Source organism: Streptomyces sp. 184 (genome assembly GCF_045781775.1).
Taxonomy (GTDB): Bacteria; Actinomycetota; Actinomycetes; order Streptomycetales; family Streptomycetaceae; genus Streptomyces.
Genome location: NZ_CP123230.1, coordinates 3,783,817 through 4,704,692, shown reverse-complemented (window position 1 = coordinate 4,704,692; position 920,876 = coordinate 3,783,817). Strand labels below are relative to the sequence as shown.

General features: G+C 73.7%; 775 protein-coding genes, 16 pseudogenes and 3 riboswitches (2 of these 794 only partly in view). Of the genes and pseudogenes, 449 read left to right on the top strand and 342 right to left on the bottom strand.

Going from position 1 to position 920,876, the window contains the following annotated elements; translation table 11 throughout:
- On the bottom strand, window positions 1-554 hold the start of the coding sequence (rhaI, locus tag QBL21_RS19765; protein WP_407563551.1) for an L-rhamnose isomerase. Its footprint begins 604 nt before the window's first position; 554 of the gene's 1,158 nt are visible here — the first part of the coding sequence; the start codon lies at window positions 552-554; the stop codon falls past the left edge of the window.
- 44 nt (window positions 555-598) lie between these two features.
- On the bottom strand, window positions 599-3,793 hold the full coding sequence (locus tag QBL21_RS19760; protein ID WP_407563550.1) for an alpha-L-rhamnosidase: 3,195 nt from the start codon (window positions 3,791-3,793) through the stop codon (window positions 599-601).
- A 207-nt stretch (window positions 3,794-4,000) separates the two neighbouring features.
- Between QBL21_RS19760 and QBL21_RS19755 the strand changes: the two genes are divergently transcribed.
- The 8 genes from QBL21_RS19755 (at window position 4,001) to QBL21_RS19720 (ending at window position 13,036) form a co-directional block, all read left to right on the top strand.
- Window positions 4,001-5,509 (top strand): sugar ABC transporter ATP-binding protein, encoded by a 1,509-nt coding sequence (locus tag QBL21_RS19755; protein WP_407563549.1) that lies wholly within the window; start codon window positions 4,001-4,003, stop codon window positions 5,507-5,509.
- Entirely contained in the window at window positions 5,506-6,546 is a 1,041-nt protein-coding gene (locus QBL21_RS19750; protein ID WP_407563548.1) for an ABC transporter permease, read from the top strand. The genes QBL21_RS19755 and QBL21_RS19750 overlap by 4 nt, the downstream gene beginning before the upstream one ends.
- The gene (locus QBL21_RS19745) at window positions 6,543-7,526 is read left to right on the top strand and encodes an ABC transporter permease (RefSeq protein WP_407563547.1); all 984 of its coding nucleotides are present in this window, start codon (window positions 6,543-6,545) and stop codon (window positions 7,524-7,526) included. Before QBL21_RS19750 ends, QBL21_RS19745 begins: the two co-directional genes overlap by 4 nt.
- A gap of 69 nt (window positions 7,527-7,595) precedes the next feature.
- Window positions 7,596-8,669: a rhamnose ABC transporter substrate-binding protein gene (gene rhaS / locus QBL21_RS19740; RefSeq protein WP_407563546.1), complete on the top strand. Its 1,074-nt coding sequence runs from the start codon at window positions 7,596-7,598 to the stop codon at window positions 8,667-8,669.
- Between the two features lie 14 nt (window positions 8,670-8,683).
- Complete coding sequence (locus tag QBL21_RS19735) at window positions 8,684-9,004, top strand: L-rhamnose mutarotase (protein WP_407566480.1); 321 nt, start codon at window positions 8,684-8,686, stop codon at window positions 9,002-9,004.
- Between the two features lie 10 nt (window positions 9,005-9,014).
- On the top strand, window positions 9,015-10,478 hold the full coding sequence (locus QBL21_RS19730) for a BNR repeat-containing protein (protein ID WP_407563545.1): 1,464 nt from the start codon (window positions 9,015-9,017) through the stop codon (window positions 10,476-10,478).
- Between the two features lie 22 nt (window positions 10,479-10,500).
- Complete coding sequence (locus QBL21_RS19725) at window positions 10,501-11,946, top strand: arabinose isomerase (RefSeq protein WP_407563544.1); 1,446 nt, start codon at window positions 10,501-10,503, stop codon at window positions 11,944-11,946.
- A 76-nt stretch (window positions 11,947-12,022) separates the two neighbouring features.
- Window positions 12,023-13,036, top strand: coding sequence for a LacI family DNA-binding transcriptional regulator (locus QBL21_RS19720; protein ID WP_407566479.1), 1,014 nt, complete (start codon window positions 12,023-12,025; stop codon window positions 13,034-13,036).
- Here QBL21_RS19720 and QBL21_RS19715 read toward each other — a convergent pair.
- Window positions 13,020-14,162: an FAD-dependent oxidoreductase gene (locus QBL21_RS19715; protein ID WP_407563543.1), complete on the bottom strand. Its 1,143-nt coding sequence runs from the start codon at window positions 14,160-14,162 to the stop codon at window positions 13,020-13,022. The genes QBL21_RS19720 and QBL21_RS19715 overlap by 17 nt on opposite strands.
- A gap of 55 nt (window positions 14,163-14,217) precedes the next feature.
- On the opposite strand from QBL21_RS19715, the gene QBL21_RS19710 reads away from it, so the two are divergent.
- Both QBL21_RS19710 and QBL21_RS19705 read left to right on the top strand, forming a co-directional pair.
- Window positions 14,218-14,640 carry a secondary thiamine-phosphate synthase enzyme YjbQ gene (locus QBL21_RS19710; protein ID WP_407563542.1) on the top strand — a complete coding sequence of 141 codons (423 nt, stop codon included), beginning with the start codon at window positions 14,218-14,220 and terminating at the stop codon, window positions 14,638-14,640.
- Between the two features lie 286 nt (window positions 14,641-14,926).
- A pseudogene (locus QBL21_RS19705) lies at window positions 14,927-15,217 on the top strand (DUF6851 domain-containing protein); the annotation flags it as partial.
- Between the two features lie 5 nt (window positions 15,218-15,222).
- On the opposite strand, the gene QBL21_RS19700 reads toward QBL21_RS19705, so the two are convergent.
- The gene (locus QBL21_RS19700) at window positions 15,223-15,354 is read right to left on the bottom strand and encodes a hypothetical protein (protein WP_407563541.1); all 132 of its coding nucleotides are present in this window, start codon (window positions 15,352-15,354) and stop codon (window positions 15,223-15,225) included.
- Between the two features lie 320 nt (window positions 15,355-15,674).
- On the opposite strand from QBL21_RS19700, the gene QBL21_RS19695 reads away from it, so the two are divergent.
- Complete coding sequence (locus QBL21_RS19695; RefSeq protein ID WP_407563540.1) at window positions 15,675-16,142, top strand: hypothetical protein; 468 nt, start codon at window positions 15,675-15,677, stop codon at window positions 16,140-16,142.
- Window positions 16,143-16,283: 141 nt separating this feature from the next.
- On the opposite strand, the gene QBL21_RS19690 is transcribed toward QBL21_RS19695, so the two are convergent.
- Both QBL21_RS19690 and QBL21_RS19685 read right to left on the bottom strand, forming a co-directional pair.
- A complete protein-coding gene (locus tag QBL21_RS19690) occupies window positions 16,284-16,979 on the bottom strand; it encodes an HAD family hydrolase (protein ID WP_407563539.1) in 696 nt (231 codons plus the stop codon).
- A 66-nt stretch (window positions 16,980-17,045) separates the two neighbouring features.
- On the bottom strand, window positions 17,046-18,029 hold the full coding sequence (locus QBL21_RS19685; protein WP_407563538.1) for a right-handed parallel beta-helix repeat-containing protein: 984 nt from the start codon (window positions 18,027-18,029) through the stop codon (window positions 17,046-17,048).
- Window positions 18,030-18,247: 218 nt separating this feature from the next.
- Between QBL21_RS19685 and QBL21_RS19680 the strand changes: the two genes are divergently transcribed.
- Window positions 18,248-19,288 carry a lactonase family protein gene (locus QBL21_RS19680; RefSeq protein ID WP_407563537.1) on the top strand — a complete coding sequence of 347 codons (1,041 nt, stop codon included), beginning with the start codon at window positions 18,248-18,250 and terminating at the stop codon, window positions 19,286-19,288.
- Window positions 19,289-19,402: 114 nt separating this feature from the next.
- On the opposite strand, the gene QBL21_RS19675 is transcribed toward QBL21_RS19680, so the two are convergent.
- The 5 genes from QBL21_RS19675 to QBL21_RS19655 form a co-directional block, all read right to left on the bottom strand.
- Complete coding sequence (locus QBL21_RS19675) at window positions 19,403-20,308, bottom strand: hypothetical protein (RefSeq protein WP_407563536.1); 906 nt, start codon at window positions 20,306-20,308, stop codon at window positions 19,403-19,405.
- Window positions 20,309-20,486: 178 nt separating this feature from the next.
- Entirely contained in the window at window positions 20,487-21,479 is a 993-nt protein-coding gene (locus QBL21_RS19670) for an N-acetylglucosamine kinase (RefSeq protein ID WP_407563535.1), read from the bottom strand.
- A 5-nt stretch (window positions 21,480-21,484) separates the two neighbouring features.
- Complete coding sequence (locus QBL21_RS19665) at window positions 21,485-22,171, bottom strand: uracil-DNA glycosylase (RefSeq protein WP_407563534.1); 687 nt, start codon at window positions 22,169-22,171, stop codon at window positions 21,485-21,487.
- A gap of 113 nt (window positions 22,172-22,284) precedes the next feature.
- A complete protein-coding gene (locus tag QBL21_RS19660) occupies window positions 22,285-23,367 on the bottom strand; it encodes a WD40/YVTN/BNR-like repeat-containing protein (RefSeq protein ID WP_407563533.1) in 1,083 nt (360 codons plus the stop codon).
- Window positions 23,368-23,474: 107 nt separating this feature from the next.
- Window positions 23,475-24,134 (bottom strand): DUF305 domain-containing protein, encoded by a 660-nt coding sequence (locus QBL21_RS19655; protein ID WP_407563532.1) that lies wholly within the window; start codon window positions 24,132-24,134, stop codon window positions 23,475-23,477.
- A 174-nt stretch (window positions 24,135-24,308) separates the two neighbouring features.
- Between QBL21_RS19655 and QBL21_RS19650 the strand changes: the two genes are divergently transcribed.
- Entirely contained in the window at window positions 24,309-25,787 is a 1,479-nt protein-coding gene (locus QBL21_RS19650; RefSeq protein WP_407563531.1) for an LVIVD repeat-containing protein, read from the top strand.
- A gap of 62 nt (window positions 25,788-25,849) precedes the next feature.
- Here the strand turns inward: QBL21_RS19650 and QBL21_RS19645 are convergent, their stop codons facing one another.
- On the bottom strand, window positions 25,850-26,491 hold the full coding sequence (locus QBL21_RS19645) for a TetR/AcrR family transcriptional regulator (RefSeq protein WP_407563530.1): 642 nt from the start codon (window positions 26,489-26,491) through the stop codon (window positions 25,850-25,852).
- Between the two features lie 293 nt (window positions 26,492-26,784).
- Here QBL21_RS19645 and QBL21_RS19640 point away from each other — a divergent pair, with 293 nt between their 5' ends.
- Genes QBL21_RS19640 through QBL21_RS19630 form a run of 3 tightly spaced genes read left to right on the top strand, consistent with a single transcriptional unit; the run spans window position 26,785 to window position 28,608 of the window.
- Window positions 26,785-27,273 carry a DUF402 domain-containing protein gene (locus tag QBL21_RS19640; RefSeq protein WP_407563529.1) on the top strand — a complete coding sequence of 163 codons (489 nt, stop codon included), beginning with the start codon at window positions 26,785-26,787 and terminating at the stop codon, window positions 27,271-27,273.
- 1 nt (window position 27,274) lies between these two features.
- Window positions 27,275-28,051, top strand: coding sequence for a nucleotidyltransferase domain-containing protein (locus QBL21_RS19635; protein ID WP_407563528.1), 777 nt, complete (start codon window positions 27,275-27,277; stop codon window positions 28,049-28,051).
- Between the two features lie 59 nt (window positions 28,052-28,110).
- Window positions 28,111-28,608 (top strand): hypothetical protein, encoded by a 498-nt coding sequence (locus QBL21_RS19630; RefSeq protein ID WP_407563527.1) that lies wholly within the window; start codon window positions 28,111-28,113, stop codon window positions 28,606-28,608.
- A gap of 66 nt (window positions 28,609-28,674) precedes the next feature.
- On the opposite strand, the gene QBL21_RS19625 is transcribed toward QBL21_RS19630, so the two are convergent.
- The 5 genes from QBL21_RS19625 to QBL21_RS19605 form a co-directional block, all read right to left on the bottom strand.
- Window positions 28,675-29,373 (bottom strand): HAD family hydrolase, encoded by a 699-nt coding sequence (locus tag QBL21_RS19625; RefSeq protein WP_407563526.1) that lies wholly within the window; start codon window positions 29,371-29,373, stop codon window positions 28,675-28,677.
- On the bottom strand, window positions 29,370-30,059 hold the full coding sequence (locus tag QBL21_RS19620; protein WP_407563525.1) for a phosphatase PAP2 family protein: 690 nt from the start codon (window positions 30,057-30,059) through the stop codon (window positions 29,370-29,372). The genes QBL21_RS19625 and QBL21_RS19620 overlap by 4 nt, the downstream gene beginning before the upstream one ends.
- A gap of 10 nt (window positions 30,060-30,069) precedes the next feature.
- The gene (locus QBL21_RS19615) at window positions 30,070-31,014 is read right to left on the bottom strand and encodes a M56 family metallopeptidase (RefSeq protein ID WP_407563524.1); all 945 of its coding nucleotides are present in this window, start codon (window positions 31,012-31,014) and stop codon (window positions 30,070-30,072) included.
- A 72-nt stretch (window positions 31,015-31,086) separates the two neighbouring features.
- On the bottom strand, window positions 31,087-31,674 hold the full coding sequence (locus QBL21_RS19610; protein ID WP_407563523.1) for a DUF5134 domain-containing protein: 588 nt from the start codon (window positions 31,672-31,674) through the stop codon (window positions 31,087-31,089).
- A 172-nt stretch (window positions 31,675-31,846) separates the two neighbouring features.
- The gene (locus tag QBL21_RS19605; protein WP_407563522.1) at window positions 31,847-32,530 is read right to left on the bottom strand and encodes a glycerophosphodiester phosphodiesterase; all 684 of its coding nucleotides are present in this window, start codon (window positions 32,528-32,530) and stop codon (window positions 31,847-31,849) included.
- Window positions 32,531-32,864: 334 nt separating this feature from the next.
- On the opposite strand from QBL21_RS19605, the gene QBL21_RS19600 reads away from it, so the two are divergent.
- From QBL21_RS19600 to QBL21_RS19580, 5 genes are read left to right on the top strand one after another with little or no spacing between them, the layout of a single operon-like run.
- Window positions 32,865-34,274: a DUF6421 family protein gene (locus tag QBL21_RS19600; RefSeq protein ID WP_407563521.1), complete on the top strand. Its 1,410-nt coding sequence runs from the start codon at window positions 32,865-32,867 to the stop codon at window positions 34,272-34,274.
- A 41-nt stretch (window positions 34,275-34,315) separates the two neighbouring features.
- Window positions 34,316-35,098, top strand: coding sequence for an SDR family NAD(P)-dependent oxidoreductase (locus QBL21_RS19595; protein ID WP_407563520.1), 783 nt, complete (start codon window positions 34,316-34,318; stop codon window positions 35,096-35,098).
- Entirely contained in the window at window positions 35,095-36,195 is a 1,101-nt protein-coding gene (locus QBL21_RS19590) for a threonine aldolase family protein (protein ID WP_407563519.1), read from the top strand. The genes QBL21_RS19595 and QBL21_RS19590 overlap by 4 nt, the downstream gene beginning before the upstream one ends.
- Before the next feature lie 27 nt (window positions 36,196-36,222).
- Window positions 36,223-36,798 carry a transglutaminase family protein gene (locus QBL21_RS19585; protein ID WP_407563518.1) on the top strand — a complete coding sequence of 192 codons (576 nt, stop codon included), beginning with the start codon at window positions 36,223-36,225 and terminating at the stop codon, window positions 36,796-36,798.
- Between the two features lie 40 nt (window positions 36,799-36,838).
- Window positions 36,839-37,507: a B3/4 domain-containing protein gene (locus QBL21_RS19580; protein WP_407563517.1), complete on the top strand. Its 669-nt coding sequence runs from the start codon at window positions 36,839-36,841 to the stop codon at window positions 37,505-37,507.
- 115 nt (window positions 37,508-37,622) lie between these two features.
- Here the strand turns inward: QBL21_RS19580 and QBL21_RS19575 are convergent, their stop codons facing one another.
- Window positions 37,623-38,360, bottom strand: a complete 738-nt coding sequence (locus QBL21_RS19575; protein ID WP_407563516.1) for a lysophospholipid acyltransferase family protein — start codon at window positions 38,358-38,360, stop codon at window positions 37,623-37,625.
- A 175-nt stretch (window positions 38,361-38,535) separates the two neighbouring features.
- On the opposite strand from QBL21_RS19575, the gene QBL21_RS19570 reads away from it, so the two are divergent.
- The 4 genes from QBL21_RS19570 (at window position 38,536) to QBL21_RS19555 (ending at window position 42,019) form a co-directional block, all read left to right on the top strand.
- The gene (locus tag QBL21_RS19570) at window positions 38,536-38,943 is read left to right on the top strand and encodes a thioredoxin family protein (protein WP_407563515.1); all 408 of its coding nucleotides are present in this window, start codon (window positions 38,536-38,538) and stop codon (window positions 38,941-38,943) included.
- 163 nt (window positions 38,944-39,106) lie between these two features.
- The gene (locus QBL21_RS19565) at window positions 39,107-39,892 is read left to right on the top strand and encodes an electron transfer flavoprotein subunit beta/FixA family protein (RefSeq protein ID WP_407563514.1); all 786 of its coding nucleotides are present in this window, start codon (window positions 39,107-39,109) and stop codon (window positions 39,890-39,892) included.
- A 60-nt stretch (window positions 39,893-39,952) separates the two neighbouring features.
- On the top strand, window positions 39,953-40,945 hold the full coding sequence (locus QBL21_RS19560; RefSeq protein WP_407563513.1) for an electron transfer flavoprotein subunit alpha/FixB family protein: 993 nt from the start codon (window positions 39,953-39,955) through the stop codon (window positions 40,943-40,945).
- Between the two features lie 162 nt (window positions 40,946-41,107).
- On the top strand, window positions 41,108-42,019 hold the full coding sequence (locus QBL21_RS19555; protein WP_407563512.1) for a hypothetical protein: 912 nt from the start codon (window positions 41,108-41,110) through the stop codon (window positions 42,017-42,019).
- Between the two features lie 22 nt (window positions 42,020-42,041).
- Here QBL21_RS19555 and QBL21_RS19550 read toward each other — a convergent pair whose 3' ends face one another.
- Window positions 42,042-42,494 (bottom strand): winged helix-turn-helix transcriptional regulator, encoded by a 453-nt coding sequence (locus tag QBL21_RS19550; RefSeq protein WP_407563511.1) that lies wholly within the window; start codon window positions 42,492-42,494, stop codon window positions 42,042-42,044.
- Between the two features lie 94 nt (window positions 42,495-42,588).
- On the opposite strand from QBL21_RS19550, the gene QBL21_RS19545 reads away from it, so the two are divergent.
- Window positions 42,589-43,845, top strand: coding sequence for an MFS transporter (locus QBL21_RS19545; RefSeq protein WP_407563510.1), 1,257 nt, complete (start codon window positions 42,589-42,591; stop codon window positions 43,843-43,845).
- 78 nt (window positions 43,846-43,923) lie between these two features.
- On the top strand, window positions 43,924-45,255 hold the full coding sequence (locus QBL21_RS19540; protein WP_407563509.1) for a DUF6986 family protein: 1,332 nt from the start codon (window positions 43,924-43,926) through the stop codon (window positions 45,253-45,255).
- A 289-nt stretch (window positions 45,256-45,544) separates the two neighbouring features.
- On the opposite strand, the gene QBL21_RS19535 is transcribed toward QBL21_RS19540, so the two are convergent.
- Together QBL21_RS19535 and QBL21_RS19530 are read right to left on the bottom strand one after the other, a co-directional pair.
- Entirely contained in the window at window positions 45,545-46,738 is a 1,194-nt protein-coding gene (locus tag QBL21_RS19535; RefSeq protein WP_407563508.1) for a fumarylacetoacetate hydrolase family protein, read from the bottom strand.
- A gap of 208 nt (window positions 46,739-46,946) precedes the next feature.
- Window positions 46,947-47,933: a LacI family DNA-binding transcriptional regulator gene (locus QBL21_RS19530; protein WP_407566478.1), complete on the bottom strand. Its 987-nt coding sequence runs from the start codon at window positions 47,931-47,933 to the stop codon at window positions 46,947-46,949.
- 152 nt (window positions 47,934-48,085) lie between these two features.
- On the opposite strand from QBL21_RS19530, the gene QBL21_RS19525 reads away from it, so the two are divergent.
- Window positions 48,086-49,060, top strand: a complete 975-nt coding sequence (locus QBL21_RS19525) for an ROK family protein (RefSeq protein ID WP_407563507.1) — start codon at window positions 48,086-48,088, stop codon at window positions 49,058-49,060.
- A 142-nt stretch (window positions 49,061-49,202) separates the two neighbouring features.
- Here the strand turns inward: QBL21_RS19525 and QBL21_RS19520 are convergent, their stop codons facing one another.
- Window positions 49,203-51,287 carry an NPCBM/NEW2 domain-containing protein gene (locus QBL21_RS19520; RefSeq protein ID WP_407563506.1) on the bottom strand — a complete coding sequence of 695 codons (2,085 nt, stop codon included), beginning with the start codon at window positions 51,285-51,287 and terminating at the stop codon, window positions 49,203-49,205.
- A gap of 273 nt (window positions 51,288-51,560) precedes the next feature.
- Between QBL21_RS19520 and QBL21_RS19515 the strand changes: the two genes are divergently transcribed.
- The 6 genes from QBL21_RS19515 (at window position 51,561) to QBL21_RS19490 (ending at window position 57,863) form a co-directional block, all read left to right on the top strand.
- Window positions 51,561-52,835: an ABC transporter substrate-binding protein gene (locus QBL21_RS19515; RefSeq protein WP_407563505.1), complete on the top strand. Its 1,275-nt coding sequence runs from the start codon at window positions 51,561-51,563 to the stop codon at window positions 52,833-52,835.
- A 6-nt stretch (window positions 52,836-52,841) separates the two neighbouring features.
- The gene (locus QBL21_RS19510) at window positions 52,842-53,762 is read left to right on the top strand and encodes a carbohydrate ABC transporter permease (RefSeq protein WP_407563504.1); all 921 of its coding nucleotides are present in this window, start codon (window positions 52,842-52,844) and stop codon (window positions 53,760-53,762) included.
- The gene (locus QBL21_RS19505) at window positions 53,759-54,697 is read left to right on the top strand and encodes a carbohydrate ABC transporter permease (protein WP_407563503.1); all 939 of its coding nucleotides are present in this window, start codon (window positions 53,759-53,761) and stop codon (window positions 54,695-54,697) included. Before QBL21_RS19510 ends, QBL21_RS19505 begins: the two co-directional genes overlap by 4 nt.
- A 398-nt stretch (window positions 54,698-55,095) precedes the next feature.
- Window positions 55,096-56,052 (top strand): NUDIX domain-containing protein, encoded by a 957-nt coding sequence (locus QBL21_RS19500; RefSeq protein WP_407563502.1) that lies wholly within the window; start codon window positions 55,096-55,098, stop codon window positions 56,050-56,052.
- A 168-nt stretch (window positions 56,053-56,220) separates the two neighbouring features.
- A complete protein-coding gene (locus QBL21_RS19495; protein ID WP_407563501.1) occupies window positions 56,221-56,904 on the top strand; it encodes a hypothetical protein in 684 nt (227 codons plus the stop codon).
- Between the two features lie 158 nt (window positions 56,905-57,062).
- On the top strand, window positions 57,063-57,863 hold the full coding sequence (locus tag QBL21_RS19490) for a class F sortase (protein ID WP_407563500.1): 801 nt from the start codon (window positions 57,063-57,065) through the stop codon (window positions 57,861-57,863).
- 41 nt (window positions 57,864-57,904) lie between these two features.
- On the opposite strand, the gene QBL21_RS19485 is transcribed toward QBL21_RS19490, so the two are convergent.
- Window positions 57,905-59,275, bottom strand: coding sequence for a dipeptidase (locus QBL21_RS19485; RefSeq protein ID WP_407563499.1), 1,371 nt, complete (start codon window positions 59,273-59,275; stop codon window positions 57,905-57,907).
- A 158-nt stretch (window positions 59,276-59,433) separates the two neighbouring features.
- Here QBL21_RS19485 and QBL21_RS19480 point away from each other — a divergent pair, with 158 nt between their 5' ends.
- On the top strand, window positions 59,434-60,771 hold the full coding sequence (locus QBL21_RS19480) for a geranylgeranyl reductase family protein (RefSeq protein WP_407563498.1): 1,338 nt from the start codon (window positions 59,434-59,436) through the stop codon (window positions 60,769-60,771).
- Here QBL21_RS19480 and QBL21_RS19475 read toward each other — a convergent pair.
- On the bottom strand, window positions 60,755-61,207 hold the full coding sequence (locus QBL21_RS19475; protein WP_407563497.1) for a nitroreductase family deazaflavin-dependent oxidoreductase: 453 nt from the start codon (window positions 61,205-61,207) through the stop codon (window positions 60,755-60,757). The genes QBL21_RS19480 and QBL21_RS19475 overlap by 17 nt on opposite strands.
- Window positions 61,208-61,346: 139 nt before the next feature.
- Between QBL21_RS19475 and QBL21_RS19470 the strand changes: the two genes are divergently transcribed.
- The 3 genes from QBL21_RS19470 (at window position 61,347) to QBL21_RS19460 (ending at window position 64,222) form a co-directional block, all read left to right on the top strand.
- A complete protein-coding gene (locus QBL21_RS19470) occupies window positions 61,347-62,045 on the top strand; it encodes a TetR/AcrR family transcriptional regulator (protein WP_407563496.1) in 699 nt (232 codons plus the stop codon).
- A 162-nt stretch (window positions 62,046-62,207) separates the two neighbouring features.
- Window positions 62,208-63,560, top strand: coding sequence for a sensor histidine kinase (locus tag QBL21_RS19465; protein WP_407563495.1), 1,353 nt, complete (start codon window positions 62,208-62,210; stop codon window positions 63,558-63,560).
- Entirely contained in the window at window positions 63,557-64,222 is a 666-nt protein-coding gene (locus tag QBL21_RS19460; RefSeq protein WP_407563494.1) for a response regulator, read from the top strand. The genes QBL21_RS19465 and QBL21_RS19460 overlap by 4 nt, the downstream gene beginning before the upstream one ends.
- Before the next feature lie 78 nt (window positions 64,223-64,300).
- On the opposite strand, the gene QBL21_RS19455 is transcribed toward QBL21_RS19460, so the two are convergent.
- The gene (locus QBL21_RS19455) at window positions 64,301-66,532 is read right to left on the bottom strand and encodes a terpene synthase family protein (RefSeq protein ID WP_407563493.1); all 2,232 of its coding nucleotides are present in this window, start codon (window positions 66,530-66,532) and stop codon (window positions 64,301-64,303) included.
- A gap of 194 nt (window positions 66,533-66,726) precedes the next feature.
- Complete coding sequence (locus QBL21_RS19450) at window positions 66,727-67,407, bottom strand: response regulator (protein ID WP_407563492.1); 681 nt, start codon at window positions 67,405-67,407, stop codon at window positions 66,727-66,729.
- Window positions 67,408-67,588: 181 nt separating this feature from the next.
- Here QBL21_RS19450 and QBL21_RS19445 point away from each other — a divergent pair, with 181 nt between their 5' ends.
- The 3 genes from QBL21_RS19445 to QBL21_RS19435 are packed head-to-tail and all read left to right on the top strand — an operon-like array spanning window position 67,589 to window position 70,675.
- A complete protein-coding gene (locus QBL21_RS19445; protein WP_407566477.1) occupies window positions 67,589-68,584 on the top strand; it encodes a Bug family tripartite tricarboxylate transporter substrate binding protein in 996 nt (331 codons plus the stop codon).
- Window positions 68,581-69,159 (top strand): tripartite tricarboxylate transporter TctB family protein, encoded by a 579-nt coding sequence (locus QBL21_RS19440; protein ID WP_407563491.1) that lies wholly within the window; start codon window positions 68,581-68,583, stop codon window positions 69,157-69,159. Before QBL21_RS19445 ends, QBL21_RS19440 begins: the two co-directional genes overlap by 4 nt.
- 1 nt (window position 69,160) lies before the next feature.
- The gene (locus QBL21_RS19435) at window positions 69,161-70,675 is read left to right on the top strand and encodes a tripartite tricarboxylate transporter permease (protein ID WP_407563490.1); all 1,515 of its coding nucleotides are present in this window, start codon (window positions 69,161-69,163) and stop codon (window positions 70,673-70,675) included.
- Here QBL21_RS19435 and QBL21_RS19430 read toward each other — a convergent pair.
- Window positions 70,629-70,859: a DUF6332 family protein gene (locus QBL21_RS19430; protein ID WP_407563489.1), complete on the bottom strand. Its 231-nt coding sequence runs from the start codon at window positions 70,857-70,859 to the stop codon at window positions 70,629-70,631. The two genes, QBL21_RS19435 and QBL21_RS19430, sit on opposite strands and share 47 nt — an antisense overlap.
- 104 nt (window positions 70,860-70,963) lie before the next feature.
- Here QBL21_RS19430 and QBL21_RS19425 point away from each other — a divergent pair, with 104 nt between their 5' ends.
- Window positions 70,964-71,359: a MarR family winged helix-turn-helix transcriptional regulator gene (locus QBL21_RS19425; RefSeq protein WP_407563488.1), complete on the top strand. Its 396-nt coding sequence runs from the start codon at window positions 70,964-70,966 to the stop codon at window positions 71,357-71,359.
- 21 nt (window positions 71,360-71,380) lie between these two features.
- Here the strand turns inward: QBL21_RS19425 and QBL21_RS19420 are convergent, their stop codons facing one another.
- The gene (locus QBL21_RS19420; RefSeq protein WP_407563487.1) at window positions 71,381-72,685 is read right to left on the bottom strand and encodes an MFS transporter; all 1,305 of its coding nucleotides are present in this window, start codon (window positions 72,683-72,685) and stop codon (window positions 71,381-71,383) included.
- Window positions 72,686-72,753: 68 nt separating this feature from the next.
- On the opposite strand from QBL21_RS19420, the gene QBL21_RS19415 reads away from it, so the two are divergent.
- From QBL21_RS19415 to QBL21_RS19400, 4 genes are all read left to right on the top strand, one after another.
- Window positions 72,754-73,929, top strand: a complete 1,176-nt coding sequence (locus QBL21_RS19415; protein ID WP_407566476.1) for an ROK family protein — start codon at window positions 72,754-72,756, stop codon at window positions 73,927-73,929.
- A gap of 115 nt (window positions 73,930-74,044) precedes the next feature.
- Window positions 74,045-74,587, top strand: coding sequence for a dihydrofolate reductase family protein (locus QBL21_RS19410; protein WP_407563486.1), 543 nt, complete (start codon window positions 74,045-74,047; stop codon window positions 74,585-74,587).
- Between the two features lie 314 nt (window positions 74,588-74,901).
- Complete coding sequence (locus QBL21_RS19405) at window positions 74,902-76,239, top strand: transcriptional regulator (protein WP_407563485.1); 1,338 nt, start codon at window positions 74,902-74,904, stop codon at window positions 76,237-76,239.
- Between the two features lie 45 nt (window positions 76,240-76,284).
- On the top strand, window positions 76,285-76,818 hold the full coding sequence (locus tag QBL21_RS19400; RefSeq protein WP_407563484.1) for an NUDIX hydrolase: 534 nt from the start codon (window positions 76,285-76,287) through the stop codon (window positions 76,816-76,818).
- A 165-nt stretch (window positions 76,819-76,983) separates the two neighbouring features.
- Here the strand turns inward: QBL21_RS19400 and QBL21_RS19395 are convergent, their stop codons facing one another.
- Window positions 76,984-77,241, bottom strand: coding sequence for a hypothetical protein (locus tag QBL21_RS19395; protein WP_018836354.1), 258 nt, complete (start codon window positions 77,239-77,241; stop codon window positions 76,984-76,986).
- A gap of 319 nt (window positions 77,242-77,560) precedes the next feature.
- Between QBL21_RS19395 and QBL21_RS19390 the strand changes: the two genes are divergently transcribed.
- Genes QBL21_RS19390 through QBL21_RS19380 form a run of 3 tightly spaced genes read left to right on the top strand, consistent with a single transcriptional unit; the run spans window position 77,561 to window position 81,278 of the window.
- On the top strand, window positions 77,561-77,869 hold the full coding sequence (locus tag QBL21_RS19390) for an SHOCT domain-containing protein (RefSeq protein WP_407563483.1): 309 nt from the start codon (window positions 77,561-77,563) through the stop codon (window positions 77,867-77,869).
- Complete coding sequence (locus tag QBL21_RS19385; protein WP_407563482.1) at window positions 77,866-78,681, top strand: ABC transporter ATP-binding protein; 816 nt, start codon at window positions 77,866-77,868, stop codon at window positions 78,679-78,681. Before QBL21_RS19390 ends, QBL21_RS19385 begins: the two co-directional genes overlap by 4 nt.
- Complete coding sequence (locus tag QBL21_RS19380) at window positions 78,678-81,278, top strand: ABC transporter permease (protein WP_407563481.1); 2,601 nt, start codon at window positions 78,678-78,680, stop codon at window positions 81,276-81,278. Before QBL21_RS19385 ends, QBL21_RS19380 begins: the two co-directional genes overlap by 4 nt.
- 169 nt (window positions 81,279-81,447) lie before the next feature.
- On the opposite strand, the gene QBL21_RS19375 is transcribed toward QBL21_RS19380, so the two are convergent.
- On the bottom strand, window positions 81,448-81,789 hold the full coding sequence (locus QBL21_RS19375) for a hypothetical protein (RefSeq protein WP_407563480.1): 342 nt from the start codon (window positions 81,787-81,789) through the stop codon (window positions 81,448-81,450).
- Between the two features lie 151 nt (window positions 81,790-81,940).
- Between QBL21_RS19375 and QBL21_RS19370 the strand changes: the two genes are divergently transcribed.
- Window positions 81,941-83,092 carry a PLP-dependent cysteine synthase family protein gene (locus QBL21_RS19370; RefSeq protein WP_407563479.1) on the top strand — a complete coding sequence of 384 codons (1,152 nt, stop codon included), beginning with the start codon at window positions 81,941-81,943 and terminating at the stop codon, window positions 83,090-83,092.
- Window positions 83,093-83,103: 11 nt separating this feature from the next.
- Here QBL21_RS19370 and QBL21_RS19365 read toward each other — a convergent pair whose 3' ends face one another.
- On the bottom strand, window positions 83,104-83,925 hold the full coding sequence (locus QBL21_RS19365) for a DeoR/GlpR family DNA-binding transcription regulator (protein ID WP_407563478.1): 822 nt from the start codon (window positions 83,923-83,925) through the stop codon (window positions 83,104-83,106).
- Between the two features lie 203 nt (window positions 83,926-84,128).
- Between QBL21_RS19365 and QBL21_RS19360 the strand changes: the two genes are divergently transcribed.
- Window positions 84,129-86,612, top strand: a complete 2,484-nt coding sequence (locus tag QBL21_RS19360) for a hypothetical protein (protein WP_407563477.1) — start codon at window positions 84,129-84,131, stop codon at window positions 86,610-86,612.
- Here QBL21_RS19360 and QBL21_RS19355 read toward each other — a convergent pair.
- The 3 genes from QBL21_RS19355 to QBL21_RS19345 form a co-directional block, all read right to left on the bottom strand.
- A complete protein-coding gene (locus QBL21_RS19355; protein ID WP_407563476.1) occupies window positions 86,582-89,035 on the bottom strand; it encodes a right-handed parallel beta-helix repeat-containing protein in 2,454 nt (817 codons plus the stop codon). The genes QBL21_RS19360 and QBL21_RS19355 overlap by 31 nt on opposite strands.
- Before the next feature lie 98 nt (window positions 89,036-89,133).
- Window positions 89,134-89,670: a DUF6643 family protein gene (locus QBL21_RS19350; RefSeq protein ID WP_407563475.1), complete on the bottom strand. Its 537-nt coding sequence runs from the start codon at window positions 89,668-89,670 to the stop codon at window positions 89,134-89,136.
- Window positions 89,671-89,849: 179 nt separating this feature from the next.
- Entirely contained in the window at window positions 89,850-91,004 is a 1,155-nt protein-coding gene (locus QBL21_RS19345) for a glycosyltransferase (protein ID WP_407563474.1), read from the bottom strand.
- Between the two features lie 196 nt (window positions 91,005-91,200).
- On the opposite strand from QBL21_RS19345, the gene QBL21_RS19340 reads away from it, so the two are divergent.
- From QBL21_RS19340 to QBL21_RS19330, 3 genes are read left to right on the top strand one after another with little or no spacing between them, the layout of a single operon-like run.
- A complete protein-coding gene (locus tag QBL21_RS19340; RefSeq protein ID WP_407563473.1) occupies window positions 91,201-92,013 on the top strand; it encodes a glutamate racemase in 813 nt (270 codons plus the stop codon).
- Window positions 92,014-92,060: 47 nt separating this feature from the next.
- Window positions 92,061-92,591, top strand: coding sequence for a hypothetical protein (locus QBL21_RS19335; RefSeq protein WP_407563472.1), 531 nt, complete (start codon window positions 92,061-92,063; stop codon window positions 92,589-92,591).
- A gap of 57 nt (window positions 92,592-92,648) precedes the next feature.
- Complete coding sequence (locus QBL21_RS19330) at window positions 92,649-93,134, top strand: NUDIX hydrolase (RefSeq protein ID WP_407563471.1); 486 nt, start codon at window positions 92,649-92,651, stop codon at window positions 93,132-93,134.
- A gap of 160 nt (window positions 93,135-93,294) precedes the next feature.
- On the opposite strand, the gene QBL21_RS19325 is transcribed toward QBL21_RS19330, so the two are convergent.
- From QBL21_RS19325 to dhaK, 4 genes are all read right to left on the bottom strand, one after another.
- Window positions 93,295-94,335: a 2-dehydropantoate 2-reductase gene (locus QBL21_RS19325; protein WP_407563470.1), complete on the bottom strand. Its 1,041-nt coding sequence runs from the start codon at window positions 94,333-94,335 to the stop codon at window positions 93,295-93,297.
- A 235-nt stretch (window positions 94,336-94,570) separates the two neighbouring features.
- Window positions 94,571-94,975 (bottom strand): PTS-dependent dihydroxyacetone kinase phosphotransferase subunit DhaM, encoded by a 405-nt coding sequence (locus QBL21_RS19320; RefSeq protein WP_407563469.1) that lies wholly within the window; start codon window positions 94,973-94,975, stop codon window positions 94,571-94,573.
- A complete protein-coding gene (gene dhaL, locus QBL21_RS19315; RefSeq protein WP_407566475.1) occupies window positions 94,968-95,579 on the bottom strand; it encodes a dihydroxyacetone kinase subunit DhaL in 612 nt (203 codons plus the stop codon). Before dhaL ends, QBL21_RS19320 begins: the two co-directional genes overlap by 8 nt.
- Window positions 95,580-95,703: 124 nt before the next feature.
- The gene (dhaK, locus tag QBL21_RS19310; protein WP_407563468.1) at window positions 95,704-96,696 is read right to left on the bottom strand and encodes a dihydroxyacetone kinase subunit DhaK; all 993 of its coding nucleotides are present in this window, start codon (window positions 96,694-96,696) and stop codon (window positions 95,704-95,706) included.
- A gap of 240 nt (window positions 96,697-96,936) precedes the next feature.
- Between dhaK and QBL21_RS19305 the strand changes: the two genes are divergently transcribed.
- The 4 genes from QBL21_RS19305 to QBL21_RS19290 all read left to right on the top strand — a co-directional run bounded on the left by QBL21_RS19305 (window position 96,937) and on the right by QBL21_RS19290 (window position 103,375).
- A complete protein-coding gene (locus tag QBL21_RS19305) occupies window positions 96,937-97,722 on the top strand; it encodes a class I SAM-dependent methyltransferase (protein WP_407563467.1) in 786 nt (261 codons plus the stop codon).
- A gap of 125 nt (window positions 97,723-97,847) precedes the next feature.
- Window positions 97,848-98,798 (top strand): oxygenase MpaB family protein, encoded by a 951-nt coding sequence (locus QBL21_RS19300; RefSeq protein WP_407563466.1) that lies wholly within the window; start codon window positions 97,848-97,850, stop codon window positions 98,796-98,798.
- A 36-nt stretch (window positions 98,799-98,834) separates the two neighbouring features.
- Window positions 98,835-101,609, top strand: coding sequence for a protein kinase domain-containing protein (locus QBL21_RS19295; protein WP_407563465.1), 2,775 nt, complete (start codon window positions 98,835-98,837; stop codon window positions 101,607-101,609).
- 209 nt (window positions 101,610-101,818) lie between these two features.
- A complete protein-coding gene (locus QBL21_RS19290) occupies window positions 101,819-103,375 on the top strand; it encodes a phytoene desaturase family protein (RefSeq protein WP_407563464.1) in 1,557 nt (518 codons plus the stop codon).
- A 151-nt stretch (window positions 103,376-103,526) separates the two neighbouring features.
- On the opposite strand, the gene QBL21_RS19285 is transcribed toward QBL21_RS19290, so the two are convergent.
- The 3 genes from QBL21_RS19285 to QBL21_RS19275 form a co-directional block, all read right to left on the bottom strand.
- A complete protein-coding gene (locus tag QBL21_RS19285) occupies window positions 103,527-105,347 on the bottom strand; it encodes a serine hydrolase (RefSeq protein ID WP_407563463.1) in 1,821 nt (606 codons plus the stop codon).
- Window positions 105,348-105,624: 277 nt separating this feature from the next.
- Window positions 105,625-105,993: a VOC family protein gene (locus tag QBL21_RS19280; protein WP_407563462.1), complete on the bottom strand. Its 369-nt coding sequence runs from the start codon at window positions 105,991-105,993 to the stop codon at window positions 105,625-105,627.
- Window positions 105,994-106,097: 104 nt separating this feature from the next.
- Window positions 106,098-106,742, bottom strand: a complete 645-nt coding sequence (locus QBL21_RS19275) for a phosphotransferase (protein WP_407563461.1) — start codon at window positions 106,740-106,742, stop codon at window positions 106,098-106,100.
- A gap of 85 nt (window positions 106,743-106,827) precedes the next feature.
- Between QBL21_RS19275 and QBL21_RS19270 the strand changes: the two genes are divergently transcribed.
- Window positions 106,828-107,670 carry an endonuclease/exonuclease/phosphatase family protein gene (locus QBL21_RS19270; RefSeq protein WP_407563460.1) on the top strand — a complete coding sequence of 281 codons (843 nt, stop codon included), beginning with the start codon at window positions 106,828-106,830 and terminating at the stop codon, window positions 107,668-107,670.
- A gap of 116 nt (window positions 107,671-107,786) precedes the next feature.
- Window positions 107,787-108,026: a DUF397 domain-containing protein gene (locus QBL21_RS19265; RefSeq protein ID WP_027757485.1), complete on the top strand. Its 240-nt coding sequence runs from the start codon at window positions 107,787-107,789 to the stop codon at window positions 108,024-108,026.
- A gap of 32 nt (window positions 108,027-108,058) precedes the next feature.
- Here the strand turns inward: QBL21_RS19265 and QBL21_RS19260 are convergent, their stop codons facing one another.
- Together QBL21_RS19260 and QBL21_RS19255 are read right to left on the bottom strand one after the other, a co-directional pair.
- A complete protein-coding gene (locus QBL21_RS19260; protein WP_407566474.1) occupies window positions 108,059-108,766 on the bottom strand; it encodes a leucine-rich repeat domain-containing protein in 708 nt (235 codons plus the stop codon).
- A gap of 8 nt (window positions 108,767-108,774) precedes the next feature.
- A complete protein-coding gene (locus tag QBL21_RS19255) occupies window positions 108,775-109,497 on the bottom strand; it encodes a maleylpyruvate isomerase family mycothiol-dependent enzyme (RefSeq protein ID WP_407563459.1) in 723 nt (240 codons plus the stop codon).
- A gap of 140 nt (window positions 109,498-109,637) precedes the next feature.
- On the opposite strand from QBL21_RS19255, the gene QBL21_RS19250 reads away from it, so the two are divergent.
- Both QBL21_RS19250 and QBL21_RS19245 read left to right on the top strand, forming a co-directional pair.
- On the top strand, window positions 109,638-110,141 hold the full coding sequence (locus QBL21_RS19250; protein WP_407563458.1) for a hypothetical protein: 504 nt from the start codon (window positions 109,638-109,640) through the stop codon (window positions 110,139-110,141).
- A gap of 173 nt (window positions 110,142-110,314) precedes the next feature.
- A complete protein-coding gene (locus QBL21_RS19245; protein ID WP_407563457.1) occupies window positions 110,315-112,597 on the top strand; it encodes a glycosyl hydrolase family 95 catalytic domain-containing protein in 2,283 nt (760 codons plus the stop codon).
- Here QBL21_RS19245 and QBL21_RS19240 read toward each other — a convergent pair.
- Window positions 112,582-114,483, bottom strand: coding sequence for an N-acetylmuramoyl-L-alanine amidase (locus QBL21_RS19240; protein ID WP_407563456.1), 1,902 nt, complete (start codon window positions 114,481-114,483; stop codon window positions 112,582-112,584). The genes QBL21_RS19245 and QBL21_RS19240 overlap by 16 nt on opposite strands.
- 163 nt (window positions 114,484-114,646) lie before the next feature.
- Window positions 114,647-115,768: an aminoglycoside phosphotransferase family protein gene (locus tag QBL21_RS19235; RefSeq protein WP_407563455.1), complete on the bottom strand. Its 1,122-nt coding sequence runs from the start codon at window positions 115,766-115,768 to the stop codon at window positions 114,647-114,649.
- Between the two features lie 312 nt (window positions 115,769-116,080).
- Here QBL21_RS19235 and QBL21_RS19230 point away from each other — a divergent pair, with 312 nt between their 5' ends.
- The gene (locus tag QBL21_RS19230) at window positions 116,081-117,553 is read left to right on the top strand and encodes a hypothetical protein (RefSeq protein WP_407563454.1); all 1,473 of its coding nucleotides are present in this window, start codon (window positions 116,081-116,083) and stop codon (window positions 117,551-117,553) included.
- A gap of 91 nt (window positions 117,554-117,644) precedes the next feature.
- Here QBL21_RS19230 and QBL21_RS19225 read toward each other — a convergent pair whose 3' ends face one another.
- Window positions 117,645-119,111 (bottom strand): PP2C family protein-serine/threonine phosphatase, encoded by a 1,467-nt coding sequence (locus QBL21_RS19225; RefSeq protein ID WP_407563453.1) that lies wholly within the window; start codon window positions 119,109-119,111, stop codon window positions 117,645-117,647.
- A gap of 287 nt (window positions 119,112-119,398) precedes the next feature.
- Between QBL21_RS19225 and QBL21_RS19220 the strand changes: the two genes are divergently transcribed.
- From QBL21_RS19220 to QBL21_RS19200, 5 genes are all read left to right on the top strand, one after another.
- Window positions 119,399-120,817 (top strand): HEAT repeat domain-containing protein, encoded by a 1,419-nt coding sequence (locus QBL21_RS19220; RefSeq protein ID WP_407563452.1) that lies wholly within the window; start codon window positions 119,399-119,401, stop codon window positions 120,815-120,817.
- Between the two features lie 50 nt (window positions 120,818-120,867).
- On the top strand, window positions 120,868-124,494 hold the full coding sequence (locus QBL21_RS19215) for a hydantoinase B/oxoprolinase family protein (protein WP_407563451.1): 3,627 nt from the start codon (window positions 120,868-120,870) through the stop codon (window positions 124,492-124,494).
- A gap of 62 nt (window positions 124,495-124,556) precedes the next feature.
- Window positions 124,557-126,104 (top strand): hypothetical protein, encoded by a 1,548-nt coding sequence (locus tag QBL21_RS19210; protein WP_407563450.1) that lies wholly within the window; start codon window positions 124,557-124,559, stop codon window positions 126,102-126,104.
- Window positions 126,101-127,006 (top strand): hypothetical protein, encoded by a 906-nt coding sequence (locus QBL21_RS19205; RefSeq protein WP_407563449.1) that lies wholly within the window; start codon window positions 126,101-126,103, stop codon window positions 127,004-127,006. Before QBL21_RS19210 ends, QBL21_RS19205 begins: the two co-directional genes overlap by 4 nt.
- Before the next feature lie 38 nt (window positions 127,007-127,044).
- Window positions 127,045-131,856, top strand: coding sequence for a hypothetical protein (locus QBL21_RS19200; RefSeq protein WP_407563448.1), 4,812 nt, complete (start codon window positions 127,045-127,047; stop codon window positions 131,854-131,856).
- Window positions 131,857-131,917: 61 nt separating this feature from the next.
- Here QBL21_RS19200 and QBL21_RS19195 read toward each other — a convergent pair whose 3' ends face one another.
- Window positions 131,918-132,307, bottom strand: a complete 390-nt coding sequence (locus QBL21_RS19195; RefSeq protein WP_407563447.1) for a hypothetical protein — start codon at window positions 132,305-132,307, stop codon at window positions 131,918-131,920.
- A gap of 173 nt (window positions 132,308-132,480) precedes the next feature.
- Here QBL21_RS19195 and QBL21_RS19190 point away from each other — a divergent pair, with 173 nt between their 5' ends.
- Window positions 132,481-132,903: a roadblock/LC7 domain-containing protein gene (locus QBL21_RS19190; RefSeq protein WP_407563446.1), complete on the top strand. Its 423-nt coding sequence runs from the start codon at window positions 132,481-132,483 to the stop codon at window positions 132,901-132,903.
- Window positions 132,904-132,934: 31 nt separating this feature from the next.
- On the opposite strand, the gene glpK is transcribed toward QBL21_RS19190, so the two are convergent.
- The 7 genes from glpK to QBL21_RS19155 all read right to left on the bottom strand — a co-directional run bounded on the left by glpK (window position 132,935) and on the right by QBL21_RS19155 (window position 141,633).
- Complete coding sequence (glpK, locus tag QBL21_RS19185; RefSeq protein WP_407563445.1) at window positions 132,935-134,446, bottom strand: glycerol kinase GlpK; 1,512 nt, start codon at window positions 134,444-134,446, stop codon at window positions 132,935-132,937.
- Between the two features lie 15 nt (window positions 134,447-134,461).
- The gene (locus tag QBL21_RS19180; protein WP_407563444.1) at window positions 134,462-135,196 is read right to left on the bottom strand and encodes an MIP/aquaporin family protein; all 735 of its coding nucleotides are present in this window, start codon (window positions 135,194-135,196) and stop codon (window positions 134,462-134,464) included.
- Between the two features lie 306 nt (window positions 135,197-135,502).
- On the bottom strand, window positions 135,503-136,300 hold the full coding sequence (locus tag QBL21_RS19175) for an RluA family pseudouridine synthase (protein WP_407563443.1): 798 nt from the start codon (window positions 136,298-136,300) through the stop codon (window positions 135,503-135,505).
- Between the two features lie 30 nt (window positions 136,301-136,330).
- Window positions 136,331-136,825, bottom strand: a complete 495-nt coding sequence (locus tag QBL21_RS19170; RefSeq protein WP_407563442.1) for a TrmH family RNA methyltransferase — start codon at window positions 136,823-136,825, stop codon at window positions 136,331-136,333.
- 60 nt (window positions 136,826-136,885) lie between these two features.
- Window positions 136,886-137,713, bottom strand: a complete 828-nt coding sequence (locus QBL21_RS19165) for a M15 family metallopeptidase (RefSeq protein ID WP_407563441.1) — start codon at window positions 137,711-137,713, stop codon at window positions 136,886-136,888.
- 95 nt (window positions 137,714-137,808) lie between these two features.
- On the bottom strand, window positions 137,809-139,053 hold the full coding sequence (locus QBL21_RS19160) for a PP2C family protein-serine/threonine phosphatase (RefSeq protein WP_407563440.1): 1,245 nt from the start codon (window positions 139,051-139,053) through the stop codon (window positions 137,809-137,811).
- A 222-nt stretch (window positions 139,054-139,275) separates the two neighbouring features.
- A complete protein-coding gene (locus QBL21_RS19155; RefSeq protein WP_407563439.1) occupies window positions 139,276-141,633 on the bottom strand; it encodes a TIM-barrel domain-containing protein in 2,358 nt (785 codons plus the stop codon).
- Between the two features lie 258 nt (window positions 141,634-141,891).
- Between QBL21_RS19155 and QBL21_RS19150 the strand changes: the two genes are divergently transcribed.
- Both QBL21_RS19150 and QBL21_RS19145 read left to right on the top strand, forming a co-directional pair.
- Entirely contained in the window at window positions 141,892-144,018 is a 2,127-nt protein-coding gene (locus QBL21_RS19150) for an acetoacetate--CoA ligase (RefSeq protein ID WP_407566473.1), read from the top strand.
- Window positions 144,019-144,090: 72 nt separating this feature from the next.
- Window positions 144,091-144,969 carry a hypothetical protein gene (locus tag QBL21_RS19145; RefSeq protein ID WP_407563438.1) on the top strand — a complete coding sequence of 293 codons (879 nt, stop codon included), beginning with the start codon at window positions 144,091-144,093 and terminating at the stop codon, window positions 144,967-144,969.
- Between the two features lie 218 nt (window positions 144,970-145,187).
- On the opposite strand, the gene ptsP is transcribed toward QBL21_RS19145, so the two are convergent.
- Entirely contained in the window at window positions 145,188-146,858 is a 1,671-nt protein-coding gene (gene ptsP / locus QBL21_RS19140; protein ID WP_407563437.1) for a phosphoenolpyruvate--protein phosphotransferase, read from the bottom strand.
- A gap of 101 nt (window positions 146,859-146,959) precedes the next feature.
- Window positions 146,960-147,409, bottom strand: coding sequence for a PTS glucose transporter subunit IIA (locus tag QBL21_RS19135; protein WP_407563436.1), 450 nt, complete (start codon window positions 147,407-147,409; stop codon window positions 146,960-146,962).
- Window positions 147,410-147,686: 277 nt separating this feature from the next.
- On the opposite strand from QBL21_RS19135, the gene QBL21_RS19130 reads away from it, so the two are divergent.
- From QBL21_RS19130 to QBL21_RS19085, 10 genes are all read left to right on the top strand, one after another.
- The gene (locus QBL21_RS19130) at window positions 147,687-148,307 is read left to right on the top strand and encodes a CDP-alcohol phosphatidyltransferase family protein (protein ID WP_407563435.1); all 621 of its coding nucleotides are present in this window, start codon (window positions 147,687-147,689) and stop codon (window positions 148,305-148,307) included.
- A 47-nt stretch (window positions 148,308-148,354) separates the two neighbouring features.
- On the top strand, window positions 148,355-150,862 hold the full coding sequence (locus tag QBL21_RS19125; protein ID WP_407563434.1) for a sugar phosphate nucleotidyltransferase: 2,508 nt from the start codon (window positions 148,355-148,357) through the stop codon (window positions 150,860-150,862).
- An 81-nt stretch (window positions 150,863-150,943) separates the two neighbouring features.
- On the top strand, window positions 150,944-151,837 hold the full coding sequence (locus tag QBL21_RS19120) for a DUF881 domain-containing protein (protein WP_407563433.1): 894 nt from the start codon (window positions 150,944-150,946) through the stop codon (window positions 151,835-151,837).
- Window positions 151,834-152,166: a small basic family protein gene (locus QBL21_RS19115; RefSeq protein WP_027744874.1), complete on the top strand. Its 333-nt coding sequence runs from the start codon at window positions 151,834-151,836 to the stop codon at window positions 152,164-152,166. Before QBL21_RS19120 ends, QBL21_RS19115 begins: the two co-directional genes overlap by 4 nt.
- A gap of 392 nt (window positions 152,167-152,558) precedes the next feature.
- Window positions 152,559-153,392 carry a DUF881 domain-containing protein gene (locus tag QBL21_RS19110; protein WP_407563432.1) on the top strand — a complete coding sequence of 278 codons (834 nt, stop codon included), beginning with the start codon at window positions 152,559-152,561 and terminating at the stop codon, window positions 153,390-153,392.
- Window positions 153,393-153,548: 156 nt separating this feature from the next.
- Window positions 153,549-154,373: an FHA domain-containing protein gene (locus QBL21_RS19105; RefSeq protein WP_407563431.1), complete on the top strand. Its 825-nt coding sequence runs from the start codon at window positions 153,549-153,551 to the stop codon at window positions 154,371-154,373.
- Window positions 154,374-154,405: 32 nt separating this feature from the next.
- Window positions 154,406-155,131, top strand: coding sequence for a MerR family transcriptional regulator (locus QBL21_RS19100; RefSeq protein ID WP_407563430.1), 726 nt, complete (start codon window positions 154,406-154,408; stop codon window positions 155,129-155,131).
- A 53-nt stretch (window positions 155,132-155,184) separates the two neighbouring features.
- Window positions 155,185-155,658, top strand: a complete 474-nt coding sequence (locus QBL21_RS19095) for a bifunctional nuclease family protein (protein WP_407563429.1) — start codon at window positions 155,185-155,187, stop codon at window positions 155,656-155,658.
- A gap of 209 nt (window positions 155,659-155,867) precedes the next feature.
- Complete coding sequence (locus tag QBL21_RS19090; RefSeq protein ID WP_407566472.1) at window positions 155,868-156,416, top strand: MerR family transcriptional regulator; 549 nt, start codon at window positions 155,868-155,870, stop codon at window positions 156,414-156,416.
- Window positions 156,417-156,508: 92 nt separating this feature from the next.
- On the top strand, window positions 156,509-157,879 hold the full coding sequence (locus QBL21_RS19085; protein WP_407563428.1) for a DNA polymerase IV: 1,371 nt from the start codon (window positions 156,509-156,511) through the stop codon (window positions 157,877-157,879).
- Here the strand turns inward: QBL21_RS19085 and QBL21_RS19080 are convergent, their stop codons facing one another.
- Window positions 157,880-158,290 carry a PRC-barrel domain-containing protein gene (locus QBL21_RS19080; RefSeq protein WP_407563427.1) on the bottom strand — a complete coding sequence of 137 codons (411 nt, stop codon included), beginning with the start codon at window positions 158,288-158,290 and terminating at the stop codon, window positions 157,880-157,882. It abuts the gene before it with no gap.
- A 140-nt stretch (window positions 158,291-158,430) separates the two neighbouring features.
- Window positions 158,431-158,527, top strand: a riboswitch (glycine riboswitch).
- Between the two features lie 177 nt (window positions 158,528-158,704).
- Between QBL21_RS19080 and gcvP the strand changes: the two genes are divergently transcribed.
- On the top strand, window positions 158,705-161,602 hold the full coding sequence (gene gcvP, locus QBL21_RS19075) for an aminomethyl-transferring glycine dehydrogenase (protein WP_407563426.1): 2,898 nt from the start codon (window positions 158,705-158,707) through the stop codon (window positions 161,600-161,602).
- A gap of 124 nt (window positions 161,603-161,726) precedes the next feature.
- Here the strand turns inward: gcvP and QBL21_RS19070 are convergent, their stop codons facing one another.
- Window positions 161,727-161,933: a DUF5999 family protein gene (locus QBL21_RS19070; protein ID WP_347579145.1), complete on the bottom strand. Its 207-nt coding sequence runs from the start codon at window positions 161,931-161,933 to the stop codon at window positions 161,727-161,729.
- 256 nt (window positions 161,934-162,189) lie between these two features.
- Window positions 162,190-162,777, bottom strand: coding sequence for a hypothetical protein (locus QBL21_RS19065; protein ID WP_407563425.1), 588 nt, complete (start codon window positions 162,775-162,777; stop codon window positions 162,190-162,192).
- Window positions 162,778-163,230: 453 nt separating this feature from the next.
- On the opposite strand from QBL21_RS19065, the gene QBL21_RS19060 reads away from it, so the two are divergent.
- Window positions 163,231-164,724 carry a glutamate--cysteine ligase gene (locus QBL21_RS19060; RefSeq protein ID WP_407563424.1) on the top strand — a complete coding sequence of 498 codons (1,494 nt, stop codon included), beginning with the start codon at window positions 163,231-163,233 and terminating at the stop codon, window positions 164,722-164,724.
- A 78-nt stretch (window positions 164,725-164,802) separates the two neighbouring features.
- On the opposite strand, the gene QBL21_RS19055 is transcribed toward QBL21_RS19060, so the two are convergent.
- The gene (locus tag QBL21_RS19055) at window positions 164,803-166,569 is read right to left on the bottom strand and encodes a substrate-binding and VWA domain-containing protein (RefSeq protein WP_407563423.1); all 1,767 of its coding nucleotides are present in this window, start codon (window positions 166,567-166,569) and stop codon (window positions 164,803-164,805) included.
- Window positions 166,570-166,670: 101 nt separating this feature from the next.
- On the opposite strand from QBL21_RS19055, the gene QBL21_RS19050 reads away from it, so the two are divergent.
- The 3 genes from QBL21_RS19050 to QBL21_RS19040 all read left to right on the top strand — a co-directional run bounded on the left by QBL21_RS19050 (window position 166,671) and on the right by QBL21_RS19040 (window position 168,784).
- Window positions 166,671-167,435 carry a CPBP family intramembrane glutamic endopeptidase gene (locus QBL21_RS19050; RefSeq protein WP_407566471.1) on the top strand — a complete coding sequence of 255 codons (765 nt, stop codon included), beginning with the start codon at window positions 166,671-166,673 and terminating at the stop codon, window positions 167,433-167,435.
- Window positions 167,436-167,541: 106 nt separating this feature from the next.
- On the top strand, window positions 167,542-168,057 hold the full coding sequence (locus QBL21_RS19045; RefSeq protein WP_407563422.1) for a lytic polysaccharide monooxygenase auxiliary activity family 9 protein: 516 nt from the start codon (window positions 167,542-167,544) through the stop codon (window positions 168,055-168,057).
- 172 nt (window positions 168,058-168,229) lie between these two features.
- Window positions 168,230-168,784: a PadR family transcriptional regulator gene (locus tag QBL21_RS19040; RefSeq protein ID WP_407563421.1), complete on the top strand. Its 555-nt coding sequence runs from the start codon at window positions 168,230-168,232 to the stop codon at window positions 168,782-168,784.
- 52 nt (window positions 168,785-168,836) lie between these two features.
- Here QBL21_RS19040 and QBL21_RS19035 read toward each other — a convergent pair whose 3' ends face one another.
- Complete coding sequence (locus tag QBL21_RS19035) at window positions 168,837-169,604, bottom strand: DUF4232 domain-containing protein (protein ID WP_407563420.1); 768 nt, start codon at window positions 169,602-169,604, stop codon at window positions 168,837-168,839.
- Between the two features lie 188 nt (window positions 169,605-169,792).
- On the opposite strand from QBL21_RS19035, the gene QBL21_RS19030 reads away from it, so the two are divergent.
- On the top strand, window positions 169,793-170,797 hold the full coding sequence (locus tag QBL21_RS19030; protein ID WP_407563419.1) for an EamA family transporter: 1,005 nt from the start codon (window positions 169,793-169,795) through the stop codon (window positions 170,795-170,797).
- 31 nt (window positions 170,798-170,828) lie between these two features.
- Here the strand turns inward: QBL21_RS19030 and QBL21_RS19025 are convergent, their stop codons facing one another.
- Window positions 170,829-171,500 (bottom strand): pyridoxamine 5'-phosphate oxidase family protein, encoded by a 672-nt coding sequence (locus tag QBL21_RS19025; RefSeq protein WP_407563418.1) that lies wholly within the window; start codon window positions 171,498-171,500, stop codon window positions 170,829-170,831.
- A gap of 88 nt (window positions 171,501-171,588) precedes the next feature.
- On the opposite strand from QBL21_RS19025, the gene QBL21_RS19020 reads away from it, so the two are divergent.
- Window positions 171,589-172,920, top strand: coding sequence for an aminotransferase class I/II-fold pyridoxal phosphate-dependent enzyme (locus QBL21_RS19020; RefSeq protein WP_407563417.1), 1,332 nt, complete (start codon window positions 171,589-171,591; stop codon window positions 172,918-172,920).
- Window positions 172,921-172,926: 6 nt separating this feature from the next.
- Here the strand turns inward: QBL21_RS19020 and QBL21_RS19015 are convergent, their stop codons facing one another.
- Window positions 172,927-173,925 (bottom strand): DMT family transporter, encoded by a 999-nt coding sequence (locus tag QBL21_RS19015; protein WP_407563416.1) that lies wholly within the window; start codon window positions 173,923-173,925, stop codon window positions 172,927-172,929.
- Window positions 173,926-173,999: 74 nt separating this feature from the next.
- Here QBL21_RS19015 and QBL21_RS19010 point away from each other — a divergent pair, with 74 nt between their 5' ends.
- The gene (locus tag QBL21_RS19010; RefSeq protein WP_407563415.1) at window positions 174,000-174,899 is read left to right on the top strand and encodes a LysR family transcriptional regulator; all 900 of its coding nucleotides are present in this window, start codon (window positions 174,000-174,002) and stop codon (window positions 174,897-174,899) included.
- Between the two features lie 187 nt (window positions 174,900-175,086).
- Here QBL21_RS19010 and QBL21_RS19005 read toward each other — a convergent pair whose 3' ends face one another.
- The 6 genes from QBL21_RS19005 to QBL21_RS18980 all read right to left on the bottom strand — a co-directional run bounded on the left by QBL21_RS19005 (window position 175,087) and on the right by QBL21_RS18980 (window position 182,504).
- A complete protein-coding gene (locus QBL21_RS19005; RefSeq protein ID WP_407563414.1) occupies window positions 175,087-175,563 on the bottom strand; it encodes a Rieske (2Fe-2S) protein in 477 nt (158 codons plus the stop codon).
- A 79-nt stretch (window positions 175,564-175,642) separates the two neighbouring features.
- Window positions 175,643-177,736 (bottom strand): prolyl oligopeptidase family serine peptidase, encoded by a 2,094-nt coding sequence (locus tag QBL21_RS19000; RefSeq protein ID WP_407563413.1) that lies wholly within the window; start codon window positions 177,734-177,736, stop codon window positions 175,643-175,645.
- Window positions 177,737-177,888: 152 nt separating this feature from the next.
- Window positions 177,889-178,899, bottom strand: a complete 1,011-nt coding sequence (locus QBL21_RS18995; protein ID WP_407563412.1) for a DUF5954 family protein — start codon at window positions 178,897-178,899, stop codon at window positions 177,889-177,891.
- Window positions 178,900-179,082: 183 nt separating this feature from the next.
- Window positions 179,083-179,898: an ATP-binding cassette domain-containing protein gene (locus QBL21_RS18990; protein WP_407563411.1), complete on the bottom strand. Its 816-nt coding sequence runs from the start codon at window positions 179,896-179,898 to the stop codon at window positions 179,083-179,085.
- A 390-nt stretch (window positions 179,899-180,288) separates the two neighbouring features.
- The gene (locus QBL21_RS18985) at window positions 180,289-180,687 is read right to left on the bottom strand and encodes a hypothetical protein (protein WP_407563410.1); all 399 of its coding nucleotides are present in this window, start codon (window positions 180,685-180,687) and stop codon (window positions 180,289-180,291) included.
- Window positions 180,688-181,493: 806 nt separating this feature from the next.
- On the bottom strand, window positions 181,494-182,504 hold the full coding sequence (locus QBL21_RS18980) for a hypothetical protein (RefSeq protein ID WP_407566470.1): 1,011 nt from the start codon (window positions 182,502-182,504) through the stop codon (window positions 181,494-181,496).
- A 116-nt stretch (window positions 182,505-182,620) separates the two neighbouring features.
- On the opposite strand from QBL21_RS18980, the gene QBL21_RS18975 reads away from it, so the two are divergent.
- From QBL21_RS18975 to QBL21_RS18950, 6 genes are all read left to right on the top strand, one after another.
- Entirely contained in the window at window positions 182,621-183,304 is a 684-nt protein-coding gene (locus QBL21_RS18975) for a TetR/AcrR family transcriptional regulator (RefSeq protein ID WP_407563409.1), read from the top strand.
- Window positions 183,305-183,446: 142 nt separating this feature from the next.
- Window positions 183,447-184,214, top strand: a complete 768-nt coding sequence (locus QBL21_RS18970; protein ID WP_407563408.1) for an SDR family oxidoreductase — start codon at window positions 183,447-183,449, stop codon at window positions 184,212-184,214.
- Between the two features lie 43 nt (window positions 184,215-184,257).
- Window positions 184,258-185,181 carry an RNA polymerase sigma-70 factor gene (locus tag QBL21_RS18965; RefSeq protein ID WP_407563407.1) on the top strand — a complete coding sequence of 308 codons (924 nt, stop codon included), beginning with the start codon at window positions 184,258-184,260 and terminating at the stop codon, window positions 185,179-185,181.
- 80 nt (window positions 185,182-185,261) lie between these two features.
- Window positions 185,262-185,822, top strand: a complete 561-nt coding sequence (locus QBL21_RS18960; protein ID WP_407563406.1) for an AAA family ATPase — start codon at window positions 185,262-185,264, stop codon at window positions 185,820-185,822.
- A gap of 236 nt (window positions 185,823-186,058) precedes the next feature.
- Window positions 186,059-186,289, top strand: a complete 231-nt coding sequence (locus QBL21_RS18955; RefSeq protein WP_407563405.1) for a hypothetical protein — start codon at window positions 186,059-186,061, stop codon at window positions 186,287-186,289.
- Window positions 186,286-187,032 carry an N-acetylmuramoyl-L-alanine amidase gene (locus QBL21_RS18950; protein ID WP_407563404.1) on the top strand — a complete coding sequence of 249 codons (747 nt, stop codon included), beginning with the start codon at window positions 186,286-186,288 and terminating at the stop codon, window positions 187,030-187,032. Before QBL21_RS18955 ends, QBL21_RS18950 begins: the two co-directional genes overlap by 4 nt.
- A 166-nt stretch (window positions 187,033-187,198) precedes the next feature.
- Here the strand turns inward: QBL21_RS18950 and QBL21_RS18945 are convergent, their stop codons facing one another.
- The 3 genes from QBL21_RS18945 to uppS form a co-directional block, all read right to left on the bottom strand.
- Window positions 187,199-188,254, bottom strand: a complete 1,056-nt coding sequence (locus QBL21_RS18945) for an LLM class flavin-dependent oxidoreductase (protein ID WP_407563403.1) — start codon at window positions 188,252-188,254, stop codon at window positions 187,199-187,201.
- 156 nt (window positions 188,255-188,410) lie between these two features.
- A complete protein-coding gene (locus QBL21_RS18940; RefSeq protein WP_407563402.1) occupies window positions 188,411-189,874 on the bottom strand; it encodes an oxygenase MpaB family protein in 1,464 nt (487 codons plus the stop codon).
- A complete protein-coding gene (gene uppS / locus QBL21_RS18935; RefSeq protein ID WP_407566469.1) occupies window positions 189,871-190,557 on the bottom strand; it encodes a polyprenyl diphosphate synthase in 687 nt (228 codons plus the stop codon). The genes QBL21_RS18940 and uppS overlap by 4 nt, the downstream gene beginning before the upstream one ends.
- A 713-nt stretch (window positions 190,558-191,270) precedes the next feature.
- Between uppS and QBL21_RS18930 the strand changes: the two genes are divergently transcribed.
- On the top strand, window positions 191,271-191,723 hold the full coding sequence (locus QBL21_RS18930; RefSeq protein WP_407563401.1) for an SRPBCC family protein: 453 nt from the start codon (window positions 191,271-191,273) through the stop codon (window positions 191,721-191,723).
- A gap of 511 nt (window positions 191,724-192,234) precedes the next feature.
- On the opposite strand, the gene QBL21_RS18925 is transcribed toward QBL21_RS18930, so the two are convergent.
- Window positions 192,235-192,555 (bottom strand): helix-turn-helix transcriptional regulator, encoded by a 321-nt coding sequence (locus tag QBL21_RS18925; protein WP_407563400.1) that lies wholly within the window; start codon window positions 192,553-192,555, stop codon window positions 192,235-192,237.
- Window positions 192,556-192,658: 103 nt separating this feature from the next.
- On the opposite strand from QBL21_RS18925, the gene QBL21_RS18920 reads away from it, so the two are divergent.
- The 8 genes from QBL21_RS18920 to ung all read left to right on the top strand — a co-directional run bounded on the left by QBL21_RS18920 (window position 192,659) and on the right by ung (window position 199,167).
- Window positions 192,659-193,105 (top strand): ANTAR domain-containing protein, encoded by a 447-nt coding sequence (locus QBL21_RS18920; RefSeq protein WP_407563399.1) that lies wholly within the window; start codon window positions 192,659-192,661, stop codon window positions 193,103-193,105.
- Window positions 193,068-193,421, top strand: coding sequence for a hypothetical protein (locus QBL21_RS18915; RefSeq protein WP_407563398.1), 354 nt, complete (start codon window positions 193,068-193,070; stop codon window positions 193,419-193,421). Before QBL21_RS18920 ends, QBL21_RS18915 begins: the two co-directional genes overlap by 38 nt.
- Before the next feature lie 244 nt (window positions 193,422-193,665).
- The gene (locus QBL21_RS18910; protein ID WP_407566468.1) at window positions 193,666-194,490 is read left to right on the top strand and encodes a HipA family kinase; all 825 of its coding nucleotides are present in this window, start codon (window positions 193,666-193,668) and stop codon (window positions 194,488-194,490) included.
- Window positions 194,487-194,879: a DUF3037 domain-containing protein gene (locus QBL21_RS18905; protein WP_407563397.1), complete on the top strand. Its 393-nt coding sequence runs from the start codon at window positions 194,487-194,489 to the stop codon at window positions 194,877-194,879. Before QBL21_RS18910 ends, QBL21_RS18905 begins: the two co-directional genes overlap by 4 nt.
- Before the next feature lie 235 nt (window positions 194,880-195,114).
- Window positions 195,115-195,873: a 3-oxoacyl-ACP reductase FabG gene (gene fabG / locus QBL21_RS18900; protein ID WP_407563396.1), complete on the top strand. Its 759-nt coding sequence runs from the start codon at window positions 195,115-195,117 to the stop codon at window positions 195,871-195,873.
- Between the two features lie 17 nt (window positions 195,874-195,890).
- On the top strand, window positions 195,891-196,682 hold the full coding sequence (locus QBL21_RS18895; RefSeq protein WP_407563395.1) for an SDR family oxidoreductase: 792 nt from the start codon (window positions 195,891-195,893) through the stop codon (window positions 196,680-196,682).
- Between the two features lie 127 nt (window positions 196,683-196,809).
- Window positions 196,810-198,393, top strand: a complete 1,584-nt coding sequence (locus QBL21_RS18890; protein ID WP_407563394.1) for an ABC transporter substrate-binding protein — start codon at window positions 196,810-196,812, stop codon at window positions 198,391-198,393.
- Between the two features lie 93 nt (window positions 198,394-198,486).
- Entirely contained in the window at window positions 198,487-199,167 is a 681-nt protein-coding gene (gene ung, locus QBL21_RS18885) for a uracil-DNA glycosylase (RefSeq protein ID WP_407566467.1), read from the top strand.
- Between the two features lie 57 nt (window positions 199,168-199,224).
- Here ung and QBL21_RS18880 read toward each other — a convergent pair whose 3' ends face one another.
- Window positions 199,225-199,698, bottom strand: coding sequence for a hypothetical protein (locus tag QBL21_RS18880; RefSeq protein WP_407563393.1), 474 nt, complete (start codon window positions 199,696-199,698; stop codon window positions 199,225-199,227).
- A gap of 87 nt (window positions 199,699-199,785) precedes the next feature.
- Window positions 199,786-200,478 (bottom strand): TetR/AcrR family transcriptional regulator, encoded by a 693-nt coding sequence (locus tag QBL21_RS18875; RefSeq protein WP_407563392.1) that lies wholly within the window; start codon window positions 200,476-200,478, stop codon window positions 199,786-199,788.
- Window positions 200,479-200,574: 96 nt separating this feature from the next.
- On the opposite strand from QBL21_RS18875, the gene QBL21_RS18870 reads away from it, so the two are divergent.
- The 3 genes from QBL21_RS18870 to QBL21_RS18860 all read left to right on the top strand — a co-directional run bounded on the left by QBL21_RS18870 (window position 200,575) and on the right by QBL21_RS18860 (window position 204,036).
- Window positions 200,575-201,792, top strand: a complete 1,218-nt coding sequence (locus QBL21_RS18870) for an FAD-dependent monooxygenase (RefSeq protein WP_407563391.1) — start codon at window positions 200,575-200,577, stop codon at window positions 201,790-201,792.
- A gap of 98 nt (window positions 201,793-201,890) precedes the next feature.
- A complete protein-coding gene (locus QBL21_RS18865; protein ID WP_407566466.1) occupies window positions 201,891-202,793 on the top strand; it encodes a Gfo/Idh/MocA family protein in 903 nt (300 codons plus the stop codon).
- Between the two features lie 106 nt (window positions 202,794-202,899).
- Window positions 202,900-204,036 (top strand): CapA family protein, encoded by a 1,137-nt coding sequence (locus tag QBL21_RS18860; RefSeq protein WP_407563390.1) that lies wholly within the window; start codon window positions 202,900-202,902, stop codon window positions 204,034-204,036.
- Window positions 204,037-204,101: 65 nt separating this feature from the next.
- Here QBL21_RS18860 and QBL21_RS18855 read toward each other — a convergent pair.
- The 4 genes and pseudogenes from QBL21_RS18855 to QBL21_RS18840 all read right to left on the bottom strand — a co-directional run.
- Window positions 204,102-204,251, bottom strand: a pseudogene (locus QBL21_RS18855) (undecaprenyl-diphosphatase); the annotation flags it as partial.
- Window positions 204,239-205,585, bottom strand: a complete 1,347-nt coding sequence (locus tag QBL21_RS18850) for an integrase (protein WP_407563389.1) — start codon at window positions 205,583-205,585, stop codon at window positions 204,239-204,241. The pseudogene QBL21_RS18855 and the gene QBL21_RS18850, both read right to left, overlap by 13 nt.
- Before the next feature lie 79 nt (window positions 205,586-205,664).
- Entirely contained in the window at window positions 205,665-205,883 is a 219-nt protein-coding gene (locus tag QBL21_RS18845) for a hypothetical protein (RefSeq protein WP_407563388.1), read from the bottom strand.
- 148 nt (window positions 205,884-206,031) lie between these two features.
- On the bottom strand, window positions 206,032-206,484 hold the full coding sequence (locus QBL21_RS18840) for a helix-turn-helix domain-containing protein (RefSeq protein ID WP_407563387.1): 453 nt from the start codon (window positions 206,482-206,484) through the stop codon (window positions 206,032-206,034).
- 164 nt (window positions 206,485-206,648) lie between these two features.
- Here QBL21_RS18840 and QBL21_RS18835 point away from each other — a divergent pair, with 164 nt between their 5' ends.
- The 45 genes and pseudogenes from QBL21_RS18835 to QBL21_RS18615 all read left to right on the top strand — a co-directional run bounded on the left by QBL21_RS18835 (window position 206,649) and on the right by QBL21_RS18615 (window position 230,934).
- The gene (locus tag QBL21_RS18835) at window positions 206,649-206,921 is read left to right on the top strand and encodes a helix-turn-helix domain-containing protein (RefSeq protein WP_407563386.1); all 273 of its coding nucleotides are present in this window, start codon (window positions 206,649-206,651) and stop codon (window positions 206,919-206,921) included.
- Window positions 206,893-207,204, top strand: a complete 312-nt coding sequence (locus QBL21_RS18830) for a hypothetical protein (protein ID WP_407563385.1) — start codon at window positions 206,893-206,895, stop codon at window positions 207,202-207,204. Before QBL21_RS18835 ends, QBL21_RS18830 begins: the two co-directional genes overlap by 29 nt.
- Before the next feature lie 108 nt (window positions 207,205-207,312).
- On the top strand, window positions 207,313-207,804 hold the full coding sequence (locus QBL21_RS18825; protein ID WP_407563384.1) for a hypothetical protein: 492 nt from the start codon (window positions 207,313-207,315) through the stop codon (window positions 207,802-207,804).
- The gene (locus QBL21_RS18820; RefSeq protein WP_407563383.1) at window positions 207,801-208,241 is read left to right on the top strand and encodes a hypothetical protein; all 441 of its coding nucleotides are present in this window, start codon (window positions 207,801-207,803) and stop codon (window positions 208,239-208,241) included. Before QBL21_RS18825 ends, QBL21_RS18820 begins: the two co-directional genes overlap by 4 nt.
- A 1-nt stretch (window position 208,242) precedes the next feature.
- Window positions 208,243-208,536: a hypothetical protein gene (locus QBL21_RS18815; protein ID WP_407563382.1), complete on the top strand. Its 294-nt coding sequence runs from the start codon at window positions 208,243-208,245 to the stop codon at window positions 208,534-208,536.
- Window positions 208,529-208,987: a hypothetical protein gene (locus QBL21_RS18810; protein ID WP_407563381.1), complete on the top strand. Its 459-nt coding sequence runs from the start codon at window positions 208,529-208,531 to the stop codon at window positions 208,985-208,987. Before QBL21_RS18815 ends, QBL21_RS18810 begins: the two co-directional genes overlap by 8 nt.
- Entirely contained in the window at window positions 208,977-209,219 is a 243-nt protein-coding gene (locus tag QBL21_RS18805) for a hypothetical protein (RefSeq protein WP_407563380.1), read from the top strand. The genes QBL21_RS18810 and QBL21_RS18805 overlap by 11 nt, the downstream gene beginning before the upstream one ends.
- Window positions 209,219-209,356: a hypothetical protein gene (locus tag QBL21_RS18800; RefSeq protein WP_407563379.1), complete on the top strand. Its 138-nt coding sequence runs from the start codon at window positions 209,219-209,221 to the stop codon at window positions 209,354-209,356. The genes QBL21_RS18805 and QBL21_RS18800 overlap by 1 nt, the downstream gene beginning before the upstream one ends.
- Window positions 209,353-209,643, top strand: a complete 291-nt coding sequence (locus tag QBL21_RS18795; RefSeq protein ID WP_407563378.1) for a hypothetical protein — start codon at window positions 209,353-209,355, stop codon at window positions 209,641-209,643. The genes QBL21_RS18800 and QBL21_RS18795 overlap by 4 nt, the downstream gene beginning before the upstream one ends.
- Window positions 209,636-209,872, top strand: a complete 237-nt coding sequence (locus QBL21_RS18790; protein ID WP_407563377.1) for a hypothetical protein — start codon at window positions 209,636-209,638, stop codon at window positions 209,870-209,872. Before QBL21_RS18795 ends, QBL21_RS18790 begins: the two co-directional genes overlap by 8 nt.
- Complete coding sequence (locus QBL21_RS18785; RefSeq protein WP_407563376.1) at window positions 209,872-210,093, top strand: hypothetical protein; 222 nt, start codon at window positions 209,872-209,874, stop codon at window positions 210,091-210,093. The genes QBL21_RS18790 and QBL21_RS18785 overlap by 1 nt, the downstream gene beginning before the upstream one ends.
- Complete coding sequence (locus QBL21_RS18780) at window positions 210,090-210,908, top strand: hypothetical protein (protein WP_407563375.1); 819 nt, start codon at window positions 210,090-210,092, stop codon at window positions 210,906-210,908. Before QBL21_RS18785 ends, QBL21_RS18780 begins: the two co-directional genes overlap by 4 nt.
- Entirely contained in the window at window positions 210,905-211,126 is a 222-nt protein-coding gene (locus QBL21_RS18775; protein ID WP_407563374.1) for a hypothetical protein, read from the top strand. The genes QBL21_RS18780 and QBL21_RS18775 overlap by 4 nt, the downstream gene beginning before the upstream one ends.
- A gap of 44 nt (window positions 211,127-211,170) precedes the next feature.
- Window positions 211,171-211,743 carry a DNA cytosine methyltransferase gene (locus tag QBL21_RS18770; RefSeq protein WP_407566465.1) on the top strand — a complete coding sequence of 191 codons (573 nt, stop codon included), beginning with the start codon at window positions 211,171-211,173 and terminating at the stop codon, window positions 211,741-211,743.
- Between the two features lie 109 nt (window positions 211,744-211,852).
- The gene (locus QBL21_RS18765) at window positions 211,853-212,506 is read left to right on the top strand and encodes a hypothetical protein (protein ID WP_407563373.1); all 654 of its coding nucleotides are present in this window, start codon (window positions 211,853-211,855) and stop codon (window positions 212,504-212,506) included.
- The gene (locus tag QBL21_RS18760) at window positions 212,503-212,961 is read left to right on the top strand and encodes a hypothetical protein (RefSeq protein WP_407563372.1); all 459 of its coding nucleotides are present in this window, start codon (window positions 212,503-212,505) and stop codon (window positions 212,959-212,961) included. The genes QBL21_RS18765 and QBL21_RS18760 overlap by 4 nt, the downstream gene beginning before the upstream one ends.
- A complete protein-coding gene (locus QBL21_RS18755) occupies window positions 212,961-213,698 on the top strand; it encodes a DNA-methyltransferase (RefSeq protein ID WP_407563371.1) in 738 nt (245 codons plus the stop codon). The genes QBL21_RS18760 and QBL21_RS18755 overlap by 1 nt, the downstream gene beginning before the upstream one ends.
- Window positions 213,699-213,794: 96 nt before the next feature.
- Window positions 213,795-214,427, top strand: a complete 633-nt coding sequence (locus QBL21_RS18750) for a hypothetical protein (protein ID WP_407563370.1) — start codon at window positions 213,795-213,797, stop codon at window positions 214,425-214,427.
- Window positions 214,424-215,248, top strand: coding sequence for a PD-(D/E)XK nuclease-like domain-containing protein (locus QBL21_RS18745; protein ID WP_407563369.1), 825 nt, complete (start codon window positions 214,424-214,426; stop codon window positions 215,246-215,248). The genes QBL21_RS18750 and QBL21_RS18745 overlap by 4 nt, the downstream gene beginning before the upstream one ends.
- 12 nt (window positions 215,249-215,260) lie before the next feature.
- On the top strand, window positions 215,261-216,235 hold the full coding sequence (locus QBL21_RS18740; protein ID WP_407563368.1) for an ATP-binding protein: 975 nt from the start codon (window positions 215,261-215,263) through the stop codon (window positions 216,233-216,235).
- A 72-nt stretch (window positions 216,236-216,307) separates the two neighbouring features.
- Complete coding sequence (locus QBL21_RS18735; protein ID WP_407563367.1) at window positions 216,308-216,691, top strand: hypothetical protein; 384 nt, start codon at window positions 216,308-216,310, stop codon at window positions 216,689-216,691.
- Window positions 216,688-217,029 carry a hypothetical protein gene (locus QBL21_RS18730; RefSeq protein WP_407563366.1) on the top strand — a complete coding sequence of 114 codons (342 nt, stop codon included), beginning with the start codon at window positions 216,688-216,690 and terminating at the stop codon, window positions 217,027-217,029. The genes QBL21_RS18735 and QBL21_RS18730 overlap by 4 nt, the downstream gene beginning before the upstream one ends.
- The gene (locus tag QBL21_RS18725) at window positions 217,029-217,433 is read left to right on the top strand and encodes a helix-turn-helix domain-containing protein (protein WP_407563365.1); all 405 of its coding nucleotides are present in this window, start codon (window positions 217,029-217,031) and stop codon (window positions 217,431-217,433) included. The genes QBL21_RS18730 and QBL21_RS18725 overlap by 1 nt, the downstream gene beginning before the upstream one ends.
- Window positions 217,430-217,741, top strand: coding sequence for a hypothetical protein (locus QBL21_RS18720; RefSeq protein ID WP_407563364.1), 312 nt, complete (start codon window positions 217,430-217,432; stop codon window positions 217,739-217,741). The genes QBL21_RS18725 and QBL21_RS18720 overlap by 4 nt, the downstream gene beginning before the upstream one ends.
- The gene (locus QBL21_RS18715; protein ID WP_407563363.1) at window positions 217,738-218,478 is read left to right on the top strand and encodes a hypothetical protein; all 741 of its coding nucleotides are present in this window, start codon (window positions 217,738-217,740) and stop codon (window positions 218,476-218,478) included. Before QBL21_RS18720 ends, QBL21_RS18715 begins: the two co-directional genes overlap by 4 nt.
- Window positions 218,475-218,867: a hypothetical protein gene (locus tag QBL21_RS18710; RefSeq protein ID WP_407563362.1), complete on the top strand. Its 393-nt coding sequence runs from the start codon at window positions 218,475-218,477 to the stop codon at window positions 218,865-218,867. Before QBL21_RS18715 ends, QBL21_RS18710 begins: the two co-directional genes overlap by 4 nt.
- Before the next feature lie 110 nt (window positions 218,868-218,977).
- Entirely contained in the window at window positions 218,978-219,841 is an 864-nt protein-coding gene (locus QBL21_RS18705; RefSeq protein WP_407563361.1) for a helix-turn-helix domain-containing protein, read from the top strand.
- Window positions 219,841-221,163, top strand: a complete 1,323-nt coding sequence (locus tag QBL21_RS18700) for a DnaB-like helicase N-terminal domain-containing protein (RefSeq protein ID WP_407563360.1) — start codon at window positions 219,841-219,843, stop codon at window positions 221,161-221,163. The genes QBL21_RS18705 and QBL21_RS18700 overlap by 1 nt, the downstream gene beginning before the upstream one ends.
- The gene (locus QBL21_RS18695) at window positions 221,160-221,462 is read left to right on the top strand and encodes a hypothetical protein (RefSeq protein WP_407563359.1); all 303 of its coding nucleotides are present in this window, start codon (window positions 221,160-221,162) and stop codon (window positions 221,460-221,462) included. Before QBL21_RS18700 ends, QBL21_RS18695 begins: the two co-directional genes overlap by 4 nt.
- Window positions 221,463-221,476: 14 nt before the next feature.
- A complete protein-coding gene (locus QBL21_RS18690) occupies window positions 221,477-221,950 on the top strand; it encodes a hypothetical protein (protein WP_407563358.1) in 474 nt (157 codons plus the stop codon).
- 88 nt (window positions 221,951-222,038) lie between these two features.
- The gene (locus tag QBL21_RS18685; RefSeq protein WP_407563357.1) at window positions 222,039-222,410 is read left to right on the top strand and encodes a DUF4326 domain-containing protein; all 372 of its coding nucleotides are present in this window, start codon (window positions 222,039-222,041) and stop codon (window positions 222,408-222,410) included.
- Window positions 222,411-222,475: 65 nt separating this feature from the next.
- Window positions 222,476-222,649, top strand: coding sequence for a hypothetical protein (locus QBL21_RS18680; protein WP_407563356.1), 174 nt, complete (start codon window positions 222,476-222,478; stop codon window positions 222,647-222,649).
- Window position 222,650: 1 nt separating this feature from the next.
- A pseudogene (locus QBL21_RS18675) lies at window positions 222,651-223,037 on the top strand (hypothetical protein); the annotation flags it as partial.
- A gap of 281 nt (window positions 223,038-223,318) precedes the next feature.
- Entirely contained in the window at window positions 223,319-223,672 is a 354-nt protein-coding gene (locus tag QBL21_RS18670; RefSeq protein ID WP_407563355.1) for a hypothetical protein, read from the top strand.
- A complete protein-coding gene (locus tag QBL21_RS18665) occupies window positions 223,669-224,187 on the top strand; it encodes a hypothetical protein (protein WP_407563354.1) in 519 nt (172 codons plus the stop codon). The genes QBL21_RS18670 and QBL21_RS18665 overlap by 4 nt, the downstream gene beginning before the upstream one ends.
- Window positions 224,188-224,266: 79 nt before the next feature.
- The gene (locus QBL21_RS18660) at window positions 224,267-224,521 is read left to right on the top strand and encodes a hypothetical protein (protein ID WP_407563353.1); all 255 of its coding nucleotides are present in this window, start codon (window positions 224,267-224,269) and stop codon (window positions 224,519-224,521) included.
- Window positions 224,518-225,177: a hypothetical protein gene (locus tag QBL21_RS18655; RefSeq protein ID WP_407563352.1), complete on the top strand. Its 660-nt coding sequence runs from the start codon at window positions 224,518-224,520 to the stop codon at window positions 225,175-225,177. Before QBL21_RS18660 ends, QBL21_RS18655 begins: the two co-directional genes overlap by 4 nt.
- Window positions 225,174-225,572 (top strand): hypothetical protein, encoded by a 399-nt coding sequence (locus tag QBL21_RS18650; protein WP_407563351.1) that lies wholly within the window; start codon window positions 225,174-225,176, stop codon window positions 225,570-225,572. Before QBL21_RS18655 ends, QBL21_RS18650 begins: the two co-directional genes overlap by 4 nt.
- Window positions 225,569-226,615, top strand: a complete 1,047-nt coding sequence (locus QBL21_RS18645) for a hypothetical protein (RefSeq protein ID WP_407563350.1) — start codon at window positions 225,569-225,571, stop codon at window positions 226,613-226,615. Before QBL21_RS18650 ends, QBL21_RS18645 begins: the two co-directional genes overlap by 4 nt.
- Window positions 226,608-227,081, top strand: a complete 474-nt coding sequence (locus QBL21_RS18640) for a hypothetical protein (protein ID WP_407563349.1) — start codon at window positions 226,608-226,610, stop codon at window positions 227,079-227,081. Before QBL21_RS18645 ends, QBL21_RS18640 begins: the two co-directional genes overlap by 8 nt.
- Window positions 227,078-227,338 (top strand): hypothetical protein, encoded by a 261-nt coding sequence (locus QBL21_RS18635; protein WP_407563348.1) that lies wholly within the window; start codon window positions 227,078-227,080, stop codon window positions 227,336-227,338. Before QBL21_RS18640 ends, QBL21_RS18635 begins: the two co-directional genes overlap by 4 nt.
- Window positions 227,339-227,359: 21 nt before the next feature.
- Entirely contained in the window at window positions 227,360-227,686 is a 327-nt protein-coding gene (locus QBL21_RS18630) for a hypothetical protein (protein WP_407563347.1), read from the top strand.
- A gap of 26 nt (window positions 227,687-227,712) precedes the next feature.
- Window positions 227,713-228,342: a hypothetical protein gene (locus QBL21_RS18625; RefSeq protein WP_407563346.1), complete on the top strand. Its 630-nt coding sequence runs from the start codon at window positions 227,713-227,715 to the stop codon at window positions 228,340-228,342.
- A 121-nt stretch (window positions 228,343-228,463) separates the two neighbouring features.
- Window positions 228,464-230,350 carry a DEAD/DEAH box helicase family protein gene (locus QBL21_RS18620; RefSeq protein WP_407563345.1) on the top strand — a complete coding sequence of 629 codons (1,887 nt, stop codon included), beginning with the start codon at window positions 228,464-228,466 and terminating at the stop codon, window positions 230,348-230,350.
- Entirely contained in the window at window positions 230,347-230,934 is a 588-nt protein-coding gene (locus QBL21_RS18615) for a hypothetical protein (protein WP_407563344.1), read from the top strand. Before QBL21_RS18620 ends, QBL21_RS18615 begins: the two co-directional genes overlap by 4 nt.
- 55 nt (window positions 230,935-230,989) lie before the next feature.
- Here QBL21_RS18615 and QBL21_RS18610 read toward each other — a convergent pair whose 3' ends face one another.
- From QBL21_RS18610 to QBL21_RS18590, 5 genes are all read right to left on the bottom strand, one after another.
- Window positions 230,990-231,325, bottom strand: coding sequence for a DUF6907 domain-containing protein (locus QBL21_RS18610; RefSeq protein ID WP_407563343.1), 336 nt, complete (start codon window positions 231,323-231,325; stop codon window positions 230,990-230,992).
- Window positions 231,322-231,504, bottom strand: a complete 183-nt coding sequence (locus QBL21_RS18605) for a hypothetical protein (RefSeq protein ID WP_407563342.1) — start codon at window positions 231,502-231,504, stop codon at window positions 231,322-231,324. The genes QBL21_RS18610 and QBL21_RS18605 overlap by 4 nt, the downstream gene beginning before the upstream one ends.
- A gap of 220 nt (window positions 231,505-231,724) precedes the next feature.
- The gene (locus QBL21_RS18600) at window positions 231,725-232,135 is read right to left on the bottom strand and encodes an NUDIX hydrolase (RefSeq protein ID WP_407563341.1); all 411 of its coding nucleotides are present in this window, start codon (window positions 232,133-232,135) and stop codon (window positions 231,725-231,727) included.
- Window positions 232,132-232,767, bottom strand: coding sequence for an NUDIX hydrolase (locus QBL21_RS18595; RefSeq protein WP_407563340.1), 636 nt, complete (start codon window positions 232,765-232,767; stop codon window positions 232,132-232,134). Before QBL21_RS18595 ends, QBL21_RS18600 begins: the two co-directional genes overlap by 4 nt.
- A 144-nt stretch (window positions 232,768-232,911) precedes the next feature.
- Entirely contained in the window at window positions 232,912-233,184 is a 273-nt protein-coding gene (locus QBL21_RS18590; RefSeq protein ID WP_407563339.1) for a hypothetical protein, read from the bottom strand.
- A 428-nt stretch (window positions 233,185-233,612) separates the two neighbouring features.
- Here QBL21_RS18590 and QBL21_RS18585 point away from each other — a divergent pair, with 428 nt between their 5' ends.
- The 43 genes from QBL21_RS18585 (at window position 233,613) to QBL21_RS18375 (ending at window position 266,993) form a co-directional block, all read left to right on the top strand.
- Window positions 233,613-234,059 carry a hypothetical protein gene (locus QBL21_RS18585; protein WP_407563338.1) on the top strand — a complete coding sequence of 149 codons (447 nt, stop codon included), beginning with the start codon at window positions 233,613-233,615 and terminating at the stop codon, window positions 234,057-234,059.
- A 1-nt stretch (window position 234,060) separates the two neighbouring features.
- Entirely contained in the window at window positions 234,061-234,285 is a 225-nt protein-coding gene (locus QBL21_RS18580) for a hypothetical protein (RefSeq protein ID WP_407563337.1), read from the top strand.
- A complete protein-coding gene (locus QBL21_RS18575; RefSeq protein ID WP_407563336.1) occupies window positions 234,282-234,464 on the top strand; it encodes a hypothetical protein in 183 nt (60 codons plus the stop codon). Before QBL21_RS18580 ends, QBL21_RS18575 begins: the two co-directional genes overlap by 4 nt.
- Window positions 234,465-234,510: 46 nt before the next feature.
- Window positions 234,511-235,977 carry a hypothetical protein gene (locus QBL21_RS18570; RefSeq protein ID WP_407563335.1) on the top strand — a complete coding sequence of 489 codons (1,467 nt, stop codon included), beginning with the start codon at window positions 234,511-234,513 and terminating at the stop codon, window positions 235,975-235,977.
- Between the two features lie 19 nt (window positions 235,978-235,996).
- Entirely contained in the window at window positions 235,997-236,545 is a 549-nt protein-coding gene (gene traA / locus QBL21_RS18565) for a plasmid transfer protein TraA (protein WP_407563334.1), read from the top strand.
- Window positions 236,545-236,694, top strand: a complete 150-nt coding sequence (locus tag QBL21_RS18560) for a hypothetical protein (RefSeq protein ID WP_407563333.1) — start codon at window positions 236,545-236,547, stop codon at window positions 236,692-236,694. Before traA ends, QBL21_RS18560 begins: the two co-directional genes overlap by 1 nt.
- Before the next feature lie 48 nt (window positions 236,695-236,742).
- Window positions 236,743-238,770: a plasmid transfer protein TraB gene (traB, locus tag QBL21_RS18555; RefSeq protein ID WP_407563332.1), complete on the top strand. Its 2,028-nt coding sequence runs from the start codon at window positions 236,743-236,745 to the stop codon at window positions 238,768-238,770.
- Window positions 238,771-238,964: 194 nt separating this feature from the next.
- Window positions 238,965-239,141, top strand: coding sequence for a hypothetical protein (locus tag QBL21_RS18550; RefSeq protein WP_407563331.1), 177 nt, complete (start codon window positions 238,965-238,967; stop codon window positions 239,139-239,141).
- Window positions 239,142-239,220: 79 nt separating this feature from the next.
- Window positions 239,221-239,397 carry a hypothetical protein gene (locus QBL21_RS18545; protein ID WP_407563330.1) on the top strand — a complete coding sequence of 59 codons (177 nt, stop codon included), beginning with the start codon at window positions 239,221-239,223 and terminating at the stop codon, window positions 239,395-239,397.
- 27 nt (window positions 239,398-239,424) lie between these two features.
- A complete protein-coding gene (locus QBL21_RS18540) occupies window positions 239,425-239,895 on the top strand; it encodes a hypothetical protein (RefSeq protein WP_407563329.1) in 471 nt (156 codons plus the stop codon).
- Between the two features lie 78 nt (window positions 239,896-239,973).
- Entirely contained in the window at window positions 239,974-240,663 is a 690-nt protein-coding gene (locus QBL21_RS18535) for a hypothetical protein (protein WP_407563328.1), read from the top strand.
- A gap of 119 nt (window positions 240,664-240,782) precedes the next feature.
- Window positions 240,783-241,010, top strand: a complete 228-nt coding sequence (locus QBL21_RS18530; RefSeq protein WP_407563327.1) for a helix-turn-helix domain-containing protein — start codon at window positions 240,783-240,785, stop codon at window positions 241,008-241,010.
- A gap of 202 nt (window positions 241,011-241,212) precedes the next feature.
- On the top strand, window positions 241,213-241,884 hold the full coding sequence (locus QBL21_RS18525) for a hypothetical protein (protein WP_407563326.1): 672 nt from the start codon (window positions 241,213-241,215) through the stop codon (window positions 241,882-241,884).
- Window positions 241,881-242,462: a class I SAM-dependent methyltransferase gene (locus tag QBL21_RS18520; RefSeq protein WP_407563325.1), complete on the top strand. Its 582-nt coding sequence runs from the start codon at window positions 241,881-241,883 to the stop codon at window positions 242,460-242,462. Before QBL21_RS18525 ends, QBL21_RS18520 begins: the two co-directional genes overlap by 4 nt.
- 386 nt (window positions 242,463-242,848) lie before the next feature.
- Window positions 242,849-243,142 carry an HNH endonuclease signature motif containing protein gene (locus tag QBL21_RS18515; RefSeq protein ID WP_407563324.1) on the top strand — a complete coding sequence of 98 codons (294 nt, stop codon included), beginning with the start codon at window positions 242,849-242,851 and terminating at the stop codon, window positions 243,140-243,142.
- Between the two features lie 4 nt (window positions 243,143-243,146).
- Window positions 243,147-243,347 (top strand): hypothetical protein, encoded by a 201-nt coding sequence (locus QBL21_RS18510; RefSeq protein ID WP_407563323.1) that lies wholly within the window; start codon window positions 243,147-243,149, stop codon window positions 243,345-243,347.
- A gap of 238 nt (window positions 243,348-243,585) precedes the next feature.
- Window positions 243,586-243,774, top strand: a complete 189-nt coding sequence (locus tag QBL21_RS18505; protein ID WP_407563322.1) for a hypothetical protein — start codon at window positions 243,586-243,588, stop codon at window positions 243,772-243,774.
- A 305-nt stretch (window positions 243,775-244,079) separates the two neighbouring features.
- Window positions 244,080-244,409: a hypothetical protein gene (locus QBL21_RS18500; RefSeq protein WP_407563321.1), complete on the top strand. Its 330-nt coding sequence runs from the start codon at window positions 244,080-244,082 to the stop codon at window positions 244,407-244,409.
- Window positions 244,390-246,129 carry a terminase gene (locus QBL21_RS18495; protein ID WP_407563320.1) on the top strand — a complete coding sequence of 580 codons (1,740 nt, stop codon included), beginning with the start codon at window positions 244,390-244,392 and terminating at the stop codon, window positions 246,127-246,129. Before QBL21_RS18500 ends, QBL21_RS18495 begins: the two co-directional genes overlap by 20 nt.
- A gap of 17 nt (window positions 246,130-246,146) precedes the next feature.
- On the top strand, window positions 246,147-247,580 hold the full coding sequence (locus QBL21_RS18490) for a phage portal protein (RefSeq protein ID WP_407563319.1): 1,434 nt from the start codon (window positions 246,147-246,149) through the stop codon (window positions 247,578-247,580).
- Window positions 247,561-248,325 carry a hypothetical protein gene (locus QBL21_RS18485; protein WP_407563318.1) on the top strand — a complete coding sequence of 255 codons (765 nt, stop codon included), beginning with the start codon at window positions 247,561-247,563 and terminating at the stop codon, window positions 248,323-248,325. The genes QBL21_RS18490 and QBL21_RS18485 overlap by 20 nt, the downstream gene beginning before the upstream one ends.
- 55 nt (window positions 248,326-248,380) lie before the next feature.
- Window positions 248,381-248,986: a hypothetical protein gene (locus tag QBL21_RS18480; RefSeq protein ID WP_407563317.1), complete on the top strand. Its 606-nt coding sequence runs from the start codon at window positions 248,381-248,383 to the stop codon at window positions 248,984-248,986.
- A 15-nt stretch (window positions 248,987-249,001) separates the two neighbouring features.
- Window positions 249,002-249,961: a phage major capsid protein gene (locus QBL21_RS18475; RefSeq protein WP_407563316.1), complete on the top strand. Its 960-nt coding sequence runs from the start codon at window positions 249,002-249,004 to the stop codon at window positions 249,959-249,961.
- A 1-nt stretch (window position 249,962) separates the two neighbouring features.
- Window positions 249,963-250,988: a glycosyltransferase family 4 protein gene (locus QBL21_RS18470; RefSeq protein ID WP_407563315.1), complete on the top strand. Its 1,026-nt coding sequence runs from the start codon at window positions 249,963-249,965 to the stop codon at window positions 250,986-250,988.
- Window positions 250,989-250,998: 10 nt separating this feature from the next.
- Window positions 250,999-251,409: a hypothetical protein gene (locus QBL21_RS18465; protein ID WP_407563314.1), complete on the top strand. Its 411-nt coding sequence runs from the start codon at window positions 250,999-251,001 to the stop codon at window positions 251,407-251,409.
- The gene (locus QBL21_RS18460; protein ID WP_407563313.1) at window positions 251,409-251,768 is read left to right on the top strand and encodes a hypothetical protein; all 360 of its coding nucleotides are present in this window, start codon (window positions 251,409-251,411) and stop codon (window positions 251,766-251,768) included. Before QBL21_RS18465 ends, QBL21_RS18460 begins: the two co-directional genes overlap by 1 nt.
- Before the next feature lie 9 nt (window positions 251,769-251,777).
- Window positions 251,778-252,107 (top strand): HK97 gp10 family phage protein, encoded by a 330-nt coding sequence (locus QBL21_RS18455; RefSeq protein ID WP_407563312.1) that lies wholly within the window; start codon window positions 251,778-251,780, stop codon window positions 252,105-252,107.
- On the top strand, window positions 252,107-252,505 hold the full coding sequence (locus QBL21_RS18450) for a hypothetical protein (protein ID WP_407563311.1): 399 nt from the start codon (window positions 252,107-252,109) through the stop codon (window positions 252,503-252,505). Before QBL21_RS18455 ends, QBL21_RS18450 begins: the two co-directional genes overlap by 1 nt.
- Before the next feature lie 73 nt (window positions 252,506-252,578).
- Window positions 252,579-253,163 carry a phage tail protein gene (locus QBL21_RS18445; protein ID WP_407563310.1) on the top strand — a complete coding sequence of 195 codons (585 nt, stop codon included), beginning with the start codon at window positions 252,579-252,581 and terminating at the stop codon, window positions 253,161-253,163.
- Between the two features lie 90 nt (window positions 253,164-253,253).
- On the top strand, window positions 253,254-253,610 hold the full coding sequence (locus tag QBL21_RS18440) for a hypothetical protein (protein WP_407563309.1): 357 nt from the start codon (window positions 253,254-253,256) through the stop codon (window positions 253,608-253,610).
- Between the two features lie 15 nt (window positions 253,611-253,625).
- Window positions 253,626-254,036 carry a hypothetical protein gene (locus QBL21_RS18435; protein ID WP_407563308.1) on the top strand — a complete coding sequence of 137 codons (411 nt, stop codon included), beginning with the start codon at window positions 253,626-253,628 and terminating at the stop codon, window positions 254,034-254,036.
- Window positions 254,037-254,095: 59 nt separating this feature from the next.
- The gene (locus QBL21_RS18430) at window positions 254,096-254,455 is read left to right on the top strand and encodes a hypothetical protein (protein ID WP_407563307.1); all 360 of its coding nucleotides are present in this window, start codon (window positions 254,096-254,098) and stop codon (window positions 254,453-254,455) included.
- Between the two features lie 21 nt (window positions 254,456-254,476).
- Window positions 254,477-259,132 (top strand): hypothetical protein, encoded by a 4,656-nt coding sequence (locus QBL21_RS18425; protein ID WP_407563306.1) that lies wholly within the window; start codon window positions 254,477-254,479, stop codon window positions 259,130-259,132.
- A 3-nt stretch (window positions 259,133-259,135) separates the two neighbouring features.
- On the top strand, window positions 259,136-261,373 hold the full coding sequence (locus QBL21_RS18420; protein WP_407563305.1) for a hypothetical protein: 2,238 nt from the start codon (window positions 259,136-259,138) through the stop codon (window positions 261,371-261,373).
- Window positions 261,374-261,500: 127 nt separating this feature from the next.
- Window positions 261,501-262,478 carry a DUF5047 domain-containing protein gene (locus QBL21_RS18415; protein ID WP_407563304.1) on the top strand — a complete coding sequence of 326 codons (978 nt, stop codon included), beginning with the start codon at window positions 261,501-261,503 and terminating at the stop codon, window positions 262,476-262,478.
- The gene (locus tag QBL21_RS18410; protein WP_407563303.1) at window positions 262,475-263,179 is read left to right on the top strand and encodes a hypothetical protein; all 705 of its coding nucleotides are present in this window, start codon (window positions 262,475-262,477) and stop codon (window positions 263,177-263,179) included. Before QBL21_RS18415 ends, QBL21_RS18410 begins: the two co-directional genes overlap by 4 nt.
- A gap of 9 nt (window positions 263,180-263,188) precedes the next feature.
- Window positions 263,189-263,800 carry a hypothetical protein gene (locus tag QBL21_RS18405; protein WP_407563302.1) on the top strand — a complete coding sequence of 204 codons (612 nt, stop codon included), beginning with the start codon at window positions 263,189-263,191 and terminating at the stop codon, window positions 263,798-263,800.
- Window positions 263,801-263,816: 16 nt separating this feature from the next.
- Complete coding sequence (locus tag QBL21_RS18400; RefSeq protein WP_407563301.1) at window positions 263,817-263,957, top strand: hypothetical protein; 141 nt, start codon at window positions 263,817-263,819, stop codon at window positions 263,955-263,957.
- Window positions 263,958-263,987: 30 nt separating this feature from the next.
- Entirely contained in the window at window positions 263,988-264,725 is a 738-nt protein-coding gene (locus tag QBL21_RS18395) for a hypothetical protein (protein ID WP_407563300.1), read from the top strand.
- Window positions 264,725-265,585, top strand: a complete 861-nt coding sequence (locus QBL21_RS18390; protein WP_407563299.1) for a hypothetical protein — start codon at window positions 264,725-264,727, stop codon at window positions 265,583-265,585. The genes QBL21_RS18395 and QBL21_RS18390 overlap by 1 nt, the downstream gene beginning before the upstream one ends.
- A gap of 3 nt (window positions 265,586-265,588) precedes the next feature.
- A complete protein-coding gene (locus QBL21_RS18385; RefSeq protein WP_407563298.1) occupies window positions 265,589-265,939 on the top strand; it encodes a hypothetical protein in 351 nt (116 codons plus the stop codon).
- A gap of 17 nt (window positions 265,940-265,956) precedes the next feature.
- The gene (locus QBL21_RS18380) at window positions 265,957-266,304 is read left to right on the top strand and encodes a hypothetical protein (RefSeq protein ID WP_407563297.1); all 348 of its coding nucleotides are present in this window, start codon (window positions 265,957-265,959) and stop codon (window positions 266,302-266,304) included.
- The gene (locus tag QBL21_RS18375) at window positions 266,301-266,993 is read left to right on the top strand and encodes a collagen-like protein (RefSeq protein ID WP_407563296.1); all 693 of its coding nucleotides are present in this window, start codon (window positions 266,301-266,303) and stop codon (window positions 266,991-266,993) included. Before QBL21_RS18380 ends, QBL21_RS18375 begins: the two co-directional genes overlap by 4 nt.
- 371 nt (window positions 266,994-267,364) lie before the next feature.
- Here the strand turns inward: QBL21_RS18375 and QBL21_RS18370 are convergent, their stop codons facing one another.
- Genes QBL21_RS18370 through QBL21_RS18360 form a run of 3 tightly spaced genes read right to left on the bottom strand, consistent with a single transcriptional unit; the run spans window position 267,365 to window position 268,461 of the window.
- Window positions 267,365-268,000 (bottom strand): hypothetical protein, encoded by a 636-nt coding sequence (locus QBL21_RS18370; protein ID WP_407563295.1) that lies wholly within the window; start codon window positions 267,998-268,000, stop codon window positions 267,365-267,367.
- Between the two features lie 26 nt (window positions 268,001-268,026).
- On the bottom strand, window positions 268,027-268,203 hold the full coding sequence (locus QBL21_RS18365) for a hypothetical protein (protein ID WP_407563294.1): 177 nt from the start codon (window positions 268,201-268,203) through the stop codon (window positions 268,027-268,029).
- Between the two features lie 9 nt (window positions 268,204-268,212).
- The gene (locus QBL21_RS18360) at window positions 268,213-268,461 is read right to left on the bottom strand and encodes a GntR family transcriptional regulator (protein WP_407563293.1); all 249 of its coding nucleotides are present in this window, start codon (window positions 268,459-268,461) and stop codon (window positions 268,213-268,215) included.
- Between the two features lie 172 nt (window positions 268,462-268,633).
- Between QBL21_RS18360 and QBL21_RS18355 the strand changes: the two genes are divergently transcribed.
- Window positions 268,634-268,861, top strand: coding sequence for a hypothetical protein (locus tag QBL21_RS18355; RefSeq protein WP_407563292.1), 228 nt, complete (start codon window positions 268,634-268,636; stop codon window positions 268,859-268,861).
- Between the two features lie 78 nt (window positions 268,862-268,939).
- Here the strand turns inward: QBL21_RS18355 and QBL21_RS18350 are convergent, their stop codons facing one another.
- The 3 genes from QBL21_RS18350 to QBL21_RS18340 all read right to left on the bottom strand — a co-directional run bounded on the left by QBL21_RS18350 (window position 268,940) and on the right by QBL21_RS18340 (window position 271,289).
- Window positions 268,940-269,173 carry a helix-turn-helix transcriptional regulator gene (locus QBL21_RS18350; RefSeq protein WP_407563291.1) on the bottom strand — a complete coding sequence of 78 codons (234 nt, stop codon included), beginning with the start codon at window positions 269,171-269,173 and terminating at the stop codon, window positions 268,940-268,942.
- A 383-nt stretch (window positions 269,174-269,556) separates the two neighbouring features.
- A complete protein-coding gene (locus tag QBL21_RS18345) occupies window positions 269,557-270,426 on the bottom strand; it encodes an undecaprenyl-diphosphate phosphatase (RefSeq protein WP_407563290.1) in 870 nt (289 codons plus the stop codon).
- Between the two features lie 47 nt (window positions 270,427-270,473).
- Window positions 270,474-271,289: a TVP38/TMEM64 family protein gene (locus QBL21_RS18340; RefSeq protein ID WP_407563289.1), complete on the bottom strand. Its 816-nt coding sequence runs from the start codon at window positions 271,287-271,289 to the stop codon at window positions 270,474-270,476.
- A 75-nt stretch (window positions 271,290-271,364) separates the two neighbouring features.
- Between QBL21_RS18340 and QBL21_RS18335 the strand changes: the two genes are divergently transcribed.
- From QBL21_RS18335 to QBL21_RS18325, 3 genes are all read left to right on the top strand, one after another.
- On the top strand, window positions 271,365-272,135 hold the full coding sequence (locus QBL21_RS18335; RefSeq protein WP_407563288.1) for a DNA alkylation repair protein: 771 nt from the start codon (window positions 271,365-271,367) through the stop codon (window positions 272,133-272,135).
- Window positions 272,136-272,406: 271 nt separating this feature from the next.
- Window positions 272,407-273,576 (top strand): elongation factor Tu, encoded by a 1,170-nt coding sequence (gene tuf, locus QBL21_RS18330; protein WP_407563287.1) that lies wholly within the window; start codon window positions 272,407-272,409, stop codon window positions 273,574-273,576.
- Window positions 273,577-273,664: 88 nt separating this feature from the next.
- Window positions 273,665-274,528: a spermidine synthase gene (locus QBL21_RS18325; RefSeq protein ID WP_407563286.1), complete on the top strand. Its 864-nt coding sequence runs from the start codon at window positions 273,665-273,667 to the stop codon at window positions 274,526-274,528.
- Here the strand turns inward: QBL21_RS18325 and QBL21_RS18320 are convergent.
- Window positions 274,459-275,910, bottom strand: coding sequence for an MFS transporter (locus QBL21_RS18320; RefSeq protein ID WP_407563285.1), 1,452 nt, complete (start codon window positions 275,908-275,910; stop codon window positions 274,459-274,461). The two genes, QBL21_RS18325 and QBL21_RS18320, sit on opposite strands and share 70 nt — an antisense overlap.
- A gap of 57 nt (window positions 275,911-275,967) precedes the next feature.
- Entirely contained in the window at window positions 275,968-276,918 is a 951-nt protein-coding gene (locus QBL21_RS18315; protein ID WP_407563284.1) for a hypothetical protein, read from the bottom strand.
- 63 nt (window positions 276,919-276,981) lie between these two features.
- Between QBL21_RS18315 and QBL21_RS18310 the strand changes: the two genes are divergently transcribed.
- Window positions 276,982-277,434 carry a DUF4442 domain-containing protein gene (locus QBL21_RS18310; RefSeq protein WP_407563283.1) on the top strand — a complete coding sequence of 151 codons (453 nt, stop codon included), beginning with the start codon at window positions 276,982-276,984 and terminating at the stop codon, window positions 277,432-277,434.
- A 115-nt stretch (window positions 277,435-277,549) separates the two neighbouring features.
- On the opposite strand, the gene QBL21_RS18305 is transcribed toward QBL21_RS18310, so the two are convergent.
- The gene (locus QBL21_RS18305) at window positions 277,550-278,095 is read right to left on the bottom strand and encodes a gamma carbonic anhydrase family protein (RefSeq protein ID WP_407563282.1); all 546 of its coding nucleotides are present in this window, start codon (window positions 278,093-278,095) and stop codon (window positions 277,550-277,552) included.
- Window positions 278,096-278,238: 143 nt separating this feature from the next.
- Here QBL21_RS18305 and QBL21_RS18300 point away from each other — a divergent pair, with 143 nt between their 5' ends.
- Window positions 278,239-278,919, top strand: a complete 681-nt coding sequence (locus QBL21_RS18300) for an acyltransferase (RefSeq protein ID WP_407563281.1) — start codon at window positions 278,239-278,241, stop codon at window positions 278,917-278,919.
- A gap of 146 nt (window positions 278,920-279,065) precedes the next feature.
- On the opposite strand, the gene QBL21_RS18295 is transcribed toward QBL21_RS18300, so the two are convergent.
- Entirely contained in the window at window positions 279,066-279,929 is an 864-nt protein-coding gene (locus QBL21_RS18295; protein ID WP_407563280.1) for an EamA family transporter, read from the bottom strand.
- A gap of 106 nt (window positions 279,930-280,035) precedes the next feature.
- On the opposite strand from QBL21_RS18295, the gene QBL21_RS18290 reads away from it, so the two are divergent.
- The gene (locus tag QBL21_RS18290) at window positions 280,036-280,608 is read left to right on the top strand and encodes a helix-turn-helix domain-containing protein (protein ID WP_407563279.1); all 573 of its coding nucleotides are present in this window, start codon (window positions 280,036-280,038) and stop codon (window positions 280,606-280,608) included.
- A 20-nt stretch (window positions 280,609-280,628) separates the two neighbouring features.
- Complete coding sequence (locus QBL21_RS18285) at window positions 280,629-281,183, top strand: YbaK/EbsC family protein (RefSeq protein WP_407563278.1); 555 nt, start codon at window positions 280,629-280,631, stop codon at window positions 281,181-281,183.
- An 18-nt stretch (window positions 281,184-281,201) separates the two neighbouring features.
- Here QBL21_RS18285 and QBL21_RS18280 read toward each other — a convergent pair whose 3' ends face one another.
- The gene (locus QBL21_RS18280) at window positions 281,202-281,609 is read right to left on the bottom strand and encodes a CoA-binding protein (RefSeq protein WP_407563277.1); all 408 of its coding nucleotides are present in this window, start codon (window positions 281,607-281,609) and stop codon (window positions 281,202-281,204) included.
- A 97-nt stretch (window positions 281,610-281,706) separates the two neighbouring features.
- Here QBL21_RS18280 and QBL21_RS18275 point away from each other — a divergent pair, with 97 nt between their 5' ends.
- From QBL21_RS18275 to QBL21_RS18265, 3 genes are read left to right on the top strand one after another with little or no spacing between them, the layout of a single operon-like run.
- Window positions 281,707-282,333 carry a YigZ family protein gene (locus QBL21_RS18275; protein WP_407563276.1) on the top strand — a complete coding sequence of 209 codons (627 nt, stop codon included), beginning with the start codon at window positions 281,707-281,709 and terminating at the stop codon, window positions 282,331-282,333.
- 51 nt (window positions 282,334-282,384) lie between these two features.
- Window positions 282,385-283,557: an exonuclease SbcCD subunit D gene (locus QBL21_RS18270; protein ID WP_407563275.1), complete on the top strand. Its 1,173-nt coding sequence runs from the start codon at window positions 282,385-282,387 to the stop codon at window positions 283,555-283,557.
- Window positions 283,554-286,565 (top strand): AAA family ATPase, encoded by a 3,012-nt coding sequence (locus tag QBL21_RS18265; RefSeq protein WP_407563274.1) that lies wholly within the window; start codon window positions 283,554-283,556, stop codon window positions 286,563-286,565. The genes QBL21_RS18270 and QBL21_RS18265 overlap by 4 nt, the downstream gene beginning before the upstream one ends.
- Window positions 286,566-286,694: 129 nt before the next feature.
- Here the strand turns inward: QBL21_RS18265 and QBL21_RS18260 are convergent, their stop codons facing one another.
- Complete coding sequence (locus tag QBL21_RS18260; RefSeq protein ID WP_407563273.1) at window positions 286,695-288,380, bottom strand: DUF885 domain-containing protein; 1,686 nt, start codon at window positions 288,378-288,380, stop codon at window positions 286,695-286,697.
- Window positions 288,381-288,430: 50 nt separating this feature from the next.
- Window positions 288,431-288,907, bottom strand: a complete 477-nt coding sequence (locus QBL21_RS18255; protein WP_407563272.1) for an Lrp/AsnC family transcriptional regulator — start codon at window positions 288,905-288,907, stop codon at window positions 288,431-288,433.
- Window positions 288,908-288,966: 59 nt separating this feature from the next.
- Here QBL21_RS18255 and QBL21_RS18250 point away from each other — a divergent pair, with 59 nt between their 5' ends.
- Entirely contained in the window at window positions 288,967-290,169 is a 1,203-nt protein-coding gene (locus QBL21_RS18250; protein WP_407563271.1) for a trans-sulfuration enzyme family protein, read from the top strand.
- Here QBL21_RS18250 and QBL21_RS18245 read toward each other — a convergent pair.
- The 3 genes from QBL21_RS18245 to QBL21_RS18235 form a co-directional block, all read right to left on the bottom strand.
- On the bottom strand, window positions 290,135-290,800 hold the full coding sequence (locus tag QBL21_RS18245) for a GNAT family N-acetyltransferase (RefSeq protein ID WP_407563270.1): 666 nt from the start codon (window positions 290,798-290,800) through the stop codon (window positions 290,135-290,137). The genes QBL21_RS18250 and QBL21_RS18245 overlap by 35 nt on opposite strands.
- A gap of 89 nt (window positions 290,801-290,889) precedes the next feature.
- On the bottom strand, window positions 290,890-291,399 hold the full coding sequence (locus QBL21_RS18240) for a DUF1990 family protein (protein WP_407563269.1): 510 nt from the start codon (window positions 291,397-291,399) through the stop codon (window positions 290,890-290,892).
- Window positions 291,400-291,460: 61 nt separating this feature from the next.
- Window positions 291,461-292,993 (bottom strand): alkaline phosphatase D family protein, encoded by a 1,533-nt coding sequence (locus tag QBL21_RS18235; protein WP_407566464.1) that lies wholly within the window; start codon window positions 292,991-292,993, stop codon window positions 291,461-291,463.
- A 236-nt stretch (window positions 292,994-293,229) separates the two neighbouring features.
- On the opposite strand from QBL21_RS18235, the gene sigJ reads away from it, so the two are divergent.
- Window positions 293,230-294,120, top strand: coding sequence for an RNA polymerase sigma factor SigJ (gene sigJ / locus QBL21_RS18230; protein WP_407563268.1), 891 nt, complete (start codon window positions 293,230-293,232; stop codon window positions 294,118-294,120).
- A 6-nt stretch (window positions 294,121-294,126) separates the two neighbouring features.
- On the opposite strand, the gene QBL21_RS18225 is transcribed toward sigJ, so the two are convergent.
- Complete coding sequence (locus QBL21_RS18225; protein ID WP_407563267.1) at window positions 294,127-294,873, bottom strand: SDR family oxidoreductase; 747 nt, start codon at window positions 294,871-294,873, stop codon at window positions 294,127-294,129.
- A 167-nt stretch (window positions 294,874-295,040) separates the two neighbouring features.
- On the opposite strand from QBL21_RS18225, the gene QBL21_RS18220 reads away from it, so the two are divergent.
- A complete protein-coding gene (locus QBL21_RS18220; RefSeq protein WP_407563266.1) occupies window positions 295,041-295,778 on the top strand; it encodes a GntR family transcriptional regulator in 738 nt (245 codons plus the stop codon).
- 123 nt (window positions 295,779-295,901) lie between these two features.
- On the opposite strand, the gene QBL21_RS18215 is transcribed toward QBL21_RS18220, so the two are convergent.
- From QBL21_RS18215 to QBL21_RS18205, 3 genes are read right to left on the bottom strand one after another with little or no spacing between them, the layout of a single operon-like run.
- Window positions 295,902-297,059: an ROK family protein gene (locus QBL21_RS18215; protein ID WP_407563265.1), complete on the bottom strand. Its 1,158-nt coding sequence runs from the start codon at window positions 297,057-297,059 to the stop codon at window positions 295,902-295,904.
- A gap of 44 nt (window positions 297,060-297,103) precedes the next feature.
- Window positions 297,104-297,763 (bottom strand): response regulator, encoded by a 660-nt coding sequence (locus QBL21_RS18210; RefSeq protein WP_407563264.1) that lies wholly within the window; start codon window positions 297,761-297,763, stop codon window positions 297,104-297,106.
- 4 nt (window positions 297,764-297,767) lie between these two features.
- Window positions 297,768-298,991, bottom strand: coding sequence for a sensor histidine kinase (locus QBL21_RS18205; RefSeq protein WP_407566463.1), 1,224 nt, complete (start codon window positions 298,989-298,991; stop codon window positions 297,768-297,770).
- Between the two features lie 187 nt (window positions 298,992-299,178).
- Here QBL21_RS18205 and QBL21_RS18200 point away from each other — a divergent pair.
- Window positions 299,179-299,847, top strand: a pseudogene (locus QBL21_RS18200) (ABC transporter ATP-binding protein); the annotation flags it as partial.
- A 78-nt stretch (window positions 299,848-299,925) separates the two neighbouring features.
- Window positions 299,926-300,666, top strand: a complete 741-nt coding sequence (locus QBL21_RS18195) for an ABC transporter permease (RefSeq protein WP_407563263.1) — start codon at window positions 299,926-299,928, stop codon at window positions 300,664-300,666.
- Between the two features lie 67 nt (window positions 300,667-300,733).
- Here the strand turns inward: QBL21_RS18195 and purB are convergent, their stop codons facing one another.
- The 11 genes from purB to bioB all read right to left on the bottom strand — a co-directional run bounded on the left by purB (window position 300,734) and on the right by bioB (window position 313,536).
- Complete coding sequence (purB, locus tag QBL21_RS18190; protein ID WP_407563262.1) at window positions 300,734-302,173, bottom strand: adenylosuccinate lyase; 1,440 nt, start codon at window positions 302,171-302,173, stop codon at window positions 300,734-300,736.
- Between the two features lie 82 nt (window positions 302,174-302,255).
- The gene (locus QBL21_RS18185) at window positions 302,256-303,029 is read right to left on the bottom strand and encodes an SGNH/GDSL hydrolase family protein (RefSeq protein WP_407563261.1); all 774 of its coding nucleotides are present in this window, start codon (window positions 303,027-303,029) and stop codon (window positions 302,256-302,258) included.
- 57 nt (window positions 303,030-303,086) lie between these two features.
- Window positions 303,087-304,100: a hemolysin family protein gene (locus QBL21_RS18180; RefSeq protein ID WP_407563260.1), complete on the bottom strand. Its 1,014-nt coding sequence runs from the start codon at window positions 304,098-304,100 to the stop codon at window positions 303,087-303,089.
- The gene (locus tag QBL21_RS18175) at window positions 304,097-305,488 is read right to left on the bottom strand and encodes a hemolysin family protein (protein WP_407563259.1); all 1,392 of its coding nucleotides are present in this window, start codon (window positions 305,486-305,488) and stop codon (window positions 304,097-304,099) included. Before QBL21_RS18175 ends, QBL21_RS18180 begins: the two co-directional genes overlap by 4 nt.
- Window positions 305,489-305,545: 57 nt before the next feature.
- Window positions 305,546-305,974, bottom strand: a complete 429-nt coding sequence (locus tag QBL21_RS18170) for a GNAT family N-acetyltransferase (RefSeq protein WP_407563258.1) — start codon at window positions 305,972-305,974, stop codon at window positions 305,546-305,548.
- Between the two features lie 81 nt (window positions 305,975-306,055).
- Window positions 306,056-308,626 (bottom strand): FtsX-like permease family protein, encoded by a 2,571-nt coding sequence (locus QBL21_RS18165; RefSeq protein ID WP_407563257.1) that lies wholly within the window; start codon window positions 308,624-308,626, stop codon window positions 306,056-306,058.
- A gap of 6 nt (window positions 308,627-308,632) precedes the next feature.
- Complete coding sequence (locus QBL21_RS18160; protein WP_407563256.1) at window positions 308,633-309,415, bottom strand: ABC transporter ATP-binding protein; 783 nt, start codon at window positions 309,413-309,415, stop codon at window positions 308,633-308,635.
- Window positions 309,416-309,652: 237 nt separating this feature from the next.
- Window positions 309,653-310,315: a class I SAM-dependent methyltransferase gene (locus QBL21_RS18155; RefSeq protein ID WP_407563255.1), complete on the bottom strand. Its 663-nt coding sequence runs from the start codon at window positions 310,313-310,315 to the stop codon at window positions 309,653-309,655.
- A 22-nt stretch (window positions 310,316-310,337) separates the two neighbouring features.
- Entirely contained in the window at window positions 310,338-311,084 is a 747-nt protein-coding gene (bioD, locus tag QBL21_RS18150) for a dethiobiotin synthase (RefSeq protein WP_407563254.1), read from the bottom strand.
- A gap of 21 nt (window positions 311,085-311,105) precedes the next feature.
- Window positions 311,106-312,410: an adenosylmethionine--8-amino-7-oxononanoate transaminase gene (locus QBL21_RS18145; RefSeq protein WP_407563253.1), complete on the bottom strand. Its 1,305-nt coding sequence runs from the start codon at window positions 312,408-312,410 to the stop codon at window positions 311,106-311,108.
- Window positions 312,403-313,536 (bottom strand): biotin synthase BioB, encoded by a 1,134-nt coding sequence (bioB, locus tag QBL21_RS18140; RefSeq protein ID WP_407563252.1) that lies wholly within the window; start codon window positions 313,534-313,536, stop codon window positions 312,403-312,405. Before bioB ends, QBL21_RS18145 begins: the two co-directional genes overlap by 8 nt.
- A gap of 145 nt (window positions 313,537-313,681) precedes the next feature.
- Between bioB and QBL21_RS18135 the strand changes: the two genes are divergently transcribed.
- On the top strand, window positions 313,682-314,827 hold the full coding sequence (locus tag QBL21_RS18135; RefSeq protein ID WP_407563251.1) for an 8-amino-7-oxononanoate synthase: 1,146 nt from the start codon (window positions 313,682-313,684) through the stop codon (window positions 314,825-314,827).
- Between the two features lie 23 nt (window positions 314,828-314,850).
- Here QBL21_RS18135 and QBL21_RS18130 read toward each other — a convergent pair whose 3' ends face one another.
- Together QBL21_RS18130 and QBL21_RS18125 are read right to left on the bottom strand one after the other, a co-directional pair.
- Window positions 314,851-315,114 (bottom strand): DUF397 domain-containing protein, encoded by a 264-nt coding sequence (locus tag QBL21_RS18130; protein WP_407563250.1) that lies wholly within the window; start codon window positions 315,112-315,114, stop codon window positions 314,851-314,853.
- On the bottom strand, window positions 315,111-315,983 hold the full coding sequence (locus QBL21_RS18125; protein ID WP_407563249.1) for a helix-turn-helix domain-containing protein: 873 nt from the start codon (window positions 315,981-315,983) through the stop codon (window positions 315,111-315,113). Before QBL21_RS18125 ends, QBL21_RS18130 begins: the two co-directional genes overlap by 4 nt.
- 239 nt (window positions 315,984-316,222) lie before the next feature.
- On the opposite strand from QBL21_RS18125, the gene QBL21_RS18120 reads away from it, so the two are divergent.
- Both QBL21_RS18120 and QBL21_RS18115 read left to right on the top strand, forming a co-directional pair.
- Window positions 316,223-316,651, top strand: a complete 429-nt coding sequence (locus QBL21_RS18120; RefSeq protein WP_407563248.1) for an ATP-binding protein — start codon at window positions 316,223-316,225, stop codon at window positions 316,649-316,651.
- Window positions 316,652-316,702: 51 nt separating this feature from the next.
- Window positions 316,703-317,653 carry a serine/threonine dehydratase gene (locus QBL21_RS18115; protein WP_407563247.1) on the top strand — a complete coding sequence of 317 codons (951 nt, stop codon included), beginning with the start codon at window positions 316,703-316,705 and terminating at the stop codon, window positions 317,651-317,653.
- A gap of 43 nt (window positions 317,654-317,696) precedes the next feature.
- On the opposite strand, the gene QBL21_RS18110 is transcribed toward QBL21_RS18115, so the two are convergent.
- The 4 genes from QBL21_RS18110 to QBL21_RS18095 all read right to left on the bottom strand — a co-directional run bounded on the left by QBL21_RS18110 (window position 317,697) and on the right by QBL21_RS18095 (window position 320,044).
- Window positions 317,697-318,269 (bottom strand): DUF6328 family protein, encoded by a 573-nt coding sequence (locus QBL21_RS18110; RefSeq protein WP_407563246.1) that lies wholly within the window; start codon window positions 318,267-318,269, stop codon window positions 317,697-317,699.
- A gap of 29 nt (window positions 318,270-318,298) precedes the next feature.
- The gene (locus QBL21_RS18105; RefSeq protein WP_407563245.1) at window positions 318,299-319,000 is read right to left on the bottom strand and encodes a GNAT family N-acetyltransferase; all 702 of its coding nucleotides are present in this window, start codon (window positions 318,998-319,000) and stop codon (window positions 318,299-318,301) included.
- Between the two features lie 78 nt (window positions 319,001-319,078).
- Window positions 319,079-319,402 (bottom strand): hypothetical protein, encoded by a 324-nt coding sequence (locus QBL21_RS18100; protein ID WP_407563244.1) that lies wholly within the window; start codon window positions 319,400-319,402, stop codon window positions 319,079-319,081.
- 6 nt (window positions 319,403-319,408) lie between these two features.
- Window positions 319,409-320,044, bottom strand: coding sequence for an ATP-dependent Clp protease proteolytic subunit (locus QBL21_RS18095; RefSeq protein WP_407563243.1), 636 nt, complete (start codon window positions 320,042-320,044; stop codon window positions 319,409-319,411).
- 80 nt (window positions 320,045-320,124) lie between these two features.
- Here QBL21_RS18095 and QBL21_RS18090 point away from each other — a divergent pair, with 80 nt between their 5' ends.
- The 5 genes from QBL21_RS18090 (at window position 320,125) to QBL21_RS18070 (ending at window position 325,543) form a co-directional block, all read left to right on the top strand.
- Window positions 320,125-320,433: a type II toxin-antitoxin system Phd/YefM family antitoxin gene (locus QBL21_RS18090; RefSeq protein WP_407563242.1), complete on the top strand. Its 309-nt coding sequence runs from the start codon at window positions 320,125-320,127 to the stop codon at window positions 320,431-320,433.
- A 139-nt stretch (window positions 320,434-320,572) separates the two neighbouring features.
- Window positions 320,573-321,103 carry a cupin domain-containing protein gene (locus tag QBL21_RS18085; protein ID WP_407563241.1) on the top strand — a complete coding sequence of 177 codons (531 nt, stop codon included), beginning with the start codon at window positions 320,573-320,575 and terminating at the stop codon, window positions 321,101-321,103.
- A 180-nt stretch (window positions 321,104-321,283) separates the two neighbouring features.
- Window positions 321,284-323,527 (top strand): MMPL family transporter, encoded by a 2,244-nt coding sequence (locus QBL21_RS18080; protein WP_407563240.1) that lies wholly within the window; start codon window positions 321,284-321,286, stop codon window positions 323,525-323,527.
- Between the two features lie 7 nt (window positions 323,528-323,534).
- Entirely contained in the window at window positions 323,535-324,848 is a 1,314-nt protein-coding gene (locus QBL21_RS18075) for a sensor histidine kinase (protein ID WP_407563239.1), read from the top strand.
- Window positions 324,845-325,543, top strand: a complete 699-nt coding sequence (locus tag QBL21_RS18070) for a response regulator (protein WP_407563238.1) — start codon at window positions 324,845-324,847, stop codon at window positions 325,541-325,543. The genes QBL21_RS18075 and QBL21_RS18070 overlap by 4 nt, the downstream gene beginning before the upstream one ends.
- A gap of 3 nt (window positions 325,544-325,546) precedes the next feature.
- On the opposite strand, the gene QBL21_RS18065 is transcribed toward QBL21_RS18070, so the two are convergent.
- The 5 genes from QBL21_RS18065 to QBL21_RS18045 form a co-directional block, all read right to left on the bottom strand.
- Window positions 325,547-326,743 (bottom strand): FAD-dependent monooxygenase, encoded by a 1,197-nt coding sequence (locus QBL21_RS18065; RefSeq protein ID WP_407563237.1) that lies wholly within the window; start codon window positions 326,741-326,743, stop codon window positions 325,547-325,549.
- A complete protein-coding gene (locus QBL21_RS18060; RefSeq protein ID WP_407563236.1) occupies window positions 326,740-328,122 on the bottom strand; it encodes an MFS transporter in 1,383 nt (460 codons plus the stop codon). The genes QBL21_RS18065 and QBL21_RS18060 overlap by 4 nt, the downstream gene beginning before the upstream one ends.
- Window positions 328,123-328,343: 221 nt before the next feature.
- Window positions 328,344-329,300 carry a TIGR02452 family protein gene (locus QBL21_RS18055; protein ID WP_407566462.1) on the bottom strand — a complete coding sequence of 319 codons (957 nt, stop codon included), beginning with the start codon at window positions 329,298-329,300 and terminating at the stop codon, window positions 328,344-328,346.
- 28 nt (window positions 329,301-329,328) lie between these two features.
- Window positions 329,329-330,036 carry a lysophospholipid acyltransferase family protein gene (locus QBL21_RS18050; protein ID WP_407563235.1) on the bottom strand — a complete coding sequence of 236 codons (708 nt, stop codon included), beginning with the start codon at window positions 330,034-330,036 and terminating at the stop codon, window positions 329,329-329,331.
- Between the two features lie 84 nt (window positions 330,037-330,120).
- Window positions 330,121-331,347 carry an acyl-CoA dehydrogenase family protein gene (locus tag QBL21_RS18045; protein ID WP_407563234.1) on the bottom strand — a complete coding sequence of 409 codons (1,227 nt, stop codon included), beginning with the start codon at window positions 331,345-331,347 and terminating at the stop codon, window positions 330,121-330,123.
- Window positions 331,348-331,504: 157 nt separating this feature from the next.
- Between QBL21_RS18045 and QBL21_RS18040 the strand changes: the two genes are divergently transcribed.
- The 5 genes from QBL21_RS18040 (at window position 331,505) to QBL21_RS18020 (ending at window position 335,677) form a co-directional block, all read left to right on the top strand.
- A complete protein-coding gene (locus tag QBL21_RS18040; protein ID WP_407563233.1) occupies window positions 331,505-332,170 on the top strand; it encodes a TetR family transcriptional regulator in 666 nt (221 codons plus the stop codon).
- Between the two features lie 178 nt (window positions 332,171-332,348).
- The gene (locus QBL21_RS18035) at window positions 332,349-333,587 is read left to right on the top strand and encodes a MurT ligase domain-containing protein (protein ID WP_407563232.1); all 1,239 of its coding nucleotides are present in this window, start codon (window positions 332,349-332,351) and stop codon (window positions 333,585-333,587) included.
- Between the two features lie 27 nt (window positions 333,588-333,614).
- Window positions 333,615-334,343: a type 1 glutamine amidotransferase gene (locus QBL21_RS18030; RefSeq protein ID WP_407563231.1), complete on the top strand. Its 729-nt coding sequence runs from the start codon at window positions 333,615-333,617 to the stop codon at window positions 334,341-334,343.
- A 108-nt stretch (window positions 334,344-334,451) separates the two neighbouring features.
- A complete protein-coding gene (locus tag QBL21_RS18025) occupies window positions 334,452-335,387 on the top strand; it encodes a cytochrome c oxidase assembly protein (protein ID WP_407563230.1) in 936 nt (311 codons plus the stop codon).
- Between the two features lie 119 nt (window positions 335,388-335,506).
- On the top strand, window positions 335,507-335,677 hold the full coding sequence (locus tag QBL21_RS18020; RefSeq protein WP_407563229.1) for a hypothetical protein: 171 nt from the start codon (window positions 335,507-335,509) through the stop codon (window positions 335,675-335,677).
- A gap of 24 nt (window positions 335,678-335,701) precedes the next feature.
- On the opposite strand, the gene QBL21_RS18015 is transcribed toward QBL21_RS18020, so the two are convergent.
- Window positions 335,702-335,884: a hypothetical protein gene (locus QBL21_RS18015; RefSeq protein WP_407563228.1), complete on the bottom strand. Its 183-nt coding sequence runs from the start codon at window positions 335,882-335,884 to the stop codon at window positions 335,702-335,704.
- A gap of 259 nt (window positions 335,885-336,143) precedes the next feature.
- Between QBL21_RS18015 and QBL21_RS18010 the strand changes: the two genes are divergently transcribed.
- Window positions 336,144-337,019 (top strand): hypothetical protein, encoded by an 876-nt coding sequence (locus QBL21_RS18010; RefSeq protein ID WP_407563227.1) that lies wholly within the window; start codon window positions 336,144-336,146, stop codon window positions 337,017-337,019.
- Window positions 337,020-337,076: 57 nt separating this feature from the next.
- Here QBL21_RS18010 and QBL21_RS18005 read toward each other — a convergent pair whose 3' ends face one another.
- Entirely contained in the window at window positions 337,077-338,138 is a 1,062-nt protein-coding gene (locus QBL21_RS18005; protein ID WP_407563226.1) for a LacI family DNA-binding transcriptional regulator, read from the bottom strand.
- A 133-nt stretch (window positions 338,139-338,271) separates the two neighbouring features.
- On the opposite strand from QBL21_RS18005, the gene QBL21_RS18000 reads away from it, so the two are divergent.
- Entirely contained in the window at window positions 338,272-341,526 is a 3,255-nt protein-coding gene (locus tag QBL21_RS18000; protein WP_407563225.1) for a glycosyl hydrolase 115 family protein, read from the top strand.
- Between the two features lies 1 nt (window position 341,527).
- Here the strand turns inward: QBL21_RS18000 and QBL21_RS17995 are convergent, their stop codons facing one another.
- Complete coding sequence (locus QBL21_RS17995; protein ID WP_407563224.1) at window positions 341,528-342,256, bottom strand: response regulator; 729 nt, start codon at window positions 342,254-342,256, stop codon at window positions 341,528-341,530.
- Between the two features lie 363 nt (window positions 342,257-342,619).
- On the opposite strand from QBL21_RS17995, the gene QBL21_RS17990 reads away from it, so the two are divergent.
- On the top strand, window positions 342,620-343,189 hold the full coding sequence (locus QBL21_RS17990) for a snapalysin family zinc-dependent metalloprotease (RefSeq protein ID WP_407563223.1): 570 nt from the start codon (window positions 342,620-342,622) through the stop codon (window positions 343,187-343,189).
- A gap of 210 nt (window positions 343,190-343,399) precedes the next feature.
- Window positions 343,400-344,254, top strand: a complete 855-nt coding sequence (locus QBL21_RS17985) for an alpha/beta hydrolase (protein WP_407563222.1) — start codon at window positions 343,400-343,402, stop codon at window positions 344,252-344,254.
- Between the two features lie 21 nt (window positions 344,255-344,275).
- On the opposite strand, the gene QBL21_RS17980 is transcribed toward QBL21_RS17985, so the two are convergent.
- A complete protein-coding gene (locus QBL21_RS17980) occupies window positions 344,276-345,277 on the bottom strand; it encodes a glycoside hydrolase family 64 protein (RefSeq protein WP_407563221.1) in 1,002 nt (333 codons plus the stop codon).
- Window positions 345,278-345,536: 259 nt separating this feature from the next.
- Here QBL21_RS17980 and QBL21_RS17975 point away from each other — a divergent pair, with 259 nt between their 5' ends.
- On the top strand, window positions 345,537-346,820 hold the full coding sequence (locus QBL21_RS17975; protein ID WP_407563220.1) for a ricin-type beta-trefoil lectin domain protein: 1,284 nt from the start codon (window positions 345,537-345,539) through the stop codon (window positions 346,818-346,820).
- A 237-nt stretch (window positions 346,821-347,057) separates the two neighbouring features.
- A complete protein-coding gene (locus tag QBL21_RS17970) occupies window positions 347,058-348,089 on the top strand; it encodes a chitinase (RefSeq protein WP_407563219.1) in 1,032 nt (343 codons plus the stop codon).
- Between the two features lie 76 nt (window positions 348,090-348,165).
- On the opposite strand, the gene QBL21_RS17965 is transcribed toward QBL21_RS17970, so the two are convergent.
- The 5 genes and pseudogenes from QBL21_RS17965 to QBL21_RS17945 all read right to left on the bottom strand — a co-directional run.
- Window positions 348,166-348,873 carry a hypothetical protein gene (locus QBL21_RS17965; protein WP_407563218.1) on the bottom strand — a complete coding sequence of 236 codons (708 nt, stop codon included), beginning with the start codon at window positions 348,871-348,873 and terminating at the stop codon, window positions 348,166-348,168.
- Between the two features lie 92 nt (window positions 348,874-348,965).
- Window positions 348,966-349,985: a hypothetical protein gene (locus QBL21_RS17960; RefSeq protein ID WP_407563217.1), complete on the bottom strand. Its 1,020-nt coding sequence runs from the start codon at window positions 349,983-349,985 to the stop codon at window positions 348,966-348,968.
- Between the two features lie 1,103 nt (window positions 349,986-351,088).
- Window positions 351,089-352,423: an acetyl-CoA carboxylase biotin carboxylase subunit family protein gene (locus QBL21_RS17955; RefSeq protein ID WP_407563216.1), complete on the bottom strand. Its 1,335-nt coding sequence runs from the start codon at window positions 352,421-352,423 to the stop codon at window positions 351,089-351,091.
- A gap of 26 nt (window positions 352,424-352,449) precedes the next feature.
- Window positions 352,450-353,118 carry a 4'-phosphopantetheinyl transferase gene (locus QBL21_RS17950; protein ID WP_407566461.1) on the bottom strand — a complete coding sequence of 223 codons (669 nt, stop codon included), beginning with the start codon at window positions 353,116-353,118 and terminating at the stop codon, window positions 352,450-352,452.
- A gap of 57 nt (window positions 353,119-353,175) precedes the next feature.
- Window positions 353,176-354,033: pseudogene (locus QBL21_RS17945) on the bottom strand (metallophosphoesterase family protein); the annotation flags it as partial.
- A 257-nt stretch (window positions 354,034-354,290) separates the two neighbouring features.
- Here QBL21_RS17945 and QBL21_RS17940 point away from each other — a divergent pair.
- Entirely contained in the window at window positions 354,291-355,397 is a 1,107-nt protein-coding gene (locus tag QBL21_RS17940; protein WP_407563215.1) for a hypothetical protein, read from the top strand.
- The gene (locus QBL21_RS17935) at window positions 355,397-356,095 is read left to right on the top strand and encodes a TetR family transcriptional regulator (protein ID WP_407563214.1); all 699 of its coding nucleotides are present in this window, start codon (window positions 355,397-355,399) and stop codon (window positions 356,093-356,095) included. The genes QBL21_RS17940 and QBL21_RS17935 overlap by 1 nt, the downstream gene beginning before the upstream one ends.
- A 68-nt stretch (window positions 356,096-356,163) precedes the next feature.
- On the opposite strand, the gene QBL21_RS17930 is transcribed toward QBL21_RS17935, so the two are convergent.
- Window positions 356,164-357,918, bottom strand: coding sequence for a fatty acyl-AMP ligase (locus QBL21_RS17930; protein ID WP_407563213.1), 1,755 nt, complete (start codon window positions 357,916-357,918; stop codon window positions 356,164-356,166).
- Between the two features lie 259 nt (window positions 357,919-358,177).
- On the opposite strand from QBL21_RS17930, the gene fabD reads away from it, so the two are divergent.
- Together fabD and QBL21_RS17920 are read left to right on the top strand one after the other, a co-directional pair.
- Complete coding sequence (fabD, locus tag QBL21_RS17925) at window positions 358,178-365,689, top strand: ACP S-malonyltransferase (RefSeq protein WP_407563212.1); 7,512 nt, start codon at window positions 358,178-358,180, stop codon at window positions 365,687-365,689.
- Window positions 365,690-365,719: 30 nt separating this feature from the next.
- Entirely contained in the window at window positions 365,720-370,303 is a 4,584-nt protein-coding gene (locus QBL21_RS17920; protein WP_407563211.1) for a beta-ketoacyl synthase N-terminal-like domain-containing protein, read from the top strand.
- A 166-nt stretch (window positions 370,304-370,469) separates the two neighbouring features.
- Here the strand turns inward: QBL21_RS17920 and QBL21_RS17915 are convergent, their stop codons facing one another.
- A complete protein-coding gene (locus QBL21_RS17915) occupies window positions 370,470-371,240 on the bottom strand; it encodes a BTAD domain-containing putative transcriptional regulator (RefSeq protein ID WP_407563210.1) in 771 nt (256 codons plus the stop codon).
- Window positions 371,241-371,799: 559 nt separating this feature from the next.
- Here QBL21_RS17915 and QBL21_RS17910 point away from each other — a divergent pair.
- Window positions 371,800-386,703: an SDR family NAD(P)-dependent oxidoreductase gene (locus QBL21_RS17910; protein WP_407563209.1), complete on the top strand. Its 14,904-nt coding sequence runs from the start codon at window positions 371,800-371,802 to the stop codon at window positions 386,701-386,703.
- A 193-nt stretch (window positions 386,704-386,896) separates the two neighbouring features.
- Here the strand turns inward: QBL21_RS17910 and QBL21_RS17905 are convergent, their stop codons facing one another.
- Window positions 386,897-387,511: an allene oxide cyclase barrel-like domain-containing protein gene (locus QBL21_RS17905; protein WP_407563208.1), complete on the bottom strand. Its 615-nt coding sequence runs from the start codon at window positions 387,509-387,511 to the stop codon at window positions 386,897-386,899.
- Window positions 387,512-387,551: 40 nt separating this feature from the next.
- A complete protein-coding gene (locus QBL21_RS17900; RefSeq protein ID WP_407563207.1) occupies window positions 387,552-388,595 on the bottom strand; it encodes a 3-oxoacyl-ACP synthase III family protein in 1,044 nt (347 codons plus the stop codon).
- Between the two features lie 290 nt (window positions 388,596-388,885).
- Between QBL21_RS17900 and QBL21_RS17895 the strand changes: the two genes are divergently transcribed.
- The 3 genes and pseudogenes from QBL21_RS17895 to QBL21_RS17885 all read left to right on the top strand — a co-directional run bounded on the left by QBL21_RS17895 (window position 388,886) and on the right by QBL21_RS17885 (window position 396,443).
- A complete protein-coding gene (locus tag QBL21_RS17895; protein ID WP_407563206.1) occupies window positions 388,886-390,070 on the top strand; it encodes a cytochrome P450 in 1,185 nt (394 codons plus the stop codon).
- Between the two features lie 234 nt (window positions 390,071-390,304).
- Window positions 390,305-394,921 (top strand): annotated as a pseudogene (locus QBL21_RS17890) (type I polyketide synthase); the annotation flags it as partial.
- Window positions 394,922-394,964: 43 nt separating this feature from the next.
- Window positions 394,965-396,443, top strand: a complete 1,479-nt coding sequence (locus tag QBL21_RS17885) for an FAD-dependent monooxygenase (RefSeq protein WP_407563205.1) — start codon at window positions 394,965-394,967, stop codon at window positions 396,441-396,443.
- A 100-nt stretch (window positions 396,444-396,543) separates the two neighbouring features.
- On the opposite strand, the gene QBL21_RS17880 is transcribed toward QBL21_RS17885, so the two are convergent.
- Window positions 396,544-397,995: an FAD-dependent monooxygenase gene (locus QBL21_RS17880; protein ID WP_407563204.1), complete on the bottom strand. Its 1,452-nt coding sequence runs from the start codon at window positions 397,993-397,995 to the stop codon at window positions 396,544-396,546.
- Entirely contained in the window at window positions 397,992-399,014 is a 1,023-nt protein-coding gene (locus QBL21_RS17875) for a 3-oxoacyl-ACP synthase III family protein (protein ID WP_407563203.1), read from the bottom strand. The genes QBL21_RS17880 and QBL21_RS17875 overlap by 4 nt, the downstream gene beginning before the upstream one ends.
- Window positions 399,015-399,301: 287 nt before the next feature.
- Here QBL21_RS17875 and QBL21_RS17870 point away from each other — a divergent pair, with 287 nt between their 5' ends.
- On the top strand, window positions 399,302-400,216 hold the full coding sequence (locus QBL21_RS17870; protein WP_407563202.1) for a methyltransferase domain-containing protein: 915 nt from the start codon (window positions 399,302-399,304) through the stop codon (window positions 400,214-400,216).
- 76 nt (window positions 400,217-400,292) lie between these two features.
- Here QBL21_RS17870 and QBL21_RS17865 read toward each other — a convergent pair whose 3' ends face one another.
- From QBL21_RS17865 to QBL21_RS17845, 5 genes are all read right to left on the bottom strand, one after another.
- Window positions 400,293-401,555 carry an MFS transporter gene (locus tag QBL21_RS17865; protein ID WP_407563201.1) on the bottom strand — a complete coding sequence of 421 codons (1,263 nt, stop codon included), beginning with the start codon at window positions 401,553-401,555 and terminating at the stop codon, window positions 400,293-400,295.
- Window positions 401,552-401,971, bottom strand: a complete 420-nt coding sequence (locus QBL21_RS17860) for a nuclear transport factor 2 family protein (RefSeq protein WP_407563200.1) — start codon at window positions 401,969-401,971, stop codon at window positions 401,552-401,554. Before QBL21_RS17860 ends, QBL21_RS17865 begins: the two co-directional genes overlap by 4 nt.
- Window positions 401,964-419,777 carry an SDR family NAD(P)-dependent oxidoreductase gene (locus QBL21_RS17855; RefSeq protein WP_407563199.1) on the bottom strand — a complete coding sequence of 5,938 codons (17,814 nt, stop codon included), beginning with the start codon at window positions 419,775-419,777 and terminating at the stop codon, window positions 401,964-401,966. Before QBL21_RS17855 ends, QBL21_RS17860 begins: the two co-directional genes overlap by 8 nt.
- Window positions 419,778-419,858: 81 nt before the next feature.
- Window positions 419,859-436,634, bottom strand: coding sequence for an SDR family NAD(P)-dependent oxidoreductase (locus QBL21_RS17850; RefSeq protein WP_407563198.1), 16,776 nt, complete (start codon window positions 436,632-436,634; stop codon window positions 419,859-419,861).
- A gap of 64 nt (window positions 436,635-436,698) precedes the next feature.
- Window positions 436,699-451,971, bottom strand: coding sequence for a type I polyketide synthase (locus QBL21_RS17845; protein WP_407563197.1), 15,273 nt, complete (start codon window positions 451,969-451,971; stop codon window positions 436,699-436,701).
- Window positions 451,972-452,320: 349 nt separating this feature from the next.
- On the opposite strand from QBL21_RS17845, the gene QBL21_RS17840 reads away from it, so the two are divergent.
- Genes QBL21_RS17840 through QBL21_RS17825 form a run of 4 tightly spaced genes read left to right on the top strand, consistent with a single transcriptional unit; the run spans window position 452,321 to window position 455,712 of the window.
- The gene (locus QBL21_RS17840; protein WP_407563196.1) at window positions 452,321-452,596 is read left to right on the top strand and encodes a phosphopantetheine-binding protein; all 276 of its coding nucleotides are present in this window, start codon (window positions 452,321-452,323) and stop codon (window positions 452,594-452,596) included.
- The gene (locus QBL21_RS17835) at window positions 452,593-453,543 is read left to right on the top strand and encodes a thiamine pyrophosphate-dependent dehydrogenase E1 component subunit alpha (RefSeq protein WP_407563195.1); all 951 of its coding nucleotides are present in this window, start codon (window positions 452,593-452,595) and stop codon (window positions 453,541-453,543) included. Before QBL21_RS17840 ends, QBL21_RS17835 begins: the two co-directional genes overlap by 4 nt.
- Window positions 453,534-454,538 carry an alpha-ketoacid dehydrogenase subunit beta gene (locus tag QBL21_RS17830; RefSeq protein ID WP_407563194.1) on the top strand — a complete coding sequence of 335 codons (1,005 nt, stop codon included), beginning with the start codon at window positions 453,534-453,536 and terminating at the stop codon, window positions 454,536-454,538. The genes QBL21_RS17835 and QBL21_RS17830 overlap by 10 nt, the downstream gene beginning before the upstream one ends.
- The gene (locus QBL21_RS17825; RefSeq protein WP_407563193.1) at window positions 454,531-455,712 is read left to right on the top strand and encodes a 2-oxo acid dehydrogenase subunit E2; all 1,182 of its coding nucleotides are present in this window, start codon (window positions 454,531-454,533) and stop codon (window positions 455,710-455,712) included. The genes QBL21_RS17830 and QBL21_RS17825 overlap by 8 nt, the downstream gene beginning before the upstream one ends.
- 100 nt (window positions 455,713-455,812) lie before the next feature.
- On the opposite strand, the gene QBL21_RS17820 is transcribed toward QBL21_RS17825, so the two are convergent.
- Together QBL21_RS17820 and QBL21_RS17815 are read right to left on the bottom strand one after the other, a co-directional pair.
- Entirely contained in the window at window positions 455,813-456,604 is a 792-nt protein-coding gene (locus QBL21_RS17820; protein WP_407566460.1) for a thioesterase II family protein, read from the bottom strand.
- A 187-nt stretch (window positions 456,605-456,791) separates the two neighbouring features.
- The gene (locus tag QBL21_RS17815; protein WP_407563192.1) at window positions 456,792-459,503 is read right to left on the bottom strand and encodes a LuxR C-terminal-related transcriptional regulator; all 2,712 of its coding nucleotides are present in this window, start codon (window positions 459,501-459,503) and stop codon (window positions 456,792-456,794) included.
- Between the two features lie 423 nt (window positions 459,504-459,926).
- On the opposite strand from QBL21_RS17815, the gene QBL21_RS17810 reads away from it, so the two are divergent.
- Window positions 459,927-460,184 carry a DUF6059 family protein gene (locus QBL21_RS17810; protein WP_407563191.1) on the top strand — a complete coding sequence of 86 codons (258 nt, stop codon included), beginning with the start codon at window positions 459,927-459,929 and terminating at the stop codon, window positions 460,182-460,184.
- Between the two features lie 21 nt (window positions 460,185-460,205).
- Here QBL21_RS17810 and QBL21_RS17805 read toward each other — a convergent pair whose 3' ends face one another.
- The gene (locus tag QBL21_RS17805; protein ID WP_407563190.1) at window positions 460,206-460,988 is read right to left on the bottom strand and encodes a class I SAM-dependent methyltransferase; all 783 of its coding nucleotides are present in this window, start codon (window positions 460,986-460,988) and stop codon (window positions 460,206-460,208) included.
- Window positions 460,989-461,276: 288 nt separating this feature from the next.
- Window positions 461,277-461,777, bottom strand: a complete 501-nt coding sequence (locus tag QBL21_RS17800; protein ID WP_407563189.1) for a pyridoxamine 5'-phosphate oxidase family protein — start codon at window positions 461,775-461,777, stop codon at window positions 461,277-461,279.
- Between the two features lie 144 nt (window positions 461,778-461,921).
- Between QBL21_RS17800 and QBL21_RS17795 the strand changes: the two genes are divergently transcribed.
- Entirely contained in the window at window positions 461,922-464,783 is a 2,862-nt protein-coding gene (locus QBL21_RS17795; RefSeq protein WP_407563188.1) for an ATP-binding protein, read from the top strand.
- Window positions 464,784-464,817: 34 nt separating this feature from the next.
- Here QBL21_RS17795 and QBL21_RS17790 read toward each other — a convergent pair whose 3' ends face one another.
- Window positions 464,818-465,270 carry an iron chaperone gene (locus tag QBL21_RS17790; RefSeq protein WP_407563187.1) on the bottom strand — a complete coding sequence of 151 codons (453 nt, stop codon included), beginning with the start codon at window positions 465,268-465,270 and terminating at the stop codon, window positions 464,818-464,820.
- A 279-nt stretch (window positions 465,271-465,549) separates the two neighbouring features.
- Here QBL21_RS17790 and QBL21_RS17785 point away from each other — a divergent pair, with 279 nt between their 5' ends.
- Entirely contained in the window at window positions 465,550-465,933 is a 384-nt protein-coding gene (locus QBL21_RS17785; protein ID WP_407563186.1) for an SH3 domain-containing protein, read from the top strand.
- A 73-nt stretch (window positions 465,934-466,006) separates the two neighbouring features.
- On the opposite strand, the gene QBL21_RS17780 is transcribed toward QBL21_RS17785, so the two are convergent.
- The gene (locus QBL21_RS17780; RefSeq protein WP_407563185.1) at window positions 466,007-467,035 is read right to left on the bottom strand and encodes a squalene/phytoene synthase family protein; all 1,029 of its coding nucleotides are present in this window, start codon (window positions 467,033-467,035) and stop codon (window positions 466,007-466,009) included.
- A 274-nt stretch (window positions 467,036-467,309) separates the two neighbouring features.
- A complete protein-coding gene (locus QBL21_RS17775) occupies window positions 467,310-468,329 on the bottom strand; it encodes a glycoside hydrolase family 6 protein (protein WP_407563184.1) in 1,020 nt (339 codons plus the stop codon).
- A 616-nt stretch (window positions 468,330-468,945) separates the two neighbouring features.
- Between QBL21_RS17775 and QBL21_RS17770 the strand changes: the two genes are divergently transcribed.
- From QBL21_RS17770 to QBL21_RS17760, 3 genes are all read left to right on the top strand, one after another.
- Window positions 468,946-469,545, top strand: coding sequence for a hypothetical protein (locus QBL21_RS17770; RefSeq protein ID WP_407563183.1), 600 nt, complete (start codon window positions 468,946-468,948; stop codon window positions 469,543-469,545).
- A 140-nt stretch (window positions 469,546-469,685) separates the two neighbouring features.
- A complete protein-coding gene (locus tag QBL21_RS17765; RefSeq protein WP_407566459.1) occupies window positions 469,686-470,315 on the top strand; it encodes a superoxide dismutase family protein in 630 nt (209 codons plus the stop codon).
- Between the two features lie 17 nt (window positions 470,316-470,332).
- Window positions 470,333-471,217 carry a DUF3152 domain-containing protein gene (locus QBL21_RS17760; protein ID WP_407563182.1) on the top strand — a complete coding sequence of 295 codons (885 nt, stop codon included), beginning with the start codon at window positions 470,333-470,335 and terminating at the stop codon, window positions 471,215-471,217.
- Window positions 471,218-471,232: 15 nt separating this feature from the next.
- Here QBL21_RS17760 and QBL21_RS17755 read toward each other — a convergent pair whose 3' ends face one another.
- Entirely contained in the window at window positions 471,233-472,501 is a 1,269-nt protein-coding gene (locus QBL21_RS17755) for an MFS transporter (protein ID WP_407563181.1), read from the bottom strand.
- Window positions 472,502-472,914: 413 nt separating this feature from the next.
- Between QBL21_RS17755 and QBL21_RS17750 the strand changes: the two genes are divergently transcribed.
- The 11 genes from QBL21_RS17750 to QBL21_RS17700 all read left to right on the top strand — a co-directional run bounded on the left by QBL21_RS17750 (window position 472,915) and on the right by QBL21_RS17700 (window position 483,420).
- A complete protein-coding gene (locus QBL21_RS17750; protein ID WP_407563180.1) occupies window positions 472,915-474,393 on the top strand; it encodes an AMP-binding protein in 1,479 nt (492 codons plus the stop codon).
- A gap of 49 nt (window positions 474,394-474,442) precedes the next feature.
- Complete coding sequence (locus tag QBL21_RS17745; protein ID WP_407563179.1) at window positions 474,443-474,703, top strand: phosphopantetheine-binding protein; 261 nt, start codon at window positions 474,443-474,445, stop codon at window positions 474,701-474,703.
- Window positions 474,704-474,705: 2 nt separating this feature from the next.
- Entirely contained in the window at window positions 474,706-475,764 is a 1,059-nt protein-coding gene (locus QBL21_RS17740) for a hypothetical protein (protein ID WP_407563178.1), read from the top strand.
- A complete protein-coding gene (trpA, locus tag QBL21_RS17735) occupies window positions 475,751-476,641 on the top strand; it encodes a tryptophan synthase subunit alpha (RefSeq protein WP_407563177.1) in 891 nt (296 codons plus the stop codon). Before QBL21_RS17740 ends, trpA begins: the two co-directional genes overlap by 14 nt.
- Window positions 476,638-477,012 carry an ectoine synthase gene (locus QBL21_RS17730; protein ID WP_407563176.1) on the top strand — a complete coding sequence of 125 codons (375 nt, stop codon included), beginning with the start codon at window positions 476,638-476,640 and terminating at the stop codon, window positions 477,010-477,012. The genes trpA and QBL21_RS17730 overlap by 4 nt, the downstream gene beginning before the upstream one ends.
- A gap of 33 nt (window positions 477,013-477,045) precedes the next feature.
- Window positions 477,046-478,197, top strand: a complete 1,152-nt coding sequence (locus tag QBL21_RS17725) for an acyl-CoA dehydrogenase family protein (protein ID WP_407563175.1) — start codon at window positions 477,046-477,048, stop codon at window positions 478,195-478,197.
- Window positions 478,198-478,212: 15 nt separating this feature from the next.
- On the top strand, window positions 478,213-478,902 hold the full coding sequence (locus tag QBL21_RS17720) for a transglutaminase family protein (protein ID WP_407563174.1): 690 nt from the start codon (window positions 478,213-478,215) through the stop codon (window positions 478,900-478,902).
- Window positions 478,903-478,907: 5 nt separating this feature from the next.
- On the top strand, window positions 478,908-479,612 hold the full coding sequence (locus QBL21_RS17715; protein ID WP_407563173.1) for a phosphoribosylanthranilate isomerase: 705 nt from the start codon (window positions 478,908-478,910) through the stop codon (window positions 479,610-479,612).
- Window positions 479,596-480,411, top strand: coding sequence for an indole-3-glycerol-phosphate synthase (locus QBL21_RS17710; RefSeq protein ID WP_407563172.1), 816 nt, complete (start codon window positions 479,596-479,598; stop codon window positions 480,409-480,411). The genes QBL21_RS17715 and QBL21_RS17710 overlap by 17 nt, the downstream gene beginning before the upstream one ends.
- 221 nt (window positions 480,412-480,632) lie before the next feature.
- The gene (locus QBL21_RS17705; RefSeq protein WP_407563171.1) at window positions 480,633-482,927 is read left to right on the top strand and encodes a molybdopterin cofactor-binding domain-containing protein; all 2,295 of its coding nucleotides are present in this window, start codon (window positions 480,633-480,635) and stop codon (window positions 482,925-482,927) included.
- Window positions 482,928-482,943: 16 nt separating this feature from the next.
- Window positions 482,944-483,420, top strand: a complete 477-nt coding sequence (locus QBL21_RS17700; protein ID WP_407563170.1) for a (2Fe-2S)-binding protein — start codon at window positions 482,944-482,946, stop codon at window positions 483,418-483,420.
- 10 nt (window positions 483,421-483,430) lie between these two features.
- Here QBL21_RS17700 and QBL21_RS17695 read toward each other — a convergent pair whose 3' ends face one another.
- On the bottom strand, window positions 483,431-483,832 hold the full coding sequence (locus tag QBL21_RS17695) for a RidA family protein (protein ID WP_407563169.1): 402 nt from the start codon (window positions 483,830-483,832) through the stop codon (window positions 483,431-483,433).
- 100 nt (window positions 483,833-483,932) lie between these two features.
- On the opposite strand from QBL21_RS17695, the gene QBL21_RS17690 reads away from it, so the two are divergent.
- Window positions 483,933-484,316, top strand: coding sequence for a winged helix-turn-helix transcriptional regulator (locus QBL21_RS17690; RefSeq protein ID WP_407563168.1), 384 nt, complete (start codon window positions 483,933-483,935; stop codon window positions 484,314-484,316).
- Window positions 484,317-484,334: 18 nt separating this feature from the next.
- Here QBL21_RS17690 and QBL21_RS17685 read toward each other — a convergent pair whose 3' ends face one another.
- Window positions 484,335-484,718, bottom strand: a complete 384-nt coding sequence (locus QBL21_RS17685) for a VOC family protein (protein ID WP_407563167.1) — start codon at window positions 484,716-484,718, stop codon at window positions 484,335-484,337.
- Between the two features lie 80 nt (window positions 484,719-484,798).
- On the opposite strand from QBL21_RS17685, the gene QBL21_RS17680 reads away from it, so the two are divergent.
- The gene (locus QBL21_RS17680; RefSeq protein WP_407563166.1) at window positions 484,799-485,074 is read left to right on the top strand and encodes a hypothetical protein; all 276 of its coding nucleotides are present in this window, start codon (window positions 484,799-484,801) and stop codon (window positions 485,072-485,074) included.
- Between the two features lie 77 nt (window positions 485,075-485,151).
- Window positions 485,152-485,463 carry a hypothetical protein gene (locus QBL21_RS17675; protein ID WP_407563165.1) on the top strand — a complete coding sequence of 104 codons (312 nt, stop codon included), beginning with the start codon at window positions 485,152-485,154 and terminating at the stop codon, window positions 485,461-485,463.
- Between the two features lie 24 nt (window positions 485,464-485,487).
- On the opposite strand, the gene QBL21_RS17670 is transcribed toward QBL21_RS17675, so the two are convergent.
- On the bottom strand, window positions 485,488-487,305 hold the full coding sequence (locus QBL21_RS17670; protein ID WP_407563164.1) for an alkyl/aryl-sulfatase: 1,818 nt from the start codon (window positions 487,303-487,305) through the stop codon (window positions 485,488-485,490).
- Between the two features lie 237 nt (window positions 487,306-487,542).
- On the opposite strand from QBL21_RS17670, the gene QBL21_RS17665 reads away from it, so the two are divergent.
- From QBL21_RS17665 to QBL21_RS17655, 3 genes and pseudogenes are all read left to right on the top strand, one after another.
- Window positions 487,543-487,821, top strand: a complete 279-nt coding sequence (locus QBL21_RS17665) for a hypothetical protein (RefSeq protein WP_407563163.1) — start codon at window positions 487,543-487,545, stop codon at window positions 487,819-487,821.
- A gap of 159 nt (window positions 487,822-487,980) precedes the next feature.
- On the top strand, window positions 487,981-488,529 hold the full coding sequence (locus tag QBL21_RS17660) for a phospholipase A2 (protein WP_407563162.1): 549 nt from the start codon (window positions 487,981-487,983) through the stop codon (window positions 488,527-488,529).
- A gap of 100 nt (window positions 488,530-488,629) precedes the next feature.
- Window positions 488,630-488,722: pseudogene (locus QBL21_RS17655) on the top strand (DUF6000 family protein); the annotation flags it as partial.
- A 69-nt stretch (window positions 488,723-488,791) separates the two neighbouring features.
- On the opposite strand, the gene QBL21_RS17650 reads toward QBL21_RS17655, so the two are convergent.
- Together QBL21_RS17650 and QBL21_RS17645 are read right to left on the bottom strand one after the other, a co-directional pair.
- The gene (locus QBL21_RS17650) at window positions 488,792-490,420 is read right to left on the bottom strand and encodes a thiamine pyrophosphate-binding protein (protein ID WP_407563161.1); all 1,629 of its coding nucleotides are present in this window, start codon (window positions 490,418-490,420) and stop codon (window positions 488,792-488,794) included.
- 7 nt (window positions 490,421-490,427) lie between these two features.
- Window positions 490,428-491,201: a cyclase family protein gene (locus QBL21_RS17645; RefSeq protein WP_407563160.1), complete on the bottom strand. Its 774-nt coding sequence runs from the start codon at window positions 491,199-491,201 to the stop codon at window positions 490,428-490,430.
- Window positions 491,202-491,402: 201 nt separating this feature from the next.
- On the opposite strand from QBL21_RS17645, the gene QBL21_RS17640 reads away from it, so the two are divergent.
- Both QBL21_RS17640 and QBL21_RS17635 read left to right on the top strand, forming a co-directional pair.
- Window positions 491,403-492,155 carry a YqjF family protein gene (locus tag QBL21_RS17640; RefSeq protein ID WP_407563159.1) on the top strand — a complete coding sequence of 251 codons (753 nt, stop codon included), beginning with the start codon at window positions 491,403-491,405 and terminating at the stop codon, window positions 492,153-492,155.
- A 183-nt stretch (window positions 492,156-492,338) separates the two neighbouring features.
- Window positions 492,339-492,593, top strand: a complete 255-nt coding sequence (locus QBL21_RS17635; RefSeq protein WP_407563158.1) for a hypothetical protein — start codon at window positions 492,339-492,341, stop codon at window positions 492,591-492,593.
- A gap of 166 nt (window positions 492,594-492,759) precedes the next feature.
- Here the strand turns inward: QBL21_RS17635 and QBL21_RS17630 are convergent, their stop codons facing one another.
- Window positions 492,760-493,356, bottom strand: a complete 597-nt coding sequence (locus tag QBL21_RS17630) for a TetR family transcriptional regulator (RefSeq protein ID WP_407563157.1) — start codon at window positions 493,354-493,356, stop codon at window positions 492,760-492,762.
- Between the two features lie 95 nt (window positions 493,357-493,451).
- Between QBL21_RS17630 and QBL21_RS17625 the strand changes: the two genes are divergently transcribed.
- From QBL21_RS17625 to QBL21_RS17615, 3 genes and pseudogenes are all read left to right on the top strand, one after another.
- Window positions 493,452-494,495: an NAD(P)-dependent alcohol dehydrogenase gene (locus tag QBL21_RS17625; RefSeq protein ID WP_407563156.1), complete on the top strand. Its 1,044-nt coding sequence runs from the start codon at window positions 493,452-493,454 to the stop codon at window positions 494,493-494,495.
- A gap of 30 nt (window positions 494,496-494,525) precedes the next feature.
- A pseudogene (locus QBL21_RS17620) lies at window positions 494,526-494,692 on the top strand (DUF5713 family protein); the annotation flags it as partial.
- Window positions 494,693-495,020: 328 nt separating this feature from the next.
- Window positions 495,021-495,620: a methyltransferase family protein gene (locus QBL21_RS17615; RefSeq protein WP_407563155.1), complete on the top strand. Its 600-nt coding sequence runs from the start codon at window positions 495,021-495,023 to the stop codon at window positions 495,618-495,620.
- A gap of 194 nt (window positions 495,621-495,814) precedes the next feature.
- On the opposite strand, the gene QBL21_RS17610 is transcribed toward QBL21_RS17615, so the two are convergent.
- Complete coding sequence (locus tag QBL21_RS17610) at window positions 495,815-496,657, bottom strand: alpha/beta fold hydrolase (protein WP_407563154.1); 843 nt, start codon at window positions 496,655-496,657, stop codon at window positions 495,815-495,817.
- A 163-nt stretch (window positions 496,658-496,820) separates the two neighbouring features.
- A complete protein-coding gene (locus QBL21_RS17605) occupies window positions 496,821-497,675 on the bottom strand; it encodes a helix-turn-helix domain-containing protein (protein ID WP_407563153.1) in 855 nt (284 codons plus the stop codon).
- A 122-nt stretch (window positions 497,676-497,797) separates the two neighbouring features.
- On the opposite strand from QBL21_RS17605, the gene QBL21_RS17600 reads away from it, so the two are divergent.
- Complete coding sequence (locus QBL21_RS17600; protein WP_407563152.1) at window positions 497,798-498,118, top strand: hypothetical protein; 321 nt, start codon at window positions 497,798-497,800, stop codon at window positions 498,116-498,118.
- A 142-nt stretch (window positions 498,119-498,260) separates the two neighbouring features.
- Here QBL21_RS17600 and QBL21_RS17595 read toward each other — a convergent pair whose 3' ends face one another.
- The 3 genes from QBL21_RS17595 to QBL21_RS17585 form a co-directional block, all read right to left on the bottom strand.
- Window positions 498,261-498,827 (bottom strand): TetR family transcriptional regulator, encoded by a 567-nt coding sequence (locus QBL21_RS17595; RefSeq protein WP_407563151.1) that lies wholly within the window; start codon window positions 498,825-498,827, stop codon window positions 498,261-498,263.
- Window positions 498,828-498,831: 4 nt separating this feature from the next.
- Complete coding sequence (locus tag QBL21_RS17590) at window positions 498,832-500,301, bottom strand: MFS transporter (RefSeq protein ID WP_407563150.1); 1,470 nt, start codon at window positions 500,299-500,301, stop codon at window positions 498,832-498,834.
- Window positions 500,302-500,473: 172 nt separating this feature from the next.
- Window positions 500,474-501,442 carry an EamA family transporter gene (locus QBL21_RS17585; protein WP_407563149.1) on the bottom strand — a complete coding sequence of 323 codons (969 nt, stop codon included), beginning with the start codon at window positions 501,440-501,442 and terminating at the stop codon, window positions 500,474-500,476.
- Between the two features lie 39 nt (window positions 501,443-501,481).
- Between QBL21_RS17585 and QBL21_RS17580 the strand changes: the two genes are divergently transcribed.
- From QBL21_RS17580 to QBL21_RS17550, 7 genes are all read left to right on the top strand, one after another.
- Window positions 501,482-502,012: a MarR family winged helix-turn-helix transcriptional regulator gene (locus tag QBL21_RS17580; protein WP_407563148.1), complete on the top strand. Its 531-nt coding sequence runs from the start codon at window positions 501,482-501,484 to the stop codon at window positions 502,010-502,012.
- Window positions 502,013-502,171: 159 nt separating this feature from the next.
- Window positions 502,172-504,292 (top strand): telomere-associated protein Tap, encoded by a 2,121-nt coding sequence (gene tap / locus QBL21_RS17575; RefSeq protein ID WP_407563147.1) that lies wholly within the window; start codon window positions 502,172-502,174, stop codon window positions 504,290-504,292.
- Window positions 504,293-504,295: 3 nt separating this feature from the next.
- The gene (gene tpg / locus QBL21_RS17570) at window positions 504,296-504,853 is read left to right on the top strand and encodes a telomere-protecting terminal protein Tpg (RefSeq protein ID WP_407563146.1); all 558 of its coding nucleotides are present in this window, start codon (window positions 504,296-504,298) and stop codon (window positions 504,851-504,853) included.
- A 246-nt stretch (window positions 504,854-505,099) separates the two neighbouring features.
- Entirely contained in the window at window positions 505,100-505,855 is a 756-nt protein-coding gene (locus QBL21_RS17565) for a (5-formylfuran-3-yl)methyl phosphate synthase (protein WP_407563145.1), read from the top strand.
- A gap of 8 nt (window positions 505,856-505,863) precedes the next feature.
- Window positions 505,864-507,267: an aldehyde dehydrogenase family protein gene (locus QBL21_RS17560; protein WP_407563144.1), complete on the top strand. Its 1,404-nt coding sequence runs from the start codon at window positions 505,864-505,866 to the stop codon at window positions 507,265-507,267.
- Between the two features lie 2 nt (window positions 507,268-507,269).
- The gene (locus QBL21_RS17555) at window positions 507,270-508,376 is read left to right on the top strand and encodes an NAD(P)-dependent alcohol dehydrogenase (protein WP_407566458.1); all 1,107 of its coding nucleotides are present in this window, start codon (window positions 507,270-507,272) and stop codon (window positions 508,374-508,376) included.
- A 52-nt stretch (window positions 508,377-508,428) separates the two neighbouring features.
- Window positions 508,429-509,334: a class I SAM-dependent methyltransferase gene (locus tag QBL21_RS17550; RefSeq protein WP_407563143.1), complete on the top strand. Its 906-nt coding sequence runs from the start codon at window positions 508,429-508,431 to the stop codon at window positions 509,332-509,334.
- A gap of 111 nt (window positions 509,335-509,445) precedes the next feature.
- Here the strand turns inward: QBL21_RS17550 and QBL21_RS17545 are convergent, their stop codons facing one another.
- Window positions 509,446-509,979, bottom strand: coding sequence for an EF-hand domain-containing protein (locus QBL21_RS17545; RefSeq protein WP_407563142.1), 534 nt, complete (start codon window positions 509,977-509,979; stop codon window positions 509,446-509,448).
- 456 nt (window positions 509,980-510,435) lie between these two features.
- On the opposite strand from QBL21_RS17545, the gene QBL21_RS17540 reads away from it, so the two are divergent.
- Window positions 510,436-511,380 (top strand): S1 family peptidase, encoded by a 945-nt coding sequence (locus tag QBL21_RS17540; protein ID WP_407563141.1) that lies wholly within the window; start codon window positions 510,436-510,438, stop codon window positions 511,378-511,380.
- A 158-nt stretch (window positions 511,381-511,538) separates the two neighbouring features.
- Here the strand turns inward: QBL21_RS17540 and QBL21_RS17535 are convergent, their stop codons facing one another.
- Complete coding sequence (locus tag QBL21_RS17535; RefSeq protein ID WP_407563140.1) at window positions 511,539-514,628, bottom strand: NACHT domain-containing protein; 3,090 nt, start codon at window positions 514,626-514,628, stop codon at window positions 511,539-511,541.
- 298 nt (window positions 514,629-514,926) lie between these two features.
- Here QBL21_RS17535 and QBL21_RS17530 point away from each other — a divergent pair, with 298 nt between their 5' ends.
- Window positions 514,927-517,701, top strand: coding sequence for an ATP-binding protein (locus QBL21_RS17530; protein ID WP_407563139.1), 2,775 nt, complete (start codon window positions 514,927-514,929; stop codon window positions 517,699-517,701).
- A 76-nt stretch (window positions 517,702-517,777) separates the two neighbouring features.
- Window positions 517,778-518,146: a YciI family protein gene (locus QBL21_RS17525; protein WP_407563138.1), complete on the top strand. Its 369-nt coding sequence runs from the start codon at window positions 517,778-517,780 to the stop codon at window positions 518,144-518,146.
- 244 nt (window positions 518,147-518,390) lie between these two features.
- On the opposite strand, the gene QBL21_RS17520 is transcribed toward QBL21_RS17525, so the two are convergent.
- From QBL21_RS17520 to QBL21_RS17505, 4 genes are all read right to left on the bottom strand, one after another.
- The gene (locus QBL21_RS17520) at window positions 518,391-519,272 is read right to left on the bottom strand and encodes a carbohydrate ABC transporter permease (RefSeq protein WP_407563137.1); all 882 of its coding nucleotides are present in this window, start codon (window positions 519,270-519,272) and stop codon (window positions 518,391-518,393) included.
- On the bottom strand, window positions 519,269-520,234 hold the full coding sequence (locus QBL21_RS17515) for a carbohydrate ABC transporter permease (protein ID WP_407563136.1): 966 nt from the start codon (window positions 520,232-520,234) through the stop codon (window positions 519,269-519,271). The genes QBL21_RS17520 and QBL21_RS17515 overlap by 4 nt, the downstream gene beginning before the upstream one ends.
- Complete coding sequence (locus QBL21_RS17510) at window positions 520,224-521,549, bottom strand: ABC transporter substrate-binding protein (protein ID WP_407563135.1); 1,326 nt, start codon at window positions 521,547-521,549, stop codon at window positions 520,224-520,226. Before QBL21_RS17510 ends, QBL21_RS17515 begins: the two co-directional genes overlap by 11 nt.
- A gap of 103 nt (window positions 521,550-521,652) precedes the next feature.
- Window positions 521,653-522,918: an ROK family protein gene (locus tag QBL21_RS17505; protein ID WP_407563134.1), complete on the bottom strand. Its 1,266-nt coding sequence runs from the start codon at window positions 522,916-522,918 to the stop codon at window positions 521,653-521,655.
- 110 nt (window positions 522,919-523,028) lie between these two features.
- On the opposite strand from QBL21_RS17505, the gene QBL21_RS17500 reads away from it, so the two are divergent.
- The 4 genes from QBL21_RS17500 to QBL21_RS17485 all read left to right on the top strand — a co-directional run bounded on the left by QBL21_RS17500 (window position 523,029) and on the right by QBL21_RS17485 (window position 528,382).
- Window positions 523,029-525,257, top strand: coding sequence for an alpha-N-acetylglucosaminidase TIM-barrel domain-containing protein (locus tag QBL21_RS17500; protein WP_407563133.1), 2,229 nt, complete (start codon window positions 523,029-523,031; stop codon window positions 525,255-525,257).
- Window positions 525,254-526,156, top strand: coding sequence for an N-acetylmuramic acid 6-phosphate etherase (locus QBL21_RS17495; RefSeq protein WP_407563132.1), 903 nt, complete (start codon window positions 525,254-525,256; stop codon window positions 526,154-526,156). The genes QBL21_RS17500 and QBL21_RS17495 overlap by 4 nt, the downstream gene beginning before the upstream one ends.
- Window positions 526,153-527,127: an N-acetylglucosamine kinase gene (locus tag QBL21_RS17490; protein ID WP_407563131.1), complete on the top strand. Its 975-nt coding sequence runs from the start codon at window positions 526,153-526,155 to the stop codon at window positions 527,125-527,127. Before QBL21_RS17495 ends, QBL21_RS17490 begins: the two co-directional genes overlap by 4 nt.
- Window positions 527,128-527,374: 247 nt before the next feature.
- Window positions 527,375-528,382, top strand: a complete 1,008-nt coding sequence (locus tag QBL21_RS17485) for an ADP-ribosylglycohydrolase family protein (protein ID WP_407563130.1) — start codon at window positions 527,375-527,377, stop codon at window positions 528,380-528,382.
- Between the two features lie 297 nt (window positions 528,383-528,679).
- On the opposite strand, the gene QBL21_RS17480 is transcribed toward QBL21_RS17485, so the two are convergent.
- The gene (locus QBL21_RS17480) at window positions 528,680-529,204 is read right to left on the bottom strand and encodes a CGNR zinc finger domain-containing protein (protein ID WP_407563129.1); all 525 of its coding nucleotides are present in this window, start codon (window positions 529,202-529,204) and stop codon (window positions 528,680-528,682) included.
- Between the two features lie 26 nt (window positions 529,205-529,230).
- Here QBL21_RS17480 and QBL21_RS17475 point away from each other — a divergent pair, with 26 nt between their 5' ends.
- Together QBL21_RS17475 and QBL21_RS17470 are read left to right on the top strand one after the other, a co-directional pair.
- Complete coding sequence (locus QBL21_RS17475; RefSeq protein WP_407563128.1) at window positions 529,231-530,469, top strand: MFS transporter; 1,239 nt, start codon at window positions 529,231-529,233, stop codon at window positions 530,467-530,469.
- A 108-nt stretch (window positions 530,470-530,577) separates the two neighbouring features.
- Window positions 530,578-531,330: a hypothetical protein gene (locus QBL21_RS17470; RefSeq protein ID WP_407563127.1), complete on the top strand. Its 753-nt coding sequence runs from the start codon at window positions 530,578-530,580 to the stop codon at window positions 531,328-531,330.
- A 978-nt stretch (window positions 531,331-532,308) separates the two neighbouring features.
- On the opposite strand, the gene QBL21_RS17465 is transcribed toward QBL21_RS17470, so the two are convergent.
- Window positions 532,309-533,553, bottom strand: a complete 1,245-nt coding sequence (locus tag QBL21_RS17465; protein ID WP_407563126.1) for an MFS transporter — start codon at window positions 533,551-533,553, stop codon at window positions 532,309-532,311.
- Window positions 533,554-533,643: 90 nt separating this feature from the next.
- On the opposite strand from QBL21_RS17465, the gene QBL21_RS17460 reads away from it, so the two are divergent.
- Window positions 533,644-534,177: a TetR/AcrR family transcriptional regulator gene (locus QBL21_RS17460; protein WP_407563125.1), complete on the top strand. Its 534-nt coding sequence runs from the start codon at window positions 533,644-533,646 to the stop codon at window positions 534,175-534,177.
- A gap of 15 nt (window positions 534,178-534,192) precedes the next feature.
- Here QBL21_RS17460 and QBL21_RS17455 read toward each other — a convergent pair whose 3' ends face one another.
- The gene (locus QBL21_RS17455; protein ID WP_407563124.1) at window positions 534,193-534,564 is read right to left on the bottom strand and encodes a hypothetical protein; all 372 of its coding nucleotides are present in this window, start codon (window positions 534,562-534,564) and stop codon (window positions 534,193-534,195) included.
- Window positions 534,565-534,649: 85 nt separating this feature from the next.
- Here QBL21_RS17455 and QBL21_RS17450 point away from each other — a divergent pair, with 85 nt between their 5' ends.
- Window positions 534,650-535,117, top strand: coding sequence for a DnaB-like helicase N-terminal domain-containing protein (locus tag QBL21_RS17450; RefSeq protein WP_407563123.1), 468 nt, complete (start codon window positions 534,650-534,652; stop codon window positions 535,115-535,117).
- On the opposite strand, the gene QBL21_RS17445 is transcribed toward QBL21_RS17450, so the two are convergent.
- From QBL21_RS17445 to QBL21_RS17435, 3 genes are all read right to left on the bottom strand, one after another.
- Window positions 534,998-535,573: a DUF4238 domain-containing protein gene (locus QBL21_RS17445; RefSeq protein ID WP_407563122.1), complete on the bottom strand. Its 576-nt coding sequence runs from the start codon at window positions 535,571-535,573 to the stop codon at window positions 534,998-535,000. The genes QBL21_RS17450 and QBL21_RS17445 overlap by 120 nt on opposite strands.
- A gap of 146 nt (window positions 535,574-535,719) precedes the next feature.
- Window positions 535,720-537,057, bottom strand: a complete 1,338-nt coding sequence (locus tag QBL21_RS17440; RefSeq protein WP_407563121.1) for a Helicase associated domain protein — start codon at window positions 537,055-537,057, stop codon at window positions 535,720-535,722.
- Between the two features lie 38 nt (window positions 537,058-537,095).
- A complete protein-coding gene (locus tag QBL21_RS17435) occupies window positions 537,096-539,462 on the bottom strand; it encodes a hypothetical protein (RefSeq protein WP_407563120.1) in 2,367 nt (788 codons plus the stop codon).
- Between the two features lie 224 nt (window positions 539,463-539,686).
- Between QBL21_RS17435 and QBL21_RS17430 the strand changes: the two genes are divergently transcribed.
- From QBL21_RS17430 to QBL21_RS17420, 3 genes are read left to right on the top strand one after another with little or no spacing between them, the layout of a single operon-like run.
- Complete coding sequence (locus QBL21_RS17430) at window positions 539,687-540,844, top strand: tyrosine-type recombinase/integrase (RefSeq protein ID WP_407563112.1); 1,158 nt, start codon at window positions 539,687-539,689, stop codon at window positions 540,842-540,844.
- A complete protein-coding gene (locus QBL21_RS17425) occupies window positions 540,841-543,357 on the top strand; it encodes a tyrosine-type recombinase/integrase (protein ID WP_407563119.1) in 2,517 nt (838 codons plus the stop codon). The genes QBL21_RS17430 and QBL21_RS17425 overlap by 4 nt, the downstream gene beginning before the upstream one ends.
- Window positions 543,354-543,920, top strand: coding sequence for a DUF6262 family protein (locus QBL21_RS17420; protein ID WP_407563114.1), 567 nt, complete (start codon window positions 543,354-543,356; stop codon window positions 543,918-543,920). Before QBL21_RS17425 ends, QBL21_RS17420 begins: the two co-directional genes overlap by 4 nt.
- Window positions 543,921-543,985: 65 nt before the next feature.
- Here QBL21_RS17420 and QBL21_RS17415 read toward each other — a convergent pair whose 3' ends face one another.
- The 4 genes and pseudogenes from QBL21_RS17415 to QBL21_RS17400 form a co-directional block, all read right to left on the bottom strand.
- A complete protein-coding gene (locus QBL21_RS17415; RefSeq protein ID WP_407563115.1) occupies window positions 543,986-544,192 on the bottom strand; it encodes a hypothetical protein in 207 nt (68 codons plus the stop codon).
- On the bottom strand, window positions 544,189-545,034 hold the full coding sequence (locus tag QBL21_RS17410) for a hypothetical protein (RefSeq protein ID WP_407563116.1): 846 nt from the start codon (window positions 545,032-545,034) through the stop codon (window positions 544,189-544,191). Before QBL21_RS17410 ends, QBL21_RS17415 begins: the two co-directional genes overlap by 4 nt.
- 166 nt (window positions 545,035-545,200) lie before the next feature.
- Window positions 545,201-545,551 carry a GNAT family N-acetyltransferase gene (locus tag QBL21_RS17405; protein WP_407563117.1) on the bottom strand — a complete coding sequence of 117 codons (351 nt, stop codon included), beginning with the start codon at window positions 545,549-545,551 and terminating at the stop codon, window positions 545,201-545,203.
- Window positions 545,552-545,702: 151 nt separating this feature from the next.
- Window positions 545,703-546,617 (bottom strand): annotated as a pseudogene (locus QBL21_RS17400) (helicase associated domain-containing protein); the annotation flags it as partial.
- A gap of 55 nt (window positions 546,618-546,672) precedes the next feature.
- On the opposite strand from QBL21_RS17400, the gene QBL21_RS17395 reads away from it, so the two are divergent.
- The 4 genes from QBL21_RS17395 to QBL21_RS17380 all read left to right on the top strand — a co-directional run bounded on the left by QBL21_RS17395 (window position 546,673) and on the right by QBL21_RS17380 (window position 548,785).
- Window positions 546,673-547,068: a helicase associated domain-containing protein gene (locus QBL21_RS17395; RefSeq protein WP_407563118.1), complete on the top strand. Its 396-nt coding sequence runs from the start codon at window positions 546,673-546,675 to the stop codon at window positions 547,066-547,068.
- 151 nt (window positions 547,069-547,219) lie between these two features.
- Window positions 547,220-547,570, top strand: a complete 351-nt coding sequence (locus QBL21_RS17390; protein WP_407563117.1) for a GNAT family N-acetyltransferase — start codon at window positions 547,220-547,222, stop codon at window positions 547,568-547,570.
- A 166-nt stretch (window positions 547,571-547,736) separates the two neighbouring features.
- The gene (locus QBL21_RS17385; RefSeq protein ID WP_407563116.1) at window positions 547,737-548,582 is read left to right on the top strand and encodes a hypothetical protein; all 846 of its coding nucleotides are present in this window, start codon (window positions 547,737-547,739) and stop codon (window positions 548,580-548,582) included.
- Complete coding sequence (locus tag QBL21_RS17380) at window positions 548,579-548,785, top strand: hypothetical protein (RefSeq protein ID WP_407563115.1); 207 nt, start codon at window positions 548,579-548,581, stop codon at window positions 548,783-548,785. Before QBL21_RS17385 ends, QBL21_RS17380 begins: the two co-directional genes overlap by 4 nt.
- A 65-nt stretch (window positions 548,786-548,850) precedes the next feature.
- On the opposite strand, the gene QBL21_RS17375 is transcribed toward QBL21_RS17380, so the two are convergent.
- The 4 genes from QBL21_RS17375 to QBL21_RS17360 form a co-directional block, all read right to left on the bottom strand.
- Window positions 548,851-549,417 carry a DUF6262 family protein gene (locus QBL21_RS17375; RefSeq protein ID WP_407563114.1) on the bottom strand — a complete coding sequence of 189 codons (567 nt, stop codon included), beginning with the start codon at window positions 549,415-549,417 and terminating at the stop codon, window positions 548,851-548,853.
- Window positions 549,414-551,792 carry a tyrosine-type recombinase/integrase gene (locus QBL21_RS17370; RefSeq protein ID WP_407563113.1) on the bottom strand — a complete coding sequence of 793 codons (2,379 nt, stop codon included), beginning with the start codon at window positions 551,790-551,792 and terminating at the stop codon, window positions 549,414-549,416. Before QBL21_RS17370 ends, QBL21_RS17375 begins: the two co-directional genes overlap by 4 nt.
- Before the next feature lie 133 nt (window positions 551,793-551,925).
- Window positions 551,926-553,083, bottom strand: a complete 1,158-nt coding sequence (locus QBL21_RS17365; RefSeq protein WP_407563112.1) for a tyrosine-type recombinase/integrase — start codon at window positions 553,081-553,083, stop codon at window positions 551,926-551,928.
- Window positions 553,084-553,190: 107 nt separating this feature from the next.
- Complete coding sequence (locus tag QBL21_RS17360) at window positions 553,191-554,366, bottom strand: DEAD/DEAH box helicase family protein (protein ID WP_407563111.1); 1,176 nt, start codon at window positions 554,364-554,366, stop codon at window positions 553,191-553,193.
- A gap of 280 nt (window positions 554,367-554,646) precedes the next feature.
- Here QBL21_RS17360 and QBL21_RS17355 point away from each other — a divergent pair, with 280 nt between their 5' ends.
- Together QBL21_RS17355 and QBL21_RS17350 are read left to right on the top strand one after the other, a co-directional pair.
- Window positions 554,647-555,588: a hypothetical protein gene (locus tag QBL21_RS17355; RefSeq protein WP_407563110.1), complete on the top strand. Its 942-nt coding sequence runs from the start codon at window positions 554,647-554,649 to the stop codon at window positions 555,586-555,588.
- A 77-nt stretch (window positions 555,589-555,665) separates the two neighbouring features.
- Window positions 555,666-556,157, top strand: coding sequence for a hypothetical protein (locus tag QBL21_RS17350; protein WP_407563109.1), 492 nt, complete (start codon window positions 555,666-555,668; stop codon window positions 556,155-556,157).
- 57 nt (window positions 556,158-556,214) lie between these two features.
- On the opposite strand, the gene QBL21_RS17345 is transcribed toward QBL21_RS17350, so the two are convergent.
- From QBL21_RS17345 to QBL21_RS17325, 5 genes are all read right to left on the bottom strand, one after another.
- Window positions 556,215-557,426: a hypothetical protein gene (locus tag QBL21_RS17345; protein ID WP_407563108.1), complete on the bottom strand. Its 1,212-nt coding sequence runs from the start codon at window positions 557,424-557,426 to the stop codon at window positions 556,215-556,217.
- A 2-nt stretch (window positions 557,427-557,428) separates the two neighbouring features.
- Window positions 557,429-558,211: an AAA family ATPase gene (locus QBL21_RS17340; protein WP_407563107.1), complete on the bottom strand. Its 783-nt coding sequence runs from the start codon at window positions 558,209-558,211 to the stop codon at window positions 557,429-557,431.
- A gap of 6 nt (window positions 558,212-558,217) precedes the next feature.
- A complete protein-coding gene (locus tag QBL21_RS17335) occupies window positions 558,218-559,498 on the bottom strand; it encodes a Mu transposase C-terminal domain-containing protein (protein ID WP_407563106.1) in 1,281 nt (426 codons plus the stop codon).
- Between the two features lie 1,386 nt (window positions 559,499-560,884).
- Complete coding sequence (locus tag QBL21_RS17330; protein WP_407563105.1) at window positions 560,885-561,058, bottom strand: hypothetical protein; 174 nt, start codon at window positions 561,056-561,058, stop codon at window positions 560,885-560,887.
- A gap of 1,042 nt (window positions 561,059-562,100) precedes the next feature.
- The gene (locus QBL21_RS17325; protein ID WP_407563104.1) at window positions 562,101-562,796 is read right to left on the bottom strand and encodes a DUF6292 family protein; all 696 of its coding nucleotides are present in this window, start codon (window positions 562,794-562,796) and stop codon (window positions 562,101-562,103) included.
- A 25-nt stretch (window positions 562,797-562,821) separates the two neighbouring features.
- On the opposite strand from QBL21_RS17325, the gene QBL21_RS17320 reads away from it, so the two are divergent.
- The 4 genes from QBL21_RS17320 to QBL21_RS17305 all read left to right on the top strand — a co-directional run bounded on the left by QBL21_RS17320 (window position 562,822) and on the right by QBL21_RS17305 (window position 566,371).
- Window positions 562,822-563,370: a DUF6578 domain-containing protein gene (locus tag QBL21_RS17320; RefSeq protein WP_407563103.1), complete on the top strand. Its 549-nt coding sequence runs from the start codon at window positions 562,822-562,824 to the stop codon at window positions 563,368-563,370.
- A 297-nt stretch (window positions 563,371-563,667) separates the two neighbouring features.
- A complete protein-coding gene (locus QBL21_RS17315; RefSeq protein WP_407563102.1) occupies window positions 563,668-564,486 on the top strand; it encodes a transposase family protein in 819 nt (272 codons plus the stop codon).
- 455 nt (window positions 564,487-564,941) lie between these two features.
- The gene (locus QBL21_RS17310; RefSeq protein ID WP_407563101.1) at window positions 564,942-565,508 is read left to right on the top strand and encodes a SigE family RNA polymerase sigma factor; all 567 of its coding nucleotides are present in this window, start codon (window positions 564,942-564,944) and stop codon (window positions 565,506-565,508) included.
- Complete coding sequence (locus QBL21_RS17305) at window positions 565,508-566,371, top strand: hypothetical protein (protein ID WP_407563100.1); 864 nt, start codon at window positions 565,508-565,510, stop codon at window positions 566,369-566,371. The genes QBL21_RS17310 and QBL21_RS17305 overlap by 1 nt, the downstream gene beginning before the upstream one ends.
- 52 nt (window positions 566,372-566,423) lie before the next feature.
- Here QBL21_RS17305 and QBL21_RS17300 read toward each other — a convergent pair whose 3' ends face one another.
- Window positions 566,424-566,717 carry a hypothetical protein gene (locus tag QBL21_RS17300; protein WP_407566680.1) on the bottom strand — a complete coding sequence of 98 codons (294 nt, stop codon included), beginning with the start codon at window positions 566,715-566,717 and terminating at the stop codon, window positions 566,424-566,426.
- Between QBL21_RS17300 and QBL21_RS17295 the strand changes: the two genes are divergently transcribed.
- Window positions 566,654-567,358 carry a CHAT domain-containing protein gene (locus tag QBL21_RS17295; RefSeq protein ID WP_407563099.1) on the top strand — a complete coding sequence of 235 codons (705 nt, stop codon included), beginning with the start codon at window positions 566,654-566,656 and terminating at the stop codon, window positions 567,356-567,358. The two genes, QBL21_RS17300 and QBL21_RS17295, sit on opposite strands and share 64 nt — an antisense overlap.
- A gap of 451 nt (window positions 567,359-567,809) precedes the next feature.
- Here the strand turns inward: QBL21_RS17295 and QBL21_RS17290 are convergent, their stop codons facing one another.
- On the bottom strand, window positions 567,810-568,322 hold the full coding sequence (locus QBL21_RS17290) for a hypothetical protein (RefSeq protein ID WP_407563098.1): 513 nt from the start codon (window positions 568,320-568,322) through the stop codon (window positions 567,810-567,812).
- 205 nt (window positions 568,323-568,527) lie between these two features.
- On the opposite strand from QBL21_RS17290, the pseudogene QBL21_RS17285 reads away from it, so the two are divergent.
- A pseudogene (locus tag QBL21_RS17285) lies at window positions 568,528-569,563 on the top strand (NAD(P)/FAD-dependent oxidoreductase).
- Window positions 569,564-569,947: 384 nt separating this feature from the next.
- Window positions 569,948-571,192, top strand: coding sequence for a PP2C family protein-serine/threonine phosphatase (locus QBL21_RS17280; RefSeq protein ID WP_407563097.1), 1,245 nt, complete (start codon window positions 569,948-569,950; stop codon window positions 571,190-571,192).
- A 181-nt stretch (window positions 571,193-571,373) separates the two neighbouring features.
- On the opposite strand, the gene QBL21_RS17275 is transcribed toward QBL21_RS17280, so the two are convergent.
- The 3 genes and pseudogenes from QBL21_RS17275 to QBL21_RS17265 form a co-directional block, all read right to left on the bottom strand.
- Window positions 571,374-571,739 (bottom strand): hypothetical protein, encoded by a 366-nt coding sequence (locus tag QBL21_RS17275; protein ID WP_407563096.1) that lies wholly within the window; start codon window positions 571,737-571,739, stop codon window positions 571,374-571,376.
- A gap of 103 nt (window positions 571,740-571,842) precedes the next feature.
- A pseudogene (locus tag QBL21_RS17270) lies at window positions 571,843-573,119 on the bottom strand (IS256 family transposase).
- Between the two features lie 168 nt (window positions 573,120-573,287).
- On the bottom strand, window positions 573,288-574,307 hold the full coding sequence (locus tag QBL21_RS17265) for a DUF4331 family protein (protein ID WP_407563095.1): 1,020 nt from the start codon (window positions 574,305-574,307) through the stop codon (window positions 573,288-573,290).
- 333 nt (window positions 574,308-574,640) lie between these two features.
- Between QBL21_RS17265 and QBL21_RS17260 the strand changes: the two genes are divergently transcribed.
- The 7 genes from QBL21_RS17260 (at window position 574,641) to QBL21_RS17230 (ending at window position 581,944) form a co-directional block, all read left to right on the top strand.
- Window positions 574,641-575,378, top strand: coding sequence for a response regulator transcription factor (locus QBL21_RS17260; RefSeq protein WP_407563094.1), 738 nt, complete (start codon window positions 574,641-574,643; stop codon window positions 575,376-575,378).
- Window positions 575,375-576,919 (top strand): sensor histidine kinase, encoded by a 1,545-nt coding sequence (locus QBL21_RS17255; protein WP_407563093.1) that lies wholly within the window; start codon window positions 575,375-575,377, stop codon window positions 576,917-576,919. Before QBL21_RS17260 ends, QBL21_RS17255 begins: the two co-directional genes overlap by 4 nt.
- 147 nt (window positions 576,920-577,066) lie before the next feature.
- Complete coding sequence (locus QBL21_RS17250) at window positions 577,067-577,651, top strand: hypothetical protein (RefSeq protein WP_407563092.1); 585 nt, start codon at window positions 577,067-577,069, stop codon at window positions 577,649-577,651.
- A complete protein-coding gene (locus QBL21_RS17245) occupies window positions 577,648-578,922 on the top strand; it encodes a peptidoglycan-binding protein (protein ID WP_407563091.1) in 1,275 nt (424 codons plus the stop codon). Before QBL21_RS17250 ends, QBL21_RS17245 begins: the two co-directional genes overlap by 4 nt.
- The gene (locus QBL21_RS17240) at window positions 578,919-579,731 is read left to right on the top strand and encodes an ABC transporter ATP-binding protein (RefSeq protein ID WP_407563090.1); all 813 of its coding nucleotides are present in this window, start codon (window positions 578,919-578,921) and stop codon (window positions 579,729-579,731) included. The genes QBL21_RS17245 and QBL21_RS17240 overlap by 4 nt, the downstream gene beginning before the upstream one ends.
- Window positions 579,728-580,954, top strand: coding sequence for an ABC transporter permease (locus QBL21_RS17235; RefSeq protein ID WP_407563089.1), 1,227 nt, complete (start codon window positions 579,728-579,730; stop codon window positions 580,952-580,954). The genes QBL21_RS17240 and QBL21_RS17235 overlap by 4 nt, the downstream gene beginning before the upstream one ends.
- Before the next feature lie 165 nt (window positions 580,955-581,119).
- Window positions 581,120-581,944 (top strand): TrmH family RNA methyltransferase, encoded by an 825-nt coding sequence (locus QBL21_RS17230; RefSeq protein ID WP_407563088.1) that lies wholly within the window; start codon window positions 581,120-581,122, stop codon window positions 581,942-581,944.
- 794 nt (window positions 581,945-582,738) lie between these two features.
- On the opposite strand, the pseudogene QBL21_RS17225 reads toward QBL21_RS17230, so the two are convergent.
- Window positions 582,739-584,335 (bottom strand): annotated as a pseudogene (locus QBL21_RS17225) (APC family permease); the annotation flags it as partial.
- A gap of 144 nt (window positions 584,336-584,479) precedes the next feature.
- Window positions 584,480-585,040, bottom strand: coding sequence for a hypothetical protein (locus QBL21_RS17220; RefSeq protein ID WP_407563087.1), 561 nt, complete (start codon window positions 585,038-585,040; stop codon window positions 584,480-584,482).
- Window positions 585,041-585,313: 273 nt separating this feature from the next.
- Between QBL21_RS17220 and QBL21_RS17215 the strand changes: the two genes are divergently transcribed.
- Complete coding sequence (locus QBL21_RS17215) at window positions 585,314-586,870, top strand: carboxylesterase/lipase family protein (RefSeq protein ID WP_407563086.1); 1,557 nt, start codon at window positions 585,314-585,316, stop codon at window positions 586,868-586,870.
- A gap of 17 nt (window positions 586,871-586,887) precedes the next feature.
- On the opposite strand, the gene QBL21_RS17210 is transcribed toward QBL21_RS17215, so the two are convergent.
- Together QBL21_RS17210 and QBL21_RS17205 are read right to left on the bottom strand one after the other, a co-directional pair.
- Window positions 586,888-587,133: a hypothetical protein gene (locus QBL21_RS17210; RefSeq protein WP_407563085.1), complete on the bottom strand. Its 246-nt coding sequence runs from the start codon at window positions 587,131-587,133 to the stop codon at window positions 586,888-586,890.
- Window positions 587,134-587,268: 135 nt separating this feature from the next.
- Window positions 587,269-587,676, bottom strand: a complete 408-nt coding sequence (locus tag QBL21_RS17205) for a hypothetical protein (RefSeq protein ID WP_407563084.1) — start codon at window positions 587,674-587,676, stop codon at window positions 587,269-587,271.
- Window positions 587,677-587,877: 201 nt separating this feature from the next.
- Between QBL21_RS17205 and QBL21_RS17200 the strand changes: the two genes are divergently transcribed.
- On the top strand, window positions 587,878-588,606 hold the full coding sequence (locus QBL21_RS17200; protein WP_407563083.1) for a carbonic anhydrase family protein: 729 nt from the start codon (window positions 587,878-587,880) through the stop codon (window positions 588,604-588,606).
- Window positions 588,607-588,609: 3 nt separating this feature from the next.
- Here QBL21_RS17200 and QBL21_RS17195 read toward each other — a convergent pair whose 3' ends face one another.
- Complete coding sequence (locus QBL21_RS17195; protein WP_407563082.1) at window positions 588,610-589,407, bottom strand: SDR family oxidoreductase; 798 nt, start codon at window positions 589,405-589,407, stop codon at window positions 588,610-588,612.
- Between the two features lie 97 nt (window positions 589,408-589,504).
- Between QBL21_RS17195 and QBL21_RS17190 the strand changes: the two genes are divergently transcribed.
- Window positions 589,505-590,332, top strand: a complete 828-nt coding sequence (locus tag QBL21_RS17190; RefSeq protein ID WP_407563081.1) for a helix-turn-helix domain-containing protein — start codon at window positions 589,505-589,507, stop codon at window positions 590,330-590,332.
- A 31-nt stretch (window positions 590,333-590,363) separates the two neighbouring features.
- Here the strand turns inward: QBL21_RS17190 and QBL21_RS17185 are convergent, their stop codons facing one another.
- The gene (locus tag QBL21_RS17185; RefSeq protein WP_407563080.1) at window positions 590,364-591,389 is read right to left on the bottom strand and encodes a GNAT family N-acetyltransferase; all 1,026 of its coding nucleotides are present in this window, start codon (window positions 591,387-591,389) and stop codon (window positions 590,364-590,366) included.
- 212 nt (window positions 591,390-591,601) lie between these two features.
- On the opposite strand from QBL21_RS17185, the gene QBL21_RS17180 reads away from it, so the two are divergent.
- Both QBL21_RS17180 and QBL21_RS17175 read left to right on the top strand, forming a co-directional pair.
- Entirely contained in the window at window positions 591,602-592,351 is a 750-nt protein-coding gene (locus QBL21_RS17180; RefSeq protein WP_407563079.1) for an SDR family NAD(P)-dependent oxidoreductase, read from the top strand.
- An 83-nt stretch (window positions 592,352-592,434) separates the two neighbouring features.
- Window positions 592,435-593,409: a LysR family transcriptional regulator gene (locus tag QBL21_RS17175; protein ID WP_407563078.1), complete on the top strand. Its 975-nt coding sequence runs from the start codon at window positions 592,435-592,437 to the stop codon at window positions 593,407-593,409.
- Between the two features lie 28 nt (window positions 593,410-593,437).
- On the opposite strand, the gene QBL21_RS17170 is transcribed toward QBL21_RS17175, so the two are convergent.
- Window positions 593,438-594,325, bottom strand: coding sequence for a hypothetical protein (locus tag QBL21_RS17170; protein WP_407563077.1), 888 nt, complete (start codon window positions 594,323-594,325; stop codon window positions 593,438-593,440).
- Window positions 594,322-594,708 carry a hypothetical protein gene (locus QBL21_RS17165; protein ID WP_407563076.1) on the bottom strand — a complete coding sequence of 129 codons (387 nt, stop codon included), beginning with the start codon at window positions 594,706-594,708 and terminating at the stop codon, window positions 594,322-594,324. The genes QBL21_RS17170 and QBL21_RS17165 overlap by 4 nt, the downstream gene beginning before the upstream one ends.
- Here QBL21_RS17165 and QBL21_RS17160 point away from each other — a divergent pair.
- Window positions 594,707-595,170: pseudogene (locus tag QBL21_RS17160) on the top strand (LuxR C-terminal-related transcriptional regulator). The gene QBL21_RS17165 and the pseudogene QBL21_RS17160 overlap by 2 nt on opposite strands.
- Window positions 595,171-595,182: 12 nt before the next feature.
- On the opposite strand, the gene QBL21_RS17155 reads toward QBL21_RS17160, so the two are convergent.
- Together QBL21_RS17155 and QBL21_RS17150 are read right to left on the bottom strand one after the other, a co-directional pair.
- Entirely contained in the window at window positions 595,183-595,983 is an 801-nt protein-coding gene (locus QBL21_RS17155) for a DJ-1/PfpI family protein (protein WP_407563075.1), read from the bottom strand.
- Window positions 595,980-596,966 (bottom strand): GlxA family transcriptional regulator, encoded by a 987-nt coding sequence (locus tag QBL21_RS17150; RefSeq protein WP_407566457.1) that lies wholly within the window; start codon window positions 596,964-596,966, stop codon window positions 595,980-595,982. The genes QBL21_RS17155 and QBL21_RS17150 overlap by 4 nt, the downstream gene beginning before the upstream one ends.
- Window positions 596,967-597,068: 102 nt before the next feature.
- Between QBL21_RS17150 and QBL21_RS17145 the strand changes: the two genes are divergently transcribed.
- Window positions 597,069-597,569: an SRPBCC family protein gene (locus tag QBL21_RS17145; protein WP_407563074.1), complete on the top strand. Its 501-nt coding sequence runs from the start codon at window positions 597,069-597,071 to the stop codon at window positions 597,567-597,569.
- Between the two features lie 52 nt (window positions 597,570-597,621).
- Here the strand turns inward: QBL21_RS17145 and QBL21_RS17140 are convergent, their stop codons facing one another.
- Entirely contained in the window at window positions 597,622-597,834 is a 213-nt protein-coding gene (locus tag QBL21_RS17140) for a hypothetical protein (protein ID WP_407563073.1), read from the bottom strand.
- Window positions 597,835-597,898: 64 nt separating this feature from the next.
- Between QBL21_RS17140 and QBL21_RS17135 the strand changes: the two genes are divergently transcribed.
- The 3 genes from QBL21_RS17135 to meaB are packed head-to-tail and all read left to right on the top strand — an operon-like array spanning window position 597,899 to window position 602,877.
- On the top strand, window positions 597,899-599,713 hold the full coding sequence (locus QBL21_RS17135; protein WP_407563072.1) for a methylmalonyl-CoA mutase family protein: 1,815 nt from the start codon (window positions 597,899-597,901) through the stop codon (window positions 599,711-599,713).
- Entirely contained in the window at window positions 599,710-601,887 is a 2,178-nt protein-coding gene (gene scpA, locus QBL21_RS17130; RefSeq protein WP_407563071.1) for a methylmalonyl-CoA mutase, read from the top strand. Before QBL21_RS17135 ends, scpA begins: the two co-directional genes overlap by 4 nt.
- Before the next feature lie 12 nt (window positions 601,888-601,899).
- Window positions 601,900-602,877, top strand: coding sequence for a methylmalonyl Co-A mutase-associated GTPase MeaB (gene meaB, locus QBL21_RS17125; protein WP_407563070.1), 978 nt, complete (start codon window positions 601,900-601,902; stop codon window positions 602,875-602,877).
- A gap of 25 nt (window positions 602,878-602,902) precedes the next feature.
- On the opposite strand, the gene QBL21_RS17120 is transcribed toward meaB, so the two are convergent.
- The 3 genes from QBL21_RS17120 to QBL21_RS17110 form a co-directional block, all read right to left on the bottom strand.
- Window positions 602,903-604,537 carry an MFS transporter gene (locus QBL21_RS17120; protein WP_407563069.1) on the bottom strand — a complete coding sequence of 545 codons (1,635 nt, stop codon included), beginning with the start codon at window positions 604,535-604,537 and terminating at the stop codon, window positions 602,903-602,905.
- 77 nt (window positions 604,538-604,614) lie between these two features.
- Window positions 604,615-604,977, bottom strand: a complete 363-nt coding sequence (locus QBL21_RS17115) for a hypothetical protein (RefSeq protein WP_407563068.1) — start codon at window positions 604,975-604,977, stop codon at window positions 604,615-604,617.
- A 77-nt stretch (window positions 604,978-605,054) separates the two neighbouring features.
- Window positions 605,055-605,888, bottom strand: a complete 834-nt coding sequence (locus QBL21_RS17110; protein WP_407563067.1) for a DUF1206 domain-containing protein — start codon at window positions 605,886-605,888, stop codon at window positions 605,055-605,057.
- A gap of 242 nt (window positions 605,889-606,130) precedes the next feature.
- Between QBL21_RS17110 and QBL21_RS17105 the strand changes: the two genes are divergently transcribed.
- The 3 genes from QBL21_RS17105 to QBL21_RS17095 all read left to right on the top strand — a co-directional run bounded on the left by QBL21_RS17105 (window position 606,131) and on the right by QBL21_RS17095 (window position 611,792).
- The gene (locus QBL21_RS17105; protein WP_407563066.1) at window positions 606,131-609,412 is read left to right on the top strand and encodes a family 78 glycoside hydrolase catalytic domain; all 3,282 of its coding nucleotides are present in this window, start codon (window positions 606,131-606,133) and stop codon (window positions 609,410-609,412) included.
- Between the two features lie 216 nt (window positions 609,413-609,628).
- Window positions 609,629-610,993: a family 43 glycosylhydrolase gene (locus QBL21_RS17100; RefSeq protein WP_407563065.1), complete on the top strand. Its 1,365-nt coding sequence runs from the start codon at window positions 609,629-609,631 to the stop codon at window positions 610,991-610,993.
- 37 nt (window positions 610,994-611,030) lie between these two features.
- A complete protein-coding gene (locus QBL21_RS17095) occupies window positions 611,031-611,792 on the top strand; it encodes an aminoglycoside adenylyltransferase family protein (RefSeq protein WP_407563064.1) in 762 nt (253 codons plus the stop codon).
- Window positions 611,793-611,810: 18 nt separating this feature from the next.
- Here QBL21_RS17095 and QBL21_RS17090 read toward each other — a convergent pair whose 3' ends face one another.
- Window positions 611,811-612,578 (bottom strand): AraC family transcriptional regulator, encoded by a 768-nt coding sequence (locus tag QBL21_RS17090; protein WP_407563063.1) that lies wholly within the window; start codon window positions 612,576-612,578, stop codon window positions 611,811-611,813.
- Between the two features lie 54 nt (window positions 612,579-612,632).
- Between QBL21_RS17090 and QBL21_RS17085 the strand changes: the two genes are divergently transcribed.
- The 4 genes from QBL21_RS17085 to QBL21_RS17070 all read left to right on the top strand — a co-directional run bounded on the left by QBL21_RS17085 (window position 612,633) and on the right by QBL21_RS17070 (window position 616,266).
- Window positions 612,633-613,814, top strand: coding sequence for an MFS transporter (locus tag QBL21_RS17085; protein WP_407563062.1), 1,182 nt, complete (start codon window positions 612,633-612,635; stop codon window positions 613,812-613,814).
- Between the two features lie 127 nt (window positions 613,815-613,941).
- On the top strand, window positions 613,942-614,997 hold the full coding sequence (locus QBL21_RS17080; RefSeq protein ID WP_407563061.1) for an ABC transporter substrate-binding protein: 1,056 nt from the start codon (window positions 613,942-613,944) through the stop codon (window positions 614,995-614,997).
- Window positions 614,994-615,818, top strand: a complete 825-nt coding sequence (locus tag QBL21_RS17075; RefSeq protein WP_407563060.1) for a siderophore-interacting protein — start codon at window positions 614,994-614,996, stop codon at window positions 615,816-615,818. Before QBL21_RS17080 ends, QBL21_RS17075 begins: the two co-directional genes overlap by 4 nt.
- Window positions 615,819-615,882: 64 nt before the next feature.
- Window positions 615,883-616,266: a VOC family protein gene (locus QBL21_RS17070; protein ID WP_407563059.1), complete on the top strand. Its 384-nt coding sequence runs from the start codon at window positions 615,883-615,885 to the stop codon at window positions 616,264-616,266.
- 16 nt (window positions 616,267-616,282) lie between these two features.
- Here QBL21_RS17070 and QBL21_RS17065 read toward each other — a convergent pair whose 3' ends face one another.
- The gene (locus QBL21_RS17065; protein WP_407563058.1) at window positions 616,283-617,809 is read right to left on the bottom strand and encodes an MFS transporter; all 1,527 of its coding nucleotides are present in this window, start codon (window positions 617,807-617,809) and stop codon (window positions 616,283-616,285) included.
- A 47-nt stretch (window positions 617,810-617,856) separates the two neighbouring features.
- On the opposite strand from QBL21_RS17065, the gene QBL21_RS17060 reads away from it, so the two are divergent.
- Window positions 617,857-619,884: a BTAD domain-containing putative transcriptional regulator gene (locus QBL21_RS17060; RefSeq protein WP_407563057.1), complete on the top strand. Its 2,028-nt coding sequence runs from the start codon at window positions 617,857-617,859 to the stop codon at window positions 619,882-619,884.
- A gap of 265 nt (window positions 619,885-620,149) precedes the next feature.
- On the opposite strand, the gene QBL21_RS17055 is transcribed toward QBL21_RS17060, so the two are convergent.
- The 4 genes from QBL21_RS17055 to QBL21_RS17040 form a co-directional block, all read right to left on the bottom strand.
- Window positions 620,150-621,055, bottom strand: coding sequence for a hypothetical protein (locus QBL21_RS17055; RefSeq protein WP_407563056.1), 906 nt, complete (start codon window positions 621,053-621,055; stop codon window positions 620,150-620,152).
- Entirely contained in the window at window positions 621,052-621,606 is a 555-nt protein-coding gene (locus QBL21_RS17050; protein WP_407563055.1) for an RNA polymerase sigma factor, read from the bottom strand. Before QBL21_RS17050 ends, QBL21_RS17055 begins: the two co-directional genes overlap by 4 nt.
- Window positions 621,603-621,770 (bottom strand): hypothetical protein, encoded by a 168-nt coding sequence (locus tag QBL21_RS17045; RefSeq protein WP_407563054.1) that lies wholly within the window; start codon window positions 621,768-621,770, stop codon window positions 621,603-621,605. Before QBL21_RS17045 ends, QBL21_RS17050 begins: the two co-directional genes overlap by 4 nt.
- A 170-nt stretch (window positions 621,771-621,940) precedes the next feature.
- Window positions 621,941-622,330: a MerR family transcriptional regulator gene (locus QBL21_RS17040; RefSeq protein ID WP_407566456.1), complete on the bottom strand. Its 390-nt coding sequence runs from the start codon at window positions 622,328-622,330 to the stop codon at window positions 621,941-621,943.
- Between the two features lie 94 nt (window positions 622,331-622,424).
- Between QBL21_RS17040 and QBL21_RS17035 the strand changes: the two genes are divergently transcribed.
- The gene (locus QBL21_RS17035) at window positions 622,425-623,114 is read left to right on the top strand and encodes an SDR family NAD(P)-dependent oxidoreductase (RefSeq protein ID WP_407563053.1); all 690 of its coding nucleotides are present in this window, start codon (window positions 622,425-622,427) and stop codon (window positions 623,112-623,114) included.
- 15 nt (window positions 623,115-623,129) lie between these two features.
- Here QBL21_RS17035 and dnaE read toward each other — a convergent pair whose 3' ends face one another.
- The gene (gene dnaE / locus QBL21_RS17030; protein WP_407563052.1) at window positions 623,130-626,672 is read right to left on the bottom strand and encodes a DNA polymerase III subunit alpha; all 3,543 of its coding nucleotides are present in this window, start codon (window positions 626,670-626,672) and stop codon (window positions 623,130-623,132) included.
- Between the two features lie 187 nt (window positions 626,673-626,859).
- Window positions 626,860-627,231: an FAD-dependent oxidoreductase gene (locus QBL21_RS17025; RefSeq protein WP_407563051.1), complete on the bottom strand. Its 372-nt coding sequence runs from the start codon at window positions 627,229-627,231 to the stop codon at window positions 626,860-626,862.
- A gap of 287 nt (window positions 627,232-627,518) precedes the next feature.
- Between QBL21_RS17025 and QBL21_RS17020 the strand changes: the two genes are divergently transcribed.
- Window positions 627,519-628,577 carry a PP2C family protein-serine/threonine phosphatase gene (locus QBL21_RS17020; protein WP_407563050.1) on the top strand — a complete coding sequence of 353 codons (1,059 nt, stop codon included), beginning with the start codon at window positions 627,519-627,521 and terminating at the stop codon, window positions 628,575-628,577.
- Window positions 628,578-628,584: 7 nt separating this feature from the next.
- On the opposite strand, the gene QBL21_RS17015 is transcribed toward QBL21_RS17020, so the two are convergent.
- The gene (locus QBL21_RS17015) at window positions 628,585-629,388 is read right to left on the bottom strand and encodes a class I SAM-dependent methyltransferase (protein ID WP_407563049.1); all 804 of its coding nucleotides are present in this window, start codon (window positions 629,386-629,388) and stop codon (window positions 628,585-628,587) included.
- Between the two features lie 76 nt (window positions 629,389-629,464).
- On the opposite strand from QBL21_RS17015, the gene QBL21_RS17010 reads away from it, so the two are divergent.
- Window positions 629,465-629,752, top strand: a complete 288-nt coding sequence (locus QBL21_RS17010; protein ID WP_407563048.1) for a hypothetical protein — start codon at window positions 629,465-629,467, stop codon at window positions 629,750-629,752.
- Between the two features lie 103 nt (window positions 629,753-629,855).
- On the opposite strand, the gene QBL21_RS17005 is transcribed toward QBL21_RS17010, so the two are convergent.
- The 3 genes from QBL21_RS17005 to QBL21_RS16995 form a co-directional block, all read right to left on the bottom strand.
- Window positions 629,856-630,869: a hypothetical protein gene (locus QBL21_RS17005; protein WP_407563047.1), complete on the bottom strand. Its 1,014-nt coding sequence runs from the start codon at window positions 630,867-630,869 to the stop codon at window positions 629,856-629,858.
- On the bottom strand, window positions 630,869-631,480 hold the full coding sequence (locus QBL21_RS17000; RefSeq protein ID WP_407563046.1) for an RNA polymerase sigma factor: 612 nt from the start codon (window positions 631,478-631,480) through the stop codon (window positions 630,869-630,871). The genes QBL21_RS17005 and QBL21_RS17000 overlap by 1 nt, the downstream gene beginning before the upstream one ends.
- A gap of 245 nt (window positions 631,481-631,725) precedes the next feature.
- Entirely contained in the window at window positions 631,726-632,352 is a 627-nt protein-coding gene (locus QBL21_RS16995; RefSeq protein ID WP_407563045.1) for a TetR-like C-terminal domain-containing protein, read from the bottom strand.
- A gap of 60 nt (window positions 632,353-632,412) precedes the next feature.
- Here QBL21_RS16995 and QBL21_RS16990 point away from each other — a divergent pair, with 60 nt between their 5' ends.
- Window positions 632,413-633,243 carry an aldo/keto reductase gene (locus QBL21_RS16990; RefSeq protein WP_407563044.1) on the top strand — a complete coding sequence of 277 codons (831 nt, stop codon included), beginning with the start codon at window positions 632,413-632,415 and terminating at the stop codon, window positions 633,241-633,243.
- Complete coding sequence (locus QBL21_RS16985; protein WP_407566455.1) at window positions 633,218-634,165, top strand: NAD(P)-dependent oxidoreductase; 948 nt, start codon at window positions 633,218-633,220, stop codon at window positions 634,163-634,165. The genes QBL21_RS16990 and QBL21_RS16985 overlap by 26 nt, the downstream gene beginning before the upstream one ends.
- Window positions 634,166-634,311: 146 nt before the next feature.
- Here the strand turns inward: QBL21_RS16985 and QBL21_RS16980 are convergent, their stop codons facing one another.
- A complete protein-coding gene (locus tag QBL21_RS16980; protein ID WP_407563043.1) occupies window positions 634,312-635,985 on the bottom strand; it encodes a cellulase family glycosylhydrolase in 1,674 nt (557 codons plus the stop codon).
- Window positions 635,986-636,181: 196 nt separating this feature from the next.
- Between QBL21_RS16980 and QBL21_RS16975 the strand changes: the two genes are divergently transcribed.
- Complete coding sequence (locus tag QBL21_RS16975) at window positions 636,182-637,585, top strand: amidohydrolase (RefSeq protein WP_407563042.1); 1,404 nt, start codon at window positions 636,182-636,184, stop codon at window positions 637,583-637,585.
- Between the two features lie 13 nt (window positions 637,586-637,598).
- Here the strand turns inward: QBL21_RS16975 and QBL21_RS16970 are convergent, their stop codons facing one another.
- A complete protein-coding gene (locus QBL21_RS16970) occupies window positions 637,599-638,465 on the bottom strand; it encodes a family 16 glycosylhydrolase (protein WP_407563041.1) in 867 nt (288 codons plus the stop codon).
- Between the two features lie 494 nt (window positions 638,466-638,959).
- Between QBL21_RS16970 and QBL21_RS16965 the strand changes: the two genes are divergently transcribed.
- From QBL21_RS16965 to QBL21_RS16920, 10 genes are all read left to right on the top strand, one after another.
- The gene (locus QBL21_RS16965) at window positions 638,960-639,721 is read left to right on the top strand and encodes a DeoR/GlpR family DNA-binding transcription regulator (RefSeq protein ID WP_407563040.1); all 762 of its coding nucleotides are present in this window, start codon (window positions 638,960-638,962) and stop codon (window positions 639,719-639,721) included.
- Window positions 639,722-639,866: 145 nt separating this feature from the next.
- Window positions 639,867-641,234, top strand: coding sequence for an ABC transporter substrate-binding protein (locus QBL21_RS16960; protein WP_407563039.1), 1,368 nt, complete (start codon window positions 639,867-639,869; stop codon window positions 641,232-641,234).
- On the top strand, window positions 641,231-642,202 hold the full coding sequence (locus tag QBL21_RS16955) for a carbohydrate ABC transporter permease (protein WP_407563038.1): 972 nt from the start codon (window positions 641,231-641,233) through the stop codon (window positions 642,200-642,202). Before QBL21_RS16960 ends, QBL21_RS16955 begins: the two co-directional genes overlap by 4 nt.
- The gene (locus tag QBL21_RS16950) at window positions 642,199-643,089 is read left to right on the top strand and encodes a carbohydrate ABC transporter permease (RefSeq protein ID WP_407563037.1); all 891 of its coding nucleotides are present in this window, start codon (window positions 642,199-642,201) and stop codon (window positions 643,087-643,089) included. The genes QBL21_RS16955 and QBL21_RS16950 overlap by 4 nt, the downstream gene beginning before the upstream one ends.
- A complete protein-coding gene (locus QBL21_RS16945) occupies window positions 643,086-644,075 on the top strand; it encodes a zinc-dependent alcohol dehydrogenase family protein (RefSeq protein WP_407563036.1) in 990 nt (329 codons plus the stop codon). Before QBL21_RS16950 ends, QBL21_RS16945 begins: the two co-directional genes overlap by 4 nt.
- A gap of 174 nt (window positions 644,076-644,249) precedes the next feature.
- Window positions 644,250-645,038 carry a hypothetical protein gene (locus tag QBL21_RS16940; protein ID WP_407566454.1) on the top strand — a complete coding sequence of 263 codons (789 nt, stop codon included), beginning with the start codon at window positions 644,250-644,252 and terminating at the stop codon, window positions 645,036-645,038.
- A gap of 93 nt (window positions 645,039-645,131) precedes the next feature.
- Window positions 645,132-647,309, top strand: coding sequence for a SpoIIE family protein phosphatase (locus QBL21_RS16935; protein ID WP_407563035.1), 2,178 nt, complete (start codon window positions 645,132-645,134; stop codon window positions 647,307-647,309).
- A 101-nt stretch (window positions 647,310-647,410) separates the two neighbouring features.
- Entirely contained in the window at window positions 647,411-649,144 is a 1,734-nt protein-coding gene (locus tag QBL21_RS16930) for a cytochrome bc complex cytochrome b subunit (RefSeq protein ID WP_407563034.1), read from the top strand.
- Window positions 649,145-649,282: 138 nt separating this feature from the next.
- Entirely contained in the window at window positions 649,283-651,424 is a 2,142-nt protein-coding gene (locus QBL21_RS16925) for a penicillin acylase family protein (protein WP_407563033.1), read from the top strand.
- Entirely contained in the window at window positions 651,411-652,013 is a 603-nt protein-coding gene (locus tag QBL21_RS16920; protein ID WP_407563032.1) for a GNAT family N-acetyltransferase, read from the top strand. Before QBL21_RS16925 ends, QBL21_RS16920 begins: the two co-directional genes overlap by 14 nt.
- Window positions 652,014-652,022: 9 nt before the next feature.
- Here QBL21_RS16920 and QBL21_RS16915 read toward each other — a convergent pair whose 3' ends face one another.
- The 4 genes from QBL21_RS16915 to QBL21_RS16900 are packed head-to-tail and all read right to left on the bottom strand — an operon-like array spanning window position 652,023 to window position 656,369.
- A complete protein-coding gene (locus QBL21_RS16915; protein ID WP_407563031.1) occupies window positions 652,023-652,919 on the bottom strand; it encodes an SDR family NAD(P)-dependent oxidoreductase in 897 nt (298 codons plus the stop codon).
- Window positions 652,916-653,758, bottom strand: a complete 843-nt coding sequence (locus QBL21_RS16910) for an amidohydrolase family protein (RefSeq protein ID WP_407563030.1) — start codon at window positions 653,756-653,758, stop codon at window positions 652,916-652,918. Before QBL21_RS16910 ends, QBL21_RS16915 begins: the two co-directional genes overlap by 4 nt.
- Window positions 653,755-654,951, bottom strand: a complete 1,197-nt coding sequence (locus tag QBL21_RS16905) for a mandelate racemase/muconate lactonizing enzyme family protein (RefSeq protein WP_407563029.1) — start codon at window positions 654,949-654,951, stop codon at window positions 653,755-653,757. Before QBL21_RS16905 ends, QBL21_RS16910 begins: the two co-directional genes overlap by 4 nt.
- A complete protein-coding gene (locus QBL21_RS16900) occupies window positions 654,951-656,369 on the bottom strand; it encodes an aspartate aminotransferase family protein (RefSeq protein WP_407563028.1) in 1,419 nt (472 codons plus the stop codon). The genes QBL21_RS16905 and QBL21_RS16900 overlap by 1 nt, the downstream gene beginning before the upstream one ends.
- A gap of 244 nt (window positions 656,370-656,613) precedes the next feature.
- On the opposite strand from QBL21_RS16900, the gene QBL21_RS16895 reads away from it, so the two are divergent.
- The 16 genes from QBL21_RS16895 to QBL21_RS16820 all read left to right on the top strand — a co-directional run bounded on the left by QBL21_RS16895 (window position 656,614) and on the right by QBL21_RS16820 (window position 675,646).
- Window positions 656,614-657,471: an IclR family transcriptional regulator gene (locus QBL21_RS16895; RefSeq protein ID WP_407563027.1), complete on the top strand. Its 858-nt coding sequence runs from the start codon at window positions 656,614-656,616 to the stop codon at window positions 657,469-657,471.
- A 307-nt stretch (window positions 657,472-657,778) separates the two neighbouring features.
- Complete coding sequence (locus tag QBL21_RS16890) at window positions 657,779-659,698, top strand: peptidase C14 (protein WP_407566453.1); 1,920 nt, start codon at window positions 657,779-657,781, stop codon at window positions 659,696-659,698.
- 48 nt (window positions 659,699-659,746) lie between these two features.
- Complete coding sequence (locus QBL21_RS16885) at window positions 659,747-661,015, top strand: Gfo/Idh/MocA family protein (RefSeq protein WP_407563026.1); 1,269 nt, start codon at window positions 659,747-659,749, stop codon at window positions 661,013-661,015.
- Window positions 661,016-661,068: 53 nt separating this feature from the next.
- Entirely contained in the window at window positions 661,069-662,334 is a 1,266-nt protein-coding gene (locus QBL21_RS16880) for an extracellular solute-binding protein (protein WP_407563025.1), read from the top strand.
- 180 nt (window positions 662,335-662,514) lie between these two features.
- Window positions 662,515-663,426: a carbohydrate ABC transporter permease gene (locus QBL21_RS16875; RefSeq protein WP_407563024.1), complete on the top strand. Its 912-nt coding sequence runs from the start codon at window positions 662,515-662,517 to the stop codon at window positions 663,424-663,426.
- A gap of 2 nt (window positions 663,427-663,428) precedes the next feature.
- A complete protein-coding gene (locus QBL21_RS16870; RefSeq protein WP_407563023.1) occupies window positions 663,429-664,394 on the top strand; it encodes a carbohydrate ABC transporter permease in 966 nt (321 codons plus the stop codon).
- A gap of 9 nt (window positions 664,395-664,403) precedes the next feature.
- A complete protein-coding gene (locus QBL21_RS16865) occupies window positions 664,404-665,432 on the top strand; it encodes an NAD-dependent epimerase/dehydratase family protein (RefSeq protein ID WP_407563022.1) in 1,029 nt (342 codons plus the stop codon).
- A gap of 8 nt (window positions 665,433-665,440) precedes the next feature.
- Window positions 665,441-666,493: a dihydrodipicolinate synthase family protein gene (locus QBL21_RS16860; RefSeq protein WP_407563021.1), complete on the top strand. Its 1,053-nt coding sequence runs from the start codon at window positions 665,441-665,443 to the stop codon at window positions 666,491-666,493.
- On the top strand, window positions 666,477-667,502 hold the full coding sequence (locus tag QBL21_RS16855) for a hydroxyacid dehydrogenase (RefSeq protein WP_407563020.1): 1,026 nt from the start codon (window positions 666,477-666,479) through the stop codon (window positions 667,500-667,502). The genes QBL21_RS16860 and QBL21_RS16855 overlap by 17 nt, the downstream gene beginning before the upstream one ends.
- Before the next feature lie 99 nt (window positions 667,503-667,601).
- Window positions 667,602-668,483 (top strand): maleylpyruvate isomerase family mycothiol-dependent enzyme, encoded by an 882-nt coding sequence (locus QBL21_RS16850; RefSeq protein WP_407563019.1) that lies wholly within the window; start codon window positions 667,602-667,604, stop codon window positions 668,481-668,483.
- A 118-nt stretch (window positions 668,484-668,601) separates the two neighbouring features.
- Window positions 668,602-669,567: a serine hydrolase gene (locus QBL21_RS16845; protein ID WP_407563018.1), complete on the top strand. Its 966-nt coding sequence runs from the start codon at window positions 668,602-668,604 to the stop codon at window positions 669,565-669,567.
- A 189-nt stretch (window positions 669,568-669,756) separates the two neighbouring features.
- Window positions 669,757-670,338: an ATP-binding protein gene (locus QBL21_RS16840; protein ID WP_407563017.1), complete on the top strand. Its 582-nt coding sequence runs from the start codon at window positions 669,757-669,759 to the stop codon at window positions 670,336-670,338.
- A gap of 158 nt (window positions 670,339-670,496) precedes the next feature.
- Window positions 670,497-672,164: an alkaline phosphatase D family protein gene (locus tag QBL21_RS16835; protein WP_407563016.1), complete on the top strand. Its 1,668-nt coding sequence runs from the start codon at window positions 670,497-670,499 to the stop codon at window positions 672,162-672,164.
- Between the two features lie 148 nt (window positions 672,165-672,312).
- The gene (locus QBL21_RS16830; RefSeq protein WP_407563015.1) at window positions 672,313-673,686 is read left to right on the top strand and encodes an ABC transporter ATP-binding protein; all 1,374 of its coding nucleotides are present in this window, start codon (window positions 672,313-672,315) and stop codon (window positions 673,684-673,686) included.
- 178 nt (window positions 673,687-673,864) lie between these two features.
- Window positions 673,865-674,059 carry a hypothetical protein gene (locus tag QBL21_RS16825; protein WP_027751678.1) on the top strand — a complete coding sequence of 65 codons (195 nt, stop codon included), beginning with the start codon at window positions 673,865-673,867 and terminating at the stop codon, window positions 674,057-674,059.
- Window positions 674,060-674,110: 51 nt separating this feature from the next.
- Window positions 674,111-675,646 carry a hypothetical protein gene (locus QBL21_RS16820; RefSeq protein ID WP_407563014.1) on the top strand — a complete coding sequence of 512 codons (1,536 nt, stop codon included), beginning with the start codon at window positions 674,111-674,113 and terminating at the stop codon, window positions 675,644-675,646.
- A 43-nt stretch (window positions 675,647-675,689) separates the two neighbouring features.
- Here the strand turns inward: QBL21_RS16820 and QBL21_RS16815 are convergent, their stop codons facing one another.
- Window positions 675,690-677,201: a PLP-dependent aminotransferase family protein gene (locus QBL21_RS16815; RefSeq protein WP_407563013.1), complete on the bottom strand. Its 1,512-nt coding sequence runs from the start codon at window positions 677,199-677,201 to the stop codon at window positions 675,690-675,692.
- On the opposite strand from QBL21_RS16815, the gene QBL21_RS16810 reads away from it, so the two are divergent.
- Window positions 677,200-677,961 (top strand): YczE/YyaS/YitT family protein, encoded by a 762-nt coding sequence (locus tag QBL21_RS16810; RefSeq protein WP_407563012.1) that lies wholly within the window; start codon window positions 677,200-677,202, stop codon window positions 677,959-677,961. The genes QBL21_RS16815 and QBL21_RS16810 overlap by 2 nt on opposite strands.
- A 262-nt stretch (window positions 677,962-678,223) precedes the next feature.
- Window positions 678,224-678,598 (top strand): RNA polymerase-binding protein RbpA, encoded by a 375-nt coding sequence (locus QBL21_RS16805; RefSeq protein WP_026276152.1) that lies wholly within the window; start codon window positions 678,224-678,226, stop codon window positions 678,596-678,598.
- A 189-nt stretch (window positions 678,599-678,787) separates the two neighbouring features.
- Here QBL21_RS16805 and fxsA read toward each other — a convergent pair whose 3' ends face one another.
- The 4 genes from fxsA to QBL21_RS16785 all read right to left on the bottom strand — a co-directional run bounded on the left by fxsA (window position 678,788) and on the right by QBL21_RS16785 (window position 683,038).
- Window positions 678,788-679,426, bottom strand: coding sequence for an FxsA family membrane protein (gene fxsA, locus QBL21_RS16800; RefSeq protein WP_407563011.1), 639 nt, complete (start codon window positions 679,424-679,426; stop codon window positions 678,788-678,790).
- Between the two features lie 3 nt (window positions 679,427-679,429).
- On the bottom strand, window positions 679,430-680,197 hold the full coding sequence (locus QBL21_RS16795) for a polyprenol monophosphomannose synthase (RefSeq protein WP_407563010.1): 768 nt from the start codon (window positions 680,195-680,197) through the stop codon (window positions 679,430-679,432).
- A 644-nt stretch (window positions 680,198-680,841) separates the two neighbouring features.
- Entirely contained in the window at window positions 680,842-682,557 is a 1,716-nt protein-coding gene (locus QBL21_RS16790) for an amidohydrolase (RefSeq protein WP_407563009.1), read from the bottom strand.
- A 40-nt stretch (window positions 682,558-682,597) separates the two neighbouring features.
- The gene (locus QBL21_RS16785; protein WP_018835479.1) at window positions 682,598-683,038 is read right to left on the bottom strand and encodes an Lrp/AsnC family transcriptional regulator; all 441 of its coding nucleotides are present in this window, start codon (window positions 683,036-683,038) and stop codon (window positions 682,598-682,600) included.
- A gap of 237 nt (window positions 683,039-683,275) precedes the next feature.
- Here QBL21_RS16785 and QBL21_RS16780 point away from each other — a divergent pair, with 237 nt between their 5' ends.
- The gene (locus QBL21_RS16780) at window positions 683,276-683,668 is read left to right on the top strand and encodes a hypothetical protein (RefSeq protein ID WP_407563008.1); all 393 of its coding nucleotides are present in this window, start codon (window positions 683,276-683,278) and stop codon (window positions 683,666-683,668) included.
- Window positions 683,669-683,753: 85 nt separating this feature from the next.
- Here QBL21_RS16780 and QBL21_RS16775 read toward each other — a convergent pair whose 3' ends face one another.
- A complete protein-coding gene (locus QBL21_RS16775) occupies window positions 683,754-684,932 on the bottom strand; it encodes an acyl-CoA dehydrogenase family protein (RefSeq protein ID WP_407563007.1) in 1,179 nt (392 codons plus the stop codon).
- A gap of 266 nt (window positions 684,933-685,198) precedes the next feature.
- A complete protein-coding gene (locus QBL21_RS16770; protein ID WP_407563006.1) occupies window positions 685,199-685,852 on the bottom strand; it encodes a TetR/AcrR family transcriptional regulator in 654 nt (217 codons plus the stop codon).
- 127 nt (window positions 685,853-685,979) lie between these two features.
- Here QBL21_RS16770 and QBL21_RS16765 point away from each other — a divergent pair, with 127 nt between their 5' ends.
- From QBL21_RS16765 to QBL21_RS16755, 3 genes are all read left to right on the top strand, one after another.
- Window positions 685,980-686,720, top strand: a complete 741-nt coding sequence (locus QBL21_RS16765) for an SDR family NAD(P)-dependent oxidoreductase (RefSeq protein ID WP_407563005.1) — start codon at window positions 685,980-685,982, stop codon at window positions 686,718-686,720.
- 61 nt (window positions 686,721-686,781) lie between these two features.
- Window positions 686,782-687,099, top strand: a complete 318-nt coding sequence (locus QBL21_RS16760; protein WP_407563004.1) for a DMT family transporter — start codon at window positions 686,782-686,784, stop codon at window positions 687,097-687,099.
- A gap of 392 nt (window positions 687,100-687,491) precedes the next feature.
- Window positions 687,492-688,124 (top strand): GNAT family N-acetyltransferase, encoded by a 633-nt coding sequence (locus tag QBL21_RS16755; RefSeq protein ID WP_407563003.1) that lies wholly within the window; start codon window positions 687,492-687,494, stop codon window positions 688,122-688,124.
- A 94-nt stretch (window positions 688,125-688,218) separates the two neighbouring features.
- Here QBL21_RS16755 and QBL21_RS16750 read toward each other — a convergent pair whose 3' ends face one another.
- Window positions 688,219-689,592 (bottom strand): peptidase C39 family protein, encoded by a 1,374-nt coding sequence (locus QBL21_RS16750; RefSeq protein WP_407563002.1) that lies wholly within the window; start codon window positions 689,590-689,592, stop codon window positions 688,219-688,221.
- A gap of 176 nt (window positions 689,593-689,768) precedes the next feature.
- Between QBL21_RS16750 and QBL21_RS16745 the strand changes: the two genes are divergently transcribed.
- Both QBL21_RS16745 and QBL21_RS16740 read left to right on the top strand, forming a co-directional pair.
- A complete protein-coding gene (locus tag QBL21_RS16745; protein WP_407563001.1) occupies window positions 689,769-690,377 on the top strand; it encodes a uridine kinase in 609 nt (202 codons plus the stop codon).
- A gap of 424 nt (window positions 690,378-690,801) precedes the next feature.
- Window positions 690,802-692,667, top strand: a complete 1,866-nt coding sequence (locus QBL21_RS16740; protein ID WP_407563000.1) for an AAA family ATPase — start codon at window positions 690,802-690,804, stop codon at window positions 692,665-692,667.
- Between the two features lie 15 nt (window positions 692,668-692,682).
- Here QBL21_RS16740 and QBL21_RS16735 read toward each other — a convergent pair whose 3' ends face one another.
- From QBL21_RS16735 to ribD, 10 genes are all read right to left on the bottom strand, one after another.
- Complete coding sequence (locus tag QBL21_RS16735; RefSeq protein WP_407562999.1) at window positions 692,683-693,789, bottom strand: CNNM domain-containing protein; 1,107 nt, start codon at window positions 693,787-693,789, stop codon at window positions 692,683-692,685.
- Window positions 693,786-695,165 (bottom strand): hemolysin family protein, encoded by a 1,380-nt coding sequence (locus tag QBL21_RS16730; protein ID WP_407562998.1) that lies wholly within the window; start codon window positions 695,163-695,165, stop codon window positions 693,786-693,788. Before QBL21_RS16730 ends, QBL21_RS16735 begins: the two co-directional genes overlap by 4 nt.
- Window positions 695,166-695,334: 169 nt before the next feature.
- Window positions 695,335-695,775: a PH domain-containing protein gene (locus tag QBL21_RS16725; RefSeq protein ID WP_407562997.1), complete on the bottom strand. Its 441-nt coding sequence runs from the start codon at window positions 695,773-695,775 to the stop codon at window positions 695,335-695,337.
- Window positions 695,772-696,620: an ATP phosphoribosyltransferase gene (gene hisG / locus QBL21_RS16720; RefSeq protein ID WP_407562996.1), complete on the bottom strand. Its 849-nt coding sequence runs from the start codon at window positions 696,618-696,620 to the stop codon at window positions 695,772-695,774. The genes QBL21_RS16725 and hisG overlap by 4 nt, the downstream gene beginning before the upstream one ends.
- A 51-nt stretch (window positions 696,621-696,671) precedes the next feature.
- The gene (locus tag QBL21_RS16715) at window positions 696,672-696,944 is read right to left on the bottom strand and encodes a phosphoribosyl-ATP diphosphatase (RefSeq protein WP_407562995.1); all 273 of its coding nucleotides are present in this window, start codon (window positions 696,942-696,944) and stop codon (window positions 696,672-696,674) included.
- A gap of 34 nt (window positions 696,945-696,978) precedes the next feature.
- On the bottom strand, window positions 696,979-697,464 hold the full coding sequence (gene ribH / locus QBL21_RS16710; RefSeq protein WP_407562994.1) for a 6,7-dimethyl-8-ribityllumazine synthase: 486 nt from the start codon (window positions 697,462-697,464) through the stop codon (window positions 696,979-696,981).
- Between the two features lie 92 nt (window positions 697,465-697,556).
- On the bottom strand, window positions 697,557-698,909 hold the full coding sequence (locus QBL21_RS16705) for a bifunctional 3,4-dihydroxy-2-butanone-4-phosphate synthase/GTP cyclohydrolase II (protein ID WP_407562993.1): 1,353 nt from the start codon (window positions 698,907-698,909) through the stop codon (window positions 697,557-697,559).
- Complete coding sequence (locus QBL21_RS16700) at window positions 698,906-699,571, bottom strand: nicotinamide riboside transporter PnuC (RefSeq protein ID WP_407562992.1); 666 nt, start codon at window positions 699,569-699,571, stop codon at window positions 698,906-698,908. Before QBL21_RS16700 ends, QBL21_RS16705 begins: the two co-directional genes overlap by 4 nt.
- The gene (locus QBL21_RS16695) at window positions 699,568-700,185 is read right to left on the bottom strand and encodes a riboflavin synthase (RefSeq protein WP_407562991.1); all 618 of its coding nucleotides are present in this window, start codon (window positions 700,183-700,185) and stop codon (window positions 699,568-699,570) included. Before QBL21_RS16695 ends, QBL21_RS16700 begins: the two co-directional genes overlap by 4 nt.
- 2 nt (window positions 700,186-700,187) lie before the next feature.
- Window positions 700,188-701,330: a bifunctional diaminohydroxyphosphoribosylaminopyrimidine deaminase/5-amino-6-(5-phosphoribosylamino)uracil reductase RibD gene (gene ribD / locus QBL21_RS16690; protein ID WP_407566452.1), complete on the bottom strand. Its 1,143-nt coding sequence runs from the start codon at window positions 701,328-701,330 to the stop codon at window positions 700,188-700,190.
- Between the two features lie 177 nt (window positions 701,331-701,507).
- Window positions 701,508-701,638, bottom strand: a riboswitch (FMN riboswitch).
- A gap of 193 nt (window positions 701,639-701,831) precedes the next feature.
- Here ribD and QBL21_RS16685 point away from each other — a divergent pair.
- A complete protein-coding gene (locus tag QBL21_RS16685) occupies window positions 701,832-702,536 on the top strand; it encodes a DUF5995 family protein (protein WP_407562990.1) in 705 nt (234 codons plus the stop codon).
- Between the two features lie 78 nt (window positions 702,537-702,614).
- Here the strand turns inward: QBL21_RS16685 and QBL21_RS16680 are convergent, their stop codons facing one another.
- The 4 genes from QBL21_RS16680 to QBL21_RS16665 all read right to left on the bottom strand — a co-directional run bounded on the left by QBL21_RS16680 (window position 702,615) and on the right by QBL21_RS16665 (window position 707,372).
- Complete coding sequence (locus QBL21_RS16680; RefSeq protein ID WP_407562989.1) at window positions 702,615-704,318, bottom strand: flavin monoamine oxidase family protein; 1,704 nt, start codon at window positions 704,316-704,318, stop codon at window positions 702,615-702,617.
- A 153-nt stretch (window positions 704,319-704,471) separates the two neighbouring features.
- Window positions 704,472-705,260 carry a carbon-nitrogen hydrolase family protein gene (locus QBL21_RS16675; protein WP_407562988.1) on the bottom strand — a complete coding sequence of 263 codons (789 nt, stop codon included), beginning with the start codon at window positions 705,258-705,260 and terminating at the stop codon, window positions 704,472-704,474.
- A 156-nt stretch (window positions 705,261-705,416) separates the two neighbouring features.
- On the bottom strand, window positions 705,417-705,872 hold the full coding sequence (locus QBL21_RS16670; RefSeq protein ID WP_407562987.1) for an Lrp/AsnC family transcriptional regulator: 456 nt from the start codon (window positions 705,870-705,872) through the stop codon (window positions 705,417-705,419).
- Between the two features lie 60 nt (window positions 705,873-705,932).
- Complete coding sequence (locus tag QBL21_RS16665) at window positions 705,933-707,372, bottom strand: GuaB1 family IMP dehydrogenase-related protein (RefSeq protein ID WP_407562986.1); 1,440 nt, start codon at window positions 707,370-707,372, stop codon at window positions 705,933-705,935.
- A 144-nt stretch (window positions 707,373-707,516) separates the two neighbouring features.
- Between QBL21_RS16665 and QBL21_RS16660 the strand changes: the two genes are divergently transcribed.
- Window positions 707,517-707,858, top strand: a complete 342-nt coding sequence (locus QBL21_RS16660; RefSeq protein WP_407562985.1) for a DUF6479 family protein — start codon at window positions 707,517-707,519, stop codon at window positions 707,856-707,858.
- Between the two features lie 422 nt (window positions 707,859-708,280).
- Entirely contained in the window at window positions 708,281-708,658 is a 378-nt protein-coding gene (locus tag QBL21_RS16655; protein ID WP_407562984.1) for a hypothetical protein, read from the top strand.
- Between the two features lie 31 nt (window positions 708,659-708,689).
- Here the strand turns inward: QBL21_RS16655 and QBL21_RS16650 are convergent, their stop codons facing one another.
- Complete coding sequence (locus QBL21_RS16650) at window positions 708,690-709,394, bottom strand: DUF2993 domain-containing protein (protein ID WP_407562983.1); 705 nt, start codon at window positions 709,392-709,394, stop codon at window positions 708,690-708,692.
- A 191-nt stretch (window positions 709,395-709,585) separates the two neighbouring features.
- Between QBL21_RS16650 and QBL21_RS16645 the strand changes: the two genes are divergently transcribed.
- Window positions 709,586-711,811: an NADP-dependent isocitrate dehydrogenase gene (locus QBL21_RS16645; RefSeq protein WP_407562982.1), complete on the top strand. Its 2,226-nt coding sequence runs from the start codon at window positions 709,586-709,588 to the stop codon at window positions 711,809-711,811.
- A gap of 107 nt (window positions 711,812-711,918) precedes the next feature.
- Here QBL21_RS16645 and QBL21_RS16640 read toward each other — a convergent pair whose 3' ends face one another.
- The 11 genes from QBL21_RS16640 to QBL21_RS16590 all read right to left on the bottom strand — a co-directional run bounded on the left by QBL21_RS16640 (window position 711,919) and on the right by QBL21_RS16590 (window position 724,663).
- Window positions 711,919-712,845, bottom strand: a complete 927-nt coding sequence (locus tag QBL21_RS16640) for an HpcH/HpaI aldolase/citrate lyase family protein (RefSeq protein ID WP_407562981.1) — start codon at window positions 712,843-712,845, stop codon at window positions 711,919-711,921.
- Window positions 712,842-714,140 (bottom strand): CaiB/BaiF CoA transferase family protein, encoded by a 1,299-nt coding sequence (locus QBL21_RS16635; protein WP_407562980.1) that lies wholly within the window; start codon window positions 714,138-714,140, stop codon window positions 712,842-712,844. The genes QBL21_RS16640 and QBL21_RS16635 overlap by 4 nt, the downstream gene beginning before the upstream one ends.
- A gap of 89 nt (window positions 714,141-714,229) precedes the next feature.
- Window positions 714,230-715,144 (bottom strand): ribokinase, encoded by a 915-nt coding sequence (locus QBL21_RS16630; protein ID WP_407562979.1) that lies wholly within the window; start codon window positions 715,142-715,144, stop codon window positions 714,230-714,232.
- Window positions 715,141-716,643, bottom strand: coding sequence for an ADP-ribosylglycohydrolase family protein (locus QBL21_RS16625; RefSeq protein WP_407562978.1), 1,503 nt, complete (start codon window positions 716,641-716,643; stop codon window positions 715,141-715,143). The genes QBL21_RS16630 and QBL21_RS16625 overlap by 4 nt, the downstream gene beginning before the upstream one ends.
- Window positions 716,640-717,827, bottom strand: a complete 1,188-nt coding sequence (locus QBL21_RS16620) for an ADP-ribosylglycohydrolase family protein (protein WP_407562977.1) — start codon at window positions 717,825-717,827, stop codon at window positions 716,640-716,642. The genes QBL21_RS16625 and QBL21_RS16620 overlap by 4 nt, the downstream gene beginning before the upstream one ends.
- The gene (locus tag QBL21_RS16615) at window positions 717,824-719,254 is read right to left on the bottom strand and encodes an ADP-ribosylglycohydrolase family protein (RefSeq protein ID WP_407562976.1); all 1,431 of its coding nucleotides are present in this window, start codon (window positions 719,252-719,254) and stop codon (window positions 717,824-717,826) included. The genes QBL21_RS16620 and QBL21_RS16615 overlap by 4 nt, the downstream gene beginning before the upstream one ends.
- Window positions 719,251-720,360 carry an ADP-ribosylglycohydrolase family protein gene (locus QBL21_RS16610; protein ID WP_407562975.1) on the bottom strand — a complete coding sequence of 370 codons (1,110 nt, stop codon included), beginning with the start codon at window positions 720,358-720,360 and terminating at the stop codon, window positions 719,251-719,253. Before QBL21_RS16610 ends, QBL21_RS16615 begins: the two co-directional genes overlap by 4 nt.
- Window positions 720,361-720,454: 94 nt before the next feature.
- Window positions 720,455-721,798 (bottom strand): ABC transporter substrate-binding protein, encoded by a 1,344-nt coding sequence (locus tag QBL21_RS16605; RefSeq protein WP_407562974.1) that lies wholly within the window; start codon window positions 721,796-721,798, stop codon window positions 720,455-720,457.
- Window positions 721,795-722,649, bottom strand: coding sequence for a carbohydrate ABC transporter permease (locus QBL21_RS16600; protein WP_407562973.1), 855 nt, complete (start codon window positions 722,647-722,649; stop codon window positions 721,795-721,797). Before QBL21_RS16600 ends, QBL21_RS16605 begins: the two co-directional genes overlap by 4 nt.
- The gene (locus QBL21_RS16595) at window positions 722,649-723,602 is read right to left on the bottom strand and encodes a carbohydrate ABC transporter permease (protein ID WP_407562972.1); all 954 of its coding nucleotides are present in this window, start codon (window positions 723,600-723,602) and stop codon (window positions 722,649-722,651) included. Before QBL21_RS16595 ends, QBL21_RS16600 begins: the two co-directional genes overlap by 1 nt.
- On the bottom strand, window positions 723,599-724,663 hold the full coding sequence (locus tag QBL21_RS16590) for a LacI family DNA-binding transcriptional regulator (protein WP_407562971.1): 1,065 nt from the start codon (window positions 724,661-724,663) through the stop codon (window positions 723,599-723,601). The genes QBL21_RS16595 and QBL21_RS16590 overlap by 4 nt, the downstream gene beginning before the upstream one ends.
- Before the next feature lie 364 nt (window positions 724,664-725,027).
- Between QBL21_RS16590 and QBL21_RS16585 the strand changes: the two genes are divergently transcribed.
- From QBL21_RS16585 to QBL21_RS16575, 3 genes are all read left to right on the top strand, one after another.
- Window positions 725,028-726,593, top strand: coding sequence for an aminotransferase class V-fold PLP-dependent enzyme (locus tag QBL21_RS16585; RefSeq protein ID WP_407562970.1), 1,566 nt, complete (start codon window positions 725,028-725,030; stop codon window positions 726,591-726,593).
- A gap of 94 nt (window positions 726,594-726,687) precedes the next feature.
- Window positions 726,688-727,194, top strand: coding sequence for a RidA family protein (locus QBL21_RS16580; protein WP_407562969.1), 507 nt, complete (start codon window positions 726,688-726,690; stop codon window positions 727,192-727,194).
- A gap of 59 nt (window positions 727,195-727,253) precedes the next feature.
- Entirely contained in the window at window positions 727,254-728,585 is a 1,332-nt protein-coding gene (locus QBL21_RS16575; RefSeq protein WP_407562968.1) for an amidohydrolase/deacetylase family metallohydrolase, read from the top strand.
- 372 nt (window positions 728,586-728,957) lie between these two features.
- On the opposite strand, the gene QBL21_RS16570 is transcribed toward QBL21_RS16575, so the two are convergent.
- Window positions 728,958-730,307, bottom strand: a complete 1,350-nt coding sequence (locus QBL21_RS16570) for a carbohydrate-binding protein (protein WP_407562967.1) — start codon at window positions 730,305-730,307, stop codon at window positions 728,958-728,960.
- Window positions 730,308-730,468: 161 nt separating this feature from the next.
- Window positions 730,469-731,443, bottom strand: coding sequence for a LysR substrate-binding domain-containing protein (locus tag QBL21_RS16565; RefSeq protein ID WP_407562966.1), 975 nt, complete (start codon window positions 731,441-731,443; stop codon window positions 730,469-730,471).
- Between the two features lie 96 nt (window positions 731,444-731,539).
- On the opposite strand from QBL21_RS16565, the gene QBL21_RS16560 reads away from it, so the two are divergent.
- The 4 genes from QBL21_RS16560 to QBL21_RS16545 all read left to right on the top strand — a co-directional run bounded on the left by QBL21_RS16560 (window position 731,540) and on the right by QBL21_RS16545 (window position 736,269).
- Complete coding sequence (locus QBL21_RS16560; protein WP_407566451.1) at window positions 731,540-732,454, top strand: AraC family transcriptional regulator; 915 nt, start codon at window positions 731,540-731,542, stop codon at window positions 732,452-732,454.
- Window positions 732,455-732,544: 90 nt separating this feature from the next.
- A complete protein-coding gene (locus QBL21_RS16555; protein ID WP_407562965.1) occupies window positions 732,545-733,384 on the top strand; it encodes a carbohydrate-binding protein in 840 nt (279 codons plus the stop codon).
- A gap of 259 nt (window positions 733,385-733,643) precedes the next feature.
- The gene (locus tag QBL21_RS16550) at window positions 733,644-735,707 is read left to right on the top strand and encodes a discoidin domain-containing protein (protein ID WP_407562964.1); all 2,064 of its coding nucleotides are present in this window, start codon (window positions 733,644-733,646) and stop codon (window positions 735,705-735,707) included.
- A gap of 22 nt (window positions 735,708-735,729) precedes the next feature.
- Complete coding sequence (locus QBL21_RS16545; RefSeq protein WP_407562963.1) at window positions 735,730-736,269, top strand: NUDIX hydrolase family protein; 540 nt, start codon at window positions 735,730-735,732, stop codon at window positions 736,267-736,269.
- Window positions 736,270-736,290: 21 nt separating this feature from the next.
- Here the strand turns inward: QBL21_RS16545 and QBL21_RS16540 are convergent, their stop codons facing one another.
- The gene (locus tag QBL21_RS16540; RefSeq protein ID WP_407562962.1) at window positions 736,291-739,050 is read right to left on the bottom strand and encodes an ATP-binding protein; all 2,760 of its coding nucleotides are present in this window, start codon (window positions 739,048-739,050) and stop codon (window positions 736,291-736,293) included.
- 185 nt (window positions 739,051-739,235) lie between these two features.
- Between QBL21_RS16540 and QBL21_RS16535 the strand changes: the two genes are divergently transcribed.
- Entirely contained in the window at window positions 739,236-740,714 is a 1,479-nt protein-coding gene (locus tag QBL21_RS16535) for an MFS transporter (protein ID WP_407562961.1), read from the top strand.
- Window positions 740,715-740,757: 43 nt separating this feature from the next.
- Here the strand turns inward: QBL21_RS16535 and QBL21_RS16530 are convergent, their stop codons facing one another.
- From QBL21_RS16530 to QBL21_RS16520, 3 genes are all read right to left on the bottom strand, one after another.
- Entirely contained in the window at window positions 740,758-743,700 is a 2,943-nt protein-coding gene (locus tag QBL21_RS16530; RefSeq protein ID WP_407562960.1) for a hypothetical protein, read from the bottom strand.
- 158 nt (window positions 743,701-743,858) lie between these two features.
- A complete protein-coding gene (locus QBL21_RS16525) occupies window positions 743,859-744,893 on the bottom strand; it encodes a glutathione S-transferase family protein (RefSeq protein WP_407562959.1) in 1,035 nt (344 codons plus the stop codon).
- 110 nt (window positions 744,894-745,003) lie between these two features.
- Window positions 745,004-745,804, bottom strand: a complete 801-nt coding sequence (locus tag QBL21_RS16520; RefSeq protein ID WP_407562958.1) for a GNAT family N-acetyltransferase — start codon at window positions 745,802-745,804, stop codon at window positions 745,004-745,006.
- A 78-nt stretch (window positions 745,805-745,882) separates the two neighbouring features.
- Here QBL21_RS16520 and QBL21_RS16515 point away from each other — a divergent pair, with 78 nt between their 5' ends.
- On the top strand, window positions 745,883-746,956 hold the full coding sequence (locus tag QBL21_RS16515) for a DUF4037 domain-containing protein (RefSeq protein WP_407562957.1): 1,074 nt from the start codon (window positions 745,883-745,885) through the stop codon (window positions 746,954-746,956).
- Here QBL21_RS16515 and QBL21_RS16510 read toward each other — a convergent pair.
- Window positions 746,949-747,221 carry a hypothetical protein gene (locus tag QBL21_RS16510; protein WP_407562956.1) on the bottom strand — a complete coding sequence of 91 codons (273 nt, stop codon included), beginning with the start codon at window positions 747,219-747,221 and terminating at the stop codon, window positions 746,949-746,951. The two genes, QBL21_RS16515 and QBL21_RS16510, sit on opposite strands and share 8 nt — an antisense overlap.
- A gap of 3 nt (window positions 747,222-747,224) precedes the next feature.
- On the bottom strand, window positions 747,225-747,701 hold the full coding sequence (locus tag QBL21_RS16505) for a DUF2269 family protein (protein ID WP_407562955.1): 477 nt from the start codon (window positions 747,699-747,701) through the stop codon (window positions 747,225-747,227).
- 77 nt (window positions 747,702-747,778) lie between these two features.
- On the opposite strand from QBL21_RS16505, the gene QBL21_RS16500 reads away from it, so the two are divergent.
- Complete coding sequence (locus tag QBL21_RS16500; protein WP_407562954.1) at window positions 747,779-748,120, top strand: PadR family transcriptional regulator; 342 nt, start codon at window positions 747,779-747,781, stop codon at window positions 748,118-748,120.
- Entirely contained in the window at window positions 748,117-748,860 is a 744-nt protein-coding gene (locus QBL21_RS16495; RefSeq protein ID WP_407562953.1) for a permease prefix domain 1-containing protein, read from the top strand. Before QBL21_RS16500 ends, QBL21_RS16495 begins: the two co-directional genes overlap by 4 nt.
- 195 nt (window positions 748,861-749,055) lie before the next feature.
- Here the strand turns inward: QBL21_RS16495 and QBL21_RS16490 are convergent, their stop codons facing one another.
- The 4 genes from QBL21_RS16490 to QBL21_RS16475 form a co-directional block, all read right to left on the bottom strand.
- Window positions 749,056-751,371 carry a glycosyl hydrolase family 18 protein gene (locus tag QBL21_RS16490; RefSeq protein WP_407562952.1) on the bottom strand — a complete coding sequence of 772 codons (2,316 nt, stop codon included), beginning with the start codon at window positions 751,369-751,371 and terminating at the stop codon, window positions 749,056-749,058.
- A 294-nt stretch (window positions 751,372-751,665) separates the two neighbouring features.
- Window positions 751,666-752,268: a DNA-binding response regulator gene (locus QBL21_RS16485; RefSeq protein WP_407562951.1), complete on the bottom strand. Its 603-nt coding sequence runs from the start codon at window positions 752,266-752,268 to the stop codon at window positions 751,666-751,668.
- A complete protein-coding gene (locus QBL21_RS16480) occupies window positions 752,265-752,666 on the bottom strand; it encodes a hypothetical protein (protein WP_407562950.1) in 402 nt (133 codons plus the stop codon). Before QBL21_RS16480 ends, QBL21_RS16485 begins: the two co-directional genes overlap by 4 nt.
- Window positions 752,663-753,538, bottom strand: coding sequence for a sensor histidine kinase (locus QBL21_RS16475; RefSeq protein WP_407562949.1), 876 nt, complete (start codon window positions 753,536-753,538; stop codon window positions 752,663-752,665). Before QBL21_RS16475 ends, QBL21_RS16480 begins: the two co-directional genes overlap by 4 nt.
- Before the next feature lie 191 nt (window positions 753,539-753,729).
- Here QBL21_RS16475 and QBL21_RS16470 point away from each other — a divergent pair, with 191 nt between their 5' ends.
- The 4 genes from QBL21_RS16470 (at window position 753,730) to QBL21_RS16455 (ending at window position 757,056) form a co-directional block, all read left to right on the top strand.
- Entirely contained in the window at window positions 753,730-754,185 is a 456-nt protein-coding gene (locus QBL21_RS16470; RefSeq protein WP_407562948.1) for a hypothetical protein, read from the top strand.
- A gap of 37 nt (window positions 754,186-754,222) precedes the next feature.
- The gene (locus tag QBL21_RS16465) at window positions 754,223-754,846 is read left to right on the top strand and encodes a hypothetical protein (RefSeq protein ID WP_407562947.1); all 624 of its coding nucleotides are present in this window, start codon (window positions 754,223-754,225) and stop codon (window positions 754,844-754,846) included.
- Between the two features lie 192 nt (window positions 754,847-755,038).
- Window positions 755,039-756,004, top strand: coding sequence for a WD40 repeat domain-containing protein (locus QBL21_RS16460; RefSeq protein ID WP_407562946.1), 966 nt, complete (start codon window positions 755,039-755,041; stop codon window positions 756,002-756,004).
- Window positions 756,005-756,015: 11 nt separating this feature from the next.
- On the top strand, window positions 756,016-757,056 hold the full coding sequence (locus tag QBL21_RS16455) for a P1 family peptidase (protein WP_407562945.1): 1,041 nt from the start codon (window positions 756,016-756,018) through the stop codon (window positions 757,054-757,056).
- A gap of 24 nt (window positions 757,057-757,080) precedes the next feature.
- Here QBL21_RS16455 and QBL21_RS16450 read toward each other — a convergent pair whose 3' ends face one another.
- Entirely contained in the window at window positions 757,081-758,358 is a 1,278-nt protein-coding gene (locus QBL21_RS16450) for an MFS transporter (RefSeq protein WP_407562944.1), read from the bottom strand.
- A 300-nt stretch (window positions 758,359-758,658) separates the two neighbouring features.
- Between QBL21_RS16450 and QBL21_RS16445 the strand changes: the two genes are divergently transcribed.
- Genes QBL21_RS16445 through QBL21_RS16430 form a run of 4 tightly spaced genes read left to right on the top strand, consistent with a single transcriptional unit; the run spans window position 758,659 to window position 764,730 of the window.
- The gene (locus tag QBL21_RS16445; RefSeq protein WP_407562943.1) at window positions 758,659-759,849 is read left to right on the top strand and encodes an acetyl-CoA carboxylase biotin carboxylase subunit family protein; all 1,191 of its coding nucleotides are present in this window, start codon (window positions 758,659-758,661) and stop codon (window positions 759,847-759,849) included.
- Window positions 759,846-761,768: an IucA/IucC family protein gene (locus QBL21_RS16440; RefSeq protein ID WP_407562942.1), complete on the top strand. Its 1,923-nt coding sequence runs from the start codon at window positions 759,846-759,848 to the stop codon at window positions 761,766-761,768. The genes QBL21_RS16445 and QBL21_RS16440 overlap by 4 nt, the downstream gene beginning before the upstream one ends.
- The gene (locus QBL21_RS16435; RefSeq protein ID WP_407562941.1) at window positions 761,768-763,513 is read left to right on the top strand and encodes an IucA/IucC family protein; all 1,746 of its coding nucleotides are present in this window, start codon (window positions 761,768-761,770) and stop codon (window positions 763,511-763,513) included. The genes QBL21_RS16440 and QBL21_RS16435 overlap by 1 nt, the downstream gene beginning before the upstream one ends.
- Window positions 763,510-764,730 carry a type III PLP-dependent enzyme gene (locus QBL21_RS16430; protein WP_407562940.1) on the top strand — a complete coding sequence of 407 codons (1,221 nt, stop codon included), beginning with the start codon at window positions 763,510-763,512 and terminating at the stop codon, window positions 764,728-764,730. Before QBL21_RS16435 ends, QBL21_RS16430 begins: the two co-directional genes overlap by 4 nt.
- Window positions 764,731-764,743: 13 nt before the next feature.
- Here QBL21_RS16430 and QBL21_RS16425 read toward each other — a convergent pair whose 3' ends face one another.
- Window positions 764,744-765,727, bottom strand: coding sequence for an ArsR/SmtB family transcription factor (locus QBL21_RS16425; protein WP_407562939.1), 984 nt, complete (start codon window positions 765,725-765,727; stop codon window positions 764,744-764,746).
- A gap of 181 nt (window positions 765,728-765,908) precedes the next feature.
- On the opposite strand from QBL21_RS16425, the gene QBL21_RS16420 reads away from it, so the two are divergent.
- Together QBL21_RS16420 and QBL21_RS16415 are read left to right on the top strand one after the other, a co-directional pair.
- Entirely contained in the window at window positions 765,909-766,898 is a 990-nt protein-coding gene (locus QBL21_RS16420) for an alpha/beta hydrolase (RefSeq protein ID WP_407562938.1), read from the top strand.
- 85 nt (window positions 766,899-766,983) lie between these two features.
- Window positions 766,984-767,748 (top strand): C39 family peptidase, encoded by a 765-nt coding sequence (locus QBL21_RS16415; protein ID WP_407562937.1) that lies wholly within the window; start codon window positions 766,984-766,986, stop codon window positions 767,746-767,748.
- A gap of 52 nt (window positions 767,749-767,800) precedes the next feature.
- Here the strand turns inward: QBL21_RS16415 and QBL21_RS16410 are convergent, their stop codons facing one another.
- The gene (locus tag QBL21_RS16410) at window positions 767,801-769,264 is read right to left on the bottom strand and encodes a glycoside hydrolase family 47 protein (RefSeq protein ID WP_407562936.1); all 1,464 of its coding nucleotides are present in this window, start codon (window positions 769,262-769,264) and stop codon (window positions 767,801-767,803) included.
- Between the two features lie 185 nt (window positions 769,265-769,449).
- Window positions 769,450-769,737, bottom strand: a pseudogene (locus QBL21_RS16405) (MFS transporter); the annotation flags it as partial.
- A gap of 232 nt (window positions 769,738-769,969) precedes the next feature.
- Here QBL21_RS16405 and QBL21_RS16400 point away from each other — a divergent pair.
- Window positions 769,970-771,265: a low temperature requirement protein A gene (locus tag QBL21_RS16400; protein WP_407562935.1), complete on the top strand. Its 1,296-nt coding sequence runs from the start codon at window positions 769,970-769,972 to the stop codon at window positions 771,263-771,265.
- On the opposite strand, the gene QBL21_RS16395 is transcribed toward QBL21_RS16400, so the two are convergent.
- On the bottom strand, window positions 771,240-771,458 hold the full coding sequence (locus tag QBL21_RS16395; protein ID WP_407562934.1) for a hypothetical protein: 219 nt from the start codon (window positions 771,456-771,458) through the stop codon (window positions 771,240-771,242). The two genes, QBL21_RS16400 and QBL21_RS16395, sit on opposite strands and share 26 nt — an antisense overlap.
- 57 nt (window positions 771,459-771,515) lie before the next feature.
- Window positions 771,516-772,823 (bottom strand): UDP-N-acetylglucosamine 1-carboxyvinyltransferase, encoded by a 1,308-nt coding sequence (gene murA / locus QBL21_RS16390; protein WP_407562933.1) that lies wholly within the window; start codon window positions 772,821-772,823, stop codon window positions 771,516-771,518.
- A gap of 200 nt (window positions 772,824-773,023) precedes the next feature.
- Here murA and QBL21_RS16385 point away from each other — a divergent pair, with 200 nt between their 5' ends.
- The 3 genes from QBL21_RS16385 to QBL21_RS16375 all read left to right on the top strand — a co-directional run bounded on the left by QBL21_RS16385 (window position 773,024) and on the right by QBL21_RS16375 (window position 776,783).
- Window positions 773,024-775,363, top strand: a complete 2,340-nt coding sequence (locus tag QBL21_RS16385; RefSeq protein WP_407566450.1) for a LuxR C-terminal-related transcriptional regulator — start codon at window positions 773,024-773,026, stop codon at window positions 775,361-775,363.
- Window positions 775,364-775,423: 60 nt separating this feature from the next.
- Window positions 775,424-775,825, top strand: a complete 402-nt coding sequence (locus QBL21_RS16380) for a GNAT family N-acetyltransferase (protein ID WP_407562932.1) — start codon at window positions 775,424-775,426, stop codon at window positions 775,823-775,825.
- A 181-nt stretch (window positions 775,826-776,006) separates the two neighbouring features.
- Complete coding sequence (locus QBL21_RS16375) at window positions 776,007-776,783, top strand: NPP1 family protein (RefSeq protein ID WP_407562931.1); 777 nt, start codon at window positions 776,007-776,009, stop codon at window positions 776,781-776,783.
- A gap of 21 nt (window positions 776,784-776,804) precedes the next feature.
- On the opposite strand, the gene QBL21_RS16370 is transcribed toward QBL21_RS16375, so the two are convergent.
- The 3 genes from QBL21_RS16370 to QBL21_RS16360 form a co-directional block, all read right to left on the bottom strand.
- Window positions 776,805-777,572, bottom strand: a complete 768-nt coding sequence (locus tag QBL21_RS16370; protein WP_407562930.1) for a hypothetical protein — start codon at window positions 777,570-777,572, stop codon at window positions 776,805-776,807.
- Between the two features lie 98 nt (window positions 777,573-777,670).
- Window positions 777,671-779,077, bottom strand: coding sequence for a serine/threonine-protein kinase (locus QBL21_RS16365; protein WP_407562929.1), 1,407 nt, complete (start codon window positions 779,075-779,077; stop codon window positions 777,671-777,673).
- A complete protein-coding gene (locus QBL21_RS16360) occupies window positions 779,064-781,283 on the bottom strand; it encodes a serine/threonine-protein kinase (RefSeq protein WP_407562928.1) in 2,220 nt (739 codons plus the stop codon). The genes QBL21_RS16365 and QBL21_RS16360 overlap by 14 nt, the downstream gene beginning before the upstream one ends.
- Before the next feature lie 207 nt (window positions 781,284-781,490).
- Here QBL21_RS16360 and QBL21_RS16355 point away from each other — a divergent pair, with 207 nt between their 5' ends.
- Both QBL21_RS16355 and QBL21_RS16350 read left to right on the top strand, forming a co-directional pair.
- Window positions 781,491-781,979, top strand: coding sequence for a glutathione peroxidase (locus QBL21_RS16355; RefSeq protein ID WP_407562927.1), 489 nt, complete (start codon window positions 781,491-781,493; stop codon window positions 781,977-781,979).
- A 98-nt stretch (window positions 781,980-782,077) separates the two neighbouring features.
- Entirely contained in the window at window positions 782,078-783,508 is a 1,431-nt protein-coding gene (locus QBL21_RS16350; RefSeq protein ID WP_407562926.1) for an FG-GAP repeat domain-containing protein, read from the top strand.
- On the opposite strand, the gene QBL21_RS16345 is transcribed toward QBL21_RS16350, so the two are convergent.
- Together QBL21_RS16345 and QBL21_RS16340 are read right to left on the bottom strand one after the other, a co-directional pair.
- Window positions 783,474-784,748, bottom strand: coding sequence for an MFS transporter (locus tag QBL21_RS16345; RefSeq protein WP_407562925.1), 1,275 nt, complete (start codon window positions 784,746-784,748; stop codon window positions 783,474-783,476). The genes QBL21_RS16350 and QBL21_RS16345 overlap by 35 nt on opposite strands.
- Window positions 784,745-786,004: an ATP-grasp domain-containing protein gene (locus QBL21_RS16340; RefSeq protein ID WP_407562924.1), complete on the bottom strand. Its 1,260-nt coding sequence runs from the start codon at window positions 786,002-786,004 to the stop codon at window positions 784,745-784,747. The genes QBL21_RS16345 and QBL21_RS16340 overlap by 4 nt, the downstream gene beginning before the upstream one ends.
- A 142-nt stretch (window positions 786,005-786,146) precedes the next feature.
- Between QBL21_RS16340 and QBL21_RS16335 the strand changes: the two genes are divergently transcribed.
- Entirely contained in the window at window positions 786,147-787,052 is a 906-nt protein-coding gene (locus QBL21_RS16335) for a helix-turn-helix transcriptional regulator (RefSeq protein ID WP_407566449.1), read from the top strand.
- Between the two features lie 9 nt (window positions 787,053-787,061).
- Here the strand turns inward: QBL21_RS16335 and QBL21_RS16330 are convergent, their stop codons facing one another.
- Entirely contained in the window at window positions 787,062-787,274 is a 213-nt protein-coding gene (locus QBL21_RS16330) for a hypothetical protein (RefSeq protein WP_407562923.1), read from the bottom strand.
- Window positions 787,275-787,397: 123 nt separating this feature from the next.
- Here QBL21_RS16330 and QBL21_RS16325 point away from each other — a divergent pair, with 123 nt between their 5' ends.
- A complete protein-coding gene (locus QBL21_RS16325; RefSeq protein WP_407562922.1) occupies window positions 787,398-790,313 on the top strand; it encodes an NACHT domain-containing protein in 2,916 nt (971 codons plus the stop codon).
- 1 nt (window position 790,314) lies between these two features.
- On the opposite strand, the gene QBL21_RS16320 is transcribed toward QBL21_RS16325, so the two are convergent.
- The 5 genes from QBL21_RS16320 to QBL21_RS16300 form a co-directional block, all read right to left on the bottom strand.
- Window positions 790,315-791,394: a serine hydrolase domain-containing protein gene (locus tag QBL21_RS16320; protein WP_407562921.1), complete on the bottom strand. Its 1,080-nt coding sequence runs from the start codon at window positions 791,392-791,394 to the stop codon at window positions 790,315-790,317.
- 15 nt (window positions 791,395-791,409) lie between these two features.
- The gene (locus tag QBL21_RS16315) at window positions 791,410-792,330 is read right to left on the bottom strand and encodes a DUF6895 family protein (protein ID WP_407562920.1); all 921 of its coding nucleotides are present in this window, start codon (window positions 792,328-792,330) and stop codon (window positions 791,410-791,412) included.
- Window positions 792,327-793,088, bottom strand: coding sequence for a hypothetical protein (locus QBL21_RS16310; protein WP_407562919.1), 762 nt, complete (start codon window positions 793,086-793,088; stop codon window positions 792,327-792,329). The genes QBL21_RS16315 and QBL21_RS16310 overlap by 4 nt, the downstream gene beginning before the upstream one ends.
- A 62-nt stretch (window positions 793,089-793,150) precedes the next feature.
- Window positions 793,151-793,345: a hypothetical protein gene (locus tag QBL21_RS16305; RefSeq protein ID WP_407562918.1), complete on the bottom strand. Its 195-nt coding sequence runs from the start codon at window positions 793,343-793,345 to the stop codon at window positions 793,151-793,153.
- Between the two features lie 232 nt (window positions 793,346-793,577).
- Window positions 793,578-794,231 carry a class I SAM-dependent methyltransferase gene (locus tag QBL21_RS16300; protein WP_407562917.1) on the bottom strand — a complete coding sequence of 218 codons (654 nt, stop codon included), beginning with the start codon at window positions 794,229-794,231 and terminating at the stop codon, window positions 793,578-793,580.
- A gap of 328 nt (window positions 794,232-794,559) precedes the next feature.
- Here QBL21_RS16300 and QBL21_RS16295 point away from each other — a divergent pair, with 328 nt between their 5' ends.
- From QBL21_RS16295 to QBL21_RS16280, 4 genes are all read left to right on the top strand, one after another.
- A complete protein-coding gene (locus tag QBL21_RS16295) occupies window positions 794,560-801,642 on the top strand; it encodes a SpvB/TcaC N-terminal domain-containing protein (RefSeq protein ID WP_407562916.1) in 7,083 nt (2,360 codons plus the stop codon).
- A gap of 65 nt (window positions 801,643-801,707) precedes the next feature.
- Window positions 801,708-811,049: a neuraminidase-like domain-containing protein gene (locus QBL21_RS16290; RefSeq protein ID WP_407562915.1), complete on the top strand. Its 9,342-nt coding sequence runs from the start codon at window positions 801,708-801,710 to the stop codon at window positions 811,047-811,049.
- Entirely contained in the window at window positions 811,046-812,245 is a 1,200-nt protein-coding gene (locus tag QBL21_RS16285; RefSeq protein WP_407562914.1) for a kelch repeat-containing protein, read from the top strand. The genes QBL21_RS16290 and QBL21_RS16285 overlap by 4 nt, the downstream gene beginning before the upstream one ends.
- A gap of 85 nt (window positions 812,246-812,330) precedes the next feature.
- The gene (locus tag QBL21_RS16280) at window positions 812,331-813,545 is read left to right on the top strand and encodes a Kelch repeat-containing protein (protein WP_407562913.1); all 1,215 of its coding nucleotides are present in this window, start codon (window positions 812,331-812,333) and stop codon (window positions 813,543-813,545) included.
- Between the two features lie 118 nt (window positions 813,546-813,663).
- On the opposite strand, the gene QBL21_RS16275 is transcribed toward QBL21_RS16280, so the two are convergent.
- The 6 genes from QBL21_RS16275 to QBL21_RS16250 all read right to left on the bottom strand — a co-directional run bounded on the left by QBL21_RS16275 (window position 813,664) and on the right by QBL21_RS16250 (window position 821,166).
- The gene (locus QBL21_RS16275; protein WP_407562912.1) at window positions 813,664-814,752 is read right to left on the bottom strand and encodes an acyl-CoA dehydrogenase family protein; all 1,089 of its coding nucleotides are present in this window, start codon (window positions 814,750-814,752) and stop codon (window positions 813,664-813,666) included.
- Window positions 814,752-815,687: a VOC family protein gene (locus QBL21_RS16270; protein WP_407562911.1), complete on the bottom strand. Its 936-nt coding sequence runs from the start codon at window positions 815,685-815,687 to the stop codon at window positions 814,752-814,754. The genes QBL21_RS16275 and QBL21_RS16270 overlap by 1 nt, the downstream gene beginning before the upstream one ends.
- Before the next feature lie 66 nt (window positions 815,688-815,753).
- Complete coding sequence (locus tag QBL21_RS16265; protein ID WP_407562910.1) at window positions 815,754-816,497, bottom strand: enoyl-CoA hydratase/isomerase family protein; 744 nt, start codon at window positions 816,495-816,497, stop codon at window positions 815,754-815,756.
- A 22-nt stretch (window positions 816,498-816,519) separates the two neighbouring features.
- Entirely contained in the window at window positions 816,520-817,773 is a 1,254-nt protein-coding gene (locus QBL21_RS16260; protein ID WP_407562909.1) for an acyl-CoA dehydrogenase family protein, read from the bottom strand.
- Window positions 817,770-819,359 carry an AMP-binding protein gene (locus tag QBL21_RS16255; RefSeq protein ID WP_407562908.1) on the bottom strand — a complete coding sequence of 530 codons (1,590 nt, stop codon included), beginning with the start codon at window positions 819,357-819,359 and terminating at the stop codon, window positions 817,770-817,772. Before QBL21_RS16255 ends, QBL21_RS16260 begins: the two co-directional genes overlap by 4 nt.
- Before the next feature lie 331 nt (window positions 819,360-819,690).
- The gene (locus QBL21_RS16250; protein WP_407562907.1) at window positions 819,691-821,166 is read right to left on the bottom strand and encodes a prenyltransferase/squalene oxidase repeat-containing protein; all 1,476 of its coding nucleotides are present in this window, start codon (window positions 821,164-821,166) and stop codon (window positions 819,691-819,693) included.
- Window positions 821,167-821,334: 168 nt separating this feature from the next.
- A riboswitch (cobalamin riboswitch) is annotated at window positions 821,335-821,447 on the bottom strand.
- A gap of 76 nt (window positions 821,448-821,523) precedes the next feature.
- Between QBL21_RS16250 and QBL21_RS16245 the strand changes: the two genes are divergently transcribed.
- Complete coding sequence (locus tag QBL21_RS16245; protein WP_407562906.1) at window positions 821,524-822,459, top strand: cobalamin-binding protein; 936 nt, start codon at window positions 821,524-821,526, stop codon at window positions 822,457-822,459.
- 35 nt (window positions 822,460-822,494) lie between these two features.
- Here the strand turns inward: QBL21_RS16245 and QBL21_RS16240 are convergent, their stop codons facing one another.
- The 6 genes from QBL21_RS16240 to QBL21_RS16215 form a co-directional block, all read right to left on the bottom strand.
- Window positions 822,495-823,067, bottom strand: coding sequence for a GNAT family N-acetyltransferase (locus tag QBL21_RS16240; RefSeq protein ID WP_407566448.1), 573 nt, complete (start codon window positions 823,065-823,067; stop codon window positions 822,495-822,497).
- Between the two features lie 149 nt (window positions 823,068-823,216).
- Window positions 823,217-824,437: an ABC transporter substrate-binding protein gene (locus QBL21_RS16235; protein WP_407562905.1), complete on the bottom strand. Its 1,221-nt coding sequence runs from the start codon at window positions 824,435-824,437 to the stop codon at window positions 823,217-823,219.
- Complete coding sequence (locus tag QBL21_RS16230; RefSeq protein WP_407562904.1) at window positions 824,434-825,516, bottom strand: ABC transporter ATP-binding protein; 1,083 nt, start codon at window positions 825,514-825,516, stop codon at window positions 824,434-824,436. Before QBL21_RS16230 ends, QBL21_RS16235 begins: the two co-directional genes overlap by 4 nt.
- Complete coding sequence (locus tag QBL21_RS16225) at window positions 825,513-826,634, bottom strand: FecCD family ABC transporter permease (RefSeq protein WP_407562903.1); 1,122 nt, start codon at window positions 826,632-826,634, stop codon at window positions 825,513-825,515. The genes QBL21_RS16230 and QBL21_RS16225 overlap by 4 nt, the downstream gene beginning before the upstream one ends.
- A 199-nt stretch (window positions 826,635-826,833) precedes the next feature.
- Window positions 826,834-827,427 carry a sigma-70 family RNA polymerase sigma factor gene (locus QBL21_RS16220; protein WP_407562902.1) on the bottom strand — a complete coding sequence of 198 codons (594 nt, stop codon included), beginning with the start codon at window positions 827,425-827,427 and terminating at the stop codon, window positions 826,834-826,836.
- A gap of 158 nt (window positions 827,428-827,585) precedes the next feature.
- The gene (locus QBL21_RS16215; protein WP_407562901.1) at window positions 827,586-828,368 is read right to left on the bottom strand and encodes a hypothetical protein; all 783 of its coding nucleotides are present in this window, start codon (window positions 828,366-828,368) and stop codon (window positions 827,586-827,588) included.
- A gap of 248 nt (window positions 828,369-828,616) precedes the next feature.
- Here QBL21_RS16215 and QBL21_RS16210 point away from each other — a divergent pair, with 248 nt between their 5' ends.
- On the top strand, window positions 828,617-829,759 hold the full coding sequence (locus QBL21_RS16210; RefSeq protein WP_407562900.1) for an MFS transporter: 1,143 nt from the start codon (window positions 828,617-828,619) through the stop codon (window positions 829,757-829,759).
- Window positions 829,743-830,858 (top strand): sugar ABC transporter permease, encoded by a 1,116-nt coding sequence (locus QBL21_RS16205; RefSeq protein ID WP_407562899.1) that lies wholly within the window; start codon window positions 829,743-829,745, stop codon window positions 830,856-830,858. Before QBL21_RS16210 ends, QBL21_RS16205 begins: the two co-directional genes overlap by 17 nt.
- On the opposite strand, the gene QBL21_RS16200 is transcribed toward QBL21_RS16205, so the two are convergent.
- Window positions 830,797-831,993, bottom strand: a complete 1,197-nt coding sequence (locus QBL21_RS16200) for an acyl-CoA dehydrogenase family protein (protein WP_407562898.1) — start codon at window positions 831,991-831,993, stop codon at window positions 830,797-830,799. The genes QBL21_RS16205 and QBL21_RS16200 overlap by 62 nt on opposite strands.
- A gap of 138 nt (window positions 831,994-832,131) precedes the next feature.
- Between QBL21_RS16200 and QBL21_RS16195 the strand changes: the two genes are divergently transcribed.
- Both QBL21_RS16195 and QBL21_RS16190 read left to right on the top strand, forming a co-directional pair.
- Window positions 832,132-833,916, top strand: coding sequence for a CoA transferase (locus tag QBL21_RS16195; protein ID WP_407562897.1), 1,785 nt, complete (start codon window positions 832,132-832,134; stop codon window positions 833,914-833,916).
- A complete protein-coding gene (locus QBL21_RS16190) occupies window positions 833,913-835,565 on the top strand; it encodes a class I adenylate-forming enzyme family protein (protein WP_407562896.1) in 1,653 nt (550 codons plus the stop codon). The genes QBL21_RS16195 and QBL21_RS16190 overlap by 4 nt, the downstream gene beginning before the upstream one ends.
- On the opposite strand, the gene QBL21_RS16185 is transcribed toward QBL21_RS16190, so the two are convergent.
- Window positions 835,549-836,562, bottom strand: a complete 1,014-nt coding sequence (locus QBL21_RS16185; RefSeq protein ID WP_407562895.1) for a GlxA family transcriptional regulator — start codon at window positions 836,560-836,562, stop codon at window positions 835,549-835,551. The genes QBL21_RS16190 and QBL21_RS16185 overlap by 17 nt on opposite strands.
- A 70-nt stretch (window positions 836,563-836,632) precedes the next feature.
- Here QBL21_RS16185 and QBL21_RS16180 point away from each other — a divergent pair, with 70 nt between their 5' ends.
- On the top strand, window positions 836,633-837,418 hold the full coding sequence (locus QBL21_RS16180; RefSeq protein WP_407562894.1) for a DJ-1/PfpI family protein: 786 nt from the start codon (window positions 836,633-836,635) through the stop codon (window positions 837,416-837,418).
- A 20-nt stretch (window positions 837,419-837,438) separates the two neighbouring features.
- Here the strand turns inward: QBL21_RS16180 and QBL21_RS16175 are convergent, their stop codons facing one another.
- The 7 genes from QBL21_RS16175 to QBL21_RS16145 all read right to left on the bottom strand — a co-directional run bounded on the left by QBL21_RS16175 (window position 837,439) and on the right by QBL21_RS16145 (window position 843,753).
- Window positions 837,439-838,236, bottom strand: a complete 798-nt coding sequence (locus tag QBL21_RS16175) for an ABC transporter substrate-binding protein (RefSeq protein WP_407562893.1) — start codon at window positions 838,234-838,236, stop codon at window positions 837,439-837,441.
- Window positions 838,197-839,060 (bottom strand): metal ABC transporter permease, encoded by an 864-nt coding sequence (locus tag QBL21_RS16170; RefSeq protein ID WP_407562892.1) that lies wholly within the window; start codon window positions 839,058-839,060, stop codon window positions 838,197-838,199. The genes QBL21_RS16175 and QBL21_RS16170 overlap by 40 nt, the downstream gene beginning before the upstream one ends.
- The gene (locus QBL21_RS16165) at window positions 839,057-839,692 is read right to left on the bottom strand and encodes an ATP-binding cassette domain-containing protein (RefSeq protein ID WP_407562891.1); all 636 of its coding nucleotides are present in this window, start codon (window positions 839,690-839,692) and stop codon (window positions 839,057-839,059) included. The genes QBL21_RS16170 and QBL21_RS16165 overlap by 4 nt, the downstream gene beginning before the upstream one ends.
- A 139-nt stretch (window positions 839,693-839,831) precedes the next feature.
- Window positions 839,832-840,341 carry a copper chaperone PCu(A)C gene (locus tag QBL21_RS16160; protein WP_407562890.1) on the bottom strand — a complete coding sequence of 170 codons (510 nt, stop codon included), beginning with the start codon at window positions 840,339-840,341 and terminating at the stop codon, window positions 839,832-839,834.
- Window positions 840,338-842,641, bottom strand: coding sequence for a heavy metal translocating P-type ATPase (locus QBL21_RS16155; protein ID WP_407562889.1), 2,304 nt, complete (start codon window positions 842,639-842,641; stop codon window positions 840,338-840,340). Before QBL21_RS16155 ends, QBL21_RS16160 begins: the two co-directional genes overlap by 4 nt.
- Window positions 842,638-842,874, bottom strand: coding sequence for a hypothetical protein (locus QBL21_RS16150; protein ID WP_407562888.1), 237 nt, complete (start codon window positions 842,872-842,874; stop codon window positions 842,638-842,640). Before QBL21_RS16150 ends, QBL21_RS16155 begins: the two co-directional genes overlap by 4 nt.
- 132 nt (window positions 842,875-843,006) lie before the next feature.
- The gene (locus tag QBL21_RS16145) at window positions 843,007-843,753 is read right to left on the bottom strand and encodes a phosphotransferase family protein (RefSeq protein WP_407562887.1); all 747 of its coding nucleotides are present in this window, start codon (window positions 843,751-843,753) and stop codon (window positions 843,007-843,009) included.
- A gap of 225 nt (window positions 843,754-843,978) precedes the next feature.
- Between QBL21_RS16145 and QBL21_RS16140 the strand changes: the two genes are divergently transcribed.
- The 4 genes from QBL21_RS16140 (at window position 843,979) to QBL21_RS16125 (ending at window position 846,702) form a co-directional block, all read left to right on the top strand.
- Entirely contained in the window at window positions 843,979-844,383 is a 405-nt protein-coding gene (locus tag QBL21_RS16140; RefSeq protein WP_407562886.1) for a methyltransferase domain-containing protein, read from the top strand.
- A 68-nt stretch (window positions 844,384-844,451) separates the two neighbouring features.
- On the top strand, window positions 844,452-845,036 hold the full coding sequence (locus tag QBL21_RS16135) for a dihydrofolate reductase family protein (protein ID WP_407562885.1): 585 nt from the start codon (window positions 844,452-844,454) through the stop codon (window positions 845,034-845,036).
- Entirely contained in the window at window positions 845,033-845,461 is a 429-nt protein-coding gene (locus QBL21_RS16130) for a VOC family protein (RefSeq protein ID WP_407562884.1), read from the top strand. The genes QBL21_RS16135 and QBL21_RS16130 overlap by 4 nt, the downstream gene beginning before the upstream one ends.
- A 263-nt stretch (window positions 845,462-845,724) precedes the next feature.
- Complete coding sequence (locus tag QBL21_RS16125) at window positions 845,725-846,702, top strand: sigma-70 family RNA polymerase sigma factor (protein WP_407562883.1); 978 nt, start codon at window positions 845,725-845,727, stop codon at window positions 846,700-846,702.
- Between the two features lie 224 nt (window positions 846,703-846,926).
- Here the strand turns inward: QBL21_RS16125 and QBL21_RS16120 are convergent, their stop codons facing one another.
- Window positions 846,927-847,694 (bottom strand): SDR family oxidoreductase, encoded by a 768-nt coding sequence (locus tag QBL21_RS16120; RefSeq protein WP_407562882.1) that lies wholly within the window; start codon window positions 847,692-847,694, stop codon window positions 846,927-846,929.
- 448 nt (window positions 847,695-848,142) lie between these two features.
- Here QBL21_RS16120 and QBL21_RS16115 point away from each other — a divergent pair, with 448 nt between their 5' ends.
- The 9 genes and pseudogenes from QBL21_RS16115 to QBL21_RS16075 all read left to right on the top strand — a co-directional run bounded on the left by QBL21_RS16115 (window position 848,143) and on the right by QBL21_RS16075 (window position 861,788).
- On the top strand, window positions 848,143-849,069 hold the full coding sequence (locus QBL21_RS16115; protein WP_407562881.1) for an NAD-dependent epimerase/dehydratase family protein: 927 nt from the start codon (window positions 848,143-848,145) through the stop codon (window positions 849,067-849,069).
- 99 nt (window positions 849,070-849,168) lie between these two features.
- On the top strand, window positions 849,169-849,771 hold the full coding sequence (locus QBL21_RS16110) for a nitroreductase family protein (RefSeq protein WP_407562880.1): 603 nt from the start codon (window positions 849,169-849,171) through the stop codon (window positions 849,769-849,771).
- A 77-nt stretch (window positions 849,772-849,848) separates the two neighbouring features.
- A pseudogene (locus QBL21_RS16105) lies at window positions 849,849-850,408 on the top strand (SAM-dependent methyltransferase); the annotation flags it as partial.
- A 226-nt stretch (window positions 850,409-850,634) separates the two neighbouring features.
- On the top strand, window positions 850,635-851,072 hold the full coding sequence (locus QBL21_RS16100) for a hypothetical protein (protein WP_407562879.1): 438 nt from the start codon (window positions 850,635-850,637) through the stop codon (window positions 851,070-851,072).
- Between the two features lie 109 nt (window positions 851,073-851,181).
- Window positions 851,182-852,381, top strand: coding sequence for an MFS transporter (locus QBL21_RS16095; RefSeq protein ID WP_407562878.1), 1,200 nt, complete (start codon window positions 851,182-851,184; stop codon window positions 852,379-852,381).
- A gap of 439 nt (window positions 852,382-852,820) precedes the next feature.
- Window positions 852,821-855,637, top strand: coding sequence for a glycosyl hydrolase family 95 catalytic domain-containing protein (locus QBL21_RS16090; protein ID WP_407562877.1), 2,817 nt, complete (start codon window positions 852,821-852,823; stop codon window positions 855,635-855,637).
- A 222-nt stretch (window positions 855,638-855,859) separates the two neighbouring features.
- Window positions 855,860-858,703 (top strand): PQQ-dependent sugar dehydrogenase, encoded by a 2,844-nt coding sequence (locus QBL21_RS16085; protein ID WP_407562876.1) that lies wholly within the window; start codon window positions 855,860-855,862, stop codon window positions 858,701-858,703.
- Entirely contained in the window at window positions 858,700-859,896 is a 1,197-nt protein-coding gene (locus QBL21_RS16080) for a ThuA domain-containing protein (RefSeq protein WP_407562875.1), read from the top strand. The genes QBL21_RS16085 and QBL21_RS16080 overlap by 4 nt, the downstream gene beginning before the upstream one ends.
- 71 nt (window positions 859,897-859,967) lie before the next feature.
- Window positions 859,968-861,788, top strand: a complete 1,821-nt coding sequence (locus tag QBL21_RS16075) for a glycoside hydrolase family 71/99-like protein (protein ID WP_407562874.1) — start codon at window positions 859,968-859,970, stop codon at window positions 861,786-861,788.
- 49 nt (window positions 861,789-861,837) lie between these two features.
- Here the strand turns inward: QBL21_RS16075 and QBL21_RS16070 are convergent, their stop codons facing one another.
- From QBL21_RS16070 to QBL21_RS16060, 3 genes are all read right to left on the bottom strand, one after another.
- A complete protein-coding gene (locus tag QBL21_RS16070; RefSeq protein WP_407562873.1) occupies window positions 861,838-863,031 on the bottom strand; it encodes an ROK family transcriptional regulator in 1,194 nt (397 codons plus the stop codon).
- 162 nt (window positions 863,032-863,193) lie between these two features.
- Window positions 863,194-864,024, bottom strand: a complete 831-nt coding sequence (locus QBL21_RS16065; RefSeq protein ID WP_407562872.1) for an alpha/beta hydrolase — start codon at window positions 864,022-864,024, stop codon at window positions 863,194-863,196.
- A gap of 121 nt (window positions 864,025-864,145) precedes the next feature.
- Window positions 864,146-864,514, bottom strand: coding sequence for a low affinity iron permease family protein (locus tag QBL21_RS16060; protein ID WP_407562871.1), 369 nt, complete (start codon window positions 864,512-864,514; stop codon window positions 864,146-864,148).
- 394 nt (window positions 864,515-864,908) lie between these two features.
- Here QBL21_RS16060 and QBL21_RS16055 point away from each other — a divergent pair, with 394 nt between their 5' ends.
- The gene (locus QBL21_RS16055; protein ID WP_407562870.1) at window positions 864,909-865,262 is read left to right on the top strand and encodes a PRC-barrel domain-containing protein; all 354 of its coding nucleotides are present in this window, start codon (window positions 864,909-864,911) and stop codon (window positions 865,260-865,262) included.
- Between the two features lie 108 nt (window positions 865,263-865,370).
- Window positions 865,371-866,909, top strand: a complete 1,539-nt coding sequence (locus QBL21_RS16050; protein WP_407562869.1) for a CHAD domain-containing protein — start codon at window positions 865,371-865,373, stop codon at window positions 866,907-866,909.
- Between the two features lie 66 nt (window positions 866,910-866,975).
- On the opposite strand, the pseudogene QBL21_RS16045 reads toward QBL21_RS16050, so the two are convergent.
- Window positions 866,976-867,113: pseudogene (locus QBL21_RS16045) on the bottom strand (NUDIX hydrolase); the annotation flags it as partial.
- Window positions 867,114-867,233: 120 nt separating this feature from the next.
- Here QBL21_RS16045 and QBL21_RS16040 point away from each other — a divergent pair.
- The 5 genes from QBL21_RS16040 (at window position 867,234) to QBL21_RS16020 (ending at window position 871,172) form a co-directional block, all read left to right on the top strand.
- A complete protein-coding gene (locus QBL21_RS16040) occupies window positions 867,234-867,758 on the top strand; it encodes a hypothetical protein (RefSeq protein ID WP_407562868.1) in 525 nt (174 codons plus the stop codon).
- A 119-nt stretch (window positions 867,759-867,877) separates the two neighbouring features.
- Window positions 867,878-868,186, top strand: coding sequence for a hypothetical protein (locus tag QBL21_RS16035; RefSeq protein WP_407562867.1), 309 nt, complete (start codon window positions 867,878-867,880; stop codon window positions 868,184-868,186).
- Window positions 868,187-868,390: 204 nt separating this feature from the next.
- Window positions 868,391-868,936, top strand: a complete 546-nt coding sequence (locus QBL21_RS16030) for a PH domain-containing protein (protein WP_407562866.1) — start codon at window positions 868,391-868,393, stop codon at window positions 868,934-868,936.
- Window positions 868,933-870,543: a PH domain-containing protein gene (locus QBL21_RS16025; RefSeq protein ID WP_407562865.1), complete on the top strand. Its 1,611-nt coding sequence runs from the start codon at window positions 868,933-868,935 to the stop codon at window positions 870,541-870,543. Before QBL21_RS16030 ends, QBL21_RS16025 begins: the two co-directional genes overlap by 4 nt.
- Window positions 870,544-870,545: 2 nt before the next feature.
- Window positions 870,546-871,172, top strand: coding sequence for a TetR/AcrR family transcriptional regulator (locus QBL21_RS16020; RefSeq protein WP_407562864.1), 627 nt, complete (start codon window positions 870,546-870,548; stop codon window positions 871,170-871,172).
- A 142-nt stretch (window positions 871,173-871,314) separates the two neighbouring features.
- On the opposite strand, the gene QBL21_RS16015 is transcribed toward QBL21_RS16020, so the two are convergent.
- Genes QBL21_RS16015 through QBL21_RS15995 form a run of 5 tightly spaced genes read right to left on the bottom strand, consistent with a single transcriptional unit; the run spans window position 871,315 to window position 874,514 of the window.
- Window positions 871,315-871,995: a polysaccharide deacetylase family protein gene (locus QBL21_RS16015; RefSeq protein WP_407562863.1), complete on the bottom strand. Its 681-nt coding sequence runs from the start codon at window positions 871,993-871,995 to the stop codon at window positions 871,315-871,317.
- Window positions 871,992-872,285, bottom strand: a complete 294-nt coding sequence (locus QBL21_RS16010) for a hypothetical protein (RefSeq protein WP_407562862.1) — start codon at window positions 872,283-872,285, stop codon at window positions 871,992-871,994. Before QBL21_RS16010 ends, QBL21_RS16015 begins: the two co-directional genes overlap by 4 nt.
- Entirely contained in the window at window positions 872,282-872,638 is a 357-nt protein-coding gene (locus tag QBL21_RS16005) for a hypothetical protein (RefSeq protein ID WP_407562861.1), read from the bottom strand. Before QBL21_RS16005 ends, QBL21_RS16010 begins: the two co-directional genes overlap by 4 nt.
- 2 nt (window positions 872,639-872,640) lie before the next feature.
- Window positions 872,641-873,546 (bottom strand): SIS domain-containing protein, encoded by a 906-nt coding sequence (locus tag QBL21_RS16000; RefSeq protein WP_407562860.1) that lies wholly within the window; start codon window positions 873,544-873,546, stop codon window positions 872,641-872,643.
- The gene (locus tag QBL21_RS15995) at window positions 873,543-874,514 is read right to left on the bottom strand and encodes a carbohydrate kinase family protein (RefSeq protein ID WP_407562859.1); all 972 of its coding nucleotides are present in this window, start codon (window positions 874,512-874,514) and stop codon (window positions 873,543-873,545) included. The genes QBL21_RS16000 and QBL21_RS15995 overlap by 4 nt, the downstream gene beginning before the upstream one ends.
- Between QBL21_RS15995 and QBL21_RS15990 the strand changes: the two genes are divergently transcribed.
- The 9 genes from QBL21_RS15990 to QBL21_RS15950 all read left to right on the top strand — a co-directional run bounded on the left by QBL21_RS15990 (window position 874,513) and on the right by QBL21_RS15950 (window position 884,343).
- Window positions 874,513-875,046 carry a hypothetical protein gene (locus tag QBL21_RS15990; protein WP_407562858.1) on the top strand — a complete coding sequence of 178 codons (534 nt, stop codon included), beginning with the start codon at window positions 874,513-874,515 and terminating at the stop codon, window positions 875,044-875,046. The two genes, QBL21_RS15995 and QBL21_RS15990, sit on opposite strands and share 2 nt — an antisense overlap.
- Window positions 875,047-875,286: 240 nt before the next feature.
- On the top strand, window positions 875,287-876,582 hold the full coding sequence (locus QBL21_RS15985; RefSeq protein WP_407562857.1) for an extracellular solute-binding protein: 1,296 nt from the start codon (window positions 875,287-875,289) through the stop codon (window positions 876,580-876,582).
- 17 nt (window positions 876,583-876,599) lie between these two features.
- The gene (locus QBL21_RS15980) at window positions 876,600-877,559 is read left to right on the top strand and encodes a carbohydrate ABC transporter permease (protein ID WP_407562856.1); all 960 of its coding nucleotides are present in this window, start codon (window positions 876,600-876,602) and stop codon (window positions 877,557-877,559) included.
- Complete coding sequence (locus QBL21_RS15975) at window positions 877,556-878,404, top strand: carbohydrate ABC transporter permease (protein ID WP_407562855.1); 849 nt, start codon at window positions 877,556-877,558, stop codon at window positions 878,402-878,404. Before QBL21_RS15980 ends, QBL21_RS15975 begins: the two co-directional genes overlap by 4 nt.
- Window positions 878,404-879,411 carry a D-2-hydroxyacid dehydrogenase gene (locus QBL21_RS15970; protein ID WP_407562854.1) on the top strand — a complete coding sequence of 336 codons (1,008 nt, stop codon included), beginning with the start codon at window positions 878,404-878,406 and terminating at the stop codon, window positions 879,409-879,411. Before QBL21_RS15975 ends, QBL21_RS15970 begins: the two co-directional genes overlap by 1 nt.
- A complete protein-coding gene (locus tag QBL21_RS15965; RefSeq protein ID WP_407562853.1) occupies window positions 879,411-880,178 on the top strand; it encodes a DeoR/GlpR family DNA-binding transcription regulator in 768 nt (255 codons plus the stop codon). The genes QBL21_RS15970 and QBL21_RS15965 overlap by 1 nt, the downstream gene beginning before the upstream one ends.
- Before the next feature lie 46 nt (window positions 880,179-880,224).
- Entirely contained in the window at window positions 880,225-881,586 is a 1,362-nt protein-coding gene (locus QBL21_RS15960) for a hypothetical protein (protein WP_407562852.1), read from the top strand.
- Between the two features lie 46 nt (window positions 881,587-881,632).
- Window positions 881,633-883,279, top strand: coding sequence for a dihydroxy-acid dehydratase (ilvD, locus tag QBL21_RS15955; protein ID WP_407562851.1), 1,647 nt, complete (start codon window positions 881,633-881,635; stop codon window positions 883,277-883,279).
- 53 nt (window positions 883,280-883,332) lie between these two features.
- Window positions 883,333-884,343, top strand: a complete 1,011-nt coding sequence (locus tag QBL21_RS15950) for a hypothetical protein (protein WP_407562850.1) — start codon at window positions 883,333-883,335, stop codon at window positions 884,341-884,343.
- 164 nt (window positions 884,344-884,507) lie between these two features.
- On the opposite strand, the gene QBL21_RS15945 is transcribed toward QBL21_RS15950, so the two are convergent.
- From QBL21_RS15945 to QBL21_RS15905, 9 genes are all read right to left on the bottom strand, one after another.
- Window positions 884,508-888,446: a glycosyl hydrolase family 28-related protein gene (locus QBL21_RS15945; protein WP_407562849.1), complete on the bottom strand. Its 3,939-nt coding sequence runs from the start codon at window positions 888,444-888,446 to the stop codon at window positions 884,508-884,510.
- 236 nt (window positions 888,447-888,682) lie between these two features.
- Complete coding sequence (locus tag QBL21_RS15940) at window positions 888,683-889,831, bottom strand: ROK family transcriptional regulator (RefSeq protein WP_407566447.1); 1,149 nt, start codon at window positions 889,829-889,831, stop codon at window positions 888,683-888,685.
- A 345-nt stretch (window positions 889,832-890,176) separates the two neighbouring features.
- Complete coding sequence (locus tag QBL21_RS15935; RefSeq protein WP_407562848.1) at window positions 890,177-893,209, bottom strand: alpha-mannosidase; 3,033 nt, start codon at window positions 893,207-893,209, stop codon at window positions 890,177-890,179.
- Window positions 893,210-893,232: 23 nt separating this feature from the next.
- Window positions 893,233-894,330, bottom strand: a complete 1,098-nt coding sequence (locus tag QBL21_RS15930; protein WP_407562847.1) for a Gfo/Idh/MocA family protein — start codon at window positions 894,328-894,330, stop codon at window positions 893,233-893,235.
- Entirely contained in the window at window positions 894,315-894,971 is a 657-nt protein-coding gene (locus QBL21_RS15925) for a ThuA domain-containing protein (RefSeq protein ID WP_407562846.1), read from the bottom strand. The genes QBL21_RS15930 and QBL21_RS15925 overlap by 16 nt, the downstream gene beginning before the upstream one ends.
- Before the next feature lie 215 nt (window positions 894,972-895,186).
- A complete protein-coding gene (locus QBL21_RS15920; RefSeq protein WP_407562845.1) occupies window positions 895,187-896,023 on the bottom strand; it encodes an NAD-dependent epimerase/dehydratase family protein in 837 nt (278 codons plus the stop codon).
- The gene (locus tag QBL21_RS15915; protein WP_407562844.1) at window positions 896,023-896,922 is read right to left on the bottom strand and encodes a carbohydrate ABC transporter permease; all 900 of its coding nucleotides are present in this window, start codon (window positions 896,920-896,922) and stop codon (window positions 896,023-896,025) included. Before QBL21_RS15915 ends, QBL21_RS15920 begins: the two co-directional genes overlap by 1 nt.
- Window positions 896,919-897,914 carry a carbohydrate ABC transporter permease gene (locus QBL21_RS15910; RefSeq protein WP_407562843.1) on the bottom strand — a complete coding sequence of 332 codons (996 nt, stop codon included), beginning with the start codon at window positions 897,912-897,914 and terminating at the stop codon, window positions 896,919-896,921. The genes QBL21_RS15915 and QBL21_RS15910 overlap by 4 nt, the downstream gene beginning before the upstream one ends.
- Window positions 897,911-899,296: an ABC transporter substrate-binding protein gene (locus QBL21_RS15905; protein WP_407562842.1), complete on the bottom strand. Its 1,386-nt coding sequence runs from the start codon at window positions 899,294-899,296 to the stop codon at window positions 897,911-897,913. Before QBL21_RS15905 ends, QBL21_RS15910 begins: the two co-directional genes overlap by 4 nt.
- Window positions 899,297-899,452: 156 nt before the next feature.
- Here QBL21_RS15905 and QBL21_RS15900 point away from each other — a divergent pair, with 156 nt between their 5' ends.
- The 4 genes from QBL21_RS15900 to QBL21_RS15885 all read left to right on the top strand — a co-directional run bounded on the left by QBL21_RS15900 (window position 899,453) and on the right by QBL21_RS15885 (window position 907,182).
- Entirely contained in the window at window positions 899,453-900,238 is a 786-nt protein-coding gene (locus QBL21_RS15900; RefSeq protein WP_407562841.1) for an IclR family transcriptional regulator, read from the top strand.
- Between the two features lie 94 nt (window positions 900,239-900,332).
- A complete protein-coding gene (locus QBL21_RS15895) occupies window positions 900,333-901,631 on the top strand; it encodes an enolase C-terminal domain-like protein (protein ID WP_407562840.1) in 1,299 nt (432 codons plus the stop codon).
- Window positions 901,632-901,802: 171 nt separating this feature from the next.
- On the top strand, window positions 901,803-904,934 hold the full coding sequence (locus QBL21_RS15890) for an alpha-mannosidase (RefSeq protein ID WP_407562839.1): 3,132 nt from the start codon (window positions 901,803-901,805) through the stop codon (window positions 904,932-904,934).
- The gene (locus QBL21_RS15885) at window positions 904,927-907,182 is read left to right on the top strand and encodes an ROK family protein (protein WP_407562838.1); all 2,256 of its coding nucleotides are present in this window, start codon (window positions 904,927-904,929) and stop codon (window positions 907,180-907,182) included. The genes QBL21_RS15890 and QBL21_RS15885 overlap by 8 nt, the downstream gene beginning before the upstream one ends.
- A 134-nt stretch (window positions 907,183-907,316) precedes the next feature.
- Here the strand turns inward: QBL21_RS15885 and QBL21_RS15880 are convergent, their stop codons facing one another.
- The 4 genes from QBL21_RS15880 to QBL21_RS15865 are packed head-to-tail and all read right to left on the bottom strand — an operon-like array spanning window position 907,317 to window position 911,354.
- Window positions 907,317-908,384: an ABC transporter ATP-binding protein gene (locus QBL21_RS15880; RefSeq protein ID WP_407562837.1), complete on the bottom strand. Its 1,068-nt coding sequence runs from the start codon at window positions 908,382-908,384 to the stop codon at window positions 907,317-907,319.
- Window positions 908,381-909,229: an ABC transporter permease gene (locus tag QBL21_RS15875; protein ID WP_407562836.1), complete on the bottom strand. Its 849-nt coding sequence runs from the start codon at window positions 909,227-909,229 to the stop codon at window positions 908,381-908,383. The genes QBL21_RS15880 and QBL21_RS15875 overlap by 4 nt, the downstream gene beginning before the upstream one ends.
- Window positions 909,226-910,119: an ABC transporter permease subunit gene (locus QBL21_RS15870; RefSeq protein WP_407562835.1), complete on the bottom strand. Its 894-nt coding sequence runs from the start codon at window positions 910,117-910,119 to the stop codon at window positions 909,226-909,228. Before QBL21_RS15870 ends, QBL21_RS15875 begins: the two co-directional genes overlap by 4 nt.
- Entirely contained in the window at window positions 910,089-911,354 is a 1,266-nt protein-coding gene (locus QBL21_RS15865; protein WP_407562834.1) for an ABC transporter substrate-binding protein, read from the bottom strand. Before QBL21_RS15865 ends, QBL21_RS15870 begins: the two co-directional genes overlap by 31 nt.
- Before the next feature lie 168 nt (window positions 911,355-911,522).
- Between QBL21_RS15865 and QBL21_RS15860 the strand changes: the two genes are divergently transcribed.
- Window positions 911,523-912,140: a CDP-alcohol phosphatidyltransferase family protein gene (locus QBL21_RS15860; RefSeq protein WP_407562833.1), complete on the top strand. Its 618-nt coding sequence runs from the start codon at window positions 911,523-911,525 to the stop codon at window positions 912,138-912,140.
- On the opposite strand, the gene QBL21_RS15855 is transcribed toward QBL21_RS15860, so the two are convergent.
- On the bottom strand, window positions 912,115-912,843 hold the full coding sequence (locus QBL21_RS15855) for a TVP38/TMEM64 family protein (protein ID WP_407562832.1): 729 nt from the start codon (window positions 912,841-912,843) through the stop codon (window positions 912,115-912,117). The two genes, QBL21_RS15860 and QBL21_RS15855, sit on opposite strands and share 26 nt — an antisense overlap.
- Window positions 912,840-913,619, bottom strand: a complete 780-nt coding sequence (locus tag QBL21_RS15850; RefSeq protein ID WP_407562831.1) for a class I SAM-dependent methyltransferase — start codon at window positions 913,617-913,619, stop codon at window positions 912,840-912,842. Before QBL21_RS15850 ends, QBL21_RS15855 begins: the two co-directional genes overlap by 4 nt.
- 112 nt (window positions 913,620-913,731) lie before the next feature.
- On the opposite strand from QBL21_RS15850, the gene QBL21_RS15845 reads away from it, so the two are divergent.
- Window positions 913,732-915,141, top strand: coding sequence for a dihydrolipoyl dehydrogenase family protein (locus QBL21_RS15845; protein ID WP_407562830.1), 1,410 nt, complete (start codon window positions 913,732-913,734; stop codon window positions 915,139-915,141).
- Window positions 915,142-915,241: 100 nt separating this feature from the next.
- On the opposite strand, the gene QBL21_RS15840 is transcribed toward QBL21_RS15845, so the two are convergent.
- The 6 genes in view from QBL21_RS15840 to QBL21_RS15815 are tightly spaced (at most 29 nt apart) and all read right to left on the bottom strand, a layout consistent with a single transcriptional unit that may run on beyond the window.
- Window positions 915,242-916,459 carry an NAD(P)-binding protein gene (locus QBL21_RS15840; protein WP_407562829.1) on the bottom strand — a complete coding sequence of 406 codons (1,218 nt, stop codon included), beginning with the start codon at window positions 916,457-916,459 and terminating at the stop codon, window positions 915,242-915,244.
- Window positions 916,460-916,488: 29 nt separating this feature from the next.
- A complete protein-coding gene (locus QBL21_RS15835; protein WP_407562828.1) occupies window positions 916,489-918,177 on the bottom strand; it encodes a radical SAM protein in 1,689 nt (562 codons plus the stop codon).
- A gap of 22 nt (window positions 918,178-918,199) precedes the next feature.
- Window positions 918,200-918,919, bottom strand: coding sequence for a TIGR04283 family arsenosugar biosynthesis glycosyltransferase (locus QBL21_RS15830; protein WP_407562827.1), 720 nt, complete (start codon window positions 918,917-918,919; stop codon window positions 918,200-918,202).
- On the bottom strand, window positions 918,916-919,575 hold the full coding sequence (locus tag QBL21_RS15825; RefSeq protein WP_407562826.1) for a TIGR04282 family arsenosugar biosynthesis glycosyltransferase: 660 nt from the start codon (window positions 919,573-919,575) through the stop codon (window positions 918,916-918,918). Before QBL21_RS15825 ends, QBL21_RS15830 begins: the two co-directional genes overlap by 4 nt.
- The gene (locus QBL21_RS15820; protein ID WP_407562825.1) at window positions 919,572-920,360 is read right to left on the bottom strand and encodes an MTAP family purine nucleoside phosphorylase; all 789 of its coding nucleotides are present in this window, start codon (window positions 920,358-920,360) and stop codon (window positions 919,572-919,574) included. Before QBL21_RS15820 ends, QBL21_RS15825 begins: the two co-directional genes overlap by 4 nt.
- A protein-coding gene (locus QBL21_RS15815) for a radical SAM protein (protein WP_407562824.1) crosses the window boundary here: on the bottom strand, window positions 920,345-920,876 show its final stretch. It continues 902 nt past the right edge of the window; 532 of the gene's 1,434 nt are visible here — the last part of the coding sequence; its start codon lies beyond the right edge, outside the window — the gene reads right to left on this strand; the stop codon is at window positions 920,345-920,347. Before QBL21_RS15815 ends, QBL21_RS15820 begins: the two co-directional genes overlap by 16 nt.

Sequence of the window (920,876 nt, the reverse complement as noted above, 5' to 3'; positions counted from 1 at the left end):
GCCGGCTCGAAGAGCTTGTACTCCAGCAGCATCCGCTGCCCCTCGCCCAGCCGCTCGTACACCGCGCCCAGCGCCTCGGCCAGCCGGTCCTGGCGCTCGCGGATGTCGTCCTGGCCGGGGTAGTTGGTGCCGTCGGAGAACCAGAGCTTCAGGTCCCGCGAGCCGGTGGCGTCCATGATGTCGACGCACTCCATCAGGTGCGCCAGCGCCTTGCGCCGCACCGCCGGGTCCGGGTGGGTGACCGAGCCCAGCTTGTAGTCGTCGTCCTGGAAGACGTTGGCGTTGATCGCGCCGAGCCGCAGCCCCCGCTCCTTCGCGTACGCCGCCAGCGCCGCGTAGCCCTCGGCGCCCTCCACCCGGTCCCAGGGGATGTGCAGCGCCACGGACGGCGCCACGCCGGTGTGCTCGTGCACCCGGGCGGCGTCGTCCAGCTTCTCCTGGGGTGTGCGCGGCACCCCCGGCTGCGCGAAGACCTTGAAGCGTGTGCCGGAATTGCCGTACGCCCAGGAGGGTGTCTCGACTGCCTGGGACTTGAGTGCCGCTTTCACGGTCATCGCGAAGCCTTTCCGCGCGGGGTGTCGCCGTCGTGTGGGGTGGGCTAGTTGGTGAAGCGGTGCGTGCCCGCGTCCGCGGCGAAGACGGCGCAGCCGTCCTCCGTCCGCAGGAAGCGGGCGCGGCCGTGGGAGACGTCCGCCGCTGACCGGGCCGGGACCCAGACCTCGGCGGTGGTGTTGAACGGGAGCGTCACGTCCAGCCGCAGCCGGCCGTCGCGCTCCCGCCAGTCGGTGGTGACCGGGCCGTAGAGCGTCGCGAGCCGGCCGGTGGCCCGGTCGACCTCGCCGCCGGGGCGAGGGCGGATCAGCAGCTTGCGGAAGCCGGGCTCGGCGGGTGCGATGCCCGTGATGTGGCGGTACATCCACTCCCCGACGCAGCCGTAGGCGTAGTGGTTGAAGGAGTTCATGCCCGCGTCCTGGAAGGAGCCGTCGGGCTTGATGGAGTCCCAGCGCTCCCACATCGTGGTGGCGCCGTTGGCGATCTGGTAGCCCCAGCCGGGGAACGTGTCCTGGTGCAGCAGCCGGTAGGCGACGTCGTGGTGGCCGGTGGCGGTCAGCACGGGCAGCAGGCGGGGGGTGCCGAGGAAGCCGGTGGACAGGTGCCAGTCGCGGGCCGCGACGAGCGCGACGAGGCGGTCGGCGGCGGGCCCCCGGGCGTCCTCGGGCAGCAGGTCCATGGACAGGGCCAGGACGTACGCGGTCTGCGTGTCGCCCTTGATGCGGGCGCCGCCCTGGGACACGTACGCGGCCGTGAACGCCTCGCGTACGGCGCCGAAGAGCGTGTCGTACGGGGCCGGGTCGCGGCCCAGGACGCGGGCGATGCGGGCGACGAGGTCGGCGCTGTGCGCGAAGTAGGCGGTGCCGATGACGTCCTTGGGGGTCTCGTCCTGGGTGTTGAGCCAGTCGCCGTAGCCCTCGGCGGGGCGCAGATGGCCGCTGCTGTTGCGCTTGAGGTACTCCAGCCACTCCAGCATCGAGGACCACGACTGCTCCAGCACCCGGGTGTCGCCGTACGCCTGGTACAGCGCCCACGGCACCGTGGTGCCCGCGTCGCCCCACCCGGCGACGCCCTTGCCGACCGGCCCGACCCACGGGGCGACGTCGGGGTACGCGCCGTCGTCGTCCTGGTCGTCGCGCAGGTCGTACAGCCACTTGGTGAGGAAGCGCGCGGACTCCATCGTGTACGCCGCGGTGGGCGCGAAGACGTTGATGTCGCCGGTCCAGCCGAGGCGTTCGTCGCGGGCGGGGGTGTCGGTGGGCACGGACAGGAAGTTGCCGCGCTGCCCCCAGGTGATGTTGGAGTGCAGCTTGTTGAGCGTCGCCACGTTGGTCTCGAAGTCCATGGTGAACGGCGCGGCGGTGTGCATCACCCGGCCGGTGACCGCGTTCTTCGGCGGCCTGCCGGGGTAGCCGGTGACCTCGACGTAGCGGAAGCCGTGGAAGGTGAACCTCGGCTCGTAGACCTCGCCGTCGCTCGCGCCGCGCAGGGTGTACGTGTCGGTGGCGCGGGCGGTGCGCAGGTTGGCGGTGTACAGGGTGCCGTCGGGGTTGAGCACCTCGGCGTGGCGCAGGGTGACGACGGTGCCGGCCTTGCCCTTCACCCGCAGCCGGACGGCGCCGACCATGTTCTGGCCGAGGTCGAAGACGAACACCCCGGGCGCGGGCTCGGTGACCTTCCGCGCGGGCAGTTCGCTGACCACCCGGGTGGGCCCGTCGACCTGCGCGACGACCGCGGTGCCGCCGGCGTCCGCGGCCTCGGCCGGCCGCCAGCCGGAGTCGTCGAAGCCGGGTGCGGTCCAGCCGGGGGTCTCCAGCCGGGCGTCGTGGTCCTCGCCGGCCATCAGGTCCGCGGCGGTCACGGGGCCGCCGCTGCCGCGCCAGCCGGTGTCCGACAGCACCCGCTCGACGCTGCCGTCGGCGTACGTGACCTCCAACTGCGCGAGCAGCGCGGGGCGTTCGCCGTAGTGGTGCGGGCCGAACCAGCCGAGGTTGCCCGCGTACCAGCCGGCGGCCAGGTCGACGCCGATGGCGTTGGCGCCGGGGCGCAGCAGACCGGTGACGTCGTACGTCTGGTACTGCACCCGCTTGTGGTAGTCGGTCCAGCCGGGCGCGAGGACGTCCTCGCCGACGCGGCGGCCGTTGAGGTGCGCCTCGTACAGCCCGAGGGCCGTGGCGTACAGCCGCGCGCGGGCGATCTTCCGCTTCGGCAGCCGGAACTCGTGCCGCAACTGCGCGGCGGGCAGCGAGACGGGCACGGCGACCTCGCCCCACGGCCCGCCGCCCCAGGGGGCGAGGACCTTGGCGGCGGCCCAGCCGGAGTCGTCGAAGTCCGGCGCGGTCCAGCCGGCGGCGGGCTCGGCGTCGGCGGACTTCCAGGCGCCGTCGGTGACGAGGGTCGTCACGCCGTCGGCGGTGGTGAGTTCGAGGGCGCCGAGCAGCCCGGCGGGGCCGACGGCGCCGTTGGTGGCGGAGACGGCGACCACGGCGGTGCCGGCGGTGCCGGCGGTGAGCAGTCCGGTGACGTCCACGACGTCGGGGCGGTTCCAGGCGGTGCCGGCGGCGACCTCGGTGCCGTCGACGTACGTGGTGTGGTTGTCGTCGGCGGCCACCGCCAGCCGGGCCCGGGTGACGCCCGCGGGGATGTCGAGGCGGGCGCGGAACCACCTGGTCTCCGCGGGGGCGCTGGAGGCCGGGTCGCCCTCGGGGAACCAGATCCACGAGGCGCCGGTGATGTCGGGTGCGTCGGTCGGCAGGTCGGGCGCGGCGATCCAGCTCGCGGCCCACTCCTCGCCGCGCAGCCCCGTCTCCCACCAGGAGGGCTCGCTCCAGCCGGAGGCCGTGCCGTCCTGGTCCCAGACGCGCACGCTGAAGTGGTAGCGGGTACGCGGCCGCAGCTCAGGTCCGCCGTACGGCACGAGGACGGAGTCGGCGGAGTCGACCTTGCCGCTGTCCCACACGTCGGGGTCGTCCAGCCGGTCCGGGGCGGTGGCCACGCGGACCTGGTACGCGCTCTGCATCCCGCCCGGCACGTCCGTCTCCACCGGCCAGCTCAGCCGGGGCCGGTCGGTGTCGAGACCGAGCGGGCGGCCGACGTACTCCACGGTCGGCCGGGTCACCTCGGCCTCCCGGACCGCATCGCTCCCGGCGACCGTGGCAGCGCGGGCGGCGGGTGCGGCGCCGGTGGCGGCGGCGGTACCCAGGGCGGTGGCGGTGCCGAGGAGTGAACGTCTGCTGATCACGGGGTCCTCCGGGGGACGGCGCGAGCATGAATCGTTTCAGATCACGAAGTTAGGTAGGTGTCGAGGGGGTGTCAAGAGGCCGCGGAGAACTTGAAAATGCCCGGAAACTTTCCATGTCCGAACCATTGACGGGCCTGTTGGGGGAGGTCTAGCTTCCGTGAAAACTCATTGAAACCTTTCATGATGCCGACCGCAACGGTGCTGACCATGACAGAAGTGCCCGTCCTGGCCGCGCGCGGCCTGAGCAAGTCCTTCGGGGCCGTACGCGCCCTTCGGGACGTCTCCCTCACGCTGCACGCCGGCGAGGCGCACGCCCTCGCCGGCGAGAACGGCGCGGGGAAGTCCACCCTCATCAAGATCCTCGCCGGAGTCCACCGCCCCGACGCCGGCCAACTGCTCCTCGACGACGCCCCGGTGGCCTTCCACGGCCCGGCCGACGCCCGCGACGCGGGCATCGCCGTGATCTACCAGGAACCCACGCTCTTCCCCGACCTGTCCATCGCCGAGAACATCTTCATGGGCCGCCAGCCCCGCCGCACGCTGCGCCGCATCGACCGCGCCTCGGTCGACGACGCCACCGCCGCGCTGATGCGCCGCCTCGGCGTCGACCTCGATCCCGACCGCCCGGCGCGCGGGCTGTCCATCGCCGACCAGCAGATCGTGGAGATCGCCAAGGCGCTGTCGTTCGACGCCCGCGTCCTGATCATGGACGAGCCCACGGCCGCGCTCACCGGCAGCGAGACCGCCCGCCTCTTCGCCGTCGTCGAGGCGCTGCGCGCCGAGGGCGCCGCCGTGCTGTTCATCTCCCACCGGCTGGAGGAGATCTTCCGGCTCTGCCGGCGCGTCACCACGCTGCGCGACGGCCGCTGGATCGCCACCGACGACACCGCGGCCCTCGGCGAGGACGACCTCGTCCGCCGCATGGTCGGCCGCGACCTGGACGAGCTGTACCCCAAGCAGGACGCGGAGCTGGGCGAGACCGCGCTGTCGGTCCGGCGTCTCACCCGCGAAGGCGTCTTCCACGACGTCTCCTTCGACGTCCGCCGCGGCGAGATCGTCGCGCTCGCCGGCCTCGTCGGCGCCGGCCGCAGCGAGGTCGTCCAGGCCGTCTTCGGCGTCGACACCCCCGACGCCGGCGAGGTGCACGTGGCCGGCCGTCCGCTGCGCCGCGGCTCGCCGACCGCCGCGATGGACGCGGGCGTCGCCCTCGTCCCCGAGGACCGGCGCCAGCGCGGCCTGGTCATGGAGATGTCCATCGAACGAAACATCGGCCTCACCGGTCTCGGCCGCCTCGGCTCCGCCGGCCTCGTCAAGCGGGCGCTGGAGCGCGGCCGGGCCGCCGACTGGGCCGCGCGGCTGCGGCTGAAGTACGGGCGGCTCACCGACGACGTCGGCGTGCTCTCCGGCGGCAACCAGCAGAAGGTCGTCCTCGCCAAGTGGCTGGCCACCGAACCCTCGGTGCTCATCGTGGACGAGCCGACCCGCGGCATCGACGTCGGCACCAAGGCCGAGGTGCACCGGCTGCTCTCCGAACTGGCCGCCGGGGGCCTGGCCGTCCTCATGGTCTCCTCCGACCTGCCCGAGGTCCTCGGCATGGCCGACCGCGTGCTCGTCATGCACGAGGGCCGCCTCGTCGCCGAGATCCCCCGGGCCGAGGCCACCGAGGAGTCGGTGATGACGGCCGCGACCGGCCGCGGCGCCAAGGAGGCGGCATGAGCGCGACCGCACAGAAGACCGGGCCCGCCCCCGCCGACGGCGCCGAGCGCTCCGCCCGCTCGCTGGTCGACACCGTCTTCCGCGCCCGCGAACTGTCCATCGGCGGCGCGCTCGTCCTGCTGATCCTGTGCACCTGGATCGCCAACCCGAGCTTCCTGGACGACCAGGGCGTCGAGGACCTGCTCCTCAACTCCTCGATCCTGGTGCTGCTCGCCGTCGGCCAGTCCGTCGTCGTCATCACCCGCAACATCGACCTGTCCGTCGGCTCCGTCGTCGGCCTGACCGCCTTCGCCTGCGGCGACTTCGTCTCCGGCACCGACCACAGCGCGTTCGTCGTCGTCGTGCTCGGCATCGCGCTGGGCACCGCCTGCGGCCTGGTCAGCGGGCTGCTGGTGAGCTTCGGCAAGGTGCCCGCGCTGGTCGTGACCCTCGGCATGCTCTACGTCATCCAGGGGCTGGACTACTGGTGGGCCGGCGGCGAGCAGATCAACGCCGCCAACCTCCCCGACGACGTCCTCTCCCTCGGCACCGGCAGCGTCCTGGGCATCCCGTACCTGCCGCTCATCACCGCGGCCGTCCTCGCCAGCACCGCGTACTACCTGCGCGCCTACACCGGTGGCCGGGAGCTGTACGCCATCGGCTCCAACCCCGAGGCCGCCAGGCTCGCCGGCATCCCCATCCGCCGCCGCGTGCTCGGCGCCTACGCCTTCTCCGGCGCGATCGCCGGCTTCGCCGGCGCGCTGTGGCTGGCCCGCTTCGGCACCGTCGTCGCGGACGCCGCCAACGGCTGGGAGCTGACCGTCGTCAGCGCCGTCGTCGTCGGCGGCGTCGCCATCACCGGCGGGGTCGGCTCGGTGTGGGGCGCCGCGCTCGGCGCCGCGCTGCTCACCACCATCGGCAGCGCGCTGGTCGTGCTCAAGGTCAGCTCCTTCTGGCAGCAGGCCATCACGGGCGTGCTGCTGCTCGCCGCCATCACCACCGACCGCATCGTGCAGCGGCGCACCACCAGCGCGCTGCGGAAGAGGAGGCGGCAGTGAAGTCGCTCGGCACCTACCTGCGGTGGGACACCGCCGTCGGCATCCTGCTGATCGCGGTGTTCCTGGCCGGCACCTCCTCCACCGACGGCTTCGCCGCCACCGGCAACATGTCCGCCGCGCTCAACGACACCGCCGAGATCGCCCTCATCGCGCTGCCGATGACCCTGCTCGTCGTCGCCGGCCAGGTCGACCTGTCCGTCGCCTCCATGCTCGGCCTGTCCAGCGCGCTCGCCGGCGCCCTGTGGGACGCCGGGTACGCCTTCGAGCTGATCGTGCCCGTGTGCCTGCTCGCCGGCGCGGCCGGCGGGCTGCTCAACGGCTGGCTCGTCACCCGCGTCGGGCTGCCGCCGCTGGCCGTCACCATCGGCACCCTCACCCTCTACCGCGGCCTGGCCTCGGTGGTCCTCGGCGACAAGGCCGTCGCGGGCTTCCCCGACACCTACTCGAAGTGGGCCTCCTCCACCGAGACCGTGCCGGGCACCTTCGTGCCGTACCCCATCGCGCTCTTCGCGGTGCTCGCCGTGCTCGCCGCCGTGCTGCTGCACATGACCGGCTTCGGCCGCTCGCTGTACGCCATCGGCGCCCAGGAGGACGCCGCGTGGTTCGCCGGCATCCGCGTCAAACGCATCAAGCTCGCGCTGTTCGTCGTCTCCGGCCTGATGGCGTCCTTCGCCGGCATCGTCTACACGCTGCGCTACGGCAGCGCCCGCGCCGACAACGGCCTCGGCCTCGAACTCGTCGTCATCGCCTCCGTCCTCCTCGGCGGCGTCGACTTCAACGGCGGCAAGGGCACCCTCGGCGGCGCCGTCGCCGGCGTGCTCCTCATCGGCCTGCTCAACAACCTGCTCACCCTCAACGACGTGGCGAACGAGATCCGCGTGATCGTCACCGGGCTGCTGCTCATCGCCTCCGTCCTCGCCCCGCGCGCCCTCGCCGCGCACGCGGAGCGCCGCAACCGCCGCCTCGCGGCGGCCCCGTGACCCATGGCACCGACCCCGTCCGACCCAGCTCCGCGGACTCGCGGAACGGAACGCGAAAGGTTCACCCGCATGCGTAACAAGAGCCGCACCCTCGCCGCGACGGCCGCGCTGTGCGCCCTCACCCTGGCGGTCGGCGCCTGCTCCGGCACCACCAAGGACGACGCGGAGAACGACGCCAAGGAGCAGGCGTCGGACGCCACCGCGAACCCGGACGCGCCGCTGAAGAAGGGCCTGAAGATCGCCTTCCTGCCCAAGCAGATCAACAACCCGTACGAGCAGATCGTCGACGAGGCGGGCATCGAGGCGAGCGCGGAGTTCGACGCCGAGGCCAAGGAGGTCGGGCCCTCCGACGCCAAGGCGTCCTCGCAGGTCTCGTACATCAACACCCTCGTCCAGCAGCGCCAGGACGCCATCCTCATCGCCGCCAACGACCCCAACGCGGTCTGCGGCCCGCTGAAGACGGCCATGCAGCAGGACATCAAGGTCGTCGCCTACGACTCCGACACCGCCAAGGACTGCCGCCAGCTCTTCATCAACCAGGCCAGCTCCGAGGAGATCGGCCGCAGCCAGGTGCGGCGCATCGCCGAACAGCTCGACCACAAGGGCCAGATCGCCATCCTGTCGGCGACGCAGAACGCCACGAACCAGAACACCTGGATCGACTTCATGAAGGACGAGCTGAAGAAGCCCGAGTACAAGGACATGGAGCTGGTCAAGGTCGCCTACGGCGACGACGACGACCAGAAGTCCTTCCAGGAGACCCAGGGCCTGCTCAAGGCGTACCCCGACCTGAAGGGCATCATCTCGCCCACCACCGTCGGCATCGCCGCCGCCGCCCGCTACATCAGCGCCTCCGACTACAAGGGCGACGTCGTCCTCAACGGCCTCGGCACGCCGAACCAGATGCGCAAGTTCATCAAGGACGGCACCGTCGAGGAGTTCTCCCTCTGGGACCCCAAGGACCTCGGCTACCTCGGCGCCTACGCCGCCGCCGCGCTGGCCTCCGGCCAGATCACCGGCAAGGAGGGCGAGACGTTCGAGGCCGGCCGGCTCGGCGAGTACACCGTCGGCAAGGACGGCGAGGTCATCCTCGGCCCGCCGACCGTCTTCGACGAGAAGAACATCGACGAGTACGACTTCTGATGGCCGCCGCCGCGCTGCGCCGCGTCTGCTTCCTGCTGAAGGTACGCGCCGACCGGCTGGCGGAGTACCGCGAGCGGCACGCGGCCGTCTGGCCGGACATGCTCGCCGCGCTCTCCGCCGCCGGCTGGCACAACTACTCGCTCTTCCTGCGCGACGACGGCCTCCTCGTCGGCTATCTGGAGACGGAGGACTTCGCCGCCGCGCAGGCCGCGATGGCCGCGAGCGACGTCAACGCGCGCTGGCAGGCCGAGATGGCCCCGTTCTTCGAGGCGCTCGACGGCGCCGCGCCGGATGAGGCCGTACGCCCCCTGACAGAGGTCTTCCACCTCGACTGAGGACCCCCACATGACACTGTTCGCCCGCACCCTCGTGAAGCCCGCGCTGCTCGCCGCCGCCCTGCTGCTGACGGTGCCCGCGCTCCCGGCCGCCGCGGGCCCCGGCCCCGCCGCGGCGCCGGGTCCGCGGCCGGCTCCGGGCCCGTCGCTGACCCGGATCGCCGACACCGAACTCGACCCCAGGGCGGTCTTCTTCGTCTCGTTCGACGGCCTGGTCAACAACAGCTCCTTCACGAAGAACGGCATCCTCACCCACCGGGGCCACCAGTACGCGGCCTGGTACACCGCCGACCGCAGCGCCGTCGTCGCCCGCCGCGCGCCCGGCGAACGGCAGTGGCGGACCGTCACGCTGGACCACCGCCTGAAGTACGACGACTCCCACAACGTCATCTCCCTCGGCGTCTCCGCCGCCGACGGCAGGCTGCATGTCAACATGGACTCGCACTCCGACGGCTTCTTCTACCTCAAGTCCGAGCCGGGCCTGATGAGCCGGCCCGAGGCGCACGACTGGAGCGCGGACGCCTTCGGGCCCGTACAGACCTCGCTGGACGGGCTCGCGCTCACCGACCGCTTCACCTACCCGCAGTTCGTCGCCACCCCCGCCGGCGGCCTGCTGCTCAGCTACCGCGACGGCGTCTCCGGCAACGGCCGCAACGCGCTGGCCGCGTACGACGGGAAGCGCTGGCGGGAACTCGGCCGGTGGTCCGGCTCCACCGGCACGTACACCACCGCCCACGGCAGCAGCACCGCCCGCAACATGTACCTGCACGGCATCGACTACGGTCCCGACGGCACCCTGCACGCCTTCTACACCTGGCGCGAGCAGAACCCCGCCGTCATGTGCGCCCCGGGCGGCCTCAGCAACCACGACACCGGCTACGCCCGCTCCACCGACGACGGCCGCACCTGGACCAACGCCGCCGGGCAGGTCGTCGGCACCACCGGCGGGTCCGACCTCGTCGCGTTCGACGACCCCGGCACCGTCGCCGACCCGCTGAACGCCGACCACGCGCTGATGAACCAGGAGCACCAGGCCACCGACTCCGCCGGCCGCCCGCACGCGCTCGTCAGCTACGTCCCCGGCCGCTTCGGCCAGTGCTCCACGGACTACGTCGCCGACCGCAAGGCGAACGCCCGCGCCTTCCACATCCACCGCGACGACGCCGGCCGCTGGCACAAGACCGAGATCCCCGTCCCCCTGGAGTCCACCCAGCGCTCCAAGCTGGCCTTCGACCGGCACGACAACGCCTACGCCGTGCTGCCCTACGGCCGGATCGTCGCCGCCTCCGCCGCCTCCGGCTGGACCGACTGGAAGGTCCTCTTCGACGGCGCGGACCTCGACGCCTTCGGCGAGGTGATCCTCGACGAGACCCGGCTCGCCCAGGACGGCGTCCTCTCCTTCATGTACCAGCAGAAGTCCACCGGCACCACGCCCTCGCCGCTGCGCACCGTGGACTTCGCCCTGCCCCGCTAGGCGCGACCGCTAGGAGCCACCCATGACGACCGCACGCACCCCCGCGACCGCCCGCCGGCCCCGCATCGGCCTGGTCGCCGGCGGACTCGGCGCGTACTGGCCGCAGTTCCCCGACCTGCTGCCGCAGCTCAGGCGCTCCGCCGCCCGGGTCGCCGAGCGGATGGCGGGCTTCGACGCCGAGGTGGTCGACGTCGGCTTCATCTCCGACGCGCCCGAGGGCGCCGCCGCCGCGGAGAAGCTGCGCGCCGCGGACTGCGACCTGATCGTCGGCTTCCTCACCACGTACATGACCGCGACGATGCTCGTCCCCGTCGCGCAGCGCAGCGGCGCGCCCGTCCTGCTGATCAACCTCCAGCCCACCGAGGCGATGGACCACGCGAGCTTCGACACCGGGCAGTGGCTCGCCTACTGCGGCGCCTGCCCGCTGCCCGAGATGGCCAACGCCTTCGAGCGCTGCGGCGTCCCCTTCCGCTCCGTCTCCGGCCATCTGGAGGACGAGCGGGCCTGGACGCGGATCGGACGGTGGGTCCGGGCGGCGGGGGTGCGAGCCGTACTGCGCAACGGGCGGCACGGGCTGATGGGCCACCTCTACCCGGGCATGTACGACGTCTCCACCGACCTCACCATGGTCACCGCCAACCTGGGCGGCCACGTCGAGGTGCTGGAGTTCGACGACCTGCGGGTACGGGCCGAGAAGGCCGGAGACGCCGAGGTGGCCGCGAAGCTCGCCGAGACCCGCGAGGTCTTCGACCTCGACGCCACCGTGGACCCCGACGACCTCGCCTGGGCGGCGCGGGTGTCGGTGGGTCTCGACCGCCTCGCCGCCGACTTCGACCTCGACTCGCTCGCGTACTACCACCGCGGGCTCGACGGCGAGACGCACGAGCGGCTGGGCGCCGGCATGATCCTCGGCGCCTCGCTGCTCACGGCCCGCGGCATCCCCGCCGCCGGCGAGTACGAGCTGCGCACCTCGCTGGCCATGCTCGTCGCCGACCGGTTCGGCGCCGGCGGCTCCTTCACCGAGATGCAGGCGCTCAACTTCCGCGACGGCGTGGTGGAGATGGGCCACGACGGGCCCGGGCACCTGGCGATCAGCGAGGGCCGGCCGCTGCTGCGCGGCCTCGGCGTCTACCACGGCAAGCGCGGCTGGGGCGTGTCCGTGGAGTTCGACGTACGGCACGGGCCCGTCACCGCCGTCGGCCTCGGCCAGGCCCGCGACGGCCGCTACCGGCTCATCGCCTCCGCCGGCACCGTCACCCCGGGACCGCTGCTGGCCATCGGCAACACCACCTCCCGCGTCGACTTCGGCCGCGACCCCGGCGAGTGGTGCGACGAGTGGAGCGCGAGCGGCGTCGGCCACCACTGGGCGCTGGCCACCGGCCACCTCCTGCCGGAGCTGCGGGCCCTCGCGGACCTCGCCGGTCTCGACCTGGTGGAGGTCGCTGGGGCAGGCGGACGCCATGCGTAGCATGAGCGACGGGCCGCGGCCGGGGCGCGCCGCGTACGACCGGCTGGACGGCTGAAGGGGAACGCGCGTGGGGCGCATGGTGGGCATCAAGGACGTCGCGCGGCACGCGGGCGTCTCCGTCGGCACCGTGTCGAACGTCATCAACCGGCCCGACAGCGTGGCCGCCGCCACCCGCGAGCGGGTGCAGGCGGCCATCGACCGGCTCGGCTACGTACGCAGCGAGTCGGCGCGGCAACTGCGCGCGGGCCGCAGCCGCATCATCGCGCTGCTCGTGCTCGACATGACGAACCCGTTCTTCGTCGACGTGGCCACCGGCGCCGAGCGCGCCGCGCGGGAGGCGGGCCTCGGCGTGATGCTCTGCAACAGCGCGCAGAGCCCCGCCGAGGAGGCCGAGTACCTGGGCCTCTTCGCCGAGCAGCGGGTGCGCGGCGTGCTCGTCACGCCCGCCGACACCAGCGGGCGCACCCTGGAGTCCTTCGGCCGGCACGGCATCCCGTACGTCTTCGTGGACCGCACCGTCGCCAGCGCCGACGCCTGCTCGGTCTCGCTGGACGACGTCCAGGGCGGCGTGCTCGCCGCCCGCCACCTGATCGGCGCAGGCCACGGCTCCCTGGTCTACGTCAGCGGCCCCATGCAGCTCCCGCAGTGCCAGGACCGCCACACCGGCGCGCTGGCCGCCCTGGCCGAGGAGGGCCTGGGGCCCGAGTCGCTGCTGCACGTCGAGACCGGGCAGATGGACGTCGCCGCCGGCCGCGACGCCGGCGCCCGGCTACTGGGCATGTCGCCGCGCCCGTCGGCGGTGTTCTGCGCCAACGACCTCCTGGCGCTCGGGGTGCTCCAGACGCTCTTCGCGGCCGGCGTCTCGGTGCCGGGCGACATCGCGCTCGTCGGCTACGACGACATCGAGTTCGCCGCCGCGGCGGCCGTGCCGCTGACGTCGGTGCGGCAGCCGGCGCACCGGATGGGCCGGGAGGCGGCGGAACTGCTCATCGAGGAGACGGGGGAGGGCACCGAGCACCACGAGCACCAGCGGATCGTGCTCCAGCCGGAGCTGGTCGTACGCAGCTCCAGCCTCAGGCAGCAGCGCTGACCGCGCCCCGCTCCCCGGGTACGGGCGCGGGGGCAGGCCCGGGGCCGGGGCCGGGCTCGGCGCTCTCGGCGAGCAGCCGGGCCAGCTCGCGGACCGCCGCGCGGCCGGCGCGGTTGGCGCCGATCGTGCTCGCCGACGGGCCGTAGCCGACGAGGTGGATCCGCGGGTCGCGGGCCGCGCGCGTGCCCTCCACGCGGATGCCGCCGCCCGGCTCGCGGAGCTTCAGCGGCGCCAGGTGGTCGACGGCCGCGCGGAACCCCGTGGCCCACAGAATCGCGTCCGCGGCGAAGACCTGACCGTCCGCCCAGGCCACGCCCTCCGGCGTGATCCGCTCGAACATCGGCCGCCGCACCAGCACGCCCTCCGCCCGCGCCGCCCGCATCTCGTCCGTCAGCGGCAGCCCCGTCTCGCCGACCACGCTCTGCGGCGGCAGCCCGGCCCGTACCCGCTCCTCGACCCTGGCGACCACGGCCCGGCCCCAGTCCTCGTCGAACGGGCCCTCCCGCCACACCGGCGGCCTGCGCGTCACCCAGACGGTCTCCGCCGCCGTCCCCGCCAGCTCCAGCAGGTGCTGCGTGCCGGAGGCGCCGCCGCCGACGACCACCACCCGCTGCCCGGCGAACTCCCGCGGACCCCGGTACTGCGCGGTGTGGAGCTGCCGGCCGCGGAACGTCTCCTGGCCCGGGTAGCGCGGCCAGAACGGCCGGTCCCAGGTGCCGGTGGCGTTGACCAGCGCGCGCGCCGACCACGTGCCCGCGTCCGAGTCGACCAGCAGCCGCCCGGCCTCGGGCCCCGAGCCCTCGCGCACCCCGGTCACGTTCACCGGCCGGCGCACCGGCAGCTCGAAGGCGCGCTCGTACGCGGCGAAGTACTCGGCGACGACCTCGGCCGCCGGCCGGGTGTCGTCCGCGGCGTCGGCGGCCAGCGGCATGCCGGGCAGGTCGTGCACGCGGTGCGCCTTGCCGTACGTCAGCGTCGGCCACCGGAACTGCCACGCGCCGCCCGGCCCGGGGGAGTGGTCCAGGACGACGGAGTCCAGGCCCGCGCGGCGCAGGAAGTACGCCGCCGACAGCCCGGCCTGGCCGGCGCCGATCACCACCACCTGCGTCCTCGCGATGCCGCTCATGTGTGCGCCAACGTCCGTGGCGGCGCGGATCTTCCCCATGCGCGATGCTGGCCCCATGACCGACGTCTTCACGACCCACTCGCTCCGGATCACCACCGGCGCCGGAGAGACGGTGCACGACCTCACCGCCGACTGCGACTCCTTCCTGAGGGAGGCGGCCGACGGCCGCGACGGGCTGCTCAACGTCTTCGTCCCGCACGCCACCGCGGGCGTCGCGATCATCGAGACGGGCGCGGGCAGCGACGACGACCTGCTGGCCGCGCTGCACGACCTGCTGCCCGCCGACGACCGCTGGAACCACCGGCACGGCAGCCCCGGCCACGGCCGCGACCACGTGCTGCCCGCGCTGGTGCCGCCGCACGCCACGCTGCCGGTGATCGGCGGCCGGCTGGAGCTGGGCACCTGGCAGTCGGTGGTGCTGGTCGACACCAACAGGGACAACCCGCAGCGCAGCGTGCGGCTGTCGTTCCTCGGCTGAGCGCGGGCCGGCCCGCCGGGGCGTAGCGCGGGGCGGTCAGGGACGTGATCTGGTGCTGATCCACTTCCGGTGGCACCATGCCATCCGTTCACCTGCGCTTCATCTCCCCCCACTGCCGCGTGGCGCACGCCTGTACGCGGCCGTGAAGGAAGGACGCTCCCATGCTGCGACGCAGGGCCTAACGCCGCCGACGCACCGGTCAGGTTCCTGACGTACAACATCTGCGGCAACAGCCCGAACACCGAGGAGTGCTCGGCGACCCGCGAGGTGTGGCGTTTACTCCCGTATCCGCCGCCGCCCCTCAAGCGAGTCCGCCACCAACCGGAACAAGAACATCGCCGCGCTGTACGCCAATTACCGGGTGATCAGGGGCGTCGAGCCGGGCCGGGGGACGGCCTTCCGCGACCTCCTGGTCACCATCGGCCTGGACCCCGACGACGCGTCGGAGAACCCGACCAGCCCCATCGGCATCGGCAACCTGGCGGGCAAGGCGGTCCTGGCCCGTACGGCGCACGACGGCATGAACCAGCTCGGCGACGAGGGCCGCACCTACAACGGCCGCCCGTACGAGGACTACACCGGCTACCGCCCGGTCAACTCCGCGTACGAGCTGACGAACCCGTCGCGCTGGCAGCCGAAGCTCGGCACCCACAACCGCCGCCTCGCCGGGAACGCGGGCGACAAGGGGATCTTCACCGTCCAGTCGTTCGTCACCCCGCAGCAGCGCCTGGTCCGGGCCCACACCTTCCGGGACCCGGGCCGCTTCGGGCTCGCGCCGCCCGAGTTCAGCGACCACACCCGGCCGCGGGACTACAAGCGCTCGGTGGACGAGATCCTCCGGGCGTCGGCCGCGCTGACCGACGAGCAGAAGGTGAAGGCCGAGATCTTCGACAACAAGTTCCTCGGCGTCGGTATCTCCGTGGGCGCCGCGGCGCAGGCCCACGGCGACCTGGACCTGGACGACCTGGTCCACCTGCTCTTCGGCAGCACCGTCGCGATCTACGACTCGCCCGTCGCGATCTGGCTACAAGGCCGTGTACGACGCCGTCCGGCCGTTCAGCGCCGTCCGGCACGTCTACGGCAGCCGCCGCGTCACCGCCTGGGGCGGCGCGGGCAAGGGCACGGTGCACGACATGCCGGGCGACGAGTGGACGGGCTACCTCAACGTGGGCGACCACCCCGAGTACCCCTCCGGATCCGGGTGCGTCTGCGCCGCCCAGGCGCAGGCGACGCGGCGCTTCTTCGACGACGACGTGCTGGACTGGACGTTCCGGGCCCCGGCCGGCTCGACGGTGGTCGAACCGGGACTCACCCCCGGCACCGACCTCGCGCTGCACTGGGACACCTGGACGGACTTCGTCAGGGACTGCGCGTACAGCCGGACGTGGGGCGGCGTGCACTTCGCGAAGACGGCGGAGAGGTCCATCCCGTTCGGCGAGCAGTTCGGGGACCTGGCGTACGAGTTCGTGCAGCGGCACGTCAGGGGTGAGGTACGGGACTGACGCGGGGAGCGCGGGGCGGTGCGGATCCACGCACCGCCCCGCGTACGCCTGCCGCCAGCGCGGCGGGGCGCGCGGCCCGGCCGGTCACGCCCGCCCGTCACGCCCCGCCCTGTCCGTCGCGGCCCGGTGGACGGCCGCCCGTCACGCCGCGCCCGTCACCCACGCGAACGCCCGCTCCGCCGAGAACTCCCGCTGCCCGCCCCGGAACACCAGCCCCGCGCCCGCGCCGACCGCCGCCTCGGCCTCGTCCGCCTGCTCCGGCAGATACGGCACCGCCACACACCGCATGCCCGCCCGGCGCGCGGCCTCCCACCCCGGCGGCGCATCCTCCACCACCGCGCAGTCTTCGGGACGTACGCCCAGCCGCCGGGCCGCCTCCAGGAACACGTCCGGCTCCGGCTTGCCCCGCGCGACCTCCTCCGCCGAGACCAGGGTGGTGAACAGCCCGTCGAGACCCGCCGCCGGCAGCACCGCCTCGATGGCCGCGCGCGAGGAGCCGGAGGCGACCGCGACCGGGCACCCGGCCGCGGCCAGCAGCTCGGCGAACTCCCGCATCCGCGGGTACGCCTCCGTCGACGCCTTCGCCAGCCGCAGGTACTCGTCGTTCTTCTCCGCCAGCAGCTCCGCCACCGGCGCGGCCAGCCCGTACCGCTCGCGCAGCGTGTGCAGCGTCTCCCGGGTGCCCACGCCCAGGAACCCGGCGTGCTCCTCCCAGGTGAAGCCGGTGACGCCGTGCCGCTGGAGGACACGGCGCCCGGCCTCGTAGTAGTTCGGTTCACTGTCGACGAGGGTGCCGTCGAGGTCGAAGACGACGGCGGTGGGACCGGTGGCGCTCATGCCGCCAAGCATGCCAAGCGCGGGCCGAAGCGGACCGGCGGGGTTCGCGGGGCGGGCGGGGCGGGGTCAGCCGGTGACCGGGATCCCGGGGTTCACCAGCCCGCGCCCGCCGGTGACGGTGTTGCTGCCGGAGACGGTCACGGGGCAGCTCTGCGCGTCGTGGTTGGTGACGTGGATGGCGTACCGGTCGGGGCCCGTCGCGCCGCCGAGGTCGGACCTGTTGCCGCGGAAGACGGCGTTGCAGCCCCAGCCTTCCTGCACCTCGTGGGTCTGGTAGCCGTCGTTGGTCGTGCCGCGGCCGGTGTTCTTCTCCACCAGCACGTCGTTGCCCTTGATGTCGACCCACGAGTCGTCGTAGTTCGCGCCGGTCAGGCCGCTGCCGTCGAAGGTGTTGCCGATGATCCGGGCGCCGGTGGTGCCTTCCTTGATGTCGATGTTCTCGCCGCCGACGCCGGGGCCGATCGTGTTGCCCTCGATCAGGATGCGGTCGCTGCGGTCGCCGGTGCCGCCCGCGCTGCCGACGTAGACGCCCTCGCCCATGCCGCGGCCGTCGTGCCCGGTGTCGTGGATGCGGGAGTCGGTGATCGAGCCGTCGGAGCTGGAGTTGCGGAAGTGCACGCCCTCCATGTCCAGGTCGTGCACGGTCACCGAGGCGATGTGCACGTGGTCGGCGTCGTCGAGCATGATGCCCTTCTGCCCGCCGGTGACGGTGAACCCGTTCAGGTTCCAGTACGAGGCGCCGTCCAGGTGCAGCCCGTAGCCGCCGCCGGTGACCAGCACGGCGGCGGCGGACCCCGTGAGGGTGGCGGGTGCGGAGCCGCTGCCGGAGGCGGTGATGTCGAAGTTGCCGCGGTACGTGCCGTCGGCCAGGCGGACCGTGTCGCCGGGGCCGGCGGCGGCGAGCGCCGCCTCCAGTTCGTCGGCGGTGGCCACGTCGATCACGTCGGCGGCGTCCGCGGGCCGGGCGGCGGCCGCGGTCTGGAGGCCGCCCAGGAGGGCGGCGGCGGACAGCAGGGTGCCGGCGATCCGGGTGCCGTGCGCTCCGTGCATGGTCTGTCTCCTCACGTCCGGTGGTCTTCACGGTGCGCGGCCCCTGCGCGGACAGCATTGTCCTGCACCCGGGCCGTCCGCGGTACGTGGCCTTCGCGCCGCCGCCGCGCGGGCCGTTACGGGCGGCGGTGCCGGCGTGCGGAGTTGGCCGGACGGGCGGGAGATCGTCGGGTAGGGTCGCCCGGACCGGCTCCGGACCTGCTGGAAGGGGAAAGCGCATGGGTGAATCGGTTCTGCGGGCCTGCGTCGGCTCGTTCTCCAGCGGCGGCGGCGCCGGGATCACCGTCGCGGACGTCGACCCCGGCACGGGCGCCCTCACCCCGCGGCACTCGGCCGACGCCGTACGCGACCCCTCCTTCCTCGCCGTCGCCGAGGGCGGCGGCCTGCTGTACGCGGTGAGCGAGACCGAGGGCGGCACGGTGGCCGCGTTCCGGCTCACCGACGACAAGCCCGAGCCCGCCGGCGACCCCGTACCGGTCAGCGGCGACCACCCCACCCACCTCGCGCTCGCCGGCGGCCACGTCGTCACCGCCAACTACGCCTCCGGCAGCTTCAGCACCGTGCCCATCACCCCCGACGGCACCCCCGCGGGACCCGCCGCCCTCCTCCAGCACGAGGGCAGCGGTCCGGTGGCCGAGCGCCAGGAGGGGCCCCACGCCCACCAGGTGGTCCCCGACCCGACCGGTCGCTGGATCCTCGGCGTCGACCTCGGCACCGACTCCGTCCTCGTCTGCGCCCTCGACGCCGACCGCGGCGCCCTGCGGCTGAACCACGAGGTCCCGCTGCGCCCCGGCACCGGCCCGCGCCACCTGGCCTTCCACCCCGAGGGCCACCGCGTCTACGTCGCCTGCGAGCTGGAGCCCGTCGTCACCGTCTGCTCCTGGGACGCCGCCACCGGCACCCTCGAACCGCTCGCCGAGGCCCCCCTGCTGACCGGCGAGCCGGACGAGACGCCGTACGCCTCCGGCATCGCCGTCTCCCCGGACGGCCGCTTCTGCTACACCGCCGTCCGCGGCCCCGACATCGTCGCCACCCTCGCCCTCGACAAGGACGGCGGCGTCCGCGAACTCGTCTCGAACGTCCCCTGCGGCGGCACCTGGCCGCGGGACCTCGCGATCGGCCCGCGCGGCCGGCACCTCTACGTGGCCAACGAGCGCTCCGGTGACGTCACCTGGTTCGAGATCGACGCGGAGGCCGGCACCCCGCGCCGCACCGGCTCGGCCGCGGTGCCGGCGGCGTCGTGCGTCGTGTTCGCCTGAGCCGGGCCCACTCGCGGGCCCGTACCCCCGGCCCGTGACGCGTCGGAGCCGCCGGCGCGCGCCGGCGGCTCCGGAAGCTCCGCGTGGGGCGTACGCCCCGCTGCCGCGTTCACGTCAGCGCATCGGCGACCCGGCGGGCTGCGGCGCGATGCCCAGCGTCGTCGTGTACTGCGTCAGCGCCAGTTGCCCCACGGACGGGTACGGGCCCAGCGGCTCCGCCGCCTCGCACGCCGCCTCCCGCGCCGCGTCGGCCAGCATCTCCGCCGGCAGTTCCGGGCCCAGCGCGAACGGCGCGAGCGCGAGCCGCGAGGAACCCGAGGTCCGCAGCGACTCCGCGACCTTGGCCACCGCGCCCGGCCGGTCCAGCGGCGCCGCCATCACCGGCACCGCCAGCCGCGCCGAGAGCAGCATGCCCGTCACACCCGCCGCCTGCACGGCCTCCTCGCCGCCCACGGCGCCGAGGATGATGCCGTCCGCCGCCGTCGCGACGGTGAACAGCCGCGCGCGGTCCGCGCGGGCGAGACCCGCCTCCGACAGCCGCACGTGCAGCGCCTCGGCGAGCAGCGGATGCGGCCCGAGTACGGCGGTGAGCTCGACCGCCGACCCGCTCGTCGCGATCGCGTCGCGCAGCCGGTCCAGCAGCACCGCGTCGGGGCCCGCCAGCAGCGGCACCACGACGGCCACCGGCACGTCCTCCGCCACCTCCAGCGTCCCGGCCTCGACAAGCGCGGCGCGCTGCGCCGCGGCCTGCGCCAGCACCGCCGTCAGCGGCGGGAACTCCTCGTTCTCGCCCTCGGCGTAGGCGACGCGGCCGTCGAGCCCCGGCAGGTCGGAGCGGGCGATGCTGAGCACCTCCTCCGCCATGCTGCGGATGGCCGCGGAAGGCGGCCCGGGCACGGCCAGGACCAGCGCCGGCGCGCCCTCGGGCGCGCTCGGCCGCTCCGGCTTGCGGTGCCGCCCCGGCTGTCGGCGGGGCATACGTACGGGCAGACCGGCTGCGTGTCCATCGGCAGAGCTCATGGCGCCGCATGTTAACGCGTTGCCGCGATCCGCCACATGCCCGGGGTCGCCATTCGCCCGCGGGCGTGACCAGCGGAGCACACCGGCGGACAGGGGGTGACCGGCCTCCCACCCACCGTCCCCGCCCCGCTACCCGCGGTCGCCGCACCGGCCGGGCCGCCGCCCGGCGGAGTCCCGCCTACCAGACGTCGAGCATGCCCCGTTCCACGGGCAGCACCAGCTCGTCCGCGGCCAGCGCGGCGGCGATCCGCAGCGCCCCCGCCAGCGGCGTCGCCCCCGCGGTGACCAGCCGGGCACGCGGCAGGCGCACCGCCAGCTCCGCGCGCAGCGGGGCGAGCAGCGGCTCCCCGATGCCGAAGAGCCCGCCGGTGAGCGCGACCGCGCTGCCCGGGTCGGCGGGGCAGACCGCGACGGCGGCGGCGGCGATGTGCTCGCCCGCCTCGGTGAGGATCCCGGCGGCGACCGGGTCGTGCGGGGCGCAGCGGGCGACCTCCGGCGCGAACGACGCCAGCACCGCGGGGCGGTCCGGCCGCGGGTACAGCAGCCCGGGCATCTGCGCACCGGTGCCGAACACCGTCTCCATCCGGGCCAGCAGCGCCGCGGACCCGCCGCGGCGGCCGTCGAACGCCCGCATCGCAGCCTCCAGCCCGGCCCGCCCGATCCACGCGCCGCCCCCGCAGTCGCCGAGCAGGTGCCCCCAGCCGTCGGCCCGCCGCCACCCGGCGGCGTCGAGCGCGGTGCCCACGGCGATCATGCCGGTGCCGGCGGCGACCACGGCGCCGGGGTGCTGCCCGATCGCGCCCGCGTACGCGGTGACCCCGTCGGCGGCCAGCGCCAGGCGCCGTACCCCGAGGGCGTCCTCCAGGGCGTGGGGCAGCCGGGCGCGCAGATCGGCGCCGAGGCTGGCCATGCCGGCGGCGCCGACGCACACCGCGTCGAACGACTCGGCGCCGGCGTCGCGCAGCAGCCCGTGCGCGACGGGCAGCACCTTGCCGAGGAGGTCGTCCGCGTCGAGCCCGTTGTCCCCGGTGCCGACGGGGCCGGCGGTCGCCGCGGCGGCGTCGTCCGCCACCGGCTCGCCGCCCGCCGCGGGGACGGGCGCCGCGGCGATGCGCAGCCCCGAACCGCCGGAGTCGATGCCGAGCACCCATCGGGCCGTGTCGCTGGTCATGGCGGCTATCCGTTCGTGGGCAGCGTCCAGTCCACCGGCTCCGCGCCCTGCTTCTGGAGCAGCTCGTTGGCCCGGCTGAAGGGGCGGGAGCCGAAGAAGCCGCGGTCGGCGGACATGGGGGAGGGGTGGGAGGACTCGATGGCGGGGTAGTCGCTGAGCATGGGGCGCAGGTTGCGCGCGTCGCGGCCCCAGAGGATCGCCACCAGCGGCCGGCCGCGGGCGGCGAGCGCGCGGATGGCCTGCTCGGTGACCTGTTCCCAGCCCTTGCCGCGGTGCGCGGCGGGGCGCCTCGGCGCGGTGGTCAGCGCCCTGTTGAGCAGCAGCACGCCCTGCGCGGTCCAGGGGGTGAGGTCGCCGTCGGCGGGGCGGGGGTGGCCGAGGTCCTGGTGCAGCTCGCGGAAGATGTTCTCCAGGCTGCCGGGCAGCGGGCGCACGTCCGGGGCGACGGAGAAGCTGAGGCCCACGGCGTGGCCGGGGGTGGGGTACGGGTCCTGGCCGACGACGAGCACCCGCACGTCGTCGAAGGGCTGCTGGAAGGCGCGTAGCACGTTCGGCCCGGCGGGCAGGTATGTTCGCCCCGCCGCGATCTCCGCGCGCAGGAAGTCGCCCATGGCGGCGATCTGTTGGGCGACCGGTTCGAGGGCCTTGGCCCAGCCGGCTTCGACGATGTCGGGGAGTGGACGTCCAGCCATGGCCGGTCACTCTACTGGCTCCGCGGACCCCCGCCCGCCACCTCCCGGACGCCTGCCGCGCCCTGGCGAACGACCGCGCCCAGGAGCACGCTCCGGACGCCGCCCGCGGGGCGTCAGAGCGCCGCCGCCCGCACGCAGAGCACGTCCGGCAGGTGCGAGGCGAGCTGGGTCCAGCTCTCCCCTTCGTCGGCGCTGGCGAAGACCTCCCCGTTGCGGTTGCCGAAGTACACGCCCGCCGGGTCGGCGTCGTCGGTGCACAGCGCGTCCCGCAGCACCGTGCCGTAGTGGTCCTCCCGCGGCAGCCCCGCCGACAGCGGCTCCCAGGTCGCCCCCGCGTCCGACGTGCGGTAGACCCGGCAGCGGTTCCCGGCGGGCACCCGGTCGGAGTCGGCGGTGATGGGGAAGAGGTACGCGGTGTCGCCGCGCGAGGGGTGCGCGGCGACGGCGAAGCCGAAGTCCGACGGCAGACCCGCGCCGATGTCGGTCCAGGTCGCCCCGGCGTCGTCGCTGCGGTAGACGCCCCAGTGGTTCTGGAGGTAGAGCCGGTCCGGGTCCACGGCGTCCCGCGCGACCTTGTGCACGCACTGGCCGAACTCCGGGAACCTGTCCGGCTGGAAGACCACCTGCACCCCGGCGTTCGACGGCGCCCAGCTCGCGCCGCCGTCCGCGGTGCGGTACACCCCGCCGGCGGAGACGGCGACCGTCACGGACTCCGCGGCCCGCGGGTCGGTGACCACCGTGTGCACCGCGAGCCCGCCGCCGCCCGGCTCCCACTTCTCCCGCGTCGGGTGGTCCCACAGCGACCGCACCAGCGCGAACGTCTCGCCGCCGTCCTCGGAGCGGAACAGGCCGCCGGGCTCTGTGCCCGCGTACACCACACCGGGGGCCTCCGCGCCGGCGGGCTGCAACTGCCACACGCGCTCCAGCGACGCGCCGGTGTCCTTCGGGTACTTCACCGGCTGCTGCCGGGGCTCCGCCCAGGTGGCGCCGAGGTCGTCGGAGTGGAAGACCGACGGGCCCCAGTGCGCGCTGTCGCCGCCGGCGAGCACCCGGGGCGCCGTCCCGCGGGTGTCGATGCCCACCGAGTAGACGGCCTGGGCCCTGAAGTGCGGCCCGTCCAGCTCCCACGCGCCGTCCCGGCGCCGTCCCAGGAACAGTCCCTTGCGCGTTCCCACCGCCAGCAGTACGTCCTGCATCGGATCCACCTCCGTGCGACCTCCGTGCGACCTCGTCGCCGGCTACGCGCCAGTCTGCACCCGGCCACTGACAACGCCCACGGAGCGCGCGGAACCGCGGGCCGGCGCTACCCCAGCTTCTCCATGCGCCCGATCTCGCTCACCTGCTGGGCGATCACCCCGGTCGCCAGCTGCTCGACGTACTCGTTGTTGCCCTTGCCGAGGACCTCCTCGGCCATCGTCACCGCGCCCTGGTGGTGGGCGATCATCAGCTCCAGGAACAGCTCGTCGAACTCCGCGCCGCGCGCCGCCCGCAGCCGGTCGAGGTCCGCCTCGCTCGCCATCCCGGGCATCGCGCCGTGGTCACCTTCGTGCCCGCCGGCGTGCCCGTCCCCGTCGCCGCCGTCGCCCGGGTTCTCCTCCAGCCACGCCTCCATCACCGTGATCTCCGGCTGCTGCCCGGCCGCGATCCGCTCGGCGATCCGGCGCACGTCCTTGGACCCCGCGTGCTTCTCCGCGAGACCGGTCATCACGATCGCCTGGCCGTGGTGTTCCACCATGTCGCGCATGTACGACACGTCGGCCGAGTTGGGCCGGTCCTCGCCGCGGGCCTCGTCCACCTCGTCCGCGGGGATCGTGGCGGCCTCCTCGCCCGGCTTCCCGGGCGCGATCACGGATGCCTCGCCGCCGCCCTCGGCGCCGTCGGAGGTGTCGCTCCCGGTGCAGCCGGCGAGCAGCAGCGCGGCGGTGAGCGGAACGACTGAGGCGAGTGCTCGGCGGTGCCGCAAGGTGACCTCCGTACAGGTGGTTCCGACCAGGTGCCAGATACGTCCTAGCACGAGCGTGCGCCGACAGGACCAAAACTTTCCATTACGGCTGTGTTTCCGTCTGTTGTTCTGTACATGCATGGCGGGATACTGCCTTGATTTCAACTGCCAGGCGCCACCACAGGAGGAACTCACGTGACGTCGTTGCACAGACCGCGCGCACGGCGCAGAGGTCTGGCCGCGGCCGCAGCCCTGATCGGGCTCGTCGGCTCGCTGCTGACCGCCGGTTCTGCCGCGGCCATTCCGGACCCGGGCGACGAGCCGCTCGCCCCCAAGAAGCTGAGCAGCAGCGAACGTTCGCAGGCACGGTCCGCCATCGAGCGGGGTGACGTGCCGGGCGTGGACGAGATCGACAAGAGCGACAACATCGACCACGTCGCCCACCTGGACAAGCGCGGCCTCCAGGGCACCAGCTCCGACATCGCCTTCCAGGGCCGCTACGCCTTCGCCGGCAACTACGACGGCTTCGTCGTCTACGACATCGGCAACCCCAGGAACCCGAAGATCGTCAGCGAGGTGCTCTGCCCCGGCTCGCAGAACGACGTGTCGGTCTCCGGCGACCTGCTGTTCCTGTCCACGGACTCGTCGCGCAGCGACGAGTCCTGCAACAGCACCACCCAGCCCGCCACGGAGAAGGACTCCTGGGAGGGCATGAAGGTCTTCGACATCAGCGACAAGCGCAACCCCGAGTACGTCGCCGCCGTCGAGACCGCGTGCGGCTCGCACACCCACACGCTGGTGCCCGAGCGCAGGAACGTTTACCTCTACGTCTCCTCGTACTCGCCCAGCGCCACCTTCCCCGACTGCCAGCCGCCGCACGACGGCATCTCGATCGTCAAGGTGCCGCGGTCCGCGCCGGAGCGCTCGGAGGTCATCGACTTCCCGGTGCTGTTCCCCGACGGCGGCAACCCGGGGAGCACCGGCAAGTCGGCCACGACCGGCTGCCACGACATCACCGCCTACCCCAAGCTGCGCCTCGCGGCCGGCGCCTGCATGGGCGACGGCATCCTGCTGGACATCTCCGACCCGGAAGAGCCGGAAGTCATCGACCAGGTGCGTGACTCCGAGAACTTCGCCTTCTGGCACTCGGCGACGTTCAGCAAGGACGGCGGGAAGGTCGTCTTCACCGACGAGCTGGGCGGCGGTGGCGCCGCGACCTGCAACGAGGAGATCGGCCCGAACCAGGGCGCCAACGGTATCTACGACCTGAAGCGCCGCGGCAAGCACTCCGAGCTGGTCTTCCGCAGCTACTACAAGATCCCGCGGCACCAGGCGGACACCGAGAACTGCGTCGCGCACAACGGCTCGCTGGTCCCCGTGGCCGGCGGTCGCGACATCATGGTGCAGGCGTGGTACCAGGGTGGCGTCTCGGTCTGGGACTTCACCGACTCCCGCCGGCCGAAGGAGATCGGCTACTTCGAGCGCGGTCCGCTCTCGGACACCGACCTCGTCGGCGGCGGCTCCTGGTCCGCGTACTACTACAACGGCTATGTCTACTCGAACGACATGGTCAAGGGCCTGGACGTGCTGAAGATCGACGACCGGCGCACCGACAGCGCGCGCTGGGTGCGGCTGCCCGAGCTGAACACGCAGACGCAGCCCGACTACCGCTGATCCGCGCGCACCGCTGACCCGCACCGTCCCACCGCGCACCCGGCGGTGGCCGCGCCCCGCGGCTACCGCTGGTGCGCGGCCTGCACCGGTGTCCCGTCGGAGGGCAGCACGCCCTCCGGCGGGACGCCGAGGTGCCAGTCCAGCCCGTAGCGCCGGAACAGCTCGCCGCGCAGCCGGTCCAGCGGCATCGGCACCCCCGGCAGCAGCAGCGCGAAGACGGCGCCCATGAGCTGCGCGCGCAGCATCGGGTACTCCGTGTCCGGGTGGGGCGAGCCCCAGCTCGCGACGGTCTCGCGCAGCAGCAGCGCGAGCTGCTGCTGCTCGACGCACTGGATGAAGCCGTCCGCCTGAAGAATTCCGGCCATATGGTGGCGCATCAGCACCGGGTGGTCCTGTGAGAGGCCGAGCACCGCGTCGATGGCGCGGGCCATCCGCTCCTGGCCGTCGTCCGTGTGCGACGGGCGCTCCAGGGCCGCGGCGAGCGTAAGATGCATCAGCCTGTGCACGGCCGACTGTACGAGCTGGCGTTTGCCGGGGAAGTAGTACGACACCAGACCGCGTGCGGAACCCGCGCGTTCCGCGATGTCTCCCAAGGTCGTGCCCTCGAAGCCCCGTTCGTCGACCAGTTCCACCGTGGCTTGCAGCAGACGCTCCCGAGAACGCCTTCGGAGTTCTTCATTGACTGCGGGCCTGCGGGGGGACATCCTGTAACTCCTGCCTTCACTGGCTGCGAGCCAGTATACTCGGCAAAGGCTTCCGGCACCGAAGCGAGCATGTCCGGTGCCGGGGGAGCGGTGGGCTCGGGCGATGCGGGGGATCGCCTGAGCCCACCATGCCTTGGGGCGGAGAAAATCTCGTGCTGCCGGGAACCCGGAGCCCACGTGCGCCGTTTGACGGTGTGAGGCCCCGCGCTCCCCCGTCGCGGGGCCTCACCAATTGCCTGCGGCGCCGGCTCGGCGCCGCCGCCGTGCCGGGGGACGCGTACGGGAGGAACGGGATGCTGACACCGGGCCGCGAGGTCGAGGTCACGCTGGTCAAGCAGCTCCGGCCGGGCCTGAGCTACCCGGCCGTCGTCGTCCGCGACGACGGCAACCACGCCGTCGTACGCGCCCCGTGGGCCGGCCCGCGCGAGCGCGACGCCGGCTATGTGCGCTTCGAGCGGGGCGACGTGTGGACCGAGCACTTCTGGCGCGACCGCTGGTATTCGGTCAAGGAGATCCACGACGCCGAAGGCGGCCTCAAGGGCTGGTACTGCGACGTGGCCCGGCCCGCCCGCGTCGACGAGGACCGGGTCACCGTGCACGACCTGGAGCTGGACCTCTGGCTCTCCGGCGACCGGCAGACCCTCCTCCGGCTCGACGAGGACGAGTTCGTCGCCAGCGGTCTGCCCGAGCGCGACCCCGGCACGGCCGCCCGCGCCCGCGCCGCGCTCGACGAGCTGGAGGAACTGGCCCGCGCCGGACTCGACGAACTGCTGGCCGCCTGAGGTGGCCGCCGCACCCGACGCCGCCCGGCCGCTGCTCGACCGCTTCCTCGCCGCCCTGCGCGACGCCGTGCCGCTGGAGGCGCTGTGGGCCCACGGCTCGCTCGCCCTCGGCGACTACCGCCCGTACCGCAGCGACCTCGACCTCATCGCCGTCGTCCGGGAGGACGCCGGCGCCGACCCGGCCGCCCGCGCACGGCTGAAGGCCCTGCACCGCAGGCTCCACCGCGAGGTGCCGCTCGCCGCCAAGCTGCACTGCTCGTACATGGCCGCCGACCGGCTCGCGGGCGCCGGCCTCGACCACCTCACCTGGGCCCACGCCGAGCTGTACAGCCGTCCCGTCACCCCGGTCACCCGCCGGGAGCTGCACACCGGCGCGCTGGTGCTGCACGGCCCCGGGCCCGGCGGGCTGCTCCCGCCGCTGCCGGACGCGGAGTTGACGGAGTTCATCCGCAAGGACCTCGCGGAGTACTGGCTGCCGGCGGCTGCCGCGAGGCGGCGGTGGCTGCGCGACGTCTGGGTCGACCTCGGCCCGATCACCGTCGCCCGCGCCGGCGTCACCCTGCGCGAGGGCCGGCTGATCACCAAGGGCGAGGCGCTCGACGTGCTCGCCGCGAGCGGGGCCCCCGCCCGCCTGGTCGCCGACATCCGCGACCGGCGCTACGCCGAGCACCCGGCCCGTACCGCGCCGCACTGGCGGCTGCGCCGGGCCGCGCTGGCGCGGGAGTTCGTCCGCTCCCGTATCCCCGTCACCCTCGCGGAGTCCGGCCCCGGCGCTTGACACCCGCGGTTTGCAAAGTCCACTGTTCCGTGCAGTTCCCCGGCCGGAACGGGAGTCGCATGGCTGTCCACGTCTGCTCGCTCATCGTCAGCGCACCGCAGGTCATACCCGGTGACGGCGAGTACCACATCGTCCGCTTCCCCTACGGTGCGAAGGAGTCCTTCGACGCCCACGGCATGCACCAGGCCGCCCAGCCGGACGGGAAACGCTCGTCCTACCCCGACCGCCGCTCCGGGCTGATCTGGCCGAGCCGGGAGGGCTGGGGGTCGCTGACGGCGATGGTGTACTGGGAGAAGGGCGCCTACACCGAGGTGCGGGACCGGTTCGTCCGCGACCCGCTGGACCTGGCCGACGGCTACGACGCCACCGCCACCGAGGACTACGCCGGTACCCCCGGCGGCGAGTACCGCCACAAGCACCACGAGATCTTCGTCCGGCCGCGCACGTCGCTGGCGTTCCTCGTCCGGCACAACGGCAGCAAGAGCGCACGGATCACCCACGCCCAGTTCAAGCTGGCCATCCACCCCGCCGCCGAGATGCCGCCCGCCGGCAGTTGACGCCGCGCGTCGGAAGCCGGCGTCCCGCGGCGAAGTCCCGCGCGGGCGGCGGGCGTACGCCCCGGCTCAGCCGACGAGCCCGAGCACCGGCCGCAGCCCGTCCGGCCGTTCCCCGGCCGGAAGGTGCTCCACCGGGAAGTAGCCGCACCCCAGCGCGGCGGCCCCGCCGTCTGCGCGCCGGTCGTCGCCGACCATCAGCACGTCCTGCGGCGCCCGTCCCAGCGCCTCGCACGCGGCCCGGAACAGCCGCGCGTCCGGCTTCTGCACCCCGTGCTCGTACGACAGCGTGTACGCGTCCACGTAGGCGTCGAGGCCGTGCGCGCGGAACACCGGCCGCAGGTCCCAGCCGATGTTGCTGACCACCCCCACCCGCACGTCCCGGGCCCGCAGCCCGCGCAGCACGTCCAGCGCGTCGGGGTACGGCTGCCAGGCCGCCGGCGTCATGTGCCGCTCGTACAGCGCGTCGTAGAGCCCGTCCGGCCACGGCAGCGGGACGAGCCGGGCCAGGCCCGTGTACGCGGCCCGGTGCAGCTCCGCGCTGCGGTCCCGGGTCCGCCACGCCTCCTGAAGGAACTCCGGTACGTGCTCGGGGAACCCGCCGCCCGGCAGCGCGCCCGCGCGCTCCAGCGCGGCGGCGTGGCGCGCGCACTCGGCGTCGTCGGCGGCCACGCCCGCGGCGTCGAGCACGGCGCGCAGCCAGCGCACCGCGGGCTCGATGCGGCACAGCGTTCCGGAGAAGTCGAAGAGCACGGCCTCGGGGCTCATCCGCGGACCTCCGCCCGCTCGTCGCGCGCGGCCGGTTCCACCGCGCCGTACGCCACCGCCGCGATCGCCGCGACCGCGGCGCCCATCAGGGTGCCGCCCACCACGTCGCTCAACCAGTGCACCCCGAGCCACACCCGGGTGAAGCACACACCCGCCACCGATACGGCCGCCGCCGTCCACGCGGCGTACTTCAGGCCCGCGGGCACGCCGTCCGCGCGGCTCAGCAGCCACAGCAGCAGCCCGCAGACCAGCGCGACGGTCATGGCGTGCCCGGAGGGGAAGGCGGCGTGCGAGGCGGAGTCCACCGGGTCCTGCCACTTCGGCCGGTCGCGGCCGACGGCCGCCTTCATGCCGTACTGGAGCACCCAGCCCACCGACACCGCGCCGGCCAGCCACAGCGGCAGCAGCCGTGCGCCGCGCCACAGGAGCCACAGGATCACGGCCAGGATCAGCAGGCGCATCGTCGCCGGGTCCCAGATCCAGTCGGTCAGCACCCGGTTCGCCTTCGTCCAGCCGGGTTCGGACACGGCGGCGGAGTGCAGCTCCCGGGCGACGTCGCCGTCGGCGTCCGTCAGCGGCTGCCAGGCCGCGGCCACCGGCACGGTGAGCAGGACGCTTGCGAGCGTGAGGGCGGCGGCGGTGGTGCGCAGGACGGGGGACGGGTGGCGCGGCGCGGCGGCAGTCACGCGGCCGACCCTACGCGAGCGCGCTGAGACCGGGACCGAATGCGACGAGCAGCGGTACGGCGGGCGCCAGCAGCGCGGCGACGGTCAGCCGCAGCCGGCGCGCCGGGGTGAACCGCGGCGCCGCCGCGAGCAACCGGTCGACGCGCTGCGGGAGGTGGGCGTGGTGGCCGTGGTGGCCGGGGCCGGGGCCGAACACGCCGCGGTCCTCGTTGAGTTCGACCAGGGCGGTGGCGAACGTCATCCGCCCGAAGCGGCGCGAGGCGACGTCGTCGGCGGCCAGTTCGCACAGCCGGTGCACCTCGTCGCGAAACGCCCGGAAGACCGGCATGCGCGGTACGCCCGCGAGCGCGCCCGCGCAGTGCTGGAGCCAGTGGTGGCGGGCCCGGCTGTGCCCCATCTCGTGCGCGAGCACCGCGTCGAGCTGGCGCTTCTTCAGCCGGCGCAGCGCGGCCGTGGTGATGATGAGCTGGGCGGCCTGCCCGCCGGGCAGCCACCAGGCGTCCGGCCGCTCGCCCTCCAGCACCACCAGACGCTCGGCGCCGGACTCCTCGCCGGGCAGCAGCGGCGCCCGGCGGCGCAGTTCCTCGCGGCGCCGGCGGCGCTGCACGCGGGCCGTGCGGACCTCGCGTACGAACATCACGGCCGTCCACAGCCCGCCGGCCGCCAGCGCCAGGGCCAGCGCCGCGGCCCACGGGGCGCCGGTGGTGTCGCCGTACGCGTCCCGCACCGCGGCCGGCGCCGGGGCGAAGACCCCGCTGTGCACCTGCGCCCAGGCCACGGCGGCGCTCAGCGACATGGCGAGCCCGCAGCACAGCAGCACGGCGGCGACCACGCACTGCCACACCCACAGCGCGAGCACCGGCTCGCGGTCCGCCCATGCGGCGCGGGTCAGCAGCCGGGGCGCGACCGCGGCGACGAGGGCGGCGAAGGCCAGCAGCGTGAGCGGGATCACCATGTGATCAGCGTACGGAGCGGGGGCGCCGGCCGGTACGTGTGCGCCTCCGAAGTGACGGACGACACCGGGGAGTCAGAGGGCGAGGAGCATGGCGACCATCCCGGCGCCCATGCAGACCCGGCACGCGCCGGCCAGCTCCGGGCGCACCGCCCAGCCGCCGCCGCTGCCCGCACCGGCCCGGCCCGCCACCGGTGCCGGAACACCCGCCCGGGGCCCGCCCCCGGTCCCCGCGGCGACCGGCCGCAGCCCGCCGTACAGCACGTACAGCACGAAGTACGCCAGCAGCCCCGCCGTGACGAGCGGCAGGCCGGCGGCGGCGCCGTGCCCGCCGCCGTCCGCCGCGCCCATGGCCACCGCCATGTACACCATCGCCAGCGCGCCGATCGCGTGGTGCAGGTGGTGTCCCGCGGTGCGCAGCGGCAGCAGGGCCCGTACGAACGCGGCGCCGAACACCGCCGCGAACGCGCCCGCCGTCCACGCCCCCGGCCCCGGCAGCCCCGCGGGCAGCGCCATCGCCGCCATCCCCAGCCCCATGAGCGCGTCCCCGGCGGCGCCGCGCCGCTCCTCGGCGGCGACGGCCCGCATCCGTAGCAGGCACACCCCGCCGACGGCCGCGCACAGCGCGGTCAGCAGCAGGGCGGCGAGCGGCGGTCCGTGCATCCGCGGGCCCCCTCGGACGACGACGGCATCGGCCCTGCGCCAGGCATGCGGGGGCCGGCCGGCGCCGGCCCGGGGCGCAGGGCGCTTCCGGTGGAAGGCTGCCCACGCCCGTGCGCCCGCACGCGAGCGCACGGGCGCAGGGAGCGGGCGCAGGGGAGCGCGCGGTGGTGGCTCAGGCGGTGAAGCGCACCGAGTGCTTCATCCCGGGGAAGTCCGTCACGACGCCCTGGAGCCCGAGCCCGCGGGCGAGCTTCAGCTCCTCGGGGGTGTTGACGGTCCAGGCGATGACCTTGAGCCCCGCCTCGTGCGCGAGGTCGGCCAGCTCCAGTGTCAGCCGGCGGATGTTCAGCGACAGCATCACCGCGCCGACCTCGCGGGCGCGGTCGACCACCCCGAGCCCGTAGTGGCTGGCGACCAGCACCCGGGGCACGTCGGGCAGCAGCCGCCGCATCTCCGCCAGCGCCTCGTCGTGGAACGACAGCACCTCGACGCGGCCCACGAGGTCGTGCGCGGTCATGGCGTCGGCGAGGGACTGGGCCGCCGCGACGTCCTTGATCTCGACCTGGAGCCGCCCCTTCACCGCCTCGACCACCTCGTCGAAGGTCGGGATGCGCTCGCCCTCGCCGGCGTCCAGCTCGCGCAGCTCGGCGAGCGTGAAGTCGGCGATGGGGCCCTGGCCGTCCGTCGTGCGGTCCACGTCGGGGTCGTGCATGACGACCAGATGGCCGTCCTTGCTCAGGTGCAGGTCGAGCTCGATGGCGTCCATGCCCTCGCGATCCGCGCGGACAAAGGAGCGGAGGGTGTTCTCCGGCTCGACGCCCATCAACCCGCGATGACCGATGGTCAGAAATGACACTGCGCTCTCGCCCTCCGTCGGCGGTCCGTCACAGACTGGCGCAAAGCCTAGGCCAATTCGGGGAGATCGACACCGGTCGTGCGGCGTCCTCGCGGCGGGTCGGCGCAAAGCCGCGGGCGGTCTCACCCGGACGTGGGTGCCTGCGCGCGCGGGGGCGCTCCCACCCCCGTACGTCGGGAATGACGGGAAGGGCCAGGGGTTAAACCTTGCTTCGCCGGAAGATTTACGTTCCATGCCCGCCAGTCACGCAAGGTTTCCCGGAGGCCCGCTTGAGGGGGACCCGCCTCCAGGGATACGGTGGTGTGACAGGAAGTTCTTGACGTAGGAGTGGTCCATGACGGAAATTCTTGCTTCCGCAACCGCGGAAGGTGACGTTCTGTCCGCCGCGGACGCCCCGCGCGTAGTCGAGCACCCCGCCTGGGCGCGGCTGAAGGCCGCCGTCGAGGAAATCCGCCCCTGGCAGGCGAAGGACGGCTCCGTCGACTTCGACGCCGAGGGCGCTCCGGCGCGCCCCGCCGCCGAGGACGCCGTCGAGCGGGTCGCCGCCGCCATCCGCGAGCTGTCCCCGCTGGTGCCGCACGACGCCGCCTACCACGACGCCGTCGTCGCCGACCTGCGCCGGTGGGCCGCCGGCGGCTTCGGCGTACCGGACTTCCTGGACTCGGTGCTCGCCTTCCACCCCGCGGACCACCGCGCCGACGGGCTCCAGCACCTCGTCGTCTTCCCCATGTACACCCAGAACGGCAACCCGGACCGCAACGTCGAGGCCGTCGTCATCCGCGTCGTCTGGCCCGGCTGGCTCGCCGAGCTGGAGCGCACCCGCTACGACAACCCGATGTTCCTCGGCATCACCTTCGAGGACTTCACCTCCGGCTACGACACGAACTCCGCCGTGCTCTTCCCCGAGACCATCGCCATGCGCGAGGTCCCCCCGCGCTTCACCTGGGGCGCCATCTTCTGCGACCGCGAGGCCGCCCGCTTCCGCCGCGTCAGCGCCGCCGCCGTCGAGGCCACCGGCCTGGAGCTGCCCGAGGAGGCCCGCGGCCTGCTCACCGACCAGGAGCGCGCCCAGCAGACCTTCGTGCTGTGGGACATGGTCCACGACCGCACGCACAGCCACGGCGACCTGCCGTTCGACCCGTTCATGATCAAGCAGCGGCAGCCGTTCTGGATGTACGGCATAGAGGAGCTGCGCTGCGACCTCACCGCCTTCCACGAGGCCGGCAAGCTCGCCGCCGACGGCTTCCCGCAGGGCCGCGACGTGCAGTACACGGTGCTGATGGACCGGCTGTTCCGCTTCCCCGTCACCGGTGAGCGCAACCGCAACTACGACGGCCTCGGCGGCCAGCTCCTCTTCGCCTACCTCCACAGGCACGACGCGCTGCGCTGGACCGACAACCGGCTCTCCGTCGACTGGGACCGGGCCCGCGAGGTCACCGGCCGGCTGCGCAACGAGATCGAGACGCTGTACCGCGAGGGCATCGACCGCCCCAAGCTGGTCCACTGGTTCAAGGCGTACGAGCTGGTCTCCGCCTACCTCGCCCCGCACCCCGGCTCCACCTGGGCCAAGGGCCCCGACGCCCTCGACCTGGACAAGCCGCCGCGGAAGCTCGTGGACGACGTGCTGCCCGACGAGTTTCCCCTCAGCATGTTCTATGAGGCCCTTGCCAAGAAGCTGCGCAAGGTGATCGAGTCGACGCGGGGCATCACGGCCGAGAGCGCCGAACTGGCGGAGGCCGCGTGACGGACCCCGCCGTCGGTAGGGCAGCCGAGGAGGAGATCGTCATGAGCCCCGGGGCAAACGGCAGGAACGGAGGCGGCGGCCCGCTGGACGGAGCCGTCGTGGCCGTGGCGGGCGCGGGCGGCCCGGCGGGCCGGGCGGCACTGTGCCGCCTCGCGCGGGCCGGCGCCACCGTCGTCGGCTGCGACGCGGACGCCGAGCGCCTGGCCGAGGCCGTCGCCGCGGCCCGCGAGACGGGCGGCGGCGCGCCGGTCACCGGCGACACCGTCGACCTGCTCGACCCGGCCGCGGCACGGGCCTGGGCCGAGCGCATCGAGAAGGACTACGGGCGCATCGACGGCCTGGTCCACCTCGTCGGCGGCTGGCGCGGCTCGCGGTCCTTCGCCGACACCGACCTGGACGACTGGACCGTGCTGCACGACCTGCTCCTGCGCACCGTCCAGCACACCTCCCTCGCCTTCGACGAGGCGCTGCGGCGCAGCGACCGCGGGCGCTACGTCCTGGTCAGCGCCGCGGGGGCCAGCCGGCCCACCGCAGGGAACGCCGCGTACGCCGCCGCCAAGGCCGGCGCCGAGGCGTGGACGCTGGCCCTGGCCGACGGCTTCCGCAAGGCCGGCAAGGCCGAAGGGCTGGACCGCCCCGCCGCGGCGGCCGTGATCCTCGTGGTGAAGGCGCTGGTGAACGACGCGATGCGGGAGGCGAAGCCGGACGCGAAGTTCGCGGGCTTCACCGACGTCGACGACCTTGCCGGAAACATCGCGGAGGTCTGGGACAGGCCCGCGCAGGAACTGAACGGGACCCGCCTGTGGCTCACCCCCCAGCCGTGACCGCGACGACCACGCCGGCCGGGGGCCACCCGCGGCGCACCGATGCCAAGCGCCGCCACGACCCGGCGGCGCGCGGCTTCGCCAGCGACAACTACGCCGGCGCGCACCCGGAGATCCTCGCCGCGCTCGCCCTCGCCAACGGCGGCCACCAGGTCAGCTACGGCGAGGACGACTACACCGACCACCTCCAGCACGTCTTCCGCGGCCACTTCGGCATGGACGCCGAGGTCTACCCGGTCTTCAACGGCACCGGGGCCAACGTCGTCGCGCTCCAGGCCGTCACCGACCGCTGGGGCGCGGTGATCTGCGCGGACACCGCGCACATCCACGTCGACGAGTGCGGCGCCCCCGAGCGCGTCGGCGGGCTGAAGCTGCTGACCGTACCGACGCCGGACGGCAAGCTCACGCCCGAGCTGATCGACCGCGAGGCGCGCGGCTGGGACGACGAGCACCGCGCCATGCCGCAGGTCGTCTCGATCACCCAGGCCACCGAGTACGGCACGGTCTACACCCCGGACGAGATCCGCGCCATCTGCGAGCACGCGCACCACCGCGGCATGCGCGTCCACCTCGACGGCGCCCGGATAGCCAACGCGGCGGCGGCGCTGGACGTGCCGATGCGCGCGTTCACCAACGTCGTCGGCGTCGACATCCTCTCCTTCGGCGGTACGAAGAACGGCATGCTCCTCGGCGAGGCCGTCGTCGTGCTCGACCCGGACGCCGTCCGCGCGATGAAGCACCTGCGCAAGCTCTCGATGCAACTGGCCTCCAAGATGCGCTTCGTCTCGGCCCAGTTCGAGGCGCTGCTCGCCAAGGACCTGTGGCTGCGCAACGCCCGCCACGCCAACGCGATGGCCCGCCGCCTCGCCGACGGCGTACGGAACGTCGACGGCGTGGACGTGCTGCACCCCGTGCAGGCCAACGGCGTCTTCGCGCGGCTGCCGCACGACGTGTCCCTGGCGCTCCAGAAGGACTTCCGCTTCTACTTCTGGGACGAGGCGGACGGCGTGGTGCGCTGGATGTGCTCCTTCGACACCACGGAGGAGGACGTCGACACCTTCGTCGCCGCCGTCGCGGAGGAAATGCGGAGGACGTAGCCGCCGCATGCCTATACGCTCCCCTGCATGGAACTCCAGCAGGAGCGGCCCGAGCTGTCCGCATACCTCGCCGCCGACGCGGTCGTCGACCACGACCACCCGCTCGTGGTCGAGACCGCGTTCCGGCTGCGCGAGGTCGCGGAGGAGCCGGAGGCGTACGCCAAGGGCGCCTACGAGTTCGTACGCGACTCGATCCCGCACTCCAACGACGCCGGGGACCTGCGCGTCACCTGCCGCGCCTCGGACGTGCTGAAGGCCCGCACCGGCATCTGCTACGCCAAGGCCCACGCCCTCGTCGCCCTGCTGCGCGCCCAGGGGATACCCGCCGGCTTCTGCTACCAGCACCTCGGCGTGCTGCACGGCCTGGTCGCGCTACGGCTGCCCGGGCGCGACTGGCTCCGCCAGGACCCCCGCGGCAACAAGCCGGGCGTGGACGCGCGGTTCCGCCTCGACCGAGAGCAACTGGCCTTCGTCCCCGACCCGGCCGCCGGCGAGTACGACGACCCCCTGGTCCGCGCGGCGCCCCACCCGGCTACCCTCGAAGCGCTCCGCACGGCCGCCGACCGCCGCCACCTGGACCGCATCCTGCCCACCGCACTGTGACGCGCCGCAGGCCCGCACGCCCGACCCGCAGAAGGACCGCATGACCCTCCGCACCCACGTCGCCGACGACGTACGCGCCCTCGCCCCCGGCTTCGCCCACGTCACCGTCGTCGCCCGCGGCCTCGTCGGCGGCCCCAGCGACGCCGCCGGCGCCGCGCTCCTCGACGACGCCGCCCGCCGGCTCGCCGAGCGCCTCGGCGACACCCCGCCGCAGCAGCACCCGCACATGCAGGCGTGGCGGGCCGCGTACGCCGCCTTCGGCGCCAAGCCGTCCAAGTTCCGCAACTCCGCCGAGGCGCTCGCCCGCCGCGCCCTCGCCGACGCCGGCCTGCCGCGCATCAACCGGCTTGTCGACATCTACAACGCCGTCAGCGTCGCCCACCTCGTCCCCGTCGGCGGCGAGGACACCGACCGCATCGACGGCGACATGCGGCTCGTCCGCGCCACCGGCGAGGAGCGCTTCGACGAGGAGCACCCCGAGCCGGGCGAGGTCGTCTGGCGCGACGGCACGGGCGCGACCTGCCGCCGCTGGAACTGGCGCCAGGGCGTGCGCACCCGGCTCACCGAGGAGTCCACGAACGCGCTGTTCCTGCTGGAGCGGCAGGAGCCCATGACGTACGGGGAACTGACCGCGGCGGCGCAGGAGTTGGCCGAGGCGCTCCAGAAATGCTCGCCCGGCGCGGAGATCGAGATCCGCGACCCGGCCTGAGCCGCACCGTCGACCCTGGGCCTCACCCCCGACCTGAAGCCGAGACCGAGGGTGAGGGTGCGACCGCTCGATGCGCGGGGCCGGATTCGCGTACGGACCGGGCCCCGCCCGCGGCTCAGACGCCCGGGGCCGGTGCGCCGCCGCCCAGGTGGGCGGGCTGCCACCAGTCGTCCTCCGGCCCGCGCGGGCGGTCGGGGTACGCGCCCTGCGCCGCCTCCAGCAGCTCCTGTATCCGCACCTTGAGCCGCTCCGTCAGCTTCTCCGCGTCCTCCTGCGCGCCCTCGGCCGGCGCCTTCGCGATCCCGTCCCCGGTCGGCACCGGCGCGCCCAGGCGCATCGTGACCGGCAGGTGGTTCCGCCCGAAGTCGCGCGGCCGGCCCTTGGTCCATATCCGCTGCGTCCCCCACACCGCCATCGGCAGCAGCGGCACCCCCGCCTGCTGCGCCAGCCGTGCGGCGCCCGACTTGAACGACTTCAGCGTGAACGACTGCGAGATCGTCGCCTCCGGGAAGACCCCGACGACCTCTCCCGAGCGCAGCGCCCGCAGCGCGTGCGAAAACGCCTGCGCCCCCTGCGCGCGGTCGACCGGAATGTGCTTCATCGCGCGCATCAGCGGGCCGGAGAGGCGGTTGCGGAAGACCGACTCCTTGGCCATGAAGCGCACGAGCCGCTTCGCCGGAAGGGTCGCGTAGCCGCAGAAGACGAAGTCCAGATAGCTGATGTGGTTGCTCACCAGGACCGCGCCGCCGCGGCGCGGCACATGCTCCTGGCCCTTCAGGTCTATGCGCAGGTCCATCGCCTTGAAGGCGGTCGTGCACAGGCGGACGACGGGCGGGTAGACGAGGTCTGCCATGCCGGGCTGGTCCCTTCTCCGGCCCGGAGGGTCAGGAGCTCCCGGCGGAAGTTACGCGTGCGTAGGTATCTGGTCCCCGCATCGTGCACGACGGGCGCGCCCGGCGCCAGACCCACCCCTTCGGCGTGACGGGATCTTGTCATCGCCCGCGCGGCGGTGCTGCATCCTGGAGGGCATGGCGGACGGCACGGCGGAGCGACCGGCGGCGGAGCGGGCGGGGGAGCTGCTGACGGCGGCGGACCTGGACGCGGCGGCTCCGGATGCGGCGGGGCTGGGGGAGCGGGCGACCCTCGTCCAGTTCTCCAGCGCCTTCTGCCGCCCCTGCACGGCGACGCGGCGGATCCTCGCGGACGTCGCGGGCATGGTCGCGGGCGTGACGTACGTGGACGTGGACGCCGAGAGCCACCTCGGCCTCGTCCGCAGGCTGAAGGTGGAGCGGACGCCGACCGTGCTGGTGCTGGACGCGGACGGCCGGGTGGTCCGCCGCGCCACGGGCCTGCCGCGCAAGGCGGACGTGATCGCCGCGCTGGGCGCCGCGGTGCCGGGCGAGCCGGCCGGGCGCGGAGGGGCGGAGGTCGCGTAGGAAATGTCACAGCCGAGCGGCCTTGAACGAGGGGTGCACACAAGGGTGTACTGGCGAGTAATAAACTGGACGGCGACCACCGGATCCGCCCGGTGGCAGCCGTCGATGACGCCTATGCTGCCAGCACGGCAGTGTCTCGATACGAAGCGGTAGGAGAGCCGGCGTGAGCTTGAGGATCGTTGTCTGTGTGAAGTACGTGCCCGACGCCACCGGCGACCGGCACTTCTCCGATGACCTGACCACCGACCGCGAGGCCGTGGACGGCCTGTTGTCGGAGCTGGACGAGTACGCGGTCGAACAGGCCCTCCAGATCTCCGAGGCCGCGGACGACGCGGAGATCACCGTGCTGACCGTGGGCCCCGAGGACGCGCGCGACGCGCTGCGCAAGGGCCTGTCCATGGGTGCCGACAAGGCCGTGCACGTCGAGGACGACGACCTGCACGGCACCGACGTGATGGGCACCTCGCTGGTGCTGGCCAAGGCCGTCGAGCACGTCGGCTACGACCTCGTCGTCTGCGGCATGGCCTCGACCGACGGCACCATGGGCGTGCTGCCGGCGATCCTCGCCGAGCGCCTGGGCGTGCCCCAGGTGACCCAGCTCTCCAGCGTCGCCGTGGCCGACGGCAAGGTCACCGGCCGCCGCGACGGCGACGCCGCCAGCGAGCAGTTGGAGGCGGCGCTGCCGGCCGTGGTGTCCGTGACCGACCAGTCGGGCGAGGCCCGTTACCCCTCGTTCAAGGGCATCATGGCGGCGAAGAAGAAGCCGGTGGAGACCCTGGACCTGGACGACCTGGGCATCGACGCAGAAGAGGTCGGCCTGGCGGGCGCGTGGACGAAGGTCGAGGACGCCACGAAGCGCCCGCCGCGCACCGCCGGCACGATCGTCAAGGACGAGGGCGAGGGCGGCAGGCAGCTCGCCGAGTTCCTCGCGGGCCAGAAGTTCATCTGAGCCCCCGCCTCCCCTTCGCCGTTCCGCCTTCCGCCCTCGTACCGCAGGAGAACGAGATCCATGACTGAAGTCCTCGTCTACGTCGACCACGTCGACGGCGCCGTGCGCAAGCCGACGCTGGAACTGCTGACCCTCGCCCGCCGCATCGGCGACCCGGTCGCCGTCCACCTGGGCCCCGGCGTCGACGCCGCGGCGCCCGTGCTCGCGGAGCACGGCGCGGTGCGCGTGCTGACCTCCGACGCCTCCGAGTTCGCCGACTACCTCGTCGTACCGAAGGTCGACGCGCTGAAGGCCGCGTACGACGCCGTGCAGCCGGCCGCCGTGCTGCTGCCGTCGTCGGTGGAGGGCAAGGAGATCGGCGCCCGCCTCGCGGTGCGCATCGGCTCCGGCATCATCACCGACGCCGTGGACGTCGAGGCCGGCGATGGGGGCACCGCCCAGGGCGAAGCCTCTGGGGGAGGCCCGGTCACCACCCAGGCCGTGTTCGCCGCCGCGTTCACCACCAGGTCGCGCGTCTCGCGCGGCACCCCGGTCATCACCGTCAAGCCCAACTCCGCCGCCCCCGAGGCCGCCCCGGTCGAGAGCGCCGTGGAGCAGTTGACGGTCGGCTTCGGCGAGTCCGCGGTCGGTACGAAGATCGTGGGGCGGACCCCGCGCGAGTCGACGGGCCGCCCCGAGCTGACCGAGGCGGCGATCGTCGTCTCCGGCGGCCGCGGCGTCAACGGCGCCGAGAACTTCGGCCTCATCGAGGCGCTGGCCGACTCCCTCGGCGCGGCCGTGGGCGCCTCCCGCGCGGCCGTGGACGCCGGCTGGTACCCGCACTCGCACCAGGTCGGCCAGACCGGCAAGACGGTCTCGCCGCAGCTCTACATCGCGGCCGGCATCTCCGGCGCCATCCAGCACCGGGCGGGCATGCAGACGTCGAAGACGATCGTCGCCGTGAACAAGGACAACGAGGCGCCGATCTTCGACCTCGTGGACTACGGCGTGGTGGGCGACCTCTTCGCGGTCGTCCCGCAGCTCACCGAGGAGGTCAAGGCCCGCAAGGGCTGACCGGCGCGGGGCGGCCCGCGGGGCCGCCCCGACCGCCGGACCGCTGCCGTCCGGAAGGGCCCGTGGCGCCGTGTGTGCGGTGCCGCGGGCCCTTCTCGTGCCGCGGACGTGCCCTTGCGGTGCCGTGGTCGGTGCCGCGCAGCGCGTGGGAGGATGCGGCGCATGAGCGGGAGCGGGAGCGCGGGCCCGTACGCCTGGCTGCCGCCGGGCGCCCGGGAGTGGAGCCCGCCGTACGGCGGCGTGCCGGGCACCTGGCCGCGGTTCACGGTCGCGTACGCGCTGCTGGTGCTGCTGCGGATCACCGGGGACGTGCCGGTGCCGTGGCTGCTCGGGGCGGCGGCGGTCGTGGGGGCGGCGAGCGCGGCGGGGTACCTGCTGCGCCGGCGCGGCGTCCGGCCGCGGGGCGGCAGTTGGGTGGTCACCGAGCCGGGTGCGGCGTCGCTGGTGGTGCCCGCCGGTACGGCGGGGGCGGCGGTGCGTACGACGGTCGCGGACGGCGGCCGGGTCCTCGGCGGGGCGGAGGCGGCGGGCGCGCTGCGCGGGGCGGAGGCGCTGCTGCGGTCGGCGGACCGGGATCCGGCGGCGCTGGCGGCGGTCGCGTCGGGGCCGGAGCGCGACGGCGGGGTGCTGTACGTCGTGTACGACGAGCGGTCGGCGTTCGCGCTACGGGCGGATGCCCCCGGTGCCGCGGGCGGAGGCGCGGGCGCGGACCGGCCGGGCGGGAGGCCGGAGCGGGGCACCGGCGCCCGGCGGTGGAAGCTGCTCGCCGAGGTGGCGGGGGAGTTGGGCGCCGAGGTGCCGCCGGCGGGCGGCGCGGGCGGCGTGGAGGGCGCGGGCGGCCCCGGTGGCGTACCGGACGCGCTGACTCCGGCCGGGCGCGGCGCTGCCTCGCTTGCGGCCACGGCCGCGGCTGCCGCCGGGACACCGCTGCCGGGGACGGATCCCGGCGTACGCGCCCTGCCCTGGCCGCCGCATCGCGCCGCCGCCGCGGCGGCGGACAGCGCCCTGCGCCTGCTGACGTTCGCGGTGCCGGTCGCGCTGTGGGCCGCCTGGCTCGCCGGCGCCTGGTCCTGAGCCCGGGGACGTCACACCCGGATCACTCCGTGGAGACCTTGTGGACGGCGGTGTCGTCCGGGCCCAGCCGCCGCCCGTCGGCCGCCAGCACCTCCAGACCGCGCAGGCGCCGCCCCTCCCGCCGGTCGACCAGCTCCGAGTGCGGTTCGCCGGGGGCGAAGAAGTTCTGCTCGCCCCACTGCCGCAGCGCCACGATGACGGGGAAGAGCGCCTCGCCCTTCGGCGTCAGTACGTACTCGCGGTAGGCGCTGCCGTCCGAGGCGGGGACGGAGTCGAGGACGCCGCCGTCGACCAGGGTGCGCAGCCGTGCGGTGAGGATGTTCTTCGCCACGCCCAGGCTGCGCTGGAACTCCCCGAAGCGCCGGCTCCCGTCGAAGGCGTCCCGCACGATCAGCAGCGACCACCAGTCGCCGATCGCGTCGACCGACCGGGCGACGGGGCATTCGCTGCCGTCGAAGCGCGTCCTGGCCACCATGGCGTTCCTTCCGTAAGGCGGTTGCAACATGCTACCAAAAAGGCTTACCGTCATCGCTGGTAGCAAGATGAAACCAGACTGGAGGGGAATGCTCATGCCCGGCAGCGGTGAGGTAGCGACGGAACGGGCCGGCGTCCGGAGCGGGGAGGTCTCCGCGTACGTCCTGCCCCGCGGCGTCGTCATGCTCTTCGCCGTCGCCTGCGGGACCGCGGTCGCCAACGTCTACTTCGCCCAGCCGCTCCTGGTGGCCATGGGCGACGACCTCGCGATGAGCCCGGCACTCGTCGGCGGCATCGTCACCCTCACCCACGTCGGATACGGGCTGGGACTCTTCCTCCTGGTGCCGTTGGGCGACACGGCCGACCGCAGGCGGCTCGTCGTGGCCCAGATGCTGCTGCTGGTGGTGGCGCTGGCCGTGGTGGCCGCCGCTCCCACGGCCGCGGTGCTGCTCGCGGGCATGGCCGCGATGGGGCTGCTGGCGGTCGTCACGCAGACGCTGGTGGCCTTCGCCGCGTCGCTGGCCGCTCCCGCCGAGCGCGGCCGGGTCGTGGGGCTGGTCACGGGCGGCGTGGTCATCGGCATCCTCCTCGCCCGCACCGCGTCGGGCGTCCTGGCCGACCTCGCTGGCTGGCGCTCCGTCTACCTCGCCTCGGCGTCGCTCACCGCCCTCCTCGCCCTGGTCCTGCACCGCGTGCTGCCGCGGCACGGCGGCGCGCCGCCGGCGACCCTGCGCTACGGGCAACTGCTGCGCTCCACGGTCACCCTGTTCGCACGGGAACGGCTGCTGAGGGTCCGGGCGTTGCTCGCCCTCCTGGTCTTCGCCGCGTTCAGCACGCTGTGGAGCAGCGTCGCGCTGCCGCTCAGCGCGGCCCCGTACGACCTGTCGCCCAGCGCGATCGGGATGCTGGGGCTGATCGGTGTCGTGGGTGCGCTGGCCGCGTCCGCGGCGGGGCGGCTGAACGACCGCGGGCTCTCCCGGCGGACCACGGGCACGGCCCTGGCGCTGCTCGCCGCCTCCTGGCTGCCGCTGGCCTTCACCCGCGAGTCGCTCTGGGCGCTGGTCGCGGGAGTGATCCTTCTCGACCTCGCCGTGCAGGCGGTCCACGTCACCAACCAGACCCTGATCTACGCGCTGCACCCCGACGCGGGCAGCCGCCTCATCGGCGGTTACATGGTCTTCTACTCGACCGGCAGCGCCACCGGCGCCATCGCCGCCACCTCCCTCTACGCGGCGGCCGGGTGGGGCGCCGTGTGCGCGCTGGGGGCGGCGTTCAGCGGCCTGGGGTTCCTGCTGTGGCTGTGCACGCGGCACGAGGCCCCGCGCGGGCTGCCGGAACCTCGCCGTGCGTGACCTGCTGCCCCGTCGTTGACGTGCCGGGGACGCCCGGATACGTTCACTTCAACGTTTTGTTGAACATCGGGAGGGTGCATGGTGGCGCAGGACGACCCGGCCGCGACGTCGATCGGCGCCCCCGTGCGGGCCCGGATCGCCGCCGCCCTCGCCCCCGTCGACGCCGAACTGGCCCGCCGCTACCCCGGCGACCCCGGCACCCGCCAGCCCGTGCACACCGTCTACGTCCCCGCCGACGCCTTCGGCGCCCGTACCGTACGGGACTGGGGCCGGCAGGCACTCGACGCGCTCGACGCGCACGCGCCCGACGCCGGTGCGCTGGCCGCCGCGCTCGGGCTGCCCGACGCGGCGGCGGAGGTGTACGACCGGGTGCGCGCCAAGCTCGCGCGCGAGCCGGTCGAGGACCTGCGCGTCGACTTCGAGGACGGCTACGGCCCGCGCCCCGACGACGAGGAGGACGCCGCGGCCGTGGCCGCCGCCCGGCTGGTCGCGGACGCCGTCGCCGGCCCGAGCGCGCCGCCGTACGTCGGCATCCGCGCCAAGTGCCTGGAGGCCGCCGTCCGCGACCGCGGCATCCGCACGCTCGACCTCTTCCTCACCGCGCTGCTGCGGGCGGGTGGCGGCGCGCTGCCGGACGGGCTGGTGCTGACGCTGCCGAAGGTCACGTACCCGGAGCAGGTGAGCGCGATGGCCGCGCTGCTGGGGGAGTTCGAGAGGGCGCACGGCCTGACCGCCGGGCGGCTCGGCTTCGAGATCCAGATCGAGACGACGCAGGCGGTTCTCGGCGCGGACGGCCGCGCCACGGTCGCGCGGATGATCGACGGGGCCGGCGGGCGGGCGACCGGGCTGCACTACGGGACGTTCGACTACAGCGCGGCGTGCGGGGTGAGCGCGGCGTACCAGTCGATGGACCACCCGGTGGCGGACCACGCGAAGGCCGTGATGCAGGTGGCCGCGGCGGGCACGGGCGTACGGCTGTCGGACGGGTCGACGAACGTGCTGCCGGTGGGGGACACGACGGCGGTGCACGCGGCCTGGCGGCTGCACTACGGGCTGGTGCGGCGGTCGTTGGCGCGCGGGTACTACCAGGGGTGGGACATGCATCCGGGGCACCTGCCGACGCGGTACGCGGCGGTGTACGCGTTCTACCGGGAAGGGCTCGACGCGGCGTGCGCCCGGCTGACGGCGTACGCGGGGCGCGGGGGTGTCGGGGGCGGCAGGGTCGGCGGAGGCGTCGGGAGCGGCGGGGCCGGGGCCGTGCTGGACGAGCCCGCGACGGCGCGGGCGCTCAGCGGCTACCTGCTGCGGGGCCTGGACTGCGGGGCGGTGGACACGGCGGAGGTCACCGCGCGGACGGGGCTGGGGCGCGCCGAACTGGACGCGCTGGCGGGGCGTTTGCCGCGGGGGTGAGGGCGGGGCGCGACCGGCCGGCGGGGAGGCGGGTCCGTAGGCCCGTACTTCCGTGGGGTCGTACGTCCGCAGGCCCGCAGGATCGTACGCCGGTGGGCCCGTGGGGCCGTACGTCCGCAGGTCCGTGGGGCCGGCCCTGCTGCCGGTGGCGCGTGCTTGTCGGAGGGGCGGCCTACCCTGGGGCGGGTGTGTGGGGGAAGCGGTTCGGCGGGCCTGCGGTTCGGCGGGCCTGCGGTTCGGCCGGTTCGCGCACGGCAGGCTTGGCAGTTGACTGCGGTGTGCGCGGGGGTCAGTTCGCCGGCTCCCCGAGCAGGCCGCGGCGGGCGAGGCCGGTGTAGAGGGCGCGTATGCCCGACTCCCACGGGGGCGCCTGCTCGCTGGTGGTGACCTTGTTGCGCAGGGTGCCGAGGAGCGGGGTGGAGATCTCCACCACATCGCCCTCGCGATGGGTGAAGCCGCTGCCGGGGGCGCCCCGGTCGGCGGTGGGCGCAAAGAGCGTGCCGGTGAAGAGCACGACACCGTCGGGGTACTGGTGGCGGCGGTTCACGGCCTGGGCGACCAGGGTCTCCAGCGGGCGGCTGATACGCGCCATGTCGGAGGAGTCCCGCAGCGCGAAGCCGTCCTCGCCGTGTACCGCCAGGCCGATCGTCGCCCCGCGTACGGAGTCGACGGTGAAGGCGTCGTCGGTGAGGCGGACGAACGGGCCGAGGGCGGTGGAGGCGTTGTTGTCCTTCGCCTGGGGCAGCAGCAGGGCGCTGCGGCCCTCCACGTCGCGGAGGTTCACGTCGTTGCCGAGGGTCACGCCCGCGATGCGGCCGTCCGAGGCGACGACGAGGACCAACTCGGGCTCGGGGTTGTTCCATTCGGAGACCTCGGCCACGCCGATCCGCGCCCCGTACCCCACGGCCGACAGCACCGGCCCCTTGGTGAAGATCTCCGCGTCCGGCCCGAGGCCGACCTCCAGGTACTGCGACCACAGGCCCTGCTCGCGCAGCCACGCCAGCAGTTCGACGGCCTCCGGGCTGCCGGCCCGTACCGTCTCCAGCCGGGTGCCGAGCCGGGCGCCGATCAGTGCCCGGATCTCGTCCGCCGCGGCGGCGACGCCGCCGGCGCGCTCCTCGATGACCCGCTCCATCATGCTGTCCGCGAACGTCACCCCGGCCGCCTTGAGGACCTGGAGGTCCACCGGCGCCAGCAGCCGCGGCCGGTCCGCGTCCCCGGCGGCCGTGGCGGCCAGCACCTCGGCGAGCGGCCAGGTGCGCCCGGCCGCGGCGGCGCGGACGCGGGCGGCGGCGCCGGGGTGCTCCAGCAGGTCGGAGACGGTCGGCCCGAGGGCGGTGACGTCGACGAGGGCGTCGCCGCGGACGGTGACCACGCTGGGGCTCCCGTCGGCGGGGTCGGTCAGGCGGCCGACCAGCAGGGCGGCGTCCGCGTCGGCGGGCAGGACGTCCGCGGGGGAGGAGGGGATCTCGCGGGAGGCCATGGGGATCCGGCCTTTCTGTGCGCGTGGCGGGGTGCTCGTACTGACTTCGCATGATGATCGGAAGAGGCCGCCGGGGAAAGGGGGGCGCCCGTGCCGATGGATGTGTGCCGGGCGCCGGAGCGGAGTTCCGCGCCGCGAGCGGCCCGGGTGACGCACCGCCGCGTGCCTTCCCGTGTGGCGTACCGCCCCTGTGACGTACCGCCCCGCGTCAGCCCGCCGGCGGCAGTTCGCCCGAGCCGCGCGCGATCAGCCGCGTGGGCAGAACCAGCCGCTCCGGGTCGCCGGCCGCGCCCTCGAGCCGGTCGAAGAGCCGGGCCGCCGCGCGCCGGCCCAGCTCCGCCGAGTCCTGCGCGACGACGGTGATCCCGGGCGAGAGCATGTCGGCCATCTCGAAGTCGTCGAAGCCGACGAGCGCCGCCGTCCGCCCGCCGGCCGTGAGCGTCCGCACGGCGGTGACGGTGACCCGGTTGTTGCCGGTGAACAGGGCCGTCACCGGGTCCGGTGCCGAGGTCATCCGTACGCACTCCGCCGCCACCCGCGCCGGCTCCGTGCTGCCCAGCGACGTCCACGTGCCGGCGACCGGCAGTCCGGCGTCCGCCATCGCCGCCCGGTAGCCGCGCAGCCGTTCGGCGGCGGTGTGGATGCGGGGGTGGTCGCCGATGAAGCCGATACGGCGGTGCCCGTGGCCGACGAGGTGCTCGACGGCCCGGCGCGCGCCGCCGTAGTTGTCGGACAGCACGGTGTCGGCGCTGATCCGCCCCGGCGGCCGGTCGACGAAGACGGCGGCCACGCCGGCGGCCAGTTCCGGTTCGAGATAGCGGTGGTCGGTGCTCGCGGGCACGACGACCAGACCGTCCACGCGGCGCGCGCACAGCGCGAGCACCAACTCCTCCTCGCGCGCGGGGTCCTCGCCGCTGGAGCCGTGGATGAGCAGCGAGCCGTGCGCGCGGGCGATGTCCTCGACGGCCCCGCTGAGGGGCGCGTAGAACGGGTCGGCCAGGTCCTCCAGCACCAGCCCGACGGTGGCGGTGCGCCCTTTGCGCAGGATGCGGGCGCTGTCGTTGCGGCGGAAGCCGAGCGCGTCGATGGCGTCCCTGACCCGCCGCTCGGTCTCCTGCGTGACGCCGGGCTCTTCGTTGACCACCCGCGAGACGGTCTTCAGGCCGACGCCCGCGCGGGCGGCGACGTCCTTCATCGTCGGACGGCTGCCGTAGCGGGGCCGCTGAGGGCCGGGGAGATGATCGGGCACGCGCCAGATGATAAGGGCTAGACAACGTTGTCACCATGGGGGCAGACTGACCGCGCACCGCATCCGCCCGCCCGACCGCCCCTCCAGGAGACGTCACGATGGTCGCCGCCCAGCCCACCGAGCTGGTCGCCGCGCTCGACATCGGCGGTACGAAGACCGCCGCGGCCCTGGTCGACGGCGGCGGCCGGCTGCTCGCCCGGGCCCAGCGGCCCACGCCCGCCGCCGCGGACGGCGAGACGATCATGGCCGCCGTGACCGGCGCGCTGCGCGAGCTGGCCGCCGCCGACCCCGCCGGCTGGGCCCGCGCGAGCGCCGTGGGCATCGGCAGCGCCGGCCCCGTGGACGCCTCGGTGGGCACCGTCAGCCCCGTCAACATCCCCGGCTGGCGCGACTACCGCCTCGTGGCCGCCGTGCGCGAGGCCACCGGCGGACTGCCGGTCGTGCTCGTCGGCGACGGCGTCGCCATGGCCGCAGCCGAGCACTGGCAGGGTGCGGCCCGCGGCCGGTCCGCCGCGCTGTGCATGGTCGTCTCCACCGGCGTCGGCGGCGGGCTCGTCCTCGACGGCCGGCCGTATCCCGGCCCCACCGGCAACTCCGGGCACATCGGCCACATCAGCGTCGACCTCGACGGCGACCCGTGCCCATGCGGCGGGCGCGGCTGCGTGGAGCGCATCGCCTCGGGGCCCAACATCGCGCGCCGCGCCCTCGCCGAGGGCTGGACCCCGGGCCCGGACGGCGACGACACCGCAGCAGGTGTCGCCGCGGCGGCCCGCGCGGGCGACCCCGTGGCGCTCGCCTCCTTCGACCGGGCCGCCAAGGCGCTGGCCGCCGGGATCGCCGCCACCGCGACGCTGGTCGAGATCGAGGTGGCGGTGATCGGCGGCGGCGTGGCGGCGGCGGGGGAACTGCTGTTCGCGCCGGTACGGCAGCACCTGAAGGCGTACGCCGCGCTGTCGTACGCCGCGGAGGTGGCGGTGGTCCCGGCGCATCTCGGTACGGACGCGGGCCTGATCGGCGCCGCCGCGGCGGCGGCGCAGAAGCTGGGCCTGCGGCGGTTCACCGCACCCGGCTGACGGCCGGGTGCGGTGCGGGGCAGCGGCCCGGCGCGTACGGCAGCGGGTGCTGCCGGGCCGGTGCCCCCCGCGGGCGGGTGCGGCGCCGCGTGCGTCAGGCGCGGCGGCGCACCCGCCCACTCCATCGGTGCGCTATGGGGCGTCAGCAGGTGAACTGCGCGTCCGCCCAGTCGGCGTGGTCGTAGTTCACGCCGTCGCCGCCGTCGGTGACGACCAGCCGTACGGTCTGCGCGTCGCCGATGTCCGCGGACAGCGGCTGCGCCGCCTTGTCGTGCGTGAGCACGCCGGAGTCCGCGACCTTGGCGCCGTCCGCCCAGACCTCGAAGGCCACCGCGCCGTTGTTCCCGGACTCGTCGTCCAGCCCGACCCGGGCGCTGAACGTCTCGCACTCCGCACCGGTGTAGAACCCGATGTCGCTGGCGGCGTGGACGCCCAGGCCCTTCGCGAACGTCTCGCCGCCGATGGTCAGCGGCCCGCCGTCGCCCGCCTGCTGCTCGCCGACGCTGGCGTCCCGTTCCACCGGACCCCAGCCGTTGCCGGCCTCCAGCCACTCCCAGTCGCTCGCGTACGTGGTCCCCGCGGGCGGGCTCGTGACCACGTACGCCGCGCCCGCCGAGGTCAGCGAGACGGCCTTGCCGGACGGCGAGGCGTAGCCCGCGGACAGTGGGAACTCCTGCCGGCCGGTCGTGGCGTCGTCGGGGGCGGTGAGCTGCCACGTGGTGGTCAGCGTGCCGCCCGGCCCGACCTTCTTCGCGGTGGTGGGCGAGCCGGTCTCCACCTGCCAGCCGGCGGGCGCGTCGAGCCCGACGGTGACGTTCTTCGCCGGGGTGACGCCGGTGTTGCGGAACGTCGTCGTCACCTCGGCCTCGCCGCCCGCCTCGACGTACGGCGCGGCGTCGGCGCCGAACTCGGCGGCCGGCGGGTACGACCCGGCGCCGTCACCGGGCCAGAGGCGGTAGAGCACGGTGCCGTGCGCGGGCACGGTCGCGGAGATCTCGCCGCCGGTGTTGTAGTCCTGGTGCTGCCACAGGTCGCGCATCCGGTAGCCGTCCGCGGCCGGCAGGCCCACGGCGTCGGCGGTGGTGGAGATGCGCTGCGGCGTGTTCGACTCGTTGAACAGCGCCACCGCGCGGCTGCCGTCGGCCATCTCCTTGGCGACGACCCAGCGGCCGTCCTCGGAGGTGACCACGGCGCCCTGCTTGCCCAGCGGGTCCTGGTCGACGGCGATGACGTCCCTGTTCTCCAGGATCTCGAACGTCGCCTCGTCGGCGGTGCGCAGGTCGGAGCCGATGAGCAGCGGCGCCGCCATGATCGACCACATCGAGAAGTGCGTGCGGTACTCGGTGTCGGTCATGCCGCCGTTGCCGACCTCCAGCATGTCCGGGTCGTTCCAGTGCCCCGGACCCGCGTACTCGGCGAGCGGCAGGTTCTGCTTCATGATGCCGAGCATGCTCGACCAGTTGTCGCTGATGTCACCGGTCGTACGCCACAGGTGGCCGACGTCCTCCGCCCACTCCCACGGCTTGTTCTGGCCCCACTCGCAGATGCTGTAGACGATGGGCCTGCCGGTGGTCTCGGAGGCGGCCTTCAGCGCGTCGCGCATCTTGGTGTAGCGCTCGACGGCATCGACGCCCTGGTTGTTGCAGTTGTCGTACTTGAGGTAGTCGATGCCCCACTCGGCGAACTGCATCGCGTCGCTCTCCTCGTGCCCGAGGGCACCGGGGAAGCCGGCCGAGTTGCAGGTCTTGGTGCCGGCGCTGGTGTAGATGCCGATCTTCAGACCCTTGGAGTGGACGTAGTCGGCCACCGCCTTGATCCCGTCGGGGAAGCGCACGGGGTCGGGGACGAGCTTGCCGTTCGCGTCGCGCTCGGGCAGCGCCCAGCAGTCGTCGAGGTTCACGTACTCGTAGCCGGCGTCCTTCAGGCCGCGCTCGACGAAGATGTCGGCGATGCCCTTGACCATGTCCTGGTCGAACTCCGCCCGGCAGTGCGTGGAGTTCCAGTTGTTGAAGCCCATGGGCGGGGTCTTGGCCAGCCCGTCGGGCAGCCGGAGGTCCGGCTGCGCCGCCGGCTTCGCGGCGCCGGTCGCGCTCTGCGCCCGGGCTCCCGTGGGCGCCGCCACGGCCGGCGCGGTGAGGACCGCGCACAGGGCGACCGCTCCGGCGGCGCCGATCACCGCGCGCACGTACGACCTCGCGGCTCTTCGTGCGGATGGCTCTTTCCGCATCGGATCCACTCCTCTGGGTGGGGGTGCTTCGAACGTGTTGGGTCATGGACGCGTCACACGAGCGTTTACGGTAGAGCTTGTTCGACTCTGTCGGAAGAGATGCGGTAACAGTTGGCTGAGACACGGTCAAAACCCTTGACAGTGACCCTGGGTGGAGGTGTGATCCCACAATCTTCGTTCGGTTGTGTTTGGTTAACACTCCACGGAAGGGTTGCGATGAGCGCCTCATCTTCTGCCGGCAGGACTGTAGGCCGCCCCACCACCGCACCGCCGATGACGCGCCGGAGTCTGCTGCGAGGAGCCGCTGTCGGCGCCGGCGCGGTCACTCTCCCGGCGCTGCTCGCGGCCTGCGGAAGCGGGCCGGGCGGGGACGGCAAGACCGTGACGCTGGGGTCCAACGCCTCCGACGAGGTGCCCCGCAAGGCGTTCCAGGACGTGTTCGACGCGTTCGGGAAGAAGTCGAAGAAAGAGGTCGAGGTCAACACCGTCGACCACAACACGTTCCAGGAGAACATCAACCGGTACCTACAGGGCCGGCCGGACGACGTGTTCATGTGGTTCGCCGGCTACCGGATGCAGTTCTTCGCCGAGCGCGGGCTGCTCACGGAGATCAGCGACCTGTGGAAGGGCTTCGACGGCTTCTCCGGCGCGCTGAAGGACCAGTCCACCGGCGCCGACGGCAAGCAGTACTTCGTGCCGTTCTACTACTACCCGTGGGCGGTCTTCTACCGGAAGAGCGTCTTCGAGCAGGGCGGCTACGAGATACCGACGACGTTCGACCAGTACACGGCCCTGGCCAAGCAGATGCAGAAGGACGGCCTGGTCCCGTTCGCCTTCGGCGACAAGGACGGCTGGCCGGCCATGGGCACGTTCGACTACCTCGACATGCGCGCCAACGGCTACGAGTTCCACAAGTCGCTGATGGCCGGCGAGGAGTCCTGGACCGACCCCCGGGTGCGCGAGGTCTTCGACCTGTGGCGCGGCCTCATGCCGTACCACGACCAGGGCGCCAACGGCCGCACCTGGCAGGAGGCCGCCCAGTCGCTGGCCCAGAAGAAGACCGGCATGGCCGTGCTCGGCCTGCCGCACCCCGGCCAGCAGTTCCCCGAGGCCGACCGCGAGGACCTCGACTTCTTCCCCTTCCCCGAGATATCGCCCGAGCACGGCCAGGACGCCGTCGAGGCGCCCATCGACGGCTTCCTGATGTCCGCCAAGGTCAAGAACGAGGAAGGCGCGCAGGAACTGCTGAAGTACCTCGCCACCCCGGTCGCCGAGGAGACGTACCTGAAGTCCGACCCCAACAACGTCGCGGTGCACGCCGACGCCGACACCGCCTCCTACAGCACGCTCCAGAAGAAGGCCGCGGAGCTGGTCTCGAACGCCAAGCAGATATCCCAGTTCCTCGACCGGGACACCCGCCCGGACTTCGCCTCGACGGTCATGATCAAGGCGCTCCAGGACTTCATCGACGACCCCGACGACATCGACGGCCTGCTCAAGGGCATCGAGGGCCAGAAGAAGACCATTTTCGCCGAAGGCCAGGAGTAGCCCGCCGTGCCGCTCGTCACCCGCGTGCGGCGCACCGGACGGCGGGGGCCGCGGCGGTTCTCCCTCCGCGACCTCGCCGTCATCGGCGTGCTGCTCGGCTTCGCCATCCTGCTGGACCTGTTCATCATCTGGGGGCCGACGGTCGCCTCCATCACCCTGTCCTTCTCCTCCTGGGACGGCCTGTCCGACCTGAGCTGGGTCGGCGGCGACAACTACGACACGCTCGCCGGCGGCGACTACCCGCCGTTCTGGCCCGCGGTGCGCAACAACCTGCTGTGGATCGCGTTCCTGGGACTGGTGGCCACGCCCTTCGGGCTGCTGCTCGCGGTCGTCATCGACCGCGGCGTGCGCTTCTCGCGCTTCTACCAGTCCACGATCTACCTGCCGGTGGTGCTCTCCCTCGCCGTCGTCGGCTTCATCGCCCAACTGGTCTTCTCCCGCGACCAGGGCGCGCTGAACGCCATCCTCGGCAACGAGAACAACCCCACCGACTGGCTCGGCGACCGCGACCTCAACATCTGGATGGTGCTGCTGGCCGCCGGCTGGCGGCACACCGGCTACGTGATGATCCTCTACCTGGCCGGGCTGAAGGCCGTGGCGCCGGAGCTGAAGGAAGCCGCCGCCATCGACGGCGCGAACGAACGCCAGACCTTCCTGCGCGTGGTCTTCCCCACGATGCGGCCGGTCAACGTCGTCGTCCTGGTCATCACCGTCATCGAGGCGCTACGCGCCTTCGACATCGTCTACGCCATCAACAAGGGCAGAAACGGCCTGGAACTGCTGTCCGTGCTCGTCACCGACAACATCATCGGCGAGGCCAGCCGCATCGGCTTCGGCTCCGCCATCGCCGTCGTGCTGCTGACCGTCTCCCTGGGATTCATCGTGACCTATCTGGTGCAGGAGATGCGCGGGGAGGAGCACCGATGACCGCCGACACACCCGCCGTGGCTCCCTCGCGCCCCGCCGCCGCGGCGCCGGCCAAGGCGCCCGGCCGCCCGGCCGCACGCCGGCCGCGCCGCGGCCGGTTCGGCGTGCACATCTTCCTCGGCGGGGTCTCGCTCGCCTTCATGGCCCCGCTGCTGCTCGCCGTGTACGCCTCGCTGCGCCCGTACGAGGAGACGGCCAAGCACGGCTACTTCTCGTTCCCCCGCAAGCTGTCCTTCGACTACTACCGGCAGGCGTTCTCCGACTCGGAGATGAGCAAGTACTTCGTCAACTCGCTCATCATCGCCGTGCCCGGCGTGCTGATCGTGCTCTTCCTGGCGTCGTTCGCCGCCTTCGTGCTGGCCCGGCTGCGCATCCGCGGCGGGTTCTTCCTGCTCATCCTCTTCACCGCGGGCAACCTGCTGCCGCAGCAGGTCATCGTCACGCCGCTGTACGTGATGTTCAACCGCATCGAGCTGCCGTACTGGATGTCCGAGTCGATGATGATGTACGACTCGTACTGGGCCGTCATCTCCGCCAACGTCGGCTTCCAGCTCGGCTTCTGCGTCTTCGTGCTGGCGAACTTCATGCGCACGCTGCCCACCGAGATCCTGGAGGCCGCGGTCGTCGACGGCGCCGGGGTGTGGACCCAGTACTGGCGGATCACCCTGCCCCTGTGCCGGCCGGCGCTGGCGGCGCTGGGCACGCTCCAGTTCACCTGGATGTACAACGACTTCCTGTGGGCGCTGGTCTTCATCTCCGACGGCGACAAGCTCCCGATCACCTCGGCGCTGAACAACCTGCGCGGGCAGTTCTTCACCGACTACAACCTGCTCGCCGCGGGATCCGTACTCGTCGCACTGCCCACGGTCATCGTCTTCCTGCTCCTCCAGCGCCACTTCATCGCCGGGCTGACGCTCGGCTCCACGAAGGGGTGAGGAGGCGGCGGCGGGCGAGGCCGCCGGTCAGGCGAAGGCGGCCCGCCGGAGAGCGGAGAGGGCGACGGCGGCCCGGGGGGAGCCGTCGACCAGCCCTTCTGATCTCCGGACCGGGCCGCCGTAACCGGCCCGCGTGCGGCGGGCAGGTGAGCGACACCCTGCCTGGTCGGGGGCGTGCGGTGGATGGGCCGAACGGTCCCCTGCCGGACCCCGTACGGCCCGGTTGGGCCGTAGGCCGCGGCGTACGGGCAGGGGGAGCGCCGGCTTCGTCCGCGACCCGGCGCAATTGCGCCGGGTCGCGTCGGTGTGACGTAGCCCGGCGGCCAAACTCTTCGCTCGGAGTTTCCCCGGGAGCAGGTAGCGGGCAACTCTCTGGGGGCGGCTGAGAGGGGGAACATGTGATCGTCTGGTTGAACGGTGCATGGGATACGGGTCTGCTCCGCGTCGCGCACGAACTGGTGGAGCTGACGCCGGGGAGCATCCTGTACGACCCGGAGCTGACGGGCGGACAACTGCGGCGGCTGCTGCCGCAGAAGCGGCTGGAGGAGGTCGACGACGAGCAGGAGCTGCCGTCGTGGCGGCGGCTGGTGGTGGAGACGGCGGCGGCGCTGCTGGCGGAGGCGGACGGTCCGCTGGTGGTGCCGGCGGCGCTGTGGCGCCAGGAGCACCGCGACGAGATCTTCGGCAGGCTGGCCTCTCGCCGCTTCGAAGTGCGGCATTTGCTGGTCTCGTTTGACGAAACGATCCTGCACACCGGCTCTTTCCCGCACTGGCTCACAAGCGACGCCCACCTCGTCGAAGCCGCGGGTCTGACCCCCCGCCGGGCCGCCGAGGAGATCGCCTCCTGCCTGCGCGCCGGGGCCGGGCACTGCGACATCGTGCAGAACTCCGAACCCACCCGCGAGACGCTCGCCGCGGGCGTGCTGCTCTTCGACGAGGACGACCGGGTGCTCCTGGTCGACCCTACGTACAAGCCGGGCTGGGAGTTCCCCGGCGGCGTCGTCGAGGCCGGCGAGGCGCCGGCGCGCGGCGGCGTCCGGGAGGTGGCGGAGGAGCTGGGGCTGACGCTGCGCCGGCCGCCCCGGCTGCTGGTAGTGGACTGGGAGCCGCCCCGCCCGCCCGAGTTCGGCGGGCTGCGGCTGCTCTACGACGGCGGCCGGCTGCGCCCCGCCGAGGCGGCCGGCGTCCTGCTGCCGGGTCCCGAGCTGCGCGCCTGGCGGTTCGTCACGGAGGAGGAGGCGGGCGCGCTGCTGCCGGCGGTGCGGTTCAGCCGGCTGCGCTGGGCGCTGCGGGCCCGGCAGCGCGGCGCCGCGGTCTACCTGGAGGGCGGCGCGCCGACCGTGGAGGGGGCGTAGCGCGAGGGGGACGCGAGGAGCGCGCTGGGGTGACCGGAGCAACCCTATTGGGCCTGCTATTGCCCCATTCGGCAGTTTTTGAGTGCGTGTCAATGGCTCTGGCTGCATAGCGTCTCTGCTAGCGGCGGCCCACGTCGTCGCGTCCCCCACTTCAGGAGCTAACGAGCGATGCGGATCATATCCACGGCGCTGGCCGCCGCGGCGGTCGGCGCCCTCGCCGCCGGCCTCACGGCCACGGTGGCGACGGCGCAGGGCAACGACAGCAACATCACCTCCTTCGGCTTCACCGTCACCCCCAAGACCGTCAAACCCGGCGGCAAGGTCGATCTGACCGTGACGGAGTGCGACAAGGAGGCCACGGCCTCGTCGGGGGTCTTCGACAAGACGACCCTCGGCATGGGCGGCGGCACCCAGAGCGCACAGGTGAAGGTCGACCTGGACGCCAAGCCGGGCGCCGAGTACGACGTGACCTTCACCTGCGGCGCCGAGTCCGGCACCACGCCCCTGACCATCGCCGACGACGGCGGGTCGGAGGTCGGAGCCACGTCGCGGCCACGGCAGGACCCCGGCGGGGAGGCGACACGGTCCGCCCGGCCGGCGCAACCCGCCCAGCCCGGAAAGGAAGCCGCCCGGCCGGCGCAACCCGCCCAGCCGGGCAAGGAGGCCGTGCGGCCGGCGCAACCCGCCGAGCCGGCCCAGCCGGTGAAGCCCACCCGGCCGGCCCGCGGCGGGCTGGGCGGCTCCCAGGAGGGCAGCACCGCGATGCTCGCCGGCGGCGCCGGACTCACGGCCGCCGGTGCGTTCGGCGGGGTCCTGCTCCTGCGGCGCCGGGAGGCGCCCGGGCGCGGCTGACCCCGCGGCGCAGGCACCCGTCCGCATCGCGCGCGGCGCCCCGCGGCCCGAGGGCCGCGGGGCGCACGACGCAGGCCGTACCCGACCCCCGCCCAGCTCCCCGCCCCTTTCCCCGCGCAGTTCCCCGCGCGGCTCCCTGCGCAGAAACGGTCCGCACCATGCACGAGCACCGCACCATCGACCCGTACGCCGCGATGCCCTACGGCATGACCCCGCACGGCACGCTGCCCCACGACACGACCGGGCACGGGGCCGCCCCGAACGGCACGGCGCCCGGCGGACCGCCCCCGGACCCCCGCGGCGACGGCGACGGTGAGGGCGGCGGGAGCGTGGCCGGGGCGCTGCGCAACAGGTTCGCCGCGGGCGTCGTCATCTGCGTGATGCTCCTGGGCATCGGCATGATCCACACCGCGCTCACCGGCGGGTTCGGCCCGCCCCAGCCCTCCGCCGGGAGCGGCCTCGCCGACGACGGCCCGCCCGCGCACCCCGCGCTGCCCACCTCACCGCCCGCCGCGATCCGCATCCCCGCCATCGGAGTCGACGCACCCCTGACCGACGTCGGGCTGGACCCCGACGGCTGGCTCGCGGCGCCGCCCCCGGGTGTGCGCAACCTCGCCGGCTGGTACCGGGACGCCGCCACCCCCGGCGCCGCCGGCACCGCCGTCGTCACCGGGCACGTCGACGACGCGGCCGGGCCCGCCGTCTTCTACCGCCTCGGCGGCCTGAAGCGCGGCGAAGTCGTCAAGGTGGACCGGAAGGACGGCCGCACCGCGGTGTTCACCGTGTACGCCGTCGAGGTCTTCGACGCCGACGACTTCCCCAGCGGACGCGTCTACGGCGACACCGACCGCGCCGAACTGCGCGTGCTCACCTGCGGCGGCGACTACCGCGAGGACGCAGGCAACCCCGGCTACGAGGGCAACGTCGTCGTCTTCGCCCGGCTCACGGATGTCGTCTGACCACCCGGTCCGGGCCCGGCCGCCCGCGCCGTCCCGCCGCGTCAGCCCGCGCGACCCGCCGCGTACCCGTGCAGGAACAGCGCCTCCGTGAACGACAGCCGCTCCAGCTCCTCCGGCGACACGCTCTCGTTCACCGCGTGGATCTGCGCCTGCGGCTCGGAGAGCCCGATCAGCAGGATCTCCGCCCGCGGGTACAGCTCGGCGAGGGTGTTGCACAGCGGGATCGTGCCGCCCTGCCCGGCCACCTGCATCTCCTCGCCCGGGTACGCCGCGCGCATCGCCTCCGCCATCGCGCGGTACGCGGGGCTGGTGACGTCGGCGCGGAACGGCTCGCCCGAGCCGTACGGCTCGGTGGTCACCCGTACGCCCCAGGGCGCGTGCGTCTCGAAGTGCGCGGTCAGCCGCTTCGTCGCCTCGGCCGAGTCGTGGCCGGGCGGCAGCCGCAGGCTCACCAGCGCCGCGGCGGTGGCCTGCACCGACGGCGTGGCCTCGGCCACCGAGGGGACGTCCATGCCGACCACCGTCACCGCCGGGCCGGACCAGATGCGGTCCGCGACGCTGCCGGAGCCGATCAGCTCCACCCCGTCGAGCACCTTCGCGTCCCGGCGGAAGTCCTCCTCCGGGTACGTCAGGCCCTCCCACCGGGAGCCGGGCGCCAGGCCGTCCACCGTGGTCGAGCCGTCGGGGGCGCGCAGCGAGTCGAGGATCCGGATGAGCGCGGCGAGGGCGTCGGGGGCGGCGCCGCCGAACTGGCCCGAGTGCAGGTTCCCCGCCAGCGCGTCCACCTGCACGCGCAGCATCGTCATGCCGCGCAGCGTGGCCGTGACGGTGGGCAGCCCGACGCGGAAGTTGCCGACGTCGCCGATGACGATCGTGTCGGCCGCCAGCAACTCCGGGTACTGCACCGCGTACTGCTGGAGGCCGCCGGTGCCCTGCTCCTCCGAGCCCTCCACGATGATCTTGACCGAGACCGGCACGCCGCCGTTCTCGCGCAGCGCGCGCAGCGCGGTCAGGTGCATGATGACGCCGCCCTTGCAGTCGGCGGCGCCGCGCCCGTACCACCGGCCGTCGCGCTCGGTCAGCTCGAACGGCGGGCTGAGCCACGCCGATTCGTCGAGCGGCGGCTGTACGTCGTAGTGGGCGTAGAGCAGCACCGTGGGGGCGCCGGCCGGGCCGGGCAGATACCCGTACACCGAACGAGTCCCGTCCGGGGTGTCGAGCAACTGCACGTCCGTGAAGCCCTCGGTGGCCAGCGACTCCTCGATCCACCGGGCGGCGGCGTCGGACTCGCTCGCCGGGAAGCGCTCCGGGTCGATGAGCGCCACCGAGCGGAAGGAGACCAGCTCGGCCAGCTCGGTACGGGCGCGCGGCAGCAGGCCGGCGACGGTGCCGGCAAGCCGATCGGTGTCCATGGGAACGCTCCTCGGGCGAACTGCGTTGTGTCCTGCGGTGTCGGGTCCCGGTATCGGGGCGAGCGGTGACGATCATCGCACAGCGGTGCGTCGTTCTAGGATGCGGCAGGTGGGCGCCCCCGGGTGGGGGTTGCCGGAAACAGGAGCAGAGAGCCAACGTGACCAGCGAGAACGAGGCGGGCAACGAAGCGGGCGAAGCGGCGGACGGCCGCTCGCCGGGCGACGCGCAGGACGGGACGCCGGACGCGGCGCCGGACGCGGGGCACGACCCCGCGCCGGGGGACCGGGCCGGCGAGGACCCGGGCGTCTGGGACGTCGTCGTGATCGGCGCCGGTCCCGCCGGCGCCTCGGCGGCGTGCGCCGCCGCCGGCCAGGGCCGCCGCGTCCTGCTCCTGGAACGCTCCGAGCTGCCCCGCTACAAGACCTGCGGCGGCGGCATCATCGGGCTGTCCCGCGAGGCGCTCCCCGAGGGCGTCGAACTGCCGCTGCGCGACCGCGTCAACGCCGTGACGTTCACCATGCGCGGCCGGCTGGGCCGCACCCGGCGCTCCCGCCGTACCCTGTTCGGGCTCGTCAACCGCGCCGAGCTGGACGCCCGGCTGGCCGAGGCCGCGCAGCGCGCGGGTGCGCGGTTGCGCACCGGCGTCACCGTCGCCCGCGTCGAACAGCACGGGCCCGACGTGCCCGACCGGCGCACGGTGGCCGTGCATCTGGCGGGCGGCGAGAAGGTGCTCGCCCGCGCCGTCGTCGGCGCGGACGGCAGCGCGGGGCGGACCAGCAGCCACGTCGGGGTGGAGCTGGAGCAGGTGGACCTGGGGCTGGAGGCGGAGATCCCGGTGCCGCCGGAGGTCGCCGACGACTGGCGCGGCCGGGTACTCATCGACTGGGGCCCGCTGCCCGGGAGTTACGGGTGGGTCTTCCCCAAGGGCGACACGCTGACGGTCGGCGTGATCTCCGCCCGCGGCGACGGTGCCGCGACCAAGCGCTATCTGGAGGAGTTCACCGCCCGGCTGGGCCTGGCGGGCTTCGAGCCGAGCCTGTCCTCCGGGCACCTCACGCGCTGCCGCGCGCACAACTCGCCGCTGTCCCGCGGCCGGGTCGTGGTCTGCGGCGACGCCGCCGGGCTGCTGGAGCCGTGGACCCGGGAGGGCATCTCGTACGCGCTGCGCTCCGGCCGGCTCGCGGGGGAGTGGGCGGTGCGGATCGCGGAGGCGCAGGACGCGGTGGACGCCCGGCGCCAGGCGCTCAACTACGCCTTCGCCGTCAAGGCCGGCCTCGGCGTGGAGATGGCGGTCGGGCGGCGGATGCTGGCGGCGTTCGAGCGGCACCCCGCGGTGTTCCACGCGGCGCTGACCGGGTTCCGGCCGGCGTGGCACATGTTCACCAAGATCACGCAGGGGTCGACGACGCTCGGCGAGATCGTCCGCACCCACCCGGTGGCGCACCGGGCGCTGTCGATGCTGGACCGGAAGGGCGCGCTCAGCGGGTCTCGGTGAGACGGAAGACGGGGTGGTCGGGGGCGGCGGCGAGCAGCTCCTCGTCGGAGGAGTCGGCCGTCACGCCCTGGAAGTACTGGTTGACCTCCCAGCCCCAGCGCTTGAGGTAGCTGCGCAGCACGGGCACGGCGGTGGCGGGCGGCAGCTCCTCGACGGTGAAGGCGCGCACCCTGCGCCCGACGCGCAGCTCGCCGCCGCCGGCCGCGCGCATGTTCCGTACCCACTGGGAGTGGCCGCGGGCGGAGACGAGGTACTGCTCGCCGTCGTGGCGGTGGGGGTTGACGGGCAGGCGCAGCATCTTACCGGACTTGCGGCCGCGTACGGACAGCTCGGCGGTGCCCATGATGCTCACCCCGCGGCGGGCGAGCCAGCCCACCACCTTGTTGAGCCGCGAGGCGACGGGGCCGGCCTTGAGGTAGTGGGGCTGTGCGGACATCGCGGCCTCCTGGCGTGAGCGGTGATCTGATTCGAGAGCAGTGCTCTCGATGTAGAGCAGTGTGCATCAGATCGGTGCTCCAGAGCAAGAGCACTGCTCTCGTTTGTGTGCACCGCTCTCGCGGTGGCAGACTGGCCCCATGACGAGGGTCACCGGAGCCAGGGAGCGCGCCCGTACCGAGATCGCGGAGAGCATCAGGGCGGAGGCCAGACGGCAGCTCGCCGACGCGGGCGCCGCCCGCCTCTCGCTGCGCGCCGTCGCCCGCGAGCTGGGCATGGTCTCCTCCGCGCTCTACCGCTACTACCCCAGCCGCGACGACCTCCTCACCGCGCTCATCATCGACGCCTACGACGCCGTCGGCGCCGCCGCGGAACGCGCCGCCGCCGCACCCGCCGCCGACCCCGTCGCCCGCTGGACCGCCGCCTGCCACGCCGTGCGCCGCTGGGCGCTGGCCCACCCGCACGAGTACGCCCTCCTCTACGGCTCCCCGGTCCCCGGCTACGCCGCCCCCGAGGCCACCAACGCCCCCGGTTCCCGCGTCGCCCGCGCCCTCATCGCCGTCGCCGAGGACGCCGCCGACGCTGGGCTGCTCGACCCCGCGCCCGTCGAGTCCGCCGCCGTGCTCCGCGACGCCGAGCAGTTGGTGCGCCGCCTCGGCGTGCGACTGCACCCGGCGGCGATGGCCCGGCTGACCGCCGCCTGGTCCCAGCTCTTCGGCCTCGTCGGCTTCGAGGTGTTCGGCCAGTTCGACAACGTCGTCCACGCCCGCGAGGAGTTCTTCGACCGGGCCGCGGCCGACCTGGCCCGCGGCATCGGCCTGCGCACCCCCGCCCCGTAACCGCGCCCCGCAGCCCGGCCGCCCGCACCGCCCGCCCGTTCCGGCGGGGAGCCTGCAACCACCGGCCTCACCCCCCGCTGAGCAGGTACTCCACCGGGAGTACGCCGGGTGTCCGCGTACGGCTGACGCCCGGGGCCACCGCCGCCGGTTAGCGTTTCAGCCATGCGACGCGGACGACCCCCGTGGCGGGGGCGGGACGACGAGGCCGGCGGCCGGCGGTGGCCGGGGCCGCCGTTCGGCGCGCCCTACGCCCCCGGCGGCCCCGGCGACGGCCCGGACGACCCCGACCGCCGGCCGCTGCCCGGCCCCGGCCTGCTGCGCCGGCAACCCAGCCGCGACCGGCTGCCCTGGCGCTCCACCCTCTTCCTGACCGTCTTCATGGTCGTCGGCACCCGCGGCGCCGCCCAGGCCGCCGACCGCGTCGACCCCGTCCCCGGCGCCCTCGGCTTCCTCTTCGCCACGGCCGCCTTCCTGCTGCTGCGGCACCGCTACCCGCGCACCGCCGCCTTCGGCACCGTCGCCGTCTGCCTCGGCTATCTGGCCACGGGCTTCCCGTACGGGCCGATCTTCCTCAGCGCCGCCGTCGCCTGTTTCGCCGCGATCTCGATGGGGGAGCGGCACGCCGTCTGGGGGGCGCTCGCGCTGCTCTTCGCCGGCCACGTCGTGTACACCTCCGTCCTCTACCGCTGGCTCCCGCCCGGCGACGACAACGGCGCCCAGTGGGGCCAGGTGCTGTTCGTCGTCGCCTGGGTGCTGGCGGTGGCCGCGGGCGGCGAGTTGATGCGTACGCGCCGCGAGCAGTGGGCCGCCGTACGGGCCGAGCGCGAGCAGGCCAAGCGCCGCCGCGCCGACGAGGAGCGGCTGCGCATCGCCCGCGAACTCCACGACGTGCTGGCGCACAGCATCTCCGTGATCAACATCCAGGCCGGCGTCGGCCTCGCGCTCCTCGACCAGCAGCCCGAGAAGGCCCGCGAGGCGCTGACCACCATCAAGTCCGCCAGCAAGGAGGCGCTCGGCGAGGTGCGCCAGGTGCTCGACGCGCTGCGCACCCCCGGCGGCGCCCCGCGCTCGCCCGCCCCCGGCCTCGACCGGCTCAGCGAGCTGAAGGAGCAGGCCGCCGCGGCGGGCCTCACGGTGGACGTCGCCGTCGAGGGCGAGCGCGCCCCGCTGCCCCCGGGCACCGAACTGGCCGCGTTCCGCATCGTGCAGGAGGCGCTGACCAACGTCGTGCGCCACTCCGGCTCGCGCACCGCCCGCGTCCTGGTCCGCCACACGCCGGGCGAGCTGGAGCTGCGCATCGACGACGACGGCCCCGCCACCGCCGGCGGCCTCACCGGCGGCGGCAACGGCCTGGTCGGCATGCGCGAGCGCGCCTCCGCGCTCGGCGGCACCGTCGAGGCCGCCACCCGCCCCGACGGGGGCTTCAGGGTGCGGGCCCGGATCCCGCTCCCGGCGGATACCGTGAACGCCGGCCGCGAGACCCGCGGCCGCGACACCCCAGAGGAGCGCAAGTGATCCGCGTGATGCTCGCCGACGACCAGGTGCTGGTACGGGCCGGCTTCAGCGCCCTCCTCGGCGCCCAGGCGGAGGTGGAGGTGTGCGGTGAGGCGGCCGACGGCGAACAGGCCGTGGCCCTCGTACGCGAACTGCGGCCGGACGTCGTCCTCATGGACATTCGCATGCCGGTCCTGGACGGCCTGGAGGCCACCCGCCGGATCACCGGCGACCCGGACCTGGCGGGCGTCAAGGTCGTCATGCTCACCACCTTCGAGCTGGACGAGTACGTCTTCGAGGCGATCCGCTCCGGCGCCTCGGGCTTCCTGGTCAAGGACACCGAGCCGGAGGAACTGGTGCGCGCGGTACGGGCCGTGGTCGAGGGCGACGCGCTGCTGTCCCCGGGCGTCACCCGCCGGCTGATCTCCGAGTTCGCCGCCCGCTCCAAGGAGCCCGCGGCGGCGGCTGCCCTGGACGAGCTGACGGACCGGGAGCGGGAGGTCATGGCGCTGGTGGGCATGGGCCTGTCGAACGAGGAGATCGCCCGCCGGCTGGTGGTCAGCCCGCTGACGGCCAAGACGCACGTCAGCCGGACCATGGTCAAGCTCGGGGTACGCGACCGGGCGCAACTGGTGGTGCAGGCGTACGAGTCGGGGCTGGTCCGCCCCGGCTGGCTCGGCTGACCCAGGCCGTCACCTCCCGGCCCTCACCTCCCGGCCGTCCCCCCGCCCCGTCACCCGCCACCCGTCACCCGCCGACCGTCACCCCCCGGTCCACGCCGCCGGCCGGGCCGCCGCCGTGCCGAGCCCCGCCGGCGCCCCGCCCGGCAGCCCGGGACCGCCCGCGTCCTCCGCCAGCTCCGCGGCCCCGTACCGCCGTACCCGCAGGTGCCAGTTGAGGATCCCGGCCATCCAGTTCTGGAGGTCGCGCACGTAGCCGTCCAGCGCCTCGCGGGCCGCCTGCGACAGCCCGAGGTCCTGGTACAGCACCGGCAGCCCGGTCTCCAGCACGTGCTCGAACTGCCGCATCCGCCCCGTCGTGAGATCGTGCACGATCCGCACCGCGTCGGGGTATCCGATGCCGAAGAAGTTCTGCACCACCAGCACGCCGTTGTGGATCTCGCCCTCGTACTCGATCTCCTTCTGGTACGAGAAGAGGTCGTTGAGCAGGCAGGCGTAGTCCATGGCGGAGTTCTCCAGCGCCTGCACCGGCCCGCTGTCGTAGACCTCCGGCGGCACGCCGTCCCCGCGGCGCAGCCGGCACAGGTACTTCGTCATGTCGGAGCCGAAGGTCGCCCGGCGCATCTCGACGTAGTCGACGGGGTCCGGGATGCGGTGCTGTGCCTGGTTGGACAGCTCCCACAGCCAGGCGTCGAGCATGACGTCCACCGTCGCCCGGAAGCGCGCCCGCTGCTCCGGCGCCATCGGTCCCGCCGTCCGCCGCCACAGGTCGGCCAGCCCGCGCTCCAGGGCGTTCGCGGGCGGCGGCGCCGGCGTCCCGTCGGTGAGCGGCATGCACCGCTTGAGGCGGTCGTTCGAGGCCCGCGCCCCGGCCAGGTCGCGGACGCGGCCGAAGGCGGCCGGGTAGTAGTCGTCCCCGTACGTGCCCCAGGCCAGCCACAGCGACGCCAGGACCAGTTCCTCCTCGTCGGCGTCCGGGTGCAGCCCCGCGGCGCAGAGCGGGAGGTCGTAGCCGTGCAGGCGCCGGGCGTCCCACACGTGCGAGCCGGGCACGCCGGGCTGGGGCCCGAGGACGCCCGTCTCGCGGCACCAGGCGGCGGTCCGGGACCGGGCCGCGTCGAGGTGCCGCGAGAGCCGCAGCCGGTACGGCATGAGCATCTCGGGCACGAGCGACGGGCCGACCCGCTGATGCGGCACGTGCGTGTACGAGCGCAGCCGCGTCGCCCCGGTGGAGGTCAGCAGCCCGCGCAGGCCCGCCTCCGCGGTGCCGGGCCCGGTGGGCGCGTACGGCAGGGCGGGCGGGCCGGACGCGGCGCCCTGGTTCATGTAGCGGCTGGAGCGCATGTGCCACTCGTGGCCGCCCGACTGCCAGTCCTGCATCCCCTTCGCGTACGCCGCCACCCGCGCGCACTCGGCCGGCGTCAGCTCCTCCTCGGCGAAGAGCGCGGGCAGTTCGGTCAGCGCCGTGTGCTCGAACTGCTGCACCCGGGACGTCAGCAGGTCGTTGACGCGCTCGGCGGCCTCCTGCGTGCCGCAGCCGAGGAACGTCTCCAGCACCAGCACGCCGTTGCTCAGCTCGCCCTCGTCCTCGACCTCGCGCTGGTACGAGAACAGGTCGTTGCGCAGGTGCACGGCGTCGGCGAAGGTGTCGCGCAGTACCAGCAGCGGCCGGGACGCGGCGACCCGGTCCGGCACCTCGGCCGCGGCGGCGTACTCCACCAGCCCCGCGGACCACGGCGCCCCGCCGACCTTGCGGCGCATCTCGACGTACTCGACGGGGTTGGCGACCCGCCCCTCGTCGATGTTGGCCAGCTCCCAGAGCGACTCGTCGAGCAGGTTCACCGTGCTGCGCGCGAAGCGCCGCCGCCACCCGGCCGACATCGCCGGCACGGTACGCGCCCACAGGTCGGCGAGCCCCGCCTCGACCGGGTTGCGCGGCTCCGGCACGTCCGCGCCGGCCGGCTCCAGCGGCATGAACGCGGGCAGCCGGTCCAGGTACGCCTTGGCGCCGGCCCGGTCGCGGTCGCGCTTGAACGCCTCCAGGAAGTGGTCGTCGAAGAAGAACACCCACACGTACCAGTCGGTGACCAGCGAGAGCACGTCCGCGGAGCACTCGGGGTGGGTGTACGCGCACAGCAGCGCGTAGTCGTGCGCGTCGAGGTCGGCGGTGTCCCAGATGCCCGAGCCCTCCAGCATCGCCATCTCGCGCGCCCACGCCCGCGAGTGCACCCGCGCCTGCTCGACGTGCGGGTTGAGCCGCGCGGGCCACGGCAGGTAGAAGGTCGGCAGTTCGAACGGCTGCTTAGGCGGCATCCGCCCCTCCCCGGGTGTCGTTCGCGTCCAGCGCCGGGGGCAGCACTACCCCCGGTGGCGCCCCGGCACCCCGCCAAGCACTCGTACAGGTGACGTCCGGGGCGGGTGTGCGGTCTCGTACGGGCGGCGCCCGCGGGCGTACGGGCTCGCGCGGGCGTACGCCGCACCGGCGGGGGCGCCCCGCGCCCGGAGGCTCAGCCGGCCCAGCGGTAGCGGTGCTCGGGGCGGCCCGTGCCGCCGTACTTCAGCGACAGCTCGGCCCGGCCGGAGTCGGCGAAGTGCTCCAGGTAACGCCGCGCGGCGACCCGGGAGATGGCCGCCGCCTCCGCGCACTCGCTGGCCGAAAGACCCCCGGGGTGCTCGCGCAGCACCCCCTCCACCAGCTCGGCGGTGCGCGCGTTGAGCCCCTTGGGCAGCGCCCCCGAGACGGTGGGGCGGGCGCCGAAGAGCCGGTCGACGTGCGCCTGCTGGACGCCGTCGGCGTCGTCGAGGGCGTCGAGCCGCGCGCGGGTGGCGGCGATGTGGCGCAACTGCTCCTGGAGCGCGGCCTGGCTGAACGGCTTGATGACGTAGTGCAGCGCCCCGCCGTGCAGCGCGCCGCGGATGGTTTCGGCGTCCCGGGACGCGGTGATCATGAGTACGTCGGTGTCCGCGTGCTCCCCGGCGCGCAGCAGCCGCAGCACCCCGATGCCGTCCATGTCCGGCAGGTAGACGTCCAGGAGCACGAGGTCGGGGCGCAGCCGCGCCACGGCGCGCAGCGCCTCGGCACCGCTGTGCGCGACGCCGGCCACCTCGAAGCCGTCGGTCGCCGCGACGTAGCGGCTGTGCAGCTTGGCCACCATGAAGTCGTCGTCGACCACCAGTACCCGGATCACGGCGGTCAGGCTAGCGCCCCGCGGCGGCCCGCGCCGGGACCAGAACGACCAGAAGTTTCCTTGCGTTCACAAGCGCGACACCCGGCGGTCCCGGCGGGAGCATGTGGCGACATCGGGACCCCGGTGATCATCCACGGCTCCGCGGAGCCGGCTCCCCGACGAAGAGGCGGTGACCCGAACCGTGCGTCTGCCGACCACTCTACGCACCCCGTTCGCGCTCGCGGCAGCGGCGCTGCTGGTGCTCCTCGGCCCTCCGCTCATCACGGAGGGGGACGGCGCGGCGGAGGGCAGCCGGATCCCCGGCCTGGAGCTGATGGTGCCCAACACCCCCGGCGGCGGCTACGACATCACCGCCCGCACCATCGCCCGCAACATCGAGGAGGCCGACCTCGGCAACAACGTCGAGGTCTTCAACCTCCCCGGCGCGGGCGGCACCGTGGGCCTGTCCCGGCTGGTCAACGCGCACGGCAACGGAAAGCTCGCCATGTCCATGGGCCTCGGGGTCAGCGGCGCGGTACGTGCCAACACCACCGACCACACGCTCGCCGACACCACCCCCGTCGCGCGGGTGACCGAGGAGCCCGACATCGTCGTGGTCCCCGCGGACTCCCCGTACGAGACGTTCGGGGATCTGCTCGCCGACTGGAAAGCCTCCCCGGGCAAGACCCCGGTCGGCGGCGGCTCGTCCCCCGGCGGCCCTGACCACCTGGCGCCGATGCTGATGGCCCGGGCCGCCGGGATCGTGCCGAAAGAGGTCAACTACGTGCCGTACGACGGCGGCGGCGAACTGCTCGCGTCGATCCTCGGCGGCAAGGTCGCCTTCGGCGTCTCGGGCGTCGGCGAGTACCTCGACCAGATCGAGGCGGGCGACCTGCGGGTGCTCGCCGTCACCGGCGGCAAGCGGCACCCGGGGCTCGACGCGCCCACGCTGCGCGAGTCGGGCATCGACGTGGCGTTCACCAACTGGCGCGGCTTCGTCGCCCCGCCGGGGCTGTCCGGCACCGAACGCAAGAACCTCATCCACCTCTTCGAGAAGCTGCACGACACCGACGAGTGGCGGCAGTCGCTGAAGACGAACGGCTGGACGGACGCCTTCCTGACCGGCGAGAAGTTCGGCGACTACCTCGACGCGCAGGACCGGCGCGTGGTCTCGGTGCTGAAGGAGCTGGGCCTGTGACGAACGAGCCGACGACGGACGGGGCCCGGACCCCCGCGGAACCCCCGGACGACGAGATCGCCCCGCCCGGCGCCGGCGGCCCGCTCGCCCTGCTGCGCGGCAGGTCCGAACTCGGCGTCTGCGTCCTGCTGCTGGCCCTCGGTGTGCTGGTGCTGATCGACGCACTGACCATGGACACCGACTTCGCCCAGCGCGGCCCCGTCGGACCAGAGGCCGCCCCCACCGTCGTCGGCATCGCCCTGTGCGTCGTCGCGGCCCTCCTCGCCGTCGACGTGCTGCGCGGCGGCAGGGGCGAGGCCGAGGGCGGCGAGGACGTCGACCTCGACGCGCCCTCCGAGTGGCGCACCGTGCTGCTGCTCGCCGGGGTCTTCCTCGCCGCCGCCTTCCTCATCGGCGAGGTCGGCTTCCCCGTCGCCGGCGCCCTGCTGTTCTGGGGCGCGGCCTACGCGCTGGGCAGCCGCGCGTTCAGCACCGACCCGCTCGTGGCCGCCGTGCTGTCGGTGGTCACGTACACCGTCTTCAACAACCTGCTGGGCGTCCCGCTGCCCGGCGGGCCGCTCATGGAGGTGCTGTGAGATGGACTCCTTCACCTCGCTCATCGACGGCTTCGGCACCGCACTGACGCCCGCGCACCTCTTCTGGGCCGCCGTCGGCGTCCTCCTCGGCACCGCCATCGGCGTGCTGCCCGGCATCGGCCCCGCGATGGCCGTCGCGCTGCTGCTCCCCGTGACGTACGGGCTGGAGCCCACCGCCGCGCTCATCATGTTCGCCGGCATCTACTACGGCGGCATGTTCGGCGGCTCCACCACCTCCATCCTGCTCAACACCCCCGGTGAGAGCGCCGCGGTGGTCGCGGCCATCGAAGGCAATCCGATGGCCAAGTCCGGTCGCGGCCCGCAGGCCCTGGCCGCGGCGGCGATCGGGCACTTCGCCGGCGGCATGATCGGCACGATCCTGCTCGTCGCGCTGGCCCCGCTGATCGCGGACCTGGCCGTCGACATCGGCGCGCCGGACTACTTCGCCCTGATGGTCCTCGCGTTCATCGCGGTCACCTCCGTGCTGGGCCGCTCCCGCATCCGCGGCTTCGCCTCGCTGCTGATCGGGCTGACCATCGGCCTGGTCGGGCTCGACCAGATGACCGGCCAGGAGCGGCTGACGTTCGGCTCGCTCCAACTCGCCGACGGCATCGACGTCATCATCGTCGCGGTCGGCCTCTTCGCGGTCGGCGAGGCGCTGTGGGTGGCAGCCCGGCTGCGCTCCGGCAACCAGGGCCCCATCCCCGTCGGCCGGCCCTGGCTGGCCCGCTCCGACGTGCGGCGCACCTGGAAGCCGTGGCTGCGCGGCCCCGCGATCGGCTTCCCGTTCGGCGCGATCCCGGCGGGCGGCGCGGAGATCCCGACGTTTCTGTCGTACGTGACCGAGAAGCGGCTGTCGAAGCACAAGTACGAGTTCGGCAGGGGCGCCATCGAGGGCGTCGCCGGGCCGGAGTCGGCGGCGTCCGCGTCCGCGGCGGGCACGCTGGTCTCGATGCTCACGCTCGGGTTGCCGACCACCGCCACCGCCGCCGTGATGCTGGCCGCGTTCCAGCAGTACGGCATCCAGCCGGGGCCGCTGCTCTTCGACCGGGAGCCTGACCTGGTGTGGGGCCTGATCGCGTCGCTGTTCGTCGGGATGTTCCTGCTGCTGCTCATCAACCTGCCGCTGGCGCCGGTGTGGGCGAAGCTGCTGCGCATCCCGCGGCCGTACCTGTACGCGGGCATCCTGTTCTTCGCGGCCGTCGGCGCGTACGCCGTCAGCGGGGAGGCGGTCGACCTGGTCATCCTGCTGGTGATCGGGCTGATCGGGCTCGGCATGCGGCGCTACGGGCTGCCGGTGCTGCCCGCGATCATCGGCGTCATCCTCGGCCCCGCGGCCGAGCAGCAGATGCGCCGGGCGCTCCAGCTCAGCGACGGCAGCCTGAGCGGCCTGGTCAACACCCCGTTCGCGGTCACCGTCTACGCGGTCATCGCGCTGATCCTGCTCTGGCCGCTGGTCCGGCGGCTGGTCACCAGCGACGCAGTACGAGACCGACGCGCATCACGAACGCCGTAGCCCCCGCCGCCTTCGCGGTCAGGAGCAGCCCCGCCCGCGTGTCGCCGTGCACCGCGTCGAAGAACAGCGCGGGCGCGGCGACGGCGAGGAACACAGCGCCCGCCAGCAGCGCCGCCGTGACCGCCGCGTACACGATCTCGACGGTCGCGGCGTCCCGCTGGCTCTGGGTCCTCGTTCCCCGCATTTATCCGCCCCCTCCTCCACCAGAGCTTATCCGTGCACCCCCGTGTTCAATCCGTTGCACACCGGCCGTCACATCGCGCTCACGGGCTGGTACGGTGCCATGCCATGGCAACGGGGAGCGCCGAAGGCGCGGTCGTTTCTACGTGGCGGGAGATCCGCGCGGTGCACGCGCGGGCTGTGGGCGAGTTGGACCGTGAGCTGCATCGATACGGCATCGGCGCCAGCGACTTCGAGGTGCTGGACGTGCTGCTCGGCATGACCGAGTCCGGCGACAAGGCGAGCCTGAGAGTCCAGGAGCTGGCGGACCGGGTGCACCTGAGCCAGAGCGCGCTTTCCCGCCTCGTCGGCAGGCTGGAGAAACACGGTCTCGTGACCCGCGGCATGTGTCCCGAGGACCGCAGAGGCGTGCAGGTGTGCGTCACCGACGCGGGCCGTAGGCTGCACGCCGAGGCGCTGCCCGTGCAGCGGGCGGTGCTCGCCCGCACCGTCGGCGTCAAGTGACGCGCTGACCCGCCCCGTTTCTCAACCCCGGCGCGGACGACCGCCGTGCTGCACGGCCTGCATGGCGTACGCGATGACCGACGCGGCCCCGGCGAGCAGCGCGACCGTGCTCAGCGCGGCGCGCAGCGAGAACCAGTCGGCGAGGAAGCCGATCGCCGGCGGGCCGAGGAGCATGCCGCCGTAGCCGAGGGTGGACGCGGCGGCGACGCCGTTCGGCCCGGCCAGCTCGCCGGCGCGGCCGATGGCGATGGGGAAGATGTTGGCCAGGCCGAGCCCGGTGAGGGCGAAGCCGGCCAGCGCGCCCCAGACGGACGGGGAGAAGGAGCCGAGCAGCATGCCCACGCAGGCGGTCGCGCCGCCGGCCACCAGGGCGCGGTTCTGGCCGAGCCGCAGCAGCAGCGCGGTGCCGGAGAGCCGGCCGGCGGTCATGGCCAGGGCGAAGACGGAGTAGCCGGCGGCGGCCAGGCCCGGGCCGGCGTCCAGTGACTCCTTCAGGTGCAGCGCGCTCCAGTCGGCCATGGCGCCTTCGCCGTACGCGGTGCACAGGGCGACCAGCCCCAGCACGGCGACGAGCAGGCGGACGCGCCCGGCGGGCAGCTCCGCCGCGGTCGGCTCCGTGCCCGGCTCGATCCCCGGCTCCACACCCGGCTTCGCCCGCGGCCGGTCCGCGGCGCCGGGCCCGGGCGGCGGCTTCGGCACCGGGAGGGCGAGGAGCGCGCGCCCGGCGAAGACGGTGACGGCCAGCCCGAGCAGCGCGAGGAGCAGCAGGTGCCGGGTGGGGGAGAGGTGGCCCGCGACGAGCGCCCCGAGCCCGGCGCCGAGCATCCCGCCGAGGCTGAACGCCGCGTGGAAGCTGGGCAGTATGGGCCGCCGCATGGCGGCCACCAGGTCGACGGCCGCGCTGTTCATGGCGACGTTGATGGAGCCGAACGCGGCGCCGAAGACCAGCAGGACCAGGCCGAGCGCGAGGGCGGAGCGGGTCAGCGGCGGCAGCACCACGCCGGCCGAGAGCAGCACCGCCGTGCCCACGGTGACGGCGTGGGCGCCGTAGCGGCGGATGAGCCCGCCGGTGAGCACCATGGTCGCCACCCCGCCCGCGGACACGCCCAGCAGGGCCAGGCCCAGCGCGCTGGGCGAGGCGCCGGTCTGGTCCTTGATGTCGGGGATACGGACGACCCAGCCGGCGAAGACGAAGCCGTCGAGGGCGAAGAAGATGGTCAGGACGGTACGGAGGCGGGCGAGCTGGGCTCCCGCGGGGCTGCCGGGCGTGCGCGTGCCGCGGAGTGACCGGGGGAGCGCCGCCCGTATTTTGTTTAGCGTCGGCACAAAGACAGAATAGGAGCGTGACGCCGACTCGTACAAGGCCCGCGCGACCCGAGAGGGGCCGCAGCGCGCTGGGGCCCGCGCTGGAACTCGTCCACACCGGCCGGGCACCCACCCGCGCCGTGCTCACCGCCGAGCTGGGTGTGACCCGTGCCACCGCGGGCGCGGTCGCCGCGGAACTGGCGGCGCTCGGCCTGATCACCGTCGACTCCCGCCCCGCCGCCGCCGGGCACCAGGGCCGGCCCTCGCACGGCCTGTCCGTGAACCCCGACGGCCCCGTGGTGCTCGCCGCGCAGGTGCACGCCGACGGCTTCCGGGCCGCGCTCGTCGGGCTCGGCGGGCGCATCGTCGCCACCGCCCCCGGCTGCGGGACCGTACCGGCCGACCCCGCGCAGGTACTGGCCGCCGTCGTCGAGGAGGGCGCCAAGCTGCTGCGCGCCACCGGGCGGACGTGCGTGGGCGCGGGCCTGGCCGTGCCGTCCGCGGTCGCCGAACCCGACGGCGAAGCCCTCAACCCGCTGCACCTCGCCTGGCCCGCGGGCGCGCCCGTACGCCGCATCTTCCACGAGTGCCTGACCGGCTCCGGCATCGAGTTCACCGTCGCCCCGCGGGCCTTCACCGGCAACGACGTCAACCTCGCCGCGCTCGCCGAGCACCGCCACGGCGCCGGCCGCGGCTCCGCTCACCTGCTGTGCGTCGCCACCGGCCACCGCGGCGTCGGCGGCGCGCTCGTCCTGGACGGGCGGCTGCACACCGGCAGCGCCGGGCTCGCGCTGGAGGTCGGCCACCTGACCGTCAACCCCGACGAGGGCCTGCCCTGCCACTGCGGCAGCCGCGGCTGCCTGGACGTCGAGACCGACCCGCTGGCGCTGCTCACGGCCGCGGGCCGCGCCCCGGGCCCCGAGGTCTCGCTGCTCCAGCAGGCCCGCGAGCTGGTACGCGACGAGCACGCGGACCCCGCCGTCGCCACCGCCGTCGCGCTGGTCGTCGACCGCCTCGGCCTCGGCCTCGCCGGCCTGGTCAACATCCTCAACCCGGACCGCATCATCCTCGGCGGCCTGCACCAGGTCCTGCTCGCCGCCGCCCCCGAGCGGCTGCGCGCGGTGGTGGCGGACCGCAGCCTGTGGGGGCGCAGCGGGGGCGTGCCGGTGCTGGAGTGCACCTTGGACTACAACAGCCTGGTCGGCGCGGCCGAACTCGCCTGGCAGCCGGTGCTCGACGACCCCCTCGGCGTACTGGTGGGGTGAGCGCGCGGGCGCGTTCGGGTGGCCCCCGCGGCGCGCACCGATGACTTCCGGGCCCGCCGCCGGTCACACCCGGCAGGCTCGACGGTCCGCGGACCACCCAAGGAAAGGCGCACCCATGGCGAAGCTGCTGTACTCGGCCACCATGTCGCTTGACGGATTCATCGCGGGACCGGGCGGCGACATGTCCTGGCTCGCCGACCACCTCGGGGACAACCCCACGGTCGCCGGGCTGATCCCGCAGGTCGGCTCGATCCTCTCGGGAGCCCGCAGCTTCCGCGGCGACGACCCGCACCGCGGCACGGAGAACGAGGGCGAGGCGTTCGGCGGCGGCTGGGAGGGGCGGCAGTTCGTGCTCACCCACCACCCGCCGGCCGAGCCCGTGCCCGGCGTCACCTTCGTCGGCGACCTCGACACCGCGGTCACCGCCGCCAAGGCCGCCGCGGGCGACGGCTACGTGAACGTCATCGGCGCCGACGTCGCACGCCAGTGCGTCGAGGCGGGTCTCATGGACGAGGTGCTGGTGTTCACCGCGCCGGTGCTCCTCGGCGACGGCGTCCGGCTCTTCGACCGCCCCGGCGGCGCCCGCGTCCTGCTGGAGCAGGTGCAGGTCTCCGCCATGCCGCACTGCACGGGGATCTGGCTGCGCGTCGCCGGCTGAGCGGGGCGTACGCCCCCTTCGCCCCGGTCGCGGACGTCCGCGGACCGGACCGCCGTCCGGCCCGCGGCGCCCGCGCCGGTGGGGGGGTTGCCACTCGCCCGGCCGGCCAGGTGCCGGGTCCGGCACGGCCGGGCGGAGCGGCTACGGAACCGCCGCCAGGCTGCGGGGAAGCGAGCGGACCCGATGCCGCACAGTCAACTCGCCACCCGTGCCCACCGGGAGGGCGCACGGGCCACGACTGCGGGCGCGCGGTTCACACCCCGTGTGAAAGGCCCTCGGTTACGCTGGCGAACACCCTGCTCGCAGGAGGGCATATGGAGCCCAACACCCTGCTCGACGCGGCACTCGACGAAGCCGGGATCTCCCACGCCGGGCTCGCCGCGCACGTCAACCGGGCCGGCGCCGCCCGCGGACTGCGGCTGCGCTACGAGCACACCGCCGTCGCCCGCTGGCTCAAGGGCCAGCGACCACGCGGCCAGGTGCCCGACCTCATCTGCGAGGTGCTGGCCGAACGGCTCGACCGCCCGGTCACGTTGGACGACATCGGCTTCGGCTCCGCCGGCGGCGCCTCGTCGGCCGCCGCGCCGCTCGCCCGCTTCGTCGAGCGCGCCACCGCCCTGTGGCGCTCCGACGAGCAGCAGCACCCGAACGTCGTCGGCGCCCGCGCGCTCACCGGCACCCCGGCGGTGATCCCGGTGTGGGAGTGGGAGAACCCGCCGGAGGACGGGGACGTCTCCCGTACCGGCCCCGTGCACGTCAGCGAGGCCGACGTCACCACCCTCAAGGCCGCCCGCGCCCACTACGAGCAGATGTACCGCAAGGCCGGCGGCATGGCGACGCGCGCCCGCGTCGTGCGCTTCCTCAACTCCGAGGCGGCGCCGCTGCTCCGCGGGTCGTACGGGGACGATCTCGGCCGCCGGCTGCACCGGGCCACCGGCGGCCTCGTCGCCGTCGCGGGCATCTGCGCCTACGACTCGGACGCCCTCGGCCTGTCGCAGCGCTACTTCCACCAGGCGCTGCGGCTGGCCAAGGCCAGCGGGGACCGCGGCTTCGGCGCGTACGTGATCGCCATGCTCGTCAACCAGTCGCTGTTCCTGGAGGAGTACCGCCAGGCGGTGGCGTTCGCGGAGGCCGCGCTGCGGGCCGCGGACCAGGACGTCAGCCCCGCGCTGGCGGCCGATCTCTACGCGATGCAGGCCAAGGCGTACGCCTTCCTCGGCGACCGCTCGGGCACCCTGGGCTGCATCCGCCGCGCCGAGTCCGCCGCCGGGCGGATCAGCGCACGCCAGGAGCCGGACGAGACGGACTACGTCCAGCCGGGTCTGGTCAACGTGCAGGTGGCCGAGGCGCTCTTACGCATCGGCGACCTGCGCGCCGCCCGCGAACAGGCGGCGACCGCCGTGCACCGGCCCGCGCACGACCGGGGGCGGGTGCACCGGCTGGCGATTCTGAGCCACGTCGAACTGCGTCAGGGAGATGCCGAGGAGGCGGCGCAGGCGGCGCTGGAAATGGCAAGGGCGGCCAGAGGGATGGAGTCGCAGCGGCTGCGGGACAGGTTGCGCGCGGTCCGTCGCCATCTGACCGAGACCGGCGGAGGGGGGACCGCCGAGGCGGCAGAGCTGATCGACGCAGCGTTGCGCGTTCCGCTCTGAGGGGGGCCGTCACCCGCCACTGGACGGCGACAAGGGGGATGGTACGTGCGATGGAGGAATCTCAGGGAGCACACCGTGTACGAAAACCGATGGTTCCGCGTCAACCTGGCCGACGTGGAACTCCCGGACGGGCGCCACCTTGATCACTATCTGATCCGCCTGCGACCCGTCGCCGTGGCGACCGCGGTCAACGAGGCGAACGAGGTGCTGCTGCTGTGGCGGCACCGGTTCATCACCGACGTCTACGGATGGGAACTGGCCGCCGGGGTGGTGGAGGACGGGGAGGATCCCGAGACCGCCGCCGCCCGCGAGATGGAGGAGGAGACCGGCTGGCGGCCCGGCCCGCTCACGCACCTGATGACCGTCGAGCCGTCCAACGGCCTGACGGATGCCCGGCACATCATGTACTACGCCACCGAGGCGGTGCAGATCGGCGACCCCGAGGACGACTTCGAGTCCGACCGGCGCGAGTGGGTGCCCCTGAAGGGGGTGCCCGACATGGTCGGCCGCGGGGAGGTGCCCGCCGCGAACATGGCGGCGGCGCTGCTGATGCTCCACCACCTGCGCCTCGGCGCCTGACCCGGGCCGGCCGGCGGCTCCGGCCGCTCGGTCCGCACCGGTCGCGCCGGCCGCCCCGGTCACGCAGGTCACACAGGTCACATCGGTCATGCAGGCCACGCAGGTCGCGCCGGTCCGCCGGTCCCGCCTCGGCGGGACCGGCGGCCGGTGGCCGTGCGCCGCCGCTCAGCGGCCCAGGGCCTGCCATAACGCCAGTACCATCGCCGCCGCGCCGGTCAGCGCGGCGATCGACGGCAGTGGCCAGCGCGAGTGCTCCAGCGAGGTGACGCGTGCCGTCAGCTCGTCGATCTCACGCTCCATCTGCTGACTACGCTGCGACAGCAGTGCGAGCCGCCCGTCGATGCGGGCCTGGCCCACATCGAGCGAGCGCCGGATCTCGGCGAGCTCGGACACGACCGCACTCGTGTCGGGTTCGGTGGCCACGGTCTGCTCCTTTGTCCCGTCCGTGCCCCGTGTCCAATGTCCATCCAAGTCCAATGCGCCGGCGCGCGGGAGCGTGTGGAGGGTGCATATGCACGTGCACCGCACGCGCCCCGTGTGAATACGTCACGCACGGTGACGGCGGCGGGCGTACGGGCCGGGGCGTACCCCCGGCGCGCGGCGGCGGGAAGCAGCCGGAGACCGCCCGGGTACTCCGCCGGGAGCAGGCCAGGTGCCGCTGGCCGTACGACGACCCGGACCCCCTGTGAGCGGGAGTCTCGATGGTGTCAGCAGCACAGACCCCATCGAGGAGTTGAGGCCGATGCAAACCCTGGCGCACTGGAACGACGGCGGACCCGGACCCTGGATCCTGCTCTTCCCGCTCATGTGGGCGCTGGTCATCGGCGGGCTGTTCTTCTTCGTCCGCCGCGTGGTCTGGCGTGGCCGCGGCGCCCCCTGGCAGCGGTTCCGCGGACCCGGCGGCACGGGCTACGCCGAGCAGTCGCCGATCGCCGTGCTGGGCCGGCGCTTCGCGGCGGGCGAGATCGACGAGGACGAGTACTGGCGCCGGCTGTCCGTGCTGAACGAGGAGTTCGGCCACCGGACCGCGGGCAAGGGCGGTGCGGCATGACGCACGCGACCGGCACCGCACCCGTGCTCACCGGCGCGGCCGCCCGCGTCGTCGACGCGGTCAAGGTCTACGGCAGTGGCGACACCGAGGTCCGGGCGCTCGACGGCGTCGGCGTCGCCTTCCCGGCCGGGAAGTTCACGGCCATCATGGGCCCCTCGGGGTCCGGGAAGTCCACGCTGATGCACTGCGCCGCGGGCCTCGACACGCTCACCGCCGGCGCCGCCTTCATCGGCGACACCGAACTGGGCACGCTGGACGACAAGCGGCTGACGATGCTGCGCCGCGACCGGATCGGCTTCGTCTTCCAGGCGTTCAACCTGCTGCCGACGCTGACCGTCGCGGAGAACATCACCCTGCCCATGGACCTCGCCGGCCGCCGCGGCGACCCCGCCTGGATCGACTCGCTCATCGACGTGGTCGGCCTGCGCGACCGGCTGCACCACCGGCCCGCCGAGCTGTCCGGCGGCCAGCAGCAGCGCGTCGCCGTGGCCCGCGCCTTCGCGAGCCGCCCCGACGTGGTCTTCGCCGACGAGCCGACCGGCAACCTCGACTCGCGCTCCGGCGCCGAGGTCCTGGGCCTGCTCGCCGGCACCGTGCGCGAACTGGGCCGCACCGTGGTCATGGTCACCCACGACCCGGTCGCGGCGGCCTACGCCGACGAGGTCGTCTTCCTCGCCGACGGCCGGCTCGTCGACCGCATGGCCTCGCCCACCGCGGACCGCGTGCTGGACCGCATGCAGCGCTTCGTGGGCGAGACCCCCCGTACGGCCCGTTCCCTGGACACCACCGTGGAGAGGAAGAGTTCGTCATGAGCGGCACCCGCGCGTCGCTGCGGCTGAGCATGGCCGGGCTGCGCACGCACAAGCGGCGGTTCGCCGGCACGTTCTTCGCCGTGCTCCTCGGCGTCGCGTTCCTCGGGGGCACCCTCGTCATGGGGGACACCCTCAGGTCCAGCTTCGACGCCCTGTTCGGCCGCGCCACCAGCGGTACGGACGCGGTGGTGCGCGGCGACGACATGATCACCACCCCGGGCGAGTCGTTCGGCACCCGCCGGACCGTCCCCACGGAACTGGCGGACGAGATCGCGCAGATGCCGGGCGTCGCCGCGGCCGAGCCCCGTATCGAGGGCCCCGGGCAACTCCTGGACAAGGACGGCGAGCCGGTGGGCGGCGGGGGCCCTCCGACCCTGGCCGGCAACTGGATCGCCGACAAGGAGCTGAACTCGTACCAGATCGACGAGGGCCGTACGCCCGAGCGGTCCGGTGAGGCGGTGATCAACCGGGGCGCCGCGAAGGACGCCGGCCTGGCGGTCGGCGACACCACCACCGTGCGCACCCCCGACCCGCTGAAGGTGACGATCGTGGGCATCTCCACGTTCGGCGGCGAGGACGGCATGGGCCAGACCAGCTTCACGGCGCTGACCCGGGCCGACGCGGAGAAGTACCTGACGGCCGAGCCCGGCCGGGCCACCAGCATCCAGGTGCGCGCCGGCCCGGGGGAGAGCCAGGGCGAGCTGGTGAAGTCCCTGTCCCCGGTGCTGCCCGACGGCATCGAGGCCGTCACCGGTCAGGAGGTCACCGAGGAGAACCAGGACCAGATCGCCGGCCAGTTCCTCAGCGGCTTCACCGCCGGCCTGCTCGGCTTCGCGGGCGTGGCCATGCTGGTCGCGACGTTCAGCATCTACAACACCTTCGCGATCGTCGTCGCCCAGCGCACCCGCGACAACGCCCTGCTGCGCGCCATCGGCGCCACCCGGCGCCAGGTCGTGGGCCAGACCATGGCCGAGGCGCTGGTCGTCGCCGTGCTCGCCTCGCTCGCCGGCCTCGCCGGCGGCGTGGGGATCGCGGCCGGGCTGGGCGCGCTGTTCCCGGCGGTCGGCTTCCCGTTCCCCGAGGGCGACATGGTGATCAGCGGGCTGTCGCTCGCCCTGCCCTTCGCCACCGGCGTCCTGGTGTGTCTGGCCTCCGCGCTGGCGCCCGCCGTCCGCGCCGGCCGCACCTCGCCGCTGGCGGCGCTGCGCGAGACCACCGTGGACGACTCGGGCTCCTCCCGGGTACGCGCCCTCGTCGGCGGCGTGCTCATCGCCGCGGGCGCCGCGCTGACGGTGTACGGCGCTGTGCCCGGCGGAGCCTCCTCCGACCCGTCGGTGATGCTCACGGTCGCCGGCGCGGTGGTCACGCTCGCCGCGTTCGTGGTGCTGGGCCCGGTGGCGTCCGCGTACGCCGTACGGATCCTCGGCGCCCCGCTGCGCCGCATGAACGGCCGCCTGGCCCGCCGCAACGCGCTGCGCAGCCCCAAGCGCACCGCGGCCACCGCGACCGCGCTGATGATCGGCGTCGCCGTGGTGTCGCTCTTCACCGTCTTCGGCGCCTCGCTGAAGTCCACGATGGACCAGACCGTCTCGCGCGCCTTCGCCGGCGACGTGGCGGTGCGGGTGCCGGCCTTCGGGCCGGAGAGCGGCGCGCTGAGCCCCAAGGTCGCCCCGGCGGTCGCGAAGCTGCCGGAGGTGGAGCACGCGCTCGGCCTCGGCACCGGCGTGGCCCGGGTCGACGACGGGGGTAGCGCCCAGGGCGAAGGCCAGGGGGGCGGGCGGGCGCTGACCGTCACCGATCCCGGGCGGATGGGCGACGTGCTGGACCTGGGTACGGTCCGGGGCAGCCTGACGGGCCTGGGCGCGGACGGGGTCGCGGTCTCCAGGAGCGAGGCCGACGACCACGGCTGGAAGGTCGGCAGCACCGCGAACTTCACCTTCACCGACGGCGAGAAGCGGCCCTTCACCGTACGGGCCGTCTACGACCAGGCGGACCTGGCCGGGGACTACGTCCTCACCCGCGAGGCGTGGGAGCCGCACCGGATACAGGACTCCGACTCGCTGGTCGCGGTCGCCTTCAAGGACGGCGTGTCCGAGGCGGACGGCAAGGCGGCGGTCGAGACCGTCGCCGGGCGCTACGGCAACCCGGAGGTGCAGACGCGGGACGAGTTCGCCGAGTCCTCGGCGGCGGGCGTCGACATGATGCTGACGCTGGTGTACGCGCTGCTGGCGCTCGCCGTGCTCATCGCGCTGCTGGGCATCGCCAACACCCTGACCCTCGCCGTGCACGAGCGGACCCGCGAGCTGGGCCTGCTGCGCGCGGTCGGCCAGACCCGGGCGCAGCTTCGCGCCATGGTCCGCTGGGAGTCGGTGCTCGTCGCCGCCTTCGGCACGGCGGGCGGGCTGACGCTCGGCGCGTTCCTCGGCTGGGCCATGACGAAGGCCACGGACTCCTCCGGCGACGGGGTCTTCACCGTGCCGCCGGTGCAACTGGCGATCGTGGCCCTGGTCGGCCTCACGGCGGGTGCCCTGGCGGCCTGGCGCCCGTCCCGCCGGGCGGCGAAGCTGGACGTCCTGGGCGCGATCGCCACGGAGTGACCCGCGGTCCGCGCCCGTCGGTGGCCCGCCCGCTCCCGGGGGAGCGGACGGGCCACCGCGCGCTCCGGCCGCGGGCGGGCACGCCGAGGCCCGCCGTGGTGCGGAACGCGACGAGGTCACCCGACCCGCCGCACATCCCCCGTATCCGGCGCCTTGCAGGGCGTGAGCGTCAGCCGAAGTCCGCCGCGCCGCCCGCGCGGACGCGCGCGGCGTGGACCGCTTCGAGGAAGCGGCCGGCCGCCTTCGTGCCGGACTCCTTGCCCGCGTCCCGTTCGCCGGCCAGCGTCAGGACGTACTGCCTGCCGTTGACCGACGCCAGTGCCCGGTCGCCCCGGCCGAACCACGGCCGGCCCGCACGCACCTCCTGCACCGGGGCGCTGTCGATCTGGGTGCCGTAGCTGGTGAGCAACTCCAGCCGCCCGTCCTTGATATGCACCTGCCCCGCCCGGGTCAGTGAGCGCAACCAGCGCCCGATCCGTACCCCGCGAGCCGTGTACTCCGTCTCCGCCACGCCGACCCTCCTCGGCTCCCCCACAGCGCTCCCCCTGGAGCGATGAAGCGCGCATGGGCGGTACGACCCGCGTGCGCGGGTGGTACCAGCACTCCTGCCAGTGTGCCCACGACCGGCCGGGGTGGCCAGAGCCCCCGCATATGATCAGGGTGTGACCGCCAGCGCACAGCCCCCGCCCGCCGCGCCCGGCGGCGCCCTCCCCACCAGCCCCACCCTTGACGTCGACCGGAGCGACCCCGCAGCGCGCGCCTGGCTGAAGGAGGCCGTCCGCAAGGTGCAGGCGGACGCCAACCGCACCGCGGACACCCACCTGCTCCGTTTCCCGCTGCCCGAGCGCTGGGGCATCGACCTGTACCTCAAGGACGAGTCCACCCACCCCACCGGCAGCCTCAAGCACCGCCTCGCGCGCTCGCTGTTCCTCTACGGGCTGTGCAACGGCTGGATCCGCCGCGGGAAGCCCGTCATCGAGGCGTCCTCCGGCTCCACCGCCGTCTCCGAGGCGTACTTCGCCGACCTGATCGGCGTGCCCTTCATCGCCGTGATGCCGCGCACCACCAGCCGGGAGAAGACCCGCCTCATCGAGTTCCACGGCGGCACCTGCCACCTGGTGGACGACCCGCGGACGGTGTACGAGGTGTCCGCCCGGCTCGCCGGGGAGACCGGCGGCCACTACATGGACCAGTTCACCTACGCCGAGCGGGCGACGGACTGGCGCGGCAACAACAACATCGCCGAGTCGATCTACCACCAGCTCCGCCTGGAGCGCTTCCCCGAACCCGCCTGGATCGTCGCCACCGCGGGCACCGGCGGCACCTCGGCCACCATCGCCCGCTACGTGCGCTACCTCCAGTACGACACCCGCGTCTGCGTCGCCGACCCGGAGAACTCCTGCTTCTTCGCCGGCTGGGAGAGCGGCGACACCGGCGTCACCGTCGACAGCGGCTCACGTATCGAGGGCATCGGCCGGCCCCGCATGGAGCCCAGCTTCCTGCCCGCGGCCATCGACCGGATGATGAAGGTCCCCGACGCGGCCACCATCGCTGCGGTACGCGCCCTGGAGCGGGCCATCGGGCGCCGCGCGGGCGGCTCGACCGGCACCGGGCTGTGGAGCGCGCTGCGGCTCGTCGGGGAGATGCTCGCCGCGGGCCGGGAAGGCAGCGTCGTCACGCTGATCTGCGACCCGGGCGACCGCTACCTCGACAAGTACTACTCCGACGACTGGCTCGCCGGGCAGGGCCTCGACATCGGCCCGTACGCCGCACACCTCGACGCCTTCCTCGCCACCGGCCGCTGGACCTGCTGAGAACGGGCGGCTCAGCCCTCCGCCGCCTCCTGCGGCTCGCCCGCGACGACGACCTCCGGCAGGTGCTCCGCCATCTCCGCGCGCGTCTCCGGGCGCACCCCCGGGTCCGTGACCAGCGCGTCGACCGCGTCCAGCGAGGCGAAAGAACTCAGGCCCACCGTGCCCCACTTGGTGTGGTCGGCGACCACCACGACCCGCCGCGCCGCCCGCACCAGATGCCGGTTGGTCTCCGCCTCCGCCAGGTTCGGCGTGGAGAGGCCCGCCTGCACCGATATGCCGTGCACACCGATGAACAGCACGTCGAAGTGGAGCGTGCGGATCGCCTGGTCCGTCACCGGGCCGACCAGCGAGTCCGACGGCGTCCGCACCCCGCCGGTCAGCACCACCGTCGCGCCGCGCGCCCCCGGCTGCTGCGCCGCGTAGAACACGTCGGCGACGCGCACCGAGTTGGTGACGACCGTCAGGTCGGGCACCTCCACCAGATGCCGCGCCAGCGCGAACGTCGTCGTCCCGCCGGAGAGCGCGATGGCCGCGCCCGGCGCCACCATCTGCGCCGCCGCGCGGGCGATCTCCTCCTTCGCGCCCGTCTCCCGGGAGGACTTGGCCTCGAAGCCCGGCTCGTGCGTGCTCGCCTCGGCCAGCGGCACCGCGCCGCCGTGCACCTTCTCCACGACCCCCTGGCGCGCGAGCGCGTCGAGATCGCGCCTGATGGTCATGTCCGAGACGTTCAGCCGGCGCGTCAGCTCGTTCACCCGCACCCCGCCGCGGCGCCGGACCTCGTCCAGGATGAGGGCCCGGCGCTGCTCCGCGAGCAGGTTCTGGTTGTCGCTCACGCCGTCCGCCCTCTCGTCCCGGGGTCGCTTGTCCGGCTCATCTTCCCATGCGGGTACGACACGTGGCCGCGGGTGTTCACCCACAGAGGGGACTCCCGCGTCACGATTCTGCTTCGCCTCGCGCGGGGGACGCTGCACCGGGCTGCCGATCCCGGGATGCTGGTGCACGGCACTGACGCGGGACGGCACGGGGGGCGAGGGTCATGCAGCCGGAAGGGCTGAGCGCCAAGGGGCGCACACCGCCGGGCAGGACGGGCGGATCGGCCGGCGGGGGCGACGTGGAGAGCACGGCACCGCAGCCGGCGCTGGAACTGCTCGTCCACGGCGTGGGCGGGGCCACCCCGCAGGAGATGCTGGGGGACCCGCGCACGGAGCTGGTCACCGGCGACGGCACGGCCGGCATCCACCGCCGCACGGACGACGTGCGGGCCGAGGAGGCGGCGGGGGAGCGGCGCGGCGAAGGCGGCGGATCCCGTACGGAGCCGGTGCAGGAGGCGTACTGCTGGTCGAACCTGACCTCCGGCAACGGCGCCCGCGCGCTGTGGCTGGTGCTGCTCCCGTTCATGATCGCCAACCTCGTGCACTGGATGCGCCCCGCCGCCCCGGCGCGGCACCGCGCGCACCGGGCGTACGACGTGCTGGTGCGGATCTTCGCGCTCACGCTCACCGTGCAGCTCGTGCTGGCCGCCGGGGAGGTGACGCTCGACCTGCTGGCCTGGCAGTGCGCGGGCAGCGCCCACTGCGTCGCCGACAAGTCGTGGCTCGGCTTCATGTCCGCCGACTCCGGCGGCTGGTTCGGCGCCCCCGGCCGGCGGCTCGCGCTGGGCGCGCTGGTGCCCGTACTCCTGACGGCGCTGCTGTGGTGGCTCTCGCGGCGCACCTGGAGCATCTACGAGTCGGCCAAGCCCTCGCCGCGCGCCACCGCGCCCGGCTCCGCCGAAGAGCAGCCCGCGCTGTCCCTGCCCGGCTTCTGGTACGGGCGCCGGCTGGTGGCCCGGCTGCGGGCGGCGCACACCGCCACCGGGCTGCTCGCCGTCGCCTCCGCGCTCGTCGCCGTCACCGCCGCGGCCGACGACGACACCGGCGGCGGGCTGCGGGCCGCCGGCTGGGCGCTGGCCGCCCTGATCGCCGCCGGCTGGGCCGCCGTCCTCGCCCTCGTGTGGCGCTCGGGCCGTACGGAGGCGGAGCCGGACATGGGCGAGGACCGCCGCGCCGTACGGGCCCTGCCCCTCGCCGCGCTCGCGCTGCTGGCGGCCGTGCTCGTGCACACCTCCTGGTCCCGGCCCGACTGGGTCTCCACCGGCCGGCTGCCCGGCACGTCGGTCTTCGGCGGCCTGGCCGTGGCCCAGGGGGTGCTCGCCGCCGGGCTCGCGGTCACCGGCCGGCTCCTCCAGCGGCGCGCCACCGGCGAGCCGCCCGCCCTGCGCGGCCTGGGCGGCGCGTGCGTGGCGATGCTGGCCGCCGCCGTGGCCGGGGTCTTCTCCGGCGGCGTCGCCCAGCGCGTCGCCGACTGGCTGGACCGCGGCGCCACCCCCGGCGAGAACGGCCCGCTCGCCGGGCCGCCCGTGGTGCTGTCCTGGCAGGCCACGGTGATACCGCTGGTCGCGCTGCTCGTGCTGCTGCTGGCGCTGGCCGGCGCCTGGCGGATGTGGGTGCTGCGCCGCCGGCTGGCCACCGAGGTCGCCGGGCTCTACCCGACCGAGCACCGCTACACCGACGACAACGACCCGCGCACCGGCCGTATCGCCGGCGCCATCGCCCGCGCCCGGCTCACCGACGACGCCCCGCCCGCGATCGGAGCCGCCGCGCTGGCCACCCTGGTCCTCGGCGCGGGCGCCGTACTCGGCGCCTGGCTGACCGGCGAGGTCCCCGGCAAGGCCGCCGACGGCGCCCCCGGCCCGCTGCCCGGGCTGGCGCAGACCGGGCAGGCGCTCGGCTCCTGGATGATGGGCGCCGGGGTCATCCTGCTGCTGGCCATGGGCCGGCAGGCGTACCGGGACCCCAAGTCGCGCCGTACGGTCGGAATCCTGTGGGACGTCGGCACCTTCTGGCCGCGCGCCGCCCACCCCTTCGCGCCGCCCTGCTACGCCGAGCGCGCCGTGCCCGACCTCGCCTGGCGGACCAGCACCTGGACCACGCGCACCGGCGGCTGCCTGGTCATCTCCGGGCACTCCCAGGGCAGCGTGCTCGCCGCCGCCGCGGTCTGGCAGCTCGACCCGGACATCCGCGGCCGGGTCGCGCTGCTGACGTACGGATCACCGCTGCGCCGGCTCTACGGGCGCTGGTTCCCGGCGTACTTCGGCGACCGGGCGCTGGCCGGACTCGACGACCAGACGCACGCCTGGAAGAACCTGTGGCGGCTGACCGACCCCATCGGCGGACCCGTGCGGCCCACGGCTCCCGACGGGCGGCCCAGCGACGTCGACCGCAGGCCGCTGAAGGACCCGCTGGCCTTCGAGCGCACGCCCGAACACCCGCTGCCCGCCGCGATCAACGCGCACTCCGACTACCAGGCCGACCCGGCGTTCGCCGACGAACGCGCCGACCTGCTCGCCCGTATCTCCGTCGCGCCCGCGGCGCCCGCGGAGGAGTGGCCGCGGCAGGTGCCGCGGCCCGCGGGGGAGCCGGACGCGGAGAGCGCGGACGGCGCGGCGGCTCAGGGCAGTACCGGGATGTCGTCCGCGTAGAGCAGCGTCAGCTCGTCGGTCGTGGGGTCCGGAAGCTGGGCGACACGGCCGGCGTGCCGCTCCACCATCGCCTCGAACGTCTGCCGCGCGGTGCGGCCGTTGCCGAAGCCGGCGCCCTTGGGGATCACGGTGAAGTACTTCAGCAGCGCCTCGTCCGTGCCGTCGCCGAGCCGGTACTCGTGCTCCTCGGCCTGCTGCGTGACTATGCGCAGCAGTTCCTCCGCGGTGTAGTCGCCGAAGGTGATGGTGCGCGAGAAGCGCGACGCCACGCCGGGGTTGACGGCGAGGAACCGCTCCATCTCCGTGGTGTAGCCGGCGGCGATCACCACCACCGACTCGCGGTGGTCCTCCATCAGCTTCACCAGCGTGTCGATGGCCTCGCGGCCGAAGTCGCGGCCGGAGTCCTCGGGCGCCAGCGCGTACGCCTCGTCGATGAACAGCACGCCGCCGTGGGCCCGTTCGAACGCCTGCTGGGTGCGGATCGCCGTCGAGCCGATGTGCTCGCCGACCAGGTCCACCCGCGAGACCTCCACCAGGTGCCCGCGCTCCAGCACCCCCAGCGAGGACAGGATCTCGCCGTACATCCGCGCCACCGTCGTCTTGCCGGTGCCCGGGGAGCCGGTGAAGACCAGGTGGCGGCGGACCGAGGCGGCCTTCAGGCCCGCCTGCCGGCGCCGCCGGCCGACCTCGATCATGTCGGTCAGCGCCCGCACCTCGCGCTTGACGTTCTCCAGCCCGACCAGCGCGTCCAGCTCCGCCAGCACCTCCCGGGCGGGCCGGGCCTCGGCCTGCGCCTCCGCCGCCGGCCGCGCGCCGCCCGCCGCACCCGCCTGCTGCGCGGCGAACGCGCCGAGCAGGCCGTCCGGTTCGGGCTCGGAGCGCGCCGCGGGCACGGTGGGACGGGCGCTCGCCGTCTCCGCGCTCTCGTCGCTCGTGCAGTCCTCCACCACGGGGCCGCCGCCGGAGCCCTCGGGGGCGGCCGGGCCCGCGTCCGCGAACTCGTAGCCGCCGCGCGCGCAGCGCTCCGTACGGCAGCGGGTCAGGGCCGTACGGCAGCCGTCGATGACGTGGAAGCCGTAGCCGAGACTGCCGGTGACGCGGCAGCCGGTGAACGAGCCGCGCCCGGCGGCCGAGACGAACACCCCGGCCTCGGTGGGCGAGGTGATCGTGCAGCCCTCCACCGCGGGGTCGGCGCCCTTGGTGACGATGATCCCCGAGGCGACGGAGTCGACGGTGGTGTCCCGCACCGTGCCGCCGCTGCCGTGGTCGCGGAACCACGCGCCGGTCGCCGCGTCCCGGATCCGGCACTGCTCCAGCGCGACCGTGGCGCCGTCGCTCACCGACACCGCCGTGCCGCGCACCTGCGCGAGGTCGGTGTCGCTCGCCTCGACCACCGAGCCGCGGTCGAGGACGACGAGCGCGTCGGGCACGTCGTGCACCCGGCAGGAGGTGAACGCCGCGGCGGCGCCGTCGCTCACCCACACCGCGGGATAGTCGCCGGTGCTGTCGTGGATCTCGCACTGCGCCGCCTCGGCGCGCGTGCCCGCGTCCCACACCGAGAGGCCGTTGCGCCCGAACCGGCGCACGGTCACCCGCGCCAGCCGCGCCTGCGCGCGCGAGCGCAGGTCCACGGCGTTCTCCGGGACGTCGTGGACCTCGCAGTCCGTCAGCTTGAGGACGGCCTCGGTGTCGAGCGAGATGCCGTCGCCCGAGGTGCGGTGGACCGTGCAGTCCGTCAGCTCCCCGGAGGCGCGGGACGTCAACTGCACGCCGGCGCCCTTGATCTCGTAGACCTCGCAGCCCACCGCCTCGACCGTGCTGCCCTCGCCGGTCAGCAGCAGCCCGGCACCCCCCGCGTGGTGGATGCGGCACTGCGACAGGTGCGCGCTCGAACCGCCGCGCACCGCGACGCCGCTGCGCCCGGCGGCCAGCACCTCGCAGCCCTCCAGCGCGCCGCCGGACCCGTCGGCGAACGTGACCCCCGTACCCGCCGGGTTGTCCACGGCGCAGCGGCGGACCGTCGGCCGGGCGTCGCCGCGGACCTCTATGCCCGCCGCGGAGCGGGTGACCACCCGCAGCCCGGTCAGCTCCGGCCGGCCCGCCTCCACGAGCACGGCCGGGACCGCCGCGTCTTCCCCCTCGACGTGCAGTCCCTCGACCACCGCGGACGCCCGGACCGTCAGCGCCACGCCGTCGGCCGGCGCGATGCGCACGGAGCCGACCGCGCCGCCCGGGCCGCGCAGCGTCACCGCCCGCTCCAGCACGACGTTTTCCCGGTACGTGCCCGGGGCCAGCGACAGCACGTCGCCGTCGGCCGCCGCCTCAAGAGCCGCGGCGAGCGACCCGTACTCCCCGGTGCGCCGGCGCCATCGCCCGGCTCGCGCGGAGCCGGTGTGCGTGACCTGGACGGAGCCCTGTGCCATGTCCTGCTCTGCCCCCACCTCGTGCGTCGGCTTGGCTGAGGCACCACCGTAGCGCGCGCGGAGAGGTCGGCCGGCCACTGTTCAGGACCGGCCCGTGCTCAGTAGCGCTGTCCGTCCTGGTAGTACGGGCGGGCGTACTGATCCGCGTACGTCTGCGGGGACGCCGGCCGGGCGGGCTGCGCCTGCTGCGGCGGCGCGGGCCGCGGGGCGACGGGGCGCATGGCCTCGTACCCCGGCGGGGGCGCGGACTGCGGCTGCGGGCGCGGCGGTTGCGGCTGGGGCCGCTGCTGCTCGTACCCCTGGTCCCAGCGCGGCGGTTGCGCCTGCTGCGGGACGAAGGTCTGCGGCGGAGCCGGCTGCGGGGTGTGCTGGTGGCCGTACACCGGCGGCTGTGCGCTGTGCATGGTGTGCGGGTACGGCGCCGGGGCCGGGGCCGGGGCCGGTACCGGGGCGGGCGGCAGGGCGGCGCGGGGCGCGGGCAGGGCCGGCAGGTGGTGGCCGGCGTCGTACGAGGGGACCCGGATCGGGGCGATCTGGGGGGTACCCCGCTCTTCGACCAAACTGTCGTAGATCGGGGTGTCCGGGAAGGCCGGCGCGGCATAGTAGCCGCCGCCGTACGGGCGGGGGGAGGTCATACCGCATAAGTTAAGCCCACGATGTGGTCGTTGGGGAGACCGATAAGAGGGTTGTTTTGCGGGTTCGAAGTGACCGACCCTTATCAATGCGCGTCAATAAGGGTAATTCGGGCTTCTTGACGTGTTGAGATTCTGTAAAGACCAGGTGGACGGGGGGAGTTGACCTACTCGCGCGTAGGTCACGCGTACGTTCGGCCCTTCCAGGCGGCGCCCTTCCCGCGGTGGTGCCGTACGGCCGAATCCACCGTCATGAGCAGATACAGCCCGGCGGTGAACGGCAGCAACGCGGCTGTCCACGGCGGCTGTCCGTAATACCGCAGCACGGGCAGATACGTCCCCGCCATCACCGCCCACGCGAGCGTCCCCGCGACGGCCGCCCCGGCTGAGCCGCCGACGAGCCCGGCGGCGAGCGCCAGCGGCGGCACCAGGTACACGAGCGCGAGGCCGACCACCGTGGCGGCCAGCAGCAGCGGGCTGTGGCGCAGTTGGGCGTACGCGCTGCGCGAGACCATCCGCCACAGCTCCGCCAGCCGCGGGTACGGACGCACGCTGTCGACCCGCTCGGCGAGCCCCAGCCAGATCCGCCCCCCGGTGCGCTTGACCTCCCGCGCCACGGACACGTCGTCGATGAGCGCCCCGCGCACCGACTCGGGGATCCGCGCCCGGTGGGCGGCGTCCGACTTGAGCAGCACGCAGCCGCCGGCCGCGGCGGCGGTCCTGCCGCCGGCGCGGTTGACCCAGCGGAACGGGTAGAGCTGGGCGAAGAAGTAGACGAACGCCGGCACGACGAGCCGCTCCCAGCCGGTGGCGGTACGCAGCCGGGCCATCTGCGAGACGAGGTCGTACCCCCCGGCCTCGGCGGCGGCGACCAACTCGCGCAGGCTCTCGGGCCGGTGGGCGATGTCGGCGTCGGTGAGCAGCAGATACTCGGCGCCCGCGGCCTGCGCCTGCTCGATCCCGTGCCCCAGCGCCCAGAGCTTCCCGGTCCACCCGGGCGGGGGCTCACCGGGGGAGGAGACGGTGAGGGGCAGAGCGCCGTCCCCGGCCTCTTCGGCGAGCCTACGGGCGGTCTCGGCGGTGCCGTCGGTGCTGCCGTCGTCGACGAGGAACACCTGCGCCTGCCCCGGATACGCCTGAGCCAGCAGGGAAGGCAGGCTCGCGGGCAACACCGCGGCCTCGTCCCGCGCCGGCACCACCACCCCCACGACGGGCCACCGCCCGGGCGGAATCCGCGCGGGCAACCGCACGTCGGTCCGCCAGAAAAGCCCCTGCCCGAGCAGCAGCCAGCCCCAGGCGAGAAGGGACAACACGGCGATCCACGACAGGAGAGTCACCCCCCGAGTCTCCCGCGCGACCCCCGCCGGGGCGAGTACCACGGGGGCGGGTCGGCGGAGAACGGAGGCGGGGAGTCCCGTAGGTCCGCGCCCGCCCGGATCCGTACGCCACCGTCCCGCCTCGCTTGCCCCCACTCCGCTCCCCGCCCCCGGACGCCGCGCATCCCGCCCCCGGGCCGCGGGTAAAGTGGCCGGCGTGAAGATCGCGCTTGTGGATTCCGGGCTCGGGCTTCTGCCCGCCGCCGCCGCCGTGCGGCGGTTGCGGCCCGATGCCGAGCTGGTGCTGTCCTCCGACCCCGACGGCATGCCCTGGGGGCCGCGGGAGCCCGCGGATCTGGGCGCGCGGGTGCTCGCCTGTGCGCGGGCGGCCGTCGCGTACGAGCCGGACGCGCTCATCGTCGCCTGCAACACCGCCTCCGTACACGCCCTGCCCGCGCTGCGCGCGGAGCTGGAGCCCGCGGTGCCCGTCGTCGGCACCGTGCCCGCCGTGAAGCCCGCCGCGGCCGGCGGCGGGGCGCTGGCCGTCTGGGCGACGCCCGCCACCACCGGCAGCGACTACCAGCGCCGGCTGATCCGCGACTTCGCCGGCGGCGTCGCGGCCACCGAGGTGCCCTGTCCCGGCCTCGCCGACGCCGTCGAGCACGGCGACGAGGCCGCCGTCGATGCCGCCATCGCCGTGGCCGCCGCCCGCACCCCCCGCGACGTCACCGCTGTCGTCCTCGGCTGCACCCACTACGAGCTGGTCGGCGAGCGCATCCGCGCCGCCGTCCGGCGGCCCGGCGCCCCGCCGCCCGCGCTGTACGGCTCCGCCGGTGCCGTCGCCGGGCAGGCCCTGCGCCGCATCGGCGCCGCCGCCGCTCCCGCCCCTGACCCCGCCGCGGCCCCTCCCGGCGGCCTCACCGTTCTCCTGAGCGGCCGCCCCGGCGCCCTGCCCCCCGCCGCCCTGGGCTACGCGGAGGGGAATCTGCTGGTCAGCGCCCCGGCCCGCTCCGGGGCCGTACCCGGATAGCCGCCGGGGGACTGCCGCCTCCGCCCGGCTGGCGTACTCTCGGTGACATGAAGGACGACCGCCCCCGTGTGTGGACCGGGCGGGCCACGAACCGTGTGCAGTGGCTGCTCGCCCTGATCGGCGCTGCCTGCATGGCCCTCGGCATCGAGCTGGCCGTAGCCGCCCCGTGGACCGGTGGGCTCGCCCCGCTGGTCATGTCCGTCGTCGGCTGCATCGCCGCCGGCCTGCTCGTGCTCGCCGGCACCCTGGCCTTCGTGCACGTGGCCGTGAGCGTCGACGACCACGCCCTGGAGATCCGCTGCGGCCACTTCGGGCTGCCGCGCCGCCGCATCCTCCTGACCCAGGTGCTCGCCGCCGACTTCGAACCCCGCGTCACCCCCCGTCACTGGGGCGGCTGGGGCTACCGCTGGCGCCCCGGCAAGGGCACCGCGGTGGTGGTCCGCCGCGGCGAGGGCGTGGTGCTGCGGCTCGTGAACGACCACGACTTCACGATCACCGTCGACAACGCCGAAGAGGCGGTACGCGCCATCCGCGACCGCCTGCGCCACCCCCTCGGCAACGGCACCGCCGAGGCGTAGCCCGCCAGTCACACCGCGTTCTCCGGCGGCCCGCCGCCCCCGTTTACGCTTACGGCCATGGCGACACCCGACTTCATCCGCGAGCTGCGCGCGACCGCCGGCCAGCAACTGCTCTTCCTCCCCGGCATCAGCGCCGTCGTGGTCGACGACGGCCGGGTGCTGCTCCACCGGCGCGCCGACACCGGGCGCTGGTCGATCATCGGCGGCATCCCGGAGCCCGGCGAGCAGCCCGCGCAGACCGCGGTCCGCGAGGTGTACGAGGAGGCCGGGGTCGTCTGCACGGCCGAGCGGGTCGTGATGGTCGAGGGGCTGGACCCGGTCCGGTACCCGAACGGGGACAGGTGCCAGTTCATGGACATCACGCTGCGCTGCCGGGCGACGGGCGGCGAGGCGCGGGTCAACGACGACGAAGGGCTGGAGGTCGGCTGGTTCGAGCCGGACGACCTGCCGGATGAGCTGGAGGAGTTCGCGCGGCACCGGATCCGGCTGGCGCTGTCGGACGGCCCGACGTGGTTCGCCGAGGCGGCGGCGCCGGTCGGGTAGCGCGGGCGCGCGGAGCGCGGCCGGGGCCCGCACGCCGGGCGTCGGTGCGCCCCGTACGAGCCCATGAGCCGCGCCGCGCGCCCGCACCACCGGGCATGCGTCCCCGCGCCCCGCGGGGAACCGCCCGACGCGCCCCCGCCGCCCCCTTTGCCGCGTCCCCTCAGCCGCGTCCCGCGCCGCCCGCGCCCTCCGACGCCGCCGTCAGCTCCGCCAGCAGCTCCGCGCCGCTCCAGCGCCGCGCCTCGCCCGCGCCCCGGGACTCCGCCTCCACGACCAGCTCCGCCAGCCGCGCGTTCGCCGGTGCCCGCAGCCCGTGGCGCGCCGCCAGCACCGTCACCTCGCCCTGGAGCGTGTCGATCTCCGTCTGCCGGCCGCGCTGGAGGTCGTCCCACATCGAGGAGCGGGCCTGCGCGTCCACGCGCAGCGTCGCCGCCGCCAGGCGGCGGAAGAGCCGGTCGGGCAGCCGCAGGACCAGCGGCGTGATGCCGGGCGGCACCGGGCCGAGGCGCGCGGGGGCCAGGTTCGCCGCGCGGAAGGCGGCCAGCGCCTCGCGCTGGCACAGCGCCAGGCACGCGCGGTAGGCGCGCTGGCCGAGCTGCTCCCGCAGCGGCAGCCCGGACAGTGCGTTGATCGCGTTGTTGAGGTTCATCAGCAGCTTCGCGTGCTGCACCTCGGGCATGTCGTCGCGCTGTTCGACCTCTAGCCCGGCCTGCGCCATCGCCGCCACCAGCGGGGCCGAGCGCTCGCCCCCGTCGACCATCAGCACGCCCGCGGTGCCCTGGTGGTACACCCCGGGCGCGGCCTGCACCACGTTGTACGGGACCATCCCCGCGAGCACCGTCCGCCCCGGCAGCTCCTCGCGCAGCAGCGCGGGGTTGCGCAGCCCGTTCTGGAAGCTGACGACGGCCGCGCCGGGGGCCAGGTGCCCGGCCAGCTCGCGGGCGGCCTGCGCGGTGGCCGCGGACTTCACGGTGACCAGGACGTAGTCGGCCCCGGCGGCGGCCTGCGCCCCGGTCGCCAGGCGTACGTCGGCCGGCGCGACCCGGCGCTCCGCCCGGCCGCCGCCGGTCAGCAGCAGGCCGCGGGAGCGCAGTGCGTCCATCGCCGCCGGCCGGCCGACTAAGGTCACGTCGGCCACCTCCGCCAGCATGCCGCCCAGATGGCAGCCGATGCTGCCCGCGCCGAACACGGCTATCTTCACGGTCGTCCCGCCCCTTCGTGTCCGGCGGCGCCTGCGCGCGCCGCCGCCCGTATCCCCGACTGTTTCCCCGCCGAACACACCTGCACCCGGAACGCGGCCGCCGAGATCGCCCCCGGATCCGCTCCCGCCCCGGACACCGCGGACACCCCGGGCATCCCGCCCGCCCCAGGCGTCCCAGGAAGCACCCCGGAAGCCCCAGAACCCCCGGAGACCCCGAGCGCCCCCGCCGCCCCGCTCACCGCTTGCGGTAGCCGTACGCCTCCTGCGCCGCCGCCTCCACCGCGTCCAGATCGGCCCCCGTCGACGCCGTGACGACCGCCGCCACCGCGCCCTCCACGAACGGCGCGTCCAGCAGCCGCGCCCCCGCCGGCAGCTCCTCGTCCTCCACCAGCGACTTGACCGTCAGCACCGCGCTGCCCAGGTCCACCAGCAGCCCCACGCCCGCGCCCCGGTCCGCCGTGCGCGCCGCCGCCGCGATGCGGTCCGCGTCCGTGCCGAAGCCGCCGTCCGCCGTGCCGCCCGCGTGCTCGACGGCCACCGTGTCCACGCCCGCCAGCGCGACCGCCATCCGGGCCACGGACTCGGCGACGGCGGAGCTGTGCGAGACCAGCACGACGCCGACCAGCGGGCCGTCAGCCACCGGACACCGCCTCCGCCGTCTCGGCCAGCGCGCCGACCAGCAGCGCCGACGACGTGGCGCCCGGGTCCTGGTGCCCGACGCTGCGCTCGCCGAGGTAGGAGGCCCGGCCCTTGCGGGCCCGCAGCGGAACGGTGTCCTCGGCGCCCTTGTCCGCCGCCGCACGCGCCGCGGCATAGCCGTCGCCGAGCGCCGCCACGGCGGGCACCAGCGCGTCGAGCATCGTCTTGTCGCCGGGCGCCGCGCCGCCGAGCTTGGCGACCGCGCCCACGCCCTCGTCCAGCGCCGCGTGCAGCGCCGCGTCGGTGACCTCGGCGTCGTCGCCGAGTGCCTTGCCGGTGCCGCGCAGCAGCGTGCCGTACAGCGGTCCCGAGGCGCCGCCGACCTTCGAGATCAACTGCCGCCCGGCGAGCACCAGAACCGCGCCCGGCGTCTGCGGCGGCCCGTCCTCCAGGGCCGCGCGCACGGCGGTGAAGCCGCGCTTGAGGTTGGCGCCGTGGTCGGCGTCGCCGATCGCCGAGTCCAGCTCAGTGAGGCGGTCGGCCTCCCGGTCGACGGCCGCCGCGGTGGTGAGCATCCAGCGGCGGAAGAATTCCGCGTCGAGCACGTGCCCCATCCCTTCTCGAACCTTCATCTACGGACCTTGCTTCCACGGATCCTTCCGGACCCGTATCCGCGCCCGTACTGCGCCCTGCTCCTCGCGGGACCGCGACACCGCGGGCCCGCCGCGCTCAGAGGCCCCAGCGCAGCCCCGGGGTGCGCACCGGCGCGTCCCACAGCCGCAGCATCTCCTCGTCCGCCTGGCACAGCGTGACCGAGCAGCCCGCCATGTCCAGCGAGGTCACGTAGTTCCCGACGAGCGTACGGGCCACCGACACCCCCCGCTCCGTCAGCACCCGCTGCACCTCGGCGTTGAAGCCGTACAGCTCGATCAGCGGGGTGGCGCCCATGCCGTTGACGAGTGCCAGCACCGGGCCCGTCGGCCGCAGGTCCTCCAGCACCGCGTCCACCGACACGTCGGCGATCTCGTGTGACGTCATCATCGGCCGCCGCTCGCGTCCCGGTTCGCCGTGGATGCCGATGCCCAGCTCCAGTTCGCCGTCCGGCAGGTCGAACGTGGGGCTGCCCTTGGCCGGCGTCGTACAGGCGCTCAGCGCGACGCCGAAGCTGCGCGAGGACTCCACGACCTTGCGGGCCAGCGCCTCCACCCGCTCCAGCGGCGCGCCCTCCTCGGCGGCGGCCCCGGCGATCTTCTCGACGAAGAGCGTCGCGCCGACGCCGCGGCGGCCCGCGGTGTAGAGGCTGTCGGTCACGGCCACGTCGTCGTCCACGAGCACCTTGGCGACCTGGATGCCCTCGTCCTGGGCGAGGTCGGCGGCCATGTCGAAGTTCAGCACGTCGCCGGTGTAGTTCTTGACGATGAACAGCACGCCCCGGCCGGCGTCCACGGCCGCCGCGGCGCGCGTCATCTGGTCCGGCACGGGCGAGGTGAAGATCTCGCCGGCGCACGCGGCGTCCAGCATCCCGCGGCCGACGAAGCCGCCGTGCAGCGGCTCGTGCCCCGAGCCGCCGCCGGAGACGAGGCCGACCTTGTCGGTGACGGGCGCGTCGCGCCGTACCACCACCCGGTTCTCGACGTCCACGGACAGGTCGGGGTGGGCGGCGGCCATGCCGCGCAGGGCGTCCGGCACCACGGTCTCCGGCACGTTGATGAGCATTCGCATGGGGTACCTCCGGTGGCGTTCGCGCCCGGTGACGATCGGTTCTGGCTTGCCCAGTATCACGGCAGGGGCGGTCCCGGTCACTCCCTGAGCAGGCGTCGGAGGTACACCCGTACGGGAGGTTTCGCGTACGTCGCCCGAACAGCCCCACGTCGGTGCGGCCCGCTTGCGGATGCCTGTTCGGCACCTAGACTCTGCGCCCACCGTCCGGTCCGTTCCACCCGAATTCACCTGGGGTGCACCTTGCCGAGGAAGAACCTGACAGCAAACCGGACGACCCTGACACACCGCGTCCGCTACGCCGCCCGCCACCCGGACCGGGTCCCCCGCTACCTCGCCCGCGCCGGCCGCGACGCCTGGCTGCGGCTGCGCCACCGCCGCGACCACGTCGCGTACTACCGGGCCGTGATGCGCTCCGACTCCGCCGCCGACCCGGAGGCGGCCGTGGGCAGCAAGTCGCACGACCGGTGGCTGGCACTGGGCAAGATGCAGTTCGACTACCTCGTGGAGCACGGGCTGCGGCCCGGGGACCGCATGCTGGAGATCGGCTGCGGCAACCTGCGGGCCGGCTGGCGCTTCATCGACTACCTGGAGCGCGGTCGCTACTACGGCCTCGACATCTCCCCGGACATCCTCTTCGCCGCCCAGGACACCATCGTGCGGCAGAAGCTCCAGGACAAGCTGCCGCGCCTGACGCCCGTACGGGACCTGACCTTCGCCTTCCTCCCGGACCGGCACTTCCGCGTCGTCCACGCGCACAGCGTCTTCTCCCACTCCCCGCCGCACGTCATCGACGAATGCCTCGCGCACGTCGGCAGGGTGCTGCGCCCCGACGGCTGGTTCGACTTCACCTTCGACCGTACGGAGACCGAGGAACACCACGTGCTGCGCGAGGACTTCTACTACCGCACCGAGACCCTGGTGGCGCTCGCGGAGAAGCACGGCCTGCGGGCGGAGTTCATGGCGGACTGGGAGAAGCTGCCGCACGGCCAGTCCAAGATCCGCGTACGCCCCCCTGCCGACGCCTGACCCCGAAGCTCCCTCCCCCCGCTCGTACGAACCGGACCGCAACCCGGACGCCGGCGCGCACGCCCGGCGGGTGACAATGGACCCGGCGTACGGCGGGCGCCCGCGCGCCGTGGGGAGGGGTCCGCATGGCCGTGCCCGACAGGCTCGAAGAGCCCGCAGTCCTCGCCGGCCCCGAAGGGGAGCCGGATCCGGGGCTGTTCGGGCCCGCGTCCGTGACCTGGCAGTTGCACAGCGACCCGGTGATGTGGATAGCCGGAGTCCGCGCCCTCTACCTCCAGGCCCTGCACCCGCGCGCCGTCCGCGGCGTCATGCAGAACTCCGACTTCCGCGCCGACGCCTGGGGCCGGCTCATGCGCACCGCCGCCTTCGTCGGCACCGTCACCTACGCCCCCGCCCCCGCCGCCGAACGCGCCGGCGCGCGCGTCCGCGGCATCCACCGCCGCCTGCGCGCCGTCGACCCCGCCACCGGCGACCGCTACCGCGTGGACGAGCCCGCGCTGCTGCTCTGGGTGCACTGCGCCGAGATCGACTCCTACCTCCACGTCGCCCGCCGCTCCGGCCTCACGATCCCCGACGCGTACGCCGACGCCTACCTACGCGAACAGCGCACCGCCGCCCGCCTCGTCGGCCTCGACCCGCAGGCGGTGCCCGGCAACACCGCGGCGCTGGCCGCCTACTTCGAACGGGTGGCCTCCGAGCTGGCCGCCACCCCCGAGTCCGCCGACGTCGGCGACTTCCTGCGCCGCCCGCCCGTCCCCCCGCTCCTCCTGCCCGCCCGCGCCCTGCTCTGGCGCCGGATCGCCGGGCTCGCGTACGCCACCCTGCCGGAGAGCGCCCACCGGCTCTACGGCCACCCCGCGCCCCCGCCCGCCGCCGTCGACCGCAGGCTGCGCGCGACGGCCGCCCTGCTGCGCGCCGTACCCGACCGGCTGCGCTGGCGGCTGCCGCCGCGAAACATACTGAAAGCCATGGACCGCCTCGGTCCCACATCGCGGCCCTCACCTTCCACGCTCGTACGGACGGCAGCCATACTGGACGAGTCGGGGGATAAGGCCACGGGTAACGATCACGGGTGACGGCGAAGGCGGCGACGGCGGGGGCGGCAGGGGGAGATGGCGGAGACCAGACTGATCCAGGGCCGCTACCGGCTGCTCGAACTCCTCGGCCGCGGCGGCATGGGCGAGGTCTGGCAGGCCCGGGACGAGTCCCTGGGCCGCCGCGTCGCCGTCAAGTGCCTCAAGCCCGCGGGCCCGCACCGCCAGGGACACCCGGTCTCGACCGCGATACAGGAGCGCTTCCGGCGCGAGGCGCGCGTCGCGGCGCTGCTCCAGCACCGCGGCGTCACCGTCGTGCACGACTTCGGCGAGGACGAGGGCGTGCTGTACCTCGTCATGGAGCTGCTCCAGGGCCGCAACCTCAGCCAGTTGCTGGAGGCGGCCGGGCACCGGCCGCTGCCCGTCGGGGAGGTCATCGACATCGCCGAGCAGGTGGCGGCGGCCCTCGCGTACACCCATGACCAGGGCGTCGTACACCGGGACCTGAAGCCCGCCAACATCATGCGGCTCGGCGACGGCACGGTGAAGATCCTCGACTTCGGCATCGCCCGCCTCGCCCACGACATCGGCTTCACCTCCCGGCTCACCGGCGCGGGCGGCATGGCCATGGGCACCCCGCACTACATGTCGCCGGAGCAGATCTCCGGCGGCGGGGGCATCGACCACCGCAGCGACCTGTACTCGCTCGGCTGTGTCCTGTACGAACTCGCCACCGGCGTCCCGCCGTTCGACATGGACGACGCCTGGGCCGTCCTCGTCGGCCACCGCGACACCCCGCCGGAACCGCTGCGCACGCACCGCCCGGAGATCCCGGAGCCGCTGGAACGGGTCGTACTGGACCTGCTCGCGAAGGCCCCCGAGGACCGCCCGACGGACGCGGCGGACCTGTCGGTGCGGCTGCGCGGAAGCCGCGCGGCGGCGGAGGCGGCGGGGCCGGGGCGGGGGAACGGGTCGGGAGGGCGCGGGGAGGGCTGGGGGAGCGGGTCGAGCGGCGGGTTCGGCGAGAACGGGAACGGCCGCGAGAGCGGGGCGAACTGGGAGGCCCGGGGAAGCGGAGAGAGCCGCGACAGCAGGGACAGCAGGGACAGCCGGGGGAGTGGTGAGGCCGGGCTGCCGTCGTGGACGGCGGGCATGACGACGGGCGCCCGCTCCGTACGCGCGACCGGCGGTGCCCGCGCCACCCCGACGCCCCCGCGCCCGGAGGACGCGCTGCTACGCACCTGGCCCCCGACGAACGCCACGCCCCCGGGCCCGACGGCGGCACCGGTCCTGTGGCCGGAACGCGGCACCGGCCCGACCCCCGCCTCCCCCTACGGCTTGACCCCCGCCGGGCCGAGCCCCGGCCCTCCTCCGCAGTACAGACCGGGTACGGCGGAGCAGGGCGGCGGCTCCGCCGGGCCCTACGGCCCGGGGAGCGCGGCCGGCTCCGCCGGGGTGCACGGGCCCGGTGGCACACCCGCCTCCGGTGCCGGTGCCGGTCCAGGTGCCGACCCCGGCCACGGCTCCGCCGCGCTCTACGGCCCGGGCGGTTCGCACGCGTCCGGTGCCGGCGCCGCGCCCGGCGGGCCCCGTACCGGGCACCACCCCTTCTCGCACGCGCCGCCTTCCGCACACACCCCTCCCCACTCCACCCACCCGCCGCACCCCTACGCCCCCGCGCTCCCCGGCGCAGCCCCGCCACCCGCGCTGCCCGCCGCGCCGCAGCACGTGCTCGACGCCTTCGCCGGGCGGCACGACGCCGCCGTCAGCCTCGCCCGCCTCGGCCGGTGGGAGGAGGCCGCCGCCGCCCACCGCGCGCTCGCCGCGGAACGCGGCGCCGCGCTCGGCGGCGACCACCCCGACGCCCTCGCCTCCCGCCACCAGACCGGCCTCTGCCTCGCCCGCCTCGGCCGCATGACGGAGGCCCTGGAGGAGTTCCGCACCGCCGCCGCGGGCAGGGAGCGGCGCCTCGGCCGCGAGCACGTCGACACCCTCGCCGTCCGGCAGGAGACCGCGTACGCCCTCGGCCAGCTCAACCGGCACGCCGAGGCGCTGGAGGTCTACAGCGGCGTGCTCGCGGACCGCGAACGCACCATGGGCTACGAGCACCCCGACACCCTGCGCTGCCGCCACAACCTCGCGTACACGCTCAGCCGCCTCGGCCGCTTCGAGGAGTCCTACCGCGTCGCCAGCGAGGTCACCGCCGTCCGCACCCGCGTGCTCGGCGCCGACCACCCCGACACCCTCGTCACCCGCTACGAGGTCGGCCACGCGCTCGGCAGCCTCGGCCACTGGGAGCAGGCCCTCGCGACGTACCGCGAGGTCGCCACCGCCCGCGCCGCCACCCTCGGCCGCGAGCACCCCGACACCCAGGCCGCCCGCTACGAGGCGGGCATCTGCCTGGGGCGCCTCGGCCGGCACGAGGAGGCCCTCGGGCACTACGAGGCGCTGATCGCCGACCGCACGCAGACCCTCGGCACCCGGCACCCCGAGACGCTGCGCGCCCGCCATATAAGGTGCGTCACCCTCGGCCGCCTCGGCCGCTGGCACGAGGCGCTGACCGAGGCCCGCGAGGTCACGGCGGTACGTGAACGGGTCCTCGGCCCGGACCACGCGGACACCCTCGCGGGCCGCCGCGAGATCGCCGTCGCGCTGGGCTGGCTGAGCCGCTGGGCGGAGGCACTGACGGTGCACCGCGAGGTGGCCCGCGCCCGCGAACGCACGCTGGGCGACGCCCATTCGGAGACCCTGTCGAGCCGCCACGACGAGGCGCACTGCCTGGAGCAACTGGGCCGTACGGCGGAAGCGGCGGAGGTCTACCGCCTCGCGGCCTCCCGCCGCACCTCGGGCTGAGCCGAGGGCCGGCAATCCGGCGGGGGTGCTCTGCCGCGGCGGCCGCCCCTGCCTCCTCCCCCGACGCCGCGCGCGGGCGCCCTGGAGTCCGGCCCTCCGTATCCCCCAGCCCGCACGGCTCCGGTACGAACCCGCCCCGCCCCACATTCCCGGGCGGAGCCCGAGTCGCGTCCTCTGGCCCGCCGCGATCTTCCGTGTTACGAAGAGCCATGCCCCTCCGCAGCAGCTACGACGCCGTCGTCGTCGGCGGCGGTCACAACGGTCTCGTCGCCGCCGCCTACCTCGCCCGCGCCGGGCGCTCCGTGCTCGTGCTGGAGCGTCTGGACCACACCGGCGGTGCCGCCGTCTCCGCCCGCACGTTCCCCGGTGTCGACGCCCGGCTGTCCCGCTACTCGTACCTCGTCAGCCTGCTGCCCCGCGCCATCGTGAACGACCTCGGGCTGACCTTCGCCGTCCGCAAGCGCGCCGTCTCCTCCTACACCCCCGCCGTCCGCGCCGGCCGCCCCACCGGCCTCCTCGTCGAGACCGACCCCGGCTCCGCCACCCGCGAGTCCTTCGCCGCCCTGACCGGCGGCGACCGGGAGTTCGACGCCTGGCGGCGGTTCTACGGCATGACGCAGCACGTCGCCGAGCGCGTCTTCCCCACCCTCACCGAGCCCCTGCCCACCCGCGGCGAGCTGCGGGCCCGGATCGGCGACGACGACGCCTGGCGGGAGCTGTTCGAGGAGCCGCTCGGCGTGGCCGTCGAGGCGGCGTTCGCCGACGACCTCGTGCGCGGCGTCGTGCTCACCGACGGGCTCATCGGCACGTTCGCCTCCGCCCACGACCCGTCCCTCGCCCAGAACCGCTGCTTCCTTTACCACGTCATCGGCGGCGGCACCGGCGACTGGGACGTACCGCTCGGCGGCATGGGTGCGTTCACCGACGCCCTTGCCGACGCCGCCCGCGCCGCGGGTGCGGTGATCGTCACCGGCCATGAGGCCGTCGCCCTGCACACGGACGGCGAGCGCGCGGAGGTGACGTACCGGACGGCGGACGGCGAAGGCACCGTCGCCGCGCGCACCGTGCTCGTCGGCGCGTCACCCGTCGCCCTCGCCGAGCTGCTGGGGGAGGAGCCGGCGCACCCGGGCCCCGAGGGCGCGCAGCTCAAGGTCAACATGCTGCTGCGGCGGCTACCGCGGCTGCGCGACGAGCGCGTCGACCCCCGGCAGGCGTTCGCGGGTACGTTCCATGTCGCCGAGGGCTACGCCGACCTGGAGAGCGCCTATCGCGAGGCCGCCGCCGGCGGGCTCCCGCAGGCGCCGCCGGCCGAGATCTACTGCCACTCGCTGACCGACCCGTCGATCCTCGCCGACGACCTGGCCCGCGACGGCTACCAGACCCTCACCCTCTTCGGCCTGCACGCCCCCGCCCGCCTGTTCTCCGACGACAACGACGCCGCACGGGAGGCCCTGCTACGCGCCACCCTCACCCAGCTCGACGCGCACCTCGCGGAACCGCTCACAGACTGCCTCGCCACCGACGCCGAGGGCCGCCCCTGCATCGAGGCGAAGTCCCCGCTCGACCTGGAGCACGACCTGCGGCTCCCCGGCGGCAACATCTTCCACCGCGAGCTGTCGTTTCCGTACGCGACGGAGGAGACGGGGCGGTGGGGCGTGGAGACGCGGCACGCGAACGTGCTGCTGTGCGGGGCGGGCGCGGTGCGCGGCGGGGGCGTGAGCGGAATCCCGGGCCACAACGCGGCGATGGCGGCGCTGGGCCGGTAGGGCGCCGGGGGCGCGGGGCGCGCCGGACGCGGTACGAGCCGGGCAGGCCCGTGCCGTACGCCCCGGGCACACCGGTCCCGTAACGCCCCGGGCGCGGACCCCGCCGCGAAGCGGCGCCCGCGCCCCCGGCCGGGCCCCCGACCGTCCGCGCTCAGTCCGCCGACACCGTCCAGCCGTCCAGTTCCACCCGCTCCGCGTCCCCGCGGCGCCCGTCGTCGAACAGCACCCGGTGCCCGTCCTTGACCCGTACGTCGTCCACGTACACCCCGCGCCCCACGTACTGCCGGTCCGTCACATACCGCCACCGCAGCCGCACCGGCCGCCCGCGCCAGGCGCCCAGAGGGGCGACCGCCCGGTGCCACACCCGGCCGGACCACCCGTCCGCCGTACCCTCCGCGTGCTCCCGTACGTCCCCGCCCCCGCCCCCGCCGCGCCGCGGGCGGCTGGTGAACGGCACCGGCTCCCACGTCCCGCCGTCGTCCGCCGACGCCTCCAGATGCACCTTGTCCCACTGCGGCTCGGTGTCCCACCACAGCGCGAACTCCAGCGCCCCCCGCTCGCCGCGCAGCGTGACCTCGGGCAGCGTCAGCGTCGACGTCTTCTGATTCGCCGTCCCGCCGAACCACGCCGTACGCCCGTCTTCCGGCCGCACCGCCACCGCACGCGCCAGGTTCGTTCCCGCCGCAACGCGCGGAGCGCTGCCGGTACGCCAGTTGCGTACCGGGTGGACGGAATTGCCCAGGAGGACGAGGAAGGTGTCGGTCGTCGGGTCGATGACGATGGCGGTGCCGGTGAAGCCCGTGTGACCGGCGGATCCCGGGGTGGCCATGGCGCCCATGAACCAGTGCTGGTACAGCTCGAAGCCGAGCCCGTGCTCGTCACCGGGGAAGTCCGTGTTGAAGTCGGTGAACATCAACTCCAACGACTCCCGCTTCAGGATCCGCGTCCGCCCGTACGCGCCGCCGTTCAGCAGGGTGCGGCACAGAATGGCCAGGTCCCAGGCGGTGGAGAACAACCCGGCGTGCCCGGCGACCCCGCCGAAGGAGTACGCGTTCTCGTCGTGCACCTCACCGCGCACCATCCCGCGGTCGAGCCCCGACCAAGGCTTGCGCGCGTCCTCGGTGGCGGCGACGCGGGGAAGCCATTCGGCGGGAGGGTTGTAGCGGGTGTGGCGAAGGCCGAGGGGTTCGGTGATGTCGTCGGCGAGGAGGCGGTCCAGAGACTTGCCGGTGATCTTCTCCAGTACGAGCTGGAGGCTGATCAGATTGAGGTCGGAGTAGAGGTACTTGGTGCCCGGCGGGTTGACCGGTGCCTCCCGCCACAGCCGGGCGAGCTTGGCCTCCCACGTCGGCTCGGCGTACAGCGGGATCCAGGAGGTGAACCCGGAGGTGTGCGTCAGTAGTTGAAGGATGGTGATGTCCTGCTTGCCCGCGGCGCCGAACTCGGGGAGGTAGGAGGCCACGGCGGCGTGCAGATCGAGCGCACCGCGCTCGATCTGCTGGACGGCGAGAAGAGAGGTGAAGAGCTTGGAGACGGAGGCGAGGTCGAAGACGGTGTCCATCGACATGTCGACCTGCTGCTCCACCGGCAGCTCGACACCGGTGTCGGTGGCCTCGTCGTACGCCTCGTAGCGCACGGCCTTCCCGATCGCCCGCTCCAACGCCACCGTCCGCCCCCGCCCGGCGAGAATGACGGCACCGGCGTACCAGGGGTACTTCGGCGACGGCCCGAGGAACTTCTCGGCGTCGGTGACCAGTTGCCGCAGATGCGGCTCCAGCAGCCCGGCCCGCGCGGCACTGCCGCGTCGCAGCACGGGTGCGCCACCGCCGGCGGCGGTGGCCTCTGCGGCGTGGGCGGGGAGGCCGGTGGAACCGGGGACCACGAAGAGCGCACCTCCAGTAGCGAGTACACCGGCGGCGAAGCGCCGTCGGCCCAACTGACCCCATCCTCTGTCAGACGGTGCGTTCGACATGATTCCGACCCCTTCTGAAAGAATCTTCCGAGCGCCGCACGAACGGTGAAACTTTCTTCCAGGGCGTTCCTGGTGTCAAGGCCACCGGACAACGCCGCCTGCAAGTGCGGCAAATGGCCTATCGGAGGTAGGGCGCCATCTGTCATGACTACCTTCTGTTGTTCACCGATGACACAGGAGGTGCAGGCGGTGGGCGAACTCAGCCGTCAGGACCGGCGAGTTCGGCGACGTCCGAGACCGAGACGGGTGGCCCCCGGGCCGCCCGTCCGGCGTGTTCTCACTCCGGTACGAGGCAGAACGGATGGCCCGCCGGGTCCTCGTAGACGCCCCAGTCCTCCTCGTACCGCAGGAGCTTCGCCCCGTGCGCCAGCGCGTCGCGCTCGGCCGCCTTCACGTCGTCCACCGCGATGTCGAGGTGGAACTGCTGCGGGTGGTCCGGGTCGGGCCACCGCGGTGCCTTGAGGCCGGGCGCCCGCTGGAAGCCGAGGACCGCGCCGTCCGGCAGGTGCAGGGTGGACCAGTCGTCATCCAGGGACCAGCGAGGGTCCGGGCGGTCGACCTCTCCGCCGAGCAACGCCTGGTAGAACGCGGCCAGCTCCCGGGGCCGCGGGCAGTCGAGCACGGTGCACTGCAATGTGCGCGTCATGCGCAGACCCTACGCCCGTCCCTCAGCCCGGAGCTTCGATCGCCTTGAGGACGCGCTGGGCAGACACCGGGACCGCCCGTGCGGGCCGAAACAGGCCCTCCTGCTCATCCGCCCAGCGCCCGGCGCAGCCGCCGTGCCTCCTCCGGGGTGAGGTTGGGGTCGGACAGTCGCGCGGGGAGGGCGTGGGTGTAGCCGGGAGTGGCGTCGGTGTGGGTGGTGCGGAGCAGGGCGCGGAGCAGGATGCGTGTGCCGAGGGCTTCCGGTGGGCTGAGTTCGACGCCGCGCAGGATGCAGACCGTCATCGCCACGTCGCAGGCCGGGTCGCCCGCGGCGGCGTTGCGCCAGTCGATGAGGTACGGGCCGCGGGGGGTGAGCACGACGTTGTCCGGGTGCAGGTCGAGGTGGAGTACGCGATCGCCGCTGCCCGACGCGGGGGAGGGCGGCAGGAACTCCGGGGCGGGCACGGCGTGCAGCCTGTCGTGGAGCCGGGCGAGTACGCGCCCGTACGCGGCGACGCGCCACGGACGGCGGCGCAGCGCGGTGAGCATGGTCGGTCCTTCGAGGCGTTCCAGCACCTGGTCGGTGTCGTTCGCGTCGTACACGTGCGGGACGGGGAAGCCCGTGCCGGCGAGGTACGCCATCAGCCGCGCCTCGGCTTCCGCCGGGCCCCCGGACCGGTATCGCCGCAGCACCCGGCCGGCCGTCAGGGCGTACACGTCCGCGTCTCGTCCCCGCCCGATCAGCTCCATCCGCCCGACTCTCGCACATCATTCCGGGCCCGTAGGGATAGCCTCTGATCGGAAAGCTGGCGGCCCGTGGTTGGGATACGAACGCATGATCCGCGTCATGACCTGGAATCTCTGGTGGCGCTTCGGGCCGTGGCAGGAGCGGAGCAAGGCCATTCTCAGGACCCTCCGCGACGTGCGGCCCGACGTCGTCGGGCTCCAGGAGGTCTGGGGCCGGGAGAAGGAAAACCTCGCCGGGTGGCTCGCCAACGAGCTGGGCATGCACTGGACCTGGACGCCCTCGCCCCAGCCCGCACGCTGGCAGCGGCGCATCGACGATCCCACGGTCGACGTCGGCAACGCGGTGCTCAGCCGCTGGCCGATCGCCGAGCGGGCGAGCATCGTGCTGCCGCCGGGCGAGGAGGAACCGGACGGGCAGCAGGCGCTGTACGCGCGGGTGACCGCGCCCGGGGGTGTGGAGGTGCCGTTCTTCACCACGCACCTGATCTCGTACCCGTACGCCTCCGCCACCCGCTGCGCGCAGGTCTCGGCGCTGGCCCGGTTCGTCCACGAGCGCACCGGCGACGGGGACTTCCCGCCCGTCGTCACCGGCGACTTCAACGCCGAGCCCGACTCCGACGAGATGCGGCTGCTGTCCGGTACGAAGACCGCGCCCGCCGTGCGCGGGCAGGTGCTCTACGACGCCTGGCGCTACGCCCGCCCCGGGACGGACGGGACGACGTGGGACCTGTCCAACCCGCACGCCGCGCGGATCCTGGAGTGGGACGCGCGGATCGACTACCTCCTGGTGGGGCCGCCCGGTCCGGTGGGGGAGGGGCACGTACGGGACGTGCGGCGGGCGGGGGTCACGCCGGTCGGCGGGGTGTGGGCGTCGGACCACTGCGCGGTGGTCGCGGACCTCGCCACGACCGCGGAGGAAGTCGGCGCCTGAGCGGGTGCGCTTCGCTGCTCTTTACCACGTCCGCGGTCCCACTATCGTGGCCTGTTCCCTCGCCCGCCGACGTGGATACCCTGGCTGCGGACGACGCTCACTGGGAGGAGCAGGACGTGGCCAACAGCACCACTCAGCAGCCGGCGGCGGGCAGCGGGAAACCGCAGCTCGATCTGACAGGCGCCACGTGGCAGTCGAGCAGCCAGGGGGTGGGAGACGTCGAGATCGCGTTCGTGGAGGGCTATATCGCCATGCGCGACGGGCGCAACCCGGAGGGACCCGCGCTGATCTTCACCCCGGGGGAGTGGCGTGCCTTCGTCCTCGGCGCTCGTGACGGGGAGTTCGACCTGACCTGACCCGTCACGCCGCGGTCGTGGTCCGGCCCGGGTCACGCCAGCACGGCGCAGCCCCGCTCGCGCAGCGCGACGAGCGGGGCTTCGGTGCCTTCGACGTCGTTCCAGCGCAGATCCAGCTTTTCGAGCGCGGGCAGCTCCGCCAGCCAGGGCGGGACGTCGCGGAGCGCGTTGGCCCGTAGATCGAGACGGCGCAGCAGGGGGAGCCCGGCCAGTGCGGCGGGCACGGACCGCAGCGCGTTCTCGCGCAACTCCAGCTCGCGCAGCTCGTGGAGCTGCGCCGCCGAGTCGGGCAGGGCCGTGAGCGCGTTGCCGCGCAGCCACAGTTCGCGCAGCGAGGACAGCCGCCCGATGGATTCCGGCAGCCGGGCCAGCCCGCAGTGCTGCGCGCGCAGTTCTTGCAGGCCCGCCATCTCGCCCAGTTCCTCGGGCAGGGCTTGCAGGGGGTTTTCACCGACGTTGAGGTAGCCCAGGGCGGTGAGCCGGCCGAGCGCGGCGGGGAGCCGGGTCAGCCGGTTGTCGTGCAGGTACAGGCAGCGGGTCAGGGCGGGCAGCGACCCGAGGGCCTCGGGCACAGCGGCGAGTGCGTTGCGCCCGAGGTCCACGGTGTGCAGCCGGGTGAGGGCGGCGATGTCGTCCGGGACGTGCGTCAGCTTGTTGTCTGCCAGGACGAGTACGTCGGCGTCCGTCTCCCGCCACACCTGCGGCGGTACGGCCGTGAGGCCGGCCCGCCAGTGGTTCACGACCCGTGTCACGGCCAGGGACCCAGCTCCGGCAGCAGGCCGTCGAGCCGCTGGTGGGGCCGTCGGCCCGCCAGCCACGCGGCGAGATCCGTGAGCCTGCCCCTGACCACCGGCGGGCGGCCCGCGGGGTCTTCGGTGCCGTCGGCTGTGCCGAACGTGTACCGCACGGGCCCGTCCGACTCGACCAGCGTGAGCCCGGCGGGTGCGCGCGGCGCGAGGAAGTCGAAGAGGTGCAGGCACAGCTCGCGCGGCCAGGCCGCCGAGCAGGTCTCCAGACCCGCGTCCGCGGTGTGCACCTCCAGCTCCCGCCACCAGCAGTGCAGCGCGCCCAGCAGGTCGCCGTCGCGGTAGCGCACCGGGCGGTCCCAGTCCGCGTCGCCCACCGACCCCCAGACGGCCTCCGCCTCCGCCAGGGCGGCCGTGACCGCCGCCGCCAACTCGGCGGCGCTTCGTACCGCACCGGCCTCGATGCCCGCGTCGCGGGCCGGCCGGCCGCCGTCGTACACCTCGATCAGCTCGCCTTTCAGGGCGTATCGCGCCTGGCGTGTGAGCGCCCGGCCGATGCCTTCGATGTGCGACAGCACGTGTGCGCGTGTCCAGCCCGGCAGTCTGGACGCTCCGCGCTCTTTTCCCTCGGTGAGCTCTGCCAGCGCGATGCGCAGCCGTTCGTGCCCGTCCAGCACGTACGCCCACACCTCCGGTCCCCGCAGCAAGCCCCCGGATTCCGCCATCCGGCCCCTCCTCTGTCGTCGACGGGGAGACACTACTCGCGTAGCAGCCGTTGTACGCCGCTTCCGGCAATGCCGGATCGGCAGCATGGCGGAGGCCGCCCCGGGGGTCGGCGGTGCCGCGGGACCCGTACGATTGGTGCATGGCATTTCTCCGCCGCCGCAGCAGCGCCGCCAAGCCCGCGGGCCCGGACTTCGACGTCCTGGCCATGGACCCGGGCGACTGGCCCGGCGACCTCGGCGCCGGCCTGCTGCCCGGCCCCGACGGGAGCTGCCAGGGGGTCTTCCTGCGGTACGACCTGTTCGGTGGCCGCGGGCCCGCGATGATCATCGGCAACCTGCCGGAGGGCTCGCCCGCGCGCGACGTACCGGAGGGCCAGCCGCCCTTCGAGGTCGCGCAACTGCTGCTGGCGCTGGAGCACGACGAGCCGGTGACCGTCACCGACGTCGAGGACGCGCCCGTGATGCAGGGGGACAACCTCCTGATCGTGCGCCGGCTGAAACTCTCCGAGAGCCGCGTTTCCTGCGTGCAGTTCGACCGCAGCGACCGCGTGCTGGTCACCATCGCCGCGTGGGACCGTCCCATCTCCGAGGATCTGTACGCGCTGCTCAAGCCGCTGCCCGCGGAGCTGTTCCAGCAGGGCTGAAAACCGCCCCCGCCCTGCCTCGCCCCCCACGTCCCCCCACCCCCGCCAACGCGGGGTGCTGTGCGATGTCTTGTCATGCAGTCATCGGACCTCTAGCGTGACGCGGCATGACTGAGGGGATCTCGCGAAGAACCACTGTCAAGTCCGCTATCGGCGCCGCAGGTGCGATAGCCATGGGACCGACCGTCTTCTCCGGGGACGCGTTCGCTTCCGATTCCGTTGATACCTCCGATGAATTGGGCCTCTGGTACGACAAGCCCGCCACCGACTGGGAGCGCGAATCGCTGCCGCTGGGCAACGGGGCCCTGGGCGTCGGCGTGTTCGGCACGCTCGCCTCCGAACAGCTCACGCTCAACGAGAAGACCCTGTGGACCGGCGGCCCCGGCTCCGACGGCTACGACTTCGGCAACTGGACGGAACCGCGGCCCGGCGCACTGGCCGCGGTGCAGGACCGGATCGACGCCGAGGGCCGGCTCAGCCCCGAGACCATCGCGGCGGAGCTGGGCCAGCCCAAGCACGGCTTCGGCGCGTACCAGATCCTCGGCGACCTCCGGCTCGACCTGACCGCCGCGCCCGGCGCCCCGGACGGCACGTACCGCCGCGGGCTCGACCTCGGGCGGGCCGTCGCCACCGTGGCGTACGAGCACGAGGGCGCCCGGCACCTGCGCGAGTTCTTCGTCTCGTACCCCGACTCGGTGGCCGTGGGCCGGCTCGCCGCGGACCGGCCGGGGCGGGTGTCGTTCACCCTGCGCTACACCTCGCCGCGCGACGACTTCGAGGCCACCGCGACCGGCGACCGGCTGACGATCCGCGGTGCCCTGGAGGACAACGGGCTGGTCTTCGAGACGCAGATCCGCCTGCTCACCGACGGAGGCAGCGTCACCGCCGGGGACGGCACGCTGACCGTCAGCGGCGCCGACGCCGCCTGGTTCGTGCTGGCCGCCGGCACCGACTACGCCGACACCTACCCCGACTACCGCGGCGCCGACCCGCACGAGCGGGTCGGGCGCGCCGTCGACCGGGCGGCCCGGACGCCGTACGCGAAGCTGCTGCGGCGCCATGTCGCCGACCACCGCGAGCTGTTCGACCGCGTCGCCCTCGACGTCGGCGGACAGGTGCCGGACGTACCCACGAACGAGTTGCTGGCGGGCTACGGGTCCGGCTCGGCCGCCGACCGGGCGCTGGAGGAGCTGTTCTTCCAGTACGGGCGCTACCTGCTCATCGCCTCCTCACGGCCCGGCTCGACACCGGCGAACCTGCAAGGCGTGTGGAACAACGTCACCAACCCGCCGTGGAGCGCCGACTACCACGTCAACATCAACCTCCAGATGAACTACTGGCCGGCCGAGATGACCAACCTCGCCGAGACCACCCTCCCGTACGACGAGTTCGTGCAGGCCCTGCGCGCCCCCGGGCGGGTCAGCGCACAGGAGCTGTTCGGCAGCGGCGGCTGGGTCGTGCACAACGAGACGAACCCGTACGGCTTCACCGGCGTCCACAACTGGGCCACCTCCTTCTGGTTCCCCGAGGCCGCCGCCTGGCTGACGCAGCAGATGTACGAGCACTACCGCTTCAGCGGCTCGACGGACTACCTGCGCAGGACCGCGTACCCGGCGATGAAGGAGGCCGCCGAGTTCTGGCTCGCCAACCTGCGCACCGACCCGCGCGACGGCAAGCTCGTCGTCACCCCCAGCTACTCGCCCGAGCAGGGCGACTTCACCGCCGGGGCGTCGATGTCGCAGCAGATCGTGTTCGACCTGTTCACCTCCACGCTGGAGGCCGCCCGCACCCTCGGCGACGACCGGGCGTTCCGCGGGCGGCTGGAGCAGGCGCTGCGGGACCTGGACCCGGGGCTGCGGATCGGCTCGTGGGGGCAGTTGCAGGAGTGGAAGGAGGATCTGGACGACCAGAACAACGACCACCGGCACGTCTCCCACCTCTTCGGCCTCCACCCCGGTCGGCAGATCGAGGTGGGCAGCGAGTGGGCGGAGGCGGCGAAGGTGTCGCTGACGGCGCGCGGTGACGGCGGGACGGGCTGGAGCAAGGCCTGGAAGATCAACTTCTGGGCGCGGCTGACCGACGGCAACCACGCGCACAAGATGCTCAGCGAACAGCTCAAGTCCTCCACACTGCCCAACCTGTGGGACACCCACCCGCCGTTCCAGATCGACGGCAACTTCGGCGCCACCTCCGGCATCGCGGAAATGCTCCTCCAGAGCCAGCACGGGCCCATCGAGGTCCTGCCCGCCCTGCCGGGCGCCTGGGCCTCGGGTTCGGTACGCGGACTGCGGGCCCGCGGGGGTGCGACGCTCGACATCACGTGGGAGGGCGGGCGGGCGACCCGGATCGTCCTGCACGCCGGTCGCACGCGGCGGCTCACCCTGCGCAGCGACCTCCTGCCCGGCGGGGAGGAGACCTTCAACGCGCGTGCGGGGCGCACCTACACGTTCGACTGACGCCCGCTCCGGGGCCGCGCCACGGTGACGTCCGCCGCCTTCACGTACCCGATCCGGTGGCCCACCTGGATCTGGTGCCACAGGGTGCGGCCCCGGATCACGCGGCTCGCGGCGCCGGTCTCGTCGGTGAGGCCGGGGGCGTGGAAGTACTCGCCGGGCATGGTGTCGCCGACGACGTAGCGCTGGCCGGGGCGCAGCCGGTACGGCAGCGGGCGGGGCTCCTTCGGCTCGACGCCCTCGGGGTACGCGGACGCCTCGGGCAGCGCGAGGCCGTGCACCTGCACGGGGCCGGCGCCGGGTCGCGGGGTGAGCGTCGCGCCGTCGTCCGCGATCGCCGTGGGGGCGGACGCGGGGTTGTGGAACCACGCCTTGCGGCCCAGGTACCAGATCGCCGTCCAGTCGCCGCGGCGGCCGGCGACGGCGAACTGCTGGCCCGTCGAGGCGCGGGCTCCGGTGTCGTTCACGCCGGTGGAGGAGGGGGCGTCGCCGTGCAGCCCGGGGTCGCGGACCAGCGGGGCGTCGGGGGCGGGGCTCGTGCGCAGGCGGACGGCGCCGGAGCCGTGCGGCGGGCAGGCGGCGGCCGTGTCGTCGGTGCATGCGGTGTACTCGGGGCGGTGGGAGGCGTAGTCGGGGCGGATCGTCACGACCCGGCCGTCGGCGTGCGCGGCGGGCTCCAGCGGGGCGCCGAGCAGGTCGAAGTAGTGCGCCCAGTCCCAGTACGGGCCGGGGTCGGTGTGCATGTCCGGGCCGTGCTCCGGGTCGGGCGCGGGGACGTTGTCGTGGCCGATGACGTGCTGCCGGTTCAGCGGCACGTCGTACTCGTGCGCCAGATAGCGCACCAGCCGTGCCGACGAGCGGTACATCGCCTCGGTGAACCAGGCGTCCGGGTCGGTCAGCCGCGCCTCGTGCTCCAGACCGATCGACTGCGCGTTGACCTGCCAGTTGCCCGCGTGCCAGGCCACGTCCCGGGTGCGTACGTGCTGGGCGACATGGCCGTCCGAGGAGCGCAGGGTGTAGTGCCAGGAGACGAACTCGGGGTCCTGCACGGCCTGGACGGAACCGTCGTAGCCGCCCTCGGTGTCGTGCACGACGATGTACCGGATCCGCTGGTCGTGGGGGCGGCGCGCCTTGTCGTGGTTACCGTAGTCGGGCTTGCCGTCCTTCCCCTCGTACTCCTCGTACGGCGCGGGCACCCACTCGCAGGCCAGCGCGCGGGGGCACTCGGCCTGCGCGGGAGCGGCCCGGTGGGCGGCGGGGACGGCGGCGGTGAGCGCCGGGGCGGCGGCGGTGTTCGCGCGAGCGGCGGCGGGGAGCGTGACCGTCTCGCCGGAGTCGGTGGTACGGCGCACGCCCGCGCGCAGCACCGCGTACACCTCGTCGGCGAACCTCCGCGCCGTCGCCGCGTCCGGGGCCTCGGCGTACGCCGCCACCGCCGCGTGCCACCCGGCCGCCCCGTCGCTCCGCTCCGCGCCCAGCCGGCGGCCGTGGTCGGCGAGCAGCGCCGCCCCGCCGCGCACGTTGGCCCCGGGGTCGGCACGCAGCCGGGCCGCCGGGATCCCCGTCAGCCGCGCCGCGCGCTGCACCGTCTGCGTACCCCGGCCGCCGTCCTCGCCCGTCGCCGTGCGCAGGTCAGTCAGGTGCATCGGCCCGTAGCCGCCGGCCACGCTCGGCGCACCGCCGTGCGCGTCCCAGCGCGACTCCAGGTACGCCACCCCCAGCAGGACGCTCTCCGGCACCCCGTACCGCCGAGCGGCCTCGGCGAACGACGTCTGGAGCGACCCGGCGCCGGCACGGGCGCCGTCGGCCGTGCCCGCCGCGGGCGAGCCCGCGGCGAGCAGCGGCAGCAGGACGGCGGTGGCGGCGCAGCGCGCGAGGCGTCCTGGCACGGGGTCCTCCGGGGTGCGTAGGCGAACGATCACCCAGCACTACCGGCTGACCTGACAGGCCGTCAATCATGTGGGTGGCGAGTCGCCGCACGTCAGGCCGTTTGCGCCCGGACGGGGCGAGCGGGGCGGGGTGGCGGTGTCACGGATCGCCACCCCGCCTGGCTCACCGCGTTCCGACCGCCGCCCGCACCGCGCGGCGCGCCATCTGCACGTCGTCGTGGAGCCGGCGCAGCAGCAGCCGGTGCTCCTCCCCCGCGGTCATCCCGCTGTGCACGCCGACCGGCGGCGCCGGGTCCTTCATCGCCCGCTGCACGGCGGCCTCGTACGTACGGACCTCGCGCACCAGCACGAGCATCAGGTTGACCAGGAACCCGTCCCGGTGAACCGTTCCGCCTGCCTGGGCGAGCTGGCTGATCTGCCTGCGCGCCGGCGAGCCCTCGCCCAGCACCGCCCAGAGCGTCGCGAGGTCGTACCCCGGGAGGTACCAGCCGGCCTCTTCCCAGTCGACCAGCACCGGGCCCGCGGGCGACAGCAGCACGTTCGACAGCAGCGCGTCGCCGTGGCAGAACTGGAGGTGCCCCGGGCCGATGCCGTGCAGCAGCGTCTGGAGGTCACCCATGTCGCGGTCGGTGAGCAGGCCCAGCTCGTGGTACCGGCCGAGCTGCGTCCCGTAGTCGAGCGGTGCGCCGAACGCGCCGGCCGGGGGCTGCCACATCCCGATCCGTACCAGCGCCGCGAGCGTCGCGCGCACGTCGGCGTGCGGCGGGACCTCCAGCGGATGCCGCTGGAGCGCCGCGGCGCGGCCGGGGGTGCGCTCGATGACGAGCGTGCAGCCCTCCGGGTCGGCGGCGATGAGCCGCGGCACGCGTACGGGCGGGCGGGCCCGGACGAACGTGCGGTAGGCCGCTATTTCCTGCCGGAGCTTCTCCACCCGCGCGGCCGACTCGTCGACCAGGCACTTCGCCACCGCCGTCGTCCGGCCCGCCGAGCCGACCAGCAGCACCGTGCGGCTGCTGCGGCGCAGCACCTGCACGGGGTGGAAGTCGGGGACGACGCGGTGCACCGACTCGACGGCCGCGCGCAGCAGCGCCCCCTGCGGTCCGGTCAGGTCGAGCCGGCCGCTGACGGGCCGGCGTGCGGTGGCGGGGAGCTGTCGCAGGCGCGCGCCCGCGGCCGGTGCCCGGCCCGGGTCGAGGAACGGCGCTCCTCCGGCCGCGGTCCGGTGCGGGGCTGGCGGGCGTACCGTACGGACGGGTGCGGACACGGATGCCGATGCTGCGTACATGGGCGAGACAGATCCCTTCAGGCACGGGCCGGTTGCGCGCCACCCCAGGCCACCCGACGCTGCCCTCCCCTCCCCGGTGACTCGTCCGGGTGACCGGCTGGGGGGTCCGGTCCCCGGCGCTGAGCTGGGGCGTCCAGGGGGACAGTGCGGCTGGCATGTGCCCCGGATTCCGGGGCCGGTTGGCGCAGTCATAGCCCACACCGCTATACGGGTGGCACACCATCTGGCGCACCCTGGCGAACCCTGGCGAATGCTCGCCGGGCCTTCGGCCCGTCGGTACTGTCAAGTGAGCCGAGACCCCGGGGGCTTGACGTGAGCAAGGGACCCAACACCAGGCTCGCCGACCTGTTCGGGATGACCGGATGGTCGAAGGGCGAGCTGGCGAGGCTGGTCAATCGGCAGGCGGCGGCCACCGGCCACCCCCAGCTTGCGACCGACACCTCGCGGGTGCGGCGCTGGATCGAGACGGGCGAGATCCCGCGCGAGCCGGTGCCCAAGGTGCTGGCGGCCCTGTTCACCGAGCGGCTCGGCCGTGTCGTGACCACCGAGGATCTCGGGTTCGAACGGGCCGGAGGGCCCGGCAGGGCCAGGCGACAGTCCGACGAAGCGCTGCCCTGGGCCCCCGAGCGGACGGCCGAGGTCCTCACCGAATTCACGGGAATGGACCTCATGCTCAATCGACGTGGCCTGGTGGGCGCGGGTACCGCGCTCGCGGCCGGCTCCGCACTGACCGGTTCCATGCACGAGTGGCTGCACTCCGACCCCGTTCCCCCGGGCACCGCCGCCGGCGGCGGCACCGTCACCCTCGAACCCGCCCGCTTCGGCAGGTACGAGGCGACGCCGGTCGGTGCCCAGGAAGTCGATGCGCTGGAACGTTCCGTCGAGGTCTTCCGCGCCTGGGACGCCGAACGCGGCGGCGGCCTCCAGCGCAAGGCCGTCGTCGGCCAGCTCAACGAGGTCGGCGGCATGCTCGCGTACCGGCACCCCGAGCCGCTCCAGAGCCGGCTGTGGGGAGTCGCGGCGAACCTCGCCGTGCTGGCCGGCTGGATGTCGCACGACGTGGGCCTGGAGCCCACCGCCCAGCGGTACTTCGTCATCGCGGCGCACGCCGCGCGCGAGGGCGGCGACCGGCCGCGCGCCGCGGAGGCGCTGTCCCGCGCCGCCCGGCAGATGATGCACCTGGGCCGGCCGGACGACGCGCTGGAGCTGATCGGTCTCGCCAAGTCCGGGACGGGACCGCAGACCCACCCGCGTGCGCGCTCGATGCTCTCCACCATCGAGGCGTGGGCGCTGGCGGCGAAGGGCCGCTCGGGGGCGGTGCGGCGCACGCTGGGCGAGGCCGAGGAGATGTTCACCGCCGACCCCGGGGACGTGGCGCCGCCCACCTGGATGCAGCTCTTCGACGAGGCCGACCTGCACGGCATGCAGGCGCTGGCCTACCGCACGCTCGCCGAACACGACCCCGCCGCGGCGGCCCGCGCCCGGGAGCACGGGGAACTGGCCCTCGCCAAGCGGCCGGAGGGCCGCCAGCGCTCCCAGATCCTCGACTACGTCTCCATGGCCGCCGCGAGCTTCCTCGCCGACGACCCGGACCGCGGCGACTGGTTCGCCCGGCTCGCGCTGGACCGCATCGGCGAGAACTCCTCGCACCGCACCTGGGACCGGTTGCGGGAGACGTACCGGCTGACCGCGCCGTACTCGGACGACCCCGTCGTCAGTGCCCTGCGCGAGGAGATCAGACACACGCTGCCGAGAGCCCCGAAGGGGCGTACGAGCCCCATCTGACGGAGCTTCGCCCGCCCGTGCGCCACACGGGGCGAGGCTGCCGTACGGGGACGGGTGGGGAGTGACGGGCCGGGCCGCCGGGCGCGGTGGCTCAGCCCGTCACCTTCGCCACGAGCACGCAGGCGTCGTCACCGCGGCGCCCGCCGCCGAACTCCGCGACGACGGCCCGCAGGCAGTCCTGCGCGCCGGGCGCCGCCGCGAACCGCGGGGCGAGCGCGAGCAGCCGCTCGCGGGCCGGCACCGGGCTGTGCGCGCCGAGCCCCGCGGTGTGCAGCAGGAGCAGATCACCGGGGCGCAGCACCTCGCTGACCTGCTCGTACGACGTGTCCGCCGTGGCGCCCAGCAGCACGCCGTCCGGCGCGGCCAGGGCGCGGCCCGCACCGTCGCGGAACAGCAGCGGCGGGGCGTGCGCGGCCCGGGCCCAGCGCAGCGTGCGCTCGCGCGGGTCGTAGCGGCAGCAGACCGTGCCGACGAGCACCGGCTGCGCCGAGACGTCCAGCAGCTCGTTGACCCGGCCCAGCAGCGTGCGCGGGTCGGCCCCGCCCAGCGCCATGCCGCGCAGGGCGCCGAGCAGCATCGTCATCCCGGCGGCGGCCGGCACGCCCCGGCCGGCGACGTCGCCGACGCCGAGCAGGGTGTGGCCGCCGGGCAGCGGCAGGGCGTCGTACCAGACGCCGCTGACAAGGGCGTCGGCGGCGGCCGGAAAGTGATGCCCGGCCACGGTCAGCGCGGCCGGATCGCCGGCCGGCAGATGCACCGCGCCGCACCACGGCGGCAGCACCGACTCGTGCAGCTCCCGGGCGATGCGGCGCTCGGCGTGCGCGAAGTGCCGCTCGCGCTGGAGCGCGGACTCCGACTCCTGCACCGCCTGCCGGCTGCGGCGCAGCTCGGTGACGTCGCGTACGACCGTCCACATCGACTCCGTCGCGCCGCCGGCGTCGAGGACGGGCTCGCCGACGACGTGCAGGGTGCGGAGGTCGCCGTCCGGGCGGCGGATGCGGAACTCGCCGTCGATCGGCTTGCCGTCGACGAGGCAGTCGGTGACCATCGCGGTCAGCCGCGGCTGGTCGGCGGGGTCGAAGCAGGACGGCAGGTCGTCCAGCGCCAGCGGCCCGTCGCCGGGGTCCCTGCCGAAGATCTCGAAGAGGTCGTCCGACCAGTCGATGGTGTCCGAAAGCAGATGCCACTCGGCGCTGCCGACCCGGGGCTGCGGCGGGTCCTGCGGGTCCGCTGCGGCCTCCTCGCGAGGGCTTCGCCCGTGTCTCTCGCGCCCTTCGCGGCCCTCGGGCTCCCCCTCGACCGGGTGACCCTCGCGCAACTGCCCGAGCTGGACCGTCACGCAGTCGAGCTGCCGGGCGGCGAGGTCGCACAGCGCGCGCTGCCAGCGCAGCTCGGCCGCCTCGGCGTCGCCCGCGGCGGCGACCGTCTCCCGCCGTACCGCCTCCAGGCTGCCGCGCAGCCGGGCGATCTGCCCCAGCAGCGTGGCCACGGCGCTGCGCTCGGGCTGCTCCGCTGCGTGCGGAACCGCGGCGCGTGGGACTCGTGCGGCGGCGGCCATGACGTGATCTCCGATACCTTCCGGCCCGGGCTCCGGCGTCGTTGCCGGTCTGCGTTCGCCGTTACGACTGTGGCACAGGCGGCGACGCTGCGTAAGGTGTTTTGCGAGACCCAAGCAGATGCGTCTGGCATATGCCTTCCTGGTCGATTCACAACCGCACTTCTCCCGGTCTCCGCACTCCAGTAGGCTGCCGCGGCAATGGAGCCGGCAGCCGGTCGGTAGCCCGGTCTGTCCGTTCCGCGGGAAATTCCGTTGCCAGCGGTCCCACCACACCGGATGCTGACGTCATGTTCGAGCCAGCCATAGCGCCCAGCGGCACCCTCCTCGGCCTCCTCCAGCGAGGCCGGGGCGACGGGACCCTGCACGCACTCGCCGCGCCCCGGGCCGAGGCCCTCCAGGCGCTCTACCGGTGCGTGCTCGACGACCCCAGGCACGACTGGCAGGTGGAGAACCGCTCGCTCTATTACGCCCGGCTCTACCTGGAGCTGGACGCCCCCGTGGACGCCCTCGCCGACCACCTCTTCGCCCCCGACGACGTGCTGCGCCCCGACGAGCAGCGCACCGGCCTCACCCTCTCCGTCCTCGGCCACCTCGCCTCGTACGGCCGCGACGACGCCCTGAAGCTCCTCCGCCGCTACGCCGCCACCGGCGGCTGCTGGCAGTGGGCCCTGGACGAGCTGGCCCTGCGCGACGACGACGCCGGGCTCCGCGCCCTCGCCCCCCACGTGCTGGCCCGCTTCCCCCGCACCCCCGAGGGCGAGCGCGAGCTGGCCGAGGAGATGCGCGGCGCGTTCGAGCCGCGGCCCTGGCGCCTGTGGGCCGAGGACCCCGAGCTGGGCGAGCGGGTGCGCGCGGCGCAGGAGCAGGAGAGCTTCGACCGCTGGCAGCGCCAGCTCAGCTCCCGCGGCCCGCGGCCCGGCTGGAGCGTCACCGAGATCCTCGACTGGGCCCAGGACGGCCTGGAGCAGTACCCGGCCCAGCCCCGGCACGACGCCGCCGCCCGGTGCCTCGCCGCCGTCGCCGGGCCCGAGGACCGCCCCGAACTGCTCGTCGCGGCCCTCGGCACGCGCGACGGCGCCCGCGCCGCCGCCGTCGCCCACCTCGCGGCGACCGGCGACCCCGAGGCGTACGACCTGATCGAGGCCGCCGCCTGCGCGCCCTCCGAAACCCTCACGGAGGCCGCGCTCGCCACCTTCGGCCGGATGTGCTCCACCGCCGCCCTCGGCACCGCGCGGCGCTGGGCCGTGCGCGAGGACGCGCTGGGCACCGCCGCCGGCGTGATGCTCGCCCGCCGCGGCGCCGCGTGCGACGCCCGTGCCGTACGGTCCGTGCTGCTGCGCTGCGTACGCGACGAGGGGCCGGACGCACCGGAGTTGTGCGCCCTGGTCGCCGGCGCGGGACGGCTGGCGATCGCCTCCGCCGCCCCCGTGCTCCGGCACATCTACCGCGAGACGGGCAGCTCGCAGCTCCGCGGCGTCACCGCCCGCGCGCTGGCCGCCACCGACCCGTCGTTCCCCGCCTCCTTCGCCGTCGAGTGCCTGTGGGACTGCGAGGACACCACCCGCGAGATCGGCGCCCGGCACGCCGAGACCGCCGACGCCCGCGTCGTCGCCAGGCTGCGCAGCCTCGCCGCCGACCCCGCCGAGGACGGCGACGTGCAGAGCACCGTACGCACCCGCATCACGCCCGACGGCGCCGCCGGCTGACGTCCGTCACGCGTCCTTCACGTACGGTCGCGGCCTGCGACAATGAGCGCATGACGGGACGCTGGCAGTTCTGGATCGACCGCGGCGGCACGTTCACCGACGTGGTGGGCAGACGACCGGACGGCACCCTGGTCGCCCGCAAGCTGCTCTCGCACGACCCCGGGCGGTACGGCGCCCACGACGACGCGGCGGTCGCCGGCGTGCGGCTGCTGCTCGGCCTCGGGCCGGACGAGCCGGTGCCCGCGGAGCGCGTCGAGGTGGTCAAGATGGGCACCACCGTCGCCACCAACGCCCTCCTCGAACGCAAGGGCGAGCCGACCGCGCTCGTCGTCACCGAAGGGTTCCGGGACGCGCTGCGGATCGCGTACCAGAACCGGCCGCTGCTCTTCGAGCGCCGCATCCTCAAGCCCGAGGCGCTGTACGAGCGGGTGATCGAGGTGCCCGAGCGCGTCGGCGCCCACGGCGAGGTCGTACGCGCGCTCGACCTCGACGCCGCGCGCGCGGCGCTGGCGGAGGCGTACCGCGACGGATACCGCAGCGTCGCCGTCGTCCTCGTGCACGGCTACCGCTACGCCGATCACGAGCGCGCGGTCGCCGAGCAGGCCCGCGACGCGGGCTTCACGCAGATCAGTTGCGGCCACGAGGTCAGCCCGCTGATGAAGCTCGTACCCCGCGGCGACACCACCGTCGTCGACGCCTATCTGTCGCCGATCCTGCGCCGCTACGTCGACCGCGTCGCCGGCGAACTGCCCGGCATCCGGCTCCAGTTCATGCAGTCCAACGGCGGCCTGCGCGAGGCGAGCCACTTCCGCGGCAAGGACGCGGTGCTCTCCGGCCCCGCCGGCGGCGTCGTCGGGATGGTCCGCTCCTCCGCCGAGACCGGCCACGACCGCGTCATCGGCTTCGACATGGGCGGCACCTCCACGGACGTCTCGCACTACGCGGGCGAGTTCGAGCGGGACTTCGACACCCGGGTGGCGGGCGTACGGATGCGGGCGCCGATGCTCAGCATCCACACCGTCGCCGCCGGCGGCGGCTCCGTCCTGCACTTCGACGGCCGCCGCTACCGCGTCGGCCCCGACTCCGCCGGCGCCGTCCCCGGCCCCGCCTGCTACCGCCGCGGCGGCCCGCTGACCGTCACCGACGCCAACGTCATGCTCGGCCGCGTCCAGCCCCGCCACTTCCCCGCCGTCTTCGGGCCCGACGGCGACCGGCCGCTCGACGGCGACGCGGTGCGGCGGGCGTTCACCGAGCTGGCCGAGACCGCCGCCGCGGCCACCGGCGACCGGCGCTCCCCGGAGGAGGTCGCGGCCGGCTTCCTCGACATCGCCGTGCTCAACATGGCCAACGCGGTCAAGAAGATCTCCGTGCAGCGCGGCCACGACGTCACCCGATACGCGCTCACCAGCTTCGGCGGCGCCGGCGGCCAGCACGCCTGCGCCGTCGCCGACGTGCTCGGCATCTCCACCGTCGTCGTCCCGCCGCACCCGGGCGTGCTCTCCGCGTACGGCATCGGCGTCGCCGCCGCGACGGCCATGCGCGAGCAGGCCGTGGAGGCGGAGCTGACCGAGGCGTCGATGCCGCAGATCCGGCAGGTCTGCGAGGAACTGGCCGAGCGGGCCGCCGCCGACCTCACCGACGAGGGCATCGACCCGGCCGCCGTGAGCACCGCGGCGCGGGTGCACCTGCGGTACGCGGGCACCGACTCGGCGATCGCCGTGCCGCTGGCGGACGAGGCGCAGATGCGCGCGGAGTTCACCGCCGTGCACCGCAGGCGGTTCGCGTTCACGATGGACAAGCCGATCGTCGCGGAGGCCGCGTCCGTCGAGGCCGCCGCCGAGCAGGCCGCGCCCACGCACGAGGAGGTCGGCCGGGCCGCCCGCGCCGGCGGCGCGCCGGAACCCGCCGACCGGCTGCGTGTCTTCGCCGAGGGGCAGTGGTGCGAGGCCGGGCTCCACCAGCGCACCGAGCTGCGGGCCGGCGACACCGTCATCGGCCCGGCGATGATCGCCGAGGAGGGCTCCACCACCGTCGTCGACCCCGGCTGGCAGGCCGCCGTGCACCACCGCGGCCACCTCACGCTCACCCGCGTCCGCCCGCGGCCCGCCACCCAGGCGGTCGGCACGGGCGTGGACCCCGTGATGCTGGAGGTCTTCAACAGTCTCTTCATGGCCATCGCGGAACAGATGGGCGTCCGGCTGGAAAGCACCGCCCACTCGGTCAACATCAAGGAACGGCTCGACTTCTCCTGCGCCCTGTTCGACGCCGAAGGCAACCTGATCTCCAACGCGCCCCACATGCCCGTGCACCTGGGGTCGATGGGCGAGTCCATCAAGGAAGTGCTGCGCCGCAACCGGGACACCGCCCATGGGCTGCGGCCCGGCGACGTCTACGCCATCAACGACCCGTACCACGGCGGTACCCACCTGCCCGACGTCACGGTCGTCACGCCCGTCTTCGACGATGCCGGGCGACAACTGCTGTTCCTCGTCGCCTCCCGCGGCCACCACGCCGAGATCGGCGGCATCACCCCCGGCTCCATGCCCGCGTTCAGCCGCACCATCCAGGAAGAGGGCGTCCTCTTCGACAACTGGCTGCTCGTCCGCGACGGCGAACTGCGCGAGGCCGAGACGCGCCGGCTGCTGACCTCCGGCCCGTACCCCTCGCGCGCACCCGACGCCAACCTCGCCGACCTGCGCGCCCAGATCGCCGCCAACAACAAGGGCATCGACGAACTGCACCGCATGATCGGCATGTTCGGCCTCGACGTCGTACGCGCCTACATGGGACACGTGCAGGACAACGCCGAGGAGTCGGTACGCCGCGTCATCGCCGCCCTGGGGGACGGCTCGTACCGCTACGAGACCGACGCGGGCGCCGCCATCGAGGTCGCCGTCCGCGTCGACCGCGACGCGCGCAGCGCCGTCGTCGACTTCACCGGCACCTCGCCGCAGCAGCCCGGCAACGCCAACGCGCCCAGCTCGGTCGTCATGGCCGCCGTCCTCTACGTCTTCCGCACCCTCGTCGCCGAGGACATCCCCCTCAACAACGGCTGCCTGAAGCCCCTCCGGGTGCACATCCCGCCCGGCTCGATGCTCGCGCCGGAGTTCCCCGCGGCCACCGTCGCGGGGAACGTCGAGACCTCCCAGGCCGTGACCGGTGCGCTGTACGCGGCGCTCGGCGTGCAGGCGGAGGGCTCCGGGACGATGAACAACGTCACCTTCGGCAACGACAAGGCGCAGTACTACGAAACCGTCGCCTCCGGCTCCGGCGCGGGCGACGGCTTCGCGGGCGCCGACGTCGTCCAGACCCACATGACCAACTCCCGCCTCACCGACCCCGAGGTGCTGGAGTGGCGCTACCCGGTGCGCGTCGAGGAGTTCGCCGTACGCGACGGCAGCGGCGGCCGGGGCCGCTGGGAGGGCGGCAACGGCGCGTTGCGGCGCATCCGGTTCCTGGAGGCGATGACGGTGACGCTGCTGACCGGCCACCGGCGGGTGGCACCGTACGGCATGGCGGGCGGCGGCCCGGGCGCGCTCGGCCGCAACGCCGTGGAGCGCGCCGACGGCACCGTGGAGCCCCTGGAGGGCTGCGACACCACCGAGGCGGGGGCGGGGGACGTCCTGGTGGTCGAGACCCCGGGCGGCGGCGGCTACGGCGAACCGGAACCGGAGTGACGAGGCGGGGCACCGGGGCCGGATGACGCGCCCCGCGGCGCCGGGGTGTGCCGTTTCGGCCGATGTCGGTGGCACCGCCTAATCTGTCCGTCGTGACTGCTCCGACCACCGCGACGCCCGCCGCCGGCGCGCCCCGGCCCGCCCCCGGGCCGGCCGCCGACGAGGGACTGGCCCGCCGCCTGCGCGCCCTGGCGTGCACGGCCCCGCTGCACGACCTGGACGCCCGCAAGGCGATGCTGGCGGGCGAGTTCGGGGTGTACGCGATGGCGGAGGTGGCGCTCTCCGCCATCGACCTCGTCACGCTCCAGATGGACTTCGACACCGGTGCCGAGCCCGAGGAGGTCATCGCCCGGCTGCTGCCGCGCGTCGCCGCCCAGGCCCCGCTGCGCCCCCGCGCCGAGCACGAGCGGGTGGCCCACTGGGTGCTGGACAGCCTGGTCAACGTCGGCAGCGTCGACCGCGGCTTCCGCGCGGTGTACGGCACGTTCGGCCACGACGGGGCGTACGTGCGCAGGGAGTACGACTTCAAGCTCATCGAGGAAGTCCCCGGCCCCGGCGGCGCCGTCTATCTGCGCACCACCGACGAGGCCGTCAACGTGCTGGTCGGCGCGCTCGACACCGATGTCACCAGCGCGCAGATCGCCGCCGAGGTCAAGCTGGAAGTCCTCATCAGCCGCGGCCGGCTCGCCGACGCCCAGCTCGCCGCCGAGCAGGCCCGCTACCGCACCGTGCAGTACGCAGAGACCCTGCGCCGCGCCCTGGAGGCCACCCGGCGCAACGTGCGCGCGGTCGACTGGCTCCAGACCGTGCCCGCGATGATCGACGAGGCGCTGGACCACGTCGCCGACCGGTACCGGCACGAGAACGCCATCCTCACCAACATCCGCCGCGCCCGCGACGAGGCCGAGGAGCCGGACCACAAGCGCCGCGCCGCCGAACTCGTCGACATCGTCAAGGACTGCATCCGCCGCCACACCCAGCTCCAGACCCGGCTGCTGGACGCCGGCCCGCTCTTCCGCGCCGAGCAGGACCGGCAGGCGTTCGCGCCGCCCGCCACCCGCACCGGCGTCGACCTCTACGGCCAGCTCCTCGCTCCCGTGCTGCCGCTGCCCGTCTCCGCCGCCCACCGCGTCACCGACGCCTTCTTCGCCCGCGGCACCGGCCTGCGCGCCCCGCACGCCGTGCGCCTCGCCGACCTCGCGGAGCTGCTGCTGACGCCCCCGCTTGAACGGGCCCACCTCGGCGCCGAGATGCCCGAGCCCGACCTCGTCGCCACCCCGGACGACAGCCGGTTCAGCGAGGAGCAGCTCGCCGCCGCGGGTGAGCTGCTGGACCTGCCGCCGGACGCCCCGCGCCGGCTGTCCGGGCTGCTCGCCGACGCCCGCCGCCGCGACCCCGAGCTGCCGTACCTCGTCGCGCTCCTTGCGGTGCACGCCGCGGGCCCGGCCGTGGGGACGGCGTACCGGCAGGGCGACGAGCGCCTGCTTTTCGCCGTGGACGACGGGACGCAGATGGAGGACGCCGAGTTCGGCGGCGCAGACCTCATCGTCGGCACCGCACTGCTGGACGCCGCCGGGATGGCGGCCGGGCGATCGGAGGCCGCCTCGTGACGCCCGACCCCGCGACCGTGACCGGCACCGGCGCGGCCGCCGCGGCCGGGACCACCGCGGCGCACCCGCCCGCGGTCACCCCCGCCGACGCCGCGGACGCCGCCCGGCTGGTCTCCTTCGGCCTCCAGCCCAAGCTGCTGCCCGCCCGCGACCTGGAGTACGCGGAACTGCTCCGCCGCTACCGCGAGGAGCCGCCCTTCGCCCGCGTCGCCGACGCCGTCGCCACCGGCCTCGGCCTCGTCGTGCTGGAGGTCTCGACCCGTACCGGCATGGCCGTCACCGCCGCGGAGGACTCCGTCTTCGCCGTCCGCATGGGCGACTACGCCCGCCGCGCCGCCACCGACTCCGCGGACCGCTTCCTGCACGGCCTGGCCCATCTCGCCGTCGCCGCCATGGCGTTCCCCCGCCCCGAGGACCTGGCCGACGACGGCTACATCGGCCGCGTCAGCATCAACGGCGTCGACGCCTTCGTCCGCCAGGCGTGCCGCCGGCTGGAGGAGCGCGCCGAGGACGCCGGCGAGAACACCGACCCGGCCGAGGGCGAACGCGGCCTGGAGGTCGCCTGGCGGGTGTACGCGCGCCGCAGCGCCACCGGCGCCACCAAGGACGCCCGCCGCCTCGCCGGCTCCACCACCGGCATCATCGGCAAGGCCATGGCCTTCCTCACCGACTCCGGCTTCCTCCAGCGCACGTCGGACGACGCCGGGGGCACGTACCGCACCACCGCCCGCTACCAGTTGCAGGTGCGGGACATGGCGGGCAGCGCGGCCATGTCCGAGCTGCTGGAGCTGGGCGTCGTGCCCGTCGCCGACGGCAGCGCCAGCCTGGTGCCCGCCGCCGCCGACGACGAGCCCCCCGGCGGAGCGCTGCCGTTCTTCCCCAGCCAGCACGAGCGGGCCTGACGGCCGGTCGAGACGTCACGAGCGAAGGCCGCAATCGCATGTACGAGCTGTCCCGCATCCGCCTCTACTCCATCGGACCCGCCGGAGCGCGGTACGCCGACACCGTGCTCGACCTGCGCGGCGTCGGCGGCGAGGTGCCCCGTCCCGCGCCCGCCCAGGGCGACTTCTTCACCGACGAGCCCGCCGGCCCGCCGCGCCGGCCCGCGCCCGCGGGCGTGCTCTTCCTGGAGAACGGCGGCGGCAAGTCCGTCCTGCTGAAGCTGATCTTCTCCGTGATGCTGCCCGGCCACCGCAACACCCTCGGCGGCGCCAGCTCCGGCGTGCTGCGCAAGTTCCTGCTCGCCGACGACACCGGGCACGTCGCCCTGGAGTGGCAGCACACCGTGACCGGCGAACAGATCGTCGTCGGCAAGGTCAGCGAGTGGCGCGGCCGGCAGGTCTCCGGCGACCCGCGGAAGTTCGCCGAGGCGTGGTACTCGTTCCGCCCCGGGGCCGGAATGGGCCTGGACGGGCTGCCGGTCGCCGAGTCCGCGGCGGTGCGCCCCGCCGCCGAGGGCGCCTCGGGCGCGCGCGGGCGGCGCCGCACGATGAAGGGCTTCCGCGACTCGCTCACCGAGGCCGGCAAGGCGTACCCGCACCTGGACGTGGTCTGGGAGGAGATCCACGAGCGGTGGAACGAGCACCTGACCCGCCTCGGACTCGACCCCGAACTCTTCCGCTACCAGCGGGAGATGAACGCCGACGAGGGCGAGGCCGCCGGGCTCTTCGCGGTGAAGAACGACTCCGACTTCACCCACCTGCTGCTCCGCGCGGTCACCGACACCCGCGACACCGACGGCCTCGCCGACCTCGTCCACGGCTTCGCCCACAAGCTGGGCCGCCGCGCGGAGCTGACCGCCGAGCGCGACTTCACCGCCGGCTCCCTCGACCTGCTCGCGCACATCGTCACCGGCGCGGAGCAGCGCGACCGCACCCGCGACGTGCTCGGCGGCGCCGAGCGCCGGGCCCGTGCGCTCGCCGCGCGGCTCACGGCACGGGCCGACGCGGAGCGCGCCCGGGCCGCGGAGCTGGCCGGGCAGGAGCGGTCGGCGGCCGAGCGGGTCACGGCCGCGGAGGAGTCCCGGCGCGGCAGCGAACTGATCGCCGCCGAGCTGGCGTACCGGCACGCCTCGCTGGCGCTGGCCGCCGCCGAGAAGAGCGCCGCGGGCAAGCGCCGCGAGCTGACCGACGCCCGTACGCTGCACGCCTCCTGGCAGGCCGCCGAGGCGGTGCTGCGGCACCGCGCCGCCGCCGACCGCGCCGCGCGCGTCTCCGTCGCCATCCGCGAGGCCGAGCGCGACGCCGCCCCGGCGCTGGCCGCCCGCGCGCAGGCCGCCACCGGCCTCGTACGCGCGCTGCACGCCGCCGCCCGCGACGGCGAGACCCTGGCGGCGGAGCAGGAGGAGCGCTCGGCCGGGCTCCAGCGGGAGTCCGAGACGGCGCACGCCGACGCGGTCGCCGCCGCCACCCGCGCGCAGCGCGCCCGCAGCGAGACCGACCACCTGCGCCAGCGGCTCGCGGAGGTCGAGCAGGAGACGGCCGAGGCGGTACGGGCCGGCTGGCTGGACGCCGCCGACGACGCCGTCCCCGACACGGACCCGGCCCGCGCCGCCCTCGTCGCCGGGGACGCCGAGAAGGCGGCGGTCGCCGCCTGGGACGAGGCCCGCGAGGCCGCCCGCACCGCGACGGACCGCGCCCGCGAGACGGCGGCGGCCCTGGCCCGCGCGGAACTGGCCGCGGCCCGCGCCACGGACGCCGCGGAGGCGTCGGAGGCGGCGTACGGGACGGAGCGCCTGGCGGCGGAGTCGCTGGCGGCGGAACCCCGGCTGGTGGAGCTGCTGGGCCTGCCGGAGCCGGGCGGCGAGCAACCCGCGCTGGGCGCCGTGGAGTTCGACCGGGCCGCCGACGAACTGCGGACGCTGCTCGACACGCGCGTCACGGACGACGAGCGGCGGCTGTTCGACCTGCGCACCGCCGCCGGGGACGACGCCCGGATCCTCGCCGCGCTCGGCGACGGCGGGCTGCTGCCGCCGGGGCCGGACGTGCTGGCCGTCGTCGACTGCCTCGGCGAGCACGGCATCCCCGCGCTGCCCGGCTGGCGCTACCTCGCGCAGGCCGTCGACCCGGCCGACCACGCCGCCGTGCTCGAAGCCCGCCCCGAGCTGGTCGACGGCGTCGTCATCACCGACCCGGACACGCACGCCCGCGCCCGCGAGGTGCTGCGCGAGGCCGCGCTGCTGCCCCGCTCGGCCCTCGCCGTCGGCACCGCCGCCGCACTGCTCGCGCCCCCGCCGCCCACCGGCGAGCGCGACGGCGGGGTGTTCCTCGTGCCGCCCAACCCGGCCATGCACGACGAGCGCGCCGCCGACGACGAGCGCCACGCCCTGCGCGCCCGCACCGCCGACCGCGACGAGCAGATCCGCGGCCTCGCCGCCCGCCTCGCCGCGGACCGGTCCCTGGCGGCCCGGCTCGCCTCGTGGCGTACGGGCTGCCCCGCCGGCCGCCTGGCCGAGCTGGCCGCCGCCGCGGAAGCGGCCCGTACGGCATCGGCCGCGGCCGGCGAGACGCTGACCCGTACCCGTGCCGAGGCCGAGGACGCCGCGGCAGCCGCCGAGGAGACCACCCGCGCGCGCGAGGAGCGCCAGGAGCGCGCCCAGCGCGCCCGCCGCAGCGCCGACGCCCTCGCGGGCCTGGCCCACCGCCTGCGCGAGCGCTCGGGCTGGCAGGCCCGCCTGCGCGAACTCGCCGACGAAGCCCTGGAGTACGAGGGCAGGGCCGCCGACTGCGTCGCCCGCGCCCGCGCCGCCGACGAGGACCGCCGCGACGCCCAGCGCGCCGCCGACGACGCCCGCCGCACCTCCCGCGCGCTGCGCGCGGAGCGCGCGGAGATCGCCGGGGTGGCGGAGGAACTGGAGGCCGAGGCGGCCGACGAAGCCGCGGCAGCGGAGGCCGGCGGGGACCCGGCAACCGGGGCGGCCGGAGATCCGGCCGCGGCGGCAGCGGACGACAGCACGGAAACCGGGAGCGGGGCCGGCGGCCCCGGCACCTCCGGCGCCGACCCGGGCGACACCGACGCCCCCGCCGCCCGTCCCGAGGGCAGCGCCCGTCGCCGTGCGCGCCTGGCCCAGGCCGCCGCCGCGGACGCGGCCCGCGCGTCGCTGCCCGCCCTGCGGGAGGCGTACCGGGCCGCCTCGCAGGTGTACGAGAAGGTCGGCGTAGGCGCCGATCTACGGGCCGAGCAGGCGCGGGCCGAGAGCGAGGAGTCCGCCGCGCTGGCCGAGCTGAACCGGCTCAGCAACAAGGTCCGTACCCGCGCCGCCACCCTCCTCGCGGGCCCCGACGGCGCCGACGCGCCGTCGCGGCAGGCCGCCGCCGCCCGCGCCGAGTCCGTCGTGCACCTGCTGGAATCCCGCTCCGCCGCCGCCAGCGAAACGCTGGGGCGGCTGCGCGGCGACGCCGAACGCCTCGCGCCCGAGGGCCGCGACGCGCACACCGAGCTGCCCGGCGACCTCGTGCCCGACGGCGCCGAGCACGCCCAGGCGCTGCTGCGCTCCGCCGCCGCCACCGCCGCGAAGCGCGCGGACGAACTCGCCGCCGCCACCGCCGCGCACGCCGAGCTGCGCCGCGCCTGCGCCGCCGCCGAGGACGCCGCCGGCGCCTTCGCCGAGACCGCCGCCATGCTGCGCGACCTGCTCCGCGGCCCCGCCGCAGGCGAGGAGCAGGACGAAGCGGCGCGCGAGGCGGAGCCGTTCCCCGGCGGGCTGGACGGCGCCCGGCAGGCCGCCGCCGAGTCCCGCCGCTCGCTGCGCGGCTGCGCCGCGGACCTGGCCACCGCCGAGTCCGCCCTGCGCGACGCGTGTGACGTGCTCGTACGGCACGCCAACTCCACCCGCTACGAGCAGGTCCGCACCCCCGCCCGGCAGCAGATCCGCGAACTGCCCGCCGCCGCCCTGCCCGAGCACGCCGCCGCCTGGGCCGCGGCCTTCGCGCCGCGGCTGCGCGTGCTCACCGACGAGCTGGCGCAGTTGGAGCGCAACCGCGACGGCATCGTCGACCGGCTGCGCGGCCTGGTCGAGTCCGGCCTCGCCACCCTGCGCGCCGCGCAGCGGCTGTCGCGGCTGCCGGAGGGGCTGGGGGAGTGGTCGGGGCAGGAGTTCCTGCGCATCCGCTTCGAGGACCCCGACCAGGCGACGCTGTCCGAGCGCCTGGGCGAGGTCATCGACGAGGCCACGCGCGCGGCCGTACGCAAGAACAGCGACCTGCGCCGCGACGGCACGACACTCCTGCTGCGCGGCGTGGACGCCGCGATGGCACCCAGGGGTGTGGCCGTGGAGATCCTCAAGCCGGACGCGGTGCTGCGCGCGGAGCGGGTCCCGGTCGGGCAGATGGGCGACGTGTTCTCCGGCGGCCAGCTCCTCACCGCCGCCATCGCGCTGTACTGCACGATGGCCGCCCTGCGGGGCAACGACCGCGGTGACGACCGGCACCACCACGCGGGCACGCTCTTCCTCGACAACCCCATCGGCCGCGCCAACGCCACGTACCTGCTGGAGCTGCAACGCGCCGTCGCCGACGCCCTCGGGGTGCAGCTCCTCTACACCACGGGCCTGTTCGACACCACGGCGCTGGCGGAGTTCCCGCTCGTGATCCGGCTGCGCAACGACGCCGACCTGCGCGCGGGGCTGAAGTACATCACCGTGGAGGAGCACCTGCGCCCCGGGCTGCCGGCGCAGCGGGAGGGGGAGGAGCCGTCGGTCGGCGAGGTGACGGCGACCCGCATCTTCCGCCGCCCGCCGGCGACGGCGCCGTAGCGGCAGAGTCCCCGGCCCCGGTGCCTCAGGCGCCGGAGCCCGCGCCCGGCCGCCCGGCCCCTCAGACTCCCGCCGGTACCGCTCCGGGCGGCCGCCCGCGGCGCGTACGGCGGCCACCGCGGCGCTCCCTGCGGGCGCGGCGGGCCGCGCTGCTGGGCCGGGACTCGACCCCGTGCCGCTGCTTCCACACCTGCCGCGTCACCCACACGTCCAGCACGCCCCACGTCGCGACCACGGTGCTGACCACCGTGCTCAGCAGCAGGGGAAAGGCCGGCCAGGCCCCGGTGACGGTGAACAGCAGGGCCGCCATCGCCTGGGTCATGGTCACGGCCACGATGATCACGGCGCGCACGGCCGCCGTCCGCACCGGGTCCGGAAGCCTCGGTGTGCCGACCGGCTCCTCGACCCAGAGCGGCGATTCGAGGCGCCGCAGCTCCTCCTCCGCAGCCATCAGTAACCTCTCCCGCTCGACTGCCGGGTGCCCGGGGTGACTGCCCCGCACACGGCGTGACCAAAGCCCGGGGTACCCATGTTCACACGTTCCGATGTGTCAACGTTCGAAGGGGGCTACGAGTTGCCGGGGCGACGGTAGTAGGCTGCGCCGACTGGGGAAGGGACGCGGGAATGGTTGTGCAGGGTGGGAACAGACGGCAGCCGGCGGGGAGCCGGTTGAACTGGCTGCTCGACGATCTGGTCGGTCGGCTGGCGAGCGTACGGATGGCGCTGGTGCTGTCCTCCGACGGGTTGCCGATGAGCGTGTCCGAGGACGTGAGCAGGGAGGACTCCGAACATCTGGCGGCGGTGGCCTCCGGCATCCACGGCCTGGCCAAGGGCGTGGGCACGCACTTCGAGGCTGGCTCCGTACGGCAGACGCTGGTGGAGCTGGACGACGCGTTCCTCTTCGTCACCGCTGCCGGCGACGGCAGTTGCCTCGCGGTGATGGCGGCGTCGGACGCCGACATCGGACAGATCGCGTACGAGATGACACTGCTGGTCAAGCGGGTCGGCGAGCATCTGGCGGCGGCGCCGCGGGGCAGCCGGCCCTGAAGCGGGACGGCCGCGCCGCGGCGCCGTGGCGTCAGTCGGCGCCGTCCTCCTGCCAGCCGAAGCTGCGCTCGACGGCCTTGCGCCAGTTGCGGTACTCGCGCTCCCGTGTGTCCTCGTCCATCCGCGGCGTCCACTCGGTGTCGCGCTTCCAGTGGGACTTCAGCTCGTCCTGGTCCTGCCAGACGCCGGTGGCCAGGCCGGCGGCGTAGGCGGCGCCCAGGCAGGTGGTCTCGGAGATCACCGGGCGCAGGACCGGCACACCGAGGACGTCCGCCTGGTGCTGCATCAGCAGATTGTTGGCGGTCATCCCTCCGTCCACCTTCAGGTCCGTCAGCCGTACCCCCGAGTCCTGGTACATCGCGTCGACGACCTCGCGGGTCTGCCAGCTCGTCGCCTCCAGCACGGCGCGCGCCAGATGTGCCTTGGTGACGTACCGGGTCAGGCCGGTGACGACGCCGCGCGCGTCGCCGCGCCAGTACGGTGCGAAGAGCCCGGAGAACGCCGGTACGATGTACGCGCCGCCGTTGTCGGCCACGCTCGCCGCCAGCGTCTCGATCTCTTCGGCGGCGGAGATGATGCCGAGCTGGTCGCGGAACCACTGCACCAGCGCACCGGTGATGGCGATGGACCCCTCCAGGCAGTAGACGGGCGCCTCGTCGCCGATCTGGTAGCCCATCGTGGTCAGCAGCCCGCTCTTCGACGGCACCGGCCGGGTGCCGGTGTTGAGGAGCAGGAAGCTGCCCGTGCCGTACGTGTTCTTGGCCTCGCCGACGCCGAAGCAGGTCTGTCCGAAGATCGCCGCCTGCTGGTCGCCGAGGGCGGAGGCCACGGGCACGCCGTCGAGCCGGCCGGTGCAGGTGCCGTAGACCTCCGCGGAGGAGCGGATCTCCGGCAGCATCGCGGCCGGGACGTTCATGGCCTCCAGGATCGACTGGTCCCACTGGTGGGTGCCGATGTTCATCAGCATGGTGCGCGAGGCGTTGGTGACGTCGGTGACGTGCACGCCGCCGTCCGCCCCGCCGGTGAGGTTGTAGATCAGCCAGGAGTCGACGGTGCCGAAGGCGATCTCGCCGTTCTCGGCGCGGCGGCGCAGGCCGGGCACGTTGTCCAGCAGCCAGGCGGCCTTGGGGCCGGAGAAGTAGCTGGCGAGCGGCAGCCCGGTGCGCTCGCGGAAGCGGTCCTGGCCGTCCGTGCCGCCGAGTTCGGTGCACAGGGCGGCGGTGCGGGTGTCCTGCCAGACGATGGCGTTGTGGACCGGCTTGCCGGTGGCCCGGTCCCACAGCACGGTCGTCTCGCGCTGGTTGGTGATGCCGACGGCGCTCAGCTCGTCGGCCCGCAGCCCCGCCCGGTCCAGCGCCCCGGCCACCACGGCCTGCGTCTTGGCCCAGATCTCGGTGGCGTCGTGCTCCACCCAGCCGGGGCGGGGGAAGATCTGGCGGTGCTCGCGCTGGTCGACGCCGACGATGGCGCCCTTGTGGTCGAAGACGATGCAGCGGCTCGATGTGGTGCCCTGGTCGATGGCGGCGACGTACTTGTCCGTCATGACGTCCCCTTGCTGCTAGAAGGCGAGTTTGTAGATCAGCGCGCTCAGTACGCCGCCGATCAGCGGGCCGGCCACGGGCACCCAGGCGTAGTTCCACTCGCTGGTCCCCTTGTTGGGGATGGGCAGCAGCGCGTGGGCGATACGGGGGCCGAGGTCGCGGGCCGGGTTGATGGCGTAGCCCGTCGGCCCGCCCAGCGACAGGCCGATGCCGACGACGAGCAGCGCGACGACGAGCACCTGGGTGCCGGACTCCGCCAGTCCCTCGGTGAGCCCGAAGGCGAGGATCGGCAGCACCAGGCCGACGGTGGCGATGATCTCGGTGACGAGGTTCTGCCACGGCTTGTAGATCTCCGGGCGGGTGGAGAAGATGCCGAGCGTCTCGACGGCCGTCTCCCGGTTCGCGTTGCGCTCGAACTGGCCGTAGTAGACGAGCCAGGCGAGCACCGCGCCGATGACCGCGCCGAGCATCTGCGAGCCGATGTACAGCGGCACCTTCCCCCAGTGCTCGTTGCTCTCGACGGCGACGCCGAGGGTCACGGCCGGGTTGATGTGCCCGCCGGACAGGGGCGCCGCGGTGTACGCGCCGGCCAGCACGGCGAAGCCCCAGCCGAAGGCGATGACGACCCAGCCGGAGGCCCTGGCCTTCGATTTCTCCAGGGTGACGGCGGCGCAGACGCCGGCGCCGAACAGGATGAGAATGGCGGTGCCGATCACTTCACCGGCGAAGATGTCCCCATGGGGATAGTCCATTGCGGCTCCTAGAGCTCACCCACCGGGACGCGGCCCGGCCGAGACGAAAGGGTGCGTTCTTCCCTGGCAGTTGCCATGACGTCGAGCGCCGGCGGGGGAGTGGGTCCAGTCCCCTACCGGCGTCGCTGCGAGCACGCGTCAGCGTGGTGTATCGCCGGTGGGAGACCGAGCGGCGAGGCCGTCGTGCGGCGATGCCCGACTGACATCCGGCAGTGTTCACCTGGGCTGATGGACCGTCAAGACAATGGACACGACAGCCTCAAATGTATTTCGGGCACGCCTGGCCAGGGGCGGGGCCGGGGTGGGTCAGGCCGCGCGGAGGAGCTTGGCGCCCTCGCCCAGCAGCCGCTCGACCGCGTCGATGGAGAGCGCGCCGGCCAGCGGCTGCCAGAAGTCCTCGTCCGGATCTGCCACCGCGTCGACGCGGCTGCCGTCGCGCCACGAGGCGTCGAACCCGAGCTGCCAGGCGTGCAGATGCGTCCGCAGGCCCGCCGCGGCGGCGGCCTTGTCGAAGAGGGGGTCGCCCAGGATCGGGTGGCCGATCCAGGCGAGGTGGACGCGGATCTGGTGCCGCCGGCCGGTGACCGGGCGGGCGACGAGCAGCGAGTGCTCGCCGTCGCTCCAGAGCGTCAGGAAACGGGTGATCGAAGGGTAGTTCCTCACGTCGAGGAGGTCGCCCTCCTCGACCCACCAGCGGCCTTCCGCCTCGTCGCTCCGGATCGCCTCGCGCGCCGCGGCGATACGCACCCTGTTCTTCCGCCCGACGCTGAGGGGCAGGTCGATCGTCCCGCGCTCGGGCAGACCCGCGGTCCGGGTGACGACCAGGTACGCCTTGTCGACCGTCCGCTTGTTGAACTGCCGGGTCAGGCCGCCGTGGGTGGCGACGTCCTTGGCGAAGAGAACGACGCCGGAGGTGACCTTGTCGACGCGATGGGCCGGAAAAAGCTCCTCCCCCGCCTCCGCGGCCAGTTGCACGACGTCGGTCCCGCGCCGCTCGCCCATCACGGAAATCCCCGGGGGCTTGTTCAACACGAGGACCGACTCGTCCTCCAGAAGCACCGAATCGCCGCGGACTTCCCGCCAACTGGGCACCGTCATCTGCATGTCTTTCATCGAATCAAGGCGGGTTTCTGATCAGCCTTCGGGAAACTGCTTGCAGTATTCGTACAACGCCATCGCCGTCGCGGTCGCGACATTGTAGCTGTGCGGCATCCCCCACACGGGAATCTCGACGCAGTCGTCGACGAACTTCAATTCCTCTTCTGTGAGGCCGAGCCGCTCGTTCCCCACCGCGAGGGCCGTCTTCCGGGGGAAGGAGAAGCCGTGCAGGTCATGGGAGTTGGTCGTCTGCTCCAGGCCGACGACCCGGTACCCCTCCGCGCGCAGATCCCTGAGCACCGGGGGAAGGGTCCGGCGGACCTCGATCCTGACGTGGTCCGTGCTGTCCCTGGCGACGTCGGGGTCGACTTTCGCGTTACCGCATGCGATCACTCTGCTGATTCCGCAGCACCCCGCGGTGCGGACGATGCTCGACAAATTGGCGCGGGTGCGAAGCGGGGCACAGGCCAGGACGATTTCGCGCTCTCTGGCGAGCGTGGCCGGCGGCCGGTGCCGAATGTGATCGAACATAATCGGCCCAGTCTACAAGGGCCGGGGACGGTGATCCGCGCCGGCCGCCGGTGCGCTGCGCTAGCGTCCGTTTCCGGACAGCGACCGGCGGTGGACCGGGAAGTCGAAGTACGTGTCGGGGAAGGGCTCGTTCGCGAGCCCGAAGTGCCACCATTCGTACTCGTAGTTGACGAATCCCGCCGCCTCCAGGCCCTCCTTGAGCCGGAGCCGGTTGGCGCGCTGCGTGCCCTGCACCCGCTCGTCCAGCGTGTGACTGAGGGTGTCGAAGCAGTCGTAGCCCGTGGCCATGTCGATCGAGTTGTCGGGGAAGCGCTCCTTCCACGGGGCGGCGCAGTCGACGAGCGGCTCGCCCGGCTCGTACGGCCGGGTGTTCCCGGCGGGCAGCTTCACCAGGGTGAGGTCCACGACGCTGCCGCGGCTGTGCCCGGAGCGTGCGGCGATGTAGCCGTCCTCGAAGAGCCGGGACTTGTCGACGCGCGGATAGAACTCGTCCTTCATCCGCTGGTCGGCCAGGTCCTCGGCCCACTCAACGAACTGGTCGACGGCGCGCTGCGGGCGGTAGCAGTCGTAGACCTTCAGGGTGTAGCCGTCCCGGCGGAACTCCCGCTGCGCCTTCTTCAGCATCCGGGCGGCGTCCCCGGTGAGCAGGCACATCGGCTTGCGGTAGCCGTCGATGCGCTCGCCGGTGAAGTTGTGGCGGGTGTAGTAGCGGATGTCGTGCAGGATCGTGGGGTCCACGTCGGAGAGCGCGACGAACTCCTTCGGGGCCTTCGGCTCCGGTTTCGCGGTGGCCGGGGGAGCCGCGGTGGCCGTGACGGCGAGAGCCGCGGCGGAGGCCAGGACCGCGAGCCGGGCCAGGGGGCGCGCGAGGGCGGCGTACTTTGGCATGGCCCTTTCACTATCGCACCGGGGGCGCGCGGGGAAGAGCACGGCGGGGGCCGTCCGGGTACGCGGGACGTCCGGTGGCAGGAGGGCGCCGCCGGTCACGGCGGGGGCGGCGGCGTCGTACGGGCGGGTGACGCCTGCCGGGTGTCCGCGCCCGAGCTGACGTGCCGCTGGGTCTCCTGGGGGCCGTGCCAGTCCAGGCACATCACGGTGGCATCGTCTTCGAGCCGGCCGCCGGCGGCCTCCAGGACCGCGGACGTCAGCATCAGTGCGGCCTCCCGGGGATGCAGGTCACGGGTGCGCGCCAGCAGGGTGGGCAGGTCGACGCTCTCCGCACGCCGTTCGAGCATGCCGTCGGTGAACATGAGCAGACGGTCGCCGGAGCGCAGATCCAGGTCCTGAACGCGGTAGGGGTGGGGCGCGGGTTCGAGCAGCCCGAAAGGATGGTCCACCTCGCAGGCGACCACTTCCACGGCTCCTTCGCGCATGCGCAGCGGCCAGGGGTGGCCGGCGTTGACGAACCGGGCCTGCCCGGTGCGCAGGCTGATGCGCAGCAACTGCCCCGTGGCGTGACCGCGGCCGTGGTCGGCCAGCGCCCGGTCGGCCAGGCGGGCCTGCTCGGTCAGGTCGGCTCCCGCGCGGCGGGCGCCGCGCAGGGCGCCCACCAGGACCGTGGCCGTCAGGGCGGAGTCGGTGTTGTGGCCCATGGGGTCGGTCACCGACAGGTGCAGGGTGTCGCGGTCCAGGGCGTAGTCGAAGGTGTCGCCGCTGAGGTCTTCGGAGGGCTCCAGACTCCCGCACAGTGTGAACTGCGCGGCCTCGCACGACAGTGACATGGGCAGGAGCTGGTACTGGATCTCCGCGGCCAGGCTGGGGGGCCTGGTGCGTTTTCCCCAGGTGTAGAAGTCGGTGAACCGCCCGTTGGCGATCACGATGTAGGCCAGGAGGTGGGCGGCCTCCCCGATCTCGGCGAGGACGTCCTCGCCGAGATCGGTCGGCAGGAGCAGCTCCAGCAGCCCGATGGCGTCGCCCCGGTTGGTGACCGGCACGATCACCCGCTGTTCCTGGCCGGATGCCCCCTGGTAGAGCTGCTGGGTGCGGATCACCCGTTCGTAGACGCTGCCGAACAGGGGGATCCGCTCCGCTTCCCGCCCGCTGTCCACCGCGCCGGCGGTGGACAGCCGCGCCACCGCCTTTCCCGTCAGGTCCACGATGAGAAAGGAGACCTTTGTGGCTTTGAACCGACGCCGCAGGTTCTCCGCGACCACGTCCACGGCATCCACCGGCGCGGCTGTCTCCACGGCCGTCAGCAGCCGCGGAAGCCCGCTGTGCCCAGTGCTCACGACCCGCTCCTTTCCCCGGCCCTCTCCCACCAGCTTGGGAAGCTTCACGGGCGGCGGCAATCTGTGACCACCACGGAGGCTAAGGATTCGCCGTACGCGTTCGCTGGAATGAGTATTTCTGAGAGGCCGCGGGCTTCACTGGGCATGTCCTAATTTACCCCTGGTCTTCGCTCTCATAATCCTCGTAAAAACGTTCGTGGAATACCCATTCGAGTCGTACGCCTACTCGCCCCGTATCCGCACCGGCAGGTCCGGCTCCGAGCCGTCCTCGCGCCGCACCGTCGTACGGCCCGTCCAGCGCGTCACGTACCGGTCCAGCCGCGGCGCCTCCCAGCCGTCGTCGTCCTCCCGTACGACCACTCCGCCGCCCGTGACGCCGGGCGGCGGCGCCCAGACCTCCAGTTCCGTGCCGCCGTCCGCACCGGCCACCGGCAGCACCGTCCCCGCCCGGGCCAGCACCGGCACCCGGGCGAGCGGCGCGTCCAGTTCCACCGTGCCCGGGCCCGTCAGCGCGCGGCCCGTCGCCGTGTCGTACCACCGGCCCCGGGGCAGCCGCACCGGCCGCCGCCGCACCCCCGCGGCCAGCACCGGCGCCACCAGCAGCGCGTCGCCGAGCAGGAAGGCGTCCTCCGTCTCGCGCAGCGCCCGGTCCGACGGGTCGTACCACCACATAGGGCGTACGTACGGCGCGCCGGTGCGCTCCGCCAGCCGGGCGAGCGTCGCGAGATACGGCCGCAGGCGCTCCCGCTCGCGCAGCGCCGCGCCCGCGTGCGCCAGCACCTCGGGCCCGAACTCCCACGGCTCGCGCCGCCCCGCGTCGAACGCGCAGTGTGTACGGAACAGCGGCAGGTACGAGCCGAGCTGGAGCCAGCGCAGATACAGCTCCGGGTCCGGCCGGCCGCTGAACCCGCCCACGTCCGGGCCCGAGTACGGCACCCCGCACAGGCCGAGGCCGACGACGAGCGCCAGCGAGGCCGACAGGCCCGGCCAGCCGGTGGCCACGTCGCCGGACCAGGTGCCGCCGTAGCGCTGGAGGCCCGCCCAGCCGGAGCGGGAGAACAGGAACGGGCGGCGGTCGGGCTGGAGGCTGGTCAGCGCCCCGTACGCGGCGCGGGCCATGAGCAGGGCGTAGACGTTGTGCGCCTCGCGGTGGTCGCCGCCGCGGCCCTCCAGGGCGTGCCGGGCGGAGCGGGGCAGGGTCTTCTCGCCGAAGGCGGCGAAGGACGCGGGCTCGTTCATGTCGTGCCAGAAGCCGGTGAAACCCTGCTCAAGCCGCTCCGCGTAGAGCCCGCCCCACCACTTGCGCACCCGCGGGTCGGTGAAGTCGGGGAAGAGCGCGGTGCCCGGCCACACCACGCCCCGTACGGGCCGGCCGCGCGCGTCCCGTACGAACGCGTCGGCGGCCACGCCCGCGTCGTACACCGGATTGCCCGGCTCGGCCTTCACGCCCGGGTCGACGATCGAGACCATGTGCACGCCGTCGGCGGCCAGGTCGCGGGCCAGCCGGGGCAGGTCGGGGAAGCGGTGCGGGTCGGCGGTGAAGACGCGGTGGCCGTCGTAGTGGTCGATGTCGAGGTGCAGCGCCGCCAGCGGCAGGCCGCGCTCGCGGTAGCCGCGCACCACGCGGCGTACGCCCTCGGCCCCGCCGAAGTCCCAGCGGGCGTGCTGGTAGCCCAGCGCCCAGCCCGGCGGGACGGCGGGCGAGCCGGTGAGCGCCGTCCAGCTCTGGAGCACGCGCGCGGGGGTGCCCGCCATCACCCAGTAGCGCAACGGGCCGCCGTCCATGCGCACCTCGACGCGGCCGGGACGGTCGTGGCCGGAGCCCGCGCCCTCCGTGCCGCGGCACAGCTCGACGCTGCCGTCCCAGGAGTTGTCGTGGAAGAGCAGATGGCAGCCGGCGTCGGAGGCGACGAACTGCACGGGCATCGTGAGCGACAGCGGGTCGTCGCCCGGGGCGAAGGCGCCGCCGGGGTCGGTGTTCCACAGGCGGTAGCGGCCGTCCGGCAGGGAGGGGCCCGCGGACCTGCCGCCGAGGCCGAAGAACCGGGCGTCCGGGGTGACATGCCCGCGCTGCACCCAGCGCCGTATCCCGTCGGCCTGCTCGCCGTCGGCGCCCGCGTCGTCGTCGGCGGCCCCCGCGCTTCCGGGCGACTCCCACCAGCGCGGCGGCTGCTCCCGGCGCAGCACCACACCGGCCGGCGTCCGCACCTCCACCGCCCCGCGCCGCGACACCGCCACCGTGACCCGCTCCGACACCACCCGCCAGCCGCCGCCCGCCGCGTCCGGCTCCAGCTCCACGCGCGCGTCCGTCTCCGGCCCGCGGGCGAGCGCGTACGACGGCTCCGGCTCCGCGCCGTCCCAGCCGCAGAACACCGCGCCCGTCGTCGTCACCCGCAACTGGAGTACGGAGCGGGCGAAGCGGACCACGCCGCCGCCCGGCGCCGGCTCGGCCGCGACCGCGAGCCCCGGCACCCGGGCCCGCTCCACACGGCGGCGGGGGAGTGCGGCGGCGTCGGCCCGCCGGTTCCGCACGGCGGCGCGCAGGGCGCGGGCACGCCGGGTGAGGGCGGAGGGATCCATGCTGATCAGCCTGCCATCGCACACCACGGCGAGCGAGAGAGTTCAACCGCTGTTCACCGGGAGTGCGATCCGGCGCCCCCGGCACACGCCGTACGGCGGCATGCACGGGTCGCACTGGTGCCGCATTCGATCACGTGGCATCGTCTCAGCGGAGCCCCGGCCACACCTCGCCGGGCGCTCCGCAGGCGCCGCGGCCGCCCCACCGGGCCGGCGGCGGCGCGGACCCTCATGCGGATGCCGTACCACGGGAGCCACGCCATGCCGAGCCAGCCGCCCACCGAACAGCCCGCGCCGTCCGCGCCGTCTGTGCCGCCCGCGCCGTCCGCGGCGCCGGAGCCGCCCGCGGCGCTGTGGCGGCCGGGACCGGAGCGGATCGCGGGGGCGCAGCTCACCCGCTTCCACCGCTGGGCCGCCGAGCGCCACGGCGCGCCGGCGCCGGTGGCCGGCGACCCGGAGGCGAGCTACGCGGCGCTGCACCGCTGGTCGGTGGCGCCGGACGGCGGCCTGGAGCGGTTCTGGCGGGCGGCGGCCGAGTGGTTCGGCGTCCGGTTCTCGAGCCCGTACGAGACGGTCCTCGCGGACGCCGCCATGCCGGGCGCCCGCTGGTTTCCCGGCGCCCGGCTCAACTACGCCGAGCACGCGCTGCGCGACGGCGCCGACGAGACCGCCGAGACCGGCGCCGCCGGCGCGCCGGCGCTGCTGCATGTCGCCGAGGGCGCCGAGCCGCGGCCCGTGAGCCGCGCGGAACTGCGCGCGCAGGTCGGCTCGCTGGCGGCGGAGCTGCGCCGGCTCGGCGTCCGGCCCGGGGACCGCGTGGGCGCGTACCTGCCGAACATCCCGCAGGCCGTCGTCGCGCTGCTGGCGACCGCCGCCGTCGGCGCGGTGTGGACCTCCTGCTCCCCGGACTTCGGCGCCCGCAGCGTCCTGGACCGCTTTCGCCAGGTGGAGCCGGTCGTGCTCGTCACCGTCGACGGCTACCGCTACGGCGGCAAGGAGCACGACCGCCGCGAGACCGTCGCGGAACTGCGCCGCGAACTGCCCACGCTGCGCGCCGTCGTGCACGTCCCGCTGCTCGGCACCCCGCCTCCCGACGGCGCCCTGGAGTGGGACGCGCTGGTGGCCACCGGCGCCGAACCGGTCTTCGAGCAGGTGCCGTTCGACCACCCGCTGTGGGTGCTGTACTCCTCCGGCACCACCGGCCTGCCCAAGGCGATCGTGCAGTCCCAGGGCGGCATCCTGCTGGAGCACCTGAAGCAGCTCGCGCTGCACTGCGACCTCGGGCCGGGCGACCGCTTCTTCTGGTACACCTCCACCGGCTGGATGATGTGGAACTTCCTCGTCTCCGGCCTGCTGGTGGGCGCGACCGTGATCACCTACGACGGCAGCCCCGGCCACCCGGACGTGGCGGGGCAGTGGCGGGTCGCCGAGCGCACGGGCGCGACGTTCTTCGGCACCTCCGCGGCGTACGTCATGGCCTGCCGCAAGGCGGACGTGCACCCGGGCCGCGACCTCGACCTGACCAGGGTGCGGTGCGTGGCCACGACGGGCTCGCCGCTGCCGCCGGACGGATTCCGGTGGATCCACGACGAGTTCCACCGGGCGGGCGCCGCGGAAGGTGCGGCGGACGGGACGGCGGACGGGGCGTCGGACATGTGGATCGCGTCGGTCAGCGGCGGCACGGACGTGTGCAGTTGCTTCGCCGGCGCGGTGCCGACGCTGCCGGTGCACATCGGCGAGCTTCAGGCGGCGTGCCTGGCCACCGACCTCCAGGCGTGGGATGCGGCGGGCGAGCCGCTGGCGGACGAGGTGGGCGAGCTGGTGGTCGCCCAGCCGATGCCGTCGATGCCCGTACGGTTCTGGAACGACCCGGACGGCGAGCGCTACCGGGACAGCTACTTCTCGACGTACCCCGGCGTCTGGCGCCACGGCGACTGGATCACGCTCACCTCCCGCGGCTCGGTCGTCATCCACGGCCGCTCCGACTCGACGCTCAACCGGCAGGGCGTGCGGATGGGGTCCGCTGACATCTACGAGGTGGTGGAGCGGCTGCCGGAGGTGCGCGAGTCGCTGGTGATCGGCGTGGAGCGGCCGGACGGCGGGTACTGGATGCCGCTCTTCGTCCAACTGGCCGCCGGCGCCCGGCTGGACGACGGCCTGCGCGACCGGATCCGCGACGCGCTCCGCGCGCAACTGTCGCCGCGGCACGTGCCGGACGAGGTGATCGAGGTCGAGGGCGTGCCGCACACCCTGACCGGCAAGCGGCTTGAGGTGCCGGTCAAGCGGATCCTCCAGGGCACGGCGCTGGAGAAGGCGGTCAACCCGGGCTCCGTGGACCGGGTGGAGCTGCTGGGGTTCTACGAGCGGCTGGCACGCGAGCGGGGCTGACCGCCGGCCGGATTGTCAGACCCCTCGATTACGGTGCGTAGTGATTGGTTGCGCTCCGTAAGAGGGGGAGTCATGGCGCGTACGAGGACGGACGGCCGGCTGCTGCGCCGGGAAATGCCGGGCACGGTGGGGCTGTTGGCCGATGCCGCGGACTTCGCGGCGATGCGGCGTTATGCGAGCTTCCTGTTCGACGACCACGCCGCGTATCTGCGGCAGGTGGAGGGGGTGCTGCGGGCCCGGGCCACCCAGGGGGCGTACACGGCGGTGGCGCTCTTCGACCCGCCGGGCTTCGCGCGCTTCTGCGCGGAACGGGGCCTGGAGCCGGACAGCCCGGTGAGCCGCTGCCGGTACGTGGCGGAGTCCGCCGCCCGCGGCCCTTCGGTGCCGTACGGGGGCCAGCCGATGGACCGCCTGGTGCCCCAACTGCTCGACGCGGCGGCCCGCAGCCGCTCCCGCGAACGTGCGGCGACGCTGCTCGCGGCGGCGGGCAGATGCGAGGACTGCGGCGAGCACCGCGCGGACGCGGCGCTGGCCCGCGCCGGCGTGCTGGTCGACCGCCTGACGGCGGCCCTGGGCCCGGGCGCGCAGCACGTGGTGTGCACGATCCGCTCGGCGGGCTTCCCCCTCGTCGCGGTGGCCCGCGGCGCGGATCCGGCGGGGGAGGCGCCGCGGCTGCGGCTCCCGGACGCGGAGGCGCTGCGGCTGGTGCTGGCGGCGGGCATCGCCACGTCGGGGGCGGGCGGCGTCGTGGCCCGCACGACCCGGGCCGGCACGGAGTGGGTGCGCGGCTGGCGGCTGCGGGACGGCTGGCTGGAGCCGCTGACGGACAAGGAGGTCTACGCGGCCTACTGCACCGACGCCAGAACCGGAGCCCCCCTCCCTCCGGAACCCGGCGTCGCCTACCGCGCCGGCACCCCGCTGCCCCGCCCGGAGAAGGGCTGCCACCGATGACGCGGGGGCGGGGCGTGCGGTGCAGAGGGGCCGGGAGTGCGTGTGCCGGGACGGGCACTGCGGTGTGCGGGGTCCGGGGCGGCAGCCCCGGCTCCGGGAAGGGGCGGGATCGGGGAACGGCCCCCCGTGCCGCACCCCCGCGCGCAACTGCTGTGCCGCCCGGTCACCTTGCCGGCCCGGCCGCTCCTACTAGCCCTTCCCGGCGGGAGGCCGGTCCGTCACTCGCCGGACAGGACCGTTCGTGCCGCCTCCCTGGCCTCCTCGGCGGTGTCCGCCGCCCGGGCCGCCGACGCCGCGCGTTCGCACTGTGCCAGCGTGTGCTTCGCCAGCGTCGCCCGTACGTACGGGATCGCAGCCGCCCCCATCGACAGCGACGTGACCCCCAGCCCCGTCAGCACGCAGGCCAGCAGCGGATCCGAAGCCGCCTCGCCGCACACGCCGCAGCTCTTGCCCTCCGCCCTGGCGCCCTCCGCCGCGAAGGACACCAGGTCCAGCAGCGCCGGCTGCCACGGGTCCTGGAGCCGCGCCACCGCCCCGACCTCCCGGTCGGCCGCAAAGGCGTACTGCGCCAGGTCGTTGGTGCCCAGCGACAGGAACTCGACCTCCTGGAGGATCGCCCGCGACCGCAGCGCCGCCGCCGGGATCTCCACCATGGCGCCCGCCTTCGCCGGCAGCCCCGCGTCCCGGCACGCCGCCGCGAAGTCCGCGGCGTCCCGGCGGTCCGCCACCATCGGCGCCATCACTTCGAGGTGGACCGGCAGCCCGGCAGCCGCCTCGGACAGCGCGGTGAGCTGCGTGCGCAGCACGTCGGGGTGGGCCAGCAGAGACCGCAGCCCGCGGACGCCGAGGGCCGGGTTCGGCTCGTCGGCGGGGGTGAGGAACTCCAGCGGCTTGTCGGCGCCCGCGTCCAGGACGCGTACGACGACCCGCCCCTCCGGAAACGCCTCCAGCACCTTGCGGTACGCCTCGATCTGCGTCTGCTCGGACGGCGCCGTCCGGCTGTCGTCCAGGAACAGGAACTCCGTGCGGAACAGGCCCACTCCCTCCGCGCCCGCCGCGACGGCCGCCGGCACGTCCGCGGGGCCGCCGACGTTCGCCAGCAGCGGCACCTTGTGCCCGTCGGAGGTCGCGCCGGGGCCGGAGACGGCCGCCAGCGCCGCTTTGCGCTCGGCCGCCATCTGCGCCATCTCCGCCCGCTTGCCGGGCCCGGGTTCGACGAACACCTCTCCGGTCGAGCCGTCGACGGCGACGACCGTGCCCTCGGCCAGTTCCCCGGCGCCCGGCAGCGCCACCACGGCCGGCACGCCGAGGGCGCGGGCCAGGATCGCGCTGTGGCTCGTCGGCCCGCCCTCCTCGGTGACGAAGCCGAGGACGAGCGAGGGGTCCAGGAGCGCGGTGTCGGCGGGGGCGAGGTCGCGGGCGATCAGCACGTACGGCTCGTCGCTGTCCGGCACCCCGGGCATGGGCACGCCCAGCAGCCGCGCCACGATCCGGTTGCGTACGTCGTCCAGGTCGGCGACCCGCCCGGCCATGTACTCCCCGGCCCCGGCGAGCAGTTCGCGGTACGCCGCGAACGCGTCGTACGCGGCGCGCTCGGCGGAGGACCCGACGGCGATCCGCCGCTCCACGTCGGCCGCCAGCTCCGGGTCCTGCGCGATCATGGCCTGTGCCTCCAGCACGGCCTGAGCCTCGCCGCCGGCCAGGTTGCCGCGCGCCACCAGGTCGGCGGCCACCGCCTCCACGGCCTTGCGCACCCGCTCCTGCTCGCGCGGTGCCTCCGCCGCGGGAATCTGCTTCGCCGGTGGTTCGAGCACCGCCGTGCCCATGTGCCGTGCCTCGCCGATCGCCACCCCGTGGCTCACGCCGACGCCTCGCAGGGTCGTCTCCATCTCACCAGTCTTCCGCAAGTGCCGCGGCGGCGTCCCGCCGCGGCTGTCGTAGGCGTACGGGCCGCAGCGCCGGGGCCCGCCGGATGGTCACCGCCGGCTCGTCACCGCCAGGTGAACAGCGCCTCGCCGGCCTTGATCCCGCCGTCCTCCGCCACCTCGGACAGCGCGCCCTCGGCCGCCTCCAGGGCCACCACCGGTGAGATCGGCGACTTGCCGGCCTCCTCGACGGCCGCGGTGTCCCAGCGGACCACCGGCTGCCCCCGCTCGACCCGGTCGCCCTTGGCGACGAGCGGTTCGAAGCCCTCGCCGTTGAGCTGCACGGTGTCGATACCGAGGTGGGTGAGCACGCCGCGGCCCTCGTCGTTCACGACGACGAAGGCGTGCGGGTGCAGGGAGACCACCAGGCCGCCGACCGGCGCGACCGCCTCGGCGAGCCCGCGCTCGGGGTCCACCGCGGTCCCCGGACCGACCATCGCCCCCGAGAAGACCGGGTCGGGCACCGCGGCGAGCCCGATGGCGCGGCCGGTGAGAGGAGACGAGACTTGGGTCATGCCGGGGCCTCCAGAAAACAGCGGGGGGTCGGCGCCGCCCGCGTCCGTGGGGGCCGCGCCGCTCCTGAAGCCTAACCAATCGGAACTTCTCATTCCGCATCGAGCGGAGCCAACCGGGGTGCGCCACCGCCCCACCCCCGGGCCCGACTCCGCGCCGGCCGGCGGACCGGCCCCCGCTCCGGCCCCCGAACGGCCCCGTACCCGGCGGCGGGTAAGGTCAGAGCGCATCGCCGGCGCGTCTGGCGGGACCGGCGGGATCGGACGGGGAGGCACGCGGGTGGAGGTCCAGGAGACGGCGACTTCGACAGACCGGATCTTCACCGTTCCCAACCTCCTCAGCATGTCCCGCCTCGTCCTGGTGCCCGTCTTCCTGTGGCTGATCCTGTGGCCCGAGTTCGGCGGCCCCAACGCCGACGGCTGGGCGCTGGCGATCCTTCTGTTCAGCGGCGTCAGCGACTACCTCGACGGCAAGCTCGCCCGGCGCTGGAACCAGGTCTCGAACCTGGGCCGCATCCTGGACCCGGCCGCCGACCGGCTCTACATCCTGGCCACCCTCGTCGGTCTGACCTGGCGGGAGATCCTGCCGCTGTGGCTGACCGTCCTGCTGCTCTTCCGCGACGCGGTCGTCGGCGTGGCCGTCTGGCTGCTGGGCCGCCACGGCTACCCGCCGCCGCAGGTGAACTTCCTGGGCAAGTCCGCCACCTTCTGCCTGATGTACGCCTTTCCGTTGCTCCTCCTCAGTGACGCAAGTGGATGGCCCTCGTCACTCTCTGCTATTTTCGGATGGGCGTTCGCCGGTTGGGGTACAGCGTTGTACTGGTGGGCCGGCGGCCTCTACCTCGTTCAGGTGCGCCGTCTCATCCGAGAGGACGCCCACGCGGACACCACCCCCGACTAGGCGGCAGCCGGCATCGCCGTCTCACGCCCAAGGAGGACGCTTCCGATATGAAGGCCGTCGTGATGGCTGGGGGCGAAGGCACCCGCCTGCGCCCCATGACCGCGAGCATGCCCAAGCCCCTGCTGCCGGTGGTGAACCGGCCGATCATGGAGCACGTCCTGCGGCTGCTCAAACGCCACGGGCTGACGGAGACGGTGGTGACCGTCCAGTTCCTCGCCTCCCTGGTGCGGAACTACTTCGGAGACGGCGAAGAGCTGGGCATGGAGCTCACCTACGCCAACGAGGACCGCCCGCTGGGCACCGCGGGCAGCGTGAAGAACGCCGAGGAGGCGCTGAAGGACGACTCGTTCCTCGTCATCTCCGGCGACGCCCTGACCGACTTCGACCTCACCGACCTGATCGCGTTCCACCGCGAGAAGGGCGCGCTGGTCACCGTCTGCCTCACCCGGGTCCCCAACCCGCTGGAGTTCGGCATCACCATCGTCGACGAGGAGGGCAAGGTCGAGCGGTTCCTGGAGAAGCCCACCTGGGGCCAGGTCTTCTCCGACACCGTCAACACCGGCATCTACGTGATGGAGCCCGAGGTCTTCGACTACGTGGAGGCCGACACCTCCGTCGACTGGTCCGGGGACGTCTTCCCGCAACTGATGAAGGACGGCAAGCCCATCTACGGCTACGTGGCCGAGGGCTACTGGGAGGACGTCGGCACCCACGAGAGCTACGTCAAGGCGCAGGCCGACGTGCTGGAGGGCAAGGTCGACCTCGACCGCGACGGCTTCGAGATCTCGCCCGGCGTCTGGGTCGCCGAGGGCGCCGAGGTGCACCCCGACGCCATCCTGCGCGGCCCGCTCTTCATCGGCGACTACGCGAAGGTCGAGCAGGGCGCCGAGGTCCGCGAGCACTCGGTCCTCGGCTCCAACGTCGTCGTCAAGGAAGGCGCGTTCCTGCACCGCGCCGTCATCCACGACAACGTCTACGTCGGCGCGCACAGCAACCTCCGCGGCTGCGTCATCGGCAAGAACACCGACGTCATGCGCGCCGCGCGGATCGAGGACGGCGCGGTCATCGGCGACGAGTGCCTGATCGGCGAAGAATCGATCATCCAGGGCAATGTGCGTGTGTACCCCTTCAAGACCATCGAAGCGGGCGCCTTCGTCAACACCTCGGTGATCTGGGAGTCGCGCGGTCAGGCCCACCTCTTCGGCGCCCGCGGCGTCTCCGGCATCCTCAACGTCGAGATCACGCCCGAGCTGGCCGTCCGGCTGGCCGGCGCGTACGCCACCACCCTGAAGAAGGGCTCCAGCGTCACCACCGCCCGCGACCACTCCCGCGGCGCCCGGGCGCTCAAGCGCGCGGTGATCTCGGCGCTCCAGGCCAGCGCCATAGACGTACGGGACCTGGAGAACGTGCCGCTGCCCGTGGCCCGGCAGCAGACGGCCCGCGGCAGCGCCGGCGGCATCATGATCCGCACCACCCCGGGCGTACAGGATTCCGTCGACATCATGTTCCTGGACGAGCGCGGCGCCGACCTCTCCCAGGCAGCGCAGCGCAAGCTCGACCGCGTCTACGCCCGCCAGGAGTACCGCCGCGCGTTCCCCGGCGAGATCGGCGACCTGAGCTTCCCCGCCAGCGTCTTCGATTCCTACACCGGCTCGCTGCTGCGCGCCGTGGAAACCGGGGGCGTCGGCGAGGCCGGTCTGAAGGTCGTCGTGGACGCCTCCCACGGCAGCGCCGGCCTGGTGCTCCCCAGCCTCCTCGGCCGGCTCGGCGTGGACGCGCTGACCATCAACCCGGGCCTGGACGAGTCCCGGCCGACCGAGACGCCGCAGTCGCGCCGCGCCGGCCTGGTCCGCCTCGGCGAGATCGTGGCCTCCGCGCGCGCCGCCTTCGGCGTGCGCTTCGACCCGGTCGGCGAGCGCATCTCGCTGGTCGACGAGAAGGGCCGGATCGTCGAGGACGACCGGGCGCTGCTCGTCATGCTGGACCTGGTCGCGGCGGAGCGGCGCAGCGGCCGGGTGGCGCTGCCGGTGACGACGACACGTGTCGCCGAGCAGGTGGCCGCGTACCACGGCACACAGGTGGAGTGGACGACGACGTCGCCCGACGACCTGGCCCGGGTGGCGCGCATGGACGGCACGGTCTTCGGCGGCGACGGCCGCGGCGGCTTCATCGTCCCGGAGTTCTCCTCCGTCTTCGACGGCGCCGCCGCCTTCGCCCGGCTCACCGCCCTGGTCGCACGCACCCAGCTCACCCTCAGCCAGATCGACGCCCGCATCCCGCAGGCCCACGTGCTGCGCCGGGACCTGGCGACCCCCTGGGCCGTCAAGGGCATGGTCATGCGCCGGGTCGTGGAGGCCGCGGGCTCCCGGGAGGTCGACACCACCGACGGCGTCCGCGTCGTGGAGGCCGACGGCCGCTGGGTGCTGGTGCTGCCGGACCGCGCCGAGGCGGTCACGCACCTGTGGGCCGAGGGCCCCGACCAGGCGTCCGCCGAAGCCCTGCTCGACGAGTGGGCTGCGGTTGTCGACGGGAGCGGCGAGGGGAGCGGCGACTGACGCGGGCACAGCGGAGCGAGAGTTCACCCAACCCAGGGGTCGCGGCACCATAGGGCCTCCCGGCGTGCAACGATGTCCGGCATGCCGCAGCAGCCCCCCGAACGGAGCAGCGCACCGGCACGCCCCCGTCCTGACGCCTCCATGTCGCTGCTGACCCGGCTGATGGACCACAGCCTGGACGACGGGTACGCCGAGGCCGCCGCGCGCCACGGCGCCCGTCCGCGCGGCGAGCGGCTGCCCCAGCGCCTGCGCGGGCGGGCCTGGCTCGCAGTGGGACTGGTGCTGACCGCGCTGGTCCTCACCGTCGGCGCCGCCGAGGCCCGGATCGAGGCGCCCGACCTCGCGCGCGAGCGCGAGGAGCTGATCGACCGGGTCGAGGACCGTACCGCCGCGGCGGACGACCTCGACCGCACGATCGAGCAACTGCACGGCGAGGTCGCCGACCGGCAGCGCGAGGCGCTGGAGGAGCACGGCAGCGACCGCGCCGCCCTGCTCGCGCTGCTGGCCGGCGCCACCGAGGCCGAGGGCCCCGGCGTACGCCTCGTGGTCGACGACGCCGCCGACGCGGGCACCGCCGGGGCCGGCGGCCCGCGCAGCTCGACGAGCTTCGCCGACGACGGCCGGGTACGCGACCGGGACCTCCAGCGCATCGTCAACGGGCTCTGGCTCGCCGGCGCCGAAGCGGTCTCCGTCAACGGCCGCCGGCTCACCGCCCTGTCCGCGATCCGCGCGGCGGGCGACGCCATCCTCGTCGACAACCGCCCGCTGGCGCCGCCCTACACCGTGCTCGCCCTCGGCGACGGCGAGCGGCTCCTGGAGCGGTTCCGGGAGAACGCCGACGGCCACTACCTCGAAGTGCTCCAAGACAACTACGGCATCAGGGCCGGGATCTCCGCACGGAACGACCTCCGGCTGCCGGCCGCCACCGGCCTGTCCCTACGCCACGCAGAACCGAAGGAGAACAACCCCTCGTGATCGCCGTACTGGGCCTTGTCGCGGGCATCGTCATGGGCCTCGTCGTCCAGCCCGTGGTGCCGGCGGGCCTGGAGCCGTACCTGCCCATCGCCGTGGTCGCCGCGCTCGACGCGGTCTTCGGGGCGCTGCGGGCCATGCTCGACGGGATCTTCGACGACAAGGTGTTCGTGGTGTCGTTCCTGTCGAACGTCGTCGTGGCCGCGCTGATCGTCTTCCTCGGCGACAAGCTGGGCGTCGGCGCCCAGCTCTCCACCGGCGTCGTGGTCGTGCTCGGCATCCGGATCTTCTCCAACGCCGCCGCCATCCGGCGGCACGTCTTCCAGGCGTGAGGCCCGTGTCCGACGAGACTCCTCCGAACTCCCCGCGCCCCGGCGACCCGCCCGCCGCGTACCCGCAGGGCACGCCGGGTGCGCCGCCCACGCCGCCGCGCCCGCCGGCGCCCCGGCAGCAGCCGCCCCCGCGCCACTCCTCCCGCCAGCAACCGCCGCAGCCGCCGCGCCAGCCGCCCCCGCGGCGGCCCTCGGCGCCCCAGCCCTCCGGGCAGCAGCCGCCCTCCCAGCCGCCGCCCCCGGCACAGCAGCCGGCGCCCGGACAGCAGCCGGCGCCCGGGCAACAGCCGCCCACCCAGCAGCAGCCGCCCACCCGGCAACCGCCGCCTGGACAGCAGCCGCCGCGCCGGCCCCCCGTCCAGCAGCGCCCCGCGGCCCAGCAGCGTCCCCCGGTGCAGCAGCGGCCTCCCACGCCGCCGCCCCCCGGCCCCCCGCCGCCCGAGCGCAAGGCGCCCGCCGAGCGCTCCGCGCCCCCCGAGCCGCCCGCCGCGCCCGAGCCGTCGCTCGGCGCCGGCCGGCGCCGCCTGGTCGACGCCGTGTGGCCGCCCCGGCTGACCCGCTCCCAACTGATCGTCGCCCTGCTGCTGTTCGTGCTGGGCCTGGGCCTGGCCATCCAGGTCCGCTCCACCGGCGAGTCCAGTGCGCTGCGCGGCGCCCGGCAGGAGGATCTCGTACGGATCCTGGACGAGCTGGACGACCGCACCCAGCGGCTGGAGGACGAGCGCGAGCGGCTGGAGGACCAGAAGGCGGAGCTGGAGAACAGCTCCGACCAGGCGGAGGAGGCGCGCCGCCAGACGGAGGCCAAGGAGCGCCAGCTCGGCGTGCTGGCCGGCACCGTCGCCGCCGAGGGCCCCGGCATCGAGATCACCGTCCGTGGTCCCGAGGGGGCCGTCGAGGCGGACATGCTGCTCGACACGATCCAGGAGCTGCGCGCGGCCGGCGCGGAGGCGATCCAGATCAACGGCGTACGCGTCGTCGCAGGTACGCACTTCGCCGACGCCGGCGAGAGCGACGTGGCGATCGACGGCCGCAGGGTCTCCCAGCCGTACGTCTTCCGCGTGATCGGCCGCGCCGAGGACCTGGAGCCCGCACTGAACATCCCCGGTGGGGTGGTTCAGACCATGGAGGAGGAGCAGGCTACGGTGTCCATCGAGCCCCGGGACACGGTCCTCGTGGACGCCTTGCGGCGGGAGAAGCGGCCTGACTACGCTCGGTCGTCGTCGTGACCTCAAGGTTACGGGGGGTCGACGCATCGGCTGCCGTCGCGTAAGGGAAACTGTCCGGGGGTTGTGGACGTTCAGTGAATGTCCGGTGCCGCTGATGCGCGTGTCGAGTGACCTGCTCGAACACGGGCCTGTCCGACGGTCAAGGGGAAATCGCCCGTGAAGTTGTTCGCTAAGTTGTTCGGGAGGGGCTCGGCCGATCGGCCGGGTCGGCACCGCGCCGCGTCCCAGGGCGGCGAGGCCGGCGAGCGTGCCTTGTACCGCGATCAGGCCCCTCCGCCGTCCGGCGACAATTCGGGTGGTCAGGGCGCGTCTTATGTTGACCCTGCCACGTCGGGCCGCATAGGTTTCGGGGAACCGTCAACCTCAAGTGCGGGTGGAGGGTTCGCCCCCGGCTCGCACCCGCCCGACGCCGCTGCGGGCGTTCCGCAGCAGGAGGCTCAGTCCATGGACCTGCCGGTATGCAACAGGTGCGGACACCGCAACGCCCAGGCGAGCCGGTTCTGCTCCAACTGCGGCGCCCCGCTGCGGGCCGGCCTGGCCGAGCGTCCCTCGGAGACCACCACCACGATCTCCATCTCGGGCCTTGAGGCATACGAGGCCGAGGTCGCCAGCGGCGGGCAGACCCTGCCGCCGCTGTCGCCCGAGGCGCAGGCGGCCGTCGACGCGCTGCCGCCCGGCTCCGCGCTGCTCGTCGTCCGCCGCGGCCCCAACTCCGGGGCGCGCTTCCTGCTGGACAGCGAGCTGACCACGGTCGGTCGTCATCCGCAGAGCGACATCTTCCTGGACGACGTCACGGTCTCCCGGCGGCACGTGGAGTTCCGCCGGACCCCGGACGGCCGTTTCTCGGTCGCCGACGTCGGCAGTCTCAACGGCACGTACGTCAACCGCGAGCGGATCGACGAGATCGAACTGACCAGCGGGGACGAGGTGCAGATCGGAAAGTTCCGGCTGGTCTTCTACGCCAGCCGGCGCACCGCCTGACGGCGGGAGAAGACGACCACGGGACGGAAGCGATGGGCGACACCCCGAGGGGCGGCACCGCCGCCCCGGAAGCGGACCGGCAGGACCGACGCCGAGTACGCGACCGGCAGTTGAGCATCGGGGGCGTCCTCGCCGTGCTCCGCGAGGAGTTCCCCGAGGTCACCATCTCCAAGATCCGCTTCCTGGAGTCCGAGGGCCTGGTGGAGCCGCAGCGCTCGCCGGGCGGCTACCGCAAGTTCGGTGCCGCGGACGTCGAGCGGCTCGCCCGCATCCTGCGGATGCAGCGGGACCACTACCTGCCGCTGAAGGTCATCCGCGAGCAGTTGGACGCCGAACCCGACGAGGCCGGCGCCCGGCCCGGGGCCTCCGCCGTCGCGGAGGCCCCCCACGACCCCCGTATCGACCGCGCGACGCTCCTGCGGACCGCCGCCGTCGGCGAGGACGAGCTGGCGTCCTGGGAGGAGTTCGGCCTCGTCGCCCCGGACGGCGACGGGCTCTACGACGCGGACGCCGCCGCCGTCGCCCGACTCGTCGCCGAACTCGGCAGCTACGGGCTCCAGGCGCGCCACCTGCGCGGCCTCAAGGCCGCCGCCGACCGCGAGGCCGGGCTCGTCGAACAGGTCATCGGCCCGCTGCGGCGGCACCGCAGCCCGCAGACGCGCGCGCATGCGGAATCCACCGCCGAACGGCTGATCGAGCTGTCCGCGCGGCTGCACACGACGCTCGTACGGTCCTCGCTGCGGGTCGCCGGCAACTGACCGGTGCCGTGCTCGACTACCCAAAACCGCCGGGGTCGGCCTAGGGTTGCTGTGTGAACGAGCTCGACGTTGTGGGTGTCCGGGTGGAAATGCCCTCGAACCAACCGATCGTTCTCCTGCGCGAAGTGGGCGGCGATCGGTACCTCCCCATCTGGATCGGACCTGGGGAGGCGACGGCGATCGCCTTCGCGCAGCAGGGCATGACCCCCGCGCGCCCGCTGACCCATGACCTGTTCAAGAACGTGCTGGACGCGGTCGGCCAGGAGCTCGCCGAGGTGCGGATCACGGACCTGAGGGAAGGCGTGTTCTACGCCGAGCTGGTGTTCTCCGGTGGCGCCGAGGTGAGCGCCCGCCCCTCCGACGCCATCGCGCTCGCGCTGCGCACCGGCACGCCGATCTACGGCAGCGAAGGAGTGCTCAACGACGCGGGTATCTCGATCCCGGACGAGCAGGAGGACGAGGTGGAGAAGTTCCGCGAGTTCCTCGACCAGATCACACCCGAGGACTTCGGTACGAACCCTCAGTGACCACCGCCCCCGGTAGCCCGCCCGGGCCTACCGTACGGGCGCCGTGGGCAAACCACCCGTAGGGTGATGAGCACCCGGCGTGCCCCGTGTGGCGTTCGTTGACGCGCCCGGGGCGACTGCCTACCGTCGGTAGGCAGGTCAGGGAGCGGGAGGTCGGCGTGGTGGTCACGGGCGGCAAGAGATCGGCCGGAGGGGGCGGACCTGTTCCGCTGTACGGTCACGGCGCGGAGCCTGCGAGGCAGCCGTCGGCCGCCTCCCCGGACCCCGGGGAAGTCGGCTACCGGGGGCCGGCCGCGTGCGCCGCGGCCGGCATCACCTACCGCCAGCTCGACTACTGGGCCCGTACGGGCCTGGTCGAGCCCAGCGTCCGCCCCGTGCAGGGCTCGGGCACCCAGCGGCTCTACGGCTCCCGCGACGTCGTCGTACTCAAGATCGTCAAGCGGCTGCTGGACGTGGGGGTCTCGCTCCAGAGCATCAGGACGGCCGTACGGCACCTGCGCGCCACCGCCGCCGCCGACCTTCAGCGGATGACGCTCATCAGCGACGGCGCGACCGTCTACGAGTGCACGTCCCCCGACGAGGTCGTCGAGCTGCTCCAGGGCGGCCAGGGCATCTTCGGCATCGCCGTGGGCGTGGTCTGGGGCGACGTGCAGGCGGCGCTCGCGCAGTTGCACGGGGAGCGCATCGACACCGGCGAGACGCTGGTCGGGCACAACGCCGCCGACGAGCTGGCCCGCCGCCGCAGCCGCGCCGGCTGACGCCCGCCCCCGCCCCGGCCCGTACGCCGCCGCCAGGGCTGCCGTACGGGCCCTGTCGGGCCGATGTCGTACCCATGGGGGACCATCACGGTGTGAGAAGCGCGCCGTCCGTCCTGCACCTGGACATGGACGCGTTCTACGCCGCAGTCGAGCAGGCCGCCAAGCCCAGCCTGAAGGGCAAGGCAGTGATCGTCGGCGGCCTCGGCCCGCGCGGCGTGGTGGCCACCGCCTCGTACGAGGCGCGGGTCTTCGGGGTGCACTCCGCGATGGCCATGGGCATGGCCCGCCGGCTCTGCCCGAACGCCGCGTTCCTCATCCCGCGCTTCCGGCTCTACCAGCAGGTCAGCGGCCAGGTCATGGCGCTGCTGGGGGTGCTGTCGCCGCTCGTGGAGCCGCTGAGCCTGGACGAGGCGTTCGTCGACCTCGAAGCCGGCGGCACCCCCGCCGAGGAGCAGGCGCTGCGGGCCGTGGCGCGGCGGCTGCGCGCGGACATCCGCGACGCCACCGGGCTCACCGGGTCCGTCGGCCTGGCCGCCTCCAAGATGCTCGCCAAGGTCGCCTCCGAGCTGGCCAAGCCGGACGGGCTGGTCGTGGTCCCTCCGGGTGGCGAGCGGGCGCTGCTGGGGCCCATGACCGTGCGTACGCTGCCGGGCGTGGGCCCGGCGACTGCGGACACGCTGCGCAGGGCCGGGATCACCACCGTCGGGGAGGTCGCGGAGGCCGGCGAGGACGAGATGGTGCGGCTGCTGGGCAAGGCGCACGGCACCGGCATCCACGTGATGGCGCTGGGCCTGGACGAGCGGCCGGTGGTCGCGGACAGGGACACCAAGTCCGTCTCCGTCGAGGACACCTTCGACGTCGACCTCACCGACCGGATCCGTATCCGCACGGAGGTCGAGCGGCTGGCGCGGCGGTGCGTGACGCGGCTGCGCGGCGCGGGGCGCTCCGGCCGGACGGTGGTCCTGAAGGTCCGGCGGTACGACTTCTCCACCCTCACCCGCTCCGAGACCCTGCGCGGGCCCACCGACGACCCGGCCGTGGTCACCGAGGCGGCGCTGCGGCTGCTGGACGGGGTGGAGACGGCCGCGGGCGTGCGGTTGCTGGGCGTCGGGGTGACCGGCCTTGCGGACTTCACCCAGGAGGACCTGTTCGCGCAGGCCGGCCAGGCGCCGGAGGCGCGGCACGGGCCGGTCGACGCCGACGGACCGGTGGCGCTGCCGCCGCCCGCGCCGTCCCCGCCGCCCGCCCCGGCGGAGCCGGAGCCGGCGGCGCCGCACTGGCTGCCGGGCCTGGACGTGCGGCACGCCGAGCACGGCCCCGGCTGGGTGCAGGGCAGCGGCGTCGGCCGGGTCACGGTGCGGTTCGAGGTGCCGGGCTCGGCGCCCGGGCGGGTGCGTACGTTCGCCGCCGACGACCCGGCGCTGGAGCCGGCCGACCCGCTGCCGCTGGTGTCCGGCGGCTGATCAGTCGTCCGAGCCGGCGACCTCGCCGAAGTCCCGGTCCCGCGGCGGCTGCGGCGCCTCGTTCGGGCGGGACTTGGCGACGTCCGGCGGCAGCGCCATCCCGTAGTGCTGGTAGAGCTGGAGTTCCTGCCCGGGGGAGAGGTGCCGGCCGACGCCGAAGTCCGGCGCCTCCTTGATCAGCTCCCGGGCGAACGGCACCCGCAGCCCCTCGTCGGCCAGCTCGCTCGGCCCCAGCGGTACGAACGCGTCGCGGTGGAACAGGCCCGTGCGCACCGCCGCCCACTGCGGGGCGCCGGTGGCGTCGTCGAGGTACACCTCGTCGACGGTCCCGAGCTTGTCGCCGTTGCCGTCGTACGCACGTACGCCGATCAGGCTTCGGGGGTCGATGTCGGTCTGCACGGTGCCTCCCACGTCTCGACACAGCTCCGCTGCCTCCACGTAACGGCACAACGCGCCCTCCGGCCACTCGGCGGGCGCCGCCCGGGCGCACCGGACGAACGGCCCGCGCCCGGTTGCGCCGGGGCGTGCGCTGGTACGCTGGCCGTGGCTGTAGACCCCGTGCGGGAGAGTCCTCCGCCCGCCAGGCGCAGGCGCCGAAGGAGCAACTCCTCCCCGGAATCTCTCAGGCCCACGTACCGCACGGACGAGGTCACTCTGGAAAGCAGGGCGGGTCGCCGCGCGGCCCCTCCTCACCGACGGTGCAAGCCGGACCGTGCCCACTTCGGGCGGACCGGTGAAGCTCTCAGGTCCGGATGACAGAGGGGGAGGCCGTACGGGTGCCCGGCCCAGGGGTATCCGCGAAGGTCCGCGCGACCAGGAGGCCCCTTGTCTGAGACGCACGCCCACCGCATCCCGCTTTCCGCTCTCGAGCGCGGCACCCCTTTCGAGCAGCGCCACATCGGTCCGGACGCGGGCGACCGGGCCAAGATGCTCGCCCAGGTCGGGTACGGCTCGCTGGACGAGCTGACCGAGGCCGCCGTACCCGGGTCGATCAAGGGCACCGGCGCCTTCACGCTGCCCGCTGCCCGCTCCGAGGCCGAGGTGCTGGCCGAGCTGCGCGCCCTGGCGGCGCGCAACGAGGTGCTGACCTCGATGATCGGCCTCGGCTACCACGGCACCCACACGCCGCCGGTCATCCTGCGCAACGTCATGGAGAACCCCGCCTGGTACACCGCGTACACGCCGTACCAGCCGGAGATCTCCCAGGGCCGGCTGGAGGCGCTGCTCAACTTCCAGACCGTCGTCGCCGACCTGACGGGGCTGCCCACCGCCGGCGCCTCGCTGCTCGACGAGGCCACGGCCGCCGCCGAGGCGATGGCGCTGTCCCGGCGCGTCGGCAAGGTCAAGGACGGCGTCTTCCTGGTCGACGCCGACACCCTGCCGCAGACCGTCGCGGTGCTGCGCACCCGCGCCGAGCCGACCGGCGTCGAGGTCGTCGTCGCCGACCTCGCGGAAGGCATTCCCGCGGACGTCGCGGAGCGCGGCGTCTTCGGCGTGCTGCTCCAGTACCCGGGTGCCTCCGGTGCCGTACGCGACCTCGCACCCGTCATCGGGCGGGCGCACGAGCTGGGCGCCGTCGTCACCGTCGCCGCGGACCTCCTCGCGCTCACCCTGCTGACCTCGCCCGGCGCGCTCGGGGCCGACATCGCGGTCGGCTCCAGCCAGCGCTTCGGCGTCCCGATGGGCTTCGGCGGGCCGCACGCCGGCTACATGTCCGTACGCGAGAAGTTCGCCCGCAGCCTGCCCGGGCGGCTCGTGGGCGTCTCCAAGGACGCCGACGGGGCCCAGGCGTACCGGCTTGCGCTCCAGACCCGCGAGCAGCACATCCGCCGCGAGAAGGCCACCAGCAACATCTGTACGGCGCAGGTGCTGCTCGCGGTGATGGCCTCGATGTACGCCGTCTACCACGGCCCCGAGGGCCTGGCGGCCATCGCCCGCCGCACCCACCGCTACGCCGCGATCCTCGCCGCCGGCCTGCGGGCCGGCGGCGCCGACGTGGTGCACGACGAGTTCTTCGACACCGTCACCGTCCGCGTCCCCGGCCGGGCCGCCGAGGTCACCGCCCGCGCCCGCAACGCCGGCGTCAACCTGCGCCTGGCCGACGCCGACCACGTCGGCATCTCCTGCGACGAGACCACCGTCCGCGACCACCTGGCCGTCGTCTGGGACGCCTTCGGCGTCGCCCGGCACGACGTCGGAGAGCTGGACGCCACGACCGCCGACGCGCTGCCCGCCGGCCTGCTGCGCACCGACGAGTACCTGACCCACCCCGTCTTCCACCGGCACCGCTCCGAGACCGCCCTGCTGCGCTACCTGCGCACGCTCGCCGACCGGGACTACGCGCTGGACCGCGGCATGATCCCGCTCGGCTCCTGCACGATGAAGCTCAACGCGACCGCCGAGATGGAGGCCGTCACCTGGCCCGAGTTCGCCGGCCTGCACCCGTTCGCGCCCGCCGACCAGGCAGAGGGCTATCTGACCCTGATCCACGAGCTGGAGGACGGCCTGGCCGCCGTCACCGGCTACGACAAGGTCTCCCTCCAGCCCAACGCCGGCTCGCAGGGCGAGCTGGCGGGCCTGCTGGCCGTACGGGCGTACCACCGCGCCAACGGCGACGAGCGCCGCACCGTCTGCCTCATCCCGTCCTCCGCGCACGGCACGAACGCCGCCTCGGCGGTAATGGCCGGCATGAAGGTCGTGGTCGTCAGGACGGCCGAGAACGGCGAGGTGGACGCGGACGACCTGCGCGCGAAGATCGCGGCCCATGGCGAGGAACTGGCTGTGCTCATGGTCACCTACCCCTCCACGCACGGCGTGTTCGAGGAGCACATCACGGAGATCTGCGACGCCGTGCACGCCGCGGGCGGCCAGGTGTACGTGGACGGGGCCAACCTCAACGCGCTGGTCGGCCTCGCCGGGCCGGGGAAGTTCGGCGGCGACGTCTCGCACCTGAACCTGCACAAGACGTTCTGCATCCCGCACGGCGGCGGCGGCCCCGGCGTCGGCCCGGTCGCCGTCCGCGAGCACCTGGCCCCGTACCTGCCGAACCACCCCCTCCAGCCCGCCGCGGGCCCCGAGACGGGCGTCGGCCCGGTCTCCGCGGCGCCGTGGGGCTCGGCCGGCATCCTGCCGATCTCGTGGGCGTACATGAAGCTCATGGGCGAGGACGGCCTGCGCCGCGCCAGCCAGGTCGCGGTGCTCGGCGCCAACTACGTGGCCAAGCGGCTGGAGCCGCACTTCCCGGTGCTGTACGCGGGGCCCGGCGGGCTCGTCGCGCACGAGTGCATCGTCGACGTACGGCCGCTGACCAAGGCGACCGGAGTGTCCATCGACGACGTGGCCAAGCGGCTCGTCGACTACGGCTTCCACGCCCCGACGATGTCGTTCCCGGTGGCCGGGACGCTGATGATCGAGCCGACCGAGAGCGAGAACCTGCATGAACTCGACCGGTTCTGCGAGGCGATGATCGCGATCCGGCGGGAGATCGAGCGGGTCGGCACGGGGGAGTGGGACAAGGACGACAACCCGCTGGTCGGCGCACCGCACACCGCGGCGCAGCTCGCGGGAGAGTGGCGGCACCCGTACGGGCGCGAGGAGGCCGTCTTCCCGGCCGGGGTGACGCCCGCGGACAAGTACTGGCCGCCGGTGCGCCGGATAGACGGCGCCTACGGCGACCGCAACCTGGTGTGCTCCTGCCCCCCGTTGGACGAGTACGACGCCTGACGTGCTCCTGCGTGCGTACCGCACCCGGCCCGGCGTCCCGCGCCGGGCCGGTGGCGTTCCGGGCGGGTGTGCGGATACGGGAGACCGGCCGGCGGGCGCCGGCCGGCTCGGTCGGGTGTGCCGCTCAGGCCGCGGCGGTCACGTCGTCGGCGTTCGGCGGCCGGTGCGGCGCGATGATCCGGCCGTCCGGCAGCAGCTCCCCCGTGTCCTCGAACAGCAGGACGCCGTTGCAGAGCAGGCTCCAGCCCTGCCCCGGGTGGTTCGCCACCGGGCGCGCCGCCTCCCGGTCGGTGGACTGGGCGGTGGGACAAGGTGGCTGGTGCTGGCACATGGCTGGGTACTCTCGCCGTTTCGTGGTCTCGGTCCTGCGGTCTGAAGATGTCATCGCCGCCCCCGTGTCGACTCGTTCCGCATCCAGTGTTCCCCCGCGCGCGTCAATTCGCAGGGATTTACCGGCAGGTGGTCTCCGGGGCTGAAGACGCATCACCCTCGCGGGCGGTTGCTCGGTGCCTGACCATCCTTTCGGGGGGTGCACCGGCGGGAGTGGACTAGTCCACAGCGGTGATCAGACCGTGACCTCGCCGTGATCAGGCGGAGGAGCCGAGCAGCCGCGCCGCCGCCAGCCGGTCGCGCAGCGCGGGCAGCAGGTCCCCGGCGAGGTGCGCGCGGTGGGCGCGTATGCCGGTCGGCGCGGGCGCCAGCGGCACCAGCAGGTCGGCCGGGTCCACCTCGCCCGACTCGGCTGCGGCGTCGGTGTCCGCACGCAGCCAGAGCGTCACCATGTACAGCTCGGGTACGGACAGCAGCCGCGGCTGGAGGAGGGTGGACAGCGACTCGGCCTGGCGCAGGGCGCGTTGGGTGGAGGCGACGTACGGGCCCTCGGAGAAGTGTGAGAACGCCCAGCCGTCCGGGGTGATCCGCGCCTCCGCGGCGGCGACCACGCGGCCCTCGGCGGCGAGGTGGAACCGCCAGCCGGTCAGCGCCGCCTGCGGCGTGCCGTCCGCGGCGCCGACACCGTCCAGGACGTGGACGGGCAGCGGGTCCGTGGCGCCCGCCGGTCCGGCCGCCGAGGCCGGCGCGAGCGTACGGGTCCCGCGCACCGCCGTCGGGGACTTCAGCGCGGCGTGCACGCTGCGCAGAGCCGGGGAGGGGGGCGTGAGGACGCTGAGCGGCATAGGGGTCGCCTACCTTCGACAGACGTGGAGCAGAGCAGGGGCAAGATGCGGACGGCGCTGTCTGCTAGCGGGGTCAGAGGGGACCGCATCCGTGCAAGGGCGCCAACTCTCTGCCTCGTTCGCGAATTTTATACGACTACCGGTGGGGGTCCTTCCGCCTTGCCGGACGGGTGAATTCCGCAAGGGGATTTTCGGTCGAATATTTACTGGTATTTCGGGAAGATCGGCGAATCCCGCCTGGCGGGCGTCGCAGCGGCCCGGGCGCCGGTCGGCCGGATCTCGTCGGTGATTGCGACCAATCGGCGAGCGGCCCGGCGCGCGCCCGACGGTGTGCAATCGAAACGATTCTGTCCGGCGCGGGCGGCCAGCGTAGCCGATGAACGGCGGTTCCGGGCGTTAGGGATCCCCGCGCCTGGGCATCATCCCGGGCAGCCGAGCCGAGGAGGAGCCTCGATGGGCGAGAAGGTCGTGGCCGGCGGGTTCGACCTGTCCGACCGTCACCGCTATCGGCAACGGCTCCGCGAGTGTCTCGCGGGGTTGGAGCGACTGCTGGAGGAGAAGAGATTCGATCGCCCGCAGAATCTGATGGGGCTGGAGATCGAGCTGAATCTCGTGGGCGCGGACGGCATGCCGCGCATGATGAACACCGAAGTGCTGGAACGTATCGCGAGCCCCGATTTCCAGACCGAGCTGGCCCAGTTCAACCTGGAAGTCAACATCGCGCCCCACCGGCTCGCCGGCCGGGTGCTCGACCAGCTCGCGGAGGAACTGCGCACCGGGCTGTGGTACGCCGACCGGCAGGCGCGCGAGGTGGACGCCGGGATCGTGATGATCGGCATCCTGCCCACGCTGACGGGCGCGGACCTGGTCTCCGCGAACCTCTCCGAGGTGGACCGCTACCACCGGCTCAACGAGCAGATCCTCGCCGCCCGCGGCGAGGAGATCACCCTCGACATGCACGGGGTGGAGGAGCTGACGTACAGCACCGGCTCCATCGCCCCCGAGGCCGCCTGCACCTCCGTCCAACTGCATCTCCAGGTCACCCCCGGGCGGTTCGCGGACGTCTGGAACGCCTCGCAGGCGGCGGCGGCCGTGCAGATCGCGCTCGGCGCCAACGCCCCGTTCGTCTTCGGCCGTGAGCTGCTGAGCGAGTCGCGGCCCGAGCTGTTCCTCCAGGCCACCGACACCCGGCCGCCGGAGCTGCGCGCGCAGGGTGTGCGCCCGCGCGCGTGGTTCGGCGAGCGCTGGGTCACCGAGCCGCTGGAGCTGTTCGAGGAGAACATCCGCTACTTCCCCGCGCTGCTGCCGCTGTGCTCCGAGGAGGAGCCGCTGCGCGTGCTGGACGAGGGCGGGGTGCCCGAGCTGTCCGAGCTGGTGCTGCACAACGGCACCGTCTACCGCTGGAACCGGCCCGTGTACGACATCGCCGGCGGCGTGCCGCACCTGCGGGTGGAGAACCGGGTGCTGCCCGCCGGGCCGACCGTCACCGACGTCGTCGCCAACGCGGCGTTCTACTACGGGCTGGTGCGTACCCTCGCCGACGAGCAGCGGCCCGTCTGGGGCCGGCTGCCCTTCGACGGCGCGGCGGCCAACTTCGCCGCCGCCTGCCGAGACGGCATCGACGCCACGCTGGTGTGGCCCGGCCGGCGGCGGCTCGGCGGCGTGGCGCGGGTGCCGGTGGTCAAGCTCGTACGGGACGAACTGCTGCCCATGGCAGCCTCCGGGCTGGACGCCTGGGGCGTCGACCCGGCCGACCGGGACCGCTACCTCGGCGTCATCGAGGAGCGCTGCCGGCGGCGGGTCAACGGCGCGTCGTGGCAGTCGGCGGCGTACCACCGGGCGCTGGGGCGCGGTCTCGACCGGGGAGCGGCGCTCGCGGAGATGACGCGGCGGTACGTGGAGCTGACGCGCACGGAGGAGCCTGTGCACCGCTGGCCGGTGGACTGACGGCGCGGCGGGCGGGCCCGGCAGCCGTGCCGGTGTCCGGGCCCGCATCCGTTCCTGTATCCGTACCCGCCGTACGGCTCAGGACAGCGCCGCCTTGGCGCCGGCGTCCGTCACCGCCCGCAACAGCACCGCGTGGATCTCCTTCGGGTCCGTCACCCGGTACGACTCGCCGCCGACCGCCTTCGCGATCCGCCCGCACGCCTCGACGTCCGCGTCCGGACCGACGCCGATGGCGATCAGGCCCACCGGCCGCTCCGGGTCGGCCGCCTCGCGCAGCCGCGCGGCGAGGGTCTCGACGGAGATGCTGCCGGGGTCCTCGTTGGCGCCGTCGGTGAGCAGCACCACGGCGTTGAAGCGACCGGGCGCGTACTCCTTGACCTGCCGCTCGTACGCCGCGAGCGCCGTGTCGTACAGGCCCGTCGCCCCGCCCTCGACCGGCCGGAGGCCGCCGAAGGCGCTCGCGAGGCGTTCGCGGTGGCTGGTGCCGTCGTCGGTGCGCTGGGCCAGCCGCGTGGTGCCGGCGACCTCCTCGTAGTCCTGCTCGCCCTCCAGCCGGGTGGAGAACCGCCACAGACCGATCTCGTCCTCGCCGGTGAACTGGGCGAGCGCCTGGATCAGCGCGTTCTTCGTGACGTCCATCCGGGTCTGTCCCGGCTCGCCGGGCACGGGCTCGCCCATCGACCCGGAGACGTCGACCACCGTCGTCAGCCGGGCGCTCTGCACCGTGACGGTCCACATGCCCAGGACCGAGGCGACCTCGTCGGGCGTCGGCGGCTCGGCGGGCGCCGCGCCGAACGGCTGCGGCGCGGCGCCGCCGGCGGCCATCGCCAGCTCCGCGTCCAGGCGGCCCTGGGGGGAGCGGAAGCCCTGCCGGCGCAGCAGGTCGGCGGACTTCCCGTCGGTGAGGAGCCGCTGGAAGCGGCTGGCGGCGCGGACGCGGTCCATCGCCATGGCGTCGTTGTTGACGATGGCGTACGGGTAGTCCAGCGCGACCGCGCCGCCCTCGGGGTAGAACATGTCGAGCCGCCGGCCGGTGCCCGCGTCGGCGTTGTGGCGGAAGGCGGCCTGCTCGGAGAGGAACAGGGCGTCGTTGTCCCGCGGGTCGTCCAGACCGGAGTCCGGCAGCGAGGCCAGCACCGCGGCGTCGCCGGGCTCGACGCGCTCGGCGAGCAGCTTGGCGGTGGCGGCGGTACGGGTGTCCGCGTCCTTGCCGCCGGCCCGGTGCATCGCCGTCAGCGCGAGCGCGCCGGTGGCGCTGACGGCCGGGTCGGCGGTGCCGAGGCGCAGGCCGGCGTCGTCGCCCATCGCGGCGTCCGTCAGCTCGGCCCAGCCGTACGTCTTCTCGGGCCAGCCGAGCTTCCGGGCGCCGTCCGGGAGGGTGGCCATGCCGATGGGCGAGGTGGCCAGGCGGGTCACCTCGTCGATGCTCGCGCCGTCGCCGGCCGAGGTGACCATGCCCGTCCAGAGGGAGGAGTCGGGGATCCAGACCTGGAAGTCCGGCCGGGTGTCCTTGCTGCGCAGTGACTGGGCGACCTCGGCGGCGGGCCGCGCGGTCACCTCGATGTCCAGGCAGCGGCCGTCGGACTTCAGCTTCGCCTTGCGGGCGCGGTCGGCGGTCCTGCGGACGGCGGGGGCGATGTCGGGCGAGGCGACGACGTTGAGTTCGAGGTCCGCGCCCTCGCACGGTTCGTCCTCCGGGAGCAGCCCGGTCTGCACCGCGACCAGCGTTCCCGCGCCGATCGCCAGGACGAGGGCGGCCGCGATGACCACCGCGCGGCCCCGTACGCTGCGCCGCAGCACGGCGTCGTCCGTTCCGTACACCTCGGGCAAGCTGTGTCGTCCCATGGTCGTCCCCCCGGACAGCAGCATATTGGTCACGTGTTTTTTCCGTGACCCTAGCGACACGGTGGGTCCCGTGGGGAGGGATTGAGCAATTGGAGGAGCGAGTGCAGGACCAGTCCCGTCGGCTGCTGAGCAGCGAAACGCTGCTGGTACTGGCGCTGTCCCTGGGCGCGAGCGCGGTCTCGGCCCTGATCAGCTTCATCGGTTCGGTGACCCGGCCGGGCGGGCTGAGGGAGCAGTCGGCCAACCTCAACTCCTCTGCCGCGCCCGGCCGTCCGTGGCTCGATCTTGCGTGGCAGCTCTTCGGGATCACCACCGCGCTGGTGCCGGTGGCGCTCGTGGCGTACCTGCTGGTGCGCGAGCGTGCGGGCGGGCTGAGCGCGGTGGGGTTCGACCACCGGCGGCCGGCCTTCGACCTGGGCTGGGGCGCGGCCCTGGCGGCGGTGGTCGGCGGCACGGGATTGGCGTTCTACCTGGGTGCGCGGGCGGCGGGGTTCAACCTGACCGTCGTACCGGAGTCGCTGCCGGACGTGTGGTGGAAGATCCCGGTGCTGATCCTCTCCGCGGTGCAGAACTCCGTGGTGGAGGAGGTCATCGTCGTCGGCTATCTGCTGCGCCGGCTGGACCAGCTCGGCTGGACGCCGGCGGCGGGGCTGGCGGCCAGCTCGCTGCTGCGCGGGACGTACCACCTGTACCAGGGGATCGGCGGCTTCATCGGCAACGCGGTGATGGGCGTGGTGTTCGTCCTGCTGTACCGGCGGTGGGGGCGGGTCGGGCCGCTGGTGGCGGCACACGCCTTCATCGACATCGTCGCCTTCGTGGGGTACGCGCTGCTGGCGGGGAAGGTGGGGTGGCTGCCCACGGAATGAAGGGGTCCGCGTCGCCGGCCCGGAAGTCTCCCTGGTCCGCGCTCTTGACGGTGGTCTGACAATAGATAAAGTCTAGACCAATGCCCCCCATGCAGGGAGAGACAAGATGCGCAGTCTCAAGAAGCGCGTAGCGGTCGTCGCCGCGACCGTCGCGCCGTTGGTCGTGCTCGCCCTCCCGGCTCCGCAGGCGAGTGCACACGGCTGGATCACCTCGCCGCCCAGCCGGCAGCAGCAATGTAAGGCGGGCACTGTTTCGTGTGGTCAGATCCAGTGGGAGCCGCAGAGTGTCGAGGGCCCCAAGGGTCTGAAGAGCTGTCACGGCGGGAACAGCAGGTTCGCCGAGCTCAACGACGACGGCAAGGGCTGGGCGGTCACGTCCATCAACCGGACGCAGTCGTTCAACTGGCAGATCACGGCCAACCACCGCACGAGCACGTGGCAGTACTTCGTCGGCGGCCAGAAGGTCGCCGAGTTCAACGACGGCGGCGCCCAGCCGCCCTCGCAGTTCAGCCACACGGTCAATTTCGGCAACATCTCGGGCCGGCAGAAGGTCCTCGCCGTGTGGAACGTGTACGACACGTCCAACGCCTTCTACGCCTGCATCGACGTCAACATCCGCTGACGCCGGGGCAGCCGTAACGGCAGCGCCACGCCCCCGGGGAGCCACCGGCTCCCCGGGGGCTTCGTCGTGCGTGGCCGTGTCCGGAAGGGCCGGGGTTGCCTTTCGACTGTCGGCGATATATCGTTGACGTGTCGCAATCGATCGCAGAAGAGATCTAGAAGAGGTGATGACCATGCGATCCCATGGACACGGATACGGCCCGCGCGACGGGCGTCGTTCGGCCTTCGGCGGGTTCGGCCCGCCGTTCGGGCCCCCCTTCGGGCGGGGCCGCGGCGGGCCGCGGGGGCGGGCGCGGCGCGGTGACGTGCGCGCGTCGATCCTGGCCCTGCTGAAGGACCGGGCCATGCACGGCTACGAGATGATCCAGGAGATCTCCGAGCGCAGTGGCGGGGCCTGGAAGCCGAGTCCCGGCTCGGTGTACCCCACGCTGCAACTGCTGGAGGACGAGGGGCTGATCGCCAGCGCCACCGAGGGCGGCAAGAAGCTGTTCTCGCTCACCGACGCCGGCCGCGAAGAGGCCGAGTCGGGGCCCGAGGCGCCCTGGGAGGACGCCGGGCGCGGCGCCGACTGGGAGGCGCTCCAGGAGGTCCGGCAGTCGGGCTTCGCGCTCGCCGAGGCGTTCCGGCAGGTGTACACCACCGGCACTCCCGAGCAGCGCCAGGAGGCGCTGGCCGTGGTCAACGAGGCCCGGAAGAAGCTCTACCTGATCCTCGCCGAGGAGCGCTGAGCCCCGGTGCCCGGTTCGGCCGGCCGGGCACCGCGGCTCAGCCGCGCGCGTGTCACCGCGCCGGGCCGTCGCCCTTCGCCAGCGGCAGGGCCTCGATGCGCCCGGCGTCGCAGACCTCGCCGAGCTGCCACGCGGTGTCCGTGTGGTGGTACGTGTCGGGCGGGATGACCTCCAGCTCCGCCGGCTTCGGCCGGCAGGTGCCGCTCGCGTCGTCCGCGTTGCCCGCCACCACCGTCCAGTGCAGTCGGCTCCACGCCGACGAGCCGGGTGCGAGCGTCTGCATCGACGGGGTGCGGCTGCGGTCCCTTACCGTCCGGGTCGGGACGTCGGTGCCGTCTGCCTTGACCAGTTGCAGGCCGGTCCAGCCGCGGGTGCGGCAGGCCGCGTCCGAGTCGTTGGTGAGGACGAGCGCCGCGTAGCGGTTGCCCGCCGCGGAGTTGAGCGCGCGTACGGAGGCCGACAGGTCGTCCGTACGGCACCAGGGTGCCGCCCCGGAGCCGCCGGCCGCCTTGGGCTCCGCCTTGAGCGGTTCGGCCGCCGCGCCGTCGTCCGCCGCGGGGTCCTCCGCGTCGTCCTCCGCGGGGCCGGCCGCCTTCGCCGGTTTGCCGCCGTCCTTGCTGCCCGCGTCCTGCCGGGCGCCGTCCCCGTTCCGTGCGCTCTCGTCCTCGCCGGCGCCGTCCGCCTGCCGGGGCTTGGAGTTGCCCGCGTTTTCCGTGCGTGCGCCGTCGGAACCGGCGCCGCAGCCCGCGGCCAGCAGCCCCGCCGCCGCGAGGGCGGCGAGGGCGGTGCGGGTGCGGGCGCGGCCGGGCTGTCGTGTCATGTCTTCCCCCTGGCTCTCGTAGTGACCAGATCGTGGGGTGTCGGTCCTTGGACCCGAGCGGGGAGCGATCGGTTCCACCCCGCGTCTTCCCGCCGGGCGGGGCGAGGATGCGCGGTTCACGCCCGCACGCCTCTTGTCAGCAGCAAAGAAGAATGACACTCATGTACGGCGCTGACATAATCGCCCGCATGCAGCAGTCATTCGACAGGCGCGCGGGACTCGGGCTCGCGCTGGCCTCCGCGCTCGCGTTCGGCGGTTCCGGGGTGGCGGCGAAGCCGCTCATCGAGCAGGGCATGGACTCGCTGCACGTGGTGTGGCTGCGTATCGCCGGCGCCGCACTCGTGCTCCTGCCGCTCGCCTGGCGGCACCGCGCGCTGGTGCGCGAGCGTCCGGCGCTGCTCGCCGGGTTCGGCATACTCGCGGTCGCCGGCGTGCAGGCGTTCTACTTCGCGGCCATAGCCCGGATCCCGGTCGGGGTGGGGCTGCTCATCGAGTTCTTCGGCCCGGCGCTGGTGCTGGGCTGGGTGCGGTTCGTCCAGCGGCGGCCGGTCACCCGGCAGGCGGCGGTCGGCGTGCTGTTCGCTGTCACCGGGCTGGCGTGCGTGGTCGAGGTCTGGGCCGGGCTCGGCTTCGACGCGCTCGGGCTGCTCCTCGCCTTCGGCGCGGCGTGCTGCCAGTGCGCGTACTTCGTCCTTGCCGGGCACGGCGCCGACTCCGCGGACGGCAGGGCGCCGCACCCGCTGGGCGTCATCGCGTACGGGCTGATCGTCGGCGCCGTCGCGCTCACGCTCGTCTCCCGGCCCTGGAACCTGGAGTGGTCGCTGCTCGGCGAGCGCGCCGAACTCGGCGACATGCACCCGCCGGCCTGGACCCTGATCGTCTGGATCGTCCTGGTCACGACCGTGCTGGCGTACCTGTTCGGCGTGCTCGCCGTGCGCCGGCTGTCGCCGCCGGTGGCGGGCGTCGTCGCCTGCCTGGAGGCGGTCGTCGCCACCGTGCTGGCGTGGGTGCTGCTGGCCGAGCACCTGGGCGCGGCCCAGATCGTGGGCGGCGCGCTGGTGCTGATCGGCGCGTTCACGGCGCAGCTCGCGGCGCCGGCCGCGTCGGCTGCGGCCTCGGGGGAGCGCGGCGCGCCGGTCACCGGGAACGTGCCGCAGCCGCGCGACGACGGCAAGGAGCTGTCGCACCAGTGACGCCCGCCGCGCCGGGCGCTGCGCCCCGGCGTCAGCCCGCGGGCAGGTAGCCGGGCGTCTCGATGCCCGGCGCGAGGTCGTCGGCCGGTACGGGGGCGCCGTACGCGGGCGCGACCGGCACCACCCCCGTCCAGTACGGCAGCTCCAGGTCCTCCGGCTCGTCGTTGGGGCCGCCGGTGCGCGCCTTGACGGAGACCTCCTCGATGGCGAGGCGTATCACGGCCGTCTTGGCCAGCTCCTTGGCGTTGGCGCGCCGGGAGTCGGCGGAGCGGCCGGGCAGGACGTGGTCGACGATCGCGTCGAGCGCCCTCGTCCGCTCGCCGGGGTCGGTGACCGGGTACGCGTCGCCGTGCACCACCGCGGAGCGGTAGTTGATCGAGTGGTGGAACGCGGAGCGGGCCAGCACCAGTCCGTCGACGTGCGTGACCGTCAGGCACACCGGCAGTCCGGTGTCCTCGTGCCGCCCGGTGGTGCGCAGCGGGCGCGATCCGGTGGAGCCGTGCACGTACAACTGCTCGCCGACGCGGGCGTAGAGCGTGGGCAGGACGACGGGGCGGCCGTCGCGTACGAAGCCGAGGTGGCAGACGTATCCGGCGTCGAGCACGGAGTGCACCGCCTCGCGGTCGTACGTCGCGCGCTCGCGGGAGCGCGTCGGTACGGTCCGGTCGGTGGGCCGGTAGGCGGCGGGGGTCGTGGTGGACACGGGCGGCTCCCTCGGTGCTCGGCGGTGCGTGCTGCCGGTGTGCGGCGCGTACTTGCCATTCCTATTGCACTAGTGCAATATCTTGTTTGTGCTAGGAGAGTATCGGATCGAAGGGCGGGGCGCAGCAGAGATCTCCGCGAGCATCGAGCGCGGCATCGGCGCCGGTGCGCTGCGTCCCGGGGCCCCGCTGCCGCCGTTGCGTGCGCTGGCCGCGGAGCTGGCGGTCAACGCGAACACGGTGGCCGCCGCGTACCGCATGCTGCGCGAGCGCGGCGTCGTCGAGACCGCGGGGCGGCGCGGCACCCGCGTGCGCGCCCGGCCCGCCACCGCCCCCCGCGAGCAGATCCGCGTCGCCGTGCCGCCCGGCGCCCGCGACCTGTCCACCGGCAACCCCGACCCCGCGCTCCTGCCCCCGCTCGCCGACGCCCTCGCCGCCGCGGCGGCCCGCCACGCCGTACGCCCCGTGCTCTACGGCGACGAGGGCATCGCCCCCGAACTGGCCAGGCTCGCCCGCGCCGACTTCGACGCCGACGGCGTGCCGCCCGGCCCCGTGGCCGTCACCTCCGGCTCGCTCGACGCGATCGAGCGCGCGCTCACCGCCCATCTGCGCCCCGGCGACGCCGTCGCCGTCGAGGACCCCGCCTGGGGCAGCCTGCTCGACCTGGTGCCCGCGCTCGGCCTGCGGCCGGTGCCGGTGGAGGTGGACGACGAAGGGCCCCTGCCGGAGCGCGCGGCGGCCGCGCTGGCCTCCGGCGCCCGGGCGCTCGTCGTCACCTCCCGCGCGCAGAACCCGACCGGCGCCGCGCTCACCCCGGAGCGCGCCGCCGAACTGCGCGCCGTCCTCGCCCGGCACCCGGAGGTGCTGCTCGTCGAGGACGACCACGGCCACGCCATCGTCGACCTGCCCTTCCAGCCGCTGGCCGGCGCCGCCCGGCACTGGCTCGCGGTGCGCTCCGCCGCCAAGGCGTACGGGCCGGACCTGCGGCTCGCCGTGCTCACCGGGGACCGCGTGACCGTGGACCGCGTCGAAGGCCGCCAGCGCCTCGGCCCCGGCTGGGTCAGCCGGCTCCTCCAGGACACCGTCGCCCACCTGCGCGCCGGCGGGGCGTTGGACCCGGCGGCGGTCGCCCGCGCGTACGGCGAGCGGCGCGAGGCGCTGCTCGCCGCGCTCGCGCGCCGCGGCGTCAAGGCCACCGGACGCAGCGGCATGAACGTGTGGCTGCCCGTGCCCGACGAGACCTCCGCCGTCACGCAGCTCCTCCGGACCGGCTGGGCGGCGGCGCCCGGCGCCCGCTTCCGCCTCGCCTCACCGCCCGGCATCCGGCTGACCGTCTCGCCGCTGGCCGCCGACGAGGTGGAGCCGCTGGCGGACGCGGTCGCGGCGGCGGTACGGCCCGCGCCGGGACGGCGGTACGTCTGAGGGCGCCTACGGAAACCGCCGTACGGAGTCCGCGGGCAGCGCCCGTACCGGCTGGCCCTGCGTCCGGCCCCCGCGCGGCCGGCCGCGCGAGAGCGCCGCACCCGCCAGCACCACCGCCGCCCCCACCGGTGTGTTCCACGTCAGCTCCTCGCCGAGCAGCGCCACCCCCGCCGCGGTGGCGATGACCGGGATGACGTACGTGACCGTGTGCGCGGTCGTCGGACCGACGTCGGCCACCAGCCCGTGCTGGAGGAGCATCGCGAGCCCCGTGCCCAGCACCCCCAGCGTCACGACGGCCAGCAGCGGCCCCGTGGGAAACGCGGCAGGCGCCGAGGTGAACAGCGCGGTGGCCACGACAAGCTGCGCGGTGCCGAGGAGCAACTGCGTGCCGGCGAGCGACAGATGGGAGTGCCCGCTGCCGGCGAGGGTGCGGCGGACGTAGATCCAGCCGACGGCGTAGCACGCCGAGGCGAGCAGCGCGAGCACGGTGCCCAGCGGGTCCTGGCCGGTGAAGCCCTGCCACGCGCCGAGGACGGTCAGCACCCCGGCGAACCCGAGGCCCAGCCCCGCGACCCGGCGGCGCGTCGGCCGGTCCTCCCGGAGCGCGACGAGGGCGAGGAGCATCGCCCACAGCGGCGACGTGGCGTTGCAGATCCCGGCGAGGGAGGAGCTGATGTGCAGCTCGGCGTAGGCGAAGAGGGAGAAGGGCAGCGCGTTGATGAAGAACGCGGCCACCGCCATGTGCCCCCACGTCCGCACCCCGCGCGGCAGCCGCTCCCGGCGTACGACGAGCGCGGCGACGAGGACGGCCGAGCCGAAGGCCATCCGGCCCAGCGCCACCTGGAGCGGCGCGAAGCCGTCGGTGCCGACCTTGATGAGCAGGAAGCTGAAGCCCCAGACGACCGACAGGGCGGCGAAGCGGACGCGCCAGTCGGGAAAGGACCGCGGGGGCGCGGCGGCCGCGGGAGTGGCCTGGTCGGTGGCTGCTGCCGGTGCCGTCGTCATGGAGCTACGGTGAGCCACGCATTCCTCGTAGCACAAGCGAGACTTTATGGCCCCTATCTCGTAGCATCACTTACATGTTGAACCTGGAGCGCCTGCGCACCCTGGCCGCCGTCGCCCGGCACGGCTCCGTGAGCGCCGCGGCCGACGGGCTGCACATCACCACCTCCGCGGTCTCCCAGCAACTCGCCAAGCTGGAGCGGGAGACCGGGCAGCAGTTGCTCGCCAAGAACGGCCGCGGCGTACGCCTCACCGACGCCGGCCGGCTGCTCTCCGAGCACGCCACCCGGATCCTGTCGCAGGTCGAGGCCGCGCAGTCCGAGCTGGAGGCGCACCGCGGCCGGCCCGTCGGGGAGCTGGCGCTCGCCGCGTTCCCGACCGCCGCCCGCGGGCTGTTCCCCGCCGCGCTCGTGGCGCTGCGCCGCGACCACCCCGAGCTGCGCGTCCGGCTGCGCGAGCAGGAGCCGGACCAGACGGTGCCCCGCGTGATGCGCGGCGACCACGACCTCGGCGTCGTGCTGGACTGGTACAACAAGCCCCTGCCGCTGCCGCCCGGCCTGTCCCGGGCGCCGCTGCACGACGACGTCGCGGATGTCGCCGTGCCCGAGGGGCACCCGCTGGCGGACCGCGCGCACGTGGTCCTGGAGGACTTCGCGGACGACGACTGGATCTCGTGGCCGGAGAACGAGTTCTGCCACGACTGGCTGGTGTTCACGCTGCGCGCCAAGGGCATCGAGCCGCGCATCGCGCACACCGCCGAGGAGCACCACACGCAGCTCGCGCTCATCGCCTCGGGCCTGGGCGTCGCCGTCGCGCCGCGGCTGGGCCGCGGGCCGGTGCCCGCGGGAGTGCGCATCCTGCCGGTACGGGGCGCGATGCACCGGCACATCTACGCGATCTGGCGCTCAGACGCGGACCGCCGGCCGTCCATCAGGGAGGCCGTGCGCGCGCTCCAGGCGGCGGGCCGCGCGATCTGAGCGCGGCCGGCGGACCGGGGTTCGGGATTCGCAGACCGGGGCCGGTGGCGGGATGCGGGTCCGGGCCGGGTGGCCGCCCCACCCGCGGCCGCCCGGCCCGCCCCGTCCGCCGTACGCCTTCAGCCGTGCGCCTGTGCCGTACGCCCCGGCCCGTACACCTGGCCGTACGTCCCTGCCGTGCGCCCGGTCAGCCCTGGCGCAGCACGCCTCCGTCGACCCGTACGTCCTCCGCCTCCAGCGGCTGCGTGGCCGGGCCCTTCGTCACGCTGCCGTCGGCGATGGCGAACTTGCTCCCGTGACACGCGCAGTTGATCGTGCCGTCCTCCACGCTGCTGACCAGGCAGCCCTGGTGCGTACAGACCGCCGAGAACGCCTTGAACTCGCCCGGCTCCGGCTGCGTGACGACCACCTTCTGGTCCTTGAAGATCTTGCCGCCGCCCTCGGGCACCTCCGCGGTGGTGCCGAGCTGCGGGCCGGCGTCTCCGCCGCCTTCCTGCGGCTGCTCCTCCTGGGCGCCGCCGGAGTCGCCCGGGTCGCCCGAGCCGCCGGAGTCGCCCGGGTCGTCGCCGCAGGCGGCGAGCGCGGCGGTGAGGCCGCCGGCGCCGACGGCGGCCACGACGGTGCGGCGGGCGGTGAGTCGGGCCGGGTTGCGGGATTGCGTCATGGTGGGGCCCTTTCCTGGGGCGCCGGTCGTCCGCCTTGGGCCGGCGGGCCCGGCGTTCTGTTCGTGTGCCTCAGCGCCCTCATACGTACGGCGGGGGGTCGGCGTTCAGCTCACGCCGCAGGAACGCCAGCTCGAACCAGAGCAGATTCTCGGCGATCGCGTCGTCGGAGATCATGTGCGACGCGCCGGGCACCGGCAGGACGCTGTGCGGCCGGCCCGCGGCCAGCAGTTCGGCGGACAGCCGAAGGGTGTGGGCCGCGACGACGTTGTCGTCCGCGAGGCCGTGGACGAGCAGCAGGGGGCGGCGCAGCCGGTGGCCGAGCCCCACGAGGGACGAGCGGTCGTAGTGCTCGGGGTGCTTGGCGGGGTGGCCGAGGAAGCGCTCCTGGTAGTGGGTGTCGTACAGCCGCGCGTCGGTGACGGGCGCGCCCGCGACGGCGGCGTGGAAGACGTCCGGCCGGGTGAGCACCGCCGCGGCGGCGAGGAAGCCGCCGAACGACCAGCCGCGGATGCCGACCCGGTCCAGGTCGAGGTCGGGATGGCCGGCCGCCGCCGCGTGCAGCCCCTGCACCTGGTCCGCGACGGCCGTGTCCCGCTTGTCGCCGGTGCTCATCCGCTCCCACGACGGCGCGCCGGGCGTGGCCCGCCCGTCGGTGACCAGCACGGCGAAGCCCTGCTCCGCGAACCACTGCGAGACCAGCGTCCACCACCCGCGCGCCGGCACCGCCAGCCGCAGCCCCGGGCCGCCGTACGGGTCGAGCAGCACCGGCAGCCTGCCGCCGCCGGGGCGGTGCCACGACGGCAGGAACAGGTTGGCGCGCAGCCCGTCGGGCCCGTCGAGGTGCAGCGGGCCGGGCCGGAGCACCGGTTCCTCGGCGAGCGAGGCCAGCGCCGCCCCCGGGCGGCCGGACGCCAGCACGTGGGCCGCCGACCCCGCGGGCGTCACGCTCTCCAGCACCGTCGTCGCGCCGCCGGCGGTCGCCGTGTGGTGCCCCGCCTCGTCGCTCAGGCGCGTGCAGCCGGGGCCCGGTTCGTACGCCCATACATGCCGCTGCGTCGGGTCCTCGGCCGCCGTGAACAGCACCCGCTCGCCCGTCACCCCGAGCACCGCGCGCACCTGGAGCCCGGCGGGCGTGACGGGCTCGCCGTCGCGGACGAGCCGGTAGGTGTCCGTGGCGGTGTCGTTCGTGACCTGGAGCAGCGCGCCGGATGCGGTCCTGGCCGGGGTGCCCGGCACCAGCCGGGTCCAGTGCGCGTCGCGCGTCTCGGCCAGCACGCGGGTGGCGCCGGTGCCCGGGTCGGCGGCGAGGGTGAGCAGCGTTCGCTGGTCGCGGCTCTGCACCCCGAGGAGCGGGCCGTGGGCGTCCCAGCGGACGGTGGCCAGATACTCGTACGCCGTCCGGTCCCACGCCACCTCCGTACGCCGGCCGTCGAGCGTGACCACGTACAGCGAGACGTCCGCGTTGGTCGTGCCGGCGGTCGGGTAGCGCACGGTGCGCGGCTCGGCCGCCGGATCCGCGGGGTCGGCGAGGTGCCAGCGCTGCACGTCGGTCTCGTCCACGCGCGCGACGAGCAGCGCGTGGCCGTCGGGGGCCCACCAGTGGCCGCGGCTGCGGTGCATCGACTCGGCGGCGACGTGCTCGGGCAGCCCGTACGTCACGTCGGGCCCGTCCGGCGCCGCGAGCAGCAGGTCACCGCCGCCCGCCACGGGAACGACGTGCAGCGCCCCACCCGTGACGTACGCGACGTGCCGGCCGTCGGGGGAGAGGCGCGGATCGACGGCGGGCCCGGCGGCGGGCACCCGGAACGGCGCCGAACCGTCCGTGCGTACCGCCCACAGCTCACCGCCCAGCGCGAACACGGCGAGCCGCACGGCGGAGTCCGTGGTGTACGAGGTGACCCCCGCCGTCCGCGTCCGCGCCCGCTCCCGCCGCACCCGCTCGGCGACGGGCTCCGCCCCGCCCCGCGCCAGACCCGCCGGATCGGCCAACTCCCGCTCCGCGCCCTCCTGGTACAGCCACAACCGCGCCACCGGATCCGCCCCGCTGCCGGTCCGCAGAAACAGCACCCGCTCACCGTCCGGCGAGACGGTCACGGCGTGCGGCAGTCCGAGCGTGAATTTTCGGGTACGGGCGAGTTGGCGGGGGAACTCCGGCGCGCGGTTTACGTTCATGCCCGAGACCATGCCCAGAGATCGGCCGTCGCCACCAGGGGGACAGTTCAGGGCAATGCGTGAAGGAACGGACCGCACCGCACCCCGGGCGAAGCCGCGGCGGCCGGCCTCGGCGAACAGCGGTCGCGCCGGGGCCGGCCGGGCGGGCGGTGTCAGTCGTGGGTGATGGTGCCGTCCGCGTCCATCGTCGGATGGATCTGGCAGGGGCCGTATTCGTCCACGTCCGAGGGGCGGGGCGGCTCGGGCCCGTCCGGTCCGACACGGATCGTCCGCGCCACCCGTACGATCAGGAACCGCCGCCCGCACACCTCAAGCTCGTTGGCCCGCCGGCGTCGGCGGAAGTCGGCCGCGGCCTGCCGGCAGGCCGCCGCGTCCTCCTCGGGCGGGCCGATCGGCGGGGGGAAGCCGTGGGTGTTGGTGAGGAAGTCGACGAGCCCGCGGCGCGCGTGCTGCGGGGTGGCGTGCTGGGAGCCGAGCGTCTCCCACGACTTCTCCTTCTCCACCAGCACCCGGAACACCGCGGGGAGCATCACCACGTCCGGGTGGGAGACGACGGCGGCCTCGGAGTCGCCGCGTACCTCGCGGGGAAAGCGCGGGGACGTGTACGCGAAGTCGTGCAGCACGATCCGCTGGAGCGCTTCGGCCGGCCCGGTCGCGGCGCCGGGGTCGATGACGAAGCCGCGGGTGTGGGATTCGGCGTCGTCGTCCTCCCAGCCCTCCGGATCCGGATCCGTCGGGCGCGGCGGCTCCGGGCGGCGGCCGTCGGTCTGGCTGAACTCGTCCGCACGCACGATGCGGTAGCGGACCGGGCCGACGCGGACCTCGTCGACCGGCTCCCGTTCCAGCAGCGCCACGGCCTCCAGCAACCGCCGGCGGTGCTCGCGGTCGGTGGCCCGGTCCTTGGCCGTGAACCACAACTGTGAGTTGAGCGCGTCGCGGGCGTCCTGCGGCATGCCGGAGTCCATGTCGGATCGCAGCCGCCACAGCGGTCCCTGGTCCGGCTGCTGCTCGGCGATACCGAACAGCGGCCCGCGCACCAGCATGTACGGATAGCGGATCGCGTGCTGGGCGGCGTCCGTCTCGGTGACGCCGGCGACGGGATCGTCCTGGTCGGGCAGGCGGATCGTCACACGCTGGGGCTTGCGGTCAGCGTTGTCGCGCATGTCTCTCAGTGTGCCCGACCGATCACCACACGGTGACCGCTTTCGGCAGGTGAGCCGCGGGCGTTGGGGCCGACCGCCGAGGAGGCGATGGCCTTTCGGCCGGACGGGAAGGGCGGGGCCGCGCGGAAGTACGCGGTCCCGCCGGGGCGGGTGGGGAGGGTCAGCGGTCCTGGGCCAGGGCGTTCAGTTCCCGCAGGAGGCCGTCCTCGGTGGCCAGGAGGGCGTGGAACGTGCCCTCCTCGCGGAGGCGTCCGCGGTCGAGGACGATGACGCGGTCGGCCATCCGGGCGTTGTCCAGGCGGTGGGTGACGACGACGGTGATCCGGTCCGGGCCATCTCGCGGAGCTTGCGGAAGATCAGGTGTTCGCCGCGGGCGTCCATCTCGCTGGTCGGCTCGTCCAGGACGAGCACGGCCGGCTCCCGGTACATCGCCCGCGCGCAGGCCAGACGTTGCCACTGCCCACCGGACAGTTCGTGCCCGCCCCACACCGAGCGGGCCAGCAGGGTGCCGAGCCGGTCCGGGAGCGCCTGGAGCGCCTGGGTCATGCCGACGCGTTCCGCGGTGTCCCAGATGCGGTCGTCGGTGTGCTCGCGGGGCTGGCCGAGGGTGATGTTCTCGCGGGCGGCGAGCGGCCAGTGCCCGTTCTTCTGGGGTACGAGCCCGTGCCGCCAGACCGATTCCGCGTCGGCGGTGGCGAGGCCGGTGTCGTCCCACAGGACGGTTCCGCCGGTCGGCAGGGTCAGTCCGGTGAGCAAGCGGATCAGGGTCGATTTGCCGGCGCCGTTCTCGCCGACGAGGGCGACGGCCTCGCCGCGGTTGAGGGTGGGGGTGATCGGGTGCAGCGCCGGGGCGTCCGTGTCGGGGTAGGTGAACCCGGCCTCGCACAGGCGGATGCGCCGCGGCGCCGCTGCCCGGACGGTGCCGCGGGCGGTGGCCATGGTGCGGACTTCGTCGGTGAAGGTGTAGTAGTCGCTGAGGTAGGGGCCGTGGTGGAACATCACCGCCCCGTGCCGGACGATCGAGTTGAGGGCGCGTCCGGCTGGCGATCACCCCGCCCATGCCCCTGGGGATGACCGACAGCAGCAGTACGCCCAGGAGCAGGGGGTGGAGGGAGGTGAGGACGGTCGCGGCGGACACGAGCTGGACGAAGCCGTTGGTCAGTGTCTTGGCGTCGTCCGCGAGGTCGACCGCGCGCAGGGCGCCGATCTCCGCGGCCCGGCTCCGGTCCGTGAACCCCTCGGTGTCGTAGGCGGACAGTTCGGCCTTCATGTGGAGGTCGACCAGGGTGAGGTCGACGGCGGAGGCGATCTTCGGGTTCAGGCGGCGGGTGGCCCAGTCCGCGAGGATCCACATCCCGGCGCCGAGCGCCATCGCGACGACCGCGACCGTCAGCGCCGGCCAGGCCCGTTCGAGGCCGGTGCGGGCGTCGGAGGTGGCGAGGTGGGCATCGCCTTGGAGACCGCGGTGAGCACGACGGCGGTGCCCAGCCCGGACAGCACCTGGCACACGAGGATCGTGAGCGTCATGCGGCGGTCGACGGACCAGGCCAGCCGGGCGGACTGGGCGAGCGCCGTCGGGATCCGGCGGGCCATGTCCCACAAGGTGGCGTCTTGCAGGGCCCGGCGGTGCTTGCGCCCGTGGAAGTCCAGCTCGGGCGGAGCCGCGGGCCGAGGATCGGACGGTCGTGCGGCGGGAACGGCCGCCGGATCCTGCGCCGCGGACGGGCCGTGCGGCCCGGCGTCGGCCACCGGCCGGGCGGTGGCGCGGGGGCGCCTCCTGTCGCTCATGCCCCCCACCTCGGTGACGGTCGTGATGCGGATGCGAACGGGGCGCGGCGTGCGGCGGCCGGGCGCCGGAGCACCGTGGGCCTGCCGGGCTGAGCGGGAGGATTGTCGAACGCGGGGTGGGCGGCGGGGCAAGGTCGTACAGGATTCACGGTTTGCTCCTCAGGTGGAGTTCGGGTCGAGCACCCCGGACAACGGGGATGATCACGGGGCCGATACGGGTGGGACCGGGCGACGGGTCGAGCGCAGATTCGACGGGGAGCCTGGTGGGCAGGTGCGGTCGGCGCTCCCGCGCGTTCGATTCACCCGTCGGGGGGAGAGCGGCGAAGCCGCAACCCGGGCGGGGGATTGCGTGAGGGCGTCGAAAGCACGGGTCTCCTCGGTGGGGCGCGATGGGCCTGCGGGAGGGAACCATCGGGCAAGCCACTGACAACCAGGCGGCTGCGGTGCCGGGATCCGGACAGTGCGGGCCGTCCGGCCGGTGTGGGGCGACGCTCCTCGAAACCGGCGGGGTGGCCTGGGGCGGAGCCGGGAGAAGCGGCTCCCGAACCGGTCGGTGGATCCCCGAAGTGGAGCGGTCGGCGAGCTGGCTTGAACTGCCCGGACCGTGGTGCCGGCGGGGACCGACTCCGAATCGCGAGCACGCCCACGCGGCCGGTGCAGGCGGCTGCGTGGGCGTGCTCGGAAGCGCGGGACGAGGGACGGTGGTGCGTTCGCGCAGGTTTTGCAGGCGCTGCGGCCGGTCCTCGCCGACCGTCGCCGCGGTCGACCGGCGGGCGCCCGCAAGGCCGGTGACGTGCGCGGGTCCGTCAGCTCCGATACCGCTGCGCTACCGCCGCGAAGGCGGCCTTGGGCTCCCACTCCATGTCGGGGTAGGTCTGCCCCCGGCGCCCTTCGAGGAGTTTGACGATGCCCAGGCCGGCCCGGTCCAGGTCGTCCCTGGGGTCGCCGTCGGGGCGGTGCGGATAGCCGGGCAGGGCGAACAGGAACACGAACGCGCTGTCCACGCCCTCGGTTTCGAAGATGTCCAGCAGCTCGCTCAGATACGCGGCCTGGCCGGCCTCGTCGCGCTCGTACATGCCGTTCAGCCGGACGGGCGCCCTGGTCTCCGGGGCGTACTCGACCACTTCCAGCACCCGCCCGCCGCGGTCTCCCGCGCCGCGGTAGGCCGCGGTGCCGAACCCCGTGACGGCAAGCGGCTTCGGGCCCTCGGCCAGGGTGCGCACCGCGTCCCGGAACCGGTCGGCGACCTCGGCGGAGCGGAGCAGCTCGTACGTCACGATGTCGAAGGGAGTCCAGTCGACCTGCTCGAACTGGATGGACGCGTAGGTGAGACTGCCCTGGAAGCGCTCGCGGACGGTGGCCGCGGCATCGCGGAGGAACGCGTTGATGCGCAGGCCGAGTTCGCGTATCGCTTCGGCCCGCCGCTCCGGTTGGCTCATCAGTTGCGCGACACGCTCCTCGGGGCTCTCGCCGGCCAGGAACCCGCGGTTCATCACGCTCAGCTCGACCCCGGCGACGAACACGACCGCGGCCCCCTCCTGCCGGAGCCGTTCCGCTCGCTCGGCGCAGTCGCGGAAGAGCGTGAGGATCTGCTCCGGATCCAGCTCCAGCGGATAGGGCGAGAACCAGACCTCCAGACCGAGTCGGGCGGCGGCGACGGCGGCCGCCTCCAGTCGGTCCGGGTCGCCGCCGATGATCTGGACCGCGTTGCAGTGCAGGTCGTCACGGATGATGGCGAGTTCGCGACGGACCACCGCGGGGTCGAAGTGCTCGCGGGACGTCTGGCCGTGCAGGACGAATCCGGTGTCGTAGGTCATTCCTCTGGCGCGCATGGCGGCGTCCTCTCTGCCGGTCTCGGTCGGGTCGAGGCTGACAGGGAAAGTGCGTGCACGCAAGTTTGCGTACGCGCAGCCTTGTGTGGAACGCTGGCACCGTGACGACACCACCGCCGGGGCTGCGGGAGCGGAAGAAGCGGGCCACACGCGAGGCACTCCGTGAGGCGGCGCTGCGCCTGGCCGTGGAGCGCGGACCGGACCAGGTGCGGGTCGAGGACATCGCCGAGGCGGCCGGGGTCTCGCCGCGCACCTACAACAACTACTTCGCCAGCCGCGAGCAGGCGATCGTCTCCGCCGTCACCGCGGACCGGGAGGCGCGGATCGCGGCGGCCCTCGCGGCCCGGCCCGCGGGAGAGCCCCTGGCCGAAGCCGTCACCGAAGCGGTGGTCGAGCAGTACACGAACACCGGTGAACGCGAGCGCGAGCTGCTGCTGCTCATCACCACCCGGACCGCGCTGCGCGACGCGTTCCTCGACACCACCGCCGGCATCGAGCCCCCGCTCACGGCGGTGCTCGCCGAGCGCCTGGGTGACGGCGGAGCGCACACGGCCCGCGTTCTCGCGGCGAGCGTGGCCGCGGCGGTTCGTATCGCGTGGGAAGGCTGGCTCCGGCCGGTCGGGCACGCGGGGTCCGCCGGGAACCTCGGCGCCGGCGCACTGGTCGTGCCCTCCGGCCCACCGGCCGACCAGCTCCGCGCGTCGCTCGCCCCGCTCGCGCCCGCGTTCGACGCCGCCGAGGGGCGCACCCGACCGCCCTCGTCCGCGTCGGCCGATTCGGGGTAGGCAGCCGTAGCGGATACGACCCGCTTTGCGGCACAACGCCCCCGCCGCACCGATCCCCGAGGGCCATGTCAGGGATCGCCGGGCTGTCTCGTCTCAGGATGCGAAGGCAGATTCCGAGACACTCGACAGCAAGGAGCGGGTCATGGGCGACGAGACCACACACCGGAAGGTCGCGCTGGTCACCGGGGCGAACAAGGGGATCGGCCGCGGGGTCGCCGAGCACCTCGCGGGGCTGGGCATGACGGTCCTCATCGGCGCCAGGGACCGGGGACGCGGTGAGGAGGCGGCAGCGGCGCTCTCCGCGGCGGGCCACGACGCGCACGCGGTGACCCTGGACGTCACCGACCGGGCCGGCGTCCGCGAGGCCGCGAAGCTCATCGAGGAGCGCTTCGGCCACCTCGACGTGCTGATCAACAACGCCGGCATCACGGGCTCCGGACAGGTCTCGCCCCAGGACGCCCACGACCAGATCCCCAGTTCCGTCGACCTGGACATGGTCCGGGCGGTGTTCGAGACCAATGTCTTCGGGGTGATAGCGGTGACCAACGCCATGGTGCCGCTGCTGCGGCGGTCGCCGGCGCCGCGCGTCGTCAACGTCAGCAGCCACGCCGCGTCGCTGACCCTCACCAGCGATCCGGACGGCCCCCTTGCCGCGCTGCTGCCGTCCGCGGCGTACGCACCGTCCAAGAGCGCGGTGACCGCGCTGACGGTGCAGTACGCCAACGAACTGCGCAAGGACGGCGTTCTCGTCAACGCGGTCGCCCCCGGCTACGTCGACACGGACAGCAACAACCACACCGGTCATCTGACGGTCGCGCAGGGCGCCGCGACCGTGGTGCGCCTGGCCACCCTCGGCGCGGACGGGCCGACCGCCGGGTTCTTCGGCGAACAGGGCCCGGTGCCCTGGTGACGGCAGCCCCGCGCGTAGCGTCGGATCGTCGAGGAGGAGCGGCGTGACGAAGACCGAGGAGTTCCAGGAACTGCGGCCGATGCTGTTCTCGATCGCCTACCGGATCCTGGGCAGTGTGAGCGAGGCCGAGGACGCGGTCCAGGAGACCTGGCTGCGCTACCAGGCCACTTCCACCCGGCCCGGGTCGCCCAAGGCGTTCCTGTCGACCGTGGTCACCCGGCTCTCGATCGACGTGCTGCGCTCGGCCCGCGTCCAGCGCGAGGAGTACGTCGGGCCATGGCTCCCAGAACCGCTGCTGACCGATCCGTACGAGGACCCGGCGCGGGCGGCGGAGCTGGCGGACTCGCTGTCGATGGCGGCCCTGCTCCTCCTGGAGCGACTCACCCCGCTCGAACGCGCGGTCTTCGTCCTGCGGGACGTGTTCGCCTTCGGCTTCGCGGAGATCGCGTCGGCCGTGGGGCGGTCGGAGGCGGCGTGCCACCAGCTCGCGGTACGGGCGCGCCGCCACATGGACGCGGGCCGGACCCGGTTCGAGGCGGACCGCAAGGAGCGCGACGAGCTTGCCGGACGGTTCTTCGACGCGTTCCGCGAGGGAGACGTCGACGCGCTGACCGAGCTGCTGGCAGCCGACGTCACGATGATCGGTGACAGCGGCGCCACGGCACCGCGGTTCCAGCCCGTCAGCGTCGGCGCCGACCGGGTGGGCCGGGTGCTCGCGAAGTTCGTCCCTCTGGTCATCAGGGGGGCCGGCGTCGTGGAGCCGCGGCAGGTGAACGGGCGGCCGGGCGCGATCTTCCGTGACCGGGACGGCGGGGTCCTCAGCGCCTGGGCGCTGGGCGTACGAGACGGGCGGCTCCAGACGATCCACACGGTGAACAACCCGGACAAACTGTGGCACATCGGTCCCGTCGCGGACGCCTGGGCGGTCCTCCGCGAGGTGACCCGGGCACCCCGGCCGTCGGTGTGACCGGGGAGCCGAGCGCCGCGGACAGCTCTCAGGGGCCGCGCCCGGAAACCCGATTGCCGACCGCCGGGCACGCTGACACCATGGCCGGCGTGATCGCTGCCGAGACGCCCGACTGCCTGATCGTGACGGGGATGCCGGGAGCTGGAAAGTCGACGATGACCAGGCTCGTGGGCGAGCGGCTGCCGCGTTCCGCCCGCCTTGGCGGCGACGAGCTGAACGGGATGATCGTCAGCGGCTTCGTCTGGGCGCTGGGCGAGCCTGCCGACGAAGCGGCGCGGCAGGTGGAGCTGCTGCACCGCAATCTGTGCGCGCTGGCGAACAACTTCGCCGACGCCGGCTTCACCCCGCTGATCGACGCGATGGTCCCGTCCCGCGAGAAGCTGGGCTTCCTCCTCGACCTCCTTGCGGACCGGCGGGTCCTGCTCGTCGTTCTCGCACCGGGCATCGAGGTGTGCCGGTTCCGGAACACCATCCGCGATCCGCGGGAGCGGTTCGACTTCGACGGCTACGAGGAGCTGGACGCCGCCATGAGGCGCGAATTCGGCGACGTCGGCTGGTGGTTCGACACCGCGGGCCTCACTCCGGAGGAGACCGCCGACCGCATCGTCCGGGAAGCCCGCGACCGCGCCCTGGTGAACTGACCGCGCCTTCCCTGCCTTTGTGCACGGTCGACGCTCCCGGTCATCACGCCCGGTGACAGCGGGGCCGGCCGGCGCGGCCGCAGCCATGACCACGCGCAACCGCGGCGCTACCGGTGTCCTGTACCTCTGGCGTACGCGAGGGCAATCTCGTGGACGGCGCTGCCCCACCGCCGACGGAATCGCCGGCGGCAGCGCGCAGGACAGCGCCCGGACCCCCACAACCGTCTGGAGACGACATGTCGCAACGACCATCCCGTCGTGGCTTCCTGGGAATAGCCGCGGCCGCCGTCGCCGCACCCGTGATCTGCTCCGGTCACGCCTTCGCCGCGGACCCGCGCGAACTGCCGATCGTGAACCGCCCCGACCACCCCGGCGCGATCCACCCGTCCGGCGCCCTACGGCACGCGCAGACGGAGCCGCTCAACGCCACCGTCGACTGCGCGCTGTCCGGACGGAGGGCCCGATGACCACCTTCGTGAGCCGGTCCCAGTGGGGTGCACGCGCTCCGCGGAACACCGACGGGAACATCACCCCGCAGCACGGCGGGGTGACCATCCACCACGTCGACGCCGTCCACGTCGCCCGCGCGAACCACGCGGACTGCGCGGCCCAGGTGCGCGGGATCCAGAACTACCACATGGACGGCAACGGCTGGGCGGACATCGCGTACAGCCACCTCGTGTGCGTCCACGACTACGTCTTCCAGGGCCGCGGCGAGAACCGCCGCACCGCCGCCAACGGCACCAACCCGGGCAACCAGAACTGGTACGCCGTCTGCGGCCTCGTCGGTGGCACCGCCGGCGACTACGACACCATCACCACCGGACTGATCAACGCCTTCCGCTACGCCGTCAACCGGCTGCGCACGCAGGGCGGCGCGGCCCGCGCCATCTGCGGCCACCGCGACCACCTGAGCACCGGCTGCCCGGGGAACCTGTACGGGAACGGCGTGCTCAACGGCGCGACGAACCCCGGCGGCGGTCCGCTGCCCTACCCCGGCGTCAACTTCCGCCAGCCGCCGACCTTCAGCCACGCGAGCGTGGCCACCTGGCAGAACCAGATGAACGCGGCCCACGGCTACAGCCTCAGCGCGGACGGCGCCTACGGCCCCAACTCGGACGCCGCGTGCCGGAACTTCCAGTCGAAGAAGGGCCTGGCCGTAGACGGCATCGTCGGCCCCGCCACCTGGGGCGCCACCTTCCCCGGCTGACGGCCCGCGCCACGGCTTCACATCCGACGCCGACGCACGGAGCCCGGGCCCGAAGGGGGACACCCCCGTCGGGCCCGGGCTGGACGGCCGCGGTGTCCGCGCGGCGCCGGGCCCGGAACGCCGCATCGTGCACGACGCGCGGGGCGGGGACCGTGGGCGAATCCGCTCAGGCGAGGAGTTTCGCGAGCCGTGCCATCTCCGTGGGCGGGTCGACCACCGGCTGGATGACGAGTTCGTCGACGCCGGCCCGTTCCAGGGTGGTGAGGCGGGCGAGGAGGTCGTCGCGGGTGCCGACCAGGGCCAGGGTGTCCATCAGCGAGGGCAGCACCAGGTCCCTGTCCTGCGGTGCGATGCGTCCGAGGTAGTTGGGGTAGAGCTTGGTGTGCCGGTCCGGCGCGGTGGGGGTGGTGCCGCGCCGGTCGAGAAGCCGCCGTACCGCTTCGCGTTCCTCCGGGCCGAGCTGATCGGCGAAGGCGGGTGTGTCGGCGGCGGTGTCGGCGGCGTAGGCCAGCAGCGACAGAACGAGGTGGCCCGTGGCGTCCCGGGCCGCGTCGCCGTGGGGGTCCTCGTCCTCGTCGAGGACGTGGAGCGGGGCGACCAGGTAGGAGTCGGGGTCGCGGGGCGTGTCCCGGGCGGCGCTGCGGCGGGCGTCGTGCAGCCCGTGCCAGGCGGTGGGGTCCAGCAGGCCGACCGAGACGAGGCCGGTGCCGCGGCGGCCGGCGACGGCGGCGGCCTTCGGTCCGAGCAGCGCGGCCACGACGAACTCGATCGGGTCGGAGGTGTTCACATGCGCCCCGCTGTGCAGGAACCGGACGTCGCGGACCCGGTCGCCCTCGCGGTACTCGGTCGAACGTCCCGCGCACAGGTCCTGTAGCGCGGCGGTGAAGTCCTCCAGCCTGGCCGCCGTCGTCGGCCGCATGCCCACGGTGCGCCGGGCGGTGTTCCCGGTGCCGACGCCGCAGACGATCCGTCCCGGTGCCAGGGCGTTGAGGCTGGCCAGCCCGCTCGCGGCGGCCGGGGCCGAGCGCAGCGCCGGTGAGGTCACGCCGATGCCGAGCCTGATGCGGCCGGTGGCCTTCGCACACAGGCTCAAGGCGACGAAGGGATCGCCGTTGACCAGCGGGGTGTCGTAGACCCAGAAGCTGTGCAGGCCCAACTCCTCGGCGCGCACGGCGAGATCCTCCACACCGGGCCGCGCGCTGACCACGACGCCTGCACGCATCACAACCTCCAGGGTGTGGCGGAGGGAAGGGTTCTTGCTCAGCATGGCAGGTAAGGGCGTGGGGCAGGGCAGCCGTGTCGGCTCGCGCGGCGAGGTCTCCGAGAACGTCCTCTCTCATGCTCTGCGCACGCCTCTGCCACGCCGCGGCCTCCCCCCTCAGGCGTCGGCGAGGAGGGGGTCGTACGGGGTGCCCGCGCGGCGGCCCGCCATGAACGAGAGGAAGCCGCCCACGAAGGCGCTCCGGCCGTAGGCGCCGTCGGTGGTGGTGAGGTCGCGGTGGAAGGCGGTGCGGAAGAGGGCTCGGTACTCGTCCGCGTCGATGCTCCCGTTGCCGTCCTTGTCGGTCGCGTCGAAGAGGACCTCGGCGACGCGGATGAGCGCGGGTCCGGCGAGGGAGGGGACGGCGGCGGCGTACTCCTCGGCGCTGACGCGGCCGTCGCCGTCCGTGTCGAGGGCGGCCTGGAGCTCGCGCCACCAGGCGGAGAAGGCGTCGTAGAGCCGGGTCTCCTCGGGCTCGTCCAGGTCGAGGCGGGTGGCGAGTTCGCGTGCCATGGCGGCGAGGTCGGGCCAGTCGAGGTGGCCGTCGCCGGTCTGGTCCAGCACTCGGCGGAAGAACTCCTCCGCCGAGCGTCGGTTCTCCTCCGTGGCAGTCGAAGGCGCCGGGCCGGGGTCGGTGTCGCCGCGCAGTGGGGTGAGGAGGCGGAGCAGGGCCGATGCCCGCTTCATGCGGGCGCGCAGGGCGGCCACGGTGCGCGCACGGGGGTCGTCGCTGTCGGGCGAGAGTGAGAGGGCCTCGATGATGCTTTCGGCATTGATCCAGCCCTCGGGCAGGAACCGGGTGAGTCCGGCGGCGAGGTAGGCGCCCTGCATGAGGGTTGCGGCGCCGGGCATCTCGGGCAGGCCGGCCCGGCGCCGGTAGGGCTCGGGGAGCGAGGCGACGGTGAGCGCGCCGAGGAGCGGACCGGCGACGGCGCGGCCGGCCGCCCACAGTGTCGGCGCACCGTCGAGCAGCGCGGGGGCGGGCAGGTGGTCGAAGAGCCGGTAGAGGATGACGCGGGCGGCCTCGGTGTTCTCCAGCTCGTTCTCTACGACCCGGTCGAAGTACCGCCAGAAGTCGTGCAGATCCTCGGGGAGTTCCCCGGCGTCGCCGTCGAGCGCGGCGAGGAACGCGCGGTACTCGGCGTACAACCGCTCCATCGTGTCCTGGTCGAGCGGCTGGCCGCTCAGCCGGCACATGGTGACGGCGCTCTCGAAGAGGGTGGCGACCACCCAGGCGCGGGTCGGGCGGTCCATCGCGTCGTAGGCGCGGCCGCGGGAGTCGGCGCCGCTCATGCGGGCGTGCAGCCGGTTGAGCCGGGCGGCCTCCCGCTCACGTACCGCCGGGTCGGGGCCGAACATGCGCCGCATGCTGAGGAAGGTGTTGCGCAGTCGGCGCCAGGGGTGGGCGACGAAGGTGGAGTTGTCGGCGAGGGCGGCGCCGATCTGCGGGTGAGCGGCCTCCAGCACGGTGGCGCGGATCATGGCCAGGGCCCAGCGCGGGTCGTCGAAGAAGGCGCTGAACTGCGATTTCGGGCCGAACAGGAATGTCTCGTCGGCCGTTCCCGTGGTTTCGGTGGTCATGACGGGTCTCCGTTCGTCCGGGCGGGTACGCCGCCGAAGCGGCGGTCGCGGCGCCGGTAGGTGTGCAGGTAGGCGAGGAAGTCGGGAGCCCGGAAGTCCGGCCAGAGCACCTCGGGGAAGACCCACTCGGCGTAGGCGACCTGCCAGAGCATGAAGTTGGAGATGCGCTGTTCACCGGAGGTGCGGATGACCAGATCGACATCGGGGGTGTCGGGGAAGGGCAGGTGGTCGGCGAAGAGCCGCTCGGTCACCTCGTCGGCGGGCGTCCCGCTGCGGATCAGCGACCTGGCGGCCTCGACGATGTCCCGGCGCCCGCCGTGGTCGAAGGCGACGGTGAGCGTCATCCCCCGGTTGCCGGCGGTGAGCGCCGCCAGGTCGTAGAAGTCCTGGGCGAGTTCACGGGGGATGCGCGGGTCGGCGACCCCGAGGAAACGGCAGCGGATGCCCCGCGCGAGCAGCAGCGGCGCATGCTTGCGCACCACCCGGCGCACCAGCCGCATCAGGAACTCGACCTCGGTGCCGGGGCGGGTCCAGTTCTCGGTGGAGAAGGCGTACAGGCTCAGCCACTCCACGCCGGCGGCCCGGGCCGCCTCGATGACGTCGATGACGGCGGTCTCCGCGGCCCGGTGACCCGCCGTACGGGGAAGCGAACGCTGCTGCGCCCAACGGCCGTTGCCGTCCATCACGCAGGCCACGTGCCGCGGTCCCGTACGCGCCGCCCCCTCGTCCCGCCGCTGATCGCCGGGTCCGCCACCGTACCGCCGGCCGCCCGGCCGGTCCTCCGTCACCGCGCGTGCGCGCGGGACGCCGTGGTCCGTCACGCCCGGCCCCGCCCCGTCCGGAGCGGCACGGCCGGCCGTACCGCGCTCGGTCACGCCCACCCGCCTCGCCGCCCCCGCCTCGCCCACGCCCCACCGGCGCGTTCCCTCCTGCGGAGTCTGGCAGCGCGAACGAGCCATGTTCCGCCGAACGAGTGGCCGTCACCCTCGACGCGTACGTTCGAATCCCCCGCGTGCCAGGCCGGCGAACGCGCGCACCGGTCCTTTCAAAGCCCCCTGGGTGTGCGGGGAAAGACGAGGTGGGGGGCTGTCCTTGCGAGGAGGATCCGCGACGTGACGACGGGCGCACCCGGTCTCGGGGGCGGGTGGGTGCGTATGCCCGGCACCGGGGTGCGCCCGCGGGACGCAGCTTGCCGCGCACGCCCCGCGGGCGGTGCCGCGTCCGGTAGTCGAGTGCGTCCGGCAAGGTGCGGCGGGGCGGCCGGGCGGGATCGGCAGCGGGTGCGGGAGTCCGCCGGTGTAGCCGCGGAAGGGCCGGGAACCCGGGGGAGACGCACGAGCCCGTGAGCGTGCTGCTCAGCCTCATGGGCGTAGTCCTACGAGCGGAAGGTGTCGTCGTGTCGCAGGTTGAACAGTCCATCGAGGTCAACGTCCCCGTCAGCGCGGCGTACGACCAGTGGACTCAGTTCGAGTCGTTCCCCGAGTTCATGGAGGGTGTCGAGAAGATCGAACAGCGCACCGACACGATGACTCACTGGGTGACGAGCATCGGCGGTGTCAAACGGGAGTTCCAGGCGCGGATCACCGAACAGATCCCGGACGAGCGGGTGGCCCGGACGACGGTCGAGGGCGAGGTGAAGCAGGCAGGTGTGGTCACCTTCCACCGCCTGGACGACGCCCGTACCAAGGTGATGCTTCAGATGGACGTCGATCCCGGCGGTATGGCCGAGACCATCGGCGACAAGCTCCACGTCGTCGAACGTCAGGTCACGGGTGATCTGAAGCGGTTCAAGGCGTTCATCGAGCGCCGCGGTGGCGTGGCGACGGGCGCCTGGCGCGGAAACGTCTGACCTGCCCCGGGCGTGTGACCCCGGTGGCGCGAGCCGCCGTGGGCGGGTTCGGTGGAGCGGTGTCCCGTCCAGGTGCGGCAGCGGCCGACGGCCTTCGCGGGCCGTCGGCCGCTCTCGCGGCTCCGGGCGGGCACCGGCCGGTCCACGGCGATGGGGCGCTGCCGCAGTGCCCGAGGGAATCGGTCGTTTGCCCTGCCCTGGCCGCGATTGCCCATGAATGAGGGCCGGGGCCGGCGCGTGGGGGAGGCGGGGGGGTGCCGGCCCCGGCCGATCTTTCAACTGTAGGTCGTTGTCTGCCGGTTATGCACATTTGTCACTCGTATGAGTGTCTCTCGCTGCTCATTTGCCTGCCTGCTCTGCACGGAGACGTGCGCCTTCTGCCCGCCCCGTAGCCCGGTTCTGCCTCCGTCTGTTCATGATCTGCCGCACCCGGCAGGCCGCCACGACTTCGACCGCGCCGCCTTCGTCGGCCTCGGCGGCCACGTGGGCGGCGTGGTGGTCCCGGCGGACATCAGCGCTGCTGGTTTCCGGGCGCCTCGTGCCGGGCCAGGAGGGCCAGCAGGGTGGCCACGGTCAGGCCGGACTCGGCCGGGTGGCGCAGGGGGATGTCCTCTTGGATCCGGTAGGTGTTGGAGCGGCCGTGCCGGGCGCGGGACAGATAGCCGGCCTCTTCCAGGTCGGCGATGATCCGCTGGCAGGCGCGCTCGGTGAGTCGGCAGTGCGCGGCGATGTCGCGGATCCGTACCGAGGGGTTGTCGGCGATCGCGGCCAGGACGCGGGCGTGGTTGGTGAGGAAGGTCCAGCCGGTGTGAGCTTCGGGTGCGGTAGTCATCAACGCCATCCTACGATGTACGACCCTCCATTCATGTATTGTAAGATGCGAAACGCGTGTCGTGAATCGTTGTGCATCATCGAAAGGTCAGCAGGAGATCGCCATGCCTTCTCTGCGTACAGACACAGGGCTGCCACGCATACGGCCCCTGGCCGACGATCACACCACTGCTCAGCCCTCACAGCGGCCGGCGGGAGAGCCCGGGGATGCCCTCGACGGGCTGCCGCTCTGGGTCCGGCACCGGCTGGCCGAGCTGAGCGAGGAGAATGCGCAACTCAAACAGGCCATCAAGACAAGGCCCGTGGTCGATCAGGCCCGCGGGGTGCTGATGGCCGCGCTCGACGGCGATGCCGACGACGCCTGGCAGGTGCTGCGGAAGACCTCCCAGCACGCCAACGTCCCGCTGCGCGACGTGGCCGCATCGGTGGTCTCCTCCACCGGCGGCACTCCGATACGCGAGGACCTGCGAGTTCCGATGCGCGAAGCGATCAGACAGGTGTGGGGGCAGCGAGATGACGCAGGCAGACAGCGCACCGCACCTGCTGCTTGACGAGGTCTGCCGCATCCTGACCGCCGCCGGCTTCGACGTCACCACCGGCGACCGAATATCGGCGGCGGGCCTGCACGTGCGGCACAACGTCGACGCGGTGGTGGTGCGGTGGGAGCCCGGCGCGGAACTCGATCCCGCCGGACGTGGCCACAACGAGCACGACGGCATCCGGGCGGCCCTGCGTTACGCCCTGCTGGCGACCCTCACCCAGGCCGGCCACGCCGTCCACGTCGACGACGACAGCGACGACGTCCACGTCAGACGACCCGCAACTCCCGCACCTCCTCAAGGGGCAATGGAGCCGGCGGGCGACTGAGAACCCATTCGTCGGCCGTGCTCGTAGAGCACGGCCGACGAAGTCGGGCGGCCCGGCGGGCTGCTGCGCATGCTTCTTCGCGTGCGAGTAAGCGGCGGCGATCACGAGGAAACAGCATGTCGACGGCCGTCACGCTCGGTTACTATGCTCACTTCATGCCGGAGGTCGGCACCAGATCTCCTCGTCTTGCCTTCCCCGCCCACTCCGTCGATTGCAAGGTAGGAACGTTGGACGGCCTGAGATGATGCTGCGAGAAGTCACCGCGACCCGCTACGTCACGCCGCTGCGTGAGGGCGGGTCGCTCCCCGGTGTCGTCGAGGCGGACGACCTGGGGACGTACGTGATGAAGTTCACCGGCGCCGGCCAGGGGCGTAAGACGCTGGTCGCCGAGGTGATCAGCGGGGTGCTGGCGCGGCGACTGGGATTGCGGGTGCCGGATCTCGTCGGGCTCCAGCTCGACCCCGTCATCGGCCGCTCCGAGCCGGACGAGGAGGTGCAGGCGCTGCTGAAGGCCAGCGGGGGGCTCAACCTCGGGATGGACTTCCTGCCCGGCTCGCTCGGCTTCGATCCGCTGGCCTTCCGGGTGGACGCCGCGGAGGCCGGCCGGGTGGTGTGGTTCGACGCCCTGGTCGGCAACGTCGACCGGTCGTGGCGCAACCCCAACATGCTCGTCTGGCACGGCGACCTGTGGCTCATCGACCACGGCGCCACCCTGATCTGGCACCACAACTGGCCCTCCGCCGCGACCGCCGCCGACAAGCCGTACGACGCCTCCGACCACGCGCTCGCCACCTTCGGCCCGGACGTGGCCGCCGCGGCGGCCGAGCTGGCGCCGCGGGTGACGGCCGAGCTGCTGCGCGAGACGGTGGCCGAGGTGCCGGACGAGTGGCTGGACGGCGAGCCGGGCTTCGGGTCGCCGGCGGAGGTGCGTGCCGCGTACGTCGAGACGCTGGCCGCCCGCGCCCCGCTGGTGCACGAGCGGATCGCGGTGGGCGAACGCAGCGCGGACGGGCCGTCGAAGGCGCCGGGCTGGCTGAAGGCCAGGCCGCCGCGGAGGGGGACGCGATGAGCGGGCGCGAGGTCTTCGAGTACGCGCTGCTGCGCGTCGTGCCGCGCATCGAGCGCGGCGAGCAGATCAACGCCGGGGTGCTGGTGTACTGCCGGGCGCGGTCGTACCTCTGCGCGCGTACCGACCTGGACGAGCGCCGGCTGCTCGCGCTCGACCCCGGGGTCGACCTCACGGGCGTACGGGCCGCGCTGCGCGCCGTGGAAGAGGTCTGCTGCGGCGGCTCGGAGGCCGGGCAGGCCGCCGGGGACGACGCCGGGCGGCGCTTCCGCTGGCTCGTCGCGCCGCGCAGCACGGTGGTGCAGCCGGGGCCGGTGCACTCGGGGCTGACCGAGGATCCGGAGGCGGAGGCGGAGCGGCTGCTGGGGCTGCTGGTCCGCGTCCCTGTGTGACGAGTGGTCCGCGTTCCTGCGTGACGAAGTGGCGCGTGCCCCTGTGGCGGGGTGGTACGTGCCCTCCCTCCGGGCCGGGCCGGGTGCCTTCTGCCGGTGTGCCGCCACCCCGTGGCGGCGCCCCGTTGACATGGCAGGGCGGGACTTCTAGCGTCACCTGGCGTACCTACTAAGCGGTTGCTCACCGACTGCCGGGCGGCACCCCGGCACCAGCCAGCGCGAGGAGAACACCAGGATGTCCACCACCGGAAGGGTCGCGATCGTCACCGGCGCCGCGCGCGGCATCGGCGCCGCGACCGCCGTCCGCCTGGCCCGCGAGGGGCGCGCCGTCGCCGTGCTCGACCTCGACGAGGGCGCCTGCGCGGACACCGTCGAGAAGATCACCGCCGCCGGCGGCACCGCGCTGGCCGTCGGCTGCGACGTCTCCGACGCCGACGCCGTCGAGGCCGGTGTCGCCCGCGTCGCCGCCGAACTCGGCCCGCCCGTCATCCTCGTCAACAACGCCGGCGTGACCCGCGACAACCTGCTGTTCAAGATGGGCGTGGACGACTGGGACACGGTCATGAACGTGCACCTGCGCGGCGCGTTCCTGATGTCCCGGGCCTGCCAGAAGCACATGGTCGACGCCGGCTTCGGCCGGATCGTCAGCCTCTCCAGCAGCTCCGCCCTCGGCAACCGCGGCCAGGCCAACTACTCCGCCGCCAAGGCCGGCCTCCAGGGCTTCACCAAGACCCTCGCCCACGAGCTGGGCAAGTTCGGCGTCACCGCCAACGCGGTCGCGCCCGGCTTCATCGTCACCGAGATGACCGCGCAGACCGCCGCGCGGGTCGGCATGGAGTTTGCCGACTTCCAGGCCGCCGCCGCCTCCCAGATCCCGGTCCAGCGCGTCGGGCAGCCGGCGGACGTCGCCGGTGCCATCGCCTTCTTCACCGGTGACGACGCGGGCTTCGTCTCCGGCCAGGTGCTGTACGTGGCCGGCGGGCCGCTCGACTGAGGCCGGGGGACGAGGACATGACGCAGCAGCAGAGAGCCGGCGGCGCGGACGGGCCGCAGGGCGCGGGCAGCGACCGGGTCGCCCTGGTCACCGGGGCCAGCCGCGGCATCGGGTACGGCATCGCCGAAGCCCTGGTCGCCCGCGGCCACCGGGTGTGCATCACCGGCCGCGGCGAGGAGGCGCTGAAGGACGCCGTGGAACGGCTCGGCGCCGGGCGCGCCATCGGCGTACCGGGCAAGGCCCACCACGAGGAGCACCAGGCCGAGGCGGTGGCCCGCACCATGGAGGCGTTCGGCCGGGTGGACTACCTGGTCAACAACGCCGGCACCAACCCCGTGTTCGGCCCCGTCGCGGACGTCGACCTGAACGCCGTGCGCAAGGTCTTCGAGACGAACGTCCTGTCGGCCCTGGGCTTCGCCCAGCAGACGTACAAGGCGTGGCAGCGCGAGAACGGCGGTGCGATCGTCAACATCTCCTCCATCGCCGGGCTCGCCGCCTCGCCGTTCGTCGGCCCGTACGGCATGAGCAAGGCCGCGATGATCAACATGACCATGCAGCTCGCGCACGAGTTCGCGCCCCTGGTCAGGGTCAACGCCATCGCGCCGGGCGTGGTGAAGACGAAGTTCGCGGTCGCGCTGTACGAGGGCCGCGAGGAGGAGGCCGCCGCCGGTTACCCGCTGGGCCGGCTCGGGGTGCCGGAGGACATCGGCGGCGCCGCCGCCTTCCTCCTCTCCGACGAGGCCGGCTGGATCACCGGGCAGACGCTCGCCATCGAGGGCGGCATCTTCCTCAATTCCGGCGTGAGCTGAACCACCGGTCACACACGTCACACACATTCCCCCGGGTCACAGCGTTGTCCCGGGGGATCCGTGATCCACCGACCGTGGGGTAGGGTCTGCGCACCCCATCGAACAGGTGCAAGGAGGGGGCAGGCACGTGTTCTTTCGGTCGGGCCCGCGGCGGGTCGCCGCGGTGCTGATACCCGTCTCGATGCTGGCGGCCGGTTGCGGCACTCTGTCGGCATCGGACGACGACGAGCGGCACATAGACGTGGGTACGACGAGCGCGCCCAGCACGCTCGACCCGGCAGCCGCCTGGGACGGGTCCTGGGAGCTGTACCGCAACGTCTACCAGACGCTCATGCACTACGCCGGCACCAGCGCGGTGCCGCAGCCGGACGCGGCCAAGAGCTGCGGCTTCACCGCCGCCGACAGCCGCACGTACCGCTGCAAGCTGCGCGAGGACCTCACCTTCTCCAACGGCAACCCGCTCGACGCGGCGGCCGTGAAGCACTCCTTCGACCGGGTGTTCGCCATCAACGCCGAGACCGGCCCGGCCGGGCTGCTGGACAGCCTGGAGAAGGTCGAGACCGAGGGCGAGCGGACCGTCACCTTCCACCTCAAGCGCCCCGACGCCACCTTCCCGTTCATCCTCGCCGCGCCCGCCACCTCGCTGGTCGACCCCGAGACGTACCCGGCGGACAAGCTGGCCGACACCGGGACGCTCGTCGGCTCCGGGCCGTACACGCTCGCGTCGTACGAGAAGGGGTCGGTGGCCGAGCTGGAGCGCAACTCCGACTACCGGGGCGACGCGGAGATGCGCAACGACTCCGTCAGCATCCGCTACTTCGACGACTCCGACGCGATGACCGACGCCCTCAAGAAGGGCGACATCGACGTCACGTACCGCGGGCTGCCGCCGGACCGGGTGCCGGAGCTGGAGAAGGCGGCGGACGAGAAGGGCTCCATCGCGCTCAGCCGGGTGGTCATGCCGGAGATCCGCTACCTGGTCTTCAACCCCGAGCACGAGCACGCCGACAGCCTCGCCGTACGGCACGCGGTCGCCCAGGTGGTCGACCGCGACGCGCTCGTACGCAAGGTCTACGGCCGCACCGCGGAGCCGCTGTACTCGATGATCCCGCGCGGCATCACCGGCCACACCACCGCCTTCTTCGACCGCTACGGCGAGCCGGACCCCGAGGCCGCGGCGCTGACGCTCCAGACGGCGGGGATCACCGAGCCCGTGCCGCTGACGCTGTGGTTCACCACCGACCGGTACGGCTCGGTGACGGCGCGGGAGTTCAGGGAGCTGGAGCGGCAACTGGAGGCCAGCGGGCTCTTCGAGGTCACGGTCAAGGGCCGCAAGTGGGAGCAGTTCGCCGCCGCGTACAACAAGGGCGAGTACCCGGTCTTCGGCCGCGGCTGGTCCCCCGACTTCCCCGACCCGGACAACTACATCGCGCCGTTCACGGGCGAGCGCAACGCCCTCGGCACGCCGTACGAGAACGCCGAGATCACCGACGACCTGCTGCCCACCTCGCGCCGCAAGGCGGACCGGGCCGGGGTGAACGACCAGTTCGCGCGGGCGCAGGACATCCTCGCCGAGGACGCCCGGCTGCTGCCGCTGTGGCAGGCCCGGCAGTACATCGCCGCGCACGACGACGTCGCCGGGGTGGAGTGGAGCCTGGACGCCTCGACGATCATGCGGATGTGGGAGCTGTACAAGAAGACCAGTTGGTAGGGGAGTTGTCAGTGCCCGGCGGTACTGTCGGCTGCGCACGACCCACCGAACCGATCTTGTGCACCGACCGGAGGTCCCTCACCCGTGTCCCCGATGCTGCCCCCGTCCTGGCAGGATGCCCTGGGCAAGGAGCTGGAAAAGCCGTACTTCACGCGCCTTGAGTCGTTCGTCGAGGAGGAGCGCGCCCGCGGCCCCGTGTACCCGCCGCGGGAGGAGGTCTTCGCCGCCCTCGACGCCACGCCGTACGACCGGGTCAAGGTGCTCGTCCTCGGCCAGGACCCGTACCACGGGGCGGGGCAGGGGCACGGCCTGTGCTTCTCGGTGCGGCCCGGGGTGCGTACCCCGCCCTCCCTGCGCAACATCTTCAAGGAGCTGCGCGACGACCTCGGCCACCCGGTGCCGGACAACGGGTATCTGATGCCGTGGGCCGAGCAGGGCGTGCTCCTGCTGAACGCGGTGCTGACGGTCCGCGAGGGCGAGGCGAACTCGCACAAGGGCCAGGGCTGGGAGGAGTTCACCGACGCGGTGATCCGCGCGGTGGCGGAGCGGCCGGACCCGGCGGTGTTCGTGCTGTGGGGGGCGTACGCGCGCAAGAAGCTGCCGCTCATCGACACCGCCCGGCACGTCGTGGTCCAGGGGGCGCACCCGTCGCCGCTGTCGGCGAAGAAGTTCTTCGGCTCCCGGCCGTTCTCGCAGATCGACGAGGCGGTGGCGGCTCAGGGGCACGCGCCGATCGACTGGCGGATCCCGGACCTGGCCGCCGGCAAGAGCTGAGCCGTCGGCCCGTCGGCCCGTCGGCCCGTCGTCGCGGGTACGGGCCGGGCGTAGCGCCTAGCGCTCGACGTACTCCGCGCACACCTCCTCCTCCCGGCTGCCGGGAATCCAGCGGCCGTAGTCCCCGGCGAGGTCGCACACGTCGAGCGCCGTGCCGGAGGCGGCGGGCGGGGGCGCGGGGGGCGGCTGCGGAGTACGGACCGGGCGGGCCGGCGCCGGGCGGGGAGCCCGCGGCCGGGGCGCCGGAGGCGGTGCTTCCGCTGCGGGTACGTCCGGCCGGGCCGCGCCCGGGGACGGTGGCGGCGTCGTGTGGTGGGGGTGCGGCGCCGGGCCGATCGTCGTCAGCGCCTCGCGGCCCGGCAGCGGCGACGCGGCGGGCCCGGGAGCGGCCGGAGCGGGCTGCCCGGCGCCCGGGCCGTGGCCGGTGCCGGGGTCGATGCCGGAATCGGGGGAGACGGCGACGCAGCCGGCGACGGCGGCGAGCGTCGTGAGGCCGGTCACCAGGGCGCCGGCGGCGGGAGTGGAGCGCACGCGGCAACACTGGTGCCCCCGGCGCCGCCCCGGTACTCCCCGCAAGGGTGACGCCCGCACCCCGAAGTTGCCGTCCGGCCGCGGCGGTCAGCCGCCGAGCATGCCGCGCAGCAGGTCCTCGTACCCGGCCCGCAGCCGGGCCCTGGTGGGCGTGCGCGAACCGCTCACCCGGCCCGCCGTATGCAGGAACATCATCCCGTCCGTCCAGGCGATCAGCTCCTGCGCGTGCCGCTCCGGATCGGGAGAGCCCCAGGCCGCGAGCAGCGCGTCGGCGGCATCGCCGAAGGTGGCGCCCGCGCGGTCGTAGATCGACCGCAGCTCGGGGCGCCGGGCGGCCTCCAGCGCCAGCTCGTAGCGGGCCAGGAGCAGGGTGCGGTGCCGGGTGAGGAAGCGGTGCAGCAGGCCGGCCAGCGCGTCGGCGAGGGGCCCGGCGTCGTCGCCGGGCGGGGGCAGGTCGCCGATGTCGAGCACCGCGCCCTCGCGCTCCGCGAGGCGCTGGACGGCGAGTTCGAGGAGGGCGGCGCGGGTGCGGGCGCGGTTGGACGTGGAGCCCTGCGGCAGGCCCGCGGCCTCGTCCACGGCGCGGTGGGTCAGCCCCCGCATGCCCCGCGCGGCGAGCAGCTCGATGGCGGCGTCGGCGATGACCTCCCGCCGGGACGTAGCGGAGGCGGAGGCGGCCGAGGCGGAGGACGCGGCGGGCGAGGAGGGCGCGGTGGACTTTGCGGACACGGGGGCCGCGGGCGGACCGGCGGCGGAGACCGGGGCTTTCGGGTCGGGCACGCCCCCAACCTATCGCCGCGGGCAGCAAACTACATCTGTAGTGACACCGTGCTACGCTCGACCGTGTCACTACAGGTGTAGTTCCTGGAGGCTCCCGTGCCACAGCCGCGCGCCCTCGTCATCGGCTCCGGCCCCGGCGGGCTGACCGCCGCCGCCGCGCTGCACCGCCGCGGCTGGTCCGTCACCGTGCTGGAGCGGGTCGCCTCCATCGAGCCGGTGGGTGCGGCGATCTCCCTCGCCGCCAACGCCCAGCGCGCGCTGGACGCCATCGGCGTCGGCGACGCCGTGCGCGCCCTCGCGGCCTGGGAGGGGAGCGGCGGGCTGCGTACGCCCGACGGCCGCTGGCTCTCGCGCACCGACGCGGCGGCCGTGGCCGAGCGGTTCGGCGGCGGCATCGCCCTCGTGCACCGCGCCGACCTCGCCGCGCTGCTCGCCGCCCGGCTGCCGGCCGGCTCGGTCCGTACCGGCACCCCCGCCGAGGTCGAGGACCCCGGCGGCCCGGACCGGCCCGCCCGCGTCACGGTGCCGGACGGCGTCCTGGAGGCCGAACTGGTCGTCGCCGCGGACGGCATCGGATCCGCCGCACGCCGCGCCCTGTTCCCCGACCACCCCGGCCCCGCCTACGCCGGCTTCACCACCTGGCGGCTCGTCCTGCCCGCGAGCCCCGCCGCGTTCGAACCGCACGAGACGTGGGGCCGCGGAGAGCTGTGGGGGTCGCAGCCGCTCGCCGACGGCCGCGTGTACGCCTACGCCACCGCCGTCGCGCCCGCGGGCCGGCGGGCTCCCGGCGGGGAACTGGCGGAGCTGCGCCGCCGCTTCGCCGGGTGGCACGACCCGGTGCCCGCGATCCTCGCCGCCGCCGAGCCCGGCCAGGTGCTCCACCACGACGTGCGCTGGCTGGCAGAGCCACTGCCCGCCTTCCACCGCGGCCGGGTCGCGCTCCTCGGCGACGCCGCGCACGCGATGCCCCCGAACCTCGGCCAGGGCGGCAACCAGGCCGTCGAGGACGGCGTCGTCCTCGCCCACCACGCCGCCGCCGACCCCGCGGCCGTCCCCGACGCCCTGGAGCGCTACACCCGCGACCGCCTTCCGCGCACCCGCGCCGTGGCGCTGCGCTCCGCCCGCGCCGGTCGGCTGATCCACCTGACCGGCCCGCTCGCCGTCCGCACCCGCAACGCCCTGATCCGCGCGGTCGGGCGGCTCGGCCCCCGCGTCGTCCTGCGCGGTCTCGACGGCGTCGCCGACTGGCAGCCGCCCGGGGACGGCGCCGATCCGGCCGGCCCGTATGCTTCCCCCGCACAGACGGCGCCCTGACCCAGGCCCACCGGCCACCGCCGGCCCCCGGCCGGGCGCCCACGGCCCACGGGCGACGGCTGCGGACGGGAGCGGACATGACCACGGGTGCAACGCCCCTGAAGGCCGGTGTGATCGGGCTCGGCGACATCGCGCAGAAGGCGTACCTGCCGGTGCTGGCCTCGCTGCCGGGCATCGAGCCGCACCTGCACACCCGCACGCCGGCCACCCTCGGCCGCGTCGCCGACGCCCACCGCATACCGCCCGCCCACCGCCACCGCGACCTCGACTCGCTGCTCGCCGCCGGCCTCGACGCCGCGTTCGTGCACGCCCCGACCGCCGCGCACGTCGAGCTGGTCACCGCGCTGCTGGACGCCGGCGTCCCCGTCTATGTCGACAAGCCGATGGCCTACGACCTCGCCGGCGCCGAAGGTCTCGTACGACTCGCGGACGAGCGCCGTGTCTCGCTGGTGACCGGCTTCAACCGCCGCCACGCGCCCTGCTATGCGCAGTGCCTGGAGCACCCGCGCGAGCTGATCATCCTCCAGAAGCACCGCGTCGGGCTGCCCGAGGACCCCCGCACGATGGTCTTCGACGACTTCATCCACGTCGTCGACACGCTGCGCTTCCTCGCCCCCGGCCCCGTCGAGGACCTCGACGTGCGCGCCCGTGTACGCGACGGGCTCCTCCACCACGTCGTCCTCCAGCTCTCCGGTGACGGCTTCACCGCCATCGGCGCGATGAACCGGCTGTCGGGCTCCGCCGAGGAGACCCTCGAGATCTCCGGCCAGGACACCAAGCGCGAGGTCCGCAACCTCGCCGAGGTCGTGGACCACAAGGGCCAGCCCAGCGTGCGGCGGCGCGGCGACTGGGTGCCGGTGGCCCGGCAGCGCGGCATCGAGCAGGCCGTGCTGGCGTTCCTGGACGCGGTGCGCTCGGGGGAGCTGCTGAGCGCTGAGGACGCGCTCGCCACCCACGAGATGTGCGAGCGGATCGTACGCGCGGTGGGCCGGGCGGGTTGATTCCGTCACCCGTGCGCCGGATTCCCCCGGGGTGCTAAGCAGAAAATCATAAGAAAAGCGGCAAGCTGGGTCCCGTTCGTGCTCCGACCGTACGAAGGGGGCGCCCATGTCCCGGCGCCGCACCCGGCCCACCGCGGCCGCCGCCACCGCGACCGCGCTCACGGCCTGCGCGGCGCTCCTCGCCGCCGGATGCTCGCCCGCCGATCCGTCCGCCGCCCCCGCCGCGGCCGGACCCGCGCCCGGCGCCCGCCCGTTCACGCTGCTGGCGACCGGCGACGTCATCCCGTACCCCTCGATCATGACGCAGGCGGCCGACGACGCCGGGGGAGAGGACTACGACTTCCGCCCCATGTTCGCCGCCGTCGCGCCCACCGTCACCGCGGCGGACCTCGCGCTGTGCCATCTGGAGACCCCGCTCGGCCCGCCCGAGGGCCCGTTCACCGGCTACCCGTCCTTCCAGTCCCCGCCCGGCCTCGCCGCCGCCCTGCGCGACGTCGGCTACGACGGCTGCTCCACCGCCTCCAACCACGCGCTCGACTCCGGCGCCGCCGGCGTCCGCCGCACCCTGGACGCCCTCGACGAGGCCGGCCTGCACTACGCCGGCACCGCCCGCACCCGCGCCGAGTCCGGCCGCCCCGCGCTGCTGCGCGCCGGCGACGCCCGGGTCGCCCACCTCTCGTACACCTACGGCAGCAACGCCGACGTACCAGCCGACGCGCCCTGGTCCCTCGACCTCCTCGACCCCCGCCGCGTCGTCGCCGACGCCCGCGCCGCCCGCCGCGCCGGGGCCGACGTGGTCGTGGTCAGCGTGCACTGGGGCACCGAGTGGCAGCAGGAGCCGGACGCCGCGCAACGGCGGCTCGCCGACCGGCTGACTCGCTCGCGCAGCGCCGGACGCAAGGACATCGACCTGATCGTCGGCACCCACAACCACGTGCCGCAGCCGTACGAGAAGGTCAACGGCACCTGGGTCGTCTACGGCCTCGGCGACCAGGTCGCCAGCTTCATCCCGTCGATGTACCGCGGCAACGAGGGCTCCGCGGCCCGCTTCACCTTCACCCCCGCCCGCGGCGGCTGGCGCGTGACCCGCGCGGAGTTTCTGCCACAACACGCGGAGACCGGGCCGCCGTTCCGCGTCGTGCCGGCGACGCCGGAGACGTACCCGGACGTCCACGCGCGGGTACGCGCCGCCGTCCTCAGCCGCGGCGCGGCGGCGGACGGCCTGGAGGAGGCGTCCTTCTGACGTCGTTCGCCGTCGCCGTCGCGTACCCCTGCGGGGACGCGAACGGCGACTGGGCGGCATGCCGCTCAGTGCGCGGACTCGCCCGCCTCCGGGTCCAGCGCGCCCGCCGCGACGAGGATGAAGATCAGGATTCCCAGCAGCACGCGGTAGATGACAAAGGGTGCGAAGCTGCGGGTCGTGATGAATTTCATGAACCAATGGGTCACACGGCATCCGGCGCCTTCTTGACCTGCGACTCCATCCACCCGCTTAGATCAACTGGGAGAGGAGTGGGAGAACTTGGCAGCCAATCGGGCCCCAACGAGCCCACGAACCGCAGCCATCTCGCCTGTAGCGATTCCATGATGGCACGCTCCATCGGGACGGTCACGCTGGCGTACACACCCTCCACGCCACGGAGTTCGTGGCCCATGCGGGCCTCCGTCGCCACCCGCGGGTGCCCGTCTTCGTCGATCCACTGCTTGTGCCCATGCCGCAGCAGATACAGGCGCTTGCCCGCGTAGGCAGGAACTGGAGGGATCTCCGGCAGGGGCCGCGGGGACCTAGGGGAGTCACCCGCTTTGCGTCCGTCCGCGATCTTCCGCCAGTAGTGGTAGGAGAAGTTCGCCTTGCCGATCGGGCCGCCACCGACCGACGGGAACACCCACTCCGAGCTGTGAGACGCCAGCAGCATCGTGAACAGCTCCGCCAGGAAGTCCGGCACCACGAGCGACCGGCGCGACTCATACTTCGGCGGCAGCGTCTGCAACTGGCCGTCCTTGAACTGCACCTGATGTTGCACCCGGATCGCCGGCATGCCCGTCTCGCCGCCGTAGCGGGCCGCGTCGTCGACGTACCGGTCCTCCTCGTCCGGATCCTCGCGCGGATCCGAGGCGGGCCAGTTCGGGCAGCAGTACTCACGCCGCAGGGCATACAGCTCCGCCGGCCGCATCCCCGTACAGGCCGCCGTGAGGATGAACACGTAGCCGGGGAACCCCCAGAACACCAGCGCGTTGCAGGCGAGCGCGTGCACGTCCTCCATGCGCATGTCGCGCTTCCGCTCCCGCGGCTGCTTCACGTACCGGCCGCGGCGACGATGCTTCTGCACGGGCGACGACGGCCGCATCTCGTCGTCGACGGCGTCGTCCATCATCATCGAGAAGATGCGCATGATCTCGTCTGCGTAGCGGCGCCCGACGTTGGGCCGGGCCCGCACCTGCTTCTCCCAGGCGCGGTACTCCGTGGCCTTGATGTCCCCGACGGCCGTCTCGCCCCACCGGGGCACGATGTACAGCCGGCAGATCGAGCGGACATTCTTCTCCCGCAGGTGCCCGACGTCCATCGTGTCGAGCCAGGTGGGGATGTAGTCCTTCATCAGCATCCGGCCGTCGCGCGGGCTGATGTACCGGCCGTTGCGGATGGCGGACTCCTGGTCGAGCCCGTAGTGGTACGCCTCCAGCTCGCCATCGAAGCCGGACTTGCCGTCGTAAATCCAGCGACTCTTGTCGTCCTTCTTCCAGGTGTTCCACCGCACGCGCCACTTCCGGCCGCGCTTCTCCGTGTACGGCATCAGGCCCCCAGGGAAGGGAGTTGTGATCAGGGTGTGCGGCCCGGCGGCGCAACCTCCGCCGGGGCCGAGTCGGGCCGCGTCAGGCCACAGCCTCTATCGTGCCGCCCTGCGCAGCCGAGCAGGTGCAGTCGGATACAACGGACACCCCTTGCCGTCGCACCAGCGCGCGCACCGAGTGCTGCACTGCATGCTGTTCGAATGCGGTGGGCGGAACGATGCACACCATCTTCCCGTTGACCATCCCCGACCAGCCCGTGAACTCTGGTCCCAGATCCTCGACGAAGACGTCGTACTCCATGGGCCCCCCATGTCTACTCGGGTAGCCCCCCAGGTGGTGCAACCAGGGTGGCACGAGGGGATGGAATTTCAATACCCGCGGTTACAGGGATCATTGATGCGTATGTAACGATCCTGCGGACGGCGGATGGTTGTAGTCCGAACGGACCCTATTCGCCTGACTCGGGCAGAACCCCGCGGCGGCGGAGCGTCTCGATGACCTTGGCTTGGAGCTCCTGGATCTTCTCGCCGGTGGCTTCCGGGATGGTGCCGATGGCTGCGTCAGTGACGGCCCGCTGCACCTCTTCCTCCAGCCATTCGGGCTGGATGGGTGTGATCTTCGAGCCGTCGAGCAGTTCACCGCCGTCTGCGAGCTTCAGGGACATGTCGCCGCGGAGCACGGCGCGGCCGGCGCCTGGCGCGATCCCGAGTGCGGACTCGATCTTGACGAGGCTCTGGGCCTGCACGTTCTGGGCTTCTTCGACGCGTGTGTAGGTGGTGTAGGAGATGCCCGCCTCGTCGGCGGCCTTCTCTTTGCTCCAGCCCAGCGAGGCCCGGCGCTGGGTGATCAGGTCGGCGAGACGCTGCATGTTCTGAGCAGCGTGGTTTCCGGCGGCAGCCATGCTCGCATCATCGCAGCTACCTCCAGCTACCGCTAGCTACGTCTTCGGCCAGCGTGAAGCCTTGGCCACCCGTTAAACGGTTAACTCCAGCGGGGTAGAGGTTTCTAAAAGTTACTGTTGCGTACCTCTAGAAACCTCTATCTGATGCCACTAGGTTCCTCTACATGCACCCAGCCACCTACCGGGTGGACGGGGCGGCAATCCGCAACCGCCGCATGGAACTCGGGATGTCGATCGACGACTGCGCAGCCAAAGCCGGAATCACCAGGCCATACCTGTCGCAGCTCGAACTCGGACACCGCCGGGAGATGCGGCCCCCCACGTACACGGCACTGCACACCGCCCTCGATCTCCCAGGCGAAGACCGCCGGCTTCTCGCACCACCGGCGGATGACCGGAAGGAAGCACATGGCGACCTCACAGGCGCCCCCGAGTAAGCCCCTCGTACTGGAGACCTTCTACAACGTCGCCCAGGCCGCCATCCGCCTCGGCCTCCGCCCGCCGGAGGAGGACAGCAAGCGTGGCGAGAAGTGGCTGCGCGACGGCTTCAACCGCCCCGAGGACGGCAGCGAAGGCACGCCGTTCCCCGGCCGCTACATGGCGGGCCAGTTGATGTTCAGCGACTCCGATCTCGCCGCGATCGCCGAGATCCAGCGCACCGCGCCGCCGCCGCGTCGGGGCCGCAAGCCCCGCACCACCCGCCGGCGTACCGCCGCCTAGCGCGGCTGCGGCCCCGCCCCGGGCTACCACACACCGGGACGAGGCCACCGCGGCCCGAGAGCCGCGTGCGATCCACCCCCACCATCCCAACAGAGAAGGGCGGACCCCATGTCCTCCACTATCCCACTGGCCGCCAGCGGACTGCCGGTCTTGTCGCCGCGGTTGTCGGCGCTGGTCGCCGAGGTCGTCGCGCGGTTGTCGGCGCGCGGCTACGACTTGGACGCCCCCGCGCGCATGGGTACGGCCCGTGTCGCGCTGGGTATGGCGATCCACCGGTCGCACGGCGTGACCGCGCTGCGCGCCGCGGACCGTGCGGCGTGGCGCACGTACAGCCGGCACGAGAGCCTCGCTGAGGCCGCGGTCCGGCGTGAGCGTCCGCACACCGTGCGGAGTACGCAGATGGCCGTGGACCAGGCGAACGACCGCTGGCCGGCCGCGAGGGATGCGGCGGTGGCGGTGCGGGAGGCGGAGGGGTTGTCGGCCGCGGACCGCGAGAGGGTGTTCGCGCTGCTGGCCGCCCTGTCGGCGGGCTCGACGTGGCGGACGCTGCTCGACACCCTCACCGCCGCGGTTGGTCCGCAGTCCGGCGGTGCCCGGTGAGCGCCCGGACGCCCGAGCCGATGTCGGCGGAGCGGCTGGCGGAGATCGCCGCGCGCGCCGAGGTCGTGGAGAAGACGCGGCTGACGCCTGACTCGTCGTGGGAGGCGAGCCCGTTCGGCGACAACTCCGCGCCGCCTCCGATGCTGTATGTCGTCGAGGACGTGGCCCGGCTGAACAAGGCCACGGTGCGTGGCTCGGTTGGCGCCTTCGGGGACGAGAGGCATGCCGAGTTCGCCGCCCACGCCCGCGACGACATCCCCGCCCTCCTCGCCGAGGTCACCCGCCTGCGGTCCGAGGCCGCCGCCTCCCGCGCCGCCGTGCTGGACGAGGCGGCGGACGCGGTGGCCCGGTTCACGGGCAACGACCTCGACGCCAACGCGAAGATGCTCCGCCGCATGGCCGCCGCCGCGCGCGACGCGCAGACGGGCGGTGAGTGACATGGCGATCCCGCAGCCCGTCCGCCGGACGCAGGTCGTCACCGACACGAAGCAGCTCACCGTGTCGACGGTCCGCATCCGCGCCGACTACTACGACACCGTCGTGTTCGACGACTCCAAGGGCAAGCGGCACTCCGGCTGGACCATCGGTGGCTTCGTCATCGACAAGCAGTCGCGGCGAGCAGCGACCCGCGACGAGGCGCTGGAGCAGCACCACGACGCGGTGGACGCCGCATACGCCGAGGAGCCCCAGCCGATCACGGAGCAGGTCCCGGGCGGTGAGCCCGGTGAGTGATCTGGATGCGAAGTTCGACGCGATCACCGCCAACCTGGCGGGCGAGTTCGAGGCGCTGGACGCCGAACTGGCGCCGGAGCCGGCGGAGCAGCCGGAGCGGACCCCGCTGGAGCTGGCGCTGTACCAGGCGCAGGACGAACTGACCGCCGACTGGGGTGACGGCTTCGCCCCCGAGGCGGCCGGGCGCCGCGCCTGGGACCGGCTCGACGCCGCCGAGCGGGACGCGGCCCTGGATGAGTTGCTGTACGTGTACGCGGGCGCCATCGAGCACGATTCGGCCGAGCGCGAGCGGTATGCGCGGGAGGCCCCGATCCGTGTGGAGCTGAACGCGCTGCTGGCGCTGCTGCGGCAGGCCCGCGGCTGGCGCGCGATGTGGCGCCGCGCCCGGTTGCAGCGGCAGATCGCTGCCCTCGCCGACAGCCTGATCGGCGGTGCCTCCGATGGCCGCTGACCGCATGACGCCGGAGCGCGAGCAGCAGATCCGCGAGTTGGCCGAGATGTCCGGCGAGGACAGCGCCATCGCGCAGACCCTCGCCGAGGTCGACCGCCTGCGCGAGTTCGAGCGGCGCGTCACGGAAGAGCTGGAGGAGTTCGAGGACGCCGCGAAGGCCGACCCGAACACCCCCCGCGTCGCCCGCCTGATGATCGCCGCTCTACAGCACGCGGTGAGGGGCGGTGCCTGATGGACGCCCTCGACCACACCCCCGCCCCGGTCCTGGACGCCGCCGCCGCACGGCTGGCTGACGCGCTGGACTCCCGGCGCCCCCCGCGGCTCATCGCCGCCCTTCTCCGCTGGCTCGGCCTGGGAGGCAGGTCATGACCATCCTCTACACCACCCCCGACCACCGCGTGTGGGACCTCGGCCGCGACTACGTCGACAACCTCAAGACCCACTGGAAGTGGGACGGCCAGCCCTACGACCCCGCCGGCGGCCCGGAGTTCACCTCCCCCGAGCACCCGCTGCTCCACGTACCGCTGATCGGTCTCGCCGCCCACTGCGGGCTGCGCTCCGACCCCACCGACGCCATCGGGCACGGGGCGCTGCTCCTCGACGCACACGACGCCGCCGACGCCGGGCTCAGCCACCCGGGAGGCCGCCGTGGCTGACACCCGACTCACGAGCGCCGGGATGATCCTCGGACCCGACCCGGCCGACATCCAGGCCGCCCACAGCCTGACGCCCCTCGGCAACCAGTACGCCGTACTGCGCCTCGGGCGGGCCCTGAGCATCCACGTCGAAGCCTCCTCGCCGGAAGCCCTCGACGCACTCGCCGATGCTGCCGCGCGGCTCGCCGACTGGAAGCGGCGGCAGCAGGCCCGAACGGAGGCCGCGTGATGCGCACCCACCTGTCCCCGCGGCAGCACCGCCTGTGGGCCCTGCTGTCCGGCCGCAAGAAGGTCACCACCGGCGACGCGTGGGCCGCCAACCGGGCGCTGGGCGCGCCGAAGCGGACCACCGCGCGGGCCGACGTCGAGCGCCTCCGTGACGCCGGGCTGCTCGTCGAGTACGGGCCGGTCAACGGGCGCTGGTACGAGCCGGCGGGGGGTGCGGCATGAGTGCCCGCCCCCACGGCTACGCCCGCTACCGGCTCGACGGCTGCCGCTGCTACGTCTGCGGCTACGCCAAGTCCGTCTACGAGGAGCGGCGGACCAAGGCCATCACCGCCGGAACCTGGCAGCCCTACACCGACGCCGAACCCGTCCGCGCCCACATCAGGGACCTCCGCACCTGCGGCATGGGCCTGCGCCGCATCGCGGACGTTGCGAACGTCGAACGGCAGCGCCTTACAGCCATCGTCAACGGCCGCCCCGAACACGGCACCCCGCCGCAGGCCCGCGTCCGGCCCCACATCGCCGCCGCCGTCCTCGCCGTCGAACCCACCCTCGACAACCTCGCGCCGTCCACGCCTGTCCCAGCGATCGGTACGCACCGGCGGTTGCAGGCCCTCGTCTACGCCGGCTGGCCGCAGGCACGGCTCGCTGCGCGGCTCGGTACGGGGCCCGGGAACTTCACGGTGATGATGACCACGGGCCGGGTGATCGTGCGTACCGCGCGCGCCGCTGCCGCGGTGTACGACGAGCTGTGGCAGGCCGATCCACGAGAACACGGCGTCGGCCCCCCGGCGTACAGCCGTGCCCGCAGCCATGCGCGCGCCCGCGGGTGGGCGCCGGTCGTCGCGTGGGACGACGACACGATCGACGACCCCGCCGCAGTCCCGGACTGGACCGGGCAGTGCGGCACCCCCGCGGGCTACTGGGCACACCGCCGCTCCGACGAGGTCCCACCCGCGTGCCAGCCGTGCAGAGCGGCGCACGGCCGCGCGCGGCGCGAACGGGACGCCGAGCGCCGGACGGCGGTGAGCGCAGCATGACCGCCCCGACGAAGCAGCAGCTCGCCGCCGCACTGGCCGCCAACGCCCGCCTCCGCGGCGGCACCCCCGACTACGCGGCGTCCATGGCCGCCGGCCACACCGAAACGTTCGCCGCCTTCGAGGCGCGCACCGCACGCCGGGACCTGTCGGCGGTCGTCGGCGGGGCGAGCCACCGGCACGACGGGCAGCAGTTGCGGGCTGGGAGTGGGGCGTCGTGAGACCTCGCGTGCTGGACGCCTGCTGCGGGCCCGGTGGCGCCGGGATGGGCTACCACCTCGCCGGCTTCGACGTCACCGGCGTCGACAAGGACCCGCAGCCGCACTACCCGTTCACGGTCATCCAAGCGGATGCGCTGGAGTACATCGCCGACCACGGCCACGAGTACGACCTGATCCACGCCTCTTGGCCGTGCCAGCACAAGGCGCGGGTCACCGCATGGCGCGGCAGCCGCGACGACCACCCGGAGCTGATCACGCCGGGGCGGGAGGCCATGGAGTCGACCGGCCGGCCGTGGGTGATCGAGAACGTGCCGGAAGCCGCGTGGGACGGCACGATGCGCGCCGACTACATGCTCTGCGGAACCCACTTCGATCTGAAGGTAAAGAGGCACCGCGCGTTCGAGACCTCTTGGGGCTGGGACGGAGCACTCCTGCCGCCGTGCGGCCGACACGCCGGGCTCCTGGCCTTCGAGCACAAGGGCGAGCGCGCCTACGCCGACGCCATGGGCTGCACGTGGATGTCCGCCGTCGCCGCCCGTGAGGCCATCCCGCCGGCCTACACCCGGTTCATCGGCGACCGCTTCCTCGCCTGGCGCGGGGCGGTGACCGCCCCGTGACCCGCTTCACCTGCCAGGCGCTCGCCGCGGTGGCCGCGCTGTGGATCCCGCCGGCCGGGCTGCTGATCCCCGCCCGCCGACTCACCAAGACGCCCAAGGAGGGCGACCGATGACCGACTACAAGAAGATCGCCGAGCGGTTCGCCCGCGAGACCGCCAGCCACCAGATGACGGTGCTGCTGGACCAGGGCCTCTACCGGCACATCAAGTTCACCAACCCGGAGCGCGGCAGCTTCTACGCCTTCGACCTGATCACGTGGCCGCACAACCTGGTGGTGCGCGGCGACGGGATGAGCTTCGGGTTCTCCATCTACCCGACCAAGGACTGGTTCGACGTCGTCCGCCGCACCGCATGGCCGGGCGAGATCAACCCCGGCTACTGGGGCGAGAAGGTCACGGCAGGGCGCGGTGACGTCGAGGGCTTCAGCGAGGACTCCTTCGAGCGGCAGGTCAAGGAGCACGTCGTAGAGGCGATCCGTAACGGCTCCGCCCCCCGGGGCATCGGCCGCGAGGTCACGCGCGACATCTTCGAGTGGGGCGACATCACCCACGAGGCGGGCGCCCGCGCCGAGCTGGACATCTTCAGCTACGAGGGCTGGCGCTTCAAGGACACCGGGGAGTGGGACTTCACCGACTACACGTGGCAGTACCTCTGGGCCTGCCACGCCATGGAGCGCGGCGTTCGCCAGTACGTCAAGACGCAGCACTACGGGCTGAAGTTGCTCGCCGCCCCGGCGCCCGCTCGTGAGGCGGTGGCGGCGTGAGCATCCTGCCGTTCAAGCCGCGGGAGAAGCGGGAGCCGCGTACCCGCGGCAGGCACCGCTACAGCCCGACCGCAGCCGAGGCCGCAATCCGCCAGGCCGAGGGCGAGCGCGACGACGCCCGGCGCAGGGCCGGCGAATTCGAGGCCGCCTACTACGCCGAACGCGACCGCGCACGTCGGCACGAAGCCGCCTACTGGCAGCTCGAAAAGCTCGTCACCGAGCAGGCCAGCAACGAGATCGAGCACATCACCGTGCCGCCGATGGTCCGCGACACCACCGACCCCGCCGCGCAGGCGACCGCGCCCCACGGCGTGCGGACGGTCGACGGGCCCGCGGAGGTCATGCCGCTCGCCGAGGCCGCACGGCGCGGGCACTTCGGGGCGGGTGGCGACACCATGCCGCTGCGCATCGCGTCGCAGCCCGGCCAGGGCGAAGGCACTGGGGAGGTGGCGTGATGGAGGCGTACTACAGCGACGACGACGTGCAGCTCTACCTGGGCGACATGCGGGAGGTGCTGCCCGCGCTCGGGCTGCAGGCCGATTGCCTCGTAGTCGATCCTCCGTACTCGGAGACCTCCCTTTCCTGGGACCGGTGGCCCGACGGCTGGCCGACGCTCGCCGCCACCGTGAGCAGCAGCATGTGGTGCTTCGGCAGCATGCGCATGTTCCTCGACCGGCGCGACGAGTTCGACGCCTGGAAGCTGTCGCAGGACGTCGTATGGGAGAAGGCGAACGGTTCCGGGTTCGCCGCTGACCGGTTCCGCCGGGTCCATGAGCACGCACTTCACTGGTACCGCGGCAACTGGGCCGCGCAGCACAGGGACGTTCCTCGCAGCGCGTACTCGGGCCAGGACAAGCATGCCCGCCGCACCGACCAGCCCGGCCACACAGGCACAGTGCGCGGCTACGTCTACGAGGACGACGGCACCCGCCTCGCCCGCTCGGTAATACGCCGACCCTCCATGCACGGCAGGGCGATCCATCCGACGGAAAAGCCTGTCGCCATCCTCTCCCAACTGATCACCTACGCCTGCCCGCCCGGCGGCCTCGTCGCCGACTTGTTCGCCGGCTCCGGCTCAACCCTCGACGCCGCACGGCAGGCCGGACGCAAGGCCATCGGCATCGAAGCCCACGAGCCCTACGCGGAGGCCGCGGCGAAACGCCTGTCTGCGATGCCGCTGCCCGCCGCCTGAGTCGGGCCCCGCGGGCGGTGACCACCCCACCCGGCCGCGGGGCCGCACCACCCGCACACACACACCCAAGATCGACGCGTCCGCAAGGAGACCGAAGTGAAGGCCCAGACGCCGCCCCTGGCGATCATCGATACGGAGACGACGGGCTTGGATCCCGAGGTCCATGACCTGTGGGAGATCGCCGTCATTCGCCGTGAGCCCGACGGCTTCGAGCGCGAGTACCTGTGGCAGGTCGCCGCCAGCCTCGACGATGCCGACCCCAAGGCGCTGGAGATCAACCGGTTCGAGGAGCGGTACTGCCTCTCCGAGAGCGACTGCGATGCCCTCGCCATGCCGATCGACGGCGGCGGCCCCGCGTGCCCGCTGTCCATGCCCGAGTTCCTGTTCGACCTACAGGACGCACTCGACAAGGCCGTCTTGATCGGCTCGAACCCCGGGTTCGACGACGCCTTCCTGAAGAAGCTGATGCGTGCCCATCGGCGGAAGATCGTGTGGCACTACCGGCCCGTCGACATCGCCACCCTCGCCGCCGGCTACCTCTACGGGGCGCTCGCCATCGGCGACCCGGACCCGCGCATCCCCTTCTCCTCCCGTGACCTCTCCCGCGGTGTCGGCGTCGAGCCGCCCGGCGAGGGCGTGGCGCACACCGCGCTCGGCGACGCCCGCTGGGCCCGCGACGTGTACGAGGCCGTCGTCACCGCTCAGCGCGGCTGGGAGAACGCCGCGTGACCGCCGTCGCCGAGGCCGTCGAGCCGGGCCAGTACGACATCCCCGCCGAGCAGTACCACGCCGACCCGGTGCCCGGCGGCAGCCTGTCCGCGACCGGCGCGAAGAAGATCCTCGACTGCCCCGCCCGGTTCAAGCACGCCCTCGACAACCCGGAGCCGCCGAAGCGGGTGTTCGAGCTGGGCACCGCGGCGCACTCCATCGTCCTCGGCGACGGCCCCGAGCTGGCGAAGATCGAGCACAAGGACTGGCGGACGAAGGCGGCTGCCGCCGACGTCAAGGCCGCCCGCGCCGCCGGGAAGATCCCGCTCAAGCCCGCCGAGTACGCCGCCGTGTACGACATGGCGACCGCGCTCGCCGCCGACCCCGAAGCATCCGAACTCCTGGCGCCGGGGAGCGGCGAGGCGGAGCAGTCCCTGTTCTGGCAGGGCGACGGCATCTGGTGGCGGGCCCGCCTCGACTGGCTCCGCGGCGACGGGATCGTCGACTACAAGCGGGCCAAGTCCGTGAAGCCGGAGCACCTGGAGAAGGTCATCTGGGAGTACCGCTATCACGTCCAGGAGCACGTCTACCGGAGTGGCGTCGCCGCCCTCGGCCTGCTGCCGGAGCCCGTGCAGTTCCGGTTCATCTTCCAGGAGCCCGAGCCGCCCTACCTCGTCACTGTCGCCGAACTCGACCCCGCGGCGCAGGACATCGGCCGCCTCGACGTCGAGCGCGCCGCGTTCCTCTACGACCACTGCCGCCGCACCGGCGAATGGCCCGCCTACGTGCCGCACACCGCTGTCCTCTCGCTGCCCGACTGGGTGCAGCGCCAGTACCGATAGGAGATCACCCGCATGGCACAGATGCCCGCACCCAAGCGCGCCGCCCAGCAGAGGCAGCCCGCCGACGACGACATCGAGTTCGTCTTCCGGCCCGCAACCAAGGAGGGCTCCAAAGCCCGCGTCGCCGTCCAAGGCGTCTCCGGCTCCGGCAAGACCTGGACCGGGCTGTCCATCGCCCACGGCCTCGCCGAAGGCGGCCGGCTCGCCGTCATCGACACCGAGCGCGGCGCCGCATCCCTGTACGTCGGCATCAACGGCATCCAGTTCGACGTGCTGCAGATGCACCGCTACGACCCCCGGGACCTCACCAAGGCCCTCGCCGCCGCCGAACAGGCCGGCTACAGCGTCGTGTTCGTCGACTCCCTCTCCCACTTCTGGAAGGGCACCGACGGGGCGCTCGACCAGGTCGAGAAGCACAAGGGCAAGTACGGCAACAACTCGTTCGCGGGGTGGAAGGACGTCACCCCCATGCAGAACGACATGATCGACGCCCTTCTCGCCTACCCCGGGCACGTCGTCGTCACCATGCGCTCCACCACCGAGTGGGTGCTGCAGGAGAACGAGCGCGGCAAGAAGGAGCCCAAGCAGATGGGCATGCGCGCCGAGCAGCGCCGCGGGGTGGAGTACGAGTTCGGCCTCGTCTGCGACATGGACATCGAGAACACGCTGCGGGTGCTGAAGTCCCGCTGCCCGGCGCTGCACCGCGCGGTCATCAAGGAGCCCAACGGCGGCACCGACATCGCCAAGCCGCTCCTGGAGTGGCTGAACGACGGCAGCCCGGCTGCATCGACGAAGGACGTCGACCCGGCCGGCTACGTCGACCGCGCTGTGAACCTCGCCAGCTACGACGAGGCGATCGCCCTCTACGGCGAGGTCGAGGCCCGCGGGCTGCTGGACACCCCGCACCTCGACGGCGACACCCCGACGTCCCTTGGCGACTACATCCGCGCCCGCGGCACCGCCCTGAAGAACGCCCCAACCCCGTAACCCCGCGGGCCCGCCCCGGGCGAATCGGGGCGGGCCTCCCTCAGCAAACCACACACGAAGGGAGGGCCCGCCATGGCCCGTATCTCACTCTGCAAGCACGGCTTCCCCATCCAGCCGCCACACGGCAGCTTCGCCCGACCCGGCGACTGCACCGGCTGCGGCATCACCTGGGAAGCCCTCCAGGCCGAACTCCAGCGCCAGGAAGACACCATCCGCATGCGCACCGCCCACGAAGGCGACTGCGAACTCTGCGGCCACACCCGCATGCTCTTCCGCTTCCAGCGCGAACAGCAGCCCTGGGACGAAGGAGAACCCCCCGTCCGCTGGCTGTGCATCCCCTGCTGGGGCAACGCCAAGACCACCGAAGAGAACACCGGGTTCAGCGACTTCAACGACGTCTTCGACAACGGCACCGACGACCAGCTCGCCCGCTTCGTTTTCGGCGGTGCGCGATGACCGCCCGCCGCCAGCCGGGCCCCGGCCAGCAGGACATCACCGGCGCCGAGGTCCCGCCGCAGGACGACTTCGACACGTGGCTGAACAAGATACGGCCCGCGTTCATGGCTGCCGCCGTGTCCGGCCGCACCTTCACCTGCTACGAGGTCGCCGACGAGAACCACCTCCCCGAGCCGCCGAACCCGCGCGCGCACTGGGGCCGGGCCATGGAACTCCTCGCCGCCGACGGCTACATCCGCACCGCCGGCTGGGCCGCCAGCGAACGCCCCACCACACGGCACTCAGGGGTGCGGACCTGGCGCGGGACCCGGGCCGCGCAGCAGGGGAGGGCAGCGTGATGAAGCCTCGCCCGGAAACCCTCGCCCGGCTCCGGATCATCCGCGAGCTGGCCGAACTCGGCTACAGCGACTCGCAGATCGCCGCACACCTCGGCCTGAAGAAGGACACCGCGGCAGCGTTCCGGCGCCGCCACGGCATCCCCGTTGCGCCCACGCCCATCACGCACGGCACAGCGACGGGCTACACCCACCACGGGTGCCGGTGCGAAGCGTGCACCACCGCCAACACCGAACGGGCCCAGCGGCAGCGCGCCGCCCGGTACACCCGCCGCGAGGGGGCCGACTTCAAGCACGGCCTCAGCGGCTACGCCAACTGGGGCTGTCGATGCCAGGTGTGCACGCAGGCGCAGTCCAAGGCGTATGCGGTCTACCGCGAGCGCGCGACCAAGGCAGGTGCCGCATGAGCACCGCCCTCGCCCTGCTCGCCGCCGGGATCGTCGGCGCCGCGGGAGCCCACTACATCCGCCACGCGGCCCACCACCTCCGCCGAGCCGGGCGCCTGATCGACGACATCCGGCGCGAGACGGCAGCCGCCGCCATAGACGACGACGGACGCACCCGACTCGCCGACGCCATCCGCACCACCCCCGCCGAACCCACCCCCGCCGACCACACACCCGCCGGCGACGACGACTGGACCCGCGCCATGCACCGCCGCATCCGGCGCACCGCCAAGCGGCGCAACACCGGACCGCGAAGGAGGCTGCCGTGAACACCAAGCTTGAGCGGTACCGCAACAGGAAGCGCCGCGAGTACAACCTCCACCAGGGCATCCCCAACCGGCTCCCCCCTGACGAAGCGCGCCAGCGCCTCATGGAACTCCGCCAGACCATGAGCTGGAACCAGATCGCCGAAGCCACCGCCTGCTCCGCCGCCCACATGCGCCGGATCCTCCGCGGAGACGCACCCAACATCAACCGGCACACCCACCAGAAGATCATGGCCGCGCGGCCAGCGGGCCACCCCGCCGGCGGGGTGTACATCGACGCGACCGGCAGCGTGCGCCGGGTTCGCGCCCTCGCCGCCATCGGTCACACACAGCAGGCCATCGCAGAGGCAGCCGGCACCGGGACGTGCCGCGTCAGCCGCCTCGCCCTGGGCGCCACGACCGTCCGTCAAGTGCTGGCCGACAAGATCCACAACGCCTACGTCCAACTCTCCAACGTTCCCGGAGCCTCAGTACAAAGCAGAAACCTCGCAGCCCGGCGCAAGTGGGCGCCACCCCTCGCCTGGGACGACGAGACCATCGACGACCCCAAGGCCCGCCCCGACTTCGGCCAGAAGACCCCCCGGGCAGTCGCCCTCGCCGAGGACGCGCTGTGGCTCATCAACACCCAGGGCTACGACCGGGCCCACGCCGCCGAACGGCTCGGCGTGAAGCGATGCACCCTCGACGCCGCCATCGCCCGCTCCGGCCTCACCCAGTCCGACACGGAGCAGGCCGCATGAGCCCCACCAAGCGCGCCACCGTCCGCTGCACCTCCTGCGGCCAGGTCAAGACGCACCGCGCCCACGGCTGGTGCCACACCTGCTACAACCGCTGGTTCTCCCACGGCAAACCCGAAGGCGGGCCACCCCCGCGACAGGACAGCGGACCCCAGCCCGCACCGACGCCCGACGGTGCCGTACCCAGCCAACCCAACCGACGCCGCGGAGTCCGCAAGCCCAAGCGGGGCGGACGCGCCGACATCCCGGCCCGCGCCGACTGGACGCCCGCACAGCGGACGCTCGCCCACCACATCGCGCTCGGCGCCAGCGGGGCGGACGACCGGCGGCTGCTGCTGGAAGCCGTCGGGCTCGCGCCGGCGAGCGAGGACGAGCAGGAGCGTGCGGCATGAGGCGCCCGTCGTCCGGCCGCGGGCCATAAGCGGAACCGGCCGTCCGAATTGACAGCACCCCGTCGCATCCTGCGACGGCCGCCCCGACCGCCCGTCCGAGAGAGAGACCAGTGAGCACCGACGCCGTGAAGTGGGCCATCGAGCAGGCACCACCGATGCCTGCGCAGCTTGTCGCCACGCTCACCGTGCTGGCCCACCACGCTGACAAGAAGGGCCGCGGCGCATATCCGTCCGTGCCCCGGATTGCGGCTCTGGCGTGCAAGGCGGAAAGGTCCGTCCGCCGCGATCTGCGCGATCTGGAAAAGCTCAAGCTGATCCGGATGGGAGACCAGAGTCTCGCCGCGCATTTGCCCGCGGATAAACGGCCGGTCGTTTATGACCTGGCGCTGGAATTCACTACGCCGGGGGGTCGCGCGGGGGAAGACGACCGGACGCGGACGTCCGCCCGGACGCTGGCGTCCTCCCGCGAACGCGGCAGGGCAGCCCGGGAGGCAAAGAAGGCCAGGTCAGCACAGGAATCTACGCCCGAACGACCGGACGTGGACGTCCGGGCGGACGTGGACGTCCGGGCGGACGTGGACGTCCCGAGCGACCGGACGTGGGCGTCCGCAGCGACCGGACGTCCACGTCCGCCAAACCAAGAACCTGAACCAAGAACCAGAAGGGGGGGCGCGCGAGGCGACGGCGGCACCAGCAGCAACGGGGCCGGGCACCTCCACCCCCTCCCCGTCGACTTCGCCCTCACCGACGCCATGCGCCGCTGGAGCCTGAAGACATTCGGCCCCGGCCTCGACGTCGACCACGAAACCGCCAAGTTCATCTCCCACTTCCGCGCCGAAGGCGTCCGCAAAAAGTCGTGGCCCGACGCATGGCAGAAATGGATGCGCCGCGCCGCCGAATACGCCTCCGAACGCGCCCACCGCCCCCAACTGCGCGCCGTAGGCCAAACCCCCGAAGACAGAGAGGTCTTCTGATGACCGACGACCACGAGACTCCGCCCGCGGCCGGCTTCGAGCGCGTCCCACCGAACGACGTCGTCGCCGAACAGTCCGTCCTGGGCGCATGCCTGCTCTCCGCGAGGGCCCGCAAGGACATCCTCGACATCCTCGACCCCGCCGACTTCTACCGCCCCGCCCACGAAGCGATCTTCAACGGGATCGGCCGCATGCACGCCCGCGGCGAACCCGTTGATGCCATCACCCTCACCAAGCACCTCGCCGACACCGGCGAACTCGCCCGCGTAGGCGGCGCCTCCTACCTGCACACCTGCGTCCAGAACACCCCCACGGCCGCCAACGGCGACTTCTACGCCGAGATCGTCCAGGACCGGGCCCTACGTCGCGGCATGATCGAACTGGGCACCCGCTGCGTGCAACTCGGGTTCGACCCCACCGGCGAGAGCCACGAACTCGTCGAACTCGCCGTCACCATGGCCCGCGAACTCCGCGACCGCGGACGGGCCACCGCCGACCTGCCCACCGAGGACATCCTCGACTTCGTCCAGCACGAAGACACCTACGACTGGATCGTCCCCGGCCTCCTGGAGCGCGGCGACCGCCTCGTCCTCACCGCCAGCGAGGGCGGCGGCAAGTCCACCCTGCTCCGCCAGATGGCCGTCACCCTCGCCGCCGGCCTCCACCCCTTCAAGCCCACGGAGATCACCGACCCGGTCCGGCTTCTCGTCCTCGACTGCGAGAACGGCGCCGCCGCCTCCCGCCGTAAGTTCCGGCCCCTGCTGACCGCCGCCGCCGAGGTCCATCAGCCGATGCGCCGCGGCCAGTTCCACATCGAGTGCCGGCCCGAAGGGCTCGACCTCACCCGCGCCGCCGACCGCGCGTGGACCATGCGCCGCGTCGAGAAGATCAAACCCGATGTCCTGATCATCGGGCCCGTGTACCGGCTCCACGCCGGCAACCCCAACGACGAGGAACTCGCACGCAAGGTGTCCGTCGTCATCGACGAGGCCCGCGCGACCGCCCGCTGTGCCGTCCTCATGGAAGCGCACTCGCCGCACAACAGCGGCTTCGCCGCGCACCGCCCGCTGCGCCCCCTCGGCTCGTCGCTGTGGATGCGCTGGCCCGAGTTCGGGTTCGGCCTCCGCCCTGTCGAGGACGAGAAGTCCGCCGCCAACACTGACGGCGCCCGCGGGCGGCGGGTCGTCCCCTGGCGCGGCATGCGCGACGAACGCGATTGGCCCCGCTTCATCCGGCAGGGCTCGCCGTGGCCGTGGGTCACCTACCGGCCCATCGACGCCGACCAGTTCACCGGCCATTCCGAGACAGGAGCGATCTGGTGACCGACCTCAACCCCCGCTACGGCGACGCCTGCGACCCCTGTTTGATCCGTATCGCGGACCGGCCCGCGCCCGCCCCGCTGATCGGAATATGCGACGGCGATGCGCTGATCGCCGGCTACCGCTGCCCCGCCTGCGGCCACCAGTGGGTCACCACCTGGGCCCTCGTCCCGGGCCGGACGCTGCCGCCCGAGCCCGGCCCGGCTGCCGTCGAGCACCTGCCGGAACTCGCCGCCCGCGTGTCCGAACTCGCCGCGATGAACCGCGCCCACCGCACCCCCGCTCGGCCCGACGCCAACTGACCAAGGAGCCCGCCATGCCGAACCACCCCTCGATCATCGCCCGCCCCCGCGGCGCGAACGGCTTCGAAGGCCGCTACGTCCACAACGACGGCCACCCGGCGATACGCGTGCCGCTGCTGCACGCCCTGCACGCCGGGCCGTTCACCGGCGATGTCGACGCCATGACCCGCTTCCTGATCGACGAGCACCCCGCCGGCTGGTCGCAGCTCGGACCGGGCCCGGCCGCCGACACCGGATGGATCAACCCGATGCCGCCGATCGGCGACCGCAACTTCCGCTGCTACTGCCACGGCGACCGGGCCGAGACCCCGCTGACGCTCACCGACGAGACCGAGGACGTCGTGCACCTGCACGACTGGGTGTTCGTGCTGCGGCCCGCGGGCGTGGACATCTGGCAGTCCTTCGACGGCGTGTGGCTGCGGCACGGCGTCCTGCTGTGGCAGGCGCCGACGCCCCGCCCCATGCCCGATGAGAACGAGGCCGCATGACCCCCGCCCGGACCCCGGCCTGCGCGGCCAACGTTCCCGCACGCAACTGCGCCAGCGATCACTGGCGCGATTCGAAGGAGACCCGCTGATGCCCACCCGAGTGCAGCGCACCCGCCGCCGGGGACAGCCCGGCATGCCGCCCGGCGCCGTGTACGTCGGCCGACCCGGCAGGTGGGGCAACCCCTGGAGCGCCACCCGCGACGGGCTCGGCACCTTCGTGTTCGGCCCCGACGGCGAACTGTGGGCTGAGGTCGAGTCCATGGCCGAAGGGCGCGCCATCGCCGCCTCCGAGTACGCGCGGTGGATCCAGCTCCCCGAGCAGGAGTCCCTGCACACCCTCGTCCGCCAGTTGCTCTCCCGCCGCGATCTCGCCTGCTGGTGCCCGCTGCCCGCCGATGGCGAGCCGGACCACTGCCACGCCGCGGTGCTCCTGCGCCTCGCCGCCGGGGAGCAGCCGTGATCCGCCGCCGTCCCCGCCGTCCGCTTCCGCCGGGTGCGTGGCCGCCGCGCCGTACCCGCCTGTCGTTGCTGGATGCGGTGCTGGATGTGGAGGCGCGGGTGGTGGAGCGGTGGCGGTGGTGGCGCGCCGGACGTCCGCCGCCGCCGCGGACGCTCGCCGAGTATCTGGCGCGGCAGCAAGCGGCGCGGCCGGTGGAGGACGTGCCGCCGATCGACAACTACAACCCGAAGGGATCTTGAGATGAGCTATCCGCAACTGCTGACGGCCGACGAGAAGCTGGCCGCGGCGAAACGCGACCTGGACCTGCCGACGATCGTGGTGATCTGCGGCAGCACACGGTTCATGGATGCGATGACGGAGATGGACCGGCAGGTGACCGCCGCCGGGATGATCGTCGTCCGGCCCGGCTGCGACATGAAGTCGCCGCATCCGCTGTGGGCGGACCCGGCGGACGCCGAGCGGCTGAAGGTCGCGCTGGACGGGCTGCACCGGGCGAAGATCCGGCTGGCGGATGAGGTGCTGGTCGTCGGCGGCTACGTGGGCGACTCGACGCGCGCGGAGATCGCCTACGCCCGCGAGTTGGGCAAGCCGGTGAGGTTCACGCACCCCGAGGTCGACCCGGGTGCGGGCCCCGCGTGCCCGCAGGCGCTGCTGTCGTTCGGCTCCGCCCCGCCGGAGCGCTGCACGGTGCGCGGCCCGCACACGGAGCACGTGAGCGCGAAGGGCGAGCGCTGGACCGTCAAGGCCGACGACGGGCAGGAGAGGGACTCCGAACTGGGCTCCCTGCTGCGACGGTGCCCCGCCAAGCACGGCGCGCTCGGCCGGATCTGCGAACTGGAGGCCGGGCACGAGGGGTTCCACACCGGCGACGGCCCGAACGGCGGCGCCGTCTGGGAAGGCGATGCGTCGTGAGCGCGGCGGCCGAACTGCGCGCCGCAGCGCAGCGACTGCGGGAACTGGCCGAGGCGCTCGGGGACTGCCGGGGCCCCTGGTACGTCGTCAACCGGGAGCAGCGCCCGTACCCGCAGCGCATCGACAACATCGGCGTGCCCTACGTCGTGGCCAGCACCACGACGGACCCCAGCCACCCGCCCGTCATGGCGGACTACATCGCGGCGATGCACCCGGGCGTGGCGCTGGCGCTCGCCGCGTGGCTGGAGTTCGAGGCCGACCTGATCGACCGCGTGCCGGGGTCCGAGTACGGGCCCCGCACCGAGCAGGCCCTCGCGGTGGCGCGGGCGATCGGAGGCGAGCAGACGTGAGCGCCGCCTCGTACCTCGTGCTCCGTTGCGACGCCGAGCAACTCGACGGCACCGAGTGCGTCGCCGAGACCCACTGGGCGCTGCCTGTCGCCGACCATCGGGAGCTGCGCAAGTTGCGGCGGTCGGACGGTTGGCGTGCCCGCCGTCGCCCGGAGAGCCGGGGCCTGGTTGATCTGTGCCCGGACTGCGATGCACGGATCTACCCGAAGCCCGGCCGCATGGAGCCCGAGCCGCTGACGCCCCGGCAGGCGCAGGTGCTGACCGCCGCGGCGGACGGCCATCCGCTGTCGACCGTTGCGGCGTGGTGCGGCATCACCCGGGAGCAGGCGGCGGCCCGCCTGTCGGAGGCGTACCGGCGGCTGGGGGTGGAGCGGCTGCCGCGGGAGGAGCGGCGGGCCGCGGCGGTCGACGAGGCGCGGCGGCGGGGGCTGATCCCGCTTGCTGCCGAATCCCCACCGTCCGCTCCGGCGTCACTTGCCGATTCTCGCGGTCACCGTTCGTCTCAGACGGCCTAACGCCGTCCCGAAACCCCCGCGGAAGTCCCCCCGAGTCCGCAACCCGTCCTAGCCCGATCCTGAGAAGGAGAACCCGAGCATGATCAGTCACGCGGAATGCGGCAAGACGTGGACCGGCAATCGCCGGGCGCACTGCCCGGCTGAGGGATGCCACGAAACGTTCAATTCGGACAGCGCGGCGGAGAAGCACCGCGTCGGCAAGCCTGGTATCGACCGCCACTGCATCTCCCCGGCCGAGGCCGGCCTCGTGCCGGTCTCCAAGCCCTGGGGCATCTGCTGGCAGAACCCCGGCCCCGACAACCCCGTCTGGCGCACCTCCGGGGAGGGCGAGTGACCGCCAAGGAACTCCAGCCCGGCGACTGGCGCCGAGCCGTCTACGGTCGCAGTCAGATCACCGGCACCACCCGCCGCCGCGCGCCCCTCAAGGCCGACAAGGAACGGATCATCACCAAGCAGGGCTACGTGTGCCTGTACTGCGAGATCCCCCTCAGCACCGTGATCCGCCGAGGTCGCCGTGAGATCACACTCAAGGTCAACTGGGATCACTTCGTGCCCTACGCCTACTCGCTGCGCAACCCCTCGGACAACTGGGTGCTGGCCTGCCACGTCTGCAACGGCATCAAGCTCGCCCGCATGTTCGACAGCGTCGAGGCCGCCCGGCAGGCGATCCTCCCGGAGCGCATAGCCAAGGGCTATGAGAGCCCCCGCGAGGTCTTCCACCGCCTCGGCCTCCAACGCGAGCAGCACATCGCGCTGATCAGGCCGCCGAGGCCCACCGACCGGCAGTTGAAGGCGCTGGAGTTCGCTGCCGCCGGATTGGGCTCCCTGGAGATCGCGCGGGAGTTGCAGATCTCTCCGTCCGACGCCGCCGATCTGCTGATCCGCGCCTGCCACCGACTGGGCGTCGCGAATCGCCGGGACGCCATCGAACTCGCCGTCCTCCACGGCTACATCGCCAAGCCAACTCACCTCGAAAGCGAGGCGCCATGACGGACCCGAGCACCCCCCAGACCCGCCAGGAGGGCACAGACGGGCCCCAGAGCGCCCCGCAGGCGTCCGGTGGACCCGAACCCGGCCGAGGCGGCGCGGACGCGGCAGACGGCGGCGAGGGGGCCCGGACTCACGACTACGGGCCCGGCCGCCGGTGCTGGGGTCACGACTTCACGATCGTCCGCGTGCTCGACGGCGGGCGGGTCAGCGCTATGGGCTGGGGCCCGATCCTCACCCCCCGCATCCGGACCGGTGACTACCTGCTGCTCGACAACCGCGGGAGCGCCACTCGCTACCAGGTCCGCGAGATCGCCTACCAGATGGACCCGCCCGACATGTGGTCTGCGTGCCTCGATTTCGCGCCCCGGACCGCCGACCCGAAGGACCCCGCATGACCGACCCGACTGGCACCACCACCCCGCACACCGGCCTCGTCGTCGAGCCGTACCGCGACGACCACAACCGCCCCCGCTGGGTGTTCCGCTGCTGGGGCACCGACACCTGCGACGGCCTGCTGTCCCTCGACCACGACACCCGGGGCTCCGCCGAGTCGGCCCGGGACCGGCACGTCGCCGAGGAGCACGCCGAAGGCGAGGACGACGCCCCCCAGCCCGGCGAGTCGCTTGTGCCCCGCGTGCTCCGCGGGTCCGGACGGTGCGGTGCGATACACGACCGAGAGATCGAATGCCCCTGCCCGTCTGACTGCGGGTGCTGCCCGGCCACCCCCGCCCCGCCCGCCGGCGCGCTGCGCGACCAACTCGCCGAAGCGATCCACGCCACGTCGGTGTGCGAGGTCGGCGACCCGGCCCGCTGCGGTGGCGGCTGCCGGGATGCCGCCGACGCCGTACTCCCGGCCATCGGGCAGCACACCGCGAGGCTGCGCGCCTCAAACGGACGGCTGAACCGCCGCTGCCAGCAGGCCGAATCGAAGCTCTTCACCATCGTCCGCGCGGTCGATGAGTGGACGCTCACCGACGACCGCACACATGTCCCGCTGCACACGATCACCGCCATCGCCAAGGCGGTTGGCAAGGACTTCGACCCTGACCGGTACGTGCCCCACTACGAGCGCATCGCCGAACTGGAACAGCGCGCCGAGGGGGCCGAGGCGGAAATCCGGCACCTGAAGATCAAGTTCCCATGGCTGAAAGCCAGCGAGGAAGACCGGCTCGACGCCGAGGCCGAACTCACCCGCGTCTCCGCCCTCCACGCCGACACCGAGCGCCGGCTTCGCGCCGACCTCGCCAACGAGGCGCGGAAGCGAGAGGCGGCCGAGGCCGCGATCCGCCGCGTCGAGGACACCCTCGCCGCCCTCCAGGCCGACGCCGACCGCTACGACGCCACCGGCCAAACCGAACTGCTCCACACCGCCTCCGGCTACACGGGCGCCGCCGCCCGCATCCGCACCGCCCTCAACGAGGAGATCCCGCATGACTGACCCGACGATCACCGACCTGCGCCGTGAACTCGACAAGGCGCGCGACGCGCTGATCGCCGCGCAGACATACCTCGCGTATCACGCCGAGGCCAACGCCGCGCTGCACTGCGCCACCACCACCCACCACTCCCCGCTGCACGCCAAGGTCACCGCCGCCATCCAGGGCATCGAACACGCGCTCACCCGTACCGAGCAGGCGGTCACCGGGCCCCCCGGATTCCGCGACGAGTGGGCCCGACTGGCCGCCGACCTCGACCGCTGCGAGCACGGCCACCACGAGGGCGACGTCTGCGGCGACACCTGCGTCACTGCCTCCCGCGGCAACCCGCACCTGCGGCCCGGTCAGGTCATCGGCTACGGCCTCCGCGGCGACCCGATCTACATGCCCACCCGCGAGAACAAGCACGACCCCGCCGCCTGGCGCACCCCGGCCGCCGACGACACCCCGGAGGAGAACCGACCGTGACCAGCACCGACGACATCCTCAACCAGATCGACGCCGCCCTCGGCGACCCGTTCGTCAGCGTCGACGCCATGCGCAGCGGCGCGGCGGGCGGCGGCGGAACGGCCGCGCTCATCGACGACTTCGACGCCGACGCTGCGCGCCGTGCCAGGCGGCAGTGCGAAGACGGCTCCTGCGTCCACTGTGAGCCGCAGCCCCGGCCCGACGACCGCCCCGCCTGGCAGAGCCCCTACGGGCCAGCCGCCCGACGCCGCCCCTGAATCGCGCACACAAGGAGCACCGTGAGTTACGACGTCTACCTCGTCATCGACACCGGCGGCCCGGAACCCGCCGCCGTCGTCGACGTCGGCAACTACACCAGCAACGTCTCAGGCATGTGGGAAGACGCCCTCGGCTACCCGCTGAAGAACCTCCACGGCTGGCAGGCCGAGGACGCCCGCACGGACCTTCAGCAGGCAGTCCACGACATGGAGACGCACCCCGAGGCGTACCGGGCCATGAACCCGCCGAATGGCTGGGGTGACTACGAGGGCGCCCTCGACTACCTGCGCCGTCTCGGCGACGCCTGCCGGGCCCACCCGAAGACCACCATCCACATCTCGCACTGAACCGCCCGCACGAACGGAGCACGACCATGGACACGGACACGCCCCGCTGCACCGCCTGCGGCCGGAACCTCTGGGACGACGAACTCGGGCACTACGGCTGCGGCGTCTGCCTCCGGGCGACCGACCGACGTCTGGCCGAACTCGCCGGCCCGGACGGCCTGTACGCCCGGCTGTCGGGCGCGCTGATGCCCGGCTCGGCGTCGGGTGACGGCCGCGTCTCCGGCTCGCGAACAGCGCCCCTGCCGCTGCGGCTCGAACCGCTCAGCCTCGCCTCCCGCGGGGGTGTGGTGACGGTGCTCCAGACGTGGTGCGTCGACTGGTTCGACCTCCTCGGCTTCGGCTACCCCCGCGCGGTCGGCGACCTCCAGGCCCAACTCGACCAGGCCGTCAGCCGGCTGCGGGGAAACATCGGCTGGGCCGCCGAGAAGCACCCGGCGTTCGACGAGTTCGTCGGGGAGGTCCGGCAGTTGGTTGCGGCCTGCCGGGCGCAGACCACCGGCGAACGCCCCGAGCGGCGGGTGCGCGTCTGCTGCCCCTGCGGCGGGACGCTGTCCGTCACGCTGAACACCGAGGGGCGGCGGTGCGGCGGGTGCTCGACGAGCTACACGTGGGCAGAGCTGCGGGAGCTGCCGCTCGCGGAAAGGAGCGCGGCGTGACGGTCGCACTTCAGCTCGAATTGTGACGTGTCCGTGTTCTGATATTCACTTCGCCCGTAGCTGTCATGCTGGTGAATATCCCCTTATCCGATGGTGATCATCGGTGACGGATGGGGCTCCCATGACCAACTCCCCCGACACCCCGGGCCGCCGTCGCTTCAGCGTCTCCGAGCGTGTCGCCTTCTACCTCGCCTCCAACGGGCGCTGCGCCCAATGCGGCACGGCACTCCAGCCCGGCTGGCATGGCGACCACGTCACCCCGTACTCCGCAGGCGGGCCCACCGACGCCACCAACGGCCAAGCCCTCTGCCCTACTTGCAACCTCAAGAAAGGAAGCCAGATGAGCAACTGGAACGGCCCCGCGCTGCGAGGCTGGCAGCGTGAATGTCTTGACTCGTACATCGCGAAGGACGGCACGGACTTCCTGGCTGTCGCCACCCCTGGTGCCGGCAAGACGACCTTCGCGCTCCGCCTCGCCTTCGAACTCCTCGAAGCCGGGACCGTCCAGCGAGTCGTCGTGGTCGTCCCAACCGAGCACCTGAAGGTTCAGTGGGCCAACGCAGCCCACCGCTGCGGCATCGACATCGACCCCACCACCAAGAATGCCAACGGGCTGGAGGTCGCCACCGACTACCGGGGTGCGGTCCTCACCTACGCCCAGGTGTCCACACAACCGGACCTGCATCGCATGGGCTGTCGCCGCCCCACCCTCGTCATCCTCGACGAGATCCACCACGCAGGCGACGAGAGGGCCTGGGGCGATGCAGTCCGGCACGCCTTCGGCGCCGCAGCCCGCCGCCTGTCACTGTCCGGCACCCCGTTCCGTTCCGACAGCAACCCCATCCCGTTCGTCACCTACGGGGCGGACGGCAAGTCGGTGGCCGACTACACCTACGGCTACGGCCGCGCGATCCGCGACGAGGTCTGCCGCCAAGTCGACTTCCACTTCTACGACGGTGAGATGCGGTGGATGGACTCCGGCACCGTCACCTCCTCGGCAAACCTGTCCGCCGAACTCGTCAACGGCGACGCCTCGGCCGTGTTGGACACCGCCCTCGACCCAGGCACCGGGTGGATGCGCGGCGTCCTGGAGGTGGCGGACAGGACGCTGACCGACCTGCGGGATGAGGCGCCGAACGCGGGCGGCCTCGTCATCGCCTACCGGGGTCGTCACGCCCGCGCCTACGCCCAGATGCTGAAGGAGATCACCGGCGAGGAGCCGACGGTCGTGCTCAGCGAGGACGGGCCGGCTGCGAACGCGGCGATCGAGCGGTTCGCCGACAGCGGGGGCCGGTGGCTCGTCGCTGTGCGGATGGTCTCGGAGGGTGTGGATGTGCCGCGGCTGGCCGTAGGTGTGTACGCCACGAAGACCAAGACCGAGATGTTCTTCCGCCAGGCCGTGGGCCGATTCGTGCGTCGTCGGGCCGGCGAGGAGCACGCTGCCGTCGTCTTCGCTCCGGCCCTCCCGGGGCTTCGGATCATGGCTGCGCAGATCGAGCAGGAGATCCAGCACGAGATCGACCGTGAGCGGGAGGAAGCCGAGGAGGGCGTGATGCGTGAAGGTGGCGAAGGTCAGCTCAGCCTCATTCCGCACGTGCCGATCGGCGCGTCGGCTCCGGTGTTCGACCGCGCCATCCACGCCGGCCAGGAATACACCGCCGAGGAAAACGCGAAGGCGGAGGTGCTGCTGCGCAAGCACGGCTTCCCGGCCAGCGCGCTCGCTTCGCTGCGCAAGCTGGTCCGCGAGGATCTGGCGTCGGAGCAGCCGGTGACGGTGCCGCAGCCTGTCGCGGATGCGGTCACGCCCACGTACAAGGTCAAGAAGCAGCTGAAGACCCAACTGTCGAGCGCCGCTCGGCGTCTCGCCCTGTCCACTGGCGTGGAGCACAAGGCGGTGCAGTGGGAGATCAATCAGTTCATGGGGGTGTCGGCCCGCGACAAGGCGACCGTCGAGCAGCTGCGCAAGGGGCTCGAATATGTGGCCCGGCGACTGAGTGACCGCCCGTGAGCGAGAACCCTCTGCGCGCCCGGGGGAGTGTTGTCGATGCGCTGTCGTCGGCGCTGGACCGGGGTGGGCACGGCCTGAGCAACGTGCCCGTCCTCCTGCACCGGCTGTTGGTTGAGGAAAGCTGGCGGGACTTCGAGACCATTCGCGGTGAGCAGGTGCACTACGACCGGTTCCTCGACTTCGTCACCACCCCGCCACTGAAAGGGCTGGGCACGGAGATAGAACTCGTGAAGCGCATAGTGCGGGACTCTTCGGAGACGCTGGATCTACTTGATGAGGCGCTTCGTGGTCAACACGGCGGAGATCGAAGCAAGAGGGATAACATAACTCTTGCTCCCCAGCCCTCCGGTACTTCCCGGGAAGCCGGTTTGCGCCGCCTCCGGAAGGACCGCCCCGACCTCCACGGCCAAGTCCTCGAAGGCCGCCTATCCACTCATGCCGCCATGGTCGAGGCCGGATTCCGCCGCAAGAAGATCAGCGTGCCCGTCGACACACCCGAGAACACGGCCCGCGCACTCCGCCGCAACCTCAGCCCGGAGGACATCGCCGAGCTCGGACGTCTTCTCGGACGACAAGACGAATGAGAAACCACGACGAACCCCCCGACCCAACCCGGGCCGGGGGGTTTCGTCGTGCCGCCTACGCGCCGGCCATCTCCCGCCGCAGCGCCCGCAGCCCGTCCACCCACGCCTCCGCGCGGGCGATGAAGAGATCCGCCTCCACACCGGATAGCTCGGCCGTCGACTCGCCCTGGATGAACAGGGCAGCCTCCGACCGCTCGCCCGTCTCGTCCAGCCGCACCAACTCGGCGCGGGCCAGGACGCCGGCGCCCGGGACATCAAGCTGGATCTGCTGCGAGAAGTGCGGGGTCAGGGACGGGCCGGCGTCATGACGGGAGGCGGCGCGGTCCTTGCACCACGGCGGGCACGGGGTGGGGTGGTGGAGCGCGGTCGGGGCCTGGGTCGGCGTACTCACGCGACCACCCCCCGGAGCAGCGCCTCCAGCTCGTCGCACTCCGGCGACATGGCGGGGAACAGGCTTCGGATCGTCGCCAGGTCCGACAGGCGGTCGGCCAGGGACAAGTCCGGCGGCGGGGGCTGCGCGACGATCGCGGCGAGGGCCGCGGGGGTGAGTGCAACCGGAGTTGTATGCACAAGCTGTTGCGGTAAAGTCACTTGAGTCCTCGATTCATGGCGTGGATCGGGTTCTGATCTCGCGGGCTGGAACCCGCCGGGTCTTGCGGCGGCCAGGTGCTCTAACACCTGGCCGTTGCGCTGTTCAAGGGCACCGTACAGAGTGCCGACGGGATGGTCTAACTGCCGTCATTTCGGGGCCAGATCCGTTAGCGTCTGTGTATGGCTTGATCATGTTCTTTCAGGCGGGCATCTTCTCGTCCAGGTATGTCTGCACCGGCTCGAAGAGCCCGTAGGGCACGTACTCCGGGATCTCGCCATGGGCGACCCACGCGACGGCGTCCAGTTCGTCGGCGTCGGCGACGCGCGCGGTCCCGGAGATCGGGCTGCACGCCGTGTACGACATGAGCCGGCCGGTCTTCGGGTGCACCCGCTCACCGAGGAGCTTCACCGCCTCGACGGTCAGCCCGGTCTCTTCCAGCGTCTCCCGCACGGCCGCCTGCTCCGCGGACTCGCCCAGCTCAATCGCGCCGGCCGGGAACTGCCACGAAAGCTGGCCTTCCCGGACGCGGCGGCGCACCATCAGCACCCGTCCGTCCTGAACGATGATCGCGGCGGAGATGCCGGGCTGGTCGGTGGTCTGGTCGGTCATGCGTATTCCTCCAGGGCGTGCAGGACGGGCGGGTAAATCCGGTCGGGCGGGATGAAGCGCGGCACCTCGCGTATGGGCACCCACTGGACGGCGGCGTTCTCGATCACGTCGAGGTTGGCTGCGTCGCCGGTGAGGTGGTCGCAGAGGTAGTAGTCGGCCATGACGCCGGTGACGGGGTGGAGGCGGCTGCCGAGGTGCTGGCGCACCGCGCAGTGAACGCCGGTCTCGGCGTGGGCCTCCTGCACGGTGACGGCTTCCGCTGCGGCGCCGGGCTTCACGACGCCGGCGGGGAACTGCCACGAGAGGCTCGCGTCGCCCCGGCGGCAGACGAGGAGCACGTCGCTCCCGCGGACGACGACGGCGATGGCGACACGGAGCGCCTGTGCCGTGACCGCGGCCGGCGGCCGGGTCAGGCGGTCGAAGCGTCTCCGCACGGATGGACTCGCATTCTCGTAGGTGGTGTCGAGGGCCTGCTGGATCTCGGGGCGCGGGACGATATCCGGGTTGGCGTGCCACGAAGCGACGGTGCGCACTGCGACCCCCAATCGGTCGGCGAAGCCCTCGTTGCTCTCGCGGAGTGCTGCCTGAAGTGCGCAGGCAGCCTGCCCCGTCCATGCGTCTACGACGTCCACTATCGGCGCTCCGAGGGTCGGTCAGCAGCGATGTGCACTAACGATGCCTTGGTGCTGCGCTGCTTCTGCACTGAAGCCTCATCGCGAGGCAACGCCATGACGCGTTGACTCGAAGGCATGGTGACCCCTGGCCGGCCTGCCGCGCTACCCGTCGCTCTTGATGCTGCGCACCGTGGGTTCACGACGCGGCGGCACGCCAGCCGCCTTGGCGATCCGGCCGACGTGATTGCGGTCGTAGGGGCTGTGATCGGCGACCTGGCCGGGGCGGGCATTGCGCTCGCGCAGGTGCTTGATGATCGCGGAGTGGAGGGCCTCGCGCCGCTGGTCGACTACACGAACGGCAGCCTCATAGGCCGCGGTCAGTTTGTCGAGTTCTCGGAGCGCCGTTTCCTCGCGCTCCTTCTCCTCCTCCGTCATGGGTGCATCGTCCCACATCAGGCTGCAACCGCCAGATGCAAGGTGTCGGGTCGTCAGGTCGATCCTCCGGAGGGCTTGCGAACGCTTCATCATGTTGCAACTATAGGAGTCAATCGAGCCGGACGGAAGACGAGGGACGAGAACTCGTGAAGACCTTGCTGACCACCTACACCCCCACCCCCATGTCGGCCGCCGACGTAGCCGCCCACGACAAGGCCACCTACGTCCGCACCCCGGCCCCCCTCCCCCCCCCAGACCCGCGCCGCGCTCCTCGCCGAGCTGCGCGCCGCGGTCGCGTCGGACGACTGGGGCAAGGCGCTGGACATCGAGCTGGCCGCGTTCGAGGAGGACCGGGCGCACCCCGACCAGCCGCGGCTGATGGACAGCGTGCGGGCGATCGTCGGTTCGGGCCGGAAGGCGGTGGCCTGATGGACGCGATCATCACCGGGCTGGCCGTCCTCGCGGGTGCGCTCGCCAGCGGGGTCATGCAGCACCTGACGACGTCCCGCCGGGAGCGGGCCGAGCGTGCCGAACGCCGCCGGCGGCAGCTCGCCGAGGCGGTCCCCGCGCTGCTGGCCGCGATCGTCGGCCACCGTGAGCACCAGTGGTTGAAGGTCGCCGCGAAGCGTGACGGACTGTCGGACACGGTCGAGGCGCGGCAGGCCCGCTACGCCGCCCGCTCGGCGGTCACGTCCGCGATGGACGCCCTGTACATGGCCACGCAGGACCGTGCGCTGCTCGTCGCCGCGCAGAACGCGGTGGATGCCGCGATGGCCTTGGGCGATGCCGCGGAGGATGAGCTGGATGCGGCCGGGCTGTGGGCCCGCGAGGCACACACCGCGCTGCGTAAGGCCGCCGCGAAGGCGGTGGCCTGAGATGCGCACCCGCCCCGCTGCCGTGCTGGCGCAGCTCCTCGCCATCGCCCTGTTCTTCGCCGCCCCGGAAGCGTTCGCCACCACGGCCAACGCGGTTCTCGCGACGCTGCACTTCCTCCTCACCTCCGAGTTGGGCGCCGCCGTGCTGGCGGTCGCGCTCATGGTGACGCTGCTGTGGCTGGCCGCCACGTCGCTGGGCCGGCCGCGCAGGGGGTGGGTGGCGTGACGGCCCGCCAGGACGGCATGCCGCCGCTGGCCGCCGCGCGCGTCACGGCCCGAGAGGTGCTCGACCACTACCGGGTGACCGACGTGCACAGCCTCAAGGCACTCGCCGAGGCGTACAGCGCGCTGTTCACCGCCCTCGGGCGCCTCCTGGACGCCCACGACCGAGAGGAAGGGCTGTGACCACCCCGCCGACGAACGGCACCCTCCTGCTGGCTCGGGTGATCTGATGGCTGCCCGCCGGAACACCAAGACCCGCGCCCCGGCGAAGGCTGCCGCACCCTCGGCCGCCGCCGCCAAGCAGCAGGCGGAGAAGCTGCTCACTCAGGCACGGGAGGAGGCCGAGGCCGTCCGCAGTCAGGCTGCGAGCGAAGCTGAGCAGTTGCTCAAGGAAGCCGCCGCACGCCTCGAAGAGGCGGAAGCCGCGGTCACGGAATCCGAGGCCCGTCGCGATGCCGCCACCCGCGATGCCGAGCGGTGGAAGGGCAGCGCGGAGGCTGCGCAGCGTGGGGTGGAGTCGGCGCGTCGCCGAGCGGAGCGACTGCTCGTCGATGCCCGCGACCGTGAAGCTGCGGCGCGGCGTGAGGTTGAGCAGGCGCAGACTGTCCACTCCCGGGCGGCGCTTGAGGCCGACCGGCTGCGGCACGAGGCCGCCGTCGAGTCGGACACGGCGCGGCAGGCGGCGCGCACGGTCACCGAGGAGGCCCAGGAGCTTCTGGCTCAGGCCCGCGCTGACGCTGACGCGGTGCGCGCTCGCGCCGAACAGGACCGGCAGCAGGCTGTCGCGTATGCCGAAGAGCAGGCGCGGGCGGTGGAGGCTGAGGCGCGCGAGAACCTTGAGCAGGCGAAGCAGATCCGCTCTCGGGCGTCCGGCAGCGTGAGTAACGCTGCACAGCAGGCCAAGTCCTTGCGCGCCGAGCGCCGCCAGGTGCAGGCGACCGCCCGCCGCTGGGCGGTCACGGTCATTGCCGTGTCCACCGTCATCACCGTCTTCGGGTCGGGGAATGCGCACGACGTTCTCGCCCGGCATCACACCCCTGAGCCGTGGGGCTGGTTCCTGTATCCGGCTCTGGAGGCCGGGCTCATCGTGGAGATCCAGATCGGCGGCGCTCTCGCCGCACTGGGTCGCCGTGTCGCGTTCTGGGGGGCCGCCCTCCGGGTCGTCACGGCGCTGGCCGCCGTGACGGTGTGCGTGTTCGGCCCGGCGGAGCGCGGCGACGTTGCTGGCGCGGTGCTCCATGCGATCGGCCCGGTGGTCCAGTTCTGGCTCGCCGAGTTCCTCGCCGCCGCCCGGAAGCAGTTCAAGGAAGCCGCAGAGGATCTTGAGACGCGTGCCGTGGAACTGCTCCGGCCGCCGCCGGTTGAGACACCGAAGCCGCCGCAGTCTCAGCGTGCAGTCTCACCGCGCCAGCGGTCCCAGAGGCGGCGTGAGACCAAGCCGAAGCCGCCGCCGCAGAAGCGTGAGACAAGTGAGACTGCCCCGCCTCGTGAGACCGGGAAGCAGAAGGTCTCACCCATAGGTGACGCCGACCGCGAGCGTGAGGTCTCGCGCCTCGTTGCGCTCATGCGCGAGCGCGGCGGAGCGGATGCGGTCTCACTCGACAGCGATGTTGTGCCGCTGCTGTCTCACCTCTCCCGAGCCACCTGCGACCGGCGCCTGAAGCGCGCCCGGGAGCAGTACCGCCAGTCCGCGTAACCCCAACCTGAGGAGTCTGATGGCTACCCCGATCCAGCGCCCGGCGGCACCTGTACCGAATGGGCGCCCGTCACCGAACGGCCGCGGCGCGCCGACCACCCCGCCGCCGAACGTCAAGAACGGCGGCGGGTTCAACACGTCGCTGAACCCCACGATCAACATCACCAAGATCCAGGGCGGTGCGCCTGCTGCTCCGGCCGCCGGCCAGAACGGCGCCGCGAAGGCCGCCCCCGGCGGCGACTTCATGTCGAACGAGGACATCCAGGCGTACTGCGAGCACGGCCGGAAGGCCGCGCGGAACCGGGCGGTGACGGTGGCTCTGGACGCGGCGATGCTGGAGGGCCGGCTGCGGAACATCCCCGACCAGTTCGGGAGCATGTCCGGCTCGCGGGCCAGGGCGCGGCGCGTGACCCGCTGGCTGAAGCGGGTTGCCCAGGCCGAGAAGCTGATCGCGAAGTGGTACACGGCGCTGTACAGCGCGTTCGAGCGCGAGTACGAGGCCGAACTGATGAGGATCGGCAAGGCGCGCACGCAGCAGAAGAAGCCGCAGAAGTTCGGCTGGTTCTGATGCCCGACGTCTACATCGCCGCCGGGGCCGCGCTGCTGTTCGCGGCGTGGCTCCGGCTGGAGTTCTACGTCCTGATCCGCGACGGCCTGATGATCGCCGCCGGGCTGTTCTTCGCCTACATCCTCGCCGCCGCCCAGGTTCGCGGCTGACACCCCACTGACCTGCACCGACATCGCGCTGACACTGGAGCTGACACCGTGGCTGACACCCTCAAGAACGACGCATGGAAGGGCGTGAAGTCGCCGCACGCGCGCCCGTGGATCGCCCTGGCCGGGCAGGTGCCGGCGACGTTCGCGGCGAACGCCGCATGGGGCGGCAGCCCGCTGGCGGCCGTCGGCATCACCGTCGCGTCGGGCGCGCTGACCGCGGCCACGTGGTGGGCGGGGAGGGACACCAGCGCGCAGCGGCGCATCCACGCCACCGCCACCACCGCCTGCGCGACCGGCTACTTCACCGCCGCCACCTACTCCGACCCGCTCGGCGGCACGCAGCTCTCCTGGCTGGTGATCGGCGGGGCGGCGCTCGCCGCGTCGTGGAACGTGCGCAAGACGCTGCGGGTCAACCCGGACTCCAAGCAGCAGGGCGAGCAGGCCGGGGAGACCGGGGTGCTGGTCAAAAGCCTCGGGAAGGCCAGGGCCAAGCTCAGGGGCGAGCCGAAGGTGGAGCCCAACAAGGTCACCGCCGAACTGCAACTCGACAGCGGCAACGTCACCCCCGACGACATCACCAGCCGCGTCAAGAACATCGCCAGCGAGCTGAAGGTCAGCCCGAACAGCATCCGCTTCGTGACCGACCCGGAGCGCGCCGACCGTCTCTCCATGGTGGTCGTCCCCGAGGACATGCTGAAGACGCCGACCCCGTGGGCGGGCCCCTCGGCGCCCGGCGGGTCGATCACCGAGCCGGTGCACGTCGGGATCTACGAGGACGGGCAGCCCACGGTGCTGTGGTTCCCCGCCGGCCCCGGCCGCAACGGCACCCACTTCCTGTTCGCCGGCATGAACGGCTCCGCCAAGTCCACCGGCGCCTCCGTGGCCATCGCCGAGACGCTGACCAGGCACGACGTAATCGTGTGGGCGGTCGACCCCAGTAAGGGCGCGCAGACGTTCGCGCCGTTCCTGCCCTACCTGGACTGGGTGGAGATGTCCACGGCGGGCGGAGAGGCGATGATCGACGCATTGCAGCAGGTCATCACCGCTCGCGCCGACGCCCTGGGCCGCGCCGGGTTCAAGAACTGGACCCCGGAGGCGTTCGCGGCCCTCGGCATGCCGTTCATGGTCGTGTGGATCGAGGAGGCCGGCCGGTTCTTCCGCGACGGCACCGAGATGGAAGGGCTGGTCATGGAGGCCCGCTCCGCGGGGATCTCCGTCATCATCAGCCTGCAGCGTCCGTCCGCTTCCAGCATGCCCACTGACGTGCGCGAACAGCTCGGCGGGGTCCTCTGCTTCGGCGTGAAGGGCGCCACGACCGCCGACATGGCGCTGCCGGAGGATGTGCGGGACGCCGGCGCGCGCCCGGAGGCGTGGGAGAACCGCCGCCCCGGCTACGCCTACCTCGTCGCCCCCGGCGTGGACGAGGAGCGCTACCCGATGCCGCTGCGCACGTTCCTCATCACCGACGAGCAGATCACCGAGGCCCTTTCCGCGGCCCCCCGCGTCGCGGCCGACCCGGTGACGGCCATCGCCGCAGGTGAGGCGTATGCGAACCGCGCCATCCACATGCCCGACGACCAGATGCCCGACGACCAGCCGGAGGCCGGAGAGGTCACGATGACCAAGGAGCAGAACGACGAGCAGCGCCAGGCCGATGAAGAGACGCTGCTGGAGCGGCAGGTCGAGCGGGAGATCGCGGGCCGCCTCGGCGCCGACGGCGGCGGCGACGGCGCTGCCGACTTGCGGGGGATCGACGCGGACCGGGAGATCCCGCCGGTCTCCGAGGGGAGGCGGTGGACTTTCGCCGAGTCGGAGCCCGAGCCGGAGCCGGTATCGACGAAGGAGGCCGTGCGGCGCCTGCACGCACTGCTGGATGAACTGCGCGAGGAGGGCCTGGAGTTCATCGGCCCCCGGCACTTCAAGCCGCACGGCACCAAGGGCCGCTACGGCAGGTCTCGGGGATGGCTCTCCGATCAGCTCAACAGCCTCGCCGACGAGGGCGTGCACCTGGAGGAGGTCGAGGACGCCGACCCGGGCACGTACCGGCTGCTGTACCCCGAGCTGACACCCGTCTGACCTGCACTGACACCCGCTGGCACCCGGTCAGGGTGGCAGCGGGGGGTGTCAGACCGGCTGACACCCCCATCCACCTAGGTCAATGCGCGTGTGCGCGCGAGCTGACACCCCCTTCTGACACCCCGCTGGCACCCCCAGCGCTGACACCGAGAACAAACCACAACAAACCTCACCAACCGAACGAGGAGATCGAGATGGGATTCATGGACCGGATCATCGGCACCCCGGAGGCGCGTGCCGCGCACCGGGAGGCGAAGGGCGAGCTGGATCGCGTCACCCGGCGCGTTGAGTGCGACTCCGGCGAACACGTCGCCGCGAACGACCGCGTGATCGAAACCGAGCAGGCGCTGCCGAAGTGGCGCCGCGGCTGACCGGCCCCCACCGCCGCCTCCGGCCCCGTGCCGGGGGTGTGCGGTGGGAGCCGGGACAGCCCCGGCAGGGAGGGACGACATGGCGACGACCGGTAACCCGCTGGCCGACAAGATCCTGAACACCACCGCGTCGATGCAGCGGCAGGGCTACACCGAGCCGGAGATCAAGGCCGCGATCGAGGAAGAGACCGACAAGCACACCACCGGCGACGTGGCCGTCGCGGCCGAGGCGCTCGCCCGGCCGCTGAAGAAGTGACCAACCGAAACTGACGAGGAGACAGCTATGCCCACGCCGCTGCCCGAGCCGCGCCCCGAGGTGGGGCAGCGGCGCCCCGACGCCGAAGACCTGATCGCCGCCGTCGAGGAGGCGATGGCCACCCGACCGACCGCCTACCGCGACGACACCCCCGTGCCCGCCGTCGGCTCGACGCCGCCGGTCGCGCAGCCGGGCCGGCCGCCGATGTCCCAGGCCGCCACCGACGCCTCCGGGCTGATGATCGCCGCCGGTGTCGGCTCCCTCGGTGTCGGCGGCGCCTTGTCGATGGTGCTCTTCGCCTCCGGGTACGCCGACCCGGTGGTGGTCGCGCTCATCGGCGGGGCGCCCGTCGCGCTCGTCGTCGCCCTCGCCCGCCTCGCGAAGCGCGCCCGGCCCGAGCCCGAGGTGCACCACCACTACGCCGGCCCCGTGGTGCACGACCACCGCGAGGTCACCAACAACAACCGGTGGTGGAGCAAGTCCAACTCCAGCAACTGAGTGGGCCGTCCGGCCCATCCGCTCACCACCGAGCGCCCCGTACACTCCCGGGGCGCTCGCACCATCTCAGGGGGGATCATGCGTATCCGTACCATCGCCGCCGCAGCCGCGGCGCTCACCCTGCCGCTCACCGCATGCGGCAGTGACGGCGGGACCATCAGCCAGTCCAAGGGCTCCTGCAAGGACGCCATCCGCGACCTCGTCAACGACCCGGACGCCGCGGGCGACGAGAAGCCCCCGGCCTGCGAGGGGTTCTCCGACGCCGAACTGGAGGACATGGCCAAGGAGGTCGTCGGAGACGAACTCGGCGACAGCCTCGACGAAGAGCCCGCCGACGACAAGCCGGCCGCCGACACGTCGCTGAAGGTCGGCGAGACGTTCACCTACGACGACGGCCTCGCCATCACCGTCGACAGCATCAAGGAGTTCTCCGACTTCGGCGAGTTCGACTACCCGCCGGAGAACGGCGACACGGCGTTCCGGATCAACTTCACCTTCGACAACGGCACCAAGAAGCCTTTCGCCCTCGACGACCTGTACGTGTCGGTGGAGGGCACGACGAACGGCGGCATGGCCGAAGGCAACTACTGGGAGAACGGGTCGAAGGAGATCACCGGCCGGGTCGCGCCCGGCGTGACGACCACAGGCACCTCCGACCATGCGCTCGCGGACAAGTACGGCCGGGACGTGGTCGTGATGATCGGGCGGCTCGACGAGGGCGCCGACCCGATGATGGACGACCTCGAATGGTCCGGCAGCATCACCTGATCCCCGGAGGCGCTTGACAAGCCGACCTGCGCCGAAGGATCATTCCAGGCAACCTAGAACTTCTGTCGCAAGGGCCACCTGAGTGGGTGGCCCTTCGTCATGCCCGGCGGGGGGTGCGCATGCCTCCGATCCTCGTGACAGCCGACGAGGCCGCCTACTACAGCGGCCGGTCCGTGGGCGCGATCTGGCGGTGGGCGTCCGAGGGACGCATCACCCGGCACCGGTCCGGTCGCCGAGTCCGCTACGACCTCGACGAACTTCCACACGCGATCCGCGACGAGGACACCCGAGAGGTCATCGTCATCCCGCCGGCGCCGCCGCTGCCCGAAGGCGCGCAAGCCGCCTGACCCACAGACGGGGACGCCGCCGGCAGACGAGGGCTGTCGTCCGACGCTGGCCAGCACCGGTTCAACTCCGGAACGGCGGCGCGCCCTGAACACCCCCTGATCGCCTCCGTCCACTTCCCCCAGGACGTAGAGGCCCTGCGGCCCGCCCGGCAACGGGCGTCGGGCGGGCCGCCACAACACCGCCACCACCCGAGGAGCCCGCGTGACCGAGCAGAAGAAGCCGCCGGCCAAGCGGGCGGCGAAGAAGACCACCGCGAAGCGCACCCCGCGGCCCCGCGCCCCGAAGCCGCCGCGCTTCGCCGTCGTCGGCACCGGCCGGTCCGGCACCGGCTACGTCGCCGCGTTCATGCAGGCGTCGGGTGTCCGCTGCGGTCACGAACGCTGGTTCCGGCCCGACGACGGCCGCACCGGCGGGCTCGACGGTGACGCTTCCTGGTGCGCCCTGCCCGCGATCGAGTCCGGCGCCTGGAAGGGCCCCGTGGCGATGGTCGCCCGGCATCCGGTCGCCACCGTCCGCTCCCTCGTCGGAACCGAGCTGTTCCTCGCCGAGCGGGCCGCTGAGCCGTATCCGGCGTTCGCCCGCGCCCACATGCCCGCCCTGGACGGCCTGGAGCCTCTGGAGGCGGCCGTGGAGTGGTGGGTGGCCTGGAACGAGCGATGCGCCGCCGTCGCGGACGTGAAGCTGCGCGTGGAGGATCTGCGGCACGAATGGGCACTCGGCGAACTCGGTGGGGCTCTGGGTGTCCAGCTCGACCCCGAGGCGTGCGCCGAGGTACCGACCGACGTCAACAGCCGCATCACCGCCGACATCCCGGAGCGGGACATCTGGAGGCTCCTCGACGGCCGCGCCGCACGCTTCGGCTACGCGCCGTGAGCCTCGACCGCATCACCGCAGCCTGGGACCGCGCCGACCCGGCCGCGATCCACCCGCTGCGGCGCGTCTCCGAGGACGCCTACCGCGAGTCCGGCGAGGCTCAAGCCGCCATGCTCGCCGACGCCCTGAAGCCCGGCTGCGCCGTCGTGGACTTCGGCTGTGGTGACGGCCGCGTTACGATCCCGCTGGCCGCCCGCGGCTACGACGTGACCGGCGCCGACGCCTCACCGAACATGCTCCGCCGGCTGCGTGTCCGCGGGCCCGGCATCCGTACCGTCAGCTCGGACGGCACCGATCTCGCGGCCCGCCTCGGCGAACCCGTGGACGCCGTCGTGTGCCTCGCCGTCCTCATCCATCACGACTACGACGCCGTCGAGCGCATCATCCGCGGCCTCGCCGCCGCAGTCCGGCCCGGCGGGACGCTCGTCCTCGACTGGCCCACCGCTGCCGTACCGCACGAACGCGGGCACTGGATCGACGTCACCACCTGGGACGCCGACCACCGCGCGACGGTCGCCGAAGAGATCGGGCTCGCCCCGGTCGACAGCGGGCTGCCGTGGAGCACCTGGACCACCTGACCTGACCACGAAAGGCCCGCGCCCATGGCCGAGTTCAAGGTCACGCTCAAGATGCGCCCACCCAGCCTCGTTGAGAAGGTCTGGTACTGGAGCCTCGGACTCCGTCCACCGCTTTCATGTAGCGCCCCCCGTCACCGGGAGGCGTGGGTCAGGTTGCTTCCGCAGCGATGGGCGATGACCCACGAGAAGTACGCCCGGAAGCACAACCTCTTCTGGATGCCGTGCATCCTGTGCACCGCCCCCTACGGCGGCCACCAGAGCGCAGGCAGCGTCCCGGACCCTGAGTACGGACCGGGCTCGGGTCGCACCGTCGGAATCTGCCCCCGCTGCACCCGTCGAGGAAGCCACGTAGAACTCCCGCCCGACGACCTTCCGGTCTGTGGCGCATGAGCGCCGCCTGGTCCGGATCCGACCGGCGGGCTCGCCTTCCGTCGAACTGGCGGAAGATCCGCGCGCGCATCCTCGAACGCGACCCGATCTGCAAGATCTGCGACGTCCGCCCGTCCACGCACTGCGACCACATCGCGGCCAAGACCGACGACCACCGCGACGTCGCCCTGCAAGGCGTGTGCGGCGAATGCCACGGGCGCAAGTCCTCCGCCGAAGGGCTCGCCGCACGACGCGCCGACCCCCGGCCCGGACGACGACGGCCGCCCGAACAGCACCCTGGGTTGAGGTGACCACGTGCCCGCCTATCTGATCAACCACGCCAAGGGTCAGGGCGAGGACATCCTCGTCGAAGATCCCACTCTCGTCCTCACCTTCGATGGCCCATGGGCAGTGTTCACCGAGGACGACGGCATCGCACTCGCAGTACCTGTCGACCAGATCGCCAGCATCCAACGGGTAGACGAACTACCACAGGACCAGCAGCCCGAGGAGTGATCCACGTGGCCAAAGGGCGAGGACACAGAGGCAACGCAGCACAGCTACGCAGGTACTGGAGTACAGGGCCAGGCGCAGCACGCATCCGATGGGGCACACCAGGCGACTGGACCAGGTGCAACAGGCAGCTCAGCAAGTACCTCGGAGCGCGAGCCAAGGGCTACTGCCAACTGCTGCACCGCCGCAACACAGGCGTGTACACGGGCAGCAGGGCCAACGTCGGCAGGCGCAGGCGACGGTGACCGCAGGCGAGCACGCACCGCAGGCACTGCACGTCATCCCACTCGGTGATCACGTCGACCATCCAGCCGACGACGACTGCGTGTGCGGACCCACACCGAAGCCGATCAAGGCCGCGGGTGGGGCGGTCAACTGGCTCATGATCCATCACAGCCTCGACGGCCGTGAGTCGATCACCAGTCCATGATCGATGGATCATGCCTCTGACCTGGGGGGATGCCCCTGACCTGCGGTTATGGGGTATCGGAACCGTATAGCACTCGCCCCCGTGTACGGGTTGCCTAGGCCCCTCACCTGCGACGCCGCGCGTCTGCCCTGGTGGCAGCCGCCCGCCGTTGATCGTTACTCGCCCGGTGCGCCCCGGTGGCGCTGACCCTGGAGGTCGCTGTGGGCACGCATGGACCCATCCCGAAGCGCTCGGAGGAGCGCCGGCGGCGCAACAAGGACGACGGTCCAGGGCTGGCGACGGCGCCGTCGGGACCTCCGCCAGTCGTGCCGGATCTGCCCGAGCCGGACCCGGGCTGGCATGAGATCGCCCGTGACTGGTACCTGTCGCTGCGGGAGTCGGGGCAGGCGGTGTTCTACGAGCCGTCGGACTGGGCGATGGCCCGGTACGCCGCGGAGTTGATGTCGAGAGGGCTGGCGTCGGATCGGCCGCCGAACGGCCAGTTCGTCTCCGCGCTGGACTCCGTGATGGCGCGGCTGCTGACGACGGAGGGCGACCGGCGGCGGGCGCGGATCGAGCTGGAGCGAAAGCCGGCCGGGCCGCAGTTGGCGTCGGTGAGTCCGCTGGATTCCTACCGTGACATCGCAGGCGGCTGAGCAGGTCCCGGAGGTCGTCACCCCGTTCGCGATCGGTCCGACGTGGCGCCGCGGTGAGGACGGCCGGTTCGTGCTGCCGGAGTACACGCTGGGCTGGCAGTGCCTGGCATGGACGGGCACGTACTTGCAGCACTGGGCGGGCAAGCCGTGGCAGTACACCGCGGAGCAGGCCCGCCTGACGCTGTGGTGGTACGCGATGGATCCGGCGACGAACCGGTTCCTGTGGCGCGATGGCGTGCTGCAACGCCTGAAGGGCTGGGGCAAGGACCCGGTGAAGGCGACGTGGTCGGCGTTCGAGTTCGTCGGCCCGTGCCGGTTCGGCGGGGTGGCCGACGAGGGCAACGAGTGGGGTGTGCCGGCGGGGCAGCCGTTGGGTGTACAGCATCCGGCGGCGTGGGTGCAGATCGCGGCCGTGAGCCAGGACCAGACGCGAAACACGATGACGCTGTTCCCGAGCATCTTGTCGAAGCGCGCCCTGGAGGAGTTCCGGATCGATCTCGGCAAGGAGATCATCTACGCCGACAAGGGGCGGGCCCGGATCGAGGCGGTCACGTCGTCGCCGCGCGCCCTGGAGGGTGGCCGGCCGACGTTCACGTCGATGGGCGAGACGCAGCACTGGGTGGAGTCGAACTCCGGCCACGAGATGGCCGCGGTCATCGAGAGGAACGCGACCAAGTCGGCGGACGGCGCCGCGCGGACGCTCGCGGACACCAACGCCTTCGAGCCGGGCGAGGACTCGGTTGCGGAGCGCACGCGGGAGGCGTTCGAGTCGGCGGAGGCTGGCCGTGCGGTGGACACCGGACTGTTCTACGACAGCTTGGAGGCGCCGGCGGAGGCGAAGTTGACGGAGGAGTGGATCGTCCCCACGCTGAAGGCAGTGCGGGGCGATTCGACTTGGCTGGACATCGAGCGGCTGAAGGCTTCGATCCTCGACGTGCGGAACCCGCCGTCCCGCAGCCGCCGCTTCTGGTTCAACCAGATCGTCGCTGCTGAGGACGCCTTCCTGGCCCGCTACGAGTGGGATGCGAACCCGCATGAGGGCTTCGAGCTTGAGCGGCGTGACGAGATCACCTTGTTCTTCGACGGCTCGAAGTCGGATGACGCAACGGGCCTGGTGGGCTGCCGGATGTCGGACGGGCTCGTGAAGACCCTCGGCGTGTGGCAGCGGCCCGCAGGCTGGCCGGACGGCGTGCCGTACCGGGTGCCGCGCGATGAGGTCGACGGCGTGGTGGACCAGGTGTTCGCCGAGTTCCGGCCGGTGGCGTTCTTCGCCGACCCGGGCGCCGGCCACGACGACCGGGACGGCGAGCGGTACTGGGACGGGTACATCGACTCGTGGGCGCAGCGCTACGACCGCCGGCTGAAGGTGAAGGCGGTCGCGTCGGGCCCGCGGCGGCACGCGGTGCTGTGGGACATGCGTGATCCGAAGCACCAGCCGGCGTTCACTGAGGCCGTGGACCGGTTCTACCGGGACGTACTGGAGCGGCAGGTGCCGCATGACGGGCACAAGGTGCTGCGGCAGCACATCGCGAACGCCCGCCGGCGAACGAACGCCTGGGGCTACACGATCGGCAAGGAGCACCGCGAGTCCGCCCGGAAGATCGACCTGGCGGTGTGCGCGATCGGCGCACGGATGCTGCGCCGGATGGTGCTGAACAGTGCCGCATACGGAAAACGAAAGGGCCGCCCCGGGAAGGGGAGGGTCGTCGTCCTGAGGTAGCGGAAGGCGGTGACCCGATGACCACACCGACGCTCCCTCTGGTGTCGCTGTCTGCGGATGAGCTGGATCTGATCACGCATCTGCGCACCGATCTGATGGCGCACCGTTTCCGCCTGGATTTGCTGGACTCGTATTTCAACGGCGAGCAGCTCGTGCGTGACCTGGGCATCTCGATTCCGTCGCAGCTCAAGGGCTTGCACACGGTCATCGGCTGGCCAAGGATCGGCGTCGAGGCGCTGGAGCAGCGCCTCGATCTGGAGGCGTTCCGCTGGGCTGACGGCTCGGACGCCGCGGACCTAGAGGCGGTCGCCGAGTCGAACGACCTATTCGACGAGTGCAGTCTCGCGCATCTGGACGCGCTGACCTACGGCCGTGAGTACGTGACGGTGGGAAGCGCGGAGGAGCCGGATCTGCCGCCGATCATCACGTATGAGTCGCCGCTGGACATGACGCTGGAGTGGGATGCGCGCCTCCGGGTGGCGCTGTCGGCGCTGCGGGAGTCCACCGGCAACCGGATGGGCTTCGGCCTGGCGGATGACGACCGCATGGTGTCGCTGTACCTGCCGAACCAGACCGTATACGCCGTGGAGTCCCCGGGCGGCGGCTGGGAGGTCGTGGAGCGGGATGCGCACCGGCTCGGCGTCGTCCCGGTGCTGCGGATGGCGAACCGTCAGCGCACCGGCGACCGCGTCGGGAAGTCGGAGATCACGCCGGAAGTCATGTCGATCACAGACGCGGCGTGCCGCCGACTGATGGGCATTGAGGTGGCCGCCGAGTTCTTCGGCGCCCCGGCCCGCTGGATCCTCGGCGCCTCCGAGGCGGCGTTCCAGGACGCGGACGGCAACCCGAAGAGCGCCTGGGAGACGTACATCGGCCGTGTCCTCGCCCTGGAGCGGGACGAAGAGGGCGAGCTGCCACAGGTCGGCCAGTTCACCGCCCACGACCCGTCCGGCCAGACGAAGATCATCGACCTGTACGCCCGCATCATGGCGACGCAACTCGGCCTGCCGCCGCACATGCTCGGCTACACCAGCGACAACCCGGCGAGCGCGGATGCCATCCGCTCCTCCGAGGGCATGCTCGTCAAGAAGGCCGAACGCCGCATCCGCCGCTTCTCGGCGACACACCGGGACTCGATGCGGCTGGCGCTGTGGATGTGGCGCGGACAGGTCCCGGACGGGCGCATCGAGTGCGTGTGGCGGAACCCCGCGACGCCGACGATCGCCGCGCAGACGGACGCCGCGGTGAAGATGGTCCAAGCCGGACTGCTGCCGCCGGACTCCGACGTGGCGCTGGAGATGGCGGGGCTGTCGGAGGATCAGCGGCAGCGGGTCGCCGCCGAGCGCCGCCGGGCGCAGGGCCGCCAGATCCTCGACCGGCTGACCGAACTCGGCGACGAGGAGCAGCCGGACGAGGAGCCGGAGGACTCCGGTGGCGACGACGGTCTCTGACGGCGGCGAGCCGGCCGCCCGGTACCGGCGGGCGCAGCGCGGCCTGACGCGGCTGCTGGTTCGTGATGTGCGGCGTGTGCGGCGGCTGATCGTGCCGTCCCGGTTGCAGGTGACGGTGCCGGACTGGATCGAAGCTGTGCGGGCGCTGGTCGCCTCCTACGGGCAGGCGTCCTCATCCCTGGCGGCCGACTACTACGACGCGCAGCGTGTCGCGGCCCGGGTGACGGGCCGGTTCACGGTGCCGCTGCTGGACCCGCCGCCGGACGAGCGGGTCGAGAAGTCGCTGCGGTGGGCGACGAAGGATCTGTGGCCGCGGGAGCCGGAGGAGGCGACGCCGGCTCAGCGCGAGCCCATCGGGACGCGGCTGGAGCAGGCGCAGAAGAAGGCCGCGGCGGTCGCGCAAAAGCTCGTCACCGACCAGGGCCGCGGGACGGTCGTGGGGGCGGTGCGCCGGGACCGGCAGGCCGTCGGCTACGCCCGCGCCGCGGCCCTCGGGGCGTGCGCGTTCTGCAAGATGCTGGCGACCCGCGGAATGGTCTACCAGCGGGACACGGCTAGTTTCCGGGCGCACGACGGCTGCCACTGCGGCGTCGTCCCCGTCTTCCGCGGTCAGCGGTTCGAGCTGTCCGCGCATGCTGCGGAGTGGGAGCGGTTGTACCGGGAGTACGCCGCACCGCACTCCGGCAGCCAGCTCGCTCGCTTCCGGCGGGCGCTGGCCGAGCACGGGCATCTGCCCGTCTCGTAGTTTCCCGACCGCCCCGGAGGCGGTCTTCTCCCAGCCCCTGGAGGGCCGTTTCACCATGCCTGAAGAGCCGATTGCCCCTGCGCCGGAAACCGAGCCGGCCGAGCCTGCGACGGCCGCCGAGCCGAACACACCCCCGGAGGGCGGGCAGGGCGAGGAACCGTTCGACGCTGAGCGCGCGAAGAAGGCGCTGAACAAGAAGAACTCCGAGAACGAGAACCTGCGCCGCCGCCTGAAGGAACTTGAGCCCCTGGCGAAGAAGGCCAAGGAACTGGAGGACGCGCAGAAGTCCGAGCAGGAGCGGCTCACGGAGCAGCTCACCGCGCAGCAGGAGAAGGCCGCCAAGGCGATCCGCGCCGCGGTCACTTCGAAGGTCGAGGCCCTGGCCGCAGCCGAGTTCGCCGACCCGGAGGATGCCGCCGGCGCGCTGGACCTCACGACCTACGTCGATGACGAGGGCGGCATCGACGCGGACGCCATCAAGCGGGACCTCGGCGCGCTGCTGAAGCGCAAGCCGCACTGGGCGAAGCCGGCCGATACCGGCCCGCGGCGTCCGGCTCCGGACCGCTCGCAGGGCTCGTCCGGCAACGGCAACCGATCCCCATCCGACCCCGGCGCTGTGTTCGCCGACTTCATCAAGAACGGCCTCGCAGGGCGGGGCTGAGAAAGAGAGCCCCATATGCCTGTCACCGATCCGATCAAGCTGTCCACGATCGACCCCGTCTTCCTTCCGGAGACACTGGTCGGCCCGATCTTCGAGAAGTCTGTCGAGGGTTCCGCGGTCATGTCGCTGGCCCGGCGGGTGCCGCTGGCGATGACGGCGAACACGGCGGTTCCGGTGCCGCTGGACGTGCCGACGGCCGACTGGGTGTCTGAGGGTGGCCGCAAGCCGATCAGTTCCGGCGGCGTCGAGGTCAAGCAGATGTCCGGCAAGAAGGTCGCCACGCTGATCCCGGTCTCCATGGAGGTCGCAAGCAGCAACGCGGCCGGGCTGTGGACGCAGCTCCAGCGGGACCTGCCGACCGCGTTCGCCCGCGCGTTCGATATGGCGACGATCCACGGCAAGACGATGAAGGGGGCCACCGGGCCGTTCGCGGACTTCTTCGCGGACACCTCCAAGGAGGTCGAGCTGGGCACCACGGCGCAGAACATGGGCGGCATCTGGGGCGACTTCGTCGCCGGCATGGAAGAGATCATCGACGACGACTGGGACTACACCGGCACCGTCGCCGACAATCGCCTCAAGCCCAAACTGCTGGCGGCGACGAGCACCACGGGTGAGCCCCTGTTCGTCCCCACCCGGCGGACGTCGGGCACCGGTACGGCGCTCGCGGGCGAACTGATCGGTGAGCCGCTGGCGTATTCCCGCAGCGTCTCCGGCAAGCTGCGCCGCCAGTCGACGAGCGTCGACACGGGCCTCCGGGCGATCGGTGGCGACTTCTCCCAGGCCGCCTACGGCGTCGGCATGGAGATCAGCGTCAAGCTCTCTCGGGAGGCAACGTACATCGACGAGGAGGGCGGCGTGCACTCCGCATTCCAGGAGAACCTGGTGCTCCTCCTGGCAGAGGCGTACTACGGCTTCATCCTGGGCGATGTCGAGGCGTTCGTGCGCTTCACCGGCACCCCGAGCGGTACCTGACGTGGGGGCGGTCCCGGCTTCCGCGCCGGGCGGGGCCGCGCCCCTGCGTATCGTCGCCCGCTTCCACGCCTTCCCGCCGCAGCACAATGCGGGGGCGGAGCACATGCTCGTCGCGATGCTGCGTCCGCTGGTGGAACGTGGGCACGACGTGTCGGTGTGGCTGTCCCGCTACGGGCGGGCACGCGAGGAGTACGAGTACCAGGGGATCCGGGTGGTGCCGCAGGCGGCGCGTCTGGATTTCGCGTCGGCGGTGCGCCGCGCGGATGTGCTGGTGTCGCACCTGGAGTGCGTGCCGAGTACGGCGGCGCTGGCCCGCGGCTACGGCCGCCCGCTGGTGGTGGTGTGCCACAACACCCACCGGCCGACGTACCGGGACATGGCGGCCGGAGGCACGGCGCTGGCGGTGTACAACAGCCAGTGGATGGCCCGTGAGGCGGAGCTGTTCTACGCCGAGTACCCGAAGTCCGTGCGTCCGGCGGCCGGGATGATCGTGCGCCCGCCGGTGACGGCTGCGGAGTATGCGACGAGGCCCGGTAAGGCGATCACGCTGGTCAACTGCAACGAGGCCAAGGGCGGGAACGTTCTGCGGAAGCTCGCCGAGCGGATGCCGGACCGGCAGTTCCTTGCCGTTCGCGGCGCCTATGGGGAGCAGATCCTCCCGGACCTGCCGAACGTGCAGGTGCTGGATCATGTGCCGGGCGATGAGATGCGCGAGCGCGTCTACGCGCGCACCCGGGTGCTGCTGATGCCGTCGTCCTACGAGTCGTGGGGCCGTGTCGGCGTGGAGGCGATGGCGTCCGGTATCCCCGTCGTCGCGCATCCCACTGCTGGTCTCGCCGAAAGCCTGGGCGAGGCGGGGATCTTCGTGGACCGCTCTGACCTCGACGGCTGGGAGGCCGTCCTGCGGAAGCTCGGCACGACGGCGGAGTATCGGCTCGCGGCGAAGCGGGCGAAGGCCCGCAGTGCGGAGCTGGATCCGTCGGCGGAGCTGACCGCCTGGTGCAGTGCGGTGGAGGCCCTGGCCTGAGGAGGTCGTGATGGCGTTCGTGATCCCGACACCCACAGAGCTGGGCCTGTACCTGGGCCTCGCCGAGATCGACGGGGAGCGCGCCGAACTCCTGCTGGATCAGGCGACGAAGCTCGCAGGCACGATCGTGACGCCGCTCCCGGACGGCGCATCGGTGGTGATCCTTGCCGCCGCAGGCCGGGCGTATGCGAACCCCCAGGGTGTCAGCTACGAGGTCATCGGCCCCATGTCGGTGCAGCGCCCGCAGCCGGGTCTGTACTTCACGAAGGCCGAGGAGCGGGCGCTGAAGCGTATGGCGGGCCGTGGCGGCGCTTTCACGGTCGACCCGACGCCGGAGACGGCAGACCCGTCGCCGACGTGGCCGGTCGATGACACCTACGGCGCCGGGCTGGAGTACAAACCGGGCTGGGGCTGGGCCTGATGGCCGGCTACCCGTTCGGGGAGACGATTGTCCGGCTCCGCCGCGGCCCGTCCCCGGGCCGGGATGAGCGTGGCCAGCCGATCCCCGGCGCGCTGACGGAGACTCCCGTTGCGGGGGTTGTGGTGGTGCCGCGGCAGGCCGCCCCGGATGTGGGCGGCCAGCAGCAGCAGGCCCGCGACACCGTCATCGTCGGCTTCACCGTCTACGACCCGACCCATGCTGACTGGCGCACGACCGATCAGGTGCGGATCCGCGGCGCGGTGTGCGAGATCACCGGCGAGCCCGGCGACTGGGGCCGCAGCCCGTTCACGGGCACCCGCGGCCCGGTGCAGTTCGCCGCGGACCGGGTTACCGGTTGAGGAGGGGCGATGCCCGCGAAGTTCCGCATGTCCCGCCGCGGGGTGGGCCAGTTGCTCAAGTCGCCGATGGTGGAGGCGGAGATGCTGCGCCGCGCTCACGTCATCAAGGGCGTGGCGGAGTCCATCTCCCCGGTCGGCGACCCCGCGCACGACCCGCACCCCGGGCTGTACAAGGCGTCGTGGCACGTCACTTCGACGCGCCGCGGGGGCCGGCGCCGGGACCGGGCGACGGCGACGGTGTACAACACGGCGCCGCACGGCGGGATCGTCGAGGTCGGCACGGAGCGCATCCCGGGCCGGCACGTGCTGCTGCGGGCTGCGGCGATCGGTGGCCGCTGATGGCCGCCGTCGGCTCCGTCGACATCGAGGTGGAGTTGATCGCCTGGCTGGGTGCCCGCCTCGACGGCGTCGTGGTCCGCGACGAGCTGGATAACAACCTCCTCGACGAGCTGCCGACGGTGCAGGTGGAACGCCTACCCGGTGGCGGCGACGACGGCATCCGCCTGGACCGCGCCCTCGTCGACATCGACGTGTACGCGGCCACGAGGGGCGAGGCCGCCGCTCTGGCGCACACGATCCGCGGCCTGCTCATGACGCAACTCCGCGGCTCCGACACCGCGACCGCGGTGTTCGGCCGCATCGACACCCTGTCGGCACCGGCCAGCCGCCCCTACGAGAACACCGGGCTGCGCCGTATTGGCGCCACGTATTCGATCTACTTCCATCCGGTCTCCTGACCGGCCAGGCCCGCGCCGGACCTGTCACTGAACCCCGCCGCCGCGCGGGGATTTCGCATGTTGGGAGACCCTAATGGTCAACATCACCCGTGCGGCGGACCTGCTGGAGGTCGGCGCGAACGGCGGCGGCTGGGTAGCCACGCTCGGCACCACCTCGCCCGGCGACCCGGAGGTGCAGCCGGAGGCGCCGTACCTGCCGCTCGGCGCCTTGTCCGAAGACGGTCTCGTCCAGGGCTTCGACGAGGACAGCCAGTCGTACACCCCGTGGGGCTACACGGCCCCGATCCGCACCTCCATCACGTCCAGCCTGCGGACGTTCTCCATCACGGCCTGGGAGACGGGCCGGACGACGGTGCAGTCGCTCCAGTACCGCAAGCCGGTGGAAGACCTGGAGCCTGTCAGCGGGCTGACGACGTTCGCGGAGACCGCGTCGCCGGTGCCGGACCGGCGCACGTTCTGGTTCGTCGTCCTCGACGGCGAGTTCCAGCGCGGCTTCTACGTGCCGGAGGGCGAGATCACCGAGCGCTCCGACGTGACCCACAAGCAGGACGAAATCGCCGGCTTCGAGTGGACGATCACCGCCTATCCGGACGCCCAGGGCAACACGGTCTATCACGCGGACCGCGTGCCGGAGACGCCCGCCTACACCGGTTCCTGACCCCCTAGACGGGTGGTGGGCCGACCTGGCGCGGGCCCGGCCCACCACCTCCAACCCCCTGCCCGCGCCACTCACAGAAAGGCCCGCGCCATGGGCACCAACTACTACGTTCAGACCCCGGCCTGCGAGAACGCCTGCGAACACTGCGGCCAGACCGAGCGCATCCACCTCGGCAAGAGCAGCATCGGCTGGCGGTTCCACTTCCAGGCCTACCCCGACTGGCCTCGCGGCGACGCCTTCAATCGATGGCTCCAGCTCGCGATCTCCGGCCCCATCAGCGACGAGTACGGCAAGACCGTGGTGCTGCCTGACCTCCTGTCCCTGATCTACAACAAGTCCGAACATCGCAGCCATAGCGACCTGGATGACCCCGGCCAGCGTCAGTGGCGGGCCGAGGACCGGTTCATCAGCAGCGGCCACGACTTCGCCATCTACGAGTTCAGCTAGAGAGAGGCCCGCGCCATGCCCCCGAGCACGCGCAAGAAGACCAGCAGCAAGCCCCCCGCCCGCCGCGCCGCGCAGCGTGCCACCCTCCCGGCCGAAGAGCCGGACGAGGAGTACGTGGACGCCGCCGAAGCGCAGGAGATCGAGGCCGAGGGCCACTATGTGACCGCCCTGCTGGCAGGCGAGGAGATCCGCATCGTGCCGCCCGGCGCGTGGCGGCAGTCGTGGCAGACCGCCCTCACCCGCGGCGAGTTCGCCGTGTTCTCCGAGCACGTCATCCACCCCGACGACCTCGACCTGTACGACGACATCGACCCCACGAACGACGAGTTTGAGTCATTCGTTACCGACGCCGCAGGTCAGGCCGGTGAGAGCCTGGGGAAATCGCGTGGACCCGCCGGACGCTCCAGGCGCACGCGGAGGCGGTAGAGGCCGACTTCGCCCGCTACTACCCAGGCACCGACCTCCTCGGCATCTACCGCGGCGAGTTGTCGTGGCGACGGCTGCGGGTGCTGATCCAGCACCTGCCGCCGGAGTCCGCGACGATGACCGCGATCCGCAACGCCACCCCCGAGGAAGAGCTTGAGCAGGCGTCGGAGGATGCGGAGCCGGAGAAGGGTCGCTGGTCGAACGTCGAGCAACTGCTCGCCACGAGCATCGACGTCCAGCGGCAGGCGCTGTACGCCTTCTCCGTCGCGAACTCGGACCCGAAGAAGGCCGGGAAGCCCACCCCGCCGGAGCCGATGCGACGACCGGGTGTGCAGCCGCAGAAGAAGCGCCGGACGACGGCGCTCACCGATGCCAACGCCGAGCACCTGTTCCGGCTGATCAACGGCGGGGCCGCGTAACGCGCAGGAGGGAGTCCTCCTGTGGCGATCACTGTCGGCTCCGTCGAGGTCGATGTCGTCCCGAACACCCGCGGCATCTATGCCCGGCTGCGTTCCCAGCTCGTCCCCGAGGCGAGCCGCGCCGGGGAGGACGCCGGGGAGGCTGCCGGGCGCTCATTTGGTCCGGCGATGGCGGACGCCGCGGGCGGCGCGGCGTCGGTCATCGGGCAGCGCATCGGCCGCCAGATCGGGCAGCGCATCGTCGCGCAGGTCAGCGACAGCATCCGCGACGGCGTCAACAACGGCGGCCGGGCCGGGCGCCCGGCCGCCACCCGGCAGGGCAACGAGACCGGCGGCGCATTCGCCCGCGCCGCCCGAGCCCGCATCGAGGCCGCGATGCGGAACCTGCCGGACGTCGAGATCGACGCCGACACCACCCCCGCGCAGGCCGAGATCCTGCGGCTGCGCGCGCAACTGGCGCGGCTGTCCGACCAGGAGATCGGCGTCGACATCGACACCGGCGCCGCCCTGGCGCAGATCGAGCAGATCCAGGCCCGGCTGCACGTCCTCGCGTCCTCGGATGCGGACGTGCAGGTCCGTATCGACGCCGGGCAGGCGATGGCGGAACTTGCCGCCGTCGGGGCGATGGTGTCGGCGCTCGACAGCCGCGACATCGACATCAACGTCTCCACCCGCCAGGCCGTCATGGCGGTGCTGGTACTCACGGCCGCCCTCGGCGGCCTAGTCGTGATCCCGGCGGTGCCGGTCCTTGCGGCCGGTATCGGGTCGATCGCCGCCGCCGCGGTCGCCGCTGCGGCCGGCGTGGGCGCGCTGGCTGCCGCTGCGGCGCCGGCGGTCATGGACATCGCAAAGGCGTTGCAGGCGCAGAAGGCAGCGCAGGACGCCGCGTCGTCCAGCACAGCTAAGGGCGGGCAGGCCGCCGCGGCAGCCGCCCGGCAGGACACGCAGCTCGCCTCGGCGAAGCAGGGCCTGGCGACCGCGCAGAGGAACGCGGCCCGACAGATCGCATCGGCCGAGCAGGGCGTATCCGATGCGGTAAGGCAGGCCGCCGAGAATCAGCGTCAGGCAGCCGAGCAGGTCAAGTCGGCGAAGGCGTCGCTGGCCTCGGCGGTGGAGCAGGCTGCGGACCGGCAGCGGCAGGCGGCCGAGCGCGTTGAGGACGCCGAGGAGTCGCTGGCGGGCGCGCAGAGGTCCGCGCGGCAGGCGCAGCAGGATCTGACTGCCGCCCGGCGCGAGGCCGCCGACGAACTGGTCGACCTCGGGAACCGCCTCGCGAGCGCACAGCTCAGCGAGCGGGACGCGGTCCTAGACGTGCAGGACGCGGAGCGTCAGCTCGCCGCGGTCCGCGCCGCCGGGTCGAACGCCACGAGGCTTGAGCAGGCGCGTGCCCAGCTCGCCTACGACCAGGCGGTGCAGCGCCTCAAGGAACAGCAGCTCGATACCAAGCGGCTGGCTGCGGAGAAGAAGGCCGCCGACCGGGCGGGCGTCGCCGGCTCCGATCAGGTTCGCACGGCGCAGCAGCGGCTCGCCGACGCGCAGAGGTCAGTCCGCGACCGGGCGGAGGATCTCGCGGACGCCCAGCGGGAGTCGGCCCGCCAGCAGGTGCAGTCCCAGCAGGACATCGCCGCAGCGCAGGGCCGGGTTGCCGAAGCGCAGCGCAACGTCACCCGCGTCCAGGAGGACGGGGCCCGGTCCGTCGCGCGGGCGCAGGAGCAGCTTGTTGCCGCGCAGCAGTCTGCGGCGGACTCCATCGCGTCGGCGCAGCGGCAGATCAAGTCGGCGCAGCTCAGTACTGCTGGCGGCGCGTCCACCGCGGCGACGGCGCAGGAGAAGTATCGCCAGGCGCTCGGGAAGCTGACGCCGTCGGCGCGCGACACGTTCGACGCCTTCGTGCGGCTCCGCGGCGCCTTCAGCGGCTGGTCGCGCAGCCTCCAGCCCGCGGTTATGCCCATCTTCACCCGGGCGATCAACGGGCTACGGAAGGCGCTACCCGGGCTGACGCCGTTCGTCACGGAGGCGGCGAAGGCGATCGGCGAGTTGCAGGACCGGGCGAGTAAGGGGTTCAAGTCCGAGGGCTGGAAGTCGTTCAAGAAGGATCTCGCGGGCAGCGTCCGCCCGGCGATCGTCGGCCTGGGCGTCGCGATCGGCAACATCGCCAAGGGCCTGGGCGGCATCGTGCAGGCGTTCCTGCCGCACATGGACACGATCTCCGACCGGATGATCGGGATCACGGAGCGGTTCGCGAACTGGGGCACCAGCCTCAAGGGCAGCCCGGCGTTCGAGAACTTCCTCGACTACTCCTCTCGCATGGCGCCGGTCCTCGCCGAGGCCCTCGGCGACATCGGCAGCGCCTTCTATGAGGTCTCTAAGTCGCTGGCGCCGCTGTCCGGGCCGGCGCTGGAGATCCTGGGCGCGATGGCCCGCGGCGTCGCGTCCATTGCGGAGACGCTGCCTTGGCTGATCCAGGGCATCTACCTGGTGATCATCGCGACGAAGCTGTGGACCATCGCGCAGTTCCTGCTGAACGCGGTGTTCGCAGCGAACCCGATCACGCTGATCATCATCGCGGTGGTCGCGCTCGTCGCCGCGATCATCTACGCCTATAAGCGGTTCGGCTGGTTCCGGACCGCCGTGCAGGCCGTATGGACCGGGATCAAAGTCGCCGTCGTATGGCTGTGGACGCGGGTCATCAAGCCGTACATCGACTTCATGATCGCCTATTGGCGGCTCCTCGGCGACATCGCGATGTGGCTCTGGAAAACGATCTATGTGCGGGTCTTCGAGGCCATCGGGAAGATCATCCAGTTTTGGTGGAAGAACATCGTCAAGCGGTACTTCAGCTTGGTCAAGTTCTACGTCCAGACCGTCGCCGCCGTCTTCGTCTGGTTCTGGCGGAAGGTCATCCAGGTCGTCTTCAAGGCGATCGGGGCGATCTTCCGGTTCTGGTGGAACCAGGTCGTCAAGCGCTACTTCAACCTGGTCAAGACCGCTATCCGCGCCCTAGCGGATGTGTTCCGCTGGCTGTGGCGCAAGGTCGTCACCCCCGTGTGGAACGGGATCAAGTCCGTCATCAAGGGCGTGTGGGAGAAGGGCATCCGGCCTGCCTTCAACGCACTGAAGTCAGCCATCAGGAGAGTCGCCGACGCCTTCGGGACGGCGAAAGACGCGATCGGCAGAGCTTGGGAAAAGATCAAGGGCCTGACGAAGAAGCCGATCAACTTCGTGCTCAACACGGTATGGAACAAGGGCATCGTCCGCGTCTGGAAGAAGATCGGCGGATGGATCCCCGGCCTGCCGGACCTGAAGACGGTCCCTCTCCTGGCAGCGGGCGGGGCCGTCCCCGCGGCGCCTGGCGTGTTCAACCGCCCCACGGCGATCGTAGGTGAGGGCAACCCGCGACACCCCGAGTTCGTGATCCCCACCGACCCGAAGTACAGGGGCCGGGCGCTCGGCCTCTGGGAGCAGGCCGGCGGGCAGCTCATGGCCGACGGCGGCATCATCGGCGACCTGGGCCGTCTCGTCGGGATCGGTGCCGGAGGGAGCGCCCGCGGCGCGAAGTTCCTGTCGGACCCGGTCGGCAACCTCGCCAAGCTCCTGGACCCGCTGGTCCGGCCGCTGAAGGAGAAGGTCGGCGGCAGCACGTTCGGGAAGATGGTCCTCGCCCTGCCCCAGATGGTGTTCGACGGCCTGAAGGGACTCGTCTCCGGCGCCAGCGGCGGGGGCGGCCCCGGCGTCTCCAAGGCCCTTAGCTGGGCCCGCACCCAGCACGGAAAGAGGTACCAGTGGGGCGGCAACGGCAACCCGAGCTGGGACTGTAGCGGTTTCATCTCGGCGATCGAGTCTGTGATCCGCGGGCAAAAGCCTCACCGTCGGTGGAGCACGCACGCCTTCGCCGGCGGTGCCGCGCCTCCGGGGTGGAAGCGCGGGCTGAAGGCGCCGTACCAGGTCGGCATCACGCACAGCGGCGTCGGCCACACGGCGGGAACCCTCGGCGGCGTCAACGTCGAGTCGAGGGGCGGCGACGGAGTTCTCGTCGGCGGCCGGGCCCGAGGCGCCCACCACCCCATGTTCTCCAGTGTGTACGGCTTCGCGCCGAGTATCGGCGGCGGCAGCATCACCGGCGTCGCCGGAGCGAAGTCCGCGGCGAGGGAAATGCTCGGGCAGTTCGGCTGGGGCGACCGCCAGTGGCCACCGCTGAACAAGCTGTGGACGCGGGAGAGTGGGTGGCGCTGGAACGCGCGCAACCCCTCCAGCGGCGCCTACGGCATCCCGCAGTCGCTCCCCGCCTGGAAGATGCGGTCGGCCGGTTCCGACTGGCGCACCAACCCGGCCACGCAGATCAAGTGGGGCCTGGGCTACATCGACGGCCGGTACGGCAACCCGGCCGGGGCGTGGGCGCACAGCCAGCGCGTCGGCTGGTACGACGACGGCGGCTGGCTGCCCCCGGGCGGCCTCGGCTTCAACGGGCTCACCGAGCCGGAGGCGGTCCTCACCCCGAGCCAGTTCAAGGCGATGGAGGGGGCGGCCACCACCGGAGTTGCCGCCTCGACCGGCCCCAGCGAACTGGTCGGCGACCTGTACCTCGACTCCGGGGAGTTTCTCGGCAAGGTCCGCGGCGTCGTGCAGGACGAGAACCGTGAACTGGCGACCGTCCTTCGCTCGGGCCGGAGGGGGTGACCGGTGGCGATCCCGGGGAACTTCCTCAGCGCGACGACCGAGAGCATCGACCCCAACACCTCCGGCTGGACACCCAAGCTGAACTGCACGATCTCCTTGGGCTCCGGTGGCCGTAACGGCGACGGAACGCTGATCGTCAAGTCGGTGGCCGCGGGGGAGATGCAGGCCCGCACCGTCACCTCCTATCCCATCGCACCGGGCGAGACCTACCATGCGCTGGCCGATGCGTCGGGGTCGACGGTGCCGGAGCGCATCGGCATCCGGTGGCTGAACGCGGCGAACGCGGAAGTCTCGATCACCTGGTCGCTGACGACGTCGTCCGCCTCGGCGTCGTGGCACCGCATCAGCGTGGGCGGGACGGCGCCGCCGGACGCAGCCCGCGCGCAGGTGCTCCTGTCCTCCACCCCCGCCGCCGGTGCGGTGATCTCGTTCTTCGAGAACGTGTACCTCGGGCTGCCGCAGCGGCAGATGGGCAACCTGCTGCCGTGGAACACTGAGTCCCCGGAGATCGACGCCACCGGGTGGACGGGCCTGGGCAGCGTCACGGTCGCGCGGCAGGCGCCGCCGGTGTCGTGGCCGGTCGACTACTACTCCGCCGGCGGCCACACCATGGCCATGACGGTCACCACCGCCGGGGACCGGGCGATGCTCACCCAGCTCGCGCCGTGCACCGAAGGCGTGGAGTACCTGGCGTACTGCCACCTCAACCCGCCGACGAGCGGGTCCGATACGTGGCTTGAGCTGCGGTTCTACGACGCCGCGGACACGGAAATCCAGGCGACGCGCGGCGAGCTGGCCGCGCCGGGCACCGGCTGGTACCGGCAGCGGGCGTCTGCGGTCGCCCCCGCGGGCGCGGTGTCGTGCGCCATCGCCGCGGGAATCGACGGCGCGACCCTGAGCCAGGTGCTGCGGGTCGAGCAGGCCGTCATCCGCAGTGCGCTGGAGTTCCGCCCGGACAGCGTGGTGCCGTATGCGGACAGCTCGTTCGAGCAGGGCGTCTCAGGCTGGACGGTGGCATCGGGCGTGGCGACGCTCGCCCGCTCGACGCCGTGGGGAACGACGGCCTACGACGGCTCCTACAGCCTGATCGTCTCCAGCGCGACGGCCACCACCTCGGTGGTGCGCTCCCCGCGCTGGGACCTGGGCGGGGACGTGTCCGGGCTGGCGTACCGCATCGAGATGCACAGCAACGTCACCGCAGGGTCGTGGAACATCATCCGCGGTGTGCGCTGGTTCGACTCCGGCGGGACCCTGATCAGCACCACGGCCGCGGCCTCTGCCGCGGTTCCGACGCCGGGCTGGTGGCGCCCCTGGAACGACTTCGCCGCTCCCGCCGGGGCGGAGGCGGCGGAGATCGAGTACGAACTGACGGCGGGCGCCGTTTCATCGACGCTGGCGGTCGACCGGGTGGCGATGTGGCACGTGCTGCCCATTTTCGAGGCCGTCGTGCAGCCGGAGACGGCGAGCGTCACGATCACGATGCGGGAACTGGAGCCCGGCGAACTGCTTAGCCTGTGGCGGGTCGGCGCAGACGGGCACCGCACCCTGGTCCGCGGCCCCGACGGGCTGCTCGACCGCGTGACGATCGCCAGCGATCTGCTGCTGTACGAGGACTACGAGGCACCACTGGGTGCGCCGGTGTCGTACTGGGCGGAAACCTACACCGCGAGCACCGGGGCGCTGTCGACGTGGCGGAGCAGCAGCGAGGTGACCATCGACCCCGGTGACGCGAACTTCACCTGGCTGAAGGACCCCGGCCTGCCGCAGCGCAACCTCAAGGTGCTGGTGCAGCAGGCGCCGGACTGGTCGCGGCCGATCGAGCAGGCCGGGCACCGGGTCCGCGGCCGGCGCAACACCGTCACCATCTCCGATGTCCGCGGCGGCCTTGAGGGCGAGCTGACCGTGTGGACCCGCGACGACGCAGAACGGACCGCCCTGCACTGGCTGCTCGACTCCGGGAACATCCTGCTGTGGCAGGCCGCGCCGGGCATGGGCGAGGAAGACGTGTACGTCGCCGTCGGTGAGGCGACCGCGGCCCGGGTCACGCCCTACGCGCGGGAGGGCTGGCGGGCGTGGACTCTGCCGCTGACGCAGGCCGACATGCCCACCACGGTCGGCGTCGGCGGTTCCGCAGGTCGAACCTGGCAGGACATCCTCAGCGAAAACGCCACATGGCAGGACGTGCTCGACCGGTTCGCGACCTGGGAAGACGTGCTGTTCAACCGTCCCGTCGGGGGGTGATGCGATGTATCCGCCGCCGTCGGACCGGTTCCTCGCTGCGCTCGCCCATTCCCATGTCCTCGCATCCATCGTCGAACTCCACTGGCCGTCCGGACGCGTAGACGTCCTCCCGCATAGCGGCGGATCGGTGACCGTCGACCGCGGGGCGGCGGTACGGCGCACCGCGACGGTAGAGGTCCCGGATGTCAGCCTGCTGCCGTGGACGGCCGCCGACTACCTGGCGATCTCCGGCGCCCGGCTACGGATCCGCCGCGGCATCGTCTTCCCCGGCGGACTGCTGGAGACCGTCCCCGTCTTCTTCGGCCGCCTCGACACCCTCGCCGGAGACCCCGACACGGGCCCGGTCACGCTCACCGCGAGCGGCCTGGAAGCGGTCATCGCCGACGCCAAGTTCGAGGCCCCGTACTCCACGCGCGGGGCGACGGCGGCGGTCACCTCCATCACCGCACTGATCCAGGACGTGCTGCCCGACGCCGTCATCGCCTCCACCGCCGACAACACCGGTTTGGGCACCCGCACATGGGACCGCGAAGGCGACAGGTGGGCCGCGGTACAGGAGATCGCCACCGCCGTCGGAGCGGAGGCGTACTGCAACGCCGACGGGCTCTTCGTCATCGCCGAACTGCCGGACATCCTCGCGACCGAGCCGGCGTGGGAAGTCGCCGCGGGCGCCAGCGGGGTGCTGATCGAGGCGAACCGCGAATTCTCCCGCGACGGCATGTACAACGTCGTCGTCGCCAGCGGCGAGAACACCGAGGACAACGCGGCGGCCGTCACGGCGACGGCGATGGACGACGATCCCACCTCGCCCACCTACTACCTCGGCCCGTTCGGCCGGGTGCCCCGCTTCTACTCCAGTCCAACGCTGACCAGCAGCGGCCTCGCGCAGGGCGCGGCGAACAAGCTGCTCCGCGACAGCGTGAAGCCCGCGGTCACCGCCGACCTCACCAGCCTGCCGAACCCGTGCCTGGAGCCCGGGGACGTGCTCCGTGCTGTGTACGGCAACGGCCGCCGCGACCTGCACCAGGTGCAATCCTTCTCGATCGACCTGTCCCCCGGCGGCACTTTCGCGCTGACGATGATCGGCGGCAAGGAGGACGCATGAGCAGCAGCAGCGCCCGCGCGCTCGCCGACGCCATCGCCGGGGAATCCGTCCGACAGGGCAAGACCACCCCGAGCGTGCGCGGCGCCGACTGGCAGACCGCCACCGTCACCGCCGTCGGCAGCGACGGCACCGTCGACTGCGGCGACATCCGGGCCCGCCGCCTGGAGTCCTACCCGACCCCCGTAGTCGGCGACCTGATCGTCATCACCCGCTCCGGCGCCGGAAACTGGCTCGCCCTCGGGCGCACAGTCGCCACCGGCGGCTCACTGTACGCGCGGAAGACCGCGGCCACAGGCCGCACCAGCACCACCGTGACCGATGACCCGCACCTGTCAGTCACCGCAGCACCGTCCGCCCAGTACCTGGTGACCGTGCACGCGTCCGTGACGTGCACCGACACCTCCGGGGACATCAACATCGGCATGACCGCGCCCAGCGCGGCGGCGGGGTTCTGGAGCGGGTTCGCGCAGCCGGCCGCGGCCACCACCGAGACCGGCGACCTGCGCACCCTTGAGCGCGTCTGGACGGACACGCTGGTCCTCGGCGCACTGGCCGGCACACCCCTGGTGATCCGCCTGGCGGGGATGCTCGTCACCGGCGTCGCTGGTGGCACGGTCGCGTTCCGCTGGGCGCGCAACGGCGCCTCAGGCACCACCACCGTCCGCGCCCACTCGTTCCTCGAACTGCGCCGCGTCGCCTAGGAGAGACCGTTGCCGACCACTGACGACTACGGGCAGGGCGTGAGTATCGCCGCCCTCACCGACGCACCGAACGCCACGACGCTGGCCCAAGACATCGCCAACGCCATCGTCCAGCGCGGCGTGATGCGGTTCGCCACCGCGGCGGAACGCAACGCCACGATTACCTCCCCGGTCGACGGGATGGTCGCCTATCTGGCAGCGGAGGAGCTGATCACCGCGCGGGTGGGCGGCGTGTGGGTGACGATCGGCTCCTCCGTCTCCACCTGGACCAACATCACCCTCACGTCCGGGTTCGCGCACAACGGCAACAGCAACGGCAACGTGCAGTACCGGCGCATCAATCTGTTCGGCGAGCCGAGCGTGCAGTTGCAGGGCGCCCTGTCCGTCACCTACGGCCCGGCCATCCCCAACTCGGGGATTTTCACCGCCTCGGCGCTGCCCACCGCCGCCCGGCCCGCGAGCCTGCGCACGGTCGTCATCCCCTGCTCCGACGTCTCCAGCGACCGCATCACGCTGAAGTTGGACGCCAAGACCAACGGCCACCTGGAGATCTACGGGACCAACTCCAGCAGCAACAGGCCGCCGTGGATCGGCTTCAACGGTGTCTTCTACAGCCTCTGAGGAGGAGGAGCCTGCCGTGACCGATCCGGCACCCGTGCAGGTGACACCGCGCACCGACACCACCGACGGAGACGTGGCGACGCTCGTGGCCCTCGGCCTCATGGAGGAACCGCCCACCCCGTCGACGGACCCGCCGCAGCCGCCGACCGCGGGCTAAGCCCTTCTTCCCCGCTCAAGGAGTCTCGTGATGTTCACACGCGTCCGCGTGCTGGTGACGGCTGCCGTCATGGGAGCGCTTCTCGCGCTGTCCGCGGCGCCGGCCGGCGCGGCGGAGTCCCCGGTGTACTCCGGCCACGGCTGGAAGGCCCTGACATCGGACGGCATCTACTCGATCAGCCCGGACCCGTACACGATCGTGTTCGCGTCCGAGGCGGGCCGGGACCGGCTGTCGCCCTACCTGAAGAAGGCCGCAACGCAGATCACCGAGGTGACCGGGGTGCAGGTCACCGTGTCGCCGGTGATCGTGCCGGGGCCGCGGCCGTCGTGTGCGGATCAGCCGCGGCACGAGATCCGCTTCCACTACAAGCACCGCCCGGTAGAGGGGTCGTGGGCGTCGGTCGCCTACTCCTGCTACGCGGCGGCCAACGGCTCGGCATGGGGCGGCAACGTGTACATGAACTCGCAGTACTGGACGACGCCGGACTGGTTCTCCAGCAACCCGACGACGAACGCCGCACGGCAGGCCAACGGAGTGCTCCACGAGTTGGGCCACATCATGGGCCTCGCGCACGTCAACTACGACCGCGACGGCGACGGCAAGGTCGAGGACGGAGAGTGCGTGCGGAACTCCGCCGGACGCCGGCCGGTGATGTGCGCGCCGTCGGGCGGCTACCTCACCTCGGCCAACTCCGGCAGGTACACGGAGGAGTTCGACGAGCCCGGGCTGGAGCAGATGGCGGAGAACTTCTATCTGAGGGGGTTGTGATGGTCCTCAGCGGCCCACAGAAGTACCCGCCGGCGTCGACCGCCTACTGGTACCAGCGCGGCTACCCGGGTTCGGCGATGGAGACGAACGTCGTCGTCTGGCACTCCACCGAGGGCACGTCGCTGCCGTCGTACTCCGGCGGCGCGGTTGCCCCCAACTTCACCGCCCTGCCGGACTTCGGGGCGGAGAAGATCCGCTGGTACCAGCACTACGACTTCGACGTGTCATCCCGCGCGCTGCGGAACCTCGGCGGCGGCGTGGAGACGAACACCGCGAACGTCTGCCAGGTGGAGGTCGTCGGCACCTGCGACCCGTCGGCGCACCGCCGGTGGGGCGGCCAGCACCTGTACATGCCGGAGCTGCCGGACTGGGCTGTGCGTGACCTCGCCGCCTTCGCGAAGTGGGCGCACGAGAAGCACGGCGTCCCGCTGAAGTCAGGGCTGACGTTCAAGCCGTACCCCGCGAGCTACGGCTCCAACGGCGTGCGCCTGTCGGGCTCGCAGTGGCGGAGCTTCTACGGGCACTGCGGTCACCAGCACGTGCCCGAAAACGATCACGGCGACCCGGGAGCGTTCCCGATGGCACCCATCTTGGCCCGCGCCGCGGGCGTCCCCGAGGAGGACGAAGTGACGAAGGACGACATCGAGAAGATCGCCGACGCGGTGTTCAAGAAGCTCACGACCACCGACAACGTGTTCGAGGCTCCCGAGGACGCCGAGTCGTACAAGACGAACCGCTTCTGGACGTGGAAGAGCCACGTCGCCACCCAGACCCGTGCCGCCCGCGGCGCCCGCCGGGCAGCCGAGTCCGCCGTCGCGAAGCTCGACCAGGTGCTCGCCAAGCTCAACGAGAAGGGCTGACCCATGAAGATCTTCGGCTACGAGCCTGCGCTCGTCCTCGCCGCCGTATCGGCCGGCCTGTCGCTGCTCGTGTCGTTCCAGTTCGGGCTGGACGCCGAGCAGGCGGCGGCGATCGTCGCCGTCATCTCCGCCGTGTTCGCAGCCGCCACCGCGGCCGTGACCCGGCCCATCGCACCGTCGGCGTTCACCGGCGTCGTCGCCGCGGTGGTGGCGCTGCTGGCCGCCTACGGCATGGACGTGTCCGCGGAAACCGTCGGCGCACTGAACGCTGCTGTCCTCGCCGTGCTCGGCCTCCTGACCCGCGGGCAGGTGTCGCCGACGGCCGCCGCGAAGTCCGCGCCGCGGGGCGTCTGACCTGAGCGGAGCACGACGTGCCGGACGAGCCGACTCTCGGTGAGGTGGTGCGCCGCCTTGAGGCGGTGCACGCCGACCTGAAAGAGGACCTGCGGGAGTACGGCGCCCGGCTCGATCAGAAGGTGTCGCTGGAGCGGTACGAGCTGGAGCGGCGGGCCCGCGACGACGTGCACACCCAGCTCATCACCCGCATCGCGGCGATCGAGGAAGCCCGCACCCAGGAACGGCGGCAGGCCGACGACGACCGGCGCGCGGCCGACGACCGGCGCCGCGCCGACCGGCGCCTGGTGTTCGCGGCACTGATCGCCCCGGTGCTGATCCTGCTGTTGCAGTTGTACGTCAACTCTCGGGGGGCGGGGGCGTGAGCGAGCATGTGAACCGGGGGCAGATCCGCCGCCGCAAGGACATCACGTTCGCCGTGGCGGTCCTCGCGGGGATCGCGGCGTTCGCTCTGATTGCGCTGTGGATCCAGAACCTGAGCCGCGACCTGCGGGATGCGAACGACGCGCGGGATGCGCTGGCGGTGCAGGTGCAGGAGTTGGGCGAGAAGCCCGTCGCCGGCCCGCCGGGCTCGCGCGGGGATCCGGATGATCCGGTGGAGGGTCCGAGCGGGCCGCGCGGCGAGCAGGGGGCGCCGGGGCGGGATGCGCCGTCACCGTCGCCCGGCCCGCCGGGGCAGCGAGGTGAGCCGGGCAGCCCGGGCCCGACCGGACCGCCGGGCGGCGAGGGCATTCCGGGTGAGGCGGGTTCCCCGGGAAGCCCTGGGCCGGGCGGCGAGCCGGGTGCGGCGGGGGAGCCTGGCCCTGTGGGGCCGCAGGGCGAACCCGGCCCGGCCGGGCCGCCGGGGAGCGACGGCGCCGACGGCGACCGCGGTCCGGCAGGCCCGCCGCCCGCGTCGTGGACGTTCGAGTACCGCGGCACCACGTACACGTGCACCCCGGACGGGGACGGCTCCACGCACTACACGTGCACCGCGGATGGAGGCGAGCCGCCGCCGGGTGGCCCCGGGCTCCTCGGCGCGGCACTCGACCCGCAGAGACGGCAGTACACGTGACAGAAGCCCCGTCGCCCTTCCCGGGCGGCGGGGTTTTCGCGTGCCCGTTGTCGGTGGCGGCGGCTACGCTGGTGGTGTACCTCACGTCTGGTGAGGGGCGCCGGTTTGATCGCCCGGCGCTGCCCGACGGCAGGTGTCCGAAGGTGGCGGGTGTGCGCACACCCAAGACTGGAGGCCCTGGCCCGCGAACAGTTCGGGATGGGCTCCGAACAAGATCTTCCGCACCGTTCTGCCGGGTTCAGCCGGGCGCGGGTGACCGCATCCCTCCCGCCGACGACGGCCCGATCAGGGGCCTACCAGCGTGGCGGGGCAGAGGCCCCCGGAGACGCGCACGCCCCCTCCTTCGGGAGGGGGCGCCGTACTGTGCGGGGTCAGACGGCGGCCGGCCCGAGGCTCGACTCCTCATCCACACCCCGGACGATCGCCGCGATGTCCACCTCCGGGTCCCTCGGGTACGGGCCGTAGAAGTTCTGCCCGGCGAGCACGACCCCCTCAGGCAGCGCGTCGTTGATCCGCGCCCGGTACTCAGCGGCGGCTTCGGCGACCTCTTCCTCTGTCGCCCCGTCCATCGCCGAGCCGACAGTCTCTTCCACGGTGACGCAGTCGCCGCCGCCGTGCTCGCCCCATGTCCCGTACTCGGTAGTCGGCTCCACCTGGCCCACCTCCCTGACGGCCATCATCCCCTCGGCGTCGGCAGCGTCAACCCGTTCACGCCCGTGCGCCCCCGCGTCGCGCTCCTCGGCTGCGCGCATCGCCCCCGAGCCCCACAGGTACGTCCGGCAGTACGCCTCAAGACCCCCGCCAAGGTCCGGGGCCGGGAGCCGGACCGTCACCTGCACCGCGACCCGGCCGTCCGGCCAGTCATGCCGCGCCATCGCGACGGCGTCGCGCCACGTACCGTCCACGCGGACCTGTAGCCGCGGGGCGTCCCGGGGCGGGTAGACCCGGACCTGCGGCGGGCGGCCCATGTCGGGGCGCCACGGCGGGACCTCCACGGCATCGGGCATGTGTTCGATTCTAGGGCGGGGGCGGCCTAAGCCGCCTCGACGATCTCCGCCCGGTCCGCCGCCAGCCACTCCGCCCACAGTGCTGGCAGCACCTCACGACCCGGATCCACCGCGAGCCGCAGCACCTCCGGCAGCGCCAGCCACGCGGTGATATCCGCCTGCACGGCGGCAGCCGGGCGCACGCTCGATGGGGGTAGCGGCATCAGACCAGCCTACGGGCCGACAGTGTCAGCCGGCGGGGGCTGAAGGACGTAGGTGCCCTTCGCCGCGAGCGTCGCCACCAGGCCGCGGTCCCGCAACTCCCGCACCGCACGCCGCGCAGTGCCGATGCTCACCTGGTAGAGGTCCGTCATCTCCCGCTCACCCGGCAGCCGCGCGCCCACCGGGAGCCGCCCCGAGCGGATCTCAGCCTCGATCCGATCGGCGAGCTTCTCGTAGTCGTACTGCGGCAGACCGCTCATGATCACAGCCTGACGCTGGCCACCGCACCCGGCATCTCGGGAACGCGTCCCACCGCGGCAGGACGCACAGGGACGCGGGGGGACGCAGTTGGCGGTACCGTGTGGGCAGGAAGAACCCCCGCGGCCGTGGCAACGGCCCGGGGGCGTGGACTACCTGAGCGGAGCAGGAGCCATGGAACAGGCTAACGACAAGCCGGCGCGCAGCGACAGCGGCGGGCCCGAGATCGGCGACAAGGTGTACGACCCCGACACCGGACGCGAAGCCATCGTCACCGACCGCCAGCAAGCCACCGGCATCCTCCTGCTCCGCGCCATCTACGGCACCGACCAATGGCACCCCGCCGACCCCACCCGGCTGACCGTGGTGTGCCCGCGAGACGAGATGCGCAAGCACATCTGAGACCCCCGCGCCCTGACGGCAAGCCCGCACGGGCGCGGGAGGCCCCGCTCGCCCACACCCCCGGTGGCGAGCGGGGCTCTACTTCAGCAGGTCCGTCAGGGGCACCCCGACCGCAGCGGCGAACAGCAGCAGGCGCCCCAGCGGCGGGTCGGCGGTGCCGGCTTCCCACGCCTGGATGGTGCGCCGGTCGACGCCGACGGCCTCGGCGGCGGCCTCCTGGGTGAGGTTGGCGTAGAGGCGGGCGTCCTGGAGGCGGCGGCCTATGGTTCGGCGGCGGTCCCGGACCCACGGCGGTTGATCGTTCTGGCGCACCCGGCGACGATCGGCGGGCTACGATCATCAGTCAGTACATGGGGGTTCGCATTTTTCGATCACGTCCAAGGAGTGGACGACCGCGCCTGTTACCAGGTGATCTGTGACCGGATGTCGGGAAAGTTTCACCCGTTTGAGTGAGTGACTGCCGTGTACATCAATCGTTGAATCGAATCAGCACAGTGAGCGCTTACTAGAACTCCCCCCACTCGGCTCCCACGGACCCCGCCGCGGGTCCGTGGGGCAGGTGGCCGGCCCCTCGGCAGCAATCCGCCCCCAGGTGGTAGCCGGGGGGCCGGTCCGTTGATCGAATGGGAGAGAGATGGGAGATGACCAGCTCTCCCACCCTCTAAATTCCGCGAGAATCCTCTAGCTACCTACAGCTAGTGCGACGCGTCTCCAGCCTCTGGCTCCAGCGCACCCGACGCCACAAGTCCAAGAATGAGCAGGCCCAGCAGCACGCGGTAGATGACAAAGGGTGCGAAGCTGCGGGTCGTGATGAATTTCATGAACCACGCGATGACGGCGTATCCGACGACGAAGGCGATGATCGTCGCGGCCACCGTCCCGCCCCAGTTCATGTGCGTCGCCCCGGGCACCTCCTTCAGCTCGAAGAGCCCGGAGGCGAGCACCGCGGGGATGGCCAGCAGGAACGAGTAACGGGCCGCGGCCTCACGGCTGTAGTTCAGGAACAGGCCGCCGGTGATCGTCGCGCCCGAGCGGGAGACGCCCGGCACCAGGGCGAGCGCCTGGGCGACGCCGAACAGCAGGCCGTCACGGGTGTTGAGGTCCTTCAACTCCTTGCGCTGCACCACCGCCCGGTGCCGGCCGCCGCCGCCGGAGGCGCGCCAGTCGGCGAAGCCGAGGAGCAGGCCCATCACGATCAGCGTGGTGGCGATGAGCCGCAGATCCCGGAACGGGCCCTCGATCGACTCCTGGAACGTCAGCCCCAAAACCCCGATGGGGATCGAGCCGATGATGACCAGCCAGCCCATCTTCGCGTCGTGGTCGGAGCGCATCGCCTTGTTGGTCAGCGAGCGGAACCAGGCGGAGACGATCCGCGCGATGTCCTTGCGGAAGTAGATCAGCACGGCGGTCTCCGTACCGATCTGGGTGATCGCCGTGAAGGCCGCGCCCGGGTCCTCCCAGCCGGCGAAGGCCGCCGTGAGCCGGAGGTGGGCGCTGGAGGAGATCGGCAGGAATTCCGTCAGCCCCTGGACGAGTCCGAGGATGACTGCTTCGAACCAGCTCATACGGGGCTGCACATGTCCTTGAGTTCGCTGACGGGTTGCAGGAGATGTTAAGGCCCCGACATGAGGCGTGTGGCCCCAGGGTCGGCTGTGGCGGTGCCCGCGGGCCCGTCGGTGCGGGCGGCGGCGGGTGCGGCGGAAGAGATCACTCCGCCCGGGGCGGCCGAGCGGGCGGAGCGCCGGCGGCGGCGCACGGCGACCGCGGCGCCGGCCGCCATGCTGGCGACGATGAAGCCGAGGGCGGCGAGGAAGACGGGGGAGAGCGGGTCGGAGGCCCGGCTGCCGGCGATCACGTACGCGGCGGTGTTCGGCACACAGCCCACGCCCGTGGCCACGAGGAACGGCGTCCAGCTCATCCGGGAGACCGCGGCGGCGTAGTTCACACCCGCGAACGGCACGCCGGGAAAGGTGCGCAGCACGAGCATCGAGCGGAAGCTGTGCCGGCTGAGCTGCCGGTCCGCCGCCGTCAGCAGTCGCCCGCGCAGCAGCGGGCGCAGCGCGTCCTGGCCGAGCAGCCGGCCGATGCCGAACGCGACGCCCGCGCCCAGCACCGTGCCGGACACCGAGCCGACCAGTCCCGCCTGGGCGCCGAAGAGCGTGCCGGAGGCCAGGTTGAGCAGCGGGCGCGGGACGAGAGCAGCGGTGCACAGGCCGTACGCGATGGCGAAGAGGATAACCGCGGACATCCCGGTGAACTGCGGGGGCAGGCCGTCGGCCAGCAGCCGGTGCGGGCGCCACACGACGACCGCGACCGCGGCGCCGACGAGCATCACGAGCAGCAGGCCGAGCCGGGAACGCGGGGACAGCAAAGCCCGGCCGCAGCGGACGGCGCGGCCGACGACGGGCGCCTCGGCGGGTTCGGGCACGCTAAGGAGCCTAACCGACGCCGCCGGGCCCGCGCCGTGACGTCGCACTCAACTCCTGCGGCTACCGTGGCCGTCATGGCCCAGCAGCACCCCGGCGCCCCCGCGGGCGCCGACGCCCCGGCGACCCCGTACGCCCCGGGCGCCGCCGGCGTCCCGGCGGTCCCGGCGAGCCCTCTCGCCGACACCGTCCTCGACCGCCTCGCCGCCGCCTACCCCGCCGCCGCCGACCCCGAGCGCGCCGCGCAGTCGGCCGCGTACCTCCGCGGCGTCGCCCCGTTCCTCGGCATCCCCGCCCCCCGCCGCCGCGAGCTGTCCCGCGCCGTCCTCGCCGGCACGCCGCGCCCCGCCGAGGCGGACTGCGCGGCGATCGCGCTGCGCTGCTGGCGGCTGCCGGAGCGCGAATACCACTACTTCGCCGTCGATTACCTCCGCCGCCACGTGCGCCGCTGCTCCCCGGGCTTCCTGCCCGTCGTACGCCACCTCGTCGTCACGACCTCCTGGTGGGACACCGTCGACGCGCTTGCCGCTCACGTCGTCGGCGGCCTCGTCGCCGCCGACCCCGCGCCGGCCGCGGCCATGGACGAGTGGATCGAGGACGACGACCTCTGGGTCGCCCGCACCGCCCTGCTGCACCAACTGCGCTTCAAGGACGCCACCGACACCGGCCGACTCTTCGGCTACTGTCTGCGCCGCGCCGGCCATCGGGACTTCTTCGTGCGCAAGGCCATCGGCTGGTGCCTGCGCGAGTACGCGAAGACCGACCCGCGGGCCGTGCGTGCCTTCGTCGACGCGCACCGCGCCGAGCTGTCCCCGCTGTCCGTGCGCGAGGCGCTCAAGCACTTCTGAGCCGTCCCGGCCGGCGGCAGGAAAACCGTTCGACGGGCGGCGGGCCCGTACCCGATCATGGTGCACATGTTCCGGTACGCCTTCCCCGCGCACACGTCCGCAGCCGCGGACGCGCAGAAGGCTGTGCCGGCCGCACTCGCAGCAGCAGTGGCAGCCGCAGCCGACGGCGCCCGAATCCGCCCCTTCCCGTGATCGCTCCAGCGGACCCCCGCGGGGGAGGGCCGGCCAGGCCCGGGGTCCGCGCACTCGCTGCGATCCGCAAGGAAGAACCATGCCCAAGCAGGCGTACGTGCGCAGCAAGCCGCACGTCAACATCGGCACGATGGGGCACGTCGACCATGGCAAGACGACGCTGACGGCCGCGATCACCAAGGTGCTCAGCGACCGCGGCACCGGCACCTTCGTCCCGTTCGAGCGCATCGACCGGGCGCCGGAGGAGGCCGTGCGCGGCATCACCATCAACATCGCGCACGTCGAGTACGAGACGGCGACCCGCCACTACGCGCACGTCGACATGCCCGGCCACGCCGACTTCGTGAAGAACATGGTCACCGGTGCCGCGCAGCTCGACGGCGCGATCCTGGTGATCTCCGCGACCGAGGGCGTCATGCCGCAGACCGCGGAACACGTGCTGCTCGCCCGGCAGGTGGGCGTACGGCACGTGGTCGTCGCGCTCAACAAGGCCGACGCCGGCGACCCGGAGCTGACCGACCTCGTGGAGCTGGAGGTGCGCGAGCTGCTCTCCAAGCACGGCTACCCGGGCGAGGAGGCGCCGGTGGTCCGCGTCTCCGGGCTGCGTGCGCTCGCGGGCGACCCGGCGTGGACCGAGGCGATCGTGCACCTGCTCGACGCGGTGGACGCCTACGTGCCCATGCCCGAGCGGCACCTGGACGCGCCGTTCCTGCTGCCGGTGGAGAACGTGCTCACCATCACCGGCCGCGGCACGGTCGTCACCGGCGCCGTCGAGCGCGGCACGGTGCGCGTGGGCGACCGGGTGCAGGTGCTCGGCGCGGAGGCCGAGACGGTCGTCACCGGGCTGGAGACCTTCGGCAAGCCGATGGACTCCGCGCAGGCCGGCGACAACGTCGCGCTGCTGCTGCGCGGCGTCGCGCGCGACGCGGTGCGCCGCGGGCACGTCGTCGCCGCGCCGGGCAGCCTCGTGCCGCGGCGGCGGTTCACCGCCGAGGTGTACGTGCTGTCCGCGGCCGAGGGCGGCCGGCGTACGGCCGTATCGACCGGCTACCGGCCGCAGTTCTACATCAGGACCGCGGACGTCGTCGGCGACGTCGACCTCGGCGAGACCGCCGTCGCCCGGCCCGGCGACACCGTCGCCATGACGGTCGAGCTGGGCCGCGAGGTGCCGCTCGAAGCGGGGCTCGGCTTCGCGATCCGCGAGGGCGGGCGCACCGTCGGCGCGGGCACCGTCACCGAGGTGGGCTGACCCCGGCCCGCCGCCGCCCGCCTTCCGTATCACGCGCATCCGCGCAACCGGGTACGGAAGGCGGGCCTCCTCCTCCACAATGGCCGGTGTGGAGGAGCCCGTCCCCGTCATCGCCGCCGTGGACGGCGGCACCGCGAAGCTGCTGCCGGACGTCGACCGCCCGCGCGCGTACCTGCTCACGGTCGAGGGCGCCCCGCAGTCGTACGTCGACCTCGACGACGCCACGCACCTGGAGTTCGAGTACGCGCGCCGGCTCGCGCACGTCGTGGACCTCGGCTTCCCGCCGGGGCGTGCGCTGGACGCCGTGCACCTCGGCGGCGGCGCGCTGACCCTGCCCCGGTACGTGGCGGCGACCCGCCCCGGTTCCCGGCAGGAGGTCGCCGAGTCGGACCGCGGGGTGATCGCGCTGGTCGCGCGGCACCTGCCGCTGCCGCCGGACTGCGGCGTCACGGTACGCGCCCTCGACGCCCGCGCCGCGCTGGAGCGGCGCCCGCCGGCGAGCTGCGACCTCGTCATCGCCGATGTCTACGGCGGCGCCCGGGTGCCCGCGCACGTCGCGTCGCTGGAGTTCGTCGGCGCCGCCGCCCGCGCGCTGCGCCCGGAGGGGCTGTACGTCGCGAACCTCGCCGACAGCGCACCGTTCCGCTTCCTCGGCTCCCAACTGGCCACCGCCGCGGCCGTCTTCCCCGAGCTGTGCCTGATCGCCGAGCCCGCGGTGCTGCGCGGGCGCCGCTTCGGCAACATCCTGGTGGTCGCGGCGAAGCGCGGCACGGGTGCCGGCCCGGGGCTGCCGCTCGCGGAGCTGGCCCGGCGCACCGCCGGCGACCCGTTCCCCGCCCGCGTCGAGTACGGGCCGGCGCTGCGGCGCCTGACGGCCGGCGCTCAGCCGGTCACGGACGCCGACGCCGTGCCCTCGCCGGAGCCGCCGGACGGCGCCTTCACGATCGGCTGACCCGCGCTCGCCGCCCGGTCCGTGCCGGCGGACCCGGCCGCCGCGTGCTCCGTACGCCGCCGCAACCGCCGTACGTCCGGCACGCACAGCACCGCCGCGGTCAGCGCGACGACCAGCGCCGCGCAGCCCCACAGCGCCGCCGACCGGCCCACCAGGTCCTGCACGGGCCCGGCGAGCGCGGTCGCCACCGGGATCAGCGCGATCGAGCCGAGCCAGTCGTACGACGAGACGCGCGACAGCTTGTCCTCGGGGATCTCCTGGTGCAGCGCCAGCATCCACGCCACCGCGAAGACCTCGACGCCCAACCCGGAGAGGAACATCACCGCCGAGAGCCCCGCCGTCGGCAGCGGCACCGCCAGCGCCGCGGCCGGCAACGCGAGCGGGAAGATGCACAGCACCCCGGCGAGCAGCACCCGCTGCGGCTTCCACCGGGTCATCACCAGCGCGCCCGCCAGCGTCCCCGCGGCGAAGGCGCCCATCGCCAGGCCCCACGGCCCGGCGCCGCCCAGGTGGTCGCGGGCCACCAGCGGTCCGTACACCGCCTCGGCCGCCGCCACCACGGCGTTGACGACGGCGAACTGGAGGACGATCGACCACAGCCAGGGCCGCCCCGTCACCTCCCGCCAGCCCACCTTGAGATCGGCGAGGATGCCGGCGGGGGGCTGCCGCTCCGGGATGCCGCTGACGTCGAGGAACGCCCGCAGGGCGGCGGCGACGGCGAACGCGCCCGCGTCCACGGCCAGTACCCACCCCGGCCCCACCGCCGCGACCATGGCGCCGCCGAGCGCCGCCCCGCCGATGCCGGCGCCGTTGATGCCGACGCGGAACATCGCGAAGGCGCGGCCCGCCTGCTCGCCGGTGACCGATGAGAGCACCATGCCCTCGGCGGCGGGGGCGAAGAACGCGTGCCCCGTACCGCCGACCGCGGACAGCAGGACCATCTGCCACACGTGCGCCTCGCCGGTGATCACCAGCGCCGCGAAGAGGCCCTGCGAGGTGCAGTTGACGGTGTTCGCGACGACCATCACCCGGTGCCGCGGGATCCGGTCGGCGACGGCGCCGCCGACGAGTACGAAGACGACGAGCGCCGTCGTCCGCGCCGCGGCGACCAGGCCGACGTCGGTGGCGGAGCCACCGGCTTCGAGCACCGCGAACGCGGAGGCGATCAGCGCGCCGGAGGCGCCGAGGTTGGTGATCACCGCGGCGAGGGAGAGCAGCGTGTAGTTGCGCCCCGCCCACCGCCGGCGGGGCGCCGGGCCGGAAGCGGCCCTGGCTGCGGGATCCGGTGCGCGGTCCGCCGGGGCATCCGGTACGGAGCCCGGGGTGGAATCCGGTACGGAATCCGGTGCGGAGCCGGCGTCGGGTGCGGGGGGACGGGTCACCCGCGGACTATGCCGGGCTCACCTGCCCGCTGCCAAGTGGAATTCGCCGCCCCCCGCTCAGCCCTCCAGCGGGCGCAGACTGTCCATGATCTTGGCGATGGTGTCGTTCGGCACCTCGTCCTTCACACCCGTGTCCGTGTACAGCACCCAGGTGGCGAACTCGCCCTTGACGTCGGTGTAGGTGAAGGCGACGATCTTGCCGTCGGCCGAGCACTTGGTCTCGCGCGGCACGTCGGTGACCGTCGCGGTGGCCATGTGCCCCTTCAGCCCGTGCTTGCTGGTGAACGGCACCGGCTCGGTCTGCTTGACGGTCGCCTTCTTGCTGGTGTTGAAGGCCGCCTCGGCCCAGGCGCCGGCTTCGTTCTCGACGGCCTCCGAGGTGTTCTTGGCGCCGATGCCGCCCTTGGTGCCGGCGCCCGCGCGGCTGGCGTACTTGCAGATGCCGTCCTTGTAGAGCGCGGCGCCGGTCATCGACACCAGCGGACCGGAGTCGTCCTCGAAGCCGATGCTCATGGTCGGGGACTGCACCTCCCACTCCGGCGGCACGTCGTAGACGTTGTGGCGCTTGGCGTTGTGCACGGCCTTCCAGCCGGGGACGACCGCGTCGATCTTCTGGTCGTCGGCGCTGCCGCGCGGGTTGTCGGGGTCGTCCTGGAGTACGGGCTCGCTCGACGCCGATGGCGACGGCGAAGCGGAGGGCGAGCCTCCGCCGCCCGCGGGGCTCGCCTTGCCGCCACCGCCGTCGTCCTCGTTGAGGAGCACCACGCCCGTCACGGCCGCGGCGGCGATCAGGGCGACGGCGCCGATTATGGCGACGGCGACGCGGGGACTCGTCCCGCTCTTCGCCGGGACCGGCGCACCGGGCGGCGTGGGCTGACCCCACTGGCCCTGCTGCTGGTACTGCTGCTGTCCGTCGTAGCCCTGCGGGCCGTGCGGGGCGGGCTGTTGCTGGTACGGGTTCGGCTGCTGCTGTTGCTGCTCGCCCCCGGGCTGCTGTCCTGGCCACATGCGGAACAACATAGCTGGCGAGGGGGAGTGGTCACACTTATTACCCGCTGGTAACGTGGTCGCATGTCAGACACCGCGCCGCCGCTGGGCGAGCTTCTCCAGGCATCGGTACCCATGGTCCGCACCCTCGGCCTCGTCTACGACGAGATCACCCCGGAGGCCGCCACCCTCCGCCTCCCGGACCGGCCGGAGTACCGCAACCACGTCGGCGGACCGCACGCCGGCGCGATGTTCACCCTCGCCGAGTCGGCGACCGGCGCCGTCGTGCTCGCCGCGTTCGGCGACCAGATGGCGCGGGCCGTGCCGCTGCCGGTGCGGGCGGAGATCGACTTCCTGAAGGTCGCCAAGGGCGACGTCACCGCTCGCGCCAGGCTGGGCCGGCCCGTTGCCGACGTCGTGGCCGAACTCGACGCCGGCAAGCGGCCGGAGTTCCCGGTCGAGGTCGACATTGTCCGCGGGGACGGCGCCGTCAGCGGGCGGATGACGGTGCTGTGGACGCTGCGCCCCAACGACTGAGGCGGCAGGCGGGCGGCCGGCTGCCGCGGCACCGGCCGCCGCGGGTGCCGTACGCGCCGGCGGCCGGTCCGTACCTGGCCGTGCCCCGGCGACCCGCGTCCGGGCAACCCGCGTGTCAGCCGCCCGAGCCGCCCAGGGAGTCGCGGTGCGCCTGCGCCAGGGCCACGTAGCCCTCGCCGTTGAGGCGGATGTGCTCGCGCTCCTCGTCGGTCAGCGGGCGCTTCACCTTCGCCGGCACCCCGGCGACCAGCGAGCCGGGCGGCACCTCCATGCCCTGCGGCACCAGCGCCTGCGCGGCGACCAGCGAACCCGCGCCGATCACGGCCCCGTTGAGCACGGTCGCGCCCATGCCCACGAGCACGTCGTCGCCCACGGTGCAGCCGTGCACCACCGCGTTGTGGCCGACTGTCACGCGCTCGCCGATGACGACGGGGAAGCCGGGGTCGGAGTGGACCGTGCAGTTGTCCTGCACGTTGCTCCCGGCGCCCAGCGAGATGGCCTCGCAGTCGCCGCGCAGCACCGCGTGGTACCACACGCTGGCGTCGGCGCCCACGGTCACGTCCCCGACCACCACCGCGGTCGCGGCCACGTACGCCTTCGGGTCCACCGCGGGCTCCCGCCCGCCCACCGCCGCGATCAGCGGCTCCGGCCGTCCTGACATGTCGTCCGCTCCCGGTGCTCGCGGCGGCCCTCGCCGCCCGCCGTCGTACGTCCTGGTGAGCCGCCGGCGGCCCGTCGTCGTCCGGGGTCGCGCCCGCGCTCGGGGAGAGCGTAGGCGAGGAACGGGAGAGGTACGGTGACCGGGTGCCGAAGCAGCAGCGCAACTCCGTGACGAGCCGGCTGCTCTCGCGCGCCGTGCACCGCGGCTGGCGGTGGGTCAGGAGCACGGGCGCGGTGAGCGCGGCGCGCCCCGGCCCGTACCGCTTCCGGCGGATCGGCGCCGGCACGGTCCTCGCCTTCCCGCAGGGCACGATCTTCGGCGAGCGGCGGATCGAGCTGGGCGCGCACTGCATCATCGGCGAGCAGGTGACGCTCACCGTGGGCCTGGCGCCCGGCGCCCCGCTCGGCCCGGACACGGCCGTGCGGCTGGGCAACGGCGTGGTGCTGGGCCGGGGCAGCCACGTGATCGCCGACCTGCCGGTCACCATCGGCGACGACGTCTTCTGCGGCCCCTACGTGTACGTCACGTCGACCAACCACAGCTACGACGACCCGCACGAGCCGGTCGGCAAGCAGTGGCCGCGCTCGGCGCCGGTGCAGATCGGCGCGGGGAGCTGGCTGGGCGCGGGCGCGCTGATCCTGCCCGGCGCCCGGCTGGGCCGCAACGTGGTCGTCGCCGCCGGCTCCGTGGTGCGCGGCGAGGTACCGGACCACGCCGTGGTCGCGGGCGCGCCCGCCCGGATCGTACGCCGCTGGAACCCCGAATCGGGCTGGCACCCGCCGCTGCGCCCGTCCCCGCCCGGCACACTGGAGACGGCGACATGACCGCGACCGCGAGGAGGTGCGCCCGATGATCACCAACCGCACGCTGCGCATCCTGCTGGCCGTCGTGCTGTGCCTGCACGCCTTCGGGCTGCTGCTCTACGCGATCCGCAACCACTTCTGAGCCCTGCACGGCACCGCGCACGGTCTCACCCCGACGCCAGCAGCACCGTCCCGGCCAGCGCCAGGGCCGCGCCAGCCGCCTGCACCGCGCGCAGCTTCTCGCGCAGCACGCCCCGCGCCGCCAGCGCCGTGATCACCGGATACAGCGAGGACAGCACGGCCGCCAGGGTCACCGGGCCGTGCTGCGCGGCTATCGCGTACGTCCCGTTCGCGGCCACGTCCGCCAGGCCCACGAACACCAGCCCGGGCGCCGCCGCCCGTATCGTGTCCCAACCGCCTTCCGGCAGCGCCGCGCCGCCGCGCCGCACCGAGGCGTACAGCAGGGCGCCGCCCACCGCCACGTTCACCGCCCGCTGCACGAACAGCGCGAGGAAGAGCCCCGTGACCGTCGTGGACGCCTCGGCGATGAAGGCGAAGACCGCGCCGAAGCCCGCCGCCGCCCCCAGCGTCAGCACCAGCGTCCGCCGCTCCACCGGCGCCCCGCGCACCGGCCCCGACGCCAGCACCACGCCGGTCAGCGCGATGACCCCGCCCGCGTACTGCACCGGCCCGGGCCGCTCCCCGTACGCCGCGAGGCCCACGCCGAACGGCACCAGCACGGCCAGTGAGGCGAGCGGCGAGACCACGCCCATCGGCCCGCGGGCCAGCGCGCTGTAGAAGCAGATCATCGCGACCGGGCCGGCGACGCCCGCCGCGACCGCGAACCAGAGCAGGGGGCCGGCCTCGCTCCAGGCGCCGGTGGCCACCACGACGGCGCCCAGCACCACCGTCGCCGCGATCTGCGAGAGCACGACCACGGTCAGCGCGGGCGTGCGCCGGCTCAGCACCCCGCCGCCGAAGTCGGCCAGCCCGTAGAGGATGCTGGTGGCCAGGGCGAAGAGTGCGGTCACGACGAAGCCCCCCGGGTACACTGTGATGAACGATGCGGTTCTCCGCAGTGTAGTTCAGTGCACTGGACGAACGCATCTAAAATATTGGACGGAGTTGGACGGAGCCTTGGCGGATTTCGACCTCCTCACGCACGCGCTCGCCCGCAACCTCAAGCACTGGCGCAACGAGCGCGGCTTCACCCTGGACTCGCTCGCCGGCCGCTCCGGCGTCAGCCGCGGGATGATCATCCAGATAGAGCAGGCGCGTACGAACCCCAGCGTCGGCACGACGGTCAAGCTCGCCGACGCCCTCGGCATCAGCATCACGACGCTGCTGGACTACGAGCACGGCCCCGAGGTGCAGCTCGTGCCGCCGCACCGGGCCGTGCGGATGTGGACGACGAAGCGGGGCAGCGCCAGCCGGCTGCTCGTCGGCACGCAGAACCCCGGCCCGTTCGAGATGTGGTCCTGGCGGCTGATGCCCGGCGACGGCAGCAGCTCCGACCCCCACCCCTCGGGCACCACCGAACTGCTGCACGTCACCGCCGGCGAGCTGACGCTCCTCGTCGCCGGCACGGCGCACGCGGTGCCGGCGGGCACCTCGGCCAGCTTCGAGGCGAGCGCTCCGCACGCGTACCGCAACGACGGCGAGGAGCCGGTGGAGCTGGTGATGGCGGTCTCCGTACCGCCCCCGCGCTGAGGCGCGTTAAGGTCGCGGACATGCGCGCACCCATCGGCAACTTCGACGACGCCGCCCCCGCCACCGAACGGCTCGACCTGCTGGCCGACCCCGTCGCCGCCGCCCTGCGCGGCTGGCACGGCGCCGTCCCCGCAGCCGAACTGGTGCACGTCGACTCCGACCCCGAGGTCGCCGACACGGCCGTCTTCTGCGAGACGTACGGACAGGACCTGCTGGAACAGTCCGCCAACTGCGTCGTCGTCGCGGGCAAGCGCGGAGGGAACGTCACCCTCGCCGCCTGCGTCGTTCTCTCTACCACCCGCGTCGACGTCAACGGCACCGTCCGGCGCCGTCTCGACGTGCGCAAGGCGTCGTTCGCACCCACCGCGACCGCCACCGCCGAGACCGGCATGGAGTACGGCGGCATCACCCCGATCGGGCTGCCGGAGAGCTGGCCGGTCCTCGTGGACGCCCGGGTCGCGGACGCCCCGTACCTGGTCATCGGCAGCGGCCGGCGGCGCGGCAAGCTGATCGTGCCGGGCAAGGCGCTGGCCGAACTGCCCGGCGCCGCGGTCCTCGACGGCCTCGCCGGCTGACCCTCCGTGGGTCCCCGGTCAGTCGAGCCGGGGGATCTCGATGGCCGGGCAGCGGTTCATCACCATGTCGAGACCGGCAGCGCGCACCCGCTCGTACGCGGCCTCGTCGATCACGTCGAGCTGGAACCACACCGCCTTCGCGCCGACCGCGACCGCCTCGTCGGCCACCCCGCCGGCGAGGTCGCTGTTGACGAAGACGTCGACCACGTCGACGGGGAACGGGATTTCCGCGAGCGACGCGTACCCCTGTTCGCCGTGCACCGCCTGCGCCTTGGGGTGCACCGGCACGATGCGCTTGCCGTAGCGCTGGAGCACCCGCGCCACACCGTAGGCCGCGCGTGAGCTGTTCTCGGACAGGCCGACCACCGCCCAGGTGTCGCCCGTCGCGGTCAGAATCCTGCGGACCGTCTCCTGATCTCCGTACATGGCCCCTTCAACGCCGCCGGTCCGGCCCCGATTCCCCCGGGCGGCCCGGCGCGGGCGGCGGCCGGGGACACGGCGGGAGCGGGGCTAGGGTGGCGGCATGCGCGAGGGGTACCTGACCGTCGCCCGGGAGGGCGTGCACGAGAGCGAGGTGAACCGCTCCCGGTTCGTCTGCACCCTCGCCCCCGCGGCCACCGAGGCCGAGGCGCAGGCCGTCCTCGCCCGGGTACGCGCCGCCTACCCCGACGCCACGCACCACTGCTTCGCGTACGTCGTCGGCGCCGACGCCGGCGTGCAGAAGTCCGGCGACGACGGCGAGCCCGGCGGCACCGCGGGACTTCCCATGCTGCAACTCCTGCTCCGCCGCGAGCTGCGCTACGTCGTCGCCGTCGTCGCCCGCTACTTCGGCGGCACCAAACTCGGCGCCGGCGGGCTCATCCGCGCCTACGGCGGCGCGGTCGGCGCCGCGGTGGACGCGGTCGGCACCGTGACGCGGCTGCGGATGCGGCTGGTCACCGTCACCGTCGACCACGGGCGGGCCGGCAAGGTGCTCGGCCACCTGCACTCCGCCGGGCGCGACGTGCGCGGCGTGGCGTACGGCGAACGCGTCGAGATCGAGGTCGCCGTACCCGCCGGCGAGCTGGACGCCTTCGGCTCCTGGCTGGCCGACGCCACCGCCGGCGGCGCCGAACTCCGGTGCGGCGACGAGGTGTACGGCGCCGGGTGAGTCGGCGGTGACGGCACGGGATGTCGTACCCCGCCGATACAGTCGGGCGTCATGCGCTTCCTGCACACCTCGGACTGGCACCTGGGCCGCTCCTTCCACCGGGTGAGCCTGCTCGACGCCCAAGCCGCGTTCCTCGACCACCTCGTCGCCGTGGTGGCCGAGCGCGGGGTCGAGGCCGTGCTCGTCGCCGGGGACGTCTACGACCGCGCGGTGCCGCCGCTGGCCGCCGTGGAGCTGTTCGACCGGGCGCTGCACCGGCTCGGGGCGCTCGGCGTCCCCGTCGTCATGATCTCCGGGAACCACGACTCGGCGCGCCGGCTCGGCGTCGGCGCCGGGCTGCTGGACCGCGCGGGCGTCCATCTGCGCACCGACCCGGCGGGCGTCGGCGAGCCCGTACTGCTGCGGGACACCGCGGGCGACGTGGCGTGCTATGGGCTGCCGTATCTCGAACCGGCGCTGGTGCGCGAGGAGTTCGCCACCCCCCGCGGCGGCCACACCGCGGTGCTCTCGGCCGCCATGGACCGGGTACGGGCCGACCTCGCCGCCCGCCCGGCCGGCACCCGCTCCGTCGTCCTGGCACACGCCTTCGTCACCGGCGGCGAAGCCTCCGACAGCGAGCGGGACATCACCGTCGGCGGCGTCGCCTCCGTGCCCGCCGGGGTCTTCGCCGGCGTCGACTACGTGGCGCTGGGCCACCTGCACGGCTGCCAGACCCTCGCCGAGCGCGTGCGCTACTCTGGCTCCCCGCTCGCGTACTCCTTCTCCGAAGCCTCCCACCGCAAGTCCACGTGGCTCGTGGACCTCGACGCGGCCGGCGGCATCACCGCCGAGCGCGTCGCCGCGCCCGTGCCGCGGGCGCTGGCGCGGCTGCGCGGCCGGCTGGCTGACCTGCTCGCCGACCCGGCCCTGACACCCCACGAGGCCGCCTGGGTCGAGGCCACGCTCACCGACGCCGCCCGCCCGCACGAGCCGATGGCCCGCCTCGCCGAGCGCTTCCCGCACGTCGTCAGCCTCGCCTTCGCCCCCGACCCAGCGGACGGCACGGGGGACGCCGCCGCGTCGTACGCGGCCCGGCTCAGGGGCCGTGACGACCGCGAGATCGCCGAGGACTTCGTGGCCCACGTCAGACCCGGCACAGCGGCCACGGCGGACGAACGGGCCGTGCTGCACGCCGCGTTCGACGCCGTACGGGCCGCCGACGCGCGCGAGGAGAAGGCCCGGTGAGGCTCCACCGGCTCACCGTCGCCGCCTTCGGCCCCTTCGCAGGCGCGCAGGAAGTCGACTTCGACGCCCTGTCCGGCGCCGGCATCTTCCTGCTCCAGGGCGCCACCGGCGCCGGCAAGACCTCCGTCCTCGACGCCGTCTGCTACGCGCTGTACGGCGGCGTGCCCGGCGTCCGCCAGGGCGGCACGCTGCGCAGCCACCACGCCGAGCCGCACACCCCGACCGAGGTCGCGCTCGACTTCACCATCGCCGGCCGCCGGCTGGAGCTGACCCGCAGGCCCGCCCAGCCGCGCCCCAAGCGCAACGGCACCGGCGTCACCACCGAGCGCGCCACCAGCCTGCTGCGCGAACGCGACCCGGCGGCCGGCCAGTGGCGCGGCCTCAGCCGCTCGCACCAGGAGATCGGCGAGGAGATCGGCCGGCTCCTGGGCATGACCCGCGAGCAGTTCTGCCAGGTCGTGCTCCTCCCGCAGGGCGACTTCGCGCGCTTCCTGCGCGCCGACGCCGAAGCCCGCGCCAAGCTGCTGGGCCGCCTCTTCGACACCGGCCGCTTCGCCGCCGTCGAGGAACACCTCGCCGACCTGCGCCGCCGCTCCCAGGAGGCCGTCCGCGACGGCGACGAGCGGCTGCTGCACCTCGCCCAGCGCATCCGGCAGGCCGGCGGCCCGGCCGCCGCCGACCCCGACGGCTGGTCGCCCGACGGCGCCAAGCCGGGCGAGGCCGACCTCGCCGACGGCGTGCTCGCCTACGCCGCCGTCGCGCGGGCCACCGCCCGCGAGCTGGCGGACGCCGCGGACCTGCGGCTGCACGCCGCGGAGTCCGCCCACGCGGCGGCGGACGGCCACCTTCAGGACGTACGCGAACTCGCCCGGTTGCAGCGGCTGCACGGCGAGGCGCGGCAGCGGCAGCAGGCACTGGCGGAACGGCGCGAGGAGCGCGCGACGCTCGACGGGAAGCTGCGCCGCGCCCGTGAGGCCGCCGCCGTGGCGCCCGCGCTGGAGCTGCGCGACCAGACCGCCGCCGCGGCCCGCCGCGCCGCCGCGGCCGAGGAGGCGGCCCGCGCCGCCCTGCCGGGCACCGTCGCCGGCGGCGGCCCCGAGCAACTCGACGCCCACGAGGCCCGCACCCGGCAGGAGCTGGGCGCCCTCGACGCCGCCCGCCGCGCCGAGGCCCGCAGCGCCGGGATCGGCCGCGAACTCGCCGCGCTGGAGGAGGAGTCCCGCGCCGACGAGGACGTGCTGCGCGAGGCCGCGGGCTGGCTCGACGGCTGGGACGCCCTGCGCGGCGGCCTCCAGCGCCGTGTCGACGAGGCCCAGGGCGCGGCCACGCGCGCGGAGCAGCTCGCCGCCGAGCACGAGAGCGTGCGCCGCCGCCTCGACGCCGCCGAGCGCCGCGACGAGCTGGACGGCCATACGGACGACGCCCGGCGCACGCACCTCGACGCCGGCGAGAGCGCCGCCGAAGCGCGGGAGACCTGGCTGCGGCTGAGGGAACGGCGCCTCGACGGCATGGCGGCCGAGCTGGCCGCCCGGCTGGCGGACGGCGAGCCCTGCCCCGTCTGCGGCTCCGCCGCGCACCCGGCCCCCGCCACCGCCGACGGCGAACTCGTCGGCGAGCGCGAGGAGAACGAGGCCCTGGCGGCGCACCGCGCCGCCGAGCGCGTACGCGAAGAGGCCGCCCTGCGGCTGGACTCGCTGCGCCAGGCCCGCGACGCCGCCGCCGAGGCGGCGGGCGGGGAGAGCCGGGACGCGCTGGCCGCCGCCGTCGCGCAGGTGGCCGGGGAGCTGGGCCGGGCCCGGGAGCTGGCCGCCGGCGCCCTCGCCGTACGCGAGCGTCTGGACCAGGCGCACGAGGAGCACGCCCGCCGGGTACGCGGCCGGCAGCAGGCCGAGAGCCGAGCCGCCGCCCGCGCCTCCCGCGCCGACGCGCTCACCGCGGAACGGGCCGCCCGCGAGGCCGAGGTACGCGCCGCCCGCGGCGGCGCCGCGGGCGTCGAGGAGCGTGCGGCCCAACTGACGTCGCTGGCCGACCGGCTGGCCACCGCCGCCCGCGCCGCCCGCGAGGCGTCGGCCGCCGCCGAACGCAGCAAGGACGCCGACTCCCGCGTGGCCGACGCCGCCTACCGCGCCCGCTTCGAGACCCCCGAGGAGGCCGCCGCGGCGCTGCTGGACCCGGCCGCGCTGCGCGATCTGGAGACGCGGCTGGAGGCGTGGCAGGCCGAGGAGGCGGCCGTCGCCGAGGCCCTGGCCGAGCCGCGCGCCGCCGCCGCTGCCGCCCGGCCGGCCGCGGCCGTCGCCGAAGCCGAGGAGGCGTTCGCCGCCGCCGGCCGCCGGCTGCGTACCGCCGCCACCGCTCGCGACAACGCGCGCGAACGCTGCGACGCCCTCGGCGGGCTCTCCGCCGACGCCGCCGACCGGGTGCGCCGGCTGGCTCCGCTGCGTACGCAGCACCACCGGGTCTCCCGGCTCGCCTCCCTCGCGGCCGGCACGTCCGCGGAGAACGAGCGGAAGATGCGGCTGGAGTCGTACGTGCTGGCCGCCCGGCTCGAACAGGTCGCCGCCGCCGCGACGGCCCGGCTGGCGCGGATGTCGTCCGGCCGGTTCACGCTGGTGCACTCCGACGAGCGCGCGAACGGCCGGGGGCGCCACGGCCTCGGGCTGCACGTCGTGGACGCCTGGACCGGCACCGAGCGGGACACCGCCACCCTCTCCGGCGGCGAGTCGTTCTTCGCCTCCCTCGCCCTGGCCCTCGGCCTGTCCGACGTGGTCGCCGAGGAGGCCGGGGGCGTGCGGCTCGACACGCTCTTCATCGACGAGGGCTTCGGCAGCCTGGACGAACAGACCCTGGACGAGGTGCTGGACGTCCTCGACGCGCTGCGCGAGCGGGACCGCACGGTGGGCATCGTCAGCCACGTGCCGGAGCTGCGCCGGCGGATCCCGGCGCAGTTGGAGGTCGTCAAGGGCCGCTCGGGCTCGTACGTACGGCACCGCACGGCCGCCGACCGCTGACCGCTGACCGGCATCCGACCGCTGACCGGCCGCCGGGCGTGCTCCGGGCCCCGGACGCGCGTACGGCCGCGACCCCGGGGGGCCGCGGCCGTACGCCGGACTCACGCCGCACGCGACGCGGGTCTCACCTCACAGCGCCGACAGCTCGGCCTCCAGGTCGTCCAGCCCGAGCGAGCCCTGCGACAGCGCGGCCATGTGCCACGCCTTGGCGTCGAACGACGCGCCGTGCGCCTTGCGCGCCGCGTCCCGGCCGCGCAGCCAGGCCCGTTCGCCGATCTTGTAGCCGATCGCCTGCCCCGGCATCGACAGATAGCGCGTCAGCTCGCTCTCCACGAAGTCCGCGGGCCGGCCGCTGTGCATCCCGAAGAACTCCTGTGCCAGCGCCGGTGTCCACCGCTCGCCCGGGTGGAAGGGGGAGTGGTCCGGGATCGGCAGCTCCAGGTGCATGCCGATGTCGACGATCACGCGCGCGGCGCGCATCATCTGCGCGTCCAGGTAGCCGAGCCGCCGTTCCGCGTCGGTGAGGAAGCCCAGCTCGTCCATCAGCCGCTCCGCGTACAGGGCCCAGCCCTCGCAGTTGGCGCTGACCCAGCCGATCGTCGACTGGTAGCGGGAGAGCTGGTCCTTGACGTACACCCACTGCGCGAGCTGGAGATGGTGGCCGGGCACGCCCTCGTGGTACCAGGTGGAGACCAGGTCGTAGACCGGGAAGCGGGTCTCGCCCATCGTCGGCAGCCAGGTGCGGCCGGGGCGGGAGAAGTCCTCGGCCGGCGGGGTGTAGTACGGCGCGGCGGCGCCGCCGGGCGGGGCGATCCGGGACTCCACCCGGCGCACCGGCTCGGCCAGTTCGAAGTGCGTGCCGTCGAGCGCCGTGATGGCCTCGTCCATGATCCCCTGGAGCCAGTCGCGGACGGCGTCCTCGCCCTCGATGTGGGCGCCGTGCTCGTCCAGGTGCTTCAGCGCCTCCCAGGGGGTGGCGGCGCCGGGCAGGATCTTCGCGGCCTCGGTCTTCATCTCGCTGAGCAGCCGGTGGTATTCCGACCAGCCGTACGCGTACGACTCGTCCAGGTCGAGGTCCGCGCCGTTGAAGAACCGCGACCAGCGGGCGTAGCGCTCGCGGCCGACGACGTCGGCGGTGCCCGCCGCGGCCGGCGCGTACACGTCGCGCATCCAGTCACGCAGCGCGCCCACGGCGGCGGTGGCCTCGCCCGCCGCCGCGTCCAGCTCCCCGCGCAGCGCCTCGGGGCCGGTGGCGGCCAGGTCGCCGAACCAGCCGCGGCCGTCGCCCGCCCACTCGGTGAGCTGGCCGACGAACGTGCCGGTGGGCCGCGGCCCGCCGAGGAGCCCCTTGCCCACGCCCTCGGCCAGCGACTGCCGGTAGCCCTCGACGGCCGCCGGGACGGCGCGCAGCCGGGCCGCGATGTCCGACCAGTCGTCCTCGCCCGCGGTCGGCATCAGCGTGAAGCACTCGCGCATCAGGTGAACCGGCGAGTGGATGTTGCTGACGGCCCGCAGGCCCTCGTCGGCGTCGTGGACGGCGAGTTCGGCGGTCAGCCGCTCCCGCAGCAGCCGGCCGCAGCGCCGCTCGGCGTCGCTGTCCGCGCCGGGCTGCCGCTCGGCCTCGTCGAGGGCCGCAAGGGTGGCGCGGCCCAGCTCGGCGACGGCCTGTTGGCCGTCGGGGGAGAAGTCGGGGAGAGTACGGGAACTCTCCGGCACGCCGAGCATGGTGCCGCTGATGGGGTCGAGGTCGATCAGGTCGTCGACGTAGGCGTCCGCCACCTGCCGGGGCAGTCGCTGGTTCGTGGAGTCGGGCATGCGGGCCATCCTCGTACACGGGGGTGGGCGCCGTCATCACCGAAACGGCGTCATGCCTCCGGAGGCAGCAGCGGGCCGCACTCCCAGTGCTGGAAGACCAGCCGCGTCTCCACCCGCGCGACCTCCCTGCGGGAGGTGAACTCGTCCAGGACCAGGCGCTGGAGGTCGGCCGCGTCGCGTACGGCGACGTGCAGGAGGTAGTCGTCCGGCCCGGTGAGGTGGAACAGCGCGCGGGACTCGGGCAGCGAGCGGACCCGCTCGACGAACGGGCCGATCAGGTCGCGGCGGTGCGGGCGCACCTGCACCGACAGCAGCGCCTCCAGACCCCGGCCGAGCCGCGCGGGGTCGATCGCCAGCCGGTGGCCAGTGATCACGCCGGCACGGCGCAGCCGGGCCACGCGGTCCAGGCAGGTGGAGGGCGCGACGCCCACGGCGGCGGCCAGCTCGCGGTTGGTGGTCCGGGCGTCGTTCTGGAGCACCCGCAGAATCTCCAGGTCCACCGGATCGAGAGCAGGCGAATCGGGCATCGGCCGAACGTAGCACGGAGATCGGCGCCATCCGCCCGTACGGCATTCAGCATCGGGGCATGGAGACCCCGACGCGTTCGCTCGCCACCGAGGCCGTGCACGCCGGGCGCGAAGACCTCGCGGCCCTCGGCCTGCACGCCGCCCCGCTCGACCTGTCCACGACCTACCCCTCCCCGGACAGCAGGGGTGAGGCCGCCCGTATCGACGAGTTCGCCGCCACCGGCGGCGCGCTCGAAGGACCGCAGGTCTACGGCCGGCTCGGCAACCCCACCGTCGCCCGCTTCGAACAGGCCCTCGCCCGGCTGGAGGGGACCGAGTCCGCCGTCGCCTTCGCCAGCGGGATGGCCGCGCTCAGCGCCTGCCTGCTGGTACGCGCCGGCCTCGGCCTGCGCCACGTCGTCGCCGTCCGGCCGCTCTACGGGTGCAGCGACCACCTGCTCGACAGCGGCCTGCTCGGCACCGAGGTGACCTGGACCGACCCGGCGGGCGTCGCCGACGCCATGCGGCCGGACACCGGCCTGGTGCTCGTCGAGACCCCCGCGAACCCCACGCTGGCCGAGACGGACCTCAGGGCCGTCGCGTACTCCTGCGGCTCGGTCCCGCTGCTGGTCGACAACACCTTCGCCACGCCCGTCCTCCAGCGCCCCGCCGAGCACGGCGCCCGGCTCGTGCTGCACAGCGCCACCAAGTACCTCGGCGGCCACGGCGACGTGATGGGCGGCGTCGTCGCCTGCGACGAGGAACTGGCCGGCGCGCTGCGCCGGATCCGCTTCGCCACCGGCGGTGTGCTCCACCCGCTCGCCGGCTATCTGCTGCTGCGGGGACTGGCGACCCTTCCGGTACGGATACGGGCCCAGTCCCAGGCCGCCGCAGAACTGGCCCGCCGGCTCGCCGGCCACCCGGCGGTGACCCGGGTGCGCTACCCGCGGCTCGGCGGCGCGATGGTCGCCTTCGAGGTGAGCGGCGACCCGCACGCGGTCATCGCCGCCGTGCGGCTGATCACCCCTGCGGTGAGCCTCGGCAGCGTCGACACCCTCATCCAGCACCCGGGTTCGATCAGCCACCGGATCGTCGACCCGGCCGACCGCCGCTCGGGCGGGATCGGCGAGCGGCTGCTGCGGATGTCGGTCGGGCTGGAGGACGTCGACGACCTGTGGGCGGACCTGAGCGCGGCGCTGGACGCGGGCGCGGACTCCGCTGCGGAGTCCGCCGCGGGCGGCGGCGCCGTCAGTGGCAGCCGGCGCGGCCCGCGGCGGGGATGAGCAACTCGTCCAGGTGGGCGGTGACCACCAGCGTGGCGCCCTCCACCTGGTATTCCAGCGGCACGCCCGCCCCGCGCAGGGTGGCGCCCATGGCGGCGTCCAGGGACCGCGTCACGACGTACACGCTGCCGTAGCCCATGCCCGCCGCCATCGCCAGCAGCCGCCGCAGCAGATCCGTGCCGAGGCCCCGGCGCTGCCAGGCGTCCTCCACCAGCAGCGCCACCTCGGCCTCGGCGTCGTCCCACAGCAGGTGCCCGAGGGCGACCAGCCGGCCGCCGGCCGTCTGCACCGCCAGCGTGCGGCCGAAGTGCGGGCTGAGCAGGTGGCGCAGATAGCCGTCGGCCTCGCCGGGCGGGCCCTGGTAGCGCATGGCCAGCGTGCTCCGCGAGCAGCGCCGGTGCATCGCCAGTGCGGCGTCGTAGTCCTCCGGGCCCGCCTCGCGGAACGCGAGAGGGCTGGCGTTGCGCGGCCCCGTCGCGTCGCGGCGGCGCGGCGGGCGCGCCCCCGGGCAGCAGGCCGGCAGGGGGTGGGGCCGGGCGCCCGCCCGGGCCACGGCGGCGATCGTGTACGGACCGGGCGCCGCGGGCGCGCGCCGCGGGCCCTCCTCCGTCGGTGCGGTGTGATCGGCCATGAACTCCAGCTTTCCGGACGGGTATTGCGTGATCAAGAACGAGCTGTGACCGGATGGTAAAGGGTGAATCGGACCTATGGGGTCAGTTTTCAGCCGACGGTCGCCAGCCGGCGCAACACCCGGCCGCAGCGCCGTGCGTACACGCGCTGGAAGACGCCTACAAGCGGTCCCATGGTTGCCACCCATCGGACGGCCGGGCGGCTGTACGCCCGGACGGTCAGCCAGACGGCGTCGTCGTCCGCCCACTGGACGACGAACGCCTCCTCACCCGCCTCCGGGTGCCCCGCCAGCGTTCCGTACCCGAAGCCGCCGCGCCGCTCGCCCCGCTCCGCCCACACGACGCGGCACGGCGCCAGGACGCGCAGCGGGCGCCGGCCGAGGCCGACGACGACCCGCACGCCGGGCTCGGCGCGCGGCCCCTCCGCGTCGACCGTGACCCCGACGGCCCGGTGCATCCGGAACGTCAGCACCGCCTCGGTCGCCTTCCGGTACGCCTCCGGCCCCGAGCCGACGCGGGTGCGTACCGCGAAGGTGTCGAAGCCCGCCGGCCCGCGGCCCTCGCGGGTGGCGCCGACCGGGGCGTACGTGAAGTCGTCCACGCCCCGCAGCGTACGCGTCGCCCGGCGACGCGCCGCCGCGGGACACCCGCGGACGATCGGGCTACTGCCCGACGCGCCCCGGCTGGAGCACCTTCGTGAACAGCACCGCGCCGCCCTCCTCGCGCAGCCGCACGGTCAACTCGCGGCTGCCGCCGTCGATGTGCACCTCGCCATAGAACTGGAAGCCCTGGCTCGGCGCCACGTTGCCCGTCTCCGGCGCCTTGAGGAACACCCGCTCCGGCCCGAACGTGCCGTCCAGCGCGGTGCCCGGGAACGCGCCCGCGTGCAGCGGCCCCGTGACGAACTCCCAGAACGGCGCGAAGTCCGTGAACCCCGCCCGCGCCGGGTCGTAGTGCTGCGCCGAGGTGTGGTGCACGTCCGCGGTCAGCCACACCGTGCCGGTGATCCGCCGGTGCTTGATGTACCGCAGCAGCTCGGCGATCTGGAGCTCCCGGCCCAGCGGCGCCCCCGGGTCGCCCTGCGCCACCGCCTCGATCGCCGTCGTGCCGTCCGGTACGACCAGGCCCAGCGGCATGTCGGAGGCGATGACCTTCCACTCCGCGCGCGAGCGCTTCAGCTCCCGCTTGAGCCAGTCCAGTTGCTCGCGTCCGAGGATGCCGTGGACGTCGTCCGGGGCGAGCCCGTCGGAGTTGGCGTTGCGGTACGTGCGCATGTCCAGCACGAAGACGTCGAGGAGCGGCCCGTACGAGACCCTGCGGTAGATCCGGCCGGCGCCGTCGGAGCCGAGCGCCGGCACCGGGAAGTACTCGGCGAACGCGCGCCGGGCGCGGGCGGCGAGCACGTCGGCGCGGCGCTCGGTGTAGCGCGCGTCGGTGAGGACCTCGCCCGGATACCAGTTGTTGACCACCTCGTGGTCGTCCCACTGCACCACGATCGGCACCTGCGCGTTGAAGCGGCGCACGTTCGCGTCGAGCAGGTTGTAGCGGAAGTTGCCGCGGTACTCGGCGAGCGTCTCGGCGACCTTCGACTTCTCCTCGGTGACCAGATTGCGCCACACCGTGCCGTCGGGCAGCGGCACCTCGGCGCTCAGCGGACCGTCGGCGTATACGGTGTCGCCGCTGTGCAGGAAGAAGTCCGGATCGAGCCGCTGCATCTCGGAGTACACGCGGTAGCCGCCGCGGTCGGGGTTGATGCCCCAGCCCTGGCCCGCGACGTCGCCCGACCAGACGAAGCGCACGTCGCCGCGGCGCCCCGGGGCCGTACGGAACGTGCCCTCGGCCGGCTCGCCGGAGCGGCGCGGGTCGTCCACGTCCTCCAGCACCACCCGGTAGTGCACCTGCTCCCCGGACGGCAGCCCGTGCAGCCGCACGGTGCCGGTGTAGTCGGTGCGCGGGCCGAGCAGCGGGCCGCGGTGGCGCCGCACCCTGCGGAACGAGTCGGTGGCGGAGGTCTCCACGACCATCCGCGCCGGGCGGTCGGCGCGTACCCACACCGTGCCGCCCGCGGCCGTCACATCGCCCACCTGTACGCCCCACGCGGCCTCCGGCCGGCCCGCGAGCGCCTGCGCGGGGGCGCTGCCGGACAGCGTGGGCACCGCCAGCGCGGCGGAGGCGGCGAGGCCGCCGCGCAGCACCGACCGGCGGGCGGGGCCGCCGGTCGCTCTGTCTCCCGTGTTCACCTGGTCTCCCGTCGACGTGCGGATCGTCGTGCGCCGTCAGACCTACCGGCGTGTGTTGCCCATGACACGAACGACAAGTGAACAACTGCCTCCGCGGCGGGGGAAGTGCGACGCACGCACCGCCGGGCCGGCCCGGCAAGCCGTGCGCGCCCGATTGGACAGGCGGGTGGTCCGTCAGGTGGTATGAAGAGGTGGCAGAGGGCACCGACCTCGACGTCTTCGAGGAGCACCGATCCGTCCTGATGGGCGTGGCCTACCGCATGCTCGGCGGGTTCGCCGACGCCGAGGACGTGGTGCAGGACACCTGGCTGCGCTGGTCGGCCGCGGACCGCGAGCAGGTCCGCGACACGCGCGGCTACCTCGTGCGCATCGCCACCCGCCTCGCCCTGGACCGGCTGCGCCAGACGCAGGCCCGGCGGGAGGCGTACGTCGGCTCCTGGCTCCCCGAGCCGCTGGCCACCGACGTCCTCGGCGACTCGCTGCCGGACGGCTCGGAGCGCGCGCTGCTCGCCGAGTCGGTGACGCTGGCGATGCTGGTGGTGATGGAGTCGCTGTCGCCGCTGGAGCGGGCCGTCTTCGTGCTCCGGGAGGCGTTCGGCTTCCCGTACGCGGACATCGGCGCGATGCTCGACCGCTCCGAGGAGGCCGTACGCCAGCTCGCCGGCCGCGCCCGGCGGCACGTCACGGAGCGCAAGCCGCGCTACGACGTGGACATCACCGCCCAGCGCAACATCACCGAGCGGTTTCTCGAAGCCGCCGCCGGCGGCGACCTGGAGGGGCTGATGGCGCTGCTGGCCCCGGACGTGGACGTCGTCTCGGACTCCGGCGGCAAGGCGAAGGCGGCCCGGCGCGTCATCAAGGGCGACGACAAGACGGCCCGGTTCTTCATCGGCGGGGCGCGCGACCTCGACACGGTGGTGGAGCCCAGCATCGTGTTCCGCGAGGTCAACGGCGAGCCCGGGCTGCTGCTCCTGTCCAAGGGCGAGCCGGACACGGCCATGGTGCTCCAGCTCCGCCAGGGCCGGATCGCCCGCATCTACGTCATGCGCAACCCGGACAAACTCCGCGGCGTACGCCCGTAGCGGCCCCTAGAGCCCGCCGGAGACCCGCAGCACCGCGCCGGTCGTGTACGACGCCTCCTCGGACAGCAGCCACGCCACCGCGCCCGCGATCTCCTCGGGCTCCCCGGGCCGGCGCATCGGCACCCGCTCCGGGTTGCGCCAGGGCCGCTCCGGGTCGCCCATCGCCGCGTGCATGTCGGTGACCGTCATCCCGGGCTGCACGGAGTTCACCCGTACGCCCTCGGGCCCCAGCTCCTTGGCCAGACCGGTGGTCATGGCGTCCACGGCCGCTTTGCTCGCCGCGTAGTGCACGTACTCGCCGGGGCTGCCGAGGGTGGCGGCGCCGGAGGAGATGGTGACGATCGCACCGCCGCCGCCCCCGTGCCGCGTGGACATCTCCCGCACCGCGCGCCGGGTGCAGATGAACGTGCCCATCACGTTCACGTCCAGCACCCGGCGCATCACGTCGAGGGACGTCTCGTCGAACCGGCCCAGCGGCCCGGTGATCCCGGCGTTGTTCACCAGCCCGGTGACCGGGCCGAGGCGTTCGCGGGCGGTGTCGAACAGTGCGTCGACCTGCCCGGCGTCGCTCACGTCGGCCCGTACGGCCACGCACGCCACCCCCTCGGCCCGCGCCTCGGCCGCCACCCCCTCCGCGGCGGCCTCCGCCCGCTCGTACACGAGCGCGACGGCGTGACCGGCACGGGCCAGTCTCCGCACGATCGCCGCGCCGATGCCGCGACTGCCCCCCGTGACCACTGTGACCTGGTCCATCGCTGCCTTTCCGCCGTCCGTCCGACCGACGAACGGACCGTACCCCAGGGGCATTGGTCTTGACCAAGTCCGGGTGGCGTCCTACTGTCGGCGAGAGATACTGCAACAACCTTTCATAAACAACCGCGCATAAAGGCGGCCAGGCCGACGGGGATTGCGAGGATCAGGTGGGGACCACGCAGCCGGACACCGTGACCGAGCTGAAGTACTGGCATCTCAAGGGCGTCATCAGCGAGGCGCTGGAGTCGGAGTTCTCGGTGGGGGAGATCCTGCCCAACGAGCGCGAGCTGGCGGCCCGCTTCGGCGTCGCCCGCGCGACCCTGCGGCAGGCGCTCGACCAGTTGGAGCTGGAGGGCCGGCTCCAGCGCAGGCGCGGCGTCGGGACGACGGTGGCGCCGCCGCGCGTCGGCGTCCCGGTGGGCTCCCCGCGGCAGATGTGGCCCGGCGAGGCCGACGACGGCTGGGAGGCCGTCGACGCCGCCGCGGTCGCGGCGCCCGCGGCCGTCGCGCGCATGCTCGGCACCGATGCGACGGACCCCGTGCACCGGGTGCACCGCTCCCGCAGCCGCAACGGGCAGCCGGTCGCGGCCGAGCTGATCTACGTCCCGGGGGTCTCCGCGCCCGGCTTCAGCCGCGGCGACGCCTCCGTCGGCGCCGCCCGCGCCCGCGCCGTGCTGCACGAGCTGCACCGGCTGCCGCTGGAGGGCCAGGACCGCACCGTCGAGCTGGGCTCGGCGCGCGCGGAGGACGCCCGCGAGCTGGACCGGCTGCCGGGCGCTCCGGTGCTGGTGGTCACCACGCGCTACGTCTCCGGGGGGCGCACCGCCGCCGTCGCGGTCTCGACGTACCGCGCGGACACCTGCCGGCTCACCCTCGACGCGGACGCGGCGGTGCTGGCGAGCTGAGCCGCCGCCCCCGTCGTACGAACCGGGCGCAGAACCCCGCGCCGGGAAGAACGGCAGGGCCGCAGACGCGGCCGAGAGCGCACAGGGCCGGGCCGGGAGCGCACACCCCGCCCGGCCCGCGGCTCACCGCCGCGCCGTGACCGTGCTCTCCACGGCGAACAGCTCCTCGTCCAGGTGGTCCAGGGCCAGCCGCAGTGCGCCCGTGGCCACCGCCGCCTCGCCCAGCAGCGACACCACGACCTCCGGGGGCCGCAGGCAGTAGCGGGCCAGCTCCGCGTGCAGCGGCTCCAGCACGTCGTCCACGCCCGCCGCCCAGCCGCCGATCACCACCAGCTCCGGATCCAGGGCCAGCACCAGCGCCGCCACGTCGTGCACCAGCCGCTGCATGAACCGGTCCACGGCCCGGCGCGCCCGCTTGTCACCGCCCTGCGCCAGTGAGAAGACCTCGGCCACCGCCGGCTCGTCCAGCGGGTGCAGCGGCTCCCCGGTGACGCTCAGCAGCTTCTCCGGCGTCGCCTCCCGGCCCAGCAGGTGCAGCGCCCCGATCTCGCCCGCCGCGCCGCCGAACCCGCGGTGCAGCCGCCCGCCGATCAGCGACCCGGCGCCGGGGCTCAGCCCGGCGCGGACGAAGACCACGTCCGCCGAGTGCCGCGCGGCGCCCTTCCAGTGCTCGGCGACGGCGGCGGTGTTCGCGTCGTTCTCCACCAGCACCGGGCAGCGGAACGAACGGGCCAGCCGCTCCGCGAGGTTGATGCCCGTCCAGCCGGGCAGCGCCGTGCTCAGGCGCACCATGCCGTCCGCCTCCACGATGCCGGGGCTGCCGACGCCCACCGCGCGCAGCGTGCTGCGCGCCACGCCGGTCCGCCGCAGCACCTCCTGCACCACGGTCCGTACGGCCGCCAGCCGGTCGTCGGCCTCCGCGGTCTCGTCCACGGTGCGCGACGCCGAGCCGCGCAGCCGGCCGTCGAGGTCGGAGAGCAGGACGGAGACCCGGTGCGGACCGATCTCGATGCCCAGCAGATGGCCCGACTCGGCGTGGAAGCGGAACTTGCGGGCGGGCCGGCCCTGGCGCCGCGTCGTGCCCTCCTCGGCCGGGGCCTCCACCACAAGACCGCTGGCGGCCAGGCCCTCCAGCACGCCGTCCAGGGTGGGCCGCGACAGCCCGGTGGTGCGCACCAGCTCGGTCAGCGTCGCCGAGCCGGCGTCGCGCAGCGCGCGCAGGACGACTGCGGAGTTGATCCGCCGCAGCAGGGACGGGTCCCCGCCGGTGAGCTGCGCCAACGTCAGCCTCCCTGGCCATGCTTCCGGATAGCGGATCGTATCCGCTATCCGGCCGCACCGGGAGCGACGAACCCCGACTCGTACGCCGTGATCACCGCCTGTGTCCGGTCCCGGGCCCCCAGCTTCGCCAGCAGCGCACTGACGTGAGATTTCACGGTCTCGGTGCCGAGCACCAGCTCCGCGGCGATCTCGGCGTTCGTCAGCCCGCGGGCGATGAGCCGCAGCACCTCGCCCTCCCGGTCGGTCAGCCGCGCCGCCGCCACCGCCGTGCGCGCCGCCTCGTTGCCGTGCCCGGCGGCCAGCGACCGCAGCGCGGCCGGGAAGAGCAGCGACTCGCCCTCGGCCACCAGCCGCACCGCGTGCACGATCTCCGCCGGCCGGGCGCGCTTGAGGAGGAAGCCGTCGGCGCCGGCGCGCAGCGCCCCGTACACGTACTGATCCTCCTCGAAGGTGGTCACGACGAGGATCTTCGGCGGCGGGTCGAAGGCGCGCAGCACCGCCCGGGTGGCCTCGATGCCGTCCATCAGCGGCATCCGTACGTCCATCGCGACGACGTCCGGCGCCAGCCGCCGCACCAGCGGGATCACCGCGGCGCCGTCCGCCGCCTCGCCCACCACCTCGATGTCGGGCTGCGCCTCCAGGATCGCCCGCAGCCCGGCGCGGACCAGGGCGTCGTCGTCGACGAGGAGGACGGAGACGGGCACGCGGTCACTGTATCGGCAGCGTGACCCGCACCCTCCACTCGCCGTCGCAGGGTCCGGTGACGGCCTCGCCGCCGAGCAATGCGGCGCGCTCGCGGATGCCGCGCAGACCGCTGCCGCCCGGCCCGGCGGGGGCCGCCGTGCCGTCCGCCGCCTCCACGGGCAGCTTGTTGCGCACGAACAGCTCAAGCACGCCCGCCGAGGCCGCGATACGCACCGTGACCGGCACCGGCCCCGCATGCCGCAGCACGTTCGTCAGGCACTCCTGCACGATGCGGTAGCCCTCCCGCGACACCGGCCCCGGCACCGACTCCAGCGGGCCCTCGATCTCCGCGCTGATCACGGCGCCCGCGCCGCGCGCGGAGGCCACCAGCCGTTCCGCCTCGGCCAGCCCAGGCCGCCGGGACGGCGGTGCGGCGTCCTTGCGCAGCAGCCGCAGCACCCGCTCCAGGTCCTCCAGCGCCTCCCGGCCGGTGTCCTCGATCGCGCTCAGCGCCCGCTCGGTGAACTCCGGCGACCCCGCCGCCCGCGCGGCTCCCGCCTGCACCACGGCGACGGTCAGCGCGTGCCCGATGGTGTCGTGGAGCTCGCGGGCCAGCCGGTTGTGCTCCAGCAGCCGTTCGGTCCGCTCCTCCAGCGCGGCCAGCCGCTCGGCGGCGGACGGCCCGAGCAGCCGGGGTGCCAGCGCCGCGGCCAGCGAGCCGGAGCCCCAGCCGACCGCCAGCACGGCCGCCGCCGCGACCGGGACGAGCAGCGGGTACGCGCCGTGCCACGCGCCCGGGAGCGGCAGGACCTCCGAGTCGAACCCCTCCCACTGGGACTCGGAGGCCAGCGCGACGGTGAGGAAGATCCCTTGCATGGTGACCATGGCGGCCGCGAACCCCAGCCACAGCCGCAGCACCAGCCAGACGAAGACCCGGCCGCGGCCGGTCCACGAGGCCGCGGGCGTGTCCGCGAGCCCCGGCTCCCGCTGCCCCCCGCGGGCGTGCGGACCCGGGTACAGCAGCAGCCGGGCCTGCGCCGTCTCCAGGATCCGGGTGGCGGGGACCGTCGCGGCGACGGCGAGCAGCGGCACCGGGGCCAGGACGAGGAAGCCGTAGCCGATCACGGGCGGCAGGTCGTCCGGCCCCCAGATGAAGGCGCCCAGCATGGCCAGTGCCGAGGCGATGAACAGATGCAGCCAGCGCGTGTACGTCACCGCCCGCAGCACCGGCCGCAGCGGGCGAGCCAGGGACCGGGACAGGTACCGGGGCACGGCCCGGGGGAGTGACCGGGGGGCCGGGGGGCCTCCCCGGGAAGAGCGTGGCACGCGGTCCATCGTGCCAGCGCCGCCCGGGTGACGGCTCCCCCGTACGGGGGAGGGCGAACCCGCGCGCGGGGGAAGCCCCGGCACCGCCGTGACCGGCAGCGTTGTCCGTATGACAGCAGCAACAGCGATCGAGGTCCGCGACCTCACCAAGGTCTACGGGGACGTACGGGCGCTCGACGCCCTGACCTTCACCGTCCGGCCGGGCCGCGTCACCGGCTTCCTCGGCCCCAACGGCGCCGGCAAGTCCACCACCATGCGCCTCGTCCTCGGCCTGGACCGGGCCACCTCCGGTTCCGCCACCGTCGGCGGCCGGCCGTACGCGGAGCTGACCGAACCGCTCCGGCAGGTCGGCGCCCTGCTCGACGCGCAGGCCGCGCACGGCTCCCGCACCGGCCGCGCCCACCTGCGCGCGCTCGCCGCGAGCAACGGCCTGCCGGACGCCCGAGTCGCCGAGGTGCTGCGGCTGACCGGGATCGAGTCCGCCGCGGGCCGGCGGGTACGGACGTACTCGCTCGGTATGCGCCAGCGCCTCGGCATCGCCGCCGCGCTCCTCGGCGACCCGCCGGTGCTGCTGCTGGACGAGCCGTCCAACGGGCTCGATCCCGAGGGCATCGTGTGGATCCGCGGGCTGCTGCGCCGGCTCGCCGACGAGGGCCGCACCGTGCTCGTCTCCAGCCATCTGATGGCGGAGACCGCCGCGTTCGCCGACCACCTCGTGGTGCTCGGCCGCGGCCGGCTGCTCGCCGACTCGCCGCTGGCGGAGTTCGTCGGGGGCAGGGCCGACCTGGAGGAGGCGTACCTCCGGCTGACCGCCACGGCGGCGGAGTTCACCAGCGAAACCAAGGAGGTCTGAACGATGAACGCCACCGCCGTACTCCGCTCCGAGTGGATCAAGATCACGACGCTGCGCGGCACCGTGTGGTCGCTGGCCTGCGTGCTGCTCGTCACCGCCGGCTTCGGCATCCTCGCCAGCGCCGCCCTCGGCGGCGCCGAGACCGTCGACGGCGACTTCGACCCGCTGTTCTCCGTCCTCACGGGGGTGGGCCCCGGTCAGATCGCCGCGATCGTCTTCGGCACCCTCGCGGTGTCGTCCGAGTACCAGAGCGGGCTGATCCGCGCCACGCTGGCCGCCGTGCCGCGGCGCGGGCTGCTCTACGCCGCCAAGCTCGCCCACGTCGGCTGGCTCACGTTCGCCGTCGCGCTGCCGACGACGTTCCTGTCGTTCCTGGTCGGCGGCGCCGCGCTCGGCGACCGTGCCCTCGGCCCCGGCGACGACGGCGCGCTGCTCGGCGTCGTGGGCGGCGCCGTCTACCTGGCGCTCATGGCCCTGCTCGCCGCGGGGCTCGCCGCCGTGCTGCGCAGCGGCATCGCGGTGCTGGGCATCCTGATCCCGTTCGTCCTGGTGGTGTCGATGGTGCTCGGCGTCGGGTCGTCGGCGGGAGTCGCGGACTACCTGCCGGACCGCGCCGGGCAGCAGGTGCTCTTCGCCGACCCGCCGACGGACCTCCCGCCGCTGGCCGGGCTCGCCGTCACCGCCCTGTGGGCGGGCGCCGCGATGCTGGCCGGCTGGTGGACGCTGCGCCGCAGGGACGCGTAGCCGGCGGGCATCCGGGGGCGGTGCCGCGGGGTTTCGGGGATCCGCTACGGGGCCGGGGCGGGCGGCGTCACAGGATCGCCCCGGGCGCGTAGCCCGCCGCCTCCGGGTGCCGCTTCACGACCTCCTCGACCCGCGCCGCGACCGCCGCCACCTGCTCCTCCGCCGCGCCGGTGAACGACAGCCGGTCGGCCATCAGCGCCTCCAGCCGGTCCCGGTCCAGCGGGATGCGGTCGTCGGCGGCGAGCCGGTCGAGCAGTTCGTTGCGCTCGGCGCCGCGCTCGCGCATCGCCAGGGCCGCGGCGACCGCGTGCTCCTTGACGGCCTCGTGCGCCTCCTCCCGGCCGACCCCGGCCCGTACCGCCGCCATCAGCACCTTGGTGGTGGCCAGGAACGGCAGGTAGCGGTCAAGCTCGCGGGCGATCACCGCGGGGAAGGCGCCGAACTCGTCCAGCACCGTCAGGAACGTCTCCAGCAGCCCGTCGAGCGCGAAGAACGCGTCCGGCAGCGCCACGCGGCGTACCACCGAGCAGGACACGTCGCCCTCGTTCCAGGTGTCGCCGGCCAGTTCGGCGGTCATCGAGGCGTAGCCGCGCAGGATCACCATCAGGCCGTTGACGCGCTCGCAGGAGCGGGTGTTCATCTTGTGCGGCATCGCGGACGAGCCGACCTGGCCCGGCTTGAAGCCCTCGGTGACCAGCTCGTGCCCGGCCATCAGCCGGATCGTCTTCGCCAGCGACGACGGCGCGGCGGCGACCTGCACCAGCGCCGCCACCACGTCGTAGTCCAGCGAGCGCGGGTAGACCTGGCCGACGGAGGTGAAAGCGCGGGCGAAGCCCAGGTGGCCGGCCACCCGGCCCTCCAGCTCCGCCAGCCTCGCGGCGCCCCCCTTGCCGCCGCCGAGCAGGTCGAGCATGTCCTGCGCGGTGCCGACCGGGCCCTTGATACCGCGCAGCGGGTAGCGCGCGAGCAGGTCCTCCACGCGCCCGTACGCGGTCAGCAGCTCGTCGGCGGCGGTGGCGAACCGCTTGCCCAGGGTGGTGGCCTGCGCGGCGACGTTGTGCGAGCGCCCGGCCATCACCAGCCCGGCGTGCTCGCCGGCCAGCCGGCCCAGCCGCGCCAGCACCGCGACCGCCCGGTCGCGCACCAGCTCCAGGGACTGCCGCACCTGAAGCTGCTCCACGTTCTCGGTCAGGTCGCGGGACGTCATCCCCTTGTGGATCTGCTCGTGCCCGGCGAGCGCGTTGAACTCCTCGATACGGGCCTTCACATCGTGCCGCGTGACCTTCTCCCGCTCGGCGATCGAGGCGAGGTCGACGTCCTGAAGCACACGCTCGTAGTCGGCGACGGCGCCCTCGGGCACCTCGATCCCCAGATCCCGCTGCGCGCGCAGCACGGCGAGCCACAGTTGCCGCTCCAGGACGACCTTGTGCTCGGGGGACCAGAGGGCGGCCAGCTCGGCGGAGGCGTAGCGGGCGGCCAGGACGTTGGGGATGCGCGGCTTGTTCACGTGGGGAGATTCTACGGGCCGGGCGGCCGGCCGGTGCGGGCGCACGGGGCGTGCGCCGGCCTCGCTCGCGCGGGGGCGCGTGTCAGACGTCGTACGGCAGCAGCTCCGGGCGCTTCGGCGCGCGGCCGTCGCCGGAGGAGCGGCCGGTGAGCCGGCGGTGCACCCACGGCAGCAGGTGCGTACGGGCGAAGCGGATGTCCGCGGTCCGGCGGGTGAACCACGGCGGGTGTGCCGCCGTCGGCGGCAGCGCACCCATCCAGTCGTCCTCGGGGGCCCCGCCGAGCACCTGCCACACCGCTTCGCAGACCCGGCGGTGGCCTTCGGGCGTCAGGTGCAGCCGGTCGTCGTCCCACATCCGTACGTCGCTGAGCACCCGGGCGCCGTAGAGGTCCACGACCAGCGCGCCGTGCCGCGCGGCGAGGTCGTCGACGTGCGCGAACAACTGCTCCATCCGCGGTCTGACCCGCTCCATCACCGACCCGTTGCGCCCGGGGCTGCGCATCAGCACGAGCTGCTTGCAGTTCGGCGCCAGCCGCGCCACCGCCTCTTCGAGCACTCCGCACACCCGGCCCATGTCGCAGCGCGGCCGGATCGCGTCGTTGAGGCCGCCGACGAGGGTGATGACGTCGGCCTCCATGGCGGCGGCCCGGTCGACCTGCTCGTCGAGGATCTGCCGGATGAGCTTGCCGCGGACGGCGAGATTCGCGTACCGGAAGCCGGGCTGCGTCGCCGCGAGGCGGGCCGCGAGGAGGTCCGCCCAGCCGCGGTAGGTGCCGTCGGGCTGGAGGTCGGACATGCCCTCCGTGAAGGAGTCGCCGACCGCGACGAAACTGGTGTAAGGGGCGTTCGCGTCCATGGCAGCGTCGATTTTACCCGCAGCCGCGGACGGCCCTTCCGGCGGCCGGGCCGCAGGTCACGACTCCCGGCCGACCAGCTCGCGCAGTACGTCCTCCATGGTCACCAGACCCGTCACCCGGCCGTCCTCGCCGGTCACCGCGGCCAGATGGGTGCGGCTGCGGCGCATCGCGGTCAGCACGTCGTCCAGCGGCGCGCTCGCGCGCACCCGGGCGATACGGCGCATGGCCGTACGCGGGAAGGGCGTCTCCCGCTCGGCGGCGCCGAGGGCGTCCTTGACGTGCAGATAGCCCAGGATGCGGCCGCCGTCGTCCACCACCGGGAAGCGGGAGAAGCCGGACGCCACCGCCAGGGCCTCCAGCGCCTCCGGGGTGACGCCCACGGGCGCGGTCACCACGTGCCCCGTGGGCACCACCACGTCGTTCACCGGGCGGCGGCCCAGCTCCAGCGCGTCGCGCAGCCGCTCGGCGGAGCGGTCGTCGAGCAGCGCGGCCTCCGCCGAGTCCGCCACCATGCGGGCCAGGTCGGCGTCGGAGAACGACGCCGCGACCTCGTCGCGGGTCTGCACGCGCAGCAGCTTGAGCAGCGCGTTGGCGAAGGCGTTGACCGTGAAGACGACGGGGCGCAGCGCGCGGGTGAGCGCGACCAGCGGCGGGCCGAGCAGCAGCGCGGAGCGCACCGGGTCGGCCAGCGCCACGTTCTTCGGCACCATCTCGCCGAGCAGCATGTGCAGATACGTCGCCACGGCCAGCGCGATCGCGAACGAGATCGGGTGCACCAGCCCGTGCGGCACGCCCACGGCGTCGAAGCCGGGCTCCAGCAGATGGGCGATGGCCGGCTCGGCGACGACGCCGAGGACCAGCGTGCACAGCGTGATGCCGAGCTGGGCCGCCGCCATCAGCGTGGAGACGTGCTCCAGGCCCCAGATCACGCGGCGCGCACGGCGGTCGCCGTCCTGGGCGTACGGCTCGATCTGGCTGCGCCGCACCGAGATCAGCGCGAACTCCGCGCCCACGAAGAAGGCGTTGAGCACGAGCGTCAGCAGGCCGATGAGCAACTGGACGGCGGTCATGCGGTCTCCCCCCTGCCGGCGGCGGTACTGCTGCCGGCGTCGCCTGCGTCCGCCGCGTCCCCGGTGTCCTCGGACTCCGCGCCCGGCGGCGGGGCGTGCAGCAGCACGCGCGCCGCGCGGCGCCCGGTCGCGTCCACGACGTCCAGCCGCCAGCCCCCGACGTCCAGCGCGTCGCCGTCGGCGGGGATGCGGCCCAGCTCCGTGGCGACCAGCCCGGCCAGCGTCTCGTACGGGCCCTCCGGCACCCGCAGGCCGATCTTCGCGAGCTGGTCGGGACGCACCCGGCCGTCGGCGTCGAAGAGCATCCGGCCGTCCGGGTCCGCGCCGCTGGGCAGCAGGTCGGGCGTCTCCAGCGGGTCGTGCTCGTCCCGCACCTGGCCGATGACCTCCTCCACCACGTCCTCCATGGTCACCACGCCCGCGGTGCCGCCGTACTCGTCGATCACGACCGCCATGGAGCGCTTGTCCGTCAGCCGGTCCATCACGTGGGCGACGGGCAGCGTCTCGGGCACCAGCACCGGGTCCCGCAGCAGCCGGGTCAGCGGGTGGCGGGCGCGGCGGTCGGCGGGGACGCCGAGGACGTCCTTGACGTGCACGTAGCCGAGGACGCTGTCCAGGCTGCCGCGGTAGACGGGGAAGCGGGACAGTCCGGTGGAGCGGGAGGCGTCGACGACGTCCCCGACGGTGGCGTCCGCGTCCAGCGCGACGACCTGCATCCGCGGCGTCATGACGTTCTCCGCGGTCAGCTCACCGAGCCCGAGGGTGCGCACGAACAGCTCGGCGGAGTCGGCCTCCAGCGAGCCCTTCTTCGCCGAGTGCCGCGCCAGCGCGGCGAGTTCCTGCGGGCTGCGCGCCGAGGCCAGCTCCTCGGCCGGCTCCAGGCCCATCAGCCGCAGCACCCGGTTGGCGGTGTTGTTCAGATGGCCGATGAACGGGCGGAAGACGGCGCTGAACGTGCGCTGGAAGGCCGAGACACGCTTGGCCATGGCCAGCGGCCGGGAGATGGCCCAGTTCTTGGGCACCAGCTCGCCGACGACCATGAGGACCACGGTCGACAGCGCCGTGCCCAGCACCAGCGCGACGCTGGAGGTGGCCGAGCCGGGGACGCCCACCGCGCGCAGCGGGCCGCGGAGCAGGGCCGCGATCGACGGCTCGGCGAGCATGCCGACGACGAGGTTGGTGACGGTGATGCCGAGCTGGGCGCCGGAGAGCTGGAACGTCAGACTCCGTACCGCCTGGAGCGCCCCCGCCGCGCCGCGCTCGCCGCGGTCCACGGCCCGCTCCAGCTCGGCCCGCTCCACCGTCGTCAGCGAGAACTCGGCGGCCACGAACAGGCCGCAGGCCAGGCAGAGCGCCAGAGCCAGGACCAGCAGCAGCACTTCGGTCATCGGGTCACCTCCGTCTCATGATCACGCAGGGTCGCGGCCGCCGCGCGGCGACCGCGCTCACCCGGCCGCAAGCGGCTTGACCCAGCGGCTCCACTGCTCCTGGCGTACGTAGCCCCCCGCCTGCCACGCGTGGTGCGCCCGCTCGTTGCGGTTCAGCACCATCGCGTCCGCCCGCCGGCCGCCGGCGGCGGTGAACCGCCGCTCCGCCGCCGCCAGCAGCGCCGTGCCGACGCCGTGCCGCCGGTGGCCGGGGTGCACGGCGAGCCGGTACAGATGGCAGCGCCAGCCGTCGAAGCCGGCGATGACGGTGCCCGCCAGCTCCCCGCCGCGCTCGGCCAGCAGCAGCGCGCCCGGGTCGCGCGCCAGCAGCCCGGCGACGCCCGCCTCGTCGTCGCTGACGGACGTGCCCTCCGCCGCCGCTCTCCAGAAGGCGAGCACGGCCGGCACGTCCGCGGGCTCCGCGGCCCGGATGTGGAGATCGTCCATGCCCGGCATCCCATCACCGGCGGTCCGCCCGCGTCGACCCGATTCGGTTCACGCAGGGCGGGTGCCCCACCGGGGCCGCGGTCATTCGTGCGCGATGGCCGCCAGGACGTTGAGCCGGGACGCCCGCAGCGCCGGCAGCAGAGCGGCCAGCAGACCGACCAGCACGGACCCGATCACCACGGCGAGCTGCACCGTCCAGTCGATGGCGAAGGCGCGCATCCCCTCCAGCGCCAGCACCTCGTGCACCCCCGCGCCCCACGCCAGCCCCAGCACCAGGCCGAGCAGCGCGCCGAAGACGGCGATCACGACCGACTCCAGCCGGATCATCCGCCGGGTCTGGCGTCTGGACAGCCCTATGGCCCGCAGCATGCCTATCTCGCGGGTCCGCTCCACCACCGACAGCGCCAGCGTGTTCACCACGCCCAGCACCGCGATGATGATCGCCAGCCCCAGCAGCGCGAAGACCAGATAGAGCAGCACGATGATCTGGTCCCGGATCAGCTCCTTGAAGTCGGCCTGGTCGCGCACCTTCACCTGGGGGAAGCTTTCGAGTCCGCTCTCCAGCGACGCGCGCAGCCGGTCGGCGTCGGTGCCGCCCCCGGCGTTGACGAACAGGGCCGCCTCCTGGCCGCCGGGCAGGTGCTCCTCCAGGGTCGGCAGGCCCAGGAAGAAGCCGCCCGCCGCGCCGAACCCGCCGCTGGTCTCCTGCTTGGTCAGCGCGCCGACGGTCAGCTCGGTCCGCTTGCCGTTGGGGAACTCCACCTCCAGCTTGCTGCCCATACGTATGCCGTGGTCGCGTGCGAACCCGCGCTGGAGGCCCACGTGCCCGGGGGCGAGCGCGGCGCTGGTGCCGCCGGCGGCGTACTCCAGCCGGCTGACCTGGTCCAGCTCCTTGTCGAAGGCGCCCGCGCTGGTGCTGGTCTTCTCGCCGTCGGGCAGCGTCACCCGCAGCGGCGCGAACCGCTGGCGGACCACCAGGCCCACGCCGTCCGCGTCCTCGACCCGCGCGGTGACCTCGCGGGGGAACGGGCCGAAGTTGTCGCTCTGCACGATGAAGTCCGCGCCCAGCGTCCGGTCGATCTCCTCGTCGAAGGACTTCGTCATCGACGCGGCGGCCACCGACATGCCGCCGACCAGGGCCAGGCCCACCATCAGGGCCACGGCCGTCGCGCCGGTACGCCGCGGGTTGCGCAGCGCGTTGCGCTGGCTGAGGGCGCCGACGGAGCCGAAGATCCGCGGGAACCAGCCGCCCAGCACCCGGATCACCGGCCGCACCAGCAGCGGTCCTGCCGCCACCACGGCGAGCATCGTCAGCACCACGCCGCCCACCAGGTAGACCGCGGAGTCCCGGGTCCGGTCCGCCGTGGCGCAGAAGACGAACGACACCGCCCCGAGGACCCCGAGGACCGAGCCGATCACCGCCCGCACCCGCATCGGCCGGCCGACCTCGGCGATCTCCAGGTCGGCGAGGGCCGCCATGGGGGAGACCCGCGCCGCCCGCCGGGCGGGCAGATAGGCGGCGACGAAGGTGACGCCCACGCCCACCGCGTACGCGACGACCGGCGTGACCCAGCTCACGACCATCTCGGCCGCGTCCAGGTTCATCCCCAGCAGGCCCATCGTCTCGATGAGCCCGACGGCCAGGCCGATGCCGCTGAGCAGCCCGAGCGTGGAGCCCGCCACGCCGAGCAGCAGCGCCTCGGTGAGCACCGAGCGGCGGACCTGCCGCCGGTCCGCGCCCAGCGCGCGCATCAGTCCCAGCTCGCGGGTGCGCTGGGCGATGAGCATCGAGAACGTGTTGACGATCAGGAAGATGCCGACCAGCACGGCGATCCCGGCGAAGCCGAGCATCACGTACTTGATGATGTCGAGGAACGTGCCCAGCTCCTCCGCCGCCGACTTCGCCTGCTCGTCGGCGGTCTGCACGGCGTACTTCCCGTCGAGCACCGCCTTGACGCGCTTCTTCAGCTCGGCGTCCGACACCCCCGGTGCCGCGTCCACGGACACCGACGTGGCCAGCTTCGGGTCGTCGAGCAACTGGCGCTGCGCCGCCGCCGTGTCGAGATAGACCACCGCCGCGCCCGGGTTGGTGGTGGTGAACTTCGCGATGCCGACGACCTCGACCCCGAACGTGCCGGGCGGCGCGATGACGTTGAGCGTGTCGCCGATCTCGACGTTCTTCCGGTCGGCGGTGTCCTTGTCGAGCAGCGCCTCGCCGGCGCCCTCCGGCTCGCGGCCGTCCGACAGCTCCACCGGGCTGCGGTCGGTGACGTACCAGTTGGTGGCGACCGTCGGGGGGCCGGTGGTCCGGCCGATCGGCTCGTTCTCCGCGTCGGTGACGGTGAGGTTCTCCACCTCGACGTCGAGGTGGACGCCCTCGACCCCGGGCACCTTCGCCACGTCCTCGCCGACGGCGGCGGGCAGCGTCGGCACCAGCCCGGAGCCGAACCCGTGGTTCTGCTCGAACGCCTCCTTCGGGGAGACCGCGACGTCGGCCGCCGTGGAGGCGAAGAGCCGGTCGAACGTGCGGCTGACGGTGTCGGAGAAGATGAGGCTGCCGGAGACGAACGCCACCGACAGCAGCACCGCCAGCGCCGACAGCAGCAGCCGCCCCTTGTGCGCGAAGAAGCTGCGCAGAGTCGCCTTGAGCACGCCGCCTCAGCTCTTCCTGACGCCGTCGAAGCGCTTCATGCGCTCCAGCACCGCGTCGGCCGTCGGCTGCGGCATCTCGTCCACGATCCGGCCGTCGGCCAGGAAGAGCACCAGGTCGGAGTGGGCGGCGGCGCCCGGGTCATGGGTGACCATCACCACCGTCTGGTCGAGCCGGTCCACCGCCTCCCGCAGGAAGCCCAGCACCTCCAGGCCGGAGCGCGAGTCGAGGTTGCCCGTGGGCTCGTCGGCGAAGATCAGCTCGGGCCGGGAGGCCAGCGCCCGCGCGCACGCCACCCGCTGCTGCTGGCCGCCGGAGAGCTGCGAGGGCCGGTGGTCGAGCCGGTCGCGCAGCCTGAGCGTGTCGACCACCCGGTCCAGCCAGTCGGGGTCGGGCCTGCGGCCCGCGATGTCCATCGGCAGTGTGATGTTCTCCAGCGCGTTCAGCGTGGGCAGCAGGTTGAACGACTGGAACATGAAGCCGATCCGGTCGCGGCGCAGCCGCGTCAGCTCCCGCTCGCCCAGGCCCGTGATCTCCGTGTCGCCCAGCCAGACCCGCCCGGAGGTCACCGTGTCGAGCCCCGCGAGGCAGTGCATCAGCGTGGACTTGCCGGAGCCGGACGGGCCCATCACCGCCGTGAAGCGGGCGCGCCGGATCTCCACGTCCACCGCGTCCAGCGCGACGACCGCCGTCTCGCCGCCGCCGTAGGTCTTCGTCAGCCCGCCGGCCCGGGCCGCGACCCCGGTCGGCGGTCCCGCTTCGCGTCTGTCGAGTGCCGCCGGTGTGGACAATGCCGTTCCCCCATCGGACCGTGAGCTGGGCGCCAGGTGCGCGTTCCTGTCCCGCCCGCCGATGCCGTACGTCCGGCGGGCCCGTGCTGCCAGGCCGCCTGATCGAACGATTCACGCCGCCTGCCAGCGAGACTAGGCCGCCCGCCCGACCCCGCGCATCCCTCCCGGGTGGCACCTGTGGATAACCCGCTACTCCCGAGGGAGGACCGCCTCCTCCTGTGCAGGGCGCAGCGGCCGTCAGCCTCGCAGCGCAGTGCCCAGGACGTGGTACGAGGCCGGGGTCGGCGGCCCCTTCTCCGGCATCCGCAGCCGCCGGTACGCGCCGAGGGTGAACCCGGCGGCGGTCAGCTCGCCGAGCACGTCGCGGCCGGAGTGGCAGCCGCCGAGCAGCAGCGGCCACACCGTGCGGTCCGCCGCCCGCTGCACCGCCCGCATCACCCGTCCTTCGGCCCGCCCGTGCTCGTAGAACCGCAGCTCGCCGCCCGGCCGCAGCACCCGCCGCAGCTCGTCCAGCGCCCGCGGCACGTCCGCGACCGAGCACAGCACCAGCGAGGCGACGGCGGCGTCGAACGACTCGCTCTTGACCGGCAGCGCCTCGGCCAGCCCGGGCACCACGTCCACCGGCACGTCCGCGCGCAGCGCCGCCTCCACGGCGAGCTGCCGCAGGTGGCGCTCCGGCTCGATGGCGACGACCTCGGAGACGGCGGGCGGGTAGTGCGCGAAGTTCAGCCCGTTTCCGGCGCCGATCTCCACGATCCGGCCGGAGAGGCCGGTCAGCAGCTCCCCGCGCAGCTCGGCGACCCCGCCGCGCTCGTCGGCGGCGACGCTGAGGCGGGCGTAGAAGCGCGCGAAGCGCGGGTGGTACACGGTGTCCTTCGCGGCGCGCGGCGGTGTCGGCATACCGGCCTCCTGGCGAGCGGGGTCACTGCGATTGTCCCCCCGGGGGCCCGGCCGGGGCCTGCCGGGCGCGGAAGTCGTCGGCCTCCCAGTGCCCGCCGAGCGCCGGCGCGAGCCACCCGGGCGCCGCCACGCCGAACGCCTCGGGACCGTACGCGCCGGCGCCCTCCGGCACGGCGCCCAGCAGCGGCACCCGCGCCGTGGCCGGCAGGTCCGCCAGGTTGCACCGGGCCGCCAGATCCGGTTCCGCAGGCCAACTGCCGACCACCACGCCGGGGCACGCCAGGCCGCGGCGGCGCAGCGCCTCGGTGGTCAGCTCGGTGGCGTTGAGCGTGCCGAGCCCGGCGGCGGACACGACCAGCACCGGCGCCGCCACCAGCCGCGCCACCTCCGCCAGCGTGCCGCCCGCGTCGTCCAGCCGCACCAGCAGCCCGCCGGCGCCCTCCACGAGCACCAGGTCGTACTCGTGCCCCAGCTTCTCCACCATCCCCGCCGCGTCCGCCGCCGTGAGCGGCGGCAGCCCCGCGCGGCGGGCGGCCGTCGCCGGCGCCAGCGGCTCGGGGAAGCGGGCCAGCTCCACGGCCTCGATGCCCGGGGCGAGGCGCGCCGCCTCCTGGGCGTCGCCGGGTTCGCCGGGCGCCACGCCGGTCTGCGCCGGCTTCAGTACGGCCACCGAACGACCCCGCGCCAGCGCCGCGGCGGCCACGGCGGCGGTGACGACCGTCTTGCCCACCCCGGTCGAGGTGCCGGTGACCACGAGCACGCTGCCCATCGACTCGCCCTTCCCCGCCGGTCAGCCGGCCGCCGCCGCGGCGCGCACGGCGGCGCAGACGCGGGCGACGTCGGCGTCCCCCGTCACGTACGGCGGCATGGTGTAGATCAGGTCGCGGAACGGGCGCAGCCACACGCCCGCCTCGACCGCGGCCCGGGTGGCGGCGGCCATGTCCGCGTGGTGGTCAAGTTGCACGACGCCGATGGCGCCCAGCACCCGTACGTCCACCACCCCCGGCAGCTCCGCGGCCGCGGCCAGCCCTTCCCGCAGCCCGCTCTCGATGCGCTTGACGTCCTGCCGCCAGCCGCCGTCGGCCAGCAGGTCGAGCGAGGCCAGGGCGACGGCGGAGGCGAGCGGGTTGCCCATGAACGTCGGGCCGTGGGCGAGTACCGGAACCTCGCCCTCCGAGATGCCCTCGGCGACCCGGGGGGTGCACAGAGTCGCGGCCATCGACAGATAGCCGCCGGTCAGCGCCTTGCCCACGCACATCACGTCCGGGGTGACGCCCGCGTGGTCCGCGGCGAAGAACTCCCCGGTGCGGCCGAAGCCGGTGGCGATCTCGTCGAACACCAGCAGCACGCCGTGTGCGTCGCACGCCTCGCGCAGCACCCGCAGATAGCCGGGCGCGGTGAACCGCATGCCGCCCGCGCCCTGCACGACGGGCTCGACGATCACCGCCGCCAGTTCGTCCGCGTGCCGGGCAACGAGGTCGCGCAGCTCACGCTCGTACGCCCCGTCCACCGGCGCGTCGAAGCCCGCGGGCGGCACCCCGGCGAACAACTGCCGCGGCAGCACGCCGGACCACAGGTCGTGCATGCCGCCGTCCGGGTCGCAGACCGACATCGGCTGCCAGGTGTCCCCGTGGTAGCCGCCGCGCCAGGTCATCAGCCGGTGCTTGTCCGGCCGGCCGCGTGAACGCCAGTACTGGAGGCACATCTTGACCGCGACCTCGACCGACACCGAGCCCGAGTCGCTGAGGAACACGTGCCGCAGCGGCTCGGGCGTGACCTCCACCAGCCGCGCCGCCAGCCGCACCGCCGGCTCGTGGGTGAGCCCGCCGAACATCACGTGGCTCATCCGCTCCAACTGCCCGCGGGCGGCGGCGTCGAGCGCCGGGTGGCGGTAGCCGTGGATCGCCGACCACCACGACGACATCCCGTCGACCAGCTCGTCCACGCCCCACGCCGGTTCGGCCAGCCGCAGCCGTACGCCCTCGGCGGAGTCGACGACCAGCGGCTCCTGCCGGCCGGGCATGGGCCCGTACGGGTGCCAGACGTGCTCGCGGTCCAGGTCGAGCAGCCGCCGGGGCGGCAACGGCTCAGGCATTGGGCGGCAGTTCCGTGCCGGCCCCGCGGCGCCGTACGGCGACGAGGTCCGTACGCGCCGCCTGCGCCGGCTCGCCCGCGGGCGAGCCGTCCGGGAGCGCGTCGTCCGCGGCCGGCCCGCCGGCCCGGTGCGGCGGCAGCGTCGTCGTACCCGCCTCCTCCACCTCGAACCCGGCGTCCGCGATCATCTCCAGATCCGCCTTGCCCGCCTGCCCCTCGCTGGTCAGGTAGTCGCCCAGGAACACCGAGTTGGCCAGGTGCAGCGCCAGCGGCTGGAGCGTCCGCAGATGGATCTCCCGGCCGCCCGCCAGCCGCACCTCCACATCCGGGCATACGAACCGCACCATGGCGAGGATCTTCAGACAGCGCTGCGGCGTGAGGTCCCACTCGCCGCCCAGCGGCGTGCCCTCGAAGGGGATGAGGAAGTTCACCGGCACCGAGTCCGGGTCCAGCGCGCGCAGCGCGAAGACCACGTCGACCAGGTCCCCGTCGCTCTCGCCCATTCCCGCGATGAGTCCGGAGCACGCCGACATCCCGGCCGCCTGCGCCTGCTGCACGGTCTGCACGCGGTCCTCGTAGCCGTGCGTGGTGCAGATGTCCGCGTACGTCGCCTCCGAGGTGTTGAGGTTGTGGTTGTACGCGTCCGCGCCCGCCGACTTCAGCCGCTCCGCCTGGCCGTCGGAGAGCAACCCGAGGCAGGCGCACACCTCCACCTCCCCGTGCCGCTCCTTGATGGCCGCGATGGTCTCCGAGACCCGGTCGACGTCGCGGTCCGTGGGCCCGCGCCCGCTGGCGACCAGGCAGACCCGCTTGGCGCCGCCCGCCACACCGGCCGCCGCGGCGTCGGCCGCCTGGTCGGCCTTGAGCCACGTGTACTTGAGGATCCCCGCCTCGGAGCCCAGCCGCTGCGAGCAGTACGAACAGTCCTCGGGGCACAGCCCCGACTTGAGGTTGACCAGGTAGTTGAGCTTCACCCGGCGGCCGAAGAAGGCCCGGCGCACCTTCCCGGCCGCGGCGACGACGTCGAGCACGTCCTCGTCGGCCACGCGCAGCACGGCCAGGGCCTCGTCACGGGTGGGCGCCTCGCGCCGCAGCCCCTTGTCCACCAGCGTCGAAAGCAGGTCCATGGCGCAGATCCTCGCCCACCGCACCGGCCCGGGCCAATGGGGTACCGCACAACGGCCGCCCCCGTCTTCTGTGCTCATCGCCACACCGCCGCGCGCCCGCACGCGCATTACGGTGCAGACACAGCCCGCCGAGCCGAGGAACCGCATGCCCCGTCACGCCTTCGACTGGATCGACGCGCAGGCCGAGGAGCGGCGGCGCGCCGGTCTCGTACGCGCCCTGCGCCCCCGCGCGTACGACGCGCCGCTGCTCGACCTCTGCGGCAACGACTACCTCGGCCTCGCCCGCCACCCCGAGGTCACCGCCGCCGCGGCCGCGGCGGCCGAGCGCTGGGGAGCGGGCGCCACCGGCTCCCGGCTCGTCAGCGGCAGCACCGCGCTGCACGCGGAGCTGGAGGCCGAACTCGCCGCCTTCTGCGGCTTCGAAGCCGCGCTCGTCTTCTCCTCCGGCTACGGGGCAAACCTCGCCGCCGTCACCGCTTTGAGCGACCGCGGCACCCTCGTGGTCTCGGACGCGGGCAACCACGCCTCGCTCATCGACGGCTGCCGGCTGTCCCGGGCCCACGTCGCCGTCGTGCCGCACGCCGACGCCGACTCGGTGGCCAAGGCGCTCCACGGCTTCGCCGGACGCGCGCTCGCGGTCTCCGACGGGGTCTTCTCCGTCGACGGCGACGCCGCGGACCTGCCCGCGCTCGCGGCGGCCTGCCGCGCGTACGGCGCCGGGCTGCTGGTGGACGACGCCCACGGGCTCGGCGTGCTCGGGGACGGCGGGCGCGGCACGCCGCACGCGGTGGGCCTGGCGGGCGCGGGCGACGTCGTCGCCACCGTCACGCTGTCGAAGGCGCTGGGCAGCCAGGGCGGTGCGGTGCTGGGGCCGGCGCGGGTGATCGAGCACCTGGTCAACACCGCGCGGACGTTCATCTTCGACACCGGGCTCGCCCCCGCCGCCGCGGGCGCCGCGCTCGCCGCGCTGCGCCTGCTGCGCCGCGAGCCCGAGCGGGCCGCGGCGGCCCGCAGGACGGCCGCGGCGCTGCACGGCGGGCTGACGGCCGCCGGGCTGACGGCCGTACGCCCCGACGCGGCGGTGGTGTCGGTACGGGCCCCGGCGCCCGAGGCTGCGGTGGCGTGGGCGGCGGCGTGCCGCGCGGCGGGCGTGGCGGTCGGCTGCTTCCGCCCGCCGTCGGTCCCCGACGGCATCTCGCGGCTGCGGCTGACGGCCCGCGCGGACCTGACGGACCAGCAGGTGGGGACCGCGGTCGAAACGGTCGTACGCACGGCGCCCGCGGCCCCGTGACCGGAGCGGCGGGCGCCCGCGCGCTAGGCGTACGCGACCCGCGCGCCCCCGGCGAACTCGCCGTCCTTCACGGCCGCGACGAACGCCCGCCACGCCTCGGCCCGGAAGAGTAACGCGGGCCCCTCCACCTGGGTGGAGTCACGGACGGCGAGCAGCCCGCCGGAGCCGGCTCCCACGGGATAGGCGGCCTCGACGCAGTTGTTCGCCCCCGTACTGTGCGAACTGCGCCGCCACCTGAGGTCGTCGAGTGCCGTACTGGAGGAGACGTACCGAGGCATTGCGGTCATGGTGCCTCCTTTGCGCCCGCGCCGAGCGCGGCTATGAACGACATGGACTCCTCGTGCGAAAGGGCGCCTGCCTGTAGCGAAGCAAAGGCGGTCACATACGCCCGTAAGTCTTCTTTCCTTTCCAGGTGAAGGCTACTCATCAAATGGTCGACAACGACCACATCGAGATCAGAACTGCGCGAGTAAGAGAAGATAACGAAAGGTCCGGTGAGGCCGACGTGCTCTCCGGCGGAAAAGGGCAGGATCTGGACCCGTACGTGCGGAAGCGTGCCCATCCGCCGCAAGTGCCGCAACTGCTCCGCCATCACCCCCGGACCGCCCACGTGCCGCCGCAGCACCGCCTCGTCGAGCACCGCGTGCAGCCGCGGCGGGCGCGCCGCGCGCAGCACGGCCTGCCGTGCGATCCGCACCTCCACCAGCGACTCCACCTCGCGCCGCCCCGCACCGGCGACGGCCGCCCTGGTCACCGCCAGCGCGTACCGCCGCGTCTGGAGCAGCCCGGGGACCACCGACGTCTCCAGCGTGCGCACCGCGGACGCCTCCGCCTCCAGGCTGATGAAGTCCCGGTACGCGGCCGGCAGCAGCTCGCGGTACTCGCTCCACCAGCGGTCCGTGCGACCGCCGCGCGGCGCCGTGGCCAGCGTCTCCAGCAGCGTGCGCAGCTCGGGGTCGGTGACTCCGTACGCGTCCAGCAGCCGGCACACGTCCGCGGCCTTGGCAGCGGACCTGCCGGTCTCGATGCGGCTGATCTTCGACTGGTGCCAGCCGACCCGCTCCGCCGCCTTCTCGCTGGTCAGCCCGGCCTTGCCGCGCAGCCTGCGCAGCTCCGCGCCCAGCTTGGCACGGCGTACCGCCGGCTCGTTGCGCATGAGGCCCCTCCCGGCCGCTCATCCGAACGCGTCACAACGGCCAGTCTGCCGTCCAAATACGGTCTCTCGCGGCAGAGTTCACCGCTTCGAGCGACAGATATATGCATAACTTGGTGCAGCGCTCGCGCGCCGGGCACGATCGATGGCACCGTGACGCGAACAACAACCTGAAGAGGTCCTCGACTTCGTCAGGCACGCGTCTGAGTCCGGTACGCGCGTGCGAAAGGGACGGCGGCGCAATGGCAGACCAGCACGAAGCATCCGTCACCTTGCCTAGTGAGGCTGCTTCGGTCACGCGGGCGCGTAAATATGTCACTGACATTCTCGGGAAATGGGGTCTGCCGGAAGGCACGGAGGCCGCGGACACCGTCCGCCTGGTGGTATCCGAGCTGGCCACGAACGCCGTTCAGCACACCCGCGGGCAGTCGCCGACGTTCACGGTGCGGATGCTGCTCGTACGGGAGCAGTTGCGCGTCGGCGTCAGCGACAGCCACCCGCGCTGGCCCCGCCGGCTGCCGGCCGCCGTCCAGCAGGACAACGGGCGCGGCCTGGTCATCATCCGGTGCCTCGTCGCGGAGTGGGGCGGACGGCTGTCCATCACGCCGACGGCGGACGGGGGCAAGACGGTGTGGATCGCCCTGCCCTGGCGCGCGGCGCCCGTGCCCTGAGCTACGCCCCCCGGTCACGCCCGCGGCGCCGCGCTGGTCCACCCTGGAAGCATGACCGACCAGCCCCTCAGCCACGAGGACGTCCACGCCGCCGCGCAGCGCATCGCCGGCCGGGTCCGCCCGGTCGCCGTCGCACCCGCGGGCACCGAGGTGGTACCGGACGCCGACGTGTGGTTCGCGCTCGAATTCCTCCAGCACACCGGCTCCTTCAAGGCGCGCGGCGCGCTGAACTTCACCGCCGCCCACGCCGCCGCCGGCACCATGCCGGACGCCGGCGTGCTCATCGCCTCCGGCGGCAACGCCGGGCTCGCCTGCGCCTGGGCCGCCGCCCGCCACGGCGTCCCCGCGCACGTCTTCCTGCCCGCCACCGCACCGGAGTTCAAGGTCGAGCGGCTACGCGGCCTCGGCGCCGACGTACGGCTGACGGGCCGGACGTACGGCGAGGCGCTGGCCGCGTCCCGCACGATGGCCGAGGAGACCGGCGCACTCGCCTCCCACGCCTACGACCACCCGCTGATCTCCGCCGGCGCCGGGACCCTGCTGCCGGAGATCGTGGCCGCGGTGCCCGGCGGCGTCGACACCGTCGTGGTCGCGGTCGGCGGCGGCGGGCTGTTCGCGGGCGTCGCGGCAGCCGCCGCGCGGCAGGGGATCGGCGTCGTCGCCGTCGAACCGGAGAACTGCCGGGCGCTGAACGCGGCGCTGGCGGCCGGCGAGGTGGTGGACGTCCCGGTCGACTCCGTCGCCGCGGACTCCCTGGGCGCGTCCCGTACCTCGCGCGACGCGCTGGCCTGGGCGCAGCGGCCGGGCACCACCTCGGTGCTCGTCGCCGACGCCGACATCGCGGCGGCCCGGCGGCGGCTCTGGGACGAGCACCGGCTCGTCGTCGAGCACGCCGCGGGCGCGGCGCTCGCGGCGCTGACCACGGGCGCGTACAAGCCGCGGGCGGGGGAGCGGGTGGCCGTCGTGCTCTGCGGCGCGAACACCGACCCGGGCACCCTCTGACGCCCCGGGCCGGCGTCCTTGAGAGCGTGCGGGTGCGCCGGGCTCAGCCCGGCCCGTCGTCCTTCCTCGACGCGCGGGAGGCGAGGCTCCGGCTCAGGCCCCACGGCAGCGCCGCCCAGAGCCCCGCGATGAACAACAGCACCGACGCGCCCGCCGCGATCCCCGCCGTGCGCCCCAGGACCACGTCCACCACGAGCGTCACGGCCCCGGTCAGCGCGAGCGCCAGCACGCCGAGACCCGCCGCCGCCAGCCGCGAGGAAACGTCGACGATGCGCCGTTTCGCGCCGCGCCGGAACAGCCCCCGGTGCACCGCGGCGGGCGCGGTGAAGAGCACCGCCGCACCCACGGACAGCAGCAGCGTCGTCACGTACGTGCCGCGCTGGAGCGAGTCCAGTTCGGTGAAGCGCTCGGTGAACGCGAGCGTCAGCAGGAAGGCGAAGAGGATCTGTACGCCCGTCTGCGTCACCCGCAGTTCCTGGAGCAGCTCCACGAAGTTGCGGTCGTCCCGCTCCAGCGGGGTCTCGCGGCGCACGTCCGCCGCGAACTCCGCATGATCCGCCACCCGTCCGGCCGGCGTCGTCGTGCCGTTGTCGTCCTCGCTCCGGTCTCGCTCCATGTCCTACCCGGTTGCCCGATCGGCCCGTTCTACTCCTCGTCTACCACCAGCAGCGCCTCCGCGCCCACCGGGCGGAACCCGGCGGCCAGGAACGCCCGCACGCTCGCCGCGTTGCCCGGCGCCACCTGCGCCCACAGCGGCTCGCCCGGCGGCACCAGGTGCCGGGCCGCCGTCGCCAGCCGCCGGCCGAGACCGCGCCCCCGGGCGCCCGGCTCCACCTCCACGGCGGCCTCCCAGCGCCCGGCCACGCCGCGGCCGAGCAGCACGGTGGCGCCGGGGACGGTCCAGGCGCGTACGTCGTCGCGGTGGCGCAGGGCGCGGCGCAGCCGGGGATGGGAGCCGTCGGTGTCGGGGGCGAGCGGCAGCGGCGCCGGGCCGGGCAGGGGGTCGGCGACGAGCAGGGCGTCGATGTTGTTCACGGTGCGGCCGAGACGGGCGGTGAGGGCGTCGAGGAACGGCGGGTTCAGCGGGGCGGACAGGTCGTCGGCGGGCAGCAGGCCGCGTATCCACGCCGGGTCGGCGTCGGCGAAGACGACGTTGCTGCCGGTGAGGGCGAGGACGCCGGCGTCCCGGGGCGACGGCTGCGGCAGCACGGTCACCGCGCCGTCCGGCGGCGGGAAGTCGCCGCGGGCGGCGGCGGCCAGCAGCGCGGCGAGCCGGCCGCCGTCCGGTCCGCCGGTTCCGTAGGAGAGCGTCGTGGCGGGTGCGGGATCACCGGGCTGCGGACACATGGCGGCTTGCTCCTCGATGCGCGGCGGGCGGAACGCGGCCAACCTACCCGGCCGTACGAAACCCGGGCCGGCCGACCGTCACGGCGCCCCGTCGGGCTCCCGCGGCCCCGGCGGCACCGCCACCAGCCGGCAGCGCCGCTCCCCGTCGAGCACCCGCAGCGCCCGCGCCATCGTCGAGGCGTGGATCCGGGTCTCGCGCCGCTCGTGCATCAGCGCCAGCGCGTCCCGCAGCCCGACGGCGGTGCGGACGAGCGCCTGCGCGGCGCGCAGCCCCGCGTACGTGTCCGCGCCGCGCGCGGGATTGATCCGGCCCAACTGGTCGACGGCGTCAAGATAGCGGTCGATCAGCTCCGCCTCCGCGCGCGTGAGCGCGGGCAGCGGCGGCAGTTCGGGCGGCAGCACGGCCGCTCACCTGCCGTAGCGGGGCGTGCTCGGGCCCTTGCGGCTCTCGGTCAGCCGGTCGGCCAGCCCGTACGCGACGGCCGCCGGGGCGTCGAGGATCTTGTCGCGCTCGATGTCCTCGCGGATCTGCTCGATCGGGGTCCCGGAGTGTTTGGCGAGGAGTTCTTCCAGAAGCTCGCGATGGCGCAGCAGCTCCTTCGCGTGGATCTCCAGGTCGGTCGCCTGCCCGCGCACCGGCTCCGCGAACGACGGCTGGTGGATGAGGACCCGCGCCCCGGGCAGCACGTACCGCTTGCCGGGGGTGCCGGCGGCCAGCAGCACGGCGGCGGCGGACGCCGCCTGGCCGAGGCAGACGGTCTCGATGTCGCTGGTGACGAACTGCATCGTGTCGTAGATCGCGGTCATCGCCGTGAACGAGCCGCCGGGCGAGTTGATGTACAGCGAGATGTCCTGGTCGGGCGCGGCGTGCTCCAGGTGCATCAGCTGGGCCATCACGTCGTTCGCCGAGGTGTCGTCCACCTGTGTGCCCAGGAAGACGATGCGCTCCTCGAGCAGCTTCGAGTACGGATCCTGCGTGCGCACCCCGCTGCTCGTCCGCTCGGTGAACTCCGGCAGCACGTAGCGCGCCGTGGGGCTGTCCATGGCCGTCAGCACCTCTCCCTCTCGCTTGCGCGACCCACCGTACGAAATGTACAGGACGTACATCCGGTTATGCTGGGAGCATGGCGTACGAAATCCCGGTGACGCAAGCCCGCGCAGAGCTGGCCGACCTGATCAACCGCGTGGTCTACGGCGGCGAGCGGGTCGTGGTCACCCGCCACGGCCGACCCCTCGTGGCCCTGGTCTCCGCCGCCGACCTGGAGAAACTCGAAAATCCCGAGCACCCGGCGGCCGAGGAGCAGGTGATCACCACGGTCTCCGGCGTGCACCAGTCCCGCAGCGCCGGATCTGCCACGGGCGAACGCCGCTTCGGCATCGCCGCCGAACACCGCACCCCCGACCCCCGCGCGAGCGGCGAGGGCCCCGCCTAGTCCCTCCGGCGCGACGACGCCGCTCCGGCCTAGGTCCGCGGGTCTCGGCCCGCCGCCGGCGAAGATCATCCGGTTGCCCGATGCCGCCTGGGCGGCGCCCGGGACACGATGCCGGAGGACCGCCGGAAGGAGCGCACCCATGTCGTACCCCGAAGACCTCGCCTACCCCGAGCCCCGCTACCACGGTGGGAAGGGCGAGGTGAACGCGGTGTTCCGGCCCGCCGATGCCCCGCCGGACATCACCTCGCCCGGCGGCTTCACCCGCTACCTCGCCACCGAGGGGTCCACCGGCGGCGAGTTCGGGCTCTACGACGTGCAACTGGGTCCGCGCTCGCCGGGAGCCAGAACGCACTTCCACAAGGCGATGTCGGAGTCCTTCTACGTGATCTCCGGCGAGCTGGAGCTGTACGACGGCGACCGGTGGGTGACGGGAGGCAGCGGGGACTTCCTGTATGTGCCGGTCGGCGGGCTGCACGCCTTCAGGAACGCCACCGACGAGCCAGTCCGGATGCTCATGCTCTTCTCCCCGGGCGCGCCGCGCGAGGAGTACTTCGAGCGGGTCGCGCAGATGTCGCGGCGCGGCGGCGAGGAGCTGAAGCAGTTCCGCGTCCGGCACGACAGCTTCTTCGTGGAGGACTTCGAGGACGGCGAGTGGGTGCCGTCGGGCTAGCGCAGGTCAGCGGGGGGCCTGTGGTGCGTAGGCACCAGGACGCCCCGGTGACTGGTCCGGGCGCACCAGGCGAAGACGGCCACGGCAGACGATGTCCCGCCGGGCGCCGGCCGGGAGTGTGGGAAGGGCGCGAGATCTCGCGCATTCCCCGTTCCTAGCGGTGTCTGGAGTGATCGAGAAGTGGCGACATATCTCTACCGGATCGGGCGGTGGGCCTTCCGGCGGCGCCGGCTCGTCGGTGGCACGTGGCTGGTCGCCCTGGTGCTGGCCGGCGTCGCCGCCGCCGTGGCGCCGGCCGGGGAGGAAGAGGACCTCTCCATGCCCGGCACCGAGTCGCAGAAGGCGTTCGACCTGCTCGACCAGCGCTTCCCCGACAACAACGCGCAGGGGGCCGAGGCCCGCCTGGTGTTCCAGGCCCCGGACGGGCAGCGGGTGACGGCGCAGGAGAACAGGGCGGCCGTCGCGGACGCGCTCGGCTCGCTGGACGGCGGCGAGCAGGTCGCGTCGGCCACCGACCCGTACGAGGCCGGTGACGTCAGCGAGGACGGCACCGTCGCCTACTCCACGATCACCTACACCGCCGACGCCGTCGACCTGACGGGGCCGACGAAGAGCGCCCTGGAGGGCGCCGCGGACCAGGCCCGGGACGCGGGGCTGACCGTGGAGATCGGCGGCTCCGCCCTGGATGCGGAGGAGGAGCCGGGCGGGACGACGGAGATCATCGGCGTGGCGGTGGCCGCGGTGGTGCTGGTCCTCGCCCTCGGCTCGCTCGTCGCCGCCGGACTCTCCCTGCTGACCGCCTTCGCGGGTGTGGCCATCGCCTTCGGCCTGGTCTCCGCCCTGGCCGTGCCGCTGGGCCTGACGTCCACCGTCGCCATCCTGGCGCTGATGCTGGGGCTGGCGGTAGGCATCGACTACGCGCTCTTCATCACCTCCCGGTTCCGCGACGAACTCGCCCGGGGCAGCGAGCCGGAGGAGGCCGCGGGCCGGGCGGTGGGCACGGCCGGGTCCGCCGTGGTCTTCGCCGGCGCGACCGTCTTCATCGCCCTGGTCGGGCTGGGCGTCGTCGGCATTCCCGAACTCACCAAGATGGGCATGGGCGGCGCGGGAGCGGTGGCCCTCGCCGTGCTCGTGGCGCTCACCCTGGTCCCCGCGATGTTCGGCTTCGCCGGCCCGCGGGTGCTGTCCCGGGCCGCCCGCAAGGCCGCCCGGCGCGCCGGGGGACGTCCGCACGCGGTGCCCGCCGCGGCCGGCCGGCCCGGTCTCGGCGTCCGCTGGGCGCGGTTCGTCCTGCGGCGGCCGGTGGCCGTGCTGCTGGTCGCCGGGCTCGGCCTCGGCGCCGTCGCCGTACCGGCGCTGAGCCTGGAACTCGGTCTGCCGGGCGACGAGTCCAAGTCGGTCGAGACCACCCAGCGCCGCGCCTACGACCTGCTGTCGGACGGCTTCGGCCCCGGCTTCAACGGCCCGCTGACCGTGGTCGTCGACACCTCGGAGGCCGCGGACGCCGAGGCGGCCACCGATCTGGTCGGCACGACCGTACGGGACCTCGACGGCGTCGCCTCGGTCGGCGACCCGGTGCTCGACAAGGAAGGGGAGACGGCCGTCCTCACCGCCGTCCCGGAGACCGCGCCCAACAGCGGCGAGACCAAGGACCTGGTGAACTCGATCCGCGACGCCGCCGCCGGTGTCGAGGCAGACACGGGCGCCGCCGTCCTGGTCACCGGCACCACCGCGATGAACATCGACATCTCCGAAGCCATGTCCGACGCCCTCGTCCCGTATCTCACCGTGGTCATCGGCCTGGCGGTGCTCCTGCTGATGGTGGTCTTCCGCTCGATCCTGGTCCCGCTCAAGGCCGCGCTCGGCTTCCTGCTGTCGGTCGGTGCCGCCTTCGGCGTCCTCGTCGCCGTCTTCCAGTGGGGCTGGGGTGCCGGTCTGCTCGGCATCGAGCAGACCGGGCCGGTCATGTCGCTGATGCCGATCCTCGTCATCGGCATCGTGTTCGGCCTCGCCATGGACTACGAGGTCTTCCTCCTCACCCGGATGCGGGAGACGTACGTCCACGGCGCGTCGCCCGGCGAGGCGATCGTCAACGGGTTCCGGCACAGCGGCCGGGTGGTGGCCGCCGCGGCGATCATCATGATCAGCGTCTTCGCCGGATTCGTCGGGATGAGCAGCCCGACCATCCAGACGATGGGCCTGGGCCTCGCCGCCGCCGTCGCCTTCGACGCCTTCGTGGTCCGGATGGCGATCGTGCCCGCGGTCCTGGCGCTGCTCGGCCACCGGGCCTGGTGGCTGCCTCGTATCCTGAACCGTGTGCTGCCGAACGTGGACATCGAGGGCGAGGCGCTGAGCAGGCGGGTCCCCGCCCCCGCGAGCGGGCCGGACGCGGCGGTGCCGCGGCTGCCCATCGGCCGGCACTGATCCGGCCATGACGAACACGGGCGGCGGCGGCCGGCGACCACGCCGTACGTGGTGGCGGGAAGCGGCGGTCATGGCGACGGCGTTCACGCTCTGCCTGCTCGGCGGCGTGGTGCAGGTCGACGACAGGCTGGCCCCGCCGCCCGCCGCCGCCTATCTCATCGCCGTGGCGTCCTGTGCCGTGCTGCCCGTACGGCACCGGGCGCCCCTGGCCGCCCTGGCGGCCACGACCGCGGTCGGGCTGCTGGTGCCGCCCCTGGGCCTCCTGCTGAGCCCGCCGATCATGGCCCCCGCCGTGATCGCCGCCTACGCCTACGCGCTCCACGCCCGCACCGAACTGCGCGCCGCGGGCGTGGTGTCGGTCGCCTCCGCGGCGCTGCTGCTGGCCACCACCCCCTGGTTCGAGGACCTGTCCTGGCAGGACGCGAGCCGGATGGGCTCGGTGGCGGCGTTCCCGCTGGTGGCCGGCGTGCTCGGGCACTCGGCGCACAACCGGCGGGCGTATCTGTCGGCCGTGGAGGAACGGGCCCGGCGGGCGGAGAAGAGCCGGGAGAGCGAGGCGCGCCGCAGGGTCGCCGAGGAACGGCTGCGCATCGCCCGGGAGCTGCACGACCTGGTGGCCCACCAGATCACCCTGGCCAACGCGCAGGCCACGGTCGCCGCCCACCTCTTCGACTCCCGCCCCGAGCAGACCCGTAAGAGCCTGGCGGAGCTGATCCAGACGACCGGCGACGCGCTCGACGACCTGCGCGCCACGGTCGGACTGCTGCGCCAGTCCGGGGATGCCTCCGAGCCCGCAGAACCGGCACCCGGACTGTCCCGGCTGCCCACGCTCCTCGAATCCTTCGGCCGCGCGGGTCTGGCGGTGTCCCTGGACCAGGAGGGCCCGGCCAGGCCGCTGCCGCCGGGGGTGGACCTCACCGCGTACCGCATCGTCCAGGAGGCACTGACCAACGTGACCAAGCACGCCGGCACCGGCAGCGCCCGGGTGCGCCTCGTGTGGAACCGCGACCGCGTGACCATCACCGTCGCCGACGACGGCGGAGGCGGCGGCGAAGGCGCCCGTACGGCACCTGCCGCGGGCGAGCGCGCGCCGGGCTACGGTCTGATCGGGATGCGCGAACGGGCCACCGCGGTCGGGGGACGGCTCTCCGCGGGCAGCCGCCCCGAGGGCGGCTTCCTCGTCTCCACCGAACTGCCCCTGCCGCCCGCCAAGGACACCCCGCGCGCGATCGAGCCGGCGGCAACCGCGCAGGGGCGTACGACCGGCCAGGAGACCGAGGGCGAACGGACGGGCGACGAAGGGACAGGGGAGGCGCCGTGACGCTACGGGTACTGCTCGCCGACGATCAGGCGCTGCTGCGCGGCGCCTTCCGGATGCTCCTCGACACCGCCGACGACATCACCGTCGTCGGCGAGGCCGCGGACGGCAGGGAGGCGGTGAGCCTGACCCGCGAACTGCGCCCGGACGTGGTGGTCATGGACATCCGCATGCCCGAGGTCGACGGCCTCAGCGCCACGGCGGAGATCGCCGCGGACCCCGGGCTGCGCGGCAGCCGGATCCTGATCCTCACCACGTACGAGACGGACGAGTACGTCGCACAGGCGCTGCGCGCGGGAGCCGGCGGCTTCATCGGCAAGGGCATCGGGGCCGAGGAACTCGTGGACGCGGTCCGTACGATCGCCGCCGGCGACACCCTGCTCTCGCCCGCCGCCACCCGCTCCCTGGTCGCCCGCTTCCTCGCCACCCCGGACGACGCCCCGCGGCACCACCCCGAACGGCTCGCCGTGCTCACCCCGCGCGAGCGCGAGATGGTGGCGCTGGTCGCCACCGGGCTGTCCAACCAGGAGATCGCCGAGCGGATGTTCCTCAGCCCTTTCACGGTCCGCGCCCATGTGCAGCGCGCGATGACGAAGCTGGAGGCCCGCGACCGGGCCCAGCTCGTCGTCATCGCGTACCGCACGGGCCTGGTGCACGCCTCGCCGGAGGGCGACGGCGACGGGGAACGCCCGGCCTGACGGTCACGCCGGCGGTACGAAGTCCGGCAGCGCCAGGCCCGCATGGGCCGGCCGCGCCGGCGCGGCGGGCATGGTGACAAGGCCGCGCAGCATGGTGTTGCGCCGCTCCAGGGCCTTCGCCGTCGTGGGGAAGAGCGTGGCGCCGCCGATGTCGACCAGCGCCTGGTTCGCGGCGACGAAGTCGCGCAGGCCGCGTTCGTAGGCGGCGAAGGCCGACGTGTGGCCGGGGTTCGCGGCCAGGGCGTGGGCGAGCATGTAGGCGCCGGCGAGCGCGAGGCTCGTGCCCTGGCCGGTCAGGAACGAGGGCGCGTACGCGGCGTCCCCGACGAGCGCGACACGGCCACGGGACCAGCGGGGCATGCGGATCTGGCCGGCCGTGTCGAAGAACACGTCGTCCGCGTCGCGCATCGCGGCGACCATCCCGGGCACCTCCCAGCCCGCGCCCGCGAAGGCGTCGGCGACCAGGTCCCGCTGGACGTCCGGGTCCCTCAGGTCGCCCGGCGGCGGCTGCCGCCGGTGGAAGGTGAGGAAGGCGTGCACCTCGTCGTGGGCGCCGACGGCGTAGAGGGCCGCGGCCTTCCCCGGGGCGTTCCACAGCATCAGCTCGCGGGTGAGACCGAAGGTGTTCGGCATGGTGAACAGGGCGAAGCAGTAGCCGAGGTAGCGGTGGAACCCCTCCTCGGGTCCGAACAGCGACTCCCGGGTGCGCGAGTGCATCCCGTCGGCGCCGACCACCAGGTCGAACGTACGCCGCCGCCCGCTGCGGAACGTCACGTCGGCGCCCCGCCCGGAATCGTCGAGGCGGTCGACGCGGTCGCCGAAGAGGAACTCCACGTCGTCGCGGACGAGCGCGTACAGGCTCGCGGCCAGATCCCCGCGGCGCACCTCCAGGTCCTTGCCGTCGGCACCGCCGGCGACGGCCCGCGGGCTGACCGAGGCCACTTCGCCGCCGTCGGCGTCGAGGAAGGTGAAGCGGCGCGAGTCGATGTGCGCGTCCCGCAGGCGCGGCAGTATCCCCATCCGCCGGACCACCTCGACCGCCGTGCCGCGGATGTCGATCGGGTAGCCGCCGCCGCGGAGCGCGGGGGCCTTCTCCACCACCGTGACGGCGAACCCGGCCCGGTGCAGCCAGTAGGCGAGCGCGGGTCCGGAGACGCTCGCCCCGGAGATCAGCACCTTGCGCTTCTGGAACCTGCTCATACGCGGGCCTCCTTCTTCGTGATACGGACAGCGAGCAGTGAGAGCGCGGCGACGAGGCCGGCGACGGCGAAGCCGGTGACGAAGGCCGACTCGGCCGGCAGGCCGGACGCGCCGGTGCCGGCGTCGAGGATCGCCCCGGCGATCTGGACGCCCATCGCGACGCCGATCACCCGCGTCACCACGAGCAGGCTGGTGGCGATACCGGTGTCGCGGGCATTGACCGCCGCCGCGGTGCGGGCGACCAGGGCCGTCGTACCGACGCCCGCCGCGAACGCCGCCAGCACCTTCGCGAGTACGAGTTGCCAGGCCGAGGTGTGCAGCGCCGCCAGGGCGGTCATGGTGACCACCGTGACGACGGCGCCCGCCAGGACCACGGCGCGCGGCCCGAACCGCCGCGCCGCGACCCCGCCGACCGAGTCGCTCACCGCTCCGGCTATGGCGCCGGGCAGCAGATACCACCCGATGCCGGTGGTGTCGGCCCCGAAGCCGTACCCGTCGGCCGGCAGCGCGAACAACTGCGGGAGCAGGAAGACCACCATCCCGAGGCTGGTGGTGATGACGAAGGTGAGGAGGCACGCGTGCCACATCACGGGCCTGGCCAGCATGCGCAGGTCGACCATCGGCGCGACCGCCCGGCGCTCGACGGCGACCCACGCGGTGCCGAGGGCGATCACGAGCAGCCCGAGGGCGCCGATCGCGGCAGGCGGCAGACTGTGCCGCGTCGCGGACACGAGCCCGACCATGAAAGCGAGTAGCGTGCCGCTCAGCAGCACCACGCCCGGCCAGTCGATGCCCCCGCCCGGGTCGGCCGGCGGATCGTGCGGCATCACCCGGGCCACCGCCAGCGTCGTCGCGATGATCGCGAGCGTCGGCAGCACGAAGATCCACTGCCACGACAGGGCGTCCGCGACCGGTCCGGCGAGCGTCGTCCCCGCGATGCCGCCGCCGGTGAACAGGGCGATGACCACCCCGATCGCGGCCTGCGACTCCGCCGCGGGGAGGTGCTTGCGTACGAGGATGAAGGACAGCGGCAGCGCGCCCACCATGACGCCCTGGAACACCTGGCCGAGCAGCAGCACAGGCAGGTTCGGCGCCAGGCCGGCCAGCAGACCACCGGCCGACACCAGGGTCATCAGTGCGAGCAGCACCCGCTTGCCGCCGTAGCGGTCGCCGAGTTTGCCCGCGACGGGTGTGACGACCGCGCCGGTGACGAGCAACGTGTTGGCGACCAGCGCCCCTTCGGAGGGGCTGACTCCCAACTCGTGTTGCAGCAGGGGGAGCGCGGGCTCCACCACCGACTGGAGGGTGCCGAGGGCGAGGGCCAGTAAGCCGAGGGCGCCGATCGGCAGCCTCCCGATCCGGGCAGGGGTAACCGCCACCTGTAGATCACTCCAGACACCGTGGGGAAGGGAAATGCGCGGGATTCGCGCGCTTTCCACACTTCCTTCCGGCGCCTCGCCGGGCATCGTCCGGCGCCACCGTCTTCCTCTGGTGCGCCCGGACCAGCGCGGCACGGATCCTGGTGCCCATGCACCACAGGCGGAGACGAACCGGGACGGAACCGGGCGCAGTTGCCCCGGCGCATGGCTCGGTCTGGGGTTCAGCCCGCGGCTGAGCCGGTGGCGAACGCCGCCTCGAAGGCCGCCCGGTTCGCCGAATTCGGCTGCCGGTCCCACACGGCGAACACCAGCCGCGGGAACCGCCCCGCGAAGCGCCCGCCGGGCTCCAGGTGCGTACGGAACGCCGCCGCCACCTCGGCCGGGTCGTTGCGGAACACCCCGCAGCCCCACGCGCCCAGCACCAGCGCCGTCACCTCCGCGAGCGCCGCCACCTCCAGCACCCGTTCGGCGCGCCCGGCGAGCGCGCCGGGGATCCGGCCCGTCTCCTGCGGCGTGCGCTGGGCGATGACGCCCGCGTTGGGGGCGGCGGAGGTGAGGAAGTCGACCTCGTACGGCGCGTCGAGGAGCGCGCCCGCGTCGTCGCGGAACACCGGGACGGCGGGGGAGTGGATGACGCGGTGGGTGTAGAAGGGGCTGCGGTCGGCGCGGTGGGCGGCGTAGAACTCCGGGGCCCGCAGCAGCGCCGGGTAGAGCGTGGAGGCCCGGCACAGCTCCTCCTCCTGCGCGCGGGCGCCGTTGACGTAGCCGCCGCCGGGGTTGCGGGCGGAGGAGAAGTTGAGCACGCCGACGCGCCGGGCCCCGGCCGCGACGAGCCGCCGGGCGGCGGCGAGCGAGGTCTCGGCGGTCACCTCGGCGGGCCCGGCCGGCGGCCCGTCCGCGGTGGCGGCCCCGGCGCCGGCCACCGGCCCCGGCCCGTACATCCGGGTGCCGTCCGCGGCCCGCGCGGCGGCCTCGCCGACGGCCACCCACCGGCCCGCGGCCGTCTCGTACCCGCCGTCGGCGAGGATCCGCTCGTTGTCCCGCGCCACCTGGCGCAGCCGCGCGCTCACCGGGCACCGCCCGGGCCGGTCCGTACCGTGCCGCAGGCCGCCGGGGCGGCGCGGTCCGCTGTCCTCGTCATGCCAGGACGGTACGCACCGGGGCCGGGCCGCGACCACCGGTTTCCGCACGGCGGCCGGTGCCCCTTCAGGCCGCCGCGGGCGGGTTCTTCTTCGCGGCCTCCTGCTGGGCCTTGGCGTCGGGGGCGTAGAGGTCGACGTACTCCTGGTTCGACATGCCGAGGATCGCGTACATGATCTCGTCGGTGACGGCCCGCAGCACGGCCTTCTCGTCCTCCAGCCCGGCGTACCGGGAGAACTCCAGCGGCTCGCCGAAGCGGATCGTGACCCGGCCGATGCTGGGGATCTTCTTCCCGGGCGGCTGCACTTCACGGGTGCCGAGCATCGCGCACGGGATGACCGGCACGCCCGCCTTCAGCGCCATCGCCGCGACCCCGACCCGGCCCTTGTACAGCCGGCCGTCGTGCGAGCGGGTGCCCTCCGGGTAGATGCCCAGCAACTCGCCCTTGGCCAGCACCCCCAGGCCCTCCTCGATGGCCGCCTGCGCCGCCTTGCGGCCCCGGCGGTCGACCGGGATCTGGCCGATGCTGTGGAAGAACCCGGCGGTCAGCCGCCCCTTGAGGCCGGGGCCGTTGAAGTACTCGGCCTTGGCGAGGAACGTGATGCGCCGTTTGAGCATCACGGGCATGAGGAAGTGGTCGGCGAACGACAGGTGGTTGCCCGCGACGATCGCCGCTCCCTCCTGCGGTATGTGCTCCAGGCCCTCGATGCGGGGCCGGAACAGTGGCCGCAGCAGCGGCGTGAAGAACAGGTACTTCAGCAGGTGGTAGATCAACGCGCCCTCGCCCTTCCCCCGATCGGTCGTCGTGCGCTCGCAGGGTAGCCGCGCGGCGCCCGCCGGGGGAGAGGGCCGGCGCCTTCAGCGGATCGGGACACCGGCCAGGGTGCGGGCGATGACCAGCCGCTGGATCTCGCTGGTGCCCTCGAAGATCGTGTAGATCGCGGCGTCGCGGTGCATCCGCTCCACCGGGTACTCGCGGGTGAAGCCGTTGCCGCCGAGGATCTGCATCGCCCGCGCGGTGACGTCCTTGGCCACCTCGCCCGCGAACAGCTTCGACATCGAGCCCTCCGCCGAGGTGAACCCCTTGCCGGCGCTGGCCATCCAGGAGGCCCGCCAGACCAGCAGCCGGGCGGCGTCGATCTGGGTGCGCATGTCGGCGATCTGGAAGGCGATGCCCTGGTTGTCGATGATCGGCCGGCCGAACTGGACGCGCGTCTTGGCGTACTCCAGCGCCGTTTCGTACGCGGCGCGCGCGATGCCCACCGCCTGCGCGCCCACCGCCGGGCGGGACGCCTCGAAGGTGGCCATCGCCGCGTTCTTGACCCGCTCGCCGCCCGACTTCGCCCGCTCGCGGGCCCGGGCCAGCCGCTCCTGGAGCTTCTCCCGGCCGCCCAGGAGGCACGAGCCGGGCACGCGCACGTCCTCCAGCACCACCTCGGCGGTGTGCGAGGCGCGGATGCCGTGCTTCTTGAACTTCTGGCCCTGCGACAGACCCGGCGTGTCCGGCGGGATGATGAACGAGGCGTGCCCCTTGGTGCCCAGCTCCGGGTCGACCACGGCGACCACGACGTGCACGCTGGCGATGCCGCCGTTGGTGGCCCAGGTCTTGGTGCCGTTCAGCACCCACTCGTCCTTGGCCTCGTCGTAGACGGCGCGGGTGCGCATCGCGGAGACGTCGGAGCCGGCGTCCGGCTCGGAGGAGCAGAAGGCGGCGAGCTTCACGTCGTCCACGTCGCCGTACATCTGCGGGATCCAGGTGCCGATCTGGTCCTCGGTGCCGTTGGCCAGCACGCCGACGGCGGCGAGCCCGGTGCCGACGATCGACAGGGCGATGCCCGCGTCGCCCCAGAACAGCTCCTCCATGACCATGGGGATGCTCAGTCCGGTGGGGTCGAAGTACTGCTGCGCGTAGAAGTCCAGGGAGTACAGGCCGATCTTGGCCGCCTCCTGGATCACCGGCCAGGGGGTCTCCTCGCGCTCGTCCCACTCGGCGGCGGCGGGGCGGATGACGTCGGCGGCGAAGCCGTGCACCCACTCCTGGACGGACTTCTGGTCCTCGTTGAGCTCGAACGTGAACTCAGACATTGCGCCTCCGCAGCCTTTGCATTCGTTACCGTCGGTAACGTAAGTCTGTTACCCGTGAGTAGACGCTGTCAACTCCCGTACGCCCTCGGGGCCCCGCGGCGGGGGTGCTAGGTTGCGCAGGCATTCGGGCAATCGACCAGGCAGGGGAGCGGTTTCCATGGACAACCGGCGCGGCGAGAGGGAGCAGGCGACCGAGGACCGGCGCCGCGAACTGCTCGAAGCCGCGGACCGGGTGGTCCTGCGCGACGGGCCGGGCGCCTCGATGAACGCGATCGCCGCCGAGGCCGGCATCACCAAACCCATCCTCTACCGCCACTTCGGTGACAAGGGCGGCCTGTACCGCGCGCTCGCCGTACGCCACACCGACGCCCTGCTGGCCGCCCTGCGCGCCGCGCTGGACGCGCCCACCGGCCGGCGCGAGCGCGTCGAGGCCACCCTCGACACGTACCTCTCGGCCATCGAGGCGCGCCCGCAGGTCTACCGGTTCCTCATGCACCCCGCCGACGGCGGCGCCGCGGACGCCCCGGAGCCGGCCCTCTCCACCGAGCGCGACTTCGAGGTCGGCCGCCACTCCGCGCCGCTGCTGCGGCGCCTCGGCGAGGAGCTGGCCCAGGTCATCGCCGACCGCATCGACTTCGGCCCCGGCGGCGCGGTGATCGCCCGCGCCTGGGGACACGGCATGGTCGGCATGATGCACGCCGCGGGCGACTGGTGGCTGCGCGAACGGCCGTGCAGCCGCGCCGAGTTGGTGCAGAGCCTCGCCGATCTGCTCTGGGGCCGGCTCGCCGCCGCGGCGGACAAGGCCGGCGGCCCCGGGCTGTAGGGCCGCTGCGAAGACCGGCTCGCGGCCGCCGCGACGTGCCGGGATTCGGGGCCCGGCCCGTATCTCGATAGGCTGGCCGCTACCGCGCCGCGCCGCAGGCCGGGCAGCGGACGTAGGACACCGGAGCACGGCGGACGAGGGCGCACCGCGCACGGGCACGCGAGGAGGAGCTACGACGATGGCAGGCAACACGGAACCGCTGTCGCCACGGTCCAAGCTGGCCGTCACGGCGGGCAGGGCGGCAGCAGCGGTGTCCCGCGCCGCGGGCAAGGGCAGCGGCTCCGTGATCGGCGGCAAGGTCGCGCTCCGGCTCGACCCCGACCTGCTCGGCCGGCTCGCCGGCCACCTCGACGTCGTCCTCGTCTCCGCCACCAACGGCAAGACGACCACCACCCGGCTGATCGCGGAGGCCCTGCGCGCCTCCGGGCCGGTCGTCTCCAACGCGCTCGGCGCCAACATGCCCGCCGGCATCACCTCGGCGCTCGCCGGCGGCTCCGACGCGCGCTACGGCGTCATCGAGGTCGACGAGAAGTACCTCTCCACCGTCGCCCGCGACGTCACCCCCAAGGCCATCGCCCTGCTCAACCTCTCCCGCGACCAGCTCGACCGCGCCGCCGAGACCCGCATGCTCGCCGAGCGCTGGCGCGAGGGCCTGGCCGGCAACAAGGCGCTCGTCGTCGCCAACTGCGACGACCCCCTCGTCGTCTGGGCCGCCTCCTCCAGCCCGAACGTCGTCTGGGTCGCCGTCGGCCAGGAATGGAAGGACGACGCCTGGTCCTGCCCGTCCTGCGGCGGCGTGCTCCAGCGCCCCGGCGAGGACTGGCTCTGCGCCGAGTGCGGCTTCCGCCGCCCCGTGCCCAGTTGGGCCCTGTCCGGCGAGCACGTGCTCGACCCGCACGGCGCCGCCTGGCCGATCCGCCTCCAGCTCCCGGGCCGGGCCAACCGCGCCAACGCCACCACCGCCGCAGCCGTGGCCGCCGCCTTCGGCGTGCACCCGCAGACGGCGCTGGAGCGCATGTGGGAGGTCACCGCCGTCGCCGGGCGGTACGACACGGTGCAGTTCGGCGGTCGTGACCTGCGCCTGCTGCTGGCGAAGAACCCGGCCGGCTGGCTGGAGACGTTCTCCCTGATCGACCCCCCGCCCACCCCCGTGGTGCTGTCCGTGAACGCCCGCGGCGCCGACGGGACCGACACCTCCTGGCTGTGGGACGTCGACTACACCCGGCTGACCGGCCACCCGCTGTACGTCATCGGCGACCGCAAGCTCGACCTCGCCGTCCGGCTGGAGGTGGCGAACCAGAGCTTCCGCGTCTGCGAGCACATCGACGAGGCCGTCGCCGCCGCGCCGCCCGGCCGGATCGAGGTCATCGCCAACTACACCGCGTTCCAGGACCTGCGCCGCCGCGTCGGCAACTGATCCGTACGAGACGTAAAGGACCGCCCGATGAACGACAACAGCCTGCGCCTCGTCTGGGTCTACCCCGACCTGCTGTCCACCTACGGCGACCAGGGCAACGCGCTGGTCGTCGAGCGCCGCGCCCGGCAGCGGGGCTACGACGTCACGCGCGTCGACGTCCGCTCCGACCAGCCCGTGCCCGCCTCCGCCGACATCTACCTCGTCGGCGGCGGCGAGGACCGCCCGCAGCGGCTCGCCGCCGAGCGGCTGCGCCGCGACGGCGGGCTGAACCGGGCCGCCGGCAACGGCGCCATCATCTTCTCCGTCTGCGCCGGCTACCAGATCCTCGGCCACGAGTTCATCAACGACCTCGACCGGCCGGAGCCGGGCCTCGGCCTGCTCGACGTGACCAGCGGGCGCGGCCAGGCCGGCCGCTGCGTCGGCGACGTGCTGGGCGACATCGACCCGCAGCTCGGTCTGCCGCAGCTCACCGGCTTCGAGAACCACCAGGGCGTCACCCACCTCGGCCCCACCGCCAAGGCGCTCGCCCGGGTCCGCTTCGGCCACGGCAACGGCACCGGCGACGGCACCGAGGGCGCGTGGAACGGCAACGTCTTCGGCACGTACATGCACGGCCCCGTCCTCGCCCGCAACCCGCAGATCGCCGACCTGCTGATCCGTCTGGCGCTGGAGTCGCAGGGCCTGGCGCCGGTCGACGACCGCTGGTACGAGGCCCTGCGAAACGAGCGCATCGCCGCCGCCAGCGCCTCCCGCTGACGCAGCCGCCGGCCCCGGCACCAACCGCCGGGGCACCCCGGCGAAGCGCCCGAAGGGGCCGGGTCTAGCCTGAGTCAGGGCATCACCGGCACAAGGAGCGGCACCGACATGGACCACGGCGGGCACGGCGGCCACCTGGACCTTCCGCCGTTCACCCTGGGGCGCGGGCTGGAGTGGACCGGGGAGCCGGTCTTCCTCATCGGCTCCCTCGTCGCCCTCGCGCTCTACGGCTACGGGGTCGTCCGGCTGCGCCGCCGCGGGGACGACTGGCCGCTGGGGCGGACCGTCGCCTTCACCCTGGGCGTGCTGACGATCGTCCTGGTCATGTGCACGGGCCTGAACGACTACGGCATGGCCATGTTCAGCGTGCACATGGTGCAGCACATGGTGATCAGCATGCTCTCGCCGATCCTGCTGCTCCTCGGCGCCCCCGTTACCCTGCTGCTGCGCGCCCTGCCGACGGGCCGGCCCCGCTCCGCGGTGGCCTCGCTGCTGCACAGCCGCTATCTGATGGTGATCACGCACCCCGTGTTCACGATCCCGCTGTTCATCGCGAGCCTGTACGCGCTGTACTTCACCCCGCTCTTCGACACCCTCATGGAGAGCACCGCCGGGCACGTCGGGATGATGATCCACTTCCTGGTCGTGGGCCTGGTCTTCTTCTGGCCGATCATGGGCGTCGACCCGGGTCCGAACCGGCCCACGCACGTGATGCGGATGCTGACCCTCTTCGCGGGCATGCCGTTCCACGCCTTCTTCGGCATCGCGCTGATGATGGGCAGCGAGCCCATGGTGGACGTCTACAGCAACCCGCCCGCCTCCCTCGGCATCGACGCCCTGGACGACCAGCAGGCCGCCGGCGGCATCGCCTGGGCGTTCAGCGAGATCCCCTCGGTGCTGGTCCTCGTCGCCCTGGTCTACCAGTGGTACAACTCCGAGCAGCGCCAGGCCAGGCGCAGCGACCGCACCGCCGACCGCGACGGGGACAAGGAGCTGGCGGCGTACAACGCCTATCTGGCCTCGCTCCAGGCTCGCGAACAGTAGCCGTCCGGACACCCGGCGCTCCTTCGACTACCGCCATGGTCCGCGGCGAGGGACCATGGAGGGGACGTTGCGTGCGGCCGCGCGGGGACGGCCGCCGGATGGCGGCTGGTGGAGGCGGCATGGACAAGCCCGGTTCTGCGAAGGCCATGGTCGTGAGTACCGTGGCCGGGCTCGTGGTCATCACGGCGTACACGGCCTCGGTGGGCAGCAACGGATGGCTCTGGTTCGGCTGGGTCGTCCTGGGGCTCGCCGCGGTGGGAGTGGTGCTGACCGGAGGCTCCTGGAGATAGGCCCGTAGCCCCCCGCGGGCCGCTTCAGCCGGTCAGGAGCGTGCCGCAGCGGGTGCAGCGGACCGGAGGTGCGGTGTCGGCGAGCCGCCCGCACTCGGGGCAGACGCGTTCCAGCCAGCACACCGAGTCCCCGCCCTCGGGCCCGGCCGCGCCGGTGACGGCGGGCTCGGCCGCCGTCGCGGGCTCCCTCTCGTCCTCGTCTCCCATCAGCGCCCTTTCGCTTCCCTACGGGATCACCTGCCGGATCCCGTCTCCAGCCATTCACACCCTTCACGTCGTAAGCGGCCGGATTTCGAGGCCAGTTCGACGTCAATTCGTTACGGTACCGTAATCTGGGTAGTTGTCTGTAGCTGCATGCAACGACTCAGGTCGCCGAACCCCGCCGCGCGACGGCGGGGTTCGACCGTGGCCCGGTCCGCGCCTGCGCGCAGAGCCCAGTGCGTCGGTGTGATGACAGGGGTGACGGATGGCGGCCGGCACAGCGACTCTGGAGCGACCCACCTCGCCGGCGGCCCCGACCGCCCGCCCGGCCCCGGCGAGGCTGATCGAGCGCAGAACCGTCTGGTGGGCGGCCTGCCTGATCTGCGGCGGGCTCGCGGGGCTGCTCCTCGCCGTGGTCGGCACGCTGCGCGGCGCGCGGCCGTCGCGGCGGCGGGTGCTGATCGTCGTGTGGGGCACGGTGGTGCAGGCGGTGTTCGCGTGCGCCTTCGCCGTCCTGGGCCCCGGCGGCCAGATGCGGCCGTGCTCGGCCGCCGGGGAGGGCGGCGGGCTGTGGCAGACGGCCCGTACGGTGGTCAACGCGCCCGTCTCCGGCGCCGCGTTGCTGTACGCCGCGGGGGAGGGCGGCGAGATGTACCACTGCGCGGCCAACGGCACCACAGCGGTGATCCTCGACGACGGGTTCGCCCGCGCGGGCACGATGTACGGCACCGTCTTCCTCACCGACCAGCGGGCCGAAACGGAGTCGCCCCGGATGCGCCGGCTGTCGGAGCACGAGGCGCGCCACTCCGACCAGTGGGCGCTGGGGTCGCTGCTGGCGGGGCCGGCCGCGTTTCCCGCGCTGTACGCGGCGGACGAACTGTTCTTCCCCGGTGCGTACAACCACTTCGAGCAGGCGGCGGGCCTGGAGGACGGGGGTTACGACCCGCCGCCGGACAGCCCGCCGGCCGCGGGCCGCCTCGCGATCCTGTCTGTCGGCGTGCTCGTCGGCTACACGCTCGCGGTGAGCCCCGGCCGCCGCAGGCCGGCGCCCGTCGCACGCCCCGGCCCGGTGCCGGCGCTGCTGCACGAGCCCGGCGGCACCGGCGCGGCGGAGCCCGCGAAGGCCGCCGCGCGACCGTGACGGGACCGCGCAGGAAGGGCTGGCAGCTTCGAAAGTTTCGGCAATCCCGGGCCGCCGTCAGCGCTCCGGCGGCGGGGCCGTGCTGTTGCGGGTGACCAGGCTCGTCGCCAGTTCGACGCGGCGCGTGACCGGCTCGTGGCCGCGGCCGATATCGAGCACCAGCCGGGCCGCCGCCTCGGCCATCTCCGTCAGCGGCTGCCGCACGGTGGTCAGCGGCGGGCCGATCCAGCGGGCCACCGGCAGGTCGTCGAAGCCGACGACGCTGAGGTCGTCCGGGATGCGCAGGCCCAGCTCGCGGGCCGCCTCGTACAGGCCGAGCGCCTGGAGGTCGTTGCCGGTGAACACCGCGGTGGGGCGGTCGGGCAGGGCGAGCAGCTCGCGCCCGGCGACGTAGCCCGCCTCGTGGTGGAAGTCGCCCTCCCGGATCAGCCCCGGGTCCACCGGCAGCCCCGCGACGCCCAGCGCCGCGCGGTAGCCGTCGATACGGGCCCGGCTGCACATCATCGCCGGCGGCCCGCCGATCACGCCGATCCGGCGGTGGCCCAGGCCCACCAGATGGCGCGTGGCCGCCAGTCCGCCCTGCCAGTTGGTGGCCCCGATGGACGGCACGTCCTCGGCGAGGTCGCCGGCCGGGTCCAGTACCGCGAACGGGATGCCGCGCCCGATGAACTGCGCCCGCTGGTCGGCGGAGAGGTCCGACAGCACCAGGATGACGCCCGCGGGCCGGCGCGCGAGCACGTCCTCCACCCACGTCTGCCCCGGGGTGAGCCGCCCGGCGCTCTCGGAGAGCACCACGCCCAGCCGCTCCGCCCTGGCCACGTTCTCCACGCCCCGGATGACCTCCATCGCCCACGCGCTCTCCAGCTCGTGGAAGACCAGGTCGAGCAGCGGGGCCTGGCGCGCGCCGCCGCCGCGGCGCCGGTAGCCGTGCTCGCGCAGCAGGTCCTGGACCCGGGCGCGGGTGCCGGGGGAGACGTCGGAGCGGCCGTTGAGGACCTTCGAAACTGTCGAGGCCGACACCCCGGCGGCCTCCGCGACCGCCGCCAGCGTGGCGGTGGCCTGCGGCTCCTCGTCGGCCGCGGGGGCCTCTCCGTCGAACTGGACTCCAGCACCACTCATGACGGGATGGTAGCCCCGCCGCCCGCCGCTGCGCGATGTCTTGACCTTCCTCCGGTGCCACCCTAGGTTGCGCAGAAATATTCGCGATGATTTACGAAACATTGCCGTTTGCTCGGTGAAGGAAAGGCCCGGCATGGACAGCAGCGACCCCCGGCACGACCCGTCTCCCGCGTCCGACACCCCGCCCGGCGAGGCACCCCGGGCGGGCCCCTCCTCGGCAGACGCGGCCGACGACGGCGTCAGCAGGCGCGTCGTCCTCGGCGCCGGCCTGGGCCTCGGTGCGCTCGCCACGACCGCCGGCGGCGTCCTCGCGCTGCCGGGCACGGCCGCCGCCGCGGCGCCCGTGGCCCCGACGCGGCCGACCGACCCCGGCGCGTACATCGCCCACGGCCCGGGCCCCGGCCGGTTCCCGCTCGTCGCCGGCGGCCGGGCCGCACCGCTGGTCGCCGACGGCGACGACTTCCCCGGCGTCCTGCGCGCGCTGGGCGACCTGCGCACCGACCTGGAGCAGGTCACCGGCGTACGCCCCGCGCTCACCCGCGGCCGGGCGCCCGCCGGGCGCACCGCGGTCCTCGTCGGCACCCTCGGCCGCAGCCCCCTGATCGACGGGCTCGTCGCCGCCGGCAAGCTCGACGTGACCGGTGTCGAGGGCCGCTGGGAGACCTCGCTGCACCAGGTCGTGGAGGACCCGCTGCCCGGCCTGGACCGCGCCTTCGTCATCGCCGGCAGCGACCAGCGCGGCACCATCTTCGGCATCTACGACGTCTCCCGCGGCATCGGCGTCTCGCCCTGGTACTTCTGGGCCGACGTCCCGCCCCGCCGCCACGACGCGCTCTACGTGCTGCCCGGCCGGTTCTCGCAGGGCACCCCCGCGGTGAAGTACCGCGGCATCTTCATCAACGACGAGAACCCCGCCCTCGGCCGCTGGGCCCCCGGCTTCTTCGGCCCCGGCCACGCCGATGGCCACCCGGGCGGCTTCAACAGCGCCTTCTTCGCCAAGGTCTTCGAGGCCGTGCTGCGGCTCAAGGGCAACTACCTGTGGCCGGCCGTCTGGGGCCGCGCCTTCGCCGAGGACGACCCCGCCAACCACGCCACCGCCACCGAATACGGAATCGTCATGGGCACCTCGCACGAGGCGCCCATGATGCGCGGCATCGAGGAGTGGAACCGGCACGCCGTCCCCGCCGTACGCGACGAGGACGGCAACATCGTCACCGAGGGCCACGACCCGTACGGCGGCACGGGGGAGTGGAGCTTCGTACGCAACGAGGACGCCATCCGCGCGTACTGGCGCGACGGCATCCGCCGGATGACCGCCGAGGGCTTCGAGGGCGTGGTGACCCTCGGGATGCGCGGCAACGGCGACACCTCGCTGCCCGACGGCGACGGCATCGAGCTGATGGAGCGCATCATCGCCACCGAGCGCGGCATCCTCGCCGAGGAGCTGGGCGACGCGGCCGGGGTGCCGCAGGTGTGGACCATGTACAAGGAGGTCCAGCACTACTGGGACAGCGGCATGCAGGCCCCCGACGACGTCACCGTCGTCTTCACCGACGACAACTGGGGCAACCTGCGGCGCGTACCGGACGCCTCGCTGCCGCCGCGCACCGGCGGCTACGGGCTGTACTACCACTTCGACTACGTCGGCGGCGGACGCAACTACAAGTGGGTCGACACCGCCAACCTCGCCAACACCTGGGAGCAGTTGCACCAGACGTACGCGTACGGCATCCGGCAACTGTGGGTCGCCAACGTCGGCGACCTGAAGTCCAACGAGCTGCCCACCCAGTTCTTCCTGGACTACGCCTGGAACCCCGACCGCTGGCCGGCCGACGACCTGCCCGCCTGGGAACGCCGCTTCGCCGCCGAGAACTTCGGCCCCCGGCACGCCCCCGAGATCGCCGAGGTGCTGCACCGGTACGGCCGCCTCCAGGCCCGGCGCAAGCCCGAGCTGCTCAACCGCCGCATCACCCTCGACCCGGCAAAGGACCCGGCCACCGACCCCGCCGCCGTCGTCTACGACGACCAGGCCACACCCTTCAGCCGCGTCAACTACGGCGAGCTGGACCGGGTCACCGACGAGTGGCAGGAACTGGCGCGCACCGCCGACCGCATCGAGGCCCGGCTGGAGCACGCCGACCGGGCGGCCTACTTCCAGCTCGTCCGCTACGCCGTGCGCGGCACGGCCGTCGTCTACGCCCTGCGCCGCGCCGAGTTCACCAACCTCCTCTACGCCGCCCAGGGCCGCGCCGCCGCCAACCAGCTCGCCGCCGAGACCGACGCCCTGTTCGCCGAGGACCAGGCGCTCGCCGACTACTACAACCACACGCTCTCCGGCGGCAAGTGGCAGGGCTTCCAGACCCAGCCGAAGATCGGCTACGGCGACGTCGAGCGCTACGGCCCCAACGCCCCCTGGCAGCAGCCGGAGAAGGACAACGAGGCGCTGCCCGACGAGGTCTTCCCCGCCGTCGTGCGCATCGACCCCGCCCCCGGCGCGCTGCTCGGCGTGGCGGTGGAGGGCTCCGAGAAGTCGTGGCCGGACGCCGCCGGGCCCGCGGTGCTGCCGGCGGTCAGCCCGTACGACAGCGGCCCCGCCCCGTACATCGAGGTCTTCAACCGCGGTCGCACCCCCTTCGGCTACCGGATCGAGCCCGGCGTGTCCTGGCTGCGCGTCGACCGCCCGCGCGGCCGTGTCACCACCCAGATCCGCGCCCGGCTGCGCGTCGACTTCGCCCGTGCGCCCAGGGGCGCCACCACCGTGCCCATCCTGGTCAGCGGCGCCGGCCGCACCGTGGAGGTGCACGCCAGGGTGCACCGCCCGGCCGTGCGCCACGCCGCGCTCGCCGGCTTTGTCGAGGCGGGCGGCTGCGTCTCGGTGGAGGCCGACCGGCACACCCGCGCCGTCCCCGCCGCCGGGGTCGCCTGGCGCCGCATCCCCGACATCGGCCGCACCGGCAGCGGCATGGCGCCGCTCCCGGTCACGGCGGCCCCGCGGCCGGCCGGCGAGGGGCCGCGGCTGGAGTACACGATGACGCTGTTCACCACCGGCACGCTGCGCGTGGCCGCGTACCTGTCGCCGCGCAACAGCGTCCTCACCCCCGACGGGCTGCGCTACGCCGTCGCCTTCGACGACGACGCCCCGCAGACGGTGAACGTCACGCGGGTCACGGGCGCGGACGACGGCCGGATGAACCGCCAGTGGGAGCGCAACACCTCGGACAACGCCACCGTCACCGTGACCCGGCACCGGGTGACCCGGCCGGGCGTGCACGTGCTGAAGCTGTGGATGGTGGACCCGACGGTCGTGGTGCAGAAGCTGGTGGTCGACACCGGCGGCGTCCGCCACAGCTTCCTCGGCCCGCCGCCCAGCGTCTTCGTCAGGCGCTGACTCACGGCGCGGTCGGGGACTGCGGGGAGCCGGGGGTGATCAGGCCCGTCTCGTACGCGGCGATCACCGCCTGCGCGCGGTCGCGGAGCTGGAGCTTGGCGAGGATACGGGCCACATGCGTCTTGACCGTCGCCTCGCTGAGCCGGAACCGGGCGGCCAGCTCCGCGTTGGTGTGGCCGCGCGCCAGCGACTCCAGCACCTCCAGCTCGCGCCGGGTCAGCGCGGACAGGTCGCGGTGCAGCGTCGCCGCGCGGTCGTCGCGGGTGGCGAAGCGCTCCACGAGGCGGCGGGTGATGGACGGCGCGAGGAGCGCGTCGCCGGAGCGGACGAGGCGGACGGCGGCGGCCAGGTGCTCGGGGGTGACGTCCTTGAGCAGGAAGCCGCTGGCGCCGGCGGCGAGCGCCGCGTACACGTACTGGTCGAGGTCGTACGTGGTGAGGATGATGACCCGCGGCGTGTGCGTCCCCGGCGCCCCGGTGCCCGCGCCGAGGAGGCGGCGGGTCGCCTCCAGGCCGTCCATGCCCGGCATGCGGATGTCCATCAGCACCACGTCCGGCAGCGTGCGGCGGACGGCGGCCACCGCCTCCTCGCCGTCGGTCGCCTCCCCGACGACGTCGATGCCGTCCGCGGCGAGGATCATCCGGAAGCCGGTGCGCACCAGCGCCTGGTCGTCGGCGATCACCACCCGCGGCGGCCGGTCGGCCTCGCCGGGCCCTGCCTGCGTGCCCACGTCCCCTCCAGTGCGCATCTCGCGGGGACCGCGGGCCCCGCCCGCCCGCGGTCAGCGTACCGGTGCAGTCTGCCAAGACGTCCGGTGCCGCGAATCGGCCGGAAGGCGCAATCCGTCTCGACTTCCCGACTACACCGGAAGAATGACCCGCGGGCCGCGGCCGGATTCCTCCCGTACGAAATCGGCCGTGTACGCCGCTCTCCGCATTACCGCGGGCGCCGCCGAGATGCCGTAAGAAGGTGAAATCTACGGCCATTGCCGCCCCTTGTGGCCCGCGGAGCGCCCCTCCTACACTCTGGGCCGACCCTTACCAGGGTTCGCGCAGTAGTGCTCGATTCTCACACCAAGAGGAGGGCTCCCCGCATGCTGCGAAAGTTGGGTATCGGCGTTATGGCCGCTGCCGCAATCGTCACTCTGTCCTCGGCCCCCGGGGCCACCGCCGTCGCCGCTCCCGCACCGGAGCGCGCGCTTGCGACCACCGTGTACTACGACGACAGCCAGGCCGGTGAATTCAAGAGCGCCGTGGCCGCGGGCGCCGAGCAGTGGAATTCCACCGTGCAGAACGTCCAGTTGGTGAAGGCCCCGGCGGGCACCCGCGCCGAGATCACGGTCATCGCCGACAACGGCTGGCCGCGGGCCACCCTCGGACCGGTCCGCCCCGGCGGGCGCGCCACGGTCTGGTTCGGCCGCCAGGCGGTCAACGAGGGCTACGACACCACCCGCATCGCCGCGCACGAACTGGGCCACAGCCTCGGTCTTCCCGACATGAAGCCCGGCCCGTGCTCGTCGCTGATGTCCGGCTCCACCGCCGGCGTGAGCTGCACCAACCCTGTCCCGAACGCGACCGAGCGGGCACAGGTGGAGGCCAACTACGGCGGCGGCGCCGCGAGCCGCGTCCCGATGGACGGACGGATCATCGTCGACGCGCCGTGAGCAACGGACCGTAGGCACGACGCAGGAAGCCCCGTGGCCGGGGAGGCGACTTCCCGGCCACGGGGCCGCGGCCCGGCCCGTACGCGCACATTCCCCGCCCGGATAGCAGGGGAATTCCCGGGCGCACCGCGGACCGTCCGCACGCCCCGAATTGCGTCCGCCCGCCCCCCGGCCGCCCGACGTCCGGCCGCGGTGTGTGAGGGTGGCACCATGCCGAACACGCCGACCTTCGTCCTCGTCCACGGGGCGTTCGCGAACTCCTTCTCGTTTGCGCCCCTCCAGGCGGAACTCGCCCTGCGCGGACAGCGCTCGCTCGCGATCGACCTGCCGGGCCACGGATTCGCCGCCACGTTCCCCGCGGCCTATCAGGCCCCGCAGGATCTCGACGCGCTCGCCACCACGCCCGGCGGTATCGAGGGCGTCACCCTCGCCGACAACGCGGCCCACCTCATCGGCGTCCTGGAGCGGGCGAAGCGGAACGGCCCGACGATCGTCGTCGCGCACAGCCGCGGCGGCATCACCGCCACCGCCGCCGGCAACGCCCGCCCCGACCTGTTCGACCGCGTCGTCTACGTCTCCGCCTGGTGCCCCGTCGAACTCGACGTCAACGACTACTACGGCGAGCCGGAGATGGCCGGTGTCGACGCGGCCGGGCTCGCCCGCGCCCTCGCCGGCGACCCGGCCGCGCTCGGCCTGATCCGCACGAACTTCCGCACCGCGGACCCCGAAGCGCTCGCCGCCTTCCGGCAGGCGTTCGCCGCCGACCTGACCGACGACGAGTTCCGGACCTTCCTCAACACCTTCCAGCCCGACGAGAACCTGGACGTCGGCTCGTCCGCGGACCGCGCGCAGGCCGCCACCTGGGGCCGGATCCCGCGCAGTTACGTGCGGCTGGCGGACGACGTCAGCATGCCGCCCGCCATGCAGGACCGGCTGATCCGCGAGGCCGACGCGCTGACCCCCGGCAACCCGTTCGACGTGCACACCGTGCCCGGCGGTCACCTCCGCTGGCTGGTGCACCCCGAACCGGCCGCCGACGTCCTGGCCGGCCTCGCGACGGGCTGACCGGGGGCGCGGCGCGCCGGGCTACCAGCCGACGGCCACCACCATCCACTGCGGGTTCTGGACCGACACGAAGGACGACTGCTCGGCGACGTCGTCGTACGGGAAGCCGTACGCGAGGCCGTCGATGGAGTGCTCGTGCCAGAAAGCGGCGTAGTAGTTCGCCGGACCCTGCCGGTAGAAGCGGCTCGGGTCGTTCCACTGGTCCCGCGGCAGCTCCGCGACGTGCCGGTTGAGCGCTGCGCAGCCCGCGGCGTCGCCCGCGAGCGGGCCGGCGCAGCCGAAGATCTCCTGGGTCGAGGCGTCCATGCCGACCGACCGGGCGTAGTCGCTCATGTAGGCGGCGTGCTGCCCGCCCGTCTGGAAGTCCGGCACGCTGCCGGGGGAGGGGATGCGGTACGGGGCCTGCACCTCGGCCAGCGACGCGAACTCCGGCGGCATGGCGTCTGCGAACTTCTGCCAGGTGGCCTCGCGGGACTCCTGGAACGTCGCGTAGTCCTCGCCGACCTGCTTGTCGGCGCCGTCGTGGCCGTGCACCCGCATCGCGAGCTTGAGCGCGAAGGCATCGACGCGGGTGGTGTTGCCGTGGAAGGCGTCGGGGCCGACGGTGAACTCGATGAAGTCGGAGTACCGGCTGTCGGGCGAGCCGAGGTGGAAGTACATCCGGCCGGCGGAGTTGGCGGGCATGTCCAGGTACGGCTGCTCCGCGATCGAGTGGGTCTGGCCGCCGAAGGACCAGAAGACCTGGTCGTCGGGGTACTGGCCGTTGGTCCGGTTGAGGATCTGGACCGTCAGCACGTTCTGCGCGGGCGGGATGCTGCCGGTGTCGCCCCAGAAGGAGTCCGGCGGCGGGTCGCCCGCCGCCGCGGCCGCCGCGGGGCCCGGGCCCGGGCCGGGCGGAACCGCGCCGTGTGCCGCGGCACCGGTGCGGTCGGCGAGCGCGTAGCAGACGAGCAGCAGCAGGGCGACGGAGGCGGTCAGCAGACCGCGGTGGCGCCGTTGCCGCGTCGGATGCGTGGGGGACATGCGGTGCTCCTTCGCTGTGGGGGCGTACGCGGCCCGCGGCGGGAGCTGTCCGGCGGGCCGGTCGTAGAGAGCGCTCTCAGAGCGTCGTGAGGGGCGGGTGCGTTGTCAAGAGGCGCCGCCGCACGACCTCCGGAAGTTGAACACCGCGGGTACCCGCCGGACCCATTGACTCCATCACATGAAGGGAGTTCACTCACCTCGCGCAAAGGTATGGACCATGCTCCACGCTCGACCCCACCACGCATCGAGGTGAGCTTTTATGTTCGTACGACGACGCAGACATCCGCTCCGCAAGGCCGTGCTCGTGGCGACGGCCCTCGCCGCCGTGCTCGCCGTGCCGCTGCCCGGCACGGCCGGCGCCGCACCGGCACCCGAACCCGGCGGAAAGGCCGAAGCCGCGCCCTACGCGGTCACGTTCGAGGACAACTTCGACGGCCCGGCAGGCTCGGGGGTCAACGGCGGCAGGTGGCTGACGGAGACCGGCGACAACGTCAACAACCACGAACGGCAGTACTACACCGCGGGCAACGCCAACGCCGCGCTGGACGGCCAGGGCAACCTGGTCATCACCGCCAGGCGCGAGAACCCCGGCAACTACCAGTGCTGGTACGGCCGGTGCGAGTACACCTCCGCCCGGCTCAACACCTCCGGCCGCTTCACCACCACCTACGGCCGCGTCGAGACCCGGATGAAGCTCCCGCGCGGGCAGGGCATCTGGCCCGCGTTCTGGATGCTCGGCAACGACATCGGCCAGGTCGGCTGGCCGGCCAGCGGCGAGATCGACGTGATGGAGAACGTCGGCTTCGAGCCGAGCACCGTCCACGGCACCCTGCACGGGCCGGGCTACTCGGGCTCCGGCGGCATCGGCGGCGGGTACACGCTGCCCGGCGGGCAGCGGTTCGCGGACGCCTTCCACACCTTCGCCGTGGACTGGTCGCCCAACCGGATCACCTGGTCGGTCGACGGCAACGTGTACCAGACCCGCACGCCCGCCGACCTCGGCGGTCGCCAGTGGGTGTTCAACAAGCCGTTCTTCCTCATCCTCAACCTCGCGGTCGGCGGCTACTGGCCGGGCGACCCCGACGGCAGCACCGTCTTCCCGCAGCAACTCGTCGTGGACTACGTCCGCGTGAGCACCTCCGACGGCGGCGGCGGCAACTCGGGTACGTTCACCGGCCAGGGCGGCAAGTGCCTCGACGTGGCCGGCGCCAACCCCGCCAACGGCACCGGGATCCAGCTCTACGACTGCAACGGCAGCACCGCGCAGCGCTGGACCGTAGGTACGGACGGCACCATCCGGGCCCTCGGCAAGTGCCTCGACGCGGCTGCCGCCGGCACCGCCAACGGCACCCGGGTGCAGCTCTACGACTGCAACGGCACGGGCGCCCAGCGCTGGTCGTACAACTCGGCCACGCGCGACATCGTCAACGTGGCCGCGGACAAGTGCCTGGACGCGGTCGGCGGCAGTACGGCCAACGGGACCCCGACCCAGTTGTGGACCTGCACCGGAGCCGCGAACCAGAAGTGGACGCTCAACTCCTAGGCCCCGCGGGCGCCGACGGGGCGTCGGGAAAGCGCTCTCACTGGTATGTACCAAAGCCTTGACATCGCTTCCCGGCGCCCCCTTAACTTCAACACGTGAATTAGCCGGACCCCCCACTCGACTTCACCGCCGCGCCCCCGCCGCCCTGACCTGCCGTCTCCGACCACGTGCACACGCATGCCCGGACCCGGCGGCCCACGGCCCCGGGCGCCGGCCAGAAGAGGACGGTGACAGCACATGGGAACGCACCGAACCGACCGCAGGAACGTCCGCCGGGCGCTCGTCGCGGGCGCCGCGGCAGCCGCGGTCGCCGGCGGCTGGGCGCTGATGCCCACCGCCGGCGCCTCCGACGCCGGGCAGCCCACCGCCGCCGACACGGACGCCGCGAAGCCGGCCGCCGCGCCGATGGCCGTGGCCCCCTACCTCTACAACGGCTGGGGCAGCCCGCCCGACCCCGCCGAGGTCATGAACGCCACCGGCGTCGGCGGCTTCACGCTCGCGTTCGTCCTCAGCAACGGCAACTGCAACCCGCAGTGGGACGGGCAGCGCCCGCTCTCCGGCGGCGTCGACGAGCAGACCATCGACGAGGTCCGCGCCGCGGGCGGCGACGTCGTCCCGTCCTTCGGCGGCTGGAGCGGCAACAAGCTGGAAAGCTCCTGCGGCAGCGCGGACGAACTCGCCGCCGCCTACCAGAAGGTGATCGACGCGTACGACCTGACGGCCATCGACATCGACCTCGAAGCCGACGCCTACGACAGCCCCGAGGTGCAGCAGCGCACGGTCGACGCGCTGAAGGCGGCCAAGGCCGCCAACCCCGGCCTGAAGGTCATCTTCACCATCGGCACCGGCCAGAACGGGCCGGACACCAGCCTCATCGACCGGGCGGCGCAGTCCGATCTCGACGTGGACGTCTGGACGATCATGCCGTTCAACTTCGGCGGCAACGGCGGGGACATGGGCCAGTTGTCCGTCCAGGCGTCGGAGGGGCTGAAGGGCTCGCTCCAGGAGGCGTACGGCTACAGCGAGGAGGAGGTGTACCCGCGCATGGGCATCTCCTCGATGAACGGCAACACCGACGTCGGCGAGGTCGTCGACCAGGACGACTTCCGCACCATGCTCGGCTACGCACAGGACAAGGGCCTGGGCCGGCTCACCTTCTGGTCCGCCAACCGCGACCGGCCCTGCAACGGCGGCGGCGCCGACACCTGCGGCGGGATCCCGCAGCAGCCGTGGGAGTTCACCTCGATCCTCGCCCAGTACCAGGGCTGACGTACCGGGGCACGGTGGTGCAGCCGGCGACGGCCCCTCCCACGCCACCGTGCCCCCTCGACCGTCGCCGCGGCGCTCATCCGGCGAGGAACGACAGGTCGCCGTTCTCCTCGGCCCGGATGGGCCGGTCGCCCCACTTCACGTCCTGGACGCCGTCGGTGCAGGTCACCGAGACGTCCTGGCAGTAGTAGCCGGTCTCCTTGCCGGGCTCGGCGAGGAAGACCTCCGGCAGCCGGTCGCACCGCGGGTCGACCGGGGCCAGCGGCCCTTCCGTGGTCCCGTTCTTGCCCGTCTCCCAGGCGTACCAGTCGTAGACGGCGCGGGCGGTGTGCAGGGTCTTCAGCGGCCGGGCGGTGTAGACGAAGTCCTGGCTGAAGGCGCCCAGGCCGGACGTCGTGCCCTCGCTCGTGACCAGCCAGGGAACGGTCACGCCCTCGTACGTCACCGTGCAGCGGACGGTCTCGCCGCGCGGCCGGTCGACCTCGCCGGCGCAGCGGCCGGGGCCGGTCTCGCCCATGACGCCGGCCATCCGCACCGTCTCCTGGCGCAGATGGTTGAGCACCTTCTCGTTGGTCTCGGCGTCGAGGTCCGGGGTCGGGAGTGCCTTCTCCAACTCGCGGTCGACCATCCCGGGGTGACGGGTGCTCGGCTCGATGCGCACCGGCCGTTTCTTGCCCTGCACCTCGGAGAGCCGCACCTCCGCGTCGCAGCCGCTCGCCTCCCCGGCACAGCCCCCGACCAGGACCACGACGGCCGCCGCGGCCGGTATCACCGTTCGCTTCATCCCGTATTCGTACCGTGCACGTGCCGGTAGGGGTCCCCGGGCCGGCCCCCGGTCGGCGATACGGCGGCCGGGCCCTGCGCGGGCCGCCGGGCTCAACGCCCCGTGGCCAGGCTGCCGCCGCCTTCGATGCGACCGGTCACCCGGGCCCGTACGTCCTTCTCCGCCCGCTCGGCCAGCGTCGGGCCGGCGGCGGTGGCCGTCACGTCCCCGGTGGCCTCGATGTCGCGTACGTCCCGGCTGCCTGCCGCCAGCAGATACCAGTCGCCCGAGGGGGCGCGCCACGCGGTGGACGCGAGGACGTGCTGGCCGAAGCGGCTGTACGCGGCGGAGTCCTCCCCGTCGCTCTGCGCGGCCACCACCCGGCCCGGCGTCGCGGCGGAGCGGGCGGGCGGCTGGAACTGGACGACGACCTGCCCGGGCCCGCGCCATGTGCTGGCCCTGCCGCACACCCAGTCGGCCCGGCCGGCGTCCTCGGGCAGCTCCTGCTGCGCGAACACCCAGTTGTTCACCGCCCGTACGCCCCCGCCGCGCCAGCCGTCCAGCCGGCAGGCGGAGCGGGCCCAGCCGGCCAGGGCGGGGCCGCCGGTCGCCTCGCGCGGCTGCCCGGCCGGGGCGCCGTCGCCGGGCGGCGGCGTGTACGTCAGGTGGACGGGGGCGAGGTCGCCGAGGTCGGTGACGAGGAACGAGTGGTCCTCCACGATGCGCGCCGAGGAGCGGAGCTGGAGCGCCGGCCAGGCGTCGCAGCCCTCGGCGGGGCCGGCCGGCACCGGGTCGGTGACCCCGTCGTCCGCGACGCCGAGGTCGCGCGCGGGGTCGTCGGGGCGGAGCAGGTCGCGGGTGGCGGCCCCGGCGACCCAGGGCGCGACGAGGTAGCGGACGCCGTCGCCCCCGCGGCTCACCGCCACCGCCGCGGCGGTGGTCACGTCGGCGTCGTCGACCCGGGCGACGTCGAGGGCGGAGGGCTCGTCGGCGCCGTCCGCCGATTCCGCGTAGCGCACGACGCGCTGCCCCTCGTACAGCACGACGACCGCGGCGCCGGAGACCTCGCCCGCGTACAGCAGCCGGGGCGGCGCGACCGGCGGCGCGGCCGTCGTGCCGGGGGTCGCGGTCACCTGCGTCTCCGATTCCGGCGCGGCCCACGCCGACAGCGCCCCGGCCCAGCAGCTCGTCGTCGCCTTTCCGGCTGCCGCGGGCGGGCCAGGCGGTGAAGTCGACGCGCGCGGTGTCCGCCCACGCCTCCGGCGGTGTCCGCGCGAGCCGGCCGGGGTCGAGCAGCGCGGCCGGTACGCCGCGGGCCCCGCCCGCACCCCGGGAGGTCAGGGCGGCAGGCCCGCCCCCGTCGTCGCCGGGCAGCCCCGCCAGACCCGCCCCGGCCGCGCCGACGGCGACCGCGGCCAGCAGCGCCGCCGCGACCCGCCGCCGGCGGCGTCGGCGCACCAGGTCCGTCGGGCGCAACTGCACCGCGATGGGGTCGAACTCGCCGGAGCGCAGCAGCGCCCGCGACTCCGCCACGGGGGCGGCAACCCGCTCCGCCGTACGCAGCGCGGCCCCCGGATCCCGTACGCCCGCCCGGCGCAGCAGGTCCCGGGCGCGGGCGGAGCCCAGCTCCTCGACCGTCAGCAGCGCGAAGGCCGCGCGCTCCGGCGCGGACAGCCGCGCGAGCGACCGTTCCACGGCCAGTTCGTCGGCGCCCCCGGCCGCCGTCGCCAGCCGCAGCCCCAGCACGACGGGCAGGCCCCGCCCGCCGAACGGCACCGCCCGCAGCCACCCGCGCAGGCGGCGGCCGTCGCGGTCGTGGCGGAGGGCGGCCCGCAGCACCCGTACCCGCAACTCGTCGAGCCGGATGTCCGCTTCCGGCTCCCGCAGCACGGGCCCGCGCGGCGCCGGGACGCGCGGCCCGCGCCGCGGCCGGGGAGCCGGGAGGGCGCGCTGGACGGCGGCGTGCGCGGTGAGGACCCGCCGGTGCCTGCCGAGGGCCGGCGGCAGCGTGAGGTAGGCGAGCCGGGCGAGCGGCGCGTAGTGCGCCAGCGGCGGTGTCTGCGGCGCGGCGGCTGCCCGGCCGCGGGGGCGGTCGCCGTCGCGGAGGTTCGGGCGGCTGCTCGTCGGCATGGTGACCATCCACGGGGCTTGTGCGGGCGGGTCTCGTACCGCCAAACGAACGACCCCCGGCCGAGTCACGTAACGATCCCGGGGCCCTCGGCCCCTCGCGGTCGCCTCAGACGGTTCCGAGGACCGGTCGGCACAGCTCGTCGATCGACGTTGCCAGCCGGGCGAGTTCGGCGTGGTCCGCCGTACGCCCGTGCAGGTACCCGACGCGCGCTCCCGCACCGTCCCGGGGGTCGCGCGCGGGCCCGGCGCCGGTGGGCAGGTCGGCTAGGTCGACGCCGGGCAGGTGGCGCAGGCCGTCGAGCCGGGCGGACAGGCCCGGCATGCCGGTCGGGGGCGGGCTGCCGGTGCCGCGGGCGGGGCCGGCCGGCGGCATCAGCGTGTACTGGTACGTGACCCCCTCGAACCGCGGCGGATCCGGCACCGGCAGCCCGAGCGCCAGCCGCATCGCCGCCACCACGAGGTCGAAGCCCGACCCGCGCCGTACGACGTCGCCGACGAGGCCGCCGAGCCGGCCGTTGACCTCGATCAGCCGAGGACCGTCCGCGGTGAGCTTCAGCTCCGTGTGCACGATCCCGTCGCTGATGTCCAGCGACGCGATCGCCGCCTCCGCAAGATCCTCGGCGCGCTCCGCCAGCCCCGAGTCCAGGGTGTGCGGGACGAAGGAGCCGCGCTCCCGGAACGGTTCGACCAGCGGGAACTTTCCCGTCACGCAGAGCGGTTGGCACTCCCCGCGGTGCACGGCCGTCTCCACCGAGACGTAGTCGCCCCACTGCGGCCCGGCCGCCGCGGGGTCGCCCGGGAGCAGCGCCTCGACGAGCAGGTCCGCGCCGGGCGCCGCCGTGGCGCACGCCGCGACGGCGGCGCGCGCCCCGGAGACGCTGTCGAGCCGGTGGACGAGCCGGCCGCCGGCGCCGCGCCGCGGCTTCAGCACCGCCGGCAGGCCCACCGCGGCCAGCGCGGCGTCGAGGTCCGCGGCGTCGGCGACCGGCGCGAACGGCAGGTCGTCCAGGCCCGCTTCTGCGAACCTCCGGCGCTGCTGGAGCTTGTCCACCAGCCGCCCGGTGACCGCGGGGGAGTGCCAGTACGGGAGGCCGAGGTCCGCCGCTATCGAGGAGGTGATCTCCATCCGGTGCTCGCTGAACGTCAGCAGCCCGTCGGGTACGAACACCGCGACGGCACCGGCCGCGTCCTGCGCGTCGAGCCCGGTGATGTCGCACAGGGCGAACCGCCGGGTCAGCACCGGCAGCAACTCCCGTACGTGGTCCGAGGCCCGGTCCACCACGAGGAACAACTCCACGTCGCAGCAGCGTGCGGCGGCGGCCACCTCCGCGGCGCCCGCCGACCCCGCGTCGTACAGGACGCCGACCGTCCGCTCCCCGCCCACCGTGCTCGCGCCGTCGCCCGGCGCATGCGGTAAGGAGCGGGGCACCGGGCCCGTCACGGCGTCCCGTCCCGCGCCGCGCGCACCTACCCGCCGTCCCCGACGCGCCCGCCGGCACCGGCGGTCAGCGCCACGGCGGTGACGACCAGGCCGCTGCGGCACAGCCAGCGGCCCGTCATGCGGGCCAGCGACGTGCCGTCGACGGTGGGGGCGGGGACCAGGATCCGGGCGGTGAAGGTCCCGGTGTCGGGGTCCATGTCGATACGGGCCTCGTCGAAGTCCAGCTCCCTGCCTGTCAGGGGATACCAGACCTTGAAGACCGACTCCTTGGCGCTGAACAGCAGCCGGTCCCAGCAGACCTTCGCCGCGCCGCGCATCCGGGCGCGTACCTGCTCCTGCTCGTCCGGGAGGGCGATGGCCTCCAGCAGGTCGTCCTTCAGCGGCTCGTTGGGCTCGGCGTCGATGCCGACGCCGAGGACGTCGCCGCGGCGGGCGACGGCGGCGGCCCGGTAGCCGGCGCAGTGCGTCATGGAGCCGACGATCCCGGCGGGCCACTGCGGCGCGCCGCGGCGGCCGGGCAGCAGCGGCGCCGGCTCGACGCCGAGCGTGCCGAGGGCCCGGCGTGCGCACTGCCGGACGGTGGCGAACTCCGCCTGCCGGTGCGGTACGGCCCGGGCGACTGCCTGCGCCTCCTCGGGGTACAGGCGCTCCGCGGGCGGCTCGGGCGGGTCGGTGAACGTCTCGGCCGCGGCCACCGCGTCGGGCAGTAACTCGCGCAGCAGCACGGCCGGTTCGGCGGCCGTGGGCTTCGGCCGGCCCGCCGGGGCGGCCGTCGCCGACGGGGGCAGCACGGTGCGCAGCAGCTCGCGCGGCGGGCGGCGCTTCCACTCCCGCGGGTAGCCGAGCGAGACCTCGGTGAACTTGACCCCGTCGTACCAGGTGACGCGGGGGATGTGCAGATGGCCGTAGACGACGGCGGCGGCGCGGAAGCGGCGGTGCCAGTCGGCGGTGAGGGTCGTACCGCACCACTGCGCGAACTCCGGGTAGCGCAGGACGTCGGTCGGCTGGCGCACCAGCGGCCAGTGGTTGACCAGCACCGTCGGATGGGACGGGTCGACGGCCGCGAGCCGCCGCTCGGTCAGGGCCACCCGCTCCCGGCACCAGGCGTCCCGGGACTCGTACGGGTCGGGGTACAGGAAGTACTCGTCGGTGCAGACGACTCCGGACTCGTGGGCCAGGCGCAGCGACTCCTCCTTGGTCGCCGCGCCCGGGACGCGGAAGGTGTAGTCGTAGAGCACGAAGAGCGGCGCGATCGTCACCGGGCCGCCCTCGCCGCGCCAGACGGGGTACGGGTCCTCGGGGGTCACGACGCCCAGGCCGCGGCAGATCTCCACCAGGTGGCGGTAGCGCTCCTCGCCGCGCAGCGTGACGGGGTCGTCGGGGTGCGTCCACAACTCGTGGTTGCCGGGCACCCAGACGACCTTGGCGAACCGCTCGGCGAGCAGCCCGAGGGTCCACTCGACGTCGGCTACGCGCTCGCCGACGTCCCCGGCGACGATCAGCCAGTCGTCGGGCGCGGTCGGGCGCAGCCCGGCGGTGATGTCGCGGTTCTCTTGGTAGGCGACGTGCAGGTCGCTGACGGCCAGCAGTCTTCCGTGCATCAGGGCCATTCGATCATTCGGCGACGGCGGAAAGGTTCGTGTCAAGAGCGTGACGGCGGACCCGTCCCGGGATCCGCGCATCAGGCATGTGCCGACAGGGTGGTGCCACCACCTAAATTCCCGCCAAAAGGCGGTGGACTGGCCTTTCACCGCGGCAAGGCGCGGGCGCCCCGGGGGAGTTGCCAGCGCGGCCGGAGCCGCGCCAGACTGGATCCTCAACGTCCGTTGAACAGAGATGTCCGTTTGCGAATGACAGGGAGCAGATCGTGACCACACCGCCCGCAGGGCCCGCCGACGGCGCCGCGCCGTCCCCGGCGCCGACCGGGCCGCCCCCACCGGCGGGCCGCTCCGGCAACTACGGCGTGCTGATCGGCCCGCTGGCGATCGGGCTCTTCCTCGTCCTGGCGTTCGCCGGGCTGATGATCCCCGGCCTGCGCGACCCCGCGCCCAGCGACATGCCGCTCGGCCTGGCCGGCCCCGGCCCGGCCGTCGAGCAGGTCGAGGCGCAGCTCGCCACCGCCGCCCCCGGCGCGTTCGAGGTCACCAGGTACGCCGACGAGGCCGAGGCCCGCACCGCCCTGCGCGAGCAGGACGTGCTCGGCGCCATCGTCCTCGGTCCTGCGCCGAAGCAGCCGCCCGCCCTGCTCGTCGCGAGCGCGGCCGGCGACGCCCCGACGACCGCGGCCACGACCGCGTACGAGGAGCTGACCGAGCAACTCGGCACCCCGCAGCGGGTGGACGACGTCGCCCCGCTGCCAGGAAAGGACTCCCGCGGGGTCAGCGCCGTGCTGCTGTGCGTCGCCCTCACCATCGGGGCGCTGATCTTCCAGCTCGGCCTGAGCCTGGCCGCCGCGCACGTGGGGGCCTCCAGGCGATGGCTGTCCTGCCTGTCCTACGCGGTCGTCGCCGGCGTGGCCGGAGCGGTCTTCGCCGGTCCCGTCACCGGCACCCTGGACGGTCACTTCCTCGAACTGCTGGGCATCACCACGCTGCTGTCGCTGACCGTCGTCGGCGTCGTCGCGGCCTGCCAGGCGCTGCTGGGCGCGCTCGGCATCGCCGTCGGCGCGCTGCTCGTGCTCCCGCTCGGCCTCGCCTCGTCCGGCGGCGTCGTCGACCCGCACTTCCAACCCGCTTTCTACGGCGCCGTCTCGGAGTACCTGCCCATGGGCAGCGCGGTCTCGCTGCTGCGCCGCGTGCTGTACTTCGACGGCAACGCCGTCTCCGGCCCACTGCTCACGCTGGTGCTGTGGGCGGTCGGCGCCTGGCTCGTCACACTGGCGATGGAACGGATCCGGCCCTTCCGCCCGCTGATGGTCATCGTGCCCGCGTCGGCCGTGGTCCCGGCCCGCAGCCCCGAAGCCCGGACGGTCTGATGGCGCAGCACGACGGGCCCGGCGACCGGCCGGCCGGACAGCCGCCGGAAGCCGGGCAGGACCGCCGCGAGCTGATCCGGCTCGCGGCGGTCGAGCTGTTCGCCCGCCACGGCTACCGCGGCACCACCGTGCGGGCCATCGCCGAACGCGCGGGCGTGGACCCGGCGCTGGTGATGTACCACTTCGGCAGCAAGGAGAACGTCTTCTCCACGGTGATCCGGGAGACGATGCGCGCCGAGGAACTGCTGCCGGAGCTGCCGCGCCTGCTCGACGAGGTCGCCGACACCGACAGCGCCGACGACCCCGCCGCGGACGGCACCTGCCCCGGCGGGCCCGGCAGCAGGCTGCTGCGCGGCTTCCTCACCCGCTGGGAGGACGCCGCCACCCGCTCCTCGCTGCTCGTGGTCTTCCGCTCCGCGATGGAGCACCCGGAGGCGTCGCAGCTCTTCCGCGAGGTCGCCGGCGGCGAGCTGCTGCTGCCCATCGCCCGCCGTATCCCCGCCCCCGACCCCGAGCTGCGCGCCGCACTTGTGGCCTCGCTGCTCCTCGGGCTGGTCACCGGGCGCTACGTGGTGCCGATCGAACCGCTGGCCGGAATGGAGCTGGACACCGTCGTCGGGCTCTACGGCCCGTACGCCGACGACATGCTGCTCGGCCGGCTGGGCGGCTCCCCGCCGCCCGGCCGGCCGGGCGCCTGACCCCGCGGAGAGCGGCACCGCCTTCGCGGGGTCGGGCGTATCGCCGTATCGGCGTGCAGCCGGTCGGGTCAGTGGCTCGTCGGCAGCGTGCCGTTGACGAGCGCGTCCACCACGTGGCGCCGCTGGAGCTTGCCGCTCGGGGTCTTCGGCAGCGTGCCCCGCGGCACCACCTCGACCCGGTCGGGGCGCAGCCCCGTCTCGGCCGAGACCGCCTGGATGACGCCCTCGCGGATCTCCGCGACGACGGCGGCGTCCGCGTGGCTCTTCGACTCCACCACCAGCACCAGCGCCTCGGTGCTGCGCTCCTCGTCGGGGCAGCCCACGGCGGCGATGGAGTTGGCCCGCAGGCCCTCCACCGCGGCGGCGGCCGACTCGAAGGCGTACGGGTGGTAGTTGGACCCGGCGATGATCACGACGTCCTTGATGCGACCGGTGACGTAGGTCTGCCCGCCGTCGGTGAAGCCCTGGTCGCCGGTGTTCAGCCAGCCGTCGTCGCCCAGGACCTTCGCGGTCTCCTCGGGCTGGCGGTAGTAGCCCGACATCATCGAGGCGGTACGCAGCAGGATGGTGCCCTGCTTGCGGTCCGGCAGCTCGGCGCCGGCGTCGTCCACGACGCGCAGCTCCATCCCCGTCAGCGGGGTGCCGGAGGAGACCAGCTCCTGCGCGTCGGCGGCGCCGGCCGCGGCCTCGACGATCTCGCCGTCGGCGGCCAGCCGGTCGCGGCTGACGGTGAGCGTGGTCAGCGGCTCGCCGGGCACGCACATGGTCGCGGCGAGGGTGATCTCCGCCATGCCGTAGCAGGGCATCATCGAACGCTCGCGGTAGCCGTACGGGGCCATCCGCTCGGCGAAGAGGCGCAGCGTGTTCGCCTGGACGACCTCCGCGCCGTTCCCGGCGACCCGCCAGGCGCTCAGGTCGAGGCCGGCCAGCTTGGCGTCCGGGATGTTCGAGGCGCACATGCGGTACGCGAAGTTGGGCGCCGAGGTGAACGTGCCCCGGTAGCGGTGCATCGCCCACAGCCACCGCTCCGGCCGTACCGCGAACGACAGCGGCGGCATGCTCGCCACCGGCAGGCCGTGCAGCAGCGGGGCCAGGTTGAGCCCGATCAGGCCCATGTCGTGGTGCATCGGCAGCCAGCTCACGACCAGGTCGCCGCCGCGGTAGGAGCGATCGCCGATGGCCGCCGCGTTGGCGAAGACCGCCTCGTGGGTCAGGGTCACGCCGCGGCTGTCGCCCGTGGTGCCGGAGGTGAACTGGAGCAGCGCGATGTCGTCGGCCTTGGCCTGCGCCGCGGCCAGGTCGAGCCCGCCCTCGAAGGGCGGCTCGACGATCGCCACCCCCGCCTCCTTGCACGGTTCCGTCACGGCTTCGAGGAACTCCGGCGCGACGACCACGGCGCGCGGCTCCGCGCGGCTGATCAGCAGCCGCAGCCGGTCGGCCCAGCGCTGCCGGCGCATCGTCGCCAGCGGCGGTTCGCTGACGAACGGGATGGCGCCCAGCAGGAAGCAGCCGTGCAGGGTGGCGTACGCGTCCGCGCTGGTGTCCATGCAGACGCCGACGCGGTCACCGCGCCGCACGCCGTGCTCCGCGAGGGTCGTCGCGGCGGCACCCGCGCGCTCGGCCAGCTCCGCCGCGGTCAGCCGCACGGGCTCACCGGAGCCCTCGACGTACGCCAGCGGCCGGTCGGGGTCGCTGTCCGCCAGGTCGAGCAGCGCCGCGCCTATCGACGCGGCCGACGTCATCGCGACCGGCGCCGGGTCCGCGTCCGGCTGAAATCCCCTGCGGTCCCCGTGGATTTCCTCGGTCGAAACGGCAATTGTCATTCCATACCCCCGAATTGACTGCCGCGGTCGCGGCATGAAATGGGCTGGCTGAGGTAGTGTCATGATGGGCGGCTGGCAACGGCGCCGTCAAGTTGGGTAATTCCAGGTCCGGGCTTTAGCGGGCCGCTAGAACCCCCTTAGTCGACTCGGCCACGATGGACTCGCCAGAATATTGCTGCGCGGTCAGGACGCGTGGCCGATAAGTCTTCGCGGTCCCGTACCGGGATTTCACCGACGCATACTGAAGGAACGACTCGACATGTTTGCGCTCGCATTCCCAGGCCAGGGTTCGCAGCACAAAGGGATGGGTGCGCAGCTCTTCGGCAGATTCCCGGAGGAAGTCGCCCGCGCGGACGAAATACTCGGCTATTCGCTTGCGGAGCTGTGCCGCGACGACGTCGACGGGCGGCTGTCGAACACGGAGTACACGCAGCCCGCGCTCTTCGTCGTCAACGCGCTGAGCCACCTGGCCCACCGTGCGGACGGCGGCGCCGAGCCCGACTATCTCGCCGGGCACAGCCTGGGCGAGTACAACGCCCTGCACGCCGCCGGCGCCTTCGACTTCACCACCGGGCTGCGGCTCGTCGCCAAGCGCGGCGAGCTGATGTCGCGGGTGGCGGACGGCGGCATGGCCGCCGTCGTCGGACTGACGGCGGAGCAGGTCGCCGAACTCCTCGGCCGGCCCGGCCTGGAGAACCTGTCGATCGCCAACTACAACAACCCCACCCAGACGGTGATCGCGGGCCCGCGCGAAGAAGTGGCGGGCGCCCGCGGCGCCTTCGAGGAAGCCGGCGCCGGCCTGTTCACGGTGCTGCGTGTCAGCGGCGCATTCCACTCCCCGTACATGTCGGCGATCCAGGGCGAGTTCGCCGAGTTCCTGAACGGCTTTACGCTCGCGCCGCCCGGCGTGCCCGTCATCTCCAACGTGACCGCCCTGCCGTACGGGGACGACGTCGCCGCCGGGCTGGTACGCCAGCTCGACCACCCCGTGCGCTGGACCGACACCGTCCGCTATCTCATCGCGCAGGGCGTCGCCGACATCAAGCCCATAGGCCCCGGCCGGGCCATGCGCGGGCTGATCAAGGCCACCCGGCGCGACGAGGAGCGCCGCGCGCAGGAAGCGGCCGAAGCCGCGGAAGCCGCGCAGGCGCCGGGCGCGGGCACCGCGGGGGACGCCCCCGGCGGCGAACTGCGCCTGCGCCGCCCCGAGCGCGACCGGGCCCGCCCCGAGGGCGCCCCGGCCGTGCAACTGCACCAGGCGCTGCTGAAGGACCTGCGCACCACCGTCGCCCAGGTGCTGAAGGTCGAACCGGCCGTCGTGCGCAGCGAGACGGAGCTGAGCGAGCTGGGCTTCGACTCGATCCGGCTGATCGAGTTCGCCGACCTGCTGCGCCGCGACCTCGGCGTCGACCTCACCCCTTCGGTGTTCTTCGAGCACTTCACCCTGGAGGCGTTCGCGCGCCACCTGCTGACCGAGCACCACGACCTGGTCTCCGCCCGCTACCCCGACGCAGGCGACGACACCCCGCGCACCGGCCCCCGCGGCGCCGGGCGCGCGCAGGACGACGCCCCGCTGCCCGACCCGTACCCCGTCGCCGTCGTCGGCCTCAGCGCCGTACTGCCCGGCTCGGCGGACCTGGAGGGCTTCTGGCAGCGCCTCCTGGCCGGCGACGAACTCGTCACCCAGGTGCCCGAGGGCCGCTGGCGCGACTGGGCCGGGCCCGAGCGCGCCGGCCGCGCCCACGGCGCGTTCCTCGACGAAGTCGACTCCTTCGACTGCTCGTTCTTTGGTATCTCGCCGCACGAGGCCGAGCTGATGGACCCGCACCAGCGGCTCTTCCTCCAGACCGTGTGGAAGGCCGTCGAGGACTCGGGGCGCCGCCCCGACACCCTCGCGGGCAGCCGCACCGGCCTGTTCGTCGGGCTCAGCTCGATGGACTACGCGGAGGTGCTGGGCCACAGCACCGCGGGACCCCAGGCGCACACCGCCACCGGGCTCTCCCACGCCGTCCTGCCCAACCGGGTCTCGTACCAGCTCGACCTGCGCGGGCCCAGCGAGGCGATCGACACCGCGTGCTCGTCCTCGCTCGTCGCGGTCCACCGGGCGGTCCGCAGCCTGCGCTCCGGCGAGTGCGGGCTCGCCATCGCCGGCGGCGTGAACCTCATGCTCAGCCCCACCCCGTTCGAGTGCTTCGAGCTGGCCGGGATGCTCGCCCCCGACGGCCGCTGCAAGACCTTCGACCAGTCCGCCGACGGCTACGTACGCGGCGAGGGCGTCGTCGCCGTCGTGCTCAAGCCGCTGGCCGCCGCCGAGGCCGACGGCGACCACATCCACGCCGTGATCCGCGGCAGCGCCGTCGGCCACTCCGGCCGCGCCGCCTCGCTGACCGCGCCCAGCCCCGAGGCGCAGGCCGACGTCATCGTCGACGCCTGGCGCGCCGCCGGCCTCGACCCGGCGACCGCCACCCACGTGGAGACCCACGGCACCGGCACCAGCCTCGGCGACCCCATCGAGATCGAGGGCCTGAAGCAGGCGTTCGCCCGCCTCTACGCCGCCTGGGGCCACGACGCCCCCGCGCAGCCGCACTGCACGCTCGGCTCGGTCAAGACCTCCATCGGACACCTGGAGGCCGCCGCCGGGCTGGCCGGCATGGTCACCATGGTGCAGGCGCTGCGGTACGGGAAGCTGCCCGCCCTGCGCCACTTCGAGAAGCTCAACCCGTACATCCGCCTGGACGGCAGCCCCTTCCGCATCGGCGACCGCGCCGGCGAATGGCCGCGCCGCACCGGCCCCGACGGCCCCGCCACGCCCCGGCGCTGCGGCGTCAGCTCCTTCGGCTTCGGCGGCAGCAACGCGCACGTCGTGCTGGAGGAGTACGAGCGCGAGCCCGCCGCCGACGAGCCGCCCGGCGCCCCGCTGCTGATCCCCCTGTCCGCCCGTACGCCCGAGGCGCTGCGCGGCTACGCCCGGGAACTGGTCCGCCACCTCGACCTGCACGCGCCCGACGGGGGCACCGCCGACTTCGCGCTCACCGCGCTCGCCGACACCCTCCAGATCGGCCGGGAGCCGATGGAGGTGCGCCTCGCGGTCGTCGCGGAGGACGCCGACGAACTGTACGACGCGCTGGTGCACTTCCTGCGCGGCGAGGACCAGGGCGACACCTGGTGGAGCGGGCAGGCCGCCGGCGCCGCGGACCTCTCGCGCGCCCTGCTCGCCGGACCCGAGGGCAACACGTACCTCGACGCGCTCGCGACCGCCGGCAAGACCGCGGCCCTGGCGCGGCTCTGGGCGGCCGGCGCGGACTTCGACTGGGCGCTGCTGCGCGGCGGCAGGCCCGTACGCCGTACGCCCCTGCCGACGTACCCCTTCGAGCGCCGCCGCATCCGCCCGCAGGACCTCGTCCCGCACGTCCTGCTCGCCCCCGGCCGGGCGCAGCCGGCGCTCGCCGCGGCGCCGGTGCCCGCGGCCCTGGCCGCCCCCGCGCCCGTTACCGCCGCGCTGCCGAGCGGCGCGGGCGCCACCCAGGACGCCGTACTGGCGCACCTGGTGGGGCTCTTCGCCGAGGAGCTGAAGTGGCGGCCGGAGGAGATCGACCCGCGGGCCGGCTTCGACGACCTGGGCCTCAGCTCCCTGCTGGTGGAGAAGCTGCGCCGGCGGCTGGAGGAGCACTACGGCCCGGTCGACAGCGCCACGCTCTTCACGTACAAGAACCTCGACTCGCTCGCGCGCCACATGACCGGCCGCGCACGCGCCCTGCCCGCGGCGACGACACCCGCCGCGCCCGCGGCGCCCGGCGTGCCCGCCGTGACGCCGGCCGCCGCGGGCACCGGCAGCGCGGACATCGCCATCGTCGGCATCAGCGGGCGCTACCCCAAGGCCCCCACGCTGGCCGACTTCTGGGAGCGGCTGCGCGACGGCGACGACTGCGTGGAGGAGATCCCCCTCGACCGCCCCGGCTACCGCCGCTTCGCGGAGCTGGCGCGGGAGAAGTTCGGCGACCGGTGGCCGCGCTGGGGCGGCTTCCTGGACGACGTCGATGCCTTCGACCCGCAGTTCTTCCACATCTCGCCGCGCGACGCCCGGCTGCTCGACCCGCAGGAACGGCTCTTCCTCACCACCGCGTGGGAGACCCTGGAGGACGCCGGCTACACCCCCGCCTCGCTGGCGGACCCCGAACTCGGCGACGAGCGCGGCTCGGTGGGCGTCTTCGCGGGCGTGACGTACAACAACTACCAGATGTTCGCGGGCGGCGACCTGGACGAAGGCGTCTGGCGCATCGTCAGCTCGCAGACCTTCTCGGTCGCCAACCGGATCTCCCACCTGCTCAACCTCGGCGGCCCCAGCCTGACCCTGGACACCGCCTGCTCCTCCTCCCTCTACGCCATCCACCTGGCCGTCGCCGCCATCCGCCGCGGCGAGTGCGCCATGGCGCTGGCCGGCGGGGTGAACCTCTCGCTGCACCCGAGCAAATACGTGATGCTCGCCGAGGCCGGGTTCCTCGCCGAGGACGGCCGCTGCCGCGCCTTCGCCGAGGGCGGCACCGGCTACGTGCCCGCCGAGGCGGTCGGCGCGGTGCTGCTGAAGCCGCTGGCGCAGGCGCAGGCGGACGGGGACCGGATCCACGCCGTCATCAAGGGCTCCGCGGTCAACAGCGACGGCCGCACCTACGGCTACGGCGTCCCCAACCCCGTCGCGCAGGCCGAGCTGGTACGCGCCGCGCTCGCCGATGCCGGCGTCGACGCCGGCTCCATCGGCTACGTCGAGGCGCACGGCACCGGCACCAGCCTCGGCGACCCCATCGAGGTCCGCGGCCTGACCGAGGCGTACGCGGACGCCGCCGCCCCGCACCGCCGCGACGGGCGGCCGGCGTGCGCCATCGGGTCGGTGAAGGCCACCATGGGCCACGCCGAGGCGGCGGCCGGCATCGCCCAGGTCACCAAGGTGGTCCTCCAGTTGCGGCACGGCACGCTCGTGCCCTCGCTGCTGCACACCCCCGAACTCAACCCCAACCTCGACCTCGACAGCACGCCGTTCGCCGTGCAGCGCGCCACCGCCCCCTGGGAGCGGCCCGCGCTGCCCGGGCCCGGCGGGCCGGTGGCCGGGCCGCGCCGCGCCGGCGTCAGCTCCTTCGGCGCGGGCGGCGTCAACGTCCACCTGATCCTGGAGGAGGCACCGGCCCGCCCCGCCCCGGCCGCCGCCGGTGCCGGCCGGCCGCTGGTCTTCCCGCTGTCCGCCCGTACGCCGGAGAACCTGCGCGCGTACGCGGCCCGCATGGCGGCGTTCCTGCGCGCGCTGCCGGCGGAGCCCGGCGCCGACGACCCGGAGGCCCCGCGGCCCGCCGACGTCGCGTACACGCTCCAGCACGGCAGGGAGGCGATGGAGCACCGCGCCGCGTTCGCGGCCCGTACCCTCGCCGAGGCCGCCGAGCACTTCGCGCGCCTGGCCGACGGCGACGAGACGGACGGGCGCGTCAGCGTCGGCCGCCGCCCCGGCCGTGCCGGCGCCGCACCCGCGGTGCCCGCCGACGCCGCGCCGGAGCAGGCCGCGGCGCTGTGGGCGGCCGGCGGCGACGCGGACTGGGCGGCCCGGCCGACCGGCGGGCGCCGGGTGTCGCTGCCGACGTACCCCTTCTCCCAGGAGCGCTACTGGCTGGAGCCGGGCGCCACGAACTCGGTACGGCCGGCCGCACCGGCCGTGCCGATCCCCGTCCCCGCGCAGCGGACGGCCCCGCCCGCCCCGCCCGCGGCGGACCCCGCGCCCGCCGCGGCGGAGCCGGCCGCCGCGGACGCCGCGACGGACCTGCTCGCCTCGCTGGCCGCCGCGCCCGCGAGCGAGCGCCACACCGCGCTGGCCGCGCGGATGCAGCGCACGCTCGGCGAGTTGCTGGAGTTCCCGCCCGGCAGCCCGCCGGACCGGCAGCGCGGCTTCTTCGAGCTGGGCATGGACTCGGTGATGGCCGTACGCCTCGGCAACCTCCTCGAAGAGGCGCTGGGCCTGGTCCTCTACGCCGGCGTGGTCTTCGACTACCCCTGCATCGACGACCTCGCCACGTACCTGCTGGACGAGCTGAGCCTCGACGACGCCCCCGCCCCCGTGGCCCCTGCCCCGGCGGCCCCCGCCGCGCAGGCGCCCGACGCCGCGCCCGCCGACGCCCCGCAGGTCGTGCACTACACCGCCGACTGGGAGCCGGCCGCGGCCCCCGAAGGCCCAGCCTCCTGGCTCACCGGCCCCGTGCTGGTCTTCGACGACGACGGCGCCCTCACCGAGCGCGTACGCGGCCGCCACAGCGGCTCCGCGCCCGTCGTCGGCGTCCGGCCGGGCGAGGCGTACGAGGTGGCCGGCGACGCCCGTACCGTACGCGCCGGGTCCTCCCAGGACCACGCCGCGCTCCTCGTCGGCCTCGACGCCCCGCCGGTCACCGTGCTGCACGCATGGAGCGACCCGCGCACCGCGCTCACCTCGGTCTTCCACCTCAGCCAGGCGCTCCTGCGGCAGGGCCTGCGCGCCCCCGTGCGGCTGCTGCGCGTCCACGCCCACGCCGACGCCCGGCCCGATCCGCTCGCGGAGGCGTTCGGCGGCTTCGCCCGCAGCGTCGACCACGAGAACCCGCGGCTCGTCCAGCAGGCCGTCGCCGTACGCACCGCCGCCGGCGAGGAGCCCGCGGACGCCCTGCTGCGCGCCTGCGAGGCCGAACTCGCCGCGGACGCCCGCGCCGACGCGGAGGTCCGCCACGACGCGGACGGCCGCCTGGTGCGCACGCTCCGCGAGCTGCCCGCGGTACGTCCCGACACACCGGGCGGCGTCGCGGTCCGGCCCGGCGGCACGTACGTCATCACCGGCGGCGGAGGCGGCCTCGGCCTGCTCTTCGCCGAACACCTCGCCCGCCAGGCCCGGGTGAACCTGCTGCTCGTCGGCCGCTCCGCGCTCACCGCCGAACGGCAGGAGGCACTGGAGCGCATCAGCGCCCTCGGCGCCGACGTCCGCTACGAGCGCGCCGACGTCGCGAACCGCGGCGACGTCGAATGGATCCTGGCCGCCGCCCGCAACCGCTGGGGCAGCGTCCACGGCGTCGTCCACTCCGCCGGCGTGCTGCGCGACGCCCTGCTGCCCAACAAGAGTGCCGACGAGATCGACACGGTGCTCGCGGGCAAGGTCGACGGCGCCGTGCACCTCGACACGGAGACCGCCGGGGACGACCTCGACTTCTTCATGGTCTTCTCCTCGCTGGCCGCGCTCGCGGGCAACCCCGGGCAGGTCGACTACGCCTTCGCCAGCCGCTTCCTGAACGCCTTCAGCCGCGCCCGCGAGGAGCGGCGCGCCGCGGGCGAGCGGTCCGGCGCGAGCATCGCGCTGGTCTGGCCGTTCTGGCGCGAGGGCGGCATGCGGGTCGACGAGGCCACCGAGGGCTTCGTACGCCGCCGCCTGGGCCTGACGCCGCTGGAGAACGCGGTCGGCGTGGCGGCGTTCGACGCGGCGCTGCGGCACGCCGCGCCGGAGTTCGGCGTCGTGCACGCCGAACGGGACAAGCTCCAGCGGGTGTTGCGGATCGAGCCGCCGGCCGTCGGCTCCGCGGAGGCGGCGACCGGTACGAAGACGGACACGAAGACCGGGACGGACACCGAGGCGGAGACCGGGACGCCCGGCGCGGACCGGGCCGCCGCCGGGAAGGGCAAGGGCGGCAAGCGCACCGGCGGCAAGTCCGCCGCCGCGAAGGGCGATTCGACGGTGGAGATCGAGCTGAAGGGCGTCCTGGCCGAGCTGGGGCTCTAGCACACGGCACGCGGGGGAGAGGAAACGGCGATGACAGACAAGGCCCTGCTGAGGCGTTCCCTGGACGCCGTACGCACCCTGCGCGAGCAGGTCGACGAGCTGCGCGCGCGGGCCGAGGAGCCCATCGCCGTCGTCGGCCTCGGCTGCCGCTTCCCCGGCGGCGCGGACGGCCCGGAGCGGTTCTGGGAGCTGCTGCGCAAGGGCCGCGACGGCGTCGTGGACGTACCGCACGACCGCTGGCCCGTCGAGGGCTGGTACTCGTCCGACCGGAGCGAGCCCGGCACGTCGTACACCCGCCGCGGCGGGTTCCTCGCCGAGGGCGCCCACGCCTTCGACGCCGGGTTCTTCGGCATCACCGACGCCGAGGCCCGCGACATGGACCCGCAGCACCGGCTGCTGCTGGAGACGAGCTGGCAGGCGCTGGAGAGCGCCGGGCTGCTGTCGGGCACCACGGCCGAGCGGCGCGTCGGCGTCTTCGTCGGCGTGTCCGGCTCGGAGAACACCCTGCTGCCCCGCTCGCCGCGCGAGGCAGGGCCGTACACCGCCACCGGCTCCGCGATCAGCGTCGCCGCGGGCCGCGTGGCGCACACCTTCGGGCTGCGCGGCCCGGCCCTCGCGGTGGACACGGCGTGCTCGTCGTCGCTGCTCGCGGTGCACCTGGCCGTCGAGAGCCTGCGCCGCGGCGAGTGCACCGCCGCCCTGGCCGGCGGGGTCAGCGCGATGATGTCGCCCGCGGTGATGGTCGCGCTGTGCCGGATGGAGGCGCTGGCCGAGGACGGGAAGTGCAAGGTCTTCGACGCCGCCGCCGACGGCTACGTACGCTCCGAGGGCAGCGGCATGGTCGCCCTCATGCGTGCCTCGGACGCCGCCGCCGTACGCGCCCCGGTCCTCGCCCTCATCCGCGGCTCCGCCGTCAACCACGACGGCCGCACGAGCGGACTGACCGTCCCCAACGGCCGCGCGCAGCGCGAGCTGATCGCCGACGCCGTGGCCGCGGCCGGGGTCGAGCCGCGGACCGTGGACTACCTGGAGGCGCACGGCACCGGCACCTCGCTCGGCGACCCGATCGAGGTACGCGCCGCCGCCGACGTGCTCTGCGCCGACCGCGACCCCGAGGCCCCGCTGCGCATCGGCGCCGTCAAGTCCAACATCGGGCACCTGGAGGCCGCCGCCGGGGTGGCGGGCCTGATCAAGACCGTCCTCGCGCTGCGGCACGGCGAGATCCCCGGCGGGCTGCACCTGAACAAGCCCAACCCCCGGCTCGGCGTCGACCGGCTGCCGGTGGCGCTGTGCGACCGTACGGCGACCTGGCCGCGGCGCGGCGACGGCCGGCCCCGTACCGCGGGCGTCAGCTCCTTCGGCTTCTCCGGCACCAACGTGCACGTCGTCCTCACCGAGCCCGACGCCCTGCCCGACGCCCGGCCCAGCGCCCGGCCCGAGGTCCGGTCCGACGCCCGGCCGGACGCCGAACCGGCGCGCACCGCCGGGCCGGAGCGCCCCGCGCACGTCTTCGCCCTCTCCGCGCGCGACCCGGAGGGCCTGCGCGAGTCCGCCGCCCGCCACGGCCGGTGGCTCGCGACGCACCCCGACGCGACGCTCGCCGACTTCTGCCACACCGCCACCGCCCGCCGCGCGCACTTCGCCCACCGCGCCGCGTTCGTGACCACCTCCCGCGACGACCTGGCGCGCCGGCTCGCGGCGCTCGCCGCGGGCGACGGGCCCGAGCCGGCCACCGGCCGGCGGCAGACCGCGGCGGCCGAGGCGGTCGGCGCCCGCGACCGGGCCCCCGCGCCGCCGGTCGCCTTCCTCCTCGACGCCACCGCGCCCGCCGCGGAGCGCATCACCGAGACCCTGTACGCCACCCACCCCGGCTTCCGCGCGCACGCCGACCGCTGCACCGCCGAACTCCGGCCGCCGTCCGCCGAGTCGGACGCCGGGCACGACGCCGCGCTCGCCGCCGACGTACGGACCGTGGCCTGCCAGATCGCCCTGGTGCGCACGCTCGCCGACTGGGGCATCGCCGCCGGCGCCGTCGCCGGTGGCGCCGCACCCGGCGACCTCGCCGCCGCCGTCCTCAGCGGCGCCCTCGACGCCCCCACCGCAGGCGCCCTGCTCGCCGCCCGCCACGGCGCCGCCGCCCCGCCGGCCGCGCCCCCGGCACGCCCGCGCGCGCTGCGGCTGCTGCACGGGCCCGACGCCGGCGAGGCGGGCGCGGAGCAGGCGGCCGACCCCGAGTTCTGGCTGCGCCCCGGGGCCGGCGTCCGGCCCGAGGCCGCCGCCGCGGCCCTCGCCGCGCACGGCTACGACACCCTCGTCCACCTCGGCGGCCCCTCCGCGCGGCCCGCCGCCGGCGAGATCCGGGGGCTGCCCGGCGCGGACATCTGGCGCGAACTGCTCGACTGGCTGGCCGACCGGCATGTCTCCGGCCAGGACGTCGACTGGTCCGCCGTGGACGACGGCTACGAACGGGCCCGGCTGGACCTGCCGGGCCAGACGTTCCGACGCCGTGCGCACCGCCCGGACGCCGCGGCATTCGTTGCCGCTCCCGCGGCGTCCGGGCCGGGTGCACCCGTGGGCGCCCTCGGCCTGCGGCAGGTTGCCTCGCCGCTCGCGCAGCGCCAGTTCACGACCGCCGTCAGCCGCGCGGTCCTGCCCGAACTGGCCGACACCGCCGGGGTGCTGCACGTCGGCTACTACCAGGAACTGCTGGCCTCCGCCGTCCGCACCGGCACCGGGCTGCGGCTCGACGACCTACGGTTCGAGCGGGCCCTGACGCTCTCCCGCGGCCAGGAGCGCACCGTGCACCTGGCGGTCGGCCCGGCGGACGGCGACGGCTGGGCGGAGTTCTCCGTACACAGCCGGCAGACCGGCGACGGGTCACCGGAGGCCGAGCAGCCCGGCGACGAGGGCTGGCACCGGCACGCCGCAGGACGGCTGCGCCCCGACGGCGGCCGAGCGGCGGACCCCGCCGAGGTGCGCCCGCTGCCCGCGGCGGCGCGCGCCGAGATCCGCGAGCGCTGCACCGTGCGCTTCGAAGGCGCCGAGTTCTACCGGCAGATGGCCGAGCGCGGCGTCCCCCTGGGCCCGTCAGTCGAGTGGGTGGACGAGGCGTGGCTCGGCGAGGGCGAGGTGCTGGCCAGGTTCCGCCCCCCGGCGGCCGCCGAGACCGCCGCCGGCCGGCCGGACCGCGAACTCCCCGTGCCCGCCGGGATGCTGGACGCCTGCGTGCAGCTCTACGCCCTCGCGGCCGGCCCGCAACTGGCCGAGCGGGACCTGTTCATGACCGCCCGCCTCGGCGAGGTCGGCTTCGGCGCCCCGGCCGAGGGCGGCCTGTGGTGCCACGTCCGGCTGACCGCGCCGGTCGGCGACCTGCTGGTCGGCGAGCACCTGCTGTGCGCCGAGGACGGCGCGCCGGTCGGCTGGGGCCGCGGCACCGAGATCCGCGTCATCAGCCCCGGCGCCGGCACGTACGAGACGCCCGCCGACGGCGTACGCGACGACGCGGAGCGGCAGCGCTGGCAGGGCGCGGACGGCGCCGCGGCGCTGCGGGACCTGCTCACCGGCATGGTCGCGGAACTGCTGCAACTGACGCCCGCCGAGGTCCCGAGCAGCCGCCCGCTCGCCGAGACGGGCCTGGACTCCCTCGCCGCGCTGGAGCTGCGCCAGCGGGTACGGGCCGAGACCGGCGTCGACCTCCCGGTCGACCTGCTCATCGCCGGCCCCTCGCTGGACGAGGTGGTGGAGCGGCTCGCGGGATCCGCCGCGGGCGACGGGCCGGCCGCCCCGCGCCCGTACGACGTGGACGGCAGGCTCTGGCTGCCGGTCACGCCGCGGGACGACGCCGACGTGCGGCTGTTCTGCCTGCCGTACGGCGGGCGCGGCGCCTCCCTGTACCGGGACTGGCCGGCTGCCGCGGACGGCGGCGTCGACGTGGTCCCCGTGCAGTTGCCCGGCCGGGAGGAGCGCGGCGACGAGCGCTGCATCGTGGACGCCGACGAGGCCGTGGACGCCGTCGCGCAGGCGCTCAAGCCGTACCTGGACCGGCCGTTCGCCTTCTACGGGCACAGCATGGGCGCGCTCCTCGCGTACCGCCTGGCCCACCGGCTGGGTTCGGAGTACGGGGAGCTGCTGCGCCACCTGTTCGTCGGGGCGTTCAGCGCGCCGACCGGCGGGGAGAACCCGCTCGGCGCCCGGCTGCGCTCGGTGACCCAGCGGCTCGGCTTCGAGCAGATGCCGGAGCACGAGGAGCTGGCACGGGTGCGGCGGGCGCAGCCGCGGCTCTACGACACGGCGCTCCGCGCCGAGCTGGGCGAGCACCTGGCGGGCAAGGCGGACGTGGCGATGGACGGGGCCGGGTACTCGGACCTGCGGGTGGTGCAGAGCTACCGGCACGACGTGGCGGAGCCGCCGCTGCGGGTACCGGTGACCGCGTTCCACGGAGCCGGCGACCCGGTGGTCGCGGAGCAGGACGCCGACGGGTGGCGGCCGTTGACGGTCGGCGGGTTCGAGCTGCTGGTCGTACCGGGTGACCACTTCTTCGTCCACGGTGACCAGAGCGGGCCGCGGGTGCTGGCGGAGATGGCCGCGCGGCTGCGGCAGCCGGTACGGGCCTGAAGCGGGGGCCGCGCGCCCGCGGCCGGCGGGCCCGAAACCGGGCCCGCGCCGGGCGCACCGAAGGCGGCCACACCAAAGCCGGGCGCGCCGAGGCCGGGCACACCGAAAGGGCGGGCGAAGCCGGTGGCTTCGCCCGCCCCTTGCCGTACTCGACCGGCCCGGGCGGTCAGACCGCCGCGGGCAGCTCCAGCCGCTCGTCGGCGACGAGGATGGCCTGCTGCAAGTCGCGCAGCGCCCGGCAGGGCTCCAGGCCCAGTTCCTCGTTGAGCCGGTTCCTTGCCTGCTGGTACGTACGCAGCGCGTCCGCCTGCCGCTCCGAGCGGCACAGGGCCAGCATCAACTGCCGGTAGAACGTCTCCCGCAGGGGATACTCGGCCGTCAGCGCGGAGAGCCGGCCGATCAGCTCACGGTGCAGCCCGAGGCTCAACTGCGCCTCCATCAGCCACTCCAGGTACTCCAGCCGGGTCTCCTCCAGCCAGGTGGCGAAGCCCGCGATGATCGGCCCGTCGCACAGGTCGCCGAGTACCGGCCCGCGCCACAGGGACAGCCCGTCCTCGAAGGCGGTCACGGCCTGCTCCGGCCGGCTCTCCTTGAGGTGGCGGCGCCCCCGGTGCAGCAGCTCCTGGAAGCGGTCCACGTCGAACTCGTCGTCCTCCAGGTGCAGGAGGTAGCCGGGCGGCCGGGTGAGGATCGGGTTGTTCCGGCTGCCGGGCTCGCCGAGGAACTTGCGGAGCTGGGAGATGTACACGTGGATGCCCGCGGTCGCGCGGCGCGGAGGGTTCTGCCCCCAGATCTCGGCTATGGCCTCGTCGATCGAGACCACCTGCCGGGCACGGATCAGTAAGAGGACGAGGAGCACCTGCATCTTCTTGGCGCTCACGAATCTGCTGCCGCGGTTGTCCACCACTCGGACTGGTCCGAGTATTTCGTACTGCACTTTTCAACCCCCGATGAATTTCTCTAGGCTGAAGTGCTCATGTTTCATGGCACTGTTGTTCAATTTCCTCGCCGCGTCGTGCAGGGGAGCTTGTGTGTGTCGCGGCGATGCTGTACAGGCTTTAGCAGGCTATGGGAGGGGGTAGGGGGTGCCGAAACCCCTACCCACCCCTAAGTCCCCCCTACGTGCTGCCAGGGGTATTGCGCTGCTTGCCCGGGGGCGTGTGCGACACATTCACGCCCCCCTTCCAAGGCGCGGCGATGATCCTCCGTTCCGGCAAATGCCCGGAATCCGCCGCGGGGTATCCGCTGCCCCGATATCCGCGTTCTCATCACGCCCGGATTGCCCCGCGGCTGCCGTCACCTCGGGATACGTCGCCCTACGGCGCCGTGTCCCACATGCCGGGTATGCCACCCCTGTTCGCGCCGCCGCCCCCGCGCTCGGCCAAAGGACGCGGCAAGAGCGGCTTTAGCCGCGCTGCCGAACATCTACGCAACAGCCGGGCACAGCGCGATCCCGCCTGCCTGGACCTCGTGGATGGTGATGGGAGTTGCCGACCATGTCGGTTGCCGGACAGGAACCCCACCAGGACGCGGACCGGGCGGGGGATGCCGTCGGCGACCCGTCGGCGGACCGTGCGCCGATCGCCGTCGTCGGCCTGGCGTGCCGCCTGCCCGGAGCCGACGGGCCGGACGCGTTCTGGGAACTGCTGCGCGACGGCCGGGAGGCGGTACGCCCGCTGCCCGAGGGCCGCTGGCCCGCCGGCTCGCCCTCCCCCCAGGCCCTCGTGGACGCCGGGCTGCTCGCCACCGCGCGCGCCGGCTACCTCGACACCGTCGACGAGTTCGACCCCGCCTTCTTCGGCATCCCGCCCCGCGAGGCCGCCGCCGTCGACCCCCACCAGCGGCTCGCGCTCGAACTGGCCTGGGAGGCCCTCGAAGAGGCCGGCATCGTCCCGGCCGACCTGCACGGCGCGCCCGTCGGCGTGTTCGTCGGCGCCATGGACGACGGCTACTCCGCCGTCACCCGCGACCACGGCCCGGACGGCATCGGCCGGCACACCGCCACCGGTCTCAGCCGCGGCGTCATCGCCAACCGCGTCTCGTACACCCTCGGCCTGCGGGGCCCGAGCCTCACCGTCGACACCGCGCAGTCCTCCTCGCTCGTCGCCGTCCACCTCGCCTGCGAGAGCCTGCGGCGCGGCGAGTCGCAGATCGCGCTGTGCGGCGGCGTGCACCTGGCCCTCACCGGCGACGGGTTCCTCACCGCGGCCCGCTTCGGCGCCCTGTCGCCCACCGGGGTCTGCCGCACCTTCGACGCCGCGGCAGACGGCTACGTACGCGGCGAAGGCGGCGTCGTCCTCGTCCTCAAGCCACTGACGCAGGCACGCGCGGACGGCGACCGTGTGTACGGCGTCATCAGCGCCAGCGCCATGAACAACGACGGCGGCACCCCCGCCCTCACCCAGCCCAGCCGGGACGCCCAGGAGCAGGTGCTACGAGCCGCCTACCGCCGCGCCGGGCTCGCCCCCGGCGACGTGCAGTACGTCGAACTCCACGGCACCGGCACCCGGCTGGGCGACCCCGTGGAGGCCGCCGCCCTCGGCGCCCTCGCCGCCCCCGGCCGGGCCGAAGACGACCCGCTGCTCGTCGGCTCCGTCAAGACCAACGTCGGCCACCTCGAAGGCGCCGCCGGCATCACCGGCCTGCTCAAGACGGTGCTGGCGCTGCGCCACCGGCAGCTCCCGCCCAGCCTGAACCATTCGGAACCGCACCCCGACATCCCCCTCGGCGACCTGCGCCTCGACCTCGTCCACGCCACCCGGCCCTGGCCGCACCCCGAGCGCCCCCTCGTCGCCGGCGTCAGCTCCTTCGGCATGGGCGGCACCAACTGCCACGTCGTGCTGCGCGAGGCCGACGCCTCCGCCGCGGAGACCGCGCAGGCGACGCCGGCGCCGGACGGCAGCACCCACCCGCTGCCGTACGTCCTCTCCGCGCGCAGCGAGCCCGCCCTGCGCGACCAGGCCGCCCGACTCGCCGCCCACCTCACCGCACACCCCGACCACCGGCCCGCCGACGTCGCCCGTACGCTCACCGCCCACCGCGCCGCCTTCGAGCACCGCGCCGTGCTGCACGCCGCCGACCGCGCCACGCTCCTCGCCGGCCTCGCGGAGCTGGCCGAGGGCCGCACGCCCCCCGGCACGGCGCGCGGCACCGCCCTGCGCGGCGCCACCGGCTTCCTCTTCTCCGGGCAGGGCAGCCAGCGACCCGGCATGGGCCTCGAACTCGCCGCCGCCTTCCCCGCGTTCGCCGAGGCGTTCGACGCCGCCTGCGCCGCCTTCGACGCGCACCTCGACGTACCGCTGCGCGACGTCCTCGCCGCCGCGGAAGGCACCGAAGAGGCCGCGCTCCTCGACCGCACCGCCTGGACGCAGCCCGCGCTCTTCGCGTACGAGACGGCCGCATACCGGCTGCTGGAAAGCTGGGGCCTGCGCCCCGACGTGCTCCTCGGCCACTCCGTCGGGGAACTCGCCGCCGCGCACGTCGCCGGGGTGCTCTCGCTCGCCGACGCCTGCACCCTCGTCGCCGCCCGCGGCCGGCTCATGCAGCAACTCCCGGCCGGTGGAGCCATGGTGGCGATCGAGGCCACCGAGGCGGAGCTGGCCGACGACGTCGTCGCCACCGGCGGCGCCGTCTGCGTCGCCGCCGTCAACGGCCCCCGCGCCACCGTCGTCTCGGGCGACGAGGCGGCGGTGCTGGCCCTGGCGGAGCGCTGGCACGGCGAAGGCCGCCGAACGAAGCGGCTGCGGGTCAGCCACGCCTTCCACTCCGCCCACATGGACGGCATGTTCGACGCCTTCCGCGAGGTGGCCGCCACCCTCACCTTCCACCGCCCGACGCTCCCGATCGTCTCCAACGTCACCGGCGAGCACGCCACGGACGACGAACTGCGCTCCCCGGACTACTGGGTACGACACGTCCGGCACGCCGTGCGCTTCGCCGACGGCGTGCGGCGGCTGCGCGACGCGGACGTCACCACGTTCGTCGAACTCGGCCCCGACGCCACCCTCACCACCATGGCCCGCGACTGCGTCGAGGAACCCGGCCTGGCCCTCGTCCCCCTCGGCCGCGGCCGACGCCCCGCCGCGCAGGAAGTCCTCGACGCCGTGGCCACGGCGTACGCCCACGGCGCCGACGTCGACTGGGCAGCCGCCTTCGTCCCCGCCGACGCCGTCCGCGTACCGCTGCCCACCTACCCCTTCCAGCGCCGCAGCTACTGGCTCGCCCCCCACACCCCCGCCGACGCGCCCGCGCCCGGCGCGAACGCAGCCCGGACCGCAGCCGGGCCCGCAGCCGCCGCCGACGAACCGGCGGCGGCCACCGAGCCGGAGCCGCCCACCGCGTCCGCCTCCCGCGAGTGGCGCGACCGGCTCGCCGCCCGCGACGCCCACACGGGCCGCCGGCTCCTCCTCGACCTCGTCCGCACCGAGACCGCGCAACTCCTCGGCCACGGCTCCCCGTCCGACGTCGAAGAGCGCTGGGCCTTCCGCGACCTCGGCCTCGACTCCCTCGGCGCCGTGGACCTGCGCCACCGCCTCGGCCACGCCACGGGCCTCGCCCTGCCCTCCTCACTGCTCTTCGACCACCCCACCCCCCTGCGCCTGGCCACCGGCCTGTACGACCAGCTCACCGGCGCCGAGCAGGACCCGACCGCCACCGCGGCGCGCGCGGCCGACGACGAACCCCTCGCCATCGTCGCCATGGCCTGCCGCTATCCCGGCGGAGTCGCCTCCCCGGAGGCACTGTGGCGCCTGGTGGCCGACGGCACCGACGCGGTCGGCCCGTTCCCCGACAACAGGGGCTGGGACCTCGACAGCCTGCTGAACACCGACCCGGACCACACGGGCGGATCCGCCACGCACCGCGGCGGCTTCCTGCACGACGCGGGCGCGTTCGACGCCGCCCTCTTCGGCATCTCCCCCCGCGAAGCCACCGCGATGGACCCGCAGCAGCGGCTCGTGCTGGAGACGGCGTGGGAGGCGTTCGAACGGGCCGGAATCGACCCGTCCGCGCTGCGCGGCAGCCGGACCGGGGTGTTCGTCGGCGGCACGTTCCAGGAGTACGGCCCGCGGCTGAGCGAACCGGGCGGCGGCGCCGAAGGACATCTCCTGACCGGGAGCGCGCCGAGTGTGGCGTCGGGGCGGGTGGCGTACGCGTTCGGGCTTGAGGGTCCGGCGGTGACGGTGGACACGGCGTGCTCGTCGTCGCTGGTGGCGCTGCATCTGGCGTGCCAGTCGGTACGGAGCGGGGAGTCGACGCTCGCCCTGGCGGGCGGCGTGACGGTCATGGCCTCGCCGAGCATGTTCATGGAGTTCAGCCGCCAGGGCGGACTGGCGCCTGACGGGCGCTGCAAGGCGTTCGCGGGCGGTGCGGACGGGACGGGCTGGTCGGAGGGCGTGGGGCTGCTGCTCGTGGAGCGGCTCTCGGACGCCCGCCGACACGGGCACGAGGTGCTGGCGCTGGTACGGGGTTCGGCGATCAACCAGGACGGTGCGTCCAACGGGTTGACGGCCCCGAACGGTTCGTCGCAGCAGCGGGTGATCCGACAGGCGCTCGCGAACGCGGGGCTCGGCACGTCGGACGTGGACGCCGTGGAGGCGCACGGTACGGGTACGACGCTGGGCGACCCGATCGAGGCCCAGGCGCTGCTTGCGACGTACGGGCAGGACCGGGCGGACCGGCCGCCGCTGTGGCTGGGGTCGCTGAAGTCGAACATCGGGCACACGCAGGCCGCGGCAGGCGTGGGCGGCCTGATGAAGATGGTCATGGCGATGCGGGAGGGCGTGCTGCCGCAGACCTTGCACGTGGACGAGCCCTCGTCGCACATCGACTGGACCGCGGGTGCGGTGGAGTTGCTGACCGAGCAGCGGCCGTGGCCGGTGGACGAGAACCGGCCGCGGCGTGCGGCGGTCTCGTCCTTCGGGATCAGCGGTACGAATGCGCACGTGATCGTCGAGCAGGCTCCGGTGACGGAGGTGCGTGAGCCGGAGGGGCTGGAGTCGGTGCCGGGGCCGGTGGTGTGGCCGCTGTCGGGGCACACCGCGGAGGCGCTGGCGGGGCAGGCGGAGGGGCTGCGGACGTGGCTGGGGGAGCGGCCGGAGCTGGATGTGCACGCGGTGGCGGGGGCGTTGGTGCGTTCTCGTGCGGTGCTGGATCACCGGGCGGTTGTCTTCGGTGCGGACCGCGAGGAGTTGCTGGCCGGGCTGGATGCGGTTGCGCGCGGTGAGGAGTCCGTCCGGGTTGTGGTGGGGCGGTACCGGGCGGGGAAGCTGGCGGTGCTGTTCACCGGCCAGGGCGCGCAGCGCGCGGGCATGGGTGCCGGGTTGTACGGAACGTACCCGGTGTTCGCCGAAGCACTGGACGCGGCGTGCGCGGCGCTGGACGCGCATCTCCCGCAGCCGCTCAAGCCCCTGCTGTTCGCCGACGCCGACAGCCCCGAGGCGGAGTTGCTCAACGACACGACGTACACGCAGCCCGCGCTGTTCGCGTACGAAGTCGCTTTGTACCGGCTCGCGGAGTCCTTCGGGATCCGTCCCGACTTCCTTGCCGGTCATTCCATTGGGGAGTTGACCGCGGCTCACCTTGCCGGGGTATGGACCCTTGCTGACGCGGCCCGCCTCGTCGCCACCCGCGGGCGGCTGATGGGTGGCCTGCCTGCCGGTGGCGCGATGCTGTCGGTCACCGCCCCCGTCGACACCCTTACGCCGCTGGTCGACGGCACGGATGTGGAGATCGCGGCGGCCAACAGCCCTACCCACACCGTCCTGACCGGCACCACCGAGGCCATCGAAGCAGTGGCGTCCCGCTGCGAGGACGCCGGGCTACGAGCCCGCCGCCTGCGCGTCAGCCACGCCTTCCACTCCGCGCAGATGGACCCGATCCTCGCCGACTTCCGCCAGGCCATCGCCGACACCCCCGCCCAGGCCCCGGCCCTGCCGGTGATCTCCAACCGCACCGGACAACCCCTCACCCCCGAGCAGGCCGCCTCACCCGACTACTGGGCCGGGCAGTTGCGGCACACCGTCGAGTACACCGCCGTGACCACCCACCTCGAACAGGCCGGCACCACCACCTACCTCGAACTCGGCCCCGACACCACCCTCACCACCCTCACCACCGACACTCTGCTCACTCCCGCCACAGCGGTGGCGGCCCAGCAACGCAACCAAGGCCAGGTCGAGGCGTTCACCGCAGCTCTCGCCACAGTCCACACCGTGCACACCCCCGTCACCTGGCCCACCACCGCGCGGAGCACCGACCTCCCCACCTACGCCTTCCAGCACGAGACCTACTGGCTCCCCAACACCCGCACCCCCAACCTCACCTCCACCGGTCTGGCCCCCACCGAGCACCCCCTGCTCACCGCCGAGGTCGAGCAGGCCGACGGTGGTGGGACGCTGCTCACCGGGCGGTTGTCGCAGGCCGACCACCCCTGGGTCGCCGACCACCTGATCCTCGGCGAGACCGTGCTCCCCGGCACCGCCTTCGTGGACCTCGCCCTGCACGCGGCGCGTCGCGTCGGCTGCGACGTCCTTGAGGAGCTGACGCTCGAAGCCCCGCTCCACGTACCGGAGTCGGCCCCGGTGCAGGTTCAGGTGCTCGTCGGTGCCCCGGACGAGACGGGCGGCCGTGCGCTCGCCGTTTACGCGCGTCCGGCCGGCGCCGGGGAGACTGCGTGGTCGCGGCACGCCCAGGGGCGGCTGGCCGTCGACTCGCCGGCCGCCGCCGAGCCCGGGGACGGGCGGTTCTCCGTCGCCGACGCCCGCGCGCTGCCGGTCTCCGACGCGTACGCGACGCTCGCCGAGCGGGGCTACGTCTACGGGCCCGTGTTCCAGGGCCTCACCGCCGCCTGGCAGGGCGACGGCGAGACGTTCGCCGAGGTGCGGCTGCCCGACGCGGACGCGGACGACCCCCGTTTCGTACTCCACCCGGCGCTGCTGGATGCCACGCTGCACGCCGTGCTGCTCCACGGCCTCGCCTCCGGCGACGGACCCGACCAGCCCGCGGACGGCGGCCTGCTGCTGCCGTTCGCCTGGTCGGGTGTGCGCGTACGGCGGGAGTCCGGTACCGCGGCCCGTGTACGGATCCGGCCCACGGGTGCCGACACGGTCTCCCTCACCGTCACGGACGAGGCGGGCGAACTCCTCGCCTCCGTCGAGTCGCTGGCGTTCCGCCGCGCGTCCTCCGCCCAACTGGCGTCCGGCCAGGGCGAATCCGCTCAGGCGGAGCAACACACCGTCGAGTGGTCCCCGCTCGCTGCCGCCCCGCCCGCGGCCCGTGCCTCGGACGCCTGGGCGTGCGTCGGCGTCGTGCCCGGCGGGCTGGCGGACGCCCCGTCCCCGTACGGCGACGTGGCTGCGCTCAGCGCCGCGGTCGCCGCCGGGGCTCCCGTACCCGACATCGTCACCCTCGCCGTCGCCCCGACCGACGACGACCCCGCCCTCTCCGCCCCGCAGACCGCCGAGACCGTCCTCGCCGCGCTCCGCGACCTCACCGCCGACGCCGCGCTGGCCGACGCAACGCTCGCCGTCGTGACCCGCGGCGCCGTGGCGACGGGGGAGGGGACCGCACCCAACCTCGCCGAAGCGGCGGTGTGGGGCCTGGTCCGCAGCGCCCAGGCCGAACACCCGGGCACCTTCCTGCTCGTCGACCTCGACCCCGAGGCGGAGACCCCGGCCGACCTCGCGGCCGTCGTACGCCATGCCCTGGCCGCCGACGAACCGCAGATCGCCCTGTGCGACGGGCAGCCCCTCGCCCCGCGCCTCGTCCGCCGCGCGCTCCCCGCGGACACCGCAGGCAACCCCTGGCAGGACGCCGGCACGGTGCTCATCACCGGCGGCACCGGCGCCCTCGGCGCCGTGGTCGCCCGGCACCTGGCCGAGCGCCACGCCGTACCGCACCTGCTCCTCGTCAGCCGCCGCGGCGCCGACGCGCCCGGGGCCGCCGAACTCGTCGCAGAACTCCGCCGGTCGGGGACCGAGGCCACCGTCGCCGCCTGCGACACCACGGACGCCGACGCCCTCGCCGCCCTCCTGGCCACCGTCCCCGCCGAGCACCCGCTCACCGGTGTCGTCCACGCCGCGGGCGTCCTCGACGACGGCGTCGTCGCGACCATGACCCCCGGGCAACTGCACCGCGTCCTGCACCCGAAGATCACGGCCGCGCTCCACCTCGACCGGCTGACCCGCGACCTGAACCTGACGGCCTTCGTCACGTTCTCCTCGGTCTTCGGCGTCCTCGGCAACGCCGGTCAGGCCAACTACGCCGCCGCGAACGCCTTCCTGGACGCCCTGGCCCACCACCGCCGAGCAGCCGGCCGAGTCGCCACCTCACTCGCGTGGGGCCTGTGGGACACCGACACCGGCATCACCCGGGACCTGGACGCCGCCGACATCGCCCGTATGGCGCGCAACGGCGTCATCGCCCTCACACCGGAGGAAGCACTGCCGCTGCTGGACTCCGGCTGCGGTACGGACCACGCCCTGCTCGTCCCCACGCGCTGGCACTTCCCCACCCTCCGCGCCCACGCCGCGACCGGTACGCTCCCCTCCCTGCTGCGCAGCCTCGTCCCCGCGCCCACGCGCCGGGCCGTGTCCGCCCGTACGGGGACGGGCACGGCCGCCGCACCGCTGGCGGAGCGGCTGGCGGGACTCGGCGAGCCCGAGCGGCACGCCCTGGTCCGCGACGTCCTGCGCCGCGACATCGCCACCAGCCTCGGGCACTCCTCGCCCGACCAGCTCGACCTGGAGGCCAGCTTCAAGGCCCTCGGGTTCGACTCGCTCACCTCGGTCGAACTGCGCAACCGGCTCAGCGCCACGACCGGCCTGCGGCTTCCGGCGACCCTCCTCTTCGACTACCCCACGCCCGACGGGCTCGCGACCTACCTGCTGGCCTCGGCCGACCCGGCGGACGCGCCGGCGGGCCCCGCGCTGCCCGCGAGCCGCCCGGCCGTCACCGACGACGAGCCGATCGCGATCGTCGGCATGGCCTGCCGCTACCCGGGCGACGTCGCGTCGCCGGAGGACCTGTGGCGCCTGGTCGCCGAGGGCACCGACGCGATCACCCCGTTCCCGACCGACCGCAACTGGAACGTCGAGGAGCTGTACCACCCGGACCCCGAGCACAGCGGCACCTCGTACACCCGCGAGGGCGGCTTCCTGCACGACGCGGCCGAGTTCGACGCCGGGTTCTTCGGCATCTCCCCGCGGGAAGCGCTGGCGATGGACCCGCAGCAGCGGCTGCTGCTGGAGACGACGTGGGAGACGGTGGAGCGCTCCGGCATCGACCCGCGGACCCTGCGCGGCAGCCAGACCGGCGTGTTCGTCGGCGCGATGTACCACGACTACGCGCGGTGGGCGGAGCAGGCGGCGGAGAGCGTCGAGGGCTTCACGCTGACAGGCACGTTCGGCAGCATCGCCTCGGGGCGGATCTCGTACATCCTGGGGCTTGAGGGCCCTGCGGTGACGGTGGACACGGCGTGCTCGTCGTCGCTGGTGGCGCTGCACATGGCGGCGCAGTCGCTGCGGCAGGGCGAGTGCGACCTCGCGCTGGCCGGGGGCGTCGCGGTGATGTCCACGCCGGGCACGTTCGTGGAGTTCAGCCGGCAGCGCGGGCTGTCGCCGGACGGCCGCTGCAAGGCGTTCGGCGCGGGCGCGGACGGCACCGGGTGGTCGGAGGGCGTGGGTCTGTTGCTCGTGGAGCGGCTGTCGGATGCGCGGCGTAACGGGCACAAGGTGCTGGCGGTGGTGCGGGGTTCGGCGGTGAACCAGGACGGTGCGTCCAACGGGCTGACGGCTCCGAACGGTCCGTCGCAGCAGCGGGTGATCCGGCAGGCGCTCGCGAATGCGGGTTTGTCGACTTCGGATGTCGATGCGGTCGAGGCCCACGGGACGGGTACGACGCTGGGCGACCCGATCGAGGCACAGGCGCTGCTGGCCACGTACGGCAAGAACCGGTCCGACAAGCAGCCGCTGTGGCTGGGCTCGCTGAAGTCGAACGTCGGGCACACCCAGGCCGCCGCCGGCGTGGGTGGCGTGATCAAGATGGTCATGGCGATGCGGGAGGGCGTTCTCCCGCGGACGCTGCACGCGGACGAGCCGTCGCCGCACGTGGATTGGGCGGCGGGCGGGGTGGAACTGCTGACGGAGCAGCGGCCCTGGCCGGTGGGCGAGGAACGTCCGCGGCGTGCGGGTGTGTCGTCGTTCGGGATGAGCGGGACGAACGCGCACGTCATCATCGAGCAGGCGGCAGAGTCCGAGACCGCACCCGCGGTGGTCGAGCCGGGCGGGGTGGTGGCGTGGCCGCTCTCCGGCCACACGCCGCAGGCGTTGGCCGACCAGGCTGGGCAGCTCCACGGATATCTGACCGAGCGGCCGGAGATCATGCTGTCGGAGGTAGCGCACAGCCTGGTCACCGCCCGTTCGGCGCTCACCCACCGCGCGGTCGTCGTGGGCGGTGCGCGGGACGAACTGCTGGAGGGGCTGGCGGCGCTCGCCGCGGGCGAGCCGTCCGCGCGTGTGATCAACGGCAGTGTCCAGACCGGCGGGAAGACGGTGTTCGTCTTCCCGGGCCAGGGCGCGCAGTGGGCGGGGATGGCCGCGGATCTGATCGAGGCGGAGCCGGTCTTCGCGGCGGCGATCGTGGAGTGCGAGGCTGCGCTGTCGGTCTACGCGGACGACTGGTCGCTCCGTGACGTACTGGCCGATCCCGAGGGCGTGTTGCTGGAGCGGGTGGACGTCGTCCAGCCCGCGCTGTTCGCGGTCATGGTCAGCCTGGCCCGCCTGTGGCAGCACCACGGCATCCACCCGGACGCGGTCATCGGCCACTCGCAGGGCGAGATCGCCGCGGCCCACGTCGCCGGGGCCCTCTCACTTGAGGACGCCGCGAAGGTCGTGTGCCTCCGTAGCCAGGCCATCCGGGCACTGTCCGGCCAGGGCGCCATGGCGTCCGTTGCGCTGCCGCACACCCAGGTGGCCGAGGAAATCGCCGCGTGGGACGGCAAGCTGTCCGTCGCCGTGGTCAACAGCCCCACCGCGACCGTCGTTTCCGGCGACACCGACGCGGTGAAGGCCTACCTCACCCAGTGTGAAGAGACAGGCGTACGCAACCGGCTGCTGCCCGTCGACTACGCCTCACACGGCCCCCACGTCACCAGCCTGCGCGAGACCCTCCTGACCACGCTCGACGGCCTGGAGCCGGGCAAGGCATCGGTCCCGTTCTACTCCACCGTCACCGGCGAGGAGTACGACACCACCGGACTGACCGCCGAGTACTGGTACACCAACCTCCGCGAAACCGTTCGCTTCCACGACACCCTCACCCAACTCGTCGACACCGGCCACACCACCTACGTGGAAACCAGCCCCCACCCCACCCTCACCACCGCCATCACCGACACCGACCCGGCAGTCATCGCCACCGGCTCCCTCCGGCGTCAGGAGCACTCACCGACCCAGTTCCGCCTCGCCCTGGCGCACCTCCACACCCACGGCGCCCCCGTCGACTGGCACCAGGCGCCCACCCCCCTCACCGACCTCCCCACCTACCCCTTCCAGCGCGAGCACTACTGGATCGACGCCCCCGCCACCGCCGGCGGCGACCCCGCCACCCTCGGGCTCCAGAGCACCGAACACGCCCTCCTCGGCGCGACCATCCACCTCGCCGACGACGACAGCCGGTCCACCCTCCTCACCGGCAGCCTCAGCCTCCGTACCCACCCCTGGCTCGCCGACCACGCCGTCAACGGCACCACCCTCGTGCCCGCCGCGCTCTTCCTGGAGCTGGCCTTCCGCGCCGGTGACGAGGTCGGGTGCGGGACCGTCGAGGAGCTGATGCTCCACGAGCCGCTGGTCCTCTCCCCGGGTGCCACCGCCCATGTGCAGGTCACGGTCGGCACCGCGGGCGAGGACGGGCGGTGCGCCTTCGGTGTGTTCTCCCGGTCCGCCGGTGACGCCGAGGCGTGGACGCGCCACGCCGAGGGCGTGCTCGCGTCCGCCGACGACGCCGTCGAGCGCATGACCGCCCCCGCGATCACCGACCCGCCCGCCGCCGACACCGCGGGGACCCTCGAAGCGGACGAGTTCTACGACGAGTTGACCGAGCGCGGCTACGGCTACGGCGCCGCCTTCCGCGGCGTCCAGCGGGTCTGGCGCGAGGACGACGGGCTTGCCGCCGAGGTGGCGTTGCCCGAGCCGGTACGGGACGGGGCCGGACGGTTCGGCATGCACCCGGCGCTGCTGGACGCCGTCCTGCACACCGCCCTCGCGGCCGACGGCCCGGCGACCCCAGACGCCGGCGGCGCCACGGGCGTCCTCGTCCCCTTCGTGCTCTCCGGCGTGACCCTCGGCCGCAGCGGCGCCACCACCGTACGGGTGCGTGTGACCCCCGCCGGGGACGGTGCCGTACGCGTCGATGCCGTCGACCCCGCGGGCCAGCCCGTGCTGTCGGTCGCGTCGCTCGCCCTGCGCCCGGCCGCCGTGCTGGGCGCCGCGGACGCGGCCGGGGCCGATCTGCCCTTCACCGTCACCTGGACACCCACCCAACTCCCCGCCCCCGCCGGCGAGACGTCCACCACCTGCGGTGTGCTCGGCGCGGATCCGCTCGGTCTGGGCGGGGCGCTGACGGCGGCCGGGGTTCCCGTGGTCACCGTCACGGACACCGACGGCCCGGACCTGGTCCTGCTCCCGGTCGGCGGCCCGGCCTCCGACACGGGCGCCGATATGTCCGCCGCCGACGTCCGCCGTACCGTCGAAGGCGTCCTCGCCGCCCTCCAGACCTGGCTGGCCGACGACGCTCCTCCCCGCCCCGAGGCGCGACTCGTCGTCGCCACCCGCCGAGCCGTCGCCGCGGAAGCCGGCGAGCGGCCCGCCGACCTGGCCGCGGCGACCGTCTGGGGCCTGGTCCGTACCGCCGTCACCGAGAACCCCGACCGCTTCCTCCTCGCCGACATCGACGACGACCCCGACTCCCACCGCGCGCTCGTGCCCGCCCTGCGTGGCGCCGTGCGCCGCGGCGAGACCCAACTCGCCCTCCGCAAGGGTGAGGCGCTGGTGCCCCGCCTCTCCCGCCTCGGCGGCTCCGGCTCGCTGCTCCTGCCGCCGGACGGCACCGACTGGCGGCTGGAGACGACCGGCCCGGGCACGCTGGAGAAGCTGGCCTTCATCCCGTCCACGCACGCCGACGCGCCGCTCGCCCCCGGTGAGATCCGGGTGGCGGTACGGGCGGCCGGCATGAACTTCCGCGACGTGCTGATCGCCCTCGGCGTCTACCCCGGCCGGGCGATCATGGGCAGCGAGGCCGCCGGCGTCGTGCTGGAGGTCGGCGCGGACGTCACCGACCTGGCGCCCGGGGACCGGGTCATGGGCCTGTTCCTCCCCGGTGCCTTCGGGCCGGTCTCCGTCACCGACCGCCGCATGGTGGTCCCGATGCCCTCCGGCTGGACGTACGAGCAGGCCGCCGCGATCCCCGTGGTGTTCCTCACCGCGTACTACGGCCTGGTGGACCTCGCGGGCGTACGCGCGGGGGAGACCCTGCTCGTCCACGCCGCGACCGGCGGCGTCGGCATGGCCGCGCTCCAGCTCGCCCGCCACTGGGGTATGGAGGTCTTCGGCACCGCGAGCCCCGGCAAGCGGGAACTGCTGCGCTCGCTGGGCATAGACGACCGGCATGCCGCGTCCTCCCGCGACCTGGACTTCGAGGCGGACTTCCGGGAGGCGACGGGCGGCAAGGGCGTGGACGTCGTCCTGAACTCCCTCGCCCGCGAGTTCACCGACGCCTCGCTGCGGCTGCTGGCGCCCCGGGGCCGCTTCCTGGAAATGGGCAAGACCGACATCCGCGACGCCGGCCAACTCGCCGAGCTGCGCGACGACATCCGCTACGACGCGTACGACCTGCGCGAGGTCGACCCCGACCGGATCGCGGAGATGCTCGCCGACCTGCGGGAGCTGTTCGAGAACGGCTCCCTGTCGCCCCTGCCCGTCCAGCCCTGGGACCTGCGCGAGGCCCCGGAGGCGTTCCGGTACATGAGCCAGGCCCGGCACACCGGCAAGATGGTCCTCACCACGCCGCGCCGTCTCGACCCGGCGGGCACGGTGCTCATCACCGGCGGCGTCGGCCTCCTCGGCGGACTGCTCGCCCGGCACCTCATCACCACGCACGGTGTACGCCACCTGCTGCTGACGAGCCGCCGCGGCCCGGCCGCCGACGGCGCGGCCGAACTGCGCGAGGAGCTGACCGCCCTCGGCGCGGACGTACGGATCGCCGCCTGCGACGCGGCCGACCGCGACCAGCTCGCCGCGCTGCTGGCCGACGTGCCCGCCGACCACCCGCTGACCGCCGTGGTGCACGCGGCCGGCGTCGTGGACGACGGCCTCCTCGGCGCGCTGGACGCCGAGCGGCTGGAGCGGGTGCTGCGGCCGAAGGTGGACGCGGCGCTCAACCTGCACGAGCTGACCCGCGACGCCGACCTGGCGGCGTTCGTGCTCTTCTCCTCGGCCGCCGGCGTCTTCGGCACCCCGGGGCAGGCGAACTACGCCGCCGCGAACGCCTTCCTGGACGCGCTGGCCGAGCGGCGGCGGGTGGCGGGTCTGCCCGCCACCTCGCTGGCCTGGGGCTACTGGGCCCAGTCCAGCGGCATGACCGCCCACATGCAGCAGGCCGACATCGCCCGCCTGGCCCGCCAGGGCATCGCGCCGCTCGCCGCCGACGACGGGCTGGCGATGTTCGACGCCGCGCTACGGGCCGGCAGCGCCCGGCTCGTACCCGTCGCCCTCGACCTGCCCGCCCTGCGCGGCCAGGCGGAAAGCGGCGAACTGGCGCCGCTGCTGCGCGGCCTGGTACGCGCCGGCGTGCGGCGCACCGCCGCCGCGGGCGAGACGGGAGCCGGCGGCCAGTCGCTCGCCGAGCGGCTGGCCGGGCAGCCGGCGGAGCGCCGGATGGAGGAACTGCTCGGGATCGTGCGCGGCAACACCGCCGTCGTCCTGGGCCACGGCTCGGCGGACGCGCTGGGCGCGGAGCGGAGCTTCAAGGAGTTCGGCTTCGACTCGCTGACCGCCGTGGAACTGCGCAACCGGCTGAACGCGGCCACCGGGCTGCGGCTGCCGGCCACCCTCGTCTTCGACTACCCCACCCCGCAGACCCTCGCCGAGCATCTGCGGGACGCGCTGGGCCTGGAGACCGGGCCCGAGGCGCAGCCCACGGTGCTCGGGGAGCTGACGAGGCTGGAGGCCGCGCTCACCGTCCCGCCGGACGACACCGACACCCGCACGGAGGTCGAGAGCCGGCTGCGTGCGCTGCTGCGCCGGTTCGACCAGCCGGCGGAGCAGGGGCAGCAGGGATCGGAGTTCGACGACGCCACCGACGACGAGATGTTCGCGATGATCAACCAGGAGCTGGGCCTGGAGTGACGCCGGGCGTCAATCGCGAAGGGGCCCGGGGGAGCGTCCTCCCCCGGGCCCCTTCGCGTACGGGCACACCGGCCCCCACTACGTGCCTGCACGCACCCCGGGACGCGGAGAAGCCGCCGAGGAACGTGCCTCGGCGGCTTCCGCGGAAGGCCAGACGGGCGCCCGTCCGGCGCTCAGGGGCGTACCCCGCGGGTCAGCGGTGCAGCTCGTAGCGGGACTCGGCGGCGGTCATGGAGCTGATCACCCACGACAGGTCGCCGCTCATCCCGGCCCACGGGCCCTCGTAGCAGGCGACGCGGATGGTGGTGCGGCCGCCGGAGAGCTGCGTCTCCATCTCGGTGTAGCCGAAGCCGAAGAGCTTGTTGCCCTGCACCTCGGAGGAGACCAGGGAGACCGTGAAGTGGTGGCCGGTCTCCGGGTCCTTGCGGATGATCCGCAGCCGGCCGGTGTCGGCGCCGATCTCCTCGCGGTCGGAGTTGTAGATCTTCTCCGTCACCAGCACGAGGTCGCCGACGCTGGGCCCGTCGGGGCTCAGCGGCGTGTACTCGCGGTCGGCCACCTCCTGGATGACCTTCTCCAGCAGCACCGACTCGCCCGGCTCGTCGGGGGCGTCCGGCGCGGCGACCTCCGCGAGCGGCCGCGGCACCGCCGCCGCGACGGCACGCGCCGTGCTCCGCGCCAGCACGGCCAGGTTCGGCAACTGCGCGTCCTGCGGGGTGTACTCGGCGTCCACGATCTGGCGCCAGGACGCGACGAGCCCGTCGATGACGGGGTTGTGGGTGAGCGGGGTCTTCGGGTCGATCGTCATGCGGACGGTTCCTTCTCTCGGGCGGTTCCACTCGGGCCGGTCAGGCCGGCTGCTCCAGTGCGTAGCCGGACCTGATCCACTTGCTGGCCTCGATGCTCACGCCGACGGCGCGGTCGCCGGGGCGCAGCCGGGGCAGCAGCAGTTCGAGCTGGAAGTAGGGGATCGCGTTGCCGGTGTTGCCGATCTCGGTGACCCGGCTGATGGCCTCGGTGTCCGTCAGACCCAGGTGGTCGAGGGTGCGGCCGGTCATCCGCGAGGAGAGCTGCGGCGGCAGCAGGTAGTGCAGTCGCCCGCCCTCCCAGTCCAGCGCGTGCAGCATGTGCTTGAGTGCGTCGGCGGCCATGGGCGCGGCCGCGTTCTCGATGGTCTTGTAGTCCTCGGCGGCGGGCACGCCGTCGGCGGTGGAGGCCCGGCCGAACCAGTAGACCGTCTGGCCGGGTTCGCGGCCGGCGCCGACGAGGCGGGTGTGTACGTGCCGCAGCACGGGGCGGCCCTCGACGGGGTTCGTGCCGAGCACCGCGGCGCCCACCCCGTCCCCGAAGATCAGCCCGTTGACCTGCACCTCCAGCGGCACGCTGGCGGCGTCCACGTCGGGGCTGGTGTGCTTGGCGCTGGTGTCGCCGCCGATGACGAGGGCCGTACGGTACGCGCCGCTGCCCAGCAGGTCTTGCGTGACCTCCAGTGCCTGTACGGCGCCGGTGCAGCCGGACTGCAACTGGAAGACGGGCACGCCGGTGATGCCGAGCCGCGCGGCGACCCGGCTGCCGGTGGCCGGCGCCAGGTGGTCGGGGGTCGCGGTGCTCATCACCACCACGTCGACGTCGCCGGCCGCCAGCCCGGCGTCCGCGAGGGCGCCGCGCGCGGCGGTCTCGCCGAGGTCGGTGAGCGTGTGCGTGATCTTCCCGGAGGCCAGGTCGACGGCGAGATGCCGGCTGCGGGTCCCGATGAACTCGTCCACCCACTGCCGCCACACCGTCGGCATGCCGTAGTGGGCGGCGATGTCCTCGTTGGTCACCGGGGAGCCGGGCAGCGCCGTGCCCACCCCGTGGACGTAGACCTGGGCATCGTTGTGGGGGGCACCCATCCGAAGACCTCCCGGCTGCTGGACCGCGACAAAGAAACGGATAACCGTCGACGCAGAATGCAGAAAGCGCCGAATATCCATGTTGATCAGTCGCGCTAAAGCCGGGCTTGCGCGCGGTTAAGGTCCGCTGGGTAAAGGCGATTCGGGGCTGTCTCTGTGCTCCTGCACCGACTTATGCTGGGCCCGGTCCGGGCCGCGGCGAGAGTTATGCGTCAGGCGTTTCCCCCTGGTTCAGCCGTCACGCTGTCCCTTCCCGCCGCCGCGTACAAGAATTCGGTACGGAGTGAGAAATGGCTGAAGAAACCACACCTGGCGCGCCGGGAGCCGAGTCGCCCGACCCCGTCGCGGCCCTGATGGGCAAGCTCGCCATGGGGCGCGCCTTCAAGAGCGTCCTCTTCGACGACGACACCAAGACGTGGCAGATCCTGCGCTACGACGACGTGGCGGAGGTGCTCACCGACGCCTCCACGTACTCGGCGGAGCTGGACCGCGTGATGCCGCTCGGCACCGTCAACCGCGCCAACCTCGGCTTCATGGACCCGCCGGAGCACAACCGGCTCCGGGGCCTGGTCAGCCAGGCGTTCACCCCGCGCACCGTACGCGAGCTGGGCGCCCGGATGGAGGCCATCACCGAGGAACTGCTCGACGAGCTGGGCGACCGGGCCGAGTTCGACCTGATCGCCGACTTCGCGTACACCCTCCCGGTCATCACCATCGCCGAACTCCTCGGCGTGCCCGCCGAGGACCGCTCGCTGTTCCACAAGTGGGCCCAGGCGCGCGCCTCCACGACGAGCGCGGTCACCGACGTCCTCAAGGACGAGAACGTCATGGACGCCCTGCGCGAGCAGACCGAGTACTTCAGCAAGCACGCCCGCGAGCGGCAGCAGAACCCCGGCGACGACCTGCTGAGCAAGCTCACCCAGGCGGAGATCGACGGCGACCGGCTGGACGAGGAGGAGATCGCGAACTTCGCCGGGCTGCTCCTGATGGCCGGGCACGTCACCGCGACCTCCGTGATCGCCAGCGCCGTCCTCGCCCTGGACGCCAACCCCGAGCAGCGGGCCGCCCTCGGCGCCGACCTGAAGCTGATTCCCGGCGCCATCGAGGAGACGATCCGCTACTACCCGCCGCTGAGCCAGGCGTTCCGGGTCACCACCCGCGAGGTGGAGCTGGGCGGGGAGACCATCCCCGAGGGGCAGTTGGTCGTCGCCTGGCTGCTGTCCGCCAACCACGACGAGCGCCGCTTCACCGACCCGGAGCGCTTCGACATCACCCGCGACCCCAACCCGCACATCGGCTTCAGCCGCGGCGTGCACTTCTGCATCGGCGCCGCCCTGGCCCGGCTGGAGATCCGCATCGCCCTGGAGGGGCTGTACGGCCGCTTCCCGGGGCTGAAGGTGCTGCCGGGCGCCGAGTGGCACGACAACCTGCGGCTGATCGGCCCGCGGGTGCTGCCGGTGAGCACCGGCCGCTGACCGCGGGGCCGCCGGCCGCCCGCCGCCGCCGCCGGGACCGGAGCACGCGACGGTCACCGGGCCGGGCCGCGCACCTTGCGCGCGCCCGGCCCGCGCGCAAGCGCGAAGAGTGACGGGTTAGTGGGGCTTTAGCCCGCTTGGTGAGCATGGCCGCCGAGCCCGACGTGTCGAGGAGCTGAGGGGATCAGCGCGATGGCCAACGAGGAAAAGCTCCTGGACTATCTCAAGTGGGTCACCGCCGACCTGCACGAGACACGGCAGCGCCTCGCCGACGCCGAGTCCGGCCGCCACGAGCCCGTGGCGATCGTCGGCATGGGCTGCCGGCTGCCCGGCGGGGTCCGTTCCCCCGGGGACCTGTGGCGGCTGCTGTCCGCCGGCGGCGACGCCGTCTCCGGGTTCCCCCGGGACCGGGGCTGGGACGTCGAAGGGCTCTACGACCCCGACCCCGACCGGCCCGGCCACACGTACGTCAAGGAGGGCGGATTCCTCTACGACGCCGCGCACTTCGACCCCGAGGCGTTCGAGATGACGCCCCGCGAGGCCGCCGCCACCGACCCCCAGCACCGGCTGCTGCTGGAGACCGCATGGGAGACGTTCGAGGACGCGGGCATCGACCCCACCTCCCTGCGCGGCAGCGACACCGGCGTCTTCGCCGGCGTCATGTACAGCGACTACGCCACCCAGGTCAGCAAGGCGCTGGAGGGCTACGAGGGCCACATCAGCATCGGCAGCGCGCCGAGCATCGCCTCCGGCCGGGTCGCGTACTCCTTCGGCCTCGAAGGCCCCGCCGTCACCGTCGACACCGCCTGCTCCTCCTCCCTGGTCGCCCTGCACCTGGCGGCGCAGGCGCTGCGGGCGGGGGAGTGCTCCCTCGCGCTCGCCGGCGGCGCCACCGTCATGTGCGGGCCCGGCATCTTCGTGGAGTTCAGCCGCCAGCGGGGGCTTGCGCCGAACGGCCGGTGCAAGCCGTTCGCCGCCGCCGCCGACGGCACCGGCTGGGCGGAGGGCTCCGGGCTGCTGCTGGTCGAGCGGCTCAGCGACGCCCGCCGCAACGGCCACCGCGTCCTCGCCGTGCTGCGCGGCTCCGCCGTCAACCAGGACGGCGCCTCCAACGGCCTCACCGCGCCCAACGGCCCCTCCCAGCAGCGCGTCATCCGCCAGGCCCTCGCCTCGGCGGGCCTGACGTCCGCCGACGTCGACGCCGTCGAGGCGCACGGCACCGGCACGACCCTCGGCGACCCGATCGAGGCGCAGGCGATCCTCGCCACGTACGGGCAGGGCCGCCCCCCGGGCCGGCCGCTGCGGCTGGGCTCCGTGAAGTCCAACCTCGGCCACACCCAGGCGGCGGCCGGGGCGGCCGGGCTGATGAAGATGATGCTGGCGATGCGGCACGGCGTACTGCCCCGCAGCCTGCACATCGACGCGCCCACCCCGCACGTCGACTGGAGCGCCGGCGACGTCGCGCTCCTCACCGAGGACCTGCCGTGGCCCGCCGACGGCGAACGCCCGCGCCGGGCCGGCGTGTCCTCGTTCGGCATGAGCGGCACCAACGCCCACGTCGTCATCGAGGAGCCGCCCGCCGCCGAACCGGCCGCGCCCGCGCCCGAGCCGCGGGGACCGGTGGTGCTGCGCGTCTCCGGCCATTCCCCCGCGGCGCTGCGCGCCCAGGCCGACCGCGTCCACCGCCACCTGGAGAGCCACCCGGAGCTGCCGCTGCCCGACGTGGCCCACACCCTGGCCACCAGCCGCGCCACCCTCGACCACCGCGGCGCCGCCGTGGGCGAGAGCCGCACGGACGTCCTCGCCGCGCTGCGGGCCGTCGCCGACGGCGGCACCGCGGCCGTTACCGGCCGGGCACGCGCGGGCCGTACCGCCGTGCTCTTCACCGGCCAGGGCTCCCAGCGCGCCGGCATGGGACGCGAGCTGTACGAGCGGTACCCGGTCTTCGCCGCCGCCTTCGACGACGTGTGCGCCGGCTTCGCCCCCCACCTGGACCGGCCGCTGCGCGACCTCGTCTTCGCCGACCCCGGCAGCGACGCGGCCGCCCTGCTGGACCGCACCGGCGTCACGCAGCCCGCCCTCTTCGCCGTCGAGGTCGCGCTGTACCGGCTCGCCGAATCCTTCGGCGTACGGGCCGACTTCCTCCTCGGCCACTCGGTGGGCGAGCTGAGCGCCGCGCACGTCGCCGGGATGCTCGACCTGCCCGACGCCTGCGCCTTCGTGGCCGCCCGCGGCCGGCTGATGGAGGCGCTGCCCGAGGGCGGCGCGATGGTGGCGCTCCAGGTCGCCGAGGAGCAGTTGCTGCCCATGCTGGAGGGCCGCGAGCACCAGGTCGGCATCGCCTCCGTCAACACGCCCACCACCACGGTCATCTCGGGCGAGGCGGCCGCCGTGGAGGAGATCCGCGCCTTCTGGGAGGTGTGGGGCCACAAGCACAAGCAGCTCAGGGTCAGCCACGCCTTCCACTCCCCGCTGATGGAGCCGATGCTCGCGGAGTTCACCGAGGCCGTCTCGCGGCTCACGTTCCGGCCGCCGAAGATCCCCGTCGTCTCCAACCTCACCGGCAAGGTCCTCGACGCCGACGAGGCCGCCTCCCCGCGCTACTGGGCCGACCACGTACGGCGCACCGTGCGGTTCGCCGACTCCGTCAACCACCTCGCGCAGCAGGACGTCCGCTTCTACCTGGAGCTGGGGCCGGACGGCACCCTGACCGGGCTTACCCACGACTGCCTGGCGACCGGCGCGGCGCAGAGCGCCGGCGGCGCCGTGCTCGCCGCCGCCCTGCGGCCCGGCGAGCGGGAGGCCACCTCCTTCACCAAGGCGCTGGCCCGGCTGCACGCGGGCGGCGCCCGGCTGGAGCTGGACGCACCCGCCGCCCCTAGCGCCGAGGAGTCGGCTGGCGCCGACGACGGGGCGGAGGACACCCTCCCGCTCACCCGCAACGCCCGCGGCGCGCTCGTACCGCTGCCGACCTACGCCTTCCAGAGCCGCCGGCTGTGGGTCGACCCGCCCGAGGGCGCCAAGCCGCGCGCGTCCGGCTCCGCCGACGCGCCCTTCTGGGACGCCGTCGAGAGCGGCGACCTGGAGCAACTGGCCGCCGCCCTGCACGCCGACGAGACCCAGCGCGCCCAGCTCGCCGGTCTGCTGCCGGCCCTCACCGACTGGCGGCGCGCCCGCCGCAGCGGCTACCGGCTGCGCTGGGACCCCGTCGCCCGGACCGGCCAGGAGCCGGCGCCCACCGCCCCCGGCACCTGGCTCGCCGTCGTCCCCGCCCCCTCGGGCCGTACGCCCGCGGCCGACACGGTGACCGGCGCCCTCACCGCCGCCGGGCTGAACATCGACGTTCTGGCCGTCGATTCCGAGGCGGCCCCGGAGCGTACGGTCGAGGAGATCCGCGCCCGCCTGGCCGGGGACCCGGTCACCGCCGTGCTCTCCCTCCTCGCCCTGGACGAACGCCCGCACCCCGAACACCCCGTGTCCGCGGGTACGGCCCTGACCGCCACCCTGGTACGCGCCGTGGCCGCCGCTGGCCGGCCGGTACCGGTGTGGGGCCTGAGCCGGGGCGCCGTCACCGTCGAGGACTCCGACACCCCGCGCCCCGCGCAGGCCCCGGCCGCCGCCGTGCTGCACGGCGCGGCCGTGGAGGTCTCCGGCTGGAGCGGCGGCGTCGTCGACCTGCCCGAGGACCTGGACGACACGGGCGCCCGCCGCCTCGCCGGCTTCCTGACCGCCGCCGTCCGGGAGAACGCCCCGGCCGCCGAACGCCAACTCGCCCTGCGCGCCGCGGGCTTCCACGCCCGCCGCCTCGCCCCGCTGCCCGCCGACGCCGCCGGGCCCGCCCCGTGGCGGCCCTCCGGGACCGTCCTCGTCACCGGCGCCGACACCCCGTACGGCGCACACGCCGCCCGCTGGCTCGCCCGCAACGGCGCCAAGCACCTCGTCCTCCTGGCCGACCGCGCACCCGACGGGCTGGCCGGGACCGGAGTGGACGTCACCGTACGGCCCGACCCCGGCGGCGACCGCGCCGCTCTGGCCGCCCTGCTGGCCGAGGCCCCGCCCGCCGCCGTCGTCCACGCCGCCGGCGCCGCGCAGGCGGACCCGTACACCGCCCTGGCCACCGCCCGGCTCCTGGACGAGCTGACCCGCGAAGGCGACCTGGCGGCGTTCGTCGTGCTGGCCGGGCTCCCCGGCGTCCTCGCCCTGGCCGGCGGCGGCGAACAGGCCCCCGCCCACGCCGCGTTGACCGCGCTGGTGGACGCCCGCCGGGCGGCCGGGCTGCCCGCCGCCGCCGTCTGCCTCGCCCCCCACGCCGACGGGTCCGACGAGCCCGGCCCGGCGTCTCCCGGGCTGCGCCCGCTGGCGCCCGGGCCCGCCATGGACGTACTCGGCCGGCTGCCCGCGGCCGGCGCCGACACCACCGTCGTCGCCGACGCCGACTGGCCCCGGTTCGCCGCCGCCCAGGGCGACGCCCAGCGCGCCCTGCTGCGCGACGTCCTCCCCGCGCCCGCCGCCACCGCACCCGGCGCCCCCGGCGCCGACCCGGACGCCGAGGCCGAACGGCTCGACGCCCGGCTCGCGGAGGCCGCCGACGACGCCGCGGCCCGCGCCGTACTCCTCGACCTGGTGCGGGTCAGCGCCGCCGACGTCCTCGGCCTGGGCGGGGCCGCGGAGATCGACCCGGAGGACAACCTCACCGAGATCGGCTTCTCGTCGTTCTCCGCCCTCCAGCTCTGCACCCGCCTCAACGCCGCCACCCGGCTCACCCTGTCCACGGTCGTCGTCTACGACCACCCGACCCCGGCTGGTCTCGCCGCGCTCCTGCACGGCCGACTCGCCGCAGCCACACGCTGACCGCCCCGAGCGGCGCGTGGAAGACCTTGGAATGGAGACTCACTTGACTGGCACCGTCGTCATCGCAGGAGCAGGCCCCGTCGGCCTGTTCCTCGCCAGCGAGCTGCGGCTGGCAGGGGTGGAGGCCGTCGTCCTCGAACGCTCGCCGAAGGCGAACGAGCACACGATCGGCGGCACGCTGCACGCCCGTACCGCCGACCTGTTCGACCAGCGCGGCATCATGGACACCCTGCGCGCGGGCAAGCCGCCGCTCTGGCCGCGGCTGCACTTCGCGAGCTACTGGCTCGACCTTGAGCCCTACATGGAGGACGAGTACTCGCTGCTCCTGCCGCAGCAGTACACCGAGCAGATGCTGGAGGCCCACGCCGCGTCCCTGGGCGTCGACATCCGCCGTGGCCACACCCTCACCGGGCTCACCCAGGACGCGGACGGCGTCACCGTGACCGTCGAGGGCGACGACGGCGCGTACGAGCTTCAGGCCGCCTACCTCGTCGGCGCCGACGGCGCCGACAGCGCGGTGCTGAAGCTCGCGGACTTCGACGTCCGCGAGACCGGGCCGCGCTGGTACGGGCTCCTCGCCGACATCGCGTCCGTCGAGGGCGAGTGGCACGCGGGCAACTACCCCGGTGGGCAGTTCGCCGTCATCCGCTCGCCCCACGAGGGCGGGCCCTCCCGCATCATGACGCTGGAGTTCCACGAGGGGCTGGACGTGCCGCCGGCCGACCAGCCCGTCTCCCTCGACGAGGTGATCGCCAGCACCGAGCGCATCACCGGCCGCACCCCGGTCCTCGGCGAGGTCCAGTGGCTGCACCGCTACAGCTACCGCACCCGCGAGGCGGAGAACTACCGCGACGGCCGCGTGTTCGTCGTCGGCGACGCCGCCCACCTGCACGTCGCCTTCGCCGGCCACGGCCTCAACACCGGCCTGCACGACGCCGCCAACCTCGGCTGGAAGCTCGCCGCGGTCCTCGCCGGCCGCGCCACCGACGCCCTGCTCGACACCTACGACGAGGAGCGCCGCCCCGTCGGCCACCGGGCCTGCGTGTTCACGCAGTCGCAGCTCTCGCTGCTCACCCAGGGCGAGCACTTCGACGTGCTGCGGCAGCTCTTCACCGACCTGGTGAAGCTGCCGGAGGTCAACCGGCACCTCATCACCACGGTGACCGACGTCCGCTACGCCGTCGACGGCGCCGAGAAGGACGACGCGCACCCGCTGCTGGGCCGCCCCGTGCCCAACGAGCTGGTACGCACCGCGGACGGCAAGCCCACCGCCCTGGCGGAGGCGCTGAAGGCCGGACGCGGCGCACTGGTGGACCTCACCGGCGGCTCGGCGGGACTGCCCGCGACCGAAGGCCGCGACGGGCACCTGGACCGCGTCTCCCTCGCCCCGGCCGAGGGCGTGGGCGCCGTGGCGCTGCTGGTCCGCCCGGACGGGTTCGTGGCCTGGGCCGCGACCGCCGAGACCGGCACCGACGGCCTGGAGTCCGAGCTGCGCCGCTGGTTCGGCGAGGCAGCCGCCTGACGGTCACGTAAGAGGAAGGGGCCCGGCCGATCGGCCGGGCCCCTTCGCGTTTCTCGCCCTCATCGGCCAGGTCTGCCGATCGGTCGTACGGGCCTACGGGTCAGCCCCGTACGGCCGTACGCGCCGGCCTGCGCAGCGCCGCCAGGTCCGCGCCGCTCAGCCGTGGCTGCGGGAGCGGCTTCGCGCCCGAGGACGCCGCCGCGCGCACCGCGTCGAGCACCTGTGGATCCTCCAGACCCGACATCGGCTCCGACATCGACATCACACCGGTCATCGCCGCGTTGACCCCCGCGTCGCGGGAGGCGGCGAGCTGGAGCAGGTCCGCGAACCCGGCGCGCGCCGCCGCCCGTTCGGCCAGCCCGGCGTCCTCCGAGACGATCCGGCAGTCGGGGAAGCGCACGTCCTGCGACGTCGCCCACTGCCACGGGTCGTCCACCGCCGCGCTGACCGCGGCCACTGCCTGGTGCGCCCGCTCCGGCGCCGGGCCGTGCGCCGACAGCTCCGCGCGCAGCGCCTGCGCGGCGCGCGCCGCGGCCGTCATGCCGTGTCCGTAGGCCGGGTTGAGCGCGGACATCGCGTCCCCGACGACCAGCAGCCCGGCGGGCCAGGCCGCCATACGCTCGTAGCGCAGCCGCCGGTTGCGGGTGCTGCGGGTGGTACGGGGATCGGTCAGCGGCTCCGCCGCGGCCACCATCCGGGACACCAGCGGGTGCCGCAGGCTGCGCGCGAACGCCGCGAACCCTTCGGCGTCGGCGGCCGGCCGGGCGCCGCGGCTCCCCGACAGCGACACCATCCAGCGCTCGCCCTCGATGGGCACCACGAGGCCGTTGCGCGCCGGCTTGCCCGTCCGGTGGTCCGCGTACAGGCTCACCACCGGGAACGTACCGGCGGCATCCCCGGGAGCGCGGAAGATCCGCGTGGTGTACGTGAGGCCGGAGTCCACCGACTCCTCCCCGGCCGCCGGCAGCCCGAAGCCGCCCAGCCAGCTCCGCAGCGCCGAGCCGCGTCCCGTGGCGTCCACGACGAGCGCGGCGGCCAGCCGCTCCCCGCCCTCCGGGACGCCCCCGGCGGCGTCGGGGTCCCGTGGGCGCAGCAGCACGCCGTCCACGGCCTCCGCGTCACCGGACAGGCCGGCGGCGACGGTGCCGTCCAGCAGGGTCACGTTCGGGAGCGCCAGCACCCCGCGGCGCAGCACCCACTCCAGCAGCGGGCGGCTGCACGTGAGCATGAACTGCGTCTCGGGGAAGCGCTCGCTCCAGCCCGCCGCCGACATCAGCAGCATGTCCTGCTGCACCGCGACCCGCCGCCCGCCCGCCGCGAGCACCCGCTCCGTCGTCCCCGGCAGCAGCTCCTCCACGGCCCGCACCCCGCCGGACCACAGCACGTGCGCGTGGTCGGCCTGCGGCACGCCCGTACGGGATCCGGGCACGTCCAGCGGCACCCGGTCCCGTTCGACGACGGTGACCTCGTCCACGTACGGCGCCAGCGCCGCCGCGGCCAGCAGGCCGGCGACGCTGCCGCCGAGGACGACGGCCCGTACCGGCTCGCTCACGGCACCTCCACGGCGATCCCGCCGCGCACCCACTCGGTCGCCTCGACCATGAGGCCCACCGCGCGCCCGCCGCCGGACAACCCGGCCAGCGCTTCCTCCAGTTGCAGCAGCATCAGGGCGTTGCCGCAGTTACCGGCCTCCTCCACCCGGCTGACGCTGCGCACCCCGGCCAGGTCCAGCGCCGCCGTCACCCGGTCCGTGACCCGGCCCGAATGCTGCGGCGGCAGGACGACGTCCACGTCGGAGTCCTTCCACCCGGCCCCGTCCAGCAGCTCCCGCCACGCCTCGGCGGCCAGCTCCGGCACCCGCTCCTCGACGGCCGCACGGTCGTCGGTGACCGCAGGCTGCCCGGTGTCGGCGTGCGCGCCGAACCACTCCAGGGTCTGGGCCGGCGGGCCGCCCGCCAGCCGCGAGTCGACGCCGCGGAGCACCGGCGCGCCCGGCCGCGGCTCCACGCTCAGCACCGCGCACCCCGCGCCGTCGCCCGCGAGCGCCACGGTCGTCAGCTCGGCGGGGGACAGGCGCTTGACGTCGCTGCTCGGGTCGACGTGCTTGACCCAGGTGTCGCCGCCCAGCACCAGCGCCGTACGGGCCTCGCCGCTCGACAGCCTGCGCACCGCGATCTGGAGCGCCTGCACGAACGCGGCGCACCCGCCCTGGAGCTGGTACGTCGGCACCTCGTTGACGCCGATGCGGTCCGCGACGACGTTGACGGTCGCGGGCATCAGCATGTCCGGCATGCTCGACCCCATCACCATCAGGTCCACGTCCGCGGGCGCCACCCCGGCCGCCGCCAGCGCGTCCCGCGCCGCCTCGGTGCCGAGGTCCGCCAGCGTGTGGGTGATCGCACCGGACTCCAGGTCGCGGGCCAGATGGCGGGAACGGACCCCCACACCCGTCTCGGCCCACCGCACCCAGGCGTCGCCCGTGCCGAGCCGGCGCGCCAGCGCCGCGTTGTCGACCGGGGGACCGGGCAGGGCGGTCCTGACCGCCAGGATGTGAATGCTCGGGCAGTCCATCCCGCTCCTCTCCCGCGCACCGCTGTGATGCGCGCCTCGTGGATCTCGCACAGCCTGACCCCCGGGACACGCCCTGGGCACGACACAGGGGGTGCCGATCGTGCCGCCGCCGGCTAAAGCAGCGCTAACCCGCGGACTTTCAGGTTCGCTTTAGGTGACTGCTAGCGGAACCGACGAGAATTTCGCCATCCCATTTCCCGCAGAACGGCCGTCAGTACGAGCCGCGGTGAGAGAACTCGGCCGTCGCCAAACCCTGCGGCCTGCTTGGTCAGGAGGAAAAGCGAACCATGGCAAGACCGCAGGCATCCTTCCGTGAAGACGTCCGCATGCTGGGCGCCCTCGTCAAGTTCCGGATGGCGAAGGACTGGACGAAGAAGGTCCAGAGCATCTACGAGATGTACCCCCCCGGTCATCTCATGACCGAGAACAGCACGTACTTCAACCAGGGCTACTGGGAGACCGGCAAGGAGACGTACGACGACGCGCAGCAGGCGCTCGCCGGCCTCCTCGCCGACGCCGCCAAGATGCAGGCCGGCGACGTCGTGCTCGACTGCGGCTTCGGCTACGGCGACCAGGACTTCTACTGGATGGAGAGCCGGCAGCCCAAGCGGATCAACGGCATCAACATCACGCCGCAGCACGTCGAGTACGCCAGTGCGCGGGCAGAGCGCGAGGGCGTCACCGACAAGCTCACGTTCCAGCTCGCCTCCGCGACCGAGATCCCCTTCCCGGACAACACGTTCGACCGGGTGGTCTCGCTGGAGTCGGCGATGCACTACCAGCCGCGTACGAAGTTCTTCGAGGAGGCCTTCCGGGTGCTGCGTCCCGGCGGCGTCCTGGCCACGGCGGACATCGTGCCCATGCCGCACGCGGGGCCGCGCGAGGACATCAAGTCCCACGCGATCGGCTGGCTCAACTGGACCGTCGACGAGCGCAACTGGCACGACCGCGACGTCTACGCCACCAAGCTGGGCGAGGCGGGCTTCGAGGACGTCGACGTCAGCACCATCCAGCCGAAGGTGTGGGAGCCGTGGCGCGCCTACATCACCAACAAGATGGCCGAACCCGAGTTCAAGAAGACCGTCAGCAAGCTCTACTACCGCGTGCTCCAGAAGGCGTGGGCGAACCCGGATCTGCTGAAGCGCGAACTTGAGGACGTCGACTACATCCTGTCCTCGGCGACCAAGCCGCTCGACGCCTGACGGCCCGACGGCACACCACGTGGGGGCGGTCCTTCCCAGGACCGCCCCCACGTCGTCGTTCTGATCGTACGAAGCGTCAGGACACCGACCGGATGCGCAGCACCAGCGCGCTGCCGCCGAGCGTCAGCACCGCCGACACCGCGAACAGCGCCGGATAGCCCGCCAGCCACACCACGGGACCGGCGAGCGCCGGGGCGAGGAGGTTGGGCGCCGTGTTCGCCACGTTGACCAGGCCCATGTCCTTCGCCCTGTCCGAGGCGGACGGCAGCACCTCCGTCAGCAGCGCCGAGTGCACCGCCAGGTACACGCCGAACCCCGCGCCCAGCACGGCCGCCGCCGCCACCACCGCAGGCCACGTCGGCGCGACGGCCATCACCACCGACGAGACCGCCAGCACCGCGCCGGAACCCAGCACGAACACCTTGCGGCGCCCCAGCCGGTCCGACCAGTAGCCGCCCAGCACGACCGTCACCAGCAGGAACAGCGCGGTGACCGCGGTGAGCTGGAGGACCGCCTCGTCGGCGTCCGCCACCTTCACCTCGTCCTCCAGGTAGTACAGCAGGTACAGCGAGGCCGACGCGCCGCTGAGCTGGGTGACGAACCGGCTCGCCCACGCCCACCCGAAGTCCGGGTGCTTGCGCGGGTCCAGCCACATGCCCCGCCACACCGTCCGCATCTGCGGCCGCGCCGTCTCCGGCAGCGGATCGTCGGACGTCAGCAGCACGAACGGCAGCGCAAGCCCGACGACCGCGACCCCCAGGGCCACGTACCCCGGGCGGCCGGGCACGATCGCCGACGCCACCGCGGCACCCAGCACCGCGCCGAGCACCTGCGGCAGGTTCGTCCAGCCGGAGACCAGCCCGCGCTGCGCGACCGGCACCCGGTCCGGAATGGCGGCCGTCAGCGACGCGAGCATCATGTTCAGGCCGACCTGCACGAACACCCAGGCCACGATGACGCCGGCGAGCGTGTCCTGCGGCGCCAGCGCCGCCAGGGACACCGCGGCCAGCAGCGCCCCCGTCACCGTCCACGGCCGCCGCCGGCCCAGCCTGCTCGTCGTACGGTCCGACAGCGCCCCGCACAGCGGCGTGGCCACCAGCGCCGCCAGCGCACCCGCGGCCGTCACCCAGCCCAGCAGGGCCTTCTTGTTGTCCGGCGAGATGCTTTCGAGCTGGTCAGGCAGCAGCACCTGGAGCGGCGCCATGAACGCCATCCAGACGCCCAGGTTGGCCAGCACCAGCAGGAACGTCCACTTCCTGCCGACCGCCTCCGTCGGCTCCGCCAGCGCCGCCGGCGTCGTGACCGCCGGCGGCTCCGGATCTCTGACGGGCGCGCTCACCGTACGCCCTGGGCGGCCGGCGCCGCGGGTACGACCGTCGCGTCCGAGCGCCCCCAGAACATGCGCATCTCGCGGATCAGCCCGTCGGCCCCCACCCGCAGCATCGCCACGAAGTTCACCGACAGCCGGCTCCCCGCGGGCAGCCGCGCGTCGTCCAGCTCGGCGCGGCACGGCAGCAGCACGTGCTCGCCGCCCAGCGCCGCCACCGGCTCCCCGGGCGTCTCCCGTACGTGGTTGGCCACCGCCTGCGCCAGATGCGTACGCACCGCGGGCCGCCCCGTCAGCGCACCGCTGCCGACCGGGTCCTCATACCTGACGTCCGCCGCGAAGAGCGCAAGCGCACCGTCGACGTCCCCGTCGTTGAGGAGGCGGCAGTACTCCAGCGCCACCCGCTTGCGTGCTGCCTCATCAGGCATTCGAGTTCCTTCCCAGATCCTTGTCGATAAAGGCGAAGAGTTCGTCGCTGGACGCCGTCTGGAGCCGGTCGGACACCCCGTCCTCCCGCTCCCGGTCGGCACCGAGGCGCGCCAGCACCGCCGTGAGCCGCTGCGCGACGCGGTCGCGTACGGCGTCGTCCTGGCCGACCGCGGACAACGCCGCGTCCAGCCGGTCCAGTTCGGCCAGCGGATCGACGGGCGCGGACTGCGCGGCGGCCGGGCCGCCGGCGGCGAACAGCTCCTCGTGCAGCAGCTCGGCGACGGCCGCCGGCGACGGGTGGTCGAAGACGAGCGTGGCGGGCAGCCGCAGCCCGGTGGCCGCGTTGAGCCGGTTGCGCAGCTCGACGGCGGTCAGCGAGTCGAACCCGAGATCCTTGAACGCCTTCTCCGGCGGCGCCGAGGACGCCGACGCATGGCCCAGCACCGCCGCCACATGCGCGGAGACCAGCTCCACCAGCGCCGCACCGCGCTCCGCGGGCTCCAGCGCCGCCAGCCGGGCCACCAGCTCCGCGACCCCGCCGCGCCCGCCGGCACCCGCGGCCCGCCGCGCCGGACGCACCAGCGCCCGCAGCAGCGGCGGCGCGCTCTCCGCGTCGAGCTGCCCGGTCGACACACCGGCGGGCAGCAGCACCGCGGGACCGCCGGGGGACACGGCCGCGTCGAACAGCGCCATGCCCTGCTCGGTGGTCAGCGGCACCAGCCCCGACCGCCGCAGCTTGCCCACGTCCGCCTGGTCGAGGTGCCCGGTCATGCCGGACTGCTCGGCCCAGTAGCCCCAGGCGAGGCTGACGGTGGGCAGGCCGCGGCGGGTGCGGTGGGTGGCGAGGGTGTCGAGGAAGGTGTTGGCGGTGGCGTAGTTGGCCTGGCCCGGCGCGCCGAGGGTGGCGGCGGCGGAGGAGTAGAGGACGAAGGCGTCCAGCTCCAGGTTCTCCGTCAGCTCGTGGAGGTGCCAGGCCGCGTCGACCTTCGGCCGGAGGGTGGTGGTGAGGTGGTCGGGGGTGAGGTTGGGGAGGGTGGCGTCGGCGAGTGCGCCGGCGGTGTGGATGACGGCGCTCAGGGGGTGGTCGGCGGGGATGGTGTCGAGGAGCGCGGAGAGCTGGCCGCGGTCCGCCGTGTCGCAGGCGGCGATACGTACCTCGGCGCCCAGCGCGGTCAACTCGTCGCGGAGTCCGGTGGCTCCGGTGGCGTCGGGCCCGCTCCGGCTGGTGAGCAGCAGATGGCGTACGCCGTGCGCGGTGACCAGATGGCGCGCGGTGTGGGCGCCCAGCGTGCCCGTACCGCCGGAGATGAGGACCGTGCCCTCGGGGTTGCAGGTGAGCGCGTTGCCGGCCGGGGGAGCGTGCCGGGCGAGCCGGGGCGCGAGCGCCTGGCCGCTGCGCAGGGCGAGTTGGGGCTCGTCCAGCGTGAGTGCGGCCGGCAGGGCGGCTTCGCTGTCGGGGTGCCCGTCGGTGTCGACCAGGGTGAGGCGGCCCGGGTTCTCGCTCTGGGCGCTGCGGATCAGGCCCCAGAGGGGCGCGTGGACGAGGTCGGTGGCGTCCTCGTCGGGGGTGGCGGCGACGGCCCGTTGGGTGACGACGACCAGGTGCCGATCCGCGTTCGCCTCGTCCGCCAGCCACTGCTGTACGTGTCCGAGGGCCTGGGCGGCGGCGCTGTGGACGCGCTCGGGGAGAGCGAGCGCGGTGTCGTCGGTGAGGTGGGCGTGGGTGCGCTCGGCGAGCGCGCCGGTCGGCGGGGCGGTGAGCAGCGCCGCCCAGTCGGGCGCGGGCGCGGTGCCCTGGGCCGAGGGAAGAGGGGACCAGGTCATGGCGAACAACCGGTTCCGGGTGGCGGCGCCCGCGGCCGGAAGCTGCGAGAGATCCACCGGCCGCAGTGTCAGCGCGTCGATCCGGGCCACCGCATCGCCCTGCGGGTCGCTCAGTTCCACGGCCACGGTCGAAGGACCGGCCTGGGTCACCCGGGCCCGTACGGACGTGGCCTCGGTGGCGTACAACTCGACACCGGACCACGCGAAGGGCAGTTGGACGCCGGAGCCGTCGGAGGAGCCGAGGGCGAGGGCGTGCAGGGTGGCGTCGAGCAGGGCCGGGTGGAGCCCGTAGCCTGCGGACTCGGCGTCGGCGTCGAGGCTGACCTCGGCGTACACGTCGTCGCCCCGGCGCCAGGCCGCGGTCAGGCCCTGGAAGGCGGGGCCGTAGTGGTAGCCGCCGGCGGCGAGGTCGTCGTAGAGGGTGTCCGTGGCCAGCGGCTCGGCCCCCTCCGGCGGCCAGACGGCCATCCCGGTGTCCACGGGGGCGGCCGACCGCTCCGAGAGCACGCCGGTGGCGTGCAGCGTCCACTCCGAGCCGTCCTCGTCGAGGGCCTGCCGCGAGTGGATGGTCACCGTCGACTGGCCCCCGTCGTCCCCCTCCACGGAGACGTGCAGGTGCACCGTGCCCTTCTCGGGGAGCACGAGGGGGGCCTGGAGGGTGAGTTCGGCCAGGTGGGGGCGGCCGGTGTGGTCACCGGCGTGCAGCGCCAGCTCCACGAACGCGGTGCCGGGAAGCAGCACGGCGTCTCCCACGGCGTGGTCGGCGAGCCACGGGTGCGTGGCCAGGGACAGCGTGCCGGTGAGGGTCGTGGCCCCGGTGCCGGGGTGCTCGATGGTCGCGCCGAGGAGCGCGTGGGCGGTGCCCTGGAGACCGAGGCTGGCGGGGTCGCCGGAATCGGTGAGGGGGGCGTTGAGCCAGTAGTGCTCGTGCTGGAAGGGGTAGGTGGGGAGGTCGGTGAAGGGGGTGGCGGGCTGGTGCCAGTCGACGGGCGCACCGTGGGTGTGGAGGTGGGCGAGGGCGAGGCGGAGTTGGGTGGGGGAGTGTTCGTGGCGGCGCAGGGTGCCGGTGACCGTCAGGGCGGTCTCCGTACCCGTGTCGGCGATCGCGGTGGTGAGGGTGGGGTGGGGGCTGGTTTCGACGTAGGTGGTGTGGCCGCTGTCGATGAGCTGGGTGAGGGTGTCGTGGAAGCGGACGGTCTCACGCAGGTTGGTGTACCAGTACTCGGCGGTCAGTCCGGTGGTGTCGAATTCCTCGCCGGTGACGGTGGAGTAGAACGGGACCGATGCCTTGCCCGGCTCCAGGCCGTCGAGCGTGGTCAGGAGGGTCTCGCGCAGGCTGGTGACGTGGGGGCCGTGTGAGGCGTAGTTGACGGGCAGCAGCCGGTTGCGTACGCCTGTCTCTTCGCACTGTGCGAGGTATGCGGTGACGGCGTCGGTGTCGCCGGAGATCACGGTGGCGGTGGGGCTGTTGACCACGGCGACGGACAGCTTGCCGTCCCATGCGGCGATTTCCTCGGCCACCTGGGTGTGCGGCAGGGCAACGGACGCCATGGCGCCCTGGCCGGACAGCGCCCGGATGGCCTGGCTGCGCAGGCACACGACCTTCGCCGCGTCCTGAAGGCTCAACGCTCCGGCGACGTGCGCCGCGGCGATCTCGCCTTGCGAGTGGCCGATGACCGCGTCCGGCTGGATCCCGTGGTGCTGCCACAGCCGGGCGAGACTCACCATCACGGCGAACAGTGCGGGCTGGACGACGTCCACCCGCTCCAGCAACGCGCCCTCGGGATCGGCCAGTACGTCCCTCAGCGACCAGTCGTCCGCGTAGACGGAAAGGACGGTCTCGCACTCCGCGATGGCTTCCGCGAAGACCGGCTCGGTCTCGATCAGATCGGCGGCCATCCCGGCCCACTGCGCACCCTGGCCCGGGAAGACGAACACCGTCTTCCCACCCGGCTGCGCACTGCCGCTGACCACCCGCGCGGAGGGCTGGCCCTCCGCGAACGCGGCGAGAGCGTCGAGCAGTTCGCCGCGCTCGGCGCCGACGACCACCGCCCGGTGGTTGAGCGTGGATCGGGTGGTGACCAGGCCGTGCGCGGTCTGGGCCGGGGTGATCCCGGGGTGCTCGCTCAGGTGGGTGTGGAGCCGTGCGGCCTGGTCGGCCAACGCCTGCGGCGTGTGGCCGGAGAGGGGCCACGCCACCACCCCGCCCGGCTCGACGGTCGTGGGTGCGGTCTCGGACTCCGGCGCCTGTTCGATGATGACGTGCGCGTTCGTCCCGCTCATCCCGAACGACGACACACCCGCACGCCGCGGACGCTCCTCGTCCACCGTCCACGGTCGTTGCTCGGTGAGCAACTGCACCGCGCCCGCCGTCCAGTCGATGTGGGACGACGGTGCGTCCACGTGCAACGTCTGCGGCAGCACGCCTTCGCGCATGGCCATCACCATCTTGATGACTCCGCCCACGCCGGCGGCGGCCTGGGTGTGCCCGATGTTCGATTTCAGCGACCCGAGCCACAGCGGGGAGTCCTCGGTCCGGTCCTGGCCGTACGTGGCCAGCAGCGCCTGTGCCTCGATCGGGTCGCCCAGGGTCGTACCCGTGCCGTGCCCTTCGACCGCGTCCACGTCCGAAGTCGCCAAACCGGCATTCGCTAGCGCCTGCCGGATGACCCGCTGCTGGGAAGGGCCGTTCGGCGCCGTGAGGCCGTTGGAAGCGCCGTCCTGGTTGACCGCCGAACCGCGTACGACCGCCAGTACCTTGTGGCCGTTCCGGCGCGCGTCCGACAGCCGCTCGACGAGCAGCAGACCCACGCCCTCCGACCAGCCGGTCCCGTCCGCGCCGTCCGCGAAGGGCTTGCAGCACCCGTCCGGGGCCAGTCCGCGCTGGCGGCTGAAGACCACGAAGGCGTTGGGCGTGGCCATGATCGTCACACCGCCCGCCAGGGCGAGGTCGCACTCGCCCTGGCGCAGCGACTGCGCCGCCATGTGCAGCGCCACGAGCGACGACGAGCACGCCGTGTCCACCGTCACCGCGGGGCCTTCAAGTCCCAGGGTGTACGCGATCCGGCCCGACGCGATGCTCGCGAGGCTGCCCGTGCCGAGGTAGCCCTCCAGCTCTTCGGAGATGCTCGGCAGCCGGGAGAAGTAGTCCTGTGACGTCAGACCGGTGAACACGCCCGTCTGGCTGCCGTGGAGCGACTGCGGGTCGATGCCCGCGCGCTCGAACGTCTCCCACGCCGTCTCCAGCAGCAGCCGCTGCTGCGGGTCCGTGGCCAGCGCCTCGCGCGGGCTGATCCGGAAGAGGTCGGCGTCGAACCGCGCCGCGTCGTGCAGGAACCCGCCCCGGTGCGTCGTGGACGTACCGGCGTGGTCGGGGTCGGGGTCGAGCAGGCTGTCGAGGTCCCAGCCCCGGTCGTCGGGGAACGGGCCGATCCCGGTCCTGCCCTCCGCCAGCAGCCGCCACAGGTCCTCGGGCGAGGCGACGTCGCCGGGGAAGCGGCAGGCCATGCCGACGATCGCGATCGGCTCGTCGTCCGCCCGGGAGGCGGCCGTGGTCCTGGCCGGCGGGGCGTCGGCCGCGGCGTCGGCGCCGAGGAGCCGGCCGAGGAGGAACTTCGTGAGCGCCCGCGGGCTGGGGTGGTCGAAGACGACGGTCGTCGGCAGTTGCACGCCCGTCGCGGCGCCGAGGCGGTTGCGCAGCTCGACGGCGGTCAGGGAGTCGAAGCCGAGATCCTTGAACGCGCGGTCGGCGTCCACGTCGCCGGTGCGGCCCAGGACCGCCGCCACGTGCTGGCCGACCAGCGTGAGCACGCGCTCCTGGCGTGCCGCGGGGGACAGGTCGGCGAGCGTACGGGCCAGCCCCGCCGCCGCGCCGGGGCCGGCCGCGGCGGCGACCCGCTTTGCGGGGCGTACCAGACCGCGCATCATCGGCGGGACGCCGCCCGCGGCCAGCCGCGACGGGTCGAGGTCGATCGGCAGCAGCGCGGGCGCGCCGCCGGCCAGGGCCGAGGCGAAGAGCTGGAGGCCGGTCTCGGTCCGCAGCGGCCGGACGCCGCCGCGGGCCAGGCGGTCGGTGTCCGCCTGGCTCATGTGCCCCGTCATGCCGCTGGCCTCCGCCCAGTAGCCCCAGCCCAGCGAGAGGGCGTGCTGCCCGCGGTGGTGCCGGTGCAGGGCGAGCGCGTCGAGGAAGGCGTTGGCCAGCGCGTAGTTGGCCTGGCCGGGGGCGCCGAGGCCGGCGGCGGCAGAGGAGAAGAGGACGAAGGTGTCCACGCCGTGCCGGGCGGTCAGCTCGTGCAGGTTCCACGCCGCGTCGACCTTCGGGCGGCGGACACGCGCCAGGTGCTCGGGCGTGAGCTGCTCGGTCGTGGCGTCGTCGAGCACGCCGGCGGCATGGACGACACCGGTGAGCGGGTGGTCGTCGCTCACGGTGTCGAGCAGGGCGGCGAGTTGGTCGCGGTCGGCGGCGTCGCAGGCGGAGATCTGGACGGTGGCGCCGAGCGCGGTGAGTTCTTCGTGGAGGCTGCGGGCGCCCGGGGCGTCGGGTCCGCTGCGGCTGGTGAGGAGGAGGTTGCGTACGCCGTGGGCGGTGACGAGGTGGCGGGCGACGTGGGCGCCGAGGACTCCGGTGCCGCCGGTGACCAGGACGGTGCCGTCCGCGTCGATCGGCGCCGGGATCGTCAGCACGACCTTGCCGACGTGCTTCGCCTGGCTCAGGAACCGGATCGCCTGCTGCGCGTCGTGGATGTCCCACGCGGTGACGGGCAGCGGTGCCAGCGCGCCCCGGGCGAACAGCTCGCCCAGCTCCCGGAGCATCTCCTGAATGCGGTCGGGTCCGGCGTCACCGAGGTCGAAGACCTGGTACGTCCGGCCGGGGTGGTCCTCCGCGACCGTCTCCGCGTCCCGGATGTCGGTCTTGCCGATCTCCACGAACCTGCCGCCGTCGCCGAGCAGCCGCAGCGAGGCGTCGGTGAACTCCCCGGCCAGGGAGTTCAGTACGACGTCCACGCCGGTGCCGTCGGTCGCCGTGCGGAACTGCTCCTCGAAGTCCAGCGACCGCGACGAGGCGATGCGGGCCTGCGGCAGCCCGTACTCCCGCAGCACGTGCTGCTTGGGTGCGCTCGCCGTGGCGTAGACCTCCAGCCCCCAGTGCTCGGCGAGGTGGAGGGTGGCCATGCCCACGCCGCCGGTCGCCGCATGCAGCAGCAGTCGCTCGCCCTCCTGCACCCCGGCCAGATCCGACAGGCCGTAATAGGCGGTGAGATAGACGATCGGGACCGTCGCCGCCTCGGCGAAGGTCCAGCCGTCGGGGATGCGCGTGACCAGCCGGGCGTCTGTCATGGTGATCGGCCCCGTACCGGACAGCAGCCCCATCACGCGGTCGCCGACCGCGACATGGGTGACGTCCGGCGCCACCTCCAGCACGACACCCGCGCCCTCGCCGCCGAGCGAACGCACGTCGGCCACCATGCCGAGCGCCACGACGACGTCGCGGAAGTTCAGCCCCGCCGCGCGCAGCGCGATGCGGACCTGGCCGGGCTCCAGCGGGGCCGCTGCCTCGGGGAAGTCCACCAGCCGGACGTCCTCCACCGTCCCGCCGCCGGTCACGCCCAGCCGCCACGCCAGCGCGTCCGCGGGCGGCGCCAGGCGCTCCGGAGCCGGGTGGCGGGCCAGCCGCGGCGCGTGGAGCACCCCGTCGCGCAGCGCCAACTGGGGCTCGTCCAGCGCGAGCGCGGCGGCCACCTCCTCCGGGGTGGGCGCACGGTCGGCGTCCAGGAGCGTGATGCGGTCCGGGTGTTCGGTCTGGACGCTGCGGACCAGGCCCCACAGCGGGGCGTGCACCAGATCGGCCGGGTGCTCCCCGGCGCGGGCCGCGACGGCACCGCATGTCAGGACCACCAGACGGGAGTCCGCGGCGTCCTCGTCGGCCAGCCAGCCCTGGAGGGCCGCCAACGCCCGCTCGCCCGCGGCCTGTACGCGCTCGGGCAGCGTGCGCCCGCCGCCGTCTTCGGCGTCTTCGAGCCGGGCGAGGACGTCGGCGTCCGGCGCGGCCTCGGCGCCGGCGAGGAGGAACGTGTGCGGCCGCTCCTGCGGCGCCTCCGGCGCCGCGAGCTGCGTCCAGACCACGCTGTACATGCGGTTGTCGGAGTCCGGCGCGGCGGTGGGGAGCTGCGCCGGGTCGACCGGGCGGAGGGTGAGCGCCCGGACGCGGGCGACGGGCTGCCCCGTCGCGTCGGCGAGGTGCAGGGTGACGGTGCGGGGGTCGGAGCGCTCGATGCGTACGCGCGCCGCCGTGGCCCCGGTCGCGTACAGGCTGACGCCCGCCCAGGAGAAGGGCAGGGCCACCTCCGCGTTCTCCTCGCCGCCCTCGGTGTCCGCGCCCAGGGTGTGCAGGGCGGCGTCGAGCAGGGCGGGGTGGATGCCGTACCCGGTCACGTCGGTCGCCGGGTCGAGGCCGACCTCGGCGTACAGGTCGTCGCCGCGGCGCCAGGCGGCGGTCAGGCCGCGGAACGCGGGGCCGTAGCCGTAGCCGCGCTCGGCCAGGTCGTCGTACAGGGTGTCGACGGGCAGCGCGGTGGCGTCCGCCGGGGGCCAGGTGCCGAGATCCTCGCCCGCCGAGTCGGCCTCCTCGTCGGCGAGCACGCCGACGGCATGGGTCACCCACGGCTCGTCGTCGGCCTGCCGCGTGTGTACGGAGACGGGGCTGCGGCCCTGGTCGTCCTCCGGGCCGACGGTCACCTGGAGCTGGAGCGTCGCGTCCTGGGGGATGACGAGGGGGGTTTGGAGGGTCAGCTCGGCCAGGTGGGGGTGGGCGGTCCGGTCGCCGGCGTGGAGCGCGAGGTCGACGAGCGCGGTGCCGGGGAGCAGCACCGTGCCGGCGACGGCGTGGTCCGCGAGCCAGGGGTGGCTGCGCAGCGAGACCTGTCCCGTGAAGCTGAACGTGCCCGAGTTGTCGGCGTGCTGGAGGGACGCGGGCAGGAGGGGGTGGTCGGTGTGCTGGAGGCCGAGCGAGGCCGGGTCGCCGCCGGTGGTGCGGACGTCGAGCCAGTAGGTCTGGTGCTGGAAGGGGTAGGTGGGCAGGTCGGCGGGGGCGGTGGGGGTGAGGCGCCAGTCGACGGCCGTGCCGTGGGCGTGCAGGTGACCGAGGGCCAGGCGGAACTGGGTGGGGGAGTGCTCGTGCCGCCGGAGGGAGCCGGTCGCGGTCACGGGCGTCTCGGTGCCGGAGTCGGTGATGGCGGTCGTCAGCGTGGGGTGCGGGCTGGTCTCGACGTACGTCGTGTGGCCGCTGTCGATGAGCTGGGTGAGGGTGTCGTGGAAGCGGACGGTCTCACGCAGGTTGGTGTACCAGTACTCGGCGGTCAGTCCGGTGGTGTCGATCTCCTCGCCGGTGACGGTGGAGTAGAACGGGATCGCGGCGGCCTGGGGCTCCAGGCCGTCGAGCGTGGTGAGCAGGGTGTCGCGGAGTGCGGTGACGTGGGGGCCGTGTGAGGCGTAGTCGACGGGCAGCAGCCGGTTGCGTACGCCTGACTTCTCGCACTGGGCCAGGTACGCGTTCACCGCGTCGGTGTCGCCGGAGATCACGGTGGCGGTCGGGCTGTTGACCACCGCGACCGACAGCTTCCCGTCCCACGCGGCGATCGCGTCCGCCACCTGGGTGTGCGGCAGCGCGATCGACGCCATGGCGCCCTGGCCGGAGAGCGCCCGGATGGCCTGGCTACGCAGGCACACGACCTTCGCCGCGTCCTGAAGGCTCAACGCTCCGGCGACGTGCGCCGCGGCGATCTCGCCCTGCGAGTGGCCGACGACCGCGTCCGGGCGCACCCCGTGGTGCTGCCACAGCCGGGCCAGGCTGACCATGACCGCGAACAGCGCGGGCTGGACGACGTCGACCCGCTCCAGCAACGCCCCTTCGGGGTCGGCGAGTACGTCACGGAGTGACCAGTCTTCCGCGTAGACGGACAGCGCAGCCTCGCAGTCTGCGATCGCCTGCGCGAAGACCGGCTCCGCCTCGATCAGGTCCGCGGCCATCCCGGCCCACTGGGCGCCCTGACCCGGGAAGACGAACACCGTCCTGCCCTCGGATCGCACGCCACCGGTCACGACCCGCGCGGACGGCTCGCCCGCCGCGATCGCGGCCAGCCCCTCCAGCAGTTCGTCCCGCGCGCCGCCCACGACCACCGCGCGGTCGCCCAGGGCGGATCGCGTGGTGACCAGGCTGTGGGCGACCTCGGCCGGGGTGACCTCGGGGCGTTCGGTGAGGTAGTCGTGCAGTCGCCTGGCCTGGTCGGCCAGCGCCTGCGGCGTGTGCCCGGAGACCGGCCACGCCAGCACCCCGTCCTGCTCGACCGCGGCCGGGACCGTCTCGGGCTCCGGGGCCTGCTCGATGATGACGTGCGCGTTCGTGCCGCTCATCCCGAACGAGGAGACACCGGCGCGGCGGGGCCGCGCGTCCGCCACGTCCCACGGCCGCTGCTCGGTGAGCAACTGCACCGCGCCCGCCGTCCAGTCGATGTGCGACGACGGCTCGTCCACGTAGAGCGTCTGCGGCAGCACGCCCTCCCGCATCGCCATGACCATCTTGATGACGCCGCCGACGCCCGCCGCGGCCTGCGTGTGCCCGAGGTTCGACTTCAGCGACCCGAGCCAGAGCGGCGCGTCTTCCGACCTGTCCTGCCCGTACGTCGCGAGCAACGCCTGCGCCTCGATCGGGTCGCCGAGGGTCGTACCGGTGCCGTGAGCCTCGACCGCGTCCACGTCCGAAGTCGACAAACCGGCATTCGCCAGCGCCTGCCGGATGACCCGCTGCTGCGAGGGCCCGTTCGGTGCCGTCAGCCCGTTGGACGCACCGTCCTGGTTCACCGCCGACCCGCGGACCACCGCCAGGATGCGGCGCCCGTTGCGTACGGCGTCCGACAGCCGCTCCACGAGCAGCAGCCCGACACCCTCCGACCAGCCCGTCCCGTCCGCGCCCGCCGCGAACGGCTTGCAGCGCCCGTCCGGCGCCAGCCCGCCCTGGCGGCTGAACTCGGTGAAGCAGCCCGGCGTGGCCATCACCGTCACGCCGCCCGCCAGCGCGAGCGTCGACTCGCCGCTCCGCAGCGACTGGCACGCCAGGTGCAGCGTCACCAGCGACGACGAGCACGCCGTGTCCACGGTCACCGCCGGCCCCTCAAGCCCGAAGGTGTACGAGACGCGGCCGGAGGCGATGCTCAGCGCGCTGCCGATGCCGACCTGGCCCTCGAAGCCCTCCGGGGTCTCGGTCAGCCGGGACAGGTAGTCCTGCGAGATGACGCCCGCGAAGACGCCGGTGGCCGTGTTGCGCAGCGTGGACGGGTCGATGCCGGCCCGCTCGAACGCCTCCCATGCCGTCTCCAGCAGCAGCCGGTGCTGCGGGTCGGTGGCCAGCGCCTCGCGCGGGCTGATCCGGAACAGCTCGGCGTCGAACTCGGCCGCGTCGTACAGGAATCCGCCCTGCGACGTCGCGGACGTCCCCAGGCGCTCCGGGTCCGGGTCCATGAGCCGGTCGAGGTCCCAGCTCCGGTCCTCGGGGAAGGCGCCGATGCCGTCGCGGCCCTCGCTCACCAGCCGCCACAGGTCCTCCGGCGACGCGACGCCGCCGGGGAAGCGGCACGCCATGCCGATGATCGCGATCGGCTCGTCCTCGTCGGCGCGCGTGCCGACGGCGGGGGAGAGCGCCGCCTGCGGCAGCGCACCGAGCAACTCGTCCAGTACGAAGCGCGCCAGCAGGGCCGGCGTCGGGTGGTCGAAGACCAGCGTCGTCGGCAGTTGCAGGCCGGTCGCCGCGGTGAGCCGGTTGCGCATCTCGACGGCCGTCAGTGAGTCGAAGCCCAGCTCGCGGAAGCTGCGGTCGGCGCCCACCGCCGTGGCGTCGCCGAGCACCAGCACGGTCGCCACATGGCCGCGGACCAGGTCCAGGACGTGCCGCTCCCGGTTCTCGGGGGGCAGCGCCGACAGCTCTTCGGCCAGCGACGACCCCCGGCCGCCGGTGCGGGCGGCGCCCCGGCTCGCGGCCGTGGCGGCGGCCCGGCGCGGCTGGACCAGGGCGCGGAGCAGCGGCGGTGCGGTGGCGGGGTCGAGCACGCGGGTGTCCAGCCCGGTCGGCAGCAGGAACGGCCGGCTGCCGGACAGGCCCGCGTCGAGCAGCGCGAGGCCGTGCTCCGTGGTGAGGGGGACGACGCCCGCGCGGCTGACCCGCGCGACATCGGCGTCGTCCAGGTGCCCGGTCATGCCGCTGGCCTCGGCCCACAGACCCCACCCGAGGGACGTGGCGGGCAGGCCGCGGCGGTGGCGTAGCGCCGCGAGGGCGTCGAGGAAGGTGTTGGCGGTGGCGTAGTTGGCCTGGCCCGGCGCGCCGAAGGTGGCGGCGGCGGAGGAGAACAGGACGAAGGCGTCCAGCTCCAGGTGCTCGGTCAGCTCGTGCAGGTTCCACGCCGCGTCGACCTTGGGGCGAAGCACGGTGGCGAGCTGTTCGGGGGTGAGGCGGTCCACGGTGGCGTCGTCGAGGACGCCCGCGGTGTGGACGACGGCGCGGAGCGGGTGGTCGTCGCCGACGGTGCCGAGCAGGGCGGCGAGTTGGTCGCGGTCCGCGGCGTCGCACGCGGCGATGCGTACGTCGGCGCCGAGTGCGGTGAGTTCTTCGTGGAGGCTGCGGGCACTCGGGGCGTCGGGGCCGGATCGGCTGGTGAGCAGCAGGCTGCGTACGCCGTGCGTGGTGACGAGGTGGCGGGCGACGTGGGCGCCGAGGACGCCGGTGCCGCCGGTGACCAGGACGGTGCCGTTCGGGTCGATCGGCGCCGGGATCGTGAGCACGACCTTGCCGATGTGCCTCGCCTGGCTCAGGTGACGCAGCGCCTCGGGCGCCCGCCGGATGTCCCAGGAGGTGACGGGCAGCGGCCGCAGCACGCCGCTCTCGAACAGCTCCCGCAGCTCCTGAAGCATCTCCTGGATGCGCTCGGGACCGGCGTCACCGAGGTCGAACGCCTGGTACGTCGTGCCGGGGTACTCCTCCGCGACCGCCTCGGCGTCCCGGATGTCGGTCTTGCCGATCTCCACGAACCTGCCGCCGTCGCCCAGCAGCCGCAGCGAGGCGTCCGCGAACTCCCCGGCAAGGGAGTTCAGTACGACGTCCACACCGGCGCCGTCGGTCGCCGTGCGGAACTGCTCCTCGAAGTCCAGCGTCCGCGACGACGCGATACGGGCGTCCTCGACCCCGTACTCCCGCAGCACGTGCTGCTTGCCGGAGCTGGCGGTGGACAGGACCTCCACGCCCCAGTGCCGCGCGAGCTGGAGCGTCGCCATGCCGACGCCACCGGCACCGGCGTGCACGAGCAGCCGCTCGCCCGGCTCGACGGCCGCCAGGTCCACGAGCCCGTAGTAGGCGGTGAGGAAGACGATCGGCACGGTGGCCGCCTCCGCGAAGGACCAGCCCTCCGGGATACGGGCCAGCAGCCGCGCGTCCGTGACGGTCACCGGGCCGGTGGTGGTGAACAGGCCCATCACCCGGTCGCCGGCCGCGAGATGGGTGACGTCGGGCGCCACCTCCACGACGACACCGGCGCCCTCGCCGCCCACGGCGCGCACGTCGGCCACCATGCCGAGCGTCACGACGACGTCGCGGAAGTTCAGCCCGCCGGCCCGTACCGCGACCCGTACCTCGCCGGGCCGCAGGTCCGCGCCCGCCTCCGGCGACGGGACGAGCGCGACGTCGTCCAGGGAGCCCTGGCCGGTCACGCCCAGGCACCAGTGGTCCTCGCCGGGCGGGGGCGTCAGCACGTCGTCGGCCGACGACCGGCCCAGGCGGGCGGCGAGGGCACGGCCCTCGCGTACCGCGGTCTGCGGCTCGCCGCAGGCCAGGACCGCGCCGAGCGCCGCGGCGGAGCGCGCGTCGGCGTCCACGTCGACCAGCAGGAAGCGGTCCGGGTGCTCCGACTGCGCGGAGCGCAGCAGCCCCCACGCGGCGGCGGCCACCAGGTCGGTCACCGGGTCACCGGGCTCGGCGGCCACGGCCGCCGACGTCACGACGGCGAGCCGGGTGCCGGCCAGCCGCTCCTCCGCGAGCCAGCGCTGCACGAACTCCAGCAGCCCGGTGTTCGACTCCCGCACCCGCGCGGGCAGGGCGGACCCGCCGGGGTCGGCCACCGGCAGCAGCACCGCCGCCGGGATGTCGCCCTCGGCGAGCAGCGCGTCGAGATCCGCGACGACCCGGCCACCCGCGGCACCGGGGAAGCCGTCGCCGGTGAGCGGGGTGAGGACGACGTGCCCGGGGGCGGTGTCCGTCTCCGGGAGGGTGAGCGGGGCCCAGTCCAGCGTGAACAGGCTGTCGTGGTGCGGATCCGCGGCAGCGGCCTGCTTGAGCTGCGCGGCGTCCACCTGCCGCAGCGTCAGCGCACCGACCCGGCCCACCGGGCCGCCCGCCGGGTCGGCCAGGGTGATCTGCGCCGAGGTCGGCGTCACCCGGCGTACGTGGACGCGAAGGAAGTCGGCGCCGGTGGCGTGGAGTTCGACGTCGCTCCAGGAGAACGGGAGCTGCGTACCGTCCTCGCCGCCCGGGGCCAGGCCCAGCGCGTGCAGCGCGGCGTCCAGGAGCGCCGGGTGGATGCCGTAGCCGCCCGGCTCCGTGCCGGTGTCCGCGGCGAGGGCGACCTCCGCGTACACGTCGCCGTCCGCGGCGCGCCAGGCGGCGGACAGGCCGCGGAAGGCGGGCCCGTAGTGGTAGCCGTGCTCCGCCAGCTCGTCGTACAGCGAACCCACCGGCAGCGAGTCGGCACCGGCCGGCGGCCAGGCGGCGAGATCGACGGACGGCTCGCCCTCCGGGTCGCGGGCGGGCGTCGCGGTGAGGAAACCCGTGGCGTGCGGGGTCCAGACGTCGCCGTCCTCGGTGCGCGAGTGGACGGTGACGGGCCGCTGCCCGCTGCCGTCCGCGTCGGCGCCCGCGGTCACCTGGAGGTGGACGGTGCCGCTCTCGGCGAGCACCAGCGGGGTCTGGAGGGTGAGTTCGGCCAGGTGGGGGTGGCCGGTGTGCTCGCCCGCGTGCAGCGCGAGGTCGACGAAGGCGGTGCCGGGAAGGAGCACGGTGCCGTTGACCGCGTGGTCGGCCAGCCAGGGGTGCGTACGAAGGCTCAGGCTGCCGGTGAACGTGACCGCGCCGCCGCCGTCCGCCAGCTCCATCGCCGCGCCGAGCAGCGCGTGCTCCGTACGCCGCAGCCCGAGGTGCCCCGGGTCGCCGGCCCAGGCGGGGGCGCTGAGCCAGTAGGTCCGGTGCTGGAACGCGTACGTCGGGAGGTCGACGGCGCCGGAGGTGCCGGGCCAGGCGAGGGGGGTGTGCGCGGTGTGGACCGTGGCGAGCGCCGTCGTCAGCGCCTCCACCTGCCCCCGCTTGCGCTGCTGCGCGGCCACGGCGGTGGCCGGGGCGGTGAGGGTGTCGGTGGTGAGGGTTGCCAGGGTGGTGTCGGGGCCGAGTTCGAGGTACGTGCCGGTGCCGGCTTGCTCCAGGTGGGCGGTCACGGCGGCGTACTCGACGGTCTGGCGCAGTTGCTCGGCCCAGTAGTCGGGCGAGGCGGCCTGGTCGGCCGTGAGGGGCTGTCCGGTGCGGTTGGAGATCACCGGCAGGGCCGGTGCCTGGGCGGGGGTGCCGGCGACGGCCGCGCGGAACTCCTCCAGGATCGGGTTCATGTGCGCGGAGTGGAACGCATGGCTGACCCGCAGGCGGCGGGCGGTCACGCCGGCCTCGGCACACCGCTCGGCGACGGCGTCGACCGCCTGGGAGTCCCCGGAAACGACCGTGGAGACCGGCGAGTTGTGCGCGGCGACCGACACGCCCTCGATGCCCTGGAGCAGACCTGCGGCAGTGTCGCGGTCGGTGGCCATGGACAGCATGGCGCCGCCGGTGGGCAGGCCGCCCATGAGCCGTCCGCGGGTGGCGACGAGGCGGGCGGCGTCGGCGAGGGTCCATACCCCGGCGATGTGGGCAGCCGTCAACTCCCCGATGGAGTGACCGGCGAGGAAGTCGGGTCGGATCCCGAAGGACTCCGCGAGCCGGTACAGGGCGACCTCGTACGCGAAGAGGGCGGGCTGCGTATAGGTGGTGTCGTTGAGCAGCTCGGCCTCGGGGGTGTCGGCCTCGGCGAACAGCAGGGGCTTGAGCGGCTGCGGCAGGTGCCCGTCCAGCGCCGCGCAGGCCGCGTCCAGCGCTTCGGCGAACACCGGGTACGTTCCGTACAACTCCGCGCCCATGCCCGCGCGCTGCGCGCCCTGGCCGGTGAACAGCACAGCCAGCTTGCCGCCGCCCACCGTGCCCACGACGGCGCCCTGCCCCGGCATCTCCTCGGCCACGGCGGCGAGCCCGGCGAGCAGCTCCTCGCGATCGGCGCCGAAGACCACGCCCCGGTGCGCGAGCGCCGCCCGCGTCCGCAGCAGCGCGGAGCCCACGGCGCGCGCGTCGGTGTCCGGGTTCTCCGCCAGCCAGGTGCGCAGCTTCCCCGCCTGCGCGGCCAGCGCCTCCGGCGTGTGCCCCGACAGCGCCCACACCACCGGGCCCGGGGCCGCCTCGGCCGCCGGCTCCTCAGGCTCCGCCGCGGCCGGCGGGCCCTCGATCACCACGTGCGCGTTCGTGCCGCTCATGCCGAACGACGAGACCGCGGCGCGCAGCGGCCGCTCGGCGTGCGCCCACGCCCGCTGCTCCGTCAGCAGCCGGACCGTACCGGAGGACCAGTCGATGTGCGGCGACGGCTCGTCCACGTGCAGCGTGCGCGGCAGCACGCCCTCGTGCATCGCCATGACCATCTTGATGATGCCCGCGACGCCCGCCGCGGCCTGGGTGTGCCCCAGGTTCGACTTGACCGAGCCCAGCCACAGGGGCGCGTCGTCCGGGCGCCCCTCGCCGTACGTCGCCAGCAGCGCCTGCGCCTCGATCGGGTCGCCCAGCGTCGTGCCCGTGCCGTGCGCCTCGACGACGTCCACGTCGGCGGCGGTCAGCCCCGCGTTGGCCAGCGCCTGGCGGATGACCCGCTGCTGCGACGGGCCGTTCGGCGCCGTCAGGCCGTTGGACGCGCCGTCCTGGTTGACGGCGGAGCCGCGCAGGACGGCGAGGACCGGGTGCCCGTTGCGCTGCGCGTCCGACAGCCGCTCCACCAGCAGCAGCCCGACGCCCTCGGACCACCCGGTGCCGTCCGCCGCCGCGGCGAACGGCTTGCAGCGCCCGTCGGGCGCCAGCCCGCGCTGCCGACTGAACTCCACGAACGTACCCGGCGTGGCCATCACCGTCACACCACCGGCCAGCGCGAGCGTGCACTCGCCCTGCCGCAGCGCGTGCGCGGCCAGGTGCAGCGAGACGAGCGAGGAGGAGCAGGCCGTGTCCACGGTGACCGCGGGACCCTCCAGGCCGAAGCTGTACGCCACCCGGCCGGAGGCGATGCTGCCCGCGCTGCCGTTGCCCACCTGCCCCTCGAAGCCGGCCGGCACCTGGTGCATGAGCCGCGACGAGTAGTCGTTGTACATCACGCCGGTGAAGACACCGGTCCTGCTGCCCTGCACCGACTGCGGGTCGATGCCCGCACGTTCGAACGCCTCCCAGGCAGTCTCCAGCAGCAGCCGCTGCTGCGGATCGGTGGCCAGCGCCTCGCGCGGACTCATGTGGAACAGCTCGGCGTCGAACTCGGCGGCCTCGTGCAGGAACCCGCCCTCCCGCACGTAAGACGTGGCCGGGTGGTCCGGGTCCGGGTGGTACAGCGACTCCACGTCCCAGTCGCGGCCGGAGGGGAATTCCCCGACCGCGTCCCGGCCTTCGTGCACCAGCCGCCACAGGTCCTCCGGTGAGCGGATGTCGCCCGGGTAGCGGCAGGCCATGCCGACGATGGCGATCGGCTCGTGCTCCTGGGACTCGGCGTCGTGAAGCCGCTGCCGGGTCTGGTGCAACTCGGCAATGACGCGTGCCAGGTAATCCCGCAGCTTGTCTTCGTCCGCCATCTGTCCTGCTCCCATGCCTTGCCGAGCCTTACCGATTGAATTGCCGAACGTTGATCGCGGCCCGGGAAGGGCCGTGAGGGCTCAGAGCCCGAGATCCTTCTCCACGAAGCTAAAGAGCTCCTCATTGCTGGCTTTGCGCAGCGAGTCGAGGACTTCCTCGCCGCTCTCGTCGGACGCGCCCGGGGCCGACAGCTTGGAGAGCAGCGCCTCCAGCCGCTCGACCAGAACCACCCGCTCCGGGTCGTCCGAAGGCCGCGCCGACAGCGCCGCGTCGAGGCGGTCGAGATCGTCCACGGTGACGACGCCCCCGTCCGCGCCGCGCCCGGGAGCGAGGCGCGCGGCGAGATGGTCGCCCAGCGCCAGCGGGGTCGGGTAGTCGAAGATCAGCGTCGCCGGGAGCTGCTGCCCGACCAGCGTGCCCAGCTTGTTGCGCAACTGGACGGCGGTGAGCGAGTCGAAGCCCAGCTCCGAGAACGGCCGGTCCGCGTCCACGCCCCGCTCGCCGCTGTGCCCGAGGACGAGAGCCACCTCGCGGGCCACCAGCGCACGCACCCGCTCGGTCCGCTGTTCGGCGTCCAGCCCGGCCAGCTCCGCGACCAGCGCGGCCGACTCGGCGGCCCCGGCTCCGCCACCGGCCCCGGCGCTCGCCGCGGGGCGGCGGACGCCGCGTACCAGCGTGCGCAGGAGCGGCGGCGCGGACGCGGGATCGACGCGGGCGGTGTCGAGGGCGACGGGCAGGAGGTGGGAACGGGTGGCGGCGATGCCGGAGTCGAGGAGGGCGAGGCCCTGTTCGGTGGTCAGCGGCGTGACGCCGCTGCGGACGAGGCGGGCGACGTCGGTGTCGTCCAACTGCCCGGTCATGCCGGACTGCTCGCCCCACAGGCCCCAGCCGAGCGAGACGGCGGGCAGGCCGCGGTGGCGGCGGAGTGCGGCGAGGGTGTCGAGGAAGGTGTTGGCGGCGGCGTAGTTGGCTTGTCCGGGCGCGCCGAGGGTGGCGGCGGCGGAGGAGTAGAGGACGAAGGCGTCGAGCTTGAGGTCTGCGGTGAGTTCGTGGAGGTGCCAGGCCGCGTCGACCTTGGGCCGCAGGACGGTGGTGAGGTGGTCGGGGGTGAGGTTGTGGAGGGTGGCGTCGGCGAGGGCGCCGGCGGTGTGGAAGACGGCGCTCAGGGGGAGGTCGGCGGGGATGGTGTCGAGGACTGCGGCGAGCTGGTCGCGGTCCGCCGTGTCGCAGGCGGCGATACGTACCTCGGCGCCCAGCGCGGTCAACTCGTCCCGGAGCGCGGCGGCATGGGGAGCGTCGGGCCCGCTGCGGCTGGTGAGCAGCAGATGGCGTACGCCGTGGGCGGTGACCAGGTGGCGGGCGGTGTGGGCGCCCAGCGTGCCCGTACCGCCGGTGATCAGGACCGTGCCCTCGGCGTCGAGGGCGACCGCCCCGGACGGGTCGGGGGCGTGGCGGGTGAGCCGCGGGACGAAGCACTGGCCCTCGCGCAGGGCGAGTTGGGGCTCGTCCAGGGTGAGCGCGGCGGGCAGGGCGGCCAGGCTGTCGGCGTGCCCGTCCGTGTCGACGAGCGTGACACGGCCCGGGTTCTCGCCCTGCGCGCTGCGGATCAGGCCCCAGAGGGGAGCGTGCACGAGGTCGGTGGCGTCCTCCTCGGAGGTGGTGGCGACGGCCCGTTGGGTGACGACGACCAGGTGCCGGTCCGCGCTCGCCTCGTCCGCCAGCCATTCCTGTACGTGTCCGAGGGCCTGCGCGGCGGCGCGGTGGACCCCGTCTGCCACGGAAAGGTCCGGGTGCCGGTCGAGGGTCGCGTACACGTCGAGCTTGACGGCGCCGTCCGCCGGGACGTCCGCCCCGGCCGACAGCACGGCCCACGGCGCGGACGGGCCCGCCGTCCCGGCGACGGACGCCGGGGTCCACTCCACGGCGAACAGCCGCTTCCCGGGCGCGTCCCCGCCGATCGCCGCCAACTGGGCGCGGTCGACCGGGCGCACCGACAGCGTCTCCACCCGGGCGACCGGCGCCCCCGCCGGGTCCGCCAGCGTGATACGCGCCGTGTCCGCGGACTCGCGCCGCAGGTGGGCGCGGAGCGCCGAGGCGCCGGTGGCGTGCAGTTCGACGCCGGACCAGGAGAACGGCAGTTGGGCGTCGCCGCCCTCCTCCGCCAGAAGGCCCAGGGCGTGCAGCGTGGCGTCCAGCAGCGCCGGGTGCAGGCCGTAGCCCGTGGCGCCGGTGCCGGCGCCGAGCGCGATCTCGGCGTACACGTCGTCGCCTTGGCGCCAGGCGGCCGTCAGGCCCTGGAAGGCCGGGCCGTACTGGTAGCCGCGGAGCGCCAGGTCGTCGTAGACCGAGTCGAGGGCGACGGCCTCCGCCCCGGCCGGCGGCCAGGCGGTGAGGTCGGCCCCGGTGCCCGCATCCGTGGCGGCCGTGAGCCGCCCCGTGGCGTGCAGCGTCCACGGCTCGCCCCGCCCGGTCCGCGAGTGGACCCCGATGGCCCGCCCGCCCTCGGCGTCCCCGGCCGAGACGATCACCTGGAGGTGCACGGTGCCCTGGTCCGGGACGACGAGCGGAGCTTCGAGCGTGAGGTCCGCCAGCCGGAGGGCGCCCACCTGCTCACCCGCGTACAGGGCGAGTTCGACGAACGCGCTGCCCGGCAGCAGCACGGTCCCGAAGACGGCGTGGTCCGCCAGCCACGGGTGCGTGCGCAGGGAGAGCCGCCCGGTGAAGGTCACGGCGTCGCCGTCCGCGTGCTCCACGGCAGCGCTGAGCAGCGGGTGGTCCGCCGTCCCCAGGCCCAGCCCCTCGGCGTCCCCGGTCGAGGGCAGGGCGTCGAGCCAGTAGCGCTGGTGCTGGAAGGCGTACGTGGGGAGATCGCCGAGCACGGGCGCCGCGGCGGTGGGCCAGTCGACGGCGGAGTGCACCGTGTGGACCGTGGCCATGGCGCTCGTGAACGTGTCGGTCTGCCCCCGCTTGCGCTGCTGGGCCGCCACGGTGGTGGCGGGCGCGGTGAGGGTGTCGGTGGTGAGGGTCGTCAGGGTGGCGTCCGGGCCGAGTTCGAGGTAAGTGCCGGTGCCGGCCTGCTCCAGGTAGGCGGTCACGGCGGCGTACTCGACGGTCTGGCGCAGTTGCTCGGCCCAGTAGTCGGGCGAGGCGGCCTCGTCTGCCGTCAACGGTTGTCCGGTGCGGTTTGAGATCACCGGCAGGGCCGGGGCCTTGGCCGCGATGTCGGCGACCACCGTGCGGAACTCGTCCAGGATCGGGTCCATGTGGGCCGAGTGGAAGGCATGGCTGACCCGCAGTCGCCGGGCGGGCACACCGATGTCGGAGCACCGCTCCGCGACCGTGTCCATGGCCTCGGCGTCGCCCGATACGACCGTGGAGACGGGCGAGTTGTGGGCGGCGATCGAGGCGCCGTCCACGTCCTTGAGCAGGCGGGTGACGGTGTCGCGGTCGGCGGCGACGGAGAGCATGGCACCGCCGGTCGGCAGCGTCCCCATGAGCCGCGCCCGGGTAGCGACGAGCCGCGCCGCGTCGGCGAGGGTCCATACCCCGGCGATGTGGGCGGCGGTCAACTCCCCGATGGAGTGACCGGCCAAGTAGTCCGGCCGGATCCCGAAGGACTCCGCGAGCCGGTACAGAGCGACCTCGTAGGCGAACAGCGCGGGCTGGGTGTACGTCGTGTCGTTGAGCAGCTCGGCCTCGGGGCTGTCGGCGTCGGCGAACAGCAGGGGCTTGAGCGGCTGCGGGAGGTGTGCGTCCAGCGCCGCGCAGGCGTCGTCCAGTGCGTCGGCGAACACCGGGTACGTTCCGTACAACTCCGTGCCCATGCCCGGGCGCTGCGCGCCCTGGCCGGTGAACAGCACCGCCAGCTTCCCCGCCCGGTACCGCCCCACCACGGCCCGGTCGGACTCCTCGCCGCGCGCGACGGCATCCAGCCCGGCCAGCAGCTCGTCCCGGTCCGTACCGAAGACCACCGCACGGTGGTCCAGCACCGCACGCGAGCGCACCAGAGAAGCGCCCACCGCATGCACGTCGGTCTCGGGCCGCCCGGTCAGGTACGCCCGCAGCCGGCCCGCCTGCTCGGCCAGCGCCTCCGCCGTGTGCCCGGAGACCGGCCACACCACCGGACCCGGCCCGGCCGTCGCGGCGGCGGCACCGGCGTCGTCGGCCGGCGGCTCCTCGATGATCACGTGCGCGTTGGTGCCGCTCATGCCGAACGACGACACCCCCGCGCGCCGCGGCTTCTCCGCCCGCGGCCACGGCACGTCGTCGCGCAGCAGCTCCACGGCGCCCGCCGACCAGTCGATGTGCGGCGACGGCTCGTCCACGTGCAGCGTCCGGGGCAGCACCCCGTACCGCATGGCCTGCACCATCTTGATCACGCCGCCGACCCCGGCCGCGGCCTGGGTGTGGCCGATGTTGGACTTGATCGAGCCCAGCCGCAGCGGCTCGTCCGCGGGCCGGCCCTGGCCGTACGTGGCGAGCAGGGCCTGCGCCTCGATGGGGTCGCCGAGGCTGGTGCCGGTGCCGTGCGCCTCGACGGCGTCGACGTCGGCGGGGGAGAGCCCCGCCCCGGCCAGGGCCTGGCGGACCACGCGCTCCTGGGACGGACCGTTGGGCGCGGTCAGGCCGTTGGAGGCGCCGTCCTGGTTGACGGCCGAGCCGCGGACGACGGCGAGGACCGGATGGCCGTTGCGCCGGGCGTCCGACAGCCGCTCCACGAGCAGCAGCCCCACGCCCTCCGACCAGCCCGTCCCGTCGGCGCCGGCGGCGAACGCCTTGCAGCGCCCGTCGGGCGCGAGACCGCGCTGCCGGCTGAACTCCACGAACATGTTGGGGCTCGCCATCACAGACACCCCGCCCACGAGGGCGAGATCGCACTCGCCCTCCCGCAGCGCCTGGCCGGCCATGTGCAGCGCCACCAGCGACGAGGAGCACGCCGTGTCGACCGTGATCGCCGGGCCCTCCAGACCGAACGCGTACGAGACGCGGCCGGAGGCGATGCTGCCCGCGCTGCCGATCCCGATCTGTCCCTCGAACCCCTCGGGGATGCGGGAGTGGCGCGAGTAGTAGTCCTGGGAGATGACGCCGGTGAACACGCCGGTCCGGCTGCCGTGCAGCGAGTGCGGGTCGATGCCCGCGCGCTCGAACGTCTCCCACGCGGTCTCCAGCAGCAGCCGGTGCTGCGGGTCCGTCGCCGTCGCCTCGCGAGGGCTCATGCCGAACGCCGCGGGGTCGAACTGCTCGGCCTCGTAGAGGAAGCCGCCCTCGCGGACGTACGACGTACCCGGATGGTCGGGGTCGGCGTCGAAGAGCGCGTCGGTGTCCCAGCCGCGGTTCTCCGGGAACGCGCCGATCGCGTCCCGGCCCTCGGCCACCAGCCGCCACAGGTCATCGGGAGAACGCACGTCGCCCGGGTAGCGGCAGGCCATGCCCACGATGGCGATCGGATCGCCCGCCACCCGGCTGCCGGCCACCGGCACGCCGGGCGCCTCGGACCGGACGCCGAGCACCGTCTTGCGCAGGTGCTCGGCGAGCGCCGTGGGCGTGGGGTGGTCGAAGACCAGGGTGGCGGGCAGCCGCTCGCCGACCGCGGCGGACAACCCGTTGCGCAGCTCGACCGCCGTCAGGGAGTCGATGCCCAGATCCTTGAACGAGCGGTTGACGGCGACCGCATCCTCGCCGTGCCCGAGCACCGTGCCGACGTGGCTCGCCACCAGCCGCAGCAGGACGTCCCGCTGCTCGGCGGCGCCCAGCCCCGACAGCCGCCGCGCGAGCGCGGAGGAGTCCCCGCCGCCGGCCACGTCGCCCGCGGCGGCCTGGCGGCGCTGCGCGCGCAGCAGGCTACGGAACAGGGCGGGTGCCTGCGCCGCGTCGAGCCGCGCCGGATTGACGGCCGCCGGAACCAGGAACGGCACCGCGGAGACGCAGCCCGCGTCGAGGAGGGCGAGGCCCTGCTCGGTGGTCAGCGGCGCGAGACCGCCCCGGGAGAGACGGGCGACGTCGCCGTCGTCCATGTGCCCGGTCATGCCGGACTGCTCGGCCCAGAAGCCCCAGGCGAGGCTGACGGCGGGCAGGCCGCGGCGGGTGCGGTGGTGGGCGAGGGCGTCGAGAAAGGCGTTGGCGGCGGCGTAGTTGGCCTGCCCCGTCGCGCCGAGGGTGGCGGCGGCGGAGGAGTAGAGGACGAAGGCGTCGAGCTTGAGGTCTGCGGTCAGCTCGTGGAGGTGCCAGGCCGCGTCGACCTTCGGTCGCATGACGGTGGTGAGGTGGTCGGGGGTGAGGTTGTGCAAGGTGGCGTCCGCGAGAGCGCCGGCGGTGTGGAAGACGGCGGACAGCGGATGGTCGGTCGGGATGGTGTCGAGGAGTGCGGCGAGCTGGTCGCGGTCGGCGGCGTCGCAGGCGGCGATACGTACCTCGGCGCCCAGCGCGGTCAACTCGTCCCGAAGGGCGGCGGCATGGGGGGCGTCGGGCCCGCTGCGGCTGGTGAGCAGCAGATGGCGTACACCGTGGGCGGTGACGAGGTGGTGGGCGGTGTGGGCGCCGAGGGTGCCCGTACCGCCGGTGATGAGGGCGGTGCCCTCGGGGTCCAGGCTGAGGCCGTCGCCGGCCGGGGGAGCGTGGCGGGCGAGCCGGGGGACGAGCGCCCGGCCGTCGCGCAGGGCGAGCTGCGGCTCGTCCAGAGCCAGGGCGGCTTCGACGTGAGGCGTGAGGTCGGCGGCGGGGTCGTCGGTGTCGATCAGGGTGAGCCGGCCCGGGTGCTCGCTCTGGGCGCTGCGTACCAGACCCCACAGGGGCGCGTGGACGAGGTCGGTGACGTCCTCGTCGGCGGTGGCGGCCACGGCCCGGTGGGTCACGACGACGAGATGACGCTCCGCGTTCGTCTCGTCCGCGAGCCATTCCTGTACGTGCCCGAGGGCCTGCGCGGCAGCGTGGTGGACCTGCGCGGACAGCGGGCCCGCCGCGTCCGCGGGCGCCGGCGTCAGCCGTGCCGCCGAAGAAGGCGCGACGTCCGCCGCGGCCCCGGCGGCGACGAGGGCCCAGTCGCGTGCCGTCGCGCCCGAGGCGGGCGCGTCGGCGGCGGGAAGAGCGGCCCAGTCCATGCGGAAGAGCCGGTTGTGCGTGCTCGTACGGGCGTTGGCGAGCTGAACCGGGTCCAGCGGCCGCAGCACGAGGGAACTCACCTTGGCCACCGGCCGGCCGGCGACATCGGCGAGCACGACGGCGACCGTCGTCTCGTCCACCCGCGTGACCTGGGCGCGCACGGTGGTGGCCCCGGTTGCGTACAGGCTCACGTCGTTCCACGAGAACGGCAGGTACACGCCGCCGCTGATGGCGTCGGTGAGCCCGAGGGTGTGCAGCGCGGCGTCGAGCAGCGCGGGGTGGACATCGAAGCCCGAGGCGTCGGTGGAGGCGTCGAGGCCGACCTCGGCGTAGAGGCTGTCACCCAGGCGCCACGCCGCCGTGAGGCCCTGGAAGGCCGGACCGTACTCGTTGCCGCGCGCGGCGAACGCCTCGTACAGGTCGTCCACCGGCACCTGCTCGGCACCGGCCGGGGGCCAGACGGCGAGGTCGTCGGCGACGGGCTCGGCGGGGCGCGCGGTCAGCACGCCGACGGCGTGCAGCGTCCACGGCTCGTCGTCGGAGCCACGGGAGTGGACGGTGACGGACCGGTCCTCGGCGTCGTGCGGCCCCACCGCCACCTGGAGCTGGAGGGTGGCCTTGTCCGGGAGGACGAGGGGGGCTTGAAGCGTCAGCTCGGTCAGATACGGGTGCGCGGTCTGCTCGCCCGCGTGGAGGGCCAGGTCGACGAAGGCGGTACCGGGCAGCAGGACGGTCCCGTTGACGGCGTGGTCCGCGAGCCAGGGGTGGGCGCGCAGGCTGAGACTGCCGGTGAACGTGACCGCACCGTCCCCGGCGGCCTCCACGGCGGCACCGAGGAGGGGGTGGGTGCTGGCGCGGAGGCCCAGGTCGGTGGGGTCGCCGCTGGGGGTGGGGACGTTGAGCCAGTAGTGCTCGCGCTGGAAGGGGTAGGTGGGGAGGTCGGTGAGGGGGGTGGGCGCCTGGTGCCAGTCGACGGGGGTGCCGTGGGTGTGGAGGTGGGCGAGGGCGAGGCGGAGTTGGGTGGGGGAGTGTTCGTGGCGGCGCAGGGTGCCGGTGGCGGTGACTGCCGGGTCGGTGTCGGTGATGGCGGTGGTGAGGGTGGGGTGGGGGCTGGTTTCGACGTACGTCGTGTGGCCGCTGTCGACGAGTTGGGTGAGGGTGTCGTGGAAGCGGACGGTTTCGCGGAGGTTGGTGTACCAGTATTCGGCGGTCAGTCCGGTGGTGTCGATCTCCTCGCCGGTGACGGTCGAGTGGAAGGGAATCGAGGCGGCCTGGGGCTCCAGGCCGTCGAGCGTGGTGAGGAGGGTGTCGCGGAGTGCGGTGACGTGGGGGCCGTGGGAGGCGTAGTCGACGGGCAGCAGCCGGTTGCGTACGCCTGTCTTCTCGCATTGGGCGAGGTATGCGGTGACGGCGTCGGTGTCGCCGGAGATCACGGTGGCGGTGGGGCTGTTGACCACGGCGACGGACAGCTTGCCGTCCCACGCGGCGATTTCCTCGGCCACCTGGGTGTGCGGCAGGGCAACGGACGCCATGGCGCCCTGACCGGAGAGCGCCCGGATGGCCTGGCTGCGCAGGCTCACGACCTTCGCGGCGTCCTGAAGGCTCAACGCTCCGGCGACGTGCGCCGCGGCGATCTCGCCTTGTGAGTGGCCGATGACCGCGTCGGGCTGGATGCCGTGGTGCTGCCACAGCCGGGCGAGACTCACCATCACGGCGAACAGTGCGGGCTGGACGACGTCGACCCGCTCCAGCAACGCGCCTTCGGGATCGGCCAGTACGTCACGGAGCGACCAGTCGTCCGCGTAGACGGACAGCGCAGCCTCGCACTTCACGATCGCCGCCGCGAAGACCGGCTCCGCCTCGATCAGGTCCGCGGCCATCCCGGCCCACTGCGCACCTTGACCCGGGAAGACGAACACCGTCTTCCCCTCGGACTGTTCGCTGCTGGCGACCACCCGAGCCGAAGGCTCGCCCGCCGCTACCGCGGCCAGCCCCTCCAGCAGTTCGTCCCGCTCAGCACCCACGACCACCGCTCGGTGGCCGAGGGCGGACCGCGTGGTGACCAGGCTGTGCGCCACTTCCGCCGGCGAGACCTCCGGCCGCTCCGTCAGCCGCGTGTGGAGCCGTGCGGCCTGGTCGGCCAACGCCTGCGGCGTGTGCCCGGAGAGCGGCCAGGCCACCACCCCGCCCGGCTCGACCACCGCGGGTGCGGTCTCGGACTCCGGCGCCTGCTCGACGATGATGTGCGCGTTGGTGCCGCTCATGCCGAACGACGAAATGCCCGCGCGGCGAGGCCGCGCCTCCGGCACGTCCCACGGCCGTTGCTCGGTGAGCAACTGCACCGCGCCCGCCGTCCAGTCGATGTGCGACGACGGTGCATCGACGTGCAACGTCTGCGGGAGAACGCCCTCCCGCATGGCCATCACCATCTTGATGACGCCGCCGACGCCCGCCGCTGCCTGCGTGTGACCAAGGTTCGACTTCAGCGAGCCCAGCCACAGCGGCGCGTCGTCCGACCGGTCCTTGCCGTACGTGGCCAGCAGCGCCTGTGCCTCGATCGGGTCGCCCAGCGTCGTACCCGTCCCGTGGGCCTCGACCGCATCGACATCCGAAGTCGACAAACCCGCATTCGCGAGCGCCTGCCGGATCACCCGCTGCTGCGACGGACCGTTCGGAGCCGTCAGCCCGTTGGACGCACCGTCCTGGTTCACCGCCGAACCCCGCACCACCGCCAGCACCTTGTGCCCGTTACGCCGCGCATCCGACAGCCGCTCCACGAGCAACAGCCCGACACCCTCCGACCACCCGGTCCCGTCCGCGCCGTCCGCGAACGCCTTGCACAACCCGTCCGGCGCGAGCCCGCGCTGACGGCTGAAGACGACGAAGGCATGCGGCGTCGGCATGACGGTGACCCCGCCCGCCAGCGCGAGGTCGCACTCGCCCTGCCGCAGCGACTGCGCCGCCATGTGCAGCGCCACCAGCGACGACGAGCACGCCGTGTCCACCGTCACCGCAGGGCCCTCAAGCCCCAGCGTGTACGAGATCCGCCCCGACGCGATGCTGCCGAGGGTGCCCGTGCCCATGAAGCCCTCGTACTCGTCGGGCACGGACGGCAGACGGGTCAGATAGTCCTGGTTGACCAGCCCCGTGAACACACCGGTCCGGCTGCCGTGGAGCGACTGCGGGTCCATGCCCGCGCGCTCGAACGTCTCCCACGCCGTCTCCAGCAGCAGCCGCTGCTGCGGGTCCGTGGCGGTCGCCTCGCGCGGGCTGATCCGGAACAGCGCGTGGTCGAACTCGGCGGCGTCGTAGAGGAAGCCACCGCGCCGGACGTACGAGGTGCCGAAGCGCGACGGCTCGGGGTCGAAGATCGCGTCGAGGTCCCAGCCGCGGTCCTCGGGGAACTCCCCGATGCCCGTGCGGCCGTCCGCCAGCATCTGCCACAGGTCCTCGGGCGAGTCGACGCCGCCGGGGAAGCGGCAGGCCATGCCGACGATCGCGATCGGCTCGTCGTCCGCCGCCGTCGAGCGGTGGGCCGGCGCCAGGTCGGCGGCGGACGGGGTGCCGCTTTCCTCAAGGACGGTGGCGAGCAGGAAGTCCGCCAGAACGGCGGGGGTCGGGTAGTCGAAGACGAGCGTCGAGGCCAGGACGAGGCCCGTCGCGCCCGCGATGCGGTTACGGAGTTCGACGGCCGTCAGCGAGTCGAAGCCCAGCTCCTTGAAGGGACGGGTGGGGTTCACCGCAGCGCCGCTGCCGTGCCCGAGGACGGCGGCGACGTGCACGTTGACCAGGTTCAGCAGGTGCTTGCGCCGGTCCTCCTGGCTCAGCCGGACGAGCTGGTCGGCCAGCCCCGAGCCGCCGTCCGCGACGGCCGAGGCGGCGACGCGCCGCCCTCCGCCCCGTACGAGACCGCGGAGCAGCGGCGGCACCGTGCCGCTCACGCGGCTCGCGTCGACCTGCGCGGCGACCAGCATCGGGTGGCCGCTGGCCAGACCCTCGTCGAACAGCCGCATGCCCAGCTCGGTGCCCAGCGGAGTGACGCCGCCGCGCTCCAGGCGGGCGAGCGCGTCGGCGTCCATGTGCTGGGTGAGCCCGGATGCCTCGGCCCAGAACCCCCACGCGAGGGACAGCGTCGGCAGGCCGGTGCGGCGGCGCTGTGCCGCGAGGGAGTCGAGGAAGGTGTTGGCCAGCGCGTAGTTCGCCTGGCCGGGCGCGCCGAGGACGGCGGCTGCCGAGGAGAAGAGGACGAAGGCGTCCAGGTCGGCGTCGGCGGTCAGCTCGTGCAGGTTCCAGGCCGCGTCGACCTTCGGACGCAGCACGGACCGCAGCCGCTCGGGGGTGAGGTTGGCGACCGTCGTGTCGTCCAGGGCGCCGGCCGCGTGGATGATGCCCCGCAGGGGGTGCTCGGCGGGGATGGTGGCAAGCAGCGCGGCGAGCCGGTCGCGGTCCGCGGCGTCGCACGCCTCGATACGGACCCGGGCGCCCAGCGCCGTCAGCTCCTCCCGCAGCTCCGCCGCCCCGCTCGCGTCCGGTCCCGACCTGCTGACGAGCAGCAGGTCCCGTACGCCGTGCTCGGTGACCAGATGGCGCGCGAAGTGCCCGCCCAGCACCCCCGTGCCGCCCGTGATCAGCACGGTGCCGTCCGCGCGGAACGGGGTGGGCAGGGTGAGGACGACCTTGCCGATGTGCCGCGCCTGGCTGAAGTACCGCAGCGCGGTGCGCGCCTCGTGGAAGTCCCACGCCGTCACCGGCAGCGGCCGGAGCGTCCCCGCCTCGCACAGCTCACGCAGCTCGGACAGCATGACTGCGACCCGCTCCGGTGTCGCCTCACCGAGGTCGAACGCGCGGTACGCGACGCCCGCGTGGTCCGTACGCACCGCATCCGCGTCGCGGATGTCCGTCTTGCCCATCTCCATGAACCGGCCGCCCTCGCCCAGCAGCCGCAGCGAGGCGTCGACGAAGTCCCCGGCCAGGGAGTTCAGTACGACGTCCACGCGGCCCCCGGCGCCCAGGGCCGTACGGAAGTGCTCCGCGAAGTCCAGCGTGCGGGAGGACGCGATGTGCGCGTCGTCAAGCCCGTGCTCCCGCAGGATGTGCTGCTTGCCGGGGCTCGCGGTGGCGAAGACCTCGACGCCCCAGTGCCGCGCGAGCTGGAGCGTCGCCATGCCGACACCACCGGCACCGGCGTGCACGAGCAGCTTTTCGCCGGGCCGGATCCGCGCCAGGTCGGCCAGCCCGAGGTACGCGGTGAGGAAGACGATCGGCAGCGTTGCCGCCTCCGCGAAGCTCCATCCCCGCGGAACGGCGGTCACCATCCGCGCGTCGGCCTTGGTCACCGGGCCCGTACCGTGGATCAGCCCCATCACGCGGTCGCCGACCGCGACATGGGTGACGTCGGGAGCGGCCTCCAGCACGACACCGGCGCCCTCGCCGCCGAGGGCGCGCGCGTCGTCCACGACGCCGAGGGCGACGGCCACGTCACGGAAGTTCAGCCCCGCCGCATGCAGCCGGATGCGGACCTCGCCGGGCGCGAGCGGCGCCTCAGCCTCCGGGAAGTCCACCAGACCGAGGTCTTCCAGCGTGCCCCGGCCCGTGACACCCAGCCGCGCGCCGACGCCGTCCCCGGCCTGCGCGAACCGCTCGGCCCCGGGATAGCGGGTCAGCCGCGGCACGTGCGCGGCGCCCTCGCGCAGGGCGATCTGCGGCTCGTCGAGCGTGAGCACGGCGGGCAGGGCGGCGAGGCTGTCGGCGTGCCCGTCGCTGTCGACGAGGACGATACGGCCGGGGTTCTCGCTCTGGGCACTGCGGAGCAGGCCCCACAGCGACGCGTGGACGAGGTCCTTCGGCGACTCGCCGGGCTGCGCGGTGACGGCGTTGCCGGTGACGACGACCAGCCGCTCCCCGGTACGCGCGTCGTCGGCCAGCCACTCCTGCACCACGCTCAGGGCGCGCTCGGCGGCGGCCTGCACCTGCTCGGGCACGGACCGCTCGCCGTCCACCGCGTCGAGCACGGCACGCGTCGGCCTGCCCTCCAGCCACCGCGCCGGGACCCCGAGCGCCACGGCCGCCCAGCCCTCGCCGGCGGCTGCCTCTGGCGTGGCCTCCGGTACGGGGACGGGCGTCCACGCGACGGAGAACAGCGAACTGTGCGGGCGGGCCGAAGCGGCGGCCCTGAGCTGCGCCGGGTCCACCGGGCGCAGGGTGAGCCGGCCGACGCGGGCGACGAGGCGCCCGGCCGGGTCGGCGAGGGTCAGCTCGGCGCTGGTCGCGGAGTGCCGGACGAGCCGTACGCGGAGGGCCGTCGCGCCGGTGGCGTGGAGCTGCACGTCGCTCCAGGCGAACGGCAGAAGCACCTCGCCCGTCGCGGCGCCGTCCAAGGCGAGGGTGTGCAGCGCGGCGTCGAGCAGCGCGGGGTGGACGCCGTAGCCGTCGGTGTCCGCGTCGACGCGCACCTCGGCGAAGAGGTCGTCGCCCTGGCGCCAGGCCGCGGTCAGACCGCGGAAGGCAGGGCCGTAATCGTAGCCGTGGGCGGCGAGGTCGTCGTAGAGGCTCTCCGTGACCAGTACCTCGGCGTCGCGGGGCGGCCAGGCGGTCAGCACCTCGTCCGCGTCCGGGGAGGCGGGGGAGTGGGCGCCGAGCGTCCCGCGGGCATGCGTGGTCCACGGCTCGCCGGGGTCGGCACCCTCGGGGCGCGAGTGGATGGTGACCGTCCGCGTGCCGGTCACGTCCGTCAGGCCGGTGATGACCTGGAGGTGCAGGGTGGCTTTGGCGGGGATGACGAGGGGGGCCTGAAGAGTCAGCTCGGTGAGGTGGGGGTGGGCGGTGTGCTCGCCCGCGTGGAGAGCGAGGTCGACGAAGGCGGTGCCGGGGAGAAGGACGGTGCCGTTGACGGCGTGGTCGGCGAGCCAGGGGTGGGCGCGCAGGCTGAGGCTGCCGGTGAGGACCGTGGACTCGTCGCTGCCCTCGGCGAGTTGCAGGGTGGCGGGGAGGAGAGGGTGGTTCGTGTCCTGGAGGCCGAGGGTGGCGGGGTTGCTGTTCGCGGCCGGTACGTCGAGCCAGTAGGGCTGGTGCTGGAAGGGGTAGGTGGGGAGGTCGGCGGGGGTGGTGGGGGTGTGGTGCCAGTCGACGGGGGTGCCGTGGGTGTGGAGGTGGGCGAGGGCGAGGCGGAGTTGGGTGGGCGAGTGTTCGTGGCGGCGGAGGGTGCCGGTGGCGGTGGTTGCCGGGTCGGTGTCGGTGATGGCGGTGGTCAGTGTCGGGTGGGGGCTGGCTTCGACGTACGTCGTGTGGCCGCTGTCGATCAGCCGGGTGAGGGTGTCGTGGAAGCGGACGGTTTCGCGGAGGTTGGTGTACCAGTATTCGGCGGTCAGTCCGGTGGTGTCGAATTCCTCGCCGGTGACGGTCGAGTGGAAGGGAATCGCGGCGGCCTGGGGCTCCAGGCCGTCGAGCGTGGTGAGGAGGGTGTCGCGGAGTGCGGTGACGTGGGGGCCGTGGGAGGCGTAGTCGACGGGAAGCAGCCGGTTGCGTACGCCTGTCTTCTCGCATTGGGCGAGGTATGCGGTGACGGCGTCGGTGTCGCCGGAGATCACGGTGGCGGTGGGGCTGTTGACCACGGCGACCGACAGTTTCCCGTCCCACGCGGCGATTTCCTCAGCGACCTGCGCGTGAGGAAGGGCGATCGACGCCATCGCACCCTGACCGGACAGCGCCCGGATGGCCTGGCTACGAAGGCACACGACCTTCGCCGCGTCCTGAAGGCTCAACGCTCCGGCGACGTGCGCGGCGGCGATCTCGCCTTGCGAGTGACCGATCACCGCGTCCGGCTGGATCCTGTGGTGCTGCCACAGCCGCGCCAGGCTGACCATGACCGCGAACAGCGCGGGCTGGACCACGTCCACCCGCTCCAGCAACACGCCCTCGGGATCGGCCAGTACGTCGGTGAGTGACCAGTCGGCCGCGTAGACGGACAGCGCAGCCTCGCACTCCGCGATCGCCTGCGCGAAGACCGGCTCCGCTTCGATCAGGTCCGCGGCCATGCCGGCCCACTGGGCGCCCTGGCCCGGGAAGACGAACACCGTCTTCCCGCCCGGCTGCACGCTCCCGCTCACGACCCGCGCCGAAGGCTCGCCCGCCGCTACCGCGGCCAGCCCCTCCAGCAGTTCGTCCCGCCCTCCGCCCACGACCACCGCGCGGTGGGACAGGGCGGAACGCGTAGCGACCAGGCTGTGCGCAGCCTGAACCGGGCTGATGTCAGGACGCGACGTCAGATGCCCGTGCAGCCGTCCCGCCTGCTCCGCCAGCGCCTGCGGCGTGTGCCCGGACACCGGCCACGCCACCACCCCACCCGGCTCGCCCTCGGCGGCGGATTCAAGCTCCGGGGCCTGCTCGATGATGACGTGCGCGTTCGTCCCGCTCATCCCGAACGACGACACACCCGCCCGCCGCGGGCGCTCCTCCTCCACCGGCCACGCCCGCTGCTCGGTGAGCAGTTCCACCGCGCCGTCGGTCCAGTCCACGTGCGGCGACGGCTCGTCCACATGCAGCGTCTGCGGGAGAACGCCCTCCCGCATCGCCATCACCATCTTGATCACACCCGCGACGCCCGAGGCGGCGCGCGTGTGACCGATGTTCGACTTCAACGACCCGAGCCACAGCGGCTGCTTGTCGGACCGGTTCTTGCCGTACGTGTCCAGCAGCGCCTGCGCCTCGATCGGGTCGCCCAGCGTCGTACCCGTGCCGTGCGCCTCCACGGCATCCACGTCCGACGCCGACAGCCGAGCGCTGACGAGCGCCTGCTCGATGGCCTTGCGCTGCGCCGGCCCGTTGGGTGCGGTCAGGCCGTTGGACGCGCCGTCCTGGTTGATCGCCGACCCGCGTACCACCGCCAGCACGCGGTGGCCGTTCCGCTGCGCGTCCGAGAGCTTTTCCAGGAGGAGCACGCCCGCGCCCTCCGACCAGCCGGTCCCGTCGGCCCCGGCCGCGAACGGCTTGCAGCGCCCGTCGGCGGACATGGCCCGCTGCCTGCTGAAGATCACGAAGCAGGTGGGCGCGGACATCACGGTCACGCCCCCGGCGAGGGCGAGCGACGACTCGCCCTTCCGCAGCGACTCGCATGCCAGGTGCATGGCCACCAGCGACGACGAGCACGCCGTGTCCACCGTCACCGCCGGACCCTCGAAGCCGAAGGTGTACGACACGCGCCCGGAGGCCACGCTCATCGAGGCGCCGGTGCCGATGAACCCCTCGTACTCCTCCGGTACGGAGTCCAGCCGGCTGATGTAGTCCTGGTCCTCGACGCCCGCGAAGACGCCGACCGGACGGCCGCGTTCCGCGGCCGGGTCGATGCCCGCGCGCTCGAACGCCTCCCACGCCGTCTCCAGCAGCAGCCGCTGCTGCGGGTCCGTGGCGGTCGCCTCGCGCGGGCTCATGCCGAAGAACTCGGGGTCGAAGTCCGCGGCGTCGTGCAGGAAGCCGCCGTGCTTGGAGTAGCTGGTGCCGGGGTTGTTCGGGTCCGGGTGGTAGAGGGCGTCGGTGTCCCAGCCCCGGTTCGTGGGGAACTCGGAGATGGCGTCGGTGCCGTTCGCGACCAGGTTCCACAGGTCCTCGGGCGTCGCCACGCCACCGGGCAGCCGGCAGGCCATGCCGACGATCGCGATCGGCTCGTCGCCGTCCGTCTCAAGCTGCCGGAGCCGCTGGCGGGCCTGCCGCAGCTCTGCGGTGACCCACTTGAGGTGGTCGAGAAGCTTCTTCTCGTTCTCCATTAGCGCAAGCTCCTTGAGCGATCGGGGTGGGTCGTGGGCGTGTTCGGTGCGGTGGGGAGCGCCATCACGATTTCCCGAACTCGTCACTGATCAGGTCGAAGAGCTCTTCCGCGGTCACCGCGTCGAGGTCTTGGTTGGCTTGTTCTTCGTCGCCGGAGTCGGGGCCGTCGCCCCACTTGGCGAGCAGCACCTGGAGCCGGCCGGCGATCTTGCGCCGGCCGCCGTCGTCGAGCGCGAGGGTCCGCAGGGTCTCGTCGAGCTTCTCCAGCTCGGCGAGGACGGACGCCTCGCTGGCCGTGTCCTCCTCGGCGATCCCGTCCAGCAGGTGGCGGGCGAGGGCCAGGGGGGTCGGGTAGTCGTAGAGGAGGGTGGCGGAGAGCTTCAGCCCGGTGCCCGCGTTGAGGGCGTTACGGAGCTTGACGCTGCCGAGCGAGTCCAGCCCGAGGTCCCGGAACGCCTTGTCGGGCTCGACGGCGTCCGCGGCCCGGTGGCCGAGTACGGTCGCGGTGCGTTCCCGTACGAGGTCCAGCACGATCTGCTCGCGGTCGGCCCGCGAGCCCGCGCCCTGGACCTGCTGCCGCAGGGCACCGGCCGCCGCCACGCCCTCCGCCGCCGTACTCTCCGCGGCCTGCCACGCGGCCCGTACCTCCGGGAACTCGCCGAGCAGCGGATTGCGCCGGATCACGTCGGCCTGCGAGGCGGACACGAGCGGCCAGTCGAGAGCGGCGACGACGAGGTGCGTCTCGTTCCGGTCGAGGGCTTCCTGAAGCGCCGCGACCGCGGTGTCGGGAGCCAGCGGCCGGATGCCGGTGTTCTCGATGTTGCGCTCCACCGCCTCGTCGGCCGCCATGCCCCCGCCGCCCCACGGGCCCCAGGCGATCGACGTCGCCGGGAGACCCGCCGCGCGCCGGTGCTCGGCGAAGGCGTCGAGGTGGGCGTTGGCCGCCGCGTAGTTGGCCTGGCCCATGCCGCCGAGGACACCGGCGACCGAGGAGAACAGGACGAAGGCGTCCAGGTCGCGGTCCGCGGTCAGCTCGTGCAGGTTGACGGCGGCGGTCACCTTCGGCTGGAGCACGCGCTCCAGCCGCTCAGGCGTGAGCGCGTCCACGACGCCGTCGTCCAGCACACCCGCCGCGTGGACCACGGCCGTCAGCGGCTGCTCCGGCGGGATCGCGGCCAGCACCGCGGCCAGCGCCTCGCGGTCGGCCGCGTCACAGGCGGCGACGGTGACGTCCGTACCCCCGGCGGCCAGCTCCGCGCGCAACTCCGCCGCACCCGGGGCCTCTTCGCCGCGACGGCTGGTGAGGACGAGTCGGTTGGCACCCCGGTCGGCCAGCCAGCGGGCGACATGGGCGCCGAGCGCGCCCGTACCGCCGGTGACCAGCACGGTGCCGGACGGCCGCCAGTCGCGTTCGGGCGTACGAGCGGTCGCGGCCGTACGCAGCCGGCAGCCGAAGGCGCCGCCCGGGCGGAGCGCCACCTGATCCTCGCCGCCCCAGCCGGACAGCGTCGCGGCCAGCATCCGGCCGACCCGCGCGTCCCGCGGCCCGGCGACGTCCACCAGACCGCCCCAGCGGTCGGGGTGCTCGGCCGCCACCACCCTGCCCATGCCCCAGACCTGCGCCTGCGCGGGCCGGTGCACGGGCTCCGACGGGGTGGCCGACACCGCGCCGCTGGTGAGGCTCCACAGAGGCGCGTCCCAACCGACGTCGCCGAGTGCCTGGACGAGGGCCACCGAGGCGGCGAGTGCGAGGTGGCCGGGGCCGTCGTCGGCGGCGAGCGCCAGCAGAGACACGACACCCGCCACCGGACCGCCGTCGTCGTCAACCAGCGTGCCGAGGGCCTTGGCGAGGTCCGTACGGTCCGTGGCGGCGGTGTCCACCGCCAGCGTGACGGCCTCCGCCCCGGCGCCGCGCAGCGCCTCGGCGCACCACGATGCCCAACCGTCCGGCTCGGCCGACCCGTTCAGCGCATCGGGTACGACGACGAGCCAGCGCCCGGAGAGCGCGACGGACGAGGGCTCGGAGAGGGGAGCCCACCCCAGTTGGTAGCGCGACGTGGAGACCGCCGACAACTCCGTCTGCCGCTTACGCCACGAGGACAGCACCGGCAGCACGGGCGAGAGCACGGCCTCCGGATCCTGCCCCGTCGCACCGCCGAGCCCGAGGGTGGCGGCGAGCGAGTCGAGGTCGCCCTGCTCGACGGCCCGCCAGAACTGCTCCTCGACCGCGTCCTGGCGCTGCGGACCGGCGGTGCGGCCCGGGGTGTCGTGGAGCCAGTAGGTCTCGTGCTGGAAGGCGTAGGTGGGGAGCTTGACGGTGTGGGTGGTGGTGGGCCAGGTGAGGGGGGCGTGGGTGGTGTGGACGGTGGCGAGGGCCGCGGTGAACGCCTCGACCTGGCATTGGTTGCGGTGTTGGGCGGCTATCGCTGTGGCGGGGGTGGTGAGGGTGTCGGTGGTGAGGGTGGTGAGGGTGGTGTCGGGGCCGAGTTCGAGGTACGTGCCGGTGCCGGCCTGCTCCAGACAGGTGGTCACGGCGGTGTACTCGACGGTGTGGCGGAGTTGGTCGGCCCAGTAGTCGGGTGAGGCGGCCTGCTCGGGGGTGAGGGGTTGTCCGGTGCGGTTGGAGATCACCGGGAGGGTGGGTGCCTGGGTGGGGGTGTCGGCGATGGCCTGGCGGAAGTCGGCGAGGATCGGGTCCATCTGCGCGGAGTGGAAGGCGTGGCTGACGCGCAGGCGGCGGGCTCGTAGCCCGGCGTCCTCGCAGCGGGACGCCACTGCTTCGATGGCCTCGGTGGTGCCGGTCAGGACGGTGTGGGTGGGGCTGTTGGCCGCCGCGATCTCCACATCCGTGCCGTCGACCAGCGGCGTAAGGGTGTCGGCGGGGGCGGTGACCGACAGCATCGCGCCGCCGGCCGGCAGGCCGCCCATCAGCCGCCCGCGGGTGGCGACCAGCCGCGCCGCGTCGGTGAGGGTCCATACCCCGGCAAGGTGAGCCGCGGTCAACTCCCCGATGGAATGACCGGCAAGGAAGTTGGGACGGATCCCGAAGGACTCCGCGAGCCGGTACAGGGCGACTTCGTAGGCGAACAGCGCTGGCTGGGTGTACGTCGTGTCGTTGAGCAGCTCCGCCTCGGGGCTGTCGGCGTCGGCGAACAGCAGGGGCTTGAGCGGCTGCGGGAGATGCGCGTCCAGCGCCGCGCAGGCCGCGTCCAGTGCTTCGGCGAACACCGGGTACGTGTCGTACAACCCGGCACCCATGCCCGCGCGCTGCGCGCCCTGGCCGGTGAACAGCACCGCCAGCTTCCCCGCCCGGTACCGCCCCACCACAGCCCGGTCGGACTCCTCACCGCGCGCAACCGCATCCAGCCCGGCCAGCAACTCCTCGCGGTCCGCACCGAAGACAACCGCCCGGTGATCCAGGGCAGCGCGGGAGTTGACCAGCGAGGCAGCCACCGCGTGCACGTCGCCCTCAGAACCCTCGGTCAGCCATGCCCGCAGCCCCTCCGCCTGCGCCGCCAGCGCCTGCGCGGTGTGCCCCGAGATCGGCCACACCACCGGCCCCGGCACCGACTCCAGCCCCTCCGGCTCACGCACCTCCGTCACCGGAGCCTGCTCGACGATCACGTGCGCGTTCGTACCGCTGATGCCGAACGACGACACGCCCGCACGCCGCGGACGCGCATCCGCCGCCGGCCACGGCCGCTGCTCGGTCAGCAGTTCCACCGCACCCGCGGTCCAGTCCACGTGCGGGGACGGCTCGTCCACGTGCAGCGTCCGCGGCAGCAGCTCGTGCCGCATGGCTTCGACCATCTTGATCACGCCCGCGACGCCCGCCGCGGCCTGCGTGTGCCCGAGGTTCGACTTCAGCGACCCCAGCCACAGCGGTGCGCTCTCCGGCCGCTCTTGCCCGTAGACGTCGAGGAGCGCCTGCGCTTCGATCGGGTCGCCCAGCGTCGTACCCGTACCGTGCGCCTCCACGGCGTCCACGTCCGAAGTCGACAAACCGGCATTCGCGAGCGCCTGTCGGATGACCCGCTGCTGCGACGGACCGTTGGGCGCGGTCAGGCCGTTGGACGCACCGTCCTGGTTGACTGCCGACCCGCGTACGACCGCCAGCACTTCGTGCCCGTGCCGGCGGGCGTCCGACAACCGCTCCACCAGCAGCAGCCCCACGCCCTCCGACCAGCCCGTCCCGTCCGCGCCCGCCGCGAACGGCTTGCAGCGGCCGTCCGGCGCCAGCCCGCGCTGGCGGCTGAACTCCACGAAGGTGCTGGGCGTCGACATCACGGTCACGCCGCCCGCCAGCGCGAGCGTCGACTCCCCGCTCCGTACCGACTGGCACGCCAGATGCAGCGCCACCAGCGACGACGAGCACGCCGTGTCCACCGTCACCGCCGGACCCTCAAGCCCGAACGCGTACGCCACCCGCCCCGACGCCACACTCGGCGCGCTGCCGTTGCCGATCTGGCCCTCGTAGCCCTCGGGGGCGTTCGGGAGGAACCTCGCCGCGTAGTCGCTGTACATGACGCCCGCGAAGACACCGGTCCTGCTGCCGCGTACCGACTGCGGGTCGATGCCCGCGCGCTCGAACGCCTCCCAGGCCGTCTCCAGCAGCAGTCGCTGCTGCGGGTCCATCGCGGTCGCTTCCCGCGGGCTCATGCCGAAGACCGCCGGGTCGAACTGCCCCGCCTCGTGCAGGAATCCGCCCTCGCGGACGTACGACGTGCCGGGCCGGTCCGGGTCCGGGTCGTACAGCGAGGCGAGATCCCAGCCGCGGTTCGCGGGGAAGCCGCTGACGGCGTCCCGGCCGTCCGCGAGGAGCTGCCACAGGTCGTCGGGGGAGGCGACGCCGCCGGGGTAGCGGCAGGCCATGCCGACGATGGCGATGGGATCGTCGTCCTGCTGCTGTTCCCGCGCGGTGGTGCGCGCTGCGCCCGGGCCGGTGAACCTGCTGTCCAGGTATGCGGCCAGCGCCTGCTGCGTCGGATAGTCGAAGATCAGCGTGGCCGGCAGCGGGAGACCGGTGGCGGCCGTGAGCTGGTTGCGCAGTTCGACGGCGGTCATCGAGTCGAAGCCGAGGTCGCCGAAGGTGTGCCCGGGGTCGAGCGTACGTCCGTCCGTGTGCCCGAGGATGGCGCTCACCCGGGCGCCGACCAGCTCGGTCAGTCGCGCGAGGCGGGCCTCGGGGGGCAGCGCGGCCAGCTCGGCGGACCCGTCCGCGGACGCGAGCGTACGGCCCGTGGCCGCTGCGCCGACCGTACGGCGGCGGCGTACGAGCCCGCGCAGCAGCGGCGGGACGGCGTCCTGTGCCAGGGCGGCGGCGTCCACGGCGACCGGCAGCAGGTGCGCGGGCGCGTCGGCGGTGGCGAGCGCGGCGTCGAACAACTCCAGCGCCCGTTCCGGCGCCAGCGGCACGACGCCGTTGCGGACCAGCCGGGCCCGCTGCCGCTCGTCGAGCCCGCCGGTCATCCCCGCGTCCTGCGCGAGGAAGCCCCAGGCGAGCGAGACCGCGGGCAGCCCGACGTGCCGGCGGTGCGCGGCCAGGGCGTCGAGGAAGGCGTTGGCGGCGGCGTAGTTGGCCTGACCGGGCGTCCCCAGGGTGGCGGCGCCGGCCGAGACCAGCACGAAGGCGTCCAGGTCCAGGTCCCGCGTCAGCTCGTGCAGATGCCACGCCGCGTCGGCCTTCGGCCGCAGCACGCGCGCCAGTTGCTCGGGCGTCAGGGAGTCCACGAGCCCGTCGTCCAGCACGCCGGCCGCGTGGACGACGGCGGACAGCGGACGCTCGGCGGGGATCGCGGCGAGCACGGCGGCGAGGCTGTCGCGGTCGCCCGCGTCGCAGGCGACGACGGTGGCCTCGGCGCCCAGCTCACCCAGCTCACGGCAAACGGCGGCGGCCTGCGCGGAGTCCGGACCCGACCGGGCGGCGAGCACCAGGTGACGTACCCCGTACGCGTCGACCAGGTGCCGGGCGATCCGGGAGCCGAACGCGCCGGTGCCGCCGGTGACCAGGACGGTGCCGCCCGCGCGGAACGCCACCGGGCGCTCGCCGGACGCCTCGTACCGGGTGAGGCGCGGGACCAGCGGCACGCCCGCCCGGATCGCCACCTGCGACTCCCGCTCGGCGACCGCGGCGGCGATCGCGGACGGCAGGGCCGCGGCGGACGCCGGGTCCTCGTCCACGTCGACGAGGAGGATGCGGTGCGGGTGCTCGCTCTGCGCGCTGCGGAGAAGACCCCACAGGGGCGCGTGCACGAGGTCGACGTCCCCGTGCGGGCCGGTGGCCACGGCATTCCGGGTGACGACGACGTACGTCTCCGGTGCCCCGTCCGCCAGCCGGTCCCGTACGACCCGCAGAGCCTGCTCGGCGACCGCGGAAACCTGCGCGTGGAGCGGCAGTCCCCCGGGGCCGACGGCAGGCAGCAGCGCCTCGGCCGGTACGGGGAGAGAAGCGGCGTCGGGCCCGGCGGCGAAGACGCGCACCGCGGGCGGCGGGACGTGGTCGGTACGCTCCAACTCCGCCCACTCGACGCTGAACAGCCGGCCGCCGCGGTCCGTGGTGGCCCCGGCGCGCAGCCGCTGGGGGTCGACCGCGCGCAGCGTCAGCACGTCGATGTCCAGCAGCGGTCGGCCGGAGCCGTCGTACAGGGCCACCGTCGCCGTCGTCGAACTCGTCGGCGTCAGCCGCACCCGGGCCGCGGACGCACCGGTGGCGTGCAGCCGGGCGCCGGAGACGCTGTACGGCAGCTTCACCTCGTCGGCCGTGTGCCCACTGGTCACGGGATCGAGCGCGAGGGTGTGCAGCGCGGCGTCGAGGAGCGCAGGGTGGACGCCGAAGCCGGACACCTCCGTGTCGGCGTCGAGGACGATCTCGGCCCACACGCTGTCACCGCTGCGCCAGGCGGCCGTGAGGCCCTGGAACCCGGGACCGTAGGCGTAGCCCTGCGCGGCGAAGTCGTCGTAGAGACCGGACACGTCAAGCGCCTCGGCGTCGGCCGGGGGCCAGGTCTCCACGGCGGGCGACGCGGACTGGGCGCCTTCCGTCTCGGGCTCAAGCAGCCCGGTGGCGTGCTCCGTCCAGGGCTCCTCGGAGCCCTCCGCGCGCGAGTGGACGGTCACGGTCCGCGCCTCGGAGTCACCGATGCCGACCTGCGCCACGGTGACCTGCACCTGGACGGAGCCGTGCGCCGGCAGGACGAGCGGAGCCGCGAGGGTGAGGTCCGCCAGCTTCGCGCACCCGAGGTGCAGCCCCGCGTGCAGGGCGAGATCCACGAAAGCTGTCGCGGGGAGGAGAGCCCGGTCAGCAATGGTGTGGTCGGCGAGCCAGGGGTGGGTGCGGAGGCTGAGGCTGCCGGTGAAGACGGCGGTGTCGCCTCGGGCAAGATCAACGGCCGCGCCGAGGAGGGGGTGTTCGGCGGGGGAGAGGCCGGTGGAGGTGAGGTTGGGGGTGGGGGTGTCGTGGAGCCAGTAGGTCTCGTGCTGGAAGGCGTAGGTGGGGAGGTCGGTGCTCCGCGCGGTGGTGGGCCAGGTGACGGGGGTGTGCACGGTGTGGACTGTGGCGAGAGCTGCGGTGAATGCCTCGACCTGGCCTTGGTTGCGTTGCTGGGCCGCCACCGCTGTGGCGGGAGTGAGCAGAGTGTCGGTGGTGAGGGTGGTGAGGGTGGTGTCGGGGCCGAGTTCGAGGTAGGTGGTGGTGCCGGCCTGTTCGAGGTGGGTGGTCACGGCGGTGTACTCGACGGTGTGGCGGAGTTGGTCGGCCCAGTAGTCGGGTGAGGCGGCCTGCTCGGGGGTGAGGGGTTGTCCGGTGCGGTTGGAGATCACCGGCAGGGCCGGGGCCTGGGCGGGGGTGTCGGCTACTGCCTGGCGGAAGTCGGCGAGGATCGGGTCCATCTGCGCGGAGTGGAAGGCGTGGCTGACCCGCAGGCGGCGGGCTCGCAGCCCGGCGTCCTCGCAGCGGGACGCGACCTGCTCGATGGCGTCGACCATGCCTGTCAGGACGGTGTGGGTGGGGCTGTTGGCCGCCGCGATCTCCACATCCGTGCCGTCGACCAGCGGCGTAAGGGTGTCGGCGGGGGCGGTGACGGACAGCATGGCTCCGCCGGCCGGCAGGCCGCCCATCAGCCGCCCGCGGGTGGCGACGAGGCGGGCCGCGTCAGCAAGGGTCCATACCCCGGCAAGGTGAGCCGCGGTCAACTCCCCGATGGAGTGACCGGCGAGAAAGTCGGGACGGATCCCGAAGGACTCCGCGAGCCGGTACAGGGCGACTTCGTACGCGAACAGCGCTGGCTGGGTGTACGTCGTGTCGTTGAGCAACTCAGCTTCGATGCTGTCGGCGTCGGCGAACAGCAGGGGCTTGAGCGGCTGCGGGAGATGCGCGTCCAGCGCCGCGCACGCCGCGTCCAGTGCTTCGGCGAACACCGGGTACGTTCCGTACAACCCGGCACCCATGCCCGGGCGCTGTGCGCCCTGGCCGGTGAACAGCACCGCGAGCTTCCCCGCCCGGTACCGCCCCACCACAACCCGGACGGACTCCTCACCGCGCGCAACCGCATCCAGCCCGGCCAGCAGCTCGTCCCGGTCCGTACCGAAGACCACCGCCCGGTGATCCAGGGCAGCGCGGGAGTTGACCAGCGAGGCAGCCACCGCGTGCACGTCGCCCTCAGAACCCTCGGTCAGCCATGCCCGCAGCCCCTCCGCCTGCGCCGCCAGCGCCTGCGCGGTGTGCCCCGACAGCGGCCACACCACCGGCCCGGCCGGCAGCGGCGACGTACCGGCGGAGTCGGCGGATGCACCGTCGGACTCGGTGTCGCGCTCCAGGATCATGTGCACGTTCGTGCCGCTGATCCCGAACGAGGAGACACCCGCCCGGCGCGGTCCCGCCGTCTCCGGCCACGTGACGTGCTCGGTGAGGAGGCGCATCGAGCCGGTGGACCAGTCGATGTGTGGCGAGGGTTCGTCCACGTGCAGCGTCTTGGGCAGGACGCCCTCCTGGAGCGCCATGACCATCTTGATCACGCTGGCCACACCGGCGGCGGCCTGGCTGTGCCCGATGTTGGACTTGACCGATCCCAACCACAGCGGGGCGTCTTCCGACCGCTCCCGCCCGTACGTGGCCAGCAGCGCCTGGGCCTCGATCGGGTCACCCAGCGTCGTACCCGTACCGTGCGCTTCGATCGCATCCACGTCCGTGGCCGACAGCCGTGCGTTGGCCAGCGCTTGGCGGATCACGCGCTGCTGCGACGGCCCGTTCGGTGCTGTCAGCCCGTTGGAAGCCCCGTCCTGGTTGACCGCCGACCCGCGCACGATCGCCAGCACCTTGTGCCCGTTGCGCCGCGCGTCCGACAGCCGCTCCACGAGCAGCAGCCCCACGCCCTCCGACCAGCCCGTCCCGTCCGCACCGCCCGCGAACGCCTTGCAGCGCCCGTCAGGCGCAAGCCCGCGCTGCCGGCTGAACTCCACGAACAGGTCCGGGCTCGCCATGAGCGAGACCCCTCCCGTGAGCGCGAGGTCGCACTCGCCCTGGCGGAGCGACTGGCACGCCAGGTGCAGCGCCACCAGCGACGACGAGCACGCCGTGTCCACCGTCACCGCCGGGCCCTCAAGCCCGAAGGTGTACGCGACCCGGCCCGACGCCACGCTCGGCGCCGTACCGATGCGGCGGTAGCCCTCGAACTCGTCCGGGACAGACGACAGCCGGCTCAGGTAGTCGTGGTTGACCACGCCCGTGAACACGCCCGTGTCCGTACCGCGCATCGACTGCGGGTCGATGCCCGCGCGCTCGAACGCCTCCCACGCCGTCTCCAGCAGCAGCCGCTGCTGCGGGTCGGTGGCCAGCGCTTCGCGCGGGCTCATGTGGAACAGCTCGGCGTCGAAGTCGGCGGCCTCGTGCAGGAACGCGCCCTTGCGGACGTACGAGGTCCCCGGGTGGTCCGGGTCCGGGTGGTACAGCGACTCGACGTCCCAGCCGCGGTTGACGGGGAAGTCCCCGACCGCGTCCCCGCCGTCGAGAAGGAGCCGCCACAGGTCCTCCGGCGAGCTGACCTCGCCCGGGAAGCGGCAGGCCATGCCGACGATGGCGACCGGCTCGTCCGCCACCACCCGCGCCGTCGCCGTCGCCCGCTGCGGCGCGGGGCCGGCGAGGTGCAGCGTCTCGCGCAGGTGATCCGCGAGGGCGTGGGGCGTCGGGTAGTCGAAGACGACCGTCGTCTCCAGCGCCACGCCCAGCGCCTTGGCGAGGCGGTTGCGCAGCTCCACGGCCGTGAGGGACGCGAAGCCCAACTCGCGGAAAGGCCGGTGCGGATCGAGCGATGCGCTGCTCGCGTGGCCCAGGGCGACGGCCGCGTGGGAGATGACGAGGCCGAGCAGCCGCTCCCGCTGCTCCGCCTCCGGCATCCCGCGCAACTGCTCCGCGAAGCCGCCGCCCGCCCCCGCCCCCGCGGCCGCGGTACGCCGCCGGCGGGCGAGTCCGTGCAGCACCGCCGGCGCGACATCCGGGTCGATGGCTGCGGTGTTGAGGGCGACGGGCAGGAGGTGGGGGTGGGCGGCGGTGACACCGGCGTCGAGGAGGGCGAGGCCCTGCGCGGTGGTGAGGGGCGTGAGGCCGCTACGCGCCAGGCGGGCCACGTCGGTGTCGTCCAGTCGCCCGGTCAGGGCGCTGGCCTCGGCCCACAGGCCCCAGCCGAGCGAGACGGCGGGCAGGCCGCGGTGGCGGCGGAGCGCGGCGAGGGCGTCGAGGAAGGTGTTCGCCGTGGCGTAGTTGGCCTGGCCCGGGGCGCCGAAGGTCGCGGCGGCGGAGGAGAACAGGACGAAGGCGTCCAGCTCCAGGTGCTCGGTGAGTTCGTGGAGGTGCCAGGCCGCGTCGACCTTGGGCCGCAGGACGGTGGTGAGGTGGTCGCCGGTGAGGTTGGGGAGGGTCGCGTCGGCCAGGGTGCCGGCGGTGTGGAAGACCGCCGTGACGGGACGGTCGGCGGGCACCGTGTCGAGGAGTGCGGCGAGTTGGTCGCGGTCTGCCGTGTCGCAGGCGGCGATGCGCACGTCGGCGCCGAGGGCGGTGAGTTCGTCGCGCAGTTCGGCGGCCCCCGCGGCGTCGGGGCCGGAGCGGCTGGTGAGCAGCAGATGCCGGATGCCGTGCGCGGCGACGAGGTGGCGGGCGGTGTGGGCGCCGAGGGTGCCCGTACCGCCGGTGATCAGGACCGTGCCCTCGGAGTTGAGCGCGAGGGGCTGGCCGGCAGGCGTGTGGCGGACAAGCCGGGAGGCGTACGGGGTCCCTTCGCGGAGGGCGACCTGCGGCTCGTCGAGGGTCAGCGCGGCGGGCAGAGCGGTCCGGCTGTCCGGGTGCCCGTCGGTGTCGGCAAGCATGATGCGGCCGGGGTTCTCGCTCTGGGCGCTGCGGATCAGGCCCCAGAGGGGAGCGTGGACGAGGTCGGCGATGTCCTCGTCGGGAGTGGTGGCCACCGCCCGTTGGGTGACGACGACGAGACGACGGTCCGCGTTCGTCTCGTCCGCGAGCCATTCCTGTACGTGTCCGAGTGCCTGCGCGGCGGCGTGGTGGACGTGCGTCGGCAGCGGGCTGTCCGGGTCCGCGGGCTCCAGGGCCAGAAGGGCCGCCGAAGACGGCACGACGTCCGCCGCCGCCCCGACCGGGAGAACGGTCCAGTTCGCGGGGATGGCGTCGAGGGCGCGCGGCTGGGAGGTGGGTGACCACTCAACGGCGAAGAGCCGGTTGCGTACGCCCGTGTCGGTGGAGGACAACTCCGCCGTGTCCACCCCGCCGAGAGCGATGCTCTCGACCTCCGCGACCGCCCGCCCCGCGGCGTCGGCCAGCAGCAGGGAGGCCGTACCCGGCCCGGTCGGGCGGAGCCGGACGCGCAGGGACGTGGCGTCGACTGCGTGCAGGCTGACGCCCTCCCAGCGCAGCGGGAGCCGGACGCCATCGCGCCCGGTCGGCTGCGGGGCGGCGCCGAAGAGCTGAACGGTGGCCTCAAGGAGGGCGGGGTGCAGCCCGTAGCCCTGCGGGTCGGCGTCGTCGTCCAGACGCACCTCGGCGTACAGGTCGTCGCCGTCTTGCCAGGCCGCCGCCAACCCCTGGAAGGCGGGCCCGTACTCGAAGCCTCGCGCGGCCAGCTCGGCGTAGACCTCGGAGACCGTGAGCTGCTGCGCGCCGGCGGGCGGCCAGGCGGTGAGATCGCCGGTGGGGGAGGAAACCGCCGGCGTCAGCGAGCCCGTCGCGTACAGGACCCACGGCTCGTCGGTCTCCGTGCGCGCGTGCACCGTGATCCGGCGCTCGGCGGTGTCCGGGAGGGGCGCGGTCATCACCTGGAGCTGAACGCCGCCCTGCTCGGGCAGCGGCAGCGGGCGGTGGATCTCGAACGCGGACAGGTGCTGGTGGCCCGTGTGGTAACCCGCGTGCAGGGCGAGATCCACGAACGCGCCTGCCGGGAGGACGACGGTGCCGCCCACCTGGAGGTCGGCGAGCCAGGGGTGGGTACGCAGGCTGAGGCTGCCGGTGAAGACGGTGGACTGGCTGTTGTCGTCGGCGAGTTGGATGGTCGCGCCGAGGAGGGCGTGCTCGGCGCCCTGGAGGCCGAGCGAGGCGGGATCGCCGCCGCCGGTGGGGACATCGAGCCAGAAGCGCTCGTGCTGGAAGGGGTAGGTGGGGAGGTCGGCGGGGGTGGTGGGGGTGTGGTGCCAGTCGACGGGGGCGCCGTGGGCGTGGAGGTGCGCCAGGGCGAGGTGGAACTGACTCGGCGAGTGTTCGTGGCGGCGGAGGGTGCCGGTGGCGGTGGTTGCCGGGTCGGTGTCGGTGATGGCGGTGGTCAGTGTCGGGTGGGGGCTGGCTTCGACGTACGTCGTGTGGCCGCTGTCGATCAGCTGGGTGAGGGTGTCGTGGAAGCGGACGGTTTCGCGGAGGTTGGTGTACCAGTATTCGGCGGTCAGTCCGGTGGTGTCGAATTCCTCGCCGGTGACGGTCGAGTGGAAGGGAATCGCGGCGGCCTGGGGCTCCAGGCCGTCGAGCGTGGTGAGGAGGGTGTCGCGGAGTGCGGTGACGTGGGGGCCGTGGGAGGCGTAGTCGACGGGAAGCAGCCGGTTGCGTACGCCTGTCTTCTCGCATTGGGCGAGGTATGCGGTGACGGCGTCGGTGTCGCCGGAGATCACGGTGGCGGTGGGGCTGTTGACCACGGCGACCGACAGTTTCCCGTCCCACGCGGCGATTTCCTCAGCGACCTGCGCGTGAGGAAGGGCGATCGACGCCATCGCACCCTGACCGGACAGCGCCCGGATGGCCTGGCTACGAAGGCATACGACCTTCGCCGCGTCCTGAAGGCTCAGCGCCCCGGCGACGTGCGCGGCGGCGATCTCGCCTTGCGAGTGGCCGATGACCGCGTCCGGCTGGATCCCGTGGTGCTGCCACAGCCGGGCGAGACTCACCATGACCGCGAACAATGCGGGCTGGACGACGTCGACCCGCTCCAGCAACGCGCCCTCGGGGTCGGCCAGTACGTCACGGAGTGACCAGTCTTCCGCGTAGACGGAAAGGGCGGCCTCGCAGTCCGCGATCGCCTGCGCGAAGACGGGCTCGGCCGCGATCAGGTCGGCGGCCATGCCGGCCCACTGGGCGCCCTGGCCCGGGAAGACGAACACCGTCTTCCCGCCCGGCTGCACGCTCCCGCTCACGACCCGCGCCGAAGGCTCGCCCGCCGCTACCGCGGCCAGCCCCTCCAGCAGTTCGTCCCGCCCTCCGCCCACGACCACCGCGCGGTGGGACAGGGCGGAACGCGTAGCGACCAGGCTGTGCGCAGCCTGAACCGGGCTGATCTCGTCACGCTCGCTCAGGTGCCCGTGCAGCCGTCCCGCCTGCTCCGCCAGCGCCTGCGGCGTGTGCCCCGACACCGGCCACGCCACCACCCCACCCGGCTCCGTAACCGTCTCGGCCGCCGCGCCGTCCTCCGCGTCCGGCGCCTGCTCGACGATCACGTGGACGTTCGTCCCGCTGATCCCGAACGCCGACACCGCCGCCCGCCGCGGCCGTTCCGTCGCGTCCGGCCAGTCCGTGGCCTCGGTGAGCAGCCGCACCGCGTCCGACGACCAGTCGACGTGCGACGACGGCTCATCCACGTGCAGGGTCCGGGGCAGCACCCCGTGCCGCATGGCCTGCACCATCTTGATCACACCCGCGACGCCGGCCGCGGCCTGCGTGTGCCCGATGTTGGACTTGACCGACCCCAGCCACAGCGGGGCGTCTTCGGCCCGCTCCTGCCCGTACGTGGCCAGCAGCGCCTGCGCCTCGATCGGGTCGCCCAGCGTCGTACCCGTACCGTGCGCCTCGACCGCATCGACATCCGAAGTCGACAAACCCGCATTCGCGAGCGCCTGCCGGATCACCCGCTGCTGCGACGGGCCGTTCGGTGCCGAGAGGCCGTTGGACGCGCCGTCCTGGTTGATCGCCGAGCCGCGTACCACCGCGAGCACCCGGTGCCCGTTGCGTACCGCATCCGACAGCCGCTCCACGAGGACGATCCCGGCGCCCTCCGCCAGCCCCGTGCCGTCGGCGGCGTCCGCGAACGCCTTGCAGCGGCCGTCGGGGGCCAGCCCGCCCTGGTGCTCGAAGTCGACGAGCATGCCCGGTGTCGGCATGAGGGTGACGCCGCCGGCCAGGGCGAGGCTGCACTCCTTCTGCCGCAGCGACTGGCACGCCAGGTGCAGCGCGGACAGGGACGACGAGCAGGCCGTGTCGACGCTGAGCGCCGGGCCCTCCAGGCCGAGGGCGAAGGCGACCCGGCCGGAGATCACGCTCGGCAGCGAGCCGGTCATGAGCTGGCCCTCGACGCCCTCGGCGGGGTCGCTGAGGCGTGGGCCGTAGTCCTGGTGGGTGGCGCCGATGAAGACGCCTGTGGAGCTGCCGCGCAGCGAGGCGGGCACGAGGCGGCCGTGTTCGAGGGCTTCCCAGGCGATCTCCATGATGACCCGCTGCTGCGGGTCCATGGCCAGGGCTTCGCGCGGCGAGATGCTGAAGAAGCCGGCGTCGAAGCCGGCGATGTCGTCGAGGAAGAAGCCCTCGGCGTCGCGGCCCTCGGGCAGCAGCGACGCGGAGCTGTCCAGGGCGCGCGCGATGTCCCAGCCGCGGTCGGTGGGGAACGCCGAGGCGGTGTCCTCGCCCTCCCGCACCACGCGCCACAGGTCGTCGGCGGAGGCGACGCCGCCGGGGTAGCGGCAGGCCATGCCGATGATCGCGATGGGCTCCTGCTCACCGGAGACGGCGGCGTCGAGCCGCTGCCGGGTGCGGCGGAGGTCCGCGGTGACGCGCTTCAGGTAGTCGCGAAGCTTGTCCTCGGTGCTCATGCTCATCGGCTACCGTCAGCCCTTTCACAGCGTTCGCGGGCCCGATCCCGAGCCGCGCAGAGATCGGCCTGCGCCGCCTGCGTGGGTCCGTACAAGGGATCGGCGAGTGACGGCGAGCGGAGTCCCGGTACGCAGGAGAGCGCTACTTGATCCATGGAAACGGCTCGACGCTAAGCACGGTCACTAAAGCCCAGCTAAGCCCCGTCCGAGGTGGTTCGAGGAGCTACGGGTGGTCTTAGCTGGGCTTTAGTGCGCGCGGTCACGCTGAGGCCGGCGTGGCGCCCCGCCGTCGTGGCGTGTGCGAACGAGCCCGTCGTACGAATCCGACTGAGCACAGGAAGTCCTCACGATGACCAGCACCCTCACGCCCGTGCCGCTGTCCGAGCGGCTGCTCGCCATCTGGCGGGACGTCCTGGAGACCCATCAGGTGGACGTCGGCGGGCTGAGCGTCGACGGCAACCTGCCCGACCTCGGCACGCGCTCGATCCTGATCATCGAGATCGCCATGCGCATACAGCGGGAGATCGGTGTGGACGTACCGCTGGAGACGTTCATCGCGACGCAGACCATCGGCGACCTGGCCCGGGCGATCGTGGAGATCGACCCGGGGGCGGCCACGCGATGACCGGGGCCCCGGTCGCCACCCCCGCCGCCCCGGCGGCGCTCGCCCCGCTCTCCGAGCCGGCGGACGAGGATCTCGAACTCCTGCTGCTCATCCGGCACTTCGAGAGCAAGCTGCTCGACCTCTTCGGGCAGGGCGCACTCAACGGCACGACGCACACCTGCCTGGGCCAGGAGTACGTGCCGGTGTCCCTGCGCCCGCTGCTGGACGAGCGCGACTACGTCTTCAGCAACCACCGCGGTCACGGCCACTACCTCTCCCGCTACCGCGACCCGGCCGGGCTGCTGGCCGAGATCATGGGCCGGCAGGGCGCCGTCTGCTCCGGCGTCGGCGGCAGCCAGCACATCCTGCGCGACCGCTACCTGTCCACCGGCGTCCAGGGCGAGAGTTTGCCGGTGGCCGTGGGTGTGGGGCTGCACCAGGTACGGGCCGAGCCGGGCGCGCTGGTGTGCGCGTTCATCGGCGACGGCACCTGGGGCGAGGGCTCGGTGTACGAGGCGCTGAACATGGCGCAGCTCTGGCGCGTGCCGCTGCTGGTGGCCGTCGAGCACAACGGCATCGCCCAGTCCACGCCGGCCGAGGCGAACATGGCCGGCACCGTCGCCGGCCGCGCCGCCGCCTTCGGCGTGCGCCACCACAAGGTGGAGTCGGTCGACGTCAACGTCATCAGGACCGAGCTGGCGCCGCTGCTCGGCCAGGTGCGGGCCGAACGCGCCCCGCTGGTCGTCGAGTTCGCCACGCACCGCGTCGGCCCGCACAGCAAGGGCGACGACACCCGGCCCCGCGTACAGGTGGACCGGGCGCGCGAGCACGACTGGTACGGGCGCTACCGGACCGCGTTCCCCGAGCAGTTCGAGCGGTGGGACGCCAAGATACGCGCCGAGGTGGACGAGATCGCGCGGGACGTGGCCGGCCGGCCGCCCGCGGTGTGGAGCGGGTCGTGCGAGTAGCGGAGAACATCAACCGGTCCCTGCACCGGCTCTTGGAGACGGTGCCCGAGGCGTACGTCCTCGGCGAGGACATCGCCGACCCCTACGGCGGCGCGTTCAAGGTCACCAAGGGGCTGAGCGACAGCTACCCCGGGCGGGTCATCACCACCCCCATCAGCGAGTCGGGCATCGTCGGCGCCGGCGCCGGCCTCGCGCTGGCGGGCGACGTGGCCGTGGTCGAGATCATGTTCGGCGACTTCGTCGCCCTGGCCTTCGACCAGATCGTCAACTTCGCCAGCAAGTCGGTCTCCATGTACGGCCGCCGGGTGCCGATGCCGCTGGTGGTGCGCTGTCCCATGGGCGGGCGCCGCGGCTACGGCGCCACCCACAGCCAGAGCCTCCAGAAGCACTTCATCGGCGCCCCCGGCCTGTCGCTGTACGAGATGTCGCCCTTCCACGACTCGTACGAGCTGCTGTCCCGGATCGTGGAGCAGGCCGAGCCGGCCATGCTCTTCGAGGACAAGGTGCTCTACACCCGGCAGATGTTCGAGGACGGCGTCGTCGACGACCTCCTCTCCTACGACCGGCACCCCGACGCGCCCGACGTCACCCGCGTGTACGTGGACGACCCGGACACGTACGACGTGGTGCTGATCGCCCCCGGCGGCATGGCCCACCGGGCGTGCGAAGCGGTCCGCGACCTGCTGGTCGAGGAGGAGATCACCGCGCTGCTCCTCGTGCCCACCCGCCTGTACCCGTTCGATCCGGGCCCGCTGCTCGGCACGCTGGGCGCGGCGCGGGCGGTGTGCGTGGCGGAGGAGAGCACGGCGGGCGGCACCTGGGGCGCGGAGGTGGCGCAGCAGGTGCACCGGCGGCTGTGGGGGAAGCTGGCGCGCCCGGTGACCCTCGTGCACTCCGAGGACAGCATCATCCCCAGCGCCGCGCACCTGGAGGAGCGGGTGCTGGTGTCCGGGGACACGATTCGGCGAGCGGTTGTGGAGGCTCTGCGTGACTGAGATCCGTGTGCCCAAACTGAACAACAACGACACCGAGTACACGCTCGTCGACTGGCTGGTCGAGGAGGGCAAGCCGGTCGCCGAGGGCGATCCGGTGGTCGTGGTGGAGACGTCCAAGGCGGCCGAGGAACTGGAGTGCACCGCGGAGGGCACCCTGCACCGGGCGGTGCCCACCGGCTCGACCTGCGCGCCCGGCGACGTCATCGGGCACATCCTCGCCCCCGGCGAGAACCCCGCCCCCGCCGCCCCGGAGCCCGGCGCCGCCCCGGCGACGGAGGAGGCCGCCGCGGCGGTCACCATCACCAACCCCGCGCGGGCGATGATGACCGAGCTGGGCGTGCCCGAGGAACGTGTCCGGGCCCTCGGCGTCAAGGTCGTCCGGCGCACCGACGTCGAGCAGCTCGCCGCCCGTATACGCCAGGAGGAGCAGGCCGGCGCCGCGACGGCCGACGCCGGCGACACGGCCGTCGACCCCGCGCTCGCCCACGCGTTGCCCCCCGTACAGCAGGCCGTCGGCCGCTCCGTGGTCCGCTCGCAGCAGACCATCCCCGCCGCGTACACCGTGGTGAAGGTCGACGTCGGCGAGGCCCAGCGGCGCGCCTCGGCCGCCGCCCGGCGGCTGCGCCGGCTGGTCGGGCTGCCGGAGCTGCTGCTCACCGCCGTGTCCCGGGCCCACGAGGCGTTCCCGCTGTTCTTCGCGCGCCTGGTGGACGACCGCACGGCCCTCAAGTCCGAGACCGCGCACGTCGGGGTGACGATGGACGTCGGCAGGGGCCTGTACGTCCCGGTCGTCGAAGGCGCCTCGCAGCGGTCCTTCGAGGAGATCGTGGAGGCCGTCTCCGGCTTCCGGCGCACCGCGATGTCCGGCACGTTCCGCGAGTCCGAGCTGTCCGGCGGCAACATCACCGTCACCCTGCACAACGACGCCGAGGTGGTCGCCGCCGTGCCGTTCGTCTTCCCCGGCCAGGTCTGCGCGCTGGCGCTGGCCGGCCCGCAGCAGGAACTGGTGCAGGACGCGGACGGCACGGTCCGGGCCCGTACCGTCGCCAACCTCGGCCTCGCCTACGACCACCGGCTCCTCAACGGCCGCGACGCCCTGCTGTTCCTCCAGCGGCTCAAGGCCCAGTTGGAGGCCCCGCACAAGCTGCTCGGCCCGGAGGACCCGGAGTCCTGAGCCCGCCGGCTCGCGAAAGGGCCGGTCGGATGTCCGCCGCGGACATCCGACCGGCCCTTTCGCCGTACGAGGCGCGCCGTACGCGGCCGGTGACGGCGCGTCAGCGTGCCGGGGTCGGGTCCGCGGCCGTGAACGCCCGGACGTCGCGCATGAGCGCCGCGGCCACCGCCGGCTCCGCACCGTCGAGGTAGAAGTGTCCGCCGGGGAACGTCTCGATGCGGAACGCACCGGTGGTCAGCGACTCCCAGGCCGCCGCCTCCCGCGCGGACACCCGGGGGTCGTCGGCGCCGGTGAACACCGAGATCGGGCAGCGCAGTTCGAAGCCGCCTGCGTAGCGGTAGTTCTCCACGGCGGTGTAGTCGGCGCGCAGCGCCGGCAGGATCATCGCTCGCATGTCCGGGTCGGCCAGCACCTGCGGGTCGGTGCCGCTGAGCGAGGTGATCTCGGCGATCAGCCCGTCGTCGTCGCGCAGGTGCACCTTCTCCTCGCGGGGCGTCGCCGGCGAGTGCCGGCCCGAGGCGACGAGGCCGGCGGGCGCGTTCGTACCGTCCTTCTCCAGCCGGGCCGCGGTCTCGAAGCCGACGACCGCGCCCATGCTGTGCCCGAAGAGCACCATCGGCAGGTCGGTCAGCGGCTTCAGGGCCTCCGCCACCCGGTCGGCGAGCGCGTGGACGTCGCGCAGCGGCTGCTCGTGGCGGCGCTCGTGCCGGCCCGGGTACTGCACGGCGACGAAGTCGACCGACGCCGGCAGCGCCCGCTGGAGCGGGAAGAACGTGGTCGCCGCGCCGCCCGCGTGGGGCAGGCAGACGACCCGTACGCTCGGCCGGGCGGCCGCGCCGAAGCGGCGCAGCCACGTGTCGTCGAAGGGGATCTGTGTGGGCACCGTGGCCAGACCTTCCCGCGCCCTCCCGGGTGCGAGCGCGCGGCCCACGGTGGAAAGCGCACCTTGAGCACTCCGACTCGTTTCATCTCCGAGGCTACCGGCGCCGGTTGCAGGCCGACAAAGAGCTTCTAAAGGCGTCCGGTACGGGCGCGGAGGCTGCCCCTCCGCGCCCGTACCGGACGCCGTGTACGCCGCGTCAGGCCGGCAGGCTCTTCAGCCGGGTACCGATGTCGGCGCGCTGGGAGATGCCGAGCTTCTGGTAGATGCGGGTGAGGTGCTGCTCGACCGTGCTCACCGTGATGTGCAGCTTGCCCGCCACCTGCCGGTTGGTCAGCCCCTTCGCCACCAGCGCCGCGACCCGGTGCTCGGCCCGGGTGAGCAGCTTCTGGCTGCCCGCCGCGTCGTGCGCCGGCCGGCCCGCCCGCTCAAGCAGCGGTGTACGCGCCATGGCCTGGTCGGGCAGGCAGTTGCGGGCGATGTGCGCCGCCGCGGCCTGCGCCCTGCCGGCCCACGACTCGTGGCCGAGTCCCCGCAGCGCCGTGCCGAGTTCGTGCAGGGTACGCGCCTGGTCCAGCCGGTCGCCGGTGGCGAGGAGTTCGTCGACCGCCCGGAACAACAGGCCGGGGCGCTTGTGCGGCGGCGCCATCCGCGCCCGCAGCCGCAGCACCATGGCGTGGTCGCGACCGCCGTGCCCGGGGGCGCGTGCGGTGTGCTCGGCGAGCATCCGGGCGGACATTTTCTTGTCACCCAGGTGCAGCCACGCCTGGGCGACGTAGAGCCGCCACGGCACGAGCGTGGGGTGGTCGACGAGGGCGCGCTCGGCCATCTTCCCGATCCGCAGGAAGTCGGAGAGCGCCGAGTGCGGCCTGTTCGTGGCGAGATGGAAACAGCCGCGGATGCACAGATAGCTGAGCCAGTAGACGCTTTTCTCCCACGAGGGGGGAATGGGCTTGGCGAACACCCGCGCCACCTCGTCGTAGCGCCCCATTTCCAGGTGCGCGGCGGCGAGTACGGTCTCCGCCGCGCACGCGTAGCCCGTGCTGCGCTCGGTGATGACGCTCTCCACCAGCCGTACGCAGTCCAGGCTCGCCGCCAGCTTGCCCTGCCGCAGCGCGACCATCGCCTGCTGGAGCGAGAAGATGGCCTGCCAGCCCGGCGCGTCCCGGCTTGCCGACTCCTTGACCAGCCACTCGCACCACTGCCAGGCGGATTCGAGCCTGTCGGCGATGACGAGTGCCTTGATCGCGCAGGTCAGCGACCAGACCGTGGAGTCGGAGAGGGTCGAGACCTCCAGCAGGTTCTCGGCCGCGGCGGCCCAGTCGCCGCGCTCGCCGTACAGGAGCGACCCCTCGAAGGTCTGGAACAGGGAGGTCGCCGAGGCGTACGGGGTCCGCGCGCCGGCTTCGTCGGGCGGCGGGAGCCGCGCGGCCTGCCCGTCGTCCTGCTGCTGGTCGGAGTGGTGGCTGTACCAGGCCCAGAGCCACGCGATGCTGGGATGGTCCCCGGCGCGGACGTCGGCGGCGGTCGACTCGGCGCCCTGCCGCTTCAGCACGGCGAACGCCTCCTGGATCTTGCCGTAGCTGAAGAGCAGATCCGCGAGTCCGTCGTACGCCGTACTGGGCATTTTGTCCGCATGGAAGGCGCTGAGCAGCGCGGTCAGATGCCGGATCTCGGTGGCCGCGGGGCTGATGCGCTGGGTGATGAGTGCCAGCCGCAGGTATATCTCGATACGATCCGGGCTGTTCGGGCTGTTTTCCAGCGCCAGTTCGAGATATCTGACGGCCAGTCGGACGTTTTCCTGGCCGATGGCCGTCTCCGCGGCGTCGCGTAGCGCGGACCGCTGCCATGCCTCCGCCGCGTGCCGGGCGGCGAGAAGATGGCGGGCCACTTCCGTGGTGGGACTGCCCGCATTGTTCTGGACCACGGCCGCGCGCCGGTGCAGTTCGTTTCGCTGGAGCGTGCCCAGGTCCGCAAGAATTTCCCTTGGAGCGCTCCCGTGCCGGAAATTCGTGCCGTCCAGGACCCCGGAGACGCGCAGCGCCTCCAACTGCTGGTCCATGACGGCGGGTGAAATGCGGGTCATGCCCGCGAGCAGCTCGGGCGCCGCGGAATCCCCGAGTACGGAGATGAGCCGCCCCAGTTCCACCGCGGTGGCGCCGCTGCGGTAAAGGCAGGACACGACGGCGCGCCCGTACATGCCCAGCTCCGCGGAGGTCTCCGCACCGGTAGGCCGCGCCTCCATGTCCTCGTCGCGCAGGTCTTCGAGCAGCGCGCGCAGCAGCAGCGGGCTGCCGCCGCTGAGTTGGTGCAGCAGCTCGATCCACTGCTCGTGCGGCCGGTTGACGCGCGTGGCGACGGCCGCCCGCACCCCCCGCTCGTCCAGCGGACCCAGGTGGATGCGCTGCGCGTTCGGCCGCCGCAGCAGCTCCGTTTTGACCGGCTGGTCGCGATGGCGCAGGTGCGGGCAGTGGGAGAGCAGGATCAGCGTGCGCCGGCTGCGGTGCCAACTGACCGTCTGGAGCAGGAAGTCGAGTTCGGACCAGGGGATGTCCTGGACGTCGTCGATGCTGATCACCACCGCGCCGTTCTCCGCGACATGCGGCAGCGCGGCGCTGAACTGGAGCGCGGCCGTGGCCCCCGCGGGACCCTCGCCGGGCGGCGGTGCCGGCACCTGGGCGACGAGCTGCTGGAACAGGGAGATGGGCGGGTGCGCCGCGGTGCTTCTGCCCTGGACGCTGAGGATGGTCGCGCCCATGTCGGCCGCGTGTTCTGTGATGGCGTGTAATAGCGCGCTCTTGCCGCAGCCGACGCCGCCTTCGATGAGAATTGTGCGCGACATTCCGTGGAGGCAGCGAGAGAAAGCAGACCGCAGCGCCTCGAATTCGGCCGCACGGATGACGAAAGCCATACCGGATTACTCACCTCCCGTTGGCGCAATTGATTCGTCGTGAGAATCAATGCACCTGAGCAAGTCCAGGTCATACGGCACTCAGGGGAAGTGCCGTACCGCGTATTCGGTTAGTAGTTTCACAGGTTGGGTTTGGTTACGCAAGGCCGGGTTTTCTCAGACGGCGAGATAATGCGTAGGTCCGTTTTGCATCGTTCATCCTGGCCTTGTTGTTGTGCTGCGGAGTATACATCCCCTGGGACAATCGCATCGGTCCACGAGCGCTGCCCTCGGGCCGTGGGAGCGGACGCGGGCGTACCGGACGGTGCGTGAGCCCCCGGGGTACGCCCGCGGGTACCCCATGGTGGCGCCGCGGACACCCCGAACGGGGGTGACGCAGCGAGATTTTGGCGGGACTTTGGCGCCGCGCAACAGTCTGCACGGATGGTTGCTGCCCTTGCCTGGCTGCTGCGCGTGACGCGGGAAGCCTTGATGGCCCTCGGCCGGGTGTGGTTCTTCATCCCGACCTCGCCGCCCGATCCGCCCCCGCCCGACCCGCCCCCGGCGGGCCCCGTACCGGGCCACCCCGAGCGACTGTGCCCCGACGTCCCGCTGACCGAGCAGGAAAAGGCCCTGCAACGGCAGTTGGACGACATCGCCATGCCCGGCCCGATCGGCGAGGAGAAGGGCCCGGGCGCGTAGCGCCGATCCCGGCGGGATGCGTCAGTCGTCGGGGACCGCGCGTACGAGGACGAGGGAGCCGTCGTACGCGGCCTGCCCGCGAAGGGCGCCGTGGCGTGCGTCCCAGGCGCCCGAGTCGAGATCCCGGCGCAGCCGCCCGGCGTAGCGCTCCCGCAACTCCGGCGCCACGAAGCTCCACGCGGAACACGCCTGCCGCGCCCCGGGGTCGAGCAGCCGCTCCGGGCGCGCGTAGTACGCCTCGTTGAAGCCGTCGGTGCAGTCCGCGGGGACCGGCACCGGCGCCACCGTCGACCGGCCGCCGAGGACGTCCGTGATCCGGGCGATCGGCGGATACCGCCGGGCCTCGGTGTCCAGGACCAGCGGGGCGTATTCGTACAGCCAGAAGTCCCGTACGAGATCCGGGTCGCAGGTGAGGACCACGACCGGGCCGCGGGTGACCCGCCGCATCTCCCGCAGGCCGGCGGCGAGATCGCCCCACTGGTGCACGCTGAAGGTCGTCATCGCGCCGTCGAAGGCATCGTCGGCGAAGGGCAGTTGCTCGGCCGCGGCGGCCACGGCGGGCGGGAGGGAGGCGGGCCGCTGGGCGCGCATGGCCTCCGACGGCTCGACCGCGGTGACGCGGAAGCTCCCGGACTCGTACGAACCGGCGCCCGCGCCCACGTTGACCACCGTCCGGCAGTCGTCGAGCGCCGCGGCGACCGCCGCCGCGATACGCGGGTCCGGCCGCCGGTAGTCCGTGTAGCCGGCGCCGATCGAGCCGTAGTCCGCGTCGCCGGCGCTGCCGTCCTCACTGCGTTCGTGCACGAGGCGAACCTACCGCGGCCGGGCAGGCGGAAGCCCCGGCCGGAGGGGGGATCCGACCGGGGCGGTCAGAGGCGGATACGGAGGGCGGTCGCCTCGCGGCGAAAGGCTCCGTGGGGCTTCAGCCGAACGATCTTCCCCACGGGCGGGAGGTGAGGCCCGGGGACACTGTTCCCTCCGTACCCACACCCCGTTCAACGGGAGGACACCTCCGGTTGTTCCATGCCCCCGAGCCGCGGGGTGTGAAGCGCGACACAGCGCTACGCGGCGAGGGGCGGCCCCGGCGCGAGGTCAGTCCAGCCAGCGGCCGTCGCGCATCAGGTCGCGCCCGCGCAGCTCGTTCACCTCGCGCCACGACTGGATCCGCCGCGGGGTGATCCGGAACCAGCGATACCGGGTGGCGAGGCCGCGGGGGTCGAAGCCGGAGCGCGCGGCGAAGCGGTCGCCGTGCTCCCGCGGCATCGCCTCCAGCTCGAAGACCTCGACCTCGCCGTCGATCACCGTGACGTCCCGGGTGGGCCCGAGCGCCAGCCGGGCGGCGCCGGTGGCCGCCAGGTTCCGGCCCGTCGGGCTCTCCGCCGGGGTCGCCACCCACACCGCCTCGCCGTCCCAGGAGAACGACAGCGGTACGAGGTACGGCGTGCCGTCCGCCGCGGCGCTGGCCACCCAGACGTCGATGTCGTGGGCGAGCCGGTGCTCGGTGTCGCGGCGGCGCCGGTCGCGGGCGCGGGGCCCGGCGGGCTCGGGCTCCGCGCCCGGGGTGCCGTCGGCGGTCTGCGTGCGTGCGGTCATCGTCGCTCCTGATCGTCGCGAGGCCGGAGGGGTACGCGATCCGGCCGGTGTGCCCGCCCGATCGCCCTGCCACCACAGCCTCGCCCCGTCCGCCCCCGGACCGCCTCCGTGCCGACCACGGAGAACACCGCGGATAATGAGACCGTGTCCACGCCGCCGGTCTCCGCCCGCGAAGCCGAAGTGCTCGCGCTCGTCGGCGAGCACCTGAGCAACGCCGAGATCGCCGGGTCCCTCTTCATCTCCGTACGCACCGTCGAATCGCACGTCTCCGCCCTGCTGCGCAAGCTGCGCATGCCCGACCGCCGCGCCCTCGCCCGGCACGCCGCCGCCTCCGCGCGCCCCGGGCAGGCCGGGCCCGCGCCCGCCCTGCCGGCGCCGCTGACGGCGTTCGTCGGCCGTAGCCGCGAGCGCGCCGAGCTGGCCGCGGCGGTACGTGCCCACCGGCAGATCACCGCCGTCGGCCCCGGCGGCGTGGGCAAGACGCGGCTCGCGCTCGCGGTCGCCGGCGACCTGGCCGGCGCGTTCGCCGACGGCGTGTGGTTCGCCGACCTGGTCCCGGTCACCGACCCCGCGCGGGTGGGCGCCGCGGTCGCCGCCGCCGTGGGCGCCGGCGAGCAGCCCGGGCGCGACGTCGACGACACCGTGCTGGCCGCGCTCGCGGACCACGACGCGCTGCTCGTCCTGGACAACTGCGAGCACGTACGCGACGGGGTCGCCCCCTTCCTGGAGCGGCTGCTCGCCGCCTGCCCCCGGCTGCGCGTGCTCGCCACCAGCCGGGCCCGCCTCGTGGTGCCTTTCGAGCGCGCCTTCCCCGTGCCGCCGCTCTCCCGCGACGGCGGCGACGAGTCCGACGCCGTGGCCCTGTTCATGGACCGCGCCGCGGCGGTCGGCTGGCCGCCCGGTCCCGGCGCCGGCGAAGGCGTCGTGGCCGTCTGCGAACGGCTCGACGGCATGGCCCTGGCCATCGAGCTGGCCGCCGCCCGCTGGGCCACGCTCGGACTCGACGGCCTGGTCGCCGGCCTCGGCGACCAGCTACAGATCCTCAGCGGCGGCGCCCGCGCCGACGACCGCCACCGCTCGGTGCGCGCGGTGCTCGACTGGAGCCACGACCTGCTCCAGCCCGAGGACCAGGAGCTGCTGCGCCGGGTGTCGGTCTTCGTCGCGCCGTTCACCGCCGCCGCGGCGGCCCGGGTCGCCGGCCTCGACCCGCAGGACGCCGCCGTCGCCGACGGCCTCGGCCGGCTCGCCGAGCAGAGCCTCCTCGCCGTCACCCCCTCCGCGACCGGGACCCGCTACCAGGCGCTGGAGACCATCCGCCAGTACGGTGCCGAGCGGCTCGCCGCCGCGGGCGAGCAGACCGCCGTACGCGCCTGCCACCTCGACTGGTGCACCGCCGCCGCCACCGCCCTGACCGGCGCCGGGGGCCCGGACTGGCGCGCCCGGTTCGACGACCTCGCCGAGGACGTGCGGGGCGCGCTCGCCTGGGCCGCCGAGGAGCCGGGGCGGCGCGGCGCCGCCCACCGGCTCGCGCTGTCGCTGGCCGGGCTCACGTTCACCCGCAACCTGCTCGGCGAGGCCCAGCAGCGCTACGAGCAGGCCGCCGCGCTCGCCATCGCAGACACGCCAGACACGCCAGACACCCCAGACAGCGCAGACGCCGCGGACACCGATGCCGCCGGCGCCGCCACGGCGCTGCGGCATGCCGCAGCGGTGGCCGGCTGCCGACGGCTCGGCGACGACGTGTACCGCCTGCACCGCGCCGCCGCCGAAGCCGCCGAGCGAGCCGGCGACCCCGCCGGCGCCGGCCGCGACCTCGCCGAGGCCGCCACCGCCGCGTACCGCTTCTCCACCTCCTTCACCCGCCTCCCCGCCGTCGCCGAGGTCAGGGCCATGCTCGACCGCGCCCGCGACCTGGCCGGCGAGGACCCCTGTGCCGTCGCGGCCGTCGCGCTGGCCGAGGCGGCGGTGGTCAGCGACGCGTACGGCGCCGTGCAGGGGGACGCGGACAACGCCGTGGACGAGACGGTCGCGCGCGTGGAACGGGCCGTCGAGCTGGCCCGGCGCGCCGCCGACCCGGTGACGGAGTCCGCCGCCCTCGATGCCCTGTCCGGCGCCCTGAGCTGGGCCGGCGACGTCTTCGCCACCGCCGCCGCCACCCGCCGCAGGACCGAGGTCCTGGCGGACCTGCCGCCCACCCCCGCCGCCGCCCACGAGCGGACGGACGCCCTCGCCATGGCCGCCGGCACCGCGGTCGGCGCCGGCGAGCTGGACCGGGCCCGCCACTGGGGCCGGCAGCTCGCCGGCCACCCGCTGCTCGCCGAAGCCGGTCACCACGCCACCGCCTGGCTGCTCGTCGCGGACGCCTTCGCCGGCCACGCCGACGAGGCCCTGGCCCACGCCGTCCGGTACCGTGACTCCTTCGAGCAGAGCGGCGGGCAGCGGTCGCTCTCCCTCGCCGCCGGAGCCGCGTCGGTGGCCATGGTCCACGGGCTGCGCGGCGACGACGACGCCCGCGCGGCCTGGCTCGACCTCGCCGCCCGGGCGGATACGACCCCGGAGCACCGGCACGGCTACGGCGCCGTCTTCGACGCCACCGTCCTGCTCCACCACGGCGACGCGCAGGCCGCGCTGGAGCGCGTCGCGCCCGCGCCGGAGGAGGTGTGGAAGTGGGTCTGCTGGGTCTGGCTCCACTGGTACGTCGCGCTGCGCGCGGAGGCGGCGGTGCTCGCCGGCCACCCGGACGCCCGCGAGCGGATCGCCGCCGCCCGCGCCGTCGTCGCCGGGAACCCGGTCGCCGCCGCCCAGGTGGACCGCGCCGAGGCGCTGCTCGCCGGCGACCTGCCGCGGCTGCCGGCGATCGCGGCGGCGTTCGGCGTGGCGGGCAGCCCGTACCAGCAGGCGCGCACGCTGCTGCTCGCCGGCGGCGACCATACCGCCGCGGGCGAAGCCGCGCTGGGCCGCCTCGGCCTCGTACCGAAGGCTGCCGGACGGCCGCCGCGGCACTAGCTACTGCTCGCGATCCGGCGGTCGGGCTCCGCGGCTAGCTCACCGCCTGCTTGACCAGCGCCGCGATCCGCGCCTCCACCTCGTCCGTCACCTCGGTCAGGGCGAAGCCCGCGGGCCACATCGTGCCCTCGTCCAGGTGCGCCAGATCGCTGAACCCGAGCGTCGCGTAGCGCGCGTTGAACTTCGCGGCGCTCTGGAAGAAGCAGACGACCTTGCCGTCCCGCGCGTACGCGGGCATGCCGTACCAGGTCTTCGGCGCCAGCTCGGGCGCCGTGGCCGTGACGACCGCGTGGATGCGTTCGGCCATGACCCGGTCCGAGTCCGGCATCTCCGCGATCTTCGCGAGCACGTCCCGCAGCGCCTCCGCCGCCTTGTCCGCCCGCGTACCGCGCCGCGCCGCCTTCTTCTGCTCCGCGGCGTGCTCCTTCATCGCGGCCCGCTCCTCGGCCGAGAACCCCTCGTACGTGCCCGTCCCGCTCGTGCCCATGATCACTCCTGTGCTCTCGGATCCGACCCCGCTCCTGTGCCGGGCCGGTCGCCGTACGCACAGCCTCGCCCTCCGGCGCCGCGCCCCGCCTCCGTGCCGACCACGGAAGCCTGCACGGACATGACCACCCGTGGTCCGCGACATCGCTACCCGGATTGGGCTGGACGGGGGGCAGTTGGGTGTGTCTGTCCGCAATATGGCGGTGTGTCGCCTGACTTCTCCTACGGTTCACACGTTCCTCCCCGCTCTGGTGCGTAGCACCGCGAAAGGAGATCCCCGATGTCGATCCGAAAGGCTGCCGCCACCCTCGTGGCCACCGCCGCCCTGACCCTGGGTGCGCTCGCCACGACGCCGTCGCTTGCCGCAGCCGACCCCGAGGGGCAGAAGGCGGAGGCCGCGCCGACCGCCGAGGCAAACCCCTTCCCGTACCGCGGCAGGGTGCTCGGCAGCAGCGTCGTCTACAAGCGTGCCGCGCCGACGACGCGCAGCGAGATCCTGGGATGGGCGGACTCCGGGTCGATCGTCCGGATCCAGTGCAAGGTGATCGGCCAGAACGTGCTGGGCAACAACAGGTGGTACCGCGTACCGGTGCGCGGCGGCTACGGCTACATGTCCGCCCGCTACGTGCTGAACCTGGACCAGATTCCCTTCTGCCGGCGGTGAACCCCGCCGCGGCTCACCCCCGCCGCCACGCCCGGCCGGTCCCCCCGGCCGGGCGTTCGCGTGGCACGCGGCGCTACCTGGCCGGACCGCCCCTGCCCGTGCGCTGCACGGGGATGCCGGGGATGCGGTGGGGGTGCGCGCGGCGGTGCCGGAGGGTGCGCAGGTACGAGCGGGCGGTGGTGCCGCCGGCCCGGGCCGTGCACAGCAGGCGGGTGCTGCGGCGGCGTTGGAAGATGTCGTAGTCGTCGCGGATCAGCTCGCCCAGCACGGTGCGGCCCAGTTCCAGGCACTGCCGCGGCAGTTCCTGGCCGGACGGGTGCACCTGCCGGTGCCAGCCGTCCGCCAGCCGGAAGAAGCGCCGGACGCGGTCGGCCTCGAAGCGGACGGCTTCCTTCAGCGGGGCGGTCATCCGCTGCCGGGCGGCAGCCGTGATCAGGTCGTCGCGGCTCAGCCCGTGGCGCTTGAGGTCGGCGAGGGGGACGTAGACGCGGCCCAGGGCCGCGTCCTCGGTGATGTCGTCGAGGAGGTCCAGCATGGAGATGCCGTAGCCCAGGGCAATGGCCTTCACCGTGGCCTCGTCGTCCACCGGTTCCAGTAGCGTGTTGACCCAGATGCTCATGTCCCCGCTGACGGAGCGCAGGTACAGCTCCAGATCCTCGAACGTCGCGTACGAGCTGGTGTCCAGGTCCGTGCGCAACGTGCGCAGGAAGCGGCGGATGCCCTCCGGATCCATGTCCCAGGTACGTACCGTGTGGGCCAGCGCCCCGCAGATCAGCACGGCCTCCGCGGTCACCGGCCCGGCGCCCGTGCCGGCGGTCGGGGCGATGCCCCTGTCGATGCGGCGCAGCGTCTCGTGCCGCAGCGCGTCGAACCGCTCCGTGCGCTCGCGCGTGCTGTGCCCGGTGGTCTCCAGGACATCGTCCGCGTACCCGCAGAAGGCGAGCATCGCGTCGTAGTACGGACGCTTGCCGGGCGGCAGCAGGAAGCGCGCCACGGGAAACGCAGCCGAGCTGCGGCGCCTCAAGTACCGTCCGCAGGCGGCGTACGCGGCCTCGGCCTGCGCGCCGCGCAGCCCGGCGGCGGTCAGTTCATGAGCGAACACGCTGCACCTCTCCTTCCGCCGGCCACGGGCCGGCGGGCGCAGGGCCGACTCGCTCATCTCCCGGCAGCGGCGGCGCAGTTCGGCGTCGTCGGCGAGCGCCCGGCGTCCCTTGCGCGCGCAGACTCCGGCAATCGATTACCCACAGTTTCCATGTGGATACTGAAAGTGAGAAGTTTAAGCGCCAAAGCGCCCCCGCGGTACGCCCGCGCCCCCGCTCACGCCCCCTGGCCGCCCCGTCCGTGCCTCCGCCGGGCCCGCCGTGCCGGCGCTGTGGTCAGCCGGTGGTCCGGCCGTCGTTCTCCGCGGTGGCGCGCGCCAGGCCCAGCGCGTACTGCGGCCACCATTCGCCGGCCGGCGGTCCGCCGCGGCAGGTGCCGTCGGACTCCCCGGGCCGCTTGACCCACAGGTACGCGGCCACGCCCTCGGCACCGGTCTGCGTCGTCGGCGGCCGGCCGAGCGCGCGGCCGGGCGGGTTGCACCACGCGTCGGCGGTGCCGCCGCGCAGCGGGCCGTTGCCGTTGCGGCTGGTGTCGACGACGAAGCGGGCGCCGCCGAGCAGGCTCGACAGTCGGCGGCCGTAGCGGATCTCCGACTTCGTGGTCTGGAAGTTGGACACGTTCAGCGCGAAGCCGTCGGCCCGGTCGATGCCCGCGGCGCGCAACGAGCGGGCCACGTCGGGCACGTTGGCGATCCAGCGGGAGTGGCCGGCGTCCACGTAGACCTCGACCCCGGGGTGCTGCTTGAGCCGCTCGATCGCCCCGGTCAGCAACTCCAGGCGCTCCCGGTGGTACTCCGGCGGCGTGCAGCCCGCCACCATGTGCGCGACGGCGTCCGGCTCCAGGACCACCAGCGCTTCGCCGTCCCCGATGGCGTCCGCGAACGCGCCGATCCACGCGCGGTACGCCGCGGCGTCCGCCGCACCCCCGGCGGAGTGCTGCCCGCAGTCGCGGTGCGGGATGTTGTACGCGACGAGCACGGCCCGGCGCTTGGTCGCCGCCGCGCCCGCGACCGCCCGCTCCACGTCGGCGCGCGGGTCGTCCCACGCCGGCCAGGTGGCCGTCGGATGCTCCGCGATACGCTCCAGCAGCTCCGCGTCCGCGGAGCGTCCCTGCTGCTTCCACTCCCGTACCTGCCGTGCGGCGGGGGAGTCGGGGTCGACCCAGAACGGCGACGCGGACGGCGCCGCCGGATCCACCCGCCCGCGCGCGGCCTCCCCGGCGCCGGCCGGGGGCGGGCAGCCGAGGACGATTCCGGCAAGCACGACGCACACGAGCGTACGGATCCGCGCTGACATCTCTTTCCTCTGCGAATAGGCGCCGGCAAACGGTCGTGATCATGGCACGGGCGCCCGCCCACGCGCCGTAACCGGCGATCCCGCCCCGCGCCCCGACACCCGACCGGACGAGCCCTCGCCCCGGCCGCCGCCTACCGTGCCTTCACCCGAACGGGGTACGCCCGCCAAAAGCCGTACCGCAGCGCGCACATCGCCCCTGAGCTGCACCGACACGGCGATCAGCGGTCAGCGCGACCGCTCCCGCGGCCCGTACGGGCGGGGCATGGATATGCACCGCGCCGAATTCCCCGTTCTCCTCGAATCAGCGGCAATTCCCCTTCCGCAACGCCCGGATGCCGCGCCCGGCACCACTTCTGGAGGACCCGGCCATGCCCTGCATATCCGCCGCGGCACCGGCCGCGTCCGCCGAGCCGGGATGAAGCCTCCGTGCGGTACTCGCCGGGCTTGATCCCTTCCGTGGGGTAAAAGCGCCGACACCGGCGGGTGCCGCACGGAGTTCTCTGCGCCAATGCGGTGACGCACGCCGTGGCGCGGCCGGGCCAGAGCCCGGATCACGCATGCGAAAAGTAGGTTATGTAGCTAATCATCCACTATGCGCATGCAAGCGATGGGGCCAATGAAGAAAATTGCGAAGTTCCTTGACCTGCCGCTGGTTCAGCGGTTCCTGGGCAACCGCTGGGCGATCGGAGCCGCGTGCGCCCTCATGGTCGCCTCGGGGGTGGTGGCCGCCATGCTGACGACGGGCGGACCCGAGCCGGTCAGCGACGCCAAGCAGTCCGTACGGGACACCGCGGCCGAGGCCGCCCAGCCCGGGAAGCAGGAGGACCGGAAGGAGGCCGCCGCCGAACCCCGGCGTCAGGCGCAGGAGTCGGCGAAGCACGGCGAGCAGCCCCCCGCGACCTCCGGCGGCGAGCACCACCCGCCGCGCCGGTCCGCCGGCGACAGGCACCGGCTGGGCACGTCCTTCGACAACGGCACGGTCTTCGTCGGCGGCGCCGTCGCGCCCGGTACGTACGCGACGCGGGGCTCGAACGGCGATTCCGGTGGCTGCCGGTGGTCGCGGCTGGCCGACAACGGCGGCGAACTGGTCCCGATCATCAGCGGCTCCACCTGGGGACCCACCCGCATCACGGTCCACCACGGCGACTTCGTGCGGAGCACGGGCTGCCAGACCTGGAACCGCATCCACTCCGCCGGCGGGCACGGCGGCAAGTAGCCGCGGCCCCGCCCCGCCCGCGCGCCGCCTTGCGCGTCACCCGTTTGCCACGCGCGTACGGCGAGGCTGCCGACGCCGTCGCCGCCAGGGTGGAGGCGTACGCGCAGGCGCGTGTGGAGCGGTGGCGAGGAGTGGTGGCGATGCAGGCGGTGGCGAGAACGGCGAAGGCGGTGGCGCGGCGCCGGGTCAGAGCGGCGCTGGCCGTCGTGCCCGCGGCGGTGGCGCTGCTGGCGACCGGGGCGGCCGTCCCGGCGCCGGCGGCGGCCGCCCCGGGCGACGGCCCCGATGTCGTCGCACGCGAGGCGCACTTCCTGCCCCCGGCCAAGGCCGCCCCGGGCGACGGGCTCACGTACGACCCGGCGCTGGTGCCCGTGGGCGCCGGCGTCAACGTGCTGGAGGTGGCCCGCGACGGCAGGACGAGCATCCGGCTCGGCCTGACCGGCCTGCTGCCCGGCCGCACGTACGGCGCGCACGTCCACACCAAACCCTGCGGCGCCACCCCGGACCTCGCCGGGCCGCACTACCAGGACGAGCCGGACCCCGTGCAGCCGTCCGTCGACCCGGCCTACGCCAACCCCGAGAACGAGGTCTGGCTCGACTTCACCACCGACGGCCGGGGCAACGCCTACACCTCGGCGCGGCAGGACTGGCGGTTCCGGGCGGGCGAGGCCCGGTCCGTCGTGGTGCACGAGCACGCGACGATGACGCACCCGGGCGAGGCCGGCATGGCGGGCGCGCGGCTGGCGTGCCTGTCGGTGCCGTTCGAGTAGCGGGGGTGTGGTCCGGGTTGGCCGGTCTTACGCGCCTCGCGGCGCGCGCCGTGGCGCTCGCGCTCCTCGGCGCCGCCGGGGTCGTGGCCTGGTTCTTCACGCTCCCCCCGAGCCTCCTCCCCGACGCCCTGCGCGCCCACGCGCCGCAGGCCGCCGCCGAGGACGCCAAGCCGCCGCCGCTCCGGGCGGAGCAGAGCACGTCCGGCTTCCACCTGCCCTACCGCCCGCCGGCGACCGGGCCGCGGCACAGCTCCGGCTTCGCCGTCGGCGGCTCGGCGGACGTACCAGCCCTCGGGGACATGATGTACCGGCGGTGGATGGGCGAGACGTACCCGGTCCCCGCGGAACTGGAGGGCCCCGGCACGTTCACGACCGTGCCGGGGCACGATCCGGCCCCGGGCGACGGCCGGATGATGCGCTACCGCGTCGACGTCGAGGACGACGTGCCGCTGGACGGCCGGCTGTTCGCCCGGGCCGTACACGAAACCCTCAACGACGAGCGGAGCTGGGGCGGGTCCGGCCGGCGGACCTTCGAGCGCGTCGCGGCCGGGCCCGCCGACTTCGCCGTCACCCTCGCCAGCCCCGGCACCACGGGGGAGTGGTGCGCCCTCTCGGGCTTCGACACCACCGTCGACAACGTCTCGTGCGACTCCGGCCTGACCGAGCGCGTCCTCATCAACGCCTACCGCTGGGCCCAGGGCTCGCCCACCTACGGCGACGACATCCACGGCTACCGCGAGATGCTCGTCAACCACGAGGTGGGCCACCGCCTGGGGCACCTGCACGACCACTGCGTACGGGACGGGGCGCGCGCGCCCGTCATGATGCAGCAGACGCTCTCCCTCACCACGGCCGGGGCGCGGTGCGAGACGAACCCCTGGCCGCACCCGGACCGGGGCTGACCGGCGGCCCGCCGGTCACATCTCGTCCTCCACCACCCGGTTCCGGCCCGCGACGAGGCCGACCGCGCAGCCCGCGACCATGAGCGCCGCCAGCAGCGCGAGCGGCGCGTGCCAGCCGCCCGTCGCGCCGTAGAGCGTGCCCACGACGAGCGGCCCGGGGACCGAGATCAGATACCCGGTCGACTGCGCGAAGGCGGACAACTGCGCCACGCCCGCGCTGGTCCGCGCACGCATCCCGATCAGCGCGAGGACGAGGGTGAACGCGCAGTTGGCGACCGCCAGCAGCAGCGCCCACACCACCGCGCCCGCGGCCGGCGCCAGCCACAGCCCCGCGTACCCGCCGAGCCCGCACAGGCACAGCACCACGACGATCGGGCCCTGGTGCGCGAAGCGCGCGGCGAGCTGCGGCATCACCAGCGCCAGCGGGACGCCGACGCCCATGACGACGGCCAGCAGCAGCCCCGCGGCGTCCGCCGACAGGCCGGCGTCGCGGTAGATCTGCGGCAGCCACCCCATGATCGCGTACGCGGCGGTGGCCTGGAAGCCGAAGAAGACCCCGAGCGCCCACGCGGTCGGGCTGCGGGTGATCCGCAGCGGCGGACCGTCCCCCTCCGCCTCGACCGCCGTCGCACCGCCTGCCGGCCGCCGCCCCCGCCGGCCCGGCAGCAGCGCCGCCCACGGCAGCACGGCGACCGCCGCGAGCAGCGCCCACGACCCCAGGCCGAGCCGCCAGTTGCCGCCCAGCGCGTCGGTGACCGGGATGGTGAGGGCGGCGGCAGCGGCGGTGCCCAGGGTGAGGACCATCGAGTACAGGCCCGTGAAGAGGCCGACGCGGTCGGGGAACCACCGCTTGACGACGGCCGGCAGCAGCACGTTGCTCACGGCGATACCGCCCAGCGCCACCGCGCCGGCCAGCGCGAACGTCACCGGGCCGGTCGCCGTCGTACGCAGGGCCAGGCCCGCGGTGAGTGCCGCGCCGGCGCCGCACAGCACCGCGGCGAGCCCGAAGCGGCGCGCCAGCCACGGGGCGAGGCCGCCGAAGACGGCGAAGCAGAGGCCCGGCATGGCGGTGAGGAAGCCGGCGGCGGCGCCGCTCAGCCCGAGGCCCGCCCGTACCTCCTGAAGCAGGGCGCCCAGCGAGGTGATCGCGGGGCGGAGGTTCACGGCGGTCAGGAGCAGGGCCGCCACCATGATCCACCGCCGCCGGGCGGAGGACCGCGCGCGTAGGGACGACGCGGCGGCGTCCTTGCCGACCGCGGTGCCGGGGGAGTTCTCGCGCAGCATCACACTCGCCTGAAGACGTGGGGGAGGGGAGGTGAGAAAAGACGTTCTCGGTGCGCCGGTCGCGGCACCGTCCGGGAAAGGCTAGTGGCCGGGCTGCGCCGCGGGCGACCCCCGTTGACCCAACTCAGTGGCGAGTGCTACGGGAATGCGGCGCCGGCACAATGCGCGCACGCGGAATTGAGGTCCCCCTAACCCGTTCAGCGCACCCCCGCGCGCGCCCCCGAAAATCCCCTGACTCCTGCCCACCGCAAGCAATTTCCCGGGAATGTGGCTGATCAACGGGCCCTGTCCCGCGACCGGAGACTTCTCACCGGCGGACCGAACAGGCTCGTTCGAGATGCGGCAGCGCGCAATCTGTTCTCATCCTGGGTGCGGCGGACAGCCCGTCGAACATAAATGTGGAGGACTCCCGCATGGCTCTGCCGCTGGCGGAACGAATAGCGATGGTCGCCCGTCGGCACCCGGAGAACCCCGCCCTGTTCCGGCAGGGCCGCGCGGTGTCGTACAGGGAACTGCTGGCGATGGCCCGTGCCGCGGAGAAGAGCATCGCCGCGCTTCGCATTCCCGAGGGCCGTCCCGTCGCCGTCGTCGCCGCGAAGTCCCCCGAGACCATCGCCGTACTGCTCGCCTGCATGCGCACCGCGAGGCCGGCGCTGGTGCCCTCCGCCGACGTGGCGGACAAGCCGCTGCACCAACTCCTCGCCGATACCGGCGCACGCATGCTCCCCGACCCGCACGCCCTCGTCAGCGGCACCGCGCAGCCGGTCGCCGCCGGGCCGGAGGAGCCGGCCGAAGGGCGGGTGCCCGACGGCACCGCGCTGATCCTGACCACCTCCGGGTCCACGGGGTTCCCCAAGGCGGTGCCCCTGCCCGGTGCGGCGGTCGGCGCCTTCGCGGAGTGGGCCGCGACGCGGTTCGGCATCCGCGGCGACACGTCCGTACTGAGCTACGCGCCCCTCAACTTCGACCTCAGCCTGCTCGACGTCTGGACCACCCTCGCCCGCGGCGGCCGCGTCGCCCTGGTCGAGCAGGACCGCGCCGCGCACCCCCGCCACCTGCTCTCGCTCCTCCGGCAGTGCCCGGTGCAGGTGGTCCAGGGCGTGCCGATGCTCTTCCAGCTCCTCGGCGCGGCCGAAAAGCACGCCGGCGGGGAGGAGTTCGCGACGGTCAGAGACGTCCTCGTCACCGGCGACGTGCTGTCCCCCGACGGCCTCGCCGTGCTACCCGGCCTCTTCCCCCGGGCACGTATGCACAACGTCTACGGCTGTACGGAGACGAACGACACCTTCGTCCACGAGATGGACCCGACCGGCGACCTCGCCCGCTACGGCGCCGTGCCGATCGGCCGCCCCGTCGAAGGCGTCGCCGCGGACATCCGAGCCGAGGACGGCAGCGTCCTCGACGGGCCGGGACGCGGCGAGCTGATCGTCAGCTCCCCCTTCCAGACCAGCGGATACCTCGACCGGGCACACCAGGCCAAGGCGTTCGTCAGCCACCCCGGCGCCACCACCCCCGGCACGTACTACCGCACCGGCGACCTCGTGACCCGCCACCCCGACGGCGTGCTCACCCTCGACGGCCGCAGCGACTTCGTGGTCAAGGTCCGCGGCATCCGCATCAACACCGCCGCCGTCGAGGGCGCGCTGCGCTCCCACCCCGAGGTCGCCGACGCCGTCGTCCTCGCCCTGCCCGACGAGCGGACCGGCAGACGGCTCCACGCGGTCGTCCACCGCGCCGCCGGCTCCCTGCTCAACAGCCTGCGGCTGCGCGAGCACGTCGCCGCGGAACTGCCGCGCGCGGGCATCCCCAGCGGCATCGAGTTCGTGGACGCGCCGCTGCCGCGGACCACCACCGGGAAGATCGACCGCCGGACCGTGGCGAACAGCCTCTGACCGCAGAACCCGTACAAGATCGCAGACCCCGTCCAAGGAGGAACAAGGAATGTCCCGCATCGATGCCATCAAGCACCATCTGGTCGAGGAGTACCAGATGGACATCCCGCCCGCCGAGCTGGCCGACGACTACGACCTGCTCCACAACGGCGTGATCGACAGCCTCGCGCTGCTCACCCTGGTGAGCTGGCTGGAGAACGAGTACGCCCTCGACATCGACGCCATGGACGTCGTCCCGGACAACTTCCGGACCGCGGCGTCGATCGACGCCTTCGTGGCATCCGCCGCCCCCGCGGTGAAGGCCGGCTGACCGTGCCCACCGACGTACTGCCCGCCCTCGTCGCCCACCGCCCGGTGGACGAAGCGAGCTGGCACGACCTGTGGGAGCGGGCCGCACACAAGGCCCTCCTGCCCGGCGAGGCCCTCGGCGTCGTCGCCTCCCTCACCACCCGGCTGCCCGACGCGGACACCGTCGTCGCCCTGCTCGACTCGCTCGACGCCCGGCGCGACCCCCTGCCCGCCGACTGGCCCGGCACCGTCAACCTCGTCGGCACCGGCGGCGGCCCGCCCACGTTCAACGTCACCACCGCCGCCGCCCTGCTCGCCGCGGCCATGGGCGTCCGCGTCGTCAAGACCGGCTCGCGCAGCTACACCGGCCGCTCCGGCTCCCTCGACACCCTGGAGCGCCTCGGCATCGCGACAGCCGGAAGCTACGCCGAGTGCGAGGACATGCTCGCCGCCCACGGCATCGCCTTCGCGGGCGGCTTCGTCTACCCCGTCGAGCTGACCCGGCTGGCGCGCGCGGTCCTGCCGTACGGCATGAAGCAGGTCGGCGGCGCGTTCAACCGCCTCGGCCCGTTCCTCGCCGCGGTGCCCGTCGGCGCCCAGCTCACCGGCGTCACCGACCCCGGCCTCTACGCCGTCGCCACCCGCGTCGCCGACAGCCGCCCCCGCCGCGGCATCTGGCTGACCCGCAACGACCTCGGCGCGGACGAACTGCTGAGCTTCGCCGCCAACACCGTACGGCCCGGCCCCGGCCGGTCCGAGACGGCGGTCGCGCCCGGCTTCGCCGGCGGCGGCCACCCGCACGCCGGCACCCTGGACGACCTGCGCCCGGCCGCCGCCGGCCAGGCCGTCGAGACGCACCTGCTGGCGCTGCTGCGCGGCGACGGCCCGGCCGCCGCGCTGGAGACCATCTGCCTCAACGCGGCCGCCGCCGCGGTCGCGGCGGGCGCGGACCGCAGCCTGCCCGAGGCGTTCCACGCCGCGCAGGAGGCGCTGCGCGACGGCGCCGCGGCCCGGCTCGTCGAGCGGCTGCGCGCACGCCGCGGGACGGAGACGGCAAGGCAGGTGGCCGGTGCCCGCGCCTAGCGACCATCTCACCCGCCGACCGCAGCCCCCGCCCGGCGACGACCCGTTCTTCCCCGGCCGTACGCCCCGGGACCCCGGCCTCGCGCTCTTCCTCAACGCCGGGGACCCGGGCCTGGACCGCACCCACGACCTCCTGCTGCTCTTCGACGACCTCGGCGTCGACTGCGTCGAACTCGCCGTGCCGTTCCCCGACTCCGCCACCGACGGCCCCGTCGTCCGCGCCTCCGCCCAGCGGGCGCTGGCCGCCGGCACCGGCGTGGACGAGGTGATGGCCCTCGTGGAGCGCGTACGGCCCCGGCTGCGGCACACCAAGATCGCGCTGCTCGCCGACTGGCGGTATTCGGTACGCCCCCTGGGCGTCGAGCCGTTCCTGCGCCGCAGCCGCTCCGCGGGCGCCGACGCCGTACTCCTGCACGGCCTGCCCCCGCGGGCGGCCGACGCCTACTGGTTGGCCGCCGAGCACACCGGCCAGCGCGTCGTCACCACCTGCTACGCCAACTCCCCCGGGGACGTGCTGGCGCGCGCCGCACGGCACTCCACCGCGTACATCTACCTCGTCGCCAGCTACGGCCGCTCCGGCACGGCCCCGCCGCCCGACCCCGCCCGCCTGCGCCCGGCCGTACGCGCCCTGCACCGCACCGCCGCCGCCCCGGTCGCCGTCGGCTTCGGCGTGCGCACGCGCCACGACGTCCGCGCCGTCGGCTCGCTCGGGGCCCAGGCCGCGATCGTCGGCAGCGCCCTCGTCGGCCGTATCGCGCAGGCCCACCAGCAGGGCGGAGACCTCCTGCGGGACATCGAGCAGTTCGTCACCGGACTGCGGCCCGCGGCCGGCTTCCGCCCCGAAGAAAGGAACACCGCGAAGGGAGCAGAAACGTGATTGTGAAAAGACTGAAGGACGCCCTCAACGTCGACTGGGGAAACGGCATCAGCCGGCGTTTTCTCCTGGAGGCCGACGACATGGGCTACTCGGTCACCGACACCATTGTGGAGGCAGGAACCAAGTCCCTCCTCGAATACCGCCACCACCTCGAAGCCTGCTACTGCATAGCGGGCAGCGGCCAGGTCGTCGACATGGCCGGCAACACCCACCCGCTGGAACCGGGCGTGCTCTACGCCCTCGACCAGCACGACGCCCACTGGCTCATCGCCAGCCCGGAGGAGAACCTCCGCCTCGTCTGCGTCTTCAGCCCCGCGCTGAAGGGTGACGAGACCCATTCCCTGGACGGTGCAGGACCCTCCTGCTACTGACCGCCAGGAACAATCCGAGCAAAGGAGCCCGCCGTGATCGCGTGGTCGAAGGACGACGAGAGGCTGAAAGAAGGGATCGGCCTCTGGTTCGAGAAGTTCAGCGAAGACTTCTCGCGCTACGACCGGGAAGCGGCCTTTCCCCGCGAACCCTGGCTCGCCGTCATGGAATCCGGGCTCCTGCGCTTGCCCTTCGACGAGAAGTGGGGCGGCCTCGGGCAGTCCCTCCTCACCACGATGTACGTGCTGGAGGAGCTGGGCCGCGGCTGCCGCAACACCGGCCTGAACTTCGGCATCACCACCCACATGGTGAGCACCGGCGTCGCCCTCCAGCGCTTCGGCTCCACCGCCCTGAAGGACAGGTTCCTCCCGCAGGTCTGCGACGGCACCGCCATCGGCGCGCACGCCATCACCGAACCCGACACCGGCTCCGACGCGCTCGGCATGCGCACCACCGCGACCGACGACGGCGACTGCTACCGCCTCAGCGGCTCCAAGGCGTTCGTCAGCAACGGCCCCGTCGCCGACCTCGTCGTCGTCTACGCCAAGACCGAACCGGCCGCCGGCCCGCTCGGCGTCACCGCCTTCCTCGTGGAACGCGACACGCCCGGCCTCACCTTCGGCAACCCCATCGAGAAGATGGGGCTGAAGTCCTCGCCGCTCTGCTCGCTCTTCCTCGACGGCTGCCGGGTGCCCAAGACCCACATCCTCGGCCGCGTGGGCGCCGGATTCCTCGTCCTGGACCACGTGATGACGTGGGAGATCCTGTGCGGCTTCATCGTCAGCACGGGGGAGATGCGCCGGCGCCTCGACCGCTGCGTCGAGTACGCGGGGGAGCGCAGCGCCTTCGGCCGGCCCATCGGCGGCTTCCAGGCCGTCGCCAACCGGATCGTCGACATGCAGATCGGCCTGGAGACCTCCAGGAAGTGGCTCTACGACACGGCAGAGAAGTTCACCGCGGGCCGCAAGGTCACCGCGGACCTGGCCACCGCCAAGCTCGTCGCCAGCCGCGCCGCGCTCGACTCCGCCCTCGGCGCCGTACAGGTCTTCGGCGGCAACGGCTACATGGCCGAGTACGGCCTCGAACAGGAGCTGCGCAGCGCCGTCGCCGGAACCATCTACTCCGGCACCACCGAGACCCAGTACAACCGGATCGCCGCGACGCTCGGCCTGGGGCGCGCCGCCTGACGCGGGAGAACACCGATGACGACGACAGACCTGGAAAGCGCCCTCGCGCCCACCGAGTTCCTCAACTCCGACGACCCGGAAGTCCTCGCCTTCGTCCGCCGTGCGCTGCCCGAGGACGCGCTCGACAGCAGGGACGCGGCCGTACGCCTCTACTACGCGGTACGCGACGGCATCAACTACGAGGTCTACGGCGTGGACCTGTCCCGCACCGGCCTCACCGCCGCGCAGGTGGTCCGTACCGGCAAAGGCATGTGCATCCACAAGTCCGTGCTCTACGCCGCCGCCCTGCGCGCCGTCGGCATCCCCGCCCGCCTCGTCCTCACCGACGTGCGCAACCACCTGTCGTCGCCCGCGCTGCGCAAGCTCGTCGGCGGGGACACCTTCTGCTACCACACCTTCACCACCGTCCACCTCGACGGCACGTGGGTGCGCGCGACCCCCGTCTTCAACCGGCTGCTGTGCCGCCTGTACGGCATGCGCCCCCTCGACTTCGACGGCACCGCCGACAGCGTCCACCACCCCTACGACGACGACGGCGCCCGCTACATGGAAGTCGTCCGCGAGCACGGCGAGTTCGACGACCTGCCCTACGAGCGGCTCATCACCGGCATGCGCGCCGAGCACCCCGGCATCTTCGCCGGCCCCGACAGCACCCGGCTGGTCACCGGCTCGCTGCACGCCGACGCCACCGCGCGGAAGGGCTGAGCCCCGTGTGGTTCAAGGTGTGCGGCATCACCGCGGAGGCGGAGGTGCGGCTGCTGGCCGGGCAGGGCGTGGACGCCGTCGGCATCTGGTACGGGGTCCCCTCGGGCCCGTACGACCTCCCGCTCGGCGACGTGGGCCCCCTCGCCCGGGCCGCCGGGGCCGCGGGGCTCGAACCCGTCCTGGTGACCCTGCTCGACGACCCGCGGCGGCTCGCCGCCGCCGTCGCCGGGACCGGCGTGCCGACCGTCCAACTGCACGGCTACCTCACCCCCGCCCGGCTCGCCGCGATCCGCGCCGCCCTGCCCGGCACCAAGCTCGTCAAGGTGCTGCACGTCCGCGGCGACCGTGTGCTGGAACGCCCCTTCCTCACCGCCTTCAACCGCGCCGGCTGCGACGCCTACCTCTTCGACTCCGTAGGCGACAACGGCAGGATCGGCTCCACCGGACACCCGCTGGATCCCCCCGCCGTCGCCGCCGCGCTCCCGCGGCTGGACCGGCCGTTCGTCCTCGCCGGCGGCCTCACCGCGGCCAACGCCGAACGCCACCGCACCGCCCTGGCGCACGAGCACCACCTCGGCATCGACGTCGACAGCGGCGCACGCGACGCCGCCGGAAACCTCTCGCCGGCACTCGCCGGCGACATCCGCCACGCCTGGGACACGGCGCGGCGACGGGCCACGCAGGAGGAACAGCATGCCCTTCCCGGCTGACACGACCGGCACGAACGCGGCGGACCAGCGCTTCGGCGACGCGCTGGCGGTGGCCGAGCTGCCGGTGATCATGGAGATCAAGAGGTCCGGGCCCGACGGCGAGGACCTGCTCCAGGGCCGCAGCGCCGCCGACCTGGTGCGCCGCTACGAGGAGTTGGGCGCGCCCGCGCTCTCGGTCGTCACCGGCTCCTGGTTCGGCGGCACGGCCCGGCTCCTGGACGAGGTGGTCGCCGCGACCTCGCTGCCCGTCCTCGTCAAGGACTTCTTCACCAAGGAGAAGCAGATCAGGCAGGCCGCCGAGGCCGGTGCGGCGGCCGTGCTGCTGACCGCCACGATCCTGCCGGACCGGCTGATGCCGACGCTGATCGACGCCTGCCTCGACCACGGCGTCACGCCGTTCGTCGAGATCACCGCTGCCGCCGAACTGTCCGCGCTCACCCGGGCCGGGTCCTGCGTCGTCGCCGTGAACAACAAGGACATCCGGCGGCGCGAGAGCGACGACCCGGACCTGAGCCGCAGCCACGACCTGCTGCCCCGCGTCCGCGCCGCCGGCGCCGGCCTCCCCGTCAGCGCCAGCGGCATCGCCACCCCCGAGGATGCCGCAGCCCTCCTCGCGGCCGGCTTCCGCGGCCTGCTGATCGGCACGGGACTGCTGCGCGCGGAGGACCTGGACGCCTGGTTCGGAGAGCTGCGAGCCCTGCTGCACGACGCCGAGTCGGCGCAGCCGGGCACGCTCGACGTACCGGCGGCCGGTGAGCCGGGGCGTCCGGATCAGGGAGCCTCCGTACGAGCAGGGTGAGCCGGCCGTACGGGACCGGCGGCAGCCGGCAGCACACCGAACACCGGTGCCGCCGCCGGGCCGCACCGCCCCGGCTGACGGCGCCGCCGCACGGAGCGCCGTGCGGCCGGATCCCTTCTGGCCCCGGGGCGCTCCTACCGGTACGTTCTGGGTCCTCCCACCGCGGGCACAAGCCCCCGGACGGAGGCACCCACGGGCAACCGGGCGGAAGGAGCCGGACGATGACCGGAGCGAACGGCGCACATCCGCCCGCCGGGCCGGGCCGGCGGCGCTTCCTCGGCTACGTGCTGGCCGCGCCCACCCTCGTGGCCGCCGCCGAACTCGCGCCCGCACCCGCGGCCGGCGCCCTGCCGTCCTCGCCCGACCTTGCCGAACTCCTCGACCTCAACGACGTCATGACCGCCGCCGCCCTGCCCACCTCCGGCCTCATCACCGTCGAGGTCCAGCCCGACGGCACCGTCTCCTTCGCCCTGCCCCGCGTCGAGGTCGGCCAGGGCATCACGACCTCCACCGCCATGCTGATCGCGGAGGAACTGTCCGTGCCGGTCGAGCGGGTACGGGTCACGCTGGCCGAAGCCCGCCCCGAGCTGCTGTTCAACCAGCTCACCGGCGCCTCGAACACCACCATCGCGACGTACACGCCGATCCGCGTCGCCGCCGCCGTCGCCCGCCACCGGCTGCTGGCCGCCGCCGCGGCCGAACTCGGCTCGCCCGCCGCACACCTGACGCTCCACGACGGCGCCGTCCGCGACCGCTCCGGCGCCTCCGTCGACATCGGCACCCTCGCCCCGAAGGCCGCCGCCAGCCGCTCCCGGCCCGTCGAGGTCCGCCTCACCGCGCGCGAGGACTTCACCGTCATCGGCCGGCCCCACAACCGCATCGACGCCCGCGACGCCGTCACCGGCCGCAAGAAGTTCACGATGGACCTCGACGTCCCCGACGCGAAACCCACGATGGTCTGCCGCCCGCCGACCATCAACGGCAGGCCCGGCACCGTCGCCAACCTCGCCGACGTACGCGCCATGCCCGGCGTCACCGACGTCGTCCCCATCGACACCGGCGTGGCCGTGCGCGCAGAGACCTTCGGCCAGTGCATCGACGCCGTACGCGCGCTGCGCGTCGACTGGCGGCCCGGCACCGCCGAGGGCAAGTCCGACGAGACCGTGCTGCGCGAACTCGCCGCGGCCGAGCCGCCGATGGGACTGCCCCCGCTCACCCCCCACGTGGAGGGCAAGTTCACCTTCCACTTCCGCAGCAACAGCGCGCTGGAGCCCAACTGCGCCATCGCCGACGTACGGGCCGACCGCGCCGAGGTCTGGTCGGCACTCAAGTCCCCGATCGTCGCCAAGGAGGCCATCGCCGCGAAGCTCGGACTGCCCCTCGGCCGCGTCACCGTCCACGTCACCCAGGGCGGCGGCTCCTTCGGCCGCAAGCTGTTCTTCGACGCCGCGCTGGAGGCCGTCGAGGTCTCCCGCAGGATCGGCAAGCCCGTCAAGCTCATGTGGCACCGCGCCGACGACGCCCGCCAGGGCCGTACGCACCCGATGGCCACCTCCCGGGTACGCGCCGACCACGTCGGCGGCAGAGTGCTGGCGTTCAAGCAGCGGCACACCAGCGTCGCCACCGACCTCGGCCACGGGCTCGGCGAACTGCTCACCGCGATGGCCGCGCAACTGCCGGTCGGCGACATCGGCTTCTCCCAGACGTTCTTCCACCTCAGCCAGTCGATGCCGTACGAGTTCGGCGTCGCCACCCGGCTGCTCAACGAGACCGACAAGGGCTTCAACACCGGCAGCATGCGCAACGTCTACTCGCCGGACGTCACCTGCGCCCGCGAGCTGATCGTCGACCGCCTCGCCGAGGAGACGGGCAGGGACCCGTACGGCTACCGCCTCGACTCCCTGCGCGACGAACGCTCGCGCGCCGTCCTGTGGAAAGCCGCGGAAGCCGGCGACTGGGGGCGGCGGATGCCCGAAGGCACCGCGCAGGGCATCGCCTTCCACTCCGAGTACAAGTCGGTCAGCGCCGCCCTGGTCGAGATCGACTGCCGCCCCGAGACCGTCGACCGCCCCATCCGCGACGGGGTCGCCGGACCCCGCGTCACCAGGGCCGTCTTCGCCGTGGATGTCGGCCTCACCGTCAACCCGCGCGGTCTTGAGGCCCAGATGATGGGCTGCATCATGGACGGCATCGCGCTGGCCCTGACCTCCAGCCTCCACCTGCGCGACGGGCACTTCCTCGAAGCCAGTTGGGACAACTACTTCTACACCCGGCAGTGGAACACCCCGCCCGAGCTGGAGATCATCGTCATGCCCGACACCTCCGACGAGCCCGGCGGGGCGGGGGAGCTGGGGGTCGCCGCGTCGATGGCCGCTGTCGCCTGCGCGTACGGGCGCGCGACCGGGACGATGCCCACCGTCTTCCCGATCAACCACGGCACGCTGTCGTTCACCCCCAAACCGACCGTCCCGCCCATCCCCGAGTCCCCCACCGACGGCCTGGACCGGGCTCGCTGAGGCAAGGAGACCCCCCGTGCCCGAGCACACCTTCCGCGTCAACGGCGAGCAGGTCACCGTCGACGTGGCCGACGACGTGCGCCTGCTGTGGGTGCTGCGCGACATCCTCGGCATCACCGGACCGAAGTACGGCTGCGGCATCAACGTCTGCAAGGCGTGCACCAGCCACCTCAACGGCAAGGCCGTCAACCCCTGCGCGATCCCCGTCGCCGACCTGCGGCCGACCGACGAGGTCACCACCATCGAGGGCCTCGCGGACACGGTCGCGGAGGACCTGCACCCCATGCAGCAGGCGTGGCTCGACCAGGACGTCGTCCAGTGCGGCTACTGCCAGCCCGGCCAGATCATGGCCGCCGTGGCGCTGGTGCGCCGCGTCGCCGCCGAGGGCCGCGAGATCACCGACGACGACCTCGACGGCCTGCGCAACATCTGCCGGTGCGGCACCTACGTCCGTATCCGCGAGGCCATCAGGGCGGGCGCCGAGCGCATGTGACGCGGGGTACTCAGGCCGGCAGCGAGGTGTCCACGACCACGGCGATCTCGACGAGCTGGCCGGGGAAGGCCAGCTCCGTGACGCCGACGACGGTGCTGGCGGGGCGGTGGGCGCCGAAGTACGCCAGGTTGCCCGCCGAGATCGCCTCGGCGTTGCGCCGGAGGTGCACGCCGTACACGGTCTGCGAGACGACCTGGTTGCGGGTGGCGCCGTAGTGCGCCAGGACCTTGTCGAGGTTGGCGTACGTCAGCTTGAGCTGGCCGGCGCAGTCGCCCGCGTACGCGAACGCGCCGTCCTCGTCGAACGCGACCTGCCCGGAGACGTGGATCAGCCCGCCGGACCGGATCGCCTGCGCGTAGCCGAACTCGCTCTCGGGTGCCACGCCGTGGTTGAAGGCGTCGATAGCAGCCATGCTGGGGGTCCTTCCCTGTGCTCTCTTGCGGTTACTCGGAAACTGTAAGAGAGTGAGCGCTGACCTGGAAGAACGCACTCTTCGGTAACTGAGGAACCACATGGTGACCAAGCAGGAACTCACGGACCTCCCCGAGGACGCGGACCTCAGGCGCGCGGACTCCCTGGCGCGGGAGATCTTCTCCGACGTCGCCAACAAGTGGGCGCTCCTGATCATCGAGGCCCTCGGCGAGCGCACCCTGCGCTTCGGCGAGCTGCGCAGGGAGGTCGAGGGCGTCAGCCACAAGATGCTCACGCAGAACCTGCGCACGCTGGAGCGCGACGGACTGGTCGACCGGAAGGTCTACCCGACCGTCCCGCCGCGCGTCGAGTACACCCTCACCGAGCCGGGCCGCGCCCTGCGGGCCACGGTCGACGCCATGTGCGGCTGGACGCAGCAGTACCTGGGCCGCATCGAGGACGCGCGCCGCCGCTTCGACACCTGACCGGCGGCGTCACCGGCCTCACGCGAGAGGCTGCACCTGGGAACGGAGCAGGCAGAACTCGTTCCCCTCGGGATCGGCGAGCGGGTACCAGCTCTCCGCGCCGGTCTGGCCGACGTCGACGTGGACGGCGCCGAGCGCGAGCAGCCGCTCCAGCTCCGCTTCCTGGTCGCGGTCGGTGGCGTTGACGTCGATGTGCAGGGGGAGCTTCCCCCTGCGCGGGTCGCTGCTCAGGCTCAGCACGAGGGTCGGCTGAAGCCCGCCGAAGCCGGCGTCGGGCGGACCGATCTCGATGCCGCTGTCGTCCCGGTCCAGCTCGACGTAGCCGAGGACCTCGCTCCAGAACGCGGCGAGCCGCTCGGGGTCGGCGGCGTCGATGACCAGCTCGGTGATACGGCATGCCATGCACGCAGCATACGGGCGCCTCCCCGGCCCCGCACGGCCGGCCGGCCCCGACTGTCGGTGGCGGCTGAGAGGCTGGGGTCATGGACAGGGACGAGGAGTTGCTGCGCGGCCGGGTCTACGGCACGGATCACGACGACCCGCACCCGGGGCCGCGGCCGGGCCGGGACTACGCCGAGCTGGTCGGCGGCCCGCTGGACGGCCTGCTGCTCGACATCACCGGCTGGAGCGCGCGGGAGACCGCCGCCGGCGCGGCCCTGCCCACCGAGCTGGGACGCTTCGGCGCCGGCGGGCGGGCCACGTACGCCCCTGCCCCCGGTGCTCCGGGGCGCTGGCTGTGGGCGGGCGACATAGCCTGAACGCCGGTGCGGCCGCACGGACTTCGGGAAGCGGAATCCGGCGTGGTGGCGCGCGGGCCCGACGTAGGGTGCCGCCTATGAAAATCTTCGGATGGGTGCTCTTCGTCTGCGGCCTGTACTTCCTTGTGCAGGGATTCGTGATGCCGATGATCGCCGAGCGATCGGACGTGGAGAGCATCGAGTTCCAGCAGATCCGCGAGTCCAGCTCGTACCTGGGCATCGGCCTCATGATCGGCGCGGTCGCCTGCGGCGTCCTGGACCGGAGCCCCGGCGGCTCGGCCCAGCGCGCCGCGCAGCAGCCCCCGGCGTACCCCGCCCAGCAGCCCTACGGCGCCCCGCCGCCCCCGCACCAGCAGCACGGCGGCTGGGGTCCGCCGCCCGCGGGCTGACCCGCCGCCTGTCCTTTCCGGTTCTCAGGGGGTGACGACGGCGAAGTCCGGGTCGGGCTTGTCGAGGACGGACAGCAGGGTGCGTAGCGCACCCGGGTCGCCGGTGTGCTCGATGCCGTCCGGATCCTCGCCCGCCAGCAGCGTGAGCAACTGGCCCTTGACCAGGGTCAGTGACACGTCGGCCGGTTCGGCGGGCTGGTCGGCAAGGCGGTGGTGGGTGAGGGCGCCGTGCGAGAGGGTGGCGCGGTGGCGCTCGCCCAGGTCGGTGACGTGCCAGTCCAGGGTGAGGTGGTGGTCCCAGGCCCGGGGGCCGTCGACGAGGATGGCGAAGGAGTCGAGGAGCTGCTCCACGCTGAGGGCGGCCATCATGTTGCCCGTGGCGATGTCGGTGTGCCCGACGCCCTCGCGCAGTTCGCGGGCGCCGACGAGATAGCAGTTGCGCCAGGTGGCGCACTCGGCGCCGTGGCCGAGCCGTTCGAAGACGTCGGCGAGCGTGTTCCTGGCGCCCGTGTGGCCGGGGTCGGCGAACACGGCGTGCTTGAGGAGCTGGGCGGCGAAGCGCAGATCGCCGTCGTCGGTGTACGCCCGGGCCTTGGCCACGAGGGCGTCGATGCCGCCCATGCAGTCGGCGTAGCGCTTGGCGGTCTCGGCCGGCGGGTGCTCCCACAGCGAGGCGGGATGGCCGTCGTACCAGCCGAGGTAGCGCTGGTAGATGGCTTTGACGTTGTGACTGACGGTGCCGTAGTAGCCATGGGTGTGCCAGGACGCGGCGAGCGACGGCGGCATCTCGATGATCTCGGCGATCTCCGTGCCGGTGTGCCCCTGGTTGGCCAGGCGCAGCGTCTGGTCGTGGAGGTAGGCGTAGAGGTCGCGCTGCTCGGTCAGGAAGCCGCGCATCGCCTCCTGCCCCCAGGTGGGCCAGTGGTGGGAGGCGAACAGCACGTCGGCGTCGGCGGCGAAGAGCCGCAGGGCCTCGTCGAGATAGCGGGACCAGACCCGGGCGTCGCGCACGACTGCACCGCGCAGCGTCAGGATGTTGTGCAGGTTGTGGGTGGCGTTCTCGGCCATGCACAGCGCGCGGTGATCGGGCAGCAGGAAGTTCATTTCCGACGGGGCCTCGGTGCCGGGCGTCATCTGGAAGACGAACCGCACGCCGTCGACCGTCTCGGCCTGCCCGGTGTGGGTGACGTCCTTCGTGGCGGGCAGCAGGGCGGGCGTACCGGTGGAGGCGGTGAAGCCCAGCCCCATGCCGACCAGCCCGGCGGGACCGCGCTCCAGGTTCATGCCGCCGTAGTAGAAGCCGCGGCGCAGCATCGCGGTGCCGGCGTAGACGTTCTCCGCCACGGAGTGCTCCAGGTACCCGGCTGGCGCGAGGACCGGGACGTCCGCCTCCGGGTCGAGCACGCCGAGGATGCCGCCGAAGTGGTCGAGATGCGAGTGCGTGATGACCACGCCGGTGACCGGCCGGTCGCCGCGGTGCGCGCGGTACAGGGCCAGCGCCGCGGCGGCGGTCTCCCGCGAGATCAGCGGATCCACGACGAGGACCCCGCGCTCGCCCTCGATCAGGGTCATGTTCGACAGGTCGTAGCCGCGCACCTGGAGGACGCCGTCGGTCACCTCGTACAACCCGGCGCGGGCGCACAGCCTGGCCTGCCGCCACAGGCTCGCGTCGACGGTGTCGGGATGGCTGCCGTCGGGTAGGGCTTCGAGGAAGCCGGTGTCGTCGAAGTCCCACACCACCCGCCCGTCCGCGGCCGTGACCTGGCGCTCGACAGGCCCGGCGAGGAAGCCGCGGTCGGCGTCCTCGAAGTCCGAGCGGTCGCTGGGATCGGGCGTGGCCATCTGCGTCCTCCCACGGGTGCGTGCGGTTCCCCCAGCCTCGGCCCGCCGCACACGGCCAACCCCCTGGGGCGCGCCGTTCGGGTGACCCGCGTAGAAGCGCAGACCCGCTCAGGACCTGACGCCCCGAATCCTTGTGATCGTGTCCCGGTCATGTCACCAAACAGTCACACCGGAGGACACGGGCTGCCGGAGTCGGACAGGATTCACCGGTCCGAACACGTATTTGCTAGGGGAAACATGCACAAGCGCACTGCCCGTGCTTCCGTTCTTGCTGTGGCCGCGGCGGCTCTGACCTTCGCCGTGGCCGGCTGCGGTAGTGACAGCGAGCCGGATGAGGCAGCCTGCAAGGACGCCATCACTCAGCAGCTCAAGGACTACCAGGCGGGCGACGAGAACGCCGCCGACGACCGTCCCGAGGACTGCGAGGGCATCGACGACAAGACCGCCGAGAAGCTTGCCAACGAGGTCGCGAAAGAGGAGATGAAGGGGATCGAGGACTCCCTCGACGCTCCCTGACCGTGAGCGGAGCCTGCCCGGTACGGAGCGCACAGACGCCCTCCGCGCCGGGCGGGTGCCGCCGGCCGGCCGCCGTCAACCGGGCGGCACGCCGGACACGTAAGGGCGGACCCGGACCACCGGACGCATGATCGCGACACCGGTGCGCAGCCTCCCGGCATGAACAAGATCACCCGCAGCCGGGCCGCCGTCGCCGCCCTGCGCACCAACCTGTCGACCACCGCCGCCACGCTGGCCCTGCTGACCGCAGCCATCTTCGGCGGCACCCTCGCCGGCGCCGCCCCCGCCCTGGCCGCCGACACCGCTACCCCGACCACCGCTCCCGCGGCAGCGCCGACGCTGCGCGAGCAGGCCGACGCCATCATGAACCTCACCTACCGGGAGTTCGCCGAAACCCCGCATGTCTCGCCGTTCAACTGGACGAACGACGGCTGCTCCGTCCCCACCGGCTTCGCGCCGTACAGCGAGGTGTTCCGCCCCGCGTGCGTCGAGCACGACTTCGGCTACCGGAACTACGGCGCCGACCACGAACTGAAGCTCAGCCCGACGCGCGAGACGAAGAACTGGATCGACGGCCGCTTCCGCACCGAAATGCGCCGCGTCTGCGACGATCGCTACAACTCCCTGGTCTCCCACCTCGCCTGCGTCAACGCCGCCGAGGCGTACTACGGGGCGGTCCAACTGGGCGGCGACAGCTCGTTCTTCTGACCCACGCCCACGCCGCGGAAACCGACGGCCACCCCCGCCGCTCTCCGCCGCCCCGCCCCGACCCACCCCGCCACGGACGCCCCGCACCCCAGGCGGCAGGATGGACCTCGGCGAACCCATCCTCGCCGGCGAGGACTACGTGGGCGATGCCTACTGCATCGCGCTCGCCCGCTTCGGCACCCCCGCCGACGCCGACCCCCTGGTCACCCACCCGAACGGGAATGGGCGACCCGGCGCTGCTGAGCGACGGCTCCTGCCCCCATCAGTGACCGCGGAACGCCTCCTCCAGCCACCACGCGCCGGTGTCGTTGACGACCTTCGCGTCGATGAGCATCGGCCCCCGCCGTGGCCCCGCCAGCCACTCCGCCACCCCGTCCAGATCTCCCCGCGACCGTACGGTCACCGCCTCGAACCCGTACCCGCGGCCGATGGCCGCGAAGTCCGTGTCCGGGAAGGCGACCGTGTCCATGCGATGCCCGCCGGGCGCGAAGTGGTGCACCTCGGCGCCGTAGGCCGCGTCGTTGAAGACGACGACGAGCATCGGCAGCCCGAGCCGTACGACCGACTCCAGCTCCGCGGCGGCCATGAGCGCCCCGCCGTCCCCCAGCGCCGCCACGGTGAGCCGGTCCGGCCGGGCGTGCGCCGCGCCGATCGCCGTGGCGAGGCCGAGGCCGATCGACTGGAACGCCTGCGTGAAGCAGAACCCGGCCTCGTCGGGGACTGACAGGAACATCGAGGGGTAGCCCATGAAGTTCCCGGAGTCCACGGCGACGAGCCGTTCGGCCGGCAGCAGGTCGTCCAGTCCGACGCACAGCGTCCGCGGGTCGATGCGCCCGGATGCCGTGAGATCCGTACGGGGCTCGTCCCGCCAGGCCGTTCCGGCGCGCAGCCGCTCGCGGACCTGCGCGGTGCGGTACCCGCTCCGGTCGGCGGGCAGGGCCGCGGTCAGCGCCGCGGCGGTACGGCCCACGTCGCCGTGGACGCCGAACGCAAGCTCCCGGTGGGCTCCGAGCGCCGCGGCGGTGTCGTCCACCTGGACGACGACGGCGCCGGGCGCGATGAGCTTCCCGTGCCGCATCGTCCACATGTTCAGCGCGCAGCCCCACCCGACGATCAGGTCGGCACCGCCGATCAACTCGGCCGTCGTGGGGGAGGAGAAGCCGCCGGAGACGCCGATGCCCCAGGGGTCGTCGTGGAAGAGGCCCTTGGCCACCGCCGACTCGGCCAGCAGCGCGCCCGAGCGGGCGGCGACGGCCCGTAGTTCCGCGGCGTACCCGCGGGCGCCCCGGCCGGCGACGAACACCGGCCGCTCGGCCCGGCCCACCGCCTCCGCCAGCCGTGCGACCTCGTCCCCGGCCGGTTCGAGGGGAGCGGGCGGCGGCGGGAGGGAGAGGGCGCCGGGCGGCGGGCAGTCCTGCGCCTGGAGGCCGAGGGGGAGGTTGAGCAGGACGGTACGGCGCTCGTGCACGGCCGTGGCCACCGCGTCGACCGCCTCCGCCGCGGCCGTCCGCGGGTCCGTGAGCCGCCGCGGGACCGCCCCGACCGCCCGCGCCAGGGCGGCCTGGTCGACGTGGAAGTTCGAGTGCGGTGAATCCGCCTCGGCGGCCAGCACCACCATCGGGGTACGGCTCTTGGCGGCCTCGGCGATCCCCGTCAGCGCGTTGGTCAGCCCGCAGCCCTGGTGCACGGTGACCGCGGCCGGCCGGCCGCAGACCCGGGCGTAGGCGTCGGCCATCGTCGCCGCGCCGCCCTCGTGCCGGGCCGCGGCGAACCGCGCCCCGCCTTCGATGAGCGCGTTGGCGAGATGGAAGTTGCCGGAACCGACGACGCCGAAGACCTGGTCCACCCCGGCCCCGGCAAGCGCGAGACCTACCGCACGGGCGGCGAGCACGGGCCACTCACCTCTCGACCAGGGCGAGGACCCGCGCCGGCGCGCCGGATCCGGTGACGATGGGCAGCGGGCCGGCGACGAGGACGGCGCCGGTCGCGGGCAGCCGGCCGGCGTTGCGCAACTGCGTCAGCCCGTACTTCCCGCTGCCGAGCAGGTACGCGTGGCACGGGAACGGCGGGTCGAAGGAGTGCGCCGCGCCCGCGTCCGTACCCACCGTCTCCACCCCGATCCCCACGACCGGCGACTCCTCGGCGAGCCAGCGGGCGCACTCCACGCTCATGCCCGGCGTGTGCGGCCCCGTACCGTCGGCGTTGAGGAACTCCTCCTGCCCGGAGGCCCGCGCGTCCCACCCCGTACGGTAGATCAGCCATCCACCGTCCGGCAGCGGCCCGTGCTCCCGCTCCCAGGCCCGGACGTCGTCCACCTCCAGCAGGAAGTCCGGATCGGCCGCGCACCGTTCGGCGACGTCCAGGACGACGACCGGCCGGATCAGCCGCTCCACCGGCACCTCGGCGACGTCGTGACCGTCGCGGCCGGTGACCCAGTGGTTCGGGGCGTCGAAGTGGGTGCCGGTGTGCTCGCCGCTGCGGAAGTTGTTCCAGTACCAGGCCGGCCCGCGCTCGTCGTACCGGCTGATCTCGGCAAGCTCGAACCGCTGCGTCTGGCCGAACTGCGGCGGAAGTTCGAGGATCGGCGTCCGGCTCGACAGCGGCGCGGTGAGGTCGACGACCTCGATGCGGCCGGTACGGAGAGCGTCGGTGAGCTGACTCAGTACGGTCATGAGGACTCCCGCGCCCCGGGACCGGTGCCGCGACCACGGGGCTGTTGTAGTGGCGGAGGGCCGATCCGCCGCCGGCCGGTCCGGCTTCGCGTGGAGGGTACCTCCGCCCACCACCCGCGTCGAAGCACCCGCCGCCCGATTCCGGTGCCCGGCGGCCGGGGTCCTCGTCGGCGCTGGAGAGCGCGCTGTCATTCTGGCGTGGTGCACAAGCCTGTTTCGCTCACGCCCGATGCGCCGCACGCGGTGCGTTTCCCGCTGCTCACCCAGCAGTGGCTCGACTTGGCTTTCGTCCACTGGGCCGTCGAGCCGGGTGCCGTGGCGCGGCTGCTGCCCGCCGGGACGGTGCCGGACACCCACGACGGGGTCACGTACGTCGGGCTGGTGGCGTTTCGGATGCATCGTGTCGGGTGGCTTCGGCTGCCCGGCGTGCCGTATCTCGGGACGTTCCCGGAGACCAATGTGCGCCTGTACTCGGTCGACGCGTACGGGCGGCGCGGTGTGGTGTTCCGTTCGATGGACGCCGCCCGGCTGATCCCGGTGGTGATGGGCCGGCTCGGCTTCGGGCTGCCGTACCTCTGGTCGCGGATGACCGTCCGCAGGACCGGCGACACCGTCAGCTACACGAGTTCCCGCCGCTGGCCGGGACCGCGCGGTGCGTACAGCCGCCTGACCGTGCGGCAGGGGGAGCCGATCGAGGAGGCGACGGAACTGGAGCACTTCCTCACCGCGCGCTGGGGCCTGCACAACATGTTCTTCGGCAGTACGGGCTACTTGCCCAACGACCACCCCCGCTGGCCGCTGCACCGCGCCGAGCTGATCGACTGCGAGGAGAACCTGATCGCGGCGGCCGGCCTGCCCGCGCCGACCGGCGCGCCGGTCAGCGTCCTGTACTCGCCGGGCGTACCGGTACGCCTGGGCCGCCCCGTCCGCCCGGCAGGAATCCCCACCCCGTAGAACCGGGCACCCCCACGGGGCCGAAGCTCCGGCGAACTCGTCCGTGTGTCCCGGGGGTCGTTCCGCGGGGTGGTTTCATCCAGCGGGTCCCCGCGGTCGCGGCGGTAGCTGTCACCACGGGGAATGTAGCCGCACGGGGTGGGCGAGTTGCCGCCCGCCTGTCGGCTCAGGAAGGTAGGACCCATGGCTGTCTACGACACCGAGATTCACACCGGGGGCGGCGGCTGGCAGCAGGATCAGCCGCTGTCACTGAGCATCGCGAACCGCGGCGACGTCGTCCCGGCAGACGGTCGCCCGTCGACCGGAACGACCGTGACCTGGAGCGGCGACGAGGGCAAGGGCTCCGTCACGTTCTTCGACGACGGCACCCGCTTCGAGGGAACCGCCCAGTTCCCCAACGAGGGCCCCGTGGGCTACCGCGGCCAAGTCCAGGACTGACCCGCTAGCACCCGTACCCGCCTGCCGAGAGGGATAGGGAGCGGCCCTCACCCCGTCGTAGGGCACCCGGCCGGGTGCCCTACGACGGTCTCGCTTGACCGGCCTTCAACTGGACGACCGCACACGGCAATGGAGCATCCGGAAGCTGCGAGCCGTCGCGGTGTGCTCAGGCTCCCCGGTCCGGGGCGACGGCGCGTTGTACGCAGTCTCGGAGCAGCGCACGCCGTTGGTCGTGCACGTCCGCGCTCTCCTGGGCAGAGGCGGCGTAGACGTTGCTCACCGGCGACCAGGCCATGGACATGGCGATGACCATGGCCAGTACATCGAAGGGGTCTCCCTGCCTGATGCGCCCAGCGGCCTGGGCCTCTGCGATGACGCGGAGTTTGTGGTCGTCGTAGCGATCGTGGTCCGCCACGAGATGTCCGATCGGGCGCCGCTCCAGGCGCGCCCAGGTCGCGAGCCGGATCAGATCGGGGCGGCTGAGGTATTCGTCGTAGAGGCGCACCGCCCAGTCGGCTAGGTCCGTGGCATCGATGGGGACGACATTGGTGATCCGCTCCAGCGAGGCGAAGAAGATCGCGTCGAAGAGCGCATCCTTGTTGCCGAAGTAGCCGTAGAGCTGCGCCTTGTTGGTGCGTGCGGCGGCGATGATCCGCTCGATGCGTGCGCCGGCGATGCCGTGCTGGGCGAATTCGCGGGTGGCGGCGTCAACGATGCGCTGGTACGTCGCGGCTCCGCGGCTGCTGGACGGCTGGTCAGGCATGCGGCGAAGCGTAACAGACAGACCTGTCTGTTTGCGTTTCGGTTCCCGGGCGCCTACGGTCAAATAGACCGAACAGTCTGTCTGAGGAGATGGCGATGCGCACGACGACCGGATGGCGGGCGGACGGCGCGACGCGGACCCTGCGCCGCGCGGCGCTGGAGCGCCGGGACCTGCGCCCGGACGACATCGCGGTACGTGTCGAGTACTGCGGCGTCTGCCACACAGACCTCCACGCGCTGCACGCGCACGAGAGCGACGCGAACGGTGTGCTCGTACCCGGGCACGAGTTCACCGGCGTGGTCACCGAGGCCGGCAGCGCGGTCTCCGGCTTGTCCCCAGGAGCCCCCGTGGCCGTCGGCAACATCGTCGACTCGTGCGGCACCTGCCGCATGTGCCGGGCCGGTCAGGAGAACTTCTGCCGCGAGTTCCCGACACTGACCTACGGCGGAGCCGACCGGCACGACGGGACGACCACGCTGGGCGGATACTCCCGCGAGTACGTCGTGAACCATCGCTTCGCCTACCACCTCCCCGCGGGCCTCGACGCTGCCGCCACAGCCCCCCTGCTCTGCGCCGGCGTCACCGTCTGGGAACCGTTGCGGGCGCTCGGCGTGGGCCCAGGGAGCACCGTCGCCGTGGCCGGACTGGGCGGCCTGGGGCACCTCGCGGTCAAGATGGCGACCGCGCTCGGCGCGACGACCTCCGTCATCAGCCGCACTCCGGACAAGGCCGGCGAAGCCCGCGGCCTGGGGGCGCAGGGATTCGTCGTGTCCACCGACTCCACGCAGATGGAAGCGGTCCGCGACCAGTTCGACGTGGTCATCGACACCATCTCCGCACCCCACGATCTGGCCCCGTACCTGCGGATGACCGCCATGGACGGCACCCTCAGCAACCTCGGCCACCTCGGACCGGTCACCGTGGACACCATGGACCTGCTCATCGGCCGCAAGAAACTCGGCTCCGCCGGCAGCGGCGGCCGCCCGTCCACCGCCGCCATGCTGCGCTTCTGCGCCGAACACGAGATCACCGCAGACATCGAACTACTGCCGTCGTCCCAGGTGAACACCGCTCTCGAACGCCTGGAGCGCAACGACGTCCGCTACCGATTCGTACTCGACATGTCCGACCTGGACTGACCGCCGACGCGGCTTGTAACTAGAGCAATGTCCGCGACGGACGAATTCCATTTGCTGGAGACGGAGTTCGAGGCAGTCGGAAGTGAGTTCGAGCGGTGGCGCGCGAGGAGATCGCCGAGGACTTCTGGTATGCCGCGTCGGCCTGCGGGTTCGCGGACGCGGACGGAGAAGAGCTGATTGCCAACCGGGATTGGTAAGCCCGAACGGCAGGCCAACTGCCGTCACAGCGATTCGTTGAGGATTGCGACCAGTAGGGTCGCCTCGTAGCGGAGGCGAGCTTGTCGGATCTCCTGGCGGCCGCGTGATTCGACTGCGTGCCGCTGCTCGTAGTCGTACGTGTCGAGATTCGGGGCTCCCAGGCCCCACCCGGGGACCTTGCTGAATCTATCCGCCGCGCTCCCGAATAGTCAATGACGCTTTCTCCACGGCACCGAGCGGCGGCGGGAGTTGACATACCCACGGCGACGATGTTCCGGACTCGCCGGGCGAGGTGAGGTTCTGTGGAAAGGAAGGAGGCCAACACCAATGGCCGTTACTGCTCTGGTGATGTTCACCCTGCTTATCGCGATGGTGATGGGCGTACGGGTGCTGATTCAGGTGCGCCGCACCGGTGACACAGGTGTGCGAGGCAAGACGCGAACTCAGAGCCCCTTACAGAGGTTGGGTGAGTCGCTGGGCGCGATCGGGCTTCTGGCCCTGGGCGTGGTTTCCCCGGTCACCGCGCTGGCAGGGCTGGGTCCGGTGGTGGACAGCACGCCCGTCGCGCTCGTGGGCGTGGTGCTGGCGGGGGTGGGCATTGTCGCCACCTTCGCCGCCCAGCTTGCGATGGGCAACTCGTGGCGGGTCGGTGTCGATCCCGACGAGCGGACCGCGCTGATTACTTCGGGACCATTCCGGTTCGTGCGCAACCCGGTCACGACCACCGCGCTCTTAACCTGCGCCGGGCTGATCCTCATGGTGCCCGGCGTCGTCGGCGTGGTCGGGTTCGTCGCCCTCGTGACCGCCAATCAACTCGTGATCCGCCTGGTCGAGGAGCCCTACCTGCGCCGCATCCACGGCTCGGACTACCTTCACTACGCCGCAAGGGTCGGCCGGCTGGTGCCGGGCCTCGGCCGGCTCAGCTAGCGCCCGTCGCAAGAGCCGAGGAGCGGGCCGGCCGCGCCGCGCTTCTCGGCTCCAGGCGGGTCGGGCACTTCGCCGCTTCCCGCCGTACTGCCGATCGCCGCCGCTCACCCTCATGTCGGCAGCCCCCCAACCCACCGCCCCCGCGCTCCCGGCGCCGATCAGGTGCGATCGCCGGTTCGGGCGCGTACCGGCCGTCAGGGCACGGAGGCGAGGAAGGTCAGGAGGGTGGTGGCGAGTTCGGCGGGGGCGTCGAGCGGGGCCAGGTGGCCTGCGTCGGGGAGGGTGTGGAGCCGGGCGCCGGGGACGAGTGCGGCGAGTTCGTGGCCGCGGGCGAGTGGTACCCAACTCGTGTCGTCCTCGCCCCAGCAGACCAGCACGGGCAGGTCGATCGCGGAATAGCGGGGCTGCATGGCGTCCGTGTAGCGCCGGTCGTCCAGGCGCTGCGTGAGCTGGCGGTAGAAGGCCGCGCGGCCCGCTTCGCCGAGCCAGGGGCCGACCAGCCTGTCGAGGTCGGCCGGGTGGAGGCCGGGGCTGCTGGCGGACTGCACGTACTCGCGCACCACCGCTTCGTGCACCGGGAGCGGGAGCCGGGCGAACACCTCGGCGTGCTCGCCGACCAGGGTGGAGAACGGGCTGCCCCAGGGCGGCAGGGAGACGGCGTCGACCAGGGCGAGGGCGCGGTAGCGGGCGCCGCGCAGCAGATGAGCGCCGAGGGCGACGGCCCCGCCGGAGTCGTGCGCGGCCACCAGGGGCCGGTCCAGCCGCCAGTGGTCGAGGAGGTCGGTGAAGACCCCGCTCATCGCATCCAGTGAGAGGTCCTGGCCCACGGTCGCCTCCGAGGCGCCGTAGCCGGGCATGTCCCAGACGTAGACCTGGTAACGGTTGGCCAGCGCCCGGGCCACGGGCCGCCAGACGTACGACGAGAACGGTGTGCCGTGCAGCAGGACCAGCGGCTCCGCGCCCGGGTCGCCGAGCCGGTCCCACCGGACGACGCCGGAGGTGCTCTCGAAGGTGCGGGACAGGTGCCAATCCGCCATGCGCTCCACTGTAGATGCGAGAAGCTCCGGGACCGGCCAAGAGGGGCCGTTGACGCACGTGGAAAGGGCGTCGCGTCCTCCGGCGATCGTCAGCTTGCCCGGAGTACGGCCGGCGTGCAGGAGTTCCCGGAGTGTGCGGCGCCGCTGCGGCACGGACAGGCGGCTACGCGTGCGGACGGTCCGCGCAGGCGGGTGTGGACGGTCCGCCGGTGCACAGGAGGTGGCGTAGTGCAGTGGGTGGGTGGCCGAGGTGGGTGCGCAGGGTCCGGGTGAGGTGGGCGTGGTCGGCGAAGCCGAGATCGGCGGCGAGGGCGGACAGGTCGGACTCGCCCGCCTCGATGCGGTCGAGCGCGTGATGGATGCGTACCTGAAGGCGGAACTGGCTGAGAGTCCGCCCGTGGTGGCGGTGGAAGATCCGGCTGAGGTGGTGCGGTGAGACGCCGACCGCGCGGGCCAGGTCGGTAGGCGAGAGTCCGGCCGGGTCGGCGACCAGCAGATCGCGGGCGTCGCGGACGATGCGCCGCTGGGCCCGCAGCGTGGCCGGGCGCTGCGCCCCGGCGGGTTGCGGGACGGGTTGCCGCAGGACGTCGGTGGCCAGCCGGGTCGCCTGCTCGAACAGGGTGAAGGGGTCCGCGCCGCGCCGGGCGTGACGCAGCAGGAGGCGGTGGCGCAGTTGCGTGCGGCCGTCGACGACGACGGGCCGGTCGAGTAGCCGGGTGCCCCCCGCGGTGAGGTCGTCGAGGAGCGGCGGGTCGAGGGTCAGGACGGTACACGTGTCGCGGGCGCCGGGGCGGTGGGCGATGGTCTGCTCGTCGCCGGGGGCGGCGGCGAAGGCGCTGACCGGATCGAGGGTTGCCTGCCAGCCGCGCAGCCGCACGGCGTAGACGCCCCGCCGGACGAGGATCAGCGCGTGACGCTCGTGGGCTTGCGCGGGCCACCAGCGGTCGGTGTCGGAGTGCATCCGCTGCTCTTCGAGGGTGAACCCGTCGCCGCGGGCCACGGGCATCGTGTGCCGCATCGCCACATCGTAGGCCGGAGCGCGGATGAGCACGGATGTTCAAGCCGGCGCCCCGCGCCCCGGCCGAGACTGTCGCCCGGGGGAGCACCCCCACCCCGCCACCGTACGAGAGGACACCGGAGATGATCCTGCGTGACTGGGGCGCGACCGCCACCCCCGAGGGCGCCGGGGCGTACGCCCGGCACTTCACGGGCGCCGTGCTGCCGCGGCTGTCTGCACTGCCCGGCTTCCACACGGCCTTTCTGCTGACCCGGGACGGCGCGCGGCTCGTGCGCATACGTGTGCTGACCGTGTGGGAGTCTTTCGACGCCGTCCGCGCCTTCACCGGCCCCGACACCGCCGTCGCCGCGGTCGAGCCCGAGGCCCGGTCCCACGTACTCGACTACGACCGCACCGTCGACCACTACCAGATCGCCGACCTGCTCCAGGGACCACGGCGATGAACTTCGCCAGGCTGCGCGTGCTCGCGAAGCGGGTGGAGATGACGACGCAGCCGGACCCCGCATGCGAGCTGTGGAAGAACGGCGACCGGCGCGGAGGCGAGGCCGTGCGGGCCCGGCCGGAATGGCTGCCCGTCTGGCAGCGTCAGGGCGTCAGCAGTACCTGCACCGTCGGGGCGAAACGCCGCACCACATCCTCGATCGCCCCCGCGCGGAGCTCGGGGCCGCGCGCGATTCCGTACATCACGCCCAGGCCCACCAACTGCGCCACGGCCAGCTCCGCACGCAGCCCTGCGTCGGGGCCGGTCAGGCGGAGGGCGAGCTGATCCACCACCTGGGTACGGAAGTTCACCCGCAGGACATCGCCGTCCTGGCCGTGCAGCGGGGCGAAAGCGATCCGCAGGAGCGGGTCGACCCCCCGTTCGCGCTGGCCCGTGAGGATGTGCCGGACCATGTGGGCACCCAGCTCGCCGAGAGGGGCGTCCAGTAGGGCACCGGCGTCGGTTTCGAAGGACATGACTCCGGCGAACAGGGCGTTCTTGTTGCCGAAGTACTTCACGATCAGCGGAGGGCTGACCCCGGCCCGTTCGGCAACGTCCTTGAGCGTGATGTCGGCGTGCGGGCGCCGGGCCAGCAGGTGCCGGGCCGCGCGGAGGATGGCGGACTTGCTCGCCTCGGCGTCCCGCCGGGGGGCGGGTGCGGGGGTACTCATGCCCTTACGCTCCCTTCCCGGTCCTCTCCGGGGCGGCGACCGGGACCCTGCGGCGTGCCTGGCGCGGCACCTTGGCCGCCGCCGCGTCGCGCGGGATGACCAGGGCTGCGGCGCATGCCACCAGGGCGATGGCGCCGGCCATGGTGAACGCCAGCAGGTAGCCGTGCAGCGTGGCGACCCGGGCGCCGCCGACGTCGCTGGTGTGGTGCACCAGGATGGCAGCGACGGCGGCGCTGGACGTGGCCTGGCCGATCGTGCGCATCAGGACGTTGACGCCATTGGCGGAGGCCGTCTGCTCCGCCGGGACGGAGCGCAGGATCAGGGTGGGGAGCGCCGAGTAGGCCAGGGTGGTGCCGGTCGAGACCACCGCCGCACCCACGATGATCATCCACAGATCGCGGCTGTCGGCGATGCGCACCGCATAGCCGCAGGCCATGACGGCGGCGCCCAGCGCCAGGGTGACGCGCGGCCCGCGGGCCTCGGAGATCCGGGCGGAGAGGGGCGAGAACAGGAGCATGGTGACACCGCCGGGCAGCAGGCACAGGCCGGTGGCGACGATGGACAGTTCGAGACCGTAGCCGGTGGCCTTCGGCGCCTGCACCAACTGGGCCGTCACCAGGGTGTTGGCGTAGAACGCGAAGCCGGTGAGCAGGGCGGTCAGATGCGGCAGGCCGACCCGCGGCCGTACGGCGAGTCGCAGATCCACCAGCGGTGCCTTCGTGCGCAACTGCTGCCACGACCACAGGGCCAGGACCACCACGGCGGCGAGGAAGAGGACGAGGACGGGGCCGCTGGTCCAGCCCCACTGCCCGCCCTGGGAGACGCCCAGCAGCAGGCACACCAGGCCGGCGGCGAGCCCCAGGGTGCCGACGACGTCGAAGCGGCCCGGCTCGCGGACCGGCGACTCCCGTACCGCCCAGGCGATGGCTGCGATTCCCAGCGCACCCAGGGCGCTGGTCAGCCAGAACATCACATGCCAGTCGGCGTACTGGATCACCAGCGCGGCCAGCGGCAGGCCGAGGGCGGCACCGATCCCGACGGTGGAGCTCATCATCGCGACGGCCGATCCGCGGCGCTCCGGGGGCAGTTCGTCGCGCAGGATGCTGATCGACAGCGGCACCACGGCGGCCGCCGCGCCCTGAAGCGCACGGGCCGTGATGATCACGGTGATGTCGGAGGAGACCGCGCACATCACCGACCCGACCGTCATCAGCGCAAGCGCCGAGATGAGCACCCGCTTCTTGCCGTACATGTCGCCGGCCCGGCCGAGCACCGGAGTGAGGACGGCGCCGGCGAGCAGTGTCGCGGTCACCGTCCAGGACACCGTTCCCGCCGAGGAGCCGGTCAGCCTCGGCAGGTCCGGAAGGAGCGGTACGACGACGGTCTGCATGACCGCCATCAGGATCCCGCCGAAGGCCAGTGACGGGATGGTGAACCGACCCCGCAGGCCGGGTATCGGGGCGGGTTCCGTCATTTACGGGCTCTCCGGCGACTCGACACGATGCGGTGAATTCCCATTCACCTTATCAGGTGAATGGGAATTCACCCATGCGGTGCTAAAGCACCCACTTCGCCGGCAAACCCTGGTTGAAGAGGTCGCCGGTGCGGGTGCCGCCTCACCGGACGAGATCCCTCGCGCGTGCTCATCACCGCGGTCGGCCGCGCATGCCACGGCTGACCCCCACGTGCCGACCGCCTGCTGTCCTTGATCCTGGAGGGCTTGCAGAGGTGACCCGCGGTGCGTCGGCCGCCCGCTTTCGCTTGGCCCGACGTGTCGCGGGACGGGCGAGGGTTACACTCGCCAAGGCCAGTGCCAGCCCCGCGAGTTGGCGCCCGGTCAGCGTCTCGCCCGCGACCGCGGTGCCCAGCAGTACGCCGGTGACCGGGTTGAGCAGGCCGACCAGGCCGACGGTCGCCGCCGGCAGCCGGCGCAGGCCGGCGAACCAGGCGACGAACGCCAGCGCTGTGGCGACCAGGGTGACGTAGCCGAAACCGAGCAGTGCCTGAGCATCGAGCGCCGGTGGCCGGCCCTCGACGGCCGCGGCCGCCGGGAGCAGGATCAGGCCGCCGGCCAGGAGTTGCCATGCCGTCGTGGCCAGAGTGTCGGTCCCGTCGCTCCAGCGTTTGCCGAGGAGGTAGCCGCACGAGGACATGGCCATGGCGCTCGCCGATGCGAGGACGCCGACCGGATCGATCGACGCGCTCGCGGTCAGCAGCATGAGGCAGACGCCGGCCGCGCCCGCCACCGCCGCCGCCAGATGGCGCGCCCGCGGCGGCTCGCGGACCAGGGGCCAGGCCAGCACCGTCATGACCAGTGGGGCGGTGGCCATCACGGTCGAGGCCACGCTCGTCGGCAGGCGCTGCGCGGCCACGTAGACGAGGGCGAAGAACCCGCCCATGTTCAGCACGCCGAGCACCAGGGACCGCCACCACCAGGAGCCGCGCGGCAGCGTCCGGCGCACGGCGAGCAGCAGGAGCCCGGCAGGCAGCGCCCGTATCGCCGCGCCGTACAGCGGTCGTTCGGGCGGCAAGAACTCCCCGGTGACGTAGTACGTCGTGCCCCACGCCACCGGTGCTATCGCGGTGATCATCGACCAGCGCAGGGTAGCTTCCATGGAAGCAAATATATCTTCCAAGGAAGCTAGTGCGCTAGCATGGCACCTGTGGAGGAGAGCAGCGCAGCGCCCCTGGACCACGTCGCCCGGATCCAGGCCGAGTGGGCTCGGGAGCGCCCGGACCTGGACGTCACCCCGCAGGCGGTGATCGGCCGGCTGCACCGGCTGGGTGCCCTGCTGACCCGGCGGCTGTGCCTCGTCTACGACCAGTACGGGCTGAGCGAGGGCGAGTTCGACGTGCTGGCGGCCCTGCGGCGGGCGGGGCAGCCGTACGAGCGGGCGCCCGGCGAACTGGCCGCGCACACCATGGTGACGACGGGCGCGATGACCAAGCGCATCGACCGTCTGGCACGCAACGGGCTGGTCACCCGGCGCCGTTCGGCGAGCGACGGCCGCGGCCGCGTGGTCGCCCTCACATCGGCCGGTCGCAACCTGATCGACCGGGCCTTCACGGACCACATGCGCAACGAGCGAGACCTCCTCGACGCCGTCTCTCCTGATGAGGCCGCCCAGTTGCAGACCCTGCTGACCACGTGGCTGGCCCGCCTGGAGCAGCCGGACGTGAACTGACCACCGCGGGGATGGAGCTGATCGGGGAAGCCGCAGAAGCGTTCGAGACGAGTGCCACTCCGGTCGCCGACACACTCCGCGGTTCCGGCCCCGACCAACAGGGTGACTAACCGCGCGGAATCCGTGCGTTGAACCGTACATACAGCGTACGATCACGCCGTGGACCACGGAGACAAGGCTCGGTTCGATGCGGTGGACGCGCTGGTGGCGCGTTCGCGGGCGTTGCCGCCGCCGGGGGAGCGCCGGCGGCTGCGGGCGGCGCATGGGCTGACGCAGCAGGAGGTTGCCGATGCGCTGGGGGTGCGGCGGGCGACGGTAGGGGCCTGGGAGAGCGACGACCCCGGCCGCCGTACGGAACCGCGGCCCCCGGAACGCGACGCCTACGCCCGCCTGCTGGACCAACTCGCCGAGTTGTACCCGCCGCCGGACGGGTCCCGCCCCTCGGCGCCCGCCGGGAACGTACCGACCGGACCGGAGTCTGCCGCCGCACCGGCACAGCGGTCCATCTCGGCACCGCCCGCGGCCACGAACTCTCGCCCGGGCGGCACCGGGACCTCCCCACCGGCCTCCGCCCCGGTGCCGAGCGCGCGGCCGTCGGTACGAAAGGCTGCCCCCGCGGCCACCTCGGCGGCGGGGGAGGGGCGATACCCGGCAGGGCCGCTGGCGGTGCTGGACGGCGACGGCGCCGCCCACCTCACCTACGGGCGCACCCTGGCATGTCCGGCGGGCTCGATCGTGGAACTGGTCGACTGGGCCATGCAGGCAGGGCTCGGTGCCGAGCGGCTGCACCGGTACGGGCAGGACGCCGACCCGCTGGTCGTGCTCACCGAAGCCGCCGCCGAGCAGTTCGGGCTGCCGGCGCGGTTGGACAACCGCGCCTTCGACGACGGGATGCGACTGGCGGAGGATCACCCTGTCGTACGCGAGATCCTGGCCGCGGGCTGGAAGCTGACTCGCCGCGGCTTCGGCCCCTGGCCCCGGATCTACCGCCCCGCCGAGGCCGGACGCCGGCAGTGCGTTCAACTGGCCCTTCTGGGCTGGGAGGCGCTGGAGGAGCGGGCCTGGCCCGGCGCCGACCACATGCCCCCCGGCGAGCTGGCGCGCATGCTCGGCACCTACGCGACCCGGGTCATCACCACCCGCGGCTCCACCGCCGTCACCGGCCTGGAACTGATGGCCGCGCTGCGCCCACCGACCCGCCCCGTGCGCGACGGCGCCGGCTGGATCTCCGGCCCCGTGACCGGGTCGCTGACCGCCGCGGTGGACCCGGCCCCGCCGGAGGCCCCGGAGGAGCACCCGGTCGCCGCCGGCCGAGAGGCGGGGCAGGCGATCGACGAGGAGGCGTACGACTGGGTACGCCCCGAAGGGTTCACCGACGCCGAGTGCCGCCTGCCGTACGTGATCGGACTGGACGTCAACATGGCGTTCGCCGCGGCGGCGAACCGGCTGACCGTCGGACTGTCCGCACCCGTACACACCGACGGCCCCCGCTTCGACAAGAAGATCCCCGGAGCCTGGTACGTCGACCTCTCCCCTGTGGAGCTGGACCCGCGGCTGCCCAGCCCGTTCACCCCCACCGGCGACCGGCCGACCGGCCCGGCCTGGTACGCCACTCCGACCGTCGCCTACGCCGCCGAACTCGGCCACGACGTCCGCCCGCTGGAAGCCTGGCTACGCCCGGAGGCAGGTGCGTATCTGGATCCGTGGTACGAGCGGCTGCGCGATGCGTACATGGCGACGATGGCCGACCTAGGCGTGACGAAGGAACTGACCGAGGCCGAGTACGTGGCCGTGATGGCCGGCCACAAGGAGGTCGACCCGACCGCCGCGGCGGTCCTGTCCGCGGTCAAGGCGACCGTCAAAGGCGGCATCGGCAAGCTGCGAGAGCGAGCACAGGGCAAGGCCAAGTTCCGTACGGACCAGCGGTGGGCGGCCCTGGAGCGGCCGACCTGGCGGCCGGACATCCGGGCCGCGGTCATCGCCGCCGCGCGCGTCAACATGCACCGCAAGATGACGAAGATGGCCGCGTACGGCCGATACCCGGTCGCGGTTCTCTCCGACTGCGTCGTCTACCCCGCCGCCACCCCGTCGCCGCTGGATCTGCTGCCGCGTACGCCCGAGGGCAAACCGGCCCCGGGCACGTTCCGTCTCGGTGTCAGCCCCGGTATGACCAAGGTGGAGGGCGTACGCGATCTGTGGTGGGCCGCGGAGATCATGGAGCAGGGCTTCAACCCGGCCCGGCACATCAAGGACGACCCCACCCGTGACGGGGAGGAGTGAGCGATGGCGACGATCGGCGAATCCCTGGAAACAGCTCTCCAGGCCACCGCAACCCGCCCCATCCCCGCGAGCCCGCAGGCGCGGATGCGGTTCCTCGTCAAGGCGGAGCAGGGCTCCACCCGCCGTGCGGCGGCCCGGCTCGGCTGCTCCCAGCGCCAGGTCGAGCGCTACCTCGCCGGACAGGCCCGCCGCCCCACCCCGCGACTCGCTGCCGCGCTGGAACGCGAGGTCCGCAAGAGCTGGCAGCCCCGCGTACGGGCCCGCGCCATCCGCCAGGCCGCCCAACGCGGCGCCATCGTCGAGACGAGGGCTCGCTTCGGCTTCACCGCCGCCCCGGGCTCGACCGACGACCCCCGCATGCGCCGCATCACCGAACAACTCCCCCCGGACGTCACCGCCCAGCTCCTCGCCCGGCACACGGCCGGCGCCGACGAGGCGGAGCTGCGGGACCTCCTCGGGGCCGGCCTCGGGCACGCCTACTTCCAGGACCGCGGCCGCCGTGCGGCCGGCCTGGAGGTCACCGTCACCGACATCGACCACCTCGACGTCGACCTCACCTGAACCCGCGAGCGCAGCGTCAACCGGCTGTGCAAAGTGAGCGGAAGCATATAAGCGCCGAATCATCGCCCGTGGGCCGGTTTGCTCCGGTATGCACGGCGCACCGGGCGTGGACTGAGCACCCTGGGTACTCTGTGCGCCCTGCCGATTCCTCAGGGTGACGGAAATGATGAGCGCACCGCACATCAGCCAGGTGATCCGCGGTCCCCTGTCCCACGGCCGGGCGGACTGGCGGCGAAGGAGGCCAGGGTGTTGCTTCTCATCTCCCCGAACGGTGTCGAAGAGGCTCTCGAATGTGCGAAGGCGGCGGAGTATCTCGACATCGTCGACGTCAAGAAACCTGACGAGGGCTCTCTCGGCGCGAACTTCCCCTGGGTCATCAGGGAGATCCGCGACGCGGTCCCCGCGGACAAGCCCGTGTCCGCGACCGTGGGGGATGTCCCGTACAAGCCCGGCACGGTGGCCCAGGCCGCGCTCGGCGCGGTCGTCTCGGGGGCCACGTACATCAAGGTCGGCCTCTACGGATGCACGACGCCTGATCAGGGCATCGAGGTCATGCGCGCGGTCGTCCGGGCGGTGAAGGATCACCGGCCGGACGCGCTCGTCGTCGCCTCGGGCTATGCCGACGCCCACCGGATCGGCTGCGTCAATCCGCTCGCCGTGCCCGACATCGCCGCCCGGTCCGGCGCCGACGCGGCCATGCTCGACACCGCCGTCAAGGACGGGACGCGGTTGTTCGACCATGTTCCGCCGGACGTCTGTGCGGAGTTCGTCCGGCTGACTCACGCGTCCGGTCGGCTCGCGGCCCTCGCGGGCAGTGTCACGCGGGCCGACCTCGGTCCGCTGACCCGCATCGGTACGGACATCGTGGGCGTGCGGGGAGCGGTCTGTGAGGGCGGTGACCGCAACACCGGAAGGATCCAGCCGCATCTGGTGGCCGCCTTCCGGGCGGAGATGGACCGGCACACCCCCGAGCACACCGTCGGCGTCGTCTCCGCGCACTGACCGCCGTCATGACGACTTCCGAGGCCGAGCGCGTCCCCGGACACCCGGCCCTACGTCTCGCCGTCGTCGACCCGGCCACCGGGGAAGCTTTCGACGAGGCTCCCGATCAGCGGCCGGACGAGTTGGACGCCGTGGTCGAACGGGCCCACCGGGCCTGGCACGGCTGGCGGGCCGACCCTGTCGCGCGCACCGCTGCGCTGCGCGCGGCGGCCGACGCAGTGGAGGCGGCCGGCGACGACCTCGCCCGGTTGCTCACCCGGGAACAGGGCAAGCCCCTGGCCGAGTCGTACGCGGAGGTGGCCCGTACCGCGGCCCGCCTCCGCTACTTCGCAGACCTCGCCCCCAGAACCCGGCGTATCGTCGACGGCCGGCCGGTGCGCAGCGAGATCCGCTGGCGACCGCTCGGGCCCGTCGCCGCGATCGTGCCGTGGAACTTCCCCCTCCAGCTTGCGGCGGCCAAGTTCGCGCCCGCGCTCGCGGCGGGCAACACCATGGTCCTCAAACCGTCCCCGTTCACCCCCTTGGCCACCCGGCTGCTCGGTTCCGTCCTTGCCACCGTCCTGCCCGAGAACGTCCTGACCGTCGTCACCGGCCGCGAACCCCTCGGTGCCCGTCTCGCGTCCCATCCGGGAATCCGCCACGTCACCTTCACCGGTTCGGTGTCCACCGGGCGGGCCGTCGCCGAAGCGGCGGCGGCCTCGCTCGCCCGGGTCACTCTGGAGCTGGGAGGCAATGACGCTGCCGTCCTGCTGGACGACGTCGAGGTGGACCTGATCGCGGACCGGCTCTTCTGGGCGGCCTTTCGCAACTGCGGGCAGGTCTGCATGGCGGTCAAGCGCGTCTACGCCCCGGCCCGGCTGCACGCCGAGGTCGTCGAAGCCCTCGCCCAGCGCGCGAAGACCGTCTCCGTCGGGGCCGGCCTCGACCCGGACACCCGGCTGGGCCCTGTCAACAACGCCCCGCAGCGGGCCCGGATCAAGCAGGTCACACAGCAGGCTCTCGCGGACGGTGCCCGGGCGGCGGCTGGCGGCCACCCGCTGGGCGGGCCGGGCTACTTCTTCGCTCCCACGATCCTCACCGACGTGCCGCCCGGCAGTCCGGTGGTGACCGGGGAGCAGTTCGGACCGGTTCTACCGGTCCTGCCGTACGGAAGCCTCGACGAAGCCGTCGACGCGGCCAACAGCACCGGCTTCGGACTGGGTGGTTCCGTGTGGGGCACCGACCTCGACCGGGCCGAGGCGGTGGCCGAGCGGCTCGAATGCGGCACAGCCTGGGTCAACCATCATGCCGAACTGTCCCTCGCCCAGCCCTTCGCGGGTGTCAAGGACAGCGGGGTCGGCGTCGCGGGCGGGCCGTGGGGGCTGTACGGCAACCTCCGGCCGTTCGTCGTCCACCGCCCGCAGGAGGCGTGACGGTGCGGTTCCAGGCTGCCGTACTGCGCTCGTACGAGAACCCGTTCATGGTGGAGGAGGTGGTTCTGCGGACAGAGCCCGCCGCCGGCGAGATCCTGGTCGAGATCGCGGGTACCGGGATGTGCCGGACCGATCTCGCGGTCCGGCGATCCGCCGGCCGGAGCCCCGTGCCGGCCATCCTCGGCCATGAGGGCGCCGGGGTCGTGGTGCAGACGGGGGGTGGTCCGGACGCCGCGATCGGCGTCGGTGACCACGTCGTGCTGAGCTTCGACTCCTGCGGACGCTGCCGGACCTGCCGCGGCGCGGCCCCGGCCTACTGCGACTCCTTCGCTTCCCTCAACCTCTTCGGGGGGCGCAAGGAGGAACCGCCGCGGCTCACCGACGCGACCGGCAGAGCACTGGCACCCCGGTGGTTCGGGCAGTCCTCGTTCGCCCAGTACGCCCTCGTTCCCGCTCGCAACGCCGTACGGGTCGACCCCGCACTACCGCTCGAACTGCTCGGGCCCCTCGGCTGCGGTTTCCTCACCGGCGCCGGAGCCGTGCTGAACACCTTCGGCGCAGGTCCCGGCGACACCCTCGTGGTCTTCGGCGCGGGAGCGGTGGGCCTGACCGCGGTGATGGCGGCCACCGCCGCAGGTGTACTGACCGTGGCCGTCGACCGGCATACCGAGAGGCTCGCTTCGGCCGAGCGGTTCGGCGCGACGCCCCTGTCTGCCGCCTCACCCGACCTGCCCGAACGGATCCGGCGGCTGACCGACGGCGGCGCCCAGTACGCGCTGGACACCACGGCCTCACCCCCGCTCATCAACAAGGCGCTCCAGGCCCTGCGTCCCACCGGCAGCCTCGGCTTGGTCGCACGCCTCCACCACCCACTGGCGCTCGAACCGGGCACGCTCGACCGCGGCCGCAGCGTTCGCCACATCTGCGAAGGGGACGCCGTACCCGGAGTACTGATACCCCGGCTGATCGGACTGTGGCAGGCCGGACGCTTCCCTTTCGACCAACTGATCCGCACCTACCCGTTGGCCGGCATCAACGAGGCCGAACGCGACTGCGACGCGGGCCGTGTGGTCAAACCCGTCCTGCTCCCGGAGAGAACGAACCGATGAGCCAGGTACGCGCACCGAGCACTCACCCCCACTTCCGCCCGACGGAGGAAGCATGGCAGGCACGACGCCCCAGCACACAGACGTGGAAGGCGTGGACGGAGGGGTGGGCCTGACCGCCCTCCTGGTTGCCGCGGCCCGAGCCATCGAGACCCACCGCCACGACAGTCTGGCCCAGGACGCCTACGCGGAACACTTCGTGCGCGCGGCCCCTGCCTGCGCGGACTGGCCGGTGCGCATCGAGCAGGTTCCGGACGGGGACGACAACCCGCTTTGGGGGCGGTTCGCCCGCTACTTCGGGCTGCGGACGAGGGCGCTCGACGACTTCGTCCTCCGGTCGGTCGGTGCGAGCGCCCGCCAAGTGGTCCTGCTGGGAGCGGGGCTGGACACCCGCGCCTTCCGGCTGGATCTGCCGTCCGACTGCGTCATCTTCGAGATCGACAGGGCGGGCGTGCTGGCCTTCAAGCAACGGGTGCTCACGGACCTGTCGGCCGCCCCGAAGGTCAAGCGCGTCCCCGTACCGGTCGACTTGCGCGAGGACTGGGTCGGCGCGCTGACCACCGTCGGCTTCGACCCGGCCGCACCGAGCGTCTGGCTGGCCGAGGGGCTCCTCTTCTACCTGCCGGGCCCCGCCGAGACGTACCTCATCGACACGGTGGACAGGATGGCCACCGCAGGCAGCGCTCTGGCCTTCGAGGCCAAGCTGGAAAGGGACCTCCAGGCGTACCGCGACAGCCCGACCTACACGGCGACGCGAGAACAGATCGGCATCGACCTGCTCCACCTCTTCGACAAAGGGCCACGACCCGACTCCGCGGGCGACCTGACGGCCAAGGGCTGGTCCACCTCGGTGCGCACGCCCTTCGACTTCACCCGCCGGCACGGACGCGGCCCCCTCCCCGAGCCCAACGATGCGCTGGAGGGAAACCGGTGGGTGTTCGCGCACAAGCCCTCGCCGTGAAGCCCGCAACGCTCGCGCGACGTCCGCACGAGGGCTGAGGGCGGGGACCCGGCCGCGGGCCCGCTCGGTGGGACGCGCTTCCACGGCCGGGAAAGTCCCTGACGGACCGCGTCAGACGGCCCGGGCAGCCACCAGCCGGTCGCCGGGGATCCCGGCCAAGTCCGGCGCGTAGTACTCCTTGATGCCGGCGGCCCAGGTAGCCACGGTGATGCGGTCCTCGGCGTCCGGACCGAAGGCGTCGAAGAGGGCGTGGATGTTCGCCTCCTCGAAGCCGATCGCCGTCATCAGCGATACGAAGAGCGGGCGCTCGATCCGGCCGTCGCCGTCGGGGTCGCCGAGTACCGAGAGAGCCTCGGCGAACTCGGCGACCGTGGGACCGAAACGCTCCGGGTCGAGTACGAACGGACGGAACTCGTCCACGGTGATCACACCGTCGCCATTGGCGTCCAGATCAGCGGCCAGTGTCGTCCAGTAGCGGCGGAACGCGGCCTGGATGGCGGCCTTGGCGCCGTCGTCCGAAGCAGCCGCCGCTTCCAGAACGCGGCCCGTCATCAGGTCGAAGTCGTCGGAGTCGATGACCCCGTTGCCGTTGGCGTCGAAGAGGGAGAAGACCAGCTCGACCCGCTTGGCGGCCTCATCTCGCATTTCATCACCTGTCTTCTGCGACCCGATATTCCGGGCCTGGGCCAATGAGGACCTCTACTCAGCCGTGTTGGGCCACATAAACCTCCAGCGGCCTCGACTGCCCTTCCCAACCCGGTGCGTGTAGCGGCCATGACCCATATAACCGCCACGACGGGCCGCAGGCTGTCGATCTTCGCTTCTGGTGACAGATGGACTGCCGAATGAACGTATGTGATCGAAGCGTCCCGCTGCCGGTGGATTCTCATCGAGATCCGCGAGCCAAGTGATCACCAACTGCGTCCGGAACTGGTCGCCAGGCGTTGTTGCTGGACATAGCGGGAACCGTCTGGAAGGCGGGGCGGTGGCCTGAAGACGGCCTTGGCAAAGCCGGGTGAGATGGGAGAATTGCGCTTGTCAGGGCCATGCCGAAATGTGCGGTAGGTCCCACCCGGTTCCGACTCCTCGTAGGAGGAAGACGTGAGCACCGAGCGCACTACCCCCCTCAGACGTACCGCCCAGCGTTTCCGGCGGCCCATCACCGCCCTGACCGCCCTGGCCGTGCTCGCGCTGCCGGCCGCACTGGGGCTGGTCGGCCCGCAGACGGCGCAGGCCCAGCCGCGGACGTTCAGCGCCACCGAACTCGCGGCGGCAGGCGACGCCGTCCTTGCCGCCGACATCGCCGGAACGGCCTGGGGGGTCGACCAGGCGACCGGCACCGTCCTGGTCACGGTGGACGAGCGCGTGTCGGCCGCCGAGATAGCCGGGCTGCGCAAGAGCGCGGGAGCACAGGCCGACGCCCTCACCTTCGAGCGCACCGCCGGCACCTTCCGGCCGCACCTCCAGGGCGGCGAGCCGGTCTGGGGCACTGCCGGCCGCTGCACCGCCGGTTTCAACGTACGGGTCAGCAGCGCCGACTACTTCGTGACCGCGGGCCACTGCACCACCGGCTTCCCCACCTGGTACACGAACTCATCGCTCACCACGCTCGTCGGCCCGACCGCGGGGAGCAGCTTCCCGGGCAACGACTACGGCATCGTCCGGTACACCAACCCCGCGGTGCCCCGGCCGGGAACGGTCAACTGCAACGGCACGATCATCGACATCACCGGCCCCGCGACCCCCGCTGTCGGCCAGAGCGTCTCGATGGCCGGCAGCACCACCGGCTGCCACGGCGGCGGCATCACCGGCCTCAACACCACCGTCAACTACGGCGATTCCATCGTCAGCGGGCTCATCCGCACCACCCTCTGCTGCGAGCCCGGCGACAGCGGCTCCCCGGTGTTCACCCTCACCGGGGACGGCACGACGGCGCTGGCCGTCGGGGTGGTCTCGGGCGGCTCCGGCAACTGCACCTCAGGCGGCACGACCTTCGTCCAGCCGATCAACGAGATCCTCGCCGCCTACGGCGCCGTCCTCACCTGAGGGGAGCTGCCGGACCGCAGAGACTCGGCGCCCCTGGCCGCCGGAGGTGAGCACTTCTCTCACCCGCCCCGCCCGCCCCGCCCGGCACCGGGCGGGCCGGGTGAGCTTGTGGAGCCCCGCCAGGTGGTCCGCGATCATCTGGGTTGAAGGGCGCGGCGTCAGCCGACCACCTGGACGCCGGGGATGTCCAGCCGAGTAATGGGTGTGCCGTCCGGGTTGTGGCAGCCTTCGTATCTGACCCGTTCGAGGTTCCCGAACCTGGAGAAGGCGCACTGGTCGGCCGAGAAGACGCATTGGTAAAGCTGTAGATGCTTCAGAGCAGGTGGGCCTCCACGCGCCTCCGCAAGCCACTCGCTCACATTGCCCCCGACCAGGGTCAGGTTCGTGACGCCGGTCAGGCCGTCGAGTTCTCGTAGCGGATGGACCGCTCCGGAGTGCGCGTAGTTCACCGTCAGAACAGCCAAGTCGGTGAGGCCGGTCAGCAGGCTCAGATCGGAGTTGTCGTCTACCGTGTGCAGGCCGAGGAGTTCCAGTCTGGACAGCAACTCCGAGGCTCTCAGGTCGGTAGCCTCGGAACATCGGAGTGTGAGAGATCTCAGCCTCGGGAGTTCATCGAGATCTTGCACCCCGGTCAACCGTGCCTCGCCGTACAGATGGACCGCTTCAAGGCCAGGGTGTGTGCGGAGCGGAGACAGGTCGCATTCCGGCTCCAGCCGGCTCATGACCAGGTGGCGTAGCGGTGGAATGCGTGCGAGGAAGGCGAGGTCGCGTGTAGGGATGCGGACTTCGAGAAGACTCAGCGAGTGCAACCGATGTACGGCGTTGAGCTGACCGGAGTGGCTGACCCACACGTAGCGGCCGGGCAGTGGCAGGCAGTTCAGAACGTGCTCGGCGTAGGCGTTCGGCTCGAAGTAGTCCCATGCGTGGATGAGTTCCTCGATGACCTCACCGCGCCCGTCCCCTGCATACCCCTTGAGGAGCTCCAGCGCCTCCGCGCCCCCGATGAGCGCCACCGTGCGCACCGTCTGCACCCCTGCCTTCGTGCTCAGCTCATCGAGCGACCGCGGCAGCCGGCGTAACAGGCCCGGCCCGACGGCGGCCAGCGCCGGTGGGTCGGTGGGCCGGCGTGCGGGGAGCAGCGCGTTGACCGCCCGGTCCAAACGCTCCCCGAGCTCTTCCGACATCGACGGCATCGTCTCCTGGCAGGCCGCTGCCAGCAGCCGCAGCGGGCGGGTGTGGCGGGGTTCGTCATCCGCGCGGTCGAGGATGCCGTTCAACAGCTCCTCCCGCTGCCGGGTGTTGGCGTGGCCTGCGGTCATGACGACGGTCTCGCGCCAGAGGTCCAGATGTGCACGGCTGATCAAGTTGCCGATGTGATCCTCCTCGGCGGCCTCCTGCGCGGCGAGGTATTCCTGGAAGGTGCGGTGGACGAAGTCCAGGCGTCCCTCCGCCGGGGAGCGGAGGATGCCGGAACGCTGGCGAAGCTGATCCAGGAGCCGGCCGCCGTCGATCCCGTCGAGATGCCGCAGCGACTTGAGCGTTGCCGTGACGTAGTCGGCGGCACGTTCCAGATGGATCTCGCTCCGGTGGTTGTCGGAGAGCTTCCAGGCGAGATGCCGCAGGATAACGAGCTTGTCGCCCAGTGAAAGCGTGGCATCCACCGCGCTCGGCACGTTGCGCTCCACGTCGCGCTCGTGGACCAGGGTGTGCAGGGCATGGCGGTAGAGCTCCATGCGGTCCCGGGGGAGTTGGCGGCCCTGGCTGAGGTGCATGGCGCAGAGCATCGCCGCCAGTAGTGGCGTGCTCGCCAACTGATGCAGATGCGGCCTCTCTTGGAGGTTGGCGAGCAGCGACAGCTCGTAATGCGGCAACTCGTCGACGTCGCAGGGGAGGTCGTCGCCCAGCTCGCGCACCGCCTGGTGCCACTGGCGTACGAACGCCGCCAGCTCCGCGGGAGTCATACGGTCCAGATGGACGGCGGTGAAGTCCTCGCGGCGCAGCCAGTCGGCGCCGGCCGCCGCCGGGCGGGAGGTGACCACCACCCGGATCTCGCCGTACGTCCTCAGCAGGCGGCGCAGCCACTCCCGCATCGCCCGGCGGTCCCGTTCCAGGAGCTCGTCCACGCCGTCGACGAGCAGCAGCACTCCGCCGCCTTCGAGCTGCCGCTCCACCCACCCGCGGGGCATCACCCCGGTGATGGTGCCCGCGACGCCGTCGAGCATGTCCTCCAGCCGCGGCGGCGTCCGGCCGCCGTACTCGCGCAGCTTGACGAAGATCGGGGTGAGGCCGTTCCACGAGGCCAGCTCGCCGGTGAACGCCCCGCGCGCCGCGGTGATGGCCAGCCAGCGCAGCAGCGTGGTCTTGCCGGAGCCGGCCTCGCCGCGCAGCAGCACCCGGCTACGGCCGCTGAGCGTGTCCTCGATGCCGCCGCGGGGGCTGCCGCTGTCCTCCCAGTAGCTCATGTCGGATCGCACCATCGGCAGCGAGCGGCCGGCACGCCCCCGCTCGCCCTCGTCGCCGCCGGCGCGCAGGCCGACGTACGCCACCGAGAGCTTGATCCGGGGCGCGGCGGCCCGGTCGGACGCCTGCCGGAACAGCTCCACCTCGTCCAGCTCCCGGCTGACCAGCTCCAGGTAGCGGCGGCGGAATCCGGCGTCCTGGTCGGTGCCCTCGGGGGCAAACAGCGAGCGGTCCGGGAGACGTTCGAGGATGCGCGCCACCCCGTCGCCGATCCCGGCGGTCCGGGCAAGGAGCTCGGCCGCGGCCCGCTCCTCGAAGGGCGGCAGGCTGCGCACGATACGGACGTAGTACTCGACGCACTCGGCGAAGAGCGCCTCGTACAGCCGGGTCTCCGCCTCGTTCAGGCCCGCCGGTGCCCGCGTGGAACGGGTGATCCGCCGGATCAGCTCCGCGGACCGGGCGTTCGCGGCCAGCAGCGCCTCGTCGGACAGGTCGGCCCTGGTGAGAGTGGTGCAGACGGCATCGACGACGGCTTGGCGCCCGCCCTCGTCGAGCTGCCGGAAGGCGTGGCCCAGACGCGGCTCCAGCCGGTCGTACACGGCGTCGGCGATCTTCTCGAACTGGCGGCCGACCTCGCGCCGGGGCCGCAGCCCCGACACCCGCGTCCGGAGCAACTCGTCCAGCCCCAGCCACCGCTCCTGCTCCCGCCGCCGACCGCCCAGCCACAGCCGCGCCGCCGCGGTGGCAACCGTCTGCCCCAGCCGTAACGCCGCCGCCTCCACGACCATTCGTCCCCCTCGTGGCAATATCCGACCGTGCTCTCAGGCGAAAAGCTCACCGGGGTTGCGCGCGGCCATGATGCGGCCGCCCCACCGCTCCGGCGACAGGGCACAGCCTCTGAGCAGATCTTAGGCGCGAACACCCCCGTCGGCATCGGCGATATCCAACGTCATCCACCCCCGGGAGAAGCGTTGATATGAACCCGGACTTCCGCCGGGCGCAAAACAGCTACCAAGTCGTTGACGGGCCGGTCATCCTGGACCTGGCGCGGCGACCGAGTTCGCAACCGCGGACTAGGGTGCCCGCATGTCACTGGTGGGTAGGGAAGTCCAGCAGGCGCGGGTTCAGCGCCTGCTGGCGGATGCGCGCGATGAACGCAGCGGGACGCTGGGACTGCGAGGCGCACCGGGGATCGGGAAATCGGTCCTTCTCGACCATGCTGTGTCGATCGCCGAGGCCGAGGGCATGCGGGTGGTCCGCGGGGCTGGGATCGAGTCCGACTACGAGCTGGCGTACGGCGGCCTGCACCAGCTCCTGCTTCCGCACTTGGATCGGTTGGACGAGCTGCCCACTCCCCAGGCGGCGGCGCTGCGTTGCGCTTTCGGCCTGGCCGAGGGAGACGACGCCAACCGGTTCCTGATCTCGGCCGGGACCCTGTCGTTGCTCGCCGATCTGGCCGAGGATTCCCCGCTGCTGTGCGTGGTCGATGATCTGCAATGGCTCGACCAGGGTTCCGTGGAGGCGCTGTTGTTCGCGGCGCGCCGCTTCGTGGCCGACCCGATCGCGCTGCTGTTTGCGGTGCGCGAGACGTCGGCGCCGTTCGTGATTGCGGGCGTCGAGGTCGTGGACCTGTCCGGCCTCGGCGCGCCCGACGCCGCCCGGCTGCTCGACGACCACGCACCGGACCTCGCCGAACGGGTGCGGACCAGGGTTCTCGCGGAGTCCGGCGGCAACCCCCTGGCGATCATCGAGCTCGGGTTGTCGCGGCTCGCGGCCGGCGATGTCGACGAGTCCGATCCGGCCGAGCAGGTCGGCCCGCTGCCGGTGACCCGCCGCGTGCAGGAGGCATTCCGCCACCAGATCGTGGAGCTCCCCGACCCCACCCAGCGCGCGCTTCTGGTGGCGGCAGCCGACACGGCGGCGCCCCTTGCGACGATCCTGCACGTGATCGAATCCCTCGGCGGCGCCGCCGGCGACCTGGCGCCCGCCGAACGTGACCGGCTGGTCCGGATCGACAGCCGGATCACGTTCCGCCACCCCCTGGTACGGGCAGCCGCGTACCAGGACGCGCCGCTGCACCGGCGGATGGAGGTGCATCGCGCGTACGCCGAGGCGCTGGGCGCGGACGCCGATGCCGACCGTCGGGCCTGGCACCTGGCTGCTGCCACCACCAAACCCGACGAGGCGGTGGCCGCCGAGCTCGAAGAAGTGGCGGAGCGGGCCTGGCACCGAGGTGGCGCGATGGCGGTGTGCGCTGCCTACGAACGCGCCGGTCGACTCAGCGCCGACCGGGAGCTGAAGGCCCGGCGTATCGCCCGGGCCAGCCAGGCCGCGTTCGACGCGGGCAAGGCCGACCGCGCCGCCCGGCTGGCGGCCGAGGCGCTCGCGCTCACCGCCGACACCGGCGTCCGGGCCGATGCCATCTACACCCGTGGCGCCGTGGAGTACGAACGCACGTCGCCGCGGGCCGACGCGGAGCTGACGCTCGAGGCCGCCGCGCTGGTGCGCGACACTGATCCGGAGCGCGCCGCACTCACGCTCTACGAGGCCGCGCACGCCGCCCGGCACGGGGCTGCGCACGACCTTGTGCGGCGTGCGGCGGATCTGATGCGCGGGTTCACCCCGCCGGTGCACTGGTCGCCCGTGGTCGCCGCCCTTCTCGGGTGGGCGCAGCTTTTCGCCGGACGTCCAGAGCTGGCCGTTGGCCCGATGCGCGATCTCCACAGCGCCACACGCGGTGGCGGGCACGACCTGATGCATCGCATCACCGCCGGGTTCGGCGGGCTCATGATCGCCGACGAAGACGTCGTCGTCGACGGGACCGAGGACATGCTGGCCGTGGTGCGGACCAACGGGGCGCTGGGGTGGGTCCCGTACACCCTCAACGTGCTTGCCGTGGCGCGGCTGTTGCGCGGCGAGTTCGCGGACGCCCGCGCGTGTGTGGCGGAAGGCGTTTCCGTGAGCGACGAACTCGGGAACAGGACCGAGAGCCTGGCCCACCGGTCGGTGGAGGTGTGGTTGCACGCCGTGTCCGGTGACGAGGCACGCTGCCGGGCTCTCGCCGAGGAGGTGCTCCCGCGATCCCGGGCCCGGCACCGGGTCAACGCCGAGATCGCGGCTTGGGGTCTCGGGATGCTCGACCTTTCCGCCCGGCGGTTCGGGGACGCGTTCGACCAGCTTGAGCAAGTGTCCCGGGGACCTGCGTGCCGCGACGTCCTGGTGCGGGCGGTGCCGGATCTGGTGGAAGCAGCCGTGCGCGGCGGCATGCCGGACCGCGTCCACGAACCGCTGGCGGCTTTCCGGCACTGGGCTGAGCACGTCGACCGCCCGGTCGCCACCGGGCTCGTCCTACGGTGCCGGGCCCTGCTGGCCGACGACGGCGACGCCGAAGCGCTGTACGCCGAGGCGCTGCGGCTCCACGAGCAGCACGGCGGCGCCTACGAGCGCGCCCGCACCCGGCTGGTCTACGGCGAGTGGCTGCGGCGCCGTCGTCGCCGTGCCGAGGCCCGCGGCCATCTCGCGACGGCGGTGTCCGCGTTCGAGCGCCTCGGCGCGCAGATCTGGGCCGAGCGTGCGCGCGGCGAGCTGGCCGCCTTCGGGGAGCGGGTCGATGAGCCACAACCCAGCGGCCCCCTCACCCTGTTGACCCCCCAGGAGCTACAGGTCGTACGGCTGGCCGCCGGCGGTCGGACCAACAAGGAGATCGCCGCGCAGCTCTTCCTCAGCCCACGGACCGTCGGCCACCACCTCTACAAGGCGTACCCGAAGCTCGGGGTCAGCGGGCGCGCCGAGCTGGCCCACCTCGTCCAGCGGCCGACGGCACCGGTCGTCGGTTTCCCGGACACCAGTCACGATGACTGATACGTCAGCGGTGAGCCCCGCCTAGCGTTTCGTGCATCAAGGCAGCGGCCGTCGGCCGTACGACGAGGAGACGACAATGACGAAGTACTTCCTGAGCCTCCCGCACGACTCCGCCGAGGAGCCGACGATGGAGGACATGGACCCCGCGGAGCTGCAAGAGGTCATCGCCGCGGTCGGCGCGTTCAACACCGCCGTTCAGGAGGCGGGCGCGTTCGTGACCGCCGGCGGCCTCCAGCCACCGTCGAGCGCGACCACGGTGGACTACTCCGGAGACAGCCCCGTACTCACACCGGGCCCGTTCGTCGAGGCCGATGAGTACCTCGGTGGCTTCTGGATCATCGAGGCCGAGAACGACGACGTCGCGATCGAATGGACCAAGCAGGCTTCGCGGGCGCTGCGCAGCAGGATCGAGGTGCGTGCCCTCCAGGAGGAACCCGGCGCCTGACGATCCGCGCCGCGGTTCCGGAAACCGCACAGATCATGTTGGCGGGTGATCGACGCAACCTGGTCGGCGCCGCGGAAGCGGCGCCGACCGAAGCTCCCGCGGACAGGCCTGGCATCGGGCCGTACCCGTGTCTCTCCCGGACTGGGGGCGGGGGAGCGGTGACGAAAGCCGCCGGCATCCCGGTGCTGTCCGGTAGAGCATCGAGGCCGGTGTCAGGCGGTGGGGGACCGGGGGCGGCCCTGCGTCAGCTCTTGATCGCGCCCTGTGTGATGCCGTTGACGAAGCTGCGTTGGAACACGAGGTAGACCACCACGATCGGGGCGATGACGATCAGGCTGGCGGCGGCGAGGAGGGGGATGTTCGTCGAGTACTGGCCGACGAAGAGCCCGAGGCCGGTCGGCGCGGTGCGGCGGTCCGGGTCCTGCATCATGACCAGCACGAGCAGGAACTGGTTCCAGGACCACATGAAGTACAGGACCGACAGCGTGGTGATCGCCGGCCACGAGATCGGCAGCAGCACCCGCACCAGGACCGAGAGATCCCGGGCGCCGTCGATGCGCGCCGCCTCGACCAGCTCCTTGGGAATGGCGGAGAAGTGCGCCTGCATCCAGTACACGCCGAACGGCATGAACAGCGCCACCTCGGCGAAGATGATGCCGGTGTACGAGTCGGTGAGGCCGATCTCGCGCAGGTTGTAGTAGAGGGCCACCACCACGAGCTCCACGGGCAGCGTCAGCCCCAGCACGAACCCGGCGGAGAGCGTTCGGTTCCCCCACGCCTTGAGTACGGTCAGTCCGTACGAGGCGAGCGTCGCCAGCGTCACCGCCAGCGGCACCACGCAGACCGCGATCAGCAGGCTGGACCGCATGAGGTTGCCGAAGTTGCCCCGCTCCCAGGCTTGTTCGAAGTTCCCCCAGGACCAGTCGCCGGGGATGCTCAGCCCGCCGACCTGCTCGCCCTGCGGGTGCAGGGCCGCCAGCACGATGCCGGCGAACGGCAGCAGCACCATGGCCGCGAGCGCGACGAGGACTCCGTAGCGCAGGCTGGTGCCCCGGGCCGTCACGCCGCTTCGGGCGCGTGTGCCGGGGGACTTGGGCCCGGGCCGGGCGCTCACACCGCCGCTCATGCTCGACTCCTGTCCCTGGCGAGATATCGGATGACGCTGACGATGGCGACGACGAGCACGGTCAGCACGACGGCGAGCGCGCTGGCGCCGCCGATGTCCCCCTCGTTGAACGCCAGTCGGTACACGAGCAGGGCGGGCACGTTCGTCTGCCCCACCGGGCCGCCGTTCGTCGTGACGAAGACGAGGTCGAAGCTGGCCAGGGCCGCGATCGTGGTGATGACCCCGGCGATCGTGATCTCCTGTCGCAGCCCGGGCAGGGTGACGTGGCGGAACTGCTGGAACGGGCCCGCGCCGTCGAGGACGGCGGCCTCGTAGAGCGCCGTGTCGATCTTCTGCGCGCCGGAGAGGAAGAGCATCATGCACAGTCCGCTCATCGTCCAGGTCCCGATCAGCCCCAGCGCGATCAGCGCCAGGTCGTAGTCGCCGAGCCAGGGCCGGGTCAGCGAGCCCAGGCCGACGAGGTCGAGGAGCTGGTTCACGGCGCCGGACTCGCTGTAGAGCCAGCGCCAGGTGACGCCGACCGCGACCAGCGGCAGCACCTGGGGGAGGAAGAAGACGACCCGGAAGAACGTCATCCCCTTGCGCACCTTGCCCAGCAGCAGGGCCGTCATGAGCAGCCCGACGACCACCGGCACGAACGAGAAGAAGACGATCAGCACCAGGCTGTGCAGAATCGCCTCGTAGAGTGCCTCGTCCTGGAAGATCCGCGTGTAGTTGTCGAACCCGGCCCAGGTCGGCGCCAGCACGCCGTCCCACTCGAAGAAGGACAGGCGCAGCGTGTTCAGCGCTGGCCAGATGGCGAACCCGAGATACACGCCGAGCGCCGGCAGCACGTACAGCCAGCCGCGCCACCGCCGCCCGCGCCCGGGCGCGCGGCGTGCGCGCCCGGTCGCGTCGCGGCGCCCGCCGCGGGCCTTTTCGGCCCTCGGAGGGGTGACCGGCGTGCTCAGGTCATGAGCCATGGTGCTCGTTCCACGACTCCTGGAGCGAGCGCAGGAAGTCGTCGGGGGTGGTCTTGCCGTTGATGAGCCCCTGGATGCCGGGCGTCAGCTTGTCGATCATGCCGGGGGAGGCGAAGTCGGGGAACGGGACGATGCCGTCGGCCTGCGCCACCGGCGCGAAGCCGGTCGCGATCTCGTTCCGTACGCCCTCGGCGCCCAGCTCCGCCTCGGTGTCGACCGGCATGAACCCGGTGTCGAACTGGATCTTCGCCGCCTCCGGCGAGCTGAGGTAGTCGAGGAACGCGGCGGCCTCGTTGGGGTGCTCCGACTTCGAGGAGATGGCGTACGCGACGCTGGCGCCGGAGGCGACCTCGGGCGTGCCGCCCTCGGGGGAGGGCATGAGGAAGAAGCCGACGTCCTCGCCCATCTCGGCCTCCAGTGCCGCGGCGGCCCAGTTGCCGGTGACGAGGAAGGCGTTCTTGCCCGAGGCGAAGTCCGCCTGCGCGTCGGTGTCGGCCTTGGCGTTCGCCGACTCGCGTGCGTAGCCCTCGTCCACCCAGCCGGCGAGCTTCTCGGCGGCCTTGCGCGCGTCCTCGTTCTCGATCGTGGCGCCCGGCTTGCCGTACACCCAGTCCCGGTAGGAGTCGACGTCGCCGGTGACGTCGAGCAGCGCGTTCCAGAGCTGGAAGCCGCCGACCTGGAGCGCGCCCAGACTCAGCGGGGTCTGCCCGGCGTCCTTCACCCGCTCCATCGCGTCCTCGAACTCCGCCAGCGTCCCGGGCACGTCCTGCACGCCCGCGTCGGCCAGGGCCGACTTGCTGTAGAACACGCCGAGCACGGAGAGGGCGCCGGGAGCGGCGTAGAGGCTGCCGGTGCCGAACTGCTTGGCCGACTTGTCGGAGCTCAGCACCTCCAGGCTCGCCGGCGGGAACTTGTCCTGCCACCCGTACGCCTTCGACCAGGGGCCGAGGTCCTGGATGAGCCCGGCAGGGACCAGGGAGTTCATCGCGCCGGGGTTGTACTGCGCGAGGTCCGGCGGGTTGTCCGACGACATGCCCAGCTTGATGGACTTGACGTAGTCGTTGAACGGCGTCTGCTGGGTCTTGATCGTGACGTTCGGGTGCTTCTTCTCGAAGCCGTCGATGAGCGCCTCGGTGGGCGGGTCGTCGGTGAAGGCGAGGGTGAGCGTCACGGGGTCGTCGGAGATTTTCGTCGACGCCTCGACGTCGTCGTTGGTGTCCCCCTCCGCTCCGCCGCTTCCCGCGCAGGCCGTCAGGGCGAGTGCCGCCGCGGTACCGAGCGCCGCGAGCGCCTGTTTCCGGGCTGGTGCCGTCATCCGCATGACAGTCCTCCTCTGTGTTCCGCTGTCTGCTGTCTGGTGCTGCCGGACACCGGCGCCGGGCGGCGTCGGGGCGGGGGCGTGTGGGTGTGGCGCGTACTCAACGGGCCTCCTGGCGGCCGCCGGGCACGAGGCCGAACTTGGTCCGCTCGATCTCGTCCAGCGAATGGTGCAGCGCGCCGTGGACGACCGCGTCCTCCCGCAGCGTCGAGACGGCGAGGGCCGGCTGGTCGAGTTCCTGATCGGACAGATGCCCGCGGACGGCGGCGAGCAGCGTCTCGCCGCACCGGGCCATCGGTCCGCCGATGACCACGAGCCGCGGGTCGAGGATCACGCGTATCGCCGCGACGCCCTTGGCGAACCGGCGGGCGACCACGTCGAGCGTCTCCAGGGCCGCCGGCGTGCCGTCCGTGACGGCGTCCAGCACGGCGTCGAACGCCCGGTCGCCCGCGGCGTCGAGGCGGTCCAGGAAGGCGTCGTCGCCGGCGCGCTCCGCGGCCGCCGCGGCGAGCCGCACGATCTCCGCGCCGCCGACCCAGCCCTCGAACGGGCCGAGCCCGTGCGGATGGCGGGCCGCGCCGGCGGGTCCGGTGGCCGGCTCGTCCGCGAACAGGTCGAGGAACCCCAGGTCCCCGGCGTCGTTGGAGGCGCCGCGGTGGAGTTCGCCGTTCAGCACGATGCCGGCCCCGACGCGCTCGCCCCAGTGGACCATCACCAGCGAGTCCTCGCGCCGTTCGGCGCCGCGCCAGCGCTCGCCCTGGGTGGCGAGCTTGACGTCGTTGTCCAGGTAGACCGGGCAGCCGAGGGCGTCGCCGAGGCGGCGTACGAGGATGTCGCCGCTCAGCCCCGGCATGCTCGGGATGAGCCTGATGACGCCGGTCGCCGGGTCGACGATGCCGGGCGCGCCCACCGAGGCGAACCAGACGTCGCCGGGCGCGATGTCCGTAGAGGCCAGCGTCCGCGCCACCGTGTCCAGCAGCGACTGCACGGCCGCTTCGCCGCTCATCCCGGCGCCCAGTTGCACCACCTCGCCGGCGGCGACGGCTCCGGCCAGGTCGGAGACCGCGACCCGCAGGTCCTGCGGGCTGACCGAGAGGCCGAGCACGTACCCCGCCTCCGCCCGGAAGCGGACGAGTTGCGCGGGCCGCCCCGCCCGGGCGGAGCTGCGGTCGAGGGAGCCGAACTCGACGAGTCCCTCCTCAACCAGGGCGTTGAGCGAGCGGCTCACCGCCTGCCGGGACAGACCCACCGCCTTGGCCAGCGCGGAGACGCTCATGCTGGGCTCGGTGCGCAACTGCCGCAGGATCGCGGCGGCGTTGACCTCCCGCATGAACCGTGTTCCGGCGGCGACCAGCTGGTCCCCCATGACACCCCTCTTCCGGCACCCCTGCTTCGAGCAGGTGAACGATGTGGCGGGTACGCTAGCAGATTAATTATGATCCGTACGTAACTAATTCATCAAGGAGCTGACGTGCGATGCCGACCGCAGACGACGAGCAGGCGACGCCGGAGTGGGCGGTGGCCGTTCGCGGCCTCGCCGAGCGGGTCCTCGGCCCGCGGGCGGCCAGCGCCGTCCGCTTTGCCCCGCTAGACGGCGAGTTGCGGAGTTATGTGTACGAAGCGGACGGCGGGGTGCTCACCGTCTCCGCGACGGACGGGGTCAGCGCGTCCGTCGGGCTGCACCACTACCTGCGGGAGCGCTGCCGCCTGACCGTGGGCTGGGACACCGAGCTGCCGCTGCCCGTGACGTCCCTCCCGGACAGCCCGCGGCGGCACGGCCAGGCGCGCGTGCGGGAGGGCTACTACCTCAACTTCTGCACGTTCAGCTACACGACGCCCTACTGGGACTGGCCCGACTGGGAGCGCGAGATCGACTGGATGGCGCTCCACGGCATCACCATGCCGCTGGCCGTCACCGGCCACGAGGCCGCGCTGCACACCGCCTACTCCCGCGCCGGCCTCGACGACCACACGATCCGCGACTTCCTCGGCGGGCCCGGCTACCTGCCGTTCCAGTTCATGGGCTGCCTCGACGGCTTCGCGGGGCCGCTGCCCGCCTCCTGGCTCACCCGCCACCGCGACCTCGGCGCCCGAATCCTTCAGCGCGAGCGCGCTTTCGGCATGACGCCCGTGCTGCCCGCCTTCACCGGGCACGTCCCGCGGGCGCTCGCCGCCTCGGCCCGCGCCCACCGCCGCGGCTGGCAGGGGTTCGACACCTGGGTACTCGACCCGGCCGACCCGCTGTACACCCGGCTGTGCACCGAAGTCGCCCGCGCACAGGCCGAGTTGTACGGCACGGACCACCGGTACGCGGCCGATCCCTTCATCGAGATGATCCCCGTCGACGCCGACCCGGCCTTCCCCGGCGCGGTGGCGGACGCGACGCTCGCCGGGCTGCTCGCCGCCGACCCGGACGCGGTCTGGATCATGCAGGCCTGGCCGTTCTCGTACCAGCGGGACTTCTGGACCGACGACCGCGTCGCCGCCTTCCTCGACGCCATCCCCGACGACCGCATGGTCGTGGCCGACCTGTGGGCCGAGTACGACCCGCAGTGGGAACGCCTCGACGGGTTCTCCGGCAAGCCCTGGCTGTGGTGCGCGCTGCTCAACTTCGGCGGCCGCACCGACCCGGTCGCCGACCTGCACGGGGTGCCCGCCGCGGTGGACGCCGCCCTGGCGTCGCCGCACCCGCCCGCGGGACTCGGCCTGGCCATGGAGGCCACCCGCAACAACCCCGTCTTCTTCGAGCTGACGGCCGATCAGCTCTGGCACCGTGCGACCGACGTCGGCGTATGGCTCGACGACTTCGTGGACCGGCGCTACGGCGGGCGCGGCGACACCGGCACCCTGCGGGCCGCCTGGCGGGGCCTGCTGGACACCGTCTACGACGCCCGGGGCCTGCGGATCTTCCCCGAGCAGTACAACGGCATCATCACCGCCAGCCCGTCGTACGCGCCCCTCCACGGCGGGCTGGCGGAGCTGCGCGCCGACGTCGCCCGCACCCTCTGGTACCGGCCGGCCGCGCTGGCGGCGGCCTGGGAGCGGCTCGTCGAGGCGGCCGAGCACGACCCCGGGCTGACCGCCGGACCGCTGGGGCACGACCTCGTCGAGACGGGCATCGCGTTCATGGCCCGGGTCGCCGACCGGTACCACCTCGACGCCGTGGCGGAGTCCGTCCGCCGCGACGCCGGCAGCGGACCGCACCTCGACCGGTTCCTGCGCGTCTTCGACGACCTGGACCGGATGCTCGCCTGCCGGCCCGAATACACCTTCCGCCACTGGGAGTCCAAGGCGCTGGCCTGGGCCGACGGGCCCGCCGACGCCGACGTGCTGCGGGACAACGCCCGCCGCATCGTCACCATCTGGGGCGCCGCGGCCGGCGGGAGTCTCGACGACTACGCCGGCCGGCACTGGAGCGGACTCGTCGGCGGCTACTACCGCGACCGCTGGGCACTGTGGGCACGCGGCCTCGACCGGGCGCTGGCCGAGCCCGGCGGCGTAGCCGCAGAGCGCGAGTTGCAGGACGAACTGCGCCACCGCGCCGAGCAGTTCCTCCGCGACGGCCCGGCACCACCTCCCGCCGGCCTCGCCGGCCTCGCCGCCGAGTCACGCCGGCTGTTCACCGCGTACGCGAAACAGGCCGACGCGCTCGCCCAGCCGCCGACCGACGACGACCACGCCCACGACCGACGAGGAGCACGATGACCCCGGCCGTACCGCCCACCGAGCGCCGCAACCCCCGCACCGCCGACATCGACACCCTGCCGACCCCCGACCTGCTCCGGCGGCTGCACGACGAGGACGCCCGGGCCGTCACCGCCGTCCGCCCGGCCACCGCCGAACTCGCCCGGGCCGTCGACGAGACGCACCTGCGGCTCGGCCGCGGCGGGACCGTGCACTACTTCGGCGCCGGCGCCTCGGGGCGCCTCGCCGTGCTCGACGCCACCGAGATCACCCCCACGTTCGGCGCCCCGCGCGACCTGTTCACCGCCCACTTCCCCGGCGGCCCCGCCGCCCTCGCCGACTCCTCCGTCGACCGCGAGGACGCCGACGCGCTCGGCGCCGCCGACGCCGCGGCCCTCGGCGAGGCCGACGTGGCGATCGGCATCACGGCCTCAGGCTCCACGCCCTACGTCGCCGGCGCACTGCGCGTCGCGCGTGCCGCGGGCGCGCTCACGGTGCTGGTCACCTGCAACCCGCAGGCCCCGCTGCTCGATCCGGCCGGCATCGGCGTCGTCGCCGCCACCGGCCCCGAGGCACTGACCGGCTCCACCCGGCTCAAGGCGGGCACGGCCACCAAGGTGATCCTCAACTCGTTCTCGACCGCGCTGATGATCAAGTCGGGCCGTACGTACGGCAACCTCATGGTCGGCCTCGTCGCCACCAACGCCAAGCTCCGCGAGCGCGCCGTCGCCCTGCTCGTCGCCGCCACCAACGAGGACGAGGCGACCTGCCGCGCCGCGCTGGCCGAGGCCGACGGCCGGCTGCCGGCGGCGCTCGTGCGGCTGCTCACCGGCTGTCCGCCGGAGCAGGCGCACGCCGCGCTCGCGCGCCACCCCGGCGTGCGGGCGGCCGTCGCGGCGCTGAGCGGGAACACCCGATGAGCGCAGACGGCTTCGCGGGCGTCGACGTCGGCGGCGGCGGGATCAGGGTACGGATCGAGGGCGGCGCAGGGCGCGCGTACGGGGAGGACGTGGCGCCCGTACCCCGGGCGAACGGCCGCGTCGACCTCGACCGGCTCGCCGCGCGCATCGCCGACATCGTCGCCAGCGCGGCGCCCCCCGGCCCGCCCGTGGACCGTCTCGCGGGCATGGCCGTCGGCATCACCGGGCTGCCCGGCCTGGTCGGCGAGCCCGGCGGACTCTGGCACGCGCTGCGCGGGCGGTTCGGCATCGGCGCACTCGTCGTCGCGGGCGACGCCGTGACCACGCACGTCGGCGCGCTCGGGTTCGAGCCGGGCGTCGTCATCGCCGCCGGCACCGGCGTCATCGCGCTCGGCACCGACCTCGACGGCGTCTGGAACCAGACCGACGGCTGGGGCCACCTGCTCGGCGACCACGGCGGTGGCGCCTGGATCGGCAGGCAGGGCCTGCACGCGGCGCTGCGCGCGCACGACGGCCGGCCCGGCGGGTCGACCGCCCTGCTGGAGCGCATGACGGCCCGCTTTGGTCAGCCCCTGGACCTCGTCGCCCTCGTCCACGAGGGGAACTCGGCGGCCCATCACCTCGCCTCGTTCGCCCCATCGGTCAGCGACGCGGCATGCGCCGGGGACGTTGTCGCCGCCCGGATCTGGACCGAGGCCGGCCGCCACCTCGCCCAGACCGCGGTGGCCGCCGCGACCGGGCTCGACCCCGTCTTCTCCTGGGGCGGCCGCCTTTTCGACGCCGCCGACCTGCTCATGGAGCCCTTCCGCAGCACCGTGCGCACCCTGCTCCCCGACGCCCGCTTCACCCCGCCGCGCGGCACCTCCGCCGACGGCGCCCTGGCCCTGGCCCGGGCGGCGTCGGCGGGGACGCTGCAACCGCACTTTCCGTACCTGTACGTCTTCTCCGCCGACCGGACGCCGACGCGGTGAAGCGCGGCCGCCCAGCAGCTTATGACGTCCCTTTCTCGCCCGGGTTTGTGGTCGAGAGGCTGGTGGGTGGTTCGAAGGTAACGCCGGGAGCGCGGTGCCCCGCTGTGGTCGGCGAAGGCGGCAACGGCCGCTTTCGTTGTTTCAGCGGCGGCTTGCCGCTCGCCCGGCAGGCCGATGCCACCCGCTTGTGGCCGCCGGTGCCTCTTAGGATCGGTGGACCGGAACAACGATGGGGGCGGGGCACGGGATGAAGCGCGCGACAGGGGCACTGCTGGGGCTGGCCATCGGGGATGCCATGGGTTTCCCCACCGAGTTCAACACCTTCGCCCAGATCGAGGCGAAGTTCGGGGAGTGGCGTTCGCTGCCGCTGCCGGTCTCCTCGGGTACGGCTTATGTCACCGATGACACGCAGATGACGCTCGCCCTCGGCGAGGCACTGCACACAGGGCTGGCCGACGGCCCGCTTACCGCCGTGCGGATGGAACCACCGGTCCGGACGCATTTTCTGAGCTGGTATCACTCGCCGGAGAACAACCGGGCCCCCGGGGACACCTGCCTGCGTGCGTGCGAGGCGCTGGAGGAGGGCGGGGCCTGGCAGCGGGCCAGCGTGGTGGGGTCCAAGGGCTGCGGGGCGAACATGCGGGTCGCACCGCTCGGCCTGATCCCGGGGCTGAGCGCTGAGCAGCGCTCGGGCGCGGCCCAGTTGCAGTCGGGCCTCACCCACGGGCACCCCACCGCGCTGGCAGCCAGCGACTTGACCGCGCACACCGTCCACCTGCTGGCCCAGGGCACGGCCCCGCAGGGCCTGCTGCCGCAGCTGCGCGCGTACGCGGAGGCGAACCGGGCCGTCTACCGGGCCGACTGGCTGGGCGATCTGGCCGAGCACGCTCAAGATCCGGATCGGATCTCCTTCATCTCCCGCGGCTGGCAGGAGTGCCTGGCCGCCCTGGACCGGGTCGGGGCCGCGCTGCCGGATGCCGATCCGGACGCCGACCCCTGCCTGGCCACCGGCGAGGGCTGGATCGCCGAGGAGGCGTTCGCCACCGCGCTGTTCTGCTTCCTCCAGCACCCCGACGACCCGCCGGCCGCCGTGCGCCGCGGCGCCTACTCCAGCGGCGACTCCGACTCGATTGCCGCGCTGGCCGGGGCGTTCGCCGGCGCGTGCCACGGGGCGGCGGCCTGGCCGTCGGAGTGGGTCGAGGTCATCGAGTACCGCGAGCGGCTGCTGGCGCTCGGTGCGGCCTGGGATCAGTAGCCAAGCAGGAGCCGGGACCGCCGCGCTCAGGGCGAGCGCAGGGAGGATGCCGCCGCAGGGGGACCGCTGCACCGGCGGCGCCGCCGGGAGGCTGAGCACGCCGCGCAGCGGGGCCCGCCCAGCCTCGGCCGCTGAGCCGGGCAAGGGGTCCCGTCGAGAGCCTGGGCCCGCCGAACAGTACGGCTTGCACGCCGGTGAACCCGATCAGACCGATCGGCTCGTCAGTGCTGTGCGGGTCTTCGCCGCGTACACGGACCCAGCGATCAGCCGATCCGCCGAAACGGCCCGGGACGATGGTCAGGTGACCGCGGCTCGCGCCCGGTGTCTGCGGACGGCGTCGCGGTTGGCGCAGCGCTGGGAGCAGTAGCTCTGTCGTCCGGTGCGCGAGGTGTCGGCGAAGGCCGTACCGCACCCGGTCGCTGCGCAGCGCCCGAGCCGGTGCATGCCGCGACCCGCCAGATGCAGTGCGGTACCGACCGCGAACAGCGTGAACAGCAGGGAGCCGGGCGGCTGTTCCGCGTCCCGGTAGTGCAGATGCCAGCCGGTACCGGCGTGGGAGGTCAGCCGCGGATAGGCCGCGGCCTCGGCCAGCATCCGGTTCAGCAGATCGGCGCGCTCCTGCTCCCCGGCGGCGTCGACGACCCTCTCCCAGGCGTCGAGTGCGGCCTGGGTGCGGCCGAGATCGTCCGACGTCACCGGGTGCTCCAGCATGAGCCCGGCGGCGCGGCAGCGGTCCGCCAGCCCCTCCGCGCTCTCAGGCCGGTGGTTGGCCAGCTCTGCGGCCAGGTGCACCGCATCCTCGCCGTAAGGGTTGAGTTGCATAAGACCATTACACCAGTGTGGTCGGCATGACGCCAACCGCCCGACGCGCCGGACCCCTGTTCCGCGACCCGTGGAGCTATCGATGGTTCGTGCTGGGCATTGCCACCTTCACCCAGGCCGCGTCCGGTTTCTTCGTGGGCGGAATCGGGGCGCTCGGCGTCCATTTCCAGAGCGCCCTGGACTTGAGCACGGCGCAGCTCGGTCTGCTGGTCTCAGCGGCCCAGCTCATGCCGCTGGTCGGGCTGCTGGTGGCCGGCGAGCTACTGGACCGCTACAACGAACGCTGGGTGGTGGGGATCGGGGCCGGCACGGTCGGGCTGGCTCTGGGCGCGGGGAGCCTGGCGCCGGGATACACGGCCCTTGTGGTCGCGCTGTTGGTGGTCGGCACGGGATACAGCACCGTCCAGCCGGGTGGGAGCAAGTCGGTGGCGTCTTGGTTCGACGCGTCCCAGCGCGGCTTCGCCATGGGTATCCGGCAAGCCGGGCTGCCGCTGGGTGCGGCGCTCGCCTCCGCCGTACTCCCACTCGTCGCTGAGGAGTTCGGCTGGCGGGCGACACTGTTGACCGGTGGCCTCGTCGCGCTGCTTGGAGCCGGCCTCTTCATGGGCTGTTACCGCCGGCCACCCGCACGGCCCACCCGGCAGAACAAGGGACCGTCGGCACCCCTCCGCGCCCGGCTGAGAATGCTCCGTGAACCGTCCACGGTGAAGATCATGCTGTCGGGAACCAGCCTGATCTCGGTGCAGTACGGCGTGGGCATCCTGACGGTGCTCCACCTCCACCAGGCGTCATCGATCGGTGCCGGGCAGGCGGCCCTGGTCCTGGTGGCCTCCCAGGGTGCGGGCGTTGCGGGCAGGATCTGCCTGGCCGCCTGGAGCGACCGGAGCAGGTTCGGGCGCTATGCCATCGTGCTGGTCTGCATGGTCGCCGTGATCGCCGGGGTGGCCGTGCTGATGACGCCGGCCGGGAGGGCACCGGTCGTCGCTTCTGGCGTCTTCGTCTGGCTCGGCTTCTTCGGCTACGGCTGGTACGGCCCCTGGGTCGCCTACGTCACCGAAGCGGCCCCACCGGGCAAGACCGGCTTCGCCCTGGGACTGGCCATGTCCGTCAACCAGATCGCCATCGTCACGATGCCGCCCGTACTAGGCCTGCTGGTCGACCTCACCAGCAGCTTCACCCCAGCCTGGGCGCTGCTGTGGCTGCTGACCGTCGCCGCCCTGGCGGTCACAGCCCAGTCGGAGCTCCGAACCCGCGGACAGCCTTAACCACCGCGGCTCGGCCTGACTCGGAGCAGTATCCCGCCCACGCCGGGGTGCGGCAACGAGGTCAAGGGGCTGCGCCTCACGCGCTCGCATCGACGGTTCTTTTGCGCGGTGACGATGCGTGGGATCGTCACCAGGCCGGGAGAAGGCCGTGACTGCAAGCAGGCCAAGCGCGCCGACCGACACCTCGCCGAACGCGAGGGCAGCTCGTACACCGCCGCCCGCCGCCGACTGGGCCAGCAGTCCCCGCGCCCGGAACCCGAGGCCGACTGGGCCGAGGCGGTGGCCGACCGGCGCGTCGACATCGATGACGACCGGCGGCTCTACCTCACCCTCGGCAAGGACGACGACGACCTGGACGACGACGAACGGCGCTGGTTGCTGGGCTGGATCGATACCCGCGGCTGGCTCAGGCGAGACGGCGGCCGCGCGGTTACGATCGACTACGGCCTGTCCCAGCGCGCCCTGCTCGCTGTTTCCGACCGTACGGACGACCTCGTAGAACTCGTCGGCCGCCGGGTCGCCGCACTCGCGCACAGCGGCCCGCAGGCCCTCGACGGGCTGACCGTCCGCGCGGTGGTCCGCCAGGCCGTCCACGACGTACGCACCACTCCGCCGGCGCCCGCTGAACCGCCGGCGGACCCCGCCCTCGCCGCGCTGGCTGGAGCGGCGGCGGACTCCGTTCTCACCGCGCTGCGCGCCGCCTTCGACCAGATGGCCGCGCACGCGCACCAGATGGGGGAGCTGCTCCTCGAAGTCGCCCCCGGCTACTTGTCCGACACCGAGGCCGCCGACGTCCTGGCGCCGCTGTGCGGGCAGATCGGCGAAACCCTCCACAACGGACTCGCCTTTTCTGATATCTAGTCCGCATACCAGTGCTTCTCCCACGCCGTTGATCGTCTGCATGCGGTGCAGAGCTTGCTCTTCGAAGCGAAAGTGATTCAGCTCTACGCCCCGTACAATCTCGTCCGAGCCGCGGTAGAGGCGGCTGCGGAAGGAATATGGCTCCTGGCATCTGCAAGCCGCAGTGAGCGGGTTCGCCGATGTCTGAAGCGGGCGTATGAGAACGTCAGACAGGATAAGGACTTTGCGGGCTTGATAGGGATCGATACATCGGGTAGGCCGCATCCGATGCGAGTTCAGGAGATCAGAGACCTCGCCGGGAAGTACGGCCTGGACCCCGGACCCCGGGGGCTGCGGTCTGCAGACAAGGGCTTCTTCCGGCGCGTCGCACGGGTAGAAGCCAATGTGAGCAAGCCCCTCCCTGATACTGCTCCGGCAGCCGAAGTTTCATACAGATCAGGCTGCTCAGTTCGACGATGGACGTTGTGCCGGGACGACTTGAGGTTGACGTCGAACACCCAACGCGCGCCGAGCCTGCGGTGCTGCACCAATGCAGGACGTGCTCATCACCTCCGGAAAGCAGGTCGTCGTCTGAGCCCGACCGGCCGTACGGGAGCCTGGTTCAGGCTGGCATATCCGGCGGGTTCTTCGCGCGGGCGTGGCGTGGCTTCCGCTGGCCCGGGGTTGCTCGGACCGGTGTCGTCTCGGGCAGCAGCGTTGAGGTACGCATCCAGGTGGCTTTGTTCACGAGAATGGGCAGCAGATGTTCACGGCTATGGGCGGCACATCGGCGTTGTCCAGTTCGGTATTCACGGCTCCCAGCGACACAGCTGGGTGAGGTGAGCGCAGGGTGAAGGTGGTGCCTGCCCCTCCGAGGCGGACACTCCTTCACCGTGTGGCCGACTCAGACGCAAACGCGTACCGGATGAAGGTGGCGGCGGGGTGGATGTCCTCGTCGGCGTCGCTGGTGAGGGCTTGGCTGCTCCGGCTGCGCGGGCGCTACGCGCGGCGCCGGGCAGAGTGGCGGGTCGCCAGGGCGGTGAGCAGCACCAGTACCGCGGCCAGCGGTGACAGTGGGCCCGCGCCGAAGCCCGCCAGCGCGATGCCGCCGAGGACCCCGGAGAGCGAGATCGCCAGATACAGCGCCGACTGGTAGAGGGAGGCGACGACGGAGCGGGCGCCTGGCGCCAGCACGATGATCTCCTGCTGCTGCGGCGTGGTGATGGCGAAGGAGAGGAACCCGACCACGACGATCGCGGGGATCGCGGCAGCCGCGCTGCCCCGCAGGGCCGGGACCGCCAGCAGCGCCACGCCCAGCAGCGAGGTCGTGACCACGATCACCCGGGTTGCGCCGAGGCGGTCGGCCAGGGTTCCGGCGGCCAGGTTGCCCGCGGTGCCCGCGGCCCCGAACACCAGCAGGAAGACCGCGAGCAGCCCGCTGTCGCCGCCGGTGGCGGGCTCGTAGACGGCGCTGAGGTAGGTGTACGGGACGTAGACGCCGGTGAAGACCAGGAGTGTCCTGCCCAGCGCGGCGAGCACCCCGCGGTCGGTTAGGGGCGCCAGCCGGACCCGCAGTCCCGCGCCCGCGTCGCCGGCGATCGCCGGCAGCCGCACGGCGACGACGACGGCCGCCGCCACTCCGGCGAGCACGAGGAACCACAGCGTCGAGCGCCAGCCGAACGCGCCGCCGATGACCGTGCCGATCGGCGCGCCCAGCACGAGGGAGGACGTCAGCCCGAGCATCACGACGGCGATCGCCTTGCCGTGGTGGTGCCGGCCGGCGAGCGTGGCTGCCGCCGCTGTGGCGCTCGCGGTGTAGAGCGCGGCGCCCGTGGCGGCGACCGCGCGCGCGGCGAGGACGAGAGGGTAGCTCGGCGCGATGGCGGTCAGCACGTTGCCCATGGTCAGCGCGGCCAGCGCGACGACGAGAGCCGTGCGCCGGGACCAGCCGGCGGTGAGTACGCCGAGCACGGGTGCGCTTACGGCGTACGCCAGCGAGAACACCGTCACCAGTTGCCCGGCCGCGGCGACGCTCACCCCGAGCGATTCCGCGATGTCCGGCAGCACACCGGCGATGACGAAGGCGTCGGTGCCGACGGCGAACGTGCCGAGGGCGAGCACCGCCGCGTGCGAGCGCCAGCGCGGGGAGACGCCGGGCTCGGTGTCGGTTGGGGGGCTGGAGGCCGGTACGGGTGCGGGGTCGTCGGGCGTGGCCGGCGGGGCTTTGCGGGACGGGCGTGACAAGGTCGCTCCTCAATTCGGTACCGATCGGTTCCGTTCCAGGACGGTACTGATCGGTACCGCCTTACGTCAATCCCGGGTTACCATCGCCGCATGCCCACACGAGCTCGCGAGCGCCTGATCGAGGCGGCCAGAGACCTCTTCTTCGCAGAGGGGATCCACGCCGTCGGCGTGGAGCGGCTCCTGCGCGAGTCCGGCGTCGGCAGGGCATCGTTCTACCGCCACTTCGCGAGCAAGGACGAACTCGTCGCGACCATGCTGCGCAGCTACGACGAGGAACTCAGGATCTGGCTTCGCCAGGTCGTCGAGGACGCCGGCGGCGACCTGCTGGCGATGTTCGACGGGCTCGCCGACAGGATGGCGGCGTCCGGTTACCGCGGCTGCGCCTCGATCAACACGATGGTCGAGATCGCAGACCCGGACGACCCCGCACGCAAGGTCGCCGTCGAGCACAAGCAGGCCATGATCCAGGAGCTGCGCCGGCTCCTCGGCGCACCGCCGGGCGCCGAACTGCCCGAGCAGCTACTGCTGTTGTTCGACGGCGCGCTCGTCAGCTCCCTGCGGGAGCGCAGCCCGGCACCGGCTCGGCGGGCGCGGAAGATCGCACAGGCGCTGCTCGCCGCCTAGGTCTTGTCCGGTCGATCACGTGCGGAGCCAGATGGTGAGGGCTGCGGCGGTTGCGGTGCCGAGGTAGACGTAGCCGCGCTTGTCATAGCGGGTGGCGATGGCCCGGGACTGTTTCAGGGGGTTGATCGCCCGCTCGACGGTGTTGCGTTTCTTGTAGCGGTCCTCGTCGAAGCCTGGTGGCCGTCCGCCGCGTGAGCCTTTGCGCAGTCGGGCGGCCTGGCTGTCGATCTTTTCCGGGATCGTGTGCTGAATGCCCCGGCGCCGCAGATACTCGCGGCAGGGTCCGTTGCTGTAAGCCGATAGCAGACAAGGCCAGGGGACCCACCGGAAGCCGGCTAGCCTGAGTTGCCCCGGGGCAGGCGCGCAAGTCCGCAGCAGTCCATCCACCACCGGGGAGACGCACTGAACTTCCCGGTGCCACCATGGTGCCCCAGACGCACGACTTCGCCAGCACCGGAGCAACTGCCCCCCCGTGACCACCACACTGATCGGGCACCCCGAGCCCGACCCCCATCTGAACGACCCCGCCGCCGAACGACGGCTCCTCGGGGCCATCTTTCCTTACCCGTCCACCGGGGACCATGTCATCGCCGTGGCCACGGCAGCCGACTTCACCAATGACCGGCGCCGCGCCATCTTCCAAGCCGCGGTTGCAGTAGTCGGCCGCGGCCACCCCTGCGACCCCGCCCACGTCGACGCCGAACTCGCACACCACACCAGCCCTCCCGCCGACCCGGTCACGAGGGATGATCTCCACCAACTTGCCGCCTACGCACCACCCGAGCAAGTTGCTGCCTACTACCTCGCGATTGTGCGAGACCTAGCAGCACTGCGACGCAAGCCGCCCCCTGCTGGCCCCGATGTGCCACCGAAAGCAGGGGCAAGGCCCCCGGGGGCGCCGCCGATGCCGATGCGGGGCTTCCTCATCGATGACGACTGAAGACCTGCTCCCAGTGGTTTCGGCCGCGCTCCAGTCCACCGCCACCCGCCCCTTCCCCGCCTCCCCGGCCGCGCGGATGCGGTTCCTCGTACGGGCGGAGCAGGGCTCCACCCGCCGCGCCGCGGCCCGCCTCGGCTGCTCCCAGCGCCACAGGTCGAGCGCTACCTCGCCGGACAGGCCCGCCGACCCACTCCGCGTCTGGCTGCCGCGCTGGAGCGCGAGGTCCGCAGCCTCGGCTTCGATCTTGCTCATGGCCACCTCCATCGAGGCGTGATCAGGTTCCGACCCAGGCCGGTAGATCGAGTGCCCGAAGTTGCGGTGGCCGACGTCGCGGACCGTGGAGTTGAACCGCCGCTCGCTCATCACCTGGTGGATGACCAATTTGCCCCGGCGGCCAGCGAAGTGCTGGAGCAGGAACTGCGGGATGAAGTGGTGCTTCTTGGCGTACGCCGGCATGCGGGGGACCTTATCTGGGTCTCCTGTCGCGCCATCTGCGCCAGCACGCTTCCGATGCTGATGAGACCGTCGCATGCTCGCTGCCGTTCACGCGACTCGCAAGCGCCCGGGGGAGCCCCAGCCTCTCCAGTGGCAGGCGCGGCTGCTTACGCCCAGCGCAGCCCGAGTTCGTTGAGCACCTCGGCGCGCTCCGGTGTCAGGATCCCGCGCCTGGAGCGCAAATTCGACAACCAGACTCCCAATCGCACAGACGTCTCCTGCTGCGTCTGCGGGTCGACGATGACCTCTGTGTGCTGACGGGGCACCCCTTCGAGGGTCCCCTCGCGCTCGCGGTATTGCCGTGCGGCCCACAGGCCGCGCTCGAACGCCGCCGCCCGGGCACCGCCCTTCGGCGGCGATGTGCGGCCGTTTGCGGGCCGCACGGCAGCCGCGACGCCCAACTGATGCAGTCGGCGCTGCTGCTCGGCGTTGAGGGCGTCCCAGCCTTCCTGCTGCCGCTTCAGCCACCGCCCGACGTCTTCACCCCCGACCCGGACGACGGGCAACAGGCTCTCGACGCTCGCGCCGCCGTCCAGGCAAGTCTTGACCTTGACGTACATGCGCTGCCAGTCGACGGTCCAGCCGAGTTCGCGCGGGTTCCACTCCGGGTCGATCTCCGCCAGGTCCGCGCGCCGCTGCGCCGCCTTGATGGGGTCCTTGCCCAGCCCGCCCGGCCGCCGCAGGTTGGTAAGCCACTGCCCGACCGGCTTGCCTGCCGCGGCCGCGCCTTGCGGCGCGCACAGCGTGCTGTGCTCGGCGAAGTACTCCCGGGCGGCGGCGAGGTTCTCCTCCCACGTCAGGTCCGGCGCCGACCACACCATCCCGATCTCGTTCAACCGCCGCTTCCGCTCCTGCCCCTCGGCGTCCTCCATCCGGCCGGCGGCGTACTCCGTGCGCTGATCAGAGATCCAGCGGCCCAGCGGGTAGGCGCTCCCGGGTTCGCGGTAGGTCAACGGCACCCGCAGGTTGCCGTGCTCGCCGACGTAGCGGGCCGCCGCGGCGTACCCGCGCGCCCACGACTTCCGTACGGGGTTGATCACCTGCATGTCCACGAACCGGCGGATCGCCTCGGGAGAGCGGCGGGTGGAGAAGCGGAGCAGCAGCCGGTGCTCTTCCTCGTCTTCGGCCGGCGCCGTGCCGATCGACTCCGACGGCTCCACCAGCGGGGTGTGGTCCTGCGGCACCGCGAGCATTTCCACCATCTTGGAATCGTGCGCACGCAAAGCCTGCATCACATTCACCAACGGCCTGTACGAGCCGGAAGCGTACATTTCCTCCGGGCTTTCCCCGTGCTCCAGGAAAACCGGCACCACGATCGTCGCCATTTTCCCCTGACGCGGTTCCTGCCGCAGCGCCCGGCCAATGGCCTGGACGATATCCACCACCGACCCCTTCGGGTCGATGATGGCGACCGAGTCCACCGCCGGGACGTCGATTATCTGCATGTGGGAGGGTGTGAGGCACGTTTGTGGGGGCGTTGGGGTCACTCGACCGTGAATGGTGAGCCGTCTAGCGCGGTGAGGGTTGGCTTGCCGCCTAGCCCGGTGAGGAGCACGATGTGGGGTGTGGGCTCACCTGCCCGCAGGTCTCCGTCTATCTGGTCCTTGACGGCTGTGAGTGTCATGTTCTTCCAGGTTGTGGCCGGAGTGGCGAGGACCAGGTGTGTAGCTCCTACCGCCCGGCTGCCCTTCAAGAGCTTGTTCACCTCTCGTTTCGTTATCCTGGCGGTTTTGCCGAGGGTGTCATTCTTCTTGGCTTCACCTAGGTAGAGGGCGTCGAGGGTGGCCACGGCGAAGTCGAACTCGACGTAGGGATTACCTTGGTCTAGTAGCTCGAATTCCTCGGTAACGAGCGCCGAGCGTGTGGTGGCCTGGGAGCGCAGGTGACGCGTGGCAAGAAGAGGGTAGTTTCCGTCGTTTTCGATTAGCTCTGCAATGGCGGGGTGTAGCTCGTAGTACCACTGGGGTTCTTCCAGGGGAAGTTTCCAACGCTGTTGCTCGAAGGTGTTGCTGCTGCCGCAGCGTCTGCATGCGTAGTGCTGGTTTATCTCTCCCACGGGATAGAACTCGTAGATGGGGCACGAGCTGCAGCCGAGGACCAGTCCGCGGCGCAGTACTCCTTGCGCGGTCCACGTATCGATCTGGGCCCTCAGTTTTTCCGCGGGCCAGTCGGTGGGCTCGGGGGAGGCGGCGATGCCGGTCCAGGAGAGAACCACCCCGGTCTTCAGTTGCCACCAGCCGTTCTGCGGTAGGGCGTCGAGCCTTGGCCCTGGACGCCAGTGGCATAGCAGCTCCCAGTGGTCGGCTGCCGCGAGGTCTTCCAACTGGGTGCGGGAACCGACGAGTTGCTGGGCGATTCTGGCGCGTTTGCTGGCCGGACTCAGTTGGACGAGATGCGGCTTCGCGGCCGCTGACAGGATGCGGCCAAGGGAGGGCCATGCCAGGCGTGGGCCGGCGAGGCTTCCTGCCAGCGACGCACCCGAGGGCACAAAGTCCCACCGGTGGGACCAGTAGGTGATGCCGCCGTCTGCTGCGCGGACGAAGGTTTCGTAGATGTTCTGATCTGGCGCCAGGAGTGCATCGGCGAACAGGGAGTGGTGGGGCGGCAGGGGATGCGGGGCGGTCAGGCCGACCTGCCAGCGGTGACGTATCGGATCGAGCCCGGGGGGCACCTCAGGCGGCATCCGCAAGGACACGGTCAGCGAGCCGTCCTGGGACTCCTCCACTGGAACGGGTTTGGGCTGGTCCCAGGCGCTGCTGAGGACAACGAGTGATCGCCCTGGTGTTGTCAGGTCTGCGGGGGTGGCGATGTCATACGGGCGGGGTTCCTCTTCTTCCGCTGGTTCGATTACCCTCCAGCCGCGGTTATCCCAGCAGGTATCCATCCGCTCTCGAACAGCCTCAGGCGTCAGCGAGGCGCTCGTCACCCTCACGGTCGTATGGAGACGTCCTCCGATACGTTGCTTCACGGCGGTGAGCTGGTGCCAGCTGAGATCCTCCCATGGCAGCCACACGGTGTTCCCGTGCACTTGCTGGCTGAGCTGGGCGAGAGCGAAGTCTTCCGGCTGATCTCCCAGAACGATGACCGGTGTCTCCTGATAGCGGCCTCTGCTGATCCGGATACAGCGAGCCGCCTGAGGGTTCAGCAAGGCCGTGATGTCATCGGGAGCATCGGGACGCAGCGTGGTCTTCTCGCCAGCCACGACGGCCTCGCGCCATCTAGCTTCTGGATCCTCTTCGCCGCTTCCCCTCTCTTCCTCCTCTGCTGGTTCCACGCCGACCTGCATGGCGAAGGACAGAGCAGCGGGAGACGTGATCTGCGGGAGAGGGGCGCCCCAGGTGGCGTGCTGCGCGACCGCGGACAGCGGCGTCAGCAGTGATTCCCCAACCTCGTCCGGAAGCGAGGTGCACTGGATGTGTCCCTCGTCATCGATTGTGTTGACGCTGTACCGGTTGCGCAGCCGAGTCGCTGCCTCCTCAACCTGGGGGTCGCTGGCAGTGGGGAAAACCAAGGTCCGGAGGTGTTCCTCATTGTGAGTGCGCGACTCGGTACTCAGGCCGTGTCTAGAAAGCATGCGCTCGATGGTGCCGGGGTGGAGGGCTTCCACGGTTGCGCCCGTGGGCTGGTACGCGACGATGTGATCGGGCTGGAGCTTGTCCAGAGAAGAACTGAGCGCCGGGTGCTCTGCTGTACCGGCAGGTATCAGCGCACTAGCGCAGCCGCCCCATACGCGGCTCAGCGCACCCAGCGCAGCAGCCGACCAGCGGACCCAGTCGTCGTCCTGGGGGACGACTACGAGCAGCCTGGGAGGGCGGACGAACGAGTGCAGGTCAAGGAACGTGCTGGTCATCCCGGCCTCGCTAGCGCTTCGAAGAACTAATGCCCTGTTTGATTCATGATCCCCTGTACCTTCACAGGGCTGCTCTCCCACTGCCCCGTCACGTTCGAGGGTGTCGGCTTTATCTAGGTGCGTCTCAGGGTGTGGGGCACGTAGGGTACGCGTCCCGACCTGGGATGGAGGGCTGTTCCGGGAAGCTCAGCGCCGGTGTTCTGGGCGGTGGTTACGTTCGGTACGTGGAGTCTTCCTTCATCGCGGAACGGTCCGTCTCCCCGGCAACCGGTGTCCAACGGTGGGTAGTTGCCGATGCCGGGACCTATGCCCTGCACCACGAGGCCACCGCGTACCTGGGTTCGCTGCGCAATAAGGACTGCTCACCGAACACCGAGCGCGTCTACGCCGGCCGTCTGGCGCTGTACCTGAACTACTGCGCCGCCCGGCGCATGGACTGGGCCGCCCCGGGGTTCCGCGGCCTGTCGGGCCTGCAGCAGTGGCTGGTCAGCCAACCCCTTGCGCCGCGCAGCCCGCGAGCGGGCCTCGCACCGTCCCGGTACCGCTCCAAGGGCACCGCGAACGCGGTGATGACGGTGGTCGGCGGCTTCCTGCGCTTCGGTGCCGCCCACGGCTGGGTCTCGCCGCAGACCATGGCGCTGCTGTCCGAGCCGAAGACGCTGTTCTGCCTGCCCCCGGGCTACGACCCCGGGGAGGACGGGCACTGGCGCATGGTGGAGAGCGCCGCGTTCCGGTTCGCGTTCGCCGACCCTGGCTACCAGGACCTCAGCCCGGAGCAGATCGCCGCGATGATCGCTCTTGCAGGGCGGGCGAGGGACCGGTTCCTGATCGCTCTGCTGGCGTGTACCGGGCTGCGGATCGGTGAGGCGCTGGGACTGCGCCGCAGCGACATGCACTTCCTGGCCTCGTCCCGCGTGCTGGGCTGCGGCACCGAGGGTCCACACCTGCATGTCCGCCGCCGCACGGACAACCCCAACGGTGCGCTGGCCAAGTCCCGCCGCTCGCGGACCGTGCCCATCACCCCCGACCTGGTCGCCCTCTACACCGACTACCAGTACGAACGCGATTCCGCAGGTCCGGCGGCCGACTCCGGCATGGTCTTCGTCAACCTCTTCCGCCCGCCGGTGGGCCGGCCGATGTCCTATCCCAACACCAAGGGCATGTTCGACCGCTTGGCCCGTACCGCGGACCATGCGTTCCGACCCCACATGCTGCGCCACTCCGCCGCGACCAACTGGCTGCGCGCGGGCGTGGACCGGGACGTGGTCCAGCGCCTGCTGGGGCACCTCTCGCCGCTGTCGATGGAGCGCTACCGGCACGTGTGCGATACCGAGACACGGCAGGCTGTCGAGCAGGTCGCGGCGCTGCAGGAGCACCGTTGAGTACCGTTCTGCCGCTGCCGGAGCCCCGTCGGGCGCAGGACTTTGGCACCTTCGATGCCCGGGGATGGAAGGACTGGCTGGCGGAGGGCATCGATCCCGACTGGCGACCGGGGGAGTGGGATGCACGCCACTGGTTGTTCACCGCGGACCTGGAAAATCCGCGTACCTCGTCCTCGACGTGCCGGACGAGGCGATGCGACCAGGTCGTCGTCTCCGGCAACATCTTCTGCGGCCTGTGCGCGCAGCAGCTGCGAGCCGGCGGCCAGGACCCGGACACCTTCGCGGCGACCTTTACACCCGCACGCAACAAGAGTTCCCACGGCATGGTGACCGCCCGGTGCTCCATCGCCCGCGACGGGCTGCGGTGCGTACGCCCTCGCCACTGCAAGGGCATGTGCTGTACCCACTACAGCACCTGGAAATACCACGTCCGCAGGGGCACCGAGGAGTCCTGGCTACGTGATCAGGCCCAGCCGTTCACCGAGATCCTGCCCTGCCTGGTCCCCGCGTGCCCCAGCCCGTCCTATAACTCCCGCGGTCTGTGCAACTACCACGCCCGCCAATTCACCCAGGACAAGCGCGCCACCTCCGCAGACACCCCGATCGAGGTCGATCACTGGGCCTCCCGTCAGTCCCCGTACCTGGACACGCACCAGTTCAGCCTGCTCCCGCTGGACGACCTGCTGCGCCATGAGTTCCTCTACGCCCTGCAGCAGACCGATCCCTGGACCCGCAGCTTGGAGCCCCACCGCATCCGCAACCTGGTGCGCGACCTGACCGGCGCCACCACCCTCCTGACCGACGACGCCGGCCCTGCACGCCTGGCCAGCCCCCACGCCGGCGCCGTGCGCGCCCTCAAACGGCTACGGACAGCCGTCCACAGCGCTTTCGAAGCCTTCTCCGGTCACCCATTCACCGACCCGGACGTCCTGGACCTGCGCGCCATCGGCCTGCGCACGACCCACGGCTCCCAGCCCCGCCGCGCGCCCGGCACCGCGGACCTGCGCACCATCCACCAGCCCTGGCTGCGTGAGCTGATCCGCCACTGGGCCACCACCAGCTTCCCGCGCACCGACGTCTTCTCCAACACGATGCGCGCCGTGGGCATTGCCTCCCGCGCACTGGCCCGACGACCGGGAGAAGGCCTCGACCCGGCAGCGCTGCACTTCACCGACGCCTCCGCGGTTGTCGACGCCATCCGCACCGCACCGCGGCGCGACGGAACGCTCTACCGCTCCTCCCAGCGGCGCACGCTGGCAGGCTGCTTCTTCCAGCTGATCGACTACGGACGCCGCTCCGGGCACCTTGACACCCTCGCCGGAGCGTTCACCCGCCACCCGGTCGAGCACCGTATCCGGCTGGAGGAAGTGGACGAGGACGGCATCGGCAAGGCCATCCCCGAACCGGTCATCCGCCAGCTCGACGCCCACCTGCACACCCTCGGCCTCGGCGAGGTCCAGGGCCGCCGCGATGTCCCCGCCGACGACCTGCAACTGCTCTACCAGACCGTCTACATCCTCCTCAGAGACACCGGCCGCCGCCCGCTGGAGATCGCCTCCCTGCCCCGCGACTGCCTTCAGACCGAGCGCGGGCAGATCTCACTGATCTGGGACAACCACAAACGGCGCCGCCACCGCCGCCGGCTGCCCATCACCGAATCCACCGCCCAGACCATCCGCACCTGGCAGGAGTGCCGCAGCCGCCTCCTACTCCCCGCGGCCGGTGACAGCTACCTCTTCCCCGCCCTGAGCGCCTACAGCAGCACCGGGCACCTGGGCGCCAGCTACATCAGCGAGACCCTCCGCGCCTGGGTCGACGCCATCCCCGCCCTCCACGCCGAAGGCGTCGACGCGGCCGGCGATCCGCTGCCCTTCGGCCGCAGCCTGATCTACCCCTACGCCTTCCGCCACTCCTACGCCCAACGCCACGCCGACGCCGGCACCCCCGTGGACGTACTGCGGGAGCTGATGGACCACCACTCCATCGCCATGACCCAGCGCTACTACCAGGTCTCCCTCAAACGCAAACGGGCGGCCGTCACCGCCTTGAGCACCCACGTCGTCGACCGCCTCGGAGCGCCTGCACCCAGTTCCCCCAGCAGCTACGAACTCCGCTCGGTCGCCGTGCCCTACGGCGGATGCACCGAACCCAGCAACGTCAAGGCCGGAGGCCAGGCCTGCCCCATACGCTTCCAGTGCGCAGGCTGCGGCTTCTACCGCCCCGACCCCTCCTACCTCCCCGCCATCGAGCAGCACATCAACGAACTGCGTGCCGACCGCGAGACCGCCCGGGCCATGGACGCGGCCGAATTCGTCACCACCGCCCTCACCGCCCAGATCACCGCCTTCGAACAGGCCGCCAGCCGCATGACCACCCGCCTCGCCGCTCTCCCGGCCACTGAGCGCGAACAACTCGAGCAGGCCAGCACCGTCCTGCGCAAGGCCCGAGCCGCCAGCGGCCACCCCTTGCTCCCGCTCACCGTCGTCGACCGCACCCAGCAACCGCCGTCATGAACCGACAGGGCAATCCCGCCGTCCTCGCCCGCGCCCGCCGCCGCGACAGCCTCGACAAACGCCAGCGTGTTCTGACCGCCCTCGCCACACTGGAACACGACGGCACCAAGATCACCCATACCGCCGTCGCCCGCACCGCCGGCGTCTCCACCTGGCTCACTTACACCGACGGCATCCGCGAACACATCGACGCTGCCCGTACCCGCCAGACCCGCACACCCGCCGTCCCGCCCCCACCAGGCACTGCTCCCACCTCCGCGGGCCTGCGCGCGGAACTCGAACTCGCCCGCAAGGAGATCAAAGAACTCCGCCAGGAACGTGACCGCCTACACAGCGCCCTGCGCCACCAACTCGGCCAGCAACTCGACACCCTCCACGCCCCCGACCTCACCACCCGGGTCGACGACCTCACCCACGAAAACCACCACCTCGCCGACAAACTCCAGCACGCCACCACCGAAAACACCGACCTCCGCCACCGCATCACCACCCTGGAAGACGACCTCGCCGCAGCCCGCACCAGCCTGCGCCGCATGATGCGCACCGAAAACACCACCCGCTGACCGTCGACAAGAGCCACAGACCTCGGCTCACACCCACCGCAGCCCGAGCTCATTCAGCGCGGTCGTCACGTCATGGCTGGGACCAGCAAGGCCAGCAGTGCGATGAACAGTGTCATGGCGCTGAAGAACACGATGCTGCCGCAGCCGATGGCCTTGAAGACCGGCAAGCCCCCCTCACGGGCGATGTTGTAGCCGATCAGTCCTGCAGTGGCGGAGAGGGCCGCGCAGACGGCCAGGGCCAGGAGCAGGAGCGCGAGGCCCTGTGTGCTCACGCCGCACCCCGCTGGTTCTGTCGGCGGGGGGCGGTCCCGGTGTGCAGTTGCTCCGGGATCCAGATCCGGCGTTCGCGGGCGGCCTGGTACAGGGCTGTCCGGAACCGCGACCGGCGCTTGCGGACGGTCGTGTGGGTGAGATTCAGCCGCTCCGTGATCTCGGTGTCCGGGAAGCCCATGACTGTCAGCCGTACGACTGCCTGCGTCTCCGGCGCCTGCTCCTTGAGGATGTCCTCGAAGTTGGTGGGGAATACTTCCGATTCGATCTCATAGCTGGTGGCCTGGAGCAGCCCAGCGATCCCGGCCCCGTTCGCGGCGTCCTCGGTGAAGTCGTACATGGTGTGTAGACGCGCCCAGTTGACCCGCTCCTTGGCCCACTTCACGTAGGCGCGCCGGAACCCCCATGCGCACTGGCCGATGAAGTAGGTCATCAGGCAGCAGGCGCCGCGCTTCCCCTTGTAGTCCGGTGTCCAGCCCTCCCCGCCTCGCAGGTCCCGGCCGATCTTCCGCATCGCGTCCGCGAGTACGTCGACCAGGATGGTGTCCCGCTCGCTGCTGCTGCTGCGCAGCAGGCGCATGTCGTCGTCGTGGACGAAGAACGGCAGGCCCGCGTTCCGGCACTGCTTCAGGGCGAGCTGGGCAAGCGTGCCCTTGCGGAGCATGCCGAGCAGGATCGGCTGGGCCTCCAGGTACAGCTCGATCTCGAATACCTCGTAGAGAGGCCCCGTGAACCCCGTGTGGGCCAGCTCCTCGATGCGTGCGGCGTCCCGCGCGATTCGTGCTCCGCGGTCCCCGTCCAGCACCGCCTCAACGGTCTTGACGATCTCTGACCCCACATCCAAGGCAAAACACCCCTCGTCATATCCTGCTTCTGCCAACGCCCGAGCGCGGGCCCTAGCGAAGCAGGGCGCTTGTTGTACGGGCTTATGTGCGGGGGATGTTGGCGAACGTGACGCACCATCTGAAAAAACTTCCGAGAGCGGATGAATCTGTGGGGGTCCGGCGTGGTTAAGCGCCCTTGTCGAGGATCTGCGTAACCGGGCTGCCCCAGGCCGCGCCTGGTCTGTCGGGTTCGATCGGTGCGAACCCCACGGCGTGGAAGAACGTCTCGCGGCCGGCCACGTCGTCGCCGTCCTGGGGGACGAGGGCCAGGAACGTGCGGCCGGCGTCCCGGGCCCGGCGGGCGACCTCGGTCACCAGGGCGCGGCCGACCCCCTGGCCGCGGTGGGGTTCTGCGACGGCCATCGTCAGGATCCATGCCTGCGGGCCGGGGTGGGTCGGCCGGCCTCCGTCGCGGCCGAAGTCGCAGTCGAGCTGGAACTCGGCGGCCCCGACGACGGCTCCGCGGAGCTCGGCCACGATGACGTCCAGGCCCTCGGCGTCGTAAGCCCCGCCGGTTCCCAGGCCGTTCGAGTCCAGCAGTTCCCCACCATCGGGCAGTCGGCCCGGGTGAGGTCATGGATCAGCAGCATGCGCCGAGTGTCCCAAGGCCCCGATTCGGGCGCCTTGTTCACGCCCAGTCGACCCCGAGGTTCCGCAGGGCTTGTCGTTGCTCGTCCGCGAGCTTGCCAATCCTCGATCGGGTATTCGATTTCCATACGCCGAGTTTCACGTCGACCGTCTCGCCGTCGATGGTGATCTGTTCAACGTGCGAGCGGGGGACAGGGCGGTCGCCTTCCCGTGCGGTCCACTGGGCGAGGGCTGTTACGCCGCGCTGGAACGCCTGCTGCGCCTTGGTCGGCCCCTTGCCGGTATGAGCGGCCGCGGGGGTGGGAGACGAGGGCTCGGCGGGTGTGATGCCCAGGCTGGTCAGACGGCGCCGCTGTTCGGGCAGGAGCTGTGCCCAGGTGCCGGGCTGGGTCTGTCGCTTCAGCCATGTGCCGATGTCGTCGCCGTCGATCGTCACGCCGGGGGCGATGTGGGGTACGAGTCCGTTGGGTTCGTCGGCGGCGATGGCGGTGAGGTGGCGGTGGTGGCGTTGCCAGTCCAGGGGCCAGGGGCAGTTCCAGTCCTCGTCGATCGCGGTGAGCTGCGCGGCGCGTTCGGTGGCGCGGTCGGGGTTCTTGCCCAGGCCGTTCGGCCGGCGGAGGTTGGCGGCGAGCTGGCCGACGTTGACGGGCTTGGCGTCGACGTCGGTCCATACGGCGTCCTGCCGGGGGGCGAGGTGGCCGTGGGCGCGGTGGAAGGAGCGCAGCACGCCGAGTTTCCGCGCCCAGGCTTCTTCGCCGGGCTCCCAGACCATCCCGGATTCTTCGAGGAGCTCGATGCGGTGGTCTTCGAGGTCGCCGGTGCGGTAGGCACGCCGCTGCTGGTGTTCCCACCGACCGAGCGGGAAGGCGGTGACGCCGAGCTTGACTTCGGTGTCGTAGGGGGTGGCGTGGGGGCCGGTGATGCCGTTCTCTGCCCGCCAGCGCAGGCGGGCCTGCACCGCCATCGCCGCCGACGAACCCAACGGACTCGTACCCCACATCGCCCCCGGCGTGACGATCGACGGCGACGACATCGGCACATGGCTGAAGCGACAGACCCAGCCCGGCACCTGGGCACAGCTCCTGCCCGAACAGCGGCGCCGTCTGACCAGCCTGGGCATCACACCCGCCGAGCCCTCGTCTCCCACCCCCGCGGCCGCTCATACCGGCAAGGGGCCGACCAAGGCGCAGCAGGCGTTCCAGCGCGGCGTAACAGCCCTCGCCCAGTGGACCGCACGGGAAGGCGACCGCCCTGTCCCCCGCTCGCACGTTGAACAGATCACCATCGACGGCGAGACGGTCGACGTGAAACTCGGCGTATGGAAATCGAATACCCGATCGAGGATTGGCAAGCTCGCGGACGAGCAACGACAAGCCCTGCGGAACCTCGGGGTCGACTGGGCGTGAACAAGGCGCCCGAATCGGGGCCTTGGGACACTCGGCGCATGCTGCTGATCCATGACCTCACCCGGGCCGACTGCCCGATGGTGGGGAACTGCTGGACTCGAACGGCCTGGGAACCGGCGGGGCTTACGACGCCGAGGGCCTGGACGTCATCGTGGCCGAGCTCCGCGGAGCCGTCGTCGGGGCCGCCGAGTTCCAGCTCGACTGCGACTTCGGCCGCGACGGAGGCCGGCCGACCCACCCCGGCCCGCAGGCATGGATCCTGACGATGGCCGTCGCAGAACCCCACCGCGGCCAGGGGGTCGGCCGCGCCCTGGTGACCGAGGTCGCCCGCCGGGCCCGGGACGCCGGCCGCACGTTCCTGGCCCTCGTCCCCCAGGACGGCGACGACGTGGCCGGCCGCGAGACGTTCTTCCACGCCGTGGGGTTCGCACCGATCGAACCCGACAGACCAGGCGCGGCCTGGGGCAGCCCGGTTACGCAGATCCTCGACAAGGGCGCTTAACCACGCCGGACCCCCACAGATTCATCCGCTCTCGGAAGTTTTTTCAGATGGTGCGTCACGTTCGCCAACATCCCCCGCACATAAGCCCGTACAACAAGCGCCCTGCTTCGCTAGGGCCCGCGCTCGGGCGTTGGCAGAAGCAGGATATGACGAGGGGTGTTTTGCCTTGGATGTGGGGTCAGAGATCGTCAAGACCGTTGAGGCGGTGCTGGACGGGGACCGCGGAGCACGAATCGCGCGGGACGCCGCACGCATCGAGGAGCTGGCCCACACGGGGTTCACGGGGCCTCTCTACGAGGTATTCGAGATCGAGCTGTACCTGGAGGCCCAGCCGATCCTGCTCGGCATGCTCCGCAAGGGCACGCTTGCCCAGCTCGCCCTGAAGCAGTGCCGGAACGCGGGCCTGCCGTTCTTCGTCCACGACGACGACATGCGCCTGCTGCGCAGCAGCAGCAGCGAGCGGGACACCATCCTGGTCGACGTACTCGCGGACGCGATGCGGAAGATCGGCCGGGACCTGCGAGGCGGGGAGGGCTGGACACCGGACTACAAGGGGAAGCGCGGCGCCTGCTGCCTGATGACCTACTTCATCGGCCAGTGCGCATGGGGGTTCCGGCGCGCCTACGTGAAGTGGGCCAAGGAGCGGGTCAACTGGGCGCGTCTACACACCATGTACGACTTCACCGAGGACGCCGCGAACGGGGCCGGGATCGCTGGGCTGCTCCAGGCCACCAGCTATGAGATCGAATCGGAAGTATTCCCCACCAACTTCGAGGACATCCTCAAGGAGCAGGCGCCGGAGACGCAGGCAGTCGTACGGCTGACAGTCATGGGCTTCCCGGACACCGAGATCACGGAGCGGCTGAATCTCACCCACACGACCGTCCGCAAGCGCCGGTCGCGGTTCCGGACAGCCCTGTACCAGGCCGCCCGCGAACGCCGGATCTGGATCCCGGAGCAACTGCACACCGGGACCGCCCCCCGCCGACAGAACCAGCGGGGTGCGGCGTGAGCACACAGGGCCTCGCGCTCCTGCTCCTGGCCCTGGCCGTCTGCGCGGCCCTCTCCGCCACTGCAGGACTGATCGGCTACAACATCGCCCGTGAGGGGGGCTTGCCGGTCTTCAAGGCCATCGGCTGCGGCAGCATCGTGTTCTTCAGCGCCATGACACTGTTCATCGCACTGCTGGCCTTGCTGGTCCCAGCCATGACGTGACGACCGCGCTGAATGAGCTCGGGCTGCGGTGGGTGTGAGCCGAGGTCTGTGGCTCTTGTCGACGGTCAGCGGGTGGTGTTTTCGGTGCGCATCATGCGGCGCAGGCTGGTGCGGGCTGCGGCGAGGTCGTCTTCCAGGGTGGTGATGCGGTGGCGGAGGTCGGTGTTTTCGGTGGTGGCGTGCTGGAGTTTGTCGGCGAGGTGGTGGTTTTCGTGGGTGAGGTCGTCGACCCGGGTGGTGAGGTCGGGGGCGTGGAGGGTGTCGAGTTGCTGGCCGAGTTGGTGGCGCAGGGCGCTGTGTAGGCGGTCACGTTCCTGGCGGAGTTCTTTGATCTCCTTGCGGGCGAGTTCGAGTTCCGCGCGCAGGCCCGCGGAGGTGGGAGCAGTGCCTGGTGGGGGCGGGACGGCGGGTGTGCGGGTCTGGCGGGTACGGGCAGCGTCGATGTGTTCGCGGATGCCGTCGGTGTAAGTGAGCCAGGTGGAGACGCCGGCGGTGCGGGCGACGGCGGTATGGGTGATCTTGGTGCCGTCGTGTTCCAGTGTGGCGAGGGCGGTCAGAACACGCTGGCGTTTGTCGAGGCTGTCGCGGCGGCGGGCGCGGGCGAGGACGGCGGGATTGCCCTGTCGGTTCATGACGGCGGTTGCTGGGTGCGGTCGACGACGGTGAGCGGGAGCAAGGGGTGGCCGCTGGCGGCTCGGGCCTTGCGCAGGACGGTGCTGGCCTGCTCGAGTTGTTCGCGCTCAGTGGCCGGGAGAGCGGCGAGGCGGGTGGTCATGCGGCTGGCGGCCTGTTCGAAGGCGGTGATCTGGGCGGTGAGGGCGGTGGTGACGAATTCGGCCGCGTCCATGGCCCGGGCGGTCTCGCGGTCGGCACGCAGTTCGTTGATGTGCTGCTCGATGGCGGGGAGGTAGGAGGGGTCGGGGCGGTAGAAGCCGCAGCCTGCGCACTGGAAGCGTATGGGGCAGGCCTGGCCTCCGGCCTTGACGTTGCTGGGTTCGGTGCATCCGCCGTAGGGCACGGCGACCGAGCGGAGTTCGTAGCTGCTGGGGGAACTGGGTGCAGGCGCTCCGAGGCGGTCGACGACGTGGGTGCTCAAGGCGGTGACGGCCGCCCGTTTGCGTTTGAGGGAGACCTGGTAGTAGCGCTGGGTCATGGCGATGGAGTGGTGGTCCATCAGCTCCCGCAGTACGTCCACGGGGGTGCCGGCGTCGGCGTGGCGTTGGGCGTAGGAGTGGCGGAAGGCGTAGGGGTAGATCAGGCTGCGGCCGAAGGGCAGCGGATCGCCGGCCGCGTCGACGCCTTCGGCGTGGAGGGCGGGGATGGCGTCGACCCAGGCGCGGAGGGTCTCGCTGATGTAGCTGGCGCCCAGGTGCCCGGTGCTGCTGTAGGCGCTCAGGGCGGGGAAGAGGTAGCTGTCACCGGCCGCGGGGAGTAGGAGGCGGCTGCGGCACTCCTGCCAGGTGCGGATGGTCTGGGCGGTGGATTCGGTGATGGGCAGCCGGCGGCGGTGGCGGCGCCGTTTGTGGTTGTCCCAGATCAGTGAGATCTGCCCGCGCTCGGTCTGAAGGCAGTCGCGGGGCAGGGAGGCGATCTCCAGCGGGCGGCGGCCGGTGTCTCTGAGGAGGATGTAGACGGTCTGGTAGAGCAGTTGCAGGTCGTCGGCGGGGACATCGCGGCGGCCCTGGACCTCGCCGAGGCCGAGGGTGTGCAGGTGGGCGTCGAGCTGGCGGATGACCGGTTCGGGGATGGCCTTGCCGATGCCGTCCTCGTCCACTTCCTCCAGCCGGATACGGTGCTCGACCGGGTGGCGGGTGAACGCTCCGGCGAGGGTGTCAAGGTGCCCGGAGCGGCGTCCGTAGTCGATCAGCTGGAAGAAGCAGCCTGCCAGCGTGCGCCGCTGGGAGGAGCGGTAGAGCGTTCCGTCGCGCCGCGGTGCGGTGCGGATGGCGTCGACAACCGCGGAGGCGTCGGTGAAGTGCAGCGCTGCCGGGTCGAGGCCTTCTCCCGGTCGTCGGGCCAGTGCGCGGGAGGCAATGCCCACGGCGCGCATCGTGTTGGAGAAGACGTCGGTGCGCGGGAAGCTGGTGGTGGCCCAGTGGCGGATCAGCTCACGCAGCCAGGGCTGGTGGATGGTGCGCAGGTCCGCGGTGCCGGGCGCGCGGCGGGGCTGGGAGCCGTGGGTCGTGCGCAGGCCGATGGCGCGCAGGTCCAGGACGTCCGGGTCGGTGAATGGGTGACCGGAGAAGGCTTCGAAAGCGCTGTGGACGGCTGTCCGTAGCCGTTTGAGGGCGCGCACGGCGCCGGCGTGGGGGCTGGCCAGGCGTGCAGGGCCGGCGTCGTCGGTCAGGAGGGTGGTGGCGCCGGTCAGGTCGCGCACCAGGTTGCGGATGCGGTGGGGCTCCAAGCTGCGGGTCCAGGGATCGGTCTGCTGCAGGGCGTAGAGGAACTCATGGCGCAGCAGGTCGTCCAGCGGGAGCAGGCTGAACTGGTGCGTGTCCAGGTACGGGGACTGACGGGAGGCCCAGTGATCGACCTCGATCGGGGTGTCTGCGGAGGTGGCGCGCTTGTCCTGGGTGAATTGGCGGGCGTGGTAGTTGCACAGACCGCGGGAGTTATAGGACGGGCTGGGGCACGCGGGGACCAGGCAGGGCAGGATCTCGGTGAACGGCTGGGCCTGATCACGTAGCCAGGACTCCTCGGTGCCCCTGCGGACGTGGTATTTCCAGGTGCTGTAGTGGGTACAGCACATGCCCTTGCAGTGGCGAGGGCGTACGCACCGCAGCCCGTCGCGGGCGATGGAGCACCGGGCGGTCACCATGCCGTGGGAACTCTTGTTGCGTGCGGGTGTAAAGGTCGCCGCGAAGGTGTCCGGGTCCTGGCCGCCGGCTCGCAGCTGCTGCGCGCACAGGCCGCAGAAGATGTTGCCGGAGACGACGACCTGGTCGCATCGCCTCGTCCGGCACGTCGAGGACGAGGTACGCGGATTTTCCAGGTCCGCGGTGAACAACCAGTGGCGTGCATCCCACTCCCCCGGTCGCCAGTCGGGATCGATGCCCTCCGCCAGCCAGTCCTTCCATCCCCGGCATCGAAGGTGCCAAAGTCCTGCGCCCGACGGGGCTCCGGCAGCGGCAGAACGGTACTCAACGGTGCTCCTGCAGCGCCGCGACCTGCTCGACAGCCTGCCGTGTCTCGGTATCGCACACGTGCCGGTAGCGCTCCATCGACAGCGGCGAGAGGTGCCCCAGCAGGCGCTGGACCACGTCCCGGTCCACGCCCGCGCGCAGCCAGTTGGTCGCGGCGGAGTGGCGCAGCATGTGGGGTCGGAACGCATGGTCCGCGGTACGGGCCAAGCGGTCGAACATGCCCTTGGTGTTGGGATAGGACATCGGCCGGCCCACCGGCGGGCGGAAGAGGTTGACGAAGACCATGCCGGAGTCGGCCGCCGGACCTGCGGAATCGCGTTCGTACTGGTAGTCGGTGTAGAGGGCGACCAGGTCGGGGGTGATGGGCACGGTCCGCGAGCGGCGGGACTTGGCCAGCGCACCGTTGGGGTTGTCCGTGCGGCGGCGGACATGCAGGTGTGGACCCTCGGTGCCGCAGCCCAGCACGCGGGACGAGGCCAGGAAGTGCATGTCGCTGCGGCGCAGTCCCAGCGCCTCACCGATCCGCAGCCCGGTACACGCCAGCAGAGCGATCAGGAACCGGTCCCTCGCCCGCCCTGCAAGAGCGATCATCGCGGCGATCTGCTCCGGGCTGAGGTCCTGGTAGCCAGGGTCGGCGAACGCGAACCGGAACGCGGCGCTCTCCACCATGCGCCAGTGCCCGTCCTCCCCGGGGTCGTAGCCCGGGGGCAGGCAGAACAGCGTCTTCGGCTCGGACAGCAGCGCCATGGTCTGCGGCGAGACCCAGCCGTGGGCGGCACCGAAGCGCAGGAAGCCGCCGACCACCGTCATCACCGCGTTCGCGGTGCCCTTGGAGCGGTACCGGGACGGTGCGAGGCCCGCTCGCGGGCTGCGCGGCGCAAGGGGTTGGCTGACCAGCCACTGCTGCAGGCCCGACAGGCCGCGGAACCCCGGGGCGGCCCAGTCCATGCGCCGGGCGGCGCAGTAGTTCAGGTACAGCGCCAGACGGCCGGCGTAGACGCGCTCGGTGTTCGGTGAGCAGTCCTTATTGCGCAGCGAACCCAGGTACGCGGTGGCCTCGTGGTGCAGGGCATAGGTCCCGGCATCGGCAACTACCCACCGTTGGACACCGGTTGCCGGGGAGACGGACCGTTCCGCGATGAAGGAAGACTCCACGTACCGAACGTAACCACCGCCCAGAACACCGGCGCTGAGCTTCCCGGAACAGCCCTCCATCCCAGGTCGGGACGCGTACCCTACGTGCCCCACACCCTGAGACGCACCTAGATAAAGCCGACGCCTTCGGCGATCACCTTGGCGTTGGCCAGGACGGCCGTCTTCGAGGCGGCGAAGCGGGTGAAGAGCTGGGTGCGTTCTTCGGGAGTGTGGTCGCCGTGGACGAAGAAGGTCTCCGGGTCCAGGCCGGGGAAGGCGCCGGGCCGAGCGGCGCGTACGCGCCGCAGGGTGTGGCCGAGTTCGGTGGCAAACCGCCGGGCGTCCTCGACCAGGTGGAAGAAGACCAGCACTCTGCACAGGGAGTGCTGGGCCATGGTACTGAGGACGGCCAGGTGCAGTGCGCTGGTCCGCAGTGCGTCCCCGGTCTTGGCGGTGGTGGCTGGCTGGTTGAGGCGGGTGCGCAGTTCGGCGTCGGTGATCGTGGGGACGACGATGCGGTAGTCCGCGGCCACTCCGTCGGTGATGGCCTGGGCGAGGGGGTATTCGAAGACTTTCTTGCCGTAGACAGCCTCGTTGTCCATCGAGTTCGCTGCCGTGTCGGTGCCAGACGGCGGGCTGGTGCGGGGCCGGCGGAGCGGGGCTGCAGAGCCGGTGAGGTCGGGTGCAGCGAAACTGCGGGGGGTGGCGGTCATGTAGAGACGCCGGTCCGCGAGGATGCGCCGGCTGTCGTTGGCGACGGCCCACCTCTTGTCGGGCCGGCCGGCGATGCGATGGGCCTCGTCCATGACCGCCAGGTCGAACGGAGGTACCGGGTAGCGGGTGTGCTGGGTTGCCTCGATCTTGTCGAGCGAGTCGTAGGTGCAGATCACGGTCAGGGCGCGCAACTGGTCGGGTTCCTCCCCCACGACTGACATCAGCGCGGCCAGGGACTGGGAGTTGCTGGTCGAGCCGACACGACGGGCAGCGAGAGCGTCGTGGGCGAAGGCGTCCATGGAGGACACGATGACCATGTGCTCGTGGTGGCCGTCACGACGCCAGGCGAGGGCCGTCTGGGCGGCCAGGTCGAGCGTGGGCACCACGACTAGGACCAGGCGTGCGTCTAAGGCGTCGGCGGTCCGGATCGCGACCAGTGTCTTGCCGGTGCCCGTCGCCGAGACGTACAGAGCTCGGCTGCGCGGCCGCCGCAGGTGGCGCACGATTGCGTTGAGCCCTCGCTGCTGGTCCGGGCGCAGTGGCGGCTTGCAGGGTGAGTGCGGGGTGGGGGCCTCGGCAGGTCGGACCATGCCGCTCATCATGCCGGAGCAGGAGACGGATGCGGCGCGGAGCAGGCAGGCCGCGCGTTCTGGTCATCGCCCCTCCACGGACTCGCCCGTAGGTACGGAGGCCGCGTACATGGTCGGGACTTTTCGGGCGACACCCGGCGACAAGGAGGCGTGTAGGCCATTTGTGCGACTCAGGATGCTAGCGTCATATGCCCAACTGAGCCTAAAAAGCACGCCTGTTCACCTCCTCGTCTCAGGGGTGTAAGTCAGCGTGCATGATCGACATGATCGAGGAGACGCGGTGGCTTCCATCCGGCGCATGCCCGAACGCACGATCGCCTTCTTCGAAGTCGTGGCGAGCGGGCCCGGGGAACAGGCACGGGTTCCTCCCATGGACTGGGACAGTGCCCTGAGCGACCTGGCCACGGCCAGCGTGCAGGACCGGATGGTCGCTAAGGAGGCCACCCTCGTCGGGTCAGTGGCCACCGTGCGCCGACAAGACCACCTGCTGCTGCACCGGGTCAAGGACGCCACAGAGTGGCTGAGCGTGATGGACTGGAGCACAGGCCAGTGGCAGGAACTGGAGCAGAACGCCAGCCGCGGTTTCGTGGACACCACAGCGATCTGCTTTCTGCCCTTCGGGAACGTCGTGGGCCTCATGCAGGGCTCCGTGTCGGCTCCGTCCCACAAGGGCCTGGAGACCTGGCTCAACGAACTGCATCTGTTTCCCGACACGCGGCTGGTGGTCCGGCCCGTGCTCTCGAAGGCCGAGGTTGAGCGGCTGGGAACCGCTCAGGGCGCGTCCCGGATCGAGATCCGTATCGGCAGCCACAAGGTCTCAGCGCTGCGCGGTCGCAACGGCCGGCTGGCCAGCTTCCTGCGGCAGGCGCAAGAAGCGTACGGGGACATCAACGTCACAATGATCATCAGTGTCCCGCGGGGCCGTGCCCGGGACGAAGACCGCCAAGCCCTCCTAGCCGATCTGCAGGACATCGCACCGGTGGCCCCCGATGCTGCTGCCCGCGCCCGGGCCAGGCTGGTGTTCACGGAAGCGGACGGCGTCGAGCGCAGCCGCCTGGTGGAACTGACCGAGCACCACATCACCGCCAAGCGGCGGGTCTCCGCTGTCGACGACGACGGAAACTCCATCCGGATCTTGTCAGCGGTGGATGCGATTCTTGACGTGGCGGCCGAGCACGAGAGTGAGCTGCGGGCGGCGGCTGTGGGGGCTGACCTGGGCTGACATGCAATAGGGGGCGATGCGTGAGCGTACGAGAGTCTCTCGTCGACCGGTGGTCGGAAGCCGTATGGTGGGACTACGTGATCGCCCTTGTGCTGGTGTCGGGGCATGTGACCGTGGTACGGGCTGCGGGGCGGAGCGACTGGCTATCCTGGATCGATTCCGAACAGCGAGTGTCCCTGTACGGGACCGCCGCCGGCGTCGTCTCCGCCATCGGCGGGTTGAGCTCGATCGCGATCTCCATCTACCTGTCCAGCAACGGCGAACGGATCCGGGCCGTGCGCCGGCACTACCAGAGCGAGCTGCGCCGCAACTGGAAAGCCCTCCTCGTCGCTACCGCCCTCATCTGCGTGGGCTGCCTGGTAGCACAAGGTCTGGATGACAAGACGGACTCGCACTCGGCACGCTACATCTTCGAAGCCTCAATGGCGCTGGCATTCGTGCGCTTCCTACGGATGCTGTGGCTCCTCGACCGCATGATGGGCCTTAACGACCTCGATCAGAGCGATCCTCCACCGCGCCCGGCCCCCCGGTACGACCCCGGCTGGCGCCAACGGAACCGGACCCCGTAACAACATCGTGCGGGGGCACACGCACAAGAACGCTGCACGGCGAGGCAGGGTCCCTCTTCAGTACGAGCGCGAGCGGGGCCCGTAATCAGGAGGCGGCCACCCCTTCTTGTACGCAGCGATCGTGCGCCGGGTATGAGGAGGGGGATGAGGGCAGCCCTGCATGAGGTCGGGTTCTCGCATCACCCAGGACAGGGCGTAGTGCGCGGGACTGACCGGCCAGATCGTCTTCGGCGGCTTCGCCGGGGCGCGTGAGCCCTTGCGCCGCTTGGGACGGGGCGGCTGTGGCGGGCGCAGCTTGCAGCTCTCGGCAAAAACTGTCAGATACGGCAGGCCGGTGCTGCCCAGTGGGTCGGTGAACAGCGCGCCGCTGGTTCCGGAGGTGGTGGAGGCGATACGCCAGGTGAAGGCGGCGGCGAGCAGCAGGGGGCGTGCCCAGACGGGGACGTGATGGGTCATGCAGCCCTGGCGTAGTCCGTCGTCGTGGAGGGTGAGGGTCGAGGCATCGGGGGCGAGGTCGCGGACGTGGGCGGTGGCCAGTTGCGTGACGGAGGCGGCCGTGAAGACGGCGGTGGCCAGTTGGGCCGCCAGGTGGGGGTGGGCGGTGGCACTGTGCAGTCGGTGGGCGACTTCGGCCTCAGTAAGGGCCGGCGGGACAGGTGCGAAGAAGTCCCTGTCTTGAGCCATGGGCGCCCGGCACTGGCAGGGGCGCGTCGGGCCGTCGATGGCGCTGAGCGTGGTCAGGGCGGGCAGGTTGAGCCACCGGCTGGCAAGTGACCGCCTGGGTGCGGGCGGTGTGGCGGTGGGCGGCTGAGCCTCGGGCAGGAGGGCGGCCGCCTCGGCTACATGGTGGGCAACTTTGGCCAGGGCCCGCTCGACGGGCGCAGGAACGTGCCGGCTGTGGCAGACCAGAGCCAGCCGGCAACCGGTGCGGTGACGCAGTTGCAGCAGGGCACCCAGGCGGTGCGGGGTGAGGAAGTGAGCGCGCAGGAGCATCAGGTGGCTGGTGCGGGTGGCGAGGATCCACGCTGCTGCGAGGGTCCAGGCGGGCGCTGTGTCGAGCTGGCGGTAACCGGGGACGGGGACGGGTTTGTCGAGAGCGGCGAGGACGTCGTAGGCCAGGGCGAGCACGGAGTCGGTGCCGGGGGTCGGGTGAACGGTGAGTCTTCCGGCTTCGGGGGCGTTGACGGCCAGGGCGGCGCGGGTGTGGACCAGGTCGTCACCCGGGTCGAGGATGACGGTGACCGGGGGCGGGTTGTCGCAGCTAAGCAAGGTCAGACCGGCTGCCGGGCGGAGAGTTTGCTGTAGGTCCAGCGCAGCAGATCCTCATCCACACGGGTACGGCCAGTCGCCTTCAGACCGGTAGTGAGGTGGTGGGTGATCTTCGCCCAGGCCCGGAAGTTCCCGTGCGCGGCCTCCTGATCGCAGACCGCGATCAGGTCGGGGTCCGCCTCTGCCCATACGGGGTGGAAGGCGGGGATGACGGTGAGGACCTCGTCCAAGGGCATGCGGCCGATCTCCTGCCAGGCATAGACCCGGGATTCGAGCATCGGCTCGCTCTGCAGCACCTCGAAGCAGCCGTTGCCGCCGGTGAAGATGATGGTGAGGTCGGATGCGGTGTCGTCCCAGAGGTAGCGCAGGTACTCGAAACACAGCTTCGACAGCCACTGTGCCTCGTCACACACCAGCACCCGCGGCTCCTCCAGCGCTCCGCGCAGCATGCGGTCGAACTCGATCGCATGCGACGGCGGCCGGCCCGGCAAGCCCAGAGCGTGGAAGAGCTCGTGGCGCAGGTCCCGGGTGGAGGGGCGGGCCCGGAACTGGATCCGGCGCGCCAGTACCGGTGCGAGCTCGCGCAGCGAGGCGTTGACCGCGAAGGACTTGCCGTTGCCGGCCTGCCCGTAGATGCAGATCATCGCCTTCGCCTCGATGGCAGCCCGGATGTTCTCCCGCGCCGTGAGCAGCGCCCGCGTAGAGACGATCTGGGCGCCAGGCAGGCGCATGAAGTGATCCTCACGCTCCCTGGGCAGCCGCCCCTTGCGTTCAGCGGTAGCCATCCGGTGTCACTCCTCGGTCTGCGAAGCGGGTGCAGTGCCGTCTGCGTCATCCGGCGCCGGGGAGTGCGGTGCGGTATCCGGACGCGGCCGGGCGGCAGAGGCGGGGCGTGGGCGGGTCCAGCCTTCGGGCGGGTCCCGGGGTGGGATCAGGTCCGGCAGCGCGCGGGCCGCCAGATCGGCCGCCTTCGCACGGGCGATCTCCGCCTGGGCCTGCTGACCGGTGACCGTACGCCGCGGACGAGGAACATCCGGTGTGGTCGTGGCCGTGTAGCGGGAGCGGCGCAGCTTCTCCGCCGCTTTCAAGTCGGCTTTCAGCGCGCGAGCCTTCTTTTCCCGGACCGAGCTGAGCTCTCTGCGCTGCTCGAGCGTCGCTTCCTCCGCCAGGTAGGCGGTCCCAAGGTGGCGTCCGAGCTGTTCGGTGGAGAAGACCTCGACCTGTCCGTCGTAGTGCGGCAGATAGCGGAGCCGGATGCGTGTGCCGACATGGCCGACCATCCACGGCGCGATGTAGAACCGGCGCCGCCACCTGACCCCGCTCGTCGAAATCTTCCGCACCCTGCCGTCGTCCTCCAGGGCGAAGAACGACAGTTGCTCTTCGGGCACGTCCTCCACCGGGGTCGGATCCGCCTCCCACGCCGCCATCGGCGTCAGCCCTGAGACGAGGCCCGAGGGCCGGTGCTGCGTGTTCCACCAGCGCACCCAGCCCAGCAGCGCCTCGACGAAGTCCGCGAAGGACAGCAGACCGCCCACCTCGCCGGGGCGATGAGCACCCACGGGCCGGGCTCGGCGGGTGTAACCGGGAAGCGAGACCAGGAACATCTCCTCCGCCGCACCGTTCAGCGCCTCGATGGTGCCCTTGCGGTACGGCGTGTACGCCGGAAGGTCCTCCACCGGCACCGCGAAACCGCCTAACGCTCGCGACACCGTCCGGCACAGGAACTCCTTGCCCCGGTCCACCCGCACGCTGCCGGGCAGACCACCGCACGGCCCGTAAGGATCGGCGCGGCTGATACCCGTCCGCAGCGCCGCCAGCACCGCGTCACGTGCCGGCTCATGTGGAGTGACCGCCACCCCCACGATCACCTTCGTCGCAACATCGATGAACCACGTCACCCACGGACACACCGCCTGCCCCTCGACATCCACCCGCACCGGGACCCGCTTGTGATCGCCCTCCCAGCAGGCGTTGCGGTAGATCGGCGGCCGCTTCCCGAACACGTCGTGACGCCGGCGGCCTGCCTCACCCGACCGCAACCCGGCCCGCTCCCCCGCCGGCAGATCCCGCACAACAGCACGATGGAGAACCGAAAGAGACGGGACCGGATCCGACGAAGGGGCCTTCACCGCACGGGCGACAAGCTCCCGGTGCACCGCAGAGACGTTCCCACCCCACAGCGCAAGAAGTTCCCGGACCTCCCGCGTCACAGTGAACCGAGGACGTGGACGCGGCCCTGTCCTGCCCTCACGGCGCGCCACCGACAGCCAGTTCCACACCGTCCGCTCCGACACGACCAGAGCAGACGACACCAACCGCACATGCGCCGTACGCAACTCACCCCGTCCATCCAGGGCAAGCAACCGAGTCACAGCGGTCTCACGGCCCGCCCCGACCGGGACTACCGCATCACAGGAGCCGGGGCTCTCCTCTACGTCCACCGACACACCCCACCCGACACGCCGTACCCGTCAAACCCAGACTGACCCCACCACCACACACACGGGCAGACACGCCGCACGACATCACTCCAAGAAGTGACATCCACAGGATGCAGACACATCCCGACCCCCTCTACCGCTATAGACCCAGCGTCAAGGTCACCCATACTTCAGCGGCACTCTTCAGCCCGAACCGGCGCCACGCCTTCAGCAAACGGCCAACCCACCCGCCGCCACCAGGCATAACTCGGTACTGAAAACCAAACACCGACCACCGAAAACTAGAAGCCGACCATCACCACGAACTCGACCGCCAAGTCGTCCGACAGCGATGTACTCCCGTACCACCTCCGACCACTTGAGCCGGTCCAGAACGGTGGCTTACCCGAGTAGATCTGCGGCTAGCGGCGGCTCCACCAGAAGCAGGCGGCCATCAGGATGCCCCCGAACACCTCCCTCGCGGCGTGCCTGGCCACCTCGTCGGCGGCAGTGCGCATCAGGCGTCGGGCGTGCCTGCGAGTTGTACTCCAGCGGGGCTTGCGTACGGGCTTGTCCCAGGCCGGTTGCTCGCCTGCATGGTCGGGGTTGGCCTGATGTCCGAGGGGGCGCTTAGGCTCGGGGTTGGCGTTGATTGCTGGCTCCTCAGGGTGTCGGTGGACGCTTGCAGGTTGGCGGCCTCCTGTTGCAGCAGGGGGCCGCCGTCATGTTCGACAGCAGCCCGGTAGGCCATAGGCCCCATTGTGAAGCGCGGCACCGACACGCCGGGCACATCGGGGGCGGCAAATACCGGGCTGCGGGCCGGAGTTCGTCATGCCGCCGCGCTGCGGTACAGGTCCTGAGGGGTCCCGCCCGGTGGAACGAGCGCCGATCTTGCCGCGCACGGGCATGACGATGGACTTGTTGGTGTAACCCTTGGGTGCCGGGCCGCCCCGCGAGTCCCGCCCGGCACCCGAACCTGACACCCCCTCAGGGCTCCCACCGGTCGTTCCAGATTTCTGGAACAGGCCACCCGGTGGATCAGCGGGAGTAGATCACCGCGGCCATGGCGACCACGAGCGCCGCCGCCTCGTACGCGGCCTGGAGCGGGGCAAGCGCGGAAGGGCGGAAGTGCGCGACGAGGGCGGCGCCGCCGATCAGGAGCAGTGCGGCGAGGGCCAGGAGCAGCGGGACGAGCTGGGCGAGTGTAGGCATGGAAGGGTTCCCCTCGGGGTCGGATCTGAATGGGTGTCGAACGGGCGGCGGGGCACACGGCCCCCTGGCAGCCTTGAGGCGCGGTAGACGGTCCCGGGCAGGACCGAACCGGACCGGATCAGAGTGCGACGCGCGGGGGCAAGCCCCGCAACCCCCGCCTGACCAGCCCGGATACCACCAGCGTGAGGCTGAACACACGGACTGGCTTGCAGCCTCGGAAAGGTGAGTGACGGGCCGTTTACGCCCGCCGCGCCACCTGCGCGCACGAGAGTCCGGGCGTCCGGGGTGAGCCCCTAGGCGGGTGCTAGCGGGGGTGCTAGACCCAGCGGCCCTCACCGTTAGGAACAACCCTGCCGACCAGGTACCTAGCAGGTCTAGCGGCCCGGACGGCCCCCCAGCCGGCCCTGGGAGATGCCGTGTCAGCCCTGTCGTGGGACCGGTGCTAGACCAGCACCGCACCGCGTACGGCCGCCTCCTCTACTAACTAGGGAGCGGAAGGACTTCCCAGGTGCTGGCACGTACCTCGAAGGGGCGCGCGGCCGGTTGCGCCGGGGCTTGCACGGCCGCTGTGCAAGCGCCGGCGGCGAGCTGCCGCGCGGGTTCCCCCGAGGGTGTCCCGAACCGTTTCGCTGACGGTGTCCCCACCGGTTTCGCGGCGTCCGCCTCGGCGGGTGGATGACCACCAGGTCACCGGCGGTGGTCAACCGGGACGGCGCCGGCGACATGTCTGTCTGTGTGTCAGCAGAGCATCTGATCACCCCTGGGGGCGGGCGGCGCAGGTCTGCCGCGGGTCTGCCGGCGGGTCTGCCGGCGGGTATGCCGAGGGTCTGCTGAGACCAGCACACCCCGAGCAGTACCACCGCCCCGCGAACGGCCGCACACCTATGGCTGCACACGCAGGTCAAGCGGCACAACCGGCCACCCACCACCCGACGACGAACCCACCCCGCGAGCCCCCGAAACCCACCCTGCCGGGACGACAGGGAGCGGCCGGGCTGCTGTAGGGCAGCCCGGCCGGAAGGAACGCAACTTCTCCGGGGAGTCAGTCCGTCTCGTGTCCGGTGCGGGCGAGGTGGGCGCGGTAGGCGGGGTGGTCCAGGTAGACCCGCAGCACGGCTTCCAGCTCCGGCACGATCTGGCCGGGCTCCTCAGGGCCGCCCGGGAACGGGTCGTAGTCCGCGGGCGGCACCCATCCCGAGCCGGGGCGCTGCCCCGGCAGCTCGTGGGTGCCGTTCCACAGGTGGGCTCCCGCCCTGGCGACTTCGTCGGGCAGCGCCATGTACGGCGCGGGCCGGTCTTCCAGCATGTCGCCGAGGGCTTCGCCGTGGGCCGGCTCAAGGATGCTGAACCAGCCGCGGGTGTCGATCCAGCCCAGCACCCAGCGCCGTTCGTCGTCGTCCAGGTCGTCGTTGTCCTTGCCGAGGGTGAGATAGACCCGCCGGTCTTCATCGATGTCGACGTGCCAGTCGGCGACCCGTCCGCCGGCCGTCTCGACGGCGGCGGCGACCGCCGCGGCATACGCCTCCACCGCTTCGTCCGAGCGGGCCTCGGGGTCCGGGCTCGGGGGCTGCTGGGCCAGTTGGCGGCGGGCGGCGGTGTACGAGATGCCCTCGCGTTCGGCGAGGCGGCGGACGGCGCGCTTGGCCTGCTTGCAGTCACGGCCTTCTCCCGGTCCGGTGAATGCCTCACCTTCTGGCCAGGAGAACGCCTCCGCTGGAGGCGTCGGTTCCGGGGGCACGCGGACGGGGCGGCAGACTTGGGGGATGGCGCTGTGGAAAGTGATGTACGCGGGCTGGGAGATGGAGTGCTGTGGGGACCCCTTCTCCGTGGGCGATGAGGTGTCCTGGCCGCTGTCCCTCCGGGAGCCGGAGCCGGCGGACACGGACTTGAGCACGGTCGAAGGGCCGGTCGAACGGCGGGATGTGGAGATGGAGGGCATCTGCTGGGTGATCCGCTCTGGCAGCCTGTCGGCGTTGTGGCCAGGGGAGGTGCCAGCGGGCAAGGCAGTCGACACGAATCCGGTGCGGCTGACCGGGCTGCTGGAAGTGGACCGGCATGGCCCCGGCCCGCGAGAGCTGCCGCCGACCACGGGCACGGTGCGCCGCATCCAGTTGGTGACCAGCGGCTATCGCTTCGATCCGGCGGAGGCCGCGTACGAACGGGTGCCGGGGGCGCGCTGGCTCCGGGAGGTGCCGACCTGCCCGAAGTGGTTCGACAGCAGGGCGCCGTACGGCAAGCGCGCACCCGCCGCAGGCGACCATTACCGCTCCGAGTCCGGCGTGCTCGTCGACCTGGAGATCGCAGACGGCTGACGGCGGACGCGTCGGCGACGATTGGCACCATGCCGCCCGCTCCGGACGGCGCCCCGCCATCCTCGGCAAAGCGCGGTTGAGCGCGCTGCTGACCGCGCGGCGCTGGAGGCGGACGTATGCGTGACCCCACCTCCGCCCGACCAACGGGGCCCACGCCGATGTGCCTCCCGTTCTCGGGTTCTGGCTCGCTTTCCGTGATATGTGCACGCTGAGTTACGACTGGTGCTCCGATGGGGCTTCGGGAAGTTGCCCGAAAATGATCAGGGCCGATCTTGGTGTGGTCGACAGTGCGGCGTCGTGGAAGAGACGTCGCCCCGCCTTGAGGGCTTGCTGTTACCGTCCATCGCGGACGTGTCGGTGCTGTCGCTGAACGTGAGTCACGAGGCGATACGCATCGACCTGTGCAGTACGGCGTCCGGGGCGGCATGCCCGGACTGTAGGAGCGAGTCAACCCGGGTGCACAGCTCTTACCTGCGGTTTCCTGCAGGCGTGCCGAGTGGGGGACGTCTGGTGATCATCCGACTGCGAGTTCGACGGTTCTTCTGTCCGGAGTCGTCCTGTGCTCGGCGGACGTTCGCTGAGCAACTGCCGGGACTGACCCGGCGGCACAGCCGGTGGACCGAGCGGTTGCGGTCGACTCTCGCCGCGGTAGGTCTCGCCCTCGCCGGCCGCGCTGGCGCCCGGATGGCACGGGCCTTCGGGGTGCCCATCAGCCGCAGCGCGGTGTTGCGGCTGCTCGAAGCTTTACCCGAACCGGATCTCCCGACCCCGCGGGTGGTTGGTGTCGATGAGTACGCCACACGCAAAGGGCGGGTCTCCGGCACGGTGCTCGTCGACGTCGAGACCCGCCGGCCGGTGGATGCCATGGTGGCCGGCGCTCCTCAGGTACTACCGCTCGCCGAGAAGCTGGCCGCAGCCATCGATCTGCCAGCCGAAACCCCGGCGACGTGCGACAACCTCGACCTCAGCACGTGGTTCAGGCACCAAGCAAAGGAACTGGCCGCTGGTCGAACAGGATCGTGGACCAAGGACTTGGATACAGCCTTCTACGTCGCACTGTTCCTGCGCGCTGCACAGCACTCGATCCGGCGCGGCTGCCCCATCGTCTGCGCCTGAGACCCACCTTCGGTCCCACTGGTCTCCCAGCGAACATCACCCACCGTGCACGCGTCACGGAAAGCGAGCCAGAACCCTTTGAAGTGAACGAAGCCATCCCCTGAAGCACGGCTGTATCGACCCAAGCGTCACGACGTCGGCAAGACGGTCAAACGCGCCGAATCGATCAAGGAACACCAAGCCCAGCAGGGTTAAACGTCAAGCTTAGAGGCCGTTCTCTTTCCGAATCTCGTGTGATGTCTTCGCTGGTCAGGCATGAAGTGGCTGCTGCCGCGGGAGCCTCGGTTTGTTGCCGGGCGAGATGTCGTGGAGGTGGCGGATGCCGTCTGTGCGGTCAGGCCAATGCGCGGTGGGGACGGGACTCGCGGCTGGAAGCGTCTCCTGAAACTCGCCGCTCCGCCGAGGCAACGGATCTCCCGCCGCCGGACTCTTCTTGGTGAGGAGGTGCCGAGGTGATGCTCACGAGCGGGGTCACGAAAGAGGGCCGCGACGCGGAGTTCCAGTCGTTCATGTCGAGTCGCTGGCTCCGGTTGGTACGGACGGCGTACCTGCTGACGGGGGAACAGCACACGGCCGAGGATCTGGCGCAGACGACTCTGGAACGCACCTATGTCGCCTGGCGCAGGGTCTCAAAGACGGACGACCCGGACGCCTACGTCCGGCGCATTCTGATCAACACCCACGCCCGGCGCTTCCGCGGCCGGCGCGGCGTCGAGGTGCCGGCCGGCTCCGCGAGCGACGCCTCGCGGCCGCATCCGCCGGAGCGGGACCGCATCGCGCAGGCGGACGACCGGGAGGTGCTGCTGCGGGCGCTGGTCGAACTGCCGCCCCGGCAGCGGCAGGCCGTGGTGTTGCGCTACTGGGAGGACCTGAGCGTCGGCGAGGCCGCCGCGGCGATGGGCTGCTCGACGGGCACGGTCAAAAGCCAGGCCGCCAAGGGCCTGGCGAAGCTACGGCAGACGCCGACGCTGAGCGGCCTGATCGGCGTCCGGAGCGAGACAGGGAAGGGGAGTGAGAAGTGATGGACGTGCACGAGCATGACGCCGACGCCGCCCTGGCGGAGCGGCTCGCCGAGGTCGCGCAGCAGGTGGTGACGTCACGGGCGCCCGCCGCGGCCGTGCTGCACGGGGGTGCGCGCCGCAGGAACCGCAGGCGCGTGGCGGCCGGCACCGCCGTGCTGCTCGCCGGCGGCCTCGTCGTCTCCTGGCTGGCGGTGCTGCCGGACGAGGACGGCGGCAGGCCTACGCCGCCGGCACACGTGACGGTGCCCGAGCCGCCCCGCGACACCAGGCCCCCCGGCACGGTGCGCCCTGTTTCCACGCCACTGGGCAAGGGCGTCGGCGCCGGTCAGCCATTCGCGGTGGAGGTCACCGTATGGGGCGCGGCCGAGACCGAGGACGAGGTGTGGGACCAGGTTCGGGAGATGTACGAGACCGACACGGAGCTGCCCTACGAGTGGGAGAACGGCGACGCCTACCCGCCTGTGGAGGGCGAGGACGAACTGCCGTACGAGCCGGGCACAGCCTGGTTCTACGTCGACATCTCCCTCGATGGCCATCCATCCGACTCGGAGAGCCCCGCACCGGTGCGGGAGCTCGGCGGGGGCCCGTCGTTCCTCTCCGGTACGAATCTCGGCGAGGAACCGAACGAGCAGCACGACGAAGAGGATATCTCCGAGCTCGTGGTGGTCCACGTGTCGGACTCCGTCACCCGCGCGCGGCTGGTCTGGGAGAACGGAACGGTGTCGGAGCCCGAGCTGACCGAGGCGGCGGGGACGCCCGGGGCGTGGTTCGTGGTGGCCGGGCCGCCCGGGGTCGATCCCGAGTCGCTGCACACCTACGACCGGAACGGCGAGCGCACCGAGGAGCGCAGCGAGGCATGGTGAGCGGCCCGGCGGGGGCCGTGCTACGGCACGGGCCCCGCCGGCCGGCGGTGGGTCACTCCGCCAGTACCGAGCCGAACCGGGCGTTCACGCGCGGCGCACCGAGCGCGGCGCCGTCGAGCGTCCGGACACCGCGGGTCCGCAGCCCGCCGGAGGTGCCGGCGAACACCCAGGAGTACCCGTCGTCGGTGTTCTCGCCGGGCGCGGAGGCGATCAGTCCGGCCCGGCTGTCGGCGCCGTCGTTGAGGGGGCGGGCCTCGCCGCCGAAGCGGTCCAGCCTCTCGGGTGCGCCGGGGATGCCCGCGGTGCTGTGGTGTACGCCTTCGCGCCGACAGCGGCCAGTCCGCACGCGAAGCCGCGCAGCAGCCAGACGGCTCCCGCGTCGGCGACCGCGCCGATGCCCTCGCACGCGGCACCGACGGCCAGATCGCGGGAGCGGTCGGCCGGGAGCAGGTTCGTATCCGCACGGCGGTGGAGCGGGCGCTGCATCGCGATCTGGTGGAGCTGGATGCGTATCCTGCTGCGACAGCGGAGCATCTGCTCGATGGCCTAGTTCGGTTCCGTCCACACGTCGTGCACTTCTCGGGGCACAGCGCGCAGGGTCTGATCTACTTCGAGCAGGACGTCGACCCGCACCACGAAGAGGCCATCGTCACAGCCAAGGCCTTTGCCCGCGCTATCGCGGCTGCGGATGATCCGCCTCTGCTGGTTCTGCTGAACTCGTGTCACTCCGCCGCCCAGGCCAAGAAGCTGCTCGACACGGTCCCCTTCGCCATCGGTATGTCGGACAGCATCGCTGACACCGACGCGATCACGTTCGCCGCGCGGTTCCACACCTCCGTTGCCGACGGGCAGTCCATCCAAGCCGCGCATGCCCTCGGGCAGGCGGCCGTCGAACTCGCCGGCCTCCCGGACCACGACCTGCCGACCCTGGAGTGCTTGGCCGACGTCGACCCCGCAGCTACTTTCCTTGTCACCCCACCCCGATAGGCCGCAGGTGTGAAACCTCCGGCCCTGCCCGGGCCTCTCTCCCGGCTCCTGGAGGGCCGACTCGGGGTGTGCTGGCGGGGTGCCGCCGGGGTCCCCGCGCGCTGGGCTTCTCCGGGGCGCTGCACATCCTCGTCAGCGTCCTTCAGGCGGCGTCCTCCCCTGCTTCACGGCGGTGCGCGCCTTGCCCCGAGCCGGCTCAGAGGTGCCGTTCCCGAGACAGCAGCATGGGGCGGGGTGTACCGCCCCATGACAGTCACGACGGCAGCGGACACCACCCCACAACAGTGACCGCGCCCCCACTCAACGCCCGAACAGCGAAAAAACACCACCGTCTGACGCGCCGTCACTGACACTGGCCACCGACACCAACCCGCCACATCGCAAGAGGCGGCTGGGCACGTCCGCCGATCCGGTGACCGGCTTCGGTGCCGCTGCGTGCGAGCAGGCCGGCTCACCCGAGAGGGTTCCCCTCGCCGCACTGTCCGTTCGCCCGGCTGTCGACCCGATACCACGCGCAGGTCTTTGCTTCCCATGACCTGTAGGGCCATTCCTGGATGTTGCCGTTCTGGTCATAGCAGCCATGAACGCCCGTGATGCACACGGCGGTCCGAATCCCGTTGATGTTGGAGTCGGTGCTGGTGCGTGCGACCCCCCAGTCCTGGTTTCCGTTTCCGCAAGCTATATACGCTTGCGCGTCGTGATGCTCGTGCGGATTGGTTGTAAAGTCCATCCACAGCATGGCGCAGTGATTGTCAGCGAGTGTGTCGTGGACGTAGCCGTTCATCTTCTTGGCGCCGTTCTCGGTGTAGTAGCTCGCAATGCCGTACGCACCGCCGGTGCTCAGGTAGTAGTTCTCATTGGCGTGCGCCGTACCAGATCCGAGCAGCAGGGTGCCGAGGGCGACTGGAAGCGATGCTTTCAGAATCCGAGAACGCATGATGAGGATCTCCCGCGTCGAGGCCAAGTTCCTTCACTCATATGGGAGCTTCCTTGCAGCAGCAAGATCACTTTTCAGCCAAGAGTTGGATCTTTTTGCGATCTCAGTTCGGGATGCGCACTCGCGTCATCAAGGCAGTCGGAGACGAAGGCGTGCGGAACCGGCGGCTGAGGAGTTGGTGGTGCACGGCCGGGTGGCGGCCGCCCGCGGGCGTGCTGCTGGCGCTCAGTGAATGTTTGACGTCCCTGGCCGCGCGGGTTGGTGGTCGGGATTCGCTGGCTTCCAGGCTAGCCGAACGCTGTCTCGGCGGGCGCCGGGCGGCGCCGAGATCGTGCTCATCAACCGAACGACATTTCCTGTACGTTCCCATGCTGCCGTACGTTGCCATCGGCGTGCTCGAAGCACGCCACATCTGCGTCCCGCTGGCCGGGCTCCGGCCGCGAGTGCGGCTGGTACTCGGCGAGGTGGACACCATCGACCTCGACGTCGGGCGGGTGCTGTGGACGGGGCCCGAGGGTGACGCTGACCCGCCGCCACGACGACCGGCGCGGAGGTCCGCGCCCGCGCTGGCTGCTGCTCGACGTCGCCCCGCGCATCATGCCGGAGATGGACGAGCGGATGTCCAGCTCCGCCACCGACGTGCTGCGCCGCCGCGGCGTCGACGTGCGCACCGGGACGTCGGTGAAGGAGTCGACGAGCGACGGTGTGCTGCTGGACGACGGCGAGTTCGTCGGCACCCGCTCGCTGATCTGGTGCGTGGGCGTGCGGCCGGACCCGCTGGTGGAGTCCATGGGCCTGCCGCTGGAGAAGGGCCGGCTGATCGTCGACGAGTTCCTGAACGTGCCCGGGCATCCCGAGCTGTAGGCCTGCGGCGACGCCGCCGCCGTGCCGGACCCGAACAGGCCGGTGAGTACTCGACGATGACTGCACAGGGCCGGCTCGCCGGCCGCAACGTCGCCGCCTCCCTCACCGGCGGCCGGCGGCAGCCGTACCGGCACCATCCGCGCGGCTTCGCCGTCGACCTCGGTGGCGTCAAGGCGGCCGCCGACCCCTTCGGCGTCCAGCTCGCGGGCCCGCTCGCCGCCACCCTCACCCGCAGCTACCACCTGCTGGCCATGCCCTCCGGGCGTGCCCGGGTCGCGGTCGACTGGGCCATGGACGCGCTGCTGCCGCGGCAGGCGGTGCAACTCGGGCTCGTCGGCCCCTGGTCGGTGCCCCTGGACACCGCCTCACCCGAGACGCCACGCATCCCCGGCGGCCGGGAGTGAGCCGCGCTGGGCAGTGGCTCAACCCATCAAGCCCGCTCAACGCGCCGCGGAACCTGGCCGCCAGCGATCCGGGGATGGAGGACACCCTGCTGGGCGAACTTGAGTTCGCGTAAAGGCCGCGCATCGGCCTCAGGCGGTGAGCACCCGGGAACGAGCAGCGGGGGCGGACAGGGTGAACCTGTCCAGCCCCGCTGTCGTCGTCAGCCGACGTCGAGCGTCTCCTGCGTGAAGTCGGCCGGTGTCTCTTGGCCGCCTCGGCAGTTCTGCGGCCACGGCGGCGCGACGCACTGGACCCTCTGGATACCCGCTCGGCCGAATCCGGGAGGGCTTCGGCGAACGTTAATTCCACGACGGTGATGTCGGACGGGTGAAGGGCGTGGCGCGGTGGCGCGGGGTGAGTCGGAGTACCGCAGGGTTTCGGTGGATCTGTCGGAGGGGTTCGGTGAACGGCTGCTGGGAAAGCTCCTGGACCGGGCGCATGAGATGCCGCCGCAGCTCATCGCTCCGCTGGTGGCAGAGGAAGTGAAAAGGGTCGGCGGCTGGGATGTGACGATCCTGCTCCAGGACTACGAGCAGCTCATGCTGGTGCCGCTGCCCGGCAGGGGGCTGGTCGGCGGTGAGGCGGTACCCATCGATGATTCCCTGGCGGGTGAGGCGTTCTTGAGCCTGACGGCGGTCGAGGAAGCCGTGGACGACGGTGTCCGGATGTACCTGCCGCTGCTGGACGGGAGTGACGAGGTCGGGGTGATGGTTTTGACTCTGGACACCGTCGAGGAAGGCGACCGCAGGCTGCTGCGGCGGCTGGCCGGACTGGTGGCCGACATGATCGTCACCAAGGACGCGTACACGGACAAGTTCTTTCAGGCCCGGCGTCGTGAGCCGATGAGCGTGGCGGCGGAGATCCAGTGGTCGCTGCTGCCACCGTTGTCCATGCGTACCCCGCAGGTCGAGGTCGCCGGCATTCTGGAGCCCGCCTACAACATCGCCGGCGACAGTCTGGACTACGCCCTCAACGACGACATCCTCCACCTGGCCATCGTCGACGCGATGGGCCACGGCCTGAACGCCTCCGTCCTGGCGACCGTCGCCGTGGGCGCCTACCGCCACGCCCGACGCTCCGATGTCGACCTGGAGGAGTTGTACTCCTTCATGGACACCGCCATCGACGAGCAGTTCGGCCCTGACCAGTTCGTCACCGCACAGATGATGCGTCTGAACATCGGAACCGGTCACCTGCAATGGGTCAACGCCGGGCACCCGGCCGCGCTGCTGATCCGCGACCACCGGGTCGTACGGTCACTGGAGAACCCGGGCACGCTGCCGGTGGGCTTCGGCGGCGCCACACCGCAGGTCTCCTCCCTGGATCTCCAACGAGGCGACCGGCTGATGTTCTACACCGACGGTCTCACCGAGGAACACCAGCCTGGCCAGGAACAGTTCGGCGAGGAGCGCATGATCGAAATGATCGAACACGTCGGGCCCACGTGCAAAAGCGTGCAGCAGATGGCGCGCGCCCTGTCCCACGCCCTCAAGGCAGAGAGGCGCGACCTCACCAGCGATGACGCCACCCTCTTCCTCGTCGAATGGCGGGGCGGCACCGCCGACCACCTGGCCACCCTGGACTTCTAGCGAGAACCGCCGGACGCGCGAGCAGCCGTGCACCGTCCTCCTTATCGGCCCCTCCGGACAGGTCCCGTCGATCCCGGCGGCCGAGTGCCTGGGGCAAGGCACTGCCCGCTGCGGCGATACTCCGGGCCGGTGCCGTCCGGCTTTTTGGGGCCGGACGGCGTGCGGCCTCGGCGGCGTCGTGTCAACGGGTGACGGTGAGCGACCCCGTGGCGGAGACTCCCTTGGTCACGTCGCAAGGGACGTTCACCTGGTACGTGCCGGGCTTGGCGCCGGCGAAGACCTTGGCCTTGCCGCTGACGACGCCCGGCTCGGTACCCGGCACCGCTTCGAGGGCGATGGTGGCGAAGGCGTCGGAGTAGGCCCGGGCCACGGCGTTCGCATTGTCCGTGATGCAGCCGGTGGCCGTGACCGTCACCTGCTGCTTCGGCTTGGCGCTCGTGGGCTTCACCATGACGTCCCCGCCCTCGATGGCCGTCGCGGTGGGACAGGCCAGCAGCAGCGTGGCTCCCGCAAGTCCGGCGGCGTGAAGCAGATGTGCAACACGCATGGTGGTCGTCCTCCGTCTTCCGTCGGATGGGCTACATCCACCAGGCAAACCCCCGCCGCGGTGGGGGTCTGTCAAACGAGCGGTGTAACGGGGGTGGTTGGGGTTACCGGCGGGCCGCTGTCAGGCGGCCGTCGAAGGTGATGTCGAAGGCGTTCAGCGCGGTCTTCCAGCGCATGGTCCAGCGGGCCTGGCCCCTGCCTGTGGGATCGAGCGACATAATGGCCATGTAGACGCATTTCAGGGCGGCCTGCTCGTTCGGGAAGTGGCCGCGGGCCTTGACCGCCCGGCGGATACGGGCGTTCACCGACTCGATCGCGTTGGTGGTGCAGACGATGCGGCGGATCTCGGTGTCGAACCGCAGAACGGGGTGGACTCCTCCCACGCGTCCTCCCACCGCTTCACGATCGCTGGATACTTCCGGCCCCAGGCGTCGGCGAACTCCGCGAACCGCCCCAGGGCGGCCTCCTCGGTCGGCGCCGTGTAGACGGGCTTGAGGAGGCGGGCGATCTTGTCCCAGTCCTGGCGGGCGGCGTAGCGGAAGGAGTTCCGCAGCAGGTGGACCACGCAGGTCTGCACGATCGTCTTCGGCCAGACCGTCTCGACCGCCTCGGGCAGGCCCTTGAGCCCGTCGCAGACCAGCATCAGCACGTCGTTCACGCCACGGTTCTTGATCTCGGTGAGGATGTGCATCCAGTGCTTGGCACCCTCGCCGCCGTCGCCGACCCACAGCCCGAGGATCTCCCGCCGGCCCTCAACGGTGACCGCCAGAGCCACGTAGATAGGTCGGTTAGCGACGGCGCCGTCGCGGATCTTCACGTGGATCGCGTCGATGAAGACCACCGGATAGACGGCGTCGAACGGCCGGTTCTGCCATTCGGCCATGCCGTCCAGGACCTTGTCGGTGATGGTGGAGATGGTCTGGCGGGACACGTCGGCGCCATAGACCTCGGCCAGGTGGGCCTGGACCCCGCCGGTGGTCAGGCCCTTCGCAGCGAGCGAGATGACCATCTCGTCGACGCCGGTCAGGCGCTTCTGCCGCTTCTTGACGATCTTCGGCTCGAAGCTGCCTTCCCGGTCGCGAGGAACGGCTATCTCGATCGGGCCGACGTCGGTGAGCACGGTCTTGGCACGGGTGCCGTTGCGTGAGTTGCCGCCGTTCTTCCCGGCCGGATCGTGCTTGTCATAGCCGAGATGGTCGGTGATCTCGCCCTCGAGAGTGGACTCCAGGAGCCGCTTGGTCAGCTGCTGGAGCAGCCCGCCCTCACCGGTCAACTGAAGGCCCTCGGCCTGAGCCCGGTCCACCAGCTCGTCGATCAGCTGGTCGTCCACAGACTTTGCCGGCGCCGCTTCAGACGGCTCGACGGACTCGGCCTCGGCCATGTTGTTGCTGGTCATCGATGCAACTTCCATGATCGGGAGTTACACCGAGCGTTTTACAGTCCCGGGTTCCACAGTGGATTAGCGGCAGTCGTATTTTACGTGATCTCTCCGGTTCCGGGGCATTTCCGGTTCAGGCGTCGGGGCGCCGGTGTTCGGGTCGGGAGTTTTTCAGGAGGTGGTCGCCGGGTGGGGGTTGCCCAGGTATGGGAAGTGGTTCAGGGTGTCGGTGTGGGGTGTCAGGCCGGTGGGTGGTGCCTCGTTCTTGGTGAGGAACGCGACGCGGATGTCGATGACGTCTTCCGTGAATGTCCGGCCGTTCGGGTACGCGGCGGACTGGGATGGGTTGAAGTGCAGCACGTCGGGCAGGAGGCCGTGTTCTTCGAGTGCGACGATCGCCTCTTCGCGCGAGTAGCCGCCGGTGTGGCCCAGCAGGTGGACGAACTGGTCCGTCCATCTGGCCCGGTCGTTGACCGGCTCGCTTGCGTTGTACTCCTCCTTGGTGTCGTCGGTGTTGAAGAAGCTGCTCATGGACGGGTGCCCGGCCCGGTCCGCGTGGACGAGTTCGCCGTCGCGTAGGACGCTGCACCGGCCCCAGATGTGCAGCTCGTGCCTGGGGGCCAGTTGCGCGGTCGGCAGTTCGATGGCCATGGAGAAGACGTTGGCCGTGGCGTTGGAGTCGACGCCGGTCCACGGGGATTTCCCGCCCAGGTGCGGCGCGGTGAAATTCCGCTTGCCGCTGGTGTCGAACAGGTTCTGGACTCCGTCGAAGTCGAAGTAGAAGGCGTCACTGCGGCTGCCGGCAGCCACCTTGTAGTCGCCGCTGCTGACCACGTTGGCGTCGGGGCCGAAGGAGGCGGCGGCGTCCGACACGATCTTGGTGCCGACCGCTTCGGGCCTGCGGGACTCCTCGCCGGTCGCCATGAAGACGCTGTACGTCTGCGAGCCGTCGGATGCCGGCGGGCTGAAGACCCAACTGAAGGCGATGTCGGTCAGGTAATCGCCGTCGTTGTCGATGTTCAGGCGGTATACGGCGTCCGGGTGCATCGCATCTGCGTTGGGATTGGCGTTGAGGATGAGAACGGTCCTGCCCGGATCGCCGGGTGCCCCGAAGGCATACAGGTCGCACAGGTCCAGGCGCTGGTCGCCGAGTGGCGGCCCGAGGCTGAGACCGGTGAAGTGATTGGACATGCCAGGCCCTTCCGTTGTCTGCTGCCCGCCGGAATCTGCTCACCCTCGAACGAACATTCTGGGGCGCGTGAGGAACACCCACGCCTGGGCGGTGCATCCACGCTAGCCGCCGGAGCAGTTCGACCATCGGAAGCAGTGGCATGGTCGTCAAACAACGCTCGAACGGGCCACCGGCAAGAAGCTGCACAGGGCGGATCTGACCGGTGTTGCCGGCTCTCTGGTCCGTGCGGGCCGCGGGCCGCACGGAGTGGGCGAGTTGCTCGTTGCGGTGTTGTGGTGGCGTTCAGGTTGCTCTCAGGGTTCTTTGAGGTTTCTCCGATACACCTGGGAGGTGTGACCCTCAGTCCTGACGTTCCGGCCACCGTCCTTGTCGTCGACGACGAGGAGAACATCCGTGACCTGCTGTCGCAGACCCTGCGGCTGGTGGGGTTCGAGGTGCGTACGGCGGCGAGCGGGTTCGAGGCGCTGACGGCGGCCGAGGCGGGGGTTCCGGAGCTGGTGGTGCTGGATGTGATGCTGCCGGACATCGACGGGTTCGAGGTGGCCCGGCGGTTGCGTGCCGGCGGGGGGAGGGTGCCGGTGTTGTTCCTGACCGCGCGGGACACCGTGGCGGACCGGGTGGCCGGTCTGACGGCCGGCGGTGACGACTACGTCGCAAAGCCGTTCAGCCTGGAGGAGGTGGTACTGCGGATCCGGGCCATCCTGCGGCGCACGCGGACACTCCCGGCGCAGTCGGCGGCGCCGGTGGACGACCGGGATGACGGGGTGCTGCGCTATGCGGATCTGGAGCTGGACGAGGGGGCGTACGAGGTGCGCCGCGGCGGGCGTCTGGTGGAGCTGACGCCGACGGAGTTCCGGCTGCTGCGGTTCCTGCTCGCGAACGCCGGGCGCGTGGTCAGCAAGGCGCAGGTGCTCGACCGGGTGTGGTCCTACGACTTCGGCGGTGACAGCCGGATCATCGAGTCGTACGTCTACCACCTGCGCAAGAAGCTCGACGCGCACGGACCGCGGCTCATCCACACCGTGCGCGGCGTCGGCTACGCGCTGCGTCTGCCGCGGGATCCCGGTTGACGCACCCCGGGTGGCGGGTGCGGGGGTGGCGGCGCTGGACGCTGCGGGCGCGGCTGGCGGTGGTGACGGCGGCGCTGGCCGCGCTGGCCCTCCTCGCCGTCAACGGTGCGGGGCTGCTGCTGTTGCAGGCGTACCTCGTCGACCGGGTGGACCAGCAACTGGACAGCGCGGGCAACTCGTCGGCCCTCGACCGGGAGCGCATCGCGGAGCTGAAGGCGGGGCCGCTGGGCGAGGGCGGCTCGGCCGAGAGCATCCTGTCGCAGCGTGCCGGGTCCACGACCCGGATCTACGCGGTCGGCGTGGACGGCAGTGTCGAGCAGTTCCCCGACGAGGCGGAGTCGCCCGGGCCGCGGCTGCCGGGGCGTGCCGAGCTGGCCGCGCGGGCCGGCGAAGGGCCGTTCACCGTGCCCGCCGAGGAGGGGGACGCGCAATGGCGGGTCGTCGTGGGGGCCCAGGCGACCGACGAGGAGGGCGCGGGCGGTGAGTTGATGGTCACGGCTGCCTCCTTGGCGGCGGTGCAGGATACGTACGAGCGGCTGCTGCTGATCGACCTGGGGGTCACCGCGGGGGTGCTGGCGCTGCTGACGGTCGCGGCGGCGCTGGTGGTCCGGATGGGTCTGCGGCCGCTGACGCGGATGGCCGCGACCGCCGGTGCGATCGCCGCGGGCGACTTCTCCCGCCGGGTTCACGACGCGGACGCGCACACCGAGCCCGGACGGCTCGGCCGGGCGATGAACGCGATGCTCGCCCGGGTGGAGTCGGAGATGGCCGCCCGGATGACGTCCGAGCAGCGGCTGCGCCGTTTCCTCGCGGACGCCTCCCACGAGCTGCGTACGCCGCTGACGTCGATACGCGGCTTCGCCGAGCTGTACCGGCGCGGCGGGGACCCGGCTGACGCGATGCGGCGGATCGAGGCCGAGGCGCAGCGGATGGGGGTGCTGGTGGAGGATCTGCTGCTCCTCGCGCGGCTGGACGAGCAGCGCGGGCTGGAGCGGCGGCGGGTCGACCTGCTGGAGCTGTGCGCGGATCTGCTACGTGATCTGCATGCCAGATCACCGGGACGGGACGTCCGTCTGGCCGGGCTGGACGACACCGGCATGCCCGAACCCGTGGAGGTGGCCGGGGATGCGCTGCGGCTGCGGCAGGTGGTGGGGAACCTGCTGGCCAACGCCGACCGGCACACCCCGCCGGACGCCGTCATCACGGTGCGGGTGGGGCGGGCCGCGGGAGCGGAGCCGCGTCCGGCCGCGGAGGCCGGGGGTGTCGGCGTCGTCGCGGTGGCGGGCGCCGGGCCCGCGGCGGGGGCGCCGGCCGCGGTGGTGGAGGTCGCCGACACCGGCGCCGGTGTGCCGGCCGGGCACGCCCCGTACATCTTCGAACGGCTCTACCGCGCCGACACCACGCGCCCCCGCCACGGCGGCAGCGGCCTGGGCCTGGCCATCGCCGCCGGTCTGGCGCAGTCACACGGCGGGCGCATCGAACTCGCCGACCGGCCGGCCGGCTCGGGAGCCGTCTTCCGGCTGCTGCTCCCGCTGGAGTGAAACATCCCCCATTTCTTTGGGGGTGCTTGGGGCCTGCGCGTGACTTCCAGGTTTCTTTCAGGCTCCGTCGAGCCGCAGCGCAGAGCACGGCCAGCCTGGCCTGCCAGCATCGCCGCTCGTAGCGAACAGCGAGAAGGAGTGGCGACGATGCGCAGGAAGACAGGGATACGTATGCGGGCGGTGCCTGCCGCCGTGATGCTGGCGACGCTGGCGGTGGCGTCCACGGGGCTGCTTGCCGGCTGCGGATCCGGCAACGACGACAGCTCGCAGGTGGCCTCCGTCGACGACGAGAAGTCCGGGGGCGCCAAGGACGGCAAGGGCGGCGAGGGCAGTTCGGGCGGCTCGGGCAAGGACGACGCGGCGCAGGCGCAGGAGTTCGTCGACTGCATGCGCGCCAACGGCATCGAGATGGAGGACCCCGACCCGCAGACCGGGGAGCTGGACCTCCAGGAGACCGTCGGCGCCGGAGCCGACCGGAAGGCGCTGAGCGAAGGTCTCGACGCGTGCCGGGACGTGGCCCCGCAGTCCTTGCAGGATGCCGAGGAGGCAGGGCAGAACCCGGAGGCGCTCGAGGAGTTCACCGGCTGCATGCGCGACAACGGCGTGGCGATGGAGGACCCCGGACCGGAGGGCATCGACCCGGAGGCCATGCCCACCGACGACGCCGACTACCCGAGCGCGCTGGACACCTGCCGCGACAAGCTCGTCGCAGGCTCCGGAGGCGACCGGTGACCCCCACGGACGACACCCCCGGACGGCACGGCACGGACGGTGGCTTCGAGGACGACGCCGAGACCGGCACCGTCGCCCCCGGGGACCCGTCGCGAGGGCGGCTCGGGGGGCGCTCGGTGCGTACGGCCGGGGCGGGCATCGCCGTCGTCACGGTGGCGTGCGTCGTCGGCATCGCCGCCACCGGGGCCTTCGGCGGCGGCAGCGGCGAGCCGGATGCGGCCGCGCCGTCCGCCCCGCCGAAGACGGCGAAGGTGGAACGCACCACGCTCACCCGCACCGAGACCGTCGACGGCAACCTCGGCTACGGCACCGCCACCACCGTTCAGGCCGCCGCCGGCCAGCCCGCGGCCGGTGAGCCCTCCGGCTCCGCGGGCCACTTGCCCGAAGACGCGACCGGCGACGGACCGGCGGCGGCCGGCGGCGGCGTCGTGACCTGGCTGCCGCAGCCCGGCGACGTCATCAAACGGGGCGCGGCCGTCTACAGCGTCAATACCGCCGAAGTGCCGCTGCTGTACGGCTCGACCCCGCTCTACCGCACCCTCGACGTCGGAGCCGAAGGCAAGGACGTCCGGATGCTGGAGAAGAACCTCGCCGCACTCGGCCACTCGGGCTTCACCCCCGACGACACCTACACCGACGCAACCGCGAGCGCCGTCGAAAGCTGGCAGGAACACCTCGGCCGCGAACAGACCGGCACCGTCTCCCCCGCCGACGCCGTCGTCGCCGCCGGGGCCAGGCGGATCGCCGACGTGAAGGCCGTGCCCGGCAGCGCACCCTCGGGGGACGTCCTGACCTGGACCGGCACCGAGCGGATCGTCACCGTCGACCTGGAGGTCCAGTACGAGGACCTGGTCGACGAGGGCACCGCGGGCACCGTCGAACTGCCCGACGGCACCACCGTGGAAGCCGAGGTCACCGACGTGGGCACCGCGGCCACCGCCGAACCCTCCGACACCGGCGCAGGCGCAGGCGACGCGGCATCCGACACCGCCACACTGCCGGTCACCCTCGCGGTCGGCAAGCAGAAGGAGCTGGGCCGCTACGAGGCCGCACCCGTCGACGTCACCGTCACCGCCGAAACCCGCAAGGACGTCCTCGCCGTACCCATCAACGCCCTCGTGGCACTCCAGGAAGGCGGCTACGCCCTGGAGACCGTCGGTGCCACCGGCATCACCTACCTGCCCGTCGAACTCGGCATCTTCGCCGGCGGCATGGTCGAGGTCACCGGCGACGACATCACCCCCGGCATGATCGTAGGAGTCCCGAAATGACCGACACCACCGGCGCCTGCGCCGCGCCGGTCGTGGAACTGCACGGCGTGTCCAAGACGTACGCGGCCGTGCACGCCCTTGCCGGCGCCCACCTGACGGTGCACCGCGGCGAACTCCTGGCCGTCGTCGGCCCGTCCGGCTCCGGCAAATCCACCCTGCTCCACCTCATGGGCACCCTGGCCCGCCCCACCACCGGCACCATCCGCATCGACGGCCACGACATCGACCAGCTCACCGACCGGGAACTGTCCGCGCTACGGGCCGCCACCATCGGCTTCGTCTTCCAGCAGTTCCACCTGGCCCCCGGTGTACGGGCCCTGGACGCCGTCGCCGACGGACTGCTCTACAGCGGCCGGCCGCGCCGCCGCCGGCGCCAACTGGCCGAACGGACCCTGCGCCGCGTCGGCCTCGGACACCGCCTCGACCACGAACCACACCAGCTCTCCGGCGGCGAGAAGCAGCGCGTCGCCATCGCCCGCGCGGTCGCCGGCACACCGGCACTCCTCCTCGCCGACGAACCGACCGGCGCACTCGACTCCCACTCCGGAGCGGCGGTCATGGAACTGCTGTACGACCTGCACCGGTCCGGCACGACCATCGTCATCATCACCCACGACCGGGAGATCGCCGCCGCGCTGCCCCGCGAGGTACGGCTCAAGGACGGCCGGATCGAAACCGACACCGCCGGCACCGGCCGGGAGCGTCACCACGCCCACCACCCTCACTCCGGCCCCCTCCACAGCCGGTCTCCCGACGCCGACCGCTCCGGCGCCCACCACCGCCGCGCCCTCGGGGAGGTCCTGCCATGACCCCCACCGCACCCCCGGCCGCCCCCGCGCAGCGCCCCCGGCCCGCCCGGCTCAGCCCACTCGACGTGCTGCGCACCGGCGGCAGCGGCCTGCGCTCACGTCCCATGCGGGTATTCCTCTCCGCACTGGGCATCGCCATCGGCATCGCCGCCATGACCGGCGTGGTCGGCATCTCCACCTCCTCGACCGAAGAGCTGGACCGCACACTCGACGCACTGGGCACCAACCTGCTCACCGTCACCCCCGGCGAGACCATCGGCGGCGAACAGGCCCACCTGCCCGCCGAAGCCACCGCGATGATCGGCGACATCACCCCCGTCCAGTCCGTCTCCGCCATCGGCCTGACCGACGCCCGCATCTACCGCAACGACCACATACCGGCCGAGGAGACCGGCGGCATCGGCGTCTACGCCGCCCGCACCGACCTTCCCGCAACCGTCGGCGCCCGCATCACCGCGGGCCGCTGGCTCACCACCGCCGACACCCGCTACCCCACCGTCGTACTCGGCCCCGAAGCAGCCGCCCAACTGGGCGTACACACCACAGGATCCGAGGTACAGGTCTGGTTGAACGAACGCTGGTTCACCGTCGTCGGCCTCCTCGCCCCCACACAACTGGCACCCGAACTCGACACCGCCGCCCTCGTCGGCTGGACCGCAGCGAAAGAGGAAACCGGCTTCAACGGCTACGCCACCACCATCTACACCCGCACCGACGAAACCGCCGTCACAGACGTCCAAGCCGTACTCGGCGCCACCGCCAACCCCCAGGAGCCGACCTCCGTCAAAGTCTCCCGGCCCTCCGACGCGCTGGCAGCCAAGAGCGCCACCGACGACACACTGAACGGCCTGCTCCTCGGGCTCGGCGCCATCGCACTGCTCGTCGGCGGCATCGGCATCGCCAACACCATGATCATCTCCGTACTCGAACGCCGCGCGGAAATCGGCCTGCGCCGCTCACTGGGTGCCACCCGCGGCCACATACGCACCCAGTTCCTGTGCGAGTCACTCCTGCTGTCCGCCCTCGGCGGAACCGGCGGCGTACTCCTGGGCATCGCCGTCACCACCGGCTACGCCTCGTACCAGCACTGGCCCACCGTCGTACCGCTGTGGGCCATAGCCGCCGGGACCGCCGCCACCCTCACCACCGGCGCACTCGCCGGCTTCTACCCCGCCCACCGCGCCGCCCGCCTGCCCCCCACCCAAGCCCTCACCACCGCATGACACGCACGCACCCCCGGCCCCGGCCCTCGGGGCCGGGGGCCCGTGCCGATGTGTCCGTCCCCGTTTTGTCGCTTCCCACCTGCTTCGATACGCTCCAGCCCGTGCACGCGCCTGACGCGGGCTTCGCTGCACGGACATCCGGACCGGGACCTGTGGAAGAGCTTCATGGCCGACACGATCAGCAGCGCCGCCAACCCGCTCGCGAAGCGGGTGAAGCTGCTCGCGAGCCGGAAGCACCGGCGTCGCGAGGGTGCGTTCGTCGTCGAAGGGCTCCAGCCGGTGTGGTGCGCCGTCGAGGCCGGGTGGGAGATCGACACGCTCCTCGTGGCGCCCGCCCTGCTGACGAACCGGGCCGCTTTGCGCATGGTCGAGGAGCAGGAGCGGGCGGGCGTTGCCGTGGCGCGGTTCGGGGCGGAGCTGTTCCAGCGTCTCGTCGACCGTGACGGGCCCAGCGGTATCGCTGCCGTCCTGCGCAGCCGGGACGCCGGGATCGACGCCCTGAGAGTCCGTCCCGGGGCGGTCTTCGTCGCCTTGCACCGCATCGCCAATCCGGGCAATCTCGGCACGATCATCCGCACCGTGGACGCCGTGGGCGGGGCCGGGGTGATCCTGGTCGGGGACACCGTGGACCCGTATGCGCCGGCGGCGGTCAAGGCCAGCATGGGGTCGCTCTTCGCCGTCGACGTGGTCCACACGCCTGACGCCGCGGGGTTCTTCTCCTGGGCCGCGGAGCAGGATGTCGCGGTGCTGGCCACGTCGGGGTCCGCGGACGAGGACCACTGGAGTGCCGCGTACGATCCCCCGCTCGCGTTCCTGCTCGGCAGCGAGCGGGAGGGGCTGCCGGACGACCTGTTGGCTCAGGCGTCCCGCCGCGTGCGCATCCCCATGGTGGGGACCGTCGACTCGCTGAACATCGGCGTGGCCGCGTCGATCATGCTGTACGAGGCCCGGAGGTACGGAGAGAAGAAGGCCCCCGGCGGGATGCCGTGAGTCCTCGTCGCCTGCCCTTCGGCCAGGGGTGGTCGGCAGGGCGGCTGGGCGAGTCCCACCGTCGCCCTCGCGGCGTCTGAGTGGCCCGGTCGCACGGCCTACGGCCTGGGGAGGCGGACGAGCACCTTGGGGGCCAGGTCCTCGGTGAGGGAGCACAGCTTCTGCTTCGGTGACTCACCGATGACCCCCACGGAGACCACCTCGGTGTGCCCCTGGCGGTCGGTCCGGCCTCCCCGTACTCCACGTCGACGGAGCATTTCGGCAGGCTCGCCCCGAGCAGTCCGTCGTACGTGGCGGGGCTGTAGGTCAGCGCTGCCGGGCGGCCCGCGACCGTGAGCGCTCGTCCGTCCTCGGGCTGGTCGACTTGCTGGAAGAAGACCGGCAACTGCGGTTCTTCGATGCTCTCGCCGCCCCAGGAGCAGCTCTGGCCGGCGAACTCGCCGTGCCGCCCGGCGGGGTCGATGTCCGGGACACGCGCTGCCTCGCCTTCTTCGACCAGCTCGTACTCGGCCGATCCGAACCGCGCCCACGCTTCCTCGCCGATCAGCTTGCGCGGGCCGCGGGAGCAGTTGTCCGCTCGTACATCCGGTGCCGAGCAGGGCGACGGCAACGGCGCGAGTCCGGCCGTTCGGCGGCTGCGCGGGCGCCGGGCACGGGGGCGGTGACCGAATCGCGGCATGGCGGCACGGTAGCGTCTCCGGACGGGGACCGGCCCCGTGTCCGGGCTGTGGGTCCCGGCTTGGGTCCGGGCTGTGGGATCGGCCCCATTCCTACGGGCGCGGAGCCGACGGGACGCGGTACGGCAGGACCGTCACCGCTACCTCCGGGACGTTCGTCGCGTGCGTGGCCGCCCGCTTGTCCGCCAGCTTCCGTGCGCGGGCGGCGTCCACCGCGACGTGCACGGCACGTACGGTGTCGGGCCGCAGTTCGTGCGCGTACCACAGGACCTGGAAGACCGCCGGGTCGAAGCTGTCGACGCAGACCAGGACCGTGTGCCGGGGCCGGCGGGGGCGGTCGCCGCAGCGGGCCGGGGGCAGTGCGGCCAGGGCGGCGGCCTCGGCGCGGTACTCGCGGTTGTTGCGCATCAGCAGCCAGACGCCGAGCGGGAAGACCACGACGACCAGCCATGCGCCCTCGGTGAACTTGGTGACCGCGAAGACGACCACCACCGCCGCCGAGACGACGGCCGCGGCGGCGTTGACGGTGATCTTCCAGGTACGTCCCTTCTCCCGCCGCCGCAGGTGGTACGCCGTCAGCCCGGCGCCGGCCATCGTGAAGCCGGTGAACACCCCGATCGCGTACAGCGCGACCAGCCGGTCCACGTTCGCGCCCGTCGTCAGCAGCAGCGCCAGCGCGATCACCGCCAGGCTGATGATGCCGTTGGAGAAGGCCAGCCGGTGCCCGCGGCGGGTGAGCTGCCGGGGCAGGAAGCGGTCCTCGGCGACGAAGCTCGTCAGATGGGGAAAGCCGGTGAACGGGGTGTTCGCGCCGGTGTAGAGGATCAGGGCCGTGGCCGGTTGGACCACGACCAGCCCCGCGGTACCCGCCGCCGAGCCGCCGAGGATCAGGTGGGCCTCCTGGGCGAGCACCGTGGGCGTGCCGTCGGTGTACGGCACCGCGTGCGTCAGGTGCGCCAGCCACGACACCCCCAGCACCAGGGCGCCCAGGATCACGCTCATCACCACCAGCGTGCGCCGCGCGTTGCGCCCGCGCGGGGAGTGGAAGACGGAGATGCCGGAGGTCGCCCAGCGCCCAGCGCAGCAGTCCGCCGCCGACGAGCAGCCCGACGGAGCCGATGAACAGGTACGCCGGCCACGCGAAGACACGCCCCGCCGCACGCGCACCGCGCAGGTTCCCGTACGCCAGCAGCACCACCACCCCGGCGCTCACCGGCAACTGGAGATGGTCGAGCCCCGTCCACTCGCCGCCGACCAGATGCGCCAGCGAGATCAGCGCGCTCGTGCCCGCCGACACCTGCACCGCCACCGTGACGATGTAGTCGACCAGCAGGGCCACCGCCGCGACCTGGGCCACGTCCGGACCGAAGTTGTTCCGGGCGACGACGTACGAACCGCCCGCCCGGGTGTAGATCATGACCACGTCCGCGTAGCAGAACGTCAGCAGCACCAGCACGCACAGCACCGCGCCCGTCACCGGCATCAGCAGCGTGAACGCCGCCGCGCCCGCCACCGGCACCAGGATCCGCAGGATCTCCTCGGTGCCGTACGCCGTGGAACTGATGCAGTCCGACGCCAGCACACCCAGCGCGGTGCGGTTGCCCAGCTTCTCCCGCTCCAGCCGCGCCGAACTCAGCGGCGGACCGAGCACATGGCGCTTGACGCGGTAGGACAGCGGCTCGGGCAGCGCGGCGACGCGATCGGTCGGTTGCATCCGACCACGACAGCCGCTCGCACCCCCGAAACCGCGGATCCGGCCCACCGGGCGGCCGACCGGGTTACCGGGATCCGCGGCAGACCACCCGGGCAGCAGAGCGCGGCGCGCCGCGTCCGGCCGCCACGGGGGCGGTCCGCGGGGTCAGTCCGCGATGTCCTCCGCCGACGTCGGGCCGAGCTGGGTGGCATCGGCGTACTCCGGCATCTCCATGGGCTGGTCGAAGAGGAAGAACGACTGGTTCGTGCCGACCGTGAACTCCATGTACGCGCCGGTCGTCGCGTCGAAGCCGAAGTAGGCGTTGCACGCCGAGCCCGAGTCGTACGTGCCGTCCATGCCCGGCTGCGCCACGACCACCTTGCCGTTGGACGAGGAGTCGACGCCTTCGGTCGGCGTGAGCTTCTTGCAGCGGGGCACGGGCAGGCCCTTCATGACGAAGTACCCGTACTCACCCTTGCCGTTCTGGATGTAGACGTACGACAGCTTGCCCCGCTTGCCCCAGGTCTTCACCCACTGGTTGATGGCCTCGCGGGTCGGCGAGTAGGTCATCTTCCCGGCCGGCTGGTTCGCCACCAGGTGGTCGTAGTTGTTGTTCTTGGCGTCGTTCTCCTTGCCCCGGCTGGAGTCGTCCTCGCAGGCGGCGAGGCCCAGAACCGCGATCAGTGCCAGTACGGACGTCATGGCGATACGGACGATCGTCTTCATGGTGTGCCGTCCCCTCTCCCCGATGCCGAGGTCGTCGGGGCAGGCCGCGGTGCCGGCGGGGTCCGGACGGAGCGGAGGCCGCGGGCACGGAAGCGGTGCGGGGTGCCGGCGGATCGGTCGCGTACGGACGCCGCACGGCGGCCTGCCGGCTCCGATTCTGCGCCCCGGACCTCGGGAGGGGTCCCGCGGCCCGGCGGCTACGCCGCGGGGAGTAGCGGCGGTGCCGCCCGCCGGGGGACGCGGGCCGGCGCGGTGCCGCCGATGCTGTGGGGCATGTCCTCACGTTCCCGTGTCACCGCCCTGTGTCTGGCCGTTGCCGCCGTGCTGTCCCCGACGGTCGTGCCGTCGGCCTCCGCCGCGCCCGATCCCGCCCTGGTACGGGTGGACGGCGGGCTGCTGCGCGGCGTGAGCGCCGGCGACGTCGTGCGGTTCCGGGGGGTGCCGTACGCACGGCCGCCCGTCGGCGAGCTGCGCTGGCGGGCACCACGGCCGCCGCGCCCGTGGTCCGGGGTGCGCGACGCCGGCACCGCGGGGCGGAGGTGCGCGCAGCCCTCCGGCGGCGGCGAGGACTGCCTGTACGCCGACGTCACGGCCCCGCTGCGGCCGGGGCGGGCCGGGCCGCTGCCGGTGGTCGTCTGGCTGCACGGCGGCGGGCTGACCACCGGCGGCGGGTCCGACTACGACGCCGCCCGGCTCGCCGCCGCCGGCGACGTCGTCGTGGTGAGCGTCAACTACCGCCTCGGCGCCCTGGGGTTCCTCTCCCACCCGGCGCTGGACGAGCGGGGCGGCGTCTCGGGCAACCACGGGCTGATGGACCAGACCCGGGCGCTGGCCTGGGTACGTACCAACGCGGCGGCGTTCGGCGGCGATCCCGGACGCGTCACGCTGGCCGGGCAGTCGGCGGGGGCCCGCAGCGTCTGCGCGCACCTGGCCTCGCCCGCCTCGCGCGGCCTCTTCCAGCGGGCCGTCGTGCAGAGCGGCGCCTGCGCCAACCCGGTCCTGACGAAGTCCGCCGCCGACGCCAGGGGCGCGCGGGCGGCCCGGGACGTCGGCTGCGCCGAAGCCGCGGACGTCGCGGCCTGCCTGCGCCGGGCGCCGGTCGCCGACCTGCTCGACGCGCTGGGGGACGTGGAGACGCCGGTCACCGGGAGGATCACCGACGACGCCTGGGGGCCGGTCGCGGGCACGCCGTTCCTGCCGCGGCAGCCGGGGGCGGCGCTGCGGCGCGGCTCGGCGGCCGGGGTCCCGCTGCTGATCGGCAGCACCCGCGACGAGATGCGTTCCTTCGTCCCGTACGCGTACGACCTCGGCGGCGAACCGCTCACCGCGCGGCGCTACGCCGAGGTGGTGACCGAGACGTTCGGCGACGACGCCCCGGCCGTGCTGCGCCGCTACCCGGCAGCCGGTGACCCGAGCCCCGTGCTGGCGCTGTCGCGCGTGCTGACCGACTGGGGCGGCCGGATCGGCGCCTGCCCGACGCTGGCCACCGCCACCTCGGCCGCCCGGCACGCGCCGGTGTACGCGTACGAACTGGCCCAGGACAGCGGCACGGTGATCGACGGCTTCCCCTTCGGCGCGCACCACAGCGCCGACCTCCCCTACCTCTTCGACCTGCCGTGGGCGGAGCCCGGCCCGCCCGGCCTGACCGCGGCGATGACCGGCTACTGGGCCGCGTTCGCCCACCGCGGCGACCCCAACGGCGCCGGCCTGCCCCGGTGGCGGCCGGTGCGGGCGGACGGCAGGACCACCGTGCTCGGCCTGGCGGACGGCGCCATCGGACCCACGCCGTTCGCAGCCGACCACCGGTGCGGCTTCTGGGCCGGCCGGTGACCTCCGGTGGCCGCGCGCTACGTGGGTGCGGGGCCGGTGGCGGCGGTGGGCAGCGACGTCACGCCGCGCACGACGGCGAAGAACCGCGACTCGTTCCCGGCCAGCCCGGCGGCGGCCAGCGCCCGGTCGGCGTCGGCCAGCGGCCCCGCCAGCACCGCCGCGGCCAGCCCGTGACCGCCGGGCTCGGCGAGCGCCGCCTGAGCGCTGCGCACGAGCCGGCGGTACGCCTGGGCCGCGGTCACCTCGGCGGTGTCGTCCGCCATCGTCGCCTCCGTTCGTCGGACCTGTCGTACGTCCCCATTCTGCCGAGGGGGACTGACATCGGCCCTCCGAACTCGCCCGCCGCCGGGGCCGGTTGACCGCGGCGGCGGCCCGGCGGGGGCGGGGCGGCCGGGGTGCTAGCGCGTCAGGTACGTGTCGAGCGCGTCGGCTTCGCGGCGCAGCCGGGCCGCGGCGTCGCCGTGGCCGCCCGTCTCGTAGACGTCGGCCTCGGTGCGGCGCTCCGCGATCTGCGTCCGCAGCAGCGCGCGTACGTCGTCGGCGGACAGCACCCGCCGGGCCGCCTCGGCCGACCCGACGCCGGCGTGGGCGCCGGCGACGTGCTCGCTGCCCGCCGGCAGGGCGTCGGGGGCCTCGACGGCTTCGGCGTTGTCGATGGCGGCGAGGGCGGCGCGCAGGGCGGAGACGGCCTCCCGCCGGCGCTCCTTCATCGCGGCGCGCAGGTCCGCGCGCATGAGGGTCCGCAGTGCCTGCGCGTCGTCGGTCGTCTCGGGGTCTGTTGGCGGGTCTGCCGCAGGCGCTGTCATGCGCCCCAACGTACCGTCCGGTCGCCGCGATGCCGTGTCCCGGGGCAGGTGGGGGGGGTCAACACGGCGGTGCCGACTGCACCCCTCCGGATGATCACGGTGGGCCGGAGAACAGGCAAGACTGGCCGTACGCGACGAACGCCGTACGCCGCGGCGGGCGGCAGCCGCCCGGCCCGCCGCCCGCACATCGAAAGCGCCTCCATGACCGCTGTGTCCCACCCGCCCGCCGACGAGTCGGCCACCTACTACCAGAGCCCCGTCGACATCCGTCCCCATACCGTCGACACCGGGCCGCTGCCCGCGCTGCGGTTCGACCACCCGGCCCGTACGGACCTGTCCGTGCGCTACAGCGAGCCGGACCGGTCCCGGCGCGCGCCCACGGAGGCGACCGTGCGGGCCGAGCCGCCGCCCGGCCGGGACTTCCTGCTGACCATCGGGGCCGGCACCTACCGGCTGGCGGACGTCCACTGGCACACGCCTTCCGAGCACACCGTGGGCGGAGTGGCCTTTCCCCTCGAACAGCATCTGAAGTACGTGCGGGACGACGCCGGCGACCGGGTCCCGCCGGAGGGGGAGCCGGGTGGAGAGGGGCACTACGCCGTCGTCGCCGTCTTCGTCCACCCGGGCGATCCCAACCCGGCGCTGGACCGGCTGCTGTGCGCCGCCTCCAAGGACACCTCCCCCCACCCGGTGCCCGACGTGGAGTTCGACGCGCTGCTGCCGGCCTGCACCGAGTCGTACCGCTACACCGGCTCCACCACGGCCTACCCGTATCTGCCCGGCGTCCGCTGGCACCTCCTCACCCACCCGGTGCAGGCCACCGCCGCCGCCATCGCCCACTACCGCAGCATCTTTCCCGACGGCGACGCCCGCGCGGTGCAGCCGCTCGGCAGGCGGCGGGTGCGCGGTGACCGGCACCGGTGGTGGTGAGCGTCAGCGCTGGTGGGCCGGGCGTACGACGATCTCGTTGACGTCCACCTCCGGCGGCTGGGCCAGGGCGTACGAGACGGCCGCGGCGATGGCGTCGGGGTCGATCGCGTGGGCCCGGTAGGTGCGCATGGCCTCGGCGGCGCCGGGGTCGGTGATGCCGTGGGCGAGTTCGGAGGTGACGACGCCGGGCGAGACGGTAGTCACCCGCACCGAGGGGTCGGACTCCTGCCGCAGGCCCTCGGTGATCGCCCAGGCCGCGTACTTCGTGGCGCAGTACACGGCGCCGGTGGGCACCACCTCGTGGGCGCCGACGCTGGCGACGGTCACGAAGTGGCCGGATCCCTGGGCGCCGAACACGGGCAGCGCCGCGGCGATGCCGTGGAGCAGCCCGCGGACGTTCACGTCGATCATGCGGTCCCACTCGTCGACGAGCAGGGAGTCCAGCCGCGACAGGGGCATCACCCCGGCGTTGGCGACGAGGACGTCGACGCGGCCGTGGCGGGCGCGGGCGCCGGAGACGAAGTCCTCGACGTCCGCGCGGTCCGTCACGTCCAGGCGGACGGGCTCCAGCGCGCCGCCGGCGCGGGCCGCGGGTCCGGCGGTGCTCTCCGCCAGGGCGTCGAGGCGGTCGGTGCGGCGGGCGCCGGCCACCACCCGGTGGCCCTCGGCGGCGAGCCGGGCGGCGACGGCCTCGCCGATGCCGCTGCTGGCGCCGGTGACGAGGACGGTCTTGCGCCCGGCGGCGCTCGGTCCGGCGTGCCGTTCGGTGTGCCGTTCGGTGTGATGTGTGGTCATGGCCACGAGGCTGCGCGGCGGGTGGCGTCCGCGGGAGAGGCGGCGTTCTCCTGGGTGCGGCGCACCCAGGCACGGCGGGCGGCGGCGTGCCTAGCATGGCGGCATGGCACGTACCGAGCTGGGCGCTTTCCTCACCGCGCGCCGCGCCGGCGTCACCCCGGCCGCGGCGAACCTCCCGGTCACCGGGCGCCGCCGGGTGCCGGGACTGCGGCGCGAGGAGGTCGCGCTGCTCGCCGGGGTCAGCGCCGACTACTACGTACGCCTGGAGCAGGGCCGGGAGCGTTCCCCGTCCGCGCAGGTCCTCGACGCGCTCGCCGCCGCGCTGCGGCTGGACGAGGACGGCCGGCTGCATCTGTTCCGGCTGGCCGGACTCGGCCCGCGGGCCCGCGCCGCCGCCGTGCCCGACCGGGTGGACCCGGGCCTGCTCGCCCTCATGGACGCCTGGCCGCACAACCCGGCGGTCGTCCACAACCGCGCGTACGACGTGCTCGCCGCCAACGCCATCGCCGACGCGCTCTTCCTGGGCTGGACGTACTCGCGCAACCTCATGGACGTCGTGTTCACCGACCCCGCCGCCCGGTCCTTCTACCGCGACTGGCACGACGTGGCGCGCAACTCCGTGGCCGGCTTCCGCCTGGGCCACGGCGCGGCGCCGGACGACCCGCGGGTGCGGCAGGTGCTCGCCGGACTGCTGGAGTCGAGCCCGGAGTTCGCGGAGCTGTGGGCGCGGCACGACGCCCGCGGCAAGGCGCTGGAGCACAAGCGTTTCGAGCACCGCGACGTGGGGCCGCTGACGCTCACGATGCAGACGTTCGACGTGCGCGCGGCCCCCGGGCAGGAGTTGGTCGTCTACCACGCGGAACCGGGGTCGCCCAGCGGCGAGGCGCTGGCGCTGCTCGGCTCGCTCGCCGCGACCCGCGGTCCCGGCTGACCGTCCGGCTGACCGCCCGGGTGGTGCGCGGTCAGCCGGGCAGGTGCAGCCGGTAGGCGTGGGTGCGGCGGTACGGGCGGAAGCCGAGCTGCTCGTCGAGTGCGAGGGCCGCGGTGTCGCCGTCGGCGGCGGCGGTCTCCACCTCGCTGATCTGCGGGTGTTCGGCGTGCAGCCGGCGCAGCATCTCGGCGGTGACCCAGCGGCCGAGGCCGCGGCGGCGGTGGGCCGGTACGACGGCGGTGTGGCACTGCTGGGCGCGCGGCGCGGGGGCGGGCGGGATCAGCACCTCGGTGTAGCCGGCGACGGCCCCGGTGCCGGTGTGCACGGCGGCGACCGTCAGCAGCCGGCCGTGGCCGGGTTCCGGCGCGCCGTCGGGGGTGCCGAAGGCGAAACCGGGGACGGCCGCGGCGAGGCCGTCGGGGATCGCGGGATCGCCGGGGTCGGCGGGGTCGCCGGTGGGGGTTGCGGATCCGGTACGGGGCACGGCGGTGGCCGGGGCCGGGGTGGGCGGGGCGTACCAGGTGGTGAGGCGGTAGCCCGGGTGGTCGGCGCAGACCAGCTCCGCCAGCCAGGCGCGGTGCACCTCGGCCAGCGGCAGCAGCAGGTGGTGGACGACGCGCTCGCGGACGAAGCCGTGGCGCAGGCAGAAGACGTCCGCCGGGGTGCACGCCGGGGCCGCCGCCCGCAGGGTGTCCCAGCCCTCCTCCCGGGCGGTGGCGGCGACGGCGGCGAGCATCAGGGTGCCGGTGCCGCGGCGGCGGGCGGCGGGGTGGACGTAGAGCTGGAGGTCCGCCGCCGTCCGCCCGGGGCCGGGCGAGGTGGCCGGCCGCACCCCCGCGACAGCCGTCACCTCGCCCTCCGCCCCCGTGGCCGCCCACGCCGGCGCGGTCCTGCCGCCGGTCCGGGCGTCCCCCCGCAGTCCGGCGAGGACCTCTTCCCGTACCGGCGCCGGGACGCCGGGCAGGTCCGCCGCCCGCGCGGCGGCGACGACCGCGCGCCAGGCGTCCGCGGCCGGCGCGGCGTCGCGTACGACGGCGATCTCCACCGGTGAACTCATGGCCCCAGCCTCGCCGCGGGCCGCCCGCCGAACAACGGCCGATCCCGGAACGTGCCATAACCCGTCGCTTATGGATGGGGGTGGGGGATCGATAACCGACGGGTTATCCGTCGTTGCCGGATCGGCCGTTGTTCGCGGGGCGCGCCGGGCCGAGGCTGGTGCACGCAACGAAAGAGCAGGAGCACGCAGCCACCGAAGGGGGCGCAGGGTCCATGACCTCCACCGCACGATCGGGCAGGGTCTGGTTCGTCACCACGGCAGGACACGGTGCGGGCCGGGCCGTGACCGCCGCCGCGCTGGCACGCGGCGAACGGGTCGCCGCCGTCGTACCCGACGAGGCCGCCCGGGACCGGCTGCTGGCCCGGCACGACGAGCACCGGCGCAGGCTGTTCGTACGGGCCCTGGACGTGGCCGACAACTGGTCGGTGAACGCCACGGTGTGTGCGGCGGCCGACCGGTTCGGCCGCCTCGACGCGATCGTCAACGACGCCCGCCCGCCGCGCCCCGCCCCCGCCGCGGAGGCCGCCGGGGACTCGGCCGCGCCGGTCGGGTGGATACCCGAGGCGGCGGCGCGGGCCCGGATGGAGGCGGCGTTCTTCGGCCCGCTGTGGGTCGCGCAGGCCGTGCTGCCGGTGCTGTACGAGCAGCGCTCCGGCCATCTGCTCCAGCTCTGCGGCTCCGTCGGCCCGCCCGGGGCGCCCGGTGCCGCGCTGGACCGGGCCGGCACCTGCGCGGTGGTGGCGCTGAGCCGGGCGGCGGCGTGCGAGTCGGCGCGCTTCGGTGTCGACATCAGCGTCGTCGGCGGGCGGCCGGACGCCGGTTCCCTGCTGCGCCTGGTCGACGGCGCCGCGGCCCGCCGCCGGGAGGCCGCTTCCTCCGCGTCCGCCCCCGCGTCCGCCTCAGCGGCCACCTCAGCGTCCACCTCCGCCGCCTCCGTCGCAGGTCACGGCGCGGCGGCCTGAGGGTGACGGGGGCGGGGCCGGCGGGATACGCTCCCTGGACGGTGCCGGTTTCCGGCCACGGCCAGGCGATACGGGGGTGCGGGATGGAGCTGCGGGACATAGAGATCTTCCTCGCGCTCGCCGAGGAGCTGCACTTCGGCCGTACCGCCGAGCGGTTGCACGTCTCGCAGGCCCGTGTCAGCCAGTCGATCGCCAAGCAGGAGCGCCGCATCGGCGCGCCGCTGTTCGAGCGCACCAGCCGCCGGGTGGAGCTGACCGCCATCGGGGCGCAGCTCCACGACGACCTCAAGGCCGGCTACCAGCGCATCCAGGACGGCATCGACTCTGCCGCCGCGGCGGCCCGCGGCACGACCGGGGTGCTGACGCTGGGGCTGATGTGCGCCCAGGCGTTCGACCAGGCGTCGATCCTCGCGCGCTTCAAGGCCGACTACCCGGGTGTCGAGCTGCGCTTCCGCGAGGTGGTCTTCAGCGACCCGTTCGGGATGCTGCGCGCCGGCGAGGTGGACCTGGAGGTCACCTGGCTCCCGGTGCGCGAGCCGGATCTGACGGTCGGCCCGGTGCTGGCCCGCGAGCCGCAGGTGCTGATGGTCGCCGAGGACCACCCCTTCGCCGCCCGCGGCTCGGCGAGCCTGGAGGACCTCGTGGACTGCGTGTTCCCGCAGCCGGTGAACCCGGTCCCGGCGTACTGGATGGAAGCGCTGATGCCGGCGCGTACGCCGTCGGGGCGGCCGATACGCAACGACGGGCCGAGGATCACCACGTTCCAGGAGGCGCAGGCCGTGGTCGCGGCCGGGGACGCGGTGTGCGTGGTGCAGGGCGAGGCGGCGCGGCACTTCCCGCGGCCGGGCATCGCGTACGTGCCGATCACGGAGCAGCCGATGGGCGTGTGGGGCCTGATCTGGCGTACGGCGCACGAGACGCCGCTCGTCCGGGCCTTCGTCCAGTCGGCCGTCGACACGCTCGCCGCCGCGGCTCCGGCCGCCGCCGTGCAGGCGCCGGAAGTCCCGGAGCCTCGGCCGGCGCGCGCGGTTCCGGAGCCCGCCGTCGCGCGGAGCTGAGCCCGCGCGGCCGGCCCGGGAGGACGCCTCAGAGCCGGGCGTTCCGCTTGAGCACCGCCACGGCGGCGACCGTACGGTAGCCGCGCCACTCCAATGCGGCGGCCGGTGAGAACGAGCCGAAGTCGACCAGCCAGCCGCCGTCGTCCTGCTGCTCCGCGGCCAGCCGCCGAAGCTCGGCGTCGACGACCTCGGGGGCGTACAGGGTGCGCGCGGGTCGGCCGGGGTCGGGGGCGACGTCGAGCGGCCGGATCGCCTCCCCTTCCGAGCCGCCCGCGACGGGCAGCACCCCGTCGTCGGGGATGAGCGGGCGCAGCCGCTCCAGCAGGGCGGCGGCCCCGGGACGGGTGTCGCAGGCGGCGTCGAGGAAGCGGATGGCGAACGACAGCTCGATCGCGTGCGGCTTGTCGCCGATCGCCTCGACGGCGTCCAGGCAGTAGCGGGCGGCCCGCTCCAGCCAGGGGTGGGCGGCGACGGCGGGGTCGTGCGCGGCCAGCCGCAGCGCGATGCCGGCGGCGAACGCGGTGGACTGGAGGGCGGAGGCCGACGGGTCGGCCCGCGTCCAGAACGGCGCGCAGCCGGCGGGGTCCGCCACGGGCAGCGCGAAGGGCAGCCCGCCGTCGGGCAGCGTGGCGGAGAGCAGCCAGTCGCACAGCCGTACCGCGTGCGGTGTCGTGGCCGGGGCGGCGTCGACGAACGCCTCGAAGGCGTGCAGCGCGCCGCCGGGCTGGCTCTCCGGCGCCCGCAGGTCCGGTTCGAGTCCCCAGCCGTAGCCGCCGTCGGGGTTGCGGTAGCCGTCGACGGCGGCGAACACGGCGGCGGGGTCCGCCTGGCCGAGCAGCAGCTCGAAGCGGCGGCGGTCGAGCAGCCTCGCGTGGGTGGCCATGAACGACGCGGCGGCGGAGAGGTCTGCGGTCATACGTCCACGATGGCAGCGGCGCGGGCGGTCGTCTTGAACGTTTCGGACGTGTCCCTCGGGCCGGACCGGATCGGGGGACGGCCGCGGGCACCACTCCCCCTCCCCCCATCCCGCGGCCGTCCCCTGCTGTCTCCCCTGATGTCCCTGCCGCCCCGGCCCAGCGGCGGCGGGGCGTCGCCGTCGGCCTTGCCGGGCGCCGCGTTGGCGGCGGCGAAGCGCTGGCCGAGCGCACCGCGCGGCTGGTGCGCGGGGCCGAGTCCGGGCTCGCGGGCCGCGCCGGGCCCGCCGCCGCGCTGGCCGAGGTGACGGGTGAGGCGCGGCGGGCGCTGGGGGCGCTGCGCGAGCTGCTCGACATGATGGACGCCGCCGGTGCGGGCGCTCATGGACATCCGCATGCCGGGCATGGACGGCCTGGCCGCCACGCGGGAGCTGACCGCGCTCGACCCGCCGGCGCGGGTGCTGATCCTGACCACCTTCCGGCGCGACGACTACGTCTTCGAGGCGCTGCGCGCGGGCGCGTCGGGGTTCCTGCTCAAGGACTGCTACCCGCAGGACCTCCTGGACGCGATCCGTACCGTCGCGGCGGGCGAGGCGCTGCTGGCGCCGGCGGTCGTCCGGGATCTGATCGACGCCTTCGCGACCGGCTGGACGCGCTGACGGAGCGCGAGGCCGAGGTGCTGCGCCAGGTCGCGAAGGGGCTGAGCAACCCGGAGATCGCCGCGGTCCTCGGCATCGGCCGGTCCACCGTGAAGACCCATGCGGCGGCGGTCCTGGCCAAGCCGGGGCTGCGGGACCGTACGCAGGCCGTCATCTACGCGCACGAGACCGGCCTCGCCTCCCCCTGACCGCCTCGCCCCCTACTCCTGGGACTCCGCGAGCAGGCGCAGCGCCAGTTCCTTCAGCTCGGGGCTCGCCTCGGCCGCGTTGCCCGAGTCGTACGGGGGCTGCGGGTCGTACTCGACGGCGAGCTGGACCGCGCGTGCCGTCGGCTCGTCGGTGAGCAGGGCGGCGAGGTAGAGGGACATGTCGATGCCCGCCGAGACGCCGGCGGCGGTGATCACCTTGCCGTCGTGGACGTAGCGTTCGGGCACGTAGGTGACGCCGAAGGTGGCCTCCAGGTAGTCCTTCGACGCCCAGTAGGTGGTGGCGCGGGTGCCCAGGAGGCCGGCGGCGCCGAGGACGAGGGAGCCGGTGCACACCGAGGTGGTGAAGCGGGTGCGGCGGTGGGCGCGGCGCAGGAAGCGCAGGATCGCCGGGTTCTCCATGGCGGCGATGGTGCCGCGGTTGCCGGCGCCGGGGACGAGGACCACGTCCAGCTCGCCGGTCTCGGCGAACGACCGGTCGGCGACGACCGCGGTGTGCCCGGTGTCCGTGCGGACGGGGCCGCGGCGTTCGGCGATCATCGTGACGTCCGCCCCGGGCAGCCGGGACAGCACCTCGACCGGTCCCGTCGGGTCGAGCAGACTGAAGCCGTCGTAGAGCAGGACGCCGATCCGCGGGCCGCCGGCCGGCCGCCCCGCGCTGTCCGCCCTCGTCCCGGCGTGGGCCGTCCCGGCCGGGATTCCGGCCGCCAGGCCCGCCGCGGCGAGCGCCACCGCGCCGCCGAGGGCCGCCCTGCGCGTCGTCGTCGTGTCGGTCGTGGTGTCGCTGTTCGTCATGCCCCGGGAGTCTGCCGGTCCGGCCCGGGGCCGGCCCGCGGCATGTCCGGCATCCTGCGAATCGTGTCCCCGGTGGCCGCGTAGTGCTCCAGGAACGCCTGCCGCAGCGTCTCGGCGGAGCCGAAGCCGCAGCGGCGCGCGATCGCGGCGAGCGTCAGCCCGCTGGAGCGGACGAGGTGGGCGGCGCCCTCGGTGCGGGCGGCGCGCACCGCGCGCGCCGGGGTGGTGCCGAGGTGGCGGGCGAACAGGCGGGTGAGGTGGCGGGTGCTGATGCCCGCGCGGGCGGCGAGCGCGGGCGGGCCGAGGTCGTCGGCGAGGTGCCCGGAGACGTACCCGAGGAGGTCGCGGACGAGGCGGTCGCCGCTCGGCGGGGCGGAGAGGAACATGCTGATCTGCGCCTGGTCGGCGGGGCGGTGCAGGTACGTGACCAGTTCGCGGGCGACGCCGCGCGCGAGGGTCGGGCCGTGGTCGTCCTCGATGAGTGCGAGCGTCAGGTCCAGCGCGCTGGTCACTCCGGCGGAGGTGTACACGTGCCCGTCGCGTACGTACAGCGGGGCCGGGTCGACGGCGACGGCCGGGTGGCGGGCGGCGAGTTCGGCGCCGTAGCGCCAGTGGGTGGTCACCCGCCGCTGGTCCACCAGGCCGGCGGCGGCCAGGACGAACACCCCGGTGCAGACCGCGGCGACCCGGCGGGCGCCGGCGGCCAGCCTGCGTACCTGCCTGACCAGCTCCCCGTCCACGGCGGCCCGCTCGTGGCCGATGCCGCCGACGACCATGAGGGTGTCCGGCCGCGCCGGCACTTCCGAAAGACGCTGCCCGCCGCCCAGGCCGATGCCGGCGGAGCTGACCACGCCGCGTCCGCTGGCGGTGGCCAGCCCGATGGCGTACGGGGGCGCCGCGCCGGAGCGGTTCGCGGCGTCCAGGGCGCCGCTGGGGCAGGCGATGTCGAGTATCTGCGCGTCGTCGTACGCGACGAGCACCACCCGGCGTACCGCGTCCGCCACCCGCACCCCGCCCTCCGGCCCGCGGAGCCCTGCGCGCTCCGGCATCCGGCAGGGTATCCGGCGGCGGCCTAGCCTGGAGGCATGGCCCTGTTCGAGGTGGAACGCACGGTGCATGCGTCGGCGGTGGCGGTCTGGGAGCGGCTGACCGACTGGCCGGCGCACGTCGGGCGGGTCCCGCTGACCCGGATCACCGGTGTCTCCGTGCCCGCGGAGGGCGTGGGGGCGCGGTTCACGGCGCGCACCGGCGTGGGCGCGGTGGGCTTCGACGATCCGATGGAGGTCGTGGCGTGGTCGCCGCCAGGGGCCGGGCGGGCGGCGGGGCGGTGCCGGCTGGTCAAGCGGGGGCGGGTGGTGCGCGGGTGGGCCGAGATCGAGGTGCACGGCCCGGAGGCGGACACCGGTGACGGCGCGGACGCCGGGGACGCCGGGAATGCCGGGGACGGCGCCCCCGGGCCGGTGCGGGCCGTGTGGCGGGAGGAGATCGGGGTGCGGGGAGTGCCGCGGGCGCTGGATCCCGTGGTGGCGTGGACCGCGCGCCGGCTCTTCGCGCGCGTGCTCGACGATCTGCTCCGCTCCCCCTGACGGCCGCTCCCCCGCGCAACGTCGCCGGCCGGCCGGCAGCGGGCGCGGGCGGCTACGGGCGTACCGCCATCCGTGCCGGTGCGGTGGCCCGGTGGTGCAGGAGCAGCGCGGTGACCGCCGTCCAGGCGGCCAGGGCGCAGGCGGTGGCGGTGCGGGTCAGGGGCTGGGGGACGGGGCCCAGGGCGGTGGCGGCGTACGGACCGGGGCCCCGGGGCGCACGCGCGCAGGACCGCGCCCGCCCCGGGGCCGTGCGCGGCCGGGACATGAAGATGACAAGGTCACACCCGCGGACTTACCCATCCTTCAGCCGATCTGGCTAGCATCCGTCCATGACCGTCCTGCCCGATGACGGGCTCTCCCTCGCGACCGAGTTCCCCGACGCGTCGCACGAGCAGTGGCAGCACCTGGTGGCCGGCGTGCTGCGCAAGTCCGGCAAGGAAGTAGCCGGCGACGAGGCCGAGGCGCTGCTGTCCACCGCGCTCGAAGACGGGCTGCGCACGCCCCCCCTCTACACCGCGCGCCACCGCGCACCGGACCCCGGCCTGCCCGGCTTCGCGCCCTTCGTGCGCGGTGGCCGGGCCGAGGGGAACGCCGCCGGCGGCTGGGACGTACGCCAGCGGCACGCGGTGGCCGACGCGGAGGCCGTGCTCGGCGACCTGGAGAACGGCGTCGGCTCCCTGTGGCTCGTCGTCGGCGGGGCCGGCGGCATCCCCGTGGCGGCGCTGGAGGGCGTCCTTGAGGGCGTCTACCTCGACCTGGCGCCCGTCGTCCTGGACGCCGGCGCCGACACCGAGCCGGCCGCGCGCGAACTGCTGCGGCTGTACGAGAAGCGCGGCGTCGCCCCCGACGCCGCCCGGGGCGGCCTGGGCGCCGACCCGCTCGGCCACGAGGCCCGTACCGGACTGCCCGGGGACACCGCCGCCCTGACCGCCCTCGCCCGGCTGTGCGCCGAGCGCCACCCGGGCCTGAGGGCCGTCACCGTGGACGCGCTGCCGTACCACGAGGCCGGCGGGTCGGCGGCGCAGGAGCTGGGCTGCTCGCTGGCCACGGCCGTCGCGTATCTGCGGGAGCTGACCGCGGCGGGGCTGAGCACCGCGCAGGCGTGCGCCCAACTGGAGTTCCGGTATGCGGCCACCGCCGACCAGTTCCTGACCATCGCCAAGCTGCGCGCCGCGCGCCGGCTGTTCTCGCGGGTCGCGGAGGTCTGCGGGGCGCCCGCGGCGGGGGCGCAGCGCCAGCACGCGGTGACCTCGCCGGTGATGGCGACGCGCCGCGACCCGTGGGTGAACATGCTGCGCACCACGGTCGCCACCCTCGCCGCCGGGGTCGGCGGCGCGGACGCGGTGACCGTGCTGCCCTTCGACCACGCGATCGGCCTGCCGGACGCGTTCTCGCGGCGCATCGCGCGCAACACCTCGGCCATCCTCGTCGAGGAGTCGCACCTGGCCCGGGTCATCGACCCGGCGGGCGGCTCCTGGTACGTGGAGCGGCTGACCGACGAACTCGCCCACGCCGGGTGGGCGTTCTTCCAGGAGATCGAGCGGGCCGGCGGCCAGGCCGCCGCACTGCGCTCCGGGATGGTCCCCGAGCGGCTGGCACGGACCTGGGCGGAGCGCGGTACGAAGCTCGCCAGGCGACGCGAACCGGTGACCGGCGTCAGCGAGTTCCCCGACCTGGCCGAGCATCCCGTCGTCCGCGAACCCGCGCCCGAGCCGCCGTCCGGCGGACTGCCGCGGGTGCGCAGGGACGAGGCGTTCGAGGCGCTGCGGGCGCGCTCCGACGCGCACCTGGCCGCGACCGGCGCCCGGCCGCGGGTCTTCCTCGCCGCGCTGGGCCCGGCCGCCGTGCACACCCCGCGGCTGTCCTTCGCCGCGAACCTGTTCCGGGCCGGCGGCGTCGAGCCCGTCACCGACGGCGCGTTCGCGGACAGCGGGGCGCGCGAGGCGTGCCTGTGCTCCGGCGACGCGGTGTACGAGGAGCAGGGCGCCGCCGCCGCGGCGGAACTGCGGGCGGCAGGCGCGCGGCACGTCTACCTCGCCGGACGCCCGGGCCCGTACGACGGCGCCGACACCTACGTCTTCGCCGGCTGCGACGCCGTGGCCGTGCTGACCGACGCACTCGACCGCATGGGAGTGGCCCGATGACCGTCCCCGACTTCTCGGACATCGAACTGGGCACCCCGGCCCCCGCGGCCGGGACCGACGAGTGGCGCGCCGCGGTCAAGCGCGGCGGCGACGGCGACGACCTGGGCTGGGAGACGCCCGAGGGCATCGCCGTGCGCCCGCTGTACACCGGGCAGGACCTGGAGGACCTGGACTTCCTGGACACCTATCCGGGCGTCGCGCCGTACCTGCGCGGCCCGTACCCGACGATGTACGTCAACCACCCCTGGACGATCCGGCAGTACGCGGGCTTCTCCACCGCCGAGGAGTCCAACGCCTTCTACCGGCGCAACCTCGCGGCCGGCCAGAAGGGCCTGTCCGTCGCCTTCGACCTGCCCACCCACCGCGGCTACGACAGCGACCACCCGCGGGTGACGGGCGACGTCGGCATGGCGGGCGTGGCGATCGACTCGATCCTCGACATGCGCCGGCTCTTCGACGGCATCCCGCTGGACCGGATGACGGTGTCGATGACGATGAACGGCGCGGTGCTGCCGGTGCTGGCGCTGTACATCGTCGCGGCCGAGGAGCAGGGGGTGCCGCCGGAAAAGCTGGCGGGGACCATCCAGAACGACATCCTCAAGGAGTTCATGGTCCGCAACACCTACATCTACCCGCCGAAGCCGTCGATGCGGATCATCTCCGACATCTTCGCCTTCACCTCCCGGAACATGCCGCGCTACAACTCCATCTCGATCTCCGGCTACCACATCCAGGAGGCGGGCGCGACGGCCGACCTGGAGCTGGCGTACACCCTCGCCGACGGCGTGGAGTACATCCGGGCGGGCCGGGAAGCAGGCCTGGACGTGGACGCCTTCGCGCCGCGGCTGTCGTTCTTCTGGGCGATCGGCATGAACTTCTTCATGGAGGTCGCCAAGCTGCGCGCGGCACGTCTTCTGTGGGCGAAGCTCGTCAAACGCTTCGACCCGCAGAATCCCAAGTCGCTGTCGCTGCGCACCCACTCGCAGACCTCCGGCTGGTCGCTGACCGCGCAGGACGTCTACAACAACGTGACGCGCACGTGCGTCGAGGCGATGGCGGCCACCCAGGGCCAAACGCAGTCGCTGCACACCAACGCCCTGGACGAGGCGCTGGCGCTGCCGACGGACTTCTCCGCCCGCATCGCCCGCAACACCCAGTTGCTGCTCCAGCAGGAGTCCGGTACGACCCGCGTGATCGACCCGTGGGGCGGCAGCGCGTACGTGGAGCGGCTGACGTACGACCTGGCGCGGCGGGCCTGGCAGCACATCGAGGAGGTCGAGCAGGCCGGCGGCATGGCGCAGGCGATCGACGCCGGCATCCCGAAGCTGCGGGTGGAGGAGGCGGCGGCGCGCACCCAGGCCCGTATCGACTCCGGCCGGCAGCCGGTGATCGGCGTGAACAAGTACCGGGTGGAGTCCGACGAGCAGATCGAGGTGCTGAAGGTCGACAACTCCTCGGTACGCGCCCAGCAGATCGCGAAGCTGGAGCGGCTGCGCGCGGAGCGCGACGAGGCCGCGTGCCAGGGCGCGCTGGACGACCTGGCGCGGGCGGCCGGCGGCGAGGGCAACCTGCTGGAGCTGGCGGTACGGGCCGCGCGCGCCCGGGCGACGGTGGGCGAGATCTCGTACGCGCTGGAGAAGAGCTACGGGCGGCACGCCGGGCAGATCCGTACGATCTCCGGTGTGTACCGGAACGAGACGGGCGAGTCGCCGTCGGTGGAGCGGACCAGGTCGCTGGTGGGCGACTTCGCGGAGGCGGAGGGCCGGCGCCCGCGCATCCTGGTCGCCAAGATGGGCCAGGACGGGCACGACCGCGGGCAGAAGGTGATCGCCACGGCCTTCGCCGACCTCGGCTTCGACGTGGACGTCGGCCCGCTGTTCCAGACCCCGGACGAGGTGGCGCGGCAGGCCGTCGAGGCGGACGTGCACATCGTGGGGGTGTCGTCGCTGGCGGCCGGGCACCTGACGCTCGTGCCGGCGCTGCGCGAGGCGCTGGCGGAGGAGGGGCGCGAGGACATCATGGTCGTCGTGGGCGGGGTGATCCCGCCGCAGGACGTGCCGACGCTGCTGGAGATGGGTGCGACGGCGGTGTTCCCCCCGGGCACGGTGATCCCGGACGCCGCGTACGACCTGGTGGCGCAGCTCGCCGCCGGGCTCGGCCACGACGCCGCGTGAGCGGGTGAGCCGGTGGCGATCGATCTCGACACGTACGTCAAGGGCGTCCTCGACGGCAAGCGCGCGCTCGTCGCGCGCGCGATCACCCTCGTGGAGTCGACCCGGCCGCAGCACCGCGCGCTGGCCCAGGAGTTGCTGACCGAGCTGCTGCCGCACAGCGGGAACGCCCGGCGTATCGGGGTCAGCGGCGTGCCCGGGGTGGGGAAGTCGACGTTCGTCGACTCCTTCGGCACGATGCTGACGGGGCTCGGGCACCGGGTGGCGGTACTGGCCGTCGACCCGTCGTCGAGCCGCACCGGCGGGTCGATCCTGGGCGACAAGACGCGCATGGAGCGCCTGGCCGTGGATCCGGCCGCCTTCGTACGCCCCTCCCCCACCGCGGGCACGCTCGGCGGGGTCGCGAAGGCGACGCGCGAGTCGATCGTGGTGATGGAGGCGGCGGGCTACGACGTGGTGCTGGTGGAGACCGTGGGCGTCGGCCAGTCCGAGACGGCCGTGGCGAACATGGTCGACTCCTTCCTGCTGCTGACCCTGGCCCGTACCGGAGACCAGTTGCAGGGCATCAAGAAGGGCGTGCTGGAGCTGGCGGACGTGATCGCCGTCAACAAGGCGGACGGGCCGCACGAGCGCGACGCCCGGGCGGCGGCGCGTGAACTGGCGGGCGCGCTGCGGCTGATGCACGGCAGGGGCGCGTTCTGGACGCCGCCCGTGCTGCATTGCAGCGCGCGCGAGGCGACGGGGCTGGACACCGTCTGGGAACGGCTGGAGCGCCACCGCGACCTGCTGGAGTCCACCGGGCGGCTGGCCGCCCGGCGGCGCGATCAGCAGGTGGACTGGACGTGGACGATGGTGCGCGAGGAGCTGCTGGGCCGGCTGCGCGCCGACCCGGCGGTCGGTGCGCTGGCTCCGGAGCTGGAACAGCGGGTCAGGGACGGCGAGTTGACGGCGACCCGGGCGGCGGAGCGGATCCTGGACGCCTTCGGCGGCTGACCGGGCCCGGGCCGGTGCGGCGGTGTCAGGCCGCCGGCTGTCCGGCCCGCGAGCCGATCGGCGGGGCTCCGACGTGGTCGCGGGCGCCGGTGAGCGGACAGCCGAGGGTGCCGGCGGCGTCGTACGCCGCCGCCTTGGGGTCGCGGTAGCCGACCCACGCGACCGCCCCGGCCAGCACCGCCAGCCCGCCGGCGACCCCGGCCCCGGTGCGGAACGCCGACGCGGAGGCGTCGGCGAGCACGGGCTCCAGCGCCGCGCGCTCGGCGGCCGGGAGCGCGGCGGGCGGCTCGTCGGACAGCGGGCGTTCGCGCGCGGTGTCCATGACGGCGTCGGCCGGCGCGTCGATGCCGGCGCGGGCGAGGCCGTCGTCGAGCCCGGCGGAGAACCGCACGGAGATGACCACGCCGAGCACCGCGATGGCCATCATGCTGCCGATCCGGGCGATGGCGTTGTTGATGCCGGAGGCGACGCCGGCCCGGTCGGCGGGGGCGGCGGACATCACTCCGGAGGTGAGCGGCGCGACGAGCATCGCCAGGCCGAGACCGTGCACCAGGACCGAGGGGAGCACGACGGTCCACAGCGAGGTGCCGGCGTCCGCGCGCAGCAGCAGGAGCATGCCGAGGCCGGCGAGCAGCGAGCCGCCGGCGATGAAGGGCCGGCCGCCGTACCGGTCGGCGAGCGCGCCGAAGCGCCCGGAGAGCACGAACAGCACCATGATCGGCACCGCGCCGGCGATGCCGGCGGGGGCGGGCCCGTAGCCGAGGTTCTCCTGGAGGAAGAGGATCGTGTACGTGCCGCAGGAGATGAGCGCGCCGTAGAGGACGAACGTGGTGGCGTTGATGGCGGCGAAGGCCCTGATCCGGAACAGCGCGGGCGGCAGCAGCGGGTCGCGGGCGCGGCGCTCCCAGACCAGGAACGCGACCAGCGACGCGACGCCGACGACGAGGGCGGCCAGGGTGAGGGGGTCGCCCCAGCCGGCGTGCGGAGCCTGGATGAGGTAGAACACCGGCCCGCCGACGGCGGGTACGGCGAGCGCGGCGCCGGCCAGGTCGACGGAGGCGCCGGCCGTGCCGTCGCCGGGCGGGGTGGCGCGCAGGATCAGGGCGACGACGACGGCCGCGCAGGGCAGTTCGAGCCAGTAGACCGCCCGCCACGACAGCGCGTCGATGAGCAGCCCGCCGACGACGGGCCCGGCGATGACGGACAGCCCGCTCCACGCGGACCAGCGGGCTATCGCCCGCGAGCGGCCGGCCTCGTCGAAGGCGCCGGTGATGACGGCCAGCACGCTGGGCAGCAGCAGCGCGGCGGCGGCGCCCTGGGCCAGCCGGCCGACGACGAGCACCCCGGCGCTCGGCGCCAGCGCGCACACCAGCGCGGCGGCCCCGAACCCGGCGGTGCCGACGGCGAAGACGAGGCGCCGGCCGTAGACGTCCCCGAGGGCCCCGCCGACGAGGATCAGGCTGCCGACGGCGAGCAGGAACGCCGCGACGATCCACTGCTGCACCGCCATGCCCGCGTCGAGGTCGGCGGCGATGGCGGGCAGCGCGACGGTGGTCATCAGGCTGTCCATGCCCACCAGTGACGAGGCCAGCACGCAGGCCGACAGCACGAGACCCGCCTGCCGTCGGGCCGTCCGCTGCCGAGGGGCTCCGGAGGTCATGGCGGTCATACTCCCGGAGCCGCGCGCACCGGGCAACGGAGTTGTGCGCGATCAGCGGCCCGGTCGGACGGCGGACCTCACAGGCGCGGCTGGGTCAGGGACCAGCCGGAGACCGCGGACACCGGGCCGCGCCACAGTGACGTCTCCGCGTTCTCCGTGCCGTGGAGGTATGTGACGTCGCGCAGGTGCAGGTAGGGCGCCGCCGACGGGTCCGGGTCGCCGGCGTCGGTGGGCAGCGCCGCCAGCGCGGTGTTGAGGAAGGCGGCGACCGCCGGATCGGACTCGTGGATCTGGTCCAGCCACGCCTCACGCCAGGCGCGGTGGCTGATCAGGTGCCCGTGCAGGGCGCCGCCGCCCAGGTGCAGGGTCACGGCGATGCTCGCGTGCGGGTCGTCCGACTCGTCCAGCAGGGAGTTGAGGGCCTGAAGGTATACGTCCATTGTCGGCATCGTAGCCGTGACCTGCCGCGTCGGTCCCTCCGCCCGCGTCGCCACGGTTCTCCCCGGACCGGTTCTCCTCAGACCCGGCGCCAGCGGGCGCAGGCGAAGGAGAACAGGGCGAAGAGCACCAGGCCCACGGCGACGAGGGCCAGCAGCCACGGCCCCGCCGCGGTGTCGGCGAAGGACTTCAGCGCCGCGTCGACGCCCTTGGCCTCCTTCGGGTCGTACTCCAGGGCGGCCCGCGCGACGAACACGCCGATGGCGCCCACGACCAGGCCGCGCGCGATGCCGCCGGCCACCCCGGTCACGTCGACGAGCCGGCGGGTGCGCCGGGACATCCGGGACACGCGCAGGTGCTTGCGGTACGAGCGCATCGCGGCGCGCACCGCGAGTACCGCACCGGCCACCGCGATGCCCGCGCCCGCGATGCCCACCAGCCACTTGCCGCCGGGCTGTTCGAGCGCCCGGGCGGTGATGTCCCGGCTCTGCTGGTCGCTGGAGGTGTTGCCCTTCTCGCCGGCCGCGAAGGCGAGCACGGAGTAGGCGACGAAGCCGTAGAAGACCGCCCGTGCGCCCGACAGCGCCCGCTTCGACGCCTTGTGCCCGCCGGGCCCGGCGGCGCCGAACGCGGCCTCGGACAGCCGCCACACCGCCATGCCCACCAGGGCCGCGCCCAGCGTCCACAGCAGGAACCCGCCGGCGGGCTGCGCGGCGATCTCGCCGACGGCGCCGCTGCGGTCCGCCTCCCGCTTCCCCTCGCCGAACGCCACCCGGACGGCGAGCGCGCCGATCAGCAGGTAGAGCACGCCGCGGCCGACGAGCCCGGCCCGTGCGCCCCACTCCACCGCCTTGCTGTCCGCCGCCTTGCGGATCGTCCTGCGACCCCGCGCCGTCGATGTTGCCGCCTGCATCGTCAGTCTCCTTTTCGGTCCGGCTGCGCGGCTGCCCAGGAAGAACGGGCGGAAACGCAGGTCCCCGCCCGCCGGGTCCCGGAATCCGGGTCCCGGCGGTGGTCTGCGGGCCGCTCCGGGCCCAATCCCTCCTGCACGCCTCTTGAGGTGTCCGTCCGGTGCGATCTAGGATCTCCGGGGAGATATTGAAACGTTTCAATTTCCTGAGTCGGACACGCCACTCATCAACCAAGGGACGTGCGATGAGCCACGAGCGCGAGACGATCAACGGAAGTGCATGGAACCGGCGGGCCTTTCTGCGCACCTCCGCAGCCGCCGGCGCGGGAGCCGGCGTCATCGGCCTAGGCCAGGGCGCGGTCCCCGCGGCCGCGGCCGGCCGGGACGGCGGGGACGGCCGCGGGGCGGGGCTGCGTATCGAGCGCACCACCGTCGAGTACGCGCCCGCCCTGCTCGGCACCGACGTCGCCGAACCCCGGTTGAGCTGGGAGCTGTCCGCGCCGGGCAGCGGCGCGCGGCAGAGCGCGTACCAGGTCCGGGTCTGCCTCGACCCCGGGGGCAAGGGGCCCGCGGTGTGGGACTCCGGCCGCGTCGACTCGGCGCGGACCGTCGGCGTCCCCTACGGCGGGCCGGCGCTGAAGACCCGTACCCGCTACCACTGGCAGGTGCGGGTCTGGGACGGCCGCGGCCGGCGGTCCGCCTGGAGCCGGTGGAGCTGGTGGGAGACCGCGCTGGCGTCCGACGACTGGCGCGGCCACTGGATCGGCGCCGACGCCGCGCCCGAGCCGCCCGGCTTCGCGGGCGCGTCGTGGATCTGGGCGCCCGGCGCCACCCCGCAGAACGCCCCGGCCGGCCCGGTCTGGTTCCGCGCCGCGCTCGAACTGCCCGCCGGGGCCGAGGTGTCGGCGGCGCAGATCGTGGCCACCGCCGACGACGACTTCACCCTCTTCCTCGGCGGCACGCAGGTGCTGCACGCCCCGCAGCAGACCGACGGCTGGCGCACCGGCCGGCCGGCCGACGTCACCGACGGCGTCCGCGCCGCGGACGGCCGGGTGGTCGTCGCCGTCCGCGCCACCAACCGCGGCGGCGCCTCGGTCAACCCCGGCGGTCTGCTCGTACGCCTGACGGTGCACACCGGCGACGAGGTCACCGAGCTGGTCACCGGGCCCGGCTGGCGGTGCGCCGACCAGGAGCAGGAGGGCTGGCAGCAGCCGGGCTTCGACGACGGCGCGTGGGCGGAGGCCGCGGTGCTCGCCCCGTACGGCGAGGGCCCCTGGGGCAGCGGCGCGCAGGTGCCGGCCGAGGTACGGCCCGCGCCGCTGCTGCGCCGGGAGTTCACCGTCGGCCGGCCGGTGCGGCGCGCCCGGCTGTACATCAGCGGGCTCGCCTACTACGACGCGGAGATCAACGGCCGTCGCGTCGGCAGCCAGGTCCTCGACCCGGGCTTCACCGACTACGACGAGACCGTGTTCTACGCGGTCCACGACGTCACCGACCTCGTCGCCCGGGGCGCCAACGCCATCGGCGTCACCCTCGGGCGCGGCTTCTTCGGCATGACCACGCCCAACGTGTGGAACTGGCACACCCCGCCGTGGCACGGCGAACCCCGCCTGCTGGCCCAACTGGAGATCGAGCACCCCGGCGGCGCCCGTACCACCGTGGCCACCGACGGCAGTTGGCGGCTGACCGAGGGCCCCACCCGCTCCGACTGCCTCTACGCCGGCGAGACCTACGACGCCCGCGAGCACCCCGCGGGCTGGACCGAGCCGGGCTTCGACGACGCCGCCTGGTCGAGCCCCGCCCGCCAGGATCCGCCCGGGGGCACCCTGCGCGCCCAGCCGCACGACGCGATCCGCGTCGTCGACACCGTGCGGCCCGTCGCCGTCACCGCGCACGGCGACGACTGGATCGTCGACATGGGCCGCACCCTGGCCGGCTGGACGAAGCTCTCGGTACGGGCCCCGGCGGGCACCACCGTGCGGCTCGCGCACGGCGAGAAGCTCAAGGCCGACGGCAGCGTGCACGCCGAGACCGGCCATGTGCCGGGCCGCTTCCAGACCGACGAGTACGTCTGCGCGGGCGGCGGGTCCGCGGAGGTGTGGGAGCCCAAGTTCTCCTACAAGGGTTTCCGTTACGTGCAGGTCAGCGGCCTGCCCGCGAAGCCGGACCCCGGCGGCTTCCTCGGCCGGGTGGTGCACACGCCGGTCGCCGGCACCGGGACGTTCCGCTGCTCCGAGCCGTTCTACGAGCAGTTGGAGCGCGCCATGCGGCGCACCGTGCAGAACAACCTGCACGGCATCCCCACCGACACCCCGATGTACGAGAAGAACGGCTGGACCGGCGACGCGCAGGTCGGCGCGCCCGTGATGATGTACGCGCTGGGCATGCACCGGATGCTCGGCAAGTGGCTGGACGACCTCCGCGACAGCCAGAACGCCGAGGGGCAGGTGCCGGTGATCGTGCCCAGCGGCGGCTGGGGCTACCGCGACCTCGCGCCCTCGCCGGAGTGGACGACGGTCTACCCGTTCCTGGTGCGGGAGATGTACCGGGTGTACGGCGACGAGCGCGTCGTACGCGACCATCTGCCGGCGCTCATCCGCTATCTGGACTGGGAGCTGGACCGGCTGGTGGACGGCCTGGCGGTCACGGCGCTCGGCGACTACCTGCCGCCCGGCTACGGCGGCAACCCGCCCGAGGACACCCGGCTGACGGCCACCGCGTACCTGCACCGGGCGCTGGCCGACACCGCGGCGATGGCGGACCTGGCGGGCGAGGGCGGCACCCGGGACCGCTACCTGGCCGCCGCCGGGGGCCTGAAGGAGGCGCTGAACGCCGAGTTCCTCGCTCCCGAGGGCCACTACCGCACGGCCAGGGACCCGGACTACCGGCAGACCAGCAACTGCATCCCGCTGGCCTTCGGCCTGGTGCCGCCCGGGGCGCGGGCGAGCGTCACCGCCTCCCTGCTGGCCGACATCGAGGAGCGCGGCAACCACCTCAACACCGGCGCGCTGGGCACCAGCGTGCTGCTGCGGGCGCTGACCGCCGAGGGCCACGGCGAGGTGGCCCACGCCATCGCGACCCAGCGCACGTACCCGAGCTGGGGCTACTGGTTCGACAACGGCGCCGACACCATGTGGGAGATGTGGCAGCTCGACTCGCGCTCCCGGGACCACTACTTCCAGGGCACGGTCGTGCAGTGGCTGTACGAGAACGTGGCCGGACTGCGGCCGGGCGACGCCGGCTACCGCACCTTCGCCGTACGCCCGGACGCGCGCGCCGGCGTCGACTGGGCGCGCACCGAGCTGCACACGGTGCGCGGGCCCGCCGCCGTGTCGTGGTCGCGGATCGACGCGACGGTGCGGCTGGAGGTCCGGGTGCCGGTGGGGTCGACGGCCGAGGTGCATGTGCCGAGCGCCTCGCGCGCGGACGTACGGGAGCCGGAGGGGGCGGAGTTCGTACGGACCGGGCCCGGCTTCGCGGTGTACCGGGTGCCGCACGGCTCGTGGACGTTCACCGGGAAGCCGTGACGGCACCCCGGGATTGAAACCATTCAGTGACACGGGGCGGCGGCGCTCGACCGCCGCCGCCCCGGCAACGCCCGCCCTCGCCGCCGTCGTTGACACCTCCGGTGCGGCTCCTTACCGTGAGCGACGATTGCAACGATGTAATAGCGCGCAGTTCACCCCCCACCGCGGCCGGCCCCGCGCCGCCCGCCCGGAGTCCGCTCCCGGAAAGGAGCATCCGTGTCCCCGCGCTTCCCCCGTTCCGCCACCGCCGCGGCCGCCGCTCTCGCCGCTCTCGCCGCCTTCCTGGTCCCCGGCTCGTCCGCCGCCGCCGGCCCCGGGCCCGCCGCCGCGCCGGGCCCGCCGGTGCTCGACGCGAACTTCCCCGACCCCGACATCGTGAAGGCCGGCGACACGTACCACGCCTACGCCACCAACGGCGCCGGCAAGAACATCCAGCACGCCACCTCCACCGACCTCGCCTCCTGGTCGCAGGACGGCGCCGACGTGCTGCCCCGGCTCGGCGCCTGGGCGGCGCCGAACAGCGGCCTGGTCTGGGCGCCCGAGGTCTTCGACAACGGCGGCGGCTTCACCATGCACTACACCGCGCGCGACCTGGCCAGCGACAAGCAGTGCATCGGCGTCGCCCTGGCGGCGACCCCCGCCGGCCCGTTCGAGCCCGCCGGCGACGGCCCACTGGTCTGCCCCGCCGACCAGGGCGGCGCCATCGACGCCTCCGGCTATACCGAGGGCGGGCAGCGCTACATGCTGTGGAAGAACGACGGCAACTGCTGCAACCAGGACACCTGGCTGCACCTCCAGCCCGTCAACGCCGACGGCACCGCCACCACGGGCGCTGCGACGCGGCTGATCCGCCAGGACCGGGCCTGGGAGGGCAACGTCATCGAGGCGCCGACGCTCGTCAAGCGCGGCGGCAGGTACGTGCTGCTGTACTCCGCGGACTTCTACGACGGCGATCGCTACAAGACGAGTTACGCCGTCGCCGACAGCCTCACCGGCCCGTACACCAAGGCGTTCAACCCCCTGATGACCACCGACACCTTCGGCGGCGCCGTCATCGGCCCCGGCGGCCAGGACGTCGTCACCGGCCCGGACGGCCGGGACCGGATCCTCTTCCACGGCTGGAGCGCCGACCACTCGCGGCGCTCGATGTACGCGGCCGGCATCGGCTGGGCGAACGGCTACCCGGTCGTGGACGGCAGCAAGGTGCTCTACCAGGCGGAGAACGCCACCGTGCACAACGCGGCCGTCCGCGACGCCGCCGGCGCCCTCGACGGCCGCGCGGTGGGGCACATCGACTTCCCCGACAGCTATGTGGAGTTCACCGTCTTCTCCCCCTCGGCCGGCGCCCACACCCTGTCCGTCCGCTACGGCAACGGCTCCCTCGACGGCTCCGCGCAGGTGCCCGCGACGCACACGCTGACGGTCGACGGCGCCGCGGCCGGAGCGGTGAACTACCCGTTCACCGGCTGGGACAACTGGACGACGGTCGACACGCAGGTCCAGCTCGGCGAGGGCTGGAACACCGTCCGCCTCGGCAAGGGCGCGTTCTTCGCCGAGCTGGACAGCATCGAGATCGCCTGAGTCAGGGCGGCGGGCGCCCATGGCCGACACTGGTCCGATGGACGATCAGGTGCGCGAGGTCATGACGCTGGTCGACGACGTGCTGGGCCCCGAGGTCGTCGGCGCCTACCTGCACGGCTCCGCCGTCCTCGGCGGGCTGCGCCCCGCGAGTGACGTGGACGTCCTCGTCGTCGCCCGCAGGTCGCTGGCGATGGACGAGCGGCAGGCGCTGCTCGAAGGGCTGCTGCGGATCTCCGGGACCACCGGCGGGCTGCGCCCGGTCGAGCTGACGGTGGTCGCGGAGTCCGCGGTCCGGCCGTGGCGCTACCCGCCGGTGTGCGACTTCCTCTACGGGGAGTGGCTGCGCGAGGAGTTCGAGGCGGGCGGCCCGCCGGGGCCGGCGGCCATGGCGGACCTGGCGATCGTGCTGACGATGGTGCGGGCCGGCGACCACCCGCTGGCCGGCCCGCCGCCCGCGCGGGTGCTGGATCCGGTGCCGTACGAGGACGTGGCCCGCGCCGCCGCCGCGGGCGTCCCGGACCTGCTGGCGGAGCTGGACGACGACACCCGCAACGTCCTGCTCACCCTGGCGCGGATCTGGAGCACGCTGGCCACCGGGGAGATCCGCCCCAAGGACGCCGCCGCCGCGTGGGCGCTCGACCGGCTGCCGCCGGAGCACCGGCCGGTGCTGGAGCACGCGCGGCGGCTCTATCTCGGCAGCCGGTACGCGGACGAGAGCTGGAGCGAGGAGCTGAAGGCGCGGGTCCGTCCGCACGCGGAGCATGTGGTCGCCGAGATCGGGAAGCTGTCGCGGTCCTGACCGGCGCACGCGGGCCCGTCAGCCGCGGCGGTGGCTGCCCGGGGTGGTGCCGTAGGCGCGGCGGTAGACGTCGATGAAGGCGCTCGCCGAGGACCAGCCGCAGCGGTGCGCGACGGTGGTCACCGGCACGTCGTCGGCAAGCAGCCGCAGCGCGTGGTACAGGCGCAGTCGGGTGCGCCACTGCGGGAAGGTCATGCCCGTCTCGCGGCGGAAGAGGCGGCTGAGCGTCCGCTCCCCCGCGCCCGCACCGGCGGCCCGGCCGAGGGCGGCCAGCGTGCGCTGATCGGCGGGGTCGGCGTAGAGCAGGTCGCAGACGGCGGCGAGCCGCGGGTCGGCGGGCGCGGGCAGCGGCACGGGCTGCCGCGCGGAGGCGGCAAAGGCGGCGGCGGCGCGCAGTCGGTCCAGCAGGACGGTGCGCAGCCGCCGTCCCTCGGGGGTGTCGTCGTACGGGTCGCGGGTGCAGGCGAGGATCAGCTCGCGCAGCAGCGGGTCGACGGCCAGGACGCTCGGCGCGTCGAGCCCCAGGGTGCCGGTGTCCGCGGGCACCCCGACCAGGTGCAGGTCGAGGTGGCCGTACGCGCGGTGGGCGTGGACGCAGCCGGCGGGCACCCACAGCGCGCGGGTGCCGGGCGCGAACCAGGTGCCGGCGTCGGTGGTGACGGCGAGGACGCCGGAGCCGGCGTAGACGAGCTGGTGGTCGTCGTGCCGGTGCGCGTCGATGCGCTCGCCCGCGGCCAGCGACCTGGCCCGGGTGGGTGCTTCGGGGGCGTGGCGGATGTCCGGCATCAATTGGCATTTTATCGGAAGTTCGCCAGGGGGTCGCCCGGTGACGATCGGAGGATGCCCGAACCCCGCGCCGCCCGCTTCCGGCCCCTGACGCTGCTGTCGATGGGCCACGCGTGCGTCGATGTCTACCAGGGGGCGGTGGCGGCGCTGGTGCCGTTCTTCGTCGCCGAGCGGGCGTACTCGTACGCCGCCGCCTCCGGCGTCGTGCTGGCGGCCTCGCTGCTCTCGTCGGTGGTGCAGCCGCTCTTCGGGGTGCTGACCGACCGGCGCCCGCTGCCGTGGCTGCTGCCGGTCAGCACGCTGGCGGCCGGCGCGGGCGTGGCGCTGGCCGGGGTCTTCGGCTCGTACGCCGCGACCCTGGCGGTGGTCGCGCTGTCGGGCGTCGGGGTCGCCGCGTACCACCCGGAGGCCGCCCGGGTGGCGCGGCGGGCGAGCGCGGGCAGCCACACCGCGATGGGCTGGTTCTCCCTCGGCGGCAACCTCGGCTTCGCCACCGCTCCCCCGCTGGTGGCGGCCGTCGCCGCGGCCGGCGGGCTGCGGGCCTCACCGCTGCTTGTGCTGCCGGCGCTGGCCGGGGCGGGGCTGTGCGCCGCGGCGCTGCGCTCGCTGCGGCCGTACGCGCCGAAGCCCCCGGCGGCGGACGGCGCGGGACCGGCCGGCGGACCCGGCGGGCGGGACGACTGGGCGTCGTTCGCGCGGCTGACGGGGGCGGTGGTGTGCCGGTCGGTGGTGTTCGTGGGGCTGAGCGCGTTCGTCTCGCTGTACGTGCCCGGGCGCACGGCGGGCGGTACGGCGGCGGGCACGGCGGCGCTGTTCGTGCTGTACCTGGGGGGCGCGGTGGGCACGGTGGCCGGCGGGCGGCTGGCGGCGCGCTTCGGGCGGCTGCCGGTGGTGCGGTGGTCGTACGCGCTGACCGGCCCGGCGGTGGCCGGGGTGGTGTTCGTACCGGGCCCCGCGCTCTACGTCTTCGTGGCGCTCACTTCGGCGGGGCTGTACGTGCCGTTCTCGCTGCACATCACGCTCGGCCAGGACTACCTGCCCCGGCACGTCGGCACCGCGGGCGGCGTCACGCTTGGCCTGGCGGTCAGCGCCGGAGGGCTGGCCGGCCCGCTCATCGGGGCGCTCGCGGACGCCAGTTCACTGACGGTGGCGCTCACGCCGCTGGTCGCGCTGCCCGCGGCGGGGCTCGTGCTGCTGCTCCCGCTGCGCGAGCCGGGGGCGCCCCCGTACGGCTGAACCGCCGCCGTCCGCCCGGCAGTCGGGCGGGATGCAGGCGCAGGGCGGCGCAGGGCGGGTCGAGCGGGGGAGCGTCGCGGGCCGGGCCGCTCCCCCGGCCCGCGACGGTTAGGTTAGCCTAACCTTCATGCAGATACGCGACAGCCGTTTCCGGCCACGCCCCGACGTCGCCCACCCCTCCCGCCGCGGCCTGCTCGCCGCCGGCGGCGCGCTCGGCCTCGGCGCCGTACTCGCCGCCTGCGGCGACGACTCCGGCTCCGGCGGGTCCGACTCCGGTGGCGCGGGCGGCACCTGGCGCTTCGAGGACGACCGCGGCAAGGTCGCCAAGGCGGACCGCACCCCCGAGCGCATCGTCGGCTACGTCGCGTCGGCCGCCGCGCTGCACGACTTCGGCATCGAGTGCACCGGCGTCTTCGGCCCGACGACGACACCCGACGGCGAGCGCGACCTCCAGGCCGGCGACCTCGACGTGGACGAGATGACCGTCATCGGCAACACCTACGGCCAGTTCAGCGTCGAGAAGTACGCCTCGCTCCAGCCCGAGCTGCTGGTCACCAACATGCAGGAGCCGCCGGTGCTGTGGTACCTGCCGGAGGAGAGCACCGAGGAGATCACCTCCCTCGCCCCGGCCGTCGGCATCCGCACCTCCGGCACCTCCCTCGACGCCGCGATCGGGCGCTACGCCGAACTGGCCGAAGCGCTCGGCGCGGACCTGAAGGCCGAGAAGGTCGTACGCGCCAGATCCCGCTTCGAGAAGGCGTCGCAGACGCTGGCCAAGACCGCCGCGGACCGCCGCGGGCTGAAGGTCCTCGCCGTCTCCGCCAGCGCCGACATGCTCTACGCCGCCGTCGCCGAGGACTTCGGGGACCTGCGCTACTACGAGCAGCTCGGCGTCGAGTTCGTCACCCCCGAGAAGCCCGGCGAGCGCGGCTTCTGGGAGGAGTCGAGCTGGGAGACGGTCGACCGGTTCGAGGCCGACGTCGTCATGGTCGACCGGCGCACCGGCAACCTCCAGCCCGACCAGCTCGCGGAGTCCAAGCCCACCTGGCGCCGGCTCCCCGCGGTCGCCGCCGGGCAGGTCATCCCCTGGCAGAGCGAGGCGCACCACAGCTACGCCGGCCACGCGCCGCTGATCGAGGCGCTGGCCGACGCCCTGCGCGACGCGGAGCAGGTGATCCGGTGACCACCGCGACCGTCTCCCCGTTCCGCTTCTTCGACCTCGTCGCCGACGAGGTCGAGCGCCTCTCGCCCACCATGATCCGGGTCTCCTTCGCCGGCCCCGCACTGGGCTCGATGGAGTCCGCCGGACGCGACCAGCGCATCAAGCTGTTCTTCCCGCACCCGGGCCAGGACGCGCCGGTCATGCCGGACGACGACGGCAGCGACTGGTACCCGGCCTGGCAGGCGCTCGACCCCGCGGTGCGCGGCATCATGCGCACGTACACGACGCGCACCCTCACCCGCGACCCGGACCGGCTCGTGGTCGACTTCGCCGTGCACGGCGAGACCGGCCCGGGATCGCGCTGGGCGCTCCACGCGGCCCCCGGCGACCGGCTCAGCACGCTGGCACCGATCGTCGCGGAGAACGTGGCGTACGACTTCCGCCCGCCGGCCGGCACCGGCTGGATGCTGGTCACCGCCGACGAGACCGCGCTGCCCGCCGTCGCCGGCATCCTCGCGGCCCTGCCCGCGGGCGTGCCCGTACGCGCCTGGATCGAGGTGGCCGACGCCGGCGACCGCCTGGAGCTCGCCACCGCGGCCGACGCGGAGGTCACCTGGCTCGTACGGGGCGAGGACGCGCCGGCGCCGGACGCGCTGCGCGCCGCGGAGCTGCCCGGGGGCACGCCGTACGCCTGGGTCGCCGGGGAGTCGGCGACGGTGAAGGCCGTACGCCGCCATCTGGTGCGCGAACGGGGCATCGACCGCCGGGCGGTGACGTTCACCGGCTACTGGCGGCGCGGCACCACGGAGGACCAGTTGCTGGCGGCGGCGGAGCCCGCCTGACGGCGGCGGGCGGCCGGGGCGTAATCCGGTGGCGGGCGGCGGGGCGCTCGGGCAGGGTGCGTCCATGACCTCGGTAGTGCAGAACATCGCGATCGACTGTGCCGACGCCTACGAGCTGTCGCTCTTCTGGAGCCGGGTGACCGGAAGCCCGGTCCATCCGGAGGACGGACCGGGCTCGCCGGAGACGCAGGTGCTCCTGCCCGAGGGCCCGGTGCTGCACTTCAACCAGGTGCCGGAGCCCAAGACCGCCAAGAACCGGATCCATCTGTGCCTGCGGCCCGAGACCCGGCGCGAGGAGGAGGTGGAGCGGCTGCTCGGCCTCGGCGCGACGTTCGTCGCCGACCACCGCAAGCCGGACGGCACCGGGTGGGCCGTGCTCGCCGACCCGGAGGGCAACGAGTTCTGCGTGCTGCGCAGCGCGGCCGAGCGCGCGGCGACGCAGCCCTGAGCCCCCGCCCCGCGGCTCAGCCGTTCCCCTTCTCGTCCCCGTTCCCGTCCTCCGCGCCGATCGGGCGCAGGTGCCGCAGCAGCACGACGACCAGCGCCGCGAGACCCGCGTAGAGCCCGGCGGCGACCAGGGCGACGGCGGTCATCCCGGAGCCGAAGGCCGTGTGGGCGGCATCGAGGAGGTCGCCGCCGAGGCGCTCCGGCAGCCCGGCCGCCGCCGCGTCGGCGTCGGCGAGGGACTCCCCCGCCCGCTCCGGCGCCCCCGCGGGGAGGTCGATCCCGGCGGTGTAGACGGCGGCGCCCAGGCTGCCGAGGACCGCGATACCCAGCGAGATGCCCATCTCGCCGCTGGTCTCCGCGGTGGCCGACGCGGAGCCGGACTTCTCCGCGGGCGCCGTCCCCACGATCAGGTTCAGCCCCAGCGCGCCGACGGGCGCGGCGCCGAGGAAGCCCAGCGTGAACCCGATCACCAGCGGCACGAGGTCGTCGCTGACGGCGACGTACAGGAACCCGGCCGCGGACACCGCAAGGCCCGCCGAGACGATCACCGCGGGCCGCATGGTCCGCGCCAGGACCGGCGCCAGCAGGGACCCGGCGACCAGCGCGAGCGCCGGCGGCGCCATCCAGAACCCGGCCTTCAGCGGCGAGAAGCCCTCGATCAACTGGAGGTGCTGGCTGAAGAAGAGGTACGTGCCGCCCTGCATGAGCATCGTCAGCAGCAGGACGACCAGCGCAGCGGAGAACGAGCGGTTGCGGAACAGCCGCAGGTCCAGCAGCGGTTCTGCCAGCCGGAGCTGCCGGCGGGCGAAGGCGTAGCCGAAGGCGAGCCCGGCGGCGACCGCGCCGGCCGCCTTCGTGCCCGGCTCGTCGGCCAGTTCCTTCAGCCCGTAGACGAGCGGGATGACCGCCAGCAGCGACAGCGCCACGCTCCCCGGGTCCAGCCGCCCGCCGCCCTCGCCGCCGGACTCCGGCAGCAGCGGCCGGGCCGTGAGCACCAGCAGCAGCGCCACCGGGACGCCGAGCAGGAACACCGAGCCCCACCAGAAGTTCTCCAGCATCACCCCGCCGACGACCGGCCCCAGCGCCGCGCCGCCCATGAAGCAGGCGGTGAACACGCCGATGGCCAGGGCGCGCTGGCGCGCGTCGGTGAACATGCTGCCGACCAGGGCCAGCGCCGAGGGCGCGAGCGTGGAGGCCGCGATGCCGAGCAGCATGCGGGCCGCGATCAGCATCTCGGCGCTCGACGCGTACGCGGCGAGCACCGAGGCCGCGCCGAAGGCCGCCGCGCCGAAGGTCAGCAGCCGGCGGCGGCCTATCCGGTCGCCGAGCGTGCCCATGGTAATGAGGAAGCCGGCCATCATGAACCCGTAGACGTCCATGATCCACAGCACCTGCGTGGAGGACGGCTGCAAGTCCGCGGTCAGATGGGGCAGCGCGAGGTAGAGCACGCTGTTGTCGACCGAGGCGAGCAGCATGGGCAGGGCGAGCACGCTCAGGCCGAGCCATTCGCGGGGCCCCGCCTTCGTGGCGGTGGTTGTCGTCATGGGTTCACGGTCGCCGGGCGGTGTTCGGGTTTGCTTATGGTGGTGTCATGCGCTTCGGAGTGCTCGGGCCGGTACGGGTCTGGACCGACGACGGACGGCCGGTCAGGGTCCCGGAACTGAAGGTGCGCGTGCTGCTGGCCGCGCTCCTCGCCCGCGAGGGCCGGCCGGTGCCGCAGGGGCGGCTCGTCGACGACCTGTGGGACGCCCGTCCGCCGGGCAAGCCGACGGGGGCGCTGCGGGCGAAGGTCTCCCAGTTGCGGCGGGCGCTGGGGGACGCCGAGCCGGGCGGGCGCGAGCTGGTCGTCTCGGGGCCCTCGGGTTACGTGCTGGAGGCCGCCACCGACGCCGGGGACTTCGCCGCACTCGTCCGGCGCGCCCGTACGGCACCCGGCCCGGCCCGCGCCGCCGACCTGCTCACCGAGGCGCTGGCGCTGTGGCGCGGGCCGGCTTTCGGCCCGTACGAGGACGCCCCCTTCGCCCGCGCCACCGCGGCGCGGCTGGAGGAGGAGCGGCTGACCGCGCTGGAGGAGCTGGCGCGGGCGCGGCTGGGCCTGGGCGAACATGCGCCGCTGGTGGCCGAGTTGACGGACCTGGTGGGCGCCCATCCGCTGCACGAGCGGCTGACGGGGCTGCTCATGCGTGCGCTGTACGGCGCCGGTAGGCAGAGCGAGGCGCTGGCCGCCTACCGCGCCCTGCGGGTGCGGCTGCGCGAGGAGGCCGGGCTCGACCCGGGCCGGGAGCTGGCCGGGCTGCACCAGCGGATCCTGACGGGCGACGAGGTCCTGGCCGCCGCGCCGCCCGCGGCCCCGCGGCTGCGCCCGCCGCGGCTGCCGGCGCCGCTGACGCCGCTGGTCGGCCGGGCGGCGGAGCTGGCGGAGCTGCGGCCCCTGCTGGACGGCGAGCGGCTGGTGACGCTCACCGGCCCGGGCGGCGTGGGCAAGACGCGCCTGGCGCTGGCCGCGCTGCACGGCTCCCCCGCGCCCGGTTACGTGGCCGAGCTGGCGGGCGCCGGGGGCGGGAGCGTGGCGGACGTGGTGGCCACGGCGTTCGGCGTGCCGGACGAGGACCGGATCGCCGAGGCGCTGGGCGAGGGCTCCGCGGTACTGCTGCTCGACAACGTCGAGCACGTCGTCGACCAGGCCGCCAAGCTCGCCGACCGGCTGCTGCGCACGGCGCCCGGGCTGCGGGTGGTGGCCACCGGGCGGGAGCCGCTGGGCGTCGCCGGCGAGGTGGTACGGGCGGTGGCGCCGCTGGCCGAGGAGGACGCGGTGCGGCTCTTCGCCGACCGCGCCGCCGCCGCGGCGCCGGGCTTCGCGGTCGGCGCCGGGAACGCGGCGGAGGTCGCCGAGGTGTGCCGCCGGCTCGACGGCATCCCGCTGGCCCTGGAGCTGGCCGCATCCCGCGTCCACGGGCTGGGCGTACGGGGCCTGGCCGCCGGGCTCGACGACCGCTTCCGGCTGCTGGACGGCGGCCGGCGCGGCCTGCCGGAGCGGCAGCGCACGCTGCGGGCGGCGATCGACTGGAGCTGGCGGCTGCTGGACGACCGCGAGCGGGTGGCGCTGCGGCGGCTCGCCGTGCACGGCGCGGGCTGCACGCTGAGCGGCGCGATCTACGTCTGCGCGGACAGCGGCGCCGGCCCGGTCGGCGCGGGCGAGGGTGCGGTGTCCATCGAGGCCGGGGGCGAGCAGGCGCCGCCCGCGGGTCTCACCGCCCAGGAGGTGCCGGAGCTGCTGGCCCGGCTGGTCGACCGGTCGCTGGTCTCCCGGGACGGCGAGCGGTACCGGCTGCTGGAGACGGTCGCCGCGTACGCCTGGGAGCGGCTGGAGGACGCCGGCGAGACGGCGGAGGTGCTCGGGCGCCGCGACGACTACTACGCGCGCCTCGCGGAGTGCGCCGAGGCGGAGCGGGCGGGACACGCGCGGCAGCGCTGGATCGGCCGGCTGGACGCGGAGATCACCAACCTGCGCGAGGCCCTCGACGGCGCCACCCGCCGCCGCGAGACGGCCCTGGCCACCCGCATCAGCGGCTCGCTGGCCTGGTACGAGACGGCCCGCGGCCGGCCGACGCCGCGCTGACGACCGCGGCGCGCCCGGCGGGACCGGCGGGCCGGGGGTGGCCGCGCCGCCCGGCACGGTGTACGGCCGGCGTCGGGCGTGGGCGCACCGGGCGGGCGGAGACGGCGCGGGCCGCGGGCGGACACGTACACCTGCCGGCCAGCGGTCGTGCGTGCCGCGTACGAGCCGGACCGCGGCCGTACGCCGGGTCCCGGAAGCCGGTCCGGGGCCCGGCAGCCGCGCGGTCGCCGGCGCCCCGCAGCAGCCGCGCGCGGGGCCTTGGCCGCTAGCCGCCCGGCGAGGTCGTCGCCTCCTCGCAGTCGCGCAGCGCCTCCTGGATGTCGGTGTCCTGGATGCTCGCGTCGCCCTCGCCGCGCTCGCCCGGCGCGCAGGTCACCGCCGCCGGCGCGGGCGGCCTGCGCGCCGGCAGCCGGTCGCGGCCGGCCCCCCGGGGGCGCCGCGCGTGCGGCTCGCCGCGCGGCGCGAGGGCCTCGACGAGGCCGGCCAGGTCGCCGTCGGGCAGCGGGAGTTCGAGGTCGTCGTCGACGAACCCGACCGCCGCGGGCACGTACTCCACCAGCGCGCGCAGCGCCTCCGACAGCGGCGGGCGCTCCCGCAGGGAGCGCAGCACACGCAGCGCCGTGGCGATCTCCCGCCGGGTGGTCAGCTCGCTGAACGCGGCGGTGGCCGGGGTGACGCTGGTGTGGTCCAGCCACCAGTCCGCCTCCTCGTCCTCGTCCTCGGCCCGGTGGTGCAGGTACAGGCAGTACGACGAGACGGCGTCGCCGGCCCCGGCCGCGTACTGCCACCAGAAGCGGGCGCTGTCCTCGCACTCGGCGAGGTGCAGCACGCCGCCGAGCGCACGGGCTCCGGGCGTCTCGGGCAGCGCCGTGCCCGGCAGGCTCTCCGCCAGCGACTCCAGCGCACCGGGCTGGGCGAGCAGCACCTCGCACAGCAGCCGCAGGTCGCGGGCGGCGCGCCGCCGCCCCGCGGCGGGGTCCGCCGCGGTCCCGGTGCCGGACGTGCCCGGCGCACGGTCGTCCGGGGCGGGGCCGTCCTGCGGCGGCACCCGGTGGCGGGCCGCGGCGCGGGCGGCGAGGCGCTGTTCCGCGGCGTCGATCTCGGCCTGGGTGTAGAGGGCGGTCGGCTTCAGCCGCGCCCGGGCCAGCACGCGGTCGATATCGGTGGTCAACGGACTTCTCCCTCCTGGTAGATCTCCTTGAGCCGGCGCCGCGCGTACCGGTCGACGGAGCGCACGCCGGCCGGGGTGAGCCCGAGGTGGTCGGCGATCTCGGCGTAGCTGTACCCCTCGTAGTGCCGGAAGACGATGACCTCCCGCTGCCGCTCCGAGAGCTGGGAGACCGCGGCCAGCAGCCGCAGGTTGCCCTCCAGTTCGCCGATCGGGTCCGCGCAGGACTCCAGCGTCGCGGTCTCGAACACCGCCGCCTCCACCACGACGGGCCGCCTGCCGCGGGCGCGCGCGTGGTCGACGATCCGGTTCTTCATCACCCGCCACACGTAGGCCGTGGGGCTGGCCATCCGTAAGATCTCCGGCCACATCAGCAGCACCTGCTCGAAGCCGTCGTCGACGGCCTCGTCCGCGTCCGCGCGGGAGCGCAGGCAGCGCTCGGCGTAGCGCACGTACACCGGCCGGTAGAGCCGGTGGAAGGCGGTGAAGTCCAGCGGCAGCCGCACCGCGGCCTGCCGCCCGGCACCGGGCAGGGAGGTCTCCTCGCGGGTCACCGTCGTCCCTCCCCTGGCTGCTGGCGGCGTATCTCGCTCACGCCGGCCCGTACGCCCGCCGCCATGGCGCGGCGGGCGGCCGCCAGTGCCGCGGGGCCGAACACGCGCAGGGCGAGCGCGGCCGTCAGCATGTCCCGCACGAGCAGTTCCACCTGATAGGACACGAATCGCACGGTCCTTTCGGTCGCTGGTCGGAAGCCCCCACCCGTCGGCCCCCGGAGGGCACCTCTTGCACCCTCCGCCACTTACGACGTCTGCCGCAGCCGGTTTGTGCATGGGGCAGCCCGGAATTCGTCCGCGGCACGGCGCCGACGAGTGCCCGGCGGGCGGGTGTTCACGGGCTCCGCGGGCCGGCGGCGGTCTCCGGCGCGGCGGTGCCCAGCAGGGCGGCGAGCACCTGCCGGGAGTGGTCGAGGCGGTCGATGTCGGCGGTGATCCTGGCGTGCTCCCGGCTCAGCCGGGCCACCACGCCGGGGCAGCCGGTCGTCGTCAGGCGGTGTGCGGCGCCGTCGTCGCCGACGCAGTGCAGGACCCTCGCGATGACCGCGGTGCGCAGGCCCGCGTCGAGCAGCACGCGGATGTGCCGCACGGCGGCGACGTCGCCGTCGGTGTACTCGCGGTAGCCGTTGGGCAGCCGCACCGGGCGCAGCAGGCCCTGCTCCTCGTAGTAGCGCAGCAGCCGCCGGCTCACGCCGGTCCGGTGGGCCAACTCGCCGATCCGCATGCCGTCCCCGCCCTCTCGCTTGACCTTCACACCGGTGGCACGCTCTAACGTCGCGGGAACCGCGGATCATCCGCGGGGAGAGCGAGGCGAGGTCATGGCAGGAGCAGTGGTCGTCGGAGCGGGGCCCGGGATCGGCGCGGCGGTCGCCCGCCGGTTCGCCCGGGAGGGTCTGCCCGTGGCGCTGGTGGCGCGTTCCCGGCGCACGCTCGGGCCGGTCGCCGAGGCGGTCGCCGCGGGCGCGGGCGTGCCGCCGGGGTACGGGGCGCTGCCGCTGGTCGCCGACGTCACCGACGAGGAGGCGCTGCGTTCCGCGCTCGATGCCGCGGCCGACAGGTTCGGCGTGCCCGACGCCGTCGTCTACAACGCGGCCCTCGTCCGCGCCGACGCGCTCGGGGAGCTGACGCAGAGCGCCCTGCTGGACGCCTGGGCCGTGAACGTCGGCGGCGCGCTGACCGCGGCCGCGCACCTGGCGCCGGCGATGGCCCGGCGCGGCGGCGGCTCGTTCCTGATCACCGGCGGCATGCCCGAGCCGAAGGCGCCGTACGTCAGCCTCTCGCTGGGCAAGGCCGGGGTGCGCACGCTGGCGAGGCTGCTCGACCTGGAGTACGGGCCGGGCGGCGTGCACGTCGCGACGGTCACGGTCGACGGGGTGGTGGCGCCCGGCACGGACTTCGACCCGGACGTGATCGCGGAGCACTACTGGCGGCTGCACACCCAGCCGCGGTCGCGCTGGGAGCACGACGTCCTGTTCACGGGCGCGGCCGGGACGGCGCCGCGCCCGTGACCGCGGCGGCCCCCGCTACGCTTCGGGCTCCCGGCTGACCGCGACCGCCGCCTTCAGATCGGCCCAGAACTCCGGCCGCGGCGCGATGCGGTGGCCGAGGCGGTAGACCGTCGTACGGGACCGGCCGCGCACCCGCAGGTGCACGTCGGACGGGCCGGGGTGGGCCGTGAGCACCGCCTTGAGCCGGCCCACGGACTCGGGTGTGACCTGGGCCTCGGTGATGTCGAGGCGGACCGGGGCGCGTTCGCCGGCGGTGCTGAGGTCGGGGACGGCGAGTTCCATGGCGACCAGCCGGGGGACGTCCTCGCGCTTGTCGAGGCGGCCCTTGACGAAGACGACGGCGTCCTCGACGAGTTGGGTGGAGACCAACTGGTAGGTGGCGGGGAAGAACATGCAGTCGATGGACCCGCCGAGGTCCTCGACGGTGGCGATGGCCCAGGCGTTGCCCTGCTTGGTCATCTTGCGCTGGAGCCCGGAGATGATGCCGCCGATGGTGACGATCGTGCCGTCGGAGTGGTCACCGCCGTTGAGCGCGGCGATCGTGGCGTCGGCCCTGTCGTTGAGCACGTGCTCGACACCGAACAGCGGATGGTCGGACACGTACAGGCCGAGCATCTCCCGCTCCTGCGCGAGGAGATACGACTTCTCCCACTCCTCGTCCGTGAACTGCACGTCGAGCCCGAAACCCGGCTCGTCCGCCGCGGCCTCGTCACCCATCCCCCCGAAGAGGTCGAACTGCCCTTCCGCCTCCTTCCGCTTGACCTGGACGACGGCGTCGACCATCGGCTCGTAGTGCGCGAGGAGACCTTTGCGGGTGTGGCCGAGGGCGTCGAAGGCGCCGGCTTTGATGAGCGATTCGGTGGTGCGTTTGTTGCACACGACGGGCTCGGACTTTTCGAGGTAGTCGGGAAAGGAGACGTACGCGCCCTTGGACTGCCGGCCGCGCACGATGGAGTCCACGACGTTCCGGCCGACGTTGCGGACGGCAGAGAGGCCGAAGACGATCGTGTCGTCGCCGCGGGGGGTGAAGTCGGCGTCGGATTCGTTGACGTCCGGGGGAAGCACCTTGATGCCCATCTTCCGGCACTCGTTGAGGTAGACCGCGGACTTGTCCTTGTCGTCGCGGACGGACGTCAGCAGCGCGGCCATGTACTCGGCGGGATAGTTGGCCTTCAGATACGCCGTCCAGTACGACACGAGCGCGTAGGCCGCCGCGTGCGCCTTGTTGTACGCGTAGCCGGCGAAGGGCACGAGGACGTCCCAGACCGCCTGCACGGCCTCGTCCGGATAGCCGCGCTCCCGGCAGCCGTCGCGGAAGGGGACGAACTCCCTGTCGAGGACTTCCTGTTTCTTCTTGCCCATCGCCCGGCGCAGCAGGTCCGCCTGGCCGAGGGTGTAGCCGGCGAGGACCTGCGCGGCCTTCTGCACCTGTTCCTGGTAGACGACGAGTCCGTAGGTGATGTCGAGGACTTCCTTCAGCGGCTCCTCGAGCCTCGGGTGGATCGGGGTGATCTCCTGCCGGCCGTTCTTGCGGAGTGCGTAGTTGATGTGCGAGTTCATGCCCATGGGGCCAGGCCGGTAGAGGGCGGTGACGGCGGTGATGTCCTCGAAGTGGTCGGGGCGCATCAGCCGGAGCAGCGAGCGCATCGCGCTGCCGTCGAACTGGAACACGCCGAGGGTGTCGCCGCGGCCCAGGAGTTCGAAGGTCTTCGCGTCGCTCAGCGGCAGGGACAGCAGCTCGATCTCGGTCCCCTTGTTGGCCCGCACCATTTTCACGGCGTCGTCCATGATGGTGAGGTTGCGCAGGCCCAGGAAGTCCATCTTCAGCAGGCCGAGCGATTCGCAGGTCGGGTAGTCCCACTGCGTGATCGTCACCTGGTCGCTGTGCCGCACCCACACCGGGACGTGGTCCACGATCGGCTCGCTGGACATGATCACGCCCGCGGCGTGCACGCCCATCTGCCGCACCAGGCCCTCGACTCCCCGCGCGGTGTCGATCACCTTCCTCACGTCCGGCTCGTTCTCGTACATCGACCGGACCTCACCGGCCTCGGCGTGCCGGGGGTGCGCGGGGTCGGTGATGCCCGCGAGGTCGATGCCGTGGCCGCCGACGTCGGCGGGCATGGCCTTGGTGATGCGGTCGCCCATCGCGTAGGGATACCCCAGCACCCGCGCGGAGTCCTTGATCGCGTTCTTCGCCTTGATCGTGCCGTACGTACCGATCATCGCGACCTTGTCGGCACCGTACTTCTCCGTGACATAGCGGATCACCTCCGCCCGCCTGCGCTCGTCGAAGTCGATGTCCACATCCGGCATCGAGACCCGCTCCGGATTCAGGAACCGCTCGAAGATCAGCCCGTGCTCGATCGGATCCAGGTCCGTGATCCCCATCGCGTACGACACGATCGAACCCGCCGCCGAACCACGCCCGGGACCCACCGCGATCCCGTTGTTCTTCGCCCACATGATGAAGTCCGCGACCACCAGGAAGTACCCCGGGAACCCCATCTGGATGATGACGTCCATCTCGTACTCCGCCTGCTTGCGGTAGTGCTCGTCCCAGCCGTCCGGGTAGCGGCGGCGCATGCCGCTCCACACTTCCTCGCGGAACCAGGTGACTTCGGTGTAGCCGTCGGGGACCTCGAACCTGGGCATCAGGTCCCGCTTCTGGAACCACCCGTCGGTGTCGATCTGCTCCGCCACCAGCAGCGTGTTCGCACACCCCTCCTGCCAGGCATCCGAAGAATCGACCGCATACATCTCCTCGGTCGACTTCAGGTAATAACCCGTCCCGTCGAACTTGAACCGGTCCGGATCCGACAGGTTCTTCCCCGTCTGAATACACAGCAACGCATCATGCGCCCCCGCCTCCTGCGCATACGTGTAATGCGAATCGTTCGTCACCAGCGGCGGAATCCCCAGCTTCCGCCCGATCTCCAGCAGCCCGTCCCGCACCCGCCGCTCGATCTCGATCCCGTGATCCATCAGCTCCAGGAAATACCGCTGCTTCCCGAACACCTCCTGATACCACGCCGCCGCCGCCAGCGCCTCGTCGAACTGCCCCAGCCGCAACCGCGTCTGCACCTCACCCGACGGACACCCCGTAGAAGCGATCAGCCCCTCCGCATGCTCGGCGATCACCTCCTTGTCCATCCGCGGCCACTTCTGAAGCCACCCCTCCTTGTACGCATCCGACGACAACCGGAACAAATTATGCAAACCCGTACGAGACGACGCCCAGATCGTCTTGTGCGTATACCCACCCGAACCCGACACGTCATCACGCTTCTGATGCGGCTGCCCCCACTGCACCTTCCGCTTGTTCCGCCGCGACTCCGGCGCCACATACGCCTCGATCCCGATGATCGGCGTCACCCCCGCCGCCGACGCCTGCGCAAAAAAATCATAGGCACCGTGCAGATTCCCATGATCCGTCATCGCGATATGCGACATCCCCATCTCACGACACGCCGCGAACATATCCTTCAACCGCGCCGCCCCATCCAGCAGCGAATACTGCGTGTGCACATGCAGATGCGTAAAAGGCGGCTTGGCCACGACGGCTCCTCACACAACGGGACGTTGTCAGGAGCGCCATCAAATCCCCAGGTCGGTAGCCGTTTCAAACAACAAACACACCCATGCGGACAACCCCCCGTTGTACCGGAGGAGTCGCTTCAGCGCAGGGCCCCGGAAAAGCCGCAGGCGACCACGACCTGGGGCAGGCCCGGTTCGAACCAGAACATCACCCGGCGCTCCACCCGCAGTGCGGCAGGTCCCACGCGCGGGCACTGGCGAGGCTGCCCTCGACCATCGTGTTGCCGGCCCGGCCGACCATGAGGCCGCCGGTCCGCGTGAACACCTCCTCTCCCGCGTCGCGCCCGAGCCGCTCCCACAGCTCGCGGGCCCGCAGCAGCAGCGGCACCGTACTGCGGGCCCTCGGCGTAGCCCCGGCGGTAGATGCGCGAGCCGCCGTGGCCGGCGCCGCGGTCGTGGGCCGGGCCGGGCCGAACCGTTCCGGACCGAGCACGCGCGCGCCGCGGGCGGCGAGATGGCAGGCGGCGGCGCTGCCCATGCCGCCCAGACCGATGACGACGACGTCGTACGTGCGGGACAATGGCGCCTCCCTCGCGTCGCGGCCCGCCTCGACCGTAACCCGTGAGGAACCGGCCACGATCGGCGGGAAACACCACCGTGTACTGTCCGGTTACGGATGCTTTGCACTGATCGTACGGGGCTCGGCGCGCCGGACCCGGCGCCGGACAGACAACGATTCGGCCGCATCGGTCCCCGATGGGCCGATCCTTGCCTAGCCTCACGGGGTGGGGGCCGGCCGCGACGGGGGCCGCACTCCGCGCCGTCCGAGGTGCAGAGCCGAACAGCGGCTGGAGTAGCGAGTAGCGCATGACCGACCGGAAGTTGCCGCATCACCGAACGCTCTACGCGCTGCCGTACGCCGTCATGGCCTGCGTCGCCTTCGTGGACGTCACCGCCGGGCCCGATGTGGGGTTCCTGCCCCTGGTCTCGCTCGGGCCGGCCTTCGCCGGCCTGGTCGGGGGCTGGCAGCGCACGGTGTTCGTCGGCGGGATCGCGCTGGTGCTGTGCGTCCTGCTCGGCATCTCGGACGTGATGTTCGAGTCGCGGCGCGGCTACGTGGCCCTGCTGTCCGTCGTCGGCGTCACGGTCGCCGCGCTGCTCGCGGTGCGGATGCGGCACCGCCGCGAGGAGGAGCTGGCCAGCGTGCGGTCGATCGCCGAGGTGGCGCAGCGCGTGCTGCTGCGCCCGGTGCCGCGCAGCGCGGGGCGGCTGCGGGCGGCGGTCTCGTACACCTCGGCCGTGGCCGAGGCGCGGATCGGCGGCGACCTGTACGAGGTGGTGATCTCGCCGGTGGGCGTCCGGCTGATCGTCGGGGACGTCCAGGGCAAGGGCCTCGAAGCGGTGGAGACCGCGGCGGTGGTGCTCAGCGCCTTCCGCGAGGCGGCGTACGACGAGCCGGACCTGACGGCCGTCGGGGAGCGGCTGGAGCGGGCGCTGGACCGCCAGCTCGACGGCGAGAAGTTCGTCACCGCCATCCTCGCCGAGGTGGGCGCCGGCCAGGAGGTCACGCTGCTCAACTTCGGCCACCCCGCGCCGCTGGCCGTGCGCCAGGACGGCGACGTGCGCTACCTCGCGCCGCCCCAGCGGGCCTTACCGCTCGGTCTCGGGGAGCACGGTGTCGCCCAGCCGGAGCCGCACACGGCGGGGTTCGCACCCGGGGACCAACTGCTCTTCTACACCGACGGAGTCACCGAGGCCCGCGACCGTGCCGGGGCCTTCTACCCGCTGGAGCAGCGCGCCGGACTCCTCAAGGACCCCGATCCCGAGGGCGCGCTGACCGCGCTGCGCCAGGACGTGATCGAGCACGTACGGGCGCCGCTGCACGACGACGCGGCGATGCTGCTGCTGCGCTACCGGGGCGGCTGACGGTAGGTCACCCCGTGCGCCGGGCCAGGCGCAGCTCGGTCAGGTAGCGCTTGACGATGCGGCCGCCGTGGCGCCCGTCGATGAGGCCGGCGAGGCAGGCCAGCAGCCCGTCCCGGGCCGGGGCGGGCAGCGCCCGGTGGCCGGAGTACGTGCGCAGCACGTCGAGGTACTCCGCGGTGGTGTACGGCAGGTCCCACTCGTAGCGGTGGAAGACCGGCTCCGCAAAGCCCTCCGCGCCGCGGAGGTCGTCGCGGTCCTCGGGGATGGCGGCCGCGGGCTCCAGGCGCAGGCCCGGCGGCGTGGCGGGGTCGAACCGCTCGTAGCAGCCCTGCGCCGCGGCGAAGAACTCCAGGCTGCCGCCGGCCACATGGTGGGTGCGGACGGTGGCCAGCACGCCGCCGGGGCGCAGCGCGTCCGCCGACTTCGGCACCCGGAGGGCGGGGTCGACCCAGGCGAACGCGGTGGCGGCGAGCACCACGTCGAACGGCTCCGGCGGCAGCGGCCACTGCTCGAACGCCGCGTTCACGACGTCCACGTCCGGGAACCCGGCAAGGTTGCGGCGCGCCACCCGCGCCATCCCCGCGCCGAGTTCGACCGCGGTCACCCGGCAGCCGCGCTCGGCCAGCGGCACGGTCGCCTGCCCGGTGCCGCAGCCGATCTCCAGCACCCGGCAGTCCGGGCCCAGCCCGGCGGGGGCGGCGGTGGCGAGGTCGTCGTACATCTCCCGCGGGTAGCGGGGGCGGGCGCGGTCGTACAGCTCCGGCGCCTCGGTGAAGGTCCTGCGCAGCCGTTCGCGTTCGTCGTCTCTCACCGGCCCACCTTATGATCGGCTTCCCTGCCCGAGCACCGTCGTTTTCGCGGCGTCCGCCACCGAGAGGAACGCCCCCTTGATCCGACGCGAGAGCTACTGCGGCGGCCGGCTGGTGAGGGAGGTCGAGCAGGGACGTGACGACCGCGGGCCCCGCGGCTTACGGGCCCCGGGCGGCGACGGGGCGCTGTGGCTGCTGGACGGCGAGCGCGTGGAGCCCGCGGAGGCCGAGGCGTTCTGGGTGGTGTGGACGTCGGTCCGCCGGCGGCATCCGCTGCGCGAGACGGCGCGGAGCTGGCCGGCGGTCACGCTCGCGTGCGCCATCGTGCTGTGGCTGGTGACGATGGTGCTGACGCAGTTCGAGTGAGGCGCGCTTCGGCGGCGGCGCGCTTCGAGTCCGGGCGCGGTCCTCGTACGGGCCCAGGGGCGCAGTTCCCCCGTGGGGCGGGGGCCCCGGCCAGAGCGCCGGCTCAGTCGTCCTCGTCGCCTTCGTCGCCTTCGTCACCCTCGTCGTGGTCGGCCTTGGGGCCGCCGGGGCCGCCCTTGCCGCCGGGACCGACGTGCTCGGCGCAGAAGTCGGCGATGGCGTCCTCGCCGCCGGCCTCCCGGACGAGCCGGTTCCAGGACTTCTTGTCGCGCACCTTCTCCTTGCCGTCGCGTACGGCGAGGAACTTCTCGCACAGCCGCTCCACCGACTTGCCCTTCGCGCCCGGCTCGTCGACGTGACCGGCCCCGCCCTGGCCCGCGTCCTCGTCCTCGCGGCCGTCCGGCGCGGCGCCGTGGTCCGCGCCGCCGCCGGGCGCTGTGCTGGTGTCCGGCTTGTCGCGCTTGCCCTCGGGCCGGTCCTCGGCACGGCCGCCGCCCGCGGACGCGGCGTTCTCGTTGGCGTCGTCGCCGCCGGTACGGTCCGGGTCGGCGGTGGCCGTGGGCGAGACGGCGGGGCCGGTGGTGGGTTCCGGGTCGGCGGGGGTGGTGCGCAGGACCGTACCGGCGGCGAGGGCGACGCCGCCGAGTACGCAGCCGGCCGCGGTGACCGCGGCGGCGGTGCGCAGGCGCCGCCGCCGGGGCGCGGGCGGGACGCCGGTGGTGCCCGCGGCGGCGGGCGCGAGCCGCACCACCGGTTCGGCCGGCACCCGCCGCGCCGGCACGCGGCTCTCCCGGTTGGGCCGGGTGCCGTTGGCGGCCCGGCCGTTCAGCGGGTGGCCGTTGCGGGCGGGTACGGCAGGTCCGGCGGAGCCGGCGGGATCCGCCGGCTCGGCGGCGTGTGCGGCGCGGAAGGCGGCCAGCGCCGCCCGCTCCCCCGGCAGTTCGGTGTCCAGCGCCGGACGGCCGGCGCGGGCCGCGGTCTCCAGCAGCGCGGCCAGCCGCTCCGCGGTGTCCCGGTCGGCGGGCGGCAGCGCGGCCCCGGCGTCCAGTTCCTCGCCGGCGAGCAACTGCTCGGCGGCGCGCTGGTCGAGCCAGGTGTTCCGGTCGTCGTCGCCCATCACATACCCCTGAGCATCCACGTGGCCGTGCAGGTGGCGTCGCCCGCCGGCTCGCCGGCCGGACGGGCGCCGGCGGCGGCCTCGCCGACTTGGTCCGCGAGCAGGCGCAGGCCGCGGAGGGTGACGGCGCGGGCCGCTGCGGGGCTCGTGCCGAGCACGTAGGCGGCTCGCTCGGCGTCCAGCCCCACGATCGTCCGCAGCGCGACGGCATCGGCCTCCTCGCGCGGCAGCCAGGCGATCAGGGCCAGGGTACGCCCGCCGTCCGGCCGCTCCGGGGCGGCTTCCGGGCGCTGCGCGGGAGGCTGCGGGCCGCGGGCGCGGCCGGGGCGGCGACTCAGGTGCGTCAGCGCGCGGGTGCGGGCGATACGGGCGCACCAGGCGCGAAAGCCCACGGCGTCGCCGCCGAACGCGGGCAGTTCGCGGGCGATTTCCTGCCACGCGCCCGCGGTGACCTCCTCCGCGTCGCCGTCTCCCGCCGCGTCGCCGACGAGCGTGCCGACGTAGCGGACGAGGCAGGGGTGCACCGTCCGGTACAGGTTCACGAACGCGGTCTCGTCGCCGGCCCGTGCGGCGCGTACGGCCTCCGTCAACGCTGCGTCAGCTTCTGTCATGCCGGGTCAGCCCGCCCGTGGCGCTCTGGTCGGGCGCACACAAAACGGATCCATTCGGTAAGCACCCCCCAGGTGCCGGTTTTTCGGGAGGCCGACCACATGCCTTCGCTGTCCGCCCGCGCGGAAGAGCACGCTACGGCCCGCCGCGGGATCGCGTCCAGTCCGCGTACACGGGCCCATACGCCTTGGGACGTAAGGGAGTTCTCGCGCGGAACGGGGCGTGTACGGGGGTGTCACCCGGAAGGTCACCGATCTTCGGCCGGCTGCCCGCGGCCGGTGCCGAGGCCGTCGAGGAGCTGGCGCACGAGGGTGGCGGCGAGGTCGCCGTCGAGCGGTCGGTGGCGGAAGAGCAGCCGGTGGTAGACCGGCGCGAAGAGCTGGTCGACGGCGGCGGCGACGTCGGTGTCCGGGCGCAGTTCGCCGCGGTCGACGGCGTCGTGGAGCAGTCGGGCGCTCGCGGCGCGGCGGGGGCGCACCCACCGCTCGTCGAGCGCCGTACGTATGCCGGGGTCGGCCTGCGCGGCGGCGACGAGGTCGGCCATCAGGTGGCCGGCGGAGGTGTCGCGGAAGGCCCGGACGAGCGCGCCGACCTCGGCGGTCAGGGCGTCGGCGAGCGACCCGCCGCCGGCCGGCCCGGCAGACGTGTCCCCGGTGAGGCTCGACAGGCTCTCCAGCATCACGTGTCCGCGGCTGGGCCACCACTTGTAGACCGTCGACTTGCTGACCCTCGCGCGGGCGGCGATCGACTCCATGCTGACCGCCTGTACCCCGCCGGACACCAGCAGCTCGGCGGCGGCGGCGAGCACCGCGGCCCTGGCCCGTTCGCTGCGCGGCCGGCCCCGCGGCGCGCGCGGCCCGCCCGTCTCGCCCATGCCCGCCTCCGGCGCCCGCCTTATACTGAACGCACCGTACGATAAACGGAAGGTGCTCGTGTGACCAGCGTCCCGGTCCGCAGGCTCAACGACGGTACGAAGCTCCCCGCCCTCGGCCTCGGCACGTACCCGATGGACGACGCGCAGGCCGAGCGGGCGGTCGCCACCGCCCTGGAGGCCGGCTACCGGCTGGTCGACACCGCGCTCAACTACGGCAACGAGACGGGTACCGGCCGCGGCATCGCCCGCAGCGGCGTCCCGCGCCAGGACGTCGTCGTCACCACCAAGCTCCCCGGCCGCCACCACGGCTTCGAGCAGACGCTCGCCTCCTTCGAGGAGTCCCGCAAGCGGCTGGGCGTGGGCTACGTCGACCTGTACCTGATCCACTGGCCGCTGCCGCGCGTGGACCTGTACGTCGACTCCTGGCGGGCGATGATCAAGCTGCGCGAGGAGGACCTCGTCCGCTCCATCGGCGTCTCCAACTTCACCGTCGCCCAACTCGACCGGCTGGAGCGGGAGACCGGTGTGCTGCCGGCGGTCAACCAGATCGAACTGCACCCGCATTTCCCGCAGGAGGAGCTGCGCGCCCACCACGCCGCCAAGGGCATCGTCACCGAGAGCTGGAGCCCGCTGGGCCGCGGCACCGACGTGCTTGCCGACCCGGCGCTCGCCCGGGTGGCCGAGGCGCACGGCGTGACGCCCGCCCGGGCGGTGCTGCGCTGGCACACGCAGCTCGACGCCGTCCCCATCCCGAAGTCCGCGGACCCGGCCCGGCAGCGCGAGAACCTCGACGTCTTCGGCTTCGAGCTGACGGCCGCCGAGATGGCCGCGGTCGCCGGCCGGCCGCAGCGCCGCGTGGGCGGCGATCCGGACGTGCACGAGGAGCTGTGACGACCCGCGGTCCGTCAGGTGGGGTGCCGCGCCGGCGAGTGACGACGAAGGAGTCCGGAAGGTGAAAGCAGCAGTACTGGGAACGGGCGTGATGGGCGCCGGCATGGCGCGCTCGCTGCTCCGCGGCGGCGTCGAGGTGACCGTGTGGAACCGCACGCCGGAACGCGCGAGACCGCTCGCCGCCGACGGCGCGCGGGTCGCGGACAGCGCCGCCGAGGCGGTGCGCGACGCCGACGCGGTGCTCGTCGCGCTCTACGACGCCGAGGCGGTGCTCGCCGTCCTGGGCGACGCGCTGGCGGCGTCGCCGCGGGACGCCGTGTGGGTGCAGACGGCCACCGTCGGCCCCGAGGGGACCCGCCGGGCGGTCGAGCTGGCCGACGCGGCGGGGCGCACGCTGGTGGAGGCGATGCTGCTGGGCACCAGGCAGCCCGCCGAGACGGGCCGCCTCACGCTGCTGACGGCGGGCGATCCGGCGGTGTTCGCCCGGATCGAGCCGCTGACCGGGGCGATCTCGGTGAAGTCGGTGTGGGCGGGCCCGGAAGTCGGCGCGGGCACGGCGCTGAAGCTGGCGTGCAACGCCTGGATCACCTCGATCACGGCGGCGTCGGCGCAGTCGCTGGCCCTGGCCGGTGCGCTCGGCCTGGACCCGAAGCTGTTCCTCGCGGCCATCGACGGCGCGCCCGCGGACTGCCGGTACGCGCACGCGAAGGGCGCGGGGATGCTCGCCGGCTCGTACGAGCCGCAGTTCTCCCTCGACGGCGCGCTGAAGGACATCGATCTGATCGACGGCGCGGCCCGGGGCGCGGGCGTCGACACCGCGCTGCTCGGGGCGCTGCGGGAGCTGTACGGGCAGGCGTCAGAGGCGGGGCACGGGGACGAGGACCTGGCCGCGGTGTACACGAGCTTCGGCGTCAAGGGCTGAGGGGCGGCCCCGGGCGGAGGCGGTGGTACGGGCCCTACCGGTACCGGAGCCGCGGGCGGCGGCGCGGCGGCCGGGGAGGCGCCGCGCCGCCGCCCGCCCGGCGGCCGCGGGGGCGGGCCCCGTACCGCCGGGCGGGCGCGCCGTGCTCAGTCCGTGGCGCAGGCCAGGTCGTCGGGCGCCGACAGCGTCGAGGCGCCCGTGCCCGTCATCCCCACGGTGACCGACCCGCCGGCCGGGACGACCCTGGTGTACGCCGCCGGGGTGACGGTGACCGCCGCGCCGCTCTGGCTGACGCTGCCGCCCCAGGCGTTGGAGACGGTGTGGCCGCCGGCGAACGTCCAGCTCAGCTCCCACCCGTCGATCGGCGTGTCGCCGGTGTTGGCGACGGCGACCTCGGCCTGGAAGCCGCCCGGCCAGGAGCCCACGACCTCGAACGCCGCCGAGCAGCCGTCGCCGGGGGCCGGGCCGCTGCCGGTCGTGGCCGTGACGGTGGTGGAGCGGGGCGAGACGTTGCCGGCCGCGTCCCGGGCGCGTACGGCGAAGGTGTACGCGGTGTCCGGGTCGAGGCCGGTGACGGTGACCGAGGTGCCGGTGGTGCCGGCGACGCGCCGCTCCGTGGTGCCGGTGACGGCGTAGACGTCGTAGCCGGTGACGCCGACGTCGTCGGTGGCCGCGGACCAGCTCAGCGTCGCCGAGTCGTGGGTGACGCCGCTGACGGCGGGTGCCCCGGGGGCGCTGGGCGCCTGGGTGTCGCCGCCTCCGCCGCCGAAGACGGTGGCCTCCTTCGCGGTGGCCACGATGCCGTCCGTGCCGTTGAAGAAGCGCTGCCCCCAGTCGGTCAGCGAGGCCGGGTCGAAGTTTTGCACCATGTCGAGGTACTCGACGCCGCCGCCGTTGCCGCTGTACGACCAGCCCAGGTAGCCGAGGCCCAGTTCCCGGGTGAGGCGCATGATGGCGTCCTCGTCGGGGTTGCCGTCGGAGTGGTTGTGCCCGAACTCGCCGACGGCGACGGGCAGCCCGGCCCTGGTGAAGGACGTCAGGTAGTCCTCGATCTCGGCGGCGGTGTCGTAGACGCCGTACATGTGGATCGAGAAGAGGGTGTCGTCCTGCGGGTCGGAGTCGGCGACGGCGCGGGCGTTGGTGCGCATCGTGTTCGTCCAGTCCTGGCCCCAGTTGGGGGCGTCCACCATCAGGGTGTGCTGGAGTCCGGCGGCGCGCAGCTTGCCGATGGCGCCCTGGGTGTCGGCGGTCCAGCGCTCGTAGCCCTGGTTGCCGTGCGGCTCGTTGCCGAGGTTGACGATGACGTAGTCCTCCTCGCCGACGAGGGCGTCGCGGACACTTACCCAGTAGTCGGCGGCGCGGTCGAGCGAGACGGCGGCGCCCTCCTCGCCGTAGCCGGTGGTGTCGTGGACCTCCAGCACGCAGATCAGGCGGTTCGCCTTGCACTGGCTGACAACGTTGTCGACGTCCGCGACGTCACTGCGCGGCCAGCGGTCGCCGGTGGACAGGACCACGCGCACGCTGTTCGCGCCCAGTTGCTTGATCTCGCGCAGCGAGTCCAGCTCGCCGGTGTACCAGGCGTGCGGGTGGTTCACGCCGCGCAGCACGAAGTCGTTGCCGTTGCCCTCCAGCAGCCGCCCGCCCTCGGTGTGCAGCCCCACGGCCGCGGCGGCGGGCTCCGCCTGGGCGCCCGGCCCGAAGCCGGCGACGGCGGCGGCCAGGCCGAGCAGGACGGCGAGCAGGGCGCGTACGGGCCGGGCCCGCCCGCCGCGCCGGCGGCGTCCGCGAGCGGCGGAGGGTGTGGTTCTCGGTGCGCTCATGTGCGGCTCCTCGCAAGTCGGTCGGAACAGAGAATGGGAGCGCTCCCATGTATCCACTCCCGGCGCTGCCGCGTCAAGGCCCGCGGCAGGGACGGTTGCCGCGCCCCTTCCCGTACGGACCGAAGGCGCCGCGCGGTGTCGGTGGCGGCCGGTAGCGTTCTCGGCGAGATCACCCGGCCCGATCGAGGAGTCGACCATGGCGCAGCCGGAGCACACCGCGGGCCCGGGGCCGGACGCCGGGCCGGGCTTCGGGCCGGACTCCGCGCCCGCCGGCCTGGTGATCGAGGGCTGCACCGCGCTGGTCCACGACGCCGGCGGCGACGTCGCGTTCGCCGAGGACGCCGGGATCGTGATCCGCGACGGCGCGATCGCCGCCGTGACGTCCGCCGCCGAGGCGGCGCGGGTGCCGGCGGCCGAGCGCATCGACGCCCGCGGCCAGGTCGCCATGCCGGGCCTGGTCAACTGCCATACGCACGCGCCTATGGTCTTCCTGCGCGGCTTCGCCGAGGACGTGCCGGTCGAGGAGTGGTTCAACGACTGGATCTGGCCGGTGGAGAGCAACCTCACCGACCGGGACGTCGAGTTGGGCGCGCTGCTGGCCTGCGCCGAGATGATCCGCGGCGGCGTGACCACCTTCGCCGACCACTACTTCGCCATGGACCGGGTGGCCGACGCGGTCGCGGCCACCGGGATGCGCGCCGTGCTCGGCCTCGCGTACTTCTCCTCCCAGGGCACGGCAGGCCGCGAGCGGTCGCTGGAGTTCGCGCTGCGCCGCGCCGGCGCCGCGGACGGGCGGATCACGACGTGCCTGGCGCCGCACGCGCCGTACACCGTGACGGACGACGACCTCGCGGCCACGGCCCGGCTCGCGCGGGAGCACGGCCTGCTCGTCCATCTGCACGCCGCGGAGAACCGGGAGCAGACCGAGCAGAGCCTCGCCCGGCACGGCCGTACGCCCGTCGAGGTGCTCCAGCGCTGCGGACTGCTCGACACCGACGTGCTGATCGCCCACGGCACCGGGCTGACGGACGCCGACATCGCGCTGCTGGGCCGGGCGCCGGGCGCCGGGGTGGCGACCGCGCCGCGCGGCTATCTGAAGTTCGGCTGGGACACCACGCCGGTGCGCGCGCTGCGCGCGGCCGGCGTGCCGGTAGGCCTGGCGACCGACGGGGCCGCGTCCAACAACACGCTCGACGTCTGGGAGAGCATGGCGCTGACCGCGCTGGTGCAGAAGTCGGCCGAGCGGGACGCCACCTGGGCGACCGCACGCCAGGTGCTGCACCACGCGACGACGCAGAGCGCGCGGGTCGTCGGCCTCGGCGACCGGGTGGGCTCGCTCGCGCCCGGCCGCCGGGCCGACGTGATCCTGGTCGATCTGACGGGGCCGCACACGCAGCCCGTGCACGACCTCGCCGCCACGCTGGTGCACAGCGCCCGCGCGGGCGACGTGCGCACGACCGTCGTCGACGGCCGGGTCCTCATGCGCGACCGGCGGTTGCTGACCGTCGACGTGCCGGCGGTCGCGGCCGAACTCGCCCCGCGCCTCGCGGCGCTGACCGAGCGCGGCCACGGCCGCCGGATCCAGAGCTACGACACGTGAGCCCGCCCGCGCGCTACTGCGCGGCGTCGGGCGTGGTGACGCGCACGTAGTCCACGACGAGTTGCTGCGGGAAGACGGTGCTGCCGTCCGGGTCGCCCGGCCAGTAGCCGCCCACCGCCAGGTTGAGGATCAGGAAGAACGGCTTGTCGAAGACCCACCGCTTGCCGCCGAGATCCGCGGGCGTGCGCGTCTGGTAGACGTTGCCGTCCACGGACCAGGTGATCTCGTTCGGAGACCAGTCGATCGCGAAGGTGTGGAAGCCGTCGGCGAACGCCTCGCCGCCCGGCAGCGAATACCCGGCCCCGATGCCGCCGGCGCCGGAGTAGTCCGGCCCGTGGATCGTGCCGTGCACGGTGTTCGGCTCGAAGCCGACGTTCTCCATCACGTCGATCTCGCCGCTGGCCGGCCAGCCGACCTGGCCGATGTCGTCGCCGAGCATCCAGAACGCCGGCCACATGCCCTGCCCGCGCGGCACCTTCATCCGCGCCTCTACATGGCCGTAGGTGGTGGTGAAGCGCCCGGAGGTGTTCAGCCGGGCGGAGGTGTACTCGCACCGGCCGTACCAGCACTGGTAGTCGCCGGGGTTCTCCTTGCGCGCCGTGATCACCAGGTTGCCCTGGCCGTCGAGCGCCGCGTTGGAGTTGCCCGGCGTGTAGTACTGCCGCTCGTGGTTGTTGACGTTGTCGCCGGTCTCGATCAGCCACTTGCCGCCGTCGACGGCGGAACCTGCGGGTCCGTCGAAGTTGTCTTCGAAGGTCACAGCCTCGGGGCCGTCCGGCGCGGCGCCCGCCGAGCCGGGTGTCCAGCTCAGCCCGGCACAGACGGCCGCGAGCAGCAGGACCGCGGGCGTACGGCGACGCCGTTTGCTCCGTGATGTCATGAAGGTGCGCCTCGATTCCTCTGGTGGGGGGTTGCCGACCGGGGAACGCCGCTGGTGCGGGGCGTCCCGACTGGTCAGCCGGGTATCGAGCTTGGTCCAGACCTGTTTCGGTGCGAAAGTGAACTCCTTTGCGCGGGCGCAGTCAATGGATGCGGCGGATCCCGCCGCGTTCATTTCCCGAAGCGAACGGCGGCGCACCCCGGCGACCCCCGCCGAACGGGGCCCGAACCCACGCCCGTTGCCCAAGCGGGCACCGAACGGGCACGCGTCCCTGCCGGGGCGGGCACGCGCGGCGCGCGGCGAAACCGGGCAACAGCCGCTCCCCAGCGGCGATACGGCAGGGCAAGCGGGCACAGGCGGTCACGACGTGCGGTGCATCAACCCTGGCCGGTGGGGTCGGCCGCCGGTAGAAATGCCTTCGGAAGCCCGAACGGGCAGGGCTTCCCCCCTCCGACAGCACCCCCCACAGCAAACCGCGAAGGCAGGTGGTCGTCGTGGACGGAGAAGAACGCAGGCGGGTCATCCTGGAGACCGCTCGGCGCGCCGGCAAGGTGGACGTCGCCAAGCTGGCCGCCGACCTGGGCGTGTCCCGGGAGACCGTACGGCGCGACCTGACGCTCCTGGAGGACCACGGGCTCGTCCGGCGCACGCACGGCGGCGCGTACCCGGTGGAGAGCGCGGGGTTCGAGACCACGCTCGCGTACCGCACGACCATGCACGTGCCGGAGAAGTCGCGCATCGCCACCGCGGCGGCGGAGCAGCTCGGCGACGCCGAGACGGTCTTCATCGACGAGGGCTTCAACCCCCAGCTCATCGCCGAGGCGCTGCCGCGGCCCCGCCCGCTGACCATCGTCACGGCCTCGCTCGCCACCGCGAGCGCCATGGCCGGGGACGACCGCGTCACGGTGTTACTGCTCGGTGGCCGGGTGCGCGGCAGCACCCTGGCCACCGTGGACCACTGGACGACCAGGATGCTCGCCGGCTTCGTCATCGACCTGGCGTACGTCGGCGCCAACGGCATCTCCCGCACGTACGGGCTGACCACGCCGGACCCGGCGGTCAGCGAGGTGAAGGCGCAGGCGATGCGCGCGGCCCGGCGGAAGGTCTTCGCCGGGATCCACACCAAGTTCGGCGCGGTGAGCTTCTGCCGCTTCGCGGAGGTCTCGGAGTTCGACGTGATCATCACCGACACCGGGCTGCCCGCCGCCGAAGCCCACCGCTACTCGCTGCTGGGCCCGCAGGTCATCAGGACCTGACCGGCCCGGCGCGCCCGGCGCCCCTTCCGTAGCACACCACACCCCAAACCCGCGTACGCCCCGCCTTCCCGGACGACCGAGCACCCCGGGTGGCCCGGCTTCGTACGCCCTGATTCCCTCCCCCGACCCTCCTTGGGAGCATGCGATGCTCACTCCGACCCGCAGCAAGCGCACCATCCGCACCCTCGTGCCCGTGGTCACCGCCGCGGCCCTGCTCGCCGCGTGCAGCGGCGCGGGGGGCGGCGGCAGTTCCGGGGGCGACGACTCCGTCAACGTCGTCATGGTCAACAACCCGCAGATGGTGGAGCTCCAGAAGCTGACGGCCAAGCACTTCACGAAGAAGACCGGCATCGAGGTGAACTTCACCGTGCTGCCGGAGAACGAGGTCCGCGACAAGATCAGCCAGGACTTCGCCAACCAGGCCGGACAGTACGACGTGGCCACCATCAGCAACTTCGAGGTCCCCTTCTACGCCGAGAACGACTGGCTGCTGCCGCTGGACGAGTACGCCGCGGACGACGCGAAGTTCGACCAGCAGGACGTGCTGGCGCCGATGCGCGAGTCGCTGACGGCCGAGGACGGCAAGCTGTACGCCGAGCCGTTCTACGGCGAGTCGTCGTTCCTCATGTACCGCAAGGACGTCTTCGCCGAGCACGGCCTGAAGATGCCCGACAAGCCGACCTGGCAGCAGGTCGCCGACCTCGCCGCGAAGGCCGACGGCGCCGAACCCGGCATGAAGGGCATCTGCCTGCGCGGCCTGCCCGGCTGGGGCGAGGTCGTCGCGCCGCTGACGACCGTGGTCAACACCATGGGCGGCACCTGGTTCGACGAGAACTGGGAGGCACAGCTCACGTCGCCGGAGTTCACCAGGGCGGTGGAGTTCTACGTCGGCCTGGTACGCGAGCACGGCGAGGCCGGCGCGGCCCAGTCGGGGTACGCCGAGTGCCTGAACAACCTCACCCAGGGCAAGACCGCCATGTGGTACGACGCCACGGCGGCCACCGGCTCGCTGGAGGCGGAGGACTCCCCCGTCCGCGGCAAGATCGGCTACGCGCCGGCGCCGGTGGACAAGACCGAGTCCTCCGGCTGGCTCTACACCTGGGCGTGGGGCGTGCAGAAGGCGTCGGAACGGCCGGAGAGCGCCTGGAAGTTCATCTCCTGGGCGTCGAGCAAGGAGTACGAGGAGCTGGTCGGCAAGGAGCTGGGCTGGGCCAACGCGCCCGCGGGCAAGCGCGCCTCGACGTACGAGAACCCGGACTACCTCAAGGCCGCCGACTCCTTCGCCGACATCACCCGCGAGGCGATCGAGGGCGCCGACCCGCGCGACCCGGGCACGCAGCCGCGGCCCGCGCCCGGCATCCAGTTCGTCGGCATCCCCGAGTTCTCCGACCTGGGCACCAAGGTCTCCCAGGAGATCAGCTCGGCCATCGCGGGCAAGCAGTCCGTCGAGGACGCGCTGGAGAACTCCCAGGAACTGGCCGAGGAGGTCGGCGGGGAGTACCAGGACCGATGAGCGCCCCGACCGCCGTACGCACGAAGCGCCCGGCCCCGCGCGCGGGCCGGCCGGCACCCCGCCGGCCGGGCCGCGGGGCGCGGGCCTGGGCCACCCGCGCGCCGCTGATGCCGGCGCTGGTGTTCCTGATCGCGGTCACCCAACTGCCGTTCGTGGCGACGCTGGTGATCTCCCTCTTCGACTGGAACTCGCTCCGCCCGGACGACCGCACGTTCTCCGGGCTCGACAACTACGGCAAGGTCGCCGGCGACGAGAGCCTGCGCGAGTCGGTGGTGACCACGGCGCTGCTGACCGCCGCGGTCGTCCTGGTCAGCGTCGTGCTCGGGCTGCTCGTCGCGCTGCTGCTGGACCGGGCGTTCCCCGGCCGGGGCGTGGTGCGCACGCTGCTCATCGCGCCGTTCCTGCTGGTGCCGGTGGCCGCGGCGCTGCTGTGGAAGCACGCGCTCTACAACCCCGAGTACGGCCTGTTCAACGGCGCGATCACCTGGGTCGCGGAGCTGTTCGGCGACGACACGCCGCCGCAGCCGGACTGGGTGTCGGACATGCCGCTGATGGCCGTCGAGGCGGCGCTGATCTGGCAGTGGACGCCGTTCATGATGCTGATCCTGCTGGCCGGGCTCCAGAGCCGGCCGACGGAGATGGTGGAGGCCGCCAAGCTGGACGGGGCCAGCAGCTTCCAGATCTTCCGCTATCTGACGCTGCCGCACCTGCGCCGCTACCTGGAACTCGGCGTGCTGCTGGGCTCGGTGTACATCGTCCAGAACTTCGACGCGGTGTTCACCATCACCTCGGGCGGGCTGGGCACCGCCAACCTGCCGTACACGATCTACCAGACCTTCTACCAGGCGCACGAGTACGGGCTGGCGTCGGCCGCCGGCGTGCTCGTGGTCATCGGCTCCATCGTCATCGCGACCTTCGCGCTGCGCGTCGTGTCGTCCCTGTTCCGGGAGGAGGTGTCCCGCGCATGACCTCGACCGCACCGGCCGCGGCCCCGAAGCCGGCCCGCACCGCGCTGCCGCCCGCGCTGCGCCGGGCCCGGCGCCGCAGCGCCGGACTCGGGCTGCTCGCCTGGCTCGTCGGCATCGCGTTCTTCCTGCCCGTGGCGTGGATGGTGCTCACGTCGCTGCACGCGGAGTCGGACGCCGCCGCCAACCCGCCGGCGGTCGCCGCGTCGCTCACGCTCGACGGCTACCGCACGTTCTTCGGCTCCGGCGGCGGCCCCAGCCCGTGGCCCGCGCTGCTCAACTCGCTGATGGCCAGCGCGTTCTCGACCGTGCTGGTGCTCGCGCTGGCGCTCCCGGCCGCGTACGCGCTGTCCATCAGGCCGGTCAAGCGCTGGACCGACGTGCTGTTCTTCTTCCTGTCCACCAAGATGCTGCCGGTCGTCGCCGGGCTCCTGCCGATCTACCTGTTCGCCAAGAACACCGGGATGCTCGACAACATCTGGCTGCTCGTCCTGCTGTACACGTCGATGAACCTGCCGATCGCGGTGTGGATGCTCCAGTCGTTCCTCGCGGACATCCCCGTCTCGATCGTCGAGGCCGCGCAGATCGACGGCGCCCGGCTCACCACCGTGCTGACCCGGGTGATCGCCCCGGTCGCCGGCCCGGGCATCGCCGCCACCTCGCTGATCTGCTTCATCTTCAGCTGGAACGAGATGCTGTTCGCGCGGGTGCTCACGGGGGTGACGGCGGAGACCGCCCCCGTCTTCCTCACCCGCTTCATCACCAGTCAGGGGCTCTTCCTCGCCCAGGTCTGCGCCGCCTCCGTCGCCATCTCCCTCCCGGTGCTCGCCGCCGGGTTCGCCGCCCAGGACAAGCTGGTCCAGGGCCTGTCCCTAGGAGCCGTCAAATGAGGGCCGCCGTCATCGAAGCCCCCGGTACGGTCACCGTGACCGACGTCCCCGACCCTTCTCCCGGCCCCCGCGAGGTCGTGGTGGACGTGGCGGCGTGCGGGCTGTGCGGGACCGATCTGCACATCCTCCAGGGCGAGTTCGCGCCCACGCTGCCGGTGGTCCCGGGCCACGAGTTCGCGGGCGAGGTCGTCGGCATCGGCCGCGACGTCACCGAGGTCGCGGTCGGCGACCGGGTCGCCGTCGACCCGTCGCTGTACTGCCACGAGTGCCGCCACTGCCGTACGGGCCACGGCAACCTGTGCGACCGGTGGGGCGCCATCGGCGTCACCGTCGCCGGCGGGGCGGCGGAGTACGCGGTCGCGCCGGTCGCCAACTGCGTGCGGCTGCCCGACCACGTACGCACCCAGGACGCGGCGCTGATCGAGCCGCTGTCGTGCGCGGTGCGCGGCTACGACGTGCTCCACAGCAAGCTGGCGGCCCATGTGCTGATCTACGGCACGGGGACGATGGGGCTGATGATGCTGGAGCTGGCCAAGCGCACCGGCGCGGCGGCGGTGGACGTGGTCGACGTCAACCCCGAGCGGCTGGCCACCGCGCAGAAGGTGGGGTGCAGCCGCGCGGCGGCCTCGCCGGAGGAGTTCGGGCAGCCGGCGGGCTGGGACGTCGTCATCGACGCCACCGGCAACGCGGCGGCGATCCAGGACGGCCTGGGCCGGGTCGCGAAGGCCGGCACGTTCCTCCAGTTCGGGGTGGCGGACTACGCGACGACCGCCACCATCGAGCCGTACCGCATCTACAACCAGGAGATCACCATCACCGGCTCGATGGCCGTGCTGCACAGCTACGAGCGCGCGGCGGAGCTGTTCGCCGCGGACGTGCTCGACCCCGAGCTGCTCATCAGCGACCGGCTGCCGCTGGAGCAGTACCCGGCCGCGCTGGAGCAGTTCGCGGCCGGCAAGGGCCGGAAGATCGTGGTGGTGCCGTAACCGCCGTCACCGCCGTGACCGCGGGAGGCCGGTGTGGGCGCCGTGTGAGACGGGTCTCAGACGGCGCTCATATATACCGATTCACTACGCTACGGCCCCTGTTGGCCGCTGGCAGACTGAGCCGTTGTCGGCAGACCCCTCCACGCCACGGAAGGACGGCGAGGTCAGGTGGCCATGATTGACTGCGCGGCTTGCGGCAGGTGGCACGACGCGGCCGGCGCGCCCTGGTGCGCCGGTGCCGGCGCGGCCCCGGTCGACCCCGCGGGCGGCGGGAGCGCCCCGCTCCAGGAGCCGGGTCCCCCCGTGCCGGGGCCGGATCCGCGGGACGTGGAGCTGTTCACCGAGGCCCGGTCGGCGTCCGCGGACACGGCTCCGTACGCGCGTGCCGCCCCGGACGACGACATGCTGGAGCCCGCCGTCGTCCCCCACCGCGCCCGGCACGGCCGCGGCCGGCGCCGGCGCCCGCCCCGCGCACGGCTGGCGGCCCTCGCGGCCGCGGGGGTGGCGGCGATCTCCGCCGGGCTGGTCGCGGCGAACGTGCTCGGCGGAGCCGGTACGCCCGACGCGACCCGCGCCGACGAGCGCCCCGACGCCCCGCTCGGGCCGCTGCCCACCGACGCCGGGAGCGCGAGCGCCGACCCCGGTGCCGCACCGACGACGAGCCCGCCGGCCGAGCGGGCCGGCGACCCGGACCGCGTGCAGCGCTCCCGGCCCACCACGGCCCCGCCGACGAGCGCACCGGCGGACCCGACGACGCCGGGGCCCAGCCCCGGCGGCAGCTCCGCGAAGCCCGGCGGCCCGTCCTCGACCGCCTCCTCGCGGGCGACGGTCTCGGCGCCGAGCGGCACCCCCTCCGGCTCGCAGTCCTCCTCCCCCTCGCACTCGCCCACCCCGACACCGACCGACGGCACCGGCGCCCAGGACGGGCAGGAGCGCGGCCGGGCAAAGACCCCGGACGGGTAGCGGCACCCGAACGGGTGAGCCGGTCCCCGCGGTGCGCGTCGCCGGCGCGCCCGTGCGGATGCGCGATGCCCTCGCGGGGGCGAGATTGGGGGCATGGCCAGTGCCCACGCCAGCGCGCCCCACGACGGCCGGCTCGACGCGCTGCTGCTCGGCGTGCTCTTCGCCCGGGCGCACTCCGCGCTGCTGGTCTTCGACGCCGAGCTGCGGCTGCTGCGCGCCAACGTCTCCGCGCACCGGCTCCCGGGCGTACCGGAGGAGCCGGCCGGCGGCGAGCGTACGGGGACCGCGGCTCCCGCCGCCCGGGAGGTGGGGGCGGTCGCCGACGGGGCCGAACTGGAGCGGCTGCTGCGGCACGTGCTCACGACCGGCGACCCGGTGCGCGGGGTGCGGATGGCCGGCGGCGACGGCGACCGGGTGCTGTCGGTCTCCGCGTTCCCGATGGCGGACGACGACGGCGGCGCCCCCGCGGCCGTACTCGCCCACGTCCGCGACATCACCGACCGCCGGCGCTCCCGGTCCCGGCTGGAGCTGCTGTACGCCGCGGAGGCGCGCATCGGCGCGCTGCTCGACATCGGCCACGTGGCCCGCGAGCTGGCCGCGGTGGTGGTGCCGGCGCTGGCCGACGCGGTGGTGGTCGACATCGCCGACTCGGTGTGGCGCGGCGACCAGTCGTCGCCCGCGCCGGGGGCGGAGGAGCTGGCGCTGCGGCGGGCCGCGGTGGCGCCGCCGGCGTACCGGGAGGGGCAGGGCGTCGGCACGCTGGTGCGCTACCCATACGCCTCGCCGCAGTCCCGCGCGCTGACCGACCTGCGCCCGCGGCTCATCCAGTACCCGGCGCACCCCGGGCCCCTCCAGAGCGACGTACCGGAGGGGCAGGACCCCATGCCCGTACCCGAGAACGAGGCCGATGCCGAGCCGGATCCCGGGAGCGGCACCGACGACGGCCAGGCGGACCTGCCCGCCGCCGCGGAGGGCGCGCACTCGCTCATCCTCGTGCCGCTGGCCGCCCGCGGCGCGCTCCTCGGCCTGGTCAGCCTCTACCGCTCCGAGCGCCCCTTCCACTTCGACGACGCCGACCTGCGGCTGGCCACCGAGGTCGCCGAGCTGGCGGCGGTGAGCGTCGACAACGCCCGCCGCCAGAACCGCACCCACACCACCGCCTCCGCCCTCCAGCGCAGCCTGCTGCCCGCGCAACTGCCGGAGAACAGCTCGATCGAGACGGGTCTGGCGTACGTGCCGGGCACCTTCCCCGGCACCGGCGGCGCGGGCGGCGACTGGTTCGACGTCATCGGGCTGTCCGGCGCCCGCGTGGCGCTGGTGGTGGGCGACGTGACCGGCTCCGGGCTGCACGCCGCGGCGACCATGGGCCGGCTGCGCTCGGCGATCGACACCATGGCCGGGCTCGACCTGCCGCCGGACGAGCTGCTGACCCATCTGGACGCGCTGGTCTCCCGGCTCATGGAGGAGCCGCCCGACCCGTTCGCCGACCCGCAGCGGGGCCGCCCGCCGCCTGCGGCGACCTGCGTCTACGCCGTGCACGACCCCGTCGCCATGCGGGTGACCCTGGCGCTCGCCGGGCATCCGCCGCCCGTCGTCGTACGGCCGGACGGGGGCACGGAGGTCGTCGAGGCGGCGACGGGCCCGCCGCTGGGCGGCGGCTCCGGTACGTTCCGCAGCGCCGAACTGGACCTGCCCGAGGGCAGCCTGCTCGCGCTCTACACCAACGGCCTGCTGCCCGAGCGCCCCGGCGACTCGCTGGCCCGGCTGCGCCGCACGCTCGCCCACCCGGCGCGCCCGGTGCAGGACCTGTGCGACGACGCCGTACGCGACCTGCTGCCCTCCCGTCCCAGCGACGACGCGGTGCTGCTGGCGGCCCGGCTGCGGGCGCTGCCGCCGGACCACCTGGTCTCCGTACAACTGCCGGTGGATCCCTCCGCGCTGTCCGACGCCCGCGACCTGGTGCGCAGGCGGCTCACGGACTGGGGGCTGCGGGAGATGACGCTGCCCACCGAGCTGATCGTCAGCGAACTCCTCGCCAACGCGGTCCGGCACGCCCCCGGCCCCATCGGGCTCAAGCTCATCCGCCAGTCGGTGCTGACCTGCGAGGTCTCCGACACCAGCCACGCCGCGCCGCACTTGCGGCACGCCACGAGCAACGACGAAGGCGGGCGCGGGCTCTTCCTCGTCGCCCAGTTGGCGCACCGCTGGGGCGTGCGCTACAGCCCCCGCGGCAAAGTCGTCTGGACCGAGCAGGAGATTCCGGGAGGCTGAGCCCGGTGTGACGTGGCTCACACCGCCCCGTCTCCGTGTCACATTCGGCCTTCTGTTCCTGTCCTTAGGAGTGAGTGCACCAGGGAGGCAGGAGCAACCGCATGTCCGTAACCCAGGCGGAGGGCACATCCGGTGGCGCGGCGAGTACCCGGCCGCCCACCGGGACGTCGTCCGGCGAACGCTTCGCCGACTGGGCCGACGGCCGGCTCGGCCTGCACGGAGCCGGACGCAGGTACGCAAGAAAGGTCTTCCCGGACCACTGGTCCTTCCTGCTGGGCGAGATCTGCCTCTACACCTTCATCGTCATCCTGCTCACCGGTGTCTATCTGACGCTGTTCTTCGACCCCTCCATGACCGAGGTCGTGTACGAGGGCTCGCACGAGCCGATGAACGGCGTACGGATGTCCCAGGCGTACGCCTCCACGCTGGACATCTCCTTTGACGTGCGCGGCGGTCTGCTCGTGCGTCAGATCCACCACTGGGCCGCGCTGATCTTCGTGGTCGGCATGCTCGTGCACATGATGCGGCACTTCTTCACCGGCTCGTTCCGCAAGCCGCGCGAGATCAACTGGGTGTTCGGCTGGCTGCTGCTCTTCATCGGCCTCTTCGAGGGGCTGCTCGGCTACTCGCTCCCCGACGACCTGCTCTCGGGTACGGGCCTGCGCTTCGTGGAGGGTGCGACGATCTCCACGCCGGTGGTCGGGACGTACCTGACGTTCTTCCTCTTCGGCGGGGAGTTCCCGGGGCACGACATCATCCCGCGCTTCTACGCCCTGCACATCCTGGTGCTGCCGGGGATCATGCTCGCCCTGCTGGTGCTGCACCTGATCCTGGTCTTCTACCACAAGCACACCCACTGGGGCGGCGCCGGCAAGACGAACAACAACGTCGTCGGCGCGCCGTTCATGCCGGTGTACATCGCCAAGGCCGGCGGGTTCTTCTTCCTGGTCTTCGGCCTCATCGCGTTCATCGCGGCGATCGCGAGCATCAACCCGATCTGGAACGTCGGTCCATACCGGCCGGACCAAGTGTCGACGGGCGCTCAACCGGACTGGTATCTGGGCTTCGCCGAAGGCATGGTGCGCATCATGCCCGGCTGGGAGATCAACGCCTGGGGCCACACCCTCGCGCTCGGGGTGTTCATCCCCATCGCCCTCTTCCCGCTCATGCTGGTCGCCATCGGCGCGTACCCGTTCATCGAGGCGTGGGTCACCGGCGACAAGCGGGAGCACCACCTGCTCCAGCGGCCGCGCAACGTGCCCGTGCGGACCGCGCTCGGCACCTCCTGGCTCGCGCTGTACGTGCTGTTCCTGATCGGCGGCGGCAACGACATCTTCGCCACGCACTTCCACGTCTCCGTCAACAACGTCACCTGGGCCCTCAGGATCGCGGTCTTCGTGGTGCCGGTGCTGACGTTCATCGTCACCAAACGGATCTGCCTGGCGCTCCAGCGGCGCGATCGCGACAAGGTGCTGCACGGCCGCGAGACCGGCATGATCAAGCGGCTGCCGCACGGCGAGTACATCGAGGTGCACGAGCCGCTGTCGCAGGAGGAGCTGCACAAGCTCACCTCCCACGACCAGCCGGAGCCCTACGAACTCGAACCGGCGACCGACGCCAACGGCGTCGCCAGACCACCCGTGGGCATCACGAACCGGGTGCGTGCCAAGCTCGCCCACCACATGTTCGGGCCCGGCACGCAGATCCCGAAGCCGACCGCCGAGGAGTACCGCGCGGCCGAGCACGACCACGACCACTCCGAGCTGCCCTCCGGCAGCGGACCCCGCGAGCTGGAATCCGCGGACGAGGGCCCGGGCGGCCCCTCGTCCGGATGAGGTACGGCCCCCCGACGGCCCTCGTCCGGCACTGAGGCAGGCCCCCGACCGGGTGGGGCGCGGACCCCCGACCGCGCCCCACCCGACTTTTTTGGTTAGGCTACCCTAAGTTCTTTCGAGCGAGGGGTGGCGACGGCGTTGAGCATCGAGGTGTACCGGGACTCCTGGGGGATCCCCCACATCCGCGCCGCCGACCCCCGCGAACTCGCCTACGCCCAGGGACACAACGCCGCCCACGACCGCGCCTGGCAACTGGAGGTCGAGCGGCACCGCGCCGCCGGCACCGCCGCCGCGTTCCTCGGTGAAGCCGCCCTCGACTGGGACGTCTTCGCCCGCCGCGCGCGGCTGGACGACACCGCGCGGCGCTGCTTCCGGCGGCTGGCCGAGGAGGACCGCGAGACCGCCGGCTGGGTCTCGTCGTACGTCGACGGGGTCAACGCCGGACTCGCCGAAGGCGCGGCCCGGGCGCCGGAGTTCGCGGCGACCGCCCTCGCGCCCGGCCGCTGGTCGCCGTGGACGCCGCTGGCCGTGTGGCTGTCCACCCACATCCTCTTCGCCGGCTTCCCCGCCAAGCTCTGGCGCCGGATGGCCGCCGAGCGGCTGGGCGCGGACGCGGTGGGCCTGTTCGCCACCGACGGCCCCGGCACCGCGGGCAGCAACGGCTGGCTGGTGTCCGGCGAACGGACCGCCGGCGGCGGCGCGCTGATCGCCGGCGACCCGCACCGGTTCATCGAGAATCCCGGGGTCTACCAGCAGATCCACCTGGCCTGCCCCGAGTACGACGTCGTCGGCTTCGCCGTGCCCGGCGTCCCCGGGCTGCCGCACTTCGGCCACGCCGGCGGCGTCGCCTGGGCCATCACCAACGCGATGGCCGACTACCAGGACCTCTACCGTGAGCGGCTGCGCCGCCGCGCGGGACGTGTCGAGGCGTTCGGCCCCGACGGCTGGCGCCCGGCCGCGGCGCACACCGAGACCGTGGAGGTCGCGGGCGGGGAGCCGGCCGCGGTCGAGGTGGTCGAGACCGGCCGCGGGCCGGTGATCGCCGAGGTCCCGCCCGGCGCGGCGGAAGGCGGCGGGAGCGGCGACGGGGACGGCGAGTGGGAGGCGCTGAGCCTGCGGTATCCGCCGCGGGTGTACGGGGACGCGGGCTTCTCCGCGCTGCCCGCGCTGCTCGCGGCCCGACGCGTCGCCGACGTGGACGCGGCGCTGGACCGCTGGGCGGAGCCGGTCAACGTGGTGCTCGCCGCCGACACCGAGGGCGGGCTGCTGCACCGCGTCGCCGGGACGGTGCCCGTACGCGACGAGGCCAACCTGCGGGGCGCCGTACCGGCGTGGGACGCGGCGTTCGAGTGGCGCGGGCGGCACGCGCCGATGCCGTCGGTGCCCGTGGCCGGCGGGATCGCGGTGATGGCGAACGAGCGCGGCCCGGCCGCCCCGTTCGGCGCCGAGTTCGCCCCGCCGTACCGCGCGGAGCGCATCCGCGAACTGCTGGCCGGCGGCGACCAGTGGCGCGCCGGGGACATGGCCGCGATCCACACCGACACCTTCGCCGCCGCGGCCCGCCCCCTGCTCGATCTCCTCGCCGGGCTCGACGGACTCGGCCCCGCCGCCGCCGACCTGCGGGCCCGGCTGCTCGGCTGGGACCTGCGGATGGACGCCGGCAGCGCCGACGCGCTGGCGTACGCGCGGCTGCGCTCCGCCGTCGTACGGGCCCTGGCCGCCCACCCCGCACTGGCGCCGCTGGCCGAGCCGCCCGCGTACCCCGCGCTGCTGCTGCCCTGGCTGGATCTGCGCACCCGGATCGCGTACGCGCTGGGCCCCCTGCTCACCACCGGCCGGCTGCCGGAGATCGACCGGCCCGCGCTGGTGCGGGCCGCCGCCGAGGAGGCCGCCGCCCAGCTCGCCGCGGCGGCGCCGGGCGAGCCCGCGACCTGGGGCGAGGCGCACCGGCTGGCACCCTGGCAGGCGCTGCCCGGCGATGCCGGGGAGCGGGGCGGGGCCGGCGGCGAGCAGTGGCCGGGCCTGGCCGGCGACCAGGACTGCGTGCTGGCCACCGCCGCCGTCCCCGGCGTCACCGACCTGTGCGCCCGCGGCCCCGCCGCCCGCTACGTCTGGGACCTCGCCCGCCGCGAACGGAGCCGCTGGGTGGTCCCGTTCGGTGCCTGCGGCGTCCCCGGCGACCCGCACCACCGCGACCAGCTCGCGCCGTGGCTGCACGGTGAGCTGGTTCCCGTACTCACCGACTGGCAGGCCCTGAAGGAGTCCCATGGCGACCGCTGACCCCGCACCCCGCGACCGTGCACCGCGCTACGAGCGGAAGGTCGACGGCTTCGGCACGGTGCGCGTCGTGCCCGTCGTCCCGGACGCGGACGCCGGCCTGCTGCACGGCTGGGTCGCCGCGGACCGCGCCCGCTTCTGGGGCATGACCGGCCTGGACCGCGAGCACGTCCGCGACGTCTACGCGCACATGGACACCCTCGCCACCCACCACGCCCACCTGCTGCTGCGGGACGGTACGCCGGTCGCGCTGCTCCAGACGTACGACCCGGCCGCCGACCGGGTCTCGGAGTGCTACCCCGCCGAGCCCGGCGACATGGGCGTCCACATGCTCATCGGCCCGGCCGCCGGCGCGGCGCAGCCCGGGTTCACGGCCGCGCTGATGGAGGTCGTCACCGCCTTCACGGCGGCGGCCGGCGCGCGGCGCCTGGTGGCCGAGCCGGACGCGGACAACGCGCCCGCGATCGCCCGGCTGCGCCGCGAGGGCTTCACCCTGGGCCCGGAGGTCACGCTGCCGGAGGTCGACCTGCCGGAGGTCCACCTCCCGCCGAAGCGCGCCCGGCTGGCCTTCCGTCCGGTGGCCGGCGGCTGACCGCGCCGGTCAGCCGTCCGGGGTCCCGTCCTGCGGGGGCGCGAGGCTGCTGCGGTACGGGGGCATGAAGCGCATCCGCGGCATCTGATCGGCGAGCACGCCGCCGTCCACGACGAGCCGGGTCCCGGTCAGGTACGCGCCGGCGTCCGAGGCGAGCAGCAGCAGCGCGCCCACGCACTCCTCGGGCCGGGCGTAGCGGCCGAGGGGGATGCGTGCGCGGTACGCGGCCTCGAACTCCTCGCGGGCCAGCGGGAACTCGCCGTCGATGGGCGTGTCGACCATGCCGGGAGCCAGGGTGTTGGCGGTGATGCCGTGCGGCGCCAGCTCCACCGCCAGGGTCTCGGTGAGCAGTTGGGCGGCGGCCTTGGCGGCGTTGTAGTGGGCCAGGCCGGCCTCGGCGACGAGCGCGTTCTTCGAGGTGACGGTGATGATCCGGCCGGGCACCCCGTCGGCGACCATGTGCTCGGCGACCCGCTGGGAGAGGAAGAACACCGCGTCGGCGTTGACGCGCATGACGCGCGACCAGCTCTCCTCGGTGATCTCGTTGAAGCGCTCCAGCGCCGCGGTGCCCGCGTTGTTGACGAGGATGTGCAGCGGCCCCGCCGCCGCGCGGATCCGGTCGGCGAGCCCGGCCAGCTCGCCGGTGCGCGCCAGGTCCTGGCCGTACGCGCGCACTCGCCGGCCGCGGGCCCGTACCGCCGCGGCCGTCCCCTCCAGCCCGGGCGCGTCCGGCAGGTCGACCAGGACCAGGTCGGCGCCCGCCTCGGCGAGCCCGGTGGCGAAGACGCGGCCCAGGCCCCGGGCGGCGCCGGTGACGACGGCGGTGCGCCCGGTGAGGTCGAACCGGCCGGCGCCGGCGGCCGGGTCCCCCGTGCCCGGCCGCCGCTCCCCCTGCGCGCCGGTCACGACAGCCCCAGCAGGTCGAGGGCCGGCCGGTGGATCAGCTTCTCCACCTCGTCCCGGTCCAGCGGCGGAAGCCCGGGGATCCCCGGGATCCGGGCGATCTCGCGCAGCCCGGCGACCGAGGCGTCGACCGTGGTGAAGGGGTAGTCGCTGCCGAAGAGCAGCTTGTGCCAGACGCCGTACTCCTGCACCAGGCGCAGGCTGTGCCAGAGCTGGAACGGCCGGTAGTGCAGGGCGCTGACGTCCGCGTAGACGTGCGGGTGCTTGCGGATGACGGCGATGCACTCGCCTTCGAAGGGGTGGCCGAGGTGGGCGAGAACCATGCGCAGCTCGGGGTGGCGGATGGCGACGGCGTCCAGGTGCCGGGGCATCGCGTACTCCAGCGGGGCGGCCGAGACGAACGTCGTGCCGGTGTGCACCAGCAGCGGCAGCCCGTGGCGCTCGGCGTAGCCGAAGAGGTCGTCGTACGCCTCGTCGGCGGGGTCGAAGCCCGCGTACATCGGCATCAGCTTGATGCCGGCCAGGCCCAGCTCCTGGTGGCCGTGGCGCAGTTCGTCCTGCCAGCCGGGCTGGGTGGGGTCGAGCGAGAGGTAGCCGGTGAGCCGGTCGGGGTGCGCCGCGGTGTACGCGGCCACCGCGGCGTCGTCGACCCACAGCCCGCTGCGCCGGGCCTTGCCGCCGACGACGATGGTGCGCGTGCCCTCGGGGGCCGCGGCGGCGTAGTCCTCCCAGCGCACCGTGAGGTCCACCTCGCCGGCGTGGGCGCGGGCGGCCTCGGCGCGGAAGTCCTCGTCGAAGTCCGCGCCGGGCCGGAAGAGATGGGAGTGGACGTCGGTGATCATGCCGGTGCGCTCCTGTTCCGCTTCTCCCAGCCGTCCTCGAACATGTTCCAGAAGCGGTGGGTGGGCGGGTGCTCGGCGAAGACCTCGTCGGCGAGTTCGACGCCGAGGCCGGGCGCCGTGGGCAGCCCGATGCGGCCGTCGGCGATGGGCAGCGTGCCGCGCAGGGCGTCGAAGACGTATTCCTCCAGCAGCCCGTCGAAGGTCTCCAGCACCTTGAGGTTGGGGATGCCGAGCGCCGCGTGTACGGAGACGGTGGTGCACAGCGGCGAGTTGGAGTTGTGCGGGGCGACGAGCATGCCGTGCGCGTCGGCGATGGCGGCGATCTTGCGCACCTCGGTGAGCCCGCCGGCCATGGACAGGTCGGGCTGGACGATGTCGACGGCGTGGGTGGCGAAGAGCTGCTTGTACTCGTAGCGGTCGTGGAAGTGCTCGCCGCCGGCGATGGGGAACGACGCGCGCCGGCGCAGTTCGGCGTAGCGCTCGATGTGCGTCCAGGGCAGCGGCTCCTCCAGCCAGCCGATGCCGTACGGCTCCAGCTCGTGCAGCAGCCGCACCGCGGTGGGCATGGCGAAGCGGGCGTGGCCCTCGACGAACAGCTCGACGTCCGGGCCGATCGCCTCGCGCACGGCGGCGACCAGGCCGACGGAGCGGCGCAGCTCGGCCGGGCTCAGCTCGTGCAGCCCGGAGCCGAAGGGGTCGAACTTCAGCGCGCCGTAGCCCTTGGCGACCGTCGCGCGGGCCTTGGCGGCGAACACCTCGGGGTCGCGCTCCCCGTCGTACCAGCCGTTGGCGTAGACGGGGACGCTGTCGCGGCAGGCGCCGCCGGTCAGCCGGTAGGCGGGCACGCCGAGGGCCTTGCCCATGAGGTCGTAGAGCGCCTGGTCGAGGCCGGAGAGGACGACGCCCCCGACGTCGCCGCCGCGCAGGAAGTCGCCCTGGTGCAGCCGGAGCCAGATCTCCTCGACGTCGAAGGGGTCGGCGCCCAGCAGATGGCGGCGGCTCATCGCCTCGGCGAGCGCGCAGACCTCGCGGCCGCGGTACGGGTGGGTGATCTCGCCGACGCCGGACAGGCCCTCGTCGGTGTGGACGCGGACGTAGCCGAAGTCGCGCCAGGCGGTGCCGAGCATGAGGGTCTCGACGCGGCTGATCCGGCCGGCCGGGCCGGTGGGGCGGGAGGTGTCGACGGTGAGCATCAGCGGGCCGCCCCTTCCGCGCCGGCCCGGGTCGCGCCGCCCATGGTGGAGGCGTGCTCCAGGTCGCGGGCGCCGCCGTCGGCGAGCGCGGCGGCGACGGCGGCCTCGGTGGCCTCCAGCAGCCGGTCGACGTCGGCGTCGGCGTGGGCGTAGGAGAGGTGGCTGCGCTTGAGGTTCAGGGGCAGCTCGAAGATCCCGTGCGCCAGCAGCCGGCGGCGGTAGCCGACGAAGAGGCCGGCGTCGTTGGCGAGCAGGTCGGTGTACGTCCGCGGAGCCCGGTCGGCGCCGCCGTCGTAGCCGGGCATGAAGTACGTGACGAAGACGGAGCCGTATCCGGTGACGGCGACGGGCACTCCGAGGCGCTCGTAGACGGTGCGCAGCCCGGTGCGTACCCGCTCGCCGAGCCGGAAGACGTGGTCGTGGACGGGCTCCTCGCGCACCTTGCGCAGCGTGGCGAGCGCGGCGGCCACCACGGAGGGGTGGCCGTTGTAGGTGCCGGCGAAGAAGGCGGGGGCGCCGGGGCGGGTGGAGAACAGCTCCATCAGGTCGGCCCGGCCGCCGATGGCGCCGGCGGGGGCGCCGTTGGCGATGGCCTTGCCGAGGGTGGTGAGGTCGGGGGTGACGCCGGAGATCTGCTGCCAGCCGCCGAGGGAGTGCCGGATGCCGGTGATGACCTCGTCGAAGACGAGCACGCTGCCGGCCTTCGCGGTCTCCTCGCGCAGTGTGGTCAGGAACTCCCGGTGCGGCAGGAGCGCGCCGACGTTGTGCGGTACGGGCTCGACGATGACGGCGGCGATGTCGGCGCCGTGCTCGGCGAAGCAGCGGCGCACGGCGGCGCTGTCGTTGAACGGCAGCACGAGGGTGGCGTCGAGGACCTCGGGCAGGATGCCGGCGGAGATCGGGTCGTGGCCGCCGACGCGGTCGGGGGCGGAGATCACGTTGAGGCTGACCGAGTCGTGCCAGCCGTGGTAGCAGCCCTGGAACTTGACCACCAGCCGGCGGCCGGTGGCGGCCCGGGCGACGCGCAGCGCGTGGAACGTCGCCTCGCTGCCGGTGCTGGTGAGCAGCACTTTCTCCAGCGAGGGCACCAGTGCGCACAACTCCTCGGCGAGCCGGATCTCGCCCTCGGTGACGCCGACGCCCATGTGGCCGAGGACGGCGCCGGCCTCGGCGGCGGCGCGGGCCACGTCGGGGTCGTTGTGGCCGAGCAGCGGCGGGCCGAAGGCCGCGTGGTAGTCGGTGAACTCGGCCCCGTCCGCGGTGCGGAAGCGGGCGCCGCCGGTGCCGGCGACGACGAGTCCCGGCAGGCCCGGGATGCTGCGCTGGCCGCTGTTCACCCCGCCGGGCACGACCCGCTGGGCGCGCTCGGCGAGGGCTGCTCCGGCTCCGGCGGTGGTGGCGTCCGGGCCTGGGCTCATGGTGCGTGCTCCTTGCGTCGAGTGTCTCGGTTCCACGGGCCCTGCCCGGCCCGTGAACCCTGGCGCCATCCGCCCGGCAGTCGTCGCAGGAGAGGTGCAAAAAAGGTGGTGCGTACAGTGAGTTGAGTTATTCAGAACGCTGTTCTGCCTTACCGAACAGAGCCAGACTCTACGGCCGAAAAAAGCGCCGGTCAACCCCTTGGGCTCGACGGGACCCCGACCTCACCCCCTAAGCTGTTCGGTCATGACGAACAGAGCGGATGCCGACCAGCCGAAGTACTGGGTCAAGAGCGTGGGGCGCGCGGCCGAGATCCTGGAGGCTCTCGCGAGCCCGCCGCCCGGCGACGGGCTGAGCGTCACGGAGGTCGCGCAGCGCTGCGGGGTCTCCAAGAGCACCGCGTTCGGCACCCTCCAGACGCTGCGCGCCTTCGGCCTGGTCTCGGACGACGGCGAGGGCATGAGCCGGCGCTACCGGCTCGGCATGGGCCTGGCCCGGCTCGGCGACCGCGCCCGCTCCCAGGTCTCGCTGCGCCGGCTGGCCCACCCGGTGCTGCGCGACCTCAGCGCCCGTACCGGCATGGCCTCCCGCGTCGCCGTACCCGAGGGCGGCCTGGCCGTCGTCGTGGACCAGGTCGAGATCGACCACCGCGTCCGGCTCGACCTGCGCATGGGCGAGCGTGAACTCCCCCACTGCACCGGCCTGGGCAAGGCCCTGCTCTCGGCGATGCCCGAGGCCGAGGCGGCGGCGGTGATCGAGCGGCACGGCCTGCCGCGGCGCACCGGCAGGACGATCACCGACTCCGCGACGTTCCTGGCCCATCTGCGCGACATCGCCCGCGTCGGCTACGCGCTGGACGACGAGGAGGACGCCGAGGGCATCATCTGCATCGGCGCGCCGGTGCGGGACGACCGCGGCGCCTGCGCCGGGGCGGTCAGCATCACCGGCCTCAAGCTCGGCCTGCCGGCCTGGCGCTACCAGGAGTTGGGCGGCGAGGTGCGGGACGCGGCCCACCGGATCAGCCGCGAGCTGGGCTGGCCGGGAGACGCCGGCGACACGGCCGCCTCGCCGGACGGCACACCGCCCGGGACCGCCGCCCGCTGACCCGCCCGCCTGCCGCTCCCGGCCCGCCCGCGGAAAACCGGCCCTTGACCGATCGGCGGGGGCGGCCGTACCTTTCCAGCCATCCGCCGCGGCCTTCCGGTCGGCGGCGCGACATGCACTGGACCCGTCCCCGGCGCCTGCCCTTCACGCCCGGGACCGGCCACCGGCAGCAGCCGGCGGCCCGCGGTCCACAGGCCATCCGCCGTCACGGCAGTCACCGCAGGAACGCTTCTCACGATCCGGACCTTCTCGGAAGGCGAAGTCCGCCATGAGCGTTCCGCAGCACCCGAGCACCGCCCGCCGCAGCATGCTGCGCGTCACCGGTCTGGCCGGCCTGGCCGCCGCCGGTGCCGCCGCGGCCTCCTCCGGCACCGCCCAGGCCGCCGCCCCCGCGCGCCCCGGCGACCGCGGCCGCCGCCGCAGCGGCGTCGCGGACTTCCGCGACCACGGCCACACCGGCCCCCAGCGGCCGGCCGACGACGCGCTGGACAAGATGCTCGCCGACCCGGGCGTCCACCGCATCGAGGCCCACACCGACCTGCTCTTCACCCGCCGCCACACCACGGACCGCTCCGACATCGAACTGGACTTCGGCGGCAACCGGATGCTCACCGAGGGCATCGAGGAGAACGACCACGACAACCCCTTCGGCGCGGTGCTGTTCTTCCGCGGCAAGGTCACCGGCACCGTCCACGAGCACAGCCTCGGCGCCGAGCTGCCGGAGCTGTCCGACGTGTACGAGGTCGGCGACTCCGGCGTCTTCGGCGTCGGCCAGTGGTGGGCGGTCGAGTCGGACGCGGCCGGGGCCGGCCGCTACGAGAAGGAGATCCAGCGGCTCGTCCAGGTCACCGGGATCGTCGACGGCACGCACATCCGCGTCGGCTACCAGACCGGCTGGCCGCTGGCCGCCGGCCGCACGCTGACCTGGACCCGCGTCGAGCCCGTCGAGCGGGCGCACGTGCGCAACGTCGTCTTCGAGGGCGCCGGCGACGACCAGTACAGCGGCTCGCACCCGGTGGCCTACGAGTACGCCGTCGGCTGCGACGTCTCCGGCATCGAGGCGACCGGCACCTTCTGGCCGGTGGTCATGCGCCGCTGGTGCACGCGGTTCCGTACCGAGAACTGCACGCTGGCCAACCCCAGGTCAGTCACGTACGGCGGCGCGGGCTATCTCACCCAGCAGATCTACTGCCTCTACGGGCACGTCTCGAACTGCCGCACCTCCAACGCCCGCCACCTCAACGACTTCACCGCCTCCGCCCACTGCTACGTCACCAACTGCCACGGCGACGGCGACGACCAGGGCCCGTTCGTCACCCACGGCCAGTTCGAGCACGACCTCGTCTACACCGGCAACTCCGGCCTGATGACGTTCGCCAACTCCGGTGCCGCCTGGGGCGGCGCGGCCAAGCGGATCACCGTCCGCCGGCACGTGTGCTCCTGGTTCGTCGCCCGCGTCAAGGTCACCGACCTGACGCTGGAGGACGTCACCGTCATCGGCAAGGAGGCCCTGGACGGCTCCGGGATGCTGTGGGTGAACGCCGACGGCGCGCAGATACGCGGCTGTACGGCCAGCGGGCCGCTGATCGTCTCGCAGTCCTCCGCCAGGTCCGCGCGGCCGAACGTCGTCGCCGACTCGGCGTTCTCCTTCGCGCCCGGCGCCGAGATCACCGCCCCCGGCGTCGAGGCCCCGCTGACGCTCCAGCGCACGGTGCTCGACGGCGCGGCGGGCGCGGCGTTCAACGGCACCGGGCCGCTGGTCCTCGACCACTGCCGGGTCACCGGCGCCCCCGGCGCCGACCCCGTGTCGTACGCGCACGCCGACATCACCGTCGAGGGCGGGGTGTTCACCGACACCGGGATCAAACTGACCGGCCCGGGCGGGCAGCGGCTGCGCCTGGACGGAGCGCGGCTGTCGGGCACCAACAAGGCGGGCGCGCTGCTGTCGCGCGGCGGTGCGGACCGTACCGTCACCTGGCAGCTCACCGGCGTCGACTCCACCGCCGGGGACGGCACCGCGCACGTCGCGCTCGACGGCGGCGTCAACCGCTACCGGGCGCAGGGCTGCACCTTCACCGGCGGTCGTCTCGAACTGAAGCCCGCCGCCTTCGCGGACGGCGCCTCGCACCTGCTGCACACCGGCTGCGTCGAGGACGGCGTGGCCCGGGCCGCGCTGCCGGACGAAGGCGACCGCGTCGTGCACACCGCGGGCAACCTGCGGCTCTGACCGGTCCCCCGCACCCCCGACCGCCCTCACCCAGCACAGGAGTTCCCCGTGTCCACGCATCCCCCGATCACCGCCAGGCCCGTCCGCGTCGCCGTCGCCGGCGCCGGGAACCGCGGGCGCACCTACGCCGACTGGGTACGGGCCCACCCGGAGCGGGCCGAGCTGGTCGCGGTCGCCGACCCGAGCCCGGCCGCCCGGGCGGCGGTGGGCGCGCCGCGCGAGTTCGACGACTGGCGCGCGCTCGCCGCCGCGGGAGTGGAGGCCGACGCGGTCGTCGTCGCCACCCAGGACCGCGACCACGTCGACCCGGTGCTCGCCTTCGCCGGAGCCGGCTACGCGGTGCTGGCGGAGAAGCCGCTCGCGCCCACCGAGGAGGAGACCCGGCGCATCGTCGAGGGCGTCGAGCGGGCCGGCGTGCTCTTCGCCGTCTGCCACGTCATGCGCTACATGCCGTACACCGACCTGGTGAAGGAGGTCGTGGACTCCGGCGTGCTGGGCGAGGTGGTCTCGCTCGACCATCTGGAGCCGGTCGGCTGGTGGCACTACGCGCACAGCTACGTGCGCGGCCCGTGGCGCAGCGAGGCGTCGTCCTCGCCGATGCTGCTGGCCAAGTCCTGCCACGACCTGGACTGGATCGCCTACGTCACCGGCAGCCGGATCGAGCAGGTCACCGGCTTCGGCGGGCTGGGGCACTTCCGCCCCGAGAACGCCCCGGCCGGCGCCGCGGAGCGGTGCGTGGACTGCGCGGTGGAAGCGGACTGCCCGTACAGCGCGCCGAAGCTCTACCTGCCGGTGCTGCGCGAGAAGGGCCCGGTCTGGCCGGTCACCCACGTCACCGACGCGACAGACCCGACCGACACGGCCGGGCTGATCGAGGCGCTGCGCACCGGCCCGTACGGGGTGTGCGTCTACCGCGCGGACAACGACGTCGTCGACCACCAGGTCCTCGCCATGCAACTGTCCGGCGGGGCCACGGCCACCTTCCAGATGGTCGCGTTCACCGAGCAGACCCACCGCCAGACCCGCATCTTCGGCTCGCACGGCTGGCTGCGCGGCGACGGCGAGAGCGTCACCGTGCAGGACTTCCGCACCGGCGAGACCACGGTGCGCACCGTCGGCGCCGCCGGCTCCAACGCCGCCGACGGCCACGGCGGCGGCGACGCCGGGCTGATGGACGCCTTCGTACGGGCCGTCGCCACCGGCGAGGCGGGCGTGCTGCGCTCCGGCACCGCCGCGTCGCTCGGCAGCCACCTCGCCGCGTTCGCCGCGGAGCGCGCCCGGCACACCGGCACCGTCCAGGCGGTGCCGGCCCGCTGACATCCGCACCCGCCCCCACGAGCCCTTTTCCCGCCCCATCCCCGGAGGAAGCCATGACCCTGATCCACCACCGGCGTTCGCGGACCAGAGCCGTCGCCGTACCGCTGCTCGCCACCGCACTGGCCGGCGTCGCGCTCGCCGGCTGCGGCGGCAGCGACGGCGCGGGCGGCGGGAAGGGCACCGTCACCATGTGGACGTACCCCGTGATCTTCGACGAGGCGAAGAACAAGGCGTACTGGGACGGCATGGTCGAGAAGTTCGAGAAGGAGAACCCGGACCTCTCGGTGAAGGTGGAGACCTACCCCTGGGCCGACCGCGACACCGCGCTCGGCACCGCCATCGCCTCGGGCAAGGGCCCGGACGTGGTCTACCTGGTGCCGGACCAGTTGCCCAAGTACGCGCCGAACATCGTCCCGGCCGACGACTACATGCCGGCCGGTGCCAGGTCGGACTACACCGACTTCGCGCTGGAGTCCGTGACGGTCTCCGACCAGGTCCTCGGCACCCCGGTCCTCACCAGCGCCAACCCGCTGATATGCGACAAGCGGGTCTTCGAGGCGGTCGGCGAGGACTCCTACCCCGAGACCTGGGAGGACCTGAAGGCGCTGGGCCCGAAGATGAAGGACGAGGGCTACTACGCGCTCAGCTACACCGGCGACACCGCGCAGACGCTGAACATGACGTTCTACCCGCTGCTGTGGCAGGCCGGCGGCGAGGTCTTCGCCGAGGACGGCGGGTCCGTGGCGTTCGACGACGCGGCGGGCGTCGAGGCGCTGACGTACCTCACGGAGTTCGTCGAGGAGGGCTACACGCCCAAGGACCTCATCACCACCACGCCGAACCTGGAGCAGACCCCGGTCGCCAAGGGCAAGGTCGCCTGTACGTGGACCAACGTCACCGCCGACGTCGAGCCGTTCTGGGGCCGCGGGAACATCGTCGTCCAGCCGCCGCTGACCGGCGAGAAGTCGGTGGGCTACGGCACCGTGGGCGCGCTGTCGATGCTGAAGGGCGCCGACGCCGAGGCCGCCGGCAAGTGGATCAACTTCGTCGCCCAGCCGGAGAACGCCGCGGAGCTGGAGAAGGGCGCCGGCTACTTCCCGGCCCGTAAGTCGGCCGACGACCTCTACCCGGACGACGAGCTCCAGCAGGCCGTCGCCGACACGCTGCCCGCCATGAACGCGGGTCCCCTTCAGGACAAGGCGCGCGAGGTGATGGGCGTGCTCGCACCCGAACTCCAGGCCGCGCTGCTGGGCAAGAAGAGCCCCGAGGACGCGCTGGACGCGGCGGCCGAGGCGGCCGACGCGCAGATCGCGCGCTGACCGGCACGGCCCCCTCCCCTCCCCGTAGCCCCGCAAAGCCCCGTGCGGCCCGGACCACCGGCGGTCCCGGGACCGGCCGCGGGCCGCACGGACAGCGCGCCCGGCCGGCGGCGCCGAACCCCTGCCGCCGGCCGGGCCGCGCAACCACCGCACCACCCCCGTACCGCAAGGAGACCCACCGTGGCAGTCGTCGCGGAACCCACCCGGAACAGGCGCAGGCGCCGCAGCGGGCCGCACGCGCGCCGCGAGGCCCGCATCGGGCTGCTGTTCGTCCTGCCCTGCTTCCTGCTCTTCCTCGCCTTCCGGTTCGGCCCCGCGGTCGCCGGGGTGCTGATGAGCTTCACCGACTACACCCTGACCGGGGGCGGCAGCTTCATCGGCGCCGACAACTTCACCCGGCTCAAGGACGACCCGCTCTTCTGGGACGCGCTGAAGGTCACCGTGGTCTACACGGTGCTGGCCGTCCCCGGCACCATCGCGGTCTCGGTGGGGCTCGCGCTGCTGACCCGGCGGGCGTTCCGCGGCTCGAAGGTCTTCCGGTCGGTGTTCTTCCTGCCGGTCGTCACCTCGCTGGTGCTGGCCGCCACCGTGTTCGTGTGGATCTTCTCCACGGGCGGCCCCTGGTCGACGGTGACGGGCTGGACCGGGCTGCCGGAGGAGTCGTGGCTCTCGCACGACACGCTGGTGGTGCCCGCGCTGGCGCTGGTGGGCATCTGGTCGCGGTTCGGCTACGGGATGCTCATCCTGCTGGCGCGGATGCAGGACATCCCGCGGGAGCTGGAGGAGGCCGCGCTCACCGACGGGGCCGGTCCGTGGCAGCGGTTCCGGCACATCGTGCTGCCGCAGTTGCGGCCGGCGCTGTTCTTCCTCGCGGTGATCGAGACGACGGCCTCGTTCCAGGTCTTCGACGCGGTCTACACGATGACCGGCGGCGGCCCCGCCAACTCCAGCTACACGCTGGTCTTCCAGCTCTACGACGCCGGCTTCAAGTACTTCGACCTGGGCTACGCGGCGGCGATCGGCGTGGCGCTCTTCGCGCTGACGCTGGTGGTCGCGCTGGTCCAGCGGCTGACGATCGGGAAGGACGACTGACCATGACCTCGGCCCCCGCCAAGACCCCGCACAAGGAGCGCGCCGCCGGCCCGCCCGCCGTGCCCCGGGAGCGTCCGGCCGGGCTCGCCGCCCGGCGCGCCGAGCGCCGCCTGCGGCGCGCCGCGAACCGCGACGTCGTACCGCACGCGATGCGCGGCAGCACCGGCGGGCGGATAGTCCGCGGCCTGCTCCTGGCCCTGGCCGCCGTCGTCACGGTCTTCCCGTTCTACGCGATGGTCGTGCTGTCGCTGAAGCCCGCGGCGGCGGTGGAGTTCCCCGGCAGCCTGGTGCCGTGGCCGCTGGGCGGCGAGGCGTACGAGAGCGTCATGAACTCCCAGGACGTGCCGCGCTGGCTCTTCAACACCCTGCTGTACTCGCTGGTGTCGGTGGTGGGCGTGCTGCTGCTGTCGTCGCTGGCGGGCTACGCCTTCGCCAAGAAGCGCTTCCCCGGGCGGGAGGCGATGTTCTGGTCGTTCCTGTCGATGGTGATGGTTCCGTACCACGTCACGATGATCCCGACGTTCGCGATGATCGCGAAGCTCGGCGGCGTGGACACGTACTGGGGCCTGATCGTGCCGACGCTCGCCAACGCCCAGGCGGTGTTCCTCATGCGGCAGTTCATCCAGGGGCTGCCGGACGAGCTCTTCGAGGCGGCGCGCCTGGACGGGTGCAGCGAGCTGCAGATTTTCGGGCGCATCGTGCTGCCGCTGCTCAAGCCGATCCTGGCCACGCTCGGCGTCTTCGTCTTCCTGTGGCACTGGAACGACTTCCTGTGGCCTCTGGTCATCGGCCAGTCCACGGACATGCGCACGCTCACGGTCGGCATCGCCTCGCTCCAGCAGCAGAACGTGCCGCTGAACGTCGTGCTGTCCGGCTCCGTCATCGCGTTCGTGCCCATCTTCGCCGCGTATCTGGTGGGCCAGCGCTACTTCACCGAGGGCGTCACGGCGTCCGGGATCAAGGGGTGAGAACCGATCGTGTTCGCTGACGAGAAAGCGCTCGAAGAGCGTCTGGCCACCGCCTCGCCGGGGCTGGTGAAGGACATGGCCCGGCTGGAGGGCGACCTGCTGGTGCTCGGCGCGGGCGGCAAGATGGGGCCGAGCCTGTGCCTGCTGGCGCGGCGCGCGCTGGATGCCGCGGGCCGTACGGACGTGGCGGTGCACGCGGTGTCCCGCTGGTCGGACCCCGCCGCGGCCGAACGGCTCCGGGCCGCGGGGGTGCGTACCGTGGCCTCGGATCTGATGGATCCGGACGCCGACCTGGCCGCGCTGCCGGACGCGGGGAACGTCGTGTTCATGGTCGGCGCCAAGTTCGGCTCCGCCGGGGCGCCTTCGCACGCCTGGGCGGTGAACGCCGGGCTGCCGGAGCGGGTCGCCCGCCGCTGGGCGGACGCGCGGGTCGCGGCGTTCTCCACCGGCAACGTCTATCCGCTGGTGTCGGTGGGCACCGGCGGCTCGGCCGAGTCGGACCCGGTGGGGCCGGTCGGCGAGTACGCCATGTCGTGCCTGGGCCGTGAGCGGCTGTTCGCGCACGCGGCCCTCACCCACGGCACGAAGGTGGCGCTGCTGCGCCTCAACTACGCGGTCGACCTGCGCTACGGGGTCCTCGCCGACGTCGCCCAGCGGGTGCACGCCGGCGAGCCGGTGGACGTCACCACCGGGCACGTCAACGTCGTCTGGCAGGGGTACGCCAACGAAGTCGCCCTGCGCGCGCTGCTGCACGCCCGGGAGGGGGAGCCGTTCACCCTCAACATCACCGGTCCCGAGACCGCCGCGGTGCGCCGGCTGGCGCACCGGTTCGGCGCCGAGTTCGGCACCGAGCCCGTCTTCGCGGGAACGGAGGCCCCCACGGCCCTCCTCTCCGACGCCGCGGCCTGCCACGCTCTCTTCGGCTACCCGGACGTCCCGCTGCGCACCCTCGTCGGCTGGCAGGCCGACTGGCTGCGCCGCGGGCTGCCGCTGTCCGGCAAGCCCACCAAGTTCCAGGTACGCGACGGAAGGTTCTGAGCCGCCCCATGCCCACCGACCGCCCCACCCCGCTGGACGTCCTCGCCGACGGCGCCGTCATCCCCGCCCACCCGCTCGCCCTGACCGCGGACCGGCGCCTGGACGAGCGCCGCCAGCGCGCCCTGACCCGCTACTACCTCGACGCCGGCGCCGGCGGCATCGCCGTCGCCGTGCACACCACCCAGTTCGCCATCCGCGAGCCGCAGGTCGGCCTGCTGCGGCCGGTGCTCGAACTCGCCGCGGAGACGGCGGCGGAGAGCACCGCGGCCTCGGGCCGGCCGGCGGTGAGGATAGCCGGAGCCTGCGGCTACACGGCGCAGGCCGTCGCCGAGGCCGAGCTGGCCGCGTCGCTGGGCTACGACGCCGTGCTGCTCAGCCCCGCCGTCCCGGGCGCCAACGAGGAGGGGCTGCTGGAGCGGGCCCGCGCCGTCGGCGAGGTGCTGCCGGTGATCGGCTTCTATCTCCAGGAGGCCGTCGGCGGGCGGTACCTGTCGCCGTCGTTCTGGGCGGCGCTGGCCGACCAGCCCTCGACGGCCGCCATCAAGATCGCGCCGTTCGACCGCTACCGCACCGCGGACGTCGTCCGCGCGGTCGCCACCGCCGGCCGCGCCGGGGAGGTCGCGCTGTACACCGGCAACGACGACGACATCGTCGGCGACCTGCTCACCCCGTACGACACGGCCGCGGGCCGGCGCTGGTTCGCCGGCGGGCTGCTCGGGCAGTGGGCGGTGTGGACCCGGCCGGCGGCCGGGCTGCTGGCGGACGTGCGCCGCGCCCGCGCCGGTGACCACGAGGCGCTGCTGCGGTGCCTGGCGCGCCGGCCGCAGCTCACGGACGCCAACAGCGCGGTCTTCGACGTACGGGGCGGGTTCCGCGGCTGCATCGCCGGGGTACACGAGGTGCTGCGGCGCCAGGGGCTGCTCGCGGGCACCTGGTGCCTCGACCCGGGCGAGGCGCTCTCCCCGGGGCAGGCCGACGAGCTGACCCGCGTCGCCGCCGCGTACCCGTGGCTGACCGACGACGACTTCGTGAAGGAGCACCTGGATGACTGGCTCCGCTGACCGCGTCGCCGCCCGGGACCGGGTGGTGGTGTGCGTACCGCCCAAGCTGCGCGCGCAGTTCTTCACCGGCGGGGTGTGGCGGCGGCTGGCGGACGCCGCGGAGCTGACCGTGCTCGACGAGCACGGCGACCGGGCGGCGCTGGCCGCCGCGCTGCCCGGGGCCCGGGCGCTGGTCACCGCGTGGGGCGCGCCGCGGTTGGACGCCGGGCTCCTCGCGGTGGCCGACCGGCTCGAACTCCTCGCGCACACCGGCTCCGCCGTCGCGCCGTACGTCACCGAGGACGCCTTCGCCCGCGGCGTACGGGTCACGCAGGCCGGCGACGCGATGGCCCGGCCGGTCGCCGAGGTGGCGCTCGCCTTCACCCTCGCCCTGCTGCACCGCATCCACCGCTTCGACCACGCGATGCGCCGCGGCGCCGACTGGGAGAGCGCCGGGCAGGCGCCGGACCGGCACGAGCTGGGCGCGAGCACGGTGGGCGTCATCGGCGCCTCGCGCACGGGCCGCGCGTACATCGAGCTGGTCCGCGCCTGCGGCGCCCGGGTGGCGGTCACGGACCCGTTCCTGTCCGAGGCGGACGCGGCGGAGCTGGGCGTACGGGTCCTGCCGCTGGACGAACTGCTGCGCACCAGCCGCGTCGTGGCGGTGCACGCCCCCGCCACGGAGGCGACCCGGCGGCTGCTCGGCGCCCCGCAGTTGGCGCTGCTGGCAGACGGCGCGGGGCTGGTCAACACGGCGCGGTCGTGGCTCGTGGACGAGGACGCGCTGCTGGCGGAGGTGCGCACCGGCCGTATCGACGCGGCCCTCGACGTCTTCGACGCCGAGCCGCTGCCCGCCGGGCACCCGTTCCGTGAGTTGCCGAACGTGCTGCTGACCCCGCACCAGGCGGCGGGCACCGCGGAGTGCCGCGAGCGCCTGGGCGAGTTCGCGGTCACCGAGGTGCTGCGGCTGCTGGCGGGCGAGGAACCGCTGTACCCGGTGGACGCCACGGCGCTGACCCGCCTGTTCTGATCCGCCTGTTCTGATCCGCACGTTCCGCTGCGCGGGCACCGGCCGGGCCGGGCAGTAATCGGATGGCCGGGCCCTGTCCGCCGATGGCAGGATCCGGCCATGGAACCGCAGGTGACCCCCGCGGAGCCGGACCTGCCCTGGCTCGGCCCGCCGATCGACGCCCGTCCGCTGTTCGCCCCCGAGCAGCGGGCGCTGATGGCCACGCTGCGCGCCCTTCGGCCGGGTGACTGGCGGCGCGAAGCGGTGCCGGGCTGGACGGTGCACGACGTGGCCGCACACCTGCTCGGCGACTTCTACGGCCGGCTCGCCCGCGAGCGCGACGGGCACACCGGCGGCCCCGCCCCCGCGCCCGGCGAGCCGCTGGCCGCGTTCATCCACCGCGTCAATAAGGAGTGGGTCGACGCCCACGCCCGCGTCAGCCCCGCGTCGCTGACCGGCGCGCTCGACGCGGCCGGCGCCGGGGTCGCCGCCCACTTCGCGGGCGACGCGCTGCGCGGTGCTTCGCTGGGCGTGTCGTGGGCCGGGGCCGAGCCGGCGCCGCGCTGGCTGGACGTGGCGCGGGACTTCACCGAGTTCTGGACGCACCGGCAGCAGATCCGGCACGCCGCCGGGCAGCCCAGCGACCCCGCGCCCGGCCCGCTGGCCGCGGTGCTGGACACCTTCATGCGGGCCCTGCCGCACACCCTGCGCGACACCGAGGCGCCTCCCGGGACCCGGGTGCGCATCGCGGTGCCGGGCCCGGGCGGCGGTGCCTGGACGGCGACGGCCACCGCGCCCGGCCCGGCCGGGGGCGCGCGATGGTCGCTGGCCGCGCCCTCCGGGGAAGTCGAGCCGGACGCGCTGGTGCGGCTGGACGCGGAGACCGCCTGGCGGCTGTGCGTCCGGGGCGTGGAGCCGGCGGCGGCCCTCGCCCGCGCCGAGGTCCGCGGCGACCGGCGGCTGGCCGGGGCGGCCTGCCGCATCGTGTCGATCATCCGCTGACCGGCGGGGGGCTATGGTCCGCGCCCCCGGCGCCGGGCGACGGGGGCGTCGGGCTTTTTCATCAGGTGTTCACACGGCTCCCAGTCGTTTCTGACGTCCGCCTCCTAGCGTCCGGCACGTGTCGCGAATCCTCCGCACGCTGCCGTCCACGGCGGTGTCCCTGGCCACCCTCGTCGTCCTCGCCGCCACCGCGTCGTCCTCCGCCCCCGGCGTGCCGGACGCGGCGCAGCGCACAGGTGCCCCCCGCATGCTCTACGTCTACTACGCCCCCTCCCCCGGGTCCGCGGAGTCCGAAGAGCCCGAAGAGCCCGAAGGATCCGAAGACTCCGCCGACGCTCCGGCCGCCTCCGCCGCGCCGGAGGACCCCGACGAGGCGGTGGCACAAGCGCTGGAGGCGCTGCCGGAGGCGGCGGGCAGGTACGACGTCGCCGTGGCGGATCTGGACACCGGCGCCGAGGCCGCGTACGGCTCGGGCGAGGGCACGTTCGACACCGCGAGCATCGTCAAGGTCGACATACTCGCCGCCCTGCTGCTCCAGGCCCAGGACACCGGCACCCCGCTGACCGCCGCGCAGGAGCGACTGGCCGCGGCGATGATACGCAGCAGCGACAACGCCGCCACCGACACGCTCTGGTGGGACATCGGCGGCGGCCCCGGCCTCGCGGAGGCCAACCGCCGCCTGGGCCTGACCGCGACCGAGCCCGGCGCCGGCGGCACCTGGGGGCTGACGCAGACCACGGCGTCCGACCAACTGGCGCTGCTCGACGCGGTGTACGGCGACGGCGGCTCGGCGCTCAGCCGCGACTCGCGCCGCTACGTCGAGGAGCTGATGACCACGGTGGTCGAGGGCCAGCGCTGGGGCGTGTCCGCGGCGGCGGACGACGCCGGCGCGGCGGCGCTGAAGAACGGCTGGCTGCCGCGTTCGGCGACCGGGCTGTGGGACGTCAACAGCATCGGCCGCGTCGAGCACCGCGGCCACACCCTCCTCGTCGCCGTCGTCTCCGACGGGCACGCCTCGCACCGGGCGGGCATCGACGTCGTCGAGACCGTCGCGACGACGGTGGCGGACACGCTGCGTAACTGATTGGCCGCCGCACGCATCCGAAGGTCCCCTACCCCGGGAACACACGTGGCCCGTATGCCCGACTTACCGGGGGACGTGCACCTGTGCTTGCGGATGAAAGTGCATCTGTACTTGCATCCGGAGGTCTATATCACTCACCATTGAACAACCAGCACGTTCCAAGGCGACATTACTGATCGGGGAATTGGCATGGCGGCAGCCTTCGGGGAGCGATCCGAGGCTTCGGCGTTCGCTGCCCGCGCCCTCGACGCCCACCCTCGATCGATAGCCGAAGCCCGCCGCACGGTGCGCACCACGCTGCGTGACTGGGATCTCGCCGAGCTGTCCGACAGCGTCGAGTGCGTCGTCTCCGAGCTGGTGACCAACGCCGTACGCCACGGGGTGCCCGGCTGCGCCCCGCTGCCCGCCCCCGAGCCGCAGCCGGTGACGCTCACCCTCGTACGCCGCGGCGGCGAGGTCGTCTGCGCGGTCTTCGACCCGGGCGACGGCGTGCCGGCACCGTGCGAGGCGGACGACGTCGCCGAGTCCGGGCGCGGGCTCCAGATAGTGGCGACACTCAGCGACGCGTGGGGCTGGAGTGCCCCGGGGCCGTTCGGCAAGGCCGTGTGGTCCCGGTTCACCGCGCCCGCCGGGACCGGCGGCCCGGCGGACGTGGACGCCGACGGGGACGGCGACCGGGACCGCGAGTGGCAGTCCTTCGCCCGCTGCCTGGCTCTGCTGGAGTCGCTCGTGCCCGGGCGCCTCGCCGTCCCCGCCCCGGCCGTCGCCTGACCCGCCCGGCCGGACCACCGCGCCGGCCCGCGCCGCCGGACTTTCCGGCGGGAAGTGCCCGCGTCCCCGCGGAACCTCCCGGCCGGTCCGCGCGTTCCCCCGCAGTGGCGCGCAGCCACCGGGACACCACGAGACACCACCGGGACGAGGAGACGGCGATGGCGGAACTGCGGCTCGGCCCGCTGCTGCGGTACGCCGACGGCACCCGCGCCACCGTCTGGGTCGAGACCGGCGGCCCGTGCAAGGCGGAGGTCCGCTGCGCGGACGGCGCCGGCGGCAGCTCCCGCACCTGGTCGGTCGGCGGCCACCACTACGCGCTCGTGGCCGTCGACGGCCTGACGCCGGGCGCCGCCACCCCGTACCGCGTGCTCCTGGACGGCGACGAGGTCTGGCCGCTGCCCGGCGCCTCCGCGAGCACCATCCGCACCCCCCGGCCCGGCGCCGCGCTGCGCGTGGCCTTCGGCTCCTGCCGCTGGGCCGCGAAGCCCGGCGGCGGCCACGACCCCGTGGGACCCGACGCCCTCGACACCCTCTCCCGCCGGCTGGACGCCCGCCCGGACGCCGAGCGCCCCGACATCCTGGTGCTCCTCGGCGACCAGGTGTACGCGGACGAGACCTCCGAGGCCACCCGCCTGTGGCTCGCCGGCCGCCGCGACCTCGACGTGCCGCCGGGCGACCAGATCGCCGACTACGAGGAGTACACCCACCTCTACGACGAGTCCTGGCTCGACCCCGAGGTGCGCCGGCTCATGGCCTCCGTGCCCTCGTGCATGATCTTCGACGACCACGACGTCATCGACGACTGGAACACCTCCGCCGCCTGGCTCGCGTCGATCCGCACCGCGCCCTGGTGGCGCGAGCGGATCCTCGGCGGGCTGATGTCGTACTGGGTCTACCAGCACCTCGGCAACCTCTCCCCCGACGAGTTGGCCACCGACCCGCTCTACGCGGCCGTGCGCGAGGCCGGCGACGGCACGGAGCTGCTGCGCGGGTTCGCCGAGCGGGCCGACGCCGACCCGGCGGCCGTGCGCTGGAGCTACCGCCGCGACCTGGGCCGCACCCGGCTGCTGATGGTGGACTCGCGCGCCGCGCGGGTGCTGGAGGAGCAGAGCCGCGCGCTGGTCGACCCGGAGGAGATGGAGTGGGTGCGCCGGCAGGCGCTGGACGGGACGGACGCGTACGACCACCTCCTCATCGGCACGTCGCTGCCGTGGCTGCTGCCGCCCGCGGTGCACGACGCCGAGGGGTGGAACGCCGCGCTGTGCGCCGGTGAGCGGGGGCCGCGCTGGGCCCGGCTGGGCGAGAAGCTGCGCCGGCGCGCCGACCTGGAGCACTGGTCGGCCTTCCCCCGGTCGTTCGCCGAGCTGGCGGACCTCATCGCCGAGGTCGGCCGCGCGAAGGACGCGCCCGCCACGGTGCTGGTGCTCTCCGGCGACGTGCACCACGCCTACGTGGCCGAGCCGCGGTGGCCGCGGGAGGCACTGCCGGAGGGTCCGCGGCCGGTGGTCGCGCAGCTCACCTGCTCGCCGATGCACAACAGCGTCCCCGCCCCCATAAGGGCGGGCTTCCGCTTCGGCTGGAGCCGCGCCGGCCGGCTCCTCGGCCGTGCCCTCGCCCGGCACGGCCGCCTCGCCGCCGACCCGATCGGCTGGCGCAAGACCGGCGGCCCCTGGTTCGGCAACCAGTTGATGACGCTCACCCTCGGCGGCCGTGACACCGCCCTGCTGCGTCTGGAGCAGGCCCGCCAGGAGGACGGCGACGGCGCCCGCCTCGTCCCGGCGGACGAGCGGGACCTGCTGCAACGGCCCGCGCACGGGCGGCAGTAGGCCCGTTCCGGCACATTCGCGTGCCGACCTGCGCAAGGAGCTGTCTAAGGCGTTCCCAGCCCGGGTGAACTTCGCTATCTTTCGGGGCCCGTAATCCAACTCTGCACGTCTACCGCATCCTTGTCACCGAAATACGGAACAAAACACCATGTCACGTGCGATATCACTGGACGGCGTCACCAAGGTCTACGAGCGCGGCATCCGGGCGGTCGACCGCTTCTCCCTCGATATCGAGCCCGGCGAGTTCGTCGTCCTGCTCGGCCCCTCCGGATGCGGCAAGTCCACCGTGCTGCGCATGATCGCCGGGCTGGAGTCCGTCACCGAGGGGCAGTTGCTGCTCGACGGCGAGGACGCCGCCGACCTGGCGCCCGGTCAGCGCGGGATGGCGATGGTGTTCCAGAACTTCGCCCTCTACCCGCGGATGACCAACCGCGACAACATCGGCTTCCCGCTGAAGCTGGAGGCCCGCGGCGACGTCGGCCCGCGCGTGGACGCCACCGCCCGGCTGCTGGGCATCGAGGACCTGCTCGACCGCTACCCCGCGCAGCTCTCCGGCGGCGAGCGGCAGCGCGTCGCGATCGGCCGGGCGATCTCCCGGGAGCCCACCGCGTTCCTCATGGACGAGCCGCTGTCCAACATCGACGCCAAGCTCCGCAACCACCTGCGCGCCGAAGTCGCCCGGCTCAACCGCGAGTTGGCGGTCACCACGGTCTACGTCACGCACGACCAGGCCGAGGCGATGTCGCTCGGCGACCGGATCGCCGTGATGCGCGACGGCGTGCTCCAGCAGGTGGGTACGCCCCGCGAGGCGTACGCGCTGCCGAAGAACATCTTCGTCGCCGCGTTCATCGGCACCCCGCGGATCAACCTCCTCGAAGCCGTCGTGCACGCGCCGCTGCCCGGCCGGATGACCATCGACCTCGGCCGGCAGAGCCTGGTGCTGCCAGAACCGCTCTCCCCCGACCACCAGATGCTCCGCATCCAGCAGGGCCGGCCGGTGATCGTGGGCCTGCGCTCCGAGGCGGTGCGCATCGCCCGGCCGTCGCTGGCGCGCCCCGGCGAGTGCGCGATGAGCGGCATCGTCGAGCACGTGGAGTACCTGGGCCACGAGGCGCTGCTGCATCTGAACACCGGCTCGCGCGCGGCCGTCGTACCGGCGCTGGAGGGCCCCCGTACGGACTCGGCGCCCGGCGGGCACCGCAAGAACAAGGAGGGCACCGTGCTGGGGCGGCTGCGCGAGCGGGCGGTGGCCCATCTGCACGCCCTCGGCCAGGACGACCAGGCCGACCAGGGGGCGGTGGGGGTGCTGGAGGCGCCCCCGATGCCGAAGGCGCCGCCGCAGAGCGCCGAGCGCGCCGCGATCGCCGGCGGCGACCTCGTCGTACGCACCGGGCCCGACGTCATGGTCCGGCCCGGCACCCATGTGCCGCTGCTGATCGACCTGGAACACCTGTACGTCTTCGACCAGCAGGGCCGCCGCGTCTGCCCGGCGCCCGCCCACCAGGCGAAGCTGGACGAGTGACGCCGCCCGCGGCCCGCCGGCTCCGCCCGCCGGAGCACGGCCGCCGCGGGGCGGCGACCGCTCCCCGGCCACTCGGGTGAGCTGAGGGCAAATCACCCAATTGCCGCTTTTCTTCGGTAAATCTGACTGCCAGGCTGGCAAACGACCTCTGACGGCTCCGTCGCCCCTGGAGATTTCCGTGATTCTGTCGATCTCAGGCGTTGTCCTCCTGGGTGTCATCGTCTTCCTGTTCTTCCGCAAGGACGGGCTGAAGCCGTCCCATGCCATCGTCTGCGCCCTCTTCGGGTTCTACTTGGCGGGCACCGCGATCGCCCCCAGCATCAAGGCCGGCGGGCAGAGCCTCGCCAGCCTGCTGGGCGGCATCAAGATCTAGGACGCCCCCGGCCCGCCGGCGTCCCGCACCCAGGACTCGGAGACCCGACGCATGCGACGACCGTTCGCCCGGATGCCCGGCCGCGGGACCCCTCCGGCGGCCCGCGGCCGTGAGCTGGCCAGGACCGCGGCGGACGGCGCCGCGGACGTGCTGCGGCCGGTGGTGGTGCTCACCCGCGGCGCCGCCCGGCTGGCGGTCGCCGCCCGGCGGCGCTGGAGCGCGACCCCGCCGGAGCGGCGGGGTCCGACGGCGTTCCTCGCCGGCGCCTGCCTCCTGCTGGTCTACCTGATGCCGTACGGCCCGCTGGCCGCCGGCGCGGCGCTGCTGGCCGCGGCGGTGTGGGCCGGCCGCGACCGGGCCGAGCCGGAGGCGGCGGAGGACGAGGACGCGGCGGCGCGGCGGCAGGAGCGGCTCACCGCGCTGTACGAGGCGCTGGTGCCCTACTTCTCCTCCCCCGACGACCCGCACCCCCTCTACGCCCACGAGGGCGACACCGAGCAGGTCTTCAGCGACGCCGAGTCCGACGGCGACGGCCGGCTGACCGCGCTGCGGCTGCGCTACCCGCCGTACTTCCGCGACGGCGAGCCGGAGGCCCGGGCGCGTATCGAGCAACTGCTCTACGCCAAGTGCGGCCGGGGGCGCGAGTACCTCTTCGACTGGCACGAGGACGACAACCGCCTCGACCTGGCCGTCCTGGACCCGCTGCCCACCGACATCGGGGCGCAGCCCTACGTCACCGCGCAGGGCGAGTCGGTGCTCGGCTTCACCGACGCCGCGGGCGTGCGGCGGACGCTCCCGGTGCGCACGGACAGCGGCGACCGCGACGAGCCGCCGGTGCTGTGGCGCACCGGCCCGCGCTCCACGGAGCCGCACCTCCTCGCCCTCGGCCAGCCCGGCACGGGCACGACGACGCTGCTGCGGTCGCTGGCCCTCCAGGCGCTGCCGCACGGCGAGGTGCTGGTGGTCGACGGCGGCTGTGCGGGCGAGTTCGGCTTCCTGGCGGGGCGGCCGGGGGTGCTGGCGGTGGAGTCCACGGTCGGCGGCGCCCTGGCGCTGCTGCGCTGGGCGGCGGAGGAGACGGAGCGCCGGCTGACGCGCCCGGCCGGCGGCGACGGGGCGGGCGGCGGCAGGTCGGCGGGCCCGCGGCCGCTGTGGATCGTCGTGGACCGGCCGGCGGCGCTGACCCATCTGGCCGCCGCGGACGGGCGGGCGGATCCGCAGGGGCTGCTGGAGGTGCCGCTGCGGCACGGCCGGGCGGCGAACGTCACGGTCGTGGTGGCGGACCAGTTCGACTGCGCCGACTCGGTGGGCGCGGCCGTACGGGATCACACCCGCGCCCGCGTCGTGCTGGGGCCCGCCTCGGCGCGGCAGGTCGAATCCGTGCTCGGCGCCCCGCCGCACACCACCCCGGTGTACGACGTCCCGCCGGGGCGCGGCTACGTACGCCTGGGCCAGGGCCCGGTGCACCGGCTCCAGGTGCCCGCGACGCCGGACCCGCACCACCGTGAGACGCCCGAGGCGCTGCGGCGGGCGGTGCTCGACCTGCTGCCGGAGCCGGCGGACACCGCCGCGGCGCGGGCCGGCTGACCCGCGGCGGCTCCGGAACCGCCCGCCCGGGGCGGCCGTCGCGTCAGGCGATGAACGCCCCCGCCGGCTCCGCCGCCACCGGCCCGCCGCCCTCGGCCACGATGCGGGCCGCCGCGGCGAGCCGGCCGACCGCCTCCTCGGCGACCGCGCCGGTGACGGTGAACGGCAGCCGCACGTAGCCCTCGAAGGCCCCGCCGACGCCGAACCGGGGGCCCGAGGGGATCCGTACGCCCACCCGCTCGCCCGCCTCGGCGATCCGCGAGCCGGACAGACCGCCGGTACGCACCCACAGGGTCAGCCCGCCGTGCGGCACGGTGTACTCCCAGCCGGGCAGGTGGCGCCGCAGGGCGGCCACGATCGCGTCGCGGTTGGCGCGGGCCTGGGAGCGGCGCAGCCCGGTGGCCGCCGCCCAGCCGCCGCCCTCCAGCAGCCAGGTGGTGGCCAGTTGCTCGACCACCGGGGAGCCGAGGTCGGCGTACGCGCGCGCGGAGACGAGGCTGCGGATCACCTCGGGGGCGGCGCGCACCCAGCCGATGCGCAGCCCCGCCCAGAACGCCTTGCTGGCCGAGCCGACGGTGACGACGGTGGAGCCCGCCGGGTCGTACGAGGCGACGGGCCGCGGGGGCTCGCCGGTGTCGTCCAGGCGCAGTTCGCTCATCGTCTCGTCGGCGACGACGACGGTGCCGGCGCGCCGGGCGGCGTCGACGAGCGCGCGGCGCTGGTCGTCGTTCGCCAGGGCGCCGGTGGGGTTGTGGTAGTCGGGGATGACGTACGCCAGCCGCGGGGCGGCGTCGCGCAGGGTCTGCCGCCAGGTCTCCACGTCCCAGCCGGTCAGCCCTTCGCCCATGGCCACGGGTACGAGCCGGGCGCCGTCCTCGCGCATGAGCTGGAGGATGTTGGCGTAGCTCGGCGAGTCCACGGCGATCCGCTCGCCGCGGCCGGCGAAGAGCCGGCACAGGGCGATCATCGCGCCCATCGCACCGGTCGTGATCATGATCTGCTCGGGCATGGTCGGCACCCCGCGGGCGGTGTACCGCTCGGCGATGGCCGCGCGCAGGCCGGGCAGTCCCGCGGGGTAGTCGCCGTGGGTGTGGGCGTAGAGCGGCAGTTGCTCCAGCGCGCCGTGCATGGCGCGGGTGAGCCACGGCTCGGGGGCGGGCAGGGCGGCGCAGCCGAGGTCGATCATCGAACCGGTGGCGTCCGGCGGCAGCGGCTCCAGGCCGCGGGTGGGCAGCGGATGCCCGGCCGGTACGGAGGTCCAGCTTCCGGCGCCGCGGCGGGATTCGAGGAAGCCGGCCGCGCGCAGGTGCTCGTACGCCGCGGCGATGGTGGTGCGGCTCACACCGAGGGCGGCGGCCAGCTCGCGCTCGGCGGGCAGCCGGGTGGCCACCGGGATGCGCCCTTCGAGCACCAGCAGGCGCACGCCGTCCGCCAGCGAGCGGTACGCGGGCACGCGGCGGCCGGCCCGGTCGAGGGCCACGGCGCCCGCGCTCTCCTGCGACCGCAGCAGCCGCGCGAGTTGCACCGCGCCGACGGCCGATGTCCATTCCGCCATGAAAACCAGGCCACCTTTCCCTGATTGGCCATATCACCCGCACAAGTCCAGTCCACATAGTGGCACGCAGCCATCCAACAGGACCAGAGGGGAGCCAGTCTTGTCGCGCTCGAAGGGATCTCGTACGTCCCGCAGACTCGCGCATCTGTACGTCGGCCTGACGCTGTACGGGCTGAGCTGCGCGCTGATGGTGCGCGCCGGGATCGGGCTCGACCCGTGGGACACCTTCCACCAGGGTCTCGGCGAGCAGACCGGCTGGTCCATGGGGGTCGCGACGATCGTGGTCGGCGCCGCCGTGCTGCTGCTGTGGATCCCGATCCGGCAGCGCCCGGGGCTCGGCACCGTCTCCAACGTCGTGGTGATCGGCCTGGCCATGGACGCCTCGCTCGCGGTGCTGCCCGACGCGCACGGCCTGGCCTTGCAGATACCGCAGATGCTCGCGGGCGTCGTCCTCAACGGCGTGGCCACCGGCATGTACATCTCCGCCCGCTACGGGCCCGGGCCCCGCGACGGGCTGATGACCGGGCTGCACCGCCGCACCGGCCTGTCCGTCCGGCTGGTCCGCACCCTGATCGAGATCGCCGTGCTGGCCTCGGGCTGGGCACTCGGCGGCGCGGTCGGCGCCGGCACGGTCGTCTACGCCCTGGCGATCGGCCCGCTGGCGCAGTTCTTCCTGCGCGTCTTCGCGATCCCGGAGCCCGCCCCGGCCGAGCCGGAGCCCGCCGACGGGGCGGAGTGTGACGCGACACCCGCGAGGTGAATTATGTGCGGCCTGTCGGGGAGCGGTAGTGTACGCCTCCGGCTCGGCAGGCGGACCGTTACAGCATGCAGTGAGATGAAATCAGCCGGTGACATCTCCGTCACACGTGACAAAGCGGACGCCAGTGGGTAGAAGCAATGGGGCGGCACGACGGGCGACGCATGTCCCGGAACGGGAATCTTCATCGCCGACCGGACGTTGACCGGATGACGACGACAGCGACACCTGTCCTGTGGGCGACAAGCCCGGGAGGCAACGATTCATGAGTGAGCGAGCTCTTCGCGGCACGCGACTCGTGGTGACCAGCTACGAGACGGACCGCGGCATCGACCTGGCCCCGCGCCAGGCGGTGGAGTACGCATGCCAGAACGGCCATCGGTTCGAGATGCCGTTCTCGGTCGAGGCGGAGATCCCGCCGGAGTGGGAGTGCAAGACGTGCGGCGCGCAGGCGCTGCTCGTCGATGGCGAGGGACCGGAGGAGAAGAAGGTCAAGCCCGCCCGGACGCACTGGGACATGCTCATGGAGCGGCGCACCCGCGACGAGCTTGAAGAGGTCCTGGCCGAGCGGCTGGCAGTGCTGCGCTCCGGCGCGATGAACATCGCCGTACATCCGCGCGACAGCCGCAAGTCGGCCTGACACGCGGCGCCGCGCCAGCGGCGAACGGCACCCGGAAGGGCCCGTCCCAGCGGTGGGACGGGCCCTTCCGGGTGCCCGAAAACGGTACGGGGGCCCGGTGATCCGGGCCCGCCGCGGTGCTTCGGGCCCGCCCTCCGGGACGGCGGCCGGGCCCGGAGCCGGCGACGGCTGACGGCCGCCGCCGCGGGCTCAGCGCCCCGGCGGCCGGTCCTCGTCGTCGTCCTCGCGTATCACCTCGCCCTGGACGACCTTGCCGTCCGGGCGGTGGATACGCGACTGCGTGTACACGTGCCCCAGGTCCCGGCCCGCCGCCGACCGCTCGACCATGCGGGTCGCGCGCCGGCTCACCAGCGCCCGTACCGGCGGCAGGAGCAGAAGCAGCCCCGCCGCGTCCGTGACCAGCCCGGGCACCATCAGCAGCAGCCCGGCGAGCATCATCAGCCCGTTGCCGGAGCCGCGTCCGCGGCCGGCCTCCGGGTCCGCCGCGGCACCGCTCTGCTGCCGCTGCACCTGCTCGGTGAGCGACCGCCAGGCCCGCCGGCCCGCCCGCTTGATGACGACCGTGCCCAGGACGAGCCCGCCCACCAGCACCGCGAAGACGCCCAGGACCCCGATCTCGGCGCCGAGCACGATCAGCAGCCACAGCTCCAGCAGCGCCCAGGCGGCGACGCCCAGGGGCGCCAGGGTGCGCGCGAGCGAGCGGCGCCGGCGCGCGGGGCGCCCGCGGCCGTCACCGGGGCCGGTGGGGCGGCCGGAGCCGCCGGGGCCCGCCCCCCGGTCGTCGGAGCCTGCCGGGTCCTCGTACGGCTGCGGAATGCGATCGCTCATGACTCAAGTGTGCCTGCGGCCGAGAATCCGCCCCAGCCGGGACCGTACGCCCCACGCAGGAACCCGCCACGCCGCCTCGGCGAAGATGTCCTTGCTCATCTTGGAGTCGCCGCGCTCCCGCTCGACGAAGGTGATCGGCACCTCGACGACGTGGTAGCCGGCGTCGGCCACCCGCCGGGCCAGGTCCACCTGGAAGCAGTACCCCTGCGAGGCGATGTTCCCCAGCCCGATGCCCTCCAGCGTCCCCCGCCGGAACGCGCGGTAGCCGCCGGTGACGTCCCGGATGTGCAGCCCCAGCCAGATCCGCGAGTACGCGCTGCCGCCGCGGGAGATGAACTCCCGGGACTTGGGCCAGTTGACCACCCGGCCGCCGGGCACCCACCGGGAGCCGAGCACCAGGTCGGCGCCCTTCAGCGCGGTGAGCAGCCGGGGCAGTTCCTCCGGCCGGTGCGAGCCGTCGGCGTCCATCTCGACCAGCACGCCGTAGCCGCGCTCCAGGCCCCAGCCGAAGCCGGCGAGGTAGGCGGCGCCCAGGCCCTCCTTGCCCGCCCGGTGGAGCACGTGTACGTGCCCGTCGTCGGCACTCAGCTCGTCGGCGAGCTTCCCGGTGCCGTCCGGGCTGTTGTCGTCGACGACCAGGACGTCGGCGTCCGGCACCGCGGCCCGCACCCTGGAGACGATCGACTCGAGGTTCAGGGCCTCGTTGTACGTCGGGATGATCACCAGGATCCCGCCCAGCGGGCCGTAGCGCCCCTGAACCCCGTCTGTCACTGCCGTCCCTTCCGCAATTCCCGCTTGAGCCGTCCTCGCGGGCACGCGGCCGCGCGGGACAGGACGCCCACCATAGCCAGAGTCCACCGTGGTCCGGCACCGAGGCGGTGCGCAACGGTACCGCGGGACGGCGCGGGGATCCGGTGCGGCCTGCGGAAGCCGCGGAGGGGAGGGAACCGGGGAAGGGGTGCCGGCAGGGGCGGCGGCGGCTCCTGGGGCCGTACCCGCCCGCGCACGGTGCCGCTGCGGGTCGGGCCCGGCGCCCTTCGGTCCGACCTGGGACCCGCTGGCTGCGGATCGACCGAGGGCCGTTGTCTACTGAGCGTCCGGGCCCCACCCGGGGTCACACCAGCCCGACGGATGCCATCCTCCCTCGCCCCCGTGCCGGAGTCCTGGACCTGGCTGCCTGCGATGGGGCGCCGGTGCGGCACACCATCCGTGGCCCAGAGCGTTCCACGACTGCGCGGAGGTGATCCGGCCGGACGTCCTGTGGTGGACTCGGCCGAAACTACCCGCCGTTGCCCGCTGCGTGTCAACAGCCGTGTCACCTGTGGCGTTTTGCCGAAGCGGCTGGTCAGTCCCGAAATCAGGCGGCGGTCCCACGCCCGGGACGGCCTTCGTTCGGCCTATCGAAGATCGTTAACTCACCCGATCGGCCCCGCATGGACGGTGTTTCCGGCCACGACCGTACGCAGGCACACGGGCAGTTCGGCGCCGGGTGTGAGGTCGGGCAGGCCGGGGGTGCCGGAGCGCGGGTCGGTCGACCAGTTCGCGATCCGCTCGTCGGGCACCTGTACGACGAGGTCCCCGGCCGCCCAGACGGCGTAGTCCGCGGGCGCGCCGGGCACGAGCACGCCCGCGTCGTCGCGGCCGACGGCCCGCCAGCCGCCGCGGGTGTGGGCGGTGAACGCGGCGCGGGCGGAGATGCGGTGCTCCGGCGTGCGGTGGAACGCGGCGGCCTGGACGGCGCGCCAGGGGTCGAGCGGGGTCACCGGGGCGTCGGAGCCGAGGGCGAGCGGCACACCGGCGCGCAGGAGGGCCGCGTACGGGTTGAGGGTCCGCGCCCGTTCCGGGCCCAGCCGGCGCGCGTACATGCCCTCCTCGCCGCCCCAGGCGGCGTCGAACGCCGGCTGCACGGACGCCGTGAGCGCCAGCTCCGCGAACCCGGCGACGGTCTCGGGGGTGAGCATCTCGGCGTGCTCCACGCGGTGCCGCAGCGCCCGTACGCGGTCCAGGCCGACCCGCTCGGCCGCGGCCCGTACGCCGTCGACCACGGCGGCGACGGCGGCGTCCCCGATGGCGTGGAACCCCGCCTGGAGCCCCGCCTCGGTGCAGGCGGCGACGTGGGCGGCGACCGCGGCGGCGCCGAGGTAGCCGTTGCCGTAGTGCCCGGGGCCGTCGGCGTACGGCTGCGTCAGGTGCGCGGTGCGCGAGCCGAGGGAGCCGTCGGCGCAGAAGTCGCCCGCCGCGCCGAAGGCCCCGAGTTCGCGGATGCGCCGGGCGTCCTCGGGGCCGGTGACGGCCTCGCCCCAGTAGCCGGTGACGCGCGGCCCCGGCCGCTCGGCGGCCAGCGCGAGGAGCGCCGCGAAGTCGTCCTCGCCGCTGATGTCGGGCCCCGCGCACTCGTGTACGGAGCCGATGCCGACCGCCGCCGCCCGGTCGAGCGCGGCGCCCTGGGCGGCGGCGCGCTGCGCGGGCGACATGGCGGCGTACGCGGCGCGGCGTACGGCGTGGTGGGCGTCGCGGATCAGCGGCTCGCCGTCGGCGTAGCCGTCGCGTCCGGCGATGCCGGGCACCAGGTCGAGCAGGGCGGTGCTGACGGCGGCGGAGTGCACGTCGACGCGGGTGAGGTAGAGCGGCCGGCCGCCGGCCGCCTCGTCCAACTCGGCGCGGGCCGGCGGGCGGCCCTCGGGCCAGCCGCTCTCGTCGTACCCCTGGCCGATCAGCACCCGGTCCGCGGGGCGGGCGGCGGCGTGCGCGCGGATCCGCGCGAGGGCGTCGGGCAGGCCGGTGGCGCCGGACAGGTCGAGTCCGGTCAGCGCCAGGCCGGTTGCGGTCAGATGCACGTGCGCGTCGGTGAACGCCGGGGTGACGAGGGCGCCTTCGAGGTGGACGACCTCGTCGACGGTGCCGGCGTCGGCGAAGCCGTCGGCCGCGCCCTCGGAGCCGACCCAGGCGACGCGGTCGCCCTCGACGAGCATCGCGGTGGCGAACGGGTCGGCGGGGCTGTGGACGGTGCCGCCGCGCAGCAGCACGGTGCGGCGGGCGGAACCGGCCGCGCCGGGCGCGGAGTTCGCGGTCCCGCCGGCGGTGCGGGGTGCAGTGCGGGCGGGGCGGGCGGCGGGGCTGTCGGCGGTCACGGCTGCGGTGCCTCGGATTCGGATCGGGGGCGCCGCGCCGTCAGATGCGCGGCGGCCTGGCTTCGTACGGCGTGGAGAGCACGACCGTCGTACGGGTCGAGACCCCGGCGAGCGAACGGATGCGGGCGAGCAGGTCCTCCAGCTCGGCCGGGGCGGCGACGCGCACCTTGAGGATGTAGTTCTCCTCCCCCGCCACGCTGTGGCACGCCTCGATCTCCGGGACTTCGGCGAGCCGGTCCGCGATGTCGTCGGGGGCACTGGGGTCGAAGGGCTTCACCGAGATGAACGCGGTCATCGGCAGGCCGATCGCCTCCGGGTCCACGATGGCGCCGTAGCCCCGGATCACGCCGCGCTGCTCCAGCCGCCGCACGCGCTGGTGCACGGCCGAGGTGGACAGGCCGGTGGCCTTGCCCAGGTCCGTATAGCTCATGCGCCCGTCCCTGACGAGCAGCTCCACGATGTGCCTGTCCAACTCCTCCACAACGCATCAACCTACTTCGTTTGCGGCGGTCCGGTACATCCGGGGCCGCCGGGGGAACCGGGGAGGGCGCCCCGGGGGCGCATACGGCGCACGCGGCAGCGTGTGACGAAGGCCACAGTCCACCCGGGAGCGAGGGGGACCCTGTGGACGATTATTCGGATGACAGCGAGGGAAATCCTTGCTGTGGTCGAGACCACCACGTGACCGTCCAGGTGGCCCAACCTGAGGGGGAACTGCATGCGCCGTTCCGAGCATGTCGAGCTGGTCGATCCCGACGCCGTCGTCGAGGACGACGACGGCGGTTTCGCCGAGACCTCGCTGATCTTCCGGGTGCTCTGCCCGGACTGCGTCCAGCCCATCGCCCTGCTGGAGGGCGAGGACGTGCTGCCCGAGCACGCCCGCATCACCCCGGCGAACCCGTTCGGCCTGACCGTGTGCACCGGCTCCGGCAGCCCGCTGTCGGCCGCGGCGCCGCAGGACGCGCGGCTCGACGCCCGCGCCGAGGACACGGCGGCGCTGCTGACGCTGCCCGAGGGCCTCGACTGGCGGCGCCAGCCCTTCTCGCACGTCGGCGGCCCGGGCAACGCCCCGGCGCGGCGGCGGCTGCCGGCGATGCGCCGGCGCAAGTAGCTCTCTGCGCCCCGCGCGGGGCGCCGCGGCACCCGCAGGCGTTCCCCGCGCCGTCCCGCGCCCCTGACGCCGTACGGGCGGGCCCCTACGCCCGGCCCGCCTCGGTGCCCAGCAGGTGCCGCGCGATCACCACGCGCTGGATCTGGTTGGTGCCCTCCACGATCTGGAGCACCTTCGCCTCGCGCATGTAGCGCTCCGCGGGGAAGTCGGCCGTGTAGCCGTAGCCGCCGAGCGCCTGCACCGCGTCCGTCGTCACCCGCATCGCCGCGTCCGTGCAGAACAGCTTGGCCATCGCGGCGTCCTGGGCGAAGGGCAGGCCGGCGTCGCGCCGCCGCGCGGCGGCGAGGTACAGCGCGCGCCCGGCCGCGATCTGCGTGGCCATGTCGGCGAGCATGAAGCGCAGCCCCTGGAAGTCGGCGACGGGCCGGCCGAACTGCTCACGCTCCAGCGCGTATCCGTGCGCCGTGTCAAGCGCCCCCTGTGCCACCCCGATCGCGCACGCCGCGATGCCGAGGCGGCCGGAGTCCAGGGCGTCGAGCGCGATGGCGAAGCCCTGCCCCTCCTCGCCGATACGGCGCGCGTCGGGGACCCGTACCCCGTCGAAGTGCACCAGGCCGGTGGGCGAGCCCTTCATGCCCATCTTCCGCTCCAGCGGCGCGGCGCCGACCCCGGGGGCGTCGCCGGGGACGAGGAAGGCGGTGATGCCGCCGGGGCCGGGGCCGCCGGTGCGGGCCAGGACGGTGTAGAAGTCGGCGATTCCGGCGTGGGTGATCCACGCCTTGGTGCCGGTCAGCGTCCAGGTGTCGCCGTCGCGTACGGCGCGGGTGGTCAGGGCGGCGGCGTCGGAGCCGGAGCCGGGCTCGGAGAGGCAGTACGCGCCGAGCAGACCGCCGCCGAGGATGGCCGGCAGGAATTCCTTGCACTGCCCCTCGGTGCCGTAGCCGGCGACCGCGTGGGTGGCGAGGGTGTGCACGGAGGTGCCGAGGCCGACGGTCAGCCGGGCGGCGGCGAACTCCTCCAGCACCTGGAGGTAGACCCCGTACGGCTGCTCACCGCCGCCGTACTCGGCCGGGTAGGGCAGGGCGAGCAGTCCCGACTGCGACAGGGCGGTGAACAGCTCGCGGGGGAAGCGGCCCGCTTCTTCTTCTTCGGCCGCCCGGGGGGCGATCTCACGCCGGACCAGCTCGCGGACGAGGGCCAGCAGGTCGCGGGACTCCTCGGTGGGAAGCTCGCGTTCCACGGGCAGCGGACCACGTACGGCCATGCGGTGCACTCCTCTTCGCCGGGCGCGCGTACGGCGCTGTCGACGGCGGACCCGCCCGGGTTGTGGCGGCTCCGCCCGTTGTGTCGGTGCAGCCCGATGCTGCCCCGCCGGATTGCGGCGAGCCGGCATGTACGGCTGCGGTGATGGGGAGTATGCCCGATCGGCGGTACGGCGAGACAGGCAGGGGTCGCACCGTCACGCCGCGTCGCGGGCGGCCGAACCGGCCGGTCCGCGGGGCGGGTTCCTGGGGCCGGCTCCCGGGGGCGTCAGGGAGCGGCGGAAGCACCGCCGCGCGCGAGTCCGGCCAGCAGGTCGTCGTAGCCGGCCTTGACCCGGTCGGCGCTCATGCCGCCGGTGCGGCGCTGGTAGCCGTAGAGGTTGGCGGCCAGCGGCGCGAGCAGGGCGTCGGCGAGCCAGCGCACGTCGGCCTCCGGCCGGACCCGGCCGACGAGCAGCGCGAGGTGCTGCCGGTACAGCTCGTACGAGCCCTCGGTGAAACGGGCGTCGGCGGAGTCCATCTCGGCCACGAGCAGCAGCCCGAGCTGGTCCTCGGTGCGGTCGACCAGGGCGTGCAGGAAGGCGCGGATGCGCTCCGCCGGCCCCGCGCCGGGCCCGAGCGGCGGCGGGCCCTTCAGGAACGCGGCCTGGAACTGCACCTCGCGGTCGTCGATGACCGCGTACGCCAGTCCCGCGCGGTCGCCGAAACGGCGGTAGACGGTACCGACGCCGACGCCCGCGGCCTTGGCCACCTCGTCCATGGACAACGCGTCGGGGCCGCGCTCGGCGACCATCGCGGCCGCGGCGGCGAGGATCCTGCGGCGGTTCTGCGCGGCGTCCGCGCGCTCCGCCGGCGGGCCGCCGACCACGGGCAGCTCGGTGCCGGGCGGGCGCCGGGCGGCGATCGCGTCCTCCTGGGTCACCTGCGCTCCTTCCTGTCCGGAGGATATCGAAGAGGAGAGTTCTCCGGTTCCCGCTGGCATCCGGAGAACTCTCCGGTTACCCTTCCCAGGTAAGCGGAGAACTCTCCGGATAGCGAAGGGAACGCTCATGACACAGCTTGCGGGCCGGACGGCCCTGGTCACCGGCGGCAGCCGCGGCATCGGCGCCGCGATCGCGCGGCGGCTGGCCGAGGAGGGCGCCGACGTGGCGCTGACGTACCACCGCTCGCCCGACCGGGCGGCACAGGTCGTACGGGCCGTGGAGAAGGCCGGTCGGCGCGGGGTGGCCATCCAGGCCGACGCCGCGGACCCGGACGCCGTCGTCGCCTCGGTGGACCGCGCCGCCGCGGAGCTGGGCCGGCTGGACATCCTGGTCAACAACGCGGGCATCGCGCCGTACGGGCCGCTGGCCGAGGTGCGCCGCGAGGACGTGGACGCGGTGCTCGCGATCCACGTGCGCGCGGTCTTCCTCGCCGCCCAGGCCGCCGTCCGCCACCTCGGCCCGGGCGGCCGGATCATCAGCATCGGCAGCAGCTTCGTCGAGCGGGTGCCGATACCGGGCTGGACGCTCTACGCCGCCAGCAAGTCCGCGCTGGTGGGGCTCACCCGCGGCCTCGCCCGCGACCTGGGCCCGCAGGGCATCTCCGTCACCGTCGTCCACCCCGGCGACACCGACACCGAGATGAACCCCGCCGACTCCCCCGGCGCCGACGCCGCCCGCGCCATCAGCGCCCTGGGCCGCTACGGCAGCCCCGAGGACGTCGCCGCCACCGTGGCCCACCTCGCCGGTCCCGGCGGCGCGCAGATCACCGGCGCGGCGATCGCCGTCGACGGCGGCTTCGCCGCGTAGCGCGGGCACCCCCGGCCCGCGCGCCACCACCGCAACACCGGAACGACCCCCGGGAGAAACCGTGCCCTGGATATTCCTGCTGATCGCCGCCGGCCTCGAACTCGTCTGGGCCACCGCGCTGAAGCACTCCGACGGCCTCACCCGCCCGTGGCCCTCGACGCTCGGGCTGGTGACGGCCATGGTGAGCGTGATCGTGCTGACGATGGCGCTGCGCAGCCTGCCCGTGGGCACCGCCTACGCCGTCTGGGTCGGGCTGGGCTCGCTGGGCGTGGCCGCCGTGGGCATCCTCGCGATGGGCGAGAGCGCGTCGCCGGCCCGGCTGGCGTGCCTGGGGCTGATCCTCGCGGGCGTCATCGGCCTGAAGTTCGTCGAGGGCTGAACTCGGCCGGACGCCGCCGGACGCCGCAGGGGCGCGGCCGGGGCGCGGCCGGGCTGCGGTGGAACCCCGCGGGGGGACCGGGAGTTGACCCGGCATGGGAGACGTCGTGCCGTATCTGGTCCTGACCGGCGCTCTGATCGCCGTAATGGGCCTCCTCACCTGGTTCAAGGGCGTCGTACGCCGCCGAGGGCCGGCCGGCTCGGCGATGCGGGGCGCGCTGGCGGCGTACGAGGAGGCGATGCGCGTCACCTCGCACGACTCCCACCACGAGGTCCGCGCGGAGGCCGACCGCCGGGCTCCGGTCGGCTCCCCCGGCGATCCGCGCCGGCCAGGTGGCGCCCGGCGGAGAAATCGGCATGCGCCCGGCGGGCGCGCTCGTCTAAGTTCTTCCGGTGACCCAGTCCGCGCCCGAACCCGCCGTGTCCGCCGGGCCCGCCGCCCACGCCGCGAGCCCCGAGCCGCACTTCCGCGCCGCCGGGGCCGCCGACGCGCCGGCCATCGCCGCGCTGCACGCGGCCAGTTGGCGCCGCCACTACCGGGGCGCCTACTCCGACGCCTTCCTCGACGGCGATGTCGTCGCCGACCGCGAGGCGGTCTGGGCCGCACGGCTGGCGGACCTCCGCGCCGGGGGCGGCCGCGTCGGCGGGGCAGGGAGCCTGACGTACGTCTGCGAGTCCGGCGGCGCCGTCGTGGGCTTCGCCCACGCGGTCCTGGACGAGCACCCCCGCTGGGGCGCGCTGGTGGACAACCTGCACGTCGCGTACGGCAGTCAGCGGCGCGGCGTCGGCGCCCGGCTCATGCGGCTGGCCGCCCGGGGCGTCGCGGAGCGCTCGCCGGGGTCGGGGCTGCACCTGTGGGTGCTGGAGCAGAACGACCGGGCGCAGTCCTTCTACGCCGCGCTCGGCGGCACCCGTACGGAGCGCGCCCTCGTCCCGCCGCCGGGCGGCGACCCGGCCAGGCTCGCCGGCTCCCCGGGGTGCCTGCGCTACGTCTGGCCGGCCGGCGCGGAGCTGTTCGGCACCTGACACCCGCCCGCGCCCGTACCCCCCGTACGCGCCGAGGACCCGCCCCCCTTCTCCTGGCGGGGCGGGTCCTGCGGTGGTGTCGCGCTCCGCGGCGTCAGCGGATGCCGACGGCGGCGAGCGCCGCGCGCTGGGCGCCGGTGATCTCGCTGCCCCACAGCACGTAGCAGATGCCGCCGGTGCCGGAGCGGACCGCGCCCGCGGCGTCGTAGCGCTTCGTGCGCAGCCAGATGTTCTCCCACTGCCGGCGCTTGTAGACGTGCCGCACCGCCGGGTTGTTCGGCGAGGCCGGGTCGTTGGCCACGACGTCGCCGTCCCGGGTGAAGCCGACGACGGTCATCAGGTGGCCCGACGTGCCGTAGCCCGCTCCGTCCAGCTCCGCCTCGATGAAGGACTGGGACGTTATCAGCGGGATGCCGGCGGCGACGAGCAGCTCGGCGTCGGCCAGCGAGCCGAGGCGGGTGACGACGCCGTGCATGTCGCGGTACGTGCTCGCGTAGGCGGTGTTGAAGGGCCAGTTGCCGCAGCCCTCGTACTGGTAGTCGTAGGTGAAGCGGGCGGCGTGGCAGACCTGCGGGTCGTCGAAGTCGGGATTGACCCACTCCAGGTCCCGGCCGGCGGGCTTGCGGCCCCAGTACTCGATGATCATCTGGGACGAGGTGGGGCTGCACCACGCCTCGCCGCCGTTGTCGTACTCGGGGTAGCGGCCGACGTGGATGTTCTGCGAGTAGCGCGGGACGGCCAGTTCGCGGGAGAGCCGCGGCGTGCTCGCCGGCACCTCGAAGCGGTCCGGTACGTCGGAGCCCATCGCGCCGACCCGCCACACCTGCGGCGTCGCGGCGCTGCCGGGCTTGCGGTAGAGGGTCACCCGCAACTGGTAGTCGACCAGCCGCAGTCCGCTCGCGGCGTCGTCGATGGCGAAGGTGTCGGTCCAGATGCTGCTCTTGCCGTCGCTCTGGTCGTCGACCGTGGTGCGGCGGATGTCGCCGTCGCCCGCGGCCCAGCGGCCCATCACGTACCAGGGGGTGCGGCCGCCGTCGTTGTACGTGCCGCGCAGCTCGACCATCAGCCAGGTGCCGGCCGGGGTGGCGGCGTTCCAGGAGGCGACGACCTCGGTGGCGGGCGGGGCCAGCCGGTGGACCGGGGAGGTCCAGGTGGCGTACTCCCAGGAGGCGGTGGTGCCGGTGTGCGGGTCGGCGTAGTCGGTGCGGCCCGCGGGCCGGCCGATCACGATGCCGGGGCGGCGGCCGGGGGCGGCCTTCGTCCCGCGGGCGCTGCCGCGGCGCCACGCGGACGCGGAGGACCAGCCGTGGTAGTCGACGAGGGAGCTGCCGAGCGGCGGGCGGCCGGCCGTGCCGCCGGGCACGGTCGGGGCGGCGAGCGCGGAGGCGGACGCGGCCGGGGCGGCACCGGCCGCTGCGGCCGCCAGGGCGGCAGCCAGTACGGCGCGCCGTGACGCACTTCGGGGCATGGCGGACTCTCCAGACGATTGCGGCGCGTGCTGGGGGGCAGGCCACAACTATTCACCCTCCCTCTGCCGTTAGGAAGTCAATCCGTGCTATGAGATGGGTGAACATTGGTTCATACCACTGGTGTGACCTGGGGTGGAGAACCGCCCCGCGGGGCGGTCGACGTAGCCTTGCGGCGATGAGCGCCACCCACGCCCCGGCGTCCGACCCCTCACTGGCCGCGCTGGCCCGCGAGCTGCGCGGCCTCGCGCCGTCCTGCGGACCCGTGCGGCTGGTGGCCGTCGACGGCCACGCCGGGTCCGGCAAGACGACGTTCGCGGACCGGCTCGCCGGGGCGCTGGGCGGCGCGCCCGTGCTCCGGCTGGACGACATCGCGACCCACCGCGCGCCCTTCGGCTGGACCGGCCGGCTGCGGCGCCAGGTGCTCGACCCGCTGGCCGCGGGGCGCCCGGCGGTCTACGACGCGTACGACTGGCAGGCCCGCGCCTTCACCGCGCGGCGCACGCTGCCCCCGGCGCCCGTGGTGCTCGTCGAGGGCGTCGGCGCGGGCCGGCGGGAGCTGCGCCCCCGCCTCGCCCGGCTGCTGTGGCTGGAGGTGCCGGCCGCGGCGGCGTGGGCGCGCGGGCGGCGGCGCGACGGGCCGGGGCTGGCGGGGTTCTGGGACGGCTGGGAGCGGGCGGAGCGTGCGCACTTCTCGGCCGACCCGTCCCGCCCCCACGCCGGCCTTCTGGTGGTGCGTCAGGGGGACGCGTACCGGCTGGTCCAGGGGCCTGCGCACGCCCGGTGACCACGCGGGGCGCACACCGTGCGTAGCCGGTCTCAGGCCCGGCCGGAATAGGCCCCTCCACGCCCCAACTCCGCTTGACCCAGGGGCAGTACAGGACTTACGTTCTCAGTGAGCGGGCCCCACCGGCACCGCCTCACGCGCGAAGCCCCCGATTGTTCCCCCGTGATCGGGGGCTTCGTTCTGTCCAAAGAGGGAACAATTGGATGACTTACGGACCGGGCTCCCCTCACCCACGGTCACCGCGTCGGGCGGCCGGGTCCCCCGCGTGCGCGTCCGATACGTGCCGTCGGCCCGCATCGCCGCCGCGGGTACCATGCGAACAGGCCGTCTTTGCCGCAACTCCCCTGTTCCGCAGGGGAGTTCGTGAGGGACGGCCGACCAGCGACCCGGGGAGATCCACGGGGGAACGGTTGGTGGCTACGTGATGGACAACGGCGCGCGCGGGCCGGACGCCCCTGCGGAGCTGGCCTGGCTGCGGGGCGTCGACGCCTACACCATGGGCGCGTACACCCGGGCCGAGGAGGAGTTCAGGTCCGCCGTACAACTGGACCCGCAGATGGCCGACGCCTGGCTGGGGCTGCACGCCCTGCGCGCGGACACCGCCACGGCGCTGCTGGAGATGTACCGGCACCGCGACCGCTTCGGCGAGCAGCGCGCCCGGCACCGCCGCCCCCTCAACTCCTGGTACTGGCTGGGCTGGTGGGTGCAGCCGGTGCTCGACTCCGGCCGCGACCTGCTGCTCGCGCACGCCTCGCACTGGCTGGACGGCCGGCACGTCGCCGAGCTGGAGCAGGCGCTCGCCGCCTGCCCCCCGGCCGAGGCCGACCCGCAGGTGCGCTTCCTGCACGCCTGCCGCGCGTATCTGGTCAAGGACTGGGAGCAGCTCGTCCGGCTGACCGTGCCGCTGACCGAGGACCCGCTGCTGGGCATCGAGGCCGGGCTGTTCGCCGGCATGGCGCGGGTCCGGCTGGAGATGTACGGGCAGGCCGTGCCGATGCTCTCCGCCGCGCTGATGCGCTGCCGCAGCGAGCAGCCGCAGCGCAAGGAGCTGCGCTACTGGCTGGCGCGGGCGCAGGAGGGCTCCGGCCGCAGCGCCGCCGCGCTGCCGCTGTACCGGGCGGTGCACCGGATCGACCCCTCCTTCATGGACACCGCGGCCCGGATCGCCGCCATCGACGGCCTCGACGACTTCGACGGCCTGGACCCGGTGCCGGGCCTGGCGTCGGTCTCCCTGGGCGGCGCCGAGCAGGAGACCGCCCCCGGCGACCCCGCTCCCCCGGCGCCCGACGGCCGGGAGCTGGTGCCGGCCGACGAGGTGCTGCGCCCGCCCGCCCCGGCCGGCGGCGCGGGCGTGCTGCGCGAGCGGGCCTCGCTGCACGCGGGCTCCGCGCACCAGCCGGCCGCCGCCGACCCCGCGATGCTCGCCGAGGCGCTGGCCGACCTCGACCGGATGGTGGGCCTGGACCCCGTCAAGCGCCAGGTGCGGGCGCTGTCGGCGCAGCTCAACATGGCGCGCCTGCGGGCGGGCGAGGGCCTGCCGGTGCAGCCGCCCAAACGGCACTTCGTCTTCTCCGGCCCCTCCGGTACGGGCAAGACCACCGTGGCGCGCATCCTGGGCCGGGTCTTCTACGCGCTCGGGCTGCTGGCCAGCGACCGGCTGGTGGAGGCCGGGCGGGCCGACCTCGTCGGCGAGTTCCTCGGCCAGACCGCGGTGAAGGCCAACGACCTGATCGACTCCGCGCTCGGCGGCGTGCTCTTCATCGACGAGGCGTACAGCCTCGCCGGCGTCGGCTACTCCCGCGGCGACGCGTACGGCGACGAGGCCCTCCAGGTGCTGCTCAAGCGCGCCGAGGACAACCGCGACCGGCTCGTCGTCATCCTCGCCGGCTATCCCAAGGGCATGGACCGCCTGCTCTCCAGCAACCCGGGCCTGACGTCCCGCTTCACGACGCGCGTCGACTTCCCCAGCTACCGGCCGCTGGAGCTGACCGCCATCGGCGAGGTGCTGGCCGCGCAGAACGGCGACAAGTGGGACGAGGAGGCCGTCGAGGAGCTGCGCAGCATCTGCGGGCACGTCGTCGACCAGGGCTGGATCGACGAGCTGGGCAACGGCCGCTTCCTGCGCACGCTGTACGAGAAGAGCTGCGCCTACCGCGACCTGCGGCTGTCGGCCTACCCGGGCCCGCCGGGCCGCGAGGACCTGGCCACGCTGCGGCTGCCGGACCTGATGCAGGCGTACGGCGAGATACTCTCCGGCCGCGAGCCGGGCGAGGAGAGCGAGGCGGGCTGAGGCCGCGGCGCCCGGTCAGCCGACCGAGGTGCGCACGCCCTCCGCGGCGGTCCCTCCCGCCGTACGCTGACGCACCGTCAGCCGGTGCGCGGGATCGCGCACTTCCCCGACCAGCAGCTCCAGTACGTCCTCCAGCGCCACCAGTCCCAGCACCCGCCCCGGCGCGGCCGGGTCCGCCACCGCCGCCAGGTGGGAGGCGCCGCGTCGCATCGCGGCCAGCGCGTCGTCCAGCGGCAGTCCGGGGCGCAGCACGGTCATCGGCCGGAACAGGTGCGCGGGCACGGCCCGGTCGGGCTCGTCCAGATCGAGGACGTCCTTCACGTGCAGATAGCCGAGGTACGTCGGGCCGGTGCCGCCGGCGCCGCGCACCGGGAAGCGCGAGTAGCCGGTGCGTACGGTCAGCTCCTCGACCTGCCGCGGGGTGGCCGAGGCGGCGACGGCGACCATCGACTCCGGGTCGAGCAGCACGTCGGTCACGGGCCGCGAGCCGAGGCCCAGCGCGTCGTTGAGCCGCCGCTGCTCGCCGTCGCCGAGCAGCCCGGCCTCGCGGGAGTCGGCGACCAGGTCGGTGAGCTGCTCGGTGGTGTAGACGCTGGTGAGCGCGGAGCGCGGCTCCACCCGGAAGAGCCGCAGGAGGTGCCGTGCCAGCGCGCCGAGCAGCGCCGTGGCGGGCCGGCAGAGCCGGGCGAAGGCGACCAGCGCGGGCGCGAGCCACAGCGCCGCGGCGGCGGGGGCGGCCAGCGCCAGGTTCTTGGGCACCATCTCGCCGACGACCAGGTGGAGGCAGACGACGACGGCCAGCGAGACGGCGTAGCCGAGCGGGTGGATGAGGCCCGGGGGGACGTGGGCGGTGTGGAAGGCGGGTTCCAGCAGCGAGGCGATGGCGGGTTCGGCGAGGGCGCCGAGGGTCAGCGAGCAGACCGTGATGCCGAACTGCGCGGCGGCCATCATCTGCGGCAGGCGCTCCAGCCCGTACAGCACCCGGCGGGCGCGCGCGGAGCCGGCGGCGGCGTGCGACTCGATCTGGCTGCGGCGTACGGAGACGAGGGCGAACTCGGCGCCGACGAAGAACCCGTTGGCCAGCACCAGCAGCGCGGCGAAGGCCAGTTGGAGCGCGCTCACGCGGCCGTTCCCTGCGCCCGGCCCGGGGCCGCCGCGGCGGCCGTCGCGGACGCGGTTGGCGCGCTGTCCGCGCTACGTACCAGCCGTACCAGCGCCGCCCGGTGGTGGTCGACGTGCCGTACGGCGAGCCGCCAGCCCGGCAGCGCCGCCGTGTCGCCGGCCGCCGGAATCCGGCCGAGCAGCGCGGCGACGAGCCCCGCCACCGTCTCGTACGGGCCCTCGGGCGCCGCGAGCCCGATCCGGCGCAGCGCGTCGAGGCGGCAGCCGCCGTCGGCGTCCCACGCCGGACGTCCGTCGGCGGCCGGCGCGGACCTGAGGTCGGGGACGCCGTCGACCTCCCGGTCGTGCTCGTCGCGGACCTCGCCGACCAGCTCCTCGACGATGTCCTCCAGCGTCACGACGCCCGCGGTGCCGCCGTACTCGTCGACGACCACGGCTATCGGCTGCCCGCCGCGCAGCCGCTCCAGCAGCGGCTGCGCCGGCAGCGTTTCCGGCACCAGCAGCGGCGGCACGGCGATCCGCTCGACGGGGGTGCGCATCCGGCGCCCGGCCGGGACGGCAAGGGCGTCCTTGAGGTGGACCAGGCCGGTGACCTCGTCCAGCCGGTCGGCGTAGACGGGGAAGCGGGACAGGCCGGTGGCGCGGGTGAGGTTGAGGACGTCCGCGGCGGTGGCGGAGGACTGGAGGGCGACCACCCGCACCCGCGGCGTCATCACGTGCTGCGCGGTCAGCTCGCCGAGCGAGAGGGTGCGGACGAACAGGTCCGCGGCGTCCGGCTCGATCATCCCGGCCTGGGCCGAGCTGCGCGCCAGCGACCCCAGCTCCGTCGGCGTACGGGCAGAGGCCAGCTCCTCGGCCGGCTCGACGCCCAGCAGCCGCACCAGCCGGTTGGCGGCGGTGTTGAGCAGCGCGATGAGCGGGCGGAAGAAGCGCGAGAACGCGGTCTGCGGTCCCGCGACGAAGCGGGCGACGGCCAGCGGCCGGGAGACCGCCCAGTTCTTCGGTACGAGTTCGCCGAGGACCATCTGCGCCGCGGAGGCGAGCAGCACCCCGGCGGCCAGCGCGGTGCCGGGCACCGCGCCCGCGGGCAGCCCGGCGGCGGTCAGCGGGCCGCGCAGCAGCCGGCCGAGCGCGGGCTCGGCGAGCATGCCGACGACCAGCGAGGTGAGGGTGATGCCGAGCTGGGTGCCGGAGAGCTGGAAGGAGAGCTGCCGCAGCGCGGCCACGACCCGGGCGGCGTGCCGGTCACCGGCCGCGGCGGCCCGCTCCGCCTCCGGGCGCTCCACGGCGACCAGCCCGAACTCGGCCGCCACGAAGAAGCCGTTGGCCAGGATGAGCAGGAACGCCGTGCCGAGCAGGGCCAGTGAGGTGATCATCGCGCCGCCTCCGCGCGGAAGGCGGCGCCGGTACTACAGGAGGATCCGTCCATCGCCCTGGGGGGCTCACTCCTCGGGTCGCCGGGTGACCCGGTGCGCGCGGCTCCGGGAGGGTCCCTCAGGGGCCCTGCGCACCAGAGTAAACACGACCCCGGGGCGTGCGGCAGACTCAGGCGCCGGACGCGCTCGTGCCGCGCTCCGCGGCCATCCCGGCGAGCGCCCGCGCGTCCTGCTCGGCCTGCTGCCTGGCGATGCCCGGCTGGATGCCCATCGCCGGCAGGCTGGTGCCGTCGGCGAGGTCGAGCAGGACCCAGGGGTCGCCGGGCCGCAGGTTGACACGGAGGATCTCGGCCCAGGCCAGATGCCGGCGGTGGGTCAGGTTGGTGACGGTGACGCCGTCGTCGTCCGCGACCACCTTGGGGCGGCCGAGCAGCAGCAGGCCGCCGAGGAAGAGCAGCCCGGTGACGACGAAGCTGATCCGCTCCCCCACGTTCATGCTCAGCGTCATGCCGATCGCGGTGAGCGTGGCGAAGATCGCGAAGCCCGCGGTGGCGAGCACCACCCGGGTGCGGCGTGGCCGGAAGGTGACCGGCAGCTCGTCGGCGGTCACAGGCGGCAGGCGTGGATCGTGGTGGTGAGGATGGCGCGGGCACCCAGCTCGTACAGCTCGTCCATGATCCGCTGGGCGTCGGCCGTCGGCACCATCGAGCGGACGGCGACCCACCCCTCGTGGTGCAGCGGGGAGACGGTGGGCGACTCCAGGCCGGGGGTGAGGGCGACGGCCTGCTCCAGGTGCTCGGCGCGGATGTCGTAGTCCATCATCACGTACCGGCGGGCGACGAGGACGCCCTGCATCCGGCGCAGGAACTGCCGTACCTTCGGCTCCTCGCGCGGCGAGCCGGTGCCGCGGACGACGACCGCCTCGGAGGTGAGGATCGGCTCGCCGATGATCTCCAGACCGGCCTGCCGCAGCGTGGTGCCGGTTTCCACGACGTCGGCGATGATCTCGGCGACGCCGAGCTTGATCGCGGTCTCCACGGCGCCGTCGAGGTGCACGACGTCGGCGTCCACGCCGTGGTCCGCCAGGTGCTTGGCGACCAGTCCGGAGAAGGACGTGGCCACGGTCCTGCCGCCGAAGTCGGCGACGCCGGCGGCGGTGCCGGGGCGGGTGGCGTAGCGGAAGGTGGAGGCGCCGAAGCCGAGCTGCATGATCTCCTCGGCGCCGGCGCCGGAGTCGAGCAGCAGGTCGCGGCCGGTGATGCCGAGGTCAAGGCGGCCCGAGCCGACGTAGACGGCGATGTCGCGGGGGCGCAGGAAGAAGAACTCGACGTCGTTGTCGGCGTCGGTGAGCACCAGTTCGTGGCGGTCCGTGCGCTGCCGGTAGCCGGCCTCATGGAGCATCGCCGACGCAGGCTCGGCGAGGGAACCCTTGTTGGGGACGGCGATGCGCAGCATGGTCGTGTGTCTTCCTGTTCTGCCGGTCGGCTGTAGAGGTGCGTACGGACGTCAGAGGTGGGCGTAGACGTCGTCCAGGGAGATGCCCCGGGCGACCATCATCACCTGGAGGTGGTAGAGGAGTTGGGAGATCTCCTCCGCGGTGCGCTCCTCGCCCTCGTGCTCGGCGGCCATCCAGACCTCCGCCGCCTCCTCGACGACCTTCTTGCCGATCGCGTGCACGCCCTGCTCGACGAGCTGGGCGGTGCGGGAGGTGGCGGGGTCGCCGGTGGCGGCCTTCTGGTGCAGCTCGGCGAAGAGCTGCTCGAATGTCTTGCTGGCCATGGTGGGCCCAAGTCTACGGGGTCCGCGGGGGCACTCAGCGCCGGGGCTCGGCCACGGTGCGCAGCGCCGCGGCGGTGGCGACGGCGGCGGTGACCGCCTCGTGGCCCTTGTCCTCCACGGAGTCCGCCAGCCCGGCGCGGGCGAGCGCCTGCTCCTCGGTGTCGCAGGTGAGCACGCCGAAGCCGACGGGCACGCCGGTCTCCACGCCGACCCGGGTCAGGCCCTCGGTCACGCCCTGGCACACGTAGTCGAAGTGCGGGGTGCCGCCGCGGATGACGACGCCGAGGGCGACGACGGCGTCGTGGCCGCGGTCGGCCATCGCCTTGGCCGCCACCGGCAGCTCGAAGCTGCCGGGCACGCGTAGCAGGGTGGGCTCGGCGATGCCCAGCTCGCCGAGGGCGCGCAGGGCGCCGTCGACGAGCCCGTCCATCACCTGCTCGTGCCAGCGGGCGGCGACGACGGCGACCCGGAGGTCCTCGCAGTTCTTCACGGTCAGTTCGGGTGCGCCCTTGCCGCTCACGGCTCTCCTCGTTCGCTGTGCTGTGCGGGTACATGAGACATACGGGATATGCGGGATATGCGGGATGAAGGGGAAACGGTGCCTCTACGGCGTCACTGGTTGCTGCACACCGCGACGGGTGCGCCGTCCAGCCACGGCAGGTGGTGGCCCATGCGGTCGCGCTTGGTGCGCAGGTAGCGCAGGTTGTGCTCGCCGGCCTCGACGGGGGTGGGCTCGCGCCCGGTGACGGCCAGGCCGTGGCGCAGCAGGGCGTCGACCTTCTCGGGGTTGTTGGTCATCAGGCGCACGGAGGTGACGCCGAGGTCGGCGAGCATGCGGGCGCCGGCGGCGTAGTCGCGGGCGTCGGCGGGCAGGCCCAGCTCCAGGTTGGCGTCGAGGGTGTCGCGCCCGCGCTCCTGGAGCTCGTACGCGCGCAGCTTGGACAGCAGGCCGATGCCGCGGCCCTCGTGGCCGCGCAGGTAGATCACGACGCCGCGGCCCTCGGCGGCCACGCGGCGCAGCGAGGCGTGCAGCTGGGGGCCGCAGTCGCAGCGCTGGGAGCCGAAGACGTCGCCGGTCAGGCACTCGGAGTGGAGGCGTACGAGCACCCCCTCGCCCCGGTCGTCGCCGGCGACGTCGCCCATGACCAGGGCGATGTGCTCCACGCCGTCGGCGGCGGAGCGGTAGCCGTACGCGGTGAAGTCGCCGTACGCGGTGGGCAGCCGGGTCTCGGCCTCGCGGCGTACGGCGGGGGCGTCCGCGGGGGCGGCGGGCTCGACGGGGGCCGAGGCGGGGGCGGGGGCGGGCTCGGTGGCGCGGCGGTAGGCGATGAGGTCGGCGATGGAGATGATCGCGAAGCCGTGCCTGCGGGCGAACGGCACGAGCTGCGGCAGCCGCAGCATCTCGCCGTCCTCGCCGGCGATCTCCACGATCGCGGCGGCGGGCCGCAGCCCGGCGAGCCGGGCCAGGTCCACGCCCGCCTCGGTGTGCCCGTCGCGGACGAGCACACCGCCCTCGCGGGCGCGCAGCGGGAAGATGTGCCCGGGGCGGACGAAGTCCGTGGCCACCGCGCCGGGGTCGGTGAGCAGCCGGATCGTGGTCGCCCGGTCCGAGGCGGAGACGCCGGTGCTGACGCCGTGGGCGGCGGAGGCGTCGACGGTCACGGTGAACGCGGTGCGCATGGACTCGGTGTTCCGCTCGGCCATCTGCCCGATGCCGAGCCGGTCCAGTGCCCCGCCCTCCATCGGCATGCAGATCAGGCCGCTGCACTCGCGCATCATGAACGCCACGGTGGCGGGCGTGATCAGCTCGGCGGCGACGACGAGGTCGCCCTCGTTCTCGCGGTCCTCGTCGTCCACGACGACCACGGGCCGGCCGGCGGCGATCTCCTCTATCGCGCGCTCGACGGGGTCGAGGCGGAGATCCTCCGCGTTCCCGGTGGGCTGCCAGGTCTGAAGGGCGGTCATGCGGCGGCTCCTTCCAGTGCCTCCGGCCGCGCGGCGGCGGGCGGGGCGGTGCGGCGGCTCGCGATCCACCAGGCGCGCAGGCCGAGGAGGACGACGACGCCGTAGACGACGTACACGAGGGCGGAGAACTTCAGGTCGCCGGAGTAGGCGAGGGGGACGCCGACGGCGTCGACGGCGAGCCAGGCGAACCAGAACTCGACCCAGCCGCGGGCCATGGCGACCATGGCGGCGACGGAGCCGGTGAACAGGTAGGCGTCCGGCCAGGGGTTCCAGGACAGCGAGGGGAAGGCGAGGAAGACCAGGGCGACGGCGGTGGTGCCGGCCGCGGTGGCGGCGGCGAGCCAGGCGCGTTCGGTCCAGGTGGCGAAGCGCACCCTGATCGACCCGCTCTCGCGCCGGCCGCGGGTCCACTGCGTCCAGCCCCACACCGAGACGCCGACGACCAGCAGTTGCTTGCCGACGCCGCCGGTCAGGCCGGCGGAGGCGTAGGCGACGACGAGCACCGCACCGGAGAGCAACTGCGCCGGCCAGACGGCCACCGAGCGCCGCCAGCCGAGCGCGAGCGCCGCCAGGCCCAGCAGGTTGCCGGTCATGTCGGCCCACTTGATGTCCTCGCCGAACACCGAGAAGGCCACCCCGTTCAGGGAGTCCAGGGCGCTCACTCCCGCGCTCCGCGGGCCCGGTCGGCGTGCGGGGCGAGCATCCGCTCGACGTACTTGGCGACGACGTCGACCTCCAGGTTGACCGTGTCCCCGGGCTGTTTGAGGCCGAGGGTGGTCAGCGCGAGCGTGGTGGGGATGAGGCTGACGGTGAAGAAGTCGGGGCCGGCGTCCACGACGGTGAGGCTGACGCCGTCGACGGTGATGGAGCCCTTCTCCACCACGTAACGGGTCAGGCCCGCGGGCAGCGCGACCTTGACGACCTCCCAGTTCTCGGAGGTCTTGCGCTCCATGATCTCGCCGGTGCCGTCGACGTGGCCCTGCACCAGGTGCCCGCCGAGGCGCCCGCCGACGGCGGTGGGGCGCTCCAGGTTGACCCGGTCGCCGGGGCCGAGGCCGCCGAGGCCGGAGCGGTTCAGTGTCTCGGCCATGACGTCGGCGGTGAACTCCGGGCCCTCGTGGTCGACGACGGTCAGGCAGACGCCGTTGACGGCGACGGAGTCGCCGTGCCGGGCGCCTTCGGTGACGACGGGGCCGCGCAGCCGGAAGCGGGCGGCGTCGGGCAGTTCTTCGACGGCGACGACCTCGCCGAGTTCTTCCACGATTCCGGTGAACAACGTCAGCTCTCCTTGGTGGCGGGCGGCTCGGGTGCGGGACCCGGCACGGCGGTCAGCCGCAGGTCGGGGCCGAGGTGGTCGACGGCGGTCACATCGAGGCGCAACGCCTCGCCGATCGTCCCGATTCCGGCGTCGGCGAGCGCGGCGGGCCCGGCGCCCAGCAGAACGGGGGCGAGGTAGCAGACGACCCGGTCCACGACGCCGGCGGCGAGGAACGCCCCGGCCAGGGTGGGGCCGCCCTCCAGCAGTACGGAGCGCACGTCCCGCCCGTACAGCGCGGCGAGCAGCGCCGCGACGTCGAGGCCGCGGCCGGTGACGGCGCGCGGCAGGCGCACCACGTCGGCCCGGCGGCCGGCGCCTTCCGCGGCGGCGTCGAGGACGGCCGCGAGGCGGTCGGCGTCGGCGTCGGCGGCGTCGTCGGCCACGGCGACGAGGGTGGGGGCGGCGCCGTCGAGGATCCGGGCCGCGGGGGTGAGCGAGGTGCCCGCGGTGTCGGTGACGACGCGCAGCGGCTGGGTGACGCCGGCTTCGGCGCGCGGCCCGCGGACGGCGAGCTGCGGGTCGTCGGCGCGCAGGGTGCCGGAGCCGACGACGACGGCGTCGGCCTCGGCGCGCAGCCGGTGGACGTCGGCGCGGGCGGCGGGCGAGGTGATCCAGCGGCTGGTGCCGTCGGCGGCGGCGCTGCGGCCGTCGAGGGTGGCGGCGTACTTCCACAGCACGTAGGGCCGCCTGCGCAGCGCGGAGGTCAGCCACGGCTCGTTCCCGGCGGCGGCCTCGTCGGCGAGCAGGCCGCCCTCGGCCTCGATACCGGCGGCGGCGAGCGCGGCGGCCCCGCCGCCGGCCGCGGGGGTGGGGTCGGCGACGGCGTAGACGACACGGGCGACGCCGGCCGCGGCCAGGGCGGTGACGCACGGGCCGGTGCGGCCGGTGTGGCTGCACGGTTCGAGGGTGACGACGGCGGTGCCGCCGCGGGCCCGCTCCCCCGCGTCGGCGAGGGCGGCGACCTCGGCGTGCGGGCCGCCGGCGCGGGCGTGGTGGCCCTCGCCGGCCGGCCGGCCGGCGGCGTCGAGGATCACGCAGCCGACCACGGGGTTGGGGCTGGTGTCGCCGAGCGCCCGGGAGGCGAGCGCGATGGCGCGGCGCATGGCCTGCGCTTCGGCTGGGGTGGCCACCCGGGTCCTCCTGCCTCTTCGGGCACGGACTCCGGGGCCTGTCGTTCACGACAGTCACGGGAACGCGATCACCGGCGCACCGGCCGGGAGACGGGTGGACCGCCCGGAAAAGGGGCGGGCCGCCGCCGGCGGCGCACCTGTGGCATCCCGCCGCGCACTGCCTCCCATCCGGACTTTCACCGTCGGTCCAGGAATTTCACCTGGTCAACCGGCCGCTGGCAGCGGCCGGGTCGCGGACTTTAACCGCCGGTTCGGATTTTCACCGACCCCGGAGTGCGCGTACGTCACTGGTACGCCTCCAGTCTGCCACGCCCGCGTACGGGTCAATCCGCCGGGCGCTGTGGGCTGGGTCACCTCCGCGCCGCCCCGGGACCGCCCCGGCGGGGCGGCGGGCACCACCCGTACGGGGGGTGATCGAGGGCTCGCCCGGGAGGGTGATGGCCGCGCGGGGTGCCGGCTGCCAGGGTGGCGGCCATGACGTCCGTGCGGGAAAGGACCGCCTCCGTGACCCTCGACGCCGCCGCCGGCCGGATGCGGGCGCTGGCGTGCGAGCTGCCCGGGCGCGACGGGGTGGCGGTCTTCACGTCGGTGTATCTCGCGGTGACCGACGAGGTGCGGCAGCAGTTGGCGGCCGGCGGCTTCGCCGACCGGACCGCCACCGCCGGGCTGTCCGCGGACTTCGCCGGCCGGTTCCTGGCCGCGGTGGACGACGCCGCGGCGGGCCGCCGCCCGCCGGCGTGCTGGCGCCCGCTCTTCCAGGCCCGCCGCCATCGCGGCGTCCACCCGCTTCAGTTCGCGCTCGCCGGCATCAACGCCCATATCGGCTACGACCTCCCGCTCGCCGTCGTCGCCACCTGCCGCGCGCTGCGGCGCGAACCGGAGGACGTCGAGGGCGACTACGAGCGCGTGGGCGACCTGCTCGTCCGGCTGGAGGAGCGGATCCGTGAGCAGCTCATGCCGGGTCCCGACCTGCTGGACGTGGCGGATCCGCTGACCCACCTCGCCGGGGCGTGGAGCCTGGAGCGGGCCCGGGACGCGGCGTGGGCGGCGGCCCGGGTGCTGTGGCGGCTGCGCGGACTGCCGGAAGTGGGCGAGGAGTTCAGCGTGCGGCTGGACCAGTCGGTGGGGCTGGTCTCGCGCTGCCTGCTGGTGCCGCTGCGCGGCCGCTTCGACGACTGAGCCGGGCGGCCGGCCCGTAGTGCGTGAAACGGCCTCCGCGTCCCGCGTACACACCGGGCGCCCGGCGCCGCCGCCGCGTCAGTCCTCCGGCAGCTCCACCGGGGCGATGGCGTCGAAGACGTCGCCGGGCCCGGGGTTGGCGGGGTCGGTGGCGCCGCCGAAGTGCCGCATCACGCCCCACACCGCGTTCAGCGCCGTCTGCACCGCGCCCTCGGCCCAGCCCGCCGTCCAGGAGATGTCGTCGCCGGCCAGGAAGAGCCCGCGCTTGCCCGCGGGCAGCGACTCCTGCATGAAGTGGGTGAACAGCCGCCGCTGGTAGCGGTAGTGGCCGGGCAGGTTCGCCTTGAACGCGCCCATGAAGTACGGCTCGTCCTCCCAGGAGACCGCCACCGGCGGGCCGATGACGTGCTTCCTGATGTCGACGCCCGGATAGATCTCGCCGAGCGACTTGAGCATGACCTCCATCCGCTCCTCGGCGGGCAGCGGCAGCCATTTCAGGCTGTCGTCGCACCAGGTGTACGACAGGCAGATCACCGCCGGCCGGTCCGGGCCGTCGTCGAGGAGGTAGGTGCCGCGCGTCATGCGGTCGGTGAGCGTCATGGACATCACGTCGCGCCCGGTCCGCTCGTCGCGGTCGAGCCAGAACGGCCGGTCCACGGGCACGAACAGCTTGGCGGACGCCATGTAGTGGGTGCGTTCGACGGCGGTCCAGTGGTCGATGGGCAGCAGCTCGTCGGCGCAGTCGATCTTCGACAGCAGCATCCACGACTGGGCGGTGAAGACCGCGGCCCGGTAGGTGCGTACGTCGCCGGAGGAGTCGGTGACGGTGATCCGCTCGCCGGGCGCGCGGCCGAGCCGGGTGACGGCCGGGCGCGGGGCGCCGCCGCCGTGCAGGGCGGCCAGCGAGGTGCCCTGCGCCCAGTGCACGATCTTGCCCGGGGCCCGCTCCCACAGCCGCAGCGGGAGCTGCCGGCTGCCGCCGACGATGCCGCGGTGGTCGTCGTCGGCCTCGGTGTAGACGACGCGCAGGATCTCCAGGATGGAGTTGGGGAAGTCGGTGTCCCAGCCGCCGGTGCCGAAGCCGACCTGGCCGAAGATCTCCCGGTGCCGGAAGGAGCGGAACGCCGCGGAGTCGCAGAGGAAGCCGTAGAAGGTCTGGTTGTCGAGCCGCTCGACCAGAGCGGCCCACAGCTCGCGGATGCGCGGCACGTCGCGCTCGCGGATGGCGCGGTTCATGGCCGTGAAGTCGGCGCCCTCCTCGAGGCAGTCGGCCCAGGCGGCGGCGACGTCGCGGTAGACCTGCGGCAGGTCGTCGATGGTGCGGGCGTAGTGCGACTCGCCCTTGAGGTCGACGACGGTCGACGGGGTGCCGGGGGCCAGCGGGTTGGGGAACGGGCGCGTTTGCAGGCCGGCGAGGTCGATGTAGTGCCGCAGCGCCGTGGACGACGGCGGGAAGCGCATCGCGCCCATCTCGGCGGTGAGCGCGGGGTCGCAGCCGGGGAACGTCTCGGTACGCAGCCGGCCGCCGAGCCGGTCCGCCTCGTAGACCACCGGCTTCAGGCCCATCTTCATCAGCTCGTACGCGGTGACCAGGCCGGAGAGCCCCGCGCCGACGACGGCGACCTCGGTGCCGTGCTCGGTCGCCGGTACCTGGCCGAGCCCGGCGGGGTGGCCGAGGAAGTCGTCGTACGCGAAGGGGAAGTCGGGGCCGAACATCGTGATCGGCCGCCGGGCGGTCTCCTCCCCCGCGGGGTGGACGGCGGTGGGCACGGTGGACGTCATCGGGCAGGGCTCCTCGGCGTTCGGGCAGGGCGGCGCGCGGCGGTCGCCTGGGCGCGCGGGTGTACGGGTGTACGGGTGTATGGATGTATGGGGCACGGGGTACGGGCCGGTGGTCTTCGGGCGTGCGCGTCTCGCGCGGGAGAGTCGGAGGCGTCAGGCGTACAACTCGGGCCTCAGGTCCACGAGGTAGGTGTTGTCGCTGCGGGCGCCGGCTATCCGGGCCGGGTCGACGTCGGCGAGGATCAGGTCCTCGCCGCTGTGCCCGGCGCGGGCGCGCACCGTGCCGTCGGGTGCGGCCAGGCAGCTCAGCCCGGCGAAGTGGTGCTCGCCCTCGGCGCCGACGCGGTTGGCGTAGGCGACGTAGAGCTGGCTCTCGTAGGCGCGCGCGGGCACGAGCGTGCGGGCCACGAACTCGTACGGGCGCATCAGCGCGGTGGGCACGAGCAGCAGCTCGGTGCCGGCCAGGGCGTGCGCCCGTACCACCTCGGGGAACTCCACGTCGTAGCAGACCAGCATGCCGACGCGGATGCCGTCGACGTCGGCCTGGACCACCGGGGTCTCGCCCGGGGTGAAGAACTTCCGCTCGAAGTCGCCGAAGAGGTGGGTCTTGCGGTAGTTCGCCAGCGGATAGCCGTACGGGGTGATGAGCTGGACGGCGTTGTACACGTCGGTGCCGGCCCGCTCCGGGTAGCCGTAGGCGATGGACAGGCCGTGGTCGGCGGCGATGCCGGCGACGGCGTGGGCGCCCGGGCCGTCGGCGGGCTCGGCGCGGCCGGCGGGGTCGGTGGCGTACCCGCTGAGGAACAGCTCGGAGGCGACCAGCAGCCGCGCGCCCCCGGCGGCGGCGGTCCGGGCGGCGGCCTCCAGTGCGGCGAGGCCCTCCTGTCTGCTCGGAGGCACCCCGGCCGGCCCCTGGAGCAGGGCGATGCGCAGCGGCGCCATGTGCAACCTCGCAGGCGGGTGGTGCGGTTCGTTCCCTCGACGGTACGTCCTGCGCAAGGCCCGGAACAAGGCCCGTCGATTGCGTCCGACCAGGCGATTCGTTGCGTCTGCCGGGGCCCGGGCGGTGATCCGTTGCGCGGCGCGGGGGCGGGCGGCTCAGAGCGGCGGGTCGGGGGCGTAGCGGCGGACGAGCGGGGAGAGGACGAGGACCGATCTGGTGCGCTCGACGAAGGGCTCTCCGGCGATCCGTTCCAGCACTTCCTCGAAGTGCCGCATGTCGGTGGCGAAGATCTGCACGATGGCGTCGGCGTCGCCGGTGACCGTGGAGGCGGCGGCCACCTCGGCGTAGCGCGACAGGGTGCGGCGGATGTCGGCGGGGCCGGTCTTGGAGCGGCAGTACAGCTCGACGTAGCCCTCGGTGGCCCAGCCGAGGGCGGCGGGGTCGACGCGTACGGTGAAGCCGGTGATGGCGCCGGCGGCGCGCAGCCGGTCCACGCGCCGCTTGACCGCGGGCGCGGAGAGGCCGACCCCGGCGCCGATGTCGGCGTAGGTGCGGCGGGCGTCCTCGGCGAGGGCGCGCACGATCCGCTCGTCCAGCTCGTCGAGTCGCATGTCCGCAGTACACCACGGCCGGCCGGGCGGCTCCCGCCGCGGCCGGCCCCGCCGCAAGGGCTACTGCCAGCTCGCGTGCAGCGGCTTGCCCTCGGCGTAGCCCGCGGCGCTCTGCACGCCGACGACGGCCCGCTCGTGGAACTCCTCCAGCGTCGCCGCCCCGGCGTAGGTGCACGCGCTGCGCACGCCCGCGACGACGGCGTCGATGACGTCCTCGACGCCGGGCCGCGCCGGGTCCAGGAACATTCGCGAGGTGGAGATGCCCTCCTCGAAGAGCCCCTTGCGGGCGCGGTCGTACGCGGACTCCTCCGCGGTACGGCCGCGTACGGCGCGCGCCGAGGCCATGCCGAAGCTCTCCTTGTACAGCCGCCCGTCCGCGGTCTGCTGGAGGTCGCCCGGGGACTCGTAGGTACCGGCGAACCAGGAGCCGATCATGACGTTGGAGGCGCCGGCGGCCAGCGCCATGGCCACGTCCCGGGGGTGCCGCACACCGCCGTCGGCCCACACGTGCTTGCCGAGCCGGCGCGCCTCGGCGGCGCACTCCAGCACGGCGGAGAACTGCGGGCGGCCGACGCCGGTCATCATGCGGGTGGTGCACATCGCGCCGGGGCCGACGCCGACCTTGACGATGTCGGCGCCCGCCTCGACCAGGTCGCGTACGCCGTCGGCCGCGACGATGTTGCCCGCCACCACCGGCACCTCGGGACCGAGGGCGCGGACGGCGCGCAGCGCGTGGATCATCTGCTCCTGGTGGCCGTGCGCGGTGTCCACCACGAGGGTGTCGATGCCGGCGTCGAGGAGCTGCTTGGCGCGGCCGGCGACGTCGCCGTTGATGCCCACCGCGGCGGCGACGCGCAGCCGGCCGCGGGCGTCGGTGGCGGGGGTGTAGAGCGTGGCCCGCAGGGCGCCCTTGCGGGTGAGCAGGCCGACGAGCCGCCCGTCGGGGCCGACGGCGGGGGCGAGCCGGCGGTGGGCCGCGTCCAGCCGGTTGAACGCCTCCCGCGGGTCGAGGTCCGCGTCGAGGGTCAGCAGCTCGCGGGACATGACCTCGGAGAGCTGGGTGAAGCGGTCCACGCCGTTGAGGTCGGACTCGGTGACGACGCCGACGGGGCGGCCGTCCTCGACGACCACGGCGGCGCCGTGCGCCCGCTTGGGCAGCAGCGCCAGCGCGTCGGCGACGGTGGAGTGGGGGCCGAGCACGATGGGGGTGTCGAGCACCAGGTCGCGCCCCTTGACCCAGGAGACGACCTCCGCGACGACGTCGATGGGGATGTCCTGCGGGATGACCACGAGCCCGCCGCGGCGGGCCACGGTCTCCGCCATCCGGCGGCCGGCGATGGCCGTCATGTTGGCGACGACCAGGGGGATGGTGGTGCCGGTGCCGTCGGCGGAGGAGAGGTCCACGGCCTGCCGGGAGCCCACGGCGGAGCGGCGGGGGACCATGAACACGTCGTCGTAGGTCAGGTCATAGGGCGCGGAGGAGTCATTCAGGAAACGCACGTACTTCAGTGTCCCACGCCACCGCCGGATCGCCCCCGGACGGATCCTCCGGCCCGGCGGCGGCGTCGCGGTGCGATCGTACGAACGTGCGGCGACGGGACGCGGAGACGTGCAGGAGGGCGGCCCGCGGGTACCCCGGGTGCCATGGACACCGACCCGCACACCCGCGTTCTCGCCGCCGACACGGCGGTCACCGCCGCCCTGCTCCCCTTCCTCATCGGCCTCGTCCTGGTCGCCGTGCTGGTCGGCGCGGTGTGGCTCGGCATCCGGATACGGTCCCGGGAGCCCGCGCCGCCGCGGCCCGAGGACCAGCCCAGGCCGCCGGCGTCCGGCCCGGTCCGGCGGGTCACGGAGGAGCATCGCGAGCCCGTGGAGGTGCCCCGGCGCGGACGCCGGCTGACCGCGCACCGGCTCCGTGGCCACGGCAACTCCGGCACCCGCCCCGGGCGGCGGCAATCGGGCGGATCTTCCGGTGCGGGGGCGTGAAGTCGCGCCCGGGCGGGCAGCCGCCCCCTTGACCGCAGCGGAAACACGCGCACGCCCCGTCACGGGAGGACGACATGTCGACGCAGCCGAGCCGGATGCCGGCAGCGGACACCTGGAACCGCACGCCCGCCGGTCCGCCGCCGGCGGCGGACCGCGAACCCGACCCCGTACCGCCGTTGCCGACCCCGACCCCGACGCCGCCCGGGCCGGGGCCCGACCCCCGCCCCGTACCCGATCCGGGCCCAGGGCCGGGGCCGGGCCCCGGGCCAGTGCCGCAGCCGCCGCCCGCGCCGGATCCGATCCCCAGGCCGCCGGGCCCCGACCCGGTGCCGGAGCCCAGTCCCCAGCCGGGCCCGGTGTCCTGACGCCGGACCGCCGAGGGGGCAGGGACCAGGAGACGACGGTGAAGGAGGCGATCCCAGGTGGCTGTTTCGACCGACGAGCTCGATCGTGAGGCCCTCGTCCGCTACATCGAGGACGGGTTCCTCTGCGCCCAGGCGTGTGCGGAGTGCGCGACGGCGTGCCTCCAGCCCGCCGGAGCCGCGGAGCCGGGCGCGGTGCAGCGGCTGGACCTGCGGTGCGCGGACGTGTGCGAGCAGACCTCGCGGATGCTCACGCAGCACGGCCGGTACGACGCGCCGGGGCTGCGCACACAGGTCGAGCTGTGCGCCGAGACGTGCGCGGCGTGCGCCGAGGACTACGAGCGGCTGGCCGCCACCGCGCCGGGGGCGGCGGAGCGGGCCGCGGCGTGCCGCCGCTGCGAGCAGGCGTGCCGCGACTTCCTGGTGAACCTGGTCTGATCCCGGGGCGGGGCGTGGGAACGGCCGGCCGTCAGCCCGCGACGCGGATGCCCCGGCCCGCCACGTCGACCACGATCCCCTCGTCGGTCGCGGTGACCATGTCGAGCCGTACCCCGTCGGGCAGCCCGCCGACCTGCCGTTCGACGTCGACGGCCCCGCGGACCGCCTCCTCGGCCCCGGGCACGCCGGCGGCCGGAATCTCCTCGGCGTGCAGCCGGATGGTGTCGCCGCCCACGGTCTCGACCGTGGAGAGCACCTCGGCCGGCTCCTGCGCGTCCAGCACCTCGGCGCTCGCGGTGACCTTCACCTTGCCGTCGCCGCCGTAGCCGAAGGTGACCCCCTGGCGTCCGGCCACGGCGGTCAGCGCCTCGTACGCGATGAGGGCGGAGCCCTCGGCGCTCTCCGCGGTCGCACCGCCGTAGTCCCCGTCCAGCTCGACGCCGCCGAGGTCCGCGCGGAACTCGGAGATCATCAGCCGCTCCCCGGTGCCGGCGGCGGCCGGGTCCGCGCGGATGCCGGTCATGGTGACCTCGACGTCGTCGAGGTGCTTGCCGTAGATCTGGGTGAGGAAGGGGAAGCCCTTGATCGACACGTCCGTGCTGCCCTCAAGGCCCTGCCGGGCCTGGATCTTCTCCGCGACCTTCCCCTCGGCCACGTACACGGCCAGCCGGTCGGCGGCGACGAAGAGCACGCCGAGCACGAGACACACCACGAGCACGATCCGCAGTCCACGCATGAGACAGGTCCCCCCCGGGAGCGTCGGTCCCGGGAGCCTATCCGCTCCCCCGGGCCGCCTTCCGCGCCGCCGGGCAGGTGTGACGCATCTCTACCGAGCCGTGGCGCAGGGCCCTGTCCGGCGCGTGCGGTCCACGGGATATCTTGATATCAAGCAATCCGGCAGAGCAGCGACGCGGACTGGAGCACCCGGTGACCGAATCAGCATCGACGATCATCTACACCCACACCGACGAGGCCCCGGCCCTGGCGACGTACTCGTTCCTGCCGGTGGTCCAGGCGTACGCCGCGACCGCCGGGGTCGAGGTGGAGACCCGCGACATCTCGCTGTCCGGGCGGATCCTCGCCCAGTTCCCCGAGCGGCTGCCGGCCGGCCGGCAGGTGGCCGACGCGCTCGCCGAGCTGGGCGAGCTGGCCAAGACCCCGCGCGCGAACATCATCAAGCTGCCGAACATCTCGGCGTCCATCCCGCAGCTCAAGGCCGCCGTCGCCGAGCTGCGCACGCACGGCTACGACCTGCCGGACTACCCGGACGAGCCCAAGACCGACGAGGAGCGCGACATCCGCGCCCGCTACGACAAGGTCAAGGGCAGCGCCGTCAACCCCGTGCTGCGCGAGGGCAACTCCGACCGCCGCGCCCCCGCCTCGGTGAAGAACTACGCCCGCAACCACCCGCACCGCATGGGCGCCTGGACGCCGGAGTCGAAGACGAACGTCGCGCACATGATCGCCGACGACTTCCGCTCCACCGAGAAGTCCGCGGTCGTCGACCGGGACGGCAGCCTGCGCATCGAGCTGGCCGCCGCGGACGGCACCACCGAGGTGCTGCGCGAGTCGGTGCCTGTGCTCGCCGGCGAGGTGCTCGACGCCTCCGTGATGCACGTCGAGGCGCTGCGCGCGTTCCTCGGCGAGCAGGTCGCCCGGGCGAAGACCGAGGGCGTGCTGTTCTCGCTGCACCTGAAGGCCACGATGATGAAGGTCTCCGACCCGATCGTCTTCGGCCACGCCGTACGGGCCTTCTTCCCGCGTACGTTCGCGCACCACGGCGAGACGCTGGCCGCCGCGGGCCTGACCCCCGACGACGGGCTCGGCGGCATCCTCGCCGGCCTGGACGCGCTGCCCGAGGGCGCCGCGATCAAGGCGTCGTTCGACGAGGAGCTGGCCGAGGGGCCGGCGCTGGCGATGGTCGACTCCGACCGCGGCATCACCAACCTGCACGTGCCCAGCGACGTCATCGTGGACGCCTCGATGCCCGCGATGATCCGTACCTCCGGCCACATGTGGGGCCCGGACGGCGCCGAGGCGGACACCCTCGCGGTCATCCCGGACAGCAGCTACGCGGGCATCTACCAGGTCGTCCTCGACGACTGCCGCGCCCACGGCGCCTTCGACCCGGCGACGATGGGCTCGGTGCCCAACGTCGGCCTGATGGCGCAGAAGGCGGAGGAGTACGGCAGCCACGACAAGACCTTCGAGGTCGGCGCGGCCGGCACCGTACGCGTCGTCGACGGGGCCGGCGACGTCGTGCTGGAGCAGCCCGTCGCCCAGGGCGACATCTTCCGCATGTGCCAGACCAAGGACGCGCCGATCCGCGACTGGGTGAAGCTCGCCGTCACCCGTGCCCGCGCCACCGGCGACCCGGCGGTCTTCTGGCTGGACGAGACCCGGGCGCACGACGCGCGCCTGATCGAGAAGGTGCGCGCGTACCTGCCGGAGCACGACACCGAGGGCCTGGACATCCGGATCCTCGCCCCGGCCGACGCGATGGCGCTGTCGCTGGAGCGGATCCGCCGCGGCGAGAACACCATCTCGGTCACCGGCAACGTGCTGCGCGACTACCTCACCGACCTCTTCCCGATCCTGGAGCTGGGCACCAGCGCCAAGATGCTCTCCGTCGTCCCGCTGATGAACGGCGGCGGCCTGTTCGAGACCGGCGCCGGCGGCTCCGCGCCCAAGCACGTGCAGCAGTTGGTCAAGGAGAACTACCTGCGCTGGGACAGCCTGGGCGAGTTCCTGGCGCTGGCCGTCTCCTTCGAGCACCTGGCGCAGACGACGGACAACGCCCGCGCCCAGGTCCTCGCCGACACCCTGGACCGGGCGACGGCCACGTTCCTGAACGAGAACAAGTCGCCCACCCGCCGCGTCGGCGGCATCGACAACCGCGGCAGCCACTTCTACCTGGCGCTGTACTGGGCGCAGGAGCTGGCGGGCCAGTCGGACGACGCGCGGCTCGCGGAGGCGTTCGCGCCGCTCGCGGCGACGCTGGCGGAGCAGGAGGAGAAGATCGTCGAGGAGCTGCTGGCCGTGCAGGGCAAGCCGGCCGACATCGGCGGCTACTACCGGCCGGACCCGGAGAAGGCGGCGGCGGTCATGCGCCCGTCGCGGACGCTCCACGAGGCGCTGTCGACGCTGGGCTGAGCGCGGCGGGGCCCGCCCCGCGCCCGTACCGCCGCCACCGCCCCGGCCGGAGTCTCCGGCCGGGGCGGTGGTGTGTCAGGCGGTCGGCCGGTCGGGCGATCGGGCGGTCAGGCGAGGCGGCGGGCCAGGCCGAGGGTGCGGCGGGCCCCGGCCACCACGGCGGCGTCCACGAAGCGGCCGTCCGGCAGGGCCAGCGCGCCGGCGTCCGCGGCCGCCGCGGCGGCGATCTCCTCCGCCCGTTCGACCTCCTGCCGGGTGGGCAGGAACGCCCGCTCGATCACCGGCAGTTGCCGGGGGTGGATGGCCGTACGGCCCAGGAAGCCCAGCGCCCGGCCGGCGGCGCAGGAGCGGGCGAGGCCGTCGAGGTCGGCGACGTCGGGGTAGACCGACTGCGCGGGCGGGGCGAGGCCCGCGGCGCTGGCGGCGACGACGGCCCGGCTGCGCGGCCAGGCCAGCCCCGCGTCGTCGGCGACGCCCAGCTCGGCCCGCAGGTCCGCCTCGCCGAGGGCGATACCGCGCACGGCGGGGTGCGCGGCGGCTATCTCGTAGGCGCGCTCGATGCCGAGGGCGGATTCGAGGAGCGGGTAGAGGGGCGGGACGCCGGCGGCGGCGCGGGCCTCCTGTGCGCGGGCCTCCTGGGCGGTGGCCGCCACGCGCAGCACCTCCTGCCGGCCGCCGGTCTTCGGCAGCCGGAGCCCGGCCAGGCCGGGCAGCGGGGCCAGCGTGCGCAGTTCGCCGTCCGCCAGCGGGCCGGCCAGCGCGTTGACGCGGACGTGCACCGGCACCGGGCCGGGGCACGGTTCGGCCAGCAGCTCCGCGGTGGCGGCCAGCGCGTACGCCTTGCGCTCGGGCGCCACCGCGTCCTCCAGGTCGACCAGCACCACGTCCGCGCCGCTGCGCAGCGCCTTGGCCACCACCTCGGGCCGGTCCCCGGGCACGTACAGCCAGGTCAGATACGTGTCCTGGCCGGCCTGGGCCGCCGCCGCCCCGGCTCCCGGGGCCGCCGCGACCGGGGAGCGGCGCGGGGTGCTCACACCGCCCCCTCGTCCCGCAGCCCGGCTATCTCCGCGCCGGTCAGCCCCAGTTCGGCCAGCACCGCGTCGGTGTCCGCGCCGTGCGGCCGGCCGGCCCAGCGGATCGCGCCCGGGGTCTCGGAGAGCCGGAAGAGCACGTTCTGCATCTTCACCGTGCCCAGTTCCTCGTCCTCGACCTCGGTGATCGAGCCCAGCGCCCGGTACTGCTCGTCGGCCATCACGTCGCGCACGTCGTACACCGGCGCCACCGCCGCCTGCGCCTTGTCGAACGCGGCCACGACCGTCGCCGCGTCGTGCCGCGCGATCCACCCGCCGACCGCCCCGTCCAGTTCGTCGGCGTGGCGCGCCCGGCCCGCGCCCGTGCCGAACCACGGCTCGTCGATCAGCTCGGGCCGCCCCACGAGCCGCATCACCCGCTCCGCGACGGACTGCGCGGAGGTGGAGACGGCCAGCCAGCGGCCGTCGGCGGTGCGGTAGGTGTTGCGCGGCGCGTTGTTGGTGGAGCGGTTGCCGGTACGCGGCTGGACGTAGCCGAGCTGGTCGTACCAGATGGGCTGGGGGCCGAGCACGGTCAGCATCGGCTCGATGATCGCCATGTCGACCACCTGCCCGCGGCCGGTGCGCTCCCGCCCGGCGAGCGCGGTCATCACGGCGTACGCGGTGGACAGCGCGGCGACGGAGTCCGCGAGGCCGAACGGCGGCAGCGTCGGCGGCCCGTCCGGCTCGCCGGTGACCGCGGCGAAGCCGCTCATCGCCTCGGCGAGGGTGCCGAACCCGGGGCGGCGGGAGTACGGGCCGAACTGGCCGAAGCCGGTGACCCGGGCGAGCACGAGCCGGGGGTTGGCGGCGGACAGCTCCGCCCAGCCGAGCCCCCACTTCTCCAGCGTGCCGGGGCGGAAGTTCTCGATCACCACGTCGGATCCGGCGGCCAGCCGCAGCAGCACGTCGCGCCCGCCGGGCGTGGACAGGTCGAGGGTGACGTTCTTCTTGTTGCGGCCCAGCAGCTTCCACCACAGGCCGACGCCGTCCTTGGCGGGGCCGTGGCCGCGGGAGGGGTCGGGCTTGGCGGGGTGCTCGACCTTGACGACCTCGGCGCCGAAGTCGCCGAGCATGGTCGCGGCCAGCGGGCCGGCGAAGAGGGTCGCGAGGTCCAGGACGCGCAGCCCGGCGAGCGGGGCCTGCGGTGGTGCGGCGGCGCCGGAGTCGGCCGGGGCGGAGGCGGCTGGGACGGAGCCGGCCGGGACGGAGGCGGCGGAGGCGGAGGCGTCGGGTGCGGAGGCGGGGGTGTCGGTCATGGTGTCGCGCCTTCCTCGGTGGTGCGTTGCGGGGGCCGCGCCCGGGTCGTACGCGCGTGGCCCCGCGGGGGTCTGCTGCGGTACGCCGGTCACGGCCCCTCGGCCGCGAACCGGTCGATCTCCGCGCGCTCCGGCATGGAGGACGACGCGCCCGGCCGCTGCACCGCGAGCGCGGCGGCGGCAGCGGCCCACGCCATCGCCGCCGGCATCGGCCGGCCCTCGGCGTACGCCACGCACAGCGCGCCGACGTAGGTGTCGCCCGCGGCCGTCGTGTCGACGGCCCGGACCTCGCGGGCCGGCACGGTGGCCGGCTCCCGGTCGCGCGCGGCGTACAGGCTCCCCTCGCCGCCGAGGGTGATGACGACCTCGGGAACCCGCTCCAGCAGCGCCGCCGCGGCTCCGTGCGGGTCGGACTTGCCGGTGAGCGCGGCGGCCTCGTGCTCGTTGGGGACGAGCAGGTCGGTGGCGGCGAGCAGCCGGTCGGGCAGCGGGCGGGCCGGGGCGGGGGTGAGCACGGTGCGTACGCCGTGGCCGCGGGCGGACTCGGCGGCGGCCACGACGCCGTCCATGGGCAGCTCCAGTTGCAGCAGGAGCGTGCCGGCGGCGGCGATGCGCTCGTCGTCGCCGGGGGCGAGGCCGGTGACGGTGCCGTTGGCGCCGGGGACGACGACGATGGAGTTGCCGCCGTCGTCGTCGACGACGATGTGCGCGGTGCCGCTGGCGCCCGCCGCGGTGCGCAGCCCCGCGGTGTCCACGCCGGCGCCGTCGAGCGCGGCGCGCAGTTCGCCGCCGAAGGCGTCGGCGCCGACCGCACCGATCATCGTCACCGCCCCGCCCGCGCGGGCGGCGGCGACGGCCTGGTTGGCGCCCTTGCCGCCGGGCACGGTGCGGAACTCGCGGCCGGAGACGGTCTCGCCGCGCAGCGGGGCGGTGGCGGCGTACGCCACGAGGTCCATGTTGACGCTGCCGAACACGGCGATCGTCGCTTGGGGGGTGGTCGTCATGGGGTGGTCCTCCGGGGTTCGTGCGGTGGTACGCGGCCGGCACCGGCGTCTGCGAGGGTGCCGGCCGGAGCGGGTACGGAGAGCGCGTGCGCGGCGGTGCGGGCGGCGAGTTCGTCGAAGCCGATGCCGTCCATGCCGCCGACGCTGGTCGCCAGCCGGTTGCGCAGCGGCGCCGTCCACCGCTCCGGCAGCGCCTGCGGCGCCCCGGCCAGCAGCCCGGTGACGGACCCTGCGGTGGCGCCGTTGGAGTCGGTGTCCCAGCCGCCGGAGACCACGCGGCAGACGGCTCCGGTGAAGTCGCCGCCCGCGTGGGTGAGCGCGGCGGCCAGCAGCGCGGCGTTGGGGACGACGTGCACCCAGTGCCGCCCGTCGTGGGCGGCGTGCAGGTCGTCCACCACGGCCGCGAAGCCCTCCGGCGTGCCGGAGGGTTCGCTGCGGGCCAGCTCGATGCCGTGCCGCACCGCGCGGGCCAGCCGGGAGCGCGGCGGCACGACGGCCAGCCCGGCGCGCAGCGCGTCGTCCACGTCGGCGGCGCCGCCCGCCGCGGCGGCGATGACGGCGGCGGCGAACATGGCGCCGTAGACGCCGTTCGCGGTGTGGGTGAGCACGGCGTCGCGGTGCGCGGCGGCGGCGGCGCCGGCCGGGTCGCCGGGGTGGGTCCAGCCGTGGACGTCGGCGCGGATCTGGGCGCCGATCCACTCCCGGAACGGGTTGCGGTAGGAGCCGGTGTGCGGGGGCTCCACGCCGTCGAGCAGGTTGCGGTACGCGACCCGCTCGGCGGTGAACGTACGGCCCGCGGGCAGTTCGTCGAGCCAGAGCCGGCCGACGTCGGCGGTGGTGAAGGCGTGGCCGTGGCGGTCGAGGAGGAGCAGGCCGAGGAGCGGGTAGTTGAGGTCGTCGTCCTCGGGCGCGCCGTCGAGGGTCTCGGCCAGGGAGGTGGCGACGCTGCGCCGGTTCCAGGGGTGCGCGGCGGCGATCGCGGGGTCGAGTCCGGCGGCGGTGAACCAGGTGTGCACAGGCCAGTTGCCGGTGGCGCGGGCGATGGCGCGGATGCCCTCCAGGGTCACCTTCTCGACGGGCTTGCCCAGCACGCACCCGGCGGCGCGGCCGAGCCACGCGGCGTGCAGCCGGGTGCGCAGGCCGTCGGCGGACCGGTCCGCCGCGTCCGCGGGTACCGGCGCGGTGGGCCAGCGCGGGCAGGAGGCCCTGATCTCGTCCAGGTCCGTCGGCTCGATCGCCGACAGCGGGGTCTCCAGCGTGGCCAGTTCGTCCAGCAGCTCCAGGGCCAGCGCGCGCAGCCGCGGCTTAGGCGGGCCGGGCGAGGCGCCGGCGCGGTCCGGCGCCGGGTGGCCGCCGGCGGCGAGCCAGCGGCGGCGCAGCGGCCCGGCGGCGCGGCCGTCCTCGGCCGCCTGGCGCAGCTCGTGGCCGACGAGGTCCTCGGGCTGCACCCAGGTGAGCCGCAGCGGCGCCCCGTACGCGGCGGCCGGGGCCGCCGTCACGACGCCTCCGCCAGCGCGCCGAACGCGGCCTCGTGGGCGCGGCGGCGCGCCACGTCCCGTACGAACACCTCGCGGGCGACCTCCGTGAGCGTGGCGGCGGGGGCGAGCAGGTCCAGCCGGCTGGCCCGCGCGACCTCCGCGGCCCACTCCCCCGGCACCGCAGCGGCGCCGCCCAGGGCGCCGACGACGGCGCCGCTCATGGTGGCGATCGAGTCGCAGTCGCGGCCGTAGTTGACGGCGCCGAGGACCGTGTGCCGGTAGTCGCCGCGGCCGACGAGCAGCATGCCCAGCGCCACCGGCAGCTCCTCTATGGCGTGCAGCCGCGAGGGCCGCCGGGCGCCGAGCGAGGGGTTGCGGTAGTCGGGTCCGACCGTGTCGTACGGCTCGACCGCCGCGCGCAGCGGCGCCAGCGCCTTCTCGAAGTCGTCGCAGCCGGCCGCCGCCTCGCAGACGGCCTCGATGGCGGTGCGGGTGCCGTCCTTGGCCACCGCGAGCGCCGCCTCGACCACCGACTCCGGCGTGGCGCCCGGCGCGAAGGCCGCCGCGACGCAGGCGGCGAAGACGCCGGCGGCCTCGCGCCCGTACGACGACTGGTGCGCGCCGGCGACGTCCAGCGCCTCGGCGTAGGCCGCCGCGGGGTTGCCGGCGTTGACGGCGCCGACGGGCGCCATGTACATCGCGGCGCCGCAGTTGACGATGTTGCCGACGCCGGCCTCGCGCGGGTCGACGTGGCCGTAGTGCAGCCGCGCGACGATCCACTTCTCGGCGAGGAAGATCCGCTGGAGCGGCAGCGCCTCGGCCTCCAGCTCGGGGATCCAGCGCGGCGTGCCCATGAGGTCGGGCACGAGGTGGGCGGCGACGGCGTAGGCGTCGAGGTGGTCGCGGACCTTGTCGTAGACCCGGATCAGGGCGTGGGTCATGAGGGTGTCGTCGGTGACGTGCCCGTCGCCCTTGTGGTACGGGGCGATGGGCCGGGCGGTGCGCCAGTCGCCGCGGTGGAACGGCTCGACGATGCCGCGCACCCGGCCGCCGTAGCGCTCGGCGATGGCCTCGGGCGTCCAGCCCTCGACGGGACCGCCGAGGGCGTCGCCGACGGCGGCGCCGACGAGGCAGCCGGCGGTGCGGTCGGCGAGGCCGGGGCCTGCGGTGGCGGAGGGTGCGGCGGAAGCGGTCGTGGGGGTCATGAGGCGAGGGGTCCTTCCGCGGGAGTGCTGAACTGCTTGTCGGCCAGTTGCCGGGCGAGGTCGACGAGGTCGGCGCCGGCGAGCTGGGGCAGGGCGCAGCCGGAGAGGATCCGGCAGGCGTCGCGCCAGGTGGCGGGGAGTCCGGCGGCGCCGCCGAGCGCCCCGGTGAGCGCGCCGGCCAGGGCGGGCGCGGAGTCGGCGACGCGCGACAGGCACGCGGCGGCGGGGACGGCCTCGGAGATCGCGCCGGCCGCGGCGGTGGCGACGGCCAGCGCCACGGGCACGGTCTCGGCGGCGGCGATGCCGTAGCTGTAGACGTGGTCGACGATCTCGTGCTCCAGCACGGGCACGAGCGCGAAGGCGTTGCCGGGCAGTCCGGGGCGGGTGGCGACCGCGGTGCGGCCGAGCTGGACGGCGCGTTCGGCGTTGCGCAGGATCTCGGTGCCCTGCGGGAGCTGGGCGAGCGCGGCGTCCACGCAGGCGTCGACGGGCCGGCCGCCGAGCGCCGCGGCGATCGCGGCGGCGACGGCGCGGGCGCCGTGCACGCCGTCGCCGTCCTGGGTGTAGCGGGCGTCGAACTCGGCGAGGTCGGCGGCCCGTTCGGGGTCGCCCGGGTGGACGGCGGCGAGCACGGCGGCCCGTACGCACGCGGCGTCGTCGAAGTAGTGCGGGTTGTCGTGGCCGGTGGCGGGCGGGCGCAGGCCGGCGGCGAGGTTGCCGAGCCCGGCCCGTACGGAGATACGGGCGCGAAGCGGGATCTGCGCCGACTCGATCTCGTCCGCGCGCTCGGCGGCGACGGCGACCTCGTCGGCCAGCGCGCTCCAGGCGAGGGTGAGCGCGGAGCGCACCCGCCGGTCGGAGGTGAGGTCGGTGTACTGCCCGCTGCCGGCGGAGAGCACGGCGTACGCGGTGAACGCGGCCCACTCCGCGTCGTCGGAGGGGCCCAGCCGCAGCGGCTCCGGCGGCTGGTTGAGTGCGATGGGCACCGGGAGGGTGGTGGTGGCGTTCTGCTCGGCGAAGGTGTCCAGCTCGCGGGTGAGCCGGCGGGTCCACTCGGGCATCCGTGCGGCGCGGTGCCGGCCGGCGGGCCAGCCCGCGGCGTCGCCGGCGGCGATGCCGAGCAGCAGCCCCTCCACGCGCCGCAGGTCCCCGGCCGCTTCGGGGAAGCCCGCGGCGCCCACCCGCCCGGTGCCCGGCGGTGCGGCCGGCACGGCGGGGGGCACGGCGGGGGGCACGGCGGGCAGCGCGGCGCGCGGCGCGGCGACGACGGGGCGCTCCGGTGCGGCGTCCCGGGCGGGGCTCGCGGAGGCGTCCGCGCCCGCGTCCGTACGGTCCGCGCCGCCGGCGCCGCCGTCGGGGGCACTCGGCGCGTCGCGCGCCGCCGCGGGTTCGGGGGCGCGGCGGGAGGGGGGCAGCGGTGCGCTCATGAGGCGGCCTCCTCGTCTGCGGGGGCGAGCCGGTCGGCGATGTCGAGCACGTGGTGGCCGGCCATGGACGGCAGGCACGTGCCGCGTACGGGCTGGATGGCCGCGGCCCAGTCGGCGGGGATCGCGGACTCGCCGCGCAGCGCGCCCGCCAGCGCGCCGGCGACGGCGGCGGTGGTGTCGGCGTCGCGGCCCATGTTGACGGCGGTGAGTACGGAGTCCTTGAAGTCGCCGCGGGCGGCGGTGAAGGCGCCGAGCGCGAGCCCGACGGCCTCGGGCGCCAGGTCGGACCACGGATAGCCGCCGATGACGACCGAGGAGCGGACCGCGCGTTCGACGCTCAGCGGCGTGGCGCCCGGGGCGCGGCGTGCGCGGCGGCCGGCGGAAACAGCGCGCTGGAGGGAGCGCGAGGTCCAGGAGTCCTCGGGGATGACGGACAGGGCGGCCTGCACCACGACGTCCGGGGAGTCGCCGGCCATGGCGGCGGCCACCCCGGCGGCGACGGCCTGGCCGCCGTAGATGCCCTCGCCCTCGTGGCTGACGGTGCCGTCGACGGCGACGAGCCGGGCGGCCTCCGCCGGGCGGCCGGCGGCGAAGACGCCGAACGGGGCGGCGCGCATGGCGAGTCCGTCGCTCCAGGCGTGCCGGTGCTGCGCGGTGATCGGCGCGGCGAGGCCGCGGCGCAGGTTCTCCAGGGTGCCGCGCTCGCTGAACCCGGCGCCGCGGAAGGGGCCTTCGTCGAGGTCGGCGATCCGCTCGTGCCAGGCGGACTCCACGTGCGCCAGGCTGAGCCGGGCGCCGTGCTCGGCGAGCAGCAGCCCGGAGAAGATGGCGTACTCGGTGTCGTCGGTGCCCGCCGGGGCGGCGGACACGAAGTCCTCGATGCGGCCCCAGCGCTCGCGGATCTGCGAGGGCTTCATGTTCTCGACGGGCGCGCCGAGGGCGTCGCCGACGGCGAGGCCGAGCATGGCGCCCCGGGCCCGGTCGCGGGCGGTCGGGGCGGTCTGCCCGGCGCCGCGCCCGCCGGAGCGCAGCCGGACGGGGGCGGGTCGGGAGGGTACGGCGGGTACGGCGGACGAGGGGTGCCGGGGGCCGGCTGCTGCGCTCATCGTGCGGTGCTCATGGTGCTGTCCGTGCTCTTTCCTCGTGCGCCTGCGGGTGTTCTCCGGGTGCCTGCTGTCGCGTTCCGGCCGGCCGCCGCCGTCACCTCTGGTACCGGTCGAGTACGAGGTTGCCGTCCTCGACCAGCGACTCGCGCAGCTCGTCCAGGCCGGTGTCGCCGTTGAAGTACCGCTGGAACGCCGGGGTGGCGATCTTGTCCGACCACTCGCGGTAGCCCCGTACTCCGAGCACCGGCGCGGGCCGCAGCGAACGGGCCACCTCCACGCCCGTGCGCCATCCGTACTTCTCGGTGTTCAGCGCCGGATCCTTGAGCGCCTCCTCGCCGGTGGGCAGCATCCAGTCGCCCGCGGCCAGCTCGGCCATGTGCTCCGGGCGGGTCATGAAGGCGATGAAGTCGGCCGCCGCCTGCCGGTGGTCGCTGTCCTCGGCGACCGAGAGCGTCTGCGGGCTGACGCCCTGGGCGAGCCCGCCGGCGGGGCCGTCGCCCGCGGGCATCGGCAGCACCGACCAGCCGAAGTCGTCGGGCGCCTGCTGGGTGACGAGCTGGCGGTACGAGAAGTTGAGCGGCACCATCGCGTACCGCCCGGCGAAGAAGCCGGGCAGCGTGTCGGAGCCGGACATGCCCAGGCTGCTGCGCGGGGCGGTGTGGTCCTCGTTGACCTGGCGGTCGATGGTCTCGGCGACGGCGGAGTCCTCGGGTCCGTAGCCGACGCGGTTCTTCGGGCCGTCGTCGGTCCGCTCCCGGGAGAACAGGCCGCCGCCGGTGGACAGCGAGAGGTTCACGGACTGGCTGACGGGCTCCTTCATGCCCCAGGCGACGCCGTACCGGTCGGTCTCGCCGTCGCCGTCCGTGTCGGCGGTCAGCTCCTTGGCCGCGTCCTCGAACTCCTGCCAGCTCCACGGGTCGGCCGCGGTCGGCACCCGTACCCCCGACTCCTCGAGCAGGGCGGTGTTGGCGAACATCATCCGCGGCTCCTGGAGGAAGGGGACGCCGTAGATGCCGCCGTTCATGGTGGTGGTCCGCCACGACTGCTCGGGGATGTCGGCGCGCAGCGACGCGGGCAGCAGGTCGGTGAGGTCGGCGAGGTAGCCGCCGTAGGCGAAGTCGGTGAGGTCGTCGGCGGCGTCGTGGATGATGTCGGGCGCCTCGCCGCCCTCGAAGGAGGTCAGCAACTGGTCGTGCACGGTGTCCCAGATGCCCTGCACGTAGCGGACCTGAACCTCGGGGTGCTCCTTGTTCCACTCCTCGACGAGCCGCTTGTTGGCCGCGACGGACTCCTCCTGCCAGGCGAGGCTGAGGTAGTCGAGGGTGACCGTGCCGTCGTCGGAGCCGCCGTCGCCGCTGCATCCGGCGAGCAGGGCCAGGCTCAGGGCTGCGGCGCCGGCCGCGGTGGCGGCGTGGCGCAGACGCGCGGCGGGCCTCATCCCTTCACCGCCCCGGCGAGCATCCCGCTGACCAGCCGGCGCTGGAGCAGCGCGAAGAACAGCAGGCTGGGGATGGTGGCGAGGGTCGCGGCGGCGGCGAGCGGGCCGAGGTCCACGACACCCTCGGCCCCTAGGAACTGGGTGAGGATGACCGACATCGTCTGATTCTCCGGGGACTTGAGCAGCACGAGGGCGAAGAAGAACTCGTTCCAGGCGGTGACGAAGGAGAACATCAGCGTCGCCACCAGGCCGGGGGTGAGCAGCGGGAGCACCACGCTGACCAGGGTGCGCAGCCGGCCCGCGCCGTCCACGGCGGCGGCCTCCTCCAGGGAGACGGGCACCGCCTTGACGTAGCCCTGGAGCATCCAGAGCGAGAAGGGCAGGTTCCACACGACGTAGACGAGGATCAGCCCGGGCAGCGAGTCGATCATCCGCGCTTCCTTGAGCAGCATGAACAGCGGGATGATGATGAGCACGAACGGGAACATCTGGCTGACCAGGATCCAGCCGGTGGCCGCCGTGGTGACCTTCGAGCGCTTGCGGACCATCGCGTACGCGGCGGGCACGGCGACGGCGACGGCGATGAGCGCGGCGCTGCCGGCGACGAGGAGGCTGTTGGCGGCGGAGCGCAGCAGCGGCTGGGCGTCGAAGGCGGCGCGGAAGTTCTCCAGGGTGGGATCCCGGGGGATCCAGGTGGGGTCGATCTTCCCCAGCTCCTGCGGCGACTTGAAGGCCGTGGAGATCAGCCACACCAGCGGGAAGGCGAGGAAGACCAGGTAGGCCAGGAGGGCCAGGTACTGCCCGGTGCGGCCGGCGGTGCGCTTGGCGCGCAGGCCCGTGAGGCTGCTCATCAGCTTGCCTCCTCCTTCAGTCGCTTGCGCAGGAACAGGGTGAGGAAGACCGCGATGACGGCGATCATCGCCAGCCCCATGGCCGCGGCGTAGCCGTACTGCCCGTAGGCGAACGCCTCTTCGTACGCGAAGAGCATCGGCAGCCGGGTCTCGCCGCCCGGGCCGCCCTGGGTGAGCACGTAGACCAGGCTGAAGGAGTTGAAGTTCCAGATGAAGTTGAGCGCGGTGATGGCGACGACCACCGGCTTGATCGCGGGCCAGGTGACGGCCGTGAAGCGGCGCCGGACGCCGGCGCCGTCGAGGGCGGCGGCCTCCTTCAGCTCGTACGGGACGTTCTGGAGCCCGGCGAGCAGCACGACCGTGGTCTGCGGCATGCCGGCCCAGACGCCGACCGCGATGACGGCGGGCAGGGCCAGGGACAGGCTGGTGAGCCAGTCCACGTTGTCGTCGATGAGGTGGAGCTGGGTCAGGGTCTCGTTGAGGATGCCGGCGTCCTGGTGGTAGACCAGCCGCCACATGATGCCGACCACCACCTCGGGCATCGCCCAGGGCACGAGCGCGAGGGTGCGCGCGAACCAGCGGAAGCGAAGGTTCTGGTTGAGCAGCAGGGCCAGGCCCAGCGCGAGCACGAACTGGAGGGCGGTGACGCAGACCGCCCATATGAGCCCGATGCGGAACGAGTCCCAGAAGAGGGTGTCGTGCCGCAGGTCGGCGAGGTTCTCCAGGCCGATGAACTCGGTGGGCTCGGTGCGGCCGGCCTGCGCGTCGGTGAACGCCAGCGACGCGCCGTAGAGCAGCGGGCCGACGCTGAGCACGAGTATGGGTATGAGCGCGGGCAGCAGCAGGAACCAGGTGCCGCCGTCGAGGCCGAGGGCGGCCTTGCGGGCGCGCGGGGTGCGCGGTGGCGGGGTGCCGCGGTCGGCGGCCTTCGGTGGTGGGTCGGCAACGCTCATGCGGACTTCGCGCCTTCCTGCTCGTCGGAGCCCGCGGGCGCGGCGCCCGGGGAGGTGGAGCCGCGCACGACGAGCCGCGGCGCGGCGGTCGTGCGGCGGGCGGGGACGGGCTCGCCGTCCTTGGGCCCGAGCCGTTCGAGGAGCATCCGGGCGGCCCGCCGGCCGCGTTCGCCGGCGCCGAGGTCGACGCTGGTCAGCGGCGGCCAGGCGGCGACGGCCAGGTCGCTGTCGTCCATGCCGGCGACGGCGGTGTCCTCGGGTATGCGCCGGCCGCGGGCGTGCAGCGCCTGGGCGGCGCCGAGGGCGAGCTGGTCGTTGGCGCAGAACACGGCGTCCAGGCCGGGGCGGGCCGCCAGCAGCCGGGCGGTGGCGCGGGCGCCGGCGCCGACGCCGAAGTCGGTGGCGGTGACCAGGCCCGCGTCGTAGGGGATGCCGCAGGCGGCGAGCGCGTCGCGGTAGCCGCGGGCGCGGTTGCGGCCGGGGACGGTGTCGACGGGGCCGTTGACGAAGGCGATGCGGCGGCGGCCGGTCTCGACGAGGTGGCGTACGGCCAGTTCGGCGCCGGTGACGGAGTCGGCCTGGACGGCGTCGACGGGCACGCCGTCGGGCAGCGAGCCGATGACGACGACGGGGCCGGGTGCGGCGGTCAGCGCCTCGACGTGCTCGGGGGTGATGCGGATGGGCACGAGGACGAGGCCGTCGCTGGTGCGGTCGGCGAGGCTGCGTACGACGCCGAGTTCCTCGGCGACGTCGGCGTCGGTGGAGTGCAGCAGCAGGCGGTAGCCGGCGGCCTTCGCGACGGCCTGGATCTCGCGGACCATGGCGACGTAGACGGGGTTGCCGATGTCGGGGACGGCGAAGGTGAGCTGGCGGGTGTGGCCGTCCTTCAGGGAGCGGGCCACGGCGTTGGGCACGTAGCCGAGTTCACTGGCGGCGCGGCGGACCCGGTCCTCGGTCTCGGGGCGGGCGCCGAGCCCGTTGAGGACGCGGGAGACGGAGGCGATGGACACCCCGGCGCGTTCGGCGATCGACACGATCGTGGGTGGCCCCCCGGAGGACATCGCGCTCGCCCCTTCGCGTCGTCGCGTACGCGGCCGGCCCCGACAGGGCGTTCCTGTAAAGGTTTACAGCCGCTGGAAACGTTTACGTATGTTGCTCTCGTGTCACCTGGCCGTCAATGGCCGGACACGTGTGATCTGCGTCTCGCCGGGCCGGAACGCGGCAGGCGGGGCCGGGTGCGCCCCGCGGGCGGCGGGCCGGAAGAAGCCCAAGTCGCGGGCTGACTGGGCAGGATCCGGGTTCCGAATAGCCGCATCGGAAAGAGGGCCTTAACGCCGCCTCACGATCTTTCTAACGTCTACGGCACCACAACTTACGAGGTGACAGGGGGCCGGAATGCCTGCTGAGGCACTTTCTCGTCGCACCATGCTCGGAAGAGGCGCGGCGGCCGGGGGAGCACTCGCACTGGGTCCGCTGCTGGCGGGTGAAGCGTTCGCGGCCACGTCCGGGGCGCCGTCCGCCGCGCACCAGGGCAAGGGCCGTCCCAAGGACATCTACGGCCGCATCGGAGTCCGTCCGCTGATCAACGCGCGGGGCACGTACACCGTGCTCAGCGGCTCGCTGATGCTGCCCGAGGTACGCGACGCGATCGATGCGGCGGCGCGGCAGTACGTACAGCTCGACGAGTTGGCCGACGCCGTCGGCCGCCGGCTCGGCGAGCTCACCAAGACGGAGTTCGGGCTGGTCAGCTCCGGGTGTTCGGCGGGGCTGACACACGCCGCGGCGGCGTGTACCGCCGGCGGCAACCCGGACCTGCACGTCAACATCCCGGACCTCACCGGGTTCCAGAAGACCGAGGCGATCATCCCGCGGCACTCGCGGAACGTCTACGAGGCCGCGATCAGCGCGGTGGGCCTCAAGGTCGTCCAGGTCGAGACGAAGGAGGAGCTGGAGGCCGCCATCGGCCCGCAGACCGCGCTGGTCTACATCATGGCCGGGCCGCGCGTGGACGAGAGCGAGCTGGACACCGAGACCATCGCGTCGGTAACCAAGCCCGCCGGCGTCCCGCTGCTGGTCGACGCCGCGGCGGAGATCCTCACCATCCCCAACGTGCACATCCAGCGCGGCGCCGACCTCGTCGGCTACAGCGGCGGCAAGTGCATGCGGGGCCCGCAGTCGGCCGGTCTGATCCTGGGCCGCGAGGACCTCGTACGGGCCGCGTGGGTGCACAGCGCCCCGCACCACGGCTACGCGCGCGGCTTCAAGGTCGGCAAGGAAGACGCCATGGCCATGCTCGCGGCCGTCGAGATGTGGGTCCAGCGCGACCACGACGCCGAGTACGCCGAGTGGACCCACTGGCTCAAGCAGATCTCCCGCCGCGTGTCGTCGGTGCGCGGGGTGACCACCGAGATCCGGCAGCCCGACGGGCTGTCGAACCGGACGCCTTCGCTGCGCATCCTGTGGAGCGCGAAGAAGATGGAGGTCACCGGCACCACCATCATGAACGCGATGTGGGACGGCGAGCCGCGCATCGCGCTCAACGCCGCCTCCGGCTCCGACCCGGACCAGACCGGCGTCTCCATCACGCCGTACATGATGGAGCCCCGCGACTGGCGGACCATCTCCGACGAACTGGTCCGGATGCTGCGCGACCCGCCGCCCGCGCCGGAGTCGCCCAAGCCGCCGACCGTGGACGTCGCCGGCACCTGGTCCGTGGAGATCAAGTACGCCGCGGGCTCGTCGAACGCGCACAAGCTCGAACTGAAGCAGGACGGCGCGAAGGTCACCGGCACGCACACCGGCGAGTTCGTCAGCCGCTCGGCCTCCGGCAGCGTCAGCGGCAAGCAGGTCACGGTGCGCAGCAGCTACGGCGAGGAGCACGGCGACTCGCTGAGCTACACCTTCACCGGCACCGTCGACGGCGACAAGATCAGCGGCGAACTCGACATGGGCGAGTACCTGAAGGGCTCCTGGACCGCGACCCGGTCCTGACGGCAGGCACGCGCGCCGGCCGGCCAGCCCCGGCCGGCGCGTGGCCCCGTACCCCCACGTGTCATGCACCGAACATTCACCAAGGAGTAAACGCATGTCCTCCAACCGCAGGGACTTCATCCGCAAGGCGGCCCCGGTGGCCGCGGTGGCCGCCGTGCCGGTGGTCGCGGGCGGCCAGGCAATGGCCGGCGACAAGGACCAGAGCAAGGGCAAGGGCCACGGGCACGGCCGGCCGCCGCGCAAGGAGGTCCACTACCCCGGTGGCGGCGAGCCGCCGGAGAACCCGCTGTTCAGCCCCATCGTGACCTACGGCAACATGGTCTTCATCTCGGGCATCGGCGCGCACTTCGAGGGCGACATCCGCTCCCACACCGACCACGTGCTCAATGAGATCGAGCGCTACCTGGAGTCGGTCGGCTCGTCCATGAAGAAGGTTCTCAAGGTCAACGTCTACCTCAACACCCTGGACGACTACGACGGGATGAACGAGGTCTTCCTCGGCCGCTGGGGCAAGGAGCCGGGCGTCCGCACCACCATCGCCGCCGCCGCGGGCATCCCCGGCGACTCCCTGGTCGAGATCGACTGCATCGCCGTCATCTGACGATCCGTATCGCACGCGCCACCACCACCTGACAGACAGAGATGGGGAATCGAGCCGGCATGCACGTGAGATCGCGAGTTTCCTGGACGGTACTTCCAGCGGCGCTGACCCTCGTACTGGGCGCCTCCACCGTCGGCGCCACGGCGCCCGCGGACGCCCAGGCCGAGGGGAAGGACGACAAGGGTGCCGCGTACGACCTCGTCATCCGGCGGGGCCACGTCATCGACCCGAAGAACGACATCGACGGCGTCCGCGACGTCGCCGTCAAGGACGGCAAGATCGCCAAGGTGGCGCGGAGCATCGACGCCTCGGGCGCGAAGAAGACCGTCGACGCCCGCGGCAACTACGTCACGCCCGGTCTGGTCGACATGCACGCCCACATGTTCCCGGGTCCGAAGCAGGACTACGCCAACGGCTGGAACGGCGTGGCGCCCGACGGCTTCACGCTGCGCGCCGGCGTGACCACGGCCGTGGACACCGGCTCGTCGGGTGCGAGCAACTTCGACCAGTTCAAGACGGAGGTCATCGACAAGTCGAAGACCCGGGTGCTGGCGTTCTTGAACATCGTCGGCAAGGGCATGGCCGGCCACCCGTACGAGCAGGACCTGGAGGACATGAAGGCCGACGTCGCGGCCAAGGTGGCCAAGGCGAACCCGGAGACCATCGTCGGCATCAAGACGGCGCACTACAACGGTCCCGAGTGGGACCCGGTCGAGCGCTCCGTCCAGGCCGGCGAGGAAGCCGGCATCCCGGCCATGATCGACTTCGGCGCGGACAGCGAGGAACGCCCGCTGTCGCAGTTGCTCACCGAGAAGCTGCGCCCCGGCGACATCTACTCGCACATGTTCTCCGGGCTCCGCGGTGAGCTGGGCGCGGACGGGAAGCTCAACCCGGCCATGAAGAAGGGCCGCGACCGCGGCATCGTGTTCGAGGTCGGCCACGGCGGCGGCAGCTTCTCCTGGGACGTGGCGGTGCCGGGGATGAAGGAGGGCTTCACGCCCGACGTCATCTCCACCGACCTGCACATCTCCAGCATGAACAGCGGGATGAAGGACCTGTCCAACGTCATGTCGAAGTTCCTGACGCTCGGCATGCCGCTGGAGGACGTCATCGAGGCGTCGACCTGGATCCCGGCCCAGACCATCCAGAAGCCCGAGCTGGGCAACCTGTCGGTAGGCGCGCCCGCGGACATCGCGGTCTTCGCCCTGGAGCGCGGCAAGTTCGGCTTCGTGGACAGCTTCGGCTGGCGGATCGACGGCAAGAAGAAGCTGGTCGCCGAGACGACCGTCCGCGCCGGCGAGGTCGTCTGGGACCTCAACGGCAAGGCCGCGGAGAAGTGGTACCCGGGTGCGAACCCGCCGGAGAACGCTTCCGGAGACCACGAGCACTGACGGTAGAGAGCCATCCCTCCCCGCCCCGGAGTGCGTCCCGGCCGGCCCAAGCCGGGACGCCCTCCGGGGCTCCGCTCTGCCCGGCCGGTACGCACCGCGGGTTCAACGTCCGTTCGCCGACCGTGCCCCCGCCGATCGGCGCGGCATCGTAGAGGCTCGCCCGGCGGCGTCCGCGGTCGCATCCCGAAAGCCCGGCCCGGCCGCAACGGCCGGGCCGGGCACGCGGGTTCACTTCGTTGCGGACCGGCCGCGAGACGCGGCACGGCCGGAGGGCACACCCCCAGGGTCCCTCCGGCCGCATGCCGCCGCGGCGTCTTCATCCCCTCCTCGGCCGGTCCGTGCGGTGCCGCGGTGGTGCCGTCCTGCCCGAGGTCAGACGGCCTGCCACAGCGCCGGCACGTTCGGCGGCTCCCAGCCCGGCAGGGCCTGGTGGCCCTGGAGGCACCGGTAGCTGGTGCCGCCGTACGTGACGGTGTCACCGGCCTGGTAGACGGTGCCCGTCGACCAGGTGCCGCCGGGCGGGTCGGTGGGCGGGTCGGTCGGCCCGCCGTCGGTGGTGGTCAGGGTCAGCCCGTAGACCTGGAGGGCGGCGTTGACGGGCTGGAAGTAGGTGGTGCCGCCGCTACTGCAGTTGCCGGAGCCGCCGGAGGTCACGCCCTGGGCCTGGGTGCCGGAGATGAACGAGCCGCCGGAGTCGCCGGGTTCCGCGCACACGTTGGTCCTGGTCACCGGGCTGATAGTGCCCTGCGGGTAGGTGACGCTGGAGTTGCGCTGCTGGATCGTGCCGCAGTGCCAGCCCGTGGTGGAGCCGGAGCGGCACACCGCGGCGCGTTCGACGGCTTCGGTGGAGCCCTGCACCTGCTTGGTGCCGGTGCCGTAGCCGTTGACCGTCGGGGTGGGGGTCCACTGGCTGTTGACGCCCACCCAGGCGTAGTCGCGGCCCGGGAAGGTCGAGCCCTGGAAGCTGCCCTGGGCCTGCCGGTTGACGCCGGTGGTGGTGGCGCCCGTACGGCCGCAGTGGCCCGCGGTGACGAAGCCGTTCTGGCCGCCGCCGCGGGTCACGGAGAAGCCGACGGAACAGCGGCTGCCGGAGCCGATGTAGTAGGCGTCGCCGCCGACGATGTCCGCGTAGGTACGGGGCTTCTCGTCGGAGCGCTGGACCTTCAGCAGGCTCGCGTCGACCCCGGCCGCGGCGGCGAAGCGCTCGGCGGCGGCGGGCCTGGAGGTGTGCAGGACCACGCGGTTGGCGGTGGTGTCCACGTACCAGACGGGCACGTGGGCGGGCGAGGAGTGTTCGGCGACCCGGTCCAGGTCCGCCTTGGCCGCGTCGAGCCGGGCGAGGCTGTGGTCGACGACCTTCGCCCGGGCACCCTCGTCGGTGATCTTCCGCGCCTCGGTGGCGTCGGTCGTCGCCACCACGACGTCGGCGGACGTCTTGCCCGACACCCACGCTCCCCCGTAACTGCGGCCCAGCGACAGCCGCAGCGTGCCGGCGACGGCGCCGGCCTCACTCTCGTTGGCCAGCCTCGTCCTCGCCTGTGCCGCGGTGAGGTCGAGGTCTCTCTGCATCGCCTTGAGGAGGCCCGGGGAGTACTGCCCCGAGGCCGAGTCGGGCGTGTCCGGGGAGTCGGACCCGAAGGCCGCTCCCTGGAGCCCGGCCAGGACGAGCGCGCCGATGGCGACGGTGGCGCCGGCCGCGCCCATGACCCGTTTGTGGAGCATGGAAGTCTCCTTGGTTTCGTGATTACGGCGAAACCGTAGCCATGGGCACGTCAGGTCGGCAGATATCAGTCCACCCTCGCCATCGCGTTATGGAACGCCCGCCGCCGGCGCGCCCCGCGGGGGCCGGCGGCCTCCGCGGACACGCCGGCGGGCGGGCGCCGTCAGACGGCGACCGGGGTCGGCGCGGTGCCGAAGTCCGGGTGTGCCCGGAGCCATTCGCGGTAGCTGCGGCTGCGCCGCGCCGCCTCGGCGTGTGCGGCGCGGGCGTAGCCGGTGACCGCGGCGGCGGTGCCGGCGGCGGGCGACTGGGGGTGCCAGCCGATGAGGTGCCGCCAGCTCAGGGGGTGTCCGACCAGCGGCCGGGTGGCCAGCCCCGGGGTCGGCGGGAAGGTGGCCCGGCACAGCCCCACCGCCCGCCCCACCTGGGCCAGGTGGACGCAGGAGGCGCTGTCGGTCTCGTACACCGAGGCGGGCGTGAACCCGGCGCGGATACAGGCCGCGGCGAAGCAGTCGCCGAAGCAGCCGTCGCCCGGCACGTCGGTCCAGCTCTCCTGCGCCAGGTCGCGCAGTTCGATCTGGCGGCGCTCGGCGAGGGGGTGTTCCGCGGCGAGCATGACGAAGACGGGGTCGGTGCCGACGGTCTGCCAGACGAGCCGGTCGGTCAGCGGTGGCCGGCTGTCGCCGCAGACGCCGATCAGCGCGAAGTCCAGCCGCCCTTCGGTGACCATGCCGGCCAGCTCGCGCACCGACCAGCGGGTGTACGTCGTCACGGGGGTCGCCGGGTGCGCGGTGGCGACGCGGTCGATGAGCCCGCCGAGCAGCGGGCCGTGGGTGCCGCCGAGCCGGAAGCGCGGCATGCCGCCCCATGCGCGCGCGAACCGCACGGCGTCCTGCTGTAGTTCGAGCACGCCGGGCAGCAGCACCCGGGCGCGGTCGAGGACGAGTTCGCCGAGCGCCGTCGGGCGCACGCCGTACCTGCCCCGGTCGAAGAGCGGGCCGCCGAGTGCGCGCTCGATGCGTTTCAACTGTGCGCTGAGCGCGGGCTGGGCGAGCCCGAGCGCGGTGGCGGCCCGGGTGAGGCTGCCCTCCTCGGCAATGGCCCGAATGGTCTTCAGGTGCCGCAACTCCAGGTCCATGCGGTCAGCTTGCGGTCCTGCGGCGGCCCCGGCAACCTTTTGGTCCGGACCAATGTCGAGGAGGGTGAACACGAGGTGTCCGCTGACCCCGTCCCCATGCACCGCCTGGAGGTCCCCGCGCCGGAGGTCCTCCCCTTCGCCCTCGGGTCGTTCGACTCGATCGGCCCGCTGTCCCGCGCCGGGTTCCCGCACCGGCACACGTTCCACGAGATCGTCTATGTCCGCGCCGGCCGCGGCCACCACGTGGTCGACCAGCGCCGCTGGCCGATCGACCCGCCGCACCTGGGCATCGTCACCCCGGGGCAGGTGCACCACTGGGAGTCGGCGTCCGGCCTCGACGGCTGGGTGATGATCTTCACCGAGGACTTCCTGCTGCCCACCCCCGAGGACCGCGACCGGCTGCGCGAGCTGTCCCGGGTCTCCTGGCTGAGCCCCGACCGCCGGTCGGCCGGGATCATCGCGGCGCTCTTCGCGGAGATGGCGCGGGAGTACGCGGGCCGGGCCCCCGGCTTCATCAGCGTGCTCCAGTCGTATCTGCACGTCCTGCTCATCCGCGCGGACCGGCTCTCCCGTACGGCCCGTACAGAGCCGGCGGCCGGAGAGGGCGCCGCGGGGCCCGCGGCGGGCCGGGCGGCGGAGATCGCCCGGCGCTTCGACCGGCTGCTGGCCGAACCCGGGCCCGTGGTGGCCGAGTTGTCCGTACGCGGCTGCGCGGCGAGCGTGGGCGTGTCCGTGGGGTACCTCAACGAGGCGGTCAAGCGGGTCACCGGGCTCACCCCGGGCCATCTGATCAGGCAGGCGCAGGCCCGCGAGGCCAAGCGGCTGCTGGCCGCGACCGATCTGAGCGTACGCCAGGTGGCCCGGCTGGCCGGGTTCACCGACCCGGCGTACTTCAGCCGGTTCTTCCGCCGGGAGACCGGCAGCAGCCCCGGCGACTACCGCCGCGGCACCCGTGCGGATCACCACGATCGCCGGATTCTGTCCATCGACTGCCCCGGTGCGTCCGAATAGCGTCACTGGCGCCCCGCTGAACGGCGTCACCGCGCCGGTCCGGACGCGGGGTTCACGACCCCACTCCCCCGACCGAGGAGCCGTGAAGCCGTGACAGACCAGGACAAGTCCGCACCGGAGGAATCCGGCGGACCGCAGGAGAAGTCCGGGATCCGCCGCAAGGACCTGCTCAAAGCGGCGCTCGTCGCCGCCCCGCTGCCGCTGCTCGTCGGCGGCGCCGGGCCGGTACTCGCCCGCGACCAGGCGGAGGCCGGCCGCGAGCTGACCCCGACGCCGGAGGCGTGCGACCCCGGAGACCCGCCGACGCGGCAGCAGACCGAGGGCCCGTACTTCAAGCCCAACTCCCCGCGGCGCACCTCGCTGGTGGAGCCGGGCACGCCGGGTACCCGGCTGACCGTGAGCGGGTACGTCTTCGGGCTCACCTGCCAGCCGATCCCGAACGCGCTGCTGGACTTCTGGCAGGCGGACGTCAACGGCGCGTACGACAACTCCGGCTACCGCTTCCGCGGTCACCAGTACAGCGACGCGCAGGGCAGGTTCAGCCTCCAGACGATCGTGCCGGGCCTGTACCCGGGCCGTACCCGCCACATCCACGTCAAGGTGCAGGCGCCGAACAACCCGATCCTGACGACGCAGCTCTACTTCCCCAACGAGCCGCGCAACAACACCGACACGATCTTCCACCCGTCGCTGCTCATGACGGTGCGGGACGTGGGCTCGGGCAAGGAGGGCACGTTCGACTTCGTGCTCAACGTCCGGCAGAACCCGGACCCGCCGGACCCGCCCGGGGGCACCTGGGCCGCCGGCACCTCGTACCGGGCCGGTGACACCGTCACGTACGGCAACGTCACCTACCGCTGCCTCCAGGCGCACACGGCCTCCCCGGGCTGGGAGCCGCCGAACGTGCCCGCGCTCTGGCAGACCGCCTGAGAGCCGCGGCCCGGCCGCGATCCGGTCCGGCCGCGCACAGACCCGCGCCGCCGCGGCGCCCGGGGCCCACCTCCCCGGCCCGCGGCGGCGCGGCTCCACCCGCTCCCCCGCTCTCCCCCGCTCTGCCGTGGCCGGTTCCGTACGCGGCCGGAAAGCGCTCCCCCGGCCTCTTGACGGGGTGCCCATCCGCCGCGATTCTCTGGTTACTCAGTCGTAGAAAAGTTCCTCACCTTTTCGCGCCACCGGAGGCGGGACCCCCATGACCCGACAGCCGTACCTGCGCAAGGCCGGCCTGATCACCCTCGTCACGGTCCTCTTCGCCGCCCTGACGGCGCTCGGCACCGGGCCGGGCACCGCCGCCGCGGCGAACGACTGGTGGGACCCCGTCGCGCGGCCCGCCCCGGACTCCGGGGTGAACGTCACCGGCGAGCCGTTCCGCGGCACCGACCCCGACGGCAAGGTGCGCGGCTTCGTCGACGCGCACAACCACGTGATGTCCAACGAGGGCTTCGGCGGCCGGATCATCTGCGGCAAGCCGTTCGACCCGCAGGGCGTCACCGAGGCGCTCAAGGACTGCCCCGAGCACTACCCCGACGGCGCGCTCGCCCTCTTCGAGAACGTCACCGGCGGCGCCGACGGCCACCACGACCCGGTCGGCTGGCCGACGTTCGAGCACTGGCCGGCCCACGACTCGCTGAGCCACCAGCAGAACTACTACGCCTGGCTGGAGCGCGCCTGGCGCGGCGGGCAGCGGGTCATGGTGCAGGACCTGGTCACCAACGGCCTGCTCTGCTCCGTCTATCCGGCCAAGGACCGCGGCTGCGACGAGATGGACTCGATCCGGCTCCAGGCCGAGAAGACCTACGAGATGCAGGACTACGTCGACGGCATGTACGGCGGCCCCGGCCGCGGCTGGTTCCGTATCGTCACCGACGCCGAGCAGGCCCGCGCGGTGGTCGCCGAGGGCAAGCTCGCCGTGGTGCTGGGCGTGGAGACCTCCGAGCCGTTCGGCTGCAAGCAGGTGCTCGGCGTCGCGCAGTGCGACAGGGGCGACATCGACCGCGGCCTGGACGAGCTGCACGGCATGGGCGTGCGCAGCATGTTCCTGTGCCACAAGTTCGACAACGCACTGTGCGGCGTGCGCTTCGACTCCGGCACGATCGGCGCGGCGGTCAACATCGGGCAGTTCCTGTCCACCGGCACGTTCTGGACCACCGAGAAGTGCACCGGCCGCCAGCAGGACAACCCCATCGGCCTGGCGGACCCGCCCGCCGAGGCGGCCGAACTGCTGCCCCCGGGGGTGTCCGTCCCGTCGTACGACCAGGAGGCCCGGTGCAACACCCGCGGGCTGAGCGGGCTCGGCGAGTACGCGGTGCGCGGGATGATGGAACGCAACATGATGCTGGAGCTGGACCACATGAGCGTCAAGGCCGCCGGCCGGGCACTGGACGTCCTGGAGTCGGAGTCGTACCCGGGCGTCCTGTCCAGCCACAGCTGGATGGACCTGGACTGGACCGAGCGGCTCTACCGCCTCGGCGGCTTCTCCGCCCAGTACATGAACCCGGCCGAGGACTTCGTGGAGCAGGGCCGGCACGGCGCGGAGCTGCGCGACAAGTACGGCGCCGGATACGGCTACGGCACCGACATGAACGGCGTCGGCGGCTGGCCCGCGCCCCGCGGCAACGACGCCCCGGACAAGGTCGCGTACCCCTTCACGAGCGCCGACGGCGGCTCGGTCCTCGACCGGCAGATCACCGGCGAGCGCACCTGGGACTTCAACACCGACGGCGGCGCGCACGCGGGCCTCGTACCCGACTGGATCGAGCAGATGCGGCTGCACGGCGGCGGTGACGTGGTCGAGGACCTGATGGCCGGCGCCGAGTCGTACCTGACGACCTGGGGCGCCACCGAGGCGCACGCCAAACCCGCGAACCTCGCCGCCGGCGCCGCCGCGACGGCCAGCTCCACCGAGTTCAGCCTGCTGACGAGCTACGCCCCCGGCCGCGCCGTGGACGAGGACCGTGGCACCCGCTGGGCCAGCCACTGGAGCGACGACCAGTGGCTGCGGCTCGACCTCGGCGAGAACCGCCGGATCGGCCGGGTCACCCTGGACTGGGAGCGCGCCTACGCGAAGGCGTACCGCGTCGAGGTCTCCGCCGACGGGAACGCCTGGCGCACGGTGTGGGCGACGGAGAACGGCGACGGCGGGCTCGACACCGCGGTGTTCGACGCCACCGATGCGCGCTATGTCCGGATCGCCGGAGTCCAACGCGGTACGGGCCACGGCTATTCGCTCTACGAGGTCGGCGTCCACGGCGGGTGAGGGTTCGGCGTAAGATCGGCCAATGGCTGACTTGACCGAAACCACACCCGGCTGGCTGGCTCCCGAGGAGCTGGAGTCGGCGCGCGCACGGATGCCGGTCCTCTACGTCGACGCGGTGCCCGTCCGCGTCGACGACCGGGGCGAGGTCACACATGTCGGTCTGCTGCTGCGGATCGGCGCGGACGGGGCGGTGAGCCGGGCTCTGGTCACCGGCCGGGTGCTGCACCACGAGCGGGTCAGGGACGCGCTGCTGCGGCATCTGGAGAAGGACCTCGGGCCGGTGGCGCTGCCGCGGGTGCCGTCGTCGCCGCAGCCGTTCACGATCGCCGAGTACTTCCCGACGCAGGGCATCACGCCGTACCACGACCCGCGGCAGCACGCGGTGTCGCTGGCGTACGTCGTGCCGGTGGCGGGCGACTGCCGGCCGCGGCAGGACGCGCTGGACTTCGTCTGGTTCACACCGCAGGAGGCGGCGTCGCCCGTGGTGCAGCAGGAGATGCCCGGCGGCCAGGGCCACCTGCTCAAGCAGGCGCTCGCGCACGTGGGGTACGTCTCCCCCTGAGCGCCGCGGGCCGCCGACCGCTCAGCCGTCCGCCGGCTCCTCGAACTCCAGCCGGGCCAGCTCGACCCGGGACTTCACGCCCAGCTTGGGGTACGCCTTGTACAGGTGGTGCTCGACGGTCCGCGGGCTCAGGAAGAGCCGCGCGCCGATCTGCCGGCTGCTCAGCCCCTGCGCCGCCAGCCGCGCCACCTGGAGCTCCTGCGGCGTGAGCCGGTCGGCAGGCAGCGCGCGGGCGGCGGGCCGGGCGGCGCGTACGGCGGTGCCGGTGGCGCGCAGCTCCGCACGGGCGCGTTCGGCCCACGGGCCGGCGTCCAGCCGCTCGAAGGACTCCAGCGCGGCGCGCAGCGGGGCGCGGGCCTCGCTGCGGCGGCGCTCGCGGCGCAGCCACTCGCCGTAGAGCAGTTCGGTGCGGGCGCGTTCGAAGGGCCGGCCGCCGTCCTCGTGCAGCCGCAGGGCCCGCCGGTACGCCTCCTCGCCGCCGCCCAGCAGCGCGGCGCAGCGGGCGGCGACCGCCAGCGCCCAGGGCCGGCCGCCGGCCTCGGCCCAGCGCCGGAACCGGTCGAGCGGCGCGTGCGCGCGCTCCGGGCGGCCCAGCCGTACGGCGGCCTCGACGAGGTCGCCGGTGGCGGCCATGAGCACCGTCGCGTGCCGGCCGGGGCCGCGCCAGGCCGCCTCCAGCCGGTCGAGCGCGGCGGCGTGCCGGCCGCGGCTCACGTCGAGCATGCTCAGCGCGCAGTCGGCGGCGACCCGGCCGGTGTCGGACGCCCGGGCGGCCAGTTCGGCGCAGCGGGCCTCGTCGCCCTCGGCCGCGGCCAGCCATGCGCGCACCACGTCCAGCTCCCCGGTCCTGCGGCTCAGCCCGGTGTCGCGGGCGATCGCCGCCGCCTCGGCCACCGAGGCCGCCGCGGCGCGGTGCTGCCCGGCGGGCCGCTGCGCCATGGCCTGCGCCTGGAGCACCTTGGGCAGCCGGCCGATCAGCCCCTGCGCGCGGCAGCGCTCGGCCTCGTCGGCGGCCAGGTCCAGGGCGGCCTCGTCGTCGCCGAGGATGATGGCGCCGTAGAGGGCCTGCATGCGCTCGTCGCCGTCGACCTGCCCTGCGGCGCCCCCGCCGTCGTACGCGGTGTCGTACTCGGTGCCGTCGGCCGTGTCGTACGCCGTGTCGTACGCGGCCTGCCGCGAGGCCCTCCGGACCCGCGCGACGTACCCCGCGAGCAGCGGCACCCCGCGCGCGTAGTCCTCGTCGAGCAGGCAGGCCATGGCCTCCACCGCCTCGTCGGGGCGGCCCAGTTGCCGCAGCCGGCGTGCGGCGACGCCGACCGGCTCCGGGCTGCCGGCGAACCACCCGAAGCCGGCCGCGGTACGCAGCATCGCCGCCGCGTCGTCGGCCGCCGCCCCGGCCGCGCCCCGTACCAGCAGGGCCGCGGCCCGTCCGGGCGCGCCCCGCTCGAACTCCACCACCGACCGCACCCGCGCGAGTTCGGCGCGCAGGGCGCCGTCCCCGGCGACGGGCTCCGCCTGCTCCGCCAGCTCCGCGGCCCACTCCAGCCGTCCGGCAGCCGCCGCCGCGCTCACCGCCGCGACCAGCCGCGGCGCCCGGTCGCGGCGCTCCGGGGCGAGCTGCGCCGCGCGCAGGAACAGCCCGGCCGCGGCGGCGTACGCGGTACGGCGCCGGGCCCGTTCGGCCGCCGCGGCGATCTCGGCGGCGGCGCCCGCGTCCGGGGCCGTGGTGGCGGCCGAGAGGTGGTGCGCACGGCAGTCGGGGTCGCCGGTGGCGTCGGCCAGCGCGCGGTGGGCGGCGGTCCGGGCGGCGAGCGGCGCGCCCCGGTAGGCGGCGGTGGCGATCAGCGGGTGGCGGAAGCCGACCGTTGCACCGGTGGTGTGCAGCAGCCCGGAGCGGTCGAGTTCGTCGAGGCCGGTCCCGAGGGCCTGCGCGGCTTGCAGCAGCAGCGGCAGATCGCCGCGACCTTCGGCGGCGGCGAGTACGGCCATCAGCCGGGCCCGTTCCGGCAGGCCGTCGATCCGGGCCCGGAACGCGGCGAGCACCCGGTCGGCGACCGGCAGCGGCTCCCGCCCGCCGGGCGGGCCGCCGGGCCCGGCGCCCGGCCCGGCGGCCTGGGCCGCGGCGGCGAACTCCAGCACGGCCAGCGGGTTCCCCGCCGACTCGGCGACGATCCGCTCACGCACCTCCGGGTCGAACCCGCGGTCCGCGAGCAGGTCGGCGGCGTCCCGGGCGCCGAGCCGCGGCAGCCGCAGCTCGGCCAGCCCGTGGTCGGCGAGCGCTTCGTCGCGTACGGCGAACACCATCGCGACGCCCTCGGCGGCCAGCCGCCTGGCGGCGAAGAGCAGCGCCTCCGCGGACGAGCGGTCGATCCACTGGGCGTCGTCGACGAGGCAGAGCAGCGGGCCGCGCCCGGCCAGGTCGGCCAGCAGCGTGAGGACGGCGAGCCCGGTCAGGAACCGGTCGGGGCCGCGCTCCTGGCCGGCGTCCAGCACCGCGCGCAGCGCGGCGCGCTGCGGTTCCGGCAGGGCGCCGACGCGGTCCCGCACCGGCCACAGCAGTTGCACCAGCCCCGCGAAGGCCAGCTCGGCCTCCCGCTCGGAGCCGGTCACGCGCAGCACCGGCAGACCGAGCCCGGACGCCTCCCGCGCGGTCCAGCCGAGCAGCGCGGACTTGCCGATCCCGGCCTCCCCGCGCAGCACGAGCGCACCGCTGCGGCCGCCCCCGGCACCCGCGAGCAGGTCCTTCAGCTCCGCCTGCGCGGCGGATCTTCCCAGCAGCACGCCGTGTCCTCCCCGGTCCGTAAGCCCACAACGCGCACGTCCCGCGGAGTCATTCCGAAGTCTTGCGGATGCGGATACGTAGACCCCCCGGCCTAGCGTCACGGACACCGCACCGGCGACCGCGCAGCCCGCCGCGCGGCGGGGATGTGCGGCTGCGCCGGACCACACCGCGACGGAGCACACCGATGTCGTACGCACCCTCCCCCGCCCGCCTCCGGCGACCGGCCCTGAGCCTGGCCCTGCTGGCGCTCGGGCACCTCGTCATCAGCCTCGACCTCACCATCGTCTTCGTGGCGCTGCCGCACATCGCGGCCGACGTCGGCTTCACCGCGCACACCCAGCAGTGGGTGGTCAGCGTCTACGCGGTCCTCTACGGCGGCTTCCTGCTGCTCGGCGGCCGGCTCTCCGACCTCCTCGGGCGGCGCCGGATGTTCGTCACGGGCATGGCGCTGTACGGCGTGGCGTCCGTTCTCGGCGGCCTGGCCACCGCCCCGGGCATGCTGCTCGCCGCCCGCGGGCTCCAGGGGCTGGGCGGCGCGGTGCTGTTCCCCGCGGTGCTGGCGCTGGTCAACACCGCGTTCGCCGAGGGCAGGGAACGTACCCGCGCGCTGACGATCTGGGCGATGGCGGGCGCCGGCGGGCTCACCGTCGGCTCGCTGGCCGGCGGGGTGCTGACCCAGGCGTTCGGCTGGGAGGCCGTCTTCTTCGTCAACGTCCCGATGGCCGCGCTGGGCGCGGCGGCGGCGTTCGCCCTGCTGCCCGCCGACGGCCCCGCCACACGCGGCGGCATCGACGTGCCGGGCACGCTGACCGGCACCGCGGGGGTGACCCTGCTGATCTTCGCCGTCGCGCACGGCTCCGAGGCGGGCTGGACGGCGGGCGAGGTGGTGGCCGCAGCCGTGCTCGCGCCGCTGCTGCTGGCCGCGTTCCTGCGCACCCAGGCGCGCGGGCGCAACCCGCTGATGCCGCTGCGGCTCTTCCGCAACCGGGCGCTGAGCGCGGCGACCGTCGTGATCCTGCTCTTCGGGTTCACCACCCAGGCGGTGCCGTACTTCCTGACGATCCACTTCCAGAGCGTGCTGGGCTTCAGCGCGCTGGAGACCGGGCTCGCGTTCCTCGGCCCCACCCTGGCCATCACCGCGGGCAACGCCCTGAGCGAGAGGCTGGTCCACCGCTTCGGCAACCGTGCATCGCTGGCCGGCGGCATCGTGCTCAACGCCGCGGGCGCGGCGCTGCTGGCACCCGGCTTCCGGGCGGACGGGTCGTTCCTCAGCGTGCTGGCCGGGATCGTGGTCGTCGGCCTGGGCATGGGCGTCACGTACGAGTGCATGTGGATCGCCGCCGGCACCGGTGTCGCCGAGAAGGAGCAGGGCCTCGCCTCGGGGGTGGCGTCCACCGCGCTCCAGATCGGCACGGCCACCGGCATCGCCGTGCTCGTCGCCGTGGCGAACCGGGGCGTGGACGGGTTGGCCGGGCAGGCGCTGCGGGAGGCGACGGCCGGCGGGATGCGGGACGCGACGTTCGTGCTGGCGGTCGCCCTGCTGCCGGCGGTCCTGGCGGCGCTGGCCCTGCCGCGCGGGCAGGCCGGCGCCGGTGCCGGTGCCGCGCCGGAGCCCCGGGCGGAGCCGGAGCAGGAAGCGCGCCCGGCGGGGCAGTTGTCCTGAGGTACGGGGCGCGCCGGGCGGCGAGGCTCGGGGGCCGGCAGCGTCAGCGGTGGGCGCGGGCCCACAGGGCGGGCCAGCCGCCGGAGCCGAGCCACGAGGCGGGCGCCCGCAGCCCGCCGGCCGCGACCCCGTCCCAGAACGCGGCGGTGTCCGCGCCCAGTTCGCGGGCCGCGGGGAAGGCGCGCTGCCAGGGGCCCTCGGGGTCGTCCAGGCCGGTCGCCGGGAAGCCCGGCACGGTGACGGCGCGGGGCTCGGCGACGGCGGCCAGGGGTATCGCGGGCACCCGGCAGGTGACGGCGACGGCCGCGGCGCACAGCAGCGGGGCCGGCGGGCGGCGGGAGACCACGCGGGCCAGGGCGGCGTCGTCCTCGTACAGCAGGTGCCCGAGGGCCGCCCGGACGCGCACGCCCATGAGCCCGATCGCGTACGCGGGTGCCACCGCGGGGCGCCGGACCAGCGCGCGCAGCGCCCTGGGCAGCGGGCCCGCGCCGTCGAGGAGTTCGAGCTGCTCGAAGCGGTCGCGCAGCGCCGGGGCCAGCTCCGCGACCGCGGCGGTCAGCGGGCGTACGCCGGTGGCGGTCCAGAGGGCCGCCGGGGTGGCGGTGCCGTCGTCAAGGACCCGGCGGCAGGCGTGGGCCAGCGACGCGGGGCCGAGCCGGCGCAGCCGGGTCAGGGCGGCCACGGCCGTGGTGGCGGCGGGGCGGCGGGTGCCGGTCGCCGCCGTACGGGTCTCGCGGCCGGCGGCGGCCGGGGCGTCGGGCAGCGTGGCGGCCAGCGCGGTGTAGACCGCGGCCGTCCGGCCCGTGACCTGCTCCGCCCACGCCCGCTCCGCGAGCCGGGCCAGCTCGGGCCCGGCGTCCGCGACGAGCCGCGGCGCCGCCCGCCGCCGGCGCGCGGGACCGGCCGGTGCCTCGTCGGCGGCCGGCGGCGCGCCCGGCTCCGGCGGCCGGGCGCCGGGCAGGGTGGCGACCCAGCGGCGGAAGCGCTCCTCCAGCACCGGGTCGGGGGCGCCGTTGAAGCGGCCGGCCAGCTCGCCGACCAGCCAGCCGCGCTCGGCGGGGCGGGCCGGGCGCAGCTCGGCGTTGGCGAGGATGCGGCCCTTGTCGTCGTGGAGCGCGGCCAGGGCGCTGCGGCCCTTCAGCGCGGCGTCCACGTAGTACGGGGTGGCGATGCAGTTGCCCATGTAGTCGGCCCACCCGGCGAGCGTGCGGGCGCTGCGGGCCAGCCGGAAGCGGACGCGGGTGCCGGGCACGAGCGCGGCGTCGACCGCGGCCAGCGGCGGCGGTACGGGGAACTCGCCGCTCAGCGCCTCGGCCACGTCGATGTCGGCGCGCAGGCTGTCGACCAGCCCCGCCCAGGTCTTCACGCCCTTGCCCGGCGTGCCGCCGAGGGCGACGAGCTGCGCGGCGCCGGAGACCGCGAGACCCACCGAGTCGAGCCGCGGCACCAGCGGCTCGACGGCCGGCGGCGGGTCGTGGTCCAGGCCGAGGGCGTCCCCGCGCGCGGCGACGGCGGCGGCCTCGTGTCCGTGCACCTGCGCGAGCGCGTCGGCCAGGTCCGCGTACCAGAGCAGGTCGCCCAGCACCTCGACATCGTGGGGCGCGGCCGGCTCGCCCTTCTCGCGGCGCTCGCGCAACCGGTCGGCGAGGGAGTCCGCGGTGCCGAAGCGGTCGCGTACCCACGGCGGGATCTCGGACCACTCCTCGGGCGGGCGGACGGGGGTGTAGCCGGTGTGGCGCCGCCAGACCTCCAGGCCGTCCGAAGCCCACGCGTGCAGCGCGTCCTCGGGGACGGCCGGTTCCCCGCGGAGCAGCCGGCCGCACTCCGCGACGGCCACCAGCGCGTAGTCGCGGGCGCGCGCCAGGCGCGGGCGCACCTGCGTCTCGTACGGGACGTTCCCCGGGCCGTGCTTGAGGAGCTGCCGGCGCAGTTCACGAACGTGGCTCGCGGGCCGGGCGGGCAGGCCGGTCAGGCCCGGGACGCGGCGGGCGGCGCGGGCCGCGGCGGCGTCGCCGGTGGCCGCGAGGGCGGCGGCCAACTGCGGCTCCATGCGCGCGAGTCCGACGGCCGGGCCGTGGTCGCTCACGGCGACGGCGGTACGCAGCAGCACGGTGGCGGCCTGGGCGTCCTCGACGATCCGGTACAGCACGCCGCGCCAGTAGCCGTCGGTCGGCGTCCACCGCGCCGCCTCCAGCAGCGGTGTCCGGCCGGTCCGCGTGTCGGACGGCAGCCGGTGGAGCACGACCTCCTCCTCGAACCTCGCGCGCCGGGCGGTGAGTTCGGCCACCCGGTCCTGGCGGGCCTGGGTGGCGAGCAGCCGCTCGCGGCGCACCTGCCGGGCGTGGCCGTCGAGCACCCGGTCCCACAGGTCGGTCAGCAGCGCCGGGCGGCGGGGCCGGGGCAGCGGCGCGAGGACGCGGTCGAGGTGCCCGGCGAGCACGGAGGGGGTGCCGCCGTCGACGGGGTCGACGCCGTCGGGGGCCGTCAGGGCGAGGATCCGCTCGATCTGCTCGGGGCCCAGCACGTCGCTGGCGGCGGACGCGAGCCGTACGGTGCCCCAGCGCTCCTCCGCCACGGCCCGCGCGGCGGCGGCGCCGACGCGCTTGGTCGCGGCGGGGCCGAAGAGCGCCACCATGGTGCCGGCCCGGTCGCCGAGCCGCCCGGCGTCCGCGGGGCCGAGCGCGCGCAGTGCGGCGAGGACCGCGTCACGCTTCTCGCCGCGGGCGCCCGCGAGCCGCGCGGAGCGGAAGCCGCCGCCGAGGTCGACGCCCGCGCCGGCGGCGACGGCGCCGCCGGCCGCGACCAGCCGGTCCAGCCCGGCGAGCGCGGCCCCGGCCGGCTCCTCGCCCGCCTCCGGCGGGCCGAGCGCGACGGGCGCGCCCGCGGGCGCGTCGGCCTGCGCCGCGAGGCGTGCGGGCACGCCGGAGCGGGCGGTCCACACCGCCTGCCCCGTGGTCACCACGCCGTCCGCCAGCCGGAATCTCATGCGCCCCAGGATGGCGGAGGCGGCCCGGGGCCGCCAACGTCATTTCCCGGGCGGGCCGATGGCGCGGCTGCCGAGAGGGCCGGTCACGGCCCGTCCCGGCCGGGCGGGTCGTCCGTCCGGGCCGGGCCGAGCGCCCGCCCCGGATCAGGGGCCCGGGGTCAGGGGCGGCCGGCGGCGGGGATGCGCTCCGCCTCGGGCGGCGGGCCCGGCGGGGTGCCGTCGCCGAACGGACGCCCGCCCAACTGCTCGCGGTGGTGCGGGGTCAGCCAGCCGGACAGGTCGGGCCCGGCGGGGACGATCCCGGTCGGGTTGATGCCCGTGTGGACCTCGTAGTAGTGGCGCTTGATGTGGTCGAAGTCGACCGTGTCGCCGAAGCCCGGCGTCTGGTACAGGTCGCGGACGTACGCCCACAGCACCGGGTCCTCCGCGATCTTGTTGCGGTTGCACTTGAAGTGGCCCTGGTAGACGGGGTCGAAGCGGACCAGGGTGGTGAACAGCCGGATGTCGGCCTCGGTGAGGGTGTCGCCGACGAGGTAGCGGCGGTCGGACAGCCGCGCGGACAGCTCGTCCAGTTGCCGGAACACGTCGTGGTACGCGGCCTCGTACTCGTCCTGGCCGGTGGCGAAGCCGGCCCGGTAGACGCCGTTGTTGACGTTGCGGTAGACGCCGTCCATCACCTCGTCGATCTCGTCGCGCAGCCCCTCGGGGTAGAGGTCGGGCGCGCCGTCGCGGTGCAGCGCGGTCCACTCGGTGGCGAAGTCCAGGGTGATCTGCTGGAAGTCGTTGGTGACGAGCTTGCCGCTGGGCACGTCGACGATCGCGGGCACGCTGACGCCGCCGGGGTAGCCGGTCTCGCGCGCGTCGTACGCCTCGCTGAGGAAGCGGATGCCCAGCACCGGGTCGCGGTCGTCGGGGTCGAGCGTGAAGCGCCAGCTCCGGTCGTCCTGGATCGGGTCGGTGACGCCGACGGAGATCGCGGGCTCCAGGCCGAGCAGCCGCCGGGAGATCAGCGTGCGGTTGGCCCAGGGGCAGGCGCGGTTGACCACGAGCCGGTAGCGCCCGGCCTCGACGGGCCAGCCGTCCTCGCCGGCCGCGGTGATCCGGTCGGCGAAGTGGCTGCGGGAGCGCTTGAAGCGCTTCCTGCCGTACTCCGTGTTGCCCTGACCCGTCCCGTCACTCCCGTTGCTGCTCATCGCCGGCTCCTTCGTCGCGCTGCCTGACACCACCGGCCCCATTGTCCAGTGCCGTCCCGCCCGCTGTCAGGCGATGCGGTGCCCGTCGGGCGAGTCGCGGCACGGCCGGATCACGGCTTTGCCGCGGCGGTGCGGTAGTGGTACGCGCACAGCTCGCGGAAGCCGGCGCAGCCGTACAGCCGCAGGGCCGCCGGGTTGTCGCGCTCCACCTGGAGGTAGAGGTGATCCGCGCCGTGCGCCCCGGCCCACCCCGCCAGGGCGCCGAGCACCCGCCCGCCGGCGCCCCTCCCCCGCGCGGCGGGCAGCGTGGCCATGGCGAAGACGCCGGCCCAGCCGGTGTCGGCGACCGCGCGGCCCACGGCCACCGTCTCGCCGCCGTCCAGGACCCGGGCGTACGCGCACGGGCCGGCGACCCGGTCGAGCAGCCCCCAGGCGGCGGCGCCGTCCACGGCACCGGCGCCGTGGACGGTGTGCCAGACGTCGAACCACGCGCCGTCCGGGCGGTCTTCGACACGTACCCGCAGCCGGTCCCCGGCCTGCCGCCCCTCCACCTCGGCGACCGCGGCGGCCTGGAGGGACACCGGGTGCCCGCGGCGGTAGCCGCGCCGGGCGAGCAGGTCGTCGAGCCCGGCGGGGCAGGCGGCCGGGGTGATCTGGAACCGCGCCGTACGACCGTGCCGGGCGTAGAACGCCTCGGCGTGCACCACCCGGCGCGCCAGTTCCGCCGTCCCGGCAGACCCGTGCGGCAGGACCGAGGCCACCCACCACGAACTGCCGGAGTCGTGCCGCAGCCACCAGCCGTCCGCGTGCTCGACGAGCTGAGCGGGCAGCGCCCGCGCGGCCCGCTCCTGGAGGCCGCGTACGGTCTCGGCCACGCTGCCGCCTTCGCCGGCGGCTTCGTCGGGGATCATCCGGGCACTCTAGGACGGCCTGGCGCGGTGGCGGAAACACGTTGGCCGGGGGCCGCCGGGTCTGCCAGGGTGACGGCGATGAGCACCGCATTCCGCCCCGGTCTCGCACTGGCCCGGGACTTCCACGCCGAGGTCGTCGCCCCCCTCCTGGACACGGCCCTGGCCGGGACGCCGTACGCCGCCGCGCTGCTGGGCTGGGGCTCGGAGGTGCAGGGCTTCGACACCCCGCGCTCGACGGACCACGCCTGGGGCCCGCGGCTCCAGGTCTTCCTCGCGCCGGACGGCCACCGGGAGCACGCCGCCGGGCTGGCCGAACTGCTCGGCCGGGAGCTGCCGGAGCGGTTTTGCGGGTACCCGGTGCGCTTCGCGTTCCCCGGGGGTACGCCGCCGCGGCACTGGGTCGACGTGCTCGACGTCACCGCGCACTTCGCGGACCAGTTGGGCGAGGTGCCCGACGGCGGGCTGTCGGTGGGCGGTTGGCTGGCGGCGCCGTGGCAGGTGCTGCGGGAGCTGACCGGCGGCGCGGTGTTCCACGACGGCGCCGGGCTGCTCACCTCGTACCGGGAAGGGCTGGGGCGCTATCCGGACCAGGTGTGGCGCTATGTGCTGGCGTGCCAGTGGCAGCGGCTGCACCAGGAGGAGCCGTTCGTCGGGCGCTGCGGCGAGGCCGGGGACGACCTGGGCTCCGCGGTGACCGCCGCCCGGCAGGTGCGCGAGCTGATGCGGCTGTGTCTGCTGATGCACCGGGTCCACCCGCCGTACGGCAAGTGGCTGGGGACCGCCTTCGCCGCGCTGCCGGAGGCGGCGGAGCTGGGGCCGCTGCTGTCGGGCGCGCTGGCGGCGCGCGGCTGGCGGGAGCGGGAGCGGCGGCTGTCGCCCGCGTACGAGCTGGCGGCCCGGATGCACAACGGCCTGGGGCTCACGGAGCCGCTGGCGCCGGAGGTGCGCCCGTTCTTCGAGCGGCCGTTCCTCGTCCTGGGCGCCGACCGGTTCTGCGCCGCGCTGCTGGCCACGGTCGAAGAACCGGAGCTGGCGGCGCTGCCGCCGGTGGGGTCCGTGGACCAGTACGTCGACAGCACCGACCTCACGGCGCACGGCTTCGCCGACCGGCGCCGCCGCTACCTCGCCCGGCTCGGCGGGTCCGTCACGTGACCGGCGGTCGCCCGCGGCCCGGCCGGTGCAGCCGGCGCAGCACCAGCAGGCCGCCGACGCCGGGGACGACCGACCGCGGCCGGGTGCCGGGGGTGGTGTTCACCGGGGTCGTCGCCCAGGTGAGGACGATGACCGCGAGGTAGGCGGTGCCGTGGACGGGGCCGCCGAGCGAGGCGACGGCGTCGGTGTGCACGGTGAGCAGGTTGACCAGCAGGGCCGCGAGCGTGACCAGTTCGACGGCGGCGGCGATCCGCAGCGCGCGCACGGCTCACGCCCCCGTGGTGGAGCCGGGGCGGACGATCATCAGCACGACCACGACCGCCCACAGCAGGTTGAAGACCCCGGTGAGCATGGCCAGCCGGCTCGCCGCGGGGCGCAGTCCCTCGCCCTCCGCGGCGGGAGCGTCGCCGCTCGCCCCGGCGAGGAGGCGCTGCTGTCCGGGGAGGATCGCGAGGGCGAGCAGGCAGGCCGCGCCCGTGGTCAGCACGATCGAGGCGAGCAGCCAGGCGTCGGTCAGCACCCCGAGCTGCGCGCCGGTGGCCACGCCGAAGGCGGGGACGGCGAGGCCCACGACGGCGTACGCGCGGCAGATGCGGTGCAGGAACGCGGCGGTGCCGTCGCGGTGCGCGGGGTCGGCGGCGGCCGACTCCCGCGCGATCCGGGGGAACACCGAGGCCGCCACGGCGATCGGCCCGACGGCCAGGATCGCCGCCAGCACGTGTACGGACAGCAGGAACTTCGTCACCGCACCCTCCCTGAAGCACTTGAATATGTTGGCTACCAATACATAGCACACCAACAGCAGGAGGTAGGCTGGCCGTCATGAGAGGCGATCCGGTACGCGGACACTTGGACGGACTGCTGCTCGCCGCGCTTGAGGACGGCCCCCTGCACGGGTACGCGATCATCACCGCGGTGCAGCAGCGCAGCGCGGGCGCGCTGGAGCTGCGAACGGGCACGGTCTATCCGGCCCTGAACCGGCTGGAGCGTGCGGGCCTGCTGCGCAGCGACTGGGAGTCGGTGGGCGAGCGGCGGCGGCGCTGCTACGAGCTGACCGACGCCGGCCGGCGCGCGCTGGCCGACGAGCGCACCGCCTGGCGGGAGTTCACCAGCGCGATCGGCTCGGTCCTGGACCCGGGGCGGGCGCCGAGGCCGGCGACATGAGGGCCGGCGACCGCCGCGCCCCCGGCCCCGGCACCGCAGGCGCGTCCGACGGGTCCGGCCCGTCCGGCGCGGCTTCCGGCGCCCGGGAACGCAGCGCGATCGAGGACCATCTCGCCGCCCTGGACGCCGCGCTGTCCGGGCCCGCCCGCGTCAAGTCCCGGATGCTGGCGGAGGTACGCGACGGGCTCACCGACGCCGCCGACGCGCACGCCGAGGCCGGCGCGCCCTCCCGCACCGCCGCCGCGGCCCGCGCGGTGCGCGACTTCGGCACCGTCGCGGAGGTCGGCCCCGCGTTCCAGCGCGAGCTGACCATCGCCCAGGCCCGGCAGACCGCCCGGGCCGTGGCACTCGTCGTCCCGTTCCTGATGGCCTGCTGGTATCTGGTCGGGGCCACCGCCGAGGACGCCGGCGGCCGGCTGCCCGGCGCCGTGCACGTGCTCGCGGCCAACCTCGGCGGCCTCGCCGCCGTGGCCGCGCTGCTCGCCGCCGGGTCGCTGGCCGCCACCGGCGCGGTCTCCCGCCGGCTGGCCACCCCGCGGCAACTGCCCCTCGTGGTGGCGTGGACCGGCACCACCGCGGCCGTGGCGTTCGCGGTCAGCGCGCTCACGCTGGGCGCGGGCGCGGTGCTGGCGCAGGACTGGCCGGCGAGCGCGCTGGCCGGCACGCTCACCCTCGTCGCGCACACCCGGCTCGCGGCCTCCGCCCGCGCCTGCCGCCACTGCGCGCTGCTCACCCCCTGACGCCCCCTGACACCCTCTGACGCGGCCGCACGCACCGACCGCCCCCGCACGCCGGAGGCGCCGGCGCCCGCGGCGCCGGGACGGCGCGCCGCGGGCGGGGACGGTTGGGCCCGGCCGCAAGGCCGCGGCCGGGCCCGGCCCGTACGGTCGGTGGCGGACCGTACGGCCCCTCCCTGCCCTACGGGAGTCCGCTGTTTACGGGAGTCCGCGATCCAGCGCGTTGAACAAGGTGCCGTTCGGCAGGTCTCCGGACATCTCCCAGACCATCCCGCCGAGCAGCCCCTTCTGTCTGATGTACGCGGTCTTCTGGTCGATCGCCCAGGTGTCGTCGAAGGACCACCACTGGCCGTTCGCCCCGGTGTACCCGTACGTGGCCACCGACTGGGTGTCGTGGTGCACGGTCATGCCCGGCACCATGGCGAGCAGGTTGTCGTAGCCGCGGGTGCCTGCCTCCTCCTGGAACTGGCCGGGCGCGGCCCCGTTGGCGCTCTGCCACTCGCCGTTGGCGCCGCCGGCGGCCACCTGCTGCCAGCCGCGCCCGTAGAACGGGAAGCCGATGGTCAGCTTGCGCGGGCTGACGCCCGCGTCGAGGTAGTGCTGCACGGCGCCGTCGATGCTGAAGTCGTTCGGGTACGGCGACTGCGCGTCCGGGTACAGGTTGGCCTGGTGGCCGGTGCGGTTGGGCTCCCACGAGTTGTCGCTGCCGGAACCGTGGAAGTCGTAGCCCTGGACGTTGGCGAAGTCCATGTACGTGAAGATCTCCTTCAGGTCCCAGCCGGCGTCGATCTTCTTGGGGTCGGCGGGGGTGAAGGCGGTCAGCAGCTTGTGGTCGCCGCCCAGCGCGTCGAGCTGCCGCCGGAACTCGGCGATCAGCGCGGTGTTGTTGGCCTTGTCCTCGGGGGACCAGTGGTTGCCCGGGTGCCCGTCGGGCGAGCCGGGCCACTCCCAGTCCAGGTCGATGCCGTCGAAGATGCCGGCGGCCACGCCGGGCCCGCCGGCGCCGTTGTACGCGGGCAGGTCGCCCTTGATGTACATGTCGATGCAGGACTTGACGAACTTCTCCCGGGACGCGGGCGTCTTCGCGGCGTCGGAGAAGTACTTGGAGTAGGTCCAGCCGCCCAGCGAGATGAGGATCTTCAGGTGCGGGTGCTTGGCCTTGAGCTTCTTGAGCTGGTTGAAGTTGCCGCGCAGCTTGCCCCAGCCGTCGTCGGCCACGCCGTCGACCGACTGGGCGGCGGAGAAGGCCCGGCCGTAGTCGGCCTCGGCGTCGCCGGCGCCGTCGCCCTGGTTGGGGTCCTGGGGGTTCGGCGTGGTGCCCTTGGTGACGCCGTTGAGGCAGGTGAGGTTCTGCGGGTCGATGTTGGCGAAGGCGTAGTTGATGACGTCCATCTTCGCGGCGGCGCCGGAGGTGTCGAGGTCCTTCACGAAGTACTGGCGGCCGTAGATGCCCCACTGCACGAAGTAGCCGACCTTGGCGTAGCCGCCCTGGCCGACGGCCTCGTCGGTGGTCACCGTCAGGGTGTTGCTGGCGGGCGAGGGGTTGTCGGCGGAGTCGCGCGCCTTGACCGTGAAGGCGTACCGGGTCGCGGGTGTCAGCCCCGTCAGCGTGGTGGTCAGGGTGTCGGCGGGCACGCTGGCCACGAGTGCGGTGCCGCGGTAGACGTCGTAGGCGGCGACGCGCTTGTCGTCGGTCGCGGCGTCCCACCTCAGCGCCACGGTGCTGGACGTCACGGCCGTGGACCGCAGGTTGCCCGGCGCCGTGGGCGGCACCGTGTCGGTGGCCGGGTCCACGGTCGTCGCGGTCACGGGGGCGCTGGGCGGGCCCTCGTTGCCGCGGGAGTCCTTGGCCCGGACGGTGAACTGGTAGGAGGTGGCTGGGGTCAGGTCGCGGACGGTGGCCTGGGTGGTGGCGCTGGCCGCCACGACGGCGCCGCCGCGCAGGACCTCGTACGAGGTCACGGGGAAGTCGCCCTGGGTCGCCGCGTTCCACTTCAGCGTCACCGTACGGGCGGTGGTGTCGGCGACGCTCACGCCGCCCGGGGCCTGCGGGGGCACCGCCGGGCTGCCGTCGCACTTGTCGCCGTTGATGAGGCAGCCGGTCGGCGCGGTCATCGGGCCGCTGCCGGTGAAGGTGTAGCTGTACGGCTCGGTGTTGCGGCCGGCCGGCACGCGGGCGTTGTAGTACGCGGGCGTGACGGTCACGTGGCGGCCGTTGACCTGCGCGGTGCCGTGGGTGTGGTTGCTGATCGACACGCCGGCCGGCAGGTCGAACTCCAGCGACCAGTTCTCCACCGCGGCGGTGCCGGCGTTGGCGACCACGAACTTGCCCGTCCACGACGAGCCGCTGCCGGAGCTGCTGAACGTCGCGGTCAGCCCGGCCTGGGCGCTCGCGGGCGGGGCGAGGGTGGTGAGTCCGGTGAGCGCCAGCGCCAGCACGGCGAGAACGGCGAGCAGGCGCCGGGACACGGGAAAGGATCTGAGGCGTAAGGGTGCGGCTCTCTCCAGGGACACGGCTCTCCTTGTCGGGAAGACGGCGTCCACCCGCGCGCCGGGTCGTCCGCGTGCTCGGGTGGTCGGACGCGAATCGTGCGGTATAGACCTCTAAGACAGCCCCGCGTCGCGGACATGTCAACGTGACGGGTGGGAGCGCCGGACCGTACCAATCGAGGCGGCCGGACGACTCCGCCACGCTCCGGCAGGGCGCAAAGGACTGGACCAATCCCCCTAAATTTTACCGTCCCTTGACCCGCTGCCGCCCTCGGCCCGCCCGCGGACAGGGGCCGTCGGGGCGCCGCCGCCCTCCGCTCAGATCCAGCCCTGCTGCCAGGCGCGGTGGGCAGCGGCGTGCCGCGAGGACGCGCCGAGCTTGGCCATCGCGGCGGAGAGGTAGTTGCGTACGGTGCCGGGCGCGAGGTGCACCTCGGCGGCGATCTCCGCCACCGACGCGCCGGTACGGGCCGCGCGCAGCACCTCCAGCTCGCGGTCGCTGAGCGGGCAGTCGTCCTCGGTCAGCGCGGCGGCGGCGATGTCCGGGTCGACGTAGCGGCGGCCGGCGGCGACGTCCCGGACGATCTGCGCGAGCCGGGCCGCGGGCGTCGTCTTGGGCACGAAGCCGCGTACGCCCGCGGCCAGCGCGCGGCGCAGCACGGCGGGCCGGGCGTGCCGGGTGACCATGACGACCTGGGTGGGCAGTTCCGCGCGGATCTCCTCGGCGGCCCGCAGCCCGTCGGTGGGCGGCATCTCCAGGTCGAGCACGGCGATGTCCGGGCGGTGCTCGCGGGCGAGCAGCACCGCGTCGGTGGCGGTGGCCGCCTCGGCGACCACGTCGAGGTCGTCCTCCAGCGCGAGCAGCGCGGCGAGCGCGCTCCTGAGCAGGTCCTCGTCGTCGGCGAGGAGCAGGCGGATCACCGCGCGGCCCCGTTCCCCGGGCCCGGCAGCGAGGCGACGACCTCGAAGCGGTCGCCGTCCCGGCCCCAGGTCAGCTCGCCGCCGGCGTCGCGCAACCGCTCGGCGAGACCGGGCAGGCCGGAGCCGGCGGCGTCGGGGGCCGCGGCGTCCGGGGCGGGAGTGTCCGCGGCGGGGGCCGTGGGCGTACGGGCGGAAGGGGCGGACCTATCCGGTGCGCCTGCGCCGTCGTTGCTGAACCGCAGCCGCGCCAGCCCGCCGGTGAGGCGGTAGTCGACGTCGGCGCGCCGGGCGCTGCTGTGCCGGAGCACGTTGGTCGTGGCCTCGCGCACCACCAGCCCCAGCAGATGCCGCGCCGGTGCGGCGCGGCCGGCGGCGACGGCCGCGGGGTCGAGCGTCATCCGGGCGTCGATGTCGGCCGCGGCGAGCACCGGGTGGCGTTGGCGATCTCGTCGTCCAGCGTGGTGCGGCGGTAGCCGTGCACCACGGCGCGGGTGTCGCGCAGCGCGTCTGCGGACAACTGCCGTACGTCGCGCATCTCGGCGGCGGCGCGCGCCGGGTCGCGCTCGGCGAGCCGGGCGGCCAGCTCGCTCTTGAGCGCGATGACCTGGAGGTGGTGGCCCTGGATGTCGTGCAGGTCGGCGGCGAACCGCAGCCGCTCGTCCTTGACCGCGACCTCCGCCTCCAGCCGCCGCGCCCGGTCCAGCCGCCCGGCGACGTCCCACGCCCACAGCGGCCCGAGCAGTATCCAGACGGTGAACGCGATCAGCCCCGCAGGGAAGAGCGCGGCGTACGCGAACTCCCCGTCGCCGGCGGCGAGGCTGACCGCGCCGCCGGGCAGCGTGGCCAGCACGACGGCTCCGGCGACGAGCAGCAGCCGGCGGCGGCCGGTCAGGTACGTGGCGCCGATCGCCACCGTGACGGCCGGGGCCAGGCCCCACAGCCCGTAGTTCTGCCGCAGCAGCGGCAGGATGGCGAGCACCGCGGTGGCGGCGACCGCGGCGAACAGCCAGCCGCGCGGCGGGCGTACGGGGCCGGGGCCGTCCGGGTCCGGCGGCGCCAGCCGGGCGCTCAGCAGCACCGCGCTGGCCACCGCCGCGACGGCGAGCGCCGCGACCGCCGGGGCACGGGCCCACGCCGGGACGTCGCCGTCCAGCAGCCAGCCGCCGTACAGCGGCAGCAGGCACAGCACCGCCGTGCCGGGCACCGCCCACCACGTGTACCGGCGGAAGCCGGTCAGCCCGGTCCCGCGTTCGCTCTCCCCGTCGCGCACGCCGACATTGTGGCAGCAGGGGCGCGCCCGCGGCCCGTGTCGTACGGCCCGTACCCGCATGACGGATGTCATGCCGGGACGTGACACCGGCACGCGCGGACGTGCGGCTTCGGCACTACTGGCGGGCCCCGCCGCGGGCGCAGTCTGGACGGGCGCCGGGATACCCCGGCCCCGTATCGGAGGAGACCGCCGTGCAGACACCCAGCGAGACCGCAGCCCCGCGTACGTCCCCCGCCGCCGCCCGCCCCGCGGCGCACCACGGCCACGGCTGGTGGCACTTCGCGCGCCACTACGTGGAGATGGTGGTGGCGATGGTCGCCGGCATGCTCGTGCTCGGCGCGGTGGTCCGCGGCGGGCTGTCGCTCGCCGGCTTCGAGCTGTCGGCGGCCCGCCACCCCGAACTGGCAAGCCTGGAGATGGCGTTCACCATGTCGGCCGGCATGGCGCTGTGGATGCGCCGCCGCGGCCACGGCCCGCGGAGCACGGCGGAGATGTGCGGCGCGATGTTCGCCCCCGCGGCCGTGCTGTTCCCGCTGCTGTGGCTGGGGGCGGTGACGCCGGACTCGCTGACGGTGCTGGAGCACCTGGCGATGCTGCCGCTGATGCTGCTGGTCATGCTGCGCCGCCGCGCCGAGTACGGCGCCTGATCCCTCCCCAGCCCCCTTCGCGTACCGAGGAGTCCTCATGACCGTCACGACGCACCGGAAGACCCCCGCCCGACCCGACGTGCCGTCTCCCGCCCGACCCCGTCCCGCAAGGGCGCTGCTGCGCCGCTGGCCGACGGCGCTGGCGCTCGCCCTGACGGTGCCGGGCCTGGTCGCCGGCGGCGACGGCGACCCCGCGGGCGCGGTCGACGCCTTCGGCGAGGCGCTGCCCCTGCTGCCGCTGCTGTACCTGGTCGTCACCCAGGCCGGCCGCCCGCGCTGGACCTGGCCGACGCTGGGCGCCGGCATCGCGGCGATGGTCGCGCTGCGGACGGCCGGGGTGGTGGCGCCGTCGACCGTCCTGGTGGCGGTCGCGCTGGGCCTGCTGGCGTGGGGCACCGTCCGCGGCACGCCGCACGGCGCGGCGGTCTTCGGGCTCCAGAGCGCGGGCGCGGTCCTGTTCTGCGGGCTCGCGCTGGCGGGGCTCGCGGTCGACCCGGACCTGGGCCGCTATCTGGTGGCGGCGGGCTGGCTGTTCCACGGCGTCTGGGACTTCGTCCACCTGCGGATGCGCAGGCTCGACGGGATCGTGTCGCCCACCTTCGCCGAGTGGTGCGGGGTCGTCGACGTGGTGATCGCCGCCGAACTGATCTTCGCCCACTGACCGTACGGACTCCGGCCGCGGCCCGGTGGCGCCGCTCCCGCGCGGGCGCGCCACCGGGCCCGCCGGGTGTCCGCACACGGTCACGGGAGGGGTCCCCGGATCCGCGTGGCAGCCTGGGGCGCCGGCGTACGGACCGCGGTGGTCCGTCGCGGCCTCCGGTGATCCGGCGGTGTCCGAGGAGGGGAGTACGGCGTGGCAGGCTGGCGGGAGCGGCTGCTGTCGAGGCCGGGTGCCCGCGCGCAGCAGCGCGGCGGGATCCAGTCGCTGGCGATGACGCCGGACGGACTCCACGTGATCACCGGAGGCGGCGACGGGCTGCTGCGGATCTGGCGCCTGGCGCCGTGGAAGCTGGTCGCGGAGATCGACACGTACGCGAACACCGTCGCGTCGGTCGCCGTGACACCGGACGGCACGCGCGTCGTCGCCAGCGGCCACGGCACGGTCGGCGTGTGGAACCTCTGGACCGGCGAGCCGGTCACCGGCCCGCTGGAGGTCCACCGGTACATGGGCGAATGGGGCGTGGCGCTGTCCGTGTACGCCGCGCTCACCCCCGACGGCAGGCGGATCGTCACCGGCGGCGGCGAGGGCAAGGTGCACGTCCTCAGCCTGGAGGGCGGCCTCCCGACCGGGCGGTCGATCCAGGCGCACAAGCTGGTCGCCGGGGTCGCGGTCACCCCGGACGGCAAGAAGATCGTCAGCACCGGGCACGAGGACGGCAAGGACGGTGTCGTACGGGTCTGGGACCTGGCCGACGGCAGCCCGGTCGGCGGCCCGGTGACGGCGCACACGTGCTTCGCCCGGGGGCTGACGGTCACCCCGGACAGCACCCGCGCGATCACCGGCGGGCTCGACGGGCGGGTGCAGTTCACCGAACTCGACGGCAGCGGCACGACCACCGGCGTGGACATCGCCGCCCACCGCGAGTCGGTGGCGGACATCGCCGTCACCCCGGACTCCCGGGTCGTCAGCGTCGGCAGCGGCGGCACGGCCCACGTCTGGGACCCGCTCACACCGCCCGCCGCGGCCCGCACGGTCAGGACGGCGTCGCGCTACCTGTCCGCGGTGACGGTCTCCCCCGACGGCCGGCGCTTCGTCACCGCGTCCCGCAACGACGGCGTGCTCCAGGTGTGGAACCTGCGGCCGGCGCCGGGGGCGTAGCCTGCGGCTTCATGGACGAACCCGCCGCCGCCGACCGGCGCCGCGCCCGTGACCTGGGACTGGCCCCGGGCCGGCTCCCGCCCGGGCCGTACGGCGCGATCACCGACGTGCCGGGCGTGCGCGTGGGCCACGTGACGCTGCGCGAGCCCCCGCTGCTGCACAGCGGCGTCACGGCGATCGTGCCCGGGGAGGTGCACCCGGGGGCGCCGCTGCCCGCCGGGGTGTTCGCCGGGAACGGGTACGGCAAGCTGATCGGCAGCACGCAGCTCGCCGAGCTGGGCGCGCTGGAGACGCCGGTGCTGCTCACCTCGACGCTGTCGGCGTTCCGGGCGGCCGACGCGCTCGTCGGCTGGATGCTGGAACGCCCGGCGTGCGCGGACGTGACGAGCCTCAACCCGGTCGTCGGCGAGTGCAACGACGGCGTGCTGTCGGACATCCGGGCCCGGCCGGTACGGGCGGAGCACGTCCGCGCCGCCCTCGACGGGGCGGCCGGCGGGCCGGTCGCGGAGGGGTGCGTGGGCGCGGGCACGGGGGTGGCGGCGCTGGGTTTCAAGGCGGGCGTGGGCACGGCCTCGCGGCTGGTGGAGGTCGGAGGGCGGGGCGCGTGCGTCGGCGTGCTCGTGCAGGCGAACTTCGGCGGCACGCTGCGCGTCCTCGGCCGCACCGTCTCCCCTGCCGACGTCGGCGTCCCCGGCCCCGGCTCCGGGGCCGCGCCGGAGACCGGCTCGTGCATGGTCGTCGCGGCCACCGACGCGCCGCTGGACGCCCGGCAGTTGACCCGGGTGGCGCGGCGCGCGGTCTTCGCGCTGGCCAGAACGGGCGCGTCGTACGGGCACGGGAGCGGCGACTACGCGATCGCCTTCGGCGTACGGCCCGCCGGCCGGCCGCCGGCGGACGCCGCTCTCGACCCGGTCTTCGAGGGGGTCATGGACGCCGTCGAGGAGGCGGTGCTCGACTCCCTGCTGGCCGCCGTGACGACGACCGGCCCGGCGGGCCGCACCCGCCACGCCCTGCCGGCCGGTCCGCTGCTCCGGCTGCTCGGCGACCGCTGAACGCGCCGCGGGCGCCCGGGCGGTTCAGCGGTCGCGGTCGGCGGCGGCGGTCTCGTCCGCGGGCTCGGGGGCGGCCTTCGGGTTCTTCGGGTCGTTCCTGACGTCCGCCACCGCGGGGCGGCGCTCGCCGACCGCGGGGGCGAGGAAGATCGCCGTGGCGACCAGCGCGAGGACGGCGATCATCGCGGAGCGCAGCCCGTAGTGGTCGCCGAGGAGGCCGAGCCCGGGCGGGCCGACCAGGAAGGCTCCGTACGCGATCATCGCCACCAGGCTCACCCGGGCGGTGGGGTTCGGGCCGGAGTCGCCGGCTGCCGAGATGGCGACCGGGAAGCCCAGCGAGGCGCCCAGGCCCCAGAAGAGGACGGCGGCGCCGGCGGCCACCGGATGGTCGACGAAGATCACCACGACCAGTCCGAGGGCCGCGGAGATCGCGCTGGTCCTGATCACGAGGTAGCGCCCGAAGCGGTCGATGAAGAAGCCGCCGCAGAAGCGGCCGACGGTCATGGCGGTGGCGAAGCCCACGTACACCAGGGAGCCCAGCGCCGCGTCCAGGTCGTGGCCGTCGACCATCAGCAGCGGCAGCCAGTCGGTCGCCGCGCCCTCCGCGAGCGCCATGGCGAGGACGACCGCGCCGATCAGCAGCAGCCTGGTGTCCTTCCACAGCGGCCGGCCGGTCGCCGCGCCCTCGCTCCCGGTCTCCTCGTCCGCTTCCACGGCCCCGGGCGCCCGCATGCCGACGCCGCCCGGGACGTCGCCGAAGGAGGCGAGGAAGAGGGCGAGCGCGACGCCGGACATGATGATCAGGTGCCACTGCACGGGGAAGCCGACGGCCGTGGCCAGCATGCCGAGGCTCGCGCCGAGCACCGTGCCGAGGCTGAAGAACCCGTGCAGCGTCGTCATCACGGAGCGTCCGAGCAGCCGCTCGACCTCCGCCCCCTCCACGTTCAGCGCGACCTCGCCCGAGCCGCCGCCGAGGCCGAACACGAAGAGCCCGGCGGTGACCAGGGCCGCCGACGAGGCGAGCGCGCCCGTCCCGACCCCCGCGACCCCGAGCGCGATCAGCACCGTGCCGCCGCCGATCACCGGCCGCGTGCCCATCCGGGCCACCAGCGCGCCCGAGCTGACGATGCCGATGGTGGAGCCGACGGACAGGCCGAAGAGGATCAGGCCCATCTCGGCGGTGGACGCGCCCAGCTCGTCCCGGACGTCCGGGGTCCGGGTCACCCACGAGGAGAGCGACAGGCCGGGTATGAGGAACATCAGGGACAGCGACAGGCGCCGGCGGCGCGAGGCGGTGGCCATCGGGGGCTCTCTTTCGAAACGGTGACTCGTCAGCGCCTGGGCGACGGCCGTGCGGGCAAAGCGGCGGAACCGCGTCGCGGCACGGCTCCCCCCGCAGTGTCGTTCCGACCCCGCCGCGGGCTCAAACCCGTTTCGGTACGTGGACTCCCGCCGGCCGCGCGCCGCAGGGGAGCGCCGGGGCCGCGGGACCCCGCTCTGATTTCGCTCCCCGTGCACCGGCAGGTGATCGACAGAGTAAGGTAAGCCTTACCTCTGCCGCAGGTGGCGGGTGCATCCAGGAAGGTGTCAGGTCAGGATTCCGTGCGGTTATATCTGCTGGCGCGCAACCCCACCGACTCGGTCACGGACGGCTTCCTCCCCGCCGCGCGCCGCCTCGGCCTCGACGTCACCGTGCTCACCGACCAGCCCGGTGCCCACCGGCGGCGCGCCCCCGAACCGGAGACGCTGGGCTGCGACGTGAGCGACTTCCGCGCCGTGATCGGCCGGATCTCCGCCCACCACCGGCCGGACGCCGTCTTCACCAACAGCGACCACCTCCAGACGCAGGCCGCGCTCGCCGCCGACTACTTCGGCCTGCCCGCCAAGAGCTGGCGCGCCGCCCTCGCCACCAAGGACAAGGCGGAGATGCGCCGCCGCCTCGCCGCCGCGGGCGCGGACCCGGTGTGGGCGGCGGAGCTGCCCGCCGACGGGGATCCGGCGGCGCCGGCCGCGCTGGACGTGCCGTACCCGTGCGTGGTCAAGCCGCGCGAGGGCGTCGCCAGCGAGGACGTGGTGCTGGCCGCCGACGCGGCGGAGCTGGTGCGGCGCTGCGCGGAGATCCGGGCACGGCGGCCGGGCGAGGCGCTGGTGGTCGAGGAGTTCCTGGACGGCGAGCTGTACACGCTGGAGACGCTGGGCGACGGGCGGGTGCGCCACCTCCTCGGCGGCTTCCACACCGAACTGTCGCCGCCGCCGCACTTCATCGAGGAGCGCATGGCCTACAGGCCCGCCCACCCCGAAGCGGTCACGGCCGGGGTGCTCGGGCAGCTCGACGCGCTCGGCGTCGGGTTCGGCGCCTGCCACACCGAGTTCACGGTGAGCGCGGGCCGGGCGCGGATCGTGGAGGTCAACTACCGCGCCATCGGCGACCAGTGCGACCTCCTGCTCGCCCGGCTGCTGGACATCCCGTTCTTCGAGCACGTCCTGCGCACGCACCTCGGCGAGCCGCTGCCCGCGGACCTGGGGGCGCGTACCGACGGGCGGGCGCGGCTGTCGTACCCGTGCGCGGACGCCGCCGGGACGCTGACCGCGGCGCCGGGCCCGGCGGACCTGGTGGTGGACGGGGTGGAGCTGGCGTACCGCCCGCTGCGCGAGGTGGGCGAGCACCGCGAACTGCACCGCACCAACCGCGACTTCCTCGGCGTGGCCCGCGGCATCGGCACCGACCAGCGGCGGGTGGACCGGGTGGTGGCGGACTTCCTGGCCGCGCAGCGCTGGGAGATCACGCCGTGAGCGGGGCCGCGCCCGCGGACGGGGACGGCGGGGCCGGGGACGGCAAAGCGGGGGACGCCGAGGAGGACGAGCTGACCCTGCGCGTGCTCAGCGCGCTGCTGCGCGAGGACGTGGTGGGGCTGCGCACCCGCTCGACGGCGGCCGACCGGGCGGACGGGCGCTGGCTGCGCCTTCCCGACCCGGCGGGGGACGGCGCGCTGCTGCTGCCCGTCGCGCCGGACGGCTTCCAGAGCGCGTACGGCGCCCGCCTGCCGCTGCTGCTCCGCGAGAGCGGCGGCGAGACCACCGAGGTCACCGGGTCCGACGCCGTGCTGGCCGCCCTCGCCGGGCACGCCGAGCCCGAAGACCGCGCCGGGTTCGCCGACTTCGCCGCGGAGTGCCGCCGGACGCTGGCCACGGCCCGGCTGCACGGCGCCACCTGGGAGGGGACGGCCGCGGAGCTTGTCGGGCGGTACGGGCCGGACCCGGCGCGCTGGACCGGCCACGCCGGCACGCTCGCGTACGACACCCTCGCCGCCCGCCTCGACCACCCCGTCTACCCGACCTCCCGCGCACGCGCCGGCCTCACGGACGCCGACGTGCGCGCCCACGCCCCGGAGTGCCACCCCCGCTTCGCCCTGCGCTGGCTCGCCCTGCCGCGCGACGCCCTCACCCTGCGCGGCGCCCTCGACCCGGCCGCGGCGCCGGGTCCGCCGGCCGCCTGGCCCCGCCCCTCCGCCCTCGGGCTGCCGGCCGCGCTCGACCGCACCCATCTCGCGCTGCCCGTGCACCCCCTGACCCTCGGTGCCCCGCTGCACGGCGCGCTCGACGCCGCCGGCCTCGCCGGCCGGGCGGCGCTCGCCCCCGACCCGTACCTCGACGTGGTGCCGACGCTGTCGATGCGTACCGTCGCCTCGGCCGCCGACCCCCGGCTGCACCTGAAGCTGCCGCTGGCCACCGCCACCCTGGGGCTGCGCAACCGGCGCACCGTCAAGCCCGCCACCCTGGACGACGGCGCGACGGTCCAGCGGCTGCTGGCGGCCGTCGTCGGGCGCGAGCCGCGCTTCGGCGACACCGTGCTGCACGCCGACGAGACCGCCTACGCGCACGCCGGCCACGAACTGCTCGCCGTGCTGTGCCGCCGCCAGCCCGCCGGGCTCGACGGCGCCCTCGTCGTTCCCCTGGCCGCGCTGCTGGCCCCCGCTCCCGGCGGCCGGCTCGTCGTCGACCACCTCGCCGACCGCTGCCACGGCGGCGACCCCCTCGCCCTGCTCGACGACCTCCTCACCCTCCTCTTCGACTTCCAGACCACGCTGTTCGGCTACGGCATCGCGCTGGAGTCGCACCAGCAGAACGTCTCGCTCGTCCTCGACCCGCCCGACCGCACCGCGGACGGTTGCCCGCGCGTCCGGCTGCTGCTCAAGGACGACGACGGGCCGCGCATCCACCACGCCCGGCTGCGCGCCGCCCTCGGGCCCGACGCGCCGGCCACCGGCGACTTCGCCGACGCCCGGACGCTGTGCGCGGGCGACGGGCCGGTGGCCGACGTCTTCGCCACGATCACCGTCCATCTGTGCGCCGGCGCCTACGCGTTCGGCCTCGCCCGGCACGGCCGCGCCCCGCTCGCGGCGCTGCTCGGGCTCGTGCGCGACCGCCTCGCCGAGGCCGTCGCCCGGCTCGGCACCGCGCCCGGCGAGCCGGGCGCCGTACTGCGGGCCCGCGTGCTGCGCGCCGGCCGGCTGCCGGTGAAGGCGATGGTCACCGCCGGGACGCTGCTGTCCAAGGAGCGCTCGGGGGCGGCCGACGTCAACAAGCACTACACCACCGGCCCCAACTACCTCCGCGACGCGGCCGGAACCGCGCCGCCGCCCGACGCCGTCCCGTCCCCGACCGCCCCGCGCCCGTCCATCCCCTCCCCCCGCCCCGGCTGGAACCATTGATGCCCCTTACCGCCTCAACCGCCACCGTGCCCGCGACGACCTCCGCCGCCCCCGCGCGACCGCCCACCGCCGACGAGGCCGTGGCGCACACCCTGCTCAACTGCCTGCTGCGCGAGGTCTGCGGACCCGAGCGGCAGGCCACCGTCGACGGCGGCCGGCTGCTGTTGCGGCTGTCCCGGCGGGGTGTGCTGCTGCGCGTGGCGCTGCGGCGCACCTCGCTGCTGGGCGCGCACCGCTTCCGCGGGCCGGTCGCCGAGTGGCGCGGCGGCGACTGGGCCGAGGTGGGCTGGCGGCGGCTCGCCGAGCACGTGCAGGACGAGCTGTCGGCGCGTACGGGCGTGCGCAACGACGAGTTCCTGGAGCAGGTCGCCTCCAGCCACCGGGGCACGGCGGCGGCGCTGGCCGCCGCCGTACGCGAGCGGCCGGACGGCTCCGGACCGCTCGCCGCGTATCTGGACTCCGAGCAGTCGCTCCCCCTCGGCCACCGATTCCACCCCACGCCCAAGGCCCGCGGCGGCGGCATGGCCGCCTGGTCCGCCTACGCCCCCGAGGCCGGCGTCTCCTTTCCGCTGCGCCATCTCGCGGTACGCGCCCACCTGGCCGCCGAGGAGAGCGCGGAGCCCGGCGCCGCCGCCCCGCTCGACCGGCTCCGCCCGGTCCCCGACGGCTACCGCCTGCTGCCCGTCCACCCCTGGCAGTACGAACTCCTCGCCGGCCACCCGGCGCTGCGCGCCGCCCTCGACCGCCGGGACGTGCTCGACCTCGGCGCCGGCGGGCCGCCGTGCACCCCGACCGCCTCCGTGCGCACGCTGCACACCGGGGAGGGGTTCCTGAAGTTCAGCCTCAACGTGCGCATCACCAACTGCGTGCGCAAGAACTCCCGTTACGAACTCGCCGGCGCGGTCGCCCTGACCCGGCTGCTCGGCCCCGTCTTCGACGGCCTGGCCGCCCGCCACCCCGGCGCCGCCCTGCTGCGCGAACCGGCGTACCGCAGCCTGGCGCTGCCCGGCCCGGCCGGCGCCCCGGACCCGGCGCTGCTCGAAGGCTTCGGGGTGATCGTGCGCGAGGGGCTGACCGGCGTGCTGCGCCCCGGCGTCACCCCGCTGCTCGCGGGTGCCGTCGCCGACGAGTACCCGACGGGCCCGGCGCACCTGTCGCGGCTGCCCGCCGCCGCCCGCGCGCGCACGGCCCTCGACTGGTGGTCCGCGTACCTGGAGCTGCTCCTCCCGCCCGTCCTCGCCGCCTACTTCGACCACGGCGTGGTGCTGGAGCCGCACCTCCAGAACGTGCTGCTGTGCGTGGACGCCGACGGCATGCCGGCGCAGGTGGTCTTCCGCGACCTGGAGGGCACCAAGCTGCTGCCCGACCGGCACGCCGGCACCCTGGCCGCGCTGCCGGCGGAGGTGGCGGGGCCGATGACGTACGACGCGACCCGAGGCTGGCACCGGGTGGTGTACTGCCTGCTGGTCAACCACGTCGCCGACATGCTCGCCGCGCTCGCCGACCTGCACCCGCGGGCCGAGGCGGCGCTGTGGGAGCGGGTACGCGCCGTGCTGCTGGACTGCGCCCGCGACCTCGGCGACCCGTCCCGGCTGCGCGCCCTGCTCGGCGGGGCGCCGCTGCCGGCGAAGGCCAACCTGCTGACCCGCTGGGGCCGCCGCGCGGACCGCGAGGCGGGCTACGTGCACCTGCCGAACCCGCTCGCCGCCCCGGAACCCGACGCGCCCCGCCGGAGCGCCCGTTGACCGCCCCGACACCCGCGGTACTGGACCGCCTAGGCTCCCTCGGACCCGACCGACTGCCCGCGTACGTCTACGACCTGGCGGCCCTGCGCACCCACGCGGCGGCCGTACGCGCCGCCCTGCCGGCCGCCGTCGAGCTGTACTACGCCGCCAAGGCCAACCCCGAACCGGCGGTCCTGGCCGCCCTCGCGCCGTACCTCGACGGCTACGAGGTCTCCTCCGGCGGCGAACTCGCCCATGTCGCCGCCGCCGTGCCCGGCCGCCGCCTCGCCTTCGGCGCGCCCGGCAAGACGCCCGCGGAGCTGGCCGCCGCCCGCGCGGCGGGGGTACACCGTGTGCACGTCGAGAGCCTGCACGAGCTGCGCATGCTCGGCGAGCAGACCGCGGGCGGCGCCCCGGACGGCGGCGTGGACGTCCTGCTGCGCGTCAACCTGTCCGTCGCCGACGGCTCGCTGGCGGGCAGCGCCCTGGCGATGGGCGGCCGGCCCTCCCCCTTCGGCCTGGATCCCGCCGACGCCGAGGAGGCCGCGCGGCTGCTCGCCCGGGGCGCGTACCCGCGGCTGCGGCTGCGCGGCGTGCACGCGCACCTGGCGAGCGGGCTCGACGCGCCGCGGCTGCTCCGGGTGGCGCGCTCGGTGGTGGCCGGTGCGCTGCGGCTCGCCGACCGGGCCGGGCTCGACGCGCGCGGCCTGGAGGTCAACACCGGCGGCGGCATGGCCGTCGACTACGCCGCCCCCGAGGGCCGGTTCGACTGGCGCGCCTACGGTACGGGGCTGGGCCGGCTGGCCGCGGAGCACCCGGGGCTGACGCTGCGCGTCGAGCCGGGCCGGGCGCTCACCGCGTACTGCGGCTGGTACGCGACCGAGGTGCTGGACGTCAAGCGCAGCCACGGCGAGGAGTTCGCCGTGGTCCGCGGCGGCACCCACCATCTGCGCACCCCGGCGACCAGGGGACACGACCAGCCCTGCACGGTCCACCCCGCGCCCCGCCCGTGGCCGCACCCCTGGCCGCGGCCGGCCGCGCGCGGCGCCGAGGTCACTGTCGCCGGGCAGCTCTGCACGCCGAAGGACGTGCTGGCGCGGGGCGTTGCGGCGGCGGGGCTGCGCGCCGGGGACCTGGTGGTTTTCTCGCTGGCGGGCGCGTACGCCTGGAACATCTCGCACCACGACTTCCTCATGCACCCGCGCCCCGGCTTCCACTTCCTCGACGGGCCCGGGTGAGCGCCCCCGTGCGTCAGCGGCCGAGGAGGTGCCGGCCGCGGCCGGTCAGCCGGTGGACGACGTGCGCGCCCGCGCGCTCGCTGCGCACCAGCCCGGCGCCGCGCAGCACCGTCAGATGGCCGCTGACGGTCGACGCCGGCATGCCGAGGCGGGCGGCGACGGACCCGGTGGTGGCGGTGGCGGCCAGAGCGTCGAGCACCCGGGCGCGGGCCGTGCCGAGCAGCGCGGCGAGCGCGGCCGGCGGCCGGCCGGGGCCGGGCACCGCCGGGCGGCGGCGTACCGGATAGACCACCACCGGCGGCAGGCTGGGGTCGGCGATCGCGATGGGCGCGGTGTGGCAGAAGAAGGACGGGATGAGCCGTACGCCCCGGCCGCGCAGCCGCAGGTCGTAGTCCACCGGGTACGGCGCGGTCAGCACCGTACCCCGCCACCGGAACGGCCGCAGCGTGCCCAGCACCGCCGGCATCCCGCCGTCCAGCGCGTCCATCCGCCACTCGCGGTCCGCGGCGATGGTGGCCTCCACCTCGCTCCACTCCGGCACGATCAGCCGCGCGTGGAACTGCCGTACCGCGTCCGCGACCCGGCCGAGCTGCGCCCGGTCCCCCGCCGCGAGGCACCGGGTCCACGCGGGCAGCGGCCGGTGCCGGGCGGCCTCGCGCAGTTCGCGGGCGAGCCGCCGGCCGGGCGTGGCCAGCAGCGTCTCCAGCGCCGCGGACAGGCCCTCCTCGGACTCCACCGGGGTGAGGAAGTCGGGGAAGTACGCGGCGTCGGCGGGGGCCAGGTCGCGCAGCAGCCGGCAGGCGGCGCGCAGTTCGCCGCCGTGCAGCCGCGCGACGGCGCGGCGGCGCCACGGGCGCAGCCTGGCGGGCAGACGGGCCGGGGGCGTGCTGAGCACGTGCAGCCCGAGGACCGCCTCCCACATGGGGTCGGCGCTCCCGGTGAGCTGGACGTGCCGGAAGTCGCGGTCGCCGAAGTGGATGCGGAGCGTGCCGGCCATTCCGTGAGGCTAGGACCCCGGGGCCCGCCGCGCGGTGCGCTTTTCGACCGAGCCGGAAAAGCCCCGCCCGTCGCCCGGCGGACCGCCGCCTACGATCCGTGGCCTGCACACGGAGCGCACGAGCCCGGGCCGGCGGACCCCGGCCCGGTGCCGCGTATCGACACGGCCCAGGAGGTCAAAGGTGAGCGAGACCCGTCCCACCCGCCGACGTGTTCTCAAGGCCGCGGGCGGCCTCACGGCGGCGCTGGCCGCCGGCGGCGCCGGCGTTCTCGCCGCGGCGTCGCCCGCCGGCGCCGCGGACGACGGCTTCGGCCTGCGGATCGTCGACCGCAACGAGTCCGATCCCCGCATGTGGTACTACCGGTTCGCGACCGACGCCGTCGGCTGGGACCCCGGCGTCAACGTCCTGCTGCCCGACGGCTACCACGGCAGCGGGCTCCGCTACCCGGTGCTCTACCTGCTGCACGGCGGCGGCACCGACGCGGACTTCATCCAGTTCGACCGGCTCGGGATCCGGGCGCTGACCGCCGGGCGGCGCGTCATCGTCGTGATGCCCGACGGCGGCCACGCCGGCTGGTACTCCAACCCCGTCTCCTCCAACGCCGGGCCGCGCAACTGGGAGACGTTCCACATCGCGCAGTTGCTGCCGTGGATCGACGCCAACTTCCGTACCTACGCGGAGTACGACGGCCGGGCGGTCGGCGGGTTCTCGATGGGCGGCTTCGGCGCGCTGAAGTACGCGGCCAAGTACTACGGGCACTTCGCCTCGGTCAGCTCCCACTCCGGCCCGGCGAGCCTGCGCCGGGACGCCGGGCTCGTCGTGCACTGGGCGAACGTGTCGTCGGCCGCCGTGGAGCTGGCCGGCGGCACGGTCTACGGCGCGCCGCTGTGGGACGAGGCGCGGGTCAGCGCCGACAACCCGATCGAGCGCATCGGCAGTTACCGCAACAAGCGGGTCTTCATGGTCGCCGGCACCAGCCCCGACCCGGTGAACTGGTTCGACACCGCCAACGAGACCCAGGTGCTCGCCGGCCAGCGGGAGTTCCGCGGCGCGCTGGCCGGGGCAGGCATCCCGCACGAGTGGCGCGAGGAGCCCGGCGGGCACGTCTTCCGCCCCGAGGTGTTCCGCAGGGACCTCGACGGCGTCATCGCCCGGCTGCGCAAGGCGTAGCCGGGGCACATCCGGGCGGCGCGACCGTACGCACCCCCCACCCCGCGCAAACCCCCCACGCAAACCCCCCACGTCAGGAGATCCGATGGGCATACCCCGCACGCCACGCCCTCCCCGCCACCGCCTGGTGCCGACCGCCATCGCCACCGCGCTCGCGGCCACCGCCGCCTGCGCCGTGCTCGCCGCCCCGGCAGCCGCGCAGCCCGCGGGTACCGCGCAGCCCGGCCCGGGTACCGCGGCGTCCGTACTGGAGCACGGCACCGCCTCCGGCACCGCCGTCGTCAGCGGGCAGAACCGCCCCGGCACCCGGCTGCACGTCGAGGGCGAGCGGACCGCCGCCGCCCGCACCCTGGACGTCGACTACCAGGTACAGGAGACGGGTTACTGGTGCGGCCCCGCCGCCACCCGCATCGCGCTCTCCGCTCGTACCGCCCCGCCGAGCCAGGCCGGCCTGGCCGCCCAGCTCGGCACCACCGAGGCCGGCACCGACCACATCGGCCAGATCACCGGCGTGCTCAACGCCAACCTCGGCACCGGCTGGTACGAGACGAAGGAGATGCCGAACGACCCGCCCACCCAGGCGCAGCGCGACCTGCTGTGGCAGGACGTCGTGCTCGACATCGACAACGGCTACCCGGTCGTCGCGAACATCGTCGCCCCGCCCGGCAACCAGCCGCCCGGCTACCCGCCGGACCAGACGATCTACCACTACTTCACGGTGATCGGCTACGACGACGCCCAGGGCACCGTCCTCATCGCCGACCCGGCGTCCTTCGGCGGCAACCAGATCTACTGGCTGTCCTTCGACCAGCTCGCCACGCTCATCCCGCCGAAGGGGTACGCGGCCTGACACCCCGTGGAGCGCGCCGGGGCCCGCCCGCTCCGGGCGGGCCCCGGCCGCCTCACCTGCGGCGGGGGAGGCCGCGCAGGATCTTGCCCTCCGTCGACAGCACGTAGTCACGGCCGTCGAAGCGGGGGGTGCGCGCGAACATCAGGTACAGGTACTTGAAGTTCTCCGCGAAGGCGTACGCGGGGAACAGGTCGCCCTGGCGCATGGGCGAGGTCGTCACGTCCTCCAGAATCGTGTAGCCGCCGGGGACGCGGGCGTGGGCCTTCATGCCCTCGAAGTACTGCCACGACGTGCGGCGGTAGAAGTCGTCCCTGGTCAGCCAGTACAGGTCGAAGGCGCCGTTGACGTACTCGGGCCGGAACTGGTTGCCCGGCGAGGTCGGGGTCATCGTGCCGTAGTCGATCTCCTCGGGCAGCACGGGCCAGCGCTGGAGGACCGACTCCCACGAGCGGTGGTAGCGCTCGCCGAGCCGCCGGTCGCCGCCCTTGGCGACCAGCCCGCCCCAGAACGACGCCAGTTCGGACTGGCGCCGGCCGGTGGTCTCGCCGGTGGCGAAGTCGACCTGCCGGTACCAGACATGGCCGTCCCACTCCTCCACCAGGTGCTCGGTCATGGCGCCGTTGAGCAGCCGCCACCAGCGCAGGCAGTCCCGGTCGCCGAACAGCTCCCAGGCGCCCCACAGATACTCGTAGAAGGAGTCGACGGGCGGGTTGGGGCCCTGGTCCGTCGGGTCGGTCCAGCGGCCGGTCTCGACGTCGAGCCGGGTGCCCAGGAGGTCGAGCGAGGAGCGCCGGTCGAGCACGGCGCGGTACGCGCGCTTGGCCGCCTCGTAGTACCTGCCGTCGCCGGTGAGCTTCGAGAGCATCCCGAACTCCAGGATGTTCGTGCCGATCTCGGCGAGCGGCGGGGTGGTGCCGTGGACCTCGCCGGTGCGCAGGTTGGCGCGGGTGTACGGCATGCCGGTGGGCGACTTGGTGAACGCGGGCAGCAGCCGGTCGGTGAAGTCGACGCACAGGTCGAGCAGCGATTGCCGGCCGGTGACGAGGTGGCCGGCGAGCAGCCCGCCGACGACGCGGATGACGGCCTCGAAGACGTGGAAGTCCGCGTCGATGTCGAAGTCGAGGTTCCGCTCCAGCCAGTCGGCGGACTCCCGCAGGTCCTCGTCCAGTTCCATCACGTACAGGGTGTCCAGCGCCTCGATGACGGACAGTCCCACGGGGTGGCCCTCGGCGAAGAACTCGTGCGAGGTGCCGGAGACGGGCCGTACCTCGTCGTGGCCCCAGGCGGCGGCGCGGTAGCCGTTCCAGGCGTGCAGGAACTCGGCGCGGATCTCGCGCGCCGCCCGCGGCCCGGCGGGCACGCGTCCGGCGGCGGCGGGGTGGGCGGCCGGGCCCGGCAGGGCCCGCGCGGGTGCGGCCCGCGCCAGGGCGCCGGCGCCGGCGGCGGACGTCGCGGCCGCGGCGGCCAGCAGCCGGCGGCGGGAGACAGGGGTGCGGTGGTGTGCGGCGGTGCCCATCGATGCTGCCCCTTCGCGGTGTGGGCGCGCCCCCCGACGCACCTGACATCGTTGTCACTTGCGGTCGTGAAACGAGGCTAGCGATGCTCGGGACGGTGTCAATGGTGCCCGCGGTGTGTCCTGGGACCACCGGGGCGCTCCTCCGGCTCCACGTCGTCGAAGAGACGCGGCGCGGGATCACGCCAGCCGACCAGCCCCAGCGCCCGCCGCTCCGCGACCCGGCCGGCCGAGGTCGCCCCGGCCACCGCGCCGATCAGCAGCACGCTGACGACCGTGCCCTGCTGGAAGGGTCCGAGGTCGAAGTCGTCCTTCGGATAGAGCAGCGCGCCGGAGACGACGCCGGTGTCGAAGCCGAAGAGGAAGCCGCCGAGCGCGATGGCGCCGGCCCACAGCCTGATCCGCCGCAGCCCCGCGGGCGGGACGCCGGCCACGGGGCCCGCGGTACCCGGCTCGCCGGAGAAGCCCTCAACCATGCCGCGTTCCGTCCTCAGTGCGAGACAGCCCCGCGGCCATCGTCACCGCCCGGGCGCCGCACCCACATGCGCTGCCCGGCATTCGGGTGACCCGCCCCGGCCGCCGCGCGGCCGGCCCCGCCCTACGCGCCGGGCGCGACGCGCGGTCCGTACGGCAGCGGGCGTACCTGCCCGGGGAGGCCCGCGCGAGCCCTCGCGGCGACCGCCGTCCGATGGGGCATCATCTCTGGCCATGACCGACTCCGAACCCGCCGCCGCGGGCGCCGGCGGCGGGCGGGTGGCGCACGGCCGGGTGCCGATGGCGGGCCGCGACCCCGGGGAGCGCGGCCGGTCCGCCACGCCGCTGGAGCTGCTGTTCGACCTGACGTTCGTGGTCGCCGTCGGCACCGCCGCGTCGTTCCTCGCCGAGATGGCCGCCGAGGACCACGCGGGCCGGGCGGTGGTGGCGTTCGCGCTGGCGATGTCCGCGATCAGCATCGCGTGGATCAGCTTCAGTTGGTTCGCCTCCGCGTTCGGCACCGACGACTGGCTCTACCGGTCGCTGACGATGGTCCAGATGATCGGCGTCGTCGTCTTCGCCCTCGGCCTGCCGGCGATGTTCCACTCCGTCGAGGAGGGCGGCCATCTGGAGATCCGCGCGATCGTGATCGGCTACGTCGTGATGCGGATCGCGATGGTGGCGCAGTGGTGGCGGGCGGCCCGGGAGTCACCCGCGTACCACGACGTGTGCATGGCCAGCATCCGCTGGACCGTGATCGCCCAGGCCGGCTGGATCGTGGTCGGGTTCGCGAAGCTGTCGTTCGCGCTGGTGATCGTCGCCTACCTGGTGTTCACGGCGCTGGAACTGCTGCTGCCGGTGCTCACCCAGGGCGGCGCGGGCGGGACGCCGTGGCACCCGCACCACGTCGCCGAGCGCTACAGCCTCTTCGCGATCATCACGCTCGGCGAGGGCGTCGTCGGCACCGTCGCCTCTTCGGGCGGCCTCCTCGGCGGCCCGGACGGCACCGAGTGGACGGCGAACGCCGTGGCCGTCGTCGTCGCCGGCGTCGGGCTGACCTTCGGCATGTGGTGGGTGTACTTCACCACGCCCTTCGGCGACATCCTCGTCCACCGGCGCGCCCGCGGGTACCTCTTCGGCTACGGGCACATCCCCGTCTTCGCCGGCATCGCGGGCGCCGGCGCCGGGCTGCACGTGGCCGGGCTGTACCTGGAGCACGACGCGGCGATCGGCGAGGTCGCCGTGGTGCTCTCCCTGGCGCTGCCCGTCGGACTGTTCCTGCTCGTCGTCTACGGGCTGCACACCCTGCTGCTGTCCTCCCGGGACCGCTTCCACCTGCTGCTGATCTCGCTCACGCTGGCGGTGCTGGGCGCGGCGGTGCTGCTGGCCGCGGCCGGGACGCCGGTCGCCGGGTGCCTGCTGGTGGTGATACTCGCCCCGTTCGTCACCGTCGTCGGCTACGAGACGGTCGGCCACCGGCATCAGCGCCGGATGCTGGAGGGCCTCACAGCCCGCCGTTCCCCGTCGTGACCAGGAACCTGCCCACCGCCACCAGCAGCCCGAAGAGCACCGCCACGCCGATCAGCACCACCGAAAGCCCGCGCGCCGTGCGCTGCGAGCGCCCCGACAGCCGCCGCGGCGAGTCGTCGGCCTGCCGGAAGCCCGCGGCCACCACCCCGGCCCCGCCCAGCAGCACCGCCGCCGCCAGCCACCACCACTCCACGTAACGTCCCCTCCAGGTCCCGCTGCCGAACGCCGTACCCGCGCACCCCCCGGTGCGCTACTCCTCGCGGCTGATCAGCTCCAGGCCGAGCGCGCGGAACTGCTCCACGGGCCGGTGGTAGCCGCGCTCGATGTGGTGCACCCCGCGCAGCGTCGAGGCGCCGGTGGCGACGGCCGCCGCCAGCACCCCGGAGAACCCGGCGCGGATGTCGGGCATCGTGACGTCCCCGCCGCGCAGGGCGCTGACGCCGCGCACGACGGCGGAGTGCAGCGCGCCGGTGTCGTGGTAGCGGCAGGCGGGGCCGCCCAGGCACGTGTCGTACACCTCGATCTCGGCGCCCATGCCCTGGAGCGCGGAGACGTACGCCAGCCTGTTCTCGTACACCGTCTCGTGCAGCACCGACATCCCCTCGGCCTGCGTGAACAGCACCATCAGCGGCGTCTGCCAGTCGGTGGCGAACCCCGGGTGGGTGTCGGTCTGCACGGCCGCGGCGCGCAGCGCCCGCGGGGCCGACGCCGTGATCCACTCGTCGGTGATCTCGAACCGGGCGCCCATCCGCGCCAGCGTGGTGATCGGCGTGACCAGCCGGTCCTGCGGGCAGCCGTGCACCCGCACCTCTCCCCCGGTGACCAGCCCGGCGACCAGGTAGGAGAACGCCTCGATGCGGTCGCCGCCCAGCCGGGTGGTGGCGCCGCCGAGCGCGTCGACGCCCTCGACGACGATGCGGCGGTCCGGGTAGAGGGATATCCGCGCGCCCATCCGCTGGAGGAAGAGCGCCAGCTCGACGATCTCCGGCTCGGTCGCGGCGTTGCGGATGACGGTGCGGCCCTCGGCCCGTACGGCGGTCAGCAGCACCGTCTCGGTGGCGCCGACGCTGGGGTACGGCAGGTCGACGCGGGTGCCGCGCAGCTTCGCGGCGCGGGCGTGGATGCCGTCCTCGGCCAGCTCCACCTCGGCGCCGAAGCGGCGCAGCGCGTCCAGGTGGAAGTCGACCGGCCTGCGGCCGATGGGGTCGCCGCCGACCATCGGCACGAACGCCTCGCCGGTCAGGTGCAGCAGCGGCCCCAGCAGCAGGATCGGGATGCGGTTGAGCCCGGTGAACGCCTTGTCCACGCTCGGGTCCGCCACCGGCCCGGGCACGACGGTGACCTCGCCGTCGGTGCGCTCGACCTTCATGCCGACGTGCTCCAGCATCCGGGCGGTGATGCCGACCTCGCCGACGTCCGGCGCGTTGCGGATGGTGCTCGGCCCGGAGCCGAGCATGGCGGCCACCATGTGCTTGCTGACCGCGTTCTTCGCCCCGCGCACGGTGACGTCACCGCGCAGCGGTCCGGACGGCTCGATCTGCCACAGCTTCCCAGTCACCCGTGCAGCCTACGACCGCCCGCCGCGGGCCCGCTCCCCCGGCCCCGTACCCGGCCCCGCGGCGGCTTTCCTACCAGGTCCCGGCGGTGTCGTCGTCCCGAACGGGTGAGGCGGGCCGTGCGGCCTGCACGCTGCGCAGTGATCTGCGTACGCTGTGGTGGCATTGCGACCACAGCGTGGACGAACTGCCCGGGGGTGTCATGGGATTCGGCTTCGGCCAGCGGCGCGGCGGCGAACTCCCCGTAGAGCTGACCGGCTTCGTCGGCAGGACGGAGGAGATCGCGCTGATCCGCGCCGAGTTGGCGCGGTCGCGGCTCGTCACGCTGGCCGGCCCCGGCGGGGTCGGCAAGAGCCGTACGGCGACGCGCGCCGCCGCCGGGCTCACCGCCCGCTTCCCGGACGGCGTGTGGCTGGCCGAGCTGTCGGGCCTGCGGGACCCGGAGCTGCTGCTCACCGCGCTCGCCGGGGTGCTGGAGCTGCCGGAGCAGGCGGGCATGGGCACCCTGGACGCGATGGTGGCGCACCTGCGCGAGCGCCGGCTGCTGATCGTCCTCGACACCTGCGAGCACCTGCTCGACGCCTGCGCCATGCTCTCCGACGTGCTGCTGCGCGAGGCCCCCGGCGTCAGCGTGCTCGCCACCAGCCGGCAGCCGCTCGACGTGCCCGGCGAGCGCTGCCTGACGATAGCGCCGCTGGACCCCGCCGACTCGCTGGAGCTGTTCGTGCAGCGCGCGGCGTCCGTGGTCCCGGGCTTCGCGGTCACCGACGCCAACCGCGAGCAGTTGCTCGCGCTCGTCGGCCGGCTGGACGGGATGCCGCTGGCGCTGGAGCTGGCGGCGGTACGGCTGCGGGCGGTGCCGCTCGCGGAGCTGGCCGCCCGGCTCGACCGCCGCTTCGAGGTCCTCACCGGCGGCCGGCGCACCGCGCACACCCGGCACCAGACGCTCCGTACCGCCATCGGCTGGTCGCACGAGCTGTGCACCCCGCACGAGCGGCTGCTGTGGGCCCGGCTGTCGGTCTTCGCCGGCCCCTTCGACGTCTCGGCCGCCGAGCGGGTGTGCGCGGGCGGCAAGCTGGCGCGCGAGGACGTGCTGCCGGCGCTGATCGGGCTCGTCGACAAGTCCGTCGTCCAGCGCACCGGCGAGGACGGCGACCGCTACCGTCTGCTGGACTCCATCCGCGAGTACGGCGCCGACTGGCTGGCCCGCGCCGGCGACGTCGAGGCGGTGCGCGAGCGCCATCTTGCGTCCCTGCGGGAGCTGGGGCAGCGTTTCTGGGACGAGCTGCTGACCCCGGCGCAGATCGGGCTGCACGCGGCCGTACGGGACCGGATCGACGACATCCGGGCGGCCCTGAGCCACGCCTACGAAGCGCCCGGCCAGGCCCGCCACGGGCTGTGGCTGGCGGCCCAGCTCGCCCCGTACTGGCGGGCCGCCGGCACGCTGTCCGAGGGCCGGCACTGGATCGGCAAGGGGCTCGATTTGGTCCCCGCGGTCTGCGAGGAGCGGGCCTGGGGCCTGCTGATGACCGGGATCTTCGGGATCTGGACGGCGGACCTGGCGACGGCCGCGGAGCGGTTCCCGCTGGCGCGGGACGCCGCGGAGCAGGCGGGCACCGAGCGCGTCGCCCGGTTCGCCGACGCGTATCTGGGTGCGCTCACCGCGCTGGACGGGGAGGTCGACGAGGGGCTGGCGGCGCTGGCCGAGGCGCGCGACCGGATCGTGGCGGCCGGGGACGGCCTGGGAATAGGGGTCGTGCACTACGAGGAGGCGCTGCTGCGCGCGGTGCTGGGCGACTTTGCAGAGGCGCTGCGGCTGTGCGACGCGGGGCTCGCGTATCTGGAGGGCACGGGCGACCGGCAGTTGTACGCCTCCACGCTGGTGGTCCAGGGTGCCATCCAGTGGCTCGCCGGGGAGTACGACACGAGCGCGGAGCCGGTGTACCGGGCGCTGGAGGCGGCGGGCGAGATCGGCGAGGCGCTGATCGCCGCGCTGGCCTGCCTGGCGCTGTCCTGGCACGCCGCCCGGGAGGAGCGGTACGTACGGGCCGCCTGGCTGCTGGGCTACGCCGAGAACACCCGCCGCCTGAGCGGCGACCCGGTGAGCATGCTGCCGTCACTACTGGAGCAGCAGGAGGCGACGCAGAAGGCGGTGGCCGGGGCGCTGGGCGCCGCGGAGTTCGCCCGCTGGCGCGGGCGCGGGGCACGGCTGCCGGGGGCGGCGGTCCTGGCGGCGGTACGCGCCGACGCGGACGAGCCGTCCGGTACGGCGGCGGAGCTGCCGGGCGGACCGGCCGGCCCCGCATCGGAGGTGCGCCCCGCGGCGGACGGCCGGGCCGCGGCGGACGGCCGGACCGCGGCACCCACCCTGACGCGGCGGGAGCGCGAGGTGGCCGCATTGGTGTCGCAGGGGCTGTCCAACCGGGAGGTCGCGGAGCGGCTGGTGATCTCCAAGCGGACGGCGGACGCGCACGTGGAGCACATATTCGCCAAGCTCGGCATCACCTCGCGCCGGGAGATCCCGGCCGTCCTGGAGCCGTAGCCGTAGCCGCACCCGCACCGCGCGGCGCCGCGGGCCGGGCGGTGCCCGTACGCTCCGGCCATGACGATCACGTACGAGTGGCGGGGCGCGTTCGACAACGCCGACGTCAACGCCCTGCACGCCGAAGGCTTCGACCACCCCGTGCTGGACATCGACTGGCGCGCGCAACTGGGCCGCCACAGCCTGGGCTGGGTGTGCGCCCGCGACGGCGGCGTGCTCGCCGGCTTCGTCAACGTCGCCTGGGACGGCGGCGTGCACGCCTTCGTCCTGGACACCGTCGTGGCGGCGGCACGGCGGCGCGAGGGGGTCGGGGTCGCCCTGGTCGCGGAGGCGGTGGCCGGGGCCCGCGCGGCCGGATGCGAGTGGCTGCACGTCGACTTCGACGAGGAGTTGCGCCCGTTCTACTTCGACGGCTGCGGCTTCACCGCCACGCCCGCCGGCCTCATCGCCCTGACCCGCTGAACGTCTGATCCGCACCGCACCCGGGCGCCGGCCCGGCTCCACGGCGCCGTCACCCGCTCTTCGCCCGACCGCCGCTTCACATGTCGCCCATGGTGGGCTTTGCGCCGTTGCCCGGCAGGGCGCCGCGCCCGGAGGATGGGGCGCGTCGTCGGGGCTCCACGAAGCCGCCTGGGGAGGCCACATGAGGTCGAGCAGCCGGATCCGTCACGTATCCGCCGTCCTCGGCGGCGCGTTCGCGCTCGTCGTCGCCGTACCGAACGCGGCCGCGGCCGCCGCGGCTCCGCCCCAGGCGCTGCCGGGAAGCGCGGACGGCCTGGAGCAGACCTTCCAGCCCGCCTACGACTACGACACCGACGGCTGCTACCCCACCCCGGCCATCGGCCCCGACGGCACCGTCAACCCGGGACTGGCGCCGGGCGGCGCGCTCGACGGCGAGTGCCGAGACGCCGCGGACCTGGACAACACCAACGGCTACTCCCGTGCGAAGTGCAACAACGGCTGGTGCGCGGTGGTCTACGGCCTGTACTTCGAGAAGGACCAGGCGCTGCCCGGCACGGGCCTCTTCGGGCACCGGCACGACTGGGAGCACGTCGTGGTGTGGACGCAGAACGACCAGGCGCAGTACGTCTCGACCTCCGCCCACGGCGACTTCGACACCTACCCGCGCGACCAGATCCACTGGGACGGCACCCACCCGAAGGTCGTCTACCACAAGGACGGTGTCGGCACCCACGCCTTCCGCCCCGCCACCGGCAACGACGAGCCGCCGGAGAACCACCAGGGCGCCTGGCAGTTCCCCGACCTGGTGGGCTGGAACGGCTATCCCGCGGGCCTGCGCGACCGGCTCGCCACGACGGACTTCGGCAGCGCCAACTTCGGCCTGAAGGACTCCTCCTTCGTCTCGCACCTGGAGAAGGCCCTGCCCGCGGGCATCCCCTTCGACCCGAACGCCCCGTAGCCCGCGCGCCATTCGGCGGGCTCACTCCCCCAGCAGCCGCAGGTGCTTCTTCTCGATCGTCGCGCTGACCAGCAGGTCGGTGATGAGGTTGTGGTTGAGCGCGTTGCCCACGGGCGGCGGCACGTCCTTCGCCAGCAGCCCCGGCACCCCGTCGCGGCTGAGCTTCTGCCGCACGCCGGCGACGATGTGCGCGGCGCGCTTCTCCGTCCAGTTCTGCGCCGGGTCCAGCCGCTTCAGCTCGTACGCGACCTGGGCCCAGGTCAGCGGCTGCGGCTGCGGGTCGCCCTGGAGATAGCGCTGGGCGAGGCAGACGAGGACGAGCAGTTCCTCGTCGTCGAGGTCGCGCTCCTCGCCGAGGGTCGACTCCTCCTGCACGGTCGGCCCGCCGGCCGTGCCGCCGAGCCGGGCCGCGGAGATCCGTACCTCCAGCAGGTGGTCCTGGCGGGGCGAGACGACGAACAGCGGGGTGTAACCGGCGGGCAGGAACGCCTGGTCGCCGCCGTGCACCAGCCGGGAGTCGGGGAAACGGATGGGCCGCTTCCCGGTGTTGGTCAGCACCCAGCGCGCGTACTGGCGGGTGAGCTGCCCCTGCCGGCGGCTGACGTGCTTGTCGCCGCCGCCGACGCAGACGTGCACCTCCGGCTCGTTGCGTCCGAAGACCAGCGTGAAGCCGGCGTCCGGCGCCACGCTCATCCCGCCGTTCGAGCCGAGCACGAACAGCGTCTCCGGCTGCGGCGGCACTTCGACGGGAGGCAGGCCGCGGCTGAGGCTGCCGACTTCCTTCGGCAACAGAGTGATCTTGCTCGCCATGGCGGGTACCCCCTTCTCCGGGTGACTGCGCCTCACCGTAACCATCCCCGCCCAGGAGGGGTCCCGGGCCCGGGAGACTACGCGTTCGTGTCGCCGGGCGGGGTGCCGAAGGCGGTCTCGCCGCCGGCCTCGACGCTGTACGGACCGGGCCCGCGCACGGCGGCGGGGATGCCCGGGCTGGGCGAGCGCTGGGACATGACCCGGCGGCCGTCCACGTGGACCTCGTAGGTGACCTCGCCGTAGTGGGAGAGGTCGATGCTCCAGGCGGCGGAGCCGTTCTCCCGGGGGACATCGACGCTCTTGCGCCAGGGCAGCGCCACGTCCTTCACCGTCTCGGGCTTGCGGTTGACCGCGTACGTCAGCTCCTCGACGGGTCCGTCGCCGGTCAGGGCGATCTCGACCGTGACCGGCTCGGGCGGCGGCGCGGGCGCGGGCTTCTTCGCGGGCGGCGCGGAATTCTCGGCCGCGGGGCGGGCGCTGCCCCCGGCCCCGGGCTGCGGCTCGTCCTCGCGCAGGGCGAGCAGGACGACGGCGCCGGCGCCGGCCGCGACCGCCGCCGCGCCGCCGAGGAGCAGGCGGCGGCGCGGTGGACCGGCCGGTGGCAGCGGCGGGTTGGCGGCCTCGCCGGCGTGCGCGTCGATCGCGGCGAGGACCGGCGCGGGCAGCCAGGCGGCGGCGGGCGGCGACGGGTGCGGGCCGGGGTCGCGGGCGAGGCGGTCGCCGAGCGCGGCGGGCGTGGGGCGTTCGGCGGGGTCGAGGCGGCGGCAGTCGGCGATCAGGTCGCGCAGGGCGGCGTCGTCCCCGGGGTCCTGGGGCTCGTCGGTCCCGGGTCCGGACCCGGTCGCGGACCCGGATCCGGATTCGGTCGCGGTTCCGCCGCGGGCGTGGGCGTAGGCGAGCGTGGAGCCGAGCGAGTACACGTCGGTGGCCGGCCCGACCTCGGCGCCGGCGACCTGCTCCGGCGACATGAAGCCGGGGGTGCCCGCGAGTTCCGCGGGCTGCGCCGCGGCGGCGATGCCGAAGTCGACGAGCTTGGGCCCGTCGGCGGTGAGCAGCACGTTGGCCGGCTTGACGTCGCGGTGGACGACCCCGGCGCGGTGCACCGCGACCAGTGCCTCCGCGAGCCCGGCGGCCAGCCGGCGCACCGAGTGGGCGGGCAGCGGCCCGAACCGCTCCACCGCCTCGTGCAGCGAGACGGACGGCACGAACTCCGTGGCCATCCACGGCACCCGGCCGCCCGGGTCCGCGCCGACGACCGGCGGGCTGTGCACGCCGCCCGCCGCCGCCGTGGCCGCCACCTCGCGGACGAAGTGGTCCCGGGCCTGGGGCCGGCGGGCCCGCTCGGCGTGCACGACCTTCACGGCCACCAGGCGTCCGCCGCGCGAGCGGCCGAGGTAGACGACGGCCGTGGCGCCGCTGCCCAGGCGGGCCAGGATCCGGTGGCCACCCAGGGTGCGGGGGTCGTCGTGCTCAAGCGGCTCCACTCGTGCCTCCGTTCGGCCGGCGTGCGGTGGGGGGCCGGAGTGCCTGTACGTACCCGGCCGGGAGGCCGGCGAACACCAGCCCGGCGGCGGTGACGCCGTCGACGGGCCCGGCGCCGTCGTACGTCCACAGGACGTCTCCGTCGGCCGGATCCAGAGCGTACAGCCGTCGGCCGCCGCCCGTGGTGCCGTTGCCGGTGCCGTCCCCCGTGCCGCCGCCCCAGACGTGCACGGCGCCGCCGGCGAGGCCGAGGAAGTCGGCGTCGGGGAACGACCAGAGGAGTCTGCCGGTGTCCGCGCGCAGCGCGCGCAGGCGGTGGGACGAGCTGAGGTAGAGCACGCCGCCGCCGGCGGCGTGGACGGTGCTGGGGTACGTGAGTTCTTTCCGCCAGGCGACGGTGCGGTCGGCGGCGGCGAGCACGGCGAGGCTGAGGTAGGTGTCGCAGACGAAGACGAGGCCGTCGGAGGCGAGCACGGCGGTGGTGTTCTCTGCGGGGTGGCTCCAGCGTTCCTTGCCCCCGGTCGCGTCGAACGCGGTGACCTCCTCGCCGTTGTCGGCCAGGACGACCCCGGAGCCGAGGGTGAGGGAGAAGGCCGTGGTCCCGGCGGACCAGCGGCGGTCGCCGCCGCGGGTGTCCAGCGCGACGACGCCGTCGGCGGCGAGGTAGGTGAGACCGCCGGCGGCGGCCACGGCGTGGACGCTGCCGAACTCCGGCCCGTACGACCAGCGTTCGTCGCCGGAGGCGGGGTCGAGGGCCCGTACCCGCTGGGTCTCGGCGCCCTGCGGGCCGACGAGGTAGGCCGTGCCGTCGCCGGCGGCGAAGTCGCCCTCGTCGCCGTCGCCCCAGCGGCGGTGCCACAACTCCTCGCCGGTACGGGGATCGAGGGCCTGCACGCCGCCCTTCTCGCCGCCGTGCGCGAACAGCACGCCGCCGGCGACGTGCAGGCCGGTCGGGCTCTCGCCGCGGTAGCGGGCCCGTACCCGCCAGGATTCCTCCGCCTCGGGCCGCGGGGCCGGCCCGTCCGAGGGGTCCCGGCGGCGGCCGTCCTCGGGGGGCGGGGAGCGGTCGAACGCGCCCACCAGCGGCCGGCCGAGGGCCACGGCGCCGGCGGCGCCCGCGACGGCGAGGGCCGCGAGCAGGGCACGGCGGCGGGTACGGGGCGCGCCGCCGCCGGGGGCGCCGCGGCGGCCGTCCGGCGCCGCCCGCTCCCACGGCCGGCCCGCCGCCTCCCCCGACTCCCCCGTCGCGGCGGTCGCGGCCGTCTCGGCGAACGGGTCCGCGGTCGGCTCCCCGGGCCGTACGACTCCGGCCGCACCTGCCCGCGGCCACGGGGCGCGGGCGGTGCGGGCGTCGATCGCCTCCGCGAGCGCGGCCGGCAGCCAGCGCGTGCCGTGCACCGTGCCGGCCGGCTCCCCCAGCAGGTCCAGCAGCGCCGCGGCAGCGGGCCGGCGGCGCGGCTCCGCGCGCAGGCAGGCGGCGACGACGGTGCGCAAGCGGCGGTCGGTCACGCCGGCGAGATCCGCCTGCCCGCGCTGGATGCGCTGGAGGGTGTCGACGCGGTTGCCGGCGTCGAACGGCCCCTTGCCCGCGGTCGCGTACGCGAGCACCGAGCCGAGGGCGAAGACGTCGGCCGGCGGCCCGGCGCGCCCTCCGGCGGCCTGCTCGGGCGACATGAACCCGGGCGTGCCGAGCAGCGCACCGTCCTGGGTGAGGGTCGCGGAGTCCTCCGGGCGGGCGATGCCGAAGTCGATGACGCGCGGGCCGCCGGGGGTGAGCATGATGTTGCCGGGCTTGAGGTCGCGGTGCACGAGACCGGCGCCGTGGATCCCGGCCAGCGCCTCCGCCAGCGCCGCGGCGAGCAGCCGCACCACGGCGGCGGGCAGCGCCCCGAACGTGCCCACGGCCTCGTCGAGCGAGAGCCCCGGCAGGTACGCGGTCGCCAGCCACGGCGGCTCGGCGTCCGGGTCGGCGTCGACCAGCGGGGCGGTGTACGCGCCCGTCACGGTGCGGGCGGCGGCCACCTCCCGGCGGAAGCGGGCGCGGTAGCGGGCGTCGCGGACCAGCCCGGGGCGTACGACCTTGACCGCGACGAGCGTCCCGGCGCGCGAGCGGCCGAGGTAGACGACGCCCATCCCGCCGGCGCCGAGCCGCTCCAGCACGCGGTACCCGCCGATCTCCCGCGGGTCGCCGCGCTCCAGCTCCGCCAACGCGCCCCCTCCCCCTCCGCGCCCGTACCGGCCGTGCCGTTCTGCCCTGTGCCGTGCCTGCCGCCTGCTCGTGCCTGCCGTGCCGACCAGGCGAAGCGTAGGCCCACCGGGTGCCTTCCCGTTTCCGCGCAGATGGCAGACTTGCGGCGGGTGCGGGTGATGCCGTACCCGAGGCGATGACCGCACGCGGAGAGGACCTGCTTGCCCATGAGCGTCTACGACGTCGAGATGCGCACCCTGGCCGGCGAACCCGCCTCGCTGGGGCAATTCCGGGGCACCGCCGTGCTCGCCGTCAACGTGGCGTCGAAGTGCGGGCTGACGCCCCAGTACACCGGCCTGGAGAAGCTGCACGAGCAGTACGCGGCCCGGGGGTTCGCCGTCGCCGGGTTCCCGTGCGACCAGTTCGGCGGCCAGGAGCCGGGCACCGCGGAGGAGATCGCGTCGTTCTGCTCGGCGACGTACGGCGTGACCTTCCCGATGTTCGAGAAGCTGGAGGTCAACGGCCCGGACCGGCACCCGCTCTACCGGGAGCTGGTGCAGATGGCGGACGCGGACGGCGCGGCCGGCGACATCCAGTGGAACTTCGAGAAGTTTTTGATCGACGCCTCGGGCACGCCGGTCGCCCGGTTCCGCCCGCAGACCGCGCCGGACGACCCCGCGCTGATCGCGGCCGTCGAGTCCGTACTGCCGCGCTGACCGCGCGCCCGGACGCGGACGGCGGGATGCCAACGAGTGTGCAACGATCGCCCGTTCCGCGCGTCACCGCCCCGCCGGGCGCTGCGACAGTGGCGTGCGTGACCCGCCGTGCCGTGCTCCCCTCGCTTGTCCTGTGCCCCCTGCTCGTCCTGGCCGCCGCCTGCGGCGACGGGGGCGGGGCGTCGGAGGACGGCGCGTCGAAGCCCGGAGTGCCCGCGCCCCCGGACGCCAGCCGGGCCCCGGCTCCCGGCAAGGGCTCGCAGGACCCGGACGACATCAACGGCGACGGGCACCGCGATCTCCTCGTACCCGTGTACTCCGGCAGCGAGCGCGCCGTCAACGACCAGCGCATCGCCGTCCTCTACGGCTCGGCCGACGGCCTCGACCCCGCCACACGCACCGTCCACGGGCGCAGTGACCTGGGGCTGCCGGAGCCGCCCGCCCACGTCGAGGAACGCGAGCGCCTCGCCGCGAGCGGCGTGACCACCGCCGACCTGGACGACGACGGCTTCCCCGACTTCGTCACGACGGTCGGGGTGAGCGAGCAGGGGGAGGAAGCGTGGTCGCAGATGCCCTACGTGAGCTTCGGCGGCCCGCGTCAGCCCGTCGAGGACCCCGAGACGGCCGCGCTGCGGCTGCCGGCCAGCGTCACGGGGGTGGACTCCCCGGTGCGCGGGGACTTCGACGCCGACGGCCACCACGACCTGGCGCTCCAGGACCAGACCACCTCGCAACTGATGGTGCTGTACGGCCCCTTCTCCCGGGCGGGCGAGCCGGCGCGCGTCGACACGAGCCTGCCGGCCGAGGACGGCAGTGCCCTCGTCGCGGACGCGATCGACCCCACCGGCGAGCCGCGGGCGACATCGCTGCTGCTGCGCGGTCTCAACGACGGCGAGCAGGGCACCAACACGCTCTTCCCGGCCCGCCCCGGGACCGGGCTGTCCGCCGAGGGCCGCGAACTGCGCCTCGGCAACGCCCACGCCTTCGGGGACTTCGACGGCGACGGGCAGCGCGACGTCGCCGTGGGCGACGACGGCGGCCGCAACAACGAACCCGGCTACGAGACGGAGAAGCCCGAGGTCGACGGCAAGGCCACGCTCTACCCCGGCGACGGCGGCGAGCCGGTCCTGATCACCCTGCCCGAGCCGCCCGGCGGCCAGACCACGGACTACGGTCCCGGCGACTTCACCGCCGCCGACCCGGACGGCGACGGCCGCGACGCCCTGGTGGTCTCGACGTACGAGGACGCCACGCTCATCGACGGCGACGAGCGGGTGTCCGTCCTGCGCGAGGGACCGGCGCGGACCGCGGACGGCAAGCGGACGGGAGCTAAGGACCGGAACGCCCGGCCCGCGGGCGCCGCGGACTTCGACGGCGACGGCAAGGACGAGCTGATCCTCAACTGGGCGCCGGACCCGCTCTTCGCGCTGTACGGGGAGAAGCCCACGTACTGGTGGATCACCGAGGGCACCTCGTCGCGGGACGCGGTGACCTTCACGACGACGGAGTTCCCGCCCCACCGTCCCTGAGTACGTCCGCTCCAGCCGCACCCCGCCCGGCCGGTGCGCGGCGGCGCGGCAGGCAGAGTTGCGCGGACAGCACCCCGGCCACGCCGACCAGCGTCCACAGCGCCCAGGGGCCGACGGCGTACGCGGCGCCGCCGAGGATGGGCCCGGCGCCCGTGCCGACGGTGTACGCGGCCCCGTGCAGGCCCTGGTAGCGGCCGGTCATCCGGGGCGGGGTGAGGCTGCCGAGATAGGCGTACGCGACGGAGCTGGTGATCATCTCGCCGCACGTCCACACCACCACCGTCGCCGCCAGCAGGGTCATCTCGGTCATCAGCCCGGTGAGCGCGAGTCCGGCGCCGACGAGGAGGTTGCCTGCGGCCAGGACGTACTCCGGCCGGTAGCGGGCGACGGCAGCGGTGGCGGGCAGTTCCAGGACCAGCACCAGCAGGCCGTTGAGCCCGATGAGGAGGCCGAAGTCGCGGGCGTCGAGCCCCGCGTCGGTGACGTGCAGGGGCAGGCCGACGGTGGACTGGACGTAGACGAACTCGGCGACCGCGGTCATGAGCAGGAACCGCAGCAGAACGCGGTCCCCGAGCGCCTGCCGGTATCCGGCGGCCCGTTCCGTCCGCTGTTCCTTCTCCGGCCGCGGGCGGGGCGCGTCGCGCAGCAGCGCCGCCACGACCACGCCGAACAGCAGGCAGGCGGCGGCGTTGCCGAGGAAGAGCTGCGTGTACGAGGCGCCGGCCAGCACGCCGCCGACGACGCCGCCCAGCGCGGCGCCGATGTTCATCGCGGCGCGGAACACGCCGAAGGCGGCGAGGCGTTGCCGGTTGGTCGTCACGGAGTCGAGCAGCGCCGCGGCGGCGGCCGGCCGGTAGACGTGGGACGTGACGCCGATGAGCCCGACGACCACGACGATGGCGGCCAGCGGTCCGAGGAACGGCACGGCGGCCGTCAGCGCGGCGGTGGTGACGCCGGACAGCACGATGGTCCAGCGGCGGCCGAGGCTGTCGGCGAGGTAGCCGCCGAGGGCGTTGCCGAGCACGTTGCCGAGGCCGGCGACGCCGAGCACGAACCCCGCCGCGCCGGCGGAGTGCCCGCGCTCGGTGAGGTAGAGCACGATGAACACGGGCAGGAAGTTGCCGACCCGGTTGACCATGATGCCGAGGCTGACGATCCACACCCGCGCGGGCAGGCCGCGCAGGGCGTCGCGGAACCGCTGCCCGGCGACGTCCGGCCGGCCCGGCGGGGCGGCGTTCACGGCGCGGGCTCGGTACGTATCCGGACCGCCGCGGCGAGCCGGCGGGCGTGGGCGACGGCGTCGGCGGCGGTGGCGCCGCGGGCCACGACGTGGCCGGCCTTGTCCTCGTTCCAGGTCAGCGGGGAGACCACGGTGCCGGGCCGGACGTCGAGCCGGAGTTCGGCGCAGGCGGGGTCGGCGCGCACCTCGTCGGCGCCGGTCACCTCCACCACGCGGCCGGGCTCCGGCGTGAGGAACCGCACGGCCGCACCGGCCCGCGGTTCGGGCGCCGCGGCCAGGGGCGCCAGGACGCCGAGCCCGGCGGCCAGCGCGTACCGCTCCATGTCGACGCCGTAGGCGATCTCGGTCAGCTCGTTGATGCGGTCGCCGCCGACGCGGTTGTGCGACTCGACGATCCGCGGGCCGCGGGAGGTCAGCTTCACCTCGGTGTGCCCGGGGCCGTCGCGCAGCCCGACCGCGTCGAGGAAGTCCGCGACCAGCCGCACGACCTCGCGCAGCGTGTCCGCCGGGGCCGCGCTGGGCTGCGCGTGGCCGACCTCCACGAAGCCGGTGCCGGCGGTCTCCTTGTCGGTCACCGCGACCACGACGTGCCGGCCGGCGAAGCTCAGGGTCTCGACGCTGATCTCCGGGCCGTCGAGGTACTCCTCCATCAGGAACTCGTCGAAGGACCCGGCGTCGGACAGGTCGCGTGCCGTCCACGCGCCGTCCAGCGACCGGAAGCGCGCGGCGACGTCGTCCACGCCGGCCCGGTCCCGTACGTGGAACACCCCCAGGCTGCCCGACTCGCGGACCGGCTTGACGATGATCGGCAGTCCGTGCGCCGCGGCGAACTCCCGGACGTCCGCCGCGGTCCGGCCGACCGCGGAGGCCACCGGGCTGATGCCGCGGGCGGCCAGCCGCCGGCGCATCCGCCCCTTGTCGAGCAGCAGCTCCACGGTCTCGACGGACTCGCCGCCGAGCCCGAGCGCCTCGTTGATCCGCGCGGCGGGCAGCAGCCCCAGCTCGAACAGCGACACCGCCGCCCGTACCGGGTACGCCGCGTGCAGCGCCCGCACCAGCGGCAGCAGCCGGCCGGTGTCCCCGTAGTCGAGCAGCAGCGCCTGGTCGACGTACGGCCAGTGGCCGCGGTCGTACGCATCGGGGTACTGGACGTGCACCACGTCCAGGCCGAGGTCACGGGCCTTGCGCACATGCGCGAGGCCGCCGCCGACGACGAGCACGCGGGGGCGGGCGGCGGCGGACCGTGGGACGTCCATGATCGGTTCCCTCTTCCGTGCGGTGGGATCAGCCGACACGCTACGACCGGTTCCGGACAATCCACTTCCGGATTACCCGGGCGCCGCCTAATCTGCCCGTGTGACCGCCGACCTCAGCCCCACCGCGCGGGCGCTGCGCACCATGGAGCTGCTCCGGACCCGCCCCGGCACGACCGCCGGCGAACTCGCCGGGGCGCTGGGCGTCACGGAGCGGGCGGCGCGCCGGTACGTCGGGATCCTCCGCGAGGCGGGCGTCCCGGTCGAGTCGACCCGCGGCCCGTACGGCGGCTACCGGCTGGGGCGCGGTGCCCGGCTGCCGCCGGTGGTCTTCACCGAGGCCGAGGCGCTGGCGCTGGTCATGGCGGCGCTCGACGACGCGGACGAGCTGGTCGGCAAGGCGCTGAACAAGGTCATCCGGGTCCTGCCGGAGAACGTCGGCCGCCAAGCGGTGACGCTGCGCGACCACGCCTCCGCCGCCCCCGACCCGAACTCCGCCCGCCCCGACCCGGCCACCACCGGCGCCCTGGTCGCGGCCTGCGCGGTGCGGCGCAGCGTGCGGGTCACGTACCGCAGCGAGTCGGGGCGGGAGTCGGAAGGGCTGGTCGACCCGTGGGCGGTGGTCGTCCGCCACGGGCGCTGGTACCTGCTGTGCCGCTCCCACCGCGCGGACGCCATCCGCACCTACCGCGTCGACCGCATCGGCGAGGTCCACCAGACCACCCGCCCCTTCACCCCGCCCGACGACCTCGACCCGGTCGCGGTCCTGGAGGAGAACCTCGGCACGGGCTGGGAGTACCCCACCCGCGTGACCTTCGCCGCACCCGCGGCGGAGGTCGCCCGCTGGGTACGCCCCCCGATGGGCCGCCTGGAGCCGGCCGGCGACGGCTGCGTCCTGGTCGGCAGCACGAGCACGCCGACGATGTACGCACGGGACTGGCTGGCCCGGATGCCGTTCGCCTTCCGCGTGGACGGCGGCCCGGAACTGCGCGAGGCGGTCGCGACGATCGCCGCACGGCTGACGGCGGCGTCGGAGGCGTCGGACGCGTAGCGGCAGGGGTCACGACAGCAACCCGGCGACGAGGGCGAGCAGCGCGGTCGCCACGGTGAGGGTCGCACCGAAGGCGGCCCCGGCGCGCAGCAGGGCGGCGGGGGGCGAGGCGCCGTCCCAGCGGGCCAGCAGCCCGGTGCCCACGGCGACCAGGAGGGCCAGGAGTCCGGCGGCGAGGAGGGCGAGCGCGAGGATCGTCAGCGTGGTCGGCGAAGCGGGCATGTGTCTGTTCCCTTCCGGCCCGGGGCGTGCGGTCGGGAACGAAAATGGCCGGAGAGGCGTACGCCGGCATTCGGAGCGTACGAAAATGAACGCGGGCGTACGGACCGTGGGGAGGAACTGGGCGTGCGGGCGGACGGGGGGGGCGAAGAACGGGACGAGGCGCGCGCGGAACTGGCCCGGCGGTTACGGGGCTTACGGGCCGAGCGGCGGCTGACGATGGCCGGGCTGGAGCGACGGGCGGGACTGGGGCACACGACGGTCAGCCGCGCGCTCAACGGTTCGGCGGTGCCGAGCGAGACCACGGTGGTGGAGCTGGCGCGGGCGCTCGGCGCAAACGCTGAGGAGTTGCTGGAGCTACGCGGCAGAGCGCTGCCGAAAACCGCGGCTGCTCGCTCTGGTCCCTCGGTCGGCGAAGCGCCCGGATTCGAGGAGCGCTACCGCCGGTACGTCTCCGAACGCCACGGCATGCTCTCGATGATCGGCCTGGATCTGTCGCGGCCCGACCGGGCCCGCTGGCCGCTGGACGCCGCCTACCTCAGCCTCGAACTGGCCACCCCCGTACACACCGCCGTCACCGACGGCGGTGCCGTTGCCGGCGGACCGGGGCACCGGACCGAGGTGCAGGTGGAGCGCGCCGAGCACGCGCTGGCGGGGTTGCGGCGGGTGCTGGTCCGGGGGCTCGCCGGCTGCGGCAAGACGGCGCTGCTCCAGTGGCTGGCCGTGTCCACGGCCGGCGGCACGTTGCCGGGGCAACTCGACCAGCTCAGCGGAGGTGTGCCGTTCTGGCTGCCGCTGCGCACGCTGGTACGGCGGGGCGAACTGCCCGCCCCGGAGGAGTACCTGGCCGCCGTCCGCTGCCCGCTGGCGGCGGCCCAGCCCTCCGGCTGGGCGGACGGGCTGCTGGCGGCGGGCCGTGCGGTCCTGCTGATCGACGGCCTGGACGAGGTCCCGCAGGCGAAGCGGGAGGGGGCCCGCCAGTGGTTGTACGACCTGCTGGCCGCCTACCCCCGGGCGACGTACGTGGTCACCACCCGGCCGTCCGCCGTGCCCGAAGGCTGGCTGGCCGACAGCGACTTCACCGACCTGGCGATCCGGCCGATGGGCAACCGGGACGTGGCGGTCTTCGTCGACCGCTGGCACCGCGCGGTCGCCGCCACGGCCGGCAGCGACGCGGAACGCGCCGACATCGAGGGCCTGCGCGAGAGCCTGAAGGACACGGTACGCGCCCAGCGGGACCTGGCCCTGCTGGTGACCACCCCGCTGCTGTGCGCCCTGGTGTGCGCACTGCACCGCGACCGGCGCGGGCACCTGCCGCACGGCCGGATGGAGCTGTACCAGGCGGCGCTGTCGATGCTGCTGCACCGCCGCGACGACGAACGCGACATCACGGCGCCGGAAGAGGTGGTGCTGAGCGAACAGCAGAGCATCCAGTTGCTCCAGCGCCTCGCGTACTGGCTCATCCGCAACGGCCAGACGGAACTCGACCGCGCCCTCGCCACCGACCTCATCGCCGACGCCCTCCCCACGATGCCCGCCGTCGCCGACCAGGCCGACGCCGAACAGGTCCTCGCCCACCTGCTGGCCCGCTGCGGCCTGCTGCGCACGCCGGCCGCGGACACCGTCGACTTCGTCCACCGCACGTTCCAGGACTACCTGGGCGCGAAGGCGGCCATCGAGGCCCGCGACATCCCCCTGCTGGTCCGCCACGCTCACGACGACCAGTGGGAAGACGTCCTGCGCATGGCCACGGCCCACGCCCGCCCGGACGAACGAGCGCGCCTTCTCACCCGCCTGGTGTCCCGCGGGGACCGCACGCCGAAGCACCGCACACGCCTGCACCTGCTGGCGACGGCCTGCCTGGAACACGCGACGGAGCTGGCGCCGGAGGTACGGGAGGAAGTGCGGTCCCGTACCAGGTCGCTGCTGCCGCCGCGGGATTGGGAGGAAGCGCAGACCCTCGCCGCCGTCGGCCCTGTGGTCCTGGACCTGCTCAGTGGGCCGGACGGTCTCGAAGACGACGAGGCAGCAGCCGTCGTGGACACAGCGGCCCGTATCGGTGGCGACGCAGCCCTGGCCGTCTTGAAGCGGTTCCGCACCTGCAATCGTAAAGGGGTGGCCGGGGCACTTCAGAATGCATGGGACCGCTTCGACACCGCGGACTACGCCCGAGATATCCTCGCCCATGTCCCGGGACTTACCTACCTCAACGTACGCTCGCCCGACCAACTTGCCACCGTTTCCACATTGGCCAGGATCACAAAGGTCAGGATCCACGGAGAAATCCCCACCGGCTCCATTGCCGCCGCCTTCGACCCGGGGAGGGTGGACTGGCTTTCCCTGGCCGACAACCCAACCCTGCGCGACGTGACCTTCCTCCGCGCTTATACGGCACTGAAGGGGGTTGGTTTCTCTCAGTGTGACAACCTGACAGACCTCACACCGCTAGCCGACTCCCACGTCACCTATCTCGATCTTTCGGCATGCAATCCCGAAATCTTCACGAGCCTGGCCTCACTGCACGGGCTCAAGACACTCATGCTGGACGGAGACGTGCCTCACCCCGACCTCGGCGCACTTCCCGTAGAGGCTGATCTAACCCACCTCATGCTCGGTCCGACGGCGCACCGGCACCTCCGACTGCACGGCATCGAGCGCTGGCCCAACCTCTACAGCCTCAACCTGTGCTGCCCCATGGAGGACTTCGCCCTCGCAGCAGAGCTTCCCCAACTCCGGGATCTGTGGCTACAGCACGAAGCTCACCTGGCCATGCTCAGATGCCTGCCGCCAATTCCAACACTCCGCAGCCTGCATCTGGTCTCGCAGCGCACCCCCAGCAATCTTTCCCGGCTACCCACGCGCTTTCCCGGGCTCACGGACCTCTCCATTTCCTGCAGCAAGCAGCGCGAGGTCGACCTCACACCCCTACGCGGCATGCCAGACCTGACCTCCATCTCGATCCACCGGGCCACCGCCGTCAAAGGCACCGAGCACTTCCCCGAGGGCACCGTCACCCGGACCCCCCGCCCCCGCACCCCCTGAGTCACTTCGCCTCGCCCACTGCCAGCGCGCGTAGCAGCACGTACGCCGACTGAATGAACCGGCTCCGCAGCGTCAGACCCGAGTTGGTCAGGGCCGCGACGCATACCTCCCGTTCCGGGCTCAGGCCCACGAACGCCGTGCAGCCGCGGGTGGCGCCGCAGTGGAAGTACAGGGTCGCCCCCTCCAGGGTGCGTACGCTCCACGCCAGGCCCGACTTGTCCTCGTCCTCCGAGGGCAGTTCGCGGATCCGTGCGACCTCCGCCAGCGGGAGCCGCAGCGACCGCGGTACGTCGGAGTCCTCCGGGTCGAGGTGGGCGCGCAGGTAGCGGATCAGGTCGTGGGCGCTGGAGCGGACCGCGCCGGCGCCCGGGAGGGCCGGGATGGCCCAGGGGGGTCGGCGGCGGCCGTGCCAGTAGCCGACGGCGTACGCGGGGTCCGGGCCGGCCGGGTCGGCGCGGTGGTCCGGGTCGTCGGGGGCGTCCGGGGCCGTGGTGCCGGTGTCGGCGAGTTCGAGGGGGTCGATGACGCGCTCGCGGAGCATCGTCCCGTAGTCGGTGCCGGCGCCGTCGGCGAGCAGCCGGCCGAGGAGGCCGACGCCGAGGTTGGAGTACCGCATGAGGGTGCCGGGCGGGTGGTGCACGACGGCGCGGCCGAGCGCGGGGAGCAGCATCTCGGGCGTGAACGACCGGTACGGGTTGGCGAACCAGGACGTCATGCCCTTGAGCAGCAGCCCGGGCGGGAGCCGGGGCAGGCCGGAGGTGTGGGTGGCCAGGTGCTCGTAGGTGATGGCCCGGCCGTGGCCGCGCGGGAGGGCTGCGTACGGGAGGCGTTCGGCGATCCGGTCGCGGAGGCCGACCTCGCCGCGCGCGGCCGTGTCGGCGAGCAGCAGCGCGGTGAACGTCTTGGTCACCGAGCCGACCTCGAAGCGCGTGCGGTCGGTGACGGACGCGGTGCCGGTACGGTCGATGCCGCCGCGGCACAGCGTGCGGTACGCGCCGGTCACGGACACCGCGATGGCCACCGCCGCGCGCGATTCCGCGGTGGCGGCCACCGCCTTGAGGGGTTCGTCGCGCAGTGCCATGTCGCCGCCGCCCGGCTAGGCGCCGAGGCGCGTCAGGACGAGGGTTGCGGCGACCGTGGCGACCACGGCGGTGTGGTAGTGGTCGTCGAACTGCCGGTCCTCGTCGTCGGTACCGGTCCGGCCGTCGCGCGGGAGCAGCCCGTCCTCGTGCTGCGCGGCGGCCAGCCGCTGCCAGGCGACCGGGTCGAAGGCCGGCTCGGGCATGCAGGCGTCGACGATGAGGAGTTCGGTGACGAGGTCCCACTCCTCGATCTCCAGCCACACGTCCGTCCACACCGGCAGCCAGGTGGCCAGGTAGTCGCGCAGGCGGGGCGGCAGGGCCTGGGGTTCCGCGCCCCAGTCGGTGAGGTGGAAGACGGTGTGGGTCATGTGGTACGCCGTCATCCAGTCCATGGTCCACGGCTCGGGTGTGGCGCCGAGCCAGGTGGCCGCGGTGCGCGCGGGCCAGTCGGTCCGGTCGGCGACCCCGATCACGCGGGTCGCGTTGGCCACCGCCATGCGGCGGTTGGGCACGTGCTCGTACTCGCGGTACGACGTGAGGGAGGACAGGTGGGCCAGCAGCGCCTGGAGGCGCTCGTGGCGGTAGCCGACGCGGTGGAAGTGGACGTATGTCTCCAGCGGGTCGGTCATGGCCGGGAACCGCAACTGCCGCTCGTAGAGCAGGTCGCCGCCGCGGAGCTGGTCCCAGGCGAAGTCGAGCAGCTCGCCGGCGGCGTCGCGCTCCGCGGCGGGGAACGCGGCGTCGCGCAGCACCAGGGACGCGGCGAGCGCCAGCTCGGCCATCGGCTTGTAGACGCTGTCGGGCTCGGCCAGTTCGGCCGTCGCGCCGTCGGTGAAGGTGCTCTGCGCCCGGTTGCGGTGCAGCCAGCGCAGCGCGCGGGTGCCCGTACGGAGCGCGGTGGTGCGCACGGGCTCCGCCAGCCCGTCGGCGGTCATCGCGGGTCCCCCTCGGTTGGGGCCAGGAGTCTTCTGGCGATGGCGAGGTCGAGCGCGGTGCGGGCGTTGCCCGCGCCCCACAGGCGCAGGTGGTCCAGCACCGTCGGCAGGTCGAGTGCGGAGGGGGCGCCGCGGCTCTCGGCCAGGGCGAGCCAGCGCACGAGCCGGGCCGCGGTGGGGTAGTCGCGGCGCATCAGGGAGCGGGCGGCGCCCCGGCTGAGCGCGCGGACGTGGCGACGGGCCCGCTGCTGGAAGGGCCCGTCCACCTCCGGAAGCGCCAGCGGGGCGAGCCGCGCCATGCGCTGCGACCGCTCCTGCCACGACAGTTCGGTGTCCTCGGCGTCCTCGATGATCCCGGCGATCTCGGTCATCTCGGCCATGTCGGTCACCTCGGGGTCTTCGCCCGGGTACGGGACGGCCGCCTGCGTCCCGGTCGCGCCGCGGGCGAGCAGCGCGGCGGTGGTGCGGTCGCGCCAGCGGGCCTCGGCGCTGTCGCCGGGGCGGGGCGGGAAGGCCCGCAGGGCCGAGCCGAGGGTTTCCCGGTCGGGCTGCGGCAGCGGCTGGCGGCAGAAGAGCGCCGGGGCGAAGAGGTCGGGCCCCAGGACGCGCACGGCGGCCAGTACGGCGGTGTCTGCCGGCCGGTCCGTGTCGGACACGGCCGGCAGCGGAACCTGGGTGTCCCGAAGGACACCCAGGACGCGCCCGGCCAGTTGCTCCACCGCTTGGGCGTAGTCGGCCCGCAGTGCGGCATTCGACATCGGGCGCTCACCTTCTGCTGTCGATCACGGACGTGGTTCTTCGGGCCGGGGCCCGGGGACCGTTACGAGGGGCGCGACTCCTTCGGGAGCCTCGGGGACAGGAGGGCGAGGAGCAGCAGGACTCCGCCGCCCTGCGGGGAGTACACGGGCGCGTCGCTGAAGGGGGCCTCCGGCTCGTCGACCAGCGCCGTGAGCGCGGCCCTCTCGGCCACGCCGGCCCGGACGGGGGTCAGAGCCGGGGTCGTTTGTACGGACATCTTGCCTCCATGAGTCGTCCCCTCGCGGTCTGCGACGGGAGGAGTGACTACGCCGCGTCAGGGACGAACGCGGCGGGCGCGGCCGGTGGTTGACCCATCCGGCTCACTGCACCAACGTCGGTTTCCCCTCCCCGCCCGCCACTTAGATCCCACAAGCATGGAGACCACACGATGGGTGCACCCGGGTGCACTGGGGTTTAGCGGTCCGCAAGCGCCGCTTCAGGCGGTTGGATCACACCCGGCCCATCAGGGCGTACCGCTCGTCGGTGACGGGCCCGCCCCACAACCGCTCGTCGCCGCCGAGGTCTTCGACCCGTATGTCGGCCACCAGCGGCCGCACCGCGCCGACCAGCGCCTCCGCCCCGACGCCGCCGCTCCACGGCAGCACCCCGGTGCCCGCCCCGTACGGCTCGGCGGCCTGGTCGGCGCCGCCCCACCGCCCCTCGACGAGCACAAGCACCCCGCCGGGCCGCAGCCGCGACACCCACTCCGCCAGCGCGGCCTGCGGCTCCGGCAGCGTCCACACCAGATGCCGCGACAGGACGACGTCGAAGGTGGCGTCTCCCGTGGGCGGAGCGGAGGCGTCGCCCACGAGCAGCCGGGCCCGCAGTCCCGCGTCCGCCGCCTTGGCCCGCGCCCGCTCGATCATGCGCGGGGCCAGGTCGACACCGGTGACCCGGTGCCCGGCGGCGGCCAGCAGACAGGTCAGCGAACCGGTCCCGCACCCGGCGTCGAGCACGTCGGCCGCGGGCCGCGCGATCCACGACTCCAGCCGGGCCGCCCACGCCGCGCGCGTCGTCTCGTCCCGCAGCCCGTGATCGGCCTCGTCGTCGAAACTGCCGGCCTGAGAGTCCCAGTAGGCGCCGATGGCGGTGGAGTTCGTCATGGCCCGATCGTCGCAGCCACCACTGACACCGCCGCGGCGATGTGTACACCGGCGCACGACAGGCTCACCCACCGGCGCACCCAACCGGCCCGGGGAGCCGGCCGGTACGGCAGGCCGGAAGCACGCCCGCGTCGCGCCGGGCGGCCATGTGGACACGTATTCACGACATCGATGTCCATGCCAGACAGCTAGGTAAAAGCCCCGCGTGTAGGAAATCTTCGCAAGATCACCCCTTCAGGTGGCTATGCGGTCTTGACAAGTGATCCGCCCCTTTCCCGTCCCTAATCTGAGGGCCGACAACTCGGCTCGGCGGCCCGGGGAGGGACGTATGGGTGAGGGACAGATCGGTGACGTGGCGGTTCCGGGTGGTCCGGCCGCGGGCGGCGGCGCGGCGGCCGGCGGGCAGATGTCCGGGGAGTCGCGGGAACTGCCGGCGCTGTCGCTGCCCAAGGCCGGCGGCGCGCTTCGGGGCATGGGCGAGAAGTTCACCACCGACCCGGTGTCCGGGACCCCCGCCCTGTCCGTGCCCATCGCCGTGTCGCCGGCCCGCGGCGCCGAACCCGCGCTCGCGCTCGGCTACGACTCCGGGGCGGGCAACTCGCCCTTCGGGCTGGGCTGGTCGCTCGACGTGCCGTCCATCTCCCGCCGCACCGACAAGGGGCTTCCGCGGTATCTCGACGCGGACGTCTTCCAGTTGTCCGGTACGGAGGACCTGGTGCCGGCCGCCGTGCCCGCGCCCCGCACCGAGGGCGCGTACGACGTCACCGCCTACCGGCCGCGCACCGAGGGCGCGTTCGTGCGGATCGAGCAGTGGCGCCACCGCGACAGCGGCGACCTGCACTGGCGGGTGACGTCGAAGGACAACGTCACCAGCGTCTACGGGCGTGACCCGGCGGCCCGGGTCGCCGACCCCGCCGACCCGGGCCGCCGCGTGTACCGGTGGCTGCTCCAGCAGACGGCGGACGACCGCGGCAACGTCACCGTGTACGAGTACAAGGCCGAGGACCGCGCCGGCGTCGACACCTCCGCCCCCGAGGAGCGCAACCGCACGTACGTCGCCAACCGGCACCTGAAGCGCATCCGCTACGGGAACACCGAGCCCGGCGTCGCCGCCGGCTTCTGCTTCGAGACGGTGCTCGACTACGGGGAGCACCACGAGGAGGCACCCGCCCCCGAAGAGGTCCGTCCGTGGCAGGTGCGCGCCGATCCGTGGTCCACTCGCCGGCCCGGCTTCGAGGTCCGCACCTACCGCCTCTGCCGCCGCGTGCTCACGTTCCACCGGATCCCCGAACTCGGGCCCCGGCCGCAGTTGGTGAGCGCCCTGCTGCTCGGCTACGACGAGGACCCCGCCGCCACCAAGCTGGTCACCCTCACCCACCGCGGCTACGTCCCGGACGGGCGGGGCTACGCGTTCGCCGACCTGCCCCGGCTCACCTTCGGCTACACCGAGCGGACCGTGTCCGCGGCCGTGGGCACCCTGACGTCCGACGACGGCGACGTCACGCTCGACGGTCCGTACCGGTGGGCGGACCTCGACGGCGAGGGGATCGCCGGCATCCTCGCCGAGCAGGGCGGCGCCTGGTACTTCCGGCGCAACCTCGGCGGCGGCCGGGTCGGCCCGCCCCGGCCCGTCGACCCGCTGCCGGGCGGGGCGGCGGGGCGGCAGTTGCTCGACCTCGACGGCGACGGGCGGCCCGCGGTCGTCCGGCTCGGCGGCAGCGGCTCCGGCCGCACCGCCCCCACCGGCGACCCCGGGTACCACGAGCGCACCCCCGACCGCGGCTGGGCCGGTTTCGCGACCTTCCGCCGGCTGCCGTCGCTGGACTGGGACGACGCGAACCTGCGGTTCGCCGACCTCACCGGCGACGGGCTCGCCGACGTGCTCGTCACCGCCGACGACGGCCTCACCTGGTACCCGTCCGCCGGCGCCGACGGGTTCGGGGACGCCGAGACCGCCGCCGCCGGGCGCACCGAAGAGCACGGCCCGCGGCTGCTGTTCGCCGACGCCGAGCAGAGCGTGCACCTCGCCGACATGACCGGCGACGGGCTGACCGACCTGGTGCGGATCGGCAACGGCGAGATCGCGTACTGGCCGAGCCTCGGCCACGGCCGCTTCGGGCCCAAGGTCGCCATGTCCGACACGCCCCTCTTCGACCATCCGGACCGCTTCGACCAGCGGCGGATCCGGCTCGCCGACATCGACGGCAGCGCGCCCGCCGACGTCCTCTACCTCGGCCCGGACGGTGTGCGGCTGTGGTTCAACCAGGCGGGCAACTCCTTCGGCCCGCCCGAGCACGTCGACGGCGTACGGCACACCGGCGCCCTCGCCGCGGCCTCGGTGGCGGACGTGCTCGGCCAGGGCACGGCGTGCCTGGTCGTCGCCGAGCCCCGCCCGGACGGCGAGCCGCAGGTGCGGTACGTGGACCTGATGGCCGGCGGCAAGCCGCACCTGCTGAACCGCACGGACAACGGGACGGGCCGCGTGACCACCGTCCGGTACGCCTCCTCCACCGACTTCCACCTGGCCGACGAGGCGCGCGGCGAGCCCTGGCCGACCCGGCTGCCGTTCCCCGTCCAGGTCGTCGCCGCGACCGTCACCTACGATGCCGTCGCCGGCACCGAGCTGGCCGCCGCCTACCGCTACCGGCACGGCTACTTCGACGGCTCCGAGCGGGAGTTCCGCGGCTTCGGGTACGTGGAGCAGCGCGACGCCCTCACCACCGCCACCGGCGAGCTGCACCAGCCGCCCGCGGTGGTGCGGCGGTGGCAGCACACCGGCTGGTACCCGAGCCGGGACCGGCTCGGCACGCCGTACGCGGACGAGTACGGCGGCGGCCCGCTGCTGCCCGGCACCCCGCTGCCGGCCGGGCTCACCCCGGCCGAGGAGCGGGAGGCGGCGCGGGCGCTGCGCGGGCAGGTGCTGCGGGCGGAGACGTACGCCCAGGACGGCACGGAAGCGGAGCAGCGCCCGTACGCCGTGGTCGAGTCGAGCCCCCAAGTGCGCCTGGTCCAGCCCGCGGGCACGGCCGGGCACGCGGTGGTGTTCGTCCACCCCGGCGAGTCGCTGACGGTGTACAGCGAGCGGCGGGCGGACGATCCGCGCACCGTCCACCAGGTCACCTTGGACGTCGACACGTGGGGCAACGTCCTCGCGGCGGCGCGGATCGCCTACCCCCGCAAGTCCCCGGCCGACCCCGAGCAGGGGCGGCTGCGGCTGACCGTGACCGAGCGGGTCGTCGCCAACGACACGGCCGCGGCGGACCGCTGGCGGATCGGCGTGCCCGTGGAGAGCCGCGAGTACGAGATCGGCGGGGTCGCGCCGCGCGTGACCGGCGAGCCGTTCGCGGCCGGCGACCTCCGCGCCGGCCTCGCGGACGCGGCGCGGCAGGAGGTCCCGTACCACGAGGAGCTGTCGGGCGGCGAGCCGCAGCGCCGGCTGCTCGCGCGCACCCTCACCACCTACGCCTCCGACGACCTCGCCGACGAACTCCCGCCCGGCTCCCCCGGGCTGCGCGCCCTGCCGTGGCAGTCCTACCGGCTGGCCTTCGCCCCCGGCCAGACCGCCGCCCTCTACGGCGACCGCATCGGTGACGCGGAGCTGCGCGAGGCCGGCTACGTGCGCCGGGCGGAGGGCGCCGGCTGGTGGGCGCCGTCGGGGCGGCAGGTGCCCGACCCCGGCGAGTTCTACCTGCCGACGCTGTACGTCGACCCGTTCGGCGCCGAGTGGGAGACCGAGTACGACGAGCACCACCTGCTGCCCGTGCGGGTGTACGACCCGCTGCGCAACCGGGCCGAGGCCAGGCCGCACTACCGCGTGCTGCGCCCCTGGCTGCTGACCGACCCCAACGGCAACCGCAGCGGCGTGCGGTACGACGCGCTCGGCCTGGTCGTCGCCACCGCGGTGATGGGCAAGGAAGGCGGCGCGGACGGCGACGTGCTCGACACCGCCACGCCGGAGGCGGCCGGGAGCGACGACCCGACCGCCACGGTGGCGTACGACCTCGCCCGGACTCCCGTCCGGTTCCACGTCTCCACCCGCGAGCGGCACCGCGACCCGGCCTCGCCCCGGCAGGACACGTGGACCTACCTGGACGGCAGCGGGCGCGTCATCCTCACGAAGGCCCGTGCCGAACCCGCCCCGGGCGGGAGCGCGGAGCGCTGGGTGGGCACCGGGCGCACGGTGTACGACAACAAGGGCAACGCCATCCGCCGGTACGAGCCGTACTTCGCGCCCGACGCCGGCTTCGACACCGAGGACGAACTCGTCCGGCGGGGCGTCACGCCGGTGCTGCGCTACGACCCCCTCGGCCGCCTGGTCCGCACCGACTTCCCGGACGGCACCCGGTCCGAGGTGGTGTTCACGCCGTGGGAGCGGCAGGACTGGGACCGCAACGACACCGTGCGGGACAGCCGCTGGTACGCCGAGCGGGCCGGGCTGCCGGACACCGACCCGCAGGGGCGGGCCGCCCGGCAGGCGCTCGCGCACGCGGGCACGTACACCGAGATCCGCTACGACACGCTGGGCCGCCCCCACCTGACCGTCGAGGACAACGGCGGCGGGAGCCGGCTCACCACCGAGGTGCGGCGCGACGTCCAGGGCCGGGAGCGGGCCGTTATCGACGCCCGCCGGCTGACGGTCCTCACCCAGGACTTCGGCATGCTGGGCCACCCCGCGCACACCGTCGGCGCCGACGCGGGCGAGCGGTGGAGCCTGGTCGACGTGCTGGGCAAGCCGGTGCGCGGCTGGGACGGCCGCGGCGGCGAGATGTGGTGGGGCTACGACGAGCTGCGCCGGCCGGCTCACTCCAGCGCCACCGCGCCGGGCGAGGAGACCGAGCGGCTGCGGGTGCGCTACTACTACGGCGAGTCGCTGGCCGACGGCCGGGCCCGCAACCTGCTCACCCGGCTGTGCCTGGTGTTCGACGGGGCCGGGGCGGTGCGCACCGAGGACGTCGACTTCAAGGGCAACGTGCTGGCCACCGAGCGCCGGCTGTGCGCCGACCCCGCGGGCGAGCCCGACTGGGCCGCGCTGGCCGGGGTCGAGAACCCCGCGGCGGCGCTGGCGCGAGCCGCCCCGCTGCTGGAGAGCGCCGTCCACCGGTCCACGACCGCGTACGACGCCCTCGACCGCCCCACGGTGACGACCGAGCAGGACGGCAGCCGCACCAGGCCCGCGTACAACGTGGCCGGCCTGCCGGAGCGGGTCGAGGTGGCCGTGCGGGGCGCCGGCACCTGGACCGGCATCGTCAGCGGCATCGACTACGACGAGCGCGGCCGGCGCACGCGGATCGGGTTCGGCTGCGGCGCCCGTACCGCCTACGGCTACGAGCGCGACACGTTCCGGCTCGCCACCGCGCACACCACGGCCGCCGACGGCGCGGCCTGGCAGCGGCTGGCCTACGCGTACGACCCCGTGGGCAACGTGGTGGTGATCGACGACCCGTCCCAGCACACCGTCTTCTTCCGGAACACCGCCGTGGGCGCGCGCCGCACCTACGCCTACGACCCGGTCTACCGGCTGGTGTCGGCGACCGGCCGCGAGCACGCCGGGCAGACCGCCCAGCCCGGCCCGGCCGACGTGCCGTACGCGCCCGTCCCTCACGCCAACGACAGCGGGGCGCTGCGTCCCTACACCGAGACGTACGCCTACGACGACGCCGGCAACCTCCGCACCGTCACGCACACCGCGAGCGGCGGCGGCTGGACCCGCCGCCACGACACGGCCGCCGACGGGGACCGCCTGCTGGCGAGCAGCCTGCCCGGCGACCCGGAGGGCACCTACTCGGCGGTCTACACCCACGACGCCAACGGCAACGTCACGTCGATGCCGCACCTGGCCGCGCTGGACTGGGACGTGGAGAACCGGCTCGCGCACGTCTCCCTCGGCGGTGGCGGCGACACGTACTACCAGTACGACGTGACGGGCCGGCGGGTGCGGGCCACGACCCGGCGCGGCGGCACCACCGAGACGCGGACGTACCTGGGGAGCACCGAGACGTATCGCAGGACGGCGGCCGGGCGGACCGCCGAGGAGCGCGAGACGCTGCACGTCGCGGACGGCGCGGGGCGGGTGGCGCTGGTGGAGACCGTCACGGTGCGCGACGGCCGGGCCGTGCCGGTGCCGCGCCCGGTGGTCCGCTACCAGTTCGCCGACCACCTGGGCGGTTCGGTGCTGGAGGTGGACCAGGAGGGGGCGGTGCTCAGCTACGAGGAGTACCACCCGTACGGGACCACGTCCTACCACGCGGAGACCGGCACGGTCAGCCGCAAGCGGTACCGGTTCACGGGCAAGGAGCGGGATCAGGAGACGGGGTTCACCTACCACGGGGCGCGCTACCTCGCGCCGTGGCTGGGGCGGTGGACGAGCCCGGACCCGGCCGGCTTCGTCGACGGGCCCAACGTGTACGCGTACGCGCGGAACAACCCGGCGGTGCTCTCCGATCCGACCGGCACCCAGGCACGCCGGGAGACACCGGCGCCGGCGCAGCCGGCCGCCGGGGGGAAGGGGGGAGGGCCGGGGCCCGGCGTCCACGTCATCCCGGAGGTCGTCATCGTCGGCCACCCGGACTGGTCCGGCGAGGTGCTCACCGACAGGCCCGCGCCCTCCGGGCCCATGGAGGCGCGGGAGGAGGGACTGTCCGACAGGCTCACGTCGCTGCCCCTGGTCGAGGTGAAGACGGGCAACCGGACCCAGCTCATCTCCCTGGAGGCCGCCCGGCTGATGAAGTCCCTCGGCGTCCTCCAGGGCAGCCAGGTGACGGTCCGCGAGCCGCGCGTGTCGGAGGCGGAACTCGAAGGCATCGAGGAGGAGAGCGAGAAGCTGCGGGCGGAGTGGACCGCCCGGGCCGTGCTCAACGAGGTGTACCGGGAGCGGATCTACGAGTCCCTGAACGAGATGACCCAGGGCCGCCTGGGTCCCAGGCAGCCCCGCACCATCGACCTCGGTGTCTTCGTCCTCGAACCGCTGCGGCTGCCGGAGCAGCAGGAGGGCCGGACCGACGCGCTGACCACCAACGGGGTGCGGACCGACCACACTGCGCAGACGCGGGGCGCCCTGGAGGTCTACAACATCGCCCGGGGGCTGCCCGGTTACAAGCTGCGCTCGCAGGGCCCTCGGGACTTCGGGATCCCCGGCAGCGCCGACGCCTCGCACGCGGAGAAGAAGGCGGAGCTGTACGCGCCGCTGACCATCAACCCGATCACCGGTCTCGTGCACAAGACGGAGATCCAGGTCAACCGCGACGCCTGCACGTCGTGCCAGGCGTACTTCAGCGCGCTCGCCCGGCAGACGGGCATCGGCTCCCGGGTACGCGGCCCGGCGGCGACCTTCGTCTTCAACCCCGGGCTGACGCTGGAGCTGCGGCAGCTCCCGATGTACGACCGCGTCCCCGCCGCGAACGTCCAGCGATGACGGCCATACCCGGAGCGCGGGCCTTCGACCTGACCGACGGGTGACGGAAACAAAGGGGAAATCGCATGCCGGCCACACGCACGGAAGCCGACAGGCCCGAACGGCCCGCACCGTACACGCTCACCGGCGCGGTGACGCGGCACGACGGCTCGCCCGCCGCCGGCGTGGCGGTGACCGCGGCGCTCCGCCGGCTGCGGTCCGAGTCGCCGGCCGGGCAGGTCACCACCGGCTTCGACGGCACGTACCGCCTCACCTACCCGGCACCCGACGCGCCCCTGGACCTGGTCGTCCGCGCCACCGTGGCGCGCCCGGACGGCGGCGAGCACACGGCGGAGCTGGTCCGCGCCGCGCCCGAGCCCCGCGAGCGGGTGGACCTGACGCTGCCGCCCGACGGCACCTCGGAGTACGGCCGGCTGCTGGCCGAACTGACGCCGCTGCTCGACGGCGTGGACCCGGCCGAGCTGGACCGGGGCGGCGACGGACAGGACCTCGGCTACCTGGCCCGTGCCACGGGCCGCGGCACCGCGCAGCTCCGGTTCGCGGCCACCGCCGCCCGGCACGCCGCCGCCACCGCTCTGCCCGCCGAGCTGTTCTACGGGCTGGTCCGGCTCGGGCTGCCGCCGGAGTTGCCGGCGCTGGCGCGGCTCGCGCCCGGCGGCCTGCGCGACACGCTGCTCGCCGCCGGCGACACGGGTGTGATCCACCCTCAGGAACCGGCCGCGGCCGACGACTTCGCGCGCCGGCTGCGGGACCTGGGGGTGGCCGCGGTCGCCTCGCCCGGCCCGGAATCGGCCACGCCGGTCACGGAGCTGTTCGCGCTGGCCGTACCCGACGCGGAGCGCCGTGCGCAGGTGTACGGCGCCTGGCTGGACCGGGCCGACGGGCCGGCCTTCTGGGCCGGGCTGCCGGCCGCCGAGGCGGAGCGGCTGCGGCTCGCCCTGGGCCTCGGTTCGGCCACCGGCGGCAACGTGCCGCTGGTACGGGCCGTGCTGGACCGGTTCGACGCCGGCGAGCTGCGGCAGCCGGCCGAGCTGGTCCGGCTCGGCGGCGCGGACTGGGCCGGGCTGGCCGCCGAGGCGGGCGTGCCCGAGTCGGCACGTGCCGCGCTGGGCCCCGACGACGACGGCACGGCGCGCAACGGCACGGCGGACGACGGCGGGTACGACGAGGGCGCGTACGGCGAACTGGTCGCCGGGTTCGTCGCCCAGGCCCACCCGGCCGCCCACCTCGCCCACGCCGTGACCGCCGCGGCCCCCGACTCGCCCGCCGCGCGGTTCCTCACCGGCCACCCCGGCTTCGACCTCACCGCCACCCGGGTCGACGCCACCACGGTGCCCGACGACGACGCGCGCGAGGAACTGGCCGGCATCCAGCGCCTGGCCGTCCTCACCCCGCGCTACGACGACGTGCGGGCCCTGCGCGCCAAGGGCTACGACTCCGCGTACGCCGTGGCGAGGGCCGGCCGGGACGTCTTCGTCCGGCATCTGGCCGGCGACCTCGGCGAGGAGCGTGCCCGGGCGGTGCACGCCCGCGCCGCGCAGGCCCACGCCACCGCGGTCACGCTCGTCGCCGACCTGCGCACCGCGTCCCACTTCGACGTGCCGTGGCTGCGCCCCCCGGAGCCGTCCGACCGGCTCACCGCGCAGATCCCCGACTGGGAGGAGCTGTTCGGCCCGGTCGCCTACTGCGCCTGCTCCGACTGCCGGTCGGTACACGGCCAGGCCGCGTACCTGGTCGACCTGCTCCTGTCGCTGCGCGACATCGGCATCGGGGGCGACCCCGAGCCGCCCGGCGGCGAGGGCCATGTCGCCAACGCGCTGTACCGGCGCCGGCCCGACCTCTGGGACATCGAGCTGACCTGCGACAACACCAACCTCCAGCTTCCGTACGCCGACCTGGTCGCCGAACTGCTGGAGGACGTCGTCTCGCCCACCCGCATCCCGGCGACCGAGCGGCAGACCAGCGGCGACCCCGCCCATCTGCGGGCGCAGCCGCAGCACGTGAACACGGGCGCGTACGAGGTGCTGCGCCGGGCCGTGTACCCGTTCGGCCTGCCCTTCGACCTGTGGCGCGAGCAGACCCGCGTCTCCCTGGCCCATCTCGGCGTCCCGCGCGAGGAGTTGCTGGCCGCGCTGCGGCCCGCCGCCGCGACCGGGACCCCGCTGGCCGTCGAGCGCGCCGGGCTGCCGCCGGTCGGCGGGCGGATCGTGACGGGCGAGCCGCTGGACCCGGCCCGTACGCTCGCCGAGTTCTACGGCAGGCCGGCCGACACCGCTCCCGACGCGCTGGTGCGCGACCTGACGGTGGTGCGGCGGATGCTGGAGGCCACCGGCACGGTCTACGCGGAGCTGGTCACGATCCTGGACACCCGGTTCGTCAACCCGCACGGGGCGGTCGAGATCATCGGCAGCGACGGCGGGCCGGCCTGCGCCACCGACAACCTGTACCTGGCCGGGCTGGACCCGGCCACGCTCGACCGCCTCCACCGGTTCGTCCGCCTGAAGCGGGCGCTCGGCTGGCCGGCCCTCGAACTCGACCTCGTGCTGATGTCCGCCGGCACCCAGGGCCGGCTGGACGCCACCGCCCTGCGCGGCGTCGTCGCCACGCGGCGGCTCGCCGAGCGGCTGCGGCTGACCCGCGAACAGGTGCTCGTCTTCTACGGCCCGCTGCCCACCCACCGCTACGCGACGGCGGACCGCCCTCCGCTGTACGACCGGCTGTTCCTGGACCCGACCGTCGTGCAGCTCGAACCCGGGCAGGTCGGCCCGTTCGCGCTGAACGCCGCCCGCACCGAGGTGGCGGTCGTCGGCGACCTGCTCGCGCCGGCCGTCACCTCCGCGCTGCTCGCCGTCCTGGAGGTCACCGACGCCGAACTGGCCGAGCTGGTCACCGGCCCCCGCTCCGTCACCCCCAACCGGCTGCTCACCCTCGCCAACCTGTCCGCCCTGTACCGGACCGTCGTCCTCGCCCGCGCGCTGGACATGTCGCTCGCCGACCTGCTGCGGCTGATCGAGCTGTACGGGGGCGGCGGCCCCTTCCCCGTCCCGCCGGACCAGTTCAACGGCGGGGAACCGGAGCTGGGTTCCGGCCTGCCGATGGCACACCCGGCGCACCCCCTGCTGCCCGTACCCGCCGGCGGCGACGAGCCGGAACTCGCCACCGGCCGGGCCCCGGCCCGGCCCGGCCACCCGGACGCGCCCGTGGCCGCGCTGCCCCCGGTCGACGCGCTGGCCTTCGCCACCGAGCGGTTCCTGGACGCGGCCGACGCGCTGGCCGCCCGCGGCTTCACCGTGCCCGAGGCCGACGCGGTCCTCACCGCCACCGTGCCCGCCCACGACAGCCCGGTCCCGGCCGCCGACGCCCGGTCCGCCACCCTCACCGCGCTGCGCGGGGCCCTCCAGGCCGTCTACCGGCAGACCGCGCAGACCACCGACGAGAAGGGCGAGCTGACCAAGAAGGACCTCGCGCTCCTCGGCTGGGACACGGCGCTCGCCCAGGAGGCCGTCTCCACCCTGCTCGGCACGCTCGCGTACCCGGTCGCCCTCGACTCCGTACCCGACGCGATGTACCAGCTCTCCGGCATCCCCGTCCGCTACGACGGCGAGACGGGGCTGCTGGTGTTCACCGGGCCGATGACCAACGCCCAGCGGGACACCCTCCTCGCCCTGCCCGGGGCGACCGCCGCCTGGCGCGCCGCCGTGCGGATCCTCTACGACGCGCCCCGCACCTTCGCCGCCACCCGGATGAAGGCGCTGCGCCCGCCGCTGTACGCCGCGCCCCTCGACACCGAGCCGACCGTGCTGAAGCTTCCGGCGAAGCTGTCCGGCACGGTGTTCTACGACGTGTCCCGCCGGGCGCTGTGCACGCGGGCCTACCTGCCGCCCGACGACCTCGCCGCGGTCCGCGCCGCCTGGGACGACGACGCGTACCGCGCGGCGGTCGACACCCTGGCGCGGGTCCAGGAGGAACCGCCAGCGCCCGCCGACGTGTTCCTCACCGCCGCCGACCGCAGCGCCCTCTTCGACAACCGGACCTCGCCCGCCGCCCGGTTCCAGCTCGTGCTGGAGCGGCTGAACCCGTATCTGCGCCGCGCCCTGAGCGAGATCACGGTGAAGCAGCAGGTGGGCCAGGCCGCGGGGCTGGACGCGGCGAGCGCGGACGTGCTGCTCGGCACCTGGCTGCGGTCGCCGTCGAAGCCGACCGCGCTCCAGGACTTCCTCGCGCCGCGGTTCGTCGGCAGCGACCCGGCGGTGGCGGTGACGCCGCAGGGTTTCCCGGAGCAGTTCACCACGCTGGCGCTGGTGCACCGGGTGGCCCTGCTGCTGTCCCGGCTGTCGGTGGCCGCCGAGGAGATCCCGTGGGTCTTCGGGTACGCGGCGTCCGCCGGCTGGCTCGACCCGAACACGCTGCCGACGGCCGTCCTGCCCGGCCCGTCGCCGCTGTTCGCACGGTTCGTACGGCTGCTGGGGCTGGCCCGGCTCCGCGACCGCGTCCCCGGCCGGGCACCCACCCTGCGAGCCGTGTTCACCGCGGCACGCGCCCCCGGCGCCACGCCCGCGGACGTGCTCGCCGAACTCGCCCGCCAGACGCAGTGGGACCGCGCCGACCTCGACGTGCTCTGCGGCAGCGGCCTGCTGGGGCTCACCGCCCCCGCCGACTTCTACGGCGAGGAGGGCCTGCTCCAACTGCTCGCCGCGATCGCCCTGGTGCACAGGATCGGTGTGTCCGCCGAGCGGGCGGCCGAGTGGCTGCCGCCGGATCTCCTCCCGGAGGCCGCGCAGTCGGCCTGGCAGGCGGCAAAGGCCCGGCACAGCCTGCGCGACTGGCCGGCGGCCGGCGGGGCGCTCAGGGACAAGCTGCGCGAGAAGCAGCGGGCGGCGCTGGTCGGCCACCTCATCGCCAACCCCCGCCGCGACCGCGAGGACCGGCCGTACTGGCACGACGCCAACACGCTCTTCGACTACTTCCTCGTCGACGTGGAGATGGGCCCCGCCCAGCTCACCACGCGGATCGCGCAGGCGATCTTCAGCGTGCAGCTCTACATCCAGCGCATCCAGCTCAACCTGGAGGACATCTTCCTCTACCCCAACGCCGAGTACTGGCAGCGCTGGGAGTGGATGAAGGCGTACCGGCTGTGGGAGGCCAACCAGAAGGTCTTCCTCTACCCGGAGAACTACTTCGAGCCGGACCTGCGGCTCGACAAGTCGCCCCAGTTCGCGGAGCTGGAGAACGAGCTGATGCAGAAGGAGCTGACCGAGGCGAACGCGGAGAAGGCGTTCCTGCACTACCTGGAGAAGCTCGACGACATCGCGCACCTGCGGCCCGTCGGCTCGTACCGGCACATCGGGCCGGACGGCGAGACCGTGTACGTCTTCGCCCGCACCGAGTCGGACCCCGGCGGCTACTACTTCCGCCGGTGGGAGAACCGCTCCACGTGGTCGCCGTGGGAGAAGGTCGACCTGGACTTCGAGACCGACGCGATCGTGCCGATCGTGTGGAACGGCCATCTGTACCTGTTCTGGACGTCGCTGACCCAGGAGCAGAAGAAGGTCCCCTTCACGATCGCGGAGGGTGCGGAGCTGCCCGACCCGGTGACGTTCTGGAAGATCCAGCTCCACTGGAGCAGGTACGCGGACGGCGGCTGGGAGGCCAAGAAGCTGGCCGACGGCGCGCTGTTCACGCAGCCCGGGTTCGGCGGCCCCGCCGCCAACAACATCGACATGTACGTCCTGCTGCCCGAGATCGACACCGCGACCGGCGACCTGCTGCTGTGGCTGGTGTACAGCGACTCCATCTCCCCGAACCCCACGCACCACATCTCCGGGAACTTCCGCTTCAGCCCGCGCAACAGCGTCTACACCTACCCGATCGAGCTGAGACCGGCCGAGACGTACACCGGCCCGCCGCCGGTGCCCCGCACCTCCTTCAGCGGCATCTCGTTCAACGAGCGCGTCGAGAGCGAGATCCTCCCGGGACTCGCCTGGGGCTTCATGTCCGTCATCGACCCCTCCTCGGACCCGGTCGACCCCAGGAACGTCTACCTGCTCCAGGCGACCCCCGGGCCGCATCTGTACCGCACCTACGGCTCGCACCAGTTCCGCGACACCGGGCAGCACTACCTCCAGTACTTCTCCGACGGCAGGCGCACCTACCTGCTGGAAGGGCAGGACGTGCCGGCCCCGCTGGCCCTGGGGCCGGGGGCGGCCGTCGCCGGCTCCCCGGGGGAGGGCGCGTTCGCCGCCGAGCTGGAGACGCGGGTGCACTTCCGGTTCGTCCCGCTGTACCACCCGCACACCGGCGCCTTCCTCGACGAGTACGCGCGCAAGGGGCTGGCCGGGGTGTTCGAGCGCAACCTCCAGCTCCATCCGGACTGGTGGACCGGCCCGTTCGACTTCGCCTCGCCGGACATGTACAAGCCGTACACCGACGACCGGGACCGGATCGTCAAGCCGTATCCCACCGAGCCGGTGACGTTCGTGCTGGGCGACTCCTACGCCGAGTACAACTGGGAGCTGTTCTTCCACGCGCCGCTGCTGATCGCCGAGCGGCTGTCGGCCGACCAGCGCTTCGACGAGGCGCTGAAGTGGTTCCACCGGATCTTCGACCCCACGAACCGGGACGTCGAGGTGGAGCGCCCGCAGCGCTTCTGGATCACCAAGCCCTTCTTCGAGGCGGGCAGCGACACCTACTACGAGCAGCGCATCGAACAGGTCCTGGCGAAGGCCGCGGGCGGCGACGAGGAGACGCTGAAGGCGGTACGGAACTGGCTCAGGAACCCGTTCCAGCCGGACGTGGTCGCCCGTACCCGAACCACCGCCTACCAGAAGGCCGTGGTCATGAAGTACCTGGACAACCTGATCGCCTGGGCGGACCGGCTGTTCCGCCAGGACACCCTGGAGACCATCAACCAGGCCACCCAGCTCTACGTCCTGGCCGCCGAACTGCTGGGCCGCCCTCCGGAGGAGATCACCCGCCGCGCCCCGGCCCCGCAGAGCTACCGCCGGCTCCTCAACAGCGACCGGCCGCTCGCCGACGCCGTCGTCGCGGTCGAGAACCTCCTCGTCGGCCGGGCCGGCGGCGACCCCGCGCCGAGCCTGCTGCCCGGGGTGAACCTCGCCTGGCTCCAGTACTTCTGCCTGCCCCGCAACGACAAGCTCGCCGGCTACTGGGACACGGTCGCCGACCGGCTGTTCAAGATCCGGAACTCGCTGGACATCGACGGCGTGCGGCGCGACACGGCCCTGTTCGGTCCGCCGATCGACCCGTCCCTGCTGGCCCGGGCCGCTGCCGCGGGCGTCGACCTGGGCCAGGTGCTCGACGACATCAGCGCCCCCCTGCCGCACTACCGCTTCGCGACCGTGGCCGCTCAGGCGAAGGAACTGGCCGGCCAGGTCAGGGAGTTCGGCGCCCGGCTGCTGGAGGCGCTGGAGAAGCGGGACGGCGAAGCGCTCGCCCGGCTGCGCGCCGGGCACGAGACGGCGCTGCTCGACGCGACCCGCGAGGTGCGTAAACAGCAGGTGCGCGAGGCGAACGAGGCGTACGACGCGGCCGTGCGGTCCAGGGCCGTCGCCGAACACCGGCGCGAGTACTACGCGACCCGGGAGTACGTGAACGGGTACGAGACCTCGTACGCCGACCTGTCCGCCACGGCGAAGACCTACCAGTACATCGCGACGGGCATCCAGGCGCTCGGCACCGTCACCAGCCTCTTCCCGGACGCCAAGGCGGGCTCGCCGTTCACCCTGGGGCTGTGGTTCGGCGGGAGCAACCTCACCGGCTCCATCAACAGCTCGTCCGGCTCGCTCAACTCCTACGCCTCGAACCTGACCACCCAGGCGTCGGTGGCGCAGACCCAGGGCGGCTTCCAGCGCCGCGCCGAGGACTGGGCCTTCCAGGCGGACCAGGCACGGCTGGAGGGCGCACAGCTCGACAGGCAGACCGCCGCGGCCGAGATCCGCCACGCCATCGCGGAACGAGAGCTGGACAACCACGACCGGCAGCGGGAGCAGGCGCGGGAGGTCGCGGACTTCCTCAAGGGGAAGTTCACCAGCGCCGAGCTGTACGACTGGATGGTGGGGCAGCTCTCCACCACGTACTTCCAGGCGTACCAGCTCGCCTACGACGTGGCGAAGCGCGCCGAGCGCTCGTGGCGGCACGAACTGGGCGTCGCCGACTCGGCGTTCGTCACCTTCGGCTACTGGGACAGCCTGCACAAGGGGCTGCTCGCCGGCGACCGCCTGGCCGCCGACCTCGCGCGGATGGACGCCGCCTACCTGGAGGCCGACGCCCGCGAGTTCGAGCTGACCAAGCGCGTCTCGCTGGCGCAGTTCGACCCAGGCGCGCTGCTGCGGCTCAAGGAGACGGGCCGCTGCTTCGTCTCGCTGCCCGAGGCGCTCTTCGACATCGACGGGCCCGGGCACTACCAGCGGCGGATCAGGAGTGTCGCCCTGACGGTGCCGTGCGTGGCCGGCCCGTACACCTCGGTCAACCTGACCGCCCGGCTGCTGCACAGCAGCGTCCGCGTCGACCCGCGGATCTCCGAGGGGCAGGCGTACGGCCGGGACAAGGCGGCCGACCCGCGCTTCCGCGACCACAGCGGCCCGGTCCAGTCCATCGTGACCAGCACCGGCCAGGAGGACACCGGGCTCTTCGAGACCGACCTGCACGACCGGCGGTACCTGCCCTTCGAAGGGGAGGGCGTGATCAGCGAATGGCAGCTCGAACTGCCGGTGAGGTTCCGGCAGTTCGACTACGCCTCCGTCACCGACGTGGTGCTGCACGTGCGCTACACCGCACGCGACGGCGGACCGACCCTGGCCGAGGCCGCCGAGGACGACCTGCGCGACGGCCTCACCCGCTGGGTGCACGCGGGTGGCGGCAAGGGCCTGTTCCGCGCGTTCAGCGGGCGGCGGGAGTTCGCGGACCGGTGGGCCCGCTTCCTCGCGCCCGCCGGGACGGAGCCGGCCGCGCTGGAGTTCGCCGTCACCAGGGACCGCTTCCCCTACCTCTTCCGGGACTTCGGCATCCGCGTCGGCAGGGCCGAGGTGGTGCTGGTGCTCTCCCGCGACACCGCGCCGGGCACCGACACCCCGTACCTGCGGTTCTTCCGGGGGCCGCTGCCGGTCCTGGCCACCACCTCGGCGGGCGGCCGGGCCGAGGGCGGGCTCGCCGCCGACCCGGCGCTGGACGGCCAGCCGCACGCCGTGCTCACCGGGGTGACCCTCCAGGTGCGCGAGGAGGCGACGGTGACGGTGACCGTGCCCCGCGAGGCGATCCGGGCGCTGCCCGGGGAACTGCGCGCCGGCGACCGGTTCAACCCGGAGGCGGTGACGGACCTGGTCCTGGTGTGCCCGTACGAGATCACCGAACCCCCGCAGGCCGCCCGACCCGAGGAGACATCCCCGTGAGCACCCACCGTTCCCTGGCCGCAGGGCAGCAGTCCCCGGCCGCCGACGCCGCCGTGGCCACCGGCACCTGGAGCGCCGCGGGCAAGCTGCCCGGCGCCACCTACTGGGCCGGCGCGGGCGCCGGCGCCGTCACCCTCGCCGACGGGACCGTGCTGATGGCGGGCGGCGAGGAGCATGCCCGCAACGCACAGGACACCGCCGTCCTCTTCGACCCGGCGACCAGACAGTGGCAGCCCGCCTCCAGCCTGTCGGTCTCCCGCCGCCTGCACACCCTGACCAGGCTGACGGACGGGCGGGTCCTCGCCGCGGGCGGCCTCAGCGGCCCGTACGGCGGCGTGTCCCAGGCGGGTGTCGGCTCCGCCGAGGTCTACGACCCGGCCACCCGCGGCTGGACCGCCACCGGCGCGATGCACGAGGGCCGGTTCGCGCACGCCGCGACGCTGCTCGCCGACGGCCGGGTGCTCGTCACCGGCGGCGTGGCACCCCGCTCCGCGCTCTCCCAGAGGGCGCTGGCCTCCGCGGAGGTCTACGACCCCGCCACGGGCGAGTGGACGCCCACCGACGAGCCGATGAACGACGCGCGGGCCAGCCACCCGGCGGTGCTCCTGCGCAACGGCAACGTCCTGGTCGCCGGGGGCATGGCCCCGATCGGCCGGGGCCTGTTCGCGGGCCAGTCCTTCTGCGAGGTGTACGCCCCGGCCGCCGGGACCTGGACGCCCACCGGCGACCTCCGCTCCGTACGCAAGAGCCACCAGGCGACCCTGCTCCGGGACGGCACGGTGCTGGTCACCGGCGGCGACAGCCCCGGGCTCCAGGACGACTGGACGTACAACCCCTACAGCCAGTGGACCGCCGAGCGCTACGACCCGGCGACCGGGGCGTGGACCGCCGCCGAGGGGATGTCCACGGGCCGCAGCCACCACCGGGCGGTCCTGCTGCGCTCGGGGCGGCTCCTCGTGATCGGCGGCACCGACGACTCCACCTTCGACGTCGGCTACCAGAACGCGGAGGTCTACGACCCGCAGGCGCGTAAGTGGACGGCCACCGGCGGCATGGTCGAGGGCCGGTGGGCCTTCGCCGCGACCGAACTCGCCGACGGCGGGGTGCTGGTGGCGGGCGGGCTGGTCCGGTCGGGAGCCGCGGTGCCCGACAGGGGCGACGTGGTCACGGACACCACGGAGATCTTCACTCCCTGACGGGCGCGTGCACGGAACAGGCGGGGCGCGCGTGCACGGAATGGGCGGGCAGGACAGGGAACGGGCGGGATACGGAGCCGGAGCGATGACACGACGTACGAACCTCACCGCGGGTGTCCACGGGGCCGCGCCGGCCGGGGCCGCGGCCCCGGCCGCGGGCAGGTGGTTCCCCGCGGGCGAACTCCCCTCACCACGCCGGTGGTTCGGCCCCGCGGAGGGCGCGGTCCCGCTGGCGGACGGCACGGCACTGGTCGCCGGCGGCGCCCTCGCGGACGGCGTACCCACCGACGAGACGCTGCTCTTCGACCCGGTGGCCACCACCTGGACCGCCACCGGAGCCCTCGGCACCGCCCGCCACGGCCACAGCTCCACGGTGCTCGTGGACGGCACGGTGCTGGTCGCCGGGGGCATCGGCCCGGCCGGGCCGGAGGCGGAGGAGGGCGGGCGGCTGGCTTCGGCCGAGCTGTACGACCCCGCCACCGGCACATGGACCCCGACGCCCGGCGACATGACCACCGCCCGGTCGCTGCACGCGGCCGCGCTGCTGCCCGACGGGCGGGTCCTGGTCACCGGCGGCGAGGGCGACCGCGCCCCGCGGGCGACCGGGCGCAGCCTGTTCTCGGCCGAAGTCTTCGACCCCGCCACCGGCGCATGGACCCCCGCCGCGCCGATGGCCGACTCCCGGCTGGCCCACCCCCTGGTGCCGCTGGAGGACGGCCGGGTGCTCGCGGTCGGCGGCCGGCGGAGCACCGGCCGCGGCAGGGGCATCGGGCAGGGCTTCTGCGAGCTGTACGACCCGGCGGCCGACACCTGGACGCGCACCGGCAGCCTGTACACCGCCCGCGCCGGCCACCAGGCGACGCTTCTGCGGGACGGCACCGTGCAGGTCACGGGCGGCGACAGCCCGGGCATCCGCTTCGAGCGCGGCTTCGTGCCCTTCAGCCAGTGGCGCACCGAGCGGTACGACCCGGCGACCGGCGCGTGGACGGTCGGCGAGAACATGCCGGAGGGCCGCACCTGCCACCGCGCCGTACCCCTGTCCTCGGGCAGCGTGCTGGTACTGGGCGGCACGGACAGCGCCACCCGGGACACCGGCTACGCCTCCGCAGCCCTGTACGACCCGCTGACCCGGAGCTGGACACCCGCCGGCGGCATGGCCACAGGCCGCTACCTCTGCACCGCCGTACCCCTGCCCGACGGCTCGGTACTCGCCACGGGCGGCACGGCCCGTTCCGGCCGCGCAAACCCCGCCCCGGGCGCGGACGCCCTGACCGCCACCACCGAGGTCTTCTGGATCTGACCCCGGCCACACCTCACACCGCGATCAGCACGGCCGGCAGACAGGACGGCGCCGGCCCGCCGAAGCGAAGACCGTCGCGGGACCGATCCGGCCTCACTCCGGCGCCACCGGCACGTGTTCAGGCGTCCAGCCCCAGTCCGTCGGCCACGCGATTCCAGTGGTGGTCGGCGTCGCCGAAGGCCAGCGCCCAGGCCGCCATCTGGCGGGAGAAGAAGTGCAGGTCGTGCTCGTACGTGAAGCCGATCGCGCCGTGCACCTGGTGGCCCGTGTCGCAGACCCGCCGGCACGCCTCGCTCACCCACGCCTTGGCCATCGACACCTCCGCGGCGGCGTCCAGGCCGGCCGACAGCCGCCAGATCGCCTCGTAGGCCATGAAGCGCGAGCTGAGCACGTCGGTGGCCATGTTCGCGCAGTGGTGCTGGACTGCCTGGAAGGCGCCGATGGGCCGGCCGAACTGCTCGCGCTCCGCGGCGTACTCGACGGTCATGTCGAGGACCCGCTGGGCCGCCCCGACCATCGCGGCGCAGGTGGCGGCGGCGCCGTACGCGTCGATCGCGTCGGCGACGGGGCGGCCGGCGGTCAGGGCGCGGTCGCGGGGCACGGTCACGCCGTCGAAGCGGACCCGGCAGGGCCGGTCGGCGCCGATCGCGTCGAGCCGTTCGCGCCCCACGCCCGGCGACGAGGCGTCCACCAGCAGCGCCGGGCCTTCGCGGGGTACGACGAGCAGGTCCTCCGCGGCGTGCGCGTACGGGACGAACAGCGCCGTGCCGTCCAGCACGAACCCGTCGTCCCGCTCGGCCGCGGCGATCTCGCCGCCCGTGCCGTCCCAGCGGCCCGGCACGGCGCTCATGACCCGGCCCCGGGCGATGGCCCCGAGCCACCGCGCCTGCTGCTCCTCGGTGCCGAACCGGGCCAGCGGCAGCCCGCAGCACACCACCGTGGACAGCAACGGGCTCGGCACCTGGCAGCGCCCCGTCTCCTCCACGACCAGGCACAGCTCCAGGAAGCCGGTGCCCAGACCGCCGTGGGCCTCCGGCAGCGCCAGCCCGGTCCAGCCCAGCTCGACCAGTTCCTTCCACAGCGCGGCGGAGTAGCCGGCGGGCTCCTCCGCCATCGCCCGGGCCCCGGCGCTCGCGCTTCGCGACTCCAGGAACCCCCGGGCGGTGGTCCGGATCAGCTCCTGGTCCTCGGTGAGTGTCAGGTCCATCAGTCCACCGGCGGGATCTTGTCGGACCGCACCCACACGCCGGGCCGCTCCTCCCAGAAGAGCTGCACGAGCACGCCTCCGGTGTGCTTCGGGTGGATGAACGTGTCGCGCCAGGCGGCGCCGTCGGTGCTGCCCTCGTTCTCGCCGAACGTCGGCACACCGTGGTGCGCACAGGCCGCCAGCGCCCGGTCCCAGTCGGCGACCTCGAAGGTCACGTGGTGCGCGGCGGCGCCGTTCTTGTTCCAGAACCGCTCGATGAACGAGTCCTCGCCGCGCGGCATGATGACCTCCCAGCAGATCGTCGATCCGGGGATGTTCAGCACGAGGTCCGCCATGTCCGGGTGCTCGTCCTCGGGCGTCCGCCAGACCTGTACGAAGCCGGCGAGCCGCGCGTACCACCGGGCCAGCTCGTCGCGGTCGGGGAACGCCTGGCACACGTGGTCGAGGGCGACGATGCCGAGCGAGGGCGCGTCCGCGGGCTCGGCGGTCGCCGGCACCGCGGGGCCGTCGCCGCACAGGGCGAGGTCGCCGGACCCGCGCAGCCGGAAGAGCACGCCCGGCCCGCGTTCGGGCGGCGACAGCGACGCCTCCAGCCAGCCCCCTTCCCCGCCGCCCGTGGGCTTGACGCCCAGGGCCTCCAGCTCGGCGCGGACGGCGCCGATGTCGGGGACCTCGGCGGCGACGTGGTGCAGGCCCGGACGGCCGCCCTGGCCGTCGAGGAACTCCTGGAGCGCGGATCCCTCCCCCGCCGGCGCCAGCACCTCCCAGGTGTGCCCCGGGTTCCCGGGCAGCGCGAGCCGTACGCCGCGGCAGCCCTCGGCGGGGTTCTCCCAGCTCCGCGTGCGCCGGAAGCCGAACAGGCCCTCCAGCAGCGCCACCTGCGGCTCCGGTTCCGGCGCGACCTGGCCGATGTGGTCGATCCGGTAAATCCGCACAGATCCTCCTCGTTCGCTTCCGCTCGGGCCGGACTCGGCTCGGGTGGGACTCGGCTCGGGTGGGGCTCAGCTCGGGTGGGGCTCGATCCAGTCGTACTCGTGGGTGACCAGTTCCTTGACGAGGCGCAGGTTGTACCGGTTCATCGCCGCGATGCGCTCGGCCAGTTCCCCGACCCGCTTGTCGAACTCGTCGGCCGGGTACACGTCGTTGACCAGGCCGATCCGCTGTGCCCGGGCGGCGTCGAGCCGGACGCCGGTGAACAGCAGCTCCTTGGCCATCGCCTTGCCGACCCGCCGCGGGAGCCGCTTGACGCCGCCCCAGCCGGGCGCTGACCCGCCGAACTCCGGCTGGTCGGGGTCGCCGTCCTCGGTCATCTTCGGCCGGTACGGCGGGCGGGCGGACAGGGTGATCTCGACCAGTCCCATCTTGGCGTTGTCGGAGGCGACGATGAAGTCGGCGGCCAGCGCCAGCTCCAGCCCGCCGCCGACGGCGTAGCCGTGCACGGCCGCGACGACCGGGACGGACAGCCGCTCCATCATCGCGAACGTCTTCTCGCCGAGCCGGCCCTGCTCCACCCGCTCCTGCTTGGTGAGCTGCTCGGACCAGCCGAGGTCCATGCCCGCGCAGAACGCGCGCTCGCCGGCCCCCCGCAGCACCACCACGCAGACGTTCTCGTCGTCGTCCACCTCGGTGAAGAACCGGCGGAGTTCGCGCATCGTCGTCGGGGTGAGCGCGTTGAGCTTCTCCGGCCGGTTCAGGGTGAGCCAGGCGACCCGCTCCTCGATCTTCAGGTCGAGGGTCTCGTACATGGAGAGAATTCCTCCTCGGTCGTTATCGGCTGCGAGGCAGTTTCAGGCCCCGGGTGGCGATGACATCACGCTGGATCTCCGACGCGCCGCCGAGAAAGGTGGAGGCCACGGAGTCGCGCGACATATGGGTGAAGACTGCTCCGAGCGGGGCGTCGCGCCGCTGCCAGAGCTGGGCGGACCGGCCGAAGGCCGAGGCGCCCGTACGGGCCAGGCGCTGGTGCAGCTCGGCGCCGAAGAGCTGGTTGACCGACGCCTCGTAGCCGGGCACTCCCCCGGCCGCCTGCTGGGAGACCGTGTACCGGGCGAGGTTGTACTGGACCCGGATCTCGGTGTGGCGGCGGGCGATCTCCTGGCGCAGCGCGGCCCTGGTGTCGCTCCTGAGGAATCCGCGGCCCTCCTCGGAGCGGAGGTAGCCGACGAGTTCCGAGAGCGCCTGCTCGTACTTGATCGTGGCGCCGATGCCGGCCCGCTCGAAGCTCAGGGCGGTCATCGCGACGTACCAGCCGCGGTTCTCCTCGCCGACCCGGTTGGCCGCCGGGACCCGTACGTCCTCGAAGAAGATCTCGCAGAACGGCGCCGCCCCGCGGATGTCGGTGATCGGGCGGATGGTCACACCGGGAGAGGTGGCGTCCACCAGCAGGAACGTGATGCCGCGGTGCGGCGGCGCGGCGTCCGGATCGGTGCGTACGAGCACGAACAGCCAGTCGGCGTACTGGCCGAGCGAGGTCCACACCTTCTGCCCGTTGACGGTGTACGTGCCGGTGGCCTTGTCGCCCTCGCGGACCGCGCGGGTGCGGAGCGAGGCGAGGTCGGAGCCGGAGCCGGGTTCCGAGAAGCCCTGCGCCCAGGTGGTCTCGCCGCGGGCGATCGGCGGCAGGTGCGCGGCGCGCTGCTCGGCGGTGCCGTGCTCCAGCAGCGTCGGGCCGAGGAGGAAGGCGCCGATCCCGTTCACGGTGGGGACGCGGGCGCGCATCATCTCCTCCTGGAGGATGAACTCCTCCAGCGCCGACAGCCCCGCCCCGCCGTACTCGGCCGGCCAGTGCGGTGCGATCCAGCCGCGCTCGGCGAGGACCGCCGCCCACGCGTGGGCCCCGGCGCGGCGTGCCGGGTCGTCGGAGAGCCGGTCGACCGGCCAGTTGTAGCCCCAGACGTCCTCGGGTTCGAGGCTCTGCTCGGCCTCGGGGTCCGGCGCGTACCCGGACGGGAAGCGGTCGCGCACGAAGGCGCGCGCCTCTTCCCGGAAGGCCGCCTGCTCCGGGGTGTCCTCCCAGTTCACGGCGTCTCCTCCCGGTCCCAGGTGGCGGGTGTGAGGCCGTTGTCGCCCTCCGCCCGCAGCCGGTACTTGGCGACCTTGTCGGTGGGCGTGCGCGGCAGAGCATCGATGAACTCGATGTAGCGCGGGACCATCGAACGGGGCAGCCGCTCCGCGCAGAACGCCACCAGCTCGGCCGGCTCCAGCGCCGCTCCCGGTTGCAGCACGACCGCCAGCTTGACGTCCTCGTCGCCCAGCTCGGAGGGCACGCCGATGGCTGCGGACTCCAGGACCGACGGGTGCAGGTTGACCTCGCACTCCAGGTCGAAGGCCGAGATGTTCTCGCCGCGGCGCCGGATGGCGTCCTTCATCCGGTCGAGGAAGTAGAAGTAGCCGTCAGCGTCGCGCCACACGCGGTCGCCGGTGTGGAACCACATGTTGCGGAAGCAGTCGGCGGTGGCCCCGGGCGCGCCGTAGTACCCGGTCGTGATGACGAACGGCTGCCTGGGCCGTACGACCAGCTCGCCCGGCTCGTCCGCACCGACCTCGCGGTCCCACTCGTCGACCACCGCCACCTCGAACCGCTCCTCGTGGGCCTGCCCGCACGACCCGAGCCGCCACTCGCCGTACGGGCTGGCGGTGGCGATCCCGACCTCCGTGCTGGTGTAGGTCTCCACGGAACGGACTCCGAAACGTTCCAGCAGCGGCTCGTCGAGGCTCGACTTGCCCATGTAGAAGGTCTGGAGCGGGTGTTCCTTGTCGCGCTCGGTGCGCGGCTGGTTGAGCAGGATCGGGATCATGGAGAAGACGCTCATCGCGACCTGCGCGTCGAACCTGCGCACGTCGTCCCAGAACCGCGAGGCGCTGAAGCGCTCGACGATGGCGATGGCCCCGCCGGCCAGCAGCGCCGACATCACGCCGTCCCAGAGCCCGGCGGCGTGGAACAGCGGCAGCGGGCAGTAGGTGGTCTTGCCCCACCGGTCGAGGAAGTCGAGCGAGTCAAGCGCGCACGTCAGCGCCAGGGCGTGCGGGACCATCGCGCCCTTGGAGGGGCCGGTGGTGCCCGAGGTGTACATGATCGCCTGGAGGTCGCCGAAGCCGACGTCGACGCGCGGCGCCTCCGCGCCGTTGGACAGGAGGCTGGACAGCGTCACGGCGGGCTTGCCGAGCCGGTGGAGCGGGACGTCGGAGGCGCCCTCGGTCCGTACGACGATGCGGGCCAGGTCGGGGAGGTGCGGAACCACCGCAGGCAGCCTGTCGGCGTACGGCGCGTCGATGATCAGCTTCGAGGCGTCGGAGCTGTGCAGGACGTGGCGGAGCAGCTCGCCGCGGTAGCCGACGTTGATCGGCACGGCGACGGCCCCCAGCCGGGCCAGGGCGAAGATCACGTGGATGAAGTCGGCGCAGTTGGGGAGCATCACGCCGACGTGGTCGCCGCGGTCGATGCCCGCGGTGGCCAGTCCCTGGGCCACGCGGTCGGCCATCGAGTCGACCTCGCCGTAGGTGACCTCACCCTCGTGGAACTTGAGGAAGGTCTCTGTTCGATGGGTTGCGGCCCGCTCTCGGAGTACGTCGCCGAGGACAAGGCTCTCCAGCGTTTCGTTGCGCATTCGAACCTCTTGCTTCGCTTTGGGCGGCGCTGATTCGGTTGCGACAGTCGAACTGCTTTTGACCACCAAGGTCGTCAACATCGGACCACGAAAGAATGCCCCTCGCAAGGGTGCTGCGGACCCGTCCCACCGGCGCCCGGAGCGCCTGCCGCCCAACTCGGGCTCCTAAGCGCCGTGTTGCGCCGGGACCGTCCCGCCGACTACCGACGGCGGTTTCCGGGCGCTCGCGGGTACTGCCCGCGATCAGAGTTCTGTCCAGGTGAAGGCGACCTCGTCGCCGGGGGCGATGCGGAACTGGCAGCCGCCCACGGGGGTGGAGGTGCGGTACGGGTCAGTAGCGTGCTCGGCGCGGGCGGGCCAGGGCTACGGCCGCGGCGCCGGCGGCGAGTGCGGCTGCCGCGGCGGCGGCGAGCAGCAGGGCCGGGGAGCCGGTGGACGCCAGATCGCCGTCGGGGGTGGGGGCGCTGCCGCCGGTGGGGCCGGTGCCGCCGGTGGAGTCGGGGGGCGGGCCCGGAGCGCCGGACGAGCCGCCGTCGGTGGCGCCGCCGGAGGAGCCGGTCGTCGTGGAGCCGCCGGCGTCCGCGCCCGCGGTGCCGCCGTCCGTACCCGTGCCGCCGGAGTCCGTGCCGCCCGAATCGGTGCCGCCGCCCGCGCCCCCGGAGTCCGCGCCCCCGGAGTCCGCGCCCCCGGAGTCCGTGCCCCCGGAGTCCGCGCCCCCGGAGTCCGTGCCCCCGCCACCCGAGCCGCCGCCGGTGCCGCCGCCCGGCGGCGAGCAGTCGCTGTCCTCCAGCCCGGGCACCGCGTCCGTGCCGTCGACCTCGGCCAGCGACTTCCCCGCCAGCGCCGGGACCGCCTGTGCCGTCGCGCGCAGTGCCGTGCCGTCGGCGACCGGTTCCGCGTAGCCCACCGCGCCGCGGTCCGCGGCCGGGGCGGTGCAGCCGACCTGGCGGGACTTCAGCCACGCGACGCCCTTGGCCGCCGGGCCCGTACGCCCGCCCGCGGCCAGCGCCTGGACGTCCAGGGCGGTGGAGTTGGAGTTGCCGGGCGGGGTGCCGAAGCCGTTGTCGCGGAAGCTGCCGTCGTCGAGCTGCTGGGTCTCCAGCCAGTCCAGCGCCGGCGCGGCGTCCGCGGTACGGCCGGCGCCGAGCAGTGCCTGTACGGCCAGGCCCGTGGAGTCGGTGTGGGACTTGCAGCGCGCGGGGTCCGCGCGGAACACCAGCGGATACCCGCCGTCCGCGCACCGCGACCCGGCGAGGAAGTCGGCCGCCCGGTCCGGCAGGTCGCCCGTGCGGGCCAGGGCCAGGACCGCCAGGGACTGCGTGAACAGGTTCGACATGTCGCCGCCCGGGGCGTCGTCAGTGAAGCGGCCGTCCGACTGCATCCGCCCGAGCAGCTTCCCCGTGAGGTCCAGGCCGCCGAGGTCGCCCGGGTCGCGGCCCTGGACGGCGGCCACGAGGGCGAGTTTGGCGGCGCCGCCGGCGAAGACGGTCCCGGGCCCGCCGCGTTCGACGTACGACGCGACGTCGTCCTCCAGCCAGTCGGTGGCCTTCTCCGCCGCCGCACCGCCCGTGCCCGTCGCCGCCAGGGCGAGGACGACGTCCGCGGTCAGGCCGTGGTCGCCGGAGGCGTGGGTGCCGTCGGTGAGTTCCCCGGCCATCCAGGTCGCGGCGGCCCTCGCGGGCGAGGCGAGCGCGGGGGCGTCGGTGCCGGCGGGGGCGTCCGCCTCGGCGGTGGCGGGGGCCGCCAGGAGCAGGGTCGCGGCCAGTGCCGCCGCCGCCCGTACCGTCCCTCTCGCACGGTCGCTCACGAGGTGCCGTCCTTCCCCGGCCGGCACCCGGGCCCGTACCGCCACCGCCGATACCAAGACCCCTGGCGCGCCATCCGGATGGATGCGGCAGGGGCCAGGAGCGCCGGAGGCGACTCGGGGCTCCACGCTGCGGACCGTGACAGTGAGAAGCAGTGCACGCGCGCGGTGGGCGGTCCGGCTCGCGGCAGGGCGGGCACGTGCCCGGCTGCCGCTCACGGTTGCAGGTCAGCGCCGGACTCCCACCGGCTTTCCCCAGTCGCGAACGCCTTCAGTTGTCGACCCGTCGAACGGACGGGCCGCGCGCAGTCTACGAGCCCGTACGCGCACACCGCCGGAGAGCCCGCCTACCCTCGTCCCATGCGCATCGTCTCCCTGCTGCCCGCCGCCACCGACATCGTGGCCGAACTCGGGTTGGCCGGCGCCCTGGTGGGCCGCACGCACGAGTGCGACTGGCCGCCGGAGGCGGTCGCGCACGTGCCCGTGGTGACGAGCGCCGGCTTCGACGCCGACGCGCTGAGCAGCCGGGAGATCTCCGCGGCGGTCGGCGGGGCCGCGCACCGGGGCTCGTCGCTGTACACCCTGGACACCGGGGCACTGGCCGGCCTGGCACCTGAGGTGGTGCTGACGCAGGACCTGTGCGACGTGTGCGCGGTGTCGTACGAGGCGGTGTCGCGGACGGTGCGGATGCTGGCCGGCGAGGGACCGCGGATGCTCAGTCTGGAGCCGCGCACCCTGGACGACGTGCTGGACTGCCTGCTCCGGGTCGGCGACCTGCTGGACGTACGGGACGTGGCCGAGCGGCGGTGCGCGAAGTTGCGGGCCCGGCTGGCGGAGGTGGAGCGGACGGCCGCGGACCGGCTGCGCACCCGGGCGCGGCCCCGGGTGGCGGCCGTCGAATGGCTCGACCCGCTGTGGCCCGCCGGGCACTGGGTGCCGGAGCAGATCCGCCACGCGGGCGGCGACGCGCTGCTCGCGCGGCCGGGCGAGCACACCAAGGCGGTCGAGTGGGAGGCACTGCGGGCCGCCCGCCCGGACGTCGTCCTGCTGCTGCCCTGCGGCTTCGCACCCGAGCGCACGCTGCGCGAGTGGGAGGCCGCGCTGACCGGCCTGCCCGGCTGGCACGAACTGCCCGCCGTACGCAGGGGCGAGGTCTGGGTCCTCGACGGCCCCGCGTACTTCAACCGCCCCGGGCCGCGCGTGGTACGCGGCGCCGAGGTCCTGGCGCACGTACTGCACGGAGTGACGGCCGGAGAGCCGGTCGGCGAGGACGAGGCCCGCCGGGTGGGCACGTAGGCCGCGGGGGGGCCGCCGGCCGGGCTCCGGTGGGTCTAGGCAGAAAGGGCCGCCTGGGACCGCGCGGGGTGGCCGGGGCCGAGGAAGACGACGATCCCCTTGCCGTCGGCCGAAGGGTGGGTGACCTGGGTCCAGCCGTGGCGGCGGTAGAAGGCCAGCGCCCGCGGGGCCTGGACGGAGGTGAGCAGCCAGGCGCGGCCCTCCGGGGCGTCCGCGATGACCGCTTCGAGGAGCCGGGCGGCGATGCCGGTGCCGTGGGCGGCCGGGGCGACGGCGAGTTCGTCGATCTCCAGCGCACCGCAGAGCCACCGCGCGGTGCGCTCGGGGCCCAGTCCGGCGGCGGCCTGGGGGTAGCAGCGGTCCCGGGGGAAGGGGCTGGGGGTCGTCCAGGCGGTGGTGAAGCCGACGAGCCGGCCGCCCTGCACGGCGGTCGCGGCGGTGAAGCCGGGCCGCCGGGCGTCGTCCGGGAGGCGGGCGGCGAACTCGGCGGCCTGCGCCTCGTCCTCGTTCCAGGGCGGAGTGCCGAAGGCGTCGGCGTAGACCGACCGCAGGGCGTCGGTGCAGGCGAGGAGTTCGGCGCCGCGGGTGACACGGACGGTGGTGGTCATCGGGCCGCGACCGCCTTGCGGGCCGGCGCCTCCGCCGCCGGCCTCCTCGTACGGCGACTCGGTACCCGGCACGATCGAAGAGCCCATGCCCGCCCCTCCTGCACATCGAAAGTTATTGCAACCATTGTGCAGTAAGAGCGGGCGGCCGGTCAGGGGGCGCGGGTGAAGCAGGTGCCCTGCTCGCCCGGGAACAGGTCGGGCGCCAGGCCGATGGCGAAGTCGCGGATGAGCACGTCCACGTCCAGGTAGGTCTTCGCCCGGCACTCGTCGAAGTTGTCGTCCACTCCGGCGATGAAGTCGCCGTTCTCGAAGGGCGCGAACCGGCTCATGCGCGGGTCGTCGTCCAGCGTCTGCCGCGTCGTCTCCATCGGGTCGTAGACGACGAAGAAGTCGGCGTCGGCTCCGGTGCCGACGGCTTCCTCGTAGTCGTAGGGCCTGCCGTTGGGGCCGCCGTTGCCGCGGGTGAAGACGTTGCTGACGCCGAGCTGCGCGAGCAGGCGGCCGATGAGGGTGTCCTCGCCGTGCGCGTAGACGAACTCGCAGCCGCGTTCCGGCGTGACGCACAGGTAGCCCGCGCGGCGGGCGCCGGCTTTGCCGGAGACCGTGGCGAGGACGTCGCGGAATTCGGACCGGATCCGCTCGAACTCGGCGTTCGCGGCGGCCTCCTCGTTGTAGAAGGCGCCGATCATCTTGATCCACTCCGCCGAGGCCAGCGCGTGCCGCTCCATCCGGTTGGACACGCTCACACCCGGCAGACCGGCCGCCCGGGCGTTGCTGACGTCGTCGAAGCCCTGCCCGAACCCGGACATGAAGACGACCTCGTTCTCCAGGCCCAGGACGACCTCGCGGTTGAGATCCGTGTACTCGCCGACCGACCGCGGCCCGCCGGCTTCCCCGGCCACCTTCGCGTACCACTCGTCGTGCTCGGTCCAGCCGAGGAGTTCGCCGCTGAGGCCGGTGACGGTGTCGTTCCTGCCCAGCCGGTCCACCATGGCCAGGGCGTTGAACGAGGTGACGGACGCGTTGGTGACCGGGACTTCGACGAACAGGGCGTCGGACAGCTCCCCGGCGGCCTCCGGCTTCGGCGTGCCGCACCGGTAGAGGACGTACGTCAGCTTCTCGCCGGCGTTCTCGCTGTCGTCCAGCGTGACGGTCTTGTACGAGTCGTGGTAGCCGATGTCCCACAGCTCGGACTCCTCGACCGTGGCCTTGTCGGGGAAGTAGTCGCGGCCCTCGGTGTAGTCGCCGACGCAGCCGTCCCGTTGGGCCTTGCCGCCGGACGCGGCGGGGCCGGAGTCCCCGCACCCGGCGAGGACGGCGGACAGCGCCAGCAGGGCAGCGGTCGCGGCCGTGGGGATGCGTTTTCTCATGGTGCTGTTCTCCTGCTGTCCGTGGACTGACGGGGTCGGGTGCGGGTACGGCCGCGCAGGTGCGCCACGAGGGAGTCGAAGCCGGTCCCCTCGGCCGGTGCGGTGTCCGGCGCCGGGGCCCTTTCGAGCCGCCAGCGGCACGGCTCGCCGGGCTCTACCCGCAGCACCGGACCGGAGGCGTCCGGTGCGGGGGCCCAGCCGGCGCGTCGTACGGCGTGCTCGGCCCACAGCCGCGCGCGCCCGTCGCCGGCGACGACGTGTACCGCGGCGCCGGTCGTGCCGTCGTCGACGACGACGGTGGCCGCCGCGTCGTCGAAGGACATGTTCTCCCCCGCGAACGCACGGGTGACGGCACCGCCGTACGCCAGGTCCTCCGGAGCGCTCGACGTCACCGTGCCGTCGGACTCCACCAGCCACACCTGGTCGGCCCGGCGCAGCGCGAACGCGAGGTCGTGGGTGGACAGGACGATCGCCGCGCCGGACGCCGCGGTGAGCCGGGTCAGCATCGCCGCCAGTTCGATCCGGCGGGCGACGTCGAGGAAGGCCGTGGGCTCGTCCAGCACCAGCACGGCGGGCTGCTGCGCGAGTGCGCGCGCGACCATGACCCGCTGCCGTTCGCCGTCGGACAGGTCGCTCAGCATGCGGTGCCGGAGTTCCCCGACGCCGGCGTCGGCGAGCGCGCGGCGGACCGCGGTGCGGTCCTCGTCCGCTTCCCGGCCGAGCCAGGTCCGGTACGGCAGCCGGCCCAGCGTCACCACCGACTCGACGCTCATCAGGCCGACATCGACGGGCTCGGTGAGCGTGATCGCGAGGCGCCGGGCGCGCTGCCGGGGTGAGAGGGCCGTGAGGTCCGCGCCGTCGAGCAGCACGCGGCCGGCCAGCAGCGGCTGTGCTCCGACGAGGCTGCGCAGCAGCGTCGACTTGCCGGCGCCGTTCGGGCCGATCAGGGTGATCAGTTCCCCGGGCCGGGCCGCGAGGTGGACGTCGCGGAGCACGGTGACGGCGGGCCGGCGGCGGCGGCGCCGGTAGCCCGCGGTGACCGCGACGGCCTCCAGGACCGGCGGGGGCCGCCCGGTCATCGCCCCTCCCTCCGCGCCCGGCCGGAGAGCAGCACCCAGAGGATGACCGGCGCGCCGACGAACGCGGTCACCGAGTTGAGCGGCAGGGAGGTGCCGGTGAGCCCGTTGCCGCCGGCGACGTACTCGGCGAGGAGCACGATGACGGCCCCGATGAGCGCGCCGGCCGGCAGCACCAGCCGGTGGTCCGCGGTGCGCAGCAGGCCGCGGGCCAGGTGCGGCGCGGCGAGGCCGACGAAGCCGATGGCGCCGCAGTAGGCGGTGACGACTCCGGAGAGCACGGCCACTCCGGCCAGCGAGAGGATGTGGATCCGGCGGACGTGGACGCCGAGGCTGGCGGCGTACCGCTCGCCGAGGAGAAGGGCGTTGAGCGGCTGGGCGAGGAAGACGGACAGCACCAGGACCGCGCCGCACACCGCGGCGACGATCCGCAGCTCGCTCCAGGTCACGTTGCGTACGGAGCCGCGGGTGAAGGTGGTCAGCGCCTGGAGGCGGTCGGGGTCGGTGTAGTAGACGAGCATGTCGACGACGGCGCCGGCCAGGTAGCCGAGCATGACGCCGACGACGAGGACCACGACGGGGTCACCGACGCGGCGGGCGATGCCCAGGGCGATGAGGAGCACCACCGCGGCGCCGGCGACGGCGGCGCCGGTCACCCCGAGCTGGCTGACCACGCCGAGGCCGGAGAGCCAGCCCACGCCGCCGGTGCCGAGGATGACGATCGAGGCGCCCAGGATGGCGCCGTTGCTGACTCCGAGCACGAAGGGGTCGGCCAGCGGGTTGCGGAACAGGGTCTGCATCTGGACCCCGCCCACCGCGAGCGCGGACCCGGCCAGCAGGCCGGCGACGACCTTGGGCAGCCGGGCGTCCAGGACGATGGTGCGGTGGGTCTGCGATTCGGTGGACTGGCCGGTGAGGATGCGGAGCACGTCGCCCACGGGTACGTCGATGGAGCCCTGCCCGATCAGCAGCACGACGACGCCCACGAGCAGCAGGACGAGCAGCAGGAACAGCCCGGCGACCCGGCCGGCGCGGCGGCGCGCTCCGGCCGCCCGCGGCGGCGCCATCCGGGGCACGACGTCGTCGGTCGCGCGCTCCGCGGTCACCTTGCTGCCCGGCACCCTGCACCCGCTCCTCTCGCCTCGCGCCTCGCGTCCGTCACCGCAGCACCCCGCGGCACCGGAGTCGTCGCGCGGGACCGGGGACGGGTTCCCGCCCGCCCGGAGCGGGTCGGTGCGGCGGGGCGGACGTGAGACGCCCGGCCGCCGGCCCCCTGGGCTGGGGACCGGCGGCCGGGCATGCGGCGTGCCGTGGCCGCGGTCAGGCCGCGACCGGCGCGATGCCCGCCAGCTCGGCTTCGTGCAGTTGGCGCACCAGCGTGCTGCGGGCGCGGTTGACGCGGGAGCGCACGGTGCCCACGGGGCAGTTGCTGATCAGCGCCGCCTCGGCGTAGGGCAGGCCGAGGAGTTGCGTCAGCACGAACGCCTCCCGCCGTTCGGCCGGCAGCAGGGCCAGCAACTCCGCGAGCGCGACCGCTTCTTCGTACCCGGGCAGGCCGCGCGGCTGGGCGCGCTCGACGGCGGACTGCCAGTCGTCCGTGTCCGCCGCCCGCGGGCGGGCGGAGGCCCGGCGCAGGCTGTCGACGACGGCACGGCGCGCGATGGCCAGCAGCCAGGTACGTGCCGAGGAGCGGCCCTCGAAGCGGTGCAGGCTGCCCAGGGCACGCAGGAACGTCTCCTGGGTGAGGTCGTCGGCGGTCTGCGGATCCACCCCGAGGTAGATCACGTAGCGGCGGACGTCGCGTTGCAGAGCGCGGACGACGTGCTCCAGCGCGTCGCGGTCCCCGCCGCGGGCGGCGAGCGCCCAGGCGGTGATCGACTCCTCGGACAAATCAGGCATGACGGATGTGGCCATGTGGCTTCCTTCTCGGACTCCGTGATCCGGACCCGCGCATGAGGCGGCGAGGTCCGGTGAAAGGGGCGGTCGCGGGCAGCGATACGTCTGCGCACGACCGATGCCCGAGGCACGGGAGCACTGCGGCTCCTGCGGCTGCCTCGGGTGACCGGCTGTCGTCAGCGGACGGCGACGCGGCCGGGCGGGCCCCGGGACGTGATGGAGTGGACGAGCAGAAGCCGCCGCCGGTGCGGCGAACGCGCCGGGTGGCAGCGGACCTTCGGCAGCGCGGGCGGCGGCGGTGCGGTGAGCGGCACCGCCAGTGGCGCCGCCAGCCAGCCCGCGAGCAGGCGCAGGGTGCGCGGGATGCGGTACGCGGCCCGTTCGCCGTACGCCAGCCAGAGCCCGCAGAGCAGGGCGACCAGCAGGTGGGCGCCGAGCATGCCGAGGGAGGACATCTCGCCCCCGCCGTGCCCCAAGTGCGCCATCCCGCCGGCGTGCTCGGCGGTCCCGGTCCCGGTCCCGGTGTGGCCGGGGCCGTGCTCCATGCCGTGCTGCGCGGTGGGGTGGTGGTGCGCGGTGGCGTGTTCCACGGCCGCGGCGGTACGAGCCGACCCGGCCCCGGCCGGCGCCGGGCTCTCCGGCGGCGCGCACCACACGTACTGCGCCCACCGCCTGGCAAGGCTCAGGCCGCCGCCCGGCTGCGCCACCGCCTGGGCGAGCGAGAACGCCGTGTGCAGCACCGCCTGCGCCACGACCGTGGCGCCCGTGACCGCCGCGAGGCCGCGCTCCCGGCCCGCCAGCCACCAGGCGGCCGGGCCGGTCGCGACCGCGGCGGCACCAAGTGCCCACCAGGGCACCGGTGTCCCGGACATCACGACGTGGCCGGCGGCGGCGAGCACGACGCACAGGGCCGCGAACGTCGCGGCCCGCACGGTGCGCGTACACCACCCGGCAGTCATGGCGGGCTCATCCTCGCATCGGCTTCGGGCGCGCTGCGGCCGGGATATGCATTCCCCGCGGCGCTTCGTTCGACCCTCTGTTCGTGTGATTCAGGCCACGCCGTCGGCGGGGAACCCGCCGCCCCTCCCCTCCGACAAATCCTCCGGCTGAACGGACGGACGGAGGCGGGCCTGTGGCGGCGGAGCCGAGCCGGGTGTACGCGGCACGCGATGCCGGCGGCCAACGCGGTCGGCCCGGGGCCGGCGCCGTGACGGCGCTGCTGACGTGCGCGATGGCCTTCTCGATGATGCAGTTGTTCCTGCTCGGCGCCCTCGGGCCGCGCCTGGTGGACGACCTGGACATCTCCGCGACGACGCTGGGGCTGACGACGACGGTCGGCTTCGGTGCCGCGGCCCTGCTGTCCCCGGTGGGGGGTCTGGTGGTGGACCGGGCGGGCCCGCGGCGCAGCCTGGTGGCCCTGCTCTGCGCCTCGGCGGCGGCCCTGGGACTGATCGGGCTGGCGCCGGGAGCGGGCCTGCTGCTGGCGGCGGTCGCGCTCGGCGGGCTGCCGCAGGCGCTGGCCAACCCGGCGACGAACAAGGCGATCCTGGCCGCGGTCCCGCCCGCCGGCCGGAGCGCGGTCACCGGCATGAAGCAGTCGGGCGTGCAGCTCGGCGCGTTCGCGGCGGGGCTGCCGCTCGCCGCGCTGGCCGGTGCCGCCGGGTGGCGGACGGCGGTGTGGACGGCGGCGGGTGCGGCGCTTCTGGCCGCGGGGTGGGCGGCCCGTACGCTGCCGGCCGACGCGCCCGCGAGGCGGGCTCGGGCCGTGTGGGTGCCGCGGGGCACGACCGCGTGGCTGGCGGGCTTCTCGCTGCTGCTGGGTGGCGGCATCGCGTCGGTGAACACGTACCTGCCGCTGTACGGCGTGGAGCGGCTCGGGCTCGGCGCCACGGCGGCGGCGACGCTGCTGGCGGTGCTGGGCGTGGTCGGCATCGCCGCCCGGGTGGGCTGGTCGAGGGCGGCCGGGCGGGAGGAGCGGGCGCTGTGGCTGCCGGGCGGGCTGGCGGCGGGAGCGGTGGGCGGCGCACTGCTGATCGCCCTCGCGGACCGGGCGCACCCGCTGGTGTGGGTGGCGGCGGTCTGCATGGGCGTCTTCGCGGTGGCCGCCAACGCGGTGTCGATGGTGCTGGTGGTGCAGCGCGCGGCGCCGGGGCGGGCCGGGCAGGACTCGGCTCTGGTCTCCGCGGGCTTCTTCGCCGGGTTCGCGCTCGGCCCGCCGGTCTTCGGGCTGCTCGCGGAGGCCGGGCGGTACGGCACCGGGTGGCTGCTGGTCGCGGGCGAGTTCGCCGGGGCGGGCGCGGTGGCGCTGCTGTGGGCGGTACGGGACCGCCGCCGTGTCGTACGCGGGTGAGGCCCGGGGGCCTGCCGGATCGGCGGGGCGGGCCCGCGGATCCGCGCGCGCCCGGGGCCCGGCGCCGCCCGGCTGGGCCGCGCCCGCGCTGGACGCGGTCCTCGGCCGTGCGGCCCGTACCGGCGCCGAAGTCGGCGACCGCTTCCCGCTCTTCGCCGACCCGGCGACCGGTGCGTGGACGACGACCCGGCGCGGCTCGTGGACCGGAGGGTTCTGGGCCGGGCTGCTCCGGCTGCGCGCCCGGCACACCGGCGCGCCGCGGGACCGGGCCGCCGCCCGGGCGGCGTTGGAGCGGCTGGCCCCGTGGACCGGAGCGGACACGGCGACGCGCGGGCTGATCTTCTGGTACGGCACGCTCTTCGCCGACGAGGCCGCCGACCCCGCCGACCCCGACGCCGACGCCGAGGAACTGCGTGCGGCGGCGGCCCGCGCGTGCCTGGACTCCTTCGACCCGGAGCCGGGTGTCGTGCCCTGGGGCGGGGCGTTCGGCGGGCCGCGGCTGCTGGCGCGCACGGACGGCGTGCCCGGCCTGGTGCCGTTGCTGGCCTCGGTGGACCCGGAGGCGGCGGGCTCGCACCTGCGGGTGCACGCGCGGCTGTGCCTGGGCGGCCGGCCGCCGTGCTGGTCGTGGCGGTACGGCGCGGGCACCGGCTGGACGCCGGTCGGCGACCCGCCGCCGGGGTGGAGCCGAGGGCCGGCCTGGCTGCTGCTCGCTGCCGCGGAGGCCGCCTGCCACCTGCCGGAGGCGGGACTGCCGGACGTGCTCGGTGCGTTGACGCCGAAGGAACTCGTTCCGCCGGCGGACTCGGCCCGTCGCGACAGCCCTCCCGACACCTCGGCGGCGGCCGTCACGGCCGCCGCCCTGCTCCTGCTCGGCCGCCGGGAGCACGCCGTCGCCGTGCTCCGGGAGCTGGTGGAGGCCCATCTCACCGCCGACGGCCGGCTGCTCGACGGCTGTTACGACCTGGCCGCCGGGACCGCCGTCCGGCACGAGCTGGTCTGGGGCACCTTCTTCCTCGCGTACGCCCTCGCCATGCTCACCGGCCTGGCGGATCCGCACCGGCCCCCGGGCGCAGCACCCGCCGCGCCACCGACGTGATGTGCAGCTCGTCCGGGCCGTCGAGGATGCGCGCCATGCGGCCGGTACGGAACAGCGCGGGCAGCGGCGTGTCGGGTCCGAGGCCGGCGGCACCGTGCACCTGGATCGCCGCGTCCGCCACCTGCTGCAACGTGCGGGCCGCGGCGACCTTGGCCAGCCCGACCTCCACGTGCGCGTCGAGGCCGGCGTCGAGCCGGGCCACGGCCTCGTGGACGAGAGCCCGGGCCGAGCGCAGGGCGAGCAGCGACTCGAAGACGTGGCGCTGGACCAACTGGAGTTCGGCGAGCGGGCCGTGGGAGCGGGCGCGGCCGGTCGCCCGGTCCCGCATGAGGTCGAACGCGCGCCGGGCCTGGCCGAGCCAGCGCAGGCAGCGCAGGGTGCGTCCGAGTTGCAGCCGCTCCCCCGCGATGTCGAGGGCCCTGCCCCGCTCGCCGATCAGGTGGTCGGCGCCGACGACCACCTGGTCGAGTGCGAACTCCGCCTGCCCGCCGGCCCCGAGGACCGGCAGCTCGCGCACCAGGCGGAAGCCGGGCGCGTCGGTGGGCACGAGGAGCAGCGAGAGCCCGTCCCGGTCCGGCGGGGTTCCGTCGGTGCGTACGAGCACGGTGACGAGGTCGGCGTCGGCGGCGCCGGTGACGAACCACTTGCGGCCGGAAAGCCGCCAGCCGTCAGCCGCCGGCTCGGCGCGGGCGGCGGTGAGGAAGGGGTCGGTGCCCGGGGTGCCGGGCTCGGTCATCGCGTAGCAGGCGCGCAGTTCGCCCGCGGCCAGCCGGCGCGCGTACCTCTCCCGGACGCGCGGGCTGCCGTGCCGCCACAGCATGAGTACGTCGAGCAGCGAGGCCGAGCCGAGGGCAGCGGGCCCGTGGTCGCTGGCGCCCTCGGCCTCGGCGACGGGGGCATAGGTGGTGAGCGGGAGCCCCCGGCCGCCGAGTTCGGCCGGCAGCGGCAGCGCCCACAGCCCCGCGTCCTTCGCCTCCCGCCGCAGCCGGTGCAGTTCCGCCGCCGCCGGTGGCCCGCCGGCGTCCAGCACCGGTTCGTACGGCATCACCCGCTCGCGTACGAACGTCCCCACGCGCTCCCGTAGCGCGACCGCCGCCGGTGTACGCGCGGAAGACCCCGACCGTCTCTCCTGCACCGCTCTCCCCCACTTTCCTGCCCGGCCCCGCGGGAACCCCGGCGAACGCCGGTCCGACTCACTCTTCCGGGAGACGGGTCGGGGGCGTTTGCCGCCGGGTTCCCGCGCACCACGAAACAGCCGGAAGGGAGTGACGCCATGGCCCGCACCACCCCGCCGGCCGCGGCCCGCGGCACCGGACCGCTGGCCGGTCTGCGTACGGAGTCCTCGGGCCCGCCGGGGCCGGCGGACGGCGTCGTCGCCGGGCAGTTGCGGCTGCTGGGCGCCGGCGCGGAGCACGGGCCGGGCGGGCACGTCGCCCTCGCCGGCCCGGAGTTCGGCGAGGTGTCGGCGCGTACGTCGTGGGGAGGTACCGCGGACCTCGCCGACGAGGCCACCGTGCAGGCCGCGACGGGCGTCATGGCGGTGCACGGCCGCCGCGACGGCGCGCCGCGCGGCCTGGCCGTCGACTACGCCGCCACCGCCACCGGAGTCCTGGCGGTGCAGGCGTTGCTGGCCGGCCTCCTCGCCCGGGTCCGCGGCGCGCGGGGGGCGTTCGCGCACGCCGAGGTGAGCGGCGGGCGGGCCGGGCTGCTGGCCGTGTCCCAGTACCTGGCCGCCGCCGGAGCGGAGGAGGGCGAGGCGGTCGAACTCGCCCCCGGCGGCCCGCCGTTCACCTCCGTCGACGGTGTCGTCTTCGAGCTGGAGGCCCTCGAACCGGGCGGCTGGGCGGCCTTCTGGCGCACCCTCGGCGCCCCGGAGGAGTCGATACGCCGCGGCTGGCAGCCGTTCCAGTTCCGCTACGCCACCGCCTGCGCCCCCTTCCCGAACGTGCTGCACGCGGTGGTGCGGACCTGCGCCTGGCGGCGGATCAGGGCCGCCGCGCACGCCGCCGGCGCGGACGTCTGCCCGCTGCACACCCTCGCCGCGCGGGCCGCGGAGGACGACGGCGCGCCGCCGTGGACCCTCGTGCCGTACGACGAGGGCCGCACCGCGAGAGCCGCGCCCGGTCCCGGCGCCCCGCTGGCCGGGCTGACCGTCCTGGAGGCAGGGCGCCGCATCCAGGCCCCGCTCGCCGCCCACCTGCTCGGGCTCCTCGGCGCGGAGGTCGTACGGATCGAGCCGCCGGGCGGCGACCCGCTGCGCGGCATGCCGCCGGCCTGCTCGGGGGTCTCCGCGCGCTGGCTCGCGCTGAACCGCGGCAAGAAGGCCGTGGAAGTGGACATCAAGTCCCCCGCGGACCGGGTGCGGCTGCGCGAGATGGCCGCCGAAGCCGACGTGTTCCTCCACAACTGGGCGCCGGGCAACGCGGCCCGGCTCGGCCTGGACCGCGAGCACCTCGCCGCCGCGCACCCCGGCCTCGTCTACGCCTACACCGGTGGCTGGGCGGGCCGCCTTCCCGGCGCACCCCTCGGCACCGACTTCATGGTGCAGGCCAGGACCGGCGTCGGCGAGGCCGCCCGGCCCGCGGACGAGGACCCCGCGCCGTCCCTGATGACCCTGCTCGACGTGCTCGGCGGCCTGCTCGGCGCCCAGACGGTGCTGGCGGCGCTGCTGCTGCGCGAGCGCACCGGCCGCGGCGTACGGGCCGGCTCCTCCCTCCTCGGCGCCGCGGACCTGCTCACCGCCCCGGCCCGTACCCGAGCCGCCGACGGCCGCGCCCCGCGCCGGCCCGCCGGATTCCGCCGCCCGCTGCCGGCCCGCGACGGCCTGCTCGCCCCCGCCGACGCCTGCGCCGAGGCCGCCGCGCACCTGCACGCCGTCCACCGCATGTCGCAACTGCCCGCCGCCGAGGCCCTGGCCCGGCTCCGCGGCCACGGCCTGGCCGCCACCGCCGTCACCACCGACCTCGCCGCCCTGCCCCACGACCCCCGCTTCTCCGGCGTGCTCCGCCGCGACGCGCACGGCGCCCTCGCCGTGCCCGACCCCTGGAGGTTCGCATGACCGTCGTCTTCGACGACCTGCTGCCCGGCGCGCTGCGGCGCTCCTGGGCCGTGGACGGCACCTGCCCCGACCTCGACATCTACAGCCTCTACCGGGCCCGCCAGATCGCCGACCCGCACCGCACGGCCCTCCTCGATGCCAAGGGCGGCCTCTGTTACACCGCCCTGGACCGCAAGGCGCGATGTCTGGCCGCCGGGCTCGCCGGCCTCGGCGTACGCGCCGGCGACGTCGTCGGCGTCCAGCTCCCCAACAGCCGCAACGCCGTCGTCGCCGACCTCGCCCTGGCCGGTCTCGGCGCCGTCGCGCTGCCCTTCCCCGCCGGCCGCGGGGGGCGCGAGGCCGCCTCGCTGCTGGGCCGGTCGCAGGCCGTCGCGGTGATCGCCGCCACCGAGCACCGCGGCCACCGGCACGCCGCCGACCTGCTCGCCCTGGCCGGCGAACTGCCCGCGCTGCGGCACGTGATCGCCGCCCCGACCGGCGACGCCCCCGAAGGCGCCGTGCCGCTGGCCGCCCTGCTGCGCGCCGACCCGCACGCCTTCGTCCCCGCCCGGCCGCACCCCGACTCCGTCGCCCGGGTCCTCGTCTCCTCGGGCTCGGAGGCCGAGCCGAAGATGGTGGCGTACTCGCACAACGCGCTCGCGGGCGGGCGCGGCAACTTCCTCGGCTCCCTCATCCCCGACGGCCGTCCGCCGCGCTGCCTGTTCCTGGTGCCGCTGGCCTCGTCGTTCGGCAGCAACGGCACCGCCGTCGCCCTCGCCCGGCACGGCGGGACCCTGGTGCTGCTCGACCACTTCACGCCCGACGGCGCCCTCGCGGCACTCGCCGCCCACGAGCCCACCTACGTCGTCGGCGTGCCGACGATGATCCGGATGATGCTGGACCGGATCGCGGCGGGCACCGACCTGGCCTTCACCCCGCCCACCGCGCTCCTGGTCGGCGGCTCACCGCTGGACGCCGCCACCGCCGAGGAAGCGCAGCGCGCCTTCGGCTGCCCGGTCGTCAACGTCTACGGGTCCGCCGACGGCGTCAACTGCCACACCGGCCTGACCGGCGAGAGCGCCAGGGGCGACGGCGGTCCGGGCATCGCCGTCGGCCGTCCCGACCCGCGCGTCGCCGACATCCGCGTCGCCGTTCCCGGCGCCGGGGAGATGCGCGAGACCCCCGGCGGCACCCCCGGCGAGATCGTCGCCCGCGGCCCGATGTCGCCGCTGCGCTACGTCGCCGCCCCCGACCTGGACGCCCGCTACCGCACCGCCGACGGCTGGGTGCGCACCGGCGACCTCGGCGTGCTGGACGAGGACGGGATGCTCCGGGTCGTCGGCCGGCTGAAGGACGTCGTCATCCGGGGCGGGCAGAACATCAGCCCCGCGGAGGTGGAGTTGCAGCTCGCGGCCCATCCGGGCGTACGCGACGTGGCGTGCACCGGCGTCCCCGACCGGCTGATGGGCGAACGGCTGGCGGCCTGCGTCGTGCCGCGCGCCGGGCACGACCTCACACTGGACGAGCTCTGCGCCCACCTCCGCGAACGGGGCCTGGAGCGGCGCAAGCACCCCGAACGCCTGCTCGTCGTGGACGAGTTGCCGCTCACCCCGGCGGGCAAGCCGGACCGGGCCCGGCTGCGGGCGCTGCTCGTCACGGAGGCGGCGTAGGAGGCAAGAAAGGCGGCACCGGAGCCCGCGACCGGTCGCGGAAGGTGCGCCGGTACGTCGAGGGGGATGTGCCCACGCGGCGGCAGAAGTGGGCCCGCAGGGAGACCGGCGAGCCGAATCCCGTGGCGCGGGCGATCTCCTCCACCGACAGGTCGGTGGTCTCCAGCAGCTCCCGGGCCCGCTCCACCCGGGCCCACAGCAGCCACCGCAGTGGTGTGGTGCCCGTCTGCGCCCGGAAGACACGGTGCAGGTGGCGCACGCTCAGCCCGGCCCGGCGGGCGATGTCCGCCAGGGTGACGCGCCGGTGGAGGTTCCGGTGCAGCCACTCCAGCGTCGCGTGCAGCGGGTCGCCGCCGGCGTCCGGGTGCCGCAGCAACTGCGCCGTCCCGCCCTCCCGCCGCAGCGGGACCACCAGGGCCCTTGCCGTGCGCGCCGCCACCGCCGCGCCGTGGTCCCGGCTGATCAGGTGCAGGCACAGGTCGATGCCGGCGGCCAGCCCGGCCGAGGTGAGCACCTGCCCGTTGTCCACGAACAGCACCCCGGGGTCCACCCGCACCGCCGGGTAGTCGGCCGCCAGTCGCCCGGCCGCCAGCCAGTGCGTCGTCGCCCGCCCGCCGTCCAGCAGCCCGGCTTCGGCCAGCAGGAACGCGCCGGTGCAGATCGACGCGACCCGGATGCCCCTCTCGTGCGCGGCCCGCAGCAGCGCCGGTACCGCCGGGCCGGCGGGTGCGGCGCGACGGCCGACGCCGGGCACCACGACCGTGTCCGCCGCCAGCGCCGCGTGCAGCGGGTGCGAGGGCACCAGTCCGAAGCCGGCGGTGCCGGCCACCGTGGTCGTCACCGTGCCGTCGCCGCACACCCGGACCTCGTAGGGCGGCGTGCCGTCGGGGAGCCGGGCGATGCCGAACGCCTGGCAGGCCGCCGTGACATCGAAGCCCACCACTCCCGGCGGCGCGAGCACGGCCACCGTGTGCCGTGCCTTCGGCGGCGTCACCATGGCACGAACCTGTCGAAGCGCGTCACGGCCGCCGCTGTCCCTTCCCTGGCCTGCTTGCCACCCTCACCTCATGACAGTCGACAGCCACCACCACAGCCGCAGAACCTTCCTGCGCGCCACCACGGCCGCGGGCGTCGGCGCCACCGCCGTCGGAGCGACGCGCACGGCCTCCGCCGCCTCGCCTGCCTCGTCTTCCGCACCTGCCTCGCCGCAGCGGCCTGCGGGGCCGCTGCGCGTGCACGTCGTGCTCTTCGACGGCGTGGAGGAGATGGACTTCGCCGCCCCGTACTACGTCCTCGGGATCGCGGACATGCACAGCCCGCACGGGGTGTCGGTGCGCTACGTCACCGCCGACGGCTCCCGGACCGTCACCGCCTCCCAGGGCACCCGCGTGCGCCTCTCCCACGGCTGGGCGCCGGACGAGGCCGACGTGCTCGTGGTGCCGGGCGGCGGCTTCGCCGACGCGGACGGACCGGGTGTCGGCGAGGAGATCCGCCGCGGCGTCCTGCCCCGGGCCCTGGCCGCGGCCCCGCGCCCGGGGCTGACCCTCACGTCGGTCTGCACCGGGGCGATCCTCCTGGGCGCGGCCGGGCTCCTGGAGGGCCGCCCCTGCACCACGCATCACGGCGCCTTCGAGGCACTGGAGTCCTACGGCGGTGTCCTGACCCGCGCCCGGGTCGTGGACGACGGCGACCTCGTCACCTCCGGCGGCATCACCTCCGGTCTGGAACTCGGCCTCTGGCTGGTCCGGCGCGAGTTCGGCCCGGACTCGGCGCTGGATGTGGAGCGCATGCTGGAGTACGAGGCACGCGGCACGGTGTGGACCAGGCCGGCGTCCCGTTCCGGGAGCCGGTGACGGCATCTCGAAGCGCCCTGTCACCGCGCGGCCGTCGCCGTCTCCAGCTCCGCCGCCGCGTCGCGGTACACGGCCAGCAGGTCCAGGTCCTCGCCCGGGTAGTTGACGATCTTCACCTGGTGGGCGCCCGAGTCCGGGAGCACGGTGCCGGTGGACATGTGGGCGTTGTCGAGGACCAGCTCCGGCTTCTTCGCCGACAGGTCGGAGACCTGCTGCGCGGTGACGGGATCGGGCCCGTAGGTGCCGAGCATCCGCAGCCCCGCCATCTCCCCCGCCCAGGCGGTGAAGACCTGCGCGACGGCCGCGGGTGCCTCGCCGCCGGGCCGGGCGTCCTTCAGACCGGCGCTCAGCTCCGCGTACTCGGCGTCGAAGGTCTTCGCCCACGTCGCCGCGGCCTTCTCGGTGCCGAACAGCTCGCCCAGTCGCGTCACCTCGGTCCGCACCCTTCCGGCGTCGTTGTCGAGGGGGACCTCGACCAGCTCCGCGTCGGAGCCGGCGGCCTCCTTGATCTGCTCGGCGTACGGCTCGAACGGCGCGTAGAGCACGAAGTCGGCCTCGGACACGACGGCGAGGTCGGAGGGCCTGGGTTCGTAGTCGGGGGCGTGCTGCACCGAGGACGGCACGAGGACCTGCACGTCCTCGGCGCCCGCGGCCTTGGCGAAGCCGCCTTCCCAGGTGGTGGTGACGACGACCGACGGCGTCTTCGCCCCGCTGCCGGAGCCGGGGCCGTCGTCGTCACCGCAGCCCGCGGCCGTGAGGGCGAGGACGGCGGTGAGGGTCAGTGCGAGGGGGGTACGAGGGACGCGGGTGCGCGCCATGAGCGGAATCTCCGTTCCGGTAGGAGGTGTACGGCCAGGACCACTCCCCCGGCGACGAGGACGAGGACCGGGCCGGGCGGCAGGTCGAAGGCGAGCGCGAGCAGAAAACCGCTGGTGTTGACGGCGACCCCGATGCCGACCGCCCAGGCGGTGATCGAGGTGAGGGAAGTCCCCAGCCGGCGGGCGGCGAGCGCGGGCAGCAGGGTCAGCGCGTCGACGAGCAGCGCGCCGGTCAGCTTGATGGCCCCGGCGACCGACACCGCGACCAGCACGAGCAGCAGCAGGGTCAGCCGCTCGACCCGTACCCCGGAGGCGAGCGCAAGCTCCCGGTCGTACAGCAGCAGCGCCAGGTCCCGGCGCCGCCACCAGAACAGCGCGGGCACGGCGACGGCCAGGGCGCCGAGCACCCACAGATCGGCGGTCCGCACCGACAGGATCGAGCCCCACAGCAGCGCGAACGCGCCCGACGCGTTGACGCCGGACACCGAGAGCGTCAGCAGCGCCGCCGCGATGGCCAGGCTCATCAGCAGCCCCATCGCCCCCGAGAGGCCGTCGGGGCTGCGGGCCATCGGCGCGACCCCGGCGCCCGCCAGCGCGCACGCGACCAGCGCGCACAGCATCGGGTCCAGACCTGTCAGCAGCCCGACCGCGATGCCCAGCAGCGCGACGTGCATCATCGCGAACCGCACCGGCATGATGTCGAGCCCGACGATCACCACGCCGACCACGGGCAGGCCGACCGACGCCAGCAGCAGGCCCGCGCCCGCCCGCTGCACGGGCGCGAGCCGGAGCAGCTCGCCGACGTCGGCGACGGCGAGGTTCACCGGACCTCCCGCAGGCTGCCGGCGGCCATCTCCAGTACCCGGTCGCAGCGGTCGGCCAGCGCCCGGTCGTGGGTGACGACGACCGTGGTCACCGGCAGCCCGAGCAGCACGTCCGCCGCCGCCTCCTGCCCGGCGAAGTCGAGGGCGGCGGTGGGCTCGTCGGCGAGCATGACGCCCGCCCCGGCCGCGACGCAGCCGATCGCGCGGGCCAGGTACATGCGCTGCAACTGGCCGCCGGACAGCGTGTCGACGGGGCGGCCCAGCAGCTCGCCGACCCCCAGGTCCGCCGCCGCCTTCTCCGCCTCCTCCGGAGCGCCCCCGCTGGCCAGCAGCTCCCGGGCGATCAGCGGGAAGCGGCCGGCCGCCGGCTTCTGCGGGATCCACGCGCAGGCCCGCCGCCGCCACGCCCACCCGGCGGCGGTGCCGGCCTCCCGGCCGCCGACGAGGATCCGTCCGCGCGTCCGGCGGTGCAGGCCGAGCACGGCCCGTAGCAGCGTGGTCTTGCCCGATCCGTTGGTGCCGGTCAGCGCCACCCGCTCACCGGCGGCGACGTCGAGGTGCACGTCCCGTACGGCCTCGACGCGGCCGTGCCGGCAGGCGACCTCGCGCAACCGCACGTCCAGGGCGCCCATTTCGCCTCCTCGCCGCGCCGGTCGTCGGCGCTCCTCGAAGAGGAGTCGGAGGAGTCCCGCGGCGAGTTCCCGACGATCACGCGGAGCGGCGGAGCGCCGGAGCGGCTGAGCGCCGGAACGCGGAGCGGCCGTGCCCGGCTCAGGGGGTGCCGGGCAGGACCACGACCGCGTCGACCTCGACCCGGCCGCTGTCCTCGAAGTGCAGCGTGAACGGCACCACGTCGCCCGGCTCCCAGCCCGGTGGCGCCGTCATCAGGGCACCCACGCCGTGCGGCGACATGTCCAGGGAGCCGTCCGCAGGGACGACGGCCGAGTCGACGACCTCCTTGTACGCCGCCCCGCCCCCGGCCGTGGTGCGGTGCCGGCCGAGCTTGACCCCGTCCGCACCGGCCGCCGGAGACGAGACGGCGACGAGCCGGTCGTCCACGTCGCCCCAGTTGGAGATGAGGAAGAGGGCGGCGGTGCTGCGGTACTCGCCGTACGGCAGGAGCACGCGCCCGCCGACGACCTCGATACGGGCCGGACCCCCGGCGTTGCCCGTGGCGACCCAGCCGGACAGGCCCGCCAGCGCGACCGCGCTCGCCACCACGGGGGCAAGCACGGCGCGCAGCGCCTCGCGGACGCGCCGCGGCCGGTCCGCCGTGCTCACGGCTTCGCTCCCGCAACGCGCCGCGCGCCGACCGGTGTTCGGCCCTGCCGCGCCGTCCCGGACACCCGGGCGGTGCGCAGCCGCAGGCTGTTGCCGACCACCAGCAGCGAACTCGCCGACATCGCGGCGGCGGCCAGCATGGGGGTGAGCAGGCCGACGGCGGCCAGCGGCACGGTGACCGCGTTGTAGCCGAAGGCCCAGACCAGGTTGGCGCGGATCGTGCCCATCGTGCGGCGGGCCAGCCGCACCGCGTCGGCCATCGCGTCGATGTCGCGGCGTACGAGCGTCACGTCGGCGGCCCCGGCCGCGACATCGGTGCCGCTGCCCAGGGCGATCCCCAGGTCGGCGCCCGCGAGCGCCGCGGCGTCGTTCACGCCGTCGCCGACCATCGCGACCCGGTGCCCCTCCGCGCGCAGCCGCCGTACGAGCGCCGCCTTGTCCTCCGGCGTGCAGCGGGCGTGGGTCTCCGCGATCCGCAGTTCGGCGGCGACGGCACGGACGGGTGCGTCGCGGTCGCCGCTGGCCAGCACCGGGCGCACTCCGAGGCGGCGCAACCGGTCGACAGCCCGGAAGCTGTCGGGGCGCAGCACGTCGCCGACCTCGATCACGGCCTCGGTCTCGCCGTCCACCGCCACCTCGACGGCGGTGCGCCCGGCGGCCTCCGCCCCGGCGAGCGCGTCGGCCAGAGCCGGCGGCAGCGTGTCTCCGGGGGTACGGACCTCCACCAGCCTGCCGTCGACGTACCCGCAGACGCCCCGCCCGGCGGTCGCCCGGAAGTCTCGTACCGGCGGCAGCACTTGACTCGCGGGTACGCGCCGAGCATGCTCCGCGACAGCCCGGCCCACCGGATGCTCCGAGCCCTGCTCGACCGCGCCCGCCAGCCGCAGCACCGCCGACTCGCCCGGGCCCTTCGGCCGCGCGGTGACGCGGACGACGTGCATGTGGCCGGTGGTCAGCGTGCCGGTCTTGTCCAGCACGACGGTGTCGACGTGGCGCAGGGTCTCCAGCGCCCGGGCGCCGCGCACCAGGATGCCGGCCTCCGCGCCGCGGCCGGTGGCGGCCATCAGCGCGGTGGGGGTGGCCAGGCCGAGCGCGCACGGGCAGGCCACGACCAGGATGGCGATAGCTGCGGTGATCGCGGCCTGCGGGTCGGCGCCCGCACCGATCCAGAAACCCAGTACGACGGCGGCCAGGGCGAGCACCGTCGGCACGAAGACCCCGGCCACGCTGTCGGCGAGCCGCTGGACACGCGCCTTGCCGGCCTGCGCGTCGGCGACCATCCGTGCGATGCGGGCCAGTCGGGTGTCGGCGCCGACCGCCTCGGCCCGTACGACCAGCAGCCCGCCGGCGTTGACCGCACCGCCGGTCACCGCCGCGTCCGGCCCCACCTCCACCGGCTCGCTCTCGCCGGTGACCAGCGAGAGGTCGACGGCCGAACTGCCCTCCACCACGACGCCGTCGGCGGCGACCCGCTCCCCGGGGCGTACGAGGAAGTGCTGCCCGACGCGCAACTCCTCGACGGCGACACGGCGTTCCACGCCGTCGTCACCCCGTACGGCCACGTCCTTGACCCCGAGCCGGGCTAGACCGCGCAGCGCCGAACCCGTGGCGCGTCGGCCCCGCGCCTCCAGAAACCGCCCGGTCAGCACGAACAGCGGCACCCCGACGGCTGCCTCCAGGTACACGTGCGCGGGGCCGTGCCCGGCGTCCGGCACCAGGCTGAAGGCCATCCGCATGCCGGGATCGCCCGCGCCGCCGAGGAACAGCGCGTAAGCCGACCAGGAGAAGGAGGCCACCACTCCCAGCGACACCAGGGTGTCCATCGTGGCCGCGGAGTGCCGCAGCCCGCGCAGCGCGCGGCTGTGGAACGGCCACGACGACCAGACCGCCACCGGGGCGGCGAGCGCGAAGCACAGCCACTGCCAGTTGCGGAACTGGAGGGCAGGGACCATGGACAGCACGAGCACGGGCACCGCGAGCAGCGCGGTGACCACCAGCCGGTCGCGCTCGCGCCGTACGGGATCGTCTCCGCCGCCGCCTTCGCGGGCTTCGGCCCCGGTGCGCTCCGGCGCGGGCAGCGCGGCCGTGTAACCGGCCTGCCGGACGGCGTCGATGAGCGCGTCGGCGGTCACGTCGGGCGGATGGCTCACCCGGGCCCTGCCGGTGGCCAGGTTGACGGTGGCGCTCACGCCTTCCAGGCGGCCGAGCCGCTTCTCGACCCGGCGTACGCAGGCCGCGCAGGTCATGCCGCCCACGGCCAGGTCGGTGGTGGCCTGGAACTTCGACGCTGTCTCGGTCATCGCCCGTGCGTCCCGTGGGAGCCGTCGCCGCCGGACGTGTCGCCGGAGGTGTCGTCGCCGACGCCGGACTCCGTGCCGGAACCGTGCATGTCGGGAGCGACGGGCCCCACGGCCGACCCCACGCCGTACGCGACGGCGAACACCACCGCGAGCAGCAGCAGGAACCCGAAGAACCGCGGCGGCGGCACCGCCCTCCCGAGTGCCACACCCACGCCCGCGTCCTGCTCGTCCACGTGCTCCCGCCCTTTCGCCGTCGCGGCCGTCCACCGGAGCAGTCGGCCCGGCTCACCGGGGAGTTCCCGGGGGCGCGGCTCTCGTCGGCCGGCGGCCTGCGGCGGCCGGCACGCGGACGGGCCCGCGTGGTCTCACATCCGGGACTTCAGCACGTCGACCTCGCAGCCCGGTGCGAACGGGTCGAAGCCGTGCTCGGTCAGCCAGCGAAACACCAGCAGGCTGCGCAGCGACCACCACGCGCGGATCACGTCGAGGTCGACGTCGGTGCCGTAACCGGCGAGGAGGTCGCCGAGGCGGTCCTCGTGTCCGAGCGTGAAGGTGGCGACGTCGAACAGGGCGTCGCCCCGGCCCGCCTCGGACCAGTCGATGATCCCGGTGACCTCCTCGCCGTCGAGGAACAGGTGGGCGATCTGTAGGTCGCCGTGCGTGAACGCCTCGGTCCACGGCCGGAACGCGGCCTCGGCGACCTGCCGGTTGCGGGTGACGAGGTCGGCGGGCAGGACGCCGTTGGCCACGAGCCACTCGCACTCGCCGTCGAGATCCGCCGCCAGTTCGTCGGGGCCCCGGCCCGCCCGTCCGGTCCGGGTGGGCAGCGGCGCGTCGTGCAGCGTCCGCAGGGCGGCACCCGCCGCGGCCCACGCCGCCGGCGACGCGGTCGACGGCCCGCCGAGGAGGCCGAGCGTCGTCCCCGGGACGGCGGCGAGCGCGAGTACGGGCGGCTTGCACCACAGGATCTCCGGGGTCGGGACCGGCGCCAGGGCGATCGCCTCGACCTCGACGTCGATGCGCGCCTGATCGGCGTCCACCTTCAGGAACACGTCGCCGACGCGCAGGGTCGCGCGCTCGGAATGGGCGACGACGACGTTGACCTCATCCATGGGTTACGAGTATCCCGGGGACGATCGTCGCCGTCGCCGGATTTATCGCCCGCGACTGCACCGCTGCGAGCGGACGCGCGTGGCCGCGACCTCCGACGTGGCAAGGTCGCCGACGACCCCTCGGCGGAGCACGTGACTGCCTGACGCCCGGCGCAGGAGGGCGTCGCTTCGCCGGTAGCCAAGCCGTGCGCCTGAGAGCTGTCCGGGGCGGCCCGCCCTGTCAGGGTGGGGCGCACGACCGTGGGGTTCAGTGGTGATGTCGCCGAGTACTACGCGCAGTACCGCCCTGGGTATCCGCCGGAGGTCGTCGACGTCTTGCAGGCTGCCTTCGCGCTGACGGCCGAGGATGCCGTGCTTGATCTCGGGTGCGGTACGGGCCAGTTGGCCGTTCCGGTCGCGTCCCGGGTCGGCTCGGTGATCGGCATGGATCCGGAGCCGGACATGCTCCGTTTCGCCAGAAGGGCCGCGGCCGGGCGGAAGCCGTACGGTTTCCGCCCGGCCGCCCGCGTCGCCGTCCTGCCTGCGCGACGGTCCCGGCGCGGCAGCACGCCGGACCGCGTCGGCCGGAAGAGCACCGGACGCGGTCCGGGCACCGATGAGTTTGCGGGCTGCCCGAAGTCTTCCCCGTGACACTCCCGCCCTACGGGCGATCGGGAAACGGCGCGTCCCTATCTCATCGAGGAGAGATGATGGCCAGGATGGAAAATCCGATTCGGCTGTATATGTCGATGTCCCTCGACGGCTACATCGCCGGCCCGGACGACAGACCGGGCCAGGAGCTCGGAAGCGGCGGTGGACGCCTCTTCAACTGGCTCGACGACCGGAACTCCGACGGCCCGAGCGGCCAGGTCTACCGAGAAGCCCTGGCGACCGGCGCGGTGATCTCGGGCCGCCGTACCTTCGACCTTGCCGGGCGCTGGCAGGGCGACCACCACGACGGCGTGCCGATCTTCGTCCTCACCCACCACGTGGACGGCGACGACGTGCCGCCCGGCCACGCGCGATTCGTCACCGACGTCGAGGACTGCGCGGGCCGGGCTCGTACGGCCGCCGGAGACCGGCCGGTCATGGTCCACGGCGCGGGCGCTGCCCAAGCGCTCCTGAGAGCCGGGCTGATGGACGAGATGGAGATCCACCTGGTCCCGGTCCTCCTCGGAGGCGGCCGGCGGCTCTTCGACCACCTCGGGGGCGCTTCCATCGAACTCGACCTCGTCCGACGGCTCGAAGACCGAGACGTCACGCACCTCCGGTACCGCGTCCGCCGGACCGAGGAGGCCGCATGAAGACGCTCTTCGTCTCCTACCGCGTCACCGACCTGGACCGCTCGCTCGCGTTCTACACCGCGCTGGGCTACGTCGAACTGGGCAGGGTCGAGCTGGGCAAGGGCGAGGAAGGCGAGGTGAGCCGCCTGGTGATCCTCAAGTTCCCGGACGAGCCGGCAGCCTCCCTCGAACTGGCCCACCACCCCGCCGCCGGACGCGTCGACGTGGGGACCGGCTTCGACCACCTCGCGATCCAGGTGGAAACGCTCGCGACCACGTGGGAGACCCTGACCGCCGCTGGCCTGGAGCCGGGACCGGTCCAGCACCCCGGCGGCCCGCACGGGCCGAAGACGTCGTGGCTCACCGACCCGGACGGCTACCGGATCGAGTTGGTGGAATGGCCCCCCGGCCATGCCCACGGCATCACCGAGGCAGACTTCTCCTGAGGCGGCCACCGGGAGCGGAAGGACGAACCCTCCCCTCCGTGCAAGCGCACCGCACCGCGAGGTCCTGACGAAGACCCGGCGTCGGGCAGCCGACGACCACGTCTTCGACACCGCCCCCACGCGGATCGACCCCCAGCAGGTCACCGGTGGGCTTCGAAGCCGCGGCGATCCGGCAGTCCTGTCACCGCCCCGGCGGAGCTGTCACAACACCCGTCTCTCGTGCGTCAGCGTGGTGACGTGGTACGACAGCGGAAGGACGCCCGATGGACGAGCAAGAGTTGTTGGCCCGGCGATTCGAGGAGCATCGCCGGCACCTGCGTGCGGTCGCCTACCGGGTGCTCGGCTCGGCCACCGAAGCCGACGACGCCGTACAGGAGGCATGGCTCCGGGCGAGCCGCGCTGACACGGACGGGGTGGAGAACCTCGCCGGCTGGCTGACCACGATCGTCGGACGGGTCGCGCTGAACATGCTCCGCTCACGGGCGACTCGGGGCGAGCAGCCGCCGGGCGGCACGAAGCGCGGGGCGGGTCATGCGGAAGGGCCCGGCCCCGAGGACGAGGTCGTCCAGGGGGACTCGGTAGGGCTCGCGCTGCTCGTGGTGCTGGACACCCTGGCGCCCGCCGAACGGCTGGCGTTCGTGCTGCACGACGTCTTCGACGTCCCGTTCCCCGAGATCGCGCCGATCGTGGAACGCTCACCGGCCGCGACCCGGCAGCTCGCCAGCCGTGCCCGGCGGCGGGTGCGAGGGGCCGGGGCCGCGGACGGGTCGGCGGCGGGCGTGGCCGGGCCTGCCCGTGCGGACACCGCGCCCGGCGTTCGCCCCGCTGCCACGGGCGCCGGTACGTCGGCGAGTGCTCCCGCGGCCACGGCCACGGGCGGCCTGGCGCGCCGGCGCGAGGTCGTCAGCGCGTTCCTCGCGGCCTCGCGGGGTGGGGACTTCGGCGCGCTGCTCACCCTGCTCGACCCCGACGTGGTGCTCCGCGCGGACGCCGCCGCGGTGGCGACGGGCGCGGCCGGCGAGGTCCGCGGCGCGGCGGCCGTCGCCGGGACCTTCGCGGGGCGCGCCAAGGCGGCGCTGCCGGCGCTGGTGGAGGGGGCGCCCGGGCTGGTGTGGATGCAGCACGGGCAGCCGAAGATCGTCATCGGCTTCACGATCGCGGACGGTGTCATCGTCGGCATCGACCTGATCGGCGAGCCGGAGTCGCTCCGCGGGCTGGAGCTGACACTGCCGGGCGGCTGAGGCCGGGCCCCCACGGCGCGGCTCCGCCGGGCCGGGGGGCGCCGGCCATGTCCGTTCGCGGACATCAGGAGCGAGGTACCGGCCCCGGGCCGCGGACTCCGTTCGGCGGCGGGTCTCGTCCCATGAGGTGCACAGGTCGACGCCGGTGGCACGGCCGGGCCCCGGCCGTGCGCCGTCCTCCCGCAACCTGGTACCGCCTTGCGGGAGGCCGGCGCGGCCGGCGCTCAGCGCACCTTCTCGGCCAGGAACTCCTCCCAGGTCTTACGACCGTTGACGGGCCCGGTGGGCAGCAGGCGGCCGGCCCTGACCTTGGCGAGCCCCGGTAGCCGTACCGGCATCACCGGCCTGCGCCGGCGGCTGGCCCGCAGGTAGACGCGGACCATGTCGGCCCAGGTGGACTCCTGTGGGCCGCCCAGGTCCGCGACCCGGCCGGCCGGATGGCCGAGGGCCAGCTCGACGAGCCTGGCCGCCACCTCGTCGGGGTCGATCGGCTGCACCCGGAAGCCGGCGGGGACCGGTACCACCGGCAGCTTCGCCATGGACCGGGCGCCGGAGAAGATGTAGTCGTAGAACTGGGTGAAACGCACGATCGTCCAGGGCAGTTCGGAGTCGGTCACGGCCTGCTCGGAGTGGAGTTTGGAGCGGAAGTACCCGAGCGACAGGGCGTCGACGCCCACGATCGACGGGTACACCACATGCGGTCGCGTCGTCAGACGCGAGGCCACTTCCACGAGGTTGCCGGTTGCTTCTTCGTCGCCCTTCCTGCCGCTTGCGCAGTGCAGGATGACCGACACACCGTCCACCGCGGCGTCGATTCCCTCGCCTGTGATCAGGTCGCCTCGGACGAACTCGACGCCCCGCCCGTGCTCCTTCCCGCGCCCCCGGCTGCTCCGGCTGAGCACGCGAACGTCGCAGCCGGCGTCCCGCAGGCGCGGGACGAGGAAGCCTCCCAGCGTTCCGGTGCCGCCCGTGACCAGAATGGGTGATGTCATCGCTCTCTCTTCTCATCCGTACGTCGTGGGTGGGTGGCCGACGACGGTCGTCACGTCGTCGGCGGTCTCGCGGCGGGCGGCCCGCGTCCTGGAACGCCCGGGTCTCGGCACCTGGGTCGGCAACCGACCCCCACGCGTGGCGCGGACTTCCGTGCGCCGGCCGGAGAGCCGCGCCGCTCCGCTTGCGCGAGTGCCCCCCTGACACGGCCCGGCGGAGGAGTGTGACCGGCGGACGAGGACGCTCTGAACCGGGCCGTGCGTCACGGGGAGACCCCGGGTTGCGTACGGTAGGCGGGCCCCGCCGGACCGGCGCGCCACCGCGCGCCGTCACACGACCGGGCCGAACCGTGTCAGGAGTACGGCGGCGACGGATCTTCGCCGATGGGAAGAAGCCGCGTACGCCACGAGCCCCGGTGGGTCCGGGACGTGGACAAGCACTGGAGGATGGATGTCCCTGTTCGTCGTGGTGGGTGCCGGCGGCACCGGAATCACCACCGCCCGGATGCTCACCGACGCGGGCCACCGCGTACGTCTGGTGACCCGCAGGGGAGCCGGTCCCGACCGCCCCGGGGTCGAGCGGATCGCCGCCGACGCCTCCGACGCGGACCGCCTCACCGACCTGTCCCGAGGTGCGGAAACGCTGATCAACTGCGCCGCCCCGCCGTACCACACCTGGGCCGAGCTGTACCCGCCGCTGGCCGGCGCCGTTCTCACCGCGGCGCAGCGCACCGGCGCGGGCTACGTGCTGCTGGACAACCTGTACGCCTACGGGCAGGTCGACGGGCCGATGACCGAGGATCTGGCCCTCGCGCCCAACAGCGTCAAGGGCCGTATCCGGGCGGAGCACTGGCAGGCCGCCGTCGCCGCCCACGAAGCCGGCCGCGTCAAGGTCACCTCGGTGCGTGCCTCCGACTTCGTCGGCGCGGGCGCGACGTCGGTCTTCACCCTCGTCGTGGTGCCGAAGGTCCTGGCGGGCAAGCGCGCCCTGTTCCCGGGAGACCTGGACGCTCCGCACAGTTGGACGTCCACCGCGGACGCCGCCCGCGCGCTCTGCACGGTCGCCCAGGACGACCGTTCATGGGGCAAGCCCTGGCACGCCCCCACCGACCAAGCCGTGTCCGTACGCGACCTGGCCGCCCTCCTCGCCGAGACGGCCGGTGCGTCCGAACCGAAGCTGGGGCGCATGCCCGGCTGGATGCTCACCCTGGGAGGGCTGTTCAATGCCCAGGTCCGGGAACTGCCCGAGATTCAGTACCAGTTCCGGCAGCCCTTCCTGCTCGACTCCTCCCGCACCGAGCAGACTTTCGGTCTGAAACCCACACCCCTGACCGTGACGCTCAAGGACATGCCGGCGAACTCCCCGGACGCCCGCTGAGCCCGGAGGGGGCGTATTCACGGCCCGGTCGCGGACGGTGTCTCGAACCGGATCTCCCCTGTGGGCTTTCCGCGGGCGCTCGTGGCAGGATCTGCCCGTATGGAGTTCTCCGAGGTGGTACGCCGTCGGCGCATGATCCGGCACTACACGGACAGGCCCCTGGCCCCGGAGGTGGTCGAGCGGATCCTCGCCTCCGCCCTGAGAGCCCCCTCGGCCGGCTTCTCACAGGGCTGGGCATTCCTCGCCCTGACCGACTCCGCCGACCGCGGTCGCTTCTGGCCGTTCGTACCCACCCGTGTCGAGAAGACGCCGACCATGCAGGACGCCCCGCTGGTCGTGGTGCCGATGGCTCACAAGTCGGCGTATCTCGAACGCTACGCCGAGCCGGACAAGGGGTGGGAGGACCGCGCGGAAGCCCGTTGGCCTGCACCGTACTGGCACATCGACACGGGGATGGCCGCCCTGCTCATGCTGCTGACCGCCGTCGACGAGGGCCTTGGCGCGTGCTTCTTCGGCATCATGCCCGAGCACCTGAAGTCCTTCCGTGCCGAGTTCGGCATTCCCGACGAGTACCACCCCATCGGCGGCATCACCGTGGGGTATCGCGCCGACGACCTGCCCCCGCAGGGCGCGCGTATCGAAGAGCGGCGACGCAGCGCGGACGACGTCATTCACCGCGGGCACTGGGGCCGGCGTTCCTGAGTCCGCCGCGGCCACGTTGTCGCCGACCGTTTCCGTACACCGGGGTGGCCCTTGTGGAAGACCGCAGTGATGCTGTGATGAAGATCGACCCGACCGCGGCACATTCGGCCCGGACAGGGAACTACCGGCTGGGCGGCAAGGACGACTACGAGGCCGACCCCATCGTCGGCGACCAGGTCCGCGAGGTCCATCCGGCGATCGCCGACGCGGCGCGGCACTCCCGGTTCTTTCACGGCCGGGCGGTGCGGCTGCTGGTGCGGGAGAAGGGATTACGTCAGTTCCTCGGCATCGGCACCGGCCTGCCCACCGCGAACAACACCCACGAAGTCGCCCAGAGCATCGCCCCGGACTGCCGGATCGTCTACGTCGACAACGACCCCCTCGTCCTCGCGCACGCCCGCGCCCTGCTCACCTCCACGCCCGAGTCGCGTGCGCGTACGTCGACCGCGACGCCCGCGACCCGGAGGCGATCCTCGCCGCCGCCTCCCGCACGCTGGACCTCACGCGCCCCGTCGGGCTGATGATGCTCGGCATCCTGGGCGGCATCCGGGACGACGAGGAGGCGTGCGCGATCCGCAACCGGTTGGTGGAGGCGCTGCCGTCGGGCAGTTACCTGGTCTTCGAGGACGGCACCCACGCGATCAACCGCGAGGCGGCGGACGCCGCCGAGAAGACGAGGGCCGAGGACGGGGATCCGTACGCCCGCCTGCCGGCCGCGCGGCCCTCACGGGACGGGGGTGGGGGCGCCGGGGATCCGGCGACCCGGTCGGCCGTCGCGATCATCGCTGCGGGCGCTGTACGGGCTGGCGCGCGTGGATGTGACGGGGTGTTTTGGGTGCGACCTTCTGTCCGGGCGCCGGGAGTTGCCCGGGGGTGTCCTGCACGAGACGGCGGCGTGGGTGGTGAACCACGTCGTCGGTCCGATGAACCTCGGCACCTTGATCGTCGGTCCGCGCGAGCACGTCGTGGCCGTCGCCGAGCTGGACGACACGGCGGCGGCGGAACTCGGCCCCCTGCTGCGCGATACCGCCCGCGTCGTGGAGACGCTGTGCCGGCCCGAGCAGACCTACGTGTGCACGTGGTCCCACGGCCGCGAGGCGCGCAAGCACCTGCACATCGCGGTCCAGCCGGTGACCGCAGAGGTGCGGGCCCGCTACGGTGGGCTGCGCTCGGAGCAGCTCCAGGCCCGGATGCTGACCGCCGGTGACGAGCCGGGCCCCGCGGAGGTCGAGCAGTTCTGCGCGCGGGCTCGCGAGCTGTTCCGGGCGATCACCGGCAGCAGCACCGAAGACCGCGGCTGACCCCCGGAACTGCCCCGACGTCAGCCGCCCTCGGCGGGGCAGTGCTCCGGCGACACCCCGCCGGTGGGCAAGCACGTCACGGGCCGGTCGTCCGGCTAGGTTGACTGCCATGATCATTCAGGGCGCGGGGGGACGTCGTATCGGGGGCTGGTACCTCGCGGCCGCGGGCGTGTTCGCGGTCGGCATGGCGGGAACCACGCTGCCGACGCCGCTGTACGGGCTCTACGAGGAAGAGATCGGCTTCTCCGAGTTCATGGTGACCGTCGTCTTCGCGGTCTACGCGCTCGGTGTCATCGCCGCTCTGCTCGTCGCCGGTGACTTCTCCGACGTGCTGGGCCGGCGTCCGGTGCTGCTGGTCGCCGTGGGGCTGTCGGCCGCGAGCGCGGTGTGCTTCCTGGCGGAAACGGGGCTGCCGCTGCTGTTCGCGGGGCGGCTGCTCTCGGGATTCTCCGCCGGGCTCTTCAGCGGGGCCGCGACGGCGGCCGTGCTCGAACTGGCACCCCCGGAGCTGCGCGGACAGGCGGCGTTCGCCGCCACGGCCGCCAACATGGGCGGCCTGGGCTGCGGTCCGCTGCTGTCGGGGATCCTGGCGGAGTACGCGCCGTGGCCGCTCCGGCTGCCCTTCCTGGTCCACCTCGCGCTGCTCGCCGCGGCCTTCGCCGTTCTGCGCGTCCTGCCGGAGAGCGTGGCGCCTCGCACTCCCCGTCCGCCGCTGCGCCCGCAGGGCATGGTCGTACCCCGGGAGACGCGCGGAGCGTTCGTGCCGGCCGCGCTGGCCGCGTTCGCCGGCTTCTCCGTGCTGGGGCTGTTCACCGCGGTGGCGCCGGGCTTCCTCGCCCAGACCCTGGGGGAGGAGAATCTGGCGGTCACCGGCGCGGTCGTCTTCTCGGTGTTCTGCTCCTCCACCGTCGGCCAGTTCCTGATGGGCCGGGTGGGTGAGCGGCGCGCGCTGGCGACCGGTTGCCTGGTGCTCACGGCGGGCATGGCGCTGGTGGCGTCCTCCCTGCTGGCGGAGTCCCTGCCGGTGCTGGTCGCGGGCGCGGTGGTCGTCGGCCTCGGCCAGGGGCTCGCTTTCCGCGCGGCACTGACCGACGTGAGTGCGGTGGCTCCGGACGAGCACCGCGGCGCGACGATCTCGGCCTTCTTCGTCGTCGCGTACACCGGAATCTCCCTGCCGGTGGTGGGAGTCGGGGCCCTGACCGTGCCTCTGGATCTGCGCGGCGCAGGTCTGGTCTTCGCGGGCTGCGTCATGCTGCTGACGGCCGCCACCGGGACGTTCCTCCTGCGCCGACGCCCCCGGGCGGACTGACCGCGACCCGCCGCCGTCCGGCGGCCGTCCGCCGCGGGGCGCGCCGGCCGGAACGACTCCCCGGCACCCTTTGGATCTCCGGCTGAACGCCCCGGGACCGGCGACCGGTTCGGCCCGCGGTCGAGCCCGCGGCCCGTGTGCCGGGGCGCGGACCGCGACCGTCGCCGATCCCCACTCGGCGACCTTCATCGGATGTCTGGCCCGCGGAAACGGTGTGCGCATCCTCTCGACCGACGTCCGGATCCGGCCGGCCGCGTGCCCTCAATCCAGCACAGGTGCCTGTCAGAAGGCGAAGAAGTCTGCTAAGTGTCTTGTTGGGCAATGACGGGACAGCGGTCCCGCACCACACATTGACCCGATCTCTCACCACGGTCGCCCGCGCGGCCAGGCTCGTCGGGACGTGGACGCGGGCGACACCGGACTCACACAGGAGTCGCTCATGCCATCCCACTTCGACCGAAGAAACTTCCTGGCGCTCTCCGCGGCGGGCGTGGCCGCGGGCGCCACCGGCGGCGTCGCGTCCGCCGCCGCCCCCGGCGGGGCGCCGGCCGAGGAGGCCCGGCCGCTGGCGGAGAACCCGTTACGGCTCTGGTACTCCAGCCCGGCCTCCGAGTGGCTGCGTGCCCTGCCGATCGGCAACGGCAGGCTCGGCGCCATGGTCTTCGGCGGCGTCGGCAGCGAACAGCTCCAGCTCAACGAGGACACGGTCTGGGGCGGTGGCCCCTACGACCCGGCCAACCCCGCGGGACCGGCCAATCTGCCCGAGATCAGACGGCGGGTGTTCAACAACGAGTGGGCCTCCGCGCAGTCGCTGATCGACAACACCTTCATGGGCATCCCCCGGAGCCAGATGCCCTACCAGACGGTCGGCAGCCTGCGCCTGGCCTTCCCCTCCGGCGGAACCGCCACCGGCTACCACCGCGAGCTGGACCTGAGCACCGCCGTCGCCCTGACCCGATTCACCCGCGACGGTGTCACGTACACCCGCGAGACCTTCGCCAGCGCCGTCGACCAGGTGATCGTCGTCCGGCTGACCGCGAGCACGGCCGGCCGGATCTCCTTCTCCGCCACCTTCGACAGCCCGCAGAGCGGCATCTCCCGGCACTCCCCCGACCAGCAGACGGCCGGGCTCGACGGGACGGCGGGGGCCGCCAACGGGGTCGCCGGCCGGATACGCTTCCGGGCGCTGGCGACCGTCCGCGCCACCGGCGGCTCCGTGAGCAGCTCGGGTGGGACGGTGACCGTCGGCAACGCCGATGCGGTGACCCTGCTGGTCTCCGTGGGCACCAACTTCACCACGTACCTCGACCAGACCGGCGACCAGAACGCGCGCGCCCTCACCCCGCTGTCCGCGGCGGCAGGCCGGCCGTACGACCAGCTCCGCTCCCGCCATGTCGCCGACCACCAGCAGTTGTTCAACCGGGCCACGCTCGACCTGGGCACCACCTCGGCCGCGGACCTGCCCACCGACCAGCGGGTCGCCGCGTTCGCCGGCGGCAACGACCCCCAGCTCGTCACCCTCTTCTTCCAGTTCGGCCGCTACCTGCTGATCTCCTCCTCGCGGCCCGGCACCCAGCCCGCCAACCTCCAGGGCATCTGGAACGACGTGCTGGGACCACCGTGGGGCTCGAAGTACACCATCAACATCAACACCGAGATGAACTACTGGCCCGCCGGGCCGGCCAACCTGCTCGAACTGATGGACCCGGTGCTGCGGATGGTGGACGAGCTGTCCGCCTCCGGTGCGCGGACCGCCCGCACGCAGTACGGGGCCGGCGGCTGGGTGTGCCACCACAACACCGACCTCTGGCGGGCCACCGCGCCGATCGACGGCGCCTTCCACGGGATGTGGCAGACCGGCGGCGCCTGGCTCGCCCTGCACATCTGGGAGCACTACCGCTTCACCGGGGACCTGACGGCCCTGCGCTCCCGCTACCCCGCGCTCAAGGGCGCCGCGCAGTTCTTCGCGGACTCCCTCGTCACGGACCCCGGCACCGGGCACCTGGTCACCAACCCCTCCAACTCCCCGGAGAACGGCCACCACTCGGGCCTCTCGGTCTGCGCCGGCCCGACCATGGACATGCAGATCGTCCGCGATCTGTTCCAGGCGGTCGCCGACGCCTCCGTGCTGCTGGGCACCGACGCCGACTTCCGCGCCCGGGTGCTGTCCCTGCGCGACCGCCTGGCCCCCGCGAAGGTCGGCGCGCAGGGACAGCTCCAGGAGTGGCAGGCGGACTGGGACGCTGCCGCGCCCGACCAGGGCCACCGGCACGTCTCCCACCTGTACGGCCTGCACCCGAGCAACCAGATCACCGTCCGCGGCACCCCCGCCCTGGCCCAGGCCGCCCGGGTGACCCTGGAGCGCCGCGGCGACGCGGGGACGGGCTGGTCGCTCGCCTGGAAGATCAACTTCTGGGCCAGGCTGGCGGACGGCAGCCGCTCCTACAAGCTGCTACGCGACCAGCTCACCCCCGACCGCACCGCACCGAACCTGTTCTGCCTGCATCCGCCCTTCCAGATCGACGGCAACTTCGGCGCGACCGCGGGCATCGTCGAGTGGCTGCTCCAGTCCCACGCCGGCGAGGTCCACCTGCTGCCCGCCCTGCCGTCCGAACTCCCCTCGGGGAACGTCGCCGGGCTGCTGGCCCGCGGGGGCCACACCGTCGGCGTCTCCTGGGCCAACCGGTCCCTCACCTCGGCCACGGTGCGCCCGCGGACGGCCGGCACCGTCCGGGTCCGCACCCCCGTCCCGGTGGATGTCACGGCGGGCGGGCAGCCGGTGAGCGTCCAGCGGCCGGAGGCCACCGTCCTCACCTTCACCGCCGCCGCGAACACCACGTACCGGCTCGCTCCCCGCGGCACCGCCGTCGTCGCCCTGCGCGCCCGGGCCAACAACCAGTACGTCTGCGCCGCCAGCGGGGGCACGTCACCGCTGATCGCCAGCCGGCCGAGTGTCGGCATCTGGGAGCGCTTCGACCTGATCGACCTGGGCGGCGGGAACGTCGCGCTGCGCTCGCATGCCAACAGCAACTACGTGTGCGCCGACAGCGCCGGCGCCGCCGCCCTCATCGCCAACCGCACCGCGGTCGGCCCCTGGGAGACCTTCCAGCGCGTGAACAACGCGAACGGCAGCATCAGCCTGCGCGCGCAGGCGAACAACCAGTACGTCTGCGCCGACAACGGCGGGGCGTCGCCGCTGATCGCCAACCGCGCCGCCATCGGCGTCTGGGAATCCTTCGACCTCGTCACCGCCTGACCGATCGAGCGCGGCCGGCCGCGTTGGCGCCAACGCGGCCGGCACTTTGTCCCTCGAATCGATAAAGTTCTGCCGAAAGGGTTTCCACCCCTTCACACAGTCGTTACTTTCCATGGCGCGGACCGACTTCGGGTCCCACCGCGATCATCTCTCCCGCTCCCCCGGCCGGGCGCTCCCGGCACGGTGGCGCGCCTATGCACGTGCTAGTCGATCACCCCGTTGATGCTACGGAGGACGCTAGTGCACCGAAGATGCAGAAAGTTACTCGCCGGCCTGACGGTGTCCCTGCTCGTCTCCGCGGGCCTGGTCACCCTGGCCGCACCGATTCCCGCGGCGGCCGAGCCCGCCGCGGCAGCCGCCACCTTCCAGCAGGTCACGCTCGCCAAGGGGGTCGCCGAGACGGGCGAGCCGATGTCCCTGGCGGTGCTGCCGAACCGCTCCGTGCTGCACACGTCGCGGGACGGCACCCTGCGGATCACCGACGCCCAGGGCAACACCGCCGTCGCGGGCCGCCTCAGCGTCTACTCGAACGACGAGGAGGGCCTGCAAGGCGTCGGCGTCGACCCGAACTTCGCGTCGAACCGCTTCATCTACCTCTACTACGCGCCGCCGCTCAGCACCCCGGGCGGCGCCGCCCCGACCGAGGGCACGGCGGCCGACTTCGCCCCGTTCAACGGCGTCAACCGGCTCTCCCGGTTCACCCTCAACACCGACAACACGCTCAACCTCGGCAGCGAGGTGCGCGTACTGGACGTGGCGGCCAACCGCGGCCAGTGCTGCCATGTCGGCGGCGACATCGACTTCGACGCCGCGGGCAACCTCTACCTGTCCACGGGCGACGACACCAACCCGTTCGCCTCCGACGGCTACACCCCGATCGACGAGCGCACCAACCGCAACCCCGCGTTCGACGCCCAGCGCTCCTCCGGGAACACCAACGACCTGCGGGGCAAGATCCTGCGGATCAAGGTCAACGCGAACGGGACGTACTCGATCCCCTCCGGCAACCTGTTCTCGCCCGGGACGGCCAACACCCGGCCCGAGATCTACGCCATGGGCTTCCGGAACCCGTTCCGGATGAGCGTCGACAAGAAGACGGGCGTCGTCTACGTCGGCGACTACGGCCCCGACGCCGGCACCACCTCCGGCACGCGCGGCCCCGCCGGCCAGGTCGAGTTCGCGCGCGTGCCCAGCGCCGGCAACTACGGCTGGCCCTACTGCGCCGGCAACAACCAGGCGTACGTCGACTTCAACTTCGCCACCGGCGCCTCCGGCTCCGCCTTCAACTGCGCGAGCCCCGTCAACAACTCGCCGCGCAACACCGGCCTCACCAACCTCCCGGCCGCGCGAGCGGCCTGGATCCGCTACGACGGGGGCTCGCTCCCGGAGTTCGGCAGCGGCTCCGAGTCGCCGATGGCGGGACCCGTCTACAACTACGACGCGAACCTCCAGTCGGCGGTGAAGTTCCCCCAGGAGTTCGACGGTGACTTCTTCGCGATGGAGTTCGGCCGCCGCTGGATCAAGAACATCGACGTCAACGCCGACGGCAGCCGCGGCGCCATCAACTCCTTCCCCTGGAACGGGACACAGGTGATGGACGCGGCCTTCGGCCCCGAGGGAGCCCTGTACGTCCTGGACTACGGCACCGGCTGGGGAGGCGGCGACGCGAACAGCGCCCTGTACCGGATCGAGAACGTCACCGGCAACCAGGCGCCGATCGCCCAGGCCAAGGCCACACCCACCTCGGGAGCGGCGCCGCTGACCGTGCAGTTCTCCTCCGCCGGCACCGGCGATCCCGACGGCGGAGCCCTCACCTACTCCTGGAACTTCGGCAACGGAGCCACCTCGACCAGCGCCAACCCCTCCTACACGTACGCCTCCAACGGGCAGTACACCGCGACCCTGACGGTCCGGGACTCCACCGGGCTGACGGCGACGGCCTCGGTGCCGATCACCGTCGGCAACACCGCGCCGACCGTGCGGCTGGACACACCGGTGGACGGTCAGCTCGTCGACTTCGGTGACGCCGTGCCGTACCGGGTGACGGTCACCGACCCGGAGGACGGCACGATCGACTGCTCGAAGGTGAAGCTGACGTTCCTCATCGGGCACGACAGCCACGCCCACGAGCAGACCTCGGCCACCGGCTGCTCCGGCACCCTGCGGACCCTCGCCGACGGCGAGCACGACCCGAACGCCAACATCTTCGGCGTCTTCGACGCCGAGTACACCGACAAGGGCGGCCTGACCGCGCACGACCAGAGCGCGACGCAGACCACCACCCGGCAGGCCGAGTTCTTCACCGGCCAGAGCGGCGTCCAGGTCACCAACTACGCAGGCGCACACGGCGGCCGGGCCGTGGGCCACACCGACAACGGCGACTGGATCTCCTTCCAGCCGTACCAGCTCGCCAACGCGTCGCGCATCAGCATCCGGGCGGCCTCCGGCGGGGGCGGCGGCACCGTGCAGGTCCGGGCCGGCTCGGCCACGGGGACCCTGCTCGGCAGCGTCGCCGTGCCGAACACCGGGGGCTGGGACGCGTACCAGAACTTCTCGGCGCGGCTGTCGAACGTCCCGGCCGGGACCACCACGCTGTTCCTGGTCATCACCGGAGGCACCGGCGGGCTGCTCGACATCGACGACTTCACGTTCACCCGCAACACCACCACCCCCAGCCCTTCGGTCAGCGGGCTGGTCAACGGCTACGGCGGCAAGTGCCTGGACGTCGACGGCGGGAACACCGCCGACGGCACCCAGATCCAGCTCTGGACCTGCGGCAGCACCAACCCCAACCAGGCCCTGACCCTGCCCGGCGACGGCACCGTCCGGGCCCTGGGCAAGTGCGTGACCGGCACCGGCACCACCGCCGGCGCGCTCGTCCAGCTCTACGGCTGCGACGGCGGCGCCGACCAGCGCTGGACCGCGCAGAGCGACGGCACGCTCCGCAGCGCCGTCGGCACCAACCTCTGCATGGACGCCTCCGGCCCCTCCACGGCCGACGGCACCCGTATCCACCTGTGGGGCTGCCACGGCCGCGCCAACCAGATCTGGAGTCTCCCCTCATGAAGGTCCGACAGAACGCACTGACCCGATTACTCCGACGGGCCCGGCTCGCGGCCGGCGCCGTACTGTGCGCCGCGACGCTGACCGCCACCATGGCCCCGCACGCCGCGGCCGACCCGAACGACCCGGCGTACCAGGTCCTGGCCTTCTCCAAGACCGCGGGCTTCCGCCACGACTCGATCGACGAGGGCCTCACCGCGCTGCGCGAGCTGGGCAGCGGCAACAACTTCACGGTGACCGCCACCGAGGACGCCGGTGCCTTCACCGCCGGCAACCTCGCGCAGTACGAGGCCGTCGTCTTCCTCAACACCACCGGCGACGTGCTGAACGCCGCCCAGCAGTCGGCGTTCGAGGGCTACATCCGGGGCGGCGGCGGATACGTCGGGGTCCACGCGGCCTCCGACACCGAGTACGACTGGCCCTGGTACGGCGGTCTGGCCGGCGCGTACTTCGCCTCGCACCCCGCCATCCAGACCGCGACCGTCAACGTCGAGGACCGCGCGCACCCGGCCACCTCCCACCTCCCGGCCACCTGGCAGCGCTCGGACGAGTGGTACAACTTCCGCGTCAACCCGCGGTCCGGTGTCCGGGTGCTGCTGTCGCTGAACGAGTCCACCTACAGCGGCGGCAGCATGAACGGCGACCACCCGATCTCCTGGTGCCGGAACTACGACGGCGGCCGGTCCTTCTACACGGGCCTGGGCCACACCGCCGCGTCGTACACGGACGCCGCCTACCGCAACCACCTTCTCGGCGGACTCCGCTGGGCCGCGGGCGTCGCCGGCGGCAACTGCGGCGCGGGGAGCGGGGGGACGCAGGGGCACATCACCGGCTACGGCGGCAAGTGCCTGGACGTCCAGGGCGGGAACACCGCGGACGGCACCCGGATCCAGTTGTGGTCCTGCGGCGCCACCAACCCCAACCAGATGTTCACGGTGCCCGGCGACGGTACGGTCCGGGCCTTCGGCAAGTGCGTGACCGGCACCGGCACCACCGCGGGGTCCCCCGTCCTGCTCTACGGCTGCGACGGCGGCGCCGACCAGCGCTGGACCGCGCAGAGCGACGGCACACTGCGCAGCGCCGTCGGCACCAACCTCTGCATGGACGCCTCCGGCCCCTCCACGGCCGACGGCACCCGCATCCACCTGTGGGGCTGCCACGGCCGCGCCAACCAGCTCTGGGCGCTGCCCACCTGACCCGCCTCCGCTCACCGCGGGGCAGGGCCCCGGCCCTGCCCCGCGGCCTCCACCATCGAGGGTGAGACAACGTGCACGAATCCAGACCGCTCCGCAGATGTCTTCCGGCCGTGCTCGGCCTGGCGCTGCTGCTCCTCGTCGGCGCCGTACCGCTGTCCTCCCAGGCCGATGCCGCTCCCGGACGGCACTCGGTGACCGGCCAGGTGTACACCGGCTACCAGGGCTGGTTCAACGCCCCGGGCGACGGCTCGCCGCGCAACTCCTGGCGGCACTGGGCGAACAACTCCGCCCCCTCCCCCGGCAACCAGAGCTTCGAGCTGTACCCGGACATGAGCGCGTACCCGGCGTCCGCGCGGTTCCAGACCGGGTACGCCCCGCTGGGCAACGGACAGCCCGCCACGCTGTTCTCGTCGTATCCCACCGCCGTCGTCGACCAGCACTTCTCCTGGATGCAGAGCTACGGCATCGACGGCGCCGCCCTCCAGCGCTTCGGCGTGGACCTGCTCGACCCGGTGAGCAAGCAGAACCGCGACACCATCACCGACCGGGTGCGGGACGCGGCCGAAGCCCACGACCGCGGCCTCTACGTCGAGTACGACATCAGCGGCCTCACCGACGCCAACGTCGAGCAGACGCTGAAGAACGACTGGACGAACACCGTCACCGGCACCCTCGACCTGACCTCCTCGCCGTCCTACGCCCATGAGGACGGCCGGCCGGTGGTCGGCATCTTCGGCTTCGGCTACACCAGCCGCCCCGGCACCGCCGAGACGGCGCTGCGCGTCATCCGGTGGTTCCAGGACCAGGGCGCCTACGTGATCGGTGCTGTCCCGCACGGCTGGCGCACCGGCGGCGGCGACACCCGGCCGGGCTTCGCGCCGGTCTACCAGGCCCTCGACATGCTGTCCCCGTGGCTCGTCGGCAACGTCGGCGACCTCCTGCCGCGGCTGCGCGCCGACCGCGCCGACCTCGACAGCCGGGGCCAGGCGTACCAGCCGGTGATCTACCCGGGCTTCGCCTGGTCCAACTGGAACGGCGGCACCCGCAACCAGATCCCGCGCAACTCCGGGGCCTACCTGTGGGGGCAGGCGGTCGCGGTCCGCGAGGCCGGGATCCCCCAGGCGTTCATCGCCATGTTCGACGAGTACGACGAGGCCACCGCCATCGCGCCGGCCGCGAGCGACTCGTCCATGGCCCCCACCAACCAGTACTTCCTGACCCTCAGCGCCGACGGCACCTACGTCTCCCCCGACTTCTACCTCCGCCTGTCCGCCGAGGCCAGCCGGATGATCACCGGGGACAAGCCGCTCGTGAGAACGGTCCCCATCCCGCTGTCGACCGGGCCCGACCTCCTGCGCACGGGCGCGGAACTACAGCAGGACGTCCAGCCCACCTGGACCGACTCGGTCGGCCCCGGCGGCAGCGGCAACGTCACCGGGGCGAGCGGCTCCGGCGCCCCGACGATGGGCACCGTCACCGGCGCCGACCGGAAGTCCGGCCAGTCGGCGCTGCGGCTCCAGGGCAGCACCCCGGCCCCCGCGCACAGCTACGCCTACTTCCGGGCGTTCGACGTCGACATCCCGGTCACCTCGGCGACGCGGCTGTCCTACGACTTCCTGCCGAAGAACGAGAACGGCCGCAGTATCTCGGTGGACTTCGTGACGACCGACGGCACCACGCTGCGCGACTCGTCGGCGACCACCACCACCGGCATCGACATGCACCCCGGTGCGGCGAAGGGCACGGTCGGCTCCTGGACCACCGTCCAGAGCAACTTCGGCCCGGCCCTCGCGGGCAAGACCATCGACACCATCCTGATCGCCTACGACCGGAGCGGCGCGACCGGCGGCTTCGGCGCGTTCATCGACAACCTCGCCATCAGCACCGCCTGAGCCACGTACCCGCCGCCGGGGCGTCCTCGACGCCCCGGCGGGCGGACGCTCAGCGCAGCAGCAGGGACTCCGGCTGCACCGACAGCATGTGGTCCAGGACCAGGCAGGCGGCGCCGACCGCGCCGACGTCGTCGCCCACGGCGGTGCCGGTCACCGCCGTCGCATGGGTGGGCCTGACGAACGGCGACGCGGCCACCATCGGGGAGATGATCCGCAGGAAACGGTCGGAGAGGTACGGCCAGATGGGGCCGCCGAAGACGATGACCTCGCTGTCCACCAACGTGGCCGCGGCGCACACCCCCCGGCCGACCCGGACCGCCCACCGGTCGATGATCCCCCCGGCGGTCTCGTCGGCGTCGGCCAGCCGGCACAGCTCCACCAGGCCGCGCTGGGCGTCCCGCGGGCTCGCCGGCGCCCACCCGGCGTCGAGGACGCCGAGCCGGATCGCCTCCTCGACCATCGACCGGGTGGTGCAGGCCGCATCGAGGCCGCCGATCTCGCCGGCGTTGCCGGACACCCCGCGCAGCACCGTGTCGTCCACCACCAGGCCCATGCCGGAGCCGGTGCCGAGGTAGAAGAAGAGGAAGTCGCCGGTGTTCGCCGCGGCACCCGCCCAGCGCTCGGCGATGGCGGCGGCGATGACGTCCTTGTCCAGCAGCACCGGCAGGCCGGTCTCCCCGCCGAGGAAGTCGCGCAGCGGTACGCGCCCCCAGCCCTCCAGCTCCGGCGGGTCCACCACCAGGCCGGCCTCGATGTCGACGGGCCCCGGTGCGGCGATGCCCAGGCCGAGGATCCGCTCCCGCGGCACGCCCGAGTCGGCGAGGAGTGCGTGGACCGAGGCGCCGATGCCGGCCATCGTCTTGTCCGGGTCGACGACCTGCGGGGTGGGCTGGCGCCGGTGCGTCACCACCCGGCCCAGCAGATCGAGCACCACGTAGGTGATCACCGCCGGATCCAGGTGGGCGCCCACCACGTACCGCGCCTCGGCGTTGACCTGGAGAAGCGTGCGCGGCTTGCCGTTGCCGGAGCTTTTCTTGCCGGTCTCCCGCGCGAGGCCGTCGTCGAGGAGGCGGCGGCAGATGTTGGAGACGGTCTGCGCGGACAGGCCGGTGGCCGCCGCCAGTTCCACCCGGCTCAGCCCCTCCGGTTCGCGGCGGATCACGTCCAGGATGACGGACTCGTTGAAATCGCCCATGCGGGGCAGGTTCGTGCCGCGCCGGATCGCCGGCGTCCTACGTCCCATCTCGGCTTCCTCCACGCGCGGGATGACCACCAGGATGCCCGCGATGCGCGTGGATCGTATCCCCTGGCCGACCCGGCGCGCGGCCGGCCCGCGTGGAGCAGGAGTACGCGGGTTCCTTCCGCGGCGGCGGCGTGGACCGAGTGCGTGCGTCAGCTCACCGGGTCACCCTGTCCCGGCAGCCCCTGCCGGGCCGTCCGGCCCCGCATCCGTGAGGTGGCCCCGGAACCACGCGGTCAGGTGGGCGTCCACCTCGCGGGCCAACGGCACCTGCGGAGCCGGCTCGATGCCGGGCTCCTCGGCGAGCGGATGCGCCAGCCCGGGAATCGGCAGCAGTTCGGATCCTTCGCCTACGGCCTCGACGAGATCCACCGCGTCGGCGCGCAGCGCCGGGTGATCCAGCTCGCCGCTGACGACCAGCAGCGGTGCGCGGCCGGCGAGGGCACCCGCTCTGGCGACGAAGTCCAGGCTGTCGACGACCTTCTCGGACTCGGCGTCGTACGGGTAGTCGTCGGTGATGAGGGCCACGACGGGCCGCATCCGGATGGCCGCGTTCACGAGGGCGCCGGCGAAGACCGGGATCTCGGTGTCGGCGAGGATCCGCAGCGCGACGGCTCCGCCCAGCGAGCCGCCGAGCACGCCGATCGGGCCGTCGTCGACCGGCAGTTGCGTGCGGAGGGACGCCAGCGCGGCCGGGAACTCCTCGGTCGCCTGCCGGACGAACGGGTACAGAGCGGCCATCAGGGCGTCCCTGCGGACAAGCTCCAACCCGGCGGCCATGTTGCCGTCGACCATGCGCGCCCCGCACATCGGCATACCGAGGTGCACCCGCCAGGCGGGCACGTCGTTCATCGGCAACGCGGCGGCGAACGCGGCGTCGGACCTCGGCGGGTCAAGCATGTGCCACGTGACGATCAGCGGCGCGGGGCCGTCGCCGGCCGGTGGCAGTGCGGTGAACGGCACACCGGCCGCGGTGCCCGTGATCGGAGAGTGCATACGGCCACGGTAGGTCGGCCGCGGCGTGCAGAGAATCGGTTACGCCACCAGCAGAGCACAGCGGGCCCCCGTGTCACGGCGTGAGGGGAGCATCCTCGGGTTTCCCGTGGCCGGGCCGTCGTCAGGTCTGCTGCTCCATGTTGACGGCTTCGCGGAGTTCCTCGCTCGCGACCCCCGGCTCCCCCTGCTGGATCTCCAGCAAAGCGGCGGCGATGGCGTCGAGTTTGCGCTGGATGGCGTACTCGGCGCGCCGTTCGGAGGTCTTCAGCAGCGCCAGGAGCAGCAGCGCCACCGCGGACATCGCCTCGCCCACCAGCAGCAGCCACGGCGTGGGCAGCTTCAGCATGTGCGCGGTGATCGCGGCGGCCACCAGCACGAGGCACACGCCGAAGAAGCCGGGCGAGCTGGTGAAGTTCGAGGCGTGCTCCGCCAGGCGCGAGAACCGGCCCGGCCGGTCGCCGTCACGGTCGGCGGGGTGCTGAGGTGCCATGAGGTCGCCCGCCGCCTTCATGCGCCGGACCCGTCTGCGGGTGCCCCCGGGGGGCGGCCGCGGACCGGCCCGAACAGGATCTCCGTATGCGCATCGCCTCTCGGCAGGGACGCGCCGCGTTCACTCACCACGGGTCGCACCTACCCCACCCGATCGCACACATGCACGGCGTACCGGCACTTCAGCCCGCTGCCGGCCCGCCGCCCGCGACCGGGCACCGGCGGCGGCGGGCTCCCGTACCGGGTCCTGGCCCAGCCTGTTTCCGGGGTCCGCGCCCAACTCGCCGCCGGCCGCACGTGTGAGACCGGTGCGACCGGACACCCGGTTCGTTGAGCGGCAGTCACGGATTCGCCGTCTGCCGCGAGGAAGACTTTCCACTGAGGGAGCCTGTGCAATGAGCGACAATCTCTGGGGCTATCCCCCGGCATCCGGCCGCGCCCCGGGCAGCAGCCTGATCGGCTACAAGGTCGAAGCGACCGACGGCGGCATCGGCAAGGTCGACAAGCACTCGGACGACGTCGGCGCGGCCTACCTCGTGGTCGACACCGGCGTGTGGATCCTGGGCAAGCACGTCCTGCTCCCCGCGGGCACCGTCACGCGCATCGACGTCGAGAACGAGAAGATCTTCGTGGACCTCACGAAGAGCCAGATCAAGGACTCGCCGGAGTTCGACAGGGACAAGCACATCGGCGACTCGGCCTACCATGATCAGCTCAACGAGCACTACGGACGTCACCGCCGCATCTGACCCGCCTGCTTCAGTCCAGCAACCCACGGGCCGACCAGCACCCCCTGGCCGGTCTGCGGGCACGATCCGACAGCCGGCCGCACGTCGCAGCGCGGCATGGGAGACCGTATGGCCAAGTCGAAACGAGAAACGGAACGCAAGTACGCGGCGACCGCTGCCGACGGTGTCTCCTGGCTGCCCGACCTGACCGGTGTGCGCTCGGTCGCCTCGCTGGCAGAGGGCGGGGTGGAGGAGCTGGACGCCGTCTACTACGACACCGACGACCTGCGGCTGACGCGCACCGGTGCGTCCCTGCGGCGCAGGACCGGCGGCACGGACGCCGGCTGGCACCTGAAACTGCCGCTGCCGGGCGACAGCCGGGAGGAGATCCGGTCCACGTCGTCGCCGGAGGACGTGCCCGAGGAGCTGCGGGTGCTCACCGTTTCCCGCACCCGCGGAGCTCCGCTGCGGCCGGTCGTGCGGATCCGTACGACCCGCTCCGGGCATCGCCTCCAGGACGCCGAGGGCAACCTCCTGGCCGAGCTGAGCATGGACGCGGTGCATGCCGAGTCGCTGCTCGACACCGGCGGGCACGCGGTGTGGTCGGAGATGGAGGTCGAACTCGCCGACGACGGCGACCCCTCGCTCCTGGACGGTGTCGAGAAGGTGCTGCGCAAGAACGGCGTCGAGCGCGCGCACAGCCCGTCGAAGGTGGTCCGCGCCCTCACGGAGACCACGCCGCTGCTGAAGCGCACGCCGGACGCGCCTGCCGGGACCGCCGCCAAGTCGGCCGGCGACCACGTGCTCGCCTACGTGCGCCGGATGGCCGCCGACCTGACGGACCTCGACCCCGCCGTCCGGCGCGAAGCGGACGACGCCGTGCACCAGATGCGCACCACCGCCCGCCGCCTGCGCAACTGCCTGCGCTCGTACCGCTCCGTCCTCGATCGCGAGGTCACCGACCCCATCCGGCAGGATCTGAGGTGGCTCGCCCAGGAACTCGGCGCCGAGCGCGACCACGAGGTGCTCCACGAGCGGCTGGCCTCCGGTGTCCGTGAGCTGCCGGGCGAGCAGGTCCTCGGCCCGGTCACCGCGCGGCTCCAGGTCTGGGACGTGACGCAGCGGGCCGAAGGCCGGCGCCGCACCCTCGACGCGCTCGCCTCCCCCCGCTACCTGAAGCTGCTGAACGGGCTGGCGGCCCTGGGCGAAGCTCCGCCGCTGCGCGCCAAGGCGGCCGGAAAGCCGGAGAAGGTCCTGGTCAAGGCGCTCCTGAAGGAGTACGGGCGGCTCGCCCGCCGGATGGAACGCGCGCTGGCCATGCCCTCGGGGCCCGAGCGTGACGCGGCGATCCACCACGCCCGCAAGGCCGCCAAGAGGCTCCGCTACGCCGCGGAGGCGGCCCGCCCGGCGCTGGGGAAGCCCGCGAACCGTCTCCGCAGGCGCGCGAAGGCGGTACAGCAGGTGAGCGGCGCCCAGCACGACGGCGTCGTCACCCGCGACGCCGTGCTCCGCATAGCGCTCGCCGCGCAGGCGGCGGGCGAGTCCGCCTTCACGTGGGGCGTGCTGCACGGCGAGGAGAGGGCCGCGGCCCGTACGCGGGAGGACCAGCTTCCGCAGGCGTGGGCGCGCGTACGCCCTGCCGCCCGCCGCAAGGCACTGCGCCGCTGACGGAGCGCGCGCCTCAGTGCCGGATCAGCCCGCCGACCGGGACGGCGGCGACGTGGCCGGTCGCCGGAACGGATCCTCGGCGTGCTCGACCCTGCCGCCCGGAAGGGTCCAGTTGCTCCCGCCCGTCGGCGGCACGTGCCGGGCGAGCAGCACCCGTCCGCCCTCGATGCACACGGCGTACGCCGCCAGCCGAAACCTCGTCATCCCGCGCCTCCCGTCGAAACCTGCCCCGATGTCCAGGAGCCACACGCTCGTCGAACGACCGGTCGATGCCGTCAAGGTCACTCTGTCGCGGCGGAGGGTGATGGCCGTACGGTGCCATGCATGAACGTCGAGGTGCTGTGGTGGACCGCGGGCAGGCTTGCCGCCCGCGGTGACGGAACCGACGGGGCCGTGGCGCCCGAGTGGGGGCAGGCGGTGCACCGCGCCGCCCAACTGTTGCAGCCGGCCTGGCCCGAGGAGATGAGCGACAACGATCCGGTGCTCGGCCTGGAGGTACTGGCGCTGCTGCTGTACGCGCGGGGCGACGAGCACGGCGGCGTCGGGAAGGTCCCGTTGGACGTGCTGCTCGGGGACCTCGAAGGCGACGGGCTGGCGGAACTGCTGCGCCGGCGGCTGGCGGCCCGGGGAGACCACGCCGGCGCCGGCAGGCGGGTCACCGAATTGCTGGAGAGCCTGGCCACGTACCGCGAGCTGTCCGCCGACGACGAAGCGGATCTCCCCGGCCTCGGCAGGACGCACCCCGCCGGCCCGAACCTGGAGTGGGGCAGCGGGTGGGCGGCGAGCATGCTGCGGTGGCACCACCGCCCGGCGACCCCCTCGGGCGAACGTGGTCCCGGCCCTTCCTGACCTGGGTGAGGAGCACCCCCGGGGGGATTTCCCGGGGGCGTCACCATGGCCGCATGATTCATCGGAGCGTGTGAGGGCAGCAGCACGGTGAACGCGAGCCGTTCCGGGTAAGGAGCGTCATGTCCCGATTCATCATCACCGTCCCCGGCACATTCCTCTCTCCCGTCACACCGTCCGCGGTGACGGCTCTCCAGCAGAAGCTGGCTTCACTGCACACGGACGTGAGCGAGAACGAAGGTCTGGACCTGCTCACACGGAACGAGGACAACACCTTCTCCGTCCGCCTCGAAATCGAGGCTCCGGACCGCTACGAGGCCGAACTGGACGCCACCCGGCTCGTCGCGGCGGCTCTGCGCGGATCAGGCGTCGAGGAGACCGACGCGCCGCTCGGCCCGCCGGCGGTCACCGGCATCGACAGCGAGCTCTGAGCCCTCCCTGCCACCCGCACCCGCCCGTCCCGCCGCCCGCTCCGAGAGATCCCTGACGAGTCGGCGGGAGAGCGCCGGCCCCCGGGCACTGAAGGGTCGCTTCCCCGTGGCTCCCGCGCGGACCTCCTCCTGAACCGACAGGTATAAGATTAGACCGAACGGTCAAGCCATGTACCGATCGGTCAAGGGTCAGGAGAAGCGCTCATGGACACCCTCCCCGTGGCGGAGCCCACGCCGGACCAGGAGCGGGAGCCGGAGCACGGTGAGATGCACGTGCGCCTTCCGCGTCTGCGCGTGGAGCGGCGGGCCGTGCTGTGGTGGATGCTGCGTGCCCTCCTGCAATGGGGTCTCCTGCTCTCGGCGCTCGTCGTGACCTGGGTGCTGTGGGAGCCCGCCCGCGTCTGGGTGCTCGTCCCGGCGACCGGGGTCGCGGCGGTCCTCGCGGTCAAGCTGGCCGTCGAGCCGTGGTGGCGCTACCGGGTGCACCGGTGGGAGTTCACCGAGCAGGCCGCCTACGCGTCGAGCGGCTGGCTGGTGCGGGAGTGGCGGGTCGCGCCGACCTCCCGTATCCAGACCGTCGATGCCGTCCGGGGGCCGCTGGAACAGTTCCTCGGCCTCTCCACGCTGCGCGTGACCACCGCCTCGTCGTCCGGCGCGATTGCCGTTCAGGGGCTCGACCGGCGGACCGCCGAAGAGGCGGCGACGCGCCTGGCGGCCGTCGCGGAACTGGTCGAGGGGGACGCGACATGAGCGCCGCCACCGAACCCGCGGCAATGGCCGCAGCCACGGGCACGGCGCCGGGCGGCTGGCAGCGTCTGAGCCCCCGGGTCATCTGGGTCGATCTGGCGCGCAGCGTCCTCTCGTTCGTGCCCGGCGCGGTCGCGGTCTTCGCCGTCGGGGTCGAGCCCTCGCTGTCCGCCCTGTGGCCGCTGGCCCTCGTCGCGGTGGTCGGGGTGGGCGGCGCCGTCGCCGACATCGTGCGCTGGACGTTCACGCGCTACCGGATCACCGCCACCGACGTGGAACGGCGCACCGGTGTCCTCGTCCGGCGGCACCGCACCCTGCGGCGCGACCGGGTCCGCAGCGTCGACACCCACGCGAAGCTCCGGCACCGCCTGACCGGCCTCCGGGTCGTCACGGTCGGAGCCGGGCAGCAGACCGGGGCCGGTGAATCGGCCCTGTTCCTCGACGCCTTGACCAGGGATGACGCCGCCCGGCTGCGCGAGCTGCTCCTCGAGGGCCGGTCCCCGGCAGAAGTTGGGGCCCCGACGCAGGCCCCGACGCAGGCCACACCGGCGGAGACCGCGACCGCCCGGGAGGCGCCGGGCGAGCCGGACGCCGATGTCCTCGCCACCCTGCGCCCTTCGTGGGTCGTCCACAACGTGGTCGGCATCTGGGCGTATCTCACGGCCGCCGGTCTGCTCTGGGGCCTGTACTGGTTCGCGGCCACGTTCGGCGTCGACCTGCTCGACGCCGCGACCGCTCTCGCGGACCGGGGCTCGCTGGGCCGGCCGGGGACCGTCGCCGTCGCCGTGATCGTCGTCGGCCTCATCGGCGCCCTGGCGATGGGCGTCAACTTCTTCACCTCGTACTGGGGGTTCGAACTCGCCCGCGTGCGCACCGGCGGCACCGGTCAACTGCGCACCCGTCGCGGCCTGTTCAGCACCCGCGAGGTCGGCCGCGACGAAGCGCGGATGCGCGGCGTCTCGATCGGCGAACCGCTCCTGTGGCGCTGGATGGGAACGGCCGACACCAACGTCATCACCACGGGCCTCGGCCTGTGGAGCATGGAGCAGCCCACGGCCATCCTGCCCCGCGGGCCGGTCCGCGTCGCCCACGCCGTGGCCGGCCGCGTGCTCGGCTCGCCCGGCACGTTCGCCGCGCCGCTCGCGGCCCATCCGCCGGCCGCGCTGCGCAGGCGCCTGTGGTGGGCGACCTGGGCCGCCGCCGTGCCCGCGGCGGTCGTCGCCGTACCCGCCGCGTCCGGCGCCGTACCGGCGCGGGTGCTGTGGGCGGCGGGCGCCCTCTGGCCGATCGCCCTGCTCGGTGCGGTCGTCGCCTACCGGGCCCTCGGTCACGCCATCGTCGGTGACCATCTCGTCGTACGCGCCGGGCTGGTGAGCCGTACGACCTCGGCGCTGCGCCGTGACGCGGTGAGCACCGTCGCGGTGCGCCAGTCGCTGTTGCAGCGGCGGCTCGGCCTCAGCACCGTGGCCGCGATGACGGCCGCGGGCTGGGGCGCGTACGAGGCACCCGACATCTCCGCGCACGAGGCGGTCGCCTTCGCCGCGCAGGCCGCACCCGGGGTCATCGACGAGTTCGTCGTCTCCTCGCCGGACCAGGGGGGAGGATGGTGACCATGTCGTCATCATCCGACGCGGCGCGGACCTTCACCGAGACCGCACGACGCGCACAGCTCGTACAGGCGGCGATCACCACGGTCAACGAACTGGGGTATCCCCGGGCCTCGCTCGCCGAGATCGCCCGCCGCGCGGGAGTCGCCAAGAGCGCGATCGTGTACTACTTCGCCTCCAAGGACACCCTCCTGCTGCATGTGGTCGACCACGTCTTCACCGCGCTGGAGGAGGCGCGGGCGAAAGCGGTCGCCGCGCACACGGAGCCCGCCGCGCGGCTTCGCGCGTACGCCGAGAGCCATCTCGCCTACGTCGACGCCCACCGCCCCGAGATCACGGCGGGCATCGAGATCGTGGTGTCCCACCGGGGACCCGACGGGGTGCCGCTCTATCTCACCGCGACCGACGAGGACACCGCCCTGCTGCGCGCGATCCTCGGCGACGGCATGGCGCAGGGCGTGTTCCGGCAGATGCCGCTGCGGATCGCCGTCGATGTCGTCGAGGCTCTTCTCGACACGGTGACCACCCAGTTGCAGCGGGACCTGACCGCGGACCTGACCGCGCTGCGGGCGGAGATCACCACGATCGTCTTCCGCGGACTGGCCGTACCGGACCGAGCGGTGCCGGACTGAGCACTACCGGAGCCGGCCGTGCCGGGTCGGCCGGTGTCGCCCTCGGCGGGTTCAGCCGATGTCGACGCGGTGCGCTCCGCGACCGCTCAGCGGTATCCGGGCCGGGGTGCCGGCCGCGCCGGGCGAGGGCTGAGGCCGGGCCTCAGGCGATGCGCTGGATCATGGTGTTGCTGATCTGGTAGCGGTATCCGGCGTCCCGTACGGCACGGTCGTGGTCCGGGCTCGTGCCGTACGGGGAGCCGTAGAGCCACACGAACGCGGGCGCCTCGCGGCCCGTGACCCGCTCGACGGCCCGCCGGGGGGCGAAGATCTCGCGCTCGTAGTCCTCGGCGGTGACCACCTTGGCGATCTCCTCGTGGGACCCGGTGTGGGGGGTGACGACGTGCCGCTCGGCGAGCTGCGCGACCTGGTCCCACGTCATCGCGAGGCGCTCGGCGGCGCGTTCCTCCTCCACCAGCGTGATGTGGTGGGCGTCGGCGAAGGCGCGCTGCTGCGGCACCGGGCAGTCGATGAACCGGGTGATCACGGGGAACCAGGCGGTGATGCCCAGCTCGTCGCAGATCGGCGCGGCCACGGTGGCGGTGTTGAGGTAGCCCTCGTAGAAGACGGGGACGAAGGCCGGCCGGTCGAGGGGCCACTCGCCGGTGGCGTAGAAGGCGTCCAGGTCCGCCAGGGTGACGGAGGCGAACGAGTCCGCGTACGCGGTCAGCTCCGCGCGCAGCTCGCCGGCCATCGAGGCCGGGGTGTTGTGGTAGTTCACGACACGCAGGTACCTGCCCTGCTCGAGCGCTGTGCCGTGCTGCTGGAATCCGGCCTCGGTCACGCCCGGCTCCCTTCGTCGAAGTGGGTGCGGGCCAGCACGGTGAGGACCGAGGCGAGCGCCGCCAGGTCGTCGTCGGGGGCGCCGGGGCGCAGCCGGTCGGCGTAGGCGCGGTTGAGCGCGGCGAGTTCGGGGCCCTCGCGGAGCGCGTCCTGCTCGCGCACCGGCGGGAGCGCGCCGGTGAGATCCTCCAGGGCGAGGAACATCGGGATGCCCTCACGTTCGAGTGCGCGGCGGTCGCAGTCGGCGAGGACGCCTTCGGGGTCGGGGTGGGGCTCGTAGCGGGCTGTCACGGGTGGTCTCCCTGGGGGTGAGGGGCGGGCAGCGCCCCGCTGCCGTTCGCGGCCGTCCCCGGCTGCGGCCAGGTGACGAAGACGAGGTCCGGGTCGAGCGCCAGGGCGCCGGCGAGCGCCGCCGCGGCCCGCTCGACCGCGTCCCGCATGGCGGCGGGGTCCCGGGGGCGGCCGCGGACGACCGCCACGGCGGCCGGGGCGGGGCCGCCGCCCGAGGCGGAGCGGGCGGCGACGATGCTCTGGACGACCACCGCGTCCGGGGTCAGGCCGAGCCCGGCGCCGACGGCGGACGCCAGCCGGCCGAGGACTCCGGCGTCCACCGCGCGATCGGTGGTGAGCTGGACGACGGGCATGGTCAGTCCACCACCACGGACCGGGACAGGTGCGCGGGCGCGTCGCAGTCCAGGCCGCGGTGGCGGGCGTAGTCGACGGCGAGGCGGTGGACGCGGACGAGTTCGGCCTGCGGGTCGTCGCGGCTCACCCGGAGCGTGGCGCCGGTGGCGCCGACGGCGTCGCGTACGTCCTGCGGGAGGGGCGACAGCGCCCAGACCAGGCTGCGCGGGCCGGCGCATGCGATGGGGCCGTGGCGGTACTCCAGGGTGGCGTAGGACTCCGTCCACATCCGGGCGGCCTCGCGGCACTTCAGGGCCGCCTCCTCCGCCAGTCCGCGGGCCCAGCCCGAGCCGAGGAAGACCACGTGGTCGAAGTCCGCGGGCCGGAAGGCCGGCGGCTCGGCCAGCGCCGCCCGGGCGCGGGCGGGCAGTTCGGACACGTCGTCGCCGATGGAGGCGCGCAGCAGCGTCAGCGCGCTGGTGGCGTACCTGGTCTGGACGACGGACCGCTCGTCGGCGAAGTCCAGCGCCACGGTGTCGTGGACGGCCTCGGTGAGCGGGGAGCCCGGGGTGCCGGTGACGGCGATGGTCCGCGTGTGCTGTGACATCTCGCGCGCCACCCGCACCAGGTCGCTGGTGGTGCCGGAGCGGGAGAGCAGGACGACGGCGTCGTACGGGTCGCGGTCGTCCAGCTCGGTGGCGATGGCGGCGCGGGTGACGCCGTGGCCGAGCTGCTGCCGCCGGCGCGCGTAGGAGTCGAGGACGTAGTACGAGGTTCCGCAGCCGAGGCCGAGGACGCGGGCGCCTTCCTCGGGCAGTACGGCGCCGAGTTCGCCGGCGGCGTCGATCACGCGCTGCCAGATGCCGGGCTGGCTGGTCACCTCGCCCTCGGTGGTGCGGGCCAGTGGTGACTCGGTTGCGGTGCTCACGCTGTCTCGCTTCCATCTGCGGTGGTGGTGCCGACGGTCAGGGTGTGTGCGACCTCGCGGGCCCGGTCGGCGGTGGGCTGTGCGGCGGTGCCGCCGCGGCCCTGGGTCGACAGGGCGCCGCAGGCCGAGGCGGTGCGCAGCGCGGCGGTCAGGTCGCCGCCGGCGGCCAGGGTGGCGAGGAACCCGGCGTTGAAGGAGTCGCCGGCTCCGGTGGTCTCCAGCGGTTCGACGCGGGGCGCGTCGACGGTGCGGACGGTGCCGTCCGGGTGGTGCGCCAGCGCCCCGTCGCCGCCGCGCTTGACGACGGCGCAGGCGCCGCGTGCGGCGATGTCCGCCGCGGCCTGCCCGACCGTGTCGCGGCCTGTGATGCGCAGCGCCTCGGCCTCGTTGGGCAGGAGGTAGTCGAGGAGCGGCAGCAGTTCGGGCAGTCCGTGGGTGAACTGCCGGCCGGGGTCCCAGTTCGGGTCGACCGAGGTGGTGGCGCCGCGGTCGCGCACGGCGCGCAGCAGGCCGGGCAGGCCCGCCCACAGGTCGTACTGGAGGAAGTACGAGCTGACGTGTACGTGCCCCGCGGCGTTCCGGGCCCCGGGCGGGACGTCGTCGGCCGCCAGCCGGCCGATCTCGCCGGGGAAGGTGAGCGTGGAGCGGTCGCCGCCGGCGCCGAGCACGATGCTCATCCCGGTCCGCCGGCCGGGCCTGACCACGCAGTACCGTGTGTCCACCCCGCGCTCCCGGAGCCGTGCCAGCACGAATTCGCCGAGCCAGTCGTCGCCGACCACGCCGGCCATGGCGACGTGGGCCCCGAGCCGGGCCGCCCCGCAGGCGGTGATCGCCCCGGAGCTGCCGAGGACGATGCGGGCGTCGTCGACGATGTCCTCCACCTGCCCGAAGGCCGGCCGGACCGCGCCGCACGCGACGATGACGTCCGCGTTCAGCTCGCCCACCACGAGGAGATCGAAGTCAGTCATGCACACTCACGTTCTGGTCGTCGGAGGTACGGGGATCCTGGCCCCGGCCGTCGGTTCCTGTCTGCGGCGGGGCTGGCCGACGACGGTGGTGTCCCGCCGCCCGGCCGGCTCCGGTACGGCGCGGCCGGCCGCGCCGGCACACGTCGTCGCCGACGTCACGCGGCCCGCGGAGTTCGCCGGGGCGCTCGACCGCGCCGTCGCGGAACGGGGGCCGATCACGCTGGCGCTCGCCTATCAGCCGTTCGCGCCGGCGCAGAGCTGGCGGCTGCTGGCCGACCGCACGGCCGGCCTGCTGGTGGCCCTGCTGGTCAGTGCGCACGCCGCCGAGGACGGCCCGGCCGCGCCGCTCGCGGCGGGCCGGCAGGGGGGTGCCACCGTGGTTCACGTGCTGCTCGGCTGGCACCGGGACGCCGACGGCGTTCGCTGGCACACCCCGCAGGAGGTGTCCGCGGCCACGATCCGGGCGGTCGACGAGCGGGCCGGCCGGGTGCTCGGTGCCGTCCGCCCGTGGGAGGAACGGCCGGGGCGTTGAGTGGATTCGTGCTCCCACAGCAGCCTCCCCGGGCGGCCCCGCCGATCAATTCACGCACTCTTGAGCATCAACGCTCAAAATTGCCAACTCGCGCCAGTTAACGACGGCCGTTCACGCCTGTCAAGGGTCTACTGAGCGCAACCCGCACGGCCACCCTGAAGTTTCGTGCAAGTTATTGACGCATTCTGGAGGGCGCTGATAGGAACAGGCCAGGTCGGCTGGAGCCACAAGGAGGCACCCATGCTGCTCGACAGACGTCAGTTCCTGCGCACCACCGGTTCCGCCGCTCTCGGCGTCACCGTGGGCGGCACCCTCGCCGCCTGCGGATCGTCCTCGGGCGACGGCTCTCCGGGCACCCTGACCTTCTCGGTCTGGGGCTCCGACGCCGAGATCGCCGCCTTCAACACCCTCGCCCGCGCCTTCGAGAAGAAGAACGGCGAGGTGAAGGTCAAGGTGGAACAACTTCCCTTCGACCAGATGCGGCAGACCCTCGACGCCCGGCTCCAGTCGGAGCAGGGCCCCGACCTCTTCCGCGTCACCTACAACGACATCGGCCTGTACGCCTCCCAGGGCGTGCTGCTCGAACTCGGCTCCGCCGTCGGCGACCAGCGGGCCGCCTTCCTCGACGCGCTGTGGGCCGGCGTCCAGTACGAGGGCAAGCCGTACGGCATACCGCACCACACCGACACCACAGCGGTGGTGTTCAACAAGGACCACTTCGCGGCCGCCGGCATCACGGATGTGCCGCAGGCGCTGGACGAGGCGTGGAGCTGGGAGGAGTTCATCGAGGTCGCCGAGCGGCTCTCGGCGAAGACCGGGCAGCCCGCCTTCGGCGTCAACTGGCAGCAGGCCGGCGCCTTCCGGTGGTTCAACTGGCTGTGGCAGAACGGCGGCCGGGCCCTGTCCGACGACGGAAAGAGCTCCGTGCTCGACTCGCCGGAGGCGCGCAGCGCGCTCGCCTTCACCCGGTCGTTCTACGACGACGGGCTGATGCCCACGAACCTGATGCTGAAGACGAACACCAGCCCCGACCTGGTGTTCCCCTCGGGGAAGATCTCCATGGGCTTCGTCGGCGACTTCCTCCTGGCGGACCTCACGAAACGTACGACCGACTTCGACTTCGGCGTCACCTACCTGCCCCGCGGATCCGGCGGCGCCGCCGCGGACCTCGGCGGCAACGCGGTGGCCGTGACCACCCAGAGCGGCAACCCGGAGGCGGCGACGGCGTTCGCGTCCTTCCTCGCCGAGCCGGCGAACATGCAGGCGTTCTGCGAGAAGACCACGGTGCTGCCGGCCCGCAAGGAACTGGCCGACACCCGCCTGGACTTCGCCGTCCGGCCCGACCTCATGCCCACCTACCAGACGCAGGCCACCGCCATTCCGACCGACCTGGCCCGGCTCGTCACCCTGCCCGGCTTCGCGGCCGTCAACGACGCGCTCGTACAGCAGTTGGAGACCTTCTTCACCGGCGGCCAGTCAGCCGACGACGCGCTCGGCGCGCTGTCGGACGCACTCGACGAAGCACTCGCCGCCTGAGCCGGGAAGAGACGTCGATGGCACTGGCAAGCAGTCACACCCGGCCGGCACCGCCCCGGCCGGCGCCACCGCGCGCGCCCCGCAAGCGGCTGGGCACCCTGTCGTCGCCCGGCAGGCGGCGCGAGGCGCTCGCCGGCCTGGCCTTCGCCGCCCCCGCCCTGGCGGTCTTCGCGGTCTTCATGTTCTGGCCGCTGCTGCGGGTGTTCTGGCTGAGCATGCAGGAGACGAGCGGCTTCGGCATCACCGAGTGGGTGGGCCTGGGCAACTACCGGGAGATCCTGGACGACGAGGTCTTCTGGGAGGCCCTGCTCAACACGGCGCTGTACACCGTGGTGTCCGTACCGCTGTGCCTGGCGGCCGGACTGGGGGCCGCGCTGCTGCTCAACAAGCCCATGCCCGGACGCAGCCTCATCCGCGCCGTGCTCTACCTGCCCGCCGTCATCTCCGGCGTGAGCAGCGCCCTGGCGGCGGCGTGGATGTTCAACGCGGACCTCGGCATCGTCAACGCCGTGCTGGACGCCGTCGGCATCGGCCGGGTCGCCTGGCAGTCGGAGGGCGGCCCCGCCATGCTCTCCCTGATCATCGTGACCCTGTGGATCGGGCTCGGCTTCACCATGGTGGTCTACCTCGCGGCGCTCCAGGGCATCCCGCGCGAGCAGTACGAGGCGGCCCGCTGCGACGGCGCCGGGTGGTGGCAGACGCTCCGCTCGATCACGCTGCCGGCCCTCGCCCCGACCACGTTCTTCCTGCTGGTCATCGGGATCATCAACAGCTTCCAGGTCTTCGACATCGTCTACGTGATGACGGGCGGCGGCCCCGGGAACTCCACCACCATGCTGGTGACCTACGCGTACACCGCGGGCTTCGAGCAGCGGCAGCAGGGCTACGCGTCGGCGATCGGCGTGCTGCTGTACGTCATCGTGCTCGCCCTGACGCTGGTCCAGTGGCGCGTGAGCCGTCGCCGGGGGGCCGCATGAAAAGCCGTGCCCCCCTGACGATCCACGCGCGGGAGCGCCGCGTGCTGCGGGCCCGGCTGGCCCTGGCGGTCACGGCCGCGCTGGCCATGCTGTTCCCCGTCTACTGGATGGTGGTCACGTCCATCTCCACGCCCGCGGACGTGCGCGGCTCCCGCCTGCGGCTGTGGCCGACGTCGGTCAACTGGGCGAACTTCAGCGAGCCGTGGGGCAAGTTCCCGTACCCGACGTGGATCCTCAACTCGGTCGTCATCGCGGTGGCGGCGGTGTCGCTCACGGTCGTGATCAACCTGATGGCCGGCTACGCGTTCGCCAAGCTCCGGTTCCCGGGGCGCAACGTCCTCTTCCTCCTGATCCTCAGCACCCTCATGGTGCCCGTGCAGGTGGTCATGGTGCCGCAGTTCCATCTGGTGGTGGACTTCGGGCTGATCGGGTCCGACTGGGGCGTCATCCTGCCCCGGCTGGCGGAGGCGTTCGGGCTGTTCATGGCGCGCCAGTTCATGATGGCCGTCCCGGACGAGCTGATCGAGGCCGCCCAGGTCGACGGTGCGGGGCAGATACGGATCTTCACCCGGGTCGTGCTGCCGCTCTGCCGGCCCCTGATCGCCGTACTGGTGATCTTCACCTTCATGTGGCGGTGGAACGAGTTCGCCTGGCCGCTGATCGTGCTGAAGGATCCGGAGAGCTACACCCTCCAGGTGGGGTTGCTGTTCCTGAAGAATCAGTACGGCCACGACTACGGCGCGCTGATGGCGATGTCGCTGGTGTCGATGCTTCCGATGCTGGTGGTCTTCGCGCTCTTCCAGCGCCACTTCGTCGAGGGCATGGCCCGGTCCGGGATCAAGTGATGGGGAAAGACATGGTCGACATCTGCGTGACGCTGGACTTCGACGACGCCTGGCTCGCCGAGGTCGCAGCCGTCTCCCCCGAGGTGCACGTGCACAAGCACCTCGCCGCCTCCGCAGACGACCTGCCCCCCGATCTCCTGGCCCGGACGGACGTCCTCTATACGGGCACCGCCCTCCCCACGCGGGCGCAGGCGCCCCGGCTGCGGTGGGTCCAGTTGGACACCTCCGGCTGCGACCACGTCGTCGGCACCGACCTGTGGGCCTCCGGCACTCCCCTGACCACCATCGGCGGCGTCTCCCCCAGGCCGCTGGCCGAGTACGTACTGATGATGATCCTCGCGCACGCCCACCACCTGCCCGAGACCATCCGGCTCCAGCAGGACGCCCGCTGGCCCGACTTCCCCCACCGCTGGAACCGGCTGATGCCCCGCATGCTGCCGGGCGCGACCGTCGGCGTCGTCGGCTACGGCCGCATCGGCCGGGAGATCGGCAGGCTCGCCGCGGCGTTCGGGATGAACGTCGTCGGCCTGCGGCGCGGCGGCCCGCGCGCCGGGGAGCGCTACGGCGAGGAGGCCGCCGGCGACCCGGCGGCGCTGGTGGGCCCCGAGGGGCTGTACGACCTGCTTGCCGCCTCCGACTACGTCGTGCTCACCGTGCCGTACACCGACGGCACCCGGGACCTGCTCGACGCGGCGGCCTTCGCGAAGATGAAGCACGGTGCCATGCTGATCAACGCCGCCCGCGGCGGTGTGGTGGACGAGACCGCGCTGCTGGACGCGCTGCGCAGCGGCCAGGTGGGGCGCGCCGCGCTGGACGTCTTCGCGGAAGAGCCACTACCGCCTTCGCATCCGCTCTGGAAGGAGCCGAACGTTCTGGTGACTCCGCACATCGCCGGCTTTGCACCCGGCTACCACGAACAGGTGAAGGCCCTCTTCACCGAGAACGTACGACGGTTCCTCGCGGGCTCGCCCCTGGTGAACCTGGTGGACCGGAAGGCCGGGTACTGATGCTGGGTGAGAAGCGCAGGACCAGGCTCCTGGAGCACGTGCGCCGCAGCGGCTCCGTCGGGGTGGAGGAGCTGGCCGAGGCGCTCGGCGTCAGCACCTCGACGGTACGGCGCGACCTGGACGAGATGGACGAGCGCGGCCTGCTGCGGCGCGTGCACGGCGGCGCGCTGGCGCTGGACGCCCCGGAACCGGAGGAGAACGCGGTCACCGAGCGGGCCGTGCGCAACCTCGACGACAAGCACCGCATCGCGGCCGCGGCCGTCGGCCTGATAGACCCGGGCAGCACGATCCTGCTCACCGGCGGTTCGACCACCGCGCAGATGGTGCCCCACCTGGCCGACGTCCCCGGCATCACCGTGGTCACCAACTCGGTCGCGATCGCGCACGCCGTCGGCACGGCCTCCGACTCCGTGCAGGTCCTGGTGCTGGGCGGGCTGCTGCGCAACGTGGAGCTGTCCCTCCTCGGGCACCTCACCACCCAGGCCCTCGCCGAGGTGCACGTCGACATGGCCTTCCTCAGCGCCTTCGGCGTCGACCCCGGCTACGGGATCCTCGGCGCCCACCTGGCCGAGGCCGAGACCGACCGCAACCTCGTCGCCGCCGCCCAGCGCCTCGTCGTCCTGGCCGACCACAGCAAGTTCAGCCAGCGCAGCGCCGTGCGGATCGCCCCCAACTCCCGTATCGACACGCTCGTCACCGACCAGGAAGCACCCGTCGACGCGCTGACGGCACTGCGCGAGCGGGACATCACCGTCATCCAGGCGTGACCGCGCCCGCTACCGACTTCCGCACCAGACAAGGAGCACACCGGCAATGCGAGACGCCCGCGTCCTCGTGCTGATCGGCGCAGGCAGCGCCGTCTTCACCCGCGGCCTGCTGGCCGACCTCATCTCCGCCGACGACCTCGGCGCGTGGCAGATACGCCTCGTCGACGTCGACGACGAGGCGCTGTCCGTGGCCGCGCGCCTCGCCGACCAGATGGTCCGGGCCCGCGGCTGCGAGGAGCGGATCAGCGTACGCGCCACCACCGACCGGCGCGAGGTGCTCCCCGGCGCCGACTTCGTCGTCACGTGCGTGGGCGTCGGCGGGCGGCCCGCCTGGCAGCAGGACCACGAGATCTGCATGACGCACGGCGTCTTCCAGCCCGTCGGGGACTCCGTGATGCCCGGCGGCATCTCCCGGCTGCTGCGCACCGTGCCGGTCATGGTGGACATCGCGCGGGACGTCGCGGAACTGGCCCCCGACGCGCACTTCTTCAACTACAGCAACCCCATGACGGCCAACGTGGGCGCCATGACCCGGTACGGCGGCGCGGAGGTCGTCGGGCTGTGCCACGGCATGCACCACGTGCAGCGCGAGCTGGCGGCCTTCGCCCGCCTGCCCTTCGCCGAGACCTCCACGCTGTACGCCGGCATCAACCACCTGACGTTCATCTACGACTTCCGGCACCGCGGCGAGGACGCCTGGCCCCTGGTGCGTGCGCGCATGGAGCGCGAGCTGGCGGAGCCCTGCGACCCCGCCGACATCGGATCCATCTGGGAGAACGGCAAGGCATGGCACAACCCCTTCTCCTGGGAGATCTTCCGCAGGTACGGGGCCTATCCGGCGGCGAACGACCGGCACGTGGTCGAGTTCTTCCCCGAACGCTGGGCGAGCGGCGACTACTACGGCAAGAAGCTCGGCGTGGACGCCTTCTCGGTGCCCGAGATCCTCGACTGGGGCGAGAACCGGTACCTGGGGATGAAGGACCAGGCCGAGGGAAGGGTGCCGCTGGACGAGTCGGTCTTCGACCGGTCGACGGGCGAGCAGGAGCAGTTGGTCGCCATCATCCGCTCGATCACCTTCGACCGGCGCGAGATGTTCTCCGTGAACGTGCCCCACCGCGGCGCCGTCCCGGGGCTGCCGCACGCCGCCGCCCTGGAGATCCCGGGCGTGGCCACCGCCCGCGGGCTGCGGCCGGTCTCCGTACCCGACCTGTCCGCGCCGCTGACGGCGATCCTCGCGCGCCGGCTGGCCTCCGTCGAGCTGGCCGTGGAGGCCGCGATGACCGGCAGCCGCGACCTGGCCGTGGAGGCGGTGCTCGCGGACGGGGCCGTGACCGGCCCGGACGCCGCGGCGGACCTCACCGACGCCCTCATCGCCGCGCAGCAGCGGTTCCTGCCGCAGTTCACCTGACCCGCGCACCCCGCCGACCCCCGCACCGCCCAGAGAAGGAACGGCCGTGAGCATCGCCGACGATCCCACCCGCGCACCCGCGCGCTCCCACCTGTACGCGATGGGCCTGACCGACGACGAGATGCGCCGCCCGGTCGTGGGCATCGCCTCCACGTGGACGGGCACCATGCCCTGCAACCTCACCCACCGCACGCTCGCCGGGCACGTCGCCCGGGGCGTCGAGCGCGCCGGCGGCACCCCGATGGAGTTCAACACCATCGCGGTCTCCGACAACCTCACCATGGGCACGCCCGGCATGCGCGCGTCGCTGGTCAGCCGCGAGCTGATCGCCGACTCCATCGAACTGATGGGGCGCGCCCACCGGTTCGACGCGATGGTCTGCATCGTCGGCTGCGACAAGACCGTGCCCGCCGCCCTCATGGCCCTGGCCAGGCTCGACATCCCCACCGTGGTCCTCTACAGCGGCACCATGATGCCCGGCCGCTGGCGCGGGCGCGACGTGACCATCCAGGACATGTGGGAGGCCCTGGGCGAGCGGGCCGTGGGCCGGATGAGCCAGGAGGACGTGGACGACCTCGCCCGGCACGCCTGCCCGGGCGCCGGCACCTGCGCCGCCCAGTACACCGCCAACACCATGGGCTCCGTCGCCGACTTCCTCGGCCTCGCCCCGTTCGGCGTCGGCGACATCCCGGCGGTGGCCGACGAGAAGAGCGGTGCCGCCGAGGCCGTAGGCGAGGTGGCGATGCGCGCGTACGCCGCCGACGCGCGCCCGTCGCGCATCCTCACGGCCGACGCCCTGCACAACGCGCTGGTCTCGGTCGCCGCCATGGGCGGCTCGACGAACGCCGTGCTCCACATGCTGGCCATCGCCCGGGAGGCGGGGCTGCCGCTGCGCATCGACGAGATCGGCGAGGTCTGCCGGCAGGTGCCGATCGTCACCGCCCTCAAGCCCAGCGGCCCGCACACCGCACTCGACCTCTGGCGCGCCGGCGGCACCTCCCTGGTCGCCCGGCGGCTGCTGGAGGCCGGACTGCTCCGCGAGGACGTCGTCATGGTCGACGGCAGATCGCTGCGGCAGGTCGCCGCGGACGCCGTGGAAGCACCCGGCCAGCGCGTGGTCGCCGACGTCTTCGAGCCGGCGAAGCCCGCGGGGGCGCTGGCGATCCTGAGGGGCACGCTCGCGCCGGACGGCTGCGTGCTCAAGCTCGGCGGCCGGGCGGACTTCCGCCGCGAAGGACCCGCACGGGTCTACGACTCCGAGGAGTCCTGCTTCGACGCCATCCAGGCGGGTGCCGTCACCCAGGGAGACGTGGTCGTCGTCCGCTACGAGGGGCCGGCCGGCGGTCCGGGCATGCGCGAGATGCTCTCCATCACCGGCGCACTGGTCGGCCGGGGCCTCGGCGACTCCGTCACGCTGGTCACCGACGGCCGGTTCAGCGGTGTCTCGCACGGCCTGGTCATCGGCCACGTGGCGCCCGAGGCACACCACGGCGGGCCGATCGCCCTGGTACGGGACGGGGACACCGTCGCCGTCGACACGTCGGCCGGCACGCTCGACCTCCTCGTCGCCGACGACGAACTGGCGGAGCGGCGACGCGCCTGGCGGCGGCCGGAACGGCCGGTGGAGCGGGGCGTGCTCGCGAAGTACGCCGCGACCGTCGGCTCCGCCTCGGACGGTGCCGTGACCGTCTGAGCGGCCGCCGGCTCCCCGGCCCGTCCGCCACCTTCGAGACGAAGGACCGCACCATGTCCCACCCCGCCGCCGGGTCCGCACCCGCACCCCTGACCGACGTCGCCTTCCCGAAGCTGCTGGGCGCTCCCGGCCTCGCCCAGGGCCGCTACGGCGAGCGCGGCAACTTCGAACTCGTCGCTCCCGACCCCGACGACGGGCTGTGGGTGTTCTGGCACAACAACGACCTCCCCGTCCCCGGTGCCGCGACCGTGCCAGGCCCGCCGCCCGGCCGGTGGAGCGGCGGCCTGCACTTCGCCCGGGGCCACCGCTTCGACTCCGTATGCGTCCTCCAGAGCCGCAACGGGCCGGACCACCTGGAGCTGCTCGCCCGGGAGAGCACCGTGGTGCACCGGTTCAGGTGGAGCCCGGCGCCGGCCTTCACCCACGAGGGCGAACTGCCGGTGCGGGCGGGCGGAGCGCCCGCCCTCGCCGAGACACCGGACGGCACGCTGCACGCGCTGGTGCCGCTGCCGGACGGCGGGGCCACCTGGCTGACGGCCCGGCCGGACACCTACCCGGCCCTCGACTGGCAGCGGCGGCAACCCCGGCCGTTCGCGGAGGCCGAGCGGGTCCTGACGGCCGCCGCCGGGACCGGCGGACCGTATACGGACTCGCCCGTCGGCGTTCTCGGCACCGCGGACGGGCGGCTGCTGCTCTGCGCGGCGGACGGACCGTCCGCCCGCCCGCTCCCGGGCGAGGCGACCGCCGGCCACGTCGCAACGCTGGCGGACGACGACGGCGTCCGCTGCTTCACCACCGGCCCCGGCCCCGTGCTGCGGGTCAGTTCCTCCACCGGCCGGTCGTGGCCCGACGTGCCGCTGCCGGGCTCCGGGGCCGTGGGCGGCATCGCGGTCACCTGGGCGTCGTTCGACCGCCATCGCACCGACGTGGCCGTCCAGCGCGGCCACGAGATCCTCCACCTCACCCGGACGGCGGGCCCGGACGGCGCCTGGCAGGTCACGACCGCCCGGTCCCGGGTACTGCCGGGCCCCGGCATCCCGCCCGGCGTCCACCGCCGGTCCTGACGGCACCACCCGCCGCGGCGCCGACGGCCGCCACCGAGGACCGCCCCGCGGGAAGTCCGTACGGGCAGCATCGTGCCGGGTTCCGGCGGTGATCCGACCCGCCGGGGCCGCGGGGCGTACGGGCCGGCGCTGCGCCCGTACGCCCCGCGGCCGTTCGCCTCCCGTCAGGCGGGATCCGCCTCGAACCGGGCCGTCACCGTCAGGTCCTCGGAGACGGCCAGTTCGAGTTCTGGCTCCCGCCCGCCGGCCGGTTCGCCGTTCACCGTCCAGCCGGCGAAGCGGTGTCCCCCGGCCGGCTTCGCCGTGAAGGTGACCGTGCTGCCCTTCTCGTAGGTGCCGGGCTCCGTTTCGTAGCCGCCGACGGCCACCGTGCCGCCGGACGCCGGTTCGGCCGACGCGCTCACCTTCTGCTGGGCCATGTTGATGGCCATCACGTTGACGAGCCGGGCCGGGCCGCTGAGCGTGGCGCCGTTGTAGCGCAGCACGTTCACCGCGGTCACGTCGCTGTCCGCCCCGGCCCTGACGGTGTGTCCGTCCGCGCCGAGGTTGTCCGTGCCCAGGTTGAACGCCGTGGCCTCGCCGGACTCGACGGCCAGGCCGTCGTGGAAGCCGTAGCCGAAGACGTTCAGGAGGGTGAGGTCCTCGGCGCCGTCGACCGTGACGATCTGCGCCTGCTTGCGCATCGGGTCGTCGATCACCTGCGGGAAGACGTCGCTCTCCTGCGACCAGTCGGGCAGCGCGTAGCCGATCCGGCTGGTCGCGTTGCCGTTGGAGAGCACGCCCTCGATACGGCCGCCCCTGCTCTCGCCGACCGCGATGCCGTGGCTGAAGTAGGCGCCGGCAAGCTTGCGGACGGTGAAGCCGTCGTTGGCGTGGGTGGCCATGTCGATGGCGTTCCAGGAGTTCGGCAGGCCGATGTCCATCGTGTACGTGCCGGTGCCGTTGCCGCGGATCGTGTACGGGTACGGCGTGAGGCCGCCCTCCTGCGCCGGGTTGTTCTCCGGGTAGAAGACCCGCAGCCCGCGTACGCCGGCGCCCTTGCCGTTCAGCGTGATCAGTGCGGTGGCGGTGTCGGGCCGGTCGGTGCCGCGGCCCTCGTACGCCATCAGGACGGTGCCGGCGCTGGCGCCGGCCAGGTCCCGGTTGGGCACCGCCGACGCGCCGCGCAGTTCGACGCCCGCGGGGACCTTGACGTGCCCCTCGACGCGGTACCAGCCCGCGGGCAGGTAGACGATGCCGCCGCCCGCCGCTCCTGCGCGGTCGAGCGCCCGCTGGATGGCGGCCGTCGCGTCCTCCTCCGGCATGATCCCGTTCGTGCCCCGGCCCTTCACCACGTGGAGGGCGGCGCGGGCGGGCCTGGGCAGCGGCCGCGGCTCGTAGCGGGGGGCCTTGCCGGCGAGCCGGTGGACGATGCCGTCGGTCGCGCCGCTCAGCCGGGTGTCGGTGAGCTTCACGTACGCCTGGGCGTCGTTGTCGACGGCGTACTCGCTGCCCTGAAGGGTGCTGGAGGCGAAGGACGTGCCCCAGCGGGAGTCGAACTCCTCGGCCTTGAGCGCCACGTCGGTGCGGCGTACGTCGGCCTCGACGAAGCTGCCGGTGAACGAGGCGCGCTGACCGGGCACGATGCGGATGCCGGTGCGGAAGTCGGCGAGGCTGATCCGGTAGAACTGGTCCCACTCCAGGTCGCCCAGGACCAGCCCGGTGCCCTCCGCGCGGGTGTACGCGTCCAGCGCGGAGCGCTCCGGCGGCCGGTAGGCGCGCGGGGCGTCGGCCCAGTAGGAGTTGGAGAGCGTGATGTTCTCCCATGTGCCGACGTCCGCGCCGTTGTACGCGCGCACGCCCTCCGCGAGCACCGTGCCCTTGATGTTGCGCAGCGTGGCCGACTCGTGGACCTGCCCGGAACCGGGGCTCTGGCCGCGGTCGTTGCGCAGGGTGCTGATGCCGATGCCCTTGTACGAGTTGAGCATCGTCACGTCGGAGACCGTGCTCATCATGTAGTTCTGCTCGCCGCTCCAGGCCCGGCCCGGGATCTCGAAGGTGTAGCCGTACGGGACCGGGTCGGCGGCGCTCTGCTCGGGGTAGTACGTGGTGAGCCCGACGACCCCGGCGCTGCCGCCGACGCGCACCAGCGGCGGTCCGTCCTCGCCCGGGGGCAGGTCGGCAAAGAGCACGGTGCCGTAGTCGTCTCGGCCGCGGTCCGGGTCGCGGTGGTCGCCGCGCAGGGTGCAGAAGGAGTGGATCTCCAGGGTGTCGGTGATCCGGTACGTGCCCGCGGGCAGCCACACCGTGCCGCCGCCGGCGTCCTGGCAGGCGTAGAGCGCCTGCTGGATCGCCCCGGTGGCGTCCTTCCGGCCCGAGGGGTCGGCTCCGTAGCGAGCGGCGTCGAAGTCGGCGACGACGGGCGACTCGGCCGGGTGGCGGGTCTGGACCAGCTTCGGCCTGCCCGTGACGGCGGCCTCGTGCCGGATGCCCAGCTCGCCGACGCCGAACGAGGTGCCGCCCTTGGCGTACCCGGTCAGCGACAGCCGCAGATAGCGGGTGGTCACGGTGTCGAAGCGGGTGCGGTACTCCTTGTCGTCGCCGCCGCCCGCGGTGGCGACGGTCGTGAAGTCCTCGCCGTCCCGGGAGACCTGGATGTCGTAGTGGGAGGCGTAGCGGGTGTTGAAGTGGACGCGTACGTCGTTGACGGGGCGGGCGCGGCCGAGGTCGGCCTGGAGCCATTCGCCCGCGCCCTCGTCACCGCTGGTCCAGGCGGTCCCGGTGTCCTCGTCGGCGGCGTTGGCGGCGGTGTCGGAGGCGGTGCTCGCCGTGAGGGTGGCACCGTGGGCGAGGTCGGTGTCGACGGCGGATTCCAGGAAGTCCCGCAGCGCCGCGTCGAGGGTGTGCAGCGCCGCGCGCAGCTCCTCCTCGGTGGCCTGCCCGTCGTCGGCCGTCCTGCGGGCGGCTTCGATCGCCGCGGCCAGCTCGCTCTTCGCGCCGGCCGGGTACTGGCCGTCTCTGCTGCCTTCGCGGGCCGCGCCCACCTTCAGCCCGGCCAGGTCGATGAGGTTCTCCAGGCCCTGGGCCGGCTGGAGTTCGCCCGGTGCCACGGCGACGCGGACCGCGGCCACCTTCAGCTCGGCGGCGGAGTCGCCCGTGTGGATCCGGAGGTCGGCGCCGTTGGCGCGGTTGGTGAGGATCGCGTCGCCGAGGGCGAAGGTGTGGGTCTTCCAGGTGCCGGAGTCGCCGTAGGAGAAGGTCTCGGTGGGCTTGAACCGGTCGGGGAGCGTGTCGCCCGGCGAGTCGTAGTGCAGGCCGATCGCGCCGTTGCCCCGGTCGAAGTAGTCGATGCTGACGAACACGGTGTCGCGGGTGTCGTACAGGTAGGTGTCGGCGACGTTCATGTAGAAGAAGCCCACCTCGGACCCCGGGGTGCTCCGGTCCGTCTGCCAGTAGCCGCGGCCGTCCTGTACGCCGGTGACCAGTCCGGTGGCCGCGTCTCCGGGGCGTGCGGCGATGCCGTCGGTGAGCGGGGCGGCGCCGAGTTCGACGGACGCGCCGGCCGAGCCCACGCGGATCGCGGCGACGGTGAGGTCCCGCGCCGCGTCGCCGTGGCGTGCGGCCAGGCGCAGCACGTCCTTGCCGTCGGCGAGGTCGGCGCCGGTCAGCGCGAAGGCGCCGGACTTCCAGGTGTCGGTGCCGGTGAAGGCGAGGGCGGTGTCGGTGCCGTCCGCGCCCTGGCGCAGCGTCAGCTCGCCATCGCCGGCGTCCCGGTAGGTGACGCTGACGACGAGGTCGTCGGAGGGCAGTTGCCGTACGTACTCGTCGTCGAGGTCGAAGGTGAGGTAGGAGGTGCCCGCGGCGGTGTCGGTCCGCCAGTAGGGCCTGCCGTCGAGTTCGCCGGTGCGCAGCCCGGCGGCGTCGGGACCGGCCTCGGCGGCCAGGCCCAGCGTCTCGGAGGCGGGGCCGAGGTCGGCGCCGACCCCGGTCGGGTACATCGGCGCGGGTGCGGCGGCCGCCGCGAGCGGCGGCGGTGACGTCAGGGTGAGTGCGGCCAGCGACGCCGCCAGCAGAACTGCTGCGCGGCCGAAGGCTCTTCGCCGGACGAGCGGTGCTTTGCTCATGGGGATCCTTGTCATGCCGCGGGGCTCGGCCCGAAGTCCGTTTATCTATCGGATGGATAAACTAGAAGTGGACACCGGAAGGGTCAAGGCATCTCACGCGAGGCAGGGTTGGCCCGCGCGCGGACACTTCACCGGTTTTCCGCTGCTTTTGGTGCCGGTGCGGTCCCCGGCGGCGCGGCAGCCTGGTGCCCGTTCGTCAAGACGATGGGGGAAGTGCCGCGCCGGCGGCGGGGCGTTCAGCCGAGCAGCAGGGTCCTGGGCTGGGCGGACAGGGCGCTGTCGAGCACCAGCGAGGCCGCGCCGATCGCCGCCACGTTCTCCCCCAGCGTGGTCGACGCCACCGTCGTGCGGTGGGCGGGCCGTACGAACGGGCTGCTCGCCACCATCGGCTCGATGGTGGCGAGCAGCCGGCTGCCCAGCAGTTGCCAGACCGGGCCGCCGAAGACGACCCTGTCGGCGTCCAGGAGCGTGGCCGTCGCGCAGACCCCGCGGCCGATGCGGACCGCCAGCCGGTCGATGAGGCCGGCCGCCCGCCGGTCCCCGGCGCCCGCCAGCTCCGCCAGCCGCTCCAGGCCGCCCTGCGCGTCGGCGGGGTCCAGCACCGTGTACTCCGTACCCAGCACGCCCAGCGCGATGGCCTCGTCGACGAGCGTACGCACAGAGAAGCCGGCGCCCAGCCCGCCGACCTCGCCCGCGTTGCCGGAGGCGCCGCGCAGCACGGTGTCCTCGACCACCAGGCCCATGCCCGAGCCGGTGCCGAGGTAGAAGAAGACCAGATTGCGGCTGTCGGAGGCGGCGCCCGCCCAGCGCTCGGCGACGACCGCGGCGGTCACGTCCTTGTCCAGCAGCGCCGGGAAGCCGGTCGCCTCGCTCAGCCGGTCGCGGAGCGGGTAGCGGCCCCAGCCCGGCAGCTCCGGCGGGTCCACCACCCACCCGGCGGCGGCGTCGATGGGCCCCGGCGCGGCGATGCCCAGCCCCAGCACCCGGTCGGCGCCTGCCCCCGACTCGGCCACGAGGGCGGACACCGACGCCGCCATGCCGGCGGCGATCCGGTCGGTGTCACCGCCGCTGGGGGTCCGGCGGCTCTGCTGGGCCACGACGGTGCCCAGGAGGTCGACCAGCACGGTGGTGATCACGGCCGGGTCGAGGTGGACCCCGAGTGCGTAGCGGGAGGTCGGCACGATCTGGAGCAGCGTACGGGGCTTCCCGCTGCCGGTGTTCAGCTTGCCGGCCTCGCGCGCGACGCCCTGGTCCATCAGCCGGCGCGTGATGTTGGAAACGGTCTGCGGCGACAGCCCGGTGGCCCGGGCGAGCTCCACCCGGCTCAGGCCGTCCGCGTGCCGGCGGATGGCGTCCAGGACCACGCTCTCGTTGAAGTCCGCCATCCGCGGCAGGTTGGTGCCGCGCCGGATCGCGGGCTTCTCCGTGCTCCCCGTGTTCGCCGTCGTCACCGTGCCTCCCCCGGCCTCGGAGCCATCGTAAGCCGGGGGCGGGCGGACGGGTCTGCCGATGCCCCCCTAGTCGGTGAGCCGGGACCGTGTCGTCGAAGGCGGTGTCCCGGCGGGGCGAGTGGCCGGGTGTCATCCACCGAGGTCGCGATGGTGATCTTCGTCCCGAGGTTTTGACGTCGAGGTTCTCCATGTCCCGGGGAAGTTCGGCGCCGGATCGCCTCGGATGAGCGCCGCACCGCGCGGGGGCGGCCGCCCGAGCGGCCGCCCCGGCGCACCCCGTCAGGCTCTCGGCACGCGCAGGGTGACCATCTGGAACGGCCGCAGGACGAGCACGACGGCGCCGTCCGCCCGGGCGTGGGGCTCCGTTCCCGGGAGCGGACGCTCCAGCAGGTCCACGCACGCGGCCCGCCCGGCGGCGTAGCCGTCGTCGAGCCGGACGGTCGCCCGGGCCCGGCCGCCGTGGGCCTCGTAGAGGCGTACGACGAGGTCCCCGCTGCGGTCGTCGGCGAGTTTGACGGCGCTGACCACGACGGCGTCGTCGTCCACGGTCACCAGCGGCGCGACCGGGCCGGTGCCGCCGGTGACCGTACGTTCCGGCTGGTTGGCCCGGTAGCCCTCGCGTACCGCGTCGCCGATCGTCGCGCCCGGCACGAGCGCGTGGTGGAACCGGTGCACGCCCTGGTCGGTCTCCGGATCCGGGTAGCGCGGGGCGCGCAGCAGGGAGGCCCGTACGGTCGTGGTCGTGCCCGCCTGCGCGCCCGTGCGGACGGTGCGCGTCACGTCGTGTCCGTACGTCGCGTCGTTGACGACGGCGACGCCCCAGCCGGGCTCGTCGAGGTGGACGAAGCGGTGGTTGCACGCCTCGAACTTGGCCCACTCCCAGCTCGTGTTCTGGTGGGTGGGCCGGTACACGTGCCCGAACTGGGTCTCGGAGGCGTACCGGTCGGCCTTCACGTCCAGCGGGAAGGCGAGCTTCAGGAACTTCTCCCGCTCGTGCCAGTCCACCTCGGTGTCGATGTCGAGCCGGGCGGTGTCCGCCGGGACGCTCAGCGACTGGCTGACCCGGGAGTCGCCGAAGGTGCGCACGACGCGCACCGCGGAGCCCTCCACCCCCAGTTCGGCGACGTCGGTGAGATCGCTGCCGGTGTTGCGGTAGAAGGCGTCTACGTCCCAGGCGTCCCACTGGTTGGGGAAGTCCGGGTGCAGTTGCAGCAGGTTGGCGGCCCGGCCCGGCGCGACCGCCTCGCGGTCGGCGACGCGGTCGTACGCGGACACCACGAGCCCGCGCCGGTCGATCTCGACCCGCAGCATGCCGTTGTCCAGGACGTAGCCGCCGCCGTCCAGCGCGACGGGGACGACCGCGTCGGCCGTGTCGGCGCGCACCGCGGCGCCGCCGGCCGGCACCCCTGCGCGGGAGTGCGGCGCCGCGTTGAACACCAGCTCGCCGCCGCCGGACTCATCGCCGGCGAGCGCCCGCTGGGCACGGCCGATGATGTCCTCCAGCTCCTGCGTCACCCGCGCGTAGGTCGCCCGCGCCTCGCGGTGCACCCAGGCGATGGAGGAGCCCGGCAGGATGTCGTGGAACTGGTGCAGCAGGACCGTCTTCCATATCCGGTCCAGCTCCTCGTACGGATACGGGAACCGGGCCCGTACCGCCGCCGTGGCCGCCCACAGCTCGGCCTCCGCCAGCAACGACTCGCTGCGCCGGTTGCCGCGCTTGGTCTGGGCCTGGCTCGTGAGGGTGGCGCGGTGCAGTTCGAGGTACAGCTCGCCGACCCACACCGGCGGGTCGGGGTATTCGGCGGCGGCCTTGGCGAAGAAGTCGGCGGGGGTCTCCCAGCGCACCTCGGGCGCGCCTTCCAGGCTGCGCATCCGGGCGGCCTTGGCGATCATCTCGCGCGTGGTGCCGCCACCGCCGTCGCCGTAGCCGACCGGCGCGAGGGAGCGCCGGGCCGCGCCCTTCTCCTTGAAGTTGCGGGCGGCGTGCGCGAGCTGCTCCCCCGTCATCTCGCAGTTGTACGAGTCCACGGGCGGGAAGTGCGTGAAGATCCGGGTGCCGTCGACGCCCTCCCAGTCGAAGGTGTGGTGCGGGAAGGAGTTGGTCCTGCTCCACGAGATCTTCTGGGTGAGCAGCCACTTGGCGCCGGCCGCCCTGATGATCTGCGGCAGCCCGGCGGCGAAGCCGAACGTGTCCGGCAGCCACACCTCCTCGTTCTCGATGCCGAACTCGTCGAGGAAGAACCGCTTGCCGTACACGAACTGCCGGGCCATCGCCTCGGAGCCGGGCATGTTGGTGTCCGACTCCACCCACATGCCGCCCGCCGGTACGAACCGGCCGTCCGCCACCGCCTTCTTGACCCGCGCGTACACCTCGGGCCGGTGCTCCTTGAGCCACGCGTACTGCTGGGCCTGGGACATGGCGAAGACGAAGTCGGGCTCGTCCTCCAGGAGCCGGGTCATGTTGGCGGCGGTACGGGCGACCTTGCGGACCGTCTCGCGCAGCGGCCACAGCCACGCCGAGTCGATGTGGGCGTGGCCGACCGCGCTGACGCGGTGCGCCGGGACGGCGGGTGCGGCGAGCACGTCCGCCAGTTCGGCGCGGGCGGCCTGTGCGGTGCCGTTGACGTCCTGGAGGTCCACGGCGTCCAGCGCCCGGCCGACCGCCCGCAGGATCTCCCACCGGCGCGCTCCCTCGACGGGCAGCTCCGCCATGAGTTCGCCGAGGACCTCCAGGTCCATCACCAGGTCGAACACCGTCTCGTCGAAGACGGCGAGCCGCATCTCGCCGAGCACGTACAGGGGTGCGTCGCCCGCGGTCGCCCGGTCGCCCAGCGGCGTCGGCCGGAACGGGACGCCGTCGGCCTCCAGGTCGGGGTTGGAGGCGGCCTCGACGTGCCAGCGGACCCGCTCGCCGCCGGCCACGGGGGCGCCGACGCGGACGTGGCTGTTGCGGGGGTGGAGGCCCTTGACCGGCGTGCCGTCGGGCTCGTAGACGAGGCCCTCGCACTGGAAGCCGGGGGTGCGGGGGGTGAAGCCGAGGTCGAGGACGGCCTCCACGGTCTCGCCCGCCCACGCGGCGGGGACCTCGCCGGTGACCGTGAACCAGCTCGTGCCCCACGGCGTGCCCCACGGGGTGCCGGCGGCGATGGGCCGGGTCGGTGCCGCCAGACCTTCTTCGACGGGGACGGGTTCACCCGGGGTGGACCAGACCTCCACGGCCAGCGGGACGGTACGGGGATGGACGGCCGGCCGGATGCGTTCCCGCAGAACGCGCTCCAGGCGTGCTTCGACCAGGTTCCGGTCATCGTGCATGAAAGGACTCCTACGCAAGGGTGTCAGAGGACGACCGGGGCGGGACGCTCGCAGGTGCTGGACACGGCCAGGGCCCGGCCCTGGGCTGCCGCGTCGGTGAGCGTGAGCATGATGTCCAGGACGTGGGCGGCGAGTTCGGCGGAGGCCCGGTGCGGGCGCCCGGCCGCCAGGGCCTCGGACAGGTCGGCGAGGCCGGTGCCGCGCCCCGCGCCCGGGAAGCCGGCGGAGGCGGGCAGGGTCTCCCAGCCGTCGCCCCGGTTCAGCTCGACGGCCCCGTCGAAGTTGTTGGGGTCGGGCAGGGACAGCGACGCGTCGGTGCCGTGCACCTCGATGCGCGGCAGCCTGGCGGCCCTCACGTCGAAGCTCATGACCAGGGTGGACAGCGCGCCGCAGGCGTGCTCCAGCACGCCGGTGACGTGGGTGTCGACCTCGACGGGAAAGGTCTGCCCGGCGCGCGGGCCGCTGCCGATGGTGCGCTCGGCGCGCGGCCGGGAGGCGGCGCCGGTGACCCGGGTGACCGGCCCCAGCAGGTGGATCAGCGCGGACAGGTAGTACGGGCCCATGTCGAGGAGCGGGCCGCCGCCCGGACGGTAGTAGAACTCCGGGTCCGGGTGCCACGCCTCGTGTCCGGCGGTCGTCATGAAGGCCGTCGCCGCCACCGGGCTGCCGACCAGCCCGTCGTCGACCGCCTTGCGGGCGGTCTGGGTGCCGGTGCCCAGGACGGTGTCGGGCGCGCAGCCGACCCGCAGCCCGGCGTCACCGGCCGCGGCCAGTACGGCGCGGGCCTCCGTGCGGTTCGCGGCCAGCGGCTTCTCTCCGTAGACGTGCTTGCCCGCGGCCAGCGCCGCGAGGGCGACCTCGGCGTGCGCCGCAGGGATGGTGAGGTTGAGCACCGCGTCCACGTCGTCCCTGGCGACCAGGTCGGCGAGGGTGTCCGCCACGGCCACCGGGCCCGCGCAGCGCGCGGCGACGGCCTCGGCGCGGCCGCGGTCGAGGTCGGTGACGGCGGTCGGCCGGAGCGTCGTCAGCCCGGCCAGGGTGTCGAGGTAGGCGCCGCTGATCTTTCCGGCGCCCACGATGCCGACGCGCAACGGCCGGCCGGGGGTCAGCGGCTCGCCCACAGCAGTCCCCTCTCGGTCAGGGTGCGGACCTCGGGCACGTCGAAGTCGTCGGGCTTGTGCCCGATCGTCGACACGAAGACCCGCCCCCTGCCCCACGTCCTGGTCCAGACGGCGGGCACGGTCACGGGCTCGTCGTGGAGTTCGTCCGCCGGGAAGGTGGTGGTGGCCAGCACGTCGATGTGCGGGTCGGTCAGCACCCAGTACTGCTCGGAGTGGAGGCTGAAGCCGTCGAGGCCGGCGACGACGGGATGGGCGGAGCGCTCGGGCACGAGGCGGTAGGCGTGGTCGAGGTAGCCGGGCGGGTGCATGACGAACGCGCCGCCGGTCAGCAGGTGGTAGCCGTGGTCCTGGAAGCTGTCGACGATCCCGCCGTGCCAGCCCGCCAGGCCCGTGCCGGCGCGCACCGCGGCGGCGAGGCCGGCGCTCTGCCCGGGGGTGAGGGTGCCCATCGTCCAGCACTGCACGACCAGGTCGGTGGCGGCGAGCAGTTCCGCGTCGTCGTACACCGCGAGGTCCTCGTGGATCCCCACCGTGTAGCCGTGCTCCTCCAGGAAGGGGACGAAGCCGTCGCTGATCGTCACGGGATGGTGCCCATCCCAGCCGCCGCGGACGACGAGAGCCCGTCGGGACTCGGTAGCCAAGGTGAATGCACGCTCCCATCGGCGCCGCGCGGCGGAGCACGGCGTTCGCAGTGGTGGTGGAGGACGCCCAACCCACACGCCCTGACCAGGGGTTGGTACGGGTACGGAGCCGGGCACGCGTTGTTCGAACGTAGGAATCCGGGGATCAATTTGTCAATACGATGGACTAATTAACCGGATCAGCGGGTGGGTTTTCCCGTGCCGCCGGCGCCCACTCAGCGGCGCCAGGTCCGCCGCGGCCGGAAGCCCAGCAGCCGGGCGCAGGCCGTGCTGTCGACGAGCGAGGCGTGGCCCGCGAACGCGTCGAGCACGGGCACGCCGGGCAGGAACCGGTCCAGCAGCTCTTCGGTGGGCAGGGGTGCCGAGGTGTCGGGCGCCGCTACGGTGACGACGTGGCTGCCGTGTAACGGCACGGTCAGCGCGTGCCGTACGGCTTCGGCGGCGTCGCGGGTGTCCAGCCAGGCCCACAGCCCGCTGCGACCCCGGCCGGGGTCCGCGGCGATCTGGGCGAGATGGGTCTTCAGCCGGGTCTCCGTGCCGGTGAACGGCAGCCGCAGGCAGACGGTGTCGGTGCCCCAGCGGCGGTGGGCGGTCCGCGCGATCTCCTCCAGCACCAGCTTGGACAGACCGTACGCGTCCTCGACGAGGTCGGGGTGCTCGGCGTCCAGGGGCAGGTAGCGCGGGGCGAGCAGGCGCGGGGCCCAGGCGAGACCGACCGCCGAGAGGCTGGAGGCGGCCACGACCCGCCCGATGCCGGCCTGGCCGGCCTCTTCCAGGACCCGGTGCGCGGTCAGGCAGTTGTCGGCGAAGAGCCGGCTCGGGTCGTCCGTCACGGGGTGCGGAATGGCCCCGAGGTGGACCACCGCCTCGGCGCCGTCCAGTGCGGCGCGTACCAGCTCGCGGTCCCGCAGGTCTCCGGTGTGCGTACGGTCCACCCGCGGGTCGTCGACGGGCTCGCGGTCGGTGGCGGTGACGCGGAAGCCGTGGTCGGCGAGTTCCCGGCAGACGTACCGGCCGATGTGGCCGGCGGCACCGGTGACCAGCACCCGCATCAGCCCTTCACCGCCCCTACCAGGCCGTTGATGAAGTAGCGCTGGAGGAGGACGAAGAGGAGGATCACCGGGATCACGACGATCAGCGCACCCGCCATCAGGTTGTTGTAGTGCGGCACGTTCTCCGAGGCCAGCTCCTGTAGACCGAGCGGCAGGGTGAAGGTCGACCGGTCGTTGAGCGAGACCCGGGTCAGAAGGTACTCGTTCCACGTCGGGATCGCCGTCAGCAGCGCGACCGTGACCAGCGCGGGCCGGGCCAGCGGGAGGTAGATGCCGGTGAAGATGCGGAACTCCGAGGCGCCGTCGACGCGCGCGGAGTCCCGGAGTTCCGTGGGGACAGCGCCGAAGGCGCCGGTCATCAGGAGGATGGACAGCGGCGCGGTCCCGTTGACGAAGGGCAGCACGAGACCCCAGTGCGTGCCGAGCAGCCCCAGCTTGTTCTCCAGGATCACGATCGGCAGCATCACCGTGACGCCCGGCACGAAAAGCAGCGCCGTGAACAGCCGGAACAGCGCCTTGCGGCCCTTGAACCGCAGCGCGGCGAAGGCGTAGCCGGCGGCCGAGTAGATCACCAGCGTCAGCGTCACCGTGTACAGGGTGACCAGCACGCTGTTCAGGAAGTAGTCGAAGAAGTGCAGCCGGTTCCAGGTGTCGGTGAGCGTGTCCAGCGTCGGGTTCTCTGGGATGAGGTGGCCGCCGCGTACCACCTCGATCTGGTCCTTGAACGCGGCCGAGATCATCCAGAGGAACGGGTAGAGGCTGACCAGGGCGTACGCGCCCAGCAGCAGCGCGACGACGACGCGGGCGGCGACGCGGCCCGCCACGCGCTTCTCGGCGGGGCCGGCCGTGGCCGGGGCGGTCGGCATCGGGGCGGCGGGGGCCGGGGCGGCGGGGGTCATGTGCGGCTCCTCATCGCGCGCAGGTTGATCACGGCGAGCAGGATCGCCACGGCGAAGAGAATCCAGCCCAGGGCGCTGGCCAGGCCGAGCGTGGGGGCGAGATCCTCCAGGAACGCCAGCCGGTACGCCATCAGGCCGAGCACGTTGGTGTGGCCGCCGGGGGCGCCGTTCTGCCCTGCCATCACCAGGAAGGTCTGGAAGCCCTGGAGCGACTCGCGCAGGTTGAGCAGGACGTTGACCGCGGTCAGCGGCATCAGCATGGGCCAGACGACGGAGAACTGGGTGCGCCACCAGCCGGCGCCGTCCAACTGGGCGGCCTCCAGCACGCTCTTGTCGATGGACTGGAGCCCGGTCAGGTAGAGCAGCATGGCGACCGGGACGCCGCCCCACGAGATCACCACGATGAGGGTGCCGAGGGCGGTGTCGGGGTTGCCCAGCCAGCCCTGCGGCTGTTCGAGGGAGCCGAGGCCGAGGCCGCCGAGCAGGAGGTTGATCGCCCCGTCCGGCTGGAGGATGTAGCGCCAGGCGAAGTAGACCGCGATCCCCGTGGTCACGTAGGGCATGAAGTAGACCGAGTTGAGGATGCCCTGCATGCGCTTGGCCTGGTTCAGCAGGACGGCCAGGGGGAACGAGACGGCGATGGTGAGCAGCGGGACGAAGATCATCACCCAGAGGGTGTTGATCGCCGCCTCGTGCACCTCCGGGGCGTAGACGGGGCTGCGCCACAGCAGGTCGGCGTAGTTGTCGAAGCCGACCCAGTCCCAGTCCGGGGTGAAGCCGTTCCACTGGACGAAGCTGAGCACGAACCCGTAGCCGACGGTGTACGCGCCCATGACCGCGAAGAGGATCACGGCGGGCGCGACGAACAGGTAGCCGGAGACGGCTTCCGTGCGGACCCGGCGACGGCGCCGGGTCCGCACCCGCGCCGGGGGCCCGGCCGGGCTGGTGCGCCCGGCCGGGTCCGACGCCGCGGAGCGGGGTGCGGTCGTCACGAGTTGGCTTCCCAGTAGTTGTCGTTCAGCTCGGCCATCTCCTTGCCGGCCTCCTCCGGGGACAGCTCCTTCAGCGGGCTGAGCTTGGTGAGGACCGTCGCCTCCTTGTCCTGCTCGTAGCCGGGCGGGAAGTAGCCCTTGCGCTGCGGGTCGTAGGTCTGCTCCTCGGTGCCCTCGAAGGTCTCCAGCATCGCGGCCAGGGCCGGGCCCACCGCCGCGTCGGCGCCGTCGCCCAGATCGGCCGCGGGCAGGTCGCTGGACGCCTGGGCGAACTTGGTGGCGACGTTCTTCTCGGAGAGGTACCTCGCCCACTTCTCCGCGTCGTCCGGCCGGTCGCTGGTGGCGCTGAGCACGAGGTTGGTCAGCGCGAGCGGCCCGAGCTTCAGGTCCGCGACCTCGCCGTCCTGCACCGGGGGCAGGCCGAAGGCGAGGACGTCGTCGGGGTCCATCCCGTTCTGTTCCAGGAAGGACAGGGTGAAGGTGCCGCCCACGAGGAACGCCGACTTGCCCTGGGCGAACGCCTGGTCGGCCTCGTCGATGGTCAGGGACTGGCTGCCGGGCGTCCAGTACGGGGTGAGTTCGTCGTACTTCTCCAGCACCTTCGTGCCGTTCGGCGAGGCCCAGTTGACGCTCTCGTCCTGGCTGAACAGCGCCTCGTAGCCGTCCCGGCCGAGCATCGAGTACGCCAGCGGCTGGGCGACCCAGGTCAGCCCGGTGTCCGGGACCTTCAGCCCCAGTCCGAGGCCGCCCCCCTTCGGGTCCTTGCCCGTCGTCTTCTCCAGGGCGGCCGTGAAGTCGTCCCAGGTGGCCGGGGCCTCGGTGATGCCGGCCTCGGCCAGCTTCTGCTTGTTGGCGTAGACGATGCCGAAGGTGCCGACGGTGAAGGGGATGCTGTACCGGTCCCCCTCCTTCACGCCGTACGCCTTGGCGGTCTTGGCCGCGTTCTCCTTGAACTTGGCGGGGGTGACGAAGCCCGACTCGCGCACCCCGCCCTCCGGGAACCGCGCCAGCCACTCGTCGTCGGCGACGTCCTTGAGCTGCCGGGCGATGCCGCTGACGCCGAAGGCCAGGTCCTCGCCGTCGGAGTGGGTCTCCATGACGTCCGGCAGGTCGCCGGTCTTGGCGGACGACTGGATCTTGGTCACGAACGCGTCGTCCGGCGTGTAGACCTCGACGTCGACCTTGATCCCCGTCTCCTTCTCGAAGTCCTTGGCGGCGGCTTTGAGGCCCGCGGCATGGGACTGCTTGAACGTCCACATCTCAAGCGTTTTGTCGTCGTCGGAGCCCGAGGAACCGCCACAGGCGGTCAGGGCGGTGAGACTCACGGTGGCCGTCGCGGCCAGAGCCACGAGCCGGGTGGTGCGGGAGCGGCGTATGCGCATCGCCCTTACCTCACTAAGCCATTCAGATAGACGAACGTTGTTGGTTGACCTGAACATATGGATGGCGTGTCATAGGGTCAAGCGGTGCGGCAGGATTCGTCCTGACCGAGCGCCGGAGGGTGCCGGCCGAGCGAAGCGGAGGTTCCGGTGGAGTCGGTGTCAGCAGCGGCGGGTGAACGCAGGCCCGAGGAGGTCAAGTCGGCGGCCCGGGTGCTCGAGGTCCTCGAGCTGCTGGGCGCGGACGGCGCGCGGCTTTCGCTGGCCGAGCTGGCGGGCGCCATGAGCGTGCCCAGGTCCAGCCTGCACGCGGTGCTGCGCACGATGGAGGGACGCGGCTGGGTCGACGTCGACAGCCAGGGCACGCGCTACAGCCTGGGCCTGAAGGCGCTGATGACCGGCACCGCCTACCTGGAGGGCGACGACGTCGTCTCGCTGGCCGGACCGGTGCTCGACGCGCTCGCCGAGGAGACCGGCGAGGCCGTGCACCTGACCCGGCTCGCCGGCGCCGACGTCGTCTACCTGGCCAAGCGCGAGTCGCGGCACGCGCTGCGCATGTACTCGCCCGTCGGCCACCGGCTGCCGGCCCACGCCACCGCGCCCGGGAAGGCCGTGCTCGCCCGGCACGAACCCGGCGAGGTCGACCGCATGCTCAACTGGCCGCTGCCGCAGCTCACCCCGGACACCGTGACCGACCCCGCCGCGCTCGCCGCCCAACTGGAGGAGGCCCGGCTGCGCGGCTGGGCGCTCGACGACGGCGAGAGTTCGCCCGGTGTGCGCTGCGTGGCGGTGGCCCTGGGCACGGACGACCAGGGCGGCGACGCGCTCAGTTGCTCGGCGCCGGCCAGCCGGATGGACGAGCGCCGCACCGGGGAGATCGCCCTGGCCGTCACCGAGGCGGCGCACTCGCTGCGCACCCTGCTCAAACGGCTCGGCCAGCACTGACGCCGCGCGCCCACCGTCCGTTGACAGGGCGGAGCGACGCTCCCTAGGTTCGGAAGTCCGAAAGGCTTTCGCCCATCCGAACGTGGGGGTTCCCATGGCACACCGCGACGACCGCGCCGCACCGCTCCTCGCCCCCGCTCCCTGGGTCGAGGAACGCGGCGCGAAGACCCGCATCACCGCCGTACGCACCTTCCTCACCGCGCCGCACGGCTGCGCGCACCTCGTCGTCCGGGTGGAGACCGACGAGCCCGGACTGTACGGCCTCGGCTGCGCCAGCGACCCGCAGCGCACGCTCGCGGTGCGCGCGGTCCTCGACGAGTACGTCGCTCCGATGCTGGTGGGACGCGACCCCGACGACATCGAGGACATCCACCGGCTGCTGCTCAACAGCGCCTACTGGCGCGGGGGCTCCATCGGCGGCAACGCCCTCGGCGGCGTCGACGTGGCGCTGTGGGACCTCAAGGCCAAGCGCCTCGGCACCCCGCTGCACTCGCTCTTCGGCGGCCGGGTAAGGCACCGCGCCGCCGCGTACACCCACGTCGACGGCGCGGACCCGGCCGAGATCGCGGAGCGGGTGCTCGCCGCCCGCGAGCGCGGCTTCGGGCACGTCCGGGTCCAGGTCGCCGTACCCGGCGCGGACACCTACGGCACCGCGTCCGCCGGCCCCGCCGATCCCGCCGCCGCGGCCGCGGCCCGTGAGCGCCGGGTGCCCTGGGACTCCGCCGCCTACCTGCGCACCGTGCCGCGGGCCCTGGCGCGGGTCCGGGAGCTGGTCGGAGACGAGGTGGAGCTGCTGCACGACGTGCACGAGCGGCTCGATCCGCGGCAGGCCATGACGTTCCTGAACCGCGTCGAGGACGCCGGGCTGTTCTTCGTCGAGGACCTGCTCGCGCCCGAGGACGCCGCGCACTTCGCCCGGCTGCACGCCGCGTCCCCCGTCCCGCTCGCCGTCGGCGAACTCTTCCACGACCCGCAGCAGTTCGTGGCGCTGCTGAACGGGCCGGACATCGACTTCGCCCGGCTGCGCATCCCGGCGCTCGGCGGCCTCACCCCGGCGCGCAAGCTGGCCGCGCTCTGCGAGCTGCGCGGCGTCCGGCTCGCGCCGCACGGCCCGGCGGACGTCAGCCCGGTGGCGCAGGCGGCGACGCTCGCCCTGACCATCGGCAGCCACGCCTTCGGAGTGCAGGAGGCGGCCACCTTCAGGCCCGCGGTCCTGGACGTCTTCCCCGGCACGATCACGCCGGACGGCGGCGGCCTCGAACCGTCCGGGAAGCCGGGGCACGGCGTGGACTTCGACGAGCGGGCGGCCCGCCGCCACCCGCTCCGCGAGCCGCTGGAGCACGAACGCTGGGCGCTGCTGCGCGGCACCGACGGCAGCGTCCAGCGGCCCTGACGCCGTTGTCAGGCAATTCCTTTCGAGAATGACGGGGTGCGTAAATTAATGCCCCTGACCATTCACCAGCATCGATAGAGAGTCAGTCGTTCCTCACTGTCCTGCGGGCCTTGACCTCGTAACACACGTGGTTTTACATGACCGGCACGAGCTGGACAGGAAGGGCTCTCCATGCACGCTCACCAGCAGGCCGGCGGGGAACGGATAGCCGCGTTCCTCAGGGAATGGCTGCGGCCCGCGCTCTACCGGCACCGCGTGCCGATGGACACGGCGTCCTGGACCACCCCGGGAGAGCCCGTTCCCGTCCAGACGGCCATGCGCGCGGAGTTCCGTCCCGGCGCGGTCGGCGACCGCTGGGGTGCGCCGTGGTCCACCTCCTGGTTCCGGTTCGAGGGCGAGATACCCCAGCGGTTCGCGGGCCGCCGCGTCGAGGCGCTGCTCGACCTCGGCTTCGACGGGGCAGGGGGTCCCGGCGATCCGGCCGGGGCCCTGGTGTACGACGACACGGGCAAGCCGCTCCAGGGGCTGCACCCGTACCAGCGCTCGGTGCTGCTGGCCCGTACCGCCGCCGGCCGCGAGCCGGTCCGCCTGCTGGTCGAGGCCGCCGCGAACCCGCGGATCACCGCCGGCGGGGCCGCCGGCTCCCGCTACGGCCACCCGCTCACCGCGGGCACCGAGCCGCTGTACCGGCTGCGCTCCGCCGACCTCGTCGTCCGCGAGGAGGACGTCTGGCACCTGATCCACGACGTCGAGGTGCTCGACGAGCTGATGCGGGCGCTGCCCGAGGCGCTTCCGCGCCGGCACGAGATCCGCCGGGCCCTGGAGCGCGCCGCCGACGCCGTCGACCCCGGGGACGTACCCGGAACCGCCGCCCGGGCCCGCGGCCTGCTCGCCCCCGCGCTGGCCCGCCGCGCGCACGAGTCGGCGCACACCGCGGTCGCCGTCGGCCACGCCCACACCGGCTCCGCCTGGCTGTGGCCGGGGTGGGAGGCGGTGCGCAGGAGCGTCCGTACCTTCGCGAACGCCGTCACGCTGGCCGAGGAGTACCCCGAGCTGGTCGTCGCCGGCTCGTCCGCGCAGACCTACGCGTGGGTGAAGGAGCACCAGCCGGAGACGTACGACCGGGTCCTGAAGGCCATCGCGGTCGGCAACTGGGCGCCGGTCGGCGGGATGTGGGTGGAGGCGGACGGCACTCTGCCCGGCGGCGAGTCGCTGGCCCGCCAGTTCGGTCACGGCCGCCGCTTCTTCCGCGACGAGCTGGGCGTCGACACCGACGGCGTCTGGCTGCCCGGCTCCGCCGGCGCCACCGCCGCCTACCCGCAGCTCGCCAGGCTCGCCGGGGCCCGCTGGTTCCTCACCCGGGCGCGGTCGCACGACGGCCCGGACCGCCTGCCGCACCACACGTTCCGGTGGGAGGGCATCGACGGCAGCCGCGTCTTCACCCACCGCTCGCCCGCCGGCGCCCACGACGCGGAGCTGACCGGCGCCGAACTCGCCGACGCCGTCGCCGACTTCGCCGGCAAGGGCGACGGAACCCGCTCCCTCGTCCCTTTCGGGTACGGCGACGGGGGCGGCGGACCCACCGCCTCGATGCTGGAAAGGGCGCGCCGGCTCGCCGATTTGGAGGGCTCGGCGCGGGTCGAGATCCGGCACCCGTCGGCGTTCTTCCAGCAAGCCGCGGAGGAGTACGAGGACGCTCCGGTGTGGCGCGGCGAGCTGCCCGCGCAGCCGTACGGCGGCGCGTACACCGGCCAGGCCCGTACCAAACGCGGCAACCGGCGCAGCGAAGCGCTGCTGCGCGAGGCCGAGCTGTGGTCGGCCACCGTCGCGGTCCGCGAGGGCGCCGCGTACCCGTACGAGGAACTGGCGGAGCTGTGGCAGCAGGTGCTGCTGAACCAGGTCCACGGCGTGCTGCCCGGCACCGCCATCGCCTGGGTGCACCAGGAGGCCGAGCAGTCGTACGCCCGGATCCACCGGCGGCTGGAGCGCATCGTCGAGCGCGCGTCGGCATCCGGGGGCGGGGCCGCGGGCGGGGCCGACGGCGAGAGCGCCGGAGTCCTGAACGCCGGCCCGCACCCCCGGCGCGAGGTCGTCGTCCTCGACGGCGCTCCCCCGGCACCCGGCGCGCAGCGGCTCGGCGACGGCAGGTGGGCGGCGTTCGCCGAGGCGCCGGCGCTCGGCCGCGGCATCGCGGGGCGGCTCCCGGCCGGCACCGCGCCGGTGACCGTCCGCGAGGCGGGCGGCGCCATCCTGCTCGACAACGGCATGACGAAGGTCGCCGTCGACGCCCGGGGCCTGGTCACGTCGGTGGTCGACCTCGCCTCCGGGCGGGACGCGATGGCACCCGGCGAGCCGGGCAACGTGCTGCAACTGCACCCCGAAGGTCCCTCTCGCCCCGGCGCCGGGAGCGCCCACAACCGCCCCGCGCACCGCGACCTCACCGAGGCGCTGTCCGTCGAAGCGACCGAGCGCGGCCCCCTGCTGGCCCGCGTGCGCGTCACCCGCACCACCGGCCGTTCGGTGATCGTGCAGGATCTGACGCTGACCGCCGGCGGCCGGGCGCTCGTGGTCGACACCGATGTCGACTGGCGCGAGCGGGACACCCTCTTGAAGCTCGCCTGGCCGCTGGACGTGCACGCCGAGGTCGCCCGCGCGGAGATCCAGTACGGGCACGTGGCCCGGCCCACGCACGAGAACGCCGACGGGGACGCCGCCCGCGGCGACGTCTGGGCGCACCGCTGGATCCACGTCGGCGAGCACAACTGGGGCGTCGCGCTGGCCGCCGACTCCACATACGGCCACGACGTGGGCCGCGCCCCCCGCGACCGCGGCGGCACCACGACCACCGTGCGGTTCTCGCTGCTGCGCGCCCCGTACGGCCCCGATCCGCACGCCGACCGCGGCGGACACCGCTTCTCCCACAGCCTGCGCCCCGGCGCCGACGTCCGGGCGGCCATCGCCGAGGGCTACGCCCTCAACCTGCCGATGCGCGCGGCCATGTGCGCCGCGCCGCCGGACCGTCCGCTGCTCGCGGTGGACAACCCCGACGTCGTGGTGGAGGCGGTCAAGCTCGCGGACGACCGCAGCGGGGACGTCGTCGTCCGGCTGTACGAGTCACGCGGGGGCCGCGCGCGGGCGGGCCTCACGGCCGACTTCCCCGTCCACCGGGTCCACGAGACGGACCTGCTGGAGGAGCCGCTGACCGAACACCCCTGCGTCGAGGGGCGCGTGGCGCTGTCGCTGCGGCCGTTCGAGATCCTCACCCTGCGCCTGGCCCGGCCGCGGCGGGGTGCGGATGACTGAGCAGCAGCCTCCGGACACCGGCACAAGCACCGGCGCCGACTCCGGCACGGCCACCGGCACCGGCACCGGCACCGAGGGCGGCCTCGCGGTACTCGGCCGCTGGGCCGTGCAGGGCGGGCCGCTCGCCCTGCGGGCCCGTATCGTGCTGCTCGCCGAACAGGGCATCCGCGACGTCGACATCGCCCGGCGGCTCGGCGTCTCCCGGCAGACCGTCGGCACCTGGCGGCACCGCTGGACGGCGCACGGCCTCGACGGCATGCGCACCCGCTCCCGCGCGGGCCGCCCCGCGAAGGTCGACGACGCCGACGTCATCACCCGTACGCTGCTGAGCCCCGGCAGCGCCGCCGCCTCCCGGGCCCTCGCCCGCGAACTCGGCCTCTCCCACGCCACCGTCGCGACCATCCGCCGGTCCTGGGCCGCCGGCCCGCCCGCGCAGCCGCCGCTGCCGGGCCCCGACCTGTGGCTCGTCGGCCTGTACGCGGACGCCGGGCACCTCGTGCTGCTCACGGGCGCCCGCCCGGACGCGGCCGGCGGGCCGCCGCCGGGCGGCACGGCCGTGGGCGCCGACGTGCTCGCGCACCTGGACCGCGCCTGCCACGCGCTGCCCGCCCACGACGGAGCGGCGCGGCCCGTCCGGCAACCGGAGGCACTGGCCGGGTTCCTCGACACGGCCCGCAGCCGGCATCCGCGGGTGGCGCTGCACGCCCTCGTCCCGCAGGGCACCGCGGACCTCGTACCGCGACCGCCGGACACCACGGTCCACCGCATCCCGCCCGGCGCGAACTGGCGCAGCTACCTGCTCGCCCTGGTCGCCCTCGACAGCAGCCGGCACCCGGAGTCCTCCCGCCGCGTGTTCCTCGACCTGGCGGGCGCCGTCGAGGCGGGCACCCGCGAGCCGCACGGCGGCCCGGTGCAGTGGCTGCGCGAGTCCGTCGCCGGCCTCGCGCCCGCCGGGGCCGCGGGCACCCCGCCGGGCGAGACCGGCGGGTCCGCGCCGCGCCGCGAGACCGCCGGCGGCGCCAACCACATCGACCTGGGCTCGTTCAACGAGTGCGTCGTCATCGAGACCGTCCGGCTCGCCGGCACCGTCACCCGCGGCGAGATCGCCCACCGCACCGGCCTGACGCAGCAGTCGGTCTCCCGGATCTCCCGCTCCCTGCTCACCCGCGGCATCCTCGTCGAGGACGACCCGCGGCACGCCACCTCCGGCAAGCCGCGCACCCCCGTGCGGCTGCGGCGGGACGCGGCGCACGCCGTGGGCATCCACATCGACCCGGAGGTGCTGACCGCCGTCGTCATCGACCTCGACGGCGACGTGGTGGCCAGCCGCACCCGGCCGGCCGGCCCGACGGCCGACCCCGGGGTCCTGGTCAAGCAGGTGATCCAGCTCGGCGACGACGTGCGGGCCGCCGCCCGTGGCGCGGTACGCGAGGACAGCTTCCTCGGCATCGGCATCGCCGTCCCGGGCCCGGTGGACATCGCCTCCGGCACCGTGCTCGACCCGCCGCTGATGTCGGTGTGGAGCGACCTGCCACTGATGTACCTGCTCAAGGACCACTTCCGGTGCCCTCTGGTGATGGAGAAGGACGCAGCCGCGGCGTCGGCCGGCGAACGCTGGATCGGCCGGGGCCGCCGCGCCCGCGACTTCGCCTACGTCTACCTCGGCACCGGCGTCGGCTCCGGCCTCTACCTGAACGGCGAACTCCACCGCGGCACGAGCGCCAACGCGGGCGAGTTCGGCCAGCTCTGCGCCATCGCCCTCGGCCGTACGGCGCCGGACGGCACCCCGGAGGTGCTTCCCGAGTGCAATCCGCCGGTCGGCCTCTCCCAACTGGCCGACCGGCACGGCTACGCCACCGCCGGCGAGCCCGGCAGCGCGGACGCGTACCGTGCCATCACCGCGGCGGCCGCGGCCGGCGACCCGGCGGCGAGCGCCGCGGTGCGCGACCTGGCCCGGAGCATCGGCCAGGGCGCCATCGCCCTGATCGACCTGCTCGACATCGACCTGGTGGTGCTGGGCGGACCGTTCTTCACCGACGAGGCCGCCCCCCACTACCTGCACCACATCGGCGAGTTGGTCAACGGCGTCCCCACGGCGCGGCGCCTGCGGCACGTCCGCGTCGAGGCGTCGGTCCTGGGCCCGGAGGCCGCCGCGGTCGGCGCCGCCTCCACCATCTTCCACGCGGCCTTCACCCCCCGGCTGCGGGGCAACAGACTGTGGCGCTCCGCACCGGCCCCCCACGGATGAGGCAACGGCGGAGGCGGTGCCGGGCCGGGCGGCGGGCCGCGGCGGTCCCGCCCGACGACCTCGCCGCGGGACGACGGCGTACGGCGCGCTCGTCCGGGAAGGCCGGGGCGCGGGCCGCCCGGCGGCCGGTGCGCTCAGTCGGGCACCACCCAGCGGTGTTCCACGGGCAGCCGCAGCCGGATCCGTTCACCGGCCGCCGGGGGCGGGCCGGGCGGAAGCAGGGCGTGCACGGGGCCCGCCTTCGTCTCGGCCCGCAGGGCGGTGAAGGCGCCGTCCGGGCGCACGGTGCGTACGGTGGCGGGCACCGCGTCGGGCCCCTCGCCCCGCGTGACCGCCTCGGGCCGGATGACGAGATAGCCGGGGCCGCGGTGGTCGACCCGGTCGGGCAGCTCCAGCCGGCCGAGTGCGCAGGTGAAGTGTCCCGTGCCGGTGACGGTGCCGGGGAGCGCGGTGGGTGCGCCGAGGAAGCGGGCCACGGTGCGGGAGGCGGGGCGGGCATGGAGGTCGGCGGCCGGTGCGTGCTGGAGCACGCGCCCGCCGTGCAGGATGGCGACGGTGTCGGCGACGGCGGCGGCCTCGGACCGGTCGTGCGTGACCAGCACGGTGGTCAGGCGCAGTTGCCGCTGCACCGACGTGAGCAGCTCGCGCATGTCGTGCCGCAGTCCGGTGTCCAGGGCGCTGAACGGCTCGTCGAGCAGCAGCACTCGGGGCCGGGCGGCCAGCGCGCGGGCCAGGGCGACCCGCTGGGCCTGGCCGCCGGAGAGCTGGCGCGGGTAGCGGCCGGCGAGATCCGCCACGCCGACGCGCTCCAGTTCGTCGTGGGCGGCGGTACGGGCGGCGCGCCGGCCCTGCCCGCGCAGCCGGACCGGGAGGGCCACGTTGTCGAGCGCGGTGCGGTGGGGCAGCAGCATCGGCTGCTGGAAGACGACGGCGGCACCGCGGCGCTCGGGCGGTATTCGGGTGATGTCGTGTCCGTCGATGCGGACGGTGCCGTCGTCGGGCGGGAGCAGCCCGGATATCACCTGCACGGTGGTGGTCTTGCCGCAGCCGGACGGGCCCAGCAGGGCGAGCAGGCGGCCGTCGCCGACGCTCAGGTCGAGGCCGTCCAGGACGGTTGCCCGGCGCCCGCCCCGTCCGGGGTGGGTGACGGTGATGCCGGACATGCTCAGGCCGCCGGCCGCGGCGGGTGGGGTGGAGGTCATGAGGCGGCTGCGGCCCTCCCGGTATGCGGTGGCGGCGGGGCGGGCTCGGCCCACGGTGCGCGGCGGTGCCGCAGCAGGGCGGCGGCCAGGCCGAAGAGCAGGACCGGGGGTACGGCGATGAGGATGCCCAGCACCGCGGTCAGCGGCTGGTTCCCGCTGCCGGCCGCGGTGGAGAACAGCAGCAGCGGCATGGTGGTGACGAGCCCGCCGCCGACGAGCACGGTCATGAGGTACTCGCTCCAGGAGACCAGGAAGGCCAGCGTGGCCGCGGCGAGCAGCGCCGGGGCCAGCAGCGGCAGGGTGACGTGGCGCAGCACGGCGGTGCGGGAGGCGCCGAGGGTCCGCGCCGCGTGCTCCATGCGGATGTCGTACGTGGCGTGGGCGCCGGTCATCACGAGCACCGTGTACGGCAGTGCGGGCACCAGGTGCACCAGCGCCACCCCCACGGCCTGATCGGCGAGGCCGGCGCGTACGAACATCTCCTGCACGCCGACGGCGAGCGCGAACGGCGGCACCAGCACCGGGGCGAGCAGCAGCACCCGCAGCAGCCCCGCGGCCGGCGGCGCGTACAGCACCAGGCCGCGGGCGGCGAGCGCCCCGAGGGCGGTGCCGACGACGGCGGTGCAGGAGGCCAGCGCCAGCGAGGTGCCGAGCGCGTCGAGGACCTGCTGCTGCGGGTCCGGCACCCGGGCCCAGGCCCGGGTGGAGAAGTCCTGCGGCAGCAGCGCCGGATAGACCCAGCGGCCGGTGAACGCCCACAGCAGCAGCGGCAGTACGGGGGCCGCCACCCAGATCGCGAGGACCGCGAACCCTGCGGCCCGCCACACGGTGTGCAGCCGGTTCACCGGCCGGCCCCGACCCGTGCGCGCAGCAGTCGCCGGGAGATGACGGCGGCGGCGAGGGCCGCCAGCGCGACCACCGCGCCGATGACCACGGCGAGCGCCAGCGAGCGCGGGCGGTCCGCCAGTTCGACCGAGCGGTACAGCTCCACCGCCTCCACCGGCAGCGCGCGCGGCGCGGTCGCCCCGAGCAGGGCGGGGACTTCGTAGGCGGCGAAGGTGAAGGCGAAGACGAGCAGGCACGCCTCCAGCAGGGCGGGCGCCAGCAGCGGCCAGGTGACGTGCCGCAGGCGCTGCCAGCGGCCTGCGCCCAGGGTGCGTACGGCCGTCTCCAGGTCGCGTACGGCGGGTGTGTGCGCGGCCAGCAGCATCAGGACGACGAACGGGGCCTCCTTCCAGACGTAGCTGAGCACGACGGCGACCTGGCCCTCGCCGGCGACCAGCGCGGGGAAGTCGGCGGGCTCGTCGGTCCAGCCGGCGGCGCGGGTGAGGCGGGAGACGAGTCCGGAGCCGGCCAGCAGCAGGGCGAAGGCGGCGGCGGCCAGGGCGTGCGGCACGGCGAGGGTGGCCCGGGCCACGGCCTCCACGGCGCCCCGGGCGCGCCGGGCGGTGCTGACCGCGCCGACCACCGCCAGGGCGAGCACCGCGGATCCGGCCGTACTGAAAGCGGCGATCCTCAGGCTGAGCAGCAGGGAGCCGACGAGGACCGGGTCGTCGGGCAGCCCGGCGTACGCGGCGGTGCTCCAGCCGTTGCCGAGGCCGTCGGCCAGGCTGCCGCGCACGGCCAGGGCGAGACCGCAGCAGGCCAGGGCCACGACGGTGAGCGCGGGCAGCACCAGCAGCAGCCCCCGGGTGCGGTGCGTGGTCATGAGCCCGTCGGCACGTGCTGCTTCCACCCCTTGTCCAGCGGGGCCACCCAGTCGCCGCTCGGCTCCGGCCGGGCGTTGCGGGAGAGTTCCTCGATCGGCAGCGTCGTGGCGGGGGTGTCGAGGGCGGCGAACTCCTTCCGCCACCGTTCGGGCAGCCGCTCGTGGTCGAGGACGGTGTACGCGCCCCAGCCGCCGGGCCGCGCCTTGGCGTGCTGCAACTCGGGCGAGAGCATCAGGTCGGAGAGGACCAGGGCAGCCTCGCGGTGCGCGGCGTTCTGCGGCACGGCGAGGTAGCTGGTGTTGCCCAGCGTGCCGTCCTCGGGTACGAACACGCGGGTGGTCTTCGGGTAGTGGCCCCTGGCGACCAGGCCCGGGACCTCGGCGGGTCCGTAGGTCATCGTCATGTCCACCTCGCCGTTGGCGAAGAGGTCGCCCTGGGCGGCGGCGTCCTTCGGGTAGGTGGTGCCGTTGCGCCACAGATGCGGCTTGAGCCGGGCGAGTCGCTCCCACAGCGCCGGTGCCGCCTTCTCGTACGCGCCCGGGCTGTAGGTCTGCGGGACCTTCGCGCCTGGCGGGGCGGTGGCGTAGAGCAGTTGGCGGACGAAGGCGGCACCGGTGAAGTCCGGCGGCGCTGGGTAGGTGAAGCGCCCGGGGTTCTCCTCGGCCCACTGAAGGATCCCGGCCGTCGTGCGCGGCGGGTCCTGGAGCCGGGCGGAGTCGTAGACGAAAGCGAACTGGGCCCGGCTCCACGGGGTTTCGCAGTCGTCCACCGGGGTGCCGAAGTCGCGGGTGAGGGTCGGGTCGGAGTGGTCGACGTACTTCTGGCTGGGCATCAGGCCGGTGTAGCCGCACAGCCACAGGCCGGCCTGCTTCCCGGTGCGGAAGTTCTCGCCGTTGACCCACACCAGGTCGACGGCCCCACCGCTGTCCTTGCCCGCCCGGATGTCGCCCAGGACCTTCTGCACGGCGTCCTGGGTGTCGGCGACCGGCACCCGCTTGACCCCGATGCCGAGCTTCTTTGCCGCCGGTACGACCTCGTCGTCGACATAGGCGTTGGCCCCCTGGTCACCGCCGTACATGAAGAGGTTCACCGTCTGACCGCGGGCGGCGGCGCGCAGCTCGGACCAGTCCTTCGGCAGCGCCTCCTGGTCTCCGCCGCCCGAGCAGGCCGCCAGCAGCATCGCGGCGGCCCCCGTCCAGGCCGCCGCACCCGTACCGCTCCGGCCGGGCCGCAGGGCGGGCCGCCGATTCCGTATCCGCATCCAGGCAACTCCTTGTCGTCGTCCGTGCCTTACCCAGATCCACGGCCACGACCCGGCGGAGATCGCGAGCCGCACCGGCCGTGCTGAGATGGAACACGACGGCGGGCCCGGGGACTTCCCCCTCTGAGGGTGGGCACGGCGCGCCGCGGAACAGGGAAGGGACACCTGATGCTGGACGCGCAGGCGCGGGCGGTGCTGGCCGGCCCGATGGGCCGACTCGCCGCCCGGCTGGACCACCCGGCGGTCACGCCGAACCGGCTCACCGCGCTCGGCGCCGGCCTGGGCCTGGCGGGCGCCGGGGCGGCGGCGGGCGGCTGGTGGGCGACGGCCGCCGTGCTGTGGCTGGCCTCCCGGCTGGCCGACGGTCTGGACGGCCCGCTCGCCCGGCACCGCGGCACCGCCACCGGCGGGGCGGGCGGATTCCTCGACATCGCGGCCGACTTCCTGTGCTACGGGGCGTTCGTCGTCGGCGTCGCGGTCGGCGCGGGCGGCAGCGCGCTGCCGTTCCTGCTGGTGCTGCTCGCCTACTACGTCAACGGCACGGTCTTCCTCGCCTTCTCCTCCATCGCCGAGCGCACCGGGCGGCAGCGGACGGACGACCGGCTCTCCCGGGGTCGCTCACTGAACTTCCTCGGCGGAATGGCCGAGGGCGGCGAGACCATCGCGGTCCACACCCTGTGGTGCCTGCTGCCCGGCCACGCCCATGCCGTCGCGTGGGCGTGGGCGGCCGTCGTGGCCGTCACCGCCGCCCACCGCGTCGTCACCGGCTATCGGCTGCTTCGCTGACGTCTGCGGTACGGTCGCGCAGCAGCTTCGTCGCCCACCAGCCGCCGGCGCTCAGCACCAGCAGACCCGCCGGCGCGAGCCACAGCAGCGGGGAGTCCGTGTCGCCCAGCGCCCCGCCGAGGCCCGTGTAGACGATCGTGGCCGGCAGGATGCCCAGCGCGGTGGCCGCCACGTAGGGCGCGAACCGCACCCCGGCCACCCCCGCGCCGTAGTTGACGGCGGCGAAGGGGAAGAGCGCCACCAGGCGCAGCAGCAGCACGGCCACGAAGCCGCGGCGGGCGAGGTAGACGTCCAGCCGGGCCAGCCGCCCCGAGCCGGTGTACCGGGCGACCGCCGGCCGGCCCAGCCAGCGTGCGAGACCGAACGAGATCACCGCGCCCGCGGTGGCTCCCGCCATCACGACCACCACGCCCACCGTCAGGCCGAACAGCGCCCCCGCGGAGGCCGTCAGCACGGAACCGGGCAGCAGCGCGGTCACGGCCAGGGCGTAGCAGAGGACGAAGACCAGCGGCCCCCACACGCCGAGGCCGTCCACCCAGCGGCGTACGTCCTGAAGCAACTCGGCCCCGCCCAGGACGATCCAGCAGCCCGTCCCGGCCAGCAGCGCGACCAGGACGAGCAGCTTGACCAGGGCGCCGCGCGAGGAGTCGGGGCCGGCCTCCGCCGGCGGCGCGGGCGGCGTCCGGCCGTCGTCGGTGTTCATACGCCGTCCCGCCCGGGGTACGCGGCCGGGTACTCTGCCACGACGCGGCGCAGCGGCAGTTGCAGCCGGCGGCCGGGGCGCGCCCAGCGGGCGAGCGACCGCCGTGCGGATTCCGCCCGCCGCGCGGTCAGACCCGGGAGGTAGAGCCCGTCGGCCAGCAGGGCGGCTGCCCGAGGCGTCTCGATCGCGAGCGTGAAGACGTGCCGTTCGTCGGAGCGTACGCGAAAGCCCGCGCGCCGCAGCAGCCCGGCGAGGCCGTCGCGGGCGTCCGGGTTGGGCCACGGCTGGTGCACCGCCCGCAGCGCGCCCATGACCCGGACCCAGCCGGCCGCGCCGCGCGCCGACAGGCCCGAGGAGGCGGGCACGAGAGCCGCGCACCGCCCGCCCGGGCGCAGCACCCGGCGGATCTCGCCGAGCACCCGCGGCAAGGGGGTCACCGCCTGGAGGCACATCGCCGCGCACACCGCGCCGATGCTCCCGGTGCGCACCGGCAGGGCGTCCGCGTTCGCCCGCACCAGCGGCGTGCGTCCCCGGCGGGCCGCCTCGTCGAGTTCACCGCGGGAGCCGTCGATGCCGATCCAGCCGGTGTCCGGCAGCATGTCGCGCGTGGGCGCCGAGCCGCAGGCCAGGTCCAGTACCGGGCCCGGGTGGGCGTGCAGCGGTTCGGCCAGCCAGGCGTACGGGGACGTCTCGGCCAGCGCGAAGAGCCGCTCGGTGATGCCGGGACGGGCGTCGTGGTAGGCGGTGACGTAGCGCTGCCACTCGTCCTCGTCCATCCGCGACTCCTCCGTGCTCCCGTCGATCGCCCCGGCCCGACCCCGGCACCGCCGCGGCGGGCCATCCACGCACGGTGTCGGCTCTGTCACACCCGAGGAGCAATACTGCACCATGAGCGCATACGACATGGTGGTCATCGGCGGCGGCAGCGCCGGACTCACCGCAGCCCGCACCGCCGGCCGCTTCGGCGCCCGCACCCTGCTGGTCGAGGGCGACCGGCTGGGCGGGGACTGCCTGTGGACGGGATGCGTGCCCAGCAAGGCGCTGCTGCGCGTGGCCGCGGAGGTCGCGACCGCGCGCCGCGTCGGCCGCTACGGTCTCGCCGCCGCGTCCGGCGCCGTCGACCTCGCCGCGGCCATGCGCCACGTGCGGGGGGCGATCGCGGCGATCGAGCCGCACGACTCGCCCGAGTCGCTGCGTCCGCTCGGTGTGGAAGTGGCCCATGGCCGGGCCGTCTTCACCGGCCGCCGCACCCTGACCGTGGCGGGCCGGGACGTCGCCTTCCGCTACGCGGTGATCGCCACCGGCTCCTCCCCCGCCCTGGCGCCCGTTCCGGGCCTGGCCGAGGCCGGCCCCCTGACCAGCGACTCCGTGTGGGACCTCGATCGGCTGCCCGACCGGCTCGTGGTGCTGGGCGGCGGGCCGGCCGGCTGCGAACTCGGCCAGGCCCTCGCCCGCCTGGGGGCGCGGGTGACGGTCGTGGAGGCGAGGGAGCGGCTGCTTCCGGACGAGGAGCCGGACGCCTCCGCCGCGGTACGGCGGGCGCTGGAGGCGGACGGCGCCACCGTCCTGACGGGATGTCACGCCGAGAAGGTCACCGGCGGCGCGGTGCACGGCCCGGGCGGTCCGCTGGCCTACGACGCCCTCCTCGCGGTCACGGGCCGCCGCGCCAACACGGCCGGCCTCGGCCTGGCGAGTGCGGGGGTACAGCTCACCGACCGCGGCGACGTCCGGGTGAACGACCGGCTGCGCACCGGCAATCCGCGCATCTACGCGGCCGGGGACGTCACCGGCCGCTCCGCCTCCACCCACCTCGGCGGCACGCAGGGCGGCGCCGCCGTCACCGACGCGCTCCTGGGCGTACGCCGCCGCATCGACGGCGCGGCGGTGCCCCGCGTGACCTTCACCGACCCCGAGGTGGCCCGTGTCGGCCGCACCGCGGCGGAGGCACGGGCCGAGCACGGCGACGCCGTACGTGTGCACACCCTGGCCCACGACCGGCTCGACCGCGCCGTCACCGAGGGCCGCACCGACGGCTTCACCACCCTCGTGCTCGGCCCGCGCGGCCGCATCGTCGGCGCCACGGTCGTCGCGCCGCGCGCCGGGGAGACCATCGCCCACCTCGCTGCCGGCGTCCGGCTCGGCTGGACGGCCTCGGACTACGCCAGGACCGTCCACCCCTACCCCACGTACGCCGACGGCCCCTGGCACGCCGCCCTCGCCGACGTCTACGGCCGCCTGGCCCGGGCCAGGGGGGCGACCGGCGCGCTGCTGGCGCTGCGCAGGCGGCTCGGACGGTGACCCCGGCTACGCGCCGCCCGGCAGTGCGGCGCCGTTCGCGCCGCCGCGGCCGGGACGGTCGTGGCGATACGCGCACGGCGGGATCCCGTCGCCGCCGGCGTCAGGACTCGCGCAGCGCCGCCAGCGGCTCTTCGGCCGCCGCCCATGCGCCGGCGACCTCGTCGACCTGGCCGTAGCCGCTGCGCAGCAGGAAGGTGTTCAACCGGCCGTAGGACTTGGCGCCCAGGATGTAGAAGCCCGGTTCGGGGTTGCGCAGGGTCTCCAGGCCAACGGCCGGCTGGGCGAGGCAGTCTCCGCCGGCCGATCCGAGCAGGGCGGCCGACACGTTCATCGGGGCGCCGGTGGCGTAGCACTCGTGGATCTGCAACTGCCGGTACAGGGCGGGGTCCGCGGCGTAGCCGGTGAGTGCGAGGACGTGGTCGGCGACGACCTCGTGCGGGCCTGCGGGGGTGGTGACGGCGGCGCGGACGCGACCGTCGGCCCGCGCGGCGAGGGCGGTGACGCGGGCGCCGGTCCGTACGGTGACGCGCTCGTGGCCGCCGGCGGCCAGGTCGCGGGAGACCGACACGAGGCGCTGCCGCTCGGGCAGGGAGTCGTCCGGCACCTCGCCCCAGTCGGGATCGCGGTCGCGTACGAGCCACTCCAGCCGGGTGCCGGGGAGTTCGGCGAGGCCGCGGGCGGCGGTCTGGGCGGACTTGCCGGCGCCGACGAGCAGCACGGTGCCCGCCCAGCGGCCCGGCTCCGCGTGCAGGGGCGGCAGGGTGCGGGTGATGCGGTGGGCCAGCGCGCGCTCCCCCGGAGCGGCGATGCCGCCGTCACCGAGGGAGTTCGGCGTGGCGTAGGTGCCGGTGCAGTCGAGGACGAGGCCGGCTCGGTCCTCGTACTCGCCGTCCGGGCCGTCGACGAGGAGACGGAAGGGTGCGGCGGCGCGCGTGCGGGTGCCGATGTGCTCGTGCTTGAGCAGGCTTGCGCGGGCCACGGCGGCGACGCGGTGACCGAGGCGGATGCGGCCCGCGAGGGCGGGCAGGGCGGCCAGGGGACGCAGCAGGCGGTCGGCGAGGTCCTTGCCGGTGGGGTACGCGGCGCCGTCGGGCGGCTCGTGTCCGGCGCGGGCCAGGTGGGAGCGCATGCGGGCGGAGGCGTTGAGCCGCCAGGGGGTGAAGAGGCGGACATGGCCCCAGGACCGTACGTGGAAGCCGACCGCGGGGCCGGCTTCGTAGACGGTGACGGGCAGTCCGGCGTCGGTGGCGGCCAGCGCGGCGTCGAGGCCGACGGGGCCCGCCCCGAGGACGGCGACATGCCCGGATGAGGTGGCCAAGGGGGCTCTCCTTCGGTCGGTCGGCACGGTCAGATGGCGCAGTTGACGGGGCGGGGCAGGCTGCCGTCGTGCTGGCGGGCGGCGAAGAACCGCTCGGTGACCAGTTGCTTGCCCCGCTCCAGCGGGGTGCCTGCGGGGGCCAGGTGCATGTCGGGGCTGGTGGCCGCGTCGGCGCCGGCGGGGTGCCAGTGCAGTCCCTCGGCGGAGGCGGTGAGTTCGGGGATGGAGGAGTCGGGGCCGATGGCCAGGCCGGTCTCGGCGGCCCCGCGGTGCAGCAGGGGGCGTACGGCGAAGTGGCCGGCCGGCAGGCCGAGTCCGGCGAGGAGGTCGGCGACGGCGGGGATCTCGTGGGCGTTCTCCGGGGTTTCGGTGAGCGCGACGCGCGGGGGCAGGCCGATGTCGATCAGGTGGCGCAGGCCGTCCATGGTGCGGGCCCAGGAGCCGGGGCCGCGGTGGGCGTCGTGGGCTTCGGGGGTGGCGCCGTCCAGGGAGGTCTGGACGGTGAGCTTGCGGCCGGCGAGCTGCGCGAGACCGCGGGCGCGGCGGCCGCGCAGCAGCATGGCGTTGGTCATGACGACGGTGGGCAGCCGGCCGCAGGCGTGGTCGAGCAGGTGGACGATGTCGGGGTGGAGGAAGGGCTCGCCTCCGGTGACGTACAGCTCGGTGAAGCCCTCCTCGGCGGCCTCGTCCACCAGGTCGCGCACGGCGGCGGCGTCCAGGGTGCGCGGGTCGGCCGACGGGGAGGAGGCGACGGCGCAGTAGTCGCAGGCCAGGTTGCAGTGGAAGTTGGTGTAGAGCCACAGCCGGGTGGGGAAGTACGCGCTGCCGAAGAGCGGTACGACCGGGCGGTCGTCGCCGTCCTGCTCCCCCGCGGCGCCGCTTCCCCAGCCGTCGCCGGCCGGGGTGAAGCCGCTGGGCAGGCTGCTGCGGTAGAGGTGGTAACGCCCGCGGGCGCGCTCGGCCGGCGGCAGGATCTCCAGGCAGGTGGTCCACCAGCCGGTCTCGATGGTCTCGGCGAAGGGCTCCGGCAGTCCGGCGGCGCGCATGGAGGCGGCCTGTGCCCGCCAGTCGTACGCCAGCGGTACCAGCTCGGCGCTCGCCCGGCCGCCCGCCAGGTCGAGCAGCGCGTACCAGACCTCGCGGCGGCCGTCGTTGGCGGGCTTGCCGATGACGCCCACGTTGACGACGAGGCTGCCGGCGGCGCCGCCGACGCGGCGCTGCCAGGGCAGGCCGCTGTGGGTGCACAGCACCACGTCTGCCCCGCTGGCGCCGGCCCGCTGCCGGTGGGCGTCCTCGGGCAGGGACTCCCACCAGAAGTCGTTCAGGGCGAGGGGGGAGCCGTGCACCATGTGGACGTCGAGACCGCCGATCCGTTCCCGTCGCTCGGTGGGCAGCCTGCCCATCCAGGCGGCGAAATCGCGGTCGGTGGTGGCCAGGGTGTGGTCGTAGATGAGCTGGGCGTACTCGTTGTCCTTCGCGTCGCGGTAGCCGCAGCCGCAGTCCGTGTCGCCGCGGGCGATGGCCACGTCGTAGTTGCCCGCGATGCACTCGACGCCCGCGGCGGTGAGGATCGGGCGGAGGGCGTCGACCCCGGGGCCGAAGCCGCCGAGGTCGCCCAGGCAGAACAGCCGCTCGGCGCCGCGGGCGCGGGCGTCGCGGACGAAGGCGGCCAGGGCGTACGGATTGCCGTACGGGCCGCCGCAGACGGCGATGCGCATGGGAACTCCCGGGGGCGGAGGGTCAGGGGGCGGTGGGCCGGCGGTGCGGCAGCCGCGGGCCGCGGGCGTAGCGGCGGCGGATGCGCTCGGAGTCGACGCCGGCGAAGTACAGCACCTTGAGGTACTGCATGAAGACGATCATCCGCCAGGTGCCGTGCTCGGTGAAGCGGCGTGCTGAGGCGGTGGAGGTGGCCGGGAGGACGGCCAGCTTCCCGCGCCGGTGCAGCCGCCGCGACAGCTCCAGGTCCTCCATGATGGCCAGGTCCGGGAAGCCGCCGAGCGCGTCGAAGGCACTGCGGCGGACGAACATCGCCTGGTCGCCGAAGATGTGGTGCAGGCGGCGGGCGCGGGCGTTGGAGGACCGGGCGAGGTACCGCAGGCCCGGGCTGCGGCGGTCGAAGCGCAGGGTGAGCCCGCCGCCGACGACGGCGGGGTCGGCGAGTGCGGTACGGATCTGGCCCAGCGCCCCGGGGTGGATCGCGGTGTCGGCGTGGACGAACCACAGCACCTCGCCGGTCGCGTGGCGGGCGCCGGTGTTCATCTGGACGGCGCGGCCGCGCGCGCTGTGGACCACGGTGGCGTACGCGGCGGCGAGGCGGGCGGTGCCGTCGCCGCTGCCGCCGTCGACGACGATCAGCTCGCAGTCGGGGAAGTCGCGGCGCAGCCGGGCCAGGGCGCCTTCGACGGTGGCGGCCTCGTCGAGCACCGGCATGACGATGGAGACGGCGGGCGGTCGGGTCACGGCGCCTCCGTCGGGCGCAGCAGGGCGGCGACGCCGGCGGGCAGCCCGGGGTCGGCCAGCAGGGCGGCGGCGTCCTCGGGGGTGTCCAGGTCCCGTAGCCGCGGCAGGAGCCGTACGCGAAGCCGGTGCCGGCCGGCCAGGTCGAGGGTGGCGGCCAGCACCCGCGCGCCGCCCCACAACTCCGGGTCGATGCCGAAGAGCCCGAGGTGCGGGCGTCGCATGCCGATGAGGTAGTAGCCGCCGTCGAGCGCGGGTCCCAGGACCACGTCGGCGTCGCCGGCGAGGGCGGCGTGCGCCTCCTCCAGGTGCCACGGGGTCAGGGTGGGCGCGTCGGTGCCGACCACGAGCAGGGGCCCCGACCCGTGTGCGAAGACGTCCCGTACGGCGGTGGCGAGCCGCCGGCCCAGATGGCTGCCGTCCTGGGGCAGCAGGCGTACCCCCGCGGGCACCAGGGCACGCAGCTCGGTGCGGGCCTCCGGCGGGTCGTAGGCCAGGTGGGTGCGCAGCTCGCACCCGGTGGCCAGGGCGGTGGTGCGGCGGATCAGCTCCGCCTGGAGCGCCGCGCAGCGCCGGGGCGTCAGCAGCGGATGCAGGCGCGTCTTGACGCGGCCCGGGTGCGGCGCCTTGGCCATCACCAGCACGGCGGGCGCGCTCATCCGCCGAACCGGTGGACGATCCCGGCGGCCGGCGGCGGCTCCAGGCCGGGCAGGGCGTGTTCTGCCAGGCCGGCGAAGGCCCGTGTGCTCGCCTCCATCCGGGCAAGCAGCGCCTCGACCGGCTCGGGCTCGGCGGCGACGCCGTTGGCGTAGTCGGTGACGTAGCCCACCAGGGCCAGCGGCAGTTCGCGCTCGCCGGCCAGCACCACCTCCGGGCCCGCGGTCTGGCTGACGGCGGTCACACCGGCCGCGGCCAGGGCGGATATCTCGCTGCGGGAGTTGAACCGGGGCCCGTCGACGTGCCCGTACGTGCCGCCGTCGCGCACGGGCGTCCCGGCGCCGACGGCGGCGTCGATCAGCGCCCGGCGCAGCGGCTCGGAGAACGGCCGGTCGAAGATCCAGTGCCCGCGGCCCGCGGCGCCCGGGGTGTCGAACCAGGTGCACGGCGAGCCGTCCGGCAGCCGGTTGGCCGGGAAGTACAGGTCGTCGAAGACCACCAGCGAGCCGGGCTCGGCTGCGGGGTCGACGGCCCCGCACACGGTGAAGGAGACCACGGCCCGCACCTCGCGGGCGAGCAGTGCGGCGAGGTTCGCCCGGTGCTCGACGTGGTTGGACAGCCGCCGGTGCCCCGTCCCGTGCCGGGAGAGCTGCACGACCTCGGCGCCGGCGAGGCGGCCCTCGGTCACCGGCACGTCGCCGTACTCGGTACGGACCGTGTGGTGGACCGCCCCTTCGAGGTGCGGCCAGGCATAGCTGCCGGAGCCGGTGATCACGCCGAATCGCACGATACGTTCCTCCCAGGGGTGTCGGGGGTGCCGACCTCGACGAGCGGCAGCAGGGTGCGCAGTTCGGCGTTCTCGGCCGGGTCGAGCACGGCGTGCTGGACGCACGCCGGCACCAGCGTGCCGTCCTCGGGGTGGGCCATGGCGTACTGGCAGGCGGCCAGCCGCTCCTGCGTCTCGCGCAGTTTCGGGTCCGCACTGGTCTCGCCGCGCCGCATCAGCTCCCAGGCGGGCGCGACGTGCTCGGCGTCGATGAAGGTGTGCATGATGAACGACACCGACCGGGCCCGCAGCCGGTGTGCGAGCAGCCGCCCCGCCCCGACCCGGCGCACCGCGCGGGCGAGCCAGCACCCGGCGGTGACCACGAGTGACGGGTGGCGGGCGGCGATCCGGGCGAGTCTGGCGGCGAGCAGCGCGGGCGGGGTGCCGGAGAAGCTGACGCGGCCCAGGTGGCGGAAGAAGGCGTCGCGGACGGCCAGGTCGCGCGGGTCGGAGCCGTCGAGGTACGGGTACCAGCGC

Excerpts from the sequence above, each read along its gene's own strand:
- QBL21_RS19755 (WP_407563549.1), top strand. The coding sequence starts at position 4,001 with ATGACAGAAGTGCCCGTCCTGGCCGCGCGCGGCCTGAGCAAGTCCTTC.
- QBL21_RS19750 (WP_407563548.1), top strand. The coding sequence starts at position 5,506 with ATGAGCGCGACCGCACAGAAGACCGGGCCCGCCCCCGCCGACGGCGCC.
- rhaS (WP_407563546.1), top strand. The coding sequence starts at position 7,596 with ATGCGTAACAAGAGCCGCACCCTCGCCGCGACGGCCGCGCTGTGCGCC.
- QBL21_RS19730 (WP_407563545.1), top strand. The coding sequence starts at position 9,015 with ATGACACTGTTCGCCCGCACCCTCGTGAAGCCCGCGCTGCTCGCCGCC.
- QBL21_RS19725 (WP_407563544.1), top strand. The coding sequence starts at position 10,501 with ATGACGACCGCACGCACCCCCGCGACCGCCCGCCGGCCCCGCATCGGC.
- QBL21_RS19720 (WP_407566479.1), top strand. The coding sequence starts at position 12,023 with ATGGTGGGCATCAAGGACGTCGCGCGGCACGCGGGCGTCTCCGTCGGC.
- QBL21_RS19715 (WP_407563543.1), bottom strand. The coding sequence starts at position 14,162 with ATGAGCGGCATCGCGAGGACGCAGGTGGTGGTGATCGGCGCCGGCCAG.
- QBL21_RS19710 (WP_407563542.1), top strand. The coding sequence starts at position 14,218 with ATGACCGACGTCTTCACGACCCACTCGCTCCGGATCACCACCGGCGCC.
- QBL21_RS19690 (WP_407563539.1), bottom strand. The coding sequence starts at position 16,979 with ATGAGCGCCACCGGTCCCACCGCCGTCGTCTTCGACCTCGACGGCACC.
- QBL21_RS19685 (WP_407563538.1), bottom strand. The coding sequence starts at position 18,029 with ATGCACGGAGCGCACGGCACCCGGATCGCCGGCACCCTGCTGTCCGCC.
- QBL21_RS19680 (WP_407563537.1), top strand. The coding sequence starts at position 18,248 with ATGGGTGAATCGGTTCTGCGGGCCTGCGTCGGCTCGTTCTCCAGCGGC.
- QBL21_RS19675 (WP_407563536.1), bottom strand. The coding sequence starts at position 20,308 with ATGAGCTCTGCCGATGGACACGCAGCCGGTCTGCCCGTACGTATGCCC.
- QBL21_RS19670 (WP_407563535.1), bottom strand. The coding sequence starts at position 21,479 with ATGACCAGCGACACGGCCCGATGGGTGCTCGGCATCGACTCCGGCGGT.
- QBL21_RS19665 (WP_407563534.1), bottom strand. The coding sequence starts at position 22,171 with ATGGCTGGACGTCCACTCCCCGACATCGTCGAAGCCGGCTGGGCCAAG.
- QBL21_RS19660 (WP_407563533.1), bottom strand. The coding sequence starts at position 23,367 with ATGCAGGACGTACTGCTGGCGGTGGGAACGCGCAAGGGACTGTTCCTG.
- QBL21_RS19645 (WP_407563530.1), bottom strand. The coding sequence starts at position 26,491 with ATGTCCCCCCGCAGGCCCGCAGTCAATGAAGAACTCCGAAGGCGTTCT.
- QBL21_RS19640 (WP_407563529.1), top strand. The coding sequence starts at position 26,785 with ATGCTGACACCGGGCCGCGAGGTCGAGGTCACGCTGGTCAAGCAGCTC.
- QBL21_RS19630 (WP_407563527.1), top strand. The coding sequence starts at position 28,111 with ATGGCTGTCCACGTCTGCTCGCTCATCGTCAGCGCACCGCAGGTCATA.
- QBL21_RS19625 (WP_407563526.1), bottom strand. The coding sequence starts at position 29,373 with ATGAGCCCCGAGGCCGTGCTCTTCGACTTCTCCGGAACGCTGTGCCGC.
- QBL21_RS19615 (WP_407563524.1), bottom strand. The coding sequence starts at position 31,014 with ATGGTGATCCCGCTCACGCTGCTGGCCTTCGCCGCCCTCGTCGCCGCG.
- QBL21_RS19610 (WP_407563523.1), bottom strand. The coding sequence starts at position 31,674 with ATGCACGGACCGCCGCTCGCCGCCCTGCTGCTGACCGCGCTGTGCGCG.
- QBL21_RS19600 (WP_407563521.1), top strand. The coding sequence starts at position 32,865 with ATGACGGAAATTCTTGCTTCCGCAACCGCGGAAGGTGACGTTCTGTCC.
- QBL21_RS19595 (WP_407563520.1), top strand. The coding sequence starts at position 34,316 with ATGAGCCCCGGGGCAAACGGCAGGAACGGAGGCGGCGGCCCGCTGGAC.
- QBL21_RS19585 (WP_407563518.1), top strand. The coding sequence starts at position 36,223 with ATGGAACTCCAGCAGGAGCGGCCCGAGCTGTCCGCATACCTCGCCGCC.
- QBL21_RS19580 (WP_407563517.1), top strand. The coding sequence starts at position 36,839 with ATGACCCTCCGCACCCACGTCGCCGACGACGTACGCGCCCTCGCCCCC.
- QBL21_RS19575 (WP_407563516.1), bottom strand. The coding sequence starts at position 38,360 with ATGGCAGACCTCGTCTACCCGCCCGTCGTCCGCCTGTGCACGACCGCC.
- QBL21_RS19570 (WP_407563515.1), top strand. The coding sequence starts at position 38,536 with ATGGCGGACGGCACGGCGGAGCGACCGGCGGCGGAGCGGGCGGGGGAG.
- QBL21_RS19560 (WP_407563513.1), top strand. The coding sequence starts at position 39,953 with ATGACTGAAGTCCTCGTCTACGTCGACCACGTCGACGGCGCCGTGCGC.
- QBL21_RS19555 (WP_407563512.1), top strand. The coding sequence starts at position 41,108 with ATGAGCGGGAGCGGGAGCGCGGGCCCGTACGCCTGGCTGCCGCCGGGC.
- QBL21_RS19550 (WP_407563511.1), bottom strand. The coding sequence starts at position 42,494 with ATGGTGGCCAGGACGCGCTTCGACGGCAGCGAATGCCCCGTCGCCCGG.
- QBL21_RS19545 (WP_407563510.1), top strand. The coding sequence starts at position 42,589 with ATGCCCGGCAGCGGTGAGGTAGCGACGGAACGGGCCGGCGTCCGGAGC.
- QBL21_RS19540 (WP_407563509.1), top strand. The coding sequence starts at position 43,924 with ATGGTGGCGCAGGACGACCCGGCCGCGACGTCGATCGGCGCCCCCGTG.
- QBL21_RS19535 (WP_407563508.1), bottom strand. The coding sequence starts at position 46,738 with ATGGCCTCCCGCGAGATCCCCTCCTCCCCCGCGGACGTCCTGCCCGCC.
- QBL21_RS19530 (WP_407566478.1), bottom strand. The coding sequence starts at position 47,933 with ATGAAGGACGTCGCCGCCCGCGCGGGCGTCGGCCTGAAGACCGTCTCG.
- QBL21_RS19525 (WP_407563507.1), top strand. The coding sequence starts at position 48,086 with ATGGTCGCCGCCCAGCCCACCGAGCTGGTCGCCGCGCTCGACATCGGC.
- QBL21_RS19520 (WP_407563506.1), bottom strand. The coding sequence starts at position 51,287 with ATGCGGAAAGAGCCATCCGCACGAAGAGCCGCGAGGTCGTACGTGCGC.
- QBL21_RS19515 (WP_407563505.1), top strand. The coding sequence starts at position 51,561 with ATGACGCGCCGGAGTCTGCTGCGAGGAGCCGCTGTCGGCGCCGGCGCG.
- QBL21_RS19505 (WP_407563503.1), top strand. The coding sequence starts at position 53,759 with ATGACCGCCGACACACCCGCCGTGGCTCCCTCGCGCCCCGCCGCCGCG.
- QBL21_RS19495 (WP_407563501.1), top strand. The coding sequence starts at position 56,221 with ATGCGGATCATATCCACGGCGCTGGCCGCCGCGGCGGTCGGCGCCCTC.
- QBL21_RS19490 (WP_407563500.1), top strand. The coding sequence starts at position 57,063 with ATGCACGAGCACCGCACCATCGACCCGTACGCCGCGATGCCCTACGGC.
- QBL21_RS19485 (WP_407563499.1), bottom strand. The coding sequence starts at position 59,275 with ATGGACACCGATCGGCTTGCCGGCACCGTCGCCGGCCTGCTGCCGCGC.
- QBL21_RS19475 (WP_407563497.1), bottom strand. The coding sequence starts at position 61,207 with ATGTCCGCACAGCCCCACTACCTCAAGGCCGGCCCCGTCGCCTCGCGG.
- QBL21_RS19470 (WP_407563496.1), top strand. The coding sequence starts at position 61,347 with ATGACGAGGGTCACCGGAGCCAGGGAGCGCGCCCGTACCGAGATCGCG.
- QBL21_RS19465 (WP_407563495.1), top strand. The coding sequence starts at position 62,208 with ATGCGACGCGGACGACCCCCGTGGCGGGGGCGGGACGACGAGGCCGGC.
- QBL21_RS19455 (WP_407563493.1), bottom strand. The coding sequence starts at position 66,532 with ATGCCGCCTAAGCAGCCGTTCGAACTGCCGACCTTCTACCTGCCGTGG.
- QBL21_RS19435 (WP_407563490.1), top strand. The coding sequence starts at position 69,161 with ATGGACTCCTTCACCTCGCTCATCGACGGCTTCGGCACCGCACTGACG.
- QBL21_RS19430 (WP_407563489.1), bottom strand. The coding sequence starts at position 70,859 with ATGCGGGGAACGAGGACCCAGAGCCAGCGGGACGCCGCGACCGTCGAG.
- QBL21_RS19425 (WP_407563488.1), top strand. The coding sequence starts at position 70,964 with ATGGCAACGGGGAGCGCCGAAGGCGCGGTCGTTTCTACGTGGCGGGAG.
- QBL21_RS19410 (WP_407563486.1), top strand. The coding sequence starts at position 74,045 with ATGGCGAAGCTGCTGTACTCGGCCACCATGTCGCTTGACGGATTCATC.
- QBL21_RS19405 (WP_407563485.1), top strand. The coding sequence starts at position 74,902 with ATGGAGCCCAACACCCTGCTCGACGCGGCACTCGACGAAGCCGGGATC.
- QBL21_RS19390 (WP_407563483.1), top strand. The coding sequence starts at position 77,561 with ATGCAAACCCTGGCGCACTGGAACGACGGCGGACCCGGACCCTGGATC.
- QBL21_RS19385 (WP_407563482.1), top strand. The coding sequence starts at position 77,866 with ATGACGCACGCGACCGGCACCGCACCCGTGCTCACCGGCGCGGCCGCC.
- QBL21_RS19380 (WP_407563481.1), top strand. The coding sequence starts at position 78,678 with ATGAGCGGCACCCGCGCGTCGCTGCGGCTGAGCATGGCCGGGCTGCGC.
- QBL21_RS19360 (WP_407563477.1), top strand. The coding sequence starts at position 84,129 with ATGCAGCCGGAAGGGCTGAGCGCCAAGGGGCGCACACCGCCGGGCAGG.
- QBL21_RS19355 (WP_407563476.1), bottom strand. The coding sequence starts at position 89,035 with ATGGCACAGGGCTCCGTCCAGGTCACGCACACCGGCTCCGCGCGAGCC.
- QBL21_RS19350 (WP_407563475.1), bottom strand. The coding sequence starts at position 89,670 with ATGACCTCCCCCCGCCCGTACGGCGGCGGCTACTATGCCGCGCCGGCC.
- QBL21_RS19335 (WP_407563472.1), top strand. The coding sequence starts at position 92,061 with ATGAAGGACGACCGCCCCCGTGTGTGGACCGGGCGGGCCACGAACCGT.
- QBL21_RS19330 (WP_407563471.1), top strand. The coding sequence starts at position 92,649 with ATGGCGACACCCGACTTCATCCGCGAGCTGCGCGCGACCGCCGGCCAG.
- dhaK (WP_407563468.1), bottom strand. The coding sequence starts at position 96,696 with ATGCGAATGCTCATCAACGTGCCGGAGACCGTGGTGCCGGACGCCCTG.
- QBL21_RS19300 (WP_407563466.1), top strand. The coding sequence starts at position 97,848 with ATGGCCGTGCCCGACAGGCTCGAAGAGCCCGCAGTCCTCGCCGGCCCC.
- QBL21_RS19295 (WP_407563465.1), top strand. The coding sequence starts at position 98,835 with ATGGCGGAGACCAGACTGATCCAGGGCCGCTACCGGCTGCTCGAACTC.
- QBL21_RS19290 (WP_407563464.1), top strand. The coding sequence starts at position 101,819 with ATGCCCCTCCGCAGCAGCTACGACGCCGTCGTCGTCGGCGGCGGTCAC.
- QBL21_RS19285 (WP_407563463.1), bottom strand. The coding sequence starts at position 105,347 with ATGTCGAACGCACCGTCTGACAGAGGATGGGGTCAGTTGGGCCGACGG.
- QBL21_RS19280 (WP_407563462.1), bottom strand. The coding sequence starts at position 105,993 with ATGACGCGCACATTGCAGTGCACCGTGCTCGACTGCCCGCGGCCCCGG.
- QBL21_RS19275 (WP_407563461.1), bottom strand. The coding sequence starts at position 106,742 with ATGGAGCTGATCGGGCGGGGACGAGACGCGGACGTGTACGCCCTGACG.
- QBL21_RS19270 (WP_407563460.1), top strand. The coding sequence starts at position 106,828 with ATGATCCGCGTCATGACCTGGAATCTCTGGTGGCGCTTCGGGCCGTGG.
- QBL21_RS19255 (WP_407563459.1), bottom strand. The coding sequence starts at position 109,497 with ATGGCGGAATCCGGGGGCTTGCTGCGGGGACCGGAGGTGTGGGCGTAC.
- QBL21_RS19250 (WP_407563458.1), top strand. The coding sequence starts at position 109,638 with ATGGCATTTCTCCGCCGCCGCAGCAGCGCCGCCAAGCCCGCGGGCCCG.
- QBL21_RS19245 (WP_407563457.1), top strand. The coding sequence starts at position 110,315 with ATGGGACCGACCGTCTTCTCCGGGGACGCGTTCGCTTCCGATTCCGTT.
- QBL21_RS19235 (WP_407563455.1), bottom strand. The coding sequence starts at position 115,768 with ATGTACGCAGCATCGGCATCCGTGTCCGCACCCGTCCGTACGGTACGC.
- QBL21_RS19225 (WP_407563453.1), bottom strand. The coding sequence starts at position 119,111 with ATGGCCGCCGCCGCACGAGTCCCACGCGCCGCGGTTCCGCACGCAGCG.
- QBL21_RS19220 (WP_407563452.1), top strand. The coding sequence starts at position 119,399 with ATGTTCGAGCCAGCCATAGCGCCCAGCGGCACCCTCCTCGGCCTCCTC.
- QBL21_RS19215 (WP_407563451.1), top strand. The coding sequence starts at position 120,868 with ATGACGGGACGCTGGCAGTTCTGGATCGACCGCGGCGGCACGTTCACC.
- QBL21_RS19210 (WP_407563450.1), top strand. The coding sequence starts at position 124,557 with ATGTCGGTGGCACCGCCTAATCTGTCCGTCGTGACTGCTCCGACCACC.
- QBL21_RS19200 (WP_407563448.1), top strand. The coding sequence starts at position 127,045 with ATGTACGAGCTGTCCCGCATCCGCCTCTACTCCATCGGACCCGCCGGA.
- QBL21_RS19195 (WP_407563447.1), bottom strand. The coding sequence starts at position 132,307 with ATGGCTGCGGAGGAGGAGCTGCGGCGCCTCGAATCGCCGCTCTGGGTC.
- QBL21_RS19190 (WP_407563446.1), top strand. The coding sequence starts at position 132,481 with ATGGTTGTGCAGGGTGGGAACAGACGGCAGCCGGCGGGGAGCCGGTTG.
- glpK (WP_407563445.1), bottom strand. The coding sequence starts at position 134,446 with ATGACGGACAAGTACGTCGCCGCCATCGACCAGGGCACCACATCGAGC.
- QBL21_RS19180 (WP_407563444.1), bottom strand. The coding sequence starts at position 135,196 with ATGGACTATCCCCATGGGGACATCTTCGCCGGTGAAGTGATCGGCACC.
- QBL21_RS19175 (WP_407563443.1), bottom strand. The coding sequence starts at position 136,300 with ATGCAGATGACGGTGCCCAGTTGGCGGGAAGTCCGCGGCGATTCGGTG.
- QBL21_RS19170 (WP_407563442.1), bottom strand. The coding sequence starts at position 136,825 with ATGTTCGATCACATTCGGCACCGGCCGCCGGCCACGCTCGCCAGAGAG.
- QBL21_RS19165 (WP_407563441.1), bottom strand. The coding sequence starts at position 137,713 with ATGCCAAAGTACGCCGCCCTCGCGCGCCCCCTGGCCCGGCTCGCGGTC.
- QBL21_RS19155 (WP_407563439.1), bottom strand. The coding sequence starts at position 141,633 with ATGGATCCCTCCGCCCTCACCCGGCGTGCCCGCGCCCTGCGCGCCGCC.
- QBL21_RS19150 (WP_407566473.1), top strand. The coding sequence starts at position 141,892 with ATGCCGAGCCAGCCGCCCACCGAACAGCCCGCGCCGTCCGCGCCGTCT.
- QBL21_RS19145 (WP_407563438.1), top strand. The coding sequence starts at position 144,091 with ATGGCGCGTACGAGGACGGACGGCCGGCTGCTGCGCCGGGAAATGCCG.
- ptsP (WP_407563437.1), bottom strand. The coding sequence starts at position 146,858 with ATGGAGACGACCCTGCGAGGCGTCGGCGTGAGCCACGGGGTGGCGATC.
- QBL21_RS19135 (WP_407563436.1), bottom strand. The coding sequence starts at position 147,409 with ATGACCCAAGTCTCGTCTCCTCTCACCGGCCGCGCCATCGGGCTCGCC.
- QBL21_RS19125 (WP_407563434.1), top strand. The coding sequence starts at position 148,355 with ATGAAGGCCGTCGTGATGGCTGGGGGCGAAGGCACCCGCCTGCGCCCC.
- QBL21_RS19120 (WP_407563433.1), top strand. The coding sequence starts at position 150,944 with ATGCCGCAGCAGCCCCCCGAACGGAGCAGCGCACCGGCACGCCCCCGT.
- QBL21_RS19100 (WP_407563430.1), top strand. The coding sequence starts at position 154,406 with ATGGGCGACACCCCGAGGGGCGGCACCGCCGCCCCGGAAGCGGACCGG.
- QBL21_RS19070 (WP_347579145.1), bottom strand. The coding sequence starts at position 161,933 with ATGTGCCAGCACCAGCCACCTTGTCCCACCGCCCAGTCCACCGACCGG.
- QBL21_RS19065 (WP_407563425.1), bottom strand. The coding sequence starts at position 162,777 with ATGCCGCTCAGCGTCCTCACGCCCCCCTCCCCGGCTCTGCGCAGCGTG.
- QBL21_RS19060 (WP_407563424.1), top strand. The coding sequence starts at position 163,231 with ATGGGCGAGAAGGTCGTGGCCGGCGGGTTCGACCTGTCCGACCGTCAC.
- QBL21_RS19055 (WP_407563423.1), bottom strand. The coding sequence starts at position 166,569 with ATGGGACGACACAGCTTGCCCGAGGTGTACGGAACGGACGACGCCGTG.
- QBL21_RS19045 (WP_407563422.1), top strand. The coding sequence starts at position 167,542 with ATGCGCAGTCTCAAGAAGCGCGTAGCGGTCGTCGCCGCGACCGTCGCG.
- QBL21_RS19040 (WP_407563421.1), top strand. The coding sequence starts at position 168,230 with ATGCGATCCCATGGACACGGATACGGCCCGCGCGACGGGCGTCGTTCG.
- QBL21_RS19035 (WP_407563420.1), bottom strand. The coding sequence starts at position 169,604 with ATGACACGACAGCCCGGCCGCGCCCGCACCCGCACCGCCCTCGCCGCC.
- QBL21_RS19030 (WP_407563419.1), top strand. The coding sequence starts at position 169,793 with ATGCAGCAGTCATTCGACAGGCGCGCGGGACTCGGGCTCGCGCTGGCC.
- QBL21_RS19015 (WP_407563416.1), bottom strand. The coding sequence starts at position 173,925 with ATGACGACGGCACCGGCAGCAGCCACCGACCAGGCCACTCCCGCGGCC.
- QBL21_RS19010 (WP_407563415.1), top strand. The coding sequence starts at position 174,000 with ATGTTGAACCTGGAGCGCCTGCGCACCCTGGCCGCCGTCGCCCGGCAC.
- QBL21_RS19005 (WP_407563414.1), bottom strand. The coding sequence starts at position 175,563 with ATGACGCAATCCCGCAACCCGGCCCGACTCACCGCCCGCCGCACCGTC.
- QBL21_RS19000 (WP_407563413.1), bottom strand. The coding sequence starts at position 177,736 with ATGAACGTAAACCGCGCGCCGGAGTTCCCCCGCCAACTCGCCCGTACC.
- QBL21_RS18995 (WP_407563412.1), bottom strand. The coding sequence starts at position 178,899 with ATGCGCGACAACGCTGACCGCAAGCCCCAGCGTGTGACGATCCGCCTG.
- QBL21_RS18990 (WP_407563411.1), bottom strand. The coding sequence starts at position 179,898 with ATGTTCCACCACGGCCCCTACCTCAGCGACTACTACACCTTCACCGAC.
- QBL21_RS18985 (WP_407563410.1), bottom strand. The coding sequence starts at position 180,687 with ATGAGCGACAGGAGGCGCCCCCGCGCCACCGCCCGGCCGGTGGCCGAC.
- QBL21_RS18980 (WP_407566470.1), bottom strand. The coding sequence starts at position 182,504 with ATGACCTACGACACCGGATTCGTCCTGCACGGCCAGACGTCCCGCGAG.
- QBL21_RS18970 (WP_407563408.1), top strand. The coding sequence starts at position 183,447 with ATGGGCGACGAGACCACACACCGGAAGGTCGCGCTGGTCACCGGGGCG.
- QBL21_RS18960 (WP_407563406.1), top strand. The coding sequence starts at position 185,262 with ATGGCCGGCGTGATCGCTGCCGAGACGCCCGACTGCCTGATCGTGACG.
- QBL21_RS18955 (WP_407563405.1), top strand. The coding sequence starts at position 186,059 with ATGTCGCAACGACCATCCCGTCGTGGCTTCCTGGGAATAGCCGCGGCC.
- QBL21_RS18950 (WP_407563404.1), top strand. The coding sequence starts at position 186,286 with ATGACCACCTTCGTGAGCCGGTCCCAGTGGGGTGCACGCGCTCCGCGG.
- QBL21_RS18945 (WP_407563403.1), bottom strand. The coding sequence starts at position 188,254 with ATGCGTGCAGGCGTCGTGGTCAGCGCGCGGCCCGGTGTGGAGGATCTC.
- QBL21_RS18940 (WP_407563402.1), bottom strand. The coding sequence starts at position 189,874 with ATGACCACCGAAACCACGGGAACGGCCGACGAGACATTCCTGTTCGGC.
- uppS (WP_407566469.1), bottom strand. The coding sequence starts at position 190,557 with ATGGACGGCAACGGCCGTTGGGCGCAGCAGCGTTCGCTTCCCCGTACG.
- QBL21_RS18925 (WP_407563400.1), bottom strand. The coding sequence starts at position 192,555 with ATGACTACCGCACCCGAAGCTCACACCGGCTGGACCTTCCTCACCAAC.
- QBL21_RS18920 (WP_407563399.1), top strand. The coding sequence starts at position 192,659 with ATGCCTTCTCTGCGTACAGACACAGGGCTGCCACGCATACGGCCCCTG.
- QBL21_RS18915 (WP_407563398.1), top strand. The coding sequence starts at position 193,068 with ATGACGCAGGCAGACAGCGCACCGCACCTGCTGCTTGACGAGGTCTGC.
- QBL21_RS18910 (WP_407566468.1), top strand. The coding sequence starts at position 193,666 with ATGCTGCGAGAAGTCACCGCGACCCGCTACGTCACGCCGCTGCGTGAG.
- QBL21_RS18905 (WP_407563397.1), top strand. The coding sequence starts at position 194,487 with ATGAGCGGGCGCGAGGTCTTCGAGTACGCGCTGCTGCGCGTCGTGCCG.
- fabG (WP_407563396.1), top strand. The coding sequence starts at position 195,115 with ATGTCCACCACCGGAAGGGTCGCGATCGTCACCGGCGCCGCGCGCGGC.
- QBL21_RS18895 (WP_407563395.1), top strand. The coding sequence starts at position 195,891 with ATGACGCAGCAGCAGAGAGCCGGCGGCGCGGACGGGCCGCAGGGCGCG.
- ung (WP_407566467.1), top strand. The coding sequence starts at position 198,487 with ATGCTGCCCCCGTCCTGGCAGGATGCCCTGGGCAAGGAGCTGGAAAAG.
- QBL21_RS18860 (WP_407563390.1), top strand. The coding sequence starts at position 202,900 with ATGTCCCGGCGCCGCACCCGGCCCACCGCGGCCGCCGCCACCGCGACC.
- QBL21_RS18850 (WP_407563389.1), bottom strand. The coding sequence starts at position 205,585 with ATGCCGTACACGGAGAAGCGCGGCCGGAAGTGGCGCGTGCGGTGGAAC.
- QBL21_RS18845 (WP_407563388.1), bottom strand. The coding sequence starts at position 205,883 with ATGGAGTACGACGTCTTCGTCGAGGATCTGGGACCAGAGTTCACGGGC.
- QBL21_RS18840 (WP_407563387.1), bottom strand. The coding sequence starts at position 206,484 with ATGGCTGCCGCCGGAAACCACGCTGCTCAGAACATGCAGCGTCTCGCC.
- QBL21_RS18835 (WP_407563386.1), top strand. The coding sequence starts at position 206,649 with ATGCACCCAGCCACCTACCGGGTGGACGGGGCGGCAATCCGCAACCGC.
- QBL21_RS18830 (WP_407563385.1), top strand. The coding sequence starts at position 206,893 with ATGGCGACCTCACAGGCGCCCCCGAGTAAGCCCCTCGTACTGGAGACC.
- QBL21_RS18825 (WP_407563384.1), top strand. The coding sequence starts at position 207,313 with ATGTCCTCCACTATCCCACTGGCCGCCAGCGGACTGCCGGTCTTGTCG.
- QBL21_RS18815 (WP_407563382.1), top strand. The coding sequence starts at position 208,243 with ATGGCGATCCCGCAGCCCGTCCGCCGGACGCAGGTCGTCACCGACACG.
- QBL21_RS18805 (WP_407563380.1), top strand. The coding sequence starts at position 208,977 with ATGGCCGCTGACCGCATGACGCCGGAGCGCGAGCAGCAGATCCGCGAG.
- QBL21_RS18800 (WP_407563379.1), top strand. The coding sequence starts at position 209,219 with ATGGACGCCCTCGACCACACCCCCGCCCCGGTCCTGGACGCCGCCGCC.
- QBL21_RS18795 (WP_407563378.1), top strand. The coding sequence starts at position 209,353 with ATGACCATCCTCTACACCACCCCCGACCACCGCGTGTGGGACCTCGGC.
- QBL21_RS18785 (WP_407563376.1), top strand. The coding sequence starts at position 209,872 with ATGCGCACCCACCTGTCCCCGCGGCAGCACCGCCTGTGGGCCCTGCTG.
- QBL21_RS18780 (WP_407563375.1), top strand. The coding sequence starts at position 210,090 with ATGAGTGCCCGCCCCCACGGCTACGCCCGCTACCGGCTCGACGGCTGC.
- QBL21_RS18775 (WP_407563374.1), top strand. The coding sequence starts at position 210,905 with ATGACCGCCCCGACGAAGCAGCAGCTCGCCGCCGCACTGGCCGCCAAC.
- QBL21_RS18770 (WP_407566465.1), top strand. The coding sequence starts at position 211,171 with ATGGGCTACCACCTCGCCGGCTTCGACGTCACCGGCGTCGACAAGGAC.
- QBL21_RS18765 (WP_407563373.1), top strand. The coding sequence starts at position 211,853 with ATGACCGACTACAAGAAGATCGCCGAGCGGTTCGCCCGCGAGACCGCC.
- QBL21_RS18755 (WP_407563371.1), top strand. The coding sequence starts at position 212,961 with ATGGAGGCGTACTACAGCGACGACGACGTGCAGCTCTACCTGGGCGAC.
- QBL21_RS18740 (WP_407563368.1), top strand. The coding sequence starts at position 215,261 with ATGGCACAGATGCCCGCACCCAAGCGCGCCGCCCAGCAGAGGCAGCCC.
- QBL21_RS18735 (WP_407563367.1), top strand. The coding sequence starts at position 216,308 with ATGGCCCGTATCTCACTCTGCAAGCACGGCTTCCCCATCCAGCCGCCA.
- QBL21_RS18730 (WP_407563366.1), top strand. The coding sequence starts at position 216,688 with ATGACCGCCCGCCGCCAGCCGGGCCCCGGCCAGCAGGACATCACCGGC.
- QBL21_RS18725 (WP_407563365.1), top strand. The coding sequence starts at position 217,029 with ATGAAGCCTCGCCCGGAAACCCTCGCCCGGCTCCGGATCATCCGCGAG.
- QBL21_RS18720 (WP_407563364.1), top strand. The coding sequence starts at position 217,430 with ATGAGCACCGCCCTCGCCCTGCTCGCCGCCGGGATCGTCGGCGCCGCG.
- QBL21_RS18710 (WP_407563362.1), top strand. The coding sequence starts at position 218,475 with ATGAGCCCCACCAAGCGCGCCACCGTCCGCTGCACCTCCTGCGGCCAG.
- QBL21_RS18700 (WP_407563360.1), top strand. The coding sequence starts at position 219,841 with ATGACCGACGACCACGAGACTCCGCCCGCGGCCGGCTTCGAGCGCGTC.
- QBL21_RS18690 (WP_407563358.1), top strand. The coding sequence starts at position 221,477 with ATGCCGAACCACCCCTCGATCATCGCCCGCCCCCGCGGCGCGAACGGC.
- QBL21_RS18685 (WP_407563357.1), top strand. The coding sequence starts at position 222,039 with ATGCCCACCCGAGTGCAGCGCACCCGCCGCCGGGGACAGCCCGGCATG.
- QBL21_RS18660 (WP_407563353.1), top strand. The coding sequence starts at position 224,267 with ATGATCAGTCACGCGGAATGCGGCAAGACGTGGACCGGCAATCGCCGG.
- QBL21_RS18650 (WP_407563351.1), top strand. The coding sequence starts at position 225,174 with ATGACGGACCCGAGCACCCCCCAGACCCGCCAGGAGGGCACAGACGGG.
- QBL21_RS18645 (WP_407563350.1), top strand. The coding sequence starts at position 225,569 with ATGACCGACCCGACTGGCACCACCACCCCGCACACCGGCCTCGTCGTC.
- QBL21_RS18640 (WP_407563349.1), top strand. The coding sequence starts at position 226,608 with ATGACTGACCCGACGATCACCGACCTGCGCCGTGAACTCGACAAGGCG.
- QBL21_RS18625 (WP_407563346.1), top strand. The coding sequence starts at position 227,713 with ATGGACACGGACACGCCCCGCTGCACCGCCTGCGGCCGGAACCTCTGG.
- QBL21_RS18620 (WP_407563345.1), top strand. The coding sequence starts at position 228,464 with ATGACCAACTCCCCCGACACCCCGGGCCGCCGTCGCTTCAGCGTCTCC.
- QBL21_RS18600 (WP_407563341.1), bottom strand. The coding sequence starts at position 232,135 with ATGACCGACCAGACCACCGACCAGCCCGGCATCTCCGCCGCGATCATC.
- QBL21_RS18590 (WP_407563339.1), bottom strand. The coding sequence starts at position 233,184 with ATGACGGAGGAGGAGAAGGAGCGCGAGGAAACGGCGCTCCGAGAACTC.
- QBL21_RS18585 (WP_407563338.1), top strand. The coding sequence starts at position 233,613 with ATGGACGCGATCATCACCGGGCTGGCCGTCCTCGCGGGTGCGCTCGCC.
- QBL21_RS18580 (WP_407563337.1), top strand. The coding sequence starts at position 234,061 with ATGCGCACCCGCCCCGCTGCCGTGCTGGCGCAGCTCCTCGCCATCGCC.
- QBL21_RS18570 (WP_407563335.1), top strand. The coding sequence starts at position 234,511 with ATGGCTGCCCGCCGGAACACCAAGACCCGCGCCCCGGCGAAGGCTGCC.
- traA (WP_407563334.1), top strand. The coding sequence starts at position 235,997 with ATGGCTACCCCGATCCAGCGCCCGGCGGCACCTGTACCGAATGGGCGC.
- QBL21_RS18560 (WP_407563333.1), top strand. The coding sequence starts at position 236,545 with ATGCCCGACGTCTACATCGCCGCCGGGGCCGCGCTGCTGTTCGCGGCG.
- QBL21_RS18550 (WP_407563331.1), top strand. The coding sequence starts at position 238,965 with ATGGGATTCATGGACCGGATCATCGGCACCCCGGAGGCGCGTGCCGCG.
- QBL21_RS18545 (WP_407563330.1), top strand. The coding sequence starts at position 239,221 with ATGGCGACGACCGGTAACCCGCTGGCCGACAAGATCCTGAACACCACC.
- QBL21_RS18540 (WP_407563329.1), top strand. The coding sequence starts at position 239,425 with ATGCCCACGCCGCTGCCCGAGCCGCGCCCCGAGGTGGGGCAGCGGCGC.
- QBL21_RS18535 (WP_407563328.1), top strand. The coding sequence starts at position 239,974 with ATGCGTATCCGTACCATCGCCGCCGCAGCCGCGGCGCTCACCCTGCCG.
- QBL21_RS18530 (WP_407563327.1), top strand. The coding sequence starts at position 240,783 with ATGCCTCCGATCCTCGTGACAGCCGACGAGGCCGCCTACTACAGCGGC.
- QBL21_RS18515 (WP_407563324.1), top strand. The coding sequence starts at position 242,849 with ATGAGCGCCGCCTGGTCCGGATCCGACCGGCGGGCTCGCCTTCCGTCG.
- QBL21_RS18490 (WP_407563319.1), top strand. The coding sequence starts at position 246,147 with ATGACCACACCGACGCTCCCTCTGGTGTCGCTGTCTGCGGATGAGCTG.
- QBL21_RS18480 (WP_407563317.1), top strand. The coding sequence starts at position 248,381 with ATGCCTGAAGAGCCGATTGCCCCTGCGCCGGAAACCGAGCCGGCCGAG.
- QBL21_RS18475 (WP_407563316.1), top strand. The coding sequence starts at position 249,002 with ATGCCTGTCACCGATCCGATCAAGCTGTCCACGATCGACCCCGTCTTC.
- QBL21_RS18465 (WP_407563314.1), top strand. The coding sequence starts at position 250,999 with ATGGCGTTCGTGATCCCGACACCCACAGAGCTGGGCCTGTACCTGGGC.
- QBL21_RS18460 (WP_407563313.1), top strand. The coding sequence starts at position 251,409 with ATGGCCGGCTACCCGTTCGGGGAGACGATTGTCCGGCTCCGCCGCGGC.
- QBL21_RS18455 (WP_407563312.1), top strand. The coding sequence starts at position 251,778 with ATGCCCGCGAAGTTCCGCATGTCCCGCCGCGGGGTGGGCCAGTTGCTC.
- QBL21_RS18450 (WP_407563311.1), top strand. The coding sequence starts at position 252,107 with ATGGCCGCCGTCGGCTCCGTCGACATCGAGGTGGAGTTGATCGCCTGG.
- QBL21_RS18445 (WP_407563310.1), top strand. The coding sequence starts at position 252,579 with ATGGTCAACATCACCCGTGCGGCGGACCTGCTGGAGGTCGGCGCGAAC.
- QBL21_RS18440 (WP_407563309.1), top strand. The coding sequence starts at position 253,254 with ATGGGCACCAACTACTACGTTCAGACCCCGGCCTGCGAGAACGCCTGC.
- QBL21_RS18435 (WP_407563308.1), top strand. The coding sequence starts at position 253,626 with ATGCCCCCGAGCACGCGCAAGAAGACCAGCAGCAAGCCCCCCGCCCGC.
- QBL21_RS18410 (WP_407563303.1), top strand. The coding sequence starts at position 262,475 with ATGAGCAGCAGCAGCGCCCGCGCGCTCGCCGACGCCATCGCCGGGGAA.
- QBL21_RS18395 (WP_407563300.1), top strand. The coding sequence starts at position 263,988 with ATGTTCACACGCGTCCGCGTGCTGGTGACGGCTGCCGTCATGGGAGCG.
- QBL21_RS18390 (WP_407563299.1), top strand. The coding sequence starts at position 264,725 with ATGGTCCTCAGCGGCCCACAGAAGTACCCGCCGGCGTCGACCGCCTAC.
- QBL21_RS18385 (WP_407563298.1), top strand. The coding sequence starts at position 265,589 with ATGAAGATCTTCGGCTACGAGCCTGCGCTCGTCCTCGCCGCCGTATCG.
- QBL21_RS18370 (WP_407563295.1), bottom strand. The coding sequence starts at position 268,000 with ATGCCCGATGCCGTGGAGGTCCCGCCGTGGCGCCCCGACATGGGCCGC.
- QBL21_RS18365 (WP_407563294.1), bottom strand. The coding sequence starts at position 268,203 with ATGCCGCTACCCCCATCGAGCGTGCGCCCGGCTGCCGCCGTGCAGGCG.
- QBL21_RS18360 (WP_407563293.1), bottom strand. The coding sequence starts at position 268,461 with ATGAGCGGTCTGCCGCAGTACGACTACGAGAAGCTCGCCGATCGGATC.
- QBL21_RS18355 (WP_407563292.1), top strand. The coding sequence starts at position 268,634 with ATGGAACAGGCTAACGACAAGCCGGCGCGCAGCGACAGCGGCGGGCCC.
- QBL21_RS18345 (WP_407563290.1), bottom strand. The coding sequence starts at position 270,426 with ATGAGCTGGTTCGAAGCAGTCATCCTCGGACTCGTCCAGGGGCTGACG.
- QBL21_RS18335 (WP_407563288.1), top strand. The coding sequence starts at position 271,365 with ATGGCCCAGCAGCACCCCGGCGCCCCCGCGGGCGCCGACGCCCCGGCG.
- tuf (WP_407563287.1), top strand. The coding sequence starts at position 272,407 with ATGCCCAAGCAGGCGTACGTGCGCAGCAAGCCGCACGTCAACATCGGC.
- QBL21_RS18315 (WP_407563284.1), bottom strand. The coding sequence starts at position 276,918 with ATGTGGCCAGGACAGCAGCCCGGGGGCGAGCAGCAACAGCAGCAGCCG.
- QBL21_RS18310 (WP_407563283.1), top strand. The coding sequence starts at position 276,982 with ATGTCAGACACCGCGCCGCCGCTGGGCGAGCTTCTCCAGGCATCGGTA.
- QBL21_RS18305 (WP_407563282.1), bottom strand. The coding sequence starts at position 278,095 with ATGTCAGGACGGCCGGAGCCGCTGATCGCGGCGGTGGGCGGGCGGGAG.
- QBL21_RS18285 (WP_407563278.1), top strand. The coding sequence starts at position 280,629 with ATGCGCGCACCCATCGGCAACTTCGACGACGCCGCCCCCGCCACCGAA.
- QBL21_RS18280 (WP_407563277.1), bottom strand. The coding sequence starts at position 281,609 with ATGTACGGAGATCAGGAGACGGTCCGCAGGATTCTGACCGCGACGGGC.
- QBL21_RS18275 (WP_407563276.1), top strand. The coding sequence starts at position 281,707 with ATGCGCGAGGGGTACCTGACCGTCGCCCGGGAGGGCGTGCACGAGAGC.
- QBL21_RS18270 (WP_407563275.1), top strand. The coding sequence starts at position 282,385 with ATGCGCTTCCTGCACACCTCGGACTGGCACCTGGGCCGCTCCTTCCAC.
- QBL21_RS18260 (WP_407563273.1), bottom strand. The coding sequence starts at position 288,380 with ATGCCCGACTCCACGAACCAGCGACTGCCCCGGCAGGTGGCGGACGCC.
- QBL21_RS18255 (WP_407563272.1), bottom strand. The coding sequence starts at position 288,907 with ATGCCCGATTCGCCTGCTCTCGATCCGGTGGACCTGGAGATTCTGCGG.
- QBL21_RS18250 (WP_407563271.1), top strand. The coding sequence starts at position 288,967 with ATGGAGACCCCGACGCGTTCGCTCGCCACCGAGGCCGTGCACGCCGGG.
- QBL21_RS18245 (WP_407563270.1), bottom strand. The coding sequence starts at position 290,800 with ATGGCCGATCACACCGCACCGACGGAGGAGGGCCCGCGGCGCGCGCCC.
- QBL21_RS18225 (WP_407563267.1), bottom strand. The coding sequence starts at position 294,873 with ATGGACCAGGTCACAGTGGTCACGGGGGGCAGTCGCGGCATCGGCGCG.
- QBL21_RS18195 (WP_407563263.1), top strand. The coding sequence starts at position 299,926 with ATGAACGCCACCGCCGTACTCCGCTCCGAGTGGATCAAGATCACGACG.
- QBL21_RS18185 (WP_407563261.1), bottom strand. The coding sequence starts at position 303,029 with ATGGACGCGAACGCCCCTTACACCAGTTTCGTCGCGGTCGGCGACTCC.
- QBL21_RS18180 (WP_407563260.1), bottom strand. The coding sequence starts at position 304,100 with ATGACCGCCGTCCAGTTGCTCATCGGCCTGCTGACGCTCGTGCTCAAC.
- QBL21_RS18175 (WP_407563259.1), bottom strand. The coding sequence starts at position 305,488 with ATGACCGAAGTGCTGCTGCTGGTCCTGGCTCTGGCGCTCTGCCTGGCC.
- QBL21_RS18170 (WP_407563258.1), bottom strand. The coding sequence starts at position 305,974 with ATGGACGATCTCCACATCCGGGCCGCGGAGCCCGCGGACGTGCCGGCC.
- QBL21_RS18155 (WP_407563255.1), bottom strand. The coding sequence starts at position 310,315 with ATGCCGACACCGCCGCGCGCCGCGAAGGACACCGTGTACCACCCGCGC.
- bioD (WP_407563254.1), bottom strand. The coding sequence starts at position 311,084 with ATGGGCAGCGTGCTCGTGGTCACCGGCACCTCGACCGGGGTGGGCAAG.
- QBL21_RS18145 (WP_407563253.1), bottom strand. The coding sequence starts at position 312,410 with ATGCCTGAGCCGTTGCCGCCCCGGCGGCTGCTCGACCTGGACCGCGAG.
- bioB (WP_407563252.1), bottom strand. The coding sequence starts at position 313,536 with ATGGACCTGCTTTCGACGCTGGTGGACAAGGGGCTGCGGCGCGAGGCG.
- QBL21_RS18135 (WP_407563251.1), top strand. The coding sequence starts at position 313,682 with ATGCCCCGTCACGCCTTCGACTGGATCGACGCGCAGGCCGAGGAGCGG.
- QBL21_RS18130 (WP_407563250.1), bottom strand. The coding sequence starts at position 315,114 with ATGACCGCAATGCCTCGGTACGTCTCCTCCAGTACGGCACTCGACGAC.
- QBL21_RS18125 (WP_407563249.1), bottom strand. The coding sequence starts at position 315,983 with ATGCGCAACGAGCCGGCGGTACGCCGTGCCAAGCTGGGCGCGGAGCTG.
- QBL21_RS18120 (WP_407563248.1), top strand. The coding sequence starts at position 316,223 with ATGGCAGACCAGCACGAAGCATCCGTCACCTTGCCTAGTGAGGCTGCT.
- QBL21_RS18115 (WP_407563247.1), top strand. The coding sequence starts at position 316,703 with ATGACCGACCAGCCCCTCAGCCACGAGGACGTCCACGCCGCCGCGCAG.
- QBL21_RS18110 (WP_407563246.1), bottom strand. The coding sequence starts at position 318,269 with ATGGAGCGAGACCGGAGCGAGGACGACAACGGCACGACGACGCCGGCC.
- QBL21_RS18105 (WP_407563245.1), bottom strand. The coding sequence starts at position 319,000 with ATGTGTCCGCAGCCCGGTGATCCCGCACCCGCCACGACGCTCTCCTAC.
- QBL21_RS18095 (WP_407563243.1), bottom strand. The coding sequence starts at position 320,044 with ATGGACAGCCCCACGGCGCGCTACGTGCTGCCGGAGTTCACCGAGCGG.
- QBL21_RS18090 (WP_407563242.1), top strand. The coding sequence starts at position 320,125 with ATGGCGTACGAAATCCCGGTGACGCAAGCCCGCGCAGAGCTGGCCGAC.
- QBL21_RS18085 (WP_407563241.1), top strand. The coding sequence starts at position 320,573 with ATGTCGTACCCCGAAGACCTCGCCTACCCCGAGCCCCGCTACCACGGT.
- QBL21_RS18075 (WP_407563239.1), top strand. The coding sequence starts at position 323,535 with ATGACGAACACGGGCGGCGGCGGCCGGCGACCACGCCGTACGTGGTGG.
- QBL21_RS18065 (WP_407563237.1), bottom strand. The coding sequence starts at position 326,743 with ATGAGCAGGTTCCAGAAGCGCAAGGTGCTGATCTCCGGGGCGAGCGTC.
- QBL21_RS18045 (WP_407563234.1), bottom strand. The coding sequence starts at position 331,347 with ATGTCTGAGTTCACGTTCGAGCTCAACGAGGACCAGAAGTCCGTCCAG.
- QBL21_RS18040 (WP_407563233.1), top strand. The coding sequence starts at position 331,505 with ATGGACAACCGGCGCGGCGAGAGGGAGCAGGCGACCGAGGACCGGCGC.
- QBL21_RS18035 (WP_407563232.1), top strand. The coding sequence starts at position 332,349 with ATGGCAGGCAACACGGAACCGCTGTCGCCACGGTCCAAGCTGGCCGTC.
- QBL21_RS18030 (WP_407563231.1), top strand. The coding sequence starts at position 333,615 with ATGAACGACAACAGCCTGCGCCTCGTCTGGGTCTACCCCGACCTGCTG.
- QBL21_RS18025 (WP_407563230.1), top strand. The coding sequence starts at position 334,452 with ATGGACCACGGCGGGCACGGCGGCCACCTGGACCTTCCGCCGTTCACC.
- QBL21_RS18020 (WP_407563229.1), top strand. The coding sequence starts at position 335,507 with ATGGACAAGCCCGGTTCTGCGAAGGCCATGGTCGTGAGTACCGTGGCC.
- QBL21_RS18015 (WP_407563228.1), bottom strand. The coding sequence starts at position 335,884 with ATGGGAGACGAGGACGAGAGGGAGCCCGCGACGGCGGCCGAGCCCGCC.
- QBL21_RS18010 (WP_407563227.1), top strand. The coding sequence starts at position 336,144 with ATGGCGGCCGGCACAGCGACTCTGGAGCGACCCACCTCGCCGGCGGCC.
- QBL21_RS18005 (WP_407563226.1), bottom strand. The coding sequence starts at position 338,138 with ATGAGTGGTGCTGGAGTCCAGTTCGACGGAGAGGCCCCCGCGGCCGAC.
- QBL21_RS18000 (WP_407563225.1), top strand. The coding sequence starts at position 338,272 with ATGGACAGCAGCGACCCCCGGCACGACCCGTCTCCCGCGTCCGACACC.
- QBL21_RS17990 (WP_407563223.1), top strand. The coding sequence starts at position 342,620 with ATGCTGCGAAAGTTGGGTATCGGCGTTATGGCCGCTGCCGCAATCGTC.
- QBL21_RS17985 (WP_407563222.1), top strand. The coding sequence starts at position 343,400 with ATGCCGAACACGCCGACCTTCGTCCTCGTCCACGGGGCGTTCGCGAAC.
- QBL21_RS17980 (WP_407563221.1), bottom strand. The coding sequence starts at position 345,277 with ATGTCCCCCACGCATCCGACGCGGCAACGGCGCCACCGCGGTCTGCTG.
- QBL21_RS17975 (WP_407563220.1), top strand. The coding sequence starts at position 345,537 with ATGTTCGTACGACGACGCAGACATCCGCTCCGCAAGGCCGTGCTCGTG.
- QBL21_RS17970 (WP_407563219.1), top strand. The coding sequence starts at position 347,058 with ATGGGAACGCACCGAACCGACCGCAGGAACGTCCGCCGGGCGCTCGTC.
- QBL21_RS17965 (WP_407563218.1), bottom strand. The coding sequence starts at position 348,873 with ATGAAGCGAACGGTGATACCGGCCGCGGCGGCCGTCGTGGTCCTGGTC.
- QBL21_RS17935 (WP_407563214.1), top strand. The coding sequence starts at position 355,397 with ATGGCGCAGCACGACGGGCCCGGCGACCGGCCGGCCGGACAGCCGCCG.
- QBL21_RS17930 (WP_407563213.1), bottom strand. The coding sequence starts at position 357,918 with ATGACAATTGCCGTTTCGACCGAGGAAATCCACGGGGACCGCAGGGGA.
- fabD (WP_407563212.1), top strand. The coding sequence starts at position 358,178 with ATGTTTGCGCTCGCATTCCCAGGCCAGGGTTCGCAGCACAAAGGGATG.
- QBL21_RS17920 (WP_407563211.1), top strand. The coding sequence starts at position 365,720 with ATGACAGACAAGGCCCTGCTGAGGCGTTCCCTGGACGCCGTACGCACC.
- QBL21_RS17910 (WP_407563209.1), top strand. The coding sequence starts at position 371,800 with ATGTCGGTTGCCGGACAGGAACCCCACCAGGACGCGGACCGGGCGGGG.
- QBL21_RS17905 (WP_407563208.1), bottom strand. The coding sequence starts at position 387,511 with ATGACGATCGACCCGAAGACCCCGCTCACCCACAACCCCGTCATCGAC.
- QBL21_RS17900 (WP_407563207.1), bottom strand. The coding sequence starts at position 388,595 with ATGGGTGCCCCCCACAACGATGCCCAGGTCTACGTCCACGGGGTGGGC.
- QBL21_RS17895 (WP_407563206.1), top strand. The coding sequence starts at position 388,886 with ATGGCTGAAGAAACCACACCTGGCGCGCCGGGAGCCGAGTCGCCCGAC.
- QBL21_RS17875 (WP_407563203.1), bottom strand. The coding sequence starts at position 399,014 with ATGGACTGCCCGAGCATTCACATCCTGGCGGTCAGGACCGCCCTGCCC.
- QBL21_RS17870 (WP_407563202.1), top strand. The coding sequence starts at position 399,302 with ATGGCAAGACCGCAGGCATCCTTCCGTGAAGACGTCCGCATGCTGGGC.
- QBL21_RS17860 (WP_407563200.1), bottom strand. The coding sequence starts at position 401,971 with ATGCCTGATGAGGCAGCACGCAAGCGGGTGGCGCTGGAGTACTGCCGC.
- QBL21_RS17855 (WP_407563199.1), bottom strand. The coding sequence starts at position 419,777 with ATGGCGGACGAAGACAAGCTGCGGGATTACCTGGCACGCGTCATTGCC.
- QBL21_RS17850 (WP_407563198.1), bottom strand. The coding sequence starts at position 436,634 with ATGGAGAACGAGAAGAAGCTTCTCGACCACCTCAAGTGGGTCACCGCA.
- QBL21_RS17845 (WP_407563197.1), bottom strand. The coding sequence starts at position 451,971 with ATGAGCACCGAGGACAAGCTTCGCGACTACCTGAAGCGCGTCACCGCG.
- QBL21_RS17840 (WP_407563196.1), top strand. The coding sequence starts at position 452,321 with ATGACCAGCACCCTCACGCCCGTGCCGCTGTCCGAGCGGCTGCTCGCC.
- QBL21_RS17835 (WP_407563195.1), top strand. The coding sequence starts at position 452,593 with ATGACCGGGGCCCCGGTCGCCACCCCCGCCGCCCCGGCGGCGCTCGCC.
- QBL21_RS17815 (WP_407563192.1), bottom strand. The coding sequence starts at position 459,503 with ATGGCTTTCGTCATCCGTGCGGCCGAATTCGAGGCGCTGCGGTCTGCT.
- QBL21_RS17810 (WP_407563191.1), top strand. The coding sequence starts at position 459,927 with ATGGTTGCTGCCCTTGCCTGGCTGCTGCGCGTGACGCGGGAAGCCTTG.
- QBL21_RS17800 (WP_407563189.1), bottom strand. The coding sequence starts at position 461,777 with ATGACCGCACGCACGCAGACCGCCGACGGCACCCCGGGCGCGGAGCCC.
- QBL21_RS17790 (WP_407563187.1), bottom strand. The coding sequence starts at position 465,270 with ATGGGCACGAGCGGGACGGGCACGTACGAGGGGTTCTCGGCCGAGGAG.
- QBL21_RS17785 (WP_407563186.1), top strand. The coding sequence starts at position 465,550 with ATGTCGATCCGAAAGGCTGCCGCCACCCTCGTGGCCACCGCCGCCCTG.
- QBL21_RS17775 (WP_407563184.1), bottom strand. The coding sequence starts at position 468,329 with ATGTCAGCGCGGATCCGTACGCTCGTGTGCGTCGTGCTTGCCGGAATC.
- QBL21_RS17770 (WP_407563183.1), top strand. The coding sequence starts at position 468,946 with ATGAAGAAAATTGCGAAGTTCCTTGACCTGCCGCTGGTTCAGCGGTTC.
- QBL21_RS17765 (WP_407566459.1), top strand. The coding sequence starts at position 469,686 with ATGCAGGCGGTGGCGAGAACGGCGAAGGCGGTGGCGCGGCGCCGGGTC.
- QBL21_RS17755 (WP_407563181.1), bottom strand. The coding sequence starts at position 472,501 with ATGCTGCGCGAGAACTCCCCCGGCACCGCGGTCGGCAAGGACGCCGCC.
- QBL21_RS17750 (WP_407563180.1), top strand. The coding sequence starts at position 472,915 with ATGGCTCTGCCGCTGGCGGAACGAATAGCGATGGTCGCCCGTCGGCAC.
- QBL21_RS17745 (WP_407563179.1), top strand. The coding sequence starts at position 474,443 with ATGTCCCGCATCGATGCCATCAAGCACCATCTGGTCGAGGAGTACCAG.
- QBL21_RS17720 (WP_407563174.1), top strand. The coding sequence starts at position 478,213 with ATGACGACGACAGACCTGGAAAGCGCCCTCGCGCCCACCGAGTTCCTC.
- QBL21_RS17710 (WP_407563172.1), top strand. The coding sequence starts at position 479,596 with ATGCCCTTCCCGGCTGACACGACCGGCACGAACGCGGCGGACCAGCGC.
- QBL21_RS17705 (WP_407563171.1), top strand. The coding sequence starts at position 480,633 with ATGACCGGAGCGAACGGCGCACATCCGCCCGCCGGGCCGGGCCGGCGG.
- QBL21_RS17695 (WP_407563169.1), bottom strand. The coding sequence starts at position 483,832 with ATGGCTGCTATCGACGCCTTCAACCACGGCGTGGCACCCGAGAGCGAG.
- QBL21_RS17690 (WP_407563168.1), top strand. The coding sequence starts at position 483,933 with ATGGTGACCAAGCAGGAACTCACGGACCTCCCCGAGGACGCGGACCTC.
- QBL21_RS17685 (WP_407563167.1), bottom strand. The coding sequence starts at position 484,718 with ATGGCATGCCGTATCACCGAGCTGGTCATCGACGCCGCCGACCCCGAG.
- QBL21_RS17680 (WP_407563166.1), top strand. The coding sequence starts at position 484,799 with ATGGACAGGGACGAGGAGTTGCTGCGCGGCCGGGTCTACGGCACGGAT.
- QBL21_RS17675 (WP_407563165.1), top strand. The coding sequence starts at position 485,152 with ATGAAAATCTTCGGATGGGTGCTCTTCGTCTGCGGCCTGTACTTCCTT.
- QBL21_RS17670 (WP_407563164.1), bottom strand. The coding sequence starts at position 487,305 with ATGGCCACGCCCGATCCCAGCGACCGCTCGGACTTCGAGGACGCCGAC.
- QBL21_RS17665 (WP_407563163.1), top strand. The coding sequence starts at position 487,543 with ATGCACAAGCGCACTGCCCGTGCTTCCGTTCTTGCTGTGGCCGCGGCG.
- QBL21_RS17660 (WP_407563162.1), top strand. The coding sequence starts at position 487,981 with ATGAACAAGATCACCCGCAGCCGGGCCGCCGTCGCCGCCCTGCGCACC.
- QBL21_RS17645 (WP_407563160.1), bottom strand. The coding sequence starts at position 491,201 with ATGACCGTACTGAGTCAGCTCACCGACGCTCTCCGTACCGGCCGCATC.
- QBL21_RS17635 (WP_407563158.1), top strand. The coding sequence starts at position 492,339 with ATGGCTGTCTACGACACCGAGATTCACACCGGGGGCGGCGGCTGGCAG.
- QBL21_RS17630 (WP_407563157.1), bottom strand. The coding sequence starts at position 493,356 with ATGCCTGACCAGCCGTCCAGCAGCCGCGGAGCCGCGACGTACCAGCGC.
- QBL21_RS17625 (WP_407563156.1), top strand. The coding sequence starts at position 493,452 with ATGCGCACGACGACCGGATGGCGGGCGGACGGCGCGACGCGGACCCTG.
- QBL21_RS17615 (WP_407563155.1), top strand. The coding sequence starts at position 495,021 with ATGGCCGTTACTGCTCTGGTGATGTTCACCCTGCTTATCGCGATGGTG.
- QBL21_RS17610 (WP_407563154.1), bottom strand. The coding sequence starts at position 496,657 with ATGGCGGATTGGCACCTGTCCCGCACCTTCGAGAGCACCTCCGGCGTC.
- QBL21_RS17605 (WP_407563153.1), bottom strand. The coding sequence starts at position 497,675 with ATGCGGCACACGATGCCCGTGGCCCGCGGCGACGGGTTCACCCTCGAA.
- QBL21_RS17600 (WP_407563152.1), top strand. The coding sequence starts at position 497,798 with ATGATCCTGCGTGACTGGGGCGCGACCGCCACCCCCGAGGGCGCCGGG.
- QBL21_RS17595 (WP_407563151.1), bottom strand. The coding sequence starts at position 498,827 with ATGAGTACCCCCGCACCCGCCCCCCGGCGGGACGCCGAGGCGAGCAAG.
- QBL21_RS17590 (WP_407563150.1), bottom strand. The coding sequence starts at position 500,301 with ATGACGGAACCCGCCCCGATACCCGGCCTGCGGGGTCGGTTCACCATC.
- QBL21_RS17585 (WP_407563149.1), bottom strand. The coding sequence starts at position 501,442 with ATGGAAGCTACCCTGCGCTGGTCGATGATCACCGCGATAGCACCGGTG.
- QBL21_RS17580 (WP_407563148.1), top strand. The coding sequence starts at position 501,482 with ATGGCACCTGTGGAGGAGAGCAGCGCAGCGCCCCTGGACCACGTCGCC.
- tpg (WP_407563146.1), top strand. The coding sequence starts at position 504,296 with ATGGCGACGATCGGCGAATCCCTGGAAACAGCTCTCCAGGCCACCGCA.
- QBL21_RS17560 (WP_407563144.1), top strand. The coding sequence starts at position 505,864 with ATGACGACTTCCGAGGCCGAGCGCGTCCCCGGACACCCGGCCCTACGT.
- QBL21_RS17550 (WP_407563143.1), top strand. The coding sequence starts at position 508,429 with ATGGCAGGCACGACGCCCCAGCACACAGACGTGGAAGGCGTGGACGGA.
- QBL21_RS17545 (WP_407563142.1), bottom strand. The coding sequence starts at position 509,979 with ATGCGAGATGAGGCCGCCAAGCGGGTCGAGCTGGTCTTCTCCCTCTTC.
- QBL21_RS17535 (WP_407563140.1), bottom strand. The coding sequence starts at position 514,628 with ATGGTCGTGGAGGCGGCGGCGTTACGGCTGGGGCAGACGGTTGCCACC.
- QBL21_RS17530 (WP_407563139.1), top strand. The coding sequence starts at position 514,927 with ATGTCACTGGTGGGTAGGGAAGTCCAGCAGGCGCGGGTTCAGCGCCTG.
- QBL21_RS17525 (WP_407563138.1), top strand. The coding sequence starts at position 517,778 with ATGACGAAGTACTTCCTGAGCCTCCCGCACGACTCCGCCGAGGAGCCG.
- QBL21_RS17520 (WP_407563137.1), bottom strand. The coding sequence starts at position 519,272 with ATGAGCGGCGGTGTGAGCGCCCGGCCCGGGCCCAAGTCCCCCGGCACA.
- QBL21_RS17515 (WP_407563136.1), bottom strand. The coding sequence starts at position 520,234 with ATGGCTCATGACCTGAGCACGCCGGTCACCCCTCCGAGGGCCGAAAAG.
- QBL21_RS17510 (WP_407563135.1), bottom strand. The coding sequence starts at position 521,549 with ATGACGGCACCAGCCCGGAAACAGGCGCTCGCGGCGCTCGGTACCGCG.
- QBL21_RS17505 (WP_407563134.1), bottom strand. The coding sequence starts at position 522,918 with ATGGGGGACCAGCTGGTCGCCGCCGGAACACGGTTCATGCGGGAGGTC.
- QBL21_RS17500 (WP_407563133.1), top strand. The coding sequence starts at position 523,029 with ATGCCGACCGCAGACGACGAGCAGGCGACGCCGGAGTGGGCGGTGGCC.
- QBL21_RS17495 (WP_407563132.1), top strand. The coding sequence starts at position 525,254 with ATGACCCCGGCCGTACCGCCCACCGAGCGCCGCAACCCCCGCACCGCC.
- QBL21_RS17490 (WP_407563131.1), top strand. The coding sequence starts at position 526,153 with ATGAGCGCAGACGGCTTCGCGGGCGTCGACGTCGGCGGCGGCGGGATC.
- QBL21_RS17485 (WP_407563130.1), top strand. The coding sequence starts at position 527,375 with ATGAAGCGCGCGACAGGGGCACTGCTGGGGCTGGCCATCGGGGATGCC.
- QBL21_RS17480 (WP_407563129.1), bottom strand. The coding sequence starts at position 529,204 with ATGCAACTCAACCCTTACGGCGAGGATGCGGTGCACCTGGCCGCAGAG.
- QBL21_RS17475 (WP_407563128.1), top strand. The coding sequence starts at position 529,231 with ATGACGCCAACCGCCCGACGCGCCGGACCCCTGTTCCGCGACCCGTGG.
- QBL21_RS17460 (WP_407563125.1), top strand. The coding sequence starts at position 533,644 with ATGCCCACACGAGCTCGCGAGCGCCTGATCGAGGCGGCCAGAGACCTC.
- QBL21_RS17445 (WP_407563122.1), bottom strand. The coding sequence starts at position 535,573 with ATGCCGGCGTACGCCAAGAAGCACCACTTCATCCCGCAGTTCCTGCTC.
- QBL21_RS17440 (WP_407563121.1), bottom strand. The coding sequence starts at position 537,057 with ATGCAGATAATCGACGTCCCGGCGGTGGACTCGGTCGCCATCATCGAC.
- QBL21_RS17435 (WP_407563120.1), bottom strand. The coding sequence starts at position 539,462 with ATGACCAGCACGTTCCTTGACCTGCACTCGTTCGTCCGCCCTCCCAGG.
- QBL21_RS17420 (WP_407563114.1), top strand. The coding sequence starts at position 543,354 with ATGAACCGACAGGGCAATCCCGCCGTCCTCGCCCGCGCCCGCCGCCGC.
- QBL21_RS17375 (WP_407563114.1), bottom strand. The coding sequence starts at position 549,417 with ATGAACCGACAGGGCAATCCCGCCGTCCTCGCCCGCGCCCGCCGCCGC.
- QBL21_RS17360 (WP_407563111.1), bottom strand. The coding sequence starts at position 554,366 with ATGGTCCGACCTGCCGAGGCCCCCACCCCGCACTCACCCTGCAAGCCG.
- QBL21_RS17340 (WP_407563107.1), bottom strand. The coding sequence starts at position 558,211 with ATGGCTACCGCTGAACGCAAGGGGCGGCTGCCCAGGGAGCGTGAGGAT.
- QBL21_RS17330 (WP_407563105.1), bottom strand. The coding sequence starts at position 561,058 with ATGCCTACACTCGCCCAGCTCGTCCCGCTGCTCCTGGCCCTCGCCGCA.
- QBL21_RS17320 (WP_407563103.1), top strand. The coding sequence starts at position 562,822 with ATGGCGCTGTGGAAAGTGATGTACGCGGGCTGGGAGATGGAGTGCTGT.
- QBL21_RS17310 (WP_407563101.1), top strand. The coding sequence starts at position 564,942 with ATGCTCACGAGCGGGGTCACGAAAGAGGGCCGCGACGCGGAGTTCCAG.
- QBL21_RS17305 (WP_407563100.1), top strand. The coding sequence starts at position 565,508 with ATGGACGTGCACGAGCATGACGCCGACGCCGCCCTGGCGGAGCGGCTC.
- QBL21_RS17275 (WP_407563096.1), bottom strand. The coding sequence starts at position 571,739 with ATGCGTGTTGCACATCTGCTTCACGCCGCCGGACTTGCGGGAGCCACG.
- QBL21_RS17265 (WP_407563095.1), bottom strand. The coding sequence starts at position 574,307 with ATGTCCAATCACTTCACCGGTCTCAGCCTCGGGCCGCCACTCGGCGAC.
- QBL21_RS17250 (WP_407563092.1), top strand. The coding sequence starts at position 577,067 with ATGCGCAGGAAGACAGGGATACGTATGCGGGCGGTGCCTGCCGCCGTG.
- QBL21_RS17240 (WP_407563090.1), top strand. The coding sequence starts at position 578,919 with ATGACCGACACCACCGGCGCCTGCGCCGCGCCGGTCGTGGAACTGCAC.
- QBL21_RS17235 (WP_407563089.1), top strand. The coding sequence starts at position 579,728 with ATGACCCCCACCGCACCCCCGGCCGCCCCCGCGCAGCGCCCCCGGCCC.
- QBL21_RS17230 (WP_407563088.1), top strand. The coding sequence starts at position 581,120 with ATGGCCGACACGATCAGCAGCGCCGCCAACCCGCTCGCGAAGCGGGTG.
- QBL21_RS17220 (WP_407563087.1), bottom strand. The coding sequence starts at position 585,040 with ATGAAGACGATCGTCCGTATCGCCATGACGTCCGTACTGGCACTGATC.
- QBL21_RS17215 (WP_407563086.1), top strand. The coding sequence starts at position 585,314 with ATGTCCTCACGTTCCCGTGTCACCGCCCTGTGTCTGGCCGTTGCCGCC.
- QBL21_RS17210 (WP_407563085.1), bottom strand. The coding sequence starts at position 587,133 with ATGGCGGACGACACCGCCGAGGTGACCGCGGCCCAGGCGTACCGCCGG.
- QBL21_RS17205 (WP_407563084.1), bottom strand. The coding sequence starts at position 587,676 with ATGACAGCGCCTGCGGCAGACCCGCCAACAGACCCCGAGACGACCGAC.
- QBL21_RS17200 (WP_407563083.1), top strand. The coding sequence starts at position 587,878 with ATGACCGCTGTGTCCCACCCGCCCGCCGACGAGTCGGCCACCTACTAC.
- QBL21_RS17190 (WP_407563081.1), top strand. The coding sequence starts at position 589,505 with ATGGCACGTACCGAGCTGGGCGCTTTCCTCACCGCGCGCCGCGCCGGC.
- QBL21_RS17185 (WP_407563080.1), bottom strand. The coding sequence starts at position 591,389 with ATGAGTTCACCGGTGGAGATCGCCGTCGTACGCGACGCCGCGCCGGCC.
- QBL21_RS17180 (WP_407563079.1), top strand. The coding sequence starts at position 591,602 with ATGACCTCCACCGCACGATCGGGCAGGGTCTGGTTCGTCACCACGGCA.
- QBL21_RS17175 (WP_407563078.1), top strand. The coding sequence starts at position 592,435 with ATGGAGCTGCGGGACATAGAGATCTTCCTCGCGCTCGCCGAGGAGCTG.
- QBL21_RS17170 (WP_407563077.1), bottom strand. The coding sequence starts at position 594,325 with ATGACCGCAGACCTCTCCGCCGCCGCGTCGTTCATGGCCACCCACGCG.
- QBL21_RS17165 (WP_407563076.1), bottom strand. The coding sequence starts at position 594,708 with ATGAGCGCCCGCACCGGCGGCGTCCATCATGTCGAGCAGCTCGCGCAG.
- QBL21_RS17155 (WP_407563075.1), bottom strand. The coding sequence starts at position 595,983 with ATGACGAACAGCGACACCACGACCGACACGACGACGACGCGCAGGGCG.
- QBL21_RS17145 (WP_407563074.1), top strand. The coding sequence starts at position 597,069 with ATGGCCCTGTTCGAGGTGGAACGCACGGTGCATGCGTCGGCGGTGGCG.
- QBL21_RS17140 (WP_407563073.1), bottom strand. The coding sequence starts at position 597,834 with ATGTCCCGGCCGCGCACGGCCCCGGGGCGGGCGCGGTCCTGCGCGCGT.
- QBL21_RS17135 (WP_407563072.1), top strand. The coding sequence starts at position 597,899 with ATGACCGTCCTGCCCGATGACGGGCTCTCCCTCGCGACCGAGTTCCCC.
- scpA (WP_407563071.1), top strand. The coding sequence starts at position 599,710 with ATGACCGTCCCCGACTTCTCGGACATCGAACTGGGCACCCCGGCCCCC.
- QBL21_RS17120 (WP_407563069.1), bottom strand. The coding sequence starts at position 604,537 with ATGACCTCCGGAGCCCCTCGGCAGCGGACGGCCCGACGGCAGGCGGGT.
- QBL21_RS17115 (WP_407563068.1), bottom strand. The coding sequence starts at position 604,977 with ATGGACGTATACCTTCAGGCCCTCAACTCCCTGCTGGACGAGTCGGAC.
- QBL21_RS17110 (WP_407563067.1), bottom strand. The coding sequence starts at position 605,888 with ATGCAGGCGGCAACATCGACGGCGCGGGGTCGCAGGACGATCCGCAAG.
- QBL21_RS17105 (WP_407563066.1), top strand. The coding sequence starts at position 606,131 with ATGAGCCACGAGCGCGAGACGATCAACGGAAGTGCATGGAACCGGCGG.
- QBL21_RS17095 (WP_407563064.1), top strand. The coding sequence starts at position 611,031 with ATGGACGATCAGGTGCGCGAGGTCATGACGCTGGTCGACGACGTGCTG.
- QBL21_RS17090 (WP_407563063.1), bottom strand. The coding sequence starts at position 612,578 with ATGCCGGACATCCGCCACGCCCCCGAAGCACCCACCCGGGCCAGGTCG.
- QBL21_RS17085 (WP_407563062.1), top strand. The coding sequence starts at position 612,633 with ATGCCCGAACCCCGCGCCGCCCGCTTCCGGCCCCTGACGCTGCTGTCG.
- QBL21_RS17080 (WP_407563061.1), top strand. The coding sequence starts at position 613,942 with ATGCAGATACGCGACAGCCGTTTCCGGCCACGCCCCGACGTCGCCCAC.
- QBL21_RS17070 (WP_407563059.1), top strand. The coding sequence starts at position 615,883 with ATGACCTCGGTAGTGCAGAACATCGCGATCGACTGTGCCGACGCCTAC.
- QBL21_RS17065 (WP_407563058.1), bottom strand. The coding sequence starts at position 617,809 with ATGACGACAACCACCGCCACGAAGGCGGGGCCCCGCGAATGGCTCGGC.
- QBL21_RS17060 (WP_407563057.1), top strand. The coding sequence starts at position 617,857 with ATGCGCTTCGGAGTGCTCGGGCCGGTACGGGTCTGGACCGACGACGGA.
- QBL21_RS17040 (WP_407566456.1), bottom strand. The coding sequence starts at position 622,330 with ATGCGGATCGGCGAGTTGGCCCACCGGACCGGCGTGAGCCGGCGGCTG.
- QBL21_RS17035 (WP_407563053.1), top strand. The coding sequence starts at position 622,425 with ATGGCAGGAGCAGTGGTCGTCGGAGCGGGGCCCGGGATCGGCGCGGCG.
- QBL21_RS17020 (WP_407563050.1), top strand. The coding sequence starts at position 627,519 with ATGACCGACCGGAAGTTGCCGCATCACCGAACGCTCTACGCGCTGCCG.
- QBL21_RS17005 (WP_407563047.1), bottom strand. The coding sequence starts at position 630,869 with ATGGGCGACGACGACCGGAACACCTGGCTCGACCAGCGCGCCGCCGAG.
- QBL21_RS17000 (WP_407563046.1), bottom strand. The coding sequence starts at position 631,480 with ATGACAGAAGCTGACGCAGCGTTGACGGAGGCCGTACGCGCCGCACGG.
- QBL21_RS16995 (WP_407563045.1), bottom strand. The coding sequence starts at position 632,352 with ATGGGCGAGACGGGCGGGCCGCGCGCGCCGCGGGGCCGGCCGCGCAGC.
- QBL21_RS16980 (WP_407563043.1), bottom strand. The coding sequence starts at position 635,985 with ATGAGCGCACCGAGAACCACACCCTCCGCCGCTCGCGGACGCCGCCGG.
- QBL21_RS16975 (WP_407563042.1), top strand. The coding sequence starts at position 636,182 with ATGGCGCAGCCGGAGCACACCGCGGGCCCGGGGCCGGACGCCGGGCCG.
- QBL21_RS16970 (WP_407563041.1), bottom strand. The coding sequence starts at position 638,465 with ATGACATCACGGAGCAAACGGCGTCGCCGTACGCCCGCGGTCCTGCTG.
- QBL21_RS16960 (WP_407563039.1), top strand. The coding sequence starts at position 639,867 with ATGCTCACTCCGACCCGCAGCAAGCGCACCATCCGCACCCTCGTGCCC.
- QBL21_RS16955 (WP_407563038.1), top strand. The coding sequence starts at position 641,231 with ATGAGCGCCCCGACCGCCGTACGCACGAAGCGCCCGGCCCCGCGCGCG.
- QBL21_RS16950 (WP_407563037.1), top strand. The coding sequence starts at position 642,199 with ATGACCTCGACCGCACCGGCCGCGGCCCCGAAGCCGGCCCGCACCGCG.
- QBL21_RS16945 (WP_407563036.1), top strand. The coding sequence starts at position 643,086 with ATGAGGGCCGCCGTCATCGAAGCCCCCGGTACGGTCACCGTGACCGAC.
- QBL21_RS16940 (WP_407566454.1), top strand. The coding sequence starts at position 644,250 with ATGATTGACTGCGCGGCTTGCGGCAGGTGGCACGACGCGGCCGGCGCG.
- QBL21_RS16935 (WP_407563035.1), top strand. The coding sequence starts at position 645,132 with ATGGCCAGTGCCCACGCCAGCGCGCCCCACGACGGCCGGCTCGACGCG.
- QBL21_RS16930 (WP_407563034.1), top strand. The coding sequence starts at position 647,411 with ATGTCCGTAACCCAGGCGGAGGGCACATCCGGTGGCGCGGCGAGTACC.
- QBL21_RS16920 (WP_407563032.1), top strand. The coding sequence starts at position 651,411 with ATGGCGACCGCTGACCCCGCACCCCGCGACCGTGCACCGCGCTACGAG.
- QBL21_RS16910 (WP_407563030.1), bottom strand. The coding sequence starts at position 653,758 with ATGATCACCGACGTCCACTCCCATCTCTTCCGGCCCGGCGCGGACTTC.
- QBL21_RS16905 (WP_407563029.1), bottom strand. The coding sequence starts at position 654,951 with ATGCTCACCGTCGACACCTCCCGCCCCACCGGCCCGGCCGGCCGGATC.
- QBL21_RS16900 (WP_407563028.1), bottom strand. The coding sequence starts at position 656,369 with ATGAGCCCAGGCCCGGACGCCACCACCGCCGGAGCCGGAGCAGCCCTC.
- QBL21_RS16895 (WP_407563027.1), top strand. The coding sequence starts at position 656,614 with ATGACGAACAGAGCGGATGCCGACCAGCCGAAGTACTGGGTCAAGAGC.
- QBL21_RS16890 (WP_407566453.1), top strand. The coding sequence starts at position 657,779 with ATGCTGCGCGTCACCGGTCTGGCCGGCCTGGCCGCCGCCGGTGCCGCC.
- QBL21_RS16880 (WP_407563025.1), top strand. The coding sequence starts at position 661,069 with ATGACCCTGATCCACCACCGGCGTTCGCGGACCAGAGCCGTCGCCGTA.
- QBL21_RS16870 (WP_407563023.1), top strand. The coding sequence starts at position 663,429 with ATGACCTCGGCCCCCGCCAAGACCCCGCACAAGGAGCGCGCCGCCGGC.
- QBL21_RS16860 (WP_407563021.1), top strand. The coding sequence starts at position 665,441 with ATGCCCACCGACCGCCCCACCCCGCTGGACGTCCTCGCCGACGGCGCC.
- QBL21_RS16855 (WP_407563020.1), top strand. The coding sequence starts at position 666,477 with ATGACTGGCTCCGCTGACCGCGTCGCCGCCCGGGACCGGGTGGTGGTG.
- QBL21_RS16850 (WP_407563019.1), top strand. The coding sequence starts at position 667,602 with ATGGAACCGCAGGTGACCCCCGCGGAGCCGGACCTGCCCTGGCTCGGC.
- QBL21_RS16840 (WP_407563017.1), top strand. The coding sequence starts at position 669,757 with ATGGCGGCAGCCTTCGGGGAGCGATCCGAGGCTTCGGCGTTCGCTGCC.
- QBL21_RS16835 (WP_407563016.1), top strand. The coding sequence starts at position 670,497 with ATGGCGGAACTGCGGCTCGGCCCGCTGCTGCGGTACGCCGACGGCACC.
- QBL21_RS16830 (WP_407563015.1), top strand. The coding sequence starts at position 672,313 with ATGTCACGTGCGATATCACTGGACGGCGTCACCAAGGTCTACGAGCGC.
- QBL21_RS16820 (WP_407563014.1), top strand. The coding sequence starts at position 674,111 with ATGCGACGACCGTTCGCCCGGATGCCCGGCCGCGGGACCCCTCCGGCG.
- QBL21_RS16810 (WP_407563012.1), top strand. The coding sequence starts at position 677,200 with ATGAAAACCAGGCCACCTTTCCCTGATTGGCCATATCACCCGCACAAG.
- QBL21_RS16815 (WP_407563013.1), bottom strand. The coding sequence starts at position 677,201 with ATGGCGGAATGGACATCGGCCGTCGGCGCGGTGCAACTCGCGCGGCTG.
- QBL21_RS16805 (WP_026276152.1), top strand. The coding sequence starts at position 678,224 with ATGAGTGAGCGAGCTCTTCGCGGCACGCGACTCGTGGTGACCAGCTAC.
- fxsA (WP_407563011.1), bottom strand. The coding sequence starts at position 679,426 with ATGAGCGATCGCATTCCGCAGCCGTACGAGGACCCGGCAGGCTCCGAC.
- QBL21_RS16780 (WP_407563008.1), top strand. The coding sequence starts at position 683,276 with ATGCGCCGTTCCGAGCATGTCGAGCTGGTCGATCCCGACGCCGTCGTC.
- QBL21_RS16775 (WP_407563007.1), bottom strand. The coding sequence starts at position 684,932 with ATGGCCGTACGTGGTCCGCTGCCCGTGGAACGCGAGCTTCCCACCGAG.
- QBL21_RS16765 (WP_407563005.1), top strand. The coding sequence starts at position 685,980 with ATGACACAGCTTGCGGGCCGGACGGCCCTGGTCACCGGCGGCAGCCGC.
- QBL21_RS16750 (WP_407563002.1), bottom strand. The coding sequence starts at position 689,592 with ATGCCCCGAAGTGCGTCACGGCGCGCCGTACTGGCTGCCGCCCTGGCG.
- QBL21_RS16745 (WP_407563001.1), top strand. The coding sequence starts at position 689,769 with ATGAGCGCCACCCACGCCCCGGCGTCCGACCCCTCACTGGCCGCGCTG.
- QBL21_RS16740 (WP_407563000.1), top strand. The coding sequence starts at position 690,802 with ATGGACAACGGCGCGCGCGGGCCGGACGCCCCTGCGGAGCTGGCCTGG.
- QBL21_RS16730 (WP_407562998.1), bottom strand. The coding sequence starts at position 695,165 with ATGATCACCTCACTGGCCCTGCTCGGCACGGCGTTCCTGCTCATCCTG.
- hisG (WP_407562996.1), bottom strand. The coding sequence starts at position 696,620 with ATGCTGCGCATCGCCGTCCCCAACAAGGGTTCCCTCGCCGAGCCTGCG.
- QBL21_RS16715 (WP_407562995.1), bottom strand. The coding sequence starts at position 696,944 with ATGGCCAGCAAGACATTCGAGCAGCTCTTCGCCGAGCTGCACCAGAAG.
- QBL21_RS16705 (WP_407562993.1), bottom strand. The coding sequence starts at position 698,909 with ATGACCGCCCTTCAGACCTGGCAGCCCACCGGGAACGCGGAGGATCTC.
- ribD (WP_407566452.1), bottom strand. The coding sequence starts at position 701,330 with ATGCGCCGCGCCATCGCGCTCGCCTCCCGGGCGCTCGGCGACACCAGC.
- QBL21_RS16685 (WP_407562990.1), top strand. The coding sequence starts at position 701,832 with ATGACGTCCGTGCGGGAAAGGACCGCCTCCGTGACCCTCGACGCCGCC.
- QBL21_RS16680 (WP_407562989.1), bottom strand. The coding sequence starts at position 704,318 with ATGACGTCCACCGTGCCCACCGCCGTCCACCCCGCGGGGGAGGAGACC.
- QBL21_RS16675 (WP_407562988.1), bottom strand. The coding sequence starts at position 705,260 with ATGGCGCCGCTGCGCATCGCCCTGCTCCAGGGGCCGGCCGGGGTGCCT.
- QBL21_RS16670 (WP_407562987.1), bottom strand. The coding sequence starts at position 705,872 with ATGCGACTCGACGAGCTGGACGAGCGGATCGTGCGCGCCCTCGCCGAG.
- QBL21_RS16660 (WP_407562985.1), top strand. The coding sequence starts at position 707,517 with ATGGACACCGACCCGCACACCCGCGTTCTCGCCGCCGACACGGCGGTC.
- QBL21_RS16650 (WP_407562983.1), bottom strand. The coding sequence starts at position 709,394 with ATGCGTGGACTGCGGATCGTGCTCGTGGTGTGTCTCGTGCTCGGCGTG.
- QBL21_RS16635 (WP_407562980.1), bottom strand. The coding sequence starts at position 714,140 with ATGACCGACACCCCCGCCTCCGCACCCGACGCCTCCGCCTCCGCCGCC.
- QBL21_RS16630 (WP_407562979.1), bottom strand. The coding sequence starts at position 715,144 with ATGACGACCACCCCCCAAGCGACGATCGCCGTGTTCGGCAGCGTCAAC.
- QBL21_RS16620 (WP_407562977.1), bottom strand. The coding sequence starts at position 717,827 with ATGACCCCCACGACCGCTTCCGCCGCACCCTCCGCCACCGCAGGCCCC.
- QBL21_RS16615 (WP_407562976.1), bottom strand. The coding sequence starts at position 719,254 with ATGAGCGCACCGCTGCCCCCCTCCCGCCGCGCCCCCGAACCCGCGGCG.
- QBL21_RS16610 (WP_407562975.1), bottom strand. The coding sequence starts at position 720,360 with ATGAGCGCAGCAGCCGGCCCCCGGCACCCCTCGTCCGCCGTACCCGCC.
- QBL21_RS16605 (WP_407562974.1), bottom strand. The coding sequence starts at position 721,798 with ATGAGGCCCGCCGCGCGTCTGCGCCACGCCGCCACCGCGGCCGGCGCC.
- QBL21_RS16600 (WP_407562973.1), bottom strand. The coding sequence starts at position 722,649 with ATGAGCAGCCTCACGGGCCTGCGCGCCAAGCGCACCGCCGGCCGCACC.
- QBL21_RS16595 (WP_407562972.1), bottom strand. The coding sequence starts at position 723,602 with ATGAGCGTTGCCGACCCACCACCGAAGGCCGCCGACCGCGGCACCCCG.
- QBL21_RS16590 (WP_407562971.1), bottom strand. The coding sequence starts at position 724,663 with ATGTCCTCCGGGGGGCCACCCACGATCGTGTCGATCGCCGAACGCGCC.
- QBL21_RS16585 (WP_407562970.1), top strand. The coding sequence starts at position 725,028 with ATGCTCGGAAGAGGCGCGGCGGCCGGGGGAGCACTCGCACTGGGTCCG.
- QBL21_RS16580 (WP_407562969.1), top strand. The coding sequence starts at position 726,688 with ATGTCCTCCAACCGCAGGGACTTCATCCGCAAGGCGGCCCCGGTGGCC.
- QBL21_RS16575 (WP_407562968.1), top strand. The coding sequence starts at position 727,254 with ATGCACGTGAGATCGCGAGTTTCCTGGACGGTACTTCCAGCGGCGCTG.
- QBL21_RS16570 (WP_407562967.1), bottom strand. The coding sequence starts at position 730,307 with ATGCTCCACAAACGGGTCATGGGCGCGGCCGGCGCCACCGTCGCCATC.
- QBL21_RS16565 (WP_407562966.1), bottom strand. The coding sequence starts at position 731,443 with ATGGACCTGGAGTTGCGGCACCTGAAGACCATTCGGGCCATTGCCGAG.
- QBL21_RS16560 (WP_407566451.1), top strand. The coding sequence starts at position 731,540 with ATGCACCGCCTGGAGGTCCCCGCGCCGGAGGTCCTCCCCTTCGCCCTC.
- QBL21_RS16550 (WP_407562964.1), top strand. The coding sequence starts at position 733,644 with ATGACCCGACAGCCGTACCTGCGCAAGGCCGGCCTGATCACCCTCGTC.
- QBL21_RS16545 (WP_407562963.1), top strand. The coding sequence starts at position 735,730 with ATGGCTGACTTGACCGAAACCACACCCGGCTGGCTGGCTCCCGAGGAG.
- QBL21_RS16535 (WP_407562961.1), top strand. The coding sequence starts at position 739,236 with ATGTCGTACGCACCCTCCCCCGCCCGCCTCCGGCGACCGGCCCTGAGC.
- QBL21_RS16530 (WP_407562960.1), bottom strand. The coding sequence starts at position 743,700 with ATGAGATTCCGGCTGGCGGACGGCGTGGTGACCACGGGGCAGGCGGTG.
- QBL21_RS16525 (WP_407562959.1), bottom strand. The coding sequence starts at position 744,893 with ATGAGCAGCAACGGGAGTGACGGGACGGGTCAGGGCAACACGGAGTAC.
- QBL21_RS16520 (WP_407562958.1), bottom strand. The coding sequence starts at position 745,804 with ATGATCCCCGACGAAGCCGCCGGCGAAGGCGGCAGCGTGGCCGAGACC.
- QBL21_RS16515 (WP_407562957.1), top strand. The coding sequence starts at position 745,883 with ATGAGCACCGCATTCCGCCCCGGTCTCGCACTGGCCCGGGACTTCCAC.
- QBL21_RS16500 (WP_407562954.1), top strand. The coding sequence starts at position 747,779 with ATGAGAGGCGATCCGGTACGCGGACACTTGGACGGACTGCTGCTCGCC.
- QBL21_RS16495 (WP_407562953.1), top strand. The coding sequence starts at position 748,117 with ATGAGGGCCGGCGACCGCCGCGCCCCCGGCCCCGGCACCGCAGGCGCG.
- QBL21_RS16480 (WP_407562950.1), bottom strand. The coding sequence starts at position 752,666 with ATGACGCTCGACCCCGCGGCCGTCGCCGCCGGCCGCGCCGCACCGGCG.
- QBL21_RS16465 (WP_407562947.1), top strand. The coding sequence starts at position 754,223 with ATGACCGTCACGACGCACCGGAAGACCCCCGCCCGACCCGACGTGCCG.
- QBL21_RS16455 (WP_407562945.1), top strand. The coding sequence starts at position 756,016 with ATGGACGAACCCGCCGCCGCCGACCGGCGCCGCGCCCGTGACCTGGGA.
- QBL21_RS16450 (WP_407562944.1), bottom strand. The coding sequence starts at position 758,358 with ATGGCCACCGCCTCGCGCCGCCGGCGCCTGTCGCTGTCCCTGATGTTC.
- QBL21_RS16435 (WP_407562941.1), top strand. The coding sequence starts at position 761,768 with ATGCCCCTTACCGCCTCAACCGCCACCGTGCCCGCGACGACCTCCGCC.
- QBL21_RS16425 (WP_407562939.1), bottom strand. The coding sequence starts at position 765,727 with ATGGCCGGCACGCTCCGCATCCACTTCGGCGACCGCGACTTCCGGCAC.
- QBL21_RS16415 (WP_407562937.1), top strand. The coding sequence starts at position 766,984 with ATGGGCATACCCCGCACGCCACGCCCTCCCCGCCACCGCCTGGTGCCG.
- QBL21_RS16410 (WP_407562936.1), bottom strand. The coding sequence starts at position 769,264 with ATGGGCACCGCCGCACACCACCGCACCCCTGTCTCCCGCCGCCGGCTG.
- QBL21_RS16400 (WP_407562935.1), top strand. The coding sequence starts at position 769,970 with ATGACCGACTCCGAACCCGCCGCCGCGGGCGCCGGCGGCGGGCGGGTG.
- QBL21_RS16385 (WP_407566450.1), top strand. The coding sequence starts at position 773,024 with ATGGGATTCGGCTTCGGCCAGCGGCGCGGCGGCGAACTCCCCGTAGAG.
- QBL21_RS16380 (WP_407562932.1), top strand. The coding sequence starts at position 775,424 with ATGACGATCACGTACGAGTGGCGGGGCGCGTTCGACAACGCCGACGTC.
- QBL21_RS16375 (WP_407562931.1), top strand. The coding sequence starts at position 776,007 with ATGAGGTCGAGCAGCCGGATCCGTCACGTATCCGCCGTCCTCGGCGGC.
- QBL21_RS16355 (WP_407562927.1), top strand. The coding sequence starts at position 781,491 with ATGAGCGTCTACGACGTCGAGATGCGCACCCTGGCCGGCGAACCCGCC.
- QBL21_RS16340 (WP_407562924.1), bottom strand. The coding sequence starts at position 786,004 with ATGGACGTCCCACGGTCCGCCGCCGCCCGCCCCCGCGTGCTCGTCGTC.
- QBL21_RS16335 (WP_407566449.1), top strand. The coding sequence starts at position 786,147 with ATGGAGCTGCTCCGGACCCGCCCCGGCACGACCGCCGGCGAACTCGCC.
- QBL21_RS16330 (WP_407562923.1), bottom strand. The coding sequence starts at position 787,274 with ATGCCCGCTTCGCCGACCACGCTGACGATCCTCGCGCTCGCCCTCCTC.
- QBL21_RS16320 (WP_407562921.1), bottom strand. The coding sequence starts at position 791,394 with ATGGCACTGCGCGACGAACCCCTCAAGGCGGTGGCCGCCACCGCGGAA.
- QBL21_RS16315 (WP_407562920.1), bottom strand. The coding sequence starts at position 792,330 with ATGACCGCCGACGGGCTGGCGGAGCCCGTGCGCACCACCGCGCTCCGT.
- QBL21_RS16310 (WP_407562919.1), bottom strand. The coding sequence starts at position 793,088 with ATGTCGAATGCCGCACTGCGGGCCGACTACGCCCAAGCGGTGGAGCAA.
- QBL21_RS16305 (WP_407562918.1), bottom strand. The coding sequence starts at position 793,345 with ATGTCCGTACAAACGACCCCGGCTCTGACCCCCGTCCGGGCCGGCGTG.
- QBL21_RS16300 (WP_407562917.1), bottom strand. The coding sequence starts at position 794,231 with ATGACGAACTCCACCGCCATCGGCGCCTACTGGGACTCTCAGGCCGGC.
- QBL21_RS16295 (WP_407562916.1), top strand. The coding sequence starts at position 794,560 with ATGGGTGAGGGACAGATCGGTGACGTGGCGGTTCCGGGTGGTCCGGCC.
- QBL21_RS16290 (WP_407562915.1), top strand. The coding sequence starts at position 801,708 with ATGCCGGCCACACGCACGGAAGCCGACAGGCCCGAACGGCCCGCACCG.
- QBL21_RS16280 (WP_407562913.1), top strand. The coding sequence starts at position 812,331 with ATGACACGACGTACGAACCTCACCGCGGGTGTCCACGGGGCCGCGCCG.
- QBL21_RS16275 (WP_407562912.1), bottom strand. The coding sequence starts at position 814,752 with ATGGACCTGACACTCACCGAGGACCAGGAGCTGATCCGGACCACCGCC.
- QBL21_RS16265 (WP_407562910.1), bottom strand. The coding sequence starts at position 816,497 with ATGTACGAGACCCTCGACCTGAAGATCGAGGAGCGGGTCGCCTGGCTC.
- QBL21_RS16255 (WP_407562908.1), bottom strand. The coding sequence starts at position 819,359 with ATGCGCAACGAAACGCTGGAGAGCCTTGTCCTCGGCGACGTACTCCGA.
- QBL21_RS16245 (WP_407562906.1), top strand. The coding sequence starts at position 821,524 with ATGCGCATCGTCTCCCTGCTGCCCGCCGCCACCGACATCGTGGCCGAA.
- QBL21_RS16240 (WP_407566448.1), bottom strand. The coding sequence starts at position 823,067 with ATGACCACCACCGTCCGTGTCACCCGCGGCGCCGAACTCCTCGCCTGC.
- QBL21_RS16235 (WP_407562905.1), bottom strand. The coding sequence starts at position 824,437 with ATGAGAAAACGCATCCCCACGGCCGCGACCGCTGCCCTGCTGGCGCTG.
- QBL21_RS16230 (WP_407562904.1), bottom strand. The coding sequence starts at position 825,516 with ATGACCGGGCGGCCCCCGCCGGTCCTGGAGGCCGTCGCGGTCACCGCG.
- QBL21_RS16220 (WP_407562902.1), bottom strand. The coding sequence starts at position 827,427 with ATGGCCACATCCGTCATGCCTGATTTGTCCGAGGAGTCGATCACCGCC.
- QBL21_RS16215 (WP_407562901.1), bottom strand. The coding sequence starts at position 828,368 with ATGACTGCCGGGTGGTGTACGCGCACCGTGCGGGCCGCGACGTTCGCG.
- QBL21_RS16195 (WP_407562897.1), top strand. The coding sequence starts at position 832,132 with ATGGCCCGCACCACCCCGCCGGCCGCGGCCCGCGGCACCGGACCGCTG.
- QBL21_RS16190 (WP_407562896.1), top strand. The coding sequence starts at position 833,913 with ATGACCGTCGTCTTCGACGACCTGCTGCCCGGCGCGCTGCGGCGCTCC.
- QBL21_RS16185 (WP_407562895.1), bottom strand. The coding sequence starts at position 836,562 with ATGGTGACGCCGCCGAAGGCACGGCACACGGTGGCCGTGCTCGCGCCG.
- QBL21_RS16180 (WP_407562894.1), top strand. The coding sequence starts at position 836,633 with ATGACAGTCGACAGCCACCACCACAGCCGCAGAACCTTCCTGCGCGCC.
- QBL21_RS16175 (WP_407562893.1), bottom strand. The coding sequence starts at position 838,236 with ATGGCGCGCACCCGCGTCCCTCGTACCCCCCTCGCACTGACCCTCACC.
- QBL21_RS16165 (WP_407562891.1), bottom strand. The coding sequence starts at position 839,692 with ATGGGCGCCCTGGACGTGCGGTTGCGCGAGGTCGCCTGCCGGCACGGC.
- QBL21_RS16155 (WP_407562889.1), bottom strand. The coding sequence starts at position 842,641 with ATGACCGAGACAGCGTCGAAGTTCCAGGCCACCACCGACCTGGCCGTG.
- QBL21_RS16145 (WP_407562887.1), bottom strand. The coding sequence starts at position 843,753 with ATGGATGAGGTCAACGTCGTCGTCGCCCATTCCGAGCGCGCGACCCTG.
- QBL21_RS16135 (WP_407562885.1), top strand. The coding sequence starts at position 844,452 with ATGGAAAATCCGATTCGGCTGTATATGTCGATGTCCCTCGACGGCTAC.
- QBL21_RS16130 (WP_407562884.1), top strand. The coding sequence starts at position 845,033 with ATGAAGACGCTCTTCGTCTCCTACCGCGTCACCGACCTGGACCGCTCG.
- QBL21_RS16125 (WP_407562883.1), top strand. The coding sequence starts at position 845,725 with ATGGACGAGCAAGAGTTGTTGGCCCGGCGATTCGAGGAGCATCGCCGG.
- QBL21_RS16120 (WP_407562882.1), bottom strand. The coding sequence starts at position 847,694 with ATGACATCACCCATTCTGGTCACGGGCGGCACCGGAACGCTGGGAGGC.
- QBL21_RS16115 (WP_407562881.1), top strand. The coding sequence starts at position 848,143 with ATGTCCCTGTTCGTCGTGGTGGGTGCCGGCGGCACCGGAATCACCACC.
- QBL21_RS16110 (WP_407562880.1), top strand. The coding sequence starts at position 849,169 with ATGGAGTTCTCCGAGGTGGTACGCCGTCGGCGCATGATCCGGCACTAC.
- QBL21_RS16095 (WP_407562878.1), top strand. The coding sequence starts at position 851,182 with ATGATCATTCAGGGCGCGGGGGGACGTCGTATCGGGGGCTGGTACCTC.
- QBL21_RS16090 (WP_407562877.1), top strand. The coding sequence starts at position 852,821 with ATGCCATCCCACTTCGACCGAAGAAACTTCCTGGCGCTCTCCGCGGCG.
- QBL21_RS16085 (WP_407562876.1), top strand. The coding sequence starts at position 855,860 with ATGCTACGGAGGACGCTAGTGCACCGAAGATGCAGAAAGTTACTCGCC.
- QBL21_RS16080 (WP_407562875.1), top strand. The coding sequence starts at position 858,700 with ATGAAGGTCCGACAGAACGCACTGACCCGATTACTCCGACGGGCCCGG.
- QBL21_RS16070 (WP_407562873.1), bottom strand. The coding sequence starts at position 863,031 with ATGGGACGTAGGACGCCGGCGATCCGGCGCGGCACGAACCTGCCCCGC.
- QBL21_RS16065 (WP_407562872.1), bottom strand. The coding sequence starts at position 864,024 with ATGCACTCTCCGATCACGGGCACCGCGGCCGGTGTGCCGTTCACCGCA.
- QBL21_RS16060 (WP_407562871.1), bottom strand. The coding sequence starts at position 864,514 with ATGGCACCTCAGCACCCCGCCGACCGTGACGGCGACCGGCCGGGCCGG.
- QBL21_RS16055 (WP_407562870.1), top strand. The coding sequence starts at position 864,909 with ATGAGCGACAATCTCTGGGGCTATCCCCCGGCATCCGGCCGCGCCCCG.
- QBL21_RS16050 (WP_407562869.1), top strand. The coding sequence starts at position 865,371 with ATGGCCAAGTCGAAACGAGAAACGGAACGCAAGTACGCGGCGACCGCT.
- QBL21_RS16040 (WP_407562868.1), top strand. The coding sequence starts at position 867,234 with ATGAACGTCGAGGTGCTGTGGTGGACCGCGGGCAGGCTTGCCGCCCGC.
- QBL21_RS16035 (WP_407562867.1), top strand. The coding sequence starts at position 867,878 with ATGTCCCGATTCATCATCACCGTCCCCGGCACATTCCTCTCTCCCGTC.
- QBL21_RS16030 (WP_407562866.1), top strand. The coding sequence starts at position 868,391 with ATGGACACCCTCCCCGTGGCGGAGCCCACGCCGGACCAGGAGCGGGAG.
- QBL21_RS16025 (WP_407562865.1), top strand. The coding sequence starts at position 868,933 with ATGAGCGCCGCCACCGAACCCGCGGCAATGGCCGCAGCCACGGGCACG.
- QBL21_RS16020 (WP_407562864.1), top strand. The coding sequence starts at position 870,546 with ATGTCGTCATCATCCGACGCGGCGCGGACCTTCACCGAGACCGCACGA.
- QBL21_RS16005 (WP_407562861.1), bottom strand. The coding sequence starts at position 872,638 with ATGCCCGTCGTCCAGCTCACCACCGATCGCGCGGTGGACGCCGGAGTC.
- QBL21_RS15990 (WP_407562858.1), top strand. The coding sequence starts at position 874,513 with ATGCACACTCACGTTCTGGTCGTCGGAGGTACGGGGATCCTGGCCCCG.
- QBL21_RS15995 (WP_407562859.1), bottom strand. The coding sequence starts at position 874,514 with ATGACTGACTTCGATCTCCTCGTGGTGGGCGAGCTGAACGCGGACGTC.
- QBL21_RS15985 (WP_407562857.1), top strand. The coding sequence starts at position 875,287 with ATGCTGCTCGACAGACGTCAGTTCCTGCGCACCACCGGTTCCGCCGCT.
- QBL21_RS15980 (WP_407562856.1), top strand. The coding sequence starts at position 876,600 with ATGGCACTGGCAAGCAGTCACACCCGGCCGGCACCGCCCCGGCCGGCG.
- QBL21_RS15975 (WP_407562855.1), top strand. The coding sequence starts at position 877,556 with ATGAAAAGCCGTGCCCCCCTGACGATCCACGCGCGGGAGCGCCGCGTG.
- QBL21_RS15970 (WP_407562854.1), top strand. The coding sequence starts at position 878,404 with ATGGGGAAAGACATGGTCGACATCTGCGTGACGCTGGACTTCGACGAC.
- QBL21_RS15965 (WP_407562853.1), top strand. The coding sequence starts at position 879,411 with ATGCTGGGTGAGAAGCGCAGGACCAGGCTCCTGGAGCACGTGCGCCGC.
- QBL21_RS15960 (WP_407562852.1), top strand. The coding sequence starts at position 880,225 with ATGCGAGACGCCCGCGTCCTCGTGCTGATCGGCGCAGGCAGCGCCGTC.
- QBL21_RS15950 (WP_407562850.1), top strand. The coding sequence starts at position 883,333 with ATGTCCCACCCCGCCGCCGGGTCCGCACCCGCACCCCTGACCGACGTC.
- QBL21_RS15945 (WP_407562849.1), bottom strand. The coding sequence starts at position 888,446 with ATGAGCAAAGCACCGCTCGTCCGGCGAAGAGCCTTCGGCCGCGCAGCA.
- QBL21_RS15940 (WP_407566447.1), bottom strand. The coding sequence starts at position 889,831 with ATGGCGGACTTCAACGAGAGCGTGGTCCTGGACGCCATCCGCCGGCAC.
- QBL21_RS15935 (WP_407562848.1), bottom strand. The coding sequence starts at position 893,209 with ATGCACGATGACCGGAACCTGGTCGAAGCACGCCTGGAGCGCGTTCTG.
- QBL21_RS15920 (WP_407562845.1), bottom strand. The coding sequence starts at position 896,023 with ATGCGGGTGCTGGTCACCGGTGCCGCCGGCCACATCGGCCGGTACGTC.
- QBL21_RS15915 (WP_407562844.1), bottom strand. The coding sequence starts at position 896,922 with ATGACCCCCGCCGCCCCGGCCCCCGCCGCCCCGATGCCGACCGCCCCG.
- QBL21_RS15905 (WP_407562842.1), bottom strand. The coding sequence starts at position 899,296 with ATGCGCATACGCCGCTCCCGCACCACCCGGCTCGTGGCTCTGGCCGCG.
- QBL21_RS15895 (WP_407562840.1), top strand. The coding sequence starts at position 900,333 with ATGGCACACCGCGACGACCGCGCCGCACCGCTCCTCGCCCCCGCTCCC.
- QBL21_RS15890 (WP_407562839.1), top strand. The coding sequence starts at position 901,803 with ATGCACGCTCACCAGCAGGCCGGCGGGGAACGGATAGCCGCGTTCCTC.
- QBL21_RS15885 (WP_407562838.1), top strand. The coding sequence starts at position 904,927 with ATGACTGAGCAGCAGCCTCCGGACACCGGCACAAGCACCGGCGCCGAC.
- QBL21_RS15880 (WP_407562837.1), bottom strand. The coding sequence starts at position 908,384 with ATGACCTCCACCCCACCCGCCGCGGCCGGCGGCCTGAGCATGTCCGGC.
- QBL21_RS15865 (WP_407562834.1), bottom strand. The coding sequence starts at position 911,354 with ATGCGGATACGGAATCGGCGGCCCGCCCTGCGGCCCGGCCGGAGCGGT.
- QBL21_RS15860 (WP_407562833.1), top strand. The coding sequence starts at position 911,523 with ATGCTGGACGCGCAGGCGCGGGCGGTGCTGGCCGGCCCGATGGGCCGA.
- QBL21_RS15855 (WP_407562832.1), bottom strand. The coding sequence starts at position 912,843 with ATGAACACCGACGACGGCCGGACGCCGCCCGCGCCGCCGGCGGAGGCC.
- QBL21_RS15850 (WP_407562831.1), bottom strand. The coding sequence starts at position 913,619 with ATGGACGAGGACGAGTGGCAGCGCTACGTCACCGCCTACCACGACGCC.
- QBL21_RS15845 (WP_407562830.1), top strand. The coding sequence starts at position 913,732 with ATGAGCGCATACGACATGGTGGTCATCGGCGGCGGCAGCGCCGGACTC.
- QBL21_RS15835 (WP_407562828.1), bottom strand. The coding sequence starts at position 918,177 with ATGCGCATCGCCGTCTGCGGCGGCCCGTACGGCAATCCGTACGCCCTG.
- QBL21_RS15825 (WP_407562826.1), bottom strand. The coding sequence starts at position 919,575 with ATGAGCGCGCCCGCCGTGCTGGTGATGGCCAAGGCGCCGCACCCGGGC.